Source organism: Ekhidna sp. (assembly GCF_965221965.1).
Classification (GTDB): domain Bacteria; phylum Bacteroidota; class Bacteroidia; order Cytophagales; family Cyclobacteriaceae; genus Ekhidna.
Genome location: NZ_OZ244926.1, coordinates 1,210,946 through 2,133,691, shown reverse-complemented (window position 1 = coordinate 2,133,691; position 922,746 = coordinate 1,210,946). Strand labels below are relative to the sequence as shown.

Genomic DNA, 922,746 nt, shown 5'->3' with positions numbered 1-922,746 from the left:
TCTATAAATCACCCTGCTATGAACTCACGAACGCAATTTCACCTTGTCGTAGTGGATCAAATTCTCTTTTCTTTTCCCAGGAGAAGTCTCTGCATCCTCTTTTTATTCATAATATCCTTTGGGCTACACGCCCAAGTATTAATTAATGAAGTAGTTACTGATCCGCAAGTGGATTGGAGCACCAATGCATTTGATGGATCAGATGGATTGGGACTCATTGATACAAATGACGAGTGGATTGAATTGTATGTCACCGCCAATGGGGCAAACCTCACAGGGTGGACGATCGAACTGAACGATGGAACAGATGAATCAGGACTTATTGATGCCGGGGGTGCTTTTGTCACCATGAATTACATTTCTGCAACGGGTGGAACGTTCGTTGATACAGATGCAGGAGATTATATAGTATTGGGCCAGCCTACCTCGGGCTCGATGGATGCCACAATCACTGTCATTCTTAGAGACAATACCATGGCAGTTGTTGATCAGGTAGAAATAGCTGCGGGTTCCGGGACATTTTTTACCGGGGCATCCACCGGAATAGCTGATGAAGCTGTTTGCCGGATTCCAAACGGTCAGGATACTGATGTGGAGCTAGATGATTTTGTGTTGACCCAGTCGACGTTAGGTACCGATAATTCCCCTACGGGAATAGTACTAATAAACGAAGCAATCGTGGATCCTCAGCAAGATTGGAGTACCAATGGATTTGATGGAAGCGATGGAGGAGGTACAATTGATTCGGATGATGACTGGGTGGAGCTTTATATAGAAGATGCTGGACTCAACCTAACCAAATGGACGATAGAATTAAATGACGGGACGGATGAATCTGGTTCACTTGAAGTTGGGGGAGCGTTTCAGATTGTAAACTATATTTCACAAACTGGTGGAACTTTTTCTGATACAGACGCAGGTGATTATCTGGTTTTGGGAACAATGACCACCGGAGCTATTAACCAGTCGGTGACCATCGTTTTAAGGGATGCCTATAACAATCTTGTCGATCAGGTTGAGATTGCATTAGGTAGCGGGACCATGTTTACAGGCAATGCAAATGATGCAGATGACGAATCAGTCTGCCGCATACCCAATGGGCAGGATACAGATGTGGAGGCTGATGATTTTGTACAGACTCGAGCCACACCTGGAGCGAATAACTCCCCTCAGGGTATTGTATTAATTAATGAAATTGTGGTGTCGCCTCAGCAAGATTGGAGCGCTAGTGGCTTTACCGATCCAGCTCCCGGAGGAAGTATCGGTTCTACGGATGAGTGGATAGAACTTTATATTGGAACCTCAGGTCTTAATTTGACAAAATGGATTATTGAGGTAACTGATGGTGGCTTTTTTAGCGGTGATCTAACGAGTTCGGGCGCATTTGAAGTTGTAAACTATATCGGTTCGGGCGCATTTAATAATACGGTCGCGGGTGATTATCTAATCTTAGGGAACCCAACTGGATCCGAGACAATAACGAATGATGCATATTTCGAACTCTTCCATCCAGACGGTACAACCATAGATGATGTGGAAATAGGAGATGATATTGAAGGTGATGGGGCTGGGGATGGTGCTCCTGATGGCACTGTTACTGGTGGAGCCTCAACAAGCATCGCTGATGAGGCTATCTTCAGGGTTCCTTTGGGTGAGGATACGGATGATGATGTGGCTGATTTTCGAAGAGGACTTGCGTCTCTGGGTGCCGAGAATGGAATTATCTATGTAGATGCTTCTGCCCCTGATGATACGGGCTTTGGTCGGCAGTCGGATCCAAAACAGCTTATTCAATCTGGCCTGGACATAGCAGTTGAAAATGGTCAGGTCATTGTTGCCGCAGGCAGCTATTCTGAAAATTTAACTATCTCATCACCTGTTACCCTTGAAGGAGCAAATGTAGGAATTGCGGGAAATGGTGTAAGAGGAGCCGAAACTATTAATGATGTTTCAGGAGTAGGAATAACTATCACCACCGATACAGTGACCGTAGATGGCATTCAACTCGGAACCGATGCATCCACCTCGAGTGTAACCAACGGGGTAGTGGCTACCGGCAATACCGGAATATCTATTCAGAATAATGTGGTTTATACCAATAGCGTCGGTTTGGTGGTAGGTAATGCGAGCACCGGGACCATAAGTGTTACTGATAATGTGATTTCAATGCTTGCCATAGAAGATGCCACCAGTCCAACGGGCGGAAGCATTGGCATAGCTGCATTTTTAACCTCAGGTGATCTGGATTTGGACCTTAACAACAATGACATCTCAAATGCATCATTGGGGATATCCACCTATGGCCTTCAGTCGAGTGTGGAAGCCGTTATTGACGGTGGAGCATTTACTGGTTGTATGACAGGGATCATTCCTTCAAATACAGATGGAGTGGGTGGTTTCTACCCATCATCATTAACGATTCAAAATGTGACCATGTCTGGATTTGCCACTGATTCAGATGTAACCAATATTGACACAGAGACAGCCGTTTATGTATTTACAGCTGGTGGTACAGCCACCGATGATCTAACCATTACCATGAATAATCTTGATGTTTCTGGTGTAAACAACGATCTCTCAAACTACTCAGGGATCGTCGTGGGTGATTTTCCATCTTCGTCTGATGGGGCTGGAATTGATGCAACGATCATTAATTGCAATATTCACGATAATGAAAACAGAGGCATTTATGTCAGAGGAGGAGATGCAGTAGCTTCAATCTCCCAATCATCTATAACAGGAAATGGATTTGATCCGACTGCAGCAGGAGGTAATGCCGGATTCAGTGTAATTGTAAGAGAGGGCGCTAGTGCGACGGTTTCTAACTCATTTATAACCAATCCAGCTACCTTGTCAGGAGTTGAGGATATTCCAAGCTTCTATTACACGGCAGGTCTCGGTGTTTTTTCTGGAGGCAGTCTGACTATTTCGGATAGCAATTTGGATCAAAACGGAAATGGATTTATTGCTGAGACATCCGGCATAAATCTTTCCGGAAATTATTTTAATACGATAGATGAGGCCACCATTCAATCTTTGGTAGGTTCAAATAATGACTTTACTCCCTGGTTATCGTCAGGTACCGATACCGATCTGGTAACCCCTGGATTTCAAGGTGATTTTGATGGATTAATTGTCGGACCTCTCAGTTCACAAACCATCGGCGATCGGGTACAGGAAGGACATGATTTAGTGAATACTGACGGGACAGTGACGATTATTCAGGATGACTATACAGAACTCTTAACGGTAAGTAAAAATATTGCTATCGATCCGGAGACGAGCACTACTATTGATGATGTGACATTGAATGGAGGCCGATTAACAGTTTTGGCTGATCTTGAAATCAATAATACATTGACATTGACAAATGGCGTCCTTGATATTGATTTGGATGATGGAAATAAGGACGATGATCCATTATTAACCTTGAACAATCCAATTAGCGGAACATTTGGGATAAGCAACCATATAGAGGGTAAAATGGTGGTTTTGGTTGGAGCGGCAACACTGTTTACTTTTCCCGCAGGTGACGGAGGAGCCTATCGCCCGGTGGAATTAACCCCTACCAACGCAACCACCTTCTCGGTATCTCATATTGGAGAGTCTGCTCCGATTGGAGGAGGTACTTTTGGTGACATGCGAGACTTGCATGGAACAGCTAGCAGTCAGTTAGCAGGAAATATAGAAAGCACACTGACCACCCGATATTGGGGTATTGATGTAATCAGCGGAACACCGGGAACAACAGATGTGGAACTACAGATTGAAGGTAGCGATGAGGCTTCTGATCCTTCTACTTTAGGAGTGCTTCGTTTTGATGGAACAGATTGGTTGGAATTAACACGTGTGGGGGCCTCAGGATCAGACCCTTTTACTGTAACAGGTCAGACTTCCAGTTTTAGTGATTTTTCTATTTACTCTACAGATGCGGAAGCCAACCCACTTCCTGTGGAGTTAATTGATTTTAAAGGAAGAGCGGAGAATAGGGATATTCGGCTTTCCTGGTCTACGCTCACTGAATTTAACTCAGATTATTTCCTGATTGAAAGAAGTGAAGAAGGAGAAAAATTTGATGCTATTGGTAGTGTGGCCTCTAATGGAAATACAAATCGCAAACATGACTATGCATTTGTAGATATGAATGTGGATGCTGGCATTCATTATTACCGACTCAGAATGGTAGATGTGGATGGTTCATTTGAACATTCACCTGTAATCAGGGTAAATTCTGAATTGGATATTAGGCAGGTACTGGCTTATCCTAATCCTTCACAGGATATAATTCATTTGAGGGGAGTTAATCCTGAAGTGATACGGAGTGTTAAGTTTTATAATCTGGAGGGTAGGCTGGTAAAATCCTTTAATGAAGGGTTAGAAACATTAAATATTTCTGGTTTTAAAAATGGTCAATACCTCATACGTGTGGTACTTGTTGGAGGAGAACTTTACGAAGGAAAGATTCTGAAGGAGTAAGGCTTGATTATAAACAATATTTTTTCGCTAGTACACTGGCTTTTTATTAAACCAATGTTTATAGTCTGTAAGAGTAATTAATCATTCCGCATCTTATCTTCGCACCCATGCAACCCATCCTATTTATCGACCGTGACGGAACCATCATTCAGGAGACAGATGATGAGAAAATTGAGACCATCGAAAAGCTGGACTTCCTGCCGGAAGCTTTGTACTACCTCAAGAAGATCAAAGAAGAAACTAACTTCAAGTTTGTGATGGTCACCAACCAGGACGGGCTGGGAACGGATGCATTCCCGGATCATGAGTTCTGGCCAGTGCATAACTTCATCATGCGTTTGCTGGAAACGGAAGGGATCCACTTTGATGCGGTACACATCGATGAGCACTACGAGAAAGACAATCACCCGAATCGCAAGCCGGGTATCGGTATGCTGAAAGAGTACATATCAGGAGATTATGATTTAGGGAGTTCTTATGTCATCGGCGATCGCGCTACTGATGTGCAACTGGCCCGAAACCTGGGATGTAAAGCGATCTACCTTACCTCGGCCTACTCAGATAATAAAACAGATGCGGAGTTGAAGCCGAGGGGGTGGGAAGAAATCTATCGATTTCTAGTTGAGAAGTAATTTTTTTGAGAATACTCCCCCATAATAAAGGGGGTTGGGGGGTTGTTTAAAAATATTTACATCCCCCTGCAACGCTTAACCCAACACACCCCCGAAACGTCGGACCGCCTTCAAAGGGGGATTTTCAAACTACAATATTCCTCTTCCCGGCATAGTGGCTAGACCTACAAAGACTAACAGGATAGATATCCCAAAGAAGATTGTCTGGAATCGAAACTTCACTTGTGCGTCGCTAGATTTCTTACTAATGGAACGTCCGATCTGCGCAGCAGCCACCGCAAAGACCATCAAAGCAATATGCTCTACTGACCAGTAGCGTTCTACCGGATTGCCCATATTGTAAGTCACAAATGGGCTGTAGATGAAGTAAAGCACCAGTCCGATCAAAAGCTGCAAGTGCATCAATCCTACATAAGAAGGGGCGAGTATTTTATCAAATTTGGTGTAAGCACCTCCACCAAACCAACCAATGAGTGATTTGATCACCACCACAACGGCAGCAAGCAGTACGAGGTATCTTAATCCGGAATGAGCTTGAAGTAGGAAATTGTACATGCGATTGATTTTTTGCCAAATATAGTCGCTGTAGCTAATCTCACTCAGAAAGTCATGCTGAATTTATTTTGGGATTTTAATTATGCGGAATTATTAGAGAGTAATAAATCCTTCGCTGTGCTTATTCCACACCCTTCGACAGGCTCAGGGTGACACGCTATTTTAGCAGTTTTCCCAACTGTCAGTCTGAGGCTCTCGAAGACGACATTTGAAAATCACTCTTCCATTGTCATCAAGGCACTCATTAACTTAATACCATACCAGAGGTTTCCAATACGGATATTCTCATCAGGCGCATGCTGGTTGTTATCATGGTTGGCGATGGGTAATATAATGGCCGGCTTATTTAATTCATCCGTAAACAGGTAGAGCGGGAGAGACCCTCCAAGAGTTGGCAGTAGAATCAAATCATCACCTGCCACATCTCTAGAACGTTCAATCACATCCTGAATAATCGGCAGATCCATGGAAGTACGAGCAGCAGGGTAGCCACCCGAGCGAGTCACCTTGGCAATTTTGGGATATTTCATTCTTGTTTCCTGATCCGGGTCCTCTCTGACTATATGGAAGCCTTGCTTAAGAATGTGTGCTTCCACCATGTCTTTTTGTTTCTCTGGATCACAGCCCTTCACCAGTCGCATTCCAATAGCTGCAGTGGCTGTTGCAGGAACTACATTTCTTGCTAGCTTTCCAGTGTTTCCACTACTCAGTCCTTTAATGGTAAGCGATGGACGCAGGAGTCGCTCATTGTAGGACTCAGTTCCTTCAGGGTTATTGATTCCCAACTCCTGCTTCAGGTCTTCATCAATAAGTGGGATGTTTGCCATGGCTTGCTTTTCGAGCTCACTAAGTGGCTCTACATCATCATAAAATCCATCAATGATTACGTTTCCTTCTTCGTCTTTCATGGACGCGATGAGTTCTGAAAGGAGCTGCCCCGGAACAGGAGCCCAGTTGCCATAGTGGCCACTATGTAAGGGACGATTAGGCCCGTAGGTGGTTATTTCCATTCCTGTTACACCGCGAACACCAAAAACCAGTTGCGGCTTTCTTGATTGATGAATAGGACCATCACAGAATAGCCATAAGTCGATTTCATCTACCAGCTCACGGTTATCGCTTAAGTACTGATGAAGCTGATCAGATCCAGCTTCCTCCTGACCCTCAAAAAAGAAAACCAGGTTGGAAGTTACATCTAATTCATTGGTTTGGATCATATCCAAAGCGGTAAGAATGGTTATGACCGGAGCTTTATCATCTCCGGCAGATCGGGCGTAGATGCGGTGGTCTTCGTTGATCTCCTGATACGACTCTGGAAACTTGATGGGCGTTCCGCCATCATTCATGGGACCTGAATAGTAGGTGGGTTCCCAGGGGTCGTGTGTCCAGTTGGTTTTATCGGCAGGCTGTCCGTCATAGTGAACGTAGAAAGCGAGTGTGCGTGTGGCTCCTTCTACAGGATAGTAGCCATAAACAATCGGAGGAGTTCCTACCATTCTCAGGAGTTTGGTCTCAACGTTTCTCTTTTTCAATTCTTTAATGATGTGTGCAGCATTCTTATTGATATTTGGCAAATCATAAGCCACGTTGGGAATCGATAACAGTGTTTTGAAATCCTGAATAATCTGAACGCCATTATCCTGAATGTGTTTGTCTGCCAGCTTATTGATGTCTTGTGCGGTGGTGGAGAATACGATGAGGATAAATAATGCTGGAATAATGCGCATGGTTTGTAAATTTGGTTAGTGGCTAAAATTATTAAAATACCGTCTGTATTCGTGTATGAAACAAAGGTGGTAGGTGTTTCCCTAAACAACACCGATGGAACGTCACGTCAGGATATAATCAAACGAGAGGTGGAAGAGGATGATAAACTGACAATAAAACCAGAACCGGGCAATCCGTATGATCCCAATGCTGTGCAGGTCCTATCTAAATTAGGTAATCAGATAGGTTACCTCAACAAGGAATTAGCTGAAACCATCAAGCCTGCGCTCGACAATCAAACAGAGATCCACGTCACGGCCAGGTGGGTCAATGGTGAGAAAATGCTTGGAGTAGGGTTGAGGATTGAGTTGGTAAGCTGAGATTAAAGGTTTAACCACTCCTGGCCGACATAGTCGAAGGTTCTGGCTGCTGCCTCCCTATTATACATGCAATAGTGGTTTTTGTCAGCTTTGACGCTGCGGTAGCCAAATAAGTGAAAGACGTCTTTTGTGAAGAATCGTGCAATTCGTTTATTGACCAGCAGCGCAGATTTGGATGTGTCCATCCATTTTACACCCGGAAGAAATGCAAGGACCCGATCCAGTCGACGTTTACGGACAAATGCTGAGAGCTTCAGAAAGATGGGATTGATTTTTCGAATAAGAAAGAAGCCATCCGAACCTTTTGCCTGATAGAGCGGCATAAATATTCTTCCATTCCGTTTAGAGAAGACCATACCTTCATTGCTATTTGCCAGGTGTTGATTCTGCCGGATGCGCTGGAAATTGTAATAGCCCGGAAGCATCTTAAATATTTCATGCGGTTTGATATGATAGTGAAAGTAAATCTCATAAGTGTGTTGAATGTCACCGGTTGTTTTAGCCAGGAGTTGGTGATACTTATGGTGATCTACTTCTTTCTTTTTAAGTACTCCGGTATAAATCATGGAGAGATAAATAAATGCCACGCAATTTTCAATGGAAGACATATCATCATGTTGTCCGGCCTCAAATCCAAAAGCTACATAGCCCAATTCATTGATGTAACTTAGGATTGGTCCTTCCAGGTATTCTTCTATTCCAAGAATGATGGGCAATGGGTACTGCGAAGTGAAAGCGCGATTTAGTAAGCTATCATTTACGGTCAAGAAAGGGAGCGTTTCGCTGGAAGTAGTATGCATATCGAAAAAGAAAAGAGGTCCATCTTCCTTTTTTCTGATGTTCATTAGTAGCTGGTTTATTTGCATCTGCTCTGCTTCATCCTGATGCTTTGCACTAGACAGATCACCATTTAAATCCCTGAGACGATCTTTCGTCCACATACGATTCAAATCTTCTGTTTGAAAACGCTCTGAATGCTCAAGCGCCCACAGATTACCGGCGATTCCGTACACACTTCCATGTATTATTTCAGGGTTTAGTTTTTCCAGTACATGATTAAGTGCAAAAACACCTGCTGGTTCATTTCCATGTATTCCTCCCACAAAGACCAGTGTTGGTCCTTTATGCTTTCCCCGAACTTCACTTATGATCCGCCCAACTTCAATGGTTTTATCCAGCGCTTCACTATGCACTTTGGTCTTCATCATATTGTTTGATGTCTTTGATGGTGACAATGCTCACAAGGTGGTCATGATGTATGATAGGCAGACAGCCGATTTCGTGCTTTTTCATAAGGCTGATAGCTTCTTTGATCAGCATCTCCGGATCAGCGCTGATCACTTTACTTTCCATGATGTCCCTTACTGTCTTGTTTTTATTTCCTTCAGCCTCTTTGTCGAATCGCTGCATATGTGTCCAGGTGAGGATTCCGCATAGTTCCCCTTTTTGGTTTTCCACGGGAACATGGTGAATATTTTTCCACTGAATGATCTGGGTGGCCAACTCTGCCAGATCATCCTCCTGCACCGTGAAAACCCTGGTGGACATGATGTGACCTACCCGAGAAGCATGCTCGTGAGTAGGGGGGTGGTCCGGGATTTCCGGCCATTCATGGATGGGTTTGTCCTCGGTTTGATTTTTATACATGTATTTGGTCAGGGCCAGGAGGGCATCATCTTTTCGGGTAGTTCTCTTGAGCTTACGATAGTTTCTGATTGACCACTGTGCACCTGTTTGTCCCACCGCACGTGCATCGATAATGCTTAAGAGTCGTTCAGCGGTAGATTTATTGATGCCGGCATTTTCCAGACCATCATAGGCCATGGGTAGCAGTTCTCTTGTAACAAGATCCCGGACAGAAACCTGGCGTCCCCTCCAGTTCATTACCGAGCCCTTCCCGTATCGCGCTGCTTTAATGAAGTTTGATTTCACATCTTCAAAATCCATTTGATTTTGTACTTCAGAGTGAGCGATGGTGCGTCCTTTCATCAGACCGACCCAAAAGGCGAAATTGGCCATTTGGTCAATAATGGTAGGACCGGCAGGAATGTACCTGTTTTCGATTCTTACATGTGCACTGTTTTTAGTTGCGCCATAGCAAGGTCTGTTCCATCTGTAAATGGTGCCATTATGAACGCTGAGTGCTTCCAGCCTGGGATATTTGCCCTCTGCCAGTTCTTTCAGCGAATCAGACTCGATTTCTCGACACAGAAGGACTTTATGTTGGGCGATTTCATTTTTATAAATGTCTGCGATGGTCCCTTCTTCCCAGGTCTCTCCAAAGCTGACTCGGGATATTTGATCTTTTACGGCATAGCTCGATCTTCTGGTATCAATGCTTTGTTGGAATAAAGCAATGCGTGTTTCATTCCAGAGTTCTCTTCCAAGGAGAAGTGGTGAGTTGGTGCATACACCTAAGACGGGACCGGATATAGCCTGTGCCCAATTGTATTCTGAAACAAAATTCTCAGGATCTACCTGAAGGTGTAGTTGAAAACTTGTATTACATGCCTCTGTCAGTACCGAGTCGTGTTTCATGAAAAGCTCATCCACTCCTTTAATATGAAGACTGAAATCTGAGCCCCGTGCTCCTTTCATCATTTCATTGAGTGCCCGGTAGCGAGGCTTGGGTGTCATGTACTCAAGTGAAAGCTCTGTTTTGCTCACGGTAGGAAGTATGCCGGTGAGAAGGACATATGCATCATGTCTTGCAGCAGCAGCCGAAGCTTTATTCAGCAACCTCCGTAAGTTCGTTTCCATTTCATTCAAACTGCTGCCTTTAAGTTCGATTGGGTCGAGATTTATTTCGAGATTGTAAAGTGCGAGCTCATTGGTAAAGTGGGGGTCATTGAGGTCTTTTAGAATTTCATCTGCATTATTTTGAGGACGGTAGTTTTCTGTAATCAATGAGATTTCCTGCTCAGCACCAATTCGGTGAATCCCTGACTCAATCAGTTTTCGCTCCAGCATAAGCTCAAGACACTTCACATCATTCAGGAGGTGTCGAATGAATTCAGTACGTATGGATTGGTTTAAGGCAGAGCTTACAACTTGATTTCCCATATCCGTAAGATTTGATCCTTAAAATTTGGTCAAAATTCATGGATGGGATATGATGTTTGGCAGAGAGGAGACTGAGATGAATCAGTCAGAGAAGCCTAGTCTTCAATGTAGAATTCGAGTGTAGATACGATCCGAACTTTCTTCATTACACCTGAATTCTGGTCTAAATCGGTGATGGAAAAATACCCCTGATTGGCCGACTTGATTTTTCCAACATTAGACCCGGAATCACGAGCAAATTTTTCTGCAGCCTCACGAGCATTTTTGGTTGCCTCTTCAATCATCTCTGGCTTAATGTCATTGAGTTTTGTATAGATATACTGAACCGGCTGCCAGGTGTTTTTGGATCCGATTACCAGTCCCTGACCGACGATGCTGGGAACCTTGTACATCGCTTCGCTCATTTTATCTAGCTTAGTTGTTCGTAAGTTAAAATCTACTTTGGCAATGTAACGGTCTTGGTTGTAAGCGTTCTGACCTCCGTAAAGCAACGCCCGGTTGTCCTGGATGGTTGGTGCTCCCACTGTGAGTTCTTCCTCGGTAAATTCCAATCCGGCAAAAAAGTCCTGAAGAATTTTGGTTTGGTGTTCCAATGTTTTTTGAAGTTGGCCAAGCTCATTTCCGGAGACAGTCAGTTCCAAAGGCCAGGTTGCAATGTCCGCCTGAACTTCTCTTTCAGCAAGTCCTTTCACCACTACTGTGCGGTCCAGCTTCTTACCGGCTATGTATGTTTGGCCGACAAAGTATCCAGCAAGTGTAATTGAAATTGCAAGAATGATAGATGAAGCTAATCCGGACTTTTGCATAATTGTAAATGTTAGTTTGTGAATTTACACATTGTACAAATGATGGACCAAAATGATCGCCAACATATTGTATAATCCATGCGTGACAATGGGTGCGGTCAGCCTTCCGGTTTTGATGAATATGAGCGTGTAAGCCAATGTTGGAATCGTGATATCCATGAGCTCGATTTGATTAGAGGGAAGGTGCCCCACGATAAAGAAAATCATGGATAAAATTGCAGCCATGTAAAGACCGATTTTAGGATTTGAAAATGTTTCCTTTAGGGCATTTATAAAATAACCTCGATTGAAAACTTCTTCCGTGATTCCACCTCCAATCACGCCTAACGAAATAAATGACAAGAGTGAAAGGATTCCACCATCCAGCATCTTAACCATATTAGCAACATCTGCCCGTTCAGCACCACCGGTTGCGGGTATGATCCAAAGGAACTGAAGGGCAGTCCAGGCAAGTCCTATAGCCGCTCCAATCAAAACATCTTTCGAACGAAAAATCAGCCCAATAAAATGCAGATCATGGCCTGCTTTTTTAAGCGAATACTTAACCAGTGCGGTGACGGTTACGAACTGAAATATGGCAGTGTAGAACAAGTTGATCCCACTGAGTCCACCGTTCCATTTAGAGATACCAAAGAATAGATTGGGTAGAATGAATAGGAGGTAACCGACCAAAATTGTAAAGATGAACAGTCTGATTTTTTTTGCTCGTGTTGGTGTTGTCATGCTTAGGTTTTTGTAGATGATGAATCAAAACCTGATATGTTACACTTGTCAGAGCTAATCAATAATTAAAGCGTAAATTCAGCAATTTTTAATTGAAGTAATACCCGTAACAAATAATCGTAAGTATCTGAATAATAAAGTATTAAGGAAAATTTTTAATTTATACTAAAATATTTAGTATTTAAGCCAAATTTAGCTTAATGCACTCTTGTAGGCTTCCAAACATCTTTCTCTGGCTGCTTTATGATCAACTATTGGTTTTGGGTAATATTGGGTTCCATTCTCCGGCACCCACTTGTTGATGTACTTTCTGTCTTTATCAAATTTATCTGTCTGAGAGTAGGGGTTAAAAATCCTGAAATAAGGCTGAGCATCCACGCCGGTTCCGGCTGCCCATTGCCATCCCCCGTTGTTACTGGCCAGCTCATAGTCCAGTAATTTTTCTGCGAAATACGCTTCACCCCATCGCCAATCAATGAGTAAATGTTTGGTGAGAAAGCTTGCCACAATCATACGCACCCGGTTGTGCATAAAGCCGGTCTCATTCAGTTCTCTCATGCCCGCATCCACGATCGGATATCCGGTTTTTCCCTTCTTCCATTTCTCAAATTCTTCTTCATTGTTTCGCCACTTTATCCTATCATATTTTCGATTGAAATTGGTGTCAACCACCTGTGGAAAATGCCACAAAATCGCCTGGTAAAAGTCACGCCAGATGAGCTCATTTAGGTACTTCTCATTGAGTGACTTTGCCTGCCTTGTCAGCTCTCTGATACTTACTGTCCCAAAGCGTAAATGAAGGCTCATTCTGCTGGTCCCCCGGATGGCTGGAATGTCTCTTGTTTCATCATATTTTGAAACGATGCTTTCGTTCAGTTTTCGGTCTGGAAATTCGATTCCTACTGGCTCAAATCCGATCGTCTCAAGGGATGGAATTTCTTTGGGTTTTGTCTGAAACCAGTTGGATGCTTCCTCCGATTTCGAAGCACTCAGGTGTCCACCTTCCAGTGACTTTTTCCAGAGTTTGCTGTAAGGGGTATAGACCACATATGGGGCGCCATTGTCTTTGACTATCTCGTCTTTTTCAAAAATGACATGATCTTTCTTGGCCTTAAATTCAATGCCATTTTCTTTGAGCAAATCATAAATTTTCTTATCGCGATCCCGTGCATAGGGTTCATAATCTTTGTTGGCCCAGACCGCTTTAATATCGTAATCATTCAGTAGGTTTTTCCACACCTCTGTTGGTTTCCCAATGCGGACATCCATGGCGCCACCCTTCTTGCTGATCTCTCCTTGAAGCCGTATGATTTCCTGATGGATGAACTCAACACGTGCATCTTTTTTAGGTAGTTCATCCAGGATGTTTGTATCAAAAATAAATACTGGTTGAACCGGGAATGATTCCTTATGTGCATGGTAGAGTCCTCTGTTATCCTCGAGACGTAAATCTCTGCGAAACCAGAATATGGTGACCTGGGGTTTAGTCATTTTGTTTCATTTTAAGGTTACTCCCTCGGGAAGGGGAATTGGTTTCCCGGAAGGAAATAAGGTTTCTCGCCATATTTCTAAAAATAGGACCGTGAAAAGGCAGGACCAAATACCAATAGATACGTCCCCATACCCCTAGAGGTCTGAAGGTTGCTGATTGTATTAAGGAATACTCGCTATCATTTTTTTTGATTCGAAATTCCAGCCAGGCGTCTCCGGGTAAGCGCATTTCAGCAAAAAGGAGCAAGCGCATTTCTTTTTTATTGGCATAAAGAACCCGCCAAAAATCTAGCGCGTCACCCCCTTTGAGATCGGTGGGACTTCTCCTTCCACGTCTCAGCCCGACACCACCAACAAGTTTATCTATGAAACCTCTGATTTTCCAGAGGAAATTCCCATAGTACCAACCTCGTTCTCCTCCAATTGCCCAGATATTATCAATAACCTCATGAGGATCCCTTTTAAATGAATAGGTTCTAATGTCCTTGAAACATCCGTGTTTAGGTGCTTCCACTTGACGGAGAAATGAATTATTGAAATTCGGATTAATAAAAGAGTCCTTCCAACTACTCACAACTTGTTTCTCACTGATTTTGGTAAAAGTCCTTTTCAGGGACTCTTTGTAGGAGAGCTTATCAATTTTTACAATACGGTCAATTTCATTATTTCTGACTACCACCTCGTTTTTCATGCTGTCTACCAGATTTCTAGCCAGGCGATAAGAGGTAGAGGTCACCAAATAAAGCCACAGTGAGGATAATTTGATTGTCAGGACAGGAACGGTAATAATGTAACGTTTCAGTCCTCTGACTTCAGCAAATTGAAGGAGCATTTGTTTGTAAGTGAGAACGTCTTTGCCGCCAATATCAAAAGTCTGATCAAATGCTTTTTTGTTTCCAAGCACCCCGACCAGATACTCTAATACATTGGCAATACCAATGGGCTGACATCTACTGTTTAGCCATTTAGGAGCGATCATCACCGGAAGTTTTTCAACCAGGTCTCGGATAATCTCAAAAGATGCTCCTCCGGAACCGATAATTATTGCCGATCGCAGGACCGTGATTGGAACATTTGACTCCTTCAGAATATTTTCTACATTCCTTCTGGAGGATAAGTGTACGGAGAGTTCAGCATCGTTAGCAATCCCTCCAAGGTAGATCACCTGGCTAGCCTTAGTTGCATTGATATATGCATTAAAATTCTCGGCGGTTGTAGCTTCCAGCTGACTGAATTCCGTGCTGTTGGACGTTAGTGAGTGGATTAGATAATAGGCAACATCAATATTGGGTGGGAGCTTTTTAAGACTCTCTTTATCAAGGAAGTCGCATTCGATCACCTCAACGTGCTTGAGAAAGTCATCATTGAAATCTTCAAAATCAAAGCGTCTGGCATCCCGCACCGGACAAACCACAGTGTGACCGGCTTCTACCAATTCGGGAAGCAAACGGCGGCCGATGTAGCCGGTAGAGCCTGTGAGTAGAATCTTCATTAGAGAGGTCTGATTGATGACATTCCGCCATCCAGGCCAATTACTTGTCCTGTCATCCAACTTGAGTCTTCCGATAATAGAAAGTTAGCCATTTTAGCTACCTCTTGAGCCGAACCCACTCGATTCATTGCATGTCTTTTTCCTGAAGCCTTCTTTTTGTCCTCTGAAGACAGAATTCGACTAGCCAATGGGGTATCGGTCACCGAGGGGGCAATGCAGTTGACGCGTATTTTTGGGGCTAGCTCTGCAGCTAATGAACGAGTGATGCCTTCCAGGGCACCTTTGCTAGCTGCAACAGAAGCGTGGAATGGCATCCCTTGCTGCACTGCGACTGTGCTGAATAATACCACAGAAGCACCATCACTTTTCTTCAGACCTTTCAACACTGATTGAAGGGTTTTAACTGCTCCCTTCACATTCACATCAAAGTCGTACTGAAAGTCCTTTGGTTTTAGCCCATGAAAAGGTTTTAGGTTAATGGTACCAGGACAGTAAGCAAATCCATCTACAGTATCCAGATCGATTTTGGGTTCTTCCTCTGAAGTTACATCGTATTCAATGTGAATGACATTGGAAAGTGAATCCAACTCACCTTTGCTTCTTGAGAGAACTGTTACCTTATTTCCAGCTTCTGATAATTGTTTTGATAATTCGAATCCAATGCCGGAGCTACCGCCAACGACTACATATTGTTTACTCATGCACTGATAACTAATGGCATGGGCTAAAGTTTGAATCAATACATTGTATTTGAGTTTGCAGATTTATTCGGTATCTGTTGGATAGCATCCCAATGCTCAACGATCTTTCCGTTTTTATCAAATCGAAAGAAATCCATTGTTACATACTGGTCATTTCCCGGCCAGGTTTGATGGGTGTGAAGAGCGACTAAATCTCCCTCCGCAATGCAGCGCACAAACTCTATGGATTTATCAGGATACTCTCTTTGCATGCGCTCGAAATAGTCGATGAAGCCTTGTGTGCCGTTCGCTACGTCCGGGTTATGTTGAATGTAATCGTCTCCGACATAAAGCTCCACTGCTTTGGCTGGATCACCTAAAAATGCGGTTCGATAGAAGTTGATGGCGTTTTGTTTGTTTTGATCAAGATTCATAGAAGTCAAACAGGCTATACAAAGGAATAAGTTTCTTACCGCTCATTCCAGCCTTTGCCTTCATAAATTCTGGGCTTGGCTTTTTCTATTCTCGAGGTACGTGTTGAGGACTGCTTTGCATCTGAGAAGTGAAGAAGGTAACCCCTTTGTCTGCCGGGTGTCAACGCCTCAAAAGCAGCTTTGAATTCAGGATCCTTTTCGAAGATCGCATTGAGTTCGTCCGGCATAGGAAAATCTTTTGTCTTTTTCTTCGCTACTTTCAAGCCTGCCTTTTCTACTTCGATGGCTTCATAGATGTAAGCCTTTATTGTGGATTGGAAACGACCAATTTCTTTAATATTCGTAAATCGGATCTGTCTGGCAGATTGTACATTCTCCGTTTGCTGCACTAAGATTTTCTCAATGTCTTTAAGTAGCGCTCCTTTGTGAAAGAGAAGGGCGCAATAATCTTTAAATCCATGGATCAGAACGATGTTGTCTCCTTTGAAGGTGTAGCAGGGGTGACCCCATTTTAATTCTTCGGTCAGGTCACATCCCAATACTATTTGTCTCAAATGAGCATATTCTTCCTTCCATTTGGTATCTTTTTCAAAAAACCAGTCGACTTTAGAATTCATACTTAACCAATATCTTTTGCTTTCGAAATTTTCTCTTCTAATAACAACCTCAAATACTCTGTTGGCACTTCCTGATCATATTTGATCTGAACTGTCTCCTTTCCTGTGTGATAACCATTCTTTTCGAGCTGCTCCTTATGTTCGTCAGATAATACATCTGCTCCGATTCCGAAGGTAACGTGGTTCTTGAACGCTGCAAAGCCAACATGTACTCCATCAAACTTATAGAAAGGCACGTTGTAGCTTATACTTTCATCAGCATCCGGAATTGTTTTAAGGATGATCTGGCGAAGCTTTCTAAGTAATGGATGGGCAGCCGGGACAGAGCTTAGTATGTACGAATCAACATCCTTGTATTTCATTGCATAGTCGATATTTTGATTTTTCTGCTATCCGGACGGAAATACCAGGATAACACAGTCACTATCAACAATATTAACGAAGGTACAGCTTCGCTGAATGGTTGACCTGCGGTAATGTGTGAAGTCGCAGCTCCGGACATGGCAAAGAAAAAGCCTGCATATGCCCACTCCTTTATCAGTGGGAATTTGGGAACCAGAATGGCAACAACTCCCAAAATTTTCCATGTTCCCAGGATAGATAACATGTAGGTAGGGTAGCCCAGTTGATTGACAATATCCACATAGCCACCAATTTGCAAAAGCTGTTGCACACCGCCGGCTATCATTCCCAATGAGAGAAAGCCTGTGGTAATCCAATAAATGATGTTATTTCTCTTTTTCATAATCTGACTCTAGTTTGATCGTTGCATAATTTCTTCCAGCTTATTGTGAGCCATATTCACGCCTTGTTTAAAAGGCAGTTTCAGCATATTGTCACGATCCTCTACTGATTTATAAATGATATGTATCTCCAGCTTACTGGTTTTGCTGGTGAGCGGTTTGAATGAAATAAACTCCAGTTGAACAGGGAAGGGGGTCTTCTCCATTTCGAAGGTGCGTGTGATTGCTTCATTTGGAATAAACGTGTGGATGGTTCCATGAAATACATGAACATCCCCTTTCGGGTCGGTTGTTTCAAAATGATAACTCCCATGATCTTTATTGTCCAGCTTCAGCACTTTGGTTCCCATCCATTGTTCTACCAGTTCAGGTTCGATGTATGCTTTAAATAGCAATTCAAGTGGTAACTCAAACTCTCTAGTGATTTTCAAATCCTGCTTGTTGTCTTCAGCATGAATCTTTGTCTTTAATTCCATTAGTTCTTCAGTTTGTGATTTTTCATTACATCTTCCAGCTTATTGAATCGATCATCCCACATCTTACGGAAAGGCTCAATAAACTCAGCGACAGTCTTTAATCCCTGTGGGTTTAAATAGAAGCGAATCTCCCGTCCTTGCTGCTCTTTCTTCAGAAGTTCACATTCGGTAAGTATTTGTAAGTGTTTCGATACCGTAGGGCGAGCTGTGTCAAAGTTTGCAGCAATAGCACCAGCTGTCATCGATTGAGAAGCTACAAGTAAAAGGATCGCCCTTCTGGTGGGATCGGCTATAGCCTGAAATACATCTCTACGTAGATTCATTATGTAGTCATTTGACTACAAATATATGCGTAGTTATTTAACTACGCAATGTGGATTTACTTTAAGCAATTGGAAGCTGATTTTGGTTATTGTGTTCTGAGTGCTTTAACCACTTCACCTTCTTTCATTACAAACACTACTTCTTCTAAGATTGCTATGTTATCCAGTGGATTTCCTTTCACCGCAATGAGATCAGCTATTTTTCCTTCTTCAATACTACCAAGATTCTCTTTCATCCCCAGCAAATCAGCGGCAATGATGGTAGCAGATTTAATTGCCCCAAGATGACTCATTCCGGCATTTATCATCAGTTTGAATTGTTTTGTATTCTGTCCATGCGGATAAACTCCGGCATCTGTGCTAAACACCATTTTGACTCCATTATCAACTGCCAGTTTGAAGCGCCGCTCTATTTCAGCATATTGCTCTTCGGTTGTACCTTCCATCTCTTTGTCATCGTAACTATTGTTCATAACAAACCACTCATAGTATCCGGCATAAAGATCCATAGATAAAAAGGCATCTTTTTCTTTGATAAGGTCAATACACTCCTGATTTAGAAATGTGGCGTGCTCGATTGATTTAACCCCTGCATTTAATGCATTGATAATACCTTCCTTTCCGTGAGCATGTGCAGCCACAGGTATACCAAGTTTATCAGCTTCCATAACAGCTGCTCGCATCTCCTCTTCGGAATAAGAGGTTGCCCCTGGAATGGTTCCATATGATCCAAAGCCACCTGTGGCAAAGATTTTAATCCAGTCTACTTTTTGAATGAGATGTTTGCGGGTTTCTTTCATAACTTCAACCTCACCATCTGCAACGCTTCCTGGGTTCTCTTTAAGCTCTAATTGAGGACTGAGCCAATTACCCCATGCGCCATGTCCACCCGTAATGGAAAGGCCTGAGCCGGTAACAAACATGCGGGGGCCGGGAATGATCCCTTTGTTTATCGCATCGCGCAGTGCGACATCTGAGTAAAAATGAGCATGTACATCTCTGACCGTAGTAAAACCTGCCTCCAGGGTCTTTTTCGCATTGACCACTCCTAGGATTCCATAGAAGGCGGCAGGAAGTGAATACTCATCAAAATCAGGATATCCTTCATACCAATTTCCGGTTAAATGTGTATGACAATCAATTAAGCAGGGAAGGAGGGTGTAGCCATCTAAATTGATATAGTTTGTACCTGCAGGAGGTTTACCGGTTGTGATTTCTTCAATTTTCCCGTTGTTCACTACGACGGTAACGGACTCCACATACTTCCCTTTGTTTACATCTATCATCCCACTGGCGTAGATAGTGGTTTGGCTATTGACTAGCACTGGTATAATGAAAACGAGTAATAGAATCCGTTTCATAAGATCGAAGGTAGGTTTCATTGGAAGTTAGCTTTTTTCGATTTTTATTCTCATAAAAAAATCTGGAAACTGTTAAATTCTATTCAAATATTTTACCAGATCTTCCTCCTTATCTAGATTCAACTTTTGCTTAAGTCTATACTTTGACTTCAATACACTATCGGGCATCACACTGAAGATAGAAGCAATTTCCTTTGTCGATAAGCTCATCCTCAGGAAAGAGGCTAGCCTGATTTCCTTTTCTGTAATGTCCGGATCGATTTCTTTTAATTTCTGATCAAAGTCGTTATGCACTTCAGAGAAGTATGACTTAAAAACCTCCCAGTCTTCGTCCTCTGCGTTTTCTTTTCTTAGCAGCAGAATTAACCTTCTAAATTCAACCTTGAAAAGTTCTGGTGATTGTTTTAGGCGTTCGAGGTTGTCCTTAAGCTCTTGAATAAAGGTATTTTTCTTCACGAGGTGGAGTGTTTGAGAGGCAAGTTCTTTTTTCTTGAATTCCAGTTCCTGATTTAGCAGTGCTTCTTTCTTCTCGTGCTTAATGCGGTTTTTCTTGATTCGTTGATTAAATCCAAAGAACAATAGACCTGAAATAGTGATGAACGAAAACATGCCTGTTGCATAAATGGATTTGGTCAGTCGGTCATTTGCTGCATGAGTTTTCATGACTTGCAGTTCTTGTTCCTGCAATTCGATTTCGATCTCCTTTTGTGAGAGCTCAAACTTAACTCTCAGTTCTTCGATGGTCTTTATTTTGTTGGTATTCAGGATCGAGTCATTCAGTATTTTACTTTCTGTCAGATAATCTAAAGCCAATGAAAGATCACCAGCTTGTTTATATGCTTTTGCAAGGTGTTCCACTGCTACTTTTTTAATGGAGACATTTTCATTTTCATCAGCATATTGGCTTGCGTTGATTGCTTTCTCTATGGCTTTTAGTGGTTGCTTCAACATGAGATATGCTTCCGCCTGACTGTTTTCTGCAATTGCAATCCGTCGGGAAGCACCAATCCTGGTAGATATTTCAATGGATTGTTCCAGGAAGTACAGTGCTTTGTGTGGCTGATCCAGTTGAATCCAAATACCACCAATATTTGTAAGTGATGCAGCTTGAAGAGCAGGGACATTAGCTTGCTTACTTTTTTCAATGCTCCTTTCAAAATAGTTCAGAGCAGTTTCTTCCTCATTCAGCAACTTATACATCACCCCAATGTCGTTGAGCGCCTGTGCCTGATAGTACACATCTTCGTTTGCCTCATAGACTTTAAGTGCGATTAAGTTGTAATCAATACCTTTCTGAAAGTTTTTAAGGTTCATCTCCAGAGTGGCTAGGTGATTGTAACAATCGGCAATTCGTACCGAGTCACCAAGCTGCTCGTAGATTTTCAGACCTTTGTGTACGTATTTCAGAGCAATCGAGTAGTAGCCTTTGTTTTGGTTGATTGTGCCCTTGAAATCATAAGCCATTGCCATACCAACTGAGTCTCCAGCCTGAATTGTGTTTTTCAGATCCAGGTCATTGATGCTGTCAGAGGTCATCAAGTCTCCTTTGTAATAGGCCATTATAGCTAACCCATTCAAAGCCTTCGAAATGGCTACAGGATCTTTCAATTCGTTGGCCAGTGTTAAGCTTAGGGAGTAATAATGGGACGCTGAATCAGCTTGACCATAATTGTAGTGCCAGACGCCCATCTGATAGGTGGCCCGAGCAATTTGAGATTGGTCTTTCAACTGTTTAGCTAGAGTCAGTTGCACTCTGACTGTAGCACCAGCTTTGTCCATGTCACGATACATGTAGTGATTCAAGATCTCATTGAGTGTGTTCAGTTTGGTTGTATCATTCGGTAGCTTCTCAGCAGCTTGAAGCAGACTGTCAATCCGTGTCTGATTTTGTGCTATAGCTAACGAGGAAAATATGAAAAAAAGTAGAAGTGCGAGGTAGCTTTTCATGATACCTGATTTTGATTGGCTCGGTCAATATACACACTGATGGTGCCTTTGTCCATATCAAAAGCAAGACTGTCTTTGACAAATGAGCTGAATAGCTGGTTGGTTGATCAAGGCCAAATGATTAGAAAAGTGGTTTGATAAGGGTTTAAAGGTGATTTTTAATTTCTAACGTACTTAATGGGGTTGTCTGAAAATAAACCTGATGAAAAATGCACGTCCATACTTTGTCCATAGTTGAAATTGTTGTAGGGTTTGTCCTGCGCGTAAGTTTGATTCATAATTAAATGAATGAATGATGATGAAAACGATCGGTAAAAACATAATGCGACTAATGTTGATCTTAAGTATGATTTTCACACTGTTGCTGACCTCCTGTCTGAATGAAGACCCGGTGGATAACGATGATGACGAGATAGCAGATTTACAACTCGACTTGTCCATGAATGAGTATCCTCGCTCGGGAGATATTGTTGGGAATTTAAGTTCCAACTTGACCGGCACTGTCGAGTTTGAATTGGTGTCACAGTCTGTAGCGGATGCGATGATAATCATAGGCAATGACCTAACCGTAGGAGATTGGCTGGCTTATGACTATGAGACCAACGAAACCATAACCGCAACTATTGAGGCTTCCAATGAAACAGAGACACAGGTAATCAATGTAGAAGTGACCATTAATAATATAGATGACATTTGGGCTTTTCTTTCTGCATCTCGAGAGGAATACGAAGTTGCCGAGGATGGGGACTGGGTTCCAATCATCGAAAGCGAATACAATGATTTAGCTAATTACTTAGCTGAGGTTACGAAGAGTGGTGCCACAGATGCCCATTTTTCCAGCACAGCATCACTGGTCAGCTTTCAGGCTGCTACAGTAGCAAATGACAATGGAAATACCATTCCATCAGGTAGCTATCTTTTTGCTTTCAAAAACTACTCATGGGCGAATAATGCAGGCAATAGCAAAGTGAAAATATCTGAAGGAGATGCCGGAGGTCCATATATGAACGTAGGGAGTACACTTCCACTTCACAATGATGAGTACAATTTTTTTGTTCTAAAGGGTGCCGAAAGCTCTACCAGTGCTGAAGCGTACCTGGGAATGTATGCTTCTGTAAACCCTGCTTACAGAAATATCAGTGGCACCAGCTACAGATGGAATAACAGCGATACGGATAACCTCGATAATAGCAGTATCGATCAGGTGTTTTTGTATCAAGGATTGAGTACGACTTTGAAACAGTGGGATTAAGCATGATGCCGGATTTATTCCGGCATCTTCTTTTGAGTTGATCCCAATAAGTTGGGCTATTCTGTTACCCTCTCAATAAACCGATTCGCAGCTTTAAAAATCTTCTCTTTCTTTTCCTCATTCATCTTTTTCAACGTAGCTACCATCATGGACATTCGCTGATTGTTGGCAAAGGTTTCCATGTTCTCTTCAATGAATCGCCAGTAAAGCCCATTGACTATATCTTCCCAGTCTCCTTTGCCATAGTCACTCATCTTTTTGATGTAGTTCGCTCCACCGATGTAGGGTTTAGTGGCGAAGATGCCCCCATCCGCAAACTGACTCATGCCATAGACATTAGGCGCCATCACCCAATCCGCTGAATCGACATACATCTCCATAAACCATTTATAGACTTCCTTCGGGTCTAATTCGCAAAGCAGCATGATGTTTCCCAGCACCATTAGTCGCTCAATGTGGTGTGTATAGCCATACTTATTGGCTTTCCCGATTGCATCATCCAAAGGGGGAATGCCGGTGGTGCCATCGTACCAGCAGGGTTTCATTTTTCGCTTGTGATTGAAATAGTTGGTGTTGAGCTTTTCGTCGTACTCGTGGTAAATCCCTCGCATAAATTCCCTCCAGCCGATTATCTGTCGAACAAACCCTTCGACGCTGGGATAATGGGTGTCGTTTTCGGCATAATATTCCAGCGCTTTGTCCACCACTTCATCCGGTGTGACCAGCCCCATGTTGATGTAAGGAGATAGGACTGAGTGAAAAACGAATGTTTCCCGACTGCTAATGGCGTCTTCATAGGGGCCAAAGTTTTCGAATCGTTTTTTCAAAAAGTCATCCAGCAAATACAAAACCTGTCTCCGTGTGGTGGCCCATCGAAAGTTTTCCGTAGATCCTGGATGGTCCTGGAATAGCTCATCTACCAGTTGTTTTACTTTCTCAGTGTGATCGGTAGGATGGGGGGTGGGTTGGTCTGGGATATTAATTCCCTTTGGCAACTTCTTCCGATTCTCTTCATCAAACGACCACTGGCCGTGGGACGGCTGCCCTTTATTGTCGACAAAAATGTTCAAGCTTCTTCGCTGCTGCTGATAGAAGGTGTACATGAAGGGTTTCTTCACACTCTGATTGTATGCTTTAAACTTTTCTTTGGTGGTTATAAATCCGGGGGAGTCTACAATGGTAAGTTTAAGCTTTTCTGTTTTGCAGAAATCCCTGATTCGTTTTTCAAAGAAGTGGTCTTCAATGTCATAGGTGATAAGCTCAGAAATTGAGTCATGAGACTTCAGGACGAGTCTCAATTTGTCTTCATAAGTCAAGTGTTGATTACTTGCAGAAAGTTGCTGATAGGTAAGTCTGTATGTTTCCTTTACCTCATCTGCATGCGAGCGCATGGCGGATAGAAATAGGATTAGCTTGTGTTTGTGGTATTTGAAATGTGTACAAAGTCCGGTATCCTCAGCCATGAAAAAGAGAGTGGATGCATCCGGATTTAATCGACTGTGATCAGGGAATAGACAGTTGCCAAGGACAAGTGCTAGTTTGTTATAGGCCATAAGTTAATAACTGATAGTAAATCAAATTGTGAGGGAATTTTCGCATTTTTGATAGGTGGAGGATTTGCAGCAAATACCATGGAGCCTTGTTCTGATTGCTTCAGAAATTCTGTTAGGAGGAGTTTTTGGTATTGTCCTGCTGTTGATGAAATTTCCTGCTGCAAGACATTTGGGGAAGCTAATTTTAGCCTACTCCTTCATTCTACTATCGCTTTTACAACCTTCCTTCCCGGTAAGCAAATGGCAGGTGATTGGTTTAATCGCGCTTTTCCTCTTTTTATATGTTCGAGCCTTTTTCTCTCAAAAAAATCGAATGAGTTTCGTTCATTTGGTTCCGGTCGTGTTATCTGTGTGCTTATTCATGACACCACCATTAATTGATCGTATCACTGCATTGGTTATTGTTATTACCTATGGAGTGATGTCACTCAGGGAGATTGAGTCAGAAACTAAGCAGCGCGGCATTCAATGGTTTGTAAACCCGGGAAGTAGGCTGGCCTGGTTTCGAAACTTCATCACGATAAATGGGATTGGATTACTAATTATGCTTTCTGGTATTGCTAACCTCGACTTCATGGCAGGTCTGGTGTTGGTTGTTATCGTTTTCATTGTATATCAGGCTTTTAAAGAGTCGGAGTTTTTGACTCCCATTCCTATTGGTAATAAGTATCAAAAGTCGACACTCACTCCGGAGATTAAAGCAGCTGTGTTGAATAAGATCGAAGGGGTGATGGAGCAGGAATTTTACCTCAGGGATGATGCCTCACTTTCGAATCTGGCAAAGGAGCTTGGAGTTACCACGCATCACCTTAGTCAGGTACTGAATGAATCATTAAAAATCGGGTTTCAGGATTTGATTGCGAGGTACCGCATTCGAAAAGCTTGCCAACTATTGAAAGATGAGCAGCATCGCGATGTGAAGATCGAGAACATTGCTGCAATGGTTGGCTATAATTCTAAATCTTCTTTTAATGCCGCTTTTAAACGGCGCACGGGCCTTACACCATCCGATTATCGAGATAAAAAAGATGTGCGAACTTATTGGGAGACACCCCTTTCCGAACGGGAAAGACCATTGTATGAGGATCATAAATTTCATTTGAGTCATGTATTTAACATCCAAATGAACAAAGACATGATACGATTTTCCCTTCGAAACTTACGAAAGAACAAGCTTCATTCGGCACTTAATATTATGGGTTTGGCTGTCGGACTTTCCGCCTGCATAACCATAGCATGTTATGTGCATTATGAGCTTTCCTACGACAGGCATCATCCTGAGGCTGAAAGCATCTACCGGGTGGCATTGAACCGAGTATATCCGGATTATGCAAAGGAGTGGGCGTTAACGGCTCCCGTGATGGGGCCGGTCATCACGGATGAAATCCCAGAAATCCAGCATTATACACGCTTGCAATACGATGATTTTATGTTTGGGCGGGAGGGAGACCGTCTGGAAAAGCAACGGATCACGGCTGTCGACTCTGGCTTTTTTGATGTATTTGATGCGAAAGTGATCAGCGGAAGCATTAACAAGGAGTTCTTTGAGAAGAAAGATGGTGTAATCCTGACACAGTCAGCAGTAAAAAAATACTTTGGCAATGAGGAAGAGCCGGTAGGCAAACTCATGAGCTTACAGATTCCCGATAAAGAACAATCCACATTGGTCAGTGTCACGGCAGTCATTGCTGACCCGTTACCGAACTCACACTTTGACTATGAAATCCTTTCTGTCATTGATCTGATGCCGTTCCCTGATTGGTTCTTTGCAACCTGGGGGACCTGGGGTGTTTACACCTACATCAAAGTTCACCCGGAGACTGACCCTGTATTGTTGCGAGAAAAAATCAATGCAATCGCAGAGGCAAATCAGGCAGCAGGTAGTGATGATTATGATGCGTGGAGAGGTGCTGGAAATCAATATGATTACTTCTTACAGCCAATGACGGACATTCACTTGCATTCCAATCTGGCTTCCGAATTTGAAGCGAACTCCAGCGAAATGTTTGTTTACTTCTTTGCCCTGGTTGGTGGATTTATTCTATTGATGGCGATAGTGAATTTTGTGAACCTGGCCACTGCACGAGCCTCCTATCGAACACTTGAAGTAGGGATTCGAAAATCAGTAGGAGCTAGCAGAAGGGATTTGATGGTTCAGTTTCTGCTGGAATCTACTTTGATAAGCTTTATAGCGATGGTGATTGCTTTACCCCTGACTCAACTGTTCTTACCCTATTTCAATCAGGTCATTGGAAAGTCGATCAGCTTGCAGGTTTTTGGTACGCCCCTGGGGATCATTATTCTAATTGCTACGCCTGTATTACTTGGCATTTTATCCGGTTTCTATCCGGCACTTTATTTATCTAATTTCAGTCCTGCGGCAGTTTTCCAGAAGCTAATTGTCAAAAGAGGGAGGGAGAGCCTGCGTCACCTATTAGTGATTGGACAATTTATTATAGCCATTCTTTTGATCGCAGGGACGATCACGGTTTTTCGTCAGATGCATTACCTGACAAACAAGCCACTTGGGTTTGACAAGGATCAGCTGATCATGATTGAGAAGCTTCCGTTTATTGGGGAGAAAATAGATGTGTTTAAGCAAGAGGCTTTGCAATCAGCAGGTGTCAACGGAGTTTCTATTACAAACTTTCCACTGGATGATATTCGATCCGGTTCCACTATCAGCATCACAGATGACGATAAAGGTTGGGTAAACACTACCTTTCTCACCATCGATGAGGACTTTCTTTCTACCATGGGCGTAAAGTTGATAGCGGGACGAAATTTCAGATCTGACGAGATGGGTGAGCGAACGGATGATGGAAAGGAGAAGATCCTGCTGAATGAGACAGCTGTTCGTGCGCTTGGCATTGAACCCGAAGATGCAGTGGGCAAGCTGGTTTATGAGGCTGCAGGTTTTGATGCGATTATTGTAGGAGTTGTTGAGGATTTCAACTTCATGTCTCTGCATAAGCCGGTGGAACCTATGCAGCTCTCTAATGCGGTAATTAATTCTCCCTTCCGTGCCGCAACGATCAGGTTAAACCCTCGAAACATGGATGAATCATTGGCATCAGTGGAGGAGATTTGGGGAAAACTGGCACCTGATAAGGTCTTTGAATTCGAGTACATGGATGAGTCAATGGCGCAGTATTACGAAGCAGAACGATTAACAAGTAAGCTCTTTATCATGTTTTCCGGCCTTGGGATTTTCGTTTGTTGTCTGGGATTGTTTGGTTTAATGGGCTATGTAGTAGAACAACGCTCCAAGGAAGTTGGGATAAGAAAAGTCATGGGAGCCCGTAATGGAAACATCATCTTTTTGCTGTCCAAAGATTATGTGAGGTTAGTCCTCATTTCTTCATTGGTTGCTATCCCCATTGCCTGGTGGGGACTTAGCAAGTGGTTAGATGGTTTTGCTTATCGAATCGATAGTTCGATTTGGATGTTTCTGCTTGCCGGAGTGTTAGTCACCGCAGTTAGCTGGATTACAGTAGCACTTTACGCCCTTCAGGCTGCCAAAGCCAACCCGGTTCATTCATTAAGGAACGAATAATATTTTACAGTCAGCTATAGAGGGGAGTTCAGGAACTGCATCATTTCCAAATGGTGCCTGAATTCCCCATTTTTACCGGATGGATCAGTGGATGAATTTTCCATGGATAGCGGACTTGTCTGTCATGATGTTGAGCACATTGATAGTTGGTTTAGTATCAGGTGCAGCTTTGCTGTTGAGCAAGTCTCCCGCCGGTAGGTGGATGGGGCTTCTGCTTTTCGCCGACTTGTCTTTGTTGCTGATTAACGGCAGTATTAGCGATTTTCAAGCACTAGCATTAGTCCTGGCAATAGTTGTTTTCTTTCTGTATCTCCGGGCCTTTTTCTATCAAAAAAATCGAATACCCGTATTTCATTATTTGATCCTGATCGGTTCCGGGTTATTGATAGTCATTCTCAATGAGCAAAAACTGGTTACATGGATTTTCGGGGGCACTGTTTTGGTCTTCTATGTGGTTTTGATTTTCAAATTGCTACTCCATGAAAGCCAATCAAGGGGATTCACTTATTTTCAGAATGCAGGTCCACGTATTTCCTGGCTCAGAAATTTTGTATTTCTCCAAATGCTGTTTCTGGCCTCTTTCTACTGTCAATTTGGAGTTAGCATCTACTGTGTTTTGTTTCTGATTCTGTTGTTTCAGATTCTCTACCAGTTGATCCGGGAATCATCGTTTTTATCTCCAATCCCAATGGGAAATAAGTATAAAAAGTCAACCTTAACCCCGGAGATCAAATCGTCCATCATTGGCAAGCTGGAGGAGGTCATGCGGGATCAGCATTTCTATCGACGAGATGACGCTTCGCTAACTACACTAGCCGAACTGCTGGGCGTAACCAATCATCACCTTTCTCAGGTGCTGAATGATTCTTTGAAAATCAGTTTTCAGGATCTGCTTGCTCGCTTTCGTGTACGAGAAGCTTGTATGCTTTTACGAGATGAGGCAAACGATCAGGTGAAAATTGAAAACATTGCTACACAGGTCGGATACAACTCCAAATCAGCCTTCAATACTGCGTTTAAACGACGTACGGGGCTAACACCCTCTGAATATCGAGAGGCAAAGGGCGTTCTGATTTATGGGGAAGAACGTCTTTCCGAAGGAAAAGAACCTTCGAACGGAGACCGGACGCTTAGTTTGAATCATGTTTTTAAACTCAAAATGAACAGCGACATGATTCAGCACTTTTTCAAAATATTTAGCAGGAATGTAAAACGGAATGGACTGTTTTCATTTCTCAATGTACTTGGCCTAACCGTTGGCTTTACCTGTAGCATCCTGATCTATTTATATGTTCAGGATGAGTTGTCCTATGATCAGGAACTTCCAGATTCCGATCGCATTTATCGGATCGCCTGGATGTCTGATAACCCCCAAACACGGACGCCACATCCAATGGCCCAGGCGATGGTTAGTGATTTCCCTGAAGTAGAGGAGGCGGTCAGTCTTTCCCCCTGGTATGGGCCGGGATTGAGTCGGGACAAGATCAGGGTCAAGAATGTAAAAACAAATGTGATTTTTGAGGAGCCGGATTTTTACTTTGCTGACTCCACTTTATTTGATGTCTTTAAGTTGAAAGTGCTGGAAGGAGATGAGGATGCATTAAAAACGCCTTTCTCCCTTGTAATCACAGAGCCGATGGCCAAAAAGTATTTTGGAGATAGTTCAGCTATTGGTCAGGAGCTAAGTATGAATGATATGGCATTAGCTGTGTCTGCGGTGGTGGAGCCTATGCCGGAGCATTCTCACTTTCATTTCAATGGCATTATACCCTATGTGACCCTCAAGCAGATAAATCCAACCAGTAATTGGATGACCTGGGCGGATTTTGGTCACTTCAATTACATCAGATTAAAAGAAGGTGCCTCGCATGAAGCATTGGAATCTAAAATTCCTGAATGGGCCCTGGGATACATTAATGTGGATGAAGCGAGGAAAGAGATTATTCTAGCCGGTGAAGAGCGGTTTGAACTTCAGCCGATCACATCCATTCATTTGAATTCTCACCTTAGGTGGGAGTTGGAAAATAATGGCAATATCCTTTATGTCTATATTCTGTTGGTGGTTCTTGGCTTTTTGATCCTGATCGCAGCGATCAATTATACCAATCTGACCACTGCAAAATCTATTGAGCGGGCCAAAGAAATAGGGGTGCGAAAGACACTTGGGGCGATCTCGAAAAATCTATCCGGCCAGTTTTATCTGGAATCAATCCTGTTTTCGGTATTTGCACTTTGTCTATCGGTTTTTATTGTTGTTCTACTGCTTGATGGATTTAATTTTATCAGTGGAAAGCAATTTCAAGTTGCTGATTTATTCAATGTTTCTTTCCTAATTAAAGCATTGATCCTGGGAGTTGGAGTAGGCTTGCTGGCGGGTTTTTATCCGGCAGTAGCTCTATCCTCTTTCAAACCAACCGAAGTGTTGAAAGGGAAACTCACAACCAGCGTCAAAGGCGTTCGCTTGCGAAGTGCATTGGTTATCCTGCAATTCACTATCTCTGCCATCCTCATTAGTGGTAGCCTGATCATTTTCAACCAGCTACGATACATGAAAGATAAGGATCTGGGGTTTGATCAGGATGCGATTATATCATTGAATGTACCTATTAGTGTGGCAAAAGGGAATGTTGATCTTGAGGCATTAAGAACGACGCAAAATCAACTAGAAGATATTAATGGGGTTCGTACAACTGCGCTCACCTCCAGTATCCCGGGAGGACAGTTTAATCAGCACCCATATTTTTTACGAGATAATCCCGAACAGCGTGTTGATGCATCTGAACTGATGGTGGACTATGGTATCGAAAAAGTGTTGGGCTTTGAGGTAGTTCAGGGACGGATTTTTGATCGGTCCTTTGCAACAGATTCAGTAGGAGGGGTCATTATCAATGAAACGTTTGCAGGACAATTGAATGTAGAAAATCCGGTTGGAAAGACGCTGGTACAGGATGCAAGTGGGCGTGAATACGAGATGCGAATCATCGGAGTGATTAAGGATTTCCATTTTCAATCGTTGCATCAGGAAATACAACCTTTGATGATGGCCGTACAGCCCTTGGGTGCAGGACATTTACTGGTAAAGCTGAGTGGTCAGCAGTTTGGTGAGACTATTGCGAAAATTGAGGAAATATATAATGCGAACATTGAAAGCGAGCTCCCCTTCGAATATCACTTTCTTGATCAGGAGTTAGCATCCCTTTATGAGCAGGAGGAACGGACACTCTCCATATTCTCTATTTTTTCGATGATCGCATTGATCCTGGCTAGTTTGGGACTGCTCGGCATGGCGATTGCCATTCTGAATCAACGTATTAAGGAAGTGGGGATGCGGAAAATATTAGGAGCAACTTCCGGACAAATTATGCGCATGATTTTGGGCCAGTTTGTACGATTGGTGATTGTAGCAATCGCTATAGGTCTTCCGCTTTCTTATTTACTCATGGAAGGGTGGATTGCCGAATTCTCCTATCGTGCTCCTGTCGGCATTATGCCTTTCATTGGTGCGATTTTGATTCTTTTATTGGTGGCTGTCATCAGTGTGATTTCAGCGGTCACTAAGATCACGTATTCCAATCCGGTGGAAGCACTTAGGTATGAATAGATGGTAGTGGGTGTCTCAAAAGAATACCTCACTTTTGAGACACTCTTTTAAATTGAAAGTCTGATTTTCGCCATTTTTATCGTGGTATTCTTTTCATTGAGTTCAGTCCAAGCAAAATATACATCCCCATCAAATATTTCCATCTGTGGAAAGCCACTGCCCCGGCTTTCAGATATTTTCGCCACGGTTTTTACGGATGACATGGAGCCATTTTGATTGACGATTCGATACTTTATGGCAGGAGTTTCTCCACCATCCATCCAGCTCACAATAGCTGTTTGATCATTCAGCATGGCTATATCTACCCGACCAACAGGAGAGGAACTATCTACGGTGATTGGCTCACTGAAATCCTCACCTTCCTTAAATGCTACTTTCACTTTCGGTCTACTCAACGCAGATGTATACCAAGCGGTAGCGACTGTGCTTCCATAACCTGCGATTCGTGGGCCATTCACCGGGCACCCGGCAATGTTCCAGTTGTCTTGTGCAACGAGTTTAGGTTGACTCCATCCGGAATCAGTTTTAGTTACGAATGCCATATCCCTCACCTCATCGACGGATCGGTCTCGATAAACAATCATAGCGCCCTCAGGTATCATAACCCCTCCGGTTTGGCAGCAGTCACATACTCTTCCGTCCAGTTCAGTCTCTTCTGATAGGTTTCCTTGCAAGTCTATTACAGCAGACCGAATGGTCATGGCTCCACCACTTCCGTGATCTCCATGACCTCCGCCTCCGGTATTTCTTCCGTCCAACCATGAGAGGAGGAAGGAACCATCATTATTTGGAAGCATGGTTACAAATCCGTGTTCTGTTGGGGTGCTGTCCTTGTGAGGGATGACAGGCGAAGACCATTTGGTCGAATCCTTAGGTTTCAAAATCAAATTCACATCGTAGGAATATGTTCCTGCCGCACTTTTTGCCAGGTAGTGGGCTATTTTGTTTCCTTTAGAATCGACCGCTAACATAGGATAATCAGCCCAATTGACGAACCAGTCATTGCCTGAGGCAATGAGTTCTGGCTTACTCCATTGATCATCCATGACTGTAGAAAATTTCAGATCTACCCAATTGGAGTCTCTTTTTTCTACCCAGCTTAGGTATAGCCTGTTGTCAGCTCCTTTAATCAAATGGGGGAGACTCGAGTTTTCAGATACCGGAATAGTTACTGGCTCTAGCAGATGTTCTGACTCAGTATCTTCTGATTCAGGTGATGTGCAAAATGTTAGTAGTGATGATAATAGTAAGTATCTCCATTTCATGGAATCGAAATTACTTGATTTTTCATTCCTATCCCTTCGCTATTCCCTTGCGAGCGAGGTACGAGCGAGACTTGGGAATCTCATCCTGTTTCAAAGAATAAACCAAGATTCCCATGACTCGGACATCCTTCGTCTGTCCTCCCAAGGGAATGGCGGTGAGCTTCTATTGCATTTCAGAGACTTGATCAAATAAGTCTTTAAGTTCAGGGTTGAAGTCTTTGATGAGTTTGTCTTTCCAAGCTCGATTCCATTTTTTGACCTTCCGTTCTCTTTCAATAGCTGTCTCAATCCTTTCATAGAAATGGTAATAAACTAAGTCTGTACATTTATATTTTTTAGTGAATTCTGATCCGAAACCATTTTTATGTTGGTAGGCTCTATTGTACAGGTTATTAGTTGATCCGACATATACAACCTTACGGGTTTTATTGGACATGATATAGACATAACCGCCTTTAGCCATTTGCTGAATATAGTGTTTCTCGCCATTCCCTTGCGAACGACGGAGGAGTGAGACTTGGGAATCTAATAATCATATGTTGAATGAATAGATTCCAATGACTCGGGAATCTTGTACTAATCAATAATTGATTACCACATCTTCCAATTCGATGAGCGATAATTCTTCCAGTTTTCCATCCAAGTAAGCCTGATTGATTTGTTCCAATGGCACACTGTCTTTCACTTTTGGCTTTAGATTTCGATAGTCCTGAATGGTAACACCATTGACTTTTCTGCTGTTATAAGCAATTCTGAAACGCATACCTGTGCCTTCATCTTCTTCATTGTAACTGTAGGCCAGGTAATCCATGCTGTAATCTTCCGTATCAAACCAATAGTAGAAGACGTCCTCAAAATCTTCACCGCCACCCTCTGCATCAAAAGTAACTTTGATTTTGTTGTAACTCTTACCATTGATTTCAACTTCTCCGACATAGCTTTTATTCACTGCAGCATCATTGAGACGGAAGGGGAGGAATGCGAAATAAATCACGGAATTGACCGAACTGGTGTAAGCTGCTTGCCTTTCTTGATCCAGATTTACTAATGTATCATTGATATAACGGAATAAACCCTCATTATCAAGCACATCTTTTACCTGATTACCTAGGGAGTCCTTTTGAGTGCGTGTATAGATGAAGTCACCTCCATGCATCATGTATGTATAATCAATGTCACGAAAAGTAAAAGAGGCCTCTCCATTTTTCAACTTGTCAACTCCTGCCTGAGAAATGGCCTTATCCACGACTTCTTGCGCTGTAGGTGCTGGTGCGCTACATGCCACTGCAATAGAGATTAGTAAAATCAGTTTTTTCATTAGTGTCTCAGAACGTAATAGACAAAGAAAAAGATTGCCATGGAAACGACAATCTTATTTATTCAGACGAATTCTTTTTTGACTTGTTTTACAACTGCTTCAAAATATCTCTTCCACCTTCTATTCCTTCATCTATCGCATCTTTCACGGCTTTGTGTGATTCGATGCTGATTTCACCTGCGGCCTCTACTGCTGCGATAATGGAATTCTTCGTTGCAGCAAGGGTATCTCCTCCAACTTGCTTTACTCCACTTACTGAGCCTTTCACAGCTTCTACTGCGACAGAGCCCACATCCAATCCAAGGTTTTTAGCGGAATGAATAGCCTGTTTCACTGAGCCTTGAACTGCATCTTTTTGATCTACTCCGCTTTCCATCGCTCCCTGCACAGCACCATTGACAATACCCTTTACCAGGCCGATCACTCCTTTTCCAATATTGGTGAGACCTTCGAATGTTCCCTGAACGATAGACGCTGGAACCTGAACTCCTTTCACTACAATGTCTTTTGTTCCTTCTATCGTTTTTAGGGTGACTTCTTTGACTGAGGTGACGATGGTACTACCTAAATCGGCCGTTCCTTCAATCGCTCCATTTATGCCTCCTTTTATTCCGTTTACAAGTGAGTTTATGATTTTTGCCATTGTGTTGAATTGTTTGATTCATCAATAGAAGCCAAAAACCCACCCAATCGTTTCGAAAAATTTGGATTTTATGAGAAACATGTTGGATTGATCCATCTACGTGTTTCACTCAATTTGACCAATTCCGTAATTCGCGCTCACAGGTGGGGATATCATTTTTCAATTTTGAATCATTATTAAGAAATGAAAAAAACACCACTATGAAAGTTAAAAAACCGTTTTTCGTCCAATTATTCATTGGCTTGTTGAATTGCTTTACCACAAGAACCAACAAACGGAATAAATACGTTCGCTTAGGCTAGAAAGGTAAGGTGGCTGTTAGAAAGTATCAGAATCCTATTATTCACCACAAGTAACCTTATAAGGCATGTCTTTACCCACAAACTCAGCCCACTCTTCCTGCGTAAGATTTCGGTTGACTATTGCACAAATGCGGAAGGCAAAATAAGCGGGATCTATGGGCCATGTACGAATAAATTCATCACCTCCACCAGTTATTACCTGAGTTCCGGTTGGATTAAAGCTTCCGGTAAATACCCAATCATCATGATCGTCCAGAATAATTGGAAGTTTACGCGAATCAGTCAGGTCCCAGATACGTGCTGTGCCATCTCTGCTGGTAGTGAGCAATAAATCACCTTTAGGATTAAACTGAATGTCTGTTACCGTGCTCTGATGTCCGGAGATGATGCGAATGAGTTTTTTGTTTGGGATGTCCCAAAGAATCACATCCCCACGGTCTCTACCGATAGCAAGGGTGTTCCCATTCGGACTAATATCAAGACAATTGATAGCGAAAGATCCTAATTCATATCCGAAGTAGGATTGTTTGCGCCAGTTTTTCATGATGTCTTCTATGGGGCTTTCTTTCACCTCATATGGTTTTTCCCAAGCCTCCAGCACCCCTTCATCCGTTCCCGCATAGATGGTACCGTCCTGTTCATCTACTTTCAATTGATTGACTTTTAAGGCTGTTTTTCCCACCTGCTCTGACTGTGCATCAAAGCCTTTTAAGATGAGTTCTCCTGTTTTAGCAACAGTTAAGTACTTGCGTTCACCCGGGAGAAAAGTGGCTGTTTGTACGGGCTGTGGATCTTCCAACACCTGAATATCGCTCTTATTATCCTTGTTCGTTGGAATCAGTGCCAGGCCTTTTTGATAGAAAATAGCCATTAGTACTTCACCATCGTTGGACATTTCAATCGACTGAATAATTTTATTCGACTCATAAACGGTTTCGGGTATGCTTCCCGGGTTCGATAAATCCCACTTTAGGATTTTACCATCGGTTGATGAGGAGTAGTAGTGATTGGGATTATCACCAAATACGACAGATGTTACGGTGTTTGAGTGAGCTCCAACCTGATTGTAAGCCATGTTTCTTACTGAATCATAGCCCAGGTATTTATTTGCCTCATAGAGTGATTGATATACATTCAGATGTGAGACATAAGGTTCTACGTTTCCCTCTTTCCAGAACTCATACGCTTGTCGAGCTACCAAAGCCTTGAGCTCCGTTAAATATCCGGGCATCACCAGTGAGCGTTGAGACATAGACATCACTAATTCAGTGGTTGTTTGATTGGATTGTGCCTTGATGAAAATAGCAATAAGTAGGAGAGTAGTGGTGAAGAGAGATCGCATAGTTAAAAATACGAAATGGAGGTTAAAATTGCCTCCATTTAATTCCTGAATCTAAGTTTTTGTCACTCAGGTATCATAGCATACGTTGAGTAAAAGACTATTCTAATTTTGAACCTTGATGTCAATCACTAAGTAATCTTCAGCGTCCAGATAGTCACCGTCTGTGTTTCCATCTACTGCGGAACGGATGATCAGAGCCCCTTTTTTGCTTCCACCTGACTTATCAGCATCCGTCTCAAATGCAAGTACATCACCTTCTTGAAGTTCAGTAATTGTTGAATATTGGTCACCTCCTTCATCAAAAATAATCAGAAGGTGTATTTCAGACGCTATTGCATCAAAATCCGTGCTTGTTGCATCATCTACCAGTCTTAGGATCGTATGATTTTTTATAGACCAATTAAGATCAGAAGCAGAAAAGTCATACCAACTATCAATATCGTCTGATGGAGACACAAAACCAATACCACTAATAGGGCCAAAGTAATGTAAACCAAAATCAACCACAGCTTCCAAACTCGAATCATCACTTACATCAGATGCTGAATACGTCATACCTGTAGAAGTTGCCACAAATGACTTGGATGAATTGTCGAAAAGTGGCCCTTCAACAGTTATATCTGTGAATTCAACTACTGGAATGAACTCATCTACATTGAAATTGAAGTGTCGCTCCTCTTTTTGATCTTTTGAATCGATCACCTCAAAGTAAATGGTTACCTCAGCGCCGCTCAATGATTGTTCGATTACATAATTAAAGTTTACAACTCCACTGGTCGGATTCGGATCCAATCCTAAGTCTTCAGGAGTTTGAGTTGTTTTATCCCCCAAAACTCCATCTACTTCAAATGTGTAGTTGAGTTGTTTCAAACCCTCTTCACTGACAAATGTGACTGTCGCACTCAATGTTTCGCCTACATTATAAACACCATCAGGATCTGAATTCATTATCTCCAGTGTTAGAGTACCTAAATCACTCGGGCTGGAATCGGATGAACAAAATGTCAATGTCATAAGACCTAACAAGGTCGAAATAAGAAAAATAGCATTACGTTTCATATAGGTGATATTTGGTAAGGTAACAAATTGACAATCAATTATTTAGAAAGTCAATACCAACTTTCTGGTATTTTTACCGGGACCTTGATTGCTATTTCAGTAGCTTTATTATGCTCTAATGACCCTCACCATGGAATCAAAGGACAAAGAACTAGTCAATCTTCATCGTACTTTTTTCTGGCAGTCAGAAAAGTTTATCAAGTCTGAAAGGTGGGATGATCTGGATGCCTTATATGAAACATTGCCTGCCGATCACATGCATGTACATGATGCGGTGAACATGGGTATTCTCTATTTTGACCCTGACATTCGACGAGGTTTTAAGATGGATAAAGAGAATATAGGTGAGGTGTTTAATGCTGAACTTATGAATCGGGTAGATCCTGAGAACTACCAGCGAAATGTACAGTTCGCGGTGGATTTTATGACGCGGGATAATAAGCAGGAGATCGGAGTGATGTTTCAGCACATGAACATGAGTCCTGATCCAGATGCTGATCTGGAGTGGTACGTTTCCTTTATGAAATACAGCGAAAACGCGAAAGGACTTTTTACGCTCGACTTTAAGATACGTTTCCTGGATAAGTACCAGAATAAATTCATGAAACTGATTGCGCTAGATGAATTTGTTCATAACAACATGAACAAATTTCAGGAGTTGACCGCCCGGGAGGTGGAGGTTATGACTTTGTTGGCAAAGGGACTCTCAAATCAGGAAATAGCTGATCAGCTTTCGATAGCCAGATTCACAGTGGATACCCACCGAAAGAATATTATGAATAAGCTTGAGATCAAAAGATTTGTTGACCTCATTCGATTTGCCGAGGCATTTGATTTGGTCTAAATCACTCCCATCTTTCTCATGATGAAACTGGCGCTTTTGTTTTCGCAGATTCCGTCTCGCAGTTTGTAATCAAACACCAGTTCATCATTGACAATCTCTACTTCGAAGCGCTTATTGATAAGAGACTCAGAGTATTCATCAGACACATTGCATACCTCCAGATCGTGAGTGGCAATGCCTCCAAATGCTTTTTTTTCAGCCATTTTACGAATGACTTCCATCGTTCCATTTCGCTTATCATCGGAGTTCGTTCCTCGTAGTATTTCATCCAGAAGTACAAATGCCTCACCTTTATTCAGCTGCTCCATGATATAATTCAGTCGCTTGACTTCTGCATAGAAATAGGACTCGCTATCTGTGAGTGAATCTGATAATCGCATGGAAACAAAAACCGGCATGGGATACACGTGCGCTTTCGATGCGTATACCGGAGCACCAATTCCGGCCAGAACCATATTTAAACCTACGGTACGTAGAAAAGTACTTTTACCTGACATGTTTGAACCTGTCAGTATGAAAAATTTCTTTGAGTTGAAATCGATTGAGTTCGTAACGCTTTTGTCCTTAGAGATCAAGGGGTGTCCAAGATCTTTAAACTGGATCTGCTTTTCATGATTGATTGTTGGAAACACAAAATCCGGATTGTTGTAAGCAAAGTTTGAAAGGCTGTTGATTGCCTCAATTTCTCCAATGGTCTGCATCCATTCTTCCAGATGTTCTGCATGCTTTTCTCTCCAATGTTGGAGTGCATGCAATACGTGAATGTGATACTGCAATGATCCATTTAAGAGTGGGCTGGCAAAAATATTGGTTACATGTTCCAGTCTGCCAAACAGTAATGAGAGGTGGTGGATTGCTTCGCTGGCCTTTGTTTCTCTACTTGTAAGTGATGACTGCAGTTGCTTCAGTTTTTCTGATTGGAAATCTGTCTGCTCTATTTCTTTCAGAAGATACGAATAGTGTTTGAGGATGTCTTCAATCTTGGTCGTTGAGATCAGCTCTGCTTTGATCGAGAGCATGTGTGCCCCTAGGATCCCCAGGTTGATCAGAAATAGTAAACCACTCAACCTACCAAGTAATTCGGATGAATGGATCAGATAAAATCCAAAAAATATGATAGTAATAGCAGGGAGTAAGAAGGAGAGTAAGCGAACAACCTTGCTAATTCTTCTCGGTTTTCTTCCTGCCCATTCCAGCAGTTCTTTGTTGCTTTCAGGACTATCAGGTTTTATTCTACTCAAAGCCAACAACTGATGTCGCCAGGTCAAATGGGGTGTGAGCTCTTTTACCGCCTCCTGCGTTTCCAGGATTTTCTTTTCAGGTAGGATGTGAAGAAGATTATTTGCTAACCCCCTTTTTCCGTAGGTCGTACCCGTTCGGTTGAGGGTTTGAAATAGAGAATGCTCACCAAAAAAGTCCAGGTCATAAGAGTAAGGGTGATCATGTTGTATGAATGCTGAACCATCATCAAAACGGGGCTTTCCATTCTCCAGAAAAGAGAGCTCATCTTTATTGATCTCAATTTTGGCTTTAGCCAATGCGTTCTCCCATCGAATAAATTTGTGTTTTTTTATCAATAGCAAGAAAGCAATTGTAGTGATAACTCCGGCAAGTAATAAAAACACATTGTCCGTTTGGTTGTATTGATAATAAAGGAATGCGGCAGCAGTGATGGATAGTAAACGTGAAACACTGATGCGTCGGTCGCTGGCTGTTAATCTGGATGACTCCTTTTGTAATTGATCAATGTTGTCCTGATATGCTTTCAAGTTTCTTTTTTTTGAAGGCAAGATTAACGATTCTCGAGATGGCAAGTTGTGATATCTTTTTTCATTTAAGAAAATGTTACGGTTAAATCAAGATATTGAACAGCGGAATATTCATTTTTCAAACATGCAGTGATTGTGCAGAATTTATGTTTCTTTTATACCCAGATAACCAGCTAAGATGATTCATACTAAGAGTCCCTCTCACCAATCTGAATTAAGAAAGTCCATAAAAAAACTCGTTACCGATCTTTACCAGTCTACCAGTAATCGAAATGATCAATTGGCAGATAATGAAGAATCGATAGCGAGCTATGTATGCAAACTCAATGATCAGGAATTAAACCGATCATTTTTGGATTATTGCATTGCTGTGAAGCATTACGAGAGGTCGAAATAACCTTTCGAATCTACTGGATCATATATATGATTAATCCTCCGGCAAGCCAGCCGTAGCAGATAATTGCCAGCCATTTTAATGTCTGTTCCAAAGCAGGACTTTTTGGAGCCATTTCTTTGTGGTGATGTACATCTTTTCCTTTGAAAAAGCCGAAATAGATCAATACCCCGGAAATAATTAAAAAGGCAATGTTCAGCCAGAATGTATAGTCAATTTTGAAATGATCTTTCTCGATAATATTTATACCTGAACCATCAGGTAAAAAACCGAGGAAATCCAACCCGTAATGAAGTCCGAGTGCAGTGAAAATCAAGGAGCTAAAAAGTAGGCACAATATAAAAAAGGACATTTTCCATCCGTAGTATTTGGCGTTGATTCTTAAGACTGGAAATACTACCAGATCGCTGAAAATAAACGCCATCACGCCTGCAAAACTTACGCCTTTTGTGAAAAGCAATGCAGCTAAAGGAATATTACCCATCGAGCCAATAAAGGTGAGAAAGGCGGCCACCGGACCGACGATCACATGCTGCAGGAGGTTGAGAAAACTATAACTCTCCACGTTTGTTCCTGAATTGATGAACAACGTCTGAAAGAATGAATTGGGTACAAAAGCCGAAATAATCCCGGCTATGGTGAATCCCACTGTCACGTCTTTCCACACCATTTTCCATTCCATTGCATATTGCTTACCAACCTTTGCCCAGCTTTCAGATGACTTGATTTTTTTGGCGAAATCTTTCTTGGAAGTGTATTCGTCTTCGGGTTTACCTAGTTTTTTCCTTGCTTGATTAATTAGTTTTTTCGGGTGAATGATACGAATTAGTAACCAGCTGAAGAGTATCAAAAGAAGTCCTCCGACATACTCTCCAACGACAAATTGCCATCCCAGAAAAATAGAAATAACAATCCCTAACTCAATCACCAGATTTGTTGAGGCCAATAGAAAGGCCATGGATGAAATGAAGCTGGCCCCTTTTTGAAAGAGTGATTTGGTAGTTGCAAGGGCTGAAAAGCTACACGAACTGGATACAAAGCCAAAGAAGGTTCCAATTGAGATGCTTTGAAGCCCACTTCCACCCATGGTTTGCTGCATGCGACTCTGTGTAACAAAAATCTGAATCACACCACTGACGGCATAACCGAGTATAAACGCCCAGAGCGCCATCCAGAAGAATCCGGTAGAGGTGTAGGCGGCTTCTGCCCAACGCGATAAAAACGTATCCATTCTGTGGGTTTTAGTTGGAAAAAAAGAAGGCCCTAAAAAGGACCTCCATTATTTAGCAACAATGTATTGTTTAAAGTTCCTCTGTCACCTTTCCGCACTTCAGCATTTTATCACCGAAATATGGATTTCTGATTTCTTCACTCACACTTAACCAGCTGGCACCTGTATTGTCAAAAGCCATTGGGCAGTACTGCACATAAACACCATCCGTTGATTCATTTGATTTCAGTGAAGCAATGAGTCCATCCGTTACAACTTTAAACTGTACACGTTGCTCTTTTACATCCTCTGAAGAAGTAATGTTATTTGCTGCTTCAATCAAAGTGGCATCCATTTCTTCAGTTGACATAGCAGCGCTAAGTTTTTCTGCAGCGGATTGTGCGACAGTGGCATCCGTTTGAACAAGTGCATCTTTTAGCTCCATGTATGCATCGATAGTGCTGGATGCTTCCTGTGCTACTTTTTCCTCAACTGCGGATGTTTCCTGAGCGGTTGATTTTTCAGACTTTCCTGTAGAGCATGCCATCAAACCTAGTGATAGCAATGCAGTATAAATCATAGACTTCATTTTCATATTTGTTGTATTATTCTGTTTTATAATTCTTCTTCTACATTTCCGCAGGTGAGCATGGCATCTCCAAAATAGGGGTTCAGAATTTCTTCTGAGTTACTCAACCAATAGGCGCCCTCGTTATCAAAAGCCATCGGGCAGTACTGACGATACCCATCCACTTCTACCTGAAATTTCTTTAATGTGTGAAACAGCTGATCACTTAATGGAGAGAGCATGTCACGTGCTTTCTCCACATTGACGGCCTGAGAAATGTGTTCAGTTGCTGATTGCAAAACGTTCAGATCCGCCATCCAAACCTTGTGAGCTTCTCCTTTGACCAGTGTCATATCCACATTTTCAATGGCTTTTAAAAGTGTGATTGCCTCCTTGCTGGCCGTTTGAGCATCGCTCTCAATCAAAGCGTCCTTTACGGGGAGGTAGGAGCGGTTTCGATGGTTTGTTGCACATCCTCGATGCTTAAACCGTAACGCGCAATCTGCTCACGGTCAATATTGAGGTGCAGATATGGTTTTCCAACAATCCGATCGGCGAAGACCGCCTCTTCCTTCACGGAAGGAACTGCTTTCAAAATATCTTCCAACTGTAAGCCAAAAGCCTGAATGGTTGAAAGATCTGGTCCATACACTTTGATGCCCATAGGTGCACGCATACCTGTCTGCAGCATCACCAGTCGTGTTTCGATGGGCTGAAGCTTAGGTGCCGAGGTGACCCCCGGGATTTTCGTCACCTTGATGATCTCATTCCAGATGTCATCCGGAGACTGGATGCTTGCTCTCCAGTTTCGAAAGAATTGACCGTTAGCATCTTGTACCAGTTGCTCTTTGCCAATGCCCTGTAAAAGAGCTTCTTCATTATCCAGGGATCGCCCGTCTTTCAATGCATATCTGCCTTCCTCATCCACTTTGAAACGTACCCTATGACCTCTTTGATCGACGATGTATTCAGGTTTGTAATTGATGACATTCTCATACATTGAGATAGGGGCAGGGTCAAGAGCAGACTCTACTCTGCCCAGCTTCCCAACGGCCAGGTCAACCTCGGGAATGTTTGTTAGCAACATATCCAGTTGTCCCACTACTTTTCGATTATATGCAATACCTGAGTGCGGCATGGAGGTAGGCATCAAGAGGAAGCTACCCTCATCCAGCGAAGGCATAAACTCTTCGCCGATTCCGGGAAACCTGTGAGCGAGCACCGACCAGACTTTCGTGGTTTGGATATCAACGCCTACTGCCTCGAATCCTTTTCTTGCAAATCCAAAAACCGTATTAAAGCCCAACCAGATATTGACACCAATCAAGATGAGAAATGAAGGAATAAGTAAGAACTTGATTTTGTTTTCAAGGCACCATTTCAGGATGGATTTGTAGTAATGCTCCAATAAACTGAAAGCTCCGAGAATGATTCCCACGAGAAGACCAACAAACAATACATTCAATAATAAGCTTTCCCCAGCACCAAGCGGCAACCAATATTTACCTAGTAGCCAAACCACTCCAAGCACGGTTACGATCAACTCAGCTTTGTCGATGAATATGTGATACCATTGATGGGGACGGTTTATTTTTCGGAACCAGTTTTTGAATAGAACCAGTGAACCAAATAGCACCAGCATAATTCCTCCCCATATTTGACCAAATAGCAAACCAATAACCCCAAGGAGTATTAGAGCGGGATTCACGATTTGTTTGAGTCGCTCATTTTTGATTCTTAACCCAAAAAACCAATAGGCCAATGTTGGCAGAATCAAGAGCGAAACTATCAGAGCGGCAATGAGCGCAAATGTTTTCGTGAACGCCAAAGGGCCAAAGAGTTTGCCTTCGGCGGCCTCCATGGTAAACACGGGAATAAAGCTGACGATGGTGGTGGAAACAGCTGTCAGGATAGCGGTACCCACCTCAGCAGAGCCATTATATATAGTGGTAATCAGCTTTTGATCTTCAGGTGCTTCATCCAGGTGTTTGATGATGTTTTCGGAAAGGATAATACCCAAATCCACCATTGTACCGATGGCGATAGCGATCCCTGAGAGGGCTACAATATTGGCGTCCACGCCAAAGTATCGCATCGAAATGAACACCATAAGGACGGCTATTGGGAGCAAACTGGAGATCAAAAAGGATGCTCTCAAGTTGTAGACCATCACGATGACCACCAATATGGAAATCAGGATTTCCAGCGATAGAGCCTCCTCCAGGGTACCCAGGGTTTCATATATCAACTGCGATCGATCGTAAAACGGGACAATCGTCAACTGACTTTCTGTTCCGTCAGCCAATGTTTTTGAAGGTAACCCCGGAGCGATATCTTTGATCTTTTCTTTGACATTGTTGATTACCTCCAATGGGTTTGCGCCGTATCTTGCCACCACAACACCACCGACCACTTCTGCACCGTCTTTATCCAGCAAACCACGCCTGGTAGCAGGACCTAATGAAACAACGCCAATGTCCTGAATACGAATGGGTACATTATCCTGTACCGCAACAACCGCTTTTTCCAGGTCTTCAACAGACTTGATATAGCCCAACCCTCGTACCAGGTATTCAGCCTGATTCAGCTCGATGGTTTTGGCTCCTACGTCCTTATTTGATTGTCTTACCGCCAATATCACCTTATGCAAGGGGATGTTATAAGCATTGAGTGCTTCTGGGTTGACATCTATTTGATATTCTTGTACAAACCCTCCGATGGAAGCGACTTCTGAGACGCCTTCAGTGGCATTCAGTCCGTATTTGACATAGAAATCCTGAACGGTACGAATTTCATGTAGGTCCCATCCTCCGGTTGGATTTCCTTCTTTATCACGGCCTTCAATCGTGTACCAGTAGACCTGCCCGAGTGCCGTTGCATCGGGCCCAAGTGTAGGCTGAACACCTTCCGGTAAAAGCCCGGACGGAATGGAGCTGAGTTTTTCCAGGATTCGGGATCGGCTCCAATAGAACTCTATGTCTTCATTGAAGATGATGTAGATACTGGAAAAGCCGAAAATGGAAGAACTGCGGATGGACTTAACTCCCGGTATGCCGAGGAGGTAGGTCGTCAGAGGGTAGGATATCTGATCTTCAATATCCTGAGGGGATCGGCCTTGCCATTGCGTAAAGACAATCTGTTGATTTTCTCCAATATCAGGGATGGCATCAACAGGAACAGGGTCGGAGGGTAGCGCTCCAAGTTTCCACCCGAAAGGAGCTGTTATTACACCCCAAAGGATAAAACCGAGCAGAAGCAGGACGGTGACCAGCCTATTCTCTAAAAAGTATTTTATAATTTTATTGAGCATTGTATGATTTATTGATTTGAAAGAATGTACCGATACAGGGACACCTTGTATGGGAGCCTGCATTACACAATCAAATCATAAAATCATATCAGAAATACCTGAAACAGTGACTGAAAGTCCTGATCGGGTAAGGGGGGAGAGGTATCAACCAGAATCGGTTGTTTTGCATTGAAATTAAGGTCAATGATGTAGAGGACGCTAGCGAGTGTGGCAGCAACTAAAACATTGGATAAATCCTGAGAAACATCCTTTTTGAACAATTCACCTGTTTCAACCGAGACGTACTTATTTTCACAACAATCCGGAGCTGCATAGTTCATCAAATCATCTTTATGCTCAGGATGATCCATAGAGCCCATTCCACAATCCATATGTTCCTGACCCAGCATTACTTCGCTCTTCATCGCCATACCCATGCAGAAATGAGTGCCATAGGTAAAACCGACGTTACCTAGTAACAGAATAATGGCCAGGGATATGGATATTACCTTTTTCAACTCAACAAATATACGGAATTGCTAAATTTTGGATTTATATCCAGCAGGCTAAGTGTTATAAGATTCTGGATTCCAAATCATCTCAGTTGTCCCCTTTTAGCGGAACCTGCGGTACAGGAGTTCCATGTGCTCCATCCTTGCAACAATTGGGCAAATTTTCATAAGCCTCAGCATTTCTCGCAAGTGTATCCGCATGATAACCTACCATCGTGATGCGTTCCCGAATCGTTTGAGCATCAGTTTTCTTCGGATTGTAAACAACCGACATCACCTTATCATCGAGGTTTAGCGTTGCTTCTTTGACTCCTTTTTCAAAAGCCAAATCCTTTTCCAATGCATACTGGCACATCTCACAAATAGCAGAAGTTTTAATTTCTACTTTGTATCCATCTTTTACTTCTACCGGCTCTTTTTGAGCAAAGGATTGAACTGTTACAAAAAGTAAGAGGATTAGGGTTAAAACATCCCGCTTAGTCCCCCGAAGCGTCCAACTGCTTCGAAGGGGAAATCTTTCTGAGTTTTGATTCATTTTCAATTTTAAATTATTCATTATCAATTCTTTATTTTATATCTAAATCCTGCATAAACCATTCTACCAGCAATTGGAGCCCAAACCAATGAAGCGTCAAAGTTATCACTGAATGGATTTTCTGAATCAATGATTGGGTTATCCTGTGTAAATCCGAGGAGGTTTTCTGAACCAATGTAAATATTACCCCATCTAAATCCACGACTTACTTGTGCGTTGAGCAAAAAGAAATCAGGTGAAGACGAGCCTCGTTGAAATTCAGCTGGCTTATCGGAGGTGTCTGGTAATCTTTTGGATCCATACCACTGGAGGGTAGCATCTGCTTCCCACTTATCAAAACGGGTGGCGTATGAAGTGTTTAGGAAGAATCTGTTTCGTGCATTGAAAGGTACTTCTCTTAATTCATCATTGATCGTTGCTCTTACATCGTAAAACTTATAAGCTGCTTTGGCACTCAGCCGATCAGAGAACTGGTAGTTTCCTTCCAGTTGAAAGCTGTGGGCATAAGATTTACCCCTTAGGTTATAGACCCTCAGTTGACTGGAATTTGCATCCATGTCATAGATCAGTTGATTTTCGAAGTTGGTATAGAAATAATCTGCAATTAGATTCAGTTTTTTGTCTCCGATATTAACGGCCGTTACCAGACTTCCACCCATGTTCCAGGAGACTTCCGGCTCAGGATTTTCTTCAATGATCAATTGTCGTGAAGAAACCAGAATGTTACTATTCTCAATAATGGTATTTGGAGTTCGATATCCCCTTCCAATAGCTGCTCTCAAGGTAGTGTTTTCTGAAAACTGAAATCGGGAATGTAGCCTCGGTGTGAAATACGTTCCATACAAATTATGAAAATCAGTTCGTGCACCTGCAAGTAGTGTGAATTTATCTCCGGGAGAGAATGTGTATTCATAGTATAAACCCGGCACCACTTCTTGTCTGCTAAAAGCTGAATCAGCATATATCTCATCAAATTCATCATAAAGCATGCTTACCCCAGTTTTGTAAGAGTGGAAAGAATTGCCAATGATGTTTTGGAAGATGATATTACCGTAAAGGGTCTTTTCGGTTCCTTCATAATTTTCGCGACCGAATCCTCCATCAATATCCAGGTACGAAGCGGAGTATATGAATCCCCAACCTTTGTAAGGTTTATGTGGAAAGAGTAGGCCGGTCTTACCAAAGAGCTCTACTCTTGTGGTATTGTTCTTAAATCCGTATTGAGGAGATGATCTGAAATCATCACCATGATCAAAACCTAATTGGCCACCCGCTTTTTCATCTCGCATGACAGTCACCCCAATCTGAGACACCATTTTTTCACCTTGGTACTTATACCGGTTCATCACATTGATTTGCCGACCCTTAGGGATGTCCATGAACCCATCTTCATTCTGATCTATCTCATTGTTGAAATAGTTGGTATGGAATAAAATTCCAGCACTCCATTTGTCATTGATCTCCCTGGCATGGTTAGCATTTACTTCAAACCGGCCAAACGAATTGGCATACCCGTTGAGGTAAAGCTTTTCACTATTCTCAGGTTTTTTCAATTCGACATTGATTTGACCTGTCATGGATTCATATCCATTCACGACTGTGCCGGCACCTTTTCCAACATCGATAGACTGAATCCATGTACCCGGAATATAAGAAAGTCCATATCTTCCTGCGAGTCCTCGCACATTGGGAACATTCTCGCGATTGATTTGAACATATCGACCATCCAGACCCAGCATTCGAATGGTTTTTGCCCCACTTACTGCGTCAGTGAATGAAACGTCCACTGAGGCATTGGTTTCAAAGCTTTCCGAAAGGTTACAGCAAGCCGCCTTTGTAAGCTCAGCCTCAGTGATTACTTCTATATGTTTCGATTCACGATCGTCCAAAAACGTGCTACTGGCCTGCACGACTACCTCATCCAACTCTTCAGTGTTTTCCTGAAGCATTATGTGCATCATTTGGGAAAGGTCAGCATCAAGTGTGTCGGCGAGGAATCCGGAATAGGAGAGCACGAGCATGGCGTCCCTATTGGATAGGGCAAGTTCAAACATGCCGTTGACATCTGTGACGGTTCCGTTTTGAGTTCCGAGTTCGATCACAGTGGCACCAATGAGTGCTTCGTGCTCTCTGGTTTCTATTTTACCTCTAACCGTCTGTCCGAATGATAGAAATGATAAAAAAATATAGCCTGCAAATAAGACTAGCTTTGAATACATATTTTATTAATGATCTGATTGTGAAAAATGAATGAATCGAACCTGTGAGAAGGTTCTTCTGGGTCACAAACAGATATTATATAAGGAAGGACTGGACAAGAACCGGAATATCACGATTGGGGAGAGGAGGATTGTAATTCTGGAAAGTTGGTTTTTCTTGTTCTATGGTGAATTCAATATCTCTTAGTAAAAAATGATTGACGATTGCCAGCTCATACAAATCCGGATTGGCGTCAAAATCAAAGTTTATAGTGGTTATCTCTTCGATTTTTAGCTGCTCAGAGACATCACTACAACACGGCACTTGTTCCTTTTCACCTTCGAAACAATGTTTTGGGTGCTCATTTACCGCAATAGACTTAAGGTCACCCATGCAATAATGCTTGTTTAAGGTGACTCCTGTGGTAGCAATCAGCAAGGTGATTGCTAAGAAAGTATTCGCTATGTTTCTGGCTATTCGCACTGTTGCAAAGATACGTAAAGATACCTCCAAGGTTTTAAAACCTTGGAGGTATTGATCTTACCTCAACCTCAAACTATTTCCAATCACAGATACAGAGCTTAAGCTCATGGCCAGTGCTGCCAGCATAGGGCTGAGTAGTATTCCAAACCAGGGAAATAGAATTCCTGCTGCTATCGGCACGCCCAGCATGTTATAACCAAATGCAAAAAACAGGTTCTGTTTGATGTTTTTCATTACATCCTCACTGAGTTTTCTGGCTCTCACAATACCATCCAGTTCACCTTTTACCAGAGTAATGCCTGCACTTTCAATGGCGACATCAGTTCCGGTACCCATAGCAATTCCCACATTTGCCTGAGCCAGGGCAGGTGCATCATTGATGCCGTCACCAGCCATGGCAACTACTTTTCCTTCCCGCTGTAGCTTTTCTACATAGCTATGTTTGTCCTCGGGTAGCAGCTCTGCTTCGAATCCATCCAGTGATAGTTTCTCTGCAACACCCTGTGCTGTTTTGCGATTATCTCCGGTGAGCATAATCACTTCGATACCTAAATCCTGAAGGGACTTGATGGCCTCTGCAGATGTTGTTTTGATGGCATCAGCAACACTTATGAAACCTTCAATCTTCTCATCTCTGATCAGGATCATGACCGTTTCACCCTGGCTTTGCCTTTTCTCTATGACTTCTTTTTGATCAGGATTGAGTTGAAGGTTAAATACCTCTAAAAGCTTTTCGTTTCCGATCGCAATCTCACTTCCTTCGATTTTACCTTTCACTCCTTTGCCGGTAATGGAGTCAAAATCTTTCACCTCTATCAGTTTTAAATCTTCTTGTTCAGCAGCCTGCACAATAGCCTGAGCGAGCGGGTGTTCACTACTGTTTTCCAGTGATGCTGCCCATTGAAGGATTTCATCTTTTTTACTTGAACCGAAGGGCTCAATATGCTGTAAGGAAGGTTTACCCTCAGTGATGGTGCCAGTCTTATCGACCACCAACGTGGTGACTTTGTGCATCTCCTCCAGTGCCTGGGCATCTTTGATCAGTACGCCCTGTTTGGCGCCTTTTCCGGTTCCAACCATAATAGACATGGGGGTGGCCAATCCCAACGCGCAAGGACAAGCGATGATCAGCACGGTGACCGCACTGGTAAAAGCATAAACCATAGCAGGATCAGGTCCCCATAAAGCCCATACGATGAATGAAATAATAGCGATCGATACGACCGTAGGGACAAAGTAACTGGAGATTTTATCTGCCAGATTTTGAATGGGCGCTTTGGTTCTGCTCGCTTTATTTACCATTTCGATTATCTGAGAGAGGAGGGTATCACTTCCCACTTTAGTCGCTTTCATCAGGAAGCTGTTGGTACCATTGATGGTACCACCGATTACTTCATCACCCGTGTTTTTCTCTACTGGGTTAGGTTCTCCGGTAATCATGGATTCATCAATGGAGCTTTTGCCCTCTGTGATTTCTCCATCAACAGGGATTTTTTCGCCTGGTTTGATTTTTATAATGTCATCGATTTCTACTTCCTCCAGTGGAATTTTTTTCTCATTTCCATCGCGAATGACAATGACTTCCTGTGGGACAAGATTTAGAAGCTCCCGAACGGCGGAGTTAGTTTGACTTCTGGCTTTCAGTTCCAGTACCTGACCCAATAAAATGAGTGTAAGAATCACAGCGGCTGATTCGAAGTAAAGGTGTACGTTTCCATTTTCGGTCTTGAACTGCTCAGGAAACATATCAGGGAACAGAAGTCCAATGATGCTAAATAAATACGCTGCTCCGGCACCCAATGAAATCAATGTCCACATGTTTGGAGACTTATTGATGATGGACTTATAACCTCTCACGAAGAATTCACCGGAGGTATAGAAAATTACTGGTGTGGAAAGGATGAACTGTACCCATGCCCATGATCTTTCACTGAGAATATTTGTAAGAGAGACACCCACCATATCACTCATTGCGATAAAGAAAACCGGCAGGGTAAATACCACTGACCAGATGAACTTCTTACGCATGTTGAGATAGGCTTTCTTTTCGCTGGAGCCTTGCTCATTGGAAACAGACTTAGGTTCCAAATCCATCCCGCATTTCGGACAGCTGCCCGGCTCATCCTGCTCCACTTCAGGGTGCATGGGGCAGGTATAGATGGTCTTATTTTTGGATGTGGCGGATTGCTCCTGCTCCAAATCCATGCCGCACTTGGGGCAATCACCCGGTTCATCGTACTTCTTATCACCTTCACAGAGCATGGGGCAATAGTACTTACCGCCAGTATCATGTTTTTCTTTCTTTTTGGAGTGAGTGTGATGTGCATGATGATCTTCTGGATGGATATCATATCGATCACCGTGTGCATGAAGAGCTTCCTTTAGTTCATCGATGGATACTTCTTCCTGCATGGTGAGTGAAGCCTTGCCGGCAGCTAAATCCACTGCTGCAGCTTCTACCTTGTCATGTGATAGCAAAGCATCTGTCACATGACTTTTACATCCCTCACATGACATCCCGGAAATAGTATAGGTCTTTTTCATAATTCAATAATATGAATACAAAAATGCAACCTATACTATATGGAAGTGTTACAGAATTTTTGGAAACTGTTATATGATTTTGCTATTCGTACCTCAGCGCATTGACCGGATTTAACTTGGCAGTTTTGTAGGTCTGGAAGCTCACGGATATAAATGCAATCAATGCAGTTATAATCATTGTAATAACGAATATAATCGGGTTGATAGATGTATGATAGGCAAAATCATTGAGCCAATCATTACCAAAATACCATATTAAAGGAATCGCAAGAATATTTCCTAAAAGTACCAGGTAAACGAACTCCTTGGAGAGAATGAAAACGATTTGTGCAATGCTGGCACCCATTGTTTTCCGAATGCCTACTTCTTTTGTTCGACTAAGCGCAACAAATGAGATTAGTCCAAACAAGCCAATGGCCGACACAATGATTACGATGACAGCAAAAATGGAAAGCACTTTTGCCAATTGGTTTTCTTCCCGATACTGTCTGTCAAAATCCTCATCAAGGAAAAAGTATTCCAACGGGTAGCTTCCAAATGTCTGAGACCATTTGTCTTCTATGCCTTTGATTAAATCATAGGTTTGATCAGCCTGATACCGTATCGCATAGTATCTTCCATACCTATCACCGGAATAGTCCATTGCTTTTGGCCAGATATTTTTCTGAAGTCCTAAGCCATGATAATCTTTTACCACGCCGATGACCTTACCTTCAGGAGTGCCTGATGGTGAAACAATCATTTTACCAATCGCATCCTCCGGACTTTGCCAGCCCATGGCTTCTACGCATGTCTCATTAATGATCAGGCCATCGTTTAGCTCCGACTGCTTAGCAGGATTGAAGTTGTTTCCAGCAATAAGCTTCAGACCAAGAGCATCGATGTAATTTTCATCAATAGCCATGTATTCTGTATCCACCTGCTCTCCTTCAATTTTCTCTGGATAGGCCCATTGTCCTTGCCAGCCAGGTCGTCCGGGTAGGGCATTAGTGTGACTAACGGATTCAACCCCTGATAGTGTCTTGAGTTCGTTTTTGAGCGCTACTCTCGTAGAGTTTTGTGGAAGGTTTGTGCCGTCAATAATGAGTAATTGTTCTTTTTCAAATCCTAACTCCTGGTTTCGCATGAAATTGATTTGGCTGATGACCAGAATGGTAGCTAAGACCAAAGCGGAAGAGATAAAAAACTGGAAAGTGATTAACATTTTTCGAAGGCTTAGCCCCTGGTATGTTTTATCCAGCTTTCCATTGAGGGCATTTAGTGGTTTTAATCCAGAGATGACCAAAGCAGGGTAGTAGCCAGACATGAAGGAAACTATCAGAATCAAGCTCCCCATACCGATTAAAATTTTCGCATTTAAGAATGAAGCGAGATCATAGTTCTTATTCATTAATTCATTGAAAAAAGGGAGAATACCTAGTATGATGACAATGGCTAAGCCAAATGAAATGATGGTGAGCAAAAATGATTCAGTCATGAATTGTGTGACGATTCCTCTTTTTGATGAACCGACAATTTTTTTCATGGCTACTTCTTTCGATCGGTATGCAGATCGAGCAGTGCTGAGATTTATGTAATTGATGGAGGCCAACAAAAGAAGAAATATAGCGATGATTGTTACGGTTTTTACTCTTTTCATCGAGCCCTTTGGACCAAACCCATTCCAATATGTTTCGCCTAGATAAATGTCTTTGAGTGGGACTAAAGCGGTTGTTAATTCCATACCCATTTCGTCAAGCCAGTCCCCTATATTTTCATCATAGATATTGGCAACTTTGCTTTGGAATTTCACAGGATCTTCACTCTCTTTTAGCAAGACATAGTTTCTTACATCAAAATTTCCCCACCCATCGGTATAACTGAAGTATCTGAAGTCAGGGAACGTTGAAAAAGACATCAGCATGTCAAACTGAATGTGTGAGTTTTTGGGAATGTCTTTCATCACACCGGTTACTTTGAAATCCACTGAATCTCTTAAAGTAATCGTTTGACCTAGTGCCGGTTCGTCGAAGTAAATGTCTTCCATTGATTCTGTGATAACAATGGAGTAGGGATCCTTGAGTGCTGTTTCAGCATCACCTGATTTCAATGGGAATGAGAACATATGAAAGAACTCCTCACTTGCGTAAAACACTTTGTGTTCGTATCGCTTACCCTCGTGATTTAGCTTGAAAGCAGGAGATGCCCATCGGGTGTATAAAACCGATTCAACTTCCGGATATTGGGTTCGAAGCTGATACCCGATCGGATGGGCATTGGTTTCCATGCCTCCCCCTTGTGAAGCAGTAACAACTTTATATATGCGATCTCCTTTTGCATGAAAATTGTCAAAATATAACTCGTCCATCACGTACAATAGAATGAGACTACCAACAGCCAATCCTAGTGAAAGCCCGACAAGATTGATACCTGAATGAGTTTTGAATTTAAGTAAGTTGCGAAATGCGAGTTTTAGCGTTCTCATGATAGTAATGATTAGTCCTATTTTATAAATCCATTTGAAGTTTTTGAGTAGGCTGAATCTGAAGAGCTTGAATACCCCGAGGGTGTACCTTTTTTGTGCTTCTTTGACTGAATGAGTTTCTAAATCATCGTAGAACACCTCTTCTAGATCGCCTTCGATCTCCTCAAGGTATGCTCCGTGGATAAACAGTCGAAGCAGCCTCCGGGACCATTTCGGTGGTAGAATCTCACTCATCTATTTAGATGGTTTTCAATCCTTCAGCTGTGATCTGAGTCCAGAAGCTTTCGCGTATCTGTTTGATTTCGCCCAATACTTTGTGAGCATATGGTGTGGCATTATAAATGCGCTTGCGCTTTCCACCACGCTTTTGAGTAGCCTCTCCAAACTCAGAAGTCAGGAATCCTTTTTCCTCCATACGCTTGAGTGCCGATTGGATGGAACCAACACTTAACTGCTCATCCATCCTTTTTTCCAGCTCTTTTTTGATCTCCACGCCATAGGCTTCCTCCTTCAGCAGAATCACTGCCAGCAACACCATCTCTTCAAACTCACCAAGTTTAGTCTTCTTCATTTGCTTATTTTTTCTGGAGTATTTCGCTATTTGCCTCATCCCATGATTGAAAATGTTCTATTTCTCAATGAATGGGTTAAGCGGCACGCTTATATTATTCGTAATTGCAGTAAAAATGGTTGCAAAATATTATTCGTAATTGCAGTTTTTATAATAAAAGTGCTAAATAGTGTCCAAAGGCTTTCTTAAAGGCTTTTTTTGTTTTTTAAATTGAGAGGGGGATAGGCCGGTTTCTTTTTTGAATTGTGCAGATAGGTGAGCTACCGAACTATAGTTCATCGCGTGTGCAATTTGTGAGAGTGTCAGTTGATTATAGAATAGTAATTCTTTTACTCTTTCTATTTTTTGTGAGGTAATGAATTTCTCAATAGTGATGCTTTCAACTGAAGAGAATAGCTTGCTGAGGCTGGAGTAATCTTTGTGCAATTTTTCTGACAGGAAGGTTGAGAAATTGACTTTTAGCGGTTGCTCGGTGTAATGAATCTGCTCAACAATTAAGCCTTTGATATTACTGATGATCGCAGAGGTTTTATCCTCCAGTAATTCAAAGCCTTTTGATTTTAGTAAAGAAGATAGATTTGCTTTTTGCTCTTTATCCAACGGTCTTTTTAGCTGCACTTCTCCAAGAACTACTCCTTCAAATCCAACATTCGCTTCATTCAGGGATTTCTTCACTGCCTCGATACATCGCGGGCAGACCATGTTTTTGATGTGAATAACAGCATTCATAATGTTAAGCAATCTACAAAATATGCGCTGAGAACGTTCAATGAAGTAATATTTGATTAATTGATGTTTTGTACAACTAATTATAAACTTGTACGTTTGTACAACAAATAAAATTCGATACTAATGAAAGGAGCACATTTAGGCGAGTTGGAAGAGCTGGTTTTGTTAACTGTTGGATCTCTAATTGACCAGGCTTACGCTGTGGTGATTATGGAGGAGATCAGTTCAAATACTAATCGTAAAATGGATGTTACCGCGATTCATTCTGTACTGAGACGATTAGAAAAGAAAGGTTACGTAAAGTCCGAAATGGGAGGAGCTTCTAATGAAAGAGGTGGAAGAAGAAAGCGCTTTTTCAGCCTTACCAAAGCAGGTAGGAGTGTTCTGGATCAATCAATGGAGTTACGCTATTCACTATATCAGAAGTTGCCAAAGCTGTCATTTGTATCGCCAATTCATTCAATAATACAACTATGAGGCTTCTAGCTCTAAGTGCGCTGGTTTTGTTAACCACCATGTTTAACTCATTCGCTCAGGATAGATATAATTATCATGATGGTAGGTGGTCATCCACTGGAAATGAAATATTGTACTATGCAGATGTTGATGGGGATTTTGATGTTTATCTCGCTGATATAGATGGAAATATTATTGACAAAATAACCTCAGACTCTACTTATGAAGGGATGCCCGCATGGGGGTTGAATGATGAAGTGATTTCCTATTCATCAAATAGGTCGGGAAATTTTGATATCTATTCTTTCAATCTAGTTACCAGAGAAACAAAAAATCTTACGAACACTGAGGTTTTTGAAGGGACTCATCGATGGTCTCCTGACAAATCCAAAATTGCCTATGAAAGAAAGGAGAATGGGAATACCGATATTCATATTATGGATTCAGATGGCTCAAATAAGCGCGTTTTAGTAGCTACCGGTTCCAATGATTTTGCGCCATACTGGTCAGAAAATGGTGAGTATATCTTTTATCAATCTTCCGAAAGCGGTAGCTATCAACTCTATAAGATAAAGAATGATGGGACTGACAAAGAACAACTCACTTTTGGTGAATCGCATAACCTCATGGGATCAATATCTAAAAATGGAAAGTATGTTTTTTTTATTTCATTCAATTCTGATTACCCTCAAATAAGCAGGATGCGGAGTGATGGTTCAGAAGTTATTCAACTCACCTCTTCCAGTAACAGAAAGGCAAGAGCGGAGGTGTCACCAGATGGCAATTTGATCCTGTATAATCAGATTGAAACAGTAGAGAACAAGTCTGTTTTCAAATTTCGATTATTGTCCGAAGATGGTTCTTCAGACACAGAATTTGTACTTAAAAACATGAGGTAGCATGTTAGAACCTCCAAAATTAGCCGACAGGTTCCTTGAGTGGTTTTGCGATCCTTATCTATTGGAGGATTTACAAGGTGACCTCCATGAAATTTATGAGGCAAAGGTGAGCAAAGGTTGGAAGCGGGCGAATCTGTATTACTGGTGGATGGTCTTACGCTCTTTCCGATGGTCGGCATTAAAAAAGAATCAAAAACTCAAAACTTCAGGACTTATGATTACCAAAAACAACTTCAAAATTGCATGGCGTGTATTGCGACGTGACAAGTTTAACACAGCCATAAATTTGTTAGGCCTTACAATTGGCATTACATGCTTTTTATTGCTTGGGTTATTCGTAAAACAAGAGCTTAGCTATGATCAATTTCATGCCAAAAAGGATCGTATTTATCGTTTGCTCTTAAACGAGGATTATGGTGATGGCCGCACATTTTACAATGCCACAACACCGCTTCGATTTGAATCGATGCTTGAGGAGAACTTCCCGGAAGTAGAGCGAGGTGTTCAATATATTCGAAGAACTCATTTGGTTGGGAGAGGAGAGAAAAGAATCAACGAGCCTGTGGCTATAATTAGTCAGGGCTTCTTTCAGGTATTTGATTTTGATTTGTTATTTGGAAATGCGGAACAGCCTTTTTCATCAAAAAGTGGAGTGCTTCTTTCCAGGGAATATGCTCAAAAATATTTCGGAGAATTGGACCCTCTTGGAAAGGCTTTTGCCATTCAGGTGAATGATGAAATTCGGAATTTTGTGGTTGAAGGAATTTTTGATGATATCCCGAAAGAGTCCAGTATTCAATTTGATATAGCCCTATCCAGTGAGATGCAGCGAGACTTGTACAGTGATAGAGCTTTCACTGCATGGTTTAATATCGTTCCGGAAACCTATATTTTATTGGAAGAAGGAGTGAAGCCTGCCGATTTGGATGAGAAGGTTCAGGATGTGATCATGAGCTTCATGGCTGATCTGGACATGGCCGGTGAGCCAATCCAAAGAGGTCAATACAATATTGAATTTCAGCCTTTGACAGACATTCACCTGAATCCTAATGTTCCACTTGGGTTTGCTCCAGTAGGAAACCCTCAGTATGTAGCGATTTTGGGTGCTATTGGTCTTCTGGTGATTATTATCGCATGTATCAATTATGCCACGCTTTCCATCGGTCAGTCTTTGAAGCGTGCAAAGGAAGTTGGAGTTAGAAAAGTACTGGGAGCGTTTGGTAGTGCGTTGACTGCTCAATACCTGGTAGAAGGTATTCTTTTGTCCGTAATTGCAATGACTATTGGGGTTGTTTCTGCTTTTCTCCTAGTGCCGACCTTCAATTCACTGACCGGGACCGACCTGACTCTGACTTTTGAATGGTGGCACTTAGCCCTTTACATCCTGCTTGCGGTAGTAATTGGTTTCGTTTCCAGCATTTATCCGGCATGGATTCATTCGAAATTTAAAGCAGTTTCAGTACTGCATGGAAGTAATCAATCAGCTGACAAGGTGAAGGCAAGAAAGGGGATGGTGGTGTTTCAGTTTATTATAACTGTATTTCTAATAAGCACCTCGTTGTTAATTCGGCAGCAGGTAAATTATCTGCAAAACAAAGATCTGGGCATCAAGTATGATGCAGTGATTTCTGCCAATTTAAATCCGAGTCCGGAAGCACAGCGAATTGTTGAGTTGACGGAAAGCGCAATGGATAATGGAGAGATATTAAAAGCCCGGTTATCTAAGTATCCGGAGATCACCCAAATTGGGATGGGTAGTCATGTATTCGGTACAAATGGCTGGGCACATTATGGATTTAATGACAAAGAAGGAGATTTTAAGCGCTTTCGTTTGTTGGTTGCCGACCCGGAATACCTGTCGCTTTTTGATGTTAAGGTCAAAGAAGGAAGGTTGTTTGAACCTGGAAATACCCTGGATGAACGTCAGGGGGTGTTATTGAATCCTGCAGCTGTAGAGCTACTAGAGTTGGAAAATCCGGTGGGCGGACAATTACCGAACGATGAGTTCGGTGATCATCAAATATTGGGTGTGACAGAAGCGTTTCATTTTTCTTCACTTCATAACTCGATTGAGCCACTTGTGATCGTCCAAAATCCACTACCTATTCTGATGGGAATATCCGATCTGGATATCAATGATTCTTTCGTTCCAAAATTAGTATTCAGGTACAATGGCTCTAACCTGATGGATGCAACAGATATCCTTAGAAAAGAATGGGAGGCCTCCTTCCCAAATGAGAGTTGGAATTATGAGTTTGTGGATGAGCGGATCAAGTCTCAATATGAGAGTGAGGCACGAATGAATAAATTGATTACAGTTGCTACTGTTTTATCGATTGTCATTGCTGCGCTGGGCTTGCTGGGTCTTTCCCTACTGGTGGTGAATAGTAAGGTGAAGGAAATAGGCATTAGAAAGGTAATGGGGGCATCAACTTGGTCAATTTTTGGCTTATTGGCCAGAGGGTTTTCTATTCAAATCGCGATTGCGATTGTTTTATCCATTCCAATTACCGTGCTGTTGATGAATCAATGGTTGGAAAATTTTGCCTATCGGACAAGTATAGGAGTAGGCCTATTTGTGGTCAGCGCATTAGCTTCTATCCTGGTTGCGGGTGCGGTCATTAGCTATCAAACCATGCGTGCCTCCAAAGTAAATCCGGTTGAGTCGTTGAGGAGTGAATAACTACTTTTTCACCTTCACAATCTGCTGAAAAAACACATTGTTGGGGACGGTGATGATGCCGTCCTTATCTTCTAGTTTTGTGTAGATTAGTCCAATGTCTTTCACTTTTCCTGTTACTTCTTTTTCTAAAAGTGTGACTGTATCAGTGATTTTAAATGGATTGATTGTGTAGATGATGATTCCAGCAACTATGTTGCTAAGGATACTCCATATCGCGAAAAAACCAATTGCGATAACACCTAAAATACTACCAAGAGAAATCCAGAGGTTGTTTAAATCCCCTCCCCATATGATAATGAGCAGTATGATGGTGAAGGTATAAAGTGAAACCATCAGCAATCGCTTGGTAGCAGCTGTACGATTGAGGTCATAAGAGAATTTATTTCCAAGTCGCTTGATACTTTTTTTGATAAGCCAGCGTGATGAGATGAATAAAATCAGAATGATTAGTGTAAGTGCAGCTTGCGCGAAATAGTTTGTTTCCACTCTGCCAATAAAATCGGTTAATTGCTCCATGGAGTAAAATTAATCGAGAGCTTTCTCATTATTAAAAAACAAAAAAAAGGCTACCTGAACAGGTAACCCTTTTGAAAGCAGAAATTAATGTTTGACAGTAGTAAATCCTTTGGTGATTAGCCGATAAAAATAGTGACAATAGCTAGTGACAAGGCTAAGCCAGCTGTACATATCACAAAACTTTTGTTAATAAGACCTTTTTGTTCCTTGGTTAATTGAAGTAAAGCCATGGTGGTAATTGTTGGTTATGACTATGAAGTAAAACAATCCAAAAACCAACTGCAATTTTGTTCGTTGAAGTCCATTCCTTCTTAGATAATTGTCTGAAAATCAAAGATTAGACTATAGCCAGTCTTTGCGTTTGAAATAGATTACCATTCCAATGAAGATACTTATCATCACTCCCCATACGATGAAATAGCCGTTTCTGAACTGAAGCTCTGGCATGTATTCAAAGTTCATCCCATAAATGCCGGCAATGAATGTAAGAGGGATGAAAATGGTAGCCACAGTGGTCAAAACCTTCATTGTCTCATTCATCTTTTGACTGAGAGATGCATAATAAATGTTTGTTAAGCTTTCAAGTGATCGTGTGGTTGAGTCCACTTCTTCCAAAGCATTAGAACAGCTCATTTTAAGGTCATTGATGTATTTGATGTTTTCTTTTTGAAAGAAAGTGGTGCGGTTGTTTAAAATATAATTGATTGACTCAGTCATTGGGGTCAGAGATTTTTTTATCAGATCCGCTCTTTTTTTACTCTTTTCAAGAGCGAACAAGGTTTCTTTATGAGGGTTATTATAGACCTCCTGTTCAAGCTCCGCAATGTCCTCATTAATGTCTTCAATTGTCTCAAAGTAATTATCAAGTATGGCATCCAATAATTGGATTAACAGATAGTCAGAAGTTCGTTTCCTTATAAACCCAATTCCTTCTCTGATTTTATACCTGATGTCGTCAAAGTGATCACTTTCTTTTTCCTGAAAAGAAACCACGTAATTTTTTCCCAGCACAAATGATAATTGCTCTACATCAATTTGATCATGCTCATCCAGCAAAATTGATTTTAGATTGAAAAAAAGATAATCATCAAATTCATCAACCTTTGGTCTCTGAGTGGTATCCAATAGATGTCTGACCGAAAGCCTGTCCATCTTTATGGTTTCAGCTAGTTCTTGTATGAGTTCTACTTCATGCAGTCCGTGAATGTTTAGCCAATAGATGTGTGAATCTTTCGGATTGATCATTGGTGTGAAATCTTTTTGATTGGATTCCAGCGCTTCATTTTCGTTAAACGTGAATAACTGGACTTTAACTTCCTCCAGTTTTTTCTCCCCAATGAAAGTGATCTCTGCCTTTCTCTTGGCTTTGGTTTTGAGATCTGCATACATATTTATTGGAGTAAGTGTAATATCTGTCAGGGTTTTTAATCCTGATAAAAGAAGTTTGTCCGGTCTCACCAGGTCTATTGGGTTAATCTTTTTTTTCTTTTTGCTCATAGCTTCAAGTTAGTCAAGTTAAGAACAGATAGGAAAAGTTAAATCAGTGATGGTAGGTTTGAAACATTGTAAGTGAAATTCAAGTTAAAATTGTTGTCTTATTATATGAGTGAGAAAGAGATTGTACAGGAGCGACTTCAGGAGAAGCAACGCATGGTCAATGCCAGTAAGCACATGACTAAACTTTTTATTGTTACCAGCTCACTCATATTTGTCACACTTCTTATTGTTTGGGTCTTGCAAAAGCTGCCTGACCTAATCATCCCTACTATTTATGAGGTCGCCACATGGTTTATCCTGGTTAGTAGTGCTTTGATTGTAATGGGGCAGTTCAAGATCAGAGAAGATGAAATCGAAAAGGCATTTCGGTTTACTGGTTTGGGATTATTTTTCGGTCTCCTTTTTTCTGTGCTACAGGTGATTGGCTGGCAGGAGTTGCTAAGTTCTAACCTGTCTTTTCGGAATATACTTTTTCCATTTGCCCTGATTCACTTCATTCATGTGTCTATTGGGTTGTTGCTTTTGGCTTCCGTATTCAGAAAAATAAGGGAGTATCGGGTGCACTCAAAATCTCGTCAGTATGCGTATAATGTCTTCTTATTCTGGCATTTCCTGGGAGGGGTGTGGCTGGTCTTTATTTTTTTGGGTTAGTAAGTCGGAAATGCTGGATTTGTCGGTGCTGGCGTTTCGGTCGGTGACCTCACAATCAAGAAGATAGATTGATGCCAAATTTGAAGTGGGACATACTGGATTCGAACCAGTGACCTCTTGCCTGTCAAGCAAGCGCTCTAAACCAACTGAGCTAATGCCCCAATGAATCATTTAAACAGATAAGATAACATCCATTAAAGGAGTGCTAAAGTAGTCTATTTATAAAGATTTAATAATAAAAAAAGGGAGCAAATTGCTCCCTTAAGTTGTCGGGGTGGCAGGATTATTCGTATGATCCTTTACCCTGAAAATTCCGAAAGCAAAGTTTGTCACTTCGTTCCTTCACTTTTTCCTTTTCATATGCTCATTGGAGTTAAACTCCATTCACCAAAAAAAGAAAAAGCCCGCAAGTAGGTTGCGAGCTTTGCTTTCTTGTCGGGGTGGCAGGATTCGAACCTGCGACCCCCTGGTCCCAAACCAGGTACACTAACCGGACTGTGCTACACCCCGTTCCCGACATTTTTCGGTTCCGTTTTCCAAAACGGAACGCAAATGTAGAAATTCAATATTTAAATAGAAGCATCGTGTTGATTTTTTTTGGATAAAATAGAAGTTCTTATTTTTTGATTTATTTCTCTTTGATTTAAGAATACAAAATCAAGTATTTATTTACTTTTAAAATCAGTTCAATCAACTAAATCAATATTTATGAAAAAGATTAAATACTTAGCCTTCATCAGTCTCATCGGTTTGTCATCATTATCAGCTACTGCTAATGAAACTGATCCGAAAGAAACAGATCCTCAGGAAAGAGTAGAGCAACTTGAAAACAGAGTACATCAGATATGGGAAATGGATTTTTCCGACATGGACAAGGAAGAAAAAGCTGCTTTGAAATTGGAGGTGAAAGAAATCAAGAAGGAGTTAAAGCAAGCAGGTCTTGACAGCAAAGTTTCCATTTCTATTGGTGCAATTATTATAATCCTTCTTTTGTTGATCCTATTGACTTGATGGCCAACACAAAACCTTCAAGGTATCCCAGCAGGGGCACTGATGATAAAGAGACCTTATATCAGATTGTTGATGAAGGTCTTTTTTGTACCATAGCATTTAATCGCGATGGTGTTCCCCATCAGATTCCCACTGGCTTTGCCAGGGTGGAGGGTGAAATTTATATCCATGCCTCGGCCAAAAGTCATTTCATGGAAAGCATCATTGGACAAGAGGTGAGTTTTTCTATTACTCACATGGATGCCCTCGTCCTTGCGCCCACGGCATTTGACCATTCGTTTAACTATCGGTCGGTAATTGGATTTTCGAAAGTAGAAGAGATTACGAACCCCAACGAAAAAGTAAAGTTCTTTAACTTATTCACAGACCGGTACATTCCCGGTCGAATAGCAGATGTAGGGGAACCAAACCCCGAACAGGTGGCCATTACGAAGATAGCTCGGCTTTCGCTGGCAAATGCTGCTGCAAAAGTCAGAATGGGTGACGTAAACATGAAGATGGAGGGCGTTGATACCTGGTGTGGGGTTATTCCAATTGAGTGGAGATATGGTGAGCCCATTGTAGATTCTCAAATAGATGTAGATAGAAACCTCCCGGAATATTTAAAAAAGCTCATTGATGGATCTGGCAAGCCTTAAGACTCAAAATATAACAGAAGAGCAGCGCTTTATGCTACAGCTTGATGATGCCACTGCCTTCATTGACTACAAGGTTGGTAAAAGTGGGGCTATTTATCTGATTCATACGGAAGTGCCGGAAGAAATGGAGGGGCAGGGTGTCGGCCATAAACTGGTGAGGGAATCGCTGGCAATGATTGAAAAAGATGAGTTGAAAATTATTCCACTATGTCCATTTGTAAGGTCTTTTATTAAAAACAATCTGAGTGACTACACGCATTTATTAGCAGAAGGAGCTAAATTGTAATATGGCAGAAAAAATAAAAGAATACGAAAGCGAAGAGTTAACCGTAATCTGGAAGCCGGAGAAGTGCATCCATTCAGAGGTTTGTTATAAAGGTCTTCCGGATGTTTTTGATCCTAAAGCCCGGCCGTGGGTAAATGTGGCTGGCGAAAGCGATCAAAGAATTAAGGAACAAATTGACAGGTGTCCTTCAGGAGCCCTTTCTTACAAACTAAAAAATGAATCTGTAGCAGGAGATACCATTGAAGACGAACAGATTGTAGAGGTTACGAAAGGAGGACCGCTCATGGTTTACGGAAATATTAAAGTGAAGCATCACGACGGTTCTGAAACGTCAAAACATCGGATGACTGCCTTTTGCAGGTGTGGAGCTTCTTCAAACAAACCATATTGCGATGGTACGCATAAGAAAATCAACTTTGAGGGATAACTTTTACTTTTAAGGTTTACACCTATACCAGTCAAATATGAGAATAAAAAAACCTAACCTAAACTGGGGAGATATCTTCGCTAACCTTCTTGCTTTATGTGCATTTGCAGCAATAGGACTGGGGCTATGGCTTTGTTATATTTTTATCGTAAAAATGAATGGCTTCAGTGAGGAGATTTGGCAAGATAGAACCCTCCTTGGAATGGCCGGTGAATTCCTTGGTGGAACAGTAGGTCCTATTTGGGCATTGGCAGGAGTGATACTTTTCTTTTTGGCTCTAATCTATCAAAAGCGTGAACTTGTGCTTCAACGCATGGAGCTTCAGGAGAGCAGGAAGATTATGGAAGATCAATCGCAGACTATTGCGATTCAACAATTTGAAAATACTTTCTTTCAGCTTTTGAACTTCCATATCAATGCTGCAAATCATATTCGAAACACCAAGATCAATGCAAAGGCAAAATCTCAGAATGCATTCGATGAACTTTATCTGGAGTTTAAAAGAGAAACGGATAAGCTAAAGAAGAGAAGAAAGACAGATGCAGGCGGATTAAGTCCGTCAGATGAATCATTTGAAAATACCTTCATTGCTGTTTTTGAAGGTTATAAAAACACCTTCCAACATTACCTGGAGAACTATAAAGCACTTCTTCTCTTTATAAAGAGCAAGAGTCATGATCCGGCTTTTTACTACAACATAGTCAAGTCACACTTCACTGAGCAGGAAGTACAGGTTCATTTTTATTATATCATTCTGGTTTCCAAGAATAAGGAATTGATTGAAGTCATTGAAAAATATCATCTATTCCAGAAACTGAATGAACGCACTGTTGCTGATGTCGACCCATATCACCTGAAAAAAGTGAATGAGGAAGCGTTCAAGAGGGAAGATTAATTAAAGTAGCGAGGAGCGGGGTTGACCGGGGAGGCGCACCTCCCGCCGACCTCAATGCCCACAAAATTGTTTGGGTATAAAAAAAGCAGCCCGAAAGCTGCTTTGTATAGTAGCGAGGAGCGGAGTTGAACCGCCGACCTCAGGGTTATGAATCCTGCGCTCTAACCAACTGAGCTACCTCGCCAAGAAAATTTGAGACACGAAATTCATCAGAGAACTGATGTGTCCCTCAAAAAGGAACGCAAATCTATAAAAGATTTCTTTTTAGCCATGAGCTTGTTGGAATAGATTTTTTTTTTACCTTATCAAAAATTTCACCGGTATGGCAAAGTACAAATATGTAGGGGAGTTTGAATTCAACGCGTCCAAGAAGATGCTTTACCCATATTTCAGCACTGCATCAGGCTTAGCACAATGGTTTGCCGACGATGTGAACATCAATAATGAAGATAAAGTATATACATTCATTTGGGATGGAGATGAATCCAGAGCCAGGCTCACATCCAATAGAACCAATCATCATGTACGCTTCGATGTAATAGATGAGGATGACGAGGATGATAATAATTTCTTCGAATTCAAAATAGACATGAATGAGCTTACGCAGACTGTCTATGTTCGCATCACCGACTACTCGGATATGGACGAGGAAGAGGCCAGTGAATTATGGGAAACACTTATTCATGATCTCAAAGAGATTGTTGGAGGCTAATAGCCTCAGGTAGTCTGGTATCTTTCTTGCTATCATCCTATTTTCTAATTTTGCACGCTTATGAGAATGAGAAAGTTGGATGTCCTGATGCTTAAGTCCTTCATTGGACCTTTTTTGCTAACCACAGCTGTAGCCAACTTTATTCTATTACTTCAATACATGCTCAAATATTTCGATGATTTTGTCGGAAAGAATTTGGGCTTTTCTGTTTTTGCAGAACTGATTTTTTATTTCTCCCTCAATATGCTTCAGGTGGCCCTGCCGTTGGGAGTGCTGCTTGCTTCACTTATGACTTTTGGGAATCTTGGAGAGCAATTTGAACTAACCGCTATCAAGAGTTCCGGAATATCACTTCTTCGAACACTTAGACCAATTTTTCTATTTGTTCTGGTGTTATCGGTTGGCGCCTACTTTTTCAATAACTATACCATTCCGGCAGCCAACCTAAAAGCTTATAGTTTGCTATATGATATAAAACACACTAAGCCTGCTTTGGATATAAAGTCAGGAACGTTCTACAATGGAATACCCAATTATAGCATCAAGGCGAAGGACAAACTTCCTGATGGAAAAACGCTTTTAGATGTCATTATATATGATCACTCTTCTGGAAGAGGAAATAAAACGGTAATACTTGCAGACTCCAGCTTAATGTACACATTCATGGACGACCGCTATCTTAAGCTTGAAATGTATAATGGTCATTATTATTCGGAAGAGCCTAAGAGGGATAGTGAGATTGATCAGTTTTACCGAACCGAGTATGATAGAATGGATATGGTTTTTAGTCTGGCCTCCTTCGATTTGAAAAGAAGAAAAGAAGAGCTGTTTCAGAATAACAGACAAATGAAAAATATCTCAGAACTATCCCATGATATTGATTCATTTGAAAATCAGGTTGTTAGACAAAAAGCGAGTTTTATTCATACCACTAGAAGATACTTCGATTATCATATGACGAGTAAAGAATCAATTATTAATAAAAGTAAAATACAGTTGGATAGTGCTGATTTGGATACCGAGGATAGTGTAATGTCTGCTCCGATCAAAGCAGCAATTTTTCCAATTTCTTTGCTCTCCCAGGAACCAAAGAAGGCCTTAAAGAAAAAAAAGACCCTTCCCAGTCCTGAACTATTGAACGATCAGGATACAATTAATGATCAATCAAGTACGGCAATCGAAATCTCTTCAGATGTGAAGAAAGAAAGAAATTTCATTCAGGAGAAAAGAGAATTAACCAGGAAAGAACCATTTAGGCTTTCAACTTCTAAAATAGACACTTTGCAATGGGAGCACATAGATTCATATCTGGATGATAAGTTCAAAAACAAAAAACCAATGTTATCTGAAGCTTTGAATAAAGCACGTAACATAAAGGTTAATCTTAGTTCATCAAAAACCAGGTTGTATCAATATCAAAAGGATGTCAATCTCTATACGATTGAAATGCAAAAGAAATATGCGCAGGCGCTAGCTTGTGTTTTGATGTTCTTGATTGGGGCACCACTTGGCGCAATCATTAAAAAAGGTGGGTTGGGAGTTCCTACAATTCTGGCTATTTTCTTTTTCATTATTTATTATGCATTTACCAGTATAGGAGAGAAGCAGGCTAAATCCGGGGTGATGGATCCTTACCTTGCTTCATGGATGTCTGATATGATTCTTTTACCATTTGGACTTTACTTTTTAAAGCAAGCGAGAGTGGACGCTCGATTATTTGAACTAGATGCCTATCGGGTTGGAATAGAAAAGCTTAGGCGTAGATTTGCTCGGAATAAGAACAAAGCGTAAATTTGCGCTTCAATAAAAAGAGGTAGACGATTTTAGAATGTATCTAGCAAAAGAAAAAAAGGAAGAAATTTTTAAAGAGCACGGTAAGTCAGCTACAGACACAGGGTCTGCTGAAGGTCAAATCGCATTGTTCACTCATCGAATCAACCACCTGACTGACCACTTAAAAACTCAGAAAAAAGACCATGCATCAAGATTAGGTCTTTTGAAGCTAGTAGGTAAGAGAAGAAGACTTCTTGATTACTTGCACAAAAATGATATCGAGCGATATCGTAGCATCATTGCTAAGCTTAACATCAGAAAATAAAAAATAAAGGGGGATCAAATTTCTGATTCCCTTTTTTGATTATAAACACCCAGGGGTAAAACGTGTCCCTTTTATCTATTGAATATGAATGTAATTACTAAAACCTTCCAACTTTCTGACGGCAGGGAAGTATCCATCGAAACTGGAAAACTTGCAAAGCAAGCGGATGGGTCTGTCGTGGTAAGTATGGGGAATGCCAAGCTCTTGGCAACAGTGGTTTCTTCCAAAGAAGCCAAAGAGGGAGTGGACTTTTTACCACTTTCTGTTGATTATCAGGAAAAATTTGCAGCTGCCGGAAAGATTCCGGGTGGCTTTTTGAAAAGAGAAGGGAAACTATCTGACTATGAAGTGCTGATTTGCCGATTGGTGGATCGAGCGCTTAGACCACTATTTCCATCTGACTACCATGCTGACACGCAAGTATTTATTCAGCTAATTTCTGCTGATAAAGACGTAATGCCGGATGCACTCGCTGCACTTGCAGCATCTGCTGCGATCTCTGTTTCTGACATTCCGTTTGGAGGTCCGATCTCTGAGGTGAGAGTAGTAAAAGTAGACGGAGAATATAAAGTGAATCCAACGCCAGAAGAGATGGCGAAATCCACTCTTGATTTAATTGTTGCTGGTACTGCCGATAACATCATGATGGTGGAGGGTGAGTCTAAAGAAGTTGATGAGTCTGAAATGCTGGAAGGCATCAAAAAGGCTCACGAAGAAATTAAGGTTCAATGCGCTGCTCAGGAAGAACTTGCTAAAGAAGCTGGTACTACTGAAAAACGTGAGTACGATCACGAACCGAAGGATGAGGAGTTAAAAGCTTCCATGCACAAAGCAGTTTATCAAAAACTATATGATATAGCTGCTAAGAAGAATCCAAACAAGTCTGAAAGAAAAGAAGCTTTCAAAGCAGTTTACGAGGAGTATATCGGACAGTTCACTGAAGAGCAACTTGAGGAAATGGATGACTTCCTTCTAGGAAAGTACTTCCATGATATTGAAAAAGAAGCGGTAAGAAACTTTGTCCTTGACTCCAAAGAAAGAATTGACGGGCGTAAGCCGGATGAAATTCGACCAATCTGGTCAGAGGTAGATTATCTTCCCTCTGCTCATGGTTCAGCCTTATTCACACGAGGTGAGACACAATCTCTGACTTCTGTTACGCTAGGTACTAAGCTGGATGAGCAAATGATCGACGGAGCGATGATCTCCGGTTACAATAAGTTCATCCTTCACTATAATTTCCCTGGTTTTTCAACTGGTGAAGTGAGACCTAACAGAGGACCGGGACGAAGAGAGGTTGGACATGGTAATCTTGCCATGCGCGCATTGAAACCAATGATTCCGACCGAGGATGAAGGTAATCCATATACGTTGCGTGTTGTTTCTGATATCCTTGAATCAAATGGATCGTCATCAATGGCGACTGTATGTGCAGGAACGATGGCATTGATGGATGCAGGTATCAAGCTTAAAAGACCGGTTTCTGGAATTGCAATGGGAATGATCTCAGATGCAGAAACAGGAAAATATGCCATTCTTTCTGATATCCTTGGAGATGAAGATCACCTTGGTGATATGGACTTTAAAGTAACAGGTACGACAGAAGGCATTACAGCATGTCAGATGGATATCAAAGTGGATGGACTTTCTTATGATGTGCTTGCCGAGGCATTGGAACAAGCGAAAAAAGGTCGACTCCATATTCTTGGAGAGATGGCTAAATCTATCACAGAGCCAAGAGCAGAGCTTAAGTCTCATGCTCCTCGAATGGAACAGTTGCGAATTGATCGTGAGTTGATAGGTGCGGTGATTGGACCTGGTGGTAAGATCATCCAGGAAATTCAAAAAGAATCCGGAGCTACCGTAAACATCGAAGAAGATGAAAAAGGTGGTAAAGTGAGCATATTTGCTGTGGATGGTGAATCTTTAAATAACGCGATGGCTCGAATCAAAGCCATTGTACAGCAGCCTGAAGTTGGGGAAGTGTACGATGGTAAGGTAAAGTCAATCATGCCTTTTGGTGCATTCGTTGAATTCCTTCCTGGAAAAGACGGATTGCTACACATCTCTGAGATCAAGTGGGAGCGAGTAGAGAATGTTTCTGATGTGATGGAAGAAGGAGAGGAGATCAAAGTGAAGCTTATTGATATTGACAAGAAGACGGGTAAATTCAAGCTTTCAAGAAAAGTTTTGTTACCTCGTCCTCCAAAACCTGAACCAGCTGAAAAGACCGAAGAGTAATCTTCAGGACACTTTAGAATTTTTATAAGCCCGCAGGGCACAAAAGCTAATAAGATGGTGTTCTGTTTCGGAACACCATTTTTTTGTCAAATACTAGATAACCAAAAATGTCAACGGAACGAGTAAAAGTATTAATCATTGGATCTGGACCTGCAGGATTTACAGCTGCAATTTATGCTGCAAGAGCAGGCATGAAACCTGTTCTTTATCAGGGAGGACAGCCAGGAGGTCAGCTAACCATTACAAATGATGTAGAAAATTATCCGGGGTATCCTGACGGGGTAATGGGACCACAGATGATGGTCGATTTTCAAAAACAAGCTGAACGATTCGGTACGGATGTTCGGAGTGGAATGATCACATCCGTTGATTTCAGTGGGTGGCCGCACAAAGTGATTGTGGACGAAAAAAATGAAATAGAAGCTGAGGCTGTAATTATCTCAACTGGTGCTTCTGCAAAGTGGCTCGGACTGGAAAGTGAGCAGCGATTGAATGGGAAAGGCGTTTCTGCATGTGCTGTGTGTGATGGATTCTTTTTTAGAGGACAGGATGTAGTAATTGTGGGAGCCGGAGATACAGCAGCTGAGGAAGCGAGCTATCTTTCGAAGATTGTGAATAAGGTCTACATGTTGGTAAGAAGAGATGAAATGCGTGCATCTAAAATCATGCAGCAACGTGTAAAAAATGCGCCTAATATTGAGATTCTTTGGAATACAGAAACCAAGGAGGTCTTGGGAGATGAAGAAGTGAGTGGAGTAAAGGTTGTGAACAATCAAACTGGAGAGGAGCGTGTGCTTGAGGCTCAGGGCTTCTTTGTAGCAATTGGTCATAAACCAAACACGGATATCTTCAAAGGTTGGATCGATATGGATGAGCAGGGTTATATCAAAGCTGTTCCCGGCACCTCTAAAACAAATGTTCCCGGCGTATTCGCCACAGGTGATGCAATGGATAAAGTTTACCGTCAGGCCGTGACTGCTGCCGGAACCGGATGCATGGGGGCATTGGATGCAGAGAAGTGGATTGCAGAGAAAGAGGTGGAGATGATGGAAGCCTGAAGTCTATAGATGAATAGAGATTTTAAAGCCGGACATTCGTTCGGCTTTTTTGTTAGTTGTAGTATCCATTAATATCTAATGATATGATTGAATACTATTTTATGTGTCCCTATTGCGGAGCAGAGATCAGTATGCTTCTTGATCCTTCAGTTCAAAAGCAAGATTACGTGGAGGATTGCGAAGTTTGTTGTAATCCGATTCGGGTTCGATGTGAAATAGCAGAAGGCGATGTTGAGGTGTTTGATGCAATCTCTATAGAACAATAGGTCTAACCTTTAGGGTTTCCTTCGCTATCAAAGTTTTCCTTCAAATGCTTCTCGACAATCACGATTATACCGACCAGTAAGATGCACATGACAGAACATGAAATAAGAAGAGCTATAGCAGGTTCAAATAACAGATAGGTCACCACTTGGCAGATGATCGTTATGACAGCAATCCAGATCATTAAGTCTACTGAATACTTATTTGAGGCATCCCACGTTTCTTGGGACTTCATAGATTTTGTGGTCCGATAACCATAAAGCCAGTTTCTGTTTTTTGGTGGATATGCTTTGAAGATCAAACTTAGGATCAATAGCAATGGGCCAAGAGCTAGATTGGAAATAATAATAGGAGTGCTCATATTATAAATCTATATCCATTTTCATTACGTGATCATATCCAATATCAAAGATTTGCTGAGCATGTTTGGTGTCCATGATATCATAATTGACCAGCTCAGGAGGTTCTATGTATACATCACACATGCCCTTTAATTCTCCATTGCTTGGATTTACAGCAAGTTGAAACATACGGGTAGCGACTTGTATTAAGTTCGTCAACTCCTTTATTTCCTGAATTGGACTAATACTTACACCGATTACTTTTTCGCAATGTTTCTTTAATGGTTTTATTGGGACATTATCAAAAATACCTCCATCTGAATATAATTTACCATGTAATTCTACGGGACTAAAAAGAACAGGAATCGACGCAGATGCCTGAATGATATCTGCAAGTGGACCTTCTGTTAGATATTCAGGTTTACCATCCAACATGTTACTCACACAGATAATCAATGGGATTTCAAGGTCTTCCAATTTGTTTACAGGTATTTTTTTGAGCATTCTCGATTTCATTTTTGCAGAACTCAGCAGACCTGTTTTAGGAATATTTAATTCGGAAATGGCTGTAAACCGATATTCCTTTATGATATCAAATGCTTCTCTTGGTGAGTGGCCAGATGCAATAAATGCACCTGCTATGGCTCCCGCACTCACACCTGAAATAACATCTGGCTTAATGCCTTTTTCGTTCAAAGCCTGCAGGACTCCTAAATGTGCAAACCCTCTCGCACCTCCACCACCTAACGCAATTCCTAGATTATATTTCTTTTCTGATTTAGCCATGTTTCTAAATTAATGACGTTCTAACAAAAAAGGCATCCCTTTGGAGATGCCTTTAGTCATTCAGTCAAATATAACTTTTATTTCTCCACTCCCGGAGCTCTGTTGAGGTACTCCTCATAAAGCTGAGTGTGCCTGCTTACCATCGGGATATTCCATCCGTCAATAAAAACATACTTCACCTGTGTTTTGGTTTCGAATGGATCACCAGTCGTAACAAATAAGTTGGCCATTTTTCCTTTTTCAAGAGAGCCATATTTATCAGCAACACCAAAGATTTCAGCCGGCACAAGCGTAACAGCCTTTAATGCTTCTTCTTTGCCCATACCATAGGTAGCAGCAAATCCCGCATGATATGGAAGATTTCTGGTGTTTTCTACCTCATTTGTTCTGATAGCTACCTTTACTCCGGCTTTTTGCATAATTCCGGCATTCGCATAGGGACGATCATATCGATCATAGTCACGAGTTGGGTTGCTGAGAACCGGACCTGTAATCACAGGGACTCCTGCCTCTGCAATTTCTTTCGCCACTCTCCATCCTTCCGCTGCTCCACAAAGAATAGCATCTGCTCCTTTCTTATCAATCCATTCAAGTGCTGATTTGATATCATTTGCAGAATTAACATTAACCAGCAATTTCATTTCACCTCTTACAACAGGAAGCATTGCTTCCATCTCCGGGTAGTAAGGTTGATCCTTCCCTCCGGATGCTGAATCTATCTTATGGTATTGAACCGCTTTAGCCCAAACATCATTGAGTTGCTTAAGTTCTTTTTCAGCTGCCTTCTTGATGTCTTCATCTGATCTGCGATCCCATCTTCCTCTCCTTCCTGTTGCAGGGAAGTTGAGCACCACCCCTTTAAAGCCTGCATACATCTGATCTGGCGTATAGCCATGCAAATTGATAAGTGCAGCAGTTCCCGGGAATAGCCCTCCTGAAGGCATAGTCAACGCAGTTGTCACCCCATTTACTCGTGTTACCGGATGGATTACTGAACTCGGATTGACAGCAGTCAACGCTTGAATATGTGGGATCACATCACCAATCTCGTTATTATCTCTGGTTCGTGGATCCGAGCTCACTTCTACCAAACCGATCTGTGTACCACCATCTATCATACCCGGGTAGATTGTCATCCCCGTACAATCTATGGTTTTTACACCTTGAGGGATAGAAACACTGGTTCCTACGTCCGTTATCTTTCCATCGGCAATTACCAATGTCCCATTTTCAATGGTTCCATTGGTTATGGTTTCAATTTTTGCATTTGTTAGTGCAAAGGTCCCTGTCTCGGCACTTGGAATCTGGGCAAATGCCAGACATGCCATCATGAGCAGAAACAATGTGAATGTATATTTAAATGTCTTCATGATTTTTTATTTCAGATTGAATAAAAATTCCGTGTTCTGCATGCATCGATCATGATCTTCAGCTTCCCAAAGAGTTACATCTATCTTCTCCTCAGGGTCAGGATAGATGCGCATGTCAGCTGGGTCATTCTCTCGATCGAATCGAACAATACCATCAACAATGGTAACCATTGGGATTGCATAAATAGAAAGCGGGTGATTCTTGAATATCGCCACATCTCCTTCTTTACCTTCCTCAAGTGAGCCTACACGGCCATCAATTCCTAGTTGCTTTGCCGGATTAATCGTAATCAATGATAGGGCTTCATCGTCAGTAAGGCCACCATACTTTTGCGACTTGGCTGCCTCATGATATAAGTGACGAATAAGCTCTCCAGAGTCTGAGTTGATCGAAGTGGTAACACCATTTTTTGTAAGAATGGCTGCATTGTAAGCTGTGCTGTAATACACTTCAAATTTATATGCCCACCAGTCAGCAAATACTGAAGCTCCCGCTCCAAACTTAGCAAGTTCAGGTGCTACTTTAAACCCTTCATTTACATGCTGAAATACCAGCTTGTCCACTCCGAAATCTTTACATACCTGCATCAGCATGTAGATCTCATCAGCACGATACGAGTGACAGTGAATGATGATGTTCCCTTTCAGAATATCAGCCAGCGTTTCCAATCTCAGGTCATACTGTGGAGCTTTTCCTTTGAACCGCTTATTGTTCTTATTTCTGTTGTATTCATTCCATGCCTCCATGTATTCCTTTGCTTCCTGAAAGGAACTTCGGATCACATGTTCTACACCCATTCGTGTACGAGGGAGAATTCCATTTCCACCACCATGTACACGTGTGGGGTTTTCGCCGAGTGCAAACTTGATTGTTCTTGGGGCACCTGCCATTCGCATTTTATCCGGGTCGATTTCACCATATCTGAATTTCACCGTTTCACACTCTCCACCAATGGCATTTGCTGATCCGTGCATGGAGTGAGCTGCAGTAACCCCTCCGGCTAGTGCCTGGTAGATACCGACATCCAGCGGGTCCAACGCATCTCCAACCCATACTTCTGCAGTAACAGGATTTGTTGCTTCATTAACTGCATCCAATGCAAGGTGTGAATGTGCATCTATGATTCCAGGCATGACGAACATGCCGTCTGCATCAATGACTTTGGTCCCACCCGGGGCACTCAGTCCTTGTCCTATACTTGAGATTTTTCCATCCCTGATCAGGACGTCTGTATTTTCAAGTGTGCCATTGGTGACGGTTAGAACCGTCCCGTTTTTGATTAGCACACTTCCCTTCTGCTGTGCCATAGATATGGTGACAGCAAGGAGTAATGTTATTATGATTTGTAATTTCTTCATGTCTAATCTTATTTTTCAGGTTCTTTAGATCCTTCCATAGGAAAGCTACCAAAAGCAGCTACAGATAAGGTTCCTTCGAACGTATCACCATCGATATTCATGCTGATATCTACCGTGACTTCTTCACCCATATTTATCTTGAAAGAGAACGTGACATTATTACCATCAACCACGAGGTTTTCAATATCGTTGGTGCTTCCGTTAAAGCTGACAGTGATTGTTCCACTGTAGTCGCCCGGATTTCCTTCAATCTTAATCACACCACTGCCGTTACCCTGAGGTGTCTCCGTGGTATAATTCCATGAACCGGAAGGATTTACTGCTTCACCACCACTCTTTTTCTTTTTCTTCTTTGCTTCATATTCATACTTGATACCATCTACAAATACGTATCTGACATTGGCATCTTTGGTAAAATAAGCAGTGTCAGATACAACTAGGTTTGCCATTTTTCCTGTTTCGATGGTTCCCATGAGATTCGAAACACCAAGTATACTGGCCGGTTCAGTTGTGAGCGCAGCAAGAGCCTGATCCTGCGATAATCCATTTTCTATGATTTTCAACAAGTTGGTTTTTAAGTCCTTGGATTTTACCTCCATGGTAGAAAAACCGAACTTAACCCCATTGCTTTGGAATTTGCCAGTTTGGGTATAATAGTTCTTAATCATAGCGTTTTGCCTTTCCTTTAAGGCCTTTTCTTCCAGTTCTTCGGGAGTAGGTGTTTTCTCTTCTTTCTCTTTCTCCTCATCCTTCTCTTCTTCCTTTTTCTCTTCTTCTTTCCACTCAGGGAGATCTAAAGAGAGAAAGACAGGTGCCCCGGTTGATTTAATGGCCGGGATAGCATCCCATCCTTGCTTTATTTCACCAAACATCATTTTGAAACCTAGATCTCGCTGCAGGGCAATCACACGCATAATGTCTTTGACGCTTTCTGCCTTAAAGGCTACTGTCATTTGCTTGGATACCACTGGATAAAGCGCCTGCAGTGTCGCATCTGTTGCCGGCCTTTCCATGCCATTTGGATCGCTATTGTATTTACTTTCATAATCCCGGGCCTGACTGGCTTTTCGGTATAAGTCACGATACTTGGCCATCACGCCAATGACCGTATTAGGGTATACTCCATCAGCACCTGAGAGCTGGGAAAACATAGAGGTTTGATCTTTTACGACCATACTTTCACTATCTTTCCCTCCCAGAAGAATGATTGATCCTGTTCCGGGAAGCATGCCATCATGAGGTACACTATGAGAAGCAGTGAATCCAAGTTTTCTAAAATCCTCCATTGATTTCTCATCAGACTTAAGCATCTCTCTTGCCGAATTGCCAGGAGTAATTCCCGCTCTTTCATAAGAAGGATTACCAGTAAGCCTTCGATCATCATTTTGTTCTTCCTCTTTCGGTTTATCAACACCGATATTGGATAACCCACTAATGAATCCGGCATACACAAACATCGAGTCAGCATCTACAATCCAGGCATCTGCCGGGATAGAAACACTTGACCCTACTGCTTTGATGATTCCGTTTTCAATCAGTATGGTACCATTCTGAATGGTTTTTCCAGGTGCCTGAACAATCGTAGCGTTCTTAATCGCGTACTTATTGGTCACAGGCTTCAGGTCACTGTCTTGTGCCAAGCCAATCAGAGGTATTACTCCAATTAGCAAAAGCAAACAGACAGACCTGAACAAGCTGTCACGTTTTTGCATAGGTTATTTACTTTAGGTTTAAATAAAATGGACAATGAAGATATGAAATTCTTATGGGTAGAAAACCATTATTATACGAATGGTGTTTCTTTGCCGCATACGGATAAACCGATTGAAAAATGAAACTTGACATACTTGCCATAGTGGCTCACCCTGACGATGTAGAACTTTCCTTTGGTGGAACATTGTTGGCCCATCAAAAGCAAGGATATAAAACGGGTATTTTAGACCTGACCAGGGGGGAACTAGGAACTAGGGGAACACCTGAAGTAAGAGCTAAAGAGGCAGAAAATGCAGCTGAAATCCTTAAGCTTTCTATTAGGGAAAACCTGGGGTTAGCGGATGGTTTCTTTGAAAATAATAAAGAAAACCAGATGAGAGTAGCTGAACAAATAAGACGCTTTCAGCCTCTAATTGTTATCACAAATTCAATCTATGATCGTCATCCGGATCACACACGTGGGTCACAGTTGGTAGAAACAGCTTGTTTTATCGCAGGTCTTAAAGCTGTCGAAACAGAATGGGAAGGGGAGAAGCAAGAGGCTTACAGGCCGGAAAAACTGTACTTCTCTATTCAAAGTACTTCGCACGAACCAGATATTCTTGTGGATGTTTCTGAGGTTATGGAGGAACGAAGGGCCGCCATTCAGGCATTTGGATCTCAATTTTATGACCCAAACAGCAAAGAGCCAGAGACGTTCATTAGCTCAAAGGGTTTTATGTCAATGCTGGAATCACGTTCAAGAGAGTGGGGTCAACGGATAGGAGTGGAGTATGCGGAAGGCTTTAAGGTTAAGCATTTTCTAGGGGTCAAGAGTTTATTTGACCTAGTATGATTTAGAATTTTGTTTCCCTATCCAAATACCTCAGTTGAATTAATAAGGACTCTTTCGTGCCTTTCAGGAAATAATGCTTTTGTCTGAGCCATCCCAGTGCTTCTTCCAGCTCTACATTCTGGTAAAACTCATCACGACAAAAGTGGACATACTTCAAAATCTTAAACGCATCAAACCAATGAAAGAATCGTTTGACAAACTGTTTCTGTGAGTTGACCTGCTTTTTCAAATCTCTTATTTGCGTGTCCCAATCCTCTCCCAAAAATGTCTTGATAGTCATGGGGAGCTTCCAGTTTTCCTCATTCCAAAAGTCATCAACCTTATCAAAGAAAAGCTTCAGGTCTTCGAAGGTGTTGGGGTGGTAGACTTGATATTTATCTTGATCGTTAATGATTTCATAAACTGCTTTTCCGGTTCCAAAAGGGACTCGATCTGAGATCCGATCAGAAGGGCGAATAGTGGTGCTGTTTATCTCTGCAAAGCCTCCATGTGGAATGGTTTTGTTTAGAAAATAAAAATCTTCCCCAGCTTTACGGGTGTTCATACCACCAACCTTTTCATACATGGAAGATCGAACAGTAATACAGGAGCCTAACGTTTGGTGCGCATAAGGAAAACCAGTGTAGCGTAGCGCATCGATGTAGTATCGAAGGTAAAGTTCATAGTCGACGATTGCCTGATGATTTTCCCTGTGTAGGTTGTGCTCATAAAAGACAATGCCGGATTGCATGTCGGCGTTTTTATACGCTTTTTCTATTTCCTCGAGATAGTTGGTGTCGCAGCGGCAATCTGCATCGTAGCAGATAATGGGACCGTCTTTTTGTGCTTTTTTATATAGTCGGACTGCCTCATCCATTCCAATCTTTCTGGCCAGGCCGACCCCCGCCTTTTTATCCGGCAGTTTCTTTTGTGTTACCAATAGTGGGAAATCACATTGGAATGCCTGAAGTTGTCGCATGGTCTGTTCATTTGCCATACGAACTTCTTTATTGGCCTTTTCAGACTCGTTGAGAACGACAATGACCAGCAATTTTCCGGGAGGATATTTACAATCACCAAGTGAGTCCAGTGCTCCAATTAAATCAGGTTCTTTGAAACACGGTATAACCACAATCAAAGACAGATCTTTTGGTGGTTGGTAATCAGGGAAGCATTCGTGCGGCCATGCATACCGCTCAAGGTAGGTTGACATCAGGGTGAAAGACGACTAATTTTCCAAGTTCCTTCCATTTCGTCCTGGTAGAAAATCCGGTCGTGCAGTCGACTGGATCTGCCTTGCCAAAACTCAAACGTTTTTGGGATAACTAAATACCCACCCCAATTTTCAGGAAGCGGCACTTCTTTATTCAGGAAACGTTCCTCAAGCATTTTGAGCTTTTCCTCCAAAACAGACCGATCTGTGATTTCATTACTTTGTTGAGAGGCCCACGCACCGAGTTGACTTTCTCTTGGTCGGGAATGAAAATATTTCGCTGATATCTCTCGTGACACTTTTTGTGCCTGACCGGTAATGATCACCTGCCGTTCCAGTTCATACCATGGGAATAGCATACTGATATTGGGATTGTCTGCCAGTTCACGACCCTTCCTGCTATCATAGTTCGTATAAAAAGTATAGCCTTCTTTGTTGGCGTCCTTGAGAAGAACTGTGCGTTGGGAGGGCATGCCGTCTTTGCTCACCGTGCTTACGATCATTGCATTGGGTTCCAGAATCTCAGATGCTACTGCCTCCGTGAACCACTTGTCAAATTGGTTGAAGGGGTTAATATCTATGGATGATTCATCCAGTTTTTCACGTGTATATTCATTTCGTAATGATGCGATATCCTCTCTCATATTCCCTATTCCTTTTACTTTTGGCATTCAAGTATAGCGAAGGTAAAAAGGTTAAAATCAAAAAGCGATGAAGTTTAGAATTGACTTGACAGTGGACTCAAAAAAAGAGTGGGTGGATGCAGTGATGAATGATTTTGACGCCTTCCTGCAGGATCATGCCGATTGTGAACGTAAAGCTTCGGGAATGGCCCTTAGCCTGGTGGCAAAGTATCCCAATAGAACCGAAATCATTCCGGAACTGATTGAAACATCAGTAGAAGAGCTGGAGCATTTTAGAGATGTGTACGAAATCATGGAAAAGAGGGGAATCCAATTAAACCATGAGATACCTAAAGATATATACATCCAAAAGCTCTTAAAGATTTGCAGAGATGGGAGAGAGGAGCGCTTTATGGACCGACTGCTATTGGCTTCTCTGGTTGAAACGCGTGGAGCAGAGCGTTTTCGTTGGGTGTATGAAGCATTGGGGGAAGGAGAGTTAAAACAGTTTTATCATCGTTTGTGGGCGTCTGAGGCTCGCCATGGGGAAGTGTTTGTAAGAATGGCACTTAATTATTTTGAGGAGGGTTATGTTTACGATAGATTGGAGGAAATGAAACAAAAGGAGGGAGTGATACTGGATGAGCTTCCCATAAGACCCGCTTTACACTAATGGATTACTTTTCATCAGATAAAATCATCGAACCCCAGAGGGGTGACCTGCTCATTTCAGAGCCATACCTCCCGGATCCAAATTTTGATCGCACGGTTATATTTTTATGTGAACATGATGAGAATGGAACGTTTGGTTTTGTATTAAATAAATCGGCAAATATTGCTTTGAGCGAGCTGATGGACGAAGTGGCCAGTTATCCTGGAAAGGTATTTCTTGGCGGACCGGTGGAGAAGGATACTCTTCATTTTATTCATCGTGAGCCTGAATTAGTCGAATCCTCTCGTGAGGTCATTAAAGGGATATATTGGGGTGGAGACTTCAATAAGCTCACTGAAATGATGAATACCCGAGCCATTTCTACTGACGATATTCGTTTTTTCATAGGTTACTCAGGGTGGGCAGCAGGACAGCTTATGGACGAGCTAAAAGCCAAGTCCTGGATAGTACTGAAAAACACCACCCCGGAAATGATTTTTGACTGGGACAACCAAGACCTATGGAAAGCGTGTCTACAAACCATGGGCGGAAAATTCCGTCTTATGTCCAACTATCCAAAAGATCCCCGGTTGAATTAGGGTATTTGGTTAGCTTTGTGTCTTAAGAGAAATAGTAACTGGTTCCAATAATGGATAACGAGAAATTGCAGGACGTTTCAGAAGAAACTAAAAACGAAACGCCTGAGGAAGTTCAGAATCAAGCTGAATTACGAAACGAAAATCAACCTGAAGTAGAGGAGGAAAAAACGGACGGTGATGTAGCGGCTGAGCAACCTCAGGAAGAAGTAAAAGAAGAGCAGCCACAGGAAGAGGTAAAAGCTGAGGAGAAGAGAGAAGAAGAGAAGCCTAAAGAGGAGGAAAAGGAAGAGGCTTCAGCAACTGAATCTGATGAGGATCATGATTCCGATGATGAAGATGATAACGAAGACGAGGAGGAAGAATTGGATTTTGAGCATGCGGACAAGGAGGAGCTGGTTGCTAAAATCCGTGAAATCAAAAACGAAGATAATATCCGATCACTTGATCGGGTACTCAAAGCCATCAAGCCACGATTTGATGAGCTATATGAAGTTTCTAAGAATGAGGCACTACAAAAGTTTGTCACTGATGGAAATGAGGCAGATGCCTTTGAATACCATGGAGATGAACTGGACAAAGAATTCACTACACTCTATGGTCAGTTAAAAGCCAAGCGAAATAAACATTATAAGGATCTTGAAAATCAGAAGGAGGATAATCTTAAAAAGAAAGAGCGTATCCTTGAGCAGCTTCGTGACATTGTAGATGGTGAAGAATCTGCTGAAAGCATTAACGCTGTTCGTGAGTTACAGTCTGAGTGGAAAAAGGTAGGCCCGGTTCCGGGAGCAATGAACAAAACCCTCTGGGCAAATTACAATGCACTTCTTGACAGATACTATGACAATCGAAGTATCTATTTCGAACTTAAAGACCTGGATCGGAAAAAGAATATGAAGCTTAAAGAAGAGCTTTGTGAGAAGGCGGAGGCATTAGCTGAAATGGATGATTTAAAAACTGCAATCATTCAACTGAACGACCTTCACGACGAATACAAACACATCGGTCCCGTTCCGAAAGAAAACCAGGAGCCACTTTGGCAAAGGTTTAAAGCAGCTTCGGATGCCATTTATGCAAAGAGAAAAGAACACTTTGAGTATCTGAAGGAGGAATTTGAAAAGAATCTGGTGAAAAAGCAGGAACTGATCAAAGAAGTAGGGGAATTCACTAAATTCAATTCAGATCGAATCACCGAGTGGAATAGTAAGACTAAGGATATTCTGGAAATTCAGAAAAAGTGGGAAGCAATAGGTGGTGTTCCGAGAGAAAAGGCCAAAGAGACGAATAAAGCTTTTTGGGGCTCCTTCAAAGGATTCTTTGCGAATAAGAATCAGTTTTTCAAAGAGCTGGAGTCCAAACGGGAGGAAAACCTTCAGAAGAAGCAGGAACTGATTGAGAAGGCAGAGGCACTCAAGGACAGTGACGATTGGAATTCGACTTCCGATAAGTTGAAACACTTGCAAACTGTCTGGAAGGATGTTGGTCCTGTTCCTGAAAAGGTTAGGAATGAGACGTATAAGAAATTTAAAGCTGCGTGTGATCACTTCTTTAATCGTAGGAGAGAGCAAAATCAGGAGCAATTCAAAGCATACGAGGAGAATCTACAATTGAAGCTGAAAGTATGTAATCAACTTGAGTCTGAAGGCACAAAGGAAGATCCGGATTTAGACAGTCTGTACGATTTAGTTGATAATTATACTTCGATTGGTTTCGTCCCTAAAAATACCATTAAGAAGATCCGAAATCGCTTTGACGAAGTGAAGGAAAAGATTCTATCAAATGAGTCAATTCATGAAGATGACCGGCAGGATTTGAGGAATCACATCCATATGGGGCGTTTAAAGAATACACCGGGTGGAGATCGTAAGCTTCACAGGAAAGAGCACTCCATTAAACGGAAGATTTCCAGTATCGAGAATGACATTGCAACTTGGAACACCAACATGGAATTCTTTGCTGACTCTGCCACTGCAGATAAGCTAAAAGCTGATATGCAGGAGAAGATAGATAAGGCAAAAGATGAGCTTGAAGATTTAAAATCTCAACTCGCAGCAATTTCTGCACAAAATTGAAAAATAGGTTTGCGAAATAGCAACACTCGGCTATTTTTGCAAACCGTTTTGAACGCCTCAAAAGAGAGGGTTGTCAAAAACTAATATTGCCTCCATAGCTCAGCTGGCCAGAGCAACTGACTTGTAATCAGTAGGTCGTTGGTTCGAATCCGACTGGGGGCTCTTTGAAAATCAGGCACTTACGAATTGTGAGTGCCTTTTTTTATATGCGTGGTATAGTTGCGTGGTATAGTTTGGTGTCCATGCGTGGCGCTATGACGTGGGTAGGGCGTGGCTTACCTCATTAGAAGTATCCTTCCATTAAACCATCAAAAAGCATTTTCCCTTCTTGCAATTCCAGCTTCTTTTTCTTACTTAAATAGTGCTTAACCGCCGTGTCTTTTTTGTGGTGCACCGATAGGGCCGACTCTCCAATCACATTGTAGAGGGTATTGATGTATGTGTGTCGGAGGTTATAAAATGTGACCTTCTTCCTGATTTTGGTCAATTGAAAGAAGTGGGTAAATGCTTTTGAGACAAAGGTGATCAATGAATTACGGTTAGTCCACTCCGGTTGAAGCACGTATTCATTGTCTGATGAGGAATTAACACGCATAGGAGCAAGGGCGGTGGCTAGTTCGGGGTGTATGTAAACGTAGCTTTTTGAACCACCCCCTTTTTTGGTGGTGAGGGTAATGTAATCTTCACCCACGTCATTCCATGTTAGGCGTGCAACCTCGGAGGGACGACCACCAATAAATGCACTTAGTATGAAATACTGTTTGAGCCAGTCACGGTAATAATTGACTGTTTCCTTTTTCTTTTTTCCCTTTTCACTCACTCCATTCTCCGGGGTAATCTTGTCCAATAAATCATGCAGTTCATGTATTTCCAGGAATTGAGGGTCCTCTTGTTTTTTCTTGCGTTTAAATCCATCAAAAGGGTTCTCCAAATCATATCCAAATTCTCTGATCAAAGTTTTTATCCAATAGTGAACTGCTTTAACATGATGATTGTAACTAGCAGGTCCTATTTCGCCATCAGCAAACCGCTGTTCCAGGAGTTCATAGAAGAGTGCGGCCGTTTCATGGTTCACCTTGTTAACGTGAGTATGGGAGAGACGATATTCGTTTTCTTTAAGACATTCAAGAAAGGTTCTAACGTAATTGATTGTATCATGAGTGTAGCGCCTGGATAAATCCTTTGCTTTGTGCGCGTAAACTACCGATGGATCATCGTGGAGATATTTTTCAAACAGAGCAGCACACTCAAGGATTAATTCTGGGTATTTCGGTTTATCCTTTGGAGCGCTATCAATCTCAAAGTTATTTGCCTCATACTCTTTTCTGAATTCAGCATGAAGCTTAAGTACGTCATTTAAATTGGTTTCTTGCCATATCTTCTTTTTACCTATTCGCTGTAGATATGGATTCCACAGGCGGCTTTCATACTTTTTTTCACCAGAGCGAAGGGTGCGTATGTAAAGACCGATTCCTTTGGGTGGTTTTTTCATGGCTACTTCAATTTAAACCTAATCAGATAAATCCTCAAATGAAGAACCTTTCAAATATGATACCGATTTCTGCTTTTTATCATTTGATAATCTTAGAAAGGCTTCTTTTACTTCATCCTTCAGCACAAATTCACCTTGAATCTTTACCCCAAGATCCAATAGCTTCCTCTTAGCGGATCGAACGGTTTTAACACCAAGATCCGCCTGGAGTATTTTGCTTTTGATCGATATGATGGGCAAGCCATTCAAGACAGATGATTAAATCAGTTCTGATTTCTTCTTTGGATTAGCTTTACGTTCATTGCCTTGATTACTTCCTCTTCATCAAGACGAAATTTTTCACAACAGGCCTGTAGGAATGTGGTTCTCTTAAAAGGTTCATCAATCCGAAGTGCCTGGTCTACTACTTTTTCAATTTGTGGGTCCATAATCATTTAGTTTGATCGTGTATCGGTTTATTAACTTCTTTAGTAATTTATATCATTGATAATCAATCGTTTACACCTTGATTTACTAATACATAGGTGATACATTATTATATGTAAGTGTCTGTAAATCAGATAGATGAATTTTGGTTGATGTAACAAATTCATGTAACACCGTCGATACATACTGATGTTACGATATTGATTATCTAATGCATTGATTATCAGGAGTATAGTAAAGCAAGTGTTACACTTTTGTATCACTTTTATTGCTTGCAATTGTCTAATAATCAATACTTTAATTGCTTCTTCTAATCGTTTTAGTGTTACACACATGGTTTTTTATTTGGCAATTGAATTAAAGACTCGTGGGTAATTCGCTATCCACTTTTTTAGCTGCCTGTTCATTCTTGCTTTTGCAGCTCCTGAGTCATCCTTCCATAAAAACTGAGCGATTTCTCGAGCCGGTTTCCCCATTTTCATAAGAGTAGCTGCATAAATCACTTCTTGGGGTGCAACTAAAGTGGTGTTCACACGCTCATAGGTCTCCAAGGCTGATTTATAGAAATAGTCGGCTAGTTTGAGCGCCCGCTCCATGGTTGAACTATCTACATTCATTTCACCCCTCCAACTATGATAGCCATCATAGTTGTGATCGAGTGACTTTTCAGCGAGCTGAAGAATGGCCGCAAAACGAAGCGCGTATTCTTTAATTTTTCCAAATACCCCAGCATTTAACTCCCTCTCATCTAAATCTTCCATTTTGTTGATGCTATTAATCATATGATTGGTCCAGACCCTATAAACCTTGACTGCATCACCAGAAAGAATACATTTCTTGGTTTCAGAATGATCTTCAACTGCTAAGTCCTTATATAGCCTATTAAGGCTCTCTTTGTGTAATTCTTCCCATTGCTCTGGGATTTCAAATTCGGGATCCGCATCGGCGATTTTTTCCTCTTCAGCGGTGGCAAATAATAAACGAAAGATGAACCCGGTACTATCACGATCTTTGGCAAAGAGTTTAGGTAGAATCTTATGTTGCACCCCTCCAATAACATTTACAAAAGGCCTGGGTAGAACGAATTTGGCTTTTCCGGCACGAATACCTGAATAAGGGGTACAGTTCCAACTACTAATCCAAAACTGTTCATCAGTGCCTTCTTTCTTTGTTAGTTGATTCATTCCGTTTATCCACTCAAGTAGTTCATCAGACCATTTGACAACACCTTTAGGGTTGTCGGGGATGACATATCTGACAAGTGTTGGAATGTGAGCGTCGCGGTAAACGACTGTTTTGAGCTGCTGGTCCTTTATCTGACTGTCACTCATCCCGGCAGTTTGATTTGACCAATCATTATCCATCTCAGATTGAATATTGAGGAGCGGTTTAAATGTCTTAGAAAAGACCAATGTTTTTCCGCTGGAGGACATACCTGCAAGGCACGCCCAGACTGGCAAATAAAATCCGTCCTTACCATTGGTAGTAACTATATAGCTGGTACCGATAGCTGTAGAATAGGCTGAAAGCATACATAACCCCACAAAAGATCGTGGCAAGTCATACCCTTGACTTAATGATTCTAAGAATGGTTTGATGGGTTCAGGGAATACTTCCAGTGGAAATATATTGGGTATTTTTTTTCTTTTGGATATTTCGTCCAAAAGATCCTGGGTGGATTTGGTTGCAACACCATTGCCGTTTTTTCGAAGCTTTTCTCGAAATTTTTCAAATTCGTTCATTTTGATAATGCTTTAGATGTGGATACTAGATTCTCTACCACTTGAGGTGAGGTAGTGGGGCTGTTAATGATTGTAATAAGAAGATCAGATGCTTGTTGGATTGCAATTTGTCGCATCCTGTCGCCAGATAGGCCCAATCCCTCAAGAGCCGTCAGCAGTCGTCTGGCTGGATAATTCGCCTTTATTTCATTGGCTTTGGCAGCTACAGCTTGGTTATATCCAACAATTTGTTTGGTGATAGGATGATCCGGTTCAATTTTTGACAAATAACTGGCAGCATCCTCAAGGGTGCCTAGTATATCGCAAGTACTCTCCATCCCAAACCAGATTTCAGCCGCAGCATCCTTTATCCTGCTATCTGCTGGGTGCCACTTAGTTCGCTCTATTGCACGTAGCACTTTAGTTTGGATGTCAAGCTCGACCAAACAAAGCGCATGATACTCCAGGTTTGCGGAGCTATTTACATGAGTAGTGCAAGTAGCCAGCTGATAAGCGAGATGCTGTCCGTACATAGCAACCAGATGGTGATGTACACTTCGAAGATCGACTGGTTTGTTTGGCCATAAATCAGTAAAAGCCTGCCAAATGGCCTGATGTTCTTTGGTTGAGAAGTTCTTGACTGTTAGGTATTTGCCTATACGTCCATATGTATTCTCCAGTAGGATCGCACCAATAATGCTGCATTCCAATTCAAGCCTCGCTTGTTTGTTGGAGTTTGTTTGTGCGTTCACGCAGACATCCTCCTTTCTTCAAGTGCCTGGCACTTGCATTTAGCATGATGCAGATATATGAATAGCTGACGTAATCGTGCCCGTGCCCACGCTGGCCGTGCCGTAGGCGGATACATCTTACGTATCGTCAGAATATACAATTGAATAATTTCAATTTGGTCGTGCCAGAATGCGGGCACTTGTGCGTGGTTTTCGTGCAATTTGTGAGCACGATGTAACCTTAGTTGTGTGTTTTGACGTATATTTGCCATACTACTTTAAAAATTTATGTAGCGGTGATACGCTGCAGGTTTAAAAAATAAAGAGGCTACCCGTTGACGCGAGTAGCCTCTTTGTTTTTATCATTTCTATTTGATAAAAGTGATGAGTTATTCTTTATGGCTTTATCTATCAATCGATAAATGAAACCTTCAAAATCTTCCTCTTCGAATGAAATTAAATAGGTTTTTTTTGCTGCCATCCTGTTAAGTATTACTGTACAAGAATGACAACTTTTAAGACCCTTTCAAATGGACTTATGTAGACTTATTTACCATGGTCAAAAAGTCCATTTTCTTGAATGATAGATATACATTTAAGTTTAAAAATGGCGGGCTTTTGTTGATAAGAGTAGACTTGATTGGTTTCTGGGTTTAAGTACCTATGCACCCTTAATCTCTTACAAGAGATATTGTAGCCAAATTCCTTTTTAAAGAAAGGAGAATAGTCATGCTCCCTCTTTGCTTTTTTAAGGGCCTTTACAGAGATAAGGGCCGCTACCGCCCCGGTAATCTTTCCACTATCGACTGTTTTGTCTGCATAAACAACATCTTCAAGCACATTTTCAATAAAATCTCTAATTTCCTCTTTGCTAATTCCCTCTGGAATTAAACTGTGAGATCCATTGCTTTTAGATAAAGGAACTGTTTCATTGATTGCTCCCTTATCTTGGTTATCAGATAATATTTCAAACCCTGTATCTCGCCAAACAATTTTCCAGAGAATTTCAACATTAGCCATGAGCCTGAAAATCTGCAGGTGGTTAGCATTAAGAAACTCGGGATCATTGTAATATTGCTCCCTATGGTCTCCCTTTAATTTATTATAGTGCTCTTTATTTCTGTCCCGGATATCTTCAACCTGAGAGATAAATCCAGCTATTTCAAAACCAGGTTTAAATTGCCCATGGTTTCTTCTTTTGAATTCGTCGTATAGATCAACCTTAAATTTGCAGATGTATTTGTTTCCACCCTCTTTCGTCTTTTCACCCAACAGGGAGCCCTCAATCTCTTTCTGTATTTCAGTGGATAATTTTAAAAATGAGCTATCCTCGCTGGAGTTTGGATTACTTTCTCTGATGCTATTAAATCTCTCCTTATAATTGGAGATCAAACTTTCTTTTAATTTTCCGTACTCAACATTCCAATCCATATCTAATCTAATTCTTCACCGTTGGCTTTTTTCTGCTGATAAAATTTGTAAAACCAGGTCAAGTACTTTTCCATATCCATGCGCTCCCTAGGAGTGAGATCTTCAAGCTTTTTCTGCTTTGCATTTTTTATTCTTTCTCTTTCATTACTTCCATTGGTTGGTTTCATTGTTTGCGTGGCTTGGAAGTTGGTTCTTTTAAAAAGCATACTAAATCTAGCAATTAATCCACTTTAATTCAATGCGTGGCTTTGTGTGTGGCTACATAGGCTTGACACGCAGAAGCACACACCCCGTATTTTCACGAATATTCCATGAGAGGTTGCCTTGATAGCTAATGGTTTCTTAAATTTAAGAGTCGCTACCTACTAACCTGCATGCCACACAACGAGGACACGCGTGTTAAAATCCCTACCATTCTGCATCTGACCAGGCTGGGATACGAGTATCTATCACTGAAAGAGGCAAAATGGGATATCGAGACCAACATCTTCACGGATATTTTTAAGGAATCCATTGCAAGGATTAATCCAGAGTTGGATGAAGGGGATATAACTCGCTATTATGATGAGCTGTCTCTGGATCTCGAAAATGAAGACTTAGGTCGTGTCTTCTATCATAAACTCATTGACCGCAATTCACCTCGCCTTATTGACTTTGAGGACTTTTCTAACAATAGCTTTCATGTGGTGACTGAATTACCCTGCATCAAAGACGATGAAGAGTTTAGGCCGGATATTACCTTACTCATCAACGGTATGCCACTGGTGTTTATCGAAGTGAAAAAGCCGAATAATCTGGAAGGGATTCAGGCTGAGCATAAGCGAATGGACAAACGTTTTCAGAACAAGAAATTCCGAAAATTCATCAACCTCACGCAGCTTATGATCTTCTCCAATAACATGGAGTACGATGATGAGGCACTGCAACCGTTTCAGGGCGCTTTCTATTCAAGCACCGCCTATGGTAAGCCCGTTTTTAACTATTTCAGGGAAGAGGAGACATTTAATCTGGACGAATTGCTCAGTCCGCTAAAAGAAGAGACAGAGGATTATGTGCTGAAGGACACCAATTATGTAGGCATCAAAAGCACGGATGAGTTTAAGGTGAACAAACATCCTGACACGCCTACCAATCGCATTTGTAACTCACTACTGCAAAAGGATCGATTAGCATTCATCCTTCAATATGCCATTACATATGTGGAAGAAGACCTGGGTAAGCTGGAAAAGCACATCATGCGCTATCCGCAGTTGTTTGCTACGAAGGCCATAGAAAAGAGTCTTGATGATGGAATTAATAAAGGAATCATCTGGCATACGCAGGGATCAGGTAAGACTGCTCTTTCATATTACAACGTCCGATATCTCACGGACTACTTCCAAAAGCGAAAGGTCATACCTAAGTTCTACTTTATTGTCGATCGGATCGATCTGGCTGAGCAGGCATCCCGGGAGTTTCGACACAGGGATTTGATCGTGCATGTGATTAACTCACGGGATCAATTTGTCAAAGACATCAAAAGCACGACGGTACTGCATAATGCATCCGGTAAGCCTGAAATCACGGTTGTCAATATTCAGAAATTTGAAAATGATCCGAATGTGGTTCAAAATGCCGATTACAATGTCAATATCCAGCGGGTGTATTTCCTGGACGAGGTGCATCGTAGTTACAATCCGAAGGGTAGTTTTCTGGCCAACCTGAAAGAATCGGATACCAATGCCATCAAGATTGGGTTGACAGGTACGCCATTACTCGGAGATGACTTTAATTCCAGGAGCCTGTTTGGCGACTACATTCACAAATACTATTACAACAAATCCATTGCAGACGGTTACACGCTGCGATTGATTCGTGAAGAGATCGAAACGAGCTACAAGCTGGCACTACAACAGGCATTGGATGAAATAGAGGTACTCAAAGGAGATGCGGACCGCAAGTTCATTTATGCGCATCACAAGTTTGTAGAGCCGATGCTTGACTACATCATCATGGATTTTGAAAAGGCACGTATGACTCATGATGATCCTTCTATCGGGGGGATGGTGATTTGCGACTCATCAGATCAGGCCAAGCAGATGTATGAGATCTTTCAAAGCAAATTTGCCAAACGGGAGCGAGATATATCATTGGCTGCAGATGAACAGGTCGCTTATGGTAACCAAAAGCGTGAAAGCTATCAGGTTAAAAATGCAGCACTCATTTTGCACGACATTGGCACCAAGGAGGAGCGCAAAGATTTAGTCAAGGATTACAAGGCAGGTAAGATTGACTTTTTGTTTGTGTACAACATGCTACTGACGGGTTTTGATGCGAAGCGCCTAAAGAAGCTGTACCTGGGACGGGTAATCAAGGCACATAACCTGCTACAGGCATTGACTCGTGTGAATCGAACATATAAGGAGTATCGCTACGGGTACGTGGTAGACTTTGCCGACATCAAAAAGGAATTTGATAAGACCAACCAGGCGTATTTTAATGAGCTGCAATCGGAGCTTGGCGATGAGATGGAGAGCTATTCAAAGCTCTTCAAAACGCAGGATGAAATCAATAAGGAGATTCAGGAAATCAAAGAGGTGCTTTTTCACTTTGACACGATCAACGCTGAAAACTTCTCTAGGCAAATCTCACAGATCAATGACCGCACGGAGATGCTGAAGATTACCCGTGCGCTGAACAATGCCAAGAGTTTGTACAACCTGATTCGACTATCGGGTAAATATGACTCGCTGGAAAAGCTCGATTTCCAAAAACTCTCTGTTCTGTCACGGGAAGCCAACAATCGTTTGGCGAATATCAACCTGAAAGAGACGCTGGAAAAAGGAGATGAAACACGCAACCTCCTAAATGTAGCCCTGGAAGACATTCTTTTCTCCTTTACGAAAATCAGTGAAGAGGAAATGGTGCTGGCCGATGAATACAAAGAGCTTTTGCGTAAGACGCGAGAAGCATTAAATGGTAATTTTGATGGTGCGGATCCGGAGTTTATTTCGCTGAAGGAGGAATTGGAGCGGTTGTTCAAGAAAAAGAACCTCAATGAAATTACAAAGGAGGACATGGAGGAAAACATGAAGGAGCTGCATTCGATCCATGCGGCAGCCAAAGAGTTGGAGCGGAAGAACCAACTGCTGCGGGCGAAGTATGCCAACGATGAAAAATACGCGCGTCTTCATAAACGATTGATGGAAAAGGACCCTTTGACCGATAGTCAAGTTAAACTGATTGAGGCTTTGCAGTCACTCAAAGAAAAAGCCGATGAGCAGGTTTTGAATAACTCCAGTATGCTAAGCAATGAAAGCTACGTGGAGAAGATGATGATGCGGTTGGTGGTACAGGAATTGAAAAACCACCACAAGCTCGATCTGGACATGGAGAAAACGAAACGAATTAACGCCTTATTGGTGAAGGAATATTTAAATGAATATCAAGGAAGTGCAGCATGAGTACGATTGAATTTGAAAAGAAGACCAAAGAGCTGATTGACGGACTGAAAAGTGTCTGTGCCAATCACGGCCTGGGCAATGATGGGAACGAGTTTAAGATCATCACGCAGGTGTTTTTGTACAAGTTTCTCAACGACAAGTTTGTCTATGAGATCAAAAAGCTGGATGAAGACATAGCCAAGGCAGATAATTGGGAGGAAGCACTGAAAGCGAAAAGTCAAGAAGAATATGAATTCCTAATGGTGCAACTGGATGAAAGCACGGCACGCATCAGCCCCAACCATTTCATTTCCTCCCTTTTTGAGCGGCAGAACGAACCCAACTTTGCACAGATATTTGACGACACGCTGTTGGACATTGCCAAGGAAAACAGCGACCTCTTTTCGGTGCTGACCAATGGAGGAGAGAAAGTGGTGCTTTTTGAAAACATCAGCAAGTATGTCACGGACAACCGGGACGAATTTTGTCGGGCGCTGGTAAACAAACTGACCGGCTTCAGCTTTGAGCACATCTTTCATGAGAAGTTCGACTTCTACGCTACCATTTTCGAATACCTGATCAAAGATTACAACACCAACAGCGGGGGCAAGTATGCCGAGTACTTCACACCTCACGCGGTAGCCAAGATCATGGCCAGGTGCCTGGTGCACGGAGAAGTGAGCAATGTGAAATGCTACGATCCTTCGGCAGGGTCTGGCGCACTGCTGATGAATCTTGCACACCAGATAGGCCCGGACCGATGCACCATTTACTCACAGGATATTTCGCAGAAGTCGTCCAACCTCTTGCGTCTCAACCTGATCCTCAATGATCTGGTGCACTCCATTCCCAACATTGTGCAGGGAAATACCATTTCCAACCCTTATCATTTGAGCAGGGGGACGACCACCTTTGATTACATTGTCTCCAATCCGCCCTTTAAGCTCGACTTTTCGGATTATCGGGACGACCTGGATGTGGACGCCAACAACGAACGCTTCTTTGCCGGGATACCCAATGTACCCAAGAAGAAGAAAGAGTCCATGGCGATTTACCTGCTCTTTATCCAGCACATCATGCATTCGCTGAGCGCTACAGGTAAGGCCGCCATTGTGGTGCCTACGGGCTTTATTACCGCCCAGAGCGGGATAGACAAGAAGATACGGGAAAAGCTGGTGAAAGAAAAGATGCTGGCCGGGGTGGTGAGCATGCCGAGCAACATCTTTGCGACTACAGGTACCAATGTGTCCATTCTATTCATTGACAAGGAAAACAAAGAAGATGTGGTGCTGGTGGATGCTTCCGGATTGGGCACCAAGGTGAAAGTGGATGACAAAAACCAGAAAACGGTACTCTCTCCCGAAGAAGAAGACCGAATCATTGAGACTTTCAATAAGAAAGAGGCTGTGGATGATTTCTCCGTGGTTGTCAGCTATGAAGAGATCGAAGCTAAGAACTATTCGTTAAGTGCAGGACAGTATTTTGAAATAAAAATTGAATACGTGGACATCACAAAAGGCGAATTTAATTCAGCAATTTCTTTATATCAGAAAAGATTGAATTCAATGTTTGATGAGTCTAGAGCCCTTGAGAAATCAATCTCAGGAAATTTGAAATCCTTGAACTATGAGTAGGGGAATGATTCAAATGGTTGAGCTTATTGACGAGATATCAATGGGGCCATTTGGGTCTGATATCACAGTGGATAATTATGTGAGTTCAGGTGTGCCAGTTCTAAATGGATCAAATATTTCAGGCGTAAAACTGACAGAAAATTTTGAGAATTATTTGACACCCGAAAAAGCTAAGTCGCTTAAGAAGGCGAATGCAAAACGAGGTGATATCGTAATCACTCATCGGGGAACATTAGGTCAAATCAGCTATATACCTTATGATTCAAAAAGAGAAAACTATGTTATTTCTCAAAGTCAATTCAGAGTTAGTCTAAAAACAGATTTAGTTGATCCAATCTATTTTACCTATTACTTTCATTCAACTGAAGGTCAAAAGAGATTATTGTCATTCAAGAATCATGTCGGGGTGCCAGCATTAGCTCAAGCTACTACCAATTTTAGACTGCTAGAATTTCCGTACCGTCCTCTTAAAGAACAAAAGGCGATTGCGAAAATCCTGTCAGATCTCGACTCCAAAATCTCCCTCAACAACCGCATCAATCAGGAGCTGGAGGCCATGGCCAAGCTCATTTATGATTACTGGTTTGTGCAGTTTGATTTCCCGGATGATAATGGCAAACCCTACAAATCCTCCGGTGGCAAAATGGTCTACAATGAGCAGCTGAAACGAGCCATTCCTGAGGGGTGGGGGGATGGAACTTTCGAGGATATTGGTGAGATAGTTGGAGGTTCAACACCATCCAGAAGTATTGATGAAAATTTCACAGTCGGAGATGGTACACCTTGGATTACACCGAATGACTTATCAAATAATACTGGCAATAAATACATAACCAGAGGTGAATTTGATGCGACTGATTTAGGAGTCAAAGACGCCTCCTTGAGAAAAATGCCTCCTGGGACAATCCTATTAACATCAAGAGCGCCAATAGGATATACAGCCATTGCAAGAGAAGAAACAACCACAAATCAAGGGTTCAAGTCAATAGTGCCAAGCAAAGGATATTCTACTGAATACACATATTACACAGTAAGGCTCTACATCAAGGCAATGATTCAGTACGCTTCTGGATCCACTTTCAAGGAGATTTCTGGCGGCACCTTAAGGACCATTAAGATTTCGGTCCCACCAAAGGAGCTTGTCATATCATTTACGGACAAGGTTGAATCAATTTTTAAGAAGCAAGACATTCTAGAAAAAGAAAACCAAAAGCTCTCAGAGCTTCGGGATTGGCTGCTGCCCATGCTCATGAATGGTCAGGTCACAGTAGGTGAAGCGAAGGACTATGTGCAGGAGAGTGAGGTGAGGATGGCTGCTGAGCCTACCTCGGCAGGTAAAGAAGGAGGTGGGTATGGGTGATTTCGTTCAATACATCCTTCCGGTATTAATTGCCATTATTGGACAAATAGGCATATTGGCTCTTTTTAAATCGCGGTTTGATAGGCGTTTAGAGAGATACAAGATTGCAGAAAGTGGTATCCATAAAGAAAGAATAGATATTTATAAAGACCTCAATAAAAAAGTTTATGAATTATTTAGGTCAATTAGAGTTTACTATCATACTGCTTCCTTACCCCAAGGAGTTAATAGTATCGCAGAAGCTACTTTAAATCTACGGGATTATAGTACTCCATTATATCCATTTCTATCTACTGGAATAATTGAAAAAATCGAAAAAATTTTCACTGATTTTGAGGAGATAGGGTTCGATATCAAAAGGCATCATGATAATCAAGCAAATCCTTTACCTGCTGCTCCACGATATCAAGAAATTGTTGACAAATATTTTGCTCGAGACGAAGATTTGTTCAGGACTGATTCAAGTTTAGCACTTCTCATGAAACAAGTGGAACTTGAAATGAGACGTGATCTCGGAACTTATGAACAACACACTATTAATTCTTTGCCTGAGCAAGGAGCGAACATCAACCTTTCATATTTTCTTATCAGAGAGATAATCGGCTGGGCAGGACTTTTTCTACCTATATTTTTGATTGCAATTGCATGGTTTCATAATTCTTCTACCCAGTACTTTTATCAACCGTCAATATCTCATTATTACTATACTGTATCTGGGTTTTTGTTTATTGGTTTGATTACCCTCATAGGAGTATTTCTCATTTCGTATCGTGGATATGAGCCTGAAGAAGATGAAAAGGTGAGTGATAATGTTATTACTTGGATTGGAGGAATATTGATACTTATTGTCGCAATTGTACCTACACCTTTTGAATGGATTGAATGTTATCGTCCTACACCAATTGCTCATAATCACGCTGGATGGGGGTGGGTTCATTTTGTTAGTGCAGTAGGTTTCTTTATTGCTATGAGCTATCTCTCTATCAAAAAATTCACGAAAGGAAATAAACCATTCACTCCTGATAAGACAATAAGAAATAGAGTTTATAAGGTATGTGGTTGGGGGATGTTAATCGTTCTTGGAGTATCTGGGGTGCTGATCTTTGGATTTAGTCTCGAAGAGGCATGGAGCCATATGATTTTCTGGGTGGAAGTAATACTACTTCTGCTATTCGGTATTTGCTGGCTAGTTAAAGGTAAAGGATTAGTGAGATTGGGAATTCAAAAGGAAGAATAAATATGGAATTGGTTTTTGCATGGATCAACAATCATAAGAACCTGTCCAATTTTCAGATGAATCTTTCATTGGATTTAAATATAGTTTATGATGCAGAATCAAACAGACTCACCGTCCAAAAGAGAGAAGATCTCCCAAACAATTTCTATCCCAAGAATATCCAATCTTTAAAAGCAATTATTGGCGAAAACGGAACCGGGAAGAGTACTGTAATTGAGTTACTGCGATTGATTCTTCAATCCGAAGATATGGGTATTAATGACATGGATCGAAGAGCAGTATTTGTTATTCGAGATGATGATAATCTGACGGTCTATTCTCATAAATTGAATATTGATTTAATTCAGAGAGATATTGATATTCGAGTAGATGAAAAGAGAAAAATTTCTGATGAGAGATTCGATTTTATTTACACATTAGATCTTCCCTTTAAAGGAATTAACGGCATTTTCTACAGTCCATTTTTAGAAAATAGAGTCAACATAGAACCAAACGAGCGCTATTTTGAAGTCGACTATTCAACTAATACTCTGCTACAGCAAAACAGTGAGGGTGGCTATAATTTGGAGCAATTTCAATTGGATAATATTGGGAGGCAGCTTGACTTCCTTATGAATGCTGATAAGTCCGATTTACCGTTTTCTCCCCCTACCAGAGTTAAGGTGATTTTAAAAGAAAGAGAGAGGAAAGGTGATTTGGAATTATTTTTTGATCAAGTCTCTCCTAATCCAGTCAAAATTTTTTCAATGCTGTTCAGTGAAATATCAGCACAATTAGAAAACGAAAGGGAAAAAGAAAATAATCATCCAGAAGCCAATTTTGAATTATACATATATTATGATACTGAGTTAAGTAAGATGCGTTTTCTTGACAGCATTTTACAAGTTTATTTTAAGTATTGTCAAGTCCATCAAGTGGATATTAAAACTCCTTTGCGTTTAGCCGATGTGCAAATGAATTCAGAAGGATACACTAGTGCAATTCTTGATTTTTTTACTCTTCAGCAACACCAATTCACAAAATTATCATATAATCTTATTGAGGTAGTTCATAGGTTATTTGATCCCGAAGCTCTGCAATATTGGTCAGCAGGCGAAGATTTCTTTTTAATTCCATATGAACAGTTTTATGAGTTCCAAAAAATATACCTGCAGTTCACCCAGCATTTTCCAGATTTTGCATATTGTTTTGATTTTAATTGGTCAAATGAAGAGCAGGATGAATTTTGGCCAAATGGTAGTGTGAGAGTACTGAGTTCAGGAGAAAAAAGTTATTTAGATCTCCTGAGTAGATTGTTTGTTGCCTCAAAAAATCTTAATACTGGTGAAGATTATTCAAATGTACTCTATTTATTTATTGATGAAGGGGAAATTGGCTTTCACCCTGAATGGCAGAGGAATTATATATCCGTTTTATTGCAATTCATTGAGAACAATCTATCCTCATATAAAGTGAATTGCATTATATCCTCACATTCTCCAATTATCGTTTCAGATCTTCCAAGCCAAGATATTTTATTTCTTAGAAATGGAGTTGCTAGGGATGAAAAAATAGAAACGTTTGGAGCTAATATCCATGAACTATTTAAAGAAGCTTTTTTTCTAGATGGTGGTGTAATAGGAGAATTTGCACTGAATAAAATAAACGATGCTATTGAACTTATAACCAGCGAGGAAATCTCTGAAGAAAATAAGGAATATCTTAAAAAATTTATTCCAATAATTGGTGAGCCACTTATTAGAGATAGGATGGAGTCAATGTTCAATGAAAAATTTGGTGAACAAGTAGTAACTGAAATGGATGAATTATTGGCTCGGATCAGAGAATTGGAGGAAGAAAATAATAGGTTGAGAAATGAGGAGGATTAAAATAACAGATGATTTGCTTGATTTTGCCAAGAAGTTTAAACAAGATCTATTTAAGGATTCACCTAGGTTGATATTGCCAATTGATAGATTAGAAAAGCTAAAAAGTGACTATGGTGCCGGTTCACATGAGCTAAAGTTTATTAATACTCTGATTAAGGATTATCAAAAAATCCAACTCATGAAACCATCTGAAATGCAGGCATTGATTAAACAAAACAAGTCTCTATATGATAAATTATTCTATCAACCAGCCACCCCAAAAAAGGGAAAGGTAAGAGCCATGCCTGCAAGGGCAACTCCATTTAGTAAGGCAATATTAAAAGCACTTTGTTATTCTCAATTAAGGGAAAAGGAGGCTTATAAGATTGTACAGCATTTAAACATTAATGCTTGCGTTTATTGTAATTCACAGCTGGCAATAGTTGTTAAACACAAGTCCAAATTTAAGGCTAGGTTAGAAATGGATCATTTCTTTTCAAAAACAAGATATCCTCATTTTAGCACCTCATTCTTCAACCTGATCCCATCTTGTTCTAATTGCAATAAGTCTAAAAGTGATACCGAAACTAACTTAAAAACTCATTTTCACTTGTATTCAGAGAATGGGCTATTAAATCAATTTAAGTTCAGACTATCTGATGCATCAATATTGAAGTTCAGTAAAACTAGAAATAGAAATGATATAAAAATTGAGTTTTTGGACCATAACACAGCAGTAAATCATATTTCAAACGATCACGACAGTTTATTTGCGATAAAAGCAATCTATGAAACTCAAAGGGATGTAGCTGAAGAATTAATTGATAAAAAAATTGCCTACAGTAACTCTAAAAAGAAAGAGTTACTAACAAAGTTCAAAGCCTTATTTCCGAATGAAGACATTCTGAATAGACTTATTATTGGTAACTACACTAGAGAAGATGAGATTCACAAAAGACCTTTAGCAAAGTTTACTCAGGATATAGCGCAGGATTTGAAACTTGATAAACTGATTAAATGACTTTCTCCGATTTCATATCAAGCTTAGACCCAGCTTATGTGCAAGAACAATGGGATCAACTGCAGGATAATGAGCTGGACAATGCCAAGGGCACAAAATACTATATTCGGAAAGGTAAGAAGGAGCAACCATTCAAGGCATTCGTTTATCACCTTGCGGGTTTGAAAAATGCAAAAGTTGATTTTTCGTCTGACGACTCTACGCGATACAGATTTTGCGAAGCTTATGGATTTGAAATTGAGGAGCGAATTGAAATTTATGATCAAACAGAACGTGCTCAATTAGATGCCTTCATTAAAAAGCTAAGCGATAAAGAGCTGTTTAGATCTTACATGCTTTTTTGCAACAAAGTGCTCAGCAAAACGAAGATTGATCCTTATCATGTTCGTTTTACCATAGCTGTTGGAACAAAGGCACGCATGATCATTGGCCAAAGAATCGTTCTGAGCTTTCATGATAGTAAGGAAGGGGTCAAGGTGTCTTTTATGCTGGACAATCAATCGAGTGAAAAAATAGATTCAGCCGATTATCAGCAAACCTTTGAGTTTAAAAGTGGGGGAGTGCTTGATGCCATTTTTGCTACCATCACACTATCCAATTGGGATGATCTACCAGATCAGATGGAGGCCGAGTCAATGGCGAGCATACGGCGATATTATGATTCAGTCAGCGGTGGGAGAATTACCTGGGGGACAGAAGCCAAAACCACCAATAGCGCATTGAAGTTAATGGCTTTTGATCACAATGTGCTGTATACATTCATCGATCAAGTGAACTACTATCCATTGGTGATTGAGTACATGGATTATCTGAAAGAAGATGAATATGCGACATCCACTGTTCATGTTTATGGTGAAAACGTTCAGCCAGCTATTCAAAAGGCTGTTGGTAGAGATGATCAATGGCTCAAGGAGGAGCAATACAGTAAGGAGATCATACTACAGCTCTTGGCAGATTTACCTGCTGGTTTTAAAGGCGCTGGTACCTTTCGAGATTTTTTGGAGGATAAACTATTGAGCATGCAAGATCTAAACAGTGTAACCATTTGGAAACTTGGATGCAATTGGGATTCCGGGCTAGAAAGTTTCTATCCATATTTAAAAGAGCACAACATATTGCTTGGTGTAGAGGAATATCGCTTTAAGATGGGAGATTTGGTATTAATAACCGAAGGCTATCAAGCAAGAGCCATCGCACAAGTATCTGAGGATATGGTTTCCGTATTAACTACTCCGGAACACCACGATCCATTTAGATCTTATTCCATTCCAATCGAAGACGGGCTGCTGGTAGCAAAGGCAAAATGGAGAGTGCTGAATGAAGACGAACAGTTTGAATACAAGCTACAGAAAGGGATCCGAGCCATTCAGCAAGAAAAAACGAAAAAGAGAGTAATCGAATTATGGCAAGGCACTCATGGTGAAAAGAATAATGCATCGGTAATGAATAACATCACAAAACCTCTGAATCAAATACTTTATGGCCCACCTGGGACTGGTAAGACCTACAATACCATCAATAAGGCAATTGCTATATGTGATGCTGATTTTGATTTGAATCAAGACCGTTCAATTGTGAAGGATCGATTTGATGAATTACAGAAAGCCGGTCAAATCTTGTTTACCACCTTCCATCAGAGCATGAGCTATGAGGATTTTATTGAAGGTCTAAAACCTTTGAAACCAGAAGAGGGAGATGAATTCGTAAAATACGAAGTAGTGCCTGGTGTATTTAAAAAAGTCTGCATAGAGGCGGCCTTTTCAATAGCAAGGGAGAAACTCTCTTTAGAAACAGAAGATATACTTGATTTCTCTTTGGCCTATGATTCATTCATGGAGCAAGTGGAAGAACAGCTTTCCGCTGGCGAGATGAGGTTAAAAACAAAAACGGGAGGTGAGGTTTTAGTAGATAGCGTATCCGATCGTGGTAATGTAATAATCAAACATATCGATGGCTCCAGGTCATACACGGTCTCTAAACAGCGATTAACGAAGCTCAATGCTGAGATAAAAAATTTGGATGACGTATCGAATATCAATGATCAGTTTAGAGAAATCATTGGAGGGAGCAATTCCACGGCTTATTGGACGGTCTTAAATGCGATTCGAAATCAATCAGATATACCTAAGGCTACCGAGCGTAAGCGGACCTATACTTTTGAGGAAAAGGTTGAGGTCGTTAAAAAAATGGACTGGGATGAATATCGCGAGTCTCAAGGCAAGCCTTATGTTTTGATTATAGATGAAATCAATCGAGGCAATGTATCACAAATTTTTGGTGAGCTTATCACCTTGATCGAGGAGAGCAAGCGAGCGGGTAAAAAAGAAGCCTTGCAGGTGCAGTTACCGTACAGCAGGGATTCGTTCTCTGTTCCTCCTAACTTATTCATAATAGGAACTATGAATACGGCAGACCGAAGCGTGGAAGCATTGGATGTAGCCCTGCGTAGACGTTTCAAATTTGATTTCTTAGGTCCTAATTATGAACTGGAAGGGTTGCAACATAAAATTGAAGGCACGGAAAGTACGCTCGCGGATTTACTCAAAGTGATCAATGAGCGAATTGCATTTTTGAAGGATGAAGATCATCAAATCGGGCACAGTTACTTTTTAGAAAAGCAACTTCCGGTTGATCTTTCGGATACATTCAATACCAACGTTATTCCTTTATTAAAGGAATACTTCTACAATGATTATGATAAAATCAGTTTGATTTTAGGAAATGGCTTTATTGAGATAGCAGAGGATTGGAAGCCTCGCTTTGCAACTGATGATGAGGTAATGGAACGATCCGTTTATCGTGTGAAGAAGGTGGGTAAGTCAGAGATCATATCGGCAGTAATGCAATGTATTGGTGAGTAACAATCAAACCATACAAGTCTTTGAATGGGGAAGGTTGAAAGTGGGGCAGACCTATGAAGGGGTTATGTTTAAACAGCGTCATTTAGAGGCGCTTGCTCGATATGCAGAGACCACTGATTCTTCATTTTACACTACCTTTTTCAAGGAAGTTAGATTCAATCAGCATGTAGGCGTTATCAAAGTTGGTGATCTGACTATTGAGGTATTACCTAAAGTTGATAAAGGGACTGATAATAAACGCACCTGGCAATATGTGCTGCTTCATATGCTTTTGATTTCTTTCCAGGTAGAAGTTAAAACCACCAGTCAAGCTAGCATTAACCTTAGAAATCACAGTGTTTTAGATGCTTACCTGCAATTATTCTTAATAGAATCAGACAGGTTAATTCATCAGGGATTAGTTAAAAAATATCGAAGCACGCAGGGGAATCGGACGTCTTTAAAGGGCAAGCTTCTTGTACACGAACAAGTCACGAAGAATGCTACACATGCTGAGCGTTTCTATGTTGAGCACCAAGTTTATGATCAGGATAACGTTTTCAACTTCATACTGAGGGCAACCCTTGAGGTTGTTGATGCCATTGGAAGCACAGACTTAAAGCTGCGGGCTCAAAGTCTACTTTTATATTTCCCGGAATGTGACCAAAAGCCCATCAACGAGCGATTATTTGATCTCGATTATGATCGTAAAACGGATGGATACAAGAGGGCCATTACACTGGCTCGTATAATTCTACTGAACTTTCATCCGGATTTATCAACCGGGAAAGATGATTTACTTGCAATCATGTTTGATATGAATGACTTGTGGGAAGTCTATATCTACTGGTGTCTAAAAAGAGCGTGCAGAACCAATAGATCTATGCGTGTACTGTTTCAACAAAGTAAGAATTTTTGGAAACCTTCCCTGGGTAGCAAGATAACCCTTCGTCCCGACCTTGTGGTTGAGGACCTCTCCCGTGACAAACGATGGGTGCTAGACACCAAATGGAAGTATGAGTCTAAAACATCTGTGGAGGATGTAAGGCAATTGTTTACTTATGCACAATACTTTGATTCGAAAGAAAACTACCTGGTCTATCCGGCCACTTTGGACGGTGAATCTATCAGAAAAGAAGAAGGTGATTATTTTTCCACTCAGCAAAATCAATCTGCTTCAGATCTCAGATGTGGTAGGCTGTTTGTGGATCTTTTATGTGAGGGAGGGTTAGATAAAGAAACTGGGATCCATATTATTAATCAGATAGAAGCATAACAATAAATTATCCCATGAATAAGTCATTGCTTACGTATTCCTCTTCTACTTCCATTTTTGGTCCATTAAGTAGGAGTTTAAAGACCATTGTGAATGACATGGATAAAGAGGAGTTTCATGATCACGGACCCACCTCTATTGTACTTCTTTTTGCACTTATTCAAGGCTATCTCTCTCAGGTTTTTATAGAAACGTTACGTAACTCGGAAGATTATCGAAAGTGCCAACAAGAAAAACTAATGATACCGTACCGGGCTTTGACGGATCTGATTATAAATCCTGCTTATAATCTGAGGGATATAAAAGCAAATTACAAATTACTTGATATCAACTTAGCTAAAGTTGATAATACCAATTGGAATGCAATTAATCACTTAAATAACATTCGTAATCTAGTGGCACATGGATTTCCAATTGTATATCACGAAATGCGCCTGAGAGATTTAGATACTAAGGAACTCGATATACTTGGCACTAAGTTCTCATTGGAAGAGTCATTTAAGTATTTGAAAAATAATAATCTCATTGACTACACCTTCGAGAAAGAGAACTGGAAGCCAGGTCCGGATAATCGTTTTGAAATCTTTCATTTTAAGGTTGTAAAATTCTTTGTTCAGTCTTGTCAGGATTTTATTAAAAAACTCAGAGCAACTACCAAGATATCTCATGGTATGGGATCGGACCGCTTCATTAATGAATTTGTAGAGTGGGACATTAAGTCTTAACTAATGAGCAGTAATCTCATCGAATTCGAATCTTATCGATTGTACCTGAAATTCAAATTGATGTGTGGTATGGTTTCGGGGTATAGATTTTTCCATATAGAACATTCATAAATCCCTAATATATCATGTAAAGCTTTTTTTTAGCGCAATTTTAGCTGTCTTCTAAGAAGCAACTTCGGTGTTTGAGTCCCTGCGTAATCACTTTGAAAACAAGCACCTGCAGAAATGTGAGTTTTTTATGCGCGTGGTATAGTTGCCAATTAGGTCTATAAGTGAAGTATTCAAGCAGCCATATTACCAAATAGGGTCTGTCACTTACCAAAATCCTTAATGCATATAATCAATTTTTCATCATTTCTAGTAACTAACTGAATAATTTATTTTATTTGGTGCTTTGCTTATACCTCAGTGCTTGTTTCACTTCATTACAACCTAACCAAATGAATCTAATTTTATTTAAGTCACTGCTTGCAGTGATGTTTTTCACCCTGTGTATAGCACTTAATGCACAACAAGGCTCATTTGTCGACACTTATGCCAACTATCATGAGCGAATAATTCCTGAAACTCCTAATGCGGCATCTATTGGACAATATGGAGAAGTTCCTGTTGACCTGTCAACAGGTGTTCCTCAGATAAAGATTCCAATTTATACCGTCAGTGTAGATGGGGCAGAAATACCCATTTATTTAAGCTATCATGCTTCAGGGATTAGAGTAGATCAGTTATCCAGCTCAGTTGGCTTGGGTTGGTCTTTGAATGCAGGCGGAGGAATTTACAGAACCATTGTCGAATACCCAGACGAAACTGGATGGGCGAAACCTGATACAATTCAGTCAATAGACCAATTCATGAGTCAAAATGGAAACGGGGGTTATTGGGTTCATAAATATATAACTGATGTTTACTCACAAATTGATAATCAACCTGATGATTTCAGGTATCAATTTGGGGGGCAATCAGGAACTTTTTACTTTGATGAAGGCGCCAATCCAGCGAACATTGTTAGCAAACTTGTCAAAGATTACAACGATCAAGCTTATCTAGAGCCCGCAATCAGTAATTACAAATTCTCCTTCAATGCATATGATGGGAATGGCAATAGATATGTATTTGATGGGGCGATAGAGCAAAATAATGGTTACACAATCTCTGCTAGCACGGGAGATAACGGGACAAGTGGTAGTGAGATAGGTAGAGAGTATGGTGATACTGGGTGGTTACTTGGAAAGGTGACAACTAAAAACGGGTATGAGATTGATTTTGATTACACGCCATATGAATTTGACTATTTGTTAACCACTAGTGAATCAATAACTCAAGCAAGGTGGTGTGATATTGGCACAAATGGAACAACAGGGTATATGCCAGGCACTGAAAATGTTTGTGGATGTGAAGGACAGAAGACAGAAGGAAGTGCCGGTCAAAGATATCATTATCGAACACGTGTTACCACAGAGAGAAGCCCTAAAAATCAACTTATAAAAAATATTACTACCTACAAGGAAAAGGTCTCCTTTTATTATTCAAATGATGCCCTCGCTTCTAATTGGAAGAAAAAATTGGATAGCGTTGTGGTTAAGGATCTGCTGACTCAAAAAACCAAGAAGTTTGTATTTGGTTATAGTCGTTTTTCTGGTGATCCACGATTAAAGTTGGAGTATGTGCGAGAGTATGGGTTTGATGGAAGTAAAAAGCCTGCGCATGTATTTACTTATTACTCGGGTAACCTTCCCCCGATTGATTCATATTCTAAAGATTATCATAACTATTATAACGGAAAAATAAATAACGGACTAGTCCCTTTCACACGCGGGCTTTATACGCATGTTTTTGATGGAAATTACCATGATTTTGTTGCCGACCGTCAACCCGATTTTTATTACCTCAAAATGGCCTCATTGCATTCGATTACCTATCCAACTGGTGGTCGAACAAAATTTACATATGAGCCAAATCTAGATACAGTAAGTGTAGGAGGAAATCCTGTTTTTGATCATAAAAAGATTAAGCTTTCTAATACCATTTATGATTCTGTAAGGATCGAGGGACCCAACACTATTTTTAGTGTCGAAATTGAAATAGATAACCCGCTTGGTAAGAATGATTTGCAAGGATTATTTCATGACCATGTGATTGAGCACATTGGATTTTCCTCCGAATGTGAATATGATCCTAGCTACCCAAATATAGACTGTGCTAAATGGAATTTATATCCTGATGGTTCCACCTCTTCAGTATTTCCAACTGACATAATAGTTTTTGCAGATGGAATTAGATATCTACCGTCAGGAGGATTTTACAGGTTGGAATTGAAGGTTGAAACTTCTGTGCTTAACGCTAATCCAAATGCCGATATTTATGTTGAACTAAGTTGGGTGGATGAGAGGCAAGAGAGGGTAAATTATTGTGGGGGGTTGCGCCTTCTAAAAAAGGAGAATTACGGTAATATGGATAAGCTTGTTGGTGCTACCATGTATCGTTATAAAAATTTACTTGGAGATAACTTTTTAATTGATAATACATGGAGGGAATATGGAGATGGAGCGAATAAATATGTATTTAGCTCAAATAATAGAGCACTTGATCCTTTTACTATTAAAGCTGGTTACTTTAATACTGAGGTATCAGAACTTCGAATAGGGAATAATGATACTATTGAGAGTATTCATTACTATTCTCAGCTTCCAAAAAGAAAAAACTTACTTTCTCAGAATGATAAAATTGCCATGGTAGATGAAAGTGGGGTAAGAGAAGAAAGATTATTTGAGGATAATTACACCAATACATCGTCACTTAGTTTTTACACAATTGGTGACAAGGATATGTGTGTCAGTTTTGCTGGTCAACCAATCCCATCTCCAAACCCAATTGAAATAGAGCAAAATCAACTTGCTTATGACTACCCAAACCACAGACTATTTACCTCAAGATCCATTCAAAATAGAGTTGAAAGACAGATATACTATGTCAGAGATGGAATAAATGTAAAAGAAAAGGAGGAGGTAACTAATATCAGTTTTAATTCACATGCTCTCCCTGAAGAAAAGCTAGTGACGCTATCTGATGGGCGCACCTTGAAAACTGAATATACGTATTCATTTGATCATCCGGAATTATCTCCAATAAGTGGGAGCAATTGCATCACAATTCCGATTACACAAAAAACATATATCAATGATATTTTGGTTGACGGACAGGCCGTTGAATTAGATTCTTTTGGTAATGTAATAAAAGTATACAGATACAACAGAGGTCAAGGGAGCAACTCTTCAGGTTTAGATTACATTCCTAATGACTTTGAATGGGTGCAGGAATTTGAGTTGGAAGATGGAAAACCCATCAGTTCAGTAAATAATGCTGGGATCAAAACAACCTATATATGGGGACACGGAGGTAAGTACCCAATCGCTAAAATTGTTAATAGTGACCCTGCTATAGTCGCAAGCCAGCTCAATGTCAATACCGAAGACCTGGCTAACCTTGGATCTAGCTATTTAACTGCAGTCAATTCTTTAAGAAGTTCGCTCAGCAATTCATCAATTACAACATTTGATTATACCGAAACAGGCCTGACTGAAATCAAGGATTCAAACAATCGATCCACTCATTACAAGCGTGATGGCCTTGGTAGACTTGTCAAGGTTTTGGATGATCAACTGCATTTACTAACCTCATATAGGTATTTCTACTACTCTTTATCACCACTTCACCACTAGTCATAATGAAAAATCTTTTATTCTTTTTTTTAATTCTTTCTTGTCTATTATCGATGGCTCAGTCGATTAATGGTCCGTCAACAGCTTCACCAGGATCTACAAAAACTTACAGTTTCAGCGGAGGGTTACCGCAGATGAATGAAGAATATATTTGGACGGTCTCTGCTGGCGGAACTTTGCCAACCGGTTGTTTTCCAGCACGTCCATCTCTACCCTGCGATTTTTGGACTGGGAGTAGCGTTGATATTGACTGGAGTTCAAATGGGACAGTGTATCTGGAGATTAAGAATACCTCTACCAATACCACAGTCGGCACCTATTCTAAAAGCGTAAATGTTTGTGTAAGTCCATCCACTCCAACTGTCCCAACTACATATGGTTGTGATAATACTGTAACACTTTCTCCAAGCTCTCCTTCCGGAACTTACCAGTGGTTTTACACAAACGACCCAACGAGCCTTCCTATATCTGATGGAACCTACATGGGTTTAACCTATAATGTGGGCACCAATGGACATACATTGACTATTTCAAACCTCTCTGGTTCAAAGACAGTCTATGTTAGACAAACTTCAACGGGTTGTGGAAACTCTGCTCTTGCGAGTGCTACCGGTCAAATAGCGCTGGAGCCAACATTAGCAAGTGGGTCGGATGTTTCGCGTTGTGATGACGGTACTGTCACTTTATCGGCTACTCCAGGAGTTGGAGGAGATAACATAAAATGGTATTCAAGTCCCACGGGAGGAAATGTAATACACTACGGCAGCAATTTCACCACTCCTTACTTAACAAATACTACAACCTACTATGCGGCTACTTCTAGTTCAGTTTCTCAATGTGAAGACGCTGACCGAAAGGCTATTAAGGCAATCATTGTTGAGCCGAGTGAGGCTGGGACATTAACAGGGAATACCGAAGTGTTTGGAATGGCATCTGACACAATTTTTTTGGACGGAAATATTGTTGGGAATGTGATAAAATGGCAATATAGGACTACCGGAGGATGGAATGACATTCCAAAGCAGGACAGCTTCTATAAATACAGCAATTTGCAAGAGCCAACCTACTTTCAAGCGGTGGTCCAAAATGGAATTTGCGATCCAGTGTATAGCAATCAGGTTTTGATAAACGTATTGGAGGAGCCGGAAGTGGATTGGGGACTGACTCCAAATATTCGTCCCAATGTAGAAAAAACGATAACTATCGAGTCAGGGCATGCCAGCTATAAGTGGTTTCTTGAGGATTCATTGATACTTGAAGGCTCAACTGAATTAATCGTTCCAAAGGTTGGCAGATATAAGGTTGTGGTCACAAGTACCGGAGGTGCAGTGGATACAACAGGCTGGGCGGAGATCGGTAGCCAGCTGGATATGAATGAAAATGCGGTTGTAACCTATACCTACAAACACCCGATCGTTGACTCATCTAATTCAAGTGAGGATCTGGTTGATCATTTTGAGTTGGAATTGGAACAACAAAACATAGCTGTTAATGTGTTTGATGGTTTAGGGCGTCAGTCTCAGAGTATTGCCCTAAATGCCACTCCAAGTGGTACTTCAGATATGTTAACCCCAACCGAATATGATGAGCTGGGAAGACAATCAAAGTCTTATTTACCTTATGCTGAAGCTGATTTGTCAGGGGTATACAAACCAACTGCGGTCTTTGATCCGCAAACTCAGGGGTATCAGTCATCCAGACACTATAATTATTATACCAGTGTTAAAAATGAAGACAAAGCCTACGCAGAAACCCGATTTGAGGCCTCACCACTTAACAGGCCATTGGAGCAAGGCAGTCCTGGGGACCCATGGCAAATAGGAGGAGCAACGGTAACCTATCATTATGATATTGCAGATTCAGCCGAAGTAATATTATGGGAGTTTGATTCTTTGTTGGCTGGTAGTAAAAGAGTCTATGGAGGAAGTAGCCTTTATAAAAACACTACCACAGATGAAGATGGCAATCGAACTATTGAATACACAAATAGTACAGGGCAAACGATTCTGAAGAAGTCTGAGGTAAATGCCGTGGACTGGGCAGAAACCTATTACATCTATGATGTCTATGGAAACTTAGCAGTAGTTTTTCCACCCGAAGCAACTAACCGCTTAGATTCAGAATTCTTCGCACAAAATCAAGAAGCAAGAGAAGATTTTCTAAATACGTGGGGATTCTTATATGAATATGACTACCGCAACCGAATGACAATGAAAAAAGTCCCTGGTGCTGATAGTGTATTTATGGTTTATGACCCACGGGATAGATTGGTTTTAACTCAAGACGGGAATCAAAGAAGCGATGATCGATGGCTATTTACAAAATATGATGAACTAAACAGACCCATCCTAACCGGTATTTTGGAAAGTAAGAGATCGGCTTCCTATTGGCAGGAGTACTTGAAAAATCCACAGTTTCGATTTGAAGCATTAGACTCCACAGGAATTCATCTCTATTCAAACCGCAGCTTTCCAAGAGATTCAATACAACAATACTTGACGGTTACGTATTATGATAATTATGATTTTATGTCATTACCCAATAGTTCCTGGAGTTCATTAGGACTGGATTTTAACGATACGGAAAATCGGTTAACCCAGAACATCTCGGTTAAGGATCAGGTAACAGGCACAGTTACAAAAGCCGGGAATGACAATTGGATATACAGTGTCAGTTATTATGATAACAAGTATCGATTAATTCAGGCCCAAAGCACAAATCATCTTGGAGGCAATGATGTGGTCACCACCTATATGGATTTTATTGGTCAGGTCAATCGATCGGTAAGCTCACATAGTAATGGAGACACTACAATTACTACCACCCGCAGTTTTGTTTACGACCATATGGGAAGATTAAAGGAGACCTGGCACAAAATAGGTGATCAAGCGGATTCTGTTCTGATTGCCAGTAACCGATATGATGATTTGGGTCAATTAGAAGAGAAGGACCTACATGGCGGAAGGCAATCACTTGATTACTCTTATAATATTCGTGGTTGGCTTACCGAAATAAACAATAGCGACCTGACTCAGTCCAATGACGATGACCTATTTGGAATGAAGCTCTTGTATGATGAAGAAGATCCTTCCGTCACTAATGCCGGGTTACATAATGGCAATATTTCAGGTATGAAGTGGAGCACACCAGACGATCACAAAAATGCCAATATCACAGAGCGTGCTTACAGGTTTGAGTATGATGGATTGAATAGGTTGAAAGGAGCCTTTTCAAGAAGAAATAGAAATGGGTGGTCCAATACCAATCAATTTCGTGTACAATTAGCATATGATCTGAATGGCAATATCGAATGGTTATTGAGAAAAGACAAAGACGCTCAAGATTTGGATGACCTTACTTATGATTACAATGGTCATGGTAATCAGTTAGTGAGTGTTAGCGATGCAGGTATTGATACCGTAGGTTTTGTGGATGGGAATACATCTGGAGACGATTACACCTATGATACCAACGGCAACATGACCAAAGACCGTAACAAAGGCATAGACTCGATCTATTATAACCACTTGAATCTTCCGATAAAAGTAGAATTTGAGACCTCAGGCGATAGTATCACATACTTGTACGATGCGGCAGGAATCAAATTGAACCAGGTCGTTTATAAACAAGGTGATACACTCAAGGTGACAGATTATGTTGGAGAGTTCATCTATGAGACTGATACAAGTGGAGTGAGAAAACTTCAACTCATTCAGCATGAAGAAGGGAGAATTATTCCGAAGGACACACTTTGGGATTATCAATATCACTTGAAAGACCACTTAGGAAATGTGAGAGTGACGTTTAGTACTGAGCCGGAGAATTACACGATGGTTGAAACCTTCGAAACAGGAGAAGAAAACGGCTGGCAGGACTTACACAGACATACTAATAGTGATGCAAATACTACTGTATATCAAGATATGAGTGTTGGAGATGAAGTAGAACTTCTTCAAAGTGGACAAACAGGAGCTATGATATTCCTGAGTGTGAATAAGCGTGATACAATCAACTTATCTGTACAAGCGAACTATGAGAGTGCTCCGAGTGGTAATAATTTCTTAGGAACAGCATATAACACACTGTTCACATCCTTTGATAATGTATATGGAAGCGGAGTGCCTGAAGGAGGTGGAGTAAGTAGTTCTTCTACGGTATTTGACGATGCATTGAATGGAGGAGCAATGGCTGGAAAGGATGATTCGAACACCGCTCCGAGAGCGTTTTTGAATTACATTCTCTTTGACAAAGACATGAACTATCTCTCAGCAGGCTTCACCCAAATAACAACAGCCGCACAGGGTGTGGGCGTTCATGAGGAAGTAACGCTGGATATTGCCCCGTTTGAGCAGGATGGGTATGTGTTGGCATACCTGAGTAATGAGAATCAGGAGCCAATTACTGTCAACTTCGACGATTTCACTGTCTACCACGGTAAGACGAATGTTGTTTCTACGCAGGATTACTATCCTTTTGGGCTGACGTTTAATGAAAGTGTGAGGACGGCTAGTGTGGGGCAGAAGTATCTGTATAATGGGAAGGAATTACAAGAAGAGACTGGTTGGCATGATTATGGTGCAAGGATGTATATGGCAGATATAGGTAGGTGGGGAGCTGTTGACCCACTAAGTGAATATTATCAGTCTGCTAGTCCATATAATTATGTTCTAAACAATCCGATATCATTCATCGATCCTGATGGAACTATGGTGGAAGATCCAATTACTAATGTAATTGTATTGGTTGCGGATGATAAACACAATATCTTGGATTTGGCTAAAAGCTTAGCAGCACAAGGAAATGAAAATTGGCAATTGATAGGTTCAGATAATTTTGAAGATGCAGCAAACGATTTGAATGAGTATACCAATAATGGTGAACTTGAATTGGATAATTTGATAATCGGTTCTCATGGTGCTCCTGGAGGTATTATTGCTGATCGAAAGCCAATAACTAAAAATGATGTGAATGCAGTCAATAGTGGGTTGGAAAATATGGAAATAAAAGAAGCCTCAAATGGAAAAGATTACTATTTCAATGAAGTGGAAGTGGGTCGTTACAAACCAGTTATATCCGTGGAAGAAGCTAATAAGGTTAAATCAATGCAAAGCATGGCAAGTAATGTAAAAAATGGAGGTAATGTGATTTTTACTGCATGCTCTACTTGTTCCAATGAAAATGGAACAGCTCTTGGACAGGCTTTGTTTAAGGCTTTTGGAGGAAGAGTTAATGTATATCTCAACGGTGATCAGTCATCAATTGCAACATCAAATCCTGAAACGAAGGTTCAAACATTTTCGGGAGGGTCTTTGACTGCAGGTTCTCCAGTTAATGGATGGACTAAATTTGGGACAGATAATTCGGTTCGAAATATTGGAAGTCTGATAATTAATCTAAAAGGAAGAAGTCCAATTCAAGAAGAAAATTAATGAAAAACCATTTTTCGATATTAATTCTTTTTATATCTCTCAGTTTGAACGCTCAAGATACTAGACTTATAAGCGAGCATGTAAAAAATGCTTTGAAAATGATAAGCCAAGAATCATATGATTATGACAGCGCAATTTATGCTGGTGATTATGATTTTGTTAAATGTGAAACTTCATCTAAGGGGAGTGATTTTAAGTTGTATTTAAAGGGTGGAGAGGTAGCAAAGGTTTCTTGGGTAGAATTTGATTCAGATTTTGAAGTTTACCTATATGCATTAGGTAATATTAAATACGGCTTTATCTCCATCAATGGTAATCGTGTAAGCAAAGGGTTAATTGTTAGATCGGAAGTTGATGAGTTGTTTTACTTAAAGTTGACTAATGGATTTTTGGACTGGCTTGATCGTGATTCAATTAGTCATGAAGAGATCATAAATGATATTCAATCTATTTACTTTCTTAATGAAAATCTACATCCTAGAAACACAGCTAGTTTTAATAAAGGAGTTATTTCTAAACTTAAATTAGATGAAGTGTACTATGAGTTTGATAAGGAATGTGGTGAAGACAGCCTTAATATAAACGATATAGGATTTGACTTATTGGGTCTTTTGTTGACTGATATTGAATGTGGTTGGATCGTTGAATCTGGAACTGAAGAGAGATTCAAAGATTGGTTAGCTTATTACCAATTCGATAAACATAAATTGGATTAAGAGGCAACATCGGTCACGTTCCAAACCGTCACTTTCTTAGTTTAGCTCATGAAGTGAAGGTTTGATCTCCAAACTACTTATCTAATTAGGATTGTATCCATAGGAGATCATTTCTTAGAATCGCTGAATTTCGGAGCAAAACATCAATATTCACTAGTACAAATCAGTCTCAATTAAGAGACAAGCGGCTAATTGGAGCATGAAATGCACCATTGCTCTTGATTTTGTTTGATCCTCTGCTTGATGGCTTTGCTAGCCTCTGCTTTATTGGTTATTTCCTCATAAGATGCACACCCGCGGTATGCTTCATCCGGGGTTATTCCATCCAATACTTTTAGTGGCTTATTTTGATTGGCATCTGTGAAGAAGAAATCAACCTTTTCTTTCAGTTGGGATAAATTATGAATGCTTTGCTTTAATAGGAATTGGTGTTTTAACTGTCGGAATACGGCTTCAACCATTGAGTTAGACTGTTTGATATCTACAGAAGCCTGCAATCGCTTCATTTTCTTCGCTTGCAATATGTCGCTTACCTCATGATTAAAATTTTCAGATCCTCCGTCAACCACTAGCTTGGGTGGCTTATTATGACGCAGCTTTTTTGAGGCCATATTTATCACTTCTTTCATCATTTTTCCGGAAAGGTGATTGGCAATTTTCCACGCTAATATTTTGCGCGTGGCATTGTCAATGATTGTATAGATGTAACCTTTGGTGCCATTCAGACATTGATGGATGGAGACATCAGCGTGCCAATATTCGTTTGGTTGGGAAGCACGCAGAGGAAGGTAGCTTGCTTTTCGGTACCTCTGTTTCATTTTTCTCCACCTAAATAGTTGATTGTATTTGTACCAGGTATTGAGCGAAGCGTGCAGTACATTGTTTCTTTTAGCCCATAGCTGAATAGAGCTGATTCCCCAATGCCTGAATTTTGGTGCAGTTAATAACTTCTCTAACCCTCCAACTTCATCACTGGTGAGCTGATGACTAAATCGTTTTCGGCATAGTTTGATGGGAGACAATCCACATTGTGTTTTCCAGTTATAAAAGGTATTTCTGGAAATGCCAAAGAACTTTAGAGCGCTCCTGAGTGGGAGAATTTTTGAAGCTGACATAATAGCCTTAACTACTTTGTCTTTTCCTAGAGTGAGTTGTTTTTTGAAATCTTGTGATTGTTGGCATATGCTTGTTAAGGTATTGAGAAGCCTGCCGCAAGTGAAGAAAAAACCGGGATGTTTTTGAATACTTATTAGTAGAGATTCAAACGACTGAATGTCCCTGAAATCTTTGCCATAGTATTTACTCTCGAGCTCATTTTTCCACCGATAAATATTAGCGCGTGGTATCAATGCCAAAATACAGGGAGGACATAGTCCTAGTCTAACCAGATCTTTGAGGGAAGTGTGATAGGTTCTTCGGTTGTTCATGATAAAGGGACGCAAAGAAAGGCGCGGTTTATACAGGATTTCAATACCCACTTTTAGGTAATTGACATCTACGTGTATGACGATTCAAAGAAATTGATTGGAGAGAAAGAAGAAACAAAAAAGACTGCCCATACAAGGCAGTCTCTATCATTAAGAATCAGCTTCGACAATTTTTGCCGGTTGATAATTATTGTGAAATTAATAATGAAGGGGCAATTTCGGCATAATGCTTTTTCTGAAGATTAAATGATTTTATTTCTGGGGTTCCTTCCATTTACTGATCTTTGCGCGTGCGGTTCATTTCACTTCTTTTATTGGTTTTTATTGGCTTTGGAACATTGGCCCAGGTTAAAGTAGACGGCAAAGCCACGGGCCGTCATGCGGATGCTATTAACCGCGCAAAGGGAGCAAAACAGACTGCAGAGGAGCGTGGTGAACAGGCACGCAAACTTCAGCAGCAAGCAGAAGCAAGGAAGCTCTACAGTCAGAAATATGACAGTGTCGAAAGCGTCCGATTAGATTCCATGCAGGTGGGTCAGATATCAAAAGAAGATTCACTGGAAATCTCAAAAGAGATATTATCAGATTTTCCACCTGAGTACCAAGAGTTTATCCTGAACCCGGTCGAGCTGGATCCGGGGCTCAACACGGAGCAAGCTGATAGCATAGCCCTGGCAGAAGCCACAGCGGTACTGGAAGCTGAAGCACGAAAGTTTATGCCGGATGAAATGGGGAATGCGGAAGATCCGCTAACCCAGTTAAGCAATCCTGCAGAGGGATTGAATCCGTTGCAAAAGCCCACTAAACCCAACCCTAACCTGGTGAAGCCGGATGCAGCACGAGAGCTTTTCAAGAAAGTGGATCCTGAGCAGTTTCAGGAAGCACAAGCTGACATTCAGAAGCTAAAGAAAAAGTATAGTGAGTTGCCAGACACGCGCTATCCTGAGGAAGGAACCAAACGAAACTCATTGGAAAATGTCCCATTTAAAAAGCGTCTTTATTTTGGTGGGAATATCAGCCTGCAAAGCACGGATCCGCTGATACTTAGCACCAACCTCCAGTTGGGTTACTGGATCAATAAGAAATGGTTAGCTGGCACGGGTATTACTTTACGTGAGCAATTCACCGCGGAAGATACCACGTCGTTAACCACGGGGGACGGGCACGGCTACAGTGTGTTTACCCGCTATGATATTCCCAAAGGGTTCTTTGCCTGGGCAGAATTGGGGTGGCAAATAGATAAATCGCTTTTCGGTAGTGAGCAGGGGGAATCAAAAGGCTGGCAAAAAGCCTATTTATTGGGTGTGGGAAGAGAGTTTAAGATCGGTATCGTGCAGATGATGTCCATGATCATGTACGATTTCAATTATCAAAACAATGACTTGAACCCCAGTCCATGGGTATTTAGAATCGGCGTGCGGCTTAGTAAGAAGCCGGGGTGACGTGGTATAGTCTTGTGGTATAGTTTTTTCCGCTTTTGTCCAATGTGGTATAGTGAAAACATCATTTAAGACCATCTATTGGGTATTGCTTGCTGACTTGTAATCAGTAGGTCGTTGGTTCGAATCCGACTGGGGGCTCCACAAACCCACTCAAACGAGTGGGTTTTTTTATGTATTTATATGGATGAGAACCAACGACATAGCACAATCATGATGTTCGAAACCGCGTGCGGTTCACGAGAGGTAGTGCGGCATGGTAGTGGGTATGAGTAATCCGACTGGTGGCTCACTTTAAACCCTGACAGATTTTTCTAGTCAGGGTTTTTTATGCAATTCTATTTGTTCCCCTTACAAACCACTACCTTTACCTTGCTCTGGTACAGCAATATACAAACCTGAGAATTTTACCTTAAATGGGTTTGTTCGGCGCGCTAGATCACGCCCACTATGGGGATCATCGAATGTGCTGACTGACTCATAATCTTTCTTTATAAGAGGTTTGATATGTGCGTGCCAGAGTTTTTTTGTTTCGGATACTTGATCGCTCGCATTGAATTGTTGTAGTTTTAATTCCGATTAAAGCATTGATTGATGAGATTGAAGTCCTTAGCAATAATTAGCCTTATCCTCGTCGCATTTTCCGGCCAGGCACAAATCTGTAAGTATGTGGTCAACGAAAAAGATCCGCTCACAGATGATATCATCCGAACTGTTAAAACCCGCCTTACTGGTCCAACACCTTTTTACTACTTCTATTATATCCGCAATGGGAGTGACTATAAGTTTCAGGTAGAGGTGGGAGATTATGGAGAGCTTAGCACTTCCATTCCCAAGGGGAGCGAGCTGGTAATGCGTGCAGGTAATGGCAAAGTAATTCGAATGACTTCCATTGATAAAGCAGATCCTGAGGTTATAAATGACTTTGGGAGTAAAATCACACAATACAAGGTAACTTATCAAATGACTGAACAGGATATGACGGATATTGCTGAATCAGGGATTGTTTTTATTCGAATCAAAGACATGAAAAATACATTCAGCGATCAGGAAATACCGGAAGCTGTGGTTCAGATATCAAAGGAAAACGCTGAGTGTATTTTCAAATAGCTATTCTGCTCGAAGGGTTTCGGTCGGGTTCTTGTTCGCATTGATCCATACCTGCGAAAGGATAGTTGTAAGAGCTATCGTCCCAACAATTATTAATGTCGGTATGAATATCGTGTAATCTACTGGTGCATGAGAGGCCATCTCATTAACCCATAGCCCATTCACCCACATTGCAAAAGGAATTGCAATGACAGAGGTTATGGTAATCATTACGAGAAACCCTTTGCCCATGGAAAGGGTCAGGGACCGAAACGAAGCACCCAGAACCTTTCGAATACCTATCTCTTTTACTTTGGTTTTCAATTCGAAACTAACCATTCCCAAAAAGCCAAGTCCGGTAATGGATAACGCTATCATAGCCACGTAGGCCAGGATATTCCCCAGGTCGTAGAAAAACTGATAGAATTCGTCCAGTTGCTCATTTAGAAAACCTCCTTCATATTCTCTGGTTGCGTCAAAGGACGTCCATGCTTCTTCAAACTTCTTATTCTGAGCAATCATATCTTCACTTCTAACTTTAAGGTATGCATATTCATATCTGTCAGGCATGATTCTTAAGGCAAGTGGACGTATTGATTTCATCAATGGCTCCCAATGATAGTCTTTAACGACACCAATTATCTGCAGACCAAGTGTATCCAATGTCATTGTTTCACCTATCGCCTGACTGGCAGATTCGAATCCATACGTCTCTACAGCCGTTTGATTGATTATGAGAAACTTTTCATTTTGAGCGGAAATGTCTTTGGGGAAGTTTCTACCGGCAATCAACTCCAGTTCCATTACATCAACATAATTTGGATCAACAGAAAAATAATACAGTGTAATTGGTTCCTGATCTTTTTTCCATTGAGCTCCGCCTCCATGGGACCGTCCTACTGCAGGATGATGGGAGGTGAAAGTCACATTCTCTACTCCTGAAATTGACTCAAAATGCTGTTTGATGGTAGATGGGTTCTGTTTGTGGGTATTTATATAGAAAACCTCTGATTCATTGAACCCATAATTTGAGTTGACCAAAAACTCTCCCTGCTTGTTGAGGATGAGTATGGTTACTAGCATGATAATGGATAGACTAAACTGAACACTAATCAACGTCCGCTTTCCGGTCAGGTGTTTGAATATTGACCGTTTCCTTGACCTGACGATAGAGATGCTCCCTTTTAGCGAATTGACTGCCTTGATTTTTGACAGGAAAATAGCTGGACCGATCCCGGTAAATAGTCCTAATATTAGTGTGAATAGAATGAAATATCCGTACGTGCCAATTGAATCCTCCAGGGATATGCCAATCATACTAAAAATCCATATTTCATTGAATGAGATGATCAGGAAGCGATATATCAGTACCGCAAGTAGTAGGGATATGAATGCTGTAATTACCGACTCAGTTAAAAACTGTGATATGATTTGTTTTTTGCTGGCGCCATTTACTTTTCTTATCGCTATTTCCTTCGCTCGACTGAGCGCTTTGGCAATGGATAGGTTGGTGTAATTGATTGAGGCGGTAACCAGTACAATGAATCCCAAAAGCCCGAAAAACACCAGTACAAACCACGGTAAGGTGAATGCAATTTCATTGGAAGTCAATCCACCCGGAACTATATCATTCATCGACTGAAGACGAAAAACCATTTCTTGTTCGTCCTCCTCATATTCTATTTTCTCTGCTGCAAGCTTATTAATAGCATCCTCAGCCTCATTTTTAAATGATGGATCACTCAAAACCAAATAGTTATATCCGCTCCAGTGTTCTTTCCAACTATTGTAACTATCGGAAACCAGATCTTTTTCTGCGAGAACTGGAAGGGTATTCAATGACCCCAATGCTTCGAATTGCAAATGTGTTTTTCCCGGAGGACGCTTGACCACACCGGTCACCTTATAACTCCCATGGTCCTCAAATTCAATGGTCTGACCCAGCGCAGACTGATCCGGAAACAATTTTTCAGATAGCTCCTCACTCAAAACAATGCTAAATGGTTCGAGCAATGCGTTTTTGTTTCCCTCTTTTAGCTCAAAAGCAAAAACATCAAAGAATGCCTCATCAGCATAAAGTGATTGAATGTTTAAGATCTTATGAGGAGACCTTATTTCGCCTCGGAAATAGGAGTTGAGGTTGCTGCCACCCTGGATATACGAATATCGCTCGACGAGCTCGTTTTTGAAAGGAAGGGGAGAGGAGGCATACTTTTCATCGAACGGACCCTCGTGCCCTTTGGCATCAGTGGTGATACGGTATATTCTATCGGCATGTGGATGGAATTTATCATATTGGAAGTGATCATACACCAATAAAATCAAGACAAGGCACACAGACATGCTCAGTGATAAACCGAAAATATTTAATCCGGTGAATAGCTTGTGCTTCCAGAGGTTCCTGAAAGCAATGGTAATGTAGTTTTTTAGCATCCTTTTGGTTTTTGAGTCAGTTCATAAGACAGTCACTGAATCAAGGATGTTGCAGGCTGGAAAAGGTTGTAGGGAAAACTATTTTTTATAATTCTTTCTCAAGCAATTCTTTCCAATCGATTTCAAACTCTTTTTCCTCAAACCCCTCCGGTAATTGATAGGAGAGTGCCCCCTCTATCCGATTTTTGGAATTTGGATGTGTGGCTATGATTTCCAAATCATCAGGATAGGTTTTTTCTTCTGCCTTGAGTTTGGTAAAAAAGTGCGCAAGACGTGCCGGATTGATCTGCACTCTGGTCATTAGGTCATAGGCAAATTCATCAGCCTCACGTTCTTGCTTTCTATCAAATCCGGTAGAGATTAGAATCTTGGAGATTTCGGAAATCATCACTGCGTCTCCACCACTAAGAACCGCCACAAGCACACTGAGTCCCAACTCTTTCATTAGCCTGTCCACAAGGTCTCCATTTTCGTGATGACCAATCTCATGCGCCAGGATTCCGGCGACTTGCTCGGGGTTGTCGGCAAACTTCAGAAGGCCTGAAAAAACATAAATATGTCCATCTATTGTGGCAAAAGCGTTTACCTCCCTGCTATTATCAATGAGGTGAAATTTGTATTCGTATTTTTTCTCCCGGAGAGAATCAAGCAATCTCGAGGTAATTGGCGATAGCACCTTTTCTACGGTGCTGTCAGGATAAAATACAAATTCATCCTCCAGGTCGTCCATGATCAATTCGGCCAGATCTTTTTCCCGCTCTCTGCTCAGGCGAAACTCAGAGTCAGGCAGACTCAGTGGCCGCCAGGTGAAGGCGAGCCAGATGAGCCCAAAAATCAACACAAGGATCAGCAGCTCACGCCAGACTTTCATCGAGGAGGTAAATTTTGAATTTCACTTTCATCTACATCTTTCTTTTTGAAGACCATTTCATAAGAAAGTCTTCCAAAAAACAGGAAGTAGTACATTCTTCCTTTCCTGGCTTTTACCGCGCCTACGATGCTAAAAACAAAATAGGCGAGGTTAAATATGATCGCCATAATTAAATAGCCCTTGAACGTGTCGGTTAGTTCCCAATCGAAAAAATAAATGCGAATGCCCCAGTAAACCCCAATGGCATTGATGATCGTCGTTGGGAGCTGACTGATAAGAGACTGTAAAGAATGAAAGTGTACAAACAGGCCTTTCGACCTGTTTGTGAAATAATATACGACCGCTGCGATGAGGTTGATGATGGGTAATGGCAGCCCTATGGCCACTGACGCAAACATCATGAGGTATGAGCCCATGGCATCATCCTTTTCTCGCTCGCTTAGTTCGTTTGGTTGTGGTATTTCGTGGTATTCGTTACTCATGGTTTTCCTGAAAATGGCGGATACTCATCTGTCATAAATGACATATAAACATTTACTCGGGTGCCCCAGCGAAGCGTTCCCACATTGAACTCATGCCAGCTCTGAGGGTATTCTCCAGTAAAAAGGACCACCCACCATGCTAAAAATTGCAGCACCATTGTGGCGATGGTTCGAAAGAACAGCAAAAACATGTGTGGTAGAATTACATAGATGCCACCCAGCAATGTACGGAGGATTAGTATTCCTCTGCTAAGTCTCTCCGGGTACGGAATCTCTAATGTGACATAGTCATCTTTTGCATTGATTCCGAAGGGCGGGTAGCCATCACATAGATTATAGATGCGTGCATTCACTCGCAGGTTCCATCGATAAAGGCCTTCCTGAAATTCAAAAAAGCTTTGTGGGTACTTCCCGGTAAAGAGCACGATCCACCAGGAAATAAAGGATAGAATGGCACCCCACAATGACACAAAAATCAAAAGGAAAATGTGAGGCAATACAATATAGATGGCCCCAAAAAGAGTCCTCAGAAGCAACTCTCCTCGAGAGTATCGCTCCTGATACTTGATGTCTAATTTCATTTAAGTTAAGGTTAGGTTTTGATGTAATTTAATGAGTGAATGACAATTTGAAAAAGCTGAAGTCCTGAGCGGTATCAAGTGAACACTGAATGTCCAATAGGTTTACTTAATTGGCATATATGGTATAAATGCGCTAATTTGATTGACATTAAACTAATTAAACCTAACTAATTATGTCAGAAAGTAAATACGCTGGATTTTGGCTCAGATTTGTAGCCTACATTATTGATTACATTATTCTATACGTTATCAATGGTTTTGTTATCATTCCAATCCTCGCAGCTGTTGGTCTTAGTATTGGCGCTGCGAGCGAAGGCTTTGATTTTAATACCATGACAGAAGGAGACATCATTGCAATGGGCTCGGCGATTATGGGAGCCATTTTCGCTGGAGGTATTCTTACCCTTATCATCTCTATTTTGTACTACGCTATTATGGAAGCAAGCAAATATCAAGCAACTGTTGGGAAGATAGCGCTAGGCCTAAAAGTGACTGATATGAACGGTAAAAAGCTGGATATTGGGAAAGCAGCATTACGACAAATTGGAAAAATACTTTCAGGAATCATATTGCTGATAGGTTACATCATGGCCGGATTCACTGAAAAGAAACAGGCGTTGCATGATATGATTGCAGGAACGCTTGTCGTGAAAAAATAATTGAAAGAATTTTTGATGTTGACAAACCCCGAATCAATTCGGGGTTTCTTTTTTTAAGCTCTGTTGGCGAATGGAAGTTACATGGTAAAATATGGCCATGGGCAATAGAAATGCTGCTAGGAATATGTATGGCATTCGAACGAATCCATAATTTCCACTCATCATATCTGAGAAATAATAGGATGATATGAAGCTATAGACAGTTAATCCGAGGATAGCGAGGGACAGAATGTTCCATATCAGAATAGCTTTGGATTTAAAGATGCCTTTCTGAACAAGCACCCCGACAATAAGTGCGGTGATACCTACCAGGATATCATAATTTAACCCCTCGAATGTTGCTTTCTTGGGAAATATACCTATTAGAAAAGCACCATAAATCAATAGCTCAACCAGTATTCGAAATGACTGTATGTAGATGGTTTGATGATCTGGGGTTTTAGCAATCGCTTCCTTTACCCACTTTTGGGAAGTATATACGATAATACCCAGAATCGCAGGAACAACAATGAGCAGTGGGACACGAGGGGGAAAGTTAAAATCTTCCAGCCACCCACTGTTTGATAAAGTGAAAACATAAATAAACCATCCTATGATGATAAAGGAATACGTCCTTTTTCTTTTTGCAGGGCGATCACTCTTGTTTAGAATCATTAGCGGTGCAAAAACTATTGCCACCGTGAGAAGATAAAATCCTATTTCTATCATTTTTCAATCTTTGTGTCAAAAATAGGAGGAGATCAGAATCAAGGACTATTCAAAATTGCTAATTCCGAAACCTGAATCCTAAAGGAGTAATACCTCTGCTTCTCTTAAAAAACTGATAGAATGAGTTTGTTTCTTCAAAACCAATTCTATGAGCAATTTCATAAATCTCAAGATTGGTCTTTAGCAGTTGCTCAGCCTTTTGGAGACGTATTTTTGCTAAATACTGATGCGGGGTACAGGCATACACTTCTTTGAAAATCCTTAGGAAGTGGTATTTTGATAGCGTGGCTATCTGTGCCAATTCGTCTATAGTAATGGGATTGTTAAATTTCTCATGTATGTAATCCCGAGCCCGACTTACTCTTACAATCAACTCCTTTCTTGTGGACAATTTTTGTGCGTTGATTTTTTGAAGTCCTTTGGCACTTTCACCATTTTTAATCAGCAGGTGGATTAGCATATCTGACAGCAACTTATTCTCAGCATCTTCATTCACTTTATCATTAAGAGTATAAAAATCCTGGATCTTCTGAATATGTAGCTTCAGTTCTGAATCCTTCCAATGCGAACAAGTGACATGATGATTCTGAATGTTATTATTTGGTTGATCTAGGAGGCTTTCATGAGACGAGATTGCTGAATACAGCGTTTGATGATATAGCTGATCACTGAAATGGATATTAAAGGTTAAGGTTTCATCTTCTGATATATTTAAATCGTACGTGTCCCCATGATTTACCAGACAATAAGTATCAGAGGAAACACTGACTTCTTTGCCATCTGCTTTTACATGACTTTTTCCTTTGTGGTTGGTGAATAAGCTAAAAGGTGCCTTAATATTATTTCTCTCGGTTTTGCTGCTTAGTGTATTTAATACCACATTTGGCCATCCCTTCTTCTTGAGTTTTACATTCTCCGCTCCATTTTGATTTTCAAAATTGGTTCTGGATTGCTCTTGGATCCATTTAAGGTCTGGAAACTGATTGAGTAACATGCTACTTTGGGGTGATAATTAGGTTTTCATCAGGATAAGAGATGCCGTATCTCTTCCTATCATTTTCTATTACGCATGAAAAAGGGAAAGAATGAGCTTTATCGTCATTGGGAATCCAGTCCTTTTGATTGTAGTCGATAGTAATGAAAAGACCGGTTTCCGATCCAACAGCGCAAAATCGTTCATAATCTCCACTAAACTTTAAAAGTCCACATTCCTCTTCGAATTGATTAAAAGTTGAATTTACATCCGCGACTGGCAAACCGATTTCACTTATATGCTGAAAAGATGAAGCATCGAAGTTGTCAACAGACGAAATCTTCAAATTCTTTCTGGCGATTAACTCGACGATGTTACCGGCAGGATCGTAAAAATAAAGTGCCTCAGCGTTCCAGCTTTTGAAATCCACAATCTCATCTCCGTGAAAAGGGAGAACCTTTGTTTTGCTTTTGATCCAATTCAGTGCATCACCTATTTGATAGGAGGGGATGTTGATGGCAAAATGGTAATACATGCTTTGCTCTGACTGCTCAAAAATCAAGTTGGTTTCACCTACTTTGAGCTTTATTGAATCTTGGCTGCTATCAAGCAACTCTATGCCAAGTAGGTCAGTGTAGAATGGTTCTACTTCTTTTAGCTTGGAGGTGTAAAGAGTGAGCTCCTTGATTTTCATTTACAATTAAGATACAAAAAAAGCCCCAAATTGCTTCGGGGCTAAATCTATCAGCTCTTAAAATAGTTTAACCTAATCGTATTATGAGAGTGGTGATAGATTGTTCGTTTACACGTATAGAATGCTTAAAGGGTTATCATTTGATAAGAAAAATTGAAACATTTTTTATTTATTCTTCGATTCCCTCAAGATCCAGTAAAAATGCGTACTGAAGGGCAGTAGTCTTGTATCGCTTAAATCGACCTGAAGCACCGCCATGTCCGGCTTCCATATCTGTGTCCAGGATGAGCGTGTTGTCATCCGTTTTCATATCTCTCAGTTTGGCTACCCATTTGGCAGGTTCCCAATATTGTACCTGAGAATCGAATAATCCGGTAGTTACCAGCATATTTGGATAATCCTGGGCAGCTACATTATCATATGGCGAGTAGGACATCATATATTCATATGACTCAAGCTCCTTGGGATTGCCCCATTCATCAAACTCATTGGTTGTCAACGGGATGCTTTCGTCCCACATGGTAGAAACAACGTCTACGAAAGGCACTGCAGCGAGGATGCCCTTGTAAAGTTCAGGCGCCATGTTTACAACTGCTCCCATTAGCAAACCACCGGCACTTCCTCCTTGTGCATATAGGTGTTCTTTTGACGTATATTTTTCTTCAATCAGGAACTTGGAACAGTCAATGAAATCATTGAAAGTATTGATCTTTTTAAACATTTTACCATCTTCATACCATTGCCGTCCCATCATCTGCCCCCCTCGGATATGTGCAATTGCGAAAGCAAATCCTCTGTCAAGAAGACTCAATCGAACGGAGCTAAAGCTGGCATCAATGGTTGCACCGTAGGATCCGTATCCATATTGAAGTAAGGGACCATTCCCATCTTTCTCAAATCCCTTTTTATAGACAATTGAGATTGGCACTTTTTCTCCATCACGAACAGTTGCCCATACTCGTTCAGTTACATAATCGTCCGGATTATGTCCACCTACCACTTCCTGACGCTTCATTAATGTTTTCTCCTTTGTTTCCATATTGTAATCATACGTGGAGTTTGGAGTAGTCAAGGATGTATAACCAAAGCGAAGTGTTTTGGTGTCAAATTCAGCATTGGTTGAGATGTAGGCATTATAAGCTGGCTCACCGAAATCAAGGTAATGTTCGTCTCCTGACTCCTGATTGATGATTCTTAGGTTGGTCAACCCATTCTCACGCTCATCGACTACCATATACTCATTGAACAGCTCAATCCCTTCTAACAAGACATTGTCCCGATGAGGTATTACCTCTTTCCAGTTCGATTCATCTGTATTGTTTACAGAGGTTTCCATGAGTTTGAAGTTGGTAGCGTCGCGATTGGTGACGATATACCACTTGTCTTTAAAATGAGAAATACCATATTCATGTGCATTTTCATCTCGTGGGATAAACTGTTGGAAGTCACCTCTTGGATTAGTTGCGTCCAGTACATGGTAATCGCTTACCAGCGTGCTGCTATTCCATATGATCACATAATCATCAGACTTGGATTTGTACACACCGATGTAGAAAGAAGGATCTTTTTCATGGTAAACCATCACATCCATTTCCGGTTGCGTACCCAATTCATGTCGGTAGATTTTTTCTGAAAGGAGTGACACTTTGTTTTTAGCAGTGTAAAAGAAGGTCTTGTTATCATTGGCCCATGCACCGCTTCCGGTAGTGTTTTCAATCTGGTCATCCAGGTATTCCCCTGTTTCCAGGTTCTTAAAACGAATGGTGTAGATTCTTCTGCTGAGTGTATCTTCAGCAAAAGCAAGAATTTTATTATCAGGACTTACATTTAATCCACCGGCGGAATAGTAGCCATATCCTTCAGCCATTTCATTTACGTTGAGAAGGACTTCCTCTTCAGCATCCAGGCTTCCTTTTTTCCTGCAGTAGATCGGATACTCGCCTCCTTCTTCATATCGGGTATAGTACCAGTATCCGTTTGACTGATAAGGAACAGATTCATCCGTCTGCTTTATCCTCCCAACAATTTCATCATAAAGTTTTTGCTGAAGGTCTTCGGTATGAGACATGACCTGCTGAGTGTAGTCATTTTCAGCATTCAGGTATGCGAGAACCTCCTTTGTATGGTTGTCTGGCTCTTGCGCACGTTTTTGCTCATCAGTCAACCGCATCCAGAAATAAGGATCAATCCTGGTCTGACCATGTTCCTTTAATACAGTATCAGCCTTTGCTGCAACGGGTGCATCCGGTCTCATCTTTTTATCTTCAGTTTTTTGATTGCTACATGCCAGAAGGAGCGTAAGTCCTGCAAGCATAGTCAGTGATTGGAGTTGTTTCATTTGAGTGCATTTTTAGGTTGGTAAGTTCCCAAATCACTCAAAAAAAACCTAATTGATTTTTATGACTGGTAAATAAAAAAGACAGGCACATCACCTGTCTTATTCAATGAAGTCTTAAATAATTATTTGAACATTTCGCTTACGACCAAATCTTTCGATCCTGGTGTGTACTTATAAAAGCCTTCTCCGGTTTTAGCCCCAAGGTATCCGGCTGTCACCATATTCACCAATAGGGGGCAAGGTGCATATTTTGGATTACCAAAACCTTCATAAAGTACATTCATAATGGACAGGCAAACATCCAGTCCAATAAAGTCAGCAAGTTGAAGTGGACCCATCGGGTGAGCCATGCCTAGCTTCATTACCGTATCAATTTCTTCTACTCCAGCAACTCCCTCGTGAAGCGTAATAATTGCTTCATTGATCATTGGCATCAAAATTCTGTTTGCTACGAATCCCGGGTAGTCATTTACTTCAACAGGAACCTTTTTCAGGTCCTTGCTCATCTCCATAATGGTGCTGGTTGTTTCATCAGAGGTAGCATAACCACGGATGACCTCAATAAGCTTCATCACCGGTACCGGGTTCATGAAGTGCATCCCTATGACTTTGTCTGGTCGTTTCGTTGCAGCTGCGATTTTGGTAATGGAAATGGATGAGGTGTTGGTTGCCAGTATCGTTTTATCGGGGGTATTGGCATCCATCGTTTCGAAAATCTTCTTCTTAATGTCGAAGTTTTCAGTTGCGGCCTCCACAACCAGATCAGCATTTTTAACTCCTTCTTCCGTGGAGGTAAAAGTGGTGATATTTTTCAGTGCAGCATCTTTATCAGCTGCTGAAATTTTTTCTTTCTGAACCATTCGATCCAGATTTTTAGTAATGGTAGCTATCGCTTTTTCGAGTGCTGCTTCGTTGATGTCAATCAAAGCAACATTAAATCCATTTTGAGCAAAAACGTGCGCGATCCCATTCCCCATGGTACCGCTTCCTATTACTGATATATTTTTCATTTTGATTTTTTAGATTCTATTTAAAAAACAGGGCTATCCTGAACTTGTTTCAGAATAAAAAAGCCCTGTGCATCGTTCAGGGCGCTTTCATCGTTTAGCTGTTTTTTCCTACACAGTTCAAATCTTCAAAAGCTACTTTTAATCGCTCCACAAAAGACTTTTCTGCTTCTCTGATCCAGACTCTTGGGTCGTACTTTTTCTTATTGGGTTTATCATCACCTTCAGGATTTCCAATTTGTCCTTGCAGGTAGCCTTCATTTGCCTGGTAGTATCCCCGTACACCATCCCAATAAGCCCACTGAAGATCTGTGTCAATGTTCATTTTAATGGCGCCATATGTGATTGCCTCACGAATCTCTTCTCGGGAAGAACCTGATCCACCATGAAATACAAAATTTACAGGATTGTGACCTGCGCTATGCTTTTCTTCGATGTGATCCTGAGAGTTCTTCAGGATAATGGGAGTCAGCTTCACATTACCGGGTTTGTAAACACCGTGCACATTACCGAAAGCTGCTGCTATGGTGAAATTATCACTTACTTCTTTCAATTTTTCGTAGGCATATGCCACTTCTTCCGGCTGTGTGTACAGCATAGAGTTATCAATGCCTGTGTTATCTACTCCATCTTCCTCTCCACCGGTAACACCTAGTTCGATTTCCAAAGTCATACCCATTTTAGTCATGCGCTTAAAGTATTCAACACATGTTTCAATATTCTCCTCAATAGGCTCCTCTGATAAATCAAGCATGTGTGAAGAGTAAAGTGGTTTGCCGGTCTGCTCAAAATGTTTTTCTCCAGCATCAAGCAATCCATCAATCCATGGAAGGAGTTTTCGGGCTGCATGGTCTGTGTGGAGGATTACGGTAACTCCATATGCCTCTGCCAATTGATGAACGTGGTGAGCGCCCGCGATACCTCCAGCTATTGCTGCAGCCTGATCATCATTAGAAAGCCCCTTGCCAGCCATAAATGCAGCTCCACCATTGGAGAATTGGATCATGACAGGAGAGTTGATCTCTCTTGCTGTTTCCAAAACAGCATTCACCGTGCTTGAGCTAGTTACATTTACTGCGGGCAGAGCAAAGTTGTTTTTGTTAGCGTAATTAAGAAGGTCTGTCACCTCCTGTCCGGTTAGAACACCAGGTCTGAATTTCATTGTGTAAGGATTTGAGAGTTATAAACAGAATTTTGTTCCGCAAATATAACTTCTCCCTTATGGAATGAAAACGATGAGTCAAGCTTCGTGATAAGCCTGCTGGACAGATTCTGTATCTATCTTGGGGTCAGAATCGATAAGCTGTGATTCTCTATCCCACTTATAGCTTGCTAAAGCGAATAGGATGACCAGGTAAAGAAGTTTGATTAGGATTTTCCACTTCATAGACCTTTTGGACACACCTTGTAACCTAAAGGTTTAAAAGGGTTGTAAAAAATGACGGTTTGTAGACGAAAGGTTTGAATTCTTAGACGAATAGAAATGGCGCAACACTTTGAGATTGAGTTTGTTGACCTTTGAGTTGCGCCATAGTCCTTTTATCATTTGTCGTCCATTTCCTTTTTCATCATTGCATAGTAAATCAGGAAGCCTACTGCGATGCTAACTGCTTCTATCCCGTAAGGCATTGCATCATCTCCATCAAGGCCCATAGCGTCAATTATGATGAGTCCAAGTCCACCAAACAATACGATAAGCCCCCATTTCAAGGCATTGTGTTTGTTATCCTTTTTAGTGAATAGATTGGCTGTTTCAGCGTTTACCATGTCTTTGTCAATTAGTTTCCTTTTCAATGAATAGTTGGTCAGTGTGGATACAAAAAGTATCACCGATCCGAAAACGGATATGATTGCTATGATTGGTACTAAATCGTTCATGATTGTTTAATTTTTATGTTGAACATCTTTTCCGGTTGGACAGCACAGGGTTATGGAAATGTTGCAGCGTATAAAAATATTTTTTTTCAGTGCAACATTGGAAGCTTTAAAACTGACATATAGGTATCCATGCTAGAAAAAGAACTCGTACGTCAGGTATTGAGCGGGAGCGATTCTGCTATACGGTTACTCATAAGCAAATATGAGCGACTGGTAGTACATATGGTAGCCAGAGCTGTATCAAATGATATGGACAGGGAAGAATTGTGCCAGGATGTATTTGTAAAAGTGATTGATAAGCTCAATACTTTCCATTTTGACTCGAAGCTCTCTACCTGGATTGCAACCATTGCGTATCGCATGGCCGTGAATTTTGCGAAGAAGAAAAAAATGGATCAGGTTGGTTTGGATGAAGTGGAATTTAGAATAGGAGATGAATCAAAAACGACAGAAGAGATTGATATGAAGCGGTTTATATTGAAATTAGTGGATCAATTGCCCGTCAATTATAAAACTGTCTTAACGTTGTTTTATCTGGATGGATTTAGTTACCCTGAGATCGTGGAGGTGACTGGAATGCCGGAGGGAACAGTAAAAAATTACATTCATAGAGCAAGACAGAAGTTAAAAAAAATTGTAGAAGAGCAAGCAAGAAAGGAGGTAGCATTGCTATGACAAAACGAATAGAAGATTTGATTGATGAGGCACTGAAGACAGAGCCCTCATTTCAACTAAGAAAAGATTTTAAAGACCGGGTGGTACACGCCATTCGGAAAAAAGAAAAAGCGAGCCAACGTAGACTTTACCTATGGATGGCACTGGGAACCATTGTAATATTTGGTTTTGGATATGGAACCATAGCCTATTTTATGCCCGCCGTGCTGGAAAATTTTGGTGGAACGATGAATTCATTGGAGAATTTGGTACCACTTGGAGTGCTAGCCGGGGTGATTGTTTTTATCATTCAATACCTGGATAAGAAACTGGTCAAGGATCGCATGCTTCATATTTGATACTAAAGAAATGGCTGATCGATAGGTTCCCAAAGTTCGATCTTTCGACCTTCCGGGTCCATGATCCAGCCAAATTTTCCGTACTCAAACTCTTCTATTTCACCGATTACCTCTACACCTTCTTTCTTTAGGGTTTCAAGTAACTCCACCAGGTTTTCAACCCGATAATTGAACATGTATTCCTTCTCGCTCGGGCCAAAATATTTCGTATCGGAACTGAACGGACTCCAGGCTGTTGTGCATTCCTTTTCCTTATCGTCGTAATCCCGCCACTTGAATAAACCCCCATATTGATCGGATTCGATCCCCAGATGGTCATTGTACCATTTTTTCATTTTTTCAGGATCTTCGGTTTTAAAGAAAATTCCTCCGATTCCGGTCACTCGCTTTTTCATTTTTATTAATGTTTTGAGTCAAATAAAGCGAGAAAATAGACTTGTGAAAAACGAAAAGAAAAAATCACCTGAAAGGGTGAGAGTTATTTACCCTCTTGACATTCAAGGTATTGTTCCATTGCTCTTTCAGCCTCGGCTTGAGCCATAGTTGCCTCAGCAGCTCTCATTGCAGCCAATTCTGCCTGCATATCTGCTCTTTCTTTTTCAGCCTCTGCTTCTTGCTGAGCTGCTTCAGCTGCCATCATGGCTTTCTCTGCTTCATCTGCTTTGATAAACGCATATGCAAAAAAGAAAAGGGTTGTCAATGTTAGAATGATGATTAGGATGTTCTTTTTCATGATAGGTTATTTTGACTGACATTCTGCTAACATTCTTTCAGCCTCAGCTTGAGCCATTCTGGCTTCAGCTGCTGCATTCAGCGCTTGTTGTTTAAGTTCCTCAGCTAGCTCTTCGAGTCTAATTACCTGGCTTCTCTGATTTTGTGCCTCAATAGCAGCTTTCTCTGCTTCATCAGCTTTGATAAACGCATATGCAAAAAAGAAAAGGGTCGTCAGTGCTAAAATGATGATTAGGATGTTTTTTTTCATTTGGCAATGATTAGGTTAAATTTTATTAAAAATACTGGTTTTGGCGCACTCTTTGAACCACTCACAAAAAAACTGCTATTTTTAAAATCAATCTTTTCAATATTGCGTTGAAAGAATACGTCTAAAAATTTAAGTACATGAATAAGTTGTTGTTGATAGCCGGGTTTGCACTTCTTACCTCGTTTGGTGTTTCTACAGAATATAGTGAAGACATTCAGTTCTTCGTTGCGGGTGATACCCTGAAAACATTGGAACCTAAGGAAGAGCACCCAAGTGAAGCTTATGTAATTACCAACCTTTTGAAGCGCATCCACTACAGAAAGCTGGCTTTAAATGATTCCATTTCATCTGTAATTTTTGATAATTACCTGGAATCGCTTGATCCGAACAAGGCTACTTTCTATGCCTCAGATATTGAGGGATTTGAATCTTACCGATACAAACTGGATGATCAGATTCCTGAAGGCGATCTTCAGTTTGCATACGATGTATTTGATATTTACCGAAAGCGCTCACTCAGCCAGATCGATTATGTTTTTGAGCTTCTGAAGACAGAGTTTGATTTCTCTAAGGAGGAGCATTATGTCTTTGACCGTGAAGATGCCAACTGGCCTGAAAATCAGGAGGAGCGTAATGAGATTTGGCGAAAGATTATTAAAAATCAGGCACTTAGCTACAAGTTAACAGGACGTGAATGGAGTGATATTTCTGAAAGCCTGACTAAAAGATATCAGCGAATTCAAAAAGCCATCTATCAATACAACAGTGAGGATGTATTTCAGAGTTACATGAATGCATACACCAATGCTTATGACCCACATACGGATTACTTCTCACCGCCTGACGCTGAAAACTTTCAGATAGACATGAGTCTTTCCCTGGAGGGTATAGGTGCTCGATTAATGCAAAACCTGGATTATACGCAGGTCGCGGAGATCATCCCCGGTGGACCAGCTTATAAGAGCAAGCAACTGCATAAAGATGATAAAATAATCGGGGTTGCTCAGGGGGATGATGGTGAGTTTGTGGATGTTATTGGCTGGAGACTGGATGATGTAGTAGCTCGAATTCGAGGAGAAAAGGGATCTGTTGTGCGATTACAGATATTGAAGGCCAGTGAAGGAATCAACGCATTGCCTGACACATTGCGCCTGGTTCGAGAAAAAATCAATCTGGAGCAGCAGGCGGCTAAGGCGGAAATGATTCCGATCACTGAAGGTAACACCACATATAATCTTGGTGTGATTACTGTTCCCAGCTTTTATCTCAACTTCGAGGAGTTGCGTGCCGGAAAAGAAGATTATAGAAGCACCACCAGAGATGTAAAGAAACTGATTACAGATTTGGAAAGTCAGGGCATGGATGGATTACTCATTGACCTTCGGTTTAATGGCGGTGGTTCCCTACAGGAGGCAATTGAGATGAGTGGTCTATTTATCCCGGATGGTCCGGTTGTGCAGGTGAGAAATTATGATCAATCCGTGGATAAAATGGATGATGAAGATGGGGGTGAAGTGTTCTATGATGGTCCACTGGCCGTGTTGGTAAATAGAGGAAGTGCTTCAGCTTCTGAAATATTTTCCGGTGCGATTCAGGATTACCGCAGAGGGGTGATCATAGGTGAGAGCACCTTCGGAAAAGGCACGGTTCAGAATGTGATCGACCTAAGCAGATACATCAGAAATCCTGAGTTGAATTTAGGGCAGGTAAAAATGACACTTGCTAAGTTTTACCGCGTGACAGGCAGCAGTAACCAACGTGTTGGTATTGCTCCTGATGTGCATTTTCCTTCTATCTATTCCCAGGAAGATTTTGGAGAGGCAAGTCGTGAAAATGCATTGCCGTGGGACGAAATAGCAAGTGCGAAATTCAATCCAACGAATTCGATTTCTGAAGAATTGCTCGATCACCTAAATGCACTTTACAGAGAAGACTTAAATACAGATCCGGATCTTCAAAAACTCGTCAGGGACATTGAAAAAGCAAAGGAAAATCGCAATCGAAAATCTGTATCGTTGAATCTGGAAACCAGGAAAGCAAATTCAAACAATGATGAAGATGACCTGGCTACTGCTGTTGACAATTCAGATATTGTTGAGAAAGATGAGATAGATGAAAAGCTTAAGAAGGATCCTTATTTGAAGGAGGGGCTAAAGTTATTGGCAGCCATGAAAAAATATAAAATAGGCTAGGCAACCATTTTTGAATTTCTTCATCTTTACAATGAAACCAATCTTTAAGTCATGAAGAAATTATTAATAATAGGTCTTGTCGCGCTTTCTTTTTCGTCGTATTCCCAAAATGTTTTAGCTAAAGCTGAATTGGAGGCGGAAAATGTAGATGAAGTTCGGTTAGAAGGCTCTTTTGTAGATGTCTATGTCAACACCGGGGAGCGCGTTTATTTCAAAGGTAAAATCACGGGTAGTGGGGATGAAGGAGATTATCGGTTCGAGACCGATATTGTTGGTAAGACACTTGTTATTCGTGTCGATCGGAAATCAAACAGAAATTGGCGCAATTATCGAATTTCAGAATCACGAATTGATCTGACCATTACTGATGGAGTTAAATTAGATATTGACAATTCATCAGGCGATGTAAATGTTGCCAACCTTCGTGCCTCTTCTTCTAATATTGAAGCCACCAGTGGCGACATCACCCTTCGCAGCATAGTGGCCAACCTCAATGTAGAGACCTCAAGCGGAGATATTGACATTGACGGACTTACTGGTGATTCGGAGATTGAATCTACTAGTGGTGATCAGGAGATTTACAACTCAAGAGGGAATATTGAAACAAGAGCCAGCTCGGGGGACATTACGATTTCTGGTTTCAATGGGAAAATTGAAATTCAGGCCACTTCAGGAGACGTAGATGTTAGAAAAGGAGTAGGTGCCCTGAAGATTCGCACGTCTTCAGGAGAAATTGATGGATACGGTATCGAAGTAAATGATAACTGCTATTTTGATGCAACCTCCGGAAATATTGAAATGGATTTTGTGAATGATCTGGACGATCTAAGCTTCGATCTGACCGCCACCTCTGGAGATTTAGAGGTTGGCAATCGTTCCGGTGAGAAGAGATTGGTGATTGATAGAGGAGGAATTAAAATAACAGGGACCACCTCAAGTGGTGATCAGGAATACGAGTAAAAAAAACAACTGTTTTCGGTAAGGGTGGCCTATGGTCACCCTTTTTTGTTTAATAGCAATCTATTGGACATTTTTGCTGGTGATCAAATTTTAACCTAACCTAAAACCCCGTATGGAAAAACCATATATTGATTCAAATACGAGCTTACCTGAAATCACCGTAAAGGCGGTGGTTCTTGGAGCCATTCTATCCATCGTTTTATCGGCGGCTAATGCCTATTTCGGATTGTTTGCAGGTCTCACTGTTTCTGCATCTATCCCTGCTGCAGTGATATCAATGGCGTTATTAAAAGTCTTCAAAAATTCAAATATCCTAGAAAATAACCTTGTCCAAACGGCGGCTTCAGCCGGAGAGTCATTAGCAGCTGGTGTAATCTTCACTATACCTGCACTTGTCATTATGGGCTACTGGGAGGAATTCAACTATTTCGAAACAATGGCCATCGCACTATGTGGTGGTGTACTTGGGGTCTTGTTTACGATTCCTTTAAGGAAAGCTTTGATTGTAGAAGAGAATCTTAAATTTCCGGAGGGTGTAGCTACGGCGGAAGTACTAAAGACCGGTGAAGAAGGTGGAAAAGCTGTTAAATACCTTATCTGGGGATCAGTCATTGGAGGTCTATTTAAACTAGCAGATTCATTGCTGAACTTGTGGAGTGGATTATTTGAAAGGGCAGCCTTATTTGGACAAAAATTTTACGGATACTTCAGTTTGAATCTTTCGCCGGCACTGGTGGCTGTTGGATATATCGTTGGACTTAACATTGCCTTCCTTGTCTTCTTTGGTGGGGTGATTACGTGGTGGATTGGAATGCCGATATATATTGGTTCGGAAGGGTTTGACGCTGTTGCTGCAGAGTTAGTCGCCCTAGGAAAGTTCGGCAGTGTTAGCGATGTAAATGCTGATAATATAGGTAACGCACTTTGGAGTGCTAAAATGCGATACTTAGGGGTTGGAGCAATGGTGGTTGGAGGCCTTTGGGCTCTGTTGAGCTTGGCAGGATCGTTAGGAACTGCCTTTAAAGCTGGAATTTCTGCTTTCAAAAAAGGCGGTACTTCCATGAAGGATCAAATCAGAACTGAAATGGACACTCCAATGTCCTGGGTGATTATTGCTATTGGTGTCTTAGTTGTACCAATATTCCTGATTTATCAATCAGCAATTGGAGCTATCACTGTATCTACGACGATGACACTAATCATGATAGTGGCAGGGTTCCTCTTTGCCGCAGTAGCCGGTTATATGGCTGGATTAGTAGGTAGTTCAAACAATCCAATTTCAGGGGTGACAATCGCAACTATTTTGTTTGCATCAATTTTACTTCTCACATTGATGGGGACAGGAAATGAAATGGCTGGAGCAGCAGGAGCAATCCTCATTGGGGCTGTTGTTTGTTGTGCTGCGGCAATTGCAGGAGACAACATGCAAGATTTAAAAGCCGGACATATCCTGGGAGCGACACCTTACAAACAACAAATTATGCAAATTGTAGGTGTGGTCGCTGGAGCACTAGCAATTCCAATTGTTCTAAACATTCTTTTGATTGGTAATGGTATCGGGGCACCAACGCCGGAACAACCTGAATCTCTGGCTGCACCACAAGCAACCTTGATGATGAGTGTGGCACAAGGAATCTTCGGTGGAGGGTTGCCATGGAATATCATTTATATAGGTGCTGCGATAGCAGTAGCTATCATCGCGTTTGATCAATACCTTAAAAGAAAGGGATCTGATTTTAGAATGCCTGTTCTGGCTGTAGCTGTTGGATTGTATCTTCCTTTTGAGCTTGACTCATCCATTTTTGTTGGGGGAGTACTTGCTTACCTTTTGACGAAAGCAACCAAATCCAATAAGAACATTGAAAGAGGAAACAATGCGGGATTGTTGCTTGCATCAGGACTTATCACAGGTGAGGCCTTGATGGGAATTTTAATAGCTGGATTGACTGTTGGTGTAATGAAGTCAGGAGGAGATCCAAATGCAATGCGAATTTTTGAGAACGCCTCCAGCTGGCCTGGTCTGATCATTTTTGGATTGATTATATATTTTATCTATAAGGTGGTCATTAAAGTATCTAAAGAGGAAGAATAGACTGTTCGAAAGCGAACGAGAATAGTGTACACCTGGCTTCACTTACTAAAATGGAGTCAGGTGTATTTTTTTGTAAATCAGCCACTTAAACAAACTGGCATGGTTTTGTTTTAGACTAATATGAAACCCAAAACCTCATGCTAAAGAATTATCTTAAAACGGCCCTTCGGAACCTGTCAAGAAACAAAGTTTACAGCCTCCTCAACGTATTAGGACTGGCACTCGGAATAGGTTGTGCGCTTGTGATTTATAAGGTTATAGTTTTTGAAAATAGTTTTGATAAACATCAGGAGAGCTATTCGAACATATATCGGGTCGTCGGTCAGGGGATTAGGGCAGGAGAAGTAAGCAAAGGGATGGGAACACCTCATCCGGTAGGACCCGCCTTAAGGGAAGATTATCCGGACATTGAAAAAGTAGCCAGGGTTCATTATGTGTGGAGCAACCAGATCAATGTGAATGATGGGACTGAGACCAAAAAGTTTTTATTGGAAGAGGGAGTCGTATTTCTGGATCCTGAGTTTTTTGAGGTTTTTACTGTCGAATTTATTGCTGGTGATAAAGAGTCCGCTCTGACAGAACCAAATACTGCGGTAATATCTGCAAGAGAGAGTCGTAAGTTCTTCGGCTTTGAAGAAGGCAAAGAAGGTCTTGCTGTTGGTAAAAAAATCAATGTTGGAAACAGGCAAGATTGTAAAATAGTTGGAGTGATAGCTGACCCTCCAGAATCCACTAATTTTCCATTTACTGTATTACTAGACTACAACTCGCAGGGTGTTCAAAATCCTTATTTTGGTGATGGTAAACAATGGAACTCCACTAGTTCAAGTACAAATACTTACATATTGGTGGGTGAGGGGTTCGATCAACAGGCGTTTGATACCAAGTTGATTGATTTTGTAGATAAGCACTACGAGGAAGGTGCTTCCGAAAGAAGACGCTTTGTTACTCAGCCACTCTCTGATATACACTTTGATGACGAATACGGAAATTATGTTTACTCAACCTCTCCCGAACTTATCAAAGCCTTAGGAGTTATTGCTATTTTCCTAGTCCTGACTGCCTGCATCAATTTCATCAACCTGGCCACAGCACAGGCTGCCAATCGATCCAAAGAAATAGGAATCAGAAAGGCGATTGGGGGATACACTACCCAGTTAGTTGTTCAGTTTTTTACGGAAATCACACTTATCACCCTGGTAGCATTATTCTGTTCGTTGGCGATTGCAGAGTTTTTATTCGTTCAGTTAGAGGAAGTTATTGGCACACGCCTAAGTTTAGATCTTTTTAGTGGATTTGAGACAATTGGATTTCTGATTATTCTATTGGTATTGGTCAGCTTCCTGTCGGGCTTTTACCCTTCTATCCTTCTCAGTGGGATGAACACTGTAAAAGCACTCAAAAGCAAGATCACGGCAAAGGACCATTCCGGTGGTCTCAATATTAGAAAAGCACTGGTAGTAGCTCAATTTACCATCTCTCAGTTTCTTATCATCGGCACGGTGATCATTTCTGCGCAAATGAAGTATTTCATTGAAAAGGATTTGGGTTTTGATAAAGAGGCCATCATTAAGAGTTATTTACCCGAACAGGATGAGGTGAAAAACCAGAGATTCAAAACGATGATGCTGGAGGAGCCAGGCATTGAGTACGTTACCTTTTCTTTAAGTTCACCAACGGGCAATTCAAACTCTCATTCGAATTTCAACTATCCACCATTAGATATTGAAGAGGACTTCAATGCCAGTTTTAAACCGGCAGATGAAAGCTACATGACTTTATATGGACTTGAATTACTTGCAGGAAGAGATCTGAGAAAGGATGATAGTAGCAATTACGTGATCGTCAATCAGCGAATAGCTGACCTTATGGGCTTTAAAGATAATTATGAAGGAGCTATAGGTGAACGTCTAACCTCCGGCTGGAATGGTGATAAAAAAGTCATAGGTGTTATGAAGGATTTTCATTCGCAGGACCTTAGTGAGGGTTTTCAATACGTGATGTTGCTCCGAGAGCCGAATGTCTATTACGAGATGGCATTCAAGACGAGGGATGGTGCAAACATCAAACAAGCCATTACCCACTTTGAAGACACATGGGAGCGTGTGTATCCTGAATATGTTCAGGATTGGCAGTTTTACGATGAAGAGCTAGCAGAAAACTACGAGCAGGAACAGAGCGTCGCAACGCTTATGACGACCTTCTCAGCGGTATCAATCATAATTGGATGCCTGGGGCTATATGGGTTGATCGCATTTATTTCAGCTAACAGAACCAAAGAGGTAGGAATTCGAAAAGTACTGGGGGCATCTATCGCCAGCATCATCGGAAAGTTTACCAAAGAAGTATTTGTTCTGGTGATCATTGCTTTTCTGATTGCTGCACCGGTGGCGTATTATATCTTGAATCAATGGCTCAACGATTATGAGTTCAGAATTGATATAGGAATTGGATTTTTTGCTCTAGCCTTTTTGGCAACACTCATAATAGCCGCAATTACAGTTAGTCATCGCACAATTAGCACAGCATTAATCAACCCGGCTACCACTTTGAAAGACGAATAAATCAGGTTTTAGGGATGGTCTGTTAATCAGGCTGTCCCTTTATAAAATTTGGCACTCAAGGCCTGCTAAACTTTCCATATATTTGACGGATTCGCAAATTTGCAATACGTGATTTATGAGTAAAGAACAGTTTAGTAACCGCTGGGGTATCGTGCTCGCGGCATTAGGGATGGCGATTGGAGCGGGGAATCTTTGGCGTTTTCCAAGGTTAGCCGGACAATATGGTGGTTCCTTCATCCTTCTTTGGATTTTGTTTCTTTTTATCTGGTCTATTCCACTCTTACTTTCCGAGTTTGCGATTGGTAAAAAATTCAAAAGTGGAGTGATTGGAAGCTTTGCCCGGTTTGCAGGAAAGAAGTACACCTGGATGGGGTTTTTTATCACGATTTGCACATTGGGCATAGCCTTTTATTATTCAATCGTCACTGCTTGGTCTTTCAGATATCTTACTTTCTCTTTAGGAAACCTTTTTAGGGAAGCCACGCTTCAGGAGTCACTTCAGGCCAATCCTGACTATTTGACTAATTTCTGGAATGGCATTTCAAATGGGGACTGGGTTACGGTAATTGTATATATCTGCGTCATTTTCCTTGCCGCATTTATCCTGATTCGGGGAGTTAAGAATGGATTAGAAAAGGCAAACAAGCTTTTGATTCCCAGCCTGTTTATTCTGCTCATCATTATTGTGATTGTATCGCTGAATATGGAAGGCGGGGTACGAGGTTTGGAATATATGTTTGCTATTGATTGGACGCTTTTCAGCGATCCAACAATCTGGATAGAAGCACTTTCACAATCGGCCTGGAGTACCGGCGCAGGTTGGGGGTTAATGATGACGCTTTCAGCATTTTCCAGGGATAATGAAGATGTTACGTTAAACACGTTTATAGGGGCATTTGGAAACAACACCGCATCGCTTCTATCGGGAATGGCCATATTGCCAGCTGTTTTTGCATTGGCAGCCTCCGATGCTGAAGCGATTTCCTTCCTGCAATCCGGCAATCAGGCATTGACCTTCACCATTATTCCTATGCTTTTTGCAAATGTGCCTGGTGGGGATTATCTCTCGGCACTTTTCTTCCTGGCATTGTTCGTTGCTGCATTTAGTTCATTGTTGCCAATGATCGAACTGTTTTTGCAAAACGTGTCAGATTTAAATATCTCCAAGCGAAAGATGCTGGTTGTCGTAATCGTCTGTTTTATCGCATTCGGTTTTCCTTCCGCATGGTCGCTTGATTATTTCTCAAATCAGGACTGGGTATGGGGAGTGGGTTTGATTGTCACCGGACTTTTCATTTTGATAGGTGTAGCTATGAACAACCCAACAAGATTCAAAGAAACAACCATTGATGTAGGATCGGACATGACATTACCTTCCGGCTTTTTTAAGTTTGCTATTTTCGCCAACATCGCCATCGGGTTTTTCCTTATTTACTGGTGGCTATCACAGGATTATAGTGCCACCTGGTTTAATGAGCAGGGGCAGTGGGATTTATTTGGCGTTTACAGTAATGCTTCAACCATCACCCAGTGGGGAGTGGTTATCATAGTGGGACTGGTACTAAATGGATATTTGTATAAGAAATTTGTAAAACAATGAGCACAGGAGCAATCATAAGCATGATCGTCATCCTTACGGTGGTAATAGGTGGCTTCATTTATTTTTTAACAAGAGCAATAAAAAAAGAAAGAAATATCAATGGATAAAATTGACCCGTTAAACCAAGTAGCTGACTTTCATAAGACGTTTCGTCACCCCATTTTAAATACTCCTACCATTCCATCCGAGGATAGGTGTAAGTTGCGGGTTTCACTCATTGCTGAGGAACTTAAGGAACTGCAGGAAGCCATAGATGATAAGGACCTTGTAGAGATAGCGGATGCACTTTGTGACATTCAGTATGTACTTTCCGGAGCAGTCCTGGAATTTGGGCTGGGAGAAAAATTTCGGGCCTTGTTTGAGGAGGTGCAACGTTCCAATATGAGTAAAGCCTGTGATACGGAGGAAGAGGCTGAAAAGACAGTGCAGTATTATAAAGAGAAAAGAGACACAGAAGGATACTACGAAAAAAGAGACGGAAAGTATCTGGTCTTTAGAAAAGGTGATAACAAAACCTTGAAGTCAATTAACTACTCTCCGGCAGATTTGAAATCCATCCTCGAAAAATAGGGATTTTTGTGTAACCGGTTGTTTATAAAATGTTATGAAACGACCTCACTTATTCATTGCTTTTCTTTGTGTCCTGGTCTTTGCTTGCAATAGCCAAAAAGTCAGGATTCTTTTCGTTGGAAATAGTTTGACATACACGAACAATTTGCCCCAAATGGTAGAAGAAGAAGCAAAGAGTAGGGGAATCAAAGTGAAGTCCACCACTTTGGCATTTCCCAACTATGCAATTGTCGATCATTGGATTGATGGAGAGCTACAAAAGCGGATCATGAGTAAGGATTATGATTATGTGGTTGTTCAGCAGGGACCTTCTTCCCAGCCGGAAGGAAGAAAAATGCTCATAGAGGATGGCGCTCTTCTTAAAAAGCTTTGTGATAAATATGATACGAAGCTCGCCTATTTTATGGTTTGGCCATCACAGACCTATTACCATACGTTTGACGGGGTGATAAAGAATCATCGTGATGCAGCTCAGCAAAACGAGGCGATCCTTTGTCCGGTGGGTGAAGCATGGAAGGCATATTTCGATGAGAATGATGATTTTTCATTGTATGGAACGGACGGATTTCATCCATCTCCCAAAGGAAGCAGGTTAGCTGCACAGGTTATAGTAGATACGCTTTTAGGTGATGGATAAACTAAAGCAATATGCTGACTTGCCTATTCGCCTTTCTGTAGGATTTCATTTGATCTATGGAACGCAGGACAATGTGTTTTCATGGGAAAGAATGCTTGAGTTCAGGAACTTTCTGGAAGCTTTCGGCATGCCGTTTCCCTTATTTTCTGCGATTATTTCGGTTTATGCTCAGTTCATTGCGGGCATCTTGTTTATTATCGGATATAAGGTAAAGGAAGCAGGGCTAGTAATGATATTCAATTTCATTGTGGCCATTTTACTTGTTCACTTGAACGATCCCTACCCCAATATCTACCCGGCAATTTCGATGCTTGCCGGAGCTACTTTTCTTGTTTTTTATGGAACAGGAAAGGTAAGCGTTGATCAATGGAGGAAAAATAAAAAAGACGACTAGTCTAGTCGTCTTCATAGTAGAGTAGGTGATTGTGTGAATTCTTAGTTGACCTTGGTCATATAGACATTCCGATCCCGCTCATGTTCATCACTCACCAGAATGCCATCAATTAGTTTCCATTCGTCATCATCAGAGCTGATATTAAAATCATCGTCATCGTCCTCAATATCTTCGATAACCAGATAACCCCTTTTGTTGATGTACCATGAGCCTCTCTCAGTCTCCGTTTCATCATAGGCATTTACTGTGATCTTTAAATCATTGTCAGGTTGGAATTCAAAATAGATCTCTATGTCTTCCATGATCCCACCTACAAAGCCAGAAATGGCTTTAATAAAAACCTCTTCCAGCATTGAGTCGGCTTCATCTGCTTCTTCCTCCATTTCTTCATTGATGTCAATAACCAGCTTCCATGTGCCAATGATGTCTTTCTCTTTCACTTTTTGAGCATCAGAAAAAAATGAGACACATAAAGCGAAAACAAATAGTGCAATAGTCCTTTTCATTTTTTGGTTGTATTTTGTTATGCAAGGTACTAGTTATACTCAATTGATTTCAAAAGGTTTCATATCTATTAAACTATCCATGACTGATCACTATTTTATACCTTTGCACTTCGATTTTTAAGAAGAATTATGTTTGATAGTTTAAGTGTAAAGCTGGATCGGGCGTTCAAAACGCTAAAAGGTCAGGGACAGATCACAGAGATCAATATCGCCTCTACCATTAAGGAGATTAGAAGAGCGTTGGTAGATGCTGATGTGAACTACAAGGTGGCCAAAGATGTGACTGATAAGATCAAGGAGGAAGCATTGGGCCGAGATGTCCTAATTGCTGTTTCTCCGGGGCAGTTGCTAACCAAGATCGTTTCTGAGGAATTAACGAAGCTGATGGGTGAGACGAACGTTCCCATTAGCATTGAAGGAAACCCAAACATTATTCTTATCTCTGGTTTACAAGGTTCAGGTAAAACCACCTTCAGTGGAAAGCTTGCTAACCATCTCAAAAAGCAGGGACGAACTGTCTTACTGGCGGCTTGTGACATCTATCGACCGGCGGCAATTGATCAGCTGAAGGTGTTGGGTGAGCAGATAGGAGTGGAGGTATATGCCGAGCCCGAAAATAAGGATGCTGTACAGATAGCTAAGAATGCAATTAAGTACGCGAAGGAAAATGGCAAGAAATCCTTGATCATAGATACGGCTGGTCGTCTGGCAGTAGATGAGCAGATGATGAATGAGATTTCTAATCTGAAAGAAGCAGTGAAGCCTGCTGAAACACTTTTTGTGGTTGACTCCATGACGGGTCAGGATGCGGTGAATACGGCTGCTACATTTAATGAACGATTGGATTTTGATGGTGTCGTACTCACAAAGCTTGACGGTGATACAAGAGGTGGTGCCGCCCTATCTATTCGTAAAGAGGTAGAAAAGCCTATTAAATTCATCTCCACAGGAGAAAAATTGGATGCGATTGATCTATTTCATCCGGATCGTATGGCCAGCAGAATTCTCGGAATGGGAGATGTGGTCAGTTTGGTGGAGCGTGCTCAGCAAAACTATGATGAGGATGAGGCCAGAAGAATTAATAAAAAGATTCGTAAGAACCAATTTGGCTTTGATGACTTTCTTTCCCAAATGGAGCAGATGAAGAAGATGGGAAGCATGAAGGATTTACTGGGGATGATACCAGGAATGGGTAAGGCCATTAAAGATATTGATATCGACGATGACTCACTTAAGCCAATTGAAGCGATCATTAAGTCAATGACCCCTAAAGAACGAACGCAACCGGAGATACTAAACGGAACCCGTAAGCAACGTATTGCGAAGGGAAGCGGAACTTCTATCCAGGAAGTAAATCAATTATTGAAGCAATTTGAGCAGATGCGCAAGATGATGAAGATGATGAATAAGTCGGGAGGCAAACGAGCACTGGCCAATATGCTTGGAGGAATGAAGTAACTGTCGATGATCAAAAGCACCTGATTGTCTGACATTTATCCTGTTTAGCTTTGTCATTACTTAGTAGCTTGGCTTTCATAACCAACTTACTAAGCCATGAAAAAGATTATTGTACCCACTGACTTTTCAAAACTATCTGGATATGCGCTCGACTTTGCTGTAAAATTAGCTAATCCGCTAGATGCAGAAATTGTTGTGCTGCATCTTGAGGAGGTTCCTTTGGGTGATCTATCGTTAAACTTATCGGGTGAGGCCGGAGGAAGTCAAATATCGACGGATTCACTTTATATTGCTCAACTTTTCAGAGCTAATAAACAAAAACTAGAAGCTTTAAGAGTAGAATATTCAAATGAAAATGTGAGTGTTCATCAAGCTGGTGGTGGTTTTTTAAAAGGAATAGAACACTACGTAGAAAACCACGGGGCTGACTTAGTTGTAATAGGAACCACCGGCCAGGAAAGCATTCATGAGTTTTTTAGTGGAAATCATACGGAACAATTGATTGAGCATCTTAGTGTACCTGTGATTTCCTTGCAGGATAAGCAATTTCATAAAATCGAGGATATTGTGCTGGGATTGGATATTGAAGATGAAGTATATACAAAGAAAATATTTGAGCATGTAAAAATGATCACAGAGGCATTGGATGCACGCCTCCATATTGTTGATATCACTAAGTCTTCAAAAGATGAAGAACTGTTAAGTCGCTTAAACAAAATTGCGAAAATAGCAGGTCTAAGCAACTACATGGTCGATGTTATTGAGGACAAGCATGCTTCAGCAGCGTTACTGAACTATGCACAAGGAGCTGACGCTAGCCTAATTATCACGCTTTCGGAGGCTCGATCCGGATTTCAACGTTTCCTACAGCATTCTTTTTCCACACGGCTAACTAAGAAATCTTCGATTCCTGTAATGACTATTAATAAAGGTCACTTTTTTTAAGACTCTATCTGCAAGCCAAATGAATATGTGAAAATCAACGCTGGTAGGTCACTGCTTTAACAGCCTCAATGACTCTACTTTCATTGGGCAAAACTTCGTCTATTAGAGTAGGAGCATAAGGCAGAGATACATCCTTATTGGTAATCCTATGTATCGGGGCGTCCAACCAATCAAATGCATTTCGCTGGACATGGTGACTGATCTCAGAGGAGATAGACGATAGTGGCCATGCTTCCTCTACGATCACCAGTCGATTGGTTTTCTTAACGGACTCTACTATTGTCTGATAGTCGATGGGTCTAACAGATCTTAAATCGATTACTTCAGCCTCCGTGCCATCTTTTGCCAGTTCCTCTGCTGCTTTGTTAGCAACTTTCATCATTTTACCAAAAGATACAATAGTGACATCAGACCCTTCTCTTACAGTATTTGCCTGACCGATCTCCAGAAGATACTCTTCCTCAGGAACTTCTCCTTTGTCTCCGTACATCAACTCTGACTCCATGAAGATGACAGGGTTATCATCGCGAATAGCCGACTTCAACAGGCCTTTCGCATCATAGGGGTTTGAAGGAACCACCACTTTTAAACCAGCAGTATTTGCATACCAGTTTTCAAAATTCTGCGAATGCTGTTGACTTAGCTGTCCGGCATTTCCGGTAGGTCCGCGAAACACGATTGGCACGTTATATTGTCCTCCTGACATGGAGAGCATTTTTGCAGCACTATTAATAACCTGATCGATCGCGACAAGAGAGAAGTTGAAAGTCATGAATTCGATAATAGGACGGAGGCCGTTCATAGCAGCTCCCACACCTACACCCGCAAATCCAAGCTCGGTAATAGGAGTATCGATCACACGTTTTGGTCCGAACTCATCCAACATGCCCTGGCTTACTTTATAAGCACCATTATACTCAGCCACTTCCTCACCCATAAGAAAGACATTTTCATCTCTTCTCATTTCTTCACTCATCGCTTCACCAAGGGCTTCTCTAAACTGGATTTCTCTCATTGTACTGTTGTATTTTTCGGTGTGCTAAATTAATGATGAATGTGTGATTATTGGCCTATTTTCTAAGGGTTTTAACCACCTGATCTTTTTTGAAGGGCATAAAAAAACCCTGCCAGTCGGCAGGGTTTTGATATTTATTGAGAAGTTAAGGATTACTTAACTGCTTCGTTTACTGCATCTGCATAGTTAGTGAACTCAAGATCGTTCAATGCCATGTCCTTGTATGAAGGCTCAGCATCTACTGCTTTCTTAAGGTTAGAACCTACTTCAGAAGCATTGTTTTGTCTTGCAGCTGAAACAGCTAGTAGGTAGTAAGCATCAGCTCTTTCTACTTGCTTGAATTCAGCATCAGCCATTTTATAGTCGTTGCTCAATAAGTGAGCAAGTCCTCTGTCAACAATTACATTGTCGCTGCTTGAAGCAGATGCGAATGAAGCTTTTGCTTTGTCATACTCTGCCATTCTTAATTCAACGGCACCTTTCATCGCATTTACTTTTCCATTAACGTCGTTAGAAGACGAGCTAACACCATTTAGGGTTTCGTATGCAGCCTCGTAATCTCCCTGAAGGATTTGAACTGCAGCCATATTTGCCTGTACTTCAGCAGCTGAGCTCATTTTGTTCATTGCAATTTCTAGTTGAGTAGCAGCTCCATCTAGCTTAGAAGCATCGCCTCTTTTAGCCATCTGAATGTGAGCAGCAGCCAGGTTGTTATGTGCTTGCCACATGCCAGACTTATCAGCAGCAGCTTTATAGATAGCAGCTTTTTCTTCTAGAGAAGGGGTAAGCGTAGCGCTAAACATTAGCTCTTCAATAGAAAGAGTGTCAGCGTCAGCTTCACCGTTCACGATTGCTTTCGCAAGAACAGCAATTTCTGCATTAGACTTCTTAGGCTTCACAGTCAAAACTTCCGTTTTAGCTGATCTCAATCCAGGGTAGATGTCTTTGAAAACTTTCTTATAGGTAGAAAGTTTTTGCATTTCTTTTTCTTTCTCTACGAAAGACCCTGAGCCATTGATGATGTTAGTGTACTGAGACTTCTCTTCAGCGCTAATTCCCTCATAAGATGCAAGAGCAGCTTTGAAAGCGCTCCAGTCCTGAATCACTGGCTTAAGGATGAAGTCGATAGAGTCAGCAGCTCCTTTGTAATCGTATCGATCCATTCTGTTTCTGTAGAACTTCTCAATTTCTTTAGCACGATTTTCAGAAAGGTTGCTGTTGATTGTTTCAGAACCTTCAGGTGAGTGAGTACCTGTGATAGAAACAGTTCTGGTCACATTCTTTTCAGCGATGAAAGCGCTTAACTCATCTCTTTTCTTCTGGTTTGATTTTCCTTCGTAAGAAAGTGAAGCTCTAAGGTTAGATACTCCCTGATCAAAGTAGAAGTTTACGTTCGTCGGAACAAGCTCTTCCTTGTCGTTGTAACCATGATCTGCATATGAGGCCATCGCTACATCTTTAATCCATCGAGAGGTCATTACCAACCCTTGCGCAACCGCTAATCGATCTGTTTCTTTTGTCTTACCATTTCGAAGGTCAGTAGCTACACCCTGAACGTAAAGAGTTCCTGGGTTCATTCCTTCCTGATATGGGAATGAGAAGTTCTCCACCTTTCTAGAGGTAGTGTTTGAACTGTTAGGGAAATCTGACGCCTTGAATTCAACTGCCCCAACACTTACTTCTTGGTCACCATATACGTAAATGGTATTTAAAGTGAAGCTTGTGTTTTCCGGAAGAATTTTAGGAGGAAGAACGGCGCTCATTTCGAACGGAACATTCCCTCCGTGCACTTCAAGTGGATTGGGGTCTACTTGAAGATCATTCTCCTGAGCCAATTTTATCATCTTGTCAAGCTTACAACCGGAAAGCAAAATTGCTCCGGCAGCAAATGCCATGGCTAGGTTAAATTTTTTCATTTGATTCAGTTTTTTTAATTGTACAAACAATAAATAGTATAATTCTTAGTTATAGTGCTGACAAAATTAATCGAAAATATCATTTTCGAGCACTATTAAAGCAACTATCTAAAAGATGTATTGTTTATCTTTGCCTCAGTATAACAAATAATATGCAGGACTTTTTGGAAAAATATGCTTTTGGTGTTTGCACCCGGTTGGGTGAGAAGTTTCGAATACCAACATCAAGTATCCGACTGTTCTTTATTTATGCTTCCTTTCTCACATTCGGATCTCCGGTTATTATCTACCTGGGTTTGGCCTTTGTGATGAATTTTCGAAAAATTCTTCGAAGGAGAAATAACACCCTTTGGTACTACTAGAGGTCGCTAAATCGTTTTTTTCCCTTAATGTAATATTCAAAAATCAGCAGTCTTGATTTTGGAGCTGTTGATATTAGCTTTCGCTTTCTAAGGTTTTTGGTGAACCATAAAATGTTTTTCATATGAGCTCTTGCGACTGCAACAGCGTGTTTGGGTTTACCTTCCAGTAAAAACTTAACAGCAGCAATCCAATCCAGGACTATTCTTACAGGTAATTTTAAAATAAGCTTGCCTATGGGTAGATTTTTGATAAGAAGGCTAAGACCGTTCCGAAAGTTGAGATAGGTTTTGAATGGGCTTGTTTTATTTAGAGTGCCTCCGCCTACATGAAATACGGTTGATTCCGGTATTGATTTGATTTTTAGCCCCATGCTATGAATGCGCCAACAAAGGTCTATTTCCTCCATATGAGCAAAGAAATCCCTATCAAAACCACCCGATTTGTGAAAAGTCTCGCTTCTGATGAGCATACATGCGCCCGAGGACCAAAAAATATCTATCGCTTCATTATACTGCCCTGAATCCGATTCAATATGATCAAAAATTCGTCCTCTGCAGTACGGATAGCCTAAAAAGTCAATAAACCCACCACACGCACCTGCATATTCGAATAAGCCTTGATGGTTATAATCTTTGATTTTTGGTTGGCATGCAGCATACTCCTCGTTTGAGTCAAGAAATAGCTCTAGGGGCTGGATCCAACCAGACGTTACTTCAACGTCCGAGTTTAGTAATAGGTAGTATTCAGCTTTAATTGATTTCAGGGCTTCATTGTACCCACCCGCAAAACCATGGTTTTTATCTAATACAATGAGTTTAACTTCAGGAAAGTTGGTGTTGAGGAGCTCTAGTGAGTTATCTGTTGACGCATTATCAGCTACGTAGATATCAGCTTCTGTTGAATGCTTGATAACTCCGGGAAGAAACTTTTCCAGGTAAGCACTTCCATTATAATTGAGTATAACTACAGCTGTTTTTGCCATTTATACCATACCAGAGAGATCCATGCCGGGAATATTCGGTATCATTCCCTCAGTTGATTTTTTGATATGCTCTTTAGCCTTTATGTCCGCCTCGCTCACCGCTTTGTTTACTGCTGCGATGATTAAATCACGCATCATATCTTTATCTGAGCTATTCACCAAAGAATCATCAATGTCCAGGGCTATTAGCTCTTTATTGCCATTCGCAGTAGCCTTCACCATTCCACCTCCGGATTCACCCTCTACTTTGATATCTTTTAATTGTTCCTGGGCTTCCTTCATTTTGGATTGCATCTCCTTCACCTTGCCCATCATTTTCATCATATCAAACATATCCTTCTCATTTTTTTATCAGTGCAAAAGTACCTTTTTGTGTTCGCTTCTCTCCACTTGCTGTTTCAAAGATTATTTCATACAGATAAGTTCCCTCTGGTGCGATTGATCCGTTTAATGTTCCGTCCCAGCCAGGGCTTGGCTCATCCGACGTATAAATCAATTGTCCCCAGCGAGTATAAATGTTGGTGGTTGCAATCTCAGTAGGAAGTCCAAATAGTTCAAGATTGTCATTTAACCCGTCTCCATTGGGGGTAAAAGCATTTGGAACATAAATGACCAACTCATGTCTCACGGTTTCCGCATTCGATCTCAGAATTAATCCATCAGGATAAATGGATGTTGCCGTTATGAACTGCCTTGGGCTTCCATCTTTGGCATCTAGTTGAATTGAAAAATCAGATTGATTTATTTCACCTGTTGTTTGTGAAAAGCTGTTTCCGGATTGGTACTCATGAGTGGGAGATGTCATCAATGAATTTACCGGGGGGGTGAAAGAAACTGAATATTGATTCAGTCCTGCTTTCTCCGTGGTGACTAAAGGAGGGTTGGTTTCTGCTGTATAAAGTACTTGTCCGCAGCTATCGACATAATCGATTTTATACGAATACCTGCGTCCATTGGAGCCGATTGGATCGGTAAAAGAGGCAGTTTGCTCCGACCTAAATTCGAAATCGTCTTCCTCTAATTTTCTGTAGATCTCAAATGTTCCAAGTTCGACGGGATCGAGGTTGATATAAATGCCTGATGCCTCATATGTCGAATAAAGTGATGCGAAAGGAGAAAGAGATAATTGGGTGGTTTCTGCACAATAATCTGAACTAAATGACGAGGTATTGTTGCAGGCATCATATGCTTCAATATTCACACAATAGTCATTATTCCTATTAAATGGGATGTCTGAAATATTGAATGATAACTGATCTAAAAAACCGTCGAATACTTTCGTGCTAGATCCCTGAATCACATTGATCCGGTAATTGGTGAGGGTGTCAAAACCATCAAGTTGCAGGTAAAGACTGAAAATGTCTTTACAGGATTCTTTCACAGAGGCTTCTATTATTTCAGGGGCATTGAGGGTAGGGATGGGTACAATTTCTTCAAAAAATGAATCACACACCTCATCTGCATTGTCGAAAAAACCTTTGAGCCCAATGATTTGATTGTTCCCAGAGGAAAAGGTGAAGCTTGCCGTTTCGTCTGCTTCCAGCGTTACTGAGTCATCCACGGTGAAGTACACGCGAATGCTATCATAATAGGTGTCTAAAGATGTGACCGAGAGCTCTAATCCATTACACCTTTGGAATTCCACCTTTGGCTTAATGGACTCGAATGCTTCGACGAAAAGCGTATCTGATTTTTCTACCCCATCCTGACCAATTACCTGAACAATCTGATAAACACCGGCATCCTGATAGGTGAATGTCTGACTATTGGTTATTCCCGCACCTTCGAAATAATAGTATTGCCTCGTGATGTTACCAAAAGGATCATGTTCAGTAATGTTTACGGTCATAGGGCTACAGCCACGATCAAACTCAACTGAAAATCGTCCTTTACTACTAAATACCTGTGCTCCGACCATAGCGGGAACAAATAGAATAGCAACAATATGTAACCAACGGTGTACCAATGAATATTACGAACAAGTATCGTAAAGTTAACCTTTAAAAAGCTGGATTATTTCATCCACTTTCATAGGTTTTTGTTCTCCGGACTGCATGTTTTTAAGCATGTATTCACCAGATTTCATTTCATTGTCTCCAATCACCAGAGTATGAGGTGTCTGAATTTTATCTGCGTAATTGAATTGTTTTTTGATTTTGTCAGAGGCGGGGTATAGGTCTGCTTTGATCCCTGCCTCACGTAGCTGCATTACAACTTTTTGTCCGTGCTTCAAATTGACTTCACTGAAGTGGACAATCAGAATGTCTAATGGTTGTGTGATGTCCTCAGGGAAGAGATTGAGCTCCTCCATTACATCATAGATGCGATCCAGTCCAAATGAAATGCCGATCCCTGAAATTCCATCAAGACCGAAAACACCTGTTAAATTATCGTATCGTCCACCACCACAGATGCTACCCATTTGTACCGAGGTTGGCTTTACTTCATAGATCATGCCGGTGTAGTAGGAGAGACCTCTTGCTAATGAAAGATCAAGCTCCACTTTTAAATCTTTATCATTGAATTGATCGAGACTTTCAAAGAACTCAATAACTTCCTGAACACCTTCATTTTCAGGATTGATGGCCTTGACTTTTGATATTAGCACCTCTTTGTCTGTTTCTTCGAGTAGGCTCATTACTGCTGAAACCTTTTCTTTATCACCTCCCAGAGCCAGTACATTTTCGATGACTTTATCACTTCCTATTTTGTCAAGTTTATCTATTTCAGCACAGAAGGGAACCTCCTTTCCTTCCAAACCAACATAATTGGCGAGCATAAAGAGCATCTCCCGATGGTTAACCTTGATTACATAATCGTCCAATCTCAGATCAGAGAAAACGTCATTGAATAATAAGGTTAGCTCCACCTCATTCCAGATTGCTTTGCTTCCCACAATATCTGCATCGCATTGGTAAAACTCTCTGTATCGGCCCTTTTGGGGACGATCTGCTCTCCAAACCGGCTGAATCTGAAAGCGTTTGAAAGGAAAAGAAATATCATGTTGGTTCATGACCACAAACCGAGCAAATGGAACGGTTAAGTCATATCGCAAGCCTTTGTCTGCTATTTTGGAAGTCAGGTGTTTGCTTCCTTTCCCGTAATCCTCTTCAGAGGTTTTGCTTAGGTAATCTCCGGAGTTCAAAATTTTAAATAGCAGTTGATCTCCTTCATCTCCATATTTACCGGTAAGAGTGGATAGGTTTTCCATTGCCGGGGTTTCCAACTGACTAAATCCGTACCTGACGAAATTCTGTTTGATTTTTTCTATTATGTAACTGCGTTTTGCAGAAACTTCGGGACCAAAATCACGCGTGCCACGTGGAAGTGTTGGCTTGCTTTTAGACATTGAGAATTCGTTTTGGACAAAACTACATAATCCCCTAAATTTGCGGCTCATTTCAGATAAGAAGACCAAGAAAATGGCCGTAACAAGATTAGAAAGAAAAGGAAGAAAAAATAAAAATGTCGCAAAGAACCGAGTTGCTGCAATGAAGCGACTAAATACGGTTCCTACCATCAAGAATGTAGACATTGAAGAGATAAAAGCTGAATTTGCTAAGAAGGCCAAGTCTAAAAAAGACGAACCTAAGGCTGAGAAAGCAGCTCCAAAAAAAGAGGAAGCACCGAAAGCAAAAGCAGAAAAAGCAGAGCCTAAGGCAGAAAAGGCGGAAGCAAAGGCAGAGCCTAAGAAGGAAGAAAAGAAAGCTGCACCTAAGAAAAAGGCAGCTCCTAAGGCTAAGAAAGCTGACGACAAAAAGGAAAGTAAGCCTAAAGCTGAGAAGAAAGAAACAAAGAAGGCAGCACCTAAAAAGACTGCAGCGAAGAAAAAAGAGGATAAGTAATTATCCTTTATTATCAAGCCAAACAAGTCCCTGGCGGTTTCGTCAGGGATTTTTTATGCCATAAAAAAAGCGCTGAAAGAATCAGCGCTCCTTTTGATTAGGTAGATTAAGTGTATTACTCTTCTGTAATACGTTCCCTGATCCGTTTTACTTCCAATGTGATATCTCTCATCACATCTTTAGTTAGGACGAAATCCGGATCATTCTTCAATTTCTCTTCTATTTCCTGAAGATCTCCTTTGTAGAGTCGATCGAGAATAGAGAGTTCGGTGATCATATCTGCGATCGTATCATCGAAAGGAAGATCGTTCAGCACTTCTATAATATCAAGTAGTGGCTGTTCTTCACCCAAAACAATTTTCACCAGGGGCTCCAAAAGCTTCTCGTTTTCAGGTGTATTTGGGTATGTTTCAATGGTAATAACGGCCTGATAAAGTCCCTCAACAAAGCTACCCGTAAGTGCAAGTCCGGCCATAGTCAGGTGATGGTCTTCTTCCATTTTCACACTCGTTTCAAGGAATAGTTTACTTAGAATCCGAGCAATCTCTTCTTCATTCTGATTAGCGATGTGCCCTCTGAATTCATTTAGGTCATCTTCATTGTAAATCGCAGAGTCACCAAGAAATTCAGCCATATTATGTGCGGCACGTAAATAATCGATGCAATCTTCCTCATGACCGTATGCGGCGAGATAACTAATGTCAGAGGCATAAACGCCCATATTTAAGGCCATCTTATCTCGATTATTTTTATAGCTTTCAATTTTATCAAGAGAGTTGATGTGTGCCTTATCAAATTGTGCATCAATGGATTTTAGCGTGAATGGAACCAAAGATGGATCTGGAAGGTCCGCCATCAGTTTCTCCAAGTCATGGATGGTCTTTTCTTCTGCTAATTCCTCTTTGCTTTTCTCATTTTCTGCTGAAGATGAACCACTCGTGCAGCCGGTAATAAAAGCCAAAAGAGTTAGAATGGTTAGGGTTTTGCCTGGTGATTTCATAGGTTATTTGAATCTATTCTGAATTCAAGTTTAATAGTTTTTGGTATAAAAATCTCAGTTTATCAATTATATATGAGTCAATAAATGATTTAGGTATTAAACGCCGATATCATATAAAACCCCCGGAAGGTCCCGATATTCCCCATCGAGGTAGACTTCAACCCTGGCATCAATTTTTTCACTATCCACATTGAAAAGGAAACTTTCCATTCCTTCATTGAAAAAGACTTGAACCTGTCCTGGTGTGAGAACTACATCAACCATGAAATCTCCTTGATTCATATTACTTAGTGGCAGTGGGTTGTCGCTATCGCTATCAGCCTCGGTATCCCACGCCATTTTATACGATAGTTTCTTACCTACTAAGTTGATATTAAGCTCACGGAATGGCTCTTCAATACGAAAACTAAACCAGGAAGGACCATCAGAATAAAGATTACTGAGTTTACTCCTTCTCTTTCCAGCCAAATTGCTCATTACCTCCTCAGGAATGTAGCTTCCTTCCGTTTTCTCTTGTAAAACCGGAGAGCTATTCATCTCAGACGAACCAGTACTTTCATTGCCAGAGGATCCACATCCCATTAAGAACCCTGTAAGCACACAAATACATAATTTTTTCACCATGAAGGAAAGTTAGGTAGAATCTACTTTCTCTTCAATATCAACGCGGAAATTAGTGTCACTATCAATCCTAAAGGAAAAATCTCCATAAGAGTCATTGGGATTCGGTAGAGTGGATTCTCATATTTTTCCATCCAATCGTCCATGTTCGCTTTTTCAGCGGCGATTTCTGCCTTGGAAAGTCCCTGATCTTCGAGGTTAGAGATAAGATAAGCACTATACTTCTCACCAAAATCAGCCTGGAAATTGGGATAATAAATTTCCCATCCCACCACATAGATCAATGAAGCAATGGAGACAATAATTAGTCCTTTTAGAAATGCACTTTTAAAAGAGATTTTGCCCTCAAGTTCTTTATCCCGAAAAGATTTCACTCCGAAAAACACTGTAGATAAAGCAATTAGCATGGCGGTATAGCCCAGTGTTTCTCCCAGTGAAAAATCAAAGCTGTCTCCTTGAAAAATGGCATCTAATACTAACCAGCCGATGATGTTAATAATGCCAGCTAATAGACCGAAGTAGATAAGTCGTTTCATATTTTTATTTTTTTTTCAAATCAAGAGTAGACAGCACATATTTATTTCATCCTTTTGGGTGATTTTATTCAAATCATCCTTTTTGGGGATGAATCAATGCTAAGTCACGTGCTTTTTGAATGGCTTGTGTTCGTCTCTTTACATTGAGTTTGGTGTAAATATTTGAAATATGTGTTTTAGCTGTATTGAGAGACACAAAGAGTTTATCTGCAACCTCCTGATTTGAGAAACCTTCTGCTAATAGCTCCAATACTTCTACTTCACGTTGGCTTAAGCCTAGTTTTTTTGCGTCAAATGTATCCTTGCTTCTTTTTTGGAAAAGACTGGTTCCCAGCCAAATTCCAAGAAAAAGAAATAAAAGCCCGATCACGGCTCCATAGATTTCAATTTCCAGATCTCTGATCATGGTTCGGTAGTGAATCACCTCCAAAAAAACCATCAGCAGGCCCATAATGCCGCCATAAATCCAATAGATATTATTGAGCTTCTGAAGCTTTCTCAAAATCTTTCTAATTTTCGTATTCTAAAATCACACCTATGTTACGAAAAATTGCCTACATCATCGCACGTTTAGCTGCAGCTTTTATCATGGCTCAAACGCTTTATTTCAAATTCTCAGGATCACCAGAGTCCATGTACATTTTCAAAACAGTGGGAATGGAGCCCTGGGGAAGGTGGTTGATTGGTGTGCTGGAACTTATTGGGGCGATATTATTAATCATTCCAAAAACGGCATGGGTTGGAGGTGTACTGGCTGTTGGGCTGATGATTGGAGCCATTGGAATGCATCTTACTATCTTAGGTATAGAGGTAATGGGCGATAAAGGACAGTTGTTTTATTACGCACTGATCGTTTTTCTTTGTGGTTTATATGTTGTTTTCAACAATATGGATAAAATCAGAAACGAAGTTTTACCTAAAATTTTGAAGAAGTAATGAAGAAACAGATTTGGATTTTGGCATTTGTAATATGCGCATGCGGAGGTTCAAATTCAAATGGATCATCCGAGATCGAAGGAAGTCAGGTTCCGGGTGGAGCTACTTTGCAAGATTATGAAGCAATTCCGGGGCTTCAGAAGGCGGTCGTTAGTTCTGGTGGAGTGACAGTGGGAGAAGGAGACTTTCTAAATGGCTTGCATCATGGCACATGGACAAGCTATGATGGTCAAGGAAAAATACAATCAATTACCACCTATCTGAATGGAAAGAAACAGGGAGTTCAGCTGTTGTTTGACAATGTGGGCTATGTGGAGACGAGGGCATCCTACCACAATGATCAGTTGGATGGAGAGTACCTTGTTTATAAAAGAAGGTCGATTGTAGAGCGAAAAAACTATTCAGGTGGTGTGCTGAATGGCCTGCAACAAAAGTTTTATGTAGATGGCACAGTGATGGAGGAATCTAATTATGTAGACGGTAAAATTGATGGGGTTGCTAGATGGTATGATCAGGAAGGAAATCTTACGATCGAATATGAATACGATATGGGAGAATTAGTGGATCCGTAACATTAGGTGATCATCTTCTCCAGAAAGTGACCTACATAATAAGAAAGCGTCGCGGCTGCTCCCCCCAGGAGCAGCGTCTCAATAACACTTTTGATTTTTCCGGTACTAGTTACCACACTTTTCAAAAATCCTATCCCTACAAAGCAGCAGCCAGTAAGAATGGATGAGGTGAGAAACAAGTTTGACTCCAGAGGGTTGATATAATCAATTACGTATATAAGTAGTGGGATAAACCCCAGCAGAATAAAGCTGAGAAATGTGATGGCACCCATTTTAAATGGAGATTTGGTTTCTTCAGCCATCTCCAGTTCTTCCTTCATCATGATGTCCACCCAGCGATCTTTATCTTCTGTGATTACATCTACCACTTTTTCCAACAGCTCACCCTTAAAGCCTTTAGATGCATAAATCTCTCGTATTTCCTCTCGCTCTTTTTCGGGTAGGTTATCCACCTCCCAATATTCTATGGCTTTGTGTTTGAGGTAGTTTTCTTTTTCGGATTTAGTGGAGAGATAACTACCTATAGACATAGCAAATCCATCAGCAATTAGATTAGCAAATCCTAAAATGATGATAATCGAGCTTTCCAGGTTTGCACCTGCTGAGCCGGAAACGACAGCAAATGTGGTTACACTGCCGTCTATTCCCCCATAAACGAATTCTCCAAGGTAATTCTGAAAACGGCTTAAGTATCGATGTTTGCCGTGTATTTTATCTTCATGCTTTTGATGCCTCATCCATCATTACTGGTTGTGTCAGCTGGTTCTTCTTTGAAGAATAGAAAGGTAGAAACACAACCGGCAGATGTAGAGTCTGTAACCAATGTCAAGGCACCCTGAGCGACTTGTGCATCATACTCCTCACAGATAGTTTCTCCTTCTTCATCCTGGCATAGCTTTAATCGACCATCCAGTTCCCAAAAACCGGATTGTTCAGAAAACCCTTGTTGATATGTGAAATCACCATTTCCTTCCAATGTTAATCGATAACATGAATCATCGCATCGTAAGCCGGCAGTTGGAATACTTTTGGATGGATCCTTGCAACTCACTGTTTTGGTTTGTCCTATCCAGGTCCCCACAAAAGAACCAGAATCGTCATCGTCTTTACACCCGGTAGCCCAGCAAATGGCCACAATCGAAAGGATAAGAATAAATTTTTTCATATTGTAAAAATAAATCAAAAATGCATCAATAATATTGCCTTAGTTATGAGTGGACTGGCATTTTCAAGTATGCGTGTTGGGAAGAAATACCGTCTGATCAATTACGGTGAGAAAAGTGAATTTATTTTAGTAGAGGTTGTAGGTAGAAACGACTATCGATTGAAAGATATTTTTTCTATGGAAAAATATTTAATGAGTGAGTTGATCCAGTATGGAAAAGGGGAGGACTTTGAGTTGAGAGAGATTTATGATTGAAAAAGTGTATGTTCGTTTTAGATACTAACCTATGATAAACCTATTAATCCTATGTGGCGGTCAGTCTCCGGAACATGAGATATCCATCCGATCAACGAAAAACATCCTTGCCGCAATCGACCGCTCAAAATATGCAGTGACGCTTTTTGGGATTAGTAAAAGTGGATCCTGGCGATTAATAGAGGAGACTGATCTGGGGGATGAAATTACTAGCCAGGGAAGTGCGGTTAGTATTGAGCCTCATCAAAGCAATTGCTTTTCATGTCAGGGGAAGGATATCCCTCAGTTTCAAGTAGTCTTTCCCATCCTTCATGGACCGAACGGTGAGGATGGAACGATTCAAGGGCTCCTCAAGCTGATGAAACTTCCATTTGTAGGACCGGGAGTTTTGAGTTCTTCGGTTTGCATGGATAAGGATGTGACCAAAAGATTGCTGAGAGACTCAGGGCTGATGGTGGCCAACTGGCTGAAAATCCAAAAGGGGGATGAGATTCCATCCTATACTAAAATAGCTAGCCAACTTGGGTCAGTGGTGTTTGTGAAGCCAGCAAACATGGGCTCATCGGTTGGTGTACATCGTGTGACCAATGAATCAGAGTGGAAATCTGCGATATCGGATGCCTTGAAATATGACCGAAAGGTGTTGGTTGAAAAAGCAGTTAAAGGCAAGGAATTAGAGTGTGCGGTGCTTGGAAATGATGATCCTAAGGCAACCGGAGTGGGGGAGGTTCAATCAGGAGATTTTTATTCTTATGAGGAGAAGTATGCCGCTCAGTCTCACGCAGAGATTATCATACCTGCAAAGATTGATGACAAATACCTCCCTGCATTAAAGCAAACGGCCATTAAGGCGTATCGCGCTTTGAATTGTGAGGGCATGGCCAGGGTGGATATGTTCCTTACCGAAGAGGGAGCAATCCTGGTGAACGAAGTGAATACCATTCCCGGATTTACCAATATCAGCATGTATCCGAAGTTATGGGAGGAATCAGGCCTTAGCTATTCTGATTTGATTGATCAATTGATTGAATTAGGGATCGAAAGAGGTAATTGAGAAAATACCACTATTTGGGTATTTGATTTAGGTTAAAAATTGATTCTATTTAAAGAACCAACCTAATCACTTAAACCACATGAGGCACGCACTCATACTTATACTTGTTGCGTTAGTCACTATTTCCGTTATACTGGTTATCTATCGTCCGGATTTGCTGGAGGATGTATGGTTATGGTTGGTTGGCTTGATCGGCCCTATTGTCGGGTTTTTAAAAGCTATTATCAAATCCATTTCCAACTTCTTCAAATCCATGGGCAATGCTTGAATTATTCCGTTCACGTGATAAACTACTGTTCAACCGAATCCTGCTACAAGGGCTGGTTGCATCTTTTGCTTTTCTCTTTTTCCTGCTTCTTATCAAAGAGTATTTTGGTACTCCCTGGATCGGAGGTTTAGGCAGCCACATTGCCGTAATCGTTTCTTTTGCATTCTTCATTGGTGCATTCGCCTTTTACAAATCCACTACAGCAACAGAAAAGAAGAAGCCTGACTCCATGTCGAAGTTTTTCTTCTGGGGTATTCGGGTGATCATCTTTATTCTGTTGGCTTTGGGAGCATTTGGGGTGATGATGGTTTTCGAGACAAACACCGGAGAGGAGGCTGTTTTTAAAGCCATCGCGCTGGGAATCGTTACACTCTGGGCGTGCATCTTTCTTTCTTATTTCATCTGGGCGGTGTATTACTATAATGTCAATCTTGGACTTACGGATGAAGAATGGAACAAAATCTATCAAGCTAAAGAAGACAAGCGGCAAGGGAACTTTTATGATCCGGATGACATAGAAGCCGAGCCAAAATACAATCCCTATAAAGACGAAACGTTTGGAATGCCGAATGGGACCGTGAGAGGAATGATTGCTTTTTCTCTGCTGTTTGGGGCAATTGCGCTCCTGGTTGTGAGCTTTGGCATGACCAATGAGATAGATTCCAGCTCGCTTTTCTGGGATCAATATGAGTTTTTTAAGACAGCTTTCCTGATGATGATTGCCTTTTATTTTGGTAGTCGTTCCTTGCAGTACCTCAGGCCAAACGGAGCACCGGTTCCAACAGGAAAGGATGGAGCACCAACTAATCAACCGACTCAACCGTCCATGGCAGAGCAGGTGAAAAAGGAAATAGATGAACCAACACCTGCCGGAGCGACGGATCCCATGCAATCTTCTAAACCTGAAGAAGTATCAACGAAGGAGAAACCAAAAGCATCAGGCAAAGAAGATTTTTCTACCGTAGATCCAATGAAAGGGTAAAATGAAGCGGCTTATTTATATCGTTTCATTAATGGCCTTGCTGACAGCCTGCAAGGATGATCGTGGCTTGGTGGTGGGTAAGATTAAAAAAGCATCTAAGCTGGCAACTACCGAGTTCACCATTGATAAGATTGTTTATGGAGTAAAGCGAAAGCGATTGCTTTGGGTGGTAAAGCTTAATGAGGCAAAGTTTCTTGCTCACTCCAAAGCGATTGTAAAAGCAGGAGTTGATCTGGAGAAATTACAAAAAGAAGATGTAGACATTCAGGGAAAAAGCATTTCACTCAAGTTGCCTGCAGTGGAGGTTATTAACTTTTCCTATCCTGCAGAGCTTTTTGAAATGGATACGCTCGTTTCCACTGATGCATTTTTAAACAAAATTTCGCTTGAAGATCAGGAAAGCTTCTTTCAGGATGCGGAGATCGATATCAGAAACTCTCTGAAGCACATGAACATCATCGAAGCAACTGAAAAGAAAACCCGGTTGATGTTGGAGAACTTGCTTCGTACCCTGGGATATCAGGAGATATACATTGACTTTCATAAGGGAGAGCTTATTCCGGAAATATCAGAAGAGGAGGTGGGTGTATGATTTATTTCCTGATTAAAAACTGGAAGCTTTTTCTCGATATTGTGATCGTAGTGGGAGTGATCATCGCCTTTACTTTCTGGGACCCCATTGGAATGTTCACAAATGCACGAACCAAACAAACAGCCAACTTGGTAACAGGAGTGAGAGATATCGGACAATTAGTCACCGCAGAATATTACGGTGAGGTGATTTCTTCCTGGAAAGAGTTTAAGCTAACCGAGTTTCCGTCAGATACCCTGACCACTTTTGCTGAAGATGCCTGGCAGGAAGTAGCTTTTACTATATGGGAAAACAGGGGCAGGAAAAATGAACTTAAATCAAAGGTGAGAAATAGTGAATTTCATCTTGATCTGCCTGCAAATAATACCTTTAATGAATTTGTTGCCTGTCTGGGAAATCAGTACCTGACCCGCAAAATGAGTCGAATTTATAAAGAGGGGAGACTCGTGGGGAATGTAGAGCAAACGATCTACAAACGAATGCTCAAGGACTTTAAGAAAGAATACAAGCGACTAAATAAAACGAGCCGACTTAAGGGCGAAAGACTCGACTCTGCGATGAATGCTTACCTGCTTGATGTGCCGTCTTTTGTGTACGATTTCTTTCCTTTTTATCAATATCTGGTAGGTGAGGATTTGGATCGGGAAAAGAAGAAAAATATTGTGTTTATCGGGCGTGGTTCGGTACGAGCTGGGTTTGATTTTGGTCAGTTAGATGAGAGTAATTTCCTGTATGAGGAGGACCGAAAAATGGTTCATTTTTATGGAATCAAACCGACTGTTCTGGATGTAGACATCAATCCTTGGTTTATTCCGGAACGAAAAGTCAAGGGGTTTGAGCTGGTTTCGTTCTCCGGTGATGTGGACTTTGAAGAAGCCAAAGAAGTAAAGAGGCAATGTAAGCAGAAGCTATTGGCGCAGGCGCGGGGAGCGGAGATTGTAAAACGAGCCGAGGAAAATGGAGTGGAAGCATTGCGGAATTTTTTCTCTTTGTTGTTGGATGAACCGGACCTACAGGTTTCTTTTCATACGCATCCATATGATTTACATCTGGCGACCATCAAAGCCGACACCCTTGTAGATCGATATGAGGCTGTTTTTATTGATAGCTTGTATCAGCAATACCTTGGCACGATTGATACAGTTAGCATCGATAAAGCGGAAAAGCTCACGCAACATTTCAGGCGATTTGTTGCTGGTTTAAAAAAACTCTCATTTCTGGAAAAGGAGTATCCATTTAGTTATTATTCGCTAGGAATAGCCAGCATCCTGCAGGATACTTTTCATATTGACTCAACCGATATAATACAACTGGTAGCAACAAGAGACACCCTTCGCACCAATGAATTCAACCTGACAACCTCCGTTACAAAGAAGCATTCGGATTGGTTTGTTTCCAGTGATTTCCGACATGAATGGAATGGATCATTGGTTGCGCTGGATAGCGCTTCACTCTCCAGGTATGATAGCACGCTTAATCTGAGCAAGTTCAGGTACCAGCTGATTCCTCTAAAAGACTCGGTAGATCGTGTGAAATGGATTGAATTGGCTACACAGACACCAAATCCATGGGACTCCATTCTGCTTGCTGAAATAGATACCATAGGTAAAGTAATTGAACGAAAACAAACCCATGAAGATAAACTTCGCCCACTGACACGATTGCAGGCAAGCCTATCTGAGTTTATTGACCGACTAAAAAAATAGCACCATGATAAAGAAACACTATATCAAAGAACTGAACATTTCGAAGTTACTGAAGGTAGGAGCGAAAGGATATGATGTGCAAAAAGTGCAGGAGTGGCTAAACCTTTGGCGTTTTGTCGATCCCGGATGGTTTCATCGGGTATCGGTAGATGGCGATTATGGTCCGCAAACGGAGGCGGTGGTGCGGGACTTTCAGACACATAAAAATCTGGAAGTAGATGGAGTGGTAGGGCCGAACACCTTTCGGGTGTTATCGAGTCCCATGTTCAATGCATTTAGCCGGATCGATGGAAGTGACCTAAGACAGCTGATTGTGGCCTATGCCCGTCAGCATTTACAAAACATTCCACGGGAGCTTTACAATTCAAATATCGGTCCGTGGGTGCGTGCCTATATGGATGGAAATGAAGGGAAAGAGTGGGCGTGGTGCATGGGCTTTGTACAAACCATTTTGGATCAGGCCACTACAACGATTGGTCTACGGTTTACAGAAATTATGCCGCATTCTTACAGTTGTGATGTGGTAGGTAATCATGGGTTGAAGGAGAAGCGCCTGCATCGAAATGTAAATCTGAGAAATAACCCAAAGCTCATTGAGCCCGGAGATGTCTTCCTGAATATGAAAACACAGTACGATTGGGTGCACACAGGGATTGTGATAGGTGTGGAAGGAGACTGGATGCACACGATAGAAGGAAACACCAATGATGAAGGCTCAAGAGAAGGGTTTGAGGTCTGTTTAAGACGCAGAAACTTTCAGGCCAACACCATTGATGTTTACAAAGTGATGTGATCAGCTCTCTTGGTTATTGCTGAAATTATTTTAACAATTGCTCTATGGCCCGAATGTGTTTTTTGAAAGCTGCTTTGCCCAACTCAGTGGCAAAGTATTTGGTATTGGGCTTCCGGTCCAGAAATTCCTTTTTGAAGTTGATGTAGTCACTTTTCTCCAGTGATTTTAAATGACTTGCCAGGTTCCCGTCCGTCACACCGAGGAGGTCTTTCAATGCATTAAAATCCTGGTGTTCATTGACGACTAATGCGGACATAATACCTAGTCGTATCCTGTTTTCAAATGCTTTATCTAACTCTCCCAGAAGCTCTTTCACGACTTGTATTTCGCTTTGATAATGAATCCGTAAATGATGTGAAGAAGGCCAAACCCTGCCGACCAGATAACCAGACCAAAACTGATAAACTGGAGTGCAATCAGTCCCAGGAGTATTTCCAAAAGCCCCAGACTTCTAATTTCATTCAGGGTGTATTTACTCACATTGACCAATGCTAAACCATAAAATATTAAGGTAAAAGGAGGTATCACACCAAGATATCCCTGGCTTAGGAAAAGCAGGCAGATAATACCCCCAGTAAAAAGCGGAATGGACAGGTTTATTAAAATACGCTGCGTCTGTTGATCCCATATCTTCTGGTTTTTCTTTCGGGTTTCTTTTGTGGTTAAATAAATGACTGAGCCAAAACTGACTATCAATGTAGTGGTTGCAATTAGTATCAAGTCCATAAGCCGGTCGGTTGACAAGACAACCCTATCAAAGATCAGATAGTCATTGCGTTCAAAAACGAATTTGTATGCCAGGTAGGCACCAACTAATGCGATGACTCCAGCAGATATTCCAGAAAGCCCACTCAGGGAAATGAAGCGGGAAGACCGGTTCATGATGTCTTTGATCTCTTTCAGATCTTCGATGTATTTTTCTTTCATTTATTCGTGATTTTGAACTTTAAATCCATATTCTAATGCCTATAACGCCATGCCAAAGTAAATAAATGGCTACCGTTGACTGAAGTGCGACAAACAAAGTTGATGGAAAATATACGCTTCTCTTCAAATCCAATTTGCTCGCCTTAATAATAAGTGCCAAGCTATACATTGTGAATAGGAAGAATAGAATTGTGACTATGGTGATGGATAGTGAAACAAAACTCGGTTCGGCGAGCAGGTTCGGATTAATCTTATTTCCGACTGCAGCAAATAAGAAAGCAATAATCAAAAAGAAGATAGCAACAAGAGGCCACAGTCTGATTTGGATATTTGCACCACCGGGTATTTTTGATTTCCAATATTTGAAAAGCCAGAAAGGCGCCAGAATGAATGCTCGGATGCTCATCAAAATCCAGAGAATAAGAACAACTAACCTTCCATAAAATACAATTGGAGATACTGATCCAAGCGTCTGAGTTCCTCCTGGTACGGCTATTTCAATAGCCTCTCCTGCAAGTGGATCATTTACAATAACAAGGTTCGGTTGACGTGATTTAGCAGATTGATAAGCGTTATCCTTAACTGGAATATATTTTTCAATGTCACCAATGTGAGCAGGTGTTTGCATTACGAGTGTATCACCATTCAACCAAACCTTTCTCGCCATTAAAGGAGGAAGGGTAGAGGGTAACATTTTTCGTGGATTTATGGATTGATAATAGCCACTAATGTTTTGTGTAGAGGTGGGCTTGGCAGGCTTTATCTCGGTAAGGGCAGTGGTTAAATCCTTTGTTTGAAAATTTCGAATTAATTGAGCTATTTTTTGTATAGCTGTTCCGCTTCCTGAGTTGATCTGAACGGAATATCCTAAACCATGAGAAGGCAAATAGGAGAAATCGGATACGCCTCCATTCACACCACCTCCGTGTTTAAAATAGGTAAACCCATAATGATCTGATGTGTAGAGACATAGGCCATATCCAAAGGGGAGTCCGGCTTTTGCTCCCAGGGTGGTTGATGGCGTTTCCATACGGTTGATTGACGCTTCATTCACCAATTGCATGGAGTCCACTTTTCCTCGTTCAATGAAAAATTGAACCACTTTTGCCATATCTCTTGGTGAGGCATTGATAGCTCCGGAAGGTCTGGTGATAAGGTGCCAGTAATCCTGCGCTACGGGACCTTCATACAAAGTAGCTCCATTTTCAATATAATCTTCTGATGGGAAATAGGTCATCGTCTCCATCTGCATGGGGTTGAAAAATTGTTGCTGGACGTATGCTTCAAAGGTCTGGCCTGTGATTTTTTCCACAATATATGCGGCTACATTAGGTCCTGAATTACAATAAGCCATCCTTGTTCCGGGTACCCATTTGGAAATACGTGAATGAGGGTGAAAGTCAAGACCTTCTTTCAGTGCTAGGGGGTCAGATTCATTGTGAGCAAACTCAGAGGGATGAAGGTCATCCCATCCTGTGGTATGTTCCAGTAAATGTGCAATGACAATCGGATTAGTATCTTCCCATGGATTTGTAAATTCAATTTCAGGTGCCAATTCCCTCACTTTGTCATTGAGGTGTAATCTTCCCTCTTCTTGCAGTTTCAATACAGCCAGGGCAATAAAAATTTTGGAAGTAGAACCGATTCTGAACATGGTTTCATCGGTTGCCACTGTTTGCTTTTCTCGGTTAGCAAGTCCAAGACCTTCAATCCATATGGGTCCAGAGCTATCTACTAAAGCTATCCCTGCTCCCGGGGTATTTGCCTCTTCCAAAACCTGTAGGATGGCTTGCCTTAGCTCCTTGATGTCTTGGGGTCTGGTGGTTGAATTGTTCTCTTGAGATACTGCTGCTAGGGCTAGACTCATTAATATTAAAAGAAGATTAATTTCTTTGTTTATTTAAAAGTACTTTGAAATACAAAGTAAATACACGTAAATGTATTATACAAGGTTATGAAATATGAAAATCGGTCTATTAATTATTCTTTAGCTGCAGGTGACCTTTCTCACTCGTCAGCATCCAGGCGATCTGTAATCGAGTGGATGACTTCATCCAACTCATCGACTGCTTCTTGCAAGATTTCAATATACTTTTTATTGATTTGAGTTTCACGCTCCAGCTTTTGTAAATGAAGCACACTCATGATCTTCGTAAGCGGACCTCTTAAGTAATGGGCATTTATATAGGCATACTCCTGTAATCTTTTATTCTTTTCCTCCAGCTCACGGGTACGCTGAATCACCTTTTCCTCCAGGTTCTCATTAAGCTCAGATATTTCTTTTGTTCTGGCCTGCACCTCTCTCTTGAGCTTTTCTTTTTGCCTGATCAGGTACAGATACCTGAAATAGAAGATGGTTCTTCCTACAATGAAAACAGCGATTAATCCCAGTATGATAAACCACCATTTTAAGTAAAACGGCTTCAGGACAGTGAAATCAAACCTGGTGACCGGCCCCCAAGCTTCTAATCCATATCGGGCTTGAATTTCAAACGTGCCGTCACCATAGCCCAGATTTCTGAAGATGATGTCATTTTGAGCGCTTGATAACTTAACCCAATTTTTATCGGATTGGCCAATGCGATAGCGGAAATTGATTTTGTCTTCATTGACATAAGAGGCGCATTGGAATATGACCCGCATTTCATTGTCATCGTAGGGGAGGGCGATCTCTTTGGATTTAGTCACCACCTTTTCTTCCCCACTGATGACTTCTGTAATTTCCACATTCAGGTTTAATTCTTGTGAAGTGCGTCCCCCCTTAAATACTGATGCTCCGCTTTCCGTACCTATCCAGATATTTTCATTACTATCTTCTAAAAAAGCGTTTCTGTTGACTTCTCTTCCTGCCAGCCCTTCATCTACTCCAAAAAAGGTACTCTTATCATTATCAAACATAAAAATTCCGCGATCCGTACCGCCCCATAATCTGCCCTTTCTATCCACAAGGAGGCTGTAGGTAGGGTATTTCTGGGTGTATTTAAGTGCATGACTTATGACGCCATTTCTTGCAATTCCGATCCCATCCCGCGTGGCAAGCAGTGTGTCTCCATTATAAATAGCAATATCATAAACGCTGTTTAAATCAAAATTTTTTGAGCTATAGTGTGTGAATGAACTTCCGTCATATAGGTACACTCCTCTGGAATTGGAAAGCAATGCCAGCTTGTCTCCTAAACTAATGATGTTTCGGATGCTTGTCAGAGAATCCACTATCTGAAGTTTCTGATTGATGAATTCATAGAGCCCGTAATACCCCGTGACATATAACTTGCCTCTGTGTAGCTCTACAGAAGTAGGTCTGAATCGATCGAAATTAATGATCTGAATGGGTTTTGAGAACTGATCATTTTTGTAGATCAAAAGTCCGCCGATACTGGTAGCCATGTAAACCTCCTTTAATTGGGGGTCTTCTTCAATATCCAGTACCCGATAGCCGAGATCACCTTCTGAACCTAGACGAATGTTCTCGATGGAATTTCCGTCCATTACGTTTAGCTGCCTTGGGTTGGCCACCAGCATAAGTCCGTTAGATAACTCTTTGATAGCGGAAACTTCATTTTCTACCAATCCTGAATTCTTGTTGTAGTTGACGAATCGTAAAATGTTGAATTTGAATAAGCCTCTGGAATCACTGACCCAGATATTGCTTTCCTGATCTTTAAATATCCGGGTACTTCCAATATTGACTATTTCGCCACCGATTGGCAGGTCATTCCAGGTTTTATTCTTTTGATCGATGATTCGTGCCGGTGTGTGAGCTCCAAACAAGACGACATCATCATTCACGACCAGGGAACTTTGGTAACCTTTAGGAGCTTCGCTCAGCCCAACTCCCTCTATAAGCAATTCAACATTGTTGTCAATTACTTCTGCGTACCAATCCGACCCCAGCAGATGTATTTTTTCGTTCGATTTGGCAAGGGTCAAAATAGTTTTATCCGGTAATTGGTCATAAGGAAGCTTGAATTCGTCAATTGTTTCATTCCTAAATAGGAATACACCATCCGATGTTGTGATCAGACATTGATTGCCGGTGGTCCGAATATCATTGATTTTTTTACCGTCAAATGAGAGATTCTTCCATGTCTTATTTTCAGCATAATAGATCCATAGCTGATCTCTGTTTCCGAGCAGTGCTCGTTTTGCTCCATCATCTTCGAAGACATTAAAGGAAATGTCATAATATAAATCCTGTGATTCCAATGGAGGTGGGATTTTGTGCCATTTATCTTCAAAATACTGGATAGATAAGGTCGTATCACTGAGACCGGCCACCCATATGCTACTTCCGGAAGACACGATTTTGGAATTGTTTGAAGAGGGCAGACCCAAAGAATCAGGAAACGTCACCCAATCTTTGGCATTGTAGTACATAGGTCCTGATTTAGTCATGAACCACATTACACCATTGGCCGACTGGGTGATGTCAAAAACACCCGGAGATGGCATTCCATCCGTCGTGGTGTATTGTCTGGATGGAAAATACTGACTGTTCGCATCTAAAGTAAAAATGATGCCGAGCAGTAAAATGAGGTGATATCGTAGGTGTGCTTTAAACAAGGTAGGATGATCTTGTTAAATTCAAGACGCTATTTCTTTAACGAGTTCGATGGTTAATGGCTTACTATGAAATGCATCGATCAAGGTATCAAGTTGAGCTCTTTTTTTGTCAGAAGGATTAATGGAAGAAGTAAGTAGAATAATTCTTGGTGGCTGAAAATCGGAAGGAAACTCATGAAGGGAGGACATAAAGTCCCAACCATTCACCTCAGGCATATTTACATCTAGTAAGATAATGCTTGGCTTTAGTTCCCCGGATTTAAGCTGTTCGAGGACTTTTTGAGGATCAGTATGCTCGATAACCCGGGCTCCTATTTCAGCCCTTTCAATTACTATTTTGTTTAGATAGTTGATGGATGGGTCATCGTCGATCAGTAATATGCTCAGCTCACTCATGTGAAAATATTATAAACTTAAATTATCACAATTAACTACCATTGACAACATTGTTTGTTTGATAATAGATAAAACGGTGTATTTTGAATTTGAAAATCCTGTTACGGGGGGAGTCGAGCCCCTCGTCTCTCAAACTAGCTGAGGGTTGACCTTCAATTACTTTTATCTGCCAGAATCATACGAACCAATCCGAGGTAATTCCCAAAAAATCGTTGAAGATGTGGAGTTTCCGTTGAGTTGATCTGCATAGTGAAAACCTGTTTTGTATCCGGATGATAGAATCCTGCAGTATTGTATCCCGGAAAGAAGCCAGAATGCCCAGTGAAGGTACCCAAGCCCGGGAATTCATACTTGATTACACCGAGACCATACATGCCGCCTATTTCAGCAGCATTGGCATAATTGAAAAATTCCTCTTCAAGGGCTTCCATGTCAAAGGCTTCACCTTCATAAATGCTTTTGAGTAAGCGTGCATAGTCTGCATTCTCGTAAGCATAACCACCTCCGGTCCATTCAAACTGCATATTATTCTGTGCCTTGCCATCCACCAAAAAGGGTGCTTTAAAACCGAGTGCATATTCAGATCCTTCGGTATAATATCCTTGCGCCATATTCGATATGACTTTGGTATTGGTCGGTGAGAAACTGGTGATTTCTAGTGGTTTTAACACCCGTTCTTCAGCTTCCGCATAGAACGTATTTTCTGTGAGCTGCTCGATGATCATACCCAAAAGAATGTAATTGGTATCCGCATAGGTAAAACCTTTGCCGGCCTCAAATGGAGGCTCATCATCCAGCACATACGCAAGGAGTTCTTCAGGCTTCCAGGTACGAGATGGGTTGGCTGCCAGATCTTCGAGAAATTCTTCCTTGAATTCATATCGCACAATTCCCGAAGTGTGTTGAAGGAGGTGACGAATGGTAATATCCGTTGCGTTAGCCAAACGCGAATACCAATCGTAGTTGCCCAGGTATTTCGAAACGGTATCATCCAGAGCCAGTTTGCCTTCACTGATGAGCTGCATAACGACGGCTGAGACCACCGTTTTTCCGGTACTGCCTCCGTGAAGTTTGTGTTCGGTGGTCATCGGTACTTGTTGTTCTTTATCAGCCATTCCGCTGGCAAATGCATGAACACCACCTTCCGAATCGATATACGTGAATACCACGCCAGGAAAATCGGATGCTTCGCGGATGCTATCCAATGCTACCTGTATAGCCTGATCCGTTTGTGCCTGTGCAAATGTGAAAAGAGTGAATGCAAATAAGAGTGAGAGTAAGTAGTGCTTTTTCATTTTGTTTTGAGTTTGTGATTGTAGTCAAAAGTTGCACTACTTGATTTGCATCGGCAAGCAAGAAATAGATGAGTGGTTATTCGAATGGATAAGGTTATTTTTTTCACGGAGGGTTAGCTCTGGCTTTATTAACCTGTTGGCTATGCTGAAGCTCTATTGACCCCCACTGTCTCACGGTACATTTGTGGTGAAATATCCGCATGATTTTTGAAAAAACGACTGAAGTAGTACTCATCATTATATCCAAGCTCACTCGCAATCATCTTGACCTGCTTATCGGTGAGATACAATTCTCGTTTCGCCTCAATGATGATTCTGGCAGAGATAAGATCAGAAACCGTTTTATTGAAGTGTTTTTTTGTCGCTTTAGCCAGTGCTTTTGGTGATATATTCAGCATATCAGCATAATCACTTGCTGAATGCTTGGTGCGAAAATGCGTTTCGATGTGTTGTTTCAGGTTTTGAAGAATGTAAGGCTCAGAATCGATTGATGAAGATATTTCAATACTTTCTGGCTGTTGCTGAACCTTTTTTCGTGAAGCCGCAATCAAAAAGATTTTAAGGTATGAAACCAACACCTCCTGTTGGGCAAGATCACCATGCATCATCTCATCTTTCATTTGCTTAATGAGTGACTGAAATTGCTTTGATACGGCATCATCAAGCTTCAGTACGGGTGAATCGTATATATTATTGAAAAGCACCCCATTGCAGGCAACAGATTCATGATGTTTATGAATGCAAAAGAAATCAGGGTGAAAGTTTAGAGAGACACCCTGAACAGGCTTTTTGGATGAGAGCATGAACGGCTGATAGGGAGTAAACGCCAACAATGAATCCGCATCCCACTCGTACTCCGAAAAGTCCGCTTTTACCTGACCTGTGCCTTCTCTGATCCAGATAAGCGAATAATAATTAACTCGCTGGATATGATCAAATCGGCTTAGGTCATTGAAAGAGAAGAGCTTCAATGCAAGGTTTCCGTTTTGCTTATCTACAAGCGTCAGGTTTTCGTCATTGTTCAGGATATCCATTGTGTTAAATTAATCTTCTTTCTGATTCATTTATTGGTAGGTCATTGATGCTGGCAAATCGTTTTTGCATCAGGCCGTTTTCGTCAAATTCCCATAATTCATTGCCATAGGCACGAAACCATTGATTATCTGAGTCCCGGTATTCATACTCAAACCGAACCGCCATTCGGTTTTCTCTAAAACCCCAAAGTTCTTTTTTTAATTTATAATCCAGCTCTTTTTCCCATTTACGCTTAAGGAAAGCCTTTACTTCCTCTCGTCCATTTAGAAACTCACTTCGGTTGCGCCATTCTGTATCAATGGTATATGCAAGACATATTTTTTCAGGATCCCGGGTGTTCCAGGCATCTTCAGCCATTTGCACTTTTTGTTTGGCGGTCTCCAGGTCAAAAGGAGGAAGAGGAGGTTTGATTTCCAGTTGATTCATAGTTGTAGGGTTTTCTTTATGCGGGTCAGTGAATGCAGAACCTGATGGTTCCGCAGCTCACTTACCAGCAGTGTAATTATTTGTTTTTAACAGAGGGCCATTTCTCATGAGCCGCTGCTTTTAGTTTAGAAGTCTCAGCATTCCATAGTGGAGCAGTGTTGAATTGCTCACCGCCAAAATCTCCATTGAAGAGCAAATACAGCTTTCCGTCAATGACATCAAATGTTTCCGGATTGATAGGAAATTTGGAATCCTTTGCAGCTACTCCCCATGCACAATATCCATCAAATTGAGGCAGGTACCTAGTCGGCTCCTTCTTGAATGCATCCCTATTCTGGGCGTTAATAAACTGATAAGTGGCCCCATTGTAGGTTGCAGTGTATCGAATGCTTCCTTTCTCTGCAGTGTTTGAAAAGTATGCCACCACATCATATCCTCCGATCGCAAGACCGTTCTCATCAACAGGCTGAACCTGTGCATGCGCAATAGTTATGCTGCTGATTACAACAGCAATGGTTAAAATGAAATTTTTCATGATTTTAGATTTTGTTAACTAAGAATTACCATCAGACCACAGCAGTTTCGTGCGCTTTCACTTCAGGAAAGTCGATCTCCGTGTTGGCCGTGTTGTTTATGTAATTAGTGAAAATGTTGAGTGCCACATGTGCAACAATCTCGGCCACTTCACCCTCTGTGTAACCGGCATTTCTAATTCCAATCACATCTTCATTACTTACTTGTCCTTTTTTTTCCACCAAAGTTTTGGCAAAGAGTAGTGCTGCTTTGATTTTCTCATCGGCATGGTTTGCTTCTCTCGCTTCAGTCAAACTTTCGGGACTCATTCCCACGAGCTTTTCACCAATAAACGAATGTGCCGAAAGACAGTAATTGCACGCATTTGTTTCTGCTACTGTCATTGCGATTAGCTCACCCAACTTTGCACCGAGAGTTCCTTTTCCAAGAGATGCGCTTAGACCCAAATATCCATCCAATACGGCGGATGAGTTTCCCATTGTTCGCATCATATTAGGGACCATTCCCAGCTTGGCATGAATGCCTTCAAATAGTTCTTTTGTTTTGCCAGAAGCTGCTTCCGGCGCAAGTGCATTTAATCGTGTCATAATTATTGAATTTTAATTTGACACAAATTTCAATGCCCCGCAGGAGTCTTAAAATGGATATTTAACGCAACCAGATGGACTATTTTCCCTGCCCTGACTTAACCCCTTTGATCACGGAAGTAACTTCCGCGCTTGAGGGGAGTGGTAAGAATGTGGATTATGAGGGATTATTACCCATCTGTCGGAAGGTTAGATTTACACGGGGGTGGATGACTTTTTTTGTGGGTGGCAGACGATGAAGCCAGTGTGTTTGAGTGACCCCTTTCATTACCATCAAGCTTCCATGCTCCAATCGCAAGTCGATGCGTTCTTTGGTTTGCTTGTGTTTAAAAGAAAACTTACGCTCAGCACCAAAGCTCAGTGAGGCAATGGCTCCATCTCTTTTCAATTCCGTTTCTCCATCGCTATGCCAGGCCATGCCTTCTTCGCCGGAATGATACAAATTGAGCAGACAGGAGTTGTAGAAATGACCAGAGTGCTTTTCCGCCAGTTCCTTGATTAATCGAAGTTCTTCCGTCCAGGGGAGGGCTACTTTGGTGGTTCCGGAGTAGCGATAAGGGAAAGGCTTCTCCGCATACCAGGCCACTTTCCGCTTTGTGACAATGGTCTTCCCAAAGATGACTGCCTGATCGGGCTGCCAGTCAATCGTGCTCAGCAGAATATGGAGCAAGCGATCAGCTTCCGATGGATCGAAGATTTTACCGTAATAGTTGACAGTACCATCATATGGTAACCAGTTTTTTCCGGGATCGGTGGCTCGCTCAAACAACTCCATGTTCAAATCTTATTCTTCCATAATTTATACTTCTCTCGCATACAATGACCGCACGGTCTATAGCCAGCTGTAATAGCCTCATCCTCATTCACAAAGAACACTCGGTTTTGCTTATGTATTCGCTTACCTGACCTGCAATTTAGCGTCCCGTATATTTTCAAACGTTTGTTTCCTCCCCACAGAATTTTACCGGACTTTATCGCCTGGTAAAGCATTCGATCAGAGATGGATAGATGAGCGATCATGTCAGCTTGTGGCATCATGAAAGATGATCCCCATGGTGTACCGAATTCCTGAGGTCACCTCGCTCACTCCATGTCGTAGATTGGCACGGTAATATCCCCGCGACCCTTTGACGGGCCGGAAGGAAGTGGCAAGTAAAAGCGCGTCACCTTTTTGAGGTTTGATTACAAGGGCTTTTGATTGTGAGCGTGGCACCTGCTCAGTGATTACAAATTCACCACCTTTATAGTCCGAGCCATAGTCTGAGAGAAACAGCACCAGCTGTATAGGGAAGTACACCGAACCATAGAGATCCTGATGCAGGGTGTTGTAGCCTCCTTTACCATATTTCAGGATCAGGGGTGTAGGCTTTTGCTGACCCTGACTGTGACAGGTGGTAAGAAATGTTTCATGATCTTCCGGGTATTGGGTGTCGATACCAAGGGTACGCATCCATTGATTTGCAATAGGAGCCAGGTGGGAATACATGTTTGCTCTCAACTCCTCAATGAATGCAGGCAGAGGGTAGTTGAAATACTTGTATTCACCCAACCCGAACCGATGACGCTCCATTACAACTGTCTTCCGGAAGATGCCTTCCTCGGGATAAAGTGAGATCAGCTCCTCGCAGGTTTTAGGATCAATTAAAGCAGGCAGTGAGGCAAAGCCATGTTCGTTCAGGGACTTGCCTATTTTCTCCAAGGGTAATGTATGCATTACAAATTGCAGTTTTAGTATAAAAAATGACCCTTATTGTGCTTGCGAAGCTTCCCAGCCAATCATGGCTGTTTTCCGGTTGCTACCCCAGTGGTACTCCCCAATTTGCCCGGTAGACTGGATCACCCGATGGCAGGGGATGAGGTAAGCGACCGGGTTATCCCCAACAGCAGATCCCACCGCTCGTGATGCCTTGGGCTTGCTTATTTGCTGTGCGATCTTTCCATAGGTGGAAAGGCCACCCGATGGTATTTTGATTAGTGTTTCCCAGACTTTCAGTTGGAAGTCCGTGCCTTTCAGGTGTAGCTTGATTTCGTGGAGTTTACTCCAGTCATGTGTGAAAATGAACAGCGCATTCTGCTGAATCATATCCAGGTGCTGATTGAAACTTGCGTTTGGAAAACGATTTATGAGGTCATGCATCGCATCTGTTTTGTTACTGATGAAGGCCAAATGACAAATGCCTTTCGTCGTAGAAGCTACGATGATCTCTCCGAATGGACTATCCGCGAAACTGTAGTTGATAGACAAATTCTTACCTCCATTCTTGTACTCAGCTGGGGTCATTCCTTCGATGTTGACGAAGAGATCGTGTAACCGGCTGGTTCCTGAAAGCCCCGTTTCGTAGGAGGCCTCAAACAAAGTAGCCTGCTCTTCTTTTAAAAGTCTCTTTGCATGGGCTGTACTGATATACTGAAGAAATTTTTTCGGACTTACACCCGCCCAGTCTGTGAACATTCGCTGGAAATGATATGGACTCAGGTGCACGTGTTCAGCTACCTCATCAAGGTTGGGCTGTTGCTTGAAGTTTTCCCGGATGTATCCGATAGCGGTTTCGATTCGCTGGAAGTTGATGTTGTTTTGTGTTTCCATCGTTGTGCTTGTTTATGAAGGTAAAACTAGCGCTGGGTATAAATGGAAAACACCCGAATCTTGCGGAGCTGCGTCTTTATATGCATTTCTAATCTTGCATGTCACTTGACCTCACTCCCTTAATGATCAGATAAAACGTCAGGGAAACTTCACCAATCGCAGCAGAGAAGCCAACGATGTTTGCCAGCAAGCCTTCATTCCCCGGTACCATGATATTACCAAAGGTCTCAATCAGGTACCCCAAAGCCGCCAGCACCATCAGGATGCCAAAAATATTTGGGATCAGGTTTGACCTATAGAGTAATACTCCCAGCAACAAACAATGGATTCCGAAGAAGGCTCCAGCTAATAAGTAACCGTAATTGTGGGCTTGCAAAAAGAGCATGGTCCATGTTTCCTGCTGTTCCATTCCCAATGCGGAAAGATACCCGCCGGAAGTTGCTGTTTCGATCGCCATATAGTGATTGAGCAAATTCAAACTGGCAATGGCCGGGTGGGCCAGAAGCCGAAAAGCAGCTGCCACGATGGCCAATGTTTTATTCACTTCTTTCACCAGCTGGTAGAGGAGTATGGAAATAACAGCATCCAGCAAAAAGGCAATGAGGTCAGTTGCCAAGCCAATTCTGAATAAACCTTCTGATGCCACTATGTTAGCCAAAGTGGTTTCCGGTTCACCGGGTACAAACAAGGTGCCTCTGACATAGCCCTGGCTGAATCCGGCACAGATAATGACCAACAGGTACAGGATGCCTGTCAGTCTTGCTGTTTGTTTAGGGTTCGTTTCCATTAGACTAAATTAAGCTAATTCGAAAAGCCGGTCATTGTCGGTGGACAATGGGTCAAAAGAATCATCCTAAGAATTGCAAATTCAAATATGAACGATTTGATATGAGTTTAGAAATGCATCTTCATGCCCTCATGACTTGCGGTGAAACCAAGGTTTTCGTAAAAGCGTAAAGCATCGGGTCGTTTTTTGTCTGTGGTCAGCTGAAGAACATGGGCCCCTTTTTCTTTTGCTCTGGAGGTGGCCCATTCAAACATCTGGGTACCCAGTCCTGATCCTCGTTCATCCTTTCGAATGCGTACAGCTTCTATTTGCGCACGAATGCCGCCCTGATAGGTGAGGTACTGGATGAAAGAAAGCTGCATGGTGCCGATGACTTCTCCCAGCTTGTTCTCAACCACCATAAGCTCTTGATTAGGGTCTTTGTCAATGTTTTGAAAGGCATTATTATATGAAGAGGGTAGTGGTAAGCGGTAATCTTCTCGCTTGCTACCCAATTCATCATCAGCCAGCATAGCCACGATATGCTGTACATCATCTTTCGTTGCTTTTCTGATCTTCATAATCTCCCTATACCATGGTTCGGTTGACATAGGAGGCTTTTTCAAAATCCCTCACATTAATGGAGATGATGGGTGCCTCCGGAAAGGTTTGTTTCAGGCGTGAGACGATGCGCTTTGAGAGACCCTTCTTTTGAGCATCGGTACGTCCCTCCATGATATTAGCAAAGACATGAATGAAATCGTCTTTCGTGTTTCCGATGTTGTAATGCTCAAATGCGGCGATGCGCACTTTGATGTCTTTTGGATCAAAAAGTCCGGTGGCTTCTGCTTCGTCATACACTTGCTGCATGAATTCGTCCGGGTTAATTTGTTGCGCCACTGAATTGGAGCAATGAATGATAAAATGAGGCATAATTGAGTGAAATTTAATTAAGAGTTTCTTCTAGTAATTGTGTTTTGATCGGTCTGAAATCGATCCAGTAAATGTCACCGCTATCCTCATTACCGCGATGAAAGAAAAGGTACTTTCCGTCGGGGGATACACTGGCACACATTTCCGTTTTTCCGGTGTTTACTTTCGGTCCCAGGTTTATCGGTTCTGACCAATTACCTTCATTGTTGAAACTGATGTATAAATCAGCTTTACCGAATCCTGAGTCGCCCTTAAAATCGTAGATCATATAGCTCTCATCCGGTGCAATAAAGGAATGAGCGATCCACTCACCTTTGGAATTGATTTAATCTCCCAGGCGTATGATGCCATTATATCCATTTTCCGTCTGGATGGCCTGATAAATACCCCAGTCTTCCGGACGCTCCCCTTTCTCACCCGTTGTGAAATAAAGGTTGCCATTCGCGGCAGACGTCAGAAACATGGTTACCGATCTTTCCATGAAGGAGTTTTCTAATGGTTCGGGGGTGCTCCATCCGCTTTCCGCTTTTTCGCTATACCATTGATGTAAGCCGTTTGATTCGGTCGAATCGGGAAGGGGTCTTATGCTTCCAAAATACAGCCTGTTCCCATCAGGGGAGATGTGTGGCTCAAAGTCCCATCCGGTCTCTGATGTAAAGAATGCTAACTGCGGTTCAGACCATTGTCCGTCCCTGAATTGCGCTGTGTAAATCTCATTGTTGGCTTCCGGTTTTCTCCGTGTAAAAAACAATTCATCCATCTCGGGGCTAAATGTGATGCTAAACTCAAAATTGACCGTTGAAATGAGTCCTTCTCCAAACACAAGTGCTGAATCTGTGGGGGTTTGGTTGTCAAGTAAAGCAAGGTTTGATTGTGGACTTTCTTTGCAGGAGGTAATCATGGCAACTAATAAAACCAATTGAGGTAAGATTCTATTATAGTTCATGTGTATGTTGAGTTTATCAGGTTTAGGTATGTGAGTGATAGTACAAAAAAAGAAAACTGCCTTTTCAGGTAGGCAGCTTCTTTTGATTTTAAGTTTAAACGGTCTCTTTTACTTTTGGATTCCAAACTCCGGTCTTTTGTGTTTCCAGCACATACTCTGTAAAGTCCTTGGGCTTACGTCCGAGTACTTTTTCCACATCCGGAGAGACTACATTGTTTCCTTCAGCATCCAGCACATTGGAAAACAGGTAATCAATTAACCAGATATAATCTGACGGCACATCCGCTTGCTTGAGAAAACCAATGTATTCTTCTAACGAGATGGGGGTGAAGGCAATATGTCTTCCGGTAGCCAGGCTGATCTCTTTCATTACTTCTGCGAAGGTTATTAATCGTGGACCAGTGAGCTCATATACTTTGCCATTGTGTGTATCATCCAACAATGCTTCCACCACGACTTCTGCAATATCATCCGTATCCACATATGGGACTTTAGCTTCCGGTTTAGGCAGTGCTACCTGTCCGGCAAGAATAGGATCCAGAAAGAAGCTCTCACTAAAATTTTGCATAAACCAGCTGGCACGTACGATGGTGTAGTCCAGTCCGGAGTGCATGACCACCTGCTCACTAAGCTCAGCCTCCCGCTCGCCTTTACCGGAAAGGAGTACGAGCTTTTTCACGCCGGCCTGTGCCGCCTTTTTTGTGAGACCTTCGATGGCATCCAGAGCTCCGGGTACTGCCAGATCCGGTTGGAAGGTGATGTACACTTTGTCCATTCCTTCGAGTGCGGGGCTCCATGTTTTCGGATCTTCCCAGTCAAATGCAGGGGTTGCGCTTCGAGACCCCACACGTACCTGGTGTCCTCGTTTTTCTAGTTGAGTAACTACTTTACGGCCGGTCTTACCGGTACCGCCAATTACAAGAATTTGATTGTTCATGATTGTTCAGTTTTTAATTGTTTTAGATCGATTAAATGTTTTTTACAGAGGAGAAGGTGGCCAACAAGGAGAGCACAAAGGCTATCACTGAGAAAATGGTTCTCATACGATGAAGCACATTCCATTTGCTCTCATAGTATTGCCTGAATTCCGTTAGTTCGAGGGCACTCATCTTTGTGAGTTTCAATGCGTCCAGTTCATTGTTCAGTGGTACATTTCCCATTCCTGTTACTGCGAATGTCCCGAGCGTATAGGAAACCGTGGCACCAAGCAAGAGCCAGAATGTCACACCACTTCCGTATTGCTGGAAGGTGCTGATGGCCAGGACAATCATGCTTCCAAAGAAGATCAGGAAGAAGGAGGGATTTAGAATCTCCCGATTGATTTGCTGCATCGTTTCCATGTATGTGGGGTCCATTACTTTCTTCGTACCAGGGATCACTGATACCTGCCAGGTGTAGAAAAAACCTGCCGACAATCCAGTGAGAATAATTGCTGCGAATATCGTGGCGCTTTTTAGTGTGATTTCCATGATTCAATTAGTTAGTTGTGTGTCCAGCCAGTTTTCGAGGAGGCTGTATTCCTCTTGGGTTAGTTTGATGTCATTGCCTTTTGGCATTCGCTTTTTCTCAAAAACCTGTGTGTAGATCTTCCTCGCTCGCTTCTCCATATTTTTCAATGAGAAGACCATGAAAGGATTCTGTTTTCTGTGACAGACATTGCATTTACTGTCCAGTACTTTAAAGGCTTTGCTTTTTAGAGTCCCAGAATGTTGGGATACAACAAGCTGATTATTCGTGACTGGTTCCTCAAACAAGAGGAAACCCAATAGTGTGATCAATGCTAGTGTGACTTTCATGACAGTTGTGGTTTGATGTTTAATCTCCAGTAGAGGTAAATAGCCGCGAGACATTCACCTGCAATCAGCCAGAATGACCCTGCACTAAAAAACTCCTGATAGCTTCCACCATATGGAATGATGAGGTAAGGAACTGTGATAAGCGCATCCAGTAGGATAAGTGTCAATAGAACGATCGCGCCTACTTTTAAACCATGCATATTGCTACCCCAATGGTAGTAGAGGTACATGGCCAGCCAGACATTCGGGATCATGGTGATAGCCAGTGTCAGGTTGGCCTGGAATTCAACATTCTCAAGAATGGGCAGATAGAAAGAGAGCGTGAAAAAACTGACGCCTACAATCCAAATAAAAACAGCGATAATGATTGCTTTGATAGATTTCATTGCTTTGTCTTTTAAAGTGATGAGACAAAGCTGCTGCTGATCTTATCGAATGATTTGTTTGAAAAGGAGAACGATTTGTTCGAAAAGGATTATCCCTTTATTTCACTGGGACGAAAGCCAAATTTCTTTGAAAAGGCATTGGAAAAGGAGCTGAGGCTATCATAGCCCACATGCCAGGCAGCCTCCTGAATGGTCATTTTTTTTGTACGGATGAGCTCGTTGGCAGTATTTAGTCGCTCATTCTGAAGGTATTTAAACACGGGTACCCCAAAGAGTTCTTTGAAGTTCTTCTTCAGCTTAAACGTATTGAGGCCGATCTCTCGAGATAGCTCCGATAGGCTGGGAGGATGATCCAGGTTGGTTATCAGGATATCCTTGGCTTGTTGCAGTTTTTCTCTTTCCTCAGTTGGAATGGATTCTTCTGATAGCAGGGAAAGCTGACCAAAGAAATGTGCCAACAATGTGTTTATCTGACTTCTGAAAAACATCATTTTGGCTTTTCCTTCGTAGCGCGTATGGAATACCTGGTCTACAATGGATTGCATCTCTGGTGTCATGAAGAAGCTGGGACCCTCTACATAATGATCCCTGGGGTGTACCAATTGATGGAGCATTTCACCAAAAAGTTCACCTTCCTGATTGGGGAGGTTTTCAATGCTGGATGTGGAGGTCGCAATAACAATGCATTCCAATGGTTTATTAGCTGAAACAGTATGAACAAATTCCACTTGTTCATCCGCATAAAAGGAGAGGGCCAGACCTTTGGTATAGCTAAAGTCTTTGGCTGTGTTTCCGTAATTTACGGTTAGGTCCACATTCCCCGATCCGTAGAAAGCTACTGCAATTACCGGTTCATCAAACAGACAGGAATCGGTTGTTGGTACATCTGAGTTACCTGTCTCTACCAGGATGGTAAAATCATTAATATCGATGATGTCACGCGTCATGGGTGATGGATTGGGAAGGATAAAAATAGCACAAATGAAGAAAGAGCTCTTTTGAGTACCTGTAGGTGAATGCTTTCTAGACCGAAAAAATTACTCTATCTCACTTTCCAACAACCCCAAAATACGATCCAGCTCCACCATCAGTGGCTCATAATGTGACTTCTCCGTGGCAATGCTGGTGAGGATAAAGATGAGCAGATCGTTTTCAAAGGTTTGTGATTCCAGCAAATCCAGATTGCTGGGAGCATCCGGACGGACTTCAATGCCGATTTCGTTTTCGGAAATACCGGCTTGATCAAAAACGGTTCTTAAGCTGTTATTTAATCGGAATTGATCCAGAATCTTCTCGCGTTGATTCTCCTGGTCTGCTTCCTGCTTCGCAATGTCTTCAATGGTAGAAAGCCAGTTGGTAAGCCGTACCCGCAGCTCATCGTTGGTGAGGTCTTTCAGGCTACCCGAGCTCATCATTTCCAGCAGGAGGGAGTTGTTGGGGTTAAAGGAAATGTCAAAAGCGAAGGAATTGAACAGGAGCTGAGAAAATTCCTTTTCTGAAACAGTGGCCTCTTTCATATCCATATAGTTTACCAGCTGTTTGGCTCCTTCATAGTTGTTTCGATTGACCTGGATAAGCTCTGTCAGTTTTGATTTGCTGGTGGTGAATTCCTTATGAAGGCCGGCCAGGTAAATCTGCTCTTTCTCAGCTTTTACACTTCGGAGGTTGGCATTGTTAATGGCCAGTGCTATCAGAATACCAATGACCACCAGGATGATCTCCCCGATGGCATAGGGGATGTAGCTGCGGATTTTCTTGTCGGCGATCAGTTTTCGGCGGAGGCTTCTAAATACTTTCATGTGTGAAGATCAAAGATGACTTTAAATTAATTAAATCATGAAAACTCTCTGATTGCGTATTTTCTGACCATGATCAAAGCTATCCATTTGGTCTTTAGTGAGACGCTAAGACCAGAGGAAGGGGTGAACTTTTTTTGGATTAGCAGGGAAGTAACTTCTATGCCAAGAAGGGGTTTTTATGAGCTTTATTGCCTTTTCAGAATTTTAACAATTCGATTGTTTATGATTTCCGACAAGTTCCAGTTGTACAGTTTAGGATCCGTTGTACTGTAGAACTCAACAATAACAGCATCAAGGTCCTTGTGGTATTTTGCAAAACTTTGGTATCCGGGGACCCAACCGGCATGCTCATACTCATAAATAGAGGCATATATTTCCTGTTCTCCTTGCTCAAATAATGAGCCGTCGTTCAAAGCTCTCAGGAAAATCCCCACGTCTTCTGCAGTGGCTACCATGCCATGATCGTCTTCTTTTAAATCAAAGGGATGTCCCACATGATATCCGCTCATTACATCCATTAGATTTACTTCGCTAAGGGAACCGTAAGTATGGTTAAGGTTTAGTGGTTTCAAAATTTCTTCCCGAATGAATTGAAAGTTGGCGAAACCCAGTTCGTCATCCATTATCTTATTTATTAGAAGATAATTTGTATTGCAATATTCATAGTCTTCACCGGGCTCAAAGTTGGCTGGCTGATCCAGTATCAATGCAAGACTTTCTTCGTAGGTCTGTGTTGGACTTGCCCAAAAATCAGGAGTGTCCGTAAAATTGGGGATGCCACTTCTGTGCTGTATCAGCAACCTCAAAGTAATTTTCTCTGCATTCTCGATTCTTCCCACCAGCTCCGGTAAATAATCAGCGATTGGTTTATCCAGAGAAAGCCGTCCATCACTCACCAATTTAGTAACAGCCACGGCATCATATAGCTTGCTAATGCTGGCAATCTTAAATAATGCGTGTGGATTGGCCGGTATCTCGAATTCTCTATTGTGCCAGCCGGCTGCATAATACTGCGGTGGCTGACCACCTTGATCCACATAAACAATCATTCCATCAAATCCATGACCAATAGCCTCATCTAGTTGCTCTTGAACTGTATCCGGTATGGGAAGAATCCATACTTTTACCAATAGCCACGGTACGAAAAACAGGGAGATAGCCGTTCCAACGAACAGGAGGATTCTTGTTATTAATATCTTTCTTTTCTTAGTCATACTATTTTGGAAAGATAGCTTCTTTAACTAAACTACTCTGGTCTCTGGCCGTGGTTTGTGTCTTCATAAACCATTTCCCAGTGAGGGTACGAACCAGAACTTTAAAGCTTGGCGTCAGACGACCGAATCACCTTCAAACAAAAAATCCCGGCATGAACCGGGACTGTATTGTTTAAGCTGCTAAGTCTTCCTCTTCATCCGCTGCGATGCTGCGGCTAGGTGGACGGTATCGGTCGCGCTTGGCAGGAGAGTCAAAGAAGACATACTCCGCCGCAGTGTTATAGGCTTTGGTGAGTTCGTAGAGTTCGTTCAGCTTGGTCACGCGCTCTTCGGTATCCACGCCTCGGTTTCCTTTCTTCTTTTCCTGCGCGTTATTGGCATCTGCGAGTGCAGTAGCCTGGGTAGCCACACTGTCCAGCAGGGCGGCAGGTGCATTGGCGGCCTCCAGTTGAGCACGGTAGTCTGCTACAGACTGTACCAAACCGGAGAAGAAGGTCACCATCGTCTCCTGAGAGTCTGCCACTTTGGAGAAGCGACCAATCCCAAACTGACGCTGCACGGCCTTACGTGTAGGGAACGCTTTGATCACCCAGTATCGAAGTTGATTATACAGCTTACGCGCATTATCCATCTCTTGATGCAAGGCATCCGTCAGATCGCCCAGCTTGGATACGTTGATCTCATCGCCACCTTCCATCAACGCCCACTCTACGAGTGTCTGCATCTGGTCTCGTTTAGTGGCACCCAGGTCAGGGTCGAAAGCCGTGAAATCATCCAGGTCTTCCGCCAGAAAGCTGAGCTGATCGCTGGCATACTGAATGAGTAAATCATCTGAATACTTGTAGTTTCTAATTACCATAGTTTTTGATTATGTGATTAAAAATGGCAGCCAAAATAGTTGTTTGTAAGTAAAAATGAAAGCGTTATTTATTATTAAGATTTATATAGGTGATAATGACCGGATGGAGAAAGGCAAAGAAGGGTTGAGGGTGGAGGCTTCCGTCACGAGGGGATCTTCTTCCGCCTTGAGGGGATCTTCTTCCGCTTTGAGGGCGAACGCTTCCGTCTTGAGGGTGAAGGCTTCCGCCTCGAGGACTGTATCTTCCGCCTTGTGGGTGAATACTTCCGTCACTAGGGGAGTGTCTTCCGCTTAGTGGGCGATCATTTCCGTGTTGTGGGTGGAAGCTTCCGTTTGGTGGTGGGCCATGACCGGGGCGAGGGTGGAGGATTCCGGGTAGCAGGTGGAGGATTTTCATAGACTAGCGTAAGGGTGTGGTTGTGTTAGAAAGGACTAGACCAGATTGGATGAACCTGCTGGCTTAGCTAATCTTAGAAATTCTCAATTTAGATTTTCTTTTATTTTATCAAAATATTCTACTACTAGATTGTCTATGTCTGAGTCATCAATCTTATCCATTCTTTTGATTTTTTGTTGAACTTGAGACCAAGTTCTACTACCAACCTTGTTTGAAATTTTCCTTAATGTGCTATCGATTTCATCTAGCAAGTTTTCTGTGAGCTTTGGTTTAATCCATGCTTCAATATCAAAAGGAAGTTGGTTTGTGAGTTCCTCGAAATTTCCTAGGTAATCTTCTGCTTGTTGAAGTCTTTCACGAATATTATACTGTCCATTTAATTCATATGCGAATACAGGAAATACTTCTGACAAAGAGATAATAACCTCATCTATGTTTTGTTCTAGAAAATCAATTTTATTGTTGCCTTCAAAGTGTTTTTTAAGGATTTGCGTTACCATAGGTTTGTAGAGTTCGGCACCTAATTCAACCTCATCACCGAACTCTAATTTTGCTTTTTGAATCAGTTTGGAGAAGTATTTGTCTATTTCCGTTTGTGCTCTTAATTCTCGACTAAAGTGAAATCGCAATTCCAAAACGAAAAATAATAATCGCCTTAGTTTACGCTTATCCTGTCTTTTATCGGCCCAAATTTTTGCTCGTTCCGAAAGACCCCAACCAAGGAGAACTCCAACTAAAGGAGTAATTATTTTAATCCATTCCATAACTAAGTTGGCTTATGGATAATAGTGTATGTTTGACTCATTTATCGCCGTTTTCTTCTGTATCATCAACTTCACCCCTGTTGTCTTGGTCATTAGTGTCAGGTTTCCTTCTAGCTTGCAGATTTAGAAGAAGTTTTTCGCCCTTGGTAGTCAGATTCCAATACGTTTTATTGTCCGATACAGACCTTCTTTTTGTGCCAGGTTCAATTAGTCCAAGTGCTTGTAATTGAACCTTAATGCGATCAAAAAGAACTAATGGTAATCCAATCCTAGTAAACCGAATTCTTTCATATAGTTCGTGATTCAATTGGTCAATTTTATGATAAATAAGTAATCTGATTTTGTATTTGAAATCCTCTTCGTTTCCTTCACCCTGCAAGGCTGGTCCAACATATTTGACTACTTCGTTCCAGGTGAATTCAACCATTATTTCCTCATTTATATCAGGTTCATCCCATGAGCTAAGATTAAAAGTTTGCTTGGATTTGATAATATCATCCCCTTGAACTAAATCAGATGTATCTATATCATCAGTTTCCGTTTTTTTCACAAGTTCTAGTTCAAGCTCAGCAATCTTTGCTCTCATTTGATCAAACTCTGCTTTGATCTCAGGTGTCATTGCGTATCTCCCTTTTACCCAACCTTCAGCAGGATGCTTCTTTTTAAGGTGAATTAGACTTCTAGAAACTTTTCCTCCAAGATCCTCTGGGGTGTTATAAAATTTGCAGTGTTTCTCTTTAACTTTTTCTTTGAATGATTCAAGTTTTATGTTGATTTCTTCTTTTTTTTCGGTTTTGGAAGCAGGGATATCGCCAGGGTTTGCATGTAAAAAACATATAATTGGTTTGCCGACTTTCAAAGCATAGTCAAATTCCATTTCTGTATAACTAACACCTTTAGGTCCTAGAGACCCATATTTACCTGCTAAAATCAAAATATAATAATCACAGTCATCTATCACCTCTTGAATGAGTGACCATGCATCTTCATCTGTTGCTGGAAATAGTTCCATACCAGCTGGAATACAGTCCAGTTCTAGCAAAGCTTGTATGACATGTTGCCTTTCTTCAACTAAGTCTTTATATGTAGAAGATACAAATACTTGATGCTTTAAATCCATGGGCATATCATTAAGTCTAAATATAATGTAACTACACCCACCACTAGTTGGGCTGACTGTACGAATTATTTATCTTTCATTTCAAATATACAAAAAACGGTTTTGGGTATTACTGGATATTTCGTTCCCGGGCCAGTGGTGTAAGCCTTGGCTTATTTCCACACCCTTCGAGAGCCTCAGGGTGACACACCTTTGGAACACTGGACCCCATTGTCAGTCTGAGGCCCTCGAAGACGATATTACCCTCACCTTATGATAATATGCAAGGTGATTTGATATTTAATATGTAACACAAGTCACAAACTATTTCCCAAAAATTCCGCTTTATTGCATATGGAATATTGGCAGCTCATCAAGGAGGCGTACACCGGGTACGCCAACTACCTGTGGCAGGAGATCTCCCGGCCGGGGTGGCACAGCTACTTTTACTGGCTCATCGGCGTATCAGCGTTCTTTCTCATCCTGGAATGGGTGAGGCCGTGGCGAAAAAACCAGGCACGGTTTCGCAAGGACTTCTGGCTGGATTTCTTCTACATGTTTTTCAACTTCTTCCTGTTCTCCCTGATTGTATTTAATGCGGCCTCTAATGTGGTGGTTCATTTCTTTAATGACCTGCTGGCCTCTATCGGCATTACTAACCTGGTCGCATTTGAGGTGATGAGCTGGCCTACCTGGTCGCACCTGCTCATCGGGTTTGTAGTGAGAGATTTTGTGCAATGGTGGACGCATCGCCTGCTACACCGCGTACCGTTCCTATGGGAGTTTCACAAGGTGCATCACAGTGTAAAAGAGATGGGCTTTGCCGCCCACCTGCGCTTTCACTGGATGGAGACGGTGGTGTACCGGACCATCGAATATCTGCCGTTGGCACTGATCGGTATCGGGCTCAGGGACTTCTTTATCATCCACATTTTCACGCTGGCTGTTGGGCACTTCAACCATTCCAACTTCAGGCTGAACCTGGGACCATTGAAGTACATCTTCAACAATCCGCAGATGCACATCTGGCACCATGCCAAGGCATTACCTCGTGAACGCCACTATGGCGTCAACTTTGGGTTGACCTTAAGTATTTGGGATTACCTGTTTAAAACAAATTATATCCCGGAGAGTGGGAGAGACATTGAGTTGGGCTTTCCGGGGGATGAAGACTTCCCGCAGGATTTCACCCATCAGCTAACGTACGGATTTAAAGGCCGTACTTCTCCAGGCTCATCCAGCCGCCACCATTCATCACCTTGAAGCCATTGGCTTTGAGCATGCGATTGACCTGCCCACTGCGCATACCTGAAGCACAGCATGTGATGATGGGTTTTGTTTTGTCCAGTTGGCCCATATGACTGGGTATCCGGTCCATTGGGATGTTCTTGCTGGTGCGGAGGTGGCCTCCCTCAAACTCCGTTTCGGTACGCACATCTATCACAACAGCACCTTCCTGAATAAACTGTCTTACTTTCTTTCCTTTATTGAATAATCCTAGCATGGTTGTTTTGTTAATGTCACTAAAATAGTGATCAGTAATGTAAAACCGAACCACCCAGTTATTTGTTCCACGAGCGGAAATAATTCAATTGATAGTTGCGTGATGGTATTTGTGGTCAGGTCGATAGCTCAATATCCAGCTGACGTCCTTCTTTCGCCGCACGCTGGTCCATGGAGGTGCCATATGCTATGCCTATGGAAAGTCCGATGGGCAATCCAAGTCCGATGAAAGCAAAGTTCCCAATGACTGTGCTGAGAGCTACTCCGAAAGGGATACCAAATGCAGCCATGCCAACTGCCAACCACAGGTTTCGGTAATGGTTTTTAGGCACGTACTTCAGTTCTTTGATTGCACGGTTTGATATGTTGGTCTGTGTTTTTATTAGTTGCTTTTTAAATGACCGGTCTGTGTCAGAAAGCTTGTTTAGTAATTCGATTTGTTCATTGGATGAGGTTGCAAATGATTCAGGTAGTTCTTTTTGATTCAAAGCATGGATATACCGAACATATAGATCATATTTTTTGGCGGTCTTGGAATCAAGCGATGGACGATCAAGGGGTTGAGTTAATTTCATAATCAGTAAGTATGCTTTAATACCAATTTATTACAAACTCGGATCATTATATTCTAAGTAATAGCCTTTCAGTAGCTCCCAGCAGCTTTCCGGTGTGTATTTACGATTCGCATTTCGGATGATCAATTCAGAGGTAATCGCTTTCATTTCTTCGAAACGGAACCGTGCCATCACCCGAAAGACGGGTTGATCTTTTTGGTTTCTGACGATCACTTTCTGATTTGGAAAAAGTCCTTTGCCTTTCGACGCTTTGGTGAATTCCTTCATTTCCCGTTCAGGGTAGAGGAGATAGAAGCTGCCGTCTTTATCCAGCAAGCGAAGGACTTGATTTAGTAGATCTTCTACGTGCAAATCATTGGAATGTACAGCCTGATTTTTGTCGGTGTTTACCCCTTGCTGGCTGTCTTTGAAGAACGGCGGATTGCAGATGATCAGATCGTACTTTTCACCTTTCAATTCCTGTATGGGTGTATGAAGGCATTGCATTCGATCTGACCATGGAGATTGCTCAAAGTTGTGCCTGGCCTCATTAAACGCCGATTCATTGATCTCAACAGCGGTGATCTCGGCATCCTCAGTCACCTGAGCAAGCATCAGCGACAGGAGCCCGGTTCCTGCACCAATGTCCAGTATCCGCTTTGGTTCTCCATACTTCCGTATTTCGCTGGCTACCCATCCGCCAAACAGGCAACCATCGGAGGTCACTTTCATGCCGGATTGCGCCTGCTCGATGCGAAATTGTCTGAATTGGAAATGGGTGTTGGGCATGAGGGCGAAGGTAATTCAAGATACATCCCCCTCCATAGCTATATCTCTCGCACCCCCCTTCAAAGGGGGATTCCTTCTCATTTTAGCAGAGTGAGTGTCCCCTTGAGGGGACTTTAGGGGTGTTGGGTATTGCTCTGTGTTCGTTTACTCATACCTCAGCTTAGTAGCCGGGTTCGCTTTGGTCACTCTGGAAGCCTGCCAATAGATGGATGAAATCCCTACAAGGAATAGAAATGAAATCCCTGCAAAGATTTCCAGTACGCCCAGTCCGGTTCCATATCTAATGAGGAAATACAAAAACAGCTTATCATAAAAGACGTACGAGACTGGAATTGCAATGAGCGCAGCGATGAGGATGAGCTTAATGAAGTCCTTTGTCAAAAGGTAATAAAGGCTGCCATTGGTTGCTCCCATGATCTTTCTGATGGCAATTTCTTTCGTTCGGTTTTCAGTAGTATAAGAAGCCATTCCGAGCAATCCGAGACAAGAAATCGTGATAGCCAGAATACTTAGTACACTAAAGAACTTGATTTGAACCCGAAGAAAATAGTAGGCTTCCTCAATTTCATCATCAAGAAAAGATGCTTCGAAGTTGATGTTCTGATCGATCCCATGCCAGATGGCATCCAGCTCGTTGATGGTTCGCTTGATATTCGAACTGTTTACCGTCAGGAGTGCATAGTGACTGTTTTCCGGTGAATACCGAAAGAGAATCGGGCTGATCAGTTCGCTGAGCGGCTCAAAGTTGAAGTCTTCCAATATGCCTGCCACCCGGCACCTGGTACCATCTTCAAGCGTAAAGCGCAGTGAGTCTTTTTGAAGATTAAATACTTTCGTTGACTTGATGAACTGCTCGTTCACAAGCACCAACTCCTCATTCTTGTTTGATAAGGATAGGTCTTCACTGTTTCCCCATACCAGATTCATTTTCATGTTTTTCACAAAACCATCTCCGATAAAAACCTGATAGCTACTGAGGGTATCCTGATCGTTGGAGGTGGCCTTTATTTCATTCGATAGAAACAGACCGGGAAGATCTGATGAGGTCGTGATCGCTTTTACATCCGGATGCTGACTCAACTCATGAATTGCTACATCCTTGTCGATGTTCTCAAATGGAACAGTCAGCACATTGTCTGACTCGAAACCATGCTGCTTATTAAGCACATAGCTGTATTGCCTTACGATAGCGAGTACACCGATCACAAAAACCAGAGACAGAAAGAACTGGAAAACAAACAGCCCTTTTTTAACGCCCGATACATTACTCTTTCCGTTCTTGATTTCCCCTTTCATTGTCTGAATGGGATTGAGTCTGGAGAAGTATTGTGCAGGAAATACCCCCGCAAATAACCCAACGAGAATAGCAAAAATGAGAAAAGTGAAAATCTGTATGAAGCTTGGGCTGGTATCAAGCACCTCTGCGGCTATGATCATACTTAGGAATTCTTCTTTCATCGGATACAGAATCAATAGCGAACCACCAAGTGCCAAAACGGAAAGCAAGATAGTTTCAATGATGAACTGCATTTTAATTTGCATCCGCTCGGCACCTACAACTTTTCGTACACCGATCTCCTTCGCTCTTTTCAGAGCCTGGGCAATGGATAGGTTTGTATAATTAAATACTGCCGGAAGCAAAACCAGAAGGCCCACAAACATGAAGAAGAGTAAGGCTGGCTCATCCCAGCCAATGCCGATGGCGTTGCTGATGTTCCACCTCGGAACCACTCCGGTGAGGCTTACCGATTCAATTTCTATGGTTTTTGAAGGATTGAAACTATTCGCTTTTTCAGAGGTCTGTTTCAGCGCCATTGCTAGTTGGTCACTGCTGACACCAGGTTGCAGCATCAGGTACACGTAGTTGTTTCGGTAATTGACCCAATCATTGTTCGGGTTCTCGGAGCGAAGCAGCTCATAAGTAGCGTAGGAGGTGAGCACCTGAAAGTAGAAATGGGTCTGCTTAAGGTTTTTCAATACGCCCGTCACATTGAAGCTGCCTAATTCTGTTTCCAATACTTTCCCGATTGGATTCTGATCTTTGAACAACACTTCAGCAACGGATTCTGTAATGACAATATCAAATGGTTTGGACAGCACTGTGCCGGGATTACCTGAAACCAGTGGAAATGAAAAGGTTTGGAAAAAGTTTTGATCCACGAAATAGCCATTAAAAGGCATATCGTTTCCATGGTGGTTAACAGTTATATCCAGTCCGCTATTGATCCGAACTACCTGCTCGATGAAAGGGTATTCTTCCTTCATGAAATTACCCATAGCAGGGAATGTAGAACCGTAGGTTTTTGTCTCTTCCTCGGTTTCTATAAAGGTGTTTAATTGATAAATCCGGTCTTTATTTTCATGAAATTCATCAGACTGGTAGATCGAAACTGAAATGGAAAGTGCAAGGAGGCAAATGCACATCCCCAGGGCAAGTCCAAAAATGTTTAACGAAGTGAATAACCGGTGTTTTGCGAAATTTCGGATCGCGATTTTGAAGTAGTTTTTTAGCATGGCAATTGAGTTTTTGTGATAAAAAGGAGAGTAGGCGGCTTTTGACTTCCGCTTTTTTAGTCCGTAAGAAAATAGTAGAGAAAGTACCTGCACCCAGTATTTGAAGTCTGCTTTTAGCTTGCCTGATTGTTCAAGGGTTAGTCCATAGACCTCATCCAGGTCTCCTTGAATGTCTTCCAGGTCAGCCTTTCCGGCATACCATTTTAATAGCCTGTGAGCAAATAAAGGAGGCTGTTTCATTTGGTGGCCAGGTTGATTTTGGAGCCAGCCCATAATTGATCTCTCAGGGCTTTCATGTTGGCTAGTTCGACTTTGGCACTGTCTGTTAGCTCAAAATAGCGTTTACGTCTGCCGCCTCGCTCGTTGGTAGGCTCTCCCAGGTATGAGGAGATGTATCCCTTTTCTTCCAGGCGGGTGAGAGTAGAGTGTAAAGCTCCAATACTGAGCTTTCGATTGGCTCGCTCTATGATATCATTGAGTATCGCTACGCCATAGGCATCTTTGGCCAGGTTGGCGATGGTCAGTAGGACCAGTTCTTCAAATTCTCCGAGGTATCCTTTCATTGATATTATCTTTTTGTGTCATTTCGAGCAACTGCGAGAAATCTTTTCTATCTGGTTCAGAGGTTTCATTTTATAAAGATTTCTCCTTGCAGTCGAAATGACATTCTAAAATATGATTTTGTATTACTTTCTACTTTTAAGAATTAATCATACGACAATAGTAACAGATATGTTTCTATTTTTAAGAATTAATATGAAAATAAAAGCTCATGATGGTTTACTATTCAGTTATTATTAAAGATTTTTGCTAGATGAATAGACTATTGATTATTAGGCTTCTTCTGGTTGTGTTAATAATAGAATCTTGTTCAGGTGACGAGGGGTTGGAATCCATAGATGCTGATTTAATTGGTACATGGAGAAGTTATCAAATTCGTTTAATTGATTTTCGGGGAGAGGTAAATGACAGGTTTAATCCAGATGACTTTCCGATAAATAATGATGCGGATTCTGTAATCTATAGATTCAATACAGATGGAGTTGTTGAGTTCTCTTGTTGTCCAGCCACCAAATATTCTGTATCAGGGGATAGTTTGTTTTTTCATATGACCGATAGTTTTACTCAATCGTTTGGTTATTCAGTGGAATTAAATCGTCCTAGTACAGATAGTTTATTTGTGAAGGAGAAACGAGATTTTTCTGGCGCATTAGTTACAAGAGAATTTGTGTTCTATAAAGTTAATTAGGTCAATGCAATCATTCGAACTGGAAGGGTACGACTATATTGAGTTGAATAAGCTATTAAAAATCATGAACCTGGTGGGCTCAGGAGGAGAAGCCAAGCAATTCATCGATGAGGGACTGGTACAGGTGAACGGACAGGTGGAAACGCAACGCAGGAAGAAACTACGAAAAGGAGATGTGGTCTTTTTTGAAGGGGGAGAAGTGAAGATTCAGTAGGTTTTAATTGAACTCACCGATGTGCCATAGCACACCCGATGGATCATAGACAAACCCCTCAAAGCCCCATTCAAAGGAGGCAGGTTCTACCAGTTTAACGCCTTCAAACTTTTTTTCCAGATTCTTGGCTTTGAGGATTTCCCAATATTCCTTGAGATTCTTCACCTCTAAGAAAATCATGGTGTTTTCTGCCCAGGCTTTGATGTAGTGATCCTGGAGATAGAACCCAAATGTATCAAATGCGAAATAGGACATTTTTGGAGATGTAATTGTCTCCTTAAACCCCCAGGTATTGTAAAAATCTCGTGAAAGCTGGAAATCCTTGGCTCCAATGAAGGTTCTAATGGATTTGACGGCAGGTTCCATAGTTTTAGGCGAGTAAATACTTTATGTAATTTCGCATAATTTTCTCAATTGTGAATTTTCATCCCGAGGAAAAGTGGATCGACTGGGTTGATCAGCTTTCAATGAATGATTTTGTCGTTATAGACGATTTTTTACCCGCTCAGCTCTATACGCAGGTGCGTAATTTCCTGCTTCATAAGCTGGAGGAGGATGAGTTTGATCGTGCAGGCATTGGTTCTTCTGCTAATAAACTGAAGGATACTTCGATAAGAGGAGACTTTACCTACTGGATTGATAAGGACAGGGATCAGTCATTATCGGAAGCTTTTGGGGTCATTGAGGAGGCGAAGGATGTACTCAATCGTTTTTGCTTCCTGAGTTTATCTGGTTTTGAGTTTCATCTGGCATACTATCCTGAAGGCACCTTTTACAAAAGACATGTGGATCAATTCAAAGAGCGCAGCAATCGCATGATCTCCATGATCATTTACCTCAACGAAGGCTGGAAAAAAGGAGATGGGGGTGAGTTGAAGATATTTAAAGAAGATGAAGAACTGATCATCGATCCAATTGCCCGACGATGTGTGATGTTTAAGAGTGCTGAAGTACCACACGAAGTAATGCAAACGAACGTGGGCCGCTATAGCCTGACAGGTTGGATGCTGTATCAGCCGAGTGGGGTAGGGTTTGTTTTGGGGTGATCAAAGTATAGAATTCCCTTGATTAGGAATTTGTAGCATTAGCATTTAGTGAATTGAGTCTTGTATCAAACCAGAAACGTATTTATTTCTCAACTCTCTTTCCCTTTTGTTATTAACGCCCTCGGTAGAGGCTAATTTATAATCAGCAGGAATATCTAATTCAAAGTCGTCAAGATTCTGCTTTAATTTTTCCATATCGATTCTTTCTCGGTCACTATTATTGGCAAGGCCCACTATTAATGAAAAGATGTTTGATTTTGAGAACCATATCGATTTAGGATTTAAATCAAGGTCATTGATAATCTTAGCGGTGTGTTCAAAATCTTTTAATAAATCATCTTTCTCTTCAAATTCAACAGCATAATCGTTTAGGAAATCAATAGTTTTCTCGTTTCTGTTAAAAAAATCTGTCAGGTAAGTAGACATCATATTTAGAACATGCATTAGGTGTGCCTTCTTTGCTAGATCCCTTGCTGTATATATATTTCTATTTGTTATTAGTGAAACAAAATTTGCAACATTTTTGGACTTGGCCCATTCAAAATATTCATCAGGAATATTGGGGTCTTCTCTAAAATCTTCATTGTTATCATTCTTATCTAAATCTATTTGATTGCCTAATAACTTAGCAACGAGCATATATTCGGATGTAGAGTATTCAGAAGCTAACTTTTCAATTGCTGTAAGAGAGTTAGATGTTCTATTAATCCTTTGAAATATTTCTTGGACCTTAGGATCATCATTTTCCAAGTCAAGCTCAATTACTGCAATTTCATATTTAAGAAACTCCGACTTTTTTGATTCAGATAAACTCTCATAGTATTGTCCCTCAACATCAAATTCATTATTAATAAACCCTTGGATTGCGTTAGTTCTTTGTTGGCCATCGACGATACAAGATATAGTGGACATTGTTTCAACATCGACTTTTCCTTTCGATATGAAAATCTGAGGAAATGGGTAACCAAGTAAAATAGTTTTTATGAAATCCTTCTTGTGTATTTCTCTCCAAACGAGATTGCGTTGAAAATATGCATCTGGGATTAACGCCCCTTTCCTTATATCATTAATTAGATTAAGGAGAGAAATTGAACGTACTCTATATTCGATCATATTGGTCTATTATTTAAATAATTCTCAATAACCTTTGTTTGCTTGTATTCAAAAAACATCTCCGAAAAGTAAATGCCTGCATTTATCGACTTAAACATGTCTTTGTTCTTGGATGATAATTTTCCAAAAAATTTATTCCAATTCGCACGCTTCTTTCCTGTAGGCATTAAATCAGGTCTAAAGATTCCTCGAGCGAGATACTGTCGGTACTCTTCATATGTGGATCTGCCATCTCTAATTGGAAAATCACTTCTATCCCTAAATCCTTTTGTCTGGTTGAAAACGTATTCTGAATACTTTAAAAAAAGACTTGAATCAATAATAGCAACATCTAAATCAGAATTCTGCGAATTAAAAGTGGAGTTTTTATGGAAACTTCTCCCAGTTTTTGCAGAGCCTACTATTTGAACAGAATTCAAAGGGATCTGAAAATAAAATGCGATATTATCAATTATAGTGAATTGTCTTTCTTCATTTCCGATAAAGACCTTGGTAGGAAATGATAAAAATATTTTTCTTACAATCTCGCGATGAGATCTTCTTTCTTTAAGCCCTTTTTCTATCGACTGGATGTAGTTCATATCACTAACTTATACGAAGGTGTAAAGCTTTTTTGCACATACCTATCCCTTTCAAATATAGTCCTAAATCTCAAACGTCTCACTCACGACCCATCCGGCACTCCAGCAGGCCTGGAAATTAAACCCTCCGGTGAGGGCATCAATGTCCAACACTTCACCGACCAGGTAGAGGTTGGGGAAACGTTTACACTCGAAGGTACTTAGGTCTACCTCGGACAATTTGATGCCTCCTGCGGTGACGAATTCTTCTTTGAAAGTACTCTTGCCATCCACAGCATATCGTCCTTGTCCCAGTTCCTCCACCAGCTTGTTCATATGCTTTTTTGACAGCTCCATAAAGGGTGTTTTGGCTCCAATCCCACAATGGTCCACCATACGTTCCCAGAATCGTTTGGGCAGCTCAAACAGCGGATAGTTGATCACCTTTCGTTTGGGATTGGCTTCTGCATATTCCTGGATGTGTTTTCTGATCTCGTCCGGTTTCAGTGCTCCGGTGAAGTTGATAATCACATCAAAGCGGTAGTTTTTATCTGCCAGTTCATAAGCTCCACGAGATGACAGCTTCAGCACCGCCGGTCCACTCAGTCCCCAGTGGGTGATCAGCAGTGGTCCGCTTTCTTCCAGTTTGGTGCCGGTCACTTTTACTAGCGCCTGATTAAACGAAATACCTTGCAGGTCTTGTAATCGCGGATCTTTAATGTTGAAGGTGAAGAGTGAGGGAACCAATGGGGTCAACTCCAGCCCAAGTTCCTGAAGCACCTTCCAGGTGGCAGTGGAGGAGCCAGTCGCCACGATCACCTTTCCCGCTTCATAAGTCGTGGCTTTGGTGTGAACCAACCATCGATCATTTTGCTGTTCCAATTTGGTCAGTGCCTCATTTTGAATGATCGTTACACCATGCTTCTTCGCTTCCTTTAGAAAGCAATCGATGATGGTCTGAGAATCATCGGTGATCGGAAACATGCGCTGATCGTCCTCTGCTTTGGTTTCCACCCCGCGCTGATTTAGCCAGTCAACCATGTCGGAAGTAGTGAAGGTTTTGAAAAGTGGGTGAAGCTTTTTATTGCCACGTGGGTAGAAAGGCACCAGTTCGGAAGGCTTGGTTCGGGCGTTAGTTACGTTGCATCGTCCACCACCGGAGACCTTCACTTTACTTAGCAGCTTGTTGGATTTTTCCAGTATGGTAACCTGGTAGTCCGGGTGCTTCTCAGCAATATTGATAGCTGCAAAAAATCCTGCAGCGCCACCTCCGATGACAATTACTTTCACAAAAGACGAAGTAAGCTAAAAATCTTGATTTAGGCTATGAATGTCATCTCGACTGGAAGGAGAGATATTTACTGGCTGCCATGAGTAAAGATTTCTCGCTGCGCTCGAAATGACATTTTTGAATTTATCTTCACATAAATTTCAGCACTATGGCTTATTGTTATTTCAACGGAGGAGTAGTGGATGAGCAGGAGGTAGGTTTATCCATTCACAATCTGGGAGTACATCGTGGGTTTGGAGTCTTTGATTTTTTTCGTATGCGTGATGGGAAGTATTCCTTTATCCAGGATCACCTGGATCGCTTTGAAAACTCGCAAAAATTCATTGAGCTATCTCACATCATCAAACAAGATGAAATCAGAGAGGCTGTAGATACCCTTCGCGACTGGAATGGCTATAAAGATGCCGGTTTCAAGCTGATGCTGCTCGCAGACGGAAAGGAATCGGATTCTGAATTGTCCCCACTCTTTTTCATACTTCACTCAGACCTGACCAATCACCAACCGGCTCCTTATGCCAGTGTTATTCTGCATGAGTACGTCAGAGAGTATCCAAAAATCAAGACTATCAGCTACTTCACCAGCAACCTGCTGCACCGCAGGAAAACGAAAACCGGAGCGATTGATGTGATCTATCACAAAGACAATCAAATCAGTGAAGCATCACGAAGTAACGTATTCATCATTCGGGATGGGGTATTCAAAACGCCAGCTGAGCATATTCTTGAGGGCATAACACGAAAGCAGGTATTGAAGGTTGCTTCTGAGGTTGGAAAGGTAGAAATCACCAATGTCTCCGTGGATGATTTCATCACAGCAGATGAGGTTTTCATTTGCAGTACGCTGAAGGAAATCTGTCCGATTGTGGAGATAGAAGGCAGTCCCGTAGGGAGTGGAAAAGTTGGCCCGCTTTCAAGGAAGGTTAGCCAACTTTTCCAGCAAAAGCTGATGGATTAATTATTCATCTTTTAGACACTTCGAAGGGTTCACGTTTGCTGCTCGTAAGGCTTGTGAGCTTACCGTCACCCATGCAATGACAAGGGAGACCACTGCAGCTCCTATAAAAATCCATACGCTAAGATCAATTTTATAGGCAAAGCTTTGTAGCCACTCATTCATGAAATAGTATGATATAGGTAAAGCAATGAGGATAGAAATACCAACCAACTGTGTAAAGTCTTTTGACAGCATCATTACAATATTAGAGGTAGTTGCTCCCAGCACCTTTCTTATACCTATTTCCTTCAGCCTTCTTTCAGCAGTAAAGGATGCCAGCCCAAACAACCCAAGGCAGGAAATGAGAATGGCGAAACCAGCAAAGTAGGAGGAGAGCGTTCCAATTCTTTTCTCGGAGTTATAGAGTTGCTGGTATCGCTTATCCAGAAACTCATACTCAAATATGAAACCCGGACTAAATTGATGGTACAGGTCTTCAATTGCCATCATGGTCTCTACTTCTTTTCCAGCCTCTAACCTCACAGCCACATTCCATGTACTTCTTAACCAAAAGAACGCAGGATCTACTTCCGTGTGGATGGACATATAATGGAAGTCTTTGATCACTCCAATGATTTCCAGGTCGTACTCATCCCACAGCCTGATTTTCTGCCCGACTGCCTCTTCCGGAGAAAATCCCATTACGCGAGCCGCTGCTTCATTGATAAGCATCTTAGTTGTATCGGCACCAAACTCCCGGCTAAACCATCGACCTGTAGCCAACTCAAATCCCATCGTTTCATAGAATTCATAATCCACGCGAATGTTCTCAAATAGAATACGAGCGTCTTCCGGTTTACCAGTCCAGTCTAAACCACTGGTATTGCTTTGCTGATACACCATGCCATGACTTGTTCCACCTGCATTTACCACACCGGGTATTCTTCGTAGCTCTGTAAAAAAGGCCTCTCTTTTATCCGGAATGCCACCATCCTGACCGAAGAAAACTACGTTATCCTGATTGTAGCCCAGATTTTTCGTGAAGGCATAATGCGTTTGTTTTTGGATCACGATTACCCCGACAATCAGCACGATGGTAATGGTGAACTGGAAGATTACCAGTCCCTTTCGCGCCCATACTTCACCTGCCGAACTTTTGATATCGCCTTTTAGCACTTGCACCGGATTGAAATGAGTGAGGTAAAGTGCCGGGTAGCTCCCTGCTAGAATTCCGGTAAGCAGAACAGTAAATATGGAAATGCCAATGAGCTCTGGAGTGAGGTTTAACGAGATGACCTTATCCGTGATTTCATTAAAAGAAGGCATGAGCATTAGCACGATCACATATGAAAGTAGCATGGCAAAGAGTGAAATCAGTATCGCCTCGCCAATATATTGCCGAACAAGAGTGCTTCGATCTGCTCCGATTGCCTTTCGTACACCGACCTCATGTGCTCGTTTGGATGCCCTGGCAGTGGAGAGATTCATGAAGTTGATGCAGGCAATGATCAGAATAAAAACAGCAATCACTGAGAATAGTCTGACATAATCGATCCGTCCTCCATCAGGTACTCCATTGGTATACTTTCCATAGAGGTACTGCTCGGAGTATTTCTTTAAAAAGAGCTCTACATTGCTGTCATCGTCTTTTGTTTTAATATAGCCGGCGATAGTCTCGGTCACATCTTCATAATTAGCTCCGTCTTGTAAAATCACATAGGTATGTGGTCCATTATTTCCCCAGTCACTCGCCCACTCGTTTCGATCCAGCCAATCCTGAAGAGGAATGACCCAGTCAAAAACATGTGTCGATTTTGGTGTAATGTTCTCAAAAACACCACTCACGATAAAGTCCCTGGCATCTTCGTACCGCAGGGTTTTTCCTACCGCATTTTCAACATCACCGAAGAACTTAACTGCCATGTCCCTGGATATGCAGATGGAAGTTTTGTCTTTAAGGACAGTGTTTGGATCACCAGCCAAGAGGGGATAAGTGAATATATTGAAAAAGTCTTCACCTACATGATATCCGCTCTCTTTGAAGTAGGTATTGTCGAAAGAAAACAAGGCAGGGTTGATCCATGTGGTTGTAGCAGCATACTTAATATCCGGAAAATCCAGCTTTAAGTTTTGCCCAAGAATTCCCGGAGTGGAGTTGGTTGCGAACGTTTCATTGGAGTAGGTCTGAAACTCCATGACACGAAAAAGACGATCATCTTTTTCATGAAATTTGTTGATTGAGAATTCATCCTGAACCCAGAGATAGATGAAAAAAGCACAGGTTAACCCCGTGGTTAATCCAATCAGATTGATGAGTGAGGAAACTTTGTGGCGCAAAAAATTGCGCAGCGTGATTCGTAAGTAATATTTCATTTTGAGTAGTTGAGTTGCTTTAAAGACGCTTTAAACAAGCAATAGTTGCACTTTTAGAAATACTTTCACTTTACTGAAAGGTTACTGGCAAGAAAATTTTTTCAAAAAAGTTTTTGGAAGTTCAAAATCTTTGATTCAGCTTTGGCGCATCTTTTCAGAGATGAAGAGGTAAAATTTATAAAGAAGCACGGAGAGACAGGCTCGTTGATGTGCTAGCAACCTGGTAACCAAACCAAGGTGCTAATTCCTGAACTTTTAAAGTGAATATAAATTATGAAGAAAGCACACAAACGCATTCAGGACATCCAATTTCTCAACACGCACGCTCGATCTATGTGCTGTTGCTGCTGTTAATTTTTTGACCGCTCCTAAAGCAGGTCTGTCCCTACTTTTCCTTTTTCCAATTTTTTAAATCCGTTCAAATGAATTTTGAAACGCAAGCCATTCGCATACAACTGTCGAATGCTTCTCAGAAGGAGCATTCTGCCCCGGTCTATCTCACAAGCTCATTCACCTTCGATAATGCGGAGGAGGCAAGAGCTAAATTCAATGATGAGATTCCGGGTAATATTTACTCACGATATTCCAATCCCAACACCGATGAGTTTATCCATAAGCTCTGTTACCTGGAAGGAGCGGAAGATGGATTAGCCACTGCCACAGGCATGTCTGCCATGTTCACCAGTATGGCTGGGCTGTTACAACATGGCGATCATGTATTGGCATCCCGTGCACTGTTCGGATCTACGCATCAGCTGTTTACCAGAGTGTTCCCAAAGTGGGGAATCGATCATTCCTATTTTAATCTGCATCGCCCGGAGAAATGGGAGAGCCTGATCACACCAAAAACCAAAATGATCTTTGTAGAGACACCTTCCAATCCGGGACTGGATATCGTGGATCTCGAGTACCTGGGACAGCTGGCGGAAAAGCACAACCTCATTTTTAATGTGGACAATTGTTTCGCCACACCATACCTACAAAATCCGATTGAGTGGGGCGCGCATATCGTCACTCATTCTGCCACCAAATTTATTGATGGACAAGGCAGAACACTAGGGGGTGCCATTGTCGGGAAAAAGGAATTGATCGAGGAGCTTCGGTTTTTCGCGCGTCATACGGGTCCAAGCCTGTCACCTTTCAATGCCTGGGTGCTAAGCAAAAGTCTGGAGACTCTAGCCGTGCGAATGGAGAAGCATTGCGAGAACGCTTATAAAATCGCTTCTTATCTCGAAGGGCATGAAGAGTTGGAGTTGGTGAAATATCCATTTCTGGAAAGTCATCCTCAGCGTGAACTGGCCAAAAAGCAAATGAAGCACGGAGGAGCGATCGTGACTTTCATTGTTAAAGGTGGGTTGGAAAGAGGCGTTCGTTTTTTGGATAATCTGAACATGCTCAGTCTGACACCCAATCTGGGCGATACGCGAACGACTGTTACACACCCGGCAAGTACCACACATAGCAAATTGACGGAAGAGGAACGAGCGAGCGTTGGTATTGCTCCCGGTTTGGTACGTATCTCGGTAGGATTGGAGAATGTGAATGACATTCTCAATGACATTGAACAAGCGCTACAGGCCAGCAAGGAGAAAGAGGTAAATCCAAGGATCGAAAAAGTCTTATCGTCATGAAAATAAAACACCTGACATGGATAGGCATCTGTTGCATGTGTATGTACATGTGCTGGAGAATAGTGCTAAGGTCACCTAAAAAGAGGTATTTGTAAAATAAAATAAAATAAAAACGAATACAAACCCTGGTGGCCACTGAGTCATCAGGGTTTTTTTATTCTTAAAATGAAAAATATGTCATCTACTACAACGATATCAAACGAAGCAAAAAGAGATATAGAAGAGCTTCAGGAAAAAATAGGCGCTTTTCATCTGGGGACAATTCCGGAGGAACGGTTCAAGGCGTTCAGGTTAACCCGAGGAGTATATGGTCAGCGACAGCAAGGAGTTCAGATGCTACGCATTAAACTTCCTTATGGAAAAGTCACACCGGATCAAATTCGCGTCATTGCCAACATAGCGGATGAGTATACCAATGGCAATCTCCATTTGACTACTCGTCAGAACATCCAGCTTCATCACATCCCATTGGATGATACACCGGAGATTTGGTCCAGACTGGAGCGGGCGAATGTCACGTTAAGGGAAGCATGTGGTAATACGGTCAGAAATGTAACGGCCTCTCCATTGGCCGGAGTTGATCCGGAAGAGCCTTTTGATGTCACACCCTATGCGCATGAGGTATTCGAATACTTTCTAAGAAATCCAATATGCCAGGACATGGGGCGAAAGATTAAAATCGCTTTCTCCTCAAGTGAACGGGATGAAGCGTTTACCTACATCCATGATTTTGGTTTTGTTCCGAAAGTGAAAAGTGGAATCCGAGGATTTAAAGTACTGGTTGGAGGAGGACTAGGTGCTCAGACCTTCTTTGGTCAGGTGGCTCATGACTTTTTGCCGGAGGAAAAGCTCATTCCATTTATTGAGGCTGGTTTAAGGGTATTTGATCGTCACGGAGAGCGGGAGAGGCGACATAAAGCCCGTTTGAAATTTTTAGTGGACCCGAAGAAAGGCTTGGGACTGGATGGTTTTCTCAGATTGGTAGATGAAGAGTATAAAGCTTTACCTGACCAGGTCCACCCAATCTCACATGAGGAAATAAGTTATCCGGCTCTTAAACGCCCGTATTCCAATTATAAAATCCAGGATAAGGATGCTTTCGAAAGATGGAGAAGAATCAATGTGGTGGAGCAAAAGCAAAAGGGTTTTTATGCAGTCAAAATCAAAGTACCACTGGGCAACATTTCCTCTAAAGTGGCACGTAGAATTGCCTTGATTGCAGAGTCCTATGCTTCAAAGGACATTAGGATCACCATTAATCAGGGATTACTATTCAGGTTTGTAAGCGGAGAAAGTCTTCCGGCACTTTTCGCTTCACTTAATGAGCTGGGTTTGGCTAATCCGGGATTTGATACACTGGCAGATGTCACTTCATGCCCGGGAACAGATACCTGCGCTTTAGGTGTGACCAATAGTACGCGTCTGGCAACTGAACTTGAACGAGTTATCCATGAGGAATATCCCCACTTGATTGATGAAGCACAGATCAAGATCAAGATCAGCGGATGCATGAATTCCTGTGGCCAGCACATGATCGCCAATATTGGTTTTCATGGAAGTAGTATCAAGAATGGAGACAAAGTGGTGCCGGCAATGCAGGTGGTCATCGGTGGTGGTATTGAACCAGATCATCATGGATATATCGCTGAAAAGGTCATCAAGATTCCAACAAAACGAATCCCTGATGTAGTTCGAGCACTTCTGGATGACTATGAAGCCAATGCAGAAGAGACCGAATATTTCAATCAGTATTTCCGAAGGGAGGGGAAGAAGTATTTCTATGAGCTACTCAAGCCACTAGCTGATCTGTCTCACATCCGTGATGACGAATTTCAGGATTGGGGACATGCGGAAGAATTCGTTCCGGAAGTCGGAGTGGGAGAGTGCGCCGGAGTAGTGCTTGATTTGGTAGATACTATTTTGGCTGATGCAAAGGAGCGCATCGAATGGGCCAATGAAGACTTTGAAAAACAAAAATGGGCCAATGCAATCTATCACAGCTACAGTGCACTAGTGATTGGTGCCAAGGCATTGCTTCTCAATAAGGATATTCAGTGCAATACCCACAAGGGCATCATCGATGATTTTCAGTCACACTTTTCTGATGAGGTCGCTTTTCCAATAGCAGAATCTTTTGCTCAGGAAGTACTTAAAATCAATCGGTATGCACCAAATCAGGCTTTCGCGAAAAACTACCTCGACAATGCTTCAACATTCATTGAACAGGTATTTGCTTTTCGATCTCAGGAGGGTGAATCAAAAGAAAAGTTGGTCATCAGTAACCATTACAAAGCATAGCTATGAGTGATCAAAAACTAACGTTGGTAGGAGCTGGTCCTGGAGATCCGGACCTGATTACCGTGAAAGGCGTGAAGGCACTCGAGCAGGCAGATGTTGTGCTTTACGATTCATTGGTTTCTAAGGAACTACTTAGATACGCACCTTGTGCGGAGCACATTCCGGTAGGCAAAAGAGCCGGAAAATCAAGCGTGCCCCAGCAAAGTATTAATCAGTTGATTGTCGAAAAGGCACATAGCAAGGGACATGTGGTACGATTGAAAGGAGGTGACCCTTTTGTCTTTGGACGAGGCTTTGAAGAAATACAGTTTGCCCAGGCACATGGTATTCCCACTGAAGTGGTCATTGGGATTAGCAGCATCATGTTACCGGGGCTATATAATATCCCACTTACGTGCCGGGGAGTGAATCAGGGTTTTTCAATTCTGACCGCTACTTCGGCTGATGGAGAGGTGAGTGGAGAGGTGAGTAAGGCTGCCAAACACGCATCCACAGCTTTGATATTTATGGGTTTGTCAAAGCTCGATGTGGTGGTTGCTCACTATTTAAAAGAGGGTCGGGGAGATTTACCTGTTGCTATCATCAGCAATGGCTCGCTCGCTGAGGCACAGGTAATTGCTGGTACGGTGGATTCAATTCTTGATGAAGCCAGCGATCAAAAGCCAGCATCCCCGGCACTCTTAATTTTTGGAGAAGGAGCTGCATTTGCAACTCAATCCAATCAATTATCAATCAAAAAACACAAAGTAGCATGACCATAGGAAATTCATTATTCCCGATATTCCTGAAACTGGATCAGGTTCAGACGCTGATCGTGGGAGGAGGAAATGTAGGGTTGGAAAAGCTGGATGCTTTATTAAGAAACGATCATGAGGCTAACGTTACGATTGTAGCCAAAAGGATCAAGGGAGAAATTCGCCAACGACAAGGATTATCAAGGCAGATCAAATTGATAGAGCGATCGTTCAGGAAGAGTGACCTGAAAGGAAAAGACCTGGTTATCCTTGCAACCGATGATCACGCGCTTCATGCAAAGATAAGGTCCATGGCTCGTAGAAGGCACCTGCTTGTAAACACAGCTGACACTCCGGGTTTATGTGATTTCTATCTGGGATCGACAGTGAAAAAAGGTGATCTGAAAATCGGTATCAGTACAAACGGAAAATCCCCAACATTTTCTAAACGATTGAAAGAGGTGCTGAATGAGACACTTCCGGATGAAACAGACCTGCTGCTTCAAAACCTGAAGGTGATCCGGGATCGGCTGAAAGGAGATTTCTCATTCAAAGTGAAAGCGTTGAATGGCATTACCAAATCATTGATCGACAGAAATGAGGTCTAATAAACAAGAAAATTTGGTTCGGTTAAATGAGCGCTACCATCCCTTGAGTCCGCTCGAGCGGATGGAGCGGCTCTTTACTGAATTTGATCATGATCGAATATTGATGACCTCTTCGTTTGGTACCACTTCGGCGATTCTACTACATATGATTAGCAAGGTAGCACCTCGGCATCCCGTCTACCTGGTCAACACCGGTTATTTGTTTGAGGAAACCTTTCAGTACAAAGAGGATATAAAGCAGAAGCTTGGTTTGAATATCGTGGAGGTGGGAGCGCAGGAAAACAAGCATCGCTTCACTCAGGACAATCAAACCTGGAAATATCAAAACGATCTGTGCTGCTTCATCAATAAGGTAGATCCAACAAATCAATTGAAGAAAGGAAAGGATGTTTGGATTTCAGGTCTACTGCGTTTTCAAAATGCGAACCGGCAGCACCTTCGGATTTTTGAACCGAGAGATGAGCTGCTCAAATTTCACCCGATAATCGACATGACGGCAGAAGAGGTGAGTTTATATCATACCATTTACGAGCTGCCACAAAACAAACTCTACTATCAGGGATACGGTTCAGTAGGATGTACCCACTGTACCGAGAAAGGGGACCATAGAGAGGGGAGATGGTTGAACAAACAAAAGACCGAATGTGGGTTGCATCTTTAATAATAGCCCTGTTAGGGTTCCAAACCCTAACAGGGGCTAAACCGATTCGAAACTCTAAGCGACCATGATGTAAACAGCAATCCAGAAGATAAATCCACCATAGAGGACAGGGTGGAGCTTTTTTCTGGAAATGATGTCGTATGTGAATATAGAAATCCATAAAATCAACCAGATAAGTCCGGCATAAGCGCCCGGGTCTATTCCTAAGTTGCCACAAAACCGACTCAAGATGGGCTCCATAGCTAGCATCATACCCGCAAAAATGAGGTACTGGTGTAGCACCTTTTTCTCTCGCTTGAGGTAAGCAAATGCCAGCATGATCGCAAATGCAGGAATGAAAATGCGATTGGCTTTTCCAAAGAAGGGAAGATCTGCGAAATCAGGACCTATGTAGGAGAGAAAGAAGATGCTTGCCAGCATCATGCATGCGATCACAAAACCAATAACTCCAAAACGCATGTGCTGCTTTACATTGAGTTTTCTGATATGATTGGTTTGTATAATAAGTACGATGGTCCATGCAAACATGATCAATCCATGAATGATCATTCGAGGGTCACTATTGCTTGGTTGATCCACATCTGTAACCATATTGTCAGAGAAGGCAATAAGGCTCATGATCAGGATGGTTACACTGAGAGCAAAAAAGTAGTTTTTGGTATAAAAATTCTTTTTCATACTAATTGAAATGGGTTTTTAATTATCCTTTTAAGAGCGCGGTTAACAGGTCCTGAACCCACTTGGTTTCTCCGATTTGGAATATGAAAAGACAGTAAACGTTGATGCCCAAAGCCCAATAGGTGGCTGGATGTTTCAGCTTATCATATTTCCATGCAGTGATCAATAGCAGAAGAATGATAATGAATTGACTCAATAGAGTAGGAAACACAATATCAATGTTAGGCCATTTATCTGCCTGGGGAATGATGAAGAAAAGTTGAACTCCACGGCCCAAAGCTGGCATCATGATGATAAATACAGTTGAAACCAGCCACCAGGCATGGTCTTCCAGTTGCTTCCGTTTGATGATGCTCATGATAACCGCATATCCGAAAATCAGTATCATAGGAATTTCGCAGGCAGCCACTCCATAGAAAAAGTCCGGCGTAAAAGGCCCAAACCGTTCCGGGTTGGCGGCAGACATATTTACGTTTTCAATATCCCGATACATCATACTGAAAGCAGTGAGACAAACACCTCCGGCCAGAAACATCCCAATGATTCCATTCGTACGGTGCTTTTCCAGCTTTCCATGTGTGGCATAGTAGGGCTGGATAATGAGGTAGAGATACCAGATGGAGCCTGTCCAGTAATGGATGTGTACGGACCAGGCATTGTCGGTAAAGTCACCCCAATAGTCCATGGCTATTCCTAGCTGCATGAAGACCATTGGGATGAGCATCCAGAGATGAAGGGATTTGTATTTGTGCATCGTGATTCGGGTTTATTGCTGGTTGAATCAGATCAAGTGGTTTTAAGCTGTTTGATTTTACGTTTCAGGCGGAAAGCAATGAAAGTGGGAATCAGAGCGATCAGAAGGCCAATCAACAAGCCCTTGATAGTAAACATCATGGTTTGATTGGTGTCAATATCATGACGGTGATTCCATATCTCTACGATCTTTCCATCCTTGATTCGAAAGACGTTTATGATAGGAATGCTTCCTGATCCGAACATAATTTTAGCCATCAGCGACTCGGCTTTATAATTAGCGATCCACCGGGTGGCTACCAAATCTCCGTCGGCTATTTGATAATCTATTTTATTATCCCATGATCCACCTCCCCAAAATCGATCTGCCACAATTTTTTGTTCAATCGCTGGCTCAACCACATTCTTACGATCTCCTATATCATGAACGACATATTCCTCAGCGACGTACTGATCATACTTATCTGTATTGTTGGTAAACCACAGATTCATATAAAAATCCCGTGCAATTTGTTTGTTAATTTCCTCCTGAGATAATGTCGGTTTAGACATCAATGTGTCTTGTTGTGCTATGGTTACTGAGCAAAAAACAAGTACTATTAGTGTAATTGTATTTCTCATAATTATTTGATTTTATTTAACCTGCCCTGAAGCCACCTCTCTGTACATTTTCCATTCACCATCCTCATCTTTTTTGAGGACGACAATGAATGTATCCTTTAACTCCACTTGCACACCTTCTGCATTGGTATAATAGACCTTGCTGGTTCCATAATCATAAGCCATGGTGTCATTCAAGATCAAGGTTTCCTTCGGAAATATCATCAGGCTGTCGTAAGGAAAGGCTCCTTTTTCTTTTCCAAGCTTTCTCATTTCCCACCATCCTTCTGTGTCGGGTCCGGTGGCTTCCATTTCCGGCATAGCGAAGCTGGCAAGATCCTGATAGCGCTGTTCTTTAATGGCCAACATAAAACCATTTCGGGTCTCTTCGATTTTTGCTAGTTCAGCCTTGATATCCAGCTTGGGTTTTTCAGGAGATCTCTGTCCGTAGCATGCTACCAGCAGCAGGGACAAGAGGAGTAATTTCGAGTGTTTCATAGTCTACGTTTTAATTAGGTGAGACTAATGTAGAAGATGAAAGCAGGGTTGATATTCGGAAATCTCCCAAAAACCGACGGGTATGTAACATCTAATTTTTGGACACTCTTTAGGTCTTAGAATAGAAAAGCCGATCACTGAAGTGATCGGCAATTGCTTCAATGACGCAAGCCAACTGATTATCCACCTCTTGGTGACGGTGCTGTTTCGGTGTGAAGCGTTCCCACCTCCCGTGCTGTCAATGCCTTACAATAGATGCGCACTTCGTCGATTTTTCCTTTAAATGTGTTGCTTATTTGTTGCAGTCTCGAACCAATGAGTAGTGGCTGAGCATCATAATTAAATGTACCAGTTGGAATAACTTCTTGTGATACGAGGGTTTTATTTATGTAAATGTTGGCCGTTCCATTTTTATAAACAACTGTAAGCATATACCATATTCCTGTCCGATACCGGCGATATTGGATACTGTTATAAACCCCATCGGGACTCAAGTGAAATACAATATCACGTGTGCCAGACATTCCTAATGCATAAGGAGTGGCAAATGCACCATTTACTACAGGCCCTTTTCTCACAATAAATTGCGACTTTACAGTTTCTGGAAGAATCCAGCTGGAAATGGTGAACTCGTCTTGCAAGTGAAGTTGGGATTGATCTGGAGCGACAATGATATCATCTAATCCATCGAAATAATAGGCCTTATTTGCATAACCATTTCGATCGGAGGTGAGAACAGGTCCATCTACAATCCCATGATTGGCATACGAACTCATATCATTGGCATTCCCATTGAACGGATAAAAGGCCACCAAGCAGTCATTGCCAGGTTTAACAATTGGTAATCTTGAATCTATCCTGGTCGATTCAGGAGTAGGTTGGAGTTCATCAGCCTCTTCTTGCATGCAAGAACAAAAGATGAAGATGAGGGGAATCATTAATTTTTTCATAAGAATGTAATTAAGGTTTTGTTTCAAAATAGAATGATGCTTCGATAGCCAATTGATATCATTCTGTTTTAGCAAATTGCGATCACATTGTCCTTCAAAGTGATTCGCAATCTGATTCGAAGGTATGGAGATGACTGGGTGAGGATAATCGGATACCTCCCAAAAACCCACACTTATGTATCATGGTGTGGTGAGGCTCTTATGAAGCCTTTTTCGCGTATTTGGAAGGCGTGGAGTCGAACTTTTCTTTAAAGCACTCAGTGAAATAGGAGAGACTGTTGAACCCACAGCTGTAGGCTGTTTCTGCTACATTCATATGGCCACCAGATAGGAGGGTGGCTGCTCGCTGTAGACGAAGGTCCCGGATGAATTCACTGGCTGAAAAATGAGTGAGTGCTTTTAGCTTTCTGTGAAGCTGCATACGACTCATTCCCATCTCCTTTTGAAATGCCTCAACGGTAAAAGTCTCATCAGATAAATGCTGATCAACTATTTCCATGGCTCTTCTAATGAACGCCTCATCGGGTGAATTCACCTCGATTTGCGAAGGTTCTAACTTTAATGTCTGACTGAATTTTTGTTTGAGTGTGCTTCTTGATTTGATCAGGTTTTCAACCCTGATAAGTAATTCGTCATTGTCAAAGGGTTTGGTTAGGTATTCATCAGCACCCGTAGTAAGTCCTTCCAGCTTCGTTTTTTTGTCTGCCTTGGCTGTGAGCAAAACAATCGGGATGTGACTGGTTTTCTCATTCACTTTCAGTTCGTTGCAAAGTGTAATTCCATCAGCCTCCGGCATCATCAGGTCTGAAATGATGATATCGGGTACCAGCTTTAATGCGTCGTTGATTCCTTCTCTTCCATTTACTGATTCATGAACGATGTAATTTTCCTGCAATAAGGAGCTAATGTGTAATCGTAAATCAGCATTATCTTCTACTACCAATACCGCTGGGGTATCCGTTTCCAGCATTTCCTTTTCGGAGGATGATCCTGTTATTCCCAATTGATACGTAGGTAAAACTACAGTTTTTGCTGCCCCACTTTCTGCGATTTCGAAGCTCGCATAAGCTGCCTTATTTGTGGGGAATGAGAATGTAAAAGTGCTACCCTTGCCCAGGGTACTTTCAACTTCGATTTTTCCATGATGCAAGGTTGCTAATTCCTTAGTCAGAGTGAGCCCAATTCCAGTCCCGGCCGCATTGGGATTAGTTGCAGTGCTTTGATGAAACCGATGAAAAATATTTTTCAATTCGGAAGGCTCAATGCCTTGTCCGGTATCTGATATAGCAATCAGCAACTGTCCGTTTTCAAATGTGGTGTTTAGACTGACGTTCCCTTTAGATGGTGTGAATTTAAATGCATTGGAGAGCAAGTTCGTTATAATCTTTTGGACCTTATCTTCATCAAAGTATACCACTTCCGGTACCTGATTCAGGTCCGAATGAAAACGAATCTTTTGAGCACCAGCAAGAGATTCGAAGGAGGCTATGCTGATTTCCAAAAATTCTTTGATGTTGCCTTTTTGTACTTTGAGTTCAAGTTTCCCGTCTTCCAGTTTGGAAAGGTCAAGTAGCTGATTAATTAATTCAAGCATTCGTGTTGCATTCCGATGAATCAGGCTTAATTCTTTTTGTGTCTCGCCTGAATGATCGGCTTGTAATAACTTTTGCAAAGGGCTCAGGATAAGGGATAATGGCGTTCGAAATTCATGTGAAATGTTCGTAAAAAAGGAGGTCTTAAGCTGATCGAGTTCTTTCAACCGGTTGTTGGCTTTTGCCTTGATATTATACTGATTGTAGACCACCCCGATCAGAACAACCAGGATAACTGCGATGATTAGCAGGTAGTTTCTAAGGTTTTGTTGCTTTTGTATTTGAAGGTTTGCAATTTGATTTTCTGCACTTAGTAAATCAATTTCTTGCTCTTTCTGGGCTGTTTGAAATTGGGTTTCCAGTTTGTTAATCTGCTTAGAGTTTTCTTGATTAAGTAAACTGTCGCTAAGAATTTTGTATTGTATATGGTAATCAAGGGCTTTTTGATAACTCCCCATTTCCTGATACAGTGTGCTAAGAGAAAGTACGACGTTATCCTTAGCTGTTAGTAGCTGGTGTTTATCGGCAATTTGGTTTGCATCTAATAATGCAGTTTCGCTTTCCTGAAAGTCTCCGGTTGCCATCAGTGCTTTACCAATTCCCAATAAGTTATTGCACTGGCCAACGAAATGGTCGATTTTTTCCTGGATAGCAAAACTAGTTCTATACATTTCCAATGCTTTGCTATAATCTCCTGACTCGAAGTAAATATTTGCGAGATTGGTCTGAAGGTCAGAGACGTTGTATCGTTCATCAATCGATTCAAACAGTGTGATGGCTTCATTGTAATAATCGATAGCCTTGGTAGAATTTCCATCCATTTGCTCTACTGATCCAAGGTGTTCATAAATGAATGCCAGGTTGTATTTTGTGCCTGCCTTTTCCGACATTTTGATTGCCTGCTGAAAGTATTCCCTGGCTTTGAAGAAATTCTTTAATTCGATGTGAACCAATGCAATGTTGATGAGAGCAACTTCGCGAATAGTAGGAGGCCCTTTTTCCGCTGCTTTTTGATAATACTTAAGTGCATCCGAAAGCGCTCCCTGAGCCAAGCTAATGTTGCCCATATTATTATTTGCACTCGCAACAATTCGATCATTTTTTGTTCTTTCGGCAACTTCTTCAGCATTTTTGAATTGTGCCAACGCTTCTTTCCAGTTGCCAATCTGATTGTTGGTATTTCCTGAACCTATATAGGCGTCCAGTAAGCCCTGGGTGTAATCAGACTCCTGTGAGATGATTAATGCTTCGTTGAAGTAGCGGAATGCTGAATCGTTTTCGCTTCTGATGCGATACATGTAGCCCAGCGAATTATAAGCCTCAGCAATTCCTTTCGTATAGCCGAGCTTTTGTGATAAGTCAGCAGATTCTTTTAAGAGATCAATTACCTCATGCGGGTTAGTGTAAAAAAGGTCAGAATAGAAGAACTGTAAATAGGTTTGAACCTTCAAGGTGTCTTCTTTCTGTTTCTGCAAAGCCTTACGCAGAGAATCAACCTGACCTTGTCCGTAGGAGGTATGCGCTAGTAAGGCAATGAATAATGAAATGGTGAGTTTTCGGATCATTGTCAGGTTTCGATCCTTTAATATAAGGAATTGGAACCTAACAATGCTAGTTAAAGTGATTCATCGTACGCTCCATTCCAATGGTACAGAACGACTTAATTGCATCAATGGCTCGATCCATGTTCAATACCAGCTCGTCCATTTCTTGCTTGTTGAATGGACTAAGTACATAATCGACTTGCTGACCTTTATGGAAGTCATCACCAACTCCAAAGCGCAAACGCGGATAGTTGGCACCACCGCATAATTGTTCAATGTTTTTTAATCCATTGTGACCACCCGCTGAACCTTTGGGTTTCAAACGTATTTTTCCATAGGGGAGGGCGATATCGTCAGTGATGACTAGTAGTTTTTCTTTTGAAATCTTATGCTCTTGCAGGTAATGATTGACGGCCTTTCCACTCAGGTTCATGTAGGTGGTGGGCTTGATAAGGATCAAGGTTCGGCCTTTATGCTTTACTTCCGTTGTGTAGGCCAGTTTATTCATTTCGAATTTCACGCCTTCCTGATCTGCCATTCGATCCAGCGTTAGGAATCCGATATTATGTCGCGTGAGTTCATACTCCGATCCAATGTTTCCCAGTCCTACGATTAAGTACTTCATAATTATTGAACAAAAAAAATCCCGACGCGAAGGTCGGGATTAAAATTAAAAGTTTTGAGAATTTTAAGATTCAGAAGACTCTTCTGCTGCTGGTGCATCACCACCTTCAGCTGCTGCCTCTTCTCCTTCTTCACCTTCCATTTCTTCGTCTTCTACTTCATCTTCTTTTCCTTTCAGTGCACGTGGTACTTCTATACCAGCGATCGTTACGAGCGGGCTGTTTAGAATTTCAAATTCACCCACTTTCAATTCACCTACTTTGATAGATTTTCCAAGTCCAAGCCCTGATACATCTACCTCAATATATTCAGGCATATTTTTCGGCAATGCTTTAATCTGTAGGTATTTCACCTTTCTGATCAACTTACCACCTTGTTGGATACCTGGTGCAGTTCCTGTCGTGTGTACAGGGATGTTCATTTTAATAGGTGTTCCACGGAATAGCTGCAAGAAATCAACGTGCATGATGATTTCACTCACCGGGTGAAACTGGATATCCTGAACGATCGCTTCGAATGGCTCAGGTTCTCCTTCAATTGTTAGTAAAGCAAAATGCGCTTCGTCAGTATAAATAAGGTCTCTAAACAAGATCATTGGAGCGTAGAAGTGAATTTGGTGATCACCGCCGTATACTACACACGGTACCATTCCTTCTTCTCTTAAGCGCTTCGCTTCAGTCTTGCCGAGATTTGCTCTTTTATACCCTATAACCTCAACAGTTTTCATAATTGAATTTGATTTAAAATATGATTTATTTAATAAACAATGAACTAATGGATTCGTGATCGTGGATCTTACGAATGGCTTTCGCAAATAATTCTGCCACGGTCAGTACTTTGATTTTAGAGCTTTCCTGCTTCTGAGGAATGGTATCGGTAATGATCAATTCTTCAAGCGCAGACTCTTCAATGTTTTTGTAGGCATTTCCTGAGAGTACGCCATGTGTGGCGATGGCCCTAACAGAATTAGCTCCTTTTTCTTTAAGTAGGGTTCCTGCTTTACTTATTGTCCCGGCAGTATCTACCATATCATCTACCAAAACGACATCTTTTCCTTCCACATCACCAATTACCTGCATGGAGGCCACTTCGTTGGCACGCTTTCTATGCTTGTCACAGATTACCATATCAACCTCGAACAGTTTGGCATACGCTCTGGCTCTTGCTGTTCCCCCCACATCAGGAGATGCGATGATCATATTGTCAAGATCCAGTTTTTTAAGGTATGGATAGAAGATGGCAGATGCGTCAAGGTGATCCACCGGAATATCAAAGAATCCTTGTATCTGACCAGCATGTAAGTCACATGTCATGATACGATCCGCACCGGCTGAAGTCAATACATTAGCCGCTAGTTTAGCCGCAATCGAAACCCTTGGTTTGTCTTTTCTGTCTTGTCTGGCATATCCAAAATAAGGGACAACCACTGTAACGTATTTTGCACTTGCTCTTCGAGCTGCGTCGATCATTAAGAGAAGTTCCCAAATATTATCAGCAGGAGGGACAGTGGATTGGATGATGAAAACGTCAGAGCCACGAACGGACTCTGTAAAGTAAACGCCCATCTCGCCATCACTAAAGGTTTGTTTTTCACTCTTTCCCAAAGGCTTCCCGTAGTTATTGGCAATTAAGCTTGCTAATTCTGTGGTAGCTGATCCGGAAAATATCTTTACTGATGACATCTTAAGCGAAAATAAATCCCGCCTTCGTTAGCGGGATTTTAGTTGTTAGCTCCCTTCGGAACTTGTTGGCCTACTAGGGCTCGAACCTAGACTCTTCTGGACCAAAACCAGACGTGTTGCCAGTTACACCATAGGCCAATACCGGATGATTTTATAAGTGTTTGTCCTTCACTTCCGTATAAACGGACGGCAAAATTAGCTGATATTTTTTTAAATCAAAAGACTTAGTTTTTACTATCTGAACAAAATTTGATTCTCATAAATAATTTATGAGATAAGATTGATGATCCGTTAATTAATACCCTTGATAATTCTATTTTTACGATCCTATGAAATTGCCTATGCCTTTATCAAAAAACTACTTACAAATTCTATTGCTTTTCCCAATAATATGTTATTCTCAATTTGAATTTGAAGAAAGCGGAAGCATCTCTCTTGAAAGACCAAATGACATGTACTTTGATGACGTTGATAGTGACGGACACTTGGACATTGTTACAGTCGGTTCTGACGTAACAACCGTTTTTTACGGTAACGGTAATTCAGTATACAATGAAGTAGTCATAGATTCTGAAATGCACGATTTTGGAAGTTCGGTATATGCGTTTGATTCGGATAACGATGGTGATCTCGAAATAATTGTTGGTGGGTCTTTATTTATTAGCATATCAACAAATCTGGGTGATAGAAAATTTGAAACTGTAGACCTAATAACTGAACTTCCATTTTATCCACAAGAAGTTGCGATTAAATCTGTAATTACACTAGGTTCTTTGGATTTCAACAACGATGGCTTGCTTGACTTGGTAGGGGGGAATCAAGCAGATTATGACATTTTTATAATGGAAAACTTAGGTAATGGCCAATTTACAAATGGTGAAATCATTTATACAAATGGCGATAGTGATCAAAATAATAATATGCTAAACCAAATAAAAATAATTGACTTCAATGAGGATGGTTATGATGATATTGTCACCCTATTTGACGAGCACGTCACTTTAAGTTTGAACGATCAGGCGGGCGGATTCAGTTCGGAAGAGTTGATATCAGAACCAGAGGCTAATCTTTATTCATTCACGATTCAGGATTTTAATAATGATGATATTATTGATTTGGCTATGGTTGATTTTCCTGATCAATTGCTGATATATTATTTTAATCCTAATGGAACATACAACAAAGAAGTGACGAAGGTGAGTACCAATAGTCTTATATCAATAAGTTCTGCTGACGTTGACTTAGATGGCGATTATGATCTTGCGTTTTCAACATTTATTGATGGAAAGGTGTTCTTTAGCTTAAACGAAAATGGTCGATTTCAGAGTCACACTCTTTTAAAAGAGAATTTCGGTGCTTCTTATGTTGACTTTGCAGATTTGAATGGGGACGGAAAAGCTGATTTGGTTTCAAGAGGTTTAGCGAATGATAAGATCATTTGGTTTGAGAATCAGACAGTACTTAACATTGAAGACCCTAATAAAGTAGTTGTTTATCCAACTATATTCTCAAAAGGTCTCACAATTGAAAATTCTACGAGGAATAAAATCAAATATTCTATTGCCGATTTCAACGGAAAAATTGTTTTGAAGGGGAGTTCAACTTCAGATCAAATCCAGATCCCAACTGATAATCTTTCAAGCCAGTCCTATATTCTCAAAATCCTTACCGATTCAAAGGTTTTTGTTAGGAAAATACTAAAAAGTAACGAATGAGAAGATATGTCTCTTTTTTCAAAGTCTTACTTTCACCCACTCAAATGCATTTGCAAATGGCTCCATCCATGGAGACACTTCTGCATGCTCTAATCCTTGCTTATATGACCAGTTCCATTGAAATAGCGAACGCTCAAGGTGTGGCATGATTGCTAGATGTCTTCCGTCTTCTGAGCAAAGTGCCGCAGTATCGAATGAGCTTCCATTGGTGTTGCCAGGGAATTCCCTGTACGAGTATCTCACTGGAATCTTGAAGTCTGCTTCATTTTCCAGTATAAATCGACCTTCACCATGAGCAAGCCAGATACCTAGTTTGGAACCAATCATGGATTCAAGCATAATTGAGTTTGTATCTTCAATGTCCACACTCACAAATCCACACTCAAATTTGCCGGAAGTATTATGATGCATTTTTGGGTGTTTATCGCCCATCTCCGGATAGATCAGTCCCAGTTCCATCATCAGCTGACAACCGTTGCAGACGCCTAAACTCAAGGTATCTTCTCTGGCATAGAATGCATCCAATGCTGCCTTTGCTTTTTCATTAAACAAGAAAGACCCAGCCCAACCTTTCGCTGATCCAAGTACATCTGAATTGGAGAAGCCACCAACGAAAACAATGAGATTCACTTCGCTCAGATCTTCTCGTCCGGTGATCAGGTCTGTCATGTGAACATCCTTCACATCGAACCCTGCCAGCCACAACGCATAAGCCATTTCCCGGTCGCTATTCACACCCTGCTCACGGATGATCGCTGCTTTTACTCCGGACTTACCTTTTCGGTTGAAGTCCAGGTTGTAGCTAGCTGCCTTACCATCAAACCTTTTTGGAAAAGTGTAGGAGAGTGGCTGCTTGAATCTATTTTCGGTGCGTTGTTTAGAAACCTCCGGTTTGGTTTGCTTGAGGTCTAATAGCGCAGAGGTCTTAAACCAGGTATCTCTTGCTTTCTCAATGTCAAATGTGTGGTCGAAAGCACCATTTTTAATTGAAACCTTTCTTTCATCTTTGATGGTTCCAATTTCAGTCCACTTAGCTCCGGACTTTTCAAGTTCCTTAGCCGCATGTTTATCTACCTGAAGAATCAGTGCGGGCTTTTCTGAGAAAAGAACTTTCACAGTGTCTGCCTCACCCAATGATGAAACATCAATATCCAATCCACCTTTGGTGTTGGCGAAGTTCATTTCAAGAAGAGCAGTGATCAAACCGCCTGCAGATACATCATGTCCTGCGATAACCTGCCCATTGGCTACTAGCTGCTGAACGATGTTAAAGGCATTTGAAACGACTTCCACTTTTGTGTCAGGCGTTCTGGCTCCAAGTTTGGTTTGGGTTTGTGCGAATGAAGATCCGCCCAACTCAAAGCCACTTCCTGAAAAGTCCAGGTAAACAATTTTTGAATCTTTCTTATTATAGTCGATAACCGGACTGACGGTTTTATTGATGTCTGAAACTTCAGCAACTGAACTGATAATTACTGTACCAGGTGCGAATACTTTTTCCCCATCCGGGTACTTCTGTGTCATAGACATGGAGTCTTTGCCTGTAGGTACGTTGATACCAAGCTCACACGCAAAATCACTAATGGCTTTAACCCCTTCATAAAGTCTGGCATTCTCACCGTCATTCTTTGCAGGCCACATCCAGTTGGCACTTAGGGATACGCCTTTCAGACCATGAGTTAATGGAGCCCACACCAGGTTAGCCAAAGCTTCAGTAATGGAAAGTCTCGATCCCGCTCCGGCATTGATCAGTCCGGGAACAGGGGAGTGACCGATAGAAGTGGCTATTCCCTTGTTCGACTTAAAGTCCAGTGCCATCACAGCCACATTGTTTAGTGGTAGCTGAAGTTCACCACATGTCTGCTGAGTAGCTACCCGTCCGGTCACACATCGATCAACTTTATTTGTTAGCCAGTCTTTGCAAGCCACCGCTTCAAGCTGAAGAACTGCATTCAGATATTCATCAATCTTGTTTTCCGAGTAGGAAATTTCTTCAAAGTCGGATTGCTGTGTTTGATCTTCAAGAACGGTCTTCGGTGAGGATCCAAACAAGTGATGGAGTTTTAAATCAAAGGGGGAGGCTTCTCCATTATTTTCAAATTTCAATTCATTATTGTCTCCTGCTTCACCCACCTCATAGTAGGGTGCACGTTCTCTTTCAGATACGCGTTTGAGGTATCCCGCATCTTGTTCTTTGATCACCAATCCCATGCGCTCCTGTGATTCGTTTCCAAGAACTTCTTTGGCAGACAGGGTTTCATCACCAACAGGAAGCTTCTTTAAGTCAATAATACCCCCGGTTTCCTCTACTAGTTCAGAAAGACAATTTAAATGGCCTCCTGCACCATGATCATGGATTGAGGTAATGGTATTGTCTTCAAGTTCTACCATGGCCCGAACGGCGTTGGCAACTCGCTTTTGCATTTCCGGGTTGGAACGCTGAACGGCGTTCAATTCAAGTGCTTGATTAAAAGCCCCGGTATCAACGGAAGAGACAGCTCCTCCGCCCATGCCAATGCGATAGTTGTCACCACCCATCACAACAATTTTCTCACCGGCTTTGACGTGCTTTTTCTGAGCGTCCTTCTTTTTTCCATAGCCAATTCCACCTGCCTGCATGATCACTTTGTCATAACCATACTTTTTGCCACCTTCTTCATGTTCGAAGGTGAGAACACTTCCACAGATAAGTGGCTGACCAAACTTGTTCCCATAATCACTGGCACCATTTGATGCTTTCGTCAGAATCTCCTGAGGAGTTTGGTATAACCATTTTCTGGCAGGTTTTTCCCAGCTTTTATTTCCTCCCAAACGGGAGTAGGAAGTCATGTAAACCGCTGTTCCAGCTAAAGGAATACTCCCCTGACCACCAGCCATTCGGTCTCTGATTTCTCCGCCTGACCCTGTGGCAGCTCCATTGAAAGGCTCCACGGTAGTAGGAAAATTGTGTGTCTCCGCTTTTAGCGAGATCACCGATTCAAATTCTTTGGTATCAAACCAATCCGGTTTGTCTTGAGTGGCCGGAGCAAACTGTTCGATTTTAGGTCCCTGAATGAAAGCTACATTGTCTTTATAAGCAGAAACGAGGTAGTTGGGATTTTCCTTTGAAGTTCTCTTGATCCATTGGAATAGCGATAGCTCTTGTTCTTCACCGTCGATAATGAATGTTCCGTTGAAGATTTTGTGCCGACAGTGTTCGGAGTTGATTTGAGAAAATCCGAAGACTTCAGAGTCGGTGAGTGGCCTTCCGATTTCATTCGAAACACCTTCCAGATATTCAATTTCTTCCTGACTTAATGCCAGTCCTTCCTGCTTATTGTAGGCTGCAATATTTTGAATATGCTCGATGGGTTCCGGCTTTCGATCCAATGTAAAAATGGATTGATCCAAACCCTCGTAAATCTGCTGAAGCATCGGGTCGAAGGCTCCTGCAGATGATTCAGAAATGTATGTTTCGATTCGGAAAATTGAATCAATGCCAGCATTGTGAGCGATATCTGTCGCATTGGTACTCCAAGGGGAGATCATTTCCTTTCTGGGGCCAATGAACTTCCCGGAGATAGCTTCTTTGTTGACCGGGTTAGCATCGGAAAAAAGCCAGGTTAGTTTATCGATTTGATCGGAAGAAAGGGTTTTGGATACACCTACTGCAATAACAGCGTCATCAGAATTTTGGAAGAATTGGATCATGAAAGGAACCTCGTTTTGAAGTCCGCAAAATTAATCCTTTTGTAGGCTTTGACTCACTCTGATTTCAACAATTTGCGTATGCTTTTTCTTAAAGCTTTTACAGTCATGGAAGAATATCCGATAACTACTTTATCAATCACACCTTCCTGATTCACCACAAAATGAGTAGGGAAGGATCTCACATTCATTTCCAAACAGAAATCTTTCGCGTCTGGAATCGATTGATAATCAAAATCACGTTTCTGTAGAAATTTGCTCACTTGTTCATGAGAGTCAAAGGTCGGAGCAATAAATATGATTTCCTCATCCTGAAACTCCTCAACCATTTCATTCATCTCTGGCATTTCAACAATGCAAGGTCTACATCGGGTAAACCAGAAATTGACCAGCATAATCTTCCCTTTTGTATCCTTTGAACTTACCTGCGCACCTTCCAACGTTGTTAGATCAAATTCCGGGAAGGGTTCACCTTTTAACTTTTTGACTTCCTTTTTTGCATCGGCTACTTCTTTGATTTGCTCTTTAGTGGGTGTTTGACAAATCACTATCAGGGGTATGCTTAGCAAAAGAAAGGTGTATATGAATTTCATTTTTCAGTGCTTTTATCAAGTATCAATTTAGCTACTTCCGGTTTAATGAGCTGGTGGTGTTTTAAAGGAAGGATATCAACCTTAAAGTCACCCATCTTCTGAATGATGGGCAAAATCTTTGCCGGTTTGATAATGTGATCTTTGCTTCCAAGAATAATATGTCGTTCAAAACGATGACTTTGGAAGTGCTTCGTTAGTTGTTTTTTAGTGTAGCCCAGCGATTTGAAATGATTCCAGGAGGTGTAGACACGTTTTCGGTTGGCTTCATCTCCAAGCTCTTTTCTTACAAAATCGCCAAGGTATGGACTGACCAGCTTGTATTTATCATTGAATGCGACGAGCTTTTCCAGTTTGTTAGGTCTTAACATGATGTATTTGAAAAGCCACCTAATTGTCCAGTTGGTGGCTAATTTGAACCAAATGGTTAAGAAAATACCATCTGGAGCTATCAGTATCAACTCTCTTACCTTTTCAGGAAATGCGAGCGAAGAGGAAATAGCAAACCGACCACCCAAACTGTATCCCAGTATGGAAAACTGCACAATGTTTTCCTGATCAAGGAAATGAGACAAGATGGATTTCCACTCCGTCTTGGTAAGATCACCTAGCTCTTTGGTACTGTCACCGTGATAAAAAATGTCTATTGCATAAATCGTATACTTCTCTGATAGTTTATGCTCCCACGATTCAAATATTTTTTTGTCTTGCCCGAACCCATGAAAGGTAATTAATATTTCAGCTCCGTTTCCATACTTAGAATATACAAGCTGTCCATTGGTAAGGGATACTTTCGTCATTTCGTTGCGAAAAATAGGTTCATTTATTGTTCACCAAAAATTTTTAGCAAAAAACCGAACTAATTCTATTACTATTCGTTGTTTTGCACGGCGGAAACTTTTAATGCGCTGAAAGTTTCCGTAGTGTTAACGGTTTTTTATCCGAAAAATTGAGAAGTGGAAGCGAAAGAAAAAATACTGAGTAGTGCGGAGGAATTGTTTATCCAATATGGTATACGTAGTGTGACCATGGATGATGTGGCGCGTGAAGCCTCCATGTCTAAGAAAACCTTGTATCAATACTTTGATAACAAAGACGGGTTGGTATCCGAAGTTGCCCTGAATCATTTTCAAAGAGAGACATCTGAGTTTGAGGAAATAGAAAGTCAGGCAAAGGATGCCATACATGAAATCCTGTTAGTCTCTCAGTGTCTGAGGCAACATGTTTTTCGCATGAACCCATCCTTGCTTTATGATATGCAGAAGTATCATGGAAAAGCATGGGATCAGTATCAGGAATTCAAGCAGGGAACCATACGAGCTCACATTGAAAGAAATATTGAACGAGGCAAGAATGAAGGTTTTTTCAGGTCAGGAATAAACGCCAAAGTTCTGTCAACCCTCAGAGTAGAAGGGGTGCAGCTGGTTTTTAATACCAAGATTTTCCCTCGGGAGGAGTTTGATTTCCGGGAGGTCCAGTTGCAAATCCTTGATCACTTTATACACGGACTATTGACCGATATGGGTCGCAAGAAATACGAAGAATACATGCATTTAGAATCTACAAATCACACACGCTAAACTATGAGAGGACTACTTATACTATCACTATTGTTTATGAGCACTTCATTTGAAGTGCTTTCACAGGAAAAGCTAGGTCTTTCCTTGAATGACTGTATTAGCTATGCGCTCGAAAACAATGAGCAATTGGAAATTGCTCGGTTAGATAATGAGATCGCAAGAACACAAATTAATGAAACACTAGCCAGAGGACTGCCTCAAGTAAATGGCTCTGTTGGTTTAGTGAAGAATTTTGAAATTCAGACAAGTTTTATTCAAGACTTCATATCTCCGGCAGTTTATGGTGTACTAATTGATGAAAGTCTCTTACCCGATGGAACTCAAATTCCAGAACCACAAACATTTCCAGCCGCATTTGAAACGGAATATTCTGGTCAAGCTGGTTTGACTGCAAGACAGTTGATTTTTGATGGTTCCTATTTTGTCGGATTAAAAGCGGCTCAAACTGTTAAACTTTTAAGTCAGCGGGAGCAGAAGCAGACGGAAGTTCAAATTGTTGAAGGGGTATCCAAAGCTTATTACCTTGTTTTGATCACCAAAGAAAATCTAGATTTTCTAGGACGTAATTTCGGGACAATTGACACATTGCTTCAGGAAACTGAAGCAATGTATGAGGTGGGTTTTGCAGAAAAGATTGATGTCTCAAGATTGAAAATTCAGCATAATAACATTAAGACTGAACTGAAGAATAATACCGAGCTATTAATTACATCTCTGAACTTGCTCAAGTTTCAAATGGGTATGCCTTTGAATCAACGAATTGCATTGACAGATGATTTATCTAATATTAGTCTAACACCAGTTACAGAACCTGGAGGAGAGTATCATGTCAATAGGCCTGAGTATGATGTGTTGCAGACTAATAAGGATTTAATTGACCTAAATATTAAAAACTTTCAGTCACAATACATCCCAAATATTTATGCCAATTTCAATTTTGGATGGACCGCTGGTACAAATAGTTTCAGTAGGCTTACCGAGTTTAATGATCAAACTTGGTTCAGGTACAGCAATTTGGGTGTTACATTATCAATCCCAATTTTCGATGGGCTCTCTAAGAGAGCTAACATTCAGCGAAATAGAATACAGAAGCAACAGGTAGAGGAGTCAATATCTCAATTTGAAAACAATGTTGACCGTGAGGTCGCTGAAGCTAAGGTCAAAGTTGATAATGCAATTAGATCGGTGGAAACTCAAAGTGAAAACGTTGAGCTGGCTGAAGAAGTTTATGAAATGACCAAGGCTAAATATCAGGAAGGAATAGGTTCCAACTTGGAGGTCATTGAAGCAAATACTTCTTTGAAGGAATCGAAGACCAACTATTTAAATGCACTTTATGAAGCTGCAACATCACAAATCGAACTTAAAAAAGCACTTGGAACTCTTTATAACAACTAAGATCATGAGGAAGATCAAATACATAATCACACTTACTATTATAGCTGCCCTTGCTGTGGCGTGTGGCAGTGCATCTGGCGATCAGGGCCTTGCTGCAAAAAAGAAACAATTGGAAGACCTACAAAATCAGGCGCAGGAATTGGACGCTCAAATAGCTCAGCTTGAGCAGGAAATAAAAGCTGTCGATCCTGACTTCAAACGGAATAATAAGTCAGCCATTTTGGTAGCGATAGAAGAATTGGCTAAGAAAACTTTTACACATGAAGTTGAAATCAGAGGTTCTGTAGCATCAAAAAAGAATGTGTTACTTTCTGCAGAGGCGATGGGTAAAATTGAGTCGATCAATGTAAGAGAGGGCCAAAAAGTATCCAAAGGACAGGTTTTGGTTTCTTTGGATACTGATGTAGTGAGCAACAACATGAAGCAGGTCAAAGCTCAGCTGGATTTGGCTAACGAAGTATTTAATCGTCAGAAAAAACTATGGGAACAGAAAATTGGTACGGAGGTTCAATTTCTTGAAGCGAAAGCAAACAAGGAGTCACTTGAGAGTCAACTGGCCGTTTTAAACTCCCAGCTCAATATGATGATCGTGAGGGCTCCATTCAATGGGGTGGTTGACAATATTCCAGCCAGAATTGGTGAGGTAGCACAACCTGGAGCTCCTCTCGTGAGACTGGTAAGTCCCGATGATACTTACATCTCAGCAGACGTTTCAGAATCGTTCCTTGGTAAATTTTCCAGAGATCAGAAAGTAGAGGTTTATTTCCCATCTCAAAACAAAAGGGTTTTGTCCAAAATCAAGTCAGTGGGTCAGACGATTAAGTCTGAAAACAGAACGTTTGAATTAGAAGTAACTCTCCCAAAGCTTGATTTTCCGGCACAGCCTAATCAAGTCGTGGTACTGAAGCTCGTTGACTACAGAAATGACCAATCGTTGGTTGTGCCTACAAAGGTGATTCAGAGCGATAACAAAGGGAACTACGTTTATGTCGTGTCCAATAAAGGTGGTAAACAAATAGCTACGAAAGAACACGTAGAGCTCGGTGTTTCTCACAAGCTAAGCACAGAGGTAAAATCAGGTTTGAACGAAGGACAAATGCTGGTAACACAGGGGTACAGGGATTTATCCGAGGGAGTCGAAATTTCGGTTGCCAAGTAATCTATTAATTCAAATAATATGTCAGAGGAATTAAAAGATATCAAAACGGAAAAGGAGTTTGGTCTAACCACACTCTCACTCCGCAATAGAACTACGGTTTACGTTTTAACGGCAATTGTGATTTTTGCCGGCCTTTTTTCATATATCAGTCTGCCAAAGGAAAGCTTTCCTGAAATCAGGCAGCCGGTCGTTTATGTGGGAACGCCATACCCCGGGAACTCCCCGGTAGACATGGAAAACCTAATTACACGTCCGATAGAAAATGAGCTCAACTCCATTTCTGAGGCAGATGTAATTAAATCTACTTCCGTTCAGGACTATTCTACCATTATCGTGGAGTTTACACCTGAAACAGATGTGGAGGACGCATTGACTAAGGTGAAAGATGCTGTGGACAGAGCAAAACCTGAGCTACCATCTGATTTGGAGCAGGATCCGAATGTGTTCGATATGAATTTTTCGGAATTTCCAATTCTGAATATCAACCTGTCCGGTGATTACAGCATGACCAAGCTGAATGAATATGCAGAGTATCTGGAGGATGAGATTGAGAAGGTTAAGGAGATTTCTAAGGTAGAAATCAGAGGGATTGATGAGAGGGAAGTAAGGTTAAGCGTTGATCCATACCAAATGGAAGCTCGTGAAGTCAACTTCAGTGACATAGAGCAGGCGATTAGAAGTGAAAACATCACGCTATCTGGGGGTACCTATAAAGAGGGAGAGATCAGGAGAACGATACGAGTTGAGGGGGAGTTTGAGGAGCCCAAGGAAATCCTTGACGTGGTGGTTAAAGCTGAGAAAGGAAACATCGTATATCTCCGTGATATCGCTGATGTATCCTTTGATTATGTAGAGAAGAAAAGTTACGCACGACTATATACTCAGCCGGTAGTAATGGTGGATGTTATTAAGCGAAGCGGTGAAAACCTCCTGATTGCTACAGAGAAAATAAACGCGATCCTTGAAAAAGCTCAAGAAGAAGTTTTTCCAGCTGATCTGGTGGTTACCAAGACCAACGACCAGTCTCAGCAAACGAGGGACATGGTGGATAGTCTGGAGAATAATATTATCTCCGGAGTGATTTTAGTGGTAATGGTACTACTATTCTTCCTGGGGCCAAGAAATGCACTTTTCGTGGGTGTAGCTATTCCGCTTTCCATGTTTATTTCATTTATGATCTTAGGGATGCTAGGTATTACTATTAATATGATGGTGCTCTTCTCTTTAATCATGGCACTTGGTATGCTCGTTGATAATGGTATTGTGGTGGTTGAGAATGTTTACCGATTAAGAGAAGAGGGCATCTCAGCTTTTGAGGCAACTAAGAATGGAGTAGGGGAAGTGGCACTACCAATCATCGCTTCTACGGCAACTACATTGGCAGCTTTCCTACCGTTGGCATTCTGGCCAGGCATCATGGGTGAATTCATGAAGTACTTACCGATTACACTGATGATTACCTTGGGTTCGTCATTGTTTGTGGCATTGGTCATCAACCCGGTATTGATCAAATCATTCATGAAATTGGATTCAGGCGAAGTAAGGAAAAAGCGGGTATTGATTTTTGCATTGATTGCTATCGGAGTGGGTATTTTATTAGGCGTAGCTAAGGTTACTGTACTTAGTAATCTGGCCATCATTGCCGGTGTGATTACCCTGTTGAATATTTATGCACTCACACCATTATCCAAACGTTTCAGAAATTTCCTACCTCGAATTGAGGGTATCTATAAGAGTACCTTGAGGTACGCTCTTAGTGGATGGAAACCATATATCTTTTTCTGGGGAACGGCGATTTTGATGGTGGTTTCGATCGTGATTTTTAGTGTTGCATTGATGTCTCCTTCAAAGCCTAATTTGGAATATTTTCCAAAGACTGATCCTCTTTACGTCAATGTATTTATCGAGTATCCGGTGGGAACTGATATCGAAACAACCAATGATTTTACTCAGCGAATTGAGAAGAAAGTCATTGATTTGGTAAAACCTTATGATGAAATTGTAGAGTCAGTCATCGCGAATGTGGGACAGGGGACCTCTGATCCGAATGACCCCTCTGCTTTCGGTGAGCAGGATACACCAAATAAAGCACGTATCACTGTTAATTTTAAAGAATACAAACACAGAAACGGAATTGATACCAAAAAAATACTCACTGAAATCAGGGAAGCTTTGGGTGGATATCCGGGTGTTGCAGTTACGGTAGATCAAAATGCAGATGGACCACCAACCGGGAAACCTATCAGTATTGAAGTGACTGGAAAGGAGTTTACAACACTTATTCAGATTACGGAGGATATGAAAAAGCTGATCAATGAATCAGGAATTCAAGGGATCGAAAAGCTAAAAACTGACCTTCAAACAGGGAAGCCGGAATTGGTTGTAAATATTGATCGGGATAAAGCAAGAAGGTTTGGCTTATCTACATCGTCCATTGCCAATGAAGTCCGTACTGCACTTTTTGGAAAGGAAATATCCAAATACAAAGAAGGAGAGGATGACTATGAGATTCAATTAAGATTGAAAGATGAGTATCGATATGATATTGATGCGCTGATGAACAAGAGTATCGTTTTTCGGGACCAAACTTCGGGTCAGATGCAAAGCGTACCTATTTCTTCCGTTGCTGATGCTGAACTTTCATCTACATATGGTTCCATCAAACGAAATGATTTGAAGCGCCAGGTGATCATTAGTTCCAATGTTGAGTCCGGATACAACCCAACACAAATCAATAATGACATCAAGGAATTACTGGCTGAATATGATATGCCAGCAGGTTATGAGTTCAAATTTGGTGGTGAACAGGAAAAGCAAGCTGAAGAATTTGAGTTTTTGAGTACTGCTTTGATGATTGCTGTGTTTACGATCTTTTTGATCATCGTATCACAGTTTAATAAGGTAACAACTCCTTTCATCATCATGATGTCTGTGGTGTTTAGTACCATCGGTGTGTTCTTAGGGCTTGTTGTTTTTCAGATGAACTTTGTAGTGATCATGACGATGATTGGTATCATCTCACTTGCAGGAATCGTTGTGAATAATGCCATAGTACTTATTGACTTTATTGAGCTGAGTAGAAATAGGTTGAGAGCGGAAACGGGAGAAGATAAGCTTCCAATGGATAAGATCATTGAAGCGATTGTAAGTGCAGGTGTGACCAGATTGCGACCGGTAATACTTACTGCTGTGACAACTATTTTGGGATTAATTCCACTAGCTGTCGGAATAAACATTGATTTCATCAAGTTTATGAGTACTTACGATGCGGACTTTTTCCTTGGTGGTGATAATGTGGCCTTCTGGGGACCTATGTCGTGGACGATCATTTTTGGTCTAACCTTTGCGACCTTCCTTACGTTAGTTATCGTACCAGTAATGTATTTATTCTTCGCAAGAATTAATCGTCGGTTAGGTTTAAGTTAATAGTATATCCCCCGGGTCTTCCTGGGGGATTTTTTATGATATGAGTAGAGTCTATTTCATCGTTTTCTTAGTATCAGTTTATCTGGTGCTGGATATCTATGTTTTCATGGCTGTGAGATCATTGACTGAGAACCTTGCACCTACATGGAAAAGGACGATTTGGATCGGTTACTGGGTACTGAGTATCGGTTCACTCGTGGGAGTGATGCTTTATAGACAGATTGACCCAAAACAGTTTCAGGATTTAAGACTCTATATCACCACCTTCTTTTTTGTCCTTTTTATTGGAAAACTTTTCAGCGCAGTTTTTTTGCTGCTGGAAGATATACGTAGAGGGATCACCTGGTTAGTAAATATCTTTCCTTTCACTGAGGAGGATCATTCCACCTCACGTTCTGACTTTATGCAAAAGTCCGCTCTGATAGCCGGAGCTCTTCCCATTGCTACCATGACCTTTGGAGTAATATCAGGGGCACATGATTATCGGGTTAGGAAGAAAGTGGTGTATTCGCCCAACCTTCCGAAAGCATTTGACGGTATTCGTATAGCTCAAATCTCTGACATTCATACAGGTAGTTTTTTTAATAAGACTGCAGTGGAAGGAGGTGTAGACTTGCTCAATGCTCAGAAACCGGATGTCGCCTTTTTTACAGGTGATCTGGTAAATAACCGAAGTGAAGAAGCTATAGATTACCTCGACATTTTCAAGCGTGTGAGTGCGCCTTTAGGTGTTTATTCTGTAATGGGTAATCACGATTATGGTGATTACACCAGCTGGCCTTCCGAAGAAGCAAAACAAAACGATATTCAGAAGCTACATGATATGCATGCCTACATGGGATATGATTTGCTACTGAATGAAAATAGAACGATAAAAGTAGATGGTGAGGAAATCGCCATTTTAGGATGTGAAAACTGGGGAGCCGGAAGATTCTCTAAATATGGTGATATGTCAAAGACAGTCATAGGAACTGAGGAAAAACCATATAAACTTTTACTGTCACACGATCCGAGCCATTGGGATGCGCAGATTAGACCTAATTATAAGGATATTGACCTGATGCTGGCAGGACATACACATGGAATGCAGTTCGGTGTTGAGATAGGAGATTTTAGGTGGAGTCCGGCACAATACAGATACAAGCAATGGGCAGACCTATATCAAGAGGAGAATCAATCGCTCTATGTGAACAGGGGATATGGTTTTATTGGCTATCCCGGGCGGATTGGCATACTCCCTGAAATTACAATTCTGGAACTTAAACGAAGTTGAAGTAGGGGACATGAAGTGATGATTGTTATATCGTATATATCTTCATGTCATAGGATGATAGGTGATTTTTACAGGTGATTAGGTGAAAAAGGGGCTCTCAGCCCCTTTTTCTTTGAAAGCCTAAACAAGTGTAAGTGCAGGTTTTCTTTTTATCTTTTCGCTGAAATTCGCATTGCATGAGATGAGCATTGACCGCAAGCATACCTACCAAGGATGAAAGTTGTCTAATGTGAATTCCTGCTTCGACGGACCGATGTGCACGATTGAAAATCAACCGCAAACACATGAAAGAAAAGCTGAACCAAATCCAAAAATTCATTGAGGTGGACCTGTGGCGTCTCAGACTTAAATCACTACCGAAACGAAAGAGGTTTTTGTTTGGGTTTATCCGTATTTGGGTAATTGCTATCAAAGAGTTTGTGAATGATAAGTGTGCGGAAAAAGCGTCTGCGTTGACCTACTTATCCATGCTTTCATTGGTTCCGGTATTGGCCATGATCTTCGGGATTGCAAAAGTGTTTGGCATTCGGTCATTGATGGAGCAGGAACTGGAGCGTTACTTCTCCGGACAAACAGAAATTCTCAATCAAGTTCAGCCATTTGTGGACAAAATGCTGGATACACAGAGTGGTGGGATTGTAGCCGGGGTGTCTGCTGTCTTTCTGATCTATACAGTTATCCGCTTGCTCATGAATATTGAGGCAGCCTTTAACGACATGTGGGATATCAAGAAAAGCAGGAGATGGGAGCGTAAGATATCAGATTATGTGGCGGTAATTTTGCTTGGGCCTGTTCTACTCATTGTGGCAAGCAGTGCTACCATCTTTGTAAAAGACACCATTCAAGACTTTATTACAAATTTGGAATTCTTGGGTCAGCTGAAGTCCGGTATTGTATTCCTGCTGAAACTTTTACCGTATACCATTCTTTGGTTTTTGCTCTTTGGACTTTACCTGATCTTTCCGAATACGAGGGTCAAATTCTGGCCCGCACTTTTTGCAGGTATTGTGGCTGGAACGTTGTATCAGCTAAACCAGCAGGCATTTATTTCCTTACAGTTTGCATTCGCTCGATACAATGCCATTTATGGTAGTATTGCTTTCCTTCCTTTGTTTTTGATCTGGCTTCAGATTAGCTGGCTTATTGTGTTATTCGGCGCTGAGATTTGTTACGGTGCTCAGTATATCGACCAGTGGGAGATGAATACTGAGAAACTGAAAATCAGCTTAAACCACCGAAAGAAACTTGTGCTCCTTTTGCTTTATCGGGTGGTGAAGAAATTTGAAAAAGGAGAAGGTGCAATGTTGCTGAATGATCTGGCGGGACAAGTGAATATTCCACGGAAATATGTAGTGGATATCTGCTATGAGTTAGAGCGGTCAGGACTTATAACGCGAATAGAGGCTGATGATGTTGCGTATCAGCCCAGCTTTGACATTCATAAGATGGATTTACACACTATACTCAGTAAGTATGAAAAGGAAGGGATGGGTGATTTTGACCCTAGAAAATCAAAAGCTTTTACGGCGATTGAAGGGGCATTGAAGCAAATTGAAGGTAAATGGAAGAAAAGTGATGTTAATGTCTTGTTGAAAGACCTATGATTTGCGTTGTTTGAACGACCAGGTGAATTCAAATTCGGAGACCACTGTTCCGTCCTTCATTTTCCCGATTGTTTTAAATGTGGCTTCTGCCGATTCACCGGTTTCAATGCATTTTTCTACAGCAGCAAATGCTTTTGCACCATCTTCACAAGTAAAGTAAACTCTTCCGGTGGCTTTTTTTGTGAAGGTTGCTTTAAGGTCGACAATGATGAATGCTACTGATGGCTTCTTTCCTGTGATGGCAAGAAGACATGGAGTAGCGGTGGATAATTCTGCAGCCATACTTTGAACAGCAAAGTATGTAGACTTGAAAGGGTTTTTGGTGAGGTATTTAAATGGGACAGAGGTTGTGCATTTATTTTCATTCAACTCCCGAACCCGCAGGCCAGCTATCCAACCCATTGGAAGGCTTTTTAACATGTAAAGAGGAAACTTAAATCCGTTGGTAACCTGATTTGCCAGGTGCTGTTGTTTGGGGTTAAGGGCCATCTATTGGTTGTTTTGTTCCTTGGCCAGAATTTTCTTTTTTTCCTGGTTCATGAAGTAACTTTCCAGGGCTCCTTCGGAAAACTTGATAATCAAGAACAACACACCCAGGATTCCTAAGCTGACAAACTGGGTATCAAAATACGTGTCAATAATAGGTTCAAGAAGAAGCTGCTCCAGAATGAATAATATGACAGCTACGGTGAGCAATATCGTCGAGGCTTTACGTCCTACTTTAGCTTTTGCCAGTTGCGTAACTGTGTCGGCCAGCTGAACATTCTTGTCTTTGATTTCTTCGTTCTGCTCACGAATCTGCATATTGGCATTATCCAGCTTTTTCTGCAGTCGGTCTGAAACTCGGGTGATTACTTTAGCTTGAGCCACCAACTCCTCGTATTCATCTGAGAAGGCATCCAGGTCTTCTTTATAGATCGCATGCGTTTCAATTTTCGCTCTGAATCTCCTGAGACTATCTATCTCATCATAATAAAGCTCCTGGTTTTTGTCCATCTATACTCGGCGAATCATAAGTCGTCTTCTTCTATTTCAAAGAAGTTGAAATTTAAGTCCAGCAAATCACTGTAGTCTTCTCCAGCCTCCATCATATCATCATCACCTTCTTCAAAGTACCAGTTGATCGTGATCTTTTTTCCACTATCTTCAATTTTACTCAATCGCTTGAAAACATCAAAGAGACATTTTGAAGAGCTTGTATTAAAATACTCGAAAGCAATGTTTGTTGTGAATTCAGGACCTCCTGAGATTGCGTATTCATCAAGGTTGTCCAGAATCTTCTGATAGAACTGTATGGAATTCTCCGGACTGGATCTCCCTTTCATTTCTAACAAACCTTCATCTGGATCAAAGTTGATCAGGGGAGTTGTTCTTGTTGGTTCGATGAATACTTTTTCCATAAATTCCTCTACGGTTTGTAAGTTAATCTTTTCGTACTATCCTTCTATTCTTGGTAACCTAATTTGAAAAGTAAAATAGCTCACCTTGTCAGTCACTGGTTGAAACTTATATCTGAGTTTCTGACCCCCCGTTTTTCGGGCGATATCTATAAACCCAAGGCCACCAGTTCCCTTGTCTGAAAATTCCTGCTCTGCAAGTACTCTTTTATAAAGGGCTCTTAACTCATCAGCATCTACCGCATTGATATCATCTAGTCGCTTTTGAATTTCTTTCGTTTTTTCTGCCGGAATGTAATTACCTGTTTGCAAACTGTAAAATCTCTTTCGTGCGGCGATCATAATAAGTGCGGAGTTAGAATCATAACTACTCACTTTCATATCATCGGCGTTCACTTCGTCCAGATGATAGTACAGATTTTGTATACATTCTGTGGCTACATTGTAAAACTTCTTTTTGACCTTTCTGTTTTCCTCCAGCTCCTCAAGTCTTTCTTCCAGTGTCCCTATCATGGCAGTCACCAGGTCAAAGGTTAGTTCACCCTTGAACATCAGGATAATGTTTTGATCATAAATATTTTTGTAGCTCCTCAGATAATCCATAAATAGGGGTCAATTTTCTTTGGGCTGGAAAAGTAAGAACTTATGACTAATTAAACCAAATGTTTAATCACCTAAAACTTTGCAGTGATTATCAATCGATTAAGGTCGCCAGCATTCCAACCCTAAATTCTTCTTGCGAGCAAAATTATGTTCTTTGTTAGACTTAGCAGATTAAAACTCAATGAAAAGGCAAATTATGCTTTTCTTTATTACATTAGTATAGGTGACGGATGCCGAAAAGAGTGTAGGTATTTTTGTTAGCCGTTCCTAGAGGGAAATCGGTATAAAAATGTGATATTTCCAATAATACTATTTTTAGTATAGATTTGAGGGACTTGCTAATAGGATTTTTTTAATTCTTTCGGCTAATAGAGATTAACTAGTTAAGAGTTTAACCAACTACGTTTAAGGTATGTTAAAGAAGGATTTATATGCCAATGTCTATATTCTGACGGCATTGGTTTTGATAGGGGCGGTAGCATATTACGTCTTTGTCCTCCAGAAAGAGATTAAAAACTCTTTCAATCAAGATCCACAGATAGTTCAAATATCCGCGGAACAGGCTGCAAAAGGCCAACAAATCGTGAAGGCTGCAGTAGGAATGGGGTACGCGCGAAATGAAGGCCAGTTTGATTATTTCAAAGCAGAGTTACAAAGGGTATATCCCGAGTGGGTCAAAGGTCATCAGGCCCTGATAAATGGGGATGAAGAACTGGGAATATCTCAGCCCTCCCAGACAGATGAATACCTTGCTATGCAGGATGAGTTGAAGTTTCTATTCTTTGACATGAATAGCAATGCCTCTAATGTTTTGGATGTATCTTTTTCTTTAGATGATGCAAATATTAATAGAAGGTCTTTAAGACAATCAATAGAAGGATTGGTAAATGCTGTTCGTAAATATGAGGACGGGGTGGACAGCATTACAAGCTATTTTGTGAACAATGCCCAAAATAGGGGAGCAAGTATTGGCCTTGCCGAATACGTTGGCTTCTCAATCTTTATAGGCATCTTCCTGGTACAGGGTTTCTTTATCTTTAGACCGCTTGTGAAACTGGCAAGTGAGAACTATCTATCTGCAAACAAGGCTTTTGTGAAAGTGAAGAAATCAGAGCAGCAGCTTAAGATCAACTTCCAGAAACAAAAACTCATTAACAAGAAACTATATCTCTCACGAAAAGAGCTCGAAGAGAAAAATACGAAACTTGAGGAATCCGAGGCTAAGTTGCTTAGGTCATCTGAAGAGCAAATTAAAATCAATGAGCGTTTGATTGCAGCACAGGATGAATTGAACCTTGCATATAAGAAGCTTCAGGACTCTGAAGTGGAGATTCGGGAATTGGCAGATAAACAATTGCAGGATAATGAGAAATTATTCCTTGCAGAGAAGAAACTACAATCTACGCTTGAGAAGGAGCAGAAATCGAAAGAAGAACTGGCGAAGGCCCTTGATTCATTGAAGGGTGCACAGTCACAGTTGGTACACTCAGAAAAGATGGCCTCTCTTGGTCAGCTTACAGCAGGTATTGCGCATGAGATTAACAACCCGATTAACTTCATATCGAGTGGTATGGTATCATTGAAGATGTCCATAGAAGCGATGCGGGATATTGCCGAAGAATACACCCGACTGGACGATGGTGATGATCCGAAGGATGTGCTGGAGTCAGTGAAGGAGCTGAAAGAAGAACATGAGTATGAAGAGATAGTGGATGAGCTTGATGACCTAATCAACGACATCAACTATGGTGTGCAGCGTACCATTGAAATCGTAAAAGGTCTTAGGGTATTCTCCAGACTCGATGAGGAGGAAGCGAAGAATGCGAATGTCAACGAGAACATCGATGCAACTTTAACCCTCCTTAGAAACAAAACAAAAGGTAAGATCGAAATCACGAAACACTACGATGAAAGCATGCATGAGATTGAGTGTTTCCCTGGTCAGCTTAATCAGGTATTCATGAACATTCTTAACAATGCAGTACAAGCAATGCCGGAGGATAGAAAGGATGCCGAGATTACGATTTATACTGAAGAAGCTGATAACGAAGTTTATGTAAGGATCAAGGATAATGGGGTAGGTATTCCTGATGAAATCAAGGATCGAATTTGGGAACCATTCTTTACTACGAAAGAGGTGGGAGTAGGTACAGGTTTGGGAATGTCCATTACATATGGTATTGTTGAGAAGCACGGAGGTAAGATTGACCTGACGAGTGAAGTTGGCAAGGGTACCGAGTTTGTAATTACTTTGCCTAAGAAAATCACTCCAATCAAAAAGAAGGCAGACAAAGAGGTAGCAGAGAGCAATTAATCATTAACAACATTTAGACCAAGGGCAGGATGGAAGAGATTCAAGACCAGCAACAGATTGACCGATCAAAAGAAAAAAAGAAGTTTTCACTTCTATATGTAGATGATGAGGCTACAAACCTTCGTGTTTTCAAAGCCAACTTCAGAAAGTTTTTCAATGTTCATACTTCTACTAATCCAATAGAAGCAATTGACATTCTGAATCAGGAAGATATTCAGGTGATCGTTACTGACCAGCGGATGCCTGAAATGACTGGGACTCAGTTCCTGGAAAAGATACTTCCAGACCATCCGGATGTTATCAAGATAATCCTGACTGGATTTACGGATATTGAAGCCATTAAGGATGGTATTAACCGATGTGGTATTTTTAAGTATATCACCAAGCCATGGAATTTTGATGAGATGAAGGGTGTCCTTGAAAGAGCTGTGGATACCTATCAGCAGGCTGCTGAGAGTGAGGAGCATATGAAGGAGCTTGAGGATAGCAATGTGGAACTTGAAAATAGAGTAGAGGAAAGAACTCAGGAGTTGAATAAAATCAACAAGCGACTAATTGACAGTATTAGGTATGCAGGCTTACTACAGCAATCAATGCTTCCAAATGATCGCTATCTGAGTCGCCAGTTTAAAGATCATTTTGTCATATTCGAAACGAAGTATCTTTTCAGTGAGGAATTCGTTTGGACAACACGTCTTAATTTCCGATCCGAGGATTACACAGTGGTCTCACTAATTGAATTTGACGGAAAAGGAATTGTGGGCTCTCTAAAGACCTTAATTGCTGATTCTGTTTTGAATTACCTGACGCATGACCGAAAGATTTTTCATTCGGGCGAAATCATTAATGAACTGAAATATGAATTAGATGCTGCCGGGTCTGATGAACTACAGTGCGATATAAAAGTTTCTGTTGCAGTATTTGATCATAACGCAAATACATTACAATTTAGCGGTATCAATCAAGACATGATCGTTTTCAATGGTCAGAAGTCTACCCTACTAAAGGGAGATGAAGGGGATCACTTTGAAGATGCGATCGCTGACAAAATACCAATTGAGCCGGACGCTTCCTATTACATGTATTCCAATGGATATTACAATCAGGTAAACGAAGATGGGGTGAAATTCACATATGCAAAGTTTGAAGAGATGCTTAAATCCATTCAGGACAAGCCTATGAGTGAGCAGCGAGAGTTCTTGATGAGTAATTTGCAAACATGGAAAGCAGGATCAAGCCTCAATGATGACATTTCTATCATTGGCTTTAAACTCTAATTTTTTGGGATGGCAAAGGCGAGCAGTTTTAAAAATTGGTGCACCGAGAATATAAGTCCGCAATCATGGACCAGAATCTGCCTTAAATGTGTGGATGAAATCAGAAGTAAGGGTCATACGCTAAAGGAAATGGAAGACCTTAATCCAGATGTTGAGATTGATGATGAACTACTGGATGCATTAAATGCTGCTCTCTCAGAACTCTATGAGATGACAGTAAATGAGGAGCTGCTCGCTACCCATTAGTGGGCTAGGTTGTCAATTATTTTATTTCGAACCCAAGTACACAGACATCATCCGTCTGACTGGTGTTTTTAGACCATTCCGCAAAGGTCCTTTCAATGATTTTTTGCTGCTCCAGTATGGGTTTACTGGATGATTTTTCTATCAGCTTATTGAAGTTTTTAGACATAAACTTCTTATCATGCTCTCCTCCAAATTGATCCTGAAATCCATCTGATGAAAGGAAAATTCTGTCTTTTACCTCCAGTTGAATAACCTCTTTGGTAAGCTGAGCATGTACCTCTTGCTCGTCACCTTCAATACCACCAACCATTTGTCTAGGAGTCTTATATATAGTCAGTTCATTGCTATTATGTTTCACCAGTCGGAGTGGAATGCCAGCACCGGCAAACTCCATCTTCAAAGTATCCAGATCAATCACGCAGATACCTATTTCCATACCGTCTCTATTGACCTCTTCTGTCTCCCTCTGAAGCTCAAACTTGATTACTTTGTCTAATCTGGAAATGATCTTCTTAGGATCCAGATAGTTTTGATAATAGACGATATTAGTCAACTGATTGCTACCCATGATGGACATAATAGCTCCGGGAACTCCGTGACCCGTGCAGTCACCACAGGCAATGATCATGAATTCATTGTTGCCTCTTCTTACCCGCTCAAACCAATAGAAGTCTCCTCCGATGATATCTTTTGGCCTATACATGACAAAGGATTCTGGAAATACACTTTGCAAGGTATTTAATGGTGGGAGTGTGGAGCGCTGGATACGTTCTGCATAGCTAATACTATCGCGAATCTGAGAAGAAACTGAAACGAGCTGATTCTTCTGCATTTCAATCTGCGTCTTCTGATCGATTAGCTGTTTATTGGTTTGACGCTGCTCATCTATCTGACCTATTAGGTTTTGTGACATGAGCGCCATCTGCTTAGCCAGCTTTCCAATTTCATCCTTGGATCCCATTGGAAGCTCTACGTCTAGATTACCTTTGCCTAGTTCCTCTGCTGCGTTGCTAAGTTTTACGATTGGTTTCACAAATAAATTCGCTGCTACCAGCGCCAAAACGATTGTTAATGCCAATACGGGTAATACTGCCCACAAAATTTGATTTCTAATCTGAGTCAGAGGGGCATATGCTCGGTCTTTAGGAATACTCAAGATGAGTGTCCAGTTATTCCCTTGAAAAGACAGGTAATTAGTATCTCTTGTTACAAAATAGAGCTTTTCCTGTGTTTCAAGGAAATTAACGCCTGGCTCGTTCAGAGAGGAAATGAGATCATATTCTTCGTAAGTAGAGGTAAGAATACTTGATGGATCTAGATTGGAATATAAAATCGTACCCTCTGTGTCCAAAAGGTGAATATCCAGATTTCTGGAGGTGTCTGAACTTAAAGAGTACTCGCCTACAATTTTGAAAAGCTCATCTACTAAAATACGACCAACTAATACACCTATCTCTGTATTGTCTATTAGGCTGGTAACCTTAGTTGCCAGATGTATGACTACACGACCAACAGATTCAGATGTAGATACATCTACTGTTGCTTCTTGTCCATTCATCAACCTTGTCCAGTAAGGTGTTTCAGGGTGTTGCTTTCCAATAGATAGTCGCTTACTATCAGCAATTCTGACCCTATTCAGATCAAAGTAAGAAAATGAATAGTAGAGGTCATTCAGGTTTTCAAGTTCTTGTAGACGCTGTGTTAATTGCTCAGGGTTTGGATTATTATTTCTAAAGTATGGACTTTTTGCAGCTAATCGAATATCATTTAACCTGGAAAACATGAATCGTCCGATATCCGCACTGATGCCCCGTGACTGCTGAGTCATGCTTGAAACGATCTCTTCTTTGAACGTTTGTTCTACTTTTTGATCGGCAAAAAATGAAAGGACGCCTGCTGTAAATAATACCAAGAAAAGACAGAGTATGGTAAGTTTGGCGTATATATTCATAGAATGAGTTTCTCTGTTTGATCAGTAAAAATAAATCTTTTCGCTTTGCTAATCTATGAGATATGGGTGATAAGTCAATAAACGATTTCATACCTTCTTATCCCCAAGCGTATTATCTTCGCCACTATTAAAACTAAATCCGCCAATGAAGTTTCTAATAACCGCCTCAATAACGCTATTATCCTTTTTAACACAAGCTCAGAACTTGACTACTTATCGTAGCTCCAGGTCCGTAGACGAAACAGTTGATCGAATTGTGGAGATCATCAAGCAAAAGAAACTGGCTTACTTCGAAACGGTCAAACACGACGAGGTAGCAAAGGAGTACGGCGTAGACATTCCCCCCACACGAATGATCCTCTTTGAAGATCCTAACTTGATGATTGAGCTGATCTCCTGCAGGCAAACTACTGCCCTGGACTTACCGATGAGAATTTTGGTGTGGGAAGAGCACGGTGATGTTTATGTAGGGTTTTTTGATCCTAAGGTGATGAAAAAAAGATTCATGCTACATGAATGTGATGATATCATTACCAGCATGTCCCGCTTGAAAGTTCGTGTTGTTAACGAGGCACTTAGGGAAGGGGATTAAGAGGGATAGCCCACCTGACTTTATCCCACCTGAATTTCAGTGAATCTTCTGCAAAGTAAAACAGCATTCGCTCTTGCGATTGATCAACATATCGGGGTGTTACTTTCAATCGAAAAGCATCAAGTGAATCCTTATAATTGTAAGAACCCCACTGATCCCATTCTTTATTAAAAATCACAGTCCATTGAGGAGTATCGGGAACTGTGAAAATGGAATAACTGCCACTATCGAGCTTAAAAGTATCAACCATTATTTCTCCGGCAAATGATACATAAGTAGCATCATTTGCCCCTGTTCTCCACATTTCTCCAAATGGAACCAAATAATCGGAACCTTGGCCGAATATTTTCCGCTCCTTCACGCCAGGACTGCTAAATTCGATATACACATCAATACCATGAACCTTTGCACTATCTGATCGTAGCGGTGATGGTCGCTTCTGAGGGTCAGAAGTACAACCACTTTGAGCAAGGATCAAACATGTTGCTGAAAATAATAGTACTGAATTTGAACGGAAAAATGTCCGAAAATGAAATACTGATCTCATGAGGATAGTCGATAACGTACTGAATAATAGTATGTTACAAAATTGGGTATATTATTTGCCAGTTGAAGATAAAAACTATTCATGATATGGGAATAATAGGCATTGAAATACCCCAGCTCAACGAGGAGCAAGATATTGAAGTTGAAGTTCGCGTAAATGGAATTAAAAAACAATATCAGTATCGGGTTGAAATTTTTAGATGGGATGACTGTCCATACCCTACAGAAGATCGTGTTGAATGCATTCGTCAGTTAGTTAATGGATATGATCAGAACTGGAATCTGGCACATATTGGGTTGCCAACGGACGAATACATTCCGATAACCTTCAAAAAGAAACGCTAGAAGGGTAAGTCATCATCTTGTGAAAAGTCCTCCTTTGCCCATTCTTGAGTAGGTGGAGGTGGCGTTTCCTGTGTTCCTCCGGATTTTTTATCTATCCGCCAGGCTTGTAGGCTGTTAAAATATTTTACCTCACCTTGTGGGTCTGTCCACTTCCTTCCTTTAAGATTAAAATTTACGGTGACCTCATCACCTATATTGATACTATCCAGTTGTTCACAGTTGCTTTGGATGAGTTCAAATTTGACAAACTCGGGATATTGGGGGTTTTCAGCATATTCCAGCACGAACTCCCTCTTTTTAAATGTCTCTTTAATGTTTTGTGTATCGTACTTCTCTACGATCTTGCCTTCTACAATCATGTTTTTTTTATAACTATTGTTCAATTTTGATGGTTCAACATGCAAGTATGACAAAGTCTAAGAAATATTTTCTGGTTGGAGCCATCATTTTTGTAATCATTCTGATAATTATCGCTATTGACTTCAGTAACCGCACGGTGGCCCCTTGGGAAAAAGACAAAACTGAGATAAGTAATGGGAAAGAATAAAGTAGATATTTCTCAAATCGACCTGAAGAAGGAAAAGGATAAGATTACAGACCTGCCTGGCTTGATAGAATATGCCCACCATGCCGGGAGTGCGATTATCAAACCTGAAGATAAAGGCAGGATAAAAGGAAATGCTGTTGCAGCCATGCATGACCAGACAGATCGACAATTCCGACAACTTTACGAGCAGATGCAAACACTAATTGAACAGGCTAAATACCTTAAGGGTAGAGTAGAAGTTTCTGAGCGTATTTATCAAGCGACTGTACCGTTTCAACCTGTTATGGGTAAAGTTTATTTCTTATATAAGAAAGGGGATGGGACCGATCTTCTTTCGATGGTCAGTCCGGATGAATGGGGAAAAAGCTTTCCTTATGAAGCGTTTGAGGCAGAAGTTCGGCTCCTTTCAGATCATACATGGGAAATTGTGAAAACCAATAATCAGGAGTACCAATATTAATAGCTTGGTTACCTGGTGTCTACCTTAAGTGACCGAATGTTAACCACAAAACAACCAACAATTTCGTTTTACGCTTGTTCTTTGCAAAACCAATTCACTCGTTTTGTGCGTTGTTTAGTTAAGTAAAAGTGAGAGTTTATAAATTGATGAAGTTAGTAAAGTCGGTTCTCTGGGTGCTCAGCTTTTTCCTTGTATTGGGATGCAACAATAATTCCGAAGATACGGGAATAGATTGTACAGCATCTGACTTGAGTATCTCGGTGGTGTCATCAACAAAATCTGATTGTGATGTTCCGGGATCGATTGTGGTAAAAGCGGATGGAGGAGAAGAGCCATATTCGTTCAGCCTCAATGAACTTGATTTTCAAGGATCTGAATCGTTTGATAACCTTTTTGCTGGTAATTTTAACATAACCGTCAAGGACAATCTTGGCTGTACGGCTGAAGTTAAATTCACGCTGGAATCTGAACCTACGGGAATAACTTTAGATCTTACCAGCACAAATACACCATGTGGATCTTCAGAAGGTAGTATTGAAGCAGAAGCCAATGGCGGAACAGGAGTTTTGTTATTTGCGCTTGGTGGTGGTCAATTTTCTGAAATAAACATTTTTTCTGGTCTTAGTCAAGGTGAGTACCAGGTGACTGTAAAAGATGAGGAAAGCTGTGAGGTAACAAAGACCATTCAGGTTCTGACCAATACAAGTCTTGCGGCAGATATTATGCCTATCATCCAAAAGGACTGTGCCATTTCCGGGTGTCATAACGGTTCACAGTCTCCTCGGCTCACAACCAATCAGGAGGTCATTGAAAATGCTGCACGGATTAAGTCCGAAACACAAGCTGGAAGTATGCCTAGAAATCGCACCCTGTCAGATCAGGAAATTGCACTTATCGCCTGCTGGGTAGATGATGGAGCTCTGAATAATTAAGGTATATACTTTTAATGTTGTTACATTAATTAGTATCTTTAATATCACACTAACACTCAAGCACTATGAAAAATCTTGTCCTATTTCCTCTTTTATTGTCCTTTCTGATCTATATGGGGTGTTCTAACAATAGTGAAGAAGATACAGAGATTGATTGTGAGTCATCAGATTTGGAGCTACAGGCTACTAATATTGTCAATCCTGATTGTGATACGGAGGGATCATTTACCCTTGAGGCCACAGGTGGTACTTCTCCTTATTCTTACAGTCTTGATGATGGTGATTTCCAGTCTTCCGGTGAGTTTTCGAATTTGGTTGCCAAAACTTATACTGTGGCGGTTACAGATGCCGATGGTTGTACGTTTCAAGGCACTTTTGCTTTAGAAGCAGGACCAAATGGAATCAGCTTGTCGATAGATAAAACTAATTCTTCCTGCACCAGTAATACAGGAACAATCACGGTGAACGCTTCCGGTGGAGACGGATCATTTACTTATTCACTTGATGGTGGGACTGACCAAGTTGAAAATTCATTTGAAAACATTGGAGCAGGTGATTATGAAGTCACAGTGACAGATGGCACTGGCTGTTCGGCCACTACATCTGTCAAAATTCTCACAACTATCAGTTTGGAAGGAGATATCATGCCCCTTTTGCAAGCAAACTGTGTGGTGAGCGGGTGTCACAATGGAGATAATTCCTGTGGTTCTTCATGCAATTGGAGTGTTAAGACAAATGTGTTGGAAAAAGCTTCTGAAATTAAGTCACGTACGGGTAGTGGGGTTATGCCTCCTGCCGGGTCAGGTCAGAGTCTTACACAAGCTGAAATAGATATGATAGCCTGTTGGGTTGATGATGGTGCCCTCGACAATTAATTTTTATGATACAGAAATTGCTTCTTTTAATGCTAATGTTGGGATGTCTCTCAGGGTATACTCAACGATATAAATCCGATAATACGCACATTCGCTTCTTTTCCGATGCGCCTATGGAAGACATAGAGGCTATCAATGAGTCTGCTTCCAGCATCATAGATGTGGAGAAAATGGCCATTGTGATTGTGGTTCCGATCAAGTCTTTTTCTTTTCAGAAGAAACTAATGCAGGAACACTTCAATGAAAATTACCTGGAGTCGGATCAATACCCTAATGCCACTTTTAAAGGTAAGCTGCTTGATTGGGATGGAAGTACAGGAGAGGCGGATGCCAGAGCAATGGGGACCATGGAGATTCATGGGGTAGAACAGGAAATCACAATAAAAGGTACTCTTAATTATTCAGATGAAGAGCTTAGTGTGGAAGCAGTATTTCCTATAAAATTGGCTGATTATGATATTAAGATTCCAAAAGCAGTTTTTTACAAGATCGCTGAAGAAGTAGAAGTCACCGCTAAATTTCAATACAAACCTTATGAGAAGAATTAGTTATTTATTCTTGATGACACTTTCATTTGTCGCTTTTACCCAGGAGAATGAGCTCATGGAGCTACTTGAATCTGAGCAGGCAGAATCGGAAGGATACGTGTCTGCTACCTTCAAAAGCACAAGAGTGATTAATGGACACTCGATCGAAACCCGATCCAATGGTGTTTTGGAGTTTATTATCAGCCACCGATTCGGAACACTAAATTCAGGGTATGATGAGTTTTTCGGACTTGACTTTTCAACTATTCGATTGGGGCTGGAGTATGGATTGACTGATAATCTGAATATAGGTATTGGCCGGTCCTCGTTTGAAAAAGTAGTTGATGCCTTTTTGAAATATAGGCTTATTCGCCAGTCTGATAACTTTCCTTTTACTGCGACAGCATTTACCAGTTTTGCCAGGGAAACTGCAGATGGACCGGAGGGCACGGATAGAAATGCATATACCGGTCAAATTCTCATTGCAAGGAAGTTTAATTCCAACTTCAGTTTTCAGGTGGCCCCCACTGTGATTCAGCGTAATCTCGTGGCTACCACAGAGGATGCTAACTTACTAATCGCAATTGGGCTGGGAGCGAGATACAAGGTTTCGAACCGAATTGCTATTGTAACCGAATACTACCCTCAGATTACCGATAAATCTTCTCAATTCCAAAATGCATTTGCTGTAGGAGTGGATATAGAAACCGGAGGACATGTTTTCCAGTTGCATTTTACGAATGCTACTCAAATGAATGAGCGTGGTTTTATTGGGGAAACAACAGAGAGCTTCTGGGATGGAGATATTCATTATGGGTTCAACATCACCCGTGTGTTTGATCTAAGACCCAATAAGTAAAGTTTTTCATATCGATCATATTCCTGAAACCAGATTAATTTGATCTAAAATAGGTTTATTTGGTCTGACAATTGTTTTAGGTGTGGTTTGAATATGAAACAATTCTTTTATTCATTAATTCTCCTGCTCGTATGTCATTTAGCTCAGTCACAAGATGTGATCGTCACGAATGAGGGAGATACGATCGATTGTAAGATTACCAGGATCACCAATGAGTTTATCCACTTTTCCGTTTTTGATGAAAGTGGCTTTCTTTTAATCCGATCCAGATTACCGAAAACTCAAATTCAGCATTACCACCAGGGAGAAGAGCAGGGTACTATGGATGTAGTATCTTCATCACCGGAGATAAAAGAAGAAGATAGATTCGTTATCACTGAGTTCAATCCTGCATCTTTTAGATTAGCAGTAAACACTGGTTATACGTATCAGTTCGGAGGATATGAAGGATGGCCGGACTCCTATCAACAGCAATTAAAATCCTTATGGAATTTAGGAGCTGATTTTCATTATTTCTTATCGGATAACCTTGGCGTAGGTTTGAAATACAATTACATTTTTACGAATGCAGAGGAAGATTTTGATCCTACTATTTATCCCATTTCGACGATCCGCGATGAGCGCATTCGATTTTCCTATGCCGCCATTTCGTTGATGTATAGAAACTTCCTGTATGATGATCAGGTTATCCAGTACTTTATAGCTGGCGGGATTGTTAATTATAAAACAGATGGACTGGTCGATGGTAGTAAGTTTTATGAGGAAGGAGACACATTCGGACTTGCCATAGGAGTTACTTATGATTTCCTTTTTACGGAGAACTTCGGAATGGGTGCTGGAGTAGAAGTTAACGTTGCTAAACTAACCGAGATTAATACCAGCAGAGGACCAGCACTTGTCGACTTTTCCCTTACAAGGGTAGATTTAACCTTGGGTATCCGGCTATATAAATAGAAGAGAAGTTTAGATACTTGCTCTTACCGCTACAATAAAGTTCCTGCCAGGGGCACTAATACCCGAAGAATACGGACGATAGTGTGTATCCAGAATGTTTTCAACTCCCGCGTTTACATTTAGATTTTCATTGATTTGGTAGCTGGATTTCAGATTTAATGTATACCATCCTGGAGATCCGGAATCAGTATAGAGGTATGCTTTCCTGTCAATCTCTGATATAGGGATTTCATCAGCGTCCCGATCGCCATTATACTCAATGTAAAACTCTGATCTGAGTTTATTTTCCTGGTAAGTCACTGAAGCTTTGCCAAAAATCGGAGTGGTGTGTCTCAGCGGCCCATCATTGGTAATGTCTCGTCCACCCGTGTAGCTGATGGTTTTTGATAGGGCCCAATTTTCAGCTACTTCCGCTGTGAAAATCAAACTGCCCCCATAAATCTCCGCATCCCCGGTATTCACTTTGGCAAACACGTCCAGTGTTTCCCCATCGATAGTGGCGGTAGAACTACCATCCAATGTAAAAGGTCCATCAATGATGGCATCAAATAATCGGCTATGGAAAGCAACTACTTTAAATAGCGATCGCTCCGTTTTTCGTTGGTAAGCCAGCTCGTAGCTCAAAGAATACTCAGGTGTTAAGTTTGGGTTAGGTACCACGAGGCTATTCCCCACGTCAAATACTTTTCCTACATCATCGATGTTTGGTGAGCGAAAGCCGGTGGAGATATTATAACTAATCTTGTTTGCTTCATTTAAATTGATAGCCAACCCGAGTGAGCCGTTCAATGCTGAGTTTTGCAAGTCTATTTCATCAGAATTGTTGGCCAACGCCCGATCATCTGTGGTCTTTGCTTTCAGGCTGATTGTATTGAACCGTATTCCACTATTGAGGGTCACCTGCTCGGTAAGTTCATTTACGTAGCTTCCATACACGGCGAATGAAGTGAAGTCACTTCCTCCGTCAGGATATCGACTGCCAGTCTCAGAGATTTCACCGGTTTCAATGTTTCTCCTAAAAGCATCGGACTGGATATTATTGTAGTAAAAGTCAACACCGTAATAAAGATTTGATCTTGAAAACTCTTTGTCAAAATCTAGAGCAGCAGAATACATGTCCACCAGCTCTGTTCTCGTTCGAAGGCGATCATCTCCAAATCCACGATCATTTCTGCTCTCCTCAAATTTTTGATAGGCTAACGTGACCTTGGCCTGATCAAATAAAGCATTGCTTTCATAGAAGTTGACTTTCAGATTATGCATCTGCCATTTCTGTGGACCATAATACCACTCGGCAGCTGCCAGTGAATCCGTATCAGGACCCAGTGTCTCTGTTAGGTTATCGTACCTCGGAATGTCAGTGGTAGTGCTGTAATAAAAACCGTAACTAATATCCGTATTGGGGCTTATTCTAAACCTGGCTTTTGAGATGGTGTTAAACAGGTCATATCCCGAAAATTTCTGGACGTTAATATCGTCATTACGAACAAGCTGATCTTGTCCATTGATGCGCTCAACGTAGAACTCCCTTTCGAATTCTCCTTCATATCCTCCGGAGCGGTTTCCTCCGGCTCGCAGGTCATCAAATGCGGTAAATGAGGAAGAATGAAAGAATGTAAACTTTTGCTTAGCTACAGATACATCCACGTGTCCTGTTCGTTCGTTTGCAGCAGTGCTGTAGCGAGCCATCGCATTGGCTGACACATCTGCAATTGCATCTGAGGACCACTTGGGATTTATGGTGTGAAAGTCCATCACCCCACCTAATGCGTCACTTCCGTAAATGACAGAACCCGGCCCGAAGATCACTTCTGAACTTTCGAGTGCATTCGGGTCAATGTTGATCACATTCTGCAGGTTACCACTTCTGAAGATTGCATTATTCATTCTCACACCATCCACTACCAGCAATACGGAATTGGCCGCAAATCCACGAATCTTCGGTGATCCTCCTCCAAGCTGGCTTTTCTGAACAAATACCTGGCCTGAATTTGCCAGGAGATCTGCTGATGTTTGTGGGTTCTCAAACTGAATGGTTTTCTTACCGACCGTCATGATTTGCTGGGATACATTTTCTTCCTCCTGTTCCCATTTGTTAGCAGAGATCACCACTTCGTTAAAAGACATGATTTTCTCTTTTAATGAAACCCTGAGATCATTGCCAAAATACGCGATTGATTGCTGGTGGAAAGAAGGGTGTTGAAAAAAGACCAGTCCCTTTGGGAAAGATGAGATATCTGCAATGCCTTTTTCATCTGTGTAAGAAACATCCTCTTTGTTCTCATGATAAATAAATACATCTACGATAGGCTTTCCACTGGCATTGTCAACGACCAATGCTTTTTGTGAGTAGATAGTAAAGGAGGCGAGAAGTAAAAGAAAGGTAATCGTAAGATTAAGTCTCATTCAGTTGTTAATTTCGGTTTTTGATTCAGGTCAAAACTAGAAGCAAAAATTGAGCCGTTCATGCCTATTATAAAATCAAAATATCATAAGAGGCCGTGGTATTTTTTCAACGGTCACTTCGAGACCATTATCCCTTCACTTTTCTATAAGGTTGAAGGGATCGCATATGATCGTGAACGACTTGAATTGGAAGATGGTGACTTTTTAGATGTGGACTGGGTGAGAAACGGAAACAATAAGCTCATTGTGTTGAGTCACGGTCTGGAGGGGAGCGCCGATAGGCACTATATCAAGCGTCCTGCTCAATATTTTTCGCAAAAAGGGTGGGATGTACTAGCGTGGAATAATCGTAGCTGTAGTGGCGAGATGAACCGATTGCCCAGATTTTACCATCACGGTGCTACGGAAGACATTGCAGCGGTAATTGACCGGGGTTTTGAAGAAGGCTATGAGGAGGTTGTGCTGATTGGTTACTCGATGGGGGGAGGCATGCAACAGAAGTACCTGGGCGAGCGGGACCCAGACCCAAGAATCAAAGGTGCCATTTCGTTTTCTGTGCCGTGTAATGTGCAAAACAGTGCGGATATGCTTCGAAAGGGAGCAGGAAGAATCTATGAGAAACGTTTTGTCTCTAAGCTCAAGGAGAAAATACTAGCCAAAGCAGAGGTAGTTGAAATGGATGTGGATGGAATTCGGGATGTCAAAAACTTCCGTCAGTTGGATGAGAGATTCACCTTAAAGGTGCACCCGGAATATGACAGTGCGGATGATTTTTATGCACGGATCACCAGCGATCAGTTTTTACCAAATATTAAAATCCCACTTTTGATTGTGAATGCGATCAATGACCCCATGTTAGGAGAACCGTGCTACCCAATCGACTTAGCAGAAAGCAGTGATAATATCTACTTAGAAATGCCTGAGAAAGGCGGGCATGTCGGCTTCACCATTCCTAAGAGCGAATGGAGCTATATGGAGTATGCGGCAGATTGGTTTATTGAGGAGGTAATTGGTAGGGAATAATTAGCCGACATTATCTAATTTTAACTTCTCACCAATTAACTAACATTATGAAAGCATTTAAATCTGTTCTCCTTGCTTTGGGATTTCTATTTTTTTCTTGTGGAGATGATGATGGAGGAAGTACTACCGGAGGCACGTTCACTTTCGACGGTCAAACCTATACTGCTGTAGATGGGTTCATTGAAGACTATGGAGCGGTGGATCCTTTCGAAGGAGGCGGAACAGCCACCCACCTTAATTATGTAATGGGAATATCAGATGCTGACTTTAAAGAATATATGGATGAGGGAGATCTTTATTTCGGAGGTGATGATGGGGTGTCCATTGTTATTTATCTAAACCTATATTCTGATGGAGTGACTTCTTTTCAGGAAGGTACGTTTAGCTTCATTGATTTGGACGGGGCATCTGCAGTGGACATATCGGGAGAGTCATTTTTCACCAGAGGCGAACTTGAGTTGGATGATGATGGGTTAGCTCCGAATGGAGATTTAGATGGAGCAGAATATGAAATTACCGGTGGAACTATCACACTCACAGGTTCAGAAACAAACTATACGATTGATTTTAACTTAGTCATTACTGAATGGGAAACGGGCACTCCGGTAGGCAATGCCGTAGGTTCATACAGTGGTGAATTTCAATATCAGGATAATTCTGGAAATTGAGAGAATTTCTCTCAATTTCCCTCCTTCTCAAACTTCAACGCTGCGCCATTGATGCAATATCGTAAACCCGTTGGTTTGGGACCATCCGGAAAGACATGACCTAAGTGTCCGTCACAGCGAGCGCATAGCACTTCTGTTCGTACCATGCCATAGGAGCGATCATCTTCTTCTGCGACATTCACTTCGTTGATCGGTTCGTAGAATGAAGGCCAACCGGTTCCGGATTTGAATTTGGTTTCGGATGCAAAGAGTGGAAGGGAACAGGCGGCACATACGAAAGTACCTTCTTCTTTAACGTTATTTAAGTCGCTTGTAAAAGCACGTTCTGTGCCTTTTTCGCGCAGCACGTAGTATTCCAGTTCGCTCAGTTGACTTTTCCATTCCGAATCAGATTTTTCAATTTTCTTGAAAGGAAGATCAGCTTTCGATGGCTTTTCTTTCTTCTGTTGTGCACAGGATAAGAATGAAAAGGTAATCGCTAAAAGTACAATTAGATTTTTCATACCCTACAAACGGTTTTTATGGTAAGATCAGTTTCATTAGGTGGTAATAAAAGCCTCAATTTGCAAGAGACACGACCATCTTATTTAAGGAATTCGATGATCAGTCGTTTAAATTGATCAGACTGTTCAATAAAAGGAAAGTGTCCTGACTTTTCCAGTTTTTCAAAGCGAGAGGTTGGGATGAGTCCATTGAGCTGCTTTCCTGCGAATGCTGTTAATGGATCATGTGTTCCATAAACCAACAATGTAGGAACCTTAACCGCTTTTAATGCTTCTTCCAGGTTATAAGTTGAAAGGTCATTACCTAAATAGCGTAGAAGCTTACTTGTCTGCATGTAGTCTTCATTGAGGGACAGTGAAAGGCTATCCACATAGGAGGGGTTGTAGAATTGGTGCTTAAAACCAATCTTCATTAGTGATTCAATGGATTTGATCTCTCGGTTTTTGAATGCCTCACTTTGATAAATCTGATTTTGTTTCTCAATATCCTCACCTGTAAATCGTTGTGAAAGAATTTCATTGGCTTTCGCATCAATCTCATTGTTCGCACCAACGGAGTTGATCAGCATCAAAGATTTCAGATGATCAGGATATCTAATGGCATAGTGCATGGCCAATAGACCACCCCATGAATGAGCCATAAGATTGATCTTTTCGATTTTAAAAGCCTTGCGCAAAGCTTCTATGTCCTCAACAAAGTTTTTCATGGTGATAGCCGTTGTATCTACCTCCTTAGTGGATTGTCCGCAAACTCGCTGATCATAGAAGATGAGTTGATAGTCATTGGCTAATGTAGATAGGCCTTCCTGTAAGTAGGTATGATTTAAACCCGGACCACCATGGACGATGATGATGGGTTCTCCATTCCCAATTACCTCGTAGTAGAGGCTGGTTCCATTGACATTTTTAAATCCTGTTTCAATTTCAATCGGAGACGAAAAATCACATGAGATGAGAAGAAGTGTAAGGGTTGCGATAATTGGTTTCATATGCGATGATTTGGGTTATTTCAAAATACCAAGATACTGTTCCCAAACCCCAACTTCCTCTTTGCATTGCTTAGCCATCACCCGGGAAATCTGAGCGATATGTCCCAGGTCATGCACGACCCAGCTGGAGAGCAAATGACTAAGTGTCACTTCACCTAGCTCAGGATGTTTTCCTTTTTTATTCAGGTTGCTTTCAATATCAAGCGATTTGAGTACTTCCAGGTTGGCTTTTCTCAGGGTTTCAAACTCTTCCAGCAGCTGCTGAAGGTTTTTGCCTTTGCTTTCCTTAAACTGAGCAAACCGATCGTAAGGTTCAAACGATTTTTCAATACCGTATTCCAAAATAATTTTCGTCCGTGGGATCCAATCTGTTTTCTCGCCATGAATGAGGTGACCAACGATATCATACGGGCTCCAGGTGTCCGGACCTTCATTGGGAGTAGTCCAGTCTTCAGATAGGCCCTGGAGCAGTTGCTTCAAAACCACAGGGGTTCGTTCCAGTATTTGGATAGATTTTTCTAAGTTGAATTGCATGGATTAAAGATACGATGAGTTGGGGTTTATTAAACACTACCTATTTCTTGCGAGGCACTCTGACCATGATACAATGCGCTCCGGGCTGCTTGCAATACTCTATCTCTAGCGCGGATCTTCCATTTTAGCATTTGTGGAATGGAGCGATCCGTGCTTTATCAGTTTCGTAGCACGGAAGTAACTTCCGCGCTAGCTGGGTGAAGTGTCAGAAGGTGCACTGGTGCGGTCAAGTCCTGATGAAGCTTGCAAAGAGGCAGTTTGGCACATAACCGATAGTGCCTGTTAGATTTAGTTTTTATCCGTTAATCCAAGTCTTGGCAGTTCCGGTGAATTCCAGTTCAGCCTGTTCAATGGCCTGTTCCTTCGTTTCATGGTATGTATCATTCAACACGTTCCAGTTAGAATCACAGTAGAAAAGATAATATCCAGGATCTTCTTCGTATTTACAGATTGCCAGTTGGTTCAGGCGTTCGAAACCTTCTGCATAGTGAGTTGTGAAGCCAGTTCGCACATGTTCATCAGTTAAGATGTTCGTTATTAAGACGTTCGCCTCGTCTATGGTAGTTGGTGTTTCCAAGTTCGTGAGTTGTTCAGAAGTGTCCGTTCAGGTTCTGCGCCAATGCAGTCAAATTAAATCTAACGCCAAGCTAGCAGGAGTGGGCCCCGAGCTTGGCAGAAAGCACTAAGATAGCTCTGCTAACCAACACCTACAACGGTAACTACAAAGAGCGGCGTTCAGAAGATCAAATCCAGAAGTACGAACATGACTAGGAGAGAGGCGCTTTCAGAATGGGTAGTGGAGCGGTGAAGATCAGATGAATCTGGCAGAAGGATGCTTAGGCGCATTCGCGCTAGCAACTGTTAGCATCAGTTCTTTAAGAAGTTATTTAGATAATTATGTAACTCCTTCCTCACTTTCCTTCGTTTTTGAAAAATGTAGTACGGCTTAAATTTCTCAATAGAACCCATGAAATAGGGCATTAAAACATATTCAGGTGTTATTATATCGTAGTTCAGTAGTTCTACTCCAGTTCTCGAATCAACAAGGTAGAAATACAGTCCAAGTCCTGGGGGATCATAGTTGTTTTGAAAATATCTATATGTTATTATATAATCCCTGTCAGAATCTGAATTTGTATCAACTCCAATTGCGCTGAGTTCTTCTTTAATTAAATTATTAAGCCAATTGACTTGTTCTGCAGGAATTGCAATAGCCAATGAGTCTCCAATCTTCAAGCGATCAGCGTATTGAAGAGTGTTAATTAGAGATTGTTTGCGAAGTTCAATTTTCTCTATACTGTTAACTCTCTTGTATTCCTCAGTCATCAAGTTCAAAGCTTCGTTTGAATTAGGTAATCTCACTCCAATATTATCGATGGTAGCTTCTTTAGGCCGTTCTTGATATTTGAATTGAGCAAAAACGATACTTGGAATTATCAGAAGTAAAGTAGCGACATTTCTCATATTGATGCTAACTATAATATAACAAACACAAACCCGTGCAAATCAGGGTTTAAATTCGTTTAACGTATTGCTTTCAAATATAGGGATTGTAGCAATATCACTTCAACCGCTCAATCGCCATCTGGGCCACACGTTCACCAATAGCAAGCGATGAGGTGGCAGCAGGAGAGGGGGCATTGCCCACATTGATAAACTTGTCATGCTCAACTACCAGGAAGTCATCAATGAGTCCACCTTTTCGGTCACAGGCTTGTGCACGCACGCCGGAACCACCTTTTTTCAGGTCTTTCTTTTGGATCTCCGGGATCAATTCCTGCAAAGCTCGGGTGAAGGCTCCTTTCGAGTAAGAACGGTACATTTCTCCAAAACCGGTCTTCCAGTATTTGGCAGCCACACGCATGAAACCTGGGTAGAATAATGTCCCAAGTAGTTCCTTCATGTTGATCTGGCTCTTTTTATATCCTTCTCGTGCAAAAGCCAAAACCGCATTCGGACCTGCTTCAATGCCTCCATCGATGTGGCGAGTAAAGTGTACACCCAGGAATGGGAAGCTCGGATCAGGAACGGGGTAGATCAGGTTTTTTACCAGGTGCTCTTTCTCCGGCTTGATCTTGTAGTACTCTCCCCGAAAAGGAACGATCTTGAAGTCAATCTTTGCGCCGGAAAGCTTCGCGATCTTGTCGGTATAGAGTCCTGAGCAATTGACGACCACCCGGGTGGTCAATCGTTCATTCTCCGTATGAACGTGTATGAATCCACGCTCTTCTTTGAAGGACACCAGCTTGTTGGAAGAGAAGATCTCTCCACCAAAATGCTTGAATTTTTCTGCGTATTTGTCCGCAACCACTTTATAATCGATGATACCTGTTTGTGGGACATAAAGTCCGCTTACACCTGCCACATGTGGTTCATATTCTTTTAGCTCTTCAGCTCTCAGCTTTTTGATGCCCTGTAGACCGTTTGCTTCCCCTCTCTCATGTAAAGTATTGAGTGCGTCGAGCTGCGTTTCTTTGGTAGCTACTACAATCTTTCCACATAGCTCGTAAGGGATTTCTTCCTCGTTGCAGAAGTCGAGGAGCATGTTATAGCCATCCACACAGTTTTTGGCTTTGTAGCTACCTGGTTTGTAGTAGAGCCCGGAATGGATTACCCCGCTGTTGTGGCCTGTTTGATGCTGAGCGATGGTGCGCTCTTTCTCAACAATAGCAACTTTGTAGTTGGGGTTCTTTTCTTTGATTTTCAGTGCGGAAGCAAGCCCAACGATACCCCCACCAATCACAACAACATTATACATATACCTGAGTGAATAACGGTTACAAAGATGCTCTCCTTTGGTGGGATAGGCAAGTCATTCAGGCCACTTGATTGTGTTTTCATCTGCAAAGAGTGGCCCCCATTGGATTTCCTCCAGGATATCTTTATGCAGCCAGAAATTCATCCCCAATGCCTCCGACGAGATGAGTGTTTGATCCGGATGATCTTCGGATGACATGTCCTCAATCTCCAGATCTTTTACCCGGAGAACATCCAGTTCCTCCATGAGTTCTTCCTGGTTTAGCCCAATGAGCGAGCTTCCTTTAAACATGTAATCTTCTGAGGAAACAGAAAGAATGGTTAACCTCCAATCTTCCGCTTCTTCGAAACTAAGATCCAAGCGGAGTGGGTGATACTCCCAGGCATCACTTTGATCTGAATCATCATCACCATAGCTGGTAATTTCCTGGTGGTCCGGTTCTCCAAGAATAGCCTTCACCTCGTCGCGGCTCATTCCAAACTTAAGCTTACCTAACCCAACACCGGGTACTATTTCTACTTGAATCTTTTCCATAGCGGGTATTTTGGCAAATGTAATTATTGAGGGGAAGTTGATTGTAAGCGGCAGATTAAATAACTCCCCCTTTGAAGGGGGGTGTGATAGAAGGTGGGTAGGAGGGGGATGTTTTTTAGGAACGTAATAGGTTTTATCGCATCTGGGATTAAATTTGATTAGATACAACTACCAATAAAATGAAGTACCTATCGCTACTCACATTGATTTTGGTGATATCCTGTAGCCAAAAAACTGAAAAATCGATTGAATGGAAATCCATAGAAGAAGACCTCCAGACACTCCTGATCCAGGCACAAGATGGAGATACCATCAATATCCCGGAAGGCAATTTCATGTTTAAAAACCCTTTGATTTTGGATGGTGTAGCCAATGTCATTTTTCAGGGAGCTGGAATGGATAAAACCATTTTGTCTTTTGCTATGCAGGAAAGTGGAGCAGAGGGGATCAGAGCGGCCAACTGCATCAATTTAGTTTTTCGTGATTTCACCGTTCAGGATGCTCCGGGCGACAATATCAAAATCACCGATACCAAGGGCATTCGGTTTACCAATGTAAGGTCGCAATGGACAGGTGAGCCCAGCGTGGAGAATGGAGCCTATGCGTTTTATCCGGTGTTGTGTAAGAACGTAATTGTAGAAAATAGCATCGCCATAGGTTCGTCAGATGCAGGCATTTATGTCGGACAATCAGACAGTGTGATCATTCGAAATAATGAGGTCTATCACAATGTAGCCGGAATTGAAAGTGAAAACAGCCGCTGGGTAGAGATCTATGGGAACAATGCCCATGACAATACAGGAGGTATTCTGATTTTTGATATGCCAGGGCTGACGCAAAGTGGCCACACGACACGGGTGTATAATAATGATGTGATCAGCAATAACCATGAAAACTTTGCTCCTAAGGGAAATGTAGTTGCCACGGTTCCACCAGGGACCGGCATTATGATGATGGCGACTCGCCACATTGATATATACAATAATCGAATTCATCATAACCGAACGGTAGGCACAGCTTTGGCCAGCTATGTATTGGTGGAAGCATTGGGCGCAGAGGAAGGGTCGCAGCTAGACTCAGCCAATAATAAGATCAATGCGGAATATGATCCATATCCCAATTACATCTACTTCCATGATAATGAGTTTAAAAACAAGCATTGGTTTCCAACCTTGGAGAATGATTTCGGACTGCTCTTTCTGAGGTATTTCACCTTCAACCTTCCGGATTTTGCGATGGATGGAATCATGCCGGAGAATGAGGAATTTGTCATGTGTTTGAGTAACAATGGTGAATTTAGTTTCGCCAATATTGACGCGGCAAATGAGTTTGAGGGGCGGACGACCGACTGGGGTATGTACGCATGTGAAACAGGTTCAATCGCACCTATTTTTCAATGAGACACTCATCCTTCATATTGGTCCTACTTTTATTTTCCTGCTCTTCTCCTCAGCAAAAGCCGATTATTATAGAAAAAGTGGGTCTTGGAGTAAAGCCGGTCAATAACCGTCCTAAATACCTTAGTGAGTGGGGATTCTTTAAGGAGCCAATGAAAGGATTAATACCCGCTGAAGAACGACTGATTCCCTATGAAATCAATTCAGCTTTATTCTCAGATTATGCGCATAAGGCGCGATTTATCAGACTGCCTGAGGGGAAGGCGATGAGCTATCATGAGACCGAGGTGCTTGATTTTCCAAAAGAAACTATACTTATCAAGAACTTTTACTATCCGTTTGATTTTCGATCTCCTGAAGCAGGTCGGATGATTATAGAAACTCGGCTGCTGATCAATTCCGAAGAAGGTTGGGAGCCGATTGTATACCAATGGAATGAGGAGCAAACCGAAGCTGAGCGTGTGATCCTGGGGAAAAGGGTGCCAGTTGAGTGGACGGATGAAGCAGGTAAGCTTCAGCGGATCAACTATAGCATCCCGTCCCAGCCACAGTGCAAAAGCTGTCATGATATGGGAGGAAAGTTTACACCATTAGGACCTTCTGCCCGTCAGCTCAATAGGGATCGTCAGCTCTCTGAATGGAAGGAGAATGGATGGCTGAATGTTTCGGAAACAAGTTTCCCCCAATTAACTAATTATGAAGATGGACAAGCCACGCTGGATGCTCGGGCTCGGGCGTGGCTGGAGGTCAACTGCGCGCATTGCCATCGAAGGGAAGGACCCGCTAAAAATTCAGGCCTTTATTTGCTGACATCACAGACTGATCCGTACAGGTTGGGGGTAAACAAACCGCCGATAGCAGCAGGGAAAGGTTCGGGTGGACTCAAATACAGCATTGTGCCAGGCAAACCTGATCAGTCTATTCTGGTGCACCGCATCGAGTCAATGGAACCGGGCGAAATGATGCCGGAACTCGGGAGAAAGATGACTCATAAAGAAGGGGTGGAGTTGATCAGGGAGTGGATCGCTCGGATGGAATGAAAAAAGGGATGCGGAAACATCCCTTTTTTAGTCATCCTGAACTTGTTTCAGGATCTTTCTTTAAGATTAAATAGATTCTGAAATAAATTCAGAATGACACTCAAACGTGGAATTAATGAGAAACTACTCATCCAGCTTCACTGCATCAATTTGAGCTTCTTTCACGGCTTGATTGAATTCATCAATTCGTGTATCAAAAATGTCATTCAGCATAGTTAATTGCTCGTCGATTTTGGCTGTGACTTCATCATAGAATGCCAGCGCTGAATCGGTTGGTCGATAATTGCCTACGCCCATAAGCGATCCCAGGTGACCGAGTTTGTTATTCAGTCTAATCGGGAAATTCAACGGATCCTGACCGCTTTCATTCTTAGTCTGGTAAAGTGCCTTTTCTATCTCAGACATCTCTTTTACGATCTCTTTTCCAAGCTTTGTGATACTATCATTCTCGGCTTTCTTCATCACATCATTGATTTGTGCTTTCGCTTTTCTGATATTGATGATTGCTTCATGCGTTTCAGTCAACTTGTCTCTAACCTTGATGAGGAAGTCAAACTGTGCCTGATAATCTGCTTGTGTTGATTCACTTCTTGGATCAGCCTTTAATTTGAAATCTTTAACTGACTCATTTCCATTAACAGTCATTTTCACTTTGTATTCTCCGGGAGCAGCAGTTGGACCATCGGTACCCGCCCACCAAAGGACCATTCCATCAAAGGTTTTTGCGCCCGGGTATTCCATATCCCAGTTTATCGAGTTAAAGCCTGGCTTTACATCCAGTTTTCCTTCCTTAGCTTCTCTGTCAGGATGCGTCGAAAACGCTTTAATCAAATCACCATCTGCCTCATGGAAGCTAATAGCTATCGTGTCAGTACTGGCTGTATCCTTGACAAAATAATTGACAATCGCACCACCTGGGTGGTTTGTACCTGCGGTTTTGGATGTGCGTCCGTTTCCACCACCCATTCTCCAGGCATCCATTGGTTGATATAAGAAACTTGATTTACCATTGGCCTCATTCAATTGATGAAAGGGAGTAAGGTCATCAATGATCCAAAAACTTCTCCCCTGAGTAGCTGCTATCAGGTTGTTGTCTTTGATCGCCAGATCCGTAATCGGCACAATCGGTAAGTTCATTTGAAATGGCTGCCAGCTAGCTCCATCGTTAAAAGAAACATACATGCCTGCTTCTGTCCCTGCGTATAATAGCCCCTTTTGATTGGGGTCTGCTCTAACTACACGAGTAAAATGCTCGCCATCAATTCCGTTGGTGATCTTCTTCCATGTTTGTCCATAATCCTCTGTTTTGTACAAATAGGGAGCATAATCTCCTAGTTTGTATCTGGTACCTGCGATATAAAGACCTCCTTTATTGAACGGGTCAATTTCTAAGCTATTGATCATGGTCCATTCCGGCATTCCGGAAGGAGTCACATTTTTCCAGTTTTCTCCACCATCCTTTGTCACATGTACTAACCCATCGTCAGAACCTGTCCAGATCACACCTTCTTCATGGTAAGACTCGGTTGCCGCGAAGATGGTGCAATAATACTCTACGCTTGTATTGTCTTTGGTAATTGGCCCACCTGAAGGTCCGAGTTTACTTGGATCATTTCGTGTTAAATCCGGACTTATAACCTCCCAGGTCTGACCTTCATTGGTGGTCACATGAAGCTGGTTGGATGCAGTGTATAGCTTGTCAGGATTGTGTGGAGAGAAGAAAATGGGGAAGTTCCATTGGAATCGATACTTGAATCCTTCTGCTCCGTGTCCCATTGGATTATCTGGCCAAACATTAACTGCTCTGATTTGCTCATTTTCATGATCGACTCTGGTCAGAAATCCACCGTAGCTTCCTCCATAAACAATTTCATTATTGTCCGGATCGGGTGCAATGTGTGCGCTTTCACCACCAGCTGTTGACTCCCAGTCGTCTTCTCCAATAAACCTTCCATCGGATCGATGATCAATTCGCACGGTTGAGTTATCCTGCTGAGCTCCATAGATTCTGTATGGAAACGAATCATCAGTTACTACCCTGTAAAATTGAGAAGTGGGTTGGTTGTAATAGGTTGACCAGTTTTCACCAGCATCAAATGAAATCTGAGCACCACCATCATCACCAATAATCATTCGCTGATTGTCTTCCGGGGCAATCCACAAGTCATGGTGATCGCCATGCGGGGCATTGTATGTTTCATATGTTTTTCCACCATCTGTTGACTTATGATATCTCACGTTTAACACATACACTCCATCTTCATCCTGAGTATCTGCATAGATTCGGGTATAGTACCATGCTCTCTGGCGTAGGTTCCGATCTTTATTTATCAGCCTCCAGGTCTTGCCAGCATCATCTGATCGGTATACTCCTCCGTCATTATTTTCAATGATAGCCCAAACCCTGTTTGAATTGACCGGGGAGACAGTTACACCTGAAATCCCCCAGATTCCACCTGGTAATCCTTCATTTTTCGAGATGTTCGTCCATGTGTCTCCTCCATCCGTGCTTTTCCATAGCCCTGATCCTTCTCCGCCACTTTCCAGGCTGTAAGGTGTTCGTCTGATGCGCCATGTGGAGGCATACAAAATGCGTGGGTTATTAGGGTCAAATGTAAGATCCACAGCTCCGGCATCTGCATTGGCGAATAGCACCCTTTGCCAGGTCTGTCCACCATCCTTGCTTCGGTAAACACCACGTTCACTGGTCGATTTATAGAGGTCACCCATGACCGCAGCATAAACCAGATCAGGGTTTTTAGGGTGAATTCTCACACGCGCAATGTGTCTGGCATTCTTCATGCCGATTTCTTGCCAGGTCGTGCCCGCGTCCACGGATTTCCACATGCCCCAGCCTGAGGACACATTTCCTCGAACGGTCTTTTCACCACCACCGACATAGATTACATTGTTATCCCATTCACTTACAGCTACTGCTCCGATTGAGCCACCAAAGTATCCATCAGAGATATTCTCCCATGTTTGACCTCCATCTTTGGTTCGCCAAACGCCACCGCCTGTACTGCCCATGTAAAACAAATTGGCTTTTCCGGGTACTCCGGTAACGGCTGCAGAGCGACCACCTCTGAATGGGCCAATGTTTCTCCATTGCATTCCTTCATAGAGGCTCTTGTCATATGCAGGACTGGCAGAGGTATTTCTTTTCCTTCGCTGTGACTCTCCATCAAAGCAGAAGAATGCCAGCATTATCGTGAACAGTAAAATCTTCTTCATACGTCTAGGTTTTGTTTGTTTCAAGTTAATAATTTACCATTAGCTGATAGAACAAGAAGCTACACTAGAGGTTATTTATTCGTTTGGGTGGAGGTGCGGAACTTTTCATACCGGTTTAATTTTATCTTTCGATAATTTTGTATTTAACATGGTGATTCAGTTGTGAGCAGAGGTAACTTATCAGATATACATTTAGAGATTATAGAGGAGATGATTTCCGAATCGCTGGCTAAGGCGGCAAAATCCATGGAGCAGATGCTTCGGATTCGAGTCAATCCTAAATTGATCCAGTTTGGAGAGGGGGTATTGAAACCGCTACATGAGTTTGACGATTTGGGACGTTTCAAGGTTAACCTGATGAAAGTAGCTTTTAAAGGGGAGATTAATGGGGCTTTTTACTTTGTGATAAACAGCCATGAAATGGACCTGATCAACCAGGTTAACCTTCCGGATAATATTACTTATTCCCGATCTTCTGAAAATAAAATGATGAGGAATGACTTCATGGCTGAAATTGAAAACCTCATCGCTAATATGTCTATTGCAGCCTTGTCAGAATTTCTCGGAGTGGAAGTGAGGGGTGAGGTGCCAATCGTCAGAAATATGAAAGGTGAGCTGGTAAACGCCTACCTTGAAAATGAAAATGAACAAAATAATACCGGATTTTTTGTCAAATCAACATTGAATGGAGTGGTTGTCAACATTGCACCTCACTTTCTATGGATGATCGATGAAAACTTTGTGAGGATTACCAAGCTCAATACGGTTGCTTAGTTTTTCTTCTTAAAATTCAAAGCCGCTGAATTCATGCAATACCGCTGACCAGAGGGTTGAGGTCCGTCTGGAAATATATGCCCGAGGTGACTTCCACACTTTCCACATTTCACTTCAGTTCGTACCATCCCAAATGATCTGTCTTTTTCAAATTCAACCGCATTAGCCGAAATAGGATCATAAAAGCTGGGCCACCCGGATCCGGAATCATACTTTGTTTCGGAAGAGTATAATGCATTGCCGCAAGCAGCACATTCATATACACCAGTTTCTTTATTTTCTAAAAGTGCTCCTGTCCATGGTCTCTCGGTTCCTTTTTCCCTAAGGACATAGAATTGTTCACCTGTCAATTCTTTCTTCCACTCTTCATCTGATTTATTGATTTTATCCATGGTTTTGAAATTGGTTATTATGACTTCCGAACTTACTTATTGAATACTAAAATAAGTGTAACTAAATAAACTGGTTTTGAATTGTAAGGTTCAAAATAAATATACAATTCAAACGCCACTTTGATGCGATCAGCTGAGGATTTTGTACGAGAGTGTAATCCGTAAAAACCCTCATTTTGAATCAGAAATGACGAAACTTCTAGCATTTTGACTATGTTAGGAGTGTATGTCATTCAAAAGAGCACCATATTATCTATCTGTTTTGATCGGGGCAATTGTCTTGTTCAATATTGTGGGATTCATCAAAGCTGAGCGAGCTCCCGTAGCAATCAGTTCACATGCATCAATTCCCAACTATGCACTGCAAAATGCCAGAATTTATTTGTCAGACAAGGAGTATTCCAGAAGTTCACTTTACATGGATGAGGCTGTACGTTCCTTTCAATATTTGCGTGATAAGTCTACCGATGAGTCAAGGCAAAAACTGGATGCTGGTCTGAAGGCTTTAAGAACTGTGAAATCTCAAATGGATTTGGGCTACTTTAACGAAACTAGCCTTAATAAAAACAGTGTAATTGCGCTTAATGCGCTGATTTATTATGAGATAGCAAGTGCCAAAGATTTTATTCTTGAAGACAAAAGACCGGAAGCAATGAAAGCCGTTTCCTTCGCCATTGATAACCTACGGTATGCATTGGATTTTGCAGAAGGGAATAAGAAGGAATATGAAGTACAGGTCTTTTCGGATATGGATATGATCATGTCTGATTATTATATGGACAAATCGGATTTCATTGAGACACTGGATAGTATTCTGGTCGAATTGGATGACCTGGAGGTAGCGTACTAATCAGTAGGCATTTCTGATCTCGATAAGAAATTGCTCCATTGCTTTTTTTACCTCAATCGTTGGACGTGTATAATGATTATTCATAAATGAAAAGATCATTCGCTTTCCGGAGCGCGTGATTAAATAACCACTCAGGTTATGATTGTTGCTTAAGGTTCCTGTTTTTGCAAAAATGAATGAAGCCTCCTCTTCAGTTGGAAGGTATAAATCCTCCAAGGTGCCTTCTCCTCCAGTGGGGAGTAATCCAGTTATTCGTTCCCATCCAAACTCATCCAGGCATCTTTTTAAAAGCCGAACCTGATCAACCGGTGCAATTAAATTGTATCGTGAAAGACCTGAGCCATCCACCCAAACCATGTCGGTTAATTCCGGAAGCCATGTAGTTTTTACTTCTTCAATGAAACTCTTCACCTCACTATGTCCATTCCATCGTGCAGTCATTAGAAGGAGTTGTTCCGCAAGAAAATTGTCACTTGGCTTCAGCATAGTTACCAAAACCGAATCGGTGAGCTGGGAGTAAAGTGTGTCAGTAAGTGGAAACGGACTGTTGGCATATTTGGGATCAGTAATCAATGTGTCGTTGAGTAATTGTAATAGAAGCTCCTGTGAATACTCAAAAGGAATAATGCGTTCAAAGTCAGATGTATCACTTTCCAAGTATGCCGTAAACACATTGAATTTTCGCTCACGATTCACCAATTCTCCTGGCCGTGTTTGATCTAATACTTCAACATAATCTTCAAAGAAGGATGGCGTAATGGTGAGTGAGTCATTCACTTTCCGAATGCTTACTGTATTTCCATAAATGGGCCACCATGTTCGTTGTGGTTGGAAGTTGTAGATATAGTCATCCCATGCCCACCCCGAGCCGAATGGCTCAGGATTCGCTCCAGGCCAGTCAATAAATATATTGCTGGATTGATCCAGAAGTTCGAACGTTCTTTGATTCTCGAAAGGTTCGTATAAAAAAGTCGGATCTCCTACAGGTGAAACCCATACGCTGGAATCCTTTTTGGAATACAGTAAAGAGGGGATGGAGTCACCAAAACTTTTCATGGTAACATACATCGTGAGCAACTTTGTATTAGATGCCGGAGTAAATTTTAAAGTGGAGTTGTGGCTGGCGATGAAAGTTCCGGATTCGATATCGTAAAGGCTGAATCCGGTGAACTGATCGGAGAAAACCTCCGAATGATTGAGCAAACGATTGACATCTTTTTCCATGGCCAGTTGCTTTACACTGGCACAACTGATCACAAAAAGCGGAAAGATTAATAAAACAAGTTTTTGATAAGGATTTCTCTTGATCAGGAGTAAGGAAAAATACTGAATCATATATTTTATGAGTGAAATGAGTGTATTTAGAGCTATTTTTCCGCTCGTGGAGCACTATTTTTTTCGTACTCTTAATTTATTTATTTTGCTCACACTAATCTAAACCAAAAGAAACTTCTACCTAGTTTACCCATGAGTATATTAGAACTAATTACACTCCTGATTTTCATGGCCGCCGCATTTACTTTGATCAATATCACGGTTGTGAAGCTGCCATCGACTATTGGGCTGATGCTTATTGCCCTTATAATGTCAGTGACCATTCTAGTATTGGGGCAATTTGTACCATCTATCACTGAAGGAGCCGAGCATATAATTGCTGAATTTGACTTTGAAGAAGTGCTCATGAATGTGATGCTCAACTTCTTGCTATTTGCTGGGGCACTTTCAACTAACCTAGGCAAACTAATCGAGGAACGCGTGCCAGTATTGGTGCTAGCTACATTAGGTACATTGATGTCTACATTTATCGTAGGCTTTCTGGTTTTCTGGATTTTCCCGATGGTGGGCTATGAAATCGATCTGATTTACTGTTTACTGTTTGGCGCCCTTATTTCACCTACAGATCCGATTGCAGTACTTGCACTGACAAAACAATTCGGACTATCTAAAAAACTGGAAATCAAAATTGCAGGGGAGTCCCTTTTTAATGATGGAGTAGGGGTTGTTATATTCCTAACGATTCTGGGCATAGCCAAAGCACAAGCGGGCATTCATGATGCTGGTGGACACGGAGACGCTGAAATTACCGCTGCAAGTGTGGCCATGTTGTTTAGTGTAGAGGTGTTTGGTGGATTATTGCTTGGAGCACTTTTTGGTTTTGTTGGATTCAAACTACTCAATTACATAGACAATGATCATGTGGAACTTGAAGTGTTGGTAACGCTTACACTTGTAATGGTGGGAGGCCGAATAGCTGAATTGATCCATGTGTCTGCTCCGCTTGGAATGGTGGTGATGGGACTATTCATAGGAAATCAGGGACGAGATGAAAAGCTGGCTAACGCGACCGGTGAATACGTCTTCAAATTCTGGCACCTGCTTGATGAAGCACTTAATGCCATACTTTTCATTCTCATTGGCTTGGAGATGCTCGTCATCGCCGAGTCCTTCACAGTGAGTAACCTGGCCATTGGTGGAATTGGAATCCTCATTGTATTAACAGCCAGGTTTATAGGTGTGAGTATACCGATCACAGCCATGAGGCCTTTTAGAACATTTGAGCCTAAAACGATTCAGATACTTACGTGGGGTGGGTTGCGCGGGGGTATCTCGGTAGCACTCGCATTGTCGCTGACTGATCTGGCTTTTCCTGATTATGTGAAGGATACCATTTTGTTCACGACCTACTGCGTCGTTGTATTCTCCATTTTAGTACAAGGGCTCACCATTGGGGCATTATTGAAAAAATAATCTTTGGGCTATCCGTGTTTAAGTAAAATTTATGAAATTCGCTCTTTGAGAAACATTACCTTTACTAAAAATAACCAACTATGAAATTAAGTATTGCCGAGGGCTTTTATCTTATAGCATTAGACGATGAAGAAGGAAGAATTCTTGCAGCAGCGGAGAAGACAGTGGTTCCGGGTGTGTTAGCAGCATGTATTCTTGAATTGTATTTGCTGAAAAAGATTAAACTGGAGGGCGGTAATATTTCTGTGGTTGACACGATCGGAACCGGAAATGGAATTCTGGATAATGTGCTTAAGAAACTTCAAACCGGACCATCAATAGCAGATCAGATAAAAACACTTTCAGGAAAATTCAAAGACATTCAGGAAGACTTAAATGCATTGCTTGTACAAAGGGGAATTTTGAAAAAGGAAGAAACTAAACTTCTATGGATTCCGCTTTCTGATCGAATGGATAACGCGAACTATGCTTTTGAACAAGAGATCAGAAATAACCTAAAAGCCATCGTATTCAAAAGTGCAAAGCCTTCTCCGGCATTCACTATCTTGTTCTCATTGATAGATTATTGCAATATCCTAAGCGAAGTATTCAGAGACAAGGATGAGCTAATTGATGCAGAAAAAGTAGGAAAAGAGATTGTTGATAGAGCTGACATTGATGAGGATTTAGCTAGTGCGCTTCGGCAGATGAAGAGCTTATTCTAATACAAGAGGATTTTTTTTGAAAAAGGGAAAGAGGGGTTTTACTCCTCTTTTTCATTTTCGGATGTTTCTGTTTTCGTATTCACTAAATCCTCACGCTCAAGTTCTTCCAACTCCCGTGTTTCCTGAAGTAAATACTCAATGAATTTAGCTTCGAATTCATTTTGCGCAGAGTCCTCAGATATCCTATACATCCGTGAATATAGTTTGTTTTGGAAATGCTGCATCGTTCTGAGGTAGGAGATGATAGTGTCTTGCTTTTCCATTAGCTTATTGGCACGGAAAGCCATAAACCCAAACCCCTCGTGAGGGTTATTGTTATCACGTTCTGTCATGATATATTCTACCCCATCCACTGTAATCTTAGTGAAATGAGTATCATCAAAGTTGTCCTTTACCGCCCTTGGTCTAAATTCTTCCCCCTCATTGATATCCCTGTTTTCACAGGAGATTAATAGTGCTATAGAGCACAGGATGCACAGTGTGAATAAACCTCTCATTATCTTCTATCCTTTACAGTTCCTTCTTCTACACCAAATACTCTTTTGAGGAGCTTAAATGCTTTTCCATTCAACAATATTATCAGGTAGTCACCTGTAGCTATTTTCAGGTCTCCTAATGGATTTTTAATCAGCTTCTTTTGCCCAAACTTATCTCTCTTGGTGATACCTATGAGTACGGAATTATACCGCTTCTTTAAATCAAAGAATACATCCTGATAAGATTTTCCATTATACGGGTTATTTGGAGTGATTAGGAGTTGCTTAATATCATAATCACTGTCGGACTTAGCATATGATAAAACAGACTCACTGTAAGTCGCTACATCCGGTTCAAACATGTATGAGGCGAGAAGTTTAGAGGAGATCTCCTGTGTTGAGATTGTATTGCTAACACCAGCAGCCAGGAAGGTGTGTTTAAGGTCACCATTCTCCAGGGTAACAACAAACTCGGTTTCCGGAAACACTTTTTTCAGGTTAAGAACATATACAAGTTTATCCGTATCATCCATCATGTTGACAAAGACAATAGTAGCCTCCTCAATGTTGGATTTTTTTATGAGTTCGTGATTATTGTAATCACTAAAAAGTACGAAAACACTCTTAGGATTGTACTTCTCCCGTATAAGCTCTACATCATCCTTTTTGTTGGTCACTATAGCTACTCTTCTGCCTACTCCAACCAGCTGATCTACTACATGCCAGCCAAACTCATTCCAGCCGATGATTACTGCATGATTTGTGAAACTGGTTCCAGAGTAGCCCAGCTTTTTGTTTTCCTTAATAGTTGTCATAAGCGTAGTAAGTTGTCCAATTAAAATACCGAATATACCAATACTTGTAAGTATAAAGATCAGAGAAATATACCTTCCCCATATCGTGGCTGGGAAAATATCACCATAGCCAACCGTGGTTAGCGTCACCAAAGAATACCAAAAGGCATTTTGATAGTTGTTTAAAGCTGACTGACCACTGTCTTTTTCTACATAAACCAACAACCACACAAGTGTGAAGTAGATCACCAATACGAGTGTGACTAAGAGAAAAAGGCGTAGACTAGCGTTCTTTTTAAAGGTAGTAGACATAGGCTAGGTAAAAGTCAAATATAACATATTCAAGATGTATTTTGACTCAGTAATTCTTGGTATGAATCAATTCAATCGTCTCTAAGATAATCAGATAATTGACTGATTGTGGAAATATTGAGTGAATCTGCGTGGGTCTTTCGCATCATCAGGGCAAATGTGTTGTTAAAACCCAGTGGAGGGAGGACTTCTATGCCATGATTGACTTTCAATTCTTTGCTTACAACATCAAGTACACGCTGCGGATTATTGAAGTTTTCAATATCGGAGGGTTTTTTATTCAGCAAAACCAGGTAGGCTGTTCCGGTATAATCCGGATAAATGTCAACCTCGCCGTATCTCAAAGCATCAAAAACAAGTTTTGTACCTCCAAAACCAAGCTGAAGCTTCGTCGTGAGCTTCGTTTTGTTTTCGATGAGTTGGGCGAAGATGTGTGCCAGTAAAAAGCTCTCGGTAAAAGCTTTTGAACCAATGATCAGATCCGGGTTGTCTGTACTGCCTGCATCAGTACTTGCATAGATTCCAATGGATCGTAAAAATTCATTAGCCACCTCTGCCAATGGCCTTTTCTTGCCATCCACTTCATAGTTAAGTGCCGTCATTAATGAGTCACTAAGTTGGTTTTCGAGCAAAAGAAACACTTCAGCAAGCCGGGGGTGTTTGGCAAGTGTACTTCCATTAACCAATGGAACTGCGTAGTAAGGTGGGAAATATCCCTTATCGTCCTCGAGTGATTTTAGGTTGAACTCCTTTATGCGTCCATCGGTACTGAAACCGTCAATTACATCTACATCTCCCTCATATAAAGCCCGATACATGAGCGCAATCTCCATCTCTCTGATTTCCAACGGAAGGTTGTAGACAGAATCCAGTCCTACATAGCCATCCTCTCTTTCGATAAATTCAGAGTTAAAGCCAGCCACGAGCCGGGCCGGAGGTTCTGATTTTGAAAAGACATTGATCAGAATAGTGGCGCTGATAAAGAGGAGCAAAGCTGCCCATAGCTTTTTATTCCGATAGTATTTTTGGATCAACCCTAGTGTTCCATCGAGTATGATGGCCAGGAGGGAAGCTGGAATGGCACCAGCCAGAATCATTTGGGTATTGTTGAGTGAAATGCCTCTAAAAATAAACTCCCCAAGTCCCCCTGCAGCGATCAGAGCACAGAGTGTTGCAACGCCTACGTTAATAACCGTTGAGGTTCGGATACCGGCCAGGATGACTGGAAAAGCAAGGGGAAACTCCACATAGTGGAGCATTTGGAAATTGGTCATACCCATTCCGATGGTCGCCTCTTTTATAGCAGGCTCGATCTCTTTGATTCCGGTGTAGGTATTTCGAACAATCGGGAGGAGCGCATATAAAAACAAGGCTATGATGGCAGGAGTGGTGCCTATGCCCACCAAGGGAAGTAAGAACCCAAGTAACGCCAGACTTGGAATCGTTTGGATGACTCCCACAAAACCCAATGTCACCGACGCAAGCTTCTCAATTTTGGTAATGGCAACCCCAAGTGTCACACCAATGATGGTGGCGATGAGCATAGAAGCAATGGTTAGCTTCAGGTGCTGAAACGTTTGATCAACAATCTCATCCCAATGCGATATGATGAACTCCCACAAACTCATGGTTCAAAAGAGTTTAATGCCTCATTTAGTTGCTTCCGTTTCTCACCCGGATCAATAGAAGGGTCATTAAGTAGGGTATCGATTTGTTGATTTTGAAGGAACAGAATAAGCTTATCCTTTGCCAGGAAGGATGCGACAAATTCATTGACAGGATTGGTAAGCAGTTCAACCGGTGTTCCAATCTGCTGGATGACTCCTTCGTTTAAGAGGACAATTCGATCACCTAGTTTGAAGGCTTCCTGCACATCATGCGTCACCAAAATAATGGTCTTCTGATTCAGCGTTTTGAGGTTGAGAAAGTCATCCTGAAGCTGGTTTCTGGTAATATTGTCAAGAGCGCTGAATGGCTCATCCATCAATATGAGGGCAGGGTCATTGGCAAGGGCTCTCGCAATTCCAACGCGTTGTTGTTGGCCGCCACTAAGTTGTGATGGATACTTCATGAGTAAATCCTTGCTTAGTCCGGTCAGCTCAATGAGCTCATTTAGTTTTTCAGAGGGAAATGATTTTTTATCAATCCGGTTTACTAATGAAATGTTCTCCTTTACGGTCATGTGGGGAAGCAAACCAACGTCTTGAATGACATAGCCGATCTTCCTTCTTAAGGTGTGTTTTTCTATAGACCGATTCGATAGACCATCAATTTCGATTTGACCTGAGTCCGGCTCAATTAATCGGTTAATGAGTTTTAGAAGCGTTGTTTTTCCACATCCACTAGGACCTAAAAGCACCACGGTTTCAGAGGGCTGAACCTCGAGGGAAATTCCCCTGAGTACCTTTTTGGTACCAAAAGATTGATGTATGTCTTTAAGTTGGAGGGATTCGATAGCTATTGCTTTCCTCTAAATTTATCAATTAATGCTATCAGTTGAAATTTGGGAATCCTGAATGATCTGATTAAGCCTTTGAATTTCTTCCTCTGCCTGTTGCAGTTGAACCTCTTTAGTCAGTAAATCTTTTTCTAGCTCATCAATTTTAATAAATGATTGTATTTGAAAGTAAAGTGTTATTAAAACTGCAAGTGCTAATATTAGTGAAGATATTTTCCTTCGTCTTGACATTACATGTTTATCTTCTTTTATTTTTTTCATTTCAAATCTATATAAATCGTACTCCTCTTCGGTTGGAATTTTTGGACTTCTTAAGATCAAGAAAATTGCAAATAATCCATGTAGCGAAAAGCTACCGAATAGACGTAACCGAATATGCTTAAAAAACAATAATTCTGGTATTGTTAATAGCCATATTTCAGTTATTGTCGGTAGAAAAAGAATTAAAATCGTGAATGCGACTATTATATTATTCGGCTTAGATGACCATTCTGGATTTGGGACATAATCTGATAAACCCCATCCTATTGTTCTACACATTGCGGAGATAAGCAGATAAAATAAGAAGGTAGGAATCAGACTTTCTGTTAGAAATTCATTTGAGGAGAGATGAAAAGGGTTGAAATAGACAAAGTATGAAAATGAAAAGAAAGCGGAAATTAGAATTAACCCGCAAATAAATGATCTTGTCCAATTTGCCAAGAACCATTTTAGGTTTAACAATAATCTGAATAAAACAAACTTCATCTTACTGATTAAATCCCCTCAACTTGATCTGTGTCAGCTTCCGTTTAGTGTCTAATGGGAAATCGCCTTTCATGATCCAGTCATAGAAGCTCGGCTCCTTTTCAAGAATTTCAGTAACAGGCTTCCCCCGGTGCTTTCCAAAGTTAAAGATCTCAATACCATCTTTATAAATCATTCGCCCGGCCAGATCCACACGACTGGAGGTAGTCAGGTCATGTAGTTTGCCCATATCGTTTTCAATGGTATCCAGCTTTTTACCGAGTCCATCGAAAGCTTCCTGACCTTCATATTTTTCTATCTGAGAGACCAAAACCTCGTAAGTAGCCTTTGTATCCGCAAGCGCACTGTGTGCATCCACCAGGTCTTTATCACAGTAAAATTTATAGGCGGCTGTAAGGTTCCTTTTTTCCATTAAGTGGAATAGCTTCTGCGCATCTACAATCTTCCGGTTGTCTATTTCAAAGTCTACATTGGCACGGAGGAATTCTTCCACCAGCATAGGTACGTCAAAGCCCAACACATTAAACCCGGCCAGGTCACACCCTTCCAGATACTGAGCAAGTGATTTGGCTATTTGGGCAAAGGTTGGTTCATCCTTTACGTCTTCATCATAGATTCCATGAATCAGACTGGTTTCATTAGGAATGGGAATGGTAGGATTGATCTTTCTGCACTTCTCCTCAATGGTACCGTCCGGCATGGCTTTCACCATAGCGATCTCCACGATTCGATCTTGTGAAATATTGGTTCCGGTCGTTTCCAGGTCGAAGACAACCAACGGATTTTTTAGATTGAGTTTGAACAAAATGTTGCTTTTAAAGGTGAGCGACCAAAGATAGTAGAAAGCACCAAAGGGTACGAATATTCGTTGTGGATAAGTGGGGGGTAAATGGTGGACGAAATCACTACTTTATCTTTTGCTAAAATTTAAGTTTGTATTGAAATTAAAACTTAACACACTACCTAAATGGAAGGCGCGAAACAATCATCTACTTCATCAACTAAAAGCCGCAGAATTGGCTTATCTACCCTTTCAGAACATTTAGGTAAACTACCGCCACAGGCGGTAGAAATAGAGGAAGCTGTGCTCGGTGCGCTTATGCTGGAACGAGATGCACTTTCCAACGTCATCGACATCCTTCATCCGGAAAGTTTTTATCGGGATGCGCACCAGGAAATCTATGCGGCAATTGTTTCGCTGTTCAACGACAGTCAGCCGATTGATATCAAGACAGTCACCCATCAGCTACGGAAGGAAGCGAAACTTGAAGTAGTTGGAGGAGCGCACTTTGTGGCAGAGCTGACCACCAAAGTAAACTCTGCCGCCAACATTGAGTATCATGCACGGATCATTGCCGAACAATCGATCAAGCGTGAGCTGATCCGAATTTCATCAGAGATCCAGAAGGACGCATATGAGGATACCATAGACGTATTTAAGTTATTAGATCGTGCGGAGCAGTCGCTTTTTGATGTGTCCGAGTCTCACATTCGAAAGAACTACGATAAGATGAGCTCTCTGATGCACCAGGCGATCGATCAGATACAAACAAGGAAGGATCGGAAAGATGGATTGACCGGGGTACCAAGTGGATTCTCGGCGCTTGATCGAGTCACGTCTGGCTGGCAGTCTTCCGATTTGGTGATTATCGCTGCGCGTCCGGGTATGGGTAAGACGGCCTTTGTTGTTTCTGCCTTGAGAAATGCTGCTATTGACTTCAACACTCCAGTAGCTATTTTCTCTCTTGAGATGTCTTCGGTGCAGTTGGTCAACAGGCTGATTTCTGCAGAAGCAGAATTGCCAAGTGAAAAAATCAAGAAAGGAGATCTGGCGGACTATGAGTGGGAGCAGATGATCCATAAAACAAGAAAATTGTCAGAGGCTCCAATTTTTATTGATGATACACCGGCATTGAGTATTCTCGAATTGCGAGCGAAGTGTCGAAGACTTGCTGCCCAGCACGGAGTGAAGCTGATCATCATTGATTACTTGCAGCTAATGAGCGGCGACTCCAGCAAAGGGGGAGGAAACCGGGAGCAGGAAATCGCTTCGATCTCGCGAGCGTTGAAAGGAATAGCTAAAGAACTTGACGTGCCGGTAATCGCACTTTCTCAGTTAAGCAGGGCCGTAGAGACCAGAGGTGGTGACAAGCGTCCACAGCTTTCAGATTTGAGGGAATCAGGATCTATTGAGCAGGATGCAGATATGGTAATGTTCCTGTATCGTCCGGAATACTATGGATTGGATACTGACGAATCAGGAATGCCTCTTCAGGGATTGGGAGAGGTGATCATCGCGAAGCACAGAAACGGATCATTGGATACGGTCAATCTGAAATTCATCGGTAAGTTCACCAAGTTTACAGACTGGGATGGAGATCAGGGAGATGGGTTTGGTGGCTTCCCAACATCCGGACCATCCAATTCAGACTTCACCATTACATTGCCAAGTAAGGCGAATGGAGGAGATGGAGGATCGGATGATGATACTCCGTTTTAAATGTCATCTATATACTTGCAGCTTGCAGCTTATAACTTCCTACTAAGACTATGAAAGCAATCACAATTACTCAGGAATCAGAACCGATTCAGTTGGTAGATATTGATAAGCCGGAAGTGTCTGGTGATGAGTGTTTAGTAAAAATCTCAGCAGCTGCGCTCAACCGACGTGATCAATGGATTAGAGAAGGAATGTACCCGGCCATTCAATTCGGGACGGTACTTGGCTCTGATGGTTGTGGGGTGGTTGAAGAAGGACCGGCTAACTGGAAGGGAAAAGAAGTGATTATCAATCCAAATGTGAACTGGGGGGATAACCCGGAAGCTCAATCCTCGAAGTATTCAGTGTTAGGTATGCCCACCAATGGAACCTTAGCTGAGTACATCAAAGTGCCTGCACATCGATTGCAGAAAAAACCAGCACACTTGAGTAATGAAGAAGCTGCATCATTGCCTCTCGCAGGACTTACTGCTTTCCGTGCAACCATCAAAAAAGGAGGCTCAAAGACTGAAAAAAAGGTACTTGTTACGGGTGCAGGCGGTGGTGTGAGTCAGCTGGCTATCGCTTTTGCTGTAACTTCCGGAGCTGAGGTGTATGTGACGAGTGGGAGTCAGGAGAAGATTGACAAGGTGAAAGAAGTTGGAGTGAAGGGTGGTTTTAATTACAAAGATGACAAGTGGTTCAAGGAAGCCGCTCAGCTCAGAGGCTTTGATTCAATTGTTGATAGTGCTGGAGGAAACCAGTTGAATAATTATCTGAAAATCATAAAACCTGCAGGAAGAATAGTTATGTACGGAAGCACAACAGGCTACCCGGAGAAAGTGGATGTGTTCAGGCTTTTTTGGTCGCAAGTCCAAATCATGGGATCAACCATGGGCAATGATGATGAGTTTGTTGAAATGCTGGATTGGGTAAATAAATACCAGATTAAACCGACAGTTGACAAAGTTTTTGAATCGAGTGATTATCTAAAAGCCTTTGATCGGTTTAATGATGCCGACCACTTCGGAAAAATTGTCATTAATTTCTAGCAATTAAATTGTATTACACCTCTAGCGAATAACAGAAGAAAGTTGTAAATTTTCTTATGTGTCGCTTCACATTTTATCAGGGTAAGTCTATCAGAATAGGTTCCCTGATCACTGAGCCTAAGCATTCGCTTATTCGTCAGTCTATGATGTCAAAGGAGAGGGAGGAGCCACTCAATGGTGACGGGTTTGGGCTTGCCTGGTACAGCAAAAATCAACAAGGGGAACCTGCATTATTTAAATCCATTTCCCCTGCATGGAGCAATCAAAACTTACATGAGCTGAGTCGGGTGATCGAAACGACCTGCGTGATGGGCCATGTAAGAGCTGCCACTCAGGGGTTTAATGTTAGCGAATCCAATTGTCATCCCTTCAAGTGGCAGCACTTCGCATTTATGCATAATGGTGATATTGGTGGATTTAGTACAATTAAACGAGCACTGATACATATGCTCTCCGATGAAGCTTTTCAGCATATAAAAGGAAGCACGGATTCAGAACATTTTTTTGGTCTGGTGATTGATGAGCTTATACGCCTGGAGCACCTTGAGCCATGGGACCGTCTCCCTACCGCGATGATGGCAGCAATCAGGAAAGTAATCGGTTTGATAAAGGATCATCAGGTGGAAGACCCTTCTTATATGAATATGGTCCTGACCGACGGACATCTGGCTGCTGCAGTACGTTTTACTACCGATGTTTCGAAAAACGCCGATTCATTGTATCTCAATTTGGGTAAAAAGTATGTATGCGAGGATGGTGTTTGCTATATGAAAGATTCAGGGGTGAATGAGAAATCAGTAGTGATCTCCTCTGAACCGTTGAGTTCGGATCCGGGGTGGGAGACCGTGCCGGTAAATTCAATGGTTTTAGTAGAGGAAGGAAGAATCAGGGATAAAATGGAAATTCGTCTCTAGGACTATTTATACTTGTCATTCAAACCAACCTTTTCCCGAATCATTGGAATGATTTTTTCCAATCGTTTTTGTTTGGTTTCAGGTCTTTTCGCTTCGGCAATGTACTCCGTATATTCTCTTTTACAGGAAAGAGACATGGAGTCAAAAACCTCTGATAGAAACCCATCAGAAGCCAGCGCCTCTTTCAATTCGTCCGGTACCAATAAGGGCTTTTTTTCTGGTTTTATCTCTTTGCCTTTCTTTTGATTTTGAATGGCTTCTTCAATGTAGGATCGAACCAGTTTTTCATCAATTTCATCCACAGACTCAAATCGCCACTGACGCATGCCTTTGGTTTTTCCTTCCTGTGCATTGATCAGCTTCTTTGATTCATCTTTTAAGAAAGAGCCATTGAAAAACCAGAGTCCTGCATAGCTCTTAAACGCTCCAATGCCGGCAACATTTTTATTTTTTAAGCAATAGGTAGGAATGCCCCACTTCATTTTTTCTTCCAGCTCGGTTGATAGTAGGATGGACTGTAGCTTTTCAAGCAGGGGGCGGTATTCCTTATTCAATGAGATATACTCTTCTGGGGTTTTGGCCATTATCATAAATCAAATTTACAATTTGAAGTTCCTTAAATCATATTATTAAGTGCAAAGCAAAATTTTGGTAACATTCTTGTAATCTGTAAGTGTTTAATTTATAGATGTTTATGATTGCAATTGTTTGACATTTCATGTAAATTAATCTTTCACCAAACCTCACCACTATGAAATTTCATCCTGCTTTTCGATTTTCCTTCTTGCTTCTTTTTGGATATTTCTTACTATTTCTAATTGCCTGTAAAGATGATGAGGCGGGAGACGCTGACACAATTACAGCATATGAAGACAATGATAATGACGGTTTCGGAGACCCTGAAACTAAAGCGGAGCTTTCTGAGTTGACCGATGGGTATGTTCTTGATAACACCGATTGTGATGATACGAATGCAGCGATCAACCCTGATGCAACCGAAATTCCGGATAATGATGTTGATGAAGACTGTGATGGTTTGAAGGACCTTACCTGGTTTGAAGATGCAGATGAGGATGGATTTGGTAATCCGGAGGTTATGCAAGTGGGAGATGTCGCTCCGAATGGGTTTGTAGGTAATAATGATGACTGTGACGATACAAATGTTGACATTAATCCGGATGAAGAAGAAGTTCCCGATAATGATGTCGATGAAAATTGTGATGGAATCAAAACCTACACTTGGTATGAAGATTTAGATGAGGATGGATTTGGTAATTCTGAGTCTTTTGAGGTTGCAGCGGAACAACCCTCGGGTTATGTAGACAATGATGAGGATTGCGACGATGATGATGCGTCAATAAATCCAGAAGCTACTGAGATAAAGGGCAATGATGTAGACGAAAATTGTGATGGAAATGTGGAATCAGCAGTTTGTGGTGACGGAGTACATGATGTTGGGGAAATCTGTGATGATGGAAACGGGGAAAGCGGCGATGGGTGTAATGCAACATGTGACTCAGATGAAACATGTGGAAATGGGTATGTTGATGAAGGTGAGATATGCGACGATGGTAATACAGTGAGTGGCGATGGATGTAACGATACTTGTACGTCTGATGAGACGTGTGGAAACGGAATAGTTGATCCTTGTGAAGAATGTGACGATGGAAATACCACCTCCAGAGATGGTTGCTCTGGTATGTGTGAGATTGAAGATGGTCCTGGAGGTGAGACCATTTGCGATGATGGTATAGATAATGATTGCGATGGTTATATAGACTGTAATGATTTTGATTGTCAAGGCGTAGCAGCTTGTCCGGAAACAGAATGTAGTGATGGGTTTGACAATGATGGCGATGGCGATGTGGATTGTTCGGATTCAGACTGTACTAACGATGTGAATTGTGCGGGATGATAGATATGGTGTTTTAAAGTCTTTGGATCTGGGTCTTTTGTCAATAGCTACTCCCGATCAAATTCAAAGTTCAAATAAGCCGCTTTCAATTCTTGTAATGCTTTATGATCTCTTTGCTCTTCAGCTAACCTAATTCCTTTTTGAAATACTTCATTTGCTTTTTCCCATTTTTCATGTTCCCAAAGCAGGTGAGCAGCCTTGAAATAGGAGGGCAGGTAGTCCGGATGGTCGTTTAGCAAACCATCCAGCAAAGAGAGTGAATCATAAGGTTGAGACTCATAGTACTCCATGGCCAGGGCATATTTATTAAAAGGATTGGAGGGTTCATCCTTGATAAACTGTTCTAGCAAAGAGATTCGATCCGAATTCATACGACTAAATTACTTTTGAGTTCCTTCAATTAAAACCTATTCAGATGCAAAATTCGAAATCAACCGTTCTGTTTTTCACATACATTATCTGTGTGACTTCATTAAGTGCTCAACCAGGCGACACAACTGATTACTATTATCAGATCCCTGATTATCCTGAAGAGTACACCGCAGGTGCAGTTGCGGCTCGAGTCGTGGATGGACTTGGTTTTCGATATTACTGGGGTACAGAAGGATTGAATGACAGTGATCTTAAATACAGGCCCAGTGAGGGAGCAAGAAATATTGAAGAGACCGTTGATCATATTTTAGTGCTAACAGAAATACTCGCAAAGGCTGTAGATGAGGAACTATTTGAGGGAATAGAAGTAGAAGGGCTTTCTTTTGAAGAAAAACGTAATAGAACCCTTGAAAACATCAAACAAGCTAGCATCCGACTTAAATCGTCTAATGCCGAGGATTTGAAACGGTATGACATCAAATTTTCCAATGGTACACAGTATCCATTTTGGAACCTGCTCAATGGTCCTATTGCAGACGCGATCAATCATGTTGGGCAGATCATTTCATTTAGGCGAACCAATGGAAATCCTTATAACCAAAACCTGAGTGTGCTTCAAGGAAAGGTGAGAGATTAATGGTTATCGAGGGTTCTCAAAAGTGTCATTCTGAGGAACGAAGAATCTCAAAATATGATATTCAGGTATTTAAAAGTTTAAAGATTCTTCACATTCGTTCAGAATGACAGTCAAATATTAAAGGAAGTCATACTGAACTTGTTTCATATCTATCAATCCTTAACCTTTAGAAATGTGATCAATGATCACCTCCGCATGCTCCCTGGAGTTTTCAATGAACCATGCATTGGTTTTTAGTCCACCACATATAACTCCAGCCAGGTAAACGCCTGACACATTGGTTTCCATCGTTTTTTCGTTGTATATCGGTGTTTTGAATTCATCATCCCCGATTTTCACACCTACATGCTTTAGGAAAGAAAAGTCTGGTTGGTAGCCGGTCATTGCCAAAACAAAATCATTTGAGATTGTCAGTTGTTCTGCCGGCGTTTGAATGTCAATCGAGTGCTCTTCGATACGTGTAATGTTACTCTCAAAGTAGGCTTTGATTGACCCTTCGGCTATTCGATTATCGATATCCGGTTTTACCCAATATTTCACTCTAGGGTTAATTTCTTTTTCACGGATGACCATAGTTACGCTTTTGGCGCCTTTTCTGTAGACCTCAAGAGCCACATCTACCGCAGAGTTTGCTGCTCCAACGACAGCTACATCCATGTCATAATAGGGGTGGGGCTCATCATAGTAATGTTTGACCTTAGGCAGGTCCTCGCCAGGTGCATTTAGCAGGTATGGTAAGTCATAAAAACCTGTAGCGATAATCAGATTTTTTGCTTGATAGGTTCTTCTTTTTGAATGAACCTGAAAACCATCTTCCGTTTTCTTCACCTCTTCTATACGTTCGTATAGTCTGGTGTTCAACTTCCATGAAGATGCTACGCGTCGGTAATATTCCAATGCTTCCGATCGGGTTGGTTTGGGGTTATGAGAGATGAATGGCACACCTCCAATCTCCAATCGATCAGAAGTGGAGAAGAATGTCATGTTTCTAGGGTAGTTGTAGAGCGAATTAACTAGACACCCCTTATCCACTATCACGTAGGATAGATTTACTTTTTCGCACTCAATACCACAGGCAAGCCCGATTGGCCCGGCTCCAACGATTAAAACATCAACAACTTCGCTCATACTGCGAAGGTAAATTCGGATTAATTATCAGGACAGAATTCAACAGTAAAGTTTCCGTTTACGGTGTTTTCTCCATCCAGCGTGGCATCCATTCTTCCGGTTACTTCAGTTTCTGTAATTGTCAGGATTTCTACCGCACCAATTGAAGCGATGTTATTTACTGCTCCATCTGGATTGAAGAGCGTTACTGTTCTTCCGCTAAAGTCACTAAAATTAAGTGAAAGTTCATACAGTCCCACCTCTGCAGGCATGAAGAAAAAGACGCTCACCTCATCTCCAAAACCGAAAAAATCACATACATCAGTTATGTCTTCATTTGAGTGATACAGGTCAAAGGAAATCTGCTCCTCTCCTTCAAAAGTTGTTGTTTCAACGGTACCTTCTCCGTAAGTGAAAACATGTCCATCTATAGTTCCCTGTAAATTTTGGTTGATAAAATCGTATGAAGGACCTGAGTCATCGTCTTTTCCACAAGAAGAAATGAATAGTGTTGCACTTATGCTAATTGAAAGAAGAAGGGGTTTGAGTAGCAATTTCATAACGTTTAATGTTTTCCGCAAATTTACACTTACCCTTGCTCTATTCTCTTGACTGCCTAATAAACAATTCGACCATTGGTCTGATATAATCAAACAACTCAAACCTCCCTTTCTGACCTGACTTATTGGTTGTTATGGCAAAAACCAAGTCATATTCTGGGTAGACTGCCAAAAGCGCCATTCCTCCTACAGCCATGCCGCCGTGGTGAATGACTTCCACCTTTCTGTTTCCATTAAAGTACTTCTCTGAAAAATCATGACGCCACCCAAGGGCATAGTTTTGTTCATTGATCGTGCCGTCATTAAGTTTCTGAGGTGAGGTTAGCATTTCAATGGTCGTTTGACTTAAAAAAGATGAGTCGAGTAACGCATTACCGGCTCGCACCAGATCCGAAGGTGTAGAAATGAATCCACCACCGGCCCATTTATTACTCAGATCTACATCAAAAGCATTTTTATAAAAACTGACATCAGTATCATAAGGAATCGCCCTGTCTGCTGAGATATCCCTAATATCATCGGATTGGGTCATGCTCATTTTCAAAGGTTTGAAAACATGATCTCTCATATACAGAAGAAAATCCCGGCCGGATACTTTTTCCATTGCTAGACTCAATGCCGTGAAGTTATACGAACTATAGGCAAACGATTCACCAGGAGTAAATAGCAGATTATCTTTCTCAAATTGACTCAGGCTAGTTTCTACACTTTCATACTCGTTGTTATGATAGTACTCCCAAATAGGAAAACAAAAGCATGTTTCATAGTTGCGGATGCCAGACTGATGAGAAGCCAGCTGACGGATAGTCATCCTTGGTTGATTTTGAAATTGTCCAGTGTAATACTGGATGGAAGAATCCGGATCAATCAGCCTATTTTCAATCAAGTTACCCAGCCCCAGGGAGGTAAGTGCTTTTGAAACACTTCCTATACGATATTGTGAGCTGGTGTCTGATGATACCTGGTTTTTTATATCCTGATAACCGATAGCAAAGGTCCAGATCATCTTTCCGTTGATCATCGCCGCAACCGAAATCGATGGTGCTTCACTCATTTCAATTAAGGAATCGAGATGATGTTTAGATGATTCAATGGCATTTAAGTATTTCTTATCCTCAATACCTTGAAATGTCAACTCATTGCGGTTTTTTGGCATTTTCTCCCAACCAAAGTTCCAGTCGATGATTGGCTGAAAAAGGCCATAGAGTATCCACCCCAGTCCAATGAGACCGAGTAAACAGCTGATTTTTTTCATGGCTTAGTTTTTTATTCTTTCGGATTTGATGAATTCCAATCCTTTGAAGAGGAGGATGATTTCAATAATGGTTGCAGGAATAAGCATTAGATAGCCAAGGAAGAAAAGGATAACCACAACAAAGAAAAAACCGACAATAACCTCAATAATACCCGCAATTTTAGCGAGCTGACCCATTCCGTCCTGAAGTCTCATGAGCCCAATCCCGAAGACAATGCCTACAGCTCCAACACAAATAGATTCACCTGCACCCAATGACAATAAGTTTGTATCACTGATTGGATAAAAGATGCTGAAGACGTCAAAGAAGGTGATCACGGCAAATAGGCTAATCATGAGAAAGCCTGCTATCTTCAGCAAGTAATTGGAGAAGTAATCGCCAAGCTTAATAAGCCCCATGACAAAAAGCGTGTAGGAAAGGAAGTAACCTATTTTAGCAGCTACAAAGAATCCAATTGAGTCGACTTCATAGAAGTTTTCAAATCTTTCATATTCAAGTAGTGCATCCAGAAACCCTAGCACAAAATAGACAATACCTGAAATCCAGGCTACCTGTAGCCATGATTCTGTTGATCTTAGATAATCCTGGGTTTTGGTGACATTAATTGTATTCTTAAAACTCTCAAAGTCTGCATCAAGAGCTGATAAAAGTATCTTGATAGTAGATACTCTGGGAGTTACTTCTCCGGATTCAATTCGCTGAATCGTACGTACGCTTACATTACATGCTTCGACCAGGTCTTCTTGCGTCAGACTTTTTTGTTGACGGAGTTCGGCAAGTCTTTGCCCAAGTTCGGGTTGTTTCATTTTTGTGATCTTTTCGGCAATAGTATTCCGAAGCTAACCCTATTTGCAAAAAATCAGCTTGCAATATACCCGTCATTTACCTGTCATTTCTTTAAAACCTCACTAATAGGAAAACCATCCCCGAAATAACCGGGGATGGTCTCAACTATGACACGTATTAATATGAAGAGGATTCAATTAATACGTACGCTCCACCTTACCTAGTCCATGTTCCTTTTTAGTGACTTGCTTGGTATTTCCTTTGAATAGGATAGTACCACCACCATAGACATTAGCTTTCAAATTGTCTTTCACATTCATTTCAATATCTCCTGATCCCGTGAGTGTGGCTTTGGCGGATTTCAGGTCAAGTTTGAATGCCTCGATTTTTCCATAACCGGAAAGGGTAACATTGGCACTATCTGCATACCCGGTCACTTTGGTTAATCCACTTCCTGAATTGATTATGGCTAGATTTTTTCCTTTAATATCTAAGTCTAAAGTTCCTGACCCTGAATTAGTTAATATCAGTTCTTTAGAGGAGATGGAGTTTTCGGCTATGATTTTCCCATTTCCATTTACATTAAGCGACTGAATATCTTTCATGGAGACGTATACGTCAAGCTTGGGAGAGATTTTAATGTCATCGATTTGCTCCCAAATGCTGCGGTTCTTTTCTTCTCTTTTAATGTTTATATCTAATGATCCATCCCTGATTTTAAATTCAGAAATGTCCATTACCTCCTTGAGTGCTCGAACTTCTACTCGCGTTTCATTCGATTGTTTCAGGTATACGGTGTAGCGTGAGTTGACATTGATTGTTTGAAAATCCTCAATAATTTCAATGTCTTCTTTCACTACTTGGGATTGAGCTAGTAGCTGAAATGGAATCAGTGATACCGATAAGATTATAAATAGCTTTCTCATAGTTTCTTTTTTTAAGAAACGGTTCTAATGACATGCCAATCATGTTGGCTAGCTTAAAAGGATGTTTTCGGGTCATAACCTTTCTCAAATTGAGAATTGTAATGATATTTTGAGAATAAAAAAGGCGCAGCAAATGCTGCACCTTTCATTTTCCCATGCTGGCTATCCTTTAATATACGTAACCGAGAGCAGTTTTGTCATCGGCAGTAAAAGGACGATCTCCTTCAGGACTGCCACAGGCCAGCATCCAACTGTTTGCACTTGGTCCGGTAGGAGTGCCTGGAATATGATTAGCACCTACACCACCGTCACCTTCATCATCTGGGGATCCACCACAACTGTAGCTTCTGTCCATGTAATCTGTGTGACGGAATCCAATGCAGTGACCCATCTCATGAGCAATGGTAGTAGCTAATCCGTTAATGTTAGAAACATTGTCATAGTACCCCCTGGTCATTAAGATCGTACCATATGGATCACCATTCTCAGGGAAACCAGCAGATCCTAAAATGCCAAACCAGTAATAATACCAAGGTGAAGCACGAATCGTAATATCAGCCTGACCTGAACTCGAGACCCTGTTAAAGGTAAGGTTCAGACTTTCATCATTGTACCGGTCTATAGCAATGTCCGTAGCATCTACATACTTCTGAGGCATGTTTTGAACATACACATTAATCGTTCTCGGGGTACCGGTTACTAAATTATCTGTGTGATAATGTTCTTCAACCGGGAGACCATCACTGGGAGACATTTTTTCCAGTTGATCTAATGTAATCCTGATGTCTCCTTCAATGAAAAGTACACCATCATACATTTTCACTTCATCGGCATTGAAACCGAGATTTGCTACTTGTGCCAAGACTTCATCTGGCACTTCTTCTAATTGAGGTTGTTGTCCTTCATTGCTGTCCTGGCAAGACCATAACAATCCCAGAACTAGGGCGAAGGCGCCCAGCTTCATTAATCTTCTCATAATACGTTTAAAATTTGGTTCTTAACCATGAAGTTAAAAAAATGTATTGAAGTATAAAACCATTACGAAAGAAAATATGATTTTTTAAATAAAAGATGAAGGGAAGTGAAGGTGCGGTTGAAATGAAATTTTTGGTTTTTGAAAAAGGGAATGAATTGGCTTCCCAAATTGACCATTATTACTAACTTCGAGGTTCAAAAAAATGGGGAGCTGAACCGTTTTGCTTCTCGCTTGTTTCTTATACAAAACACTCAATAAATAAATGAAAATATTAGTTTGTATTACGCATGTGCCGGATACTACATCTCGCATTGCGTTCACCGACGGAGATACCAAATTCGATAAAAATGGTGTTCAATTCATCATAGGGCCTTACGATGATTATGCGCTGGCAAGGGCTGTAGAATTGAAAGAGCAAACCGGAGGGAGCATTACCGTATTGAATGTAGGAGAAGCTGAAACCGAGCCAACGATTAGAAAAGCATTGGCCATTGGTGCGGATGATGCAATAAGAGTGAATGCATTTCCTCAAGATGCACTTTTCGTGGCTAAACAGATAGCTGCTGTTGCGAAAGCTGGAGGGTACGATATGATTTTGATGGGTCGAGAATCCATTGATTTTAATGGTGGTCAGGTGCATGGAATGGTAGGCGAATTATTGGGAATACCATCTGTTTCCCCTGTTATGACATTAGACTTAGATGGTGACACAGCGAAGGTCTCCAGGGAAATAGAGGGGGGTAAGGAATATTTAGAACTTCCTTTGCCATTTGTGGCTGGGTGTCAGGAACCAATCGCTGAATGGAAGATACCAAACATGAGAGGGATCATGAGTGCAAGAACGAAACCTTTAGAAGTGAAGGACCCGACAGGGGATGCTCCTAAAACAAAGGTGAGCAAGTTTGAAATGCCACCTGCAAAAGGCGATGTGAAGTTGGTAGATCCTGATAACATGGATGAACTAGTAGATTTATTGAAAAACGAAGCAAAAGTGATTTAAGATGGCAGCATTAGCATTTGTAGAAATAGACGAAGGAAAAGTTAAGAAATCATCTCTTGAGGCGGTAAGCTATGCTCATGCTGTAGCTGGAGGTGTTACAGCAATTATTTTTGGTAAAACCGATGACATGGATGAAATCGGTAAGGCTGGAGCGAGCAAAGTTTTAAATGTAACTGATGAGAAGTTGGCCACACCAAATATCATGGCATATGCATCTGCAATTGCGGAGGCAATGAATCAGGAGGGTTCTGATCTGCTGGTTTTAGCCAAGAGTTCTTTAGGTGATCCGGTCTCTGCCAGAGTATCTATCAAGGTGGACGCTGCACTAGCCTCTAATGTGGTTGATTTACCTGATACATCAAGTGGCTATTCAGTAAAGAAAAGTATTTATACAGGTAAGGCATTTGCCAATACTAACCTTGAGGGGGATAAAAAGATCATCATCATTAAGAAGAATGCTATCGCAGTGAAGGAAGATGGTGGTTCACCGGAGGTGGTTGAGTTTGCTCCGACCATTAATGATGGAGATTTCACCGTGAAAACAACCAAAACGGAAAAAGCAGAAGGAGATATTCTACTCCCGGAAGCGGATTTGGTTGTTTCCGGAGGAAGAGGACTAAAAGGCCCTGAGAATTGGGGAATGATCGAGGAATTGGCCAAAACGCTTGGAGCAGCTACAGGGTGTAGTAAACCTGTTTCTGATATGGACTGGAGACCTCATCATGAGCACGTTGGACAAACAGGAATTAAAGTTAGTCCTTCATTGTATATTGCTATTGGAATTTCGGGGGCTATCCAGCATTTGGCGGGAGTGAATTCATCAAAATACATTCTTGTCATCAACAAGGATCCTGAAGCTCCGTTTTTCAAAGCCGCAGATTATGGTGTCGTTGGAGACGCCTTTGATGTGGTACCGAAACTTACTGAAGCAATCAAGAAGGCACAAGGTTAATGGCCGACGAGAAAATAAAGTTAGAGATTTTGGGACTGTCATCAAGCCAGTCCCAATCTGGCTCTTTTGCACTAGTATTGGGAGAGTCAGGAGGGAATAGAAGGCTTCCTATCATTATAGGCATGTTTGAAGCTCAAGCCATTGCTATCGAGATAGAGAAGATAGTCCCCAATCGTCCCATGACTCACGATCTTTTCAAAGCATTTTCTCATAATTTTGATATTTCTATTAAGGAGGTCTACATCTCTGACCTGAAAGAAGGCGTTTTTTTTGCACGGATTATTTGCGAGCACAATGGAAAAATCTTTGAGATTGATTCCCGACCTTCGGATGCCATTGCGATAGGTCTTCGTTTCAATGTGGATTTCTTTACCAATGAAAATATTCTAACTGAAGCAGGTATTGTTTTGACAGACGAATATGAAGAAGAAATAGCGCAGAAAGAGCCGTCCAAGCCAGAGAAAACAAGCCTCGAAGATCTTTCGTCCAGTGAACTCGAAAAGCTACTTAATGAAGCACTGGATAAAGAGGACTATGAGAAAGCTGCCCGAATCAGGGATGTGCTGAACAAGCGAAACTAATAATGGATTACGTAAGAGGAATAGCCGGATTAATAGGCCTTGTTGCAATTGCCTGGGCACTTTCCGGTAGCAGGAAGCAAATTGACTTTCGTCTCGTCGGAATTGGTATAGCTATTCAGGTGATCATTGGTTTGCTTATAGCGAACGTGGGTTTTATTAATGACCTATTTTCCTGGATGAGTGCGGGCTTTGTTAAGTTTCTCAACTTTGGTTTAAAGGGAGCTGAGTTTCTATATGGTGATTTAGCCAAAAACAGTGAGGCTGTAGATGCCAAGCACAATCTTGGCTTTCTCTTTGTCTTCCAAGCCCTACCTACTGTCATCTTCTTTTCATCGGTGACTGCAGGACTTTATTACCTGGGCTTATTGCAAAAGATTGTCTACGGATTTGCCTGGATCATGGCGAAAACAATGCGATTATCGGGAGCTGAAAGTTTATCTGCTGCAGGAAATATCTTTCTGGGTCAAACAGAGGCACCACTTCTTGTCAGGCCATTCATTAGTAAAATGACCAAATCAGAACTCAACTGCCTGATGACAGGAGGGATGGCGACTATTGCGGGTAGTGTACTTGGTGCTTACGTATCGTTTCTTGGTGGAGGTGACCCTGCGCAGCAACAAATTTTCGCAACCTATCTGCTTAGTGCTTCAATTATGAATGCACCTGCTGCTATCGTAATGGCAAAGATGTTTTTACCAGAAGATGAACCGGAAAAGATCGATAGCAGTCTAAGTGTTAATAAGGAAAATATAGGTGTAAATCTGGTGGACGCATTGGCAAGAGGCGCCTCTGATGGAGTTAAGTTGGCTTTGAATATTGCCGGGATGCTGCTGGCTTTTATAGCTGTGATTTTTGCTTTAAACTGGATATTGGTAGATGGGATTGGAGAGCTTACCGGATTGAATGAGTTTGTAGTTCGAACTACTGATGGAGCATTTGAAGGCTTTTCACTTCAATATATTCTTGGACAAGTTTTTAGGATATTCGCTTTTATTATGGGCGTTGATTGGGCAGAAACGATCAAAGTAGGAAGCCTATTAGGACAAAAGACTGTTATCAATGAGTTTGTAGCCTATCTGAGCTTAGCCGATATGAAATCAGCTGGCTTGCTTTCAGAAAAATCCATTATTATTTCTACATATGCATTATGCGGATTTGCTAATTTTAGTTCTATTGCAATTCAGATTGGTGGAATAGGTGGAATGGCACCAAGCAGACAAGGTGATTTATCTAAACTAGGACTTAGGGCACTTGTAGCTGCAACTTTGGCCACTATGATGACTGCAACAATTGCTGGGGCTTTATTTGGGTAATAATGTGAAGGTTGGCAATGAAAAGAAGGAGGTAAAAAGATTACCCTCCTTCAAGTTTTTTAATGGGACATCAGGAAATCAAGCTATCCACCCAATACGATCCTTGTATTTTTGATCAAATTGATGGAGGTTCAGGAGGATAGACTTAATTCAACTTTACATCCACTTCATATCCATTTACAGTAATATTTACTGATTTATCTCTTTTGTTCTTGGAGTGAGCTTCGACTTCTAACTGATCTCCATCTTTGATGTATCTCTTTACATCAACGGATGATTCATCGTATTCGACCTTACCGTATTTGACATTTGACTTTAGGATAAAGGATGCATTACTAATACCAATAGAGGCATCAATGTACTTGCCATCGATATAGACATCAGATGCTTCTGGGCTCAGGCTTTTGATTTCAACTTCATCTTCATAGGCATTGAGCTGGAAGCTTGATTCAAGCGTCTCAATTCTATGATTTCCGTACTTAGAGTTCATGCTTTTGAACTGTCCTAATGTACCAATGTTTGTTTCATCTTCGTAGGATTGTTCAAAAGTGATGGACTTTGCTTTTTCTATTTCAAATTTGCTGTACTTGCTACTGGTTAATACTAATAATTCAACATCTTCTATTTCCATATCCATTTCATAGAACTCAAGTTTCCCCTCGCCAAGTCGTTCTGTGATTTCGATCTCACCATATTTGAAATTCCCGGATATCTCATCTATTGAACCAATTTGATAGTCTGACTCATAGGAGGTGGCTTCTATTGTTTCAACTTCAGCCAATTCCATATTTGAATATTTTGCGTTGAGTTCTAAAGTTCCGATGATTCTGGCATCAAGTTCTTGCTCGTAAATTTCCATCTTCGCATTTCCAATCTGCTGAATTGAAGCTGAGCCATATTTCATATTAAAAATGCCTTCTTCAATCATTTCTGCCTCGAGTTCACCAGAATATTGTTTGAAATCCACTTTCTTGAATGATCCTATCATTCGAACATCTTCATAGGAATTTGAAATCTCATAGTCATTCACTCCGGGAGCTTTTACCTTATATGTCACTTTGAGTTCATCATCTCCATAGGAGATTTGTATGCCTACATGCTTTCCACCAATTTGAATTTTGTTTGGTATGTCCAGGTCAGTATCAATGAGTAATTCTGTCGCACCTTTTTGTATGTGATCTTTTACGTTCTGTTCAAAATCATCCAGAAACTCCTGAATCTTATCTGTCATTTTTCCATCGTATCTGACAATTGCTTCTATCTCCACCTGGGGTTTGTCCCATGCCTCCACGATAAGTTCAGTGTATTTAGCCTGGATATTTATTCTGTCAGACTTTGAAATATTGACCGTTACTTTAGCTGATCGTGTTTCACCTTCATTTATTTCAGTTGCACTTAAAGTCCATGAAAGACTACATGCTAATGCTATTATTATCAGTTTCTTCATTGTTTTTGAATTTATTCGCCCTTTTTATTTCCAGTTCTAACTTTCTGAGAAGCTTAATTTTCTTCTCATAGTAATCAATCAATACACCCACAAGCTGTTGTTCATTGATTTTGCCAATATCTTGCCGGTATAATTCATTCACATCTTCAAGTGTATTTAGCTCCTCAATTATCCAGTTAAAATCCTGGCTTGACTCCAAGTCTTTCATTGGAATTTCTGATTCAAGCTGATTGATTTGCGTGATGTAATCATTTTCCATTTCTCTATACTCGGAAGAAATGTCACCAAGTGAAGCAAGTTCGTTTACGGTGCTTTGCAGCGTGATATTCTGTATAAGAAGCCCAACTGAGGTCGCAATGAAAACCACCGCTGCTACTTTCCACCATGAGAATGGATTCGGCTTCTCGTTTTTCCATTCCTTTTTCAGGTTGTCCCAAAGATCAGCTGGTGGAGTGTCCAGGTTCAGTTCATCTTTTCGATTTTTTATTAGATCTTCAATATTCATAGTGATGTTGAAGTTTAGTTTTTAATAGCTTTTTAGCATGTCTGAATTGCGTTCTGGAGGTAGACTCTGAAATGCCTAATTGCTCAGCGATTTCCTTGTGCTTTAGTCCTTCCAGAAGATGCAAACTCAAGACTGTTCTACACCCGTCAGGTAGTTCCTTTATTGCACGATGCAGCGTGTTGTTGTCTACTAGTTTCTCATCAATCTCTTCTGACTCCAGCTGACTATGTTCTTCAATGTCTTCAAAATAGAACTTATTTTTTCTGGCATACTCCAACCCCAGGTTCACAACAATTCGTTTAAGCCAACCCGCAAACGCCATAGGATCTTCCAAGTCGGCTATTTTCCGAAATGCTTTCACAAATGCTTCCTGAAGCAAATCCTTTGCTATTTCCTGATCATTTGTTATTCGTGTTAGCGTATTATACATGGCTTTTGAATAGCTATTATATAAGTTGAAAGCCGCCAGTTCATTGCCTTTCTTTAGCTGGTTAATCCATACTATTTGAGTTTCAGTCACAGGTTATTTGGCGTTTTCTATGGGTAGGATGGAAGTAGATTAAAAAGGTTGTATGAAGGTAGGTTTTTTATGCAAAAAAAAACCTGAGCTTTTGCTCAGGTTTGTTCTTATATCCCATTCTTTATATTTACTGATCTAGTCTTGCAATTAGCTCCTCAGACTTAATCTTCTCAGTGAATTTTTGCATTAATTCTGTTTGACCTTCGCATTTGTAACAATAGGCCAAAATAAAGTTCTTCATATCAGTCTCGTCCATTTTGTCAACTTTTTTGATAGCCTTCTTTGTTTTTCCCTTATATGCATAGTTAAGGATAAGGTTGAAATCGGCCTCCTTTGAAAGATTTTTGTCCGAAGACTTTGATGCTGTTTTAAAGTATTCATCACTTAGGCTGAAGAAATCATTGGCCAATGATGGGTCATCAATTTTTGTTCCTTCTTTTTGATACCATGATCCAATATTAAACGAGGCGGACTCAACAGCTTCTTCTTTTATGACCATTGAGAAATCAGTTGAGGGTAATGGAGAATCAGGAAGGCTTTCAAGAATTTCAAAGTATGGATCAGCTTGCCGATACCCTACCTGATTCCATAAAACTTCACCTGCAGGATCAATAATTACAACTTTAGGGATAGATGAAGCCTGATAACTCATTGCCAAACCCTGATTGATGTCTACATCAATTTTTAGAAAAATGAATTTATCAGTAAATGCTTTCATACTTTCTGTATTCCACATATCACTGTCCATTTTTTTACATGGCCCGCACCAAGCTGCCCAAAAATCCATTACAATAAATTTGTCATTGCTTAAGGCCATTGCCTGGGCTAGTTTCATGTCTTTTACCCAGCTAACTTGAGAGTGTGATTTCAGGCCAAAACTTATTAGAGTTAAAAATAATAATAGGTGTTTCATAATGGTTTGATTAGGTTTTAAGGCGAATATAAAAAAAATCCCTGAACGATTAAATTCAGGGATTTCTGTAGTCCAGATGCATTTGCATTAGAGCACTACTTATAGCTATTGTTTTGCTTAGGAGCTCCTGCCATTATATCGTCATTAGCGAACTCCTCAAATTTTTTGAAGTTCTCAGTGAATCTGGAAGCCAGATCATTAGCTTTTTGATAAAAGCCTTTGTCATTCTTCCACGTTTCTCTTGGACTTAGGATCTCGTTTGGCACGCCCGGACAGGTTGTTGGGATTTCTGCTCCGAAGATGGAGTGTGTTCTGTATCCAACATTATCTAACTGGCCATTCAATGCAGCAGTAATCATTGCTCTGGTGTATTTCAGGCTGATTCTATTTCCTACACCGTAAGGACCGCCTGTCCACCCGGTATTTACCAGCCATACATTTACATCATGCTTATCCATTTTTGCACCAAGCATTTCTGCATATTTAGTGGGATGTAGAGGTAAGAATGGCGCTCCGAAGCATGCGGAGAATACCGGCTCTGGTTCTGTAACTCCAGCTTCAGTTCCAGCTACTTTGGATGTATAACCCGAAATAAAGTGATACATCGCCTGTCCCTTACTCAATCGTTGGATTGGGGGAATCACACCAAAAGCGTCACAGGTAAGGAAGAAAATGTTTTTAGGGATGCCACCTATTGAAGGTTCCATCGCATTTCTAATATGATGGATCGGGTAGGAGGCTCTTGTGTTCTCGGTTACAGATTTGTTCTCATAATCTACCTCTCTTGTTCCTTCTTTGAAACGGGTGTTTTCAAGGATAGCTCCGAATTGAATCGCATTAAAGATATCTGGTTCTTTCTCTTCGGTTAGATCTATCACCTTAGCATAGCAACCACCTTCAAAATTGAACACATTCTTTTCTGTCCAGCCATGCTCGTCATCCCCAATCAATAATCTGTTTGGATCTGCTGAAAGTGTGGTTTTTCCGGTTCCGGAAAGGCCAAAGAAGATGGCTGTATCCTTTTGCTCAATGCCCATGTTTGCCGAGCAGTGCATACTTAATACCCCTTGCTCGTGTGGTAACATATAATTCAAGACAGAGAAGATTCCTTTCTTCATTTCACCTGAATATGCCGTCCCACCAATCAGTATCATTCGCTTGGTGAAGTTGATGATCGCGAAATTCGATTGACGCGTGCCATCAGTCTCCGGATCAGCTTGAAATTCCGGTACACAAAGAATCGTGAAATTGGGGTCAAATTCTTTGACTTTATATGCATCCGGACGAAGGAACATGTTGTAAGCAAAGAGGTTATGCCATGCCATCGTATTAATCACACGTACTCTTAGTCGGTGCGTTTTATCTGCTCCGGCATATGCTTCTCGTACATATACCTTCTTGTCTTCAATAAACTTCACCATTTTGTTGTAAAGCTTATCGAAGTTTTCTTCTGAAAATGGGATGTTTATATTGCCCCACCAGACGGAATCTTTGGTTTTAGCATCCTCAACAACAAATCGGTCTTTTGGAGATCTACCGGTGAATTTGCCGGTATCGCACATCAAAGCACCTGTTGAAGTCAAAACACCTTCACCGCTTTTCAGCGTTTCTTCAATGAGTTCTGACTGGCTCAGATTCCAGTGTGCTTCTTTTACTTTAATACCTAAATCAGAAAGATCGCTTTTGGAGGATTTTACGCCGTATTCTTGCATTTTTTTTATGGGTATTGATAAATGATAAGATCCCGCCGGAGCGGGACTCAAACGTTTGCGCGAAGTTACTGGAACTCAGTCTTTCTCGAAAAAAGGATCGACTATTTCTTTTGGTGTTGGCTTAGTTAATAAGCTGACAACAACCAAAGCAAGGATCGACGCGATAAGGGCCGGTATAGCTACCATCTTTGAATCATATGGAAATGAAATAAACCCAAGATCCATAGTGACTCCACTTCTATTTAGCACTTCGATGATTACCACGGAAAGCATTCCGGCAAGTATGGAGGCAACACCCCCTTGTTTGGTTACTCGCTTCCAGAAGAATGTAGCCAATAATGGAGGAGCCAATGCTGCACCGATCATGGTATAGGATATGAATGCCATAGACAGTATTTCCTCGAATTGAGTCATGATTAAATAGGCGATAAATCCAAGAATGACAATGGCACTTCGTTGGATGATCAGTTTCGTTTTATCCGAAGCTCCCTTTATAAAGTACTTTTCGAGAATATCTCTTGAAATGTTTGTTGACGTTACCATCAAAAAAGTATTTCCGGTCGAAAGGATAATGGCAGCTCCTCCCGCAAACAGAAGAGATCCGACAAAAGCAGGAAGCTGCTCAAACCCAATTAGTAGGATAATTTCTTCTGATTTCTCTGGAATCACAGAGCCATCAGGCATAAAGAACCTGGGATCATGCGCATATATTGCAAATCCAACTACGGCTAGGAGGCACATCAAAAACTCGATTCCGACAACACCAATAAACATGCCCATCACAGCTTTTTTTGCTGCCTTGGCATCCTTTGCGGATGAAAACTTTTGGTAAACACTACTCTCACTAAGCATCAGTATAAGGGTTGGAAGCATGATGCCTATATACCACGTAGGTTCATGCCCTTCAAAAACAGATAGGTGATTCGGGCTAACTTCATTAATAGTACTAATAACATTGTCCCACCCTCCAAATCCGGAGATCGCAAAAGGGACTGCCAGAATAATGGCAGTAATCATAATGATCCCATTGAAAATATCGATGGATACAATCGATACCATTCCAGCAAGAGCGGTGAAGGCAATAATGATTAGAAAAGTGATTAGTGTTCCTTGATCTTCGGTAAAGTAGCCCTCAGTTAATATGAATAGAAATTTTCCACCGCCTTTAAATTGATACCCGGCAATGATGAGGTATGCGACGATGATAGTTATTGTACCGAGAAGGCGGGCAATAGGAGAGTAGCGCTTCTCCAGTATATCGGTAAGTGTATATTGTGAAATTCTTCTAACGCGTGCGGCGATGAAATACACCGCGAGGATACCGATCCATGCACCCAGTGAAAACCATAGTTCAGAGAATCCCACCTGAAAGGTAAGACCTGCAGTTCCAAACAAACTTCCTGATCCAATCCAGGTAGTTACTAAGGTCCCTACTAAAAGGTAGACGGGTACATTCCTTCCGGCCACCACAAAATCTTCCTCATTTTTTACACCTCTGCTTTTATAGATAATTATTCCCGCAAGAATCAGAATGTATCCAATGGTTACTACTAAATAGGTCATGTTATTCTTTTGAAATAAGCCGCCAATTTAATCATTCTGTTGTTCCAAACCTGAATCATATTTTTCTAAAAACCGGGAGTAGGTGTTTTTCAGATCTTCGGCTGCATTGTTCAGGTTTGATAAGTAGTAATGTGTGAGTTTAATAACCTTTTCCATATCAGGATCACCCATTAGCATGTCTCCGATTTTCTCAAACATCTGATTCGCAATAGACATGTAATACGTCTGCTTTTCATAAAGCACCGCTGCATCACCCAGGAAATCTTCATCAATATAGGAAAAGGACCGGGAGGCTTTGGTGAAGTCCCAGGCACTTCTGGTGAGTAGCTCGTTTTCAATGCTGATATTGAATTGATTTGTTTGGATGCTTTCTGCCCGGAATAAAGAATCCAGCTGAACAAAAAATGCTTTATTCACTGCTAAGACAGAATCAAGTTCTATGTTGTTTCGTTGGCATTCCTTGAGGATTTTTTCTCTCAGCAATAGCCCTTCATCTTCAAGATCTCTGTTTTGTTTATAAGAGTTTAACCCCAAAGCAAGGAGTACGGCAAAAACGATGGATAGAAACTCGAAACCTATTTGGGCCAATGCTTTTTTCTTCATAAGGACTAAAATAAAAAAACCCTCCAAAAATGGAGGGTTTCGTCCCATAGCTAACTGCTTTGTTTATGAAGGGCAGTCAGTATCGTTTAATGTTTCATCCCAACAATGGTAGGCTGAGTCTTGAAAATAAGCCTCACTTTTTACTCTTCCTTCGCCGGAGGGAGAGTTCCAGTCTACTTCTATCGTATTAGATGCATTGGTATCAATGATCATAACACCTCTATTGTAAGTTGCATTGGCATTGGCCTCATAAGCGATGCTACTTCCAAAGTAATCACCTTCTTTTTGAATTGTAAATTCAGAATTTGCTACTCCGGTACTTTCATCATCCGACCAGCTAACAGATAACCATGGGGAGGGGGTTTCCGGGCTTTCGTAAAGCACCCAGGACCCGGCATCTGCATCCAGGTTGGATTCACCTTCAAACCATACAAAGTCAACGAATGATCCATCAAGTGAAACGTATCCGGTCCAGTCTACATCTGAGCCATCTACATCAGCTGTTAACCGAACATTATACGTTCCTTTATTTGCTACTAAGACATCATATTCCCAAACCCAAAGCTCAGTGTCACTTTCATAAGTGGCTTCCTGATTTAAGCCTACTTTGAATGCGGTAACCGGGACGACCAGGTTTGAATATAAGATGGTGGAATAAACTCCCACGCTTGTCGCTGCATACGTCCAGTTGGTGATTTCCGCTATACGACCACCATCATCTTCAAAATTGTCAAAGTTTGGTGCCATACTGGACTGTGGTGGCATTTCAGGTTTAGGATCCTGAGTAGTACCATCATCGTCTGAGCAGGATGAAAATATAAAAAGAGGTATAATAAGTATGAGTGTGAGTATCTTTTTCATTTTGATTGTTTTTTGATTCAACAATTGAGGTTCAAGTCCCGTGCCAGATAGGAGAAATAGTTAAATGGTCATTTATTCCAGGGTTTGCATTCTTGTTTTTCTCAAAATGAAAAAGTGGTTGCCAAATTGGTGACAACTTTTGGAAAGTTTGGAACTTTCCAAAAGTTATTTGAAGGAATCTAACTAGCCTTGATATATTCCTTCGGGATTGCAAATCCCGAAGAGCAAGGGGCACTCGTTACAAACGAGCGCTAGCGGGAGTTGCACGGAAGTAACTTCTGCGCTAGTGGGAGGGACGAGATATGGGAGCAAACGAGGACTAGGGAGGGGTGTTCCTTAGTTTTCAGTTGTTTCTATATTCATTCCGTTAAGAAACTCTAAGTCAGATTCTGATAGTTCAGTTTGCTCAGTTCTGAAAATATCCATCTGTTCGAGAATTGGATATGACCAAAGTTCTAGAATCGTTGAGTTACCCCATGTTGGGTTTCTTATCATTAATAGGCCGTGTTCAGCTGTAAAAAAGTGAAATTGTTCACCATCGTAAATTTCTGGGTTTGAATTGAATCTATAAATTTTGATTTTTCTTGTGTTGAGGAAAGTTGAAACGGTATCATCTAAGCCGAAAGTTTGTTCCTCAGAATTGATAAAATAAGATGAATTGCTGAGGTTGCTAAAATCAATGATATAATCGAATTGATGATCACCTATTTGATAATTAAACTTATTTCCTTCAATATTCTCAATTAAGGATAGAGTATCGACTTTCACAATTCCAAAATCAACTGATGTTCGAAGTGCGAAGTTCTTCTGTTGTTCACATGCGAGAAGAAGGCAGAAAAGAGGGAGAATCTTTGCTAATTGCATAATGAAAGGTTACTATAATGTAAACGCCATACGGCGTTTATTTACCTTTCAAATATACCTGTTTCATACTCTTAACAACAAAAAAGCCCACTCTAAGAGGAGCAGGCTTTCTATATATCCATTAAGCGTTGATGCTTCTTACATCATGCCGCCCATGCCACCGCCCATTCCGGCCGGCATTGCAGGAGCGCCACCTTCTTTCTCCGGCTCTTCAGCAACTACACACTCGGTAGTGAGTAGGAGAGAAGCGATCGAAGAAGCGTTTTCAAGCGCTAGTCTTGTCACTTTTGTCGGATCGATGATACCTGCTTTGAACATGTTTACATACTGACCTGTAGCAGCATTGAATCCGTAATCTTCTTTGCCCGCAAGCACGTCATTCACAACAACGGAAGCTTCACCACCAGCGTTTTCAACAATCGTTCTCAATGGAGACTGGATCGCCATTTTCACGATTTGAACACCTGTGTTTTGATCTTCATTGTCAAGTTTAAGCTTGTCTAGAGCAGTCATTGCTCTGATCAGGGCAACACCACCACCAGCTACGATACCTTCCTGTACAGCAGCTCTTGTAGCGTGCAATGCATCATCCACTCGATCTTTCTTCTCTTTCATCTCTACCTCAGTAGCCGCACCGATGTAAAGGATGGCTACTCCGCCTGAAAGCTTCGCAAGTCTTTCTTGCAGCTTCTCTTTGTCATAGTCAGAAGTAGTGTTCTCGATTTGCTGCTTGATTTGGTTTACCCGAGCCTCAATATCGGCTTTCTTGCCAGCACCATTTACGATCGTGGTGTTGTCCTTGTCGATATTGATTTTCTCAGCAGTACCTAAGTAATCAAGAGTCGCGTTTTCTAGTTTGTATCCTCTTTCCTCAGAGATTACAGTACCACCTGTCAGGATAGCGATATCCTCAAGCATTGCTTTTCTTCTGTCACCGAATCCCGGAGCTTTCACTGCAGCGATTTTCAGTGATCCTCTGATTTTGTTTACCACAAGTGTAGCAAGTGCTTCACCTTCTACATCCTCAGCAATGATCAACAATGGCTTTCCAGTCTGAGCAGCTGCTTCAAGAATAGGAAGCAATTCCTTCATGTTGGAAACCTTCTTATCATAGATCAGGATGTAAGGGTTTTCCAACTCAGTTTCCATCTTGTCTGTGTTGGTCACGAAGTAAGGAGAAAGGTATCCTCTGTCGAACTGCATACCTTCTACAGTCTTCACTTCGGTCTCAGTACCTTTTGCTTCTTCTACAGTGATTACACCATCTTTTCCAACTTTGTCCATTGCGTCAGCAATCATCTTACCGATCTCCGGATCATTGTTAGCAGAAACAGAAGCTACCTGAGCGATTTCCTCAGAAGTCTTGATGTCTTTAGACTGCTTTCTTAGGTTTTCAACTACAGCAGTAACTGCCTTGTCGATACCTCTTTTCAGATCCATTGGGTTTGCACCGGCAGCCACGTTTTTGATTCCGTGACCGAAGATAGCCTGAGTCAATACTGTAGCAGTGGTAGTACCGTCTCCAGCGTCATCAGCTGTTTTTGAAGCTACTTCTTTTACAAGCTGAGCGCCCATGTTTTCGATCGGCTCTTTCAGCTCGATTTCTTTCGCTACAGAAACACCATCTTTAGTTACTGTTGGTGCTCCAAATTTTTTGTCAAGGATTACGTTTCGTCCTTTTGGACCTAGTGTTACTTTAACTGCGTCTGCAAGGATGTCAACACCAGTTTTGATGCTGTCTCTTGCTTCGGTATTAAAGAATATATCTTTTGCCATGATTTTTATTGATTTTCAGTTTTTAGATTCGTTATACTATGCCGTAAATATCTGATTCTTTCATAATCAGGAATTCTTTCCCGTCAATGGTGATCTCAGTTCCTGAGTACTTACCATAAAGCACCTGGTCGCCGACCTTTACGTTGATAGGTTCGTCTTTCTTACCAGTACCGATAGCGACAATTTGACCTCTTTGAGGTTTTTCTTTAGCAGTGTCAGGAATGATGATCCCGGACGCTGTTTTTTCTTCAGCCGCAGCAGGTTCTACCAGAACTCTGTCAGCAAGTGGTTTGAAATTTACTTTAGACATGTTTGTAAACGTTTATGTTTATTGTTGAATTCAGTTTGATTGCTCTATCCTCATTTAATGTGCCAAGACGCATATGGCAGATTTGTTTATGTCCTAATATGACATTTTTACAGGATGACATGACATATTCCTCTAATAGTGCGGTATGTCTCTTGACAAACTGACATTTCAGGACTAATTTTTGTCTTAAAAAGTTAGCATATGGATAGTTTAAGACATGACTGGCTCACTGAAGGCCTGATCGATTATGAGTATAAGAAGTATGTTTTACTTGCTTACCTGAAAGATGTGGGAAGAAGGTTTAATCAATCCGAGTTGTATCCTTTTATGTCTGACCTGATCTTTCACTATCGCAACCTGATCAAAGTGAGAGAAAGTAAAAAATTGATGTATGACAACTTTCCGGAGACGCTGAGTAAAGCAGACTTCAATAAACTCCGATTGACTTACGACAAGATTGTGAATGATGACGAAGTAATGCAGCAGATTGAAGAGATTATTTCATTCGCCATTCCGAAAATGAAAGGTATGCTGGAAGAAGGGAAGGAGCTTTACGAATTTGTTGAGCAGCAAATAAACTTAGAGCCTATTGGTGTCTCTCCAATTTATTCTGACGAGGGTTATCTGTTTATCAATCAGGAGAAATCCAGTGATGTCTCCATTTATCGCTATCAGATGACGTTTTTTGAGCATGCCGAAGAAAAGTATCGCAGCATGACTACTGAATTTTTGATGAATGAGGTTAGAAATATCAGCAAGACCTACGAAAACATCAAAGTGAGTCTTACCAAAAAGTTCACGGAGCTACCAAATCCGGCTACCTACCTGGCAGTGAGCAAACTGAAATTCCCTCTGAATGAAACCGTGTTGCCTGTAGCGAAAAGGATGCTGGTAAGGGTGATTTCTTAATTACCTGTGGAATCAGTTGAAGATTCTTGAGTTAAATCTTCAAGTCCTGAAGCATCAGAATCTGCAGGTTGTATTCCTTGCGGAATAGCTGGCTGAGTAGTCTGTGCATTGTCAATGTTTGGACTTGTCAGCGTATCCTGCTCAACATCAGGCTGAATGAAATTGGTTGATACAGACAACAGCAACAAAGCGATTGCGAATCCCCAGGTCAATTTTTCAAGTAAATCACCTGTTTTCTTTACACCCATTAATTGGGTAGTTCCGGACCCACCGAATTGGCTGGAAAGTCCTCCGCCTTTAGGATTTTGTGCAAGCACAACCAGGATCAACAACACAGCTACAACGACAATCAGGGTTACTATTATTCCGTACATCTATTCAATCTTTGAAATTAAGTCCGCAAAGTAAGATTTTTTTTCGGGATATTTCAAGCTTAATGCCTCATAGATTTCGATTGCACGTTTTTTATTTCCCTGATGCAAATAAATTTCAGCTAAGTATTCGGATGCCAGGTTGGGATCCCATGAGCTGCTTTGCTCTGCCAGGTCCTCTGCTTTCGTATCTTCTTTTCTCTGATACTTGATGGTAGGGGACTCCTTGATGAACTTATCGATGATGTCATGCTGAGCCTTGCGGTCAGACTTATCATCATCCTTTTTATCTTCTTTTTTAGTCGATTTCGACTTAGAGGTCGTTTTCTCTTTACTTGTCTTTTTAGCTGAGTCTTTCTTAGTAGAAGCTTTCTTAGCAGTCTTTTTTTCTTTCGACTTTGATGCTTTAGGCTTGGATTCTTTTTTTGCATCCTTTGTGCTTTCTGCTTTTTTCGAATCCTCTTTCTTAGACTTTTCCTTCGATTCCTCCTTCTTCACTTCCTCACTTATCTCATCTCGGATCGATTTGGTTCTTCTTGGATTTTTTCTCTGAACTGGCTTAGCCTTTGATAAATCAGGGAGTCTGATTCTGCTTTCAGAACTACCGTCTTCATCCTTTTCTCTGGTTGTTTCCGTTTTCTTCGGTTTTTCTTCTATAGGTGCTTCCTTTATTGAATCATCCTCAGATTTTACCTCAGACGGAGTTTCTGTCTTCTTCTCTTCTGAAACTTCCTCTTTTGGTTTTTCTACTTTCTTGGTTTCCTCTTTTTTGCTTTCTTCCTTTTTGGGTGAATCCTGTTCGGGTTTAGCCTTACTCGACGGCTCTCTTCTTTTGTCCTCATCTAAAAAGCTCGTATCGAAATCCTCCGGTGGGTTAAGTGTGCTTCTGGATTGGAAACGAGAGAAACGTGGTTCTTTAATGGTTCGCTCAGCCCGTCCCTCATCTTTGGACTCTTCTTTGTCCTTTGTAGTATCTTCTTTCTTCGATTCTTCTTTTTTCTTATCTGCTGGGTCTGCTTTTACTTCTTCTTTTTTCGTTTTTTCTTCCTTCTCTTCTTTTGCTTGTTCTAGTTCGACTTCAGGTTTTTCATCCTTTGGTTCTGTTTTAGGAGCATCTTCTTTTTTCGATTCGACCTTCGGTTTTTCTTCTTTAATATCACTTTCACTTGAGCGCTTGGATTCTTCCTCTCTCGTTACTTCTTCTTTGGCTTTTTGAGCAGCTTCTAAAACCTGTTTTGTGATGTCTGCTGCAGTCTTCTGTGTTTCTTCTGCAAGCTTGTTAGCCTCAGCAATGAGCTTCTCAGTATCTATATCTGTACTACTTTCAGTCTTTTGCTCTTTTTCTTCGCTTTCATCTTTTTCGACCTCTGCTTTGGATTCAGGCTTGGCAACTTCTTCGCTTTTATCGTCCTCCTCTTTGTCTGTAACACTTACAGCTTTTTCTGTCGGTTTTCCTAATGCTTTTTGAAGTGCGCCAGAAACGGCATCATCCTCTTCTATTTTTTGCTGTACTTCCGCAAACTTGGCTCTGGACGATTTCAGGTTCTCCATATCCCGCTTCAATTCTTCCAGAATAGAATCCAAATGTCCCGAAGGCAAGTCCGGAACCTCCGGTTGAGGTTTTTTTGACTCTTTCTCTTTTAATGCACTTGGTCGCTTATCTGTTCGCTCCTTTGGTTTCTCCGCTATTTCCTGTTTTGGTGGAGCAATATCCGGTGCTTTCGCTTTGCTTACCGGTTGCTCTTTTTTTATTTCAGTTTTTTGAACTGGTTTTTCAGCTCTTTCTTCTTTGGGCTTAGCAGTTATTGACCCTGATGGCTTTTCAGCAGTTTTAGGTGCTTCCCGTTTTGTCTTCTCAGCAGGCCTTTGTTCTTCTTCTGTTTTTGTTTTTTCATCTGTGGTTGGTGGTTGGCTAAGGAAAAACAGGTTACCGCTTAAGTATTTCTTTAATAAAATTCGATCTGTTGAATAGATAGCTGCCGAGGCAACTCTTTTTTTTGTCTGAGGATGGTTTTTTTCCTTACTGGCTTTAGCTAACAGCAATCGGGCACTTAGAAAATAAGGATGCTCGTTTACAATAGACTCCAGCTCATCTAGCTGCTCCGGAGAAAGCTTACTCGGTTTTCTTAGGTAGGTGATTAACTCTGTTTTGTTCACAGGATTAGCTAACGGTGTTCAAGCTAAAATTAAGCAAAATCACCAATTTGCCACGGACGCATTGAAGATATCTAAAACTATTTGGTCAAATATTTCTTCAACAAAGGCTTCTTCATTTGCTGCCAGATCGGTTGTGTTATTATCAAAATCCTTGAAAAACGAGAAAGTTTTGTCAAAATCGAATGTGGGATCGTTGACATTAGTGTATGTGGCAGAGACAGTTATGGTGATTCTTGTGAGGGCTGAAAAATCAGCCTGACCCTGGTTTCCTGAAGTCGCAGCAACTGGCGTAATGGTGTAATTGGAAATATATCCATCTATTTGTAGATCTCCGTTGTTGTCTACTAATTCCAGACTGGTGTTCTGCTGAAAGTAGTCTTTGATGTTTTCAGTAAATAGGACACTCATGTTTGAAGGCCCCAGAGGTGCGTTGTTGTAAAATGTGGAGATGGTAATGGTTTTGGTTTCAGGTCCTATTGTTGCTCCTGTAAACGAATAAACACCACATCCACTGCTTAAACCAATTGATAGGAGTAAAAGAATTAGGCTAAAGGTTCTCAAGTTCATATTGCTTTATCTTCCTATACAAAGTTCGTTCCGAAATACCGAGATCTTCAGCTGCATATTTACGCTTATTGTTATTCTTTCTTAAAGCTTTGATTATCAGTTCTTTTTCCTTTTTTTCTAAAGATAGTGAGTCTTCCAGTTCCATCTCATGTGTTATGTCTTCAACCTCAGAGTCATAATCATCCTGATTTGATGAAATAACCAGTGTTGGTTCCTCTTTAGATTCATCCCTTTCCTCGCGGTACTCCTCCAATCGGGCGTGAGATGAATCTATATTTTTGAAAAGCGATTTATGATCCTCAAGAATTTCTTTATCACTATCATCTCCATCGAGCATCTTAAATACCAGCTTTTTAAGCTCGGCCATATCGGACTTCATATCAAACAGCACCTTGTACAGAATATCTCGTTCTGTGAAATTGTCTTTAGACTCTTGCTTATTGATAAGCGCAGGAAGGCTACTGCCTGTTCGAGGTAAATAAGTTTGCAGCTGATCGAGTGAAATCTCCCGTTCCACGCTGAGTACACTAATTTGCTCCACCAGGTTTTTTAATTGACGGATATTTCCCGGGAATCTGTGAGATTTTAAATATTCCTGAGCTTCTTCTGTCAGCTTGATCGGCTCTGTCTTATAATTTTCAGAAAAATCATATGCGAATTTTCTGAACAATAACAACACATCATCTCCACGCTCCCTTAAGGCTGGCACATAAATAGGAACAGTGCTAAGCCGGTAATACAGGTCTTCGCGAAACTTCCCTTTATTTACGGCATCCAGTAGATCAACGTTTGTTGCAGCAATGACTCGAACATCAGTTTTTTGCACTTTAGATGAACCGACTTTGATGAATTCGCCATTCTCCAGCACACGAAGCAAGCGAGCCTGTGTACTTTGGGGCATTTCGCCAATCTCATCCAGAAAAATCGTTCCACTATCGGTAACTTCAAAGTAACCTTTTCTATCTCCGGTAGCTCCGGTAAAAGCCCCTTTCTCATGTCCGAATAGCTCGGAATCGATTGTGCCTTCCGGAATTGCACCACAGTTTATGGCGATGAACTGTCCATGTTTTCGGTGGGAGAGACTATGAATGATTTTTGAAAAGGATTCTTTTCCAGCTCCGCTTTCACCAGTGATCAGCACACTCATATCAGTTGGGGCCACCTGCATGGCTACACGAATTGCATTATTGAGTTTGTTGGAATTCCCAACAATTTCAAAGCGCTGTTTTATCGCCTGAACTTCCGAATCAATTTTTAAACTCATATTACTTTACCAAACAGGGTGGCTGGTGTACAATCGGTGACTTGCACATTCACATAGGTTCCCTTTGGTACGTTTGCTTCAAAGATGATTACTTTATTTGCGGAATTTCTTCCTTGCATTTTTTCTTTTGAACGTTTGCTTGTTCCCTCTACTAACACCTCGAATGTCTTCCCAATATCAAGTTTATTTCTTTCCAGCGACAACTCCCTTTGCTTATCGATGATCTCCTGAAGCCTGCGTTTTTTCACTTCTAAAGGGATGTTATCTTCATATTTCTTTGCCGCCAGGGTGCCCGGTCGTTCTGAATAGAAAAACATGTAAGAGAAATCATACTTCACATAATCCATGAGCGTAAGGGTTTCCTTGTGCTCTTCCTCTGTTTCTGTACAGAATCCGGCAATCATATCCGAACTAATACCGCACTCTTCGCCAAGTATTTCTCTTATAGCATCTACGCGATTGATGTACCACTCTCGATCATACGTTCTATTCATCAATTCCAGCACACGTGAATTTCCACTTTGTGCCGGCAGGTGAATGTAGTTGCAGATGTTTTTATACTTCTTCATCGTGTGAAGTACCTCATCTGTGATGTCTTTTGGGTGGGAAGTAGAGAACCTAACCCGTAGGTCAGGGTTTACTTTTGCAACCATTTCAATGAGGTTGGCGAAGTTTATGATCTCTTTAACCTCATCCTTCTTGTTTAGGCGGGCCTTATTGTTTTCAACAGGCGACCACTTATATGAGTCTACATTCTGTCCGAGTAGTGTTACCTCCCGATATCCCTTATCGAAAAGTTCCTGAGCTTCTTTTACAATGGAGTGGGGGTCCCGGCTTCTTTCTCGCCCCCTAGTGAAGGGAACCACACAGAATGAGCACATATTGTCACATCCACGCATGATCGAAATAAAAGCGCTGACACCATTTGAATTAAGACGGACAGGTGAGATATCTGCGTATGTCTCTTCTCGGGATAAAAATGTATTGATGCCTTTTTCCCCCTCTTCTGCCTGCTTTACAAGTTTTGGGAGATCACGATATGCATCGGGACCTAATACCAGGTCTACGATTTTTTCTTCTTCCAGAAGTTTCGATTTCAGGCGTTCGGCCATACAGCCTAATACACCCACAGTCACTTCCCGGTTTTTCTTTTTTACACCGTTGAAGAAATTGAGGCGATTGCGGACGGTTTGCTCTGCCTTTTCACGGATAGAGCAGGTGTTGATCAGAATTACATCTGCATGCTCCGGCGAGGAGGTCGTTCCAAATCCCTCTTTTTTCAAAATAGAAGTCACGATCTCGCTATCAGAAAAATTCATCTGACAGCCATAACTTTCTATATACAGCTTTCTTTTTGCTGCAACACCATCGTCCTCTGTCGTTTTAAAATCGCACGATTCGGGTTGATTTTTCTCTTCTTCCAGTAAATCTATATCTGCTATCAATCCTTGCATGATGCAAAGATAGGAAGTGTAATGACATTTTGTCAGCACTTATGGGATTGATTTTATTTAGTTTTAAAAGAAAAAAATGGCTCATATTCAAGAGGTGCGGGGATACGCTCCAAAATTTGGAAGTGACTGTTGGTTTGCTCCGAATAGTACGATCGTAGGAGAGGTGGAGATGGGAGATAATTGCACTGTGTGGTTTAATGCGGTTGTGAGAGGGGATGTAAATTATATCCGGATTGGTAACAACTCCAATATACAGGATAATGTAACCATTCATGGAACGTATAAGAAGGCGGGAACGACCATAGGTAACAACGTATCAATCGGGCATAATGCGGTGGTCCATGGTTGCACTATTGAGGATAATGTATTGATCGGGATAGGGGCAATTGTCTTAGATAATGCGGTGATTGGTTCTGGTTCTATTATTGGTGCAGGAACGGTGGTACTTGAAGGAACGGTGGTGGAGCCAAATTCTGTTTATGGTGGGGTGCCGGGTAAAAAACTTAAAAGTATGGATGAGGCAAATAAAGAAATGCTTGGTAGAATTGCAGGAAATTATACCATGTATGCTGGTTGGTTTAAAGAAAACGAAAAATGAATATTCTAGTTAAAATTTTACTTTCATCGATTGCAGTGATTATTGCTTCGTATCTCCTCCCGGGAGTTTATGTGGATGATTTTATTACCGCTGTAATAGTGGCTGTTTTGTTAGCCCTTCTGAATGCTTCTGTTAAACCGCTCTTGGTCTTACTAACTATTCCATTGACGGTTTTCACATTGGGGCTTTTCCTGTTAGTGATAAATGCATTAATAATCTTGATTGCGGATGCAATCGTGCCGGGATTTGAGGTTCATGGCTTTTGGTGGGCATTAATTTTTAGTTTACTGCTATCGCTAATCAATGCATTGCTGAGTGACATTAGTAAAGAAGGTCAGAAGTAAATAGGACATTGCGGTCTATCACAACTTGTGTGTCACCTGAACTCCCGCCTGAACGGACGGGCCAGTGTTTCAGGATATTTTTAGTTCAATATGAACTGTAGCAGAAAGATGCTGAAATAAGTGCGGACGGCTAGTCTCAGCATGACGTTCTTGCTTTTACAAAGTACCTATTTCACCAAATAGCTTAGAAATAAACCGGACACTGAGGGTCTTTCTTATAATTTCTGAGCTTTACACGATAGTTGAGCATGATTTCGTGTGTACCTCGAGATTCGTTTGCCAACGCATTCACTGTTGCATCGTAAGCGTAACCTATTCTGAAATTTTCATTCAGGATCAGCTGTGTTAAGAATACCAATGCATCTCCGCTTCTGTAGGATACGCCGGCATAAGCAATTCCATCAAAAATGACTGTAGCATTCAAGTCCCAACCAACTCTGCTTTGCTCTTGGTATCTAAATAGGGCAGAGGGGCTAAATTTCACATTTGGGTTGATGTCAAAGATTACACCGCCAGTCGCGTAATAGTATCTGCTTTCTCTACCTTCGGTAGTGGTGCCATCCTCGGCCTGCACCTCATAGAGTGTGTTTTCCAGGATAAATGGAACAGATACTCCTGCATACATTCTTGGGTTCGCGAAGTAGATCCCGGTACCAAAATTAGGTGTGAATCGGGTAGGAGTACCGGATAAGAGCTCGTCATCCTCTCTTAGGAGGTTCAGTTCCTCAAAATTTGATCTTCTGTTATCAAAACCTCCTGAGAGCCCCATGGCCAGAATTCCAGCACTTGTTTTGATTTTGTATGCTCCACTGATATACATAGAGGATTCCTTATGAACGCCAATCACATCCTCAGCTGCCTGTAGTCCCAGACCGATCTGATTACCATAAAATGAACTATGAACAGATAGCACATTTGATCTGGGTGCTCCATCGACATTGATCCATTGCTTCCTGTGGATAAAGCTCGCACTTAAAATGTTTAAGCTTCCAGCATAGGCCGGGTTCAGCGCCAACCCATTAAACATATAGGTAGACATGACCGGTCGCTGCTGTGCAAATGCACAGCTGACCATAATCATTAGAAAAAATACGACTGCTAGCTTTTTCATTGGTGCTAAAATTACCGAACTAATTCTAAAAATCCTTGTACCGGATCCTCTCCATTGCCTAAATCGATAACGTAGAAATACGTTCCGGTAGGCAACTGAAGACCTCCGCCTCCCACATTACTGAACCCTTCAAATCGAACATCGGTGTTATTGTACCCATCCACTTCGTAAAGTCGCTGACCAGCACGGTTATAGATCTTAACGTTGTTATTCGGGAAATAATCTATACAGTCGATCAAGAAGAAGTCATTTTTACCATCTGCGTTCGCCGATACTCCATTATAGATTGTCAGCGATGTTTCTATCGTGAATGAAGCTTCGTAAGAACATCCATTTTCTGCGGTAAAGGTCACCGTATAATCTCCAGGGTATGCATCTATCAATCGTGAATCTGTTCCTACCAGCGTACCGTTTGAATCTCTCCATTCATAATTTGTTGCCAGATTAAACTCATCGAACTGTATGATAGCAGTACCAGTAAATTGGTTAGTCGACCCATCTTCCGTTCTCAAACAAACAGAGTTGTTAAATGACACCACAAATTCAGGATCTACAACTTCGTATCCAACCTCAACAGAGGTCATTGGCGATTCACATCCAGTTGCAAGGTTTGTTGCCCTAACCAAGTATGTTATTGAATCTAAGTTGAATACCTCTGCACCTGTTGCATATGGTGTATTCATATTGCTTGGGTCAAACCATTCGAACAAGAAATTACTTGTCAATCCATCGACATTGGCAATAGCGCTACCATTTGAAAAGGAGCAATTATTTCGTCCATTGTTTACAATGACTGTCGGTGCATTTGGTAAAACGGATTCATCAAATATGTCAAAGAACACTTCCTCGAAACATCCATTCTCACTGTTAGTTAATAAGAGTCTATACTGACCAGCCTCTAACCCACTTATCGCATTTGAATTGGTTAATGAGTCACCATCAGGATCGTACCATACATGTGAAATGCTTCCAGCGTCATCAGGTAGTGTGACTCTTGCAAAACCATTTTTGTCGTCAAAACACACTGTAACAGGACTTGTTTCGAGCTCATATTCAATTTCCGGTAGTCGCTCATTTATTGTGGCGAACTCAACAACCGAACAATAACGGTCGCCTTTTTCAACAACCAAGACCGTGTAATTTCCCCCATTTCCATTCCCTAAACCAATAGAATCAAGTCTGTTGCCATTTGATAATGGGTAGTCATAAGCTGTTGAGTCAGGGCTTGAAACAAATCCATTATACCAATAGAAATCATAGTCACTAAATCCACCGCCTACGCGTGCAGTAATTGATCCGTTATCAAAAGAACAAATAGTAACAGGATCTATATCGAGAGTGACATCAAAATTCCGCTCTTGGAAAGGCAAGAACTCTGTATCGATCAAAGCACATCCTGTTGCATTATCAATAACCATGAAGGTGTAGAATTCATCGCCAGTAAGTCCTGAGACAATGGAGGTACTGACCCCAGCTGGTATTGAACCGTTACCCGGATCAACTCCATTCTGAAGTTGGTTAGCTGCAGTCGTATCTGTCCCTATATACCAAGTCACTGTGTAGTCAGGCATAGCAGGCGCCAGTTCATCTGTAGCAGGCGTCAATGGATCATCGATAAATATCGACATACTTCCGTCAGGGTTACCAGGGTCACAGTTGGTTTGTGGCATGGATACCACATTTGTTAGCTCTGGCAATGTAATATCTTCATCTACCTCTACCTGGAAGATAGGAGTGGTGCAGTTCACTACAGTATTGGTTCCTATGATATAATAGGTTCCGGCACTCGCAGCATTAAATACTGCCCCATCTGTAGGAACATTGAATACAGGTGTTGCTCCCACATTGTTCGGATTTTCATCATAGAAATCGAAACTGTAATCGGCTAGATTATCTGGTTGGTTGCTTCGCTCAACACCAGTAACATCAATGATACCATCAAACGGACTACAACTTGTCACATCTGTCACATCTACCGAGATGATTTCAACCTCAACAGGGACATTAGGCACGTTGATTTGAGCTACACTTGTACATCCAGTGGATGTTTGCATTACCTCAACACTGTATACTCCAGTCGCCAATCCGGAAACTGTAGATTCATCAAATCCTACCGGCACAGATCCATTCGCCAGAGGACTTCCATCAAGCTGTGTTCCAGGGCCAATTGTTGATGTTGGTCCTTCATACCACTGGAATGAGTAGTCCCCATTGGTATGGTCCTCACCGTCTGCCAGCGCTGTTAGTGTTCCGCCAGGAACGATAACTCCCGGGTCTGCAGCACAGGTAGAATCCGCTGCATCAATTGTCAAAGTTATTTCAGGGAAGAATGGATTATCCTCAATTTCAAAATCCACCTCTGCTGAAGTACACTGGCTTCCAACGTGTCTGATAACCGCATAATAATCATCTGGAACCAGTCCAGTTACCTCATAAGGTACATTGGTAATGGTGCCCCCTTGTTGTACATCACCAGCCCTGGTGAATACCTCTAATTCAAACACTCCGTCAATTGGGTTGCTAGCCCCATCATTGTCATACAATTGACCATCATAGCTAGCTTCAACCAATACGAATGATCCATTTGCTACAGCAGGAGGGGCGCATACGGTATTGTTGTTCACCTCAGAGCTGGTAATGATAGGAGACACAGGAATGTCCGGCACAGTATAAACTCTAGTTGATGAGCAGGAGGTGTTGTTGTTTGTAACAATCACTCTATAATCACCAGCAGGAACGCCACTAAGAACAGCCTCATCCTCAGTAACTCCAAATTCTGCATTCACATCGTTCCCTGAGGCAACATCTTCCCAAAGGAATGTTAAGAATCCTTGATTGTTATGGTCATAAACCCCATCTACCAACACTGTTAAACCACCAACAGCCAATGTACCCCCTACACAATTTCTGTTTGGTGTGATGCTTTCAAGTGTTACAAGTGGTTGTCGCTCCTGATTTTGGATTACCACCGTACCTGTAGCTACTGAACAACCTGTAGTATTATTCAATGCATCAATGCTATATGTATCAGCAGGAAGGTTCGTCACCTCAATGGTTGTTAATGCTGTAGCATTGAAAGGAGATCCGGCTACATCGGCACCACCACCATCGGTAATGCTGATGTTGTAATCAGTCAGATCACCTGTACCGCTATCGTTGATATCGCCATCGTTGATCGTGATGCGTCCACTATGAACATCGGGATGTGTATCGCACAAGGTATCTGGTAATACTGCAGCCCTGATCGTGGCAATATCTAATGTTGGAATATCTAGTGATTCATCCACGAAGGCAGTCTCTGTAACAGTACACCCGGTGTTGACATCAGTTGCAACCACCGTGAAGAATCCTCCATCAAGATTCGAAGCTGTTGATACAGGATTTACACCACCAATAATTGCCGTCGTAGTTCCTCCTGAAGGGTTTTGTCCATCATGCCATGCAAACGTATAGGTTCCGCTACCACCTGCAGCAGTAGCTTCAATGGCACCTGTAAGGGTTGGTGCCCCATCACAATGGGTATTAGTTGAAGTAACATTTAAGGCTAGGGTAGGATATGTAAAATCATCCTCTACCTCGATTTGAATGATTTCAGAGAAACAATCTCTCGCATCATTTTCAATAGTTACTTCATAAATTCCTGCAGGAACCTGACCTAAAACAGGCGTGTTTCCCCCTGTAGCTCCGGCAGGAAGCGCCGCTCCACCTTCACTAGTCCATGTGAAACTATACCCTGCAGTTCCACCAACTTTTGCACCTCCCTCGGTTACATCAGTAATCGTGATACCTCCATTGAAGTTACCCACAACTGCGTCATCACATACCGTATTTGGTGTTCTTGTGTAATCCACATCGTGCTCAAGCGTTATCTCTTCTTCATCAGATGTAAGCGTGATTTCAGCTGAGGCCACACACTCCAAACTAGGAGCTGTCGCACCTGCACCAGTATTATCTTTGGTCACTCTGATCGTGTATGTTCCATCAGGAATATCGGTTAAGGTGAGATCATTATTACTTAGGCTGAACCCAGACACTGTAGCACCTATGGCGCTTCCAAAACCTGATCCTTCAAACCACTCCACTGTATAATGTGCGCCATTTTCTGCAACTCCATTGATATCCAGGGATGCAGTGATCTGTCCGTTACCGGCAGTTACCGGTGCACAGAAATTATCCGGTGCATCTTCAGTAAGTGTGATTGTAATAGGGGAGATGTCATCATCAACGATCACTTCTTTTCTATTGGTCATTCCACATCCATTGTCTGACCAGTTGCTGATCGTCACATAATAGGTTCCATCTCCTAATCCAACATTTGATAAAAGTTCATCATTGTCAATAGGGGCTCCTCCGGTAGGATTATCATACCATTCCCATGTCAGGTTCGCCCACTCCGGATCAGTTGGTCTGATGAAGTAGGTGCCACCATTCACTGAAGTTACCCTTACTCGAGTTACTTCTGCAGAGCCATTCGGAGATGGTGAGCAGTTTTCATTATCCATTATAGTGATGTCGGCTGTAGCAATGCTTATTACAGGAGTAAACTGGTTAACAGTGACCTGACTTGTTGCAGAGCATGCATCTCCATCACTTCCTCCAGCGTTATTCGATACAACTACTTCGTACACTCCAGCTGGTAGATTATCTACTTGTTCGCCATTTGCACCTCCAATGATGAAACCAGTGGCAGTCACGGATCCACCGCCTCCGTTTAAGGAGAAGTTGGCATCACCTGCATTTCCTGCACCTTCAAACCATTCGAATGTATATTCTCCGGCTGCATCTGTAGCTCCACCTGGAAGAATTACGGAAGCAAGAACACTTCCGCTTCCAGCAGTGGTTGTACAAACAGAATCTCTCGCTAATTGCTCCGTTTGTAGGTTAGGGATGACTCTATCATCGTCAATAGTGAACGAAACGAGTTCTGACACACAATCGTCATCTTCATTCAACACCTCTGTGTAGTATGTTCCAGCAGGAAGATCCTGAGCAATTTGATCATTAGCTCCAGCAATGGTCCCCACTGAAATTGGTGTTCCCAAATCATCATCATACCAGGTAAACTGGAAGTTGCCAGTCGCTGCATCCAGAGGAGCTCCATCCACATATACATTTGTTATGGTGATAATTCCGTTTTCGTCCGGATTACAGAACGTCTGGTGTCCAATGGTGTAATCGACACCCTCCAGTTGTTGAATTTCTATTTCTGATAAATCATCCTCAACAACGAAGAATGTACTCTCCGTTTCACAACTTTCACTATTTGGAACTATATCAGTTATAACTACAATGTAATTCCCATCATCAACTCCAACCAGAGATGCAGTAGTAGCAGTAGTAGGGGTCGTAGCAGTCACCTCTAAATCCTGAGGAACTCTTGTTGTACCTGATACACTTCCCTTGTACCACTGGATGCTGTAATTGACAGGATTCTGAACAACACCGGATTGGTTTTCAATCTGAACTGTAATGGATCCATTTGGATTGGTTGGTCCACCGTCACATATCGTGTTGTCATTGATGCTTCCTACCAAAGTAATTACCGGATCTTCACTTACATCTTCTATAGTGAAATCATATTCCGTTGTACAACCGCTTGTCAGGCTTTCAATGGTGATCCTATAGTCACCAGGAGCAAGGTCGTCTGCGTCATTTTGATCATTGTTTGGTGTGAAAGGAGTTACTTCAAATGTACCGTCCTGATCAGAATCATACTCCCACGTGATATCAAAGTTACCATCGGCACTTGCGGCACCTAATGCTATACCGTCTTCGACCACAGTAGGAAAATTGAAAACTCCAAACTCATTGGTGCCACCAGAACAATCCAATTGATCTGTTTGTGTTGCCACACCATCATCAAAGTCGAGAGGAAGGGGATCATCAAAAATCTCTACATCTAATGTGTCTTCACAAGCCGAGGCATTGTTTTCAATAATCACACGATATTTACCAGCACCTAATCCGGTTACTGTATTCGTTGTAACACCGTTTTCTGTTTCGTTGGCCACATTGAAGCCTGCTCCGGATCCATTTCCGGCAAGCAATGCCACATACGTACCATTATCGTCTAAGTCTTCATACCATGTGAAATCAGCTGCATCAGCCAGGCTTGGGTGAGAGGCATCTACAGTAATTGATCCATTATAGAATAATCCGCCGGATACATCACATACTGTATTGTCAGATTTTGTGTTCAGGACAACTGACGGTTCTTCAGGATCATTGATGGTTTCTGAAAGAATGTTTGTAATACATCCATCTGCATCATCAATTCTAATACCTATGGTATAATTACCAGAATTCAAGTTTGGAATTGTTACACTTGATGCATTCGCGGCTCCTGCAGCTGTTCCATTATCAGGGAATAAACCACTTGCAACCGGAGCTCCGTATGCCGGATCATCCAAAGGAGGCGTAAAAGGTCCATCAGGATCTGTGTTGGGTGCTATTGCTACATCACCTTCGTACACGAAATACTCATATTGGACAGCCGATATTCCGTCATCAGGATCAATGTCAATAGTGATTTCACCATCATATGGAGCGTCACATCTAGTGTTATTTGTTGAAACAGATGTTAGAACGTCTGGCTGCTCAAGAATTGATAAACTGGTATTTATCAGGAATTTGCATCCGTTAGTAAATTCTATCACTCCAGTGTAACTCACTGCTGGTAGATTATCAACCAGTCCGTTTATAACATTAATTGTAGACCCTCCATTATTTAACATGGTGGTATTGGCAAAAGTAGCACCTGGTACTTGTGCAGAGATTAAGTTGGACACATCGCTGGTATCAGTTCCTATAAACCACGTGATAGTTATGTCATCTGTATATGTACCAGGAACGTTGGAGATAGCATCATCGATATCTAAGGTTCCATCATTATCGAAGCAGGTTAGTGTTAATGGATCATTGTCCATATCCTCAGGTGTGATAGTAGGGTTAGGCCCGACATAGTTTATAGTTTCTGTTCCTGACACGACTAAACAAGAAGTACTGTTATCTGTCACACGGATCGTATAATCACCTTCTGAGAGCCCGGTAAACGCAAACGTATCTTCATCGTTTGGCAGTCCGGAATTTGGTCGTGTTACGGATTGAAGTGGACTACCAATTAAGCTTGTGCCTTCAAATAATTCGAATGTGTAACCAGTCGCCCCATTGTTTGGGTCGGGACTTCCTGCATCATCTACTGTAACTGTGAGACTACCATTGCCTGGGCTACATTGATCACTGTCATTAACACCTATGCCTCCGACAAAGGCCGGGTCTACCTGCATGTTTTGCAGTGTTGCCTGCTCAGTGTAGAAACAGCCTGAAGTGAGATCCGTTACTCGAACCGTGTATGTGCCTGCAGGTAAACCTCTTACCTGGCTATTGTTTGTTCCGAAAACTACAGCGGTAGCAAATTGTGCAGTTACTTCTTGCGCTGGGTTTGTAGATGTCCCTCTAAACCACTGAAAATTGTATCCGGCTACCGTGCCACCACCATCTGCATCAGCTGACATCTCTCCATTTGGATCATTTAGATCACATGAGGTCTGTTGATTTACTTCTGTAATAGAAGGGGAAAAGGTGACTAAAACTTCATTTACTGTTCTGGTTACCTCGTTAGAAATACAACCAGACTCTACTCTTTCTACCGTCACTGTATATGTTCCCTGGGCAAGTCCGGAGAAGGTGTGGCTTGTGGTTCCAGGTCCAGGTTGTTGAGTGTCCAGTAAAGTGCCACTGGAAGAATTACCCTGATATAGTCTGAAAATTGGATTGTTTCCGATGTTGTTAGGAGTATTCGAGTCATCTACTGTTATGGCAATTGAGCCATTATCCGCATTACAGAAAGTGTCATCAGATTTCACCACGTCCAATGGATCCATGGTTGGAGTGTCCTCTACTTCATTCACAAATACAGATTCAATAGCAGAACAACCCGTGGTGTTATTAATAAACCTCACATGGTATGTGCCGGTTGTTAGGTTAGCTGTGGAGCTCTGAGGGAATGTCGTAATGGCAGCTCCAATTAATTCCTGACTAATTGTTGCCCCAGCATTCGTGAAAATCTCAATCTCAAAACCATCTGCTGGCACGCCTCCTGAAAAATCAATATCAATTGAGCCATTGTCAGAACTACAAAGGACATCCGGATTACCTGTAAGGTCAAAATCAGGTAATGTTAAGTTGTTACCGACTGTCACCGCTGCGGCAGTGCTCTGACAACCTACTCCACCATTTGCAGGGTTCGTAATCTCAGCAGTAATAGTATAATCACCGGGAGCGACATTCACGAAGGTAGTTGTAGGCGAATTAATTGCATCGATTTCAGTATCTGTATCATCAAACAGTCTAAAAGTGTAAGATGTACCACCACCAATGGTTGGCGTAACCGAACCAGCAACATCAATAATTCCATTGTAATCATTTCCTAATCCATCCGCCTCTGCAGGGTCGCAAACAGTGTTGTCTGTCACGCCAGCGGCTATAATCACCTCATCCAGCGATGGGATAATCTGGTTTTCCTCTACATCGTACTCAAATACCTCGGTACACTGTGTATCGTCATTTGTTATTCTGACTGTGTAGGTTCCATCTTCCAAACCTGAGGCAGTAGACTGATCTGTTCCTGTCGGAGTGATGGCGAAATTAGAACCATCTGTCAAATCAGATGCATCAAGTGGTTCGCTGGTACCGCTACCGAAGAACCAATCGAATGTAAATCCGGAAGGCGCTGGCCCTGAAGCCATAGAAGCTGTCACCTGAATAGAACCATTTGGACTCACACAATTAGTATAGTGCTGAATCGTTTCTGCTGCATTAATGTCAATCAATGACTCCTCAATTTCTACTGTTCGGGTAGGGGATAGACACCCTGTTAAATCATTGACTGCTCGAACTGTATACTCACCTGTACCACGGTTGTTCAATACATTCGATGTTTCACCACCAATAGGAGAACCTGTTCCTGCACCGGTAAACCATTGGAATGAATAGTCAGCAAATTCCGGATCAGCAGAGGTAAAGCCATCTACAGTAGTTACAGTGACTGATCCATTAGGGAAGTTCACTGCACCGGTACAAACGGATACATCGGACACGTTTATATCTCCCAGTACCAATGTAGGGTTGGTTCTTGCATCACTGATTTGTATATCATCTGAAATGATACATCCTGTAATGTTGTCTGTTATCTCAACAGAATACATTCCATGCTGCACATTTGATAGTGTAGCAAGGGTTGCACCTCCAATTTCCTGACCCGGAGTAGTTCCAGCTCCTGTAAACCATTGGAAATCAAAATCTCCTGATCCACCAATCACGCCTGGATCTGTATCTACTTCTACAGACCCATTATAATTTCCAGTGCCTAATACAGGATCACATACTGAGTTTGGTGTGTTATTTATAAAAGAAACCGTAGGTTCATCATGAGCCTCAACTACCTCCTCAATGATGGAGGTAGAGGAACATCCTGTTTCGGTATTTCTGACAACTACCGTGTAGAAACCTTCCTGTACATTGGAAAGGGTAGGGCCGTCTTGTCCAGCTATTTCGTTCAAAGGGTTGACACCAGAACCTGTATACCAATCATAATCAGCAAGTGGATCATTAGTAAAGTTTGCTCCATCGAATGTGGAAGTCACTGTTATAGATCCGGTATATGGCGTGCTGGCATCATTACATATCGTGTTAGGTGACTTACTGTCAAAAGCAATTATCGGATTGATTTGGGCAGCAGCAAGTGTGATTGACTCGGTTGCTGAGCATTGAGTCTCTGTATGAGTGATAATCACGGTGTATTCATCTGCTACAAGACCTTCAATAGTAGAAAATTCACCAGCAATAGGGAATGTCGGAACAGATCCATTAGCTGCAGGATTCCCATCATTAAGTAAATCGGCATCCAGATACCACTCAAAGGTAAACCCATCACTTTCAGTACAGTTTATACATGATAGTGTTGGGTCAGCAGACCCGTCAATATAAGCAGTCAGCTCACCATTTCCAGTCCCGCAATCTGTTTGAGGTGCTACTTGTTGGGCAACCGGTGTAGGATTGTACGGTAGGTCATTAACCGTCAAAGTTAATTCTACGGTTTCACAGCCAGTATCTACATGTTCGGCCACTACTGTATAATCTCCAGCAGCTAGTCCATTTGGTGGAGTCCCACCTATTGAGTTTAGTCCTACTTGAGGACCGGCCTCAATTGGGTCAATACTTGGATCATCACCTGCATACCAGGTGAATATATAGTTATTGACATCCGGGTCTCCGTCTATACTTACAGAGATGAAGCCATTCGGATCGACACAGCCGGTATTATCATTAACCGTTCTCGATGCAGCAAACACAGGGGTTTCTGAGTCATCACCAACAACCACATCGACAAAGCTGTTACAAGTCAAATCTTCGTTCGTTACTCGGATTCTGTAGTTACCATCCTCAAGTCCTGAGAATGTTGTTCCGGTTCCCGGCTGTACATCATCTGTGATAAAGTTCAATGGGTCTGTATTAAATCCATCAAACAGTTCGTATCGATATCCGTTGACAGGTTCTTCGCTATTGGAAGAGCTTGTGACTGCTATAGATCCATTGCCAGTAGAGCCACAATTTGGATCATCTGTCACTGTAGTGAAAATGTTTGGATGATCAGGGATGTCAGGAATAGAAACAGTAACCGGAGGTGTAATACAATCGGTATCATTATCCTCTGCTGTTAGGGTGTAGAATCCACCAGCAAGGCCTTCGAAAAGTCCTGTATTGTTATTCGCTAGCTCTGTATCAGTCGAAAACCCATCAAATAGTCTATACGTGTAGTTGGCACCACCTGGGGTGATGTAACTGCTTAAATCCACGCTTCCATTGGGTGCTCCGCACGAAGTGTTAGCTACTGCATCTGCCACAGGACATTCAATATCCGCAGTAAGTGTTGAGACTGATCCGGTAGAAGTTCTCGCTGTTCCATCATGACCATTTCCTGTTTCATCTGGTACATTGGCTCCATCAGCTACTGCGGGACCCGCTACATTGTTGAAATTATAATAGGCAACAAGTCCAGGTTCGTTTCCAACCAATTCAGTACATAAGTATTGATTAATGGTAGACTCATCTAAAGCAACGTTGAATATTCTGAGTTCTTCTACAGTTCCTTGAAACTTACCATAACCTGGATTGTTGTCACGACCAAGGAACATGTTTGGACCTGCATTCTTCAATACACCACTTCCAACATGATTTGTCTCTCCAATGAGAACACCATTTGCATACATCTTCATTTCGCCGGTTGTACCATTCCATGTACCTGTTACTTGTGTCCAGCCGGTAGCTGAATAGGCGCTGTTTATTCGTCCCCTACCACCTGATGAGGTTCTAACGACAAAGGCTAACCCATCATGGTTATCCGACCATAGTAATACCTGATTCTCGCCAGTAGATCCTGATGAGAATGTTCGGTGGTCGTTTGAATAATTAGCAGAAGTGAAATCAGCCCAATATGAGATAGTAAGTTCGTTTGTGACCGGGTTTCCAGGTCCAAACAATTGTGGTAATTCCACATACCCCTGACCCTGCAAATTAATTGCATCATCGGTATCAATCTGATTGTTAAGGACAAATTCAGGTTCAACGAAATTATCAGCGATGTATACTGACGTAGTATCAGAACATCCTGTTGATGTTTCTTCTACGATGATGGTATATGTTCCTTCTCTTAAACCAGTCATTTCCCATTCTCCGGCACCAAAAGAGGCACTAGGGAAGGAACCTGATGGAATTTCATTTTCAGGGATTGTATTTACGCCTACAAACCAGGTGTAGTCAAATCCCGGATTTCCTTCTGCGCCATTAACTGCAGCGACTGCAATTCCAGTTGGATTCAAACCGCAAGTCGAGTTAGGTTGATCTTCTCGTGCAGTCAGGATAGGGGCGTTGGAGTCGTCACCCATTACCACAGTTTTAAAGTTATCGGATATACAGCCAGAGGCATTGTCTTCTGCGACTACCGTATAATTTCCCGGTTCATTGACAGAATAAGTGGCACCTGTGTGATCAGGAGTTGGGCGTACACCGATTCCATCATACCAGTAAAAGGTATAGCCTGCGGTTGTACCACCAATACTGGCTGACATGATTCCTGGCTGACTGCCATCACATGCTTGAATGTTGGTCACATTAACATCTATATTGTCAGCATCAGGTTTTATAAGACTACTATTTACTGTTCCAATCGCAGTGGTTTGACATCCCGTAAGATTTTGAGTGACATTCACAGTAAATCCCCCAGTTACTGCCTGTAAGTTGGTCAATGTATCGCCGGTACCTATTATAGTATTTGTTGCGTCTGTTGTTCTAAACCATTCAAAAGTATATCCATCTTCCTGATAGAGTGAATCTAACGGGAAGTTACCGGATCCTGGATTTGCCGGGAAAGTTCCATTTGTGGTTTGCGTGTACACAAATCCTGCGACAGCACCATCAGGTGATTCACAGTTAGTTTCCGAACTTACTTCATAGGCCCATGCGTAAATGGTTGGAGTCACTAAATCAATGGTGATTTCTACTGTGTCGGAATAACACTCAGTTGCTCCGTAATACCCTATTACATCGTAGGTTCCTTCTGCCATTTGCGGATATTGACTACCTACATATACCGGTGAACTGTAGTCATCGTCATTGTACCAATTGAAAACGAATCCATCAGGTTCAGTGTATTCAGCAGTGACGGATGGCCCGGTTCCATCTACGATAATGTTGTCAATGTAATGATGCTCAGAGGAGCTTGTGTTATGAATTTCTGCAATAATGACAAGAGAAGCTGCTGATCCATCCGGGCTTAAATTACCAACAATTGCCTGAGCATAGGTGAAATCTCCATCCTGATATCCATTTCCTAATTCGTTGGATTCAATAACGTTACTGCTACCATCTCTGAGCTCATAACTAACCCTCACCCAGTCTTTCCACTGACCGGAACTTTCCTGATCACCATTTTCAAAAATATCCACTGTGACCCCCACATCAGTATAATTTGAAATATCAATTTCCTGTGAAGTCCAGGTAACTACTCCAACATCATTGGATGTACCAGTTCCTGAAGCCCTAAACATGTTGGATCCATTGTAAGAGGCAACCCCATAGAAACTTGGGCTTTGAGTGCCACCGTCAGATGTCCAGGCAGTTTCATCGGTATCAGATTTAGCCCCATTTGATCGATCCTGAAAGTTCTCAACCCAAATGTTTTCATTAGCACCAGGTGCTGGACCAAAATAGTAAGCTCTAGCACTGGCATTATCAGGTTTTGCCGGATCACACTTTCTATTATCATTAATTTTCTCTACTGTCAGATCAAAAGTCTGAAACCCGACGAGTGTGCTTTGAATGTTATTACCTGTTTCACATTCTGGAATAGAAGCGGTTGGTAAAGGAACATCAAGTGGGGGTGTCCCACCCGCATCGTTAATAACCACAAATAATTCAAAATCTCCTCCAATACCAGCGATAGTTTGGGTAATCGTAACTGTTTCCCCCACTTCAAAGTTGGTTAAGAATGTTACTTCCGTATCTAGCAAGATTGAATTGGAAGGTTCCGCAGTAGGATCTCCGGCGTAATATGATACCGGGAGATTGCCTGAAATACCTATATCTCCGGTGTTAGTAATTTCAAACTCGACAGTTATTTCTGCTTCAGGACATGCGGCATCTGTGGCGGACACAATTCCAATGAAATCTATATCCGGTGATGCAAATTCAACGCATCCATCCTCGTTAAGTATAGGTGCTTGATTGATGAAAGTGTTAAGTGGCCTGTTAGCATAAGGAATAGTGCCACCACCTGCGTATTCACAAGTTCCGGCAGGGGAAAATACAATTGAATGATCCTGAACTTCTTCAGGTATTGTTAAGTCATCATTGATGTTTACATTATAGTATCCATGCTGATTCCAAACGCCTCGTGCCGGCATCCAGGCTTCCCCATCAGATTCGAATACACGTACATGAGAAAATTCAGAATTACCATATGGGTTAAAGGGTGTGTTGTTATTAAAGTAGCATGTGATACATATCTCACTTGCTCCATCTCCATCGACATCTGCAATAACCGGATACTCTTCCTGTGTTCTGGAAATACAGGGTATCTCACGTCGTTCACTAGTAGTATTATCTCCATTACCAACACCGTCCACTATAAGCAACGATTCCTCACTCCGGTAAACCACTTCGACAGCTCCATCTCCATCGAAATCGAAAAGCGAACATCCTGTAAAACCTGATGATCCCTCCTTGATTGGGTGTATCCAATGAACATTGAAGTTCTCATCAAGGGAATAAAGCTTTTGATTCATTACGAAATTGGCATTGAGTTGGCCATCACCATCCACATCACCGATATTCACACGTCCCGGGCCTCTAACGAAATCATTCGTTGGGTCGTGGTAAGTAATCACATTGCCATTTGTTACATCCCAGAAGAAAATAGTTGTTTCACCATTATATGTTTCATTGCTTTTTCCCAAAGCACCTGTAATGATCAGGTCAATATTTCCATCGAGGTTGTAATCTGCAGCCGAAACAGAGGACCACTGGTCATCCCAGCTTGAATAATATTTTGGATAATAATTTAAATTGCTCGCTATATCATCGTGGATATCATCATCCATGTCAGCTACAAGCGTTCTTGTTCCAGCAGCTTCGTTGATAGACCAAATTTCATTTCCTGAAACCAATTCCAATCCGGCACAATCCGCACATGCGGAGGCAGGGAAAATATCAACAGCTAAAGAACCATGAGTGAAATTTCTTTCCCAATCTGAGTTTGTTCCAGCAACAATGATATTACCTGTGGCTGCATCTACTACCTCGTTTCGGTAGTAAATTTCGACAGTACCATTTTCATCAAAATCTGCAAATCCGGGAAGGCCTATTGCGTCATTGCGGGATGCTTTGCCAGACCACTTAATAGAAAGATCATGATTGAACATAATCATATCATCCCCCTGATCCTGTGAAACTAGTATTTCTCCAAACTCATCATTATCAATATCTCCAAGCACTGGAGCATTTTCAGGGTCAAAGCCAAAGGTGGTGCTGGCAATAGTCGCTCCTGTCGCGCCATTTAATATAAAGACTGATCTAGCTTGTTTGTTGGTAGCAACCACTTCTGGGATTCCATTTCCATCCAAATCCCCAACCATCGGGGTGGCATGACTATTTGCACTACCATCTTCTGATCCCCATTGCTGACGTATAGCAAAAGTAGTTACGTCAATTTCATCTGCACATAGAACCGTGTTTCCAAAAAAGAAACCTTCACATGAAGTCCTGTTAACACCTGTTGCATCAGGATCTGTAGGAGAGCAATCTCCATCATAACAGTCAATGAGGCCATCCCCGTCATCGTCAACACCATTGTTACAAATTTCCTGCGCAGTGGCCAGAATGGATGAAATAAAGAAAAATGAAAAAAGTACAGTCTTCCAATAGCTTTTCATGTGGTTGTTTTTAATTCCTATTCGGTTAATGGAATGTCCGGGTAGTTCATTGATATTTTTAATATCATCTCTTCTATCACTGTTCATACTTAGCTGATTATGTTTACTACATGGACGCTTCATGGTATTAGTTGAAATGGATTCGGACATAGATACACTTTAAACCCATAATGTAACCCTTTAGCAATCTAGATAAACCCCCTGAAAATCAAAAGGTATACCGAGTCATGGTAAAGTTAGGAGTATAATATAATTATGAATTATATCAACAATAAATATAATTATTTAAAGAGCGTTTTTAGATGAACAGCTCTTTTTAGAGGTTAAAATTAGAGGATATTAGGATTATCTGGCAAGCAATATGCTACCTGACTTAGAGGTATTAGAACCCTCACATTTCATGACGAAGTAATATACGCCCTCCGGCACTGGTGAATTATTGAAATTTCCATCCCAGACACAATTATCATTAGGGTCATCAAAACTCGAACTTTCAATTGTGCGAATAGTTCTGCCTCTGGAATCAAATATAAATACCTTACAATCCTGATCATTGCCAAATGATCCTATATTCAGAATTTCCCAGCAATCGTTCATGCCGTCTCCATTAGGAGAGAAGGTTTTTCTAGGTCTGAAATTATCAAGGAAGACAGCTACTGTATATGTTTCATCACAATTGTTTCCATCGGTACCTGAAAGGGTCACCAATGTGAGTGGTTGGGAAGGGAAGAAGGTTGTAGTTCCACCACCTGGATTATCAAAGTTGTCCGATGCTCCAGAATCTGTTATCCAACCATAGTTTGTTCCACCTGAAGCGTTTAATTCTGTAAAGTTTGCATCTGTTAATTCGATAAGCGGGTAAGTTGTCCCATCTACAAGTGTATCCCTGTTAGCATTAAGGGCATCCAGACCTTCTTCAATAGCTAAGTTTGAATCTGAAAAATTTTGAATAGTTACCGTATCCTGAACCTGACAACCTATAGTTGTAGTTATTCTTGAGATTACCCAAACACCATTAATACCCTGAGGAGTACTTGCGTCAACAGTTGCAGTGCTAGCGGTTGATACAGTATCTGTGGTAGCCATATCCACCACTGCCCATTCGTAGGTGTCAATAGTTCCGGATGAGGGACTTGTCAGAGCTACCTGGATGATATCACTAGGGCATTTCTCAAGGCCATCTGTCACATCGAAAGTGATCACGGGTTCTTCCGATACGGTTACATTTACAACATCAGAGCTTTCACACAAACTTCCACCGCCACCTGCATAGACTTCTGTATCTGGGTATGAAGTGTTTAGAGTGACTGTATATGATCCGGTGGAAGGAAAGGTAAAATCGAGATTCTGAGAGGTTGCTGTATGAATATCTGACGATCCATTGTTTACTACCCATTCATATTGAAGTGTAAAACCTCCTTCACCAGTAGATGCCGAAGTGAAAGCGGTTTCAATACCCACACATGTTTCAGTTGGCCCATTCGCTACTGATGTCGGTAAGGCTATGGCATCAATGGAGTATGTAGCTGTTTCTGTAATACATAATGTATTGTCATCGGTTACTTCCACCGTGTAGTTCCCTTCTTGATTGGTTTGAATCTGAGAGACATCACCGGCAAAATTGGAACCATTCAGAAGCCATTCATACGTAAATCCATCTGACCGATAGTCAGGCACACTTAACGTTACTCCAGGCGAAATTCCTGCACAAAATGAATCTAAGTCATCGTTGATAATCTCCAGAGTAGGCGATTGATTTACCTCCAAATTAAAATTTGATGAGATTTCCGAATAACATCCTCCGCTAAGTCTGCCTCTCACAGTATATATACCGGCATCCGCCAAAGTTGCACTGGCAATATCCAAAGAAGAAGTGGTAGTAGGAGATCCCGGTGTTATGATCTGTGTGCTACCGTCAGGCTTTGTCCACTCAAATTCATCGTAGCTCTCGTCAAGTCCCGGATCAGAAATAGCAATACTATAAGGGTCTCCAACACAAACCCCATCAGACGCACCTGCATCAAAGGCAGGAGGATCAGGTGGTGAACCACCGGTAATGGTAAAGTTGGCGCTACCAGATAAAGCACATTCATAAGTTTCACCATTATCGTGGGTGATGGTGACTTCAACTGTAGCTGGTCCGGAGGTGATCGTAATATCAGCGTTATCTCCATTATCATTATCTACAGTTCCAGTTCCTGAGGTAATCTGCCAATCATAATCAAAGGATCCCTGTGTTTTTGTAGCAAACAATCTGAATTGATCTCCATTACAAAATTCAAGATTACTTGGCGTAATCACTGGTTGCACACAGTTTCTATTCAGGAAAATGCCCAGGTTGCCTGGGTTGCCTAATTGGATATTGTGGGTAAATGCTATGTCCGGACGGGCATCACCATTCAAGTCACCAACCACGACATTTTGATTCGTATTTGTAGTCGGTATTGCCGTTGGTGGGGCAAAACTGATAGTACCTGAAGTAGAGGTATTTTCTATCACAAATAAATCATCAATGGTTGAAGTTGATCCTACGATTAAATCGGGGCTACCATCACCATTCATATCACCGATATCAATTCCCCATGCTCCTCCGCCAGAAATATCCACATTGATTCCTGTAGCGAATGTGATATCACTACCTGATGTTGTATTTCTATATACAGTAACTCTTTGAAGCTGTTGGTTTGTTGTGGCAATATCGATCAGACCATCACCATCGAAATCAGCGGTTTCAACATTGATTCTTTGTGCGGAAGCTGTAATTCCTGTCTGTTGTGAAAAAGAAATATTACCTGGTTGACTTGTGTTTTTCAAAATGGAAATAACCTCATTAGACTCTCTGAATGGAAGTGAGACTATGTCTTGCTTGCCGTCATTATTAAAATCGGAAATATTTAATGAGCTGGTATTAATTGTGCCGGTAACGGATATTTCATCAACTGCGTTGAAAGTCAGGTCACCATTTCCTCTATAAATGTGAATTGTGCCGTCGGAACTGTTGCCAATAATTACATCCGGATTTCCATCATCGTCTATATCGGCAATTCGAACCTTACGTGCTCCTCTATTTCCACTACTACCTGCTGGTAGTTTAAAATCATCGGCAAAAGACATAGTCCCGCCTCCGTCATTCTGATAAATAAATACATCTCCCGGGCTGGTTGTTCCATTTGAACTGAAAATCAATTCAGGTGCACCATCGTGATTCAGATCTCCACATGTGATGGCTAGAGTGCCGGTATTGTTATTGGCTGCATTGATGTTTTGTGATTTAGCAAAATCACCCGGACCAAAAGCAGATGTACCTGTTGTATTATTTAAATACACCGTAACCTCATTTCCGGAATTGGCATTATGAGCGATTGCAAGGTCATTTTTTCCATCACCACTAAGGTCACACATACAGATATCATAAGCATCTGTCAAGCCAGTAGAAACTAAAAACTCATCGTCATAAGATGTAATATCCGAGCCACTAAAGCTAAGTAAGAACTGCTCACTGGATGCCACCGTGTAATTATCTGAAGTTTGAATGATGATTGAACCATGGGTAGCACCGCCAGGAACAACGACTGTTACCCTATTTGCGGAAGTGAAGCTTGGTGCAACCGAAACTCCACCAAAAAAAACCTCATTTACATTATTTAGGTTTGAACCTGAGATCGTCACGGTTTGTCCTACCTCTGCATGCGTAGGGGAGATGCTATTGATGAATGGCTTTTGTGCCATTGCCAATACCGGGCAAAAAAGTAAAAGTGTGATTAATTTCCTCATCATTCGGTCACTTGTAGCACCCAGGCTTTTGAAAGCTCAGGGATGTTTCTGAATTCGTCTCGCTTCTTTCTGGTCTGGCTAAGACTACCAGACTCATAAACTACTACGTAGTAATAGCCTCTGCCGCTATTGTATCCAACTTTCGTGTCGTGAAAGCCCATCTGGAATAGTTCATCACTGTAGTCTTCTGCATTTTGAAAAACGCTAAAAGCACCACCAATGACATAATTTCCCGGAGGAAGTTCTAATAAATGATTTCCTCTTCTAGTCACCACCGGCTCATCAGACTCACCAAGTTCATCATGCGTTCTGAAATCGTCTGTCAGTTCTGGGTCGCCTTTCGCTACCTCATCATGCTGCTCCTCAGTCAGGTCCGGATTGCCGGATATGGTGGCAGCTTGTGATTCACTGATTGCTTTATCCCATTTTACCACATGCTCTACACTTCCATCAGGATTTGTTTTTTCGTATTTCACGCCAACTTCTTTTGAGCCATCCGGGAGCGTTCGTTCCAGGTGGCCATCAGGTGCAACAGCCATGTGAGCAGCTTCAGCTTTCGGCACCCAGCTGATCACGACATTTTTATCGCCATCTGCCGAAGGTTTTTCCAATCGGATTCCACGTTCTTCTTCCCCAAACTGGTTGGTTCTTGTAAGCTCTTCATGCTCTTCCTTGTGATCCCAATCATCAGCCTGTTCGGTTGGTACATCCGCTTCTGGTTCCGGATCATCCAGAACAGTTGGTTTTGCAATGGATAGTGCATCTTCATCCTCTTCTTCAGTTTCTCTGCTTTTCTGAAGAGCTGCAAGTCTTTTTTGTCTTTCAAGTTCCGCTTTTCTGGCTCGTTCTTCTGCTGTCAGCCTATGACTCTTAATAAATGAAGAAACGTGTTCGGCATGCTCTTTTTTGGTACCCAGGTGATATCCCAGATTCACTTCAAGGGTAGGGCCTAATTCAGAGGAAATATTTGAGTTACCAACTTCGTAGGCAAATCCTACAGCAAATTTCTCAGCTATTTTAGCACCTGCCAAACCAATTATTCCTGCATCCTGCCGATAGGAAGCGCCTACCCAAACGATATGGTAGAGGTGAGCGATAAGTGTCCCTTCATATTGATGTGGAATTACGTTGCTATACCTATATATAAGGTGTGGTTCAAATGCGAAATCATCGTTAATGTGTCCTCGATAATTCATTTTGAATAAGACATTATCTTGAGGAGAAAATTCTACATCTGCAATTTCTTTCTGAGTAATCGGATTATAGCTGAATAGGTTAGGCAGTGCGACACCTACATTGAAGTGGCCAAAGTGATAAGCGACTCCAAAATCACCTATAAAAAATGTAGACTGATCCAAAAAATTATTAAAAGCCGGGTCTCCCGGAGAGTCAAATTCAGTGATGTTAACAGAGTTTATACCTGCACCAAGCGACATTCCAAACCGAAGAAAGTGTGTTCTATCAATATTAATAAGATAAGAGGCTGATGCCTTTGCCGCGGATGTAGTTAATAACCCTTGTGTGATATTAAATGCTGCACCTCCTAATGCAATTCCACCCTGAAGCGGAACATGAAAACTAACGTGCGAAATTTGAGGTGCGCCTTCTACATTTGTCCATTGATCCCTGTACATAGCAAAAATAGCTGCGTGTCCTTCTACACCCGCATATGCGGGATTGTACATATAAGGATTCATGAAGAACTGATTATAAACCTGTGGCTGTTGAGCGTGGGAATGGAGAAGCAGAGTGATGAAAAGGCCGATGAGGAAGATTTTCCGTACCTCTATTGCACAAACCATCTTAGAGCGCATTAATCGTTTCAAGTATTGATGATTTCTTTGATCTAAACCCTAAATTAGAGAAATTATTGCATTTTGCAGTACCCGTAACAAATATCCTTCTTTTTACCGTGGTTTTACGGAGTATTTAACTATAAAAAACACCTATACACCTAAAGAAATCAGATTTGTGCATAATCTACTCAATTTGATTTCGTATTATTACAAATGAAAGCTGTAGTGTGATGATAAAATCAGTTCTTACGATTTGTTTATTGGTCTGCCTTACAACTCTTTCTTATGGGCAATATTGGTTTGGTCCCAAGGTAGGGGTAAGTTACATTGATCATGTATATCAGGATAAAGATTATGAAGATGACTTCAATGTAGCGCCAAACGTTAATTGGCAGGCAGGTTTTGCTTTGGCTTATACGGCAAGTGATTTGTATGCAGTTTATGGTGAGCTATTATATGAGCGTGTGCATAAAACGGTAAAGGATCAACCTACGGATGGATCAGTAGTTAAAACGGACATGACCAACCATTTTATCTCTGCTCCGGTCATGCTGAGGGTTACTTTAGGCAAAGTTCCGTTTCATTATTATGTAAATGGTGGGCCAAGACTCGCTTATTGGGTAGGAGGCAAAGGTACGGTTTATCCTACAGGTAACGATGAGTTTTGGCCTCTTGATCCTAGAGATGATGGAAGTCTACCGCCTATTGAGTATAAGTTAAAATTTAATTCAGACAATGCGTCTCCAGATAATACGTCTACAGCTTATGTTAGCAAGCCAAATCGGGTTCAGTTTGGTCTTACAGTCGGTGCTGGAATGTTCTTTGATATTCAAGGAGGATCTAGATTGCAATTGGACTTTAGGTATACCTGGCAGCACAGCAATATGGCAACCAATTCAGATGAGGATACAAATCTTATCAGAGATGGTTTAGGAGGTGGTGGCAATTATCGAGAAAATCTGGAGTACTATCACAATTTTGCCACGATCGGAATTGCCTACTTATTTAACTATGACGCTAACCTGAAAAGGAAAGGAAGAAGTACAAGCAAGGAAAGTAATAAAAAGAAGAAATAATATAATTATTTCAAGTTAAATAGCCGAAAAATACCGCCTTTTATTGATTTATTCCTATAATTACAGGTAAATACCTAACTTAACTTTTAAAGCCTGTAAATTCAATCACTGTGGTTAAAGCATTCTTAAAGTTCTTAGGAGGAGAAGAGGGTGAAGATAAGCAAATGCTACTCTTGCTCGGCAAGGGCTTTTTCATGGGTATTCTTCTAGCCACTTATCAAATTGGAGCTGAAACTTTATTTCTAAGCGTTCTTGGTGATGAATGGTTAGATCAAGCATTTTTCACCGCTGGTGCAGCAGGGATTGTATCAACCGCTTTGTTTGTCTTTTTACAGAGAAAGATCAATTTTTCAACTTTAGTCATCTCCACAACTTTTGTCATTCTATTATTTATAGGAGGAATAAGGGCAGCCTTTGAGTTTATAGGCTATGATACTGAAGTCACAGGTCAGTTTCAATTGTTACCATTCATTCTATTTGTAATGATTGGACCGGTTACCTCCATTACGCTGTTAGGATTTTGGGGTGTTTTCGGCCGGGTGTTCGACTTGCGGGCAAGTAAAAGAATCATAGGCGGTATTGATACAGGCCAGTTGATGGCGACAATGATTGCTTTCTTTAGTATACCTCTCTTGATAGCTGCTACTGATATGAATGCAACCTACGATTTGCTATTTGTGTCTGGTATCGCTGCATTAGGGGTTTTTATTTTCACCCTTCTCCTGGCCATTAATTACAACCTGAACAAGGCTACTAAAGTCATGCAGGGAGAGGAAGTTGAGAAGGTGAGCTTTCTCAGCTTGGTGAAAGATAAGTACCTGAGACTGCTTTCTATTTTCCTGATATTTTCGATGGGAGCAGCAGTCTTCATGGATTATACGTTCCTGAGCGCTACCGAGACTATGTATCCGGAGGAGCAAGACCTTGCAAACTTTCTTTCATTCTTCTCAGGGACCGTTATCGTAGTGTCATTCCTGATTCAGAGTTTTATTAATGATATTATCATTGGAAAGTTTGGTTTAAAGGTGGCTTTAATGACCATGCCACTCATTTTGATCCTTTTCACTGTAGGTGCAATCATCGTCGGTCACATTTTTGGTTATGAAACCAAAAGTGCAGAGTACATCATGTTCTTCGTACTAATCTCTGTTGGTAAACTATTTACTGCTGCACTTAAGGATGCTCTGGAAAACCCAGCGTTCAAATTATTCTTTCTTCCGATTGATATCAAGATCCGTTTTGATATTCAAACCCGAATTGAAGGGGTGGTCAATGAGGTGGCCACTTTCTTAGCAGGTGCAGCCCAAATGGCTCTTGGCTTATTGGTGTTCTTTAAACTGATTCACTACTCATATTTCATTCTTTTGTTGGCAGCCGGTATTATCTATATGGCCGGTAAGCTTTTTGAAGAATACAAAAAGACACTTAAAACTACACTTGAGAAGCAAAAAGCCAACCTTGAAGGAGAAGGGAAGCGAAATGAGAATAATACCATTAATATCCTGAAACAGGAGGTGGCATCTAAAGATGTTGATCGTGTCATTAATGCGCTCAGGTTGTTTGAAACATTGGAGCCAATAGAGTTTGAGTTTGTTTTGTTGGATTTGCTGAATCACAGGTCTCCAATTTTGAGAAGCTATGCATATCAAAAATTAGGTGATCGACTTTGTTGGGAGGCGGTTGAAATAATTGAGAAGGATCTTAAAACTGAGGGCAATGAAGATGTACTGAAAGAAGCAAAAGCTACTTATAAGAAACTCAAGGAGGCAGCTGAATTCAATTTAACAGATGTCTCAATTAAGGAGTTGGTAAGGTCTACTGAGGCGGAGGACAGAGAAAGGGGAGCAAGACTTTTGGTGAAAGCCACTGAAGATCGACATGTTGCCTTTATTGTTGAACTACTAAGAGATATTAATCCTAATGTTCGATCAGCTGCGATGATTACCGCAGGCAAAGTGAAAAGGCCTGAGCTTTGGCCTATCCTCATCGAAAACCTTCATTTGTCCACATACAGTAACGTGGCTATGTCGGCACTCAAAGCTTCAGGGGAAGCGGCTTTCCATACCATAGATACTGCGTTTTACAAGACTGGCCAGTATCACGCCACGATGATCAGAATCATTCAGGTTCTGGGAAGGATTGGTGGAAGAGGGGCAACTGAGCTACTGTGGAAGAAGATCGATTATCCTGATAGAAAGATTGTTTCGCAGCTCCTTTTATCGCTGAGTTACATTGGATTTGTGGCAAGAGATTTCCAAGCCGCTAGGATCAAAATTGCAGTAGAAGGTGAGATTGGAGATATCGCATGGAATATTAAATCAGCCTTAGATATTACGGAGGACAAGCCAATTGACCATCTTATCAAAGAAGCAATGGTGGAAGAGGATGTCAAAAACTACGACAATATATTCATGCTTCTGGCGATGATTTACGACCCTCAAAGCGTACTTCTTGCGAAGGAGAATATTCAGAATGGGACAACTGAGAGTATCACATTCGCTGTGGAGATGATGGACATCTTTGTGGAAGAGGAGCTCAAGCCTAAGCTCATCCCAGTCATGGATGAATTGAAGATTGACGAACGTTTAGTTCGTCTCCAAAATCATTATCCTCCGGAGGATTTTGATTCCTATGATGATTTATTGTTGCAGATAATTAATCGTGATTATAACAGAATCAATCGCTACACCAAGGCACTTGCAATGTTCCGTTTCAGTCAGTTGAGTAATCACGTGACTGCCGACCTGATTGCTAACCTATTCAATCCGGATCCCTTGCTTTTGCAAACAGCAGCCTATGTGATTTACCTTCTTGATAAAGAAGCTTATCATGCGCATACAAAACGTTTGAAGCCAATTACCAAGAAAGAGTTGGATAAAGCCATTTTACCTCCGGTATTCAGGCATGAAGATGAGGAGTATCACCAAAAACTGCTACTGATTGAGCGAGTAATTGAGTTGAAAAAAATTGAAGTGTTCAAGCGAATACCTGGAGAGCTTATAACATATATGGCTGAGGCACTTGAAGAAGTACGGGTAAAACTTGGATCTACCATCATCAGGGAAGGGGATAGTGGTTTGGAGCCAATGTACATAGTATTGGATGGGTCAATAGATATCTATGAAGGCGATCAGAAAGTAGCAGAACGTGAAAAGGGAGGGGTTTTTGGTGAGAAGAGTATCACAGATTCCGACACCTTCACTTATACAGCATTGGCACGTACTGAATGCACGCTATTGTTAATGAGAAAAGAAGAATTAATCAATTTAATGTCTAAGCATATTGAGATTTTGGATTGCTGGGTAGACATTATGAACGGGGTGATCGATCAGGACGAACCTGTAATTGTAGACGCTTTATTTGGATAACATTTCGACGAACGCATTTGAGATAGTATAAAAAAATAAGTTAATTCACGATATAAAAACCGCCTAGTCGCGCAAATGAGCAGTAACCGAACCATAGCACTTATTTATTCTGAACAAGATGATGCGCAGATAGAGGGAGGCATCAAAGGGTGGGTAACCAACTTTCATAAATTCCTCTCGACTTTGATGTATCAAATCACGCGGGAGAATCCGGAGATTAAGCTCATCAGCGAATCTGATTTTTCCGCTGCTGAGCTGGATAACTACAGCGTGATCCTTGCGGTTTTAACACCCAATCTTGCTAAAGAAAAAGTCATTATTAATGCCCTGAATTCGCATGGTAAGAAATTGAAAAGTCAGGGTAGAATTCTTGCAGATGGGGTGGCGCGATTTTTCAAAGTTCTTAAGCGTCCATTCGATCCGGATGAGCATTTACCGGAATTAGAAGATTTACTTACTTACGATTTTTACCTTGTCGATCCCTTAACAGGTGATCCCCAGGAGTTTACCCGATTTTTTGGAAGTGATGCGGAGCGAAGCTATTGGATGAAGCTGGTTGATATGGCTTACGATATCAACCATGTTCTTCATGCAAAAGAAGCGGATGAGGGTTCTGGATCATATGACACAATACCAAGAGAAAAAACAGTATATCTGGCAAGTACCGGTGTAGACATGGTAATCCAGCGTGATATTATTAAGCGTGAGCTCATCCGACACGGATACAAGGTACTACCAGACCACAGCCTTCCGAAGGAAGCTAAAGCACTGGATCGAATGGTGCGAGATGATCTGGAAAGATGTCGACTTTCTATTCACCTGGTAGGTGAAGATTACGGATATAAGCCAAGGGGCTCAGAGCTTTCCGTGGTAGATATGCAGAACAGGGTAGCCTCTGATCATACATATCAAATGGTAGAGAAAAACAAGAAAGCCAAAGACGGTGAAAAAGAGCTTTTCAGTCGGTTGATATGGGTTTCCCCTGATTTGAAGAACGTAACCGAACGTCAAAAAATATTTATTGAAGATTTGAAAAGTGACGCAGCTTCGCTGGAAGAAGCTGAGGTATTGCAAATCCCACTGCAGGAACTGAAAACAATCATTCGTGAGGAATTAGTAACCGGTGGTCGATTCAATATCAGGAAAGATATCAAAGGGCTTAGCGATCAGAAGAAGGATGAGAAGACCAAAATGATTTATCTGATTGCTGATAAGCGTGATGTAAATGACATTGACGACCTTCAATCTTATTTGAAAGATAAGGGATTCAACGTGGTATCACCGAGTTACGAAGGAGATCTGGTCGATTTAAGATATATCCATCAGGAAAATTTAAGACGGTGCGATGCATCGATTATATACTTTGGTCAGGCCACTGAGGACTGGATCAAGACGAAACTGCAGGACCTGCTGAAGGCTCCTGGATTTGGCCGTGAAAAGCCGTTAGAGGCTAAGGCGGTTTACTTTAAAGGGCAGAAGGATGTGGATATGGAGCACTATAAGAAAAACAACGCTATGGTTTTGGGGAATAACGGAGGAACATTTAGTCCGGAACACCTCAAGCCTTTTCTAACTAAAATAGAAAGCTGATGAGCGACAAAGAAATTGATGTTCAGGGTCAAGAGACCCAGGATATTGTTGACATTACCCAATTAATCAACCCGTTTCCCGGTCTTCGGCCATTCGGGATTGAGGAAAGTCACCTCTTCTTCGGGCGAGAGGGACAAAGTGATGAGGTACTAGTCAAGCTCTCCGAAAATAAGTTCGTTGCTATTCTGGGTGCATCCGGTAGTGGTAAATCCTCCCTCATGTATTGCGGATTGATCCCGACATTATATGGAGGATTCATGACAGAGGCCGGCTCCAACTGGCGTATTGTGGTTTCCCGACCAGGTGGTGGTCCGATCGACAACATGGCTGAAGCCCTTTTAATCAAAGATAAAGAGTACTCCAATCTTGGAGAGGAAGATAAGCTCATCCGAAAAACGATCATCAGTACAGTTCTAAGAAGTAGCTCACTTGGACTTGTGGAGGTGGTGCGTCAGTTGAAAGGTGATGATCATGAAAACGTATTGATTCTTGTTGACCAATTTGAAGAACTTTTCCGTTATCGTAAGCTGGAATCAGCAACCTCTGACCTGGATGAATCCTCAGCTTTTGTAAACCTTCTTTTGGAAGCCGTTCATCAATATGATGAACCCATTTATATCGCATTGACGATGCGTTCGGATTTTATTGGGGAATGTGCGCAATTTCCGGATCTGACCCAAATGATCAACGACTCTCACTACTTGATTCCGCAAATGACGAGGGATCAAAAGCGTACCGCGATCGAAGGTCCGGTAGCAGTAGGAGGTGGTAAAATCGCTCCTCGTTTGACACAGCAGCTTTTGAATGATGTAGGTGACAACCCTGATCAATTGCCTATTCTTCAGCACGCCCTGATGCGTACCTGGTCTTACTGGACCGAGAATAGAAAGGTTGGAGAGCCAATGGACTTGAGACATTACAACTCCATTGGTACGCTCAGAGAGGCGCTTTCCATGCACGCCAATGAAGCATTTGATTCATTGAGTAAGCGAGAAAAAGAAATTTGTGAGGTGATGTTCAAAGCCCTGACAGAGAAGGGCAATGAAAACCAGGGAATCAGACGACCAACGAAACTGGCTACCATCGCTGCGATTGCCGGAGTGAATGAGGATGAGGTAGCAAGAGTAGTAGAACGGTTCCGCGAGCCGGGCCGGTCATTATTGATGCCGCCTTTTGGGGTGACGCTGGAATCTGAAACAGTAATTGATATCTCTCACGAGAGCTTGATGCGTATCTGGGTGCGTTTGAAACGCTGGTTGGATGAAGAATCCAAGGCGGCAGAGATGTACCTTAAACTATCCGAAGCAGCAGAACGCTATCAGGAAGGAAAAGCCGGTCTCTGGCAGATGCCTGACTTGCAGTTGGCATTGAACTGGAGAGAAGAAAACAGACCGACGCTCGTTTGGGGTCAGCGATACAATCCGGCCTTCGAGCGAACCATGGTGTTCCTGGAGACTTCTGAAAAAGCGTATCTGACCGAGCAGCGCAACAAAGAAATCCTTCAGAAGCGCCAGGTAAAACGAATGCGAACCACTGCGGTAGTATTAGCCATTGCGGTATTGGTATCCCTGAGTTTCTTGATTTACTCGTTTATTAAAGCAGATGAGGCGGAGAAGGCCAGAGTCGAAGCTGAAGAACAAAGAAACCAGGCGATTGAACTACAAAAGGAGGCAGATAAGCAAAGACAATTGGCTGTTGAAGCCGCGGCTCGCGCAACTACCCAGCAGGCTTTAGCAGAACAGAGAGCAGAAGAAGCTCGATTAGCTCGTCTAGATGCTGAAAGACAAGCTGATATTGCAGAACAACAAAGACAAGCCGCTCTAGAATCCCAGAGGCAAGCTGAATCTGCAAATGCTGAAGCTCAACGACAAGCAAAAATAGCTCAAGACAATGCCGATGAAGCTGATCGTCAAGCTAAGGCAGCTGATTTAGCTAGACAAAATGCAGACCGTCTCCGCTATCAAGCAGTGGCACAATCCATGGCGATCAAGGCCAAGAATATCCTCTCAGAAGATCAGGATCAGGCGGAGCTGAAAGCCATCGTGGCACGTCAGGCGTATCTTTTCTATGAAGAATTCAAGGATGAAGGTAAAGACTATAATGGTGATATCTATGCCGGTATTTATAATGCACTTCAGGGATTGTACGAGCGAGAAGCTGTGAATAACGGAATGGAACCGGCCAAAGGAGATTCCATTTTCAATCACTATCACAAGCCGGTGGATCCAAACTCGGAGAATACCGTGATTGGTGTACGTTCCGTGGTGTATTCGGCTGATGGTAATTACATGTATTCTGCCAATGCGGATGGCGAAGTGATCAAATGGAATGTGGAGAGCCGTGCATGGGAACAAATTTTCCAGAATGATGATGTGGCGCGTGTGGTAAATATTAGTCCGAATGAACGGTACCTGGCATTAGGTACGGATCAGAATAACATTTTGCTTTTCGATGTACGAGATATAGATCAGCAACCAACAAAAATTGATGGTCACGTAGGAGGAACGGTATTTGACCTTTTATTCCTGCCGGATAATTCCGGATTTATCTCGGTTGGAGCGGATAATCGCATTTTAAGAAGTGATTTCAGAACGTCCACAGAATTAGCCAGGTCAGAGACCAGGATCAGAAAAATCGCTCTTTCTAAAGACGCGAAGACCCTTGTAGGCGGTGGAGAAGATGGAAATGTGTATTTGTGGGATTTAACGGATATAAGTGCAGGTCCTACACAGCTTATCAATAAGCCGCAGGAAGGAGAGACCGGATTCAATAAAAATGCCTCCCGTGCCATTCAGGCGGTCACATTCAGTAATGGAGGAAGATATCTGGCATACGGTAGTGAGGATGGGCGTCTCGTGATCTGGGATATGGAAAATAACGAACAGGTACAACCTACGCTTACCGGATTCAGGGCACCTATCACGGACATTGAATTCAGCCCGAATGATCGATTAATTTTAGGAACTTCCCGAAATAGCCAGGTAAGGGTATGGGATATGAAAAACTTATTCGACTTACCAATCGTGCTGGAAGATTACCAGGGACTTGGACAACAAGGCTGGGTCAATGATGCCGACTTCAGTCCGGATGGAAAGTTCTTTGTGACAGCAGCGGGTGATGGAAACATCAGAAAGTATCCTACGACGGCTCACGCCATGGCAGAGGAAATTTGCTCGCATATCACCATCGGAAACATGTCTGATAATGAGTGGAGGCAATACGTGGGCGATCCGGAAGATATCGAGTATGTAGAAACCTGCGAAGGATTACCAAAACGAGGATCGGAATTGTAAGAGACATTTATGAAGAAACACCTAATCGCTATTTCTTTATCGCTTTGTGCTTATTGGGGGCTGGCCCAATCTTCCACACAATGTTCGAGGGCATTATCACAAGCAGAGCTTGCCTTTGAGCAGGGAAGGCTCTCGGATATTATTAATACATACAATGCCGAAAACAGTGGTTTTACCCGCTGTTTGGAGAACGGTGTATTTACCATAGAAGAGCGGATCAGGGCTTACAAGCTTTTGACAAAAGCCTATTTGTTTCAGGATGATGAAGCAAAAGCGGAGGAGATGTTTGTTGAGCTTTTGAAAGTGGATAAAGAGCACCAGTTATCTCCGGAAGATCCCGCAGAGCTTTATCTTTTAAAGGATAAGTTCAAAACCGAACCGATTTTAAGGGTCGCGGTGAGAGGAGGAGTGAATAAGTCACTGCCCTCCGTCATGCAAAGTTTCAATACTTTCCAATCAGGAGGTAAGCGATACAATCAGGATGGAAACAATACAGGTCCGGGCATTGGATTTTGGGTTGAAGCACTTGCAGAAAGGCATTTATCGAAAGGGATAGAGGTGGCTGCTGGTTTGCAATACCGAATCGCTTCATATGAAATCGAAGGAGACCTGATTGAAACGGATCTAAACTATGTGGCAAAAAATACCAGTAACATGCTTCGGGTTCCGCTATTAGTTCGGTATAGCTTAAACTATTCGAAGAAGGACGATAACGGCAACCGGATCAAGATGCTTCCCTATGTTTTCATAGGAGGCTCCTTTGACATGATGCTGCAAGCCAAATACATTGATGCCAGTAGAACAGGAGGAACGGCCTATACTTTACCGGATGAAAGTGCAGACCTGAAGTCAAATGATCAGGTTGCTAATACCAATGTGTCCATTTTGGCCGGATTGGGTGTCAGGTTAAGAGTAGGTAGATCTGAGGTGGATTTCCTTTCTTTTGAGCTAAGATATGATAACTCTCTTTTCAATTATATCAACCCGGATAACCGCTGGGCGAACAATGATGTGAATTTTGGTATCGGACATGTGGAAGATGACCTGACACTGAATGTTGTGTCTTTTTCAGTCGGATATACCCGTTCACTTTACATTCCAAGAAAACGAAAGCAGTACCGCTAGTTTATGAGATATTTTAAACACATAATCATTGTGTCTTTATTGGCAGTATCATGTCAGATTGAAGATGAAAATGCTCCGAAACCGGATGAAGCATTCATTAAATATTTTGGTGAGCTCACGAGCTATGAAGCCAGTGATATTGAAATCGTATACGATGCAACTGGAGAGACAGCTGAAGGGCTGGTGATTTTCGGAACTAAGATTACCGAAGAGGGTGACAGAGATTACTTTGTTCTGAGAGTAGACCTTGAAGGAAACTTTGTTGATTCCACCTCTTATGGTTTTGTCAACCAAACAGGTCGGGATTTTACAGGAGATGGCCTCCCGGATGATTTCCGTGGAAATGAATTTTCCGGGCAAATAGAGCCAATCCCGGGAGGAGGGTTTATCACTGTAGGTACTTCTTCTATTTCTGAAAATGCACTTGATATTTCTGACTTCCGAATTCTGACACTGGGTATCCTGGATGCTGAGTTGAATTTAGCCAATGACACACTTTTAGCACTTGTATCACAGCCAGATAATACAGATCTAGACCTGGAAGGAAATGATGTGATATTATTATCAGACGGCTCAATCTTGATTGTTGGTGCAAAAGAGTTTGATCGAGGAGGTGGAATATCAGATTTTGATAACTTCTTTTTCAAATTCAACTTCACAGATGGTGTGATCTTCGATCAGACCCAGGGAGTAGCCGGAGATGATGAGAATGATGTAATCGTACGGGCATTCGAAAAACCATCAGGAAATATTGTGATGTTGGGTTATAGCAATACACCTAGTCAATTGGGAGAAAATGGAGGATCCAATGGTACAAATGCGTATTATCTGGAAACCGACCCGAATGGAACTCCGGTCAATTTCGCCGCGTATGGATTAGATGATCCATCCAGCAATGTGATCTACAATGAGGTTGTTACTGATGCTATAAAAACCACATTTGGTTTTTCATTATCAGGAACGTCATCTACTTCGAATGATCAGGATTTTGCTTTCGTAATGAATCTTAGCAATAGCGGCGTGTTTCTTAGTGCCAATAGTCACGATAGCTCGGTTTACAATACGGATAATAACAGTTTGCAAACTGTCGGAAACGGGATTGTTCAAGCCTCTGATAACTCGTTGGTATTATTGGGGCAATACCCCAATTTCTCATCAAATAATCTTTCCAGAAGTGGGGAAGGAATGTTTGCCAAGTTTGATCAGTCCGCCACTCCGATTGCAGGAGCCGAAACCTATTTTGGCCTGGCAGATGGGAATGACGAAATAGTAGATGCGGTGACTTTACCGGATGGAAAGATCGTCGCTGTGTCAAATGTTGATTTTGGAGGAGGAGTTCGATTGATATCCATTATAAAACTCAATAAGGATGGGTCATTGGATCAATAGGCACGGAAAAGTACAATTTAAGCTTGGCAAAAGCTTATCTCCATTTTTTGAGACTATATCGAAAAATGGATTTATTGTTTTTAAAAGAAGATTACAATTAGAAAATTACATTGGATTTAATAGCTCCAAACACCTTTCACCAATTAGCCATGAGGAAGTTCACGCTTAAAGACTCGACTATGAAGAAGATTAACTGGCTTACCACCCTTTTCACTGTTTTAGGAATTTTTATTTCTTCGGCAGCTTTTGCAACTGTTCCTGTTTTTCAATCAGCAACTACAACGTCAACCACGACAATTGATATTGTTTATGATATTCCAATCGATTTTGCGACAACCTCTGCAGATTTCATAACTGCTTTTAGTGCCACTGGAGTAGACAAAACAGGAGCAACAGCCTCTATTGCGGGCAGCACCGTGACTGTTACCTTGACAGTTCCAGTAAGTGCTGATTTCACATCTTCCGGTTTGGTAGTTGGAGCAGGCACCATTAAAGATTTTTCTACCGCAGATTTAAATGCAGGGGTTTCCGGGCAAACAATAAGTGATGGTATAGCACCTTCAATCACAGGAGTCACTCCCAATATTGCTTTAATCACAGACTCAGAGACTGGAGGTACAGGATTTAATATCACAGTAACGTTTGATGAGCCGATGATCGATGACGGATCACAGGATCCGGTGATCAGTTTTGATAATGGAGGTGAAGATCCGAGTTCGACATTAACCTCAGAGAGTGGTACAAATTGGCCAGACAACCAGACATTTGTAGTGACTTACAATGTGGCAGATGCAAATGAAGTACTTGCAGATGTTGATGTTTTGGTAAGTGGAGGGCAGGATTTAGCTGGAAATGCAATCACAGCCACGAATACAGATCAAAATGATTTGTTTAGCATAGATACACAAAACCCTTCAATCACAGGAGTCACTCCCAATATTGCTTTAATCACAGACTCAGAGACTGGAGGTACAGGATTCAATATCACAGTAACGTTTGATGAGCCGATGTGATCAGTTTTGATAATGGAGGTGAAGATCCGAGTTCGACATTGACCTCAGAGAGTGGCACAAATTGGCCGGACAACCAGACATTTGTAGTGACTTACAATGTGGCAGATGCAAATGAAGTACTTGCAGATGTTGATGTTTTGGTAAGTGGAGGGCAGGATTTAGCTGGAAATGCAATCACAGCCACGAATACGGATCAAAATGATTTGTTTAGTATTAATACTCAAAGTCCTTCAATCACGGGAGTCACTCCCAATATTGCTTTAATTACAGACTCAGAGACTGGAGGTACAGGATTCAATATCACAGTAACGTTTGATGAGCCGATGATCGATGACGGATCACAGGATCCGGTGATCAGTTTTGATAATGGAGGTGAAGATCCGAGTTCGACATTGACCTCAGAGAGTGGCACAAATTGGCCGAACAACCAGACATTTGTAGTGACCTACAATGTGGCAGATGCAAATGAAGCTATTGCAGATGTTGATGTATTAGTTAGTGGAGGGCAAAATTTGGTAGGAAATGGAATTACAGCTACCAATACGGATCAGAATGATTTGTTTAGCATAGACACGCAAAACCCTTCAATCACAGGGGTCACTCCAAATATTTCATTGATTGGAGATCCAAATACTGGAGGTACAGGATTCAATATCACAGTAACGTTTGATGAGCCGATGATCGATGACGGATCACAGGATCCGGTGATCAGTTTTGATAATGGAGGTGAAGATCCGAGTTCGACATTGACCTCAGAGAGTGGCACAAATTGGCCGGACAACCAGACATTTGTAGTGACTTACAATGTGGCAGATGCAAATGAAGTACTTGCAGATGTTGATGTTTTGGTAAGTGGAGGGCAGGATTTAGCTGGAAATGCAATCACAGCCACGAATACAGATCAAAATGATTTGTTTAGCATAGATACACAAAACCCCACCTTCACTGAAGCCCGATCTTTTGACACAAACCAAGATGGTTCAATTGATGAAATTGTATTAGTGTTTTCCGAAGATATTGATGAAGCAACGGTTAACCAGGCTCATTTTACTATTGATGGTTCTGGGGCTTCTTTTACTGTTGACACTTCACTGCCGGCAAACAATGGGCAAGATTTGAATCTTACCGATAATCTCATTACGCTAATACTTACAACTCCGATATTAGGGACAACAGCTAAGACAGTTTCATATGCAGCAGGAACCTTAGCAGATGAAGCTGGAAACCTTGCTGGGAGTAATGCCTTTACACCTGTTGATCTTGCTCCGCCTGCAATTATTTCAGCAATAACGGCAGATGATGGAAATGGTGAGATTGATGGAATGACGGTGACTTTTTCTGAAGATATCGATGGTGCTACCCTTGATACTGACGGTGGATCAGATGACTTTATCGTAACAGATGGTGCCTACACATATGTAGTTTCATCTGTAGCATTCAATTCACCAAATGGTGCAACTATTACATTGACAGAACGAGGGAGTCCGGATACAGGAGTAACGCCTGATATTAATCTTGGGGTTGCAGATATTGAAGATTTAGCAGTATCAAATAATTCGTTGACTGTTGCTCAGGACTTTACTGGCACTACCGATGGCGCTGCACCGGTTCTTTATGACTTTTCACTCCAACCTACGAACGCCTTTATTCAGGTTGTTTATTCAGAGACCATTCAGCAAGTAGGGGGTGGAACACCAACACTCGGAGATTTTAATGAGAACCAGGCGAATGCCACTGCGCCTACTTCAGTGTCAATAAATGGAATAAATAATGCATTAGGTGAAGCGCTTGCCAGTTCGGAAGATACAATTCAGTTCACGATGACGGTACTACCTGTTCCATCTACATATGATGCTGGTGATAATGTGGTGATTGATACTGACGGTACAACGCTAGAAGATTTGATGGGTAACCCTCTAGGCGATGGAGAGAGTACTGGTAACGTACAAGTAAACGACGTTAATAACGTAGTTACCATCGTGGATGCGATATGGGTCACCACTTCTGCCCCTGCTAATTTTGAAGGATATATAGAGTTGGAATTCTCTGATGGTGTTTATGGAAGTGCCACGGACAAGTCAATTCGGTTGGCCAATTCAGACAATGGTATTTACGAACAAGCCAATTGGACAGATGGAACAGCGCTATGCGACAATAATGATGATTTATGTGCTACTTATAATGCAAACGGCTCCACTGTATTTGTGAACTCTGATTCTAATGATGATATAGAGTTAAGAGCTGGCGATAATGGTTCAGGGGGGGCTACCGATGAGGATAAGGAAATCCGGTTCAGCACCAACAACGCGAATAACATTACAAATTACGATGGTTCTAAATATCGCTTTTATCTTAACGACATAGATAACGGACCATGGACGGGTGAAGAAACGTATACCTTCGGCCCTGCAAATGCTGCATCAGGTAAAATCAATGGTCGAAATAGTGCAGCTACGATGGTGGGTAGTTATACTTTTGTATTCACTCTTCCAGATCAGGTAGCACAGGATTTTGGTAATGCTACTGCTACAGCATATGATGTGGATGGGGATGGAAATATCGATGAAGTTGAAGTGGTTATGCCGGATGGTATTGAAGATGCCACAGTGACACTTTCTGATTTTCAATTTAATTCCATCGTTCCAAGTGGATTCGATACTGGTAGCACCTCAAATGATGATACGTTCCGACTACTTTTTGACAGTTACACAGGTACTGCTGTCGTTGGTAATTTGGTTTATACAGCTGGAACCTTAGAGGATGATGCAGAAGTGCTGGCACCATATTTGTCAAGTGGCAATTTATTCGTTGGGGGGTCAATCACTCCAACTGATGCAGCAGGACCAGTTATACTCTCAGCGGAAACTCAAGATACTGACCTGAATGGTAAGATTGACGAGCTTTTAATTACCTATTCAGAGCCATTCAACGATATTGCAATTGCGGCTGGAAGTTTCACACTCGGTGCACCATACACTACGGACGGTAGTATTTCATTTGATGGCAATGCACAGACTATCAATTTAGGAATTACTGAAATTGCGGGCGCTGGTGTTTATGATACAGATGTTACCTTCAACGTAAGTGTGATTGCAGATATTTTGGAAGATCAAACAGCTGGAGCTGCGAATAATATAGCACAGTTGTTTACTAACACATTAGATAGAGCAGCTCCTTATTCAACAGTTACAGATCCAATTAATACTACTTCCAATAATCCTCAAATTACCGGGTTTATTGATGATATCAATGCGACAATACTGGTATCAGTAGGAAGTAATACAGTTCCGGTATCTAGTATAGATGGTGGTGGAAACTGGACATTGAATGCAGGATCCTTGACAAACCCACTGGCTGTTGGTTCTTATGATGTGATATTGACCACCATTGATGAAAGTGCTAATATTGGTACAGATGCTACAAGCAATGAATTGAATGTGAATGGAGGGGTTGCAATTGTTGCTCCGACTGAACTAACTGGATGTGTTGGGGCAGGATACCAGACACTCGGTACCATTCAAATTAATGAAACAGTGGATAATGGCATTGCGGCCTCAGGTAATATTATATTATCCCTACCTGAAGGCTTTGAGTTTGACGTGACGGCTTTTCCTACTATCAACATTACTAATTCCGGTATTACAGTAGATCAGGAGACCGTTATAGATACCAGACAATCAAGATTCTTAAGTACTACTTCATTTTCTCTTGATCTTGATGTGAATGCGGGAGTAGCAAATAGTGAGGACAATGACATTACGATAGATGATTTTTCTATCCGGGCGGTTAGCCCGGCCTCAGCAACTGCCGCCATGGAAAAAACAGGTGGAGACTTAGCTATTACGTCTGGAACTGACACCTACGCAACTATGTCAAGTACTGATGGTCCTTCACCAATCACTTCGCTTGAATCTTCCACTGATCCGGGAACACCTATTACCACTTTCAGTGCTAGTTATACACCCAGGGTAACGATTAATTACTCTCTTGGTCCAGTTTTTACAGATGGTGAGGATTTTGTATTCTCTGGAGGAGCCACTGGAACTATGGTCTCTGGAACCAATACAGGAACCTCATTTGATATGTACCTGACCTCAGGAACAGTTGTAGCTAGCGAAACATTTGATGGACAAACAAGTGCTGCTTCAGGGACCACTACAACGAATGCAGTAGGTGTTTCCAGTACACTGTTACCATTCAATCTAATTGCTGATGCAACTGGAAATACAAGTAATTGGTATTTTGGTGATGTTGATCCTACACCTGATAGAACAGTAGAAGTAAACAGCAACACCGACTTGGGTGCTACTTCCCCAGGACTATATACCTATAATATCACCATAGATAATAGTTCGTGTGAAAGTGCTGCTTTGTTATTCAATGTATTAGTGTACGACGATGTGCATCCTGACAATGATGAAAGAACATTTGTTGATAGGAATTTTACAGTAACGGATGATCAGGATACAATATTTATTAGCAAACCTGCTGGTCACACGGTTAGTTTGAGTGGAAATGGATTATCAGTTCAAGGTGGTGGCTCTGATCCTATGTTAGGAATTTTCAATCCTGGAATTGCTGGCGATAATGGTCTTGGAGGACCGGAAGTCCACCCAATCACCTACACGGTAACTAACAATACTACTGGTGAGAGTGAGACTATTACGGTATTATTTACAGTTAACCCCGAAACAGAATTCTTCATTCAGGCACCAGAGAATTTAGCGGTCTCAGATTTGCCATATCAACTTAACTTGGATCCTACTATCTATGGACCTGATCCAATGACAGATGCACAATATGATTGGGGCGTATACTGGCAATGGGTTGTAAATGACGTTTCTCCATTTGGTTGGTTCAGACCAGAGGAGTTGGGTGGTGCGTATCCATGGTCCGATGATTTTGCTATTAGCATTGATAGTTTGGATAATGGAGGAACCACACCAGTACCAATTAATACATTAGGCCCAGGTGGAGGAACGGTATTCAGAATGTATAGGAGATCAAGATATCCGGATGGATCTCAAAATGTAGAATATGATTATGTCTTTGTTTATGATGTTCCGAGAATTGAGATCACAAATCTATCGGCTCAATATTGTGTATATGATGATGCTATTACATTGAATAGAGATGGGTCATATACTTCCGGCTTCTCAAAAAACAATCTACTAGATAACAATGAAAAATGGAGACCTGATACAACACTTTTATCGGGTGCAATTACTAATGGTTATTTACTTGAGTATTCTGCAGATGGATCATTTAGTAATCCTGACTCATTGAACTTTACAGCTTCAATGATAGGTAGTATAGCTCCACTTGGTGTCTCGAATACATTCGATCCTAAAAACCCGGATCAGGATGGAGACGACTACCTCGTTGAAGATGAATCCGGAACCTACAGAATCACATACTTTACCGAGCAAGTGGGGCCGCTTAATCTGGTGAACTCTGCATCCTATATATTTCAATTATACCCTCAACCAAATCCACCGACATTGGATTTGACTGGAAATCCGGGTGGTGCAACAGGGCAGGTTGCTACGGATGAGTATCTTTTAGAGTATTGTATTGGAAATCCGATTCCTGATTTTGTAACTCCCACTGTTGGAACTATCACATGGTACGCGGACCCAGCAAAAAGCATAATCCTGAAAACCGGTAACTCAATTAATGCGCTGGAAGCTGGCTTGAATGTTACCGCAGCTTCATTTAGGGCCCTTGCCCAACAATCGGTTACAATTTACTTTACAACTACAGTGGATGGTTGTGAGTCAGAACTGACTCAGGTTACTACCACTGTCTATGCAACTCCTGCAACTCCAACTATTACAGATGCAGACGCGACTCTTTTCAATGGGATAAATTGGTTGGAATACTGTGCCAGCAATGGAGGTACAATCTCACCTGGTAGTTTCGAAATGGAAGCTTTAGGTACAGATGAAGAGTACGAGGTAGTTAGACAGTCGTATACCAATGCAATTGTGTCTAGTAGCGGTGGTATCACTGGAACGGTTGGAGCGACTGTTGGTCCTACTAGAATACCAGACGATGGAGCCAATCCGATAGACATTCCCATACCTACACTAAGTAACGGTGACGTTTATGTTTATACCATTACTAAATATGAAGAGGTAAATAATGGTGCATCCAATTTCACGGGATGTGGAGGTCAGGCAATTAAAATATATGTTCTTGGATTTGAAGAGCCAACGGTAGTATCTGCAGCAGATTTTCAGGCAAATAGAACTGATTTTCATGTTTCCGAGGGCGGTGTGCTTTCAAATATCGTTCATGCAAATGGATTAGCAAATCAGTATACATGGTATCAAAATGAAGGTCCTCCTCCAAGTACAGTCATTTCAACTCTCGGGAATGCTGGATCTATGACTCAGGCGATTCTTAATACAGCAACTCCTTCTTTTGTTACAACGGTGGGTACACCTTATCAAAATGATATTTATAATTATTACGTTACAAGAACAGTCAATCGTGATTTAGATAGAGGTTTTGACGGGTGTGAAAGTGCGGATGGTACCGAAGTTTCGGTCACAGTTCATGCAAGGCAAAGGGCACCACAAATTGTTTCTGACAATTCAGGGATTTTTCAATCCGACTATCCGACAGATCCTATGGGTTCTGGTGATGCGAATTTCCTTGTCTGTATTGACCTTATTAATCCTAATGCTGCATTAAAGACTGTCGAGGATGAATATATTAATGCAGGAGGTTTGGAATCAGATCGTCAGTTTAATTGGTACCAATATAATTTTGGAACAAGCACACGTGGCTCACTTAAGGTGACCGGGGATAGTGTAACCTTTGATCAGTTGGACCTTGAAAGTATTGGGTCAGCAACAATTATAAGCTTTGAAGTTGTTCAGGTCACAGACATTATTCCAGGAGTTTATTCAGGTGTCGAGGGAGAATCCACAATTCTAAGAGTAAGATTTGAAGAACAAGATGATTTAGATATTTCCAATCTGGATAATGGAGATGCTTTTTGTACAGAAGACACAGATTTTGAGTTGAATCTACAAGCAGATGATGGGGGAGGATTTGTTGATGTTTCCGATCCGGATATCATAGGTTACGAGATTCGAAATGGTGCTACTTTGGCTGTGATAGATTCTGATTATTCCGGAGCTGCAGGTGAACCATTTACAGACTTTCAGGGGTGGCATGAAACTGTTACCGGTAATGCTCCGGATGCAAATGGAGATATCGTTGGAGGGGTGAGCTCAAGCATTCAAATAGTCTTATTTTATGAAGACCCGGATACAGATTGTATAAAGGAGATAATAAATAATATAACCATATACCCTGATCCTAATGTGTCACTTTTGATAAGCGGGAATAACACTGATGATCAAGAGTTTTGTTATGATGATCTGACATTTGACATTTTGGGTTATGATGTAGCCAACGGAGTAGCTATTAATACACTTACTGGAACAGGAAGCTTTTCTAGTAATGTTGGAGGAGGATTGCAAAATGTAGGCAACAATCAAGCAGAATTCACCCCTAAATCAGCACATGATGCTTTTCATGGTGGAGCTTCACCTACAACACCTTTTGCTGAACCTTCTACCCATCGAATTACTTATTTATTTAATGATGCTCAAGGTTGTCAAAGAGACACCTCATTGTTAGTAAGGGTAAACCCATTGCCACAGATAGTTGATAATGAAATAAAATCAGCTAGTACTTGTGCGGAAACAGATATTAAACTCTTCGTGGAAATGGCTCCAAATAATTTAGGTCAAGGAAAAGATGCCTATAATTTTATCTGGAGAGTAGGAACAACTGAGGTACAAAATCTTGATGGGACAGCAGGTGGAGATACTCTTGTTTACAACCTTGGGACTTTAACTTCGGCACAGTTTAGTGTTGTTGTAACATATATAGGAGATGGTAATCCAAGCGATTACGCAACGATGTGTCAGAGTTCTGTCATAGGTCAAACTATTACTGTGGGTGAGGCTCCAGCACCATCTGTATCATGGGTAGGAACAACTGCAGGAATTAGTTCAGGTACTGATTTTAGAATTACAGAAGATAACCCAGGGTTGCCTGATGGAGATGTTAATTATGTGGAGTTTTTCGTAAACGGTGTTTCTCAGTTTGTAAATACAACTCCTACGTTCCCCATTGATTATAACTACAACCCAGGTTCTCCGGGATATAGTTTTGGAACGCCAGGTAGCTACCCAGTTCGTGTGCTGATGAGAACCACGGCAGGATGTGAGGTGGATTCGGAAATTGAGTATGGGGTGAGGAATATTGAAATTATTGAACACAATGCCAGTATTACTTCTTACACTGAAGATTTTGAAGGACCACACGGCTGGACCATTGAAACACTATCATTGGATGGGAAAGAAAACACACTAACTACTTCATGGGAAATTGGAACAAATGTTCCTGACTCGACAGCCGGAACAACCTATGATGGTGCCAATGCTGTTTATACTAATGGATATCAGGCTTCAGAAGTTTCCTTTGTCTATTCACCTTCATTTGACTTGAGAAATATTAATTCTCCAACAGTTAGTTTCTTACGGTACGAGAACTTTGATTCTGATCGTGATGGTGTTGTATTTCAGATGTCTGTGGATGATGGCAGAACCTGGGTGAATGTGGGTGGTTTTGATGATGCTCAGCCTCCGGGACTAAAATCAACTCCGGGTTGGTATAATAACAATTCGATTTTGGGATCACCTGGAACACAATCTCCTGGTCCACTGTCTACTGCGTCTAATCCTGATATCAATGGATGGGCATCAGATAGTGACTGGAAGGAGGCCATAGCTCCATTGGCGATTCCAGTTGGACAGGAAGAATATGTAAGGTTTAGGTTTGCGCTGGGGGCTCAGCCGGGAATCAAATTGAGCAATGGATTTGCTTTTGATCTACTTCAGATTTACGAAAGAGAGCAGGTAGTGCTAGTTGAGCAGTTTTCTTCAACGCTCAGTCAATCGAGTTACAACATAAACGGGTTGATCGATAATGCGCCGATTTTCAATGGGAATGATGTTTTGAGAATCAACTATTTTACCGACTTTGCGAATAATGGCTCAAATAAAGATGTATTGAATCAGCGAAATGTATCTGCACCTGGAGCGCGAAGCTCTTATTACGGTATCGAAAATATTCCTAGTGTGGCTATAGCCGGAGATGCTCAATTAATAAATAATGCTGCACAATTGAATGGAAGTGTTTCTGCGCAGCTAACTAATGCCAAGCTTGTGAATCCAGGGTTTGATATTGCGATCAATGCTTCTATAGATGCCGAAAATGTCTTAACTGTAGGAGCAGATTTTACAGCCGTTTCAGAGTTCCCAAATCGGGACACAAAACTTGGGTTATTCCTCGCTATTCTGGAACCAGAAATTGTTGTGGGAACAGACATAGAACGAATTGGTGTGTACCAGAATGGTGATGTGATTACCAACGTGCTTCGAAAAATGCTACCTAGTCCAGCGGGACAGTTTGAACAAGGAACTGTTGCTATTGGCGATGGGTTTAGTATTGAGGATATGACCTGGCCAATATCCAATATGTATGTAATGGATACACTAACCGTCGTTGCGTATGTTCAAAACCTGAATACTAAGCAAATACTTCAGTCTGCTGTATTGGGTATTAGCAACCCAAATACAGAATTAGCTTTAGGTGCAGAGGAACTTACTGATTTCTCGCTTTATCCAAACCCGGCAGATAAAGAAGTGACGGTTGAATTTGCAGAGGTGCTGAGGGAACAAACCGACTGGGTGATTTTTGATCAGGCAGGTAGGGAAGTGTTAAAAGGTCAGCTGGATAAAGGCACGAAGACGATGACGGTACAGACCAGCGAGATGCCTTCCGGATTGTACTTCATCCACCTGTATGCAGAGGATAGTAAGCGACAATCCAAGCGTATCATGGTGATACACTAGATAATAGTAGGGAATTAAAAAAGCCCCTGATGATCATTCATCAGGGGCTTTTCCTTTATACCTATGCCGAATTTATTCCGGCATCTTCCGGTTTTCGTCTATTTGATAAATAGATTCTTCGCTTCGCTCAGAATGACAGTACAATAGTTGTTCTTCCAATGGTACCCCTTTAGGGGTCAGGGGTTATCAAACCACAATATTCACAATCTTCTTAGGCACCACAATTACCTTTCGTGGATCCTTGCCCTCCATCCATTTCTGAATGGTTTCGTTCCCTAGTGCACCAGCCTCAATTTCTTCCTTGCTTGCCTCGGCAGGGAAACTGATCTTCGCTCGCATTTTGCCATTTACAGAAACCGGATACTCAATGGAGTCTTCTACCAAATATTTCTCTTCAAATGCAGGGTAGGAAGCATCAACTACAGAACCTTCATTTCCTAACAAATGCCATAGCTCCTCAGCAATGTGTGGTGCGAAAGGGGAGAGGATGATCGTCATCGGTTCCAGGATCGCCCGCTTGTTACATTTCAATGATGATAACTCATTGGTCGCTATCATAAACGTACTAACCGAGGTGTTCAAGGAAAGACGTTCGGCATCTTCTGCTATTTTCCTGATCGTACCATGAAGCACTTTGAGTTCGTCTTTGGTTGGTTCATCATCTGTCACTTTGAATGAGTCTCCATCGTGGAAGAGTGACCAGAATTTTCTCAGGAACTTGTAGACACCCTCAATACCATTTGTATTCCATGGTTTGCTCTGCTCGATCGGACCCAGGAACATCTCATACATACGTAGGGTATCTGCTCCATAGCGTTCCACTAGCTCGTCTGGATTTACCACGTTGAACTTGGACTTGGACATCTTTTCGACTTCCCAGCCGCAGTGATATTTGCCGTCTTCCAGGATGAACCTTGAGTCTTTATAATCGGGTGTCGACTTTATGAATTGATCAGTATTTAGAATATCATTCTCCACTAGTGAAATGTCAACATGAAGTTTTGAAATAAATAATTTATCTGCTTTGTAATTGATATTAATACCATCGTTCTTAAGCTGATTCTTAATGTCCTTTTTTACCTCATCAAGTTTGGCTTGTAAGGAATCATCCATAGCTGTGACTAATCCCTCAGAGACAAAAACTGGGGGTATTTTTTTTGATATTTCTGATGTTTCTTCTTCCCCATGATATGAGACTATAGGGTTAATTCGATAAACAAAATTCGACCGCCCCTGAATCATCCCCTGATTCACCAGCTTCTTAGCATACTCATCTACTTCGATGATGCCCATGTCGTACAAGAACTTGGTCCAGAAGCGGGAGTAGAGTAGATGACCAGTCGCATGCTCACTTCCACCCAGGTAGAAGTCGACATCCTGCCAGTATTTCATTGCTTCCTTGCTGCAGAATTCTTCCTTGTTATCAGGATCCATGTATCGGAAGAAATACCAGCTACTACCTGCCCAGCCGGGCATAGTGGATAGCTCATATGGATGTCCGTTATAGTTCCAGTCTTTAGCTCGTCCTAACGGTGGGTCCCCATCTTCTGTAGGTAAATACTCATCCACTTTTGGGAGATCCAATGGCAAATCCTCATCAGGCACCAATTTAGGAATACCATCTTCGTAGTAAACGGGTATTGGCTCGCCCCAATAACGCTGACGGCCGAAAATAGCGTCTCTTAGTTTGTAGTTTACTTTTCTAACGCCAATTCCTCTCTTCTCGACTTCCTGAATGCCTCGTTCCATGGCTTCCTCGGGCGAAAGTCCATTCAGAAAATAGGAATTGATGATCTTTCCTTCTTTAGTTGGGTCAGCCTCCGTTTCAGTAAGCTTTTGAGCATCGTTGATGATTGGAATTGGAAGATCGTATTTCTTCGCAAAATCAAAATCTCGTTGGTCACCACTTGGAACGGCCATCACTGCTCCGGTACCGTAACCGGCTAATACATAATCAGCTATATAGACTGGTATCTTTTCACCTGAGAATGGGTGAATCGCATAGCTACCGGTGAACACGCCGGACACATGCTTCGTATCGCTCAATCGCTCACGCTCCGATCGGTTTTTAGCTGCTTCTACGTATTCTTCTACTTCCTTCTTTTGATCATGGGTAGTCAGCTCGAGAGCCAGCTCACTTTCAGGTGCCAGCACCATAAACGTTACACCAAAAATGGTGTCTATTCGGGTGGTAAAGACGCGGATTTTAGCCCCATCCCCTGACCCCTTCCCCGAGGGAGAAGGGGGAGATTTCGTTATTTCTTCAAGTTTGTGTTTAATTGAATTGACAACATTCGTGATATCTAGGTCAACTTCCTCGTTCTTATAAACAAGAATTTGATACCCAAGACTTGTCAAAAAATCTCTTTTGGCCTGGTCGAATTCACGCTGTTCGGACTCATTATGATATCCTCCATCGACTTCAATGATCAGTTTCTCTCTAAGAAATAAGAAGTCTACAATAAAGTCCTCTATAGCATGTTGGCGCCTTACTTTGAATCCTGTCTTTTTATTTCTTAATACTTGCCAAAGTGCATCTTCTTGACTTGTTGGATTCTTTCTGTTTTCTCTCGCAAATTCCTTAAGAATTTTTGCCTTCTTGGGATTAGCTGTTTTCCAGGCTTCTAACTTTCCCCTCTCCATTGGAGAGGGGTTAGGGGTGAGGACCTCAAAGTCAATTTCAGCACCGTAAGATTTACCGATCCAGTTTCGTTGCATCTCTTTAATGGGTTCCGGCCAGTCAATTTTGTCCAATCCGGAAAGTAGACGATCAGCATATGCCGTAATCCGCATACTCCATTGCGGCATTTTCTTCTTCACAACAGGGTGTCCACCTCGCTCGGAGAAACCATCTTTTACCTCATCATTGGAAAGTACCGTTCCCAGCGCAGGACACCAATTTACGGTCGTTTCTGCCTGATATGTAAGTCGATACTTCAAGAGAAAAAGCTGCTGTTCTTTTTCTGAGTAGCCATTCCATTCATCAGCTGAAATAGTTGGGGTGTCAGCATCACAAGCAGCATTAATGTTTTTATTTCCTTCTTTCTCTAGCACGGAGATCAGGTCATCGACATGTCTGGCTTTATCCTCAGCTTTGTCATACCAGCTGTTGTAGATTAATTTAAAAATCCACTGTGTCCATTTGTAGAAGGTTGGGTCGCTCGTGCGCACCTCGCGTGACCAATCATAAGAGAAGCCCAAAGCCTTCAACTGTTCCTTATATCGATTGATATTTTGCTCGGTTGTGACAGCAGGGTGCTGACCAGTTTGAATGGCGTATTGCTCAGCAGGCAACCCGAAGCTATCAAATCCCATCGGGTGGAGCACGTTATAACCTTTCAATCGCTTGTAGCGACCTACGATATCCGAAGCGATGTAACCGAGCGGATGGCCAACATGAAGACCTGCCCCGGACGGGTAGGGGAACATGTCCAGTATGTAATACTTGGGCTTGTCAGATTCATTCTGTACTCCGTAAATTTTCTGATCACTCCAGTATTGTTGCCACTTCTTTTCGATCTCCTGAAAGTTGTACTCCGCCATTCGTAAGGATTTTTTTAAAGCTGGCAAAGGTAAAAGATGCAAATAAGAAATGGGCATAAATATTCCAGGACGAATATATACTGTGTAGTGTGGGACAATATTTATGCGAATTCCCGCTTCGGCGGACCGATGTGTTCCTTTGAAAATTAATTACATATGCATGAAATAGATTTGCAAAATGAGGAAACCATTGATTCTTTTCTCTGTCTTTACCCCAAACACACTCAATTAAGAAGGAATGAAGCAAATTTTGATTTTAGTGCTTGTTTTTGTGACTACTACCATCACATTAGCACAGGATAGCGATACCACCAGAACAGAACCGAAACCACAGCCTACTGACACAATTCCAAAACCAATCAAAAAACCAACGGTCGAGGAAGATGATACTCCCAAGATTATTTATTATCAAAGCTCAGATAAGGATAGAAAGAAGGAGCGAAGACAGGATATTAAAACCCTTAGTGGCTCAATGAGCCATAGTGGTGGGTTTGGAGCACTGTCTTTCAGAAGTACAAAATTCAGAGATGAGTCGATGGTACTTGCGGGCTTGAGAGGGGGGTGGATCATAAACCGAACGCTTGGTATTGGAATAGAGGGGCATGGTATCATTCCGACTGCCAAATTCGAGGACATAGAAGCCGGACAGGAAGTCAATATTCTTGGTGGATATGGAGGCATGTTTTTAGAGCTGATCTTCTTTTCAAATGAAGTGGTTCATGTCACCTTTCCTGTTTCGGGAGGTGCCGGGTGGCTTGGTTACCATTTGACGAATGAGGATAATACGACACCAGGGCCTTTGGAGTCGGAGGTAGATTCGGATGTGTTTTGGTATGTGGAGCCTGGTGCGAACCTTGAGTTTAATATCGCCAGAAACTTCCGCCTTGATTTAGGGGTGAGTAAGCGTTTCACTCAGGATCTTGAATTGATAAATACCGAAACGGATGCGTTTGATAAGCTCAATTATTACATCACTCTGAAAATCGGAGGATTTTAGAACGCAGATTAGCTATGAAATGAAAAAGCCCCTTCCATTCGGTTGGGGCTTTTGTTTGCGATAAAAGTTAGGTTACTAATCGCGATTTTTTAGAGGAGCAAGCTTTTCTTCATAGCTCATTGCATTCCAGCGGGCTTTGTATTCCTGATCTGATAAAGTAGAATTTCTACCACTGGTACTGCCAATTTTAGCTTTGATGTATAGAGTTGGCACATAATAGGGGTCCACTCTGCTTTCCGATCCGTAAATAGACAAAATGTAAGCACTTCCTTCATCGGCTAGTTGAAGCGCGAGCCCCTTGTTTTGTTCAGGAGTTAGCCAGTCAGTTACTTGAGATCTGTCCAGCAAGAGTGGTATTGTACCATCAAAATCAAAACCACCGGGCACCCTGTGCATATCTGAGAAATCGTAGCAATCTGCTTCACTAAACCCATTATCAGCATTTGTCCATAGGTTGCCTCCATCTGGACTATTCCATGTTGCTTTTGTTTCATCAAATCTGGGAACCTCAGGTAAAATGGCTTTTACCCCAAGCCAGTTATCATTGGTATTTCCAGCTTTATCTGTAAATGCCCTGACGTAAAGAATAGCTTCAGTAATGTAGAATTCGTCTGGGATCGCATCCTTCATTTTTTCTATACCGGGGAAATATAATAATGAACTAATGTGTTGAGCTTCCATATTGACACCTGCCCTCAGTATTTCATCATTGAATGTTTGATCCGGTTGTGTTTCTACAATTACACCATCAGTCATTTCAGTATAGCCATCAAAACCATTAGCGTAATAAAACTCAAAAACTCCATCTGAGTTTCCATCCGAACCATCGATTCCGTCATCACCGTTGCAAACCGTATAACTGTTTAGGTTGGTATCAGGTGTGCCATTATTGTCACTATCTATACCAACAGTAAAGACCCATCCACCAGCAGTTCCGCAAGTAGTGGCGGCTGTTACAGATATGGCAATGCTGTTTCCATCTGAACCATCTGAACCAGGTATACCATCTGCACCATCGCATACATCAAAACTGACATCAACCTCACCATCATCGAACAACCCATTTCTATTTTCATCTCTATCTATCTCTACCAATGTCCCTCCGTTTGGACAATCGGCGACATCCGACACAGACTTCCTTATTAATAGGCCAATACCGTCAGCACCTGTTGCTCCATCCGCTCCATTACAGATAATGTAACTTCCAATTACCTCATCACCTATTCCGTCACCATTCGTATCATACTCCAATACAATCTCAATACCTCCATTTGAACAGTCTCTAGGATCTTCATTAATGGTAACAACAACACTTCGTCCATCCGCTCCGGTTGCCCCAGTAGCTCCATCATTACCATTCGTTCCATTACAGATGAATTCAACATTCATTTCTTCACCACCTTGAAGCGTACCATCACCATTAATATCCAAACCGGCTGCAATCCGAATTCCCCCATTTGAGCAACCATTTTGATCGCCATCAAAAGTGGAAATTCCAATTAAAGCGTTCATTCCATTATCTCCAGGTGTACCATCAGCACCATCACATATTTCGTAAGTCGACTCAATCTCGTCAAGATCAGGATCGGCATTACTTTCTAGCACACCGTTTCCATTTTTATCCAAGCCAACTTCTATTCGGACACCAGTTGTACTATTGGGTCCACAATCTTCCAGAGGAGTTGCTCTAATCAAGCTGGTCAAGCCATTCTCTCCGCCTGACCCGCCATCTGCTCCATCTTGTCCATTACATACAAAAAATGAAGTTTGAACCTCTCCATTATCGAGTGAGCCATTTCCATTGGCGTCAGCACCAATTTCTACAAGGGTTCCTCCATTCTCACAGTTTTCTCCAGGTTCTTCGGGGGATGTTCTTGCAACTAAGGTTGATCCATTAGCTCCGTCATTTCCATCAGCCCCGTTACAGACAAAGCTGACAGAAGCAATTTCATCTGAATCAAGTGTTCCGTTTTCGTTGGCATCCTGACCAACAGAGATCTTTACTCCTCCGGCGGCACAATTATCTCCCGGGGCTTCATCATTCACGACGACTAAGGCATTGAATCCGTTTTGCCCGTCAACTCCAGCTGGTCCGTCAGGACCTGGCTCGCCTTCTGAGCAGCTTAAGGAGATTAAAAAAAGAAACGGTAGTAGGTTGGTTTTTAACGATTTAAGGGTGTGTTTTAACATTGTGGTAGTGGTTGAAATTTTAAATCACCCGCAAGATAGTCAATGTGATATTATTACTAAAAAATGTAATTATTTTAATATAGCATATTATAAAGTAGTGAACACTTTTTGTCCACGTTTGAACAGGTTAATACTGATTGATCGAGTTAAGTGATTGATGTTTAGTGTGTTGTGCTTTTTGGCATTCTTTATGACAAGTAGATTGATGAAAACCTAAATTTGTATCCATGTTTACTTCTTTTAAGCTTTTCTTCCGATCCTTGAAAAGAAACAAATTGTTCAGCTCCATAAATATCCTGGGGTTAACGGTTGGCTTTTTCTCTTCCATACTTATTTATCTGTATGTTCAAAATGAATTGAACTATGATGATTTTCATGAGAAGGGAGATCAGATTTATCGGGTTAATCAAACCTTTATCTGGGGTGAGGACAACCCAAATTTATTTTCCAGCACAGGACCCGGTGTTGGGTATGCCATTTCTGAGGAAGTCCCTGAGGTAAAACACGTGGTTCGTATTCACACTCCGAATATGACGCCTATCACCTTTGACTGGGAAGGTGAGGAGCGGTTCTTTGATGATGAATACATTTTCGCTGTGGACTCTAATTTCTTTGAGGTATTCACATTCCCTCTTTTACATGGAGATCACAATACTGCTCTTGAAAAGCCAAGATCGGTGGTTTTGACTTTTGAAACAGCGAAGAAATTCTTTGGCAATGTAAATCCGGTAGGAGAAGTCATTGAAATGGATAATGGAGAGTCTTTTCAGGTAACCGGCGTTTTGGAAAGGTTTAAAGGCAACTCTTATCTGGACGATTTCGATTTGCTTGTTACAATGAATAGTATCGGACGAGTGAAGGAGAGCAACTGGAACTGGATGTGGACTATGTTTGAGACCTTCTTACTCCTTGATGAATCGGCTGATCCTGTGGTGGTTCAAAATAAACTCAATGACATCCCACCAAAGCATGCCAGTGAAACGCTTGAAGTGATGGGGTATACATATGATGAATACATAGAGGCTGGCAAAGAATGGAACCTATACCTTCAGCCATTTCAGGATATTTATCTGCACTCAGATGGGATTTATAATCGGTTAAGTGGAGTTGGAGATTTTAAAATTGTAGCAGCACTGATCGGTTCGGCGATTTTTCTGATCATTCTTTCCTGTATCAATTTTATAAATCTGTCCACGGCTCAGTTTACCACAAAAGCCCAGGACGTTGCTGTTAGAAAAGTCTTAGGAGGAAGTCGGGCTACTTTTATCAAACGTTATTTTGGCGAATCGATGGCCTACTGCGTTGTAGCTGCAGGGCTGGCTATTGCACTTCTGTTCTACACACTTCCTTTAATCAATCAATCTGTTGGAACAGATCTTTCCTGGAATGTGGTAGATGGATACACTTCCATTGTATTTATCATTGGTCTTATTCTTATTGTCAGTCTTGTTTCCGGGTTTTACCCGTTTGTGTTTTTCAATGGATTTAAGCCGATATCAGCAATGAAAGGAGAGATGCGAACAGGTAAAAAAGGACTGAGGTTGAGAAACGGCATGTTGGTTACGCAATATGTACTTTCATTCTTGTTGATTATTTGTACGATCACCATCTACAAGCAGCTTGATTATTTTCTCAATGTGGACCTGGGATTTGAAAGAGAGAACCTAGTGGTGATCAATAATGCACACTGGACAGGTTCACAAGAAGAATTCGCAAACGAATTGGAAAAGCTGGATGGGGTTGTTGGTGCTTCTGTTTGTGATGCGGTTCCTTTGATAGTATCAAATGGGGATCAGTTTACGCCAGATGAGCCAAATGCGGGCTCTGTGCCGCTTAACTATGCATTGGGCGATGAAAAATATGTTGACTTGCTGGATATTGAGCTATTGGTCGGAAGGTCTTTTGATAAGTCCTATGCCAGTGATACTGCTGCGATTATTTTGAATGAGACAGCAGCCCGAACTATTGGATGGACGGTAGATGAAAGCATTCTCAACAAAAAAATTGAAAACTGGAGTGGAACGTATCATGTAATAGGGGTTACTCGTGATTTCAACTTCTGGTCACTTCATGCACAAATTGAGCCATTTGCTATTTTTCATTCTGAATCTAATGCACAGGGAAATCGACCGCTTACCAAGGTAATGGTAAAAACCAAATCCACCCCTTCGGAATTCAACGAACTGAATGAAAGACTACAGGCAAAGTGGGAAGAATTCGTTCCTTCCCGTCCTTATGATCAAATGATTGTAAGTGAGCACTTTGAGAGCTCTTACCAGACTGAAGAACGCTTTGGTAGCGTTTTGTCTTTCTTCGCGATACTGACAATCATCATCGCATCTCTCGGATTATTTGGGATTGTTGTATTCTCAGTGGAGCAAAAACTAAAAGAGATAGGTGTACGCAAGGTACTTGGTGCCTCAATATCAAGCATTGTTTTACTCTTTTCTAAGAACTACGTGAAATTACTTCTGGTAGGGTTCGCCATAGCTGTGCCGCTGGGGTACTATTTCATGGATATCTGGCTTTCAGATTATGAGTACCACATTACTATGGGAGTGGATATATTTCTGATTTCATTAAGTATTCTGCTGGTTATATCGCTTGCGATATCTATCATTCAGACAACCAAAGCCTCTTTGATGAATCCGTCAGAAGTACTAAAAGACGAGTAGTTAGTCAAGGCTTTTTAGCACCTTCAGGGCTTCTTTAATGTGTTTATCCGCATTAAAGTCTGCTCTGAATGTATGTGCTACCTTCCCAACTTTGTCTATGACAAAAGTGACTCTGCCCGGAAGCAAGCCAAACAGAGCAGATGGAACTTTGAATGCTTTCAATGCCTCCTTTTTGGGGTCACTAAGCAGAAGAAAAGGAAGCTTTCGGTGGTTAGTCACTTTCTTATGGGACTCTACACTATCCCCACTGATTCCAATAACCTCAGCGCCGGCTTCTTGAAATTGTTCATAATGATCCCTGAAACCACATGCCTGTGCAGTACAAACTTTGGTGTTGTCCTTAGGATAGAAATAGATCACCAGCGGTTTACCGACCAGATCTGAAAATGATACCATTTTACCATCCTGATCTTCCAAACGTAAATAGGGTATAGGTTCTCCTTTATGAAGCATTTTTTTTAAATGTGATTAGAAGTACTGGTAATAAACTTAAATCAATCACGAGCGCAATAATTAGTGAGAGACTTACGAAAAGTCCCAGATAAAAGGTTGCCCCGAAATTGGAAAAAAGATAAAGAGAGAATCCGACACTCATGATGATTGAGGTAATAAGCATCGCACTCCCTGCATGAGTGAATGTCTTATTCATGCGTTTTACTGGATCTGGATCTTTGTTTTGTAAGTAATAGCTCATCATATGAATTGTGTCATCGACTGCTATTCCAAATGCAATAGTGAATATGATGGAAGTTGTCATTTTCAATGAAATACCCAACCATCCTAAAATGCCAGCCACCATGATCAGGGGGATAAGATTTGGAAGCAAACTAATGAGCAATAGCTTCCAGGAACGGAAATAAAAACCGAGAATGATCCCTATAACCACTACAGCTGTGATAAGCCCTTTCATAAGGTTGATAGACAATAGCTCATGGCTTTTATCAATGAGGTAAGTGGTTCCGGTGATGCGATAATTGATGATGCTCGTATTAATGTTTTGTTCCAGATACTTTAGCATCTTTTGATTTCGAATGTCTGTCTCATAGGAGCCTAACTCCGGGAAAAACCCTATCAGCCTACCCACCTGACCATCCTCGGTGACCAACTTATCCAATCTTTTAGGATCAATTCGGTTTTTCAAACGAATCGTTCTTCGATACGAATTTTCTGACTCTGGATATTGGTAATTCTCATTCAAACCACCATTATTTACCATATGGAGATACTTGATAATGGTGGCTGGCGATTGGACTTTTGCGATCGGGTATTCGTTGAGCAGATACTCCTCGATTTTTACGATTTCGTCCATCACCTGTTTATCCCAAATGGAGCGTGAAGTGTCTGATACCTCTACTCTTATCTCGTAAGGTTTGGATCCCCCCAGTTCCTCATCAGCAAATTCAAAATCCTCACGTACCTGGGAATCTGGTGGTAGATCATCCAGTAAATAGGAATTGATTTTGAGCTGAGTGATGCCCGGGATTAAGGCAATCACCAGTAGGAAGCAGACAGCCAGAATCAAACGTTTCCTTTTGATGAGAATGCGTAACCAGCTATCCGGAACCTCTAAAATTCGCCGTTCTGCTGAAAAATGGGTAATTGATGCCACCAGCAGACCAAAAGTAAAAGTGATTACAAAAGCGATGAGAATTCCGATAGCAGCAAATATGCCAAGTAGTTGTACGGGTTCGGTATTGATCCAAATAAGACTCAGAAAGCCTATAGCAGTAGTTACTGAGGTTAACAGCGTTGGGGTCCATACGATCTGCAATGCTTGCTTTATTTTTTCATCCCCTTCTAATGCTTGAGACTTTTTGAGCGCGTTCATGAGATGAACAGCATCTGACATGGATACGAAGAAGAGAATCGGGGGTAATAAAGAACTTAAAAGGTTGATCTTGAGTCCAACCATGCCCATTAATCCAAACAGCCAGACAATGGAGAGCAGACTGATGAGAAAGGGTAAAAGTGCTGACTTAAAATTTCTGAATATCAACAGAAGAAGGAGAAAGCTGAGAATTAAGGATCCAATTAAGAACTTTCCAAAGTCATTTTGTATATAAGAAATAAAAACCCCGGAGGCGCTTAACTTACCTACCAGTCGAATATTTGAGATGCCAAATTCTTTTGCTTTTAATTTAATGGCATTCAGCAGCTTTTCTCCTCGAAGCTGATCGCTAAAATGAGCATGATGTAAATAAATACTTAAGGCGTCACCGCTGTTGCTAAACGCCGATCGATAGAATGGATTGCCAAAAACTCGTGAACTGTCTTGTTCGATCTGATAGTCTGTTGGACTATCTGTATGTATTAGTGGAAAAATAACCAGTCCGGTAGGGCTTTTAATAACATGTTGAAGTGATAAGGGGGAGTACACATTTTCAACGTCCGGAATGCTCGTTAGTGATCGCTCAAATGCTGCTGCAAGTGTTAAAAATTCAGGTTCGAAAATTCCGTCTTCACGTTCCAGGATAATGTGCAGGTAGTCATTGTCATAACCAAACTGTTCTACGTGTTTGTTATATGCCCTGCTGTCAGGGTGGTCATTTGGAAAAAATTTCTCAAATTCGAAATCAAAAGCAAGATTTTGAAGATTCCAGCCTAATAACAGGGAAATAGCTACCAGTAAGCTGCACATAATCACCTTTCCCTTTGGGGTAATCAACCGCTCGACATATTTATCTAAACGTGGGTTCAGAGTTTCTTCGTTTAAAAGTTAATTTTGTTACCAAACTACGAACAGAATGCAACAATACCTTAACCTAATGCAACATATCCTTGATAATGGTACCGAGAAAGGGGATCGGACCGGAACAGGGACCAAAAGTGTATTTGGTTATCAGATGCGTTTCGATCTCAGCAAAGGGTTTCCTTGCGTAACAACCAAGAAGCTTCACCTAAGGTCGATCATTCATGAACTGCTCTGGTTTTTACAGGGTGATCAAAACATCAGGTACCTGAAGGAAAATGGTGTATCCATTTGGGATGAGTGGGCGGATGAAGAAGGAAATTTAGGTCCTGTTTATGGGGTGCAATGGAGAAGCTGGGAAACGCCGGATGGAAGGAAAGTAGATCAGATCAAGAAACTGATAGATGGAATAAAAAATAATCCTGACAGCAGGAGACATATTGTTAGTGCATGGAATGTTGCAGATGTAGATGATATGGCACTTCCTCCATGTCACACGTTGTTCCAGTTTTATGTGGCAGATGGAAAGTTAAGCTGTCAATTGTATCAGAGAAGTGCTGATGTGTTTCTTGGTGTGCCTTTTAATATTGCGTCTTATGCGTTATTCACCATGATGGTGGCTCAGGTATGCGACCTGGAACCGGGTGATTTTGTTCATACGTTTGGAGATGCGCATTTATATAGCAATCACATTGAGCAAGCTCACTTGCAACTGAGCAGAGAACCACGTCACCTTCCAACCATGAAAATAAACCCTGAAGTAAAGGATATATTCGGATTTAAGTTCGAAGATTTTGAGTTGGTGAATTATGATCCGCATCCACACATAAAAGGAGCGGTGGCTGTGTAACATTTTTGATGGATAGATAGTCAATTAAGCAACAGTATTCATGGCAGAAAGCAGTGGTATATTCGATATGATTGGTCCGGTAATGATCGGTCCATCCAGCTCACATACGGCTGGGGTCGTTCGGATCGGTAGGGTGACTTATAAAATACTGGGCGGTGTACCGGAGCATGCAGACATCATATTCTACAACTCCTTTGCCCGCACGTATGAAGGGCATGGAAGCAATAGAGCGATTTTAGCCGGACTTATGGACTTTCATACAGATGACAAGCGCATTAAAACTGCGTTGGATTTGACAAAGGAGGCTGGATTAGAATACAAGTTCAGATCTATTGGAAGCGCATCTACATTTCATCCTAATTCGGTGAGGGTAAATGCCAGAAGAGGAGACAAGAGTGTGGAGATTCTGGGGGAAAGCAGAGGTGGAGGCGTTATTCGGATTAAGGAAGTAAATGGGTTTGACTCAAACTTCACAGCCAGCATGCATACCCTAATCATCGAGGCAGATGATGTAAAGGGAAGCATCGCTTTTTTTACTGAGGTGTTGTCACAGGATGACTGCAACATTGCGACTATGACAGTATCCAGAAAAGGACGAAATGATTTAGCCTGTTTAATCCTGGAAATGGATTCAGGCATTGATGATATAACACTACAATATTTAAAGAAGAGGAGGTGGGTGCATAAGGTCATCTACATACCAGATATCGACAAATAATTATGAGACGAATAGGACTAATCACTACACTGATTTTGCTGGGCTTTACAGTAATCAGTCAGGACAAACGTGTGGTTTCTTTGCAGGAATGCATTGAAATAGCCGTGGAAAACAACCTGACGGTGCAAAGAAGTGAATTGAATTTACAAGGCGCAGAGGTTAATTTACTTCAGGCTCAGGCTCAACGCTACCCAACTATCAACTTAAATGGAAATTACGGGTATAACTGGGGTAGAGGTATTGACCCAACGACTAACCAATTTATTGACCAACGAATCAACTTCAATGGAGTAAGCGGTAACTCCAGTATGCCGGTTTTAAACGGGTTGCAGGTTACCAATTCCATCAAACAAAGCAAAATTGACCGTGAAGCGTCGAAGTATGACTTGAAAAGATCAATCAATGATATTTCACTCAATATTTCATTGTTTTATCTGAACGTGATTTTGAATAAGGAATTGGTAGACAATGCGCGATTTCAATTAGAATCAAGTCAGCAGCAACTAGAGCGAACTAAGTTACTCGTTGAGTCTGGAGCTTTGCCGTTGGCTAATGAGTTGCAATTACAAAGCCAGGTGGCTTCAAATGAAGTGGCCTTAATCAATGCTCAGAATAACCTTGATCTATCAGTGCTTGACTTGAAACAGGCGATGCTGCTTCCTCCGGGAGAGGAAATTGAAATTGTCATCCCTGAAATTGAAGTAGATCAGGCTGGGATAGAAACCAGCTCTGTAATGGAAGTTTATGAGGTGGCTTTGGAGAATCAACCTGAGATGAAAAGTGCTGATCTGAGAGTGGAGAGTGCAGAGGTTGGATTGGATGTCTCTAAAGGAGCCATGTATCCATCTTTATCTTTAAATGGTGGATTCAGCACCAACTATTCAGACGCGTTTGTGGATTTCGTTCCAACGAACGTTACTCCAACGCAGGCGCCTACCAATTTAGAAACAGCCTCTGGAGAAGCCATTGTTGAAAATACATTTGATGTAGAAGGCGATTTTGAAACTGTAGATTTATCTACTCAATATGACAATAACCTCAGTAGACGTCTTTCCCTTAATCTTTCCGTTCCAATATTCAATGGGTTCCGAACTCGATCTGACATTCAACGATCTAAGATCGCCTTGCAACAAGCCGAGATTAATAAAACTGAGCAACAAAATATTCTATATCAGACAATAGAGTCATCCTATCGAAATGCACTCGCCGCTTCTAAGACCTATACGGCTTCACAAAAGCAAGTGGCTGCATTGGAAGAAACTTATCGCGCAGTGGAAAATCAATATAACAATGGTGCAGCAAACTTTACAGATTATCAGGTTGCACTGAATAACCTTTACCAGGCACGAACTGATCTTTCAAGAGCGAAATTTGACTTCATTTTCAGAAAGAAGGTTTTGGAATTTTACCAGGGCATCCCATTAACATTTTAAACTAATCGCCAACGTAACTAGATAAATAATCATGGCTAAGAAGAAAAAATCAAGCAATAAAATTTTATACATCCTCGGAGGAGTAGTTATTTTCCTCATTCTATTTGCAATCATAGGCAAGTCTCAGGGATGGGTAGGACAGAAGAAAATGATTCAGGTAGAGGTCTCAAAGGCTGAAAAGAATACCATTATTGAGAAGGTTAGTGCTTCCGGTCAGGTGCAACCTGTTGTTGAGGTTCAGCTAAGTCCAGAGGTGTCCGGAGAAATAATCGAATTGAAAATAGAAGAAGGTGACTCTGTAAGTAAAGGTGACTTTCTTTTAAGAATACGACCAGACAACTTCCAATCGGCATATGATCAGGCTGTTGCTGGACTCAATCAGCAAAAGGCATCTTTGGCGCAAGCGAAAGCAGCCCGAGCAAGAGCAGCCGCAAACTTTAAGCGTGCAGAGCAGGATTTTAATCGTCAGAAAAAACTCTTCGAGGAGAAGGTAATTTCAGAAGCTGATTTCCAGTTGGCTGATGCCAACTACCAAATTGCTGAGCAGGATTATGAATCTGCGAAGGAAAGCGTAAACGCTGCAGAATACATTTTGAGTAGTGCTCAGGCACGAGTTGCTGATGCTAAAGAAAACCTCCGTCTGACAAGCCTTACAGCACCAATGAGTGGAATTGTGTCCAAGCTTCCTGTGGAGCTGGGAGAGACTGTATTGGGTACTTCACAGTTTCAGGGTACTGAAGTGATGCGGATCGCTGACCTCTCTAAAATGGAGGTTCAGGTAGATGTAAATGAGAATGACATTATTCGAATCACAGTTGGCGACACAGCCATTATTGATGTCGATTCTTATTCCTACATGGATAAAACATTCAAAGGAATCGTAACACATATTGCCAATACAGCTAATGACAAAGTTTCAGCGGATGCTGTTACTGAATTCGAAGTTCGAATTCTGATTCTCAATAGTTCCTACCAGGATCTTATTGTAGAAGAAGGTTTGAAATACCCGTTCAGGCCAGGAATGACAGCAAGTGTGGATATAATTACAGAAGTGAAAAAAGGAATCCTAACTGTACCATTGGCTTCAGTGACGACCCGATCAGAGAATAATAAGGATGGCGAGGAAGATAGTGATGCACCTGCTACAGAAAAGCTTGCGGATGAAGAGGTCAAAGAGGTTGTTTTTGTTGTGTCTGAAGGAAAAGCCGTTAAAACGGAGGTAGAGACAGGCATTAGTGACTTTGATCGAATAGAGATAATTTCTGGTCTGGAGGAAGGAACAGAAGTCATTTCAGGACCATTCCTTGCCGTTTCTAAGCGATTGAAAGATGGTGATGATGTGGAGTCTAAGTCCAATGAAAAAGAGAAGAAAGAAAAGTCTACCGAAGAGTAATTCTTAGTTATGTTGATAGAATAAAGAACCCGCTATGGCGGGTTTTTTTATGTGAAAACCTTTGACCGATCATCACATCTTGTTTTTCATTTTCATCACAATCCTTCATATTGTAAGCTCAAAATCAAATACACATGAAACTCACACACATCTTATCATTAATCATCATTGCATCTTTCTTGGGATGCGATACAAAAGAGCGCATGGAGAGTAAGGAATTTAAGATCGAGTATGAAAAGTTCACACTCGATAACGGACTTGAAGTTGTTTTACATGAAGACCATTCTGACCCAATTGTGGCGGTGGCTACTTTGATGCATGTCGGCTCCAATAGAGAGAAGCCCGGACGCACAGGGTTTGCTCATTTCTTTGAGCATATGTCTTTTAATGATTCTGAAAATGTACCGCGTGGTGCAAACAGGAAGCTAATCCCGGAATGGGGCGGTAGCCGTAACGGAGGGACCTGGTCTGACGGCACCATTTATTACGAAGTAGTACCTAAAGATGCATTCGATAAAATCCTGTGGATTGATTCCGATCGCTTTGGTTATATGATTAACACGGTTACAGAGGACGCACTAGAGGCTGAAAAGCAGGTGGTGAAGAATGAGAAGCGTCAGCGTGTGGATAATGCCCCATATGGATACACAGATGAGGTGATCAGAAAAAATCTATATCCGGAAGGACATCCTTACAGCTGGACTGTAATCGGTTCTCTGCCTGACCTGCAGGCGGCTACACTGGAGGATGTAAAGGAATTCTATGAGCAATATTATGGAGCCGGAAATGCCACCTTGGTAATTGCCGGTGATATTGACCCTACTGAGACCAAAGAAAAAGTACAGCGTTGGTTTGGTGAGATCAGAAAAGGACCTGAGGTAGAAAAGCCACAGCCTCAACCAGTCAATCTTGAGGAAACCAAGTCGCTCTATTTTGAGGACAACTTCGCTAAGCTTCCCGAGTTACGAATGGTTTATCCAACAGTAGAAGATTACAACAAAGACATGTATGCGCTTAATGTGCTTGGTCAATTGTTAAGTGGAAGCAAAAAGGCACCACTCTATCAGGTGGTGGTCGAAGAAGAAAAACTGGCCCCTAATGTTTCTACCTATCAGAGCTCGAGTGAAGTCGCGGGCGAGTTTGTTTTCAGGGTTCGTGCGAATGCTGACACAGACCTGGATAGTGTGAAAGCTGCTGTGGAAAAAGGGCTTGCTCGGTTTGAGGAAAATGGGATTGATGAAAAGGACCTGAAGCGAATCAAGGCAGAGTTAGAAACGAATCTGTACCAGGGTGTCAGCACCGTATTAAACAAAGCATTTCAGTTAGTTACAGATAATGAATTCGGTGGTGATCCAAGCTATATTACAAAAACGGCAGAAAGGACCCAGGCGGTTACTGCAGAAGATGTTATGCGTGTTTATAACACATACATTAAAGGTCAGAATTATGTTATGACCAGCTTTGTGCCTGCAGGACAATTAGATTTGATTGTTGATGGAGCGGTGGAAGCAGAAGTATGGGAGGAGGAAATAGTGGCTGATGTGGCAGCCGAGAATGTAACACGGGGAGAGGTGGCAGAATACGAAAAGACTCCATCCAAGTATGATCGATCTGAACCGGAATTTGGAGAACTTCCACTATTGAAATCACCTGAAGTATGGAGTGATAACCTGGATAATGGCATGATGGTTTTTGGAATAGAAAACACAGAGCTGCCATTGGTTTATTTTGATGTCACACTGAAAGGAGGACACTATCACGACCCGATGGACAAGGCCGGTGCTGCTTCACTTCTGGCAGATTTGATGACTGAAGGAACAGCTACTAAGACACCAGCAGAATTAGAGGAGGCCATTGGCTTGTTAGGTGCCTCCATCAATGTGAGGGCCGGGTATGAGGAAATCACGATTTCGGCCTCATGTCTGACCAGAAACTTTGATGAGACGTTTGCACTTGTCAAGGAAATAATTCTGGAGCCACGATGGGATGAAAAAGAGTATGATCGCTTAAAACAGTCATTAATCACACAATTAAAAGGACGAGAGGCAAGCCCGACTGCTATTGCTTCAACGGTGTTTAACAAGCTGCTATATGGTGATGATCATATTTTGGGCTATTCTTCGCTGGGAACACTGGAGACTGCTGAGAATATTTCCCTTGATGATCTAAAGACTTACTACAACACCAATTTTTCACCTGCTGTTGCGAGTTTCCATGTTGCTGGAAACATCGGCAAAGACCGTGTAATGGATCAGTTGACAGGTATGAACTGGGAGTCGAAGAATGTAGAAATGGTTTCTTATCCCACACCTGGTGCAGACAATGCAGGAAAACTCTTCTTTATTGACTTCCCAGGAGCAAAGCAGTCCGTCATTTATATAGGAAAGCAAGCGATTTCCGGGTTGAATCCGGAGTACAACGAGCTTACCTATGCAAATGAAAAACTGGGTGGAGGTTCCAGCGGTCAGCTTTTCCAAACCTTACGTATTGAAAAAGGATACACATATGGAGCATATTCGTATGTTCCCCAACGATCAGTGATAGCTCCTTTCACGGCCACCAGCAGTGTTCGGGCGAATGCAACACTTCCGTCTCTGGAGATCATGAAGGACATGATCGCTAACTACGGTGAAAACTTTACCGAAGAAGACGTGGAAGTAACTAAAACAAAAGTACTAAAAGCGAATACCCGGGCTTTTGAAAGCCTTGGTGCGAAACTCAATATGCTTCATGAAATCAGTCAGTTTGGGAAGACTCCTGACTTTATGGAGAAAGAGCAGGCCGAGCTTACTGTAATGACGCTGGAAGATTATAAAGGTCTGATTGAGAAATACATGAATGAAGATAAAATGATCTACCTGATAGTAGGGGACGGAGCTACCCAATTGGAAGAAGTGAAGAAGCTCGGAATGGGAGATCCTATCCTGCTGGATATAAATGGAGATCCGTTGAATCAGTAGAAACAAATGAATCAGTAAACAAAGAATCCGGCTTTTTTCTGAGCCGGATTCTTTTATCAAAACTTACTTAAGATTCGTTTTAAATTGTCATCATCCTTAAAGTTCTCCTTCTTGTGTTCCTTAAGGAAAGAGGCAAGGTTTGGAAAAACATCATCATCTTTCAACTTTGCACCTCTTTTTTTAACCTTTAGTTCACAGATTTTAGTCTCATCGGTTTTACTCCTTACATAGTATTCTTCGTAGCGGATATACTTGTCTTGAGTTGCTTCTACTATGCCCTGACTTGGCTTACCTCTTTTAATGATACAGGCATACTTTTTTAGTACCTGAATTTTGTCTGAATCTACTAGTTGTTCAGCGAAAGTGACCTCATCTGAGCCTTCAAAACTCAGGTTAACAAAACGAACACTATCAACCTCGAAGTATTCAATCTGTCTACTATCATGGAGGCGGTGAAATTTGCCATCTAACCTGACTATGAGTTCGTTTAGATATGTGTGATAATTTCCATATGGTGCCTCGAATTCCGCCCCATTATTCCTTTTAATTATGAAGTACTTCCAATCCTCATATAAGTAGGGTGAGCCTTCCACCTTTTCTTCCTCAGCTTCTATATCGTACGCCATCATAATTGGCACCCCATCAACGCTTTGTCCCATTGTTACAAAATTTCTTTGAGAAAATGTGGGCTTTAACAAAATGAAAGCAATTAGAAATAGATAGATTTTTCTTTGCTGAAATATCATATTCTTTAGGTTTTAATTCATTTCCATGGCACTTTCTACGGCATCCGTGATTTCCTGCATTTTTTGTTTGGTGTACCTTCCTGAAGTAGCATAGACAATTTTTCCTTCCGGATCAACCACATAAAAGTAAGGCAAATCTTTTCCGTCAAAGTTGAGTGCGTCTTTATATTCCTTCAATGTCCCCTTATAAAACAAAATGTTTGGGTGGAGTCGTTTGTCCACTGTTTTATTAAGCTTATTCATCACCTTCTTGTAAGCCGGACGTTTGGCGCCCGTGAACATCGGGACAAAATAGGTATAAACATCAAATGAAAAATCGAAGGGGCCTGGGTTAGGGTTTTTATAGATAAACTGATTGTAAACCGGCTCAAACCAGCCCTTCAGATAGTCCTCTGCTTTTTTGGAGTAGGCTAAGCCCAGCAGGCTGTATTTTCCATTCAGATCGGATGGCAGATCTACGAACTCATTAGTTAGTGTTTCCGCTTCCATTGCTGGAAACGGATCACCGACCTGGGCAAGAGTCTGGGATGACACGAGCAATACGGTCAGTAGGGTAGTAGCAAATATTTGTTTCATAAGGTTACCTTTTCTAGTGTTCAAAATACTTATCGTTAACGAAAGAATCTTATTTCTATCATTATTTTTCTAAATTTCGTCCAATTATCAATTAAAACAACCATGCAAAACCGAAGAATCAGCTATTCGCTTATCCTATTGTTTGTTGGCTATTTTGCTTTCTCACAGGCCCATCGAGAGGCTTACAATCAGGGAATGCAAGCCATCAAGTTTCAAAAGTATGAAACAGCCATTGAAAAATTCCAGGAGGCCATTAAGATCAACCCTCAGTATGCAGATGCGTGGTTTTACCTGGGTAAAACCTATGATTTTCTGAATAGAACGGAGGAAACGATCAATGCTTATCGTAATCTGGAGAAGGTAGATCCGGAATACAACATCAGCATTTATTATGATATAGCTCGTTTATACATTGAAACGGACAACCTCAGGAGTGCGCGTATTTACATCAAAAGATACTTAGAGAATGCACCTCAGGGGCCCAAGGCGGCAAGGCTAATTCACCTGGCAATGAACAGGCTCAATTACATTGATATCAGTCAGGAGCTAAGAGAGATGCCGCCCAATACCTCAGAACCGGAACCCATCGCATCTATAAATAGTGTTTCCGGAGACTATATGCCTTCGGTGAATCCTACAGGAACAAGACTGTATTTTACAAGTGTGCGAAAAGGAGGATTTGATTTTAAAGACGAGAACAGTGCCGAGCTTGATTTTGGTGAGGATATCTATTTTTCCAAGCTTGAGGGTGATCAGTGGAGTGCACCGGAATTGCTTCCAAAGCCAATCAACTCTATGTCCAATGATTTTGGGTCGGCTTTTACCGGTGACGGACAGAACATGGTTTTTGTGCGCTGTGATGAAAATGGTGCCATCGGAAGCTGTGATCTGTACATTACTCAGCTGAAGGGTAATACCTGGAGCGTTCCTGAAAACATGGGGAACGTAGTGAATGATGAGGACTGGGACAGTCAGCCGACCATCAATGCCGATGGAAACCGCATCATTTTCACCTCACGACGAGCTGGCGGTTACGGAAACTCTGACCTGTACATGGTCGAGAAAAACCACCTCGGGCTTTGGGGTATTCCTCAAAATCTCGGAAGTATTGTGAACACACCATTGACTGAAAACAGTCCATTTCTTGCTGCTGATGGTAAAACGCTGTATTTCTCCTCAACCGGGCACCCGGGAATGGGAGGAGCTGATGTGTTTTATACCGTGTTTGAGAATGGGAAATGGTCTACACCAAAGAATCTGGGTCATCCGATTAACTCAAAAGGTAATGACACCAATTTCAGTATTTCAGCAGCTGGCTATGCTTATTTAGCATCCTCGAGAATGGATGAAAACAACTTTGACATCTTTAAAGCGGAACTACCTGATGAGTTGAAGCCAAAACCAACCATCGTGGTACAGGGTATCGTTTCCAACTCTGAGGATAATAAACCACTTAGTGCGCTGGTACTTATTGAAGACCTGAATTCCGGGGAGTTGATTGCAACAAACAAGAGTAACGAAGCAACAGGTGAATATCTGGTCGTACTTCCTGCAGGACGAGACTATAGTGTGTCCGCTAATGCGGAAGGTTTCTTTTTCTACTCACAAAGCTTTGAACTTCCGAAAGACACGACCTATGCTGAGATCACAAATGACATTGCGCTGGAACCGATCAAGAAGGGTACCAAGGTGGTGCTAAACAATATCTTCTTTGAGGTAGGAAAGGCTGAATTGAAGCCGATAAGTTATGTAGAGCTGAACAAAGCAGTTACGCTGATGAAGAATAATAAGACCATGAAGATCGAGGTAGGAGGGCACACAGATAATGTCGGTGCTGAAACTACAAACCAGAGTTTGTCTCAAAGACGTGCACAGTCAGTGGTGGAGTACATGGTGCTGGCAGGAGTGGAGCGTGAGCGCCTGATTGCGAAAGGATACGGAGAGAGTGTTCCGATAGCGGATAACAGCACTGCAGAGGGTCGTGCGAAGAACCGGCGAACAGAGTTTGTGATTGTGGAGTTTTAGCGATTTTTAATTCTCTTTCTAGGATTTCTGGTGCCACTCATTCATTTCTGATAGAGTGGCATTTTCTTTTAGGGTAATTCCCTTTTGATTCAAATCTGATAGTTTTTGATTCAAATCTTATAGTCATGGTTTTGTGTCGTGGTTTTCTTTATGGTTCAATCAAATTAGTACCGTCTAATGAAAATCATGAAAACAAAAATTAGAATTCTACTATTAGCAATCTCGGTATCGACGATAGCTTTGTTAATTTCTTGTAAAGAAGAAGATTCTGGAGCATCTCTGGAAGTTACTACCAGCACTCCAACTAGTGTGACCAGCTCTTCTGCTACGCTGGGAGGAAGTATTAGCGGTGAAGGCGTACTGTCTGCGGGTGTAGTAATCAGTGAAACAGATAATCCGGATATTGAAAATAATATATCGCTTCCAAGCAGCGCGATTTCAGGATCTTTTACTGTTTCAGCTTCAGGTCTAACTGAAAGCACAACTTATTTTGTTCGTGCATTTGCACTTACGGAAAGTGGAGTAGAATATGGAGATACCAAGAGCTTTACAACAAGTGCCGAAGGGAGCACAGAGGACACAACCCCTCCAACTTTGGTCTCCATTTCTCCCGATGGTGTGGAGAATGTTGCGGTTAATACTACGATTACACTTACATTCAGTGAACCGATGGATGTAAGCACTTTCGATGGTTATTATTTAAGTGGTAACCTACCATCAGAAACATTACCTACAACCATCGCTGCGGATGGAAATAATATTGTTATAACCCCCGATGAGGATTTGATGGGTGGAGAGATTGATTTTTATTACCATGTCCCGACTGAGGCCCTAACGGATCTGGCGGGAAATAAGCTGGATACTGAACTGGCTACAATAATGGGGAGTTTTAGAACTATTAATACACCGCTTGAAATTGAAAATATTTCCCCATCACCTGGTGGTACCGGGGTGGATCTGAATCCGGAAATAGTGATTACTTTTTCTAATGATTTGATTTCAAATACCGCTTTTGTAAGCGAAGGCGCATTTGAATTGAAAAATGGTTCAGGATCGGTGATCTCGACTTCTTTTGAGATATCAGGAAATACGGTTACGTTAACGCCTGATCAGGAATTAGATGAGTTTGCGACTACCTATCTCGTTTCAGTTACAGGAGGTTTAGTAGGGACTCAAATAAGAGGTGCCAATGGAAACTATCTGGTTGATGATTTTGAGTCTTCCTTCGAAACGGTCGTGGTGAGTGATAACTATTACTACTACATTGATGGGAATGGATCGGTTTATTTAGCACTAGAAGATCAAGCAACTACAAGACCCAATGGATATCGGAATCTAGATCTTATCCAGCAGGCCTCAACAGGAAGTGCTGTATTGTGGAGGCCTATTAAGCAATCATTCAATGGAGAAACAGTCTACGTTTTTGTAAATAAACTGGATGATGATAATAACTTTTATGGTTCCGATTACCCTCAGTTTCTATATGCGGCTAGTGTTGATGATGGAAATGAGGAGGTATACTCAAACAGGCCACCAGGAACTTCCACAGCTTTTTATAGCAACCAATATTGGCAATTGACCAAAGAAGGAGCAACTGTGACTAATGCGGATGCATGGTTGCTACACAATCCTGCTTCAAACTCTTATTTACAGGTTAGTTCTCTGGATGCGAAGACGAACACAAGTTCTGGAACCTTTGAATGGTTTATTAGTAGGGTTATGGCATACGAGTAAAATGCACCTTAGGTTGAAAAAGGAAACTTAATTTCTTCTTCATTCACCTCAATGAAATCATGAGATTTTAACAGGTCTATTAGTAGAGGAGCCACTTCTTTCATACGTGAAAGGAGTGGCTCTTTCTCGTTTAATCCATGGATATATACCAGCTTTTCAGGTACTTTCCTGCTGACATAACTTTTTACAAAATCATCGTCTTTGGTCACGATAACATAGCCTTTTTGGATGGCTAGCCATCGGAGCTGATCATCAATGACCCGTTGCTTTTTCTGAGCTTTCATCTCGTTGACATGATGGGCATTCAACCCTGCACCTCGGAATAACACTGCTAATGCTGGGGTCAGGTTTTCGTCTATGATGAACTTAAAACTCATCTTTTAGCACCTTATACACCTGATCTACGGGCAGGCCTACCACATTGAAGTAGGATCCTCTGATCCACTCCACACCAATCAGGCCGATCCACTCCTGGATGCCGTAGCTGCCTGCTTTGTCCATGGGAGAGTCGGTCTGCACATAATGGTCGATCTCATCGTCTGACAGATCGTGGAATTTAACCTCTGTCAGGCTAGAAAAAGAGACCTGCTTTTCTTCATTACTGATGCAAACGCCGGACATTACCTCATGTATTTTTCCGGATAGTAGCTTCAACGTGTGTTTTGCTTCTTTTTCATCGGCTGGTTTGCCAAGGATTTTACCCGAAAAAATAACCACCGTATCAGCTGTGATGATAGTGCCTGATCCCAATGCTTCGCGATGGGCTTTATTCTTTTCTATCGCCAGGTACTCTGCTACTTTAGTGGCATCCATGTCTTCAGGGAATACCTCGTCAAATTCCACGGTCTTTACCTCAAACTCAAAACCTGCTTCTTCAAGCAACTGCTTTCGTCGGGGAGACTTGGAGGCCAGAATAAGGTTATTGAAATGCTTCATCAAAGAATGAATTGAATTCGTCTTCTTTTATGGTTCCAAACAGGAATCCGCAAATGACCTTGGGATAGAAATAAGTGCTTTTCTGTGGAAGCGTGTATCCGCTGTAGCACACCTCTTTCACCGTTTCGATCGATATGTCTTTCGTTATGATTGCGCACTGAGCCTCATTTTTGATCACTGAATTCAGGCATTTAGCAAAGTTGCGCTCGAAGATGAGGTTCTTGCTGCCGCGCTGGTCTTTGCCCTGTATACCCAGGCATTTCTCAAAGACGAAGTAGTGCATCACAGTTAAGTCCAGCTCCTTAATCGTCCGTGGAAAATCCCAGGAGATGGTATCAATCATCTCAGGCTTGAGACGGATTTTGTAGGCCTCATCACCAATCAACAGACCAAACGCCCACTGCTTTCCGAGGATTACCTCATTCACATCATAAGCCTCTGCGATTGGTTTAATGAAGAAATACTGATCAAGTTTCTTAAGTAAGTCCTCCTTAGAGAAATGCTCCAGCCCATGGATTATGCGGTGGGTAGGAAGGATCCGCAAATCATCAGCCTCTGTGTTGGTAAAGTACATCAAATGGTAGTTGTAGCCTTCCTTTCCGGTATGATTCGGGTTGTTTTTTGCCCGCTCTTTTTGATAGAGCAGGGAGCCCTCATACCGATGGTGTCCATCTGCCAGGATGATCTGCTTGTCTTCGATGATCTCCATGATTCGCTTGATGATCTTAACATCATGGATGACACTGAACACATCCCTAACCCCCTGATAATCCTCCGTTTCGTAGAGTGGATCCATCATGGCCTCATCCAGGTATTTCTCGATCTCATGTGTAGGGTCCGTGTACAGTCCGTGCGTTGGACTTACGTTTAGCTGTGTCTTGTCCAGGATATCCATGCGATCACTCACGGAGAAAGGCATGGTGTTTTCATGCCGTAGCAGCACTTTTTCCGGCCAGTCATAGACCCTCAGGTTGGCGATAAACCCCTTTCTGATTCGCTCCCGGTCAGATCCGGGGAGCGTAAAATACTGGTAGTACACATATATAGATGGAAGCTCATCCTGCTTGATGATGCCTCTTTGTTTCCAGTCGATCAGTCGCCTGGCAGCTCCTCTGATGGAATCTTCTCCACGCGGTACCGAAAGGTGGATGCTGTTGTACTCCTCTTCATAAAGCGCCTCCCGCTGGCTTTCAGACACCACATCAAAAAGCGGAGAAACCAGCTGGTCAACATTTTTGATCAGGTCAGCATTGTATCTCCACGCACGAAGGGGTTTGATCTCTGCCATTAGTTACGCGCTCTTTCTTTCCATTTGCTGCGGGTCTCTCGCTGCTCTGTTTTAGATACCTTTTTCGTCGATTTATTCACCAGCTCATTCGCTATGATAGCGGCTACTTCTGCGTATTCAGCAGGTGTCTCTTGTTTCAGAATATCCGGGGTGAAATGAGATTCCACGAACTTAGTCGTGAAGGATCCATCCACAAACTCTTTGTGACCCAAAACGAAATCACAGAATGAAAGGGTGGTTTTTACACCGGTAATTTGATATTCTGCGATCGCTCTACGCATCCGGTCGATTGCTTCGCTTCGGTCTTTCCCGTAGGTGATCAGCTTGGCGATCATTGGGTCGTAATAGATGGAGACGTCTTGTCCCTGCTCATACCCATCATCCACACGTACACCTGCACCCTGTGGTCGGATGTAGGTGGTCAGCTTCCCGGTATCGGGCAGGAAGTTGTTTTCAGGATCTTCTGCATAGACCCGTACTTCCAGGCTGTGACCGTGGATGTTGAGGTCGTCCTGTTTGAAGCTGAGCTTTTTACCATTGGCGATGGCGATTTGCTCTTTCACCAGGTCAATGCCCGTGATCAGTTCCGTCACCGGGTGCTCTACCTGCAATCGGGTGTTCATCTCCAGGAAGTAGAAATCCAGATTTTCGTCTGCGATAAACTCCACTGTGCCTGCCCCGAAGTAGCTGCATGATTTAGCCACATTCACTGCGGCTTCACCGATCTGCTTGCGTTTTTCAGGGGTTAATACAGCAGAGGGAGCCTCTTCGATGACTTTCTGGTGCCTTCGCTGGATGCTGCACTCACGCTCAAAAAGGTGGACGATATTGCCGTGCTGGTCTCCCAGGATCTGCACTTCGATGTGCTTGGGAGAGGAGATAAACTTCTCGATAAACACCTCATCATTTCCAAAGGAGTTTCTGGCCTCACTCATCGCACGGTCCATCTGCTCTTCAAAATCTTTGGGGTCATGCACGATACGCATGCCTTTTCCACCACCGCCGGCGCTGGCTTTGATCATCACCGGATAGCCAATATCATCGGCTACTTTTTTGGCCTTAGGCACATCATTGATCGGCTCATCCATGCCCGGCACCAGTGGCACATTGAATTTCTGAACGGTTTGCTTGGAGGTGAGCTTGTCGCCCATGATACGGATAGCTTCCGGAGACGGACCGATGAAAATAAGCCCTTCTTTCTCCACCCTCTCTGCGAAAGAGGCATTTTCCGACAGGAATCCGTACCCCGGATGGATGGCATCTGCGCCTGTTTGTTTGCAGGCTGCAATGATTTTATCCTGTACGAGATAAGATTCGGAGGCTGCCGCCGGACCAATATTCACTGCTTCATCCGCGTATGAAGCGTGTGGAAGGAGTTTATCTGCGTCACTATAGACAGCTACCGTTTTGATTCCCAGTTCCTTAGCGGATCGCATGACCCGAATAGCGATTTCACCTCTGTTGGCTACTAATATTTTCTTTATAGACATAATTCAATCGTTAGCGCAAGTTTATTGAAAAGGCGACATTCATTATATGCGCATTCCTGCTAAATTTGCAACTTGTTTGAAAAAGAGAACACAAGTAAATGGATTTATTTGAGAAATTACTCAGTGATAAAGGAGCGTTAGGACAATACTCTTATCTTGATAAAGATGTTAACTACTATTTCTTTCCAAAGTTAGAAGGCGACATTCAGCCTCGAATGAAATTTCAGGGGAAGGAAGTGCTGGCCTGGAGTTTGAATAACTACCTGGGACTGGCCAACCACCCGGAGATCAGAAAAATAGACACGGAAGCGACGGAGAGATGGGGGCTGGGGTATCCAATGGGTGCCCGAATGATGACCGGAAACTCGGATTATCATGATCAGCTGGAGCAGGAGCTTGCGGATTTCGTAGGCAAGCCAACAGGCATGCTATTAAACTATGGCTATCAGGGGATCATGTCTGTGATCGATGCATTGGTTGACAGAAAGGACGTGGTGGTTTATGACGCTGAGTGTCACGCTTGTATCATTGATGCGCTACGAATGCACATCGGTAAGCGTTTTGTGTTCCCTCACAACGACATTGAAAATTGCGAAAAGCAACTAAAACGTGCTACTAAGCTTGCAGATGAGCAGGGAGGCGGTGTGCTGGTAATAACCGAAGGAGTGTTCGGTATGACTGGAAATACCGGTAAACTAGATGATATTGTAAAGCTCAAAGAAAAATTCAACTTTAAGCTTTTAGTGGACGATGCGCATGGTTTTGGTACCATGGGTGATACAGGAGCAGGAACGGCAGAGTACTATGGATGCCAGGACGGAGTAGACATTTACTTCTCCACGTTCGCGAAATCAATGGCCAGCATCGGTGCGTTTATAGCAGGACCTACAGAGGTGGTCAATCACCTTAGATATAAAGTACGATCGCAGATTTTTGCCAAGTCGCTCCCTATGCCATTGGTGATAGGAGGGCTGAAGCGACTGGAGATGCTGCGAACCATGCCTGAGCTGAGAGAAAAGCTTTGGACGATCGTGAATGCAATCCAGAATGGATTCAAAGAGCGAGGCTTCAATATCGGCACCACCAACTCTCCGGTTACGCCGGTAGTCATGAATGGTGATGTGATAGAAGCATGTAATATGGTGGTGGATCTGAGAGAGAATTATAAGATATTCTGCTCCATGGTGGTATATCCGGTGATCCCCAAAGGAATGGTGATTTTACGAATCATCCCGACCGCCATGCACACGCTGGAAGATGTGGAAGAAACACTTAATGCTTTTGATGCTGTTAAAGAAAAACTAAACAGTGGCGTATACAAAGAAGCGGGAGTAGAAGGAGCGATGTTAGCAAAATCTTAATATTTCTATCATTTAAACTGTTTATTACCGATTTTAGGCCTATATTGCCAGAACTTTAAAATTTATCGATAACCTTAATTACCTTATAACAATGAAAAGATTTGAACAACTTAAGTCAATGGTTGAATCACTTGAAGCTGATTTCGAAAAGTTTTACGATAAGAAGAACAATGCCGCCGGCACACGAGTAAGAAAAGGTATGCAGGAGATGAAAAATCTTGCACAAGAGATCAGACTAGAGGTTCAAGACATTAAGAACAAAGGATAATCGATTAACGACCAAACCGATAAAGAAATTAGGGAGCCATTTGGCTCCCTTTTTTTATGTCTGGCTTTATTGAACTCATCCCAGCCCCTACAGCGCGTGTCATCTTGAGCTTGTCGCCTGCCTGCCGGCAAAGGCAGGAAGGATCTAGGATTGTGTGCTGGCTTCTTTGAATCATAATCATCAAGTAAAGTGGAATCTAGTTCCCCCTTGAGCGGTCCGACGAAATGTGAACTGCCTCACCCCCGGCCCCTCTCCAAAATGGAGAGGGGAGTGAAATTCTGCACATAAATGCGCGTGTCATCCTGAACTTGTTTCAGGATCTAGGATTGTGTGCAGGCCTTTTAAGTAGTATCTGCTCCCCCTTGAGGGGGCTAGGGGGTGACGGGTGATGATTGCCGTAAAAAGCAGGAATAAATGCGGTAGCTGACTCTGTTTATACCTGATAAAAAAGCGAACGGGCCCAACGAAAATCAGCTGTTTATGAGGAGAATGCAAACTGTTGCTATGTAGTTTGGTGACACAATCAGATTGTGTAACATAGATTAAAACACCCTCAAAGCTGATGTAACATCAGAACCCGTTCTAAATTAAAAGGTACATAATTCATCGGTAATAACCTGATGAGAACAATTGAATGGCTATTTACTAACCTAAACGGGGTTTTATTCAGTTAAAATACTGCTTCCACTTCTCTACCATCGCATCAGATGCGTCGAAAAGGGGTGGCTTTACCGTGCGGGTGCAGATACCTCTGGCTTCCAGCCCTGCCTTGAGGGAGCTGGGATTACCTTCCTCAGAGAGCATGTCGTAAACAATAGCCAGGTCTTCATTGAGCTGGCTAGCCGCTGCATAGTCGCTCCGGAGCGCGGTGTTTACCATTGTGGTGTATTCGGCAGGCATCAAATTGCCTATCACAGAGATCACACCCTCGCCACCCATCTTAATAATATCGTACGCCAATCCATCGTCACCGGAGATGAGCATAAAGTCGTCCGGTCGGTTGTTGGCTATTTCTTTGCACTGGTCCAGATCGCCGGAGGCCTCTTTGACGCCAAGGATATTTGGGTGTTTTGCCAGCTCCAGTGTGGTGGTGGCCTCCATGTTAGAGGCTGTTCTGGACGGTACATTATAAAGGATGATCGGGTGGGGGAAGGCGTCACCCAGCATCTGGTAGTGCCTCACTATTCCTTCCTGAGAAGGTTTGTTATAGTAAGGGCTGGCAGAAAGGATAGAAGCCAGATCGTAATCTTTCAGGTCTTTTGATTTCTCAATCAGGTCAAACGTGTTGTTGCCCCCCAGTCCAAACACCACGGGCTTGCTGCCTTTCAGGTGGTCCAGTACAAACTGTAGAATCTCCAACTTTTCCCCCCAGGAGAACACAGGGGACTCACCGGTGGTACCCTGAACTACAATGTAGTCGGCATTTCCGGCAATGATGTGGTTGAGTAGCTTCTCCAGTGATGGGTAGTCAACGCTATAGTCTGTATTCATTGGGGTGGCCAGCGCCACGCCTGTTCCTTTCAGTTCTGCTTTCATTGTATAGCAAAGGTAAGGATGGGGGGAGATAGTTCAATGTGTTGTTTCCACTCAGGCCGTGGTGGCCCTACTTTTTCTTGATAAAAAGTAGCAAAAATCAAGGCTGATTCATTAATGGCTAAAAATGCTTCATAAAGCCTAAAATCCTCGAAACTCGCTGCGCTCAAACAGTCGAGTCTTTCTCTAAGGCTTCATTCCTCATTTTCTTAACGCCATTCCTGAATAGGCCTTTCGTTTCGCCGTTCCGGCGATTGGGAGGTGGGCATTTTATAGCTCCTTGCGGGTGTCACCCTGAGGTTCTCGAAGGGTGTGGGATTGTGTGCTGGCTTCTTTGAAGCAGAATCAAGTTCCCCCTTGAGCGGTCCGACGATTCGGGGGCTAGGGGGTGACGAAATGTGAACTGCCTCACCCCCGGCCCCTCTCCAAAATGGAGAGGGGAGTGAAATTCTGCACATAAATGCGGGTGTCATCCTGAACTTGTTTCAGGATCTGGGATTGTGGGTTGGCCTTTTAAGTAGTATCTGTTCCCCCTTGAGCGGTCCGACGATTCGGGGGCAGGGGGTGACGAAATGTGAACTGCCTCACCCCCGGCCCCTCTCCATGTTGGAGAGGGGAGCGGTTCACGGTTCCTACGATTGTGTAAGCGTGTTTTAGAAGTATTTCCTCTTTGGAAGGCGGTTCGACGATTCGAGGGGGCGTGGGATTGAGTGCTGTTGGCCACTCTGGCCTGAAGAGTTAAAAGAGAATAAAAAAAGGCCGTAAGGCCTTTAAAAAAGAAATTTACTACCCAAAGTATTCCCGGCCTTGTGCCGGGATCCTCCACTATGGAATGATCTGGATGGAAGGTCCCGGAATAAATCCGGGAACTGGTTAGGTAACATTTATTAGTTGTCTATTTTTTCCAATCGATGAAAAAATAGACGAAAAAAATCTTGTCAAAATCAAATCCCGGCTTTCCCTCAATCCGTCCCCGTGATTTTGACAGGAGCTCGCTTGTTGCGAGCTTGGAGAGTGAATTCCATAGCCGAAGGCTATTGGATGATCTAAAGGGCATTGAAGCTATGAGCGTAGAAAAATGAAGTCAAAGCCCAATTATGATACAAAACCACTGTTTGACCCGAAGCGAAGCATAGGGGAGTTTGGTTTTACTCATACCCACACCCATGCGCTTTAGCCTTCGTGAATCTTCGATTTGTGTACGCGATCAACTTCATTTTTCAGCGAATATATTCTAGCCTTGATCTTTTGCTTCGTTTTGTACGGTCCGTCGTTACGGTCAAGGCAAAATGAAGGGCCACCCCGGCCTGAGGGGTATATGCATAAAAAAAAAGGCCGTAAGGCCTTTGAAAAAGAAAAGTATATATGCTGTCACGCAGAGACTAATCATCCACAATCGTCCGTGCCGCCACATACCCACTATAAAACGTCGTATTCGAACGCTTGAATCGCTTCATCACGCGATCCAGCTTTTCCAGAACCACGGTCGCCTCCTTCATCAGGTCATCGATGGAGGTAGTAGCGATGCGGGAAGCAATCTGGTAGGAGCGGGGCTTACCTCTGCGATCCTGGTATGTGCCAAAGCTTAGCTTCGCATCATCGATCTGCTCCTGGGTAAAACCATAATCGGCCATATCCGCCACGTTTGCCTCCAGCAGGTCGATCACGTTCTTCACTTTCGTCTCAAAATCCTCGTTAGGTAGCTGCCAGTAGTCAGACTTGGAATTGTTTGCTTTTGCCTCCAGTTCTGAATTGCCCGTGTCCGCAGCATACGCCTCGAGGATGTCATCCAGGATATCCATCTTCTCAGCGATAGTGAGCTTCAACTCTCGTGTAGACTTGCTGATAAACACCTGTGCTGCTTCCTGATCCTGTGCCGATTGTCTGATGTCATCGATGATTTGCGATAACTCACTCTTGTACGTGGTGAGGATAGGAATGGCACTCCAGATGGCGGTATTTGCATCCAGGTACGTATTGGTGTCCTGCATCATTTCGAGTCGATTAATTTGAGATTGTCTCATGAGTTGTGTGTGTTATTAGGTTAAACAAAAAATGAAGCCGTGAAACTAACCCGCTCATTTTAATGATACAACAAAACGGAATGTATTATTTTAAAATTACCTAAAACAGGGTAGTGGAATGTATCCAATCCTCTCCTGACTTATTCCACAATACCCCGTGGTTATTCCAATCCTCTCCGAGCTTTATCCAATGCACTCCGGACTTATTCCATTGCATTCCGGGCTTTATCCAATACACTCCGAGGTTGTTCCATTGCATTCCGGGCTTTATCCAATACTCTCCGAGGTTGTTCCAATGCATTCCGGGCTTATTCCATTGTACTCCGAGGTATATCCAACCTTCTCCGACCTTATTGCGGAGCTCTTCGGGGCTATTATTAGGCCCAGTTGTATGTCCCGTCCTAAAATAAGTTGACAGGTTTTACATTAATTCTAAATGTGGTTTACAATGATAAACCATAATCCTAATTGTACTTTACCAGCATTACTGTAATCCTGGGATAAGTAGACAGGCTAAGATCTGGTCCTGTTTTAGGTTGTCATCTTATTCGTTAATCCTTCATTCTATTGTCATGGGTTTATGTAATCCTTTAATTGATTGACAGTCATTTTATTAATCCTGATCAGTCTTTACACTTACTTTTTTAGTACTGGATTTGATTGACAACTCCTCTGCTTCGTCCTGACTCCAGTTGTCAGCTCCATGTGCCTGCTCAGGTGTTTGGCCCTGCAGACTGAGGTGAGGACGCCTGGTGTTGTAGGAGGCTACTGCTACTTCAACCAGCTGCCTGGCTTTTTCTTCACTATCGATGGCCTTACACAAGTCATACTCCTGTTTGAGGATCCCGTTGATCCGCTCGGCCAGTGCATTTTCATGCGGGCTACCCTTAGAAGCCATACTGATGGCTATACCCTGGGTTTTGAGCTGGTTCACATACATATGCGAGCAGTATTGCACGCCCTGATCACTATGATGGATGAGCTTGCGATGGGGATACTCCCGGTTGCCAATGGCCATCAGTAAAGCTTTGAGCGAACCTTCTACCGAAAGGTCTTCGTGAAGCCTGTAGCCCATGATCTTGCGGGAGTGTGCATCGGTAATGAGATTGAGATACATGAAGCGATCTTTGACCTTCACATAGGTAATGTCGCTGACCCAAACGTGTTCTGAGTGCTTAATATCCACGCTTTTGACCAGATTTGGGTAGCGACGGAAGCCGTGGGTGCTGTCGGTGGTACGGGGTTTTCTTCTGTACCTGCGACGAACTTTTAATCCATAGCTGTCCATAATATCGAACAATTGGTCTCTGCCTACACTCATCCCTTGTTTACTCAATTGTTCATTGAGCAGGGGAAGTAGCTTTCTTGATCCCAGGCGTTGATTACCAACGCGTGCTCTGATTTCTGTTACTAATTCCGCCACAATGGTGTAGAAGGCAGCTCTATCTGTGCTGCGTTGGTGGCCTTTGTAATAGGCCTGTCGGCTAAATCCAAGCAATTGACACAGGTACGCCATGCCTCTGTCAGGATGTAAGGCCCGCATTATTTCGACTGCTTGGATTCTGGCTTTTTTCGGATATCGATGTTGAACTGATCCTCTGCCACATCAATGAGCGTCTCCAATGCAGCGACCTTCATGGTAGCCAAGTCTAAGGCCTTTTTAAGTGCCTCAACCTCTTCTTCGGAGGTAAGTTTTCCTTGTTGCTGCTTCTTTGTCACTTGATCTAAGATAGGATAATATCCCAATCGATTCAATAAATCTCGCTTTATACTCCACAAGCTGCCCGATGGAATACCGTGCTTTCTAGAAATAAATGTATCACTCTCCTGATTGGCTATAAGATCATCTATCACTTTTAACTTGAAGGCTATTCGGTACTTACAACTCTTGTACTTTCCTATGTCGTTCTGTGCTAACTCTGTTTTCATTTTTGACACTGTTTTGTGTCAACCTATTTCAGGACGTGACCGTAAGAAATCCCCGTCATTTGGTAGTTTGGCTGAAAAATTTATCCGGTGGACGAAGGATTACGAAATACATTGGTAGGCTACTTCGAGAATTGAAAAAACCATGGAGCATCATATAGGCCATTTGTTCGGGCGCCAGGATCCGGAACTGTAAACTCAACAGTTAGTGAGGTTTCTGAAGCAGAAAGATCAATCGTAATTTGATCATCTCTCAGGATGGCATTTTTGCTCTCATCGGTATATTCCCAGGTACCACTTGCCGGCCAAACATCCTCATATCCGGAAGGAACATTTGAGCTTGAATAACTACCACCATTTACGTCACCACCAAACACCAGCACAAACCCTGTCCAATCACCCTCAGGACCTCCATCATACGTGACACTAGAAGCATCCACATTCCATGTTCCAATTATTGGGCTGGCGGTTTCATCTACATCCAGAACATTGATTGTGAAATCTTCTTCACTAAAATCATTGCCATCATCGCCACGTACAGTCAATGCATAGCTGGTTGTAGTTTCATAATCAAGTTCAGCGGTTAATGAAATCTCTCCGCTCAGCTCATTTATTTCAAACTTACCCTCACCATTCCCAGCAGTTATAGAAAAGGAGACAATATCACCATCCTGATCAATGGACTTTACAATGCCTACCGATGATCCGATCGTAGCATTCTCATTTATTTCAAAGGTTTCCACCTCAAGAATGGGAGGTCGGTTACTGCCTGAGCCACTTTCGTCATCCTTACACCCAATGGATAAAGAAAGACCAAGAATGGAGAAGAACAAGAGAAATGCTTTAAGGGGATGTTTCATGTTTTTAGTTTCTGAATACTAAAGTAAATCATCTCAACCTTTGCTGAAAGTGGGAACAATAACAATTCACCACTCCACTAATCCACCAATTCCCCACTCACCAATGAACTAAACCACCAATCATTTGCGGTAGGTAGGAAGAAATTGAGAGGTTTACTATTGACAATTACACTTATTGTCCATTATGTATTTATGAAACCGCTCACCATATGAATCGGAATCCCCATAACTTCCATACCTGAAATTCGTCCAATTGCCGTTTGGTATGTTGCAGAATATATATTTATTGGTTTTATAGCTATACTCATTCGTTTTGATTTCAGCTACCACATAAATATCATAATCATAAGTATATGCTGTTACCTTGTATAGCCATTCTGAATCTAGCGTATATGATAATATTGTTGCTTTCAAATAACCTTCATTTTTGATGAAATCTAAAAGGTCATTGCATGTTACTAAAGTGGATGAATAGTTTTTGACATTCACATTGCAATTTTCCAGGCTTTCTAGTGAATACCTTAAATCTGTAACACCGTTATTCAGATAAGAAACAGCATCTTCTATATCTGACAAAGCATTATCCAGGTAATCTGAAACCCATTCACCATCCGATTCAAATGCAGCAGATGAAAGATCACTTTCCGCATCATCAAGAGCATCTGAAGCATAACTGAAATCTCTGGTGGCATCATATGCGTATTCTTCAGCATTATCGCACTCAATATCGCTTGATTCATCTTCCGCATATGAAGCATATCTCTCTGCATTATCAGCATAATCTATGGCATCTGATATTTCAGATTCTGCATAGCTGGCATAGCTATTAGCATCATCTACCGTTTGAGCGTACTTGGCTGATTCGATATAATCAAGAGCGGATGATATACTTTCAAGTGCATTCTTGTAAGAATTATAGGAGTCTTCAATCTCCTCAGCTACCGCTCTGACTTGACTTGAGACAGTTTGTACTAGCAGTGAAGTTATTATGTAGATAACTAAAAGTTTCATATTCCAAGTGGTCTTGAGGTATTTCTCAAGGCCTATATTTTAATCTTACTTGTTCAGCTGTTTGAATTGCTTTCGTATTTCTGCCTTTATTAAATCAAGTGATTTAAGAATACTTGTTTGATATTTGACTAGTAACCCATTAATCTCTATTAGCAAGCTTAAGGCTTCCTCTCTGAGCGATTCAATCATTCGATCAATTTCAATTTGCTGTTCTTCATTTAACTCCTCATAATCCTCCTCAAGAATGGCAACATCTGCTTTTATGATACTGAATTTAGATACCAGATCGATTAGATTTCTTTGATTGTCGGTTGTCCATTGTTCATCAAGCCTGAAATACAGGTAAGCAGAAGAGTTCATTAGTTTTTCCTCATTAGATTCTAGTTGATGAATATTTTTGTCAATAAGGTCTCCGAGATAATCAACATCATAATTTTCATCACCATAATGTTCTACTAAGCTGTTAATAGCATTAATAATGATAGTTACGTAATGAATGTTAGCATGCACCAACCCAGTTATTGAATCAGCAGATTTTATTTGGAATGATAAAAAGTCTTTTTTGATCTCCCGGTTGAATTGAATCCTTTTATTGAAGGAATCAATAATCCATCGAATGATAATTGTAAGAAGAGAACCTGCTAAGCCAAAAACCGCAGGTTGTAGCCATTTTTCCATATTCTAAGGTCAGAAAATTCGCAACTAATATCAATACCCTCTTTTGGGTAATGTCTGATAATAAACCATCTGTAGTGACAATTTGGTACAATCAGGTAAAGTCATTTTATTAGTTTTAGCCTCGAACTAGCCAACCCATGTCTGAAGAACAAAAAAGAAAACTGCAATCACAGCTCTGGAAGATAGCGGATGAACTGAGGGGCAAGATGGATGCGGATGAATTCCGGGACTATATGCTCGGATTTATCTTTTACCGATACCTTTCCGAAAAGCTTGAAACCTATGTGAATGAAAAGCTACTCTCCGAAGAGCCTTTTGATTATAAAGAGCTGAACGAAAAGACTGAAGGCTATGAGAAATATTTAAAAGAAATACAGGAATGGACGGTGGAAACACTTGGCTATTTCTTAAAACCCAATGAGCTTTTTGCTCGAATAGTTGAAAAGGGAAATTCCAAAGAAGAGGGAGAGTCCAATTTCATTCTGGATGAGTTGGAAAATGTGCTCAATCATATTGAACAGAGCACCATGGGCACGGCCAGTGAGGAAGAATTTGTAGGACTTTTTGAAGACCTTGATTTAAAGTCTTCCAAACTGGGCAGAGAAGAGTCAGCGAAGAATACCCTCATTGTAAAGGTGATGTCTCACCTGAATGCTATTGACTTTCAGATATCTAACACAGATGCGGATGTGCTTGGTGATGCATATGAATACCTGATTGGTCAGTTTGCTTCCGGTGCTGGTAAAAAAGCAGGTGAGTTTTATACTCCGCAGCAGGTCTCCACGATACTTTCCAAGATTGTAACCACGGACAAGCGAAAGCTGAAATCCGCATACGATCCGACGTGTGGATCCGGATCCTTGCTACTCCGCGTGGCTAAAGAGGTGCCGGTAGGTAAGTTTTATGGGCAGGAGATGAACCGAACGACCTACAACCTTGCCCGGATGAACATGATCCTGCATGATGTTCGCTATGATGCATTTGATATAAAGCAGGAAGATACACTGGAGCACCCTCAGCATGAGGGGATGCAATTTGAGGCGGTCGTGGCGAATCCGCCGTTTTCGGCAAAGTGGAGTGCGGCATCTATTTTCATGAACGATGATCGTTTCAGCCAATATGGGAAGCTGGCACCTGGCTCCAAAGCAGATTTTGCTTTCGTGCTGCACATGGTGCATCACCTGGCGGACCATGGACGCATGGCCGTGGTGTTGCCACACGGCGTGCTATTCCGAGGGGCGGCTGAAGGTCACATTCGGCAGCATTTGATTGAAAAGAAGAATTATTTAGATGCGGTGATCGGATTACCAGCGAACATCTTCTATGGTACGTCCATCCCTACATGCATTTTGGTACTGCAAAAGCAGCGAGCAAATGCTGAAGATATTTTGTTCATTGATGCGAGCCAGCACTTTGAGAAAGCTACCAATCAGAACTACCTGCGAACGGCTGACATAGAAAAAATTATCCAGACCTACCGGGACCGAAAGGTCGAAGACAAGTATAGCTATGTAGCCACGCTGGATGAGGTGAAGGAAAATGACTACAATCTCAATATTCCTCGCTATGTGGACACCTTCGAAGAAGAGGAGCCGGTGGATTTGCAAGCAGTCAGCCAGGAACTCAAACAACTGGAAGAAGGCATGAAAGCCACCGATCAGGAGATTGCCGGGTTTTGTAAGGAATTGGGAATAGAAAGTCCGTTTTGATGGAGCCAAGTTTAAGGTTTAGCGAATTTAAAGGCAATTGGGATGAGGTTAAACTAGGTGATATAGCCACATTCAAAAAAGGAAAAGGCATTTCAAAATCAGATATTGTTTCTGATGGAAATGTTGAGTGTATTCGATATGGTGAACTCTATACGCATTATAGTGAAGTAATCAATGAAATTGAATCAAGAACGAATATTAAAAAAGGACTCGTTTTAAGTAAAAAAGGAGATGTTATAATTCCTGCATCAGGAGAAACTCAAATTGATATTGCTACTGCATCTTGTATCTTAAAAGAAGGTGTCGTTTTGGGTGGAGATTTGAATATTATTGAATCTACACTGAATGGAATTTTCCTATCATATTATTTGAATAATAAAAGGAGATATGATATAGCACGATTAGCACAAGGAAATTCAGTGGTTCACTTGTATCCAAGTCAGCTTAGAACCTTGAAACTGGTTGTTCCCACAATCCCCGAACAACAAAAAATCGCTTCCTTCCTCTCGGTCGTAGACACCAAGATCTGGCAGCTACAGAAAAAGAAAGACCTGCTGGAGCAATACAAAAAAGGGGTGATGCAAAAGTTGTTTTCTCTAGAGATACGCTTCAAACAAGAAGATGGGAATGACTTTCCTGAGTGGGAGGAGAGGAAGTTGGATGAGTTCCTAACTATAAATCAAAGACCAAAGGAGAAACCTTCTAAAAATTATCTTGCGCTTGGTATTAGAAGTCATGGTCTAGGCACTTTTCAAAAGCCAGATTTTGATCCTGAAAATAACTCAATGGATACTCTTTATGAAGTCAGAGAGGGTGATTTGATTGTTAACATAACCTTTGCTTGGGAAGGGGCGATAGCGATTGCAAAGCCGGAAGATACAGGAGGTCTTGTATCGCACAGATTTCCAACCTACAAAATCGATGAGTTAATCACTTCAAGTGAATATTTTAAACATATTATAACCGGAAAGCGATTTAGACACTTTTTGGGTTTAATAAGTCCCGGAGGTGCTGGGAGAAACAGAGTATTGAGCAAAAAGGACTTTCTGAAATTGAAATGGATGCTACCGTCTATAGATGAGCAAAAAAAGATTATTGCTTTTTTAGGATCGATTGATACTAGAATAGATGCAGTAGAAGGTCAACTTGAAAAAGCCAAAACCTTTAAAAAGGGCTTACTACAGCAGTTATTTGTGTGATAATCGTACCAAAACCATATCCGTCTCATGATAAAAGTGTGTTAAACATGCATCAAAATGCATGGATCCAACGTATATTTGTATCAACTAAACCCGGGATGCATACCATAAGAACTGCGCTCGGGTCTTTCTTTTTATATTCCTTCCACCTTTATCGGATTCATGCCTAAGCCGGTCCTTCACATAGAAGAACAAATTGCACTGTTGCAGTCCAGAGGTATGCAGTTCAGGGATGAGGAAGCGGCCAAACATTACTTGCTCAACATCAGCTACTACCGGCTCAAGGGCTATTGGTGGGATCGTCAGTCGGACAAGGTGGCCCATCAGTTTCACGCGGATATCTATTTTGAAGATATCATCGATTGCTACAATTTCGATCGCCACCTGAGATTGTTGCTTTTTGATGGGATTGAGCGCATTGAAATTGCCATGCGCACGAAGATGATCTATTTCCTGTCGCTGAGCTACGGCCCGTTTTGGTACCGAAATGCAGAGTTATTCAGGAGTGCGTCAGCGCATGAGGAGAACATTCAGGCACTGGAACGAGAATTTGCCTACAGCAAAGAAATTTTCATCAAAGACCACAAAGAGCGCTTTCCCGGTCAGGATCCGGAAGCATGGAAGATCATAGAGGTGGTGTCCATGGGCACACTTTCCAAGTTCTTTAACAACCTTCATCATCAGTTACCGGAGAAAGCAAAAATCACCCAGTCGATGGGGCTAAATATTCATAAAGAGCTGGCAAGCTGGCTGGAGGCAGTTACCTATTTTCGGAATATGGTGGCGCACCACTCGCGACTTTATAGCCGATTGATGGTATTGAAGCCAAAACCGGAACTGAACAACCCTCCATTGCCGTGGCTTTTAAATGGCCTTAAGCCCATAGAAATCAATCGACCATTCTTAATTATCTCCGTTATCTTATATTTATGCAATGCCGTTACACCCGGGCACCACATAAAAGAGAAAATAATGAAGCTGTTTGACGAAAATCCCAACGTACCAAAGCATAAGCTGGGGTTTTTGGATGACTGGAAGCGACATCCCATCTGGCAATGACTCGAGAACCGGAACAAATACTGGAGGATAATCTTGTTCAGCAGCTCATGACGCTGGGGCATTCGTTTGTTCCCATTAAGGATGAAGCGGCACTGGTTTCGAATCTTAAGACTCAGCTGGAAAAGCACAATAACGTCAAGCTCTCAGACAAAGACTTTCAGCGTGTCCTTAACCATCTGAACAAAGGCAATGTCTTCGAACGAGCAAAGATTTTAAGAGACCGCTTTCAGCTCACCAAGGAGGACGGAGAATCGGTTTACCTCAGTTTCCTAAACTCGGATAATTGGCTGAAGAATGAGTTTCAGGTTACCCAGCAAGTGACAATTGAAGGCAAGTACAAGAATCGCTATGATGTCACCTTATTGGTTAATGGCTTGCCGTTGGTGCAGATTGAGCTCAAGCGGAGAGGACTGGAATTGAAAGAAGCATTCAATCAAACCAATAGGTATCACAAACATTCATATGCTGCTTCGCACGGGTTGTTTCAATACATCCAGATTTTCGTCATCAGCAATGGGGTAAACACGAAGTACTACGCTAATAACCGAAAGCAATCGTTCAAACAGACCTTCTACTGGTCTGACTTTGACAACAAAAACATTTCTGGTCTCGAAGATTTTGCCAATGCCTTTTTGAATGCCGCGCACATCGGAAAGATGCTGGCAAAATACATCGTCTTAAATGAGACGGATAAGGTATTGATGGTTCTTCGTCCATATCAGTACTACGCTACAGAAGCCATCATTGATCGGGTGAAGAACTCTACCAGAAATGGCTACATCTGGCACACGACAGGCTCAGGAAAGACCCTTACATCTTTTAAGACCAGCCAGATCCTAACAAAGCTGCCAGAAATTGAAAAAGTATGTTTTGTGGTGGATCGCAAGGATCTGGACTATCAAACTATTAAGGAATTTAACAGCTTCTCAAAAGGTAGTGTGGACAGCACCGATGATACAAATACGTTAGTGAGTCAGCTTTCTGATGATACTAAGTTGATTGTGACAACACTTCAGAAGCTGAATACGGCCATTAGCAAGACTCGCTACAAAAAGAAGATCGAACACTTGGTTGATAAGAAGATGGTCTTCATTTTTGATGAGTGTCACAGAAGCCAGTTTGGGGAGACACATAAAAAAATTACCGAATTCTTTAAGAACCATCAGCTATTTGGGTTTACCGGAACGCCAATATTCCCCCAAAATGCAATCGCTAAAAACTCGATCAAGCATATCACAAAGGAGTTATTCCATGATCGACTTCACAGTTATGTCATCACAGATGCCATCAAAGATGAAAATGTACTGCGCTTTGCCATAGAATATTTTCGATTTGTAAAAGAGAAGAAGACGCTCTCTATTGATGAAGAAAAGGTTGAGGATATTGATACCAAAGAAGTACTGGAATCTCCTGTGCGTCTGGATTTAATAGCAGACTATATCATCGCCAATCACAAGCGAAAAACGCATGATAGGAAATTCACTTCCATTTTCTGCGTCAGCAGCATTGATATACTGATCAAGTATTATGAAATCTTTCAACGTAAAAAAGCAGACGGTGAGCACAACCTGAAGGTTGCCACCATTTTCACCTATAGTGCCAATGAAGAGGACGAAGAGGCTGATGGTTTTGTAATACCGGCCGAGACGGAATATCAGCTTGCAGCAGAGGAAGCTGGAACTTACGGGTCGTCTCACACACGAGATAAACTGGAGAAGTTTATAGGTGATTACAATGACATGTTCGGCACCAAATACTCCACAAAGGATTCTGAATCCTTCTATAACTACTACAAGGATATTGGCAAACGGATCAAGGACATGGAGAAAGTGGGGAATGATCCTGAATCCAATATTGATATTTTACTGGTCGTGAGTATGTTCCTTACTGGTTTTGATGGGAAGCTGATCAATACCCTTTACGTAGATAAGAACCTCAAGCATCACGGACTGATTCAGGCGTACTCAAGGACAAACAGGATCATCAATGAGACAAAATCTCATGGAAATATAGTTGTCTTTCGAAATCTGAAGAAAGCCACTGATGATGCCATTACTTTATTTTCCACTAAGGAGGCAAAGGAAGAAATTATCATTCCACCTTATGAAGAGTTTGTAAAGAAGTTCAATGAAAGATTTATTGAGCTCCTTAAACTCACTCCGACTGTGCAAAGTGTAGATGACCTGCCGAGTGAAGATGAAGAACTTCAGTTTGTGCAGTTGTTTAGGGAGCTCATCCGTATGCTAAATGTGCTGAAAACATTCACCCAATTTAGCTGGGATGATTTAGCAATGAACGAGCAACAGTTTGAGGATTATAAAAGCAAGTACATTGATCTGTTCGAAAAAGTCAAATTCAATAAAACCGAAAAGTACAAGGAGTCAATTCTTGATGATGTTGATTTTGAGATTGAACTGATTCATAGGGATGAAGTCAATGTGGCGTATATTCTAAAGCTTTTAAGAAAGTTAAAAGCTACAAGTGAAAGTCAGAGAGCTAAGCAAGAGAAGCAGATTCTGGATATGCTTAGCAATGAGGTGACACTCAGAAGTAAACGGGAGCTTATCAAGAAATTCATACAAGAAAATCTACCTCAACTTGAAGAAGAAGATGATGTAGAAGAGGCGTTCAATACTTTTTGGAAGATTGAAAGGAATGAGTCTTTTGAAAAATTATGTGAGGAAGAGAAGATTGTTCCAATGAAGCTAGAAGAACTTATTGGCAACTATCTGTTTACCGGTCGTCAGCCGATAAAAGATGAGATCATTGACACTTTAGAAACAAAACCAAGAGTACTTGAGATGCGCAAAGTAGCTGATAGGGTATCTACGAAGATTTTTGGTTTTATTGAGACCTTTATAAGTGGTATGGCTGGGTAGAGTATAGTTCAACAACTCATATATGTTATTTGAAGATTTGCTAATCGCTTACCATCGCCTTATATCTCAATTGCCTAGTGAGGAAGTTGAGAGCGATCCAACCTTTCTTTCTATTGCAGGTCTTGATTACAATGAAAATGCTATTTCTAATATATATGCCTATTTTCTGAATCCAGATGAAAAGCATGGATTGGAACAAGCGTTTCTAAAAGCCCTTGATCAACTAACAGATGAAGATATTTTGATGGGCTCATGGGTAGTTCACAGGGAATACCCCACCGAAAAAGGTGGAAGGATAGATATTGTACTGGAAGAAGATACCAACGAACCTGACAAAAGAGTAATAATTATTGAAAACAAGCTACTTCATACAGTTGACAATGATCTGGAAGATTATTATCACACTTTTAAAGGCCAAAATAAGATTGCATTTTTATTGTCACTTGAGCCAGTGGCTTGCCCAAATTATTTTAAATGTATTACGCACAAGGAATTGATTTTAAATGTAACAGAGGTTATTGGGCCATCTATTTGTGAGGTGCCTTCAAAGTATTACTCTAAGGCAATTGATTTTATTCAACATATTAAATCGCTATATGAGAAAATGGAAGATAAAGAATACGAATTCATTTATAATGAGGGAAAGAATATCGAACGATTGACCCAACTGAGAGATGACGTGTTTTACGATCTTCAGTCTCAATTTCAAAAGGGTCTGATTGATACCTGCTGTGAATACAATCGCCTCTCGGGTTGGTCTTTGAGTTGTAAGACAGAAGGTGAGACCTTTATTATGTACTTTATTCTAACCGATATATTTAATGAACACCGTTTTCAGGTTGATTTGTGGATAAAAGGTTCGGATAATGTAAAGAAATGGGGCAAATGGGATTTTAACCAGTCTGTCAAGGATTACGCCAGAAGTCATTCCATTGATTTGATCGATACTAAAGCCGAGAAAAAGGAATGGGCTAAGACGGCAACCAAAAAGTATGAGGTAAAATCATTTGAGGAGCTTAAGTCATTTACCTCATTAGTAAATCAGATAATCAAAAATGATTGGGAAAAGCTAATCACAGAGTTTGAAGACAACTTTTCTCTTAAGAAATAATAGATTTTCGCATGAATACAGAGCTACTCATTCTTATCCTATTTGGAGCTGCCATTCTCGGAACATTCATCTATCTCGTCCCCATCAATCTTTGGCTAACGGCATTGTTTGCTGGTGTGCAGATAAGCATAATGGAGTTGGTTTTTATGCGTATTAGAAAGTCTCCGGTGAAGGACATTATTTTTTCGCTAATCACCAGCACTAAATTAGGTCTGGGTCTTACGTCCACAGATTTGGAAACTCATGCACTTGCAGGAGGGGACGTGAAATCCGTCGTAAAAACGATGGGTCTGGCTAAGAATCAAAACATTACCCTAAGTTTCAAAGAAGTGGCAAGTGCTGATCTCGCTAGTGAAGATTTAGATAAGTTTTTAAATCTAAAAAAACAGCAAGCCACACCAGGCTCTCAGGAAAAGCGAGAAGCTTTAGCGCGCAAGATCTATAATCAACTGACCGATGATCAGATTGATGATTTGGAGCGATACCTGGGAGGGCAGGGTTAAATGGGGATTACATGTTAATTGTGATCGAAACTTGTATAGCAGACATTATTATAGGTCTGTCTTTAAATTTGAAGTGTGAGCAATTTCTATGAAACTATAACTCATTGGTTAAAATCCAACAAGTTTACTGCTATCCTACTTGTTTTAGCTGGATCGTATTTATCAGTATCAGAAATTATATCTGTGACAAATGCCAATATTCAATTGTTCGAGCATGAAACAGAAGATGAAACTGATCCAAAAATTAGTCGAATAGCATCCGATTTAACCATTGATGGGTGGTCAAGTGAGTCACCCTTGATATCACAACTAACTAAATACTTTAAATGTATTGAGGATTCAACCAAATATTGGGTGGTATCAGCCAATGCAATTGACTCCACACAGGAAAAATCACGCATGCTATCAATTAATAATGCACTAATTAAGCTTGGTGAAAACCTGGTGATGAAAGAACAGAAAGCCACACCGCTCGATTCAATTTTAGGATATGGCATTAGAAAAAATGAGAGTGGTGATGACTTTTTTGAAAGGAATGGTCAAATGAAATATTCAAGACTTGAATCATCCGGGGTTACCAATGATTCCACCAACTTTTCAATATTTTATGAAAGAAGGATTTTAAATCTTGAATTGCCAAATTTCACATTAAGTTATTTGAGTAATTTGAGTGGTACACTTCATAATAATGATAGTGAAGATAACTTAATGGAACAAGTCAGAGTTGCCCTGGAAAACCACCAAAACACTGGTTCTATATCATCTAATAAAAGTGTAATACGAGTTCATTTTGGTGAAAGCAAAGACGGGATGGAATTTACCGGGGTTTCACAAATAATTTGGTCAGGTTTGAGTATGAATGAGACCTTGCGTGAATCTGGCATATTCATTTGTCCTGTAATGTATTTGTCTCAAAATGACCTTCAACTTTGTAGAGTTGGTCTGATTGTGGATAAGGAGATTTTTGAAATGAAAACTAAATATCTATTTGATAAAAATGGTAGTAAAACGGACTTGTCTCTAGATCAGGAAAATATTGAAGAACTTGAACTTTTGCTTGGTATATAAACCAAAGATTGACTCCCCATTAAACCAGTGTTTATTACTTTTCCGGCTTCATTTTTAACACTCACCTAATGTCGGTAATCAAAGAGATCTATGATGTGGCCAACGATGCGGCGGCCCTGAAGCAAAAACGTGCCGCTCTCAAGCGGGCGCTCCGCACAGAACTCAAGCTCAATGATAAGTTTCTACAGGATGTGAAGTTCAAGGATATTGATGATGCGCGCAGAATTGAGATGCTCCAGATGCTTGAGATCGAGGAACTGTCGGCAGCCGTGAAGCTTGAGATTCCATATTCGCTGCTGTCGCGTAAAAAGGTGCAGGAGGAGCTGGCGGCCAGGTATAAGGTGAGGCCTATCCAGGGGTTTAGCATCGGGGAGCTTATCGAGCACCTCTACCTCATGATCTCATACCTCAAAAAGGATTACAAGAACCCGCGTATTCACCTAAACCTTCGGTTGATTAATATTTATAAGTATAATAGGGTGTTGGTGGAGCTTTTAAAATAGTTCTTCCTTTTTTCCCCTCAAGCCGGGGAGGCTCTTCATTTTTCCTAGATGAAAAACGAAGCAAAAAATCACGCTAAAACCAAATCCCGGCCATCGCGCTTGGCTAACCCCGTGGTTTTAGCGGGTTTCGCCGTGCCGGCGATTGGGCTGGTGAGTATTTCATAGCTACTTGCGCGTGTCATCCTGAGGGACTCGAAGGGTGTGGGGTGTGGGTGGCTTCTTTGAAGCAGAATCTAGTTCCCCCTTGAGCGGTTCGACGATTCGGGCGGTCCGACGTTTCGGCTGGGGAGTGATTTTTACTATCCACTCAGGCCGTGGTGGCCCTACTTTTTCTTGATAAAAAGTAGCAAAAATCAAGGCTGTAAATCTTTCGCTAAAAAATTGAATTGTTTACGTAAGCAAAACCAAACCTTGCCTCCTTCGTCGGCTTCAAGCAGTGGTTTTGCATTGAGATTATCATGATTCAATTTTTCTTCACGCTCATGATTTAAGGCCAATGTTTCGCCGTTCCGGCGATTGAAAATTCAAAATCAGAAGGTCATTCCCGAAGGGAATCTTTGGATATGGATGTAAGGGGTATTCTTTATGGAACATAGACTCCCTGCGGGAGTGACATTGGAAAAAAAGAATATCAATCTATCCGTAATCGCTCCCCTCTCCACACTGAAGAGGGGCTGGGGGTGAGGTCCTTACCGGGCTGGAGGCAAGTTCGTATATCTGGTGGGATTAGGTCAATAAAAGTTATTTAGTCACCCCCTAACCCCCTCAAGGGGGAACCAGTGCTCAACCTACCTGGCTGTTCCATGAATAAATAAGTTCAGGATGACACACACTATAGTTACCGCAAACGCTCCCCTCTCCACACTGGAGAGGGGCTGGGGGTGAGGTCCTCAAATCATCTTCAAATACCTTACAATATTCGCCACTGCCTTGGGTTTGCTCTCATCCATCTTAAGGGAGAGCTGCAGGAGGTCGTAGTACTGCTCGGTTTCGAATCCTACCTTGCAGGTGGCTTTGCTGAGTGCTAAGACGTACTTGTAATTGCGGTTTTCGGAGGTGTCTAACGAGATGAGAAAATCGAAGGGCTGCTTAATGAAGAAATCGAGTTGATCCTTTTTCACTGTGCCGGTGCTGGAGATATCCTTTTTGCTGAACATCAGCTTATTCTCGGAGGGCTTGTCTGCAAAACCCATTTTGGCGATTTCCTTTCCGTCGTTTTTGAGCAGCTCTTCCAGCTTGCTGACAGATTCTGAGGTGAACTCCAGGGAATTGTAAAGGATCCCAATGTTGGAGGACTCTGCGTATGTGCAGTGTTCCTTGTCGGCAATGGTTGGCTTGCCTTTGTGCTTGAGGAAGAGGGTTTTAATCATGGTGTAAAAGTTCTCTAAATGATGACTCATCCAGGATGGTTATCCCCAGTGAGTCGGCTTTTTCCTTTTTGGCCGGCCCCATATTGGCACCTGCCACCAGGTAGTTGGTTTTGGAAGAAATGCTGCTGGCCACCTTTCCTCCATGCTGCTTGATCAGGTTTTTCAATTCATCTCTCCCGAATGTTTCAAAAACACCTGACACAACAAATGTAAGGTCTTTGAGCTGATCCCCTGCGCCTTCCTGCCGTTCTATTTTGAAGGACAGCCCGGCATCTTTCAGTCGCCCAATCATCGCCCGGCTCTCTTCATCCCGGAAATATTCCACCACACTCTCAGCAATGCGATCACCGATCTCATGTACGCTCACGATCTCCTCAAAGTCCGCTTCCATTAGACGATCAATCGTCTCAAAATGTTGAGCTAATTTTTCAGCTACGGTCTTGCCCACATAACGAATGCCTAATCCAAATAGCACACGCTCAAAGGGAATCTCTTTTGATTTTTGAATGGAGTCGATGATGTTCCGTGCAGACTTCTCTTTGATCGACCGTTTGGTGGTTTCACCTGTGAGCTCATCCACCTCTTCAAATTGCAGGTTGTTGATATCTTCAAAAGTGAGCGTATACAGGTCACTAAGGTCTTTAATCAGGTTTCGTTTTAAAAATCCTGCAATGGTTCTGGGTCCAAGTGACTCGATATCCATCGCATTCCGGCTGATGAAATGCTCGATGCGTCCCTGCACTTGCGTTGGACAGCTTTCCTTGTTCGGGCAGTAATGCTGTGCCTCACCTTCCTTTCTGATGAGCGTTGTACCACACTCCGGGCATTCGGTGATGTATTGGATTTTCGCCACGTCAGCAGGGCGGCTTTCCAGGTTCACGCTTGTGATCTTCGGGATGATCTCACCCCCTTTTTCCACGTTCACGCTATCACCGATGCGTACATCCAGCCGCTCGATTTCGTTGGCATTGTGCAGGGAGGCACGCTTCACGGTGGTACCTGCAAGCTGTACAGGTTCCAGCTCTGCCACCGGCGTGATGGCGCCCGTCCGACCTACTTGGTAAACTATATCATTCAGGGTCGTTATCGCCGACTCTGCTTTGAACTTGTAGGAGATCGCCCAGCGAGGATTTTTTGCGGTAAATCCAAGCTCTGACTGTTGCGCGATACTGTTGACCTTGATCACAATCCCGTCGGTCTCAACCTCCAGTTTGTGACGTTCCTGATCCCAATGGTTGATGTAGTCAAAGACATCATTGATCGTGGTGCATTTCCAATAGGTCTGCGAAACATGGAATCCAGCTTTTTCCAAAAACTTCAGGGATTCCTCGTGGGTGTCGTACGTGTTAGCATCGTCCAGATAGGAGTAGAGGTAGCAATCGAGTTTACGGTCGGCGACAATTTTGGAGTCCTGCATTTTCAGGGTTCCCGAGGTGGTATTTCGGGCGTTTGCATAAAGTGTCAGGGGGCTTTTGCCTTCAGCTTCCCGCTGCTCGTTTTCTCTTTTCACGCTTTCGTTCAGCGCTTTGAACTGTTGCTTGGGCATGAATACCTCTCCACGCACTTCAAAGGATTCGGGATAGTCATTGGTTCGTAGCTTCAGTGGAATGGACCGGATCGTCTTCACATTGGTGGTGATGTCATCGCCTTTGGTGCCATCTCCACGGGTGATTCCGCGGGCCAGGATGCCGTTTTCGTATCGGAGGCTGATTGCCACACCATCAAATTTGAGCTCACAGATGTACTCATAGTCATCGGTACCCAAGCCCCGTTTGACGCGTCCATCGAAATCGATCAATTCCTCCTTTGAGTAGGTGTTGCCCAATGATAGCATCGGGTACTTGTGCTCCACTGTTTCAAACTCTTTGGTAATATCTCCACCCACGCGGCTCGTGGGTGAATGAGGAAGTTTTAAGTTCGGGTATTCACCCTCCAGCTTCTCCAGCTCCTTCAGCTTTTGATCAAACTCATAATCAGATATTTCAGGCTTAGCTTCCTGGTAATAGAGGTAATTGTGGTGATTTAACTCCTCTGTGAGCGACTCGATTTTCTTTTTTGCTTCCTCTGCGTTCATTGAAAACAAATCTATTTCATTCGGTTAGATTATCTATGATTTTTCATTGCTCAAGAGTTGTCAGCCCTCTATTTTTGAAAATCAAAGCAAGGACATTGGAAAGGCGGGAACATATTTTAGCAGCGGCATACGCACACTTCTCCACGAAGGGATATAATAAGACTACATTGAGTGACATTGCTAACTCATTAAAAATGAGCAAGAAAACCATCTATTTCCAATTCAGGAATAAGGAGGACCTTCTGCTGGAGGTGGGTAAGTGGAAGCTGGATATGATCGTCAATCGTTCATTGGAGATTATCTATTCCGATCGTCCGTTTGCACTAAAGCTGATCAACTACCTGGAGCTGGTTTATGAAAATGTTCGCCACATCAACCCGATGGTACTGCGAGAAGCCGTGGATAATACCGGAAAAATGTCTCAGCTGATGGGAGAGTACATCAACGAGACGGTATTCGAGCGCTTTGCAGTGTTGATGGAGCAGGGCAGGGAGGAGCAGATGATCGATGATCGTGTAGATCCCGAGGTGGCCCTGGTGGTGTACAGACAAACCCTCAAGTCCTTTCTTTTTGAGAAGCCCAACAACTACCCTCAGGTTCAGCTGGAAAAAGAGTTTCATGTGTTTTTATGCAAGCAATTGAGGAGTTTTTTCAGAGGTTTGCTTTCAAAGGAAGGCACTATTCAGTTCGATGAACTTTTTGATCAACGTGCTCATTTGGTAAAGGCTTATGCCTAATTGAAAAACTATCTTTGCATCATGCCCACTTACAAGGATCACTTAAGCTCCCTGTCCATCTTTTCTACGGTCTCTCAAGCTGCCAAAGCATTGGGGATAGATGTATATGTGGTGGGTGGATATGTTCGAGATCTTATTTTGAAGCGACCTTCCAAAGACATTGACTTTGTGTGTATAGGCAGTGGCATTGAGCTGGCCAAGGAGGTCGCTCAGTCCCTTGGAGAGAACGCACATCTCTCCACGTTCAAAAATTTCGGTACAGCCGCCATTCATTATGAGGGGTTTGAGTATGAATTCGTAGGCGCAAGAAAGGAATCTTATCGCAAGGATTCACGCAACCCCATAGTGGAAGACGGCACGCTGGAAGACGACCAAAACAGACGAGACTTCACGATCAATGCCATGGCGATTAGCCTGAATGAAGCTAACTACGGTGAGTTACTTGATCCATTTAATGGGATGGAGGACATTCGAAGCATGCTCATGCGCACGCCTCTGGAGCCGGGCATTACCTTTTCTGATGACCCGCTGAGGATGCTTCGTGCGATCCGGTTTGCTTCACAGCTTCATTTTGATATTGAGCCGGACACGTTTGATGGTATCATCCGGCATGCGGATCGCATTTCAATCATATCCCAGGAGCGCATCACGGATGAACTGAACAAAATCATCCTGACTGATAAGCCTTCGTATGGTTTTCAATTGCTTTTTCATAGTGGCTTGTTGAAACTGATTTTTCCGGAGATGGTCGATCTGCAGGGTGTGGAAAAGATCAATGGTAAAGGGCATAAGGATAATTTTTACCATACGCTGCAAGTGCTTGACAATATCTGCGAGATGACAGATGACCTGTGGCTCAGGTGGGCGGCTATCCTGCATGATATCGCTAAGCCCGCAACCCAGCGTTTCAATGAAAAAGTGGGTTGGACGTTTCATGGTCATGAAGATCTGGGCGCGAAGTGGGTACCCGGTATTTTTAAGAAGCTCAAGCTGCCCCTTGATGAGCGCATGAAGTATGTTCAAAAACTCGTTAAGCTTCATTTGAGACCAATTGCCCTGGTAAATGATAAGGTGACGGACTCTGCCGTGCGTAGAATGGTCTTTGAGGCCGGTAAGGATGTGGATGACTTGATGACCCTTTGCAAAGCTGACGTGACCTCTAAAAACCCGGAGCGGGTCAAACGTTACCGTGGCAATTTCAAAAAGGTGGAGCAGAAGATTAAGGAAGTAGAGGAACGGGATCGTATCATGAACTTTCATCCACCTGTGTCAGGGGATCAGATCATTGAAGTGTTTGACATAAAGCCTTCCAGGATCATTGGTGATATCAAGACGGAGATCAAGGAAGCAATTCTGGATGGCAGAATCAAAAATGATGAAAAGGAAGCCTTCGATTTAATGTTAAAAATTGGTAAAAAACATGGGCTTATTGCGAGGGATAAATACATTTCAGCCTCCAAAGACAAATAACTATGTTTGCACGCTGTTAGATTAACGATGAATATGAAAAAACTACTCTTTTTACTTGCTGTTGTAACTGTTGGATTTGCGAATGGACAAAGTCAGGAAATAGTACCGGGCGATTCCATTCCATGGGAGCTAAGAAAGCAGTCATTTATTTACAATACGGCTAAAATGTTTAATGACCCGGTGGTTGCACGTACTGCGCTTTATAGCCTGATGGCAGAGAATCCGGGCAATTCCGCACTTTATGATTCACTTGCGCTATTGTATCTGCAATACAACCAGAATGCTTCAGCCGCATTGGTCGCTCAGCAGTCACTTAGAATCAATGCTCAGAATCAGTTTGCTATGGAAATAGCTGCAACGGGTTTTGATAATCTGGGTGCTAAAGACCGTGCGCTAAATAATTACGAGAAGCTGTACCTGGCAAACGGAAACATCAACACCCTTTATAAGATTGCTTTTCTTCAATTTGAACTGGACAGATATGCGGAATCAAACACTTCCCTTGATATCATTATTGGTGACCCACAATCAGATGAGCAAACCATTCGCTTTCCCACAACCGATCAGAAAGGGCAGGAAGTGAAACTTAAGGTAGCTGCTCACCGCGTAAAGGCAATGATTCTGGAAGACAAAGGGGACATTGAAGGAGCTAAAGCGAAATACCTTGAAGTATTGGAAATGCAACCGGGATTTCAGATTGTTCAGCAGCAGCTGAGAGAACTAACAAAACCAAAAACGGACGGGGAGTAAGATCTTACTTCTCTGCTTTGTTTTTCAGAGCCTCCAGCCAGTTTAGCAATTCGTTGTAAACTTTCTGGTGGTTCTGAGCTAAAACGACCATTACCCCCTGAAATGAAGCACTCACGGTAGCGATGGTTTGTCCTTCATCTGATTCAAGAGACCAGACATAAATACGCTTCACCATACTTGCCTTGCTTGTCCATGCAAAAGTGTTGGGCTTCTTAAATGCCTGAATTTCTGAAATTCCGTGCGCTCTTCCCTGTACCCACTTAAAGACTGTACCCTCTCCAATCTCACTTCCTTCTACTGTCACTTTTTTTACATCCTGCATCCAATTCGGCCAGTCTTTCAAGTTTACGAGGATATCCCATACTTTATTAATATCGGCATTGATGATAGTCGAGTGCGAGTCTCTGATGCTTGCATTCTCATTGATCTGTCCTTTCTGGGCGAGTGCGTTAAGCTTTTTCATGCTTGATTTGTGTCTAGGCGTTTAAAGTTATTCAACTTCAGAAATTTCCTCCTCCTTTTTCTTATCCTTCTTCATCAGGCCAGAAGTCATGACCAGGCTGGTCACAATGATAACGAAAAGCAGAATACCGGTTTTGAAACCTTCATACTCAAATTCTTCGGGAATGGAATAAAACAGGAGTAGGGTAATCAAACCTCTGGGTCCAATCGCTATGGCTCTTTTCAGGTTTTCGTGCTTGTAGGGTAAAAAGGATATTAAGCGACTTATATAGATGATTGCAATGATCGCTGCACTTATGATAGCCACTTTTATATCATATAGCGTTGATAATGCGATGGAAAAGCCAAAGATGACAAAGAAAAACGTTCGAACGACAAACGCAGACTCAATCGTAATCATCAAAAACGTCTCCCTGATGTTCTCTATCGCCATCGGTCGTAAATACTTTCGGAGTTTACCTACAAAGAAGATTTTGTAATTGTTTAGAATGAGACCGAAAACCAGGATAATAAGCAGTGAGGAGAGGTGCATGAGCTTACCGATGCTGAACAGCAGGAAGAGCACTCCGATCATTAGAAACAGCTTCACCTTGGCTTCCATGTTCTGAAACACATAGATGAGCACATAAGAGAGAATGACAGACATGATGATGGTTACGACCAGGCTGAATGTAAAATCTCCCAGGACAATCACATTGTTGTTTGTGGGCTCTGCCAATTCCACCAGGAAGTAAAAAACCATAATTCCCAGGATATCTGAGAAAGTACTTTCATAGATGTGAAATTCTTCATTTTCCTCGCTAAGGTTTGCCACGGAAGGGATCACAATGGCACTGCTGATGATGGAGAGGGGAGTCGCATAGACCAGGGCGGTAGACCATCCCATATCCTTAAACGAAAAGGTAAGGATGGCCGCAATACCAAACATGCAAACCATCAGTCCAACAAGGGCGATCACGAAAGATTTTGTAATCAATTTAAACTTATCCCTGGCAATTTTCAACTCAAGAGCAGCTTCCAGAACGATGAGTATAAGTCCCAGTGTTCCAAGTACTTCTAGTATTCTGATTCGAGTGAATATATCGAGTATGGTTTCCTTTTCTACCCCAACCAAACCAATCATCTCTCTGCCAACCACCCCAAGAAAAATGAGAAGTAAAACAGAGGGTATATTCGACTTCTCCGATATCCGATTGAATAGATAGGAAAGAATGATGATGATGGAAGAAGCAATGATGATGTAGTACTCCATATTGATAGATTAGGGGACTAAATTAATAATTCAATACTAGTGAATGGACATAGGAACTAAATGATTCACTAAGAAGTTAGATTTGCCAATTGAATATTTAAAGTATGGAAAAAGCTACGTTTGGATCCGGTTGTTTTTGGTGCACTGAGGCAATGTTTCAGCGATTAAAAGGTGTATCAAACGTCAAATCCGGATATGCCGGTGGTTCCACTAAAAATCCGTCTTACAAAGAAGTGTGCTCTGGAAAAACGGGACATGCAGAGGTAATCCAATTTGACTATGATCCTGAAGTCATTTCTTATGATGAGCTGTTGGAGGTTTTCTGGAAGACTCATGATCCTACGACCTTAAACAGGCAAGGGAACGATGTGGGCACACAGTATAGATCTGTTGTATTTTACCACAATGAGAAGCAGAAAGAGTTGGCTGAAGCCTACAAGCTAAAGCTCAATGAGTCCAAAATATGGCCAGATCCGATTGTAACGGAAATTTCTCCACTGAATGACAATTTTTATCCGGCAGAGACGGATCATGACAACTATTTCAATGAAAATGGGAGCCAGCCTTACTGCGCTTTTGTAGTGGCACCCAAGGTTGAGAAGTTTAAAAAAGTATTTTCTGAGAAGCTATCTTAGTTATAATGCTTGCTCAGGTGATGCACGTGTAGCCTGATTTTATCCACCCTGGCTGTTACGTGCTTCACATACTTGAAAAGCTCGGTTTCCAGCAGATAGACTTGTCCATCATACGAGTTATAGCCTACTTCATTGGCAGTTTCATCTGCGTGGGTTTCAATATCCCGCATGGCCTTACACTCATCACTCATAAAGGCTATGAAGCTCTGGGAGTCGTAATCTTCCTCAAATTTTTTGATGTCTTTGATTGTTTTCTTGATCTCTTTGTCGTCACTGGTTTTGGATAGTTTCAACAGGACATCATACAGAACAGAATCATAGTGATGAATTTCATCCAATAGTGTGAGGATTTTAGTTCTGTACGCTTCATCTGTACACAATTGTTGCAATCCCTCATATGATGAGAGTTTATCAGCTTCTAAATCCCAGTCGTAGGTGATTTGATCTATTTTCTCGTCCAATCGTTCATTCTCCTGTGACAGTGCACAGGTAGAGATCAGAATAAGGGCGCTTAAAAAAATGGTTTTCATAATTTTATGCTATAGAATACTGGTTAATCAAAATTCGATCCAAATGTTTATTGAGGGCTAAGATATGTATTAGTTACTAGCAGTTTTCTACGTATAAAGCCTGATTTTTGGATTGTATTTTCATGAACTTATTAAATAATACGATGAACAGAACAATATATTTTTTATTTGTAATACTATCCTGCTCCATGTCCGGACAACAATCTTCGGAGGTAATAAGTGCTGAAAAGCTTGTTGAGTTAAGAGATCAAGGAGTTAAGGTGGTCGATATTCGAACAAAAAGTGAGTTTGACCAGGGACATATACCTGATGTGATTCATATAGATTTCTTGGAGGATGGGTTTGTGGAGAAGATGAAAAAAGAAGGGGTAGATGACCCCATTATCATTCATTGCGCCAGCGGGAGGAGGAGTGCAAAGGCCGCAAAAATGTTGATGGATGCGGGTTTTAAGCAAATTTATGATTACTCAGGCGGTATCAGGGATTGGTCTTCCAAAGGATTAGAAATTGAGAAGGAGTGAAGTGTTCGTCAGGCAAGCGTTCGTTTGATAGTCATACTTTGGCTGAAGAAGCTTTGATACAGCATCATATCAGAAATGATTATCAGAAAGGGCAGGGGCCTCTCAATGTATACGAGTGTCAGGAATGCGGAAATTGGCATTTTACTTCACAAGGTCCTGAGCACGAGTTGTTTGGAGATCCTGAAATGGTGAAAAGAATCGAGTCGGAGAGAAGAGCGTTTCTTTGGGAGCGGCGGTTGAGATAAAAAAAGAACCGCTCCGTTGGGCCGAAGCGGTCCGGATCCAACATTTTTATTATGAGAAGATTAATAATTAGTGATGAATCCTGACGCAAATAGAACCAATTTTATTGAAATAGTTATATTATTTTACATTAATGGTTAATTAATCTTTTTTTATGATAACTCCGAGTTGAAGTCTAACTTGGGGTATTATTCATTTACATATTACACTTAAAAACAACTACAATTCAAGAATATGAAAGCATCGTACGAACGACTGATTAAGGGAAATGAAAGATGGATTCAGGAAAAGCTGAATTTGGACAAAGATTTTTTTAAAAAGCTAGCAAAAGGTCAAACTCCGGAATTCTTATGGATTGGTTGTTCTGATAGTCGTGTGCCTGCGAATGAAATAACCGGTACTGAATCAGGAGAAATCTTTGTTCACAGAAATATTGCAAATCAAGTTGTGCACTCGGATACCAACATGTTAAGCGTATTGCAATATGCTGTCGAATACCTGCATGTGAAACATATCATTGTTTGCGGACACTATGGCTGTGGGGGTGTAAAAGCCGCTATGGATACTAAATATGTTGGGTTAATTGGAAGATGGCTTGCTTACATTAAGGACATTTATCAGAATAATATCAAAACCCTGGATGCCATTAAAGATCCTGAAGCAAAGGAAAAGAAGATGGTGGAGCTTAATGTAATTGAGCAGGTTCACAATTTGGCAAAGACTTCAATCGTGCAAAAAGCATGGAAGAATAGAGAGTTGGAAATACATGGTTGGGTGTATTCACTGGAAGATGGTAAGATCATCGACTTAGATGTCGCTTACTCGAATATTGATCAGCTTGAGCCAGTATTTCGCTTTACAGAAATATAGTGTGGAAAAATTGATGAAAGCCATTCTGTGAAACAGAGTGGCTTTTTTGTATCTATACTTTTTTAATGGGAATCCCTTCTATCATTCAGGTCAATGATGAGAAAATTAATCCGTTGCATATCGTTGATGAGCTCATTCATATGCGAATTTTCCATGTCTACCTTTTCCTTCTCCTGAAAGCTTTTGACTATTTCCTGCTCCACCTTTATAAAACTGTCAATGGCTATTGAGAGCTTTTTTACCAGGTTTTTTGTGTGATATAGCCTTTGGTAAAACTCAGTAAGCATCCTGTTGTGTTTTGTGTAATATTCCAGAGGAGGAGTCTTATTGTTGATACTCGCCAGCAGGGTTTCAAAATCCGCTATCGATTTCTCGTCTATCTGGTTTAACCGTGGCAGGTAAGAGGTATTGATGTAATTCTGCAATATTCTTAATGAACTTATCAGTTGTTCTTCAGAATTGAGCACATGTGCCTGTATTTTTCGCTTCTTGGTTGGGTTCAGTCCGTTTACATTATTAGGTAAGACGCCACTCACGAGCCCCCCCAGACCAAAGATTCCTCCAATTGTTTCGGTTGTTCCTTTTAATGCCCGGTAAACACTGAATCCATTTGGTATTAAGAGATAATAATTCTGGATATACCGGTCTACGTTTTTGGAATGCACCAATATACTGTCCGGGATTTTCATTGCACTTTCATATTCATGGATCGACGAAATAATGGTTGCGATCCGTGAAGAATCAGAATCATGAAGCGAGCTTTCCAGGTTTTTGGCTTCCAGATCCAAATCAGCCACACGCACATTTAACTCCCGATAATAGCGCGGGTAATTGGCTATTGCCTCAAAGTAATTGTGAGACATTTTGATTTGACTTTTACTTAGTGGTGCGCATGATGAAATGCATACGCAGGCGACAAACAGCATGAACACATATTTCATATCCTAAATCTCATCATATTATGGAAAAGAATGTGATAATGGCTGTAAAACTTTCATGGAGGGGATCCTTGTTTTACTTTTGCCATTCAATTAAACCAAAGCGACAAGAAGTTATCTTCTTTACTAAAAACCAAAAAATCCCAGCTAATCGTTACACTCACTCCCAAGAAGAAAGGAGTTTTAGGTGATACTGGACATAGCAATCTTTGCTATTTACGTCGTTTTGGTTTTCCTAGTAGGGCTTTACTTCTACCGAAAGAATAAAACCAGTGATGATTATTACGTTGCTGGAAGAAATGTTTCCAGCTGGCACATCGGCTTATCTGTTGTTGCCACCGATGTTGGAGGTGGTTTTTCTATCGGCTTAGGAGGTTTGGGCTTCACAATGGGACTTTCCGGATCTTGGTTGCTCTTCACAGGACTGATTGGAGCCTGGATGGCTGCCGTGCTATTGATACCTAAAGTCTACCAGCTTCCGGGCATCCAAAAAATGACTACCCTGCCGCAAATTTTTGAACACTTTTATGGCAAGCATGTGGCTATCCTCGCAGGGGTCATTACTACCATTGGATATTTAGGTTTCACCAGTTCTCAAATCATTGCGGGTGCTAAACTTGCAACTGGGACGTTCGAAGGCTTTTCATTCACTCATGCTGTGTTATTAATGGGAGTGGTAGCTGTGGGCTATACCATTTTGGGCGGTCTCAAAGCAGTGATATATACAGATACGGTTCAGTGGATCATTCTCATGGCCGGGCTACTTTTTGCCGGGATTCCATTTGCCTTTGATGCGATTGGAGGATGGACTGCTGTTAATGCCATTGTAAATAAAGACTACCTGACCCTTACAAACCTTACGTGGAGGGATTTGGTTAACTGGGCGATCACCATCATACCAATCTGGTTTGTTGGTATGACACTGTATCAGCGAATTTTTGCCAGCCGTGGAGAGAAGCAAGCTAAAAAGGCATGGTTTATTGCAGGGCTTTTCGAATGGCCGCTAATGGCCTTCTTAGGTGTGATTCTGGGATTGTTTGGCAGAGTGGCGTACGAACAGGGGATTTTTGAAGTGGTGGGTTATGCAGCAAGTACGGATATGGATCCTGAATTGGGATTGCCAGTGCTGCTGCGTACAGTTCTTCCGCACGGCTTGATGGGGTTGGTGTTAGCCGCGTATTTTTCAGCCGTGATGTCTACAGCCGATAGCTGCCTGATGGCATCATCCGGATCATTTTTGACTGATATTCTACGGTTTAAAGACAAGGGACTGGAAGAAATGGACAAGAAATCATTGAGATCTTCTCAGGGGGCAACCCTGCTGCTTGGGGTGGTTGCTTTGGTAGTAGCGCTATCTTTGGAAAATGTGCTGGAGGCAATGTTATTCTCCTACGCATTCATGGTTTCCGGACTCTTTGTGCCAATCATCGGGGCATTCTACTGGAAAAAAGCTACGAAATTAGGTGCCTTTATTGCAATGCTGCTGGGAGGGGTGGTGACCACTGCTTTGACATTACTGAAAATTCAGTGGTTTGGACTTGATCCAAATCTATATGGAATAATTAGTGCCGCGATTGTGTTTATTAGCATAGGATTAATAAAAAACAAGATAAAAAAATGAATATAACCTTCAAGAAATACTTCCCGGCCCAGACAGTGGGCCTGTACGAAAAAGAGGAGGTGGTTAGCTTCCTTCACCGTTATTTAGATGAATTCGGTGATCCAAAAGAGCACATAAGAAACTGTATTGAGTATGCACTTAATGCCGGCAAGCATCCAGGAGGATTGATTCTCACAGCCTGGGATGGAGATACGATTGTAGGTGCTACGATCATCAACAAAACAGGGATGTCTGGTTATATTCCGGAAAACATCCTTGTCTACATCGCTACTCACTCTGAATACCGTGGAAAGGGAATAGGAGGTCAACTTATTGAACGTGCTTTCAAAGAAACAGAGGGTGATATCGCGCTACACGTAGAGCCTGAAAATCCAGCAAAACATCTTTACGAGAAACTAGGATTTACAAATAAATACCTGGAAATGCGATGGAAGAGACCGCAGTAAACGATCTCATAGCTTTTAGGAAAGAGCTTCATAGATACCCTGAAGTCTCGCAACAGGAGAAAGAAACTCAAAAGCGAATCATTAACTTTTTGAAGGGGCTGGAGATTGAAGGAGTAGAAATTGGCGGAACCGGAGTTCTTGTATCATTTGACAGTGGTAAACCCGGTAAAACAATCATGCTTCGTTCTGATCATGATGCGTTACCGATCCATGAAATCAATGAATTTGATCACAAGTCCACTAACGAAGGTGTCTCACATAAGTGCGGTCATGACGGCCACACGGCAATTATGTGTGGTGTTGCTCTGTATTTTCAGAAAAATCCAATCAAAAATGGAAAAGTAATTCTGGTCTTTCAGCCCGCAGAGGAAAGTGGAGAAGGGGCCAAAGCTATCCTGGCGGACAGTCAGTTTGAATATGAGCCCGACATGGTCTTTGCATTACACAACCTTCCGGGGTATCCACTTCATCAGATTGTGATTAAAGAAGGCAATTTTACGGCTGCAGCAAAAAGTATCATTATAAAGCTCTACGGTAAAACTTCTCACGCCGCAGAGCCGGAGCAAGGTATTAATCCTGCAGCAGCGATAGCTGACTTGATTCAAATGTTTCGTGAAGCAAACCAGCCGGATCTTGATCGTGACGATTTTGCTCTAGCCACTCCGATTCACATCAATATGGGGGAGTTATCCTATGGAGTATCAGCAGGTCATGGAGAAGTTCATTACACGTTGCGGACATGGAATCGTGAGACCATGAATCCTCTGACAGAGCAAATTTTGAAAGGAGTTGATCAAATAACTGAAAAGCATCAATTGCAGAGTGAGATCAGCTGGGCGGAGGAATTTTCATCTAACAGAAACAACCCCAAAGCTGTCCAACTCATTGAAAATGTAATTGATGAGCTTGGCTATGAAAAGGAAGTAAGAAAACGTCCTTTTAAATGGGGTGAAGATTTCGGCTTATTCACCCAAAAATTTCCGGGTGCCATGTTTGGTATAGGTTCGGGAGAGGATTGTCCCGCACTGCACAGTCCGGATTATGACTTTCCGGACGAGATCATAACTACAGGGATAAAAATGTTTACCACCATTGTTGAAAAAGCAATTGATGAGTAGTTCATCATACATTGAGCTTAGCAGGGAGGCTTATGAACATAACCTTCGCTTCTTAAGGGGTCTCATTAAAAAAGGAACCCGTTTTTCTTCAGTAGTCAAGGGAAACGCATATGGTCATGGAATTGATGCTTTTGTTCCAATGGCCGAGTCATTGGGTGTTGACCATTTCTCTGTTTACAGTGCCGATGAGGCTAGGGAGGTATTTCAGGCCATAAAAAGCGAAAGGACTGAACTCATGATTATGGGTTACATCTCCAATGAAAGCCTTGAGTGGGCGATTACAAATGATATTTCCTTTTTCGTTTTTGAATTCGATCGCATTAAGGCAGCAGCTGAAACGGCTGAGAGGCTAAAGAAGAAAGCCAAAATTCACATTGAGTTAGAAACCGGCATGAACAGAACGGGGTTTGACCATGAGGAAGTATCCCGACTTATTCCTTTCATTAAAAAGTATCAGGACCATTTAATTATTGAGGGACTCTGTACACATTACGCAGGCGCTGAGAGTATAGCTAATTATTTGCGAGTCGAGGAGCAGAAAAAGAATTTCAATCAAATGGCTCAGTTGTTAGTTGATAATGGTATTGAGCCAAAAATGAGACATACGTGCTGCTCAGCGGCTTCTATTCGCCTTCCTGATATGCATGAGGATATGGTTAGGATCGGCATTCTACAGTATGGCTTCTGGCCAAGTCGGGAAATTTTTATAGAGTATCTAAAGGGCAAAGAGGACAAAACAGAACCCCTTCGGAGACTAATTGCATGGAAAAGTACCATCATGAGTGTAAAGCATGTTGAAATGGGGGAATTCGTAGGGTATGGCACCACATACCTTGCTCAGCGTGACATGAAGATTGCTATTGTACCGATTGGCTATTCTCATGGCTTCAGCAGGTCACTTAGTAACACGGGTCGTGTTTTGATAGGAGGTTTCAGGGTATCTGTGATCGGGATGGTGAATATGAACAACCTCGCCATAGATGTCTCAGAGCTTGAAAATGTAAAAAAAGGAGATGAAGTAACTTTAATAGGAAAAAGCGGGGATGTAGAAATCAGTGTTGCTTCATTTGGAGAACTTAGTGATCAGCTCAATTACGAGCTGCTCACTCGACTACCAACTAAAATCCCTCGCATAATAAAATAAGAATGGCATTCATAGAATTATATAAAGACAAACTGAAAAAGAATTATCAATTTCTGGATAAGCTGTTCAAAGAGAATGAAATTGAATGGGCTGTGGTATCTAAGTTGCTTTGCGGCAATGAGAAGTATCTGAAGGAGGTGATAGATCTTGGTACCAAAGAAATCTGTGACTCCAGGATCAGTAATTTGGAAGTCATAAAAAAGCTTGATCCAAGTGTTCAAACCGTATATATAAAGCCACCTGCAAAAAGAAGTATTCCCCGACTGGTGAAATATGCAGATGCCAGTTTCAATACCGAATACAAAACTATCAAGTGGATTTCCGATGAAGCGGTAAAGCAAAACAAGAAGCACAAGGTCATCATTATGATTGAGCTTGGTGATTTGAGAGAAGGTGTGATGGGTGATCACCTGATGGACTTCTATGAGTCGGTTTTTAATTTACCTAACATTGAAGTGACAGGCATTGGCTCAAACCTAAACTGTCTTTACGGGGTTATGCCGTCAGAAGATAAGTTGGTACAACTATCTCTTTATGAGCAACTTATAGAAGCTAAATTCAATCGTAAGATACCATGGGTTACGGGAGGTACATCTGTTGTCATTCCATTGTTGTTTAGAAAGCAAGTGCCGGATGGAATCAATCATTTCAGGATTGGTGAGACGCTGTTCTTTGGTTTGGATTTATTTACTCAAGAGGTCGTACCGGGAATGGAGGGAGACGTATTTAAGCTCCATTCTGAAATTATTGAGATCACGGAAAAGCCAAAAATTCCGAGTGGTTATATGGAGGCTAACCCTTCCGGTGAGACATTCGAGATCAATGAAGAGGATTATGGCAAAACATCCTATCGCGCCATTTTGGATATAGGTCTTTTAGATGTTTCCGAGGATTTTCTTATTCCCGACGATGACTCCATTGAAATTACTGGTGCCAGCTCCGATATGTTAATTGTGGATCTTGGAGAATCAAGCAGCCATTATAAAGTTGGAGATCTGGTTTCATTTAAGCTTAAATACATGGGGGCACTCGGGATTTTCAATTCTGACTACATCGAAAAGAGGGTAGTCTGAAAATAGCTTAAGACTTTCTACTTTTGCGCGAAACCTAATCAAAAATGTCAGCAGATTTTCAGCGTAAGAAGCTTGGATACTTTTTTCGGATTCTAGACCTCAATAGCAACGGATGCCTCCAGATGGATGACTTTACCGAGATGGTGGAAAAGGTAAGAGTTACATTGGGGTACGAACCGGGAAGCAAGGAGCATAAACGTATCACCGATAAGGCTGTTAAACTTTTTAATTCATTAGTTAAGGACATAAAGCCTTTCACGTTTAATCAGGTCACTGAGCAGGAGTGGGTTGATTTCTTCTTGAAGGAAGTTATTCTCTCAGGGGATGAAGACACACTGGATGATTATAAAGAGCTGATATTCAACTTCATGTTTGATTTCTTCGACCAGAACAGGGACGGTTTCATTTCAAAAAATGAATACGAGGACTTCTATGACATATTTGGAATTGACCGGGCTTATTGCGACAAGGCATTTAGCCTGATGGACAAATCGCAGAACTACAAACTATCCCGGTATGATTTAATGAACGCGGTAGAAGAATTCTTTGCCTCCAACGACCCAACACTGCCCGGTAATTGGATATTTGGCAATTGGGAATCAGAGCCTCATGCTGTTTTATAGCTATTGCATCGTAGTAAGTTTCTGGGTGGAGCTCAGGATATTTTCGTGTTACTATAAAATTACATTGAACAAGTATCCTGAAATAATGATGCAAAGCGCTACCACTCCAAAAAAGGTAGCTATCAGTTTTACCGTCATTACTTTTTTTAATAGCATCGCCTCCGGTAATGATAACCCTACGACCGCCATCATAAAAGCAATAGCTGTTCCCAGTGGAATACCTTTTGCCACTAATACCTGAACCACCGGAAGTATACCTGCTGCGTTTGAATACATGGGGATGGCCAGTAGGGTAGCAATCGGTACGGCCAGAAGGTTATCTTTTGCCATGTGTTTTTCAAAGAATCCTTCCGGAATATAGCCATGCATTAGCCCACCAATGGCAATTCCCACAATTACATAGGGCACTACACCTCGTAGTATTGTTTTCACTTCCTTCCAAATGACTGGAAGGCGCTGGGATAAAGTCTGCCGCTCTTCATTAAATATGTCCTGCTCTCTTTGTGCAGTAGCTATCACCTCTTTTACCCAGGGAGTTAAAAGTAGTTCTAATTTTAACTTTTGAAGGATTACGCCTGAAATGGTGCCAAGCAATACCCCACTGACCACATAGATAATGGTCGTTTTAACGCCAAATAGCCCAACAAACAGGCCGATGGCTACCTCATTCACCAGTGGTGAGGTAATTAAGAATGCGAAGGTGACGCCTAGAGGAATGCCTCCTCTTACAAAACCAATAAACAGTGGAACGGAGGAACAGGAGCAGAACGGCGTAACCACCCCAAAGAGACTAGCCATCAGGTACTCCAATCCGTAGAGTTTATTTCTTGACAAGTAGCTTTTAACCCGGTCAATAGGGAAGTAGCTGTTGATGATACCCATGAAAAAGATGACGATAAAAAGAAGAATTAAGATTTTGGCCGAGTCATAAAGGAAGAAATTAAGCGCTTCGGACAAATTATTCCCCGGATCTAAATGGAGGACATCATAGACCAGCCAATCTGCCAACTGTTGTATCCAGTCAAACATGCGTCCTTATGTAAGTAGTGCCAGCACTTCATCTTTGGAGGGCACTCTTCCCCTTATGGTCACCTTACCATCCACAACCAATGCCGGAGTGGCCATCACATTGAATTTCATAATCTCTTCGATCTCTTCCACTTTCAGAATGGTAGCGTCAATGTTGTTTGCTGTGACGACTTCTCTTACCACGCCCGTCATAGACTGGCATTTTGGGCATCCTGTTCCCAATATCTTAATTGATTTAGCCATGATCTCCTCCTTTTGTACAGCACAAATTACGGAGGCATTTCGCGCATGGAATATGATTTATGTCACGTGCAAGGCGTCCTTTTGACAGGAAAATGAGGGATTCGAATACATGCAGTCCTTCTCAATGGAAGATAAACCCTAATCGAGACCTCTTAATATCTCATCATCTACCAGATTGGGTAGTGTTACCTTCAATTCCGGTGTTCGTTCCATCTCTCTTTTGATTGCAAACAAAGCCTCATCATTACGTGCCCAGCTTCGTCTGGCAATTCCATTATTTACGTCATAAAAAAGCATCGATTTAAGTCTTCGGTCAGCATCGTTGCTTCCATCCAGTAGCATTCCAAACCCACCATTAATCACTTCGCCCCAGCCAACACCACCTCCGTTGTGAATGGAAACCCACGTGGCTCCCCTAAAGCTGTCGCCAATCACATTTTGGATAGCCATGTCAGCGGTGTATTTGCTTCCATCATAGATATTGCTGGTTTCCCGATACGGTGAGTCTGTTCCACTCACATCATGATGATCTCTTCCCAAAACAATAGGAGCCGAGATTTCACCCTTTTTGATAGCCTGGTTAAATGCCGCAGCAATCTTTGATCGCCCTTCTGCATCTGCATAAAGAATTCGGGCCTGGGAGCCCACGACCAATTTGTTGCTTTCAGCTTCCTCAATCCATCGGATGTTGTCTTGCATTTGCTGCTGGATTTCCTGAGGTGAAGAGGCTTTGATTTCCCTCATCACTTCCAATGCGATCTGATCAGACTTTCTCAGGTCCTCTGCTTTTCCGGAAGTACACACCCATCGGAAAGGGCCAAACCCATAGTCAAAACACATCGGCCCCAGAATGTCCTGTACATAGGATGGATACTTAAAGTCGATTCCATTTTCAGCCATCACCTCAGCACCAGCTCTTGATGCTTCCAGCAAAAACGCATTTCCATAGTCAAAGAAGTAGGTACCTCGCGCTGCATGTTTATTCACTGCATTAGCATGTCTCCTGAGTGATTCTTGTACTTTTTCCTTGAATTTTTCGGGGTTGTTACGGATCAGGTCATTCGATTCTTCAAAACTTAAACCCGCAGGGTAATAGCCACCAGACCAGGGATTGTGGAGTGATGTTTGGTCAGAGCCAAGATCAATCGTGATGTTTTCATCAAAGAATCGCTCCCAGACGTCCACCACATTTCCAACAAAAGCAATAGAAACGATCTCTTGATTTTCCTTGGCTTCTTTTACTCTCGATATGAGTGTGTCAAGGTCCTCAATGATCTCATCCACCCATCCCTGATCATGTCGTTTATGGGCAGCATTGGGATTTACTTCCGCACATACGGTGATACATCCGGCAATATTTCCTGCCTTAGGCTGTGCGCCACTCATCCCTCCGAGACCAGCAGTCAAAAAGATCTTACCCGCAGAAGAAACCCCTGATCCTAACTTTTTTCGGAAGGCATTCATTACTGTGATTGTAGTTCCATGAACGATTCCCTGAGGACCGATATACATGTATGAACCTGCAGTCATTTGACCGTATTGTGTTACACCCAAAGCGTTGAACCGTTCCCAATCATCTGGTTGAGAATAGTTCGGAATCATCATGCCATTGGTGACGACTACACGCGGAGCATCTTTATGAGAAGGAAAAAGTCCCATCGGGTGTCCGGAATACATGTGCAAAGTCTGTTCATCACTCATAGTCGCCAGGTACTGCATGGTCAGCAGGTATTGTGCCCAGTTTTGGAATACAGCACCATTACCGCCATAGGTAATCAGCTCTTCGGGATGCTGTGCAACCGCGGGATCCAGGTTGTTTTGGATCATAAGCATGATAGCTGCTGCCTGATTGGATTTTGCGGGATATTCTTCAATCGCTCGGGCATACATATCATATTCCGGCATAAATCGGTACATGTAGATTCGTCCAAAGTCATTGAGCTCCCGGGCAAATTCAGGTGCTAATTCTTTGTGCCACTCATTAGGGAAGTATCTAAGCGCATTGCGAACGGCTAGTTTTTTTTCATCAACAGATAGAATGTCCTTTCGTTTAGGAGCCCTGTTTACTCCTTCTTTCAAAGGCTTTTTGGCTGGTAGACGATCTGGTATTCCTTGAAGTATTTGTTCTTTAAATGTCATTTTTTAAAAGTATTTCTTTTAACCACAAAGGACACAGAGAATTTTAACGAAGGTCACAAAGGGTCATTTTATAATCACAGAGATCACAAAGCTTTTTATAGAAGTTACAAAGAGCCATTTATGACTCTTCTTAATCCGTTCTTTAAAAGTGATACATTAAAATTAATGAGTAAGCCAAGTTTATAATCACCTAGCTTCATATAGGTTAGTGTTTGTGCCATGTGAACATCATTCAAGGCATCAACACTTTTAAGTTCAATTACTAGCTTTCTTTCCACCAACAAATCTATGCGATAACCACAGTCGAGCTTCACCTCTTCATAAACCAGAGGCATAGGTTTTTCCTTTTCTACAAAAAAGCCTTCTTCTAACAGCTTATAGCATAGACATTCTTTATAAGCACTCTCCAAAAGCCCCGGGCCTAATGCCTTGTGAACATCAAATGCAACTCCAATGACTTTATTTGCAATTTGATTTTCTGTCATCTCAGCGTACTTTGTGTATTCTCAGAGTACTTTGTGGTTAAACTCAGAATTTGTCAAATTCATTACTAAACTCAGTATCTAAGGAAATGCCCTCCTTATCTGCTGTTTGTCTGGCAACCTGGATCAATTCCTTGTTTCGAACCATATCGATCGCCGTTTCCATTATTTCGTTCATAACACCATCCTTGGTGATATGGTCAATTTTGGTTCTTACATGATCATGGATGGCACTCATGATTTTGCTTGACTTCAATGGCCGATGAAAATCAAGTGCCTGAGCTGCACAGAAAATCTCTACTCCAATAATCTTTTCGACATTCTCCACCACTCTGAGTGCTTTTCGTCCACCGATTGACCCCATACTGACGTGATCTTCCTGTCCAAGTGATGTTGGGATACTATCGGCACTGGCAGGGAAGCAAAGCCCTTTGTTTTCACTTACCAATGCGGCAGTCGTGTATTGAGGGATCATAAAACCGGAGTTGGTTCCTGTTTCTTTCAATAAGAGTTTAGGTACACCCGGCGTATCACCTTCCAGTGAGAGATAAATTCTTCTATCTGATATATTACCCACCTCAGCAGTTGCCAGGCATGCATAATCTATCGGTAGGGCCATGGGCTGGCCATGAAAGTTACCACCACTGATCGTGTGGTCTTTGCTAAATACGATCGGGTTATCCGTGACAGAGTTAATTTCTACCTCCAGCATCTCCTTTACATGGAGCCAGGCGTTGCGAGATGCACCGTGCACCTGAGGCATGCAACGAAGCGAATAAGGATCCTGAACCCTTGCACAATTGGCATGTGAATGCACTACCTCAGAACCGTCAAGTATTTTGCTGATAAATGCCGCCACATGTTTACTGCCCTTATATGGTCTTACATCATGGAGCTCAGATGAAAAAGGCTTGACGGAGGCCAGAAGCCCCTCGACCATCATCGCGCCAGAAATGTCTGCATGGGTAAGCACATTTTGTAATCTTTCTACCACAGAAACAGCGTGAGCAGCAATGAACTGAGTTCCATTAATGAGACCCAAGCCTTCTTTGGCACCAAGTTGAATAGGGGACAGACCTTCCTTTTGTAGCCATTCTTCTGTGGGAATAAACTCACCATTCACCTTTACTTTACCCAATCCAATAAGTGGTAGAAATAAGTGAGCCAGAGGTGCCAAGTCTCCTGAAGCCCCAACTGATCCCTGCTCCGGGACTAGCGGAATGATGTCATTATCTATGTGGTGGATGATTCGATCAATTGTTTCCTCCTTTACACCCGAAAATCCTTTTGCCAGAGCGTGAACCTTGATAATCATCATCACTTTGGCAATTTCGTCATGGATTGGATTACCTAATCCCACCGCATGGCTCATTAACAAGTTCTTCTGAAGCGTACTGGTTTCTTTCTTTGATATTTGGGTAGTACAAAGAGGCCCAAATCCAGTATTTATTCCATAAACAGCCTTGTCACCCTCGGCGATGGTTTTTACCTCATTCGCACTTCTGTTGATTTCTTTTCTGGTCTTTTCAGTCAGGATACCTTTCGTCTTACCTCTTGCTATTGAAAGTGCGATACCTGCGGTCAGGTGATCTTCTCCGTAGTGAAAAACTGAAGTTTGGCTAGCCATAGATAAAAGTTGTTGTGGCAACAAAATTACATACAGTCACCTGCTTAACAGAAACTTTATCATTTAATAAATGGAAACGGTTATTTGATATTGTAACGCCTGGTATTATGAATTTTAATATAATTAATTGTACTATTCTTGGAGATGTAAAATAGTTGGAACGATATTCTCACATCCTTCTTATTCTAATGTACCTTATAAGGTAACCCAGTATTTCAGATCAGGATTCACTTTTTGAACCTTTTCGATTTTTTATTTCTAACCTTTAAAACTCATTTATTATGGCCAAATGTTTTGCCTTAATGGGCTGGAGTCTTCCCGTGATTGAAAGTATGCAAAAGACAGGTGAGCCTTATGTCGTGGTTTCCTTTCCTGATTTTGAACCCTATGCTAAAGAGAATGACATACCATTTGTTTCTTACCAGTTGGACGAGTGGAGTGATACCTCAAATTCACTCGATTTGGCTGAAAAATTGAAGCCTTATGATGTGGATGTCGCTGTTCCATTATTCGAAGAGACGGTAGAGTGGGCTGGTGCTTTGAATTCCATTTACAGAGATGATCCTCGGGTGCTTAACCGGGCGTTTCTCTTTCGAAATAAAGCAATGATGAAACGTAAAGCCTTAATCGGAGGCTTGCGTGTAGGCTTATTTGAAGAAGTTTATAATAAGGAAGGTGTAAAGGCTTTTATGAGGCGATTAAATGAAGCAAATCTTCAGCTTGATGGTGAAGAAGATAGCTGGGTTCATATTAAGCCTTTTGCTTCAGCTGGCACGGTTGGTCATCGACTGTTAAGGTCTATGGATCAGATAGATCAGGAATGTGAAGATGGAGATTTTCCTTGCCTGGCAGAAAGCCACCTTCCCGGACGAGAGTTTTCCTGTGAGGCGTTTATTCATGGGGGAAAGATCAAATTTTTAAATATCACTGAGTATGTGAAACTCGGCTATTCAAACTTTATCCCGGAAGGTCACTACCTCGAATCCAAAAGAGATTTAATTCATAAGCATGTTCAGAAACTGGTTGATATATTCGGAATTGAATATGGAATGGTTCATCCGGAATGGTTCCTTACAGAAAATGACGAATTGAACTTTGGCGAAACAGCTTGTAGGATTCCTGGAGGACATATTCTGGAGCTATGTGGTAAATCTTATGAGTTTGATGCGTTGGCTGCTTTTGTTCAGATTCATGATCCGAGCCTGACCGACGAAGAGCTAGCCAAGATTTTACCAGATCCGAGTAGTAAGCCGAAAAATTATCATGGTAATGTGATGATCTATCCTCATAAAAAACAGTTCTCTAAACTGGAAATTCCGGAAGAATTGAATAACGAACCTTACTTCGTGGATCATACACTGGTACCGCCTCTGAGTACTCAGAAAATCAGCGATGACCGTGAAGGGTTTGGTAACCATTTCGGTACTATCAACTTTAAAGGGGACGATCCGGACCGGATGACAGAACTATTGAAGCATTATCAAAAAGTAGATTTCTACGTTTAAAACAGCTATAGGCTACATTTAATGGAAATTGCCGAACACAAACTTTTTCAGAACTTTGAAACAAGTTTTGAGGATTTCAAAACGGCTTCAGACCTTACCAGGAAGGATAAAGCAGCCAAACTGGCCAGTCAGATAGATATTCTGGCTCTTACCAGGGATGGGCTCACATATCTGTATCGAAAGAGTCCCGAACTGGACCAAATGGGATTCTTTAAAGGGACATCCTGGGAGAATCCAAATAAGCTGGTACCCACCTTGGTTAAGGGTACCCTTCAGGCAGGTCATCCTACTTCGAGTTTTGAAATTTTATCCGAATTAAGACTTCTATCGTATGTTAATGGGCATCCTTCTGATCAAATATCAAAGGAAGAGTCGAACACCTTACTAGAGGAAATTTTGGTTCATAATCTGGAATTTGCACTAAATGACCTTTCTGAAGAAACCCGAATGGTCATGAGTGATAGGGAAGTAAAAAAGGCCACTAATCTTTTCGGATATCTGCTTTCCGAAATTGACTTGAGTGGCGTATACCAAAAGCTTTCTGAAGAAATAGATTTAATCTGTAGTCAGCGACCCATAGAAACACGGAAGGCACGTGAATTGATTCGACTCATTGATCAACGCTTTGATACCTCCGGATCTTCTGAAATTGATAAGAATACCCGAAGATTTATTAATGCTATAAAGGCACCAACAAAGGTTTCACAGGAGCGTCGTTCTCTGGATGATTATAAGCCATTCATTGAAAAAGCAGATTATGATGCATTAAAAGAAGAAACCATCGAGATGGGGAAATCGATGAGTAAAACAGGGCTTGTAAGTCAATATCATGCGGTTCTTCTCTTACACCTGGCGAATCAATTTCCTGAGCTTGTACCTCATTGTCTTGCATTGAATGACCGGGGAAAAGCTGAATGGGAAAAGTTTCGGGAATTTGTCACTTCGCTCATACTGGAGGTTATCACCCCTGAGAATTATCAATGCATTTATGGACTTAGTAGAGTCTTAGGTCGGAATCTACTGTCAAGACGCCCGGTTAGAGCAGGTTTTGAAAATCTCAGAAGAGCAAAGATTAATTCACAGGTTGAAGCCAGGATTTTGAAATCTATAGGGAAGTCGGATTCTAAAGCTTCCGCCCTTCAATATCTGCTTGGCGGTACTATCAAAGTTCTCGGCCAGCCTTTAGGAATAGGACAGGGAAATAATCCCACTTGTCAGTCGGCACGTGGAATAAGCATGTGGAGCCAGCATGCCCCTGCAAAGCTTATTGATATGATAATCACGGTTACTACTCAGAACAATCTGATGATGCGCTTTGAAAATCATGACCTGGAATCAATCAAACTAAGCAAAGGGCTGGTAGAAAAGCTGGATTATAATCTTGATGTCGTTTCAGCGATTCTTGTTCCACATCTCGATCGGATATATAATGAAATGATGCGACGGTCCATGGGCAGAACAGACGATCCACACAAATGGGTAAATCCGGCAATGTATGGTCATTGGATTCCCGTGGGATTTGCGTCCTGCTATGATTATCTCAGTAATTCCATCATGGATTTTGAAGGATTTATTCGAATTTTCTACGCGGCATTTCACCCTGAATTCAACGATGGAAGGGAAGTTGTTTATCCGATTCCGATAGGCATTTTTATCACAAGTAACCATGGCGACATGCTGGGCTTCCATGCAGTTTCACTTCTTCGTGTAGATAAAGACAAGTCCGATGAATACCGAGCCTACTTTTTAAACCCAAATAATGAAGGAAGGCAGGATTGGGGCCAAGACATTAAGCCCTCTGTACATGGAAATAGGGAAAAACCCGGGGAGTCATCTCTACCATTTTACCAGTTTGCGGCACGGATTTATGCTTTTCATTATAATGCATTGGAAGCAAATGCACATTTGCACCTGGTAGATGAAAAAGTGATTAAGAAAGTGAAGGAGTTAGCACAGGAGAGTTGGGGTAAATCATATATCTGGAACGAACAAACCAAACTATGGTAAGGCACTCATCCCGTATTGAGCTCAGTCAGTCTTCCCTGACCGGGAACATCAATTTCATTCGGAAAAAAATCGGATCGGAAATTCGTATTTCATCTGTTGTGAAGGCCAATGCTTATGGTCATGGAATTAAGGAATTTGTAAAGATGGCTGAAAAAGCCGGAGTGGATCATTTTGCTGCTGCTTCAGCTTTTGAAGCGGAGGAAGTATTGGAAGCCAAGTCTCCATCCAGTGATGTAATGATCATGGGTATTTTATATGATGAGGACATCCACTGGGCAATCGATCACGAGATCGAGTTTTATGTTTTTAATTATGAACGACTTCCTCTGGTGTTGGAAGAGGCCAAGAAGCTGGACAAAAAGGCTAAAGTTCACCTGGAAGTAGAAACAGGAGCTAACCGTACAGGCTTACCTGAGACTGAGTTCACAGATTGTCTCAACTTTGTCAAGAAGCACAAGAAATACATTGAGTTTACCGGACTGTGCACCCATTTTGGTGGGGCTGAAAGTCTGTCTAATCAATTCAAGATTGATCGTCAGCATAAGAAATACAAAGAGTTTTTAAGGACCTGCAAAAAGAAAAGCTACATGCCGGAAATAAGGCATATAGCATGTTCTGCTGCGGCGTTGGCGTATCCTGATACAGTTTACGATATGGTTCGGATAGGGGTGGCACAATATGGTTTTTGGCCAAGCCCAGATATTTATTTCATGCATCTGCAGGAAACCGGAAAATCTTCCAATGGTTCTCTGAAGCGATTGTTTACGTGGAAGACAGATGTAATGGATATCCGTGACGTTGATGCGGGTGAGTTTATAGGATATGGCACTGCCTATCAGGCTACACAGGATATGAAAGTTGCTGTGATGCCTTTAGGCTATTCCAATGGATATCCGCGGGCACAATCAAATCGCGGACATGTTCTAATAAAAGGAAAGAAGGCACCCATTGTTGGCCTGATCAACATGAACCTATTCATGGTGGATGTTAGTCATATTGAAGATGTCAGTGTAGGAGAGGAAGTCGTACTTGTTGGCCGCCAGAAGAACAATACAATCAATATCAGCTCATTTACTCAGGTGACCCAGTTATTGAACAATGAAATGTTGAGCAGATTACCAGCAGCAATTCCAAGAAGGATCGTGAAATGAAAAGGCCGCTGAGTAAAGAAGAAAAGAAGCTAGTGAAGAGCCTGATACAATCAGGCAGGGAGTCATTTGGACTGATAGATTTTGTTGCTTTCAACTTTCCAAAAGGAAAATTTGAGATTAGCACATTTCAGCAAGCTATCAGTCTTAAAGTTAGTGATGAGGAACTTGAACAGGTGATGAATCACCTGGTTGGCAGACTTAACCTAATCAAAGAATTGGAGCATGCTGGCTATTTGAGTGTATGGTCCAAACTTCCTATTGAAGACAATACACAGACGTGCGGAAATCCATCTGTGGATGCAAATACTATTTTTCTACCGGATATCAGCGTCGCATCTGAGCTCTTAAAGTATGGTAATTACCAAATGTGCTTTAGTGACTCACTGATTGAATGGTCAAAGCGTAACTTCCGGATGAATACTATCTCGTCAGGGTTTAAGTATGCTATGTATGCCTTGCTGATTGTCGTTGGAGTGGACTTATTGTACCATGTTCAAATCATCGGTAAAAACATTCGATCTGATCATCAAACGATTGTAGATAACAATCAGGAAGTGATTGAAAATCAAAAGCTTAATCGACAAATCATCGATTCGCTTCAGTCACAAAGTAAGTACCTGATTTTAATCACCAATAGAATATCTAACAATACTGAAAACATGAAGAGTGTTGAATTGTTAATAAATCAACAAAGGACTTCAATTCAAAATCTGGAATACCAAATAGAGTCCTTAGAAAAGGAACTAAAGATCAATAAAAACCTAATCAAAAAAACTGATAGTCTCTTAAACCTATCCAGCACGAATGAGTAGTAGTCAAGAAACCATTGTCATAAAATATGGGGGCAATGCGATGATTGATGAGCCCCTCAAAAGATCCATCTTGAAGAATGTGGTTGACATTCATAAAGCGGGTAAACGCATTGTTATAGTTCATGGCGGAGGTCCGTTTATCAATGCTATTTTGGATAAAGTACAGATACAATCTGAATTTATTGGAGGGCACAGGAAAACCACACCTGAAGCTATGAAATACATTGAGATGGCCCTGAAAGGTGAAGTTAATACCAGTCTTGTCGGCCTGGTTAATTCATTGGGAGCGAAGGCCGTGGGGCTTTCAGGAAAGGATGGGGGAATGATTACCACCAAAAAGCGGTTTCATTATGAAGGAGATAAGCAAATTGATCTGGGTCAGGTAGCAGATGTGGCAACAGTTCAGCCTGAAATTTTGAATGATCTGCTGGATAAAGGATACATACCCATTGTGGCATGTGTATCTGCTGATAAAGATGGAGTTTCTTACAACATCAATGCAGATATGATGGCTGGCGCCATTGCAGGCGCCTTAAAAGCCGAGTATTTGGTTTTGACTGATGTGGATGGAATCAGGAGAGATAAAGATGATCCGGGATCGTTAATCACTGAAGTGGCGTTGGCGCAAATCCCTGAAATGATGCACAGTGTTATTGTCGGAGGGATGATACCTAAAATAGAGTCTTGTCAGCAGGCCATTGAAGCAGGATCAGGGAGAGCACGGATTATAAATGGAACCAAGCCCGAACAATTAATCGAAGCAATCAATACAACGAATCAAGTAGGTACTACGATCACAAAATGAACTATGAGTTACAGTACAGAGGAGTTACATCAATTAGACAAAGAATATTATTTACCGACATTCAAAAGATATCCGCTGGCCTTTAAAAAGGGGAAAGGAGCCAGATTATGGGACATGGAGGGGAATGAATACATTGACGCGCTAGCCGGTATTGCTGTCAATAATGTTGGTCATTCGCATCCCAAAGTGGTAAAGGCTATACAAGAGCAGGCAAAAAACCTGATTCATATTTCCAATTTCTATTTGTCAGAGCCCCAAATGGTACTTGCTAAAAAACTAGCAGAGCTATCGGGATTGAAACGTGTTTTTTTTGGAAATAGCGGGGCTGAAGCTGCAGAGGGGGCCATAAAGATCGCACGGAAATATGCCAGTAAAAACGGAAGAGGCGGCACGATCATAAGCATGAAAAATGCCTTTCATGGTAGAACGATGGCTACTATCGCTGCAACCGGAAAGAAAGCGATGATGAATGGGTTTGATCCTATTCCTGAAGGTTTTTGTCACATTCCCTTTAATGACATGAACCTGGTGAAAGAGAAGGTAAATAAGGACATTGGAGCCATTATGCTTGAACCTATCCAGGGAGAAGGAGGCATCATTCCTGCTGAAAAGCAGTTTTTAAAAGATTTACGGGCATTCTGTGATGAAGAAGATATTGTACTGGTATTTGATGAAGTTCAATGCGGTATCGGACGAACAGGAAAGATGTTTGCGTTTGAACATTACGGTGTTAGACCGGATGTGATGACTTTGGCCAAAGGCTTAGGTGGAGGAATGCCCATTGGAGCAGTGCTTGCCAGTGAAAAAGTAGGAGGAGCTATTGATTGGGGCGATCATGGTACAACCTTTGGAGGAAATCCACTTGCTTGTGCAGCAGCATTGGCCACACTGGAGGTGATTGAAGAAGAAAATCTGATGAAATCAGCAACCGAAAAAGGCCAATGGTTTCGAGAAAAGATTATGAGGGCAACCGCTGATTATCCGGAGATTGAAGGCATCCGTGGGGAGGGGTTGATGCTCGGTGTTGTCCTGGCTGTCGAGTCTAAACCGATCGTCGCTACAATGATGGAGCACAAAGTACTGGCCAATGCGACTGCTGAAAATGTGGTTCGGATTGTGCCTCCTTTAAATATTTCGAAAGAAGAGCTTCAAGTTGTTTTTGATGTGCTCCTTCAATCAATTAAGGAAAATAGAAAATGGGTAAATACAAAATAGGAATCGTAGGAGCTACCGGCTATACCGGATCAGAGTTGGTTCGTATTCTCATCAATCATCCTTCGGTTGAGATTTCAGTGATAACAGCAGACTCCAGGAAAGGAGAGCGTTTTATTGATGTTCACCCACAATTTCAAGGAATTTTTGATGCACCTCTTGTAGGGATCGAGGAGATCGATAAACACAAGCTGGATATTGTGTTTTTAGCACTCCCACATGGAGTGTCAATGGATTTCGTGAAAGATCATTTGGATCGAGATTTTAAGATTGTTGACCTCTCTGGTGACTTTCGATTATCCTCACCAGATGTATATGAATCTTGGTACAAAAATGATCATAATTTCGCAGAGGGTTTTGAAGCAGCTGTTTTCGGGTTACCTGAGCTATTTAGATCGAAAATCAAAAAGGCCAAACTTGTCGCCAATCCGGGTTGTTTCCCCACTTCTGCGATATTGGCTCTTGCTCCGCTTTTAAAAGAAGGAATCATAGACAAAGACCATTTGATTGTCGATTCCAAAACTGGAGTTACAGGAGCGGGAAATAAGGCAAAACCAAATACCCACTTTCCTGTTGTCAATGACAATTTCACAGCTTACGGCGTAAAGACTCATCGGCATACCATAGAAATTCAGGAAGTGATCAATGCTTATTCCGGAGCAGAATCTTCTGTTCTGTTTACACCACATTTGTTACCGGTAGATAGAGGCATTCTTTCAACCACATATACAAAGCCTACTCAGGAGGTTTCTGAAGATCTGTTAAATAAGATATTCAAAGATTACTACAACAATGAACCATTTGTAAGGCTTGTAGACCAGGTGCCCTCATTGAAGCAAGTAAGGGGTACAAATTTTGCAGATTTGTATGCAACATATGATGATCGCACCAAAACCATTATTACGGTTTCGGTCATTGATAATTTAGTTAAAGGAGCAGCTGGTCAGGCTGTTCAGAATATGAATTTAATGCTGGATCTCGATGAGGATGAAGGTCTGGCTATCGTTCCATTACAACCTTAAATACCTTTCAATTATTGACATGATTAGAAATATTACCAATGTTCGTGGGATCAAGTGCTGGGGGGCACACACAGGTGTTAAATCCATGAGACGTGACCTGGCAATTATGTATTCGGAAGTGCCAGCTAAGGTATCTGCTACGTTTACACAAAATTTAGTCTGTGCAGCTCCGGTAAGACTCTCACAAAAGCATTTGAAAGAAACGGAAAATATAGCTCGGGCTATTGTAGTCAATTCAGGGAATGCGAATGCCGTGACGGGTAAGCAAGGAGAAGAGGGAGCTCTAGCCATGGCTCAGGCAACTGCTGAAGAATTGAATATCGATATAAATCAGGTATTGGTTTCCTCAACCGGGATCATCGGAAAGGAATTTCCAACCGATGAAGTTGTGCAGGGAATTAGAGAAAACGTAAAAAATCTCTCTGAAAATTCACGGGCGGGATCCTTTGCTGCTAATGCCATTTTGACAACCGACACCTTTGCCAAAGAGGGACACGTGGAGTTTGATATTGACGGGAATACCATAAATATTGCGGGGATAGCCAAGGGCTCAGGAATGATCCATCCAAATATGGCGACTATGCTGGCTTTTACGTTCACGGATATTAATATCGAACAGAAGCTTCTGGATAAAGCATTCAAGGAAGCTGTAAATGACTCCTTCAATATGATTACAGTAGATGGTGATACGTCTACCAATGATATGGCTTCTATCATGACTACTGGGCTAGCAGATAATGAGCTTATTTCCTCTGTCAGCGATCCCAATTACAAGCTCTTTAAAGAAAAGCTGAATGAGCTAATGATATATCTGGCTAAGTTGATTATTTCCGATGGAGAAGGAGCTTCCAAGTTCATAGAGTATCGGCTGAATGGTGCCAGAAGTAAAAAAGATGCGAGACAGATCGTTCGAGTTGTATCAGATTCATCATTGGTAAAGACCGCCATGTTTGGTAGGGACCCCAATTGGGGAAGAGTCCTTGCAGCAATGGGTCGATCTGGTGTGAAATTTAACACAGATAAGGTAGACCTTTTTTTAGGTAACGAGCAAGAATCAGTTCAAATGCTGGATCAGGGGAGGCCACTAGAATTTGATATGAATTTGGTCAAACGCATTCTCAAGAAATCTGAAATTATCATTGAAATGAAAATGCGTGAAGGCAAAGCTTCAGCAGTTGGGTGGGGGACAGATCTTTCTACCGATTATGTTATGTTCAATTCAATGTATACTACCTAAAATAAAGAAACCGGATGATCCTTTGATCACCCGGCGTTTTAGTAACCTAATCTTTTAACAAAACAAAGTCTTGAGAAGAGATTATTAATACAAGAACAATTTGAGTAATGAGATAATAAGCTCAATTATGCAAAAGGTTTTCAAGGGGTATAAAATGGCTTATAGTGTGTTGTACGGTAGAAGCTATATAAACTCTTTAAACACTAATTATTTAAAGCCTGAGATTAGCACGATTCAAGACATTTAAATTTGTCCGAATGTCTCAAGATAAAAAAACCGGTTGATCCTTTGACCAACCGGCGTTTTTAGTAACCTAATCTTTTAACAAAACAAGTTTTGAAAAGAGATTATTAGGCTATATAACTTAAGATTCAATAAATAGTTTTGCGTTTTTTTATGAAAATATATTTTTCTTCGACTAAAGTCAGAAGAATGTCGTCTGCGCTACTCTATAGGTATTTGCATGTGCTTCTATAATGTGTTTTATATCCTCGGAATAGCCGCCTCCCATAGACGCAACAACTGGTAAATCATTTATTTTCGCCGCTTCGATAACAAGTTGGTCTCTACGTTTACATCCCTGGATAGTCAGCCCCAACCTTCCTAATTTGTCGGTTTTCAAAACGTCAACTCCAGATTGAAAGAAGATGAAATCTGGCTCTTCAGTGTCCAGAAGCTTATTCAGGGCTTGATTGAGAATCGATAAGTATGTTTTATCGTCTGTTCCGTCCTTAAGAGGAATGTCTAAGTCTGATTGCTCTTTTTGGAGCGGGTAATTATGTTCACCGTGCATACTAAAAGTGAATACACGTTTTTCATCCCTAAAAATTTCAGCGGTTCCGTTTCCCTGGTGTACATCCAGATCAACAACAAGTATTTTTTTGGCTTTCTCCTTATCAAGTAAATACCTTGCTGCGATGGCTATGTCGTTCAAAAGGCAAAATCCTTCGGCACGGTTAGTGAATGCATGATGCGTTCCTCCGGCTATATTCATAGCCATTCCGTATTGAAGTGCATATTCTGCGCATTGAATCGTTCCGGCATTGATGGTGATCTCTCGCTTTATCAGCCCTTCTGTAATTGGAAATCCACTTCTCCGTTCTTCTTGTCTGGTGAAATCAACATTTTGAAGTTTTCGCCAATATTCAGAATCATGAACTGCTAATACTTCACTTTCAGTCAGCTCCCTTGGCTCGAAGATATTTTTTTCTTCGATAGTGCCCTCGTGTAATAGCTGTTTGGGCAGCAAGTCATACTTCTCCATTGGGAAACGATGACCTTGAGGTAATGGATGGTTATATATGGGAGACCAGGCTATCTTAAGCATTCGAAAATCCAAACAACAGATTGGTTATTGATGATTAATATTTAATTCAGTCCTACAACTTCCGGCTTTCCAACATTCGGACTTTTAAAGAATTGTGGAGCCGAAAGGGATACTTTGAAATAGAAGTATTTACCTTCAGTTGGGGCATTAGGCAGCACAGATACCCTGAATTCAAACGTATCAAAAACCAAACTTTCATTTCTGATTCTTATCCCACCACCAAGCGTATAGTAGGTTTGATTGTAAGGATCCATCACTCTAGATTCACTGACATTGCCAATTCCTGCATGTGCATATGTTGCAAACCTGAATCCATAAAAATACCATGGTTGGAAAACCACATATTCTGTGGTAAGTGAAAATATTTGGTTTCCTGCTATTTGATTGCCTTCAATGTTTCGTATTCGATTTTCGCCCTCTAATGTCTGAGAAATGGGGATTGAAAGCTCGTTTCCATTGAAATAATGAAATCGAGTGAAGAATCTGGAATAAGCAGCACCAAGATCAATCAGTGGAGTAAAGTGACGGCCATCTAGTTGGAATACTCGATTGTTTTTTTGATTATCCATTAGGAAATATCCGGATTCCATATTGATTAGAAAATACCCCGCATTTTTACTGTAAGTGGAATAAATGGTACGAATGCCCCGATAGTCTCTTTCTCCAAACTCTGTCCAGTCTCGTCCAATAATGACCGAATAAATGAAGCCTACTGGTATGTCCTCTGTAATGTTAAAGGAGAGAACATTTCTTGTTTTCAGGTAATTGATTTTGCTATATGAAAGTGCTCCAACCAAAAAGTGATGATCGTGATAAATCGTATTACTGTCTACCTGAACCTGAGGTCGTTCGCTGAAGTTATCGTGCTGTAATCTTAGCGCCGTACTAATATTCTTTCTATCACCAAGAAAGAACGATCGGGCTCCCCATAAGTCATAGCTTTTCCTGTCAATTTGAAAATCCTTCTCATAAAGCGAGTCGGCAAAAATGAGATCTGAAATGGGCTCTACATGTTCAATGGTTGCCTCACCATAATACTTGATTTCAGGTGAAATAAAATTCCTTCTAAATGAGAGGCCTTTACTTTTACCTAAGTAATTATCAGAGAAATAAACAGTGCCGTCTACAAAGGTATTTTCGATGTTTCTTATAGTATAATGAGCATCATAGCCATGCATGGGCAATTCTTCGCCATGTCTTAGATAACCGATTCCAAATTCATTTCCACTTCCGAGAATATTTTGGTTGATAAATCCTAACCTTAATGCATCGTTGTTGTCAAGTGAAGCATCCGCCGACCATGGAAATCGATCCTTGACAACTACGGTTGCTTCAACTGTATTTAGATCACCGGGATTTACCTTCAGGATGATTTTGGCATCCTCTATGTATTTTAGAGAACGAATGATCCTCTCAGTATCCGCCACCTCAAAGGCATCTACTTTGTCTCCAAGTCTAAATAGAAGATGTTTGAAAATAACCTCTCTTTTTGTGTCATAGTGGAGCTTGTTACTTAGTTTGCCAAGACTGGATTGCGCCTTAAGTGTTGTGTCATTTACCGATCCGCCGAATAAATCTACTGATACGTAATCGATAGAGGTAATTGTTTTTCCTTCAAAAGCTTTAAAAAATGCCTCACTTCTAACCGGGTCTTTACTTTTAATTCCATTCTCCGGGGGCTTATTAGTGATCAATAGATTGTAAAGCTCTTTCGTAATTTTATTTTTTTGAGCGACTGAATATACAGAATCATAAAACCCATCTGACAAAACATACTTGTTGTCATAAACATGATATTCAGTTCCAGATGGGAGTAGGATGGAAGTATCATTTTTGGCAATAACCAATGAATCGGATACCACTAAAATCTGATCTTTTTCCAGATCTACTTTGATCGAATTCTGCGCCTGACAATTCAGAACATAACCACACAATAATCCAAACAAAATTCCTCTAGTAGCTCTAAACACCCGTTCTCGATTAATTCGGGACAAGTATATAAAGGCTAACTCTTTTTTACTTTATATCAGGACATAAGAAAGCAATTCTGATTTCATTCACTTTTTATACAACTAATTCATTACTTTCACGTATTGTACAACAAATAAAACTAACAAACCATGAAGGGAAATCATCTTGGTGAGCTTGAAGAGCTTGTTTTACTTACCGTAGGATCACTCTACAATGAGGCATACGGAGTTGCAGTAATGGATGAGATAAGAAAAAACGCAGGAAGGGACATGAACATTAGTGCCGTACACGCTGTGCTCAGGAGACTAGAAGAGAAAGGGCTACTAAAATCTCAAATGGGAGGATCTACAAATGAAAGAGGCGGACGAAGAAAGCGACTTTTCACACTTACCAGGGAAGGTAAGCTGGCACTCGACGAGAGTATTTCTCTTCGGAAGTCACTCTATGAACGTATTCCCAATATCACTTATAATTTTTCAGTATGAACTACCAACCACCAAAATGGGCCGAGCGGTTTCTCAGGTGGTATTGTAATCCACGATTTCTGGAGGAAATAGAAGGGGATATCTATGAGCTCTTTGACCGACGGATGGAGCAGCAAAATCCGAAAGTAGCCAGAGCAAAATTTATCTGGGATGTTTTTCGGTTCTTCAGATTATCCAACATAAAAAGGACAAACTCAAAATACACGACTATGAATCAATTTTTGCTTTTCAGAAACTACCTGAAACTGGGTATTCGAAATATCCGAAAAAATCTGGTTTCATCATCCATCAACATCTTCGGGATGGCTATAGCCATTTGCTTCGCGCTCTCCATGTTCATTTTTATTGATATGGAGTTAAGCATGGATGCTTATCATACCAAGGGTGATCGCATATACCAAATAACCAATTATGTGGATCAGGAGGGTAATGAAAACCTTTGGAGTGACTCTCCCATCATGTTGGGTCCAGCCCTAAAAAATGATCACACCGCAGTAGAAGCCTACTCAAGAGTTGATTATAGAAGTGCAAGTGTCAAGCACAAGTCGGATGTCTTTGACGAATTGACGGTTTTTGTTGATCCGGATTTTTTCCAAATGTTTGATTTCCCCATGATCAATGGAAGTCGAGATATACTGGAGGACAAAACCAAGGTTGTGATTAGCAAAGATATGGCCATTAAATACTTTGACGATAAAGATCCGATTGGAGAAACCTTGTCTTTCAAGTTTTTGAATGGTCAGGTTAAAAACTTCTTTGTTGGAGCTGTACTGGATGATTATCCTTACAATTCCAGCTTTGGATTTGATTTTTATATACCAATGGCCAATCTCTTTGATCTGGATTTTGAGGATACAAAAAGTTGGTCGTTTATGACCGATGCGACCTTTATCATGCTGAAACAAGGTGAGCATATCACCTCCATAGCTGAGTCGTTTGATCAATACAAAAACACTCAGCACGATAGTAATCCGGAGTGGAAAGTTGAATCTTTTGAACCAATCGTTTTACGTGAGCTTTCAAAAGAGTCTTATAGAATTGTTGGGTCTGTGTCAGGTGGTGGTCATCCTGCAGGTCGAATGGCATTAGCAATCATTTCCGTCTTTTTGTTAGCTATGGCATGTTTTAATTTCATGAATATCGCGGTAGTCAGCGCCTCAAAGCGATTAAAAGAAATAGCCCTTCGGAAAGTGATGGGAAGCTTCAGGAAGCAAATTGTCATTCAATTCATGACCGAAAATTTGCTTAAATGTCTATTTGCTTTAATACTAGGAATACTTCTTTCTTACTTCTTACTAATTCCATGGTTTGATGTACTTATTCCAGAGCTTGATGTACAATTTCGCACTCATAATCCTATGACATTGATTTCTTTCATGATCATTCTTTTGATTGTGGTTGGAATATTCTCAGGAGCCTATCCGGCATTTTATATTTCCAGGTTTGATACCATTACCATTTTTAAGGGCAATGAAAAGTTTGGCTCAAAAAATCTATTTTCTAAAATCTTACTAGGATTTCAGTTTTTCCTTGCCATCATGACCATTGTTGGTTGTTTTGTTTTCACAGACCAGAGTATTTATCTCAATAATAAGGAGTGGGGGTATGATCCAGAGGGAACCATGTCGGTCTATGTTTCCGGACCGGAACAATATGAGAGACTCAAGAATGATCTTGTGAATCATCCTTCGGTTGTCAGTCACACCGCATCTGATCTTTTAATTGGAAGAGGCATTACGAAAGTATCGTTGGAACAAGGCGATCGACAAATAGGAGTGAGACGTATTAGTGCTTCATCGGACTATTTTGACACGTTTGGATTGAGAATGAAGGAGGGAAGACCTTTGACGGACCGTGCGGAAGACTCGAAAGGCAATGTGGTGGTGAATGAACAATTTGTGACGGCAATGGGATGGGAGAGTGGGATTGGTAAAACATTCACCTATGATAGCGTTCAGCATCAAGTTGTTGGGGTAGTAGAGGATTTTCATTACTATGATTTCTTTTCTCCAATTGATCCGGTGATGATAAGAGGTCTTAACAAGTCAGACGTTAGGTATTTGACGGTTAGAGCTGCTCCTGATAAGCTAGCTGATTTGGAGCAGTACGCAAGAGACTCCTGGCTTGCCATTGCGCCAAATGATCCCTTTGATCGTGTGTTTCAAGAGGATGTCTTTGATAATTTTTACATGGAGAATAAGAGCAATATTAGTATTCTGCTATTGATCACCAGCATTGCTATTATACTGGCATGTCTTGGACTGTATGGACTACTGTCCTTCAATGTGCAAGGAAAGCTCAAAGAGTTCAGTGTTAGAAAAGTACTCGGGGCGAACCCCAAAGAGCTGGTTAGGATTGTAAGTAAACAATACTTCTGGGTATTATTGATATCGTTTGTGATAGGAGCCCCTTTAGGTGCCATGGGCATGCTAAATCTGGTAATCTCTGTTTTCCCTGATCCAAAAGATATAACGGCATTGCCATTCATCCTGGCCATGGTTATCATTCTTTTAACGTTAGTAGTAACGGTCGCTGGGCAAGTTAGGAGAGCGATAAATGTAAACCCGGCTGAGCTGTTAAGGAATGAATAGAAGACAGGAAGTTTAGTTCACAATGATTTCTTCGCACACTTTGCTAACGATAGAACATCCGTGAACCTCCGCTTCCATGCATATGATATAATCGCCTGGGCTAAACTGGTATTCCAATTGGTCATCTCCATCAGCTAGCTCTTCTTCAAAGAAGATTAAATCTTGATTTTGATAAATGGCCCAGGTGTATTCAATCTCATCTTGTCGATCAAAGGTGGCTGTGAATTCATAGGTATCTGCCGTGATTTCATTTACACTGAATGAAAGGGTAGGACATGGGTCTACTACCTCCAAGATTTCGCAATACTCTGTGCCAGTGAAGCAATCCAACTCAGGAGCTTGAGCTTTGATGCATATCTCATAGGTACCCGGCTCAAAAGTTTCTACAAGCATGAAATCTCCACCTACACCAATGCCATCTGTTTCTACTTTGTCACCATCAATGTACCAATCGAAGGTTTGCAGTTGGTCAATTTCAGGAAAGTCTGCCGTAAACACATACCTTGTATCTCCTGCCCAATCGGTTGAGAAAGAAAGTTGTGGGCAACTCTTACACACATCAAAGACCTCAAAAAGCTCGAAATCATTTTCGACTGGTAAAGTCTGATCTTTTGAAAAACTATAAACCTCGAGCGGGTAGACAAAAACAGGCTGTTTATCAAAGCCTTGCTGAAGTTCAAAATCAAAATAGTCCTGGAGAGTATCCAATCTAATCGTGCTACTGTCCAGAGCTATCATTTCGATCGGGTACACAAAATCAAAGCACTGAGTAAAGTATTTGTCAAATTCATCCCTCAGTGTTGGCAAACCACATGCCTCCAGTAGTTCAATTAACTCTGCTTCATTGTTGATTTTCTTAACGACATCTCCTTTCGAAACCAATAATGGAAACATTACTCCATTGACATGGATACTGACATTTGCATCTATGGCTATTTCACTGAGTCCCTGATAGCTTTCTACAGTGACAGTGAGGTCATTACTGAATCTTAAATCAATTGGAAAGAACAGTGTGAAGCAGTCCTGATCTGAGGTAAGAGAGTTATTTTCAACTGCTCTTAACAGGGAAATGATTCCTGTACTATTCACAAATTTCGTGGAGTCGGGTTCTACAGGAAAATCAATCTCATCATCGCTGATACACCCACCCAATAACAGCAGCAAGCTCAAAAGGCCTATCTGAAACATGCCTTTTAGAACAATCAATGCCACTACATTTTTATTCATGGGTTTACTCACTGGTAGAACTTTTAAAATTAATGGGTTAAAAAGTAAAAAAAGAAACCATCCCGGGAACCCCGGGAGGTTTCTACCAACCAACCTAAATTACCTATGGAAGTGAGTAGATATTACAAACCTGACTTTCTTCACAACCTCCGTCCTGTTTTAAACAGATTTCATATTCCACACCTTCATCAAATGTCCAACTGAAATTGTGATCGTCTTCGCTTCCTGCTTCACGCACCTCTGATCCCTGGAAGTCATCGTTGATAAACACTTTCCAGATGTAAGTGACATCATCACGCCCTTCAAAATCTGCTGTAAATGTGTATGTATTGTTTTCAGTGTTTAAATCAGCGGTGTAGGAGAGTTCCTTACAATCCGTTTCTTCAATCATAAGTTCTTTACAGTATTCGATATCTTCACAACCTTCCTGACTCACTACCAAACAGATATTATGCGTGCCGGGGTTGAATTGCCAGATTAGCTTATGGTCAGTATCATGACCGTCTTTGTTTTCATGCTCCACTAAATCATCATTTACATACCAGTCATAGGCAACATGCTCTTTGCCATCAAAATTGGCATAGAAGTAGTATGTGAATGGATTGTCCTCTTCCACTTCAAAAGAGACTTCTTCCGGACAAAACTGCTCTACGACAATCTCTTTGCAGTATTCAACTTCACCGCATTCATCGTTTTCAGCTTTTATGCAAACCGTGTGTGTGCCTGCTGCAAAATCCCATTCAAGAAAATTGGTGCGATTGTCAGATAATGGTTCTTCTTTTACCATGTCTCCATTCACATACCACGCATACACGATTTGATCTCTGCCTTCAAAATCAGCGAAGAATTTGTATTCATGGTCATTCAATTGGTCAGCAGTAAAAGCAAGTCCAATGCATTCCTCTCTGTTCGGATCTTCGATTGTAAATTCGATACAGCCTTCAATCTGCTGATCGCATGATTCCGATTCTGCTTTGATACATACCTTATACTCTCCCGGCTCAAACTCCAGGGTGAATTCAGTCGTATCCAGTTCTCCAGCATCAAATGACTCTATCAACTGATTGTTAATAAAGAGGTCAAAAGCGACATCTTCCAATCCTGTGGCAATGACATGTGCCTTCATGTTTGCACTGTCAATTTCAACATCCAAATTTACTCCCGGACAGGGATTTTCATCTGAATTACAGGCGCTCATTAGCAAAGCAGTAAGAATTACTGTGGCAATGCCATACGATTTTAATAATCTCATGGGTGTTCGTTTTAGTTTCAACTTTTTGTATTGAGGGAGTTTCCCTCGTTTGAAGATGAAACGCAGTATGTCCGAATAGACCCTACCCCCTTAATTGAAAAAAGATCTATATGCAGTCAGGTTTGAGATCATGGAAAAAACGGATAGTTTTAAAAATCGAGAATGACGGAGCAAAAGGACCCTTTATGTGAAGAGGCGAAGTTTGATGCCTTTTACCACGACCATGTGCGGTCGTTGCGTAATTTCATCTATTACAAGTTTGGCAATGCTGAGCAATCGGATGACGTAGTGCAGGAATCGTTTATTCGTCTCTGGAAAAACTGTGCAAAGGTTACCCTGGATACGGCAAAAGGCTTTCTTTATAAGGTTGCTATAAATCTCAGCACGAGTCTGAAACGCTCAGAGAAGGTCCAACTCAACTACACAGAGCAAACGGTAAAAGTAGAATTTGATCAGGAGTCTCCGGAGTATGTGATGTTGGAAAAAGAGTTTATGGACCGGCTCACCGACGCAATAAGTTCATTGCCCGATAAGCAGCGTGAGGTGTTTTTGATGAATAGAGTGGAAAAGAAGACCTATAAAGAGATTGCCGAGCTTTCCGGCGTTTCTGTCAAAGCAATTGAGAAATCCATGCATAAGGCCTTGCTAAAACTCCGTGATAAAATTGGTGATGTATAAAGGGGTAGGGTAAGAGCAGGTGATGTGCGTTTGTGTACTAAGGAACAAAAAATATGAGCAGCAAGTTTAACGACGATCGATTTTTAGCCAGGTGGCTCAATAATGAGCTCACTCCGGAAGAACTATCTGAATTTCAGAAGAGCTCAGAATATGCTGCTTATAAAAAAATGATAGCGGGAGCAGAAGCCCTGGAGTCACCTGCATTTGATGAAGAAGCCTTGCTTGCAAGAATCAAGTCGCAGCAAAAAGGACAGCTGATCGTCACCAAACGAAAGGTGAACTATTTGAGAGTAGCGATTGCGGCTTTACTCGTTCTGGCCTTCAGCTTTGTCTTTTACACCATGCTGATTCCGGACTTGACGACTATTAGAACACAAGTAGGTGAACAACAAACCATCCAATTACCGGATGGATCTGTAGTGGTTCTCAACGCCAATTCATCCATTGCTTATGATGAAGATGATTGGGTCGAGGAAAGAAAGGTAAAGCTGGAAGGTGAAGCATATTTCAAGGTGGAAAAAGGAAATATCTTTTCCGTGGAAACCCATGCAGGTGTTGTATCTGTGCTCGGTACTCAATTCACAGTTCGTGATGTGTCCGATTTTTTCGAGGTAAAATGCTTCGAGGGAAGTGTAAAGGTTGAAAGTGGAGATGATCAGGAAATACTAAAACCAAAGAAATCAGCGCGAAAAATACGTGGCAATCGTATGATCGTTCGTGCGATCAAAGGCCTGTCACCGGAATGGCTGGAGGGAAAGACTACTTTTGAAAGTGTGCCGGTCAGTCAGGTTTTCGCTGCACTAAAGAACCAATATGAAATTCAATTTGAGGGTGCGAGTTTTAATCCGAATATGACCTATTCGGGAACATTTCCTCATGACGATCTTAACCTAGCTTTAAAGGTTGTTTTTGCTTCATTAGAACTTGATTATGAACTCAAAAACAATGGAATAGTGGTTATTTCCGGCCAGTAAGCTTTATGAAACACCACCGTCTGCTAATCATCCTATGGTTGCTTTCCAGTGCTGTATGGGCGCAGGAGGGGGCAGGTGTGTCCAAAAGTCTAAGGGAATATTTGTCCGATTTGTCAGATCATCACAATATTGAATTTTCGTACCTGGACCAGGTAATTGAAGACAAGTTTATTGAGGGTGATGCTGCTCAATCTTTATCCCTCCCTGAAATGTTGGTTTGGCTTGAAAATACCACTCGTCTACGCTTTGAGCAAATAAGGGATGATTATGTTGTGATTAGGCCTTTCCATTCTTCTGACCTGGTCTCACTCTGTGGTTATGTTACAGACTATTCCAATGAGCCATTGATTGGTGCTACAGTTAGTTACACACTTAATGATGGTGGATTTACTGATGGAAATGGCTATTTTGAGTTCGATTCTATTCCTTATGGAGCAAGATTAACCATTCGGTCCATTGGCTACCTAGCGAAGCATCTTAGCGTCAAAAACCTCTCATTTACAAGTTGCAACAAGTTCAGATTAGGCGAGTCTGTGAATGTTTTGGAAGAGGTGGTTATTAGTGACTATCTCGCGGCAGGCATTCATAAAAACCATAACCGGGTAACCATCGATCCAGACGAATTGAAAACACTTTCCGGTCTGGTAGAGCCGGATATTCTTCAGAGCATCCAGCAGGTTCCAGGAGTGAATAGTCCCTATGAAACAGCTGCAGGACTACATGTTAGAGGTGGCCTGCCTGACCAAAACCTGGTGCTTTGGAACGGGATCAAAACATATAACCAAGGCCATTTCTTTGGCATGATCTCAGCATTTAATCCATACATTACAGATAAGGTTACATTTATTAAAAGCGGAACGAGTGCCCGGTATGGAGATCGGGTTTCTTCAGTTATTGATATATCTACTAATCAAAAACCTGCTGATAGAATTTCTGGGGGAGTAGGTACTAACATGCTTTATGCGGATGGATTTTTGAACTTGCCGGTGATACCCTCCAAATTGTCACTTCAGCTATCTGCCCGTCGGTCATTTACTGATTTAGTTGAAACATTTACCTATAACCAGATGGCGGACAGGGTGTTCCAGAATACGAAGATCAGCGAGAGTATTTCAGCAGATCGCCAATCGAATAATCGCTTCTTTTTCAACGACTTTACCTCCAATTTGATCTGGAAAGTAAATGCTGATAATAAACTAACAATCAATACTTTATACAACAAGAACGATTTGGATTTTCAATTGGAAAATACCAGTACTAGTCAATCCTATAATGATAAGCTTTTGAACGCTAACGAAGGATATGCCATCAATTGGAAGAATCAATCTTCAGGTCCTGTTAGTTTTGATATAGATGCCAATTATGCCAAATATATATTGGAATATGAATTCATTATTACTGAGGCAGACACCACCACAAATTCTTCAAAAAAGAACCTGGTAAGAGAAGCGGGAGCTCGTCTAAACGGGTCATATCAGTTAAACGATGAAAGCTCACTTACTTTTGGATATCATTACTCCAACAATCGCACGCAGTATGCTTATGAAACGGCAGGCAGCTCTTACAATTTGGTTTTAGATGCAGATAACACAACGATTAATACCCACGCCGGATTTTTGGAATATGAGTTTGAAAACGACTATTTATTTGTCAATCCGGGGATCAGAGTTAACCACTACAAGGAATTAGGAAAAACCTTTTTTGAACCTCGTCTATATGTAGCAAAACCTTTGTCGAAGCAAATATCCCTTTCAGCATCAGGTGAGTATCGAACACAGGTTGCCAGTCAGATCAAAGAGTCTGTGATCAGTGATTTGTCATTGGAAAACAAGGTTTGGGCGTTAGCGTCTAGTGATCGGTTTCCGGTCATCAAGAGTTATCAAGCGACTTTGGGTTCTGATTATAACAACAAAGGTTGGCACATAAATCTTGAAGGTTATCGCAAGCAGGTGATGGATGTAACCACATTGACCTTTGGATATCTAAATCCGCAAGACAATGCATTCAGGGTAGGAGATAGCCGTATTTTCGGAGCTGACCTGTTTGTGAAAAAGAGCTGGGTAAACTACGAAACATGGGCGAGTTATTCCTATATCAGAACTGAGAATTCTTTTACCGGGTTGAATAATGATGAGCCTTTTCCCGGAAGCTGGAATATAGAACACACAGTACGATGGACAAATAATTACAATATTGACAGGTGGAGCTTTTCACTCGGATGGTTGTGGCACACTGGTAAATCCTACACAGAAGTAACCGAGGAGAACTCAGAAGGACCCGTTTCCATTGTCTATGGAGCACTTAATGGAAATAATTTACCTGTTTATCATCGCCTTGATTGCTCTATCCTTTACGAGTTTACCGCTAACAAGTTTGATCATATTCGCTATCGGATTGGTTTATCTGTAATGAATCTCTATAACCGCCGGAACCTACTGAATCGTGAATTTAGGACTACACCATCTTTGGACAATGAGCTGATTGATACGAAAGTATATTCACTGGGGATAACCCCAAATCTGGTTTTTAGGGTTTTCTTCTAGCTTAGAAAGGCCAGTTTCGAATGATCATCACAATTCCACTAAGCACCATTGCCAGTATGACAAAAAGGCGAAACTGTTCACTCTTCATTTTTTTCAGGTAGCCTTTACCGATGATGGATCCCAAAGTAGCTCCCAGTCCAAGGGTAATACCATATATCCAGTTTTCCGCTGTTAGCAACCCAAAGAAGGTATAGCTGCTGATCTGGGCAATGCCCAGGAAAAAGGAATTAGCGGTCTTTGTTGCAATAAGCGCCTCTTTATCCAGTCCGGCGTTGAGATAGAACGGGTTAAGAACCGGCCCAAGTGCACCAATCATTGTTCCCAGAATGGAGACAGCCAATCCTATAAGGAGCAAAGTACCACTCTTTAAATACAAAGAATCGCTTCATTTTGCCTAATCGAAATTGGAAAACGGTGCTGACTAAGAAGATTCCAACAAAGATTTGCAGAAAGGAAAGGTCGGCCTGTTTGAAAAACCATGAACCAATCCACGCACCAATGATTGCAGCCGGTGCATAATAGAGACATAACCTCCAATGGATGTGCTGCCAGAAAATGATCAGTCTGGCAGGTCTCCCAAGGAAGGTGCCAAGATTTAGAACTGGAGCTGTATCCCCAACACCAATGAACCAATTAAGAAAGGGTACCAGTACTAATGCACCACCACCTCCGGAAATAGTGGACAGAATGAATGCGATAACTCCTGCAACAAATAGGATGATAAGAAAAACGAAATCAACTTGAGGAAGCCATTCGAGTAATGCGCCCATAGCGGTACTGATAATTCGCCCTTTAATTTACTATTTCTCATTAGTTTTATTGGCTATGAGCGACATCAATCAAACGATTACACCTAAGTGGCTTTCTGAGTTGCAACAAAGAAGCTGGGAGCCTGAAATACTTCTGTCAGGTATTGTGCTATATGGGATGTTTAAAGTTCCCGGTTTACTGGATGAGTTTTTAATATTCTTCAAACTCAACATCTTCGGAAACTCCCAGGATATAGATAATTTGGTCGCTCTTTTCAAGATGGGGATATACTGGCTGATTGCCGGGTTAATCCTTCATCTGATATGTCGAGGAATATGGATTGGGATGGTTGGTTTGAGTTACACATTTCCCAATGGCATTCAAAAACAAAAGTTAAACTATCAGGGAAAATTTAATGATAAGGTCAATCAAACCCCTTCATATGAATTGATTGTCATCAGGCTGGAAAAAATAAGTAGTTCGCTTTTTAGTATCTCATTCATGCTATTTATGAGTTTGATAGGAGGGTACTTGTTTTTTCTTGCTTTAGTTGTTCTGCCTTTCACGATCATTTATATCTACTTTGATATAGGATTTTCGGGGACCTTTTTTGAAGCATTTCAGATTTATGTTTTGGTGATCGTTGGGCTGGCGGTTATCGCACTAATCGATTTTATCAGCTTAGGTTATTTCAGACGATTTCGATGGTTTGCCAAAATTTACTGGCCCCTTCATCGATTTGTTAGTGTCCTTACGCTTTCTCGCTTCTATCGTCCCATATATTACGGAGTAGTGACCAACTTCAATAAATGGGTCTTCTTTGGATTTCTATTGATATTTACACTGATCAGCATTTTCGGAGCAGGATCTATAACCGACACCACGTACCCGGGAGATACGTACAGTCGCCTGGAACTTTGGGGTAACACCAGGGGGTATATGGCTTATTCCGGATATTATGATGATCAAAATCAAGAGCTACCATCTACACGGGCATCCATTCCTTCAGATATCATAAACGGTGATGTATTACGACTCTTTGTGGTTGCTAATATCACAAGTGAGGATGTTATGATGGAGCATATGTCGTTAGATTCATTGAAAGAAGTATATCCTGATACAGCCTCATTAGCACTCAAGTTGAAAATCGCTAAGTCATTCTTCAAAGTTTATTTAGATGACGAACTGGTAGAAACGGGCATGTGGTTTTCACACTATAAATATCATACCAAACAGCGGGGCTATTTGACATATATAGATATAGGTCAGTTTCCGGAAGGAACACACATGCTGAAGCTTACAGGGTCAAACAATGAGTATTCATATGCAGAAATACCTTTCTATCGGGACATTACCATCTTTCCACCTGGTATCCCTATTCAACAAGAGCAGGATAATAAAGAATCAGATTTTCAGCCTAAACCTTTTGGAATAAGGGATTGAGCTTCCACGAACGTTATTACCCTATCTCATATACCAATACAATTGTGGGCCACTGGCCCTATATATCAAAATGAATTTAGTCTGGAGTATGAAATATTAACTTCTTATGCTTCTGAGGCCTTAGAAAGTGGAATTGTCACATCATTCTTAAGATATTGCATAGAAATGAGTGAAAATATAAATCCTGACCCAATGGCTTCAATAAATATGAACATTGCCGATGTAAGTGGATTTAAAAATTCTTTCCTGGGATTATCAGCTACAATGGCTGCTAAAAAATCGGGATTCAAATGAACATAGCCTCCCACGAAGAGCGCGAAAGAAACAGCAGTTACCATAGCAGTAAAAAATCCTGCAGCTATTCCTGAAAAGTAGTTGAATTCAAACGTGAATTTCTTTTTTTTGAACTTCCGAATTGCAAGATAAACACCAGCAAACATGATGATGGCGTTAAGCATTCTTAATTCGGTCACTTGGGCAAGTCCCAATACTTTCATCAGGAAAAAGAAAGCGATAAGACCTAAAGATGTAATCAACCCATACTTTATTATATGCTTTTCAATACTTTCCATATAATGATAACAGGCTGAAATCCTGATAGTTTCCGAAAATCAGGATTTCTTAAGATTTTGAGTTTCGGGGATTCAGGGTTTGCCATCAAATCAATTTACATCGCTCAACTTGTTATTAATATCACGAAGTGCCTGATCTAATTCTGTTGCTGACTTATGAAGGTTTTCATTAATGAAATCAAGATTTTTGGAATCTCCTGGCTCATACAAGTCCACTAACCCCAAAATACGAGCGAGGGGTGCTCGGACGATATGTGAATTTGATGACAGGTATTCCTTCAATTGTTTATTTTTTTGCTTGAGTTCCTCGGTACGTTTCTGAACCACAGTTTCCAAATTATTATTCATGGTGATGATTTCTTCGTTAGCTCTTCGAAGTTCCTCCGCCTGCAATTCAATTTGTTCATTGAGTCTTCTTAGGGCTTGATTGGCTTTTCTTTTCCTGGTAAAGTTTAAGTAAACTAAATAGGTGAAGAGTAGGACAATGACCAGGCCTGCTATTAGAGTATTTCGAGTCCAGATTGCATTAGCGAGTTGCTTTTCATTCTCAAGCTCTATTTTTCTTCGTTCTATTTCCTCTTGTAAGCGTTGCTGCTCAAAAGTATCCTCAGCTTCTTTGAATGCAATACGTCTGGTCACATCCATATTGATCAAAGAGTCATTTAATGCTTTGTATGTTTGGAAATAGGTGAGTGCTTTTTCGAAATTTCTGAACTCTTCGTATAGCTCCGCCAGGTTTTTAGCCGCATCTCTTTTTTCAGCACGCATTCCGGCCTCATTAGCTACTTCATATGCTTTCATGAAGTAAGACTCAGCGGTAGATGGTTGATTCATCTTTCGATACATCTTACCTAAATCTATGTATGTAAGGCTTAGTATATATTGATCTCGGTATTGTTGAGAAAACTTTTCAGCATAGTATAAATACTTAAATGCCGAGTCAGGCTGATTCTCGAGCATATATACACTGCCGATATTGTATGCAGCATAGAATGAGTTGTCAAGCAAGTTTAGTGAGTTTGCTCGGTTAAATGACTTTCTTAAGTATTCAAGAGCCAACTCATACTTACCTTTTTGTTTTTGGATATATCCGATGTTATTGAGTAAGACACCCTCACGTGCTTCGTTGTTTAGTTCAGCATAAAACATAGCGGATTGCTCATAGTAGGTAAGCGCTTGCTCAGTATCTCCAATGAAATTGTAGACCCTTCCGATATTGTTATAAATTTTCGCCTGGCTATTTTTCTCATTTAGTCGCTCATATATTTTGAGTGAGACTAAAAATTCCTGAAGTGCAGTATAATAATCTCCAAGGGATGTATGTCCAATGCCTCGATTCATGATTGCATCTGCTTCACCCAGTGGGTAACTCATTGATCTTGAAAGCTGTTCTGCCTGGTCGGCCAGAAGTATAGTGCTGTCGGGATCGCTATTTCTAAGCATATAGCTAAGCTCATTCATCGCCTCAATTTTTCGTATCATATCCGGAGAGTTCTCGATGATATCAATGAGGTCTCTAATATTTTCCTGAGCGACGATAGAAGTCGCATAGATGCATAAAGTGGCTGCTATGAATAATCTAATTTTCAGCAAGTTAAGATCGACGATGAACCAATAAATTAATAAAAAAAGAATAGGCGAACAATACCGAGGAATAATTTAGCCTGAATAAATTTTATGGTAAATAACTAATCTTTAAGTGTTCATCCATCGCCACCATTTGCCTAGTAGGGTCTTAGGCTCTTTCAGTTTTTTCTGTATGTGCTGTGATTCCTCATGCTGCGGCTCGACTTTAGCTTTCGGTTTGTTTTTTTGTGTTTCCTGCTTCTTCAGCTTTTGCTTATAGTGTTTGGCTTTTAGCTCTTTAAGGCGCTGAGCTTCCTGCTCTTTTCGTCTTTTTTCCTGCCGTGCCTCATAGGCCTCTTTTTTACGCTTGGCCTTTAGTCTCCGTTTTTCTTTTTCTTCTTCGCTTAGCTGTGGTAGTTGCTTCTTAAGTGGCTGATGGCTTTTCTTATCTTTTTCTTCAGATTCAGATTTTTTCTTCGGTTCCGGCAGATCCACTTTACCTAATACCTTCAGTCCTGGCAGCTCCTTTTTGGGTGCTTTAATGAGCTTAAACTTCTCCAGATCAGTTGGCGATTCCTCAGATTCCAGCATCTCGATCAAACGGTCTGTTTGTATAACTTCATCCTCTCTCAGCTTAGGTGACTTGTCTTCAGGTTCTTTGTCACGCACTTCGGAAGGTGCTATTTCTTCCGGTTCTGCCAGCTCACCTTCAACAGAGGCAATATCATCCGCTGGTGTTTCTTCTCTTGGTTCAGGTGGTAGCGGCTGAGCAGGCTCATTAATAGTTTCCGTTTGTTCTTCTTCCAATACCGGATCATCCGGGTACAGGTCGAAATGCTTGAAGAGCTGCGTCTCTATTGCATCGTAGAGCTTTGCATTCGCATGGAATTTTTCCCCCGTTTCTTCCTTTAGGTAGTTAATGATTTCCTGTACCGGGATGTCATATTTTCTGGCAAGCTGTCCGAGTCGCATTAAATGTATATTGTTCAACGCAAAATTATCCTTACTTTCATTTTTGATGAAGTAATCGATCTTTTTTATGACACTTAAAGCATGGTTGTTGAATCATGTTGTTAACTTCATAAGACATTTAGGAAGTATAACCTGCATCAAATGGCAGTCAGCATAAAAAAAATAGTCAAAAGGATTCTCATTACATTGGTGTTTATCCTATTGATTTTATCAATGGCAATAGGCGTTCTTATCAACTTTATTTTCACTCCTGCCAAGCTTACTCCGAAAGTACTCGAAGTGGCTAATGAATATATTGATGGTCAATTGGATTTAAGTAGCGTTGAGTTGACTCTCTTCTCCAGTTTTCCTGAGCTGAAATTAGAGATGAATGACGGGTATTTAATTTCGCATCAAGGGGACTCTTTGCTGTCATTTAAATCCGTTAGTGCTTTATTGTATCCTTTATCTATTATCTCGGGTGAGGAAATTAGAATTGATGAATTGCAGCTTATTGATCCGAAGTTGGACATTGGTATTAATGAAAATGGTGACCTGAATTGGGCGATTTTTAACCAATCACAGGATAGTGAATCCCAAGACTCGACAGAAGAAGTCTCACAGTTTAGGGAAATCATGGTCGAGAATATTCAAATCGTAAATGCATCAGCAGCATTCAAAGACCAAACGACTTATTTCAAAGCCAATGTTGAAAGCTTCGACATAGTGGGTGACATACGCTATGGGGGTGATGACCTTGATTGTAATTTGGGTTTGGACCTTAAACATGTGTCCCTTACACTGGAAGACCAACCGCTCGTGAACCCCATTTCCCTAGCATTGACAGCAAGGAATAAGATCAACCTTGATCAGAATAGAATAATGATTGATACTGTTCACCTGCAAGTGATTGATCATGAGCTGCAAGTTGAGTCAAAAGGGGTGGTTGAAGTTGATTCTACCGGAGCTGTAGTTGTTAGCTTGAAAAATAGATTGTTTACGTCAAATATTATTGAAGCGCTGGATTTGATTCCCTTGAGGTACATGAACCTTGAGGGTTTTAAAGGTAAAGGCGAAGTAGATTTAACTGCAGACATAAATGGAAAATATGGAGATGACAGCTTTCCACTGGTGTTGCTTAACCTTGCAATTACTGGTGGTGAGGCCTCTTACAAAGATTTGCCAAAAAAAATAGAGCTTTTTGAAACCAAAATCAGCTCTCGGGTAGATTATATTAATAAAACAACATCATCAATTAAACTTGATAGATTGAAAGTGGTTAGTGATGGGTTTTCTATTGATCTGAGTGGGTATTTTACTCAAATATTAACGAATCCACACGTGGTTCTAAAAGGGAATGGCAGGTTGAATTTTGAAGACTTACTTACAACCATTCCTTTTGAAGACCTCAAAGCCAAAGGCAGAGCAGAGTTTAATTTAAACACCGACCTTTTTTTGGAAGATATAGTTAACTATGATTATGGGAAAATTGGAGTTAATGGAAATTTCACATTGTCGAATGTCGACCTTAACTATTTGAATGATAGCATAAAATTCATTTCATCAGATGCTAAACTTACGTTCGGACAAGAGCAAAATGCAAATAAATTCGGACAAGAGAATGCTCGCTTACTGAGTTGTAAAATGATTTTTTCAGACTTGAATCTGAATATTGATAAAGTAGTCAACGCCTGGACTAAGAAAGTCAGACTAAATATAAAGACAATTCCATTGGATGATTCTACTAAGATATCACCTGTTAAAGCTAATTTTTTGTTGTCGAGTGGAACAGTAATTTTAGGTGATTCAATGTCTTTTGAGGCTAACAATATACAAGGGTTAGTGAACCTAAAATCCTCTAATCAAGATCCAAGGTCTCCTTCAATTAAATCTTCAATTACTGGTGATAGAATTCGTTTTGATAAGGAATTGAACTATGCGGAATTAAGGGATATCAATTATAATTTCAGGTTTGTGAAAAGAGAAGATCGTTGGCCAATAAAAGGTGATCTGACATTGAAAAATTTGGAACTTTTTAGTGTTTCATTCCCTAAAAAAGTATTCGTTGAAAATGCCAATGTTGAAGTGTCTCCAAATACACTTTCTTTAAAGGAGGCATCAATTAAGGTTGGAAGGTCTGATTTAAATCTTTCCGGGAAAATCTATCAGTTACAAAGAACCATATTTCATCGGGAATCCTTAAAAGCAAAACTGGATGTATCATCTGATTTTGTAAATGTGAATCAACTAACCAGAATAATGGACAGGGCCAACCGGATTGAAAGTGAAGATAATTTGGCCGTAACAGATACCCTGGAAGATGCATCAGATACACTTATGATGAAAACTTTTGTTGTACCTGATAACCTTGATTTCAATTTGAACTTAAATCTCCGAAAAGTTAAATATGGAAACCTTGCATTAAAAGCTGTGCGTGGCAGTGTCGTCATTAAAGATCAGACAGTCAAGCTTAAAAACTTAAGAATGAAAACAAAGGCCGCTGATTTATGGACCAACGCAAAATACGTAGCTCGAAGTGAAAAGAAGGCTCGGGCAAGTTTTGATGTGAAGCTAACCGATATTAATGTAGCTAATATGATGGAGGTAATGCCATTCATGGATACACTCTTACCAATGGCTAAAGATTTTGAGGGAATAGTGAATATTGGGCTAATAGGTTCAGCTAAGATAGGAGAGCATATGAGTGTCGATGAGTCCAGCCTAAAAGCTGTAGCCAGACTGGAGGGTCAGAACCTGGTATTGTTGGACGGAGAGACATTTCAATACCTGGCAAAGACACTGAAATTTAAAAACAGAGAAAAAAATGTGCTTGACACATTAGCGGTTGAAATGGCTATTGAAAATGGTACGTTGGAAATTTTTCCGTCCCTTGTGACAATGGATCGGTATCAAGTAGCTGTGGGTGGTATCCAAAACCTGGATTTAACTTACGATTATCATATATCAGTCCTTAAATCTCCATTACCATTTAAAACCGGAATCGACATAACCGGCAAAGCTGAGGAGTATGACTATAAGATTACCAAGGCAAAGTACAAGTATATCTTTTCAGATAAAGAGAAAGATAAGGAAAAGGTGGATGCGGAAATGCTGAAAAGGAAAAACGATATCTTGAAGAGTATCCAATTTGATGATTAAACTAAATCTATGCTGGGAGAAAATAGCATATTTAATCTTGTTTATTCAATTCGAATTGATTCCATTTTTGACTGATTAATACCACTTGTCAAAAACTTGCTAGCCATCCTTTCTGCAATAGCTATCTTTATTATCCTATATATTCTAAACCTAACCTCATGAAAAGATTATTACTTATTCCCACACTATTGATAGCGTTTGTTGCTGTCAGTCAGGAAAGCATTGATACCGATGCGATCGAAAAAATCAAAAAGGAAGGCCTTGAAAACTCACAAGTAGAACAGATTGCCTTTGAGTTGATAGATAAAGCGGGTCCCCGTTTATCCAATTCCGCAGGATACGAACGTGCAGCAACCTATGCGATCAACCAGCTAACTGAGTGGGGGCTTGAGAATGCCGAAAAAGAAGCCTGGGGTGAGTTCGGTCGGGGATGGGAAGTAAACAAGAGCTATGTCGCCATGACTAAGCCCTACTATATGCCATTCATTGCCATACCGGAAGCGTGGACCCAAAGCACGGATGGTCCGGTTTCAGGAAAGGTACAGTTTGTTGAAATCAACAACGAAGAAGATTTTGAGAAATACAGGGGTAAGCTGAAAGGCGCTATTGTAGCTTTTAAGCCCCGAGGAGATCAATCTCCAACTTTTAAGGCAGACGCGCTGCGATATACGGAAGAAGATCTGAACGAGATGACTGAGCCACGAACAGAGAGGAGACAGTGGACTGCTGATGAAATAGCAGCTTTCCGCAAACGCAGGGAATTCAGTCAGACCTTGAATACGTTCCTTACAGAAGAGGGAGTAGCATTAATCATCAAAGGAGTGAGAGGCAGCCACGGTACACTTTTTACCAGTAGTCCACGAGGTTATCTCAAAGATACGCCTAAGGGAGCTTGTGAACTGGAGATGGCGCCTGAGCATGTGAACCTAATGGCGCGACTGGTGGCCAATGGAGTGGATGTAGAAATTGAAGCGGAAGTAAAAACCACCTTTGATAGCAGCGATTTGCAAGGGTATAATGTGATAGCAGAGATTCCGGGCTCAGATCCGGAATTGAAATCTGAAGTAGTGATGCTGGGCGGACACCTGGATTCCTGGCACGGTGGTACCGGAGCAACGGATAATGGAGCCGGCTGCATTGTGATGATGGAGGCAGTAAGAATTTTACAAGCTACAGGACTACAACCTAAGCGAACAGTACGCATTGCATTGTGGGGAGGAGAAGAGCAGGGGATCTATGGTTCTCGCAACTATGTCAAAAACCACTTTGGGGACGATGAAACGATGACTTTGAAACCGGAACAAAGCAAAGTATCTGCTTACTACAACATTGACAATGGAACCGGAAGGATACGGGGTATTTATCTTCAGGGAAATGAGGAAGTAGGTCCAATCTTTAAGGATTGGTTCAAGTCATTTGATGACATCATGGAAAATACCACCATTACGGTGCGAAATACCGGAGGAACAGACCACCTGGGGTTTGACGCGATTGGTATACCAGGTTTTCAGTTCATTCAGGACCCAATTGAGTACTGGTCCAGAACCCACCATACCAACATGGATACCTACGAGCGTCTGGTAATGGATGATTTAAAGCAGATAGCTACGATAGTTGCCGGGTTTGTTTACAACACCGCACAGCGTGACGAGATGCTTCCGAGGGAAAAAATGGAGGAAGTGAGTTCAGAGTAAGTGATGTTCATATTTCGTAGCTTTAGATCATGAACAGGAACTTATACTTAGCAGGGATCATATGTTTCATATTGTCAATAATCTTCGTCTGTTTATGGATAATAAATAGCTTCGTTTATGGTATTGAGTTTACTGAATTCGTAGTATTTCCAAACATGGTGGTCGTTGATTGGGTTATCATCGTATTTTGTGAGATCATTCTCCTAAAATATTTTCATTTAAAAAAATATCAAGCTGCATTTGTGACCGGCTTGATTTCCGCGATCACTTTCATGGTGCTTTATACTTCTGTGTTCACCTTTTTCAAAGGTGTGGGATCAGGAGAGTATATAAACCTGATTCTTGCAGTTCACTTGATAGCGGCGATTACTTTTTCATTCAGTCTTGTTTTCTCCAAAGCCTCTGAAAGGCCTACATTGAAATATGCAGGTGTTCTGGGTATTGTGGTTGGATCAATTGTTCTATCCACACACATGTTTGGCCTTAATCTGGTAGAAGGAGCGACTTTGAATATAGTACTAGAAATCCAGTTTTGGTCTAGCAGGATAGGTGATGCCCTGATCCTGATGTTCTACATTCTGAATTTTTATCAGGAGTGGAAGTCAGACAGTAGTCCGGTGCTGGCATAACCAGCGAACTATTGCTTCACTTGATAATCGACAATAATATCCGTAGGGTCATCCACATTATATTGGATGTCAAATTTCACTCCTTGCATGGGAGTCATGAGGGTGTCCTGAATGGTGGCCATTACACCTAATTTGAAGGAGTCCATGTATACTTTATTATCAACGCTATATTCAAACGCAGCTACAAAGTATTTGTCGTCATCAATTTTCTCTGTTTGTGTGTCAGTGATTTTAGCCTGCGTAGTTTCATAGCTTTTGCCACAGGCAATAACCAAAAGTGCAACAAGTAGTAGAATGAATGAGTGAGATGATTTCATAATAAGCATTTAGCTCTGTAAAGCTATGGCTAATTGACAAACACTACATCTAGATCATAAAAAAATCCATGAGACATGCCATGGATTTTTTTTTAAGGTTGAAAATACTTTACTCTTCGCTTTCAGTTTCCTCTTCATCGGATGTTTTACCGTCAAGGTATCGAATCAATCCGGTGAAGTTTATGAGGTACTAATTATTTCCCACTGTTCCGCAATGAGTTTCACGATGATGATTTATTCATAATGGCCTTTCACTACTCGATACAGGATGTTAATCAATTTTGCCTGAGATAACTTCTACAATTCCGGATTGACTTGATAAATCACTGAGGCAGGAGGTCAAATTACTTCTTGACCAACTTTTTCACAATGGTTTGATCCTTTCTCTGAATTTGGATAACGTAGTTTCCTGAAGTAAAATTTGTAAACGCACGCTGTAGAGCAGCGATATTTTGCTTGAAGACGCTGTACCTTTGAAAAATTATTTTACCTGCATTATCCATTACAGTAAGTCCTACCAATTCTGTACTTGGGATACCCGCGATGTTGATTTCATTGGTGCTGGGGTTGGGGAATACCCAAAGCAGCCCTTTTCTGACATAATTTAGAAATACCATGTCGTAATGGGTAAAAGCTCCATCAAGGTCTACCTGCTTGAGTCTAAAATATGAATCCTCTCGAATAGCTACTTCTAACGAGTATTTCAGAACGCTATTGCTGTTGATTGCACCGTCTACTATCGCTACCGTGCTAAAATCAATACCGTTTTTACTTCGTTGTACCTCAAAATGTTTATTGTTTGATTCAGAGGCAGTACTCCATTTGAGTTTTGCCTTAGTGTCACTGATTTGAGTAGCGGTAAAATCTAACAAAGTGACAGGAAGGGGTTGTGAGATGCCGGCAATGGTCCATATTGAGAATCCGGATAGTGAGGTCTGGGATACGGTATTTAAGGTATTGTCATGACTTCCTCCTTCATCCGTCCATCCAAGACCATCATTTTTATAAAGAGAAAATGTACCATTAGCTTCATCAGAGATTAAAGAAGGATCTGTGAGATCATAGTTCTCATTGTAGGAGATTTCCATACTGATATCTCCTGTGGGGCTTCCGGTAATTTCATAGTATTTATTAATAGATATGCCACCGATTTGTTCATGTACTCTTCTGATATTTACTTGCATTGCTCCGTCACTATGTGCAAGACTGATTCCCAGACCTGCTATTTCTTCCAGTGAGGCATCTACTTGTAGATTCTCTGCAATGACAGCCCCTCCGTTTTCGGAAGAGTAGACAATATAATCATTGCCTAGGTCTTCGTTCAGGCTTCCAAAAGTGGGTCCTAATGTGATATTATTGCCATTAAGATCCAGTCTTCCTGAACCACTTGAAGTTGTTAAATTCAAAGGTCCATTAACAGTAATAGAACTCTCAAGTTGAATATTAGCTTCGATATTTAATCCATATACAGATATAGGGGCAGTACCTGTGATCACTGCATTTCCGGTCATTGTCACTGTGGCAAATCCGCCCATCTCCCCATGGTTAACAAAGTTCCCTCCAATATTTAAGTCTCTACCCAGATTCAGGAAAACATTTTCCTGAACGGTTAGATTGCCGGCAAGACCGGCATCTAATGTAATCTCCAGCACAAATAAATTAGCTCCGGCACCTGTATTTCGTATAATCACATCCTGAGGAACTCCACTTCCTGCGGTTGTACCCGTTCCGGACCACTCAAAACCGGTATATGTTGAGTTCAGGTCCGAATGTTCATAAATAAGTGTGGAAGTGGAAGAGTAAACTGGTGGAGTTCCTGAGTAATCTACTGAGTAAGTACCTAAAGGTGCCCTTTTATATAAAATACCATCTACATTAATACTTCCATTGTTAAATAGTGGGCTTCTAGAAGACAAATATCCACTAATATCATTATCACTGTCATATAAAACATTGATGATTCCTGCATTTTGAAACAGATCAGACCCTACAGATTCAATTCCACTGCCCGCTCCAATATTAATTGTACCAAGATTTGTAATGGGGTAGTCAGACAGACCAGCAGTAAATCCGTTGATATCAGAAGAAGGGGCAATATTGATGATACCCTGATTATATAAGGCTTCAATATCAGCATAGCCTGTAAGCTCGCTAGTGCCAAAGTTGGTAATACCGTTATCAAGGTGTAGATACCAAATACTATTGTCAGTACAGAGAATGTCCAGATTGTTCCAGTTGCTATAAAGATTAATCTGATTGAATGTATTACTACCTCCGGTCCATTCAGAGTCACTATCATCAAAAAAATCTAAACTGCTCTGGAATTGATTATCTGCTCCTCCCTCGATAATAAGATCTGAAACACCATGAAGAGAGACCCCTGACATGATATTCTGATCGCCTCCGCTTATTCTGAAGCTACCTCCATCATTTATTGTGATGCTATTTGAAAAAGTATTTTGTATGCCTCCTGAAATTAGGAGAGAGCCTCCTGTAGAAGCATGAGTAGTTATGGTACCATTAAAGGCATTGGTTCCTGCTGTGAATTCCAGAACTCCTGCATCAGCTATTGTAACATTGCCATTGTGTGTAATGCCGGAAATAGTTACTGTATTGGAAATGGTGATATCATCTCCGGGATCTGGCACCAGATTTCCATCCCAGGTGCCGGGAGAATTCCAGCTACCGTCTGCTACCGTAAAACTTTGCGAATGCCCAAAATGCCAGGATAAGAAGAGGAGAAAAAGAAAGGAGAATAGTTTATTCATTTTGTAGCTGGTTAGAGACTTGAAAGACAAGGAATGACCGATATCCTATTCGCTCTGATAAGAAAAGTGAAGCTGCTTGGTAAGGAACAGCCAGAGTGGTTGACATGCTTTCTAGTCAATGTTATACCTCGCGAATAACTTCTTAAAGTTATAAAAAAAATATAAATTTTACAATTTAAGGTAAAACCTCCGCCAGCGGAATTGATAGCTATATCAGTGGGTTCGACTGATTTTTTCGAGGGATTAAAGACGGAGGTTTGGCTGTAACTTCAGATGTGAATGTAAACTACTTCCCGATACAAAACTTCGAGAAAATGTTTTCTAAAAGATCATCAGTGGTCACTTCTCCGGTAATTTCTCCTAAGTGAAACAGGGCCTGACGGATATCCTGAGCAACCAGGTCATTGCTCATCTGCATATTGATACCTTCGATGACTCGATTGAGAGCATCATCCGTTTGCTGGAGGCTTTGCAAGTGTCGGGCATTGGTTACAATTACATCACTGGAGCTTTTGGTCTCTTGTACGAATGCTTTTAGGCGGTTCTTCAATTCATCCAGATGGGTTTTGCTTTTCGCTGAGATCAACACTGGGGACTCATCGGCAATAGCTGCTTTCAGTTCTGTTTTCGCTTCATCTACTTTGTTGCCCACCACCAGATACGGTACATCAGATTCCTTCAGCCCCTTAATCTGTTCATTAATGTCCTTTACAGAATCGTTAGCCAAATCGATCATGTAGATCACCATGCTGGCTTGTTTCATTTTTTCCAGTGTCCGCTTTACGCCAATGCTTTCCACCTGATCTTCCGTTTCCCGTATACCTGCGGTATCAATGAAACGAAACGCAATCCCATCAATGTAAATCTGATCCTCAATAAAGTCTCTGGTCGTGCCTGCCACATCAGAAACGATGGCTTTCTCCTCGTTTAAAAGTGCATTAAGTAGGGTAGACTTGCCGGCGTTGGGCTTACCTGCTATCACTGTAGGGATGCCGTTTTTGATGGCGTTACCATATTCAAAGCTGGCAATCAGTGATTGAATCAATGTTTGGATTTTGTTGATCAAATCAATCAATCCCTGCCGGTCAGCAAACTCCACATCTTCCTCTGCAAAGTCCAGTTCCAGCTCAATCATGGAGGCAAAATGTACCAGTTGCTCTCGTAAGTTTTTGATTTCGTCCGAGAAACCACCTCGCATCTGCTTCATGGCTGTCTGTTGCATGCTGGCATTTTCTGAGGCTATCAGGTCTGCCACCGCTTCGGCTTGCGCCAGATCAAAGCGGCCGTTCAGAAAGGCTTTTTGTGTAAACTCTCCAGGCTTAGCCAGTCGGGCACCTTTACTCACCAGCAGGTTTAAAATCTTCTGAAGAATGTATTGTGACCCATGGCTCGAAATCTCAATCACATCTTCTTTGGTGTAGGAGTGAGGCCCTTTGAAAATGGAAACCAATACCTCATCAATAATAGTATTCTGATCATCCCGGATGGTGCCCAGGTGGATGGTATGCGTGTCGACTTTCGTCAGGTCTTTACCACGAAATAGCTCATTCACAATTGGAATAGTATGAGATCCTGAAACACGGATAATTCCAATGGCTCCCTGGCCGGGAGGGGTTGCTAGTGCAGTAATTGTGTCATTGATGTGAGACATCCTGCAAAAGTATAGGAGAAAGAGAGATGAAGTGGTCTTTATCAGTGCGTTACTCTACAATAGGATATAAAAACTTTTACTGGGTAAATGTCCCCTTGAGGGGACTACAAGGTTGTTTTAAAGAGCATATTCTTTGATCGATTCTTTATAGCGGGTGTCATCCTGAAATTATCGAAGAATCTGGGGGGGTGTCTGCTTTGAAACAGAATCCAGTTCCCCTTTGAGGGGGAGACAGGGGTGACTTTACCGTCCACTCTACGAGATTCCTAAGTCTCACTCGTACCTCGTTCGCAAGGGAATTGGGATCACTTTCTCTTTATTGGGCTAGTGGTGACTCTATAAATATTCTATTAAAACGTAACCATTTGGTTTCTTTTTAGTATACTTGTAACCAAAAGGTTTCATATTATGCGACGAGATGTATTTCAAGCGGTAGCAGACCCTACGCGGAGAGGGATATTAGATATTCTATCCGAACATCCACGAAATGTGAATGAACTGGCCGATAACTTTAAGATGAGCAGGCCAGCTGTATCAAAGCATGTGCGGATTCTGAAGGAATGTGGACTGGTGACTACTGTAAAACAAGGCCGGGAACGATTCTGTCATGCCAATCTTGACAAATTGGGAGAAATCGCCTTGTGGGTACATCAATACCGCAGATTCTGGAATACGAGCCTGGATAAACTGGAAGAACTATTGAAAGAAGATAACACTAAATAATACAACAATGGATAAGTATGGAAAGCTGATTACAGACGATACGTTAATGTTTGAGCGTATGCTACCAGGTCCAATCGAGCGCGTGTGGGAATATCTGACCAATCCGGATAAACGAAGTTTGTGGTTTGCCGGAGGTCCAATGGATTTGCAACCTCAGGGAGACGTCACATTTGTTTTTGACCATGACAGGTTATCACCAAATCCTGATTCACCTCCTGAGAAGTACAAGGAACATGCGAATGGATCTACATCCAAAGCAATGGTACTGGAGTGCACTCCGCCATCAAAACTTGTCATTGAGTGGGAAGGAAAGGTCACTTTCCAGTTGAGTCCTGAAGGTCAGCATGTGAAGTTTACCCTGACTCATGAGCGACTTTCGGATGAAAAAGAAACTAGAATTGGGGTTATGGCCGGTTGGCATACACACTTGGACATTCTGGTTGACAGGATGAATGAAAAAGATCCTCCTGGCTTTTGGGGCGTGCATATGAGGTTGGAAGAAGAGTATGGAGACCGATTTTATTGAGTTTTCTTTGAGGCAGAATAAAACCAGATTCCAAATACTAACAAGAATCCTCCAGCGATAGCGATAGCTATTGTTGTTTCAAGAAGGAATACAATCAAAGCAGCTGACGAAACAAGCCTTATAAATTCAACCGGAATCCAGCTTCGCCGGTTTTCCATCAGTATACCCAGCTGAGCGATGGACCAGATGATGAAGCCTGCCATTGCGAGCTTGGTAGAAAGAACATAATTACCTGATGTGAAAAGGAAGTAGGCAGTAAATGTGAGTACCAGAACAAACTGCACAAATACATACCTGATCATAGGGATGTGTGGGTGTACATCAAACTTGCGATAGGTCTTTTTATTTACTTCAGGAGCCATCTGATAACCTCCTAATTCAACAGGTTGCCAGCCGGGCTTGTAGAAAAGGACTTTGAGCTTATTCCAAAAGCCGGGTGTCGCCTTCACCTGATTGGTCATATCAACAATCGGGAGGACATTCGCCCAAACCGGATTCCAGGTGTTGGTAGGTTTGGTCACCCCGTAGGTGGGTTTTTCTTCTTCCTGCTGGAAAGTACCAAACATCCGATCCCAGATCATCAACGTGCCTGCATGATTCTTGTCAATGTATTTGGGGTTTCTGCCATGATGGACTCTGTGATGTGATGGGGTATTAAATACATATTCAAACCACTTTGGCATCTTTTTGATTGCCTCAGTATGAATCCAGAACTGATAGATCAGATTTATTCCTTTTACTGTCAAAAACGCATAAGCATTGAAACCAATGAGAGCCAGGGGCAAGTAAAAGACCATAGCGAATGCGCCCCCGAAGGAAGCCTGTCTCAATGCAACGGAGAGATTGTAGTCTTCACTTTGGTGGTGTACCACATGTGCAGTATTCCATAAAAAATTGATTTCATGACTTGCACGATGAAACCAATAGTACATTAAATCAACAAGCACGAAGAGTAGGAGGTAGCTCCACCAAACATTGGGCATGGTTGCAATCCTGCCAAACTCGTAGACAAATTGGTACATTCCTATAGATAAAACACCCCATAGTGCATTGGTCACCTGAGAGGAAATCCCACAGCTGATGTTAGAGATTGCATCGTTCGTTCGGTATACTTTGACTTTCTTAAAAAGCTGATAAAGCAACTCCAACCCGATGAGGGTAAAGTAAAGCGGGATGGAAAGAATGACCGGATCAAAGTTCATATTCAAAATTACTAATTGGATAGAACATATCTTCAAGTGCTGTTTAGATTTGCGATATGACAAAAGCGATCAAAGTTCTTAACCGATTTTCCATTCTCCTTTTTTCAGCCATCTTCCTGCTGGTATATGCCTATCTCCCCATATCAGTAGACATGGAGATCGAGGGAGTTAAGCAGCTTCATAAGCAACACTTTTTCTACTATTTCTTCGGAGCATTTATGGTCTTGAATATCGCATTGAAGGTGGCTACTAGCTACGGGACCAAAAACATGAATGAAGAACTTTCGGCCTGGTCCAGATCTATTGTGTTTATTCTGAATTTTTATTTCACAACGATTGTCGGCTTCATTGGTGTACTCAATAACTCCACACACATCAACCCGGGAGACTATGCCTATCTTACTTATTTGGGTCCTGCACTTTTACTTATTTGGGTAATTGGATTGATTTTTTTATTCATAAGAAAGAGCAAGCAATAAGCTCAATATCAGGTTTTTAAATTGACTTATTTCAAGTAAAACTACTCGAAAGGGTTAGGTTGTTACGTGTAAGTATTGGATTTTTATGATTACTTTGGATTAGCGAATATTATATCATTCTTAACGACTTTATTGAATGGCTGAAGCGATTTATACCGAGGATAGTATTAAGTCACTAGACTGGAAGGAGCATATCAGGCTGAGACCGGGTATGTACATTGGGAAGTTGGGCGATGGTAGCTCACCGGACGATGGTATTTATGTGCTGGTAAAGGAGATCATCGACAACAGCATTGATGAACACATGATGGGACATGGTCGAACCATCGAAGTGAAAGTAACGGATCACAGGGTCACCGTACGAGATTATGGACGAGGTATTCCGCTTGGCAAGGTGGTGGATTGTGTAAGCAAGATCAACACCGGAGGCAAGTATGATTCGGGTGCTTTCCAAAAATCAGTAGGCCTGAATGGTGTGGGTACCAAAGCGGTGAATGCGCTATCAAATTATTTCAAGGTACAGAGTTACCGGGATGGTGAAACAAAGATTGCGGAGTTTGAGCGAGGAGAGATCACCAACGATGCGAAAGTTACAAAAGAAGAAGGTCGCAATGGTACTCAGATTATCTTCGAGCCAGACGATTCGGTTTTCAAGAATTACCACTTCATTCCGGAGTACCTGGATAACCTGATGTGGAATTATGCCTACCTGAACTCCGGACTTACCATTGTTCTGAATAATAAGAAGTATCATTCGGAAAATGGACTAAAAGACCTTCTTGATCGAAAGACGGATGCAGAAAATATCAGGTATCCGATCATCCATTTAAAGGGAGAAGATATTGAGGTGGCGCTTACTCACGCTAATCAATATGGCGAAGAATACTACTCATTTGTCAATGGTCAATATACGACACAGGGAGGGACTCATCTTGCTGCATTGAGAGAGGCGTTGGTCAAAACTATTAGAGAGTTTTATGGAAAGAGCTTTGATGCAGCAGATGTTCGATCAGCGATTGTAGGAGCCATTGCCGTAAGAGTACAGGAACCGGTCTTTGAAAGTCAGACAAAAACGAAGCTTGGCTCTCAAAGCGTAGGGCCTGATGGTCCAACCATGCGGACTTTTGTCAATGATTTTATTAAAACTGAGTTGGACAACTTCCTTCACAGGAACTCAGAGACAGCAGATGCGCTGCTAAAGCGAATCCAGCAATCGGAGCGTGAGCGTAAAGAAATTGCAGGTATTAAGAAGTTAGCGAATGAGCGAGCCAAAAAAGCCAACCTTCATAACAAGAAGCTGAGAGATTGCAGAATTCACTTCAACGATAAGAAAGGTGATGATACCATAAAGGATGAGACGATGATCTTTATCACTGAAGGGGACTCAGCCAGTGGATCCATCACCAAATCCCGAGATGTTCAGACGCAGGCAGTGTTTTCTCTTCGTGGTAAACCGTTCAATTGCTTTGGGCACACCAAGAAAGTGGTTTACGAAAATGAAGAGTTCAACTTGCTTCAGCATGCATTGAACATTGAAGATGGCTTGGAGGGCCTTCGCTATCGTAAGATCGTGATTGCTACGGATGCAGATGTAGATGGTATGCACATTAGATTACTACTGCTGACGTACTTCTTGCAGTTCTTCCCTGAACTGGTGAGAAATAACCACATCTTCATTTTGGATACGCCTCTATTCAGGGTGAGAAATAAAAAAGAAACCATCTATTGCTATTCAGAGGATGAACGCAGGAAGGCCATTGCGAAGTTGGGAGGTAAGCCGGAAATCACCCGATTCAAAGGATTGGGAGAGATCAGTCCGGATGAGTTTGCAGGCTTCATAGGAGATGATATTCGTTTGGATCCGGTAATCCTGCAGAAGGATACCAGCATCAACGACTTGCTCACATTCTACATGGGTAAAAACACCCCTGACCGTCAGCAGTTCATTATAGATAAGCTGCGGGTAGAGAAAGATCTGGTGAAAGAGGTAGAAAAAGAAGTTGAGGCGGCCTGATGGAACGATCAAAGTCTTTGACAACTCGGGCTTTCGCTATTTACAAAATAACACTTGTGGTGATATTGTTCCTGTTTGTTGGATTTTATGCTATTACTCATATTCAAAAAGGAGGATGGTTTGGTTACCTGATTGGATTTGGATATCCATTTTTAGTTATGGCTTATTGGTATCCATCCTTTCTTAGGCGTATAAAATCAATGAAAGAACTGTCTTATGATTCTGAAAACTTGTACGTAAAGGAGAAAAATTATGAAATTCAAATTCCATATCATCTGGTGAAAGATGTGGAAATCGTAAGTCTAGACGGCCTTTATAAGTTTAAACTTTTTCAGCATGATCAGTTTGGTGATGAAATTGTCTGTAAACCATCTATTTGGTATCCTTTGAATTACAAGCGGATAGACGCTGAATTAAACCGAATACGTTCATATGTTCGAAAAGCGCATCGAGTGTATAAGGAACAAATAGGTTCTGATCGCTCTTTACCGAGCAATTAATTGTAAGAATTGTGCAAAAAATGATTTTTTGTAAAAAAAATACAATAAATTAGATCTTGTATAATGACAGCAAAGAAGCGATTCATATTGATGGCAGATGTGGTTGGAAGTCACGAAAAAGATGGCCAGGAGCTCATGGCCGACTTTCAAGTGCTAGTAAGCTATACCAATAAGATTTACAGTGAGTCCATCGAATTACCGCTAACGATAACACTTGGAGATGAATTTCAGGGGATTGTTTCATCCGCTTTGGCAGGAATAGACATCATACTTGCTATGGAGGAATATATTCTGGAAGAAGAGTTCGACTTCAAGCTCAGGTATGTATTGTATGAAGGAGTGATAGAAACGGAAATAAACCCTGATCAAGCGCATGAAATGCTCGGTTCGGGTCTTACAAATGCCCGGAAGAGGCTTAATGAAATGAAGAAGGACACTGGTCGCTTTTATATCTCTACTAAATCATCAACAGCCATCAATAAAATGATGAAGGTGACACAGCATTTCATCGATAGCTGGCATCCGAAAGATCGAAGTACGGTCTCCGGATTTTTACAGGGACATGATTATAAAGCTTTGGCTAAGATTCAGCAAAAGGATGAATCAACCCTTTGGAGAAGGAGAAAGAGTCTGGCCATAGAGGAGTATTTGCTTTGTAAGGATCTTATTCATCATTTGGTTAATGGATAAGCATCTTATAGAGATAAAGGGAAATAGGAGATTAAATGACTGTTTCCTGGTTTGAAATTTAGTTGTCAGTATAATAGTAATTGGTTATTACCGAATAAGTCAATATTGTTTTTAAATGGGAGAAGAACACGAAAACGAAGAGGAAATTCATGATGTAATCCCGATATCGGGGATGTATGAAAACTGGTTTCTGGATTATGCATCTTACGTAATTCTGGAAAGGGCTGTCCCGGCAATCAATGATGGGTTAAAGCCTGTGCAAAGAAGGATTTTGCATGCCATGAAGGAAATGGATGATGGACGTTACAACAAGGTGGCAAACATCATCGGTAGTGCCATGCAGTACCACCCGCATGGGGATGCATCCATTGGTGATGCTATTGTGAATCTGGGTCAAAAGGATTTACTCATTGACACCCAGGGAAACTGGGGGGATGTGCGTACAGGAGATTCTGCAGCAGCTCCTCGTTACATTGAAGCAAGGCTTTCCAAGTTTGCGCTGGAGGTGCTTTTCAATCCGCAAACGACTGAGTGGCAGCTTTCCTACGATGGACGTAAGAAAGAGCCTGTAACCTTCCCTGTGAAGTTCCCATTACTGCTTGCGCAAGGCGTGGAAGGTATCGCAGTAGGTCTTTCCACCAAGATGCTACCACACAACTTCTGTGAGATACTGGAAGGCTGTATTGCCACACTAAAGGGCAGGAAGGTGAAACTCTACCCTGATTTTCTGACAGGCGGAAAAATAGATGTGAGCGATTACAACGACGGAAAGAGAGGTGGAAGAATACGGGTAAGAGCTGTCATCGAAGAGCTGGATAAATCCACACTGGTTATTAAAGACATTCCATATGGAACCACGACCACTTCGCTCATCGAATCGATTGTAAAAGCGAATGATAAAGGTAAGATCAAGGTCAAACAAGTGATCGACAACACGGCCAAAGACATTGAAATACTGGTAAACCTGGCTCCTGGTACATCACCCGATATCACCATTGATGCATTGTATGCATTTACTGACTGTGAGGTGTCCATTTCACCAAATGCTTGTGTGATCGTAGATGATAAGCCTCAATTCCTTGGAATCAGTGACATTCTAAAACAATCGGTTGAGCAAACAGTAGACCTGCTTCGACAGGAGCTCGAGATTGAGAAAGCAGAATTGAAGGAGAAAATCTTCTTCAGCAACTTGCTCAAGATCTTCATTAATGAAGGGATGTATAAGCACCCTGATTATGAGAATTCCGGGGACATCCAGAAGTGCTATGAAGTATTGAATACGTTATTTACTCCATTCTTTGATCAGTTTTATCGAGAGATTACCAATGAAGACTATAAACGACTGATAGACAAACCTCTGAGTAGCATTACCCGCTTTGATACAAGCAAGGTAGATACCCAGATGAAAGAACTCCAGGAGCAAATTGAGCGGGTAAATTATAGCCTGGATAACCTTACAGAATTTGCTATAGAGTACTATCAGAAGCTGCTTGAGAAATATGGTGCCGGTAGAGAGCGAAAAACAGAAATTACGAATTTCGATACTATCAATGTGTCTGTTGTGGCTGCTAACAATGCCAAGTTATATGTGAACAGACAGGATGGATTTGTGGGGTATGGTCTGAAGAAGGACGAATACATTGGTGAGTGTTCGGACATTGATGACATCATTGCCTTTACCAGAGACGGAAAATGTGTTGTCAAAAAAATCCAGGATAAAGTGTTCGTTGGAAAAGACATCTTGTATGCAGGCGTTTTCAATAAGAATGATGAGCGCATGGTCTATAATATGGCCTATGTTGATGGAAAGTCAGGTAAGACATACGTTAAGAGGTTTCAGGTACTTTCAGTCACCCGAGATCGTGAATACGAACTGACAAAAAGTAAAGACGCCAAGGGCTCCAAGGTACATTACTTCACTGCGAATCCGAATGGTGAGGCGGAGATTGTTTCCGTATCATTGACTCAGGCTAGCAAAGCACGTAAGAAAGTATTCGACTTTGATTTTTCAGAGCTCGAAATAAAAGGCCGGGGAGCTGGAGGTAATATTCTGACCAAATACCCTGTACGCAAGATCGTATTGAAGGAAGAGGGTAAATCGACACTTGGTGGAGTGGATATCTGGTATGATCCGACAGTTGGTCGTTTGAACCGGGAGGAACGAGGAGAACATTTGGGCAACTTTATGTCCGAAGATCAGATCGTAGCATTTTATAAAGACGGATCTTATGAGACCACCTCTTTTGAACTGACCAACCATTACGATTTTAATAGCTTGATGGGCATTTATAAGCTTGAGGAAGACACTTCTTTTAATGCGATCCATTATGATGGTGAGTCCAAAAATTACTTTGTTAAGCGTTTTATCATCGAGACAAATACGCCGAATAAGCGTTTCTCCTTTGTCACTGAAGCGAGAAGCTCTAAGCTGGTGTTTATTTCGAAAGGAATAGATACGGATGTTGAGGTGAAGTACAAAGACGGGCGCAAGCACGAGACAAAGAAACTCGACCTGATGAATCTGATCGATATCAAAGGATGGAAAGCGATAGGGAATAAACTTCCTGTACAGCAAGTGATCTCAGTCGATTTGATCAAGGATGATAAACCTAAACAGGCTGAGGTAGATTTAGATGCGATAAAGAATACCATCAAGAGTGAAGTAGAGGAAGAGGAGAACCAGTTGGGGTTGTTTGGTGGAAAGAAAGAATAAATGGATCACCGGCAGGTCATCGAAACACTTGAAGTGTTTGTTTCTGAAAACAAGCAAACGCATATTGATCGGGTGCTAGCACAACGCACGAGGCATATCACACTGGTCTTTGAGGATATTGATAAACCTCATAATGTGAGTGCCGTGCTGAGAACTGCTGAATGCATGGGCATTCAGGATTTACATTTTATCAAGAATAAAAACAGCTATTCGGTTAACCCCGGAATCACTCAGGGTGCTGCCAAATGGGTAACTCTTCATCATTACAAAAATTCAAAAGACAATGTAACAGCATGCTATAGGGCATTGAGAAACGAAGGGTATCGGATATATGCGACTTCTTTGCATGAAACCTCGCAATCCATTGATGATTTAGATCCGTCACTAAAAACAGCAATTGTTTTTGGAACGGAAGCCGATGGAATAAGCAATGAAGCAGGGGAAAAGGCTGACGGGTTTGTTCACATACCGATGCAGGGATTTACTGAAAGCTTTAATCTATCTGTAAGTGCTGCAATATGTCTTACCGTTTTGAAATCTAAATTAACAAGCTGGCCACCACTTAGCGATCAGGAAAAGCTGGTTCTTCGATCAGGTTGGTACCGAAAAATCGTTAGAGAAGCAGACCTGATACTCAAAACAAAAGGAGTGAAAGTATGAAGATAACACCTCGAAAATTTCTCCGCCTGGGAATATGGATTGCGATAACACTCTTTCTTTTCATTTTAGGTACGAATATTTGGGTAGTACAGTCCACCAAAGATCAGATTTATAACTCAATTGATGCACCTGTTAATGATGTGGCATTGGTGCTGGGAACAAGTAAGCGGACGTCTGAAGGAAAGCCAAATCGTTTTTTTGCTGAGCGGATGGAGACAGCTGCAGCGCTTCATTCGTATCAGAAGATCAAACATATCCTTGTTAGCGGCGACAATCGTTCGAGGTATTACAATGAGCCCAGAGACATGCTGCAGGCATTAGGTGATTTGAATATTCCTGAAGAAGATGTGTCATTGGATTTTGCCGGACTTAGGACATTGGACTCGGTCATCAGGTGTAAGGAAGTATTCGGACAGGATGAGGTCACCATTGTTACTCAGGAGTTTCATTGCTATAGATCGCTATTTATTGCCAATTACTTTGATATGGATGCAGTAGCTGTCTCTGCGGACGATGGTGGGCCTATTGGCAATATGCTTGCATTGAGAGAAGTATTGGCACGAACCATAGCTGTCATGGATATTTATGTGTTTCAGCGTGAACCGAAATTTCTTGGGGAAAAAGTAGAACTTCCTATTTCTGATTGATCGTCAAATTCCTGCCCAATCTTTTAGCTGCTTTAGCGCATCTTCACATTGGGTATGTATATCTTTCAAGACTTCCTCTGTTGCTTTCTCAGGGTGATATTGAATGTCTTCAAGTGTTTGAGCACAAGGCAATGAAATCATCTTAGCTGAAGGTTTGAGCTGATGCGCGGATTTCGAAAGCTGATCCATATTCCCGTTTTCTAACTCTTCTCTCATCCTTCTCACAAGTGAGACATAGGTACTTTCAAAAGTTTCTATGAATTCATCTTTGAAGTCATCATCGTCTTCGCTGAGAACTTCCAAATAGGTAAAATCGATCTTTTCCATAATTTGCTTAATCCTGAAGATAAATCTAATACGTAAAAGAAACATCTAGGTAAAAAACATAGCCAAATTTAGTAGCCGCGTCATCGACAGGGGAGAAATAATTTTGTATTTTCGAGCCGAAAATTTGAAATCCCAAAAAGGAATGATCCCAGAATTTGAACCACTTAGAGAAGACGAAGTAGAGGTGATGCTAAAAGCACCTGTTTACGTTGCTATTTTAATTGCCGGTGCAGACGGTAAAATTGACAAATCAGAGCGGAGAGAGGCGATTGAAGTTGCCAGAAATAAGCAAAGCAGATCCAGAGAACAACTACATGAGTTTTATAAACTCGTAGGGGAACAGTTTGAAGAAAACTTCAATAAGCTCGTAGATGATCTTCCTTCTGGAACGGATGCGAGAATTTCAGCTATCACAACTGAACTGAGAAAACTTAACTTCATTCTACCTAAAATAGACAAAAACTTTGCTGTCAAATTCCACGCGAGTTTGAAAGACCTTGCCAAAAAGATTGCTGAAGCTTCAGGTGGGGTTCTTGGCTATCTGTCGGTGAGCTACGAAGAGTCACGTTTGATGGATTTAAAAATGATTAAGGAGATCCAATAAAAGATATTTCTATCAAAATCAAAAGCCCTGATTTCGCTAAGAGGTCAGGGTTTTCTTTTTATTTTAGCTCAATGCGCAAGTCAGGAATTGTACCCCCGCTCAGACTTTGCTTCTTTATGTGGCTTGTGTTCACCATTGAATTTTATTTAAGAATCGATCTGGGATATTTAGGTATTTATCCGAGAGAGGTTTCGGGGTTGATCGGAATTGTAATGGCCCCACTTTTACACGGTAATTTCAACCACCTAGCTTCGAATACTATACCCTTACTGGTGCTTGGGGGCAGCCTGTATTTCTTCTATCCGAAAATTGCTCCTCGGGTATTTCTTCATGCCTACTTCTTCACGAATATTTTGGTCTGGATCTTTGGCAGGCCATTTTACCATATAGGCGCAAGTGGTCTCATTTATGCACTGGCCTCTTTCATGGTCTTTCATGGGTTATTTAAGAGAAATTTCAAATCGGTAATAATAAGTGCGATTGTGATTTTTCTATATGGTGGAATGGCTTATGGACTTTTTAGTTTCGACGAGCGAATATCCTGGGAATCCCACCTAATGGGAGCTGTTGTAGGACTGGCAAGTGCGTTCACTTTTTCAAAATCCAGATCCTAAATATCAATTTCCTCAAATCTTCTGCTCAGGTCCTCCAAATCACTCACATTCATTTGGGAGGCTTCTGCTGTTTCCAGAACCATCTTCACATGCTTTTGAAGTGCTTTCCTTTGATCATCGGTCTGTACGAATGAATGTATATAAGTAAATGATTCCATCATTCGAATGAGGACAGAGGGGACTTTAGCGCCAAATTGCCTAATCTGATTGTAAGCTGCATCCATTACTCCACCAAAGGTGACAGGCTTGACCACCACTCTTAGATGTCCATCCCGATCAAATCTGTATGCAGATGGAAATTCTACCGTTGCTAGCTTACACATGATACCCGTTAGTTTATCAATGCATGTTATGGCTGTGTATGGATCATTGATTCCTGGGGATAAAGCACGGGAAGCAATCTCAACCATTTGGTGTACTGCAAACTCTGCATCCTGAATAGGGGTTCGAGCTTCCCCAAATAAAAAAACGGACTGAAGTTTTTCGGTTAGGTCGTATTCACACTCCTTTTCGGCATACACCTTAAGCAGTACTTGTTTTTCAATGATAAAATCTCCCGGATTGTTATCCAGGAAAATGAGTAAATTATGAGTTCGGGCTAATGCCATCAGCCCGTCCTCATCCACGGCCTGAAGATATCCGGTGCTTCTGCATGTGACGGTGGACTGAGTAGGTAGTACTTTTTTTATTTTATCTATGAGCGGCTTTTTGTCATCATCATTTTCTTTTCCTAATTCTTCCGGAAACAATGAGTGAATATCTCGGTGCAATCGTTTGCTGATATCTGACACCACTTTATCAGCCTGAATACTCATTGCTATATGATGAATAAAGATGATGAGTAGAAAAATATTCGCCAGGGCAAGAAACATGGCAAATAGGACTGAAATATTTGGCACGAATTCTACTTCAGCGGTTGACTTAACCGTACGTAGTACCAGAAGACAATAGATGAAAGTGGCAATATAAGTGCCCAACACAAATTGATTGAGTCTGTCATGCATGAAATTTCTCAGCAACCTTGATCCAAACTGAGAAGTAGCAAGCGTCAGTGCAACTAGCGTGATTGAAAACACCGTACTTGCTACGCCCAACATCGCTCCTGCAATGGTGGATAATATACTTCTTGCCGAATCTACTCCACCGGCGAAGAAATATTTAAGCCCATTATCCGGGCTGTATTGAATGATGCTATCCAGATATACAAATCCGATGGCTAAACCAATAGCAACGATTACAAGCAAGAGCGGCAGGAACCAGAAGCTTGCCTGAAGGACCTCCTTAAAATACAGAAGCTTGGTTTTCATTTTTTTAATTCATGAATTCATAAATGTAATACTTAATAGTATTTATATGATTACTAAAAATATTAGTAATTTTAATTCATGAATTATTTGAAAGGGAAGGGGGCACAGATTAATGTACCTAACAAATTTGCTGAGCATAGGATCAGTACGGAAGATGATGATGGAATAGATGAGGAAATGATAACGGAAAGGCCGAAAACAGAGATTTTTAAGGAGACTCCTAAGAAGATCATTTCTTCGAATAACAGCCCGGATATCGGGCTTTCTGCTTCAATAAATCCCTATCAGGGATGTGAACATGGTTGTGTATATTGTTATGCGAGAAATTCCCATGAATACTGGGGTTTTAGTGCAGGCTTAGACTTTGAAACCAAAATCATCATTAAGCCGGAAGCACCAGCTTTACTAGAGAAGGAATTTTTAAAGACGTCTTATAAACCGAAGGTCATCATGTTGAGTGGCAATACAGACTGCTATCAACCGCTTGAACGAAAATTTGAGTTGACCAGAAAGTTACTTACCGTTTTCAATAAGTATCAGAATCCTGTAGGTATTATCACGAAGAATGCGCTTGTTACTCGAGATATTGATATTCTCAGCGAACTCGCCAGCAATAATCTGGTTCATGTTGTTTTTTCAATAACATCTCTGGATGAAAAGCTGAGACAAAAGCTTGAACCACGAACTGCCAGTGCAGTCAAGAAGTTAAAGGCAATGGAAGAACTAGTAAAAGCGGGTATTCCTGTAGGTGTCATGAATGCACCATTAATTCCTGGTCTTAATCACCATGAGATACCCGAGATTTTAAAAGCATCAGCCAATGCAGGTTCTACTTTTGCCAGCTATACTGTAGTCAGATTGAACGGACAAATAGGAAGAGTATTCAAAGATTGGCTTACGAAAAATTTCAAGGATCGTGCTGATAAGGTTTGGCATCAGATACAAGACCTCCATGGTGGTAATGTAAATGATACTGAGTTTGGTAGAAGGATAAAAGGTGATGGAAAAATTTCTGAAATAATCAGAAATCTATTTGAGGTGAGTAAACGAAAATACTTTGGAGACAAAAGTTTTACTCCACTTGAAACTTCTCACTTTCGGAAGGGGGGAGCTTATCGTTTATTCTAATAAAAAAACCCTGACAATGATCATTGTCAGGGCTCTCTCTTCATACTTATCCAGGTTTTCTGGATTTAAGTTTCTTTTTAATCACTCAGGTGTGCACTCATAAACCATGCGCTACCTGCCAATGCCAAATCTTTCAAAAAACTGGAAGTAGCAGCCTGACTACCTTCCAAAAAGCCTGGCAAATGGATTAATACGGCAAAGAGTGCAAGCATTAACCCTAAAAGTTGTGTAGCTAATTTAGCTTTTTTACCAATAATAATTGCTACTGCTGCCAATAAAAGAGCAATGCCTGTTAAGTACACAAAAAAAACGGGTGCTGGTAAAAAGTCGGGAACCATTCCTTGCATATCATCTGCTCCCATAAGGTGAAAAATACCGAACATCGCCATAGGTCCGGCGTACATGAGTTTTCCTAAAAATCCTAAGCTTTTCATTTGGTTGAGTTAAGGTTGAAAATCAATGTTAATCACCTTGAAGATACGTTTTTTGAGAATCAATCGCAAAACTGATCATCATAAAACATCCAAAAGAGAGGAGAGATTATGTACAGTTGATTTTGGAAGAAGATACCAGTATTCATCGCCAATATAGACACTGTTGTTCTGTTGCTGTTTTGAATATTCTAGAGACTCAAAATCCATGTTGTAAATCAGCTTTATAAGCTCTCTGCCGATTTCCCAATTGAAGCTGACCTTTCCATCAAATTCTATCATTCGCTTCGAAAAGCTAAATAGAATCATATGTTTCTTATCCTCTAAAACAGACTGAAACTCTAATGGTGATTCAATCTCTGACTGCTCTAAAATCGCCTGGAAAACCTCCTGAAAGATTAGTTCAGCTGTACCAATGTTTTTTGGGAACCCTACTTGTCGTCCATCTAAGGCTATGTGCAAGTAAATGTTTGCGTCAGGATTTTCAGTGACGGATAGCTTGGCAAGCTGTTCAATATCTTCCTTCCATTTAGGACTGATTTTGCCGTTCCATTCAAAATCATCATCTCGTGTAAACCCTTCAGCTCTAAGTTCATCATCAGAGACCGCATCTCTATCCAGGTATTCTAATTGCAGAGATGCATCAATGGCTGTTGCTGAGATATCAATATCCAGAACACATGCATATGCGAAAGGCGGTGGAAGATGTTGAGGCTGGTAAGATATTGTGATTTTCATAGCAAAGACTCAAAATATTGTTGGGTTTTCAGACGATCGATTTTGTTGGTTTTTGTTTTGAAAATTTGCTGGTTAAAGAAGACTTCCCTGGGTTGATGATATTTACCTAGTGAAGTGAAGTCTAGTTTTTGATCGCCCCCTTCAATTAACAAGACAAGTTTTCTTCCCAATTTATCATCAGGCAAAGAGGCCGCCATGAAATCACATTTAATTTGACTCATCAACTGAGCTTCAATCATTTCCGGGTTTATTTTAATGCCACCAGAGTTAATAATAAAATCAGCACGACCAATCCACTTAAATTGCTTATTCGAGTGGATTTTAACTATATCATTGGTAATCAGCCATTTATTGCCCGTTATGCTGCCTTTAATCTTTAGTGTTTGATCGGATGTAGCAGCAACTTCGGTATCTCCGGTCGTAATGAATAATTCTTCATTTATGTGCCTCAAAGCAATATGCGAAACAGTCTCTGTCATCCCGAAAGTAGCATATATGTTTGAATCATAATTTGTCATATCGGCTGGCATATGAGCGCCCCCAATCAGAATAGTACCAAATCGTGAAATATCCTTTTTGCTAAGATTCTTAAATTGTAAAGGCACCATTGATGCCAGATCAAAATACTGACCCTTTTTAAAAGCTTGTTGAAGGTTAGATGTTGGCTCAATTATTTTAAGATCATGGTCAAAAATAATGGCTCGATAAACAACCATTGCTCCGCCGATATTTGCTGGGCTCAGACATAGCAGGGAACTCTTAATAGCATTCTTTGGATCGATGAATGCGAGTGTGGATTTAACACTCAGCTCGATCTTCTCCCTACTAATTATGATTTTCTTGGGTCTTCCTGTAGAGCCAGAGGTATAATGCGTGAAATATTTTTGTCCGGAATGCCATTTACGGATTAATTCCAACACAATATTTTCACTCTCGTTATATCTTTCCGTTGGAAGATTATCTTTTAGAATTTCTTCTAACTTTAGAACAAAATTTTTAGAGGTAACAATCACTGCACTTGGAAAACGAAGGGGTAATAGTAAACCGATTGATCAACAAAGATAAGCGGGCTTTCGAACTCGTATTTAACCAATACTATTCTATTATGGTTTTATACGCCGCTCGTTTCATGGATACAAGAGAGGAAGCTGAGGAAATTGTTCAGGATGTGTTTGTAAAATTCTGGGAAAAGTGTGACTCTCTGTCGGAAGACTCATCTATCAAAAGTTATTTGTATAGATCTGTTCATAATTCATGTTTAAACACTATCAAACATGAAAAAGTAAAGGATGGCTATAGGCAATATGTGGCACAAATGATGGAGTCATCCTACCAAAATGATTTTGACATTAATGACCCGGATACAATAAGAAACCGAATCAATGAAGAGATAGATAAACTGCCGCCAAGGTGTTCTGAAATATTCAAGTTGAGTCGGTTTGAAGGGCTTAAATATCAGGAGATTGCAGACCACCTGAAGATTTCGGTGAAGACCGTGGAGGTACAAATGGGAAAGGCACTTAAAGTTCTAAGAGAAAGTCTTCAAGACCTTAAAAACCTAAGAGATGCGAGCTAGTCTCTATCTATCTTTTTGTTTATGTCTCACTTTTGGATACGGTCAGAAACATAAAAATGATCTGGTGAATGGTACATTCGAGAATGTCTCCCTTGACGTAATATTTGATAGTTTAAGTACGCAAACCAACTATTTCTTCAGTTACAATTCAGATTTATTACCCAAAGGAAGCCTCTATACGATATCCGCAGAAAATACACCCATTGATCAGTTTTTATCACAGCTTTTAATTGGAACAGGCCTTAAATATTCTTTTTACAAAGATCAAATTATTCTCAACTACGAACCTCCTGAAAAGGTGGTCACACGAAGGAAAAATTTCTTTACTATCTCAGGAACTGTGTATGATGAGACTGGTCAGCCATTAAACAATGCAAATGTATTTTTGGATGGTACCACGATTGGTATTTCCAGTGATATCGATGGAAATTATAAGTTAGAGTCTATTCCTCCGGGCTATTATGATATTGTTTTTTCTCATGTTGGATATGAAAATGCGGTTTACCAGGTCACTGAATATAATGGTGGAGCACGTATAAGAAATCATCAAATGGAAATAGATATGGGTCAGCTTGAGGAAGTTGAAGTTGTATCCAATCGTATTCAACGAAGTGATAATAGTTGGCAATCTCATTACAGAACCTTCAAAGAAGAGCTTTTGGGGCAGTCTGAAAATGCATTACAATGTGTAATTGAAAACCCTGAGGTTTTAAACTTTGTCTACGATGATGGTTCAAATACCTTGAGAGCCTATACCCAACATCCACTTCAAATAAGAAATGATGCACTGGGTTATAGGATTAGCTATTTTCTGGAATCATTTAAGAAACAGGAGGGTGACCTTAGATTTCGTGGGAAAATCAGGTTTAGAAACCTTGAACCTTTGAATGGAAGAGAGAGGAGAGAATGGAGGCGAAATAGAAAGGGGGGGTATGAAGGGTCATTCAATCACTTTAAGAATGCACTCTTGAATAATGAATTACGGAAAGAGGGATTCAGAATTTACCGTTTAAAAAACCTTAAGAAATTTGAGTTAAATAAGGGCTCTGAAATCTCAGAGTCTGACATTATTGTTTTCAAGGGTGATCATTATGAACTTGATTTCAAGAATTATCTCATTGTCGAATACAAAAAGGAAAAGGAAAGTATGGCCTTTTTGAATCAGAGTGAATCAGTAGGCATTATTTATGGTCACCTGATAAACGATGAAGGTATGTTAGTTAAAAATCAGGGAGATCAAATTTCAATTCTTAGGCTATTGAAAAACTCCGTTAGACTAGATTTGAATGGTGAAATAATTGATCGATTTGGGCTGACTACCTATGGTTATTGGTCATGGGAGCGTACGGCAGATTTGGTTCCGATAAATTATGATCCAAAATTCGATAATTTGTAAAAAAGACTTAGGGGGTAAAGGGCTGTAAGTTGTTAATAACCAGACGATAAGAAAAGAATGGAAGAAGTACTAGCAAAATATTTTTCTGGAGAAGCAACCAAGGACGAAATAACATTGGTTGAAAACTGGAGATCGGAATCAGATACAAATGCAAAAGCATTTTTTGATGCAAAGAATGTTTGGCTCAATACTCATGCGAGCATTGAACCACCACAAGATTTATTGAATGAAATTTTAGTAGAGCATGAGGGTAAAGAAGTGCCGTTTATTATGAGGAGTTGGGTCAGATATGCCAGCGCAGCAATACTTGTATTGGCTATTTCATTGTTATTTATGCTCAATCAAAATTCAGTGGAGACGAATTATGTCAGTCATAACCTGAAAGATGGAAGTGAAATTGCATTGCACGAAAACTCCACTCTGGAGGTTTTAAAAATGGATGAGACGGTAAGAGAAGTTAAGGTTACCGGGAAAGCCTATTTTGATATTGAGCGTGATGAAACACGCCCCTTTATCATCCATACTGATAACGCCAAAGTAGAGGTGTTGGGGACATCATTTGTGGTGAAAAGCAGTGAAAGTACTACTGAAGTATGCGTTGAGTCCGGGCTTGTTGAGATTTCCAAAAGAACAAATAATTCAGATGCTGTCTCTGTGAAGCTCAAAAAAGGAGAAATGGGACTTGTTTCTAATAACAATAAAGGAATCATTAAACGAAATAACAATGACCTGAATTACCTGGCATGGAAAACGAAAATCATCACATTTGATGAGAGCACAATGGCAGAAGTAGAGCAGGTCCTGGAAGATGTTTACGGTATAGATGTAAGCTTTCAGAATCCAACGTTTAAAAATTGCAAACTCACTGCCAAATTCAACAAGAAGAAGGCGAAAGATGCCATCGAAATAATCGCTCGAACATTTGGTGTCGAGTACGAATACTCCAACGGAAAAGCAATTCTAAAAGGAAAGGGGTGTTAAAACCCCTTTTTTATTAAATCATGGAATCCACTTGATGTCATCAAAGTTTGGTTTCCTTTTTTCAAGGAATGCATTCCTCCCTTCTTTAGCTTCATCCGTCATGTAGGCCAGTCTTGTTGCTTCTCCGGCGAATACCTGCTGACCCACCATTCCATCATCAGTAAGATTAAAAGCGAATTTCAACATCTTGATTGAGGTAGGAGACTTTGCCAAAATCTCCTGAGCCCATTGAAAAGCCTCAACTTCTAATTGATCATGAGGAATCACGGCATTGACCATCCCCATTTCAAAAGCATCCTGAGCGGAATAGTTACGACCTAAAAAGAAAATTTCTCGGGCTCTTTTCTGACCAACCATTTTTGCTAGATAAGCTGAACCGTATCCACCATCAAAACTGGTTACATCAGCATCCGTCTGCTTAAAGATGGCATGTTCCTTACTTGCTAGCGTAAGGTCACAAACTGTGTGTAAGCTATGCCCGCCTCCAACAGCCCAACCTGGAACAACAGCTATGACTACCTTGGGCATAAAACGAATCAGTCGCTGTACCTCCAAAATATTCAATCGTGGCATTCCATCATCATCCACGTATCCCTGATGACCCCTGGCATTTTGGTCACCACCACTGCAAAATGCCCATCCTCCATCTTTCGAAGAAGGACCCTCACCACTCAATAGCACAACCCCGATGTTCACATCTTCCCGAGCATCCAGAAATGCCTTGTAAAGTTCGGCTACAGTTTTTGGGCGAAACGCATTCCTGACTTCAGGCCGGTTGAAAGCAATACGTGCCACTTTGCCACATTTTTTGTAGGTTATATCTTCAAAATTTTCTGCTGTCTTCCAGTCAATTGTTGATTCGCTCATGTATCTGCTTTTTTAATTCTTTGTAAACCTTTTGATTGATTTCAGGATCAGTAAAAACCTCTAAAACTTTTGCTTTATCAGAAGCCTTAAACAATCCTTCAAGATGGTTTGAAAGAGATTGTTCATCGTCTGCGGTCATGTAATCAATTCCATTCTCCGCACAAATATATTCTGCTGTTCGATTATGCCTTGTTTCAAAGTAATCTTCTAATTCAGGAAGGTTTGATGGCCCCTCAATTAACCGAAAAATTCCTCCTCCCTGATTGTTGAGAACAATTATGCGGAGATTGTGCAATGAATAATTGTGAAAGAATGCATTGCGGTCATACAGAAAAGCCAAATCCCCTGTAAGGAGTACATTCAATCTGTCTGAAACAAAACTTACTCCTACAGCAGTAGAGGTACAACCATCAATACCGCTAGTCCCTCGATTACTCAAACACGCTAACCCCTCTTTTACACCAAACAAATCTGCATAGCGAACAGGCATAGAGTTACTTAGGTGAAGCATAGCACCATCAGGAATTGATTTCAATACCATATTTGCAGCCTTGCTCTCTGAAAACTTAGCTTCTCTTGTGAATTCTTTTAGTGCGTCCTTCGTCCGATTCTCATATCCCCTCCAGCTGTCCAAATACGATCCGTCAACCTGGCTCGCATTGAGGGATCTTAAGAATTCTTTGATTGATCCTTTTATTAATTCCGGATCAGACTGATACGTATCTACTTCAACGCCAGCAAGATCAAAATGAAAATGCTTCTTTGGAGTATGCTTCCTTAGGAATTTCTTTAACTTCTTTGATAATACAGATAAACCGGAAGTGACTAGTAAGTCTGGTATTAGGTCTTCTTGATCCTCAATAAAAGCGTCCACATATTCAATACCATTTGAAAGGTTATTGAGAGGGGACTTGATAACCGGAATCAGTTTCGAAATAGATGTAAGCAAATGATCGAGCTCTTCATCTTTATCATTTTGACCGATTAAAATCAGTATTCTCTTGTGAACAGAAGCTTCAATTTGGACGATATCATTCTTTGATTTCTCTGGTGAAGGTGCTATTTCTACGTTCTTAAAAGTAAGTTGCTGATCCTTTTCGGGGTAAAAGGGTTCGCTGAAAGGAATGTTTAGATGTACAGGACCTTTGGGTAATTGACCAGATAGTTTCATCGCCTCGATTAGCCTGGCCTGATAATCTTCAATGTCACATTCATTTGAAATAACAGGCAAGTTGAAAGAGCCCTTCACATGATTTTTCAGCGACTCAAATTGCCGAATAGTTTGACCATCTCGCTGATCAATGAGTTCCGGGGGTCTATCCGCTGAAAGGATGATTAAGGGGATCTCCCGATAATATGCCTCCGCGATAGCAGGAGCATAATTAAGTAATGCCGAACCACTGGTGCAACAAAGAACTACTGGTGTCTTGGTCTCCTGTGCAATCCCTAAGGCCACAAACCCTGCAGAACGCTCATCCGGAATGATCCATTTTTTTATTCCGTCATGTCGCGCGAAAGATATGGTCAAAGGAGCGTTTCTTGAGCCAGGAGACATCACTGCATGTTTTACTCCAAGCTGATAGCAAATTTGAGATGTATTAAAAACGGTTGGGTTGAGCATGTGCTATATTAAGCCCTTCAAAATATTCATTTTCATTTCAGTCTCCTCATATTCTTTATGAGGGCTTGAATCCTCTGTAATGCCAGCCCCTGCATAGAATCTTACAATTCCATTACTCACTTTCATGCACCTCAGGTTTACAAACAGATCGATTTTATTTTCTAGATTGACTGGTCCAAGAAATCCAGAATAAAACTCCCGATCATAATTTTCCACTTGCGAAATCCATGGTTTAGTTTGCTCAATTGGCATACCGCAAACAGCCGAAGTAGGGTGGAGTAGCTCCAGCATTTGATCTGCCAGTCCATCAAAAGAAACTTCTGCATAGTCAACGATGAACTCTGTTTTTAGGTGTGCCAAATTCCCAGCCTGAATCGTCTTCGGACCATGTTCGTGAAACTCTCGTAACCGGATTTTTTTGAAGCAATTGATAACATACCTACTCACGAAAGCCTGCTCTTCAATTTCTTTCTGGGTCCAGGCTATTTCACTTAGGGTTTGATCTTCGGTAAGATGCTTTGTCCCTGCTAAAGAAACAGTTCGAAAGTGCTGTGAATCATCTGAGATTAACAGCTCCGGAGTTGCTCCAATCCATAATCCCTGATCAGGGATATAAGTGATGCTACAGAATGAATTATTGTATTTTTCGCATATACCTTCGAAGAATTTCCATGGAGAAAAATCATCAGGAAGTTCTTCATCTTTATATCTGGAAAGCACTACTTTTTCAAAGGATCCATTCCTGATTTCTTCAACAGCTCGACTGACATTATGCTCAAAGTCAGAAGGTGTCTGTTCCTGGATTTTGCTTCTAACTTGTTCTTTCTCCACATTTTCCTGGTTGTCCAGCTCTGATTTAAACTCATCTATTTCACCGGAAGTGATTTTTGGGTTGAGCAAAATGTCATCGGATTTAATGACCAAGTCAGCACTTATATAATGAGGCTTTATCGGATGGTTATCTGAATATCGATTAATCAGAAATCCCTGGCCTAAATCGGTGAGGAGAAAATCGTTTAGTTGATAAGCTCCTTTTAGAGAGATGATGAAGGTGATTTCGTTTTGCAGTGGCATTTTCCATGCTGCAAAAGCATATCCCGCCTGAATTAACTGTTTGGTTAAAACATGACGGTCTTGAAGGTTCAATTTATTAATTAGCTCTTTCACTACTTACGATCTAAAATAGCCATTGTTATTCTACTCACAGCCACCAATTGTTTGTCTTCATTGTGTATTTCAATGCCCCAAACATGGGTTCCTTTGCCCAGGTGAATGGGTTGCGCCGTTCCGGTAACCAACCCACTTCTCGCAGATTTAATGTGGTTTGCATTGATTTCCACACCCACGGCGTGCTGCTTATTCATGTCGATACACACAGAAGCTCCAACACTACCCATGGTCTCTGCTAAGGCTACTGAAGCACCTCCATGTAACAGCCCCATGGGTTGCTTTGTTCGGTGATCTACCGGCATAGTCGCCTTGATATAGTCCGCACCTATTTCAATAAACTTGATGCCTAAATGCTCAACCATACAGCCTTCTGACATGTGATTTAATGCATCTAACTCCAGGTACTCAGGAAAAATTTGTTCTTTTGCCATCCTATTAGCAAACCAAGATAAACGGAATTTGAAAAACAAGACCATTTATATACTTCGTCACGGAGAAACCGATTTTAATAGAAATGGAATGGTTCAGGGAAGAGGTGTAAATGCCTCTCTTAATGAGTTTGGAAAAAAACAGGCTCAACGTGCAGGTGAATTCTTTTCAGAGATCAAATTCGATCATGTATTCACCTCTGCACTCGTCCGGACGCATGAAACAGTGGGTCAATTTATCCAAAATGGGACACCCTTAACTTCACTGGATGGATTTGATGAAATCAGCTGGGGTAATCAGGAAGGGGTAAAGGCTAGCTATGAAGCCAAGAACCTATATGCTGATACGGTAAAGGGGTGGAGAAAGGGTGATCTTCATTTGAATGTAGGTGGTGGAGAAAATCCGATTGAAGTTATGAAACGCCAGCAAGCGGCAATGGATCAGGTGCTTGAAACGGCAGGTGAAAACGTATTGATCTGTATGCACGGTAGGGCCATGCGCGTTTTGCTTTGCTGGACACTGAATTACCCACTAAACTATATGGACGGTTTTCCGCACATGAACTGTTCATATTATGTGCTGGGTTATCGAAGAAACTCGTTTTACCTGAAAGATTTTAATCGGGTTGAGCATTTGCATTAGCATGCGCAATACCCATCTTAATCTCTCCCCATGTATAGCTATCAGGCAATGCCCCTTTAATTTCCCCAGATTTAGTTAATCCTTCATCAAAACATTTCAGGATATTCTTCAATCGATTGGGCTTGACAAAATCAGTTACGTCAACCTGACCCATCTCCACGAATTTGGCTAAATGCCCTTCGATAGTCCCTTCAGCTAATCCACGCTCTTCAGCTATGGCCTTAATAGATTTTCCTTCTTTGTACATTTCGTAGCTGATCTCAGCAGTTGGTGTTTTGTCTTTACTGCTGCTTTTCTGAACTGCATTTAGCTGCTTACTTGCTCTCAACTTTTCTTTTGTCAAAGGCACTCCTTCATTCATATGCTGAACAAGTAGGTTCAGCTTGACAATTTGTTTGAGTTGTGATGAGAAGAGTTCCTTAATCTCCAGTAGCTCAGCCCGATATGTTTTGGCTTGAGCCTGTGTTTTAAGTGTCCGGTATTGCTTGGTAATTCTATCAATTAAATCCGACAGCTTTTCATCAAAATAGTCTGTCGCCTTAGCCATACGTTCGGCCAATAGATGCAAGTCTTTTTCTAACAGAATCTTTCGCACTTGTCGGGTGAAGTTTTCACCTACATCCTTTAGCGGAAACGTGTCATTGATCAGGTCATCCGTCCAGGGGAGGTGCTTTTGCTTGAGCGATCTATTTTCGTCCTTATTGAATGTCTTTTTGTGATTCACCAGTTCGCGAAGCATCGGGTCAAATAGGAATGCTCGATCTGTAAACTCATTAATAAAGGCGTGCCGATCTCGCTCGAACGTTTCTTCAAGCTGTTTCGTACCTTCAAAACTGCTGATGTAGTATTTGAGTTGCTCATCCACAGCTGGTGATCGTTGGGGTAACGGGCTGGACAGAATGAGTCCCTCAAGGGAGGTGAGCCTTGATAGGGCCACATAGAGTTGACCGGCAGCAAACGTTCCTTCAAGATCCAGAATGGCTTTTTCGAAAGTTAGGCCTTGTGATTTATGAATAGTAACTGCCCACGCGAGCTTCAGCGGAAACTGTTTAAAGGTCCCCAAAACCTTTTTGTCCACTTCATTAGTGCTTTTATCAAGCACATACCGCACATTTTCCCACTCATATTGCTCTACTGATACTTCTTCACCATCTTCAAATTTAACTTTGATGCCATCATCGAGGTTAGAGACTTTACCAATTTTTCCGTTAAAAAACTGACCCTTTCCGCTTGGATCATTCTTGATGAACATGACCTGCGCATCTTCTTTCAAAGTCAAAACAGGCTCACATGGATAAGCATTTTCAGGAAAGTCACCACTTAAATCAGCTTCAAATGATTCCGATGAAGATTGTAGTTCAGCAAGACGAGTTGCGTTGATTTTATCTGCTTTATGATTATGTGTGGTCAAGTGGATGTACCCATCACGATCAACCAATTCAGGGTGATATTTTGAGTTGAGGAGTTCAACATCATCATATTCCAACTCATTGTGCCTAAGGCGATTCAGCAGATCAATAAAGTCCTGATCACTCTGGCGATACACCTTATCGAGCTCTACACGAATGGGTGGGTTTTCCTTCAGGGCTCTTGCTTCAAAAAAATAGGGTGATGAATAGTACTGTTGCAATAAAGCGGCTTCTTCTCTTTTCACCACCGGAGGTAGCTGCATCAAATCTCCAATGAAAAGAATCTGCAAACCTCCAAACGGATCGAATCGACGTTTTCTGAGCTTTCGCAAGGTAGCATCAATACAATCCAGCAGATCAGCCCGAAGCATACTTACTTCATCAATGATGAGCAGTTCCAACTCATTAATAAGCTTACGTTTTTGGGCGCCAAACTTTGCTTCACGAAAAAGGGTAGAGGGGGTATTTACCTGAATGTTCCTCTCTGAAAAAGGAATGTCTTCAGGTATGAAGGTCCCAAAAGGCAACTGCAACAGCGAATGAAGCGTAACTCCCTCAGCATTAATGGCTGCAATTCCCGTTGGAGCAGCAACCACAGCATTTTTGTAGGTGTTACGAATGATGTTTCGGAGAAAAGTGGTCTTACCTGTACCCGCTTTTCCGGTCAGAAAGATGTGACGATTCGTTGTGTTTACATAGTTAGCTGCTAGCTCAGCAGCATCACTAAAATTTTTCATACAACGAAGATATAACGTCTATGGCTTTGGGTAAATATCTCACGTATATTTATCTGTCAATCATGGCCAAACAAAAACAACATGCGGAAGTAGCACTTTGAAAAGAAGATGGCAAAACAAAAGATACATGCGGAGGTGGGGAAGCGTGTGATAGAGCTTTCTAATCTGGATAAGGTTCTCTATCCGAATGATGATATCGTTAAAGCAGAAATCATTGAGTACTACCTCGAGCTTGCACCAACCATTCTAAATCACATCAGAAGTCGTGCGCTTTCGCTGGTCCGATATCCGGATGGGATTTATGGGGAGCAGTTCTTCCAAAAGCATCGTCCGGACTGGACTCCAGACTGGATTGACTACAAAAGGCTGGGGCAGGAACGAAAAAAAGAATACGTAGTGGCTAAGGAAGAGGCTACTTTGGTTTGGCTTGCGAATTTAGCTTGTCTGGAAATCCATCAGATTCATAGTTTTTCCGAACATAGTGATAAGCCTGATTATATCGTTTATGATCTCGATCCACCTGAAGACGGGTCATTTCCATTGGCTGACCTAAAAGAAATTGCTTTTGCGCTTAAAGAGCAGCTTGAACGGCATAATTACCATGTGTTTGTAAAGACAACAGGTGGTAAAGGATTGCACTTAGTCACTCCAATCGAAGCGAAATACTCATTTGAAGAATGCTTTCAGGCCGCTAAGAAGGTGGCATCTGATTTTATCCAAAAACACGATCAAACGACTCTTCATATAAAAAAGGAATCACGAAAGGGTAGAGTGTTGGTAGACATTTATCGCAACAGGCCTTCACAGACGATTGTATGTCCTTACAGTCTCAGAGGAAAAGAGGGAGCTACAGCATCTACCCCGATTAGCTGGGAGGATTTGGAAGAGTTGCAAGATCTGAATCAATGGAATATTAAAACCACCCTTAGCAAAGTGCTGGAGGAAGGGGATGCCTGGGAGCAAATCCGGGGATGGGCGGTTCCATTGCATACCGATAAGCGAACGGTTGTAGCGAAAGAGCTACCACCCAATAAGCGTCATAAAACGCCTGAGCAGCTTTCCGATTATGAGAAGAAGCGAGATTTTAATAAGACACCAGAGCCATTTCAGTCTGAGCATGAAGCACCGGGCAGCCGATTCTGTATCCAAAGACATCATGCCTCTCACCTTCATTATGATCTGCGGTTGGAACAGGACGGAATTTTGAAATCCTGGGCCATTCCTCGAGGCATGCCACCGGTTCCGGGAGTAAAGCGATTAGCTGTGCAAACAGAGGATCACCCGTTGAAGTACCTCACTTTTGAAGGAGAAATACCCAAAGGAGAATATGGGGGCGGAATGATGTGGCTATATGCGGACGGGCGATATGAGATTACCAAAGAAAAGAAACAGGGCTTTTACTTTCGGCTTTCAGGTAAACAGCTCAGTGCGGAATACCGAATGCACTTGATGAAGGACAAGGAGTGGCTGCTTGAGCGGGTGGATATGCCGCAGCAAAATTTACTTGAACAAGTGATGAAGCCCATGCTTGCTGATGTCTCCAAGCGAGTACCCATTGGTGATTACTACTATGAGTTGAAATGGGATGGTATTAGAGCCCTTATTTATCTCAATGAAGGACAGCTCAAAATTTACAGTAGGAATGGGAACGATATCACCGAACAGTTTCCTGAGTTAAACGTACCTGAGCAAGCTTTTCGTATCAATAATGCCATCTTTGATGGAGAGATCGTATGCCTGGATCAGGAGGGGAAAGCCAATTTTAAGAAAGTAATTAAGCGATTGATGAGCAAGAAGAATTTTGATTATGAATCGAAACGCACACCGGCATATTGTTACCTCTTTGACTGTTTATATCTTGATGGCCGATCACTAATGAATGATCCTCAGGACAGAAGACGATGGTGGATGATCGATTCGTTGAGGGTAGGTGAAACCAACTATCGAGTGAGCCAATCAGAAGAAGATGGTAAAGCACTATTTGCTGCTGCAAAAGCTCATGGGCTAGAGGGCATTGTTGCTAAAAAAATTGATGCAAAATACACCCCTGCCAAACGAAGTGACGCGTGGATCAAAGTGAAGGTGAAGGACACAAAAGATTGCCTGATCATTGGGTTTACTCAAGGAGAGGGAGAGCGTGAAAAATATTTTGGATCGCTACAACTTGCAGAAAGAAATGGTGATCAACTGATTTATCGTGGCAGGGTAGGGACTGGTTTTGATGATGCATTACTGAAATCTTTGACTAAACAGTTTGTTGGTTTGGTTTTGGCTGAAAAGCCAGTTGAAGGAGAGGTACATGAGGAGAAGAAAACCGTTTGGTTGCGACCTGAATTGGTATGTGAGGTTGAATACTCGATGATTACCGATAATGGTACGTTCAGGGATCCGGTTTTTAAGAAACTAATCGACAAGATCTAGAACGAATCGTATCTGTTGAAGTAGCGAAACACATCAATCATTCCTCTTACATCCGATAAATCAATATTTCTTAGAAAGACATAATCTTTTACATCTCTCTTACCAAAAACATCATACAAATCTTTGTCTCCTTTCACCTGAATCACATTTCCTTCGATCATTGTAAAGAACGATTCATCTTCCTCAAGCAGAGGATGATCACCGGACACAAGAACCTTATAAAAGGTCGTGTGATGTTCTTCGTAGATCGGTATAAATGTCTCACGGTTCTCGTTTAGTAAAGTAATCTGCTGGATATCATTAAGAAACATCCTATTAAGAGAGTCTTGTTGAACTAGAATAGATCCTGAATCAAAATTTATTTTCACTTTGCCATAAATGGTGTCAGATCGAATGATTACATATCCATCTTCTGGATCTTTTGCCTGTGCATCAAGTAGTCCTGAAATAAGGATTAAGGTAATTATGAATAAGTTTCTCATGGTTAGCTGTGTTGTATCGCAAACAAGCAGCAATAAGATGTTTTTATAAAGTCGTCAGCCCAGAATTGACAGAAGAATGACGGGTGGTTAAAATAGGATTAATATGTCGCGAGAGTTATTATGAATTTATTAATCGAATGAATATTCCGGTTGAAGATTCGAGTGTAAGTAAATTGACTATGATTTTTTTGAGAGAATACACTAATAATTACCAAGTGAACAGGTAGTTATATTTGATTAAATCTAAAAATGAATAATATTGTATGGATATTTTCTAATACCGGCAAATGGAGAATACAATGAAGAGAATTGTGCTGATTGATGATGATTCTACTACAAATTATCTCAATAAACTTATAATAGAAAGAGCAGCACTCGTGGATGAAGTGCTTACTTTTGAATCAGGCCAGGAGGCTTTAGATTATTTCAGGAGAAATAAAAGTGACGAAGATGTTTCGCTGGTTTTATTGGATATCAATATGCCTGTTATGAATGGATGGCAGTTTTTAGATCAATATCAAGCCTCGAATGGGAGTGAATCAAACAAAATTGTACTTCTTTCTTCATCGATTAACCCTGCGGATAAACAAATGGCAGATAAGAAAAAAAGTGTACTTGACTTCAAATCTAAGCCTTTATCTGTGGAGATGCTGAATGACCTTGTTACTTCTTATCTGCAAGCGAGCTAACTTCTTTTGGAAACTCCATTGTAAAGGAAGAACCTATACCTTCTTCACTTTCCACCTTAACAAGACCATTAAGAGAGGTCACTCTATTTTTCACAATAAATAGACCTATGCCACGTCCCTCTACATCCATGTGATAGCGCTGATACATTTTAAATATTTTATCAGAAAATTTATTTAAGTCAAATCCTCTTCCATTATCCGAAATTTTGATGAAATTATGGAGTTCATCTTCGAAGGTTTCTATCCTGATGTGTAACCTTTTACTCGGCTCAGCGAACTTAAGACTATTTGAAAGTAAATGATAAATAGCATCTGAAAGAAATGGTTTGTAAGTCCTGATTCTTTCCACCTTAAGGTCTTGCTCAATCGTAATGTTTAGCGATTTTAGCTCATTCTTTAATAAATCCAGAACATCCTTAAAAAGACGCTCAAGTGATAAGTTTCTGAATTCACCAGAGCTAGGATCATCTTCATTTAAAACAGTGCTAAGTTCTTTAATGACTTTATCTATACGATTAGACGCTTTACTTATTTTGGAAATAATCTCATTGAAGTTGCCCTCTTCTTCCGGAATCTCTTTGAGATATTCTGAAAACCCAATGATTTGAGTTAAAGGCTCCCTTAGGTTATGGCTTATTACACTATTAAACTCTTTAAGGCTTTTGTTTCGAGTTCTAAGCTTCTTAATCAATTCTTCTTTTTCAATTTCTAACCTGTTGCCTCTTTCTTTAGCTATAGCTACTACAAGAAGATCTGCTAGTGAGCCCACATATCTCTGTTCTTGAATTTCCCATTCACGCATGATTCTGTGAGTCATTGTATAAGAGATAAACCCAACAAACTTACCGTCAATTAGTATTGGGGCATTCAAAATAGATTCGATTCCAAATGGTTTGAAATATTGTTCATATATATCGGATAGTCGCTGATCCTTGCTAATGTTACTGACCGCTACAGTTCTTTGACCAAGAAAATCATTAAAAAATCCGGGGAATTGATCTCTTGTGAATCTCACCTCAGGAATATTTGCGGAACCCTTTCTTTCGCTTTTGGCAGCCAAATAAATGGATTCTGTTTGTTCATCCAGACACCAGTAGGTTGCACGGTCACATTTGAGAACCTTGCGAGATTCAACAATAATGTTTTCTATGAAGGAATTTACATCCAGTCCCTGCTCATTTAGTTTTCTTGAAAATCCAAGAAGAGATCTGGTAAAATCAGCATCCTTTTCTAACTCCATTCTGGATTTCACTCGTTTACGATACTGATATGTAGCAAACCCAAGACCTAAAACAATAGTAAATGCGAGTACAATTACGATTAGTCTTGCATCTTCTTCTGCTTTTTGCTGAATTTGCTCTTGCTTCAGAAGTCTGTTTTCAGCCAAGATTAATTCTGACTGAAGGGCTGTCTTCATTTTTTCTACGTTAGATATGAACTCTGTGTTTCTAATGCTATCGCCAAGATTTTTATGTTTCTCCAGATAATAAGCAGCTTTATCAATATCTTTTCTATTGAGATAGAAATTATAAAGTTGATTGTATGTTTCATCAAGTAAATCATTGGCCTTGGTTTCCTTAGCTATTTCCTCGGTTTTTTGCCAATAGAATAAGGCACTATCATACTCATTTATCTGATGACCAATGTAATAGCTACCCAACTTAAGGTATGATTGAATTAATCCTCTCTGATGATTTGCTTTTTTACGAACTTCGATCGACTTTTTCATTAATTGGATGGCATTCCTTGCTGAGCCTCTCAAGAATTGACACTCAGCCAGTCCATAGTATCCATATCCCTGACCTCTGACATGATCAGAACTTACTGCATTGGATAAACACTTTCTAAAGTTCAACTCAGCCTCATTAATTTTCCCTTGCATCAAGTTCACTTCTCCCAAATTGGAATAAATAATAACAGGCCGCTCTTCATCTACTTTTTCAAGGGCAATCGAAAGAGCCTTATTGAAATACTTAAGACTAGAGTCGTAAATTTCTTTTCTGCGATATACTTCTCCTATGTTATTGTGTAGTCTCACATACTCCAAAGGATACTTGAAAGCATCGTATGATAGAGCTTCCAGATAATAGGAGAGCGCTTGATCTGGTAGCCCTATGATCAAAAAGCTATTTCCTTTGATGGTTGTTGCGCGTAACAGTCCGCGTTGGTAGTCAAGAGCCTTTGCAGCAGATATCGCAAGATTGGTGTAATAATTAGAGTTTTGTTGGTCAGTAACGCTTAGCTTAAAGGCGATTTTATTTGCTACATCAACATAAGTAGTATCATCGGTGGATAATTCATTTAAAACAACTTGCAGGCTATCTAACTCAAAATCTTGAGCTACTAGGATTTGGCCACAGAGGAAGGCATTTAGAAGAAATAAAAATTTCTGCATTCTAATTATCTAAGGTAGCCTTTACCTTTGGAAAATATGGCATCTGACTATACCCAAATTATTAAAGATATTAATAGCGGAACGTTTGCTCCGGTTTATTTTCTACAAGGCGAGGAGTCGTTTTATATCGACAATATTATAGAAAATATTGAAAATAACGCACTGGATGAAAGTCAACGTAGCTTCAATCAAATTGTACTTTATGGAAAAGACACTACTTTGACGGATGTGATAGGTGCAGCCAGGAGGTATCCTATGATGGGTGAACGTCAGGTGGTGATTGTCAAAGAGGCACAGGAAATAAAGGATTGGAAAAAAGAGGATAAACAAACGCTGGTGGTCAATTACCTTGAAAATCCACTTGCCAGCACTATCCTTGTTTTTGGATATAAGTATAAGTCCGTAGACAAGCGAACCAAGTTTGGGAAAGCAATCGAGAAGAACTCTGTTTTCTTAAATGCCAAAAAGTTGTATGATAATCAGGTGCCCGACTGGATAAGAAACTATTGCAAAAGCAAGGGAGTGAAAATAGATGATGGGGCTATAATGATGCTTGCTGAAAATATTGGCAACAACCTTCAACGTCTGGCAAACGAAATAGAGAAACTTCTATTAAATGTTAAAAACGGGGAAGTGGTTAATTCGGCCATGATTCAGAAGTATGTAGGAATAAGCAAAGACTACAACATTTTTGAGTTGCAAAAGGCTTTGAGTGCAATGAACAAACTGAAAGCATTAAAAATAGCGCACTACTTTGCCTCCAATCCGGGCAATAATCCCCTGGTTCTTACGATTTATAGCCTGTTTTCTTATTACAGCAAGCTTCTACTGATTCATCATTCGAGTGATAAAAATGAGAAAACGCTGGCTTCCTTAATTGGCGTAAATCCTTTTTTTGTTAAAGAATATATTCAAGCGGCGAGGAACTACCCTGTTGGTAAGGTGGCCCAAAACATCAAATTCTTACATGAGGCGGATATGCAATCAAAAGGGATCGGCTTTGCTACGAAAAAAGAAGGTCCTGTTCTAACAGAGTTGGTATACAAATTGATGAATTAGTACAATTTGAAGCCAAAATTTCGTTCCAATTGATGGTCAAAAACTGTTTAGCATTGAGAAAATTATTTTTTATTTCGTTCGTCGTAATAGCTTCGGCGCTCCACGCTCAGAACTCTACGAAAAGTGAAGATTTTTCAGAAATGGAAGCATTTGAAAGCTTTCAGGCAAGAAAATACGAAAGTGTAATTGGCGATCTTAAAAAGACTGCATCGCGTTCTCAAGATGAGGAAATTTTACTCTTGTTGAGCGAAATAAAGACTGGTAAAAGGGACGCATACAAAGTGGAAAAGTGGTTGGAGAGAAATGACAAGCATCCAATACAGCCACTTGCCTCTTATCATCTTGGCGAGTTCTATTTCTACGCGAAAGATACGACTAAAAGCAAAGCGTACCTGGCTTCCGTATCGCCCAATAACTTAAGCACTTATGACCAAGCCTCCTATGGTTTCATTTACGGCGTGTTACAATTGGATGATGAGTACTATGAAAATGCAAAAAAACTATTTCAATTCTCACGAAGGAACGGATTCTCAGCAACGAATAAGTTGGATTATTATGAGGCCTTCGCAAATTATCATCTTGGCGATCAGGAAGCAGCACTATCAGGGTTTGAAAAAGCAAAGAGTAGTGAAGAGTTTGGGACTTCCTCAAGGTTCTTCATTGCTAAAATTCAACTTGAGAACAACCAGATTGACGTGGTTATTGCCTTAGCTCAGGGTGAACTTTCCGACGAAAAAACAATCACGAACTCAGGGTTCTATCAGCTGATAGGAGAGGCATTTGCTCTAAAAAATAATGTAGCTAAAGCTGATGCCTATTTTGAGCGAGCGATTGAATTACATCCAGGAAGGCCCACAGCCGCTCTTTATTATCAGGCAGGCGTTTCTAAATTTAAAATTGGAAATGAGGATCAGGCGATTGAATTCTTGACCGAGGCGGGTATTCAAGGCGGAGAGTATGCATACCTTAGTGCATTTCAGCTTGGAAGGCTCTATTTGAAAAAGCAAGCGTTCGAGAAGGCCCTTTTCGCGTATATAGAAGCATCAGCATCCGATGACCGGATAATCAAGGAAGAAGCATACTATCATGCCGCCCAAATAAATGCAAAGCTTGGCAACTATGCAGAGGCAATTAATTATTCATCTGACTACCTCGAGAAGTTTGAAAATGGAAGTAGGGTAGAGCAAATCCAGAATTTGATAGCGGAATCTTATCTAAGAACCTCCAACTATGATTTGGCAATCAATCACTTACAGTCTACCGGTGTATCAAATAACACACAAAAAGGTGTTTACCAGAAAGTGACTTTTCAGAAGGCAGTATTAATGTTTAATGACGGTGAGTTTGTAGAAGCAAAAAAATGGTTTCGCGAAAGTCTTAAGCATACACCCAGTTCAACAATAAAAGATCAGGCCTACTTTCATTTAGGTGAGATTGCCATGAGGTCCGGTGATTACCGTTTGGCACTGGAAAATTATCAGAATCAAACACAAATAGATCCGGTTTCAGATTACGGAATTGGGTATGCTCTTTACAACCAACAGAAATACGAACGGGCAATACCTTATTTCAGACAAGCATATAACACTGTGGATACTAAAATGAAATTAGATGCGCAAGTGAGGCTTGCCGACTGTTTATACGCTACAAAATCCTATAATGAAGCTCGAATTTTGTACAATCAAATGAGCTCAAAAAGTAGTTCACCTTATATTGAATTTCAATTGGGAAAAACCCAAAAGAATCTAGGGAAAACAGATGAAGCCATTCAGTCGTTCCAAAAGGTATTTGATTCACCCACGTATGGATCAGTAGCTCGATTTGAAGTGGGTATGATCCATTTTGAAGCAGCTCGTTTTAAGGAAGCAGAGACCTATTTCACACAAGTCATAGAAAAGTATTCCGACTCTGAATTTGTTCCGGAAGCCTTGCTTAACAGAGGGATTACCAGGAAAAATCTGGGAAAGATGGCGGCATCTGGTGCAGATTATTCAGCTATTCTTGAGAAGTATATTACCTCGGAATTTGCACTTAATGCAATTCTGGGACTTCAGGAATTGCAACAAGCCGGATCTCGAGTCAATGACTTAGAAAAGTACATAGCCGATTACAAAAAAGCTAATCCGGAAAGTGGTAGCCTTGAACTCATTGAATTTGAGGCTGCTAAGCGACAATATTTCGATTTTGCCTATGCGGAAGCTGCTGTTTCTTTTAAAAAGTACTTGAAAGACTATCCTGCCAGCAACAATCAAACAGAGGGTAAGTATTACTTAGCTGATTCCTATTACAGAATTGACCAGCTAAAGGATTCAAAAGAAGTCTTTGATGATTTAAAAGATCTTAGAAACAACCTCACCGGACGTATTTTATACAGGTTGGGCGATATCAATCTACGGCTTGGAAATACTCAGGAAGCGAAAGAAGCCTATCTTCTTCTCAGAGATTTGAATCTAACACCAAAAGATACTTACAATGCTCGCCAGGGGTTGATGATGCTTTACTTTGAATCTGGTAGCTTCAATGAAGCCATTGCAGTTGCAAATGAAATTGTAGATGCTGAATGGAAACCTCTGAACGGGGATAAGGAAGCCATAATGATCAAGGCCAAGAGCTATCTTAATCTGGGCAATAAGAATGAAGCAACGGATGAATTCAAAAAGCTAACTGCCAGTAAGGACATATTCGGAGCAGAAGCCAACTACCTCCTTGGCCTAATGGCTTTTCAAAACAGTGAGTACGAACACTCACTTAACACACTCTTCAATTTGAATGCTAATTATGGAAGCTATCAGGACTGGGTCGATAGATCTTACCTGCTGATAGCAAAGAATTACATTGAAATGGATGAATTATTTCAAGCTAAAGCAACTTTAAGATCCATCATTCAACATGCTAAGCTTGAGAAAGTTAAATCAGATGCCAAAACATTGCTTAATCAAATTGAGCAAACTTCAAATGCTGGTGATACCACTCAAAGTAAAGGATAAGATGAGAATAATAATTGTATTCATATTGGCCGTGATGTTTGGGCAAGTACATGCTCAGGTTGATAGCACAAGCAACAAGCAAGGAGAGATTTTAACCGGTGAGGTTGTGGTTGAAAAAGACAAGAAAATCACGCTTCCTCAGGTAGATAAGATTTTCATCAGAAGTACTCCACCATCATTTTCCAGTGAGGCAATCAATGTAAAATTCGAAATAAGTGAACCCGACTTTAAATGGCCTGATTACAAGTCAGATGTTCCTTTTCAGTTTGTAGATGAACCGTATCCTTCGGCAGAGTATCAGAACTATGTTAAACTGGGATATGGCAACTTCAATTCACCGTTGTTTGAGGCTGGTCTTTTTCAAACATTAGGTGCCTGGGATAGCAGAGCAAAGCTCTTTTATGAACAGTTTAAAGCCGGACCTGTAAATGAAGAAAATAGTGGTAATTCACTGGCAGGCATTGATGTTTCCGCATCGCATAAAAAGAATGGGTTTTCCATAACACCTGCTGTTTCATTCAATCAGCATAAGTATCATTTTTATGGAAATACCAATCGGGTCAACACTGGCTTCTCTGATGCAGAAGCTGATGAAAGTACATTTCAGAATCTCTACGCCAATGTGAATGTAACTTGGGAGAAAGGTGATGTTGAATTGGACTTTACTCCTTTTATGACTTCCAGTATTCAGTCAATTAATCCTTCTAACGATGAAAACGGTGAAGTGAACATTGGAGCGAATGGACAGCTTAGCTACAAAATAGGTGATGCTTTTACAACGGGATTTGAGATTGATGGTCAGTTTGCGAATTACGATGGCGGTCTGGCATATGATCGATCATTGATCAACTTAAATCCATGGGTTACACATCGAAAGGATAATTTATCCATTACAGCCGGTTTTGTCGTCTCATCAGGAAAAGTTGACTCTGAGTCAGAAACAGGTTTTTATCCAAAAGCAAGGGTGGAATATAGCCTCACAGAAAAATGGACTGCTTTTGGCTTGGTTTCAGGGGGACTGCAGTGGAACGGTTTAAAAGGATTGATAAGTCAAAATGAGTTTTTGGATGACTCGCTGGCGATAACTCACACAGAAAATACATTTAGCTTGGGAGGGGGGATAAAAGGTTCACCGCTTAAAAATATGCTTTTGGAAGCCTCCCTGACACACTCGGGTTATAAAGGTCTTCCATTCTTTATTCCATCATCAACAGACTCAGCTCGCTTTACACTGGCCTATGATACCGAGACCGTAAATATGATTAGCCTGAATACGAATCTGTCTTTTATGCCCACTGCAACCAGCACGTATGGTGCAAGCTTGGAATTAAACGGGTATTCAGTGGAGTCTTTGGACAAACCGTGGCATAAGCCGACTTATATATTTAAAGCATATGCCAGTCATAATATCAAGGAGAAACTAATTGTTTCAGCATATCTGATGAGTGTGGGTGGAATTCGAGCACCTGCCGATGTGGACTTTGGATATGTGAAATTGTCAGGCTTTACCGATGTGAGTATCGGAGCTAAGTACCTGATAACATCAAGGGCTTCTGCATTCATTGACGTAAATAATTTGCTTAATAATGAATACGAACGATATTTGGGGTACCCGATCCGAGGACTCGCTTTCAAAATTGGTGGTCAGTACCGTTTCTGACCCTAATATTTCCTAATAATGAATTTTATTTTATCTTGGTTCGGTCAATAAAACATACCTATGGCTAACGACGACAAGAACAAAGACAAAGAACAGGACGATTTTTTCGGCGATGACGATGATTTCGGTCTTCCGGAGCTTGATTATGAAGCTTTAGACGATGACGATGATTCTGCAGATGAGGAAGAGCCTGCTGCCGAAGAATCTCAGGAAGATGAGCCGGTAACTGATGAACCAACTGCAGATGCTTCTGATGATGATTCAGAAGATTTGGATGACTCTGTCTTTGATAGTGATGATTTTGATAGCGATGATATGTCTGATGATATGGAAGACATATCTGATGAAGATATACCAGATCAGGTTTCTGACGAAGAATTGGAGGCTTCCCTGAGCGAAGCGGATGATTTTGAGGATTCTTCAGACGACTTTGAAGATTCTGGAGATGACTTTGATGACTCATCAGCGAGTGTTGAAGACAGCAAAGAGGGTGAAGCCATGGATGAGTTTTATGAAGAGGAATCATTTGATGACTTTGAAGCATCTGATGAAGATTTTGGGGGTGACGATGATGACGATTTAGGAGATTCTGTTTTCGATAGTGATGAATTGGATAGTGACGTATTAGACGAAGATGAGTTCGCTCAGTTTGAGAAAGAACTCATGGACTCAGAGGAAGAGAGCATGGCGGATATGCAAACCTTTGACTCTGGAACACCTGACGAAACCAAAAGCAAAGGAAAATTTGCTAAGGTGGTAATTATAGGTATCATCATATTTGCTGGTTTAGGTGCTGCCTTCTGGTTCTTATCTCCAATGGGAAGCGGTGATGAAGGTGAAAAAGCTGTAGCTGAGAAGACCACACGTCCAGCCACTAAGAAGCCAGTAGCAGCAGAGAAGCCATCAGAAGAAGAAACAAAACCTGTCGAGACAGAGAGAACAGAAAAAACCACCTCTGATAATGATAATTCTGCAAATAAACCGCCAAATAATCAACCAAAATCCACACCTGCTAAGAAACAACCGGCGAAAACTCAGCCTAAAAAGGTTACAGCTACTCCGGGTACTGTGAATTCACTGAGTGCCCGTACAGGTAATTTTTACATCATAGTAGGTAGTTTTCTGGATGAGGATATGGCAATGGATTTCGCAACCAAACTATCAAATGCGGGTAAAAGTCCATCCATAATTCCACCATTTGGAAATGCCATTACGCACCGGGTTGCTATTTCTGGTTATGGCACGCTTTCTGAGGCACAGAATTCGATTGATGGGTTGAAGCCGGAGTATGGCCAGGATATTTGGATCTTGAGATACTAAAGCACTAATCCTTCAGTTAATACGTTCAGTCTGTTTGGATAGCATGCTGTCCATTAAAACCAAGATAAAGAGAACATATGCTTATTAGTGTTATGCAAGACCCTGTAGTCGAGGGTCTGGAGTCAGAAGAAACAATTTCCTTATTGGAATTATTAACAAATGGTGGATACATGATGATCCCCATTTTATTGCTTTGGATGGTGGCGATTTACATTTTTGTAGAGCGTACCAGAACCTTAAATGCCGCTTCTAAAACCCCGGAATCCTTCAAAGATCAAATCAGGTCAATGGTCATAGCGGGAGATATTAATGGAGCATTAATGCTTTGTGGGAAAACGGATACACCGGTAGCACGCATGATTGAAAAGGGAATTACGCGTATTGGCAATCCGCTTAAAAACATTGAAGTCAGCATTGAGAATGTAGGTAAGCTGGAAATCTACCGATTGGAGAAAAATTTGAATTTACTGGCAACAATTTCCGGTGCAGCCCCAATGATTGGCTTTCTTGGCACGGTTACAGGCATGATACAGGCCTTCATTGCTATCGCTCAGGAAGAAGGGGCTGTGAGCCCTAAATTGCTATCATCAGGGATCTATGAAGCGATGATTACCACTGCGGCCGGATTGTTTGTGGGAATTCTGGCATACCTGGGATACAATTACCTTGTCTCTAAGGTTGGAAAAGTGATCCATACGATGGAGTCTAACGTTATAGACTTTATTGACCTGCTACAAGAACCAAAAAAGTAGGCCATAATGGCCATTATTTATTGAGAAAAGAATTTTTCCAACTATGAATTTTCTCATCAGTCACATCGGGAATGTAAACTTAAGTTCAGTATGGATTTGAAATCAAAACATAAGGTGAATGCGAGCTTTAGCATGTCATCAATGACGGATATCATATTCCTGTTGTTGATCTTCTTCATGCTTACAGCATCATTCATTACACCCTCTGGTTTGCCGGTCAACTTACCTTCTTCAAAGTCCTCAGAGATCGTGATGCAAAAAGTGAGCGTAACGATCACGAAGGACCTGAGCTATTTTGTAAATAATAAGCGAGTGAATCGTTCTACTTTAGAATCTGTTCTAAGAACAAATCTGAGTGGAAAAGAGGGCATTGTGGTGCTCCACTGTGATGCTTCAGTGCCTGTAGAGCGTTTGGTAGAAGTCGCTGGAATTGCTACTTCATTGAAAGCAAAAGTTTCGATAGCAACGAAACCTGAGTGATGGACGAAAGAGAAAAACAAGAAGAAAAAAATAAGCGAATAGGGTGGCTGACATCTTTGGGTGTACAGCTTGTGCTACTTGTTTTATTCTACTTTATAGTGGCGTGGAAAGAGCCTTTCCCGCCTATTCCGGAATATGGAATTGAATTAGGCTTTACAACCTCCGCAGGAGCTCCAAGCACATCTACTCCGTCACAGACGGCTCCAGAAACAGAGGATCCTACTGATGACGTAGAAGAATCCAATCAGGCTGAAGAACCGGCAGTCGAATCGAGCGAGGAAAATGTCGTGAACGAGCAGCCCGTAACACCTTCGAAAGTCGAATCCCCTGTGAAGGTGGAGGAATCAAAGACGGAGACCAAAGAGCCAGTAGAAGAAGTGAAGGAAGAAGTTGACTCACGAGCTGTGATGAATCCATCAGATACAGATTCAGATAAATCCACTAACAATCCTTCCGAAGGTGAAGAGGAAAAGGAAATAGACCAACGCGCCATTTACGGAAGCCAGGGAACAAATACCGGAAATAACGAAGGTGCAAACCTTGCTCTTTCCGGTTGGATATGGGACTTCAAGCCAAAACCCGATGACACATCTGATGAATCCGGAAAAATCGTTTATAAAATCACCGTTGATCAGGATGGCTATTTGGTGAAAATAGAAACAGTAACTTCAACAGTTTCTCCGACAGTTGAACGTAAGTATCGATCTGCGGTAGAAAAGCTCACATTTAGCAAAACAGCCGACTATAAAACTGCTCCTGTTTCTACTGGCACTATCACTTTTATCATCAAATCCAGATGACATACGGGCAGACGCTCGAATATCTTTATACTCAACTTCCCATGTATCAACGGGTCGGAAAGCAGGCGTACAAAAAGGACCTGACAAACACCATCCGGCTCATGGAGTACCTTGACAATCCTCACAGGAAATTTAAGAGTGTACATATCGCAGGAACGAATGGAAAAGGTACAAGTGCACATGGAATAGCTGCCGCTTTGCAGGTAGCCGGTTTCAAAGTAGGCCTTTACACTTCACCACATCTCAAGAATTTCACTGAGCGAATCAGAATTAATGGAAAAGAGGTCTCTGAGGCCTTTGTTGTAGATTTTGTTGACAGAATTAAACCGGCGATAGAGGAAATTCACCCTTCTTTTTTCGAAATTACTGTCGCCATGGCTTTTGATTATTTTGTTCACGAACAGGTTGACATTGCTGTGGTTGAAACCGGATTAGGTGGCAGACTGGATAGTACGAACGTCATTACGCCGGTGCTTTCACTGATAACAAATATCGGTTATGACCACATGGATATGTTGGGGGATACCCTTGAAAAAATAGCTGCAGAAAAAGCCGGAATAATAAAGGAAGGAGTTCCTGTGGTGATCGGGGAGGTTCTCCCTGAAACACAATCTGTCTTTGAACAAAAAGCTCACGAAGCTAACACTACAATTACCTATGCAAAACCCATAGATTGGGATTTTGATGAGTTGGTCCCGACCTATCTTAAAATGAACATTCCGGGAATTGTATCAGCTTGTGAAGTACTATCGACAGGAGGGTTTCATATATCTGATCAGCACATAAAACAAGGAGTCAATGAAATGAATAGGCTTACTGGCTTAAAAGGGAGATTTCAGGTTTTGTGCGAAGAGCCTCTGACTATCGCAGATGTAAGCCATAATATGGATGGATTGCGGATTTTACTGAAACAGGCCAAGGAGATATGCCAAGGATGCATTCACCTGATTTTTGGAACGGTTAAGGATAAGGCATTGAATCCCATTTTCTCTCTATTCCCAAAGGAATGTAAGAAGTACTGGACTCAATCTTCTGTCCCCAGAGCTTTATCGGTTGAGGAGTTGGCCATACAAGGCGTTATGAATGAATTAGAGGGGGAATGCTTTAAAAACGTGAATGAGGCTATACATGCAGCAAAAGAAAAGGCGCAACCTAATGATTTGATTCTCATCACAGGCAGCACCTTTGTTGTTGCTGAGATTGAGGACCTCTAGTCTAGTTTTCTCCTAAATGCAAATGGTGGACATGCTCATCGATCAGGTCTATTTGCTTGGTAATTTCTATTACATACTTCTTCAACTCATCTTCGAGTGCTTTTACCTCTTTCTTATACTCTGATCCTTTTTCTCTACCCAGATTATTCTCTATTTCATTGTAAGTATTACACTCCTGATGAATAAAGCGTCTGAAGGATTTAGTTGTATAATCACTTTCTAATGTTTCAATATCATCCAAGGTGGCCTTAGCTTCCGGATCTTGATTCTTCTCAAATTTTCTGGTAACAATTCCATAAAGCAGGGTGTCGTAATGGTGAATCTCATCCAGCATCCCAATTATTTTCTTTCTGTAAATAGAATTGCCACAAAAACTGCCTAAGCCTTCATATGTTTGCAGTTTCTCGGCTTCATTGTCCCAATTGATGGTTAAGTCATCAACAGCTTTTACTACTTCAGCTTCACTTTCCTGCGAGTATGTTGAAAGTACAAAAAGCATGAATAGGGAGAATAGAATATTCGATTTCATTGGTTTGATTATTTGATTGAATTGGAAATACCTTGAGTAAGATAAATAAGTTAGAAAAGTTTGCCCAAAATAAAGCAAGTAGAAATGTAATTGAGCCGGGAAAGGAAATTTTCAATGAGATTAAAGGCCACTGGAGTGACTTCTTTCAAAATGAAAATGATATTGTTATCGAATTGGCTTGCGGATGGGGTGAGTATACAATTTCACTCGCTGAAAAATTTCCAAATAAGAACTTCATCGGGGTTGACATCAAAGGAGATCGTGTATGGAGGGGAAGCCAATATGCTCAAAAGAACGGATTGGATAATGTTGCCTTTCTCCGGACACACATCATAGAAATCCTGAATCTATTCGGAAAGGATGAGGTGGATGAGATTTGGCTTACATTCCCGGATCCCAGACCTAAGGATCGGGATGAGAAACACCGCCTTTCAAATAAATCATTTCTAGAGAAGTATCGACAGATATTAAAGCCCGATGGTTGGTTTAGATTCAAAACAGATAACACCAACTTATTTGAATATACTCTGCAGGTTTTGACTGATTTTCCAATCAGGGATCATGAGTTTACATTAGACCTTTATGAGTCTCCTTTGCTAAAGGATCATCACGAAATAAAAACAAAATATGAGCGTATATGGACAGAAAAAGGAGAGAAGGTCAAATATATGAAGCTGCGTTTTAAAGATTAGCGATACTCCGGATTCTCAAAATTCCAACGGGCACCATCATCCCAATCACTTCTCGAATTTCCATATGTCGGATAGCCATCATTTTCTTTAAGCATCCTGGCAAGATGCAATAGGTTATAAGTCATGAAGGTGGTGTTACGATTTGTAAAAGCATTCTCAAAAGCCTGCGACTCCTTATCCATATAGCTGGGACCCGGGCCTGCTTCACCAATCCACCCACAGTCAGCCTGTGGAGGAATGGAATATCCAAGGTGCTGAAGGGCGTACAGCATGCCCATAGCACAGTGCTTAATACCATCTTCATTCCCTGTAATCACACATCCACCAACCTTGCCATAGTAGATATACTGCCCCTTGTCGTTTTGCTTGCCGCTCATACCATATAATCGTTCAATTAGCTTGGTTGCGACAGATGATTTTTCACCTAACCAGATTGGAGTACCTATGATGAGGATATCTGCTTTCATTACCTTTTCGAAAAGATCAGGAAATTCATCCGTATCATATCCATGCTCTTTCATGTCCGGATATACACCGTAGGGAACCTCATGATCAACAAACCGAAGGTATTCCACTGAGACACCCTCTTTCTCCATGATATCCATGGAAACCTGCATAAGCCCTTGTGTATGACTCTGCCGAGGTGATTTCTTCAACGTACAGTTGATGTAAAGTGCTGAAAGGCCTGAAAAATCCGGATTGTTCATAATGTTCAATTTAATGAAAGCAAATCGACATTATCGTTGATTGCTATTGTTTTTATTAATGATATTTGTTCATTGATAAAAATTACTAATGAACCTTCAGCAGCTTGAATATGCATTAACGCTGGAACGCCTGGGCTCTTTTACACAGGCAGCCAAAGCACTTGGCATGACCCAGCCCGCCTTAAGTTTACAGATAAAGAATCTTGAGAATGAAATTGGTATTTCGCTTTTTGATCGATCAAGATCGAAAATTGAACCGACAGAGTCGGGCTTGAAATTTCTTTTACGGGCGGGTGAGATAGTCTCCGCCAGTAAGCAGCTAAAAGATTATGCCATTGCTCTTAGTACCGAATTTAAAGGGATCTTACGCCTTGGTGTGATTCCTACATTATCCCCATTTCTTGTCCCGATGTTTATCGATGATTTTACCAATTCATTTCCGGAAATTACGATTGAAATCCACGAGCAGTTAACAGAACAAATACTACAGCAGGTAAGGCTTGGGGAATTGGATGGAGGAATCATCTCGACACCCATTACCCGTCAGGGAATAGAGGTAAAACCTCTTTTCTACGAGTCATTCTTCCTTTATAAGAATGACCAATTGTTTGATTCTCTCGAAAGCTTTAGTATTTCTAACATAGAAATTGAAAACCTTTGGCTGCTGGAAGAAGGCAATTGTTTCAGGGATCAGGTGAATGATATTTGCTCATTTCGAAACATTAAATCCAATACCCGAATGAAATATCTATGTAGCAGCATCGACTCACTCATACGAATGGTAGATCACTACGGTGGAGCAACCATTTTACCTGAATTAACCACGCTAAGTCTGGTATCAGAACAAGAAAAACACCTTGCTATATTGGACGATAAGATTCGGGAAATTGGTTTTGTGAGCAGAAAACTGAGTGGCAAGGAGCATTTATTTGAAGCGCTCACCAACACCATTTGCCAAAATATACCGCCTAGGATGAGGCAAAAAGATGGGAGGGAAGTCGTAGACCCGGGAATTACTGTTAACTGGTAATTAAAATAGCGTTCCGGTTTTTGGTAACGCCTGCCGTTTAAGGTGCATGAGATAAAGTTGTCCACATGCAAATGCATCGCTATATGCATTGTGATGCGTCAAAGGAATTTTGTACTTCTTGCTTAGATATGCAAGCCCTCTTCGATAGATAACTCGTGTGCACCTGACCTCAAAGTCAGGTTGGGCTATGTCATAAAAAGCCAGACTACTCCTGAGACAATTCACATCAAAATTGGCATTATGCGCAACCACCACCTGATCTTCGATTAAGTGCTTGAAGTCAAACCAAACCTCTTCAAATAATGGTGCATCTAAAGTGTTTTCCGGCTTAATTCCATGGATTTCAATGTTCTTGTAGAAATATTCATTCTTAGGGGGCTGAATTAGCCGATTGATTTTTTCTACCACCTTTCCATCCTCAAATCGAACAATTCCGACCTGGCAAACGCTGGCAGGGTTCCAGGTGGCTGTTTCAAAATCAAGAGCCGAGAATGGTTCAAGAGACATACTGCTAAAATAAGCTTTAGATGTTTATCTACTCAAAACATCGGCTTGTCTAAAGTTCATGGTTTGAAATAATAAAACATGATATATAAACTTAAGTCAGAGCATCTGCTCACCTATTTTTGAGCGTATATGCTTCTTGATATGCTATCACGAACAGCGTTATTCATAGTAGGTTTCATTGTTTTGCTTTCAGGATATTCCAATGGAGATAATTGGAAGACTATTCTCAAGGACAAGAAGGGGACAGTTACGTTTTATTGGTACCCCAACAATGTCATTATTGAGAATTCCTTGGATATCATTGATGGAATCGAACATGATCTGGCTGTCTCCTTTGTAGATTATCTGGAAGCCATGTATGATGTGGAAATTGAGTTGCAATGGATTGAAACTCAAAGTTTTGATGAAGTGATGGAAAAAGTTCGTCTTGGGAATGGAGGAACTTTTGGAGCTTCTTCTTTATCAATAACCCCACAACGAAAACGTATTTTTAATTTTACCGAACCCTACATGGCTGATATCGCAGTGTTGGTATCTAATGCTAACATTCCGGTCGCTCTCTCTGAGTATCAATTAGGGCAAATTCTTCAGGGAAAAACAGCAATATCCATCAGAAGCACCACCCTCGTAGACGCCCTGGATAAGTTAAAGAACAATCTAAATGTTGATTTTGAGGTCGAATACACAAACAATAGCGGTGATATTTTAGATCAAATCAATAATCGTGACGGAAGTTTTGGATATGTTGATATTGCCAATTTTTTAGTTGCTGTTGACAATAATACCAACGTCAAGCGACAATTATTCTTTCCAGTAAAACTTGAAGGTTTAGCTATGATTTATCCTAAAAATAGTGACTGGAAAGACCCGGTTAATGATTACTTTAATAGTGCGCGCTTTCAGGAAGATCGCCGAAAAATCATAACGAAGTATCTGGGCTCTAACGCAAGTGAAATCATCAATCGAATTTCTAAATCTGCAGAAATTGGGCCTTTGGAAGAAATAGTGCTCTCCAACAGAGAAAAAGAAGCACAATATGAGCGATTGCTTGAAGCTGCCGAACGAGATAAAGAAGCTCAGCGACTAAATATCCTACTAATTTCGATCATCATTGTAGTGATTGTAATTCTTCTTTTGGTCTATTTCTTGTATCGTATCAAGTCACAAAACACTGAGCGTTTACTTCAACAGCAAAAGATGATTGAGGATACCAATAATCAGTTGAGAGGTTTAAACGAAGAAAAAAACAATCTGATCCAGGTGCTTGCACATGATTTAAGGTCACCATTGGCCAATATTTTCAATGGTGCTCAAATCATTGAATCTCAGGAAAAGCTAAGTGAAGGAGGTAATAAGATTCTTGGATTTATTCTTCAATCTTCTGAAAAAATGCAATCATTGATAGACAAGATTCTGGATGTGGATGCAATAGAAACCGGAAGGCATAATGTAAAGAAGGAAACCTTTGACATATCTCACATCATCAAACAGGTAGTGCAGGAAAATGAATCAAAAGCATCGGAAAAGGCTATTTCCATCAATACCAACTTATCGGAAAACCTGATGGTAGAAGCTGATAAAGTGTATACTACACAAGTCCTGGAAAATCTACTGACAAATGCGATAAAATACAGTCCTTCCCAATCAGAGGTTACTGTTTCAGTGAAAGAAGACGGGAAAATGATCAAGATTTCAGTTGAAGATCAGGGACCAGGACTCACTGAAGATGATAAGAAAAAACTATTTCGTAAATATCAACAACTAAGTGCACGACCAACCAAAGGAGAAGCGTCTATTGGTTTAGGCCTTTCCATTGTTAAACTATTCACTGAAAGAATGGGAGGCGAGGTGAGTTATGATACAGAGGTAGGACAAGGAACAACTTTTATTGTTAGACTTCCCGGAAAAGGATAGCAATAGGAATTTTAATCTTCATCCGCATCTTTCCAAAATGTAGGTTTTACGGGGTTAGAGTTTAATAGAAATTGACAAAAATCATAGATGATATATTCAGGTTGTCGCTCTTCGATTAATTCCCTGTTTATGTAAAAGGATCTTTTTTGTGCTCCAAAAGCACCGAAGTACCCGAGAACCGCTACATTTTGGTCATTGGATACTTGTAGATTTCCTTTTATCTCTGCTACCGGGGGGTCAAAAATGGATCCCTCTATGTCCAATTGAGATTTCAGTGTTTTGTAGAATTCATAGGCCTCTGGTGTTATGGTTAGCTGTTGCAATTCTACCCAGTATCTTTCTCTGAATCTTCTGCCGTCATCCTCGATGAACAGGGCAGTCTCTTTAATCAATTCACCATCTTGTCTCAGATCTTCATGAACATTTATTTGGTCAGATACATCTGTGATCCAGCAAATAGCACAGCAGTTTGGTGGAGGGCTAGGAGGAGAGGTAATGATTTTGTATATGCCCTGATGTCGTGTCCACAAATGAAAATTCCTTTCGCCTGCAGGATCTTTCCATTGTGCAATCACCTCAATACCGGAACGAAAATCATATTCGTCGGAGGATGGAAGCTTTCTAAATCGGGTAAATACAGTATCAAGCTCAGGTCCTTTAACCAATTCATGGAATGCTGATTCAATTTGAATACCATCAGCGGTCACAACCTTAAGCTGATATTTATCTCCAGCTATACCCTGAAAGACTGGTGGGGTCTCATACCGTCCATCTCTTATCTCGATTAGTTGAATCCGAGAACCGCTTTCACTAATCACTTCAACATCGGCACCTTTTACAGGATAAACCGTTCCACCATCACTTACTCTCTTGAATGGTGCCATGTAAGTAATCTGAATTAAGTGGGGACCTGGTAAGTCAGAGATAAAGCCATCAACAACGATCGTTTTTTCAGGTTCAGCAACCTCAAAATCAAGAGGTGTAACACACGCTGATAGAAATGAAATCAGTAAAAGCTGTTTGATACGTCTCATTTTCAGAACTTAAGATTATAACTGAGTGATGGAAAAGCTGATCCAATTATTGAAAGCTTCAGTGCCTGTGGTGGTCCATTTTCTGAATCTTCAAAAAAGACTGAATAGGCATTATCTCTTCCATATAGATTGTAAATAGATAGCGTCCAATCCCCATCCAACAGCAGATGCTTTGAAGGCCAATGAAACTTAAATGATAAGTCTAGCCGATGATAGTTAGGAATTCGACTGTTATTTCGCTCATTGAAATATCCAAGGATCGTATTTGCCAGCCATATCTTACCCTTTGGAAGTGTTACCGGCCTACCTGACTGATAAGAAAAGATGGTGGATATACTTGTGACTTTGCTTAACCGATAGTTTATAACCGTGCTAAGGTTATGAGGTTGATCAAATGATGTCGGGTATTCTCGGCCTTTGTTGATGGTCTCTGATTCAAAATTACTTCTCGACCATCTGATACTCCTCGAAAAAGTATAGCTAAACCATCCGTTTAGTCGGCCTACCTTTTTCTCTAAGAACAATTCAAGACCATAGGCTCTTCCTGGCCCCTGAAATAATTCTGTTTCAATATTCTTGTTGACAAAGAGGTTAGCCCCGTCTTTATATTCAATCAGGTTTTCAAATCTTTTATGGAAGATCTCAACCGAGACATTAAACAATTTTATTTTAGAAAAATAACCTAGCGTATACTGTTCGGTGCTTTGAGGTGCGATGTATGTGTCACTCAGCTTCCACTGATCATTCGGTGCAATAGCTGTTGTGTTTGAGATCAAATGAACATACTGATACATTTTATTATAGGATGCCTTAATGCTCATATTTTGATCTATTTGATAATTGATCCCTATACGTGGTTCAAAACCAGCGTAGTTGACGACTTCATTTTTTTCAATTTGAGTGTCAACGATATATTGCGTTCTTCTTGAGAATTGCGGGTCGTAAATGGCTATTGTGTCTGGTCCAATCAGTCGGTAATCCGAATAGCGAAGACCACCACTTATGGAAAAGTTTGAAAGAGAAATTTCATTATCTACAAAAACTGAAATAATTCGAGCATGCTCTTTGTCTACTCTATCGGGTTGAATAGAAGAACCTTCAGAAGGAATTATGATTCCAGGATTGCTTTCATAGTATTCTATTTCACCGCCTGTTTTTGTCAGAAATGGACCTATAGGTAGTTGAAGGTTCGACCCACCTTTACTTTTGGCTATTCCTGTATTGAGCGAAAATCCGGTAAACTCGTTATCATCCTTGATGGTAGAAGCGTAATGACTATAGGTTCCAAACGCATTGAAAACAATATCACTGGTAAACTGAGAGGTATACTTTACTGAGTGTGCTTCATTCGTCCATGAATTTGAAGTATTCGTTGCAAATTGGAATAAATCAGTACTCCGGTATCCTGTATACTGGAAATCATTGTCCTCGCTTATAGCATAGCTGAGGTTAACATTGTAATCGTTAAAATCAGCTCTGCTGTTGTTAATGTTTCCATCCTTGGCATATTTAAATAACCAGTTGGTATATGATTTTCTTGCTCCAAAAAGTACTGAAACCTTGTTATCGATAACTGGACCTCCAACACCAATGCTCGAGCTTAGCATTCCAAGGGTCAATTCGCCATTCCATGATCCAAAATTTCCTTTCTCACTATGGATATCTAGAACTGATGATGCCCTGCCTCCATACATCGAAGGGATGTATCCTTTATATAGGTCAGCAGACCTGACGATGCTCGGGTTAATTGCGGAAACAAACCCGAATAGGTGAGAGGGATTAAACAGAGTGGCTCCCTCGTACAAAATCAGGTTTTGATCATAGTTCCCACCCCTGACATTAAATCCTCCGGTAGCTTCGCCCGGAGTACTTATTCCTGGTAAAAGAGTTAAAGATCTTATGATGTCTACTTCGCCACCTATGTTAGGCAACTCTCTAATTCGCTCAATCGTGAGCGTTTGTGTCCCGGACTTTTTGTTTACGAATGTTTGTTGATTGGACCCACTAACAACGACCTCTTGAAGCGATGTAATGCTTGGCCTTAGTCCGAGGTTGATTTTTCCATCACCAATTAGATTTATTTTCTTTTGCTTTCGCTCATACCCGGTATAAGAAACATCAAGTGTGTAAGTTCCTTTATACAGTTGAAAAGAGTAAGCCCCCGACTCTGAGGTAATGGTTCCCTTTTCTTGTCTCTCTAACAAAATTGTAGCTCCCAGGAGGGGCTCTCCCGTACTAACGTCAAAAACATATCCGGTTAAATTAAATGGTGGAGAATCCTTGTTATTGGGTATGCCCACCGTTTCGATCAACTGGGAAATAGCGCTCGAAACGATAAAAAAAAGACAGGTTATGATCAAAGAAAGTCTCATCCAAAATAAACCGGATGATGAAAGTAGCTATAAAAGACACCTGATCTCTTGAAGAGGTCAACGCTTTTTTACAATTAAAAAAGACATGAATTTCTGTTCAAGGCCAGGACTGGAAAAAAAGATCAATCCTCTTCAATCAGCTCCAAAATATCCATAATTTGCCCATAATCCTTGAACCCGGGCCGATCTTCTTCAGTGGCTTGCAGTGCTAAACCAGGAAAGTTACCAAGGCTCTCATCTTCAGCAATGCCATATCCTTTAAGCAATTTTAGATTCCCATTGTAATAACCGATTTGAGCATCTATCTGATCAAACAGTTGGTCGTTTTCAGATTGAACAATCACCATTTTAACAAGCTCGTCTAAATAGCTCAAAGTTGATTTCATATTGGTCAAATCCTCAGCATTTTCAATGGAGAGTCTGAATATGATAGGCTTGCCCAATAATCCCACTTTTTCAACTTTATCCAGATCGTCAATTTCAACATAATCAACCGGATAATTCTTCACTGATTCTTTGATCTGCTCAGTTGTAGCTCCATGAAATTCACCGGCAAACTTTACACCAGCTACCCATTCGGTAATTTCATTAAAATCATCTTCACTCACATGTGAGTCAGATTCAGGGTCAATATTAAAACCCAGTACATCAACCATCATTCCTGCACAGTAACGGGCATCCGATAGGTTGTTAATGTTGCTGATTTTAACGAATGTTTTAAGAGCCATAGATTCAAATATTTTCTCTCGCAAAGAAAGCCAACCATTCGAAACATTTTGAATTAATTTGCTGTTTTGACACGAAAACATTAAAAAATGGCTGTAGAATTAAAGACAGACGAAGACTTCAAAAACACAATTGATAACAACGAAAAAGTGGTGGTAAAATATTTCGCAGATTGGTGCGGAAGCTGTCGTTTGTTCGCCCCAAAGTTCAGAAGACTTTCTGAGGATGACCGTTTCAATGAGGTTACCTTTCTGGACGTCAATGCAGAGAAGAGTCCCGAAGCGAGAAAGCTGGCCGGAGTGACAAATTTGCCGTTCTTTGCCACTTTCAAAAATGGAGAGTTCGTTTCTGGTCAGGCCACCAGTAAGGAGGAAGCAGTAGTAGAACTTATAAACAATCTGTAGCATGAAAATACCTGTCATCAAGCAACTTGTAGAGAACCATTCAAGAGAGGAACTAGAAAAAGCAGAGGCAGCCATTGCCGAAGAGCAACAACCTGAGATTGAGATTCCGGGTGAAGATGAGGGAGAGCAATTAACTCATGCTTATGCAGCACTTCAAGTCATTCAGAGTATGGAAGAAAACGGTGTGGATTTTAAGACTGCACTCAGGGAATATACCGGTCGGGTTAGAAACTCCATTTCATAAAAGATACCCACACGACAAACTTTCTATAAATCCATAGGTTAGGATTTTCTCGTAAGCTATATGGTTTACATTTATCCGATCTATGGATTTTTTGCATTGTTAGCTATTACAACTTGGATCAAATTCATAGCGATTTTAAACTATTCAGTATCAAACAATAGATGGAACAATATTTAGAGACAACCAAGGAAGTATACAAACGAGCTGCTGAAACGCCAGACGTTGGACTTTGCTGCACAACTACGCCCATTTGGGCTTTCCCGGGACTGGATATCCCAAAACGGATGCAGCAAATGAATTATGGTTGTGGTAGCACCGTACATCCCAGGGATTTGGTCAATAATCCCAAAATACTATATGTAGGGGTTGGAGGGGGCATGGAGCTCTTACAGTTTGCCTATTTCAGCCGTCAAAAGGATGGGGTGATAGGTGTGGATGTTGTGGATGAAATGCTTGCAGCTTCCGCGTTGAATTTCAAAGAAGCTGAAAACCTGAATGACTGGTTTAAGTCTGAATTTGTGAGCCTTCGATCAGGAGATGCGTTAAATCTTCCCGTTGAAGATGGAAGTATCGATGTGGCTGCTCAAAACTGCCTCTTCAATATCTTTCACGAAGAAGATCTTAAGAAAGCGTTGAAAGAGATGTATCGGGTACTTAAACCGCACGGAAGGCTGGTTCTATCAGATCCTGTTTGTGAGAATGAAATGCCTGATAATTTGAAGGAAGATCCGAAGCTCAGAGCGCTGTGTCTAAGCGGCGCACTTCCATTGAAACATTATATCGACATGATCACAGAAGTAGGCTTTGGAACGGTTGAAATCCGCGCCAAGCGTCCCTATCGTATTTTGGATACTGATCATTATGATACCGAAAAACCCATTCACATTGATAGCGTGGAAGTATGTGCCATTAAAGATCCTATGCCGGAAGACGGACCATGTGTTTTTACAGGAAGGACTGCCATATATACCGGGAAAGAAGAATACTTTGATGACCATGCGGGACATGTGCTGATGTACAATCAACCACTTTCAGTATGTGATAAAACCGCTGGAAACCTGGAGAAACTGAATCGTGAATACATCTACGTTTCAGATAGCACATTCTTTTATGATGGAGGTGGATGCTGCTGAGATTAAATAATAACATCTTAAATCAACGAAATGAAAAACGACGCATACTACAAATCGGAAGACCTTAAGAAATTCGGTAACATCACAGAATGGCATAAAAAGCTGGGTGATAAATTCTTCGATTACTATGGAGAGGTCTTTGCAGAAGGAGCCTTAACAGCACGCGAAAAATCACTCATCGCTTTGGCTGTTGCTCACGCCATTCAGTGTCCTTATTGTATAGATGCTTACACAGCAGATACATTACAAAAAGGAGTGGACGAAGAGCAAATGATGGAGGCTGTACACGTAGCAGCTGCCATCAGAGGTGGCGCATCATTGGTACATGGCGTACAAATGATGAATCAGGTAAATGAAAAATTGATGTAATGTTAAAATCACTTCAGAGACAAAAACATAAATTAGGCAGTTCGGAAGGACAATTGGAGGTGTTGGATGATTCGGAATCCATTGGAATTCCAGCATTCGATGAGAAGATGAAGGAAATTGGACATTCGCCTCTGAAACCGACTCATATTGATATTTTTCAAATAAACGTGGGGAAGATGTGCAACCAGGTATGTGCACATTGCCACGTAGATGCAGGTCCCGATCGTAAGGAGATTATGACCAAAGGAACCATGCAGCAATGTCTCGATGCATTGGAGGGGACGGACATCTCCACTGTGGATTTGACAGGTGGAGCTCCCGAAATGAACCCTCACTTCCGATGGTTTGTGGAAGAGTTGTGTAAGCTTGGAAAGCAGGTAATCGTTCGTTGTAATCTTACGATTATTCTTGCCAACCCGAAGTACAATGATCTTCCAGAATTTTTCAGAAAGCACAAGATCAATGTGGTATCCAGCCTTCCATACTTCACTGCAAAACGAACAGATGCACAAAGAGGAGTTGGAGTCTTCGACAAGTCGATTAAAGCCTTGCAAATGCTCAATGCCGTAGGCTATGGAAAAGAGGAATCAGATCTGAAGCTCGACCTGGTGTATAATCCTGCAGGGGCTTTTCTTCCGGGTGATCAGAAAGCACTGGAAAGCCAGTTCAAAAGAAAGCTATTGGAGTATGATATCGTCTTCAACGACCTTTTCTGCATCACCAATTTACCAATAAGCAGGTTCCTTGAATATCTGGTAAAAACGGAGAAGTACGAGGATTATATGGACGAATTGGTTAATGCTTTTAATCCGGCAGCAGCAGAAGGAGTCATGTGTAGAAACACCATCAGCATCGGATGGGATGGGTATGTCTATGATTGTGATTTCAACCAAATGCTGGAGCTGAAAGTGAATGGCCCTCAGCACATCAAAGATTTTGATCAGGATACGCTTGAGAAAAGAGAGATCATCATCAATCAGCATTGCTATGGTTGCACAGCAGGAGCCGGAAGTAGCTGTGGGGGGACAACTACCTGACATTCTTGATTTTATTGTTCTTTCAGACCTATAACTGACTTACCTTTGCGTTTTTATGTATAAACCGTGGCTGTGAACCCGGCAGAAGTACAACACAATGAGTAAAAAAGGAAGAATTTTAGTCGCCATGAGTGGCGGCATTGACAGCTCACTGGCCGCAGTGATGCTGCACGAAGAAGGATACGAGGTGATAGGAATGACCATGAAAACGTGGGACTATCAGACCTCTGGAGGAAGTAGCAAGGAAACAGGCTGTTGCAGTCTGGATTCGATCAACGACGCGCGAAACATCGCCGTAAATCTTGGTTTCCCGCATTTTATTGTAGACATCAGAGAAGAATTTGGTGATGCTGTCATCGACTACTTCACAGATGAATACATGGCTGGGCGAACACCCAATCCGTGTGTGATGTGTAATACACACATCAAATGGGATGCATTGCTGAGAAGGGCAGATAAGCTGGATTGCGAATACATCGCAACAGGTCACTATGCTAACATTCGAGAGGAGAACGACCGATTTGTTGTATCAAGAGGGGTCGATGGATATAAAGACCAATCGTATGCCCTTTGGGGAATTTCACAGGAAAGCTTAAGTCGAACGAAATATCCATTAGGACATCTGAAGAAATCTGAGATTTATGACATGGCTCGTGAACGAGAGTTCTATGAGCTCGTGTCCAAATCAGAGTCGTATGAAATCTGCTTTGTTCCTGACAATGATTATCGAGGCTTTTTGAAAAGAAGAGTTCCTGACATGGAAAAAGAGGTAGCAGGAGGAGAGTTTGTACTCGAAGGAACTTGTGAGGTAGTAGGTAAGCATGAAGGTTATCCTTTCTACACCGTAGGTCAGCGAAAGGGCTTAGGTATTGCTTTAGGCTACCCTGTATATGTCACTGAAATACAGAAAGATACAAATCGAGTTGTTTTGGGTACTTTTGATGAGTTGAGCAGGGATGGTATGTATGTTAAGCAGCTCAATATGCAGAAATATGCCAGCATTGAAGGCGAGCGAAAGGATACCGTCACCAAGGTGCGATACAATGACAAAGGCAACCCGGCCGTTATTGAGCAGGTGGGTGATACCATGAAAGTGTATTTCGGAAATGGTGTGAGTGCTATCGCTCCCGGTCAGGCTGCTGTATTTTATGAAGGAGACGATGTGATTGGTGGCGGTTGGATTACCTCAAGCTTTCATCAGAATAGAGAAAATTGAACAAGTCTAAGTTATTTCTAGGATTAATTCCCCCCTTTAGGGGGGTGAAGGGGGGTGTTTTTATACTTCTCTTTGCATTATTTTTCTCTTCCTGCAACTCCTCAAAAGAAGTAGGTCCGGAAACTGTAGGATATGACTTTTATCCGCTCGCCGTTGGTGATTATCGTATCTATGATGTTGAAGAAATCAAGTATCTGATCACAGGGTTTGATACATCTGTCTATCAGCTCCGGGAGATCATCATCGATTCCATCCCTTCAAATGACCAAACCATCTACTTGCTCAGGAGGGACATTCGAACGAATGAAATGGATGCATGGGAAAGCGATTCTTTATGGACAGTCACACGGACTTCCAACTATCTTTCTATCACAGAAAATAACATTCCGTTTATCAAATTGACCTTTCCTGTAAAGGAAGGGAAGGAATGGGACGGAAACAGTTTAAATAGTAGGTCAGAACTGTCTTATTACTACCAGCCCGTAGAAACCAATAACATTGATTCGCTGAGTCTTGATGATCATATTAGGGTAATAATTGAAGATATAGAAGAAAACGTGACCGGTGTTGATTTGAGGAGTGAAGTCTATGCTAAAGGCATTGGATTAGTTGAGAAAGATTATCTAACACAAAAAAAGTGTACGTCCAGTGATTGTGGGCCGGATTTGGGAGAAGTAATTGCAGGTCGTTCCTTGAAGCAGGTTTTAATTGAAATAGGAAATGAAGAATAAGTTTTTGTGGCTACTGACGCTGATTCTATGCACACAGACTGTCCTCGCCCAGAGTCAGGTCAACAGATATTTTGTCTACTTCACAGATAAAGCAGGTGAAGGATATCCTTATTCTATCTCAAACCCTGAAGCGTTTCTTACACAGCGTGCCATTGATCGTAGGGAAAAGCAGGGAATAAGCATCAAAGAAGATGATTTACCTGTGTCGCCTACATATGTTCAAGGATTAAGAGATGTGGGTATTGATGTGTTCTTTACGTCCAAATGGATGAACGGAGCATTGGTAAATGCAGATACTACTCTATTAGATGATGTTTCAGCACTTTCATTTGTAGACAGCATTGCATGGATTGCAGATACGACACGCTTGAGCTATGAGAAAGATATACCTGCTGATCCTGAGACCTTTGATCCGCCCATTTCACAAAATGGAGATTCTAATATACAGCTTGGTATGCTTGGTGCCTTTTTCATGCATCAGGAGGATGTAAAAGGACAGGGAATGTTGATTGCTGTTTTAGACAATGGCTTTACCGGTGTTAATCAATTTACCCCATTTCAGCATATCTGGGACGATAATAGACTTTTAGCCACAAAAGATTTCGTTGAGAACTCAGGAAATGTATTCCAGTTTGGGGATCATGGAACATCTGTTTTTTCCATCATCGCATCAAATTATACCTCAGAAGAAGGTGATCTGATAGGGATTGCGCCTGGGGCTGAGTACATCTTGTGTGTCACAGAAGAAGGAGGCAGTGAAGATCGGGTAGAGGAGTACAATTGGCTGCTAGGAGCAGAATATGCAGATAGTTTGGGTGCCGATGTAATCAATGCGTCATTGGGTTACAATACATTCGATATTCCGGAACACGATTATTCCAAAGATGATCTGGATGGTCAAACCTCCATTGTCTCTATTGCAGCGGAAATGGCCGCTAAGAAAGGAATAGTGGTCGTTACCAGTGCTGGCAACAGCGGTACGAGAAATTCCCCAGGCAACTTAATCAGCCACCCTGCAGACGCAAAAGGTATTATTGCGGTGGCTAGCGTTGATCCAAACTTTGAGCGATCTGATTTTAGTTCTGTTGGACCAACATCTGATGGTAGAATCAAGCCAGATGTAGCCGCATTTGGAGATGGTACTACAGTTATGAGAGGAAATGGGTCTATCGAACGAGGTGGGGGAACCAGTTTTGCTTCTCCGTTAATCGCCGGCTTTGCAGCATGCATCTGGCAGGTCAACCCGGAAAGAGCCTACAATGAAATTATCACAGCCATCAAAGCATCAGGACACCTCGATGCAAATCCAGACAATCTCTTGGGTTGGGGCGTGCCGAATTATGCTTATGCAAAAGATGTAAAGGCACTGAATATCAATGACATATTAGACGATAAAGTAACCTTTTATCCCAATCCATTTAAGGGAGATACACTCTATTTGCTGACCAATGGTGACTTTAAAGAAGGCATGCAAATACGCATCCTGGATCCAAAAGGAGGTCTGGTCTATAACCAGTCATTTGAAAAGAAAGACGTAAAAGAAAACATGGAATTGACGATTGACGGTAGCCAACAAGGAGTTTATTTCTTATTCTTGCAAATAGGAAACAATCAAAAGATCGTCAAACTCATCAATTTCTAATGTCCCGAAAGCTAATCGCCCCCTCATTTCTTGCTGCTGATTTCGCAAACGTGCAGCAGGAAGTAGAAATGCTCAACAACAGTGAAGCAGATTACATCCATATTGATATCATGGATGGGGTGTTTGTTCCGAATATTTCGTTTGGATTTCCTGTTTGTCAGGCCATTCACAAACACGCCAAAAAGCCAATGGATTTCCACTTGATGATCGAACATGCAGATCCATACCTGGAAGATTGTATGAAAGCCGGGGCAGAAATTATCACTGTGCATGAAGAGGCCTGCAGACATTTGCATCGTACGGTCACTGAAATAAGAAATTTAGGGGCTAAAGCAGGTGTGGTAATCAACCCACATCGCCCGGTAAGTGCGCTGGAGGAGATATTACCCTATGTGGATCTTGTTTTGCTAATGTCTGTCAACCCCGGATTTGGTGGACAGAAGTTCATTGAAACCACTTTTGAAAAGACACGAAAGCTCAAGAAGATGGTCGATGAAATCAATCCGGAAATCATCATCGAGATTGATGGGGGTGTAAATGATCAGAACGCTGGTGAACTTTTTAATGCTGGTGCGGATATGCTAGTGGCCGGAAGCTTCGTTTTTAAGTCTGATGACCCAGCCCAGACCATCGCTAATCTCAAAAAAGCGTAATTCATTGAGAACGCTTGCTCTCTTGCTTTTTCTCGGCTTTACCATTCCACTTATTGCTCAGAATGGTGTGATAGAAGGCAGGATTGTCGATGAACTTGGAGAGCCGATACCAGCAGTAAATGTCATTCTCAAAAGCGACCGAACGAAAGGAACCATCTCCAATGTTGACGGATACTTTTTGCTGGAATTAGCACCGGGAACCTATGATCTCATCTTTTCGCACGTACAATATGGTGCTTATGAGCTTTCTGATATTCTAACCGGAGTAAGCGATTTTATAGTCACTATGAAGCCGGGAGCTACTCAGTTGGACGATGTAGAGGTGGAGGGAGATCGTGAACGAGATGCCATCGATCCTGCTACCAGGATTGACCCTAAATCTGCAAAGAACCTGCCATCCGCATTTGGCGATTTCAGTAAAGTATTGTTGACTTTACCCGGAGTGGCTGGAAACAATGAGCTTTCATCTGCCTATAATGTTCGTGGGGGAAACTTTGATGAAAACCTGGTCTATGTGAATGACATTCCCGTATACAGACCATTTCTGGCCAATGCCGGACGACAGGAAGGATTAAGTTTTGTTAATCCTGATTTGGTAGGAGATATCGACTTCTATGCCGGAGGCTGGGAATCCAAATATGGGGATAAGCTATCATCCTCATTAAATATCGATTACAAAGAACCTGAGTCATTGGAAGGTCAGATCAACTTCGGACTACTCGGTGGGTCTGCTTACATCGGAAATCGAATCAATGATGATGTGCAATACGTGTTTGGTGCTCGGCACAGAGACTCCAGGTATCTCTTAAATACCCTGGAAACTCAAGGCCAGTACTTGCCTACCTACAGTGATATTCAGGGATTTTTTACGTTCGATTTGACAGGGAAAGGAAGTGATCAAATCAACCGAACGAAGCTCAACTGGCTGCTGTCTTATGGAAGAAATAGGTACCTCACCTTACCAGAATCTCAAACCACCGATTTCGGATCTGTTTCACAGAACCTGAGAATTCAAACCGCATTTGATGGGAGAGAGGAGCTGGATTATGATACTTACCAGAGTGGATTCAATCTTTCTCACAGATGGTCTAACCGATTTCTGAGCCGATGGATTGTTTCAGGTGTTTATACCTCTGAACGAGAGAATTACAACGTAGAAGGAGCTTATCGGATTTGTGATATTGACAATAACCCGGGCTCGAATAGCTTCAACGATTGTGTTGTCATCCGTGGAATTGGTACCAACTTCAACTATGGTAGAAATAGGCTGGAAGCACAGATTTACAATGCAGAATGGAGAAATGAATACCTGCTTTCAGATTGGGCCATTCTGGAAGGGGGTGTAGGCTTCAATAAAAACATCATTGACGATGAACTCAATGAGTATGCCTTTTTAGACTCTGCCGGTTTCGTCATCCTGAATGAGAGTACGTTCAATGAGTTGGATTTAGAAACAAACATTATTACCGGCTACTTGCAATCCACAATTTTCTCCAAGGATTCTATGTACGCTGTGAACGTAGGGACAAGAATCAATCACATGGATTATAATGGAGAAACACTGTTTAGCCCTCGACTCATTTATCGCTTCAAGCCTAACTGGGAAAAAGAAACCTCTTTTCGATTATCGATAGGAAAGTATAGCCAACCACCTTTCTACCGGGAGCTGAGAGATCGAAATGGAGATATTCAGGAAGACGTTAAAGCCCAGCAATCCATCCACATCATAGGGGCGATGGAACGATTAATCACCTGGTGGGATCGTCCTTTTTTGTTTTCAGTGGAGAGCTATTATAAGCACATGGATAATGTAATTGCTTTTGATATTGATAACGTCCGACTCAGGTATTTTGCCAATAATGATGCTGAGGCCTATGCCTACGGTTTTGATTTTCGCATAAATGGAGAGTTCATTCCTGGTACGCAATCATGGTTTAGTCTGGGTATTTTGAATACCAAAGAGGATATAGCTGAAGACGATAAAGGATTTATTAGAAGACCAACCGATCAGCGTATTAACCTCGCCTTCTACTTTGAAGATCACCTGCCAAACGATCCAACCATGCGGGTTTATGTAAACTCTGTGTTTGGTTCCGGTTACCCTTTAGGTCCACCGAATGAAATAAATGCTAGAAATATTTTTTCCGGAGATGAATATTATCGTGTAGACATTGGGCTATCCAAATCATTTGAACTCAGAAACAATAAGTACCTGAAAACCTTATGGTTAAGAGCTGAGGTGTTAAATGTATTAGGCGCAGATAACACGCTATCTTATTCCTGGATACAGGATGTGACAGGTGCACAATTAGCCATCCCAAATTCATTATCGGCAAGGTTTTTGAATTTCAAAATTTCAGCAGATTTTTAGGTGGCAGATCACCTATCTTTGTTTCACCATAATATAAAAAGAGAATGAAAAGAATCACTCAATTATCCATGATACTCATAGCTGTTGTCATGCTCGCATCATGCAACAGACAAGTAACCCGAATCAATCCGGATCAACAAGTCGACCTCAGTGGCCGTTGGAACGACACGGATTCCAAATTGGTGGCAGAAGAAATGATCCAGGATGTAACTGGAAGACCCTGGCACAATGATTTCCGCATCAATAATGATCGTAAACCGGTTGTCATTGTCGGGTATGTACAAAACAAAAGCACAGAGCATATTGAGTCAGAAACCTTCATCAAGGACATTGAAAGAGAGTTTGTAAACTCTGGTTTTGTTCGTGTGGTTTCTAACGCAGAGTTTAGAGAAAAACTTCGTGAAGAGCGTGCTGAGCAGGGGGAGTTTGCTTCGCCTGAAACTCAGGCTCAATGGGGGAAAGAACTCGGTGCTGACTTTATGATGTTTGGTGTAATCACAGCTGTAACTGATTCTTACAAAAGGGAAAAGGTGGTAAACTACAAAGTAAACCTGGAGCTCACTAATATTGAGACGAACGAGAAGGTTTGGATCGGAGATAAAGAGATCAAAAAATACATCAAGAATTAATTAATGGGTCGTGAGAATCATTACTCACGACTCGTTACTTACACCTTTTTAAAAATCACCACACTTTCATGGTTTTCAGAAAGACCATATCCAGTATAGCTGTATTTATTCTGCTGACAAGCTGTGCCTCGTTCTATCAGCTCAACTATGAGTTTAACAAAAACTTTGAGCAGGGGAATATCGAGCAGGCGGCCAGCATTTTAGATCAGAATAAAAAGGCAGCTAAAAGTAAAACACGGTTCCTGTACTACGCCAATCAAGGAGTGGTAGAGCATCTTTTGGGCAACTATGAGGAAAGCAATAAATGGCTGGAGCAGGCTTACATATTCGGTGAAGACTATCAGAAAAACTATGTCAATTTTGCTGCATCTTATTTTCTAAATCCAAACTTGATCGTTTATCCCGGAGAGGATCATGAGCACTTAATGCTATTATATTATAAAGCACTGAACTTTCTCAAAATGGAGGATTATGATGCTGCTTTGGTGGAATGTCGACGATTGAATCAGCGGCTCTATGAACTCGGTGATAAGTACGTTTCTGAAAACAAGTATCAGAAAGATGCATTCATTCACAACCTGATGGGTATCATCTATGATGCGGCAGGTGATTATAATAATGCATTTATAGCATACAGAAATTCGCTTGAAATATATCAGAATGAATTTTCAGAGATGTTCGGTTTGTCAGCTCCTCAGCAACTAAAAAAAGACTTGCTTCGAACTGCTTCACTCGCTGGTTTTCCGGAAGAGCTTGATAAATTCAGTGAGGAGTTAGGAGTGGAGTATGTACCAATGCCACCTTCATCAGGAGGAGAGTTAGTCTTCTTTTGGCACAATGGACTTTCACCTGTCAAAGATGAGTGGTCAATAAGCTTTGTGGCTGTAGCAGGAGAAGGCGGACAAGTGTTTTTTCAGAACGAAGAATACGGGTTGAATTTTCCATTTTACTATGATGCTGGAGATGATGGAAATGCAAGTATTACTGACCTGACAGGTACACGTGTAGCGTTCCCAAAATATGTAGAAAGAGAACCTTTCTTCCATCAGGCTAGTCTTGAAATAGATAACTATTACTACCCGCTAGAGAAAGTAGAGGATATCAATGCAATTGCCTTTAAAACTCTAAGAGAACGCATGCTGGAAGAGTTCGGAAAGGGGTTGTTACGGGTAGCTATTAAAAAAACGGTTGAAAAACAGGTTCGAAAAGAAGACGAAACACTCGGTTTTTTGGTGAGCATTGTCAACTTCGCTTCGGAGCAGGCGGATACGAGAAACTGGCAGACCATGCCTCATAGCATTCACTACACGAGGGTTCCTTTGGAAGAAGGAGAGAATGAGGTCGTCCTACACACTGAAGGAGCTAAAACAGAAAGTATTCAGACATTCAAATTTATAGGGGAGAAGGGAAAGACTCTTTTCCAGACATATCAATCACTTGAAAGTAACATAGCGTTTTAAATGAAGACCGACTCATTGGGAATTGCGATTGTTGGTCTGGGGTATTACAGTACATATCATATCGCTCCTGCAATTACAAAATCCAATAAGTGTCACTTAGCTGCTGTGGTTACTGGAAGTAATATAAAAGGGACAATGTGGCGTCATAAATACAATCTTAAGAAAGAGAGTATTTACAGCTATGAATCATTTACTGATATCGGCTCTAATGATGAGATTGATATTGTCTACATCGCATTGCCGATATCACTACATGCTAAATATACTGTACTGGCCGCTTCAGTTGGCAAACATGTGATTTGTGAGAAGCCAATGGCTGCCAATGTAGGAGAAGCAAAAGCAATGATCCGTGCATGTAAATCCAACAATGTCAAATTGGCAATTGGTTATCGTCTTCATTATGAACCACATCATCAGTTTTTGATGCAATTGAAGAGTAGGAATCAGATTCTGGAGATTAAATCTGAGTTTGGACATCCAATTGCTGACAAAAATGAGTGGCGCTTATCAAAAAATCTTGCCGGTGGTGGGGCTCTGCTGGATTCTGGAATCTATTGCATACAGGCAGCAAGGTACATTACTAGTGAATTGCCAAAATCTGTAAGAGCAGTGGCAGAATACTCATTGAGCGATGATGGAGTGGAGGATTGGATAGATTTTGAGTTTCTTTATGAGAATAGACCTAATGTAAAATTCAATGCTAATTACAGAGAAAAAGTAAACAAGCTTGTCGTTAAAACCTCAAATCATAAATATGTGCTTAACAAAGCATTTGGATTCAAGGGGCAGAAATTCAGAAATCCTTTGACTGAATTACGAATACCAAAAACAAGGAAAGCACCAATAGTGAGTTTTCTTGAGGATTTCATTGATTATATTGAAAATGATACGAACTTAAAAGCGAGTGGGTATGAGGGCCTTATCGATGTGCAGATAATAGAAGCATTATATAAATCTGCTAGAACGAAAAGAGAAGAGCCCGTAATCTATCTGGATGATTAATTTCAACTTCTCTTGAATTGCAGACGAATCAATTCAAAAATCAATTGAATGATATATTTTTTATTTCTTGAATACAGGTAGTGAGAAAACCAGTCTTTTAACGTCTTAAGATAATTCCCATTGTTTTTATAAAGCGTTCGATAAAATACTCTTCGAGCCATGATCATGTCATTATCCTCTCTGGGTACTAGTGAAAATCTGTATTGATTTTGCAATAGCTTACTTTCAGAGATATCAGGCATATTCAATATTTCTGAAGGAATTCGTGCAAATTCATTTTCATTCAGATATCTAAGCATATCGATCGGAGTTTGATAATTCTCCGAGCGAATCAATTCTTTTAACATCACCCATTGATCATCCGTCAATCCTTCAATAATCTTCACGCTATCTGCTACCCAGCGAATAGGCGGAACAAGGTTCCACTGCATACCATGTAGCAAAACACAATAGAGTTCATCCGGCGGTGATAAATACTTAATAGTATTATCACTGGCAATCGCCCTTTCCCACATTAAATATTCTGTCGCCTGCTTCAGGGCATAAAGTGAAAATCGAATATGTACATCTAACTCAAGTCCTTTTCTTTTAAATGAGTGTGCGTGAAACATGGAGCTTTCTATTCGGTTGATATCACCGGATACTGATCTCCAACCAGACCTATTTAGTAATGAAACAAGGCTTTTAACATCTTTTCTTTGAACAGCCACATCGATATCAACAGTTGGTCTGGAGCCAAAATCACCATAAAACTGATTAATATGTGCGATTCCCTTTAAGGCAATTAAATTGATATTAGATGAAGAAATCTCTTTACCTAATGCAGTCAGTGTTGAATTCAGTAGTTGATTCTTATACCACACATACTTATAATATCCAGATAATTGTTCCAGAATGGGGTAGGATGTGCGGTATGATTTCAAGTTAGAATACAGTAGCGATAACAATCTCTGAGATCCCAAATCCAATTGATCAAATACCTGAGGCAAGCCCGGCTTTGTAGATGCGCTTTTACTTATGTGAATTCCTTTCAGTTGGTTCAGCCATAGCTCAAAATATGCAAATGCCTCTGCTGGAGGATAAAGAGCAGATTTAAGTAGCAGTAATTGATGGGCGTTTGGATAAACCCCCGCCTCTTTAATCAAATCATTCAGCTCACTTCTTTTCATTTCTCCTTCTATCAAGAATGGCCTTTATGATTTTTGGGAACTCCTGGCGGAGGGACTTGTCAGTCAGTGATTGATTTGCTCCATGAATACGTCGCTTCACCAATACTTCATTGACAAATTTTTGATCGATATTCTTATCAATAGCTTTTGCATACCATTCAAGCAATTCGATTTTAGATTTTTCAAATAACCCAACACTATCAAAAATATGTTTCCTCACCATTAAGGTTGATTTATGTATACCCATCAGAGGAGTATTCAATTGTTTAAGTTCTACTCCATCGAGATGGTTAGGCATATAATTTTCAAGCAATGTGAAAACCATTTGACATTCCGGGTGCATGTTCATCAATTCAACCTGCTTGCGAAGCTTCCCTGACAACCAAATATCATCGTGATCCAGAAGAGCAATTAGATCATGCCTTGCTGATTTGATGCCATAGTTAAGAGCTTCATATGCTCCTTTATTCTCCTGCTGCAAAAGCTTTACTTTGGGGTGCTTTTGTCTTACGATGTTTGCAGTATTATCAGAAGATCCATCATCAACCACAATTATTTCTTTAGGCGGCAGTTCTTGACCATATACACTACTCAATGTTTCCTCAATATAATTTGAGGCATTATAAGTGGGAATAATAACTGTTACGTCACTCATATACCTTAATGCTAAAAGTTCGAGCCGAATGGATCAAGGTCTTGCGCATCATTGGACTTTCTCCTCCTGTCAATCGATTTTTTTAAAGCTGAGATTAAGCCTGTCTCCTTGAATGAGAGATCTTTTGTCATATTATCATCATGCAATCTCTTATTTAAGGCCAATTTCTCAACATATTTTACTCCCACTTTTCTCTCTCGTACTCTTAAAAACCAATCCTGATCTTCACTAAACCTCAGGGATTCATCAAAAAATCCAACTTTGTCTAATAGAGATTTTCTAAACATCATGGAGCCTAAGTATGCATTGAAGTGAGCTGATGACCTTTTATCCCCTCGCTTCGGATCTGGAAAACAGATAGTCTGACCAACCACAATATCTATTTCAGGTCTTTGATCCAGAAATTCTTTCTGCCATTTCAATTTAGCAGGGGGGAGCAAATCGTCCGCATCCAAGAAGGTAATATAACTGCCGGAAGTGTTTGTTAAACCAACATTCCTGCAATAGGATGGTCCTTGATTTTTTTGGTTTTTAATTATGTGAGGAGTTAGTCGGGAGGAAGCCAATATCTCAACTGTGGAATCGGTTGAAGCATCATCTACACAAATAATTTGATCTGGCAACAAGGTACTTTCAACAACACTTTCTAAAGTCTCGGTTAAATGTTTCTCAGCATTATAACAGGGTATGATAAGTGTGATTCCTGTCATTTTCAGTCAGCTTTATGAGGCCAACCCTTTTTCTCATCTGCATCATGAATAGGATCAATCATAATGAGATCACTCATGTCCTCAAACTTGGCATATGTAAGATCTTTAAACTTGAATTCAGAAGTAGTTTTGCTGCCTCTGCCTTCCACTTCCTCAATCAGGGATTCCTCTATTAGGTGATTCAGAAATTGGTTGATTTGTCCCTTCTGATTTTCATTTAAATCAGCAAATGATCCAACAATCATGTCTCTTGAGAAACCATCAATTGCCATCTGCCAAACATTTAATGCAGAATTTTTAAAACTGTAGTAAAATCCATTTTCAAGATTCACCACCACGATTTCATTATCAAATTGATCACTTACGACTTTTGGATTGACTTTCATATATAATTAAATGAAATACTAAATTAGAAATTATCTAGAAATGAAGATAGGAGAGTAGGTAGATTTGATGTATCCGGACCAAGATTAAGTGTATAGGTAGGTGTTGTTCTTATAAATTTTGAAATCTTAGCAAATGACTCCTCTCTTAATCCTGGCAGTTGGAATAGCGTAGTAGGTGCTATAGCTCTCATGGCTTCTCCTTTTGAGCAAGGAACAATACTCGTTTTACTCCCTCCTTCCACTTTTGGAACAAGCGTAGCAAAAACAGGAAAAGATCTTATCAAACTTTCCTTATAATTAGGATAGAGATGGATCCTGTATTTATCGTCTATTGGTTTTGCAAGTGTGGATCTATCAATATGAATATTTTCAAGGAGTCCAATTGATTTATCAGTTACCTTGCTAAGAGAAAACAAACTGAATACCTGCCGATTTTGAGTATCCAATAATACATAATCATCACCAGCAAACCTTAACTGTGAGTTAATGCATGCCAGGCATGAAGTTGATTTACCCGAACCTCCGGCTCCAACTAGAAGTAAACCTTTATTTTCAATCCCTACCGCTCCCGCATGTGTGGGTTGAAGACCCGTGTTTTTAAACCACCAGTGGAAAACCATCCGTAATGGGAAATCAGATTCCCACACTGGTATTTGGTCAATATCTTCAATCCAATAGTAAGTTTTTCCAGCATTCCGGTTTTGACAATAAATGGCCAGTGACCCGGGCTGCTCTAAAAGAAATGCATGATCCTCTGTGAATGATTCTATCAAACCAAGATGATGAGGTTTTTCACCAACCCAGGGTCTCTCAAGAGAAGAGACTTCAGATGACTCTCCTTCAACAAAATAAATGTGGTGATCGACTTGATCGCCTGGCGATAACTCAAGATGACTAAATGCTCTGGTGAAGAGAGGCATGAATCTTTCTGAAGAAAAATGAAAACAAAAAGTATGGGGACCAATCGAATAGTACTTACATGAATATCCAGTGTCTCTGAAAACAGGGGCTAACCTGGTTTCCATATATCTATAATAGTCGCTTGCTTTCACTTATTTCTTTTTCTTTGTATTGATCTAAAAAGTGCTCGTGATAGATCTTTCAGCGACTCTTTAACTTTGTGAGTTTCGTTATTCTTATGAATTCGTTTTTCAAGAACAACATCCTCAATTTGATGAATGATTTCATCGCTATCCAACAATCTAAAAAACCAATCAAAATCACCAGCGAATCTAAAAGTCGGATCGAAATCTCCGTATTTTTTAAAAAGCTTTTTTTTAATCAACGTGCACCCAAGCAAATACCCGTCAAGTTCTTTGCCCATTTGATGGGTTCGAACCCAATCAGGAGCTTCGCTCAATCCATCTAAAAACCATTTTTGTTTACCAATAACCAGGTTAGCATGAGGAGTGGATGCTAAGTACTGAATGCGTTTCATCAGGCTATTTGTTGGCCACAGATCATCCTGATCAATAAAGGCTACAAGTGGATGGTTTGAATGTCTAATGGCCAGGTTTCGTGCCGCTCCTACACCCTGATTTTTTGTCTTGAAATATCTCACACCCTGAAATGATTGAACAATTTCACCGCTTCGATCAGTGGATCCATCATCGACAACTATTACTTCAAATGAGGTATGTGATTGATTAAATATAGAATTCAAGCAACTTTCCAGATAAAATTCCCCATTGTATACAGGAATCAATATGCTAACAGAGTCCATTTCTTACCAATCCATATTTTGTTCATATCCCAGTTTGATCAAAAGCCCCCCCCAGTATTCCTTAAAAAAAGTCTTTGTCTGTTCATCAAAGTGATTCTTCCAATCACCAACTTCTCCTTTTCGATAATGCTGATATACATTTTCTTCACCCGGGTTTCTTTTCGTTACTCTTTTAAAAGATCGACTCCTTATGGCTTTTTCAGACTCAAATTGATTCAATGACTTCTTAATAAAAAAATGCTGAAATTCGGAGCTCGTTCTCTTTGCAACTGCCCAAATAAACCTGTTATACCAAACAATCAATTTGTCTATCATTTTTCTCTCTTCCTCTTTCACCGTAGACAAATCAAAACAGTGGTCAATAATCCTATCCCAGGTATTTGCTGGGCTATTAATTAAATCTTCAAACCGTAATTCTAAAATTACAGGATTCGTATAGTCCCAGGTATATAAGCTTTGAAAATGATCGGCACGACAGGAACTTATTTCTAATTTAAGTCCATCTTTTTTTGATAAGCCCTGAAGTATTTTTCTATGTTCAATAAGGTCAGTCCATTCACTTGTCGGATGACTGTGAAGATGTGAAAAATAAGACGACACAACCACATCCCTTGGATCTCTGATAACATGAAAACCAGTTTGAACATCCAGCAAATCCAAATGCTCCATTTTTGCATTTGAGCTTATGACAAAATCAAAACCCGGATCAATATGTTTATTATCGAGTGTATGATATGTTATAATAGATTTTCCTGTGTAAACGCAAATGGCTTCTAAAACAGATCTGATATAACTTGAACCTGACCGATGATGACCAAAGTAGCAAATCATCGATCCAGTCTTTTTTCTTCCATTGTCACGTCCCGGTCTGTACGGATGTGCATCTTGATATTGACTAAAAACTCTGTACATCCTGCATCAATAAGAGCTTGCTGTGCATCTCTTGCAACCTGCTGCAATTTGTCATATGACCCTTGCATTACCGTTTCCATTGGTGTGATCATATACTCCACCCCGGACTGCTGAATCACATCGATAGCGGCATCAATTTTTTCATAGACATTTCCTTCCCGGTCTAGTGGAACAACCTGGATACCGAGTTGAATATTTTTATCTGTCATACATTACTGTTTTCAGCGAAAATAAATCTTTGAATATTTAGACAATGACTTTTCCCTATTTAGTTAAAAGGCTTTATTTTGAGGTCTAATAATAACCAACCCTGAGATGTTCACCGAGTACGAAATTGAGTCCATGATCGCTTACCCAGAAGTATTGGAGGCGACTAAGGTTTTAAAAAAAGATTTTCTAAAAGCAGAGGCACCATATTTGGAAATAAGTGATGATGATTTCTTCTCTCTTGTCATAATGACTCCTACAATTGGTATCGCAATGGCCGATGGAAAGATTACATTATTTGAAGAAATGGCATTGAATAAGAAAGCGAGAAAGCTGTCAAAAGGAGGCTATTTCATGAAAAAAGATCCTGTTGTTTATGCGATGAAATATCTTATAAAGAATTATGATAATTGGCAGGACAAATTTTTCAATCTTCTAAAGATGACTATCAAGGTGACTTGTGGGCTTGATGGGATGAACCTGAAGCCTTTTGATGAGAATCAGGATGTGGATTATCATGAATACCGCGAGGCAATCCTGCATTCTCCTTACCTGCTTATTCGTTTCATTGCCAGTTTTTTTCTGGAAAATGATGAAGATATCATAAACCAAAACCATCGAATAGGGAAATCAGAGTATGAAAAGTTGGTTTTGATTGGTGAAAAGCTAGATCTTCATCACCTTTCTGTCTTTAAAATGTTTTGTAAGACCTTCCAATAATCTACACCTAATTGATTCGTTGTTGGTGGTAGTGATTAGAAACATACTTATAGGATTGCTGGGATTACTTCTACTGGCCTGTGGAAGTGATGATGCCGTTTCTACATCGGCTGATGATAATATTGAAGCCTGGCTGGATACAATGAATATCTCTGCATCCAGAGACAATGATACGGGGATTTACTATTACTCAGACATTCTAAACCCATCAGGAGCATCCGTTTCATCCGGTAGTGTTGCAGCTTTTTATTATACGCTTAGTGACCTGAACGGAAATGTGATTGCCAGTCATCAACGAGCAAACGGCGATTCGCTTATTTTCAAAGTGGGTGCATCTGCCATCTATCCTGTTGGAATAGATGCTATAATATCTGTGATGCGTGTAGGAGAGACCTACAATTTCATCTTACCTCCGGAACAGGCCTATCAGGATCTTACATCGGGAGCGATAAATCCCAATTTGATCGCACACCTTCAAATAGAGCTGGTTGGGGTTCATAATGAAACTGATTTATTTGCTCAGGAAAGCGTAGACATTCAGCAATATATTGATGACAATTACCTTGATAGTCTTGAGCTCAATCCTATTGACTCTACGGAGCTATTTTCTTCTTCGGGAATTATCTACAAGCGACTCAGGGCAGGAACTGGCGCATTGCCTACAAACGGGGATACGATCATTGTTGATTATACCGGTAGATTTTTGGATGACTCTTCATTTGGAAGTGATTCTGGTTTTGAATGGGTCTTTGGATCTAACGAGCCAAGAGAATTGCTCTCAGCATTTGAATTTGGAGTTTCGCTCATGCAAACAGGGGAACAGGCACTCTTTTTGATTCCCTCGTCGCAAGGTTACCGGGAAAGTGCGTTGGTGATTCCTGGATTTATAACCAATGATTTAATCGAGGATGGCATCATTCCTGACTATGTTAGTACCATACCTCCGTATCAATCATTAATATTTGAGATAACCCGTGTTGATTAATCCATTAATTTTGAAATGATTTGCTCGCCGCTATCAAACGATATGGAATACTCAGCCTTCTAGCTCTTTCATCCTTGCAAGGCTTCTCTCAAGATATTTATGAGAAGTATGATATCTATCGCAATCCGGTCAAAGTATTCCTAAACAAGTTTAGCATCACTGCTACCACAGGAATAGGAATCACAAGTTACTCACATGAATTAAGTGGAGTTTATTTTTATCAGGATGCCGAAAATCAATTCATTTTTTCAAATGATATAGAAAACCTTGGCAGTACTTTTTCCGGCTATACAGATTGGCTGAATGACCCACAGCCTGGTTTTCAGACTTCTTTGGAAAATCCGTTTGATCCCCCCTTTGGTTTTTTGTCGAATCCTGTGAATAATCCCGCTCTTGGTGATCAGACTTTTTTGGTAAACACCGATACGACAGATTTCGGTTTTAAAGGCGGTTCGCGTGGAATTCCCATCACTTTAATGATTCATTACAATTTTGATAAGTTCAGGGTTGGGGCCGGATATAGCTATGAGTTTCACTTTCTAAGAAGGTTAAAACCTACTGCATACGCCGATGAGGTGCGCGATTACGAACCAAATACGTCCAGAACAAGGTATTCTAGGCTATTCGGAATGGTAGGGTATAAGTTCTATTCATTTTGGAGCTATGATTTTGTGGCTGAACTTCAGGTCGGTCGCATCACCGCCGGCAAACAATTCAATAGTGGAGCTATCTCAAGAGGTATCTACACAAATTTTGGTGTAAGCATTGAAAATAACTGGTCCGAATACTTCCGGATAATTATCCGTCCGGGTGTGGATTTCAAATCCTATACCGTCAATCTTCCTGACGGAGCTACTGTCAAACATAATTATCCCACTTTTTTCATTCAGGCTGGCATTAGCATCAATATTCCTGATATCCCACGCTCACCTATGAAGAGTGATCATGTACAGCTAAAACATGTATATCGGAACCCGGTAACGGGCCAAAAAATGGAGGTTAGAGGACAGCCGATCTGGAAGCGACAAAATCCAAAAGTGGGGGAAAATAACCGTAGAATGTGGCCAAAAAGAAGGAAGGCCATTAAAAAGCTAAAGACAAAAAATAACTAAGCGTTTTATCAGCCATAACAAGCAAATTCTGTTTGCCAGAATCCGATGATTTCAGCTAGAAATTCGCTAAATTGCGGGTTGATTTTTGGCTAACCCAAATAAGCATAAATGGCAGACGGAGATATCGGTAATTCATCCTCATTCGAAGAGAATATCATCCCAATAAATATTGAAGAAGAAATGCGTGGCGCCTACATCGATTATTCGATGAGCGTAATCATTTCAAGAGCACTTCCGGACGTACGAGATGGTTTAAAACCCGTACACAGAAGGATCCTGTATGGGATGGACGAGTTGGGGGTAAACTACAACAAGTCTTATAAAAAGTGTGCAAGAATCGTCGGGGATGTACTGGGTAAGTATCACCCGCATGGAGACACTGCAGTATATGACACCATGGTGCGAATGGCTCAGGATTGGTCTATGAGATATCCACTCGTGGACGGTCAGGGAAACTTCGGTTCTGTAGATGGTGATTCACCAGCAGCCATGAGGTATACTGAGGCTCGTTTGAGAAGAATTTCAGAGGAACTATTAGCTGATATTCGCAAGAATACGGTTGATTATGTTCCAAACTACGACGACAGCACAGAAGAGCCAAGCGTACTTCCAGCTAAGATTCCAAATCTATTGGTAAATGGTGCAAGCGGTATTGCAGTAGGTATGGCCACCAATATGGCCCCACACAACCTCACAGAGGTCGTAAATGGCACGATTGCATACATAGACAATAGAGATATCACCATTGAAGAACTTATGCAGCACATCACTGCACCGGATTTCCCAACGGGAGCCACAATTTATGGTTATCAGGGTGTCAGAGCAGCGTTTGAAACCGGAAGAGGAAGAGTGGTTCTGAGAGCGAAAGCCGAATTCGAAACCACCAGCACTGGGAGAGAGCAAATCATCGTCACTGAGATCCCATATCAGGTGAATAAGGCAAGCATGATTGAAAAAACAGCTGCCTTGATCAATGAAAAGAAAATTGAAGGTATCGCTGATATCAGAGATGAATCGGATAAGCAGGGAATGAGGGTGGTTTATGATCTCAAGAAAGACTCCATTCCAAACATTGTTCTTAACAATCTCTACAAGCAAACAGCTCTACAGTCTTCATTCAGTGTTAATAACGTAGCGCTTGTAAAAGGAAGACCTAAGACACTAAATCTCAAAGACTTAATTGTTCATTTCGTTGACCACCGACATGAAGTAGTCGTTCGAAGAACAGAGTATGAACTGGATGAGGCGGAGAAAAGGGCTCACATCCTTGAAGGCTATCTTATTGCGTTGGATAATCTGGATGAGGTGATCAATTTGATTCGAGCATCTAAAGATCCGGATGAAGCGAGAGATGGTTTGATTGAAAAATTCAGCCTTTCTGAGATTCAGGCCAAAGCCATTCTGGACATGAGACTTCAACGTCTCACAGGTCTGGAAAGAGATAAAATCCAGAAAGAGTACGAAGAGATTCAGGCACTTATCAAAGAGCTTAAAGAGATACTTGCTGATGAGGGAAAACGGATGCAAATCATCAAAGATGAGTTGCTGGAGATGAAAGAACGCTATGGTGATGAGAGAAGATCAGATATCGAACATAGCGCGGATGAGTTCACAGCAGAAGATATGATTCCGGATGAGGATATGGTTATAACCATTTCACATCAAGGCTATATCAAACGCACACCTCTTGTAGAGTACAGAACACAAGGTAGAGGGGGTGTAGGCAGCCGTGCAGCTAAGTCCAAAGATGATGATTTCACTGAGCATTTATTTATAGCTTCCGCTCATAATTATCTACTGATATTCACTGAGTTCGGTAAAGTATTTTGGATCAAGGTTTGGGAGCTACCGGAAGGTAGTAAAACCTCTAAAGGAAGGCCAATTCAGAACCTGATTAATATTGAATCAGAGGATAGAGTAAGATCTGTCATTAATGTGAAGACTCTGGAAGATCCTGATTATATCAATAACAACTTCCTGGTGATGTGTACGCAGCGAGGAGTCATTAAGAAAACGTCATTGGAAGCTTATAGTAGACCAAGGAGAAACGGAATCAACGCAATCACCATAAGAGAAGATGACAAGCTTTTAAATGTGCGTCTGACTGATGGGGATAATCATATCGTTATTGCTTGTAATACCGGTCGCGCCATCAACTTCCACGAATCTGATGTTAGATCCATGGGAAGAATGGCTTCCGGAGTGCGAGGGATGAATATTACAGATAAGGAGTTTGTAGTTGGTATGGTTTGTGTAGACTATAAAAACCCTCCGAACCTACTTGTAGTATCTGAAAAGGGATATGGTAAGCGATCAGACCTGGAAGATTACAGAATCACTAAACGTGGTGGTAAGGGAGTAAAAACGCTGAATGTTACTGATAAGACTGGCGCACTTGTAGCGATAAAGGACGTAATTGATGGGGATGAATTAATGATTATCAATCGATCTGGAATAGCCATTCGGATGTCAGTAGACAACCTGAGAGTAATGGGAAGAGCCACTCAGGGTGTTCGACTAATAAAACTGAATGATGAAGATAAGATTTCTGCAGTGGAGAAAATTTCCAATATTGGGAATGACGAAGCGGAAGAGGACGAAGCTTCAAACCAGGAGAATGAAAATAAAAACGATAACGAATAAACTAAAAATCGAATAATGAGAACTTTTTTAACATTATTGTTAGCGGCTTTTTGTATTGCCGGATATTCGCAAAAAAAGCCAAAAATCAACAAGGCTCTATCAGCTATGCAAGATGGTGACCTTGCAGAAGCTAAAGCTATCATTGATGCAGCTATTGAGCATGAAAAGACCAAAGATGATCCCGAAACATGGTATTACAGAGGTCAAATCTATGCAACCCTCGATACCGCTAGTAACGAACCCGGTGCGTTGGAAGAAGCAATGAAAGCTTTCGATAAGGCGCTTGAACTAGATCCCGAGCAAAAGAAAGTATCTGCATTTACCGGTGCTGGCGTTGAAAACATAGATACCAAAAAACAAGGTTGGTATGCGTATTACTACAACGAAGCAATTGCAAGTTACAACGCTGAAAATTTTAGCTCTGCAGCCGATAACTTTGAAACTGCTTTCTACATCAATCCGAGTGATACTAACGCCGTTTTAAATGCTGCATATGCTTCAGCTGCAGCAGGTGACGATGAGCGTGCAAAAACCAACTTCATGAATGCTTATGAAGCTGGAGTAAAAGATAAGACCGTATTCTTGCAGCTTTATAATTATGCAGCAAAAGAAGAACGTTTTGAGGACGGGCTGGACATTATTAGAAAAGGAAAAGAAGTCTACCCTAACGATATAGATTTTGCTAAATTTGAAATCAACCTTTTAATCCAACTGGAAAAAACAGAAGAAGCAAAAGCTGGTTTGGAAAAAGCAATTGAAGCCGATCCACAAAATGCTGACTTGCATTTCAGCCTTGGTGTACTTAAGGAAGAACTAGGTGATAAGGAGGGAGCAATGGCAAGCTACGATAAAGCACTGGAGATTGATCCGGATCACTATAATTCCAGTTTTAACAAGGGGGTTGCTGTATTCAACGAGGCAAATGAGTTGATAAAAGAACGAAATGCACTCTCATACAAAGAAAAAGCGAAGAGCAAAGAATTGACTGGGAAAATTAATCTTAAGTTGGAAAAAGCGCTCCCAATTTGGGAAAAGCTCTATTCCCTGAATAGCTCAGATCAAACTGTACTTGAAACACTAGCCTATATCTACAATAGCTTGGGCAAGAAGGAAAAGTACAATAAACTTCAGGACGAAATTGATGCCCTGCAAGGAAATTGATTTCAGAATAAGTATTTGTATGGAGCCGATCATTCGATCGGCTTTTTTGTTTAAATAGTTATGATAGAAATGCTAGAGTCTTTAGGATTTGAGCCTGCACTGTTGGAAGAAATAAAAGCAGTCGGCTATAAAAAAAGGGTACGGGTTGGTGAATCAGTTATTGACGCTTCTCAAACCGAAAAAAATATACCATTTGTTCTGGAAGGCATTCTTAAGGTCTATAGAAAAGAACCAAGCGGAAAAGAAGTGCTGCTGTACTACCTTGAGAAAGGAGAGACCTGTGCCATGTCGATCACTTGTTGCCTTGAAAACAAGCAGTCACCAATAAAGGTCATTGCGGAAGAAGACTCAGTCATCTGGATGGTTCCTAACACTTTTCTAAACCAATGGATCACAAAGTATCCATCCTTTCGATCATTTGTCTTTTCATCCTACCAAACACGCTTTGACGAACTCATGGAAACCATTGATAGTTTGGTTTTCACAAACCTTGAGGATCGGGTAATTAAGTACTTGCTCGACACGAAGCAAGCCACTCAGTCCTATGAAATCCACAAAACTCATAAGGAAATCGCGGATGAGCTAGGTACATCAAGGGTGGTTATATCCAGAGTTTTAAAGAAACTGGAGCAAGACGGGAAAATAGAACAACACAGAAATAAGATTGAAATTTTATAGGCCTTCTAGGTAACAAAGGCTACAACCAGCTATCTTGAGGCCTGCTATTTTTGTGATCCGATATGAATCAAATCCGAAAGGTATTTCCAATTCTGCAATGGTTACCTAATTATAAAAGAAGTGACCTGAATGGCGACCTATTTGCAGGGCTTACCGTCGGAGTGATGCTTATTCCCCAAGGAATGGCATATGCTTTAATCGCAGGATTACCCCCGGTTTATGGTTTGTACGCTTCGATTGTTCCGCAAATCATTTATGCGCTGTTAGGTACGTCCAGACAGCTATCTGTTGGTCCTGTGGCCATGGATTCATTATTGGTTGCTGCTGGTGTCTCTGTATTAGCAGCGGAAGGAACTGATTCGTATATAGCCTATGCCATTCTTGTGGCATTCTTCATGGGAGCATTCCAACTGCTATTGGGCACCTTTCGCCTCGGCTTCATTACAAACCTCCTTTCCAAGCCGGTCATCAGCGGCTTCACCTCAGCTGCAGCATTAATCATCGGCTTCAATCAACTTAAATATCTCTTAGGTACAGACATATCAAAGAGCAATCGATTTTATGAAGTTGTTATCAATAGTATCCAAAAATTGGACGAAACACACCTGCCAACACTCATCATAGGAATACTAGCCATTCTGTTAATTAAAGGGATTAAATCCATTAACAAAAATATTCCAGGAGCATTGATAACAGTTGCTATCGGAACTATAATTGTATATTTTTTACAATTAAATATTGATGGTGTTAGCATTGTGCAAGACATTCCTCAAGGACTGCCAGCACCACAGCTACCTGTATTTTCACTGGACCAGTTGGGGCAAGTGCTGCCTCTCGCATTTACTATATCTGTAATTGCCTTCATGGAAGCTTTTTCCATTGCCAAAGCGGTGGAAGCTAAGCGGAAAGACCATAAAGTCATTCCAAATCAGGAATTGATAGGATTGGGAGCGGCAAACCTGATCGGATCACTTTTTCAGGCATATCCTGTAACGGGCGGGTTCTCACGTACCGCAGTTAATCACCAGGCAGGAGCCAATACACCTCTTGCTTCTATCGTGAGCGCAATAATTGTAGCACTAACGCTCATATTCCTTACCTCACTCTTTTATTACTTACCACATGCAATTCTGGCTGCCATTATCATGGTAGCTGTCAGCAATTTATTTGACTGGACCTACGCCAAAAAGTTGTGGAATGAAAGTAGAAAAGAGTTTCTCGTGCTTCTATTTACCTTTTTAGTTACGCTCAATATTGGGATGGTTATTGGTATTGTTACGGGAATTATTCTTTCCATCTTGCTCTTCCTTTATCGGGCTGCATATCCACACATAGCCAGACTTGGCCGGATTAAAGGGCATCATGAATTTAGAAATATCACCCGTTTCTCCAATCTTGAAACGTGGGAGGGATTGGTCATTATTCGTATAGATGCCCCGCTTAGTTTTATCAATATTCAGGAGATCAAAGACTATATTTTGAATACGCTCATAGAGGAACCAGGAACCCAAGAGATCATCATCGATGCTGGTCCTGTCAGCCATTTGGACGCCACCGCTGCTGATGGACTGCAAACCCTGTTGGACGAATTGAACCTGAAAGGAGTGAGGTTGGTTCTTTGTGATGTTATCGGACCCGTGAGGGACACCATGAAGCAAACAGGTCTAACCAAACGGATAGGAAAACAGAACTTATTTCTAAGCCTTAGTGAGGCCTTGGAGAATGCATTAACAAACGCCAAAGACCCATATAAGAAAGTGACATTGCAATCAAATATAAAAACGTAACCAATGTTACTAACCTGATCGTTTGAAGGATCGTACTTTTGCACAAGAATTGAATGACAATATGAATATTGAACAGATATATACCGGATGCCTGGCACAAGGCGCATACTACATTGAAAGTGAGGGAGAGGCGGCAATCATTGACCCATTACGAGAGTCAGCGCCATACCTGAAAAAAGCAAACAAAGAAGGAGCAAAGATTAAATACATCTTTGAAACGCACTTCCATGCTGATTTCGTTTCAGGACACGTGGATCTGGCGAAAAAGTCCGGAGGGAAGATCATCTATGGTCCGGGAGCGAAAGCGGACTTTGACTTCCATGAAGCAAAAGATGGAGAAGTATTTGAACTTGGAAAAATCAAAATCAAGGTACTTCATACACCGGGGCACACACTCGAGAGTGCCACTTACTTATTAATTGATGAGAATGGCAAGGAGCACGCCATATTTAGTGGAGACACCCTGTTTATCGGCGATGTAGGACGACCGGATCTGGCACAGAAGGGAAGCATGACTCAGGATGATCTGGCTGGTATGCTATATGAAAGCTTACGATCTAAGATTATGACATTGCCGGATGATGTGATTGTGTATCCGGCGCACGGCGCAGGTTCTGCTTGCGGTAAGAATATGAGTAAAGAGACATTTGACCTGCTGGGCAATCAGAAAAAAACCAATTATGCCTTAAGAGGAGACATGTCCAAGGAAGAATTCATCAGAGAAGTAACCGACGGATTGCTGCCACCACCGCAATATTTTGCGCAGAATGTGGCCATGAATAAATCAGAGGCTGTAGGTTTAGACTCAGTACTAAAGAAAGGGAACGTGCCACTAGACGTGGAAACCTTTGAGGCAATGGCTAATCATGAAGGTGCACTGGTACTAGATACCCGAAATCAAAAGGATTTTGTGAAGGGACATGTCCCAAATGCCATCTTTATTGGTATCGACGGTAGCTTTGCTCCATGGGTAGGCGCACTTATTCCGGACCTACAACAACCGATCATCTTTTTGGCTGATAAGGGCAGGGAAGAGGAAGTAGTAACACGACTTTCCCGTGTGGGATATGACAACACCCTGGGGTATCTGGAAGGAGGATTTGAAGCTTGGAAGGATGCAGAAAAAGAAGTGGCCACACTGGAGTCCATTACTGCTGAAGCATTTGCAAAAGCACATAAGAATGGAAACCTCCATGTAATGGATGTGCGCAAGCCGGGAGAGTTTGAGGCAGAACATGTAGAGGGTGCAGAAAGCAATCCATTGGACTACATCAGTGAGAATATGGATAAAGTAGATGCCGATAAGCAATACCATGTGTACTGCGCAGGTGGGTATCGTTCAGTGATCGCTTCTTCCATTCTAAAATCACGAGGTTTTCACAACCTGGTAGACATAGCCGGAGGCTTCAAAGAGATTAGTGAAACAGATATTCCTACAACAAATTACGTGTGTCCAACCACCCAAAAGTAAGTTGACAGGAAAACAAAGGTGAACCTTTTCTTATGTTAAATTGATGGGTATTCAGATACTCATTGCGGTGGGGTATCTTGCAGTTATGACATTAACAATTCTGCTTTTGCTGGGCCTTGTAGGCATCATCGTGTTTGTTTGGTATATCTTCAAAGACGAGGGACCGCATCATCAATGAATCCAATTCAACACCCTTTTAGGAGTTTATGAGATGAATTATTGCATTTTTTATGCAAAAATATATTGGTTGGGTAAGTCTGATACGTGATTTACGTATTGATGAATTTCCGAAAAACACGCGTGTATAAAAGCTGAATCATGATCACTTTTGAGATATAAAATCAAAACATCATGAGACGAATAGTAGCTTTTATCTTCACGCTGTTTCTCTTGTTGGTAATGTATAGCAGTGCGAATGCCGGAGGAGATCCAATTCAAAAGAAGTACACCAAAGAAGAAGTTACGACCATAGCAACTTCACTTTTGAATGCCATTCATGACTATAAATATGAACAAAGAAATCAATGCATCGCAGCTCTAAAAGACAAATTGGGTTTTGAGCTGGTAAAGGATGTAACTCACAATGTGCCTAAAAACTGCACAGTAGACAGCCTGGTGGTCGGAAATGATCAATTATTTAGGTGGGCTTATTTCAAGTCAGTTGATTTGGAATACCTCAAAGACGTAGAAGCATTAATCACGTTGAAAATAGAACAATCTGATGAAGTAGCCGAGGCGCTGGCAGATATGCTTAAGCAAGACGGGTTAGATATAATAAGTAAATCGAACGAGTCGTATGTCTTTAAAGATACATTGGGAGGATATGTTATTGACAATCGATTTAAAATAGAAACCAAATCACGAATAGACAGCAGGTATAGCTACACCATTCAGGTGATGGAAGATTATCTGATCTTGGATGTGAAGGAGGTTGTATCTGATTATTGGGTACCATCATATTATTTGATTGAGAAGGACTCCAGGAGATTAGCGGAAAAATTCTAGTACATATATATAAATTGAAATAGCCTTACTGTGAACACAGTAGGGCTTATTCTTCATATTTTAATTTAACATAATATAAATTATATAACAATACTAGTGATTTGCAGTTTGTGAGCTTTAGCGAACAATTAACATAAAATCAGATATGTAATGTGCGGCTGGTCAGTTACATATCGATAATGATTTTATGTTGAAAGCAAATCACGGTAATCAGAATCCTGCTCTTGAATGTAAAAGCAAATCACAGCCAGTACACGAACCCATTGTTATATAATGATATTATGTCTGCGCTCATTCTTCGCTTGCCCTCGCCACGGCGCTCGGGTAAATTATCTCCGCGAGCCAACGCTCCTGGACGTACACTGGTTCAGTGTTCCTTATGATGTTGTTATATAATTAGCTGTTATATTAAATAGCCGCTCGGCCAGCGCACGATCCAATCGCACGCCTTGCCCTGACCAAGCGCCTATTAATTGCTTTCAGCCCACGCGCCTCCAGCTAAGGCTGGATATTGGCCATTCAACAGCAAGAGAATTCCAGGCAATTGTGATGTACTATTTTACAATATTCGATCAATCGTACAGGATCAATTCATCTACACGATTCTCAGGCGTTAGAAAATTGCCTGTGATACACTTGCTTTTCCCAACGCTCTCTGTCCTCAGCGTTCATCACCAGAATGTCATTCATGAGGTTATCAAAGAATTCATTTGACTCTTATGGCAAAATCAGAATGGCTCACGGATTAATCTTTCTCTTATCTGTGTTCGCATTGCCCTCGTGCCGGGCTGGCACTTCCTTTTTTCATTGATAAAAAAGGAAGCAAAAAATCTAGACAGAATAAAGCTTCCACCCACTGCCCAACGCATGGCCCGCTATTCTGTCAGGCCAACGCTCCTGCATGTTTAATCAAAACAATCATGGTTAGCAGAACTCATCTTTTTTATAATCTGGTAGAAAACCACCAGAAACCTTCATAAAAACATATCTTTCAAAAGCTTCTGAGCAATTAAAAACATTCTTTTCTACTAGCCTTTTGAGTAAAAAAATTGAACCAATCACCCTATTTCTTCCTATCTCTTTTATACCGCTTGATCGAGCCTTTTTATCATCAGATGCCATTCGATAGCCAAATTTTCTAGAGATACATAAGCATTCTGTTTCCCCATCGCCTAATCCGTACTTGTCGAGCATTGATCGATATTCTTCTATGGTAACAACATCTTCACCAACTCTACTCAATAAACCTTTTGAAATCATTTCATCCAGAATACTTCCATCCTTATACTGGGTGAATTCATCATAAACAATTGGTCCTATGTGGAAATTAATCCCTTCAAGATTTAATACTTCTTCAAGAATATCACCATTGATAATGTTGATTAAACTACAATTATCAAGAATAACATCCATTTATCAAGCGTTGTATGGGGCGTTGTGAAACATCAAATCCCGAACTGGAATTGAAAGAATTTCAGAAGCCTTGCCAATAGATAGTTGACCCTTTGAAATCTTATTAATAGCTGAATCTACAAGGTGCCTTGATACTTTAGGAAAATTAACTGCAGGTCTTTTGGGTAAACCAAGCTCGTCTGCTCGTTTTTCAGGACTTCCATAGTCTTTTTTGATTTCAGAATAGAGTGAATGAGTACTGCCTTTAGGAAATAATCCTAAATCTTCGCATCTCCTTCCTGCTACCTCGAAACTTACCCCATAAATTCTGCTTAACAATAGGATTTCTGCATCACCAATATTGTCGTCTAAGATGTTTCTTCGTTCTCTGATTTTTTTTAAGGTAATCCCTACGCCAGCTTTCGGTAATAGCAACGCTGATGCAAAAGCATTTGAAAAAAACTCCTCCTTCTTTCTGCTTTTATCAGTCAAATTCAATTTTATCTCCTTGTCAAATTTTGCATAGTTTCCACTCTCTAAATGATGCGACAAAATATGACCCAATTCGTGTGCTAGGGTAAATAGCATTCTAGTTGAATGCCTTGGTGAAACAAATATGAAGGGTATGCCTTGTACTATAGCCGAGGCTCCATCAACACTGTTACCAAGTTCCTTTATATGGACAATTATTCTTAATTCCTGCGAAAGTATTTCAGGTAAATTGAGAATCGGACTCACCTGATCATTATTGAAAAACTTTAATCTAAATAAGCTTGAAAGATATTCTGCTCCTTCTAAATTGTTCTCAACCCGTGGAAAGGTTTTCTGAAATAATTCTAATAAGTTTTCACCTTCCAAAAGGTCGATGCTATTTCCGATAAAATAAGAAAATTGGCCAGAGAAAAAGTCAGCATTACGCTCACCTATGGCATCACGGAAAAGAACATTGATTTCATCAAATTTATCATTCTCAGAAAGCAAAAAAGAAACTGATTTATCAAAAACAGCTGAAAGCCTTCTGACTTCAGAGAGACTTGCTACCGATTTGTTCTCAATTATACTCTGAAGTCTTTCAACTGGTATTTTTGACTTCTTTGAGACTTTATCAATTGAATTCTTAGAATGTTGTAAATGAAAGATTAAGTTTTGCATTTACTTTAATTTGATTTTATCCATCCAGTTAATTAGCTGATCAATTTGTTTTTCGTTCATTTTTCTAAATCTTCCAATAACTCCGAAAACAGAATCACCATCTTTCTGAAAAATGTCCTTCAGAATATCTAAGGTTTCTTCTCTTGCCCTCTTAATTTCATCCTCTTCATTTATAAAAATTGGGTCTTTACCTAAAATATAGTTATCCAGTCTTTTCTCATAATTGCTATGATAATCATAATCTAAATGGTTTCCTTCTGAGTCGATTATAATATTACCCCTGAAAGTCCCATCATCTTTTTTCTTAAGCTGATTTTGTGGATAATCATTCAGAGCAGTTAAAGCATCAATTTTTTTGTCAACTTGAAAACCTCCGACTACATATTGTTTTAAGCTAGTCACTCTTCCACTTATATTAAATATGTAATCATTTTTATCCACAAACCTCCTTATATTCGGCATGCATGCACCCATGGTAACAACTTCTTTGTCATATATGGGATCGGTCAAAGTGAAACCATTACCAGGATCCGCACCTTGATACATAGTATATATATAACCTTTCATATCTAATTATTTTCCATTCCAATATTCTAAATCTCCAGTTATTGCCTGAAGCATTCCATCATAGTGCAAACTAGTTGCGACAAATGCATCTCTAACGCTACTTATAACAACATCTAATCCATGTAACTTGATTACTTCATCAGTAACCTGTAAAGCTCTTGACGCATGTTCTTGGTCCATCGGTCCGTGAAGTTCATATGTTTCTACTGAATGTCGATCAAATCCATAAATATTTACATATGCATCAAATATTTTGGGAGATACTTGTGAATAGAAGTATTCCACTGCACCTGCACCAAGAATGTGGCAACCAGCACCTCTATCAGATATGTTTGTATATAAAGATATTGCAGCAATATTGGCTGGAGTATTTTTTAGAGTCTTTAAGTCTTCATTTTTATACCCATTATCAAGTAACATCCTTTTGATCAAATCTAAGTGAGTTGGAGTGCCATCCTTCTCGGTACATTCTTCGAGATAAGTATCTATAATAGATTCCCAGAGGGTCTCACTTATTGCAAGACACTTCTCCATAGCATCTTTCCTAAGCTTTTGACCCTCCTTTGTTCTTAAATAATGTTGTGATTCTGCAAGCAGAATCTCCTTCTTAGTGAATTTACCTTCCAAAACCCCCTTCCATAAAGGATGTTTGTGAAATGGAAGTTTATCATATTCATCCAGTAGAAGTACTTGAGTCTCACTCAATTCGTTTCTATAAGAATAATCAATCATTCTGTCAATATTTTTCACAGAGATCATTGCTAATATTTTTAGCTAATTTACATAAATAACTAAAATTATTATAAATATCTGTATTTCTTGTTTTTATGCGAGTAACTCATTAAGGTTTTTACAAGTTACTGAAAAAGTTAAAATCCCTCTTGGGAGGTAAATGCACAAAATCATTTTGTGCTATGAAATGTCATAATTAACCCATTTAAGCTATTGACTTTATCTAAAAGATAATGGTTCTTTACAGCCGGAACCATGCTCACCCGTTACATCTATATTTTAATACTTACCCTTCCCTCCTTTTGCTTTTCGCAAAATCCGGTAGCTTCATTTGATCTTCCTTATATCGATTTTACTTCGGAGGTTCAAAAGAAATATGCTCCACAGGTTCCTGTAGTAGACCCACTTCAAATGAACCAGTTTACAACCATGAATCAACGGCAAAGAAATGCTCAGATCATGGCAGAAGTTGATGCGCATGTCGCTACCGAACAAGCCAGGAAAGATCGGGTCAACAAACTCATTGATGATGCGGTTAACGCCATGCCTAAAATTCAATACGAAAGACGTGGACCAAACATTGAAGGCAGAGAACGCTTCTATGAAGCATTCAGCCAAATTGCTGAGATGCTTACTGACTCATCAAAGTTGGATTTAACAAAAGCGGTTTATCTCACAGAAGCCGCCTATAATCCTGACCTGTCATGGAAAAGTTATCAGGATGGCATTCAGAAAATGCTAACACACATTAGTTATAAACTGGAAAGCGATAACATCAAAGCAGATGATCAGGTAGCTCGCAACATGGCTCTTTTCAGTTTCTTCACAGATACGCTCACATATGATTATCCCAATGAAGGTCCTGTTACGTCTTACCCTCTGCTCTATGACTTTGATGACTTTTGGGGTCGTGAAGATGCAGCCAACCTATTTGTTTCCAAGCTAATGAACAAAGGTACTGGTCAGTGCCATTCCCTTCCCCTACTCTATTTGATTTTAGCAGAACAAACCGGAACGGATGCACACATGGCTTTGGCACCAAATCATTCATACATCAAGTTTCAGGATGAGTTTGGCAACTGGCACAATATGGAATTGACCAACCACTCTTTAACATCCGATCAATTCGTTCAAGCGTCCGGGTACATCACAGCAGAATCCATTCAGAACAAAATGTACATGCATCCGCTTACCAAAAAGGAAGTCATTGCTCAATGCCTGAGTGACCTGGCTATCTACTATTCCAAAAAGTTTGGGCAGGAACGTTTTGTATATGATGCAGCAAGATTCTCTTACGAGCACAATCAGAAAAGCATCACCCCTCATCAGCTCATCAACAATTACTATTACTACAACCTCAATTATGTGATTCATCAATACAAGCAGTACGGATTGACGAAAGAGCAATTCGAGCGTGATGAGAAGGCGCAACACATAAAGAATCAGCTAATTGGATCACAAAAGTTCATAGAGCGTGTGGGCTATCAGGATATGCCACCGGAACAGTATGAACGATGGCTTAACTCCGTGAAAGAGGAGCAGAACAAACAAAATCACAAAATCAAAATGCGAACCCTTATGGGTCAAATAGATAATTAACTACTTTTAAAGTCATGAACCGTTCACTTACATTAATCACCTTGCTCTTACCAATAGTGTTGCTAGCACAGCCACAAGTAGAAGCTCCCTATGAAAAAGCTTACAATGAAATCTCAGCTATGTTGGATGATGAGATTGATTACAGCTTCAAACGTGCAGTATTCAATTCAGAGAATGCCTTTTTCAACAACACGCTAGACTATGATGCCTTTCAGCAACAAATTGAAATCCTATCAGGAATTGCCAATTATGTAGCTCAGAATGGCACGCTGGAATATGATTATCCCGATCGGGATAAGATTGCCAAATACTGGGGCACGTTCATGACCTTGAAGCATCCACTTTCTATTCCACTTGACAGTAGCATGGTATATGAAAGTACTCCATTTGAGTACGATTTTGAGGACTTTAATGGAGATCAGGACTGGACGAAGATGTTCGTGACCAAGGCTTTGTTTACAAACTCCGGAAACTGCCATTCGCTTCCCTTTTTGTACAAGATCATTGTAGAGGAACTAGGAGAAGAAGCCTGGCTGGCAATGGCTCCTAACCATACCTATATCAAGCACCGATCCATGCAAAATGGAATGTATAACACGGAGCTTACCACAGGACATTTTCCAACTGATTCATGGATCATGGCATCTGGTTACATCAAGCTCGATGCAGTTGTCAACGCAGTGTACATGGATACACTTAGCAAGAAGGAATCAGTTGCAGTTACTTTGGTTGACCTGGCGCAAGGCTATAAAAAGAAATACGGAGAAAATCACAATCAGGAGTTTGTATTAAAGTGCTTGGATAAAGCACTAGAATACTATCCACAATATGTAAACGCCCTCATCCTAAAAGCAGAAATCCACAAAGGTCAATATGAGAACACCATGAATCAATACGGTGCAGATTCTCCTTCTGATTTATGGAACGATCCAACCTTAAAAGCTCAATTCGATCAAATACAAGCACAATACGCACACATCCATAAGCTAGGTTATCGCAAGATGCCAGATGATATGTACATGAACTGGCTACTGGATGTCGAAGAAAGAGATCAGGATGATAAATCAGAACGCACCACATTTGAAGCACCTCAACCTTTTGAAGACTATGGCTATAAGGTAAGAACCTTAACCCTCTCTAAAGGAAAGTATCAGGAGTTCTTTGATCAGGAAGAAACCACTGAGATTGGTTCAGTGGTATTCAACCGAATGACCAACTCCATTACACATTTTATTACCTATGATACCGTTCGTTCAGAGGCTACTTTGGAGCCGGAGATAATAAGCAGATGGATTTCTCCAGACCCGTTAGCTGAAGAGTTTTACTCTTGGAGTCCCTATAACTATGCTTACAATAACCCAATCAGGTATACTGATCCAGATGGACTAAGTCCTGAGGATCAAACTGGGTTAACAGATAGAGCCATGGAACAAATGGGTATCAAGACAGGTTACAATATATCTGTCAATAAGGAAACTGGAACTGCGACAATTATAAGAACAACAGTTTCAGGAGGTGGTCAACAAGACAATTCAGCTAACTTTGCAGTAACAACCTCAACCTTCAAAATAAACGCAGATGGTCAAGTTGATGACGTATCTCAATCAATAACTGGATATACAGCATCGGAGGATTCAGATGGAAATCTTGCCATCAGCGATGGTGTTGATTTGACTAATAGCGATAGTCATAAAGGTAAGTACCTAAACAATACAGCTAACAACGTTGAAGAAGCAAGGAGCTTAGTTAGTGACGACCCTGTTGTTTCTGCTTTTGAAAACGTAATGATGAATCAAAAGCAAAGAGCTATAGATGGAGATTTGCCTTACAAAAGGAATTCAGCTGGAGATATTGCAGAGAATGTAATAAACTTTGTTCTTGATGGCGCAGAAGGACTTTCGAATTGGACTGGGCCTGGCCAAGGTCCAATAACTCCACGATTAAAGGATGTTGATCATATAAGAAGCTATTACGTACCACTCAAGGATGTAAATAGTGCTGCTTCAAAATTTAACAGAGCTGCAAAAAAACCAGCAACCACAACTTATCACTAAATGAACTTCAGCCAATTGATACAAATAATTCGTGATCTTATTTCCGCAGGAAAGAAATTGAAGAAAAGCTCAAATATTGCCAATCAATTTCCTGACTATCAAAATCAATTAAGATCTACTGTATTGGCATTAGAATCTAAAGCTGACGATGATTTGATTGTGAATAGACTAAAAGCAATTGCATCAATGGAACCCAAAAAACTCACAATCCTAAATAGGTTAATTCTCTTCAAGTTCAGAGCTGACTACTTAAGTAATTGGAATGAGGTAGGGAAATATCTTTACTTCATTGATGAGGTAAACTTGCTTTTATCTGGAATATTGAAATCTTTGGTAGTAGATGAAATGGAGCCTTAGATTATTTATAATCCTCATAATATTCCTATCAATTGGATTCCTACTCAAGGAATGGTTTTCATACGAAAAGATTGAACTGGGAGGAAATATAGCAGGAGTTCGCTATAACGATGATGTTGGATTCTATCCAAAAGTCCTCTTAGAGGGTACGCATAGAATTCTAAAAGATGATACAGTGATAATATATCATCTAAATCCGATTGTCATAGATGATTACATTGAAGCTAAATTTTATGATGGGTCTGTAGGCAAAGTTTATTTCAAGATGAAAATGAAGATTAGAGCTGACAGCCTTCCAAAGCTACATTACAACTATGGGGAGTTATTTACAAAAAGATTTCTAGAACCAACTACCTATTACACAATTAGAAAATTCACGGATCAAATACCAAAGGAAGATTCGCTATTAGGACAAAGTTTGCCTGAGAAAATAAGACAGTCTGAGATAGCTTCATATTTTTGGATTGATACCCTAGCATTCTCTCTCTATGAGATTGACAAGCCAAAATCAATAACTGGTTATTGGACTATTGATAAAATGCCGTTCAGCTTTGTCCAAATTCCTTCTTATTGTGATAAAATCAAATTGGGAGACATACTTTATTTTGACCCTAATCAAATGAAGGTATTCAGTAAGGATTCTATAGCACCATGTGGTGAGTATGGGATAAGTATTAGAAACGACAACATTTCGATCTATGAACACGATATGGTTATGTCTGCCTCATTTGAATTGGATTCAAACAGACTAAGCATATCATCAAAAAATCTTTTTAATTGGCAAAAATCAATCTCTGACTTAAGCATCTATGACTCTCTATTAGTAAACGGTATCACTCTCCATCTTAAGCGCCAAGATAACAGTGTTAGATAGATTTAAGTATGAGATTCACGTTAACATCATTAGTCGTTCTAGTAACTCTCTTACAAGTCAAGTGTCAAAGTCTCGATTCCTTAGAAAACGATTCGTTATATAGCAAAAAGCACTATAATGTTTTTAAGAAGAGTCTAAAGAAGTTGGTCAAGACAGAATTTGAAGAAATTGCTATTGGCGATTCCATATGGATTCCTCTATCCATTACAAAATCAGGAAATGATATCAGTTATGGAGTTATATCCAATTGGTCAGATTACCCAGAACTACCAACATTTAGCATAGTAGATTCAGCACATTATAATATTGATTGTCTGGTTTTCGGTACGATAAAAAAGAAAGAAAAAGATCGTGGACTATTTTCAGTTCATGTATTGGTAGATGGGAATGTTTGTGGCTATGAAGAACTCGGAGGAAAATACTATTCTCCAATTAAAAATGGGAATTTGTTTGAGCATCACTTGATGTCATTTTGGTTCTTTGTACATAAATAATACTGAGCGTTCCCTGCGGGACGGGCTATCCGCGCTACACGGTAGCTTGCTCCTATCCCTAACGCAAAATGTCCACTTTAAAAGGGAAAGAACACGCTCAAATTGTACAATAACATACTTAGCAAGTGAAACTTGATGCTCAGGTAGTGAAAATGCATACTCATTCGGGGAAGCCCATACTTAGCAAGGGAAACTGCATACTTTATAGGGGAAAATCAATACTTCAGTGGGGAAAGAGCGTACTTAACGGGCGAATATCTATACTCAAGAGGTACAAATTGGTACTTTATTTGTACTTACGCATACCTCAATTCGTTATTACTTTTATATTTAAACCATTATTCACCAAACATAATTATTATGGCAAGAAAAACACTCACCGAAAAACTTGAATTAGCAAGACTGCTCATCTTCAACAGCAAAGATCCTGAAGTAGCTCCCCTACTGGATGCTATGGGTATAGATACAGCCTATATAGATCAGGGAGAAGCTCTTTACGATGAGACGACCCAGTTAGTGGATGATCAAAAGAAGGAATATCAGGAACAGAGTCTTGCTTATGACAAGTTTTACCTTGAGAAAGATGATGCAGAATCAGATTATAATCGAACATTGAAACTAGTAAAAGTCCTATCCAGAAATGATAAAGACTTACAGAATAGATTAGGTCTACAGGCTGGCAGAGTCTATGCAATTGAAGAATGGATTGAAAGCGCAGTAGACTTTTATAACAGGCTTTTAAATGAAGCTGATTTCCTCACAAAACTTGGAAACTTCAAAGTAACAACTGAGCAACTAAATGCTGAGAAAACAGCAATCGAAAACCTCAAGCAACTTCGTAATGAAGCAACTGCTGAGAAAGGACAAGCTCAGGAAGCTACTCGTCTCAGAAATGAAAAGCTAGATGAGTTGGATGACTATACAACAGAGTTAAAAGCTATCGCAGAATTAGCCCTTGAAGGTCAACCACAGTTGTTAGAAAAACTCGGTATAATTGTTAGATCATAAAAATGTACTATTATGGATATGGAGTACGAAAATTTGGTGAGGAGAGCTTTTGGAAATGTTGGAAGGTGGGGTGATCCTCTTGGTTTAGCGAATGCAGATGTGTATAGGCATGGTGGAGAAGATAGTCATAGACTAATTTTTGGCATCTCCTATGCTCTTAAAAAAGTTATCAAAGATAGTGATCCCAATAATTTGGATTTAGCACATTCTCTTGATGCTTTGGACAATAGTTTATGGGAGAACCAATCAGTAGATAATATTAATCGGGTAATTACTGAAGCCACTGAATTGCTTGATCAGCATAATATAAGATAAATGAATTTGTGTGGGAGATAGTCAGCGCTAGTCTTCCACACACATTTGTCATCCCCGCAATTCCCTACTTAATCCAAGATGCCAAAAGAGTGTTCCAGTCCCTTCCCTCCTTTTCCGTATAATTTCCATCCCTTCCTGAAAGCATTAATCCCCTCCCTCGAACCAACGCTGATTTAACATAACACAGGACATTATATAACAATACTAGTGATTTGCTGTTTGTGAGCTTTAGCGAACAATTAACATAAAATCAGATATGTAATGTGTGAATGCCTGTGCGTCTGGTTAGTTACATATCGGTTACGATTTTATGTTGAAAGCAAATCACGACAATCAGAATCCTGCTCTTAAATCTAAAAGCAAATCACAGCCAGTACTCGAACCCATTGTTATATAATGATATTATGTCTGCGCTCATTCTTCGCTTGCCCTCGCCACGGCGCTCGGGTAAATTATCTCCACGTGCCATCGCTCCTGGACGTAGACTGGTTCACTGCAACCAATCATGTTGTTATATAATATTAACATAACGCAGGCCATTATGTAACGAGCTGGCGCTCGTTAAACATAATAATGTTATGCCTAAATAGCATGAACGATGAGCATCGTCTCATATTGCTATTTAGTCTTTTTTAATGCTTCAAGTAACTTTTTCGGATCTTGACGATTATCCCAGAAAGCAGTAATGATTATTTCTTTGGAATTGAACTTATAGAAAATACTGAAATGCCCCATTGATGCAACACGAGTATCTGGAAAATCAGCTTCTCTGAAAATCTTAGGGTTTCTGGCGATTAATTCAGTTTTCAAATTACTGGCTTTGAGAAGTTTTAAAGAATAAGAATTTGATTTATTGTGATCGACCCAGTACTCTAAAATATTTCTTCTCTGCCTGGCTGCAGTTTGTGTCCAGACTATTTTTCTTTTAGCCATTGAAGCTCCTGCTTATTGAGTAAGTCCTGATCAATCATTTTTCCATTTTGAATATCATCTTCACTCATAGTCAACAAGATCTTTTGTTCTTCAGTAATAGGGATTTTATCATGCTCAACATTGGATGATTTGATCATTTTTTCGAGAGCCTGCAGATATTGAGAGTTGTCAATTGACATCAAACTATCAATCACACGATTTCTTATTTCGTTTAATGTGGCCATATGTAAAGATATTTAAATTCTTTGGTTTTAGTTCCGCACACATTCACCTTTTACTTACCCTCTTACCCACCCTGAAAAAGCTGAAAGAGTGCTCGGTCCTACCAAGAAATGAAGTGATCGTTTTTGAAAGATGTTAGAGGCCTTCCCTAAACTATTAATCCCACCCTGAACCCAAGCTATATTAACATAACGCAGGCCATTTTCGGTCCGACGTTTCGGTAACATTGCTAGTGATTTGCGTATGCGCAGCATTTAGCATAAAATCAGCTATCGGATGTCAGTCCGATCAACGGCAATGATTTTATGTTAAAGCAAATCACGGCAAGCCACACGTACCCATTGTTATATAATGATTCGCATCTACGCTCAATTCACAAAGCTTTGACCAACCCGTGAATCTTTGTTTTCTTTACTGCCATGAGCATCTTCAACATCATCACGATCTTAATCATCCTGTCAGCAGTATTTGCATTTATTAATGCGCGGCTGCTCAGGCTTCCGTTCACCATCGGATTAATGGTCATCGCCATCGTTTTTACAGTGATTATAACTGTGCTCGGACACTTTCAGCCCTATGTGCTGGACGAGGCAAAAGTATTGATTCAGTCGATTGATTTTGAAACGGTATTGTTGGACATGATGCTCAGCTTCTTACTGTTTGCAGGCGCATTGCATACCAAAGTAGATGCGCTCAGTCGGCAAAGAGGTCCCATCGCTCTATTCGCTACGATCGGCATTGTGATTTCCACTTTTTTGATCGGCACCCTGATGTACTACCTGTTTATGGCTTTTAGCTATCCCATCGATTACATCTACTGTCTGCTGTTTGGGGCGCTCATCTCTCCTACCGATCCCATTGCTGTATTAGGAATACTGAAGGACGCAAACGCACCTAAAAAACTGGAAACGAAAATCGTTGGCGAATCGCTTTTCAACGACGGTGTGGGTGTGGTTGTCTTTATCGTCCTATTCAAAATAGCCCAGGCAGGCATAGATTCCATGACTGTTGGAGACATCACCCTGCTCTTCGTCACAGAAGTGGTCGGAGGCGTTGCTTTAGGATTGATTTCCGGATGGGTGGCCTTTCTCTGCATGCGCATGATCAATCATTATGAAACAGAAGTATTGATCACCCTGGCGCTGGTGATGGGCATTACCGGCATTGCGCTTTACCTGCACGTATCCGCACCACTGGCAGTAGTGGTGGCCGGCCTTTTCCTGGGATACAAAGGGCCTGTTATTGCATGGTCAGAAAACACCCACCTGTATGTTGAGAAGTTCTGGGAGCTCATTGACGTGTTGCTCAATGCCGTTTTATTTGTCTTCATCGGATTAGAATTACTGATTGTCTCGATGAATGAGCGATACCTGATGTACGGGCTGCTGGCTATCCCCATAACGTTGGTTGTTCGGTACCTGGCACTCTCAGGACCTATCGCTTTATTTAAAAACAAATTGGATTTCATACCAAAAACCGCTCTAATGATGACCTGGGGTGGCATCCGTGGTGGCATTTCCATCGCGCTGGCTCTATCGCTGGAGTCGGGCATGCAGCGAGAGTTGTTCCTGACGATCACTTATGTCATTGTGGTCTTTTCAATCATCGGCCAGGGACTAACCATCGGACCGCTGGTGAAAAGAGTATTGAAGAAGTATACTTAATGACTTATCTATTAAAGGATTTTAAGCTTTTATGCGCCTGGCCAGCATCATATCATTGTAATGCCGGCCAGGCACGAAAGCTGATGTTTCCATCACAGCACTTACGGGGCTTAACCTTCAATAAGCTCAACTGAGATGGTTGAAGAGATTTTCAGATCAAGATTATTCGCTTTTGCATGCGCAATGATTCCTTTGATATCAGTCATGGCCTGTTTCAGCTCCTTTATCCGTATCGAGGAAGCTTCGTTATCTACGCCAAACCTTATATATGAACTGAAGTTTCTTCGTTCATGAAAATTGATCTTGGTCGAAAGCATGTGGCTCACAATATCTGCTGCGTCCTCCGCTTTAAATTCACCTCGAATGAGATCATGAGTGACTTCCTTTTCCAAAGTAGTACTTTCCATTTCGTTCATTAGCGTCATATCTGTATTTTTTGTTTCGGCAAATGTGCACCATCAAATGCATTAAATTTTATTTAATTTTATTATCGTTTATATAAATATCTATTAATGTATTACATCTGCAATCAATCCGGATCAATCATTAAAGACACTGAATATCAATGCATTACATAAGCCTGTTATAGATTCCTATTTAACTCCCTTCAGCGGCCACTAATCACTTGAAAAAATTTCAGAAGGCGTCCTATTATCCAATATCTGAATTTGAAATGGAGGTTTTTGTTGATATCCGAACCGACTCTCCTCTTATGCCTGAAAGTCTCGTTGCTCTTTTATAGATTAGGCCTTCAAAGTCTAATGAATCATCGTGCTGATTACTGATACCATACGTAAGTGGATGCTGTTCTTCTACCTGATGGATGCCAATAAAGATGGCGTCCTAGAACCTCGCGATTTTGATGAGCTCCTGCAGCGTCTGTATCAAACCCGAAAAGGACTCTTTAATCCCGCTGAAAAGCAGTATTTGAGGTATATGACCATCAAAAACTTTGATCGGCTGCTGATGGAGTCGGACGGCAAAGGACGAAAAATCACCATTCACGAATGGATACGTATTCTAAAACGATCCAATGAAGGTGAGGAGAAATCCCATTTCATTCGATGGTTTTCTGCTTCCGTAGTTCGTTTCCTTTTTGACCTGTGCGATCACAACAAGGACGGATACATTGATTTTGATGAGTTTGAAACATTGTATCAAATTCTGGGACTCAACAGAGGATCCATCATCAATGCATTTAAAGAACTGGATATAAATCGGGACGGGAAATTGAGTAAATCAGAGATGTATGAAGCCATCAACGATTATTTCTCCTCCAGCAATGCCACCATCAACAATCACATCTTCGGACAGGTACAAAACATCAACCCTGAATACCTGAGTAAGTTGGTGGTTGGGTAAATGGTAGGGTTCCTACTGTTGCTTTCGCTCAAGCCGCTCATCCCCTCGTGCCGGGGAGGCACCTACTTTTTCATTGCCAAAAAGTAGGCAAAAGTCTAGAAACCTTGAAAGCTATCCACCCACAAGCCTGACGCTGGCCCGCCAAGGTTTCGTTCCCCCGCGCCTTCATGATTTATAATATCGCACTGTCTTCGACAATGAAATTCACAACCCACACAATCCCCGGTACGGCGAAACACTCCCCTCTCCAATGTGGAGAGGGGTCGGGGGTGAGGTCATTCACGCTCCGTGGCCTTTGTGGTGGATTCGGTGCTAATGTTCATCGTATTGATAGTCAAGCACTTAATAGGTTTGTTAAATATTAAAATCAATCAATTTTTCAATTTCCATGCTGTCTTGAACACTTTTCCAAGGCTCAAAATCGTATTCCCCTTGAATATTTATGTGTCGCCAAGTCATTATTGAACCATTCTTAATCAATTCAATTGCTTCGGCATATTTCTCTTCATCTTCCTTTCGATCGATTAATTGCTTTGTCAATTCCAGGTAATTGAATAAGACTATTGAATTTTGAATTAAGTGTCTACAACTAATTGCCATTTCCTGTTCCTCCTTTAAAGCATATTTCAGTTCTTTATTATGACCATAAAATACAGCATTGGAAAAAAAATGTGATTGCTCGATTCTATTCAGGTCTTTTTCAGTATCCTGTCTCATTTCAACATCATTGATGTAGGTCAAAACAAATATCGACTTGTAAATTCTACCCAGTTCTTTAAGCGCTTGATGTAATCTGTTTTGATTAGAATATGACCCAAGTCTTTTAACAATTTGTGAGGGAGTTGACACCTTTCTTCGAAGAGAAACAAACAGTCTAATAATATCATCCCACTTATCGGACATCAAGGTCTCATTGATATATGTTCTTGCGCTTGGTAAAACTTGATAGCCTTTTTCAGAGTAAAATTTTTTGGATTTGGATTTGAATGTGTAAATCAATTGATCTTTCAAATTTTTGATCCTGGGTGTAAAGAATACTCCCAAACCGTTTATTAGTCCGAATACTATTTCAGTATAACCATGAGTATCAGTCGAGTGTTTAGCGCTTTGTACTTCGCCTCCAAGAAGCCCATCTAAAACATAAGTTGCCTCTCTGTCTTTGGAATCCAATACTAAGTTGTGGTAAAGCCTACTGAGATCGTCAATAAAACTATATGCAGATACCCCTTTTCCTGTACCATGATATTTTGGCGAGTAACTGGAGATTAATGAGGGCACAATAACATTGAATTTCTGACCATCACTTGACGTATGAAATTCATTCGATATTCTTCTATACATCTCCGGAACAGCTAGTTTTTCAATAAGCGAATTGACAATTGAAGATGCCTTATCGATATTTTCCTTATTGAAGTACCAATTAACAATACCAGATAACTTGTCGAAGGTAATTCCTTGAGAAACTTTCGCCATTCTTCTTATTCCCAGATTGCACCCTAGCGCCATAATTGCGGCAAAGAATAACTCATTTTCATACCTTTCTTTTCGAGTGTCTTTTATTTTGAAGTGTTCAAACGCTTCAAGAAAATTTGATGATTCGTTGGCTATTTCCAGTACCCTCCTTAGTGGAATAAGTTCTTCGCTTTCGAGGAGTGAAAGTATCCCCTCTTGAGCATCAATCTCCTTCTTAGGGGTTATAACTTTGAATTTACCATTTCCTCCAATACTTAAATAAGCATTTGTCTCAAGATTCTCATTTGCAATCTCGTACTTTTCATTAAGCTCTATTTTTAATCTAGACGAGAAGTCATCGAAATTTGACTCGATGCTTAGTTCAGAATCTTGGATATATTCATCCTTAGATTTCTTCCATTCTTCAGCAGGTATTAAATACTCTTCTATTGATCTGTATCTTTCTGAATTCACGAGGTTCAATGATCCAGAACTAATTTGCTCAGCAACTTCAATGCTGAATAAGACATCATAAAGTCGAGAATACGAATCTTGATCAACCTTCCTTAGAAGTTTTAACTTGCCTTTACTAAAAAGGTCTGTGGGCCGTTGCTCATTTTTATACTTCGGCGTTCTGTTTCGAAAATAATCAATCCCATTGATGATGAGGGCTTCACTAGTTTCAGGATTAAAATCAAGAATATTTATAATATCGAATACCCTATTCATAAGGGGCCGATGACCAGAAACATTTCTGTTGATGATCAACTTGTCTTTGAAATCTTTAGCAAGGCTTTGTTCAAGTTCCGCTGCCTGCTCTTCAAGTCGTTTGAGCTGCAAAGATTCGTTGTTCGAATCTGAGTCTAGTTCATTGAACATTTGTTTAATACGAATAATCTTATCATCTGAGTTTTTATCTTGCGAATAGACAATGTGGCGGACAGACTTGACCTGATCTGAGTATGATTTTACCAGATTTACAATATTTCTCGCATGTTCTAACTTAACTGGTGTGTTCGTTAAGAAATCTTTAGAAATTTTATTCTTGACTTCACTTTGAAATTCATTGGTACATTTAATCAATGTATCTACAAAGTAGTCCTGACGAATCCTATACTGATATGAAATGAATGAGAGTAAATAGAGATATTTCCGATTCGGATTATTCAGAGCCAGAAACTGAACATGTTTCGATTTTATAAGCCATTTAGCATAGTAATTAATAAGACGATCCGAGAGTTCTAATCTACTAAGTTGCGAAGAAAAATTCTGATAGAGATCTTGGATTATCATGAATTCGTTAACACTTGCTTTTATTTTTCTTGGAGCTATGGATTGTTCAGGTTCTTTGATTGTGGTTAATAGATATGGATTGGATGGAGATATTTCTTTATTTGGATCCTTAGCTGCAATCAACATATGATCAAGTTTTTCTTTCTGTTTTGTTGAGAGCATTCGGTCCAACCTCATAGTTAGCTGATCTTCGAATTGATTTATTGCAGAACTTATTGAGCGAGAGAGGACATAATATGAAGGGACAACCATTTTGGCACTCCTCAAAATTCCAACGAGCTCATATAAAATATCTTTGGGTTTTAGTGAAGTTAGTAATAGCCTTTTGAGTTCACCAGTGAACAAGCTATCCTTCGAATCGAACTCTGTTATCCCGTACTTGCTATAGATTTCTGAGCGATACTTACTTAAGGTTGAACGAGGGATATTCTTGAGCTTTAGTTCCCTTTTAACCGCAAGTTTTTTGCAAACGTAATCAACATCCTCAATACCAAATTTTGATGGATTATAGAATCTACCTGTTAGCAGAAAGTAACCTTCCAACAAAGAGTAGATTGCCAACAGATCTTTCCTTGGAATTTCATACCCTATAGATATTCTTTCGAAGAATATTTCATCGCGTATTTCTACACTTAGTTTGGGTGGTCTATCAAATGACTCAACCTCTTCCGCAGTAAGTATTGATATAATGGACATTCTGCTAGTCTCGATTGACGATTGAGTTAGTAAAGTAAATCAATAAAACTTGACTTATAAGACAAGTTTTAATTCGCAAACGGTTTCTGGAATTTACAATTCATAAAAAATAGAAAATGAAGTATAGAAAATTTATACTCCCGATTGCCAATATTGTTGCATTTGGTTAGTATACATTATTACAATCCTTAACCTTCTTAATTGTATTTGGTGAACATTTACATAATTTTTGAATCTCTCGAGAAGAGTATCCTTTCGAAAGATATTTTTGAATGTCTTCATGCTTTGCTAGAAAGCTTCCCCTATCCTCTGTTGAACCAATCTTTCTTCCAGTTGTCAATCCTTTTGCTTTACGAGACCTTATGCCAGATTTAATTCGATAACTCATTTGTTCACTTTCTAATCTGGCCAAGTCTGCCATAATAGTAACAATCAATTTAGTGAAAATTTCACTTGATGAATCAGCCTTATTAATAGTTGTTCCAAGGTTATGTATATATATAGCAACATTTTGATTTTTTAGATCTTCAATTAGCCCCAATACCTCATGTGTATTTCGGCCAAGCCTGGAAACTTCTGAAACCATAATGCATTCCACTTCTTGAGATTTTACATATTCTAAAGCTTTTTGAAGGACTGGTCTATTTTCAACTGAAACAGAAAAGCCTGAGATTTTTTCAGAGAAGATTTTTATAACATCAAATCCCTTCAAGGATTTCATATCATTTACTTGTCTTAAAGTAGATTGATCTTTTGTTGAAACTCTTGTGTATAGTATCGCTCTCATGTTACAATTTAATCACAAGCTAGATAAATAACGATTTAATATAATATTATAAAGCATTAGCAGTGATTCAAGCTATGTTTGATAACATAGTTAAAATAATAACGTTAGATTTTAGTTCGGATCTTTTAAAGGCTTGACAAAGAAGCATACATTCGATAAATGTAATTACCCCGAAACATACACATTCTCAGCAACCTTTTGAGAAACCATTCGAGTTTCTCCTTCGATTTCAACATCCAAAGATCCATCAAACTCGTGATGTGATTTGATAAGGATTTTACTATTGATCACAAGGCCCAATTGGGTGATGTGCTGAAGGAATGCCGGAGAATCATTCTTAACCCCAACAACTTTTAGCGGCTTGCCGACTGATTCATTTTCTAAAGTGGTTTTATGCATTCCTCTAATCTTGCCATTGGCATCCGGTATTGGATCACCATGTGGATCATACTCAGGAAAACCCAGAAGCTTATCTAACTGATCTACTAGTTTTTTGGACTTAATGTGTTCCAGTTGCTCGGCTACCTCATGAATTTCATCCCAGGTAAATTCCATTTTCTCCACCAGAAACGTTTCCCACAATCGGTGTTTTCTTATCACAGCAAATGCAATTGTTTCACCCTCTTTCAGCAGTGATATAGCACCGTATTTTTTGTAATCAATGAATCCCTTTTCTTTTAGCTTCTTTAGCATACTACTCACCGTAGCAGGAGATATTCCAAGATGACTCGCAAGTTCATTGGTACCAAGTTCCTTCCCGTTTCGATTCAGGTTTAGGCTGTAGATGGCTTTCAGATAATTCTCCTCTGTGATAGTGATCATGTTTCAAAAGTAAGTATCGCATGTCTTATTTAAAAGTTTGATATGTCTAACTTTAATTAATAGATTTGTATAAAATTATTTTGAGATGAATAAAATAATAATATACCTGAGCATTGTCACTTTTGTGTTGGCTATTTCATGTGAGGAAATAATACCAGCTGCTCCTGCTGAAAATGAGCTGCTGGATGGCCCTACGGAAGGCTTATCCCATGCTGAGCAAAGACAATTTTTGGATGGAGATATTGCTTTTAATGACGAGGTGTTTTCATTGGAAAATGGACTTGGACCAGGCTTTGTTGCCACGTCCTGTGGAAGCTGTCATGCAGGAGATGGCAAAGGTCATCCTTTTACCACGCTCACTAGATTTGGTCAATCACTGCCAAACACATTGCCGGATCTATCTATTGGAGGCCCTCAACTCCAAAACCGAGCAATACCAGGGTTTGAACCTGAAAAACTACCAGATGGTATTCCATTCATGAAGTTTACTCCACCGGCTGTCACTGGGTTAGGATTCCTTGCAGCACTTTCAGATCAACAGATTCTGCAGAATGTGGATTCTCTTGATGAAGATGGTGATGGTATCTCCGGAAAACCAAATTACATAACACCACCAGACTATTTTGAACAGAAAACAATTCATCAGCCTGTCAATGATAAAATCATTGGACGTTTTGGGAAGAAAGCTGCGGCTATTGATTTGCTTCAACAAACCGTAGGTGCCTACAATCAGGATATGGGAATTACTTCAACTTTTGAGCCAATTGATCCTTACAGCCAGCTTTCCACCGATCCGGAAGTTTCGGATCAAACGATCCGTGATGTGGTCTTTTATCTCAGAACATTAAAGGCCCCTATTTCTAGATCGGAAGAAAACACAGTGGTACTACAAGGGAAGTCAATATTTACCCAAATTCAGTGCGCCTCATGTCATATTCCCGAATGGACAACCCCAGAGTCTGATATCGAAGCATTATCGAATAGGACATTCTACCCGTACACGGATTTGTTGCTACATGATATGGGCCCAGGTCTGGATGATGGTGCCACCGAAGGATCTGCTGAAACATACGAATGGCGGACTCCACCATTATGGGGCTTGGGGCTTTCCCCCAATTCGCAAGGTGGGTCATTCTTCTTAATGCATGATGGACGAGCCGGAAGTATTGAAGAAGCTATCCTGCTTCATGGCGGAGAAGCTGACAACAGTAAAAATCAATTTGTCTCTCTTTCTGAAGATGATAAAGAGGCACTCATTAAGTTTCTCAAATCTCTTTAGATATGGAACGAAGAGAATTTGTCAGGAAATGCGGAATGGGCTGCCTCGGTATAGTGGCAACAGGTTTACTCCTTGAAGGATGTGCTGGAACCCGATACATTTCTGGGAATATAGAAGGCTCCTATCTGAGTCTGCCTGAAGCAGCTTTTTTAAAAGAGGAAAATAACTATTTAAAGCATGTAGTGGTGCAGAATGAAGCATTACAATATCCAGTAGTTGTTTTCCGCTTCCATGACAATGAGTACAAAGCCTTGCTCATGAAATGCACACACCAAGGCACGGAACTTCAGGTATTTGGAGACCGCCTACAGTGTCCTGCTCATGGAAGTGAGTTTACACAAGACGGGAGTGTTCAAAATGGCCCGGCGGATACATCGCTTAGAAGTTTCCCAATTATAAAAGAAAGTAAAACACTTAAAATCGATTTATCATGAGGAAGTTTGGTTGGATACTTATAACAATAACATCTCTGCTTTCGATAGATGCAAAGGCTCAAATAGACAGTACGTTACTCAAGCGTACACCAGTTGATACGGCAAAAAACCTACTTAATATGGATGCTGTTTACAACAGACCTTTCCTGCAGGTTGGTAAGTTGCCTGTATCGGTAGGTGGATATATTGAGGCAGATTATGGATACATTGGTGAAGATGGTGTGACTGATGGTCATAGCTTCCGAGTCCCGCGAATGACGCTTTTTGTTGCTTCCTCAATACATAGAAAAATCAAGTTTCTTTCTGAGATAGAATTTGAGGAAGGTGGAGAAGAGGTAGCCATAGAGTTTGCGGCACTTGACATCAGTATGCATCCTCTTTTGAATCTACGTGGCGGAATCGTGATGAATCCAATCGGAGCATTCAATCAAAATCACGATGGACCTAAATGGGAGTTTGTGGATCGCCCAATAGCTGCAACGGATATGCTGCCAGCAACCTGGAGTAATGTTGGCTTTGGACTTTATGGTAAATATTACATGAAAGAATGGGCATTTGGATATGAAGCCTACCTGACCAATGGATTCAATGATGCCATTATCAATAACGGAGAGAATCGCACGTTTTTACCCGCATCTAAAGAAAACAAGGAGCGGTTTGAAGAATCATCTAACGGAGAGCCATTGCTGACAGGAAAAATAGCTGTAAGACATAACAAGGTTGGTGAAATTGGCCTTTCATATATGGGAGGAATTTACAACACCTATGAAAAAGACGGCTTGATATTAGATGATAAAAGGAGACTGAACGTGTATGCGATTGATTTTAATACGACAATTCCTGTAACCAAGACCTTTATTGTCGGTGAGTGGGCGTGGATAAACATCGATGTGCCTAGTACTTTTTCTCAGCAATTTGGAGATCAACAAAAAGGAGGTTTTGTAGACTTTGTTCAGCCGATTCTTACCGGGGATTTGTTTGGCTTCAATAACGCTTCTTTCAATGTTGCTATGCGTTTGGAATATGTTGATTGGAATGACGGGACATTCCGTGAAACAGGAGGAAATATCGGAGATGAAATTTGGGCAGTAGTTCCGGCGATAAGTTTTCGCCCCACCGCTCAGACAGTGATTCGATTAAACTATCGATTCATGGAACAAACCGATATTCTGGGCAATCCACCTGCTAAGATCTCAGGTATCCAGTTTGGCGTTTCTTCGTATTTTTAGTCAATGCTCGAACAAAAACTTAAAAATAGAGACATCAAACCAACAGCCATGCGGCTGTTAGTACTCAGAAAGCTCGTAGAATCAGGAGCAGCAATAAGTCTCAGTGATCTTGAAACAAAATTTGAACGGGCAGATAAAGCTACGCTTTACAGAACCCTCAAAACCTTTGAAGACAAGAAGCTCATTCACAGTATTGATGATGGAACCGGTGCGGTGAAATATGCCCTCTGCGAAGAAGGCTGTGAATGCGAACCCCAGGATCAACACATCCACTTTCATTGTGTGGGATGTGGCGAAACTTATTGCCTAACTCAGTCTAAAATCCCTCAAACAAACATTCCAACAGGTTTCAAGGCAGCCAGTGCCAGCATGGTCTACAAAGGCACATGCGCGAACTGCTCCTAAACTTTGCAAACAAGTTGCACTCCTTTTTCGTTATACTTGCATAGTGAAATTTTCCGCATTCATATTATCGCTGTTTCTGTTAGGGCTATCGGTAGCACCGTGTGCGGATGAAACCACAGCAGATAGCATCGAGGTTTCATACGAACAACCTGGTTCGGATCAGGACCACAATGAATCCGAAGATTTATGTTCTCCTTTATGTGTTTGTCATTGCTGCCATTCACATCTTGTCGTTCAGCAAACTTTTATAAGTGAATTAGGTATCCTTACATTTCCTCTCCAGGGAAGCACCTATACAGATCCAATAACATCAGGATTTGTCGGCTCACTGCTACAGCCACCTCAGGTTTAAAATCAGTTTCATAAGGACAACTCCGTCCAACTCGATCCTACTCTAAAGGATCGAAACAGAATCATTTTAACTGATACTAAATCATTTCATACATGATCAATAAAATCATATCGTTCTCGATAAAGAACAAATTCATTGTGGGGTTACTCACACTTGCACTCATAGGTGTGGGGATCTATTCCATGTCCACGGTCAATCTGGGTTCCGTCCCTGATATCACCAATAACCAGGTACAGGTGATGACGGTTTCACCCAATCTGGCTACTGAGGATATCGAGCAGTTCGTTACCTATCCTGTCGAGTTGGCCATGGGCAACCTTCCTGGAGTGGATGAGATTCGCTCTGTTTCACGATTTGGCCTGTCGGTGGTGACCATCGTCTTTGAAGATGACATGGGCACCTATTTGCCACGCCAACTGGTGCAGGAAAAACTGAACGAACTCCAGGAGACCATTCCCCAAAAGTTCGGAAGTCCCACTATGGGGCCAATTTCTACAGGTTTGGGGCAGATTTACGAATACACCATCCAACCTCAGGAGGGTTTTGAAACAAAATACTCACCAACAGACCTGCGAACCATTCAGGACTGGATTGTAAAACGACAGCTTACGCTACTGGATGGAGTAGTTGAAATCAACTCATTTGGGGGTTACATCAAGCAATACGAGGTAGCCATCAATCCTGAAAAGCTCAACGCACAAAACGTTAGCATATCACAGGTATATGAAGCACTGGCGAGGAACAATGTCAACACCGGAGGGGCTTATATTGAGAAGAATCGAATGTCCAACTTCATAAGAGGAGAAGGATTGATTCGCTCATTAGACGACATTCGAAAAATTGTTATCAAAACCGAAAATGGCATTCCCGTTACCATTGGGGATGTAGCTTCTAAAGTCCATTTTGGACACCAGGTACGCTATGGAGCATTCACACAGGATGGCCGTGAATCGGTGGGCGGCATCATCATGATGCTAAAAGGTTCCAACCCGAATGCGGTCATACAAAATGTGAAAGAGCGAATGGAAGAGGTCGAGAAATCGCTTCCTGAAGGATTGGAAATCAATACCATCATAGACAGAAGTGATCTTATTTCCAGAACTACCAGTACCGTGCAAACCAACCTGATCGAAGGAGCACTCATCGTGATATTTGCGCTCGTCATTCTATTGGGAAGTTTGCGTGGTGGCATCATCACGGCCACTACTATTCCACTTTCATTGCTTTTTGCCTTCATACTCATGAAGCAATTCAATGTCTGGGCCAACCTGATGAGTTTGGGTGCCATTGACTTTGGAATCATTATCGATGGAGCCGTAATCATCATTGAAGGAACGGTCTATGAAATCCAGAAACGCATACGCTCTGGTAAAATTAAGTTCAACCAAGGTGTCATGGACGAGGTAGCTTTTGAGTCCGGAAGCACCATGATGGGTTCTGCCTTTTTCGGTCAGATTATCATTCTCATTGTGTTCGCTCCGATCCTGTTTCTGACAGGTGTTGAGGGTAAGATGTTCCAGCCGATGGCCTACACCTTTGGTTTTGCCATGATTGGTGCCATTTTCCTTTGTCTGACGTACGTGCCAATGATGTCAGCCTTATTTATGAAGCCCATCCAAAACAAAAAGAACTGGTTTGGGAAGTTTGAACGCTGGTTGGAAAAGGTGAGTGACAAAATAATCGGCGGTATTCATAAGGCCTACCTGCCATTGCTAAAAAGTGCCCTCCGTTTTAAGGCTATCGTAATCATTGTGGCTATTGTGCTGCTGGGAGTTGCCGGATTTACATTTTCGCGTATGGGTGGGGAATTTGTCCCTCAGCTGGATGAAGGAGACCTGGCCATGCAGGCATTGATACGACCGGGAAGTTCGCTCACAGAGTCTAATGAAGTCTCCATGAAAATTGAAAAGCTCTTGCTTGAAAACTTTCCTGAGATCAAAACGGTCACCTCACGCATTGGTGTTGCAGATATACCCACAGACCCAATGCCCATGGACATAGCGGATATGTACATCATTCTGGAAAAGGACAAAGACAAGTGGGTTTCCGCAGCAACCAAAGACGAGCTAATTGATCAAATCAAAGACAAACTCGATGAACAGCTCGTTGGGGTTAACCTCGTCTTTACCCAGCCTGTGGAATTACGGTTCAACGAATTGCTTGAAGGAGTACGGGAAGATATTGCGGTCAAGCTATACGGTGAAGATTTAGAGGTTTTAGCCACCAAGGTTCAGGAGATGGCGGAGATCATTTCCACAGTACCGGGTGCCGGAGATGTCAATGCTGAGCGGACCTCAGGACTTCCCCAAATGACAGTGAATTACAATCGTAATAAGATAGCTCAATACGGGTTAGATATTCAAAAACTCAATGAGTATGTCAGCTCAGCTTTTGCAGGTGGGGTGGCCGGAGTGGTTTTTGAAGGCGAGAAGCGATTCGATCTGGTCATACGCTTTGACGATGCACATCGCAAAAGCATAGATGACTTACGGACACTCTATATCGATCTACCGGATGGGACTCAAGTTCCCATAAAAGAGGTAGCAGATATTAGCTATGTACCTGGACCGATGCAGATCTCCAGGGACAACACCTACCGTAGAACGTATGTTGGAGTGAATGTGAGAGGACGCGATGTGGAGTCGGTGGTGAATGACATACAGGCCAAATTGGATGCGCAGTTGGATCTGCCGGCCGGGTACTACATCACCTACGGTGGAGAGTTTGAAAACCTGCAAAGAGCGAAAAGCAGATTAATGATCGTAGTGCCAATAGCCCTCTTTCTGATTTTTGTTTTGCTCTACTTTGCCTTAGAGTCATTTTCTCAATCCATTATGATCTACATGGCTATTCCCCTGGCGGCTATTGGGGGCGTATTTGCTATGTGGTTGAGGGATATGCCATTTAGTATTTCTGCTGGTGTCGGGTTCATTGTGCTGTTTGGCGTGGCGGTCCTCAATGGTCTTGTATTGATCAACCGCTTCAATTCATTGAAGGAAGAAGGGGTGACGAGTATTAGAGAGAGAATTTTAACAGGAACAAAAGAACGAATCAGACCTATTATGTTGACAGCAACTACAGACATTTTCGGATTTTTACCCATGGCATTTTCAGCCTCTGCAGGAGCGGAAGTACAACGACCATTGGCTACCGTAGTGATTGGTGGTATGCTCACTGCCACCCTACTTACTCTAGTGGTTCTTCCGGTGCTCTACACGTTTGTAGAAGGCAGAAGTGACAAAAGAAAAAGCCTGAAAGCACCGAATGCCAATGTGATTATTGCCCTGATCGTTTGTGGTGGATTGTTTGGATTACCGGCTGTGGGAAATGCGCAGGAAACCAAGTCTGTGAATACGTTGGATGAAGCCATTGAAATAGGATTGGCCAATAATGGGAATGTTAAAGTGGCCAAAACCAACATTGACGTTCAACGACAAGGAAAGAAGGCCGCATTCAACCCGGGCAAGACAGGTATTGGCATGCAATACGGACAATACAACAGCTTTGAAAATGATTTTTCTTTCAATGTTGGCCAGTCCTTTGAATTTCCTACGGTTTACGGCAAACAGCGCAATCTGGCAAATGAACGGGTTGAGGGGAGTCAAAAACAGCTAGCTGTTACAGAGAACGAACTCAAAGCGAGTATCCGACAAGCCTGGTACGAGCTGGCCTATTTGCACGAGACCAGAAACCTGTTGCTTTACCAGGACTCCATCTATGGAAGGTTCCTCAATGCCGCAACTATCCGGTTTGAGACGGAAGCTACCAGTTATTTGGAAAAAGCGGCCGCAGAAACGCAGGTGATGGAAGTCCAGAATCAGTTGAAGCTATTGGAAGCCGATATGATCATCCAGGAAAAACAGCTTCAGATCCTGCTTAATGACACCACGGATTTGGCTTTTGCGCCCTCCGGTCTGGAGGAACGACAGGTTTTGGCACTCCAGGATCGTGCACTGATTGCAAACAATCCATTTCTGCAGTTTACACAGCAGCAGGTGGAGATTGCGGATGCGCAGAAATCCGTTGTTTCTTCCAAATTAATGCCTGAGTTTTTTGTGGGGTATTTCAACCAGTCACTGATTGGTGGTGAAACAGCAGATGGTGGTGTTGCAACATCTTCTGACCGGTTTGGAGGCATACAGGCAGGCATAGCCATTCCATTGTTTTTTGGCTCCTATAAGGCAGACATTAAGGCCGCCAGCCTGCGTGAACAAATGGCTAAAACCAATCTGGAATACTTCCGAACCACCGTCCAGGGACAATTTAGTCAGCAGGTAGAAGAAGTAAATAAGTTCCGCAATAGTCTGGAATACTACAATGAAAAAGCGATTCCCCAGGCCAATCTAATCTTAGATAATGCCCAGAAGAGCTTTGAGAGCGGGAACATTGATTATGTAGAATACTTTCAAAATCTCAACCAGGCCCTGAACCTCAAATTCAATTACCTCAATACGCTTAATGGATACAACCAGGCGGTCATCAACCTGGAGTTCCTGATCGGTCAATAAAATTTAAAGAAACATAAAATAGCAAATAATGAAAAAGCAAATCATATATATACTGGCATTGGTACTGATGGTATCGGTATTTACCGGTTGCGGAAGCAAGTCTGCTGATAACACGGAAGAAGCTTCTCATGAACATAAAGAAGGTGAAGAAGGACATGAGGACGAAGGACACGAAGAAGAAGGAATGGCCGAGCTTCACCTTTCGGACCTCAAATTTAAAAGTCTGGGGATAAAGATTGATGCGCTACCCACTCGCGCACTATCGGACGTAGTAGAGGCCAACGGTCAGCTAGAAGTACCTCCACAGCATGAGGCTACCGTTACCGCTATTCTGGGGGCCAATGTGACTTCCATCAAAGTGATAGAGGGAGACAAGGTAAGAAAAGGTCAGATATTGGCTTACCTGGCTCACCCCAATCTGAGCAGTATTCAATCCAACTATGTAAGGGCATATAGCCAGTTGCAATACCTGGAGAAAGAACACGCACGTCAAAAAAAGCTCTATGAAGAAAATGTGGGCTCGGGAAAGACCTATCAGCAAACCTTAGCTGACTATCAAACCACAAAAGGTGAAGCAAAAGGCTATGAAGCCCAGCTCAAACAACTCAGTTTGAATGTAGAGAAGATACGGCAGGGAGAAATATATGAGCAAGTGCCTGTGGTTAGCCCTATAAGTGGCTACATAGAAAAAGTAGAAGTTCAGTTAGGACAGTTCGTAGATCCTCAGACCGTAATGTTTAGGGTTGTTAATACCGACCACATCCATGCCGACCTGATGGTGTTTGAAAAGGATGTTTATAAAGTAAAGAAAGGACAAAAAATAACCTTCACCGTGGAGTCGGTTCCCGGAGCTACTTTGACGGCCGATATTTATTCTGTTGGCAAACAATTCGAGCAAAACCCGAAAGCAGTGCATGTACACGCTGAAATTGATCAAAAAGAAGATTTTCTGATTCCCGGGATGTACATCAATGGAAGAATCCATACCAACAGCCGGGAAGTTATGGCCTTACCGGAAGATGCCATCATAGAAGAAGAAGGCAAGCCTTATATTTTTATTGCGGAATCTCATCAGGAAGACGGAGAAACCGAATGGGCATTTAAACCAGTGGAAATTCGAACAGGCATTATCGATGAAGGATGGGTAGAGATCAAGCTGCTGGAGGCGTTACCCGAGGGTACTAAAGTAGCCTGGAACAACGCCTATTATCTTATAGGAGAGATGAAAAAAGGTGATACAGAGCACGGCCATTAAGTGCCAAGTGGGTGAGGAATAGTTGGTGATTAAAGGTTGGCAAAGGGCAGTTGGCAAGTAGGCAAACACTGAAAGTGAGCTTGCAACACAATTACCAACTGCCTTTTTGCCCCTTACCAACTTTATTAATTGATTAAAAATTATAACGACTAAAAAGATGAAAGAAATAAAAGCATTTATAAAGCCAAAAAGAGTACAGGTAGTGGTAAAGTCTCTGCGGGATGCAGGGTTTGAAAGTGTCACACTATCCAAAGGAGAAGGTACGGGAGCTTATAAGGATCCTGATGCATCTCCTTCCCTGAATTTTCATTTTACCGATAGCCCGATAGTAAAACTGGAGCTTGTTTGCCAAAATGAAGAAATGGATAAAGCAGTGCAATTGATATGCGGAAAGGCTCAAACGCCTGATCCGGGCGATGGAATCATTTACGTTTCTGAAATAGATGATGCCTACAGAATAAAGACCGGAAAGTCTATCAAAAGATTTGATATGAAGTGAAAAATGTCATGGAGTTTCCAATTGAAAAAATGAGGCAATTAGCCAGGACAAGGGGTGGGCTTTGTTTATCAGACTTATATATCAACAGCAAGTCCAAATTGTGGTGGCAATGTGCAAAAGGCCACCGGTGGCAGGCCACCCCTTTTAGTGTGAAGATACGGAAAAGCTGGTGCCCTGAATGTGCTAACAACGTTCCGCATGGAATAGAGAAGATGCAATTCCTGGCTCATGCAAAGGAAGGTAAGTGTCTTTCTAACGAATACATAAACTCCAAAATACCCTTGAGGTGGCAATGTAAAAACGGTCATCGTTTCCGGGCTACCGCTGATAGTGTGATTCAGGGGAGTTGGTGCAGGAAATGTAGGGATAATTTGAAAAATTAAAATTGATATTATTATGAAAGCTATAAAAGTTTTAATTCCCATGATTACGGCATTTATGCTGTTGCAGGGATGTGCCATTGTAAGGCCCGGAGAGGTGGGTGTAGATGTGCATTTTGGAAAGGTGAAACCAGCGGTAATGAAGCCGGGCCCTCATCATTTTATGGGGTTTATTGGGAGGAAAATAGAACGTTTTGACACGCGGATTGTCAATTACTCCCGGGAACTCAATTTCCATACAAAAGAAGGGATTGAGGTAAGCTCTGAAATAACCATATTATACCATATTGTTCCTGATTCGGTCATTCGCATTTATCAGGATTTTGGTGGCGGTTATCAGGAAACGGTCATTGAGGATAATTTAATCACAATCCTTCGGCAAACGGGACTTGATTATAAAGCCACTCAGTTGATTACCGAACGAAATAACATCGAAAATACTATTAAAGAAAAAATGAATGGGGTGATCGGTGAATATGGTTTTGCCATGGACCTGGTAATGCTTAAAGAAGTCGATTTACCACAGGCAGTGGTGGAGACCATCGAAGCTCAGCTCAATGCAGACGAGATAGCCAAGAAGACAAAAATCGAGAATGAGATAAAAAGGAACCAGTTGGATTTTGAGCTGGAGAAACAAAAGAAAGAAAAGGAGATGGCCATCATTACAGAGCGTTTGCAAATCAATTTCAACATTGAGAAGCAGAAGAAAGAGGCGGAAAGGCTATTGATTGAGGCAGAGGCTATCAAAAAGCAGCAGGCCATCATCAACGCCACCCTGAATGACCGGCTCATCAAATACAAGAGCCTGGAAATCACCAGGGAGCTGGTCGGCTCTAAGAACACTAAAGTAATTGTAACCGATGGTAAATCACCGGTAATTGTAAACGACAATTAAATATATGTTTAACCTTAAAATCTACAGCTATGATGCACGATTGGTATTTCGGAGGAATGCATTGGATCTGGTGGATCTTGTGGCTTATCCTCCTATGCTGGATATTCTTAATCCCTTACCCTACGCCCGGACAAAACAGACGGAAGGATAAGGCCATGGAAGCCCTGAGAGAGCGATATGCCCGGGGCGAGATATCCGATGAGGAATTTGAACAAAAGAAGAAAGTCCTTCAGGATAAGAAGAAGTAGTTACACAGCCACAGGTGTATCCCAAGCGAGGTGACACCTGTGGTTTATAAAAGGATATTGTAAAATGAAAAACCAGAGATTTCTTGCTTATATACTTATTGGATTAACCTTTGGACTATTTGTGATACAGCCCCTGGCTATTTCACTTCACATGTATGACATGCAGGGAGATAACGGCAGTTGGTGGGAATATCTTCCTCCCGCATATCAGCAGGTTGCTGGTTCATGGGATTTAGATCAGGCCGTCATCAAATTGCTATTCGGGTTGCTGGGCATTGCCTTGTCGCTTATGTTTATGGTCAGGCAAAAAATATTTCAGCTTACCATAAGAAGGGATAGGTTGGAGGAGATCAGGGAGTTGATTGCGGCAGGAGAAAACCAGCAAGTTGAGTTCAAATCTACCTTAAGGTGGGATTTGAGACAGTTTAAGCCGAATAAGGCTCTGGAAGACGTAGTAGCCAAAACAATTGCCGGATTTATGAATACCCGGGGAGGGCACCTATTTATTGGTATTGACGATGATGGACAGGCACAAGGTTTACATGAAGATTATGCAAGCCTGAAAAAACCGGGACGAGATGGTTTTGAGCAGTATATAATGCAACTGATCTCCACCAAATTAGGGACAAATTATTGCGCTCTGATAGATGTTTCTTTTTTCCAAATAGAAGGGCTTGATGTCTGTCATCTTGAGATTAAACATGCGCACTCTCCGGTCTATCTGCATCAGGACGACCATTCACACTTTTATATCCGTACAGGAAATGGTACGCGTGAGCTTGACATACCCGAAGCGTTAAATTATATTGAAGAAAACTTAAATGGTCGCTCATTGTGACAAGGAATTTATCACAGCTCTATTATTGGAGTAACCATAAAACCAAAATCAGATCAACAAAACTGAATTAAAATGCTCTTAAATAAAAGAATATCCATACTTGACTTTATTAAAACCATTAAGGTTGATATAGTACTTATCTCCTCGTATGCGGTTGTGGTAGGCATTTTCGATCAATACGGATTTCTTGACAAAATTTCGGTTCCTATTGGCGTCACTGCCGTTTTTGGTACCGCGGTAGCCTTGCTGTTGGGTTTTCGAACCAATCAAGCCTATGAACGGTGGTGGGAAGCCCGTATTATTTGGGGTGCTATTGTCAACGATTCCAGAACACTGGTTAGGCAGTGTGTTTCATTTTTTGAAAGAAGCAACGAAAGCTATGAAGCCCTGGTCGCGGAAATGGCCAATCGTCAGATCATTTGGTGCTATGCGCTTGGTGAATCGTTAAGAAAACTACCTTTTTCCCACAGGGTCATTAAATACACAGAATCCAATAAGACCGAAGCTTTTAATATTCCAAATGCTTTATTGTCACAGCATTCTGAAACCCTGTTGAGGGCAAAAGAAAAAGGTATGGTCAATGATTTTCAGCAGGTGCAAATCGATAGCACCATCGCCAGGTTATGTGATTCTATGGGCAAGTGCGAACGCATAAAAAACACGGTCTTTCCCAAAGCACACAGCCTGTTGATCCATTTGATCATTTATGTGTTTGCCACCATGCTACCGTTTGGCTTATCAGATGAGTACCTGGCAGTAGAAATAGGCCTGACTATTGGTATCCCGATCATTTTTATTGCCATCGAAAAAACCTCCATTCTCATGCAGGATCCTTTTGAGAACCGCCCCCTGGATACGCCCATGACAGACCTGGCGGAAACGATAGAAATAAACATCAGGCAAATGATTGGAGAAACGGATGTTCCTGAAAAGAAAAAACCGACAGACTATTATGTTTTATAGCACAAAATATTAACCATGGATTTTCAAACTGAAATAACGCTCATCCCCAGATTACTTGTTTCCCTGGTACTCGGTGTTTTGATAGGACTCGACAGGGAAATTGATGGGCATGCCGCAGGAATCAGAACGTATGCTGCCGTTTGCCTGGGTGCGGCTTTAGTCACAATTATCAACTCCCACATTGAAGTAGCAGACCAGACCCGAATTGTTGCCAATATTGTTTCAGGCATTGGCTTTCTGGGTGCCGGTATCATTTTCAAAGATGGATCCAAAAATTTTATTTCAGGCCTGACAACCGCAGCTACTATTTGGGCCACTGCTGCTGTAGGAATTGCTATTGGATATGGCATGTACCTTATCGCAAGTGTCACATCCGCCTTGCTTATTCTATTATTGATTTCACATCATTTCCCTTTTTTAAAAAAGAAAAATATCAGAAAATGAAAAAACTACAAATAAAAATACCGCTTCTCCTGCCCGAAGTACCGGATGAGAAGGATCAATGTGTGGAAAAACTCATTAAGCAGCTTCAAGACCAGGAAGGTCTTGAAAAAGTGCATGTAGCAGATGAGACGGACAATGGCGTACCTCAGCTATGCTTTCACTACGACCCGGAGTTAATCTCCATAGACCGTATCCAGTCGTTAGCGGAGCAGACCGGAGCGGAAATCACGCAAAAATTTGGACACAAACTTATAGAAGTAGAAGGCGTTCGCCATACCCGCCATGCCCGTCATATAGAGCGTGACCTTCGGGATATAGCCGGCATTATGGAAGCCTCCGTATCGGCATCCGGTATGGTGCGGGTAGAGTATGATACAGCCCAAGTGGTTGAAGCTGAAATCCTGAAAGTGCTGAGAAAAGAGGGGCTTGATATACCAGATACTCGGGTAAGTACCGAACGATTTCTTGAGAAAGTAAAAGAAACTGAAAAAGGCGAAGATCAAAAAGAAAGTAAAAAGGAACATGACCATGAGGAAGGTGACGATCATGAACATTCGCATGGCGGCATTTTCGGTAAAAATACGGAGCTGATTTTTTCCATCATTTGCGGGGCGCTGTTAGGTATTGGTTTTGGACTTTCTTACATAGAAGCTGTTCCCTCCTGGGTAAGCCTTTCCCTTTACATTGCAGCGTATTTCTTTGGCGGCTATTTTACAGCTAAAGAAGCCATTCAAACAGTGGCCAAAGGAGGTTTTGAAATTGACTTCCTTATGCTCGTGGCAGCCATTGGAGCGGCTATTCTGGGCGAATGGGCAGAAGGTGCCTTGTTATTATTCCTGTTCAGCATGGGGCATGCACTGGAACACTACGCCATGAACAAAGCCCGTAAATCCATTGCTGCTTTAGCGGAACTCGCTCCTAAAACAGCACTGCTTAAGAGAAATGGTAAGACAGAGGAAGTCGGTATTGAGGAATTGAGCATCGGTGACATCATCGTAGTGAAGCCCAATAGCAAAATTTCAGCCGATGGGGTAGTCGTCAGCGGTACAAGTAGCGTGAACCAAGCCCCAATAACCGGAGAAAGCGTACCGGTAGATAAAGAACCGGTGGATAATCCCGATAAAGACTGGTCGGAAGAAAAAGACATCAAAGATGAGAACCGTGCTTTTTCGGGTACCATCAATGGCAATAATACACTGGAAATCAAAGTGATTAAAGTAGCGAAGGACTCTACACTCTCCCGCCTGGTGAAACTTGTGAATGAAGCCCAGACCCAAAAATCACCTACGCAGCGGCTCACCGACAAATTTGAGAAGTATTTTGTGCCTTCAGTATTGGTACTGGTCGTGCTGCTCAATTTCGCTTTTCTGGTCATTGATGAAAGCTTTAGTGAAAGCTTCTACCGTGCAATGGCCGTATTGGTGGCAGCCAGCCCTTGCGCTTTGGCCATAGCCACTCCGAGTGCAGTGTTAAGCGGAGTGGCAAGGGCCGCCAAAAGTGGAGTGCTTATCAAAGGTGGTCGTCCGTTGGAAGACCTGGGTGTACTCACCGCCCTGGCTTTTGATAAAACAGGAACACTAACGGAAGGCAAGCCCAAGCTCACCGAAGTAATTGCTTTGGGTGATGTAAACGAGGAAGAACTGTTGAAAATAGCAGTAGCTGTAGAAGCCTTAAGCGACCATCCACTGGCAAAAGCCGTGGTTCGGGATGGGAAAGAGCGATTGGATGGTGTTGACATACCTGAGGCGAAAGATCTGGAAGCTGTGCTTGGGAAAGGGATCAAAGCCACCTTGGGTGATGACAAAGTATACATCGGCAATCTGGATCTGTTTGAATCCCTGGATGATAATAAGCCAGGGCAGGAAACAGAAGAAAAAGTAAAGTCACTGGAATCAGATGGCAATACTACCATGCTGATCCGTCAAAATGACAAATACATTGGCATCATTGCCCTGATGGACACACCCAGAAAAGAAGCTAAAAACACATTGGAACGATTGAAAGAAATCGGTATCAAGCGTATGATTATGCTTACGGGTGATAATCAGAAAGTAGCCGATGCAGTAGCCAAAGAGATTGGACTCACAGATGCCTGGGGCAGTTTATTGCCGGAAGAAAAAGTAGAAGCCATTAAAGAACTCAGGGAAAAAGAATCCAAAGTAGCGATGGTGGGCGATGGCGTAAATGATGCCCCGGCCATGGCCAACAGTACGGTGGGAATTGCCATGGGAGCAGCGGGTAGCGATGTAGCCTTGGAAACAGCCGACATTGCCCTGATGGCCGACAAACTGGAAACCTTGCCTTTTGCCATTGGTTTAAGTAGAAAGGCCAAAGGCATTATCAAGCAAAACCTCTGGGTTAGTTTGGGAATAGTAGCCTTGTTGATACCCGCCACGGTTTTCGGCTTTGCCAATATCGGTATTGCGGTACTGATCCATGAAGGATCCACGTTAGTGGTGGTGTTTAATGCGCTGCGATTGTTGGCTTATAAAAAAAGCCGGTAAGAATATATTCTAATCGTTAATTTAAATATGAGTATAGCAGAAGAAATATTTCAGGATCATTCAATTATTCCAACTCACACCCGTTTCAAGGTGATTGAATATCTTATTAATAAACCAACTGCCTGTAGTTTGAAAGAACTCAACAAGCTTTGGCAACAACAACCTTACAAGAAAAGCCGGTAAACAAAACAACCTTCTATCGGACAATAGATCTTCTTGAAAAGAAAGGAATCGTACATCGGATTGATGATGGAACAGGAACAGCGAAATATGCCATATCGAGTCACGACTTACCGGATGGTAAATGGCATCTTCACTTTCATTGTGAAAAATGCAATAAAGCGTTCTGTTTGCCTGACCCGATACCAGAAAGGATACTTACAATTGGTGATAACCATCGTGTTATGAAGGTTAACCTGGTTCTGCAAGGTATCTGTGAAAAGTGTAATGAAAACCAACTAAATGAATAAAACCACATTCCATATCAGCAAAATGGACTGCCCCTCTGAAGAGCAAATGATCCGTATGAAGCTGGAGCCTTATAAAGAGGTAAAGCAGCTTTCTTTTGATATCCCCAATCGTAAACTGGAGGTATATCACACGGGAGAAGTTGAAAAAATCCATCAAGCCCTCAGTGAACTCAAACTCAATGATCGATTGGAAAATACGGAAGATGAAGCTGAGCTGCCATTGGCTGCTGACGAATCTAAACAGCGAAAAATACTTTGGTGGGTGCTGGGTATCAATTTCGGTTTCTTCATAGTGGAGATGACTACCGGATGGATATCACGCTCCATGGGCTTAGTAGCTGATTCGTTGGATATGCTGGCAGATTCCATCGTCTACGGTCTGAGCTTATTTGCTGTTGGTGCAGCAATGTCTCGCAAGAAAAAAGTAGCCAAAATAAGTGGTTATTTTCAAATGGGACTGGCATTACTAGGCTTTTCAGAAGTATTGCGGAGGTTTTTCAGCGAAAGCGAAACACCCCTGTTTCAATGGATGATCATCATTTCAGTACTGGCCCTTATCGGTAATCTGATTTCGCTCTGGCTCATCAATAAAGCTAAGAGCGATGAAGCGCACATGCAAGCCAGTGCCATCTTCACTTCCAATGACATTATCGTAAATGTTGGAGTGATCCTGGCGGGGGTATTGGTTTATTTCCTGGATAGTAAATGGCCCGATTTGGCTATTGGAGGGATAGTTTTCGCCTTTGTGATGCGCGGAGCTGGGAGAATATTGAAACTGGCTAAATGAAAAGTAAAAGAAACCCCAACGCCATATCTGAAAAAGGGTTAAAAACCACCCTGATTGGTATTGTTGTAAGTGCATTATTGGCTATCGTAAAAGCTCTGGGAGGAATTTTTGGCCACTCTTATGCACTTATAGCTGACGCAATAGAATCAGGGACAGACGTAGTAACGTCCGGGATGCTTTGGGTGGGTTTGAGATGGTCTACCAAGCCTGCAGATAAAAATCATCCGTACGGGCACGGTAAGGTGGAAGCTTTGGTGGCACTTGGTATTTCACTGGCTCTAGTCGGTGCAGATTTTATCATTATTAAAGACAGCATCTCTCATATTCAAAACCCACATAAAACTCCTGCTCCATATACCCTGATAATTTTAGTGGTGGTGGTTATTACAAAGGAACTACTATATCGTTTTGTATTGAAAACTGGCAAAGAAATAAAAAGTGGAGCTGTAAAAGCAGATGCCTATCATCATCGCAGTGATGCTATTACCTCTGTAGCGGCATTCATAGGAATATCCATTGCTCTTTGGGGTGGTGAAGGATACGAGGTAGCTGATGATTACGCAGCACTTATCGCAGCAGCATTTATCATTTACAATGCCTACGGGATTGGCCGTCCTGCTATTGGTGAATTATTAGATGAAGCATTGGATCCTGAATTTCATAGGGAGGTTATCTACCTTGCCGAGCAAATACCAGAAGTTGAAAAAGTGGAACAATGCCATTCTAGAAAAATGGGGCCAGCGTTCCACGTTGATCTTCATATTTGGGTAGATGGTGAGTTATCAGTAGAGAAAGGTCACCTGATAGCTCATAAAGTAAAAGATAGGTTGGTTGAAAACATCCCTCAAATAATTGATGTTCATATTCATATAGAACCTTTTAAAAATTAACTATGCTACAGATTCTTGAATTCACCAAAAACAACATAATAGCCACCAAGGCTGAAGATAACCTGACTGAAAAGGATATCCAGAAAATACATCCGCTGATTAATAACATCGTGAACAGAGATCAAAAAGTACGATGGTATTTTGAAATGAAGGATTTTACAGGATGGGATATAAAGGGGTTATGGGAAGATATTAAGATGGATTTATCCCATGTTGAAGACTATGAAATGATAGCCATGGTAGGTGAAAAGAAATGGCAGGATTGGATCACTCAATTTATGAAACCTTTCACCAGCGCAACCATCCGTTACTTTGATTTGGAGGAAAAAGAAGAAGCAAAAGAATGGATCAGTCAGTAAAAAATAATCAATCAGCAATAGCGTATATACGTCAGACGGCCAGAAAGTTTCTGAACAGGGAAACTTCAGCTGGTTTACTTTTAATTGCAGCAACGATTATTGCCCTGGTGCTGGGCAATTCTCAATGGGCAGATGCTTACCATCACTATCTTAAAGATGAATTTCTCTTTGAACTATCTGAGCATTTTACTTTTGGTTTGACCATTGAAGAATGGATCAATGACGGCCTGATGGCCATATTCTTTCTGGTGGCCGGCATGGAACTGAAGCGGGAAATTTTAGTGGGCGAATTATCTTCCTTTAAGAAGGCTTCTATGCCACTATTGGCCGCATTGGGTGGAATGGCAATGCCTGCTATAATATTTTCAGTGTTAAATTCAGGCACAGAAGGTATCAACGGCTGGGGAATTCCGATGGCCACCGACATTGCCTATTCTTTAGGGATCATTGGATTGTTGGGAAAACGGGTGCCTGCACAGCTTAAAATCTTTTTGGTGGCTCTGGCTATTGCTGATGATTTAGGGGCCATTCTTGTGATTGCGTTGTTTTATAGCAACGAGCTCAGTTGGTTGTACTTAGGTTTTGGAGCAGGCTTTTTTATTCTTTTGATGTTATGCAACCGTTTTGGAGTAAAAAGCCTCTTCTGGTACATATTGGGAGGAGTGGCTTTATGGTATTGCTTTCTGAATTCAGGAGTTCATCCTACCATTGCAGGGGTTCTTTTTGCGATCTCCATTCCGGTAAAACCTAAACTCGACAGTAAATTATTGAAAGAGCGCACTGCCAGGAATGTGGCTGAATTGGAAAAAACGGATATTGAAACCCGGGATCCCATGCAGGATATTCGTCAAAGCGAAATCCTTAAAGCGATAAAAAAGGACACACAAAATTCAAGGCCCCCTTTGCTTAAATTAGAGAACGCCCTGATTGACTTTAATGCTTTTTTCATTATCCCTATTTTCGCCATTGCTAATGCAGGCGTGAAATTGGATGTAAGTTTGTTGGAGGTAGTATCAGGTTCTCTTGGCCTAGGTATATTACTAGGTCTCGTAGTAGGGAAAGTATTGGGGATCAGTCTCTTTGCCTTTATTGGAGAAAAGCTGGGTATAGCAGAATTGCATATCTCTTTAAGATGGCGGCACATCATTGGCATGGGCATGATAGCCGGAATAGGTTTTACCATGTCGCTGTTCATTACTAACCTTGCCTTTGCCAATGCTGAGTTGGTGAAGGACGCTAAGATCAGTATATTAATAGCCTCCTTAATAGCGGCTTTGGGAGGCGTTTTGATTTTATGGTTTACAAAACCAAAAACTGAAAGCTAATGATTCATTTAAGAATATTTCTACCGATATTTTTTTTACTCTATTTCCTACTCATCTTTTTGATGTACCCAAATCCAAAAAAGGAAAAGTCCCGGAAGCTAAAACGAATAACAGTGTTAAACGATTTGATATGGATGCTTGTAATTGCCTTGGTTACATTTTTTTCATTATTCCCAGATGTTTATCATGAATATATTTTTCCAATTGAGGTGCTGAAAAGCCATGTACTTAGTTGGACGGCAATTGGAATTATGTCAATCGCCTTCTTTCTGGTTTTCTTGGCTAAGAATGAGCATAGATTATATAAGAATCAAACAAGGAATGGTTGGCTATTACTCGATTCAGGTGTTTATGCCAAATCAAGAAACCCTTTATATATAGGTCAGATTATTACTCTGGTTGGGTTGTTCTTATGCATTCCCAGCATCTATTCTGCTTTACTTCTGTTAATTGGTAGTATGATTGTATTTATTCGAGTTGGGCTGGAAGAAAAAGTTCTGGAAAGTGTTTTTGGTGATGATTATCTAGAATATGAGAATAGAGTAGATAGGTGGCTTTAATAGTCAAGCTATATGCCTCGTAACCACGATCATCCAAATAATCCATTCAGAAGGCAATGTGAAAGTTGCCTTCTTCCTCAACCTGAGTTTTACCATTATTGAAGTCATTGGTGGCCTCTACACCAATAGTTTGGCTATCCTTTCAGACGCGCTACATGATCTGGGAGATAGCCTCATTGGACTCTCGTGGTACTTTCAAAAGCTCTCCAAGAAAGGAAGAACAAAGAAGTTTTCTTATGGATATAAGCGGTTTTCACTGTTAGGTGCTATCATCAATTCTATCGTTTTAGTTGTCGGATCCATATTTATACTCACGAAAGCAATTCCTGAACTTTTCAATCCAGGAGAAACCAACGTTCAAGGGATGCTCTATCTCGCTATTTTGGGAATAGTGGTCAATGGAGCTGCTGTTTTGAAACTCCGAAAAGGAGAATCTCTAAATGAAAAGGTTGTTTCACTACATCTATTGGAGGACGTTTTAGGCTGGGTAGCCGTGCTAATTGGTAGTATCATCATGATGTATACCGATGCTCCATTTATAGACCCGCTACTATCTGTTCTTATTTCCCTTTTTGTACTGTACAATGTCTATAAGAACCTTCGCAAAAGCATGTTGGTAATCCTGCAGGGCATACCGGAGGATGTCTCATTGGAGGATATCAAAGAGAAGCTGAAAGACATTTCGGAAATCACAGATGTGCATGACAATCACACTTGGTCTATGGATGGAGATTACAATATTCTTACGATTCACCTACAGTTAGACCAAGACTATAAGCTTTCAGAGCAAGCCAAACTCAAAGAGAAAGTGAGATCACAACTCAAAGATGAATCCATCAATCACATTACCATAGAGTTTGAAGGTCAGGATGAGAATTGTGAGTTGGAGGATTGCTGAGTCAGAGAGTAAATACTAGGATGATTTTGATTTGATTTTGAGAATCAATTTCTCAGGATCAACATTCAATTTTTCAGCAATCTTGAAAAGTGTCGTTAGTGTTGGTTGTTTATGTCCATTCTCAAGCCTCGAAATATGAGTTGCATGAGATTTGATGGTATGTGCTAGTGCTTCTTGAGATAACCCATTGGCTTCTCTAAGCTCTTTCAATACTTTACCAAATGCCTTTATGATTTGCTCATCTGTCACGAAAAGCAAATTCATTCTTATGGAGACCTTACACCATAGCCTAAAGGGCAAGATGTAATTTAGTTTTTATATATTGGATGCTTTTTATATACCTATTTGTCAAATGAGATTTAAGGAATTTTTAAGCGAGAGATCAAGTCCTAAAAGTGGAAAATATAGAACCATCAATGTAGATAGTGAAATCCATTACTTCTTTAAACAAACAGCCAATCATTACAATGTAGCATTAGCAGATTTGATCTACAATGTGTTAGATAATTGGAAAAGTGAATTCCAGAATCAGATAAAAGAAGACATGATAAAGAACCTTGATAAGTAGAAAAATGTCTAATAGGGATGTATTGAGATCGGTTGAGGTACATTATAATGGTAAAAAGACGAATGGATATTTCCATCGATTTGTTTATTCTAGTTCAAACTATTGCAGCTTTACCCAAGCTCTTATTGAGTTGGAGGACGGGAGACTTAGATATTTTGATCCATTCTTCATTAGGTTCACGGATAGGGGACAAAATAATAAACCTAAAACGAAAGGATAAAAGACCACTTAATTTATGTAAATATGTCAATTATTACTTTTTACATACAACCGATTTAACTACATTGTTTCTTATTTATTGTTCACCAAAATTATAAGATCATGTCAGTTAAACATACTCCAACAAATGAAGTTCACAAGGGATACAAAGGCGGAACCACAGGTTGTGGATTTGATACCAAAGAACATCCTAGTCATTGGGTTAGTACAACAGAAAGAATAACGTGTGCTAAAAATGGTTGTGCAAATTGATTCACTAGACAGACTAATTTAACTAAGAGGCTGGTTCCATCGGAATTCAGCCTTTTTTTCTGGTTGAATCAAAACTTTATAGATAGCCATGAGTCTAATGTACAATACACCCGTATAGACCTTAGAGGCCTTAAAAGAAAATAAGATGTAGTCAATTTGTTATAGTTAACTAATTCCAAAGGTTGGAACATAATTCGACATACTTAAGTGCTTAGTAATCAGATAATTGCGAAATACGACCTACATTTGTTGGGAGCCATTAGCGCCGAATCCACCATACAGGCTTTATGTCATTTAAATGACTGTTATTGTTGAAAATTGATTGATTTTAATATTCAGTAAACATGTTAAGTACTTGACTATCAACACGATGAACATTAGCACTGAATCCACCACAAAGGCCTCCGTCGCACCCTAATCTCCAAAACGTCGGACCGCTCAAGGGGGAATTTGTCTTCTTTAACGCAAATAGTTCCCGGATTCCAGGAACCTTCATAGAGGCAGGAATTACATCCTAATAAGAACGTCATTCCTGACGCAACATAGTGGAGTTCAGGAATCTCATGTGATATTCAAGACCAGGCTATCCACCAGGTGAGGTCATTCATCCACCTTCTGTCAAAGGCCTTACGGTTTTTATCTTACCAACTCTTCCGGCCAGAGAGGCCAATACTTTTTGCTTGATAAAAAAGTATTCAAAAAATCAAGGCTGCAAATCCTTCGCTAAAAAAATGAACTGTTCAAGTAAGCAAAACCAAACCTCGCCTCCTGCGTCGGCTCAAGCAGTGGTTTTGCAAGTAAACAGTCTTTTGATTCATTTTTTTTTGACGCTCATGATTTAATGCCTTTTTAGATCATCAATTGTCTTCGACAATGAAATGCACAACCCACACAATCGCCGGAACGCCGAAACCGCTAAAACCTCGGGGTTGGCACAGCGAGGTGGCCGGGATTTGGTTTTAGCTTGACCTTTTTGCTTCGTTTTTGGACGGTCCGCCGCTGCGGTCAAGCCAAAAATGAAGAGCCCTCCCGGCTTGAGGGAAGAATAACCCCTCCGACCAGAGGAGTATAAAAAATCCTTGCTCTCATCCCAGATACTTCCCTTCGCTTTCACTCAGGACAAGCTTAGGCTCAGGATGAACACGCTGAAGTACATGAAGTAAATCATCATTAACCGAAACGTCACCCCCTAACCGCTCGAAACGTCGGACTGATCAAGGTGGGGGTTTCTGTGTAGCAATGAGTTCTCACATCCTCCCTCCAACTCCCTCCAGAGGGAGAGATTGTAATTACGATACCATAGACTCCCTTCGGGAGTGACATTATAGGGAAAAAGACATATTCCAACCGCAGACACTCCCCTCTCCAATGTGGAGAGGGGTCGGGGGTGAGGTCATTCACGATCCGTCACCCCTCCAAAACGTCGGACCGCTCAAGGGGGAAACTTCATTTTTCTTAACGTACACAGCTCCCGGATTTATTCCGGGACCTTCCAGTCCAGAATCTCTACATCGAGCGATACTTCACCACCCACCCACTGGATGAATTGACAAGGGTCACAGACCCATACTGTGGCAATGTGCTCAATGTTGAACCATGAAAAATCGTGATATCCTCCGCTGCTTTATTCAAAATGATCAACTCCTGACCGAGCGTACTGGTAGTGGGCTGAATGAATCCCCCCGGATTGCTGGTAAATACAACCAGTCTCTTGCCATCTGCCCATCCAAATGCAGCTACCGAAGGATCTACATGCACATCACTGGCCACAGAAGTACCACTAACCGTCAAAGCCTCCGTAGCACCGGCACTAGTGCCAATACCCACATTTCCCTGATCTGAGAGCGTCATCCGAGTTGTGCTGGCCGTTTCAAACACAATCGATCCGTCATTGTCTCCGTCGTTATCCGCTTCGATGGTGGTAGAACCTGTATTCTCCACGCTGCTGGTACCCGCTCCGGATAAGCCAGTCAAACCACTCGCATCTCCTACAAACGCAGTAGCCCTTACCTCCTGCCCTGTTGCGTCCAGCTGCGCGGTAGCGCTCGTCGCTCCAAGTGCGATAGCTCCCGAGGAAGTCATATAAAAACTATTATCAGGTACGCCCGGCTCCACACGAAACGCCTTCAGGTTATTGGTTACATCCAAAAAGGTGAAGTAATTGTCACCTCCTGCTGATAAGTCATTCGCACGTATCTCCCAGTCATTATTAGGGAATGAGCCCGAGTTACTCGTATCATCAAAGCGGATAATGGGCGTAGCTGAGGCTACTACAAGGGTAGCATCTCCGGCAGCTTGTGGTGCTATGGAACCAACAACCAGACTCCCACCTACATTCACATCCCGAGTCTGCTCAAATCCATTACCAAATTCTGATGCTGTGGTGTTGTACAGGTCTTTTACTTCTCCACTCTCATTGTAATATTTAAACTCACCTGTCGTCTCATCCAGGTACAACATCCCCGGTGTAGCCGCTGAAGGCGTCACACGATCAACTTTGATGGTAGTACCTACACTCAACAATGGTAATTCTTCACTGGAAGACGTAACACCGATACCGGCGCTTCCTTCCGGATAATACAGGTCATTGCCGATCTTCGACCATTTTTGGATGAAAGCGGTACCTGCTGTTGTTCCAAAGCCCGGAAACTCCACCTTGGCATTGTTGGCTGCTACATCCGTCTTCATCTGATCCAGGTCTACCGTTGTAGTAGCCGTTAAGAGGTCCAATTTTCCAGATTCTTCGGTTGTAATGGTGATTGGAGGATTGGTCAGACTTCCATAGTCCCCATCAAAATCGTCTGACGGATCGGTATCTGCCTGTGAAAGATCCGGTGCGTTGGCCAGGTCATTATAGTCCAATGAGTTGATGCTGCCGGCAGAAGTAGCATAGCTGGCATATGGTACTTTCACGATCTCCGAAACACCAAGTACTTCTCCGTCCACCGTGATTTCCAGATAATGACTTCCGTTGCTCCAGTCAATTCCGGTCAGGTCGGATTTCGATCCGATATCGAATGTCAGCAAGCCTGTAGCTCCCACATTCACATTGTGACGTTCAGTAAACAGGTCTGTCTGACTGTTCGGTGCATCTTTAATCGCCACGTCTACTGTCACCGAGCTGTTTAATGCATCACTGGGTGCAGATAGCTGTGCCTGAAAATGGATGGTGCCGGGGGCCTGACTCATCGCGAGCACAGGAATCAAGACCAGCAGGTAGTTAAACAATTGTTTCATAACCTTCATGTTCTCTGATTTTAGTTAGCGATGGATAATGCGAACCAATTGGTGCCGTCAAATAGCAGCGTGATGCTGTTGGATGCAGCCAGGCTGGCGTCTGTAGCTCCTGTAAGTAAGAACGGATAAGTACCTGTACCACTGTGCGTTATCGTGAGTGTTCCCTGTCCGATATTCATCAGCGTCACGATCTGCCCGGTGACTCCCCCGGTCAAGCCACTGACGCTTACGGTTTGGCCTATGGCTACATTCACTGTCAGGATGTTGGCCGTAGAAACATCATATTCTTTCGTTACTGTGCTGGCTTCTGTCTCTGTCTGTGTGGCATAGCTGATCTGGCCGCTCACGTCAATATTGCCACTGACCTGAAGGCCTCCGTTGATTTTTACATCCCCGTCTACTTCCAGTGCAGCGCCTGGTGAAGTGGTGCCAATGCCCACATTCCCATTGTTAGCCACGACCATTTTGGTCACCCCATTTATTTGCAGGTCGATCTGGCCGGTACCGGCACTGATGGTGGTAGATCCTGCATTGCTAACACCTCCCGTACCACCGGTGATGCCCGTCAGCCCCGAGCCATCACCTACGAACGTGCCTGCCTTAACCGTACCATTCACATCCAGACGAGCCCCGGGTGCATTCGTACCGATCCCGATATTGCCTGATGGATCCAGGTAGAGTGAATTGTCAGGCGCTCCTGCGGATACAGCAAATGGAAGCGTACCGGCTGTAATGTCTTCAATACCAAAGTAATTTCCACCCCCATTCTGGGTAGAGTTGGCGACCAGCTGCCAGTCGTTGTATGGCTCACTCCCGCCCTCAGCATCCGTATCATCAAACAGGATACGCGTGTTGTTTTCCTTCAGCTTGATGGTAGCAAAATCAAACGCTTCACCGTTAACAATATCGGTACCGATACCCAGGCTTTGACCGATAAGTACATTATTATCCGCAAAAACATCCCCATTGCTTTCTGACCATACCGTAGAGGTTCCCAGAAATTTTAACCCTGCGCCATCGTAATAGCCAAATCCACCATTTCCAAGATCACCTATGTAAAAGAACAACCCTTCTTCCTGTGCCGGTAGCGTAGCAAACGTATACTCACCGTACTTGATTCCTCCGCCAACATACAGACTGGAGCTCCCAAAATCAGCAGTGGTGGGTACATTGATTCCTACATTTCCTGTATTGTAAAAGACGTTGTTTCCATCCTGTGTCCAGATGTCTGTACCGGCCTCCAGTGCCGTGCCCGGTACCGTTCCAAAGCCCGGAAAGCTTTCCTTCGCGGTATTAGTGGCTACATCAGCGGACAGTGCATCCAGATCAGTGGCTGAGGTCACCGTGATGTTTCCAAGCGTGGCTTGCTGCTGGGCAGTAATCGTGGTGGGCTTGTTGGTTAGCGATTCGTAATCTCCATCAAAATCATCGCTGACATCCAGGTCCCAGCCGGATACATCCGGTTTGTTGGTCAGGTTTTCATAATCAAAGGCGGTGGCGGTCTCCGCTTTATCCGCATAGATGGCATAAGGCACACTCACCAGCTGGGTGGTGCCGATCGTCTCCCCGTCTACCGATACCCGCAAAAAGTACGGACCGTTTTCCCAGTCGATGGCATCCAGGCTGGAGCTGGACCCGATAAACACCGAAACCAGTCCCTGACCATCCGAAGTGACCGAGTGCGACTCCTGGAAGACCACCGAGCCATTGGCGCTGGATTGGAGGATTGCCGTCCCCAGTGAAACAGACTCATTGGCCAGCGGCTCCCCGGCATTGTCCCGGAGTACGGTCTGGTACCTAAACTGTGAAGATTGTGCGGTGAGCCAAACGGGTAGCAGACACACCAATAAAGTGATAACGTTTTTCATGAACTAAGGCTATTTAGCGGTTTACGATGATTCGAAAAGAGGTCGAAGTATTGGACTGATCTATTTGCAACAGGTAGATGCCTGCATTCAATGCTGACAGGTCTACTTGTTTGGCCCGCTCCGACACACGGTCTTCGTGTAAAATCTTTTTTCCCTCCTGGCTGACGAGGCGATACGACCAGCCGGTGGTTTCTTGTAAGGTGATATTGAGCCAGTTGCTCACGGGATTGGGATAGACGCTTACCGCAATCACTTCGGATGCTGTGCCCAGCGGCTTGACGGTGATGCCCTGATGCAGCCCTTGTGTCAGGGTGTAGTTTGAATTACTGACGGTACCGGGTGCCAGCTCTCCCAGCGACCAGGCTAGCCGATAGGTGTTACTCGATTGGGAGTCTCCTGCCGCCCCTACGAGCGACTGTGCGGACAACAATAAAACGGTACAGGAAAACAGGGTGGTTAGCCCCAGGCGGATGTACATTGGCTAATGGTTTTTAAAGTTCAGCGGCAAGATAACCGCCACACCCGCCCGATAAAATACCGACTTTGGGGTATTTTTTGATAGGGAATAATACTATACTGTTTTATGTGGTTACCGAAGAGCTAGCGCGTTAGCTGTGGGTTTCCCAAGAACGTCATTCCGGAAGCAGCGCAGCGGATATCCGGAATCTATATTGCTAGTGATCTATAATTACGATAAGCACATACAGACGCCTGTGTGAAATAGGATAGTAAATCACGCCATAATATATTGTATAAAGCATTTATAAGAGTTATGTTCGCTTCATGGATAACGTAGCTACCTTGAAAATCAGGAAAAATGAGCCTTTTCTACGATGGGCAGGAGGTAAGCGTTGGTTTGTTGATAAATACAGTGATTTCTTAGAGCCATTTGATGGTAAATATGTTGAACCCTTCCTAGGAAGTGGTGCCGTCTTTTTCCACTTACGGCCGAAAAAAGCGACGATTGCTGATGCAAATGTCGATTTAATTACTACTTATTTAGAAATTCAGAAAAATCCAGAACTGGTTGAGGTTGCAATTAATGTTCTAAAGAGATCAGAAATGGATTATTATCAAATAAGAGCATGGACACCAGTCGAAACCTATAATATCGCAGCTAGGTTTATCTATCTAAATCGAACCTGCTGGAATGGATTATGGAGGGTTAATAAAAAAGGGAAATTCAACGTACCTCAAGGAAGTAAAAATATTCATCAGTATCCTGATGACGATTTCTCAGAAATTTCAGAAATTTTGAAGAAGGCAAGGATTAGGAATTGGGATTTCAAGAAGACAATTGGAACGGCACGAGAAGGTGATTTTTTGTTTGCGGATCCACCGTATACTGTGAGGCATAACTTCAATGGTTTTGTCAAGTATAATGAGGAAATATTTTCTTGGAAGAATCAACAGGAGCTCTCAAGATCCTTAATTAAAGCGGTTGAAAGAGGAGTTAAAGTAATGTGCACTAATGCCAATCACGAGAGTGTAAGAAAACTCTACCCCAACTCACACTTTGAGAAAACACCAGTCAAAAGATATTCAAGTATCTCATCAAAAACATCCACCAGGAGCTCATATCAGGAGCTTATAATAAAATCTAAATAGTTATGAGTAGTTCATTTTTCGACAATACCAGATTCGCCCAAAATCCATTAAGTAAGATTGCTGATTTGATTGAGATTGACAAGAAGAATGAAACTGCAGAAAAATATGAGGATATGAGATTCGTGGGGTATGTTCTTGAGATTGGATTTGACGAAGTAAAAATTATAACTGCTGATCCTTTTAAGCAAGCCGTGGGAGGAATACCGAGAGGTACTTTTCTGATTCTAATTCCTGATGATTTAAGTAATCTTCCTCCACACTTTTCCTTGTTGAGAGTAAAGTCTACAGCACCTACTCCTTTGTCAAACGAAGTTCAACAAACATACTTCGAGCTACATAAACGGTCTATGCCTGAGCTAGACAGGTTCACTGCGAGTGAATTACAATGGGGAGCATTGGCTACCCAAGTGCTTGGTATGTTCTATCCTGATCCAAATGATCATGATAAAATGACATACTCAGGTGACGTTAATAATGTTGTGAGTGGCCATAGATACAAGGTGTATTCACCCACTCAAGAGATACTTGATTTGATCGTAAATGGAATACTGAATCCAGCTAACCAGTGGGAGCTTGGAAAATTAAGATTTACAGAGTGCTTGATGCCTTTTCAAAACATTCCACAATTATATGTTCCAGTGAAAGTAAGTACAGAAGATTTCAAGGGGTTTCGCACAGCAATGTTTGGAAAAACCAGGCTTGGTAAATCCAATGTAGTCAAACTTATCGCAGAGAGTATTATTCGAACAACAGAGAATGATAAATCGGTAGGGCAATTGATTTTTGATATCAATGGGGAATACGCCAACGATAATCCACAAGATGGGAATGCCTCAATAAGAAGCGCCTACCCAGACCGGTGTGTTGTTTATGCACTCAACCCGAGAGAAGGAACACCTTCGAAACCACTAAAGCTGAACTTCTTTGCACAACCCGATCGAAGTATAAGAATAGTCGGGTCATTATTAAAACAATTGGGAAGAACATCTATCTATATTACAAATTTTGGGAGTTTGGATCTCATTTCAATTGAAGACTTGCAATCGCTTCCCCAGAATGAAAAGTTAAGAGCCCAAAGAAGAATATTAGCCTATTGGTGTTGCTTACATAATGCGGGTTTTGAATCAAATATAGAGGGGAATCCATTAAGGCTAACAGGAACTGCATTCAATCCTGGTTTCAAGAATGACTTACGAAATAAGATTCACGGAGAGGACAAACCACTACCCAATAGCCTTGATGATCTATTGAATGAGTTTCGAGCACTTAGTCTTTTTGCTCAGAGGAACCCTGACGATAAAGACTTGAAGTCAGGATCTGGAAATAAAACAATAGATCCTGAATTAGAAGCCATACTTGCATTCTTGTTTCCTAGTGCATCAGGAGCGGGAGCTTCAAAGCTTTTACCACCAATGAAGAAGTATCATGATAAAAATGCTGGCTCTTTTGTCGAAGAAATACTTGATCTTTTAGATCAAGGACAAACTGTGATTTTGGATTTAGGAAATGCCGACGAAACGGTACGAGCCTATTTTTCTGATTATCTATCAAACGCAGTATTTAGGCATCAAGAAAGTAAATTCACATCAAATAACTTAAATAAGCACTTTGTTCAGATCTACTTTGAAGAGGCTCATAACCTATTTCCAAAAAATGACAATGATGTCACTGATATCTACTCAAGATTTGCAAAAGAAGGTGCAAAGTTTCATATCGGAATGGTTTACTCTACACAGAGTCCATCAACTGTTAATAAAGATCTTTTGGCTCAAACTGAGAACTTCTTTGTAGCTCACCTATCTAGTCAAGATGAAGCCAATGCCCTCTCCAAGTTGCAAGTGGCTTATGATGGTCTAGAACGAGATATTTTGAATTCCAAGACCAAAGGTTATTTGAGAATGTTGACTTTTTCTCATCGGTTTGTTGTGCCAATTCAAGCTAAACTTTTTGAAGTAAATCACAGCTAATGCCATACGAGGGAGGAAATAGATTAGGAGCTGAAAAAGCTAGTAAACTAGGTCACATCGACGTTGTGAAATCTCCTTTGGTTCAGAAACTGATTGAGGAATTTGAACACCCTGACGAAGATAATACACCAGGGGAAGTCAAAGATAATCCGATTCCTGAAGATCAAAGGTCATTCCCCTTTGTATTTGCTGTTGATGGGTCTATTCAGCCAATTGATTCTAAATATGGCACTACATTGAGACAAGTGGCATTTGTTAAAACAGCGCTCTTTCGATTAGATCAAGGTAAGCTTTTGCAACTCGACAGAACTTCCCCTCACCCCTTTGCACTTAGAGATATTATGAGAGATTCAGCACTCTTTCATGCAGTGGTATTTCCACTAAGAAATGTTCGGTTAGGGGATAAAAGTGTTTATGATTCGGTGCGTCAAATTATTTATGAAGCATTACAAGATGAAAAACTGAAAGAAATCTCAGTTTTTGAAACATTGAAGTGGTTAGCATATCAAAAGTGGGATGGGAAACCAAAGCCTTCACCTGATTTTCAGTGTCCTCATTGTGATGAGGAGGTAGAAGGTTTGAGGTATGATTCAGACAAAGGTCCTTGTGAAAAATGTGGGAAAGAAGTGTACATATCTGATATGCTTGGGTTCCATCTCGAAATGGGTGAAGAGAGCGCTCCAGGAAGTGTTGCAAGTGCTTATATGATGGTACATGAAACTCTCCTATTATTTTCAGGTATTCGTCACCTATGGGAATCCGGACAAGAAGACCTGTTTGATAAATGTCTCTTTTTGAAAGATGGGCCTCTGAACTTAAGGAGTCAATATGTAAAACTTATTGATCCAATCAGAAACTTTTTGGATTTCGCAAAGAAGGAAGGTATTACAATATACTTGTGTGGACAGGAAAAGACAGGGTTATTTGTAGAACATCTAGAGCTAATCGGAAAAAGGATACCAGCGAATCATTATTTCCTTCCTGATAATGAATACATTCGAACTCATGTACAACAGCGGAAGGCGAATGAGCAATATGGGTACCGCACGAATTATGGGAATAAGGTATTTCTCAAGGTTGGTGAAAATCACCAATTAGTAGTTAGCATTCCTCCAGGAAAATATATCGATTCGGATACAGCTAGTGACCTAATAGGCTTTGATCGAATAACTGGAACCTTAAAAGACCTTCTAAGCTTTAGGCATGAAAACGCTCTTGTTCCAATAGAACTTGCACATGGAGTAGCCTCTCTAAGCACTTATCCATCTGCGCACATTTTCAGGCTATTTTCTGGAATTTAAAATCCGAATTTTAAAATTATCAGGTTAGACTTTTGATTTTATAGGATGAGTTCCTAGATGATTAAAGCTCACTCAAAAAAGATGGATTATATTAGGATTAATAATAGCAACTTGTTTAAACTAAGCACTCTTAAAAATTTGATAACGCTGATCTAGGTAATCACGATTTGGCCTGTCACCTTCCCTTCGAGGCAAGATCAACTTTGATTTATTCATTTCTTGCAATCCATGCTTGAGCATGGGTCCATCCACTTCCTTCAAGATGTCTTCTCTCACCTCTATTATGTAATCTGGATTAATTCCTAAGATATTTTGATCGTATGCTGCATGATGAATCTTGCAAAGCGAAAGGCCATTATTGACTTGAGGAATGCCTCCCTTACTATCAGGAACAATATGTGCAGCATCAAGCAAAGAGCGATGTTTCAGATTACATATCGCACAATGATCCCGATAGGCTTTCAAAACAAGCTCTCTAAATGAGCTTTGATGAAGCCTCATTTTTACCTGCCTCGTCTGATACTTGGATTGATACTCCCCTATTGGCTCACTAGCTAAGCTATCGCCTATCACTGCTCTAGACTCTGCAGAAACTGTAAACTTCAACTCAGATGGACTATCTGCAACAATAAAGACCGGCCAGGCAACCACATACCTACCCTTCAATACTTGATGAAAATAGATCAATGGTATTTGTGATTTCATGGCTTCTCGAAGACCAACATTATCAAAATGATTGGGATCAGTACCTCTGTAACTGTACTTAATGAGATCATCGCTAATGATCTCATCTTCATAGCGATCTTGAACTGAAGTGATTGAAATGGGGAATTCCTTAATCTGTTTGGGCTTCCAAATGCCCTTGGCTCCAATCAGCTTGATTGTTTCACCTTTAAACTTGAAGTCATTCACAAGGCTACTCCAATCAATAACATAGTCCGTATTATCAAGCTTTGAATTAAGCCATTCAAATGCTGCTAACCGAATAGCCTGACTATTTGGATCCTCAACCATATTCTAAAATAGCAAAACCATTCTATATCATTCATACCAGTCGTGTAATAGGTCAGACAGACAACTTACTAATCCCACCTACAACATAGTTGATGCTACCTACAACATAGTTAGTGCTACCTATAAGATAGTTGGTGATACCTACAACATAGCTAATGATACCTATAAGATAGTTGGTGATACCTACAACATAGTTAATGATACCTACAACATAGTTAATGATACCTACAACATAGTTAATGATACCTACAACATAGTTAATGATACCTACAACATAGTTAATGATACCTACAACATAGTTAATGATACCTACAGGATAGTTGGTGATACCTACAAGGATTTGCTGGTAACTAAGCGGTGTGTAAAATAATCTGGTCAGCAAATAACGTATTTATGAGAAAATACTATTTTAGCGATTCATACTAAGCGTTATTAGTAAATCATTTTTTTCACACTTTAATTTATACTCACTAAAACTATGAGAGATTACAATTACTCTGATGATGTGCTCGCCCAATATGGCAGCAATGTATTAAGCTACCTGGAAGAGGATCTTCCGGATTTTACCACGTTTGACGCAGACCTGGGAGAAACCAAAAAGGATCAGCTATCTGAGCTTGTAACCTGGGCCCTCACCGAAGGAGGTGATGACCTGAACGTGGCTAAGCTCGGTGACCTCACGGAGAAGCTACTGCAGGAAATGGATAATGCCCGCAAGCTGTATAAGCAGCTGCGATACTGGGTGATCAAATCGTTTCCGGAGCGTAAAGCGGTGCAGCGTCAGTTTGGTATCGGCCGTTTCAAAAAGATGGTTGATTCGCAGGAGGCCATGATCAGCTTCTTCGCCAGCCTAAAGGAGTCGGTAGCCGACTACCGCGCGGAGCTGGAGGCGGTCAACACCCCTACTGACCTGTTGGATAGCATTGGCACACAGGCAGAAGCACTGGCCAAAGCACAGCAGGATCAGGAGAAGAAGAAAGGCAACCGTACGGTGGATACGGAATCACGTGTCAACAAGCTGAATGAACTGTACGGGATTACACGCGACTATAATGCTGCGGCGGAGTTTGTCTACTTTGACTCTCCTGCCATGCGCGACCGCTACCGTCCGCCCGGCACCTCAGAGCCAGCAGATGCTGATGAAGGTATTGAGTAACATATTGAAGCCCCGGATTGGGGCTTTTTTGTTTGCTCTTTTTTATTTCCTCTCTGGAGGCATTTACTTTCGCTCAAGCCTCTCTTCCCCTCTTGCCAGGGAGGCACTTGTTTTTCTTAGAATTCGCTCAAGCCCTGCCTGCCTGTAGGCAGGCGCAGGCTCCTCATTGTTTTTTTAAAGAATTGCCTTCAGGCCAGGCAGGCCCTTCATTTTTGGCTTGACCGCAGCGGCGGACCGTCCAAAAACGAAGCAAAAAAGTCAAGGCTAGAAGCTCTTCGCTGAAAAATGAAGTTGATAGTGCATACAAAACCAAACTCCCCTTCGCTGCGCTGCGGGTCAGACAGTGGTTTTGTACAGTAATTAATTAGACTTCATTTTTCCTAGCTCATAGCTTCAATGCCTTTTTTGATCATCCACTGTCTTCGACAATGAAATGCAGAACCCACACAATCGCCGTAACGGCGAAACTCGGCAAAATCACGGGGTAGGCTCGAGTGATGGCCGGGATTTGATTTTGCCTAGATTTTTTGTCCACTTTTTCATCAATGGAAACCGAAGGTTCATGAGGGGCAAAGCGCATGGTTGTGGGTATGAATAAAAAGTGGAAGCCCTGCCGGCTTGAGGCAAAAGAATAAAAGAAAGAAAAAATGAAGAGCCTCCACGCCTGCCTGCCGGTAGGCTTGGCCGGAGTGGAAATAAGTAAAATCACCCCTTATCCCCCGAAACGTCGGACCGCCTTCAAAGGGGGACTGCAACCAACCACACAAACCCAGATCCTTCGACAAGCTCAGGATGACACGCGCAGTGTGAGTGGTATAAAAGTTTCAATGAAATGCAAACCTCTCAATCGCCGGAACGGCGAATCACTCCCCTCTCCATGTTGGAGAGGGGCCGGGGGTGAGGTAATTAAAACCACAATTGAGTTCATTCACCCCAAGAGAAAGAACTCACTCTGGTAATCAAAAAAGCCCTAGGGATGGGGCTTTTTTTATCAACCAAAAAAATGGGTATGGCCACTATATTTGAAGAAACATAAAAGCACTACACCATGCAGTCATCCTCATTCACATCTAAAGCATACATGTCTCAACTGACCATTATTCACTTTGCATTACTCATGGGGGTAATTCTATTTGGCGCAGTAACCATCTTATTGAATAGCCAGGACCAGCTGCAAAACCCCGGATCAGATTTAACCGAAACCTTACAATTGGTCGCCTCTGTTGTTGCATTGATTGGAATCATAGCAAGCAGATTTATGTCCAATCAACAACTGAAAAAACTTCAGCAGAAAGGAAATCTCTTTGAAAAACTGATTGGATATCAGGGAGTCTTAATCACCAAATATGCTCTATTGGAGGCGCCCTCATTATTCGGGGTTGTTTGCTTCTTCCTTACAGGAAATTACTTCTTCCTGGGCACAACGGTCTTGATTCTCGCCATCTTCATTGGTCAACGTCCGACCCGCTTCAAACTTGTAAACGATCTTCATTTAAACCAGGAAGAAAAGGCACAGATTGAAAACCCTGAAGCTATGATTAAGAAGTATTAGCAAAAAGATGTAATAGTGTTTCTTCCTTTCTTATTCTGCTTTTTCTTAGTTCACCCCTGGCCCAGAATCATAAGGCCTCCTGATGGAGCCTGATCACTGTAGTAAAACAAAAAAGCCCCGTGATGGGGCTTTTCCTATTGGGTGATTGTAATGAACCTTAATTACCCCAAATATGATTTTAGCCGATTGGTGCCCACCAGTTTCTGCTGAAGTTTTCGTAAGGCCTGCTCCTTGATTTGTCGCACACGCTCACGTGTTATTTCCAACTTGATCCCTATATCACTTAATGTCAGGCTTGGCCCGTCGTTGAGCCCATAGAAAAGAATCAATATCTGTGACTCCCGGTCAGTAAGCACACGCAGCGTATTGCTGATGTCTGTTTTCAACGAATGGTTTAGTGATCCAGCCTCCGGGTTCAGCGCCTTATGATCTTGCAGCAGGTCAATCAAACTCACAGCTTCTTCTGCCTGCAGAGGGGCATCCAGTGAAGCCGGCTTACTCCCTACCCGTTTGATCTGTGTGACATGCTCTTCGGTGACATTGAGCGCATTGGCTAGCTCATCGTCGGTGGGTTCTCGTTCATATTGCTGCTCCAGCAGGGAGGCAGACCGCATGATCTGGTTGTAGCTACTCACCCGGTTCATCGGCTGACGTACCATCCTGGAATCTTGCGAAATGGCAGAAATGATCGCCTGCCGGATCCACCATACGGCGTAAGAGATGAACTTAAACCCTCGGGTCTCATCAAATTTACCGGCCGCCTTGATCAACCCGATATTGCCTTCGCTGATCAGGTCCCCAAGGCTGAGGTTATGTACGCCCCGGTCGTATTGTTTTGCAACAGAGACCACAAATCGCAAATTCGCTTTTGTGAGCTTTTCAAGAGCCACCTGGTCACCATTCCGTATCCGCTGTGTCAACTTCACTTCCTCTTCGGCTGTGATTAGCTCCACCTTCCCTATTTCCTGGAAATACTTTTCGAGTGAAGGCGTTCTTTTCGTTACCTGTACGAGAATTTTTAGTTGCTTCATTTTACTGTTCTTTAGGACAAGAAGACCGCTTTATTCGCTGAGAGTCCGACTTTTAAAGGAGGTAAAGTCTTAGCTAAACATGAAGCCTATCAAGTAGTGCCTGTAAGGTAGTTCTATTTAAGGTCTGCAACCTGATTACGCTGATAATAAATGATTTACGAATACATTCACTGCTCAAGTGACCTTCGCCTAAATCCACGTCCAATAAGCATCGGAATAGATACCGGATTAAAAGAAAATTTATGGGCATAACCATTCTTGGACTTGTGATCATCACATTAGCCATTCTGCCATTCGTTGGCATGCATATCAGCAGAAAAAAAGTAGAAAAGGAATTAATTTCTGGCCTCAGGACCATGGCAGAATCATGTAACAGTCAGCTGGCATCCCGGGATTTTGGGGTTGAGTTTGCGATAGGCATTTCCTCTTCAAAGCGTTATCTCTTTTTCTATAAGCAGAGAAACGGGTTATTAACGAAGCACTGTGTTGCCCTTTATGATATTCAAAAATGTACGGTAAACTGCGTAAAAAGGAACATTCAATCCAGTGAGACGATCATTGATAAGCTGGAACTGGTGCTGATTCCTTATGCCCCTCAAAAGTCGCCTATCGTCTTTGACTTTTTCAGTTCAGCGGAGCACTTTCGCCCGAATGGAGAACTCCCGTTGGTTAAAAAATGGGAAGCCATCGTCAAAGATGCACTTCATCATAAGACGGTTTTTCCCATTGCATCATAATCATACATCATGGAAGATTCCAGCCAGCCTCCCGGAGGATAGGAACAAGGCTCTTCATTACCATTTTAAGAATTGCCTTTAGGCCAGGCGGGCCCTTCATTTTTGGATTGACCCAAAAACGAAGCAAAAAGGTCAAGGCCAGAAGCTCTTTGCTGAAAAATGAAGTTGATAGTGCACACAAAACCAAACTCCCCTTCGCTGCGCTACTGGTCAGACAGTGGTTTTGTACAGTAATTAATTAGACTTCATTTTTCTTAGCTCATAGCTTCAATGCCCTTTTTGTTAGCGGTATATCTTCGATAATGAAATGCACACTTCTCAATCGCCGGAACGGCGAAACACTCCCCTCTCCAATGTGGAGAGGGGTCGGGGGTGAGGTCATTCACGCTCCGTCACCCCCTAGCCGAATCGTCGGACCGCTCGAATCGTCGGACCGTTCATGAGGGAAATTGATTTCTGTGACGCAAGTAGCTCCCGGATTTATTTCTCCCTGTTCGGCAGACAGTCCAGGACTCTCCATGACGGAAGATCCCGGCACAAGGCCAGGCATATCCTATAAGAACTCATTCCTGACGCAACATAGTGGAGTTCAGGAATCTCATAATATTTAAGACCAGGCTATCCACCAGATGAGGTCATTCATCAACCTTCTTTCAAAGGCCTTACGGTTTTTATCTTACCAACTCTTCAGGCCAGAGAGGCCAATACTTTTTGCTTGATCAAAAAGTATTCAAAAAATCAAGGCTGTAAATCATTCACTAAAAAAATGAATTGTCCACGTATGCAAAACCAAACCCTGCCTACCGGCAGGCAGGCTCGCCTCCTGCGTCGGCTCAAGCAGTGGTTTTGCAGATAGATAGCCTTGATTCATTTTTTTTACGCTCATGATTTAATGCCTTTTTAGATCATCCACTGTCTTCGACGATGAAATGCTTCCTTCCCCAATCGCCGGAACGGCGAAACACTCCCCTCTCTTCTCAAGAGCGGTCCGACGGTTCGGTTGGGGTGTGGTCATTCACCAACATTAATAATAGATGTCACTCCCGAAGGGAGTCTATGAATCATAATAATATCTTTCCTTCCAAAACCAAAGATTCCCTTCGGGAATGACTTACTGGTTGGAGAAACAGCTCCCCTTGGGGATCGGAGTGAGGTCATTCTCGCTCTGTCACCCCCTAGCCCCTGAAACGTCGGACCGCTCAAAGAGTAAAGCAGTCAGTACGTATTTAGTGTTGAATTGATTTCATCCCGCTTTTGGGGTTTGACTTTTTGATCATCCGCAAACTCCGGCCACCGTTTGACCACTCCATTGATGTGATCAATGATTGATGAAGCCTTTTTGATGTTCATAGATTTAGCCACTAGTTCCAGATCTGATCTTTTGATGTTTTTACGTTTACCATTTATGCTCAGGGCATGTTGGCTTACCCAAATACTATCCGGACGATATGCATGACAGACATCATATGCCGGACTCAATTCCCACTTCTCTCCCTTTTTCAATCTAAAAGCAAAGTTTTTGGAGTGATCATCACAGTTTTTAGCGATGACATTGAAAACCATTCTACGAAACAATTCTTCTGCTGCCGGGTAAGGAAGTCTTAGCTCCCTCATGGTTTGAAACAACTGCTCGTAGCTAAAGCTGGTAACTTCATTGAAATCGAAGTGGTTCATGGCACACCAGGTTTGAATATGATGGCGGATATTTCCATTTTCCCGATCAAAACGTTTTGTCATAAAATGTGCCCTGCCATTTTCTATAAGTAATTCACATGGCATCATATCTATTCCCGCCTCAATCGCCATTTTATGATAGGCATACTCGATTCTTCCGTATCCTGAACTTTCTCCGAACTGTTCATCACTTACTCCATCCAGCTTGATCAACCAATGCTCATAGTCCTTAGGTACTTTTGTTTGACCGGAACGAACATCGCCCGTTTTTTGATTGTAGGCAATCAAGGCTTTTGGGCGAGCTCCACCAGCTGAGGTTCCAATTTTCAGAATCTCTCTCATGGCCTTTTCCTCATCTTTTGATAAGTCGGTACTGAACTCCTCTCTATCAGAGAGCATTTTTCTGGCAATACCGACCAGACTCTCTATCTCCACATTGAACGAGTTCTTATCTGAGGTAAATGTGGATGGCTCAAATGTCAGCGCACCCATCCCTCTGGTCCCGATGAAACACAGCTGCTCCACCGAATTCATGCTGTCTTTGGCTCTTCCATGTTGGGCAAGCCAGGAATTGATTAGGCGATTTCCGTATTTATCCGGCAACACATCTGCCAAAAGACCCGGCAATCCCTTGAAGGTGTCGTATTCACTATCTTTTGGTCTTCGAAGCTCCGGAAAAGTATAGATCCGACGAGTTTCCGAAATGGGCATTTTGAGGGGAGCGATATCCCACCCTTTTCTGGCAAAGGAGGGGTCATATTCAAAGCTGCCCAGCTGACGGCTTTCATCCCATGCCACTGCACCTACGAGCTCATCCCAAATCTTTATTTCGGCCGTCCTTACCATTGGCTTTCAGGATTTTCGTTCGATTCTTTCTTACTTCTTGCCCTGAGTCTCTTTTCTTTTTCGAGCTTAGCCAGTTGTAATGGGCTGATCTGTTCATGGATCTTAAAACTGTCCATAATATGGAGGAGCTCCAACACCCGCAACACTTGAATCAATGTAGGAACAGTTACGGTCTCGCCTTTTTCCAATAGACTCAAAGTAGAGCGACTAATTCCCGCATTCTCAGCAACCTCATTCTGAGTTCTGTTTTGCTCTAAGCGATGCTGTTTGATGAAAGCGCCTATCGTTTCTGATAGCGCTTTATCACTCATCGAATACCAATTCGTGTATGACATATCATTCAATAAATCTACTATAAAGGTATAACGAATGATTTATCATACAAAGTTTCGAAAGGAATAAATTATTTTATGCACGATATACCATACATAAAATATCATTAATGCACTTAATGAATGATTTACTATACAACTATAATGCTGTTTTTAACAATGTCAGGTGAAAAAACCTGACAGCACAATAAAAGCAATGAGTTCTCACATCCTCCCTCCAACTCCCTCCAGAGGGAGAGATTGTAATTAAGATACCATAGACTCCCTTCGGGAGTGACTTGGGAGTAATGGAATATCATACTCCCCGATGCACTTCATTATAAGACGGTTTTTCCCATTGCTTCTTGATGAAGCATTTCTTTTTAGCGAAACCAAATTATTTTTTTCACATTCCAATGCTAAAGCGTAGAAATAGCGTAGCTTCCGCCTTCAATTCTTAACTGTCCCGATTTTATGGAGGTACAATTACTAATTATTTCGGGTGCAGTACTCGCCGGCCTCTGGCTGGTGTTATACATCTTCCCGATTAACTTATGGATTACAGCGGTTTTCTCAGGCGTACAAGTCAACCTGTTGGACCTGGTGTTTATGCGTTTCAGGAAGGTGCCGCCCCCACTCATTGTCAATTCATTGATACTGGCAACCAAAGCAGGCATTCAAAACATCAACTCGCAATTGCTGGAAACGCATTACCTGGCCGGTGGTAATCTGACCAAGGTGATCAAAGCGCTGATCGTGGCTGATAAAGCCAACCTACAAATGACATTTAAGCAAGCTACAGCCATTGACCTGGCTGGCAGGGATGTACTGGAAGCAGTGCAAATATCTGTTACCCCATACATGATCATCGTCCCCTCCATTACAGGAGTAACTGTAGATGGCATTCAGCTCATTGCGGAGGCACGGGTGACGGTGCGAACCAATATCCAGCAGCTGGTGGGTGGTGCTGGTGAAGAAACGATCAAGGCACGAGTGGGTCAGGGTATTATTTCATGCATGGGGGAATCCCCTACCTACAAGCTGGTGCTGGAGCAGCCGGAAGCCATTTCCAAGCGGGTACTGGCGGGTGGCCTGGATGCGGGTACGGCTTATGAAATTCTCTCCATCGATATCGCCGACATCAATATCGGTAAAAACATCGGGGCAAAGCTTCAGATCGATCAGGCAGCTGCAGATTTGGAGATCGCCAATGCAAAAGCTGAAGAACGCAGAGCAATGGCGGTAGCTGAGGCGCAGGAGATGATGGCCGAAATACAGAAAGCGAGAGCGGCGGTGATTGAAGCGGAGGCGGAAATCCCGGCAGCCCTTTCATTCGCCTACCGAACGGGGCAGTTGCTCACCAAACCAAAAGGCCGGATTGCACAATAAAAAGGTGAAGAAAGTCCTTCATAAAAAAAGGTGACCCTGCTATGCAAAGTCACCCTTTAAAGTATTCGCTCTATGAGCGATGATGTGTCTTAGTCGATCACCTCTACGTTTACCGCATTAAGGCCTTTCTTGCCTTGCTCAGTTTCGAACTGAACGCGATCGTTTTCCTTGATTTCGTCAATCAATCCGTTTACGTGTACGAATACATCTTCACCTGAATCAGGCGTAATGAATCCATATCCTTTACCATGATTGAAAAACTTAACTTTTCCTTCTTGCATTGTATTGCTATTTATCTTGTTCTTATTAATTAATTTCTTAGTCGATTCGCTCAACATTGATGGCGTTGAGACCTTTTTTACCTTCTTCTACTTCAAAGGCTACCTTGTCATTTTCCATGATCTCATGGATAAGTCCACTCATGTGAACAAAAACATCTTTTTTAGAATTGGTTGGCGTAATAAACCCAAACCCTTTTTCGCTGTTGAAAAACTTTACCGTTCCTTCTTGCATTTTAATTTTATTGTATTGTTAACTATTATTTTTTTGACAGTCACCTCCTTTACGACGAAGTAAAACAGATGAACCATCGATTACTTCAATAATGAAGAAAAAACGTTTGATTATGATTTGCATCTAATCAACTCAGCGGAAACGACAGGAAGAAATTCTTTAAGGGAAATTACTACTTGAAGGCACTACCTACTGCGTGGAGCAGCGTATTAACTAAATTATTGTACCCATCTATATTGGGTGTTGCAAATGTAGCGCATTTAACTCATTGTAGAACTATGTTCGATAAGATTGCCAGAAAAATAAAAATAGAAACCCGCCACTGGGCTTTTCTAGTATGGTATATCACAAAAGCGCCATAGTAGGAGTTGTTCAAAGTTGACCGATTTTGGATGGTCTCTACCTACAAAGTCAATTCCTTTCGGATCTCCGGAAACTTTTTAAAAAACTCCCTTGCCTCATTGTCTGTGCGGAAAGTGGTACTATAAGCACCCAATTCATGTTTTACATGCAGCTCCATAAATGCATACATATGTCTCTTCGTCAGATCTTTTAGCAACGCCTCTTCGATGCTGTAGTCCTGGTCAAACAGCCGCTTTAGCTGTTTATATTCCAGTGGAAACAATGTCTGTCGTTGAACGTAATGCTCCTCTACTCTTTTGATCCACTCTTCCTCGTTTATTCCTTCACTTTTTCTTGAAACATTCATTTTACTAATATTTTTAGTAAATGTAAACTCTTATCATTTGATAAAAAAGAGGCAGAAACAAAAAGTTATTAATCTGATTTGAATATCATCAGACCATAAGGTACGGTTTATAAAATCATATTATCCTTGCTCAAAGTATGAGCGGTTATAAATTTCAATAATTAACAATGGATTCAAATAATCCAATTATCATCAATTTTGCACCAACAGGGATGGTTCCTCAAAAAGATGTGACTCCCCATGTTCCCATCCAGCCTGCAGAGATCATTGAGCAGACCCATGAGGCATACGAAATGGGAATCACGATTGCACACTTACATGCAAGAGAAATTGATGGAACCCCTACTCACAAAGTATCCGTATACCGTGACATATTCGAAGGTGTGAGAAAGCATTGCCCCAATCTGGTCATCAGTGCTTCATTAAGCGGTCGTAAAGTTCAGGAAGTAGAAATGAGAGCGGAGGTGTTGCAACTGAAGCCGGACATGGGCTCTCTTACTTTAAGCTCACTTAATTTCTCCAGGCAAGCCAGCCAGAATTCGCCGGAAGTAATCATCGGCTTAATTGAACAGATGGACAAACACGGAGTTCATCCTGAGCTAGAATGTTTTGATGCCGGGATGATTAATTATTCAAAATATCTCATTAAGAAAAAGCTATTAAAGGCACCCTATTACTATAATATATTGTGTGGGAATGTCGCCACTGCTCAAGCGGATCTCTCTTACTTAGGTTTAATGATCAGAGACTTACCTGAGGAGAGTCTCTGGGCACTGGCAGGAATCGGGCTAGATCAACTTAAAATCAACACAATTGCCATTGCCGCCGGTGGAGGTGTAAGAGTTGGTCTTGAAGATAACATATGGTTTGATAGCAATAAGTCTACGCTAGCCACAAATATTGACCTTATCAAGCGCATTCATGAAATTGCAAACATTTCAGGTCGACCTATTATGTCTCCAGAGACATTCGGAGGAATGGGATTTTATAACAAGTGGAGGAATCAATAATTATGTTTTGTTCTCCCAGGGTATTTTTTCAATTTTCTTTTTAAGTCCAAGGAATCTTGATATTCGATTGGCAGCATCCTCATCTTTGAGGTTAACAACTAGCAGCTTTCCGGGTTTGTCACTGAAGAAGTCAATTATTTCATTATTATGATCAGAATAATGATTTTTTAAGACCTTTTCATTGTAAAGATCATGATCAGGTGTTTTATAGATATGACTAAACATTTTCCACATCCATCCTTTATACACATAATTTGCGTTTTGCAAAGCCTGTTTATCAGGTAGTTTTCCGTTATTAAAAACCTTGGAATGATAAGATGTTAATGAGGTATACCATTCTTCAGGTGAATCTCTAACTGTTAAAATGAATTTGCTGGAAGGATAGGCTTCATAAAGTACCTGGTATGTATTGGGAAGGCTAAATGGAACATCCTGAAAGACCACTCCTCCATATTTCACCATTTTAGTCAAACGAGAAAAATCATGGTTCTTCCAATCATCAAATAATAATTCAGCAGGCCTTTGAGAAGCAACAGGTATGTTCAGGTTTTTGAATAATTTAGCGAGACTTGTTGTACCTGTCTTATTCCTGCCGACACAGAAGATTTTCATGTCATTCTTATGAAAAAGAAATAGGCGTAGACGTTGCAATTCATAGGTACTTTTAAGGAATAAATTTTTCGAATTCGAAATCAACATATTTGCAATATTTGCAATTGAATGGAAATAATAAAGTGTCAAGTTTAGAAACTACCTGTTTTAAAAACATCTACCCTACTGAGTAATTAGAAGATAATGATTGAACCAAATAGAATCGATTTACTCGGAGCAAGTGCAGATGCTTTAAGTATGATTTTCGAGCTCATCTGGAACCACGAAGAATTGAAAAAGACTAACCTGAGAATCATCAAAAACACCAACCATGCGCTGGATCGTTCATTTGAGATAAAAAATATGACTTATGAAATTGCAGGAGCTGAAGAAGTGAAAGGACTTGCAGAGCATTTGTTTTTAGGTGTATATAAAAGTGAAACTAAAAAAGCGGTGTATAAATTCTTTACAGGAAAACACGATATAGCAGAAGAACAGTTTATTAATCTAATACATCCAAATTCAGTAGTAGCCAACACTGTGCGTATGGGCAATGGGATTCAGATAAACCCGTTGACAACAGTTGGTCCTCATGCTATGATTGGCAACTTCACAACTATTAATCGCAATGCTAGCATCGGGCATCACACTAAAATTGGATCCTTTTGTACAGTTAATCCGGGGGTCCATGTAGCTGGACATTGCGATATTGAAGATAATGTAACCCTGGGAATGGGCGCATTGATTTTGGATGGTAAGAAAATCGGGAAAAATAGTGTGGTAGCAGCTGGAGCATTAGTCACCAAAGACATCCCCGAAAATGTTTTGGCAATGGGCGCTCCAGCCAAAGTGGTTAAAGAATTATGATATCCGTATTTGGAAGCAACTTTAATGATGCAGAAGTAGAGGCAGTCATTAAACCTATTAAGGATCAATGGGTAGGAATTGGAAAGTATGTTAAGGAATTTGAAAAGAAATTTGCTGACCATTTGGATCAAAATGATTTTGTGCTGGTAGATTCAGGTTCCAATGCGCTCTTCATGGCCGTAAAGCTATTGGATCTGCCGCCTCAATCTGAAATCATAATCCCTTCATTTACATGGGTTTCATGTGCACAAGCTATTCTGATGGCTGGTCATCACCCCGTATTTTGTGACGTGGAGATAGATACACAAAATGTAAGTATTGAAACTATTGTACCTCATATAACCAAAAAAACCAAAGCCATCATGGTAGTTCACTATGCTGGTAAGCCAGTGAACATTGATCCTATTTTGGAGCTTGGAATTCCGGTCATTGAGGACACAGCTCATGCCGTGGATTCAATGTATCATGGAAAGGCATGCGGTACTTTGGGGGATATAGGAGTATTTAGCTTTGATTCAATCAAAAATCTGGCTATGGGTGAAGGCGGAGGTATCATTGCCAATGATCCGGAAAAACTGGAAATAGCAAGGAAAATGCGCTATTGTGGAATTGGTAAGTCAGGTTTTCAGCAAGCAAGTCAGGAGAGTCACGGAAGGTGGTGGGAGTATGATATAGGCGATCCTTTCATAAAAATGCTACCGACTGACGTAGAGGCAAGTTTAGGTCTGGTGCAGCTTTCCAGGTTAAATGAAAATCAAAAGAGGAGAAAAGCGATTTGGGATATTTATCAGGAAGCTTTCCATGATGTAGATTGGATTACTCGTCCCGGGAATGCCGAAGCACATGAAAAACATAGTTATTTCACATACTTTACACAAACACCAAAGCGTGATCAACTAGCGAATTACCTACTTGAAAATAAAATCTACACAACCCTTCGATATCATCCACTACACTTAAATAGGGTCTTCAAGAGTTCTGGCAAATTGCCTAATTCAGAAAAACTCAATGAAGTAGGATTGAATATCCCATTACATCCCCGATTAACTGACGAAGAAGTAACATATGTCATTGATAAGATAAAATCTTTTCCGGATTAGGCATGCACAAGCTAAGCACAACACCGCTTTGCAACCAATCTGACATTCAGGTTTACCGACCTCCACTCGATTTTTTTATTCAAAAAATAAAAGAGAATAAGTATTTCTCATTCACCAGGCAAATGCATGGGCTATGGGATAGTGTTATAGCTGCGTGGATTTTGGAGCCAGAGTTGAGAATAATTAGAATAAATGACACAGGATACGTGCGAAAATTATCCCGTGCTATGTCAGAAGCTAAAAGAATAACTGAAGGGTTGCATTATGATCCACTCTTATATGAAGAGTTGATAGCCATTTTGAAAAACCTGGATGGAACAGATTCTGATTTTATGTTTGGTGTCAGTGATACATACTTTTTCCCGGAATCACCTCCGCCCTACTCAATCAAAAGTTTCGCTCTACCAAATAAGTGTTTCTTCAAACTGCTACCCGCAAAGGATAACCTTAATTATTACAAATTACGTTTCGCAGACAGACAGAACGTTATCAAACTTCTTTTGCCTGATGGTTATCCGTTTTTCGATGCAATGATATGGAAACTGTACGCCTATAATAATAGCATTTGGAACTTATTTAAAGCCATAAAAGATCACCCTATTGTACTTGTAGGACCCGCACATTATAAAAATTTTGATCAGCTCGCCAACCTTTCAGATTATCATCACATTGAGATTCACGGAAGTAAAGCATCCTTAGACAGAGAACTTATCATGCAGACTGTTATCCAAAAGCACCGAGCTCTTTCCGGTAAACAAAAGCCACCCGTTTATCTCTTCGTAGCTGGATCCATATCGGTATATTGGGTTTATCATTTACACCAAAAACTTACTCGCAAATACCTTATCGATGTTGGACAAGCCTTGAATTTTCTGTTTGAGAAAAAAGGAAATCTCATGCACAGGGAATTCGGATATAGTGAAGTAACTGAGAAAGGAAGGAAACCTTACAATGCGAAACAGCTATATGGAGATCGTGCATTCAGGTCATCAATGAAAATTGAAAATGGCCAAGTTCATTTTGATTTACAATTAAAATGGAGTGATGTTTGGCAGGAAAAGCTTTTAACCAATATGAGTAAAAATATTGTCAACCTTTACACCATAAAAAGATCATTACTTCAAGCAAGGCATAACTTATATCGGTTATTTCGAAACTGAAGTAACCAAGACACTTAAAGTCATCAATTTCAAGATTGTTTAAGTGATCATTCTGAAAGTTACATTCCGCCCTGAAGTACTCTAACCACAAACATGGAACTCACCTTAGTTTTCAAGCTGGAACTTCCGTACTTTTGCGCCTCGAAAACACAGAGGGTATGATTACAGCAAGCAATATTTCGCTACGGTACGGGAAGCGGGTTCTTTTTGATGACGTCAACATCAAGTTCACGCAGGGTAACTGTTATGGGGTAATAGGCGCCAATGGAGCCGGTAAATCCACATTTCTAAAGATCCTTTCGGGAGAAATTGATCCGAATACGGGCTCGGTCGCTCTGGATCCCGGTAAGCGAATGGCTGTATTGAAGCAGAATCATCATGAGTATGACGAAGTATCGGTCATCAATACCGTGATGATGGGTCACTCAGACTTATGGCGTGTAATACAGGAGAAGGATGCCATTTACATGAAAGAGGATTTCTCTGAAGCTGATGGGGTACGAGCTTCTGAGCTGGAAGCGGAATTTGCTGAAATGGATGGCTGGAACGCTGAATCTGATGCTGCTTCCCTCCTGAGTGGTTTGGGAATCAAAGAAAGTGATCACTACAAGCTGGTGAAAGAGCTGGACGGATCGGAGAAAGTCCGTGTGCTTCTGGCCCAGGCCCTTTTCGGAAATCCGGATCTCCTAATTCTGGATGAGCCTACCAACGACCTGGATATTCAGACCATTTCATGGCTGGAAGACTTTCTACTCGAATTTAAGAATACGGTCATCGTGGTATCGCACGACAGGCACTTCCTGGATACGGTATGTACTCATATCGCGGATATTGATTTCAGTCAGATCAAGCTCTTTACCGGAAACTACACATTTTGGTATCAGTCCAGCCAGCTGGCATTGCAGCAGCGTGCATCTGCCAATAAAAAGGCGGAAGAGAAGAAAAAAGAACTGCAGGAATTCATTGCTCGATTCAGTGCCAATGCTTCCAAGTCAAAGCAGGCAACCAGTCGCAGGAAGTTGCTGGACAAAATCAATGTGGAAGACATCCAGCCATCAAGCCGGAAATACCCTGCCATCATATTTACTCAAAACAGAACAGCCGGTGATCAGATTCTGGAAATCAAAGGACTGGCTAAGTCTCAGGGAGAAGAAACACTCTTTTCAGATATTAACCTGTTTGTAAACAAGGGAGATAAAATCGCTGTGCTGGCTGAGGATGCAAATGCCATCACGGCTTTCTTTAAGATCTTAAATGGAGAATTATCTGCTGATGCAGGGTCATTCAAGTTTGGTCAGACTATTACGTCTGCCTATTTACCAAATGAAAACTCGGCCTATTTCGATTCTCAGTTAAACCTGATCGATTGGCTGAGACAATATGCCGAAGGTGAGGCTGATGACGTATACATTCGTGGTTTCCTCGGTAAGATGCTTTTCTCCGGTGAAGAGACCTTTAAGAAAGCGAATGTGTTATCCGGAGGCGAAAAAGTACGATGCATGATTTCCAGGATGATGCTCAAGGGAGCCAACCTGTTGATGCTGGATGAACCAACCAACCATCTGGACCTGGAATCAATTACTGCTTTTAATAACGCGTTGAGAGATTTTCCCGGCACGGTACTCTTTACCAGTCATGACCATGAGTTCACCCAGACGGTGGCCAACCGAATCATTGAGCTTACACCAAATGGCATCATCGATAAGCTGATGACTTTTGATGAGTATCTGGAGAAGAAGATGGCTGTGGAGGCTTAAAGTCTAGTTTAAAACAAACTAATACTTCAGAACCCACGCCTTTTTTCCGTAAGTGTTTCCTAATGACTCGGAGTTGTTGACTGCCTGATCCCAGGTGTCATAATCTCCAACGGACACTCCATGGAAAGGCAAGTCATTGAAGTTATGCTGCACAATCTTTACGCTTGTCCCTTCTTTAGCTAGCTTTTTAGCATAGTCCATTGCCAGATCCTCGTCGACACTACTTGATATAATCACATAGAAACGTCCGGTCGGTGATGAAACGGTTTCCACCACTCCTGCTGCTCTTCTGGCCTCCCTCTCAGCTATTTCATCGAGCTTGGCATTCACGATTGACAATTGATCCTGAGGGTATGGCTGACCCGGATAGAGTGAAGATGCATCGGAGTACAGCGACCGTGCGGACTCCCAGTTCTCCTGTTCAAAAGCTGCATCTGCATCTACGATCAGTTGGTCATACCTGCCTTTTTTCTGTGCCTCTTGTTGTTGCCTTTTTTTCTCAGCTTCTGCTTCTGCAATTTGCTCCAGGCGAGCCTGCTCTTTGGCTTCCTGTTCGGGCTTATACATACCAAAATACCATGCAGCTGCCAGGCCACCCAGTACAATGACTATGATTACAATGACTACTCCGGCTTTACCGCTGCTATTAGAATCACTCATTCGTTTAGTTATCTTTTGGATTAAAGGTAACTAAAGGTAATAGAATGCCATATCATCCCTCGTGTATATCAATAAAAAACTGATTTTCGGTCTATCCCCTATATCTCACGACTAATCGTCCAATTCATGTTTCTAATTAGACCATTAACGACATAACTTTAAAAAAACTTTAACCATAACCATGAAGCGATTATTTTTTATCTTCTTTTTTACTACAGCCTTTTTCACACAAGCTCAGGACGAAGACATTGTAAAAATCATTGATGACCTCACAGTGAAGTGGGACAAACGTGCGGGTGAGTTGGGTAAATACACCGGCTTGAAATATTACTGCACATCAGATTTCTATAGAAATGAAACCATCGAATTGCTGGATAAAATTCATCACTATGACACAGTGCTTTATCAAGTGGTGAGCGAGAAATATGCAGGCACCAATGATAAGGAAGCAAAAGCAACACTTGATGAAATTCTGACAGTTGAAACTGAATATACAACCCCCAATTTCAAAACCTTTCTAAGTGAGGAATGTGCACTATACAATGAAGCAAGTGAGGAGTATGGAACGCAGAGTGGCTCTAAATTTTATAAGAAAGTAGAAAAGATAGAGCAAGAGTTGGCTAAGTATGTAGAGAACATTACTAACAGAATTGATTTGATTGATGAACACATCCATCATTTGAAATTGAATTAGATTATTTACCAGCTGTTTTTCTTTATTTAATCTCCGGGCAAAACGGATACTCAACAAAACGCGTATCTATATTAAATTGCTCTGGTATGGATGAACACCTGGATATCAATGAACTCAACCATGCGTATCAATCCGGTGAAAAGGATTTTCATCAGTTAATTGATGGGATGAGTATAGGTGTGGGCGTCTACAATGCTAACGCCCAGCCTATCGATTGTAATAAGGCTGCATATCATTTACTTGGCCTCTCTAAAGAACAATTTCTGGGCAACAGTGCGATGGATCCTTATTGGAAAATCTCACATGAGGATGGAAGCAAGTTTGAAACGTATAACTTTCCCATCATCGAAGCAATCACCAACTACAAGCCGAAATTAAATGTGATCATGGGCGTGTCACGTCCGCTGAAGGATAAAGTTTGGCTTGAGGTGAATACTCATCCGATCTTAAACAATGAAGGTACAATCAGACATGTATTCTGTACCTATAAGGATGTCACCGAGCGATTTCAGAATTAAACGAACAAATTGAACCGCTCACCTAATTCCCTTTTTGTTTCTGGATGAAATTTTGTTTTTTTATCTACCAACAAAAACCAAATGGAGCCAATTAAAATCCAACCAACACGAACAACACCAGCAATATTGCTAGATCCGGCCCGAGGAGTCTTTAAAATGTACGGAAGATCCAGTCCTGAGAATTCCATGCAATTCTATGAGCCAATCATAGAGACCATTTCCAAGCAAATGCAAGGCGATAAAGTGGACGTAAGGATCAAAATGGAATATTTTAATACCAGCTCTTCCAAATGCATTTATGATATTCTGAAAGAAATCAAGAAGCTCGATAGTAAAGGAAAGAAAGTGATGGTTCGGTGGTACTATGATGAAGACGATGAGGATATGTATGAAGCTGGTGAGGACTATAGTGACCTATTGGATCTCCCATTCAAATTCATTGAATATCACGCCAACGATCAATACCAAAAGAGCAACGCCTAGATCATTCATCTATCCAGGCAATTTTTACAATTTCTTGTGCTTCAATACGAAAGCTACCAAACCTGGAACCTCCCTGAACGGTGATAGCTGGTGGCAATGCAGGCACAACAAGTTCTCCATAGTCTTTTTCTTCTGTTCCGCTCACATCATGACTACTTAAGCGGACTTCTATAATGTCTCCATTACTTTTTATCAGCTGTAGCTTAGCTCCAACAGGAATATCTTTGATAGCATGCTTAATTTCCTCTTCACTCATGTGATTTGCTTTACTTTAAAAAACTCATTAATCCATATTCTTGTTCTGAATATGTTTCAGTAGCCCTCGTAATCCAGTGGATATATACATTTGAGCCTATGAGCAGAGCATTTGTCAATGAAGATAACCAGGAAGAAGCTCCTATCATTCCTCCAAGAGCACCCCTACCCCCAGGCACAAGTAATTATGTCACTACAAAAGGGTTGATCCTACTTCAGAAAGAAAGAGAAAATCTACTATCAGAGATAGAGGACATTCATAGCATCGAGGACGGGAAGGATAAGCGATATAAAATGCAATTGGCTAAAGGAAAGCTGGCCTTGCTGGAAGAACGAATAAGTTCGTCGCGACTATTGGAAATATCTGACAATGAAAAGGGTGAAGTCCGATTTGGCGCCAAAGTCACACTGCTCTTTAAGAAAGAAAACAGGGAGCAGACATTTCAGATAGTAGGTGTAGATGAGGCTAATGTGAAAGAGCAAAAAATTGCTTTTACTGCTCCGATTGCCAAGGCTATCACGGGCAAAAAAATAAACGAAGAAGCAATACTTCAGCTCGGAAAGGAGCCTCGCGAAATGATTATTAAAGCGATCAGCTACGAGATAAGTGAGAGCTAATTTGGCCGCTCGATAATATCTCCCCTTGTATTCATGATCAGCTGCACATTTCTTACTTTGTTATACGCCAGTAGTTCATGAAAAGGACCACACACTACCCGGTATCCACCGAATTGGATGTCCTTATACGTTTTGATTCCCAAATCCTTTTCCAGGCGATGGGCAAACGATGATGGCATAAAGATTTTTGTTTCCTCCCGATTCTTCAAAGCTTCCTGGAGAATCATTTGAACTAGGAGTTTAGTGATAACCTGTTGTGAGTTCATAGAATGTGAGTTAGTGATATACATGGTTCTTAATGGTTAATTAAGTTACGCCATTGTTCCGCTAACTGAAATACCCTAATTTGGGTATTTTGATAAACACCAAATAATTGTCGGTGAAAATTCTTCAATAGCAATAAAACGCACTCTTTTTTACAAGTTGAGGTCATTTTATTGGGAATATTCAGCTACCGATAGACGCTTTCCGTTCTCTTAACAATCAAAACTCGAATAAAAAAGGACTACTAATGACTAACTCCCGGATTCATAGAGTATGGCTTCCGGTGATGATTTGGTGTTTATCTTTAACCTGTTTGGGGCAATACAAGGCCCCCATAGATTCATTATGGACAGGTTTTAGTGATGCAGAAACATCATCAAATAAAAACAAGTACGCCTTCGATGCGTCAAGTCCGCTAGGGCGTACGGCTCAGATACTGCGTGCCAAATCATATGTAGGCAAATCAATTTCAATCACGGAAAAGGGGCTCTGGATTAAGCTAAACAATCAATTATTCAAGTATCGCGATCAACATATTTACAGAATGGATGAGTCGAAATGTGCGCTTATTGAAGTATCGCGAGCGAAAGCTGACAAACGCTTAAGAAGGACAGTGAAAGTGCTGAACAAGCTATATAAGAAATCAGCATACGCACGAAAGATTATGCAAACACTGCAGGAATCAGAGAACAAATTCACTATCTCCATTGTCAACTGTATTGGCAGCTACATGGTAGTGCCTATTCCAAACAACAGACTCGGTATATTGAACAACAATGCGTATGCTTTTCAGGTGATGGAACGCAACCAGAATATCGTTGACTATGCACCATTTGATCAAATAGGTAGCGGGGCAGAAATAAGATGGGGACCGAAACACAAACTGATAAAATTGGCTCATGAACTATCTCATGCCTATGATGCCAATTATGGTCTTTTGGATGATAGACTGGTGAAAGTATATGGCATAGTGATACCGGCACGAGAGGTAAGAGCGCTATATCATGAAAACATCATTAGAACTGAATTAGGAAAAAAACTCAGGGAAGAACTAAAAAATGGTATGCGAGCATTGGTTGTAGATGGTATCCCTCACACCATCCCCTTACCTGTTTCAGCCAGATATTAGTTGATGCTCTCTACTTCAATATCTGTGAGAATTTTGGTTGCGGCGGTTGTATCAACACAGTTAATAAATCCAGCAACAAAGTTTCCACGAACCCACTCCATCCAATAAGTTCCGTCATTCTCCTGCCCTGAATTTCTGACAGTATCCGATATGGATCGATTGTTTGAGTAGGTATCCATATTCATATCTAACCTATTCTTTAGGTTTAGTGTGGAGCCTGAGTAGACATTTGATGAAAAGTAAATAATTAACCCGTTCGGGTGAAAAAATCGGTATTCACAATAACCATGAATATCAATGATTTCATCTTTTCTATAACTTCTGTCCAATGAAAGTTTAATTGACGCTAAGCCTAATTCAGGAGTGCAATTCTTAAAATTAAGTTTGAATGACCGCTCAGTATTCTCACCTTGATTAACAGCTGTACAACCAAACATCATTGCTGCCAAAAAAATGGGCACACACCTCTTCATAACCTAAAGTTACGCAGGAATAACCAAGGTCTCTATGCTGTTTGAAGCTCTTTCTCTTCCACTTCAGGCAAAGGGTTCTTGTCAATGGCTTTCAAAACATCATCCATGATCATATAGAGACAGGGCACGATAACCAGAATAATAGCTGTTGCAAACACAATTCCAAAACCAAGTGAAATAGCCATGGGAATTAATTGACGAGCTTGACGGGACGTTTCCAATATGATCGGTGTAAGCCCTCCAAACGTTGTTAAAGTAGTCAAAACGATCGGACGGAATCTTCGAACCCCGGCGTGTAGGATCGAATCAAATGCTGGTACATCCCCCCTGTTCTTGTTTGCGAAATCTATCATTATCAATGAGTCGTTGACTACAACTCCGGATAATGCAATCACTCCCATCAGACTAACTAAAGAAAGATCATATCCTAGCAAAATATGTCCGATTACTGCACCCACGATTCCGAAAGGAATGGCAAACATGACAATGATCGGCTGGGCATAATTGTTTAGAGCAATCGCTAAAAGCGCATATATGATTAGCATCGCCAGTGCAAATCCACTCCAAAGTGCCTGAGTTGATTCTCGCATTTCGGCCTGGCTTCCCTCGAATGTCCAGGTTAGACCGGGAAAGTCTGCACGTAGCTGAGGAAGCACATCTTCTTTAATGGATGCCAGTACTCGCGTCTGTGCATTGTCAGGCTCCACGTCCATTCCCACATTGATCACTCTTTTTCCATCCCGGCGGTTGATGCTCGTAAACGTTTCACCCTGATAGACTTTAACTACATCGCTTAGCGGAACAATTGCACCGTTGGGGGTCTGAATGACAAAATCTTCCAGGTTGTTCAAATCCTTTCTTTCATACTCAGGCAGCTTCACTCGTATTTCGGTCTCATTAATCCCTCTCAATTGACGTATGGCCAAAGCACCAAAAAATGCATCCCGGATCTGCTGACCGACGTAACCGGGGGTTAACCCAAGGCTTCTCGCTTCAGGCAATAGTTCAAAACCAAATTGAAGCTTCCCCTTATTGTAGTTGTCATTGAGGTCTTTGGTCTCCTTGTATGGCTCCATTCGATCCAGAAAGGCTTGACTGGCTCTTTCAAGCACATTGATGTCCGGGTGACTCAAATCCACGCTAATGTCCTGCTGCCAGCCACCGGGCCCTCTCTCGGCTTCAAACGTGATCTGATCAACTCCTTCGATCTCTCCGATATTGTCACGCCACAATTGAATAAACTGCCTGGCTGTCATATCACGCTGGTCAGGTGGTTTCATGACCACTTCCACATCGATAAAGCTCTTTCCTCTCACATTGGTTTTTACACCTTCGGCGACCTTATAGAGATCATGCTTTTCAAACATCGCAATGGTAGAGGTGGTAATTTGTTCTGCAATGGCTGATGCCTGATCTGTGGTTGTACCAACCGGTAGCCTAACGCCAGCCTCAATTTCATCTGCGGCATCTTCCGGCATCAGCACCATTCCCATATGACCGCTATAGCCATATCCACCGATCACAAATAGTAGCGCCAAAGCTGCAGTTAACGTGATATATCTATTTGATAAACAAGTAGATAAGAATGGTCGATAAAGCCTATCTATAAAAGCATTAAAAACCTTCGCAACCTTTCCCTGTACCCATTCCAGCTTCCTAACAATGTTCAATGGGTTCTTTTTGGGCTTGTGAGCCACATGCGAGGGAAGAATGAATAAGGCTTCAAAAAGCGAAACAGCCAGTACCACTATCACCACTGCCGGAAGTGGCCACCAGTACTTTCCTGTAGTGCCGGGCATGAATAGCAATGGCATGAAAGCAACAATGGTTGTAAGAATACTAAATATTACCGGACGAGAGACGTCCTTAGTCCCGGCTATCGCAGCATCTATGAACTTATATCCCTTCTGACGATATTCATAAATATTCTCTCCCACAACTATCGCATCATCCACGACAATACCCAGTACTACTAGGAATCCAAACATGGAAATCATGTTTACACTAATATCGATCACAGGCAGGAATATGATCCCTCCGATAAATGAAATAGTCATTCCCATCATTACCCAGAATGCCAAACGATACTCGAGGAATAAGGTAAGGATGAAAAGCACAATGACAATTGCCATGAGTCCGTTCTCTGTAAGGAGTGAAAGACGCTCACGATAATCATCTGCCCGATTACCACTGATCCGCACCTTGACACCAGGTGGTAAAAGTGGCTCATAATCAGCCAGTATCTCCTTGACAATTGATTCAATTTCCAATGGGGACTGATCCCCAATCCGGAAAATTTCAAGTTCTACAGAGTTTTGCTGATTAAATTGTCCGTGAAAACCCTCCTCTTCGAATCCATCAGTGATGGTAGCAATATCACCGAGTTTAACAGTCGCTCCGGACTGTGATGATATGATATCAATATTTGCGAATTGTTTGGCCCATATTTTACGCTCCTGCATCCTCAGGTTGATCTCTCCTGCCTCTGTTTCGATCGCTCCGGCTGGTACATCCAAGCTGGATTGACGGATGATATCGGCCACTTGCCCCAAGGTGATGTTATACTCGAGAAGCTTATCTCCGGGTATTTCAACATGGGTGACAAAGTCAGGAACATTTCCAATCTCTACCTGTGTGATTCCGTCATTGCTTAGTAAGATATTTCTAAGTTGTTCCGCTATGGTCCTAAGCGTCCATATATCCACATCCCCGAAAAGACCTATTTCCATGACATCCCGCTGAATAGCCTGGAGACTGACTCTTGGCTGTTCGATATCGTCAGGAAACGTTTGAATACGATTGACCGCCTGATCAATGTCCTGGAATGCCTTCATTCGATTCGTACCGACCACCAACTCTACAGAAATCTGGCCTGATCCTTCTCGTGCGGTTGATGTTACTTCTTTGATTCCCTGTACTCCTCTAATGGCCTCTTCCACAGGGAGTAAAATGCCTTCTTCTACTTCGTTGGGTGAGGCTCCCGGATACGTAACACTCACTTCAACAATGTCCAACTGAAACTGGGGCAATACCTCCTTCTGAATCGTAAACATGGTCCAGATGCCTCCTGCCAAAAGCAATATCATCATGAGGTTTGCGATCACAGAGTTTCTCGCAAAAAAACCAATCACTCCTTCCCTGTTATCCAATTGCTGATCTGCCATTTCTTATTTAGTTGTCATCTCCTCTGTTCGTACAGCTGCCCCTTCTACTACCGTAGAGAGGTTTGTTGTAATGACCTGACTGTTATCATCCAGACCATCATTGACATAGGCGTACACATCGTCTTGAAAAAGGACAGATACTTCTTTGATACTTAATTTCTCATCTTCCATCACCCAAACCGTGTTGCCCTTTCTTAAATGATCCCTGTCCAACCTTACGACTCCAACTAACTCTTTAGCAGGGATCTGAACCTCGACAAAAGTGCCTATCATCAATGATGGATTCGTTTCAGTGGATTGCATGGGGTTTTTGACGGCAATTAATACCTGGGCAAATCTTGATTGAGGGGTAAGCGCTCCAATCAATTTAAAAAGCCTTCCTCTTCGCTCCTGATTTTCAGCCCATGAGTTATTCTTGATGATAACATCTTCTTCCTTTGACTCACTGTCCAGGTTGATCCAGCTCACCTTGGAAGGGGGCACATTGACATTAACCCAATATTCGCTTACTCCAACCATTCGGGCCAACTGATTACCGGGAGTAACCTGAGATCCTTCATTTACCGAACGGGTTACAATATGCGCATCGAATGGGGCCTTTAGAACTGTACGCTGCAGATCCAGTTTTGCCTGCTTAAGCCGGGCCTCAGCGGTTTTTAGATTTGCTTTAGCAATATTTAGCTGTGGTTTTCTCAGTAGAAGATCTTTATTCTGTACATCCTCAACATCCATCTGAGCCATCTGATAGTCATTTTCAGCTGCTTCCTGTTGTCCGAGTTCCAGCTCATAATTGGATTGGGCGATCAAGAGGTTGCTTTCTGCCAGGGCCACATTGTTGATATAATCTGCCTGATCAATTTTGATGAGTGTTTGTCCTTCCAGCACTGTGGCACCAGGCACAAACTTCGGATGAATGTACTCCACCTCACCCGTCACTCTGGGACTTAATATGATATCTTTTGATGCCTGAACCGTACCGGTAGCCCGGATCATCGGACGGAAATCACCCTTATTTACCGAAGTGACTTCCACCAGCATGGCGGTCTCACGGGTAGCCCCTTCACGTTCAGCTTCCGGCTCAGTAGAAAACGTCCAATAGATCAAGCCAACACTCGCCAGAATGATAATGAGAATTGTTAAAATCGTTTTATTTCTATTCATTTTCCTGAAAGGTAGAAAATCAATCTAATGACTTTTTGAAGTTACTTGTTGTTTTACCAACTATGAAACGATTGGGATGTTTTGCAAATCTCGAACTGAGTAACGGAGATTGTTGTCGAACAAATGAGAGCGGTAAGACAACAAAAAAGCCCCTCCGGAGAACCGAAGGGGCTTAAATGGGATTTAAAACCGAATCACAAATCAAGTATCTTATAAACCAGAATCGGAATTTTTGATTCATTCACTACGTCTTCTGCAATAGAGCCTCCAATGATATGCGCAATACCCTTTTTGCCATGTGTGCCCAGCACAATCATGCCCGCTTTCACTTCCTCAGCGAATTTCACAGCTCCCTCATCTGCAAAGTCAGCATCTATGGAGTTTAGTGTGAAATCTTCAAAATGATTTCGTTCAGAAAAATGCTCTAACTGCTTTTGCGCCTGCCCTTCGTCTAACCAGTTATATGGTGTTTTTACTTTAACAATGTGCATGTTGATGCCCAGCAACTTTTGCATGTCTTTAGCATGATCAGCAATGAGATCTTGCTCTTGACTTAGGTCAGTGGCATATGCCATGCTCTTAATGTCTTTGAGATGAGTCTCCCCTTTAATGATGAAAACAGGACACTCAGCATGCCGGATCATACGCTCTGCATTGGAACCAATGAATACCTCTCTTAGTCCAGATGATCCTTTCGATCCCATGATGATCCAATGGGCTTTCTCCTCGGCAATCAACTTACTGATATTCGTAAAGGCATTTCCATATTTCATATGAACAGAAACTTCCTGGCCAGCATCAGAAACCCGTTTGGACCATTCATCCAATTTATTGTGTGTCGCCTTGATAAACTCTCCGGTGTAAAATGCTTCCATCCCGGAGGTATTAACCTCGCCGGTGAAGCTCAGGTGTCCTACAGGCATTTCTATTACGTGAACAAGTACAATTTCCCCTTTCACTTTTTCATTGAACTCAATCGCGAAATTGAGGGCATGAGATGCCATTTCAGAGAAATCAACCGGTACGATTATTTTTTTCATAGGGTGTATTATTAGATTTTAGGAAGTTAACACTTCAATTTTTTTGTACTCCGGTTTTCCGTGAGCATTCTTAACGCTGCTTAAACTAATGGATTTTTCCTTCTTATCCATTTTAAATGACCACACCGGCATTTTGATGTGATTGACGGTATCCTCAGTCAAGCTACCAGATAACCAGTGCGAAATACCCCGGCGAGCATGTGTAGGCATAGCAATCATGTCTGCGTTGGTATCATCTGCATGCCACAGGATTCCATCTGATGGAAACACGTTTCTAACAACAGAAAACTCAAAATTGGAGATACCATGTTCCTTAATAAGGTCACTTAATTCTGCACTTACTTTTTCTTCATTTTCAATGTTGTGAGGAGTTTTAACCCATAAAAACTCAAGGTGTGCATCAAATTGCTTTTGCAATACTGCAATTTCATCAAGGAATGAACCTTTTATTTCTCTGATATCAAGAGGAATAAGTATCCTTTTAATCGTGTCAATATTACTTGCCGCAGGAACCGAAATAACAGGACATGGTGCATGCCTTACAATTCTCTCGGTGTTAGACCCAATCAAAACCTCTTCAAATCCGGACGCTCCATGTGTGCCAATAACAACCAGATCATATCCCTCCTCTTTTGTCAAATCCTTCACTGAGTTTAATAGAGAAGATTCATTTACGAGCGTATTGATCTTTAGTCGTGTATCAAATTGCTTCACAAACTTGTTCATCTTCTCATTCATCGCCTCTTTGACTTCATCCATCATGGATTTAGCAGTGGTAAAGGAGGTGAACTGATAATCAGTGAAATAATCAAAATGAACACTGTTTAGCAGAGTGACTTTTGCATCATTCTTTTCAGCAATTTGCAGAGCAAAGCGAACTGCGTTTGCGCTTACATCTGAGTAGTCTACGGGAACAAGTATCTTTTGCATGGCCTTAAGTTTTAATTATTTTAAAGTTAAGCTGGATGGAAACGGGCTAATATGACATTATAAAGTTATTCAGATGATTTTAATCAACCTTCCAGCTTCAATCGTTTTTCAGATTTATCTATTTTAAATGACCAGACAGGTATATCCAGGTGGTTTATGGTGTCTTCTGTCATACTTCCTGCCCACCAGTGCGCAATTCCCCTCCTTGCATGTGTGGCCATGGCTACCATATTTGCCTTCGAATCATGCGCTTCAATAAATATTCCATCACTCGGATGGATGTTTTCTACAACAAAGAACTTATAATTTTCTACTCCAATCGCATTCAGAATTTTAGATAACTCCTGACCTATTTTATTTTCGTCCATGTTTGCATGAGATCCTTTCACCCAAATAAACTCCAATTCGCATTTAAAAAGCTTTTGCAAACGAGCTACCTGAGATAAAAAGCTCTCCCTTACTTCACGCACGTCAATTGCCACCAGTACTTTGTTGATATCATCAAATTTCACCTCTTCCGGAATAGAGATCACCGGACATGAAGCATGACGGGCAATCTTTTCTGTGTTTGAGCCAATAAACACTTCCTCAAGACCGGATGAACCTCGTGTGCCCATCACCAGGAGATCAATTTGTTGCTCTTTGCTTAGCTCTTTGATAGCATTAAGCATTGAATTTGATTCTACACGAGTTTCCAAATTAATATTTGACCCCAATGTCTTCACGAATTCCTCCATTTGGATCTTAGCATTTGCCATAACTTCATCCATGTTCGATTGAATGGTATCTGTATTTGCGTATTGGAAATCGTAGGTATAATCAAAATGGACACAATGCAATAGCGTAACCTCACCTTCTGAGTGTTTTGCCAAGTCAGCGGCGAAGGATGCTGCATACCTGCTTACGTCAGAGAAATCTACTGGTACAAGGATGTTTTTCATTGTTGAGTTATTTAACATGCTAAATCAAAGGTGATATTTTCAAATGGGCAGCCGAATGATATAGACCACATCAGCACTTGATTTTCCTCATGCTCCTGATGAATATCATGATCAAGGCTATAAATTGTCAATTCTTTATGCCATTTCCATTATTACCTTGGTTCATCCAAAATAATACAATTATGGAGGCAATAAAAACAGTAAAAGAATTAGTGGAGAAGCTGTCTCAATGCGAGGAATGTAGCAATCACGTTTTAGATGTGATCAATAAGATCAAAATACCGAGGGAAGAATTTGAAAGATTCTATTCATGGAGTGATGACAGGTATGCAAGAAACGTAATAGCCAGGAATGACGATTTTGAAGTGCTTTTGATTTGCTGGGAAAAAGGTCAGTCCTCTCCTATTCATGACTTCAATGCGCAGGAAGCATGGATTCACCCCATAGAAGAAGTGCTAAGAGAGGAGCGATTTAAAATCAATGAAGAAGACGATCGGTTGGAAAAAGTGAGTAATGTTTTGCTTGGAGATGATGAGTTTTCTTACATGAACCAGATCGGCATACATCGTTACTCCAACGCAAACCAAGGTCGTTCAGTAAGCCTAAACATTTACCGTGAGCCAGTAACAGAATGGCACGTTTATGATGAGGATAGCTCAGACAGTACCATGATGGAAACGTGGGAGAATAAGAACTATAACTTATTAGGTTAAGATTGGTATCTCTATGATTGATTAATCCGCTATAACAACTGCTTTCTATACGGCTTTTGGACATTCAAGGGTCCGTTCTTTCAGCCATCATGCGATTCCTAATCGCTTGAAATAGCAAAGAAGTAACATACAGGATAATGGCTAGCAGGTTCAGGATACCGCCAATATTACGCGCCAATTGTATCTGAAATAGATCTCCGATGATTAACCGGGCAAATAATCCTATTGATAAAAAAACCACCAAGAAATTCGGATGCGTTTTCATTTCTTCCAATCCAAGCTTTTTCAATAAGGCGTCTGGAGCATTGATGAAAATCATGGAGAAAAAGAAACCTAAAAAGAACGCATGAAGAACCAGATCATAGCTATATAGGATGTAATCAGAGAATAAGGAACTAATGCCTGCGATCAACAGCCATGAGTAGGCCATCAATACCGCCGCTAGATGTTTGCCTTTATATTTTGATTCCAAATAACCTAACCTAACACTCAGTGCTATAAGACCTATCCCATAAATGGCTTGTCCATACCCATGGAAGCCCAACCAGAAGGAGAAGAAAATAGCAAAAGAAAGTACCAGACTAATTACATCCTCTTTTCCCATTTTGCTCAATCGGGTTCCGACAATAAGCATCAGGATAAACACGATCCAAAATGGAACTGCGGCAGGATAAAAGCCATTTTGATAGAACTTAAGATTGCCAATAAACCAGGATAAAAGGCCAACTAACTGGTAGACACCATTTTGTGATCGTTTCTCGACCAGTTGAAGTGTCTCCTTCAAAAACAGAATTCCAACATTGACAGCCACCAACAACAGTCCGAATTCAAAACCCATTAAATAGAGTGTAAGACCACTAATTAATAATATTAGACCGATAAGTATCCATCGATCGTTTGGTTTACTTAATAAGCGCTCAACGGTAATGACACCTCCGCCAAACCCATTAAGCATTAAAACTCCATGATGAAATGAAAGTGGAAAGTAGATGAGTCCAAACCGGCTGAGACCGGTAAACAGTCCGAGGATGAGAAAAACAGGTATGCCGATTGCTACAAGAAGCTTCAGCTTACTCATTTAGGATCTTTGATCATGATCAGCATCATCTTGAAAGGCTTGATAGCCTCTACTGCATGAGGGATCGTGGCTGGCATAAGGATCATTTGCCCTTCCCTTAATTCATATTCTTCACCTCCAATGGTGATCCGACATTTGCCATCAACGATGTAAGCCAGGGCATCAAAGGGAGCTGCATGCTCACTCAAACCCTGACCCTTATCAAAAGCAAAAAGGGTGGTATTTCCGTTTTTGTTTTTTGTCAGTGTTTTACTTACCACCGCATCATCGGCGTAATTGACTTCATCTTTCAGTGTGAGAACAGTAGCCGGTTTGATTGAATCTTTCATATGCATTAATCATTTATAATTGAAACAGGACCCTGATTCATAATTTGATGCCTATCAGTTCTGGCAAAACAATTCCTGGTTTCCTGAATACACAAAGCTCCGGAGAGTGAGGAGATGATCTTCTGATAAAATGCACAGTATGAAATGATATAAATCAATTTTACGCGTGACTCCCAAAATCCATTTAAAAGAAAAAAATCATTTATAGCTCAATAAATTCTCTATGGATGAATTTGAGCGAAGGTCTCTATAAAAGCAAGCACTTTTCTTATGCTGCCTGTGGTCAAAATCACCCCATAAGTTCCTCACATCTGAGTTGGACTCCAATTCTTTTGTACTTTCCACATACAGCACCCCACGCCGGATTACTGCCGGTATGATCTGCTCAAATATTAGTGCATGGACTCCCCTATGTTGAAAAGAAGGTTTGACTGCAATAAGCAGAAGGTCTACGGTATCGGATTTTTTCAAGGCCCTGTGCAGTTGCCAATAACCAAATGGAAAGAACCTACCATTCATTTTCTTCAGTGCTTTCGAAAGATCAGGCATCACCAATCCAAATCCCACCAACTCACCGGTATTGTCCTCAATCAGTGAGAAATAATCCCTGGGAATAAGTTGGACGAATTTTTGATATAACTGTGCAAATTGTTCCTGCGAAATTTCAGAAAACCCACTGATCCCTTGGTATGCTTCATTGATTAACATGCGAATAGCTTCCGAATACCCTCGGAGCGCATTTTTATTTTTGATAGCCACCTGTTTCAAGCCATACCGTTTGCGGATGGTTTGGGCTCCTTTTATAAATTTTTTCGGAATTTCCTTTGGCACCTGAATCCGGTACTCCACCCAATGAAATTTGGACTTGTACCCCACTGCCTCCAGCAATTCTGCATAATATGGATAGTTGTAGTTTCCAAACATTGTAGGTAGTTCATTATATCCACCCACCAGTATGCCGGAACGATCAAAAGAATTGAACCCAAGCGGTCCCTTCAAACTATAAATCTTTTCGTGTAAACACCACTGCTCCACGGCGGATAGCAAATGGTACAACACCTCTTGGTTATTGATAAAATCCAACCATCCAAAACGAGCTTCCATCAGTGATGGATCTGTGTCACATGGCTTTATAATACCTGCAATTCTACCTACAATCCGTCCTTCATCTTCAACAACCCAATATCTGGATCGTGCATCTTTGAATGCCTTGTTGTGTTTCGGGGACAAGACATTCAATTCATCCTGAATTAAAGGAGGAATATAATTTGCATCATTACGATAAAGCTCCATTGGAAACTCCACAAATTTCCGCAACTTGTTGTAGCTATTAATTTCTCTTAGTTTCATTTTCTATCATTTCCCTTTCAAAATTAAATGATATTTATAATAAAAGATATAATCATCTTTATATCATTAATAAAAGAATCAATATATTTGACCCGTAATAACTATCACTCACTCAAAAACATGATTCCTATGAAACTTAAGTTCAAACTGACTGATGACTTTGTTGAAAAATATCAAAATACAGATCCCAAATTTGGCTTTAATGGTCTAGGGCTACTCACCTACTACCGTACCTATTCTCGCCTGAAAGAAGATGGTACAAACGAGCAATGGTATGAGACAGTCAGACGTGTGGTTGAGGGGTGCTATTCGCTTCAAAAGGAATACATCCTGAACAATGACCTGGGTTGGAATGACAATAAGGCACAGGAGTCTGCTCAGGAAATGTATGATAGAATGTTCAAGATGAAATTCCTGCCTCCAGGCCGCATGCTATGGGCTATGGGCACTCCCATCATTCACGAAAAGAAAGTAGGTCAGGCATTATTTAATTGTGCGTTTGTCTCTACCGACCAGATGGGTCGATCGCTCGAAGATGCCACCTTGCCTTTCACTTTCATGATGGACATGAGCATGGTGGGTGTAGGTGTGGGTTTTGATGTGGCCGGAGCTCAACGTTTGAAAATCTACAAGCCACAATCTGAAGAAGAAGTGTTCATCATACCGGATACCAGAGAGGGATGGGTAGAAAGCCTGCGAAGACTATTGGCCTCCTATTTCCAACAACATTTTATCGGCACTCCTGGATTCACCCTTCGTTTTGATTACAGTAAAATCCGTTCAGCTGGAGTCACAATTAAAGGTTTTGGAGGAATCTCCAGCGGCCCGGCACCTCTGGAAAATCTTCATGAACAGGTACGAAGTGTACTGGAGAAAGAGCATGATAAATACATCAGCCTAACAGTCATCACTGATATCATGAATATGATTGGCCAATGTGTGGTGGCTGGAAATGTCCGGCGAACCGCACAGATAGCTTTAGGAAATGTAGACAATGAGGAGTATCGAAAACTAAAAGACTACAGCTGGGATGCTGAAGAAAAAATCTATACAGGATCACGAGCAGAGCGAGCTGCCTACGGTTGGGCATCTAACAATAGTGTCTTTGTAGATAATCAAACCGAATTCGAAGAAGTGGCTAATCAAACGGTAATCAATGGTGAGCCTGGCTACATTTTCATGGATAACATCCGAGCGTTTTCCCGCATGTGCGATCCTGCCGATTACAAAGATTCAAAGGCAAAAGGCACAAATCCCTGTGGTGAACAGTCACTCGAAAGTTTTGAGCTATGTTGTCTGGTAGAAACTTTCCCGTCCCGTGCAGAATCAAAAGCTGACTATTTGCGGACATTGAAGTTTGCATATATGGTAGGCAAAACCGCCACTCTTGTTTCCACCACCTGGCATCAGACCAACAGGGTACAAAAACGCAATCGCAGAATCGGAACCTCAGTGACAGGGGTAACAAACTTCATCGATCGGAATTCGCTCGAAACTTTGAGAGATTGGCTACAGGATGGCTACCATGAAATTCAGAAATGGGATGAAATTTATTCTTCCTGGTTGTGCGTGCCTCGAAGTATCAAAACTACGAGCGTAAAGCCTTCCGGTACAGTTAGTCTACTGGCTGGCGTAAACCCTGGGTGTCACTTTCCTGAGTTCGATTATTACATTCGTCGGGTACGTATCGCTAAAACCTCTGCCCTGGTGCCCGCACTGGAGGAAGCCGGACTCGATATTGAAGATGACGTGATGGATAATTCCTCCGTTGTTGTATCCTTCCCAGTCCACAATCAAGGCAGGAGCCAAAAGGATGTGAGCATTTGGGAACAGGTAAGTCTAGCAACATTTTTGCAGACCTATTGGTCTGACAATCAGGTATCCTGTACGGTCACTTTCAAACCGGAGGAAGCCAATCAGATTGCCCCCATCCTCGATTACTTCAAGTATTCACTCAAGTCGATCAGTTTCCTTCCAAAACTCGAAGTAGGTGCGTATGCACAAATGCCTTATGAAGCCATCACACGAGAAAAATATGTGGAAATGGCCTCTAAGCTTCAACCGATCCGATACGTAAATCACGAAGAAGATGCCGAGGCTGAAAAATTTTGCAACAATGATGTTTGCACCATCTAACTCAACACTTAATACATATCCAGTAAATCACATATAATGTCTTTACATACATTCCATATCCCCGTAATGGGTTTAGCTTTTACCATAGACACTCCTATTAAAGTCGCTCATTACGGCATTAATTCTGTGATCTCTATCATTGAGGATGGTCTTATAGAAAAAGTACGAAAAGTTTACAGCAAAAAATATAACGTTCCCTTTATTCCGATTAAGGATCAGGATGAAGATTCGCGAGCTACACGTATTACTACATATTTAAACCTGGTTAAAAAGATTGTTGATGAGAAGATTAATAAATTCAGGCAATCCTGTTCATTAACGGAAGCGCTTCACTACCTCGATTTATTACCGGATCAATCCGATATTAAGCAAGGCTTTTTAAAATTAAAAACGAAGGGTTCTGCTGATGATATCATCCACTATGCCAGATCCCATGCACAACCAGGGACAATAGATGTAAATATCATGACAAAGCTGGACAAGGTAAACTACGAGAAAGGGAAGCCCCTACCTTCAATCTACAATGATGCGCATGCTTCTGTTAGGGGCTTTGCAAATAGTGATTTAAACTCATCCCTCGTATTATCAGCAGGACTGAACCCGGCATTATATAGTTATTTGTCAAATTTTGATGATTTTTATCCAGACCAAAATGGAGCTTTCAAAAAGAAGATCATTCTAAAAGTAAGTGACTATCGGTCTGCGATGATCCAGGGAAAGTTTTTGGCAAAAAAAGGACTATGGGTTTCCGAATTCAGGATAGAGTCAGGTTTAAACTGCGGTGGGCATGCGTTTGGAACAGAAGGACATTTAATGGGGCCAATTCTGGAAGAATTTAAAAACAAACGAGCGTCCCTTCCTCAATCGATATATGATGTATATCAGGAGGCACTCATAGAAAAAGGTCATGCACAATTATCTGAAATTCCAGCCTTGAAAGTCACTGCACAAGGGGGAGTGGGTACTGCCAACGAGCATACGTTTCTCCTGAATTACTATGAACTGGATGCCATCGGCTGGGGGTCGCCATTCCTGTTGGTGCCAGAGGCCACCTGTGTAGACAGTCATACCCGTGATCTCATTAAAAACGCCAAGGAAGATGATCTATATCTTAGTGGGATCTCCCCTCTTGGGGTTCCCTTTAATAATTTAAGATCAAACACAAAGGATCAGGAAAAACAGCAAATAACTGCACAAGGAAAGCCGGGAAGCCCCTGTGTGAAAAAGCACCTTTCTTTCAATACAGAATTTACAGAAAAGCCCATCTGTACGGCATCCAGAAAGTACCAACATTTAAAAATCAAAGAATTGGACGATCGTGGACTGATGGGCCAGGCCTATGACAAAGCGTACAAAAACATTACTGATAAAGCCTGTATTTGTACAGGTTTGGGAACCTCTTTTTTAATTGAAAACAAGATAGACACGAAGCAAGAGGGAAATGGGGTGTCGGTATGCCCCGGCCCCAACATGGCTTATTTTGATAAGAATGTCTCACTCAAAAAGATGGTGGATCATATTTACGGTCGAGCCAATATCATATCACGAAAAGACCGACCACATATGTTCATGAAAGAATTAGGGCTTTACCTGGATCAATTAAAAAAAATGGTCGATGAATTTCTGAATGAAGGCACGACCAAGACCGAAAAGAAAATTCAGGCATTTATTTTCAATATGAAAGATGGAATAAATTATTATCAACATTTGCTTGGTAGAAAATTGAATCTCCCGGAACCTGAAGCGCATGCATTCTTTGATTTTCTTGAAGTTGCACAAACGCAGGTTGCTGCTCAAACTACAAGATTCGATTTGAAAGCCCTCTCACTGAGGATGAATTAATTACTTGCATAATGGCACTGAACATTAAAGAAAAAATCAAAGCACTTGCCCGCGCAAAAAATGCTATCATTCTTGCTCACTATTACCAAATACCTGAGATACAGGATGTGGCTGATTATATAGGTGATAGTCTGGATTTGTCCAAAAAAGCTATGGAGACCGAAGCGGAGATCATCGTTTTTGCCGGGGTTAGATTCATGGCGGAAACTGCAAAAATTCTAAATCCCGAAAAGAAGGTACTTCTTCCAGACCTTTCAGCAGGATGCTCACTGGCCGATCATTGCACACCTGAAGCTTTCCGGATATTTTTGAATAACCATCCCAATCATGTGGTGGTAACTTACATCAATTGCTCGGCAGAGATCAAAGCAATGAGCGATTATGTGTGTACCTCAGCCAACGCCGAGGCAGTAATTGCGTCTATCCCTCCTGATCAGCCTATCATTTTTGCTCCGGATCGAAACCTGGGTAATTACCTGATTCGGCAAACGGGAAGGGAGATGGTGCTGTGGGATGGAAGTTGCGTAGTTCATGAAGCTTTTAGTATAGACAAACTACTGGCTCTGTATCGGGAGCATCCGGAGGCAAAAATCATTGCCCACCCCGAAAGCGAGAAGCACCTGCTTCAGGCGGCCTCCTTCATTGGATCCACACGAAAAATGATTGACTTTGTAAAAACAGACACTGCCAGTACCTATATAGTAGCGACTGAAGCAGGTATTTTGTATGAGATGCAGAAGCAAGCTCCGCATAAGCATCTAGTCCCAGCCCCGGCAAAAGAGGACAATAGCTGTGCCTGTAGCGAATGCGCGTACATGAAAGTAAACACCCTGGAGAAATTGTACACCTGCTTAATACGTGAGGAACCAAAGATAGAACTCAGTGATAGCTTAATAAAGCAAGCGCATCAACCACTTAAGAGAATGTGTGAAATGTGAGAAATGATAAAAAATATGATTTACTTGTTGTAGGCTCAGGCATTGCCGGTTTGATGAGTGCAATCAATGTAGGATCTGCAAATAAACAGGCCAGAGTTGCAGTAATCACTAAATCCGATCTGGGAACTACCAATACCCGAATGGCTCAGGGAGGTGTGGCAGTTACACTCAGTGGCAATGACAAAGCACTTGAACAACATGTACAGGACACACTCCGCGCTGGTGCAGGGTTGTGCAATGAGTCCGTGGTGAGAATGGTAGTCGGTGAGGGAGCTAGCCGGATTGAGGAGTTGATGGCTTGGGGGGTACGCTTTGATCAATCTACGCTGCATTTGTATGACATGGTGCGTGAAGGTGGTCATTCAACCTCACGCATCCTTCATCACAAGGACAAAACCGGTGAAGAAATCCAACGTGTACTGCTACGAAAGGTGCATAATATGCACAACGTGCAATTACTTAGCCATCATCATGCACTCGAATTGATCGTTGAAAACGAGATTTGCTATGGCGCCCAGGTGCTCAATGATCTTACAGGTGAAATACAACCGTTCTATACATCTTCAACTCTACTGGCGACCGGCGGCATTGGGCAGGTATATTGCTATACTACTAACCCAACCATTGCTACCGGAGATGGCATTGCTATGGCTCATCGTGGCGGTGCACAGATTGGTAATATGGAGTTTATCCAGTTTCACCCTACTGCTCTTTATTCGTGCAAAAGAGAAAGCCCTGTATTTCTTATTTCTGAGGCAGTCAGAGGATTTGGCGCCTATCTGAGAAACAACCGACATGAGCGTTTTATGCATAAATATGACGACCTTGAGGAACTGGCGTGCAGAGACAAGGTGGCACAAGCCATCGATAAGGAGATGAAGCATGAATTAAATGACTTTGTGTACCTGGATTGTCGTCACCTGGATAAAGAGTCTTTTGAAAATGGCTTCCCAAACATTAGCCGGAAGTTAGCAGATAAAAATCTTGACATCAGCAGCGACCTGATACCTGTCATGCCTGCAATGCACTACTTGTGTGGAGGTATCAATGTGGATAAACACGGACAAACATCCATAGGCAACCTGCTAGCTTGCGGAGAATGTGCAAATACCGGTATGCATGGAGCCAATCGGTTGGCGTCCAATTCTTTATTGGAAGCGATGGTCTTTTCACACAGGTGCGCTAATCGTGCGTTGGTGCATATAACTGCAAATTCATGTTCAAAGCCAGATAAGCTATCGGCGAGCTATTTAAGAAAGGAGATGAATGCACCTTTTCTCGATAGCCGGAAGCACTCTATACAATCAGTTATGGAAAGATATGTGGGTATAAGCCGTATGGACAATCAGTTGGTCCATGCCTTCAATACATTAGTGGAACTGTCTCAAGAAATCGAGGATTATTATCATACACATAAAATTTCGCTGAAATCCTCAGAACTCCGGAACTTAGCCACCGTAGCACAGCTAATTGTCCGGCAGTCTATAAATAGGAAAGAAAGCGTGGGGTCGTTTTCGAAAGAGTACAATGAGGTTTTGAAATGTGACTTTAATTAGAAATTAGGATCGGTTTTGATTTACCGGGAGTTCCAACCGCCAAACGTTTTTTCTCCCACATTAAATATTAGAATTATTTGTAATAAAAATTAAGATACTTAAACGCTAAAATTTGATATTATGCAGATCGCCAATAAAAAAGTAGCAGATTCCGTTACCGATGTGACCTATATCGTCATGCCTAATCACACCAACCCACTTGGGTATTTGCGTGGAGGAATGCTGATGGAGTGGATGGATATAGCCGCAGAAATAACAGCTCAAAAACATGGTCATTGTGTGGCGCTGACCGCATCTATTGACTCTGTGTCTTTCGATGGCCCCATCAAATCCGGTGATACGGTGTACATCAGAGCCAGCATCACCCGAGCATTTACTACTTCAATGGAAATTTTTGTGGAAGCCTGGGCATCAAGCCTTCCGGACATGAAGATGCATAAAACGAACGATGCGATATTCACCTTTGTCGCAATTGATGAATCAGGAAAGCCGGTAAAAGTCCCAAGCCTTGAAGTAGAGACTGATGAAGAGAAAAAACGATATAATGCGGCGCTGAAAAGAAAAGAAAACAGATCAAAATAATCGAACACTATGTCAATGAATTCGATAACCTCTGCACCATTTACTTCGTTAATTAAAATAAAAGATAAACTTATCTTTTATTATGTTTATTATTTCTATTTTTGTAAAAACAATGATTAATTATGTTCTCGAGAACCTGCGAATATGGCATCAAAGTAATGGTTTATCTCTGGCAAAGGGATTATAGCACTACTCCATGGGCAGGTGTACAGGAAATTGCAGACGAGATTGAATCACCCGTATCCTTTACAGCCAAGGTGTTGCAACAACTAACTAAACAGGGCCTGCTTAATTCCGTTAGAGGTCCCCACGGAGGATTTGCTCGTATTAGTAACAAGACCATCACATTAGCTGATATTGTCAAGGCTATCGACGGTGAAAAAATCATGAAGGATTGTGTCTTGGGATTCCGGGAATGCTCTTCAGAGCAACCCTGTCCGGTACATCATAAATTTGTCGGTGTGAAGGACTACCTCAAAGAAGTATTAACAACAACTGAAATGGATGAACTTACGGAGCTCTTAAGAGAGGGTAAAGTGGTACTAAAGCAATAAAAATTTTATTAATTAAAGGATATAAACATCTTTAAATCTTATTTATATGGAAAATTTAGCACAAACTAAAGTGAGCAAGATTGTAGCTCAGAATTATAAAACAGCACGCGTATTCACCAGGTATGGAATTGATTTCTGTTGTAATGGTGGTATACCTTTGGAGGAAGCCTGCGAAAATAAGCAAGTAGACTTACGTGAAATAGAGAATGATATTTCTGAGGTGCTTTCCACTCCTATTGAAAATGATTATCAAAAAATGGATCCTACTGAGCTGGTAGATCACATTGTGAATATCCATCATGACTATGTGAGCTCTACCATTCCGGTTTTGCAGGCCTACCTGAACAAACTATGTCAGGTACATGGAGAGCGTCACCCGGAGCTTTTCAAAGTGAATGAATTATTCGATGAAGCAGCCATTGCCCTGCTCTCTCACATGGAAAAAGAAGAGTTTGTTCTATTTCCATTCATTAAATCTCTCGTAGAAGCATCAGAAAACCAATACCCACTTTCAGAGCCCTACTTTGGTCACATTGAAAATCCGATAGCGATGATGGAGCATGAACATGCCGAAGAAGGCGAGCGGTTTAGAAAAATAGCCAGAATAACCAATCAATACCAGCCTCCTTCAGACGCTTGTCAGACATACAGAGTGGCGTTCGCTTTATTAAGCGAATTTGAAGAGGATCTTCATTTACACATTCACCTGGAAAACAACATTTTATTTCCAAAGTCCATTGAATTGTTCAAAGAGTATTTTGAGCAGTCAGGTGCTGTGGTTTGATGGTTTAGTTTATCATGAACCCGATTCCTGAATAATTCATGGAATCGGGTTTTGATATTGAAAACAGTTTCAGAAGAAGTTTACGGCAAGCTGTGCTGTTCAGAGAATATTTGAATTGAAAGCACTTAGAAGTCCTTTCTGAGTGACTTTCTCAGCATGATTGAGACAGGGATAAACACCCATAGCAAGAGCACCCCAATCGAGATAAATAATCCTGAGCTGGTGCCAAAGAATTTCTGAAACAATGCGCCTGTATATCCGAGAAGTGCGGATATCTCCAGCTTCAGTAAAATCATGATCCGACTCAAATCAATCGGATTGAAGAGTGATGCACCCAGAGCAAACTTGTCCAGAGGATAGTCTCCAAATACGATCAATGAGATCATAAATAGGCCATCATAAATCACCGCAAAAAAGAGCCACATCAAAATGGCATAGCCGAATCCTTTGATTTTGTTAGAGTTACCAAGACCAATATTAAGGGACAAAGCCACGAAGATGAACGTGAGAAAAGTACCGGAGGCTAATAATGTGATAAAGTTGCCTATCGCATCCGACTGGGTGATTCCATACAAAAGAAATGGTATGCCTAGCCCGATGATTAAACTCATGGAAAGTGAAAGCGATAGACCTAGATATTGCCCAAGGAAGATGGTTGATCGCTTCACTGGCTGTGAAAGCAGTAGCTCGGTAAACTCTCGAGAGTTGTAGAAATACATAATTCCAAAGATGGTTCCGATCATGGGCGTAAGTACCACAATGATGTTCATTAAGGTAATGGTAGCTTTTGATAGATCTGAATTGAGAAACAATAAAACGAACCCCAGCAGCATGTAAAAAGCCAGGTAAACGTAGCTCCATCTGCTGCGCATCAAATCGTAAAAGCTGTATTTAAGTATCTTAATCATGACTTTAGCATCCTTGCGATTGCGTGTTCCAAATCTTTTTCATTCGTCTGCTTCTGCATCTCTTTCAGCGTTCCCTGAAAATGAATCTTACCATCTAATAGAAAGATGATCTCTTCGGCCACCTCTTCTACCAGGCTCATGATGTGTGTGGTTATGAGAATGGTTTTCCCTTTTTTGCGCTCCTCATCGATCAGCTTTTTCAGCTCAATCATTGCCACCGGATCCAATCCGGCTGTAGGTTCATCCATGATGCAGATATTGGCATTAAACATGAATGCTAAGACGATGTTCACTTTCTGCCTGGTACCCCCCGAAAGGTCTGATAGCTTCTTGTCGAGAAATTTTTCCAATCCAAAACGTTGAATCAGCTCCCCCTCTCTACCCTTCCGATTTCGAATATCCAGAATCATCTTGATAAGTTCGTTGACGGTCAAGTTCTCCGGAAAACGAGCAATTTGTGGCAGGTAGGCAATGTCTTTGCGATATTCCCAGCTTTTGTGAATCGTTTGATCATTTACTTTCAGCTCTCCACTGTTTGGTATCACCATTCCTAATATGGTTTTAAGCATAGTGGTCTTGCCCGAGCCATTGTGGCCGAGAATCGCAAAAACACCTGGTCTATCGATGGAGAAGCTGACACCTTTCAGGACGTCCAGCTTACCAAAGGTTTTATGTAAATCTGTTACATGAATCATTTGAATGCTTTCATTGCCGGTGTTTGATCCACCAGGTTGTCAGGAGTAAAAACAGGAGAAACCTTTTCGGAAAAATTCATAATATCCACAAAAAGGCTTCTTAGTAAAATGATGGTTTCAGGGGTTTTATTCACAATGTATGAAAACAACTTCACCGGACGATACGGCACATCTCCCACACCATCTTTGTCCAGATCGTAACCAGTATAGTCCCCCCAGTAATTCCCATCAAAGGTGTTGTCATTCATTTTTGAATTGTAAGACACATCGAAGGAATTGCCTTTGAAGTCATTTCCGGTGATCCGGTTGGCATAGCAACCTCCGGATACCTTAATCGCCCACCCATTTTTATTAAATACATTACCCACATAATTAATGCGGCTTGTACCGTCTATAAAAACGGCTGTCGTATTTTCAGTGAACTCATTATCCAGTACTTCAGCATCGTAGATTTCTTTTAATAGAAGCCCATAACTTGCTGGTCCCCAGTTGTTTATAAAGACATTGCTTTTCATGATAATAAACTTGGAAAACATGACTGCTACCCCTGCTCCATTGTGTTCAAATCGATTCCTGATATAATCATCATTGTTGGAAAACATGAAATGTAATCCATATCGAACATTGTCATGTGCGTAGTTTTCCTCAATAATGCTTTCATCCACAAACTCCAGGTAAATGCCATCCCTCATTCTGTAAACTTCATTGTCACGTATCTGAAGGTTGGAGCAATGCCATGCATGAATGCCATTCCCAGCTTCGTCTTCTTTGACATTCTCCCCATACACCAGGTTATTTCTGATGATACCGTGACTGGATTTCTCAATGAGCAATCCGAAAAAGGGGTCGATTACTGTGCAATTCTCAATGAGAAAGGAATTGGCTCGGAAAGCATAGATCGCAGCATAGTCTTTCGTGTAGCTTTTACCTGCATTGATAATTTTCAGCCCGGAAATAGTTATGCTGTCAGCAAGTAACTTTAAAACGTAGCTTTTATTCTGACCATTCAATATGGCGCCTTTTTCTCCAATCAGAGTTATTGGTTTGGTTATTTCAATATCCACTACTGGATAAACACCGCTTTTAATAATAAGGGTATCATGAGGCTCAGCAAGGTTTACTGCTTTTTGCAAATCCTTGATATCACATCTTGGGCAAACAATGGTTTGCCCGCTGATATGATAAAAAATCAAAGCAAAAAATAAAGTAAGTAGTGATCTCATATTGGATAGCGTATCTCAGACCAATTGTAAATGAGTTTTTTTCATTCGTGTAGGCTTTTAGTTTACTTCAAATTCTGCTTTCAAAGCAGACCAATCCAGAGAAGTTCCGGAAACATCTTGCTTTACCTCGTTTCGTTTATCGGCACTTCCGAAAGCAGTTAAAAACTCACCCATTGGACTTGGAATCTCCTCTGATATAAGAAAAGCAGCGCCTGAAGCATCTGTCAATACTCCGGGATTGGCATAATCAGCTACAAGGTAGTGTCGAACCTCCGGATGATCCCATTCCTTCAGGTCGTTAAGCATACACTCAATGGCATCATACTTAAAGGCCTTACCAGTTTTTGTGACCAGTTGGGCTGCATGTTGCTTATCTACGATGGTCATTCTGCAAAAGTCACATGCGTCTGCACCATAATTGATTGGCTTTGGGCCGCTATTGCATGAAGAAATAAATATCATCATGCCAACCGCTAAAAGTATAATCACAGAATATTTCATCATTGCTTAATTTATTTAGTTGCTATCTGTGATTTTCTACCCACAAAGAACGCCACTAATGTAAGTAACATACCAAGTCCTAGTAATATCCCCCCTGCCCGTGGATACGAAAAGGCATCAAAGTTTAAAAGCTTTTTATGTCCAATGAGAGGTGGATTATATTTCATCGGCGTGCCATCTGGGTTAACGAGCTTTAATATCGCATTGGGATCCAAATCTGTTCCATAAGATACCAACCATAAATTGAAATCGTATATGCCAAGTGCTCCAAGTATACTCATTAACACAAACCATATGAGGAAAAAGACGGGCGATATTTTCTTTGTCAACCCAAGGATTCCAATAATTATACCCAGCCCAGCCATTAACCATACTACTTTTGGAAATACAGAGAACTCCCACATATCGTTGGGTTTTGGCAGTGTTTTCATACCAATGTAGTGATTGAGTCCATCGATATTCTGAATGTCAAATTCGCTCTCGCCTTTCAGTCCATTTACATGGATATCAATTCCTAAAGGCTCAGGATACTGTGGTGCGCCCAATCGAATGTTCCACATTGGAAATACGAATAACCCTAAGAGCATAGCGCTTCCAATTATCATTAAGATACCAGCCCATTTCATTAGCTTATCATGTTTTAATTAGAAATTGAAAGAAACTGTAAGACTGAATCAATTATCAGTCTTACAGCTTTTCATTTTAGATGTCGTCACCGTCCAGGGTATAACTCAACTCGATGTTTGAGTTTGCAGGTGATACTCTAATGTATCCTTGCATTTCCTGGTGAAGTGCAGAGCAGAAGTCCGTACAATAGAACGGCCATATACCTACTTGCTTAGGCTCCCAAAGTGACGTCTTGGTCTGACCAGGCATGACCAGAATTTCAGAAGTTCCCTGACCTATCATGGCAAATCCGTGAGGCACATCAAAGTCTTGTTCATGATTTGTCACATGGAAGTACACCTTATCGCCCACTTTTATGCCCTCAATATTATCAGGAGTAAAATGACTTCTGATCGTAGACATATAGATATGTACCTCGTTACCATCTCTTTCGACTCTAGCTTCCGCCGGACTCTTAATCGCATATGGGTGATTGTTCTCGTCTATTCGATAGATTTTTTTCGAATTGTTCACCAAAAGGTCAGCATCACATCCAGCAGCATAATGTGGTTCTCCATGAGTAGGAAAATCGTACAGGAGTTCCATTTTTTCACCTGAGATATCATAAATCTGTGCAGAGTGCTCCATCTCTGGTCCGGTAGGTAAGTAGCGATCTTTGGTAATCTTGTTCATAGCAACAAGGTACTTGCCATGAGGTTTCCTTGAGTTACCGCCGGGGATCATGAGGTGACCTACAGAGTAATAAGTAGGTTTTCTATCTACTACTTCCCAGGTTCCAAGTTTCCATTTCACCACCTCAGAGGAGATAAAAAATGTAGTATAAGCATTTCCTCTACCGTCAAACTCGGTATGCAAGGGGCCTAAGCCACCACTCTGTACGCTACCGGCCAATACATCTTCATAGTTGAGAATAGGGATACCATAGGCATCACCGTCAAACTTCTTGGCATCAATGGCTGCCAACATTTTATCAAACGAATGAACAGTTATATTTGCGGAAAGTTTCCCTGCCCCAACAATGTACTGTCCACTTGGATCTACGTCACACCCATGAGGTGATTTAGGAGTAGGCAGGAAGTAGATAGCGCCTGGCACCTCAGCAGGATTGACCGTAAGCACTTCATCCTTCATAGTAGATGTAGCTGTGTGTGTAGACTCATCATATACATTATGTGCATACCTGGCGGCCATTTTTGTACCACCCCCATTGTTCACGTATTCTTCGATTTTCTTCCAATTTATCGCAGCGATGAAGTCCTTATCGTTTTGTGACGCATTTACCTCAAGAAGCGTATTAGCTTCTTCCGTATTATACGTAGAGAAGAAAAACCACCCATGAGATTTACCTCTTCCCGGGTGTGAAATGTCATAATCAAATCCTGGCATCAATATCTGAAATTTAATATCCATCTTGCCATCTTCAGGGCCCACACTAATAAATGTTAGTGCGCCTTTAAAGTTATTTTTATACTCATTAATGGGCATATCCCTTTGCGGTACAGGCACAGCAAAACGTGTTCCTGCCACCACATATTCTGTATTTTCAGTAATGAAAGAGGAACTATGGTTACCCGCACTGTTTGGTACTTCCAGGATCTCCTCCGTTTCGAATGTCGTTAGGCTTATTCTGGCAATACGAGGTGTATTATTTCCATTCGCAAAAATCCATCTCCCATCTAACTCTCCGTTGGTTTGTGAGATATCCGGGTGGTGAAGGTCATCCCACGGAATGAAACCAAACGAAGTATTTAACATAGGTTTAGTTTCTTCAGAATACCCATAACCTGAAGTTGGGAACTGAGAAAAAACTGCTATTTCTTTAAACATTCTTCCTGAAGGAAGACCGTATACATTTAGGTTACCACTATAGCCTCCAGAAAGGAAAGCGTATTGTTCATCCCTTTCGCCTGGCGCTACGTACACTTTTTCAGCAATGTTGCTGCTAAGCGCACCATTACCTCCTCTATCCCCTGCCTGACCACAGGAAAACAAGAAGGCAAGAGCGCTTATAAATAGTGCATTTTTAATAATTGTATTTTTCATTTTATTGGTTTTTTAAGGTAAAATCACTTTTTCTACTACATGGATGATTCCATTTGATGCGGGTACTGTTCCAACTATTTTGGCACCTCCAACACTCACATCATCTCCATCTACAGTTACTTCCAGATAGTCACCGGTAGCCATGTAAATTTTTCTTCCCTTCTTAGCCTCTCTTTTAAGAGCGTCTAAATCGAAAGAACCAGGAGCAGCGTGACGAGTGAGTATCGTAGCAAGGTCTCCCTTATTCTCGGGCTTTAACAAGTTTTCAACTGTTCCCTCAGGTAGTGCGTCAAAAGCAGCATTTACCGGTGCAAAAACAGTAAGAGGTCCTGCGTTTACAAGCACATGCTCAATTTGAGCGGCTTGAACTGCGGTAACTAAAGTGCTGTGTGGCTCTGAAGATATCGCTACCTGTAGAATATTCGGGTCTGATACTTCGTCCACAACAGATGCTTGTCCCATCGGGTGGCTTTCGGCAATCGAAGAGGCCTCCGCAGAAGAATCAGCTTCATTCTGAGGAGTACACGACCATATCAATGCAGATAGCACCAATAGGATCAAAGAGCTTAGAATTTTATTTTTCATAGTTTTAAAAGGTTTGGTTATAAGGTTCTGAAGTACTCCAAAATATCACGTGCCTGCTCTTCAGTCATGTTTTGATTAGCCATTGCAGCTCCGTTAAATTCGACTAAAAGATCTTTGGCACATCGATCCTGTTCTACCATTAATTGAGGATCAAGGATCATATTCATAATCCATTCAGGACTTCTTCGTTTCATGATTCCTTTTGGTGAAGGACCGATAAAGCGCTTATCTACCTTATGGCAGGCGCTGCAGTTAGTATTGAAAAGTGCTTGCCCTCTCTCTACCATTTCCTGATCAATGGTCTCAGGAAGTGGTAAATTCTTAATTTTACCTACACCCTTGTTATCCAGTGTGATACGTTCACTGGCTGGGACATTGCTTTCTGCTTCAGCAGATTCTATTTTAGATTGCTCCTTGATCTGATCAATTTTGCTTTTTCCGTCTCCACCACCACATGCTGTGATGATAAAAAGAGCGGCTATTGAAGTGATTGAGAATACTCTGTTCATGACATTTACTATTTAATGGTTCAAAGTTTTAAAGATTCGGATGTCTGAAACATGATCTTCTTCAGCCCCGATTATGATTTATGTTGTTATTTTAAGATTAGAAGATCATTTTATCTTTTATTAAGCAATATTTAAGGTGGTTTTATTCCTTTTGTAATCAATTCCGGATCCCTTATTTCAGTGGCAAGTAGTGTTTCATTCAACTGCTCACGTATCACAATGAATTTAAAATGTACCGGACAAGGATTTTCTCCGGAGCAGGTTTCCAGGCCAAGCACGCAATTCTCCATCAGTTTGTTTCCGTCAATTGCCCTAACTATATCAACCAGTTTGATTTCTCTACTACCCGCTAATTCAAATCCCCCGGTCGGTCCCTTGAATGAAACCAGCAACTCATTTTTCACGAGTTGCTGTAATATTTTGGCTGTAAACGCCACGGGTGAATTAATTGCCTCAGATATCTCTTTCACACCTGTTCTTCTTCCCTCCTGCTCATTGCCAGCAATGTAAATCATGATTTTGATGGCGTATTCACATGCTCTTGAAAACATCTCTTTCCTTTTGATTGCTAAGCTAACTACGGAATCTATTTAGGACAAATTTATCCTTTATTATTTTTAATGATTTTAACAACGATTAGAGTCCATCAGGAAAACAGATAATAATAGAGGTGTGAACTATTCATACAATTTTGTATATTTAGACATATGGGTAACCCCTCACCAGCTACTAGGTTATCGCTATCCCCTTTGGGAAAAAGATGGATGGATATTGCGTTGTTCTTTTTTCTATTGGTAGGTGTTCTGGGCACCCTAATGCGCTATTATTACGTCAATCCCATTTATTACCTTGATTACAAACACATCCTGCATGCACACTCTCATGTTGCTATGCTTGGATGGGCTTTTATGTTGGCCTCCGGAGCAATAATTTTCAATTTTCTGAAGGGCAAAATTGATGTAAAGAAGTATAAACTGATTTTCGTTTTGACTGTGATCAGTACCGTTGGAATGTTGATTTTTTTCACCATAAATGGCTATGGAGTTCTTAGTATAGCTTTTAGCACACTTCATATTTTCACTTCTTATATTTTCTGCTATTATGTATTCCGCGATCTTAAGTATTTGCCAGATTCTATAAGTAAAAAAATTATCCAGTGGGCCCTCTTTTGGATGATCCTTTCTACTATGGGAATTTGGATGATTGGCCCAGTCAGTGCAATAGCTGGCAAATCCAGCTCTTACTTTTACATGGCGGTACAGTTCTTCCTTCATTTTCAATTCAATGGATGGTTTACCTATGCAGCTATTGGCATTTGGATCTATCAGGTAGAGAAAAAACATCCAGCATTCAAGCTCTCCAACTCCACAATATTCCTGCTACATCTTTCTCTACTCTTGACTTATGCACTCAGCATTACCTGGAGTAATCCACTCTCAATTATATTCTACCTGAACACCGCTGGAGTTCTTTTGCAGGTAGTTGCTTTCTTCCTCATTTTTAAAAGAATATTTAAATACGAAAACCCATTCAAAACACTGGCTCAATGGCAGAGCTGGCTTTTCGCTCTTGGAATTTTATGCCTGATGGTTAAAGTGCTTGTTCAAGCCGCTGTAGCATTCCCATTTATCGCTGAGATATCATACACCATCAGAAACTACGTAATTGGCTTTATTCATCTCATCATGCTAGGTTCAGTCACTTTCACATTAGTTGCCATCATGCTAAATGAAAATTTTCTGGCTAATAACAAACTCACCCGATTTGGATGGGGACTTTTCTCCATCGCATTCATTCTCAAAGAACTCGCTCTTTTTTTACAAGGAACTCTTCTTTGGCTTAAAAAGGGATTTATCCCTCATTATCACGAGATTATTCTTGTCGTTACTGCTCTGCTCCCAATCGCCTTGCTCTCCGTCATTATTGGGCAGATAAGGAACACGAGACTTCAAACAATTACACTAAACTCTAAAATCAAATAATCATGAAAGTCTTTAATTATGTCGTTTTATGTGGTAGTTTTTTAATCATGGCAGCTTCCTGTGGAGGTGGCGAAGGTGATAAACGTCCAACAGCTGATGATTTCAAAATGGAAAAGAAAGCAGATCCCAAAGGAATTGGTGAAGTGAAAAGTGTAGAGCTCACCGATCCACTGGAGGAAAGCATGATAAAAAGCGGGAAAGCAATTTATGAGATGAAATGCTCCGCCTGCCATAAGCTCACTGACCAGCGGGTCGTTGGTCCTGGATGGGCTGGAATCACCAACAATAGACGTCCGGAGTGGATCATGAATATGATCACCAATGTGGATGTCATGCTAGACGAAGATCCGGAGGCTCAGAAGCTTTTGGAAGAATGTCTGACCAGGATGCCTAACCAGGGTGTATCTATTGGTGATGCACGAGACATCCTTGAGTACATGAGAAAAAATGACATGGAAAAAGTTGGTTCTAAAGATGAAGCAGTTTCTGGTGGATAATAACCTAAACCTTATTGAAAATTAAAAAACATAATCACTATGAATAACAAACTATTATCAATCCTAACATTCATCTCGATTATGGCCATATCATTTGGTTGTAGTCAAAGAGATGCTAAATCTGTTGTAGAAGGAGACGCAGCAGGGCAGGCATACGTGCCACCTGGTGAGTATGACGAGTATTACGCATTCCTTTCCGGAGGTTTCAGTGGACAAATCACGGCCTACGGACTACCTTCGGGTCGATTGCTTAGAGAAATCCCTGTATTTTCAATGTATCCTGAAAATGGATATGGCTACAGCGAGGAATCTAAGGCAATGTTCCAGACCTCTTATGGCGAAGTGCCATGGGATGACACACACCATATCGAGCTTTCTCAAACAAACGGGGAGTTTGATGGAAGATGGTTGTTCGTGAATGGAAATAACACGCCACGGATAGCACGTGTGGATCTTACCACTTTTGAGACGGTGGAGATTCTTGAAATCCCTGATGTGGCTGGATTACACTGTGCACCATTTATCACCGAAAACTCCGAATACCTGGTTTCAGGTACACGTTTTAGTGTCCCGATTCCACAGGAAGATGTGCCAATTGATACGTATAAGGAAAACTTCAAGGGCTTGATCAATTATGTTTCTGTTGATCAGGAAAGCGGTGAGATGGATCTGAAGTTTCAAATAGAAATGCCCGGCTACAACTATGACCTGGCTAGAAATGGTAAAGCTAAGTCCCACGGATGGAGCTTTCTGACCACTTATAATTCGGAAGGTGCTCATACCCTATTGGAAGTAAATGCTTCGCAAAAGGATAAGGACCTGCTTGCTATTATCAATTGGAAAAAAGCGGAGGAATATCTCGCTCAGGGTAAAGGAAAAGAGCGAACAACCTCTTACATGCATAACTTAGTAGATGAGGGATCAGGTATCGCATCGTCTGAAGAGATGACTTCCACGACTATCTTGAATCCTAAAGACTGCTCGGGAATGGTGTACTTCATCCCGGTACCTAAATCACCTCACGGCTGTGACATCAGCCCGGATGGTGAATACATTGTTGGAAATGGTAAGCTATCTGCTGATATGTCCATTTATTCTTTTGACAAGCTAATGGCAGCTATTGAGGCAGAGAATTTCGATGGTGAAATCGAAGGTATTCCGGTAATCAACTACGAAGCTGGACTTCATGGCATTTTACAGAAGCCGGGACTTGGACCACTGCATACAGAGTTTGATGACAAAGGCAATGCCTACACTACTTTCTTTATTTCTTCTGAGGTAGTGAAATGGGACGTTGAAAGTCTGGAAGTGCTTGACCGAATTGATACCTACTATTCTCCTGGTCACTTAGTGATTCCCGGAGGAGAAACACGCAAGCCTAGTGGAAAATATCTGGTGGCGATGAACAAGATCACCAAAGATCGGTATTTACCTACTGGTCCGGAGTTAGCACATAGTGCTCAGCTTTTTGATATCTCTGGTGAAAAGATGAAGCTAATCCTGGATTTCCCAACGAAAGGAGAGCCTCACTATGCGCAGGCTATTGCAGCTGATAAAGTGATGCCAAACTCTAAGAAGTACTACCCAATTGAGGAGAATGAGCACCCATATGCCGCAAAAGGTGAAGGACAGGCCAAAGTGGTTCGTGATGGGAATGAAGTACACGTGTACATGACTGCCATCAGAAGTCACCTTGCTCCTGATAACATCGAAGGAATCAAGATGGGTGATGAAGTATACTTCCACGTGACTAACCTGGAGCAAGACTGGGATGTACCTCATGGATTTGCGGTACAAGGTGCAAACAATGCAGAATTGCTTGTGATGCCTGGCCAAACCAAAACCCTGAAATGGGAGCCGTTTAAACCAGGGGTGTTTGCTTTCTACTGCACGGATTTTTGTAGTGCACTACACCAGGAGATGTCAGGTTACGTTCGTGTCTCACCTGAAGGGTCTGATACCGAACTTATGTGGGACCTTAATGATGAAAAAAAGAATGAGCCTTCTATGAGAGATATGGCTGAAGAAGAACAAGCAAGCGGTGATTAAATACTAGTCATCGATTGTAAGTCAGGTTTGGGCCTGTCAATTCTGAATTTTCCAGGTTTGGCAGGCTCTTTTTTAAAATCTTTTGAATGAGACCGTCCATGCAAAAATTACTTAAACCAAGAACGCTAATGATATTGTCAGTCATTCTACTGGCTGGCGTATTCCTTTTCCCATTGTGGCAAATCACATTGGAAGCTGCTCAGTTTCCCGGAGGATTGCGGCTAAATATCTGGATCAATAAATTCTCAGGTGACGATGGCACGGATAACATTATCCAAAACATCAATATTCTCAATCACTACATTGGCATGCAGTACATTGAGCCTGATTCAATTCCTGAGTTGAAGTATTTCCCTTATATTATTTATGGGATGATGGGACTTGGAGTCATTGCTTTTGCTATCAATAAAACCTGGAGTTACATAGGGTGGTTTGCGATTATGGCAATTCTTGGCGGACTTGGGGTTTATGATTTCTATTTATGGATGTATGACTATGGGCACAACCTGGACCCCAATGCACCGATAAAAGTCCCTGGCATGGTGTATATGCCTCCCCTCTTTGGAGAGAAAGACCTATTGAATTTTTATGTCAAGTCATATCCTCATCTAGGGACTCTTTTCCTTTCAGTGTCCATTTTATTTTCACTATTGGCAGCAAGAATAAAGAAGAAATCATGAGGACACAATTAAAGCTTTTATGGATAGCGTTGATGTTTTGCACATGCTCATGGAGTGAGGAGAAAATTAAGTTTGGAGAAGACCATTGTGTCTATTGTCGCATGTCTATCTCTGATCCAAGATATGGCGCATTGCTTGTTACTGATAAAGGTCGTATCAGGAAATACGATGCTGCCGAGTGCATGATCAATGATGTGAACGAAAATGCCATTGCAAGTCGAAAAATGATGGTCATCGCTTATGACCAACCGAAAAAATTGATCCATGTCGATTCAGCCTATTTCGTCATTTCAAGTGTATACAACAGTCCTATGGGTGCTAACATGGCTGCTTTTTCTTCGAAAGAAGCGATTACTGATAGCCTCGCTTTATTAACATGGCAACAAGCAAACCAGTCTATACTCAAATGAAGATGGTAATAAGAATACTTCATATTGCTTTAAGTTTTGTAATACTCTCTGCCAAAGCCACTGTTATAGAGGTGTCTGAGGGAGGATCGGTTACCATTGAAACGGCTATTAAAAAATGTGAGGATGGGGATACAGTCCTGATACGGAGTGGAACCTATACTGAAAATTCCATCCTGGTCAACAAAAGAATCACAATTTTAGGAGATGACAGGCCTGTCATAGATGCAGAAAATGAAGCTGCAGATATTTTTATCATTACCGTTGACAGTGTGAAAATTATGGGTTTAATCCTGAAGAATGTTGCTACAAGCTACCTAAAGGAATATGCCGCAATCAAAATCAACCGAGCTGCTCATGGTACCATCAGTAACAATCGGATTCTCGATTGCTTTTTTGGTGTGTACCTGGCTTATGCGAAAAACTATAAAGTCATTGACAATGAAATCATTGGCAATGCGAAAGATGAAGCTTCTGCAGGGAATGCCATCCATGCCTGGAAGGCGTCTAATCTGGAAATAGCTTACAATGAAGTGACTACACACCGTGATGGGATTTATTTTGAGTTTGTGGATGATAGCGAAATCCATCACAACAACAGTTATAGAAACTTACGATATGGCCTTCATTTCATGTTTTCCAATCGGGATGTTTACCATCACAATGAGTTTACTGATAGTGGTGCCGGGGTTGCCGTAATGTTCTCTAAAAATATTCATATGGATGATAATATCTTCAAAAGAAACTGGGGTGGAGCATCTTATGGCCTGCTGCTTAAAGAAATAAGTGACGGATCCATTTCCAACAATAAATTCATTCAAAATACCATTGGTATTTTGGCTGAGGGTGCGAGCAGATTGAAAATGAATAAAAATCAATTTACAAAGAACGGAACTGCCTTAGATATGAAAGGAAATTGTCTGGAAAATGAAGTCTCAGAAAACAACTTCCTCGCAAATACTTTTGATGTGGTGACCAATTCCAAATACAACACAAACTCATACAGCGCTAACTATTGGAGTAACTACTCGGGCTATGATCTGGATCGGGATGGAATCGGGGATATTCCTTACCGACCGGTTAATCTGTATGCTAAAATCACCCATGAGATACCTTCAGCCACGATCATGCTGCAAAGCTTTTTTGTACAGCTTCTTGACCTGGGAGAGCGCTTATTCCCCCAAATGATCCCTGAAGAATTGATAGATGAAAAACCAATGATGCGACCTTATAACTACAACCTATGATAAAGATTTCGCAGCTATCGAAAAAATACGGAAAGCAAACAGTGATTGATGATTTAACACTCGAATTTGATTCGGGAAAATGCATTGCATTGGTTGGCCCCAATGGATCAGGTAAAACCACACTTCTAAAGTGCATTTTGGGAATTGTTTATCCGGATCACGGAACAATCACCGTCAACGATCAGGCTATTCGCACCTCTCCTGCTTATCGGAAGCTCATTGGCTATATGCCACAGATCAATCGATTTCCTGACTCAATGCGTGTGAAGTCATTGTTTGACCTGATGAAATCCATTCGTTCAGATTGTAAGACATACGATTTCGATTTATATGATCAATTTGGTGTCGACGCTATGCTCAATAAAAAACTGAGTCATCTATCCGGTGGAATGGCTCAGAAGGTAAGCGCATCATTGGCCTTTCTTTTTGATCCTCAAATCATCATACTGGATGAGCCAACTGCGGGTTTAGACCCTCAGTCTAATGAGATTTTAAAGGATAAAATCAACCAGTCGACCAAAAGCAATAAATTAATTTTAATCACCTCACATATTCTGAATGACCTGGACGAAATCACGACGGATGTCGTGTACTTATTAGATGGGCAAGTGAACTTTCAAGACTCTTTGTCCAACCTAAGGTCACGTACGTCACACGAAAGACTAAACAAAATCATCGCCGAACTAACCAAATAACCCTTCATGCTTAAGATCAGTAAATTTATTATCTCGGATTTAGTCAGAAATAAGGTACTAATCGCCTACCTGTTGTTTCTTTCTGTCGTTGGCTGGGGGATTTTCTATTTAGAAGGTCAGCCTGAAAAGGCACACATGGTACTACTTCAGGTCACTTTAATCGTTGTTCCGATTTTTTCAATCGTCTTCACAGGCATCTATTTCTACAACTCTCGTGAATTTATCCTTCTGCTTCTCTCCCAGCCCATTCACCGTAAAGTCATTCTAAACAGCCAGCTGCTTGGTCTTATTTTTTCTCACCTGACCGCCTATGTGCTTGGAATTGGCCTACCCTTGCTCATTTTCTACAATAACCCATCAAGCTATTTGCTGATTATTACCGGGATTTTACTCACGATGGTATTTTCCTCCATAGCTGTTTTCGTAGGAGTTTACATTCATGATAAGGCCAAGGGCCTGGGGGCAATGCTTTTTCTATGGGCCTTTTTTGCGTTCATTTTTGATGGCCTGCTGTTGTTGTTTATGTTTCAGTATGGGGACTATCCTATTGAGCGGCCAGTAATGATCATTACATTGTTTAATCCAATTGATACCGCTCGAATCACGGTTATTATGCAAACCGAAGCTTCGGCTCTCATGGGCTTGTCCGGTGCAGTTTTTCAGAAGGTATTTGGAAGTAGTGTTGGAGTAGTTATTGCCTTGATTGACTTGGTGCTGTGGTGCTTTGTTCCTTATCTGTTTGCCAGATATAAGTTTATCAAAAAGGACTTTTAAAGTTGCTTTAAATCTGTTTACTCAGGGTTTACCACATAAAAAAATCACGATTTATTACCTCTTACTTATAAAGATATGTGACGTTAATTTATACTATGCGGTTAACGATCCTATCTATTCTTATCCTATTGGCTTCAATAAAACTTTATGGAAATAGAGGCTTTGAGCCATATACGGTCGAGAAAAAGATTCTGATCCTATCCATTCATCTGGATGCTGAGATGATGAGTCTCTCCAGGTATAAAAACCTTAAAGCCTTTTGCAGTGATATCAGCTACCGACAAGCCATTTTCGGGCTATTGGATCAAATCCATGAATATCATGATATGCTGGAAAAGGAACTGCAGATTACAACCTACAATCATTCTAAAAGAACAATCAGTCGGATCTTACGGCATATGGATCACCTGGACAGGAAATTCAATCCGGATGATTTCACAAACTTCTTTAAAGAACAGTGCTCCATACAATCAACTATAGAGAAGTACTCAGATCACTATAAAGCAGGGTTTGCCAGCCACTCTTACGGAAGCAAAGTATATGCACAAGAGGTGGTCATGTACCGATACCTTAAACGATTAACAAAAAGAGTAAAACGGATTAAAAGACATGTGGAGCACTTCTACATCAGAAGGAAAGTGTGGGAACACTAAGGACTTTGAACTAAACAGAAAGAGAAATGAAAAGCACAGCTAAAATCAAAAACACCATGACCATGCTGGAATACTGTAAACTGCTACTTAATAAGATCAGTTTCAGCGACGAGCTACTTAAAAAGGAATATCAAAAAGGACTCAAATATCTGAATCCCAAAGACCAGGAAGAGCTAAAGCAGTGGCTTCTAATGAAGGGGAAAGTAATTGAATAAATACCGAAGATATGAGATGGAAATACATTCTAAACAAGAAAAGGAACGAGACGATGATCCTGTTCTCTGTTCTGCTAATGATTGTCATGATCGGTTACATGCATAAAAAGAACCTATCGGACATGGAAGAAACTGTAACATCAATTTATGAAGATCGACTTGTAGCTAATGATTACATTTTCGAATTATCACAAAAAATAGCCGGTAAAAAATGGCACATGAGTAATGATCAGAATAATGAAGAGCTTACGAAACTAAATCATGAAATAAACATATTGATTGATGCATATGAGCAAACAAAACTTACCGTGGAGGAGAACTCATTATGGGAAAAACTGAAAAAGGATTTAGCACTTGCCAAAGAATTTGAAAATCAAATTCTTTATAATCCAAACTCAAATCAATGGTCTCAAATCCAACGTCACCTCGATAATCAGTACCAATTGATTCACACTGATTTAGAAGGGCTTTCTGTCATTCAAATTCAGGAGGGAAAAAGTCTCTTGGATGAATCACGGAAAATTATGGCTTCAAATAGCATCAGTAGGCGTCTGGAAGTCGCCCTCATTATAATTGTATTGCTTATCTTTCTGATGTTCAACTCAACCTATAGATTGGTTAGAATTAAGAACAAATGGCATAGTTCGTATAATTAATTAATACATGCGTTGGAAACTCAGTTTTGCACAAAGAATAAGAGCAGGTGCTGCCCTTGCAGTGGTTTTTCTATTAATTATTGCAACCAATCTGATCGATAAGAATCACTTTCGAATTGTTAAGGAAAACCTTACCACAGTTTATGAAGACAGGCTTTTAGCTAAAAACTACCTGTATCGAATATCAAGGCATGTCCAGCAAAAGAAAGAAGTCCTTCAAAGTGCAGACAATGATGAATCAGGAGAGCTTCACCTGGCAATAAATGATTCCATTGGAATGTTTATGGACAAGTTCGCCTCTACCAAGCTAACTGAGAGAGAGTCTCTTCGCTTCGAATCACTTCAAAAAAATATACAAGCACTGAAAAAGTTTGAGAACACTAGTGTTACCAGTGAATCTATAACCCCAGAGGCTCCCATATCAACAAACAGCGAGCAATACTTCGAGGCTGTTTTTCAGGATTTAGATGCATTATTCAAAATTCAATTAGAAGAAGGCAGTCGAGTGATCAGTAGCTCTAATCAAACGATACAATCAAGCGATCTCATCACCAAATTAGAAATCGGTGCTTTGATCATCATTGGCTTTCTTATACAACTTTTAATCTTTCTGAAACCGCTAAAGTCGTAAGGCAATCAGACTGCCTTGCTAAACTGAGGTTCCCGATCAGCCTTGCTCATCCTTGCATCCAGCGCAGTGCAAATCACCCGAATGACTTCTCTTCCCGCAGGTAAAACCTTCATTCCAATTTCATTATACGATATGAGACCTTCCTCCTGCAATTGATCCAGCAATTTGTAATTAAGCGCCACGCAATGCTCCATGAATTCAGACTCATGCCACGTCGTTTCAAAGTCACACATCAGATTCAGGATGTGCTTTCTGAAAAACAAGTCTTGTTTGGTGTGAATGTGGCCTTTTATGATTGGTAGCTCTCCCCTTTCTATTTGCTCATAGTACTTTGGAATGTTCTTCTCATTTTGAGCAAATCCGGACCAGCTATCGCTGATCGAACTCACACCCAAACCAATCAATAGTTTGCTTGTGAATGGCGTGTAGCCCATGAAGTTTCTGTGCAGCTCACCGTTTTTGCGTGCTTCAAGCAATTCATCGCCCGGCAGCACATAATGATCCATGCCCACCTCTTGATAGCCTGCCTGAGTAAAAGCCTCTTTTCCCAGCTGCATAAATCTCCACTTGTTATCCTCATCAGGCAAATGCTGTTCATACGATTTCTGTGCCGGACGCATGGATGGAACATGCGCATAACTGTAGTAGGCGATTCGCTCAGGTCTAAGTTGAATAATCTGATTCAATGTATTTTGAACAGACTCAATGGTTTGCCCTGGTAATCCATAAACCACATCATAATTGACAGAGGTATAGCCGATCTCTCGTGCCTTCTCAGTGATCGCTTTTACCTGCTCGAAAGACTGCATGCGATTGATCAGTTTCTGTACGTCCAGATCAAAATCCTGAATACCAAAGCTGACTCGATCGAAACCAAGTTCATGCAAAGTTTCCAAATGTTTTGAAGTCGTATTGGCCGGGTGCCCTTCAAAACTCATTTGGAATTCTTTGGAAAGGCTTGCTTTCTCAATGATTCCCGATAGCAAGCGATTGAGATTTTCTGGAGCAAAAAATGTGGGCGTTCCCCCTCCCAAATGGATTTCTCGAATCAACGGTTTCTCCGGAAGTTTTTCCAAATACAACTCCCATTCTTTCAATAAGTGATCAATGTAAGGCCCTTCAACCTGATGGTTTTTGGTGATTCGCGTGTTGCATGCGCAATAGGTGCATAGACTCTCACAAAATGGTAAGTGAATGTAAATGCTTACCTCCTTGCTGCTCTCCCAATAGGCGGATTGTAAGGTTTTTTCATAGGCTTTGATGGTAAAGCTTTCAGGCTCCCAGAAAGGAACGGTTGGGTAGCTGGTATATCGTGGAACAGGTTGATTGTACTTTTTCAGGTCTTGCATTCGAATCAAAATTTGACTCAAAGCTATGATCGTCGAAAAGGGCACGGTTTGAGGAATGCAAGGATGAAATATGATTTATGTCAGCCGGCGAGTCGCCGGAGACATTTTATTAGTGTTAAGCCGCTTAAATGTCATCATAATTTCAAACGAAGGACCTCATTCCCTACCCTCAGATACTTCGACAGGCTCAGCATGACACCAACCGCACAACTATAGCCCACAAACGGTAATCAAACCGGCGGCATTGGCCTGAACGAGTTGATTGAATTGTGGAAATGTGGTTAAGAGTCCACGTATTATCAGAAGTAAGCCTGACGTGATCGCAATAATGGGAATGGATCGGGGTATCAATGTTTTTACCCGTTGTGAGAAGATATTGCCGGCGAATGACAAGGTGATTAATGCGGGTAGTGTGCCTAAACCAAACAGGATCATAAATGCGGCTCCTTCAAGCGGATTTCCTAAAGCCACTGCTCCTGCTGCTGCTACATACGTAAGACCACACGGAAAAAACCCATTCGCCACGCCACTTAAAAACCATCGTCTCCTTGTAGAAAGGTTTCTCGAAAGAAAAGACTTCAGGAATTGATAAAATTGAGATTCAAAATAGAATCGTTCCAGTCTGTGCCGCACCGAAGGAACACCGTAAAGCAGGATCAACCCAAAGCCCAGAAAGAAGGCAAGAAATTTTTGTAATTGCATGAGTGCAACCGTAGCACCCAAAAGACCCAGCAACCCTCCAATTATAACGTAAGCAAGTATCCGTCCTACGTGATAGCTGGTAAAACCACTCTTAGATTGTTTTGGTCCCATAAAGGCCATCATCACCGGACCGCACATACCCACGCAGTGCAGACTTCCAAACAAGCCGATGATGAATGCCCCAATCATTTAACGTATATACTTGATTGTTGTAAATAGTCTGTTTCGTTCGTTTTCCAACTGATATTCACTCGGTAATTTCCCGCAATCAATTCAGCTTTGTCAATCGATTGTTTCAGACCTTTTTCAAGTGAAATTTCATACCTGCGATCAAACATTTTTCTAGATGGATGATAAAAGTGAATCTCACCTTCTGCCTCATCTGGAAATGTTAGCAAAATAGCGTCTGACGTTTGCTCCATCAACACCTGCTTCTCATCCTCTGCTGTATTCGACAGCTTATTCAGCTTTTGTTGGTAGGCAATCTCTTTCGCATAGTAATCCTCAGCCACCAGGTCAAAGTCTTCCTGAAAAGCTTTCACAACCATGTAGCCAATGAAGGCTGCAAAAAGCACAAAAGCCACTACTATTTTATTTCCCCAGTTCATGATTTTAAGTAGTTAGAAGTCAGGAGTAAGTAGTCAGAAGTTTTAAGTGGCATTTCAAACCCAACTACATAACTCGATTTATTTCGATGTTTAATATATCTCAATTGTCCATTATTCATTTTTAATTCTCAATTGCTAGTTCGTTGGGCCAAGAAACTTCGTTTTAACAGTCTCTACCAATTCATCTCCGGAATATACACCCACAGTTGCCATTGTACTCATGCTTTTAATATCCTCCGGATTCATGATGATAAAGAACGCTCCTTCCCCTATTCCCTGCTCTGCTAAATCTATTTTGCCACCAACCATTTGAATTTGTCCTTTTGGTTCAATGAGTTCAAAACGAACGTCCATTGCATTATTTGTTTTATTCACCATTTTCACCTGGTATAGGTTCGTGATCATCCCATCTTCCCGCTCTTGATAGAGGATTCCGGGTGTTCTCAATATGGTTGTTTCAAAATCCGAACGAATGAGCAATAGGGTAACTAAAACTCCCACCAGTGCAATCAGCACTCCGGAATACGCCTTCATTCTTGCAGTGAATTTGAAAGGCTTCTTTTCGGCAATATTCTCCTCCGAAGCATATCTGACCAACCCCCTGGGCTTACCAATCCTATCCATGATGGAGTCACATGCGTCGATACAAGCGGTGCAATTCACACATTCAAGTTGCGTCCCGTTTCGAATATCGATCCCAGTTGGACATACATACACGCATTGCTTACAATCAATACAATCACCTTTGCCCACAGCATCACGATCCTCGTCCTTTCTGAATTTTCCACGTTCCTCTCCTCGCTGATGATCATACGCAACCACCACACTTTGCTTATCTAAAAGCACACCCTGTAATCGTCCATACGGACAAATGGTGGTACAAACCTGCTCTCGCATTTGACTGAATACCCCATAAAATAGTCCGGTAAACACCACCATGGCAATGAACCCTGCAGTGTTTTCAGCAGGCCCTTGTTCTATGATATTCCACACCTCATCCACTCCCACCAGGTAGGCCATGAATGTATGCATGATCAGAGCACTAACCAGAATGAAAAGCGTATGCTTTATGGTTTTCTTTGTAATCTTTTCTTTGTTCCAGGGCAGCTTATCCAACTTTTTCTGAGCCATGTAATCACCCTCGATCCAATATTCAATCTTTCTGAATACGCCCTCCATAAAGATGGTCTGCGGACAGATCCATCCACAAAATATCCGACCAAACACAACCGTAAATAGGATAATAAAAACTAAAGACGCTAGCATCCCGATCACGAAGAGAAAGAAATCCTGTGGCCAGAAGACCTGACCGAAAATGACAAACTTTCGTTCTAAAATGTCGAATAACAAAAATGGCTGACCATCCACTTTTACAAATGGAGCACCAAACAAAAAGATGAGCAGGATGGTGCTTACGAGTGTACGGTAATTCGTGAATCTTCCTTTTGGTTTTTTCGGATAGACCCACACACGCTTTCCTTCTTTATCTACCGTCGAAAGGTGATCTCTGAAGGTCTCTTCAGCACTCTCCTGCTCCTGATATATGTCTTTTACGTCAGCCATTTATTTATCCCAAAACAGGTTAACAACATTCACCTTCTTCCAAAGCCGCCTCATCGTCTACATAGTCTGGATTTGTTTGGGGATCGGCCTCTTCAAGTTCTACTTCAGCATCTGGGCTTACGTCAGCTTCGTGTGCTCGTTCAAAAAGGTCACCTTGAGGCTCTTTAGGATTTGCTGGTGTTTGACCTTCCATCATATAGATATAGCTCGCCACTTGTTGCATCTTTTTCGGAGACAGCTGAGACTCCCATGAAATCATTCCTTTAGAAGGAACTCCGTATTTTATAGTAGAAAAGATAGCTGTCATATCACCGCCATGTAGCCAGTATTTATCCGTAAAGTTTGGTCCTACACCACCACCACCATCTGCTGCATGACATACCGAGCAGTTTTGCTCATAGATTGCCTTACCTGCATTTATGTCCGCTGTTTCAGTCATTAGAGTGACATTATTTTCATCAATCAGGTTATCTAATGACGCTAAATACACTTGCACCTCTTGCTTAGCTTTTAGCATCTCAGCCTGAAATTCATCCTCCTGTCTTGGCATATCAAGGAAGTAGAATCTGAACATGTATACGACAGCAAAAGCGATTGTGAAATAAAAACCATATAACCACCACGGTGGAAGTCGGTTATCTAATTCACGAATCCCATCATACTCGTGATCGGTTGCTACTTCGGCTTCTCTGGCCACAGGTACTGAATCGTTGAATCTATTCCAGAATCTTCTCCAGAACCCTACTCCTTCTTCACCTTCCTTAACCGGGATCAGTTCTTTCTCTTCTTCCACAATTCCCATCTCTGCTTTCTTCAGCTTCAATACCACACGCAGAGCCACTAGCAAGGTATACATGGCGATAATGGCTACAATAGCTACCAGCACCGCCAAACCCAGAACAATCTCGATCTGGTACTGCTCAAAAAAGGACTGTTGTGAAGCCGCTTCCTGACCGAAAGTCAGTCCGGGTAACACAAAAATGAGTGTCATTAATATGTATTTAAGATTGCTCATGGTCAGTTTCGTTTTCGTTCAACGGAATATTTGAAATGTCATTGAATAGCTTCTTATCTACTTTTAATACATACACAGTTAGTGCAATAAAGAAGACAAAGAAGATGACAAAGGAGATCACGGGATAGATTTCTATCCCCGCGATGGTCTCCATATGATGTTTTATAAATTTTAGCATTGCTTCTAATCTTTAAGGTTATTCATCAGCCTCAGCCACACCTTCCACATTCTTGATATCGGTTCCCAGTCGCTGCAGGTAAGCGATCAACGCAATAATCTCTGCGTCACTGCTCATCTTTATTCCCTCCATTTCAAGTCCTTTGGAAATCAATGCCGCTTGAGCTTCTGCATCTGCCACTGCTTCCTGATCAAATCCTTCCGGGTAAGGAACACCCAAGGTCTGCATCGCTCTGATCTTGGCCGGAGTTCGCTTCTTATCCCACTCCTGCTCAAAGAGCCAAGGATATGGCGGCATAATTGAACCTGGAGACATACTGGTCGGATCAAGCATGTGGTAGAAGTGCCAGCTATCCGGGTACTTACCTCCTACTCTGTGCAAATCCGGACCTGTTCGCTTGGATCCCCACTGGAATGGATGATCATACACAAACTCACCGGCCTTGGAGTACTCCAAATCTGCAGGATCGTATCTCATCACTTCTGATCGGAATGGACGAATCATCTGTGAATGACAGGTGTAACATCCTTCCCTCACATAGATATCTCGTCCGTTCAACTCTAATGGCGTATATGGTTTAACCGTAGAAATCGTAGGTACATTGCTTTGGATCAGGAATGTCGGGATGATCTCAATAGCTCCACCAATGGCAACCAAGATCAAACTCCATACGAGCATTCGTACCGGCTTCCATTCAAAAATTCGTCTATGCCAGTGCTCACTCTTCTCTGGCTTGTAGTCTTTCATCAATGGTGCAGCTTGTGCTTCCGTGCTTGGCTGGAATTTGCCAGAACGTGCAGTTTTAACAAGGTTAAATACCATCACAAATACACCGCTCAGATAGAGTAATCCACCGAATGCTCTCAGCGCATACATCGGAATGATCTGAGTTACCGTCTCAAGGAAGTTGCTGTAAACAAGCGTTCCATCCGGGTTAAACTGTTTCCACATCAAGCTTTGGGTAAAACCTGCCCAGTACATCGGAATCGCATAGAACAGAATTCCCAGCGTACCAATCCAGAAGTGTACATTCGCAAGTTTCTGAGAGTGAAGCTTCGTTCCGTATAGTTTTGGAATGAGGTAGTAAAGCATAGCGAACGTTAAGAATCCGTTCCAGCCCAGTCCTCCTACGTGTACGTGAGCCACAATCCAATCGGTAAAGTGGCCAATTGCATTGACATTCTTCAATGAAAGCATTGGTCCTTCGAAGGTGGCCATACCATAACACGTTACAGCCACAACCATAAATTTCAGAATAGCATCTTCTCGAACTTTATCCCATGCACCTCTCAATGTCAAAAGCCCATTTAGCATACCACCCCAGGATGGTGCAATCAACATTACCGAGAAAACTACCCCAAGTGACTGTGCCCAATCCGGCAAAGCATTATACAACAAATGGTGTGGGCCAGCCCAGATGTAGATGAATATCAGTGCCCAGAAGTGAATAATGGAAAGTCTATACGAGTAGATCGGACGGCCTGAAGCTTTAGGGATGAAGTAGTACATCAACCCTAGGTAAGGAGTGGTCAGGAAGAATGCTACCGCATTGTGACCATACCACCACTGCACCAATGCATCCTGTACACCGGCATACCATGAGTAGCTTTTCATGAAGTCAATCGGCAACTCAAATGAGTTTACGATGTGAAGCATAGCTACCGTCACGAAGGTGGCAATGTAGAACCAGATGGCGACATAGAGATGACGCTCCCTTCGTTTGATGATGGTCATAAACATGTTGAGGCCAAATACCACCCAAATCAATGCGATGGCGATATCGATTGGCCATTCCAATTCAGCATACTCTTTACCGGAAGTCATTCCAAGAGGTAGCGTGATTGCTGCTGCCAGGATGATGATCTGCCAGCCCCAGAAGTGAATCTTACTGAGCAGGTCGCTATACATCCTTGCTTTACACAATCGCTGAAGGGAATAGTACACCCCGGCGAAAATTCCGTTCCCCACAAAAGCAAAAATCACCGCATTGGTATGCAGTGGTCTTACTCGTCCGAAGGTGGTGTACTGTAATCCGAAGTTGGCTTCCGGCCACACGAACTGGCATGCAACAAGAAGGCCCACCGACATGCCGATAATCCCGAATACCGTGGTAGCTATCAGGAAGTTTCGAACCGTGGTGTTGTCATAATGAAAGGTCTCCAGACCTACTTTTTCGTTGTTTTCTGACATTGGTCACTAGGTTTATTACTACTCTTACTATTTGATTGGGCCGAAGACCCTTCCTCCTCAAAGAGGATCCGAACTGATGGTGTATAATCATCCTCAAACTGCCCCGAACGAGACGCCCATAAGAACGCTGCGAGGAAGCTACCAGCCAGTAAAAGGCTACATGCGATGAGAATAAATATGACACTCATAATCCGATGACAAGATTAGCGGAGTGCTAAAGGTTGGTTGATGAGAGGTGTTAGGGACAGAGATGATTTTTGTCAGGTTGCCATCCACACAAGCCCACTCTAACAACATCTATCAGCTTTCCGCTATAAAAGTATAAATTAATGAAAATAAAGGCAGATAACAACTTATTGAATATGAGCATTAAGTCATGACTATAATCATCCCTCATTGAAATGATTGTCATTCCCCTAGTCTTCCGTTATTATGAGCATTGCAGTTGAGTTAACATTTAATTTCAAACATTATGACAATATCATCTCAACAGGTAATTGGTGAGCTGGTAGCCAAAGACTACCGAACAGCCACTGTATTTAAGGAAAGAAACATTGACTTCTGTTGCAATGGTGATCGCACCATCCAGGAAGCCTGTGATTTAAAAAAGATTGATTCAGAGGATGTAATAAAAGCCATAAATAAAATGCTAAACGAATCAGATATGTCTACCGACTATATCGCAAAACTGTCCCCGGAGGACCTGGCAGATTATATAATCGAAAAGCACCATGCGTATGTAGAAAAGCGATTACCGGAAATAAAGACTTACTTAAAGAAATCCGCTACTGTTCATGGCGAACACAACCCTGAACTCATCCAGATTCGGGACTTATTTGAGGCCTCTGCCGGGGAACTGGCTAAGCACATGAAAAAAGAAGAAATGATCCTTTTCCCATTCATCAAAAAGATGGCAAAAGCTAAAGCATCAGGAGAGCCTTTAGATGTGCCTCACTTTGGAACTGCTGAAAACCCTATCCGAATGATGAAGGATGAACATGCCAATGAGGGCGAGCGTTTTAGGGAAATAGCTGAGCTAAGTAATAACTACACACCTCCATTGCATGCGTGCAACACCTATCGGGTGAGTTATGCCATGCTGAGAGAGTTTGAGGAAGACCTGCACAGGCATATACATTTGGAGAACAATATTTTATTCCCAAAAGCATTGGAAATGGAAAAAGAACTGCTCGGGCACAGTCAGAAAGATCACATTGATGCCTGACAAGGATCATTTCTAAAACGGACGATTTTGATCATTTTAGTTTTATAAATCGAGGATCATGGAACCATCCATATTTATCGCCCGGACACTTGGTGTCATCTATCTCACTGTAGGAATTGGGCTTTTTCTTTTCAGAGAGACCTATATTCTGGCATATCGCAAAATCCTGGAAAACCCGGGTTATGCGCTACTTGGGGGATTCATAGCAATTGTGGGTGGAATGGCCATGGTAAGCTATCACAACTTATGGGTCAGTGACTGGCGGGTGCTCGTTACTATCGTTGGTTGGATTGCCTTAATCAAAGGAATATTGTTACTCTTGATTCCTCCCTATACAAATCTGTTTAAAGGTCTTCTGCAAATGCAAAAAGGAAAAGGAATAACCATTACCGCCATACTAATGGGTGTAATTTTTACCTATTTGGGGTTTTTCCGTTAGTATCTAAACCAACAGATTCAGGGTAGACTCACAGGCGATCGAAAATTATGAATTAGTCTATCATAAATGGCTAAATTGAGCGCGTGGATATACATGCAAAATTCCTTGGTGGTGCTGGCTCTGTAACCGGATCCAAGTTTCTTCTGACGGTAGATGATTTCAGTCTGCTAATAGATTGCGGACTTTTTCAGGGACTAAAAGAATTAAGGCTAAGAAACTGGGATGAACTCCCGGTAGATCCAGCGTCCATTGATTCAGTGGTACTTACTCATGCACACATTGATCACTCCGGTTATCTCCCCCTCCTTTTCAGAAACGGCTATGGCGGAGAGGTTCACTGCACAGAGCCCACGAAAGATCTGGTAGAAATCCTATTGACGGATAGTGCAAAACTCCAGGAAGAGGAGGCAGAGTTTGCCAACAAAAAAGGTTATAGTAAACACAATCCAGCCAAACCCCTGTATACTGTAAAAGATGCTGAAGCTATTTTTCCTGCTATTAAAACCCATGCATTTCATCGGTCATTTAGGATCAATAGCAACATAGAAGTCAAATTCTTCCACGCCGGTCATATCCTGGGAGCAGCAAGCGTGGAAGTTAAAGTTTACACCAGTCAGGGGGTGAAGACCATGATATTTTCCGGTGACCTTGGCCCCTTTCATAACCCGCTTCACCTCTCACCGGAGTATCCAAAGAACGCGGATATCCTATTCATGGAATCAACCTATGGTGCCAGAAACCATGAGCCTTTAGATATGGAGCTGGAGATTAAGAAGATCATCGAAGAAAGTGATCGACGAGGTGGGTGTATTGTCATACCTGCCTTCTCGCTGGGCCGTACTCAACTGATCCTTTATTACTTGTGGAAGGTCTTTCAGAATATTCGATCACGCCCCATTTATTTAGACAGTCCAATGGCCATTAGTGTTACCCGACTTTACAAACTGTATTCACGCTACCATAGACTCAAACCGGATAGTGATTTTGGCCATCACATTTTTGATGCCCCCTTCGTGCACTATGTGACTGAGCAAAGCCAGTCTCGTGTACTAAACACCATTAAGGATAGAGCCATCATCATTTCAGCAAGTGGAATGGCAACAGGCGGGCGGATATTGCATCACCTGTATCATCGGCTTCCTAATGAGCAGGACATCATCATGTTTACGGGCTTCCAGGCAGTCGGGAGCCGAGGCAGAGATCTGGTCGATGGAAGTTCATCCGTAAAGATTTTTGGTGAGGAAGTTCCTGTAAAGGCCAAAGTCCTGAATATGCATGGACTTTCCGCTCATGCCGATCAGCAGGAGCTGCTGGACTGGTCTGGTCATTTACCTGATGGGCCTAAGATGACCTTTCTTATACATGGTGAAAGGGAAGAATCCGATGCACTACACAAAAAAATAGCTGAGCGAGGATGGAACGTAACCACTCCAGATTACATGGAATTGCACACGCTCTTTGATCATGTTTAGTTGTCGATGATTAAGGTCATTTCCGACTCTGAACTATCTCATTGTAAAGATCAAAAACCAACCTGAGATTAGCACTATTAAATAAATGTAGAACGCTAAATTGTAAAGTCATGTCACTGATCAAGCGAGATTTTCCGATGCTTACCAATCTCACCGATTTTTTTGATGACGATTGGCTTCAAGCGCGATTTGCAAAGGACTGGACTCCGGCTATCAACGTCGTAGAAAATGATGAAAACTACGAAATTGAAGTAGCTGCTCCGGGTATGAGGAAACAAGATTTCCAGGTGAGCATTGAAAATGGTGTACTTACCGTTACCGGAAAGACAGAAAAAGAAGAGGAAGAAAAAACGAAGAACTACACTCGACGAGAGTTTAGCACTCGTTCTTTCACCAAAGCCTTTACTTTACCGGATAATGTGGATGAGGAAGCCATGAAAGCTAAGTATGACGATGGTATTCTGCGATTAACCATCGCCAAAACCGAAAAAGTGTTGCCTCCTAAAAAAGAGGTGCATATTGATTGATCTTTTTCACTTATGAGGTTGTTATATCTGTGTAAAATCAGATATGCAACCTCTTTCTATTATAAGACATGTCAAAATTCAATGAACTGATAAATGGAGATCAACCGGTGCTTGTTGATTTTCATGCAACCTGGTGCGGTCCATGTAAAACCATGGCTCCTGTGTTGGAAGAATTGAAGAATGAGATTGGCGGCAAAGCCAGAATCATCAAAATAGATATTGATAAAAATCAGGCTGCTGCCCATAAATTCAATGTGAGGGGTGTGCCAACCTTTATTCTCTTCAAAAACGGAAAACAGCTTTGGCGTCAATCCGGTGCGATACCTAAACACATGCTCGAGCAAGCGATTAATCAGGCATTATAAATCTTCTTCATAGCGCCTGAGTTTATTTCTCATAGACGTCACTTCCGATTCTAATCGGTCAATTTTGTCCAGCAAATTGAATATGGTATCTATGCCTTCATGATTGATATCCAGCTCCATGTGTAGACGGATCATCCGCTCGATATCTCCGACTTTGTCCCGATGTACATAATCAACCTGCTTCTCAGTATATATCTCTATCAGATCCAACTCATGCAAACGGGAGAAGAATGACATATCCACTTCATAATGGGTGCAGAGAATCTTGAGCGCTACTAATTCGTCCTGGTTCATGATGTTCTAAGTTTTGACAGTTCCTGAAACAATTCCTTTTCCCTGGTGCTAAGATTGGAAGGAAGAACCACATTGAAAGTGATGTACAGGTCTCCAAAAGAACCTTCCTTTTTATAGACAGGAAAACCTTTGCCTTTGAGTTTCACCTTTGACCCGTTTGGGGTCTCCGGCTTCACTTTGAGCTTCACCTTTGCATCAAAAGTGTCAACAGTTATCTCGTCCCCTAATAAGGCCTGGTATAAGCTTATATCAACGGTCTTATGCAGGTTATCCCCATCCAACTTAAATGGAGTAGTATTTGAAATAGCAAAGCGGATGTAAAGGTCACCTCTGGGTCCGCCATTCACTCCCGGAGCTCCTTGCTCCTTGATTTTGATTACCTGACCATCTTTGACACCAGCAGGTATGGTCAGACGAATATTCTTACCATCTACCGTCAGTGTGCGTTTATGTGTCTTGTAAATATCTCGAAGGTCCAGGCTTAACTCTGCATTATAATCAGCCCCTTTGAATTTGACTTGCCTACCCTGACCTCTTCCTCCAAAACCACTGCCAAACATGGATTCAAAAAAATCCGAATAGTCTCCTTCTCCGAAAGGTGATGAAGAGTACCGCTGGCTACTTTGACGTTGCTGTGACTGTTTAGCTTTTTCGAACTCTTCTGCATGTTTCCAGTCCTTGCCATACTTATCGTACTTTTTACGGTTGGCCGGATCACTTAAAACTGCATTGGCTTCATTTATTTGTTTGAATTTTTTCTCGGCCTCTTTATCATTCGGATTCAAGTCCGGATGATACTTCCGGGCCAGTTTTCGATAGGCCTTCTTTACCTCATCGGCTGTGGCCTTCTTATCTATTCCAAGAACCGCATAATAGTCTATGAACTCCATAATAGTTTCTAATAAAACATCTAATAAATGAAGTCAGACGAAAAGTTAATTAAGCTGTCACTGGGTTCAAAACCTCAATCTTAGGCTTCATAATCACTTTGGACTTGATCGAATTGGATATCAGGCAGGCTCTCTCTGATTTTTCCAACACACGTTCTGCTCTGCTTCTCTCCTTTTCATCATAGATGGTCACCTTGGGTTCCAGTATGATCTCAGTCATTAAAAACTTACCATCGACTTGTTCAAGCTTTCCCTTGGAGTTGCAACTAAAGTTTTCAAATTCCAGTTTAGAGTTTTCCGCAATAGCCAAAAATGTGGTCATGAAGCAACTACTCACTGATGCTGTAAACAAATGCTCAGGCGACCAGATGCCTGGGATTCCTTTTGGAAATTCCGGTGGTGTAGCGACCTCAATACAGCTATTCGCTTCTTTATTCAGCTCCGGTGAGCACATAACTCCTTTGCGCTCCTGATTCCAGTTGATATCTACGTTATAATAATGCGGTTCCATTTGTTTTTTATTTAATTAAGCGTAAAAATGGACTTGAGTCGGATTAATTCTAATGACTTAGGTCATTGTGGAGCTGGATTTTGATCAGTATGTGAAGTCAATATATCCCCCTAAAATCCTTACCAACCCATGCCACCATCAAGGTCACAAAACCTACGACAGTCACCGAACTGATCGGCATTAGAATTGCTGAAATGAGAGGAGTAAGATGTCCACTCATGGCAAATGAAAGCCCAACGATGTTATAGAGGAAAGAAATCCCAAAAGCCGTGAAAACAATGGTAATCACTCGTTTCGAAAACCTGAGAATCCCGGAAATGCCTGTCACCTTCTCTGAAGTGAGGATGGCATCACATGCCGGTGAGAACTGGTGAATATCCTCGGCAATCGCGATCCCGGCAGAAGCTTCCTTCAAAGCACCTGCATCATTGAGTCCATCTCCCACCATCAGAAGATTACCTTTTGATGCTTTGATGTAGTTCAACTTATCCAAGGGCTTCTGATTAAATAATGTCTCATCAAAATAGGGCGCTAAATGCTCTTTTTCTCCTTCATTATCCCCTGAGAGTAATCGAAGAGAAAAGTTCGATTTTAATTTTTCCAGCATAGGAAACACACCATTTCGATAGCTTGATTTGATTATGAAACATCCCTTTTTATCACCAATGCTTACAAAAACCTGGGATTCATTGATCTTTTGATTGGAAACGGTACTAAGGAAAGAGGCCGAGCCTACTTTAATTTCGACCCCATTCACTTCAGCAGTGAAGCCTTTACCTGTTTCTTCATTAAATGAGGTGATAGGATACTTCCCTTCAGCAGGTAGTTCATGGTGGATGATTCGACTCAGTGGATGGGCAGAATTACCAAGTGCTGACCTTAATAGCGCCACATCATTTTTATCCAGATCATCGCCCTGATAGTCCATTCCAGAATCAGTGGTTGTCAGCGTACCGGTCTTGTCAAAGATGATGGTGTCTACTTTGGCAAGGGATTCAATCACCTCAGCATTTTTGAGATAGAGACCGTTCTTTCCGAACTTTCTCATGGCATGACCATAAGCAAAAGGAAGCACAAGCGCGAGCGCACACGGACATGCCACAATGAGTACTGCGGTTACTGAATTCCAAACGAGGGATGGATCATTATACCACCAGTAAACACCAGTCACAATTGCCAATAAAATAATCGTCAATGTGAAATATTTACTTATTTTATCTACCCAGGTATGAAGGTCTGCCCTTTCCTGTTTTCTGAAAGAGTCAGTGTTCCATAGGCTGGTCAATTCACTATTATCTACCGTCTGAGTCAAAGAAACCGCTAACTCTGTTCCCTTCTGCCTGCCTCCGGCGTACACCTGCTGCCCTTCTGTCCTGCGTTCGGGTTTTGATTCACCTGTAACAAAGCTATAGTCGATATTTCCCTTCCCTGATACCACAATGCCATCAGCCGGTATCAGCTCATCGTTGTGAATGACTACTATGTCTCCTTTTTTGAGCTCTTTTAATGGTCTTTGGATTTCTTTTCCATCTACACGACAGGTGACTGATACTGGGAAGTAGGAAGTGAAATCCCGATCAAATGAAAGTGCCTGATAGGTTTTTCCCTGATACCACTTCCCAATGAGCAGAAAGAAAACCAGACCTGCCAGGGAATCAACATACCCCATACCTGTTCCGGAAATGATCTCATATGAGCTCCTTCCAAAAAGTGTCAGAATACCCAAAGCAATTGGGACATCAATATTTAGATTGCCATAACGGATGCCCTTCCATGCCTTTTTGAAATAATCGGCGGCAGAGTATAAAACGATAGGGAAAGCCAGCGCAAAATTGATCCAGTTGAAGACTGTTTTGAAATCTTCTGTCAAAAGGAAGTTACTATCTAAATACTCCGGCATACTCATCAACATGGCATTACCAAAACAGAAACCTGCCACAGCTACCTTTGCTCCAATATTCGTTTTAGTCACCTGATTTTTAGTCTTATCCAGACTACTCAGCGATATACCGGGAGCATAGCCCAACTGTGAAAGTAAAACCGCTAATTCCTTTAAAGACTTCTGATGATGGTTGAATGTGATTGTTACCTCTCGTTTAACAAAATTGACTTCCGAACGGATCACAGCTTTCTCCAGCTTAGGTAAATGCTCCAACAGGTAGATGCAGGAGCTGCAATGAATACCAGGCAAAAACCACCTGACTACTGAAAGATCTTCGCTTTTGAAGCGAAGCAGCTGTTTTTGAATGTCGTCATTATCAAGAAAAGCATACTTTCGTTCAGCCTTGAGTTCAGATAGCGACTTGTTTTCTTTAGAGGTTTCAGAATAGTATTGATTCAGATTGCTCTGATCCAATAGCTCATAGACTGCCCTGCAACCATAGCAGCAAAAATGATGACTATCCGCTTCTATGGATTCATCACAAGGGTCACCGCAGTGGTGACACTTAAGCTCCTCAGCTTGCAATAGCTCCATGCATAGACCGATTTGGAACGATCATCACCGGCACACCACTCTCTTTGATCACCCTGATGGTATGGCTACCAATATCGTTATTTTGACCGTTACTATTAATCCCCACAATCACTAAATCAAATTTATGGTCTTTAATGAACTGAAGCATAGTTTCTTCAACATTTCCTGAAAGGACCACATTTTTAATTCGATCGTCAGAGAGGTCAGATATATCATGCGACAGTTGATTCATCCGCTGCTTTACTTCTTCCAAATGACTATCATTGACTTTAGACCCGTTTTTATGGGCGTATTTTGAGGAAAGCGGATAGATATGCAAAAAAGAGATGGTGGCATCTCCGTTTAGCTTTGACAGCTCCAATCCTACCTGGGCCGCATTCCAGGACGCAGGGGAAAAGTCAGTAGGGATTAATATACTCGAGATCACGCACAGTTCATTTAAGATTCAAAACTAGGTGCCTCGATTCCTACAAAAGTTGACATTCATCAAGCCAGTAATTGAATTTTATCATTTAGGCGTATTAGGTTTACTGTGAAGTTTTAATGAGATGAAATCAGGAGATAAGGAATCCGTATCAAAAGAAGATTTAGGGATACTCGAAAAGTTGTTTAGAAGCTCTGGGGAAGGAATTATGCTTTTTAATAGCCAAGGCGAAGTGATTATGATCAATCCCCGATCAGGTGAGATGTTTGGTTATGAAGAAGCAGAACTGATAGGTGAAAAGGTTGAAAAGCTTATTCCTCAAAAATCAAAAAAACGACACGAGACATATCGCAAAGAATATATTGACAAACCAACTCCACGCCGTATGGGAGTAGGTCGAGATTTGAATGGACTCAGGAAGGATGGAAGTACTTTTCCACTTGAAATCAGTCTTAGCAATATGAAGCATAAGGGAGAAACGCTAGTGATTGCTTTTATAACAGATATCTCGGTAAGAAAGGAACAGGAGAAGGAACTTGAAGAACAAAGGCAAAAACTTGAAGAATATACCTCTGAACTAGAGAAGAAGGTAAAAGACCGGACCAGTGAACTGGAGCATATGAATCTCGGGCTTCAGAGCCAAATCCAGGAGCGAAAGCTAGCTGAAGAGGCACTGAAAGATAGTGTGGAAGATTTAAAAAAGGCAGAGCAGGAAATCTTGAAGTCACTAGAGAAAGAAAAGGAATTGGGCGAACTAAAGTCGCGCTTTGTGTCTATGGCCAGCCATGAATTCAGAACTCCGCTTACCACCGTATTATCTTCAGCTAATCTGATCGCCAAGTATACTGAGTCTGAGCAACAGGAAGCACGTGAAAAGCATGTCAATCGCATTCAAAAAAGCGTTCAGAATTTAACCAATATTCTCAATGACTTTCTTTCCCTTGAAAAGCTTGAAAGCGGGGTTCAAAAGGTCCAGTTCAGTGAAACCGATGTTAATGCGCTGATACAAGAAGTTGGCGAAGAAATGGGGCAAAGCATAAAGGTTGGTCAGGAAATAGTCATATCGGGGAAAGCACCTGTTCTATATACAGATGAGCATATATTGAAAAATATACTCTTCAACTTAATTTCTAATGCCAGTAAATATTCTTCCGAAGGTGACCGGATAGAAATAGTCATAGAAAACGATAACGCACTCAAAATCCATGTTGTGGATCATGGAATTGGTATACCGACGGCAGAGCAGAAAAAAATGTTTGATCGATTCTTTCGTGCAGGAAATGCAACCAATATTCAGGGAACCGGACTTGGACTTAATATTGTAAAAAAGTATGCAGACCTGTTGAGAGGGGACATTTCATTTAAAAGTGAAGAAGGCAAGGGAAGTACATTCACACTCTCACTTCCTGCTAACTAACCTTCCCTGCAATTGATTTTTTCTTAAAAAGATAGATCATCGGACCTATAATGGGCAGGAGAACGATCACAGCAAACCATACCATCTTTTTATTGTAAGAAATTTGCGTCATCAAAATATCCACCATTGCGTACACAGCTACTGCCGCTGCGAACAACGCTATGTATAACCAGAAACTCATATTCGTATTTTTTATCAAATTAAGTGTGTTTTTCCGTTTTACCTGATGAGTTTCCTTAGCCACGCGAATGATAATCGTCAGTCTTTTTAGTAATTTGGCAAAATCTGTTTATTCCCTAGACCCATGAACAAACAACGTATTCTAGTTATCGAAGATCAGGACGATGTAAGAGAGAACATCGTAGAGCTACTGGAACTGTCCAATTATCAGGTGGAATCTGCTCCAAATGGAAAGGAGGGTGTAAAAAAAGCACTATCAACTCCTCCTAGCCTCATTTTATGTGACATCATGATGCCCGAGATGGATGGCTATGAGGTACTCTACCTTTTATCCAAGAATCCGGAAACCGCCTCTCTCCCATTCATCTTCCTGACTGCCAAAGCAGAGAAGACTGATTTCCGAAAGGGAATGAATATGGGAGCAGACGACTACATCACTAAACCTTTTGAAGAAATGGAGTTGCTGGGTGCTATTGAACGAAGATTAAAGAAGTATGAAGACCTTTCCAGTGTCTCTGAGATAGATCAATTGGTTCAAAAAGCCGCGAAGTATCAAAACATTCAGGATCTCGAAAAAGAACGAAAAACACAGAATTATAGGAAAAAGGAAATCATCTATCGAGAGGGTGATTATGGGAATTTTGTCTACAAAATTCTAAAGGGTAAAATCAAAACTTATCACATCAATGAAGATGGAAAAGAGTTTATTCATGATATCCGAAAGGAAGGAGATTTTTTAGGAGAACAATCCGTCATCCAGGATGCATCAAGGACCGAATTTGCAGAATGCATGGAAGATGCTGAGCTTTTGCTAATACCTAAGGATGACTTTCAGGAGTTGATATTTAAAAACAGAGAGATATCCGGCAAGTTTATTAAGATGCTTTCCAATAATCTATCTCAGCGTGAAAAAGAACTCATGGAGATGGCTTACAATACCGTAAGAAAGCGAACAGCTGATTCGCTAATGAAATTATATGAAACCTATGCCGGAGATCAAAAGAAAGTCACTTTGGAAGTCTCCAGAGCAGATCTGGCAGGAATGGTGGGTACAGCCACTGAATCTGTGATTAGAATCCTATCTGAATTCAAAAAAGATCAGTGGATCGAAATTAATGGTAGTTCAATAACTATTCTTGAACCGGAAAAAATCCAGGCAGTGAAGTTTTAGTTGTCTCACACGAGATGAGTTTGTAGTTTTTCGAGCTCCCCTTCTACCTCATCTAAAAATGATGGTAGATCATTCCAAAAGCCTTCGGATTTATAGTCAGGCATTCTTGAGGCCAAATCCTTCAAATCAAGATTGGCAAGGTTAGATTTCATTTTGTGCAGATAATTATAAGTATGCTCTCTGTCCTGTAAATCAAGCGACTCCCGACTCCCCTTCAGGTCATCACCAATCGACTTGACAGCCATGCCGGCAATCATCATTACTTTGTCCTTATCCCCGCCCAGTACTTCTGTGAGAAATTTAAAATAAGAACCTTTATCAGCATCCTCAGCGGATTCTCTTACACCTGATTGTGCTTTATTTCCTAGCCTGCTGACTTTCTCAAATAGATCATGTGGATCAAATGGCTTGGAAACTATTTCATCCATTCCACTATCCTCCATTTTGGCACGAGATTCCGCCAGCGTGCTGGCCGTTAATGCAATGATTGGGAGTCTTTTGAAATAGTCATCTTTCATCGCTCTGATCTTTTTGGTTGCTTCATATCCATTCATCACCGGCATGCGCACATCAATGAGCATCAGATCAAATGCTTTGCTCTTTATTTTTTTGATTGCCTCCTTTCCGTGATTGGCAATATCCACTTCCACTCCCCATCTATTCAAGAATCCTTTTGCTATTTCCTGGTTTGCAGGATTGTCCTCAACCAATAGTACGTGCAAATCAAGCTTAGCCTCATCTATCTTCTTTAGTTTCTTCTCCTCATGCACCGCAGTGGATTCTTCCAGAGGCAGGCTAAAAGTGAAAGTTGTTCCTTCATCAACTTTTGAAGCCACGGTTAGTTTACCACCCATTAGATCCACCAGGTGTTTTGAAATGGAAAGCCCAAGACCAGTACCCCCTGCTTTAAGTGATTGAGGGTTATTTATCTGCTTGAATGATTCGAAGATAGTCTCCAATTGATTATCAGGGATACCTATGCCTGTATCGATAACTGAAAACTGAATCATATTATCCTTGCCTGGCTTTACTTTAAGTTCCACAGTACCCTCATCCGTGAATTTCAATGCATTGCTAACCAGATTGTTGAGCACCTGGGTTAGTCGTACCTCATCACATTTATAAAAGTCTTTGAGCTTTTTAGCATATTCATATTTCAACTCAACTTTTCCGGAGCGTGGAACTGCTTTCCAGGTCTCCAGGATGTTTTCCACCAAATCTTTGAGGTTAATATCATCCAGCACGATTTCGAGATTACCGGATTCGATTTTCTGGAAATCAAGTATATCGTTGATGAGGGTGAGCAGGTTATTACTGCCAAATTTGAGCATTTTAAGTCTATTGTTACCACTCAACTCAGGGTGCTCCATTTCCAAAAGATGAGTGGTGCCGATAATCGCGTTGAGGGGAGTTCTGATTTCATGACTCATGGTGGAAAGGAACTGCTCTTTCACCTTCCCGGCCGCCTCAGCTTGCTCCTTCGCTTTGCGCAGTTCTACCTCCTGCCGCTTCATCTCGGTTAAATCATTGATAAAAATAATGATCCCGCCAATCTTATCTTTACTGGTATACCAGGGATGTATCTCACCTTGAAGCCACTGTACGGACCCATCAGCCCTTTCAAATTTTTCAATGCCCGGTTTGATTACTTCACCCGCAAGTGCACGTTGATGCATCTGCTTCCATTCGGTCGGAATCTCTGGGAACACTTTATAGTGAGATTTCCCAATAATGTTCCCTTTAATGTTTTGATCTTTTACCCATCGCCTACTCGCAGAAATATAATTCATATGTTTATCGAACATGGCGATGGCGGCCGGTGCAGTAGATATGAAGGTTTTCAAAAGCTCACGCTCCGCTACGAGACGCTCCCTGTTTTCCTGGAGCTCCATCAAAGAACCAACCCACTTGGAAATCAATGTAACAAAGTCTACCTCGTAATCTGAAAAGGGCTGTTTTCTTGTTTTGGTGCTGGTGAAATTAACTGTACCAGCTACTTTTCCTTCTACCCTGTATGCAGCACCTATATAAGATTCCAGTTTGAACTTTTCAAAACAAGGGTGTCTCTTGTGGATCGATTCATTCATGTCATCAATACTCAGAACTTTTCCCTTTTCACTGAGTGTAATATCACAATAGGTATTACCAAGTTTAAATTTCTGATTTAGCTGAAGACCTGAACTTTCAGGGTAGAATGCTGCTATCCTATACTCATCCATCCAAATCTTGCTGACAATGCCAATTTCAAGGTCTAAGTAGTCAAGGCAAAGTTTAAGGCCATCTTCCAGTCGTTTTTGAATGCTTATCTCCGATTTAGCATTTAGCTCGTTCAAAAGCTTAAGACCCTCTTTATATCTTTCCTCCTTTTGTATGGCAAGTTTTTGGTCTGTGATGTCTTTACTGATGTTATAGACTAAAAGCACATTACCTTTTCCATCGTATGAAAAATCTGAGGTTTGACCTACCCATGCGATTTTCCTTTCTTTAGTTACAATAGGAAACTCAAAATAGCAGGAAGACTGCCTCAACTCAGCCACCTTCGAATAAAAATCAACTACTTCCTTTCGATGTTCCTTAGGTATGAATTCATACCATTTTTTCATTTTAATTTCACCAAAATCATACCCTGTCAGTTTTTTGAAAGCGGGATTAACAAACGTGTATTCACCTTTCCTGTTGAGTTCATAAACCACATCGTGTGTGCTGCTGATTAGGTTTTCATATCGCTTTCTTGAGTCAAACAACTCATTGAAGTATCCTTTATGAGCGTTTATCCTGATTGTAATTAATTGAATGGTAAACACAAGAACAGAAATCGCGGCTAATATGACAGTGAATCCAATCAGCCAATATTGGTGAGAAACTACTTCATGTAGGTTTTCATTGATAATGACACCTTGCCTTTTGTACTCACCTAATAGCTGATTTGTAAGGGGAAGGTACGTTTGCTCCTGCTGGAGAACATTTTGCGTAAACATATCGGTATTTCCTCCCTCCTGAATACCGAAACTACTTTTCACTAGCTCAGACAATGGAGCACCAGTTGCTTCATAAATGGAATCAACAACATCTAGATCCAGTATTTCATAAGATGCCAATCTGGCATTAGCCAGTCGAAGCATCTGATGATTCTTTTGAAACTCCCGCAAAGCAGAGTCTAATTCACTTTTGGCATGTAGTGAATCATCACTATTCCCGAATAATAGTACACTCTTTGAAAGGTATTGGCTTAAGGTTTGTTGTCTGGAACCGAGACTAAGTACCTGATCCAACTGACTATTGATCTCGGTGAACTTCTGAACCTGACGATTAGAAATATACACAATAGCCAATACTGCACTGACGCCAGCAATAAATGCCACCACAATTCGCTTGGCCAGTGTCTTAACACTTAACTCTTTAAAAACAGACGGGTCTTTTTGCATCCACCAAGGGTAAAAGCGAGTATCATTTCCCACTCACAATGGTTGCAAAATAACGCATATAAGGCCGCTAATAATGACAAAAATGCGCCCTTTCGACAGGTTTATTGAATAATACGATGTAGGTACATTCTATAGAGATCGACCTATATACGCATATAATTTACTCAAAAATTTTGATGGATGGAATAGGTATGAAAGACCTAGGCTTTGAAGCCAATCATCATGATATCATCGTTTTGACGATTTACGCCTGTCCAGGCGGTGAGATATTGCTCAGCGAGGTGTTTCTGCTCAGCCATTGGTGTTTTTCTTTTTTCTCTTAAGAAGTCACCTAACTTTTCCTTTGAGAGCTTTTTAAATTCAGGTCCTCCAATAAGATTGAAAACTCCTGTACTGCATAAAAAGAAATTGGAATCTTCCGTGTCTTCCAATGAATTTGAGCTGTATCCCGAACGTTGCTCTCTTGTTTCTCCAACCTGCGTATCATCACCCTTAATTACATTAATACCTTTGCCATGAACCTGAAGTAGATCCATGTTGGCACCTGCAAACTCCATTTGTTTGGTTTGTGTGTTGAGTTTAACAATACCCACATTAGCATTGGTGTTGAGCAAAATGTTGTTTTTATCCTTGAATCGAGCCTGTACTTCCCGATGGAGGAACTGAAGAATTGAGCCTGGAAAATCAATGGAATACCCATCAACCATTTTCTTCAAGGCATTCATGTAGATCCGTATCATCATACTTGCGAGGTGACCTTCGCCTATACATGTAAAGAGTGCCAGGTAAACATCATCATCATGCTTATGAAGCCAAAAACCATCTCCTCCTACACGTCCCTTTGGCTTGTTGATCACAAATGCATCGGAAAAAAACTCCATTAACCGTTCTTCCTGAGGAAGCACCGAGAAATAATTTCTTCGAGTGCTATCTTCAATCTGGTCAAAGTTTACGATCCAGTTAGATTCCTTGCTCACTTTCTTTTCCATTTGCGATCCTTAATTCGCTTTCAATCCAAACCTAACACAACAAATGCTTCATGATTGTTCCATTTAATAGGAATAACATACATTGAAACGTTTTCTGGAATATGAAGTTCCTCAGGCATGCCCTCGAACACCGTTGGTACTGAAATCATAAAATTGGCACCCAGATTTGCCCGAACATTTCCGGCAACTACATTGGAGATTTCTCCGGCCATATCTAAAATATCCTCTTCTGAAGGATCTTCGATACCAATGAACATATTTATGAGATCTGCAAACATTTCCCTGTTAGCAGAAATATATACGAAACCCTGGCGGCTTCCGGATATGCCGATCATACCTGTAAAATCTTTAAGTACCAAACCCTCCGACTCTTTGAGATAAGGTACCTTCATATCAGAGTCAATTTCTGTCAGGTGCTTAAAGTAGTTGCTCACCGAATTGATGAACAAATTGCAGGTTGCTTCAAATTCTTCTTTCCTACTCTCCATCCCTTTTCAGTAATTTATCAAATGCTCTTGCCAGGTCATCAGAATTTACTGGTTTATACATAAACCCTCTGGCTCCTTTGTCTAAAGCAATTAATCCGGTCAGTTTGTCTGCTAAAGCTGTGATGATCATCACCTTAGTAGCGGGATTAATTTTCATAATCTCCTCCAAACATGCAATTCCGTCCATCTCAGGCATGGTGATATCCAATGTGACAACATCAGGTTTATGATCCATGACCATTTGTACTGCTTCCACACCATTTGAGGCTTGACCTATGATTTCAAGGTCATAATCTGCTAGATTTTTCTCAATGGTTCTCCGCATTACTGAAGAGTCATCTACAATCAATAATCGCTCTTTCATGCTTCCTCTGATTCTTTTTGAGATTCAAGAATAGGCAGCTTAATAATCATTTGAAATTCTTTACCTTCTTCATAGGTGATCTCATAGGCACCTTTGTGTTTATCCAATATTGATTTTACCAAATGCATGCCCTGTCCTCTGCCGGCATTGGTATCAGATTTATCAGCGGTAGAAAAACCTTCGTTGAAGATCATATCAACAATTTCAAAGTCTTCCATCTTCTTAAGATCAGTCTCTGTTACAATGCCTCGCTCAACAGCTTTTTGCTTAATTCGATTGATATCTAAGCCTCTACCATCATCCTTGTATCTAATGAATAACTCATGATCACTCTTAGAGAGTTCAATGAGAATTTCTCCCATGATGACTTTCCCCTCATTCATGCGTACGCTTGGTGCCTCGATTCCATGTACAATGGAGTTACGAATAAGCTGAATCATCATGTCCTTAAAAGGTTCTATATAAGCCTCAGGAAGGATCACATTCTCCAGATTATCAAAAGTTACATTTACAGATTTTCCTTCTTCTTTGGCAATGAGCTCTGCACCTCTCTCCAAAGAATCAATAACCATGATATTTGAAACAGAGTCACCTTCTGCAGGGAATTTTTTGTAGATATTGATAATCTTATAAAGCATCTCTGCGATCTCTGCGATCATTCGATCTGCTTCATCCACCTCATACAGTATGGCAAGGAAATCTTTTCCTCTAACCTCTTTGGACTGCAAAGCAGTAATAGCCTCTTCAATCTCATGGAATTTATTTGCCATCAGCTCCATACCAATCACAACCGCATTTCCTTTAAGGTTGTGAATAATGTCGAATGTGAAGCTGAGCAGCTCAGAATACTCATCCCCATCGTTTTTCTCATATTTCTCGGAGATACTCTTAAGCATTTTACGAGAGTTGTGAAGGAAACCTCTAAGGATCGAAGGATCAATTTTAAGAATGCTAAGCACTCTTTCTGTTTCCTGCTGCTTTTTCTTCTCAGCTTCACTTAAGTGCTGCTGCAATAAGATTGACTCAGTCTCATCCGAGACGGTCACCATGATATTCTGAATCTTGTCTTTTCTAAAAATCCTGGTGAATTCTACACGGATATATTTTGTAGCTACAATTCCATTCTGCTCTGTATGGATTTTTACCTGGTCAATAGGATTGAGCTGATTGACCACTTCCTCATCCATGTCCTCATTAAAGAGGTGCCGCATAAACATCTCCAGGGCCTCAAGCTCGCGAGGCAAGATCAGCGGTCGCATAAAGTTGGCAAAATTTTCACCGGCGATTCGGTCATTGTTAAAGATTTCCTTCATCGCCTTAGAGTGAAACTTTGAAATCTTGAATTCCTTATCAAGAAGAAAAATTCCTTGCTCTATATTTTCAAAAACAACCAGGGAAACGCCATAGATATTCTTGTATAAGAACTTAGCCTTATCTCTTTGCTTACGCAGTTCAAATTGAGATTTGCGTATTTCCAATACCATTTTGTTAAATGTATTTGCGTATTGTCCTAACTCATCCTTCGTAGGTATAACTACCTTTTTTGTAAGGTCTCCGGCTGAAATTCTTCGTGTATACGCTTCCAGTATACTTACATTCTTCAATAAATTGGTTACCAGGGTAGTCATGAGCCAAAAAGCTATGACTCCAATCGTTATATCAAGTATTAAAAATGTCCAGAAATTTCGTACTGATCTACTGGCAATAATCTCAGTCCGGGTTTGAATATTATCTGACATGTAGTCCTCAACCCGCTTCAATAAATTGATCTTGGTTGTACTGGCTTCATACCAATGATCGGGGTTTTCTGATAATGTATCATTCTCGAAAACAACCTCACGCATTCGCCCCACTTCTTCTACCTCTTCTCCTTTTACAATCTGACTGTAATAGGTTGTAGATTCTTCATTTGCTATGATACTGAAAGCATCCAGATAAGAATTTTGTTTCGCTACTAAGGTGGTAAAACGATTGTAAAGATCAAATCCTATGTGGTTGTGAGAAAATGCCTGCGTACCAATGGCTCGTTCGATACTTGCAAACTCTTTTGACTTCAAAAAGTAAATAATGGCATGTATCTGTTGTGCGATTTCCTTGTCCCGGGTCTCATCAATCAGCTTGATCACTGTATTGAGTGCCATGTTATTAATTTCAGAAAATCGATCAATTGATTCTTCTGATGAAATACGATGCTGATCAATACTTTTTCTGAGGGTGGTCAACTTATCAAAATATGCATTTAGCTCATCAAGATCCGTCCTATGTATCTTCATTAGGTCATCCAACTCCCCACTGGAAAGCTCATCGTAATATTTCTGCAGCGTACTATCTGTCTTCAACCGCTGCTGATTCATTTTTACTCCAAAGCTTTCACCTTCATTTGCCAGAAACCCAGACGAAACACTTCGCTCCTTTTGGATTTCATGTACGACATGATTGATCTCAATACCTACAGTGATGGCTTTATTAAGTCTGACACTATCCGAATAATCAAGATAGTGGTAGCGTACCTGTAGGTAATCAAAGGCCAAAATGATAACTATAAGCGGAATAATAATAACCGCAAACTTTTGGCGTATGGGTAGATTGGTTAGTCTTTTTATCATGGAATTTGCACGCTATGCTATGCAAGAACTTTTTCTACAACCTTGAGTAAATCCTCTTCGGTAAATGGTTTAACAATGTATTCAGAAGCACCTAATGAAAGCCCCTTGTTTACCACAGTCTGCTGACCTACAGCACTTACCATGATAACCTTGGAGGGTACTCCTTCATCTTTTAGTACTTTTAGTATTTCAAACCCCATCATATCCGGAAGGATGTTGTCTAATGTGATCAGGTCTGGTTGCAACTGAACCGCCAAATCAATGGCACTCTCGCCATTTTGGGCTTCCCCAACAACTTCAAAACCTGCACCTTCCATTGCAGTCTTAATTAATGATCTCATATAAATAGAGTCATCAACGATCAATACTGTCTTGCTCATTTTACTTTTTATTACTGTTTATCACTTTATTTTAATTACACTAGGGTGATAATGAGTAATTAAACCAGGTCCTTAATTCGATCCACAAATTTATTGTGAAATACCCAGATAAAATCCGGGCAAATATCTAGTTCTTTTCCATGAAAAACCGCCTTGAAATGAATGATTGATTCGAATTCGCTGGATTCTCTTACTATAAAATCATTCAACTCAGTTGCTTTTAACACTTTCAATGACGGAACGTTTCCATAAATCTCTACATCAAGAAAATTTGAAAACTCTGTTATAACTGCTGCAGACACCATATTGTCTATTTCCGTAAGAAAGCCCAACTTCATGATGGTGCTTTCCTTTGAATTGTCTTTTGCTACCTTCTCTGGCAAACAGGCCTCATACAGCTTCGCAACTTCATTTTCCGAGAAAATCAGGTGACTCGTTCCTTTCAACTCACCCATGAGTTCCGTTTTAATTAAGTGAACATCCTGATTCGGGCCTCCAAATCGATCTAAATCCAAATCTGCGCTGACATAATCAATTTTTTCAATCGAAATCGGACTTTGGAGAATTTGCTCCATAGAAGACTTAGCCATCGAAAGTCCATCAAATATCAGTTTGGTGGCTATTTTCAGCTCATTTTCATTCAAATCTTCAATCATGCGTTTCTAGAAATATGGTTGTTGGTTTTTTTGTCAAAATAGTCCTTTATTTTCAATCTTAAAGATGTTTTAGGCGAACAATTAAGATTCTTCATCGAGTTCCTTCAAAATAGCGATTAACTCTGAGTTGTCAAATGGCTTTACTAAGTAATGTTTGGCTCCATTGGACATAGCATCGACAATAGCAGACTGCTGGCCTACCGCACTTATCATGATCACTTTGGATGTAAAGTCATCAGTATTGATGGTTTTTAATACATCCAGGCCTGTCATATCCGGCAAAATATTGTCCAGTGTGATTACATCAGGTTTTAATTCTAAAGCGAGATCAATGGCAGATTCGCCATTTTTAGCCTCACCAACTACATCATAGCCATTCTCCTCCAAAAGTGTACGAAGACTGGAGCGGATATAGGTGGAATCATCTACGATAAGTACTCGCATAATCTTTTATTTAATCTGAAATTTTCTTGTAAATACGCGTTTTCACATCATGAATGCTGAATTTGGATTTACCATACTCTGGCATAATGTCGTAATACCCTATAATTAAATAACCATCATCTTTCAAACAAGAATGCAATAAATCCAGTACTTTGTTCTTCAGCATTTCATCAAAGTAGATCATCACATTTCGGCAAAAAATAATGTCAAATTGATCCTTCATGGGGTCCATCACCAAATTGTGTTTCTTGAAGGTCACATTGGTTTGATACTTCGATTTAATATTTGCATGCTTATCATGAAAATCGAAATAATCTTCGAGCTGTCTGTTTGGGAGGAACTTCAAAAATGGAACCAAATACTGATTGATGGTAGTAAGTGCATAGTCCCCTTTCTTTGCCTTATTGAGAGCAGTTGTACTGAGGTCTGTAGCGATTAACCTGCTCCTGTGTAGCATATTTAGTGTTTCCAGTACAATATTCATTGTGTACACTTCCTCTCCGGTGGAACAGCCTGCATGCCATATCTTCACAGATTTGCTATCAAATGAAGGCATAATCTCATCTCTCAGTTTGATCCAAACATCTGGATTTCTAAACAGCTCTGTAAGGTTTACCAGCAGGTCATCAATAGCTGAAAGGAAGAATTCATTATCCTTGAGTACAAGCGACCACAACTCCAGAATGGTTTCCATGTTGTGCTTCATCATCAACCGCACAATTCCTCTTTTCAGAGAGGTTCGCTCATAATTGGTGAAGTCGAGCCCATAGCGATTATTAATCGCCTGCATGAGTGCCGTGAGCTCTTCATCACTAATCATATCTGTTGTTATCGTTGCTATGACTCTGCTTTTTTAGTTGTTGATTGAAACAAAATATCCATTATGGATGCTACATCTAAAACCGGGCATACATTGCCAGACCCCAAAATGGTAGTTCCACTTAATAACCTGCTGTTATCTAGTGGTCTAGGTAGCTTTTTCTCTATAATTTCTTTCTGCCGCTGAAGCTTATCCACCACAAGCCCGAGTAATCGGCCCGAATGTGTTGTAACAATTACATTTAGCTCCTTGGCTTCATCGATCTCTTTCAAATAATTAAGTCCAATTTCCTCTTGATCAATTGATTCCAGATTGTGTGTTTTGATGAGTCCGTCGAGAAAAACAACTGGCAAGGATTTTTCCTGATAGTCAAACATCAAACCATCTCCCACCTGATGAATCTCATCTTTCGTGACATAGGCCACTGAATCAATATAAGTCAATGGAATTGCATAGTCCTGGCTGCCTACTTCAAATAAAAGTGCACCTTTGAGGGCTAATGAGGATGGTAAAACCAAATGTATAGATGTGCCGATTCCTACCTCGGTTTCAACAAGCACCTGGCCACCAATGGATTCTACAGACTTCTTCACAACATCCATACCTACTCCACGACCAGAAATATCCGTTACTTTATCAGCACTTGAAAAGCCGGGTTCGAAAATGTATCGTATGATTTCATTCTCACTGAGACGGTCAGCTACCTCCTGAGTCACCATCTTTTGTCGGACGATCTTTTCCTTGATTTTTACAGTGTTGATCCCTTTTCCGTCATCAGAAATAATAATAACCACACTATCTTTTTCAAGCTTCGCATCTAAGGTCACCTTAGCGGTTAGGTCTTTACCTGAATTTCTTCGTTCTTCTGAGGACTCAATCCCATGGCCAACAGCATTTCTAACCAAATGAACCATCGAATCGCTTATGATTTTCAGTATGTTTCGATCAATTTCGACTTCTGTACCTTTCAGCACTAATTCAACTGACTTGTTTTCAGATGAGGCTGCATCTCTAAGAACCCTGTGAAATTTATTGAAGAGGAACCCCATCTGCACCATTCGTACATTCATGATGCCATAATGCAGATTTGATGAGATTCGCTTAATCCTTTCAAACTCAAGTGTGCTTTTCCCTTCAGCTCCAAAAAGTGAAATCAATCGATCCCGTTCGATAACCAGCTCACCAACCATATTAAGCAAATCATCCATTCGTTTGACGGGAATCTGAACGACATCTGCAAATTTGATTGTACCGGTCTCCTCCTCTACCGTTTCCTGAGAGGTATCTACTGAATCAGCACCGACAGAATCATCCCGGTCCTCCTGATCTCCATCTTCACTATCCTCACGTGCATTCTTCAGATAAACGGCCAGTTTTGTTTTGATGCCCAGATAACTGACTCTGTCACCAGAAGTAACAGCATTAATAAGGCCTCCAAGCTTATCATTTGCACGAAACAAACTGTCCACAAGCTCTTTATCCAGAGGAATCTCACCATTTTTAATCGCCCCGAAAACATCCTCCATCGTATGGGCCAGATCAGCTATCTTATCATAGCCCATCCCCATGGCATTTCCTTTCAGGGTATGAACAATACGGAAAATGTTGGCAATGGCTTTTTTGCTTGAATGATCCTTTTCCAGTTCCACAAAGAGCCGGTTTAACTCCTCGAAGTTTTCAAGGGCTTCCGTTAGAAACAACTGGCGATATTCTTCTTCTTTGGATGACATTACAGATTGTTGACTAAGTAATTACCAATGTCTTTAATATCAAGTATAGCTTCTATCGCTCCTGCTTCAGAAGCTGCCTTGGGCATTCCATAAATCACGCTGCTTTCTTTGTTCTGGGCAATTGTTTTACCTCCTGCCTCATTGATGGCTTTCATACCATTCACCCCATCTTTTCCCATCCCGGTAAGTATCACTCCTACCATTCGATTACCATATACCTTGGCCGCACTGAGCATCATTGCGTTTATGGATGGATTATTGTATTCGGGATAGGTTTCCTCAGTAAAATCAACTTCAACTTCCCCATTCTCCTTTTTGAGTATCAAATTCGCATGACCTGGACAAAACATAACCACCCCTGGTACTGGTGTCATTCCTTTGGTGGCAGAAACTACTTCCAAAGAAGTAAGCGAACCCAGCCGTTGCACAAACTGTGGAATAAATACCTTCGGCATGTGCTGACAAATAAGGATCGGAATATCAAAATCTTCAGGTAATGAGCATATTACTCGTTCAATGGCAGTAGGTCCTCCAGTGGATGCGCCTATTGCAATAAGGTCATAATTCGTTTTCCTTGGCCGCTTCCTTGCCACAACCTTAACCTTCGATTTAGCGGAACCAATCTTCTTGGGTTTAGCTCGTGAGGTGCTCTTTATCTTTTGAATGAGCTCTGTTTGAAGCTCACGCATTTTGGATTTGTTTCTATCAGGCTTATTTATATAATCAACCGCACCATTCTTAAGTGCCTCGAAAACTGGCTGCAAATCTGTATTACCTACAGAACTCAGGATCAGAATCGGTGTTGGACGTTCCTGCATAATACCTTTTATGGCATAAAGTCCATCATAATCAGCCATATTCAGATCAAGAAGTACGATATCAGGTTTGAGTTCTTTTACCTGATTGATAGCTTCGAGCCCATTGGTTGCCGTGCCGGCTACTTCCAGGTGAGAATCCTCCGAGAGCAAATCAGTGATAAGCAACCGCATAAAAGCAGAATCATCAACAACCAATATTTTCAGCTTTTCTGCCATTTTTATTTTACGAATTCATCAGGTACTACTATCGCTTTGTCACTGGCTATTAGCTCATCGATATCCAGGTAAAAGATGATTCTATCTTCAAGCTGGATTATACCCTGAATGTATGTAACATCTTTTGTTGTATTGTCCAATGTGGATAAATCTGAGCTAATATTCTTGCTATCCACTTTCAAGGTCATTGGCAGTTCCTCCAGCATAAATGCAATTGATTTGGCTTTATCATTGATGGCCAGTAGAAACTGTCGTTCCTTTTTGGTGTTCTTATTGAACTTAAGATTTAAATCCAAAGCCAGAAAGGTTTTTCCTCTGATTGAAGCGATTCCCTTAACGTGCTTAGGTGTGTTAGGTGCTTCGGACAACCCGGGCATGATCACCACTTCCTTTACCCTGGAGATGTCCATGGCAAATTCCTCAGATCCGACTTTAAAAACCACAAATTGAACAATACCTTCAAAATGCGAGATCGATTCCTTTTGCCTGATTCGAACTTGATTCCTTCGCTCTTGCTCTTTTTCACTTATATAATTGGCCAGTTTTTTACCGGATTCCTTCTTAGTGCTTTTTCCAGTTTTAATCAACTTCTTTTTCTGCACCTTCTTTTTGGTTGCAGGCTGCTTTTTTTTCTCCTCCGAGATCAACTGCTGCTTCTTCAAATTCTTGCCTAGTGCCATCTTCTCCTACACATTTAATTCTAAAACTTCGTCTGCAAATCGCATGTAGTCTACCGCACTATTTGAAGTAGGCTTGTACGAAATCACACTTTTACCAAAAGATGGAGCCTCCGAAGCTTTTACATTATTTCGAATCATGGACTCAAAAATCCGCAGGTCGTAGTTTTCCCTGATATAATCCTTTACTTCCTGGCTTAGCTTTCTGCGCTGATCTACCATGACCGGTAGTACGCCTTCTATTATTAATTTCTTTGAGTAAGACTTACCTACTTTTTGAATCGTCTGAACAATCTGATCAAGGCCTTGCAAGCTCAATACTTCCATTTGCATCGGTATAATTACCCGATCTGAGGCCATGAGTGCATTGAGGGTCAATGTAGATAATGACGGAGGACAATCAATAAGGATAAAATCAAACCCACTTACTTCCTTTAATAAATCTGAAAGAGCAGTTTCTTGTCCTTCGCTTCTCGCAAGTGAAAGCTCAGTATCTGCCAGCTGATTATCTGAAGGGGCTATTTTCAGTCCCTCCCTTTCATGGAAAATCGTTTCGATTTTTGCATCTCCAAGCAAAACATCAGCCATTGATTTCTCAAAATCATTGACTCCAAGTGAATAACTCAAATTGCCTTGAGAATCAAGGTCTATCAATAGCACATCTTTTGCTCGCCTGTTTAAAGCAGCTCCAAGGTTGATGGCTGTGGTGGTTTTACCTGTACCACCCTTCTGATTTATAATGGAATAAACTACCATTATTCATCACCTTTCTTTGTCAGCTTAAACATCCCCACCTTCTCTTTAAGCATTCTTGCTATCTCAGTTACTTCCTCGGATCGCTGCGTATAGCTTTCCATACCGGCAGATAGCTCAGTAGCAGAGCTTGCTACCTGTTCTGTACCGGCAGCCGTTTCTTCTGCAATCACTACAATCCCCTCTGTGATGGTCACTACGTTTCGTATGCTATCCATCTGATCTTTGGTAGCTTCCAGAATCTGTTTGGATATCTCAAGGTTTTGATTGGATGATGAAGCGATTTCTCTAAATGCCTCAGAGGCATCATTTGAGGCACTCTCTCCTCCAAGAATACTCTCGTTCATCACCTCAATGACTTTAGCTGCAGCAGCAGTATCGTTTTGGACATCCGTAATCAACTTCTCAATTTCCCGTGCAGAGTTTCTTGAATCTTCTGCCAGCTTTCTTATTTCCTCTGCTACAACTGCAAACCCCCTGCCTGCATCGCCAGCCTGTGCAGCCTCAATAGCCGCATTTAGCGCAAGCAAGTTTGTCTGCGAAGCAATATCTGTGATAATTCCCAAAACCCTTGTGATCTCATTCGAGCGTTCAGTCAGAATCTGGATTGACTTGTTTGTATCATTTGCGAAGGCTTTGATATCCTTCATACTGAAGCCAACCTTATTTACCATCTTAAGTCCATTTTCAGAACTTTCAGAGACTTTGTGGGCAGCTACATTGATCTCTTCTGCCTGATTACTCATACTGGACGCTGCACGCTGGATATTTTCAACGAGATTTGAAGATTCATCAACCTTACTTACTTGCGTCTGTGCGCCACTACTCATCTCTGCTATCGCCGAAGCAATCTCACCAGTATTGGTATTCATCTCTTCACTTGCTGAAAGCATCTCCATTGAGCTATCACCTATGATAATTGCATTCTTTACGATACCGTCAAGCAGCTCATCCAAATTGTGAAGAGCTTTGTTAAGGTTGTCAGCAAGGTTCAGGATATCGCCTTTCGCTTCTTCGGTATACCTTACAGTAAGGTCACCTTCCGCCATTCTATTAGCCATTTCGTTAAGAACAGCAAATGGTTTAGAAACGGATTCTAGCAGACTGTTGATCGACTTGCTCAAATCCTTCCAGGCACCCATTTTATTATCAGGGTTTATTCGGGAGGTAAGATCACCTTCGCCTTCTGCATGCTGAACCACTTCATTCGTTTCATCTATTACCGAGCGCAAGTTGTTTCTCATCATGATTAGGGAAGCTCCTAATACATCATTTTCACCTGAAATTTCAAAATCTGCATTGAGGTTTCCTTCACCAATTTCTCTTGAGAATTCAGCTTTCTTCCTCAACTCATCCAAAAGTTTGTTAACGGATTGCGCAATTTCACCCAACTCATCCTTTGATATATTCTTGATTATCAAAGAATTATCCAAAACTCCCTTGGCAAGATTTTTTAATAGGTTATTCGATTGGTCAAGCGAATCTGTGATTCGATTAGCAAGGTTCCATATTGTATATGAAAGAAGAACTAACCCAATGAGCCCAATGATGATGGTCCACCTGAATGTTGCATTAAAAGGAGCAGTGATTTCAGAGACTGGTACAACAAACACCGCCCACCAGGAATCGCCAGACCGTCCAATTGGAATACTCGCAAAAGAAACATATACATTGTCACCTAAAGATTCATCAAAAGCTCGATAAGAGAATGGCTGACCTGCTTTCATATGTTCGACTACATTGAGAGGGCTATCTCTTATAATATTTAGCGTATCCATGTGCTTATTAAAAAGCCCTGCATTCTTGTGGGCTGTAATAACCCCTCCTCCTGATACCAATAGAGCAAAAGCATTCTCATAGAAGTCAACCTCAGATATACCTTGGAAATCATCAACGGACATGTCTGTTCCTATAATTCCAACAAGCTCACCATCGATTTCCATTCGGACAGTGGGAGAAATTCCAAGAAGAGAGTCTTTGTCGACTGATTCATAATCATATTCCATATACCAATACGGCTCACTCAACAACTCATTTAAGTCATCCTCATCTCTAAACCGTTCATAAATAGAGCTCCCCTCACTACCATCCAATTGTGCAAGCTCCATTGAAGACTTGATTTTGTCACCTTCCATATAAGAATTGAAGCGCTCCCTTCCATATGTTTTATCCCAATTAGGGTCAATAAATCGAAGTTCCCAACTCATCCATGTGGCATCATACTTTGGATATAGTTTTAATACTTTCTCAAGAAATGTTTTTCTGAGTTCGTTTCGTTGAGCATCAGGCAGGTAAGTATATTCTTCTACAGCTTTAGCCATAATACGTGCCACAGCAAGGTCTTCATCTATAATTGACTTGATCTCACCAGCCTTTTGCTTGGCATATGAATCAGCGAGTTTTTCAGCCTCAGCAATTGCATTTTTTCTTAGGTTGTAGCTTATATATCCAATGGTAATAACATAAATTATGACTGTCAGCCCAAGTATGAACAGCATCATTTTTCGGCGTATGGTAAAGTTTTTAAGCATCTTGGTATCGGTTAACTATTCTGAAAACAAAGCATTTAGCTTCTTACAGTGAATTTATCACTCGAAATCATTCCTAATATATCGAATAGGATAATCATTCGGCGGTCTTTTTTAATAATTCCTTTTAAGTATTTCTGACCAATGGTCGATTTCAATCGAGATGTGGATAGTGACTCTATCATGTCATCCGAAATCATTAATGTATTTGGAACATCAGGAATGGCAATGCCCATCTGATAATCTTCAATATCCAAAACCATTAAATATTTTGGAGAGGCTTCATTGTCTACTTTAAAAAATTCAGCTAAATCCAGAATGCCATAAATATTTCCTCTAACATTCGCCATCCCCTTCAAGTAATCGGGCATCTGAGGAACATAGGCACTAGCAGGGTACGGAACGACTTCTCTCACCAAGTCAATGGAAATAGCATATTCTTCCCTTCCTGACTTGAAAACACAAAACTGCTGATAAGATTTTATAACGTCTTCTTCAGTTGCTTCTCCTGATCCAGCTTCAACCTCATCTAAAGGTTTTTCAGGATCACTTTTAGCATCATCCTTCTCTTTGGAAGCAGATTTATCTTTTGGTTGCTCTGGGTTTTGGCGCTTAGTAAGATTTTGTCCTAAAGCCATTGGTTAATTTCTCTTTGTAAAAATGCGTGATCTAATAAACTAAATTCAAATGACTTTTACCTAAAAGTGACTCAGTAAAATAATGAGTCATTACTTAGTGAAAGTACAAAATTCACCAAGAACTGATTTTTTTTAATCTATAACAGTTTTCCGGTAATTCATAGTGCCAGATGCATGTTGAGACCTATTTTTGCCCGCTATTATTATACAAATGCCAGGAAGCCGAAAAAGACATATCGCCAAAACGATCACATGGAGAATCGTTGCAACCGGGACAACATTTATTCTGACAATCTTTTTCTTTAGGGAAGATCCAAATGCAACAGAAAAAGCTGGGTGGGTTGCATTGATAGAAACCGTACTGAAAATGGCCTTGTATTACTACCATGAAAGAATTTGGTATAATGTAAAATTAAGAGTCAGAAGTGCGATAAGACATTTATTTAAAACCTTAACCTGGCGAGTTACAGCCTCTTTAACAACTTTTGCCATTGCCTTTTTTATTTTTAGAGAAGACCCCAGCGCCATGGAAAAGGCAACTGGGATTGCATTGATTGAAAGTGTGCTGAAAATGCTTTTTTATTATTTACATGAAAGAGCATGGCATGCATCAAAATTTGGACTTAAATAATGATTTTAGGATAAATTGGCTCGATAAGTGTTTGATGAAAGTAATTAATAGATTAATCTTGAATTTGAATTGATGATAAACAAACCAATCTCATGAAAAAGAATTTTATACACTTTTCACTATTTGTTTCTGCACTCTTTTTAATCTCATGTGGTGGAGGAAAGAAAGCTTCTGAGGAATCAACCGCCGAAAAGAAAGAAGAAATTGAAAGTTTTGTAGAGAAAGAATTTACTTATCCGCTACCTACTGCATTTGAAGTTTCTCAAATGCTAAGCAATGCTAATACATCCTACTCACAGGATATAGTTAATGATCCTGCGAAAGTCGATCAATATGTTGCTACCTGGCAAAAGGCAGCAAACCTTGGAGTTTATGGTGCTGATCTTAGCTATGCGGCTACTTTTGACAAGACTCAGGAGACCATTGACTTTTTGGATGTTTCGAAAAGACTAATTGATGATCTGAATATCACTTCAGCATTCAACGAATCAATGGCGCAACGAATTGAAAACAATATGGATAATATTGATTCATTGATTTTCATCGTTACTGAATCATTTTATGATACCTACAATTACCTCAATCAAAATGGTGAAGAGAAAACCTCCATTCTGGTAATTGCCGGTAGCGTGGTTGAGGGACTTCATATTACATGTGAATTGGTAAAAATGAGTGAGAACAAAGGAGAGCTAATGGCCGTTTTAGCTAATCAGAAAGCACAAGTAGTGAAGTTAGTGGAGTTGATGGAAAACCATCAGGATGATGAAAATGTAAGCAAAGTGCTTCCAAACCTGAGGTTTATAAGTCTAACTTATGATCAACTGGGTGAAGGAACAGAAATGACAGAGGGTCAGTTTACGGATATAGCGAACAATGTGAAAGAGATGAGAGATCACATCGTTGGATAATCTGATTTGAACATATATTTTTAGAGCCTCAACCTTTCGTTGGGGCTTTTTTTTACCAAAATAAACTATGACCGAATCCATACTTAATGCATTGGTACATCTTTTTGCAATTATTGAAAGCGCGAAGGAAGATACTGATGTAGTGGATTCAGGTGAGTTGGTCATCAAACCCTACCTCCAAAAAAATCTCAACAATGACACACTCACTGCTGAGTATATCAAGCTATTCTATGATTACCTGAACTTCTACAAAGATCAGCCAGCTCCCAAAGAATCAGATGGAATTGCGATTGACAGCACTAGCATCCTGCAAATAGCCAAAATTTGTAATCAACTTAATAAAGAATTACTCAGATCAGAACGCTTGATTGTATTCATGCAGCTCATGGAGCTTATCCGGGCTGATGAGAAGGTAACCGCCAAAGAAGAGGAGTTTGCAGCACTGGTTGCATTGAATTTCAACCTTGATCAGGAAGATGTTCTTAATCTCAAAAACTTCATTTTAAAGCCCAATGAAAAGGAGATTAATAAGGATAAAATCCTGATCATAGATAACAAGCAAACCGAGTGGCCTGAGGAAATGGCCTGGATTATTCGAAAGAAGAAAAAGGAAAATCAGGTCAGACATCTTTTCGTACAAAACCTATTCGGGAAAATCACGGTACTTTATCTCAAAAGTGTTGATACGTTTGTTTTCAGGTACGATGGCCCATTGAATTTATTTCTTGAAGGAATTAAAATCATTCCTGCCAAATCATACATTCTTAAGCCCGGCTCCATCATTAAGGGCCCGAATATTTCATCTATTTATGAGTCGGAGGTTACCAGGAAGTTTATTCAAGATGAAACTGCCACACGCGTTGTTTTAGCTGGTGAAAAAATTGAATTCAAATTCAAAAACAGCAGTAATGGCTTAAAACCATTCTCATTTTCCGAAGACTCAGGGCGTCTCGTAGGTATTATGGGTGGCAGTGGTACGGGTAAGAGCACTTTGATGAATATCCTGAACGGAAAAATACCGGTGGATGGAGGCAGGCTTCATATCAATGGATTTTCATTGGAGCAAGCAACCACCGAGGGAGTAATCGGATATGTACCTCAGGATGATTTATTGTTTGAAGAACTTACTGTCTATCAAAACCTTTTCTTCAATGCAAAGACTTGTTTTAGCGACTTTTCAGATGAGCTAATAGACAAAACAGTTCACAAAGTTCTGGATGATCTGGACCTGGAAGACATCAAAGATTTGAAGGTGGGAAATCCTTTAAACAAGACAATCTCAGGGGGACAAAGAAAACGGCTCAATATTGCTCTGGAGTTAATGAGAGAGCCTTCTGTCTTGTTTGTCGATGAACCTACATCAGGCTTGTCTTCAATGGATTCAGAGAAAATGATGGATTTACTTAAAGATTTGACCAGAAAGGGCAAACTGGTAGTAGCCATCATTCATCAACCATCATCTGAAATTTTTAAGTTATTCGATCGGTTATGGATTTTAGATAAAGGCGGATATCCCATTTACAATGGAAATCCAATTGATGCGGTGGTTTACTTCAAAACAATGAATACTCAGGTAAATGCCGCAGAAAGTGAGTGTCCCAGATGCGGGAATGTTATTCCGGAACAGATACTTCAGATCATTGAGGCCAGAGAGATTGATGAACGCGGAAGGAGTACAAAAAAACGTCGTGTAAACCCTTCCGTCTGGTATTCCAAGTACAAAGAGAATATTTTGCCCAAGTTAGTTCGACTGAAATATGACTCTGTGTTACCTCCTACCAATTTCCGCATTCCTGAAGGATGGGATCAATTTAAAATTTTCAGTAAGAGAAATCTGCTATCTAAAATATCGAATCGACAATATGTGCTGATCAATCTTTTGGAAGCTCCTCTCCTGGCGTTTATCCTTGGCTATTTTTCTAAATACTCACCGGAAAGCACCTATGAGTTTTCAGAAAACATCAATCTACCTGTTTATCTCTTCATGTCGATTGTGGTGTCGCTTTTTATGGGACTAACAGTCAGTGCCCAGGAGATTTATAAAGACAGGCAAATACTGGAGCGGGAGTCTTTCCTGAATTTATCTCGATTTAGCTACATCAATTCTAAAGTCACTTACCTCTTTGTTCTGTCTGCAATACAAACCCTCTCATTTGTACTTATTGGGAACTTTATATTGGAGATTCATGGAATGACCCTATACTATTGGGCAGTACTTTTTACCATATCATGCTTTGCTAATATGATCGGTTTGAATATTTCATCTGCACTGAATTCGGTCATTAACATTTATATTCTCATTCCTTTCATTCTGGTTCCTCAATTACTCCTTGGAGGCGCAATGATCAAGTTTGACGAATTACATCATTCACTAAACAATCAAAAAAACGTTCCAATAGTCGGAGATATGATGGCTTCAAGATGGGCCTATGAAGCGCTCGCTGTGGCACAATTCAGGTACAACGATTATGAAAAGCACTTTTTCGAGGTGAACAAGGAAATAAGTAAAAACTCGGTTTACCGCTCATTCATGGTACCCGAAATGATTAGCATTAACAATGAGATCCTCCGTGACAGTGCGGATTGGAGTGATAAAGAACGATCATTCAGGATTCTGAAAAATGAAGTGTCCAGATTAAATGAAGTCTATGGGTTAAGGGCTTTTCCATATTCAGATCAAATTAACTCACAATACTTCAGTACCTCGATAGCAAAGAGACTCAATGACTACTTTCTCTATGCCAAAGATCATTTCGCAACACAGTATATTCAATCTCAGAACAGAAGAGATAAACTATACGAACAACTTGTTGAAGATTTAGGACGTGAGGGTTTTGTAGAACTCGAAAAAAAATACCACAATGAGTTCTTGGCTGACTTGCTAACGAACAGGGCACACCTTGATATGGTATATCGAGGAGATGATCAGTTGATTCAAAAAAAGGATCCGATATACATGCTTCCTTACTCCAATATAGGAAGGGCACACTTCTATTCTCCAGTGAAGATTTTGGCAGGATATGAAATACCAACCTTCTATTTTAATATTTTCTTCATCTGGTTTATGACCATCTTATTATATCTGGCTTTGCTCGATAATACACTGAAAAAGATTATCAAGTTCTTTGAATCAAAAGAAAGAGATGAAAGCAAACCCAATTATTGGGTTCGTTTATGGGACACTATTTTAATTGTTATTAGTTCACCGAAAGTGTATAGGAGAGCTCGAAAAATAAAAAAAACAGCGGAAAGAGAATGATTTATTCAAATCTTGCATCCCTCATCATCAGACTCAGCTTCAGTGGCATGATGCTCACACATGGATGGGGCAAATTCAGTCGATTGCTATCAGGTGATTTATCTTTTGCGGATCCCATTGGAATTGGTGAAGCCCCGACTTTTATATTAGCTGTTATTGGAGAGTTTGTCTCACCTATCCTATTGATTGTTGGTTTTAAGACACGACTTGCATCCATTTTTCCTGCTGCCACCATGCTGGTTGCAGCCCTGATTGTTCATGCTGATGACCCTTGGGGTAGGCAAGAATTTCCATTGCTTTATTTCTTTGGTTTCGTGACCATTTTTCTATTGGGAGGTGGACGATACTCACTTGATTGGAGATTAAAGAAGGTTTAATTTCTTATAAATCACCTTTTCACTAATCTGTGTGATTTCACCAGATTCTAGTGGTTCTAATCTCAAATTTTCAATTCCCACCCTTATAAGTCGAAGTGTAGGATGACCAACTTTAGCCGTCATCCTTCTAACCTGTCGGTTCTTGCCTTCAGTTAGTTGTATTTCAAGCCAGGTTCTCTCCGGGTGCTTTTGGTAATTTACAGGTGGGTTTCGTTCAGGTATCTCAGGCTTGATGATTTTTACTGCAGCAGGTTTTGTTTTATGCTTCTTCCCATTCACATTGATTTCCACTCCTTTTTGTAGACTGCTGATTGCCGTTTCGCCCGGTAAACCTTCTACTTCTACCCAATAGGATCTGCTATGGTTATGCTTAGGATTTAACAGCTTGTTATTTAAGGATTTATCATTCGTTAGGATCAGAAGCCCCTCACTATCCAGATCCAGCCTCCCTACCGGATAAACATCCTTTGGAAGGTCTAGAAAAACCTCTCCAAGTCCAATATTGTCTCCTTCATTTGAGAACTGACTCAGTACCTTGAAGGGCTTGTGGATGATGAAGTAAAGCCTCTTTTTAGCCACGATCGAACAGTTTGAAAATCATAAACCCAATAAAAACCCCAGCAACATTAGCTCCGGCATCCAACCATTCAAAGAATCGATAGGAAAAAAACAGATATTGTACCAACTCCAAAAGCATACCGTAGAAGCATGCTATAAGCAACAACCAATAAGATTTCTTCCGAGTTAACATGCCAGCCTTTTTGTATGCCAGCAAAAAACTGACGATAAGAACAAAATAGGCCAAGCTGTGCTCTATTTTATCCAAATGACCTACTCCTTCAACCTGGATAGGAAATGCCAGAAAAGTAGATAATAGGAATATGCCTAATGCAACCAAAACTGCCGGAAGGAACCAAAGTATAGACTTATTCAAAATCAAAAAGTGATTTTCAGGCCATCCGTAAGACGATTCAATGAAATATCAGGAGATTCGATGACTTCATTAGCCATATGTGTCAACCATATTTGTTTAGCATTGAAGAGCTCTCTTTTCTCCAAAAGCTCGGAGTAGCCCAAATGCCCAAAACTAACCTGATCAAGAAAATTACACTCACAGATAAAAAGGTCAGAGACATCAGAAAGAGGAATCAAATGTTCTGTCCATGAAGTATCACCCGAAAAAGCAACCACTTTTCCCTCCCACTCCAGACGAATCATATGAGGAAATGACGGAAGACTATGTTCCGCTTTCCATGCTTTGATGACTTTTCCGTCTAGCTCTAATGGCACACCTTCTGTGTACTCATGATATGTCAAATCCATTTCCAGGGTTTTGGCCGCTGTGCCAGCATACATCGCTTCCTGAAGATCATAAACACGCTTAGCCACTCCCTCCGGACCAATAATGGTTAGCGGATTTTTTCTAGGATTTTCAAACATACTGCTAATCAAAAAGAATGGAATCCCTCCATAATGATCTCCGTGAAAATGTGTAATGATGATTGTCGATATGGATTCAAGATCAATCCCTTCATGTTTCAGTCGAATTAATGTTGAAGTCCCACAGTCCAACAACACTCGTTCACTACCATTAGAAACCAAAAAGGAGGTGTTATTTCTACCCCCATTTCCAAATGCATCACCACAGCCCAAAACAGTCAATTCCATAAAAATTCGATTCTTGTTTTTGCTCCTTGTAAATTTACCCTATGGAGTTATTCTTAAATGACAAACTTGGAAAAATCACTGCAGAAGTGGATGAAGCTTCTCGTCCTCAGGCTATATTAGTTCTTGCGCATGGCGCAGGGGCCGGTATGCATCATCCATTCATGAGCGATCTTGCGAGAGGAATTGCCGATAAAGACATACACGTTATTCGATTTAATTTTCCATATATGGAGCAAGGGAGAAAGTCGCCAGGCTCCCCAAAAGCGAACATAGAAACATGGAGACTTGTCGTGGATCATATTGCTTCAATGTACCAAGGACTTTCCATTTTCATTTCCGGTAAATCTTATGGGGGTCGTATGGCTTCTCATTTGATGGCCGAATCATCAAGTGATGCAGTTAAAGGGATTATTTACTATGGGTTTCCATTACACGCACCCGGCCGTGATTCAAAGGATAGAGCCTCCCACCTACCCGAGATCAAAGTGCCTCAGCTTTTTCTTCAGGGATCCAAGGATAAATTAGCCAATATTGACTTGATAAATGAAGTTGTTGAAGGGTTATCTAACGTAGAATTGGAGGTTATTGGGGATGGAGATCATTCATTCAAGGTGCCCAAGAAAAGCGGAAAAAAGAATGAAGAAGTGATGAACCATTTAATCCAGAAATCAGCAGATTGGATAAAATCACATCTTGATTAATTTAACGTGAGTTCGATGTAAGAAAATTGATAAATGCAAATTTGAGGTACTCAAAAGCGATTTTCCGAGAATTCATCCCTTCAGGGAGGTCAGGAGGGTGTTTTTTACACTTGACCTCTTAGGTTAAATCTATGAAACACCCCTATAATCCCCTCAAGGGGATATTTTCAGGGTAGTTTATATCGAACTCAGGTTAATTTAGGGTTATATCGAAAAGGAATACGAACGAACTTACTTTTGAACTCCTACCTTCTATTTGATCTTCCGGTATGTCGCTCATAAGGTGATAGTGTTACCTAAAAATAAGCTATTCTCAGCTATACTTCCCTTTAAGGGCCTGGTAATAGAATTCCCAGATGAGTTGCGGACTCTCCCCTCGCCGATACATCTTCATGGCCTTTAGGTTGGTCAATTGCACTTTCATGTAGGAATTTCTATCGTACTTTCTGGCTGATACTTTTACACTTTTAGGCAAAACGCCGAAACTGATGTTGTTTTTCTCTATCCGATCAATGATATCATAGTCTTCCATGATCACAAATCGCTCATTAAATCCACCGATTTCTTCAAATGCTTCTCTGGTAATAAATAGCGTTTGGTCTCCACCTCTACACCATTTGAATGGAAATCGGGTGAAATAGCCGTTGATATGTAACAGGGGGTTTTTAGGGTTTAAAAACCTGAAACGATAGCAACCGCTGTGAACCCCGGAACTGATTGCCTCATGAATATCCTCAACAAATGAAGTAACAAGTTGTGTGTCAGCATGTACAAAATAGAAAACCTCGCCTGTTGCTCTTTTTGCTCCCTCGTTCATCTGGTGAGCTCGCGAAGCGATCTTGGTTTGAACAGGATCAAGACCAAATGATTGAACCAATTTCAGGGTTTGATCTGTGCTACCACCATCAACGACAATAATTTCAAATCGATTTCTGCCCGGATGTTCTGCTAGAAACTGCAATAAATCCTGAATGCACTCTTCTTCATTCAGGGTTGGTATAATGATGCTGATAAACACTTTTTCAGTTTTATCAGCTATTTACGAAAGAAAGAGTGGAGCTGGATGAAATGTATCACATCGCTCTGCGATCCTGACTTCTCTTTCTGACAGGTCCTTTCGCCTTTTCCATAGGCTTCTTGGCCTTCATGATCATGAACTTAGCAGCCAGGTTCATCAATTCAGGCTGGCCCGAATAGCTGTATCCAAGATCTTTCAACTCTTCAATAATCTTGCTGTATTCTTCAGCTTTAGACAAGGAAAAATTGTCAGAATTCTGCAAATAAACCGCCTCAATCACACCCAATGAGTGTTTTAACATACGAAACAACCTCTGGTTTTTCGTTTCTCGTTCCTCCCGAAAATGTTTGGCATATACATCTGGCATGAGCTCTTTAAGTCGCTCGAAATGCTCATTAAGTACTGGGTGCTTATCCTGGGTCATTTGGCTATGGCGTTTAAGGTTTTGATGAGTTCATTTGCTACACTATGCTCCGAGCTTGGAGCTAATTCTACGAATTTATTGATGCTTTGGATGGCCCTCGTGTACTCTTTCAATGAGATGAGGACCAATCCAAGGTTATAATAACTGTTTGGATACTCCGGCTCAATCTGGCTTGATAGCTCATAGTGAACCTTTGCCAGCTCCAGATTTCCAAGATCTGAATACACATTGCCTAGATTGTAATGCGCTTCAAAATGCCTTGGATTCTTTTTTAAGCAAAGGGTCAGGTAATCAATGGCTTTACTTAAATCCCCCTGACCTGATTTTAAAATACCAAGATTGCAATACGCATCTTCAACTGATTGATCATTCTCAATAGCCAGCAGGTAATACTTCTCCGCCTCATCCTTTCCCGCTTCATCAAGCGTCAAAGCTTCTTCAAAAAATGATCCTGCTTTTGGCAGGGAGACAATGGGTGTGTCCGGCAATTGATCAAAAATATTCAGCTGTCCATAATCCTCCAGATTAGGCCGTCTTCTTCTGCGAGCCTTTTTAGGCCCTAGCTTCTGAGGCGGGTTTACTGGAAATTGAACAACTTTTGTCATTTCTTAGCTCGCTTTTCGCTTGACTTCTTTTTCTTCTTCCTTGGATTTCTTTGCCGCCTTTTTCATTGGCTTCTTCGTTTCTTTAGCCTGCTCGATGCTTGCTTTGAGGGCTGTCATGATATCAACTACTTCCGGCTCTTCCTCTACATAAGACACCACCTCATTTCCTTTGATCTTGTTGTCGATCATTTCACGAAGTGCATCATTGTATTTATCCTCTAATTCAATCTTCTTAAACTTCTTGGTCATGGATTTGATCAGCATGTTGGCCAGCTTTAGCTGTTCTTCATCCGCTTCTTCTTCAATCCGGACATTGGGAACGTCCTTAATACTTCTCACCTCATCCGGAAATCGTAATTTGTGAATCATGATGCCACGATCATGAGGAGTTAAAAGAACGGCACTCTCTCGGTCTCTCAAGACCACTTTTCCCACGCCAACTTTCCCTGACTCCCTCAAGGCCTGACTTAATAGCGCATATGTCTTACTCGCCACATCTCCATCTGGTCCGGCAAAATAAGGTGAATCATAAAGTGTCTCATGCACTTCACTGGCATCTACAAACCCTTCGATTTCGATGACTTTCGTGCTCTTCAATTTGACCTTTTCAAAATCATCCGGCTCTATGATTACAAACTGACCGGGTTCATACTGATACCCTTTCACGATATCTTCCTGGCGAAGCACATCACCCGTTACCTTATCACGCTTCTCATATTTCACCGGGTTGTTGGTTTCCTTGGAAAGCAGATTGAACTGCACTTTCTGAGCAGTATCAATGGCGTTATAAATCCTGATTGGGATGGTCACCATTGAAAATCGAATATGTCCTTTCCAGATTGCCCGCATGAGTGATGAATTTACTGATTTAGGCAGAAAATTAAAAATCTTTAATTATTAATACAAGTAAAAGTACTTAACTAATTGATTATTAATTTTTTATGAATTAGAAAGAAGCAAGACAGAATAATATTTCGTTAGTGAGTAAACCGATACAATTAGCTCATTATCAGATAATTATCTAATCATCGTAATCAGCATTGCGTTCGATATACTTTATAATTTCTCCGGCAATATCCTTCTCGGTAGCTGCTTCTATTCCTTCCAATCCGGGTGAGGAATTCACTTCCAAAATCAATGGACCCCTACTCGCCTGAAGCATATCAACACCGGCAACTCCTAAACCCATGGCTTTGGCTGCTTTGAGTGCTGCGCGCTCCTCTGCATCGGATAATTCAATGATTTCTGCTGAGCCGCCCCTGTGAAGGTTTGATCTAAATTCCCCCTCTTTTCCCTGACGCTTCATGGCTCCAACCACCCGGTCACCTATCACAAACACTCGAACATCAGCACCACCGGCCTCCTTAATAAATTCCTGAACAATCACGCGTGCTTTCAATCCATTGAACGCTTCAAGTACGGACTCTGCTGCCTTTTTAGTCTCCGCTAATACTACGCCAAGCCCTTGAGTTCCTTCGAGCAATTTGATCACACAAGGCGCGCCTCCCACTGCATTAATGGGTGTCTCTACATCTTTTGAATAGTTAGTGAAAACCGTTTTAGGCAGTCCCAACCCGGCCCTGGAGAGAATCTGAAGACTTCTTAATTTATCCCTTGAACGCACCAATGCGACAGATTCAGTCGTGGAGAAAACGCCCATCATCTCAAACTGACGCACTACGGCTGTACCAAAGAAGGTAACTGAAGCACCAATCCGTGGAATAATGGCGTGAACATCTTTAACCTTTTCCCCTTTGAAGTAAATCTTTGGTTTCTTCTTCTCTATTTCAATATTACACCGAGTGTGATCAATAAGGATCATATCGTGCCCCCTTTTCTCTCCTGCTTCGATCAGCCGCTTTGTTGAATATAGGTGGCCATTGCGTGAAAGTACTGCTATACGCATGCTTAAATAATTATAAAAAATTCCATTTGATGCCGACAAATATATGAGGTCATAGAGATCAATTCCTATTGATTGGAATCAACTTGAAAATTATTGAGCCCATTATGATATAAAAGTTCTTTTTGTTGACCCGAACGGACAACCCTCCTATTTTTGCGACCTTATTCAAATGAACATGATGAAGGATTTTGTAGAAGAGCTAAAATGGAGAGGCATGGTACACGATATCATGCCCGGAACGCAGGAAGAACTGAATAAGGGCATGACTGCCGCCTACATTGGTTTCGACCCAACTGCAGACTCCCTTCATATTGGCAATATGGTGCAAATCATGACGCTGGTTCATTTTCAACAATGCGGGCATAAACCCATCGCCCTGGTAGGTGGTGCTACCGGCATGGTGGGTGATCCTTCCGGTAAATCTGCAGAACGAAATTTGTTGGATGAAAAGACGCTGAATCACAACCTGTCTTGTGTAAAAAAGCAGCTGGAGAACTTCCTGTCATTTGATGGAGAAAACGCGGCTGAAGTCGTAAACAACTACGATTGGTTCAAAGACTTCAGTTTCTTAGAGTTTATCCGTGATGTTGGAAAGCACATCACCGTTAATTACATGATGGCCAAAGACTCTGTGAAGTCCAGATTGGAAACCGGACTTTCATTCACTGAGTTCTCATACCAACTTGTACAGGGTTACGACTTCTATTACCTATGGAAGCATAAAGGAGCAAAACTTCAGCTTGGGGGGTCAGATCAGTGGGGCAACATTGTTACGGGTACCGAGCTCATCAGAAGGAAAGATCAAGGTGAGGCTTTTGCCATGACAACCCCACTAATCACCAAAGCAGATGGTTCCAAGTTCGGGAAATCCGAAGGAGGCAATATCTGGCTGGATGCTGAGAAAACATCACCATACAAATTCTACCAGTACTGGATCAACTCGTCTGATGAAGATGTCGAGAAATACATCAAAATTTTCAGCCTAAAGAGCCGTAAAGAAATAGAAGGCTTAATTGCCGAACATAAAGAAGCACCACATCAGCGATTACTGCAGCGATCACTAGCCGAGGAGTTAACCGAACGTGTGCATTCAAAAGAAGATTTAGATACGGCAATAAAAGCCAGCTCTATACTCTTTGGTAAATCAACCACTGAAGACCTGGCAAGCCTGGATGAAAAAACATTACTTCAAGTCTTTGAAGGCGTGCCTCAAACTGAAGTGAAAAAGAGCGAGCTGGAAGGAAACGATGTAACGACTTTCCTGAGCGAAACCACAAAAAACATCATCTTCAAATCCAAAGGTGAGGCAAGGAAGATGATCCAGGGCGGTGGTGTGAGTTTGAATAAAGCAAAGGTAACTGCGCCCGACCAATCAATGGATTTTGAGCTCCTACAGGATAAGTACCTTCTTGCACAACGAGGTAAGAAGAACTACTACTTGATTAAGGTGGTGTAAAAGCTTAAAGTACCTCACCTTAACGGATCTTTCATCCAACCATCCCCTTCCACACCTAAAAAACAAATCGCAAAAACGAATAGGAGATTCCTGTTATCACTCCTATTTGGATATAATCGTGCACTTTACGTTATTTGAAAGGTAGATAACAGGAATATTCCTGTTATTATGATGTTAGAAGTAATAGACTACAATGAGAAAGATATTACTAACCTTTTGCTTTTTAGCCACTTTAACTTCATTAGCTCAAGAACTAAGAATTAATGCTTCTGGGCTAATTAGTGATAAATATTATTTTGAATCCAGAGAAGAATTTGCATTTGATAGAGATTATAAACCTAAACCTTCTTATTCGATTGGATTATCGTATGCGCCAAGGGTTGAAAAACTTTCATTAATATTTGGATTACACTATGCTCGTATTAGAGCAAAACATAACCTAATGGATGACGGATTATTCAATGGATCACAATTTGGTCCAGACCCAACGATCTCTCCAGTTGATAATGAATGGCAAACCGAAGATTTAGTTCTTAACCTCGATTACTTGTACCTATCAACTCAATATGTCTTTGCATTAAGTGATAATTGGTTCTTTTCTGCCGGGCCACAGATTGGTTATCTAATTAATTCTTTAAGAGAAAGTCACTCAGAAACACCAGAGGGATACAATGATGTGGAAATATCTAACAAATTTGACCTTGGAGTACTAATAGGTTTAGAGGTGAGACTGTCTAACAAGTTTGGTCTATTGACTAATTTTTACAATGGATTTGGCAAAGTTGAACCAAATGGCTTTGCCGATGACCTACATTATTCCAGAAATAGATACTTATCATTAGGATTGTCTTACCTATTAACTCAATGAAAAACATCTAACAAGCGCTATTAGGCATATGTCAACGTAGTTTTAAGCCAATTTTTTCTGAGCTCCCCGTTCTCTGCCCCTTCTGCATTATTCACCACCCCTTCCAAAGTCCATTGCTTCTGGCGTTATATCTTAGGTAACGCAGTATTTCATTGAGCAATTGGTGCGTATGGGTCAGGTTCACTACTTTCGTGCTAATCAATGCTATGGGACATACGCCCCATAGCTAGACGTTATAGGCATTTGTGGTGCTAGATAATTTTCTTCTCTTTCAATATCTTGACATAACCTTCCTGAGATAGAGTACACTTTGCAAACTCAACGAACTGCTTTTTGGATAATGAAATCTGTTTAGACATTTGAGAAATTAACCAGTCGCCAATTTCTTCATTGTTATGACTAAACTTTGTCCTACAACGAGTCAACTTCCCATCATACCAGAACTCTATTCTTTTGTGGTCAACGCTTTTATTGGTTGCCTCTTGGAACCCCTTCTTGACCATCGCCTTATATGTCTTTTTACTATCCAGAGGTGACATATTAGACAACTATAAAATTTAGAAATGATTTTATTGAAAGAACATCTTCGGTCAATTGCTCATCTGGCAATTCATTGTAACGATGATATATGTAATCAAACTCCTCGAAAAATAATTGTTGGATTTCTTCAATAGTCTCTCCTGAAACGTAGATACCTAATTCACTATTCTCAAAAGAATATCCTTCTTCATCGTGAATCATTTCACAATAGATAGGAAACTTCAACTCATAAGAATTCTCTTCGAATGTGATTTTACTGAAAGAGTATATCGGGTTCTTAACTTCTTCAAATAACTCCAGAACTTTTGGTCTTGCCTTGTTCCCTTTAATTTCTACCATCGCCAATGATGTTTTAATATCCTCTGGAGAGGGTTCAACTTGAATTGGTTTAGGTACCAACAACTCGTAATTCTGCTGTTTTGGCTTACTCAAAGTTCTAAGTTCTGAATTAGCATCTTTCCCAAATGAAGTTGTGGCTCTTTCGTTGTTAACTATTCCATCTATGATAGGCTTAAAAATCCTCTGTCTCTGAACGGGGGTATATTTTCTTGAAACCTCAGCTAAGTATTCCTCATCATTGTAGTCAGACTCTAATACTATAGACTTATAACTCTCAAATGCGCTTTTCTTCCATTCTCCTGGCTTTTTGATTAATGGAATATTCTGGCTTTGTGTAACAAAGTTTGGCGAAATGGACATTCCATAACTTTCAAATTTGAGATCAACGATCACAAGAGAGTTCTCACTAAAAAGACCATCCTTGATTCGTTTTAACTTCTTTCTATCTTGCTCAACATTAATTTTATCATATTCTGCTTCAATAAACGAAAGGTATGAATCAGTTAAGCTTTTTAGAACCTTGACGACATCATCCACGCTAACAGCTCCGCCAAATTTTGGCTTGGAGTTTAACTTAAAAAATACCGATTTCTCTCTTAACTGTTCTATAAACTCATCCATTGGACTACATATGAGTTAGGAACTTGCAAAATACGATGAATAGTGAATTATTCAAACATATAACGGAAGTACAGTCCTATAACAATCACTAAATTTAAACATACCAAAGTGCCTCTTCAGCTTCAGAGTAGCCCTACCGCCAATCTGCGCCTCCTGCAAGCGACTGTTTCCTTCTATAAATTTTGTGGTTTTGATTACCACTTTCACAACACAGTAATTCTGAAACAATTGTGCTTGCGGCTCAGATCATCTAGATTAGTGTCAATTAGCTAAGTGTTCACACACAATCTGAATGTTAGCTGTAACTTTTCGCTATGATTGCAAGATTACTACTAATACTGACTATATCATTTTTTCTGACACACAATTCATCATCCCAAGAAGTAAGATTTGATGGGGTTTATGAGACTAACTGCGACTGGGAGACCGATGACGAAGAAGGTGAACAGGGATATCTAAGGTTCTACAAGAATGGTAAAGTAATTAGTACTGGTACAGATTGTATGGGAGAAGCAAGTGAACTTAAAGAGTGGTTCACCCTCGAAAATAATTACGCTGGAACTGGTGATTATACTATCAAAGACAGCACGATAACCTTTACCACAACCAGTAAAGTTGGCTCAGTAGAGTATTCAGGTACTATTATGAAAAATGGAAAGCTAAAACTTAATTCAAAGAGCTTTATAAATGGTTATGAAGGATCGGAGGAATATCATTTTGTTCAAATAGACGGCTTAAAATAAGCGAAGGCATTAAACTTTCCCGTTCAGCTTCTCCTCTAGCGCGGAAGTTTCTTCCGTGCATTCATAAATGCAAAACATTACACTGAACCCCAGCTATTTCTTCACCAACTGCTTCTTATCCATCAGCCGAACCACCACTCCAGCATCGGACATATTCTCCAGAATGACCTTAAATAGGAAAGTAAGAGGTACAGCCAGCAGCATCCCTGCCGTGCCCCATAGAAACGCCCAGAATACAAATCCGAAAAGAACGGATACCGTGTTCATGGAGAAGCTATCCCCCATCAGCTTCGGTTCAACCACATTTCCCATAATTAATTGCACGCCTTCCAGGCAAACGAAGATGACAAGCACCTGGGAGACGGAGCTGGAATCGATAATTCCCAGAACAAGCGGTGGAATGATCGCGATGAGTGATCCGATATAAGGAATGTAATTCAGGACGAAAGCCAGGAAGCCCCAAAGCAATGCATAGTCGATTCCAAAGAACCAACAGATCAGGCCAATGGCTATTCCGGTTAAAATACTGACGAACGTTTTTACCCTAATGTAAGAACCAACAGAATCCTTGATCCGATTGAAAACCTCCAGTGATTTTTCCTTATTTCTATTATCGGCTCCCACGATATAAGAAACGGTTTGATCATATTGGGTGATCGCTCCTAGTAGACCGGCGAAATAAAGGATGGTCATTAAAAGCTCGGCCGCCATCCCACTGATGCTGTTGATAAACGAGCCGGAAGCAGACCAAAACTGACCGGTTTGAACCATCTCCACCACCAAATCTCTTAGTTCTCCCTCCTTGAAAGTAACCCCGAAATACATGGTGTAATCATTGATAAAGGGTCTCACATCATTGGAAATACTGTTGAGTATTGCATCGCTATTTTCGATGAGCGCCTGTATCACATTGTAAATCCCAAACCCTATGAAAAAGAATATAGTCATGGTAAATAAGGTGGTGAGTCCTATGCTGACGGAGATTGGGAAAAAGCGCTCCAGAAGGTGCACAAGTGGCTGAAACAGGATAGCAAAAAATAAAGCGAAGAATAAAGGCACCAGTAGATTTGACAACTCACGCATCAAATACAGCGTGGCTATGCCTAAAAAAATCATCAAGATGATCTTGATGTGCCTCAGGGATCGTTCCATTTCGGTTTGTGAACTCATACCCGCAAAATAATTGAATTCATGCAGGAAACTTTTAACTTTAATGAGATTCAACCCTTTGAACCATGAAAAACATCATATCCCTCTTTACGCTATTTCTTTTTTTCATCAGCTGCACCGGGCAGGAAATCCCTAACAAAGACTATCAAATAAAAACAGCCGTCTTAGCCGCTCCCGAAAACCAGCGTGCTGAAGCAACCATATTGGGTTTCAATGGTGATGGTCAGGTTGTTACCTTACGAGAAGGTACAAATGATTTTGTCTGCCTGGCTGATGATCCTGACAAAGAAGGATTCAGTGTGGCAGCCTATCACAAAAGTCTGGAACCATACATGGCCCGTGGAAGAGAGTTGAAAGCTCAGGGATTAAGCTTCAAAGAAGTATTTGATAAAAGAGAAGAAGAGGTAAAAGCAGGAACATTGGTAATGCCGGATAAAGCCACATTGTACGTGACAACAGGAGATCCCAATGAGGAAACTGGTGAAATCGATAATCTGTACACCCGATATGTGATATATATTCCTTATGCTACAGAAGAGAGCACCGGTATGTCATTAAGCCCACCAGCTCCGGGTGCACCCTGGATCATGGATCCGGGCACTCACCGAGCCCATATTATGATTAATCCACCGAAAAAGTAATTCATCGTTTGAGGAAAGATATCATAGTCTTAAAGCACCAAAGACAAACAATAAAAGTTAGAACTCCTGTAACTTCAAAAAGCAAATCATTGGGCAGCTCGTACTTCGGAGGTGGGTACATGGACTGAAGAATAGTTTCACCAACACCAGCAAAGTAGAGCAGGTTTTTGAGGAGATGATTGTAAAGTCCTTCATAAACTCCAATAGCAAGCACAAAGAAAAATCCTGCAACGATTACGAAGGTCCATTTCAGCCAAACTTTGCCCCATTTCCAATATATGATTAGTATGATATAGGATAATATCAGCCATGTGAAACCCTGATACGCAATATGATTGCGCCACGGAGTTTCATATAGCCAGGCACCATAGACATGATGTAGTGATGTTATTAGGTAAACCATCAGAATAGATAGCGCCACCCTTGAAGTTGGTGTGTGAAGTAATTTCATTTTGCAACATTTCTTAGTGTTTATCAATCAAACCTAGCATGCTAAGACATGAAAATGTGTATTTAGAACATTGAGAAATTGTTGAGAATGAAACCCACATACATAACCAGGAATCTAAAATTATTATCAGATGAAAATCGAATAGTAAACATGACTACAAGGGAAGTAACTACTATCGAGCCACGATTGACCCAAATATTAGAAATACTTATTTCCAATCGAGGACGAGTGGTGAGTAGGGATTCCATAATTGAAGTAATCTGGGGCAATTATGCCAGTGGTCCTGAACTACTCACACATTCAATTTCAATGATAAGAAAAACAATAGGTCATGATTCAATTATAACGATTCCTAAAAAAGGCTACATGATAAACCCGGTTCCGCTTGAGCAACCCAATCGTTTTGATTTATTTGGGAAGCACCTCTGGATAATGATAATTGTAGGTTTGGCTATTGTAAGAATTTTATTTTCATGGCATCATTAATTACATAACAACCGGCCAGAAAATAATATCTACCCTCCTGTTCTTGCGGCGGCCTTCCCAGGTGTCGTTATCATACACAGGATTGAATTGACCGAAATCACGCTTTTCGATCTGATTAGACTGAAAATCCAGATTAAGCAATTCTTGTATCACCGCATTGCCTCTCATCTCTGAGAGCCATTCATTGTAAGCCGCTCCACCTATGTTATCAGTATGGCTATGAATGGTGATGGTATAATCACGAATATCCTTTACCGAATCCACAAGATGTTTTAGCTCATCAAACTGATACTCGTCCACATAATAACTACCTCCTCCGAAGTAAATGCTTTTTAGAATGTATGCGTCCTGCTGATCTTGAGCTTTTAGAAAAAGCGCTGGAAAAACAAACAATATGGTGATCAGGATTCGCACGATATAAAATAAACGATCATCATCCATCCTTGTTTCGAAGCTTTATCTTGCTAATCTGCCATTCATCATTTTAGGTCTTTGCTTGTCCGCTATCCTTTTTAAATTACTCTCAAACTCTTTCAACTAGAAACCTTTAAGATATGAAGTACAAATTACTCACATTGCTTCTTGCTTTCAGTTCTGCAGCAGTTGCCCAAAAACTGGATATGGAAGCTTTCAAAAACATGGCTCCTCGTAACATCGGGCCAGCAGGTATGTCCGGTCGGGTTACGGCCATTGATGTGGTCACGGATGAACCAGACGTCATGTATGTTGGGTCTGCATCAGGTGGTGTGTGGAAATCCACCAGCGGAGGCATTGACTGGGAGCCGATCTTTAATGATCAAACCACTGCCTCTATTGGAGCGGTTGCAATCCAGCAATCAAATCCATCTGTGGTATGGGTAGGAACCGGTGAAGGAAACCCAAGAAACTCATTAAACGGTGGTGATGGCATCTATCGCACATTAGATGGTGGTAAAAACTGGCAGAAGATGGGACTGGAAAAAACCCGTCATATCCACCGAATCATCATTCATCCGGACGATCCCAATACCGTGTATGTTGGGGCAATAGGATCACCCTGGGGCGAGCACGAAGAGCGTGGAGTTTACAAAACAACAGACGGTGGTAAAACATGGAAAAAAATCCTTTTCACAAACATTCGATCCGGAGTTGCTGAACTTGTCATGGATCCTACCAATCCAAACAAGCTGATTGCAGCGATGTGGGAACACAAAAGGGATCCATGGTTTTTTAAATCAGGTGGTCCCGGATCCGGTCTATATGTAACTCATGACGGAGGAGAAACCTGGAAGCAGCGAACCGAGGAAGATGGTCTTCCATCCGGTGAATTGGGACGAATAGGTTTAGCCATTGCCCCTTCCCGACCGAACGTGGTTTACGCGTTGGTAGAATCGAAGAAAAATGCCCTTTATCGTTCGGATGATGGTGGCTTTAAGTGGAGAAAAATCAATGACGGTAGTGACATAGGCAATCGTCCATTTTACTACTTTGAAATCTATGTAGACCCTGTCAATGAAAACCGGGTTTACAGCATTTTCACTTATGTAAATGTTTCAGTAGACGGAGGTAAATCATTCTCACAATTGATGGGAGCATATGGTGTGGATAACGGAGTTCACCCGGATCACCATGCCTGGTATATCCACCCGAAAGATCCAAACTTCATGATGGATGGAAACGATGGTGGTTTGAATATCACGAGAGATCGAGGCGAAACCTGGCGATTTGTTGAAAACCTTCCGGTAGGACAATTCTATCATATCAACGTAGACAATGAAACACCATACAATGTATATGGCGGTATGCAGGACAATGGATCATGGGCTGGTCCGGCATATGTCTGGAAGGCACAGGGAATAAGAAACCACTACTGGCAGGAAATTTCCTTTGGTGATGGTTTTGACGTACTTCCAGATCCACGAGACAGTCGATATGGAATATCAACCTCTCAGCAGGGTTATGCTTCAATTTACGATAGAAAGACCGGCTACAATGAAAATGTCAGACCGACTTATCCTGAGGGCGATGTTGAATTAAGATTCAACTGGAATGCCGGAATGGCACGTGACCCGCAAAATCCGGCTACCGTTTACTTCGGAAGTCAATTTGTTCATAAAAGCATAGATGGTGGTCAGAACTGGGAGATCATCTCCCCTGACCTGACAACTAACGATCCGGAGAAACAAAAGCAAGGTGAAAGTGGTGGACTTACCATGGACGCTACCGGAGCTGAAAATTACTGTACGGTTATCGTCATTGAGCCTTCACCACTTAACTCAGACCTCCTTTGGGTTGGAACGGACGATGGAAATGTACAGCTATCAAGAAACGGTGGAGATACCTGGACGAATGTTGGAGATCGCTTGCCTGGATTGCCTAAAGGAACATGGATCACACAGATAAAAGCATCCAACAAAAACGAAGGGGAAGCACTACTTGTAGCTAATGATTACAGGAGATTCAACTACACACCTTATGCGTATCGCACGAGAGATTACGGTCAGACGTGGGAACGAATTGTAGACAGCAATGATGTAGTAAGCTATACCCTATCCATTATAGAAGATCCGGAAGAATCAAGACTATTATTCCTGGGAACTGACGATGGATTATACGTATCAATTGATGCGGGTGCAAACTGGACGAAGTGGACAGAAGGGTTCCCAACAACCAATGCGTACGATCTGGTTATCCACCCGGAAGAACACGATTTAGTTATTGGAACATTCGGACGTTCGATCTGGGTAATGGATGACATTCGTCCACTCAGAGAGATTGCTAAAAATGGAAAATCCACATTGGATAAAAAGCTGAATGTCTATGACCCGCCGGTTGCTTATGTAGCTTCTAATCAGCAGCCAAAAGGCTCACGTTTTGGTGGAGATGCGCTGTATAATGGCGAGAATAGACCTTATGGTGCAATGCTGACCTATTCAATTAATCGCCCGGAGGAGAAGAAGAAAGAAGAGGCAGAAGGCAATAAAAAAGGGAAGAAGAAAAAGGATGAGCCGATGGATGAAGAGAAGAAAGATGAAAAGGTTTCCTATGATTCGCTTACTGTTGAAATATTGAATGGAAATGAAGTAATCCGTACATTGAAATCAAAGGCACCTGAAAAAAACGGCATCCACCGTACTTTCTGGTATATGGATGAAAAGGGAACTGACCGAATGAGCCGAAGAGATCGAAGAAGCAATCGAGAATCAGGTGGTGTTACCGTTTTACCGGGATCATACAAAGTTCGGTTCACATTTGGTGATCAGAAAGACTCTACCAACATAGAGGTGCGATATGACCCAAGAATAGAACTTTCTAATGCAGCCATTCGAGCAAAATACAATACCCTAAAAGAACTTGAATCTAAGTATTCAATGGGCGTAAAAGCTGTAGATCGGCTTAAAGAAAGCATCGATATAGCTCAGGGAATACAGGGAGACCTGAAGAAGAAAGACAAGGAAGGGTACAAAGAGCAAATCGAGCTTTGCAAAACGACGATTGACACCCTGAACAGCATGCTGGACGTATTCCTGGGAAAAGAGGATGATCGACAGGGAATTACACGTGGTACGCCAAATAGTGTAAGCAACTCTTACGGTTCAGCTTATTACTACACTTCAGGTGCATTGCATGCACCAGGTGAAACCGAGCAAAAGTTGATCAACAAGTTTGAAGAAGATTTGACTGAAGCAATGGAGATGGTAAATGGTTACTACAACGAAAAGTGGCCAGAATTCAGGTCCGCTGTAGAGGGACTTGACACCTCCCCTTTTAAAGACTATGAAGAAATAAAAGAAGAGTAATATGAAAAGCCGTCTCAAATTGAGGCGGCTTTTTTATTTTACTTCAAATTGATTCACATGAAAATTTTAAAAATTCTTGGTTTACTCCTGCTATTCATTATTCTTGGTGTAGCTGGCTATGCTTTTTACCTTAAATTATCACTCACACCCTCCTACTCAGGTGAAAGAGTGCTTACTGGTTTATCCGGAGATGTGGATATCTATTTTACCGAACATGGAGTCCCTCATATCTATGGAGAATCCGAAGAAGATACTTATCGTGCATTGGGGTATATCCATGCTATGGAACGGCTCTGGCAAATGGATTTATTGAGACATGTAGGAAGCGGTAGACTATCGGAATTATTCGGTCCCGATATGATTGAAAACGACAAATTTTTGAGAACAATGGGTATCAGTAAATATGCCAGAGAATCAGCTTTGGAATATGAAAAACGAAACCATAAAAGCTTACCGCTGGTAAAAGCCTACATAGCAGGCATTAACGATTACATCGCCAATAACCCTAAACCCCTAGAGCATACGATTCTTGGACTGGACGTAGCTCCATTTGAAATTCAGAATGCCTTCGAAATTCTAACCTATATGGCATTCAGTTTTTCAAATGCACATATCACTGACCCGGTGCTGACAGAACTCTCCAATAAACTGGACTCTTCTTATTTGAAAGACCTGAATATCTATCATTATAAAGGCGAGTCAACACTTCGTTCATTTGATAACAGATATAGCATCCAGGCAGAAAAGACGGTTTCTGTTTTGAAATCCCTTGGTGTGCCTGAATTCATTGGAAGTAATAGCTGGGTTGTTTCACCCGAGAAAACATCAACCGGCGAAGTACTCTTTTCGAACGACCCACACATTGCATTCTCTCAACCTTCTGTTTGGTATGAATCTCATTTGATCTATCCGGAAAGCGAATATTACGGATATCATGTGCCGGGAGCACCCTTCCCACTACTCATGCATTCAGAGCAAAAAGCCATTGGGCTGACCATGTTTGAAAATGACGACATGGATTTTTACATAGAAGAAATCCACCCGGAGGATTCAAATAAGTATATGCACAAAGATGAATGGAAAGACATAGTAATGGAACAGGAAGAAATCAAAGTGAACGGACAGAAGCCCATTCAATTTACCATCAGGAAAACAACACATGGCCCCATTGTCTCAGACATCCTGACAGAAGAGCCTCTTGAAGATATTGTGAGCATGTATTGGGTAAACACCAACTTCCCAAGCTATATGATGGAAGCGGTTCACGGACTTGTTTCTGCAAATGACTTGCAGGAAGTAGAAATGGCTGCATCCATGATTCATGGGCCCGGACTAAACATCATGTACGGTGATAAAGATGGAAATGTGGCCTGGTGGGCAGTGGGTAAACTACCAATACGCAGAGATGAGAGAAGCAGTAAGACATTTTATGATGGATCTACCGGATTGGATGACACTGACAGCACATACGCTTTCTCTCAAAATCCACACGCGATTAATCCTCCATGGGGATATGTACACAGTGCCAATAACCAACCGGATACAGTGAATGGTGTTGTCTACTCGGGCTATTACCTGCCCGACGATCGAGGGGAACGAATCACACAGTTTTTAGCGGACTCCTCCCTCTCTGTTGATCACATGAAAACGATGCTTTTGGATGACCACTCTGTGATGATGAATGAGATAAAAGGGATCATGCTTCATGCGATTAAAGATACAGAGAGAGGTGATTTGCTCAGAGAGTTGATCAAATGGAAAGGTGATTTTAATCGGGATGATTTCAGACCACTGATCTTTCAGAAATGGGTCAATGAAACATTAAAAGCAGCTCAGAAAGACGAGATAGGCAAAAAATTGTGGCCCTTGTATAAACTTACACATACTTACAAGGTAGCAACCGAACACCTGATCAAAAACAAGAATTCCAAGTGGTGGGATAATGATACGACGGAAGTGATTGAGACCAGAGGAGACATTATTCGACAGGCTTTCGAAACAACTATCAATGATCTCACTATTCATTGGGGTGATGACTATACCCTTTGGAATTGGGGAAGTGCGCATGCACTAAAGCATAAGCATGCAATGGGCGATATCATTACATTTCTAAATGTGGGGGACTTCCCTGTCTCCGGTGCAAATGAGGTCCTCAACAATATGGGATATACGTACAGCGAAGAAAAAAATCAAACCATCCGATTTGGGCCTTCTACACGCAGAATTGTAGATTTTTCCGATGTGAGAAATAATAGTTGGAGTATCCTTCCGACCGGACAATCCGGTAATTATTTCAGCCCCTACTATGCTGATCAGGCCGAAATGTTTGCAGAAGGAGTGTTTAGAAAAATGATGATGAATCACGAAGTAATCAAACAATCAAAAAATAAGATCACTTTGACTTCCAAAGACTGAACCGGAGGTATCAATGACATGTTACCTTTGTGTTGAATTTGAATCAACCTTAATCTAAAAATATGGATAATAGAAAGTATTTACCGTTTGTCATAATCGCCATTATTGCGATAATCATTCTTTTCTCTGCTGCCAATCGAATCTTCTTTAGAATTGAAGCATCAGAACGAGCTGTACTCTTTAAAACGCTAAGCGGAGAATTGCAAAAAGATAACATCATTGGGCCGGGATGGAACATGAAAGCTCCCTGGAACGAGGTATACATTTACGAAGTGTCTGAAAATAAAATCGAAGAAACGATGGACGTTCTCGATAAGAACGGACTGAATATTAGCGTAGATGTGACCGTTCGATTCCACCCAAAATATGATGCTATTGGGATCATTCAGGAAAATTTCCGTGGAGACTATATCCAGCGTCTGGTTATTCCTGAAGCGAGATCCATCGTAAGACAAGTGATGGGACGATATACCGCAGAAGAAATTTTCTCAACCAAAAGGCCTGAAGTAGAAGCGGCAATAAAGGAAGAAACTCGTCAGGTACTTGGCGCACCAGGTAACGAAGTTGAGATGAAGAGCCTATTAATCCGATCAATCAAGCTTCCTGAACAAATAAAAGCGGCAATTGAAAATAAATTGAAGCAAGAACAGGAGGCACTGGCTTATGAATTCAGGCTAGACAGAGAAAAAAGTGAGGCTGAAAGAAAAAGAATCGCCGCGGAAGGAGAAGCCGCAGCAAATAAAATTATAAACAGTAGTTTAACTCCTGAGTTATTGAGAATGAGAGGAATTGAAGCAACCATGGATATTGCCAATTCCCCCAATTCAAAAGTGATTGTAATCGGAGGTGGAGGTGATGGTTTGCCACTCATACTGAATGGGAACTAAACCTTCAAAATCTGGATTAAAATCATTATTTTCGTGGAAATTTTTAGATCAGCAAATTAGAGTAAACAACATGTCAAAAACCGCCCAAATATCTATTGATGGTAAGACTTACGAACTACCGGTAATTGAAGGTACCGAGCAGGAAAAAGCCATTGATATTAGCTCATTCAGAGGTCAGTCTGGTGTAATTACACTGGATCGTGGATTTAAGAATACCGGCTCCTGTGAAAGTGCAGTTACATTCCTTGACGGTGAAAAGGGAATTTTGCGCTACCGAGGCTACCCGATCGAGCAGCTGGCGGACAACTCTACGTTCCTTGAAGTTGCTTACCTACTTATCAATGGTGAACTGCCAAATGCACAAACCTTTGAGAAATTTGCTGGAGACATCACCCATCACACATTGGTAAATGAGGATATCAAAAAGATACTGGATGGATTCCCATCTGCTGCTCACCCGATGGGCGTATTGTCATCGCTCATTACTGCGCAAACTGCCTTCTACCCTAGCAGCCTGGATCCAAACAGATCGAAAGAAGAAACCGAACTAAGTATCATTCGATTGCTTGCTAAGATGCCAACATTCGCTGCATGGGCGTATAAAAAGAAGGTTGGACATCCGGTTATTTACCCAAGCAACAAAATGGACTACTGCGGCAACTTCCTGAACATGATGTTTGCCCTTCCTGCTGAGGAGTATGAAGTAGATCCGGTTGTAGCAAAAGCATTGGACAAGCTATTGATCCTTCACGCTGATCACGAGCAAAACTGCTCGGCTTCTACCGTTCGAATTGTTGGTTCATCACAAGCTAGTCTTTGGGCTTCTATTTCTGCCGGCATCAACGCACTTTGGGGTCCGTTACATGGTGGTGCAAATCAGGCGGTGATTGAAATGCTTGAGAACATCAAAGCCGATGGTGGTGATACCAAAAAATGGATGGCTAAGGCCAAGGATAAAGATGATCCTTTCCGTTTGATGGGCTTTGGACACAGGGTATATAAGAATTTTGACCCAAGAGCCAGAATCATCAAGAAAGCTGCTGATGATGTGCTTGACAAGCTAGGTGTACATGATCCTGTACTGGATATTGCAAAAGGACTCGAAGAAGAAGCACTAAGAGATGAATACTTTGTAGAAAGAAAACTATATCCAAACGTAGACTTCTATTCAGGTATTATATATCGTGCATTAGGAATTCCTACAGACATGTTTACTGTAATGTTTGCTCTCGGAAGGCTTCCGGGATGGATCGCACAGTGGAAAGAGATGAAGGAGATGGGCGAGCCAATCGGACGACCAAGACAGGTATACACTGGAAAGAACGAGAGAGACTATGTAGATATGGCGAAACGATAAGCTTTCAAAAAAGAACATAAAAAAACCCTGACCATCACTGGTCAGGGTTTTTTGTTTCTAAATTCAAATAAGTAATAACAGACCTAATGATGAGCGGTGATTTGTAGGTATTAACGGCTTGCGTTATTTTAGCCGCTTTATTTTCACCTAATCATCTACTCACCTCATGAAATCGCATCAAACTCTTTCTCGAGCACTCTATATAATTCTTTTTCTATCATTCATTTCTTCTGGCTTTTCACAAAGAATTCCTATTGGTTTTGGTCAAATATTACAAACTCCAGGATCTCCACAAGAGGCTCAAATAGGCATAACCTATACATACACATACGATTACCCAATGCAGTTAGGAAGCTATTGGACAATAAATGGGCTTAATGTAGGAGAAGGTAGTCAAATAAGTCACCAATACTATTCAACTGGAAATTACACTGTATCTCTTCGTGCACCCAGTGGAGAAATTACAGCAACATTAATTGTAACAGTTGTTGGCAACCCTGTCCCCACACCTTCAAAACCTCAGATATACGAAGTTAATTGCGGGAATACTGTCTTAAAACGAGGAAATCCTCCCATTGGAGTAACCTGGTTCTGGCAGACTAGTCAATGGAATACTTCCACCAGCAACTCTTCAAAGTATTACACAAAAACCAATAATGGTCGGATCTATTTAAGAGCCCGGGATCGTTTTGGGTCCTGGAGTGATCCAGTGGCTTCTAACTATATAAGCATTAAAGAAAAACCCATAAAGTATAATGTAATGGGTGGTTTTAAATTATGTGAACCATCTGATGATCCCAGGCTTATTGGGATCAGGCTTAGTGATTCAGAATACTTCACTGAATATCAACTTCAAAAAAATGGACAGGACTTTGGTACTCCGGTACAGGGAAATGGAAATGGAATTTACTTCCTGCCATATGACAGGCAATGGGAAACGGGTATATATACGGTAATCGCAACTAACTTAAGCAATGGATGCACTGAGGTTATGAATGGCTCTGCAGTTGTAGATATGGACGGACCTGAAGTTTTTCAGGTAACAGGGGGTGGTAATCTGTGCGACAACTCCAGTCATAATATAGGTTTATCTGATACTGAGAAAGGTGTAACCTATAAACTCATGAAAAGCGGGGTTGTACTTTCAACAAAATCTGGAAGCGGTAGTGCCATAAATTTTGGTTCCTATTCTACGGAAGGCATCTATACCGTGGAAGCATCACAAGGGACTTCAGAGTTTTGTATTTCGCAAATGGATGGTGAAGCCATCATTGAATCACAAAATCCTGGAATGCCATTAGCTCCAACCATTTCATCCAATACCTGTGGCTCCAAAACAATTACATTTACGCTATTCCCAGGCCAGAGTCTCCCCTATTGGCAGGGAACCAATCCGAATGGGACATCAACCTCCAATACATCTTTAATTCAGGAAGTTAGTTCCTCGGGTACTTACTATGTAAGAGCAAGAAGTAGCGAGGGGTGTTGGAGTCCAAGTCGGGCAATTGAAGTTGTTGTTAATCTTCCTCCTAATATTTATGAAATAACAGGAAGTGATAGCTATTGTAGCGGAGAAACAGGTGTCGAGGTTGGCTTGTTTGATAGTGAAAATGATGTAAGTTATCAGCTTCGATTAAATGGTTCATCTATTGGAGCACCAGTGAACGGTACCGGAAACGCTATTAGTTTCGGTCATCAAACTGTTGCGGGAACATATTCCGTCGAAGCTACTAACACTACTTCAGGATGTGTAAAGAGCATGGGGAGTAAGGAAATTTCAGTCTATCAATTACCACTTGCCTTTGAGGTTACCGGAGGTGGGAGCTATTGTGAAAATGGAGAAGGGATTCAAATTGAGCTAAGCGGGAGTGAAAACCATATCGAATATCAATTAATGCTTGACGATTCGCCAATTGGGGAGGGCATTTTAGGAAATGGAAGCACAATCAACTTTGGCAATCAAAATGAAGCAGGGGAATATACCGTCACTGCAACACACATCAATACAGGTTGCTCAACTGAAATGAATGGAAGTCAAACCATCAATATTAACTCTGCTCCTACTCCATTCAGTGTTACAGGCGGAGGAAGTTATTGTAATGGAGGTGCCGGTGTTCCAATCGGACTTGATGGTAGCGATACAGGAATTGAATATCAATTAAAGGTTAATGGCTCTCCAATTGGCTCTCCTATTAGCGGAAATGGAAGTGCTTTGGATTTTGGATTGCAAACTCAGGAAGGGTCTTATACCGTTACAGCATTAAATAATATAACTAGTTGTTCCAATGAAATGTATGGTAGCAAAGACATTGGAATAAATCCACTCCCTCTTGAATACAGCATCACTGGCGGTGGAAATAATTGCAGTGATGGAGATGGTGTCTTTATTGGTTTGAGCAATTCTGAAAGTGGTGTTGATTACCAGTTAAGATTAAATGATTCCAATGTGGGATCTCCGATCAGTGGAACCGGAAGCCCAATAGATTTTGGGTATCAAACTGTCTCCGGTACCTATACAATTCATGCTGTAAGGATATTGACAGGATGTGGATTGGAAATGAACGGAAGTCAAGTAGTTTCGATTGATCCTATCCCCTCATTATTTAATATAACCGGAGGTGGGATTTACTGCAGTGGAAGTAATGGAATCTCAGTCGGCTTAGACGGTAGTGAAACTGGAGTTGAGTATCAATTAGTGGTAGATGGTGCATCTATTGGATCTCCTATTTTAGGTACTGGAATCGAGTTAGATTTTGGGTTACAAACGGATGTGGGAACATATACTATTAATGCAAAAAATTCTACAACAAATTGTAGTTCTGAAATGCAAGGCGAAGCAATTGTCGAGATAGGTACTGCCACTCCATCAATATTTAATATAGGAGATGGCGGTAGCATTTGTGAAGGAGATGATGGTATATTGATTACACTAAGCGATAGTGAAAACAATGTTGAATATCAGCTAATGAATAATGGACAGCCAGTTGGCTCTCCAATTAATGGGTATGGTGGATATCTCGGTTTTGGAAAACATGATGAAACTGGCGAATACACAATAATAGCTACTCATGTATTATCAGGATGCAGTCAATTAATGAGTGGTACAGCTATAGTGGAAGTCCATCAACCAAGTACGCCTCAATTCTCAATTTTGTATGACTTTGATAAAGTAACCTTAACACGTGAGGAGCCTATCGATGGATCTTCGTGGTTTTGGGTACCATCTCCCTATCATGAACTTCAATCGGATAATTCACTATCCAAAACAATTAACGCTCCGAATACATCCTTGTATTTGCGATCGTTAAAAAATGGATGTTGGGGTGAAGCTGTTGAATACACATTCAATGCACATGAACCAGCTCAAGTTACTGCTAAGTTTGTTTATAATAACACAATCGAAATAAGTTGGTCAGGATTCTATGGAAATGAAAGTGGGTTCATTGTTAAAAGAGCTACTTCTGAAACGGGTTATACAACTATTTATTCAGGCGCTGAGGAGTCATTTACTGACACTAACATTGACTTAGGAGAAACCTATCATTATAGAGTACAATCTATGGTAGAAGGTCAAATTTCTTTAAGTTCTTCGGCTAAGGTCGTCACAGCACCTAGTCTAATTGCTAGCCCCAAGCCATATTCTTTTGCTTCAAGAAATACAAAAATTGAAATACAAAGTCCAGGGAATATCCCAGAAATATCCGATGTAGATAACGCAATTAATATAATTGGTTCTAGTAGTGGTATCATTTCCGGACAATGGAATCTGAATGGTGATATTCTTGAATTCACTCCGGCAGGCTCTCTAACCATTGGGGAGCAAATAACAGTTTATGTTAGACCTGAAATAGCTATTGAAGGGACATCAAATCAATATATTTCAGAACCTTACGAATGGACTTTCAACGTATCTGCTGACAATAGTGCTGACGATCCTATTAATTTTTCATTGAGACAAATGATTAGGCCGAATAATTGGCCAGTTGAGCCTTCATCATTGGCTATTGACCTGAACAACAACGGCACTCCGGGAGTTTTTGTTTTTAGTTATCCCTCCTATTATATTGAGTATAATGGTATTGATTTTGAAGAAGTTCCTATTGTCTTCCCCGAGATTCAAGACCCAAATTTATTTCCCACTCCTAAAATTGTCGGTCATTTGGACGCTGATCATGATGGCGATATGGATTTGATTTTTAAGAGAGGTACAAATACATTCCCACCAACTGGGGATCAATTAATTATACTGGAAAATGATAATCTTAGCTTTAATACAATTCTCCACGAAGTTAGTCTAGGGTCTAATTTATATGCATCATCAGTTCTTCACGATGTTGATAAAGATGGAGTTCAAGATATTATTATTGGATGCTATGCTCCCGGTGCTTCAAACGAAAAGTTCGTAGACGTTTATTTGAGCAGTGATAATTACACAAGTCCAATGAGCAACAATATTACTTCCACTTGCTCAGGGTGTCAGATAGAACTAATGAACCTAATGGATAAAGAGATCGATGGAGGCTTTGAGATAGTAGTAGGAAATAAAATATATTCCATAAATCAAGACGGAACTCTGTCATTCCAAAATGACCATCCGATTGGATTTATCGGAAGCTTTATTACAGATATAAATGGTGATCACCTTCCAGATTTTGTTGGACATAGAAACTCTAATCTCGTTACCTACCTAAATTCATCATATGAATTTGATTCCTCTGAAAGCATTTATTCTTCTTCAAATGGAACTCCCTTTTTTGTTGGGGATTTCTCAGGACTATCCAATCCGGAAATTTTGATTCTAGATAGTGAGGAGACAGTCTATTTTCAAAATCCAATTGGGGAAGGTCCGAATATTGAGGGGAATAACCAATGGTGGACTTTATCAAATTGGGGTTCAAATCATTTGATGGATTTTGATTTAGATGGAGATATGGATATCATAAGTTTTGATGGAGGAGGTCTCTACTGGTATGAAAACAGCTCTAGTGAAACTCAAATTAATCAGCTTAATTTTGAAATCCCACAATCATCTATCACCATTGATCCTGCATCACAATCCATATTGATTGAATTGAATGATATATCAGTGGATTTGTCCTCCGTGACAACAATATTTGATATTTCGCCGGGAGCTTTATTTGTACTTAACAGTGAAACAATCGTCAGCGGTGAAAGTGTTAAGCTCTACGACATCAATCAATTAAAAATCATTGCCGAAGATCAGAAAACTACTTCTACCTGGAACATAAAAATTACAAGACCCTCGTTTAACCTGGTTGTAAACAATCAATATGAGCTTATTAGTGGTAATCAGTCCATTGCTGTCGAGTTCACAGAAAAACCTGATTTATCATCACTAAATCTAAACGTGCGAGTTAAAGGAAAATTAGCAGGAAATGTTAGTGGAGAATGGATTGCAGGAGGGTTTGATGAGGAAGCAATTTTCACTCCTCAGGTACCCTTTGAGATTGCCGACGAAATTACCATAAGTCTACCTGCCTCGATAACCAATGATAGTCAGACTAAAGTCCTTGAACCTGGAATAATTAAGAAACTCATTGCATCTGGATCATCCTATAAAGACCCTGCAGAATTTTCAAGTGTTAGAAATCTTAATAGTAATTCAACATTTGGTGTACAGGTACCTTTTGATATCGACTATGATGGCGATTTAGATATCATTACTCATAAATGGAGTGGCCATGAGGTGTATGTAAATACATACGAGGGTGGAACGTTTTCAAGTGCTCAGCTTTATCTGGAAACTGCTTTTTCAGGTATCCAGGAGGTTTATGTTCCCTCAGACTTTGACGGTGATGGGAGTGTGGATTTTCTATTGCGGAATTCCGCCAAAGAGTTATTTGTATCAGGCTTTGGAAATTTACCGAAGAAAACCACCAGAGGATCAGTGCAAATTGAAGATATCAATGGAGATGGGGTAGAGGACATCATCTATATAAACGGTGGCTCGATTGAAGTTGTTAGTCTTAATCAGGACACCGACTCCCATCGATTCACCTCATTGTTGGGCTCCAGAAGTATAGCAAATTTTGATATCTATGATATTGACTCAGATGGTGATTTAGATATCATTTTTGCCTACTCTGGATTTAGAACCTTAGATGCTTTTATCAATCATGGTCAAGATGGATTCGAGATCACTAGCTTAAATATTAGTTGTGATGATGTTTATTCAATAAGTTATTTAAAACTTGGAGATTTCAACTTTGATAATGAAACTGACTACTTGATTTCTAACGGAAATGCTTATCTGTTGATGAAAAATGGTGATAACTATGAATCTACAAGTGTTGGGAATAGTATGTTTTTAGTAACCGGAGATGTATCAGGAAATGGCGTAACAGAGTTGATGAATACCCCAACTGATAGGTATCAATTGGGAAATACGGTTACGCATATTAATCAAATGCAACCCATTTCCGCCGGATCTTTCTTTAGCACTTATCTTGCTGACTTGGATCGGGATGGAGATTTGGACATTATTACTCCATCCGGATGGCATGAGAATTTTTCACATCAAGCTCGGTTTACAAGTTTTGAGCTTGAAAATCAAATTGGTGAATCCACAATTTCTGCTTCTGGTCACATCACAGTATTGGTCGATTTGAATGCAGATATTCAAAGCCTAGTTTCCACTTTCACAACCTCAACTGGGGTCTCCTCAGTAAAAATTGGGAATATCGATCAAGTGAGTGGTGTCAATGTAAATGACTTTTCCAATGAAGTCATTTACAATATTATAGCGGAAGATGGTTACACAAACCAGCAATGGTTTGTAACGGTAAATGTTCCATCATTCAGAGTCGTATCAGTCAGTCCTTCCTCTAATCAGATAGGTGTAGATGGTAATACCCCAATTACAATTGTTTTCGATGATGCACCAGATCCTAGCCTGTTAAATTCTATCAGGGTTGAAGGTGATAAGTCTGGCTTATTTGATGGAACTTGGAGCATATCTCAGGAATTTGCAACATTCTCGGCGGATAGATCATTTTTATCTGGTGAAAAAATCACAGTAAGAGTGCCTTCAAACACCATTTTAAATCAAACTAGTGATAAAATTCTGAAGTACGGATATGAATTCAGCTTTATTTCTGCAGTTGGAGCAAGTGAAAATACTGTTTCATATTTCGAAGAAAAACCCATTTCAAACTCAATAAGCGGTCCGGTAAACCAAATTCTATCTCACGATCTTAACGGTGACACCTATTTAGATCTAGTTATAGCGAGTGAAAATACTGTTCATGTGTTGATAAATAACTTTGATGGCACTTTTGATGAATATCAAGAAATATTACCAATACAAATAAAAAATGCAGTAATTACTGATTGGGATAATAATTATTCACCTAATATCCTATTGCTTTCTGATGGTTCGTTCTTATACGACTTAGAGTTTAATGGTGTAGCAATTACCCAAAATCCAACTCACAATATTTATAACTATGCAGAAAGCAGCCAGTTAGACTTAATTGATTGGGGTCAGAATGGCACCATTGATTTGATATACAATAGTAGGTATGTTCTATTAAACGATCTATCAAGCACTCAATCAATAGTATTACCTAATTCTTTTAATCATAAAGATGCAGAAGTATATTCTCTAAATGGTCAGGCGACTATTCTTGGATCTGATTCTGAACCATTCTTATCTCCATATGATGAGTCAGTTTTACACAACTACAGCCCTGGATTAAATGAAGAGTTAAATTCTTTTACTATTTATGGCAGACGAGTCGATCCATTTTCTTTACCTGTTTTCACAAACACGTATCATGCAACAGAGCTTGCAAGGGTGGCATATTTTACCTCTGACAGTGATCCTGACTACTTCTTTAGAGATTTATCAGAAGAGAATCAGATTATCAATCCTGACTCAACTTTTACATGGATTAACAACCCGTTTTCGAATCTCGAGCAGGATATAAGCTCAAATGTATTAAGTGATATCACAAATTTTAAGGAATTCGAAATCAGGGATATTAACGGAGATCAGTTGCAGGATATAGTCTTTGTATACAACGAAACTTTAAGCTGGTTTGAGAGTACTGATGGCGCTTTTAATGAGCATATTATTTCCACATCATTAGAATCTCCCAGAAACATTGAGCTTTCTGATTTGGATGGAGATGGTGATACTGATTTAATATTATCAGCTATCATTAATGGAGAAAGAAAATTGCTTCTTTACGAAAATACCATTCCTCCAACTCAACAATCAATAATGATAGAAACATTACAATCAGACAAAGGTGAGGTTCTTTCTAAAGAAGATTTAATTACCGAAATTACCCTCTACCCCAACCCGGCGAATGCAGAATTCCATCTAATTGGCAACATCGGGGGAGCTGTTATTCACATTTATGACTTAAATGGAAAGGAAGTGTTGCATGAAACCAATGACCAGGATACAAGCCTGAATCTTAACTCTTCTACTTTGGATGATGGAATTTACCTCATGAGAATAGAGTTAGCTTCCGGTGAGGTAGAGGAAAGAAAGCTGGTGATCAAACATTAGATATATATTAATCAAAAAACCCTGACCATCACTGGTCAGGGTTTTTTGTTTCTTTTAAACTCTCCTGGCCCTTACTCCTCAGCATCTGCTTCTTCTTCACCTGCCATTGGGAAAGTCTCTTCTTTCACTCCGCTTACATGGCTGTTGATCGCCTTCCACTCTCCTCCTACTTTGATCAGCACGTTACTGGATTGATATTTGGTAATATATGCCTCTGCCCCATTCACGCCTTTCATCGTTCCCGTTCCTGAAATAACTGCCGTACCATTGTCGAAAATATCCAGGCGTGTAATCTTAAAATCAAACTCATCGTAGCTTGGCCCATATTCAGCGATATAGGCCAATTCATCCGATTTGGAATACTTATCTCCATTATCATCTATGAGCTGAAAATCTTCATGAAGTAATTGATCCAAAAGGACCGTATCCTGCTCTCCGTAAGCCTTAGGCCACAATACGGTTTTAAACTCCCTCAGCGTTTCTTCATCTTCATCCGTGATGACTACCGGGTTGGTAGCGGGTGTGGTACACCCAACTAAAATTGAAACAATCGTTAAAGTCAGTAAATATTTCATATTCATCTATTTTATGCTTTAGTGTGTAAACTACTAAAATTAGTGAGCGAACTGAAAATAGAATTTATTAATTAAGATTTCATTAACATTGAATAATGTCAGAAACGGAACTCAAAGAAAAGGCAATAGAAGCCGCATCAAAGGCATATGCTCCCTATAGTAACTTCAAAGTTGGCGCTGCGCTGTTAACAAAGTCGGGAAATGTCTACACAGGCTGCAACATCGAAAATGCTTCCTATGGACTGACAGTTTGTGCCGAGCGGAATGCCATTGCCAACGCTATAAATGCAGAAGGAGTTATTGTCATAAAAAAACTGGTTGTTTATACACCAACGCCTAAACCTACTCCACCATGTGGTGCTTGTCGTCAGGTAATCCATGAATTTGGAAATCCGGAAGTCAAAAGCTTTTGTGATGGCGAGGAGTCTAACATCCATCATTCGGATGACCTGCTACCTCATGCATTCGAACTAAAAAAAGACTAGTACTTTCTGTTTAAGATTTCGCTGTATATCACAGCTTTTTTCGCTTCATCAGAATTCAGGCCGTCACGTATCTCATCGGCAATGGTCCATTCCTCCTCTTCATCTTCATCCTTTTTGAATAGCCTTGGCTGTTTATAATTTTCTGAGGCTCCAAATTCAATATCAGAACCTTCAGCCATTTTGATGGATTCCTCATACACACGCTTACTTTCATCGTCAGCGAAAGCTCTGCGCTCCCCCTCGTGACGAGTAGCGTCCTCCATTTTGTTCTTCTCCTTAACAACGACCGGTTCCTGTTCATAAGCAGGCTCCTCTTCTTCCTGTCTGCCTTCTGTTATTTCTCTTAAAAGATCTTCGAAAGATTTTGGCTGGCTGGGTCTTGGTGGATTGTTTTCAGAGCCCGGACGAGACTTTGGCTGCTCCTTTTTCTTTTTCCCTCTTGTGAGAAAATAGATAACGGCTGCTATGATGTACCACCAAAAACTAAAATCGTCCATACAGCTAAGTTAGAGAAAGTGAGGGTAAATGCAGTAGGATATTAACTGCTTAATCGTTGATTGTCGACTTAAGTGTGGTGATGATGTTCTCCTTATCAAAAGGCTTACTAAAGTATCCCACAATCAAGTTCTGATCGATCGCGTCCACCACCTCCTGGGCGCCTCCATAACCAGTAAGCAAGAAGCATGGTAAACTTCCCCTTGTCTCTTTCACCTTGGTAATAAACTCAATACCATCCATTTCAGGCATTCGCACATCACTCACGATGGCTTTGATCTCATCATGCTCTTTAATTAATTGAAGAGCTTCAGAACCAGAAGTAGCGTTGAGTATTTCAAACTCATTTTTAAAATTGAATTCGAAGAGGGTGATGTTGAACTGATCATCGTCTACATACAGAATGGTCGGTTTCTCCATATTTTGCTTTACTTGCTATCTGGTCAATTAAAAATAAACGACTTTTATCAAAAAGTTAAGTTAAAAGGTGAATTGCTTTTCAGATGTTACAATAATGCAACGAAGATTTTAATTTCCCCCCTATCATTCGATTAATCTTTCAAATAATTACATGAAAAAGCAACTATACGATGATAATACGAAACTGGGGAAAAATGGTGGATAAATCATGCAAACTATTTAACAATCCTATCCCTTTCTTGCCTCTGAATCTTATATTTTTGTCCGCTTCACCTTATTAGCCGATTGATTTTTACATGCAGTTAACCAAGTTAGAGATAAAAGGGTTTAAGAGTTTTGCTGACCGGGTGGTCATCAATTTCGATGAAGGGATTACAGGCATTGTGGGTCCCAATGGATGTGGTAAATCCAACGTGGTTGACTCGATCAGATGGGTACTTGGAGAGCAAAAGTCTCGTGTGCTTCGGTCTGATAAGATGGAGAATGTGATTTTCAATGGCACCAAAGCCCGAAAGCCGACCCAATTGGCAGAAGTTTCTCTCACCTTCAACAATACAAAGAATCTCATTCCGACCGAGTATTCCCAGGTCACCATTACCCGCCGGTATTATCGGTCAGGTGAAAGTGAGTATTTGCTTAATGGGGTAACCTGCCGGCTAAAGGATATCACTAACCTTTTCCTCGATACAGGAATTGCATCTAACAGCTATGCCATCATAGAGCTTAAAATGGTGGATGACATCCTTAACGACAAGGACAACTCGAGACGAGCACTTTTTGAGGAAGCAGCAGGCATCTCCAAGTTCAAGATCCGGAAGAAAGAAACACTCAAAAAACTGAGCGATACAGATGCCGACCTGGAGCGTGTTGAAGACCTTCTTTTTGAAATCGAGAAAAACCTCAAGTCACTCGAGCGTCAGGCTACCCAGGCTAAAAAATACTACGAGCTAAAGGATGATTATAAGACCTCCAGCATTGCACTTGCCAAAAAGGCAATGACGAATCAAAAGGAACATTTTGATGCCATCCAGCAATCTATTCAAGAAGAAAATGATAAGAAACTGGCGCTCAACTCACTTGTCAATGAGAAAGAGGCAGCTATAGAGAAAGCCAAGGCTGACCTGATCAACAAGGAAAAACTACTTTCATCCAGACAAAAGACGCTGAATGAGCATGTGAGTAAAATACGCCAGTACGAAAGTGATAAAAAGATCAAAAATGAGCGTCAAAAGTTCTTACATGACAAGATTGAAACACTCAAAGAACAGATCAGTCATGATAAACAAAGTAGTGAGCGTGCGGCTGTTTCATTAGAGGGATTAAGGAATGAAGCCAGGGAAGTTGAAAAAGATGTAACCGCCATCCTCTCGAAGGTAGAGTCACTAAAGAGTGAATATGAATCTCAAAAAAATCTCACCACAGAGGCTCAGGAAAAACTTAACTCACTCAATACCTACTACACCGAGAAGAAAGACCATCAATTTCAGCTAAACAAAGAAATTGAAATCAAGGATATCCAGCTGAAATCCATGATGAGTGAGCTCAGCAAAACAAGTGAAGACACGAGCGAGAAGAGTGCTAACATTGAAGAGTTCAAAAACAGGCTTACTGAGATTGGAAAAGAGAAAAATGAGAAGCAGAAAGTCTTTGATGAGCTAAAACTCAGTGAAGAAAGTCTGAAAGAACAGATTTCAGAGACAGAAGAAAAAATCTCTGCGTCTAAGGAAGAGCTTACGAAAATCAACCGAACACTGGATGCCCGTCAAAATGAGTTTAGTCTTACCAAATCTTTGGTAGACAATCTTGAAGGATTTCCGGAAGCCATAAAATTCTTGAAAAAGAATCCACAGTGGAAAGATGCTCCACTCCTATCTGATGTTCTTAGCTGTCCGGAAGAATATCGCGTCACGATAGAAAACTTCCTTGAGCCTTTTATGAATTATTACATCGTGGAAACCAAGGAAGACGCATTAAAGGCTGTGAACCTGCTAAGTGAATCAACCCGTGGAAAAGCCAACTTCTTCATGCTCGAAAACCTATCGACATACACACCTGATAAGATAGCAGCACCTGCCGGAAGCAAGTCAGCTCTGGAATTGATTGATTATGATGCTAAATATGAAAATCTGATTAAGCACCTGCTTTGGAATGTCTATATCACCTCCAACCCTACTCAATCAAGCGAGGATAATGTTGTATTGCTTGATAAAGATGGCAAAGTTACTTTCAGAAGGTACAGCATCTCCGGAGGATCAATCGGATTGTTTGAGGGGAAAAGAATCGGCCGGGCCAAAAACCTTGAGAAACTTGAGGTCGAAATCAAAGACCTGAGAAAGAAACAAGCAGAAGTTGAAAGTGTCGTGGCTAAAGAGCAGGCATTACTAGAGGAATTGCGGCAGTCATCTAAAGCACCTCAGCTAGAGGAAGTGAAAGAAGAGCTGGCCAGAATAAAAGAGACAGAGGTTTCTGTTCAAACCAAGCAGGAGCAGTTCTTGGAGCTTCTGACCTCAAACAAGAATCGGCGGGAAGACATCCAGCAGCAGATCGTTGATTTGGAGAAGGCCCTGGAGACACTTAAACCTCAGGCCGAAAAAGAATTTACTGAACTTCAGGAGCTTGAAAAGAGTGTAGAAGCAAAGAAGGAAGAAGCGTTAACTCTGCAAGAGGCCTTGGATTTAAAATCCTCTGCTTACAATGAAGAAAACGTAGTTTTTCACCAAAGACAAAACAAACTCAACAGCATCCTACAGGAAATTTCTTTCAAAGAAGAATCCTATGAAGGTTCACTTGAACGAATAGAAAAAAACAGAGAGGAGCTTGAAGGAGCCACTGCCAACTTAAACGAACTCGTAAAGAAAAGTACTGCCAGCGACGATGAACTTGTTTCGATGTACGAAGAAAAAGAGACCTTGGAAACAGGTGTAAATGAAGCCGAGAAGGAATACTACGAAGCGAGAAGCATCATTGATGACGAGGAGAAAAACCTAAGGGAGACCCAGCGTAAGCGTGAAGGAATAGATCATGCCCTTATGGAATGGCAAAACAAGCTGAATGATGCGAAAATGGGGCTCAACTCGGTCAAAGATCGGCTTTCGGTGGAGTTCAACATTGACCTTGAAAAAATCAATGAAGAAGATATTGCTGATTACAAGAAATTCACCGAAGATGAATTGAGAAACAAGGTTGACAAACTTCGCAATCGATTGGATAACATAGGGCCTATTAACCCAATGGCAATGGAAGCCTTTGAAGAAATTCAGGAACGGCATACATTTATTACAGAGCAAAAAGAAGACTTGATCAATGCGAAGGAAACCCTGCTGACAACAATAAGTGAGATTGATGAGGTGGCTAAAGAAACGTTCATGGAAGCGTTCCACCAAATCAAAGACAACTTCATAAAGGTATTCCGAACCCTGTTCACTGAAGAGGACGATTGTGACCTTACACTTACTGATCCTGAAGCTCCGCTGGATAGTTCGATTGACATCATAGCTAAGCCGAAAGGTAAAAGACCTTTAACTATCAATCAGCTTTCCGGAGGAGAAAAGACATTGACGGCTACATCACTCCTATTCTCTATATATCTTTTAAAACCTGCACCGTTTTGTATTTTTGATGAGGTAGATGCACCGTTGGATGATGCCAATATTGATAAGTTCAATGAAATCATTCGTAAGTTCTCAAAAGAATCGCAGTTCATCATCGTAACTCACAACAAAAGAACCATGGCCAGCACGGATGTTATTTATGGAGTTACTATGCAAGAGCAAGGAGTTTCTAAAGTAGTTCCTGTAGATTTGCGGGAGTTAGCTTAACTTTTTATTAAATGAAACTTCTCACCAAGACCTGTTTCATCTTCCTGATCATCCTTGCTGGTTGTGGAGTGAAGGATTCCTCCAATGAGGAATCGAAATCCAAGCCGAAAAAGAAGCAAACAGCTCCCATAAAACATTCCTTTGACTATAAACCATGTACACCTACTCAAGGGGAGTTAATGGCAGTAATTGAGCTTGGTTCTCTGGGTTTAAACTATTTCATTGTTGAAATAGATAATGACAGATGCTGGGCGTTAAAAAAATCGGCTTTTGGAAGGAGTAATTTCATTTACGGTGTAAATACGAATTCTGAGATTGTCAGCAATATCAGGGAGTTCAGGAATGAAATTATTGATTTTGGAATTACAAAAAACAATATTCATGTGATTGCCAGTTCAAGCGTTGTAAAGGTTGAGGATATTCCTGCATTGAATAATCAACTCACTAAATTGGGGTTAACAATCAAAAGCATCAGTGCCAAAGACGAAGCTCGCTACGCACTTCTGTCTACCGTTCCAAAAGAATTTATTGAAGAGTCTTTCATTGTAGATATTGGTTCCGGTAATACTAAATTGGCATGGGTGGAAAGCGGAGATACGCTGAGTCTTGAAATTCACGGATCTAAATACTTCTTAAGCGATGTACAGGATACCACGGTTTTTAGAGAAGTGAGAGACGCTCTTTTACAGGTTCCCGAGAAAAACCGAAACCTCTGCTTTGTTCTTGGAGGTATGATTTATGAGTTTGTGAAAGACAAAGTAAATGAAAGCGATGGAAGGTATTTTGTACTAGACGAACCAGGCGAATACCCAACGGACAATGAAAAGCTTAGGGCTGCTAATGTTATCTACAATGCACTCTATCTCGAGCCCACCTACTCGTATATATTTGATAGTGAATCTAATTTCTCAATCGGCTATCTGATAAGTCTGAAAGCCAATTAAGAGGCTAATTTTTTCTTTAGTTTCTCTACCCCTTCCCTGGAAATAAACTGACTGGTTTCCGGGGACTCTAAATGAACTTCAGCCAACTCCAGTAACGTTTGTGTGATCTTTTTAGATGAAGTGGTTTTCTTGCTTTCCCCTCTTCCGTATGTTGATATTATGGATACATTCATGTGTTCTGTGATTAGATATGCTAATTTCAATTCATATCCATCAAATATCAATACCCACTTTATGGTAATTTTCACTAAAGAAATTTACTAACCTGAACCTTTAACTCTGGTAACAATTCCTCTTCAAACCATGGATTTTTCTTCATCCAAATACGGTTGCGAGGAGAAGGATGTGGCAATGGAAGGTATTTTGGGAGGTAGTCCTGATAGGTTTTTACTGTTTCGGTAAGGGTGCTTTTCGCGCCTTTTCCCAGATAGTATTTCTGAGCATACTGACCAATCAAAAGAGTCAACCTAACAGATTTGCATGCCTCGAGCAACTTTTCATGCCACAATGGGGCACATTCAGGTCTGGGAGGAAGGTCCCCTGATTTTCCCGAGCCCGGATAGCAAAAACCCATTGGAACTAAAGCCACCAGCTCATCATTATAAAAATCTTCATCAGAAATACCCAACCATCCCCGTAGGTTTCTGCCACTTGCATCATCCCAGGGCACACCGGATTCATGTACTTTTCTTCCAGGTGCCTGACCAATGATTAGAAGTTTGGCCGAGGCTGAAACATTTATTACTGGCCGGGGCTCATGAACAAAAAAGGAGCTACATACAGTGCAGCTCCTTATTTCTTCTAAAAGATCTTTCATTGCTATCTACCCAACGAGTACAACATTTTTCCATGGGAAACTAATGCTGACATAAAAGTAGGGTAAGATCGGTAAGGAATGTTGTATTCCTCTGCTGTTTTTCTTACGATCTTGGCGATTTTCCTGTAATGAACATGACAGATATTAGGAAACAGGTGGTGTTCAATTTGGTAATTAAGTCCACCAACAAACCATGAGAGAGCTTTATTTTTCTGCGCGAAGTTGCACGTTGTTTTCAACTGATGCACAGCCCAATTCTCTTCTACTGTATCTGTATTCTCAACGTTTTCAAACGTATGATCCTCCATCACGTGTGCAGGCTGGAATATAATTGCTAGACTGAATCCTGCAACATAATGCATCAGGAAGAAACCTAAAACAATATGATACCATGCCATTGAAGAAAATAGAATAGGCAAAGCAAGAATATATGAGTAATAAAATATTTTCGTTAGAATCAACCAAACCCATGCACCGGAGATGCTTTTAGTTTGTCTTTTTAACATTCCATCTTTTGTATATTCAGCCAACTGAACAATATCTTTCACGATGATCCAACTCATTGTCATTAGGCCATAAAGGAACCATGCGTAGATGTGCTGCCACTTGTGATGTTTTTTTACCGGTGTGTTTGGATCAAAACGAAGAATACCTCCTTTTGGAGCAATATCTTCATCCATTCCTGTCACATTCGTATAGGTATGATGCTTCACATTGTGCTGAATCTTCCAGTTAGTGGCATTACCTCCTACTATATTTAGAGAATATCCCACTACTTTATTCACCCACTTCTTTTTTGAATAAGCTCCGTGATTTGCATCATGCATCACTGACAGACCGATTCCGGCCTTTCCAAGACCCATTAGGAAAGCCATCAGGTAAAACATCCAGACACTCTCCACAATCCCTAATAAAAACATGAAGTAGGGCACAAAGTATAACAAGAACATAAAAATGGTCTTAGTTACCATTTCTGCGTTCGCATACCGACCGTATCTGGAATTTTTAAAATATTGATTTACCCTTTGGTTTAACGTCTTGTTAAACTCCTCGTGTAAATTGTTTTTGAACCTAACTACTCTTTGGCTCATTGTAGTTACTGACATTAATTATTAATCTAATTGATTTTATTCAAAGATAACCAAGAAACGTCGGATAAGAGGAAATAATTTGACCAATGGCCGTATTTATCTGTCAAGCCAGGATTTAAAGTCACCAACGCGCTCCCTCGCAACGATTATCTGATCTTCATCAAAATGGTCAATAACAATTTCCAGGCGAGAATTAGTAAAGGCAATAATGTCCTTGATGCAGTTGATATGAACAATGAATTTTCTCGAAATCCTAAAGAATTGTTGAGAACTAACCATCTCTTCCACTTTATCAAGTGTGTAATCCACTAAAAACCGCTTGCCTGCCTTGGTGAAAAGATAGGTCCCCTTATCCTGACTATAAATAAGTTGAATATCCTGAGTATCCACTGTTTTCAGGTGCTCTCCCACTTTTACTACAAATCGTTCTTTGCCGCTCGGCTGTAGCGCTTTCATCAAGTTTTCAAGGTCACTACTTACAGGGGCAGGCTTAGGTTTATTGAAGTTTTTCTCAAATTTCTTGATCGCATTTGCTAATTCATCCTCTGCGATTGGCTTCAATAAATAGTCTACACTATTTGTTTTGAACGCTTTTAAGGCAAACTCATCATAAGCAGTCGTGAAGATGATGGGCTTTTGAATATCAATCTGATCAAAAATGTCAAAGGATAAACCATCCGCTAGCTGAATATCCATAAACAATAAGTCGTAACTCAAAGCAGGCAGAGAAATAGATGCAGACTCTACAGAATCAAACTTGGCTACAAATTCATAATTGGGCGTTACATCCTCAATAAGTGATCTTAGCCTTTTTGCTGCCAGTTGTTCGTCCTCTATGATTATGTATCTCATTTCTTAAGTTTTAACAATGGTAATTTCACAAGAAAATAATCCACTCCTTTCTCCACCGAAACCTTCCTGTCGGTTAGATATTCATACCTGGCGATTAAGTTTTCTAAACCAATACCAGTTGAATCTTTTACTTTCTTTTCTTTTAAATTATTCCTCACAGTACACAAGTCTTCCTCAAAATCAATGGCTACATGTAAAGGGTCCTTTTCACTCACCACATTATGTTTGATCGCATTTTCTACTAAAACCTGTATGGCCAAGGGTGGAACATAGGTATTGCTACTTGCCTCCTCTATTTTGATTTGCAGGTTTTCACCAAACCGTATCTTTTGGAGAAATGCGAAGTTCTTCACAAACTCCATCTCATCATGAATCGATACCACCTCCTCGTCTTTGCTATCCAACACATATCTGTAAACATTGGAAAGCTTACGAATGAACTCAACCGCTTTGTCTTGATTTTCATAGACGAGAGAGCTTAGCACATTCAGTGAATTGAATAAGAAGTGTGGGTTTACCTGATTTTTGAGGCTGTTATATTGAGAAGCTACCTGCTCCGTTTTAAGTCGTTCATTATCAATGGCGGCCTGACGCCATTCGAGTAAGAAGCCACGGCCATGCATAAAAGTATTGATAGCAAGATTGACCAGAATGGTAGTAATTAGCGGAGCTCCGTTTAACTTTTGTATGGCTTCTAATGCGCTTTTTCCAAAAACAATTACATCATAACCAAAATCTAAGAAGTAAACTACGAAGGCTGTATATAGAACTATTGTAAAGAAGCTAGCAATGAACCTCTTCACTGGATTATCCTGCCAACTGTACAGAGCATTCATTATAACCACAGAAGCCTCGCTCCCTTTCCATAGCATAACCCACATAAAGCCACTATATGTAAAATTGATGATTAGGGAAGATACACCCAAATCCAAGTTGCCCCATAGCAAGAATTGCAGGATACCACCAAAAAGGTAAATCAATAAACCTTCTTTTAGTTCTTTTCGCCAGTTGATTTTGAATGAACTATTTGCAAAGCTATCTGAACCTGACATATCAAAGGCTTATTACAATCTCCTGAACAGCACTTTTAACCTCAAATCGACAATCTTCAAAACTTGGCGGACCAAACATCCCTTTTGCATTGTTTGAGAAAGCATAAGGCTCTGATGGAATCCCCATGAAGTTAGCATCCAGCTTGCCATTATCATTTTCATCGTGATATATGGATACTGCATAAACCCCTGAACCCAAGCCCTTAAATGAAAACGCCATTGAGCTAGCGTTGATAGGCTTCCCCTCACTTACAACCTCCTGTGAAAGAAACCTGTCCTCATGATCATAAACTGCAATCATAAGTGAGCCCTTTATTGTTTTGATATTTTCAACCTTGACAACAAGCTCGCAGTGCTTTTGAGAAAAAGCCGGGAGAAACATTGTACAAATGGATAAGAGTAGTAATAGTCTTTTCATTGTTTTGTTTTTCTTCAAAGCTGAATCCTGTGGTACTCAGAATCAATTTGGTGTTACCCAATTGTCGAATTTTAGGGTTGAATTGTAGATCGGTATTGGAAAGGCAATATTAGTAAAAGCAGGAGTTAAAATATTTTAAAATATGTTATGCATGCAGAGTATTTTCTTTATATTTGTTATGCATGCAGAGTATTTAAAGGCAACAAAAAAAATAGATATTAAATAAAATGGAAGCAGCAGTTGAAAAAACCGCACTAAAAGGTGGTGAATTCTTAATAAAAGAAACCGATGCTCAGGATATCTTCATTCCCGAAGAATTCTCAGAAGAGCAAAAGATGATGGCAGCCGCCACAATGGATTTCATAGAGAAAGAGATTAACCCAAATACTGAGAGAATTGAAAACATGGAGGAAGGCCTAATGCCTTCTTTGATGGATAAAGCTGGTGAATTAGGGCTACTTGGTGTAACCATTCCTGAAGAATATGGCGGGTTAGGTATGAGTTTCAATACCGGAATGCTTATAGCCGATATGATGGCTTCTGCCGGATCATTTTCTACTGCTTATGGTGCTCACACAGGAATTGGCACCCTCCCCATCCTTTATTATGGAACTGAAGACCAAAAGAAAAAATACCTTCCAAAACTTGCTACGGGTGAATGGAAAGCATGCTATTGTCTGACTGAGCCGGATTCAGGTTCGGATGCAAATTCAGGAAAAACCAAAGCTGTTCTTTCTGATGATGGTAAGCACTACATCATCAATGGTCAGAAAATGTGGATTTCAAACGCAGGTTTTGCAGATGTCATGATTGTCTTCGCGAAGATTGATGATGACAAAAAACTATCCGCATTTATTGCCGAGCGAAGCTGGGATGGCATCACCATGAATGATGAAGAGAAAAAGATGGGTATTAAAGGTTCATCCACCCGTCAGGTATTCTTCAATGACCTGAAAGTGCCTGTTGAAAACTTACTTTCCGAGCGAGAAAATGGATTCAAAATAGCTGTGAATATCCTAAATATCGGACGGATAAAACTTGGAGCAGGTTGTATCAATGGATGTAAAGATGTTGCTTCAAAATCCACTCAGTATGCAAATGAAAGAAAGCAGTTTGGGGTTTCTATCTCCAGCTTTGGAGCTATCAAGCAAAAGCTTGCTAAAATGGCAACTAAAACTTACGCTACGGAATCTGCCTCTTACCGAGCTGGTCAAAATATCGAAGATCTAATAGATAAATTGATCGCAGATGGCATGGACGTTACTCAAGCAAAACTTAAGGGTGTAGAGCAGTATGCCATAGAATGTGCAATGATTAAAATCCACGGATCAGAGGTACTTGACTATTGCGTAGATGAGGGAGTCCAGGTATATGGTGGCATGGGCTTCTCAGAAGAGGCACCAATGGCCCGTGCATACAGAGATGCGCGAATTACCCGAATCTACGAAGGAACGAATGAAATCAACCGCATGCTGATTGTGGGTATGATGTTCAAGAAAGCCATGAAAGGTGAGATTGATCTGTTGGGTCCTGCAATGGAAGTTGGTAAGGAATTAACAGGAGTGCCTTCTTTTGAAACACCTGATCTTTCAGTGCCATTGGCTAAAGAAAAAGAGGTTGTAAAGAATTTGAAAAAGGCAGTATTGATGGCGGCCGGAAAAGCCGCTGAAAAATTTGGGCCGAAGCTGGATCAAGAGCAAGAAGTGTTAATGAGTCTTGCCGATATGCTGATTGAGGTATACGTAGTAGAGTCTACCCTACTCAGGACAGAAAAGCTGATGGAACAATATGGTGAAGAGGGAAGCTCACTATACCAAAATATGGCTAAGCTTTATCTGCATGAGGCTGTGGCAAGAATCAAAAATGCTGGCGATGAGGCTGTTGCCTGCTTTGCGGAAGGCGATGAACTCAGGGTTATGTTAATGGGTATGAAGCGATTTACCAAGGTGGATCCTATAAACACCAAAGTCTTGAGACACGCCGTTGCTGATGTTATGATCAAGGAGAATAAATTTCCTTACTCATTGTATAACTAAGAAGGCTCTTTCTACGTAACTAACAAAACCGGCCGTTGGTCGGTTTTTTTATATACAGGTTTGTTTTGGGCACTTTTCAAAATAGCTTTGTATTGGAGGCAACAGCATCCAGACAATGGAAGAATTCGATAAGAAATTAACCACAAAAGAGAAAGCTTTACAGCTGAATCTTGATACACGCATTTACGGCACAGTGGCCGAAATCGGTGGAGGGCAGGAAGTAGCCGCATACTTTTTTAAAGCAGGAGCAGCATCCGGAACGATCGCGAAAACCATGTCCGCCTATGACATGACTTTTAGTGATGCCATATATGGCAAATGTGATCGGTATGTTTCGAAAGAAAAGCTTCTTCGAATGCTGGACCGTGAGTACACCCTGCTGGATCAGCGCCTGACTCAAAGAGCCAAAAAAAGTACATTCTTTGCTTTTGCCAATACTGTTGAGACCATCAATTACAACAGGAGCAATGTTGGACATGGCTGGATGGGTATTCGTTTTCAGAAACATTCCCAGACAAAGCCTAACGAGTGTATCATCCACGTTACGCTAAAAGACCGTGATGCGGAGTGGCAGCAGCAGGTATTGGGGATTGTAGGAGTCAACCTTATTCACTCATGCTACACATTCAATACACCAGAAGAAATCATCGATTCACTGGTTGACAATGTGAGAAAAGATCGCCTGGAAATTGACATGTTTAGTATTTCCGGTCCGGATTTCCATCACGTGGATAACCGACTAATGACGCTGAAGCTTGTTAAAAATGGGCTCACTAAGGTCGCAATGTTTGGCCCTGATAAGAATGTAGTTCTCCCTTCAGAGATTATTTATCGTAAAAATGCTATCGTCCTGCGTGGTAGGTTTAGGCCTGTCACTCATGTAAATGTGGACATGATGATCACCGGTATGCGGGCATTCAAAAAAGAGCTTGGACATACAAAGGACATCATCTCTGTGGTTGAAATCACATTAAAAGACCTCACACTGGCAGGTGAACTGGATGAGCAGGACTACCTGGATCGAGTTGACCTATTGTGTTCGCTTGGACAAAATGTGATGATATCTAACTATCAGGAGCACTATAAACTGGCTGGTTATCTTTCTCAATTTATTAAAGACAAGACACTAGGCATCATAATTGGAATGAATAATCTCACCCAGATTTTCGATGAGAAATACTACCAAAACCTGGATGGGGGCATTCTGGAGTCATTTGCTCGTTTGTTTGGTAGCAATGTGAAGCTCTTCGTCTACCCGATCATAGATTCTAAATCTGGTGATATAAAAACAGGGAATGACTTTGAACCGGAGCGGCACCTTCAGAGTCTGTTTTACTACTTCATAGAAAATCACAAGATTCTCAGCATTCCTGATGCGAAGACAGAGAACCTCCATATCATCTCTGATCAGGTATTGGAAATGATTCAGAATGATGAGGAGGGCTGGCAACAAATGGTACCAAATCGTGTGGCTGAAGCAATCAAAGCAAATCATCTTTTTAACTACCCATATGAAATAGAGGTAGACGAGGAAGACCTGATTTAAACCGACCGTAAAAATGCCCTTTGCGGGTATCTTCCTTTTGCTATATTTGGCGCTTTAATCAAAAACTAAACGTCAATATATGAGCACGCGCGGAAACTTTTCCAGCAAACTTGGTTTCATTCTGGCAGCAGCCGGATCAGCAGTTGGACTTGGTAACATATGGAAATTTCCATTCGAAGTAGCTGATGGTGGAGGAGCCGCATTCGTTCTTATATATCTGGCTTTTGCTTTCATCCTATGCTTTCCTGTGATGGTCACGGAGATAGCTATAGGTAGAAAAACACAGAAAAACCCAGTAGGTGCCTATGCTGCTTTAGGTTTTAAAAACTGGAAGTTCCTGGGTTTGATGGGTATCCTCAGTGGGGTGCTAATCCTTTCTTTTTATAATGTCGTAGCAGGCTGGGCATTTGGTTACTTCCTTGAAATGGTAAGAGGTAATTTTGGTATTGGTGAAAACTTCTCTCAGTTCACCAATGATGTAATAAATGTGGGTCTTTACGGTCTTGTGTTTATGGGCGTCACTGCTTTCATTGTATCAAAAGGAATTTCAGGAGGCATTGAAAAGGCAGCTAAGTTTCTGATGCCGTCTTTGGTGATTATGATCTTGCTCCTCACCTTTTACGCTTCATCATTGCCTAATGCGATGAAGGGTATCTCCTATTACCTGATTCCAGAATTCAGTGAGGTTACTCCTGAGGTCATCTACAATGCACTTGGTCAAGCATTTTTCTCGCTTTCACTGGGAATGGGCGCCTTGATAACATACGGAAGCTATATCTCTAAAGAAGATAATATCGTTTCATCTGCAGCGTACATCACGTTGACTGATGTCGGCATTGCATTCCTTGCCGGACTAATGATGTTCCCTTTTGTAGCCTATCTAACCAATGGAACAATGGAAGGGTTTACCGGAGGGCCCGGACTAATTTTCGTTACACTCCCGGGAGTATTTGAATCACTCGGATCAACACTGGGAATGATCGTAGGAGCACTATTCTTCCTCTTACTATCTTTTGCCGCACTTACTTCCACCGTTTCACTGCTAGAGGTGCCGGTCACGTATGTCGTTGATGAGTTTAAAGCAAATAGAAAAACGTCCGTTTGGATTATAGCTACTCTTATTTTCCTTCTCGGAGTTCCTTCACTTATCTCGAACGGTTACTCAGAATTGTTTACCAACTTCATTACCTATGTAGGTGCCTCTGCACCTTCCAGTTTTATGACGTTTGTTGAGCATGTTGGATCAGATACATTATTGCCACTAGGTGGAGTACTCATCACCATATTTGCTGCATATGTGTGGAAGAAAAATAACTTGGTTGAGGAATTACGTGTTGGAAATCCGAATTTGGAAGGGACATGGAAAGAAAAATACATTGATTTTGCGGTCAGCTACCTGTGTCCAATCCTTTTGACACTCGTTTTCATATTCACGTTCCTTGGAAGGTTTTTTGGAGTAAACTTCTTCTAGAAAGCTACTCTTTTATGAAAGTCCCTGGATCTCTTCCATTGAAGTAGATAACGTACTGTCCTTGCCTAAGGACAGTTACATCTATTTCTTTTCCCAGTCCCTCCAGGACGAGTTCCCGGCCTGCGTTATATATTTCATAGTGTGTGTATCTGGAGAGGTAAACCCTGGTCTTGGCGGACTTAGGGTTAAACTCAACGGGCTCAGGATAGAAATCAAAATCAACTTCCCTGGAGTATAAATAATTTACTCTTCGTCCAGGAGGAAAATTGTATCGGATGCGGTACTTGTTAGCCCCTTCTTCCAGGTTGGGAAAGAACTTGTATTCTGCTCCCTCGTATCTTCCCAGGGCTTCTCTCACTTCTTGATCAACCCAAACGCCATTTCTTAATTTTTCAATCTCAAATTCCCCTTTGCCGGACTCCCCTTTGGTACTCCAGATCAGGACACTATCAGTCAATGAAACGTCCACAAAACGAAAAATCGTGTGGAAAAGAATAGCCTCTGGGTTAATGATTGTTGGAGCACATATCGAATCTTTGTGGACTAAACGAATCTTCACAGGCGTGTAAAGATCATAACCGTCAAAATCAATTTTCAGAGCGCTGAGTTTGTAATTAATGTCAACTTCATTCTCATTTATATAAATTTTTTCGATGCAAAACCTTCTATCACTCTTATCAAATGGATTTTGAATAAAGAGTGTCTTGCCCTGATATACGCCAGCAAGGTTTGTCTCAATTTTTGGGGTTATCTGAGAAAAAATTGCACTTGGGCACATGACTATAAGTGCCAAAAAAAACACAACTCTACTCATTTTTTATTTTTCTCTTTATCACTCCAAACATGATGCTATCAATATGAAAAGTATGAATTATTTCGATGAGTACACGTAATAACCCATCTAAAATATTCGTTAGTTGAACTAACTCAAGATTATTTATTCATATTTTTATTTTTCAACCAGCCGTATTAGAAAAGAGAATATCATGACAGATACACTTCTTATATGGTTTAATCCAGATTCTCAAATGTATGAGATTGGACCTTACCTTGAATATCATTCGGCTGCTACCATCAGCCAAAATCAGGATAGATTCGAGGTGCTGCATGAATTCAACACCGAGACCGTCTTTATCGCTACTAAGATTTTGAATTCATTGAACGTGGCTCGCACTAATTCTCTTACTCTCAATCTTTAATTCGAGTTAATTCATAAATTAGCCATCAATGAAAAAATGGTTAATAATCCTCCTAGTCTTATCATCCGGGTGCAATCCCAAGGTGGTTTCATATGTCAACGAAAAAGCTAAGTTTAAGCAGTTCGAAACATATCGCCTGGTAACGACCAAGTCAGAGTCTAAAAATGTCACTCCTGAAAACACGCAGATCTTTGACTTGATAAAAGAGAACATTCATGAACAAATGAAAAGAAGGGGTTATGAAGTATCCAATATCTCGCCCGACCTTACCCTTCGCTATGAAGTGACCTCCAATACGAGAGTAGACATCAATAGCAATAATCAGATTAATCCTTATTATTATCAATCTTTTTCAATAACTACCAGAACCATATATGAATCTATTCTTCTGCTGGAATTATTTGACACCAACAACAAACTAGTATGGCAGGGGAGCTATGATCTACGCCAGGAAAAGAAAGAAAAACGAATTGTAAAGGCCATTGAACGAGGTGTAGGTTATATCTTCACGACCTATCCTTACAGGGCGCTATCTGCCGAACAGGATGAATCTTTAAAAATGATTGAAAAGTAAAGAGAAAGAAACCACGGAATGACAGATTACGGATTTTGGTCCTTAGTGCCCCCCCTGCTCGCAATTGGACTCGCGATCAAAACAAAACAGGTTGTATTCTCACTCTCACTAGGAATTTTCGTTGGCTACCTCATCATACAGGGAGGCAATGTCTTTGAAGGCTTACTCTCAACCATTACTGCATTTGTCGATGTATTTCAAAGTAAAGGAAATACCCGCACGATAATTCTTACCTTAATCATTGGTGCACTGATTCAATTGATTAAATATTCCGGGGGTATAAACGGCTTTATTCAATGGGTTCAAAAACGTCTTTCGGGCAAGAAAAATCTAAAAGGAAAAATCCAGGCCACCTCCGCTCTCACCGGTTTCCTCATATTCGTGGAGTCAAATATCTCCATTTTGACAGTTGGCACGATATTCAGGCCTTTGTTTGACAAACATAAAATCCCAAGAGAGAAATTGGCTTATCTGGCAGATTCCAGTTCTGCGCCATCATGTGTTTTATTCCCATTAAACGCATGGGGTGCTTATGTTATGGGTTTATTAGTAGCCTTTCCTGGTGTAGACCCATTTACAACTTTGGTTTACTCCATTCCTTTCAATTTCTACGCGATTCTTACGCTCATATTTGTTTTTTGGCTTTCGCTTTCAGGAAAAGACTTTGGTGAAATGAAGCGTGTCGTCAAACAATTACCTGATGATGAAGGAAATGACATTGATCCAACGAAGGGGAAAATTTCCTCACCTCTAAACATGATCATTCCGATTGCCGTAATGGTATTATCAATGCCCTTCTTTTTAATATACGGAGGATGGGATCCGAGTACATCAGGTGGTTTTCTGGATAAAGTTTGGTTTAGTATCAGTAACGGATCAGGCTCAGAAGCAGTACTAAACGCCTGCTTTACGGGCTTTTTAACCGCAGCGGCCATGTATGCTTTCCAAAAGATGCTGACAATCAAAACGTTTATTGATCAATCATTTAAAGGTATGAATGACATGTTGATCATGGCTATTCTGATGGTTTTAGCCTTTGCGATTGGGAATTTGTGTAATGAATTAGGTACCGGCATCTATGTTTCCAGAGTGACCTCATCATGGCTCATTCCGGAGGTAGCACCGGCTTTGATCTTTATCATTAGCAGTTTCATTGCATTTGCAACAGGAACATCATGGGGAACATTTGCAATTATGATATCAATTGGCGTTCCACTCAGTTTTGCTGTAGATGCAAATTTATACTTGGTGATTGCTGCTGTTCTTGGAGGGGGCGTATTCGGTGATCACTGCTCCCCTATCTCCGACACGACACTCATTGCCTCAGTGGCATCTGGCTGTGATCATATCGATCATGTAAGGACCCAACTACCCTACGCTTTATTCACCGGGGGGCTGGCCGTAATTTGTTACCTTATAACTGGATTTGTTATCTGATTATTTACAATAATCCTGAATGGCCTTATCAGCGTCTGCAACATCTAGCGACCTGGCAAATCTAAAATCCTCACAAGCTGAGCGGAATTGTTCTTTTCCTACTTTAACCGCACCTCGATACAGGTATGCCTCACCGAAATCGCGATTGATAGCAATTGCGTTATTGTATGATTCAAGGGCCTGATCAAAATATCCTAACTGATGCTCAGCTCTGCCTGCCAAAAAATGGGCTTGTGCCATGTTCTCATTCAAATCGATAGCTGATCCGGTATAGACAAGTACTTTGCTAAACTCTCTGCTATTATATGAAATCTTTGCAAGACTCAAATACGCATTGATATTCTTTGGATCCAGCTCAATAATCGCTTCAAAATCCTGAACGGCCTCCACTGATTTTCCAATTTCCTCATAAGACCGACCCCTGTTGTAGAGGCTTTTCACATGGTCTGGATGCGTTTCCAGGTAAGAAGTGTATGCGTCTATCGCTTGTTCATATTCACCGTCATCAAAGTAATCATCCCCGCTAAGAGAGTCTTGGGTGTTACAAGCTACTACGAACAAAATAATCAGCGTATAAATTGTGTATTTCATAAAATCGTATAAAGTCGGCAAAAGTAGACCGATTATTCAAAATCAATGCCGCTTTTTACGTTTTTATACGCAGTAAGTTCGCAATGAGCTGTTCCAAACTTCATATCAGCAGAAACCTTCAGTGGTAATCGATTGGCATCTGCTGATACCCAGAAGGTGACAGCATCCCTTCCAACAAACACGCTGTTCTTTTCCATTATAGGCACAACTTTGTGACAATAGATATCACCTACTTTGGTATCTACCATTTCAATTCCATGGTAGATCATTTCAAAATCATAAAATTTCTTGTCAAAGAAAGCGTCCATACGAACCGTATCTCCCTTTTTCAGTTTTCTGTAATCTATGCTTCGAGCATACATTAACCCACCCATCATATCAAAAACCCTTCCTTCCTCCATATCAAAGTATCTGGTTGGTCTGGGTTCTTTGTCACTTTTGGAAGACTGTTCAAACCTGATCTTCATGGAATCATAGTTAAAGAATACTTCTTCCTCAAGGTCATAATCACCTTCTGAAAGATCACGGTAAGAGTAATATGGCAGAAAAGAGTTTTTATCAATGACCGCTCCCCATTTATCATCTACCTTGGAAAAAACGCCAGCTAAACCGGCTGTCCATCCCTCTACATCAATTTTAAGGTACTCTCTTCCATCTTTGACCACATATTCATCAGAAACCTTAAAGGTTCCTCTACCTACAGTGAACCATCCATAAGAGAGTCTAAATTTCAGAACCTCACCCTTGCTTACGGGCTTGTCCTTCATGATTGGTTGTGCCTGGCTGAAAGCGCCAAGCAGTAATAGGAATGCAAGTTTCATGACTTTTAACGTTGGTACACTTTCCATCGCTACAACATGAATGCCATTTATTATACTGAAACGTTATTTTCTCTTAAAGCTTCGTTCAATGAAGTCTTTTTATCGGTACTCTCCTTTCTTTGTCCGATAATCAATGCACATGGTACCTGAAATTCTCCAGCAGGAAACTTCTTAGGAATGGTGCCAGGGATTACCACTGATCTGGGAGGAACAAACCCTTTATATTCTTTTGGCTGAGAACCTGTCACATCTATAATCTTCGAACTAGCGGTCAGCACCACATTGGCTCCTAAAACAGCCTCTTTTCCTATTCTTACGCCTTCTACCACGATACACCGCGAACCAATAAAGGCATTGTCCTCGATGATCACCGGAGCAGCCTGTACTGGCTCCAAGACACCCCCAATCCCAACACCACCGCTTAAATGTACGTTTTTGCCGATTTGAGCACAGCTCCCAACTGTCGCCCAGGTATCAACCATTGTTCCTGCATCCACATAAGCGCCAATATTCACATAGCTGGGCATTAGCACCGTATTCTTTTGAATGAATGCTCCGTATCTAGCTATTGCATGCGGCACTACTCGTACACCTAGCTGATCATAGCCCGATTTAAGTTTGATTTTATCATGAAATTGAAAAGGGCCAACCTCTATCAACTGCATTTTCATGAGCGGAAAGTACAGAATCACCGCTTTTTTCAACCATTCATTCACCACCCATTCATCACCTGAAGGTTCAGCTATGCGCCTTTTTCCATTGTCCAGTTCTTCTATGACTGTCTTTATTGCCACAGATACATCTTTCTTGTTGACAAGAGAACGATCCTCCCATGCCTCCTCGATGAGGTTTTTTAATTCCATCTAATAATCAATATTTACAGTAATATGAAGAAAAAGATTGTGATTGCTTCGGTCCTCAAACCCATCGACGATGTACGTGCTTTCTGGAAGCTTTCTCAATCAATAGCGAAAACAAATAAATATGAAGTTAATATCATAGGAAATGACACGAAAAAAGAACCATATTTTGAGAATGTAAATTTTCATGCTCACAGAATTCTTAGAACTCAATGGATAAAAAGATGGATAGTGCGCCTAAAAATACTTTTCAAGATCATTTCACTCAAACCTTCCATTTTAATCATCACCACGCATGAGCTCATAATTATTGCCTTCTTATCAAAAATGATTACCGGATGTAAAGTGGTTTATGATGTACAGGAAAATCACTTCTTAAATCTGACAAACATCAACCCCACTCCAATCAAACGGATTTATGCATGGATGATCCGAGCAAAGGAAGTAGCCAGTCAACTATTCATTTCTACTTACTGGCTGGCCGAAAAATGTTATAGAGATCAACTCCATTTTGTCAAAGGAAAAAATACAGTAATTGAAAACAAGGCTTTCAAGTCAAAACCAAGTACTGGAATGAATAAAGAAATTGTTGTTCTTTTTTCGGGGACAATCTCGGAATATGGAGGTGTCTCAAAAGCGATAAGCTTCTATAAAAAACTACTGAAACTTAAGCCTGATTCCACCCTAAAAATCATTGGACAAATTCATGATTCTAGGATAGAAAAAATGCTGGTCAAGGAGGCTGAAATTTTCCCAGGCATAGAGCTCTACATTTCCTATGAACCAATTCCACATCCTGAAATTTTGAAAGCAATATCACAGGCTACCATTGGGGTAATTGGATACCAACCCAGCAAAGTCAATAAGGAGAAAATACCGACCAAACTCTATGAGTATTCAAGATACAGATTGCCATATCTTGTAGAGAAAGATACTTTATGGAGCAAGGCCGGAGCTGATCTTGGGGGAGCAATCCCGGTAGACTTTGATTCGATCAATCTTGAAAATGTGTATGAAAAGATCAAAAACCCAAAAAAATTATTCACCAATGAATACCCATTGGAGGCTATCTGGGAGGAAGAATCAGTCAAAATATTCACTTCTTTAGATAAGTTAATTAGCGGCCATTAACATCTCTGATTAACAATTACTTATATATCAATAAAAATATTATTCTAAATTTATTTTTAGATTCATCTAAATACAATTTAACTTTGAATCATGAATTCAGAGTTAAGTTTTACTGAGGAAAACTACCTCAAAGCGATTTATCACCTTTCTTCTGAAGGGAGTGAGAGTGTCAACACCAATTCGCTGGCTGAAAGCATGAGCACAACACCAGCTTCCGCCAACGACATGGTAAAGAGACTGGCTCAAAAGAAACTGATCGGATATCAGAAATATAAAGGAGCCAACCTCCTACCCAAGGGGAAAAAAGTGGCACTTTCCATTATTAGAAAACATCGGTTATGGGAAGTATTTCTCGTAGAAAAGCTGGAGTTTAAATGGGATGAAGTTCATGAGATTGCTGAGCAGCTGGAGCATATAAAATCACCCAATCTAATTAAGCGATTGGATAAGTTTTTAGGGTACCCGACAATGGACCCTCACGGTGACCCTATTCCCAATGAAGATGGTGTCATGAAAGAAACCGTTCGAGCTTCTATTTCAGATGTTAAAATTGGATCAAGTGGAATCGTAGTAGCCGTGAATAATGATGACACGCTTCTGCTCCAACATCTTGATTCAATCGGAATCAAGCTTGGCTCCCGCATTCATATTCTGGATCGAATGGATTTTGATGGATCCGTTTCTTTAACCATCGATGAGGGCGCAAAGCAGTTTATATCCAAAACTGTAGCTGAAAACTTAATGATTACCCTAACAGAAAAGAAATGAGATCATACTTCCTTGTCATTGTTCTATTAGTCCTAGCCGCATGCTCCCCTGAGCAAAAAGAATCAGAAGCGGGCAACAAGCCACACGTAGTAGCTACAACAGGTATGCTCTATGACGCAGTAATCAACATTGCTGGAAACAAAATGACAGCTGAAGCCATCATGGGTCCTGGCGTTGACCCACACCTATACAAAGCCACACAAGGAGACTTAGCTAAATTCAATAAAGCAGACCTGATTATCTACAATGGCATTTTACTTGAAGGTAAAATGAGTGAAATTCTCAAAAAACTTGGAAGACAAAAACCGACTTTGGCAGCAGCAGAATCTGTCCCAAAAGAAATACTCAAATCTGCCATTGGTTACGAAGATGCCTACGATCCTCATGTTTGGTTCGATGTGACTCGCTGGAAGTATGCAGTCAAGGCAATTAGTCATGCTATAATCGAATTAGATACTGTAAATCAGGAGTACTATACTGCAAACACCAAAAAGTATTTTACCCAACTAGACAGCCTGCACAACTACTTTAAACAGCGGATTAAAGAGATACCTGAAAAACAGCGAATCCTCGTCACGGCTCACGATGCTTTCGTGTATTTCGGAGATGCATATGGCATTCGCGTGGAGGCACTTCAGGGAATTTCCACCGTTGCAGATTTTGGCCTAAAGGATATCGCCGAAATCATTGATTTAATCATTGAAAATGATATCAAAGCCATTTTCGTAGAAACAAGTGTTTCGGAAAAATCTATCAATGCGGTAGTTCAGGGGTGTAAAGAAAAAGGGCATAATGTGAAGGTTGGAGGGTACCTATACTCCGATGCAATGGGTGAACTTGGCACAGAGGAAGGTACATATATTGGCATGTTTAGTAGTAATGTAGAAACCATAGTGAACGCATTAAAGTAGCCTTTAGCTATTTAGATTTTAGATATGAGAGATTTTAAAAATTTGGAAGTATGGAAGGAAGCTCATCAAATAGCAAAAGAATGTTATAAGGTGTCCTCATACTTTCCGCAAGAAGAGAAATTTGGATTAACTAGCCAGCTAAGGCGAAGTTCATTATCAATACCAACCAATTTAGCTGAGGGATGTGGAAGAGGTAGCCAAAAAGACTTGAAAAGGTTTTGCGACATTGCTATGGGTTCAGCTTCAGAAGTGGAATACCTGCTCTTCTTTATAAATGAAATAGGCATCCTACAATACCAAGATTACAAATCATTAAGTGAATCATTAATTACAATGAAGAAGAGACTTAATGCATTAATCCAAAAACTAAAGTCCAATGTCCAATAGCTACATAAAACAGGTAGAAAATCCAGCTCTAGAAATCCATGACTTAACGGTCAGCTATGACAAAAAACCTGTGTTGTGGGGCATTGACCTGTCCGTCCCTCAAGGTTCATTGTGCGGAGTTATTGGCCCGAATGGCGCAGGTAAGTCAACCCTTATCAAAGCAATCATGAATCTTGTGGAGATGAACTCAGGGTACGTTAAGCTATTTGACCAATCGCTTGATGAGGTTCGTAAACGAGTAAGTTATGTTCCGCAGCGTGAATCGGTAGACTGGGACTTTCCTGCTTCGGTTCTTGATGTGGTACTCATGGGCAGATACGCAAGCCTGGGATTATTCAAAAACCCAAGAAAAGCGGATAAGGAAGCAGCAATGAAGGCGCTAGAAATGGTGGGCATGGATAAGTTCTACAAACGCCAGATTTCACAATTATCCGGTGGACAACAGCAACGGGTATTTTTAGCTAGAGCTCTAACTCAAAATGCGGACATCTACTTTTTGGATGAACCTTTCGCTGGTGTAGATGCGGCTACTGAAAAAGCAATTTTCAGAATTCTACAGGATCTGTCAAAAGAAGGAAAAACCATCATAGTGGTACATCATGATTTGCAATCGGTGGAAACTTACTTTGAATGGGTGATACTGCTCAACCTACGCCTGGTCGCTTCCGGCCCAACTTCTAAGGTCTTCACTCCTCACCTATTGGAAGAGACATATGGAGGTAAACTCACATTGCTTACTGAAGTTGGTGAGCTGGTGCAAAAAGGTGAATTCAAAGCGAGAGAGAAACAATAATGGAGACGTTGATCGAATTCTTTTCCTTCAAATATCCAAACATCAAATATGTGGTGTTCGGCACCATTCTGTTGTCTATCAGCTCGGCAGTGGTCGGATGCTTTACTTTCATTAAGAAGAAATCATTGGTTGGGGATGTCATCTCTCATGCGGTCTTACCGGGAATTTGTATCTCCTTTATGGCTTCCGGCAGCAAAGATCCCTTTCTTCTCATCATCGGTGCATTTATTTCTGGATGGATTTCAATTCTGGTAATGGATGCAATTACACAAAATACCAAAATCAAAGAAGATGCTGCAACCGGACTTTCGCTATCTGTTTTCTTTGGAATAGGGATTCTCTTGATGACCTACATTCAGCATTCCGGAAATGCCTCTCAAAGCGGACTGGATACGTTCCTTTTTGGCAAAGCAGCAGCGCTTGTCGGTAAGGACTTGATGGCTTTTAGCATCATTGCTGTTATTGTTTTGCTGACCGTTTTTCTATTCTACAAGGAGTTTAAATTAATCAGTTTCGATCCGCAGTTTGCCAGGGTAATTGGCCTTCCGATTAAAAGATTGGAGATGGTTCTCACCTCCATCACGGTGCTGGCTGTAGTCACAGGCATCCAGGCAGTTGGTGTAGTACTGATGGCTGCTATGCTTATCACACCGGCTGCTGCCGCTCGCTTTTGGACTGATCGCCTTTCCAGAATGATACTATTGGCCTCCATATTTGGTACCATTTCCGGAATTGGTGGGGCCTACATCTCATACAGTGCTCCGTCCATGCCTACAGGCCCCTGGATGGTAATGATTCTTTCCATTATTGCACTGCTTTCCTTCTTCTTTGCTCCGGGGAAAGGAATTGTAGTACGGCAATGGAGACGTATTTCCATTCAACGTCAATTGCTGGAAGAGAATTTACTTAAAACCTTCTACCGGATCGGCGAAAACAGTGGTGATCATTTCAGCAAAGTTGCTGCTGACGACCTCCAGCTAATAAGAAGCTTCTCTCCCGCCCAACTGGTCAAAGGATTACGTAAGCTTCGTGTGAATGGCTATGTACAGCGTGACAATGGAACCTGGTACCTTACCCATGAAGGATTTGAAAAAGGTAAGCGAATCACACGTTTGCACAGACTTTGGGAACTCTATCTGACTAAATACCTGCGTATCGCTCCTGATCATGTGCATGAAGATGCAGATACGATTGAGCATGTTATAACTCCGGAATTGGAAGCAAGACTAGAAAAGTTACTGGAATACCCAACCGAAGATCCGCATGAATCTATCATTCCAAAATAAGATGAAGCAGAAAGAATTGATCATTATTAATCATCAATTATCAATTACCAATTGATCATGGATGCATTTTGGATCATATTGACGGGATCGTTAGTGGCTGTGAGTTGTGCCATTTTAGGCTCCTTCCTGGTATTAAGAAAGATGTCAATGGTCGGTGATGCCATTTCACATTCAGTGCTGCCCGGAATTGTAATTGCTTTTTTTATTGCAGGAAGTATGCAATCTATCTGGATGTTGGTTGGAGCAGGAATTCTGGGAATGCTCACTACATTTCTTATTGAATTTTTTCATCAAAAAGGCAAGCTTCAAACGGACGCCTCTATCGGTGTAACCTTCACATGGCTCTTTGCTTTGGGGGTAATCCTGGTCACTTACTATGCAGGCAATGCCCACATTGATCAGGATTGCATTCTTTATGGCGAGATTGCTTACGTCCCTATTGACCTGGTGTATGATTCTGCCGGAGAGCCTATCGGGCCTAAGGCTGTAATTATCTTATCGATCGTGCTGTTGCTTATTTTGCTATTTGTCTTTGTTTTCTACAAGGAACTGTTCATCACTACATTTGACGCTTCTTTTGCACAAGCCATCGGAATATCCACTACTAAATGGCATTATGCTTTAATGGGGTTGGTTTCATTGACTACCGTAGCATCCTTTGAGTCAGTGGGAGCAATACTCGTTGTAGCACTATTGATAGCACCTGCAGCTTCAGCATACCTGATAACAAACCAGCTTAAAGTAATGTTGATAGTCAGTTCCGCATTTGGCATATTAAGTGCTTTTTTCGGATACTGGCTGAGCTATTTACTTGATGGTTCTATTGCAGGTGCGATGGTAACCATATCAGGGGTTATCTTCGCCATTTGCTACACGATTGTGAGATTGAAAAAATGAATAGACTCTTAGCAATTCTTCTTCTTATTTCATTGTCCTCTTGTTACAAGACTTTGACCATGGATGGTTTCGATAAAGAACAATGGACGAACGCTGATCAAGATTGCAGCACTTATCGCTTAGATATTATCGATCTCATTATCGAAAAGCAAGATGTGATTTTGGAAGCAACACAAAATGAAGTGGAAAGCTTGCTTGGAAAGGCGAAGGAGCATGAGCTTTATCAACGCAATCAAAAATTCTTCCATTATCGCTTAACACCTCCCGATAGTTGTGGGGAATATGAAACCATTGAATACCTCTCTATCCGTTTCAATGCAATCGGTCGGGCTAATCTTGTACAGGTGATGCTAAGAGAGCCTCAATAAGTGACAAGAGAATGAATCTTATCACACCATTTGTGGAGCGCATCCCTTCCATGCAAAAAGCTCAGCTCAACTAAAAAAGAAAAACCGACAACCTTTCCTCCTGCCATTTTTACCAACTCGGCAGCAGCAAGTGCTGTACCTCCTGTAGCCAGCAAGTCGTCATGAATGAGCACCCTAGCTCCTTTTATCATGGCATCTTTATGCATTTCAACCTCAGCTGATCCATATTCCAGATCATAGGCAAAGGAATGAGTTTCCGCCGGCAGCTTTCCCTTTTTTCTCACCGGCACAAAAGGAATATGCAGTTTCTGTGCCAAAGCATTCCCCCAAATAAATCCTCTAGACTCAATTCCAACAACAGCATCAAGCTCATATCCTTTCCAATATTCAGCAATAGCCTCGGTAATATCAGCACTCAACTGTACGTCTTGTAAAAGCGGGGTGATGTCTTTAAAAAGGATGCCCGGCTTAGGAAAATCCGGCACATCCCGAATACTATTGATAATTCTTTTGGTGAGATTCATGCAATAAAAATTGAAATAGGTTTAAAATTGAGGCACAGTATTTGAAAAGTCTTTGCTAAAAAACTCAAAGCCAATGAAAAATTTATACTTAATCCTGTTTGTTTTTGGTTTAGTCACTACTTCACAGGCGCAGAAGCTGTCTAAAATGGAGGAGTTACTCCAATCGAAGCAAAAGTGGTCTGTAATCGATGTGAAATGCAAACGTCCTTATTTTGAAATCGGTGAAACATTCACAATTCGAATAGATCGTAAATTCTACCACGATCGAAACAATTACGCAAAGTTGGGTGGTGAATGGACGCTGGATGGTAAAAAGTTGATTCTTACCTACGATTCATTTACAGAGGAAAGAAGAAGAATTCCTTATGTCTATAGAATCAAAAAGTGGGGAAAAGATGGATTCCGACTTACCTACCGAAATAAATTCAACAAGAAAGAAAAGGTTTACTTTAAATAGCAAAAGCCCCAGAAAGGGGCTTTTTTCATTTTATAGCTTCATATGCCCCTTTTACAACAATCTCCTTTTCTATCAACTTCGAAACATCTATAACCTCTACTAAATCTCCATTCCGCTGGCCTGTTTGAACTTCTATTTTCTGAAAAAGATCCTTACCTCCTCTTGAATTCTTGACTGCCACGTACTGCATCCCATCCATATCAATAATGGCTCCAGCAGGAACAGCATACCCTTTATATATTCCTGTTTCAATCCAGGCCTCTATGTATGCTCCCACTACTAGCTGAGAGTAGCTATCAGGTATATGCCCGTGCACCATCACAGAACGATCTTTACTGTCAATTACTTTTTCAATTAAATGAACTTCTCCATAAAGTAGAGAATCACTCTCATTCACTTTAAACTCAATTCTCTGACCTTCCTTTAACTTAGTCACATCCCGTTCATATACTTTCAGCTCCAGATGCATATGTTCCGTATTGACAATTTGCATTGCAACATCCTGTGGAGACAGGTAAGCTCCTTTGTTGATTGACAGATCACTTACAAAACCCGAAATGGGCGCATAAACTCGCACAGAGTTAACAATTTCCCCCTCTTCCAATTGAGCAATATCAATATTGATCAATTCAAGCTGCTCCTTCAGGCTTTCCTGCTTCGCCTTAGCAACGAGGTAATCACTCTCCGCCTGCCTGAATTTTTTCTCAGATGATATCGCATCAGCCACCAATGCTTTTTGTCGATTATAATCCGCCTCCAAAAACGCAATTTGCTCCTTTACTTCCAGGTACGCCTGCTGCATACTGATGTATTCCGGATTTTGAAGGGTAAAAAGCAAATCACCCCTTCTCACCCGCTTGCCGGGTAGTAAATCAAAATACCTCACATAGCCACCATGAAACACACTAATTGATGCGCGGTGAGTTGGTGGAACATCCACAATACCGCGAACAGAAATGCGCTGCGGGATATCCATTTGCTTCAATTGCGCCGTTTGTATACCGGCTTGATTTTGCTGATCTGCTGTTAAGAAAACACCCTCTTCTACCTGATCATTCGATCCTTCTAATTCCTGATTACATGCAATCAGGAAAAGTGTTGAAATGATTAAAATATATTTCATGATAATTTTTATTTAAATGTTAAGTGGTTGATTTCGAGCGCAATTTGATTGTATTGCCATAATGATTGGAGATAATCAATCTTTATGCTTGTCGCTCTTTCCAATAACTGTGCGTACTGCAAAAAATCAATTTCTCCATTTTGGAATGATCGATTTGCCGCATGCATTAGCTCCTGACTCAACTTCCTGCCTGAAACTTCATAAGAGACTAAAGCCGCTTCCTGCTTTTCGAGATCTGCCAATAAGCTGTTTAGCTTTGCCTGAAGCTGATATTCATATTCATCAGATGCTGTCATGGATTGTTCCCATGCTACCTGAGCTGCACTTATTCTTGACTTTTCACCTGCAAACAAAATAGGAATACTCAGTCCTACCTGAAAGCCGCGAAAAGTTTGAGCTCCAACTGAGCCATCATTTCCCTGAAAATATTCCAATTGAATACCTGGCAACAGCTGGTTTTTTTGAAGAGCTAAATCAGATTTCATCATAGAAATTGACTCATCCGATTGAAGTAAACCCGGATGTGTCTTTAAATCAGGGACTTGAATTGTGACTTTAGTGAGGGAATCTTGCTCTACTGTTATCGTGTCTCCGGTTTGGATCCAACGATACATATTCACATATGCTAGCTCAAGCTCCTTATGAGACTGATCAAGATTTTTTTTGACAGCTACAGATAAACTTTGTGCGGTAAGCTGTTCCAGGTAACCAGACTCTCCTTCTTCAAATCTGCGTTTTGCTGCCACACCAAATTTGGCATAAACGCTATCCAGATAGCTATACCACTTAACCAAGTTCGCAGAATAGACTACCTGATAATAAGCTTCGGATACTTTTTGTGTTAGTAGTTGTTCTTCCTGCCGATACTGGAAGTCTGCTATGCGTACCCTGCTCTCAAGTATACGTTTCTGTTTGCTGTAAATCGTAGGGAAATCAAATGATTGCTGTACTCCCCATACATTCAACGGTAAATTATTTTGAGTCAGGTTGTTCTGATCTTCACTGTAATAGAGAGTAGCTCTATCAAAAGAATAGGCTGTGCCAACGAGTTTTTTAGTACGTTCTACTTCCAGTGCCGATGAGTGCAAACCGGCATTATTTTCTTTTGCTATAGAGATAGCTTCTTCCAGGGATATCGCTTGCTGAGAATGACCCAGTCCAGGAAGGAAAAAGCAGCCAAGTATAAGCAATATCTTAGGTCCCTTGCCTTTAATCGAGACCCCTTTATCAAAAATAGAATAGAGTATGGGTAGAACAATCAGTGTGAGCAACGTAGCAGTAATAAGTCCACCAACAACCACAGTTGCCAATGGACGTTGTACTTCCGCTCCTGCGGATGTCGATACGGCCATGGGTAAAAACCCCAAAGCAGCCGCAGAAGCAGTAAGTAGCACAGGTCTTAATCGTTGAGTTGCACCCTTAATCACACGCTCTTTTACATCAGTTATTCCTTTGGCTTTCAGCTCTTTGAAATGCTCTATGAGTACAATCCCATTTAATACTGCAATTCCGAATAAGGCGATAAACCCAACTCCGGCTGAAATACTAAAAGGCATATCTCTTATCCATAGCAACAGCAAACCACCGACAGCAGCCAGAGGTATCGCGCTGTAGATCATCAAGGCGTCCCTTACCGACTTAAATGCAAAGTGTAGAAGTATAAAAATCAGAACCAAAGAAATTGGAACAGCTACAGCCAGACGCTGACGTGCACTTCGAAGGTTCTCAAATTGTCCCCCGTATGTCACATAATATCCCGGAGGTAAATCAATATTATTATCAATAAGACCACTCACATCATTCACTACAGACTCAAGGTCCCTATTTCGAACATTGATGCTAACAACAATTCGGCGATGGGTATTGTCTCTTGAAATTTTTGCCGGGCCATAAGTGTAGGTAATCTCTGCTAACGAACTCAGAGGAACTTTTCCCCCATCCGGAATATTTACATATATCTGCTCCAGATTCTCAATCCCCTTTCGCTGATCACCTGCAAATCGCACAGAAAGATCAAATCTGCGCTCTCCCTCATAAATACTACCAGCAACCTCTCCCGCAAAACCCAAAGAAACCAGTCGATTTACATCCGAAATGTTCAATCCATAACGAGCAATTTTGCTTCTATCATACTTGACTTGCAATTGTGGCAACCCTACGACTTTTTCAACAGTGATATCTGCTGCCCCCTCGACATTTGCGATGAGTTTTTCTACCTCTTGTGCCTTTTGATACAATAAATCCAGATCTTCCCCAAAAATCTTAATCGCCAGATCTGAACGGACTCCAGTAATCAACTCATTAAATCGCATCTCAATAGGCTGAGTAAATTCAAAGTCGATTGTAGGTAAGGACTCTACTAAAGCCTCCTTTACCTTATTTGCTAATTCATCCTTACTTCCTGCTGTTGTCCATTCATCCCTGTCCTTTAAAGTGATGATTACATCGGTCTCCTCCATTGACATGGGGTCTGTAGGCACCTCTGCAGCTCCGATACGCGTAACTACCTGATTTACTTCCGGAAAGCGCTTTACGATTTCTTCAATCCTGGTAGTAATTTCAATGGTTTTTGTAAGTGAGGTTCCCGTTTTTAACACCGGCTGAATAACAAAATCTCCTTCATCGAGTGTAGGGACAAACTCGCCACCCATTCGAGTAAAAAGAACAATAGTGGCTGACAATAGTAGTGTAGCAAGAACCAAAACCAACCGTTTCCTACCCAAAACCCAGGTCAGCATTGGGACATAAATGCTTTCAAGCATTGAAATAAGTTTTCTTGAAATGCGACTTTCTTTCTGTTCCGGTTTGATAAATAAGCTGGAAATGACCGGGACATAGGTAAAACCGAGAATCATCGCTCCAATCAAGGCAAAGCAAAAAGTCAGTGCCATCGGGATAAACATCTTGCCCTCCACATTGGTCAGCGATAAAATAGGGATGAATACGATGATGATAATCAGCTGACCGAATACCGCTGAGCGCGTCATCTTCGAGGTACTCTCAAATGTGATTTCATCAATACGCTGTTTCCTTTCGGATTTACTTAACCCCAACATTTGCGATTGACTCGAGGCAATTTTGAAAGCAATGAACTCAACAATGATGACAGCCCCATCGATAATAATTCCGAAATCGATGGCGCCCAGGCTCATGAGATTAGCATCAATGCCAAAGATGTACATCATGGATATGGCAAATAATAATGCAAGTGGAATTACGGAAGCCACGACCAATCCTGAACGGAAGTTTCCTAAGAGTAAAACCACTACAAATACCACGATTAAACACCCAAGAATAAGGTTTTCAGTAATGGTAAAAGTGGTTTTACCAATCAGTTCGCTACGCTCGAGAAATGGGTTTATGGTAATTCCTGGAGGCAAAGTAGTTTGTACTTCAGCGACACGTTGCTTCACTGCTTCGATAACTGCCTTTGAGTTGGCGTCCTTCAGCATCATCACTTGTCCTAAAACCTTCTCCCCTTCTCCGTTCCCGGTAACAGCTCCGAACCGAGTGGCATGTCCATATCCAACTTCAGCAATGTCCTTGATATATATGGGACTTCCTTCCCGAATTGTAACTACGATATTTTCAATGTCTTTCAAAGACTTAACCAGTCCCTCACCTCGTATGAAATAACTTTGGTTAGCTTTTTCTATGTAACCTCCACCAGTAACATCATTGTTCTTTTCGATGGCATTCAACACCTGAATAGGTGAAATGTTCATTGCATTCAGATGTTCCGGATTAATCGTTACTTCATACCTCTTTAAAAAGCCGCCCCAGGTGTTGATCTCAACAACCCCTTTGATCCCACTAAGTTGCCTTTTCACTATCCAGTCCTGAATGGTGCGTAGCTCCATGGAGGAATACCTGCCTTTATACTCCTCATCAACCTCCAGCACGTATTGATAAATCTCCCCTAAGCCAGTCGATATAGGTCCCATCTCAGGAGACCCAAAGCCTTCGGGAATTTTTTCAGACGCACTTTTGATTTTCTCCGCTATTAACTGCCGAGGTAAGTAGGTTCCCATCCGATCCTCAAACACAATGGTAACGACTGAGAGACCAAACTTTGATATTGACCTAATTTCCTGCACACCCGGAAGGTTGGCCATCTCTAACTCAATGGGATATGTAATAAATTGCTCTATATCTTGCGTTGAAAGATTTCGAGACGTAGTTATGACCTGAACCTGATTATTGGTAACATCAGGAACTGCACCAATCGGTATCTGGGTTAGAGAATAAACACCGAAGGCGAATAAACTAACGGTAAAGAATATAACGATCAGCTTGTTGTTCAAGCTAAACCGAACAATATGTTCTAACATGAGAATTTGAGTTTTAGAATAATAATTGGAAAAGGATCGTACGACCCGCAGGATCAACCCAATTGTGGTGGTCCTCTAAAACTAATAGAAAGGAAAACAAGGTGATCTTTGGCTAATACGCTTGATTCTACCGGAAAGGAATCATCCTTGTCACATTCAACACAAAGCGGAATTTCGAATGTAGGAATCTCTGCAACCGGAAAGTAAACGGTCAGATTGGAAGTTTTCTCGAACTCCTCCAGGTGATTTTCTCCCGGATTTAAGTGTAGAGCTAATTTGATATAATCAAGCAGGGAGTCGGCATAGGTATACTCAACCGCATGCTCATCCTCAGTCTCTTGATTAACATGATGATGTGGCATTAGTGTATGCAACATAAGCATGCATACAGCTATAGTCATTGCTATTTTACCGATCACCTTCATCACATATGCAATTTACGTATAATGAAATGATACTGTTGGCTTTTAACCTAATTCAGATTGAATCTAATCTAGTGTATAAGACATTAATTTGAATATAGTTGCATTAACAACTAAATTTGCGGAATATTAAAATTGATTCATATGTTTTGGGAATCTTACAGCCACAATAAATTAAAAAAGATCGTTTTTGATGCGTTGGAGCAAAACCTGGATTACAGGCATAAGCCGGTATTGGGTCTTCCTGCATCCTATCTTGATACAGAGGTGTTTTATCAGGATGCGCCTTTTTTAAAAGATGCTCCCTTCCTTTCGGCTATGATTGCCAATCCCAATCACATAGGCTGCCATACTTTAAATGAATCCGAAGCTGCATTTGAAGGCACGCAAAAGATCGAGGCGGAATTAATTGATATATGTGCCAAAGAAATATTTCAGGGAAAAGAAGCTCATTATGATGGGTATGTTGCTTCGGGTGGCACAGAAGCAAACATTCAAGCTATTTGGATTCTTAAACGCTATTATGAACAGGAATTTGAAGCAAAATCTGAAGAGATTGCTTTGGTGTGCACAGCTGACGCTCATTACTCCATGCCAAAGGCTGGGTCGCTGTTGAGCCTAGATCGTTATACGTTACCTGTAGATTCAGAAACCAGGAAAATCACAAGTGAAGCAACATCTGTTCTTAGACGAGCCCAATCAGAAGGAAAGAAATACTTTATCGTTGTTTTGAACATGGGCACAACCATGTTTGGCTCTGTTGATGATATCGATGAGGTTACCGGTTGGATGGATGAGCTGGAATTAACCTACAAAGTTCACATCGATGCTGCGTTTGGAGGTTTTATATATCCGTTTGCAGATGACCACAATAAACTTACTTTTCAAAACTCCAGGATCAACTCTTTTACATTAGATGGCCATAAAATGCTACAGTCTCCTTATGGCACAGGGCTCTACATCACCAGACAGGGATTCATGGAATATGCTCTGACAGAAGAGGCCAATTACGTAAAAGGCAAGGATTACACCTTAATTGGAAGCCGCTCAGGTGCGAACGCTATTGCCGTTTGGATGATCATGCGAACCTATGGCTCTGAAGGATGGAAAATGAAAATTCGTAAACTCATTGAAAAAACGGATCGATTGTGTGATAATTTGAATGATCGAGGAGTTGATTTTTATAGGAACCCTTTCATGAATATCGTGACAATCAAAGCAGAATATGTGGATCCGAGAATAGCTAAAGAATTTCTTCTAGTACCAGACTCACACGATGACAGATCCAATTGGTACAAAATCGTGGTAATGGATCACGTGACACAAGGACTGCTGGATCGGTTCTTAATGTCTCTCCCTGTAGAATCTAAGAATTCATAACAAACAACTACTAGTCTCCAAGACACATTTACATCTGGTTAAATAACGTTAAAGTCAACGTGATTTATGGCATGGCCAGTTTGTCTGTTAGCTTTGTGAATCTTAAAATGGCTTGAAGCTACTCAGCAAATTGTTTTTGAACGGGGAGATCGTGCAGGTTTACGTAATTGAGTAGTATAGCAGGACCTACCTGGATATCTCCACAATTTTACGAATCATGAATATTTTAAAAAGGAATCAGTTTAGTCTTTTGATGAGTTTTATTTTGATGGGCCTTTCTGGTCAACTGTTGGCACAGAGTCCACAACAGACAAGAACAGATTTCAGTGATGGAGAATTAGAAAACTTTGTAGAGGTAGTGAAAGTACAACAAAAAGGGCAACTGGAAATGGCAGAGGCCATTCAAAGTGAAGGACTCGATGTAAACGCCTTCAACCAAATTTTACAAGCTAAACAAGACCCTGAAGCTGAAGTCTCTAAAGAAGATGAAGTGAAATTTCGGGCGGCTTCTCAAAAAGTGAAAGCCATCCAGCAAGGACTTCAGAGCAAAGTGATGAAAAAGATTAACGATACCGGGCTAGGTATGAACACATATACTCAGATTGCTCAGGCCTATCAGCAGGACGCAGAAGTTCAGAAAAAGGTAAATACGATTCTGGCAGATAACTAGTTTCCAGATTTCAATGTAGTTAAGACTGATGGCTCTCATAGCCACAGTCTTACTTTTCTTAAACAACAGAAACCTAATTATTCAAATCTTAGAGAATCAATTGGGTCCAATTTTGATGCCTTGTATGCCGGAATATACCCTGAGATTAGACCTACTACAATTCCAATAACTACAGCGACAATCATCCATAACCAAGGCACAACAAAGCCAGAGTTGAAAATCAATGTGGAAGTTAGGTTTCCGATGGTCATCCCCAAAAGGATTCCCCCTATTCCTCCCATCTGGCAAATCACAATTGCTTCAATTAAGAATTGCTGACGGATTTTTAATGGAGTGGCTCCAAGTGCTTTTCTTACACCAATTTCTCTTGTACGCTCTGTTACTGACACCAGCATGATATTCATCAGACCAATGGATGCCCCAATAAGTGTCACAAATCCAATAGTAAATCCTCCGGCTCTTAGGTAACCAGTGATCTCTCCCATTCGTTCTGCGAGTGATTTACTGGCTGAAAGATCAAATGAATCTTCTTCTCCGGGTCTGTCCTGACGAATAGCCCTCATCAACCCCCTTGCAACACCCATGGCATTCTCCATTTGTGTTGGGTCCGGAACAGCCACCGCAATTTCATATCCAAAATTCCGCTCCGGAGCAATGATTCTGGCCGTTTGCATAGGGATAATAATCGTGCGATCGATACTCGAAGTTCCGCTAGCACCACCTTGTTCTGCGATGGTGCCGACAATCCTAAACTTTGAACCCATCAGGCTAATCTTCTTTCCAATAGGACTTTCATTATCTTCAAAAAGCTCATCGATCACATCGCTACCTACGAGCGCTACATAGCTTCCGTTTAAACTCTCATTAGCAGAAAAAGGACGACCCTGTGCCACATCATACCCGTCTACTGTCAGGTAGTTTTCATCTCCACCCCGCACAACCTGATTTGGGTTGGTCACTTTGGATCCATATTTTACTTCGGCCTGCCCTGTGATTACTGTATAAATAGAAACCACCCCCGGCCCCTCATATTTTTCTTTGAATTGAAGCAACTCATGATAGGTAACCTTCGGGTATGTTTTAGCTTTTTTACCATCGGAAGATCCACGATCCACTCTTTTATCTTCAATATCAAACGTATTGGCTCCCAGGCTGGAGAAACTGCTGTTGATCGAGTTTTGAATTCCGTCAATTGCCGTAAGGATTCCTACCAAAGAAGTGATCCCTATTGAAATAATAGCTGCTGTAAGAAATGTTCGAAGCTTATTTGCTTTAATGGACTTTATGCCCTCTTTGATGTTTTCTCGAATGTTCATGGATTGGCCTTAGTAAAACACACGGTTTTGATTAACGTTGTATATACAAAAGTGATGCATATGAGGGGAATATTGTTACTAATTTTCTTAAATGTAAGCATAGCCAGCCAGGCGGCATATATCCTCATCCCAATGGATGAGACCCAGACCAATCACCTGAAAGCTTATGGTATCGCTTACTGGATTCTAACAAAAGAAGTAGAGGTCGATTGGATGCTAAACTACAAGGGTGGAAGTTTCATGATCAAGCATTTACAGGCTTTTGAAAATGAATGCATTATACGTGGGGTTTCATATCAGGTTATTTCAGATGCAGAGGCCAATGATATCTTAAACATGATTGCCAGTCCCTCCTCCAATATGGATGTGATGAAGCTGGAAAAATTTCCGGAAATCGCTGTTTATTCACCCAAAAGCAAGCAGCCCTGGGATGATGCGGTGACCCTAGTACTTACCTATGCTGAAATCCCGTATGATGTCATTTTCGACGATGAGATTATGGGTGATGAACTTACCCGATACGATTGGCTACACCTGCATCATGAGGATTTTACCGGTCAGTACGGAAAGTTCTATCGTGCATATCATCACTTTCCCTGGTATCAGCAGCAACAACGCGAGTATGAAGAGTCTGCCAGAAAACATGGCTTCAATAAAGTCTCTCAGCTGAAGCTCGCCACTGTACAAAAGATTAAAGCCTACGTGGCTAGCGGAGGTTTCTTATTTGCTATGTGTTCGGCGACCGATACTTATGATATTGCTTTGGCTGCTGAAGGTCTGGATATCGTTGAAAGCATATATGATGGAGATCCTGCCGATCCTCGAGCACAATCTAAGTTGGACTTCTCTAAAACCATGGCTTTCGAGAACTTCACAATCGAGCGGGATCCGATGCGTTACGAGTACTCAAATATTGACAATCAAGCCAACGAAAGAGGGCTGGTGGAGAAAAACGATTACTTCACCTTATTTGAGTTTTCTGCAAAGTGGGATCCGATCCCTACAATGCTTACCCAAAATCACCAGCAAATCATTCATGGATTTATGGGTCAAACCACAGGCTTCAAAAAACAGCTGGTAAAAGGGGATGTTATTGTGATGGGACAAACACCCAGCATCAGTGAAGCTAAGTACATCCACGGAGTTCTGGGAAGAGGCTTTTGGACATTTTATGGCGGTCATGACCCGGAAGATTATCAGCATTTTGTGAATGAACCTCCAACAGACTTAAATCTGCATCCAAATTCTCCAGGGTATCGACTGATTTTGAACAACATCTTGTTTCCGGCAGCTAAGAAGAAAAAGCAGAAGACTTAATATAAAACGATTCGCCCTGGAACTCAATGCATCCGATCCGCACGAGGCTTCAAATCTTTCATAATCTTTGCTTCTTCGGCAAGGAAGTACCTCCATCGTGCTTCAACCTTATCTTCAGGTAGATATTCCTTGGCCAGATCAATGAAATTGTGGTAATGTCCCGCCTCTGAAACCATGAGGTCATAATAAAATCGCTGCAACTCTTCGTCTTCAATATTTTTCCAAAGCAACTTAAATCGCTCACAGCTTCTAGCTTCTATCAGTGCATTCATTAATAAACGTTCAACCAGTTGCTCCTCTCTGGTACCTCCTTTTTTCATTATTCCATTCAGGCGGGAAACGTACTCGTCTTTTCTGGCCTTGCCTAGCTTAAAGCCTCGCTTCTTTAAATGTTCGATTACCATTTCAAAATGGGCCCACTCCTCAGCAACCACCGGTGTTAAGACATCCACCAGCTTTTCACGCTCAGGAAACATGATAATCAACGAGATACAGGAAGATGCGGCCTTCTGCTCACAATACGCATGATCCACTAAAATATCCTCAATGTTCTTTTCAGCAATATTAACCCACCGCGGATCGGTTGGCAACTCAAGTCCTAATGTCGTTTTGTTTGGTTCCATCAATCAAAAAACATCCACCTTACAATTAAATCAATCGCCTTACGCTGACCCGGATAATTTGGGGTGACAAAGTAACCATCATCCTGAGGTTGGTTGAAATGCGTCCACTTTACGGCAAAGAAAAACTTATCTACCTTCATATTGACAAATAGGTCAGCAGCCAAATACCCAAAAATCTCCTGATCATCCTGAAGGTAAAACTGTTGAATCTCCGGAGCATATGCATTGGCGAAATAAGCAGACCGGGCATGCGCGTCTATACCAAATTCAACAGGCACAAGATCCTTAAACCATTTACCTCTCCAGAAGTATCGTCCATTGTAGTATATATCCGGAACTCGAACCAGTCCAGAAGCTCCACCTGATACATTCGTTGCTAACACTTCATTCTCAAAATGCCATCCCTCCTCTTTTTCATTAAAGAATCTCAGATTAAAATCACCACCAAAAGAAGATATCAGTATCCCGCCTGTCGCTTGATTAGGCTCTATGTTTTCATCAAAATAGATGAAGTTGTTATATGAGGTAAGGCTAACTTTTGGTCTTATTTCGAAAGACCTGAAGTCAAGATTTATTTGGCCATCCAGCTTGTTAGTAAATACTTGCTCAAAATTGTTGTGCCATTCATGGTGATTACCGAAATAGTCAGAGTAGATGAACGGAACAGCAAACCTCATTGAAGTATAATTGACGTTGATCAAGTCACTGGAAAGGTTTCCACCAAACTGGTATTCACCACCGACAAGGTATTCTGCATTGGCTGTAACGGCAAACTTTTCTTTCCAGTCAAATCTAGCATATCCACCCAGGTATTTCTCCAAAGTTTCTCCTGGATCATACAATAAATACTCAAAATCTACTCTCCTGAGTCGTGCATAAAAACGATAGAAAACCGAGGATATGTCACCTTTCCACCCTACCTCATTAGATAATGATGTTAAGACTGATCGCTCATTGGTTGATTCAAAATCAATCAAAAACTCATCGTAAAAATCAGTGTAAAAATTGTAGCCCCCTGGTCCTAATCCTGTAGCATCGTCCTGGTAGATATTTGTTTCTTTCTTAAAATCGAAAATGTGGTACAACTGGAATTGATCGGCTATTTTAATATCCTGATACACATGCCACCTAGAGTTCTTAATAATTCCCTGAGCTCCATCAAGTCTCACCAGTGCATTATCAAAAAGGAAAAAGTCTGTTCTTAAAGAATCCGTTGTTGGACGCGCTCCCCCCTGCTCCACTACCTTATGACTCATGCTGGAAAAATTGGCCATAACCTGGTAGGGCAATGTCGAGTGTTTATAGTGCGTATATCCGGTAAATGAAGTCCCAACAACCAACCTGTCTGTTTGACTCTCCGGAGCTAATTGCTTGTTGGTTGTGATTTTCTTCATATCAAAACCGAGATTCCAGTTTTCATTCACATTTCGGGAGAAGCCAATGTCTACAATATTTCTATTGCCTCCACCCAGGTACACCTGCAGTTCTATAAATGGAGACTTAGTATCGTAATATTTAACCTCTGAAGGTGGAATGGCATAGCGGCTATATGCATTAAAACCAGAAGTGCGGCCAATCACTTTTTGCGGTGTATGAAAAATTGGAAATAATGCAGTGCCAAAATTTCCCAGGTCCTGAAACCTCCTACCTGAACGATCATAAAACGACTGCCTTTCAAACTTATAAATGGACGTATCTACCGTTTGGTACTTAATCATGTTGTTGAGCACCTGAGTTTCGGTCGTATAAGAAGTTGTTTCAGGCCCATACACCAGCTTAGTGGAATCATCCACAATCTGGGCTGCAAGAGTAGAATAATTTAAAACCGCTATAAGGAATAGAGATATTCGCACGCGCAAATTTAATGATTGCTTTTGTTGAATGATTGCATTTTGCATCCATTTACAAAAAGCATTCCGAATAAACATGAAATACAGGGATAAGTCATTAATTTCTGGTTCTATATAATTTAATATTGCATAGATACTGAGTTCAATTTCTATGCACATCAAAGACATAACAAACTTCCTTGAGTCATGGGCGCCACGCTCACTTCAGGAGCCGTATGATAATTCCGGATTGTTAATAGGAGAAAAAGATGCCAAAATCAGTCAAGTACTTATTTCATTGGATGTCACTGAAGAAGTGATCGATGAAGCAATCACAACGAAAAGTGACATGATCGTCGCGCATCATCCTTTCATATTTAAAGGAATCAAGCACATCGGAAATACCCATTGGATTGATCGATGCATTCGAAAGGCGATCAAACATGATATTTCCATCTATGCAATTCACACCAACCTGGATAATGTACATACAGGAGTAAATAAAAAAATAGCTGAGAAAATTGGCCTTGAAAACCTTTCAATATTGCAGCCTAAGGTGGAAACGCTCTCAAAGCTGACCGTCTTTGTACCAAATGTTAGCAAACAAGAGGTGCTAGATGCCCTGTACGAAACTGGTGCCGGAAACATTGGCAATTACGATCATTGTAGCTTTCAGGTAGAAGGAATGGGTACTTTCAGAGGCAATGAAAGCAGCAACCCTACTATTGGAAAACAAGGTGAAGATGAAAGTGTACAAGAGACGCGTATTGAAGTTCTCATACCAAACCATCTAATGGGTGCTGCCCTCTCAGCCATGCACCAATCCCACCCTTATGAAGAAATTGCCCATTATATCAATCCACTAACGAACATAAACCAGGAAGTTGGTGCCGGAATGATCGGTGAGCTTCCCGAAAAGATGGAGTCGGCAAAATTTCTTGAATACCTCAAAGAAAATATGGACCTGAATGTGATAAGGTATACAGGTCTTGTACGCGATTCAATAAAAAAAGTAGCGATTTGTGGCGGTTCAGGCAGCTTTTTACTCGAGGCTGCTAAAAGAAATCATGCAGACATATTCATTACCGGAGACTTCAAATATCATGACTTTTTTGAGGCCAATAAAGAGATCATTATTGCTGATATTGGGCACTATGAAAGTGAAGTATTCACTAAAGAATTAATACAGGATGCTTTAACTAAAAATTTCACTAAGTTTGCGTTCCGTTTGTCGAAGGTAGACACGAATCCAATCAAATATCTATAGAAAACTGAATGGAAAATACAGTAGCTAAAAAGCTTGAAGCTTTAGAAAAACTACAGGCACTTGACTCAAAAATTGATGAGATTAAAAAGATTAGGGGAGCACTCCCTGAAGAGGTTCAGGATCTGGAAGATGAGATAGCAGGATACCAAACTCGCATCGAAAAACAAGGTGAAGAACAGAAAGAACTAGAGGAAACCATCTCTGGTAATAAATCAGCTATTAAAGATGCTGAGAAGCTGATCAAGAAATACGAAGAGCAGCAAATGAACGTACGAAACAACCGTGAGTACGATGCTATTACGAAAGAGATGGAACTTCAGCAACTTGAGATCCAAATTCTTGAAAAGCGAATAAAAGAAGCTGGAGAGAAGATAGAGGCGAAAAAGGGAGAGATGGATGAAACCAAGGCTATTTTATCAGAGAGAGAAAAGGACCTGAAAAGTAAGCAGGAAGAGCTTGAAACAATCGTAAAGGAATCTGAAGCTGATGAGCAGAAGATCGAGAAAGATCGAGAAAAAGCAGCTAAGAATGTAGAGGATCGACTGCTGAAGTCTTATGATAAGGTAAGAAAGAACATGAGAAATGGTCTCGCAGTTGTGCCTGTGAAAAGAGGTGCATGTGGTGGCTGCTTCAATGTGGTTCCACCTCAAAAACAGGCGGAAATCAGAGAAAAGAAGAAAATTATCGTGTGTGAACATTGTGGAAGAATTCTTTCGGACGTAGAGGATGTGATTGAGGAAGAAGTGAAACCTAAAAGAAGAACTACAAGAAAGAAAGCTACGAAGAAGTAGACAATCATTTAAAACATTGAAAGGCTTCCTTATTGGAAGCTTTTTTTATTTTACTCCGTCTTCCGAGTTTTTTCCAGTGAATTGCTTGAAGTGACTTTTTATCTCCTCCATTTCTCTATCCATCTCTCCCCTTGTGTAGTAAGGCTCGTCTACATACACCGTTTTGGTTTTATAATCAAACCCAATTTTTACGATTGGCACTCCTGCCTCATGAGCGATCCGGTAAAACCCCGTTTTCCATTTAGGGGCATAACTGCGAGTTCCCTCGGGTGTAATGGTCATGATAAATTCCTCACGCTCCTTATACAAATCAACAACCTGCTGAACGAGCTGAGTGCTCTTCTTTTTACTCTTTCGGTCCACCGGAACTCCCCCAATCGATTTAAGAAAAAAACCGACAAGCGGAATTTTAAATAACTCCTTCTTTGCTAAAAAATTAGGTTGAAAACCAATGACATTTCGTGCTCCCCAACCCACAAAAAAATCCCAATTGCTTGTATGTGGTGCCACAATGATCACATACTTCTTAAGATTCGGCTTAGTCCCCTGAACCTTCCAACCGGAAAGTTTATAAAGCTTTGCTAGTGAGCGACTTACAAGTGATTTACTGGCCATTAATGATTACCTCTTTAAGTTTGAACTGGAGTGATTGTGACTCTTTTGCCAGCACCTCATAATGCCTTAATTTGTTATCAACAAAGCCTTTGTACAAAATAAGTAAATTGATAAACTCCCGGTTATTTACCAATGCTTTAGAATTGTTATCTATCAGACTGGTATTTGAAACAATCCAAGGTATCAATTTATCCATAAAAAAATCTGCCTGAGCTTCATTTCTGTGAGCACACTCAACTGCTAACGCGTCATAATAGTTGGAAATCTGCTTTCGCATTTTAAAGTCTCGTATCAAATCCAGCTTACCTGAAGTGGTTATTGATTTAAATGTCAAATCATTTGGCTGATAGTTATTAACATTAATTGCTAATTCGACTTTTTCATTGAGGCTGTCAAGCCTACCGGTTATCAGCTGATTAATCACATCGGTAATAATGTCTGATTGGTTCTTTTGAAAAGGTATCTGATACTCAATATAGTTCTCCCTATCATCCGAAAGCTCTTCCATTAGAGAAATTACTATTTGTTTTACCTCTCTCTCTTCCTTTTTCTGTTCCGAGCTTTTGTTGATGTAAAAGGCCAGTGATACACCAAGTATCACTGCGATAAAGTTGAGTATATGATCTGACCAATTAATTGACTTCATGGTCTATTTATAAGCACCCATAGAGGAGAACTTCTCAATTCGCTCATTGATTCGTTCCTCCGGCTTCTTAGCTGATAAGGCTTTGAGTTCTTTCGCAATTACCTTCTTCAATTCGCCAGAAGCCTTGTTCAGGTCAGTATGAGCTCCGCCCAATGGTTCTTTGATGATTCCATCAATGAGTTTATTCTTTAGCATATCCTCAGCAGTGAGCTTGAGTGCCTCTGCTGCTTGTTCTTTGTAATCCCAGCTTCTCCAGAGTATAGAAGAACAAGACTCTGGTGAAATAACAGAATACCAGGTGTTTTCCATCATAAAAACCTTGTCACCGATAGCGATTCCTAAAGCTCCACCAGATGCGCCCTCTCCGATGATTATACATATAACCGGCACTTTAAGCATCATCATTTCTTTAAGATTTCGAGCTATAGCTTCACCCTGACCTCTTTCCTCTGCCTCAAGTCCGGGAAAGGCTCCCGGAGTATCTATCAGAGTTACAATAGGCTTATTAAATTTCTCAGCAAGCTTCATGAGGCGCAATGCCTTTCGATAACCTTCAGGATTAGCCATCCCGAAATTTCGAAGTTGTCGCTGCTTAGTGGACCTACCCTTTTGTTGACCGATGAACATCACCGTCTCAGAGCCAATTGTTCCAAAACCACCTACCATCGCTTTGTCATCTTTCACTGTGCGATCACCGTGAAGCTCTATAAAGTCATTGGTGATTTCGTAGATGTAATCAAGCGTATAAGGACGATCCGGATGACGGGATAGCTGTACCCTTTGCCAGCGGGTGAGATTGCTAAATGTCTCCTTCTTCAATTTCAATATCTTTTTCTCCAGTTGATTTACCGCATCTGAAACGTCCACATCACTGGTCTTTGCCAGCTCCTTCATATCGGTAAGTTTGGATTCCAGCTCAGAAATTGGTTTTTCAAAGTCTAATAACATAGGATTGAATTTGCAGCAACAAACTTACGGCGAAAGGTTTAAACGCCTTTAAAATATTATTAAGAAAATTAGCAAGTAGATATTGTTTGAAAAGAAATAAGCCCTTACTTTTGCAACGCTTTTGTAGCACGGTCCGGTAGTTCAGTTGGTTAGAATGCCTGCCTGTCACGCAGGAGGTCGCGAGTTCGAGTCTCGTCCGGACCGCAAAAAGCATAAGCACTCTTAGAAATAGGAGTGCTTTTTTTATTTTAAAGAGCCTTTTATCCCGAACTCGCTACCGGTTCGACCTACTCACGACAGTCTCCCCGCACCGCCCAAACCTCTCAGCCAGAGAGAGTCTTTTACTTCCCTCTTGACATTTTTATTTACTGGTTCTATGTTGTTATAACAACAAACCCCAGAATCTGTATCATTATTTACTCTTTGATGGTGAAAAATTGAATATTTCATCGAAAAAATTATCATTTGCTAATATGTTATCCATATATTCGCCCTCAACCTAAATTCTTCCAGCTATCAAACAATTTTAGTACTTGTGTACAAGTAGTACACTGAAAGATTAACCTAACGCCTTAGGACTAATGTTTGATAATGTAAAAGCCTGTTTCATAGCAACTCTGCTATGTCTATTCATTTCTACTGTTGCATATTCTCAGGACAATTGCGCCGCAAGAGCAGATTTTACCTGGAGTGAATACGCTGCAGACGACCCAATACTTGGAGACACACATCTTGATGAGTCTGTATCGTTTAGCTTTTCCACTACAGGGGATGGTGGAATTACAGGAGATGAAATCAACAACAACTTCCCTTCCGGATTTTTTGTCTACGACGAGACTTGGGAAATAACCCAAGACCTCTTAAATTTTACAAGAAGCAATACCATCATAATAGACTTCAATGGAGATTATCTATATGACTTTTGCTTTCAGCTTTACGACATAGACTCAGATGGAGCGGATTTTGATGATATCGTTACTGTAAATGGTATTGATGTATCTGGTAACCCGATAACCCTTGCCGCATCGGATTACACAATAAGCAGCAACAACACACAATATAATGGCAACAATGAGTTTGAGGGAATTGATGAAGAGTTTTGCTGTGGTTTTGAACCATCCAATGTAACCATTTGCTTCCCTGAGCCTATTCAAAGAATTGAAATTGTATTTGAGAACGGTGATAATACAGCAGGTGTTCAGGATTTTGGTATAGGAGATTTTGATTACTGCTCTCAGGATTTTGATAATAATGGTATTAAAGATGATACGGAAACCGACGCTGATGGAGATGGAATCTTAAATACTGTTGAGGGTTATACTCCCGGAGATGCTGATGGAGATGGCATTCCCAATGTTTATGACAGTGATTTTCCAGGAAGAATAGACGCAAATGGAGACAATACTGATGATAATTTCGACAGTGACTTAGATGGTGCGCCTGATGCTTTAGATCTTGACTCGGATAATGATGGAATTCTGGATGCCATCGAAAACCTGCCTGCCACCGGTGGTTTTCCCGAAGACTCAGACGGAGATGGTACTGATGATTATTTAGATAGTGATTCTGATGACGATGGAGTAAGTGATTTTATTGAAGGAAATGACATTGACTTCAATGGAGTAGCAGATATATCAACCCTTGCCGGAACAGATACAGATGGAGATGGAATCGATGATAATCTGGATGTGGTGGATGGAATCGATACTCCCGGAAACCTCACAGGTTCTGCAGCTGTTGCTGCTGCCAATCTGGTCGATAATGATGTAATCGCAGACTTTCGAGATACAGATGATGATGGAGATGGAGTTTTGACCAGTGCAGAAATTCCAGATAATAACGGAGATGGCATTCCAGATTATATTTCGGCCTGCGAAGATGGTTCCGTTCTGAATTTCGATGGGTTTGGACTTGGAACTACACCTGGTCCGGTGTTTAATATTGACGCAGTAAACATAGAGTTTGACTTCACAGATCCTACGAACTCAAATCAGGCTTACGAGATAGACGATGGACTACAGTCTGAAAATTATGTACTCATTGAGCAGACCACAAGTGCGGCAACCGCAATTTCACTTCTTAGAGTCAAATTTGACAGGCCTCTAGAGGGCTTTTGCTTTGACCTTTTGGAAATTGACAAAATCTCTGGTAATCATGTGGACTCAATGAATGTGAGTGTCTTCAGAGATGGAGATGTTATCGTGCTAGACGGTACCAATATAATCACAGGTGCATCAACACAATTGAATGCAAATAATTTTGTGGTCGGAACAGCAAATAGTAACGCGGATGAATACCTGGGAAACGTGCGTTTCTGTCTACTTCAATCTGTGGATTCCATGGTAATCCGATACAGCAACGCGATTGCACCTGCCGGTAATCAGATCATTGGACTGGATGATTTCTCCTGGTGTGGAATCGATTCCGACTATGATGAAATTTTAGATTTTGATGACCCTGATGATAATAATAATGGAATTGCAGATATCATCGAAGGTGGTGGCACAGACCACTCACTAGACACTGACGGAGACAAAATTCCAGATTACCTCGACACTGACCTCCCGGGATTTACAGACTCCAATGGAGATGGGGTGAATGATTTAGCAGACCTTGATCTTGATGGTGTCCCGGATCAAATAGACAAAGACACAGATAATGATGGAATTCCGGATGCAGTAGAAGCCAATGGGGGTTTCTTACCCTCCAATATGGATGAAGATGGGGCCTATCCCCCAGCCTACTCTTTAGCCAATGATTCAGACGGAGACGGCATTGTAAATGATGTAGACACATCCACTGGAGGAGTAGCCTTAACAAATCCAGACACAGATGGTGATGGCTATGAAGATTTCAGAGATCTGGATTCAGATAATGATGGCATAGCAGACCTGGTAGAGGCAGGGGGAATGGATGCTAATGGTGATGGGATGATTGATGGCTTCTCTGATGCCACAAATGATGGGTTCCATGACGATTACGATCCGGATGTATTTGGCACCACTCTTCTGAATGGAAGTATCACAAAGCGAGCAAGGAATACAGATGGCGGATCATTCCCGGATTACATTGATATTGATTCCGACAATGATGGAATCACCGATGATGTAGAAGCACAAACCATAGCCGGATATGTAGGACCGAGTACCAATGATACAGATGGTGACGGCTGGGATGATAGTTATGATTCTGATAATGGGGGAACAGCATTAGTACTAATTGATACCGATTCGGATTCCAGAGCTGACTATCGAGATACTGATTCGGATGGAGATGGAGTCAGGGATGCCGTAGAAAGCAGGGATGCTGATTCAGATGGCGTTGCAGACCAATTGTCAAGTGGAACCGATTCGGACAATGATGGCCTTGATGATAGCTATGACCCTGATAATGGAGGCAGTACTTCATCAAATCAAGATACAGATGCTGATGCTATAGTAGATTTCAGGGACATTGATGATGATGCTGACGGCATTCCTACCGAATCAGAAGATTTCAATTCAAACGGAAACTTTGCTGATGATTTCACTCAGGGTGGCTCACCTACCCCCGACTATCTATATTTTACTGATGATCCTGACGGTGATGGTATAGCAAATGCAAGTGACCTGGACGATAATAATGATGGCATCCCTGATGCGGATCAGTCGGATGTTTCAGATACCGATGGTGACGGAATCACAGACCGATATGACCTGGACTCTGATGGCGATGGCATACCAAACGCCTTTGAGGCCAATGACGGAGTACTGCCTTCTAACATGGATGAAAACGGTCAATATCCCTCGGCATACGCTTCAGCCAATGACTCAGATGGTGATGGGCTTGTAGATGATATAGATGATACAGGTGGGGCATTCACCGCAGGCACTGCACTTGCGAATGCAGACTTTGATAGTGACGGACTTGTGGACTCTCAGGATGCAGACTCTGATGGTGATGGAATTCCTGATTCGATCGAAACCGTTGGGGCAGACACCAACGCAAATGGAATTCCTGATTCATTCACAGATACGGACGGTGATGGAAATCTTGACTACCGGGACTTAGACGCAGATGGTGATGGCATTCTTGACTTGAGAGAAGGACAAACAACTGCAGGATATATTGGCTCACCATCGGGTACAGATACAGACAGTGATGGACTGGATGACAGCTTTGATGCGGACAATGGTGGAATAGCCCTTACAGGAAATGACCATGACGGAGATGATACACCAGACTTTCAGGATTCCGACAGTGATGCAGATGGTATCTCTGACTTAATAGAAGGAAATGATAATAATGCAGACGGAATAGAGGATGATACTCCTTCCGGTACAGATGCAGATGATAACGGCGTTGATGACGACTTTGATGCCTCTCCTGTTGCACTTCAAAATACAGATGGAGATAGTGAAGCTGATTGGAGAGATAGTGACGATGATGGAGATGGGCGTCCTACGATAGATGAAAGTGTAGACGCCAATCCTGCAAATGGAACTCCGGATTATCTGGAGTCCAATGGAAATACCTGCGGTCCGGGCAAAGTCAATAATGGTACCGGTTATGCAGTATCTGTTTTTGAAGATGTAGGAGCAACACGTCAGGATGCTGCTTTAGGAGCGCCTGATTATGCTGGAAGTGGCGATAATAACACGCTGCTTGCATATGTAGATGCAACTGGAGAATACCTCTCACTAGACTTAGGGGAAGTGGTGGCCGAGGGCGAAGACATCTCCATCGTCACAACCTCATGGAACGGTCAGGCAGCAGCCAGCATGGATGTAAGTTCATCTTTAGATGGCATATCCTTTGGAAATACCGTTTCATTCACTGGTATTGTTTTACGACCTAGTTCTGAAACAAGAACCTATACGGTTCCCGCCGAGGGCATTAGATACATCAGGTTTACTTGGGTAGCCAACACCCCATATATTGATGGAGTATCATTCAACAGTTGCGCAGATGATTCAGATAATGATGGGGTTCAGAATGATTCTGATAATGACAGTGATAATGATGGTATCCCGGATATAGATGAAGGAAACGGCATAGACCCAACAGCTGATGCAGATGGTGATGGCTTACTTAATTTCGAGGATTCGGATATTGCAGGATATGAAGACGTTAATACCGATGGCATCAACGATAATTTCGATCAGGATTTGGACAGTGTTCCAAACCATCAGGATTTAGATTCAGACAATGATGGCATTCCTGATGCCGTAGAAGCTAATGGAGGATCTTTGCCTGCAAATATGACATCTGAAGGTGCATATTTATGGTCTTACATTACGGCAAACGACACTGATGGTGATGGACTTGCAAATGATGTAGATACCGATAATGGAGGTGTAGCACTGGCAAATCCCGACTCGGACAATGGTACCGGCTATGATGACAATCTGCCCGATTTTCTTGACCGTGATTCGGATAATGACGGAATCACTGATGCCGCTGAAAACAATGGCACTGACACGAATAGAGACGGAGCACTTGATGGTTTTGTTGATACGGACGGTGACGGGTTGAATGATAGTGTTGACCCGGACAATGGCGGCTCTGCCCTATCTATTATTAACACCGATGGAGATGGAAGTCCAGATTATCTTGACACTGACTCGGATGGTGATAGTGCCGGAAGCCCGGGGCTGGGTGATTTATTTGAAGGGCATGATTCCAATTTTGATGGAACCCCATCATGGGATGATGATGGTGACCTCACATTAGATACCAATGAAGGTAATATTGATTTGGATGGGGATGGAATATTGGATGCATTCGACCCGAATCAGGGTGGAATAGGTGCAGCTCTTCCAAATGCAGACGGTGACAGTCTTCCTAACTTCAGGGACGATGATGACGATGACGATGGGACGCTTACGGTAGCAGAGGACACTAACGGAGATGGAAACTATTTTAATGACTTTACAGAAGGTCAAAGTGGTGAGTTCGCAAATGTTCCCGACTATTTGTATAATAGTCTATCACCACTTCCGGTAGAGTTGATCAGTTTCAAAGTTCTACTAGAGGGCAGTTCAGCACACTTGACCTGGGTAACTGCTCAGGAGATCAACAATGATCGTTTTGAAATCGAGCACTCAAATGATGGGCTCTCATTTAAGAACGTTGGCGAAGTGAAAGGAAATGGCACAGTAAATCAGGTTTCAGAATACTCATTCATTCACCGAAATCTTCAGTCAGGATTTAACTACTATCGATTAAAGCAAGTGGATTATGATGGTCAATTTGAATATTCAGAAGTAAAACGAGTAAGTCTCGGGGCTTTTGAAGATGTGACAGTATCGATCTACCCTAATCCGTCCAGTGATGTAGCTCATATTGTTATTAATGAAGGTATAGCTACTTCAATTGAACTCATTACATTGAGTGGCGCAGTACTCAAGTCAATCAAATATGCAGAAGGAATGACTAAGCAAACCTTTAATGTCACTGACTTGAGATCAGGAATGTATCTCATAAGAGTACAGGGGCCGGATGTAAATACTATCAAAAGGTTGATAGTTAAATAGAAAAATACAACCCTAAGTATGAAGAGAGAATCCTGGTCGTTTTATTCGGCTGGGATTTTTTTATCGAGTGACTGATGTGTAGCAAACAAAAAACCCTCACATCACTGCGAGGGTTTATGATATTCTTATAAAGTAAATACTTATTTCTTCACTGTGTCTACCACTGCTTTGAATGCTTTTGGTTCATTCATTGCCAGGTCAGCTAATGCTTTTCTGTTGATCTCGATTCCAGCTTCTTTCAGCTTACCCATGAATACGGAGTAAGACATCCCGTGCTCACGAGCACCTGCATTTATACGCTGAATCCAAAGTGATCTAAATTCTCTTTTCTTCGCTTTTCTATCTCTGTATGCATAAGACCATCCTTTTTCGATGGCATTCTTAGAAATAGTCCAGACGTTTTTTCTTCTGCCAAAGTATCCTTTGGCGTGCTTCATCATCTTTTTACGACGAGCTCTTGAAGCTACATGATTTACTGATCTCATTTTGTTTTGTTTTTGACGATTGGCGCCCCGCCTTTTACGGAAACTTCAGCCAATAATCGGGTTTTACATTAAACCGGGTTTTTAGCCCATTAATTAAAAAATTACAGATTCAAAAGACGTTTGATATTCGGTTCATCCGCCTTGTCCACTATTGCCATGTATCGAAGATTTCGCTTCTGCTTAGTCTCCTTCTTGGTCAGAATGTGGTTTTTGAATGCATGCTTTCTTTTAATCTTTCCAGTTCCAGTTAGCTTAAATCGCTTCTTAGCACTGGAGTTTGTTTTAAGTTTCGGCATTTCTACTTTATTCTAAACAATTATTAATTACTTCTTCTGTTGTTTGGGTGCTACGAATAAAATCATTCGTTTCCCTTCCATTTTTGGAAGCTGCTCCACTTTTCCCAGTTCTTCCAACGCCTGCGCGAATTTCAGAAGTAGGATCTCCCCTCTGTCCTTGAAAACAATCGTCCTTCCATAGAAGTGAACATATGCTTTCACCTTCGCTCCGTCTTTCAAAAACTTCTTCGCATGATTCAACTTAAAATTGAAATCATGGTCATCCGTGTTGGGACCAAACCGTATCTCTTTGATCACTGTCTTCTGAGCTTTGGCCTTGATCTCCTTTTGCTTCTTCTTCTGTTCGTACTTGAACTTAGAGTAATCGATCACTTTACATACAGGCGGATCGGCGTTTGGTGAAATTTCCACCAAGTCCAGATTTTGCTCTTGAGCAATTTTGATTGCCTGCTCTATTGGGTAAACATCAACCTTCACATTGTCTCCAACCACTCTTACCTTTCGTGCAGTGATTTTCTCATTTACCTTGTAAGGTTCTTCTTTTCTGATTCTTGAAGGACCTCTTCTTCTTAGTTTAGCGATTGTACTCCTTTATTTTAGTTCAACATTGAAAACAAAACGCAAATATCGCGATTATTTGCTCTTAACAAAAACTCAATTGATAAGTTCAGCTACTTTATTGTGGAAAAAACTCACAAATTCATCTTTTTTCATCGAACCTATGTCTCCTTCTCCATGCTGACGAACAGAAACGGCTCCATCCGATTCTTCTTTTTCTCCCACAATTAACATGTAAGGTATCTTTTTCACCTCCGCATCACGGATTTTCTTCCCTATTTTTTCATCGCGCTCATCAATAAATCCACGGATATCATTTTCCTGCATTTGCAGGTAAACTTCCTTAGCGTAATCATGATATTTTTCTGAAATTGGAAGAATCGCAATCTGTTCCGGGGCTAACCATAGAGGAAATTCACCCGCACAGTTTTCAATCAGAATAGCAATAAATCGTTCCATCGACCCAAAAGGTGCCCGGTGGATCATCACCGGTCGGTGCTTCTGATTATCACTTCCCACATATTCCAATTCAAAACGATTTGGTAAGCTATAATCTACCTGAATGGTTCCTAGCTGCCATTTTCTTCCAAGCGCATCCTTCACCATGAAATCAAGTTTTGGACCATAGAAAGCCGCTTCACCATACTCCACTACCGTCTGCAATCCTTTCTCATCAGCCACTTCCTGAATTTCACGCTCGGCACGATCCCAGTCCTCATCTTTTCCAATGTATTTTTCAGGGGTTTCGGGATCTCTCAGAGAAACCTGCGCCGTAAAGTCTCCAAATCCGAGGGCTCCAAAAACATGCAAAACCAAATCGATCACCTTGGCAAACTCCTCTTTCACCTGATCTTGCCTGCAGAAAATATGTGCATCATCCTGTGTAAAGCCACGAACCCGGGTCAAGCCATGAAGCTCACCGCTTTGTTCATATCGGTAGACCGTTCCAAATTCCGCATAGCGAATTGGCAGGTCTTTATACGATCGTGGACGTGACTTATAAATCTCACAGTGATGCGGACAATTCATTGGTTTCAATAAGAATTCCTCATCTTCAGCAGGAGTCTTTATTGGCTGAAAGGAGTCTTCACCATACTTGGCATAATGACCGGAAGTCACGTATAGCTCCTTGCCTCCAATATGTGGCGTGACCACTTGATCATAGCCTGCTTTCAGCTGAGCTTTTCGCATAAAATTCTCCAGACGCTCACGCAACACCGCTCCCTTCGGCAACCAAAGCGGAAGGCCCTTTCCTACCTTTTCGGAGAAGGTGAAAAGCTCCAGTTCTTTTCCGATCTTTCGATGGTCACGAAGCTTAGCTTGTTCGAGCAGTTCCAAATATTCCTTCAGCTCCTTTTGCTTAGGAAATGAAATGGCATACAACCGAGTCAGCTGCTTTCTCTTTTCATCACCTCTCCAATAAGCCCCTGCCACATTGAGGATTTTTACAGCCTTGATATATCCAGTGTGTGGAATATGTGGCCCACGGCACAAGTCAGTAAAGTTGCCCTGATTGTAGAAGGTGATGCTACCATCTTCCAGTCCGTCAATGAGTTCAAGCTTATACTCATCGCCCTTTTCTTTGTAATACTTGATGGCGTCCGCTTTAGAGATATCCTTCCTTGTAAATTCATTCTTCTCTCGTGCCAGTTCGAGCATCTTTTGTTCAATTGCTTCCAGGTTCTCCGCATCGAACTCCTGATCTCCAAAATCGATATCATAGTAAAAGCCATTCTCAATGGGAGGCCCTATACCCAATTTGATTCCCGGATAAAGGGCTTCCAATGCCTCTGCCATCAAATGAGCTGAGGAGTGCCACATGGTTGACTTACCCTCATCATCATTCCATGTTAGAAGCTGAAGCTCCGAGTCTTCTTCGATTGGACGAAATGAGTCTCTGACTTCTCCGTCAACTTTGGCAGCCAATACATTCCTGGCCAGCCCTTCACTAATGCTCATTGCTACATCCAACGCAGTACTTCCTTTGTCGTACTGACGCTTAGATCCATCCGGCAATGTAATGGTGATTTGATCACTCATTAATTCTCAATTTTTTTTGGTTGTAATTCTATCGTGGGAAGCTTTTCTTCCTCAAATTTTAAGCGCTGCAAATATGCAATTTTTCGCTGTATAAGGTCCATCCTTTGCTGTGCTAATGTGTCATTTGGATTCAGATCAACCAGATATTCAAAATATTGTAGCGAAGTGGTAAACCACCCCCGATCCTCATAAAGTCTGCCGGCTTTCCAGAAAGGCTTTCTGTTTGTGGAATCCCTTGTCATCACCTCCGCTAAAACATAGCTCGCTGAATCCCACATTTGATCCTTTTTATACCAATCAGCCAGCAGATAAGCCACTGTATCACGCTGTGTGAATGGCTTAATGGTATTTCTTGCGCGTTGATTTCTATTTGCATTCTCGAGCATGCGTGAATACGCTAATTGAATTTGAAAATCATCTGAATTTCTTTCGGCATAGTCTCCAATCACCTGAAAACCAAGATCATGATAACCCAGTCGACTTAAAATCTGACCGTACTCCCACATGAGCTCATTTTGCGGATCCAACTTATAGAGCTTGCCCAGATTGTAAACAGCTAAAACATGTTCATTCATCTGAAGATATTGCTTGCTAGCAAATGATATTGCCTCTCTTGATTGGTCCTTTACCAGGTACCACCTCAATTCTTCAGAAGCTCTTTTGTTCCTGCCTGATTGAACAAGTGACGCTATGTAGAGATTGGTAAATTCCTTTTTTAACCCATACTCCTGATCCCATTTATCAAAAACCTCAATCAGTAGCTGATATCTTTGATGACGCTGATAATAAGAAATATATTGTCGTACTAACTGATTGGTCATGCCATGTACTTGACGGTACGCTTCCAGCGCTGAAATACATGTGGTGGGCCACTCTAATTGCTCACAATAAAAAAGCTTCTGATCAACCAGACGGTTGTTATCCGGGTCAGACTTCAATTTATCATTGATGCGATCCAATGCGTCATTATAGAATCCAGCATGTAGCTCCGGAACGACGATTTTATCTTCCCTCGGGGAATTACACCCAAATAAGATTACCAATAAAAATAAGGATCTCCACATATGAAGATCAAAGTTAATTTGAAAGCTGTGGATTTAAGGCTTAGTCAGAGCTCTTCTTCAATCTTTCTACATCATTTCGAAGGTTTCCGATCATTTCCATCATTTGATCCATGGACAATTCATTGGTTGTGTTGGGATCCGGGAACTCAACTGAAATATATGCTTTTGCTTCCCATATCTCTACTACCTCGGCTGGATCCAGTTCATAGGCACTGAAAGATTTATTATCAGATACCAGAAAAAGTTTTCCTTTCTCCTCGATGTAATTGAAAACCCTTTTGTACACTACTCCTTCGGACTGGGTGACAAGTACATAAGTATTTCCATTTCGAATATGATCCAGCTGCTCAACATATTTTCCAATAATAATACTGCCTGAAGCAATGGGCAACATGGAGTCTCCTGCAATTTCAAAAGCCCGGTAGGTACCTCCCTTTGGTAAAACAGGTAAATGAAACCGAGGTAGATCAGTCAGATACTCTGGGTCTGCATAGCCATTCGTATAGCCGGCTGCTGCTTTGGTTGGAACAAGCTGAATGTACTCTTCATCCGCATTTTCATCAACGGTGACAGCAAGAACCTTAACATTTTGCTTTGGCATCCTATTTTCTCTGGTAAGGTCTTCATTGATCAGCTCATCCACCGATACTTCAAAAAGCTCTGCCATTTTGGATAAGGTGGTTAATCTCGGATCAGCCCTTCCCTCTTCATATGCGCCGACAGATGGACGGTTAATTCCTAATGCCTGAGCAAAGGTTTCCTGCGTAAAGCCTTTCTTCTTACGCAGGTATTTGATGTTATTTGGTATTCGTGCCATTATTCAAAAATCATAAGGTTGGTTGGTTGAGACTCCTGCCCCACACTAAACAAATGAAGATGACGGGATTCAATACTTCTATCAAGTTCATTCAAACGCTTTCGTATTCGATGGATAACTGATCGCAACGTTTCATCAGCTTCTACGAGCACATAGCCATACAGCTGCTTACTCTGTCGGATTGTCGCAAAAAATTTGACTTGATAGCGACCTGAACTGAGTTTCTTTGAAGTAATCCTCAGTTTATAATAGTCATCTAATATCAAATCTTTCGCTATCTGCATGATCGAGTATTTGATGATAAAATTAGTAAAAAATATTGGATACTAAAATTTTTAGACTTTTTAAGAGGCTAAAACAAAGTGTATCCCCTCCTCATACCCCTTATCCATTAGAAATGACCTGATTTCATCACGAACACCACGGTTAGAAACATATGAAATAATGAAGGATTCATGCTTATCAGGTAGGTTCTTGTAATGTCGGATGTCCTTGCCTTCCTTCACATCAATGTACCCTGTGATCTTAACACCGAGCTCCTTGAGGTGGTCACTTCTTCTTCTGGAAACCCTCCCGGCTCCCCAAATCCATACACGGGGGTGAAAAGGATTGTGTTTTTTTAACCATTTAGCCAGATAAACTGCTTTGATTTTAAAAAACGCATCATGGGAATAACGCTGATCGGTACGGGTAAGCCTGGTTTCTGAATCCCTCCATTTCAAAACGGGCTGGTTTACTTTTTTCATTCTCACGCCCTGTGCCTGAAGTCGAAGAAAGAATTCATAATCTTCCGGAAAGTCTCCATCGCTAAACATCCCATGCTGATCAAAAAGTGATTTTCGAATCATCATCGTAGGATTGGCAATCGGAAATTCCACAAACTGATTTATGTAGATTCCTTCTGGTTCTGTGATTGCATTAAGCCAATTCACATAATGAATAAAACCTTCGTTTTCTGTTGGTCCCAGATACTCAACTAAACCAGAAACCACACCTACCCTTTCATCTGAAAGAAGCATTTCTACCTGATGTTTTAATCTGTGAGGGTATGCGATATCATCTGCATCCATGCGAGCAATGAATGTTCCTCTTGCCTGTCTGATTCCGGCATTGGCTGCATGGACCACTCCCCTTTTTTCCTCGTTGATGAGTCTGACTTGATCATTCTCGTATGATTTTGCCAGCTCTACTGATTCATCCGTCGATCCATTATTCACTAATATCAACTCAAAATGCTGATATGATTGTTGTAGGATACTATCAATGGCCTCCTTTAGATATAGTGCATTATAAAAGGGTAGTACAATTGATACGAGAGGTGTATCAATCATTGCCGCCTTCTTCCTCTTCGGTTGTTCCTTCAGGTGATTCCTCAGTGGCTTCTTCGGGGGTTACTGGATCGTTCTCTGTATCTGGCTTATCCTTTTTCTTCTTTTTGAATAATCCCTTAAAAAATGGCTCTTTGGTTTGAAGCGAATCTGGTGTGCTGCCCACCAGACTATCGGCTAGTGCCGGTTCAGGCTCAGGTCGATTATCTATGAATTTGTATCCGAAATACTTGTTGTAGTATTGCTGCTCAACATTGAAGTCATCTTCAGGATCATACCCATATAAAAACTTCTGCTTTTTTTCCTTCTTCGCTGTTGCCACCGGCTGACTGGCTGCAGAATCCAACGACAAAGAGTCCATTGCGACAGACAGAGAATCCACGGCCAGGGAATCACTGAAATCAGAAGCAACAAACTCATTGGAAACAGGCTCAGGTGCAAGCACATTTTCCATAGGTGCTGTACGCATCTGATATTTTTTGATTGGCGTCCAGGCCGGCTTTATGATACCGTATTTTGTTCGCTTTTGCGTCCTCCATGGAACCACTTTTTCACCGGCATAGGCGTAATAGTCAGTTTTGGGTTGAGTCACCACTCCGAGCGAATCTTCCGGATCACCACCCCGCTGCTGAGCCAGGAATTGGGAGCGGGTATTTTCATCGAGCTGCCAAACATACGAGAAGTAAGCATTTCTGGTGGAATCATCCAAAATGTAAGTGCTCTGATACGCAGAGCATATTACTTTATCCTGACAAGAAATCAGGGATGCATAACACAAAAGGACGATCAGCCTCTTCATAGAGATTGGTTGTGACAAGCAGTGATTTGGATCAAAAATAGGTCTAATTTCTTATATACCTATGAATCAACGACGAAATTGAACTTTTAGTAGATTTATCTGGATGATAAGTTGTTAAAGACATGATCATACATTTTATCTACCCACATTTCGTACATTTTTCCCGAAGGATGAAGGCCATCAGAAGCGATCAAAGAAGAATCTCCTCTGGCTTTTCTTGAAATCGGAGTGATGTCAAAAAACTTAACCCCTCTTAACTTCACTACTTTCTCAGCAATCGCATTGTAGTTATCCAGTTCTGTCGCAATTTTTTCTTCGTCAAGCATTTTCTTTTTAGCAAATGGGGTCATACCATAATCAGGAATGGAAACCACCATCACATTGTTTGGATTACCACCTGCTAATTCTATCGCTTGATTCAGTAATTCCTTGAATTCCTTCTCATACTGCTCCACCGGGTAGCCACGATATTGATTGTTTACTCCAATCAATAACGAAACGAAATCATAGGGCCCTTCAAGATTTGCACTTGCAATCCCTGAGATCAGCTCATCGGTGGTCCAGCCTGTAGTTGCAACGATAACGGGATCCACCTGGATAGAATCTTCTCTTAACCTATGGGCTAATTGGACAGGCCAGCGCTCATCCACATTTACTGATTCACCAATTGTGTAAGAATCGCCAAGGGCAAGAAAAACATACCCATCCTTGCTCTTAGAGTCGGATTTTTGCATAGCGCAGGAGGAAATAATTAAAACACTTAAAAGAAATAGAAAACGCATGATCAGGGATTTCCTGCAAATTAAGGATTTAAGTGATCAAATCCTCGTCTAATCATATTTCGGCATTTACCGTTTTTCCAAAACGAACCGAACAGGGATGATTTTTTTCACCCTAACCGGCATCCCCCTTTGCTTGCCCGGATTCCAGGCCGGAGCATTCTGTATTACCCGTATAGCTTCCTCATCACACCCCGCACCTATTCCTTTTGCCAGTTTAACGTTGGTGATGCTTCCATCCTTTTCAATCACAAACTGCACATACACAGATCCTGAAATACCTAACCTCAGCGCAGCAGAAGGATATTTCAATTCTTCCGCCAGATAAGCATAAAATGCTTCGATCCCCCCTTTTGGTAGAGGCTCTTGCTCTACAATTACAAAAACCTCATCAACCACCTCTTCTTCTTCTGCCGGTGGAATAAAATCCACCACCTCAACTACCTCATTTTCAGTCACCTCCACATCTAGTTCGATGTTAATATCTTCAATCATTTCCGTATCCTTCACTTCAGCAATTTTAAAAACCTCTTGTTTCGGTGGTGGCGGTGGGGGTTGATTACTAATCGGAATTTCAATGATCTCATTTAGGTCCGCCTCAACTTCTCCAAGGTCAACAAGATCACCTGAATCGTACGTTTTCCAATTGATCGCTACGATGGCGAACAAGATGCTAATCACCATCCCCAAATTCAAAAGCATAGGTCTCAGTGCTTTTTCTTTAATGGCACGCTCCTTTTTTATGTCAATCAGGTCTTCCATCGTAGACAAAAGCCTGTGCTTTTGAACGATCTTATGATTGGCCTCAGCAACTTCATTAATTGCGTGAGGAGTGAGGGCAGTGATCTTTCGGGGTTCAATGAGCTTTTTCATAACCTCAAGATTTAAATGGATGATAAGTAAACCTATTGATTATGAAAGCTTTATCTTATGAGCTATACCACCCGGAAAGGTGATTTAAATCAACTCTATCTCACTATAAAACGTCTTTTAACACCTCATTTTTATCAAAAACTGATCGGGCAAACGGACAAAGTGGGACAATACTGATTCCTTTTTTTCGGGCATCCTCTACAGCACGAACCACCATTTTCTTACCTAAGCCAGCTCCTCGCATGGAATCATCCACTTCTGTATGATCAATAATAATACGATCAGTGCCCGCTATGGAATAGGTCATCTCTCCTACTTTCTTCCCTTCCACCTCTACAAAGTATGATCCTTTGGTTTCTGATTCCTGATTTTGTATTTCAATGTCCATCACTTAATTGTTTTAATTCTTCTTTCAGCTTCTTCGGCAGCTTACTCACCACCAACTCATAGCTATGATTGATCAGGTGTCTGATTGTATCATCCGGTACACCTCCATCGGTATAAACAGAATTCCATTGCTTCTTATTCATGTGGTAGCCCGGACGGATGGAACCATCATATTTTTCTCGGAGCTCCACCGCATATTCTTCATCACATTTAAGATTGATGAATTCAAAGGAATCGATACCGGTCAAAGCATACATCTTGTTCATCACCTTGAATACCAAGGTATCAGGTCCAAACGGAGTATGTTCGGTAGTGCCGGGCTTGGCCAAACAATAATCACGGAATTCTTCGATGTTCATAAACACAAATTATATAGTTAGGTAATGTTTTGCAATTTTTAGACTAATCTAACTTTTTGTTTTGTTTATACTAATACATAGTTTTGCTTCATCGTAATTAAAAGAAACGAATTCATGCGAGTAAGCATCTTGATTGGACTCTTAGCACCATTCATTGCGTTTGGGCAGACGGATATAAAAGGAAAAGTGCAAGTTGACAATGATGGTTTTCCGGGAGCTACTGTACGTTTGCTAGATACGGAGTACGGAACAATCACTGGTGCTGATGGTACATTTACGCTCACAGATATTCCAGAGGGATCCTATCAATTAGAAGTGCGATCTGTCGGTTTCAAAATCATCAAACAGGAAATCTCAGTTCCTTCCATAAATTCATTGAATTTTGATCTCGAAGAAAGTACACTTACCATGGATGAAGTGGTGGTGACAGGCACCATGCAGCCAACGTTTGTTTCTCGATCTCCTGTGAAAGTGGAAGTAATCACGGCTAAACATCTTAACACCTACACTCCTGCTGCTGCTACCAGTGTGGTCGAAGGGATTTCTCTGGTCAATGGGATTCAGGAAGTAGTAGCCTGCGGTGTGTGCTTCACGAACAGCATCTCTATCAACGGACTGCCTGGCCCCTACACTGCCATTCTAATGGACGGCTCTCCTATTTACGGAAATCTGGCCTCCGTTTATGGGCTAAATGGCATTCCCAGCATGATCATCGATCGGTTTGAAGTAATCAAAGGACCAAGTTCTACCCTCTACGGTTCGGAGGCAGTAGCCGGGGTGATCAACATTATAACGAAAGATCCTTCAAATCAACCCCTGTTCTCTGCGGATGTGATGGGCACCTCTCACTATGAATCTTTTGGCAATTTTTCATTGGCACCTAAGATCGGAAAAACCTCTGGTTTCATTGGCCTGAACTATGCCTACATCAATGACTTTGATGACCGAAACGGAGATGGGTTTGGAGATAATATCAACCTGGATCGTATTTCCCTCTTTTCAAAATGGGACATCTCTAGACCATCAGAAAAGCGATTTACGATATCCGGAAAATATTACTACGAAGACCGAAGAAACGGCGTAAAGGAGTTTCTGGAGAATCGGAACTACCAGGAACTGAGGGGAAGTAATGAAATTTACGGGGAAAGTATCTATACGTATAGATATGAGCTTTTCGGAACATATGAATTAGCTACCAGTGAAAAGATCCGATTGGATTATTCTTTGAGTACCCATGAGCAGGATAGCTACTATGGCGCAGACTATTATCAGGCATCACAAGACATTCTATTCACAAACTTAATCTGGGATAAACCACTAAAGAATCATCAACTAACCACGGGTCTAACCTCACGCTACCAAACGTACAACGATAATACAATCGCTACGGAATCGAATGGTGAGAATCAGCCGGACAATCAATACATACCCGGGCTTTTTCTACAAGATGAGTGGAGTATATCAGATCATTTCACGGCGCTCTCCGGTTTGAGACTGGATCATTATGAAGGTCACGGACTGATCCCCGCTCCACGACTAAGTTTGAAATACAAGCCGGGAGAATGGACGACCCTTCGTTCCAATTTTGGAACCGGTTTTCGTATCGTGAATCTCTTTACTGAAGATCATGCCTTTGTTACTGGCCAGCGGGAGGTTGTCATTGAAGAGGAGCTACAACCGGAAGAGTCCTATAATTTCTCACTCAATCTGAATCATGTTTATACGCTTGGAGCCAGCCAGGGTATGATTGATATTGATGCGTTCTACACTTACTTCACCAACAAAATAACACCAGATTACTCCGATGAAGATCAGATTCGATATGCAAACACAGATGGATTTGCTGTGAGTAAGGGAATCGGAATCAGCATCCAGCAGGAGCTGGCTTTTCCGCTCGCTTTCAATGCTGGCATTAACATTCAGAATGTAACCGAAAAAGAAAATGGAGAAAAAAGAGAGATTGAATTTGCTCCGTCATGGACAGGTATTTTTACAGCCAACTACCAATATAAACCCTGGAATCTTACCTTGGCATACACTGCCAGACTGACCGGTCCGATGGCACTTCCTGAAGTTTATGATTTGGATGAAAACGGAAACCCACTTCCAAACCCACGGCCTACCTCCTCTTCTACTTTTGCTATTCACAATTTGCAGGTTGCGAAAGACTTTAAAAATGGATGGTCAGTATACGGAGGCTTGCAAAATATCTTTGATTATGTGCAGCCCTGGTCGCCTTTAACCGGCACCAATGACCCTAATGCCAATCTCGGATTTAGCGACAGCTTTGATACCGCCTACGCCTACTCTCCCATTCACGGAAGAGAGGTGTACATAGGAGTTAGTTGGAGTTTGGCGAAGTAACCCCCAGCCTCCTCTGAAGGGGTGCCTCCAGAGTTTTGAATACGGTGAGTTTTTTGTTTGAGTATTGACCTTAAGCCGGTTGGGCTCTTCATTTTTGGCTTAGCCCAAAAACGAAGCAAAAAATCCAAGGCTGTAAATAAATTCCTAAAATTCAGACTGTTAGGCAGAATGAAATCCAAACTCGCTACACTCAAACAGTGGATTTCAACTCGATCATCATTGTCTGAATTTCTTAACGGAATTTCTTTAAAGGCCACTTCAAAATCCAAAAATCAAAGAATTTCTCCCTATTTTGTGGTTTGATCTCTATTATTTGATGGAATAAGTACTCTTCAAAGTGAATTAAGACGCTTTTTTCTCAAAAGCCGATTATCAAGAATGCTCTGTTTGGAAATTAATGGTGTTTCATTGGATCCCTTTAGGGGTGCAAGGGTCTGTAGCTTTTAAAAACCAATCGCTGCACCAAATCCAATAAAAGAATCTGGTGAAATATCAGACAGACCAATACCCCCACTGATATCCACCTGAAAGTTGTTGCTTACCAGATAGATAATCCCTGCATTGAACCGGTGATCTGAATCATCTTCATAAAAAAAACCATAAGGCTCAGCGAAAGCAGTCCATCCGGGAAGGATCGAATAACCGAGCACAGCAGAATAGAGTGTAGTCGTATTATCAGTCGGAAACTGCATACCAATATTGTAGCCCAGCGACCAAAACTCACCCAGTGTGTTTGAGAAATTTAGTCGAACCTCCGGAATTGGATCTCCCGGCCTGAATTCGTTTTTTCCATTGTTGAGAGTAACCTGTCCAATGATACTGGTCTGCGGCATTGCTCCTCGCTCAGTTACCAAATGCACCTTGGTTCCCAATGTGATAGGAGTTAAGCCACTAACCTTTGAATCTGTAAGGTCATTTTTCACCTGCTGAATATTTTGCGTGATCCTAAGTTCGGCAAACTTTAGCAATCCTACCCGTGCATGAAAATTCGCAAACGTTGTGGTAGAAAAATCACCTGCAGACTCATGAATAAATCCATATTCAACGATGGCTGTTCCCAGGGGAACGACAGTTGAGGCTGCCGACTGTGTGGGACGGTCAGTAATGATTGGATCTGAGTCCTGAGCAAAAACAAATGCTGTGCTCAAGAAAAGGGTGATTATTAAAAATCTTTTCATGTAGCGAAAATAGTAAACCGACTACTTAGAGATTCGATTTCACTGAATTTTTACGCCCGTGAGATGGCTCTCACAATCATCACTATCACAGCACCTAGAAACATCAGGATGGAAATCTTATTGATTGTATGCATGGCTTTTAGATTAAAGCTCTTGGGACGGTTTGGATCTTTCTTTCTAAAAAAATAAGTCAGTACTTCGGTAAAGTCAAAATAGTTGACTTTTTCCTCCTTTTTGTTCTGTTCTTGATGTTCCATACGCAAATGAAACCACAAACTTAAGCAAAGTGTTTCCTATTTAATTAATGCAATTAGGTTGCATAAACTATATTTGTAGCATGCAGGAAAACCTGAAACAAATACTGAGAAATCATAGCTTGAGAATTACGGATTGTCGACTGGACGTAATGCAATTTTTTCTTGATGAGAAGAATGCGCTTTCACAAGGTGATTTGGAGAATAGATTTTCAGAATACGACCGTGTAACACTCTATAGAACCCTTAATAGCTTTCTGGATTCGGGCATCCTGCATAAAATCCCGAACGAAACAGGCAGTGCTACCTATGGACTGTGCCACGACACCTGTTCCCCGGAACATCATGACCACAACCACATTCACTTCAAGTGTAATTCCTGCGGGCAGATTGAGTGTCTGGATGAAAAACAACCCATGCCAAACATTTCACTCCCCAAAGGATATGAAGCTGAGGGAGTCAATCTCATTGTAGACGGCACATGTGCCAACTGTTCGTAAAATGAGATACTTAACGATTATTTTTCTTATTGTTAGCTTTCATGGGTTTGCTCAAACCACCAATTGCAACCGCTCTGTTTCCGGAAAGATCCTGGATATAGACACCAATGAGCCCTTACCATTTGCTACCGTAAAGGTGAAAGACACTAACCTGGGTGCTGTAGCAGATGAATTAGGTCAATTTAAGATTACCGGTATTTGTCAGGACGAGATTGATTTGGAAGTTCGGTTTCTTGGCTATAAAACAGTGGTCCATCATCACGATTTCCATCACCCATCTCCTGTGATTTTTATGGCTCCTGAAGAAACCTTGCTTGAAAGTGTGGTAGTAGAGGAAAAGCTGAATGCCCATGAGCTAAAAACACTTGAACCCAAAAATTTTTCCATAAGTGCTTCAGATAGAAGTGGAACTACAGCAGCGGATCTTCTCACTAAATCTTCAGGTGTTAATACCCTCAAAACAGGACAAAATGTAGTAAAACCAATTGTTCATGGCTTGCATTCCAATAGGGTTCTTATAATCAATAATGGTGTAAGGCATTCTTACCAGGCATGGGGAAATGAGCATGCACCAGAAATCGATCCTTCTCAAATAGATAGAATCCAGCTTATCAAAGGTTCCTCAACTGTGAGATACGGGCCAAATGCCTTAGGGGGTGTAATCTTATTTGATGCACCTCAACCATCTTATAATCAACCAATTGAGGGCAATATTGGTATTGGCTATCAGACCAATGGCAGATCAATTAGCTCCGAATTAAGCATCAAACAAGGATTGAAGCGACATGCCTGGCAGGTGAGCATAAACGGCACCAAACAAGGTGATCTAAAAGCTCCGGATTACTATCTCACAAATACCGGAAAGAAAGAATTTGGCTATTCACTTTCATCGAAACACCATTTTTCCTGGATTGATATCGATTTGTACGCCAGCCACTTTGAGCAGGAACTTGGGCTGTTACGAGGTTCTGTTAATGGAAATCTCATTGATTTAATTAATGCTATAGGGGCATCTTCTCCTAATGATACGAGGAGTTATTTCTCCTATGATATTAGAACCCCACGACAAGAAACTGTACATGATCTTTTCAAATTCAAGTCAGCAATATTCATCGGAGAACAACAATTCGATATACAATACGCTTATCAGAGAAACGAAAGGCGCGAATTTGATATCCGCCGAGGTACCAATAACGATAGGCCAGCAATTGACCTACTGCTAAAAACACATACCCTTGATCTAGACTGGGATCACCCAAGTCAAGGCAGTCTTGCTGGAACCCTGGGAGTTCAGGCCTTTTATCAAGACAATGATAATATTCCGGGAACCAACACCATCCCTTTTGTCCCTAACTACAATAATTCCAGTATTGGAATATTTAGTATTGAATCATTGACTAAAGGAAAAACAACCTACGAGGCGGGCATTCGCTATGATTTTTTAAATATGAATGTCAGAGGCAGAGATTCAAGTAATGACATTTATAGGGACAATCGCAATTATCAAAACTTCACATTTACAGTAGGCTTGATCCATCAATTAAACGAAGAGCTATCGATCCGAACCAACATTGGAACAGCATGGCGTTCACCCAATATTGGAGAGCTATTCAGCTTTGGAAGACACCAAATTAGGTATGAGTATGGTATCTGGAGATACAATTTGCCTCCAAGTGGAATTAACAGCAACTCCATTTTCACCAAAGCCACCGAAAACGAACGTGGGATCAAATGGATATCATCCTTTGACCTTCGGAAACCAACCATTGAATTGGAGTTTACTCCTTACATAAACTGGATTGATAATTATTTCTTTATCCGACCTTACGGTATCACCAATACCGTACGAGGAGCATTCCCCTATTTCATCTATGATCAAACAACTGCCCTATATTATGGAACAGACCTTGACATTAGGAAAAAGTTTAATAAAAAAACGGAGGCTGAATTGAAAGCTTCCTTTGTGTATGCGGAGGATATAAAAAGCAACCAACCGTTTATTGGAATTCCTCCTTTCAACATTCAGTTAGAAGTTTCCAGAAAGCTTGGAAATTTTATCTTTCAATTGAACCCAACATGGACGGCCAAACAGACACATGCTCCTCCAGTAATCGATGCAGAAAACTTTATAGCTAATGAAAATATCACTTTTGATCAGTCTGTGATCTTTGATTTTTTAGCTCCACCAGACTCCTTTTTCCTTTTAAATGCGTCTGTTCAATATGAGAAAAATAATTTCTCAACAAAACTGACTGGTGCTAATCTTCTTGATACATCATACCGTAGTTATATGGATCAATATCGCTATTTCGCAGATGACATAGGAGTTAATCTCAAACTCTTTATGAGCTACTCATTTTAATTTATACAACATTGTTGCATTTGTAAGGATGGGGTTTTATACTTGCAATAATATTGCATTAATATAATTCAACTATAAAACATGAAACACATCAGAAATTATTTATTAGTCGGACTAATCGTAACCGGAGGACTTCTTACCAGCTGCGGAGATGATGATGCACCTGCTGCCGAAAACGAAGAAGAGGTAATCGACCTGGTGACACTTACCTTCACACCTCAAGGTGGCGGGACAGCAATTGTAGCAAAAGCAGAAGATCCGGATGGCGAAGGAGTTACTGATTTTGAAACGGAAGCAATCAATCTCAATATCAACACGACATATAATCTTTCAATAACCATTGAAAATACCGAGGAAGGTGAAAATATCACCGAAGAGATTGCGGAAGAAGATGAAGAACACATGTTTTTCTTTTCATTCACTACAGACATCTTCAGCGATCCGGCAGGGAATGGAAATGTGGACAGCAGATCGGATGACGTAAACTATAGCGATCAAGATGCAGATGGAAATCCGATAGGCTTATCTACCAGTTGGACAACTGCTGATATAACATCCAGTAATGGAGAATTCCGAGTGATTTTAAAGCACCAGCCTGATATCAAATCTTCAACCTCGACATCTACAGATGGTGAGTCTGATATTGACATCACCTGGACCATAAATATCAATGACTAATCTCTCATCATAATATTAGGTTAAAAATTAGGTTAGCTAGATGAATCCACTCCTCGGAGTGGATTTTTTTGTTTGATATTCGTGTTATCTGATTATGCCTGACATTACCACCAGAAAAGATATCGAGTTACTTGTAGACAAATTCTACGAGCAGGTTATTGAAGATGACACAATTGGGATTTTCTTTACTGAGGTGGTGAAGTTGGATTGGAACGTACATATCCCGATCATGTATGATTTCTGGGAAACGATCCTTCTTGATAACATGGTGTACAAAGGCAACCCCATGCTCAAGCACATTCAGCTAAATCAAAAGAAGAAACTGCAACCTCAACATTTTGAAAGATGGCTTGAGCTTTGGGAAACGACCGTCAATAATCACTTCGAAGGACCGAAAGCGGAAGAAGCGATAAGTCGGGCAAAGCAGATTGCTAGTCTCATGAAATACAAAGTGGAAAACATATCATAACTTCCATTTAGCTACTTTTACCACATGACTGAGATACCACCCTGCCCCAACTGTAAATCACCATACGCCTACCCAGCCGACAGCCTGCTCATGTGTCCGGAATGTGGGCACGAATGGAATCCGGATGAGCCATCTGAACAAGGCGATGATGTGATTAAAGATGCTAACGGAAACATACTACAAGATGGCGACTCAGTGGTGGTTATTAAAGATCTACCCGTGAAAGGTGCTCCTAAACCGGTTAAGGCTGGCACCAAGGTGAAAAACATCCGTCTCACTGATGGTGATCACAACATCGATTGCAAAATTGACGGGTTCGGCTCAATGGCACTTAAATCTGAGTTTGTGAAGAAGGCTAATTAAAACATCTCCACATCCATCTTAACTGTCACATCCGAATCATGGCAAATAGTCTTCTGTAACCCTTTGCAGCGGGACATCTCATATTTATAGAAAAAGTCAAGCGTGTGCAGCTTACTTTTCTTGAAGCTTTCGTCCTGATCCAAGGCCACTATTCCCATTTTAAGCCACTGCCATCCAATTACTACCGTTCCGAATAGATCCATGAAGATCGTTGCATCAGCGAGGTAACGCTCATGGTTGCCTTTCATCGCATGTGGCATCAGGTGCCCAAGACATATTTCAATGAGCTTTGCCCCCTCACCAAGGGTCATAGCGTAAGGTTTAAGCTCATCATGATTCATAGCCGACTTAATAGTTGTCTCGATTTCGTTTGCCAATAGCTTTAAAGCTGCTCCCTCCATCATGGTCACCTTGCGTCCCATCAGGTCCAAAGATTGAATACCCGTAGTTCCTTCATAGATGGAAATGATTCGGATATCTCGCAAGTACTGTTGCAGGATGAAATCCATCATGTATCCATAGCCTCCTAAAATCTGTAGTCCGGTATCTACGGCATCTTTGCCTGCCTCTGAAGGGTACGTTTTCGCTACGGGTGTAAGAATCTCTGCGAGCAGGTGGTATTTATTTTTTTCCTCACCGTCGGAAACCATTTGCATATCTACATACCTGGCGCACTCAAGAATAAGACTCAAACTCCCCTCCACAATCGCCTTTTGATGCAGCAACATGCGCTTCACATCCGGGTGATTGATAATCAATGTTTGCTCCTGGCTTGGGTCTTTCTTACCTGTGCTTTGCAGTTTTCTTCCCTGAGGCCGTTCTTTCGCGTACTGCAATGAAGCATAATAAGCAGCTGAAGCGATCCCTGTTCCCATTCGTCCGGTGGCGATCCTGGCCTCATTCATCATCTGAAACATGTAGGTCAGCCCTTTGTTTTCTTCACCTATCAGGTAGCCAATACTCTCTCCACTGTCTCCAAAAGCCAGGTGATTCGTGCAATAGCTTCTTTGTCCAAGTTTTTCAAATTCCCCAACCACATCAACGTGATTATAGTCTCCTAAACTGCCATCGTTATTCACAAGATATTGAGGAACGACAAACAACGAAACACCTTTGGTTCCAGCCGGAGCACCTTCTACTCGTGCCAGTACCAAGTGAATGAAATTATCCGAGAACTGGTGATCGCTAGCCGAGATAAATATCTTTTGTCCTTTGATGGAATAGGTTCCATCAACAACAGGTTTAGCCGATGAGATAATATCTGAAAGCGAACTTCCTGCCTGTGGCTCAGTAAGACACATGGTACCTCCCCACTTCATTTCCAGCATGTTGGGTACATACTTTTGTTTCAATTCCTCCGTACCAAATGTCACAATCAGATTAGCAGCTCCGGCTGTAAGCCCCATATAGCCTGTGACATGATTATTGGCAGCCTCCATGATAAAATACAACGCATTGAATACCATCAATGGCAACTGCATTCCTCCATCCTTCTCATCCATAAACCCGCCAATCAAACTCATCTCTCCTGCCTTTTTCAGCACCGGGCCAAATTGCTCGTGCACCGTCACCCGTCCATCTTTAAAAACGGAAGGCTTTTCATCCATTTCCTTGATGTAAGGAAATAAGGAGCCATCGCTAAAGTCCTTTACTGCGTCCAGCAGCAGCTCGATGGATTGCTTATCAAAAGCAGCGTAGCGGTCGTGCTTCAGTAAGCTTTCTAATTGATGAACATCATTTAGTAAGAATGAGAGGGTTTTAGGATCGTAGTATTGCATGGGTTATGTATTGGCTTAGCTCCTCAAATTAGTGAAAGTGAGGGGAATGAGCAATCAAAAAAAACAGCCTCTAAAGGCACTCCTCCCTATTGATGTTTTACTCTCACATAGCTGTATAAGCAACATAAAAGGTATATTTGAAAGGTAGAAAGCAACACAATGTAGTTCACATTAGATTTTAGAGGTAAGTTGAAAAACTATGGATAATAATAAATCAACAAGATTGGCTAATAAACTTTTCCCTGTAAAAGAGGAATATGAGATTGACATTCTTGACATACCAGCAGATAAAAGGAAGCTTAATACCGAAACTTATGACTTCACAGTATCAACCATAGTTGAATATATAAGTGAAAAACATATTGACATTCCAATGTTCCAAAGAGGATATGTTTGGAACAGAGCACAAGCATCACGACTCATTGAATCACTCATTATACAATGCCCTATTCCAGTAGTGTATTTAAGTCAAAATACTGATGAAACCCTTTCTGTTATTGATGGTAATCAAAGGCTAACGAGTATTAGTTTATATCTAAATGACGAGTTCCCTCTTACTGGTTTAGCAACTTATCCCGAATTAGATGGATTCAGGTTCTCAGAGTTAGACCCCCGTTTTCAAAGACATATCCGAAACCGTACAATTAGATGCATTGTTATTTTAAAAGACACTCATCCACAAATAAAATTTGATGTTTTTGAAAGACTAAATACAGGTTCGGTAAAACTAAACCCACAAGAATTAAGACATGGAATTTACAACGGACCTCTAATTGAGACAATAGAAGAACTGAGTAATAATTCTCAATTTAAAAAGGCGACATCAACCACTAATGATAAGAGGATGAAAGGAGAGGAAATGATTCTAAGATTCTTTGCATTACATGATGATTGGCAAAATTATCAGAAACCAATGACCACTTATCTCAACAATTATGCTGAAAACAATAGGTTTTTTGATCATGAAAATTTAAACCGCCTTTCACGAACTTTTAAATCAAATTTCAATAAGTGCATTGAACTTTATGGTGAGTATACCTTCAAAACATTTGATGAAAAGAGAAAGAGGTTGAAGTCAAATACTGCTCTTTTTGATGCTCAGATGATTTCAATGTCAATAATCAATCCTCCAATAGGGCGGTTGGAAGAAATCGATAAGAATAGGGTCATTGCAAGACTGTCTGAATTAATGAATGATGAAGATTTCTATGGTAGTCTTACAAAAGGAACCACAGACCGTAATACGGTTCATAAGAGGATTAATGAATACACAGATTTTTTAAGAAACATATTGAGCTAAGACATGCCATACCAAAAGAGTCAGGCGAGATTTGACTTTGAAGCAGGCACTAAATCGCTTAAGCAGGTTGCTAAACAAGTTTCTTATAAATCTTCGCCTTTAAAATATGATCAAAAGCTTTTGATTTTTCAGTCAACCATTTTTTTGATGTCTGCAAAGATTGAAGAGTACACAAAAGTGCTTATTGAAAAAATCATTTTTAATTATAAATCAAAAAATGCTTTAATGAAGGAAATTCCAGAAAACATAAGAACCAAAGCATTGATTGATAACCAATTATATCATTACAAAAACTATAACCACAACACAGATGAAAGAAAGCTTATTGAAAAAATAAGTTGCAATAAGGATTATTATGAAATTTTGAATCCTGATAATAGGTACAGAAATAGTATAAATTCAAAAAGTGTTATTGCAACAAACAAATATCCTTCAGTTAAAAATATAAAAATATTATACTTCAGGATTGGCATAAAAGATATTTTCAATGAGATAGCGAAACGAGGCAAAAAAGATTATAAGGGCCAATTAGAGTCTTTTTTAAGTGTTAGAGAAGCTATCGCCCATCAAGAAGCTCCAGTTCTAACATATCAGGATGTAGAAAGGCATTTAGGTAACTTGAACGATTTAATCAATAAAATAGACAGGGTAGTTTACAGTCACATAGTTAAAACTTCTGGTGATGATTATTGGAACTAAAACTATTGCCAAAATAATGCAACAATAGTAACAATATAGTCTACTTTATTTTCTATAGTCATTCTGAATTTATTTCAGAATCTATTTCCCTCAAGCCCCCACACCTTCCGGCTCTACCCACTTACCATGCTCCTTGATCAGCTCAATGAGTTCATCCAGCGCCCGTTCAGATGGAACGCTTCGCTTCACAACTTCCTGCCCTTTATAGAGGGTGATTTTTCCTTTACCAGAACCCACATACCCAAAGTCCGCATCGGCCATTTCTCCTGGCCCATTTACGATGCATCCCATGATCCCGATCTTCACTCCTTTCAAATGGTCGGTTCGCTTGCGAATCATTGCAGTCGTTTCCTGCAGGTCAAAGAGCGTTCGTCCGCAAGATGGGCAGGAGATGTATTCTGTTTTGGTAATGCGTGTTCGTGCAGCTTGCAGAATTCCGAATGCTGTATTGTTGTACAACTTGAGTAAATCAATAGATGGAGTAAAGGTTGGAGACAGCATGATACCATCGCCCATTCCATCTATCATCAAAGTACCTGCATCGGTGGAAGCATGAACAATCAGTTCGTCATGTGTGCGCTCATCGTATGACTGATTTAGGACCACCGGAACATGTATTCCACGGTTCATCAGTTCTACAACGAACCTTCTGATACTGGCAGTAGCATGTGATTGATCAGAATGCAGAATAAGGACTGTATTGACCGTTTTTTCCAGCAAACCAAAGATTGTTTGGTTGTAATTATCCGTGTCAACTCCTATAAAGTTTAACTTCCCATCAAATGATTCAACTTTTTCTAAATCAGATATATATGGAAATTTATTTACTTTATCACTGCAGTTTACCCAAACCTCGTAATCCATCACCTCTTTGAGGCCATTGGGTAGCATGAATTCAATCGGATTTGAACCGGTATAAATGTAGTCTGCTCCCAGGTCATTCATCCCCCACTTATCTAATGCAGGCAGATAAGAATGCCCAATCGACTTCAGGTCTTTCATCTCCACCTTCTCAACTTTAGAGAAATCAGCAATCACCCGAGGCACATTTTCTTTGCCAAAATTCAGTACTTCCTCCGTTTCTCTTCGCTTATATTCAAACGGATCTATTGGCCAGCCATTGGCTGGTTCTATTGGTTTTTGTTGTGCCTTGAATTGAAGGCGATCCACCATGATCTGAGCGACCGGTGCTTCTACTTCCGGCTCCTCAGTCAATGAAACTCTCACTGTATCTCCCAGTCCATCCTCCAGCAGAGTGCCAATCCCTACAGCCGATTTGATTCGCCCGTCTTCAGCCTCTCCTGCTTCAGTCACTCCAAGGTGTAGTGGATAAGGTTCCAATCCCTCTTCATCCAGCTTATTCACCAGCAAACGATACGCCTGAACCATTACTTGTGGGTTACTGCTCTTCATGGAGATCACCAGATCTTTGTAATCCATCGATTCGCAGATACGAATGAACTCCAAAGCGGACTCTACCATACCTAGCGGAGTATCTCCGTATCTGCTCATGATGCGATCCGAAAGGGAACCATGATTGGTTCCAATCCTCATGGCCGTATTGTTGGCTTTGCAAATTTCTACCAGCGGAGAGAACTTATCCTCTATTCGTTTGATCTCATCTGCATAGGTTTGATCGGTGTATTCGATCTGCTCAAATTTCTTTTTGTCGGCATAGTTGCCGGGGTTCACCCGCACCTTTTCAACGATGGTGGCGGCAAGTTCTGCTGCATTTGGGGTAAAGTGGATATCGGCTACAAGGGGCACATTACACCCACGTTTTCTCAACTCGTTTTTAATATTCTCCAGATTTTGGGCCTCCTTGATGCTTGGCGCTGTGATACGAACATACTCGCAACCTGCCTCCACCATTCGAAGGACCTGCTCAACAGAGCCCATGATATCCATGGTATCCACAGTGGTCATGGATTGTACACGTATCGGGTTATCACCTCCCATTGGGATATCACCAATGTATACTTCCCGTGTTTTTCGTCGGGAATACTGTGTCAAGCTATTGCAATACTTCTGAATCATAAATCTCCTAATTGAGGCCTTAAAACCACCTCTTCTATAACACTACGCTCACTCAACCGATAACTGGTATAGATGGTTTCGGCAATATCTTCCGGTTTCATAAAACGCTCTTCAGGAATATCCACTCCATCCCAACTCGGGGTTTTTACTGCACCAGCCAAAACTGACGTAACACGAACGCCAAATTCCTTCAATTCCTCACGAATAGCCTGCGAAAAACCATACAAAGCAAATTTAGAAATTGAATATGAACCACCGTTTGGATATGCTTTCAAACTAGCTACTGAGCAAAGGTTGAAAATATGACCACTCTTATTCTGTTTCATCGAAGGTGCTAAAGCCCGTGTAAGATGATAAGCACTGTAAAGATTAGTGTCAATCATTTGCTCAAGCGCACCTTCTTCCTCCTCAAGTACAGAACCCGGATTAAAAACTCCTGTATTGTTAACAAGAATTTCAACCGGTTTGGCTGTCATCCTTACAAACTCAACAAACGACTTGACGCCTTCTTTTTTTGAAAGATCTGCAGCAAACGTATGAATGAGTACTTTGTGTTTGTCATTGATTTCTTTCCTTAAGATTTCCAAATCATCTTCATTCCTGGCACACGTCGCTATAGGCCAGCCTTCTGAGGCAAATCGCTCCACTAAAGCCCTACCGATTCCTTTGGTTCCCCCGGTAATCACCACCAATCTCTCTGAATTATTCATATGTATGCTTTTCGGTTATTTCTTATCGTGTTATGTTTGACAAAGCTAACAATCTTAGCGCACGCAACTTCATGAAGAGTTTAGGGAAATTCATCATCTTTTTAGGCCAGCTGTTCGTCAGAAGAGAGGCATTCAAAACGTATATCACCCGCGTGGTGGATGAAAGCATCAAGGTTGGGTACAACTCTGTTTTCATTGTGGTAATCGTGTCTGCCTTCATGGGAGCAGTAACCACTGTTCAGACAGCCTACAATTTGATTTCACCACTAATCGCTGACCCGGTGATTGCGCTGGTGGTTCGGGACATGACACTTATAGAGCTGGCACCCACAATTACCGCTATCGTATACGCAGGAAAAGTAGGGTCAAACATTGCGGGCGAGCTGGGCACTATGAAAATCACAGAACAGGTGGATGCACTGGAAGTGATGGGTATTAATGCCACCTCCTACCTTGTGCTACCAAAAATCATAGCTTCCATCATCATGTTTCCGGTCCTTGTGATCATGGCAGGGTTTGTTTCCATCTACGGTGGATACCTCACTGCACAATTGACTGGCGTGATCTCAGGAACCGATTATATTTTAGGTATTCAAATGGACTTCATTCCATTTCAAGTCACTTTCGCATTGATTAAAGCGATTGTTTTTGGATTTCTTGTTGCGGCGATCAGTTCGTATAAAGGGTATTTTACTACCGGAGGTGCGCTCGAAGTTGGCCAGTCCAGTACCAATGCCGTGACCAGTAGTTGTATTGCTATTCTGGCCGGAGATTATCTATTAGCCTATTTATTAGCCCCACTGCTTACACCATGATAGAGGTAACAAACGTATCTAAATCATTTGCTGACAAGCAAGTCTTACACAATATAAATGTGTCCTTTGAGTCCGGTAAGGTGAACATGATTATCGGGGCAAGTGGTACAGGAAAGAGTGTCTTGCTAAAATGCATCGTGGGGCTGCTTCAACCGGATGAAGGAAAAGTGGAATTCAATGGCCGAAGCTTTGCAAATGCATCCAAAGAGGTGCAGACAGAAGTGAGACGAGAGATGGGAATGCTATTCCAAGGGGGGGCTTTATTCGATAGCTTAAATGTTGAAGATAATGTCATGTTTCCACTAAATGTCCTTACCAAGCAATCGCCTGAAGAAAAGCTCGACCGGGTAAATTTCTGCCTTGAACGTGTGGGTCTTGAAAATGTCAATAAAAAAATGCCTTCTGAGATATCAGGTGGTATGAAAAAACGGGTAGGTATTGCACGTGCTATTGTAACCAAACCCAACTACCTGTTTTGTGACGAACCAAATTCAGGTCTGGATCCACAGACATCCATTAAAATTGACAACCTGATCAAAGACATTACCTATGAATATGGAATCACTACTGTGGTGGTTTCTCATGACATGAATTCCGTATTGGAAATTGGTGATAATGTCAATTTCATGCATGAAGGCAGAATTCTCTGGACAGGACCCAACGATGAAATCGGGGACTCAGACGTACAAGAACTCAATGATTTTGTATTTGCCGGTCGTTTGATGAAGATGGTGAAAGGCAAGTAAATCACCTTTTCTGCAACTTTCCGGTTTTCTCACCCATCATAATTGTAACTATTCACACATTCGGCAGTAATGCCGAAAAGGACAACTACTCAATTATGATCAAGAACTACCTCCTGACCTCTTTTCGTCATTTACTCAAACAGCGATTTTTCACCTTCCTCAATGTACTTGGACTGGCTATTGGCCTCTCTGCATTTTGGTTGATTAATCATTATGTGACGTATGAACGCAGTTATGAAAACTTCATAGAAAATGGAGACGATATCTATCGTGTTCAGCTGGATGTGTATCGAAATGGCGAGTTAGTTTACAAAAGTTCTGAAAACTATGCCGGTGTTGGGGCAGCACTAAAACAAGAGTATCCGGAAGTGGTGGAATATGCACGCCTCTATAACATGGGATCCAAGAATAATGTCATCATTACCTGGGAGCAGGGACCTAACGGACCAGTGGTTTTCAAGCAGCAGAAATTCTTATACGCGGATGCGCCAATTCTCAAGATGTTCTCTTACGAAATGGTCCAGGGTGATCGGGAGAAAGCTTTGGAAGAGCCATTCACAATTGCCATCTCTGAAACCATGGCAAAAAACTACTTCGGGGATGAAGACCCAATGGGCAAAACACTAAGGCTTGAAGATGACGACTTCAACGATGAGCCCTGCATTGTGACAGGTGTCTTTAAAGATCACCCAACCAATACGCACCTGAAGTTTGACGTGCTCATTTCTTTCCCCACCATCTATGGTAGATATGATGGTGCAATCGAACGATATAAAACAGGGTGGCGAAGAAAAGATTATTATACCTACGTGCAATTAGAACCCGGCACAGATTCCAAGCAACTAGAGGAGAAGCTGCCGGAACTTGTCACCAAGTTTAAACCAGAACTGGCGGAACAAAACGGAGAAGATGTTCTGCTCCTGCAGCCCGTTAAGGATATTCATCTTTACTCCAAATTGACAGATGAGGCTGAAATCAATGGAGATGGAGAGGCTGTTGGTTACCTGGCGATTATCGCGTGGTTCATCATTATTATCGCATGTATCAATTACATCAACCTAAGCACAGCAAAATCAGTGGAACGAGCCAAGGAGGTTGGGCTGAGAAAAGTTGTAGGCTCACAAAAGGCACAGCTCATTATTCATTTTTTGATCGAATCAAGCATTGTCTTTCTGTTCTCCATTATCATTGGTTTTCTACTGGTACTAGTCATTACGCCATTATTCAACAGTATTGGAGGAACCCCTTCCTCCTACCTGATATGGACACAGCCATGGTTTTGGATCAGTGCATTGGTTTTTTGGATCGGAGGATCATTGATCACCGGCTTCTACCCTGCCCTCGTGTTGTCTTCCTTCCGACCAGTGGAAGTATTGAAAGGTCAGTTTAAAGGAAAAAGTGAAGGTGTTTTCTTAAGAAGAGCATTAGTGGTTTTGCAATTCGCAACCTCAGTAGCCCTGATCATAGGAACACTCATCGTCTATGAGCAGATGTCTTTCATGCAAAATCAGGACCTTGGATATAGCACACAACAAATCATGATAGTGGAGCGTCCTGCTACAAGAGACACTTCGGACGTCCAGGCTCAAAATGACTATATGTCCTTCAAAAACGGGCTGGCTGATCAACCCATGATCACCGGTGTGGCAGGCTCGGGTATGCTGCCGGGAAAAAAGCTGAGATTCAAAACACAGATGAGAATGCTGGATCAGGATCCGGCACAAGCCACTTCTTTTGCGATTAGTTCTATGGATTATGAACTGTTCGAGATATTGGAAATGGAGATGCTGGCAGGAAGAAACTTTTCTCAGGAATTCACCAATGATTCTGATACCTCGATTATCATCAATGAGTATGGCGCCAGGGCATTAGGCTATAGTCCTGAAGAAATCATCGGAAAAAATGTCTCTTTTGATGCTTTTAACTGGCGACCAAAAGTGATTGGGGTATTGAAAAACATCCACAATGAGTCCTTGCAGGAAGCCATGCAGCCATTGTGCTTTGTCCTTCAACAATACAATCATGAATACATGATGGTGAAGATGGGAACCAATAACATTGAAGAGACGATTGACCTTGTTAACGATCAATGGAATAAAAGCTTTGCCGGAAATCCATTTGAGTTTTTCTTCCTTGACAGCTACTTTGACAGTTACTATCAGGCGGAAAAGAGTTTCAGGGATCTATTTCTAACCTTTACGGTACTAGCTATCCTGATTGGGTGTCTCGGGCTTTTTGGGCTTTCCTCTTACACGGCAGTTCAAAAAACGAAGGAAATTGGTATACGAAAAGTGTTGGGTTCCTCAACACCCGGGATTGTTCGTCTCATGTTTAAAGACTTTCTGATATTAATTGGGATAGCAAACTTGATTGCATGGCCTGTTGCCTGGTATTTCCTCAAAGGATGGCTGGAAAACTATCCGTATCACATTAATATCAATTTCTTATTCTTCGGACTGGCAGCTTTGCTTGTGCTGTTGATTGCCTTCTTGACTGTCAGTTATCATACTTTCAAAACGGCGCAATTGAACCCAGCTAAGACCTTGAAATATGAGTAATTAGAAGAAAGCGGTGACCTGTACATTTCCGGTGTGGATAGCTGCTGCATCCTCCGATTTACGACCATTATAGAGAAGCGACAACTGCATTCCTTTTGAGATTTTCTGCTGCCAGTTGATTTGCCACGTTTGGTTAGTTCCGGGTTGCAAGGCGTCCAATAGCAAGTATCCCAAATATGATGAAGGGTCACCGGTAAAATCGATTTGAACAATGGAGAAGGTTCCTCGCAATGAGCCTTTTCCGGCTTGATTCCATGTAAGCTCAGTTTGGTAGACTTTAGAAATAGCAGACTCTGAGGAAGATTCAACAAATTGGTTCCGACGGGTTTTTCGCTCAAAGCTTCCTATCAAACGAAAGACATTGGACGGCTGCCAAATCAATTGAGGTTGATAGGTATACGTGATGATTTCAAAGTTTCTTGAATCCAGGTAGTCAGACTGATTGAGCAGATTGCCTAATGTAGTAGTGACGCGAAAAGTATATTCCCTACCTAAATCAACTTTCGCATTCGATATCCATTCACTTTTCTCTCGCGTCTCAAAACCCTGAACCAGCAATTGCTTATTATCTGACGTTTGATAGGTGAAATCACCTGCAAAGCCTCTTCCATTTCGGTTATAGAAAAGTGTGTAACGTTTCCCATTTTGCGTAGAAACCAGATTTTCATCATCTAAATCCACCACGAAAGGATTCAACCGATCACTATAAGAATCAGAGGTGGTTTTGAAGTTGACATTGAAATTGATATTCGTAGAGAATAAGGATGCAAACTGTTTCAAACCTCCCTGACTCCTCCACTTGGAAGGAAAGCGTGCATCTATTGTGTGTATGTAAAAGGTTTGAAAAGAGGTGATGTAATCATCTGTTGGTGTGAAGATCTTCACATAGTTGCGTTCATCGGGATTAATCGCTTCAAAAAACTCATTCAGGTCCTGTACCCCATCTCCATTTGTATCCCGCCAGGTATGCGTGCCCTCGCCTGTCGCTACGGGTAGATAAATAAACTCCCTTCGCAACTCACGACTATTCCCTGTTGAATAGGAAAAATTTGACCTAACATTTTGATTGAAAAAATTCTGTACCCAATTCATTCGTCCGTTAATTAGCTCATCCTGCCCTAAATTTAATTCGAGCTTATCTTCCACCTGTCGGTAGTTGAAGTCCGCTGTTACACTACCCTTATCTCCGTTTCGACTGTAAGAAGCTCTTAGATTTTTCGAAAAAAGATAATCTTCTATTCTGCCATTCACCGGACGCTTATCACTCCTCAGTTGATACCCAATCCGGTAGTTGGATTTAGAGGAATCCGTGCTTGCCAGGTACACCTCATGCGCTTTGTAATGCATCAAAGAACTAACCACACTATCCCCAACCTGAATTTCATTCTCATCCATATCAAACACATATCCTGGAGCCACTTTCCACTTTCTGTAACTCATATCTGATTTTGATCGAATCCAGTCAGTTGTTCTGTTTACCTGGTCGTTTGTCAAAAGAAAATGAGTGGAAACCAGCTTTATATTGGCAACCTCCTGGTTAAAGTCAAGCGTGTATTGCCAACCATCAATAAAGTCAGCTCGCTCTCTCCTGTTTGCAGACATGATGAACCGGTTTTCACTATCCTTTTCTATACCTGCCCTCATGAATAGAATCAAATCCTGAGAAAGCTCGCTCCGATCAGGTGTGTAGTTCCAATCTCTATCAAATAGAATGGGACGATATCGGTCGATGTATGTAAAATCAGACTCATCCAATTCCATAGCAAGCGACCCCACCCACTGATATTCCGGAAATGGTGCAGGCCTTCCTGATGTTTGAAGCGAGGTGAAATAACCCCGACTCGTATTATCATCGTCATCAATTTCCGAATACAAGTTTTGATCGGTATTCGAAAAAGCCACCTCACTCCTGATTGACTCATAGTCAGATAGCTTCACCTCACCTCCTACGGTGATCATTTGTCTGCTATTTGGTAAAGGAATAAAAGCTCCAGGCTCATAATTTCCTTGCGATTCTCCCCCCTGAGGTGAAACCCATTCATATACACGACCATTGGCGGTTGTTTGAAGCAGCACATAGTCACCATTTCCAAAACCCACGTCGGAAAAAGTGGGACTGAAAAGCTCCGCATTCGGATCAGTGGAATATTCGAAGATTTCCTGTGTAACTCCATCCTGATCCACTGTATCCTTTTTAAGGTATAGTACACGGTTTTCGGAGAACTGAACGGAATCAAAGCCGGTCACAAAAGCCTGGTCGATGTTATCCCCAATACCTCTCAATTGGCTCAGGTCATCCTCATTCAGACTAAAGCCAAAGCTTGTATTAGGGTTGTCACGCTCTCTGTAATAGTTGGCAAATAATCGCACCTTATCATTCGAAATGGATTGGTAAGCAGAAAGGTTAGATCGACTGTAAAACTGCTCCGCGTACTCAAAATCAACTCGAATGATGGTGAATTGTGTAATCACGATGTGATTATTAAAAGTGATCTCACCCAGATTATAGTCAATCACATAGTCCCGATCAAAGCCTCGCTCCAATCGTTTCCCATCAATGAATACCTTCTCTGAATTTGCCAACACAATAATGAATCGTTCTCCGTTTGGCCCCCGTAGTTTGTACGGACCATTTAGCCCATCAATCGGATCAAGTACTGCAGAATTAAACTTACCTTTTGAAAGTGCACCGGACACTCTCGATTCGGTTTTCCACTTTTCAGATGCTCCACGATAGCTTGCCTGAAGACCCTGAACGTTCTTATAATATCGTAGAAAGTACCCTGCATCATCTGGTTGCTGCAAAACGATATCGCCTGCTGTCACATCAAATTTGTCATTATACAGTTTGATAAAGACATTATCAAAATCCCTGATTTGCTGTGTGTTTCCTTCTGGTTGATAAGGGACATTTTGGTCCGTGATCACTGCTGACAGGAAAAGATTCTCATCCAACTTTCCATCCATTTGTAGGTTTAAGCTTGAATTGACAAACAAACTCTGGCGGTTCCCAAAAGATACACCACGGGTGATTGCCCCATACTTTTGTACTCCTCCAAAATCAAACAATTCCTCTTTCTCTACTCCCGGATTCTTCGTCGATATGATTTCAAGCTCTCGCGAATCATCATAATCAGATAGGTCTCGGTTTTGATAGTTCTTGGTTAACAGAGTAGAAAGAACACGATAGCACACCTCAACCTCAGGCTGTTGTGATTTTACCAAAATGACTTGAGTTGAATCATTCCAGATATATGCTTCTGAAAGCTGTATAGAACCCGGTTCAATTATCGTGGAATCAAGTTTGACTTCCACGTTCGCAGGAATAGTTTTACACTTTAAGTTTTGGGCTTGGAGGAATAAGCACGTTAGCAAAAAGCAACTAGTGATCAGCCAGCGGCATGGAAATGAAAAAGGTGGTGCCTTTCCCCTGCTTCGATTCAAACCAAATATTTCCTCCCGCATTTTCAATTCCTTTTTTTGCTAAGGCCAGGCCTATTCCACTGCCTGTTGATTTTGTACTAAAATAGTTCAGGAATATCTTATCCTTCAATTCATTTGGAACGCCTTTGCCATTATCTCTAACAGAAAGAACCCCTTTTCCTGAACGTTCTTCCAGCGAAATATGGATCTCTGCTTGCTTATCTACAACAGATTGGATCGCATTTAAGACAATGTTGTTGAGTATTCTCCTGAAAATGTCCTTATCTGCCTCTATGGTGATATTGGCCTCTGTTTCCAGATCAATTTTCACATCTTCAGCACTATAAAGCTCAACGACCTCCCGAATTAGTGCCCCCCAGTCAAAGACCTGATTGTCAGGTGCCGGCATCTCAGCAAAGGCAGAAAAAGATTCCGCTATCTGACTCAACGTATCCACCTGCGTGAGTAGTGAAGAAAGCGTTTCATGTTCCTTTGACCCGCTTTCATGTCTTCTCAGCATCTGCTGGATTTTGAGCTGCATGGGCGTCAGCGGATTCTTAATCTCATGAGCCACCTGCTTAGCTATCTCTTTCCAGGCTGTTTCCTTCTGACTCTTGGCCAGTGCAAGCTTACTGTCTTCTAACTTCACAAGCATCTGATTGTAGTCTTTTACCAGTGAGCCAATCTCATCCGATGATTCATACTCAATCGGTTTATTTACTTCTTGCAGTGTAACACGACGAATTTTAGCGGCGACCATGCGCAGTGGATGAAGTAGGTTGTTTAACACTGCATTTCCAAATACAATGGCAAGAATAAAAATGAACCCAAAAATGGTGATCAGATTCCCAAACACCTCTATTTGCTGCCTTCTGAGGTGATTCCTCGAATCAAAGAAGGGCATAGCAATAAACCCTGCTACTTGATTATCAATGGTGTTTACCACGGCATAGCATACTTTGTAATCGAGGCTGCCTACACTTTCATCGGCGATGATGCTTTGGTTCTCTTTGACCACAAGCTCATCGAATACAATCGGGTTAATCAGATTACCCTGAAGATTCAAATTGAAAATCTCCGGCTGGCTAGTTGCGATTAAATAACCGGACTCATTGTAAAAGCTCAGGTCAGACTGGATGTAATTACTAATTTCAGCTAACCTGTAGGCTCCAAACTCATTCCTCACTTCTTCGATTTCGTTCGAAAGAATCTCTGAAATATAAAGTGACTGTTTTATGTAGCTCCGATTGATCTCTTCTCTATAGGAGGTATTAAGAGTATTGAGCAAAGCAAATCCTGTAATAAGCAATGGGATAATAAAAGCCATTCCCAAATACAATTGAATCTTACTTGTGAAATTTAGCTTAAGCCCATGTTCAATGGCCGAGCTAATAACACTGAAGAGAGCAAAAGAGAATAAAAGCAGCAAGAAGAAAAAGAAAAAATTCGTCAGCCTGTCACGTGCCTCATATTTCTTAGAAATAATCAGAATTGTTCGTCCATCATTGGTTTGAACACCATAATAGTGGCGCTCATTCTTCTCAATCCCTCTTTCGTAAAGTTCTTCTCTTTCAAAATCCTCTTCTGTAGGCCATTCACCCTGGCCAAACTTGCTGCGATGAAAAAGAATGTCATCACCTGCAAAAACCGCATAATCAAAGTCATTGGTCACCGAAAAATATTTATTATCGGTCAGGAGTGCCGGATACACGCTTGTTGGGACTCGCTTTTTAATCTGAAGTATAATGAGGCCGACCAGGTCACCCACATTTATCTTACAGATATACTTGAAATTAGTCCCCTCATCCACAAAATAGATGTTCTCATAATCGGATTGATTGGCAGGAGTCAGCAAGCTATACTCTCTTGTAAACCGGGTATTCAAAGAAAGTTGCTGATAGTCCTGAAAAACGATTTCCAAATCGTACTTATTAAAGTAAGGAGTTAAAAACTCACTCCTTATTCGCTCTTCCAGCACCCTTCTACTCCGCTCACTAGCAATTAGCGCCAGGGTTTCATCAGAGGATAGCTTACGAATGGTCTGATCCAGATAATACTCCCCAAGCACATCCCTTTTCAGCAATAAATAGTTGGCAAATTTCTTCTTCGCTTCGAGCTCAGCCCCTTCTTCATACTTATAGATACAAAACGCAAGCACCGCAGATACACCGACACTGGTAATCAATATGAATAGCAGGTTAGCATACGTGAACTCCTTGAATGATTTACCCCATTGATATCGAATGGAAATGAGAAGTACCGAAACATGAACCACGCTAAACGAAATAGACAACAAATCAGCAAATGCCATTAGCACCGCTGCAGTCAATGCCCCTATAATCGCATATGAAATAAAATGGCTCTTTCGGATTAAATTGAGTGTGAGGTAAGTAAAGTAGAAGTACCCCACACAAACAAGTAGAATACATAAGTAGGCAACTACTCTCAGCCATGAAAACTGAATAGATTGACCCACATCTAGAGACAGCTGAGAGTTACTGATTATACTCCAGGCTACATGAAGTACCACACCAGAAAGTATGGTATTCAACCCACTGATAAAAGTAACTCCCCATCTTGAGCGTCTGAGATTATTCAAATAACTCGCTGAGGCGAGTAATATCAGATTCAATATCAAACAATTGATTAACAAGTCTCCCAAAGTCGGATTTACGACTGAAGACGTATAGTTGACCGGATTAAATAGCTCGTATCTGAATAGAAATTGAAATGCATCAAAAGTGAGAGTAATGCCTCGAAGAAAAAGTAATCCAAGGGTAGAAACCCAAAACCATCTAAATCCATGATGACTAAAACTCCAATACTCAAGAAAAAGAACCAGAAGTATAACGATCGATATGATAACATCAATGATCCGACTGGACATCCCCTCAACATCAAAGTGGACTAAATCATTGAAATGATATTTTCCTGATTGAGCAGATACGCTGGTGACGTAATCATACAACAGTGGACTATAAGACTTACTTAGGTATTGATTGGTGATGGAATAAACCCTGAGCAATTGATGGGAGGATACATAAATGCATGATTCAGATGCTATTTTTTGAACCAAAAACACACCCAGATCATTTTCAACAACCTGAATGGAATCTTCTATGATATTAGAAACGAAAGGCCGGTTATCACTCCATTCTTCAAGTCTTCCTCTGCAAATGGTACGCTTACTGAATAGGTTGGAGTTCGCTTCCCCATCTCGCCATGATTGAAGATCCTGATACTGCAGTGAAGCAATTTCTTCAAAGCTGTTGATTGCCTTTTCTCTTTTTCTATCTTCCCAATCAATGAAAAAATGATTGATGAAAAGACCTGCCATACATGCCAGCAGTAGACCAAATGAAATCTTATGATTCACAGGGTTGAATATACAATAATCAGGCCTTTAATCCCGCTTTAGCTCTTCCAAATGAGGTAAAGAAAGATCACACGTGAGTACCTGAAGTTTAAAGGGAAAAGAAGCAATGCAGCAGCAAGAATTGTAATCAGATATACGTTTAATGGAGGGTCATTGAAGAAGTAGTACAGGATAAATGCAGTCACCAAAAAAATACCGGTTGAAATCCCGTAACTGACATACATCGCGCCGTAAAAATTTCCCGGCTCCTTCTCATACCGCAAATTGCAATTTGGGCAATTGGTATGCATGGAAGACATCTTTTTAAGGTTGAACGGAGAATGAGTAAATATCTCACCCTCCCTGCACCGGGGGCATTTAGTCTTTAATACGCTCGCTAAGACTGACACGCTTGTTTGTTTTACTGTATTTATACCAAAGGAATATGATGGCGAAAACCACTACGTATGGAGTGAAGAACAAAAACATGATTCCGTTGTTCAGTCCTTCCGCCATAGAAGTCTCACCCGCGCTTACATTATTTTTGATTTGTGTCCGGCACATGGCGCACTGTGCCCAGTTGATTAGTGGGATTAAAAAAGAAATAGAAAGAATGACAATTCTTTTCATACGCTAGAAGTAATAGGGCTTGATCATGAAGTATACAACCACACCTGTGATAGATACATATAACCAAACCGGATAAGTGAACTTCACCATCTTCTTATGTCGATCGATTTGGTCTGTCAATGCATAATAGAATGCAAACAACACAAACGGTACGACCAGTATCGATAGTAAAATATGACTTGCGAGGATAACTAAATAAACCATGCGACTGGTTCCCGCTTTTGCAAGTTCCTGTTCACTTAATTCTCCGTCATAATTCAGGTCACCAAATTTTACAGACTCTACACTGGAGTGATAGAGCACATAGGAAATTAAAAAGAGCACTCCAAGAAACAGCGCGGTAAACATAAAAGAACGGTGAAGCTTTATATTTCCCTTTTTGATGGAAATCAAGGCAGCAATCAATGCTAAAACCGTGAGGGAGTTAATTGCGGCATGCACACCGGGAAGCACTTTCACCCAATCTCCTTCCGCTCCGAATTTGGTTGGAAAGAAAATAAGGAATGCCACCACAAGCGGGATCAAAATGGTGATCAAATAAATGATCCTCAGATATACTTTATTATCGGCTTGTTCCTTTACCATACGATTGTTGAAGCGTTAAAATATCCAACTCTGTAAGTAGCTGATCCACACCTTCACGACTAAGCTCATAGGCTCCCCACAATCCCTCTTCATTGACTAAAACTAAATCCAACTCAGATTGATTGATACAATCAAAAAAAGAATCTGATTCGTAGACTAAAGAAGCCTTTCGCTTATCCACTGCATAGATCACACGATTCATATAATTGGTTTCCACCAATGACAATGAATCACTTTGTGACACAACTGTGATTTCCATGAATTGACGACACTCATCAGGTACATCGCTCATCAATGAAAGCGAAAACCGATTGTCTCCAAATAACTGAAGGATGAGATACCAGGCTACTGGTATCAGGAATACGATAAATATTAATATTCGCTTAAGCCCCCTGCCCTTCAAGAATCCTGGATCAATAAAGTGCCTCTAAAATCGCTCCCCCCTGATAAATCATGATGAAGATGAAGAACACTACAAAAAGCATTGGTAAAACGATCGACATCTTAAGTGATTTCTTCTCGTGTCCAAGGTGCATGAACTCCGCCACGATATAGTATGCTTTTAAAATCGTCAATGCAATGAATACAATGATTCTAATCCATTTATGCTCATGCGGTACGGTGAAAGCAATACCAAATTCAATTGCAGTGATCACCGCCAGGTAAATCATCACTTTGATGAAATTCTTCACTTTAGCCTTGTTTACCGGCTGTACTTCGATTTGTGGAGTTTGCTGTTCCATTTAATTGACAATAATAAGATTAAACAAGGTAAAAGAATGTAAACACGAAGACCCATACGAGATCTACAAAGTGCCAGTAAAGACCTACTTTCTCTACCATTTCGTAGTGTCCCCGCTTCTCAAACACACCTACTGTCGCCTGATAGAAAATGATGAAGTTGATGACCACCCCACTGAATACGTGGAATCCGTGGAATCCGGTTATAAAGAAGAATAATGCAGCAAAGTTTGGAGGCCCATACTGATTGGATGAAAGACCAGCACCTTGCAAAAAGTTTCCTACTGCATTCATAGACATATCCGAACCATGAATAAAGTGTCCCCACTCCCAAGCCTGACATCCAAGGAAAGTTAATCCTCCAAGAATCGTCCAAAGCATCCATTTCTCTACCGCTTTACGATCCATACGCTCGCCAGCCTCTACAGCCAATACCATCGTAACACTACTGATAATCAAGATGAATGTCATTAACCCTACGAAAACCAATGGAGCACTCTCTATACCCAAGGCGTGCATCCCCGGGAATGCCTCAAAAACCTTTTCAGGAATCGGCCAGTATTCTTGAGAAAACTTAAAGTCTGCAACAGCACCCTCGTAAGCCGGATGGCTGAATCGGATCAAACCATAAGTGATTAATAATGCAGAGAAGGTGAAAGCATCTGATAACAGGAAGAACCACATCATCAGTTTACCATAACTTGCCTTCATAGGTGCGACACCACCTCTCCAAAGGTTCTTGCCTTTTTCTTCTACGATTACAGCCGAGTTAGCCATCTATTATAGGTTTTGTAGGTTTAATTATTGAAAATCAAAAATAAGTATAAATACAACCAAAGTCCACCAAGAAAATGCCAGAATGTGGTACACATTTCAATACGCACCATGCTCTTAGAATGAACCTTGTATTTGAATGCCTTTGCTAATACAATCAATAAAAATATGACTGCCCCAATCAGGTGGACAATATGCAGCCCCGTAAATATGTAAATAAACGAGCTGGCCGGGTTACCCACAAAATGGTATCCACCATCAACCAGTTGTCCCCAGGCCTTAACTTGTCCTATTATAAAGGCCACCGCTAATACACCTGTGACTGCCAGTCCTATTCGAATATTTTTGATGTTATTTCGCTTCGCTGATATATAAGCGAAGTGCATGGTCACACTACTTAAAATGATGATTGCAGTGGTTACCTGAAACAATGGTGGAAAGTCAATGTATATCCAGTCTCCTACTGATTTTTTCACCACGTAAGCACTGGATAAGGATATAAAAATCATCACCACAGAAACCAAAAACAGCCACATTGCAAACTTTTGTGGATGCATGGACCGTACCTTACCTGCTTCTATCTCTCCTGTCATATCTTGTCAATTAAAAATGTTATTTGCACAATCGGTAAGTAGATGAATGAGCCAAACATAATGCGCCTGGCCTTTTGGTTAGATGTATCTTTCATCAGGCTGAATGTGGTAGCCAAAAACAACACACCACAAATGGTTGCTACTACTCCACTAGTTAGACCTGTCAACCCAAAAATGGTTGGTAATAATCCTAGTGGTAACAAAAACAGCGTATAAACCATAATGTTTATTGCTGTATTCAAATCCTTTGCTCCTCCCCCCGGTAATAGCTTGAAGCCTGCCTTTTTATAGTCCTCATCAGACACCCAGGCAATGGCCCAAAAATGCGGAAACTGCCAGATAAACTGGATACCAAAAATGATCATTGCCTCGTAAGACAGCATGCCGCTTGCTGCAGCCCAACCAATCAATGGAGGCAAAGCACCCGGTATCGCGCCAACAAAAACCGCAATAGACCCTACTCGCTTTAATGGAGTGTATACAAAAGCATAGAGCAGCAAAGACAAAAATGAAAGTGCAGTAGCTAAAATATTTGTTGCTAACAGCATCAAAACAAGACCGGCAACTCCTGTCAAAATACTAAACCATACCGCCTCAGACTCTGAAATCCGATTGGACGGCAAAGGTCTGTTCTTGGTACGCTTCATGATTGCATCGTACTTCTGCTCAATAATCTGGTTGATGGTTACGGACGAACCCGATACCAAAAAACCGGCCATTAAAAATACAACAAAACTACCCCAATTCAATACAGACTGATTAGCCAGCGCATAACCAAACCCGGACGAAAAAACGACAAGGAAGGACAATCTAGGCTTCAGTAACTCATAGTACGCACGAGCCTTTACTGAAGCATTCATTTCGATATGTGAAACTGTGGAATTCATTTCACGAATTTGAGTCGCAAAGTTAAATAAAACAGCAGGCTAAAGATACCCACAGCAATAATTAAATGAAGGGGTTGTAGCCAAAAAGGAAAGTCGAAACGAACCATGACAATACCTGCAAGCATAGCAAAGAAAACGAGCACGACTAATTGCATTACTCTTCGAATTAACCACTTCTCCTGAGTCTTTTTTGCATAATAAAACATGCTTACTGCTCCGATTAAAATCAGCCACGAGTATGAACGATGGATAAAAAAGGTATTAGACAGGTAATCAGCCCACTCGGTTCTGCCAACGGTGGAAATCAGCAAATCATCAATAACTCCCCGAACTTCTGTGCCTAAAATGATTTGTGGAATAAAAAGCAATGTGGTGATGATTCCAATGATGAAAAGTGGCTTGTGATTCACAAAACTTAAATCCTTCACCTTCACATTCATCCAAATTAATAGAGCCACAATCAATAATGCTAAAAGCATATGAAACGTGATAAATCCATGCAATAGATTGGTAGAAACGACCAATGAGCCGACCCACCCCTGAAATCCGGTTAAAACGAATATTGCCACGCCCATAATTGGAATCCACACAGATTTCTTTCGAAATGAAAATGCAAACACCATGTTCAAAAACACCAATAAGCCTATAAAAACACCAACGAGTCTGTTGATGTATTCAATCCATGCCTTGGTGGCATTAAATTCATGCTCTGCCTGTACATTCGGATCTTTGGTGATTTTCTCACTCAACTCCTCGTATCCCAGCTTATCGAATAAACCTGATAATCGTTCATTCTTCTCCATGCGCTGCTCCTTGAATATTTCCTGATAATTCTCAGGTAAGCCCTCAGCGCTGGTTGGGGGGATATAGGATCCGAAGCACTTCGGCCAGTCCGGACATCCCATTCCTGCTCCCATCACCCGCACAATGCTTCCCACCAGGATCAGTACGAATACTGATCCAAGTGTGATTGCATTGATTCTTAGAAAATTCCTTTGATTAATTAGCTTTCTCAACTCCTGTTAAATCTTCATCCTTCGTTAGCTCATTTTCATGCTCAAGGTTAGATTCAGGAGTGTGTGAGTATGGCACAGTCTGAGGGATGAAATCATCCTTCGCGCCCGGTTTACTGTAATCGTAAGGCCATCTGAATACTTTAGGAATCGCTCCCACCCAGTTACCATGACCAGGGAATCGTGGAGTAGTCCACTCCAATGTGTTCGACTTCCACGGGTTCGCTGGCGCCAATCTTCCTCTCCAGATTGAATAGAAGAAGTTGAATAGGAAGATAAACTGAGCAGCGAAAGTCAGAATAGCTGCGATACTTACCAATGCATTCAAATCGCCATAAATACTAAACGTTTCGAATGAGGTAAATGAATAATACCGTCTAGGGAATCCTGCGATACCGATGTAGTGCAGTGGGAAGAACACCAGGTAGATACCTACAAAAGATAACCAGAAGTGTAGCTTACCTAAACGATCATCCATCATTCTACCAAAGAATTTAGGGAACCAGTGGTAGACACCAGCTAATAGACCGAAGAATGAAGCACTACCCATTACCAGATGGAAGTGCGCAACCACGAAATACGTATCGTGCAAGTTGATATCGAGTACGGAGTTTCCTAAGAATATTCCTGTCAGACCACCAGAAATAAAGAATGAAACCAGACCGATAGAAAAGAGCATCGCCGGTGTAAAGACAATGTTTCCTTTCCACAAGGTAGTGATATAGTTAAATGCTTTAATCGCTGAAGGAACCGCAATAATCAATGTCAGTATGGTAAATACCGATCCTAGGAAGGGGTTCATACCAGTTACGAACATGTGGTGTGCCCATACGATAAATGACAGGAATCCAATTCCCAGCATTGATCCAATCATCGCTTTGTAACCAAAGATTGGCTTACGTGCATTCGTTGCAATAATCTCTGACGTGATTCCTAAAGCAGGAAGAATTACGATATATACTTCCGGGTGACCAAGGAACCAGAAAAGGTGCTGATATAGAATTGGACTACCTCCTACGTTAGGAAGTGCTTCTCCAGCAATAAATATTTCTGATAAATAAAAGCTCGTGCCGAAAGACCTGTCGAAGATCAATAGCAGCGCAGCTGAAAGCAATACAGGGAAAGATAGTAATCCAAGGATCGCTGTGATAAAGAATGCCCAGATTGTCAGCGGAAGTCTTGAGAAAGACATGCCTTCTGTCCTCAGGTTAATGATCGTTGTGATGTAGTTGATACCTCCAAGTAAAGTAGAAGCAATGAATAATGCCATTGCAACCAACCATAAGGTCATTCCAAGACCGGAACCCTGAATTGCCTGTGGCAATGCACTCAATGGTGGATATACTGTCCAACCACCTCCGGCCGGGCCTGTTTCAATAAATAAGGAAATGAACATCACCACACTGGAAGCAAAAAAGAACCAGTATGAAAGCATATTCATAAATCCTGATGCCATGTCACGGGCACCTATTTGCAACGGAATCAGGAAATTGGAGAATGTTCCACTCAATCCGGCGGTAAGCACGAAGAATACCATAATGGTTCCGTGCATGGTTACCAATGCAAGATAAAACTCAGCATCAAGCTTTCCTGCGTCGGTGATCCACTCGCCCATGATTGGTCTTAGCCATTCCAACTGCATTTCCGGGAATCCAAGCTGCAACCTGAATATGATCGAAAGTCCCCCTCCGATCAATGCCCAGAAAATTCCTGTAATCAAGAATTGCTTCGCGATGGTCTTATGATCAGTCGAGAAAATATACTTGCTTACAAACCCCTGCTCATGATGCTCTTCGTGGTGGTCATCATGCGACAAATCTTCCTGTAGTTGTATATCTGTTACTGACATATGTTTTTATTTAGAACTGCTTGCAGCAGTTGTAACCTTTTGTTCTTTCTCAATGTTTTCAATTCCCGCAGCAATTTTCGCTGCTTCTTTCAGGTCTTCTGGTACCTGGCTTATATAATCAGGGTTCATTTTAAGGAATGAGTTTTCCTGATTCTCCTTGTACCAGGCATCATATTCATCCTGCTCCAATACGGTGATGATTCCTTTCATTCCGTAGTGACTCTTTCCACAGATCTTGTTACACACAAGCTCGTAGTTGAAATCCGGATTCTCAGTGATTTCTCTCATCTCAGCAGTGCTTACAGTAGGCGTAAACCAAAATTGCGTAGGCATCCCCGGCACAGCATTCATTTGCATTCTGAAATGAGGGTTGTACACACTGTGAATCACATCCCGACCTCTGATTTTCAGAAGCACAGGCTTACCTTTCGGCAGCACCAATTGGGTAGGCATGAAATCGTCATGACCGTTCTGATCTGCAAGATCTATTCCCATTGAGTTGATAGCATCGATCTTTCTGAAGTCGTAATCTCCAAGCTCACCATCCTTACCCGGATACCTGAACGCCCATGCGTATTGATACCCCATCACTTCAATGACTTCCGCATTTTCAGGAGCAGGTCCGGTAATCACGTTCCACTGTTTCAAACCTGAAATAATCAACCAGGCCAAAACAACAGCAGGAACCAATGTCCAGATCATTTCCAATTTGTTGTTATGCGGATAATAATGCGCAGTGTTGCTTTCCTTATATCGGTATTTCCATCCAAATCCAAAAAGGAATATCTGGGTAACGATAAAAACAAAAACTGTTACAGCCATCGTAATCCAAAAGAGATTTTCGGTGATAACTGCATGCTCGGATGCTATTGGGAGATTGTAATTATCGTATTCTACCATTGAGAAATAGAAGAATCCGAAAATTCCCACAACCAGGAACACAATCATCAAAGCTCCCTGAAGGCTATTGTTTTTGGACACATAGCCGTCCTCCTTTTTTTTCTTTTTTACAACATCAACTAAAGTCGTGACGCGGTAAGCTGTAAAGATGACAGCTAGAATTAAAATGACCGCTAATACTATTATTAAATTAAGCATAACCTATCCCTCACTAATTAAATATGATGATGCAAACTTTCTTTCAACATTGGATGGTTCTTTGCGTACAGAGGTGCTTTTGCAAGCGCATTGTAAGTCACAAATAAGAACGCACTCAAATACACGAGAATCAACCCGATCTCAAGGAATCCGAAACCTCCATTATCTCCCACAGTTCCCGGAGAAACCATCAGATAAAAATCTAACCAGTGTCCAAACACAACCGCAGGACATACAACTTTCAAAATCCTTGTATGTCTCTTCGCATCTCTTGTCATTAGAACTAAGAATGGGAAGAAGAAGTTTAGAATTAAATTGATATAAAATACCGGAGCATAATGGTCATCTTTCCAACGCTCCAGGAAGTATACAGTTTCTTCAGGAATATGCGCGTAGTAAATCAACAAGAACTGTGAGAACCATACATACGTCCAGAAAATACTGAATGCAAATACGAACTTTCCAAGGTCATGAATGTGGTTTTCATTTACTACAGCCAGATATCCTTTGTCTTTCAGCATCACGACGATGAATAGCGTTAATGCTAATCCTGCAACCCACCAGCTGGCAAACGAATACCATCCAAACATGGTACTGAACCAGTGAACGTCGATTGACATGATCCAGTCCCAGGCAGCCATAGATGAAGACACGGCAAAAAACACAAGGAAGAAGGCTGAAACTGATCGCATCTTATACCACTTCGTCGTGCCACCTTCAATATCTTCAGCATATGCAAGTGATCTGAGTTTTCTGAAAAACAGGTACCATACAGCAAAGAAGATTACCATTCGGCCAATCCAGAACAATGGGAACTCACCACCTTCAAGCGGCCAGAAAAAATAAGGTGCTTTACCTTTTACAATCTCATCTCCTCCATTCTCTGCATATAGGTCAGCATGTGTCCAGTGGAAAAGGTCATGTCCCCCGATCATAAAAACGACCAACATCAACACAAATGCAATCGGCAACCAGTTTCCAAAGGCCATTGGAATACGTTTAATTCCTGTCGCCCAACCTGCCTGAGAGGCATATTGAATCGCGAAGAAGAAAACGCCAATAATGGCTAATCCTGCGAAGAACACATTATTGATCCATAGGTTGGATAAAAGCCTTTTAACAGATGGGCTGCTTCCGTGGTGGGCTTCTTCCTCACCGTGGGCATCACCACCATGATCTTCAGCACCATATGGTTCTTCACCATGGCCATCAGCTACTACCTCTGAGTGGTCTCCTCCATGGTCTGCACCATGATCACCTGATCCTAATGTAAAATAGCCTAGCACAGAAAGCACCAAGCCAACCAATAGGGTGATGACGAGTCGCTTCTTTGCAGTAGCAGTAAATTCAAATCTTTCTTCTGATACCATGAGTAGACTTAATTCTTCTTTTGCAATTCTTTTACATACCGGGCAATTCTCCAGCGATCTTCAGGACTAACCTGAGACCCGTGTGCCCCCATTAAACCTTTACCGAAAGTGATTACATGAAAAATGTGACCTTCAGTAATTTCCAGATAAGCAGCGCCATTTAGGTTTGCCACTCCGGCATACTTTTCAGCTACCAAGCCATCCGCGTTTCCTTTTTCACCATGGCAGTGCTTGCAATAGCTATCATAAAGAGCTTTTCCTTCCTTCACTACACTTGCATCATCAGCTTCGAACGGACTTTCCAATGTAGCTGCCGCCACTTCTAAATCATCCACTGTCAATCTTACAGGTAGTGGCTGTCCCCTTCTTACTGTATTCGCAACCGGCTCACGCATGTTCATTTTGAACTGATTGTAAGGGTTGGAATTGTAAAATTCCCCATGACCATCTTCGTCATTGGAATCAAGCCAGTTACCGGCATTCTCATCCTGAATCTGAGTCAAAGGTTCATAGGGCGTAGTGTGATACATCTGAGGAGCGTACTCCAGCCCCGTATCATCTACTCCAGCGGCACATGAAGCTAAAAATGCTCCAGCTGCGATAATACCTAAATATCTAAATGTCTTTAGCTTCATTCTCAATCAAACTTTTTATTGTTAACCTCTGTCGCTCCGCTACCCTGCAATACTTTCTTGATGTCTGCTTCAGATTTATCGTTGCTGTCCAAATCGATTGCCATGATATGCTTATCGTCCGTGATTCGGATATCATAAATTCTAGGCTTGCCCCAAGGCTTTAGATTAGAAATCACAAAGAAGGTTCCAACCATACCGAAAGAGGCCAACAGTACCGTCATTTCAAAAGTCACCGGAATAAATGAAGGAATAGGAATGTAATCTTTTCCACCTATAATCATTGGCCAGTCAATTCCCATCATACCGATCATCATTGTCAAAGCCAGGCATGTTCCTGTGATACCAAACATGAAAGCTGCTACTGATAACCAGCTTCTTTTGTAACCCAGAACCTCTTCAATTCCATGAACAGGGAATGGAGAGTAAACCTCTTCGATTTTTACGCCAGACTCCCGAACAGTTTTGATTGCATCCATCAAAACATCTTCATCGTCATAGACACCCAATACGTAATTCGTTCCTTGAGACATATTTTATCTATTTACGCCGACTTGGACGGCTTTTCACCCGTTGCTTTAATAATACTCTTCACTTCAGCCATGTTGATCACAGGGAAGAACTTCGCAAACAAGAAGAATGCTGTGAAGAACAATCCGAATGTGAATACATAAACTCCAATGTCATACATCGTTGGGTAGAACATCGCCCAACTTGATGGCAAGAAGTCTCTGTGAAGTGAAGTAACAATAATTACAAATCGCTCGAACCACATTCCAATGTTCACAATGATTGAAATAATGAACGTAGCAGCGAGGTTTGTTCTAATTTTCTTGAACCAGAATAATTGTGGTGAAATCACATTACAAGTCATCATCGACCAGTATGCCCACCAGTAAGGTCCGGTTGCTCTGTTTATGAAGGCGTATTGCTCTGCTTCTACTCCTGAGTACCATGCGATGAAGAACTCAGTAATGTAAGCGATACCCACAATAGAACCTGTCACAATGATGATGATATTCATTAGCTCAATGTGCTGAATGGTAATGTAATCCTCCAGTTTGTACACCTTACGAGTCACTAATAATAAAGACAATACCATGGCAAATCCAGAGAAAATTGCCCCCGCCACGAAGTATGGTGGGAAAATTGTCGTGTGCCATCCCGGAATGACCGAGGTAGCAAAGTCAAAGGATACAATGGTGTGTACTGAAAGTACAAGAGGTGTTGCCAATCCTGCAAGGACCAGTGATACCGTTTCGTAATGCGACCAGGTTTTCGCACCCCCGGTCCAACCAAAACTAAGTGCTCCGTAAATCGCTTTCGAAATCTTATTCTTTGCTCTGTCTCGAATAGTGGCAAAGTCAGGAATTAACCCAATGTACCAAAAGACCAATGAAACAGAGAAGTATGTAGAAATCGCAAATACGTCCCACAATAGTGGAGAGTTGAAGTTCACCCAAAGCGATCCAAATGTGTTTGGAAGTGGTAATGCCCAGTAGAATCCTAACCATGGACGTCCCATGTGAAGGACAGGGAACATCGCAGCACAGATTACTGCGAAAATCGTCATCGCCTCGGAGGCTCTGTTGATAGACATTCTCCAACGCTGACGGAAAAGTAAAAGTACTGCAGAGATCAATGTGCCTGCGTGACCGATACCTACCCACCACACGAAGTTGGTGATATCCCAGGCCCATCCAACAGTTTTATTGAGACCCCACATCCCGATTCCATCCCAAAGGGTGATTGCCACTGCATACCCTCCGGCCAGGAGAAGTGCTAAAGAGACTGCCATCGCGAGCATCCATGTAATGGAAGGTCGCTCCTCTACTCTTCCAGCAATATCCTCAGAAACATCGTGGACGGTCTTTCCACCTGTAACTAAGGGTATCCGTACTTCTGATTCTGCGTGCATTATGCTTCTGTTTTTTCGTTATTGTCTTTGTTTCTTACTTTGGTCAAGTACCACACGTTCGGCATCACTCGAAGCTCCTCAAGCACGTGGTATGCACGATCTTCCTGAGCCTCTACACTCTTCTTGTTGTACTTCAGTTTCAATGTCTTGGAAATTCGGCTTTCCGGATCCTTCATATCTCCGAATACCAACGCATCGGTTGGACAAGATTTCGCACAAGCCGTCTGAATTTCTCCGTCAACAGGTCTTCTGCCCTCTTTCTTCGCATCAAGCTTACCAGACTGGATTCGTTGTACACAGAAGGTACATTTCTCCATCACCCCTCTCGCTCTCACAGTCACATCCGGATTCAATACCATTTTACCCAGATCATTATTCATCGGTAAGTTCTTATCGAACTTGGAATTATCATGGTATTTAAACCAGTTGAATCGACGTACTTTATAAGGACAGTTGTTGGCACAGTATCTCGTGCCAATACATCTGTTATATGTCATTTGATTCAGACCCTCACTAGAGTGAGTGGTTGCAGCAACCGGGCAAACAGTCTCGCACGGAGCACTGTTACATTGCTGACACATCATCGGCTGAAAGGTCACCTCAGGATTTTCAACCGCAGCAAGCTCCTTCTGCTTCACCTCCATCAGGTTCTTATCTTCAGCAGTCAACTCATTTTCAGGTCTCTCACTATAATATCGATCGATTCGGATCCAGTGCATCTCTCTTCGGTTCAGCACTTCTTCCTTACCAACTACAGGTATATTGTTTTCTGTCTGGCAGGCCACCGTACATGTTCCACAACCTGTACATGAGTTCAAATCCACAATCATACCCCAGTGGTGATTTGGATACTCGTGTCCTTGCCATAGAGATACAGCATGCGGTCTAACTTTCGAACCGTCAGCCTTTGAGATCATCGGGAAGTTTCTTCCTGCCTGTGGGTCCTTCTGGTATGCACCAAGTGTGGTTTCCTGAATGACTGTTTCTCTTCCAGCGTAAGTCTGGCTGGTTTGTGTCTGAGCCACTTTTCTTACCTCACCGGTAAGCTCCAGAGTAGCTTTCGCACTGTATTTTAAACCGTCAGCAGAGCTACTTACCAATTGGTATGCGTTCACTCCAACGCCATTACCCACTTTACCTGCTTTGGTACGTCCGTAACCCACGGCCAAGCCAACTGTTCCATATGCCTGTCCCGGTTGAGGAATTACAGGAGCTGTAACTGACTTACCATTTACAGTAAGCGTGGCTACCTTATAATCCATGTCTCCACCTTTTACTTCCCAGTCATTTTCTCTGGCAAGCTTTGGAGAAACAGTAAAGTAGTTATCCCAACATGCTTTGGTGATCGGATCAGGCATCTCCTGCAACCATGGGTTGTTAGCCTGCACTCCGTCCCCGACAGAGTAGTTCGTATAAAGTACCAGTTCTAGCCCATCAGACTTGGCTGAATATCCTTTGAGATTACCGGCAACAACTACTGCATCGACAGAAACTGCACCTGCGCCTGTAGTAGCGTCTACATTATACACTCCGTCATGAAGACACTTATCAAAGAACCTTGTAACATCTCCGTCGGCGAGTGACTGCCATCCTCCTTTTACAAATTCGTAATAGGAAGCATCATTGTCAGCCCATCGCAAGAAAGATTCCTGTGCCTGACGGGTGTTAAAAATATTTTTAATGGTAGGCTGAGCAAGTGTCATATGGCCAGTTACCGGCTCAAAGTCATTCCATGACTCCAGATAATGATGGTCTGGTGTCACATACTTCACTGAACTTGTAGTCTCATCCATTCGATCTGAAGTGGAGATGGTTGTCTTCGCTTTACCGAGCGAGCTCACAAGCTGCTCTCCCATTGGGTGATCATAAGCAGGATTACAGTTATAGAAAATAACCGTTCCGACATTCCCGTCTTTCACGTCACTAACAAGCTGACTGAAAGCCTGATCACTACCTTTTCTTGTATTAATGCTTTTTGACAAATCAATGGTTGATCCGTAGCTCTGAAGCAAATCATTGATGGCGATAACCAGCAGCTGTACATTTTTGTCGTTCGATCCCGAAACAACCAATGACTTACCTCTTGATCTCCATAGATCATTAGCAGCTTTCTCAAGCATTACCGTATCTTCCAAACGAGCAACACCAACGGTCGCCGCACCAGCCTTCTGAGCGATGAGGTTATAAAGGTTCGCTACATAAAGTCCTTCTTGAGAAGGTTTTATTGGTTGTCTGTAATCCGCATTCGAACCTGTTAATGAAAGGTTAGACTCAAATGCATACAGTCTGGACATGTCTTTCTTATCCGGTCCCAACTTTCGGGTTTCAGCAAACTGTCTGTTGTTCATTGACTGGTTTGGCCAACTACCCAGAAAATCTGCAGTAATAGAAACAATAGTGCTTGCTTTTGAAAAGTCATGCAACGGAAGCATTCTCGATCCGGTTGCTTCACCATAGGCATCAAGTAAACCACTCATTGATACGGCATCATACTGTACGTGATCTACTTCGCCGTATTTATCTCTCAAAGCCTGAATGGCTCTTGAAGTACTTGGGCTACAGTTTGAGTATGAAACAATGGCGATCTTTCCACCGTTGGCACCAAGTTCTGTTTTTATTCGATTATCAATGGTTTCCCAGTCCGTGTCTTCACCACCTATCTTAGGGTTTTGAAGCCTTTCCTGATCGTACAATGACAATACAGAAGATTCTACCTGGGTCGTTGTTTTTCCGGCACTGGTTGAGGATAGTTCATTTCCTTCGATCTTGATCGGTCTACCCTCTCGGGTCTTCACTACGACAGAAACCACATCACTTCCCATGCTGTAGGTGGAAGCATAGTAGTTGGGTACTCCAGGATCAACATCAACCGGCTTATTAACGTAAGGAATGGCTTTTCTAACCGGTGCTTCACACGCTGCTAACGAAACAGCAGCTACCCCAAAGCCCATCATCTTTAGAAAGTCCCGACGAGATGGCTCTCCATTGTCACCACCATTGATCGGTAAATATTCCGGGAATTCTTTTGACGCTCTATCCTGGAAATCCGCTGTGTTTTCCAGTTGTTCTATCCCTTTCCAGTATTTCTTAGTTTCTTTCATTTAGATCAGCTGTTTTCGAATATTTAATAGTGACATTTTGAGCATTCCAAACCTCCGATATCTTCTACCTTCATCGGCTCTTTGCTTTGCTCCGAATGGAGCTTCACAAGCTTGTCGTAATATTCGTTTCCTTTCGTATTTACATCTGTTTCTCTATGACAGTTGATACACCACCCCATCGTAAGATTTGAGTATTGGTATACCACTTCCATTTCCTTGATCGGTCCATGACAGGTTTCACACTCTAGCTCAGCCACATTCACGTGTTGAGAGTGATTGAAGTAGGCCAAATCAGGTAGGTTGTGAACCCTTACCCATTCGATAGGCTGAGTATCAGTACCATATGTCTGCGTATCCGGATCGTAATCGATCGCAGCGTAGATTTTAGCGATTTCTTCTGAAATTCCATCTGCTCCTCCTACATTCTTGATCTGCGAGTGGCAGTTCATACAAATATTAGGGGATGGAATGTTTGCGGATTTTGATTTCCTCACGCCTGTGTGGCAGTATTGACAATCAATTTCATATTGTCCGGCATGTAGTTCGTGAGAGAAAGCAATCGGCTGAGTTGGCTGATAGCCCTGCTGCACACCGATGGTAAATGCTCCATCTATTAATGTCTTCAATACGATGATGGTGAAAATAAATACTACCATCCCTACAAATGAGTTACTCTTAAGAAAAGCTCCCAGATCAAATTCATTAGCTACAATATCCTGCTCCGCCTCATCCAGGTCTTTCACCTGCTTCAGATGCTTGGTTAAAGTCTTAACTGCAATCAGTAACGCCACCACCGCTAGTGCAAGTACGACAATCAAGATGATGATCACTGCCATCAAATAGGTAGACGATACAGAATCTTGCTCACCCTCGCCTGTTGTAGCGACAGCCACCTCCTCAACTGGAGGACCTTTGGCTGTCTCGGCTTTTACATAAGCCAAAATGGCCAACACATCATCATCCGAGAATGATGGGTAGGCAGTCATTACCGTTTGGTTGTATTCCTCCCAAAGTGCAACAGCCTGCTCGTCACCAGAGGCAATCATTGCCTGTGAGTTTTTAATCCAAGGGATCAACCATTCTACCGATCTTCTTTCAGTCACACCATTCAGGGCAGGACCTATTCGAACATCCCATATTTCATGGCATGTAGAACAATTGGTTTTGAAATTGGATTCTCCGGCTGCAATTACGCTTTCGTCGGTAGGTATTTCCTGAGCTTTCAGACTCAGAGTAAAGAATATTCCAAGTGCTATGCTAAAGAATATTCGGGTTAGATTCGGTGTTGTTTTAAACATGTATTCCGATGGCTTGAGATCAAACGCGTACAAAAGTAACATTGGGTGGTTGTTTTTCAAAGGTGGGTTATTACCCCACTTTGGCCTCTCCCATTACACATTCGTAACCTAATGAAATTCAGCATATTAAGAATCAATAAAATTATAAAATCACGCTTATTTAGAATTAATTTAAATAACTAAATAGCATTGTTTATTTCGTATTTCCTACAGGGTCCGTATTTTCCCTGAGGCTGGAATCAAGGTAATCATAAAGGAGTTGGTGAATGGTGGGTCGAACGTTCAACTCATACAACCCACGATAGGTCCGTGACGGATAGACTCGGTTGGTAAGAAAGATGAAAGTCAAACCGTTTTCAGGATCAATCCAGGCAAGCGTTCCGGTATATCCTGTATGACCATAGCTTTTAAAGCTAGCACTTTTGGCTACGCTGCTACGAATGGAATCATATTCCAATAATGGTTTGTCAAAACCAAGTCCCCTCCTGTTCCCGTTATTGGGGTATTGAGCGGTTGTAAATAGTTGAATCGTCTGTGGGAATAAAAGTTGTAATGTGTCTGACTTTCCATCATTCAAAAGCATGTGAAACACTTTTGCCAAATCCGTGGCATTGCTAAAAAGCCCGGCATTTCCTGAAACTCCTTTCATCATGATAGCCCCTTCATCATGCACTTTGCCATGAATCGGTTCCATGCGGAAGAAGGTATCAATCTCTGTCGGCACTATCTGATTGAGTCGAAATTTGTCTAATGGATTGAAGGTGAGTGTCTCAGCATTTAGAGGTTTATAAAAATGAGTTTCAAGGTATACCTGGTACGATGTATCGGTCAGGTTTTTGACAAGCTCAGGAATCAAATAAAAAAATAAACCTGAATACCTATACTTTTTCTCATCTGAGACATCACTCTTCCTGATCATTTTTTTAATCCTGGAATAAAAGTCGCTATGGAGATACAGACTGTCGGTGAGTGGATAGGAATAATCCTCGTCCATTTCGTTTGTCACCGTCTTGTTCCTGAACTTTCCATTTCTCCTTCTCGACTCCTGATGATAAGGAATCCATGGGTATAGTCCACCCTGATGTGCGAGCGCTTCCCTAAAAGTGACGCGACCTACCCTCCTTCCTATCCGATCTATGTGCTCCCTGATTTCATCATCCAAATCCAGGTGACCATCCTCGTATAGCTTCATCATAGCCAGCGTACCTCCAACTACTTTGGTAATAGATGCAAGATCATAGATGTCATTTACAGCAACTCTCCTCGTGGAATCATAGGTGTGATAACCATATGATTTTAATACGAATACGCTATCACCCTGACTTGCATAAACGATACACCCCGGAAAAGCTTCAGCATTGATCGCCTCATAAACGATGCTATCAAGATCATTAATCAACGAATCATACGTTTGACCGTCAGCGAAAACGATTGCAAAAAAGAAAAGAGTAAATAACGTATGTCGGAGGTTTAGCATGTTCTATTTTTGATGCGATCAAGTTCTAAAGATGAAGCAAACTAAGTATTTCATTATCGATTTCGATAGCACATTTACACAGGTGGAAGCTCTGGACGTACTGGCAGAAATCGCGCTCAAGGATAACGAAAATCAGGCGAAAGCTATTCAGGAAATCAAGGATATAACCGACCGGGGCATGGAAGGTGGCATCTCCTTTCGTGAATCACTAATGAGACGAATTGAAATATTGCAAGCAAACAAGAAACATCTGCCGGAGCTAGTGGAACGATTGAGTTCGTTGGTATCCCCATCTTTCAAACGAAATACAGAATTCATAGAGAAGTACAAAGATCAGATATTCATCATCTCAAATGGATTCAAAGATTTCATCGTACCTATCGTTAAAAAATTTGGCATCAAGGAAGAACATGTGTTCGCCAATGAATTTGAGTATGGAAGTAGCGATGAGATTGTCGGTTTTGATGAAACGAACCTCTTATCCCAAAATAATGGTAAACCAAAGCAAATTGAAAGCTTGAAGCTGGACGGAGAAGTATTTGTGCTTGGGGATGGCTACACGGACTTTGAAATCAAAAAAGCAGGATTGGCCCATAAATTCTATGCATTTACTGAAAATGTACGACGCGAAAAGATTCTAAGTGAGGCCGATCATGAGGCACCCTCTCTGGATGAGTTCCTTTTTACTCAAAAGCTGGAACGAGCTCACTCCTACCCTAAGAATAGAATCAAAGCGCTTCTGCTTGAAAATATTCACGAAGGCGCTATCAGGAAATTGAAAGAGGAAGGATATCAGGTGGAAGTATATCCGAGTGGAATGACAGAAGATGAACTGGTAGAGAAAATCAAAGACGTAAGCTTATTAGGTATACGATCCAAAACCCAGGTAACTGAAAAGGTGCTGAAAAATGGAAAACGGCTGCTTGCTGTTGGAGCATTTTGTATTGGTACAAATCAAATTGACCTAAATGCGGCACTGCGAAAAGGTGTGGCGGTTTTTAATGCACCCTTCTCTAATACACGCTCAGTGGTCGAGTTGGCACTTGCTGAGATCATCATGCTGATGAGAAATCTGCCGGATAAAATGATGCAAATGCATCGCGGCAAATGGAATAAGTCCGCCAGCGGGAGCTTCGAAATCAGGGGTAAAACACTTGGAATCATCGGATATGGTAAAATAGGTTCTCAGCTTTCAGTCCTTGCTGAATCGGTAGGTATGAACGTACAATACTTCGATCTGGAGGAAAAGCTAGCGCTGGGCAATGCAACACCCTGCCCAACCCTTGAGCATTTACTGGAGAGTTCTGATGTCATTAGCATCCATGTTGATGGTCGTAAGGAAAATAAATGGATGATTGGGCCGAAGGAGTTTGAACTCATGAAGAAGGGGGTGGTTTTTGTTAACCTGAGCAGAGGCCACATAGTAGATATTGATGCCCTGAAGAGCAATATAGAAAATGGAAAAATCCATGGAGCGAGTGTGGATGTATTTCCGGAAGAGCCACTTAGCAATGATCACCCCTTTGAATCACCTCTCATGGGTCTCAGAAACACGATTTTAACGCCGCATGTGGGTGGTAGCACGCTTGAAGCTCAGGAAAATATTGCTGATTTCGTCCCTTCTAAAATCATTGAATACATTAACACAGGGTCTACCTCCAATAGTGTAAATTTCCCTAACATCGCCCTTCCGACGCTAAGCCAGGCACATCGATTTATTCATATTCATAAAAATGAACCGGGAATACTTGCTGAAATAAACAATATACTGGCAAAACATGGCATTAATATTGGTGGACAATACCTAAAAACTAATGATGTTATTGGGTATGTTATTACGGATATAGACAAGAACTATCAGGAAGATGTAATAAAAGACCTGAAAATGGTCAGAGGTACCATAAGATTCAGAGTTTTATATTAAGTTTAAAGCAAATTTTAGGTAAAACCACCCAACCAAAAGAGCTTATTTTAACGTTTATAAGCTAAATTGTAAAGAATGAGTTATCCGCTTAATTGGAAATCGCTTAGTACACGAGCAGAATTCAACCGTCTGGTAGAGGATTCAAGAGAAAAACCTGCGCTTATTTTTAAGCACAGACCTTCTTCTCCTGAAAGTACTCAGGCATTGCAAAAGTTGGAGAGCGAATGGAGCATTTCACCTGAAAATCTGGATCTATATCTGCTGGATGTAATGAAAGATAAAGATGTGAATGAGGCCGTAACAGAAATGGCTGGTGTAATTAATGAATATCCACAGGTATTACTGTTCGCTGATGGTGTGACCATGTATGATGAATCTCGAGAGATGATCAACGTGAAAAAGATTCGCCTGGCATTGAAAATCATCAACCGAACATTTAAATGGATGGAAACAAGGGTATAACTGGAACCCTTTTCCTTTTTTAAAAATTATATTGCTCTTTAATACAAAGAGCTTTTTTTATGTCCAATAAAATCTACTTCACTCCCGGCCCGGCACAGCTATTTTACACGTTTGAAGAGCATTTGAAAAGAGCCCTTTTTCAGGATATCCCTTCAATTTCTCACAGAAGCAGCACGTTCATAAAAGTCATCCAGGAAACCAATGAAGCTCTCCGTGAACTACTGGCGCTACCTGAAAATTATGATATCTACTTTCTTAACTCCGCCAATGAAGCCTGGGACCGGATTGTTCAAAACCTGGTAGAAAACAGCTCGCATCACTTCGCTAATGGAGCTTTCAGTAAGAAGTTTTACGATTTTGCCCGGGAGCACGGAAAACAAAGTACCTGCACTGAAGTTGGGGACGGGCACGCATTCGATAGCTGGGACATACCAGAAGCTGCCGAGCTGATTGGTATTACGAAAAATGAGACAAGTGTAGGTTTTAGTTTTACAGAAGAAGAGATAGCAAAGCTTAGAGCAAGTAATCCGGATAAGTTAATCGCATTGGATGTGGTTAGCGCCACACCTTCCTTGCCGGTTGATTTCAAAAATGTAGATACAGCCTATTTCTCAGTTCAGAAAGCATTTGGATTACCCCCGGGACTTGGTGTCTGGCTAGTGAATGAGAGGTGTCATGAAGTAGCATCCGGAAGGGCAAAGTCTACTTCTTTGGGCTCTTACCGTGCATTACCCAACCTGAAAAAGTTTGGAGACAAAAATCAAACCCCTGAGACTCCAAATATGCTCTATATCTATCTGCTGGGTAAAATCGCTCAGGACATGATTAATGCAGGAATCAGACGGATACAAAACGATACGATATATAAAGCAACTATTCTAAATCAAGTGATAGAGGACCATCCGCAACTATCACATTTCGTTGATTCTAAACCACACCGATCCAAAACCACAATCGTAGCGAATGCAGAGGATACGGATAAATTCATCACATTCTTTGAAAAAAAGGGAATTGTGCTGGGGGCTGGCTATGGAGATCACAAGAAAAACCATATCAGAATTGCCAACTTCCCAACACATTCGAAGGAATCAATAGAAATGCTGTGTGATTTAATGCTAAAAATGGAATAATATTCTGTTTGGATGAAACTTTTTATCCTCTACCGAGTATTATTCCTGAACATAATTTTTTTCATAATAAATATTTCGATTTAAAGATTTTTATCATGCTCGAAATAATTATGAATCATACCTTTGCATTATTAATTAAACACCCGAAACGTTGATTGCACCGCTTAAAAAGATAATTGTTTGCCTGGATCACTCAGAAATGGATCAGGGTCTCATTAAAAACGCCTGTAGCTTAAGTAAAATTGCAGGTACTACACAGATCACCTTTCTCAATGTGATCAGGGAATTCAATATGCCTGAGGCTGTTTTGAAAGAATTTCCTCACCTAATGGACAAAGCACTTGACGAAAGAAAAGAAGAGATTAAAAAGCGCATAAAAGAGCATTTTAATTGTGAAGTGCCTACCAGAATCATGGTGCGTCAGGGGGGTGAAACCAAAGAAATATTAAGAGCCGCAGACGAAATCAAGTCTGACTTGATCATTCTGGGCAAAAAGAAGGTAACTGATTCCGTATTAAGCACTCGTATTGCCAGGAGATCTCCATGCAACCTACTGATCATTCCACATGGCACTGAATTAAAGTTTAATAAAATCTTTATCCCGGTAGATTTCTCTGACTACTCCTCTCTTTCTTTGAAGAGAACGCTGATGCTAACTGAAAACCTTAAATCGAAGATTTATTTACAAAACGTTTACCAGGTGCCATCCAGCTACCGGTACTCCGGTAAGAGCTACGAGGAGTTTGCGAAGATCATGAAAGGACACGCCACGAAAGACCTGGAAGTACTGATAAAAAAAGCAGACAAAAAGAATCAGGAGCTCATTCCGGTATGTTCTCTGGACAAAGATGGAAAAATCGTTGACCTGGTAATCAAAGAAGCAAAAAAGAAAAATGTGGACCTGATTGTGATGGGTGCCAAAGGAAGAACTACTACCTCTGCCCTATTTATAGGTAGTAAATCCGAGCGGATGATTCGAATGAACGATAGCACACCTTTGATGATCATTCGCAAAAAAGGCGCTATCGCGGGGATACTTGAATCACTAAAAGATTTGGGTTAACCCCTGATTTTATCCAGGAGTACGTTTAGTGTGGCAGCTTCTTTTTCAGAGAGGCTATTGTGTGATTTTTCCCATTCATCCATTTTCACATCCATCTCATCCAGGAGCTTTAATCCGGCATCAGAAATGTAAACATCAACTGCTCGACGATCTTTGGAGCACTGACTTCTTTTAACAAGCCCCTTTTGCTCAAGTTTATCTACGATTCGTGAGGCGTTGGAGCTTTTATCCAGCATTCTGTCAATCAACAAGTTGACAGTAGCAGGTTTAGGATGCTGTCCTCTTAATATTCTTAATATGTTAAATTGTGGTGTTGTTAATCCATGGGATTTGAACAACTGAAGATGTTCCTGATGTAACCAGGCACTGGTGAAAATGGTGTTAATAATCGCTTTTGAGTACTCGCTCTTAAATGAGTCCTGTTTGATATCCTCTGCTATTCCCATGTCTTTAAATTAAATACAATTACATTAAATGTAACAACATTTGAAAGGAAAGGTTGCAAACTCCATCTTTTTTCATTTGAATTTAAACCTTCTCTTAACTTTATGATCTAAGTGGTATACCCACCTGATACAAATTTTGGAAGAACAGATCATAAAAAAAATTCGGGAAGAGGAAACTCGCAATTACGGATTCAATCTATTAGTTAGAGAATACCAGGAAAGAGTTTATTGGCATGTGAGAAAAATGGTGATTGATCATGATGATGCAGACGATCTGGTTCAGGAAATTTTTGTGAAGGTCTGGAAGAACCTGAGCAAATTCAGGGAGGACTCAAAGCTGTACACTTGGGTTTACCGCATAGCAACTAATGAATGTCTGAATTTTCTCAGAAAAAAGAAAAGACGATTTTTTGTACCCATTCATGATCTGGAAGGTGAGCTAACTGAAAAGTTAACTCAAAATATTGCGCCAACAGGAGATGAAGTCCAGATGAAGTTGCAGAAGGCATTGCTAAAACTACCGGACAAGCAGCGTCTGGTTTTCAATATGAAGTATTTTGATGATATGAAGTTTGCTGATATCGCAGAAATCACCGGAACAAGTGTTGGTGCACTAAAAGCAAGCTATCATCACGCAGTAAAAAAAATTGAAGATTTAATTAATACGGATTAAACCATTTAATTATAAATGCATCTAAGAAGCACGCGATGAAATACAAACTAGACGATATTGATAGAAAGAAGGCATTCAAGACTCCTGATGGTTATTTTGACGACCTATCACTTAAAATTCAAAAAAGGGTTGAGGAGGAAAGGAACACTTCGGTTCGATATGCTGTCCCAAAGTGGAGCTTAGCACTTGCTGCATCTCTTGCTTTGATTGTCACTTTTTTCTTTATCAGTCAGAATAACGGTCCATCTCCGGAAGAAATGCTTGCAGAAGTTTCTCAGGATGAACTTGTGGCCTATTTAGATCATCTGGATCTTGATGAATATGAAATTGCAAGTGCGTTTAACGAGAATGTCGAGATTTTTGATGAGGAGACCAACGTATTAGATGGTATTGACCTGGAAGATCAGTCCATCGATGATGTATTGCAGGAATATGATTTAGAAGACGAAATTTTATAAGATATGAAAAAGTTATTGTTCATTATAACCATGGCGGCATGCTTTGGATCTATTGCCCAGAGTCCTGAAGCCTTAAAAAAGATCGAAGCTGCTAAGATTGCTTTGATCACCGAACGGCTTGAGCTAACGCCGGATCAGGCGGAGAAATTCTGGCCTATATATAGGGAATTTGGAAATAAGAGGCAGGATATCCGAAGAGATTTTGATCAGGCAAGAAGAAACTTTGACCCGAACAAAGCCTCTGAAGAAGAAAACAAGAAAATGTTGGAAATGGCGAATAAAGTAAAAGAGCGTCAGTTAAAACTGGAGCAAGAATATGCAGATCGCATCCTGAAGGTGATTACCACTCGTCAGCTAAATAACTTAAGAAAGGCCGAAAATGACTTCAAGGAGATGCTGCTAAGAAGAATACGTGCCGAGCAAATGAAACGGCAAAAGCAGCGGAGAAATGACGGAAGGCTAAACGACCGACGCAACTAAACCCAACCTACCTACCTGATGCGTCGAACAGTCACCATAGCGGTGCTGCTCGCAAGTTCTTTGTCTGGCTTCTCACAAGACACATTAAGCTATGCCGAGCAGCTAAAAGCCATCGAGGAAGAAATGGACTCACTATCCATATTCAACCTCATCGATAGTCTTTTTACCATGGATGTAGAACCGTCCAGTGAATTGAATATCCGGTTTGGCTACACAACCAATGTCACCAGTGCTGGTCGTGATTACAACATCAACCAGTCCGCGATTTCATCAGGAATTTCCTATTACCATAAATCAGGATTTTATGGAGACATCACCGGCTACTGGAATAGCGGGGTAGATCCAAACTACAACCCCACCATTTTGTCAGCCGGATATCTCGGAACTTTTAAAAATCCCAAATGGAGCTACTCATTTGACGCTGAAAAATGGTTTTATAACCCTAAGGATTCATCAGACAATCCTCTGACTTACTCCACGGGCACATCTTTGAGTTATGATTTTAAATGGGGGTTCGCCTCCGTTGACTATTCCTTCCTTTTTGGGAACGAAACAGCACATCGAATCATCACCAACCTAAGCGGAACCATAAAAATCGGAACCTGGTGGGTATTTAAAAACATCAGCCTATATCCTTCAGCAAGTATCATGGCCGGTAATAGTGATATCACCCAGTTAAGATATACACAGCGGCAGATCAGCGATCAAAATAAAGAACGCATAAGCCGTCTTGATACATTCGCTAACCTGAATGAGAAGCAAAAGAATTTCTTGGCCATACTTTTTTATAAGGCTTATAGCACTGGTACAATCACAGAAACCCAATGGAATCGGTTACGGTTTGAGCTACGAACAGCTTCCCGTATTTCAGCAGAAAGTCTGGCATCCCTGAATCAAATTGCCAACGAAGGTTTTTTGGAAGAGGAGTTTGTAGATAGCAATGAGTTTGGGGTTTTAAACTATGCCTTTACTCTTCCTCTTTCACTTTCAACAGAACGCTGGCACTTTTTGCTCAGCTATACCTACAGTATTCCTGTTCAGTTGCCTAATGAATTTATTGAGGTAGACCCGATTGGCTATTTCGGTGCTTCAATTTCTTATCGCATTCCATTCAAATAATCAGTGCCGTAAAGAATAAAAACCTATCTTTGCATCCCGTAACAAGAAATAGGTAAACACTCTTCATGTCTAAAACGAAATACATCTTTGTTACGGGCGGTGTAACATCATCCCTCGGCAAGGGAATTATCGCAGCTTCTCTTGGTAAACTACTACAAGCCAGAGGCTTATCCGTAACCATTCAAAAATTTGATCCCTATATCAATATAGATCCGGGCACCCTAAATCCATATGAACATGGTGAGTGCTACGTAACCAATGATGGGGCTGAAACCGACCTGGATCTGGGTCATTATGAGCGATTTCTAAGCATCGAAACATCTCAGGCAAATAATGTTACGACGGGAAGAATCTACTACAACGTTATTCAAAAGGAAAGACAAGGAGAATACCTAGGAAAGACCGTTCAGGTGATTCCTCACATCACTGATGAGATCAAAAACAACATTTATAAGCTTGGTGAAACAGGAAAGTATGATGTCGTTATCACAGAGATTGGTGGCTGTGTAGGTGATATTGAGTCCCTCCCATTCATTGAAGCCGTTCGTCAGGCTCGTTTTGAACTCGGTCCTACTAATAGTATTGCGATCCACCTGACGCTTATCCCTTACCTCAAGGCTTCCGGCGAACTTAAAACTAAGCCAACACAACACTCGGTCAAAGAGCTATTGGAAGCTGGTATTCAGCCAGATATCTTGGTTTGTCGATCTGAGTATCACATCACACAAGAAATCAGAAAGAAACTGGCCCTGTTTTGCAACGTGCCGATCAACTCAGTGATCGAAGCATTGGATGCGCCAACCATTTATGACGTTCCGATCCTTATGCGTAAGGAAAAACTGGATGAGCGAGTGCTCACCAAGTTTAAAATGCCATACAAGAAGGAACCGAAGATTGACAAGTGGAAAGAGTTTTTAGGTAGGCTGAAAAACCCTACGGACTCTGTAACTATCGGTTTAGTCGGGAAGTATGTAGAGCTACAGGATGCCTACAAGTCCATTGCAGAATCTTTCATTCATGCAGGAGCAGCCAATGAATGTAAGGTGAATTTGAAGTGGATCCATGCTGAGGAACTCGATGGTGATAATGTACATAAAGAACTTTCTGGTCTGGATGGCATTTTAGTTGCCCCTGGATTTGGTGAGCGCGGTATCGAAGGTAAAATTTATGCGGTACAGTACGCTCGTGAAAACAAAGTGCCATTTTTCGGTATTTGCCTGGGCATGCAATGTGCAGTTATTGAATTTGCAAGGAACGTTCTTGGAATGAAAAAAGCCAACAGCACAGAAATGTCCAAAACCTCTTACCCGGTTATTGATCTGATGGAAAGTCAGAAAAACATCAAAGATATGGGTGGAACCATGCGTCTTGGGGCTTATGTTTGCGAGCTCAAAAAAGGAAGCAAGGCATATGCTGCCTATGGATCCAAGAAAATTATGGAGCGCCACCGACATAGATACGAATTCAATAATAAGTATTTGGAGGATTACGAAAACGGCGGAATGACTGCAACGGGGATTAACCCCGACACAAATCTTGTGGAGATTATGGAAATAAAAGATCATCCGTGGTTTGTAGGAACTCAGTATCACCCGGAGTTGAAATCCACAGTTATGGACCCACATCCTCTTTTTGTGAAATTTATTAAAGCATCTCTTGATCTTAAGAAAAGTCAGGAGGCATAATTCTAACTAAATGGATAGAAATCAATTTACAGGACTAATCCTCATGTTCGCCTTATTGGCGGTATATTTTACCTGGTTTGCACCCGAGCCAGCAGTAGAAGAATTAACAACTCAGGAAGAACCCGTGGAAGAGGTGGTTGAAGAAGCATCACCTATTGATACGGTCACCATCCTTCCTCAAATTTCAGATTCTGTTAAAGCGTCTTTACAAACCCAAAAATTTGGTGCCTTCGCATTTGCAGCTGAAAAGTCGGAGGCATTCAAAACCATCGAAAACAATGAAGTCATTATAACCCTTTCTAATAAAGGGGGTAGAATTCATCAGGTAGTTCTTAAAAATCACAAAGACTACCTGGGAAATCCATTGGTTTTAATGGATGGTTCCAAGTCTAAAACTGATTTGATTGTTGACCATAATGGTAAGATGATCAACCTTTCTGAATTGGCTTTTACTCCTTCGGTAAAAACGTTCGGCGATACCACTCAGATTTCCTACGTACTGACAAATGGAACCTTTTCCATTGTCCAGAAATATTTACTACCTCCTTCCGGGTTTCAGGTGGCTTACAGCATTGAAAACAAAAACCTGAACACAGTACTGAATCCAACGGATGTCAAGTACAACTGGAACCATGCGATCAATCGAGCTGAAGCACATTTAGAAGATGGAAGATATAATAGCAACGTTCGCTACCTGCTTGCGGATGGAGATTACGATGAACTAGCCGAACGATCCACCGAGTTTGAAGATGAAACACTGGGTAGTCAGGTAAAATGGGTGTCCTTCAAACAAAAATTCTTCACTGCGGCTATTATAACAAATAATGCATTCCGATCAGGTTATATAAGTCAGACAGTAGATTTCGGAGATACTACCTCGGTAAAAAACCTGTCAATGCAAATGCTGATCCCTTATTCGGACTTTGCAAATGAATTCAAAGCCAGGTATTTCTTTGGACCTAATAATTACAAAGTATTAAAGAAGGTAGCTCCGGATTTTGAAGAAAACCTGGACATGGGTTGGGGACCGCTTCCTATCGTGAACAAATACCTCATTATTCCGATCTTCCATTTCCTTGAACGTTTCTTCTCAAACTATGGAATCATCATTCTATTGGTAGTAATCGTCATTCGATTGATCCTCGCGCCTCTTACCTGGAAGTCGCACATGTCCATGGCAAAGATGCGGGCAATGAAGCCGGAGTTGGATGAAATCAAAGCCAAGCATGATGGCGACATGCAAAAAGCTCAGCAGGAGCAAATGAAGCTTTACCAGCAGGTGGGCATCAATCCGGTAAGCGGGTGTATTCCGATGTTGCTACAGATGCCGATTTTATTCTCGTTGTTCTTCTTCTTCCCGAATGCAGTGGAGTTGAGACAGCAGGCTTTCTTATGGGCGCATGATCTATCGACCTATGATAGTGTGCTAAGCCTTCCGTTTGAAATTCCCTTCTATGGAGACCATGTGAGTTTATTCACATTGTTGATGACTCTTTCGACGATCCTTTACACCTGGAGTAACAGCCAGATCACAACCGTACAAGGACCTATGAAAACACTTCAATACATGATGCCAATCATGTTCTTGTTTGTGCTAAATAGCTATGCTTCCGGTTTAACATTCTATTACTTCGTTTCTAACATGGTGACCTTTGGTCAGACCGTCTTATTCCGTAAGGTTATTGATGAGGATAAGATACACCGTGTGCTACAAGAGAATAAGAAAAAGAATTCCAATAAGAAGAAGTCGAAATTCCAGCAGAGACTGGAAGATGCGATGAAAGCAAGCCAGGAGGCACAAAAGAATAAGAAAAAGAAAAAATAAGATTGTTGATAACCATACTAAAAACCTTGATTCTACGTAATTGAATCAAGGTTTTTCTTTTTTACACAAGTTATTCACAACATGATTATCTTGAGAGTAGGTTGGATATATTTGTGTCCTTTACACTACCTAAAATCACATCCAAAACGAAATTTATATGGGTAAGATCATTTCTATCGCAAATCAAAAAGGAGGAGTTGGCAAGACAACATCAGCTATAAACTTGGCGGCCAGCCTGGCAGCTCTGGAATTCAAAACGCTCATTGTGGATGCAGATCCACAGGCGAATGCCACCTCTGGTGTTGGTATTGATCCTAAAAGCGTGGAAGTGAGTATCTATGAATGTATGGTAGACGGTGCTAGCGCGAAAGAGAGCATCGTAGATACACAAATTAAATTCCTTGACCTTCTCCCTTCTCACATCGATTTGGTAGGTGCTGAAGTAGAAATGGTCAACATCCAGGAACGTGAGGAAAAAATGAAGCAGGCGCTTGCGGAAGTTCGTGACGATTACGACTTCATCATCATTGACTGCTCCCCTTCTCTTGGTCTAATAACAATTAATGCATTGACTGCATCAGATTCTGTGATCGTTCCTGTACAGTGTGAGTATTTTGCTTTGGAAGGACTTGGCAAATTGCTGAATACCATTAAAATCATCCAAACAAGATTGAATCAGGATTTGGAAATTGAGGGCATCCTTCTTACTATGTATGATGTAAGACTGAATTTGGCTAATCAGGTAGTAGAAGAAGTAAAAATGCATTTTGAATCACTCGTATTTAGTACGATGATTCCAAGAAATATTAAGCTAAGTGAGTCTCCCGGATTTGGCATGCCGGCCATTACGCATGATGCGGACAGCAAGGGTTCAATTAGCTACCTAAACCTGGCAAAGGAAATCTTACAAAGAAACGAAGTAAAAGCAGCCTGAAGAGAACATGGCAGAGAGTAAATTCAAGAAAAGATCCGGACTGGGAAGAGGCCTTGGAGCACTTCTGGAAGATTCAGGGGAAAAAGAAAAAATCAGTGGTTCCGGTGCAACACCCCGAGGTGCCATCAATGAGATTGACATCTCTAAAATAGAAACCAACCCGTGGCAGCCTCGTTCCGATTTCGATGAGGACGCATTAAATGACCTGGCTGAGTCGATCAAGGTTCAGGGTATCATCCAACCTATCACCGTTCGGGCACTAAGTGAAAAAGAGTTTCAGCTCATCTCTGGTGAACGTAGACTTCAGGCGAGTAAAAAAGCCGGGTTAAAGACCATTCCTGCATATATCCGTCTGGCGGATGATCAGCAAATGCTGGAGATGGCATTGATTGAAAACATTCAGCGTGAAAACTTAAATGCAATTGAAATTGCATTGAGTTATCAAAGACTCTTGGCAGAGTGTGACTTAAAGCAGGAAGAGCTGGGTGATCGTGTGGGTAAAAACCGTAGCACGGTCACCAACTACCTACGACTTTTGAAACTACCACCGGACATTCAGGTGGCCCTGAGAGATGGGAAATTAAGTATGGGACATGCCCGTGCGTTGATTTCCATTGATGAAGTTTCCTTCCAGCTCGACATTTTTAATCAAATCATTAAAAATGACCTTTCTGTTCGCAAGGTAGAGGAGCTGGTAAGATCAAAAGGGAAGAAAGAAGATAAGCCTGCGAAAGAGACTACCCAGGTAGATCCAGAAATCAAGAAGCTACAGACAAAGCTATCCTCCCACTTTGGGTCTAAGATCGCTATCAAATCAAATGGTAAGGATAAAGGTGAAATAAAGATCCCTTACGCTTCCACAGAAGATTTGAATCGCATTCTTGATATTTTGGACATTTAAGAGAATTTCATCTTCATAATTCAGGATTAGGCGCGAACTTTGCGTTGCAATCGCAAGCAATGAAAAAACTACTATTTGTTTTTGGGTTCACGTGTTTCGTCTTTACAGCTGTTTCGCAGGATAGGCCAATCCTGATCGATGACTCAACTTTTGTAAAGGCGGAAGAAGATGCTGAGCTTTTTGAAGAAGTCTCTAGCCTTGACCCACAGCGAGCGGCCCTGTTATCAGCCATCTTTCCGGGTGCAGGCCAGATCTATAATAAGCAGTATTGGAAGGTCCCAATCGTATGGGCAGGAGTTCTCACATTTGCTCATTTCATCAATTACAACAACAAGGTTTACCACGGACTCAGAAATGCAGCCCTGCTTACGGCTAGCGGTCAAACAAACCCATACCAATCCATCATTCAAAGCGAGACCGCTTTGGTAAGGAATCGGGATGTATTCAGAAGGAACCGTGACATGTTGATCATCACTGGTACTGTCTTCTATATTCTCCAAATTGTTGATGCTCACGTATCCGCACACCTGGAAGAGTTTAAATTAAACGATCAACTTGCCTTGGGTATAGAGCCCTCTATTCAATCAACTCCATTATTTTCGCAGGCTGTAGGAGTTTCATTCGTTTTGAAATTTTAGCCAATGAACATCGCATTGATCGGGTATGGGAAAATGGGGAAAGCTATCGAGCAGATTGCTTTGAAGGCAGGACATACCATATCCTGTATCGTGCATTCTTCCGATGATCTTTCATCTCTTACTCAAGAAATTATAGATGTTGCTATCGAATTCACACAGCCGGAATCTGCCTTTGATAACCTGTCTTTCTGTATCAATAATGGGATTCCTGTGATCTCAGGAACAACAGGATGGATTGGCCAACTACCCGAAATTGAAAAGCAATGCCGTGAAAAAGATGGCACATTTCTTTATGCTTCAAATTTTAGCATTGGCGTAAACCTGTTCTTTGAACTGAATGAATGGCTGGCGAAAAAAATGGCTCAATTGGACTTCACTCCATCAATGAAAGAAATTCACCATACAGAAAAGAAGGATAGTCCCAGCGGCACAGCCATTACTTTGGCTGAAGGAATCATCGCCTCTCACCCAGCTATATCTGAGTGGATAAATGAAGAATCTACCGACCGTAAAAAATTAGGAATAGTTTCTGAGCGAACCCCGAACGTACCGGGTACACATACCGTAAGCTATTCATCTCCTTTGGAATCAATTGATATTACCCATACCGCACATGATCGAAGTGTATTTGCTCAAGGTGTGGTGAAGGTGGGTGAATGGATTCACAAAAAGAAAGGAGTATTCACCATGTCTGATTTTATAAACGATAACTGACCATATGTACTACAATGATTTTAATCCGGTTTTTGTCATTACGTTCCTGATTTTATGGTACGTTTTGCAGGGAACAGCCTATTATAAATTCTTTGAAAAAGCAGGAAAAGAAGGCTGGAAGGGGTTTGTTCCCGTTTGGAATTATTACATCCATTTAGAGTTGGTTGGCCGACCAAAATGGTGGATCCTATTATTGTTCGTACCCGTGATCAACTTTTTTGTTGGACTTACCATGCACCTGGATTTAATGAAATCGTTTGGGAAATATACGTATCTGGATCAGGTCCTAGGGGTAGTCTTTGCCCCTATTTACATGAATTACATCGCCTGGACCGACACCACATACCTTGGTAAAGCAACAGAAATGCCTAAACCCAAGAAGTCTTTTGGGAAAGAATGGTTTGAAGCGATCGTCTTTGCCGTGTTCTGCGCCACGTTCGTGCGATGGATTTTTATGGAGGCCTATGTCATCCCAACAGGGTCGATGGAGCGCTCCTTACTGGTTGGCGACTTTCTATTTGTGAGTAAGGCAGAATATGGTCCAAGAACTCCCCAGACACCACTTCAGGTTCCATTAACACATCAGACGATTTGGGGGACAGAAATTCCTTCATACGTTCCTGGGGTCTCTCTTCCTAGCTTGAGGCTTCCCTCTTTAGGCAAAGTAGAACGAAATGATGTGGTAGTTTTTAACTATCCTGTTAATGATCATTACAATCAGCGCAGGAGCGGTGAGTATCATCCTATGGATCTAAAAACACATTACATCAAACGATGTGTGGCCATCGCAGGTGAGACCATTGAAATAAAAGCTACTCAGGTATATATAAATGGTGAAAAGCAGGAAAATCCTCCTTTGATGCAGCATGAGTATTTCGTTCGAACGAATGAATCCATACGCGAAAGAGTATTTGAGAATTATAATATCAACCCATATAACAGTGTAACCAGGTATCCAGAAGGCTATTCTGTTTTGATGCCATCGTCTGTTGCTGAGAAATTTGAAAAGCTTTCATTCGTAGAAAGTGCGACTCTCCAATTGATCCCTGAAGATCGATCTGAGCAAAACATCTTCCCGGATGCCCGGTATTTCCCATGGAATCGTGACTTCTTCGGTCCATTGACTGTACCGGCAAGGGGGATGACCATAGAAGTGAATGAAGAGAATCTTGCGATGTATGGATCGACGATTTCGAATTACGAAGGACTCGAATCAGTAGAAATTGATATTGATGTTTTAAAAATCAATGGTAAAGAGGTTAGCGAATACACTTTTCTTAAAGACTACTACTTTATGATGGGTGATAACCGTCACGCATCTGATGATTCCCGTTATTGGGGATTTGTTCCTGAAGATAATATCGTGGGTGAAGCATCCTTTATTTGGATGTCATGGGACACCAATGGAAGCTTCTTCAATAAGGTAAGATGGAGTCGATTATTTGACGGAATCGAATGATCAGGATATCCAATAGACCAGCCAAAATAGTCCGATAAAAAATCCGAATCCTAACGCAAGGAATATAAACAAAGCAAGGCACCCCGGAAGGAGTGCCTTTTTTTCGTTATCTGATTTATAGAAATGCTCTAAGTGATGGCTCATTGCATATCTTTAAGATAGTTTCTATGTATTGGAGGCAGTTCTTTATAGTCAATTAGAATTGTATTTTGAATTTCATCTTTGTCCTGGGAATCAAATACTGTTCTGAGTCCACTATCTGGAATACGCTCTACTCTTGCCGGACCTGCGGTTATTATATCTAAAGCAGTTGCCAGCAACACTTCGGAAGGATCACCAAGAGGTTTCAATCCTTCTTCAAGGTAATCCAATTCGTTGACGGAAATATTTGGAACAAACCCATCAATATAATCTGTAAATCCTTCAGAGTTTGCCAGTTGACTAATAATTGGTTGAATAGCATATTTATGGTTGGGATTTAAAGTATTAGACTTTTGGTAATCTTCAGAATCATATAACGTAGCTGAAGCAACATTTTTTCCAACAGTTTGCATTCCTATCAAGGTTATATCCATGTAAGGATCTAGTCCGGCGATAACAAATTCTGATGCGGAGGCAGTGCTACCACTTATTAAAATAAAGACGCGATCTAAATTCAATTGATTAATTGTTGAATTAGTATCAGGTATTTTATCTAAGAATGTAATATCCAGATCAATATTATTGGCAGTTAAAGCATTAGTTAGCCTTTCGTTGTAAACAATAGATCCCAAAAGGTCATTTGAAGTCGAGTTTCCATAAATCATGGATGACAAGATTCGTGATGTCAGCAAAGAACCCCCACCATTATATCGTAAGTCTAAAACAATATCGGTTATTCCTTCGCTCACAAAAGTTCCAAAAACATTATTTAATTCCTCATGATAAGCATTATTACTAATAAACTGATTGTACATCAAATACCCAACTTTTGGACCTCCCAGATCCTTGAATACTTCTGATACAAGAATTGGATTTTCACTCAATTCAACTGCATTCATACTAACCTCCTGGTCAGTATCAGAAATGGTATTGTCCTGTATGGTAGCAAGAGTCAATGAGTATGACTCACTTCCAAAAAGTAAAGCCTGATAATTATCCCGTGTCAACTGAACTCCGTCAACCTTGGTAAAAAGATCCCCCCTGATTATTCCTGCATTATCAGCCGGAGAAGCGGGAACGACATATTTAACATAGCCGAAAATATCATTTCCACCAGAGATAGCTATTAGTCCAAATTCAAACCCAAAAGACTTACTTATACCTTGAAATGAAGCCTCTAGCTCCTCATAATCATCCACGATCCATGAGAAGCGATCCACCTCACCGGGACTATACAGAAGATCATCAAACAGATTTATAGGATTATTATAGCCATTTAAAAATGTATGTAACGCATCATATGTAGGATACTTTTCAATAGAGAGATCATCAACATCATCCACCCAATAGTAGTATTCATACATTGCAAACCAAATGAAGTCATTCACTTCATTCTGAAGCTCAACATTAATTCCATCATCGTTCTTACAACCTACAGCAAGTGCCAATATCATGAACACTACTGTGATGCTTAATACTCTAAATTTCTTATTCATTCTCACTCAATTAAAAACAGCCAGTATAAGACTCTCCCTTAAATAAACGTAAAATTACCAACTTATTGGTGTAAGACCCTTAGATGACAGGTATTGGTTGGTTTTGGAAAAGTGCTTACATCCAAAAAATCCTGAATGAGCCGAAAAAGGTGATGGATGAGGTGCTTTTAAGACCAAATGTTTATTCACGTTTACAATAGAACCTTTTCTTTGTGCGTATGCTCCCCACAACAAAAAAACCACATTCTCTTTTTCTTCTGACACAACTCTAAGTACTTCATCAGTAAACTGCTCCCATCCTTTATTTTGGTGTGATCCTGCTTTTCTGGCTTCTACAGTTAATGTTGCATTAAGCAAAAGCACACCCTGATCTGCCCATCGTTCCAGATTTCCTGATTGGGGAATCGGCTGACCCAGGTCATCCTTTATTTCTTTGAAAATATTTTGGAGCGAGGGCGGATGTCTGATTCCATCAGCTACCGAAAAGCAAAGTCCGTTTGCCTGACCGGGTCCGTGGTATGGATCCTGCCCGACAATGACAACTTTTACGTCATTAAATGAACAATGATCAAACGCATTGAAAATCCGGGATCCGGGAGGATATATGTATTTAGATGCATATTCACTCTTTACAAAAGAGATTAAATCCTGAAAGTAATCCTTCTTGAATTCTGATTCAAGTCGCTTTTTCCAACTCTCCTCTATTCTAACACTCATAAAATTTTCTTCGTCGAGTTCTTGGTAAATTAAATTCAAATTCTATTAAATTGTCCGCCAAGTTATGATTACTGGAGTAACTAAAGGCATTAAAGTTTCAGTAGAAACGAATTACCAACCGGAACATTCGCAACCGGCTAATGAGCATTTTGTGTTTACTTACAGAATCACGATTGAAAACAATTCATCAAATACTGTTCAATTAAAAGCCAGGCATTGGGACATCTTAGATGCAGCTCATCCCAAACATGAAGTAGATGGCGAAGGTGTTGTTGGCAAGCAACCTGTATTGGAGCCAGGAGAGATACACCAATACGTTTCCGGATGTAACCTCAGATCAGGCATTGGAAAAATGAAAGGATACTACATCATGGAAAGAATTGTGGATGGACGTCTTTTCAATGTTGAAATACCTGAGTTTTTGATGGTAGTGCCATTCAAATTGAATTAAGATTTTGAATTCCATTTTCTGGTTCAGGCTTCAAAACTATTTGAAGTATCAGCTGAAAGCTGTCGGTCCCCATTCCTTACATTCCCCTTTCTTATTCGAACTCTACAATAAAGTCATAAAGCCATGTCGCAGTTTTAAACTGAAAAATGTAGAAAAACTAAGGCAAGCATTGAAGTCTGATCATGAAGTGATTGACCTCTTTGACCTGAAAACGAAAAAGAGCTATCGTAAAACCGTCAGCTCGATAGCTAAAACTTCGCTAAGTACCCCGAAATTTTCCTCGTTTCTTTATAAACTGATTGAATGGCTGGATGTGGAGCGGGTGATGGAAACAGGCACATCTCTGGGTATCAATACCCTATATATGGCTGGTCCCGAAAAAGTGAAAAGAGTTTTATCCATTGAAGCATCCCCTATTATATCATCCATTGCACAAAAGCAGTTTTCAAAACTTCTACAACACAAAATCGAAATCAAGCAAGGAACCATTCACGAGGTATTCGCTCCGATACTTATCAAAGAGCAACCTGAACTTTGCTTTATAGATGCAGACCACCGATCGCATGCAGTGAATTCCTGCATTGAATCGATTATGACCCACAATAAAGCAATTAAGTGCATTATCATCCATGATATTTACTGGTCTCCCGACATGCTTAAGGCCTGGAAGCAAATCATATCAGATACACGCTTCAAGCTTACCGTTGACATTTTTCAGGCAGGCCTAATCTTTCCAAAAATGGAAATGCCAAAGCAGCATTTTACGTTACGTTTTTAAAGAGGGTGCATTTTCCTACTTTTGCCCCCGTAATTCAACTAAAGGATGGAAAACAATAAGTCAGCAGATCAGCCTAGCTACATGAAGCCAAAGAAGAATCGAACACCCATTTTCATTGTGGTGACCTTCTTACTTTTAGCAGCTGTAGTCTTCTTTTACTATCAAAACCAGCAGCTGGAAGATGAGCGTGCCCGGCAGCAGAAAGAAATATCTGATACATATCTAAAACTGGATTCGGTAGCGAATGAGCTAGATATACGCATTCAAACGATCAGAGAGCTTGGCGGTGAAATTGACACACTGGAGGCACTGAAAGCGCAGCTTGAAGCTGATAAAAAGCAACTACTAGTAGATGCTGAATATCAAAGAGGAAGAATCACCAGACTCAACAATCGTGTGGATGGATACAAAGAGCTTCTTTTGATCAAAGACGAAGAGATCAAGCAGCTGAAAGTATTGAATGAGCAACTATCCGAAGAGAACACTACGCTCAAAGTAGAGAAAAACCAGCTAAACGATTCAATCAGAAGACTGGAACAAAACAAGCAGGAGCTGGCAAGTAAAGTGGCGTATGCCTCACGACTTCAAATCGAAGGAATGACAATCAATGCCATCAACGACCGAGGCAAGGAGCGCGATGGAGGTGAATATCGAAACAGACACATTGAACAGCTGAAGATACAGTTCACCGTGGTTGAAAACGAAATCGCTCCGATTGAAGGGAAAGAACTACTTCTACGTGTCATTGCGCCTGATGGTAATGTACTCTTCGACGTAACCCGTGGATCAGGATCATTTACTTTCCAAAACCGAGAGATGTTTTACACTGCCAAGCAGGAAATTCTGTATGACAGAAATAGCCAGTTAGTTACTTTCCTGTATACAAAAGGTAGTGAGTATGCGGTGGGCCAACACAAAGTAGAAGTCTACACAGACGACTATCTCATGGGCAAAGGAAGCTTTATGGTGAAGTAATGATCAATGTTTATAGAGCTTTGTGTCAGGGGTAGCCGCCCGGATACCAAAAGATTGATGATCAACTTGTCAATTATGCATTATTGCTTAATTTTGCAGCTCATTTTTAAAACATTAGTTCTTAAATTATTTAAAACATGAAGAATTACGAGACGGTATTCATTTTGACTCCCGTTTTGTCTGAAGCTCAGATGAAGGATACTGTCGGAAAATTCAAGCAAGTTCTTAAAGATGGCGGTGCAGAGATCGTCAATGAAGAGAACTGGGGATTGCGCAAACTTGCCTACCCTATTCAGCACAAAACCACCGGGTTTTATCAGCTGTTTGAATTCCGAGCAGAGCCTTCTTTAATTGGTAAGCTAGAGACAGAATACAGGAGAGACGAAGCAGTGATGAGGTTTCTCACTACTACCCTGGACAAGCACGCAGTTGTTTACAACGAGCGAAGAAAGAAAGGCGAATTCAATAAAAAGAAAGAAAAGGAGGCAGCCAAATGACATTACAAAACGAACCAATAAACAGAGAGCAGAAGAAGGAAAAGTACTGCCGATTCAAAAAGAATGGCATCAAGTACATCGATTACAAAGATCCTGACTTCTTGCTGAAGTTTGTAAACGAGCAAGGCAAGATTCTTCCTCGACGAATTACTGGTACAAGTTTAAAGTACCAAAGAAAAGTGGCGCAGGCGATCAAAAGATCAAGACACCTGGCTCTGATGCCATATGTTGGAGATTCCCTTAAATAAGTACTGAGATGGAAGTAATACTAAGAGAAGACATTCAAGGACTAGGCTACAAAAACGATACGGTTGATGTGAAGCCCGGATATGGCAGAAACTACCTGATCCCTCGTGGCATGGCGATTATTGCGAGCACTTCAAACAAGAAGATGATCGAAGAAAATATTCGTCAGGCAGCTCACAAGGCAGAAAAGGCTAAAAAAGATGCCGAGGAAATTGCGAAGAAGATTGGTGATGTTTCACTTGAAATTAAAACCAAAGCTGGTGAGAAAGGTAAAATCTTTGGAGCTATCACTCCTATCCAGGTAGCTGAAGCACTTGCTGCTAAAGGACATGAAGTAGATAGAAAGCGAATCTCTTTTGATCAGAAAATAAAGGAGCTTGGTGAATACACCGCAATCCTTGACCTGCACAAAGAGGTACATCACCCTGTAACTATCAAGGTGGTTGCAGACTAAGCATTAAATAAATTCTTAGATATAGAAACCCTGGATCGGAAGATTCAGGGTTTTTTATTTGGTCTAAATTTGAGATACCATGTTCAAACTAAACTTTGATATCCCGGAATCGAAAGAGAAAATCCACATAAAAGATCAAATCTTATTGATTGGCTCGTGCTTTTCGGATGAGATGGGAAGAAAACTCATCCAGTCAAAACTCAAAGCTTTAGACAATCCCTTTGGAACGATTTACAACCCCTACTCTATCTTCAAGCTTTTGCAGCATAAATCGCATGTAGATGACGTAATTGAAAGCCAAGGAATCTACTATCACTGGGATGCACATGGCTCTATTTCTGGCTTGTCAGATATGGAAGTAACTCTCCACTTCGAGCAAAGTGTAATAGAAACTCAGACATTTCTAAAAAAATCAAACTGGCTCATTATCACATTAGGCACGTCTATTATCTATGAATGGAACAACAAGATCGTAGCAAACTGTCATAAAATTCCTCAATCGAAGTTTACTAAGCGCTTCCTTAATCAACAGGAAATCATTGAACAATTTGCTCAACTACATTCCAGTCTGAGCCAAAATATAAACATCATTTTCACCATCAGCCCTGTCAGACACATTCGCGATGGCCTCATAGAAAACAATCGTAGCAAAGCCATTCTGATCGATGCAATCCATCAAATAGTCAGGAGCTATGAAAACGTTCAGTACTTCCCATCTTATGAAATCCTTATAGATGAGCTAAGAGATTATCGCTTCTATGATCGGGATATGATACATCCAAATTCTCAGGCCATTGATTACATATGGAATATATTCTCAGAAACTTATTTTGATAAGGAGACAAATGATTTCCTCAAAGAATGGTCAAAAGTGAAAGCCGCTATTGATCATAGGCCGTTTCAACCGGATTCTGAGTCGCACCAAAAGTTTCTCCGATCCACACTCGAAAAACTTAAATCATTGAATGAAAAGGTAGATCTAAGTGTTGAAATGAAGCAAATAAAGAACCAACTGAAATGAGGTTTTGCTTCCTCTTATTTCTCATTGTAATCAGCTGTCATTCAAAAAAAGATCAACAAATGCACGAATACACCAACGATCTTATAAACTCAACAAGTCCTTACCTTCTCCAACATGCACATAATCCAGTAGACTGGAAGGAATGGAGTGAGGAGACGCTGGATCAGGCCAAAAAAGAAGATAAGCCAATCTTAGTAAGTATTGGCTATTCGAGCTGTCACTGGTGTCATGTAATGGAGAAAGAATCTTTTGAAGACCCAGCTGTAGCTAAAATCATGAATGAGCATTTCATCAACATCAAAGTAGATCGCGAAGAGCGACCGGATGTGGATCAGGTGTACATGGATGCCGTTCACGCCATGGGGTTGCAGGGTGGATGGCCCTTGAATGTTTTCCTTACCCCGGACCAAAAACCCTTCTACGGAGGCACTTACTTTCCGAAACAAGGCTGGGTAAATCTTTTAACGAGCATCAATGAGGCTTTTGAAAAAAACCGCGATAAGATCAATGAATCAGCAGAAGCCTTCACGCAAAACCTCCAGGCAAAAGAATCTGAAAAATACAAACTGGAAGGTACCTCTCATCAACTCAATGAAGACGAAATAGGTCAGGCTTACAAAAACCTGGCTGTGAAGTTTGATAAAGTAGACGGAGGGATTAAAAAATCCCCAAAGTTTCCCATGCCATCGGTGTGGCAGTTTCTGGCTACTTACTATGATCGGACAAAAAATGAGAGCGCACTACAGCACCTGGGGTTCACCCTTGAGAAAATCGCTGATGGTGGAATTTATGATCACATTGGCGGTGGCTTTGCCCGCTACAGTACGGATGAAGAATGGCATGTCCCCCACTTCGAAAAAATGCTCTATGACAATGGCCAACTGTTGAGTCTCTATGCCAACGGATATAAACTAACGAAGAACCCAAAATTTAAGCGAACCATCATAGAGACTACTCAGTGGCTTGAACGTGAAATGCTTCATGAATCAGGTGGATTTTACTCCACACTGGATGCCGATAGCGAAGGTGAAGAAGGAAAGTTCTATGTATGGAGTTATGATGAAATCATGGAGCTTGCAGGATCTGATTTATCAATGATTGCCGCATATTATGATGTTCAAAAAAGTGGGAACTGGGAGGGCAAGAATGCATTGAGAGTTGTGAGAACTGAGGAGGAAATGTTAGAAGAATTCAATCTCTCACCAGAGGTGTTTGAAAATAAAATCAATTCATTTAAAGTCGCAGCACTAAACAAAAGACAAGAACGAGTGAGGCCAGGGCTGGATTACAAGATCATTGCCGGATGGAATGGCCTTACATTGACTGGGCTCTGTCAGGCTTATCAGGCTTTACAAGATTCATCCATACTTGATTTGGCAAAACGAAATGCTGAATTCATCAAAGGTCAACTCATAAAAAAAGAAAGGCTTCATCGTTTTCCAGATAAACAAATGGAAGGTTTTCTGGAAGATTATGCCGCTATCATTCAAAGTTTTATAATCTACTATGAGACCACTTTGAACAGAGAATACCTTGAGCTTGCAAATATGTTGTTAATACGAGTGGATGAAGCTTTCTATGATGAAACGGAAAACCTGTACTATTTCTCAGCTGATGAAAGTGCCAATCTCATAGCTCGAAAGAAAGAACTATTTGATAACGTCATTCCTTCCTCCAACTCCATTATGGCATGGAACCTCATCCATATAGGTACACACTTATACAACGAGAAGTTGATCCAAAAAGGGAAATCTATCCTGGCTCAGGTTACTGAATTAATCGTTGCTGAACCTGAATACATGAGCAATTGGGGAGTACTCGCACTTGAGGTTTCAGGCATGTTTGCAGAGGTGATTATCGTTGGCCCCAAATTCAAAGATTTCGTGAACCAGATCAACCAACAATTCATTCCGAATAAGATCATTTCTGGAACAACAGAGGAAATGGAGCTGTCTCCTTTCGAAATGAAAACAGCGGTTAACGGAGAAACCACGATTTATGTCTGCTACGACAAAACATGCAAAAGACCCGTAACAAGTGTAGCTGAGGCTTTGGAGCAAATTCAAGCTAATTAAATCCTGATTGATTAGCTTCGAATCACTTTGAATGAGCAAAATCCATATTGTGAAGTCATCCTCCCTTTGCCTCTTCATGGCACCTTTACCTACCTGATTGCCCCGGAAGATCGGGCCAGTGTTTCTTCCGGATCAAGAGTTGTTGTCTCTTTCGGAAAAAAGAAAATCTACACGGGAATTGTTCTTGAGACTCACGATCGAGCACCGGAGGAATATCGACCTAAAGAACTACTGGACATATTAGATCAGCTACCAATAGTCAATGAAAAACAGCTTAAGTTTTTCCAATGGATGGCCAACTATTACATGTGTTCACTTGGTGAAGTGATCAATGCGGCATTGCCAGCAGCACTCAAGCTATCCAGCGAATCCTTTGTCGGAATTAATCCTGAAATAGACCCTGATCATGAAGAGCTGGATAACCGGGAGTGGGAATTGCTTAGGGCTTTGAAGACCAACGACCTGACCATGAAAGATGTGAGTGAGGTTTTAGGGCTGAAGCAACCCCAGAAAATATTGAAAAAACTCTCTGAAAAAGGGCTTATAGATCTTTTTGAAAAAGTAAAAGACAAGTACCAGCCCAAGAAAGTAAAACGTGTTAGAATCGCAGATGCATTCATGGAAGAAGGGATGTTGGAGGAGTTAATGAATGAGCTGGAATCCAAAGCGAAGCAACAAGATGTTCTGCTGGCCTACTTACGTGACATACCAGCTTTAGACGATCCAAACTCCAATGAAAGAGGGATGCTGAAATCACAACTTCTTGCAGAAGACATCAGTCCTTCATCGCTAAAAACCCTGATCAAAAATGAAGTACTTATAGAATGGGAAGAGACTGTTTCCAGACTAGGAAATATCCATAAATCTATCCCAGGATCGGTCGTACTAAGCCAGGAACAGCAACTTGCAAAGAAAGAGATTCTGGCCTCTTTTGAATCTCACAATGCCACACTGCTTCACGGTATAACCGGAAGTGGTAAAACAGAAATTTTCATTGAGCTTATAAAAGAGCAAATTGATGGGGGAAAACAGGTATTATATCTCCTTCCGGAAATAGCACTCACCACCCAGATCATTGCACGTCTCCACAAAATTTTCGGCGACTCCTTCGGTGTATATCATTCACGCTACTCGGACAATGAGCGAGTAGAGGTTTGGCAAAAAGTATTGAATAAAGAATATCAGTTTGTTGTTGGTGTTCGAAGTGCTGTTTTTCTCCCTTTTTCTGATTTGGGTCTCATCATAGTGGATGAAGAACATGAACCTTCATACAAACAGTTTGAGCCTGCACCTAGATATCACGCACGTGACTCAGCCATTTACCTATCTACCATCCACAAGGCTCATGTCCTGTTGGGTACAGCCACTCCTGCTCTGGAAACCTATCAGAATGCACTTGATGATAAATATGGGTTGGTAGAATTGACATCACGGTATGGCGAAGCTTACCATCCAAAAATGGAATTTGCTAATGTCAATCGTGAACGAAAGCAACGCAAGCTCAAAGGAAACTTCACCTCTGTTCTCGTAAATGCCATTCATGAATCACTGGATAAAAATGAACAGGTGATCCTCTTTCAAAATCGTCGTGGATATGCCTCTCACATCACATGCGACAACTGCGGTACTGTACCCAAATGTCCAAATTGTGCGGTTAGCCTTACCTACCACCAGTATAACAATAAGCTGGTTTGTCACTATTGCGGATACAATCAAGCCATGTATAGTGACTGCCTAAGTTGTGGCAGTAAAGAGCTCAGGAATGTAGGCTATGGCACAGAGGAGCTGGAGGAAGAAATCAAACTCCTGTTCCCACAAGCCATTGTTCAACGCATGGACCTGGACACCACGCGTAGTAAGTATGGCTATCAGCGGATTATCGAAGAATTTGAAGAAGGGAATATTGATATTCTGGTAGGGACACAAATGGTAAGTAAAGGACTGGATTTTGATCGGGTCAATCTGGTGGGAATTTTCGATACAGACCGCATGATCCACTTCCCGGATTTTCGGTCGCACGAACGTGCCTATCACCTGATTACTCAGGTCAGTGGCCGTGCAGGCAGAAAATCCAAGAACGGAAAGGTGATCGTCCAAACCAACGATCCGGATCAGGAGCTTTTACAGCGAGCACGAAACGACAATTACAAAGCCTTTTTTCAGTGGGAGATACTGGAGCGGGAACGATTTCACTACCCTCCATTTACACGCATCATCAATATTACTTTTAAGCACAGAGAAAAACACATCTCCTTTCAAGCCGCTACATATTTTGCCAAAGAGATAAGAAATCAACTGGGCAATCAACGTATGATTGGTCCTGTCGAGCCACTGATTGGCAAGATCCGAAATATGTACTTGCACGAAATCACATTGAAAATTGAGAAGCAAGGCATTAACTTGCCGGCTGTAAAAGAATACCTCCGATCTGTGGACCTGATGATGAAGCAGCTGCCGGCATTCAAAAGTGTTGGCGTGGTATTTGACGTAGATCCGATATAGTGGCGAACCAAGTGAAACAATTACTTAGCATTTTTATTCTCTTCCTTTTTATCGTCTCCTGCGATCCATGTGATGACTGTGATACTGTGAGCTATGAACCGACGGTTTCGTTGGTATTTATCAATCAGGATAGTATCGCTGAACTCGACACGCTAATATCAATAAACGCATTAAAAACAGATACACTTGATTCCATTATTGGAACAATTGATTCGGAAGAAACTTTCAAAATAGACAGTCTCAACAAAGTCAAATCTGATTTAGATAGTGCAAATGGAGTTTACAATAGTATTAAATCAACGATCAACTCCGGATTGCTCCAACTCGATCGAATTGAAATTTTGGGAACCGGAACTGAATTTACCTATGAGGATAGTGCCACCGTTTGGAGCATCCCCCTCTCTTACGACGCGGAGTTCAACCAGTATGAGGTTACGATCGAAGGCATTTCGGACATCATAGAATTGAGTTATGAAAATTATCAAGAGCTGGACGAGGAACGAAACGTTATAATTCGTGCAAGAAATATTCAAGTGTTGAGTTTTACTCGAAATCAGCTTAATGAAATAGAGTCTAACTGTGAAGAAACCTGCCTAGATGGTGAAGCGACATTTACTATTTATTTTTAGCCTGACCCTTTCAGTGGCCTGCTTTGCGCAGACAGAGGAAACAGATTCGGTGGAATACCGCCGGGTACTCACTCCTTCCATATATCTGGATTATGGGAAGCTTTTCACCATCCCTACTAATTTTGAAACGAAGTATGAAGGAGGTCTTGAATTGCTTTTTCTTGAGAAGTTCCCGTTAATAATTGAAGCTGGGCAATCAACACTCTCTCCGGAAGGCGCCTATTCCAACGGAACCTATGAAAGTGAAGGGTTTTACTATCGCATTGGTACGGGGTATTTGAGCCAATGGAAAGCAAAAAACAAGATCGGTCTTACTGTCCGTTATGCTTCTTCTACTTTTAGTGAAACCGGAAGAATCTTCATTGAAAGCCCGTCAGGAGCTCAAGATGATTTTATTCAGAGCATCCAGCGCGATGACCTGAAAGCTACCTGGTACGAGGTAGTCGTATATTCAGATCGGAAACTTTCAGATCTGTTTAGCATCGGGTTAAACCTACGCCTAAGAGTTTTGGCTAGCTACGATGAACAAGAAATACCAGACGTTTATTCCATACCGGGCTATGGGAGATCGTTTGAAAGGACCGTTCCTGCCGCCAATTTGTTTTTGAAGGTGAGTTTTTAAAGCTCTTCAAGGAGTTACACTGTAATTGTGCATATTTATCATCCCGTACATCCTGAATAAATCAGAAATGTCATGAGAAGCCTATTCATCTGCATTTTACCCCTGATACTTATCTGCTCATGTTCTTCAAACAATGAGGAAAAAGACAAAATCAATCAGCTAACGCAAAAAGTTGAAAAATTAGAGACCTTACTTAATGATTGTCAAAATAAAGATCACCGCACTATTGATCGGGTGATTGCCGCATACCATGATGGGAACTTTGACAGTGTGAAAATATTGTACGCAGAGCTTCAGCGTATTTATCCGGAATTGCACGACCTGAAATCTGCCATGGATAAACATTATGAGGTGATTAAAAAGGAAACAGCAAGTATTCGTAAAATTACAGAGAGAGAAGAGGCAAGTAGACGTGCCATTCAAAAACTGAAGACAGAAAAAGTTGGGAGCACTACACTATATACCAGTCCGGCTTTTACTCATTTCGAAGATAGAAATCTGATATCGATCTATATAATTCAAAAAGACAAGCAACCCCCAGTTCTTTTTATGAAGCTTTCATACAGTGGAAATGATTGGATTCATTTCAAGAAAGCATCACTTCATTATGGAGACCGTTCAATTGAGATTCCTTTTGATGCTTTTGAACACAAGGAAACCAAAAAAGATGCGGGAGTTAGCGAATGGATTGAAGTTCCAATAAGTAGGAGCATTGTCTTCTTTCTAAAATCATTCGCCAAAACCATTGATGCGAAAACCAAGCTCACCGGAAAACACACGGAAACACGAACGATATCATCAAAAGAACGGCAGGCTATTATTGATGTACTAAATGGGTTTGACGCCCTGAACAGCTTGAACTAGGCTATACTCGCACCATTCTCAGCATTATCACCCGGACTCACTGCCACCAGCTTACCGTCTGGGTTTTCCGCGAATAAGAGCATACCCTGAGACTCGACACCCATGATCTTACGAGGGGCCAGGTTCGCCATTACCGTCACCTTCTTGCCTATCATCTCCTCGGGAGAAAAATGTTTTGCCACACCACTTAGGATCGTACGAGTCTCCAGACCCATATCCACAGTAAACTTCAATAGCTTATTGGATTTTTCAACCTTTTCAGCTGTTTTGATCTCTCCTACCCTAAGGTCCATTTTCATGAAATCGTCAAATACAATCTCATCTTTCAAAGTAGGCAGATCCGGGGCATTATTTGCTTGTTCGTTCATTTTCTTCGTTTCCAATAATTTATTCACTTGTGCTTCTACGTCCTTATCCTCAATCTTTTCAAATAGCAGGCTGGCCTTGTTTAGCTGATGATCATTCGGCAAAAAGTCTATTTGTCCAGCTTCCTCCCAGGTACGTTTTCCCACATTCAAAATTGTAAGCAGCCGATCCGCAGTAAATGGAAGGAATGGCTCACACACAATCGAAAGATTCGCACTGATCTGAAGTGCAATATTCAGAATGGTCTCCACTCTATTTTGATCTTCTTTGATCAACTTCCATGGCTCAGTATCTGCCAGGTATTTATTACCAATTCTCGCGAGTTCCATCATCTGGCTCAGTGCCTCACGAAACTTAAACTGATCCAGGGCTGCCTCGATTTTTGCTGGTGCAGCTTTTACGGCTTTTATCACCTCCTCATCAATCGATTCCAGTTCATTTCTGGCTGGGACTTTACCATCAAAATACTTGTGAGTCAGCACTACCGCCCGATTAACAAAATTTCCAAATATGGCAACCAGTTCACTATTATTTCTTACCTGGAAATCCTTCCAGGTAAAATCATTATCCTTCGTCTCCGGCGCATTGGCCGTTAGAGCATAACGCAATACGTCCTGCTTATCAGGAAAGTCCTCCAGGTACTCATGCAACCATACTGCCCAGTTACGGGAAGTTGAGATCTTATTGCTCTCAAGATTCAAAAACTCATTCGCAGGTACATTATCCGGAAGCACATAGCTTCCTTCTGCTTTTAGCAACGTTGGGAAAATGATACAGTGAAACACAATATTATCCTTGCCTATAAAGTGAAGTAGTCTGGCATCATCAGATTTCCAGTAATCCTCCCAGTTTTTACCATTTTCCTTCGCCCACTGCTTGGTTGCTGAGATGTAACCGATTGGGGCATCAAACCAGACATATAGCACTTTACCTTCTCCTCCTTCAACCGGTACCGGGATCCCCCATTTCAAATCGCGGGTCATCGGTCGTGGACGCAGACCATTATCAATCCAGCTTTTGCATTGGCCATAGACATTAGACTTCCACTCTTTGTGCCCCTCAAGTAACCATTCCTTCAGCCACGGCTCGTACTGATCAAGGGGCAAGTACCAATGTTTGGTTTCCTTCATAACCGGTACTTCCCCACTGAGCATGGATTTTGGATTCTTTAATTCAGTCGGACTCAAGGTAGAACCACACTTCTCACATTGGTCGCCATAAGCTTCCTCAAATCCGCAGTTCGGGCACGTTCCTTTGATGTAGCGATCGGCCAGAAACTGCTGTTCTTTCTCATCGAAAAATTGTTCGGAAACCTCTTCGGTGAACTTACCCTCAGCATGCATCTTCTTGAAAAACTCAGAGGCGGTTTCATGGTGTAGTTTTGAAGACGTGCGATGGTAAATATCAAAGCTAATTCCGAACTTCTCAAATGAATTTTTTATTTGGTTGTGGTAGAAATCCACCACCTCCTGAGGAGATTTACCTTCTTTTCTAGCACGCAATTCTATTGCCACACCATGCTCGTCTGATCCACACACAAAGGCCACATCCTCCCCTTTGCTTCTAAGGTATCTAACATAAATATCAGCCGGTACATATACTCCTGCCAGGTGACCGATATGAACGGGTCCATTCGTATAAGGAAGTGCTGCTGTGATCGTATGTCTTTTGAATTGTTTTTTCGTCATCTCACTCTCTACTCACAAAAATCATATTCTTTTATAATCGCTTCCAAATCATGGTAATAATAAGTTTCCTCACTAATCTTACCAACTAAAGTAGGGCACTCATTAAAAATTGTCTTACATGTTGATTTGAAGTCTTTCTTCTGAATTTCTACAAATTTCTCATTAGACCTGATTCTTAAATAAAGAATTGGACTAACTGGTATAAGATCTACTAGCATATCCCCTAATGGCATTGAATTGGTTCTATTTCCCAGATATGAAAACCCGGCTTCAATTAAGAAAGTTGAGGCTCTGGTTACAGTTACATTTTTTAGTAAATCCATCTTTTCACCTTGATAGATTTTTAAAAAAATAGACCCTTGATTAGAATAGTACTCTAAATCTCCCATTTTCAATGCAACAACATCAGTAGGTTCTGTATAAATCTTCTTTCCATCCTGATTAAAAAACCAGAAAGATGACAATTCACCAGACGGATTAGACCTAAATTTTAGCAACCCACCTAAGGTATCTTTTTCCTGCGTTACAATGTAGCCTTTCTGATAACCTTTACGAGATAATAATTTTTTATATTTTTTCGATTCTTCGAACTCTTGAGCATTCAAAGAGAAACCAATTAGGCATAACAGGCATATGATTCCTTTCTTACAATTAATTATCACGACCATAAATTCGATAAGAGACCGCAAATATAGGTGTAACTAAATGGCAAGCCGAACGTCATCCGTGTACAAAAATCAAAACTCAAAATGAAACAAACAATTGTAACCCTGTTGATAATCATTTCCAGCCTTTCCATAGCTCAGGAACCTGCAAAAAAGGTTTTGATGGTGGTCAGTAGCTATGGTAAAGATGATGGACAGACACGGCCCGGATATGAATTTGATGAATTGTCCCAAGCATATCTGGTATTCAAAGCGAATGGGCTCATGGTCGAAATAGCAAGTCCTAAAGGAGGAGATGTTGAGGCAGATCAATACAACAAGGAAAAGCAATACAATGCGATTTTCTTGCAAGATGATGCAGCAATGACTGCTCTTTCCAATACGCTATCTACGGCTAGCCTAAGATCCGAGGACTATGATGCCCTTTATGTGGTTGGAGGTAAAGGCGCGATGTTTGACCTACCATTTGATCCATCCTTGCAGGATATTATCCTTGAATTATATAAACGAGATGACGCCATTTTATCCGCCGTTTGTCACGGCCCTGCTGCCTTTGTGAATGTTAAAGACGGTGACAGATATATTGTTGAAAATGAAAAGCTAACCAGCTTTTCAAATGAAGAAGAGTCATTATTTGGGAAAAAATGGGTTCCTGAATTTCCATTCATGCTGGAAACAAAACTCAAGGAGCGTGGAGCTATCCATGAACCTGCCCCATTTATGCTTTCTCAGGTTCATACATCAGGAAAGTTTGTAACCGGTCAAAACCCATTTTCTACGGCACAATCCGCAGAAGCGGTAGTAGAGGCGTTGGGCCTTACCCCGATAGCAAGAGAATTGTATCCCGATGAAAAAAGCATATACTCGATCCAAAACTTGTTTAATGGAACCTATTCGCAAAAGGAGTTTCAAAAAGCATTAAAGGCAAATGTTGATGAATATGATGTTCCATTAATCGCCATATATGGGTATTATACAATCAATGATGAGGCAAGTGATGAAAAAGAACTTTTGGACGGGTTAAGTCTGATAGAGCTAACAAGCCCATATTTCTTTAATGAAAACCTGCAGTTGGTAGCCGCTAAAACATACCATAAGCTAGATCAAGATAAGAAGGCTAAAGAAATATTGAATGAGCTGATCAAAAAAGAACTTGCTGTAGAGAAAGCACAAGCACTTCTTTTAGAATTAAACTGATCCTTAGTCATGGTACAGTATTTCATTTTATCGAAATGTTGGCTGTACTCCAACATTTCGATTAGTACTGCATTTTATAAGTTTTGTGTTTACCTGATATAGTGTATTCCACAATCATTTAGTCTAATTTTGCGCCCGAATTAAGTATTGCATGCAAGAAATAAGAAATATTGCCATCATCGCACACGTTGACCATGGCAAAACCACGCTCGTTGACAAGATCATCTACGCAACTCAGGAGTTCAGAGAAAATCAGGAAAAGGGCGAACTCATTCTGGATAACAATGACCTGGAGAGAGAAAGAGGAATTACCATTCTTTCAAAAAACGTATCTGCCGAATATAAAGGGATAAAGATCAACATCATTGACACACCCGGTCACGCCGACTTTGGTGGTGAAGTGGAGCGAGTGCTAAAAATGGCTGATGGAGTGATCCTACTCGTTGACGCATTTGAAGGACCCATGCCACAAACTCGATTTGTGCTTGGCAAAGCACTTGGGCTTGGCTTGAAACCAATTGTTGTAGTAAACAAAGTAGATAAGGAAAACTGTCGCCCTGACGAGGTACATGAGCAGGTATTTGATTTGATGTTCTCTTTGGATGCCACTGAAGAACAGCTTGATTTTCACACCCTTTATGGGTCAAGTAAGCATGGATGGTTTGGGGAAGACTGGCAAAAGCCAACTGACAATATTCTTCCGCTTTTGGACAAGATCATCGAAGTAATCCCTCCTGCCCCATTCAATGAAGGTGTCCCTGCAATGCAGATCACCTCGTTAGACTTCTCATCATTTACCGGTCGAATCGCTATCGGTCGGGTATGGCAGGGAACATTGAAAGAAGGCGCGCAGCTTGGAATAAGTAAACGAGATGGTTCTATGAAAAAAGTGAAGATCAAAGAACTTCACGTTTTTGAGGGACTTGGAAAACGAAAAGTAACTGAAGTTAGAGCTGGGGACATCTGTGCCATCACGGGAATTGAAGATTTTGAGATCGGTGATACCATCACAGATTATGAAAATCCTCATGTAATGCCACGAATTGCCATTGATGAGCCCACCATGAGTATGATGTTTGCCATCAATGACTCCCCGTTCTTTGGAAAAGAAGGAAAATTTGTTACCTCCAGGCACCTTAGAGACCGACTCATGAAAGAATTGGAGAAAAACCTTGCGTTAAGAGTTGAAGAGACTGGTTCTGAAGATAAATTCCTGGTATACGGAAGGGGTGTTCTTCACTTGTCTGTATTGATAGAAACCATGAGACGTGAGGGATATGAACTACAGGTTGGTCAGCCTCAGGTGCTTTTCAAGCATGATGAAAACGGTCAGAAGCTGGAGCCCATTGAAAGCCTGGTAATTGATGTTCCTGAGGAATTCTCCGGAAAAGTCATTGAAATGGTGACTCAACGTAAAGGTGAATTAAAGGTGATGGAGCCGAAAGGCAATGTACAGCACCTTGAATTTGAGATTCCTTCCAGGGGATTGATCGGTTTAAGAAATAACATGCTCACCGCAACAGCGGGTGAAGCAGTGATGACTCACAGACTTCACGAGTACCAACCTTTCAAAGGATCAATTCCTGAACGAATCAATGGATCGTTGATATCGATGGAAAACGGTCCTGGCACTCCTTACTCAATAGATAAATTGCAAGATAGAGGTGTGTTCTTTATCGATCCGGGCGTAGATGTATATACCGGTCAGGTAATCGGGGAACATAGCAGGGACAATGACCTGGTGGTGAATATCCAGAAAGGAAAGAAGCTCACAAACATGCGGGCTTCAGGTTCGGACAACAACGTAAAAATTGCTCCAGCTAAAAAATTTAGCCTTGAGGAAGCGTTGGAGTACATCCAAAAAGATGAATACGTGGAGGTGACCCCCAAGTCGATCCGTATGCGAAAAATCTATCTTGACGAAAATCAACGCAAGCGAGTGGCGAATGCAGAAGCTAAGGTTTAATTCACAATGAATTCATAAAAATCAAAGGGCCAACATCAGTTGGCCTTTTTTGCTTAAGTAAAACCATAAAAAAGCCAACGTTACCACTCATATAATTTAACCGCAGTTAACGAACCAAAAGGTGGTTTTAATAGTAGAATTGCACACCATTTGATATAAACTCAATATGAAAAAATTACTCTCTCTCGTACTTATCGCTTCAAGCATTTTAGCTTCCTCACAAGAAGCCTATAAAGTCAGCATTGACCTGACCAAAGCAAAAAATGACCGGCTCCCCGTGGAAATAAAGTTACCATCCATTGAAGAAGAAATGGTGGAATATCATTTACCTAAAATCGTTCCGGGTACTTACAGTATCTCAGATTTTGGACGATTTGTGGCTGAGTTTAAAGCTTTTGATAAAAATGGAAACCTTTTGGAGTCGGAGAACATCTCCACTAATAAGTGGATAATTAAAGACGCAACTAAATTGGATAAGATCACCTACTGGATGGAAGACTCTTTTGACGAATTTGATGGTTACGGGAGTAACAAACTCTTCGAACCCGGAGGTATGAGTATTGAGGCAGAAAATAATGTATATGTCATGAATACATTCGGGTTTGTGGGCTATGTAGACGGCTACAAATTCAATCCATACACCCTCACAATTATTCATGATCAAGAAATTCAAGGAGCTACATCACTAAAGAAAGAAGCCTACTCGGATACTTCGGATACGTATACGGCAGCTAACTATAATTTTCTGGCTGATGCCCCAATCATGTACAGCAAACCAGATATAGTATCCAAAAAGATTGCCGGTGCGGATATTCTGGTTTCCGTTTACTCTCCGAATAAAGTATTGTCTGCGGCAGATGTCATGGACAATGTTGATGAATTGATGGAGGCTCAAGCCAAGTACCTCGGCGGTGAGCTACCTGTTGACAGGTATGCGTACCTCATTTATTTATTTGATAGTCCAACGATTTCAGGTTCTTATGGAGCACTTGAACACTCATACTCTTCGTTATATACACTTCCTGAAATGGATCCGGAACGAATAAGTCAAACAGTAAAAGATGTCGCAGCACATGAATTTTTTCACATTGTAACCCCACTGAATATTCATTCAGAGGAAATCCATAATTTCAACTACATAGAGCCGGAAATGAGTCAGCACTTGTGGCTGTACGAAGGGGTTACCGAATATGCTTCTCAGCACGTTCAAATCAAATACGACCTGTATGATATGGAAGATTTCCTTTCGGAAATGCGAAATAAATTGAATCAGCAAGAGCAATACAATGTTGACATACCATATACAGAGTTTAGTGCGAACATACTCGAACCAAAAAATGAGCGCCGATATGGAGATGTGTATGCAGGTGGTGCGTTGATTGCCTGGTGCCTGGATTTGACAACAATCAAGTCAACCAATGGTCAGAAAGATCTTCAATCTGTATTGAGAGAGCTTTCCAAGCAATACGGACCGATGAAGGCCTTCAAAGATGAAGATTTATTTGGTGAGATTGAGAGAATTACCACCCCTGAAGTTGGAGATTTTTTAAGGACGTATGTCGGAGGAGATGAGAAATTACCGTACACCGAAATACTTGGTTGGGCCGGAATTCGATATCTGTCAGAGAGTGATGAAAAAGTAATCACCGCTGGGAAGTTTGCTCCAGCGGTCAACGAAAATCAGGAGATTTATATTGCCGATACAGGCGAGATGAATGATTTTGGAAAAGATTTAGGCTTAAAAGAAGGAGACATTCTACTCGAATGGAATGATAATGAAGTGACGATTCAATCGTTTCAAAACATCATCCAGTCATTCTACAGTGAAACAGAAGCCGGGGACAAAATCACTGTTTTGGTAAGAAGAGAAGTGAAGGGAAAACCGAAAGAGGTAAAGCTGAAAGCGAAAGCAAGAAAAGTGAAGTCCTCGCAAAAACATCTGCTGGAGGTTATCGAAAATCCATCTCCTGAGCAACAGAAAATCAAAGCTATTTGGTTGGGTGAATCGTAACCATTATTAATTATACAGGTTTAATTAACAGACCTAAACTAAGTATGAAAAGAAATAATAAACTAATCATTTTTGGTGCGGCCATTTTAGCGGTCATACTCGTCTTCGCATTTAGTGGAGGTTCTTCAGACTCTACGCCTGAAATAATTGTTGAGGTGGAGCAAGGAGAGTTTGTAGTAGACATCACCACATCCGGATCCTTGGATGCAAAAAATTCGGTACCTATCAAGGGCCCTACCGGTCTTAGAAATTATCGAATCTGGAACGTGACCATCCAGGATATAATAGATGAGGGAACTGAGGTTGAAAAAGGTCAATATGTTGCCAGATTGGATCCATCGGAATTGACTGGCAGGATAAAAGACGCTCAACTCGAAGTGGATGAGACCCAATCACAGTTTACACAGACCAGGTTAGACACGGCATTAACGATGCGCCAGGCTCGGGATGAGTTGATTAACCTTGAATACACCGTCCGGGAAAAGCAACTAACGCTTGATCAATCACAATTTGAGCCGCCTGCAACCATTCAAAAAGCAGAAATTGATCTCGAAAAAGCAAAAAGAGCACTTCAGCAGGCTAAGGAAAACTATGAAATTAAGCGTCAGCAAAATGTAGCTAAAATGCAGGAAGCATCCGCAGAACTAAGAGGTGACAAAAATGAACTTGAAGGATTAATGGCACTTTCTAAAGACTTTACTATCCTGGCCCCACAAGACGGCATGCTGATCTATGAAAGAAGCTGGGACGGCAAACCGGTAAAAGCAGGCTCGCAAGTAAGTGCCTGGGACCCGGTAGTAGCTACCCTACCAGACCTAAGCGAAATGATTTCAAAGACGTATGTCAATGAGGTTGACATTAGAAAAGTGAAGCCCGGCCAAAGCGCAGAAATTGGTTTCGATGCATTTCCTGATAAAAAATTAAAGGGAAAAGTCACCAAGGTTGCCAATGTTGGTGAGCAAAGACCAAATTCTGACGCCAAGGTATTCGAAGTGGAAATCGAAGTGTTTGGTACAGATCCTCTTTTAAAACCCGGAATGACCACCAGTAATAAAATCATAACCAAAACAGTGGATGATGCGCTTTATATTCCACTGGAATGTTTGCACTCACAATATGACTCGATCACTTATGTATTTAAGAAGTCAGGAGCCTCGACCATAAAACAGGAAGTGATGATTGGTGATGCAAACGCAGAGAGCGTGCATATAAAAGCTGGATTAGATGCCAGTGATCGTGTGCATTTATCGTCTGTACAAGGAATGGAAAATCAGGACATTGAATTGATTCCTGAAATGGATGGTAAAAGAAACACCAAAGAAGAAGAGGTGGCTGAAGAGCCGGAGCAAACCAAACCTCAATTCCCACAAGGACGAAGAAGAAAAAACTAAGATGAACAAAGAGCGAGTCTTAGCCAATCTTGGGATTGCTATCGAAGCAGTTCTTGCCAACCGTATGCGATCGGTGCTTACAGCTCTAGGAATCATCTTTGGTGTAGCTGCCGTAATCGCCATGCTCGCGATTGGTAACGGAGCTCAACAAGAAATTCTTGAGCAAATCAAACTAGTCGGTGTAAACAACATCATCATTGAGCCGGTAGTAGAGCAAACCGAAGAAACCCTTGCAGAGGAGGGTGAAGGCAAGGAAAAGAAAAAATTCTCCCCCGGATTAACATTGGAAGACAAAGAGTCAATCATGAAGACCATTCCGGGAGTGGAAACCATCAGCCCGGAAATTCTTCTTGAGACATACATCATCAAAAATGGGATTCGAAGGTCCGCAAAACTGGTTGGTGTGGAGCCCTCCTACTTTGACATTTTCAACTTCTCACTGGCAGAAGGAAAAATGTTCAATGAAACACAGCTGGAAAAAGGGGAAGCAGTTTGCATTATCGGGAAGTCAATACGAGCAAAATTCTTTCCTTCTGAAAACCCGGTGGGTAAAATGCTGAAGTGCGGACCTAACTGGCTAAAAGTAGTTGGCGTTTTGGATGAACGATACATCAGCGAAAGCAGTATCAGTAAATTGGGTATCAGGGACTATAATATGGATGTATACACCCCATTACAAACGGTCCTTGTTCGCTATAAGAATAGGTCGATGCTGACTCAGGAAATGATCCAGGGAGCCAATCGGGGATCATCAGGTAACGTGATCATTATCGGTGGTGGTGGAAGTAATGGTTCTAATAATGAATCTCAACAGTCGGTCAACTACCACCAACTTGACCGTTTGGTTGTACAGGTTGCAGAGACTGAAAAGCTGAATCCTACGGCGGATGTCATCGTACGAATGCTCGAACGAAAGCACAATCAGGTAGTCGATTATGAAATAGAAATTCCTGAGCTTTTACTCAAACAACAGCAGCGAACAAATGATATCTTCAGCTACGTGCTTGGAGCCATCGCCGGTATTTCGCTGATAGTGGGTGGTATTGGTATCATGAACATCATGCTGGCATCCGTTTTAGAACGTATTAAAGAAATCGGTCTAAGACTTTCCATTGGAGCCAAGAAAGCCGACATCATCAATCAGTTCATGTTCGAATCCATGATGATCAGTATCAGCGGTGGATTTATTGGTATTTTGTTGGGTGTCATTATGGCATCTGCGGTTAGCCGGTTTGCAGATATTCCTACCGTTATTTCATTTGGTTCCATACTTATTTCATTCGGTGTTGCTACCGCGATCGGGCTCATCTTCGGAATTGCCCCGGCACGAAAAGCAGCCATGCAAGATCCTATTACCTCACTTAGATATGAATAGAATAATTGCCATCATTTGCTTGTTGATCGTAAGTGCATCAGCAAATGCTCAAATTGAATATACGCTCAACAATATCATTGATTTGGCTCAAGGTCAGTCGCCCCAAGCCAAACAGGCTGAGACCAGAAAAGAAAACAGGTATTGGCAGTATCGTTTTTTCAGGTCAAACTATAACCCTCAGCTTGCTTTGAGTGGAAACTTGCCAGCTTACAGCAACCAGTTTATTCCGGTTGTTCAGGAAGATGGTTCCACGCAGTTTAGACCGGTGGAGCAAACAAACTCATCACTTGCACTCGGCCTTTTCCAGCCGATCTCCCCTACTGGAGGAAGTGTTTCAGTAAACACCAGGGCTAGCCAGTTTCAGGATTTAGTTATTGATGATACTCGTTGGAGAAGTACCATCGTAGACCTGACCATCAATCAGCCCATTTTTGCTTTCAATGAATTGAAGTGGGATAAAAAAACAGAACCAATTCGATACGAGGAGTCCAAAAGAAGCTATGTGGAAGAAATGGAGTTTGTATCCAGAACAGCAGTGCAGCGGTTTTTCGACTATCTGGATGCTCAGGTGAATTATCAGATTGCCGAATTCAACCTTTCAAACAATGACACAATTTACAACATTGAAAAAGGCCGATACAATATTGGCACCACCTCGGAAGACAAACTATTGCAAGTAGAGCTTCAGCTGCTTCGATCCAAACAAGATCTTGCAAATGCTGAGTTAGATCTTCAAACCTCCCGACTTGCACTCCGCACGTTCATTGGATTAAATGAAGGTCAAAATTTTAGCCTGGCTTTGCCAGAAGAAATTCCAATATTCCCGGTAGATGAGGATATTGCGCTGCAATATGCTAAGGACAATCGATCAGACTTCATTGCTTTTGAAAGAAGGCGTATAGAAGCAGATGCTCAGGTCGCCGAGGCGAAAGGTCAGCGCTTTCAAATGAATCTAAATGCCTCGTTCGGTCTTAACAGCGCCGGACAATCGTTTGACCAGTCGTATCAGGACGGACAAACGCAGCAGTTCGCTAACCTCACATTGAATATCCCAATTGTAAACTGGGGTAGAAATGAAGCCAGAATGAAAACAGCTTTGGCTAACAAGCAGCTGACTGATTACGTCATTGCACAGGAAGAGCAAAACTTCGAGCAGGAGATCATTACCCAGGTACGACAATTAGATGTACTGCAGCAGCAAATTGAGATCTCAAAGAAATCGGATGAGGTAGCTCAGAAACGATACGAAGTAGCACAGAATCGCTACCTGATTGGTAAGATCGATATTACCAACCTTAACATCGCATTAACAGAGAAGGATAACGCCCGTCGAAGTTATATCAACGCACTTCGTGCGTATTGGATCGCTTATTATGATCTCAGAAGGTTGACACTGTATGATTTTGCGAATAATGAACTGTTGTATACGGTGAATGATTGATTAGAAAAGTTTAGTCGTCCTACCACTTCGAGTGGTAGGACGACTTTTAAAACTATATCTTCAACTTCCGCATCCCTTTAAAATACAGCCACATCATTTTAAGCTTGGAGCCGCCTTTCTTCCGGCCCATCTCCATGGCATCCCAGAGCTCTTCCGGAATGGCTTCCAGTCCATTGAACTCACCAGCGCCCATCAACCATTCTCCTCCATCGATGGTGATGACCTCTCCGTTGATATAGGCTGAATAATCAGAAACCAGATAGGCCGCCAGGTTGGCAAGCTCCTGATGATCCCCTACCCGCTGTAAAGGCACCTTCTTTGCCGGGTCGTATTTCTTTTGCAAGTTTCCGGGTAATAGTCGGTCCCATGCTCCTTCGGTTGGGAATGGTCCCGGTGCAATGGCATTGCTTCGAATGCCATACTTTGCCCACTCAACTGCTAAGGAACGCGTCATGGCAAGCACTCCGCTTTTGGCACACGCAGAAGGAACTACGTAACCAGAACCTGTCCACGCATAGGTGGTGACAATGTTCAGGATATTCCCTTTTTGCTTATTTTCAATCCAGTCTTTACCCATCGCCAAAGTGAAGTTGTAGCTACCTCGCAATACAATATCTACCACTGTATCAAATGCGCGGTGGGAAAGTCGTTCGGTGGGGCTAATGAAGTTTCCGGCTGCATTGTTTAGCAACACATCCACCTTTCCAAACTTCTCTTTTGCTTCTTTAATCACACGCTCCACCTGCTCATATTCACGCACATCACAAGCCACACAATGAACAGGATAACCGGTCTTTTCTGTAATTTCTTTGGCGGTCTCTTCGAGCACCTCCATCTTCCGGCTGGTGATAACCAGGTTTGCTCCTAATTCTGAAAAATAGGCTCCCATGGACTTACCTAGTCCGGTTCCTCCTCCTGTTACAATAATCGTTTTGCCCTTCAGTGATTCGGGGCTAAGCATGCCTTGCGTGTGACTCATAAAATGAAATTTTGTTTGTACTGGCAAGATAGCCAATGGATATAAAAAAGTCGTCCCACCACTCTGAGTGGTGGGACGACCGGCACTAAATAATTAAAACAGGCATAAAAAAAGAAGAGGCCCATAAAGGAGCCTCTACATTTGGCAGTGAATAGAGCGGTGAGTATCTGAGATCAAAGTACTCAACTTATCATTTGATAAACAATACCCACTTTAGGGTATTTTTCATTTTTCTTCATTATCAGTTTTTCCACCATTTGATGATCAAATACACTGATAATACAAAAACCAAAAACATCACAAATGCTAAAAAGAGATTTCCATAAAGTAGATTTCCAATTGCAAACAAAGCCGAGTAGATGCCTATAGTCCCAACAAAAACAGATAGCAGATGATAACCCAGGTTAGACGTTCCTCTGTTTTCAAAACGGTTCCAACCAATCCCAGGCTTTACCCTTGAAACAAAGGAGGCTAGTTTTTCTTCGTCCTCCGGCTTGGTTAAAAGTGTCGTTAGAATCCAAACGGTCGTGGTGATTCCTGTGGCAATTAACAGTCGCATAGTAAATGCATCCAAATATTGGTTTGCTAACATTTCATCAGAAACTCCTAGAACCAATACGAATGCATTGATGGTCGCCACGATCATCCCCACTATCTCGGTGATGGCATTAATCCGCCACCAAAACCATCTGAACAAAAAGATAGCACCTGTGCCGGCTCCTGAGAGCAGAAGGATATTAAACGCCTGGGTCGCATTCTCTAAAATAGTGAGGGAGAGCACACCTGCTATCACCATCAACCCCACGGTCGAGAGACGACCAATCATTACCAATTCTTTCTCAGTAGCATCCGGCTTGACGAAGCGTTGATAAAAATCATTTACTACATAAGATGATCCCCAGTTCAGGTGAGTACTGATAGTAGACATATACGCTGCGATCAACGAAGCTACTACCAATCCCAGCCAGCCGGGAGAAAGTAAAGTGAGCATCACCGGATAGGCAATATCATCTCCGAGGTACTGCTCACTGATATTCGGAAATGCTCTTTGGATAGAATCAAGATCCGGAAAGAGTACTATAGATGCCAATGCCACCAAAATCCATGGCCATGGACGAAGTGCGTAATGGGCAAAATTGAAGAACAACGTAGCACCAACAGCGTGTTGTTCATTCTTAGAGGCGAGCATCCGCTGAGCAATGTAGCCTCCACCTCCCGGCTCTGCGCCCGGATACCACACCGACCACCACTGCACGGCGAGGGGTATGATAAACATCGAAACAACCAGTGAAGTATTACTAAAATCCGGAATGATATCCAGTTTTCCTTGAATGGACTCATGAGACAGTAGACCTGAGAGTCCACCAACCTCTGGTTGTGTCACAGCCACATATGCAGCATAAACAGCACCGAGAAGTGCTATACCAAATTGAAAGAAATCCGTCCAAATCACTCCTTTAATTCCACCCAATGCGGAGTAAGCGGCAACAACTACTGACGCAATTACGACCGTATAAACCGGCTCTATCCCAAAAAGTATTGAGGAAATTTTAATGGCGGCCAGTGTCACTGAACCCATGATCAGGCAATTGAAAAAGATGCCGAGGTATAATGCCCGGAATCCCCGAAGGAATGAAGCGGCTTTTCCTCCGTACCTCAATTCATAAAACTCCAGGTCTGTCAGGATACCCGAACGTCTCCAGAGTCGAGCATAAATAAACACAGTCACCATCCCTGTGATCAGAAAAGACCACCATGCCCAGTTTTTGGCAACTCCTCCTTCACGAACAAACCCTGTTACCAAATTAGGCGTATCTGCAGAGAAAGTGGTGGCCACCATGGAAACACCCAACAACCACCACGGCATAGACTTTCCGGCAAGGAAATATTCCAAGGAACTCTTGCCTGCAGTTTTGCTGGCTGCCAGTCCAATTCCTAACACAATGAGAAAGAATGCTCCGATTACGAGCCAGTCGAGAAGTGATAATGCCATTTAGTATACGATTTCAGGCCATGAAAATAACACGATGGATGTAACGATCACCCACAAGCTGAGTATTTCTTTCAATTGTGCAACTATTTCGGACACTTACAAATCTTTAAATCAACTCAACTCAAAGGACTATGCTTAAAAATTTCTTCCTGGTTTCCATCCGAAACCTTCGAAAAAACGGACTCTATTCGGTTATAAACATCAGCGGACTGTCCATTGGGATTGTATGCAGTGTACTTATTCTACTTTGGGTAGCTGATGAAGTGTCCTATGATAAATTCCTACCCAAGTATGACCGACTGTATCAGGTTTGGGTAAGTTCGGATTATGACAACCGTATCAATAACTGGCGATCGGTCCCGCTTCCCACCTATGAAGCACTGAAGACAGAAGACAGTAACATCTCCAATACAGTCGTCACCGGCTGGGGCAGTGAGCGGCTGTTGACTGTTGGCGATACCCGAATACTGAAAGATGGGTACTATGTGAGTGAGGAGTTTCTGGAAATGTTTGAGTTTCCACTCGTTTCAGGCACTCACAAGGATGCCCTGAAGGATCCTATGTCGATAGTCCTGTCCGAATCATTAGCAAAAATTCTATTTGGAGATGAAGATCCGATTGGTAAACAAGTAAAACTCGAAGATGAAGGAACCTTACAGGTTACGGCCATCGTCAAAGACCTACCGGAGAATTCCAGCTTCCAATTTGATTACCTGGCCACATGGAAATATCGTGAATCGGTAAACGAATGGGTCAGGGATAATAAAACCAACTGGGGCAATTATTCTTTCCAGGTTTTCATCGAATTGAATGATGCAAAAAGGGAACAGGATGTGCAGGAAAATATTGCCGGCCTGATCATGGAGAAAGACGAAGATGGCATAGATAAGCACTTCTTCCTCCATCCAATGTCACAGTGGCGCTTATACTCCAACTGGGACGATGAAGGGAAACAGGCCGGTGGACGAAGTGACTATGTTCAGCTTTTCACTGCCATTGCGATTGTCATCCTGATCATTGCGTGTATCAACTTTATGAACCTGGCCACCGCCCGATCTGAAAAACGAGCAAAAGAAGTGGGCATACGCAAAAGCCTGGGTACAAGTCGATCCAAGCTGATCTTTCAATTCATAGGTGAATCTGTGTTCATCACTTTTCTCGCTTTTGTTGTGGCCGTTCTTTTAACCGAATTAGCCTTGCCGGCCTACAATAGTCTGGTAGAAAAGGAGCTTTTCATCGACTACACCTCTCCTGTTTTCTGGATGGCATCAGTTGGGATCATTTTTGTGCTGGGAATCATTGCCGGGAGCTATCCCGCTTTTTACCTCTCCTCTTTCCGACCGGTACAAACACTGAAAGGAACGATTAAAGTAGGCAAAGGAGCAACTACTCCAAGGAAGGTACTCGTGATCATGCAGTTTGCCTTTTCGATCATTCTTATGATTAGTACCATTGTCATTTTTCAGCAAATCAACCTGGTAAAAAATCGGGACCTGGGCTATGAACAGGAGCGCCTAATTGCCGTGGAAATGACCGAAGACCTTCGGAAGAACTACGAAGTATTGAAACAGGAGCTGGAATCTTCCGGATTGGTTGAGTCGGTGACTCGTTCCAATTCACAGATTACCCAGATCAACTCCAACAACTTTCTGGGTTGGCCGGGTAAGCCTGAGGACCGTCGTGTCATCTTCACCACGATCACGACCACCTATGATTATGCAAAAACCATGGGTATTGATATGTTGATGGGTAGAGATTTCTCGAAAGAATATGGCAATGACTCCAGTGCGATTGTGATCAATAAAGCTGCCCTGGATATTATGGGGTTAGAGAATCCTATCGGCACCAATTTGGATTTGTGGGGAAACAAGCGAAAACTGATCGGAGTGATTGACAATGTGCTGATGGGGTCTCCGTATGATCCCGTCAAGCCGATGTTTATGATTTTGGATGACTGGGGCGGTTATGCATCCGTCCGATTAAAGAAAACCAATGATCTACAGGAAACATTGGCAGGCGTTGAGGAAATTTTCACCAAGCACAACCCGGCTTACCCATTTGATTACAACTTCGCTGATGTGGAGTTCCAGCGAAAGTTCACCACCATCAACCTCACCAGAAAACTGGCCATGCTCTTTGCGACCTTAGCAATGATTATTACGGGACTTGGACTATTTGGGCTCGCCTCTTACATGGCAGAACAAAGGATCAAAGAGATCGGGATAAGAAAAGTACTGGGAGCTACGATCTCGAGCCTAATGGCACTGATGTCGAAAGACTTTGCTAAACTGGTCGTATTCTCCTTTTTGCTGGCTGCTCCTTTGGCTTACTACTGGCTGGACAAATACCTGGATAGATACACCATTCGTGTGGATGTCACCTGGTGGATTTTCCCGATCGTTGGGGTTATCGTGTTGGGATTTGCAATATTGATTGTGTCTGATCAGGCAAGACGTGCAGCCAGGGCTAATCCGGTGCAATCATTGAGGAATGAGTGACATCCCCCTAGCCCCCTTCAAAGGGGGAATACCCCTTAATACAGATTATTTAACATAAACCGTCTTCACGTTCACAAACTCTTTGATACCATGGTGCGATAGTTCACGACCAAATCCGCTCTCATTGATGCCTCCGAAAGGTAGACGAGGGTCGGATTGAACCATCGCATTTACAAAGCAAGAGCCGGCTTCAAGTTTAGTGGCGGCTAATTTTTCAGCTCGTTCCACATCTTTGGAGAAGATCGCTCCGCCCAAACCATAATAAGTGTCATTGGCTACTTTCAACGCTTCCTCTTCATCTTTCACCGTAATGACGGTAGCCACGGGACCAAATAACTCTTCCTCATATGCGGGCATTCCCTTTTTCACATTGGTCAGAATCGTCGGTGGATAGTAATAGCCTTTCATATCCGGCACCTCCCCTCCTAAAATACACCTGGCTCCTGCTTCTATAGACCGGGTAACCTTACCATGTAACTGATCCCTGTATTTCTTTCCAACCATCGGACCAAGATCCGTCTGCTCATCCGTCGGATCTCCAAACCGATAGGATTTCATTTCCTCAACCAGTTTTTCCTCAAACGTTTCCTTAATGGATTCGGGCACAATGAAGCGTTTGGCGCTGATGCAGCTTTGGCCGTTGTTTTTCAGCCGACTGGCAACAGTTGTTTCTATAGCCAGGTCAAGATCCGCATCTTCCAGGATAATATATGGGTCGCTTCCACCGAGCTCAAGTACACATTTCTTTAAGACCGCTCCTGCCTGTTTAGCAACTTCCTTTCCAGCTCTGGTACTTCCGGTTAGCGTAACAGCCTTCACGTGTTTGTGAGCAATTACATCCGATGCTTGTTCATTACTGATAAACAGATTATTAAAAACGCCTTTTGGAAATCCGGCTTTTTCAAAAACAGAAAAAATCGCTGCAGCACAACCAGGTACATTGGGAGCATGCTTCAGAATGGCCACATTTCCTGCCATGAGGCTGGGTGCCGCAAAACGAAAAACTTGCCAGAACGGATAGTTCCATGGCATAATCGCAAACACAATTCCGAGCGGACAATGACGCACATAACTCTTGGAAGCATCCGTCTCGATTAGTTCATCCTTAAGGAACTCCTCAGCTTTCTCCGCATAAAACTCACATACCCAGGCACATTTTTCTACTTCAGCCTCACTTTCCTTTAAGGTTTTACCCATCTCTTCCGTCATCACTTTGGCAAAAGCCTTCTGTTCTGACCTCAACACATCGGCTGCCTTTTTCATGAGATTTGACCGATGGGAAAAGGAGGTGTTCTCCCAATCATTAAAAGCACTTTGAGCCTCTTCAATGGTACCTCTCACTTCCTCGTCGGAATGATTTGGATGAACTTTTAAGGGTTGTTCGGTAGCAGGGTTTATGGCTTGCATGAAACTATTGAATTTTGAATCAGTTAGAAATGTTATAACAAGAGTACGATATAAGAGAATTCAATTTTTATTAAATGACACTATTAGTCTCCTGTATCGAACTCGATTACTATATAATAGAATAACAGAGAGGAATTGTTCCTTTCGCTCACTTTGAATTGGAAATAAGACACTTTAATTTTGTTGTTAAAGCAACTAATATAAAACCACATAGATCATGGAACGCACTGCACTAGCACCCGATGCACAGGAAACCGACTTCATGCCGATCAATGGCACAGATTATTTAGAACTGTATGTGAGTAACGCTAAGCAAGCCGCTCACTTTTACAAGTCTGCTTTTGGATTCCAGTCACTGGCCTATGCCGGATTAGAAACCGGAATCAAAGATCGTGAATCTTATGTGGTCGTCCAGGACAAAATCCGTTTAGTCCTGACCTCCCCTCTTCGCAGCGGTACAATCATTGGCGAGCACATCGATAAGCACGGGGATGGTGTGAAAGTGACAGCTCTCTGGGTAGACGATGCTACAGTCGCCTACAATGAAGCGATGAAACGAGGAGCCAAATCGTTCATGGAGCCAAACACCATTGAAGACAAGTACGGTAAAGTGGTGCAGTCCGGAATACATACGTATGGTGAAGTGGTGCACATCTTCATCGAACGAAAAGACTATAATGGCATTTTCCTTCCGGGCTATCGCGAATGGAAAACTGAATACAACCCCGGGCCGGTTGGATTGAAATATGTAGACCACATGGTAGGTAACGTGGAGCTTGGCGACATGGATAAATATGTGAAGTTCTACGAAGAAGTGATGGGATTCAAGCAAATCATGTCATTCGATGACAAAGACATTTCCACCAAATATACGGCTCTTATGAGCAAAGTGATGAGTAATGGCAATGGAAGAATCAAATTCCCAATCAATGAGCCGGCTGCCGGACTGAAGAAATCACAAGTGGATGAATACCTGGAGTTTTATGAGGGAGCGGGTGTACAGCACATTGCTGTGGCCACTGACAACATCATCCAAACCGTAACCGATCTGAAGAACCGAGGGGTAGAATTTCTGAAGGTGCCTGATACGTACTATGATGTGCTAACAGAACGTGTGGGCGAAATCGATGAAGACATTGATTCCTTAAGACCGCTAGGGATTCTGGTAGACCGTGATGATGAAGGCTATTTGCTCCAAATCTTTACCAAAACGGTACAGGCACGACCAACGATGTTCTTTGAGATCATTCAGCGAAAAGGTGCTACCTCTTTCGGTAAAGGAAACTTCAAAGCCTTGTTTGAAGCGCTGGAGCGCGAGCAAGAGCTGAGAGGAACACTATAAATATTCACCACTAATCACACTGAAGAAAGGAACTCGAGAGGGTTCCTTTTTTTATGAGTGATATATTAAACAGGTATATTTGAAAGGTGGATAACAGGAATTCCTGTTATAATGATGTTGTAGCACATAACTTTCATGACGAAAAAAGAACTACCTAAACTAATCCCCTTCGGAATAGCATCAATTCTTGTACTAACTCATGCATTCCAAACCCTGCTAACACCTGGTTATGTGAACGAAGAGGGGAACGAAGTAACGTATGTAATGGCAGATTCAGTTCTATATGCTGGATTTGGTCTTGCTATCGTTCTAACACTAATATTGGTAAACAAACCAGCTTGGAAGTACGCATTTGCTATCCTAACTGTCTCAACGTTTACTCCTTGGATTAGCTTTTACAATCGGACATTTTCATTTGGTATTGGTTTCATCTCATTTGAGTTAACCGCATTAACTCTTTTAATTCTACATCTAATTCTTAACCCAGAAGTTTTTGCAACTTTCAGAACATCTTTCGGAATTGAACCAGAAACCGAGGAATCTAAAGAACGAAAGTATGAACTATCTGTGAAGGGTTTCGAACGCAGATTTGACAATAAATCAACAGAAGAACTTACGAACATTGTTGAACAAAACTCATTGGTTCCTGAAGCTGTAGAAGCCGCCAAACGCATATTGGAACGGAGATAAACGTGCTACAACAAGCACTAGCAGGCATATGCCGAAGTGCTTTCTACCCAGTTCACTGCAATTTGACCGCTACACTGTCCATTCTGCTAGGTTTATTTCCCCGCCCTTCTTTCCTTTTTTCTGGCTTAAGACTTTCTGTACTCAGTGCTTCGTAGTTGACGTTTGTAGGGGTTGGCCAGTTTCGCTAGCTTAGTGCTCTTTACAACTTGTGGGCATACGCCTGCTAGTTAGACGTTAGCGAGCACTTCTGCAACATGAAGAGACAAATTCTCACGATATTCATCTTGGTACTTTCGGTTCAACTTTCGTTGGCAACTGGTCAACAGGCTGAGTTGATAATTTATGATGGTGATACACTCCAACTCCTTTCTTTGCCATTGGAGGATTATCTTGGTGAGTATGAGCAACGCGAGAAGAAATATCCATTTCTAAATATAACTTGCTCAACTGCTCTCTGGAGAAGCTATCAAGGCGTTTGGAAGTTGGAAGGCGATGAACTCTATCTTGTGGACGTATTCCTATGTGCCAGCAAGGAAATTAGCATTTTCAACAAACTATTTGAATCAGAATCTCCAATAAAAGCTAACTGGTTTAGTGGGAACCTTTTCATACAACATGGCAAGATGCTAAAGTATAATCACTCAGGGTTTGCTCGCTATTTTGAAGAAGAAACAGTCATTAACATTGAACAAGGAAACCTCATAAGTCAACAGCATTATGTCAACGGTTTCAAACCAGACGATAAGAATCTGTCAAGTAATCCTGATACTGTTATGGCTGAGTTCTATAACCGAATTAACTGGAAGGTTTTACCAAAACTATCTAAAGATTATAAAGTCTATGTCGAATTGAAGTTGGGCAAAGTTGACAGCTTAACTATAATTAGAAGCAGTGCTCCCGAACTTTATGAGAAAGAAGTTCAAAGAGTAATTGATGAATTCCCGAAACTAAGAAAGTTCTACTCACGAGGTGAGCCATTAGAGGAAGGCTATATTTTACCAGTTATTTTCACCAATTATCAAAGAAGAAAGTACGCTCGCTAACAAACGATATGGTCGCATGGCCTTGCTTAGTCATTTGCAAAGTGTCTGCAAAACATCCCGCTTATCTGCCGCCAGGAACTTGAAGTGCTTTCTATCACCTTCTGCTCGTGGGAGATTTTACCTGTATGGCGCAGTGCGGGTCACCTTCCTGGCGCGGAAGTTACTTCCGTGCCATTCCTAAACAGTTTACTTATCTCACGAGGTTTTACATTTGATCTATGAGTGAAAAATATAAGATCAAGAATCAGGATAGGATTTACTTTATTACGTTTAGTGTAGTGCAATGGATAAACGTTTTTACCAGGACCGAATACAAGGACCTTATATTAGAAAACTTAAAATATTGTCAGCAGAAGAAAGGGTTAGTAATATACGCTTGGTGTATTATGACCAATCATATTCATTTGATCATAGGACGAAATTCAGATCATAAAATCCAAGACATCATTCGTGATTTTAAGAAGTACACATCTGTAGTGATAACAAAAGCGATTGCTGAAAACCAACAGGAAAGTAGAAAAGAATGGCTTTTGTGGATGTTTGGAAAGTTAGCTGAAAAAAGCAGTAAACATCAGAAATATTGTTTTTGGCAAAATGAATACCACCCTATAGAATTATCAGACAACCAAATGATGAGTCAGAAATTAGACTATATTCATAATAACCCAATTCTTGAAGGGATTGTCCGAGAGCCACAGGATTATTTATATTCCAGTGCTATTGATTATGCCGGAGGATTATGCCGGAGGAAAAGGGTTGCTTGAAGTAGTTTTCATTGAATGAAAAAGCACGGAAGTAACTTCCGCGCTAGATTTGTCAATAGCAAGGCGAATAAAACTGACATCATAATCCCATGGCAAAGTTTATCCTTCCAATAATCTTCTTCTCTCTCATCAACTGCACCCCAAAGAAGAAACCCCTCCCCGATCCGCTGGAAGCAGGATGGAACGATCAGCCGGTGTGTGAAGTGCTGGAAGAGAATGAAAACATGCGTGCACTGAGGTGTACCTTCCCTCCGGGCGTGGGTCATGAGCGGCACTATCACGCTGAACATTTCGGGTATACCATCAAGGGAAGCACGTTCAGAATCACAGATGCCTCAGGTACTAAGGAAGTGAAAGTGCCAACCGGTAGCAGCTTCTACAACGAAAAGATCGAATGGCATGAAGTGCTGAACATTGGTGATAGCACGGCGGTTTTCCTGATTCTGGAACCGAAGTAGGAGAATAAGCTACTCCTTCCCGTTGTAGTTAACAAAGACTTTATCCAAAATACTGATCAAAGTCTCATATTCCTGCTCTGAGAGGTCAGTCCATCCCAGCTTCCTGGATTCTTCCACCGCAGGCGTAGCTTTTCGAATCACATTGTTTCCCTTCGGTGTGATACGTACATGATACTTTCTTCCATCGGTTTTGTCTCGCACCCGCTCCACCAGCTTTTTCTTTACCAGCAGATCTACGATTCGGGAGACCGTCGGTTTATCCCGAAAGCTCATATTCGCCAGGTCCGTCTGGTACATGTCCTGCTCCCCTATCTTAGACAAAATCACCCATTGCTCCGGAGTGATATTTACTTTCTTTTCTTTAAAACGACTGATTAGATCGTGTCGAACAACTTTATAGGTGCGGTCTATGAATGACCCTATTTCTTTGTAGTCTGGCATGGGGCTTTAAAGATATTTAATTTACTGTATGTCCGAAATGACCGTTTATTGAAAAAAATCAAACAAAGGTTGTTATGGGTACTAAAAGCTCAATAACTAAGTTATTTTTGAGTTAATCAACTGCATGGCTTGAAAAAAGTTTTAATCATTATATCCATTTTACTGCTGGCTGGAGCAGGATACTTCACCTACGAGAAATGGGTAAAGCATGCAAACCTCACAATCTGGAGCTTTGTACCCGCAGATGCCGCCATGGTGCTGGAGGGTGAGGTCATGAAAGACCTTCAGACGCTTCAGGGGTATACGGCATGGTCGATCATTGATCAATCCACTGGTTTTGAAAACTTCAGAAGTGGTCTCACTTTCCTGGACTCCATCAATGGTGAAGGAGGATTCAGAGCAGTTTTTGAAAAAGCGCCAGTTCTGGCGTCTGCTCATAAGGTCTCCAGCGAGAATCTTGATTTTCTGTTCATCGTCGAACTTCAAAACATCTCACAAAACACATTTGCAAACGCGACCATCGGCCGACTTCAAAAGCAGGGTTATCGCTTCAAAACCCGAAACTACAATGATTTCAAAATCAGTGAGATCAGCGGTGAGGGGAAGACACTAACCTTCATTTTCTACAAGAATTTTTTCCTGGCAAGCTTTACTCCTTACCTCATTGAGGACGCTATACGGGTGATCAGCGACTCGGAGTTGCCTGCATTCAAAGAGAAGTTTAATGAATTAAAGGATACTGGTGCACAGGGAGTTGTCACTATTCATTTGAATTACGAAAAGGCAGGTGAACTACTCGGAGCATTTACTCCACAAGATCATAATTTTTCCATGACGGCCGGTAATTATGACCTTATGCTGGATTCCTCATTCCTGCAGTTCTCAGGCTTTTCATACGCAGCAAAAAACGGTTGGATAGACACCCATAACGAGCAGCCAGCCACGTTTGATATGGCAGAGGTGATACCTGAAAACACTGCTCATTTATTACATATCACTTCCTCGAATATGACCGGATGGAAGGACAAGCAAGTAGCCTATGTGAGATCCAGGTACCCTGATGTGAAAAACTTACAGGACTCACTGAGGTCTCAATATGATTTTAATGTGGATCAGGTTTTTGACCTGGTAGATGAGGAGATCGGAGTGGCGACACTGGAATCGCCGAGGGCTAGAGACAAACAAAAGCTGATGATTTTGGAAGTTAAAAACATACAGGAGTCATTGAATTTCTTTGGTCAGCTTACCCAGCGAATTGCCCTGGCTAGGGGAGATTCCGTTTATTCCGAGTCTTACAGCGACAATGAGATTCGCTTCCTGGCGATTCGAAATTTTCCTTCTACGCTACTCGGAGACATGGCAGATGGATTTGATCAATGTTTCTATATCAGCTACAGAAACTACCTGATCTTTTCCAATGATCTGCAGGAGTTGAAAAACCTCATTGCGTCGGTTCAGGAAGAAGATACCTGGGGTAAATCCATTCAAATGAATGACTTTTTTAGCCGAACTAACAATGCAGCAAATGTCAGCCTGTTTGTGAATATACCTCGTGCGTGGGATAACATTTCCTCATCCCTGAAGCCCGAATGGCAAGAACATTTCAAGGAAAACACAACCACCTACAGATCCATTGAACTGGCTGCTTTTCAATACAGCTATGTGGATGGTCAGTATTTTACCAACTATACATTTACCCAACCGGTGAAGAGAAGGTCAAGTATACCTAAAACCAATGCCGAAAATGGCGTTCGGTTTGTGAGTGCCCTGACCACCAAACCGTTCCTCGTTCGAACGCATGCGCATAAAGATTTTGACATCATTCTTCAGGACAGCACCAATACGGTCTATTATATGGATCCGAATCAAAATGCGCTTTGGTCGGAAAACATAGAAGAACAAATCGTCAGTGACATCCATGCCATAGACTATTATAAAAATGGTAAGATCCAGTATCTCTTCGCGACTGCTTCGAAGGTATTTATGATTGATCGTACCGGAGCAGCCATCCCGGGCTATCCAAAAGCGCTTCCATCCTCACCTACTATTGAACACTTAAACCTGATCGATTATGATCGAAGCAGAAATTACCGGCTGGCCATCACCGATGCAAACGGTAATATTTATCTCACCGATAAGGACCTGAAACTACTGGATGGCTGGAATCCAAGAAAAATGAATAGAGGCGCACTTGTCCCGATGGATCACGCTCGCTTGGGACGCACGGATGTGATGATATCGCTGCAGCAAAATGGCGTCATCAATCTGATGAACAGACGAGGCGAAAACATGGGCGGATTTCCATTTGAAACGAAGCAGACAATCAGTAAAAACTATTTCCTGCGCCAATCCAATTCACTAAGCAATTCGTCCATCACAGTAATATCTGAGGGAGGAGAGCTAACCGAAATTACACTGGAAGGCGGGGTAATTAAACGCGATCAATTAATTAAAACCAGTGCAGATACGAAGTTTCAACTGATACCTGATACCGGCAAGGAGTCTTTCATCATCATCCGAAATGAAGGAAACACGTATGAGGTGCTGGACGATACCGGCAATCTCCTTTTCAAGAAAGATTACTTATCCCAGGGGCCTATTCTTGTCCAATACTATCAATTTGGTGCAGGCAAAGACCTGGTGATCTTCACAGATGTACAGAATAAGGCGCTTTACATCTACGACAAATCTGGCAATCTGATCACTGGTAATCCGCTCAACTCTGAACATGAAGTAAGTTTGATCTACTCCAGTGCAAAAAGAGAGTTCCAGGTCTTCACCATCTGGGGTGAAAGCCTGGAATTTTATACATTCAGCTATTGATCACCTTACTGGTGACCAGTTGAAATCCGTCGGGATACGATTTATTTGATATTACCTTCAGCTTGGTTGACCCTTCATAATCTCCGAAAAGCCGAACACCATCTCCCAGAATGATCGGATTCACTTTTAGTTTAAGTTCATCGATCATTCCATTTTCCATCAGCCAACCAGCAAACATGCCTCCTCCGCATAGGTAAATATCACTTCCTATCTCGCTTTTAAGCTCACGGATAGTATCCAAATTCATTGGCACCACTTGCACCTGCTCATGAGCACCCTCCAGTTCAAGTGCATTTGAAAAAATGAAATGCTCCATGTGAGGATATGCAGGCTGGCCGGGTTTTAAACCATACTGATAGCCAAACTCATACGTGTTTCTTCCCATGATGACTGAATCAAACGACTCCAGGTCATACTGGTATTGCTCCACCATCTCTCCTCCGATAGCAAACTTGCTGATATCACCTTCTTTTCCGGATATATAACCGTCTAAAGAGGTAGCTACATAGTAAACAATCTTTCTCATAAGCAGTCGGGTTATACTTCAACCGTTTTCCATTTGCCTCTTTTGAAGAGTACGATCGCAATCACCGCATACAGACTGTGACAAAATGCGATGCAGAAAAAGACCCCATCAGCGCCCCAATCATTCAAGACAGACAGATAATACGATAGCGGAATTTGGATAGCCCAAAACACTACTATATTGATCCATAATGGTGTAAGCGTATCTCCGGCACCATTAAATGCCTGGCCAATGACCATACCATAAGCGAAGAATATGTAACCGAAGCAGATAATCCTGAGCGCACTTTTAGCAGTTTCGAGTACAATACCGGATTGGTCAAAGATGCCGAGCACCTGGTCTGCAAAAATGGAAAACACAATTGCCACGGAAACTAGAAATATCGTATTCCACTTAGCCGTACGCCATACCGAGGTTTCTGCACGATCAGGTTTTTTGGCACCTAGATTTTGTCCCACCAGTGTTGCCGCGGCATTTGCCATTCCAAATGACGGCAGAAGTGTAAACACGATCACCCGAAACGAGAGTTGATAACCAGCTACCGCCTCAGTGCCAAACTCTGCTACAATTCGTACCAGGAAAAGCCAACTTAACGTCTCGACCAGGAATTGACCTATTCCGGCAGATCCAATCTTAATGATTTCAACGACGGTTTTGATTCGAACCACAAAATTTTTGACTGTAAGCCTGATCAGTGAACTGCCGTTGAAAATATGAACAAGCTGATAAACCACACCTATGGACCGACCTGTGGTCGTGGCTATAGCCGCTCCTTCCACACCCATGGCAGGAATTGGCCCCAGACCAAAGATGAAAATAGGATCGAGTACAATATTCAAAAGATTGGCCAAAAGCAGGGATTTCATCGCGATGGATGCATTGCCAGCACCCCGAAAAACGCCATTGATAAGAAATATCAAGATAATGCTCAGATTACCTGCGTACATAATTTTCGTATAGCCAACTCCTTCTGCAATAAGATCGAGCTCCCCTCCCATCAGGGTTAGGATTTCCTCTGCGTAAGCAAAACCGACTATACCGAATAAAACACCGATTGTAATGGATATAAGGATAGCTTGAAAAGCAGCATCTGCTGCCCTAACTAACCTTTTTTCACCTACTCGTCGGGCAACAATAGCCGTGGCAGCCATGCTTAGACCTACAGCTAATGAATATATAATCATCAAAGGCGTCTCAGTCAAAGCCACTGTGGCAATTGCATTAACGCTTATACGGGAAACAAATATCATGTCCACAATAGCGAAAAGTGATTCACCAATCATTTCTGCGATCATGGGAATTGACAATAGGATAATTGCACGATTGATACTACCAGTCGTGAATTCAGTTTCATTGCCCTTTAGGGCGGATATAAAGAGTTTGATAACTCTGGATAGAGAGAATGATTCTTTCGTCATTTCTAAATGAATTAGATGTGTTGAACCGTGCAAATAGAGCGACGGCCTAATAAATTGTTAAGAAATAGAAACGGATAGTTTGAGATACCCAGCCTTGGGGTTACCCTCGGATGTGTGAGGGTGTGGTATTTACAATCTCAGCGAATAGAATCATAAGGATGCAATAGTAGTGATTTTTTCATTTTAATGGCACAAATCGGATAAGAAAATTTCTAAATTGAGTATGATTTCTTTGTTTCCTTCAAAACTGTCTATCTGCATACACACCCTATGCAAATTGGATTTTAAATAGGGCTACTTAAAAAAATAGAGCTTCATCCCCCGTTTTTTTAGTGATTAACCACGCAAAGAGGTTGATCCAACTTAAGGCCACCTCCAACGATAATCTTCTTAAAATACAATTCATATCTGTATAATTGATTATTTTGGCACCTTAATGGAACACGACTACAGCCTGCTAGTAGAAAACCTAAAAGGAAGAAGGTACGATGAAGCCTTGCGCGAGCCTGTACTTTCAGATGCATTTCATCAATCCGGCTATTCGGATTGTCTGTTATATGCATTGGAGTCGATGGTGGAAATAGATGCTTCCTATGCATATAAGGTTTATGCCAATTCCCGCAGAATCCATGAAATAATCGCCAAATCACTCAAAAAACGTGGCTATGATGTGGATTATCGCTACCAGGGAGCATTGAAAACATACTCCAATATTTTGCTATACGGAGATGTGGAGATTATTGTGATTAAGAAAAACCTATCTGAAAAGCCACATCAGGACATGCAAACTCTCGCCATGGACTTGTTAGAGGTCCTCAGAAAAGATCCAACGTTTAAGTCTGTGGATTACAGCGACAAGACCCGCATCAGGATCACGGCCCAAAAACCAACCTGCGAGATTGATGTACTCCCTTCCATGTGGATCAACAGTGCTGAATACCTGAAGACCAAAAATGAGATTTATCGGGGAATTGCAGAATTTGATTTTAAAAACAAAAAGGTCAAGAAGTACCTACCTTTCCTAAACATTGCGCGAATCAATTCGCGGGACCAACGCACCAATGGAAACCTTAAAGCCATGTCCCGGCTATTGATGACTTTGCGGGCTGACTCAGAAGAAAAAATAAACCTTCGCGATTCCGAGATAAACGCTATCCTTTATAATATGCCGGTAGAAGAGCTTGCAGCTCCGATGAATAAGATATTGACACTTTTGCCAAAGGTTTCAGCGAGGCTGGAAAAGCTTTCGACTGATACTGCATATTTCAGTCAGATGCTCTCCCCTGCAGAAAAGGATCGTGTATTTGCCGGCAGACCTGAAAAGCAACAGGAAATACGTAAGTTAAACTCCTCACTTTCCCTGCTAATATCTGACCTTAAAAATGACCTCAGTGCCCAGAACAAAACACTAAGTTCTGAAATTGAGTACCTGGAAGCTTAAATCAATCCGGCACGTTTGAGCAATGCCTCCGGTGTAGGCTCCTGCCCCCTAAATCTTTTGTAAAGCTCCATCGGGTGTTCTGTACCTCCTTTGCTCAGGATATTTTCTTTGAAGGAAGTAGCGGTTTCCTTATCAAAAACTCCGTTCTGCTGAAACAAGGAGAACGCATCGGCATCCAATACCTCTGCCCACTTGTAGCTGTAGTATCCGGCCGCATATCCACCAGCAAAGATGTGCCCAAATTGAGCACTCATATTCGTTCCTTCCACTTTAGAAAATAGCTCCGTTGGTGCGAAAGCCTTGTCCTCGAAAGCCCCCACATCTGTAATTTCGTTAGCCTCTTCAGTAGAAAGGCTATGCCACGCCATATCAAGCAGTCCAAAACTAAGCTGACGGACAGTTGCATAGGCCTCATGGTAAGTGGCTGATTTTTTGATCCGGTTGACCAAATCCTCCGGTATCAACTCTCCTGTTTTATAATGTTTGGCAAACAAATCAAGGCATTCCTTTTCATAGCACCAGTTTTCCATGATCTGGGATGGTAGCTCCACAAAATCCCAATAGACACTTGTTCCTGATAAACTCTGGTAAGTTGTATCTGCCAACATACCGTGTAGCGCATGGCCAAATTCATGAAATAATGTGCTCACCTCGTCAAATTTCAGGAGCGATGGATGATTGGCTGATGAAGGAGTGAAATTGCATACAATACTAACCTGTGGAATCACCCGCTTTCCATTCTGAACGTATTGATTTCGATAAGACGTCATCCACGCACCGCCACGCTTACCGTCTCTTGGAAAAAAGTCCGCAAGAAATACGGCAATCACTTCTCCTGTATCACCCTGAACCTCGTAGGCTTTCACATCTTCGTGATAAACCTCAAGCTCTTCACTCAGCTTAAATGTGATACCAAATAGTTTTTCAGCGGTTGTAAACACCCCATCAATCACATTTTCCAACTTAAAGAAGGGCTTTACAAGCTCATCATCCAATTCGTACTTTTCCTTCCGCAGTTTCTCAGAATAGTATGCCCAGTCCCATCGTTGCAACTCAATATCATCACCTTGTGATTTTATGAAATTTCTAATTTCCTCTACCTCTTCTTTAGCTTTCGGTAAACTTTTTTCCAGCAGATCATTGAGAAACTCAATTACCTTTTCGGGTGATTCTGCCATTCGTTGCTCCAAAATGTAATGCGCAAAGGTCTGGTAGCCCAGCAAGGATGCCAGCTCTGCCTTCAGTCTGATGGTTTTAAGAATCAGCTCCTGATTGTCTCGGTCATCTCCCTTGAAGCATTTTGTCATATACGCTTTATACAGCCGCTCGCGCAACGATCGATTGTCAGCATACTCCATGAATGGGATATAGCTTGGCGCTTGCAGTGAGAATACCCATGCATTCGGTTTGCCCTTTTTATTCGCCAGATCCTTTGCACGGTCCTTTACGTCATTTGGAAGTCCGGATAGATCATTTTCATCTTCAATAACCAATTCATATCCGTTTGTTTCGGCAAGGAGGTTCTCAGAAAAGGTCAAGGATATCTTTGACAGCTCTATACTTATCTCCTTAAAACGAGCCTTTTTTTCACCCTCAAGCTCTACCCCTCTACGCACAAAATCCAGATAGGTCTCATCCAGCAATTTCTCCTGCTCCTTCGTCAAGTCGAGGGATTCGCGTTGCTGGTAGACTGCTTTTACCCGATCGAACAATTGCTCATTCTGTTTTACCTCGCTATTGAACGCCGAAAGTTTCGGAGAAATATCCTGTGCTATTTTTTGAAGTTCATCAGTGGTTTCGGCAGAATTCAGATTGAAAAGAATAGATGAATTGCGTTGAAGCTTTTCACCGCTGTAATCAAGTGCTTCTATCGTATTATGAAAGGAAGGTGCTTCCTCATTGTTTATAATCTGATTGATTTCCTCTTTCGCCTCACCCAGTGCTTTCTCTATGGCTTCCGTGTAATCTGCCACAGAAATCCTTGAAAAAGGCGGTAATTCATATTTAGTTTGGAATGATGATAAAAGCGGGTTTGACATCTGTTTTAATCGTTATATTTCAAAATGAACGGCAAAGGTAATTGCCGCTGAGGATTACTTTTGCAAAGAAACAACCTGACATATGAGATTCGTTCTATCGGTAGCTATTTTCTTTTCTCTTTTATGCGTTCATGCTCAGGATGAGGCTTTCGTTGATCTGACAAGTCCACATGGGGCTGTGAAAACTTTCATGGACAACTCCCAGCCGGAAAACCGGAACGACTCATTGGCTTCACTCCCATTTAAGACAGCAGATCGGACTTTTCCGCAAGCAAAGAAATCCGCTATTAAATTCAAGCGAATCCTGGATGGAAGGGGTATATTGATTTACCTGGATGAAATCCCAAAAGCAAATTCATATACTGATTCTCTCAGCAATAAAAACAAATATGTGCTGCTGGAAGACTACCCCAATATTTTTCTGCTTAAAGCCTCAAACAATAAATGGTACTTTTCTGATGCCAGTATTGATCGGATAGATGAACTATACGAGGAGACCTTTAGGTTCGGTACTGGTGAGCTGATCAACCTGCTACCGAAACTTTTAGGAACAAAAAAGATTCTTGGGCTTTATGCTTATCAATATGCTGCAATATTCATTCTAGCTCTGATAAGTACTCTTGTCTATAAAATCTTTGCGTTTTTTACCGAACGCATTTTCAGACGGGTTGTTAAGCGATTTGGGTATGAGGGAGAAACCTCTGAAAAGTATCTATGGCAGATTGCACGTCCTACCAGTGTATTCATTATTGTCTTACTGCTGCTCCTGGTTACTCCGGCTTTGCAACTTCCAATTGAATATTCGAGATATGTAAATATCATTTTAAGAGTGATGGTACCCTTATTTGGGACCGTAATTGCCTACCGATTAGTCACAATCGCCAGCATTTACCTTGCCCGAATGGCTCAGAGCACAGAAAGCACCCTTGATGATCAATTAGTTCCTCTCCTTCGAAAAACACTTAAGACATTCGTGATCATTACAGGTACGCTGCTTATTCTTGACAACCTGGATGTTCCGATCCTTCCATTATTAACTGGTCTTTCTATAGGTGGTTTAGCTTTTGCTTTGGCCGCACAGGACACCATCAAAAACTTCTTTGGGTCGGTGATGATTTTTATTGACAAACCGTTTCAGGTCGGTGACTGGATAACGTCTAATGATGTAGATGGTACTGTGGAAGAAGTGGGCTTTCGTTCCTCCAGAATCAGAACATTTAGAAACTCGGTCATCTATGTCCCCAATAGCAAATTGGCAGATAATACCATAGACAACCATGGCTTAAGGAAATACCGTCGCTTTTTTACTAATATATCTATCACCTATGATACTCCGCCTGAAATGATTGAGATTTTTGTAAAGGGGCTAAGACAAATTGTAGAAGACCACCCTAAAACCTGGAAGGACAATTACCATGTCTATTTTAATGAAATGGCCAATAGCTCACTGAATATCATGTTCTATATTTTCTTCAATGTCCCAACATGGGCGGAAGAACTGCACTGCAGACATGAAATCCTAATGAGTATCATGAAGCTTGGAAAAGAATTAGGAGTCAATTTCGCATTCCCTACTCAGACATTGCATATCGAAAATTTACCGGGACAGCCTTCACTTTCTCCTTCTTATTTATCCGGTCAGGAAGCAGAGACGAAGTTGCAGACGTTTTTTAAGAAGAACTGATCTGCCTAGTTACTCCCTGAGGCTGTTAAGTGATGACCTTTTACCCAGTCAAATCGATTAAATTCCAATAGTCTGGTCTCGGTTTCATCGTTGAAAATTTCTTCGATAACAATAAAATGCCGATGGTCGTCTGCTGCAATATATCCCAGCATGATATACTCCCATTCGTTTCCATCCCACATGAATTTCAGGATATGAATGGATACAACCTCCTCACCATGACCATACTGTTCAATTAGCTCCTCTCGTTTATTTTCATCTGAAACATAATGAGCGGTTTGTTCCCAAAGTTCATTATGCCCAATGTAGGCATGAATGGTTAAGTCTCCGTCCAGTTTCGTATGATCATGTTTATGCTTGATCTTAAAATGATCAAAAGCATGGACTTGTGGATCGCTCACATAATAGCCAGAATAATATTGAGCGAAAGCATAAGATGTGAGTAAAGACAGTAGAAGTACGGTGAAAGTTTTCATTGCTATTCGATATTAGGTGGTAAAATGAATAGCTGATTGATAGCGCAAGGATATAACTATTTATAGTTTTCAGCCCTTACTAATAGGTGATTGATACTTATACTTCGACAAAACCAAGAGTAGCTTCAATAAAAGGATTATTGAATCCATTCGTGGCGAGGAACTTTAATTAATAAATTCGCTCTTTCTCTGAATAATAATAAATCTACATATGAAGTTCGGAACAAAAGCACTTCACGCAGGTATTGAACCGGATCCATCCACCGGAGCAATCATGACTCCCATTTTTCAAACATCCACTTATGTTCAGGAAGAGCCAGGTGTTCATAAAGGATACGAGTACGCAAGAACAAAAAACCCTACACGCGATGCGCTAGAAAAAAATCTGGCGGCTCTGGAAAACGCACAGTTTGGAAGGTGTTTTGGGTCTGGCATGAGTGCCACAGAAACAGTAATCAAAACTCTGAATCCCGGCGATGAGGTAATCAGTACCTCCGATCTTTATGGTGGCACTTACAGGTTGTTTACCAAGGTATTTGCTAAATACGGTATCAAATTCACATTTGTGGATATGCGAGATGTAAGCAATATCGAAAGGGTAATCACCAATAAAACGAAACTGATTTGGGTAGAGACCCCAACCAATCCCATGATGAACATTCTGGACATCAGGGCAATTGCAGATTTGGGACGAAAGAAAAATGTAATGGTGGCGGTGGATAACACTTTTGCCTCACCTTATCTTCAAAACCCATTGGACCTTGGTGCTGATATTGTGATGCACTCAGTTACAAAATACATTGCTGGTCACTCGGATGTGGTGATGGGATTCCTTGGAACAAATGATCCCGTAGTGGATGAGAGGTTTGCTTTCATTCAAAACTCCAGCGGAGCAATACCTGGTCCGCAGGATTGCTTCCTGGTTCTGCGAGGAATCAAAACACTTCACATACGTATGCAGCGTCACTGCGAAAATGGAGAACGGATAGCCAATTATCTTAAAAACCATCATAAGGTAGAAAAGGTATTCTGGCCTGGTTTTGAAGATCACCCCAATCATGAAGTAGCAAAAAGCCAAATGAGAGGATTTGGTGGAATGATTTCGTTTATTCAGAAAGAGGATACGATTGAACAAGCCAATAAAACACTTAGAACTTTTAAGATTTTCAGTCTTGCCGAATCATTGGGGGGTGTGGAGTCGCTTGTAGGCCATCCTGCCAGCATGACTCATGCCAGTGTGCCGCGGGAACAGCGCCTGTCTGTTGGATTGACCGATTCGTTAATTAGGCTGAGCGTTGGAATTGAAGACGTAGATGATCTGATCGCAGACCTTGAACAAGCCATCGGATAAAAGTTGATTCTAACAAAACAATAAACCCCGCTCTTGCGGGGTTCTTTATGCTTAGTCGAAAAGACTTGTTTTTTCGGGATTAGTTGTGAATTGTGGTATGAAGATAGTGACTATATTCGGTGAAATAGATTCAATTTCGATCAATAGGTATTAGAATCTACTCATTAGGTTAATTACTCGATAAACGTAAAAATGAACAAACTTATAAAAGCCATAAATCAGATAATCCATTCATTGATGATGCAGCTAGCATTTCATCATTTCAAGAAAAATCTGGCATTACTGGCAGTTTGGTTCATTATTGTTGCTGCATTTACAGGGGGACTTGGCAAAGTTTACGGGATACATTATTTGTTCCTGGATCCGGAGTATTTAGGCAGGGTGGGCTTCTGGAGTTTTTACATTGTTGGTATTGCCTTTGGAAACCTGATTATGGCGTGGCATATCACTACCTATATTTTAGATGGTCACAGGTTCCGGTTTGTGGGAACCTTGCAGCGGCCATTCACTAAATTTTCTATTAATAATAGCCTTATTCCACTAATCACTCTCATCGTATATATCATATTTCTCATACGATTTCAGGTTGAAAACGGACTTGCGGAAACTACAGATATTCTTCTTTTTGTGATTGGTTTGATCTTGGGGATTGTCACCATGCACCTTTTAATGATCGTATATTTCCGATTCACAAATAAAGACATATTCATATACCTGGCCGGCTCGCTCGATAAGCGTCTGCGTAAGAGCGGACTTAGTCGTGATCGGGTCATGAAAAAAATTCAGGAGAACAAAGCTGACAGATACAATGTCACAAATTATCTGGATCTTAATTTGAAAGTAAGATCAACTGAACATATTGTCGATTTTGGTAACAAAGAAGCAATCATTCGTGTGTTTGATCAAAACCACTTCAACTCTGTAGTGGTGGAATTATGCATCATTGGAGTCATTTTGCTGCTCGGCTTTTTCATGAATATCGAGTTTCTTCAAATACCGGCAGCAGCAAGTTCACTCCTAATCTTTGCTATCGCTGTAATGCTTGTTGGTGCCATCAGCTATTGGTTCAAAGGATGGGGATTGACTTTTGCCTTTGGGATATTTATGCTCGTTAATACCGGAGTGAAAACTGGTCTGGGTAAAGGTGTGAATCAGGCCACTGGTTTGAATTATGATACTGTAAAAACGGAATACACCATTGAAAATCTTGTCCGCATTCATTCGAAAGAACAGTACGTTCATGATCGGCTGCACATGTTGGAAACACTTGAAAAATGGAAGGCTAAATGGAAAAATCCAAAAGAACAGAAAATGGTATTCCTATGTGTGAGTGGTGGTGGCCAACGTGCAGCTCTATGGACCGTTAATTCACTATTAAAAGCTGATAGTGCCCTCAATGGTCAACTCATGGATCAAACCTTTCTGATCACGGGAGCTTCGGGTGGAGTAATTGGAGCAGCGTATTATCGAGAGGTTCAAAGACAAATTTCAAACATCGCCTTAAAGGCAGAGAGAAAAGAGCTAATCTCCAGGATTGGCAAAGACAACCTTAACCCTGTTATTTTCGGATTGCTAGTCAATGATCTTTTTTTCAAAATCAGGCAACACGAGTATGCCGGCAGAACATACAGTGTAGATCGGGGGTTTGTGTTTGAACAAAATTTGAACAAAAACCTTGGACAGACTCTTGACAAACAAATAAGTGACTATCAACTGGCTGAGGCAAATGCAGAAACCCCGACATTGATTATGTCTCCTACTATTGCCAATGATGGTAGAAAACTTTACATCTCATCACAACCCATCTCTTATATGGGTGTATCTTCTTCGGTATTGGATGGAAATGAAGCAAACATTCGTGGAGTTGATTTTCAAGCACTATTTAGACATAACGAGCCCGAAAACCTAAGTTTTCTTACTGCACTCAGGATGTCCGCCAGCTTTCCTTACATCACCCCAAACATCAGTCTTCCTGCCGACCCACGTGTAGAAATTATGGATGCAGGGATTTCCGATAATTTTGGTGTTTCAGATGCTATCAGGTTTGTGAATGTATTCAAAGACTGGATAACAGAGAATACCGGAGGTGTGGTATTCCTTGTTGTGAGAGATACGAAATCAAATGCACCAATAGAAAAAAGACCAAACCCCTCAGTAATAGATCGTTTGACATATCCAATAGCTAGTGTATATAATAACCTCACTAACATGCAGGATATCAACAACGATTTTCGCCTGGAACAAATGAAGCTATGGTTTGAGGGAGAAATGGATGTTGTAGAAATAGCTTATGATTCGTTCGAAAAAGACAAACAGGTTTCGGATGTGGAACGAGCCTCTCTTAGTTGGCATCTAACCGCCAAAGAAAAGCAACATATTATCAACAACATCAATATTGAAAGCAATAAAAAAGCGATCAGGAAATTACAGGATCTGCTTAAAAGCTCATCAAATCCTTAAATCTTGAAGTTTGGCGTCTACTCACCTCCACTTCAGTTCCATCTTTTAGATATAGTCTGATGGTTCCACTAAACCATGGCTCGATCTTGTCAATCCATTTCATATTTACAATCTGCTGACGGTTGGCTCTGAAAAAAACCTTTGGATCAAGCCTGCTCTCCATGTATTGGAGTGTTTTAGGAATCATCGGCTTGTGTTCATCGAAATAAATGCGCGTATAATTGTCCCAAATTTCAAACAATCGAACATCTCTCAAAGTCACGAACCAACACTTCTCACCGTCCTTTACAAACACCTGACTATTCACGTTCAGCACATCCTTCGGTTCGTCGAGCTTTTCCAGGTTTTCCCTCACTCGTTGAAGTGCAAGAGCTAAACGATCATCTGTAACAGGTTTTTTTAGATAATCCAGCGCATTATAGTCAAACGCCTTAATAGCATATTCACTGTACGCTGTTGTGAAAACAATTTGCGGTACCTCATCCAACATCTCCAGCAATTCAAACCCATTTTTGTCCGGCATCTGAATATCCAGAAATACAAGATCAGGCTTTAACTCCTCTATTTTCTTTTTAGCCTCATCTGCATTCTCAGCCTCCTCAATTATTTCTACATCTTTATAATTTTTCAACAAAAACTGGAGTTCCTGCCGAGCCAACCTGGTATCATCTACAATTATCGCTTTCATTTTTCTATTGGTAGTTTAAGTCTGGACCGAACCATGTTTCCCTGTTCAAATAACTCAAGATCCGGCTCATTATCAAATAGTATCCGAACTCTTTCAGTGGCATTTCTTAAGCCAATTCCATTGCCTAAGTTCTTCTTGAGTTTTCCTGTGTTACTTACTTCAAGAACCAGATCATCACCCTCCTGATCAATTGAAATCAGAATATCCCCGCCATTTTTTACCTGTGAAATGCCATGTTTGATCGCATTTTCAGCCATTAACTGAATCAGCATTGGAGGGATTTTGCAACGACTCAAATCCTTGTTGGGAAGGATTTCATAGTGGAGCCGGTTTTCATAGTGGATGCTCTCCAACTCAAGGTATTTATTTACAATTTCAAGCTCCTCCTCTACGGTTACTTTCTCATTATCATTGAATTGGATACTGTACCTTAGGAGCTCGGATAGATGCGATACCATATCACGGGCTTTCATATGATCCTCCAGAATGAGTGCACGAATATTATTTAGTGCATTGAATAAGAAGTGGGGGTTGATCTGAGCTTTTAAAGCAATCAGCTCAGCGTCTTTTACGGCCGTCTGAAGTTGCCACTTTTCCACTTCTTCTTTCTTGTAATTTCTAAAAAAATAGATGATCAGATAGACGGCTGTCCACAAGCAGAAATAAACAAACGTCTGAAATGAGAAAAGTAAAAAAACCGTCGGACTTATTTTGTCTAATGGAATAATGTCAGTCGTCAAAATGGTGTAACCAACCGTGATGCCATTTGCTAATAAAGCCAGAATGACCAACGCTGGTAATAGCCTGACTATCAATTTCTTAATTTTCAACTTCAGCCAGCCTTCCAGCTTCATTTTATATCGAAGTAAATGAGTGGAAAGAAGCATTACCACGGCACTGAAAAACTGGGCTAAAATCACCCAGACATCTACATTTTCATAGAAAAGAAGAGCGATGATCACTCCAATCATTCCGTACATAAACCAACCGATTGATTGGAAAAGCCAATATGATGTATTTCTGGTCATCTATCAGATTTGGTAATGCAAATAAAGCAGCCTTTCTATTCCTTCACGAAAGCTTTGAAGCGAATGGTCATAAGCCACAGATGAATGGAAATAAAAAGGCCCATCCATCATATGATGAATGGGCCGGTTTTGAGAACTTAATTTTCTTAAAGAAATTTCTCTACCGGAGTGTAAGGCATGTCAAAAGCATCTGCCACACCTTTATATACAACCTCTCCGTTAATCACATTCAATCCAAGCTTTAATTCCTCATTATCGTTACACGCTTGTTTCCAGCCCTTGTTCGCCAATTGAATAGCATAAGGCAAAGTAGCATTGGTTAGAGCCAACGTTGATGTGTAAGGAACAGCACCAGGCATATTAGCCACACAGTAGTGCACAACATCGTCGATAATGAAAGTCGGGTCCTGGTGTGTAGTTGGTTTACACGTCTCAATACAACCACCCTGGTCTACAGCTACGTCCACCAGGACAGTCCCCGGCTGCATTTCTTTCAGCATGTCTTTAGTAATCAAATGAGGTGCTTTAGCTCCCGGAATCAGAACCGCTCCAATGATAAGGTCGTGAGTTGAAATCAACTCTCTGATGTTGTATTCGCTACTCATGAATGTATTCACATTGGCTGGCATCACATCATCTAAATATCTTAGACGCTGCAAGTTCAAATCCAGGATGGTTACATCTGCTCCCATTCCTGCAGCCATTTTGGCGGCATTGGTACCAACGACACCCCCACCTAAAATCATCACTTTAGCAGGACGAACACCAGGAACACCGCCAAGAAGAATTCCTCTTCCCTTAAGCGGTTTTTCCAAATATTTTGCTCCTTCCTGCACTGCCATTCTTCCGGCTACCTCAGACATTGGGATCAATAGAGGAAGTGATCGATCTGCCTTTTCTACGGTTTCATATGCCAGACATACAGCCCCACTCTCAATCATTGCTTTAGTCAGGGGTTCATAAGAAGCAAAGTGGAAGTAGGTAAAAATGAGCTGATCCTTCTTACAAAGCTTATATTCAGGTTCAATCGGTTCTTTCACCTTCATGATCATCTCAGCTATTTCATAAATTTCCTCGATGGTTGGAAGAATTTTAGCTCCTGCCTCTATGTATTGCTCATCTGTGAATCCACTTCCATTGCCTGCAGTCGACTGGATGTAAACCTCGTGACCTCTTTTGGTAAACTCGACCACACCTGAAGGGTCTACAGCCACCCTGTTTTCATTGTTTTTAATCTCTTTTGGGACGCCTATTATCATGGTATTAATTGTTATGGAATAGCAAATATAGGAACTGCAACCAAGAGAGAAACCACCATTATGAAATACGAAAGAAGCAGAGATAAAAATATGATTTTATCGATATTAAATTATTAAAAATTAAATTAAACAGAATTTTATTCTTAATAAAGACAAACAAAATACCACTACTATAGTTTTATATGGTATTTTAATCTTTTATAAGTGCGTAATTTTTCGTACTTTTGAAAGTGGCAAATTGTATAAGTTCTTAAACATTCATCATTATGAGCGAGGCGAAAAACAAAACCAAAGTACCGGTATCAAAGAAGGAAATTCTAAATGATTATAAACTAGCCGTAGAAAGCAGGGAAGCAAGCCTGATTGGGCGAAAGGAAGTTTTCATGGGAAAGGCCAAGTTTGGAATCTTCGGAGATGGTAAAGAGGTGCCTCAAATCGCGATGGCCAAGTACTTTCAAAATGGGGACTGGAGATCTGGTTATTATCGCGATCAAACGTTTATGATGGCCATTGGCCAGCTCAATACACAGCAGTTTTTCGCACAATTATATGCTCACACGGATGTAGAAGCTGATCCTGCGTCAGCCGGAAGAATGATGAATGGACACTTCGCCACCCGTTATCTAAATGATAAAGGTGAATGGCTAACTCAAACCGATAAAAAGAACAGCAGTGCAGATATCTCCCCTACTGCCGGTCAAATGCCGAGATTGCTTGGTCTCGCATATGCATCCAAGCTTTATAGAGGAAACAAAGACTTGAGTGAGTTTGAGGATTTTTCCATAAAAGGAAATGAGGTGGCATTTGGAACCATCGGAAACGCATCCACCTCAGAAGGTCACTTTTGGGAAACGATGAATGCTGCAGGCGTATTACAGGTGCCAATGGTATTGTCTGTTTGGGATGATGAGTACGGCATTTCTGTTCCTCAGAAATATCACACAATCAAAGAAAATATCTCTGACGCCTTGATTGGTTTTCAAAGCACGAAAGACAAGCCCGGGTTTGAAATATTTAAGGTAAAAGCCTGGGACTACCCTGCCCTATTAGATACCTATAGAAAAGCGGTGGAGGTCTCCAGAAAAAAACACGTCCCTTGTTTGATTCATGTAATAGAGGTAACACAACCGCAAGGTCACTCTACATCAGGATCTCATGAGAGATATAAATCCAAAGACAGACTGAACTGGGAAAAGGAACATGACTGCATTTTGAAGATGCGGGAATGGATAGAGAGTGAAAATCTAGCAAGTTCAGAAGAGCTTGATGCTCTTGAAAAAGAAGCAAAACAAGCTGCAAAACAAGCCAAAGATCTGGCATGGAAAGCTTACAGCCAGGACATCAAAATAGACGTAGAGGAAGCCTTAAATCTTATAGATAAGGCTGGCATCTCATCTTCTAAAAAAGAGGAGATTTCCAAAACAGCTAATGAATTAAGAAAAGAGCTTAATCCTGAGAAGTCCAATATTGTCCGAGCGACTAAGCAAACACTTCGACTCCTCAAGAATGAAAGTTCAAATGAAAAACAAACACTAGTCAATTGGCTTAACGAGAAGTCTGAATTATACTCCAAACAGTTTAACTCCAAGCTTTACAGTCAATCGGCAGATTCAGCTTTGAATATAGAGACCATTCCTGCAGAGTACTCAGAGTCAAGTGAGCTGGTCGATGGGCGAGAGGTACTGAACGCCTGCTTTGATAATCTTCTTAAAAACGACCCTAGAATATTCGCTTTCGGTGAGGACGTGGGTAAAATCGGTGATGTAAATCAAGGTTTTGCAGGACTTCAGGAGAAATATGGAGAGCTGAAAGTCACTGACACTGGAATTCGCGAAACAACAATCATAGGTCAGGGAATTGGTGCTGCGATCAGAGGATTAAGACCAATAGCAGAAATTCAGTACCTGGATTATTTACTTTATGCAATTCAAACTTTATCTGATGATTTAGCTACACTTCAGTACCGAACCTATGGTGGCCAAAAAGCACCACTTATCATCAGAACGAGGGGTCACCGATTAGAAGGTGTATGGCATTCAGGCTCTCCGATGGGTATGATCTTAAATTCACTCAGAGGTATGTATGTCTTGACGCCAAGAAACATGACACAAGCTGCAGGATTCTACAATACATTGTTACAGTCTGATGACCCTGCACTTATCATCGAATCGCTTAATGGTTACAGGCTGAAGGAACGAGTACCAAGTAATTTAGCCGACTTCAAACTCGCACTTGGCGAACCAGAAGTTCTTAGAGAAGGAACTGATGTAACGATCGTTACTTATGGTTCTACTTGCCGAATTGTCTTGGAAGCAGCTAACCAACTTGCGGAGGAAGGCATTGATGTTGAGGTGATAGATGCACAATCCCTGATTCCATTTGATCGACCTCAGATGATTGTTAAGTCATTAGAAAAAACGAATCGACTGGTAGTTGTAGATGAAGATGTTGAAGGTGGCGCGTCTGCATTCATTCTTCAACAAATCCTGGAGAGGGACAATGGCTATTTCCATTTAGATTCAAAACCAACAACTATCAGTGGGAAGAATCACAGGCCAGCTTATGGTAGCGACGGGGATTACTTTTCTAAACCAAACATAGAAGAGGTATTTGATAGAATATACGCATTGATGTCAGAGGCTAATCCTAAAAAGCATCCGGGACTTTATTGAGTGATAGTGACGTCTTCCAAGAAAAAATATCCTGTACTAACCGTATTACTTTGATTAAGATCCTGATCAATTATATAAAATTCCAACTTAATAGGGTTTAGTCCAAGAACAATTCTAAACGCATTGGATTTCATTCCATAGCTAATTACCCCCTCATTACCATCCGGGTCAAAAACAGGAATTCGTGCATTAAAAGGATCTGTGCACGCATTGAGCTTTTGCTCAAAGTCAATTAATTGCTCATCTCCATTTGGCAATTGTTCATAAAACTTAATTATAAAATTATAATAAGTATCATTTGGTAAAATGAATCCACGAAAAGTTTCACTACTCAATTCATCCAAATCGGGACCTATTTCTTTTGGAGAAAAGAAAGTAAAATCTAAATAATTATCACATTCTGAAGCGCCATCTCTAGGGTCATTTTCTCCGATACGTTTAAAATTTCCTACAATCTGAAATTCATTTACTATAACACTTCTCGTTTGATTAGGTCCATCCCTTAACGTTACCAACCTTGGCAGGAAACTAATTGGAGCAGTTATATACGGAGGATTATATGCACTAGTATCTAACAACAATGAAGTATCTCCATCTAAAACGGCATCAGCAAAATGAAATGGGGGTCCAATATCAGTATCTGGATCAAGCCCAATATTCCCATTCCCATCCTTAAAAGTAAAGGTCACTACAAGTGAATCTTGATCCAGTTCTTTATCATAAAATACAACATCTTCAAAAGTGATGCTTGGAGTATCCGGAAAAACATCCTTTTCGAAGCACCCTGTAAGTGCCAATACCGAAATAAACCAAATACTTTTGAGGAGTCTTTTCATACGGATAATAACAAAATTAATCTACAATGCCCCTAATTGAACAAACCTATGAGTTTTGTTGATGAATTCAGACATAAGATTTACGAAATAAACGAAGAAACATTTCTTGATAGTTCACTAGCTGCCTTTGAATATCAATATTCTCAATGCACTATTTATCAAAGCTTCTGCAACTATCTAAACAAAACACCAAAAAATGTTAAACGTTTAACTGATATCCCTTTTCTACCTATCGAGTTCTTCAAAAATCATGCTATAAAGAGTGGAAATTGGGATGCATCAAAAATTTTCAAAAGTAGCGGTACAACTTCCTCAGGCAGAAGTCAACATTTCATTAGAGATGTAAATCATTATCATCAATCTGCTAAATATCATTTTGAGCAATCCTTTGGACCATTGGAGGATTTTCAAATCATTGCAATACTTCCATCATACCAAGAGCAAGGCGACTCGTCATTGATTAGCATGGTGGATTATTTCATTCAGTTCGCAAAGCCAGGATCTGACTATTTCTTAGAAGAAGAGATTGATGACATCCTAAACACCGATTACCATAAGCTAATTATTGGGGTGTCCTATGCACTTCTTGATATGGCAGAATTAAAACCACCAATTAAGAATTCGATAATTATGGAAACGGGTGGTATGAAGGGACGAAAGAAAGAAATGACCCGTGAAGAGCTGCACTCACGCTTGAAAAGAGGATTCTCTGTGGATCATATATGGTCTGAGTATGGAATGACTGAACTGCAGAGTCAAGGATATGGAAAAGGTGGTAGTTTTCATTTTCCCTCATGGGCAAAATGCATAATTAGGGACATCAATGACCCATTTAATTACCTACCCGAAGGTAAGACAGGAGGAATAAATATTATAGATCTGGCTAATATTGATACCTGTTGTTTTATTGAAACAAAAGACCTGGGACGTGTTGATGGTGAATTATTTGAAGTCCTTGGTCGTTTTGATAATAGTGATATTCGTGGATGTAACTTATTGATTTAGCGAAAAGAATGAAATATTTTAACCGAATCGCTGTTGTATACTTGATTATTTCTTCTATTTTTGAAGGGTTAGTAATTTAAAAATAGCTTGCTCATCGAATTAAACCGCTTATGAAATTGAAACTTACCATACTAGCAGTAATTATCCTGGCAATGAGTGCATGTACTCAGAGAACATGTCCTACTTACGCTCAGGAAGACACCAAGGAAGTTAAAACAGAGCAAGCTAACGCTTAAGCCTCAACATACTTCTTAACATCCCCCTTAGTAATCGTGTCTTGTGACATGATTACAAGTCTTTCGACGACATTTCTCAACTCCCTAATATTCCCAGTCCAATCATATTGTTCTAATTGATTGATGGCTTCTTTGTCTATTGCTTTCTTGGCTGTGCCGTAATCTTCCGCTACTTGATCAAGAAAATAGTCTGTAAGTTGACCAATATCTTCTTTACGCTCCCGCAATGGTGGGACAGTGATTACCATGACACTTAGCCTGTGATAGAGATCTTCACGAAAATTCCCTTCCTCAATTTCCTTTTTTAGATTTTTATTGGTTGCTGCCAACACCCTTACATCCACATTTATTGTTTTATCTCCTCCCACACGCGAAATCTTTTTATCCTGTAGTGCCCTCAACACTTTCGCTTGTGCAGAAAGACTCATGTCTCCTATTTCGTCAAGAAAAAGAGTGCCACCGTGGGCTTGCTCAAATTTTCCAATGCGCTGTTTATGCGCAGATGTGAACGATCCTTTTTCATGACCAAACAACTCACTTTCAATTAGTTCTGAAGGAATAGCAGCACAGTTTACTTCTATTAACGGAGCTTTTGAGCGTCCGCTTTTCTCATGAAGCCATCTGGCCACTAGTTCTTTACCTGTTCCGTTTTCTCCGGTAATCAGCACTCTGGCCTCAGTAGGTGCGACTTTTTCAATCGTCTCCTTTACCTCAGCTATTCCTTTAGATTCACCGATGATTTCCAGCCCCTTGCTTACCTTCTTGCGTAGCACTTTTGTTTCTGTCGTGAGCTTTGAGCTTTCAAGCGCATTTCGCACAGTAAGTAATATTCGATTCAGATCAGGTGGTTTCTGAATGAAATCGTAAGCTCCTTTCTTTGTAGCTTCAACAGCTGTATCTATAGTTCCATGTGCTGATATCATCACAAATGGAACATCAACTCCCTCACTTGAAGCCTTACTCAGAAGCTCCATCCCATCCATTTTAGGCATTTTGATGTCGCATAAAACAAGATCAATTTTTTCGTCTTCCAACTTTGCCCAGCCGCTTTCTCCATCTTCAGCTGTGATCACTTCATATTTTTCTTCGGAAAGTATATCAGAAAGAGCGTCTCTAATACTCTTTTCATCATCTACAACAAGGATTTTAGCCATTTTTTAGTATTTGAAGCTACAATAAACAAAAAGCAAGCCAGTAAGCCGGGTTCTGTTCTATCCCATCATTTATCTAGCCTTATTGTCACCAACAAGATCTATCAACCTACCCAATTCTACTTGAGCGAGCAACTCTCAGGCGTAGAACCTATTTGGTCTTTCAGCGCGTGAGGTTTACCATGCGGTCAATGTCACCATTAACCCGGTGAGCTCTTACCTCACCTTTTCACCTTTTCCCATCAAAGATGGGTAGTTTGTTTTCTGTGGCACTTTCTCTATCCCGCCATCGGCGAGACGCTTCCGCTTAAGAAGCACGCTGCTCTATGCTGCCCGGACTTTCCTTTTCCCACCATGTGGTGGGAAACGATGGATCGGCTTGCGTTGCAAAAATATCAATGAATATCCTTACCAGTAATTTTTAATTCCCAATCGTCTGCATGCTGCGCAATTTCCTGGATCATCTCTTTAACCATATCCTCCTTTAAGTTCACTAGAAAATTGATCGACTCGACCTTAAGGAAGCCATCTTCAATAATGAACTTGGTGTAAGGATAATCTCTGGAGGCAGTGAGTAAATCATTGTATGGAATATTATATGACGCTAACTCACAAACTTTTGACCGTAAATGAACCACATCTCTTTTGTAGTCAGGGTGTTCCATTATATGACCGGTGACCGTCTGGAAGCGGCCTCTTTTTAAGGGGACAATAATAACGGATTGAGTATCATCATATTCGCGGAATTCACCACCGATTTCTTTGGCGTAGTTCTGACTAAATTTTCTGTAATTCATGGTGCTTAGGATTTATCTTTTTAAAAGTTAACCATTCCTGACGAATATCTCCATAGCACGAACTGTAAAACTACCTGGTAGAGTCTTGCTCATCTTGTGATGATTCCTCCTTATTCTCTTCAGTTTCCTCCTCTCGTCTTATTAGTGCTTCGTTGCGTTTTAATGTTAAGAGTTCTGTGAGATCGTTGAATGAATGAACAAACCGTAAACTAATGCCTGTCTCTTGGTTTTGCTGGTTATCATTAATTTGAATTCGTTGATCCGTATTTCTGAAAACCTTAGCTCTGAGTCTACCATCCTTGGTCAGACTATATTCTACTGACCAATCTCCCACAATATCATTGATTACATTATCATTTTGATCGTTCTGATTTCCAAAATCCCCGCCCCGGGTTACTTTCATTCGTCCATTTAGGAAAGTATAGGCAAAGCGTAACTGAAAAGTGTTAAACGCATCGCTATTGAGATCTGCAAGGTTTACTTCAACTTCGAGATTTTCGTCTATCTGACTGACTAAATAACTGACCTGGCTCGAAAGAAACTCACTCACACTATTTCCTACACTACCACCACCACTTAGAGTAAAGCTTTGACGCGGAGAAAACCGCTTAAGGAAAAGTAAACTGATTACTTGTCGCTTCAACTCCTGTTCGTCACTGGTTATTTGTGAAAGCAACGGTATATTTTCCTGAGTTGCGTCAGATTCATTCTGCAGTTCCAGATCAAATTCAATGTTTGGCGAAAGCATTCCCCCGTCTAACCTAAGAACAACCAATACCGGAACTTTCTGAGAAAGCAAATTCGGATCCTGGTCTACCGGATTCTTTAAACTCTCGAACGATGCTCTTTGCAAGTAGGTCGCATCTAAATCCAATGTGGCGTTATAAGGGTCTCCATACCAGGTTATCCTGCTCCCAGGAACCACATCAAATTCTTTGCTTATAAAATTAGGTACAGTGAAATTGTAGGCACCCTCTGTGATTTCCAGAGGGCCAAACATACTAAACTCTCCGTCGGTATCTAACCTGAGCTTTAAGTTACCTCTACCCCTACCTCTTATGATATCTCCCGTTTTGATATCAAAAATCAATTCGCAATAAGCATCGGGCGTTACATCAATATCGAAATCCAGGGTGAGACCTGAGATATTAAAATCTTCCTCAGCCACCACCTTCGTCGTATCTTTAAAATCCACAAAGGATATATATTCTTCCTGACTTACATTGGTTCCTTCTGAAACAGGAACAAAAAACCTGGTATCAGGCTCTGTCTCGATTTTAGCAGCTATATTCAAATCGTTAAGTGGCCCTCTAACCTCAATCCTACCCGTTCCATAAGCAGAGCCATAATACAAATTATTATCAATGGAAGTAGTGTTTAAAAACTCAAAGTTGGCGGCATTAATATCGATGTGTGTAACTAGTCTTCTAAATGAACTGTGAGAGATATAACCTTCAACCAATGCATCAGAACCCCTTCTATCCACCAAGTGGAAATTTATCAATTTGATTCGACTAGGATCAAAATCAATTCGACCATCAAACGTGTAATGTGTATTGAGGTATTTGATGGTTACTCCTCCATTCTGAATATTGCAACTACCAACTACTTTGGGATTAGAGATACTTCCAGTCACTTTCAGTGAACCACTTGCATTTCCAGCTATTTCATCAAAATTCTCTTGAAGAAAAGGCTCTCCCATCTTCAGCTCCGCCGCATCAAACTTGACATCAAAATCAAGTTGGTTAGATTCTTTAGTAGGGTAATAATAGCCCTCTACCTGTATGGCATTTACATTTTGTCTCTCTACATCTACTTTTGTAAAAACACTGCTTGTTGAGGGATTCCATTGAGAAGATCCACTTACATCACCTACTTCAAGTGTTCCGTATTGAAGATTCTTTAACAGAAATCCCCCATCAAATTTGAATGGTTCATTGCTATTTTGACGAAAGATTCGAAAGTTTCCATTCAGATATCCACCCACCTCTTCCTCAGAAAAGAGGCTTGCCTTATTCATATTCAAATCTTCAGTGAGAATCTCAATTGAGGTAGGAATAGAATCCGCTATAATACCCTGAACAGCAATAGACTCACTTGAATCATAGATTTCTAAATTCGAAATAGTGGTTTCATTTTTTTTGATTACCACTTGATTGGTTGGGTTGAAGGTCCAGTTGTCATCCAAAAGTTTAATTTTCGAGGGGAGCATTTTCAGAATTAGGGAATCCTTATAAAGCTTGATACTACTCTCCAGACGAATAGCACTCTCCGTTACTGGTTGGCTAATCAATGTCGTAAGGTCAATGTTATTATCGTACCAAACTCCTTCAAGAAGTAGATCATTCGTATTTGGCATTCCAGCTATCAACTGCTCTTTTGACTTGAAGAGAAAACTGGTCAGAATACCCGATGCGTCCAGTTCTTTTGACCCATTGAGTTCGAGGATTGGATGATGAAACACATTCTCACCAACATAGAATGTATCAGACTCAACATATAGCGAAATATTTACATTCTTGCTTTGCCTGAAGGATGACTCTATTATCGTTTTACCTCGTAACGATACTGGCAAACGAAGTGAATCCAGGTAACTGGAAATATCATTAATCGAGGCATTTAGGATTAGCTTATAGTCATTACCACTTACCGTTTGGTTAGAAATGGTATCTTTTGTGAGTTGTAATTTCTCAGCGTATTTGGAAGCCATAATTGGAACATCATTAATAACATCTGAGAACTTAAATTTTCCTTTTAATGTGGACTGAAAACCAGGGAAAGCAACCTTAACCAACCGAGTGCTATCTTCCTCGTAATCCGCATTAATCCGTATTGAATCAAGCAATACTTGTCTGTCATTGAAGGAGAACAAACCTGAATCCACCTTTAGCTTTCCAACAAAATTGTCTACGTCCAGATCTATTAGGTCCAATTGAATATGCCCGTAGGAGGAGATATTTTTAGATGTAAGATTTAGTTCTTTAGCATTGAAAGTTTTTACATGCATATCAAGATCTAAAACTTCTGGATCTTCCCTGAAATCTATCTGAGCCTCTCCTGTTAGCTTACAATTGGGATCGTTGATACCAAAAATTCCCTCAAAATAATTTTTAGCAAACTTCCCATCTGCTTTTATTGTATCATAAACATATCCTTTCAAGCCGCTTTGATACACAAGGGCCTTTAGTTGGAAGTCTGCATTATCAGGTTTTATTCCCCTACCATTAATGGATGCTTTTAGGTTTACCTTTTGAAATAGATCATTCTTAAAAAAGACACCAACATTCACATCCCTAAACTCTAAATTCCCATCATAGGACATCTGACTGGCATCTTTTGGAATCTTCAGATTTATATCGGTATGCACAGAACCCTGATTGGTTACAAAATCACCACGAGCAACAAAATCCTTTAGAAAACCAGCAAAGCTTCCGGTGAAATCAATTTTACCCATCTGCTCAAGGTTATCAGCATATTTCCCAATGTATGGTCGCAAATCATTGGGTAAAACATGCGAATCAGTTAGGTCAGCCAAAATAAATGTTTGAGACAAATCAGGAAGTCCAAAACAACTAACCCCTCCTACGAAATAGGAATTCCCATAACCAAAGCGAGTTTCCTCAATATTAAAATCCCCAACAGTACCCCAAATAATACCGTCTATAGTTATATCTGATTTTATCTGATCCTGTCCGGTAACAGTCTTGAAATCACTCTTCGATATCTTTGAATCTTTGAAGTGAAGGATAAAGGACACACTATCCACGAAACTCCCAAAATCATCCAATCCATTGTAAAAAAATTCCAGACTGTCAGAGATATGACTGGTAGGTGTTCTGAATTCCAGGTCATCTACACTAAGTGCATGATTACTGAACTTAAACTGAGTGGACAAATTTGAAATCGTGAAGTTAGAGTGCTTCTCCATTCCATTCATCTGAAAAATATTACCAGAAATAGTATCTGACTCGATGGCCAACTCACCGACTCCAAAATCGGGAATATCAAAATTAAGATTGGCAAAATCTAGTTTTTCCGGACTTGGAGCTTTAGTCTTATCCGTCAAACTCAACTTTAAATTAGAAAGTAAAACCTGATCAATATATATCGGCTTAGATTCCTTTTTTACAGTGTCCTTTTTGAGCGCTTCTATAAACTGTGAAAGATTAAGTTTACTGCTACTATCATACTTCATCAGTTTAAGTCGGATTTCTTGTGACTCGACCTCCTCAACATTCAGATAATCTCCATTAACCAAATCCCATAGACGATAATTTACTGTGAGCTCTCCTGAGTAAAGTAATGTGTCATTTTTCAAATCCCGTATCAGAATATCCTGCAGACTGGCACGATCCAGCCATGAGACTTTAACCCGATTTAATGAAATCTCATGGTTGGTTTTTTTTGAAACTCCCTCGAGTACTTTTTGAGCGAGAAATGTTTGCACCGGACGAAGCTGAAGTAAGAGCATCACCAGAAGTAAAAACATCAACGAATAGAAGAAAACCCCGGAAAAAATCTTCCAGAGCACCTTGCGAACTTGCGTTATCGTTATCTTGGCCTTCAAAAAAAGCGGTGGCGGTTATTCTTGGTATAGAGTCTTCTTGTGACGAAACTTCAGCATCTGTCTGTATCAACGGCAAAGTAATCAATAATGAAATTGCAAGCCAAGCGATTCATGAGCAGTACGGAGGTGTAGTGCCCGAACTTGCCTCGCGAGAACATCAAAGAAATATCGTGCCAGTTGTTGATCATGTACTCACTCACGCTGGTATAAACGTAAAAGATCTCGATGGGATTGCTTACACACAGGGTCCCGGACTTCTTGGTGCATTATTAATAGGATCGAGCTTTGCTAAATCAATGGCTGCATCACTCAATATTCCATTGATTCCTGTTCATCACATGAAAGCACATGTTCTGGCGCATTTCATTGACGAACCCAGGCCAGAGTACCCATTCATATGCCTGACTGTTAGCGGCGGACATACGCAAATACTTCGCGTCAATAGTGCGACTGACATGGTGATTCTTGGACAGACTCAGGATGATGCAGTTGGTGAGGCATTTGACAAAGCAGCTAAACTACTTGGCCTGCCCTATCCCGGTGGCCCAATGATCGACAAACTAGCTAAAGATGGAAACCCAGATTCATTTCAATTTGCCAAATCAGAAATGCCTGATCTGGATTATTCGTTTAGTGGGATCAAAACCTCCATTCTTTACTTTCTGAGGAAAGAGGTTCAGCGTGACGAAGATTTTGTTGAGAAAAACCTAAACGACCTGGCTGCAAGCATTCAGCATACACTCATTTCGATGCTTATGAATAAGCTCGTGAAAGCAGCAAAACAGACCGGTATTAACCAGATTGCAATCGCCGGAGGAGTATCAGCCAATAGTGGATTGAGACAGGCTTTGGAACAAGAAGCAAAGAAAAGAGGTTGGATGATATTCATCCCGGACTTCCAGTATTGCACTGATAATGCAGGTATGATTGCTATTAGTGGTCACCTCTTATTCGAGCATGGTTCTTTTGGGAAGCTTACTGACAGTCCATTACCACGTATGCCATTTTGATTAGTGTATTATATATTTAACCTATGAGTAAGGATAAAAACAGATTTTCCAATGACATTCAAATAAAAAATCGCAAGGCGAGCTATGAGTTTGAATTCGTTGAAAAAGTAGAGGCGGGGATTATGCTAAAGGGGACTGAAATCAAATCCTTGCGAGAAGGTAAGGCCAGCATTCAGGAGGCCTATTGCTATTTTAAGAAAGGTGAACTATTCATTAAAGGAATGAACATTTCACCTTACAGCCAGGCAAGTTTTGAGAGCCATGATATGACGAGAGATCGCAAACTTTTGTTGAAAAAAAGAGAGCTTGAAAAGTTTAAATCAAAAACCGAAGAAAAAGGTTTAACCATTATCCCCGTCAAAATCTATATCAACAGCCGAGGGTTGGCCAAGCTCCAAATCGCCCTGGCAAAAGGAAAGAAAATACATGATAAGCGAGAGAGCATTAAGAAGAAGGATCAAAAACGTGAACTCGAACGAATGAAAATTTGAAGCTATGAATACTGTACTGGTACTCAATCAAGATTATACTCCACTAACTGTGTGTTCAGTACAGCGTGCTTTCCTGCTCATGTTTTTAAAAAAAGCAGATATCATTTCTGAAGTAAAGGGCAAACAACTAAGATCAATCAGCCAATCTTTTGCTTTCCCTTCGGTGATAAAAATCAAATATTACATCAGCATTCCCTATAAAGGTGTGGTGATGAGCCGTCACAATATATTCAAACGAGATGGGGGAAAATGTCAGTACTGCGGTACAACACGAGAGCTTACAATCGATCATGTTATTCCTAGATCGAAAGGAGGAAAATCAACCTGGACCAATTTGGTTACCGCATGCAAAAGATGCAATTCCAAAAAAAGTGATTTTACACTGGAAAAAGTAGGAATGAAATTGATTAAGGTACCTGTGAAACCCTCCTACCTAACCTTCCTTAAAATGAACACAGGCGTTTACAGGGATGATTGGGCTCCTTTCCTTAACCCCAAAAGAGCAAGTGCGTAACTTTGCTTTAAAATAATTACTATGAAATACCTCTCATACTTTCTAATCGGCGTGTTGGCAATATCATGCAACCCTCAGGAAAATGAAAAAGAATCAGAGCGAGAAGAAACGCTAGAGCGTTTTGATGAACGAAAGAAAGAATTAGAAGAAGAAATTCAGCAACTAAAAGAAGATTCCAAAGAAGCAGCTGAAGATGCTAAAAGAGATGTAGAGAAGGCCCTAAGAAAACTTCAAAAGGAACGTGAAAGAGTAATAGATGAAGCCGATAAGCTTCGGAAAGCAACAAAAAAGGAACTGGAAGATGCCTTAGATGAAGCAAAGAAAGAATATGAACAATGGCTAAAGGAAAAGAAGAAGCAAATGAATGAGTGAAGCTGGTAGTTACAGTTATGCTTCGATTAAGCAGCCTCAAAACAAAAAACCCTGATCAAATGATCAGGGTTTTGTATATAAACTGAAAAAGTTATTTTATTTATCAACTCCTCTCAAAGACTTGTAAAGAATTTTACGAGCATTTGATTTTCTTAGGGTCTGCTCCACATCCGAAACAATTCCCATTTTCACTTCAGAATCAATGTTCAGTGCCATCGTAATACGATCCCTTTCTGCTTCGGAAAGCTTATCCTTTTCCTGGTTCACAAAAAGCGTCAATTCTTCAGGCTCCATGAATACATCATTGGTTTGAATCCTTGGCTCTTCACCATAAGTACCAACGTTAGTTGGCTCTCCAATGTAAATATGACTCACCAACGATTTCTTCTGAATTTTAGAAAGTTGCTCAGCTTGGGGAAGTGATACCTTCACCAATAGCTCCTGCTCTCTCATCACAGTAGTTACCATGAAGAAGAATAGCAACATAAAGATAATATCCGGCAATGCTGCCGTAGGTATATCCTGAGATGCTTTAGAACTTTTCTTAAACTTCGACATAGTAATTCTTATTTATCTGGTTCTGCAATTGAGATTGCCTTAGGAATACCCGCTCTGGCCTGCTGATACATTCTTTTCTGCACGTCTTTGCTCTGATCCAGTTCAAGAAACTCCTGTGCAGTAATACCAACTCGCTCCGCATAGATCTCATTATATGCAGCTTGAACCGCATCCAACACATCTATATAAAGCTCGTAGCTTGTACCCCTGTTTGCTTTAAACGATACCACAGCCTTGCCTGGGTGATCTGAAGATTCAGGTCTTTGTCTTGCTTTGGCTTTCATGGATGCTGGGAGGCTATTATATGTATTCACTCCCTCTTCATCCGGATTACCAAAGTTTAAAACAAAATCCTTTACTTCTTGCTTCAACTCCGACATAGGCTTGTTATATGGCTCATTCTCTACCAAAAGCTGATCGTTAGAGTTAGCCAATATCTTGAAGATATTTCGCTCCTGAAATTCAATTTCAGGCTGATCTGGTTCTGGTGGAGGAGGCAGCTGCATTAAAATCCCTTTGTCATTTGCAATCGTGGTTGTCACCAGGAAGAAAATGAGCAAAAGGAAGGCAATGTCTGCCATAGAGCCTGAACTCACTTCCGGAGTGCCTCTATCTTTATTCCTCGCCATTATTCAGCTGCTTTTTTAATTTCTGTATAAACAATTCCGGCAATCGCACCGATCGCTAGAATATAAAAGGTTGTCAATCCGGCACCTACAAGCTTCGCTGTAGTCTCAGATACATCGCCTGAGTTTTCTCCACTCGAAATAAAGAATGATACAAGGAAAACCACGACGATTCCACCTACTCCGATCCCCATTTTTTTCAATGATTCGGGATCTCCTATTGCCTTGGACAAGGGCATTCCTACAGCGGTAAGAACACACACGCCAATCAATATATATGCTATAAATAATCCAACATCTACCATAGTCTAAATCTATTTAGATGATTACTTAGAAAGATTGTGCTTCACAAGAAGGTCTACCAAAGAGATAGATGCATCTTCCATGCTGTTCACGATTGAATCTACTTTAGAAACAAGGTAGTTGTAGAAAAGCTGAAGAATTACAGCCACAATCAGACCACCTACTGTAGTCAAAAGTGCTACTTTGATACCACTTGCCACAAGTGCAGGAGATACGTCACCCGCTTCAGCGATAGCATCAAAGGCTTCAATCATACCTATTACTGTACCCATGAAACCAAGCATCGGCGCAAGTGAAATGAAAAGTGAGATCCAGATCATTCCTCTTTCCAGTTTACCCATTTCTACAGATCCATATGCAATGATTGACTTCTCAACCATCTCAACACCTTCAGACATTCTCATTAATCCTTGAGTGAAGATTGATGCTACAGGTCCTCTTGTGTTTCGGCATACCTCCTTGGCTGCATCCGGACCACCTGCATTTAGCGCGTCTTCAACGTCAGCCAAAAGCTTCTTGGTGTTCGTTGATGCCATGTTCAGGTGAATGATTCTTTCGATAGCGATAGCCAAACCAAGAATCAAACATGCAAGAACGATACCCATGAAAGTAGGTCCACCATCAATGAATTGTTCTTTTACTACTTGGTGAAATCCTTTAGATGGTTCAG

825 protein-coding genes, 6 tRNA genes, 1 other RNA gene, 2 pseudogenes and 1 riboswitch (1 of these 835 running past the window's edge) are annotated in these 922,746 nt (G+C 41.3%); of the genes and pseudogenes, 404 read left to right on the top strand and 430 right to left on the bottom strand.

The genetic code is table 11. The features are described 5' to 3' along the window. Window positions 1-2,166 precede the first annotated feature (2,166 nt). Window positions 2,167-4,476, top strand: a complete 2,310-nt coding sequence (locus ACOQON_RS10170; protein ID WP_420578686.1) for a T9SS type A sorting domain-containing protein — start codon at window positions 2,167-2,169, stop codon at window positions 4,474-4,476. A 107-nt stretch (window positions 4,477-4,583) separates the two neighbouring features. After that, window positions 4,584-5,108, top strand: coding sequence for a histidinol-phosphatase (hisB, locus tag ACOQON_RS10165; RefSeq protein WP_420575331.1), 525 nt, complete (start codon window positions 4,584-4,586; stop codon window positions 5,106-5,108). A 129-nt stretch (window positions 5,109-5,237) separates the two neighbouring features. On the opposite strand, the gene ACOQON_RS10160 is transcribed toward hisB, so the two are convergent. Together ACOQON_RS10160 and ACOQON_RS10155 are read right to left on the bottom strand one after the other, a co-directional pair. After that, entirely contained in the window at window positions 5,238-5,663 is a 426-nt protein-coding gene (locus tag ACOQON_RS10160) for a hypothetical protein (RefSeq protein WP_420575330.1), read from the bottom strand. Window positions 5,664-5,878: 215 nt separating this feature from the next. Next, a complete protein-coding gene (locus tag ACOQON_RS10155; protein ID WP_420575329.1) occupies window positions 5,879-7,390 on the bottom strand; it encodes a M20/M25/M40 family metallo-hydrolase in 1,512 nt (503 codons plus the stop codon). Window positions 7,391-7,408: 18 nt separating this feature from the next. Here ACOQON_RS10155 and ACOQON_RS10150 point away from each other — a divergent pair, with 18 nt between their 5' ends. Then, window positions 7,409-7,750 carry an HIRAN domain-containing protein gene (locus ACOQON_RS10150; protein WP_420575328.1) on the top strand — a complete coding sequence of 114 codons (342 nt, stop codon included), beginning with the start codon at window positions 7,409-7,411 and terminating at the stop codon, window positions 7,748-7,750. Between the two features lie 2 nt (window positions 7,751-7,752). Here the strand turns inward: ACOQON_RS10150 and ACOQON_RS10145 are convergent, their stop codons facing one another. The 15 genes from ACOQON_RS10145 to ACOQON_RS10075 all read right to left on the bottom strand — a co-directional run bounded on the left by ACOQON_RS10145 (window position 7,753) and on the right by ACOQON_RS10075 (window position 21,906). Continuing rightward, on the bottom strand, window positions 7,753-8,958 hold the full coding sequence (locus tag ACOQON_RS10145; RefSeq protein WP_420575327.1) for a succinylglutamate desuccinylase/aspartoacylase family protein: 1,206 nt from the start codon (window positions 8,956-8,958) through the stop codon (window positions 7,753-7,755). After that, entirely contained in the window at window positions 8,936-10,813 is a 1,878-nt protein-coding gene (locus tag ACOQON_RS10140) for a CBS domain-containing protein (protein WP_420575326.1), read from the bottom strand. Before ACOQON_RS10140 ends, ACOQON_RS10145 begins: the two co-directional genes overlap by 23 nt. Before the next feature lie 95 nt (window positions 10,814-10,908). Then, complete coding sequence (locus tag ACOQON_RS10135; protein WP_420575325.1) at window positions 10,909-11,619, bottom strand: SIMPL domain-containing protein; 711 nt, start codon at window positions 11,617-11,619, stop codon at window positions 10,909-10,911. Window positions 11,620-11,643: 24 nt separating this feature from the next. Then, the gene (locus ACOQON_RS10130) at window positions 11,644-12,342 is read right to left on the bottom strand and encodes a CPBP family intramembrane glutamic endopeptidase (RefSeq protein WP_420575324.1); all 699 of its coding nucleotides are present in this window, start codon (window positions 12,340-12,342) and stop codon (window positions 11,644-11,646) included. Window positions 12,343-12,534: 192 nt separating this feature from the next. Next, window positions 12,535-13,833 carry a cryptochrome/photolyase family protein gene (locus ACOQON_RS10125; protein WP_420575323.1) on the bottom strand — a complete coding sequence of 433 codons (1,299 nt, stop codon included), beginning with the start codon at window positions 13,831-13,833 and terminating at the stop codon, window positions 12,535-12,537. Beyond that, the gene (locus tag ACOQON_RS10120) at window positions 13,826-15,325 is read right to left on the bottom strand and encodes an SDR family oxidoreductase (RefSeq protein ID WP_420575322.1); all 1,500 of its coding nucleotides are present in this window, start codon (window positions 15,323-15,325) and stop codon (window positions 13,826-13,828) included. Before ACOQON_RS10120 ends, ACOQON_RS10125 begins: the two co-directional genes overlap by 8 nt. Next, window positions 15,325-16,026: an SDR family NAD(P)-dependent oxidoreductase gene (locus ACOQON_RS10115; RefSeq protein ID WP_420575321.1), complete on the bottom strand. Its 702-nt coding sequence runs from the start codon at window positions 16,024-16,026 to the stop codon at window positions 15,325-15,327. The genes ACOQON_RS10120 and ACOQON_RS10115 overlap by 1 nt, the downstream gene beginning before the upstream one ends. Before the next feature lie 35 nt (window positions 16,027-16,061). Then, window positions 16,062-16,439: an ester cyclase gene (locus ACOQON_RS10110; protein ID WP_420575320.1), complete on the bottom strand. Its 378-nt coding sequence runs from the start codon at window positions 16,437-16,439 to the stop codon at window positions 16,062-16,064. 35 nt (window positions 16,440-16,474) lie between these two features. Continuing rightward, window positions 16,475-17,056 carry a YdeI/OmpD-associated family protein gene (locus ACOQON_RS10105; protein ID WP_420575319.1) on the bottom strand — a complete coding sequence of 194 codons (582 nt, stop codon included), beginning with the start codon at window positions 17,054-17,056 and terminating at the stop codon, window positions 16,475-16,477. 2 nt (window positions 17,057-17,058) lie between these two features. Continuing rightward, complete coding sequence (locus ACOQON_RS10100; protein WP_420575318.1) at window positions 17,059-17,418, bottom strand: iron chaperone; 360 nt, start codon at window positions 17,416-17,418, stop codon at window positions 17,059-17,061. Then, a complete protein-coding gene (locus ACOQON_RS10095; protein WP_420575317.1) occupies window positions 17,415-17,801 on the bottom strand; it encodes a DoxX family protein in 387 nt (128 codons plus the stop codon). Before ACOQON_RS10095 ends, ACOQON_RS10100 begins: the two co-directional genes overlap by 4 nt. 9 nt (window positions 17,802-17,810) lie before the next feature. Next, a complete protein-coding gene (locus tag ACOQON_RS10090) occupies window positions 17,811-18,275 on the bottom strand; it encodes an SRPBCC family protein (protein ID WP_420575316.1) in 465 nt (154 codons plus the stop codon). After that, on the bottom strand, window positions 18,275-18,598 hold the full coding sequence (locus ACOQON_RS10085; RefSeq protein ID WP_420575315.1) for an ArsR/SmtB family transcription factor: 324 nt from the start codon (window positions 18,596-18,598) through the stop codon (window positions 18,275-18,277). The genes ACOQON_RS10090 and ACOQON_RS10085 overlap by 1 nt, the downstream gene beginning before the upstream one ends. 86 nt (window positions 18,599-18,684) lie before the next feature. Further along, a complete protein-coding gene (locus ACOQON_RS10080) occupies window positions 18,685-19,959 on the bottom strand; it encodes an amidohydrolase family protein (RefSeq protein ID WP_420575314.1) in 1,275 nt (424 codons plus the stop codon). 72 nt (window positions 19,960-20,031) lie between these two features. Next, entirely contained in the window at window positions 20,032-21,906 is a 1,875-nt protein-coding gene (locus ACOQON_RS10075) for a tetratricopeptide repeat protein (protein WP_420575313.1), read from the bottom strand. A 346-nt stretch (window positions 21,907-22,252) separates the two neighbouring features. Here ACOQON_RS10075 and ACOQON_RS10070 point away from each other — a divergent pair, with 346 nt between their 5' ends. Continuing rightward, the gene (locus tag ACOQON_RS10070; protein ID WP_420575312.1) at window positions 22,253-23,158 is read left to right on the top strand and encodes a hypothetical protein; all 906 of its coding nucleotides are present in this window, start codon (window positions 22,253-22,255) and stop codon (window positions 23,156-23,158) included. A gap of 56 nt (window positions 23,159-23,214) precedes the next feature. Here ACOQON_RS10070 and ACOQON_RS10065 read toward each other — a convergent pair whose 3' ends face one another. After that, window positions 23,215-24,711 (bottom strand): cryptochrome/photolyase family protein, encoded by a 1,497-nt coding sequence (locus ACOQON_RS10065; protein ID WP_420575311.1) that lies wholly within the window; start codon window positions 24,709-24,711, stop codon window positions 23,215-23,217. A gap of 55 nt (window positions 24,712-24,766) precedes the next feature. Between ACOQON_RS10065 and ACOQON_RS10060 the strand changes: the two genes are divergently transcribed. Continuing rightward, entirely contained in the window at window positions 24,767-28,267 is a 3,501-nt protein-coding gene (locus ACOQON_RS10060) for an FtsX-like permease family protein (protein WP_420575310.1), read from the top strand. A 79-nt stretch (window positions 28,268-28,346) separates the two neighbouring features. Then, a complete protein-coding gene (locus ACOQON_RS10055) occupies window positions 28,347-31,868 on the top strand; it encodes an ABC transporter permease (protein ID WP_420575309.1) in 3,522 nt (1,173 codons plus the stop codon). Between the two features lie 47 nt (window positions 31,869-31,915). Here ACOQON_RS10055 and ACOQON_RS10050 read toward each other — a convergent pair whose 3' ends face one another. The 6 genes from ACOQON_RS10050 to ACOQON_RS10025 all read right to left on the bottom strand — a co-directional run bounded on the left by ACOQON_RS10050 (window position 31,916) and on the right by ACOQON_RS10025 (window position 37,686). Further along, window positions 31,916-33,133, bottom strand: a complete 1,218-nt coding sequence (locus ACOQON_RS10050; RefSeq protein WP_420575308.1) for an exo-alpha-sialidase — start codon at window positions 33,131-33,133, stop codon at window positions 31,916-31,918. Between the two features lie 163 nt (window positions 33,134-33,296). Beyond that, window positions 33,297-33,596, bottom strand: a complete 300-nt coding sequence (locus tag ACOQON_RS10045; RefSeq protein ID WP_420575307.1) for a GIY-YIG nuclease family protein — start codon at window positions 33,594-33,596, stop codon at window positions 33,297-33,299. 117 nt (window positions 33,597-33,713) lie between these two features. Then, entirely contained in the window at window positions 33,714-34,451 is a 738-nt protein-coding gene (locus ACOQON_RS10040; RefSeq protein ID WP_420575306.1) for a DUF6503 family protein, read from the bottom strand. Window positions 34,452-34,539: 88 nt separating this feature from the next. Further along, the gene (locus ACOQON_RS10035) at window positions 34,540-35,094 is read right to left on the bottom strand and encodes a hypothetical protein (protein WP_420575305.1); all 555 of its coding nucleotides are present in this window, start codon (window positions 35,092-35,094) and stop codon (window positions 34,540-34,542) included. Window positions 35,095-35,433: 339 nt separating this feature from the next. Next, a complete protein-coding gene (locus tag ACOQON_RS10030; protein WP_420575304.1) occupies window positions 35,434-36,738 on the bottom strand; it encodes a WD40 repeat domain-containing protein in 1,305 nt (434 codons plus the stop codon). 102 nt (window positions 36,739-36,840) lie between these two features. After that, complete coding sequence (locus tag ACOQON_RS10025) at window positions 36,841-37,686, bottom strand: hypothetical protein (RefSeq protein ID WP_420575303.1); 846 nt, start codon at window positions 37,684-37,686, stop codon at window positions 36,841-36,843. 241 nt (window positions 37,687-37,927) lie between these two features. Between ACOQON_RS10025 and ACOQON_RS10020 the strand changes: the two genes are divergently transcribed. Next, window positions 37,928-38,641: a response regulator transcription factor gene (locus ACOQON_RS10020; protein WP_420575302.1), complete on the top strand. Its 714-nt coding sequence runs from the start codon at window positions 37,928-37,930 to the stop codon at window positions 38,639-38,641. Here the strand turns inward: ACOQON_RS10020 and ACOQON_RS10015 are convergent. Continuing rightward, on the bottom strand, window positions 38,638-40,410 hold the full coding sequence (locus tag ACOQON_RS10015; RefSeq protein WP_420575301.1) for a MutS-related protein: 1,773 nt from the start codon (window positions 40,408-40,410) through the stop codon (window positions 38,638-38,640). The genes ACOQON_RS10020 and ACOQON_RS10015 overlap by 4 nt on opposite strands. Window positions 40,411-40,588: 178 nt before the next feature. Between ACOQON_RS10015 and ACOQON_RS10010 the strand changes: the two genes are divergently transcribed. Then, a complete protein-coding gene (locus tag ACOQON_RS10010) occupies window positions 40,589-40,807 on the top strand; it encodes a hypothetical protein (RefSeq protein ID WP_420575300.1) in 219 nt (72 codons plus the stop codon). Window positions 40,808-40,817: 10 nt separating this feature from the next. Here ACOQON_RS10010 and ACOQON_RS10005 read toward each other — a convergent pair whose 3' ends face one another. From ACOQON_RS10005 to ACOQON_RS09950, 12 genes and pseudogenes are all read right to left on the bottom strand, one after another. Then, on the bottom strand, window positions 40,818-42,035 hold the full coding sequence (locus ACOQON_RS10005) for a permease (RefSeq protein ID WP_420575299.1): 1,218 nt from the start codon (window positions 42,033-42,035) through the stop codon (window positions 40,818-40,820). Between the two features lie 70 nt (window positions 42,036-42,105). Further along, a complete protein-coding gene (locus tag ACOQON_RS10000) occupies window positions 42,106-42,609 on the bottom strand; it encodes a DUF3347 domain-containing protein (RefSeq protein WP_420575298.1) in 504 nt (167 codons plus the stop codon). A gap of 20 nt (window positions 42,610-42,629) precedes the next feature. Then, window positions 42,630-43,007 carry a DUF3347 domain-containing protein gene (locus ACOQON_RS09995; protein ID WP_420575297.1) on the bottom strand — a complete coding sequence of 126 codons (378 nt, stop codon included), beginning with the start codon at window positions 43,005-43,007 and terminating at the stop codon, window positions 42,630-42,632. 23 nt (window positions 43,008-43,030) lie between these two features. Then, window positions 43,031-45,892: pseudogene (locus tag ACOQON_RS09990) on the bottom strand (efflux RND transporter permease subunit); the annotation flags it as partial. 83 nt (window positions 45,893-45,975) lie between these two features. Further along, complete coding sequence (locus tag ACOQON_RS09985; protein ID WP_420575296.1) at window positions 45,976-46,389, bottom strand: HYC_CC_PP family protein; 414 nt, start codon at window positions 46,387-46,389, stop codon at window positions 45,976-45,978. Window positions 46,390-46,471: 82 nt separating this feature from the next. After that, the gene (locus ACOQON_RS09980) at window positions 46,472-46,939 is read right to left on the bottom strand and encodes a heavy-metal-associated domain-containing protein (protein WP_420575295.1); all 468 of its coding nucleotides are present in this window, start codon (window positions 46,937-46,939) and stop codon (window positions 46,472-46,474) included. Between the two features lie 2 nt (window positions 46,940-46,941). Further along, a complete protein-coding gene (locus tag ACOQON_RS09975; protein ID WP_420575294.1) occupies window positions 46,942-49,137 on the bottom strand; it encodes a TonB-dependent receptor in 2,196 nt (731 codons plus the stop codon). A gap of 76 nt (window positions 49,138-49,213) precedes the next feature. Next, complete coding sequence (locus tag ACOQON_RS09970) at window positions 49,214-49,630, bottom strand: HYC_CC_PP family protein (protein WP_420575293.1); 417 nt, start codon at window positions 49,628-49,630, stop codon at window positions 49,214-49,216. A 27-nt stretch (window positions 49,631-49,657) separates the two neighbouring features. Next, a complete protein-coding gene (locus ACOQON_RS09965; RefSeq protein WP_420575292.1) occupies window positions 49,658-52,144 on the bottom strand; it encodes a heavy metal translocating P-type ATPase in 2,487 nt (828 codons plus the stop codon). 82 nt (window positions 52,145-52,226) lie between these two features. Continuing rightward, window positions 52,227-54,842, bottom strand: coding sequence for an ABC transporter permease (locus ACOQON_RS09960; RefSeq protein WP_420575291.1), 2,616 nt, complete (start codon window positions 54,840-54,842; stop codon window positions 52,227-52,229). A gap of 4 nt (window positions 54,843-54,846) precedes the next feature. Then, window positions 54,847-55,179, bottom strand: coding sequence for a PadR family transcriptional regulator (locus ACOQON_RS09955; RefSeq protein ID WP_420575290.1), 333 nt, complete (start codon window positions 55,177-55,179; stop codon window positions 54,847-54,849). A 162-nt stretch (window positions 55,180-55,341) separates the two neighbouring features. Next, window positions 55,342-55,908, bottom strand: coding sequence for a helix-turn-helix domain-containing protein (locus ACOQON_RS09950; protein WP_420575289.1), 567 nt, complete (start codon window positions 55,906-55,908; stop codon window positions 55,342-55,344). A 123-nt stretch (window positions 55,909-56,031) separates the two neighbouring features. On the opposite strand from ACOQON_RS09950, the gene ACOQON_RS09945 reads away from it, so the two are divergent. The 3 genes from ACOQON_RS09945 to ACOQON_RS09935 are packed head-to-tail and all read left to right on the top strand — an operon-like array spanning window position 56,032 to window position 59,946. Then, entirely contained in the window at window positions 56,032-56,385 is a 354-nt protein-coding gene (locus ACOQON_RS09945; protein ID WP_420575288.1) for a PadR family transcriptional regulator, read from the top strand. After that, entirely contained in the window at window positions 56,382-57,263 is an 882-nt protein-coding gene (locus ACOQON_RS09940) for a TolB family protein (RefSeq protein WP_420575287.1), read from the top strand. Before ACOQON_RS09945 ends, ACOQON_RS09940 begins: the two co-directional genes overlap by 4 nt. A 1-nt stretch (window position 57,264) precedes the next feature. Further along, complete coding sequence (locus ACOQON_RS09935) at window positions 57,265-59,946, top strand: ABC transporter permease (RefSeq protein ID WP_420575286.1); 2,682 nt, start codon at window positions 57,265-57,267, stop codon at window positions 59,944-59,946. Here the strand turns inward: ACOQON_RS09935 and ACOQON_RS09930 are convergent, their stop codons facing one another. Together ACOQON_RS09930 and corA are read right to left on the bottom strand one after the other, a co-directional pair. Further along, window positions 59,947-60,462: a mechanosensitive ion channel domain-containing protein gene (locus ACOQON_RS09930; protein ID WP_420575285.1), complete on the bottom strand. Its 516-nt coding sequence runs from the start codon at window positions 60,460-60,462 to the stop codon at window positions 59,947-59,949. A gap of 342 nt (window positions 60,463-60,804) precedes the next feature. Then, window positions 60,805-61,959, bottom strand: a complete 1,155-nt coding sequence (corA, locus tag ACOQON_RS09925) for a magnesium/cobalt transporter CorA (RefSeq protein ID WP_420575284.1) — start codon at window positions 61,957-61,959, stop codon at window positions 60,805-60,807. A gap of 105 nt (window positions 61,960-62,064) precedes the next feature. Here corA and ACOQON_RS09920 point away from each other — a divergent pair, with 105 nt between their 5' ends. Beyond that, window positions 62,065-62,610 carry a hypothetical protein gene (locus ACOQON_RS09920; protein ID WP_420575283.1) on the top strand — a complete coding sequence of 182 codons (546 nt, stop codon included), beginning with the start codon at window positions 62,065-62,067 and terminating at the stop codon, window positions 62,608-62,610. Window positions 62,611-62,696: 86 nt separating this feature from the next. On the opposite strand, the gene ACOQON_RS09915 is transcribed toward ACOQON_RS09920, so the two are convergent. Continuing rightward, window positions 62,697-62,771 (bottom strand) — tRNA-Val (locus ACOQON_RS09915). Between the two features lie 274 nt (window positions 62,772-63,045). Continuing rightward, a tRNA-Pro gene (locus tag ACOQON_RS09910) sits at window positions 63,046-63,120 on the bottom strand. A 198-nt stretch (window positions 63,121-63,318) separates the two neighbouring features. Between ACOQON_RS09910 and ACOQON_RS09905 the strand changes: the two genes are divergently transcribed. The 5 genes from ACOQON_RS09905 to ACOQON_RS09885 are packed head-to-tail and all read left to right on the top strand — an operon-like array spanning window position 63,319 to window position 65,867. Next, a complete protein-coding gene (locus ACOQON_RS09905; protein WP_420575282.1) occupies window positions 63,319-63,621 on the top strand; it encodes a hypothetical protein in 303 nt (100 codons plus the stop codon). After that, window positions 63,621-64,259: a pyridoxamine 5'-phosphate oxidase family protein gene (locus ACOQON_RS09900; protein WP_420575281.1), complete on the top strand. Its 639-nt coding sequence runs from the start codon at window positions 63,621-63,623 to the stop codon at window positions 64,257-64,259. The genes ACOQON_RS09905 and ACOQON_RS09900 overlap by 1 nt, the downstream gene beginning before the upstream one ends. Then, window positions 64,240-64,545, top strand: a complete 306-nt coding sequence (locus ACOQON_RS09895) for a GNAT family N-acetyltransferase (protein ID WP_420575280.1) — start codon at window positions 64,240-64,242, stop codon at window positions 64,543-64,545. The genes ACOQON_RS09900 and ACOQON_RS09895 overlap by 20 nt, the downstream gene beginning before the upstream one ends. Before the next feature lies 1 nt (window position 64,546). Next, window positions 64,547-64,972: a (4Fe-4S)-binding protein gene (locus ACOQON_RS09890; protein WP_420575279.1), complete on the top strand. Its 426-nt coding sequence runs from the start codon at window positions 64,547-64,549 to the stop codon at window positions 64,970-64,972. Window positions 64,973-65,009: 37 nt separating this feature from the next. Beyond that, window positions 65,010-65,867: a putative phage abortive infection protein gene (locus ACOQON_RS09885; protein ID WP_420575278.1), complete on the top strand. Its 858-nt coding sequence runs from the start codon at window positions 65,010-65,012 to the stop codon at window positions 65,865-65,867. A 110-nt stretch (window positions 65,868-65,977) separates the two neighbouring features. Here ACOQON_RS09885 and ACOQON_RS09880 read toward each other — a convergent pair. Further along, window positions 65,978-66,051, bottom strand: a tRNA-Met gene (locus ACOQON_RS09880). Between the two features lie 138 nt (window positions 66,052-66,189). Here ACOQON_RS09880 and ACOQON_RS09875 point away from each other — a divergent pair. The 6 genes from ACOQON_RS09875 to ACOQON_RS09850 all read left to right on the top strand — a co-directional run bounded on the left by ACOQON_RS09875 (window position 66,190) and on the right by ACOQON_RS09850 (window position 72,242). Continuing rightward, window positions 66,190-66,579 carry an START-like domain-containing protein gene (locus tag ACOQON_RS09875; protein WP_420575277.1) on the top strand — a complete coding sequence of 130 codons (390 nt, stop codon included), beginning with the start codon at window positions 66,190-66,192 and terminating at the stop codon, window positions 66,577-66,579. A gap of 60 nt (window positions 66,580-66,639) precedes the next feature. After that, a complete protein-coding gene (locus tag ACOQON_RS09870; protein ID WP_420575276.1) occupies window positions 66,640-68,370 on the top strand; it encodes an LptF/LptG family permease in 1,731 nt (576 codons plus the stop codon). A gap of 37 nt (window positions 68,371-68,407) precedes the next feature. Then, complete coding sequence (gene rpsO / locus ACOQON_RS09865; RefSeq protein ID WP_350221777.1) at window positions 68,408-68,677, top strand: 30S ribosomal protein S15; 270 nt, start codon at window positions 68,408-68,410, stop codon at window positions 68,675-68,677. A gap of 84 nt (window positions 68,678-68,761) precedes the next feature. Then, the gene (pnp, locus tag ACOQON_RS09860; protein ID WP_420575275.1) at window positions 68,762-70,918 is read left to right on the top strand and encodes a polyribonucleotide nucleotidyltransferase; all 2,157 of its coding nucleotides are present in this window, start codon (window positions 68,762-68,764) and stop codon (window positions 70,916-70,918) included. Window positions 70,919-71,025: 107 nt separating this feature from the next. Then, window positions 71,026-71,976 carry a thioredoxin-disulfide reductase gene (trxB, locus tag ACOQON_RS09855; protein ID WP_420575274.1) on the top strand — a complete coding sequence of 317 codons (951 nt, stop codon included), beginning with the start codon at window positions 71,026-71,028 and terminating at the stop codon, window positions 71,974-71,976. A gap of 83 nt (window positions 71,977-72,059) precedes the next feature. Continuing rightward, window positions 72,060-72,242 carry a CPXCG motif-containing cysteine-rich protein gene (locus tag ACOQON_RS09850; protein WP_420575273.1) on the top strand — a complete coding sequence of 61 codons (183 nt, stop codon included), beginning with the start codon at window positions 72,060-72,062 and terminating at the stop codon, window positions 72,240-72,242. Between the two features lie 2 nt (window positions 72,243-72,244). Here the strand turns inward: ACOQON_RS09850 and ACOQON_RS09845 are convergent, their stop codons facing one another. The 5 genes from ACOQON_RS09845 to ACOQON_RS09825 all read right to left on the bottom strand — a co-directional run bounded on the left by ACOQON_RS09845 (window position 72,245) and on the right by ACOQON_RS09825 (window position 77,808). Next, window positions 72,245-72,601: an SdpI family protein gene (locus tag ACOQON_RS09845; protein ID WP_420575272.1), complete on the bottom strand. Its 357-nt coding sequence runs from the start codon at window positions 72,599-72,601 to the stop codon at window positions 72,245-72,247. Between the two features lies 1 nt (window position 72,602). Beyond that, window positions 72,603-73,367, bottom strand: coding sequence for a patatin-like phospholipase family protein (locus tag ACOQON_RS09840; RefSeq protein WP_420575271.1), 765 nt, complete (start codon window positions 73,365-73,367; stop codon window positions 72,603-72,605). Between the two features lie 77 nt (window positions 73,368-73,444). After that, entirely contained in the window at window positions 73,445-74,737 is a 1,293-nt protein-coding gene (locus tag ACOQON_RS09835; protein WP_420575270.1) for an amidohydrolase family protein, read from the bottom strand. A 6-nt stretch (window positions 74,738-74,743) separates the two neighbouring features. Then, complete coding sequence (locus ACOQON_RS09830) at window positions 74,744-76,096, bottom strand: amidohydrolase family protein (protein WP_420575269.1); 1,353 nt, start codon at window positions 76,094-76,096, stop codon at window positions 74,744-74,746. Between the two features lie 8 nt (window positions 76,097-76,104). Continuing rightward, window positions 76,105-77,808 (bottom strand): amidohydrolase family protein, encoded by a 1,704-nt coding sequence (locus tag ACOQON_RS09825; RefSeq protein ID WP_420575268.1) that lies wholly within the window; start codon window positions 77,806-77,808, stop codon window positions 76,105-76,107. A gap of 119 nt (window positions 77,809-77,927) precedes the next feature. On the opposite strand from ACOQON_RS09825, the gene bshB1 reads away from it, so the two are divergent. Next, window positions 77,928-78,644 carry a bacillithiol biosynthesis deacetylase BshB1 gene (bshB1, locus tag ACOQON_RS09820; protein ID WP_420575267.1) on the top strand — a complete coding sequence of 239 codons (717 nt, stop codon included), beginning with the start codon at window positions 77,928-77,930 and terminating at the stop codon, window positions 78,642-78,644. Between the two features lies 1 nt (window position 78,645). Here the strand turns inward: bshB1 and ACOQON_RS09815 are convergent, their stop codons facing one another. Further along, entirely contained in the window at window positions 78,646-79,836 is a 1,191-nt protein-coding gene (locus tag ACOQON_RS09815; protein ID WP_420575266.1) for a glycosyltransferase, read from the bottom strand. Next, window positions 79,836-80,507, bottom strand: a complete 672-nt coding sequence (pdxH, locus tag ACOQON_RS09810) for a pyridoxamine 5'-phosphate oxidase (protein WP_420575265.1) — start codon at window positions 80,505-80,507, stop codon at window positions 79,836-79,838. The genes ACOQON_RS09815 and pdxH overlap by 1 nt, the downstream gene beginning before the upstream one ends. A gap of 40 nt (window positions 80,508-80,547) precedes the next feature. Between pdxH and ACOQON_RS09805 the strand changes: the two genes are divergently transcribed. The 4 genes from ACOQON_RS09805 to ACOQON_RS09790 all read left to right on the top strand — a co-directional run bounded on the left by ACOQON_RS09805 (window position 80,548) and on the right by ACOQON_RS09790 (window position 83,941). Next, complete coding sequence (locus ACOQON_RS09805) at window positions 80,548-81,132, top strand: tRNA-(ms[2]io[6]A)-hydroxylase (RefSeq protein WP_420575264.1); 585 nt, start codon at window positions 80,548-80,550, stop codon at window positions 81,130-81,132. Continuing rightward, the gene (locus ACOQON_RS09800) at window positions 81,132-81,710 is read left to right on the top strand and encodes a YqgE/AlgH family protein (RefSeq protein WP_420575263.1); all 579 of its coding nucleotides are present in this window, start codon (window positions 81,132-81,134) and stop codon (window positions 81,708-81,710) included. The genes ACOQON_RS09805 and ACOQON_RS09800 overlap by 1 nt, the downstream gene beginning before the upstream one ends. Window positions 81,711-81,760: 50 nt before the next feature. Continuing rightward, window positions 81,761-83,779: a DUF349 domain-containing protein gene (locus tag ACOQON_RS09795; protein ID WP_420575262.1), complete on the top strand. Its 2,019-nt coding sequence runs from the start codon at window positions 81,761-81,763 to the stop codon at window positions 83,777-83,779. An 88-nt stretch (window positions 83,780-83,867) separates the two neighbouring features. Further along, a tRNA-Thr gene (locus ACOQON_RS09790) sits at window positions 83,868-83,941 on the top strand. Between the two features lie 121 nt (window positions 83,942-84,062). On the opposite strand, the gene ACOQON_RS09785 is transcribed toward ACOQON_RS09790, so the two are convergent. From ACOQON_RS09785 to ACOQON_RS09750, 8 genes are all read right to left on the bottom strand, one after another. Beyond that, complete coding sequence (locus tag ACOQON_RS09785) at window positions 84,063-85,271, bottom strand: tyrosine-type recombinase/integrase (RefSeq protein ID WP_420575261.1); 1,209 nt, start codon at window positions 85,269-85,271, stop codon at window positions 84,063-84,065. 18 nt (window positions 85,272-85,289) lie between these two features. Beyond that, entirely contained in the window at window positions 85,290-85,511 is a 222-nt protein-coding gene (locus ACOQON_RS09780; RefSeq protein ID WP_420575260.1) for a hypothetical protein, read from the bottom strand. A gap of 23 nt (window positions 85,512-85,534) precedes the next feature. Next, complete coding sequence (locus ACOQON_RS09775; RefSeq protein WP_420575259.1) at window positions 85,535-85,699, bottom strand: hypothetical protein; 165 nt, start codon at window positions 85,697-85,699, stop codon at window positions 85,535-85,537. A 339-nt stretch (window positions 85,700-86,038) separates the two neighbouring features. Continuing rightward, a complete protein-coding gene (locus ACOQON_RS09770; RefSeq protein WP_420575258.1) occupies window positions 86,039-87,439 on the bottom strand; it encodes a DUF3987 domain-containing protein in 1,401 nt (466 codons plus the stop codon). Next, window positions 87,436-88,170, bottom strand: coding sequence for a DnaB-like helicase N-terminal domain-containing protein (locus ACOQON_RS09765; protein ID WP_420575257.1), 735 nt, complete (start codon window positions 88,168-88,170; stop codon window positions 87,436-87,438). Before ACOQON_RS09765 ends, ACOQON_RS09770 begins: the two co-directional genes overlap by 4 nt. A 307-nt stretch (window positions 88,171-88,477) precedes the next feature. Next, window positions 88,478-88,630, bottom strand: a complete 153-nt coding sequence (locus tag ACOQON_RS09760; RefSeq protein WP_420575256.1) for a hypothetical protein — start codon at window positions 88,628-88,630, stop codon at window positions 88,478-88,480. 65 nt (window positions 88,631-88,695) lie between these two features. Next, window positions 88,696-89,580, bottom strand: a complete 885-nt coding sequence (locus tag ACOQON_RS09755; protein ID WP_420575255.1) for a hypothetical protein — start codon at window positions 89,578-89,580, stop codon at window positions 88,696-88,698. A gap of 2 nt (window positions 89,581-89,582) precedes the next feature. Next, window positions 89,583-89,747: a hypothetical protein gene (locus ACOQON_RS09750; RefSeq protein WP_420575254.1), complete on the bottom strand. Its 165-nt coding sequence runs from the start codon at window positions 89,745-89,747 to the stop codon at window positions 89,583-89,585. A gap of 207 nt (window positions 89,748-89,954) precedes the next feature. Here ACOQON_RS09750 and ACOQON_RS09745 point away from each other — a divergent pair, with 207 nt between their 5' ends. The 12 genes from ACOQON_RS09745 to ACOQON_RS09690 all read left to right on the top strand — a co-directional run bounded on the left by ACOQON_RS09745 (window position 89,955) and on the right by ACOQON_RS09690 (window position 114,806). After that, a complete protein-coding gene (locus tag ACOQON_RS09745; protein WP_420575253.1) occupies window positions 89,955-93,023 on the top strand; it encodes a type I restriction endonuclease subunit R in 3,069 nt (1,022 codons plus the stop codon). Beyond that, a complete protein-coding gene (locus ACOQON_RS09740) occupies window positions 93,020-94,636 on the top strand; it encodes an HsdM family class I SAM-dependent methyltransferase (protein ID WP_420575252.1) in 1,617 nt (538 codons plus the stop codon). The genes ACOQON_RS09745 and ACOQON_RS09740 overlap by 4 nt, the downstream gene beginning before the upstream one ends. Further along, entirely contained in the window at window positions 94,629-95,996 is a 1,368-nt protein-coding gene (locus ACOQON_RS09735; protein ID WP_420575251.1) for a restriction endonuclease subunit S, read from the top strand. The genes ACOQON_RS09740 and ACOQON_RS09735 overlap by 8 nt, the downstream gene beginning before the upstream one ends. Continuing rightward, entirely contained in the window at window positions 95,989-97,233 is a 1,245-nt protein-coding gene (locus ACOQON_RS09730) for a hypothetical protein (protein ID WP_420575250.1), read from the top strand. Before ACOQON_RS09735 ends, ACOQON_RS09730 begins: the two co-directional genes overlap by 8 nt. A gap of 56 nt (window positions 97,234-97,289) precedes the next feature. Next, window positions 97,290-99,101 (top strand): AAA family ATPase, encoded by a 1,812-nt coding sequence (locus ACOQON_RS09725; protein WP_420575249.1) that lies wholly within the window; start codon window positions 97,290-97,292, stop codon window positions 99,099-99,101. Next, window positions 99,088-100,101 (top strand): HNH endonuclease, encoded by a 1,014-nt coding sequence (locus ACOQON_RS09720; protein WP_420575248.1) that lies wholly within the window; start codon window positions 99,088-99,090, stop codon window positions 100,099-100,101. Before ACOQON_RS09725 ends, ACOQON_RS09720 begins: the two co-directional genes overlap by 14 nt. After that, complete coding sequence (locus tag ACOQON_RS09715; RefSeq protein ID WP_420575247.1) at window positions 100,098-102,962, top strand: McrB family protein; 2,865 nt, start codon at window positions 100,098-100,100, stop codon at window positions 102,960-102,962. Before ACOQON_RS09720 ends, ACOQON_RS09715 begins: the two co-directional genes overlap by 4 nt. Continuing rightward, a complete protein-coding gene (locus ACOQON_RS09710; RefSeq protein ID WP_420575246.1) occupies window positions 102,955-104,217 on the top strand; it encodes an McrC family protein in 1,263 nt (420 codons plus the stop codon). Before ACOQON_RS09715 ends, ACOQON_RS09710 begins: the two co-directional genes overlap by 8 nt. 14 nt (window positions 104,218-104,231) lie before the next feature. Further along, complete coding sequence (locus ACOQON_RS09705; protein ID WP_420575245.1) at window positions 104,232-104,942, top strand: hypothetical protein; 711 nt, start codon at window positions 104,232-104,234, stop codon at window positions 104,940-104,942. Between the two features lie 440 nt (window positions 104,943-105,382). Continuing rightward, complete coding sequence (locus tag ACOQON_RS09700; protein ID WP_420575244.1) at window positions 105,383-108,661, top strand: hypothetical protein; 3,279 nt, start codon at window positions 105,383-105,385, stop codon at window positions 108,659-108,661. A gap of 5 nt (window positions 108,662-108,666) precedes the next feature. Then, on the top strand, window positions 108,667-114,090 hold the full coding sequence (locus ACOQON_RS09695; protein ID WP_420575243.1) for a DUF6443 domain-containing protein: 5,424 nt from the start codon (window positions 108,667-108,669) through the stop codon (window positions 114,088-114,090). Then, complete coding sequence (locus ACOQON_RS09690; RefSeq protein ID WP_420575242.1) at window positions 114,090-114,806, top strand: hypothetical protein; 717 nt, start codon at window positions 114,090-114,092, stop codon at window positions 114,804-114,806. The genes ACOQON_RS09695 and ACOQON_RS09690 overlap by 1 nt, the downstream gene beginning before the upstream one ends. Window positions 114,807-114,994: 188 nt before the next feature. Here ACOQON_RS09690 and ACOQON_RS09685 read toward each other — a convergent pair whose 3' ends face one another. Next, window positions 114,995-115,921 (bottom strand): transposase, encoded by a 927-nt coding sequence (locus ACOQON_RS09685; RefSeq protein WP_420575241.1) that lies wholly within the window; start codon window positions 115,919-115,921, stop codon window positions 114,995-114,997. Window positions 115,922-116,523: 602 nt separating this feature from the next. On the opposite strand from ACOQON_RS09685, the gene ACOQON_RS09680 reads away from it, so the two are divergent. Both ACOQON_RS09680 and ACOQON_RS09675 read left to right on the top strand, forming a co-directional pair. Next, a complete protein-coding gene (locus ACOQON_RS09680; protein WP_420575240.1) occupies window positions 116,524-117,675 on the top strand; it encodes a hypothetical protein in 1,152 nt (383 codons plus the stop codon). Between the two features lie 591 nt (window positions 117,676-118,266). Continuing rightward, window positions 118,267-118,782, top strand: coding sequence for a hypothetical protein (locus ACOQON_RS09675; RefSeq protein WP_420575239.1), 516 nt, complete (start codon window positions 118,267-118,269; stop codon window positions 118,780-118,782). On the opposite strand, the gene ACOQON_RS09670 is transcribed toward ACOQON_RS09675, so the two are convergent. From ACOQON_RS09670 to ACOQON_RS09655, 4 genes are all read right to left on the bottom strand, one after another. Next, complete coding sequence (locus ACOQON_RS09670) at window positions 118,783-121,194, bottom strand: ABC transporter permease (protein ID WP_420575238.1); 2,412 nt, start codon at window positions 121,192-121,194, stop codon at window positions 118,783-118,785. 85 nt (window positions 121,195-121,279) lie between these two features. Then, the gene (locus ACOQON_RS09665; RefSeq protein WP_420575237.1) at window positions 121,280-122,065 is read right to left on the bottom strand and encodes a M48 family metallopeptidase; all 786 of its coding nucleotides are present in this window, start codon (window positions 122,063-122,065) and stop codon (window positions 121,280-121,282) included. After that, on the bottom strand, window positions 122,062-122,547 hold the full coding sequence (locus ACOQON_RS09660) for a DUF4870 domain-containing protein (RefSeq protein WP_420575236.1): 486 nt from the start codon (window positions 122,545-122,547) through the stop codon (window positions 122,062-122,064). The genes ACOQON_RS09665 and ACOQON_RS09660 overlap by 4 nt, the downstream gene beginning before the upstream one ends. Beyond that, a complete protein-coding gene (locus ACOQON_RS09655) occupies window positions 122,544-123,128 on the bottom strand; it encodes a DUF4389 domain-containing protein (RefSeq protein ID WP_420575235.1) in 585 nt (194 codons plus the stop codon). Before ACOQON_RS09655 ends, ACOQON_RS09660 begins: the two co-directional genes overlap by 4 nt. A 173-nt stretch (window positions 123,129-123,301) precedes the next feature. On the opposite strand from ACOQON_RS09655, the gene ACOQON_RS09650 reads away from it, so the two are divergent. Beyond that, window positions 123,302-123,787 (top strand): RDD family protein, encoded by a 486-nt coding sequence (locus ACOQON_RS09650; RefSeq protein WP_420575234.1) that lies wholly within the window; start codon window positions 123,302-123,304, stop codon window positions 123,785-123,787. Window positions 123,788-123,820: 33 nt separating this feature from the next. Here ACOQON_RS09650 and ACOQON_RS09645 read toward each other — a convergent pair whose 3' ends face one another. The 8 genes from ACOQON_RS09645 to ACOQON_RS09610 form a co-directional block, all read right to left on the bottom strand. Next, on the bottom strand, window positions 123,821-124,495 hold the full coding sequence (locus ACOQON_RS09645; RefSeq protein WP_420575233.1) for a hypothetical protein: 675 nt from the start codon (window positions 124,493-124,495) through the stop codon (window positions 123,821-123,823). A gap of 58 nt (window positions 124,496-124,553) precedes the next feature. Continuing rightward, the gene (locus ACOQON_RS09640; RefSeq protein ID WP_420575232.1) at window positions 124,554-125,489 is read right to left on the bottom strand and encodes a helix-turn-helix domain-containing protein; all 936 of its coding nucleotides are present in this window, start codon (window positions 125,487-125,489) and stop codon (window positions 124,554-124,556) included. Between the two features lies 1 nt (window position 125,490). Continuing rightward, complete coding sequence (locus ACOQON_RS09635; RefSeq protein ID WP_420575231.1) at window positions 125,491-126,162, bottom strand: VOC family protein; 672 nt, start codon at window positions 126,160-126,162, stop codon at window positions 125,491-125,493. Between the two features lie 169 nt (window positions 126,163-126,331). Then, window positions 126,332-128,500, bottom strand: coding sequence for a S9 family peptidase (locus tag ACOQON_RS09630; protein WP_420575230.1), 2,169 nt, complete (start codon window positions 128,498-128,500; stop codon window positions 126,332-126,334). A gap of 122 nt (window positions 128,501-128,622) precedes the next feature. Continuing rightward, entirely contained in the window at window positions 128,623-129,510 is an 888-nt protein-coding gene (locus tag ACOQON_RS09625) for a 3-hydroxybutyryl-CoA dehydrogenase (protein WP_420575229.1), read from the bottom strand. A gap of 94 nt (window positions 129,511-129,604) precedes the next feature. Beyond that, window positions 129,605-130,669: a class II fructose-bisphosphate aldolase gene (gene fbaA, locus ACOQON_RS09620; RefSeq protein ID WP_420575228.1), complete on the bottom strand. Its 1,065-nt coding sequence runs from the start codon at window positions 130,667-130,669 to the stop codon at window positions 129,605-129,607. Between the two features lie 78 nt (window positions 130,670-130,747). After that, a complete protein-coding gene (locus tag ACOQON_RS09615) occupies window positions 130,748-130,894 on the bottom strand; it encodes a hypothetical protein (RefSeq protein ID WP_420575227.1) in 147 nt (48 codons plus the stop codon). A 155-nt stretch (window positions 130,895-131,049) separates the two neighbouring features. After that, complete coding sequence (locus tag ACOQON_RS09610) at window positions 131,050-131,385, bottom strand: DUF6249 domain-containing protein (protein WP_420575226.1); 336 nt, start codon at window positions 131,383-131,385, stop codon at window positions 131,050-131,052. Between the two features lie 129 nt (window positions 131,386-131,514). Here ACOQON_RS09610 and ACOQON_RS09605 point away from each other — a divergent pair, with 129 nt between their 5' ends. Then, window positions 131,515-132,060: an RNA polymerase sigma factor gene (locus ACOQON_RS09605; protein ID WP_420575225.1), complete on the top strand. Its 546-nt coding sequence runs from the start codon at window positions 131,515-131,517 to the stop codon at window positions 132,058-132,060. Continuing rightward, entirely contained in the window at window positions 132,057-132,398 is a 342-nt protein-coding gene (locus ACOQON_RS09600) for a hypothetical protein (protein WP_420575224.1), read from the top strand. The genes ACOQON_RS09605 and ACOQON_RS09600 overlap by 4 nt, the downstream gene beginning before the upstream one ends. Window positions 132,399-132,400: 2 nt before the next feature. Here the strand turns inward: ACOQON_RS09600 and ACOQON_RS09595 are convergent, their stop codons facing one another. The 3 genes from ACOQON_RS09595 to ACOQON_RS09585 form a co-directional block, all read right to left on the bottom strand. Continuing rightward, window positions 132,401-132,793, bottom strand: a complete 393-nt coding sequence (locus tag ACOQON_RS09595) for a VOC family protein (RefSeq protein ID WP_420575223.1) — start codon at window positions 132,791-132,793, stop codon at window positions 132,401-132,403. 83 nt (window positions 132,794-132,876) lie between these two features. Next, window positions 132,877-133,131, bottom strand: a complete 255-nt coding sequence (locus tag ACOQON_RS09590; RefSeq protein ID WP_420575222.1) for a hypothetical protein — start codon at window positions 133,129-133,131, stop codon at window positions 132,877-132,879. Window positions 133,132-133,137: 6 nt separating this feature from the next. Further along, window positions 133,138-133,380: a hypothetical protein gene (locus tag ACOQON_RS09585; RefSeq protein ID WP_420575221.1), complete on the bottom strand. Its 243-nt coding sequence runs from the start codon at window positions 133,378-133,380 to the stop codon at window positions 133,138-133,140. Window positions 133,381-133,517: 137 nt separating this feature from the next. Here ACOQON_RS09585 and ACOQON_RS09580 point away from each other — a divergent pair, with 137 nt between their 5' ends. The 9 genes from ACOQON_RS09580 to ACOQON_RS09540 all read left to right on the top strand — a co-directional run bounded on the left by ACOQON_RS09580 (window position 133,518) and on the right by ACOQON_RS09540 (window position 144,389). Continuing rightward, window positions 133,518-135,572, top strand: a complete 2,055-nt coding sequence (locus ACOQON_RS09580; protein WP_420575220.1) for a carboxy terminal-processing peptidase — start codon at window positions 133,518-133,520, stop codon at window positions 135,570-135,572. Window positions 135,573-135,623: 51 nt separating this feature from the next. Next, window positions 135,624-136,532 carry a DUF4097 family beta strand repeat-containing protein gene (locus tag ACOQON_RS09575; protein WP_420575219.1) on the top strand — a complete coding sequence of 303 codons (909 nt, stop codon included), beginning with the start codon at window positions 135,624-135,626 and terminating at the stop codon, window positions 136,530-136,532. A 112-nt stretch (window positions 136,533-136,644) separates the two neighbouring features. After that, complete coding sequence (locus ACOQON_RS09570) at window positions 136,645-138,624, top strand: OPT family oligopeptide transporter (RefSeq protein ID WP_420575218.1); 1,980 nt, start codon at window positions 136,645-136,647, stop codon at window positions 138,622-138,624. Window positions 138,625-138,761: 137 nt separating this feature from the next. Further along, a complete protein-coding gene (locus ACOQON_RS09565; protein ID WP_420575217.1) occupies window positions 138,762-141,188 on the top strand; it encodes an ABC transporter permease in 2,427 nt (808 codons plus the stop codon). Window positions 141,189-141,303: 115 nt separating this feature from the next. Next, window positions 141,304-142,788, top strand: a complete 1,485-nt coding sequence (locus tag ACOQON_RS09560; protein ID WP_420575216.1) for a sodium-dependent transporter — start codon at window positions 141,304-141,306, stop codon at window positions 142,786-142,788. Then, entirely contained in the window at window positions 142,785-142,895 is a 111-nt protein-coding gene (locus ACOQON_RS09555; RefSeq protein ID WP_420575215.1) for a MetS family NSS transporter small subunit, read from the top strand. Before ACOQON_RS09560 ends, ACOQON_RS09555 begins: the two co-directional genes overlap by 4 nt. Continuing rightward, window positions 142,888-143,358: a hypothetical protein gene (locus ACOQON_RS09550; protein ID WP_420575214.1), complete on the top strand. Its 471-nt coding sequence runs from the start codon at window positions 142,888-142,890 to the stop codon at window positions 143,356-143,358. Before ACOQON_RS09555 ends, ACOQON_RS09550 begins: the two co-directional genes overlap by 8 nt. A gap of 154 nt (window positions 143,359-143,512) precedes the next feature. Further along, entirely contained in the window at window positions 143,513-143,995 is a 483-nt protein-coding gene (locus tag ACOQON_RS09545; protein ID WP_420575213.1) for a hypothetical protein, read from the top strand. Further along, window positions 143,988-144,389, top strand: a complete 402-nt coding sequence (locus ACOQON_RS09540) for a DoxX family protein (RefSeq protein ID WP_420575212.1) — start codon at window positions 143,988-143,990, stop codon at window positions 144,387-144,389. Before ACOQON_RS09545 ends, ACOQON_RS09540 begins: the two co-directional genes overlap by 8 nt. A gap of 41 nt (window positions 144,390-144,430) precedes the next feature. On the opposite strand, the gene ACOQON_RS09535 is transcribed toward ACOQON_RS09540, so the two are convergent. Next, on the bottom strand, window positions 144,431-144,895 hold the full coding sequence (locus ACOQON_RS09535; protein ID WP_420575211.1) for a hypothetical protein: 465 nt from the start codon (window positions 144,893-144,895) through the stop codon (window positions 144,431-144,433). A 129-nt stretch (window positions 144,896-145,024) separates the two neighbouring features. On the opposite strand from ACOQON_RS09535, the gene ffh reads away from it, so the two are divergent. Continuing rightward, window positions 145,025-146,353 carry a signal recognition particle protein gene (gene ffh, locus ACOQON_RS09530; RefSeq protein ID WP_420575210.1) on the top strand — a complete coding sequence of 443 codons (1,329 nt, stop codon included), beginning with the start codon at window positions 145,025-145,027 and terminating at the stop codon, window positions 146,351-146,353. 96 nt (window positions 146,354-146,449) lie between these two features. Beyond that, window positions 146,450-147,298, top strand: a complete 849-nt coding sequence (locus ACOQON_RS09525; protein ID WP_420575209.1) for a universal stress protein — start codon at window positions 146,450-146,452, stop codon at window positions 147,296-147,298. Window positions 147,299-147,332: 34 nt separating this feature from the next. On the opposite strand, the gene ACOQON_RS09520 is transcribed toward ACOQON_RS09525, so the two are convergent. After that, entirely contained in the window at window positions 147,333-148,313 is a 981-nt protein-coding gene (locus ACOQON_RS09520) for a pyruvate dehydrogenase complex E1 component subunit beta (protein ID WP_420575208.1), read from the bottom strand. Between the two features lie 152 nt (window positions 148,314-148,465). Further along, window positions 148,466-150,229: a hypothetical protein gene (locus tag ACOQON_RS09515; protein WP_420575207.1), complete on the bottom strand. Its 1,764-nt coding sequence runs from the start codon at window positions 150,227-150,229 to the stop codon at window positions 148,466-148,468. A gap of 152 nt (window positions 150,230-150,381) precedes the next feature. Between ACOQON_RS09515 and ACOQON_RS09510 the strand changes: the two genes are divergently transcribed. Further along, window positions 150,382-150,591: a PspC domain-containing protein gene (locus tag ACOQON_RS09510; RefSeq protein WP_420575206.1), complete on the top strand. Its 210-nt coding sequence runs from the start codon at window positions 150,382-150,384 to the stop codon at window positions 150,589-150,591. Here the strand turns inward: ACOQON_RS09510 and ACOQON_RS09505 are convergent. The 4 genes from ACOQON_RS09505 to hisS form a co-directional block, all read right to left on the bottom strand. Beyond that, window positions 150,588-151,574 carry a glycosyltransferase family 2 protein gene (locus tag ACOQON_RS09505; RefSeq protein WP_420575205.1) on the bottom strand — a complete coding sequence of 329 codons (987 nt, stop codon included), beginning with the start codon at window positions 151,572-151,574 and terminating at the stop codon, window positions 150,588-150,590. The genes ACOQON_RS09510 and ACOQON_RS09505 overlap by 4 nt on opposite strands. Beyond that, entirely contained in the window at window positions 151,575-151,907 is a 333-nt protein-coding gene (locus ACOQON_RS09500) for a YbaB/EbfC family nucleoid-associated protein (protein WP_420575204.1), read from the bottom strand. A gap of 7 nt (window positions 151,908-151,914) precedes the next feature. Then, window positions 151,915-153,492, bottom strand: coding sequence for a gliding motility-associated C-terminal domain-containing protein (locus ACOQON_RS09495; protein WP_420575203.1), 1,578 nt, complete (start codon window positions 153,490-153,492; stop codon window positions 151,915-151,917). A gap of 75 nt (window positions 153,493-153,567) precedes the next feature. Further along, window positions 153,568-154,923: a histidine--tRNA ligase gene (gene hisS, locus ACOQON_RS09490; RefSeq protein ID WP_420575202.1), complete on the bottom strand. Its 1,356-nt coding sequence runs from the start codon at window positions 154,921-154,923 to the stop codon at window positions 153,568-153,570. 40 nt (window positions 154,924-154,963) lie between these two features. Here hisS and ACOQON_RS09485 point away from each other — a divergent pair, with 40 nt between their 5' ends. Next, window positions 154,964-155,419 (top strand): hypothetical protein, encoded by a 456-nt coding sequence (locus ACOQON_RS09485; protein WP_420575201.1) that lies wholly within the window; start codon window positions 154,964-154,966, stop codon window positions 155,417-155,419. Window positions 155,420-155,534: 115 nt separating this feature from the next. Here ACOQON_RS09485 and ACOQON_RS09480 read toward each other — a convergent pair whose 3' ends face one another. From ACOQON_RS09480 to ACOQON_RS09465, 4 genes are all read right to left on the bottom strand, one after another. Continuing rightward, the gene (locus ACOQON_RS09480; protein WP_420575200.1) at window positions 155,535-156,419 is read right to left on the bottom strand and encodes a hypothetical protein; all 885 of its coding nucleotides are present in this window, start codon (window positions 156,417-156,419) and stop codon (window positions 155,535-155,537) included. Between the two features lie 96 nt (window positions 156,420-156,515). Then, the gene (locus ACOQON_RS09475; protein ID WP_420575199.1) at window positions 156,516-157,043 is read right to left on the bottom strand and encodes a hypothetical protein; all 528 of its coding nucleotides are present in this window, start codon (window positions 157,041-157,043) and stop codon (window positions 156,516-156,518) included. Window positions 157,044-157,063: 20 nt separating this feature from the next. After that, window positions 157,064-157,576, bottom strand: a complete 513-nt coding sequence (locus ACOQON_RS09470; RefSeq protein ID WP_420575198.1) for a DUF4199 domain-containing protein — start codon at window positions 157,574-157,576, stop codon at window positions 157,064-157,066. A gap of 73 nt (window positions 157,577-157,649) precedes the next feature. Beyond that, window positions 157,650-158,078: a response regulator transcription factor gene (locus ACOQON_RS09465; RefSeq protein ID WP_420575197.1), complete on the bottom strand. Its 429-nt coding sequence runs from the start codon at window positions 158,076-158,078 to the stop codon at window positions 157,650-157,652. 35 nt (window positions 158,079-158,113) lie between these two features. On the opposite strand from ACOQON_RS09465, the gene ACOQON_RS09460 reads away from it, so the two are divergent. Together ACOQON_RS09460 and ACOQON_RS09455 are read left to right on the top strand one after the other, a co-directional pair. Next, window positions 158,114-158,512 (top strand): DoxX family protein, encoded by a 399-nt coding sequence (locus ACOQON_RS09460; protein WP_420575196.1) that lies wholly within the window; start codon window positions 158,114-158,116, stop codon window positions 158,510-158,512. Beyond that, the gene (locus ACOQON_RS09455; protein ID WP_420575195.1) at window positions 158,512-159,084 is read left to right on the top strand and encodes a toxin-antitoxin system YwqK family antitoxin; all 573 of its coding nucleotides are present in this window, start codon (window positions 158,512-158,514) and stop codon (window positions 159,082-159,084) included. The genes ACOQON_RS09460 and ACOQON_RS09455 overlap by 1 nt, the downstream gene beginning before the upstream one ends. A gap of 2 nt (window positions 159,085-159,086) precedes the next feature. Here the strand turns inward: ACOQON_RS09455 and ACOQON_RS09450 are convergent, their stop codons facing one another. Together ACOQON_RS09450 and ACOQON_RS09445 are read right to left on the bottom strand one after the other, a co-directional pair. Beyond that, window positions 159,087-159,821: a VIT1/CCC1 transporter family protein gene (locus ACOQON_RS09450; protein ID WP_420575194.1), complete on the bottom strand. Its 735-nt coding sequence runs from the start codon at window positions 159,819-159,821 to the stop codon at window positions 159,087-159,089. Then, window positions 159,818-160,249, bottom strand: a complete 432-nt coding sequence (locus tag ACOQON_RS09445) for a hypothetical protein (protein WP_420575193.1) — start codon at window positions 160,247-160,249, stop codon at window positions 159,818-159,820. The genes ACOQON_RS09450 and ACOQON_RS09445 overlap by 4 nt, the downstream gene beginning before the upstream one ends. A gap of 45 nt (window positions 160,250-160,294) precedes the next feature. Between ACOQON_RS09445 and ACOQON_RS09440 the strand changes: the two genes are divergently transcribed. The 7 genes from ACOQON_RS09440 to ACOQON_RS09410 all read left to right on the top strand — a co-directional run bounded on the left by ACOQON_RS09440 (window position 160,295) and on the right by ACOQON_RS09410 (window position 165,899). Beyond that, window positions 160,295-160,504 (top strand): hypothetical protein, encoded by a 210-nt coding sequence (locus ACOQON_RS09440; protein ID WP_420575192.1) that lies wholly within the window; start codon window positions 160,295-160,297, stop codon window positions 160,502-160,504. A gap of 31 nt (window positions 160,505-160,535) precedes the next feature. Beyond that, a complete protein-coding gene (locus ACOQON_RS09435; protein ID WP_420575191.1) occupies window positions 160,536-161,558 on the top strand; it encodes a D-alanine--D-alanine ligase family protein in 1,023 nt (340 codons plus the stop codon). Between the two features lie 79 nt (window positions 161,559-161,637). Then, window positions 161,638-161,826: a hypothetical protein gene (locus ACOQON_RS09430; protein ID WP_420575190.1), complete on the top strand. Its 189-nt coding sequence runs from the start codon at window positions 161,638-161,640 to the stop codon at window positions 161,824-161,826. Then, window positions 161,819-162,808 (top strand): hypothetical protein, encoded by a 990-nt coding sequence (locus ACOQON_RS09425; protein ID WP_420575189.1) that lies wholly within the window; start codon window positions 161,819-161,821, stop codon window positions 162,806-162,808. Before ACOQON_RS09430 ends, ACOQON_RS09425 begins: the two co-directional genes overlap by 8 nt. 1 nt (window position 162,809) lies before the next feature. Further along, window positions 162,810-163,400 carry a DUF4230 domain-containing protein gene (locus ACOQON_RS09420; RefSeq protein ID WP_420575188.1) on the top strand — a complete coding sequence of 197 codons (591 nt, stop codon included), beginning with the start codon at window positions 162,810-162,812 and terminating at the stop codon, window positions 163,398-163,400. Beyond that, window positions 163,397-165,106, top strand: coding sequence for a DUF4230 domain-containing protein (locus ACOQON_RS09415; RefSeq protein ID WP_420575187.1), 1,710 nt, complete (start codon window positions 163,397-163,399; stop codon window positions 165,104-165,106). Before ACOQON_RS09420 ends, ACOQON_RS09415 begins: the two co-directional genes overlap by 4 nt. A gap of 4 nt (window positions 165,107-165,110) precedes the next feature. Then, window positions 165,111-165,899: a peptidoglycan-binding domain-containing protein gene (locus ACOQON_RS09410; protein ID WP_420575186.1), complete on the top strand. Its 789-nt coding sequence runs from the start codon at window positions 165,111-165,113 to the stop codon at window positions 165,897-165,899. A 25-nt stretch (window positions 165,900-165,924) separates the two neighbouring features. On the opposite strand, the gene ACOQON_RS09405 is transcribed toward ACOQON_RS09410, so the two are convergent. The 30 genes from ACOQON_RS09405 to ACOQON_RS09260 all read right to left on the bottom strand — a co-directional run bounded on the left by ACOQON_RS09405 (window position 165,925) and on the right by ACOQON_RS09260 (window position 189,229). Then, window positions 165,925-166,215 carry a winged helix-turn-helix domain-containing protein gene (locus tag ACOQON_RS09405; protein WP_420575185.1) on the bottom strand — a complete coding sequence of 97 codons (291 nt, stop codon included), beginning with the start codon at window positions 166,213-166,215 and terminating at the stop codon, window positions 165,925-165,927. After that, window positions 166,212-166,826: a hypothetical protein gene (locus tag ACOQON_RS09400; RefSeq protein WP_420575184.1), complete on the bottom strand. Its 615-nt coding sequence runs from the start codon at window positions 166,824-166,826 to the stop codon at window positions 166,212-166,214. Before ACOQON_RS09400 ends, ACOQON_RS09405 begins: the two co-directional genes overlap by 4 nt. A 19-nt stretch (window positions 166,827-166,845) precedes the next feature. Next, on the bottom strand, window positions 166,846-168,693 hold the full coding sequence (locus ACOQON_RS09395) for a serine hydrolase domain-containing protein (RefSeq protein ID WP_420575183.1): 1,848 nt from the start codon (window positions 168,691-168,693) through the stop codon (window positions 166,846-166,848). Between the two features lie 140 nt (window positions 168,694-168,833). Further along, window positions 168,834-171,389 carry a ligand-binding sensor domain-containing protein gene (locus ACOQON_RS09390; protein ID WP_420575182.1) on the bottom strand — a complete coding sequence of 852 codons (2,556 nt, stop codon included), beginning with the start codon at window positions 171,387-171,389 and terminating at the stop codon, window positions 168,834-168,836. 21 nt (window positions 171,390-171,410) lie between these two features. After that, entirely contained in the window at window positions 171,411-171,785 is a 375-nt protein-coding gene (locus ACOQON_RS09385) for a response regulator (RefSeq protein WP_420575181.1), read from the bottom strand. A 152-nt stretch (window positions 171,786-171,937) separates the two neighbouring features. Beyond that, window positions 171,938-173,080: a serine hydrolase domain-containing protein gene (locus ACOQON_RS09380; protein ID WP_420575180.1), complete on the bottom strand. Its 1,143-nt coding sequence runs from the start codon at window positions 173,078-173,080 to the stop codon at window positions 171,938-171,940. Window positions 173,081-173,220: 140 nt separating this feature from the next. Beyond that, window positions 173,221-174,114: a helix-turn-helix domain-containing protein gene (locus tag ACOQON_RS09375; RefSeq protein ID WP_420575179.1), complete on the bottom strand. Its 894-nt coding sequence runs from the start codon at window positions 174,112-174,114 to the stop codon at window positions 173,221-173,223. A 4-nt stretch (window positions 174,115-174,118) separates the two neighbouring features. After that, window positions 174,119-174,541 (bottom strand): DUF1348 family protein, encoded by a 423-nt coding sequence (locus ACOQON_RS09370; RefSeq protein WP_420578667.1) that lies wholly within the window; start codon window positions 174,539-174,541, stop codon window positions 174,119-174,121. Between the two features lie 76 nt (window positions 174,542-174,617). Continuing rightward, window positions 174,618-175,076 (bottom strand): YHS domain-containing (seleno)protein, encoded by a 459-nt coding sequence (locus tag ACOQON_RS09365; protein ID WP_420578666.1) that lies wholly within the window; start codon window positions 175,074-175,076, stop codon window positions 174,618-174,620. A gap of 31 nt (window positions 175,077-175,107) precedes the next feature. Further along, complete coding sequence (locus ACOQON_RS09360) at window positions 175,108-175,662, bottom strand: carboxymuconolactone decarboxylase family protein (RefSeq protein WP_420578665.1); 555 nt, start codon at window positions 175,660-175,662, stop codon at window positions 175,108-175,110. A 157-nt stretch (window positions 175,663-175,819) separates the two neighbouring features. Further along, a complete protein-coding gene (locus tag ACOQON_RS09355; protein ID WP_420578664.1) occupies window positions 175,820-176,437 on the bottom strand; it encodes an alpha-ketoglutarate-dependent dioxygenase AlkB family protein in 618 nt (205 codons plus the stop codon). 2 nt (window positions 176,438-176,439) lie between these two features. Beyond that, window positions 176,440-176,700: an Ada metal-binding domain-containing protein gene (locus tag ACOQON_RS09350; protein WP_420578663.1), complete on the bottom strand. Its 261-nt coding sequence runs from the start codon at window positions 176,698-176,700 to the stop codon at window positions 176,440-176,442. Further along, the gene (locus tag ACOQON_RS09345) at window positions 176,684-177,376 is read right to left on the bottom strand and encodes a 2OG-Fe(II) oxygenase (protein ID WP_420578662.1); all 693 of its coding nucleotides are present in this window, start codon (window positions 177,374-177,376) and stop codon (window positions 176,684-176,686) included. The genes ACOQON_RS09350 and ACOQON_RS09345 overlap by 17 nt, the downstream gene beginning before the upstream one ends. A 33-nt stretch (window positions 177,377-177,409) precedes the next feature. Then, a complete protein-coding gene (locus ACOQON_RS09340) occupies window positions 177,410-178,249 on the bottom strand; it encodes a methylated-DNA--[protein]-cysteine S-methyltransferase (protein ID WP_420578661.1) in 840 nt (279 codons plus the stop codon). An 88-nt stretch (window positions 178,250-178,337) separates the two neighbouring features. Further along, the gene (locus tag ACOQON_RS09335; protein WP_420578660.1) at window positions 178,338-179,036 is read right to left on the bottom strand and encodes a DUF4386 domain-containing protein; all 699 of its coding nucleotides are present in this window, start codon (window positions 179,034-179,036) and stop codon (window positions 178,338-178,340) included. A gap of 107 nt (window positions 179,037-179,143) precedes the next feature. Further along, window positions 179,144-179,626, bottom strand: a complete 483-nt coding sequence (locus tag ACOQON_RS09330) for a GNAT family N-acetyltransferase (protein WP_420578659.1) — start codon at window positions 179,624-179,626, stop codon at window positions 179,144-179,146. Further along, window positions 179,604-179,948 carry a 5-carboxymethyl-2-hydroxymuconate Delta-isomerase gene (locus ACOQON_RS09325; protein WP_420578658.1) on the bottom strand — a complete coding sequence of 115 codons (345 nt, stop codon included), beginning with the start codon at window positions 179,946-179,948 and terminating at the stop codon, window positions 179,604-179,606. The genes ACOQON_RS09330 and ACOQON_RS09325 overlap by 23 nt, the downstream gene beginning before the upstream one ends. 13 nt (window positions 179,949-179,961) lie before the next feature. Continuing rightward, the gene (locus ACOQON_RS09320) at window positions 179,962-180,216 is read right to left on the bottom strand and encodes a hypothetical protein (RefSeq protein ID WP_420578657.1); all 255 of its coding nucleotides are present in this window, start codon (window positions 180,214-180,216) and stop codon (window positions 179,962-179,964) included. Between the two features lie 57 nt (window positions 180,217-180,273). Next, window positions 180,274-180,894 (bottom strand): hypothetical protein, encoded by a 621-nt coding sequence (locus ACOQON_RS09315; RefSeq protein WP_420578656.1) that lies wholly within the window; start codon window positions 180,892-180,894, stop codon window positions 180,274-180,276. Between the two features lie 94 nt (window positions 180,895-180,988). Beyond that, window positions 180,989-181,831, bottom strand: coding sequence for an NAD(P)H-binding protein (locus tag ACOQON_RS09310; RefSeq protein ID WP_420578655.1), 843 nt, complete (start codon window positions 181,829-181,831; stop codon window positions 180,989-180,991). A gap of 31 nt (window positions 181,832-181,862) precedes the next feature. Further along, window positions 181,863-182,363: a DUF1772 domain-containing protein gene (locus ACOQON_RS09305; protein WP_420578654.1), complete on the bottom strand. Its 501-nt coding sequence runs from the start codon at window positions 182,361-182,363 to the stop codon at window positions 181,863-181,865. A 3-nt stretch (window positions 182,364-182,366) separates the two neighbouring features. Beyond that, a complete protein-coding gene (locus tag ACOQON_RS09300) occupies window positions 182,367-182,690 on the bottom strand; it encodes a hypothetical protein (protein WP_420578653.1) in 324 nt (107 codons plus the stop codon). Further along, window positions 182,687-183,076: a DUF5367 family protein gene (locus ACOQON_RS09295; RefSeq protein ID WP_420578652.1), complete on the bottom strand. Its 390-nt coding sequence runs from the start codon at window positions 183,074-183,076 to the stop codon at window positions 182,687-182,689. The genes ACOQON_RS09300 and ACOQON_RS09295 overlap by 4 nt, the downstream gene beginning before the upstream one ends. A gap of 89 nt (window positions 183,077-183,165) precedes the next feature. Then, a complete protein-coding gene (locus tag ACOQON_RS09290) occupies window positions 183,166-184,023 on the bottom strand; it encodes a helix-turn-helix domain-containing protein (protein ID WP_420578651.1) in 858 nt (285 codons plus the stop codon). Between the two features lie 90 nt (window positions 184,024-184,113). Beyond that, on the bottom strand, window positions 184,114-184,875 hold the full coding sequence (locus ACOQON_RS09285; protein WP_420578650.1) for a DUF6090 family protein: 762 nt from the start codon (window positions 184,873-184,875) through the stop codon (window positions 184,114-184,116). A gap of 185 nt (window positions 184,876-185,060) precedes the next feature. After that, window positions 185,061-186,089, bottom strand: coding sequence for a serine hydrolase domain-containing protein (locus ACOQON_RS09280; protein WP_420578649.1), 1,029 nt, complete (start codon window positions 186,087-186,089; stop codon window positions 185,061-185,063). A 172-nt stretch (window positions 186,090-186,261) separates the two neighbouring features. After that, window positions 186,262-186,948 (bottom strand): hypothetical protein, encoded by a 687-nt coding sequence (locus tag ACOQON_RS09275; RefSeq protein ID WP_420578648.1) that lies wholly within the window; start codon window positions 186,946-186,948, stop codon window positions 186,262-186,264. A gap of 81 nt (window positions 186,949-187,029) precedes the next feature. Next, a complete protein-coding gene (locus ACOQON_RS09270) occupies window positions 187,030-187,221 on the bottom strand; it encodes a hypothetical protein (RefSeq protein ID WP_420578647.1) in 192 nt (63 codons plus the stop codon). A 207-nt stretch (window positions 187,222-187,428) separates the two neighbouring features. After that, window positions 187,429-188,109, bottom strand: a complete 681-nt coding sequence (locus ACOQON_RS09265; protein ID WP_420578646.1) for a hypothetical protein — start codon at window positions 188,107-188,109, stop codon at window positions 187,429-187,431. A gap of 37 nt (window positions 188,110-188,146) precedes the next feature. After that, the gene (locus ACOQON_RS09260) at window positions 188,147-189,229 is read right to left on the bottom strand and encodes a DUF4062 domain-containing protein (protein ID WP_420578645.1); all 1,083 of its coding nucleotides are present in this window, start codon (window positions 189,227-189,229) and stop codon (window positions 188,147-188,149) included. Between the two features lie 333 nt (window positions 189,230-189,562). Between ACOQON_RS09260 and ACOQON_RS09255 the strand changes: the two genes are divergently transcribed. Then, a complete protein-coding gene (locus tag ACOQON_RS09255) occupies window positions 189,563-190,471 on the top strand; it encodes a sterol desaturase family protein (protein ID WP_420578644.1) in 909 nt (302 codons plus the stop codon). Here ACOQON_RS09255 and ACOQON_RS09250 read toward each other — a convergent pair. The 5 genes from ACOQON_RS09250 to ACOQON_RS09230 form a co-directional block, all read right to left on the bottom strand. Next, on the bottom strand, window positions 190,419-190,712 hold the full coding sequence (locus ACOQON_RS09250) for a rhodanese-like domain-containing protein (RefSeq protein ID WP_420578643.1): 294 nt from the start codon (window positions 190,710-190,712) through the stop codon (window positions 190,419-190,421). The two genes, ACOQON_RS09255 and ACOQON_RS09250, sit on opposite strands and share 53 nt — an antisense overlap. A gap of 115 nt (window positions 190,713-190,827) precedes the next feature. Further along, on the bottom strand, window positions 190,828-191,286 hold the full coding sequence (locus ACOQON_RS09245) for a hypothetical protein (RefSeq protein ID WP_420578642.1): 459 nt from the start codon (window positions 191,284-191,286) through the stop codon (window positions 190,828-190,830). Window positions 191,287-191,316: 30 nt separating this feature from the next. Beyond that, on the bottom strand, window positions 191,317-192,054 hold the full coding sequence (locus ACOQON_RS09240; RefSeq protein WP_420578641.1) for a tRNA1(Val) (adenine(37)-N6)-methyltransferase: 738 nt from the start codon (window positions 192,052-192,054) through the stop codon (window positions 191,317-191,319). A gap of 144 nt (window positions 192,055-192,198) precedes the next feature. After that, window positions 192,199-194,808 (bottom strand): ABC transporter permease, encoded by a 2,610-nt coding sequence (locus ACOQON_RS09235; RefSeq protein WP_420578640.1) that lies wholly within the window; start codon window positions 194,806-194,808, stop codon window positions 192,199-192,201. Then, entirely contained in the window at window positions 194,805-195,131 is a 327-nt protein-coding gene (locus tag ACOQON_RS09230) for a PadR family transcriptional regulator (protein WP_420578639.1), read from the bottom strand. Before ACOQON_RS09230 ends, ACOQON_RS09235 begins: the two co-directional genes overlap by 4 nt. A gap of 251 nt (window positions 195,132-195,382) precedes the next feature. Between ACOQON_RS09230 and ACOQON_RS09225 the strand changes: the two genes are divergently transcribed. Continuing rightward, entirely contained in the window at window positions 195,383-195,817 is a 435-nt protein-coding gene (locus tag ACOQON_RS09225; protein ID WP_420578638.1) for a hypothetical protein, read from the top strand. 4 nt (window positions 195,818-195,821) lie between these two features. Beyond that, complete coding sequence (locus ACOQON_RS09220; protein ID WP_420578637.1) at window positions 195,822-196,031, top strand: RNA-binding S4 domain-containing protein; 210 nt, start codon at window positions 195,822-195,824, stop codon at window positions 196,029-196,031. A gap of 3 nt (window positions 196,032-196,034) precedes the next feature. On the opposite strand, the gene ACOQON_RS09215 is transcribed toward ACOQON_RS09220, so the two are convergent. Next, entirely contained in the window at window positions 196,035-196,397 is a 363-nt protein-coding gene (locus tag ACOQON_RS09215) for a glyoxalase (RefSeq protein WP_420578636.1), read from the bottom strand. 50 nt (window positions 196,398-196,447) lie between these two features. Between ACOQON_RS09215 and ACOQON_RS09210 the strand changes: the two genes are divergently transcribed. Next, window positions 196,448-197,077: a 2OG-Fe(II) oxygenase gene (locus tag ACOQON_RS09210; protein ID WP_420578635.1), complete on the top strand. Its 630-nt coding sequence runs from the start codon at window positions 196,448-196,450 to the stop codon at window positions 197,075-197,077. A gap of 45 nt (window positions 197,078-197,122) precedes the next feature. On the opposite strand, the gene ACOQON_RS09205 is transcribed toward ACOQON_RS09210, so the two are convergent. The 3 genes from ACOQON_RS09205 to ACOQON_RS09195 form a co-directional block, all read right to left on the bottom strand. Next, the gene (locus tag ACOQON_RS09205) at window positions 197,123-198,190 is read right to left on the bottom strand and encodes a DUF262 domain-containing protein (protein WP_420578634.1); all 1,068 of its coding nucleotides are present in this window, start codon (window positions 198,188-198,190) and stop codon (window positions 197,123-197,125) included. Next, window positions 198,187-198,771 (bottom strand): hypothetical protein, encoded by a 585-nt coding sequence (locus tag ACOQON_RS09200; RefSeq protein ID WP_420578633.1) that lies wholly within the window; start codon window positions 198,769-198,771, stop codon window positions 198,187-198,189. The genes ACOQON_RS09205 and ACOQON_RS09200 overlap by 4 nt, the downstream gene beginning before the upstream one ends. Window positions 198,772-198,834: 63 nt before the next feature. Further along, window positions 198,835-200,040, bottom strand: coding sequence for an NAD(P)/FAD-dependent oxidoreductase (locus ACOQON_RS09195; RefSeq protein ID WP_420578632.1), 1,206 nt, complete (start codon window positions 200,038-200,040; stop codon window positions 198,835-198,837). A gap of 149 nt (window positions 200,041-200,189) precedes the next feature. Between ACOQON_RS09195 and ACOQON_RS09190 the strand changes: the two genes are divergently transcribed. After that, window positions 200,190-200,996, top strand: a complete 807-nt coding sequence (locus ACOQON_RS09190) for an aminotransferase class IV (RefSeq protein ID WP_420578631.1) — start codon at window positions 200,190-200,192, stop codon at window positions 200,994-200,996. Here the strand turns inward: ACOQON_RS09190 and ACOQON_RS09185 are convergent, their stop codons facing one another. After that, window positions 200,997-203,348 (bottom strand): ABC transporter permease, encoded by a 2,352-nt coding sequence (locus tag ACOQON_RS09185; protein WP_420578630.1) that lies wholly within the window; start codon window positions 203,346-203,348, stop codon window positions 200,997-200,999. A 172-nt stretch (window positions 203,349-203,520) separates the two neighbouring features. Beyond that, a riboswitch (SAM riboswitch) is annotated at window positions 203,521-203,621 on the top strand. 149 nt (window positions 203,622-203,770) lie between these two features. On the opposite strand from ACOQON_RS09185, the gene ACOQON_RS09180 reads away from it, so the two are divergent. The 5 genes from ACOQON_RS09180 (at window position 203,771) to ACOQON_RS09160 (ending at window position 209,280) form a co-directional block, all read left to right on the top strand. Next, window positions 203,771-204,979, top strand: a complete 1,209-nt coding sequence (locus ACOQON_RS09180; protein ID WP_420578629.1) for a trans-sulfuration enzyme family protein — start codon at window positions 203,771-203,773, stop codon at window positions 204,977-204,979. Window positions 204,980-205,153: 174 nt separating this feature from the next. After that, complete coding sequence (locus ACOQON_RS09175; protein WP_420578628.1) at window positions 205,154-207,277, top strand: HEPN domain-containing protein; 2,124 nt, start codon at window positions 205,154-205,156, stop codon at window positions 207,275-207,277. 2 nt (window positions 207,278-207,279) lie between these two features. Beyond that, complete coding sequence (gene cobA / locus ACOQON_RS09170) at window positions 207,280-208,032, top strand: uroporphyrinogen-III C-methyltransferase (protein WP_420578627.1); 753 nt, start codon at window positions 207,280-207,282, stop codon at window positions 208,030-208,032. Next, entirely contained in the window at window positions 208,029-208,619 is a 591-nt protein-coding gene (locus ACOQON_RS09165; RefSeq protein ID WP_420578626.1) for a precorrin-2 dehydrogenase/sirohydrochlorin ferrochelatase family protein, read from the top strand. Before cobA ends, ACOQON_RS09165 begins: the two co-directional genes overlap by 4 nt. Beyond that, the gene (locus ACOQON_RS09160; RefSeq protein ID WP_420578625.1) at window positions 208,609-209,280 is read left to right on the top strand and encodes a phosphoadenylyl-sulfate reductase; all 672 of its coding nucleotides are present in this window, start codon (window positions 208,609-208,611) and stop codon (window positions 209,278-209,280) included. The genes ACOQON_RS09165 and ACOQON_RS09160 overlap by 11 nt, the downstream gene beginning before the upstream one ends. Window positions 209,281-209,334: 54 nt before the next feature. Here ACOQON_RS09160 and ACOQON_RS09155 read toward each other — a convergent pair whose 3' ends face one another. From ACOQON_RS09155 to ACOQON_RS09110, 10 genes are all read right to left on the bottom strand, one after another. Further along, window positions 209,335-209,958, bottom strand: a complete 624-nt coding sequence (locus ACOQON_RS09155) for a hypothetical protein (RefSeq protein WP_420578624.1) — start codon at window positions 209,956-209,958, stop codon at window positions 209,335-209,337. 22 nt (window positions 209,959-209,980) lie between these two features. Next, window positions 209,981-210,712 carry a hypothetical protein gene (locus ACOQON_RS09150; protein WP_420578623.1) on the bottom strand — a complete coding sequence of 244 codons (732 nt, stop codon included), beginning with the start codon at window positions 210,710-210,712 and terminating at the stop codon, window positions 209,981-209,983. A 32-nt stretch (window positions 210,713-210,744) separates the two neighbouring features. Further along, the gene (locus ACOQON_RS09145) at window positions 210,745-211,332 is read right to left on the bottom strand and encodes a nuclear transport factor 2 family protein (RefSeq protein ID WP_420578622.1); all 588 of its coding nucleotides are present in this window, start codon (window positions 211,330-211,332) and stop codon (window positions 210,745-210,747) included. Between the two features lie 12 nt (window positions 211,333-211,344). Then, window positions 211,345-211,809: a hypothetical protein gene (locus tag ACOQON_RS09140; RefSeq protein ID WP_420578621.1), complete on the bottom strand. Its 465-nt coding sequence runs from the start codon at window positions 211,807-211,809 to the stop codon at window positions 211,345-211,347. Between the two features lie 179 nt (window positions 211,810-211,988). Then, window positions 211,989-212,759 (bottom strand): LamG domain-containing protein, encoded by a 771-nt coding sequence (locus tag ACOQON_RS09135; RefSeq protein ID WP_420578620.1) that lies wholly within the window; start codon window positions 212,757-212,759, stop codon window positions 211,989-211,991. A 199-nt stretch (window positions 212,760-212,958) separates the two neighbouring features. Continuing rightward, the gene (locus ACOQON_RS09130) at window positions 212,959-215,916 is read right to left on the bottom strand and encodes a tetratricopeptide repeat protein (protein ID WP_420578619.1); all 2,958 of its coding nucleotides are present in this window, start codon (window positions 215,914-215,916) and stop codon (window positions 212,959-212,961) included. 46 nt (window positions 215,917-215,962) lie between these two features. Next, a complete protein-coding gene (gene pth, locus ACOQON_RS09125; RefSeq protein WP_420578618.1) occupies window positions 215,963-216,520 on the bottom strand; it encodes an aminoacyl-tRNA hydrolase in 558 nt (185 codons plus the stop codon). A 63-nt stretch (window positions 216,521-216,583) separates the two neighbouring features. Next, complete coding sequence (locus tag ACOQON_RS09120) at window positions 216,584-217,246, bottom strand: 50S ribosomal protein L25/general stress protein Ctc (protein ID WP_420578617.1); 663 nt, start codon at window positions 217,244-217,246, stop codon at window positions 216,584-216,586. A gap of 25 nt (window positions 217,247-217,271) precedes the next feature. Then, on the bottom strand, window positions 217,272-218,201 hold the full coding sequence (locus ACOQON_RS09115; protein ID WP_420578616.1) for a ribose-phosphate pyrophosphokinase: 930 nt from the start codon (window positions 218,199-218,201) through the stop codon (window positions 217,272-217,274). 65 nt (window positions 218,202-218,266) lie between these two features. Beyond that, window positions 218,267-218,339: transfer RNA gene (locus ACOQON_RS09110), tRNA-Gln, on the bottom strand. A gap of 191 nt (window positions 218,340-218,530) precedes the next feature. Here ACOQON_RS09110 and ACOQON_RS09105 point away from each other — a divergent pair. Then, complete coding sequence (locus ACOQON_RS09105; protein ID WP_420578615.1) at window positions 218,531-219,916, top strand: FG-GAP-like repeat-containing protein; 1,386 nt, start codon at window positions 218,531-218,533, stop codon at window positions 219,914-219,916. An 18-nt stretch (window positions 219,917-219,934) separates the two neighbouring features. On the opposite strand, the gene purL is transcribed toward ACOQON_RS09105, so the two are convergent. Genes purL through ACOQON_RS09090 form a run of 3 tightly spaced genes read right to left on the bottom strand, consistent with a single transcriptional unit; the run spans window position 219,935 to window position 224,993 of the window. Next, window positions 219,935-223,606, bottom strand: a complete 3,672-nt coding sequence (gene purL / locus ACOQON_RS09100; RefSeq protein ID WP_420578614.1) for a phosphoribosylformylglycinamidine synthase — start codon at window positions 223,604-223,606, stop codon at window positions 219,935-219,937. Window positions 223,607-223,659: 53 nt separating this feature from the next. Beyond that, the gene (locus ACOQON_RS09095; protein WP_420578613.1) at window positions 223,660-224,196 is read right to left on the bottom strand and encodes a TlpA family protein disulfide reductase; all 537 of its coding nucleotides are present in this window, start codon (window positions 224,194-224,196) and stop codon (window positions 223,660-223,662) included. Further along, window positions 224,193-224,993 (bottom strand): alpha/beta hydrolase, encoded by an 801-nt coding sequence (locus tag ACOQON_RS09090; protein WP_420578612.1) that lies wholly within the window; start codon window positions 224,991-224,993, stop codon window positions 224,193-224,195. The genes ACOQON_RS09095 and ACOQON_RS09090 overlap by 4 nt, the downstream gene beginning before the upstream one ends. A gap of 156 nt (window positions 224,994-225,149) precedes the next feature. On the opposite strand from ACOQON_RS09090, the gene ACOQON_RS09085 reads away from it, so the two are divergent. The 6 genes from ACOQON_RS09085 (at window position 225,150) to ACOQON_RS09060 (ending at window position 234,633) form a co-directional block, all read left to right on the top strand. After that, a complete protein-coding gene (locus ACOQON_RS09085; protein WP_420578611.1) occupies window positions 225,150-225,773 on the top strand; it encodes a TetR/AcrR family transcriptional regulator in 624 nt (207 codons plus the stop codon). 36 nt (window positions 225,774-225,809) lie between these two features. Next, window positions 225,810-227,171, top strand: coding sequence for a TolC family protein (locus ACOQON_RS09080; protein WP_420578610.1), 1,362 nt, complete (start codon window positions 225,810-225,812; stop codon window positions 227,169-227,171). A gap of 4 nt (window positions 227,172-227,175) precedes the next feature. Next, the gene (locus ACOQON_RS09075) at window positions 227,176-228,330 is read left to right on the top strand and encodes an efflux RND transporter periplasmic adaptor subunit (protein WP_420578609.1); all 1,155 of its coding nucleotides are present in this window, start codon (window positions 227,176-227,178) and stop codon (window positions 228,328-228,330) included. 18 nt (window positions 228,331-228,348) lie between these two features. Continuing rightward, the gene (locus ACOQON_RS09070; RefSeq protein ID WP_420578608.1) at window positions 228,349-231,756 is read left to right on the top strand and encodes an efflux RND transporter permease subunit; all 3,408 of its coding nucleotides are present in this window, start codon (window positions 228,349-228,351) and stop codon (window positions 231,754-231,756) included. Window positions 231,757-231,796: 40 nt separating this feature from the next. After that, complete coding sequence (locus tag ACOQON_RS09065) at window positions 231,797-233,029, top strand: metallophosphoesterase (RefSeq protein ID WP_420578607.1); 1,233 nt, start codon at window positions 231,797-231,799, stop codon at window positions 233,027-233,029. A gap of 284 nt (window positions 233,030-233,313) precedes the next feature. Beyond that, entirely contained in the window at window positions 233,314-234,633 is a 1,320-nt protein-coding gene (locus tag ACOQON_RS09060; RefSeq protein WP_420578606.1) for a YihY/virulence factor BrkB family protein, read from the top strand. Here the strand turns inward: ACOQON_RS09060 and ACOQON_RS09055 are convergent. From ACOQON_RS09055 to ACOQON_RS09040, 4 genes are read right to left on the bottom strand one after another with little or no spacing between them, the layout of a single operon-like run. Next, complete coding sequence (locus tag ACOQON_RS09055; protein ID WP_420578605.1) at window positions 234,628-235,122, bottom strand: thioesterase; 495 nt, start codon at window positions 235,120-235,122, stop codon at window positions 234,628-234,630. The genes ACOQON_RS09060 and ACOQON_RS09055 overlap by 6 nt on opposite strands. Continuing rightward, window positions 235,123-235,629: a hypothetical protein gene (locus ACOQON_RS09050; protein ID WP_420578604.1), complete on the bottom strand. Its 507-nt coding sequence runs from the start codon at window positions 235,627-235,629 to the stop codon at window positions 235,123-235,125. 14 nt (window positions 235,630-235,643) lie between these two features. Then, window positions 235,644-236,033 (bottom strand): DUF1987 domain-containing protein, encoded by a 390-nt coding sequence (locus ACOQON_RS09045; protein WP_420578603.1) that lies wholly within the window; start codon window positions 236,031-236,033, stop codon window positions 235,644-235,646. Window positions 236,034-236,069: 36 nt separating this feature from the next. Continuing rightward, window positions 236,070-236,633, bottom strand: a complete 564-nt coding sequence (locus ACOQON_RS09040; RefSeq protein WP_349562365.1) for a SiaB family protein kinase — start codon at window positions 236,631-236,633, stop codon at window positions 236,070-236,072. A gap of 412 nt (window positions 236,634-237,045) precedes the next feature. Here ACOQON_RS09040 and ACOQON_RS09035 point away from each other — a divergent pair, with 412 nt between their 5' ends. Genes ACOQON_RS09035 through ACOQON_RS09025 form a run of 3 tightly spaced genes read left to right on the top strand, consistent with a single transcriptional unit; the run spans window position 237,046 to window position 240,470 of the window. Then, window positions 237,046-238,947: an ATP-binding protein gene (locus ACOQON_RS09035; RefSeq protein WP_420578602.1), complete on the top strand. Its 1,902-nt coding sequence runs from the start codon at window positions 237,046-237,048 to the stop codon at window positions 238,945-238,947. Between the two features lie 29 nt (window positions 238,948-238,976). Further along, the gene (locus ACOQON_RS09030) at window positions 238,977-240,224 is read left to right on the top strand and encodes a response regulator (RefSeq protein WP_420578601.1); all 1,248 of its coding nucleotides are present in this window, start codon (window positions 238,977-238,979) and stop codon (window positions 240,222-240,224) included. A gap of 9 nt (window positions 240,225-240,233) precedes the next feature. Then, a complete protein-coding gene (locus ACOQON_RS09025; RefSeq protein WP_420578600.1) occupies window positions 240,234-240,470 on the top strand; it encodes a hypothetical protein in 237 nt (78 codons plus the stop codon). A gap of 16 nt (window positions 240,471-240,486) precedes the next feature. On the opposite strand, the gene ACOQON_RS09020 is transcribed toward ACOQON_RS09025, so the two are convergent. Further along, window positions 240,487-242,421: a SpoIIE family protein phosphatase gene (locus ACOQON_RS09020; protein ID WP_420578599.1), complete on the bottom strand. Its 1,935-nt coding sequence runs from the start codon at window positions 242,419-242,421 to the stop codon at window positions 240,487-240,489. A 145-nt stretch (window positions 242,422-242,566) separates the two neighbouring features. Between ACOQON_RS09020 and ACOQON_RS09015 the strand changes: the two genes are divergently transcribed. After that, on the top strand, window positions 242,567-243,013 hold the full coding sequence (locus ACOQON_RS09015; protein WP_420578598.1) for a DUF302 domain-containing protein: 447 nt from the start codon (window positions 242,567-242,569) through the stop codon (window positions 243,011-243,013). Here the strand turns inward: ACOQON_RS09015 and ACOQON_RS09010 are convergent. After that, a complete protein-coding gene (locus ACOQON_RS09010) occupies window positions 242,997-243,560 on the bottom strand; it encodes a DUF2911 domain-containing protein (protein ID WP_420578597.1) in 564 nt (187 codons plus the stop codon). The two genes, ACOQON_RS09015 and ACOQON_RS09010, sit on opposite strands and share 17 nt — an antisense overlap. Before the next feature lie 86 nt (window positions 243,561-243,646). Here ACOQON_RS09010 and ACOQON_RS09005 point away from each other — a divergent pair, with 86 nt between their 5' ends. Next, window positions 243,647-243,904 (top strand): hypothetical protein, encoded by a 258-nt coding sequence (locus ACOQON_RS09005; RefSeq protein ID WP_420578596.1) that lies wholly within the window; start codon window positions 243,647-243,649, stop codon window positions 243,902-243,904. On the opposite strand, the gene ACOQON_RS09000 is transcribed toward ACOQON_RS09005, so the two are convergent. Next, a complete protein-coding gene (locus tag ACOQON_RS09000; protein ID WP_420578595.1) occupies window positions 243,901-244,263 on the bottom strand; it encodes a DUF3127 domain-containing protein in 363 nt (120 codons plus the stop codon). The two genes, ACOQON_RS09005 and ACOQON_RS09000, sit on opposite strands and share 4 nt — an antisense overlap. 47 nt (window positions 244,264-244,310) lie before the next feature. Here ACOQON_RS09000 and ACOQON_RS08995 point away from each other — a divergent pair, with 47 nt between their 5' ends. From ACOQON_RS08995 to ACOQON_RS08965, 7 genes are all read left to right on the top strand, one after another. Further along, complete coding sequence (locus tag ACOQON_RS08995; protein WP_420578594.1) at window positions 244,311-244,451, top strand: hypothetical protein; 141 nt, start codon at window positions 244,311-244,313, stop codon at window positions 244,449-244,451. Next, window positions 244,438-244,911, top strand: coding sequence for a DUF2452 domain-containing protein (locus ACOQON_RS08990; protein WP_420578593.1), 474 nt, complete (start codon window positions 244,438-244,440; stop codon window positions 244,909-244,911). The genes ACOQON_RS08995 and ACOQON_RS08990 overlap by 14 nt, the downstream gene beginning before the upstream one ends. 146 nt (window positions 244,912-245,057) lie before the next feature. Then, complete coding sequence (locus ACOQON_RS08985; protein ID WP_420578592.1) at window positions 245,058-245,843, top strand: hypothetical protein; 786 nt, start codon at window positions 245,058-245,060, stop codon at window positions 245,841-245,843. 65 nt (window positions 245,844-245,908) lie between these two features. Continuing rightward, a complete protein-coding gene (locus ACOQON_RS08980; RefSeq protein ID WP_420578591.1) occupies window positions 245,909-246,718 on the top strand; it encodes a SprB repeat-containing protein in 810 nt (269 codons plus the stop codon). A 5-nt stretch (window positions 246,719-246,723) separates the two neighbouring features. Beyond that, entirely contained in the window at window positions 246,724-247,266 is a 543-nt protein-coding gene (locus ACOQON_RS08975) for a YceI family protein (RefSeq protein ID WP_420578590.1), read from the top strand. After that, window positions 247,253-248,104, top strand: coding sequence for a DUF5777 family beta-barrel protein (locus ACOQON_RS08970; RefSeq protein ID WP_420578589.1), 852 nt, complete (start codon window positions 247,253-247,255; stop codon window positions 248,102-248,104). Before ACOQON_RS08975 ends, ACOQON_RS08970 begins: the two co-directional genes overlap by 14 nt. Before the next feature lie 93 nt (window positions 248,105-248,197). Further along, entirely contained in the window at window positions 248,198-249,058 is an 861-nt protein-coding gene (locus ACOQON_RS08965) for a hypothetical protein (protein WP_420578588.1), read from the top strand. A 9-nt stretch (window positions 249,059-249,067) separates the two neighbouring features. On the opposite strand, the gene ACOQON_RS08960 is transcribed toward ACOQON_RS08965, so the two are convergent. Next, on the bottom strand, window positions 249,068-251,464 hold the full coding sequence (locus ACOQON_RS08960) for a TonB-dependent receptor (protein ID WP_420578587.1): 2,397 nt from the start codon (window positions 251,462-251,464) through the stop codon (window positions 249,068-249,070). Window positions 251,465-251,524: 60 nt separating this feature from the next. Here ACOQON_RS08960 and ACOQON_RS08955 point away from each other — a divergent pair, with 60 nt between their 5' ends. Continuing rightward, window positions 251,525-252,487, top strand: coding sequence for a YheT family hydrolase (locus ACOQON_RS08955; protein ID WP_420578586.1), 963 nt, complete (start codon window positions 251,525-251,527; stop codon window positions 252,485-252,487). 47 nt (window positions 252,488-252,534) lie between these two features. After that, window positions 252,535-253,155, top strand: coding sequence for a hypothetical protein (locus tag ACOQON_RS08950; RefSeq protein WP_420578585.1), 621 nt, complete (start codon window positions 252,535-252,537; stop codon window positions 253,153-253,155). An 11-nt stretch (window positions 253,156-253,166) separates the two neighbouring features. On the opposite strand, the gene msrB (ACOQON_RS08945) is transcribed toward ACOQON_RS08950, so the two are convergent. The 7 genes from msrB (ACOQON_RS08945) to ACOQON_RS08915 form a co-directional block, all read right to left on the bottom strand. Beyond that, window positions 253,167-253,658 carry a peptide-methionine (R)-S-oxide reductase MsrB gene (gene msrB / locus ACOQON_RS08945; protein WP_420578584.1) on the bottom strand — a complete coding sequence of 164 codons (492 nt, stop codon included), beginning with the start codon at window positions 253,656-253,658 and terminating at the stop codon, window positions 253,167-253,169. Window positions 253,659-253,738: 80 nt separating this feature from the next. Next, complete coding sequence (locus ACOQON_RS08940) at window positions 253,739-254,647, bottom strand: proline iminopeptidase-family hydrolase (protein WP_420578583.1); 909 nt, start codon at window positions 254,645-254,647, stop codon at window positions 253,739-253,741. Window positions 254,648-254,662: 15 nt separating this feature from the next. Beyond that, window positions 254,663-255,181: a DinB family protein gene (locus ACOQON_RS08935; protein WP_420578582.1), complete on the bottom strand. Its 519-nt coding sequence runs from the start codon at window positions 255,179-255,181 to the stop codon at window positions 254,663-254,665. A gap of 295 nt (window positions 255,182-255,476) precedes the next feature. Next, complete coding sequence (locus ACOQON_RS08930; protein WP_420578581.1) at window positions 255,477-255,758, bottom strand: hypothetical protein; 282 nt, start codon at window positions 255,756-255,758, stop codon at window positions 255,477-255,479. Between the two features lie 290 nt (window positions 255,759-256,048). Then, window positions 256,049-256,645 (bottom strand): hypothetical protein, encoded by a 597-nt coding sequence (locus ACOQON_RS08925; protein ID WP_420578580.1) that lies wholly within the window; start codon window positions 256,643-256,645, stop codon window positions 256,049-256,051. Window positions 256,646-256,742: 97 nt separating this feature from the next. Then, window positions 256,743-257,939 carry an L-2-hydroxyglutarate oxidase gene (lhgO, locus tag ACOQON_RS08920; protein ID WP_420578579.1) on the bottom strand — a complete coding sequence of 399 codons (1,197 nt, stop codon included), beginning with the start codon at window positions 257,937-257,939 and terminating at the stop codon, window positions 256,743-256,745. A 54-nt stretch (window positions 257,940-257,993) separates the two neighbouring features. Continuing rightward, window positions 257,994-258,473: a hypothetical protein gene (locus ACOQON_RS08915; protein ID WP_420578578.1), complete on the bottom strand. Its 480-nt coding sequence runs from the start codon at window positions 258,471-258,473 to the stop codon at window positions 257,994-257,996. Window positions 258,474-258,652: 179 nt separating this feature from the next. On the opposite strand from ACOQON_RS08915, the gene ACOQON_RS08910 reads away from it, so the two are divergent. Together ACOQON_RS08910 and ACOQON_RS08905 are read left to right on the top strand one after the other, a co-directional pair. Further along, entirely contained in the window at window positions 258,653-259,873 is a 1,221-nt protein-coding gene (locus ACOQON_RS08910) for a parallel beta-helix domain-containing protein (protein WP_420578577.1), read from the top strand. Further along, complete coding sequence (locus ACOQON_RS08905; RefSeq protein WP_420578576.1) at window positions 259,870-260,910, top strand: SO2930 family diheme c-type cytochrome; 1,041 nt, start codon at window positions 259,870-259,872, stop codon at window positions 260,908-260,910. The genes ACOQON_RS08910 and ACOQON_RS08905 overlap by 4 nt, the downstream gene beginning before the upstream one ends. Window positions 260,911-261,033: 123 nt before the next feature. Here the strand turns inward: ACOQON_RS08905 and ACOQON_RS08900 are convergent, their stop codons facing one another. Further along, window positions 261,034-264,144, bottom strand: coding sequence for a WD40/YVTN/BNR-like repeat-containing protein (locus ACOQON_RS08900; RefSeq protein WP_420578575.1), 3,111 nt, complete (start codon window positions 264,142-264,144; stop codon window positions 261,034-261,036). Between the two features lie 162 nt (window positions 264,145-264,306). On the opposite strand from ACOQON_RS08900, the gene ACOQON_RS08895 reads away from it, so the two are divergent. Next, window positions 264,307-264,918, top strand: coding sequence for a hypothetical protein (locus tag ACOQON_RS08895; RefSeq protein WP_420578574.1), 612 nt, complete (start codon window positions 264,307-264,309; stop codon window positions 264,916-264,918). On the opposite strand, the gene msrB (ACOQON_RS08890) is transcribed toward ACOQON_RS08895, so the two are convergent. Further along, complete coding sequence (gene msrB, locus ACOQON_RS08890) at window positions 264,915-265,310, bottom strand: peptide-methionine (R)-S-oxide reductase MsrB (protein ID WP_420578573.1); 396 nt, start codon at window positions 265,308-265,310, stop codon at window positions 264,915-264,917. The two genes, ACOQON_RS08895 and msrB (ACOQON_RS08890), sit on opposite strands and share 4 nt — an antisense overlap. 226 nt (window positions 265,311-265,536) lie before the next feature. Between msrB (ACOQON_RS08890) and ACOQON_RS08885 the strand changes: the two genes are divergently transcribed. Continuing rightward, the gene (locus ACOQON_RS08885) at window positions 265,537-266,160 is read left to right on the top strand and encodes a hypothetical protein (protein ID WP_420578572.1); all 624 of its coding nucleotides are present in this window, start codon (window positions 265,537-265,539) and stop codon (window positions 266,158-266,160) included. Here ACOQON_RS08885 and ACOQON_RS08880 read toward each other — a convergent pair whose 3' ends face one another. Further along, window positions 266,161-267,495, bottom strand: coding sequence for a D-alanyl-D-alanine carboxypeptidase (locus ACOQON_RS08880; protein WP_420578571.1), 1,335 nt, complete (start codon window positions 267,493-267,495; stop codon window positions 266,161-266,163). It lies immediately after the preceding gene. A 132-nt stretch (window positions 267,496-267,627) separates the two neighbouring features. Here ACOQON_RS08880 and ACOQON_RS08875 point away from each other — a divergent pair, with 132 nt between their 5' ends. Together ACOQON_RS08875 and ACOQON_RS08870 are read left to right on the top strand one after the other, a co-directional pair. Continuing rightward, window positions 267,628-268,908, top strand: coding sequence for a cation:proton antiporter (locus ACOQON_RS08875; protein ID WP_420578570.1), 1,281 nt, complete (start codon window positions 267,628-267,630; stop codon window positions 268,906-268,908). A gap of 80 nt (window positions 268,909-268,988) precedes the next feature. Next, window positions 268,989-269,612, top strand: a complete 624-nt coding sequence (locus ACOQON_RS08870; RefSeq protein WP_420578569.1) for a GOLPH3/VPS74 family protein — start codon at window positions 268,989-268,991, stop codon at window positions 269,610-269,612. A gap of 38 nt (window positions 269,613-269,650) precedes the next feature. Here ACOQON_RS08870 and ACOQON_RS08865 read toward each other — a convergent pair whose 3' ends face one another. The 6 genes from ACOQON_RS08865 to ACOQON_RS08840 all read right to left on the bottom strand — a co-directional run bounded on the left by ACOQON_RS08865 (window position 269,651) and on the right by ACOQON_RS08840 (window position 275,204). Further along, window positions 269,651-270,109 (bottom strand): hypothetical protein, encoded by a 459-nt coding sequence (locus tag ACOQON_RS08865; protein WP_420578568.1) that lies wholly within the window; start codon window positions 270,107-270,109, stop codon window positions 269,651-269,653. Beyond that, window positions 270,109-271,194, bottom strand: coding sequence for a potassium channel family protein (locus ACOQON_RS08860; protein WP_420578567.1), 1,086 nt, complete (start codon window positions 271,192-271,194; stop codon window positions 270,109-270,111). The genes ACOQON_RS08865 and ACOQON_RS08860 overlap by 1 nt, the downstream gene beginning before the upstream one ends. 71 nt (window positions 271,195-271,265) lie before the next feature. After that, the gene (locus tag ACOQON_RS08855) at window positions 271,266-272,822 is read right to left on the bottom strand and encodes an ABC transporter permease/substrate-binding protein (RefSeq protein ID WP_420578566.1); all 1,557 of its coding nucleotides are present in this window, start codon (window positions 272,820-272,822) and stop codon (window positions 271,266-271,268) included. Continuing rightward, a complete protein-coding gene (locus ACOQON_RS08850; protein ID WP_420578565.1) occupies window positions 272,819-273,556 on the bottom strand; it encodes an ATP-binding cassette domain-containing protein in 738 nt (245 codons plus the stop codon). The genes ACOQON_RS08855 and ACOQON_RS08850 overlap by 4 nt, the downstream gene beginning before the upstream one ends. 117 nt (window positions 273,557-273,673) lie before the next feature. Continuing rightward, window positions 273,674-274,399 (bottom strand): hypothetical protein, encoded by a 726-nt coding sequence (locus ACOQON_RS08845; RefSeq protein ID WP_420578564.1) that lies wholly within the window; start codon window positions 274,397-274,399, stop codon window positions 273,674-273,676. Window position 274,400: 1 nt separating this feature from the next. Next, complete coding sequence (locus ACOQON_RS08840; RefSeq protein ID WP_420578563.1) at window positions 274,401-275,204, bottom strand: exonuclease domain-containing protein; 804 nt, start codon at window positions 275,202-275,204, stop codon at window positions 274,401-274,403. A 162-nt stretch (window positions 275,205-275,366) separates the two neighbouring features. Here ACOQON_RS08840 and dnaB point away from each other — a divergent pair, with 162 nt between their 5' ends. Genes dnaB through ACOQON_RS08825 form a run of 3 tightly spaced genes read left to right on the top strand, consistent with a single transcriptional unit; the run spans window position 275,367 to window position 278,844 of the window. Further along, window positions 275,367-276,899 (top strand): replicative DNA helicase, encoded by a 1,533-nt coding sequence (gene dnaB / locus ACOQON_RS08835; RefSeq protein WP_420578562.1) that lies wholly within the window; start codon window positions 275,367-275,369, stop codon window positions 276,897-276,899. 50 nt (window positions 276,900-276,949) lie between these two features. Beyond that, window positions 276,950-277,930 (top strand): zinc-binding dehydrogenase, encoded by a 981-nt coding sequence (locus ACOQON_RS08830; RefSeq protein ID WP_420578561.1) that lies wholly within the window; start codon window positions 276,950-276,952, stop codon window positions 277,928-277,930. Between the two features lie 56 nt (window positions 277,931-277,986). Continuing rightward, window positions 277,987-278,844: a class II glutamine amidotransferase gene (locus ACOQON_RS08825; protein ID WP_420578560.1), complete on the top strand. Its 858-nt coding sequence runs from the start codon at window positions 277,987-277,989 to the stop codon at window positions 278,842-278,844. A 2-nt stretch (window positions 278,845-278,846) separates the two neighbouring features. On the opposite strand, the gene ACOQON_RS08820 is transcribed toward ACOQON_RS08825, so the two are convergent. Continuing rightward, complete coding sequence (locus ACOQON_RS08820) at window positions 278,847-279,428, bottom strand: YdeI/OmpD-associated family protein (protein ID WP_420578559.1); 582 nt, start codon at window positions 279,426-279,428, stop codon at window positions 278,847-278,849. A gap of 167 nt (window positions 279,429-279,595) precedes the next feature. Between ACOQON_RS08820 and ACOQON_RS08815 the strand changes: the two genes are divergently transcribed. After that, entirely contained in the window at window positions 279,596-280,759 is a 1,164-nt protein-coding gene (locus tag ACOQON_RS08815) for a MopE-related protein (RefSeq protein ID WP_420578558.1), read from the top strand. A 47-nt stretch (window positions 280,760-280,806) separates the two neighbouring features. On the opposite strand, the gene ACOQON_RS08810 is transcribed toward ACOQON_RS08815, so the two are convergent. After that, window positions 280,807-281,130 carry a tetratricopeptide repeat protein gene (locus ACOQON_RS08810; RefSeq protein ID WP_420578557.1) on the bottom strand — a complete coding sequence of 108 codons (324 nt, stop codon included), beginning with the start codon at window positions 281,128-281,130 and terminating at the stop codon, window positions 280,807-280,809. A 44-nt stretch (window positions 281,131-281,174) separates the two neighbouring features. On the opposite strand from ACOQON_RS08810, the gene ACOQON_RS08805 reads away from it, so the two are divergent. Then, a complete protein-coding gene (locus ACOQON_RS08805) occupies window positions 281,175-281,768 on the top strand; it encodes a DinB family protein (protein ID WP_420578556.1) in 594 nt (197 codons plus the stop codon). Between the two features lie 159 nt (window positions 281,769-281,927). Here the strand turns inward: ACOQON_RS08805 and ACOQON_RS08800 are convergent, their stop codons facing one another. The 6 genes from ACOQON_RS08800 to ACOQON_RS08775 all read right to left on the bottom strand — a co-directional run bounded on the left by ACOQON_RS08800 (window position 281,928) and on the right by ACOQON_RS08775 (window position 287,379). Further along, window positions 281,928-282,896: a YpdA family putative bacillithiol disulfide reductase gene (locus ACOQON_RS08800; RefSeq protein ID WP_420578555.1), complete on the bottom strand. Its 969-nt coding sequence runs from the start codon at window positions 282,894-282,896 to the stop codon at window positions 281,928-281,930. Window positions 282,897-282,916: 20 nt separating this feature from the next. Continuing rightward, on the bottom strand, window positions 282,917-283,435 hold the full coding sequence (locus ACOQON_RS08795) for a hypothetical protein (protein ID WP_420578554.1): 519 nt from the start codon (window positions 283,433-283,435) through the stop codon (window positions 282,917-282,919). 40 nt (window positions 283,436-283,475) lie between these two features. After that, window positions 283,476-284,690, bottom strand: coding sequence for a serine hydrolase domain-containing protein (locus tag ACOQON_RS08790; RefSeq protein ID WP_420578553.1), 1,215 nt, complete (start codon window positions 284,688-284,690; stop codon window positions 283,476-283,478). 3 nt (window positions 284,691-284,693) lie between these two features. Beyond that, window positions 284,694-285,497: a helix-turn-helix domain-containing protein gene (locus ACOQON_RS08785; protein WP_420578552.1), complete on the bottom strand. Its 804-nt coding sequence runs from the start codon at window positions 285,495-285,497 to the stop codon at window positions 284,694-284,696. Between the two features lie 177 nt (window positions 285,498-285,674). Continuing rightward, a complete protein-coding gene (locus ACOQON_RS08780) occupies window positions 285,675-286,403 on the bottom strand; it encodes a head GIN domain-containing protein (protein WP_420578551.1) in 729 nt (242 codons plus the stop codon). Between the two features lie 169 nt (window positions 286,404-286,572). Next, entirely contained in the window at window positions 286,573-287,379 is an 807-nt protein-coding gene (locus ACOQON_RS08775; RefSeq protein WP_420578550.1) for a M57 family metalloprotease, read from the bottom strand. A gap of 262 nt (window positions 287,380-287,641) precedes the next feature. Between ACOQON_RS08775 and ACOQON_RS08770 the strand changes: the two genes are divergently transcribed. The 4 genes from ACOQON_RS08770 to ACOQON_RS08755 are packed head-to-tail and all read left to right on the top strand — an operon-like array spanning window position 287,642 to window position 291,225. Next, window positions 287,642-288,379: an electron transfer flavoprotein subunit beta/FixA family protein gene (locus tag ACOQON_RS08770; RefSeq protein WP_420578549.1), complete on the top strand. Its 738-nt coding sequence runs from the start codon at window positions 287,642-287,644 to the stop codon at window positions 288,377-288,379. A gap of 1 nt (window position 288,380) precedes the next feature. Then, window positions 288,381-289,331, top strand: coding sequence for an electron transfer flavoprotein subunit alpha/FixB family protein (locus ACOQON_RS08765; RefSeq protein ID WP_420578548.1), 951 nt, complete (start codon window positions 288,381-288,383; stop codon window positions 289,329-289,331). After that, window positions 289,331-289,912: a bifunctional nuclease domain-containing protein gene (locus ACOQON_RS08760; protein WP_420578547.1), complete on the top strand. Its 582-nt coding sequence runs from the start codon at window positions 289,331-289,333 to the stop codon at window positions 289,910-289,912. The genes ACOQON_RS08765 and ACOQON_RS08760 overlap by 1 nt, the downstream gene beginning before the upstream one ends. Before the next feature lie 2 nt (window positions 289,913-289,914). Continuing rightward, window positions 289,915-291,225 (top strand): NupC/NupG family nucleoside CNT transporter, encoded by a 1,311-nt coding sequence (locus tag ACOQON_RS08755; protein ID WP_420578546.1) that lies wholly within the window; start codon window positions 289,915-289,917, stop codon window positions 291,223-291,225. Between the two features lie 145 nt (window positions 291,226-291,370). Here the strand turns inward: ACOQON_RS08755 and ACOQON_RS08750 are convergent, their stop codons facing one another. From ACOQON_RS08750 to ACOQON_RS08700, 11 genes are all read right to left on the bottom strand, one after another. Next, window positions 291,371-292,672, bottom strand: a complete 1,302-nt coding sequence (locus ACOQON_RS08750; RefSeq protein ID WP_420578545.1) for a hypothetical protein — start codon at window positions 292,670-292,672, stop codon at window positions 291,371-291,373. Then, complete coding sequence (locus ACOQON_RS08745; RefSeq protein ID WP_420578544.1) at window positions 292,638-293,177, bottom strand: hypothetical protein; 540 nt, start codon at window positions 293,175-293,177, stop codon at window positions 292,638-292,640. The genes ACOQON_RS08750 and ACOQON_RS08745 overlap by 35 nt, the downstream gene beginning before the upstream one ends. Continuing rightward, window positions 293,167-293,697, bottom strand: coding sequence for an RNA polymerase sigma factor (locus ACOQON_RS08740; protein WP_420578543.1), 531 nt, complete (start codon window positions 293,695-293,697; stop codon window positions 293,167-293,169). The genes ACOQON_RS08745 and ACOQON_RS08740 overlap by 11 nt, the downstream gene beginning before the upstream one ends. Window positions 293,698-293,824: 127 nt before the next feature. Further along, window positions 293,825-294,610, bottom strand: coding sequence for a thioredoxin family protein (locus ACOQON_RS08735; RefSeq protein ID WP_420578542.1), 786 nt, complete (start codon window positions 294,608-294,610; stop codon window positions 293,825-293,827). A 95-nt stretch (window positions 294,611-294,705) separates the two neighbouring features. Next, on the bottom strand, window positions 294,706-296,322 hold the full coding sequence (gene pckA, locus ACOQON_RS08730; RefSeq protein WP_420578541.1) for a phosphoenolpyruvate carboxykinase (ATP): 1,617 nt from the start codon (window positions 296,320-296,322) through the stop codon (window positions 294,706-294,708). A gap of 75 nt (window positions 296,323-296,397) precedes the next feature. Further along, entirely contained in the window at window positions 296,398-297,885 is a 1,488-nt protein-coding gene (locus ACOQON_RS08725) for a sodium:solute symporter family protein (protein WP_420578540.1), read from the bottom strand. Between the two features lie 27 nt (window positions 297,886-297,912). Beyond that, entirely contained in the window at window positions 297,913-298,488 is a 576-nt protein-coding gene (locus tag ACOQON_RS08720) for a hypothetical protein (protein WP_420578539.1), read from the bottom strand. Between the two features lie 63 nt (window positions 298,489-298,551). Beyond that, window positions 298,552-299,349: a hypothetical protein gene (locus ACOQON_RS08715; protein ID WP_420578538.1), complete on the bottom strand. Its 798-nt coding sequence runs from the start codon at window positions 299,347-299,349 to the stop codon at window positions 298,552-298,554. A gap of 336 nt (window positions 299,350-299,685) precedes the next feature. After that, window positions 299,686-300,213 (bottom strand): hypothetical protein, encoded by a 528-nt coding sequence (locus ACOQON_RS08710; protein WP_420578537.1) that lies wholly within the window; start codon window positions 300,211-300,213, stop codon window positions 299,686-299,688. 138 nt (window positions 300,214-300,351) lie between these two features. Continuing rightward, window positions 300,352-301,989, bottom strand: a complete 1,638-nt coding sequence (gene groL / locus ACOQON_RS08705; protein ID WP_420578536.1) for a chaperonin GroEL — start codon at window positions 301,987-301,989, stop codon at window positions 300,352-300,354. A 31-nt stretch (window positions 301,990-302,020) separates the two neighbouring features. Beyond that, window positions 302,021-302,299, bottom strand: a complete 279-nt coding sequence (locus ACOQON_RS08700) for a co-chaperone GroES (RefSeq protein ID WP_420578535.1) — start codon at window positions 302,297-302,299, stop codon at window positions 302,021-302,023. Between the two features lie 201 nt (window positions 302,300-302,500). Here ACOQON_RS08700 and ACOQON_RS08695 point away from each other — a divergent pair, with 201 nt between their 5' ends. Continuing rightward, window positions 302,501-303,208, top strand: coding sequence for a hypothetical protein (locus ACOQON_RS08695; protein WP_420578534.1), 708 nt, complete (start codon window positions 302,501-302,503; stop codon window positions 303,206-303,208). Here ACOQON_RS08695 and secG read toward each other — a convergent pair. Genes secG through miaB form a run of 5 tightly spaced genes read right to left on the bottom strand, consistent with a single transcriptional unit; the run spans window position 303,205 to window position 309,021 of the window. Beyond that, window positions 303,205-303,582 (bottom strand): preprotein translocase subunit SecG, encoded by a 378-nt coding sequence (gene secG / locus ACOQON_RS08690; RefSeq protein WP_420578533.1) that lies wholly within the window; start codon window positions 303,580-303,582, stop codon window positions 303,205-303,207. The two genes, ACOQON_RS08695 and secG, sit on opposite strands and share 4 nt — an antisense overlap. After that, window positions 303,583-305,736, bottom strand: a complete 2,154-nt coding sequence (locus ACOQON_RS08685; protein ID WP_420578532.1) for a hypothetical protein — start codon at window positions 305,734-305,736, stop codon at window positions 303,583-303,585. Window positions 305,737-305,775: 39 nt separating this feature from the next. Further along, complete coding sequence (gene lptE, locus ACOQON_RS08680) at window positions 305,776-306,303, bottom strand: LPS assembly lipoprotein LptE (protein WP_420578531.1); 528 nt, start codon at window positions 306,301-306,303, stop codon at window positions 305,776-305,778. Continuing rightward, the gene (locus ACOQON_RS08675; RefSeq protein WP_420578530.1) at window positions 306,284-307,567 is read right to left on the bottom strand and encodes a sigma-54 interaction domain-containing protein; all 1,284 of its coding nucleotides are present in this window, start codon (window positions 307,565-307,567) and stop codon (window positions 306,284-306,286) included. Before ACOQON_RS08675 ends, lptE begins: the two co-directional genes overlap by 20 nt. Then, the gene (gene miaB, locus ACOQON_RS08670; RefSeq protein WP_420578529.1) at window positions 307,564-309,021 is read right to left on the bottom strand and encodes a tRNA (N6-isopentenyl adenosine(37)-C2)-methylthiotransferase MiaB; all 1,458 of its coding nucleotides are present in this window, start codon (window positions 309,019-309,021) and stop codon (window positions 307,564-307,566) included. The genes ACOQON_RS08675 and miaB overlap by 4 nt, the downstream gene beginning before the upstream one ends. A gap of 76 nt (window positions 309,022-309,097) precedes the next feature. On the opposite strand from miaB, the gene ACOQON_RS08665 reads away from it, so the two are divergent. Both ACOQON_RS08665 and ACOQON_RS08660 read left to right on the top strand, forming a co-directional pair. Continuing rightward, complete coding sequence (locus tag ACOQON_RS08665; protein ID WP_420578528.1) at window positions 309,098-309,619, top strand: gamma carbonic anhydrase family protein; 522 nt, start codon at window positions 309,098-309,100, stop codon at window positions 309,617-309,619. Then, window positions 309,616-309,963 (top strand): phage holin family protein, encoded by a 348-nt coding sequence (locus ACOQON_RS08660; protein ID WP_420578527.1) that lies wholly within the window; start codon window positions 309,616-309,618, stop codon window positions 309,961-309,963. Before ACOQON_RS08665 ends, ACOQON_RS08660 begins: the two co-directional genes overlap by 4 nt. 184 nt (window positions 309,964-310,147) lie before the next feature. Here the strand turns inward: ACOQON_RS08660 and ACOQON_RS08655 are convergent, their stop codons facing one another. The 4 genes from ACOQON_RS08655 to ACOQON_RS08640 form a co-directional block, all read right to left on the bottom strand. Next, the gene (locus tag ACOQON_RS08655; protein ID WP_420578526.1) at window positions 310,148-311,074 is read right to left on the bottom strand and encodes a type IX secretion system membrane protein PorP/SprF; all 927 of its coding nucleotides are present in this window, start codon (window positions 311,072-311,074) and stop codon (window positions 310,148-310,150) included. Window positions 311,075-311,085: 11 nt separating this feature from the next. After that, window positions 311,086-326,712 (bottom strand): gliding motility-associated C-terminal domain-containing protein, encoded by a 15,627-nt coding sequence (locus tag ACOQON_RS08650; protein ID WP_420578525.1) that lies wholly within the window; start codon window positions 326,710-326,712, stop codon window positions 311,086-311,088. 195 nt (window positions 326,713-326,907) lie between these two features. Further along, window positions 326,908-330,339 carry an FG-GAP-like repeat-containing protein gene (locus tag ACOQON_RS08645; RefSeq protein ID WP_420578524.1) on the bottom strand — a complete coding sequence of 1,144 codons (3,432 nt, stop codon included), beginning with the start codon at window positions 330,337-330,339 and terminating at the stop codon, window positions 326,908-326,910. After that, window positions 330,336-332,162 (bottom strand): type IX secretion system membrane protein PorP/SprF, encoded by a 1,827-nt coding sequence (locus ACOQON_RS08640; RefSeq protein ID WP_420578523.1) that lies wholly within the window; start codon window positions 332,160-332,162, stop codon window positions 330,336-330,338. Before ACOQON_RS08640 ends, ACOQON_RS08645 begins: the two co-directional genes overlap by 4 nt. Before the next feature lie 200 nt (window positions 332,163-332,362). On the opposite strand from ACOQON_RS08640, the gene ACOQON_RS08635 reads away from it, so the two are divergent. The 8 genes from ACOQON_RS08635 to ACOQON_RS08600 all read left to right on the top strand — a co-directional run bounded on the left by ACOQON_RS08635 (window position 332,363) and on the right by ACOQON_RS08600 (window position 354,927). Beyond that, window positions 332,363-333,208 carry an outer membrane beta-barrel protein gene (locus ACOQON_RS08635; protein WP_420578522.1) on the top strand — a complete coding sequence of 282 codons (846 nt, stop codon included), beginning with the start codon at window positions 332,363-332,365 and terminating at the stop codon, window positions 333,206-333,208. A 110-nt stretch (window positions 333,209-333,318) separates the two neighbouring features. Further along, a complete protein-coding gene (locus ACOQON_RS08630; protein ID WP_420578521.1) occupies window positions 333,319-336,576 on the top strand; it encodes a cyclic nucleotide-binding domain-containing protein in 3,258 nt (1,085 codons plus the stop codon). Window positions 336,577-336,651: 75 nt separating this feature from the next. Beyond that, window positions 336,652-338,166, top strand: coding sequence for a DUF4062 domain-containing protein (locus tag ACOQON_RS08625; RefSeq protein ID WP_420578520.1), 1,515 nt, complete (start codon window positions 336,652-336,654; stop codon window positions 338,164-338,166). Continuing rightward, a complete protein-coding gene (locus ACOQON_RS08620) occupies window positions 338,166-341,459 on the top strand; it encodes a High-affnity carbon uptake protein Hat/HatR (protein ID WP_420578519.1) in 3,294 nt (1,097 codons plus the stop codon). The genes ACOQON_RS08625 and ACOQON_RS08620 overlap by 1 nt, the downstream gene beginning before the upstream one ends. 9 nt (window positions 341,460-341,468) lie before the next feature. Further along, entirely contained in the window at window positions 341,469-342,584 is a 1,116-nt protein-coding gene (locus ACOQON_RS08615; protein WP_420578518.1) for an outer membrane beta-barrel protein, read from the top strand. 3 nt (window positions 342,585-342,587) lie between these two features. Next, window positions 342,588-343,973 carry a delta-60 repeat domain-containing protein gene (locus ACOQON_RS08610; protein ID WP_420578517.1) on the top strand — a complete coding sequence of 462 codons (1,386 nt, stop codon included), beginning with the start codon at window positions 342,588-342,590 and terminating at the stop codon, window positions 343,971-343,973. Between the two features lie 179 nt (window positions 343,974-344,152). Next, a complete protein-coding gene (locus ACOQON_RS08605; RefSeq protein WP_420578516.1) occupies window positions 344,153-344,986 on the top strand; it encodes a hypothetical protein in 834 nt (277 codons plus the stop codon). Then, the gene (locus ACOQON_RS08600; RefSeq protein WP_420578515.1) at window positions 344,983-354,927 is read left to right on the top strand and encodes a T9SS type A sorting domain-containing protein; all 9,945 of its coding nucleotides are present in this window, start codon (window positions 344,983-344,985) and stop codon (window positions 354,925-354,927) included. Before ACOQON_RS08605 ends, ACOQON_RS08600 begins: the two co-directional genes overlap by 4 nt. 186 nt (window positions 354,928-355,113) lie before the next feature. Here the strand turns inward: ACOQON_RS08600 and ACOQON_RS08595 are convergent, their stop codons facing one another. Then, on the bottom strand, window positions 355,114-358,470 hold the full coding sequence (locus ACOQON_RS08595; protein ID WP_420578514.1) for a leucine--tRNA ligase: 3,357 nt from the start codon (window positions 358,468-358,470) through the stop codon (window positions 355,114-355,116). Window positions 358,471-358,708: 238 nt separating this feature from the next. Between ACOQON_RS08595 and ACOQON_RS08590 the strand changes: the two genes are divergently transcribed. Beyond that, window positions 358,709-359,467, top strand: coding sequence for a hypothetical protein (locus ACOQON_RS08590; protein WP_420578513.1), 759 nt, complete (start codon window positions 358,709-358,711; stop codon window positions 359,465-359,467). Between the two features lie 75 nt (window positions 359,468-359,542). Here ACOQON_RS08590 and ACOQON_RS08585 read toward each other — a convergent pair whose 3' ends face one another. Continuing rightward, entirely contained in the window at window positions 359,543-361,657 is a 2,115-nt protein-coding gene (locus tag ACOQON_RS08585; protein ID WP_420578512.1) for a DUF7151 family protein, read from the bottom strand. A gap of 227 nt (window positions 361,658-361,884) precedes the next feature. Between ACOQON_RS08585 and ACOQON_RS08580 the strand changes: the two genes are divergently transcribed. Then, window positions 361,885-364,332 carry an ABC transporter permease gene (locus tag ACOQON_RS08580; protein ID WP_420578511.1) on the top strand — a complete coding sequence of 816 codons (2,448 nt, stop codon included), beginning with the start codon at window positions 361,885-361,887 and terminating at the stop codon, window positions 364,330-364,332. Here the strand turns inward: ACOQON_RS08580 and ACOQON_RS08575 are convergent, their stop codons facing one another. Together ACOQON_RS08575 and ACOQON_RS08570 are read right to left on the bottom strand one after the other, a co-directional pair. Then, the gene (locus tag ACOQON_RS08575; RefSeq protein WP_420578510.1) at window positions 364,333-364,785 is read right to left on the bottom strand and encodes a peroxiredoxin; all 453 of its coding nucleotides are present in this window, start codon (window positions 364,783-364,785) and stop codon (window positions 364,333-364,335) included. Beyond that, on the bottom strand, window positions 364,775-366,970 hold the full coding sequence (locus ACOQON_RS08570) for an efflux RND transporter permease subunit (protein WP_420578509.1): 2,196 nt from the start codon (window positions 366,968-366,970) through the stop codon (window positions 364,775-364,777). Before ACOQON_RS08570 ends, ACOQON_RS08575 begins: the two co-directional genes overlap by 11 nt. Before the next feature lie 106 nt (window positions 366,971-367,076). On the opposite strand from ACOQON_RS08570, the gene ACOQON_RS08565 reads away from it, so the two are divergent. The 5 genes from ACOQON_RS08565 (at window position 367,077) to ACOQON_RS08545 (ending at window position 374,375) form a co-directional block, all read left to right on the top strand. Further along, a complete protein-coding gene (locus tag ACOQON_RS08565) occupies window positions 367,077-367,871 on the top strand; it encodes a thymidylate synthase (RefSeq protein WP_420578508.1) in 795 nt (264 codons plus the stop codon). A gap of 40 nt (window positions 367,872-367,911) precedes the next feature. Then, window positions 367,912-368,589 carry an L-serine ammonia-lyase, iron-sulfur-dependent subunit beta gene (sdaAB, locus tag ACOQON_RS08560; protein WP_420578507.1) on the top strand — a complete coding sequence of 226 codons (678 nt, stop codon included), beginning with the start codon at window positions 367,912-367,914 and terminating at the stop codon, window positions 368,587-368,589. A 2-nt stretch (window positions 368,590-368,591) separates the two neighbouring features. Next, window positions 368,592-370,022 (top strand): TolC family protein, encoded by a 1,431-nt coding sequence (locus ACOQON_RS08555; RefSeq protein WP_420578506.1) that lies wholly within the window; start codon window positions 368,592-368,594, stop codon window positions 370,020-370,022. A 31-nt stretch (window positions 370,023-370,053) separates the two neighbouring features. Beyond that, window positions 370,054-371,415, top strand: a complete 1,362-nt coding sequence (locus tag ACOQON_RS08550; RefSeq protein WP_420578505.1) for an efflux RND transporter periplasmic adaptor subunit — start codon at window positions 370,054-370,056, stop codon at window positions 371,413-371,415. A 134-nt stretch (window positions 371,416-371,549) separates the two neighbouring features. Next, window positions 371,550-374,375 carry a M16 family metallopeptidase gene (locus tag ACOQON_RS08545; RefSeq protein ID WP_420578504.1) on the top strand — a complete coding sequence of 942 codons (2,826 nt, stop codon included), beginning with the start codon at window positions 371,550-371,552 and terminating at the stop codon, window positions 374,373-374,375. 56 nt (window positions 374,376-374,431) lie between these two features. Here the strand turns inward: ACOQON_RS08545 and ACOQON_RS08540 are convergent, their stop codons facing one another. Together ACOQON_RS08540 and ACOQON_RS08535 are read right to left on the bottom strand one after the other, a co-directional pair. Further along, window positions 374,432-375,034, bottom strand: a complete 603-nt coding sequence (locus ACOQON_RS08540; RefSeq protein ID WP_420578503.1) for a hypothetical protein — start codon at window positions 375,032-375,034, stop codon at window positions 374,432-374,434. Window positions 375,035-375,133: 99 nt separating this feature from the next. Further along, a complete protein-coding gene (locus tag ACOQON_RS08535; RefSeq protein WP_420578502.1) occupies window positions 375,134-375,697 on the bottom strand; it encodes a hypothetical protein in 564 nt (187 codons plus the stop codon). Window positions 375,698-375,799: 102 nt separating this feature from the next. On the opposite strand from ACOQON_RS08535, the gene ACOQON_RS08530 reads away from it, so the two are divergent. Both ACOQON_RS08530 and ACOQON_RS08525 read left to right on the top strand, forming a co-directional pair. Further along, window positions 375,800-377,722, top strand: a complete 1,923-nt coding sequence (locus ACOQON_RS08530; protein WP_420578501.1) for an OmpA family protein — start codon at window positions 375,800-375,802, stop codon at window positions 377,720-377,722. A gap of 186 nt (window positions 377,723-377,908) precedes the next feature. Further along, entirely contained in the window at window positions 377,909-379,456 is a 1,548-nt protein-coding gene (locus ACOQON_RS08525) for an Ig-like domain-containing protein (RefSeq protein WP_420578500.1), read from the top strand. Window positions 379,457-379,464: 8 nt separating this feature from the next. Here the strand turns inward: ACOQON_RS08525 and ACOQON_RS08520 are convergent, their stop codons facing one another. Genes ACOQON_RS08520 through accC form a run of 4 tightly spaced genes read right to left on the bottom strand, consistent with a single transcriptional unit; the run spans window position 379,465 to window position 383,170 of the window. Then, the gene (locus tag ACOQON_RS08520) at window positions 379,465-379,833 is read right to left on the bottom strand and encodes a DUF5615 family PIN-like protein (RefSeq protein ID WP_420578499.1); all 369 of its coding nucleotides are present in this window, start codon (window positions 379,831-379,833) and stop codon (window positions 379,465-379,467) included. Next, entirely contained in the window at window positions 379,823-380,392 is a 570-nt protein-coding gene (locus ACOQON_RS08515; RefSeq protein WP_420578498.1) for a Maf family protein, read from the bottom strand. Before ACOQON_RS08515 ends, ACOQON_RS08520 begins: the two co-directional genes overlap by 11 nt. Beyond that, on the bottom strand, window positions 380,376-381,680 hold the full coding sequence (locus ACOQON_RS08510; protein WP_420578497.1) for a DUF1015 domain-containing protein: 1,305 nt from the start codon (window positions 381,678-381,680) through the stop codon (window positions 380,376-380,378). Before ACOQON_RS08510 ends, ACOQON_RS08515 begins: the two co-directional genes overlap by 17 nt. Beyond that, on the bottom strand, window positions 381,680-383,170 hold the full coding sequence (gene accC / locus ACOQON_RS08505; RefSeq protein WP_420578496.1) for an acetyl-CoA carboxylase biotin carboxylase subunit: 1,491 nt from the start codon (window positions 383,168-383,170) through the stop codon (window positions 381,680-381,682). The genes ACOQON_RS08510 and accC overlap by 1 nt, the downstream gene beginning before the upstream one ends. A gap of 98 nt (window positions 383,171-383,268) precedes the next feature. On the opposite strand from accC, the gene ACOQON_RS08500 reads away from it, so the two are divergent. Together ACOQON_RS08500 and ACOQON_RS08495 are read left to right on the top strand one after the other, a co-directional pair. Continuing rightward, on the top strand, window positions 383,269-384,531 hold the full coding sequence (locus ACOQON_RS08500) for an aminotransferase class I/II-fold pyridoxal phosphate-dependent enzyme (protein ID WP_420578495.1): 1,263 nt from the start codon (window positions 383,269-383,271) through the stop codon (window positions 384,529-384,531). Between the two features lie 91 nt (window positions 384,532-384,622). Next, complete coding sequence (locus ACOQON_RS08495) at window positions 384,623-384,799, top strand: hypothetical protein (RefSeq protein ID WP_047162768.1); 177 nt, start codon at window positions 384,623-384,625, stop codon at window positions 384,797-384,799. A gap of 666 nt (window positions 384,800-385,465) precedes the next feature. On the opposite strand, the gene dapA is transcribed toward ACOQON_RS08495, so the two are convergent. From dapA to ACOQON_RS08455, 8 genes are all read right to left on the bottom strand, one after another. After that, window positions 385,466-386,335 carry a 4-hydroxy-tetrahydrodipicolinate synthase gene (gene dapA / locus ACOQON_RS08490; RefSeq protein WP_420578494.1) on the bottom strand — a complete coding sequence of 290 codons (870 nt, stop codon included), beginning with the start codon at window positions 386,333-386,335 and terminating at the stop codon, window positions 385,466-385,468. 1,379 nt (window positions 386,336-387,714) lie between these two features. Next, window positions 387,715-388,356: a hypothetical protein gene (locus ACOQON_RS08485; protein ID WP_420578493.1), complete on the bottom strand. Its 642-nt coding sequence runs from the start codon at window positions 388,354-388,356 to the stop codon at window positions 387,715-387,717. 100 nt (window positions 388,357-388,456) lie between these two features. Then, window positions 388,457-388,657, bottom strand: a complete 201-nt coding sequence (locus tag ACOQON_RS08480) for a hypothetical protein (RefSeq protein ID WP_420578492.1) — start codon at window positions 388,655-388,657, stop codon at window positions 388,457-388,459. Between the two features lie 312 nt (window positions 388,658-388,969). Continuing rightward, the gene (locus ACOQON_RS08475; RefSeq protein WP_420575372.1) at window positions 388,970-389,872 is read right to left on the bottom strand and encodes an IS3 family transposase; all 903 of its coding nucleotides are present in this window, start codon (window positions 389,870-389,872) and stop codon (window positions 388,970-388,972) included. Between the two features lie 26 nt (window positions 389,873-389,898). After that, window positions 389,899-390,285, bottom strand: coding sequence for a hypothetical protein (locus ACOQON_RS08470; RefSeq protein WP_420575371.1), 387 nt, complete (start codon window positions 390,283-390,285; stop codon window positions 389,899-389,901). Between the two features lie 119 nt (window positions 390,286-390,404). Then, window positions 390,405-391,142 carry a cadherin repeat domain-containing protein gene (locus tag ACOQON_RS08465; protein WP_420578491.1) on the bottom strand — a complete coding sequence of 246 codons (738 nt, stop codon included), beginning with the start codon at window positions 391,140-391,142 and terminating at the stop codon, window positions 390,405-390,407. Between the two features lie 156 nt (window positions 391,143-391,298). After that, window positions 391,299-392,153: a hypothetical protein gene (locus ACOQON_RS08460; RefSeq protein WP_420578490.1), complete on the bottom strand. Its 855-nt coding sequence runs from the start codon at window positions 392,151-392,153 to the stop codon at window positions 391,299-391,301. A 45-nt stretch (window positions 392,154-392,198) separates the two neighbouring features. Beyond that, window positions 392,199-392,831 (bottom strand): hypothetical protein, encoded by a 633-nt coding sequence (locus ACOQON_RS08455; protein WP_420578489.1) that lies wholly within the window; start codon window positions 392,829-392,831, stop codon window positions 392,199-392,201. Between the two features lie 137 nt (window positions 392,832-392,968). Here ACOQON_RS08455 and ACOQON_RS08450 point away from each other — a divergent pair, with 137 nt between their 5' ends. The 8 genes from ACOQON_RS08450 (at window position 392,969) to ACOQON_RS08415 (ending at window position 402,862) form a co-directional block, all read left to right on the top strand. Next, a complete protein-coding gene (locus ACOQON_RS08450; RefSeq protein ID WP_420578488.1) occupies window positions 392,969-394,540 on the top strand; it encodes a type I restriction-modification system subunit M in 1,572 nt (523 codons plus the stop codon). Continuing rightward, a complete protein-coding gene (locus ACOQON_RS08445; RefSeq protein ID WP_420578487.1) occupies window positions 394,540-395,739 on the top strand; it encodes a restriction endonuclease subunit S in 1,200 nt (399 codons plus the stop codon). Before ACOQON_RS08450 ends, ACOQON_RS08445 begins: the two co-directional genes overlap by 1 nt. Before the next feature lie 162 nt (window positions 395,740-395,901). Then, window positions 395,902-396,798 carry an Abi family protein gene (locus ACOQON_RS08440; protein WP_420578486.1) on the top strand — a complete coding sequence of 299 codons (897 nt, stop codon included), beginning with the start codon at window positions 395,902-395,904 and terminating at the stop codon, window positions 396,796-396,798. Further along, window positions 396,795-399,677, top strand: coding sequence for a type I restriction endonuclease subunit R (locus ACOQON_RS08435; protein ID WP_420578485.1), 2,883 nt, complete (start codon window positions 396,795-396,797; stop codon window positions 399,675-399,677). Before ACOQON_RS08440 ends, ACOQON_RS08435 begins: the two co-directional genes overlap by 4 nt. 22 nt (window positions 399,678-399,699) lie before the next feature. Then, complete coding sequence (locus ACOQON_RS08430) at window positions 399,700-400,788, top strand: PD-(D/E)XK nuclease family protein (RefSeq protein WP_420578484.1); 1,089 nt, start codon at window positions 399,700-399,702, stop codon at window positions 400,786-400,788. Window positions 400,789-400,799: 11 nt separating this feature from the next. Then, the gene (locus ACOQON_RS08425; protein ID WP_420578483.1) at window positions 400,800-401,291 is read left to right on the top strand and encodes a flotillin-like FloA family protein; all 492 of its coding nucleotides are present in this window, start codon (window positions 400,800-400,802) and stop codon (window positions 401,289-401,291) included. Window positions 401,292-401,366: 75 nt separating this feature from the next. Beyond that, window positions 401,367-402,359, top strand: a complete 993-nt coding sequence (locus ACOQON_RS08420; protein WP_420578482.1) for a hypothetical protein — start codon at window positions 401,367-401,369, stop codon at window positions 402,357-402,359. 68 nt (window positions 402,360-402,427) lie between these two features. Then, window positions 402,428-402,862: a hypothetical protein gene (locus tag ACOQON_RS08415; protein WP_420578481.1), complete on the top strand. Its 435-nt coding sequence runs from the start codon at window positions 402,428-402,430 to the stop codon at window positions 402,860-402,862. Between the two features lie 890 nt (window positions 402,863-403,752). On the opposite strand, the gene ACOQON_RS08410 is transcribed toward ACOQON_RS08415, so the two are convergent. Next, window positions 403,753-404,262, bottom strand: a complete 510-nt coding sequence (locus tag ACOQON_RS08410; RefSeq protein ID WP_420578480.1) for a DUF6913 domain-containing protein — start codon at window positions 404,260-404,262, stop codon at window positions 403,753-403,755. Beyond that, complete coding sequence (ligA, locus tag ACOQON_RS08405) at window positions 404,225-406,306, bottom strand: NAD-dependent DNA ligase LigA (RefSeq protein WP_420578479.1); 2,082 nt, start codon at window positions 406,304-406,306, stop codon at window positions 404,225-404,227. Before ligA ends, ACOQON_RS08410 begins: the two co-directional genes overlap by 38 nt. Window positions 406,307-406,341: 35 nt before the next feature. On the opposite strand from ligA, the pseudogene ACOQON_RS08400 reads away from it, so the two are divergent. From ACOQON_RS08400 to ACOQON_RS08385, 4 genes and pseudogenes are all read left to right on the top strand, one after another. Next, window positions 406,342-406,500, top strand: a pseudogene (locus tag ACOQON_RS08400) (TetR/AcrR family transcriptional regulator); the annotation flags it as partial. Continuing rightward, on the top strand, window positions 406,501-407,043 hold the full coding sequence (locus ACOQON_RS08395; protein ID WP_420578706.1) for a TetR/AcrR family transcriptional regulator: 543 nt from the start codon (window positions 406,501-406,503) through the stop codon (window positions 407,041-407,043). A gap of 21 nt (window positions 407,044-407,064) precedes the next feature. Next, on the top strand, window positions 407,065-408,513 hold the full coding sequence (locus tag ACOQON_RS08390) for a CCA tRNA nucleotidyltransferase (protein ID WP_420578478.1): 1,449 nt from the start codon (window positions 407,065-407,067) through the stop codon (window positions 408,511-408,513). Between the two features lie 33 nt (window positions 408,514-408,546). Next, window positions 408,547-409,263, top strand: coding sequence for a tetratricopeptide repeat protein (locus ACOQON_RS08385; RefSeq protein ID WP_420578477.1), 717 nt, complete (start codon window positions 408,547-408,549; stop codon window positions 409,261-409,263). 4 nt (window positions 409,264-409,267) lie between these two features. Here ACOQON_RS08385 and ACOQON_RS08380 read toward each other — a convergent pair whose 3' ends face one another. Both ACOQON_RS08380 and ACOQON_RS08375 read right to left on the bottom strand, forming a co-directional pair. After that, complete coding sequence (locus tag ACOQON_RS08380) at window positions 409,268-409,726, bottom strand: SRPBCC family protein (RefSeq protein WP_420578476.1); 459 nt, start codon at window positions 409,724-409,726, stop codon at window positions 409,268-409,270. 27 nt (window positions 409,727-409,753) lie between these two features. Continuing rightward, window positions 409,754-410,977 (bottom strand): cation:proton antiporter, encoded by a 1,224-nt coding sequence (locus ACOQON_RS08375; RefSeq protein WP_420578475.1) that lies wholly within the window; start codon window positions 410,975-410,977, stop codon window positions 409,754-409,756. Window positions 410,978-411,081: 104 nt separating this feature from the next. Here ACOQON_RS08375 and msrA point away from each other — a divergent pair, with 104 nt between their 5' ends. Continuing rightward, window positions 411,082-411,612 carry a peptide-methionine (S)-S-oxide reductase MsrA gene (gene msrA, locus ACOQON_RS08370; protein ID WP_420578474.1) on the top strand — a complete coding sequence of 177 codons (531 nt, stop codon included), beginning with the start codon at window positions 411,082-411,084 and terminating at the stop codon, window positions 411,610-411,612. Here the strand turns inward: msrA and ACOQON_RS08365 are convergent. Beyond that, a complete protein-coding gene (locus tag ACOQON_RS08365) occupies window positions 411,609-412,142 on the bottom strand; it encodes a hypothetical protein (RefSeq protein WP_420578473.1) in 534 nt (177 codons plus the stop codon). The genes msrA and ACOQON_RS08365 overlap by 4 nt on opposite strands. Before the next feature lie 143 nt (window positions 412,143-412,285). On the opposite strand from ACOQON_RS08365, the gene ACOQON_RS08360 reads away from it, so the two are divergent. From ACOQON_RS08360 to ACOQON_RS08350, 3 genes are all read left to right on the top strand, one after another. After that, the gene (locus tag ACOQON_RS08360; RefSeq protein WP_420578472.1) at window positions 412,286-412,663 is read left to right on the top strand and encodes a rhodanese-like domain-containing protein; all 378 of its coding nucleotides are present in this window, start codon (window positions 412,286-412,288) and stop codon (window positions 412,661-412,663) included. After that, window positions 412,660-412,908 (top strand): hypothetical protein, encoded by a 249-nt coding sequence (locus ACOQON_RS08355; RefSeq protein WP_420578471.1) that lies wholly within the window; start codon window positions 412,660-412,662, stop codon window positions 412,906-412,908. Before ACOQON_RS08360 ends, ACOQON_RS08355 begins: the two co-directional genes overlap by 4 nt. Before the next feature lie 232 nt (window positions 412,909-413,140). Beyond that, window positions 413,141-413,776 carry a carbonic anhydrase gene (locus ACOQON_RS08350; RefSeq protein ID WP_420578470.1) on the top strand — a complete coding sequence of 212 codons (636 nt, stop codon included), beginning with the start codon at window positions 413,141-413,143 and terminating at the stop codon, window positions 413,774-413,776. 62 nt (window positions 413,777-413,838) lie between these two features. Here the strand turns inward: ACOQON_RS08350 and ACOQON_RS08345 are convergent, their stop codons facing one another. Further along, the gene (locus ACOQON_RS08345; protein ID WP_420578469.1) at window positions 413,839-414,639 is read right to left on the bottom strand and encodes a hypothetical protein; all 801 of its coding nucleotides are present in this window, start codon (window positions 414,637-414,639) and stop codon (window positions 413,839-413,841) included. Between the two features lie 262 nt (window positions 414,640-414,901). Between ACOQON_RS08345 and ACOQON_RS08340 the strand changes: the two genes are divergently transcribed. The 6 genes from ACOQON_RS08340 to ACOQON_RS08315 are packed head-to-tail and all read left to right on the top strand — an operon-like array spanning window position 414,902 to window position 420,739. Continuing rightward, on the top strand, window positions 414,902-416,335 hold the full coding sequence (locus tag ACOQON_RS08340) for a sodium:solute symporter family protein (protein WP_420578468.1): 1,434 nt from the start codon (window positions 414,902-414,904) through the stop codon (window positions 416,333-416,335). Beyond that, window positions 416,332-416,781 (top strand): GNAT family N-acetyltransferase, encoded by a 450-nt coding sequence (locus ACOQON_RS08335; RefSeq protein ID WP_420578467.1) that lies wholly within the window; start codon window positions 416,332-416,334, stop codon window positions 416,779-416,781. Before ACOQON_RS08340 ends, ACOQON_RS08335 begins: the two co-directional genes overlap by 4 nt. Beyond that, window positions 416,763-417,899: an amidohydrolase gene (locus tag ACOQON_RS08330; RefSeq protein WP_420578466.1), complete on the top strand. Its 1,137-nt coding sequence runs from the start codon at window positions 416,763-416,765 to the stop codon at window positions 417,897-417,899. The genes ACOQON_RS08335 and ACOQON_RS08330 overlap by 19 nt, the downstream gene beginning before the upstream one ends. Further along, window positions 417,892-419,043 (top strand): alanine racemase, encoded by a 1,152-nt coding sequence (alr, locus tag ACOQON_RS08325; protein WP_420578465.1) that lies wholly within the window; start codon window positions 417,892-417,894, stop codon window positions 419,041-419,043. Before ACOQON_RS08330 ends, alr (ACOQON_RS08325) begins: the two co-directional genes overlap by 8 nt. Before the next feature lie 2 nt (window positions 419,044-419,045). Continuing rightward, window positions 419,046-420,116, top strand: coding sequence for an alanine racemase (locus tag ACOQON_RS08320; protein ID WP_420578464.1), 1,071 nt, complete (start codon window positions 419,046-419,048; stop codon window positions 420,114-420,116). Between the two features lie 44 nt (window positions 420,117-420,160). After that, window positions 420,161-420,739 (top strand): EF-hand domain-containing protein, encoded by a 579-nt coding sequence (locus tag ACOQON_RS08315; protein WP_420578463.1) that lies wholly within the window; start codon window positions 420,161-420,163, stop codon window positions 420,737-420,739. A 51-nt stretch (window positions 420,740-420,790) separates the two neighbouring features. Here the strand turns inward: ACOQON_RS08315 and ACOQON_RS08310 are convergent, their stop codons facing one another. From ACOQON_RS08310 to hutH, 5 genes are all read right to left on the bottom strand, one after another. Next, window positions 420,791-421,768 (bottom strand): permease, encoded by a 978-nt coding sequence (locus tag ACOQON_RS08310; protein WP_420578462.1) that lies wholly within the window; start codon window positions 421,766-421,768, stop codon window positions 420,791-420,793. Between the two features lie 6 nt (window positions 421,769-421,774). Continuing rightward, entirely contained in the window at window positions 421,775-422,011 is a 237-nt protein-coding gene (locus tag ACOQON_RS08305; protein ID WP_420578461.1) for a thioredoxin family protein, read from the bottom strand. Between the two features lie 138 nt (window positions 422,012-422,149). After that, the gene (locus ACOQON_RS08300; RefSeq protein WP_420578460.1) at window positions 422,150-424,150 is read right to left on the bottom strand and encodes a urocanate hydratase; all 2,001 of its coding nucleotides are present in this window, start codon (window positions 424,148-424,150) and stop codon (window positions 422,150-422,152) included. Window positions 424,151-424,254: 104 nt separating this feature from the next. Beyond that, window positions 424,255-424,635, bottom strand: a complete 381-nt coding sequence (locus ACOQON_RS08295; protein ID WP_420578459.1) for a GxxExxY protein — start codon at window positions 424,633-424,635, stop codon at window positions 424,255-424,257. A gap of 43 nt (window positions 424,636-424,678) precedes the next feature. Beyond that, on the bottom strand, window positions 424,679-426,259 hold the full coding sequence (hutH, locus tag ACOQON_RS08290; protein ID WP_420578458.1) for a histidine ammonia-lyase: 1,581 nt from the start codon (window positions 426,257-426,259) through the stop codon (window positions 424,679-424,681). Between the two features lie 281 nt (window positions 426,260-426,540). Between hutH and ACOQON_RS08285 the strand changes: the two genes are divergently transcribed. From ACOQON_RS08285 to argJ, 8 genes are read left to right on the top strand one after another with little or no spacing between them, the layout of a single operon-like run. Beyond that, on the top strand, window positions 426,541-427,764 hold the full coding sequence (locus ACOQON_RS08285; RefSeq protein WP_420578457.1) for an ATP-grasp domain-containing protein: 1,224 nt from the start codon (window positions 426,541-426,543) through the stop codon (window positions 427,762-427,764). 21 nt (window positions 427,765-427,785) lie between these two features. Beyond that, entirely contained in the window at window positions 427,786-429,771 is a 1,986-nt protein-coding gene (locus tag ACOQON_RS08280; RefSeq protein WP_420578456.1) for a hypothetical protein, read from the top strand. After that, window positions 429,765-430,922 carry an alanine racemase gene (gene alr / locus ACOQON_RS08275; protein WP_420578455.1) on the top strand — a complete coding sequence of 386 codons (1,158 nt, stop codon included), beginning with the start codon at window positions 429,765-429,767 and terminating at the stop codon, window positions 430,920-430,922. The genes ACOQON_RS08280 and alr (ACOQON_RS08275) overlap by 7 nt, the downstream gene beginning before the upstream one ends. Further along, window positions 430,919-431,734 carry a hypothetical protein gene (locus tag ACOQON_RS08270; RefSeq protein WP_420578454.1) on the top strand — a complete coding sequence of 272 codons (816 nt, stop codon included), beginning with the start codon at window positions 430,919-430,921 and terminating at the stop codon, window positions 431,732-431,734. The genes alr (ACOQON_RS08275) and ACOQON_RS08270 overlap by 4 nt, the downstream gene beginning before the upstream one ends. Continuing rightward, window positions 431,727-432,539 (top strand): acetylglutamate kinase, encoded by an 813-nt coding sequence (argB, locus tag ACOQON_RS08265; protein ID WP_420578453.1) that lies wholly within the window; start codon window positions 431,727-431,729, stop codon window positions 432,537-432,539. The genes ACOQON_RS08270 and argB overlap by 8 nt, the downstream gene beginning before the upstream one ends. A 3-nt stretch (window positions 432,540-432,542) precedes the next feature. Further along, a complete protein-coding gene (locus tag ACOQON_RS08260; RefSeq protein WP_420578452.1) occupies window positions 432,543-433,754 on the top strand; it encodes an aspartate aminotransferase family protein in 1,212 nt (403 codons plus the stop codon). Next, the gene (gene argC, locus ACOQON_RS08255) at window positions 433,736-434,773 is read left to right on the top strand and encodes an N-acetyl-gamma-glutamyl-phosphate reductase (RefSeq protein ID WP_420578451.1); all 1,038 of its coding nucleotides are present in this window, start codon (window positions 433,736-433,738) and stop codon (window positions 434,771-434,773) included. Before ACOQON_RS08260 ends, argC begins: the two co-directional genes overlap by 19 nt. Before the next feature lie 19 nt (window positions 434,774-434,792). Next, complete coding sequence (gene argJ / locus ACOQON_RS08250; RefSeq protein WP_420578450.1) at window positions 434,793-436,010, top strand: bifunctional glutamate N-acetyltransferase/amino-acid acetyltransferase ArgJ; 1,218 nt, start codon at window positions 434,793-434,795, stop codon at window positions 436,008-436,010. Between the two features lie 424 nt (window positions 436,011-436,434). Here the strand turns inward: argJ and ACOQON_RS08245 are convergent, their stop codons facing one another. Together ACOQON_RS08245 and ACOQON_RS08240 are read right to left on the bottom strand one after the other, a co-directional pair. After that, window positions 436,435-437,337: a histone deacetylase gene (locus ACOQON_RS08245; RefSeq protein ID WP_420578449.1), complete on the bottom strand. Its 903-nt coding sequence runs from the start codon at window positions 437,335-437,337 to the stop codon at window positions 436,435-436,437. 41 nt (window positions 437,338-437,378) lie between these two features. Continuing rightward, window positions 437,379-439,307, bottom strand: coding sequence for a hypothetical protein (locus ACOQON_RS08240; RefSeq protein ID WP_420578448.1), 1,929 nt, complete (start codon window positions 439,305-439,307; stop codon window positions 437,379-437,381). Window positions 439,308-439,457: 150 nt separating this feature from the next. Here ACOQON_RS08240 and ACOQON_RS08235 point away from each other — a divergent pair, with 150 nt between their 5' ends. After that, window positions 439,458-439,793 (top strand): PadR family transcriptional regulator, encoded by a 336-nt coding sequence (locus tag ACOQON_RS08235; protein WP_420578447.1) that lies wholly within the window; start codon window positions 439,458-439,460, stop codon window positions 439,791-439,793. Continuing rightward, window positions 439,790-442,384 carry an ABC transporter permease gene (locus ACOQON_RS08230; RefSeq protein ID WP_420578446.1) on the top strand — a complete coding sequence of 865 codons (2,595 nt, stop codon included), beginning with the start codon at window positions 439,790-439,792 and terminating at the stop codon, window positions 442,382-442,384. The genes ACOQON_RS08235 and ACOQON_RS08230 overlap by 4 nt, the downstream gene beginning before the upstream one ends. Before the next feature lie 12 nt (window positions 442,385-442,396). Here ACOQON_RS08230 and ACOQON_RS08225 read toward each other — a convergent pair whose 3' ends face one another. Continuing rightward, window positions 442,397-443,623 carry a hypothetical protein gene (locus ACOQON_RS08225; protein ID WP_420578445.1) on the bottom strand — a complete coding sequence of 409 codons (1,227 nt, stop codon included), beginning with the start codon at window positions 443,621-443,623 and terminating at the stop codon, window positions 442,397-442,399. A gap of 91 nt (window positions 443,624-443,714) precedes the next feature. Continuing rightward, window positions 443,715-444,863, bottom strand: a complete 1,149-nt coding sequence (locus tag ACOQON_RS08220) for a hypothetical protein (protein ID WP_420578444.1) — start codon at window positions 444,861-444,863, stop codon at window positions 443,715-443,717. A gap of 162 nt (window positions 444,864-445,025) precedes the next feature. On the opposite strand from ACOQON_RS08220, the gene ACOQON_RS08215 reads away from it, so the two are divergent. From ACOQON_RS08215 to ACOQON_RS08205, 3 genes are read left to right on the top strand one after another with little or no spacing between them, the layout of a single operon-like run. Beyond that, window positions 445,026-445,541 carry an RNA polymerase sigma factor gene (locus tag ACOQON_RS08215; protein ID WP_420578443.1) on the top strand — a complete coding sequence of 172 codons (516 nt, stop codon included), beginning with the start codon at window positions 445,026-445,028 and terminating at the stop codon, window positions 445,539-445,541. A gap of 53 nt (window positions 445,542-445,594) precedes the next feature. Continuing rightward, window positions 445,595-446,515 carry a FecR family protein gene (locus ACOQON_RS08210; RefSeq protein ID WP_420578442.1) on the top strand — a complete coding sequence of 307 codons (921 nt, stop codon included), beginning with the start codon at window positions 445,595-445,597 and terminating at the stop codon, window positions 446,513-446,515. Between the two features lie 5 nt (window positions 446,516-446,520). Continuing rightward, a complete protein-coding gene (locus tag ACOQON_RS08205) occupies window positions 446,521-449,058 on the top strand; it encodes a TonB-dependent receptor (protein ID WP_420578441.1) in 2,538 nt (845 codons plus the stop codon). A gap of 1 nt (window position 449,059) precedes the next feature. Here ACOQON_RS08205 and ACOQON_RS08200 read toward each other — a convergent pair whose 3' ends face one another. Together ACOQON_RS08200 and ACOQON_RS08195 are read right to left on the bottom strand one after the other, a co-directional pair. Further along, window positions 449,060-449,374, bottom strand: coding sequence for a TSUP family transporter (locus ACOQON_RS08200; RefSeq protein ID WP_420578440.1), 315 nt, complete (start codon window positions 449,372-449,374; stop codon window positions 449,060-449,062). Further along, on the bottom strand, window positions 449,346-449,828 hold the full coding sequence (locus tag ACOQON_RS08195) for a TSUP family transporter (protein ID WP_420578439.1): 483 nt from the start codon (window positions 449,826-449,828) through the stop codon (window positions 449,346-449,348). Before ACOQON_RS08195 ends, ACOQON_RS08200 begins: the two co-directional genes overlap by 29 nt. A gap of 55 nt (window positions 449,829-449,883) precedes the next feature. Between ACOQON_RS08195 and ACOQON_RS08190 the strand changes: the two genes are divergently transcribed. Further along, window positions 449,884-451,251, top strand: a complete 1,368-nt coding sequence (locus ACOQON_RS08190) for a hypothetical protein (RefSeq protein ID WP_420578438.1) — start codon at window positions 449,884-449,886, stop codon at window positions 451,249-451,251. 104 nt (window positions 451,252-451,355) lie between these two features. On the opposite strand, the gene ACOQON_RS08185 is transcribed toward ACOQON_RS08190, so the two are convergent. The 3 genes from ACOQON_RS08185 to ACOQON_RS08175 form a co-directional block, all read right to left on the bottom strand. Beyond that, complete coding sequence (locus ACOQON_RS08185; protein ID WP_420578437.1) at window positions 451,356-451,823, bottom strand: hypothetical protein; 468 nt, start codon at window positions 451,821-451,823, stop codon at window positions 451,356-451,358. A gap of 90 nt (window positions 451,824-451,913) precedes the next feature. Further along, window positions 451,914-453,416 (bottom strand): tetratricopeptide repeat protein, encoded by a 1,503-nt coding sequence (locus tag ACOQON_RS08180; RefSeq protein WP_420578436.1) that lies wholly within the window; start codon window positions 453,414-453,416, stop codon window positions 451,914-451,916. A 102-nt stretch (window positions 453,417-453,518) separates the two neighbouring features. Further along, on the bottom strand, window positions 453,519-454,361 hold the full coding sequence (locus ACOQON_RS08175) for a hypothetical protein (RefSeq protein ID WP_420578435.1): 843 nt from the start codon (window positions 454,359-454,361) through the stop codon (window positions 453,519-453,521). Window positions 454,362-454,502: 141 nt separating this feature from the next. On the opposite strand from ACOQON_RS08175, the gene ACOQON_RS08170 reads away from it, so the two are divergent. From ACOQON_RS08170 to ACOQON_RS08160, 3 genes are all read left to right on the top strand, one after another. Continuing rightward, entirely contained in the window at window positions 454,503-457,499 is a 2,997-nt protein-coding gene (locus tag ACOQON_RS08170; RefSeq protein WP_420578434.1) for a hypothetical protein, read from the top strand. A gap of 158 nt (window positions 457,500-457,657) precedes the next feature. Then, window positions 457,658-459,193 (top strand): M20/M25/M40 family metallo-hydrolase, encoded by a 1,536-nt coding sequence (locus ACOQON_RS08165; RefSeq protein WP_420578433.1) that lies wholly within the window; start codon window positions 457,658-457,660, stop codon window positions 459,191-459,193. A gap of 71 nt (window positions 459,194-459,264) precedes the next feature. After that, a complete protein-coding gene (locus tag ACOQON_RS08160; RefSeq protein ID WP_420578432.1) occupies window positions 459,265-459,822 on the top strand; it encodes a hypothetical protein in 558 nt (185 codons plus the stop codon). 8 nt (window positions 459,823-459,830) lie between these two features. On the opposite strand, the gene ACOQON_RS08155 is transcribed toward ACOQON_RS08160, so the two are convergent. The 3 genes from ACOQON_RS08155 to mnmE all read right to left on the bottom strand — a co-directional run bounded on the left by ACOQON_RS08155 (window position 459,831) and on the right by mnmE (window position 464,558). After that, entirely contained in the window at window positions 459,831-460,139 is a 309-nt protein-coding gene (locus ACOQON_RS08155; protein ID WP_420578431.1) for a hypothetical protein, read from the bottom strand. Between the two features lie 344 nt (window positions 460,140-460,483). Next, window positions 460,484-462,907 (bottom strand): T9SS type A sorting domain-containing protein, encoded by a 2,424-nt coding sequence (locus ACOQON_RS08150; RefSeq protein ID WP_420578430.1) that lies wholly within the window; start codon window positions 462,905-462,907, stop codon window positions 460,484-460,486. Window positions 462,908-463,193: 286 nt separating this feature from the next. Further along, the gene (gene mnmE, locus ACOQON_RS08145; RefSeq protein ID WP_420578429.1) at window positions 463,194-464,558 is read right to left on the bottom strand and encodes a tRNA uridine-5-carboxymethylaminomethyl(34) synthesis GTPase MnmE; all 1,365 of its coding nucleotides are present in this window, start codon (window positions 464,556-464,558) and stop codon (window positions 463,194-463,196) included. A gap of 408 nt (window positions 464,559-464,966) precedes the next feature. On the opposite strand from mnmE, the gene ACOQON_RS08140 reads away from it, so the two are divergent. Both ACOQON_RS08140 and ACOQON_RS08135 read left to right on the top strand, forming a co-directional pair. Then, the gene (locus tag ACOQON_RS08140; RefSeq protein ID WP_420578428.1) at window positions 464,967-465,281 is read left to right on the top strand and encodes an ArsR/SmtB family transcription factor; all 315 of its coding nucleotides are present in this window, start codon (window positions 464,967-464,969) and stop codon (window positions 465,279-465,281) included. 7 nt (window positions 465,282-465,288) lie between these two features. Continuing rightward, on the top strand, window positions 465,289-465,807 hold the full coding sequence (locus ACOQON_RS08135; RefSeq protein ID WP_420578427.1) for an SRPBCC family protein: 519 nt from the start codon (window positions 465,289-465,291) through the stop codon (window positions 465,805-465,807). Here ACOQON_RS08135 and ACOQON_RS08130 read toward each other — a convergent pair. Next, window positions 465,801-467,009, bottom strand: coding sequence for a sterol desaturase family protein (locus tag ACOQON_RS08130; protein ID WP_420578685.1), 1,209 nt, complete (start codon window positions 467,007-467,009; stop codon window positions 465,801-465,803). The two genes, ACOQON_RS08135 and ACOQON_RS08130, sit on opposite strands and share 7 nt — an antisense overlap. A gap of 56 nt (window positions 467,010-467,065) precedes the next feature. On the opposite strand from ACOQON_RS08130, the gene ACOQON_RS08125 reads away from it, so the two are divergent. The 7 genes from ACOQON_RS08125 to ACOQON_RS08095 all read left to right on the top strand — a co-directional run bounded on the left by ACOQON_RS08125 (window position 467,066) and on the right by ACOQON_RS08095 (window position 474,712). Beyond that, the gene (locus tag ACOQON_RS08125; RefSeq protein ID WP_420578426.1) at window positions 467,066-467,488 is read left to right on the top strand and encodes a hypothetical protein; all 423 of its coding nucleotides are present in this window, start codon (window positions 467,066-467,068) and stop codon (window positions 467,486-467,488) included. Between the two features lie 136 nt (window positions 467,489-467,624). Beyond that, window positions 467,625-469,502 carry a DNA topoisomerase IV subunit B gene (locus ACOQON_RS08120; RefSeq protein ID WP_420578425.1) on the top strand — a complete coding sequence of 626 codons (1,878 nt, stop codon included), beginning with the start codon at window positions 467,625-467,627 and terminating at the stop codon, window positions 469,500-469,502. After that, window positions 469,502-470,002, top strand: a complete 501-nt coding sequence (locus ACOQON_RS08115; RefSeq protein ID WP_420578424.1) for a hypothetical protein — start codon at window positions 469,502-469,504, stop codon at window positions 470,000-470,002. The genes ACOQON_RS08120 and ACOQON_RS08115 overlap by 1 nt, the downstream gene beginning before the upstream one ends. 63 nt (window positions 470,003-470,065) lie before the next feature. Next, window positions 470,066-470,692: a SatD family protein gene (locus tag ACOQON_RS08110; RefSeq protein ID WP_420578423.1), complete on the top strand. Its 627-nt coding sequence runs from the start codon at window positions 470,066-470,068 to the stop codon at window positions 470,690-470,692. Between the two features lie 115 nt (window positions 470,693-470,807). Beyond that, window positions 470,808-473,405 (top strand): DNA gyrase/topoisomerase IV subunit A, encoded by a 2,598-nt coding sequence (locus tag ACOQON_RS08105; RefSeq protein WP_420578422.1) that lies wholly within the window; start codon window positions 470,808-470,810, stop codon window positions 473,403-473,405. Further along, window positions 473,406-474,065: a TrmH family RNA methyltransferase gene (locus tag ACOQON_RS08100; RefSeq protein ID WP_420578421.1), complete on the top strand. Its 660-nt coding sequence runs from the start codon at window positions 473,406-473,408 to the stop codon at window positions 474,063-474,065. Then, window positions 474,062-474,712 (top strand): SanA/YdcF family protein, encoded by a 651-nt coding sequence (locus tag ACOQON_RS08095; protein WP_420578420.1) that lies wholly within the window; start codon window positions 474,062-474,064, stop codon window positions 474,710-474,712. Before ACOQON_RS08100 ends, ACOQON_RS08095 begins: the two co-directional genes overlap by 4 nt. A gap of 3 nt (window positions 474,713-474,715) precedes the next feature. Here the strand turns inward: ACOQON_RS08095 and ACOQON_RS08090 are convergent, their stop codons facing one another. Continuing rightward, entirely contained in the window at window positions 474,716-475,039 is a 324-nt protein-coding gene (locus tag ACOQON_RS08090) for an Hpt domain-containing protein (RefSeq protein WP_420578419.1), read from the bottom strand. Window positions 475,040-475,181: 142 nt separating this feature from the next. Between ACOQON_RS08090 and ACOQON_RS08085 the strand changes: the two genes are divergently transcribed. Next, window positions 475,182-475,643, top strand: a complete 462-nt coding sequence (locus tag ACOQON_RS08085) for a hypothetical protein (protein ID WP_420578418.1) — start codon at window positions 475,182-475,184, stop codon at window positions 475,641-475,643. A gap of 71 nt (window positions 475,644-475,714) precedes the next feature. Next, window positions 475,715-476,257 (top strand): rhomboid family intramembrane serine protease, encoded by a 543-nt coding sequence (locus ACOQON_RS08080; protein ID WP_420578417.1) that lies wholly within the window; start codon window positions 475,715-475,717, stop codon window positions 476,255-476,257. Here the strand turns inward: ACOQON_RS08080 and ACOQON_RS08075 are convergent. Continuing rightward, complete coding sequence (locus ACOQON_RS08075; protein ID WP_420578416.1) at window positions 476,254-477,564, bottom strand: DUF2254 domain-containing protein; 1,311 nt, start codon at window positions 477,562-477,564, stop codon at window positions 476,254-476,256. The two genes, ACOQON_RS08080 and ACOQON_RS08075, sit on opposite strands and share 4 nt — an antisense overlap. 78 nt (window positions 477,565-477,642) lie before the next feature. Between ACOQON_RS08075 and ACOQON_RS08070 the strand changes: the two genes are divergently transcribed. Next, window positions 477,643-478,692: a PA0069 family radical SAM protein gene (locus tag ACOQON_RS08070; RefSeq protein ID WP_420578415.1), complete on the top strand. Its 1,050-nt coding sequence runs from the start codon at window positions 477,643-477,645 to the stop codon at window positions 478,690-478,692. 77 nt (window positions 478,693-478,769) lie between these two features. Here the strand turns inward: ACOQON_RS08070 and ACOQON_RS08065 are convergent, their stop codons facing one another. From ACOQON_RS08065 to ACOQON_RS08055, 3 genes are all read right to left on the bottom strand, one after another. Continuing rightward, window positions 478,770-479,126, bottom strand: a complete 357-nt coding sequence (locus ACOQON_RS08065) for a DoxX family protein (protein ID WP_420578414.1) — start codon at window positions 479,124-479,126, stop codon at window positions 478,770-478,772. 78 nt (window positions 479,127-479,204) lie between these two features. Then, a complete protein-coding gene (locus tag ACOQON_RS08060) occupies window positions 479,205-479,861 on the bottom strand; it encodes a hypothetical protein (protein WP_420578413.1) in 657 nt (218 codons plus the stop codon). Then, entirely contained in the window at window positions 479,858-480,778 is a 921-nt protein-coding gene (locus ACOQON_RS08055) for an AMP-binding protein (protein ID WP_420578412.1), read from the bottom strand. The genes ACOQON_RS08060 and ACOQON_RS08055 overlap by 4 nt, the downstream gene beginning before the upstream one ends. Before the next feature lie 188 nt (window positions 480,779-480,966). Between ACOQON_RS08055 and ACOQON_RS08050 the strand changes: the two genes are divergently transcribed. Genes ACOQON_RS08050 through ACOQON_RS08040 form a run of 3 tightly spaced genes read left to right on the top strand, consistent with a single transcriptional unit; the run spans window position 480,967 to window position 483,814 of the window. After that, window positions 480,967-481,437 (top strand): RNA polymerase sigma-70 factor, encoded by a 471-nt coding sequence (locus tag ACOQON_RS08050; protein ID WP_420578411.1) that lies wholly within the window; start codon window positions 480,967-480,969, stop codon window positions 481,435-481,437. Then, complete coding sequence (locus ACOQON_RS08045) at window positions 481,427-482,833, top strand: carboxypeptidase-like regulatory domain-containing protein (protein WP_420578410.1); 1,407 nt, start codon at window positions 481,427-481,429, stop codon at window positions 482,831-482,833. The genes ACOQON_RS08050 and ACOQON_RS08045 overlap by 11 nt, the downstream gene beginning before the upstream one ends. Before the next feature lie 57 nt (window positions 482,834-482,890). Next, window positions 482,891-483,814, top strand: a complete 924-nt coding sequence (locus ACOQON_RS08040) for a FecR family protein (RefSeq protein WP_420578409.1) — start codon at window positions 482,891-482,893, stop codon at window positions 483,812-483,814. Between the two features lie 18 nt (window positions 483,815-483,832). Here the strand turns inward: ACOQON_RS08040 and ACOQON_RS08035 are convergent, their stop codons facing one another. Genes ACOQON_RS08035 through ACOQON_RS08020 form a run of 4 tightly spaced genes read right to left on the bottom strand, consistent with a single transcriptional unit; the run spans window position 483,833 to window position 487,903 of the window. Beyond that, a complete protein-coding gene (locus tag ACOQON_RS08035) occupies window positions 483,833-484,681 on the bottom strand; it encodes a 1,4-dihydroxy-2-naphthoyl-CoA synthase (protein ID WP_420578408.1) in 849 nt (282 codons plus the stop codon). Further along, on the bottom strand, window positions 484,662-486,302 hold the full coding sequence (menD, locus tag ACOQON_RS08030; protein WP_420578407.1) for a 2-succinyl-5-enolpyruvyl-6-hydroxy-3-cyclohexene-1-carboxylic-acid synthase: 1,641 nt from the start codon (window positions 486,300-486,302) through the stop codon (window positions 484,662-484,664). The genes ACOQON_RS08035 and menD overlap by 20 nt, the downstream gene beginning before the upstream one ends. Before the next feature lie 3 nt (window positions 486,303-486,305). Continuing rightward, window positions 486,306-487,469, bottom strand: coding sequence for a chorismate-binding protein (locus ACOQON_RS08025; protein WP_420578406.1), 1,164 nt, complete (start codon window positions 487,467-487,469; stop codon window positions 486,306-486,308). Continuing rightward, on the bottom strand, window positions 487,469-487,903 hold the full coding sequence (locus ACOQON_RS08020) for a hotdog fold thioesterase (RefSeq protein WP_420578405.1): 435 nt from the start codon (window positions 487,901-487,903) through the stop codon (window positions 487,469-487,471). Before ACOQON_RS08020 ends, ACOQON_RS08025 begins: the two co-directional genes overlap by 1 nt. A 28-nt stretch (window positions 487,904-487,931) precedes the next feature. Between ACOQON_RS08020 and ACOQON_RS08015 the strand changes: the two genes are divergently transcribed. Then, window positions 487,932-488,543 (top strand): histidine phosphatase family protein, encoded by a 612-nt coding sequence (locus ACOQON_RS08015; RefSeq protein ID WP_420578404.1) that lies wholly within the window; start codon window positions 487,932-487,934, stop codon window positions 488,541-488,543. Here ACOQON_RS08015 and ACOQON_RS08010 read toward each other — a convergent pair. Beyond that, window positions 488,518-490,689 (bottom strand): helix-turn-helix domain-containing protein, encoded by a 2,172-nt coding sequence (locus ACOQON_RS08010; protein ID WP_420578403.1) that lies wholly within the window; start codon window positions 490,687-490,689, stop codon window positions 488,518-488,520. The genes ACOQON_RS08015 and ACOQON_RS08010 overlap by 26 nt on opposite strands. A 108-nt stretch (window positions 490,690-490,797) precedes the next feature. On the opposite strand from ACOQON_RS08010, the gene ligD reads away from it, so the two are divergent. Continuing rightward, a complete protein-coding gene (ligD, locus tag ACOQON_RS08005) occupies window positions 490,798-493,110 on the top strand; it encodes a non-homologous end-joining DNA ligase (RefSeq protein ID WP_420578402.1) in 2,313 nt (770 codons plus the stop codon). Here the strand turns inward: ligD and ACOQON_RS08000 are convergent. Next, window positions 493,107-493,592 (bottom strand): hypothetical protein, encoded by a 486-nt coding sequence (locus tag ACOQON_RS08000; protein WP_420578401.1) that lies wholly within the window; start codon window positions 493,590-493,592, stop codon window positions 493,107-493,109. The genes ligD and ACOQON_RS08000 overlap by 4 nt on opposite strands. A 299-nt stretch (window positions 493,593-493,891) precedes the next feature. Between ACOQON_RS08000 and ACOQON_RS07995 the strand changes: the two genes are divergently transcribed. Then, complete coding sequence (locus ACOQON_RS07995; protein WP_420578400.1) at window positions 493,892-494,281, top strand: response regulator; 390 nt, start codon at window positions 493,892-493,894, stop codon at window positions 494,279-494,281. Here the strand turns inward: ACOQON_RS07995 and ACOQON_RS07990 are convergent. Next, window positions 494,256-496,676, bottom strand: a complete 2,421-nt coding sequence (locus ACOQON_RS07990) for an ATP-binding protein (protein WP_420578399.1) — start codon at window positions 496,674-496,676, stop codon at window positions 494,256-494,258. The two genes, ACOQON_RS07995 and ACOQON_RS07990, sit on opposite strands and share 26 nt — an antisense overlap. 36 nt (window positions 496,677-496,712) lie before the next feature. Between ACOQON_RS07990 and holA the strand changes: the two genes are divergently transcribed. From holA to ACOQON_RS07950, 8 genes are all read left to right on the top strand, one after another. Next, window positions 496,713-497,735: a DNA polymerase III subunit delta gene (gene holA / locus ACOQON_RS07985; RefSeq protein WP_420578398.1), complete on the top strand. Its 1,023-nt coding sequence runs from the start codon at window positions 496,713-496,715 to the stop codon at window positions 497,733-497,735. A 53-nt stretch (window positions 497,736-497,788) separates the two neighbouring features. Then, window positions 497,789-500,722 carry a tetratricopeptide repeat protein gene (locus ACOQON_RS07980; RefSeq protein WP_420578397.1) on the top strand — a complete coding sequence of 978 codons (2,934 nt, stop codon included), beginning with the start codon at window positions 497,789-497,791 and terminating at the stop codon, window positions 500,720-500,722. A gap of 1 nt (window position 500,723) precedes the next feature. Further along, window positions 500,724-502,382 (top strand): hypothetical protein, encoded by a 1,659-nt coding sequence (locus tag ACOQON_RS07975; protein WP_420578396.1) that lies wholly within the window; start codon window positions 500,724-500,726, stop codon window positions 502,380-502,382. Window positions 502,383-502,442: 60 nt separating this feature from the next. After that, window positions 502,443-503,702: an SPOR domain-containing protein gene (locus ACOQON_RS07970; RefSeq protein ID WP_420578395.1), complete on the top strand. Its 1,260-nt coding sequence runs from the start codon at window positions 502,443-502,445 to the stop codon at window positions 503,700-503,702. A 92-nt stretch (window positions 503,703-503,794) separates the two neighbouring features. Beyond that, window positions 503,795-504,454: a MotA/TolQ/ExbB proton channel family protein gene (locus tag ACOQON_RS07965; RefSeq protein ID WP_420578394.1), complete on the top strand. Its 660-nt coding sequence runs from the start codon at window positions 503,795-503,797 to the stop codon at window positions 504,452-504,454. Between the two features lie 90 nt (window positions 504,455-504,544). Continuing rightward, window positions 504,545-504,934 (top strand): ExbD/TolR family protein, encoded by a 390-nt coding sequence (locus ACOQON_RS07960; protein WP_420578393.1) that lies wholly within the window; start codon window positions 504,545-504,547, stop codon window positions 504,932-504,934. After that, the gene (locus tag ACOQON_RS07955; protein ID WP_420578392.1) at window positions 504,934-505,734 is read left to right on the top strand and encodes a hypothetical protein; all 801 of its coding nucleotides are present in this window, start codon (window positions 504,934-504,936) and stop codon (window positions 505,732-505,734) included. The genes ACOQON_RS07960 and ACOQON_RS07955 overlap by 1 nt, the downstream gene beginning before the upstream one ends. Beyond that, a complete protein-coding gene (locus ACOQON_RS07950) occupies window positions 505,731-506,948 on the top strand; it encodes a bifunctional folylpolyglutamate synthase/dihydrofolate synthase (RefSeq protein WP_420578391.1) in 1,218 nt (405 codons plus the stop codon). Before ACOQON_RS07955 ends, ACOQON_RS07950 begins: the two co-directional genes overlap by 4 nt. Before the next feature lies 1 nt (window position 506,949). Here the strand turns inward: ACOQON_RS07950 and ACOQON_RS07945 are convergent, their stop codons facing one another. Then, window positions 506,950-507,477, bottom strand: coding sequence for a hypothetical protein (locus ACOQON_RS07945; protein WP_420578390.1), 528 nt, complete (start codon window positions 507,475-507,477; stop codon window positions 506,950-506,952). 32 nt (window positions 507,478-507,509) lie between these two features. On the opposite strand from ACOQON_RS07945, the gene trmB reads away from it, so the two are divergent. Next, complete coding sequence (gene trmB, locus ACOQON_RS07940) at window positions 507,510-508,169, top strand: tRNA (guanosine(46)-N7)-methyltransferase TrmB (protein WP_420578389.1); 660 nt, start codon at window positions 507,510-507,512, stop codon at window positions 508,167-508,169. Here trmB and ACOQON_RS07935 read toward each other — a convergent pair. Beyond that, window positions 508,166-508,876, bottom strand: coding sequence for a flavodoxin family protein (locus ACOQON_RS07935; RefSeq protein WP_420578388.1), 711 nt, complete (start codon window positions 508,874-508,876; stop codon window positions 508,166-508,168). The two genes, trmB and ACOQON_RS07935, sit on opposite strands and share 4 nt — an antisense overlap. An 88-nt stretch (window positions 508,877-508,964) precedes the next feature. On the opposite strand from ACOQON_RS07935, the gene ACOQON_RS07930 reads away from it, so the two are divergent. Next, complete coding sequence (locus tag ACOQON_RS07930; RefSeq protein ID WP_420578387.1) at window positions 508,965-509,906, top strand: LysR substrate-binding domain-containing protein; 942 nt, start codon at window positions 508,965-508,967, stop codon at window positions 509,904-509,906. Here ACOQON_RS07930 and ACOQON_RS07925 read toward each other — a convergent pair whose 3' ends face one another. Further along, window positions 509,907-510,413, bottom strand: coding sequence for an exonuclease domain-containing protein (locus tag ACOQON_RS07925; protein ID WP_420578386.1), 507 nt, complete (start codon window positions 510,411-510,413; stop codon window positions 509,907-509,909). A gap of 141 nt (window positions 510,414-510,554) precedes the next feature. Between ACOQON_RS07925 and ACOQON_RS07920 the strand changes: the two genes are divergently transcribed. Continuing rightward, window positions 510,555-512,327, top strand: a complete 1,773-nt coding sequence (locus ACOQON_RS07920) for an ATP-binding protein (protein ID WP_420578385.1) — start codon at window positions 510,555-510,557, stop codon at window positions 512,325-512,327. 11 nt (window positions 512,328-512,338) lie between these two features. On the opposite strand, the gene ACOQON_RS07915 is transcribed toward ACOQON_RS07920, so the two are convergent. The 3 genes from ACOQON_RS07915 to ACOQON_RS07905 form a co-directional block, all read right to left on the bottom strand. Then, on the bottom strand, window positions 512,339-513,361 hold the full coding sequence (locus ACOQON_RS07915) for a DUF4249 domain-containing protein (RefSeq protein WP_420578384.1): 1,023 nt from the start codon (window positions 513,359-513,361) through the stop codon (window positions 512,339-512,341). A 2-nt stretch (window positions 513,362-513,363) separates the two neighbouring features. Beyond that, window positions 513,364-515,661, bottom strand: a complete 2,298-nt coding sequence (locus tag ACOQON_RS07910) for a TonB-dependent receptor (protein ID WP_420578383.1) — start codon at window positions 515,659-515,661, stop codon at window positions 513,364-513,366. A 194-nt stretch (window positions 515,662-515,855) separates the two neighbouring features. Continuing rightward, window positions 515,856-516,461: an N-(5'-phosphoribosyl)anthranilate isomerase gene (locus ACOQON_RS07905; RefSeq protein WP_420578382.1), complete on the bottom strand. Its 606-nt coding sequence runs from the start codon at window positions 516,459-516,461 to the stop codon at window positions 515,856-515,858. An 87-nt stretch (window positions 516,462-516,548) separates the two neighbouring features. Between ACOQON_RS07905 and ACOQON_RS07900 the strand changes: the two genes are divergently transcribed. The 13 genes from ACOQON_RS07900 (at window position 516,549) to ACOQON_RS07840 (ending at window position 529,350) form a co-directional block, all read left to right on the top strand. Beyond that, window positions 516,549-516,863 carry a thioredoxin family protein gene (locus tag ACOQON_RS07900; RefSeq protein ID WP_420578381.1) on the top strand — a complete coding sequence of 105 codons (315 nt, stop codon included), beginning with the start codon at window positions 516,549-516,551 and terminating at the stop codon, window positions 516,861-516,863. A 1-nt stretch (window position 516,864) separates the two neighbouring features. Next, window positions 516,865-517,107 carry a DUF6952 family protein gene (locus tag ACOQON_RS07895; RefSeq protein WP_420578380.1) on the top strand — a complete coding sequence of 81 codons (243 nt, stop codon included), beginning with the start codon at window positions 516,865-516,867 and terminating at the stop codon, window positions 517,105-517,107. 161 nt (window positions 517,108-517,268) lie between these two features. Then, a complete protein-coding gene (gene arsM, locus ACOQON_RS07890) occupies window positions 517,269-518,240 on the top strand; it encodes an arsenosugar biosynthesis arsenite methyltransferase ArsM (protein WP_420578379.1) in 972 nt (323 codons plus the stop codon). Window positions 518,241-518,270: 30 nt separating this feature from the next. After that, window positions 518,271-518,609, top strand: a complete 339-nt coding sequence (locus ACOQON_RS07885) for an arsenosugar biosynthesis-associated peroxidase-like protein (protein WP_420578378.1) — start codon at window positions 518,271-518,273, stop codon at window positions 518,607-518,609. Beyond that, window positions 518,609-519,646 (top strand): arsenosugar biosynthesis radical SAM (seleno)protein ArsS, encoded by a 1,038-nt coding sequence (arsS, locus tag ACOQON_RS07880; RefSeq protein WP_420578377.1) that lies wholly within the window; start codon window positions 518,609-518,611, stop codon window positions 519,644-519,646. The genes ACOQON_RS07885 and arsS overlap by 1 nt, the downstream gene beginning before the upstream one ends. A 97-nt stretch (window positions 519,647-519,743) precedes the next feature. Continuing rightward, window positions 519,744-520,862, top strand: a complete 1,119-nt coding sequence (mnmA, locus tag ACOQON_RS07875) for a tRNA 2-thiouridine(34) synthase MnmA (RefSeq protein WP_420578376.1) — start codon at window positions 519,744-519,746, stop codon at window positions 520,860-520,862. Beyond that, window positions 520,859-521,593: a hypothetical protein gene (locus ACOQON_RS07870; RefSeq protein WP_420578375.1), complete on the top strand. Its 735-nt coding sequence runs from the start codon at window positions 520,859-520,861 to the stop codon at window positions 521,591-521,593. Before mnmA ends, ACOQON_RS07870 begins: the two co-directional genes overlap by 4 nt. Continuing rightward, on the top strand, window positions 521,583-523,235 hold the full coding sequence (locus ACOQON_RS07865) for a S8 family serine peptidase (protein ID WP_420578374.1): 1,653 nt from the start codon (window positions 521,583-521,585) through the stop codon (window positions 523,233-523,235). The genes ACOQON_RS07870 and ACOQON_RS07865 overlap by 11 nt, the downstream gene beginning before the upstream one ends. Continuing rightward, the gene (gene rpe, locus ACOQON_RS07860) at window positions 523,235-523,888 is read left to right on the top strand and encodes a ribulose-phosphate 3-epimerase (protein WP_420578373.1); all 654 of its coding nucleotides are present in this window, start codon (window positions 523,235-523,237) and stop codon (window positions 523,886-523,888) included. The genes ACOQON_RS07865 and rpe overlap by 1 nt, the downstream gene beginning before the upstream one ends. Window positions 523,889-523,892: 4 nt before the next feature. Then, entirely contained in the window at window positions 523,893-526,259 is a 2,367-nt protein-coding gene (locus ACOQON_RS07855) for a TonB-dependent receptor (RefSeq protein WP_420578372.1), read from the top strand. 44 nt (window positions 526,260-526,303) lie between these two features. Next, window positions 526,304-526,888: a penicillin-binding protein activator LpoB gene (locus tag ACOQON_RS07850; protein WP_420578371.1), complete on the top strand. Its 585-nt coding sequence runs from the start codon at window positions 526,304-526,306 to the stop codon at window positions 526,886-526,888. Between the two features lie 68 nt (window positions 526,889-526,956). Next, window positions 526,957-528,348, top strand: coding sequence for a COG3014 family protein (locus ACOQON_RS07845; RefSeq protein WP_420578370.1), 1,392 nt, complete (start codon window positions 526,957-526,959; stop codon window positions 528,346-528,348). Next, window positions 528,349-529,350, top strand: a complete 1,002-nt coding sequence (locus tag ACOQON_RS07840) for a Gfo/Idh/MocA family protein (RefSeq protein WP_420578369.1) — start codon at window positions 528,349-528,351, stop codon at window positions 529,348-529,350. A gap of 2 nt (window positions 529,351-529,352) precedes the next feature. Here the strand turns inward: ACOQON_RS07840 and ACOQON_RS07835 are convergent, their stop codons facing one another. The 8 genes from ACOQON_RS07835 to ACOQON_RS07800 form a co-directional block, all read right to left on the bottom strand. Continuing rightward, on the bottom strand, window positions 529,353-530,519 hold the full coding sequence (locus tag ACOQON_RS07835) for a nucleotidyltransferase family protein (protein ID WP_420578368.1): 1,167 nt from the start codon (window positions 530,517-530,519) through the stop codon (window positions 529,353-529,355). Next, entirely contained in the window at window positions 530,506-531,174 is a 669-nt protein-coding gene (locus ACOQON_RS07830) for a glycosyltransferase family 2 protein (RefSeq protein WP_420578367.1), read from the bottom strand. The genes ACOQON_RS07835 and ACOQON_RS07830 overlap by 14 nt, the downstream gene beginning before the upstream one ends. Before the next feature lie 11 nt (window positions 531,175-531,185). Then, entirely contained in the window at window positions 531,186-531,884 is a 699-nt protein-coding gene (locus tag ACOQON_RS07825; RefSeq protein WP_420578366.1) for a glycosyltransferase family A protein, read from the bottom strand. 2 nt (window positions 531,885-531,886) lie between these two features. Beyond that, complete coding sequence (locus ACOQON_RS07820; RefSeq protein ID WP_420578365.1) at window positions 531,887-532,270, bottom strand: hypothetical protein; 384 nt, start codon at window positions 532,268-532,270, stop codon at window positions 531,887-531,889. Between the two features lie 23 nt (window positions 532,271-532,293). Further along, the gene (locus ACOQON_RS07815; RefSeq protein WP_420578364.1) at window positions 532,294-533,190 is read right to left on the bottom strand and encodes a hypothetical protein; all 897 of its coding nucleotides are present in this window, start codon (window positions 533,188-533,190) and stop codon (window positions 532,294-532,296) included. Between the two features lie 128 nt (window positions 533,191-533,318). After that, a complete protein-coding gene (locus ACOQON_RS07810) occupies window positions 533,319-533,933 on the bottom strand; it encodes a glycosyltransferase family A protein (protein WP_420578363.1) in 615 nt (204 codons plus the stop codon). Window positions 533,934-533,996: 63 nt separating this feature from the next. Then, the gene (locus ACOQON_RS07805) at window positions 533,997-534,824 is read right to left on the bottom strand and encodes a hypothetical protein (RefSeq protein WP_420578362.1); all 828 of its coding nucleotides are present in this window, start codon (window positions 534,822-534,824) and stop codon (window positions 533,997-533,999) included. Then, window positions 534,821-535,114 (bottom strand): thiamine-binding protein, encoded by a 294-nt coding sequence (locus ACOQON_RS07800; protein WP_420578361.1) that lies wholly within the window; start codon window positions 535,112-535,114, stop codon window positions 534,821-534,823. Before ACOQON_RS07800 ends, ACOQON_RS07805 begins: the two co-directional genes overlap by 4 nt. A gap of 106 nt (window positions 535,115-535,220) precedes the next feature. Between ACOQON_RS07800 and ACOQON_RS07795 the strand changes: the two genes are divergently transcribed. The 9 genes from ACOQON_RS07795 (at window position 535,221) to ACOQON_RS07755 (ending at window position 546,674) form a co-directional block, all read left to right on the top strand. Beyond that, on the top strand, window positions 535,221-535,832 hold the full coding sequence (locus tag ACOQON_RS07795; RefSeq protein ID WP_420578360.1) for a hypothetical protein: 612 nt from the start codon (window positions 535,221-535,223) through the stop codon (window positions 535,830-535,832). 31 nt (window positions 535,833-535,863) lie between these two features. Next, window positions 535,864-536,817, top strand: coding sequence for an FKBP-type peptidyl-prolyl cis-trans isomerase (locus ACOQON_RS07790; RefSeq protein WP_420578359.1), 954 nt, complete (start codon window positions 535,864-535,866; stop codon window positions 536,815-536,817). A gap of 20 nt (window positions 536,818-536,837) precedes the next feature. Continuing rightward, a complete protein-coding gene (locus ACOQON_RS07785; RefSeq protein WP_420578358.1) occupies window positions 536,838-537,929 on the top strand; it encodes a hypothetical protein in 1,092 nt (363 codons plus the stop codon). A gap of 108 nt (window positions 537,930-538,037) precedes the next feature. Next, window positions 538,038-540,572 carry a DNA gyrase subunit A gene (gene gyrA / locus ACOQON_RS07780; RefSeq protein ID WP_420578357.1) on the top strand — a complete coding sequence of 845 codons (2,535 nt, stop codon included), beginning with the start codon at window positions 538,038-538,040 and terminating at the stop codon, window positions 540,570-540,572. A gap of 15 nt (window positions 540,573-540,587) precedes the next feature. After that, window positions 540,588-541,733, top strand: coding sequence for a tetratricopeptide repeat protein (locus tag ACOQON_RS07775; protein ID WP_420578356.1), 1,146 nt, complete (start codon window positions 540,588-540,590; stop codon window positions 541,731-541,733). 69 nt (window positions 541,734-541,802) lie between these two features. Next, window positions 541,803-542,411, top strand: coding sequence for a Crp/Fnr family transcriptional regulator (locus ACOQON_RS07770; protein WP_420578355.1), 609 nt, complete (start codon window positions 541,803-541,805; stop codon window positions 542,409-542,411). 62 nt (window positions 542,412-542,473) lie between these two features. Further along, window positions 542,474-544,198 carry a SulP family inorganic anion transporter gene (locus ACOQON_RS07765; RefSeq protein ID WP_420578354.1) on the top strand — a complete coding sequence of 575 codons (1,725 nt, stop codon included), beginning with the start codon at window positions 542,474-542,476 and terminating at the stop codon, window positions 544,196-544,198. Between the two features lie 61 nt (window positions 544,199-544,259). Further along, window positions 544,260-545,669 carry an MBL fold metallo-hydrolase gene (locus ACOQON_RS07760; protein ID WP_420578684.1) on the top strand — a complete coding sequence of 470 codons (1,410 nt, stop codon included), beginning with the start codon at window positions 544,260-544,262 and terminating at the stop codon, window positions 545,667-545,669. A 351-nt stretch (window positions 545,670-546,020) separates the two neighbouring features. Continuing rightward, window positions 546,021-546,674: a hypothetical protein gene (locus tag ACOQON_RS07755; RefSeq protein ID WP_420578353.1), complete on the top strand. Its 654-nt coding sequence runs from the start codon at window positions 546,021-546,023 to the stop codon at window positions 546,672-546,674. Between the two features lie 924 nt (window positions 546,675-547,598). On the opposite strand, the gene ACOQON_RS07750 is transcribed toward ACOQON_RS07755, so the two are convergent. From ACOQON_RS07750 to ACOQON_RS07735, 4 genes are read right to left on the bottom strand one after another with little or no spacing between them, the layout of a single operon-like run. After that, window positions 547,599-548,087 carry a hypothetical protein gene (locus ACOQON_RS07750; protein ID WP_420578352.1) on the bottom strand — a complete coding sequence of 163 codons (489 nt, stop codon included), beginning with the start codon at window positions 548,085-548,087 and terminating at the stop codon, window positions 547,599-547,601. Between the two features lie 3 nt (window positions 548,088-548,090). Continuing rightward, window positions 548,091-549,218: an ImmA/IrrE family metallo-endopeptidase gene (locus ACOQON_RS07745; protein ID WP_420578351.1), complete on the bottom strand. Its 1,128-nt coding sequence runs from the start codon at window positions 549,216-549,218 to the stop codon at window positions 548,091-548,093. Further along, window positions 549,219-549,785 carry a hypothetical protein gene (locus tag ACOQON_RS07740; protein ID WP_420578350.1) on the bottom strand — a complete coding sequence of 189 codons (567 nt, stop codon included), beginning with the start codon at window positions 549,783-549,785 and terminating at the stop codon, window positions 549,219-549,221. Window positions 549,786-549,791: 6 nt separating this feature from the next. Further along, window positions 549,792-550,544: an iron-containing redox enzyme family protein gene (locus ACOQON_RS07735; protein ID WP_420578349.1), complete on the bottom strand. Its 753-nt coding sequence runs from the start codon at window positions 550,542-550,544 to the stop codon at window positions 549,792-549,794. Window positions 550,545-550,772: 228 nt separating this feature from the next. Between ACOQON_RS07735 and ACOQON_RS07730 the strand changes: the two genes are divergently transcribed. The 7 genes from ACOQON_RS07730 to ACOQON_RS07700 all read left to right on the top strand — a co-directional run bounded on the left by ACOQON_RS07730 (window position 550,773) and on the right by ACOQON_RS07700 (window position 557,218). Beyond that, window positions 550,773-552,116 (top strand): hypothetical protein, encoded by a 1,344-nt coding sequence (locus ACOQON_RS07730; protein WP_420578348.1) that lies wholly within the window; start codon window positions 550,773-550,775, stop codon window positions 552,114-552,116. 14 nt (window positions 552,117-552,130) lie between these two features. After that, window positions 552,131-554,170 (top strand): hypothetical protein, encoded by a 2,040-nt coding sequence (locus ACOQON_RS07725; RefSeq protein WP_420578347.1) that lies wholly within the window; start codon window positions 552,131-552,133, stop codon window positions 554,168-554,170. Next, window positions 554,171-554,527, top strand: a complete 357-nt coding sequence (locus ACOQON_RS07720; RefSeq protein ID WP_420578346.1) for a hypothetical protein — start codon at window positions 554,171-554,173, stop codon at window positions 554,525-554,527. Then, the gene (locus tag ACOQON_RS07715) at window positions 554,511-555,401 is read left to right on the top strand and encodes a hypothetical protein (protein ID WP_420578345.1); all 891 of its coding nucleotides are present in this window, start codon (window positions 554,511-554,513) and stop codon (window positions 555,399-555,401) included. Before ACOQON_RS07720 ends, ACOQON_RS07715 begins: the two co-directional genes overlap by 17 nt. Before the next feature lie 143 nt (window positions 555,402-555,544). Continuing rightward, window positions 555,545-555,895: a hypothetical protein gene (locus ACOQON_RS07710; protein ID WP_420578344.1), complete on the top strand. Its 351-nt coding sequence runs from the start codon at window positions 555,545-555,547 to the stop codon at window positions 555,893-555,895. Window positions 555,896-556,255: 360 nt separating this feature from the next. Then, a complete protein-coding gene (locus tag ACOQON_RS07705) occupies window positions 556,256-556,903 on the top strand; it encodes a hypothetical protein (RefSeq protein ID WP_420578343.1) in 648 nt (215 codons plus the stop codon). A gap of 12 nt (window positions 556,904-556,915) precedes the next feature. Next, on the top strand, window positions 556,916-557,218 hold the full coding sequence (locus tag ACOQON_RS07700; protein WP_420578342.1) for a hypothetical protein: 303 nt from the start codon (window positions 556,916-556,918) through the stop codon (window positions 557,216-557,218). Between the two features lie 618 nt (window positions 557,219-557,836). Here ACOQON_RS07700 and ACOQON_RS07695 read toward each other — a convergent pair. Both ACOQON_RS07695 and ACOQON_RS07690 read right to left on the bottom strand, forming a co-directional pair. Next, window positions 557,837-558,151 carry a type II toxin-antitoxin system RelE/ParE family toxin gene (locus ACOQON_RS07695; protein WP_420578341.1) on the bottom strand — a complete coding sequence of 105 codons (315 nt, stop codon included), beginning with the start codon at window positions 558,149-558,151 and terminating at the stop codon, window positions 557,837-557,839. Next, window positions 558,133-558,375 carry a hypothetical protein gene (locus ACOQON_RS07690; RefSeq protein WP_420578340.1) on the bottom strand — a complete coding sequence of 81 codons (243 nt, stop codon included), beginning with the start codon at window positions 558,373-558,375 and terminating at the stop codon, window positions 558,133-558,135. The genes ACOQON_RS07695 and ACOQON_RS07690 overlap by 19 nt, the downstream gene beginning before the upstream one ends. Before the next feature lie 417 nt (window positions 558,376-558,792). Here ACOQON_RS07690 and ACOQON_RS07685 point away from each other — a divergent pair, with 417 nt between their 5' ends. Further along, window positions 558,793-560,037 (top strand): cation:proton antiporter, encoded by a 1,245-nt coding sequence (locus ACOQON_RS07685; protein WP_420578339.1) that lies wholly within the window; start codon window positions 558,793-558,795, stop codon window positions 560,035-560,037. A gap of 110 nt (window positions 560,038-560,147) precedes the next feature. On the opposite strand, the gene ACOQON_RS07680 is transcribed toward ACOQON_RS07685, so the two are convergent. After that, a complete protein-coding gene (locus tag ACOQON_RS07680) occupies window positions 560,148-560,462 on the bottom strand; it encodes a hypothetical protein (RefSeq protein WP_420578338.1) in 315 nt (104 codons plus the stop codon). A 346-nt stretch (window positions 560,463-560,808) separates the two neighbouring features. Here ACOQON_RS07680 and ACOQON_RS07675 point away from each other — a divergent pair, with 346 nt between their 5' ends. Further along, complete coding sequence (locus tag ACOQON_RS07675) at window positions 560,809-561,399, top strand: EF-hand domain-containing protein (RefSeq protein WP_420578337.1); 591 nt, start codon at window positions 560,809-560,811, stop codon at window positions 561,397-561,399. A 354-nt stretch (window positions 561,400-561,753) separates the two neighbouring features. On the opposite strand, the gene ACOQON_RS07670 is transcribed toward ACOQON_RS07675, so the two are convergent. The 3 genes from ACOQON_RS07670 to ACOQON_RS07660 form a co-directional block, all read right to left on the bottom strand. Beyond that, a complete protein-coding gene (locus ACOQON_RS07670; RefSeq protein WP_420578336.1) occupies window positions 561,754-564,840 on the bottom strand; it encodes a Tn3 family transposase in 3,087 nt (1,028 codons plus the stop codon). Window positions 564,841-565,006: 166 nt separating this feature from the next. Next, window positions 565,007-565,627, bottom strand: a complete 621-nt coding sequence (locus ACOQON_RS07665) for a recombinase family protein (RefSeq protein ID WP_420578335.1) — start codon at window positions 565,625-565,627, stop codon at window positions 565,007-565,009. Between the two features lie 165 nt (window positions 565,628-565,792). Beyond that, complete coding sequence (locus ACOQON_RS07660; protein WP_420578334.1) at window positions 565,793-566,449, bottom strand: metal-dependent transcriptional regulator; 657 nt, start codon at window positions 566,447-566,449, stop codon at window positions 565,793-565,795. 85 nt (window positions 566,450-566,534) lie between these two features. Between ACOQON_RS07660 and ACOQON_RS07655 the strand changes: the two genes are divergently transcribed. The 23 genes from ACOQON_RS07655 (at window position 566,535) to ACOQON_RS07545 (ending at window position 587,971) form a co-directional block, all read left to right on the top strand. Next, complete coding sequence (locus tag ACOQON_RS07655; protein ID WP_420578333.1) at window positions 566,535-567,728, top strand: di-heme oxidoredictase family protein; 1,194 nt, start codon at window positions 566,535-566,537, stop codon at window positions 567,726-567,728. 2 nt (window positions 567,729-567,730) lie between these two features. Then, entirely contained in the window at window positions 567,731-568,162 is a 432-nt protein-coding gene (locus ACOQON_RS07650; protein WP_420578332.1) for a Rieske (2Fe-2S) protein, read from the top strand. Then, entirely contained in the window at window positions 568,159-569,391 is a 1,233-nt protein-coding gene (locus ACOQON_RS07645; RefSeq protein WP_420578331.1) for a hypothetical protein, read from the top strand. Before ACOQON_RS07650 ends, ACOQON_RS07645 begins: the two co-directional genes overlap by 4 nt. Window positions 569,392-569,394: 3 nt before the next feature. Further along, entirely contained in the window at window positions 569,395-569,796 is a 402-nt protein-coding gene (locus ACOQON_RS07640; RefSeq protein WP_420578330.1) for a Fur family transcriptional regulator, read from the top strand. Beyond that, window positions 569,753-570,148: a DUF6660 family protein gene (locus ACOQON_RS07635; protein WP_420578329.1), complete on the top strand. Its 396-nt coding sequence runs from the start codon at window positions 569,753-569,755 to the stop codon at window positions 570,146-570,148. Before ACOQON_RS07640 ends, ACOQON_RS07635 begins: the two co-directional genes overlap by 44 nt. A gap of 92 nt (window positions 570,149-570,240) precedes the next feature. Further along, window positions 570,241-574,656, top strand: a complete 4,416-nt coding sequence (locus ACOQON_RS07630) for a CusA/CzcA family heavy metal efflux RND transporter (RefSeq protein ID WP_420578328.1) — start codon at window positions 570,241-570,243, stop codon at window positions 574,654-574,656. Window positions 574,657-574,684: 28 nt separating this feature from the next. Continuing rightward, window positions 574,685-575,911: an efflux RND transporter periplasmic adaptor subunit gene (locus ACOQON_RS07625; RefSeq protein ID WP_350206443.1), complete on the top strand. Its 1,227-nt coding sequence runs from the start codon at window positions 574,685-574,687 to the stop codon at window positions 575,909-575,911. 157 nt (window positions 575,912-576,068) lie between these two features. Then, window positions 576,069-576,410 (top strand): P-II family nitrogen regulator, encoded by a 342-nt coding sequence (locus tag ACOQON_RS07620; protein WP_219956396.1) that lies wholly within the window; start codon window positions 576,069-576,071, stop codon window positions 576,408-576,410. Between the two features lie 8 nt (window positions 576,411-576,418). Then, window positions 576,419-576,793, top strand: coding sequence for a zinc-ribbon domain-containing protein (locus tag ACOQON_RS07615; RefSeq protein ID WP_350206442.1), 375 nt, complete (start codon window positions 576,419-576,421; stop codon window positions 576,791-576,793). A 13-nt stretch (window positions 576,794-576,806) separates the two neighbouring features. Then, window positions 576,807-577,685, top strand: a complete 879-nt coding sequence (locus tag ACOQON_RS07610) for an SPFH domain-containing protein (RefSeq protein WP_350215423.1) — start codon at window positions 576,807-576,809, stop codon at window positions 577,683-577,685. Between the two features lie 29 nt (window positions 577,686-577,714). Beyond that, entirely contained in the window at window positions 577,715-577,933 is a 219-nt protein-coding gene (locus tag ACOQON_RS07605; RefSeq protein ID WP_201921460.1) for an SHOCT domain-containing protein, read from the top strand. Between the two features lie 64 nt (window positions 577,934-577,997). After that, entirely contained in the window at window positions 577,998-578,771 is a 774-nt protein-coding gene (locus ACOQON_RS07600; protein WP_420578327.1) for a helix-turn-helix domain-containing protein, read from the top strand. Between the two features lie 72 nt (window positions 578,772-578,843). Then, window positions 578,844-579,734: a bestrophin family protein gene (locus ACOQON_RS07595; RefSeq protein ID WP_420578326.1), complete on the top strand. Its 891-nt coding sequence runs from the start codon at window positions 578,844-578,846 to the stop codon at window positions 579,732-579,734. Between the two features lie 15 nt (window positions 579,735-579,749). Beyond that, window positions 579,750-580,178: an MgtC/SapB family protein gene (locus tag ACOQON_RS07590; RefSeq protein WP_420578325.1), complete on the top strand. Its 429-nt coding sequence runs from the start codon at window positions 579,750-579,752 to the stop codon at window positions 580,176-580,178. Next, a complete protein-coding gene (locus ACOQON_RS07585) occupies window positions 580,175-582,682 on the top strand; it encodes a heavy metal translocating P-type ATPase (protein ID WP_420578324.1) in 2,508 nt (835 codons plus the stop codon). The genes ACOQON_RS07590 and ACOQON_RS07585 overlap by 4 nt, the downstream gene beginning before the upstream one ends. A 27-nt stretch (window positions 582,683-582,709) precedes the next feature. Then, window positions 582,710-582,865, top strand: a complete 156-nt coding sequence (locus ACOQON_RS07580; protein ID WP_420578705.1) for a hypothetical protein — start codon at window positions 582,710-582,712, stop codon at window positions 582,863-582,865. Further along, window positions 582,832-583,152, top strand: coding sequence for a Fur family transcriptional regulator (locus tag ACOQON_RS07575; protein WP_420578323.1), 321 nt, complete (start codon window positions 582,832-582,834; stop codon window positions 583,150-583,152). Before ACOQON_RS07580 ends, ACOQON_RS07575 begins: the two co-directional genes overlap by 34 nt. Further along, window positions 583,145-583,939 (top strand): cation transporter, encoded by a 795-nt coding sequence (locus ACOQON_RS07570; protein ID WP_420578322.1) that lies wholly within the window; start codon window positions 583,145-583,147, stop codon window positions 583,937-583,939. Before ACOQON_RS07575 ends, ACOQON_RS07570 begins: the two co-directional genes overlap by 8 nt. Further along, window positions 583,936-584,829, top strand: coding sequence for a cation diffusion facilitator family transporter (locus tag ACOQON_RS07565; RefSeq protein ID WP_420578321.1), 894 nt, complete (start codon window positions 583,936-583,938; stop codon window positions 584,827-584,829). Before ACOQON_RS07570 ends, ACOQON_RS07565 begins: the two co-directional genes overlap by 4 nt. A 2-nt stretch (window positions 584,830-584,831) precedes the next feature. Further along, the gene (locus ACOQON_RS07560) at window positions 584,832-585,188 is read left to right on the top strand and encodes an STAS/SEC14 domain-containing protein (RefSeq protein WP_420578320.1); all 357 of its coding nucleotides are present in this window, start codon (window positions 584,832-584,834) and stop codon (window positions 585,186-585,188) included. Beyond that, on the top strand, window positions 585,173-586,513 hold the full coding sequence (gene nhaA, locus ACOQON_RS07555; protein WP_420578319.1) for a Na+/H+ antiporter NhaA: 1,341 nt from the start codon (window positions 585,173-585,175) through the stop codon (window positions 586,511-586,513). Before ACOQON_RS07560 ends, nhaA begins: the two co-directional genes overlap by 16 nt. 134 nt (window positions 586,514-586,647) lie before the next feature. Then, window positions 586,648-587,073, top strand: a complete 426-nt coding sequence (locus tag ACOQON_RS07550; RefSeq protein ID WP_420578318.1) for a methyltransferase family protein — start codon at window positions 586,648-586,650, stop codon at window positions 587,071-587,073. Between the two features lie 58 nt (window positions 587,074-587,131). Further along, window positions 587,132-587,971, top strand: coding sequence for a cation diffusion facilitator family transporter (locus ACOQON_RS07545; RefSeq protein ID WP_420578317.1), 840 nt, complete (start codon window positions 587,132-587,134; stop codon window positions 587,969-587,971). A 15-nt stretch (window positions 587,972-587,986) separates the two neighbouring features. Here the strand turns inward: ACOQON_RS07545 and ACOQON_RS07540 are convergent, their stop codons facing one another. Continuing rightward, the gene (locus tag ACOQON_RS07540; RefSeq protein ID WP_420578316.1) at window positions 587,987-588,235 is read right to left on the bottom strand and encodes a helix-turn-helix domain-containing protein; all 249 of its coding nucleotides are present in this window, start codon (window positions 588,233-588,235) and stop codon (window positions 587,987-587,989) included. An 88-nt stretch (window positions 588,236-588,323) separates the two neighbouring features. Between ACOQON_RS07540 and ACOQON_RS07535 the strand changes: the two genes are divergently transcribed. Beyond that, window positions 588,324-588,539: a plasmid partition protein ParG gene (locus ACOQON_RS07535; RefSeq protein WP_420578315.1), complete on the top strand. Its 216-nt coding sequence runs from the start codon at window positions 588,324-588,326 to the stop codon at window positions 588,537-588,539. Window positions 588,540-590,516: 1,977 nt separating this feature from the next. On the opposite strand, the gene ACOQON_RS07530 is transcribed toward ACOQON_RS07535, so the two are convergent. From ACOQON_RS07530 to ACOQON_RS07520, 3 genes are read right to left on the bottom strand one after another with little or no spacing between them, the layout of a single operon-like run. Beyond that, window positions 590,517-592,256: a hypothetical protein gene (locus ACOQON_RS07530; protein WP_420578314.1), complete on the bottom strand. Its 1,740-nt coding sequence runs from the start codon at window positions 592,254-592,256 to the stop codon at window positions 590,517-590,519. Window positions 592,257-592,267: 11 nt separating this feature from the next. Next, complete coding sequence (locus ACOQON_RS07525) at window positions 592,268-594,115, bottom strand: hypothetical protein (RefSeq protein ID WP_420578313.1); 1,848 nt, start codon at window positions 594,113-594,115, stop codon at window positions 592,268-592,270. A gap of 13 nt (window positions 594,116-594,128) precedes the next feature. Continuing rightward, the gene (locus ACOQON_RS07520) at window positions 594,129-594,593 is read right to left on the bottom strand and encodes a T9SS type A sorting domain-containing protein (RefSeq protein ID WP_420578312.1); all 465 of its coding nucleotides are present in this window, start codon (window positions 594,591-594,593) and stop codon (window positions 594,129-594,131) included. Window positions 594,594-594,898: 305 nt separating this feature from the next. On the opposite strand from ACOQON_RS07520, the gene ACOQON_RS07515 reads away from it, so the two are divergent. Genes ACOQON_RS07515 through ACOQON_RS07505 form a run of 3 tightly spaced genes read left to right on the top strand, consistent with a single transcriptional unit; the run spans window position 594,899 to window position 598,991 of the window. Further along, entirely contained in the window at window positions 594,899-595,723 is an 825-nt protein-coding gene (locus tag ACOQON_RS07515; protein ID WP_420578311.1) for a DNA adenine methylase, read from the top strand. Between the two features lie 2 nt (window positions 595,724-595,725). Then, window positions 595,726-597,690 carry an ATP-binding protein gene (locus tag ACOQON_RS07510; RefSeq protein WP_420578310.1) on the top strand — a complete coding sequence of 655 codons (1,965 nt, stop codon included), beginning with the start codon at window positions 595,726-595,728 and terminating at the stop codon, window positions 597,688-597,690. Next, window positions 597,690-598,991 (top strand): hypothetical protein, encoded by a 1,302-nt coding sequence (locus ACOQON_RS07505; RefSeq protein WP_420578309.1) that lies wholly within the window; start codon window positions 597,690-597,692, stop codon window positions 598,989-598,991. Before ACOQON_RS07510 ends, ACOQON_RS07505 begins: the two co-directional genes overlap by 1 nt. A gap of 120 nt (window positions 598,992-599,111) precedes the next feature. Here ACOQON_RS07505 and ACOQON_RS07500 read toward each other — a convergent pair whose 3' ends face one another. Together ACOQON_RS07500 and ACOQON_RS07495 are read right to left on the bottom strand one after the other, a co-directional pair. Continuing rightward, window positions 599,112-600,005: an HNH endonuclease gene (locus ACOQON_RS07500; RefSeq protein WP_420578308.1), complete on the bottom strand. Its 894-nt coding sequence runs from the start codon at window positions 600,003-600,005 to the stop codon at window positions 599,112-599,114. A gap of 52 nt (window positions 600,006-600,057) precedes the next feature. Next, on the bottom strand, window positions 600,058-600,387 hold the full coding sequence (locus tag ACOQON_RS07495; protein ID WP_420578307.1) for a hypothetical protein: 330 nt from the start codon (window positions 600,385-600,387) through the stop codon (window positions 600,058-600,060). Window positions 600,388-600,483: 96 nt separating this feature from the next. On the opposite strand from ACOQON_RS07495, the gene ACOQON_RS07490 reads away from it, so the two are divergent. Next, window positions 600,484-601,161: a hypothetical protein gene (locus ACOQON_RS07490; RefSeq protein ID WP_420578306.1), complete on the top strand. Its 678-nt coding sequence runs from the start codon at window positions 600,484-600,486 to the stop codon at window positions 601,159-601,161. A 1,048-nt stretch (window positions 601,162-602,209) separates the two neighbouring features. Next, on the top strand, window positions 602,210-602,713 hold the full coding sequence (locus ACOQON_RS07485; RefSeq protein WP_420578305.1) for a hypothetical protein: 504 nt from the start codon (window positions 602,210-602,212) through the stop codon (window positions 602,711-602,713). Window positions 602,714-602,874: 161 nt separating this feature from the next. On the opposite strand, the gene ACOQON_RS07480 is transcribed toward ACOQON_RS07485, so the two are convergent. Beyond that, window positions 602,875-603,744 carry a sigma-70 family RNA polymerase sigma factor gene (locus ACOQON_RS07480; RefSeq protein ID WP_420578304.1) on the bottom strand — a complete coding sequence of 290 codons (870 nt, stop codon included), beginning with the start codon at window positions 603,742-603,744 and terminating at the stop codon, window positions 602,875-602,877. Window positions 603,745-603,986: 242 nt separating this feature from the next. Here ACOQON_RS07480 and ACOQON_RS07475 point away from each other — a divergent pair, with 242 nt between their 5' ends. Further along, complete coding sequence (locus ACOQON_RS07475) at window positions 603,987-604,481, top strand: hypothetical protein (protein ID WP_420578303.1); 495 nt, start codon at window positions 603,987-603,989, stop codon at window positions 604,479-604,481. A 1,215-nt stretch (window positions 604,482-605,696) separates the two neighbouring features. Here ACOQON_RS07475 and ACOQON_RS07470 read toward each other — a convergent pair. Together ACOQON_RS07470 and ACOQON_RS07465 are read right to left on the bottom strand one after the other, a co-directional pair. Continuing rightward, entirely contained in the window at window positions 605,697-607,001 is a 1,305-nt protein-coding gene (locus ACOQON_RS07470) for a type II toxin-antitoxin system HipA family toxin (RefSeq protein ID WP_420578302.1), read from the bottom strand. Then, a complete protein-coding gene (locus ACOQON_RS07465; RefSeq protein WP_420578301.1) occupies window positions 606,995-607,336 on the bottom strand; it encodes a helix-turn-helix domain-containing protein in 342 nt (113 codons plus the stop codon). Before ACOQON_RS07465 ends, ACOQON_RS07470 begins: the two co-directional genes overlap by 7 nt. 450 nt (window positions 607,337-607,786) lie before the next feature. Here ACOQON_RS07465 and floA point away from each other — a divergent pair, with 450 nt between their 5' ends. Then, window positions 607,787-608,701: a flotillin-like protein FloA gene (gene floA / locus ACOQON_RS07460; RefSeq protein ID WP_420578300.1), complete on the top strand. Its 915-nt coding sequence runs from the start codon at window positions 607,787-607,789 to the stop codon at window positions 608,699-608,701. 89 nt (window positions 608,702-608,790) lie between these two features. On the opposite strand, the gene ACOQON_RS07455 is transcribed toward floA, so the two are convergent. The 3 genes from ACOQON_RS07455 to ACOQON_RS07445 all read right to left on the bottom strand — a co-directional run bounded on the left by ACOQON_RS07455 (window position 608,791) and on the right by ACOQON_RS07445 (window position 609,923). Then, window positions 608,791-608,982 (bottom strand): cold-shock protein, encoded by a 192-nt coding sequence (locus ACOQON_RS07455; RefSeq protein ID WP_420578299.1) that lies wholly within the window; start codon window positions 608,980-608,982, stop codon window positions 608,791-608,793. A gap of 37 nt (window positions 608,983-609,019) precedes the next feature. Beyond that, window positions 609,020-609,214: a cold-shock protein gene (locus ACOQON_RS07450; RefSeq protein ID WP_420578298.1), complete on the bottom strand. Its 195-nt coding sequence runs from the start codon at window positions 609,212-609,214 to the stop codon at window positions 609,020-609,022. A gap of 403 nt (window positions 609,215-609,617) precedes the next feature. Beyond that, window positions 609,618-609,923: a hypothetical protein gene (locus ACOQON_RS07445; RefSeq protein WP_420578297.1), complete on the bottom strand. Its 306-nt coding sequence runs from the start codon at window positions 609,921-609,923 to the stop codon at window positions 609,618-609,620. Between the two features lie 167 nt (window positions 609,924-610,090). Here ACOQON_RS07445 and ACOQON_RS07440 point away from each other — a divergent pair, with 167 nt between their 5' ends. Continuing rightward, window positions 610,091-610,933 carry a 3-keto-5-aminohexanoate cleavage protein gene (locus tag ACOQON_RS07440; RefSeq protein ID WP_420578296.1) on the top strand — a complete coding sequence of 281 codons (843 nt, stop codon included), beginning with the start codon at window positions 610,091-610,093 and terminating at the stop codon, window positions 610,931-610,933. Here ACOQON_RS07440 and ACOQON_RS07435 read toward each other — a convergent pair whose 3' ends face one another. Beyond that, window positions 610,934-611,545 (bottom strand): sulfotransferase, encoded by a 612-nt coding sequence (locus ACOQON_RS07435; RefSeq protein ID WP_420578295.1) that lies wholly within the window; start codon window positions 611,543-611,545, stop codon window positions 610,934-610,936. Window positions 611,546-611,728: 183 nt separating this feature from the next. On the opposite strand from ACOQON_RS07435, the gene ACOQON_RS07430 reads away from it, so the two are divergent. The 4 genes from ACOQON_RS07430 to ACOQON_RS07415 all read left to right on the top strand — a co-directional run bounded on the left by ACOQON_RS07430 (window position 611,729) and on the right by ACOQON_RS07415 (window position 616,408). After that, on the top strand, window positions 611,729-612,391 hold the full coding sequence (locus tag ACOQON_RS07430) for an acetyltransferase (RefSeq protein ID WP_420578294.1): 663 nt from the start codon (window positions 611,729-611,731) through the stop codon (window positions 612,389-612,391). Beyond that, window positions 612,388-613,491: a DegT/DnrJ/EryC1/StrS family aminotransferase gene (locus ACOQON_RS07425; protein ID WP_420578293.1), complete on the top strand. Its 1,104-nt coding sequence runs from the start codon at window positions 612,388-612,390 to the stop codon at window positions 613,489-613,491. Before ACOQON_RS07430 ends, ACOQON_RS07425 begins: the two co-directional genes overlap by 4 nt. A gap of 2 nt (window positions 613,492-613,493) precedes the next feature. Further along, complete coding sequence (locus ACOQON_RS07420; protein ID WP_420578292.1) at window positions 613,494-614,651, top strand: hypothetical protein; 1,158 nt, start codon at window positions 613,494-613,496, stop codon at window positions 614,649-614,651. Between the two features lie 158 nt (window positions 614,652-614,809). Next, window positions 614,810-616,408, top strand: coding sequence for an ABC-F family ATP-binding cassette domain-containing protein (locus ACOQON_RS07415; protein WP_420578291.1), 1,599 nt, complete (start codon window positions 614,810-614,812; stop codon window positions 616,406-616,408). 18 nt (window positions 616,409-616,426) lie between these two features. Here ACOQON_RS07415 and ACOQON_RS07410 read toward each other — a convergent pair whose 3' ends face one another. Beyond that, complete coding sequence (locus ACOQON_RS07410) at window positions 616,427-617,068, bottom strand: SPOR domain-containing protein (protein ID WP_420578290.1); 642 nt, start codon at window positions 617,066-617,068, stop codon at window positions 616,427-616,429. Between the two features lie 181 nt (window positions 617,069-617,249). Here ACOQON_RS07410 and ACOQON_RS07405 point away from each other — a divergent pair, with 181 nt between their 5' ends. The 3 genes from ACOQON_RS07405 (at window position 617,250) to ACOQON_RS07395 (ending at window position 618,763) form a co-directional block, all read left to right on the top strand. Beyond that, window positions 617,250-617,762: a hypothetical protein gene (locus ACOQON_RS07405; RefSeq protein WP_420578289.1), complete on the top strand. Its 513-nt coding sequence runs from the start codon at window positions 617,250-617,252 to the stop codon at window positions 617,760-617,762. An 86-nt stretch (window positions 617,763-617,848) separates the two neighbouring features. Then, window positions 617,849-618,280: a PAS domain-containing protein gene (locus tag ACOQON_RS07400; RefSeq protein ID WP_420578288.1), complete on the top strand. Its 432-nt coding sequence runs from the start codon at window positions 617,849-617,851 to the stop codon at window positions 618,278-618,280. Between the two features lie 81 nt (window positions 618,281-618,361). Beyond that, window positions 618,362-618,763, top strand: coding sequence for a DUF1987 domain-containing protein (locus tag ACOQON_RS07395; RefSeq protein WP_420578287.1), 402 nt, complete (start codon window positions 618,362-618,364; stop codon window positions 618,761-618,763). Between the two features lies 1 nt (window position 618,764). On the opposite strand, the gene ACOQON_RS07390 is transcribed toward ACOQON_RS07395, so the two are convergent. Beyond that, window positions 618,765-619,019 carry a hypothetical protein gene (locus ACOQON_RS07390; RefSeq protein ID WP_420578286.1) on the bottom strand — a complete coding sequence of 85 codons (255 nt, stop codon included), beginning with the start codon at window positions 619,017-619,019 and terminating at the stop codon, window positions 618,765-618,767. Between the two features lie 98 nt (window positions 619,020-619,117). On the opposite strand from ACOQON_RS07390, the gene ACOQON_RS07385 reads away from it, so the two are divergent. Next, complete coding sequence (locus ACOQON_RS07385) at window positions 619,118-619,636, top strand: GreA/GreB family elongation factor (RefSeq protein ID WP_420578285.1); 519 nt, start codon at window positions 619,118-619,120, stop codon at window positions 619,634-619,636. Here the strand turns inward: ACOQON_RS07385 and ACOQON_RS07380 are convergent. Beyond that, window positions 619,633-619,902, bottom strand: coding sequence for a hypothetical protein (locus ACOQON_RS07380; RefSeq protein WP_420578284.1), 270 nt, complete (start codon window positions 619,900-619,902; stop codon window positions 619,633-619,635). The two genes, ACOQON_RS07385 and ACOQON_RS07380, sit on opposite strands and share 4 nt — an antisense overlap. Window positions 619,903-620,213: 311 nt before the next feature. Here ACOQON_RS07380 and ACOQON_RS07375 point away from each other — a divergent pair, with 311 nt between their 5' ends. Then, window positions 620,214-621,029: a hypothetical protein gene (locus ACOQON_RS07375; RefSeq protein WP_420578283.1), complete on the top strand. Its 816-nt coding sequence runs from the start codon at window positions 620,214-620,216 to the stop codon at window positions 621,027-621,029. On the opposite strand, the gene ACOQON_RS07370 is transcribed toward ACOQON_RS07375, so the two are convergent. The 6 genes from ACOQON_RS07370 to ACOQON_RS07345 all read right to left on the bottom strand — a co-directional run bounded on the left by ACOQON_RS07370 (window position 621,026) and on the right by ACOQON_RS07345 (window position 628,738). Beyond that, the gene (locus ACOQON_RS07370) at window positions 621,026-621,502 is read right to left on the bottom strand and encodes a hypothetical protein (protein WP_420578282.1); all 477 of its coding nucleotides are present in this window, start codon (window positions 621,500-621,502) and stop codon (window positions 621,026-621,028) included. The genes ACOQON_RS07375 and ACOQON_RS07370 overlap by 4 nt on opposite strands. Window positions 621,503-621,534: 32 nt before the next feature. Further along, entirely contained in the window at window positions 621,535-624,666 is a 3,132-nt protein-coding gene (locus tag ACOQON_RS07365) for an efflux RND transporter permease subunit (protein ID WP_420578281.1), read from the bottom strand. 3 nt (window positions 624,667-624,669) lie between these two features. Then, window positions 624,670-625,827, bottom strand: a complete 1,158-nt coding sequence (locus ACOQON_RS07360; RefSeq protein WP_420578280.1) for an efflux RND transporter periplasmic adaptor subunit — start codon at window positions 625,825-625,827, stop codon at window positions 624,670-624,672. Between the two features lie 194 nt (window positions 625,828-626,021). Continuing rightward, entirely contained in the window at window positions 626,022-626,867 is an 846-nt protein-coding gene (locus tag ACOQON_RS07355; protein ID WP_420578279.1) for a universal stress protein, read from the bottom strand. 18 nt (window positions 626,868-626,885) lie between these two features. After that, a complete protein-coding gene (locus ACOQON_RS07350; RefSeq protein WP_420578278.1) occupies window positions 626,886-627,797 on the bottom strand; it encodes a universal stress protein in 912 nt (303 codons plus the stop codon). A gap of 83 nt (window positions 627,798-627,880) precedes the next feature. Then, window positions 627,881-628,738 carry a universal stress protein gene (locus ACOQON_RS07345; protein WP_420578277.1) on the bottom strand — a complete coding sequence of 286 codons (858 nt, stop codon included), beginning with the start codon at window positions 628,736-628,738 and terminating at the stop codon, window positions 627,881-627,883. Window positions 628,739-628,920: 182 nt separating this feature from the next. On the opposite strand from ACOQON_RS07345, the gene ACOQON_RS07340 reads away from it, so the two are divergent. Further along, window positions 628,921-629,451 carry a cysteine dioxygenase gene (locus ACOQON_RS07340; RefSeq protein WP_420578276.1) on the top strand — a complete coding sequence of 177 codons (531 nt, stop codon included), beginning with the start codon at window positions 628,921-628,923 and terminating at the stop codon, window positions 629,449-629,451. A 64-nt stretch (window positions 629,452-629,515) separates the two neighbouring features. Here the strand turns inward: ACOQON_RS07340 and ACOQON_RS07335 are convergent, their stop codons facing one another. From ACOQON_RS07335 to ACOQON_RS07325, 3 genes are all read right to left on the bottom strand, one after another. Further along, complete coding sequence (locus tag ACOQON_RS07335) at window positions 629,516-630,529, bottom strand: hypothetical protein (protein WP_420578275.1); 1,014 nt, start codon at window positions 630,527-630,529, stop codon at window positions 629,516-629,518. After that, complete coding sequence (locus tag ACOQON_RS07330; RefSeq protein WP_350206946.1) at window positions 630,526-630,858, bottom strand: cupin domain-containing protein; 333 nt, start codon at window positions 630,856-630,858, stop codon at window positions 630,526-630,528. Before ACOQON_RS07330 ends, ACOQON_RS07335 begins: the two co-directional genes overlap by 4 nt. 198 nt (window positions 630,859-631,056) lie before the next feature. Beyond that, the gene (locus ACOQON_RS07325) at window positions 631,057-632,208 is read right to left on the bottom strand and encodes a hypothetical protein (protein ID WP_420578274.1); all 1,152 of its coding nucleotides are present in this window, start codon (window positions 632,206-632,208) and stop codon (window positions 631,057-631,059) included. Window positions 632,209-632,337: 129 nt separating this feature from the next. Between ACOQON_RS07325 and ACOQON_RS07320 the strand changes: the two genes are divergently transcribed. The 7 genes from ACOQON_RS07320 to ric (ACOQON_RS07290) all read left to right on the top strand — a co-directional run bounded on the left by ACOQON_RS07320 (window position 632,338) and on the right by ric (ACOQON_RS07290) (window position 640,600). Next, the gene (locus ACOQON_RS07320) at window positions 632,338-634,344 is read left to right on the top strand and encodes a hypothetical protein (RefSeq protein WP_420578273.1); all 2,007 of its coding nucleotides are present in this window, start codon (window positions 632,338-632,340) and stop codon (window positions 634,342-634,344) included. Window positions 634,345-634,380: 36 nt separating this feature from the next. Beyond that, on the top strand, window positions 634,381-636,186 hold the full coding sequence (locus ACOQON_RS07315; protein WP_420578272.1) for a hypothetical protein: 1,806 nt from the start codon (window positions 634,381-634,383) through the stop codon (window positions 636,184-636,186). An 11-nt stretch (window positions 636,187-636,197) separates the two neighbouring features. Then, window positions 636,198-637,124, top strand: a complete 927-nt coding sequence (gene nadA / locus ACOQON_RS07310) for a quinolinate synthase NadA (RefSeq protein ID WP_420578271.1) — start codon at window positions 636,198-636,200, stop codon at window positions 637,122-637,124. Continuing rightward, a complete protein-coding gene (gene nadB, locus ACOQON_RS07305) occupies window positions 637,121-638,680 on the top strand; it encodes an L-aspartate oxidase (protein WP_420578270.1) in 1,560 nt (519 codons plus the stop codon). Before nadA ends, nadB begins: the two co-directional genes overlap by 4 nt. A gap of 120 nt (window positions 638,681-638,800) precedes the next feature. Continuing rightward, window positions 638,801-639,262, top strand: coding sequence for an acyl-CoA thioesterase (locus tag ACOQON_RS07300; protein WP_420578269.1), 462 nt, complete (start codon window positions 638,801-638,803; stop codon window positions 639,260-639,262). Window positions 639,263-639,384: 122 nt separating this feature from the next. After that, entirely contained in the window at window positions 639,385-639,816 is a 432-nt protein-coding gene (locus ACOQON_RS07295) for an RrF2 family transcriptional regulator (RefSeq protein ID WP_420578268.1), read from the top strand. A 46-nt stretch (window positions 639,817-639,862) separates the two neighbouring features. Next, window positions 639,863-640,600, top strand: a complete 738-nt coding sequence (ric, locus tag ACOQON_RS07290) for an iron-sulfur cluster repair di-iron protein (RefSeq protein WP_420578267.1) — start codon at window positions 639,863-639,865, stop codon at window positions 640,598-640,600. A 125-nt stretch (window positions 640,601-640,725) separates the two neighbouring features. On the opposite strand, the gene ACOQON_RS07285 is transcribed toward ric (ACOQON_RS07290), so the two are convergent. From ACOQON_RS07285 to ACOQON_RS07245, 9 genes are all read right to left on the bottom strand, one after another. Next, complete coding sequence (locus ACOQON_RS07285; RefSeq protein ID WP_420578266.1) at window positions 640,726-641,508, bottom strand: ABC transporter permease; 783 nt, start codon at window positions 641,506-641,508, stop codon at window positions 640,726-640,728. Beyond that, a complete protein-coding gene (locus tag ACOQON_RS07280; RefSeq protein ID WP_420578265.1) occupies window positions 641,505-642,203 on the bottom strand; it encodes an ABC transporter ATP-binding protein in 699 nt (232 codons plus the stop codon). The genes ACOQON_RS07285 and ACOQON_RS07280 overlap by 4 nt, the downstream gene beginning before the upstream one ends. Beyond that, on the bottom strand, window positions 642,200-643,426 hold the full coding sequence (locus tag ACOQON_RS07275; protein WP_420578264.1) for a nitrous oxide reductase family maturation protein NosD: 1,227 nt from the start codon (window positions 643,424-643,426) through the stop codon (window positions 642,200-642,202). The genes ACOQON_RS07280 and ACOQON_RS07275 overlap by 4 nt, the downstream gene beginning before the upstream one ends. Window positions 643,427-643,483: 57 nt before the next feature. Further along, on the bottom strand, window positions 643,484-643,930 hold the full coding sequence (locus ACOQON_RS07270; RefSeq protein WP_350206956.1) for a nitrous oxide reductase accessory protein NosL: 447 nt from the start codon (window positions 643,928-643,930) through the stop codon (window positions 643,484-643,486). 8 nt (window positions 643,931-643,938) lie between these two features. Beyond that, the gene (locus ACOQON_RS07265; protein WP_420578263.1) at window positions 643,939-644,553 is read right to left on the bottom strand and encodes a hypothetical protein; all 615 of its coding nucleotides are present in this window, start codon (window positions 644,551-644,553) and stop codon (window positions 643,939-643,941) included. 76 nt (window positions 644,554-644,629) lie between these two features. Then, on the bottom strand, window positions 644,630-646,597 hold the full coding sequence (nosZ, locus tag ACOQON_RS07260) for a Sec-dependent nitrous-oxide reductase (RefSeq protein ID WP_420578262.1): 1,968 nt from the start codon (window positions 646,595-646,597) through the stop codon (window positions 644,630-644,632). Window positions 646,598-646,609: 12 nt separating this feature from the next. After that, window positions 646,610-647,182, bottom strand: coding sequence for a fasciclin domain-containing protein (locus ACOQON_RS07255; protein WP_420578261.1), 573 nt, complete (start codon window positions 647,180-647,182; stop codon window positions 646,610-646,612). Between the two features lie 17 nt (window positions 647,183-647,199). Continuing rightward, window positions 647,200-647,691, bottom strand: a complete 492-nt coding sequence (locus ACOQON_RS07250) for a c-type cytochrome (RefSeq protein WP_420578260.1) — start codon at window positions 647,689-647,691, stop codon at window positions 647,200-647,202. A gap of 131 nt (window positions 647,692-647,822) precedes the next feature. Continuing rightward, window positions 647,823-648,242, bottom strand: a complete 420-nt coding sequence (locus ACOQON_RS07245) for an RrF2 family transcriptional regulator (RefSeq protein ID WP_420578259.1) — start codon at window positions 648,240-648,242, stop codon at window positions 647,823-647,825. Between the two features lie 156 nt (window positions 648,243-648,398). Between ACOQON_RS07245 and ACOQON_RS07240 the strand changes: the two genes are divergently transcribed. From ACOQON_RS07240 to ACOQON_RS07185, 12 genes are all read left to right on the top strand, one after another. Beyond that, a complete protein-coding gene (locus ACOQON_RS07240) occupies window positions 648,399-649,673 on the top strand; it encodes a hypothetical protein (RefSeq protein ID WP_420578258.1) in 1,275 nt (424 codons plus the stop codon). 2 nt (window positions 649,674-649,675) lie between these two features. Beyond that, window positions 649,676-650,170 carry a c-type cytochrome gene (locus ACOQON_RS07235; RefSeq protein WP_420578257.1) on the top strand — a complete coding sequence of 165 codons (495 nt, stop codon included), beginning with the start codon at window positions 649,676-649,678 and terminating at the stop codon, window positions 650,168-650,170. A gap of 39 nt (window positions 650,171-650,209) precedes the next feature. Further along, a complete protein-coding gene (gene nosZ, locus ACOQON_RS07230) occupies window positions 650,210-652,219 on the top strand; it encodes a Sec-dependent nitrous-oxide reductase (protein WP_420578256.1) in 2,010 nt (669 codons plus the stop codon). A gap of 98 nt (window positions 652,220-652,317) precedes the next feature. Beyond that, on the top strand, window positions 652,318-652,899 hold the full coding sequence (locus ACOQON_RS07225; protein ID WP_420578255.1) for a hypothetical protein: 582 nt from the start codon (window positions 652,318-652,320) through the stop codon (window positions 652,897-652,899). Further along, on the top strand, window positions 652,896-653,309 hold the full coding sequence (locus tag ACOQON_RS07220) for a nitrous oxide reductase accessory protein NosL (protein WP_420578254.1): 414 nt from the start codon (window positions 652,896-652,898) through the stop codon (window positions 653,307-653,309). The genes ACOQON_RS07225 and ACOQON_RS07220 overlap by 4 nt, the downstream gene beginning before the upstream one ends. Further along, window positions 653,306-654,553: a nitrous oxide reductase family maturation protein NosD gene (nosD, locus tag ACOQON_RS07215; RefSeq protein WP_420578253.1), complete on the top strand. Its 1,248-nt coding sequence runs from the start codon at window positions 653,306-653,308 to the stop codon at window positions 654,551-654,553. Before ACOQON_RS07220 ends, nosD begins: the two co-directional genes overlap by 4 nt. Then, window positions 654,550-655,248: an ABC transporter ATP-binding protein gene (locus ACOQON_RS07210; protein WP_420578252.1), complete on the top strand. Its 699-nt coding sequence runs from the start codon at window positions 654,550-654,552 to the stop codon at window positions 655,246-655,248. Before nosD ends, ACOQON_RS07210 begins: the two co-directional genes overlap by 4 nt. A 6-nt stretch (window positions 655,249-655,254) precedes the next feature. Next, on the top strand, window positions 655,255-656,022 hold the full coding sequence (locus tag ACOQON_RS07205; RefSeq protein WP_420578251.1) for an ABC transporter permease: 768 nt from the start codon (window positions 655,255-655,257) through the stop codon (window positions 656,020-656,022). A gap of 95 nt (window positions 656,023-656,117) precedes the next feature. Continuing rightward, window positions 656,118-656,675 carry a hypothetical protein gene (locus ACOQON_RS07200; RefSeq protein WP_420578250.1) on the top strand — a complete coding sequence of 186 codons (558 nt, stop codon included), beginning with the start codon at window positions 656,118-656,120 and terminating at the stop codon, window positions 656,673-656,675. Window positions 656,676-656,701: 26 nt separating this feature from the next. Beyond that, a complete protein-coding gene (locus ACOQON_RS07195) occupies window positions 656,702-656,890 on the top strand; it encodes a hypothetical protein (protein WP_420578249.1) in 189 nt (62 codons plus the stop codon). A gap of 11 nt (window positions 656,891-656,901) precedes the next feature. Beyond that, window positions 656,902-657,546, top strand: a complete 645-nt coding sequence (locus tag ACOQON_RS07190) for an MCP four helix bundle domain-containing protein (protein ID WP_420578248.1) — start codon at window positions 656,902-656,904, stop codon at window positions 657,544-657,546. Between the two features lie 7 nt (window positions 657,547-657,553). Further along, window positions 657,554-658,177 (top strand): MCP four helix bundle domain-containing protein, encoded by a 624-nt coding sequence (locus ACOQON_RS07185; RefSeq protein WP_420578247.1) that lies wholly within the window; start codon window positions 657,554-657,556, stop codon window positions 658,175-658,177. A 5-nt stretch (window positions 658,178-658,182) separates the two neighbouring features. Here the strand turns inward: ACOQON_RS07185 and hemN are convergent, their stop codons facing one another. The 8 genes from hemN to ccoS form a co-directional block, all read right to left on the bottom strand. Next, the gene (gene hemN, locus ACOQON_RS07180) at window positions 658,183-659,526 is read right to left on the bottom strand and encodes an oxygen-independent coproporphyrinogen III oxidase (protein ID WP_420578246.1); all 1,344 of its coding nucleotides are present in this window, start codon (window positions 659,524-659,526) and stop codon (window positions 658,183-658,185) included. 210 nt (window positions 659,527-659,736) lie between these two features. After that, the gene (locus tag ACOQON_RS07175) at window positions 659,737-660,417 is read right to left on the bottom strand and encodes a sulfite exporter TauE/SafE family protein (protein ID WP_420578245.1); all 681 of its coding nucleotides are present in this window, start codon (window positions 660,415-660,417) and stop codon (window positions 659,737-659,739) included. Beyond that, window positions 660,414-660,836: a FixH family protein gene (locus ACOQON_RS07170; RefSeq protein WP_420578244.1), complete on the bottom strand. Its 423-nt coding sequence runs from the start codon at window positions 660,834-660,836 to the stop codon at window positions 660,414-660,416. The genes ACOQON_RS07175 and ACOQON_RS07170 overlap by 4 nt, the downstream gene beginning before the upstream one ends. Before the next feature lie 135 nt (window positions 660,837-660,971). Next, window positions 660,972-662,399 (bottom strand): cytochrome c oxidase accessory protein CcoG, encoded by a 1,428-nt coding sequence (ccoG, locus tag ACOQON_RS07165; protein ID WP_420578243.1) that lies wholly within the window; start codon window positions 662,397-662,399, stop codon window positions 660,972-660,974. Between the two features lie 19 nt (window positions 662,400-662,418). Continuing rightward, the gene (locus ACOQON_RS07160; RefSeq protein WP_420578242.1) at window positions 662,419-663,390 is read right to left on the bottom strand and encodes a cbb3-type cytochrome c oxidase N-terminal domain-containing protein; all 972 of its coding nucleotides are present in this window, start codon (window positions 663,388-663,390) and stop codon (window positions 662,419-662,421) included. A 10-nt stretch (window positions 663,391-663,400) separates the two neighbouring features. Further along, window positions 663,401-663,592, bottom strand: coding sequence for a CcoQ/FixQ family Cbb3-type cytochrome c oxidase assembly chaperone (locus tag ACOQON_RS07155; protein WP_420578241.1), 192 nt, complete (start codon window positions 663,590-663,592; stop codon window positions 663,401-663,403). 18 nt (window positions 663,593-663,610) lie between these two features. Next, the gene (ccoN, locus tag ACOQON_RS07150; protein ID WP_420578240.1) at window positions 663,611-665,782 is read right to left on the bottom strand and encodes a cytochrome-c oxidase, cbb3-type subunit I; all 2,172 of its coding nucleotides are present in this window, start codon (window positions 665,780-665,782) and stop codon (window positions 663,611-663,613) included. Then, entirely contained in the window at window positions 665,758-665,970 is a 213-nt protein-coding gene (gene ccoS / locus ACOQON_RS07145) for a cbb3-type cytochrome oxidase assembly protein CcoS (protein WP_420578239.1), read from the bottom strand. Before ccoS ends, ccoN begins: the two co-directional genes overlap by 25 nt. Window positions 665,971-666,254: 284 nt before the next feature. On the opposite strand from ccoS, the gene ric (ACOQON_RS07140) reads away from it, so the two are divergent. The 5 genes from ric (ACOQON_RS07140) to trxA all read left to right on the top strand — a co-directional run bounded on the left by ric (ACOQON_RS07140) (window position 666,255) and on the right by trxA (window position 669,810). Further along, window positions 666,255-667,007 (top strand): iron-sulfur cluster repair di-iron protein, encoded by a 753-nt coding sequence (gene ric, locus ACOQON_RS07140; RefSeq protein WP_420578238.1) that lies wholly within the window; start codon window positions 666,255-666,257, stop codon window positions 667,005-667,007. A gap of 58 nt (window positions 667,008-667,065) precedes the next feature. Then, window positions 667,066-667,446, top strand: coding sequence for a hypothetical protein (locus tag ACOQON_RS07135; protein WP_420578237.1), 381 nt, complete (start codon window positions 667,066-667,068; stop codon window positions 667,444-667,446). Between the two features lie 83 nt (window positions 667,447-667,529). Continuing rightward, window positions 667,530-668,918, top strand: coding sequence for an MBL fold metallo-hydrolase RNA specificity domain-containing protein (locus ACOQON_RS07130; RefSeq protein WP_420578236.1), 1,389 nt, complete (start codon window positions 667,530-667,532; stop codon window positions 668,916-668,918). Between the two features lie 110 nt (window positions 668,919-669,028). Further along, window positions 669,029-669,445 carry an Hsp20/alpha crystallin family protein gene (locus ACOQON_RS07125; RefSeq protein WP_420578235.1) on the top strand — a complete coding sequence of 139 codons (417 nt, stop codon included), beginning with the start codon at window positions 669,029-669,031 and terminating at the stop codon, window positions 669,443-669,445. Between the two features lie 68 nt (window positions 669,446-669,513). Continuing rightward, window positions 669,514-669,810, top strand: coding sequence for a thioredoxin (trxA, locus tag ACOQON_RS07120; RefSeq protein ID WP_420578234.1), 297 nt, complete (start codon window positions 669,514-669,516; stop codon window positions 669,808-669,810). Here trxA and ACOQON_RS07115 read toward each other — a convergent pair. The 5 genes from ACOQON_RS07115 to ACOQON_RS07095 form a co-directional block, all read right to left on the bottom strand. Next, the gene (locus ACOQON_RS07115; protein ID WP_420578233.1) at window positions 669,805-670,104 is read right to left on the bottom strand and encodes a chaperone modulator CbpM; all 300 of its coding nucleotides are present in this window, start codon (window positions 670,102-670,104) and stop codon (window positions 669,805-669,807) included. The two genes, trxA and ACOQON_RS07115, sit on opposite strands and share 6 nt — an antisense overlap. Further along, window positions 670,101-670,994: a DnaJ C-terminal domain-containing protein gene (locus ACOQON_RS07110; protein ID WP_420578232.1), complete on the bottom strand. Its 894-nt coding sequence runs from the start codon at window positions 670,992-670,994 to the stop codon at window positions 670,101-670,103. The genes ACOQON_RS07115 and ACOQON_RS07110 overlap by 4 nt, the downstream gene beginning before the upstream one ends. Window positions 670,995-671,043: 49 nt before the next feature. Beyond that, the gene (locus ACOQON_RS07105; RefSeq protein ID WP_420578231.1) at window positions 671,044-671,505 is read right to left on the bottom strand and encodes an OsmC family protein; all 462 of its coding nucleotides are present in this window, start codon (window positions 671,503-671,505) and stop codon (window positions 671,044-671,046) included. 97 nt (window positions 671,506-671,602) lie between these two features. After that, on the bottom strand, window positions 671,603-673,981 hold the full coding sequence (locus ACOQON_RS07100) for a heavy metal translocating P-type ATPase (RefSeq protein ID WP_420578230.1): 2,379 nt from the start codon (window positions 673,979-673,981) through the stop codon (window positions 671,603-671,605). Then, a complete protein-coding gene (locus ACOQON_RS07095; RefSeq protein ID WP_420578229.1) occupies window positions 673,962-674,408 on the bottom strand; it encodes a universal stress protein in 447 nt (148 codons plus the stop codon). The genes ACOQON_RS07100 and ACOQON_RS07095 overlap by 20 nt, the downstream gene beginning before the upstream one ends. A gap of 121 nt (window positions 674,409-674,529) precedes the next feature. Here ACOQON_RS07095 and ACOQON_RS07090 point away from each other — a divergent pair, with 121 nt between their 5' ends. After that, entirely contained in the window at window positions 674,530-675,822 is a 1,293-nt protein-coding gene (locus tag ACOQON_RS07090; RefSeq protein ID WP_420578228.1) for an ATP-binding protein, read from the top strand. Here the strand turns inward: ACOQON_RS07090 and ACOQON_RS07085 are convergent. Continuing rightward, a complete protein-coding gene (locus tag ACOQON_RS07085; protein WP_420578227.1) occupies window positions 675,815-676,003 on the bottom strand; it encodes a PLDc N-terminal domain-containing protein in 189 nt (62 codons plus the stop codon). The genes ACOQON_RS07090 and ACOQON_RS07085 overlap by 8 nt on opposite strands. A gap of 123 nt (window positions 676,004-676,126) precedes the next feature. On the opposite strand from ACOQON_RS07085, the gene ACOQON_RS07080 reads away from it, so the two are divergent. After that, entirely contained in the window at window positions 676,127-677,173 is a 1,047-nt protein-coding gene (locus ACOQON_RS07080; protein ID WP_420578226.1) for a response regulator, read from the top strand. A gap of 5 nt (window positions 677,174-677,178) precedes the next feature. Here the strand turns inward: ACOQON_RS07080 and ACOQON_RS07075 are convergent, their stop codons facing one another. The 15 genes from ACOQON_RS07075 to ACOQON_RS07005 form a co-directional block, all read right to left on the bottom strand. Then, window positions 677,179-680,598, bottom strand: coding sequence for an ATP-binding protein (locus ACOQON_RS07075; protein ID WP_420578225.1), 3,420 nt, complete (start codon window positions 680,596-680,598; stop codon window positions 677,179-677,181). Between the two features lie 200 nt (window positions 680,599-680,798). Further along, window positions 680,799-681,587: a hypothetical protein gene (locus ACOQON_RS07070; protein WP_420578224.1), complete on the bottom strand. Its 789-nt coding sequence runs from the start codon at window positions 681,585-681,587 to the stop codon at window positions 680,799-680,801. A gap of 20 nt (window positions 681,588-681,607) precedes the next feature. Beyond that, window positions 681,608-682,075, bottom strand: a complete 468-nt coding sequence (locus tag ACOQON_RS07065; protein ID WP_420318919.1) for a chemotaxis protein CheX — start codon at window positions 682,073-682,075, stop codon at window positions 681,608-681,610. After that, on the bottom strand, window positions 682,065-682,439 hold the full coding sequence (locus ACOQON_RS07060; RefSeq protein ID WP_420578223.1) for a response regulator: 375 nt from the start codon (window positions 682,437-682,439) through the stop codon (window positions 682,065-682,067). The genes ACOQON_RS07065 and ACOQON_RS07060 overlap by 11 nt, the downstream gene beginning before the upstream one ends. Beyond that, a complete protein-coding gene (locus tag ACOQON_RS07055) occupies window positions 682,436-685,045 on the bottom strand; it encodes a nitrate- and nitrite sensing domain-containing protein (RefSeq protein WP_420578222.1) in 2,610 nt (869 codons plus the stop codon). The genes ACOQON_RS07060 and ACOQON_RS07055 overlap by 4 nt, the downstream gene beginning before the upstream one ends. 17 nt (window positions 685,046-685,062) lie before the next feature. Continuing rightward, a complete protein-coding gene (locus ACOQON_RS07050; protein WP_420578221.1) occupies window positions 685,063-685,425 on the bottom strand; it encodes a response regulator in 363 nt (120 codons plus the stop codon). 59 nt (window positions 685,426-685,484) lie between these two features. Then, complete coding sequence (locus tag ACOQON_RS07045) at window positions 685,485-686,081, bottom strand: hypothetical protein (RefSeq protein ID WP_420578220.1); 597 nt, start codon at window positions 686,079-686,081, stop codon at window positions 685,485-685,487. An 81-nt stretch (window positions 686,082-686,162) separates the two neighbouring features. Further along, complete coding sequence (locus tag ACOQON_RS07040; RefSeq protein ID WP_420578219.1) at window positions 686,163-686,525, bottom strand: response regulator; 363 nt, start codon at window positions 686,523-686,525, stop codon at window positions 686,163-686,165. Window positions 686,526-686,535: 10 nt separating this feature from the next. Next, window positions 686,536-687,345 carry a CheR family methyltransferase gene (locus ACOQON_RS07035; RefSeq protein WP_420578218.1) on the bottom strand — a complete coding sequence of 270 codons (810 nt, stop codon included), beginning with the start codon at window positions 687,343-687,345 and terminating at the stop codon, window positions 686,536-686,538. Between the two features lie 17 nt (window positions 687,346-687,362). Next, complete coding sequence (locus ACOQON_RS07030; RefSeq protein WP_420578217.1) at window positions 687,363-689,075, bottom strand: chemotaxis protein CheA; 1,713 nt, start codon at window positions 689,073-689,075, stop codon at window positions 687,363-687,365. After that, window positions 689,075-690,109, bottom strand: coding sequence for a chemotaxis-specific protein-glutamate methyltransferase CheB (gene cheB / locus ACOQON_RS07025; protein WP_420578216.1), 1,035 nt, complete (start codon window positions 690,107-690,109; stop codon window positions 689,075-689,077). Before cheB ends, ACOQON_RS07030 begins: the two co-directional genes overlap by 1 nt. A gap of 2 nt (window positions 690,110-690,111) precedes the next feature. Next, window positions 690,112-690,789: a chemotaxis protein CheW gene (locus ACOQON_RS07020; RefSeq protein WP_420578215.1), complete on the bottom strand. Its 678-nt coding sequence runs from the start codon at window positions 690,787-690,789 to the stop codon at window positions 690,112-690,114. Between the two features lie 6 nt (window positions 690,790-690,795). Further along, on the bottom strand, window positions 690,796-691,542 hold the full coding sequence (locus ACOQON_RS07015; protein WP_420578214.1) for a ParA family protein: 747 nt from the start codon (window positions 691,540-691,542) through the stop codon (window positions 690,796-690,798). Beyond that, a complete protein-coding gene (locus ACOQON_RS07010) occupies window positions 691,542-694,070 on the bottom strand; it encodes a methyl-accepting chemotaxis protein (RefSeq protein WP_420578213.1) in 2,529 nt (842 codons plus the stop codon). The genes ACOQON_RS07015 and ACOQON_RS07010 overlap by 1 nt, the downstream gene beginning before the upstream one ends. A 35-nt stretch (window positions 694,071-694,105) precedes the next feature. Beyond that, the gene (locus ACOQON_RS07005; protein ID WP_420578212.1) at window positions 694,106-694,705 is read right to left on the bottom strand and encodes a chemotaxis protein CheW; all 600 of its coding nucleotides are present in this window, start codon (window positions 694,703-694,705) and stop codon (window positions 694,106-694,108) included. A 190-nt stretch (window positions 694,706-694,895) separates the two neighbouring features. Here ACOQON_RS07005 and ACOQON_RS07000 point away from each other — a divergent pair, with 190 nt between their 5' ends. The 4 genes from ACOQON_RS07000 to ACOQON_RS06985 all read left to right on the top strand — a co-directional run bounded on the left by ACOQON_RS07000 (window position 694,896) and on the right by ACOQON_RS06985 (window position 699,880). After that, on the top strand, window positions 694,896-695,336 hold the full coding sequence (locus ACOQON_RS07000; RefSeq protein WP_420578211.1) for a DUF2061 domain-containing protein: 441 nt from the start codon (window positions 694,896-694,898) through the stop codon (window positions 695,334-695,336). 92 nt (window positions 695,337-695,428) lie between these two features. Continuing rightward, complete coding sequence (locus tag ACOQON_RS06995; protein ID WP_420578210.1) at window positions 695,429-696,244, top strand: hypothetical protein; 816 nt, start codon at window positions 695,429-695,431, stop codon at window positions 696,242-696,244. A gap of 67 nt (window positions 696,245-696,311) precedes the next feature. Then, a complete protein-coding gene (locus ACOQON_RS06990; RefSeq protein WP_420578209.1) occupies window positions 696,312-699,503 on the top strand; it encodes an ATP-binding cassette domain-containing protein in 3,192 nt (1,063 codons plus the stop codon). Next, entirely contained in the window at window positions 699,500-699,880 is a 381-nt protein-coding gene (locus ACOQON_RS06985) for a DoxX family protein (protein WP_420578208.1), read from the top strand. Before ACOQON_RS06990 ends, ACOQON_RS06985 begins: the two co-directional genes overlap by 4 nt. Here the strand turns inward: ACOQON_RS06985 and ACOQON_RS06980 are convergent. Genes ACOQON_RS06980 through ACOQON_RS06970 form a run of 3 tightly spaced genes read right to left on the bottom strand, consistent with a single transcriptional unit; the run spans window position 699,866 to window position 701,548 of the window. Beyond that, window positions 699,866-700,459: a pseudouridine synthase gene (locus ACOQON_RS06980; RefSeq protein WP_420578207.1), complete on the bottom strand. Its 594-nt coding sequence runs from the start codon at window positions 700,457-700,459 to the stop codon at window positions 699,866-699,868. The two genes, ACOQON_RS06985 and ACOQON_RS06980, sit on opposite strands and share 15 nt — an antisense overlap. After that, window positions 700,452-700,814 (bottom strand): VanZ family protein, encoded by a 363-nt coding sequence (locus ACOQON_RS06975; RefSeq protein WP_420578206.1) that lies wholly within the window; start codon window positions 700,812-700,814, stop codon window positions 700,452-700,454. Before ACOQON_RS06975 ends, ACOQON_RS06980 begins: the two co-directional genes overlap by 8 nt. A gap of 2 nt (window positions 700,815-700,816) precedes the next feature. Further along, the gene (locus ACOQON_RS06970; protein WP_420578205.1) at window positions 700,817-701,548 is read right to left on the bottom strand and encodes an MBL fold metallo-hydrolase; all 732 of its coding nucleotides are present in this window, start codon (window positions 701,546-701,548) and stop codon (window positions 700,817-700,819) included. Between the two features lie 41 nt (window positions 701,549-701,589). On the opposite strand from ACOQON_RS06970, the gene ACOQON_RS06965 reads away from it, so the two are divergent. Then, complete coding sequence (locus tag ACOQON_RS06965; protein WP_420578204.1) at window positions 701,590-702,249, top strand: alpha/beta family hydrolase; 660 nt, start codon at window positions 701,590-701,592, stop codon at window positions 702,247-702,249. A gap of 313 nt (window positions 702,250-702,562) precedes the next feature. Here the strand turns inward: ACOQON_RS06965 and ACOQON_RS06960 are convergent, their stop codons facing one another. The 5 genes from ACOQON_RS06960 to rimK form a co-directional block, all read right to left on the bottom strand. Beyond that, entirely contained in the window at window positions 702,563-703,267 is a 705-nt protein-coding gene (locus ACOQON_RS06960) for a TIGR04283 family arsenosugar biosynthesis glycosyltransferase (protein WP_420578203.1), read from the bottom strand. Window positions 703,268-703,322: 55 nt separating this feature from the next. After that, the gene (locus tag ACOQON_RS06955) at window positions 703,323-703,691 is read right to left on the bottom strand and encodes a hypothetical protein (RefSeq protein WP_420578202.1); all 369 of its coding nucleotides are present in this window, start codon (window positions 703,689-703,691) and stop codon (window positions 703,323-703,325) included. Then, window positions 703,688-704,296, bottom strand: a complete 609-nt coding sequence (locus ACOQON_RS06950; protein WP_420578201.1) for a tetratricopeptide repeat protein — start codon at window positions 704,294-704,296, stop codon at window positions 703,688-703,690. The genes ACOQON_RS06955 and ACOQON_RS06950 overlap by 4 nt, the downstream gene beginning before the upstream one ends. A gap of 3 nt (window positions 704,297-704,299) precedes the next feature. Continuing rightward, on the bottom strand, window positions 704,300-705,145 hold the full coding sequence (locus ACOQON_RS06945) for a Ku protein (RefSeq protein WP_420578200.1): 846 nt from the start codon (window positions 705,143-705,145) through the stop codon (window positions 704,300-704,302). 172 nt (window positions 705,146-705,317) lie between these two features. Further along, window positions 705,318-706,202, bottom strand: a complete 885-nt coding sequence (rimK, locus tag ACOQON_RS06940; protein ID WP_420578199.1) for a 30S ribosomal protein S6--L-glutamate ligase — start codon at window positions 706,200-706,202, stop codon at window positions 705,318-705,320. 178 nt (window positions 706,203-706,380) lie between these two features. Between rimK and tyrS the strand changes: the two genes are divergently transcribed. Then, the gene (gene tyrS / locus ACOQON_RS06935; protein ID WP_420578683.1) at window positions 706,381-707,658 is read left to right on the top strand and encodes a tyrosine--tRNA ligase; all 1,278 of its coding nucleotides are present in this window, start codon (window positions 706,381-706,383) and stop codon (window positions 707,656-707,658) included. A gap of 193 nt (window positions 707,659-707,851) precedes the next feature. Beyond that, window positions 707,852-708,526 (top strand): outer membrane beta-barrel protein, encoded by a 675-nt coding sequence (locus tag ACOQON_RS06930; protein WP_420578198.1) that lies wholly within the window; start codon window positions 707,852-707,854, stop codon window positions 708,524-708,526. Window positions 708,527-709,066: 540 nt separating this feature from the next. Here ACOQON_RS06930 and ACOQON_RS06925 read toward each other — a convergent pair. After that, window positions 709,067-710,026, bottom strand: a complete 960-nt coding sequence (locus tag ACOQON_RS06925; protein WP_420578197.1) for a hypothetical protein — start codon at window positions 710,024-710,026, stop codon at window positions 709,067-709,069. A 314-nt stretch (window positions 710,027-710,340) separates the two neighbouring features. On the opposite strand from ACOQON_RS06925, the gene ACOQON_RS06920 reads away from it, so the two are divergent. Further along, a complete protein-coding gene (locus tag ACOQON_RS06920; RefSeq protein WP_420578196.1) occupies window positions 710,341-710,769 on the top strand; it encodes a hypothetical protein in 429 nt (142 codons plus the stop codon). A gap of 93 nt (window positions 710,770-710,862) precedes the next feature. Here ACOQON_RS06920 and ACOQON_RS06915 read toward each other — a convergent pair whose 3' ends face one another. Next, entirely contained in the window at window positions 710,863-711,939 is a 1,077-nt protein-coding gene (locus tag ACOQON_RS06915) for an AI-2E family transporter (RefSeq protein WP_420578195.1), read from the bottom strand. Window positions 711,940-712,004: 65 nt separating this feature from the next. Here ACOQON_RS06915 and ACOQON_RS06910 point away from each other — a divergent pair, with 65 nt between their 5' ends. Further along, window positions 712,005-712,580, top strand: a complete 576-nt coding sequence (locus ACOQON_RS06910; protein ID WP_420578194.1) for a hypothetical protein — start codon at window positions 712,005-712,007, stop codon at window positions 712,578-712,580. A 1-nt stretch (window position 712,581) separates the two neighbouring features. Here ACOQON_RS06910 and ACOQON_RS06905 read toward each other — a convergent pair whose 3' ends face one another. Then, entirely contained in the window at window positions 712,582-713,031 is a 450-nt protein-coding gene (locus ACOQON_RS06905) for a hypothetical protein (protein ID WP_420578193.1), read from the bottom strand. An 87-nt stretch (window positions 713,032-713,118) separates the two neighbouring features. On the opposite strand from ACOQON_RS06905, the gene ACOQON_RS06900 reads away from it, so the two are divergent. Next, window positions 713,119-713,517, top strand: a complete 399-nt coding sequence (locus ACOQON_RS06900; RefSeq protein ID WP_420578192.1) for a winged helix-turn-helix domain-containing protein — start codon at window positions 713,119-713,121, stop codon at window positions 713,515-713,517. On the opposite strand, the gene ACOQON_RS06895 is transcribed toward ACOQON_RS06900, so the two are convergent. After that, the gene (locus ACOQON_RS06895) at window positions 713,518-713,958 is read right to left on the bottom strand and encodes an OmpA family protein (RefSeq protein WP_420578191.1); all 441 of its coding nucleotides are present in this window, start codon (window positions 713,956-713,958) and stop codon (window positions 713,518-713,520) included. It abuts the gene before it with no gap. Window positions 713,959-714,071: 113 nt separating this feature from the next. Between ACOQON_RS06895 and ACOQON_RS06890 the strand changes: the two genes are divergently transcribed. The 5 genes from ACOQON_RS06890 (at window position 714,072) to ACOQON_RS06870 (ending at window position 730,494) form a co-directional block, all read left to right on the top strand. Continuing rightward, window positions 714,072-717,296 (top strand): WD40/YVTN/BNR-like repeat-containing protein, encoded by a 3,225-nt coding sequence (locus ACOQON_RS06890; RefSeq protein ID WP_420578190.1) that lies wholly within the window; start codon window positions 714,072-714,074, stop codon window positions 717,294-717,296. Between the two features lie 57 nt (window positions 717,297-717,353). Next, complete coding sequence (locus ACOQON_RS06885; RefSeq protein WP_420578189.1) at window positions 717,354-719,711, top strand: penicillin acylase family protein; 2,358 nt, start codon at window positions 717,354-717,356, stop codon at window positions 719,709-719,711. A gap of 62 nt (window positions 719,712-719,773) precedes the next feature. Beyond that, a complete protein-coding gene (locus ACOQON_RS06880) occupies window positions 719,774-720,598 on the top strand; it encodes a prohibitin family protein (RefSeq protein WP_420578188.1) in 825 nt (274 codons plus the stop codon). A 70-nt stretch (window positions 720,599-720,668) separates the two neighbouring features. After that, a complete protein-coding gene (locus ACOQON_RS06875; RefSeq protein WP_420578187.1) occupies window positions 720,669-721,955 on the top strand; it encodes a citrate synthase in 1,287 nt (428 codons plus the stop codon). A 166-nt stretch (window positions 721,956-722,121) separates the two neighbouring features. Then, on the top strand, window positions 722,122-730,494 hold the full coding sequence (locus tag ACOQON_RS06870) for an FG-GAP-like repeat-containing protein (protein ID WP_420578186.1): 8,373 nt from the start codon (window positions 722,122-722,124) through the stop codon (window positions 730,492-730,494). A gap of 71 nt (window positions 730,495-730,565) precedes the next feature. Here ACOQON_RS06870 and ACOQON_RS06865 read toward each other — a convergent pair whose 3' ends face one another. Continuing rightward, window positions 730,566-731,069 carry a nuclear transport factor 2 family protein gene (locus tag ACOQON_RS06865; RefSeq protein WP_420578185.1) on the bottom strand — a complete coding sequence of 168 codons (504 nt, stop codon included), beginning with the start codon at window positions 731,067-731,069 and terminating at the stop codon, window positions 730,566-730,568. A gap of 95 nt (window positions 731,070-731,164) precedes the next feature. On the opposite strand from ACOQON_RS06865, the gene ACOQON_RS06860 reads away from it, so the two are divergent. Further along, window positions 731,165-731,554 (top strand): cytidine deaminase, encoded by a 390-nt coding sequence (locus ACOQON_RS06860; RefSeq protein WP_420578184.1) that lies wholly within the window; start codon window positions 731,165-731,167, stop codon window positions 731,552-731,554. On the opposite strand, the gene ACOQON_RS06855 is transcribed toward ACOQON_RS06860, so the two are convergent. Next, a complete protein-coding gene (locus ACOQON_RS06855; RefSeq protein WP_420578183.1) occupies window positions 731,551-732,051 on the bottom strand; it encodes a hypothetical protein in 501 nt (166 codons plus the stop codon). The two genes, ACOQON_RS06860 and ACOQON_RS06855, sit on opposite strands and share 4 nt — an antisense overlap. Before the next feature lie 49 nt (window positions 732,052-732,100). Next, on the bottom strand, window positions 732,101-732,469 hold the full coding sequence (locus ACOQON_RS06850; RefSeq protein WP_420578182.1) for a response regulator: 369 nt from the start codon (window positions 732,467-732,469) through the stop codon (window positions 732,101-732,103). A 296-nt stretch (window positions 732,470-732,765) separates the two neighbouring features. Between ACOQON_RS06850 and smc the strand changes: the two genes are divergently transcribed. Further along, window positions 732,766-736,287, top strand: coding sequence for a chromosome segregation protein SMC (gene smc, locus ACOQON_RS06845; protein WP_420578181.1), 3,522 nt, complete (start codon window positions 732,766-732,768; stop codon window positions 736,285-736,287). A gap of 11 nt (window positions 736,288-736,298) precedes the next feature. After that, entirely contained in the window at window positions 736,299-737,231 is a 933-nt protein-coding gene (locus ACOQON_RS06840) for a hypothetical protein (RefSeq protein ID WP_420578180.1), read from the top strand. Here ACOQON_RS06840 and ACOQON_RS06835 read toward each other — a convergent pair. The 6 genes from ACOQON_RS06835 to ACOQON_RS06810 form a co-directional block, all read right to left on the bottom strand. Then, window positions 737,228-737,479, bottom strand: a complete 252-nt coding sequence (locus tag ACOQON_RS06835) for a hypothetical protein (protein WP_420578179.1) — start codon at window positions 737,477-737,479, stop codon at window positions 737,228-737,230. The two genes, ACOQON_RS06840 and ACOQON_RS06835, sit on opposite strands and share 4 nt — an antisense overlap. After that, the gene (locus tag ACOQON_RS06830; protein WP_420578178.1) at window positions 737,479-738,048 is read right to left on the bottom strand and encodes a uracil-DNA glycosylase family protein; all 570 of its coding nucleotides are present in this window, start codon (window positions 738,046-738,048) and stop codon (window positions 737,479-737,481) included. The genes ACOQON_RS06835 and ACOQON_RS06830 overlap by 1 nt, the downstream gene beginning before the upstream one ends. 2 nt (window positions 738,049-738,050) lie before the next feature. Then, the gene (locus ACOQON_RS06825; protein WP_420578177.1) at window positions 738,051-739,154 is read right to left on the bottom strand and encodes a fatty acid desaturase family protein; all 1,104 of its coding nucleotides are present in this window, start codon (window positions 739,152-739,154) and stop codon (window positions 738,051-738,053) included. Between the two features lie 81 nt (window positions 739,155-739,235). Beyond that, window positions 739,236-739,991 (bottom strand): LytR/AlgR family response regulator transcription factor, encoded by a 756-nt coding sequence (locus tag ACOQON_RS06820; RefSeq protein WP_420578176.1) that lies wholly within the window; start codon window positions 739,989-739,991, stop codon window positions 739,236-739,238. Beyond that, window positions 739,988-741,043 carry a sensor histidine kinase gene (locus tag ACOQON_RS06815; RefSeq protein WP_420578175.1) on the bottom strand — a complete coding sequence of 352 codons (1,056 nt, stop codon included), beginning with the start codon at window positions 741,041-741,043 and terminating at the stop codon, window positions 739,988-739,990. The genes ACOQON_RS06820 and ACOQON_RS06815 overlap by 4 nt, the downstream gene beginning before the upstream one ends. A 1-nt stretch (window position 741,044) precedes the next feature. Next, the gene (locus ACOQON_RS06810; protein WP_420578174.1) at window positions 741,045-741,461 is read right to left on the bottom strand and encodes a DUF2141 domain-containing protein; all 417 of its coding nucleotides are present in this window, start codon (window positions 741,459-741,461) and stop codon (window positions 741,045-741,047) included. Between the two features lie 227 nt (window positions 741,462-741,688). Here ACOQON_RS06810 and ACOQON_RS06805 point away from each other — a divergent pair, with 227 nt between their 5' ends. The 3 genes from ACOQON_RS06805 (at window position 741,689) to ACOQON_RS06795 (ending at window position 746,514) form a co-directional block, all read left to right on the top strand. Further along, window positions 741,689-743,497: an acyl-CoA dehydrogenase family protein gene (locus ACOQON_RS06805; RefSeq protein ID WP_420578173.1), complete on the top strand. Its 1,809-nt coding sequence runs from the start codon at window positions 741,689-741,691 to the stop codon at window positions 743,495-743,497. Between the two features lie 115 nt (window positions 743,498-743,612). Next, a complete protein-coding gene (locus tag ACOQON_RS06800) occupies window positions 743,613-745,043 on the top strand; it encodes a TonB-dependent receptor (protein WP_420578172.1) in 1,431 nt (476 codons plus the stop codon). Between the two features lie 79 nt (window positions 745,044-745,122). Further along, window positions 745,123-746,514: a sodium-dependent transporter gene (locus ACOQON_RS06795; RefSeq protein ID WP_420578171.1), complete on the top strand. Its 1,392-nt coding sequence runs from the start codon at window positions 745,123-745,125 to the stop codon at window positions 746,512-746,514. Between the two features lie 4 nt (window positions 746,515-746,518). Here the strand turns inward: ACOQON_RS06795 and ACOQON_RS06790 are convergent, their stop codons facing one another. After that, window positions 746,519-747,328 (bottom strand): hypothetical protein, encoded by an 810-nt coding sequence (locus ACOQON_RS06790; protein WP_420578170.1) that lies wholly within the window; start codon window positions 747,326-747,328, stop codon window positions 746,519-746,521. 172 nt (window positions 747,329-747,500) lie between these two features. On the opposite strand from ACOQON_RS06790, the gene ACOQON_RS06785 reads away from it, so the two are divergent. Genes ACOQON_RS06785 through ACOQON_RS06775 form a run of 3 tightly spaced genes read left to right on the top strand, consistent with a single transcriptional unit; the run spans window position 747,501 to window position 749,724 of the window. After that, window positions 747,501-747,713: a hypothetical protein gene (locus tag ACOQON_RS06785; protein ID WP_420578169.1), complete on the top strand. Its 213-nt coding sequence runs from the start codon at window positions 747,501-747,503 to the stop codon at window positions 747,711-747,713. Window positions 747,714-747,741: 28 nt separating this feature from the next. Next, on the top strand, window positions 747,742-748,287 hold the full coding sequence (locus ACOQON_RS06780; RefSeq protein WP_420578168.1) for a DUF4136 domain-containing protein: 546 nt from the start codon (window positions 747,742-747,744) through the stop codon (window positions 748,285-748,287). Window positions 748,288-748,305: 18 nt separating this feature from the next. Beyond that, window positions 748,306-749,724: a Na+/H+ antiporter NhaC family protein gene (locus ACOQON_RS06775; protein WP_420578167.1), complete on the top strand. Its 1,419-nt coding sequence runs from the start codon at window positions 748,306-748,308 to the stop codon at window positions 749,722-749,724. On the opposite strand, the gene ACOQON_RS06770 is transcribed toward ACOQON_RS06775, so the two are convergent. Genes ACOQON_RS06770 through ACOQON_RS06760 form a run of 3 tightly spaced genes read right to left on the bottom strand, consistent with a single transcriptional unit; the run spans window position 749,725 to window position 751,999 of the window. Then, window positions 749,725-750,315, bottom strand: a complete 591-nt coding sequence (locus ACOQON_RS06770) for a tetratricopeptide repeat protein (protein WP_420578166.1) — start codon at window positions 750,313-750,315, stop codon at window positions 749,725-749,727. Window positions 750,316-750,347: 32 nt separating this feature from the next. Continuing rightward, window positions 750,348-751,136 (bottom strand): DUF3108 domain-containing protein, encoded by a 789-nt coding sequence (locus ACOQON_RS06765; RefSeq protein ID WP_420578165.1) that lies wholly within the window; start codon window positions 751,134-751,136, stop codon window positions 750,348-750,350. A 50-nt stretch (window positions 751,137-751,186) separates the two neighbouring features. Next, complete coding sequence (locus ACOQON_RS06760; protein WP_420578164.1) at window positions 751,187-751,999, bottom strand: 2,3,4,5-tetrahydropyridine-2,6-dicarboxylate N-succinyltransferase; 813 nt, start codon at window positions 751,997-751,999, stop codon at window positions 751,187-751,189. Window positions 752,000-752,023: 24 nt separating this feature from the next. Here ACOQON_RS06760 and ACOQON_RS06755 point away from each other — a divergent pair, with 24 nt between their 5' ends. The 8 genes from ACOQON_RS06755 (at window position 752,024) to ACOQON_RS06720 (ending at window position 758,537) form a co-directional block, all read left to right on the top strand. Then, on the top strand, window positions 752,024-753,127 hold the full coding sequence (locus ACOQON_RS06755; protein WP_420578163.1) for a hypothetical protein: 1,104 nt from the start codon (window positions 752,024-752,026) through the stop codon (window positions 753,125-753,127). A 90-nt stretch (window positions 753,128-753,217) separates the two neighbouring features. After that, window positions 753,218-753,895 (top strand): metal-dependent transcriptional regulator, encoded by a 678-nt coding sequence (locus tag ACOQON_RS06750; RefSeq protein WP_420578162.1) that lies wholly within the window; start codon window positions 753,218-753,220, stop codon window positions 753,893-753,895. After that, window positions 753,892-754,806, top strand: coding sequence for a metal ABC transporter solute-binding protein, Zn/Mn family (locus tag ACOQON_RS06745; protein WP_420578161.1), 915 nt, complete (start codon window positions 753,892-753,894; stop codon window positions 754,804-754,806). The genes ACOQON_RS06750 and ACOQON_RS06745 overlap by 4 nt, the downstream gene beginning before the upstream one ends. A gap of 24 nt (window positions 754,807-754,830) precedes the next feature. Beyond that, window positions 754,831-755,193: a four helix bundle protein gene (locus ACOQON_RS06740; RefSeq protein ID WP_420578160.1), complete on the top strand. Its 363-nt coding sequence runs from the start codon at window positions 754,831-754,833 to the stop codon at window positions 755,191-755,193. Continuing rightward, window positions 755,183-755,986, top strand: coding sequence for a metal ABC transporter ATP-binding protein (locus ACOQON_RS06735; RefSeq protein ID WP_420578159.1), 804 nt, complete (start codon window positions 755,183-755,185; stop codon window positions 755,984-755,986). Before ACOQON_RS06740 ends, ACOQON_RS06735 begins: the two co-directional genes overlap by 11 nt. Further along, window positions 755,986-757,272, top strand: coding sequence for an iron chelate uptake ABC transporter family permease subunit (locus tag ACOQON_RS06730; RefSeq protein WP_420578158.1), 1,287 nt, complete (start codon window positions 755,986-755,988; stop codon window positions 757,270-757,272). The genes ACOQON_RS06735 and ACOQON_RS06730 overlap by 1 nt, the downstream gene beginning before the upstream one ends. A gap of 57 nt (window positions 757,273-757,329) precedes the next feature. Then, window positions 757,330-758,169, top strand: coding sequence for a metal ABC transporter permease (locus ACOQON_RS06725; RefSeq protein WP_420578157.1), 840 nt, complete (start codon window positions 757,330-757,332; stop codon window positions 758,167-758,169). Beyond that, window positions 758,166-758,537 (top strand): hypothetical protein, encoded by a 372-nt coding sequence (locus ACOQON_RS06720; protein ID WP_420578156.1) that lies wholly within the window; start codon window positions 758,166-758,168, stop codon window positions 758,535-758,537. Before ACOQON_RS06725 ends, ACOQON_RS06720 begins: the two co-directional genes overlap by 4 nt. Here the strand turns inward: ACOQON_RS06720 and ACOQON_RS06715 are convergent. Further along, the gene (locus ACOQON_RS06715; RefSeq protein WP_420578155.1) at window positions 758,531-759,061 is read right to left on the bottom strand and encodes an adenine phosphoribosyltransferase; all 531 of its coding nucleotides are present in this window, start codon (window positions 759,059-759,061) and stop codon (window positions 758,531-758,533) included. The two genes, ACOQON_RS06720 and ACOQON_RS06715, sit on opposite strands and share 7 nt — an antisense overlap. Window positions 759,062-759,134: 73 nt before the next feature. On the opposite strand from ACOQON_RS06715, the gene ACOQON_RS06710 reads away from it, so the two are divergent. Continuing rightward, window positions 759,135-759,518 carry a hypothetical protein gene (locus tag ACOQON_RS06710; protein ID WP_420578154.1) on the top strand — a complete coding sequence of 128 codons (384 nt, stop codon included), beginning with the start codon at window positions 759,135-759,137 and terminating at the stop codon, window positions 759,516-759,518. 25 nt (window positions 759,519-759,543) lie between these two features. Here ACOQON_RS06710 and ACOQON_RS06705 read toward each other — a convergent pair whose 3' ends face one another. The 3 genes from ACOQON_RS06705 to ACOQON_RS06695 are packed head-to-tail and all read right to left on the bottom strand — an operon-like array spanning window position 759,544 to window position 765,397. Then, window positions 759,544-760,641 carry an efflux RND transporter periplasmic adaptor subunit gene (locus tag ACOQON_RS06705; protein WP_420578153.1) on the bottom strand — a complete coding sequence of 366 codons (1,098 nt, stop codon included), beginning with the start codon at window positions 760,639-760,641 and terminating at the stop codon, window positions 759,544-759,546. 8 nt (window positions 760,642-760,649) lie between these two features. Further along, a complete protein-coding gene (locus tag ACOQON_RS06700) occupies window positions 760,650-764,972 on the bottom strand; it encodes a CusA/CzcA family heavy metal efflux RND transporter (RefSeq protein WP_420578152.1) in 4,323 nt (1,440 codons plus the stop codon). 53 nt (window positions 764,973-765,025) lie between these two features. Further along, complete coding sequence (locus tag ACOQON_RS06695; RefSeq protein ID WP_420578151.1) at window positions 765,026-765,397, bottom strand: hypothetical protein; 372 nt, start codon at window positions 765,395-765,397, stop codon at window positions 765,026-765,028. Window positions 765,398-765,538: 141 nt separating this feature from the next. Here ACOQON_RS06695 and ACOQON_RS06690 point away from each other — a divergent pair, with 141 nt between their 5' ends. Both ACOQON_RS06690 and ACOQON_RS06685 read left to right on the top strand, forming a co-directional pair. After that, the gene (locus ACOQON_RS06690; protein ID WP_420578150.1) at window positions 765,539-766,774 is read left to right on the top strand and encodes a pyridoxal phosphate-dependent decarboxylase family protein; all 1,236 of its coding nucleotides are present in this window, start codon (window positions 765,539-765,541) and stop codon (window positions 766,772-766,774) included. Window positions 766,775-766,991: 217 nt separating this feature from the next. Continuing rightward, window positions 766,992-767,444 (top strand): DUF4168 domain-containing protein, encoded by a 453-nt coding sequence (locus ACOQON_RS06685; RefSeq protein WP_420578149.1) that lies wholly within the window; start codon window positions 766,992-766,994, stop codon window positions 767,442-767,444. 77 nt (window positions 767,445-767,521) lie between these two features. Here ACOQON_RS06685 and ACOQON_RS06680 read toward each other — a convergent pair whose 3' ends face one another. Further along, on the bottom strand, window positions 767,522-768,760 hold the full coding sequence (locus tag ACOQON_RS06680) for an ABC transporter permease (RefSeq protein WP_420578148.1): 1,239 nt from the start codon (window positions 768,758-768,760) through the stop codon (window positions 767,522-767,524). Between the two features lie 60 nt (window positions 768,761-768,820). Here ACOQON_RS06680 and ACOQON_RS06675 point away from each other — a divergent pair, with 60 nt between their 5' ends. Continuing rightward, window positions 768,821-770,077: an asparagine synthetase B gene (locus ACOQON_RS06675; protein WP_420578147.1), complete on the top strand. Its 1,257-nt coding sequence runs from the start codon at window positions 768,821-768,823 to the stop codon at window positions 770,075-770,077. Between the two features lie 23 nt (window positions 770,078-770,100). On the opposite strand, the gene ACOQON_RS06670 is transcribed toward ACOQON_RS06675, so the two are convergent. Then, window positions 770,101-770,700: a tRNA-(ms[2]io[6]A)-hydroxylase gene (locus tag ACOQON_RS06670; protein WP_420578146.1), complete on the bottom strand. Its 600-nt coding sequence runs from the start codon at window positions 770,698-770,700 to the stop codon at window positions 770,101-770,103. Then, complete coding sequence (locus ACOQON_RS06665) at window positions 770,700-772,553, bottom strand: putative porin (RefSeq protein WP_420578145.1); 1,854 nt, start codon at window positions 772,551-772,553, stop codon at window positions 770,700-770,702. The genes ACOQON_RS06670 and ACOQON_RS06665 overlap by 1 nt, the downstream gene beginning before the upstream one ends. Before the next feature lie 148 nt (window positions 772,554-772,701). Here ACOQON_RS06665 and ACOQON_RS06660 point away from each other — a divergent pair, with 148 nt between their 5' ends. Next, window positions 772,702-773,796 carry a Nif3-like dinuclear metal center hexameric protein gene (locus tag ACOQON_RS06660; protein WP_420578144.1) on the top strand — a complete coding sequence of 365 codons (1,095 nt, stop codon included), beginning with the start codon at window positions 772,702-772,704 and terminating at the stop codon, window positions 773,794-773,796. An 8-nt stretch (window positions 773,797-773,804) separates the two neighbouring features. Beyond that, window positions 773,805-774,587 (top strand): zinc ribbon domain-containing protein, encoded by a 783-nt coding sequence (locus ACOQON_RS06655; protein WP_420578143.1) that lies wholly within the window; start codon window positions 773,805-773,807, stop codon window positions 774,585-774,587. A gap of 45 nt (window positions 774,588-774,632) precedes the next feature. Here ACOQON_RS06655 and ACOQON_RS06650 read toward each other — a convergent pair whose 3' ends face one another. From ACOQON_RS06650 to ACOQON_RS06640, 3 genes are read right to left on the bottom strand one after another with little or no spacing between them, the layout of a single operon-like run. Continuing rightward, entirely contained in the window at window positions 774,633-775,202 is a 570-nt protein-coding gene (locus ACOQON_RS06650; protein ID WP_420578142.1) for a 1-acyl-sn-glycerol-3-phosphate acyltransferase, read from the bottom strand. Next, on the bottom strand, window positions 775,192-775,848 hold the full coding sequence (locus tag ACOQON_RS06645; protein WP_420578141.1) for a hypothetical protein: 657 nt from the start codon (window positions 775,846-775,848) through the stop codon (window positions 775,192-775,194). Before ACOQON_RS06645 ends, ACOQON_RS06650 begins: the two co-directional genes overlap by 11 nt. A gap of 3 nt (window positions 775,849-775,851) precedes the next feature. Then, entirely contained in the window at window positions 775,852-776,796 is a 945-nt protein-coding gene (locus ACOQON_RS06640; protein WP_420578140.1) for an acetyl-CoA carboxylase carboxyltransferase subunit alpha, read from the bottom strand. 130 nt (window positions 776,797-776,926) lie between these two features. Here ACOQON_RS06640 and ACOQON_RS06635 point away from each other — a divergent pair. Then, window positions 776,927-777,000, top strand: a tRNA-Asp gene (locus ACOQON_RS06635). Between the two features lie 377 nt (window positions 777,001-777,377). Then, on the top strand, window positions 777,378-783,311 hold the full coding sequence (locus ACOQON_RS06630; RefSeq protein ID WP_420578139.1) for a T9SS type A sorting domain-containing protein: 5,934 nt from the start codon (window positions 777,378-777,380) through the stop codon (window positions 783,309-783,311). Window positions 783,312-783,451: 140 nt separating this feature from the next. Here ACOQON_RS06630 and rplT read toward each other — a convergent pair whose 3' ends face one another. The 13 genes from rplT to ACOQON_RS06565 form a co-directional block, all read right to left on the bottom strand. Then, window positions 783,452-783,796, bottom strand: coding sequence for a 50S ribosomal protein L20 (gene rplT / locus ACOQON_RS06625; RefSeq protein ID WP_420578138.1), 345 nt, complete (start codon window positions 783,794-783,796; stop codon window positions 783,452-783,454). Between the two features lie 101 nt (window positions 783,797-783,897). Then, on the bottom strand, window positions 783,898-784,092 hold the full coding sequence (gene rpmI / locus ACOQON_RS06620) for a 50S ribosomal protein L35 (protein WP_420578137.1): 195 nt from the start codon (window positions 784,090-784,092) through the stop codon (window positions 783,898-783,900). Window positions 784,093-784,119: 27 nt separating this feature from the next. Beyond that, complete coding sequence (gene infC, locus ACOQON_RS06615) at window positions 784,120-784,674, bottom strand: translation initiation factor IF-3 (protein WP_349567729.1); 555 nt, start codon at window positions 784,672-784,674, stop codon at window positions 784,120-784,122. A 72-nt stretch (window positions 784,675-784,746) separates the two neighbouring features. Continuing rightward, on the bottom strand, window positions 784,747-786,690 hold the full coding sequence (thrS, locus tag ACOQON_RS06610; protein WP_420578136.1) for a threonine--tRNA ligase: 1,944 nt from the start codon (window positions 786,688-786,690) through the stop codon (window positions 784,747-784,749). Beyond that, a complete protein-coding gene (locus ACOQON_RS06605; RefSeq protein ID WP_420578135.1) occupies window positions 786,690-787,754 on the bottom strand; it encodes a tetratricopeptide repeat protein in 1,065 nt (354 codons plus the stop codon). The genes thrS and ACOQON_RS06605 overlap by 1 nt, the downstream gene beginning before the upstream one ends. A gap of 40 nt (window positions 787,755-787,794) precedes the next feature. Then, entirely contained in the window at window positions 787,795-788,571 is a 777-nt protein-coding gene (locus ACOQON_RS06600) for a helix-turn-helix domain-containing protein (protein WP_420578134.1), read from the bottom strand. Beyond that, a complete protein-coding gene (locus ACOQON_RS06595; RefSeq protein ID WP_420578133.1) occupies window positions 788,571-788,855 on the bottom strand; it encodes a hypothetical protein in 285 nt (94 codons plus the stop codon). The genes ACOQON_RS06600 and ACOQON_RS06595 overlap by 1 nt, the downstream gene beginning before the upstream one ends. Before the next feature lie 60 nt (window positions 788,856-788,915). Continuing rightward, entirely contained in the window at window positions 788,916-789,902 is a 987-nt protein-coding gene (locus ACOQON_RS06590; RefSeq protein WP_420578132.1) for a glycosyltransferase family 2 protein, read from the bottom strand. Next, window positions 789,895-790,698 (bottom strand): hypothetical protein, encoded by an 804-nt coding sequence (locus ACOQON_RS06585; RefSeq protein WP_420578131.1) that lies wholly within the window; start codon window positions 790,696-790,698, stop codon window positions 789,895-789,897. Before ACOQON_RS06585 ends, ACOQON_RS06590 begins: the two co-directional genes overlap by 8 nt. A 95-nt stretch (window positions 790,699-790,793) precedes the next feature. After that, entirely contained in the window at window positions 790,794-791,432 is a 639-nt protein-coding gene (locus ACOQON_RS06580) for an SGNH/GDSL hydrolase family protein (RefSeq protein WP_420578130.1), read from the bottom strand. A gap of 114 nt (window positions 791,433-791,546) precedes the next feature. Then, window positions 791,547-792,350: an energy transducer TonB gene (locus ACOQON_RS06575; protein WP_420578129.1), complete on the bottom strand. Its 804-nt coding sequence runs from the start codon at window positions 792,348-792,350 to the stop codon at window positions 791,547-791,549. 103 nt (window positions 792,351-792,453) lie between these two features. Then, window positions 792,454-792,738, bottom strand: coding sequence for a GNAT family N-acetyltransferase (locus tag ACOQON_RS06570; RefSeq protein WP_420578128.1), 285 nt, complete (start codon window positions 792,736-792,738; stop codon window positions 792,454-792,456). Then, the gene (locus tag ACOQON_RS06565) at window positions 792,728-793,096 is read right to left on the bottom strand and encodes an MmcQ/YjbR family DNA-binding protein (protein ID WP_420578127.1); all 369 of its coding nucleotides are present in this window, start codon (window positions 793,094-793,096) and stop codon (window positions 792,728-792,730) included. Before ACOQON_RS06565 ends, ACOQON_RS06570 begins: the two co-directional genes overlap by 11 nt. Before the next feature lie 114 nt (window positions 793,097-793,210). Between ACOQON_RS06565 and ACOQON_RS06560 the strand changes: the two genes are divergently transcribed. Then, window positions 793,211-795,460, top strand: a complete 2,250-nt coding sequence (locus ACOQON_RS06560; protein WP_420578126.1) for a TonB-dependent receptor — start codon at window positions 793,211-793,213, stop codon at window positions 795,458-795,460. Window positions 795,461-795,903: 443 nt separating this feature from the next. On the opposite strand, the gene ACOQON_RS06555 is transcribed toward ACOQON_RS06560, so the two are convergent. Both ACOQON_RS06555 and ACOQON_RS06550 read right to left on the bottom strand, forming a co-directional pair. Next, window positions 795,904-796,638 (bottom strand): transporter, encoded by a 735-nt coding sequence (locus tag ACOQON_RS06555; RefSeq protein ID WP_420578125.1) that lies wholly within the window; start codon window positions 796,636-796,638, stop codon window positions 795,904-795,906. A gap of 50 nt (window positions 796,639-796,688) precedes the next feature. Beyond that, window positions 796,689-796,895, bottom strand: coding sequence for a DUF6728 family protein (locus ACOQON_RS06550; protein WP_420578124.1), 207 nt, complete (start codon window positions 796,893-796,895; stop codon window positions 796,689-796,691). Between the two features lie 80 nt (window positions 796,896-796,975). On the opposite strand from ACOQON_RS06550, the gene ACOQON_RS06545 reads away from it, so the two are divergent. The 5 genes from ACOQON_RS06545 (at window position 796,976) to ACOQON_RS06525 (ending at window position 801,264) form a co-directional block, all read left to right on the top strand. Next, window positions 796,976-797,392, top strand: a complete 417-nt coding sequence (locus tag ACOQON_RS06545; RefSeq protein ID WP_420578123.1) for a Fur family transcriptional regulator — start codon at window positions 796,976-796,978, stop codon at window positions 797,390-797,392. A 1-nt stretch (window position 797,393) separates the two neighbouring features. Continuing rightward, window positions 797,394-799,754 (top strand): TonB-dependent receptor, encoded by a 2,361-nt coding sequence (locus ACOQON_RS06540; protein ID WP_420578122.1) that lies wholly within the window; start codon window positions 797,394-797,396, stop codon window positions 799,752-799,754. An 81-nt stretch (window positions 799,755-799,835) separates the two neighbouring features. After that, window positions 799,836-800,432, top strand: a complete 597-nt coding sequence (locus tag ACOQON_RS06535) for a hypothetical protein (RefSeq protein ID WP_420578121.1) — start codon at window positions 799,836-799,838, stop codon at window positions 800,430-800,432. 94 nt (window positions 800,433-800,526) lie between these two features. Continuing rightward, complete coding sequence (locus ACOQON_RS06530) at window positions 800,527-800,901, top strand: group III truncated hemoglobin (RefSeq protein ID WP_420578120.1); 375 nt, start codon at window positions 800,527-800,529, stop codon at window positions 800,899-800,901. Window positions 800,902-800,925: 24 nt separating this feature from the next. Beyond that, window positions 800,926-801,264: a zinc ribbon domain-containing protein YjdM gene (locus ACOQON_RS06525; protein ID WP_420578119.1), complete on the top strand. Its 339-nt coding sequence runs from the start codon at window positions 800,926-800,928 to the stop codon at window positions 801,262-801,264. Here the strand turns inward: ACOQON_RS06525 and ACOQON_RS06520 are convergent. Further along, the gene (locus ACOQON_RS06520) at window positions 801,261-803,042 is read right to left on the bottom strand and encodes an acyl-CoA dehydrogenase (protein WP_420578118.1); all 1,782 of its coding nucleotides are present in this window, start codon (window positions 803,040-803,042) and stop codon (window positions 801,261-801,263) included. The genes ACOQON_RS06525 and ACOQON_RS06520 overlap by 4 nt on opposite strands. 199 nt (window positions 803,043-803,241) lie before the next feature. On the opposite strand from ACOQON_RS06520, the gene ACOQON_RS06515 reads away from it, so the two are divergent. Together ACOQON_RS06515 and ACOQON_RS06510 are read left to right on the top strand one after the other, a co-directional pair. Continuing rightward, on the top strand, window positions 803,242-804,342 hold the full coding sequence (locus tag ACOQON_RS06515; protein WP_420578117.1) for a DUF262 domain-containing protein: 1,101 nt from the start codon (window positions 803,242-803,244) through the stop codon (window positions 804,340-804,342). Window positions 804,343-804,345: 3 nt separating this feature from the next. Continuing rightward, window positions 804,346-805,041: a HEPN domain-containing protein gene (locus tag ACOQON_RS06510; protein WP_420578116.1), complete on the top strand. Its 696-nt coding sequence runs from the start codon at window positions 804,346-804,348 to the stop codon at window positions 805,039-805,041. Between the two features lie 90 nt (window positions 805,042-805,131). Here the strand turns inward: ACOQON_RS06510 and ispG are convergent, their stop codons facing one another. Further along, window positions 805,132-807,078, bottom strand: a complete 1,947-nt coding sequence (ispG, locus tag ACOQON_RS06505) for a (E)-4-hydroxy-3-methylbut-2-enyl-diphosphate synthase (RefSeq protein ID WP_420578115.1) — start codon at window positions 807,076-807,078, stop codon at window positions 805,132-805,134. Then, window positions 807,075-807,788: an SDR family oxidoreductase gene (locus ACOQON_RS06500; protein WP_420578114.1), complete on the bottom strand. Its 714-nt coding sequence runs from the start codon at window positions 807,786-807,788 to the stop codon at window positions 807,075-807,077. The genes ispG and ACOQON_RS06500 overlap by 4 nt, the downstream gene beginning before the upstream one ends. A gap of 71 nt (window positions 807,789-807,859) precedes the next feature. Here ACOQON_RS06500 and ACOQON_RS06495 point away from each other — a divergent pair, with 71 nt between their 5' ends. From ACOQON_RS06495 to ACOQON_RS06485, 3 genes are all read left to right on the top strand, one after another. Further along, entirely contained in the window at window positions 807,860-808,603 is a 744-nt protein-coding gene (locus ACOQON_RS06495; protein WP_420578113.1) for an MlaE family ABC transporter permease, read from the top strand. After that, on the top strand, window positions 808,600-809,349 hold the full coding sequence (locus tag ACOQON_RS06490; protein WP_420578112.1) for an ABC transporter ATP-binding protein: 750 nt from the start codon (window positions 808,600-808,602) through the stop codon (window positions 809,347-809,349). Before ACOQON_RS06495 ends, ACOQON_RS06490 begins: the two co-directional genes overlap by 4 nt. A 95-nt stretch (window positions 809,350-809,444) precedes the next feature. Continuing rightward, window positions 809,445-811,907 (top strand): ABC transporter permease, encoded by a 2,463-nt coding sequence (locus tag ACOQON_RS06485; protein ID WP_420578111.1) that lies wholly within the window; start codon window positions 809,445-809,447, stop codon window positions 811,905-811,907. Here the strand turns inward: ACOQON_RS06485 and ACOQON_RS06480 are convergent, their stop codons facing one another. The 20 genes from ACOQON_RS06480 to ACOQON_RS06385 all read right to left on the bottom strand — a co-directional run bounded on the left by ACOQON_RS06480 (window position 811,908) and on the right by ACOQON_RS06385 (window position 836,651). Continuing rightward, complete coding sequence (locus ACOQON_RS06480; protein WP_420578110.1) at window positions 811,908-815,222, bottom strand: hypothetical protein; 3,315 nt, start codon at window positions 815,220-815,222, stop codon at window positions 811,908-811,910. It lies immediately after the preceding gene. 67 nt (window positions 815,223-815,289) lie between these two features. Then, complete coding sequence (locus ACOQON_RS06475) at window positions 815,290-818,706, bottom strand: ATP-binding protein (RefSeq protein ID WP_420578109.1); 3,417 nt, start codon at window positions 818,704-818,706, stop codon at window positions 815,290-815,292. 38 nt (window positions 818,707-818,744) lie between these two features. Then, a complete protein-coding gene (locus tag ACOQON_RS06470; RefSeq protein ID WP_420578108.1) occupies window positions 818,745-818,996 on the bottom strand; it encodes a DUF983 domain-containing protein in 252 nt (83 codons plus the stop codon). A 67-nt stretch (window positions 818,997-819,063) separates the two neighbouring features. Continuing rightward, on the bottom strand, window positions 819,064-819,315 hold the full coding sequence (locus ACOQON_RS06465; protein ID WP_420578107.1) for a hypothetical protein: 252 nt from the start codon (window positions 819,313-819,315) through the stop codon (window positions 819,064-819,066). A 3-nt stretch (window positions 819,316-819,318) separates the two neighbouring features. Continuing rightward, a complete protein-coding gene (locus tag ACOQON_RS06460; protein WP_420578106.1) occupies window positions 819,319-819,900 on the bottom strand; it encodes a DUF420 domain-containing protein in 582 nt (193 codons plus the stop codon). After that, window positions 819,878-820,303: a hypothetical protein gene (locus tag ACOQON_RS06455; RefSeq protein ID WP_420578105.1), complete on the bottom strand. Its 426-nt coding sequence runs from the start codon at window positions 820,301-820,303 to the stop codon at window positions 819,878-819,880. Before ACOQON_RS06455 ends, ACOQON_RS06460 begins: the two co-directional genes overlap by 23 nt. Window positions 820,304-820,313: 10 nt before the next feature. Beyond that, a complete protein-coding gene (locus ACOQON_RS06450) occupies window positions 820,314-820,643 on the bottom strand; it encodes a cytochrome C oxidase subunit IV family protein (protein WP_420578104.1) in 330 nt (109 codons plus the stop codon). Between the two features lie 19 nt (window positions 820,644-820,662). Continuing rightward, a complete protein-coding gene (locus ACOQON_RS06445; RefSeq protein ID WP_420578103.1) occupies window positions 820,663-821,418 on the bottom strand; it encodes a cytochrome c oxidase subunit 3 in 756 nt (251 codons plus the stop codon). A gap of 20 nt (window positions 821,419-821,438) precedes the next feature. Further along, window positions 821,439-822,008 carry a cytochrome c oxidase subunit 3 gene (locus tag ACOQON_RS06440; RefSeq protein WP_420578102.1) on the bottom strand — a complete coding sequence of 190 codons (570 nt, stop codon included), beginning with the start codon at window positions 822,006-822,008 and terminating at the stop codon, window positions 821,439-821,441. Next, entirely contained in the window at window positions 822,005-822,895 is an 891-nt protein-coding gene (gene cyoE / locus ACOQON_RS06435) for a heme o synthase (protein ID WP_420578101.1), read from the bottom strand. Before cyoE ends, ACOQON_RS06440 begins: the two co-directional genes overlap by 4 nt. Beyond that, window positions 822,892-823,911, bottom strand: coding sequence for a COX15/CtaA family protein (locus ACOQON_RS06430; protein WP_420578100.1), 1,020 nt, complete (start codon window positions 823,909-823,911; stop codon window positions 822,892-822,894). The genes cyoE and ACOQON_RS06430 overlap by 4 nt, the downstream gene beginning before the upstream one ends. After that, complete coding sequence (locus tag ACOQON_RS06425; protein WP_420578099.1) at window positions 823,895-825,757, bottom strand: cytochrome c oxidase subunit I; 1,863 nt, start codon at window positions 825,755-825,757, stop codon at window positions 823,895-823,897. The genes ACOQON_RS06430 and ACOQON_RS06425 overlap by 17 nt, the downstream gene beginning before the upstream one ends. A gap of 6 nt (window positions 825,758-825,763) precedes the next feature. Then, a complete protein-coding gene (locus ACOQON_RS06420; protein ID WP_420578098.1) occupies window positions 825,764-826,855 on the bottom strand; it encodes a cytochrome c oxidase subunit II in 1,092 nt (363 codons plus the stop codon). 17 nt (window positions 826,856-826,872) lie between these two features. Then, window positions 826,873-828,225 (bottom strand): quinol:cytochrome C oxidoreductase, encoded by a 1,353-nt coding sequence (locus ACOQON_RS06415; RefSeq protein WP_420578097.1) that lies wholly within the window; start codon window positions 828,223-828,225, stop codon window positions 826,873-826,875. 8 nt (window positions 828,226-828,233) lie between these two features. Beyond that, complete coding sequence (locus tag ACOQON_RS06410) at window positions 828,234-828,860, bottom strand: c-type cytochrome (RefSeq protein ID WP_420578096.1); 627 nt, start codon at window positions 828,858-828,860, stop codon at window positions 828,234-828,236. Window positions 828,861-828,862: 2 nt separating this feature from the next. Continuing rightward, window positions 828,863-829,390, bottom strand: coding sequence for a DUF3341 domain-containing protein (locus ACOQON_RS06405; protein ID WP_420578095.1), 528 nt, complete (start codon window positions 829,388-829,390; stop codon window positions 828,863-828,865). Window positions 829,391-829,401: 11 nt separating this feature from the next. After that, a complete protein-coding gene (gene nrfD / locus ACOQON_RS06400; RefSeq protein ID WP_420578094.1) occupies window positions 829,402-830,775 on the bottom strand; it encodes an NrfD/PsrC family molybdoenzyme membrane anchor subunit in 1,374 nt (457 codons plus the stop codon). Further along, on the bottom strand, window positions 830,775-833,876 hold the full coding sequence (locus tag ACOQON_RS06395) for a TAT-variant-translocated molybdopterin oxidoreductase (protein ID WP_420578093.1): 3,102 nt from the start codon (window positions 833,874-833,876) through the stop codon (window positions 830,775-830,777). Before ACOQON_RS06395 ends, nrfD begins: the two co-directional genes overlap by 1 nt. A 23-nt stretch (window positions 833,877-833,899) precedes the next feature. Then, complete coding sequence (locus tag ACOQON_RS06390; protein WP_420578092.1) at window positions 833,900-835,216, bottom strand: cytochrome c3 family protein; 1,317 nt, start codon at window positions 835,214-835,216, stop codon at window positions 833,900-833,902. A gap of 151 nt (window positions 835,217-835,367) precedes the next feature. Then, window positions 835,368-836,651, bottom strand: coding sequence for a serine hydrolase domain-containing protein (locus tag ACOQON_RS06385; RefSeq protein ID WP_420578091.1), 1,284 nt, complete (start codon window positions 836,649-836,651; stop codon window positions 835,368-835,370). Between the two features lie 31 nt (window positions 836,652-836,682). Here ACOQON_RS06385 and serA point away from each other — a divergent pair, with 31 nt between their 5' ends. From serA to ACOQON_RS06365, 4 genes are all read left to right on the top strand, one after another. Continuing rightward, a complete protein-coding gene (gene serA, locus ACOQON_RS06380) occupies window positions 836,683-838,575 on the top strand; it encodes a phosphoglycerate dehydrogenase (RefSeq protein WP_420578090.1) in 1,893 nt (630 codons plus the stop codon). Window positions 838,576-838,650: 75 nt separating this feature from the next. Further along, a complete protein-coding gene (locus tag ACOQON_RS06375) occupies window positions 838,651-839,037 on the top strand; it encodes a monothiol bacilliredoxin BrxC family protein (RefSeq protein ID WP_420578089.1) in 387 nt (128 codons plus the stop codon). A 59-nt stretch (window positions 839,038-839,096) separates the two neighbouring features. Then, on the top strand, window positions 839,097-840,167 hold the full coding sequence (locus ACOQON_RS06370; protein WP_420578088.1) for an aminotransferase class V-fold PLP-dependent enzyme: 1,071 nt from the start codon (window positions 839,097-839,099) through the stop codon (window positions 840,165-840,167). A gap of 151 nt (window positions 840,168-840,318) precedes the next feature. Next, the gene (locus ACOQON_RS06365; RefSeq protein WP_420578087.1) at window positions 840,319-841,230 is read left to right on the top strand and encodes a universal stress protein; all 912 of its coding nucleotides are present in this window, start codon (window positions 840,319-840,321) and stop codon (window positions 841,228-841,230) included. On the opposite strand, the gene ACOQON_RS06360 is transcribed toward ACOQON_RS06365, so the two are convergent. Next, window positions 841,227-841,676, bottom strand: coding sequence for a MarR family winged helix-turn-helix transcriptional regulator (locus ACOQON_RS06360; RefSeq protein WP_420578086.1), 450 nt, complete (start codon window positions 841,674-841,676; stop codon window positions 841,227-841,229). The genes ACOQON_RS06365 and ACOQON_RS06360 overlap by 4 nt on opposite strands. Before the next feature lie 133 nt (window positions 841,677-841,809). Between ACOQON_RS06360 and ACOQON_RS06355 the strand changes: the two genes are divergently transcribed. The 11 genes from ACOQON_RS06355 (at window position 841,810) to lepB (ending at window position 852,562) form a co-directional block, all read left to right on the top strand. Then, a complete protein-coding gene (locus ACOQON_RS06355) occupies window positions 841,810-842,349 on the top strand; it encodes an RNA polymerase sigma factor (RefSeq protein ID WP_420578682.1) in 540 nt (179 codons plus the stop codon). Window positions 842,350-842,384: 35 nt separating this feature from the next. Further along, window positions 842,385-842,807 carry a hypothetical protein gene (locus ACOQON_RS06350; protein ID WP_420578085.1) on the top strand — a complete coding sequence of 141 codons (423 nt, stop codon included), beginning with the start codon at window positions 842,385-842,387 and terminating at the stop codon, window positions 842,805-842,807. 3 nt (window positions 842,808-842,810) lie between these two features. Beyond that, window positions 842,811-843,287 carry a hypothetical protein gene (locus ACOQON_RS06345; RefSeq protein WP_420578084.1) on the top strand — a complete coding sequence of 159 codons (477 nt, stop codon included), beginning with the start codon at window positions 842,811-842,813 and terminating at the stop codon, window positions 843,285-843,287. A gap of 18 nt (window positions 843,288-843,305) precedes the next feature. Then, complete coding sequence (locus ACOQON_RS06340) at window positions 843,306-844,406, top strand: hypothetical protein (protein ID WP_420578083.1); 1,101 nt, start codon at window positions 843,306-843,308, stop codon at window positions 844,404-844,406. A 65-nt stretch (window positions 844,407-844,471) separates the two neighbouring features. After that, the gene (locus ACOQON_RS06335; protein WP_420578082.1) at window positions 844,472-846,091 is read left to right on the top strand and encodes a CTP synthase; all 1,620 of its coding nucleotides are present in this window, start codon (window positions 844,472-844,474) and stop codon (window positions 846,089-846,091) included. A 10-nt stretch (window positions 846,092-846,101) separates the two neighbouring features. Further along, a complete protein-coding gene (gene yidC, locus ACOQON_RS06330) occupies window positions 846,102-847,916 on the top strand; it encodes a membrane protein insertase YidC (protein WP_420578081.1) in 1,815 nt (604 codons plus the stop codon). A 157-nt stretch (window positions 847,917-848,073) separates the two neighbouring features. Further along, window positions 848,074-848,850, top strand: a complete 777-nt coding sequence (locus ACOQON_RS06325) for a ParA family protein (RefSeq protein ID WP_420578080.1) — start codon at window positions 848,074-848,076, stop codon at window positions 848,848-848,850. A 7-nt stretch (window positions 848,851-848,857) separates the two neighbouring features. Then, on the top strand, window positions 848,858-849,751 hold the full coding sequence (locus ACOQON_RS06320; protein ID WP_420578079.1) for a ParB/RepB/Spo0J family partition protein: 894 nt from the start codon (window positions 848,858-848,860) through the stop codon (window positions 849,749-849,751). Between the two features lie 59 nt (window positions 849,752-849,810). Beyond that, the gene (locus ACOQON_RS06315) at window positions 849,811-850,389 is read left to right on the top strand and encodes a DUF5683 domain-containing protein (RefSeq protein WP_420578078.1); all 579 of its coding nucleotides are present in this window, start codon (window positions 849,811-849,813) and stop codon (window positions 850,387-850,389) included. A 3-nt stretch (window positions 850,390-850,392) separates the two neighbouring features. Then, a complete protein-coding gene (dapB, locus tag ACOQON_RS06310; protein ID WP_420578077.1) occupies window positions 850,393-851,103 on the top strand; it encodes a 4-hydroxy-tetrahydrodipicolinate reductase in 711 nt (236 codons plus the stop codon). A 4-nt stretch (window positions 851,104-851,107) separates the two neighbouring features. Further along, window positions 851,108-852,562: a signal peptidase I gene (lepB, locus tag ACOQON_RS06305; protein WP_420578076.1), complete on the top strand. Its 1,455-nt coding sequence runs from the start codon at window positions 851,108-851,110 to the stop codon at window positions 852,560-852,562. 140 nt (window positions 852,563-852,702) lie between these two features. Here the strand turns inward: lepB and ACOQON_RS06300 are convergent, their stop codons facing one another. Continuing rightward, entirely contained in the window at window positions 852,703-854,199 is a 1,497-nt protein-coding gene (locus tag ACOQON_RS06300; protein WP_420578075.1) for a S41 family peptidase, read from the bottom strand. Between the two features lie 54 nt (window positions 854,200-854,253). Next, complete coding sequence (ung, locus tag ACOQON_RS06295) at window positions 854,254-854,916, bottom strand: uracil-DNA glycosylase (RefSeq protein ID WP_420578074.1); 663 nt, start codon at window positions 854,914-854,916, stop codon at window positions 854,254-854,256. Between the two features lie 64 nt (window positions 854,917-854,980). On the opposite strand from ung, the gene apaG reads away from it, so the two are divergent. From apaG to ACOQON_RS06235, 12 genes are all read left to right on the top strand, one after another. Next, window positions 854,981-855,367: a Co2+/Mg2+ efflux protein ApaG gene (apaG, locus tag ACOQON_RS06290; RefSeq protein WP_349567453.1), complete on the top strand. Its 387-nt coding sequence runs from the start codon at window positions 854,981-854,983 to the stop codon at window positions 855,365-855,367. A gap of 169 nt (window positions 855,368-855,536) precedes the next feature. Next, the gene (locus ACOQON_RS06285) at window positions 855,537-856,145 is read left to right on the top strand and encodes a class I SAM-dependent methyltransferase (RefSeq protein ID WP_420578073.1); all 609 of its coding nucleotides are present in this window, start codon (window positions 855,537-855,539) and stop codon (window positions 856,143-856,145) included. Between the two features lie 45 nt (window positions 856,146-856,190). After that, the gene (locus ACOQON_RS06280) at window positions 856,191-857,120 is read left to right on the top strand and encodes a chromosome segregation protein SMC (protein WP_420578072.1); all 930 of its coding nucleotides are present in this window, start codon (window positions 856,191-856,193) and stop codon (window positions 857,118-857,120) included. A 137-nt stretch (window positions 857,121-857,257) separates the two neighbouring features. Then, a complete protein-coding gene (gene rpsF, locus ACOQON_RS06275; RefSeq protein WP_420578071.1) occupies window positions 857,258-857,617 on the top strand; it encodes a 30S ribosomal protein S6 in 360 nt (119 codons plus the stop codon). Continuing rightward, window positions 857,614-857,865 carry a 30S ribosomal protein S18 gene (gene rpsR / locus ACOQON_RS06270; RefSeq protein ID WP_349567461.1) on the top strand — a complete coding sequence of 84 codons (252 nt, stop codon included), beginning with the start codon at window positions 857,614-857,616 and terminating at the stop codon, window positions 857,863-857,865. The genes rpsF and rpsR overlap by 4 nt, the downstream gene beginning before the upstream one ends. A gap of 8 nt (window positions 857,866-857,873) precedes the next feature. After that, a complete protein-coding gene (gene rplI / locus ACOQON_RS06265) occupies window positions 857,874-858,317 on the top strand; it encodes a 50S ribosomal protein L9 (protein WP_420578070.1) in 444 nt (147 codons plus the stop codon). A 79-nt stretch (window positions 858,318-858,396) separates the two neighbouring features. Beyond that, window positions 858,397-859,338 carry a GSCFA domain-containing protein gene (locus ACOQON_RS06260; protein ID WP_420578069.1) on the top strand — a complete coding sequence of 314 codons (942 nt, stop codon included), beginning with the start codon at window positions 858,397-858,399 and terminating at the stop codon, window positions 859,336-859,338. Window positions 859,339-859,397: 59 nt separating this feature from the next. Then, entirely contained in the window at window positions 859,398-861,413 is a 2,016-nt protein-coding gene (locus ACOQON_RS06255; protein ID WP_420578068.1) for a thioredoxin domain-containing protein, read from the top strand. Between the two features lie 27 nt (window positions 861,414-861,440). Continuing rightward, window positions 861,441-863,915: a replication restart helicase PriA gene (gene priA / locus ACOQON_RS06250; protein ID WP_420578067.1), complete on the top strand. Its 2,475-nt coding sequence runs from the start codon at window positions 861,441-861,443 to the stop codon at window positions 863,913-863,915. A gap of 11 nt (window positions 863,916-863,926) precedes the next feature. Beyond that, the gene (locus ACOQON_RS06245) at window positions 863,927-864,544 is read left to right on the top strand and encodes a hypothetical protein (RefSeq protein ID WP_420578066.1); all 618 of its coding nucleotides are present in this window, start codon (window positions 863,927-863,929) and stop codon (window positions 864,542-864,544) included. Next, a complete protein-coding gene (locus ACOQON_RS06240) occupies window positions 864,513-865,166 on the top strand; it encodes a DUF6048 family protein (protein WP_420578065.1) in 654 nt (217 codons plus the stop codon). The genes ACOQON_RS06245 and ACOQON_RS06240 overlap by 32 nt, the downstream gene beginning before the upstream one ends. Window positions 865,167-865,238: 72 nt before the next feature. Next, entirely contained in the window at window positions 865,239-866,030 is a 792-nt protein-coding gene (locus ACOQON_RS06235; RefSeq protein WP_420578064.1) for a hypothetical protein, read from the top strand. Here ACOQON_RS06235 and metG read toward each other — a convergent pair. Next, a complete protein-coding gene (gene metG, locus ACOQON_RS06230) occupies window positions 866,027-868,084 on the bottom strand; it encodes a methionine--tRNA ligase (protein WP_420578063.1) in 2,058 nt (685 codons plus the stop codon). The genes ACOQON_RS06235 and metG overlap by 4 nt on opposite strands. An 8-nt stretch (window positions 868,085-868,092) precedes the next feature. Beyond that, the gene (locus ACOQON_RS06225; protein ID WP_420578062.1) at window positions 868,093-868,689 is read right to left on the bottom strand and encodes a hypothetical protein; all 597 of its coding nucleotides are present in this window, start codon (window positions 868,687-868,689) and stop codon (window positions 868,093-868,095) included. Between the two features lie 144 nt (window positions 868,690-868,833). Here ACOQON_RS06225 and ACOQON_RS06220 point away from each other — a divergent pair, with 144 nt between their 5' ends. The 6 genes from ACOQON_RS06220 (at window position 868,834) to ACOQON_RS06195 (ending at window position 878,130) form a co-directional block, all read left to right on the top strand. Further along, entirely contained in the window at window positions 868,834-869,946 is a 1,113-nt protein-coding gene (locus ACOQON_RS06220; protein WP_420578061.1) for a type 1 glutamine amidotransferase domain-containing protein, read from the top strand. A gap of 151 nt (window positions 869,947-870,097) precedes the next feature. Further along, window positions 870,098-871,912: a translational GTPase TypA gene (gene typA / locus ACOQON_RS06215; protein WP_420578060.1), complete on the top strand. Its 1,815-nt coding sequence runs from the start codon at window positions 870,098-870,100 to the stop codon at window positions 871,910-871,912. 166 nt (window positions 871,913-872,078) lie between these two features. Beyond that, window positions 872,079-873,923, top strand: coding sequence for a peptidase M61 (locus ACOQON_RS06210; protein ID WP_420578059.1), 1,845 nt, complete (start codon window positions 872,079-872,081; stop codon window positions 873,921-873,923). A 44-nt stretch (window positions 873,924-873,967) separates the two neighbouring features. Then, on the top strand, window positions 873,968-875,314 hold the full coding sequence (locus ACOQON_RS06205) for an efflux RND transporter periplasmic adaptor subunit (RefSeq protein WP_420578058.1): 1,347 nt from the start codon (window positions 873,968-873,970) through the stop codon (window positions 875,312-875,314). Window position 875,315: 1 nt separating this feature from the next. Beyond that, window positions 875,316-876,689, top strand: a complete 1,374-nt coding sequence (locus ACOQON_RS06200) for an ABC transporter permease (RefSeq protein ID WP_420578057.1) — start codon at window positions 875,316-875,318, stop codon at window positions 876,687-876,689. Beyond that, complete coding sequence (locus ACOQON_RS06195; protein WP_420578056.1) at window positions 876,682-878,130, top strand: TolC family protein; 1,449 nt, start codon at window positions 876,682-876,684, stop codon at window positions 878,128-878,130. Before ACOQON_RS06200 ends, ACOQON_RS06195 begins: the two co-directional genes overlap by 8 nt. A 52-nt stretch (window positions 878,131-878,182) precedes the next feature. On the opposite strand, the gene ACOQON_RS06190 is transcribed toward ACOQON_RS06195, so the two are convergent. Next, window positions 878,183-879,109 carry an SDR family oxidoreductase gene (locus tag ACOQON_RS06190; protein ID WP_420578055.1) on the bottom strand — a complete coding sequence of 309 codons (927 nt, stop codon included), beginning with the start codon at window positions 879,107-879,109 and terminating at the stop codon, window positions 878,183-878,185. Window positions 879,110-879,350: 241 nt separating this feature from the next. After that, a complete protein-coding gene (locus ACOQON_RS06185; protein WP_420578054.1) occupies window positions 879,351-881,102 on the bottom strand; it encodes a sodium:solute symporter family protein in 1,752 nt (583 codons plus the stop codon). A 131-nt stretch (window positions 881,103-881,233) separates the two neighbouring features. Here ACOQON_RS06185 and ACOQON_RS06180 point away from each other — a divergent pair, with 131 nt between their 5' ends. Beyond that, window positions 881,234-883,600 (top strand): ABC transporter permease, encoded by a 2,367-nt coding sequence (locus ACOQON_RS06180; protein WP_420578053.1) that lies wholly within the window; start codon window positions 881,234-881,236, stop codon window positions 883,598-883,600. Between the two features lie 45 nt (window positions 883,601-883,645). Here ACOQON_RS06180 and ACOQON_RS06175 read toward each other — a convergent pair whose 3' ends face one another. Further along, complete coding sequence (locus ACOQON_RS06175) at window positions 883,646-885,007, bottom strand: NAD-dependent succinate-semialdehyde dehydrogenase (RefSeq protein WP_420578052.1); 1,362 nt, start codon at window positions 885,005-885,007, stop codon at window positions 883,646-883,648. A gap of 217 nt (window positions 885,008-885,224) precedes the next feature. Between ACOQON_RS06175 and hppD the strand changes: the two genes are divergently transcribed. The 5 genes from hppD to ACOQON_RS06150 all read left to right on the top strand — a co-directional run bounded on the left by hppD (window position 885,225) and on the right by ACOQON_RS06150 (window position 889,304). Next, entirely contained in the window at window positions 885,225-886,349 is a 1,125-nt protein-coding gene (gene hppD, locus ACOQON_RS06170) for a 4-hydroxyphenylpyruvate dioxygenase (RefSeq protein WP_420578051.1), read from the top strand. Window positions 886,350-886,484: 135 nt separating this feature from the next. Next, window positions 886,485-887,039 carry a hypothetical protein gene (locus tag ACOQON_RS06165; RefSeq protein WP_420578050.1) on the top strand — a complete coding sequence of 185 codons (555 nt, stop codon included), beginning with the start codon at window positions 886,485-886,487 and terminating at the stop codon, window positions 887,037-887,039. Between the two features lie 254 nt (window positions 887,040-887,293). After that, the gene (locus tag ACOQON_RS06160) at window positions 887,294-888,082 is read left to right on the top strand and encodes a hypothetical protein (RefSeq protein WP_420578049.1); all 789 of its coding nucleotides are present in this window, start codon (window positions 887,294-887,296) and stop codon (window positions 888,080-888,082) included. A 218-nt stretch (window positions 888,083-888,300) separates the two neighbouring features. Continuing rightward, window positions 888,301-888,846 (top strand): REP-associated tyrosine transposase, encoded by a 546-nt coding sequence (locus tag ACOQON_RS06155; RefSeq protein ID WP_420578048.1) that lies wholly within the window; start codon window positions 888,301-888,303, stop codon window positions 888,844-888,846. An 89-nt stretch (window positions 888,847-888,935) separates the two neighbouring features. After that, entirely contained in the window at window positions 888,936-889,304 is a 369-nt protein-coding gene (locus ACOQON_RS06150; protein ID WP_420578047.1) for a cupin domain-containing protein, read from the top strand. Between the two features lie 9 nt (window positions 889,305-889,313). On the opposite strand, the gene ACOQON_RS06145 is transcribed toward ACOQON_RS06150, so the two are convergent. After that, complete coding sequence (locus ACOQON_RS06145; RefSeq protein ID WP_420578046.1) at window positions 889,314-889,745, bottom strand: MarR family winged helix-turn-helix transcriptional regulator; 432 nt, start codon at window positions 889,743-889,745, stop codon at window positions 889,314-889,316. Window positions 889,746-889,874: 129 nt separating this feature from the next. Between ACOQON_RS06145 and ACOQON_RS06140 the strand changes: the two genes are divergently transcribed. After that, window positions 889,875-892,568, top strand: coding sequence for a hypothetical protein (locus ACOQON_RS06140; RefSeq protein ID WP_420578045.1), 2,694 nt, complete (start codon window positions 889,875-889,877; stop codon window positions 892,566-892,568). Here the strand turns inward: ACOQON_RS06140 and ACOQON_RS06135 are convergent. Together ACOQON_RS06135 and ACOQON_RS06130 are read right to left on the bottom strand one after the other, a co-directional pair. After that, on the bottom strand, window positions 892,558-893,094 hold the full coding sequence (locus ACOQON_RS06135) for a dihydrofolate reductase family protein (RefSeq protein WP_420578044.1): 537 nt from the start codon (window positions 893,092-893,094) through the stop codon (window positions 892,558-892,560). The two genes, ACOQON_RS06140 and ACOQON_RS06135, sit on opposite strands and share 11 nt — an antisense overlap. Before the next feature lie 11 nt (window positions 893,095-893,105). Further along, a complete protein-coding gene (locus ACOQON_RS06130) occupies window positions 893,106-894,512 on the bottom strand; it encodes an MATE family efflux transporter (protein WP_420578043.1) in 1,407 nt (468 codons plus the stop codon). A gap of 436 nt (window positions 894,513-894,948) precedes the next feature. On the opposite strand from ACOQON_RS06130, the gene ACOQON_RS06125 reads away from it, so the two are divergent. Next, window positions 894,949-895,953, top strand: coding sequence for a hypothetical protein (locus ACOQON_RS06125; protein WP_420578042.1), 1,005 nt, complete (start codon window positions 894,949-894,951; stop codon window positions 895,951-895,953). On the opposite strand, the gene ACOQON_RS06120 is transcribed toward ACOQON_RS06125, so the two are convergent. Beyond that, a complete protein-coding gene (locus tag ACOQON_RS06120) occupies window positions 895,950-897,992 on the bottom strand; it encodes a M3 family metallopeptidase (RefSeq protein ID WP_420578041.1) in 2,043 nt (680 codons plus the stop codon). The genes ACOQON_RS06125 and ACOQON_RS06120 overlap by 4 nt on opposite strands. 82 nt (window positions 897,993-898,074) lie before the next feature. Here ACOQON_RS06120 and ACOQON_RS06115 point away from each other — a divergent pair, with 82 nt between their 5' ends. Further along, window positions 898,075-899,676 (top strand): mechanosensitive ion channel family protein, encoded by a 1,602-nt coding sequence (locus ACOQON_RS06115; protein ID WP_420578040.1) that lies wholly within the window; start codon window positions 898,075-898,077, stop codon window positions 899,674-899,676. 5 nt (window positions 899,677-899,681) lie between these two features. On the opposite strand, the gene ACOQON_RS06110 is transcribed toward ACOQON_RS06115, so the two are convergent. Continuing rightward, window positions 899,682-900,152 carry a hypothetical protein gene (locus ACOQON_RS06110; protein ID WP_420578039.1) on the bottom strand — a complete coding sequence of 157 codons (471 nt, stop codon included), beginning with the start codon at window positions 900,150-900,152 and terminating at the stop codon, window positions 899,682-899,684. Between the two features lie 211 nt (window positions 900,153-900,363). Between ACOQON_RS06110 and ACOQON_RS06105 the strand changes: the two genes are divergently transcribed. Next, complete coding sequence (locus tag ACOQON_RS06105) at window positions 900,364-901,503, top strand: cystathionine gamma-synthase (protein WP_420578038.1); 1,140 nt, start codon at window positions 900,364-900,366, stop codon at window positions 901,501-901,503. Window positions 901,504-901,695: 192 nt separating this feature from the next. Then, entirely contained in the window at window positions 901,696-903,963 is a 2,268-nt protein-coding gene (locus ACOQON_RS06100; RefSeq protein WP_420578037.1) for a patatin-like phospholipase family protein, read from the top strand. Here the strand turns inward: ACOQON_RS06100 and ACOQON_RS06095 are convergent. The 3 genes from ACOQON_RS06095 to ald all read right to left on the bottom strand — a co-directional run bounded on the left by ACOQON_RS06095 (window position 903,941) and on the right by ald (window position 906,938). After that, a complete protein-coding gene (locus tag ACOQON_RS06095; protein ID WP_420578036.1) occupies window positions 903,941-904,651 on the bottom strand; it encodes a LytR/AlgR family response regulator transcription factor in 711 nt (236 codons plus the stop codon). The genes ACOQON_RS06100 and ACOQON_RS06095 overlap by 23 nt on opposite strands. Further along, window positions 904,648-905,679, bottom strand: a complete 1,032-nt coding sequence (locus ACOQON_RS06090) for a sensor histidine kinase (protein WP_420578035.1) — start codon at window positions 905,677-905,679, stop codon at window positions 904,648-904,650. Before ACOQON_RS06090 ends, ACOQON_RS06095 begins: the two co-directional genes overlap by 4 nt. Before the next feature lie 146 nt (window positions 905,680-905,825). Next, window positions 905,826-906,938, bottom strand: coding sequence for an alanine dehydrogenase (gene ald / locus ACOQON_RS06085; protein ID WP_420578034.1), 1,113 nt, complete (start codon window positions 906,936-906,938; stop codon window positions 905,826-905,828). A 266-nt stretch (window positions 906,939-907,204) separates the two neighbouring features. On the opposite strand from ald, the gene ACOQON_RS06080 reads away from it, so the two are divergent. Beyond that, the gene (locus tag ACOQON_RS06080; protein ID WP_420578033.1) at window positions 907,205-909,610 is read left to right on the top strand and encodes a thiamine pyrophosphate-dependent enzyme; all 2,406 of its coding nucleotides are present in this window, start codon (window positions 907,205-907,207) and stop codon (window positions 909,608-909,610) included. On the opposite strand, the gene ACOQON_RS06075 is transcribed toward ACOQON_RS06080, so the two are convergent. Then, window positions 909,604-910,446, bottom strand: coding sequence for a hypothetical protein (locus ACOQON_RS06075; RefSeq protein WP_420578032.1), 843 nt, complete (start codon window positions 910,444-910,446; stop codon window positions 909,604-909,606). The two genes, ACOQON_RS06080 and ACOQON_RS06075, sit on opposite strands and share 7 nt — an antisense overlap. A gap of 48 nt (window positions 910,447-910,494) precedes the next feature. Between ACOQON_RS06075 and ACOQON_RS06070 the strand changes: the two genes are divergently transcribed. Together ACOQON_RS06070 and ACOQON_RS06065 are read left to right on the top strand one after the other, a co-directional pair. Continuing rightward, window positions 910,495-911,451: an acyl transferase gene (locus ACOQON_RS06070; protein ID WP_420578031.1), complete on the top strand. Its 957-nt coding sequence runs from the start codon at window positions 910,495-910,497 to the stop codon at window positions 911,449-911,451. Between the two features lie 110 nt (window positions 911,452-911,561). Further along, on the top strand, window positions 911,562-911,687 hold the full coding sequence (locus tag ACOQON_RS06065) for a hypothetical protein (protein ID WP_349567567.1): 126 nt from the start codon (window positions 911,562-911,564) through the stop codon (window positions 911,685-911,687). Here ACOQON_RS06065 and ACOQON_RS06060 read toward each other — a convergent pair. From ACOQON_RS06060 to ACOQON_RS06045, 4 genes are all read right to left on the bottom strand, one after another. Beyond that, entirely contained in the window at window positions 911,684-912,841 is a 1,158-nt protein-coding gene (locus tag ACOQON_RS06060) for a sigma-54-dependent transcriptional regulator (RefSeq protein ID WP_420578030.1), read from the bottom strand. The genes ACOQON_RS06065 and ACOQON_RS06060 overlap by 4 nt on opposite strands. A gap of 25 nt (window positions 912,842-912,866) precedes the next feature. Further along, window positions 912,867-913,224, bottom strand: an RNA gene (gene rnpB, locus ACOQON_RS06055) — RNase P RNA component class A. 9 nt (window positions 913,225-913,233) lie between these two features. Beyond that, window positions 913,234-913,635: a hypothetical protein gene (locus ACOQON_RS06050; RefSeq protein ID WP_420578029.1), complete on the bottom strand. Its 402-nt coding sequence runs from the start codon at window positions 913,633-913,635 to the stop codon at window positions 913,234-913,236. A 70-nt stretch (window positions 913,636-913,705) separates the two neighbouring features. After that, window positions 913,706-918,166 carry a translocation/assembly module TamB domain-containing protein gene (locus ACOQON_RS06045; RefSeq protein ID WP_420578028.1) on the bottom strand — a complete coding sequence of 1,487 codons (4,461 nt, stop codon included), beginning with the start codon at window positions 918,164-918,166 and terminating at the stop codon, window positions 913,706-913,708. Between the two features lie 44 nt (window positions 918,167-918,210). Here ACOQON_RS06045 and tsaD point away from each other — a divergent pair, with 44 nt between their 5' ends. The 4 genes from tsaD to ACOQON_RS06025 are packed head-to-tail and all read left to right on the top strand — an operon-like array spanning window position 918,211 to window position 920,589. Continuing rightward, window positions 918,211-919,212, top strand: a complete 1,002-nt coding sequence (tsaD, locus tag ACOQON_RS06040) for a tRNA (adenosine(37)-N6)-threonylcarbamoyltransferase complex transferase subunit TsaD (protein WP_420578027.1) — start codon at window positions 918,211-918,213, stop codon at window positions 919,210-919,212. A gap of 23 nt (window positions 919,213-919,235) precedes the next feature. Then, complete coding sequence (gene smpB, locus ACOQON_RS06035; RefSeq protein ID WP_420578026.1) at window positions 919,236-919,703, top strand: SsrA-binding protein SmpB; 468 nt, start codon at window positions 919,236-919,238, stop codon at window positions 919,701-919,703. Window positions 919,704-919,707: 4 nt separating this feature from the next. Further along, entirely contained in the window at window positions 919,708-920,217 is a 510-nt protein-coding gene (locus tag ACOQON_RS06030) for an HNH endonuclease (RefSeq protein ID WP_420578025.1), read from the top strand. Between the two features lie 21 nt (window positions 920,218-920,238). Then, window positions 920,239-920,589 carry a hypothetical protein gene (locus ACOQON_RS06025; protein ID WP_420578024.1) on the top strand — a complete coding sequence of 117 codons (351 nt, stop codon included), beginning with the start codon at window positions 920,239-920,241 and terminating at the stop codon, window positions 920,587-920,589. Window positions 920,590-920,685: 96 nt separating this feature from the next. On the opposite strand, the gene ACOQON_RS06020 is transcribed toward ACOQON_RS06025, so the two are convergent. The 4 genes in view from ACOQON_RS06020 to ACOQON_RS06005 are tightly spaced (at most 21 nt apart) and all read right to left on the bottom strand, a layout consistent with a single transcriptional unit that may run on beyond the window. Continuing rightward, window positions 920,686-921,147, bottom strand: coding sequence for an ExbD/TolR family protein (locus tag ACOQON_RS06020; RefSeq protein WP_420578023.1), 462 nt, complete (start codon window positions 921,145-921,147; stop codon window positions 920,686-920,688). Window positions 921,148-921,155: 8 nt separating this feature from the next. Next, on the bottom strand, window positions 921,156-921,776 hold the full coding sequence (locus ACOQON_RS06015; RefSeq protein ID WP_420578022.1) for an ExbD/TolR family protein: 621 nt from the start codon (window positions 921,774-921,776) through the stop codon (window positions 921,156-921,158). Further along, complete coding sequence (locus ACOQON_RS06010) at window positions 921,776-922,078, bottom strand: hypothetical protein (RefSeq protein ID WP_420578021.1); 303 nt, start codon at window positions 922,076-922,078, stop codon at window positions 921,776-921,778. The genes ACOQON_RS06015 and ACOQON_RS06010 overlap by 1 nt, the downstream gene beginning before the upstream one ends. A gap of 21 nt (window positions 922,079-922,099) precedes the next feature. After that, a protein-coding gene (locus ACOQON_RS06005; protein ID WP_420578020.1) for a MotA/TolQ/ExbB proton channel family protein crosses the window boundary here: on the bottom strand, window positions 922,100-922,746 show its 3' portion. 181 nt of this gene lie beyond the right edge of the window; 647 of the gene's 828 nt are visible here — the last part of the coding sequence; its start codon lies beyond the right edge, outside the window — the gene reads right to left on this strand; it ends in the stop codon at window positions 922,100-922,102.

Bases quoted from the DNA above. Each gene is read 5' to 3' on its own strand.
- ACOQON_RS10170 (WP_420578686.1), top strand. From the start codon at position 2,167: ATGCTTGCCATAGAAGATGCCACCAGTCCAACGGGCGGAAGCATTGGC.
- hisB (WP_420575331.1), top strand. From the start codon at position 4,584: ATGCAACCCATCCTATTTATCGACCGTGACGGAACCATCATTCAGGAG.
- ACOQON_RS10160 (WP_420575330.1), bottom strand. From the start codon at position 5,663: ATGTACAATTTCCTACTTCAAGCTCATTCCGGATTAAGATACCTCGTA.
- ACOQON_RS10155 (WP_420575329.1), bottom strand. From the start codon at position 7,390: ATGCGCATTATTCCAGCATTATTTATCCTCATCGTATTCTCCACCACC.
- ACOQON_RS10145 (WP_420575327.1), bottom strand. From the start codon at position 8,958: ATGATGAAGACCAAAGTGCATAGTGAAGCGCTGGATAAAACCATTGAA.
- ACOQON_RS10140 (WP_420575326.1), bottom strand. From the start codon at position 10,813: ATGGGAAATCAAGTTGTAAGCTCTGCCTTAAACCAATCCATACGTACT.
- ACOQON_RS10135 (WP_420575325.1), bottom strand. From the start codon at position 11,619: ATGCAAAAGTCCGGATTAGCTTCATCTATCATTCTTGCAATTTCAATT.
- ACOQON_RS10130 (WP_420575324.1), bottom strand. From the start codon at position 12,342: ATGACAACACCAACACGAGCAAAAAAAATCAGACTGTTCATCTTTACA.
- ACOQON_RS10125 (WP_420575323.1), bottom strand. From the start codon at position 13,833: ATGACTAAACCCCAGGTCACCATATTCTGGTTTCGCAGAGATTTACGT.
- ACOQON_RS10120 (WP_420575322.1), bottom strand. From the start codon at position 15,325: ATGAAGATTCTACTCACAGGCTCTACCGGCTACATCGGCCGCCGTTTG.
- ACOQON_RS10115 (WP_420575321.1), bottom strand. From the start codon at position 16,026: ATGAGTAAACAATATGTAGTCGTTGGCGGTAGCTCCGGCATTGGATTC.
- ACOQON_RS10110 (WP_420575320.1), bottom strand. From the start codon at position 16,439: ATGAATCTTGATCAAAACAAACAAAACGCCATCAACTTCTATCGAACC.
- ACOQON_RS10105 (WP_420575319.1), bottom strand. From the start codon at position 17,056: ATGAATTCTAAAGTCGACTGGTTTTTTGAAAAAGATACCAAATGGAAG.
- ACOQON_RS10100 (WP_420575318.1), bottom strand. From the start codon at position 17,418: ATGAAATACAAGGATGTTGATTCGTACATACTAAGCTCTGTCCCGGCT.
- ACOQON_RS10095 (WP_420575317.1), bottom strand. From the start codon at position 17,801: ATGAAAAAGAGAAATAACATCATTTATTGGATTACCACAGGCTTTCTC.
- ACOQON_RS10090 (WP_420575316.1), bottom strand. From the start codon at position 18,275: ATGGAATTAAAGACAAAGATTCATGCTGAAGACAACAAGCAGGATTTG.
- ACOQON_RS10085 (WP_420575315.1), bottom strand. From the start codon at position 18,598: ATGAATCTACGTAGAGATGTATTTCAGGCTATAGCCGATCCCACCAGA.
- ACOQON_RS10080 (WP_420575314.1), bottom strand. From the start codon at position 19,959: ATGAAACGGATTCTATTACTCGTTTTCATTATACCAGTGCTAGTCAAT.
- ACOQON_RS10075 (WP_420575313.1), bottom strand. From the start codon at position 21,906: ATGAAAAGCTACCTCGCACTTCTACTTTTTTTCATATTTTCCTCGTTA.
- ACOQON_RS10070 (WP_420575312.1), top strand. From the start codon at position 22,253: ATGATTTTCACACTGTTGCTGACCTCCTGTCTGAATGAAGACCCGGTG.
- ACOQON_RS10065 (WP_420575311.1), bottom strand. From the start codon at position 24,711: ATGGCCTATAACAAACTAGCACTTGTCCTTGGCAACTGTCTATTCCCT.
- ACOQON_RS10055 (WP_420575309.1), top strand. From the start codon at position 28,347: ATGGATCAGTGGATGAATTTTCCATGGATAGCGGACTTGTCTGTCATG.
- ACOQON_RS10050 (WP_420575308.1), bottom strand. From the start codon at position 33,133: ATGAAATGGAGATACTTACTATTATCATCACTACTAACATTTTGCACA.
- ACOQON_RS10045 (WP_420575307.1), bottom strand. From the start codon at position 33,596: ATGGCTAAAGGCGGTTATGTCTATATCATGTCCAATAAAACCCGTAAG.
- ACOQON_RS10040 (WP_420575306.1), bottom strand. From the start codon at position 34,451: ATGAAAAAACTGATTTTACTAATCTCTATTGCAGTGGCATGTAGCGCA.
- ACOQON_RS10035 (WP_420575305.1), bottom strand. From the start codon at position 35,094: ATGGCAAAAATCATAAACTCACTTGTAAACGGAATAAAAGGAGGCATA.
- ACOQON_RS10030 (WP_420575304.1), bottom strand. From the start codon at position 36,738: ATGCGATCTCTCTTCACCACTACTCTCCTACTTATTGCTATTTTCATC.
- ACOQON_RS10025 (WP_420575303.1), bottom strand. From the start codon at position 37,686: ATGAATTCAGATCCTGATGGTGTTTATAATGTAGGCGAAACATTGAGT.
- ACOQON_RS10020 (WP_420575302.1), top strand. From the start codon at position 37,928: ATGGAATCAAAGGACAAAGAACTAGTCAATCTTCATCGTACTTTTTTC.
- ACOQON_RS10010 (WP_420575300.1), top strand. From the start codon at position 40,589: ATGATTCATACTAAGAGTCCCTCTCACCAATCTGAATTAAGAAAGTCC.
- ACOQON_RS10005 (WP_420575299.1), bottom strand. From the start codon at position 42,035: ATGGATACGTTTTTATCGCGTTGGGCAGAAGCCGCCTACACCTCTACC.
- ACOQON_RS10000 (WP_420575298.1), bottom strand. From the start codon at position 42,609: ATGAAAATGAAGTCTATGATTTATACTGCATTGCTATCACTAGGTTTG.
- ACOQON_RS09980 (WP_420575295.1), bottom strand. From the start codon at position 46,939: ATGAATAATTTAAAATTGAAAATGAATCAAAACTCAGAAAGATTTCCC.
- ACOQON_RS09975 (WP_420575294.1), bottom strand. From the start codon at position 49,137: ATGTATTCAAAGCTAGTCTTATTTGCAGGCTATATTTTTTTATCATTT.
- ACOQON_RS09965 (WP_420575292.1), bottom strand. From the start codon at position 52,144: ATGAAAAAGACCTATACTATTTCCGGGATGTCATGTGAGGGATGTAAA.
- ACOQON_RS09960 (WP_420575291.1), bottom strand. From the start codon at position 54,842: ATGAGTGAGATTCTACCACCGAAATGGTCCCGGAGGCTGCTTCGACTG.
- ACOQON_RS09955 (WP_420575290.1), bottom strand. From the start codon at position 55,179: ATGAAGAAGACTAAACTTGGTGAGTTTGAAGAGATGGTGTTGCTGGCA.
- ACOQON_RS09950 (WP_420575289.1), bottom strand. From the start codon at position 55,908: ATGAATGCTGTTATTCACATCAAAAACATGGTCTGCCCGCGATGTATC.
- ACOQON_RS09945 (WP_420575288.1), top strand. From the start codon at position 56,032: ATGAAAGGAGCACATTTAGGCGAGTTGGAAGAGCTGGTTTTGTTAACT.
- ACOQON_RS09940 (WP_420575287.1), top strand. From the start codon at position 56,382: ATGAGGCTTCTAGCTCTAAGTGCGCTGGTTTTGTTAACCACCATGTTT.
- ACOQON_RS09935 (WP_420575286.1), top strand. From the start codon at position 57,265: ATGTTAGAACCTCCAAAATTAGCCGACAGGTTCCTTGAGTGGTTTTGC.
- ACOQON_RS09930 (WP_420575285.1), bottom strand. From the start codon at position 60,462: ATGGAGCAATTAACCGATTTTATTGGCAGAGTGGAAACAAACTATTTC.
- corA (WP_420575284.1), bottom strand. From the start codon at position 61,959: ATGAGCAAAAAGAAAAAAAAGATTAACCCAATAGACCTGGTGAGACCG.
- ACOQON_RS09920 (WP_420575283.1), top strand. From the start codon at position 62,065: ATGAGTGAGAAAGAGATTGTACAGGAGCGACTTCAGGAGAAGCAACGC.
- ACOQON_RS09905 (WP_420575282.1), top strand. From the start codon at position 63,319: ATGAAAAAGATTAAATACTTAGCCTTCATCAGTCTCATCGGTTTGTCA.
- ACOQON_RS09900 (WP_420575281.1), top strand. From the start codon at position 63,621: ATGGCCAACACAAAACCTTCAAGGTATCCCAGCAGGGGCACTGATGAT.
- ACOQON_RS09895 (WP_420575280.1), top strand. From the start codon at position 64,240: ATGGATCTGGCAAGCCTTAAGACTCAAAATATAACAGAAGAGCAGCGC.
- ACOQON_RS09890 (WP_420575279.1), top strand. From the start codon at position 64,547: ATGGCAGAAAAAATAAAAGAATACGAAAGCGAAGAGTTAACCGTAATC.
- ACOQON_RS09885 (WP_420575278.1), top strand. From the start codon at position 65,010: ATGAGAATAAAAAAACCTAACCTAAACTGGGGAGATATCTTCGCTAAC.
- ACOQON_RS09875 (WP_420575277.1), top strand. From the start codon at position 66,190: ATGGCAAAGTACAAATATGTAGGGGAGTTTGAATTCAACGCGTCCAAG.
- ACOQON_RS09870 (WP_420575276.1), top strand. From the start codon at position 66,640: ATGAGAATGAGAAAGTTGGATGTCCTGATGCTTAAGTCCTTCATTGGA.
- rpsO (WP_350221777.1), top strand. From the start codon at position 68,408: ATGTATCTAGCAAAAGAAAAAAAGGAAGAAATTTTTAAAGAGCACGGT.
- pnp (WP_420575275.1), top strand. From the start codon at position 68,762: ATGAATGTAATTACTAAAACCTTCCAACTTTCTGACGGCAGGGAAGTA.
- trxB (WP_420575274.1), top strand. From the start codon at position 71,026: ATGTCAACGGAACGAGTAAAAGTATTAATCATTGGATCTGGACCTGCA.
- ACOQON_RS09850 (WP_420575273.1), top strand. From the start codon at position 72,060: ATGATTGAATACTATTTTATGTGTCCCTATTGCGGAGCAGAGATCAGT.
- ACOQON_RS09845 (WP_420575272.1), bottom strand. From the start codon at position 72,601: ATGAGCACTCCTATTATTATTTCCAATCTAGCTCTTGGCCCATTGCTA.
- ACOQON_RS09840 (WP_420575271.1), bottom strand. From the start codon at position 73,367: ATGGCTAAATCAGAAAAGAAATATAATCTAGGAATTGCGTTAGGTGGT.
- ACOQON_RS09835 (WP_420575270.1), bottom strand. From the start codon at position 74,737: ATGAAGACATTTAAATATACATTCACATTGTTTCTGCTCATGATGGCA.
- ACOQON_RS09830 (WP_420575269.1), bottom strand. From the start codon at position 76,096: ATGAAGAAATTACAAATCATAATAACATTACTCCTTGCTGTCACCATA.
- ACOQON_RS09825 (WP_420575268.1), bottom strand. From the start codon at position 77,808: ATGCAAAAACGTGACAGCTTGTTCAGGTCTGTCTGTTTGCTTTTGCTA.
- bshB1 (WP_420575267.1), top strand. From the start codon at position 77,928: ATGAAACTTGACATACTTGCCATAGTGGCTCACCCTGACGATGTAGAA.
- ACOQON_RS09815 (WP_420575266.1), bottom strand. From the start codon at position 79,836: ATGTCAACCTACCTTGAGCGGTATGCATGGCCGCACGAATGCTTCCCT.
- pdxH (WP_420575265.1), bottom strand. From the start codon at position 80,507: ATGCCAAAAGTAAAAGGAATAGGGAATATGAGAGAGGATATCGCATCA.
- ACOQON_RS09805 (WP_420575264.1), top strand. From the start codon at position 80,548: ATGAAGTTTAGAATTGACTTGACAGTGGACTCAAAAAAAGAGTGGGTG.
- ACOQON_RS09800 (WP_420575263.1), top strand. From the start codon at position 81,132: ATGGATTACTTTTCATCAGATAAAATCATCGAACCCCAGAGGGGTGAC.
- ACOQON_RS09795 (WP_420575262.1), top strand. From the start codon at position 81,761: ATGGATAACGAGAAATTGCAGGACGTTTCAGAAGAAACTAAAAACGAA.
- ACOQON_RS09785 (WP_420575261.1), bottom strand. From the start codon at position 85,271: ATGAAAAAACCACCCAAAGGAATCGGTCTTTACATACGCACCCTTCGC.
- ACOQON_RS09775 (WP_420575259.1), bottom strand. From the start codon at position 85,699: ATGGACCCACAAATTGAAAAAGTAGTAGACCAGGCACTTCGGATTGAT.
- ACOQON_RS09770 (WP_420575258.1), bottom strand. From the start codon at position 87,439: ATGAACGAATTTGAAAAATTTCGAGAAAAGCTTCGAAAAAACGGCAAT.
- ACOQON_RS09760 (WP_420575256.1), bottom strand. From the start codon at position 88,630: ATGGCAGCAAAAAAAACCTATTTAATTTCATTCGAAGAGGAAGATTTT.
- ACOQON_RS09755 (WP_420575255.1), bottom strand. From the start codon at position 89,580: ATGGATTGGAATGTTGAGTACGGAAAATTAAAAGAAAGTTTGATCTCC.
- ACOQON_RS09750 (WP_420575254.1), bottom strand. From the start codon at position 89,747: ATGAAACCAACCAATGGAAGTAATGAAAGAGAAAGAATAAAAAATGCA.
- ACOQON_RS09745 (WP_420575253.1), top strand. From the start codon at position 89,955: ATGCCACACAACGAGGACACGCGTGTTAAAATCCCTACCATTCTGCAT.
- ACOQON_RS09740 (WP_420575252.1), top strand. From the start codon at position 93,020: ATGAGTACGATTGAATTTGAAAAGAAGACCAAAGAGCTGATTGACGGA.
- ACOQON_RS09735 (WP_420575251.1), top strand. From the start codon at position 94,629: ATGAGTAGGGGAATGATTCAAATGGTTGAGCTTATTGACGAGATATCA.
- ACOQON_RS09730 (WP_420575250.1), top strand. From the start codon at position 95,989: ATGGGTGATTTCGTTCAATACATCCTTCCGGTATTAATTGCCATTATT.
- ACOQON_RS09725 (WP_420575249.1), top strand. From the start codon at position 97,290: ATGAATCTTTCATTGGATTTAAATATAGTTTATGATGCAGAATCAAAC.
- ACOQON_RS09720 (WP_420575248.1), top strand. From the start codon at position 99,088: ATGAGGAGGATTAAAATAACAGATGATTTGCTTGATTTTGCCAAGAAG.
- ACOQON_RS09715 (WP_420575247.1), top strand. From the start codon at position 100,098: ATGACTTTCTCCGATTTCATATCAAGCTTAGACCCAGCTTATGTGCAA.
- ACOQON_RS09705 (WP_420575245.1), top strand. From the start codon at position 104,232: ATGAATAAGTCATTGCTTACGTATTCCTCTTCTACTTCCATTTTTGGT.
- ACOQON_RS09700 (WP_420575244.1), top strand. From the start codon at position 105,383: ATGAATCTAATTTTATTTAAGTCACTGCTTGCAGTGATGTTTTTCACC.
- ACOQON_RS09695 (WP_420575243.1), top strand. From the start codon at position 108,667: ATGAAAAATCTTTTATTCTTTTTTTTAATTCTTTCTTGTCTATTATCG.
- ACOQON_RS09690 (WP_420575242.1), top strand. From the start codon at position 114,090: ATGAAAAACCATTTTTCGATATTAATTCTTTTTATATCTCTCAGTTTG.
- ACOQON_RS09685 (WP_420575241.1), bottom strand. From the start codon at position 115,921: ATGTCAGCTTCAAAAATTCTCCCACTCAGGAGCGCTCTAAAGTTCTTT.
- ACOQON_RS09675 (WP_420575239.1), top strand. From the start codon at position 118,267: ATGAGATTGAAGTCCTTAGCAATAATTAGCCTTATCCTCGTCGCATTT.
- ACOQON_RS09670 (WP_420575238.1), bottom strand. From the start codon at position 121,194: ATGCTAAAAAACTACATTACCATTGCTTTCAGGAACCTCTGGAAGCAC.
- ACOQON_RS09665 (WP_420575237.1), bottom strand. From the start codon at position 122,065: ATGAAAGTCTGGCGTGAGCTGCTGATCCTTGTGTTGATTTTTGGGCTC.
- ACOQON_RS09660 (WP_420575236.1), bottom strand. From the start codon at position 122,547: ATGAGTAACGAATACCACGAAATACCACAACCAAACGAACTAAGCGAG.
- ACOQON_RS09655 (WP_420575235.1), bottom strand. From the start codon at position 123,128: ATGAAATTAGACATCAAGTATCAGGAGCGATACTCTCGAGGAGAGTTG.
- ACOQON_RS09650 (WP_420575234.1), top strand. From the start codon at position 123,302: ATGTCAGAAAGTAAATACGCTGGATTTTGGCTCAGATTTGTAGCCTAC.
- ACOQON_RS09645 (WP_420575233.1), bottom strand. From the start codon at position 124,495: ATGATAGAAATAGGATTTTATCTTCTCACGGTGGCAATAGTTTTTGCA.
- ACOQON_RS09640 (WP_420575232.1), bottom strand. From the start codon at position 125,489: ATGTTACTCAATCAGTTTCCAGACCTTAAATGGATCCAAGAGCAATCC.
- ACOQON_RS09635 (WP_420575231.1), bottom strand. From the start codon at position 126,162: ATGAAAATCAAGGAGCTCACTCTTTACACCTCCAAGCTAAAAGAAGTA.
- ACOQON_RS09630 (WP_420575230.1), bottom strand. From the start codon at position 128,500: ATGAAACAACTCCAATCACTGACTATGCTTGCAGGACTTACGCTCCTT.
- ACOQON_RS09625 (WP_420575229.1), bottom strand. From the start codon at position 129,510: ATGAAAAATATATCAGTAATAGGAAGCGGTACCATGGGGAATGGGATC.
- fbaA (WP_420575228.1), bottom strand. From the start codon at position 130,669: ATGAAATTCAGACCTGGTGTTCTAACCGGACAGGAGGTGACAGACCTT.
- ACOQON_RS09615 (WP_420575227.1), bottom strand. From the start codon at position 130,894: ATGAAGTGGAAAATCCTAATCAAACTTCTTTACCTGGTCATCCTATTC.
- ACOQON_RS09610 (WP_420575226.1), bottom strand. From the start codon at position 131,385: ATGAACGATTTAGTACCAATCATAGCAATCATATCCGTTTTCGGATCG.
- ACOQON_RS09605 (WP_420575225.1), top strand. From the start codon at position 131,515: ATGCTAGAAAAAGAACTCGTACGTCAGGTATTGAGCGGGAGCGATTCT.
- ACOQON_RS09600 (WP_420575224.1), top strand. From the start codon at position 132,057: ATGACAAAACGAATAGAAGATTTGATTGATGAGGCACTGAAGACAGAG.
- ACOQON_RS09595 (WP_420575223.1), bottom strand. From the start codon at position 132,793: ATGAAAAAGCGAGTGACCGGAATCGGAGGAATTTTCTTTAAAACCGAA.
- ACOQON_RS09590 (WP_420575222.1), bottom strand. From the start codon at position 133,131: ATGAAAAAGAACATCCTAATCATCATTCTAACATTGACAACCCTTTTC.
- ACOQON_RS09585 (WP_420575221.1), bottom strand. From the start codon at position 133,380: ATGAAAAAAAACATCCTAATCATCATTTTAGCACTGACGACCCTTTTC.
- ACOQON_RS09580 (WP_420575220.1), top strand. From the start codon at position 133,518: ATGAATAAGTTGTTGTTGATAGCCGGGTTTGCACTTCTTACCTCGTTT.
- ACOQON_RS09575 (WP_420575219.1), top strand. From the start codon at position 135,624: ATGAAGAAATTATTAATAATAGGTCTTGTCGCGCTTTCTTTTTCGTCG.
- ACOQON_RS09570 (WP_420575218.1), top strand. From the start codon at position 136,645: ATGGAAAAACCATATATTGATTCAAATACGAGCTTACCTGAAATCACC.
- ACOQON_RS09565 (WP_420575217.1), top strand. From the start codon at position 138,762: ATGCTAAAGAATTATCTTAAAACGGCCCTTCGGAACCTGTCAAGAAAC.
- ACOQON_RS09560 (WP_420575216.1), top strand. From the start codon at position 141,304: ATGAGTAAAGAACAGTTTAGTAACCGCTGGGGTATCGTGCTCGCGGCA.
- ACOQON_RS09555 (WP_420575215.1), top strand. From the start codon at position 142,785: ATGAGCACAGGAGCAATCATAAGCATGATCGTCATCCTTACGGTGGTA.
- ACOQON_RS09550 (WP_420575214.1), top strand. From the start codon at position 142,888: ATGGATAAAATTGACCCGTTAAACCAAGTAGCTGACTTTCATAAGACG.
- ACOQON_RS09545 (WP_420575213.1), top strand. From the start codon at position 143,513: ATGGTAGAAGAAGAAGCAAAGAGTAGGGGAATCAAAGTGAAGTCCACC.
- ACOQON_RS09540 (WP_420575212.1), top strand. From the start codon at position 143,988: ATGGATAAACTAAAGCAATATGCTGACTTGCCTATTCGCCTTTCTGTA.
- ACOQON_RS09535 (WP_420575211.1), bottom strand. From the start codon at position 144,895: ATGAAAAGGACTATTGCACTATTTGTTTTCGCTTTATGTGTCTCATTT.
- ffh (WP_420575210.1), top strand. From the start codon at position 145,025: ATGTTTGATAGTTTAAGTGTAAAGCTGGATCGGGCGTTCAAAACGCTA.
- ACOQON_RS09525 (WP_420575209.1), top strand. From the start codon at position 146,450: ATGAAAAAGATTATTGTACCCACTGACTTTTCAAAACTATCTGGATAT.
- ACOQON_RS09520 (WP_420575208.1), bottom strand. From the start codon at position 148,313: ATGAGAGAAATCCAGTTTAGAGAAGCCCTTGGTGAAGCGATGAGTGAA.
- ACOQON_RS09515 (WP_420575207.1), bottom strand. From the start codon at position 150,229: ATGAAAAAATTTAACCTAGCCATGGCATTTGCTGCCGGAGCAATTTTG.
- ACOQON_RS09510 (WP_420575206.1), top strand. From the start codon at position 150,382: ATGCAGGACTTTTTGGAAAAATATGCTTTTGGTGTTTGCACCCGGTTG.
- ACOQON_RS09505 (WP_420575205.1), bottom strand. From the start codon at position 151,574: ATGGCAAAAACAGCTGTAGTTATACTCAATTATAATGGAAGTGCTTAC.
- ACOQON_RS09500 (WP_420575204.1), bottom strand. From the start codon at position 151,907: ATGTTTGATATGATGAAAATGATGGGCAAGGTGAAGGAGATGCAATCC.
- ACOQON_RS09495 (WP_420575203.1), bottom strand. From the start codon at position 153,492: ATGGTCGGAGCACAGGTATTTAGTAGTAAAGGACGATTTTCAGTTGAG.
- hisS (WP_420575202.1), bottom strand. From the start codon at position 154,923: ATGTCTAAAAGCAAGCCAACACTTCCACGTGGCACGCGTGATTTTGGT.
- ACOQON_RS09480 (WP_420575200.1), bottom strand. From the start codon at position 156,419: ATGAAATCACCAGGCAAAACCCTAACCATTCTAACTCTTTTGGCTTTT.
- ACOQON_RS09475 (WP_420575199.1), bottom strand. From the start codon at position 157,043: ATGGTGAAAAAATTATGTATTTGTGTGCTTACAGGGTTCTTAATGGGA.
- ACOQON_RS09470 (WP_420575198.1), bottom strand. From the start codon at position 157,576: ATGAAACGACTTATCTACTTCGGTCTATTAGCTGGCATTATTAACATC.
- ACOQON_RS09460 (WP_420575196.1), top strand. From the start codon at position 158,114: ATGTTACGAAAAATTGCCTACATCATCGCACGTTTAGCTGCAGCTTTT.
- ACOQON_RS09455 (WP_420575195.1), top strand. From the start codon at position 158,512: ATGAAGAAACAGATTTGGATTTTGGCATTTGTAATATGCGCATGCGGA.
- ACOQON_RS09450 (WP_420575194.1), bottom strand. From the start codon at position 159,821: ATGAGGCATCAAAAGCATGAAGATAAAATACACGGCAAACATCGATAC.
- ACOQON_RS09445 (WP_420575193.1), bottom strand. From the start codon at position 160,249: ATGAAAAAATTTATTCTTATCCTTTCGATTGTGGCCATTTGCTGGGCT.
- ACOQON_RS09440 (WP_420575192.1), top strand. From the start codon at position 160,295: ATGAGTGGACTGGCATTTTCAAGTATGCGTGTTGGGAAGAAATACCGT.
- ACOQON_RS09435 (WP_420575191.1), top strand. From the start codon at position 160,536: ATGATAAACCTATTAATCCTATGTGGCGGTCAGTCTCCGGAACATGAG.
- ACOQON_RS09430 (WP_420575190.1), top strand. From the start codon at position 161,638: ATGAGGCACGCACTCATACTTATACTTGTTGCGTTAGTCACTATTTCC.
- ACOQON_RS09425 (WP_420575189.1), top strand. From the start codon at position 161,819: ATGCTTGAATTATTCCGTTCACGTGATAAACTACTGTTCAACCGAATC.
- ACOQON_RS09420 (WP_420575188.1), top strand. From the start codon at position 162,810: ATGAAGCGGCTTATTTATATCGTTTCATTAATGGCCTTGCTGACAGCC.
- ACOQON_RS09415 (WP_420575187.1), top strand. From the start codon at position 163,397: ATGATTTATTTCCTGATTAAAAACTGGAAGCTTTTTCTCGATATTGTG.
- ACOQON_RS09410 (WP_420575186.1), top strand. From the start codon at position 165,111: ATGATAAAGAAACACTATATCAAAGAACTGAACATTTCGAAGTTACTG.
- ACOQON_RS09400 (WP_420575184.1), bottom strand. From the start codon at position 166,826: ATGAAAGAAAAATACATCGAAGATCTGAAAGAGATCAAAGACATCATG.
- ACOQON_RS09395 (WP_420575183.1), bottom strand. From the start codon at position 168,693: ATGAGTCTAGCCCTAGCAGCAGTATCTCAAGAGAACAATTCAACCACC.
- ACOQON_RS09385 (WP_420575181.1), bottom strand. From the start codon at position 171,785: ATGAGTGAGCTGAGCATATTACTGATCGACGATGACCCATCCATCAAC.
- ACOQON_RS09380 (WP_420575180.1), bottom strand. From the start codon at position 173,080: ATGAAAAAGCACTACTTACTCTCACTCTTATTTGCATTCACTCTTTTC.
- ACOQON_RS09375 (WP_420575179.1), bottom strand. From the start codon at position 174,114: ATGGATATCCTGAACAATGACGAAAACCTGACGCTTGTAGATAAGCAA.
- ACOQON_RS09370 (WP_420578667.1), bottom strand. From the start codon at position 174,541: ATGAATCAACTGGAAATCAAACCTCCTCTTCCTCCTTTTGACCTGGAG.
- ACOQON_RS09365 (WP_420578666.1), bottom strand. From the start codon at position 175,076: ATGAAAAATTTCATTTTAACCATTGCTGTTGTAATCAGCAGCATAACT.
- ACOQON_RS09360 (WP_420578665.1), bottom strand. From the start codon at position 175,662: ATGACACGATTAAATGCACTTGCGCCGGAAGCAGCTTCTGGCAAAACA.
- ACOQON_RS09355 (WP_420578664.1), bottom strand. From the start codon at position 176,437: ATGGAGTTGTTTGAGCGAGCCACCGATCCCGGAAAAAACTGGTTACCA.
- ACOQON_RS09350 (WP_420578663.1), bottom strand. From the start codon at position 176,700: ATGATGCCACAAGCTGACATGATCGCTCATCTATCCATCTCTGATCGA.
- ACOQON_RS09345 (WP_420578662.1), bottom strand. From the start codon at position 177,376: ATGCATACATTACCCTTGGAGAAAATAGGCAAGTCCCTGAACGAACAT.
- ACOQON_RS09340 (WP_420578661.1), bottom strand. From the start codon at position 178,249: ATGGAAACACAAAACAACATCAACTTCCAGCGAATCGAAACCGCTATC.
- ACOQON_RS09335 (WP_420578660.1), bottom strand. From the start codon at position 179,036: ATGGAAACGAACCCTAAACAAACAGCAAGACTGACAGGCATCCTGTAC.
- ACOQON_RS09330 (WP_420578659.1), bottom strand. From the start codon at position 179,626: ATGTCAACCGAACCATGGTATAGGGAGATTATGAAGATCAGAAAAGCA.
- ACOQON_RS09325 (WP_420578658.1), bottom strand. From the start codon at position 179,948: ATGCCTCATTTTATCATTCATTGCTCCAATTCAGTGGCGCAACAAATT.
- ACOQON_RS09320 (WP_420578657.1), bottom strand. From the start codon at position 180,216: ATGATCTACGATTTTAAGGGCGACTCAGGATTCGGTAAAGCTGATTTA.
- ACOQON_RS09315 (WP_420578656.1), bottom strand. From the start codon at position 180,894: ATGAACTATAATAGAATCTTACCTCAATTGGTTTTATTAGTTGCCATG.
- ACOQON_RS09310 (WP_420578655.1), bottom strand. From the start codon at position 181,831: ATGAACAATCAAATTCTTGTAATTGGCGGTACCGGTAAGACCGGCCGT.
- ACOQON_RS09305 (WP_420578654.1), bottom strand. From the start codon at position 182,363: ATGGAAATCACACTAAAAAGCGCCACGATATTCGCAGCAATTATTCTC.
- ACOQON_RS09300 (WP_420578653.1), bottom strand. From the start codon at position 182,690: ATGAAAGTCACACTAGCATTGATCACACTATTGGGTTTCCTCTTGTTT.
- ACOQON_RS09295 (WP_420578652.1), bottom strand. From the start codon at position 183,076: ATGAAATCTATCAAAGCAATCATTATCGCTGTTTTTATTTGGATTGTA.
- ACOQON_RS09290 (WP_420578651.1), bottom strand. From the start codon at position 184,023: ATGACGCGTGACATCATCGATATTAATGATTTTACCATCCTGGTAGAG.
- ACOQON_RS09285 (WP_420578650.1), bottom strand. From the start codon at position 184,875: ATGAAAGTATTTAGAAGCCTCCGCCGAAAACTGATCGCCGACAAGAAA.
- ACOQON_RS09280 (WP_420578649.1), bottom strand. From the start codon at position 186,089: ATGACTAAGAAAAGAAAGATATTAATAACAAGAATCCTCCTGTTCGTT.
- ACOQON_RS09275 (WP_420578648.1), bottom strand. From the start codon at position 186,948: ATGGTAATTAGAAACTACAAGTATTCAGATGATTTACTCATTCAGTAT.
- ACOQON_RS09265 (WP_420578646.1), bottom strand. From the start codon at position 188,109: ATGGAATGGATTAAAATAATTACTCCTTTAGTTGGAGTTCTCCTTGGT.
- ACOQON_RS09260 (WP_420578645.1), bottom strand. From the start codon at position 189,229: ATGGATTTAAAGCATCAAGTATTTGTATCTTCTACATATAAAGACTTA.
- ACOQON_RS09255 (WP_420578644.1), top strand. From the start codon at position 189,563: ATGGAATATTGGCAGCTCATCAAGGAGGCGTACACCGGGTACGCCAAC.
- ACOQON_RS09250 (WP_420578643.1), bottom strand. From the start codon at position 190,712: ATGCTAGGATTATTCAATAAAGGAAAGAAAGTAAGACAGTTTATTCAG.
- ACOQON_RS09245 (WP_420578642.1), bottom strand. From the start codon at position 191,286: ATGAAATTAACTCAACCCCTTGATCGTCCATCGCTTGATTCCAAGACC.
- ACOQON_RS09240 (WP_420578641.1), bottom strand. From the start codon at position 192,054: ATGCCCAACACCCATTTCCAATTCAGACAATTTCGCATCGAGCAGGCG.
- ACOQON_RS09235 (WP_420578640.1), bottom strand. From the start codon at position 194,808: ATGAAACAGCCTCCTTTATTTGCTCACAGGCTATTAAAATGGTATGCC.
- ACOQON_RS09230 (WP_420578639.1), bottom strand. From the start codon at position 195,131: ATGAAAGGATACCTCGGAGAATTTGAAGAACTGGTCCTACTGACCATC.
- ACOQON_RS09225 (WP_420578638.1), top strand. From the start codon at position 195,383: ATGAATAGACTATTGATTATTAGGCTTCTTCTGGTTGTGTTAATAATA.
- ACOQON_RS09220 (WP_420578637.1), top strand. From the start codon at position 195,822: ATGCAATCATTCGAACTGGAAGGGTACGACTATATTGAGTTGAATAAG.
- ACOQON_RS09215 (WP_420578636.1), bottom strand. From the start codon at position 196,397: ATGGAACCTGCCGTCAAATCCATTAGAACCTTCATTGGAGCCAAGGAT.
- ACOQON_RS09205 (WP_420578634.1), bottom strand. From the start codon at position 198,190: ATGATCGAATATAGAGTACGTTCAATTTCTCTCCTTAATCTAATTAAT.
- ACOQON_RS09200 (WP_420578633.1), bottom strand. From the start codon at position 198,771: ATGAACTACATCCAGTCGATAGAAAAAGGGCTTAAAGAAAGAAGATCT.
- ACOQON_RS09190 (WP_420578631.1), top strand. From the start codon at position 200,190: ATGGCTTATTGTTATTTCAACGGAGGAGTAGTGGATGAGCAGGAGGTA.
- ACOQON_RS09185 (WP_420578630.1), bottom strand. From the start codon at position 203,348: ATGAAATATTACTTACGAATCACGCTGCGCAATTTTTTGCGCCACAAA.
- ACOQON_RS09180 (WP_420578629.1), top strand. From the start codon at position 203,771: ATGAATTTTGAAACGCAAGCCATTCGCATACAACTGTCGAATGCTTCT.
- ACOQON_RS09175 (WP_420578628.1), top strand. From the start codon at position 205,154: ATGTCATCTACTACAACGATATCAAACGAAGCAAAAAGAGATATAGAA.
- cobA (WP_420578627.1), top strand. From the start codon at position 207,280: ATGAGTGATCAAAAACTAACGTTGGTAGGAGCTGGTCCTGGAGATCCG.
- ACOQON_RS09165 (WP_420578626.1), top strand. From the start codon at position 208,029: ATGACCATAGGAAATTCATTATTCCCGATATTCCTGAAACTGGATCAG.
- ACOQON_RS09160 (WP_420578625.1), top strand. From the start codon at position 208,609: ATGAGGTCTAATAAACAAGAAAATTTGGTTCGGTTAAATGAGCGCTAC.
- ACOQON_RS09155 (WP_420578624.1), bottom strand. From the start codon at position 209,958: ATGAAAAAGAATTTTTATACCAAAAACTACTTTTTTGCTCTCAGTGTA.
- ACOQON_RS09150 (WP_420578623.1), bottom strand. From the start codon at position 210,712: ATGCACAAATACAAATCCCTTCATCTCTGGATGCTCATCCCAATGGTC.
- ACOQON_RS09145 (WP_420578622.1), bottom strand. From the start codon at position 211,332: ATGAGAAATACAATTACACTAATAGTACTTGTTTTTTGCTCAGTAACC.
- ACOQON_RS09140 (WP_420578621.1), bottom strand. From the start codon at position 211,809: ATGAAACACTCGAAATTACTCCTCTTGTCCCTGCTGCTGGTAGCATGC.
- ACOQON_RS09135 (WP_420578620.1), bottom strand. From the start codon at position 212,759: ATGAAAAAATTAATGATTCCCCTCATCTTCATCTTTTGTTCTTGCATG.
- ACOQON_RS09130 (WP_420578619.1), bottom strand. From the start codon at position 215,916: ATGATCCGAAAACTCACCATTTCATTATTCATTGCCTTACTAGCGCAT.
- pth (WP_420578618.1), bottom strand. From the start codon at position 216,520: ATGAAGTACTTAATCGTAGGACTGGGAAACATTGGATCGGAGTATGAA.
- ACOQON_RS09120 (WP_420578617.1), bottom strand. From the start codon at position 217,246: ATGAAAACTGTTGAGGTTATAGGGTATAAAAGAGCAAATCTCGGCAAG.
- ACOQON_RS09115 (WP_420578616.1), bottom strand. From the start codon at position 218,201: ATGTCATCAGTAAAGATATTTTCCGGATCAGCTACCACAGAATTAGCA.
- ACOQON_RS09105 (WP_420578615.1), top strand. From the start codon at position 218,531: ATGAAATTGCCTATGCCTTTATCAAAAAACTACTTACAAATTCTATTG.
- purL (WP_420578614.1), bottom strand. From the start codon at position 223,606: ATGATCCAATTCTTCCAAAATTCTGATGACGCTGTTATTGCAGTAGGT.
- ACOQON_RS09095 (WP_420578613.1), bottom strand. From the start codon at position 224,196: ATGAAATTCATATACACCTTTCTTTTGCTAAGCATACCCCTGATAGTG.
- ACOQON_RS09090 (WP_420578612.1), bottom strand. From the start codon at position 224,993: ATGACGAAAGTATCCCTTACCAATGGACAGCTTGTATATTCTAAGTAT.
- ACOQON_RS09080 (WP_420578610.1), top strand. From the start codon at position 225,810: ATGAGCACTTCATTTGAAGTGCTTTCACAGGAAAAGCTAGGTCTTTCC.
- ACOQON_RS09075 (WP_420578609.1), top strand. From the start codon at position 227,176: ATGAGGAAGATCAAATACATAATCACACTTACTATTATAGCTGCCCTT.
- ACOQON_RS09070 (WP_420578608.1), top strand. From the start codon at position 228,349: ATGTCAGAGGAATTAAAAGATATCAAAACGGAAAAGGAGTTTGGTCTA.
- ACOQON_RS09065 (WP_420578607.1), top strand. From the start codon at position 231,797: ATGAGTAGAGTCTATTTCATCGTTTTCTTAGTATCAGTTTATCTGGTG.
- ACOQON_RS09060 (WP_420578606.1), top strand. From the start codon at position 233,314: ATGAAAGAAAAGCTGAACCAAATCCAAAAATTCATTGAGGTGGACCTG.
- ACOQON_RS09055 (WP_420578605.1), bottom strand. From the start codon at position 235,122: ATGGCCCTTAACCCCAAACAACAGCACCTGGCAAATCAGGTTACCAAC.
- ACOQON_RS09050 (WP_420578604.1), bottom strand. From the start codon at position 235,629: ATGGACAAAAACCAGGAGCTTTATTATGATGAGATAGATAGTCTCAGG.
- ACOQON_RS09045 (WP_420578603.1), bottom strand. From the start codon at position 236,033: ATGGAAAAAGTATTCATCGAACCAACAAGAACAACTCCCCTGATCAAC.
- ACOQON_RS09040 (WP_349562365.1), bottom strand. From the start codon at position 236,633: ATGGATTATCTGAGGAGCTACAAAAATATTTATGATCAAAACATTATC.
- ACOQON_RS09035 (WP_420578602.1), top strand. From the start codon at position 237,046: ATGTTAAAGAAGGATTTATATGCCAATGTCTATATTCTGACGGCATTG.
- ACOQON_RS09030 (WP_420578601.1), top strand. From the start codon at position 238,977: ATGGAAGAGATTCAAGACCAGCAACAGATTGACCGATCAAAAGAAAAA.
- ACOQON_RS09025 (WP_420578600.1), top strand. From the start codon at position 240,234: ATGGCAAAGGCGAGCAGTTTTAAAAATTGGTGCACCGAGAATATAAGT.
- ACOQON_RS09020 (WP_420578599.1), bottom strand. From the start codon at position 242,421: ATGAATATATACGCCAAACTTACCATACTCTGTCTTTTCTTGGTATTA.
- ACOQON_RS09015 (WP_420578598.1), top strand. From the start codon at position 242,567: ATGAAGTTTCTAATAACCGCCTCAATAACGCTATTATCCTTTTTAACA.
- ACOQON_RS09010 (WP_420578597.1), bottom strand. From the start codon at position 243,560: ATGAGATCAGTATTTCATTTTCGGACATTTTTCCGTTCAAATTCAGTA.
- ACOQON_RS09005 (WP_420578596.1), top strand. From the start codon at position 243,647: ATGGGAATAATAGGCATTGAAATACCCCAGCTCAACGAGGAGCAAGAT.
- ACOQON_RS09000 (WP_420578595.1), bottom strand. From the start codon at position 244,263: ATGATTGTAGAAGGCAAGATCGTAGAGAAGTACGATACACAAAACATT.
- ACOQON_RS08995 (WP_420578594.1), top strand. From the start codon at position 244,311: ATGACAAAGTCTAAGAAATATTTTCTGGTTGGAGCCATCATTTTTGTA.
- ACOQON_RS08990 (WP_420578593.1), top strand. From the start codon at position 244,438: ATGGGAAAGAATAAAGTAGATATTTCTCAAATCGACCTGAAGAAGGAA.
- ACOQON_RS08985 (WP_420578592.1), top strand. From the start codon at position 245,058: ATGAAGTTAGTAAAGTCGGTTCTCTGGGTGCTCAGCTTTTTCCTTGTA.
- ACOQON_RS08980 (WP_420578591.1), top strand. From the start codon at position 245,909: ATGAAAAATCTTGTCCTATTTCCTCTTTTATTGTCCTTTCTGATCTAT.
- ACOQON_RS08975 (WP_420578590.1), top strand. From the start codon at position 246,724: ATGATACAGAAATTGCTTCTTTTAATGCTAATGTTGGGATGTCTCTCA.
- ACOQON_RS08970 (WP_420578589.1), top strand. From the start codon at position 247,253: ATGAGAAGAATTAGTTATTTATTCTTGATGACACTTTCATTTGTCGCT.
- ACOQON_RS08965 (WP_420578588.1), top strand. From the start codon at position 248,198: ATGAAACAATTCTTTTATTCATTAATTCTCCTGCTCGTATGTCATTTA.
- ACOQON_RS08960 (WP_420578587.1), bottom strand. From the start codon at position 251,464: ATGAGACTTAATCTTACGATTACCTTTCTTTTACTTCTCGCCTCCTTT.
- ACOQON_RS08955 (WP_420578586.1), top strand. From the start codon at position 251,525: ATGCCTATTATAAAATCAAAATATCATAAGAGGCCGTGGTATTTTTTC.
- ACOQON_RS08950 (WP_420578585.1), top strand. From the start codon at position 252,535: ATGAAAGCATTTAAATCTGTTCTCCTTGCTTTGGGATTTCTATTTTTT.
- msrB (WP_420578584.1), bottom strand. From the start codon at position 253,658: ATGAAAAATCTAATTGTACTTTTAGCGATTACCTTTTCATTCTTATCC.
- ACOQON_RS08940 (WP_420578583.1), bottom strand. From the start codon at position 254,647: ATGAAACCAATTATCGCAACCCTTACACTTCTTCTCATCTCATGTGAT.
- ACOQON_RS08935 (WP_420578582.1), bottom strand. From the start codon at position 255,181: ATGCAATTCAACTTAGAAAAATCTATCCAAATACTGGAACGAACCCCT.
- ACOQON_RS08925 (WP_420578580.1), bottom strand. From the start codon at position 256,645: ATGAGAAATGTCGCTACTTTACTTCTGATAATTCCAAGTATCGTTTTT.
- lhgO (WP_420578579.1), bottom strand. From the start codon at position 257,939: ATGTATAATGTTGTTGTGATTGGTGGGGGTATCGTTGGGCTTGCTTCC.
- ACOQON_RS08915 (WP_420578578.1), bottom strand. From the start codon at position 258,473: ATGGAAAAGATTCAAGTAGAAATAGTACCCGGTGTTGGGTTAGGTAAG.
- ACOQON_RS08910 (WP_420578577.1), top strand. From the start codon at position 258,653: ATGAAGTACCTATCGCTACTCACATTGATTTTGGTGATATCCTGTAGC.
- ACOQON_RS08905 (WP_420578576.1), top strand. From the start codon at position 259,870: ATGAGACACTCATCCTTCATATTGGTCCTACTTTTATTTTCCTGCTCT.
- ACOQON_RS08900 (WP_420578575.1), bottom strand. From the start codon at position 264,144: ATGAAGAAGATTTTACTGTTCACGATAATGCTGGCATTCTTCTGCTTT.
- msrB (WP_420578573.1), bottom strand. From the start codon at position 265,310: ATGGATAAAATCAATAAATCAGATGAAGAGTGGAAGAAAGAATTGACA.
- ACOQON_RS08885 (WP_420578572.1), top strand. From the start codon at position 265,537: ATGTCATTCAAAAGAGCACCATATTATCTATCTGTTTTGATCGGGGCA.
- ACOQON_RS08880 (WP_420578571.1), bottom strand. From the start codon at position 267,495: ATGATTCAGTATTTTTCCTTACTCCTGATCAAGAGAAATCCTTATCAA.
- ACOQON_RS08875 (WP_420578570.1), top strand. From the start codon at position 267,628: ATGAGTATATTAGAACTAATTACACTCCTGATTTTCATGGCCGCCGCA.
- ACOQON_RS08870 (WP_420578569.1), top strand. From the start codon at position 268,989: ATGAAATTAAGTATTGCCGAGGGCTTTTATCTTATAGCATTAGACGAT.
- ACOQON_RS08865 (WP_420578568.1), bottom strand. From the start codon at position 270,109: ATGAGAGGTTTATTCACACTGTGCATCCTGTGCTCTATAGCACTATTA.
- ACOQON_RS08860 (WP_420578567.1), bottom strand. From the start codon at position 271,194: ATGTCTACTACCTTTAAAAAGAACGCTAGTCTACGCCTTTTTCTCTTA.
- ACOQON_RS08855 (WP_420578566.1), bottom strand. From the start codon at position 272,822: ATGAGTTTGTGGGAGTTCATCATATCGCATTGGGATGAGATTGTTGAT.
- ACOQON_RS08845 (WP_420578564.1), bottom strand. From the start codon at position 274,399: ATGAAGTTTGTTTTATTCAGATTATTGTTAAACCTAAAATGGTTCTTG.
- dnaB (WP_420578562.1), top strand. From the start codon at position 275,367: ATGGAAGGCGCGAAACAATCATCTACTTCATCAACTAAAAGCCGCAGA.
- ACOQON_RS08830 (WP_420578561.1), top strand. From the start codon at position 276,950: ATGAAAGCAATCACAATTACTCAGGAATCAGAACCGATTCAGTTGGTA.
- ACOQON_RS08825 (WP_420578560.1), top strand. From the start codon at position 277,987: ATGTGTCGCTTCACATTTTATCAGGGTAAGTCTATCAGAATAGGTTCC.
- ACOQON_RS08820 (WP_420578559.1), bottom strand. From the start codon at position 279,428: ATGGCCAAAACCCCAGAAGAGTATATCTCATTGAATAAGGAATACCGC.
- ACOQON_RS08815 (WP_420578558.1), top strand. From the start codon at position 279,596: ATGAAATTTCATCCTGCTTTTCGATTTTCCTTCTTGCTTCTTTTTGGA.
- ACOQON_RS08810 (WP_420578557.1), bottom strand. From the start codon at position 281,130: ATGAATTCGGATCGAATCTCTTTGCTAGAACAGTTTATCAAGGATGAA.
- ACOQON_RS08805 (WP_420578556.1), top strand. From the start codon at position 281,175: ATGCAAAATTCGAAATCAACCGTTCTGTTTTTCACATACATTATCTGT.
- ACOQON_RS08800 (WP_420578555.1), bottom strand. From the start codon at position 282,896: ATGAGCGAAGTTGTTGATGTTTTAATCGTTGGAGCCGGGCCAATCGGG.
- ACOQON_RS08795 (WP_420578554.1), bottom strand. From the start codon at position 283,435: ATGAAATTGCTACTCAAACCCCTTCTTCTTTCAATTAGCATAAGTGCA.
- ACOQON_RS08790 (WP_420578553.1), bottom strand. From the start codon at position 284,690: ATGAAAAAAATCAGCTGTTTACTCGGTCTCATTGGACTGGGGTGGATA.
- ACOQON_RS08785 (WP_420578552.1), bottom strand. From the start codon at position 285,497: ATGAAACAACCCGAACTTGGGCAAAGACTTGCCGAACTCCGTCAACAA.
- ACOQON_RS08780 (WP_420578551.1), bottom strand. From the start codon at position 286,403: ATGAGAAAGCTATTTATAATCTTATCGGTATCACTGATTCCATTTCAG.
- ACOQON_RS08775 (WP_420578550.1), bottom strand. From the start codon at position 287,379: ATGAGAAGATTAATGAAGCTGGGCGCCTTCGCCCTAGTTCTGGGATTG.
- ACOQON_RS08770 (WP_420578549.1), top strand. From the start codon at position 287,642: ATGAAAATATTAGTTTGTATTACGCATGTGCCGGATACTACATCTCGC.
- ACOQON_RS08765 (WP_420578548.1), top strand. From the start codon at position 288,381: ATGGCAGCATTAGCATTTGTAGAAATAGACGAAGGAAAAGTTAAGAAA.
- ACOQON_RS08760 (WP_420578547.1), top strand. From the start codon at position 289,331: ATGGCCGACGAGAAAATAAAGTTAGAGATTTTGGGACTGTCATCAAGC.
- ACOQON_RS08755 (WP_420578546.1), top strand. From the start codon at position 289,915: ATGGATTACGTAAGAGGAATAGCCGGATTAATAGGCCTTGTTGCAATT.
- ACOQON_RS08750 (WP_420578545.1), bottom strand. From the start codon at position 292,672: ATGAAGAAACTGATAATAATAGCATTAGCATGTAGTCTTTCATGGACT.
- ACOQON_RS08745 (WP_420578544.1), bottom strand. From the start codon at position 293,177: ATGAATATTGAAGATCTAATAAAAAATCGAAAAGATGAACTGAACCTG.
- ACOQON_RS08735 (WP_420578542.1), bottom strand. From the start codon at position 294,610: ATGAAACACCTATTATTATTTTTAACTCTAATAAGTTTTGGCCTGAAA.
- pckA (WP_420578541.1), bottom strand. From the start codon at position 296,322: ATGCAAGAATACGGCGTAAAATCCTCCAAAAGCGATCTTTCTGATTTA.
- ACOQON_RS08725 (WP_420578540.1), bottom strand. From the start codon at position 297,885: ATGACCTATTTAGTAGTAACCATTGGATACATTCTGATTCTTGCGGGA.
- ACOQON_RS08720 (WP_420578539.1), bottom strand. From the start codon at position 298,488: ATGAAGAAAAAAGCATTGGCCCAAATAGGTTTCGAGTTTCTATCCATC.
- ACOQON_RS08715 (WP_420578538.1), bottom strand. From the start codon at position 299,349: ATGAAAAAGATACTCACACTCATACTTATTATACCTCTTTTTATATTT.
- ACOQON_RS08710 (WP_420578537.1), bottom strand. From the start codon at position 300,213: ATGCAATTAGCAAAGATTCTCCCTCTTTTCTGCCTTCTTCTCGCATGT.
- groL (WP_420578536.1), bottom strand. From the start codon at position 301,989: ATGGCAAAAGATATATTCTTTAATACCGAAGCAAGAGACAGCATCAAA.
- ACOQON_RS08700 (WP_420578535.1), bottom strand. From the start codon at position 302,299: ATGTCTAAAGTAAATTTCAAACCACTTGCTGACAGAGTTCTGGTAGAA.
- ACOQON_RS08695 (WP_420578534.1), top strand. From the start codon at position 302,501: ATGGATAGTTTAAGACATGACTGGCTCACTGAAGGCCTGATCGATTAT.
- secG (WP_420578533.1), bottom strand. From the start codon at position 303,582: ATGTACGGAATAATAGTAACCCTGATTGTCGTTGTAGCTGTGTTGTTG.
- lptE (WP_420578531.1), bottom strand. From the start codon at position 306,303: ATGAACTTGAGAACCTTTAGCCTAATTCTTTTACTCCTATCAATTGGT.
- ACOQON_RS08675 (WP_420578530.1), bottom strand. From the start codon at position 307,567: ATGAGTTTAAAAATTGATTCGGAAGTTCAGGCGATAAAACAGCGCTTT.
- miaB (WP_420578529.1), bottom strand. From the start codon at position 309,021: ATGCAAGGATTGATAGCAGATATAGATTTACTGGAAGAAGAGAAAAAT.
- ACOQON_RS08665 (WP_420578528.1), top strand. From the start codon at position 309,098: ATGGCTCATATTCAAGAGGTGCGGGGATACGCTCCAAAATTTGGAAGT.
- ACOQON_RS08660 (WP_420578527.1), top strand. From the start codon at position 309,616: ATGAATATTCTAGTTAAAATTTTACTTTCATCGATTGCAGTGATTATT.
- ACOQON_RS08655 (WP_420578526.1), bottom strand. From the start codon at position 311,074: ATGAAAAAGCTAGCAGTCGTATTTTTTCTAATGATTATGGTCAGCTGT.
- ACOQON_RS08650 (WP_420578525.1), bottom strand. From the start codon at position 326,712: ATGTCCGAATCCATTTCAACTAATACCATGAAGCGTCCATGTAGTAAA.
- ACOQON_RS08645 (WP_420578524.1), bottom strand. From the start codon at position 330,339: ATGATGAGGAAATTAATCACACTTTTACTTTTTTGCCCGGTATTGGCA.
- ACOQON_RS08635 (WP_420578522.1), top strand. From the start codon at position 332,363: ATGATAAAATCAGTTCTTACGATTTGTTTATTGGTCTGCCTTACAACT.
- ACOQON_RS08625 (WP_420578520.1), top strand. From the start codon at position 336,652: ATGAGCAGTAACCGAACCATAGCACTTATTTATTCTGAACAAGATGAT.
- ACOQON_RS08620 (WP_420578519.1), top strand. From the start codon at position 338,166: ATGAGCGACAAAGAAATTGATGTTCAGGGTCAAGAGACCCAGGATATT.
- ACOQON_RS08615 (WP_420578518.1), top strand. From the start codon at position 341,469: ATGAAGAAACACCTAATCGCTATTTCTTTATCGCTTTGTGCTTATTGG.
- ACOQON_RS08610 (WP_420578517.1), top strand. From the start codon at position 342,588: ATGAGATATTTTAAACACATAATCATTGTGTCTTTATTGGCAGTATCA.
- ACOQON_RS08605 (WP_420578516.1), top strand. From the start codon at position 344,153: ATGAAGAAGATTAACTGGCTTACCACCCTTTTCACTGTTTTAGGAATT.
- ACOQON_RS08595 (WP_420578514.1), bottom strand. From the start codon at position 358,470: ATGGCGGAGTACAACTTTCAGGAGATCGAAAAGAAGTGGCAACAATAC.
- ACOQON_RS08590 (WP_420578513.1), top strand. From the start codon at position 358,709: ATGAAGCAAATTTTGATTTTAGTGCTTGTTTTTGTGACTACTACCATC.
- ACOQON_RS08585 (WP_420578512.1), bottom strand. From the start codon at position 361,657: ATGTTAAAACACACCCTTAAATCGTTAAAAACCAACCTACTACCGTTT.
- ACOQON_RS08580 (WP_420578511.1), top strand. From the start codon at position 361,885: ATGTTTACTTCTTTTAAGCTTTTCTTCCGATCCTTGAAAAGAAACAAA.
- ACOQON_RS08575 (WP_420578510.1), bottom strand. From the start codon at position 364,785: ATGCTTCATAAAGGAGAACCTATACCCTATTTACGTTTGGAAGATCAG.
- ACOQON_RS08570 (WP_420578509.1), bottom strand. From the start codon at position 366,970: ATGTGCAGCTTACTGGTAGCTATTTCCCTGTTATTAGGCTGGAATCTT.
- ACOQON_RS08565 (WP_420578508.1), top strand. From the start codon at position 367,077: ATGCAACAATACCTTAACCTAATGCAACATATCCTTGATAATGGTACC.
- sdaAB (WP_420578507.1), top strand. From the start codon at position 367,912: ATGGCAGAAAGCAGTGGTATATTCGATATGATTGGTCCGGTAATGATC.
- ACOQON_RS08555 (WP_420578506.1), top strand. From the start codon at position 368,592: ATGAGACGAATAGGACTAATCACTACACTGATTTTGCTGGGCTTTACA.
- ACOQON_RS08550 (WP_420578505.1), top strand. From the start codon at position 370,054: ATGGCTAAGAAGAAAAAATCAAGCAATAAAATTTTATACATCCTCGGA.
- ACOQON_RS08545 (WP_420578504.1), top strand. From the start codon at position 371,550: ATGAAACTCACACACATCTTATCATTAATCATCATTGCATCTTTCTTG.
- ACOQON_RS08540 (WP_420578503.1), bottom strand. From the start codon at position 375,034: ATGGGACAAAGCGTTGATGGGGTGCCAATTATGATGGCGTACGATATA.
- ACOQON_RS08535 (WP_420578502.1), bottom strand. From the start codon at position 375,697: ATGAAACAAATATTTGCTACTACCCTACTGACCGTATTGCTCGTGTCA.
- ACOQON_RS08530 (WP_420578501.1), top strand. From the start codon at position 375,800: ATGCAAAACCGAAGAATCAGCTATTCGCTTATCCTATTGTTTGTTGGC.
- ACOQON_RS08525 (WP_420578500.1), top strand. From the start codon at position 377,909: ATGAAAACAAAAATTAGAATTCTACTATTAGCAATCTCGGTATCGACG.
- ACOQON_RS08520 (WP_420578499.1), bottom strand. From the start codon at position 379,833: ATGAGTTTTAAGTTCATCATAGACGAAAACCTGACCCCAGCATTAGCA.
- ACOQON_RS08515 (WP_420578498.1), bottom strand. From the start codon at position 380,392: ATGAAGCATTTCAATAACCTTATTCTGGCCTCCAAGTCTCCCCGACGA.
- ACOQON_RS08510 (WP_420578497.1), bottom strand. From the start codon at position 381,680: ATGGCAGAGATCAAACCCCTTCGTGCGTGGAGATACAATGCTGACCTG.
- accC (WP_420578496.1), bottom strand. From the start codon at position 383,170: ATGTCTATAAAGAAAATATTAGTAGCCAACAGAGGTGAAATCGCTATT.
- ACOQON_RS08500 (WP_420578495.1), top strand. From the start codon at position 383,269: ATGGATTTATTTGAGAAATTACTCAGTGATAAAGGAGCGTTAGGACAA.
- ACOQON_RS08495 (WP_047162768.1), top strand. From the start codon at position 384,623: ATGAAAAGATTTGAACAACTTAAGTCAATGGTTGAATCACTTGAAGCT.
- dapA (WP_420578494.1), bottom strand. From the start codon at position 386,335: ATGAAAGCAGAACTGAAAGGAACAGGCGTGGCGCTGGCCACCCCAATG.
- ACOQON_RS08485 (WP_420578493.1), bottom strand. From the start codon at position 388,356: ATGAGACAATCTCAAATTAATCGACTCGAAATGATGCAGGACACCAAT.
- ACOQON_RS08480 (WP_420578492.1), bottom strand. From the start codon at position 388,657: ATGCATTGGAACAACCTCGGAGAGTATTGGATAAAGCCCGGAATGCAA.
- ACOQON_RS08475 (WP_420575372.1), bottom strand. From the start codon at position 389,872: ATGGCGTACCTGTGTCAATTGCTTGGATTTAGCCGACAGGCCTATTAC.
- ACOQON_RS08470 (WP_420575371.1), bottom strand. From the start codon at position 390,285: ATGAAAACAGAGTTAGCACAGAACGACATAGGAAAGTACAAGAGTTGT.
- ACOQON_RS08465 (WP_420578491.1), bottom strand. From the start codon at position 391,142: ATGAAACATCCCCTTAAAGCATTTCTCTTGTTCTTCTCCATTCTTGGT.
- ACOQON_RS08460 (WP_420578490.1), bottom strand. From the start codon at position 392,153: ATGAAACTTTTAGTTATCTACATAATAACTTCACTGCTAGTACAAACT.
- ACOQON_RS08455 (WP_420578489.1), bottom strand. From the start codon at position 392,831: ATGGAAAAATGGCTACAACCTGCGGTTTTTGGCTTAGCAGGTTCTCTT.
- ACOQON_RS08450 (WP_420578488.1), top strand. From the start codon at position 392,969: ATGTCTGAAGAACAAAAAAGAAAACTGCAATCACAGCTCTGGAAGATA.
- ACOQON_RS08445 (WP_420578487.1), top strand. From the start codon at position 394,540: ATGGAGCCAAGTTTAAGGTTTAGCGAATTTAAAGGCAATTGGGATGAG.
- ACOQON_RS08440 (WP_420578486.1), top strand. From the start codon at position 395,902: ATGCCTAAGCCGGTCCTTCACATAGAAGAACAAATTGCACTGTTGCAG.
- ACOQON_RS08435 (WP_420578485.1), top strand. From the start codon at position 396,795: ATGACTCGAGAACCGGAACAAATACTGGAGGATAATCTTGTTCAGCAG.
- ACOQON_RS08430 (WP_420578484.1), top strand. From the start codon at position 399,700: ATGTTATTTGAAGATTTGCTAATCGCTTACCATCGCCTTATATCTCAA.
- ACOQON_RS08425 (WP_420578483.1), top strand. From the start codon at position 400,800: ATGAATACAGAGCTACTCATTCTTATCCTATTTGGAGCTGCCATTCTC.
- ACOQON_RS08415 (WP_420578481.1), top strand. From the start codon at position 402,428: ATGTCGGTAATCAAAGAGATCTATGATGTGGCCAACGATGCGGCGGCC.
- ACOQON_RS08410 (WP_420578480.1), bottom strand. From the start codon at position 404,262: ATGAGTCATCATTTAGAGAACTTTTACACCATGATTAAAACCCTCTTC.
- ligA (WP_420578479.1), bottom strand. From the start codon at position 406,306: ATGAACGCAGAGGAAGCAAAAAAGAAAATCGAGTCGCTCACAGAGGAG.
- ACOQON_RS08395 (WP_420578706.1), top strand. From the start codon at position 406,501: ATGAGCAAGAAAACCATCTATTTCCAATTCAGGAATAAGGAGGACCTT.
- ACOQON_RS08390 (WP_420578478.1), top strand. From the start codon at position 407,065: ATGCCCACTTACAAGGATCACTTAAGCTCCCTGTCCATCTTTTCTACG.
- ACOQON_RS08385 (WP_420578477.1), top strand. From the start codon at position 408,547: ATGAAAAAACTACTCTTTTTACTTGCTGTTGTAACTGTTGGATTTGCG.
- ACOQON_RS08380 (WP_420578476.1), bottom strand. From the start codon at position 409,726: ATGAAAAAGCTTAACGCACTCGCCCAGAAAGGACAGATCAATGAGAAT.
- ACOQON_RS08375 (WP_420578475.1), bottom strand. From the start codon at position 410,977: ATGGAGTACTACATCATCATTGCTTCTTCCATCATCATCATTCTTTCC.
- msrA (WP_420578474.1), top strand. From the start codon at position 411,082: ATGGAAAAAGCTACGTTTGGATCCGGTTGTTTTTGGTGCACTGAGGCA.
- ACOQON_RS08365 (WP_420578473.1), bottom strand. From the start codon at position 412,142: ATGAAAACCATTTTTTTAAGCGCCCTTATTCTGATCTCTACCTGTGCA.
- ACOQON_RS08360 (WP_420578472.1), top strand. From the start codon at position 412,286: ATGAACAGAACAATATATTTTTTATTTGTAATACTATCCTGCTCCATG.
- ACOQON_RS08350 (WP_420578470.1), top strand. From the start codon at position 413,141: ATGAAAGCATCGTACGAACGACTGATTAAGGGAAATGAAAGATGGATT.
- ACOQON_RS08345 (WP_420578469.1), bottom strand. From the start codon at position 414,639: ATGTCTCACAATTACTTTGAGGCAATAGCCAATTACCCGCGCTATTAT.
- ACOQON_RS08335 (WP_420578467.1), top strand. From the start codon at position 416,332: ATGAATATAACCTTCAAGAAATACTTCCCGGCCCAGACAGTGGGCCTG.
- ACOQON_RS08330 (WP_420578466.1), top strand. From the start codon at position 416,763: ATGGAAGAGACCGCAGTAAACGATCTCATAGCTTTTAGGAAAGAGCTT.
- alr (WP_420578465.1), top strand. From the start codon at position 417,892: ATGAGTAGTTCATCATACATTGAGCTTAGCAGGGAGGCTTATGAACAT.
- ACOQON_RS08320 (WP_420578464.1), top strand. From the start codon at position 419,046: ATGGCATTCATAGAATTATATAAAGACAAACTGAAAAAGAATTATCAA.
- ACOQON_RS08315 (WP_420578463.1), top strand. From the start codon at position 420,161: ATGTCAGCAGATTTTCAGCGTAAGAAGCTTGGATACTTTTTTCGGATT.
- ACOQON_RS08310 (WP_420578462.1), bottom strand. From the start codon at position 421,768: ATGTTTGACTGGATACAACAGTTGGCAGATTGGCTGGTCTATGATGTC.
- ACOQON_RS08305 (WP_420578461.1), bottom strand. From the start codon at position 422,011: ATGGCTAAATCAATTAAGATATTGGGAACAGGATGCCCAAAATGCCAG.
- ACOQON_RS08300 (WP_420578460.1), bottom strand. From the start codon at position 424,150: ATGACATTTAAAGAACAAATACTTCAAGGAATACCAGATCGTCTACCA.
- ACOQON_RS08295 (WP_420578459.1), bottom strand. From the start codon at position 424,635: ATGACAGAAAATCAAATTGCAAATAAAGTCATTGGAGTTGCATTTGAT.
- hutH (WP_420578458.1), bottom strand. From the start codon at position 426,259: ATGGCTAGCCAAACTTCAGTTTTTCACTACGGAGAAGATCACCTGACC.
- ACOQON_RS08285 (WP_420578457.1), top strand. From the start codon at position 426,541: ATGGCCAAATGTTTTGCCTTAATGGGCTGGAGTCTTCCCGTGATTGAA.
- ACOQON_RS08280 (WP_420578456.1), top strand. From the start codon at position 427,786: ATGGAAATTGCCGAACACAAACTTTTTCAGAACTTTGAAACAAGTTTT.
- alr (WP_420578455.1), top strand. From the start codon at position 429,765: ATGGTAAGGCACTCATCCCGTATTGAGCTCAGTCAGTCTTCCCTGACC.
- ACOQON_RS08270 (WP_420578454.1), top strand. From the start codon at position 430,919: ATGAAAAGGCCGCTGAGTAAAGAAGAAAAGAAGCTAGTGAAGAGCCTG.
- argB (WP_420578453.1), top strand. From the start codon at position 431,727: ATGAGTAGTAGTCAAGAAACCATTGTCATAAAATATGGGGGCAATGCG.
- ACOQON_RS08260 (WP_420578452.1), top strand. From the start codon at position 432,543: ATGAGTTACAGTACAGAGGAGTTACATCAATTAGACAAAGAATATTAT.
- argC (WP_420578451.1), top strand. From the start codon at position 433,736: ATGGGTAAATACAAAATAGGAATCGTAGGAGCTACCGGCTATACCGGA.
- argJ (WP_420578450.1), top strand. From the start codon at position 434,793: ATGATTAGAAATATTACCAATGTTCGTGGGATCAAGTGCTGGGGGGCA.
- ACOQON_RS08245 (WP_420578449.1), bottom strand. From the start codon at position 437,337: ATGCTTAAGATAGCCTGGTCTCCCATATATAACCATCCATTACCTCAA.
- ACOQON_RS08235 (WP_420578447.1), top strand. From the start codon at position 439,458: ATGAAGGGAAATCATCTTGGTGAGCTTGAAGAGCTTGTTTTACTTACC.
- ACOQON_RS08230 (WP_420578446.1), top strand. From the start codon at position 439,790: ATGAACTACCAACCACCAAAATGGGCCGAGCGGTTTCTCAGGTGGTAT.
- ACOQON_RS08220 (WP_420578444.1), bottom strand. From the start codon at position 444,863: ATGAGATTATTAAAATCGTATGGCATTGCCACAGTAATTCTTACTGCT.
- ACOQON_RS08215 (WP_420578443.1), top strand. From the start codon at position 445,026: ATGACGGAGCAAAAGGACCCTTTATGTGAAGAGGCGAAGTTTGATGCC.
- ACOQON_RS08210 (WP_420578442.1), top strand. From the start codon at position 445,595: ATGAGCAGCAAGTTTAACGACGATCGATTTTTAGCCAGGTGGCTCAAT.
- ACOQON_RS08205 (WP_420578441.1), top strand. From the start codon at position 446,521: ATGAAACACCACCGTCTGCTAATCATCCTATGGTTGCTTTCCAGTGCT.
- ACOQON_RS08200 (WP_420578440.1), bottom strand. From the start codon at position 449,374: ATGATTGGTGCACTTGGGCCGGTTCTTAACCCGTTCTATCTCAACGCC.
- ACOQON_RS08195 (WP_420578439.1), bottom strand. From the start codon at position 449,828: ATGGGCGCATTACTCGAATGGCTTCCTCAAGTTGATTTCGTTTTTCTT.
- ACOQON_RS08190 (WP_420578438.1), top strand. From the start codon at position 449,884: ATGAGCGACATCAATCAAACGATTACACCTAAGTGGCTTTCTGAGTTG.
- ACOQON_RS08185 (WP_420578437.1), bottom strand. From the start codon at position 451,823: ATGGAAAGTATTGAAAAGCATATAATAAAGTATGGGTTGATTACATCT.
- ACOQON_RS08175 (WP_420578435.1), bottom strand. From the start codon at position 454,361: ATGCGACTCGGACAGCTTGCCAGAAAATATGACATCCCGGTACAGGAA.
- ACOQON_RS08170 (WP_420578434.1), top strand. From the start codon at position 454,503: ATGGCAGTCAGCATAAAAAAAATAGTCAAAAGGATTCTCATTACATTG.
- ACOQON_RS08165 (WP_420578433.1), top strand. From the start codon at position 457,658: ATGAAAAGATTATTACTTATTCCCACACTATTGATAGCGTTTGTTGCT.
- ACOQON_RS08155 (WP_420578431.1), bottom strand. From the start codon at position 460,139: ATGAAATCATCTCACTCATTCATTCTACTACTTGTTGCACTTTTGGTT.
- ACOQON_RS08150 (WP_420578430.1), bottom strand. From the start codon at position 462,907: ATGAATAAACTATTCTCCTTTCTTTTTCTCCTCTTCTTATCCTGGCAT.
- mnmE (WP_420578429.1), bottom strand. From the start codon at position 464,558: ATGTCTCACATCAATGACACAATTACTGCACTAGCAACCCCTCCCGGC.
- ACOQON_RS08140 (WP_420578428.1), top strand. From the start codon at position 464,967: ATGCGACGAGATGTATTTCAAGCGGTAGCAGACCCTACGCGGAGAGGG.
- ACOQON_RS08135 (WP_420578427.1), top strand. From the start codon at position 465,289: ATGGATAAGTATGGAAAGCTGATTACAGACGATACGTTAATGTTTGAG.
- ACOQON_RS08130 (WP_420578685.1), bottom strand. From the start codon at position 467,009: ATGAACTTTGATCCGGTCATTCTTTCCATCCCGCTTTACTTTACCCTC.
- ACOQON_RS08125 (WP_420578426.1), top strand. From the start codon at position 467,066: ATGACAAAAGCGATCAAAGTTCTTAACCGATTTTCCATTCTCCTTTTT.
- ACOQON_RS08120 (WP_420578425.1), top strand. From the start codon at position 467,625: ATGGCTGAAGCGATTTATACCGAGGATAGTATTAAGTCACTAGACTGG.
- ACOQON_RS08115 (WP_420578424.1), top strand. From the start codon at position 469,502: ATGGAACGATCAAAGTCTTTGACAACTCGGGCTTTCGCTATTTACAAA.
- ACOQON_RS08110 (WP_420578423.1), top strand. From the start codon at position 470,066: ATGACAGCAAAGAAGCGATTCATATTGATGGCAGATGTGGTTGGAAGT.
- ACOQON_RS08105 (WP_420578422.1), top strand. From the start codon at position 470,808: ATGGGAGAAGAACACGAAAACGAAGAGGAAATTCATGATGTAATCCCG.
- ACOQON_RS08100 (WP_420578421.1), top strand. From the start codon at position 473,406: ATGGATCACCGGCAGGTCATCGAAACACTTGAAGTGTTTGTTTCTGAA.
- ACOQON_RS08095 (WP_420578420.1), top strand. From the start codon at position 474,062: ATGAAGATAACACCTCGAAAATTTCTCCGCCTGGGAATATGGATTGCG.
- ACOQON_RS08090 (WP_420578419.1), bottom strand. From the start codon at position 475,039: ATGGAAAAGATCGATTTTACCTATTTGGAAGTTCTCAGCGAAGACGAT.
- ACOQON_RS08085 (WP_420578418.1), top strand. From the start codon at position 475,182: ATGATCCCAGAATTTGAACCACTTAGAGAAGACGAAGTAGAGGTGATG.
- ACOQON_RS08080 (WP_420578417.1), top strand. From the start codon at position 475,715: ATGCGCAAGTCAGGAATTGTACCCCCGCTCAGACTTTGCTTCTTTATG.
- ACOQON_RS08075 (WP_420578416.1), bottom strand. From the start codon at position 477,564: ATGAAAACCAAGCTTCTGTATTTTAAGGAGGTCCTTCAGGCAAGCTTC.
- ACOQON_RS08070 (WP_420578415.1), top strand. From the start codon at position 477,643: ATGAATTATTTGAAAGGGAAGGGGGCACAGATTAATGTACCTAACAAA.
- ACOQON_RS08065 (WP_420578414.1), bottom strand. From the start codon at position 479,126: ATGAAAAGCTTAGGATTTTTAGGAAAACTCATGTACGCCGGACCTATG.
- ACOQON_RS08060 (WP_420578413.1), bottom strand. From the start codon at position 479,861: ATGAAAATCACAATATCTTACCAGCCTCAACATCTTCCACCGCCTTTC.
- ACOQON_RS08050 (WP_420578411.1), top strand. From the start codon at position 480,967: ATGGTTTTATACGCCGCTCGTTTCATGGATACAAGAGAGGAAGCTGAG.
- ACOQON_RS08045 (WP_420578410.1), top strand. From the start codon at position 481,427: ATGCGAGCTAGTCTCTATCTATCTTTTTGTTTATGTCTCACTTTTGGA.
- ACOQON_RS08040 (WP_420578409.1), top strand. From the start codon at position 482,891: ATGGAAGAAGTACTAGCAAAATATTTTTCTGGAGAAGCAACCAAGGAC.
- ACOQON_RS08035 (WP_420578408.1), bottom strand. From the start codon at position 484,681: ATGAGCGAATCAACAATTGACTGGAAGACAGCAGAAAATTTTGAAGAT.
- menD (WP_420578407.1), bottom strand. From the start codon at position 486,302: ATGCTCAACCCAACCGTTTTTAATACATCTCAAATTTGCTATCAGCTT.
- ACOQON_RS08020 (WP_420578405.1), bottom strand. From the start codon at position 487,903: ATGGCAAAAGAACAAATTTTTCCTGAGTACCTGGAGTTAGATGCATTA.
- ACOQON_RS08010 (WP_420578403.1), bottom strand. From the start codon at position 490,689: ATGAAAAATTTTAGTGATGCTGCTGAGCTAGCAGCTAACTATGTAAAC.
- ligD (WP_420578402.1), top strand. From the start codon at position 490,798: ATGGCAAAACAAAAGATACATGCGGAGGTGGGGAAGCGTGTGATAGAG.
- ACOQON_RS08000 (WP_420578401.1), bottom strand. From the start codon at position 493,592: ATGAGAAACTTATTCATAATTACCTTAATCCTTATTTCAGGACTACTT.
- ACOQON_RS07995 (WP_420578400.1), top strand. From the start codon at position 493,892: ATGAAGAGAATTGTGCTGATTGATGATGATTCTACTACAAATTATCTC.
- ACOQON_RS07990 (WP_420578399.1), bottom strand. From the start codon at position 496,676: ATGCAGAAATTTTTATTTCTTCTAAATGCCTTCCTCTGTGGCCAAATC.
- holA (WP_420578398.1), top strand. From the start codon at position 496,713: ATGGCATCTGACTATACCCAAATTATTAAAGATATTAATAGCGGAACG.
- ACOQON_RS07975 (WP_420578396.1), top strand. From the start codon at position 500,724: ATGAGAATAATAATTGTATTCATATTGGCCGTGATGTTTGGGCAAGTA.
- ACOQON_RS07970 (WP_420578395.1), top strand. From the start codon at position 502,443: ATGGCTAACGACGACAAGAACAAAGACAAAGAACAGGACGATTTTTTC.
- ACOQON_RS07965 (WP_420578394.1), top strand. From the start codon at position 503,795: ATGCAAGACCCTGTAGTCGAGGGTCTGGAGTCAGAAGAAACAATTTCC.
- ACOQON_RS07960 (WP_420578393.1), top strand. From the start codon at position 504,545: ATGGATTTGAAATCAAAACATAAGGTGAATGCGAGCTTTAGCATGTCA.
- ACOQON_RS07955 (WP_420578392.1), top strand. From the start codon at position 504,934: ATGGACGAAAGAGAAAAACAAGAAGAAAAAAATAAGCGAATAGGGTGG.
- ACOQON_RS07950 (WP_420578391.1), top strand. From the start codon at position 505,731: ATGACATACGGGCAGACGCTCGAATATCTTTATACTCAACTTCCCATG.
- ACOQON_RS07945 (WP_420578390.1), bottom strand. From the start codon at position 507,477: ATGAAATCGAATATTCTATTCTCCCTATTCATGCTTTTTGTACTTTCA.
- ACOQON_RS07935 (WP_420578388.1), bottom strand. From the start codon at position 508,876: ATGAACAATCCGGATTTTTCAGGCCTTTCAGCACTTTACATCAACTGT.
- ACOQON_RS07930 (WP_420578387.1), top strand. From the start codon at position 508,965: ATGAACCTTCAGCAGCTTGAATATGCATTAACGCTGGAACGCCTGGGC.
- ACOQON_RS07925 (WP_420578386.1), bottom strand. From the start codon at position 510,413: ATGTCTCTTGAACCATTCTCGGCTCTTGATTTTGAAACAGCCACCTGG.
- ACOQON_RS07920 (WP_420578385.1), top strand. From the start codon at position 510,555: ATGCTATCACGAACAGCGTTATTCATAGTAGGTTTCATTGTTTTGCTT.
- ACOQON_RS07915 (WP_420578384.1), bottom strand. From the start codon at position 513,361: ATGAGACGTATCAAACAGCTTTTACTGATTTCATTTCTATCAGCGTGT.
- ACOQON_RS07905 (WP_420578382.1), bottom strand. From the start codon at position 516,461: ATGGCTCTTAAAACATTCGTTAAAATCAGCAACATTAACAACCTATCG.
- ACOQON_RS07900 (WP_420578381.1), top strand. From the start codon at position 516,549: ATGGCTGTAGAATTAAAGACAGACGAAGACTTCAAAAACACAATTGAT.
- ACOQON_RS07895 (WP_420578380.1), top strand. From the start codon at position 516,865: ATGAAAATACCTGTCATCAAGCAACTTGTAGAGAACCATTCAAGAGAG.
- arsM (WP_420578379.1), top strand. From the start codon at position 517,269: ATGGAACAATATTTAGAGACAACCAAGGAAGTATACAAACGAGCTGCT.
- ACOQON_RS07885 (WP_420578378.1), top strand. From the start codon at position 518,271: ATGAAAAACGACGCATACTACAAATCGGAAGACCTTAAGAAATTCGGT.
- arsS (WP_420578377.1), top strand. From the start codon at position 518,609: ATGTTAAAATCACTTCAGAGACAAAAACATAAATTAGGCAGTTCGGAA.
- mnmA (WP_420578376.1), top strand. From the start codon at position 519,744: ATGAGTAAAAAAGGAAGAATTTTAGTCGCCATGAGTGGCGGCATTGAC.
- ACOQON_RS07865 (WP_420578374.1), top strand. From the start codon at position 521,583: ATGAAGAATAAGTTTTTGTGGCTACTGACGCTGATTCTATGCACACAG.
- rpe (WP_420578373.1), top strand. From the start codon at position 523,235: ATGTCCCGAAAGCTAATCGCCCCCTCATTTCTTGCTGCTGATTTCGCA.
- ACOQON_RS07850 (WP_420578371.1), top strand. From the start codon at position 526,304: ATGAAAAGAATCACTCAATTATCCATGATACTCATAGCTGTTGTCATG.
- ACOQON_RS07845 (WP_420578370.1), top strand. From the start codon at position 526,957: ATGGTTTTCAGAAAGACCATATCCAGTATAGCTGTATTTATTCTGCTG.
- ACOQON_RS07840 (WP_420578369.1), top strand. From the start codon at position 528,349: ATGAAGACCGACTCATTGGGAATTGCGATTGTTGGTCTGGGGTATTAC.
- ACOQON_RS07835 (WP_420578368.1), bottom strand. From the start codon at position 530,519: ATGAAAAGAAGTGAGCTGAATGATTTGATTAAAGAGGCGGGGGTTTAT.
- ACOQON_RS07830 (WP_420578367.1), bottom strand. From the start codon at position 531,174: ATGAGTGACGTAACAGTTATTATTCCCACTTATAATGCCTCAAATTAT.
- ACOQON_RS07825 (WP_420578366.1), bottom strand. From the start codon at position 531,884: ATGACAGGAATCACACTTATCATACCCTGTTATAATGCTGAGAAACAT.
- ACOQON_RS07820 (WP_420578365.1), bottom strand. From the start codon at position 532,270: ATGAAAGTCAATCCAAAAGTCGTAAGTGATCAATTTGATAATGAAATC.
- ACOQON_RS07815 (WP_420578364.1), bottom strand. From the start codon at position 533,190: ATGCCTCTCTTCACCAGAGCATTTAGTCATCTTGAGTTATCGCCAGGC.
- ACOQON_RS07805 (WP_420578362.1), bottom strand. From the start codon at position 534,824: ATGATTTGCTACTTTGGTCATCATCGGTCAGGTTCAAGTTATATCAGA.
- ACOQON_RS07800 (WP_420578361.1), bottom strand. From the start codon at position 535,114: ATGACAGATAAAAATATTCAACTCGGTATCCAGGTTGTTCCACTAGAC.
- ACOQON_RS07795 (WP_420578360.1), top strand. From the start codon at position 535,221: ATGTTCACCGAGTACGAAATTGAGTCCATGATCGCTTACCCAGAAGTA.
- gyrA (WP_420578357.1), top strand. From the start codon at position 538,038: ATGGCAGACGGAGATATCGGTAATTCATCCTCATTCGAAGAGAATATC.
- ACOQON_RS07775 (WP_420578356.1), top strand. From the start codon at position 540,588: ATGAGAACTTTTTTAACATTATTGTTAGCGGCTTTTTGTATTGCCGGA.
- ACOQON_RS07770 (WP_420578355.1), top strand. From the start codon at position 541,803: ATGCTAGAGTCTTTAGGATTTGAGCCTGCACTGTTGGAAGAAATAAAA.
- ACOQON_RS07765 (WP_420578354.1), top strand. From the start codon at position 542,474: ATGAATCAAATCCGAAAGGTATTTCCAATTCTGCAATGGTTACCTAAT.
- ACOQON_RS07760 (WP_420578684.1), top strand. From the start codon at position 544,260: ATGAATATTGAACAGATATATACCGGATGCCTGGCACAAGGCGCATAC.
- ACOQON_RS07755 (WP_420578353.1), top strand. From the start codon at position 546,021: ATGAGACGAATAGTAGCTTTTATCTTCACGCTGTTTCTCTTGTTGGTA.
- ACOQON_RS07750 (WP_420578352.1), bottom strand. From the start codon at position 548,087: ATGGATGTTATTCTTGATAATTGTAGTTTAATCAACATTATCAATGGT.
- ACOQON_RS07745 (WP_420578351.1), bottom strand. From the start codon at position 549,218: ATGCAAAACTTAATCTTTCATTTACAACATTCTAAGAATTCAATTGAT.
- ACOQON_RS07740 (WP_420578350.1), bottom strand. From the start codon at position 549,785: ATGAAAGGTTATATATATACTATGTATCAAGGTGCGGATCCTGGTAAT.
- ACOQON_RS07735 (WP_420578349.1), bottom strand. From the start codon at position 550,544: ATGATCTCTGTGAAAAATATTGACAGAATGATTGATTATTCTTATAGA.
- ACOQON_RS07730 (WP_420578348.1), top strand. From the start codon at position 550,773: ATGCTCACCCGTTACATCTATATTTTAATACTTACCCTTCCCTCCTTT.
- ACOQON_RS07725 (WP_420578347.1), top strand. From the start codon at position 552,131: ATGAACCGTTCACTTACATTAATCACCTTGCTCTTACCAATAGTGTTG.
- ACOQON_RS07720 (WP_420578346.1), top strand. From the start codon at position 554,171: ATGAACTTCAGCCAATTGATACAAATAATTCGTGATCTTATTTCCGCA.
- ACOQON_RS07715 (WP_420578345.1), top strand. From the start codon at position 554,511: ATGAAATGGAGCCTTAGATTATTTATAATCCTCATAATATTCCTATCA.
- ACOQON_RS07705 (WP_420578343.1), top strand. From the start codon at position 556,256: ATGGCAAGAAAAACACTCACCGAAAAACTTGAATTAGCAAGACTGCTC.
- ACOQON_RS07700 (WP_420578342.1), top strand. From the start codon at position 556,916: ATGGATATGGAGTACGAAAATTTGGTGAGGAGAGCTTTTGGAAATGTT.
- ACOQON_RS07695 (WP_420578341.1), bottom strand. From the start codon at position 558,151: ATGGCTAAAAGAAAAATAGTCTGGACACAAACTGCAGCCAGGCAGAGA.
- ACOQON_RS07690 (WP_420578340.1), bottom strand. From the start codon at position 558,375: ATGGCCACATTAAACGAAATAAGAAATCGTGTGATTGATAGTTTGATG.
- ACOQON_RS07685 (WP_420578339.1), top strand. From the start codon at position 558,793: ATGAGCATCTTCAACATCATCACGATCTTAATCATCCTGTCAGCAGTA.
- ACOQON_RS07680 (WP_420578338.1), bottom strand. From the start codon at position 560,462: ATGACGCTAATGAACGAAATGGAAAGTACTACTTTGGAAAAGGAAGTC.
- ACOQON_RS07670 (WP_420578336.1), bottom strand. From the start codon at position 564,840: ATGTCCATTATATCAATACTTACTGCGGAAGAGGTTGAGTCATTTGAT.
- ACOQON_RS07665 (WP_420578335.1), bottom strand. From the start codon at position 565,627: ATGAGAGCGATACTATACACAAGAGTTTCAACAAAAGATCAATCTACT.
- ACOQON_RS07660 (WP_420578334.1), bottom strand. From the start codon at position 566,449: ATGATCACTATCACAGAGGAGAATTATCTGAAAGCCATCTACAGCCTA.
- ACOQON_RS07655 (WP_420578333.1), top strand. From the start codon at position 566,535: ATGAATAAAATAATAATATACCTGAGCATTGTCACTTTTGTGTTGGCT.
- ACOQON_RS07650 (WP_420578332.1), top strand. From the start codon at position 567,731: ATGGAACGAAGAGAATTTGTCAGGAAATGCGGAATGGGCTGCCTCGGT.
- ACOQON_RS07645 (WP_420578331.1), top strand. From the start codon at position 568,159: ATGAGGAAGTTTGGTTGGATACTTATAACAATAACATCTCTGCTTTCG.
- ACOQON_RS07640 (WP_420578330.1), top strand. From the start codon at position 569,395: ATGCTCGAACAAAAACTTAAAAATAGAGACATCAAACCAACAGCCATG.
- ACOQON_RS07630 (WP_420578328.1), top strand. From the start codon at position 570,241: ATGATCAATAAAATCATATCGTTCTCGATAAAGAACAAATTCATTGTG.
- ACOQON_RS07625 (WP_350206443.1), top strand. From the start codon at position 574,685: ATGAAAAAGCAAATCATATATATACTGGCATTGGTACTGATGGTATCG.
- ACOQON_RS07620 (WP_219956396.1), top strand. From the start codon at position 576,069: ATGAAAGAAATAAAAGCATTTATAAAGCCAAAAAGAGTACAGGTAGTG.
- ACOQON_RS07615 (WP_350206442.1), top strand. From the start codon at position 576,419: ATGGAGTTTCCAATTGAAAAAATGAGGCAATTAGCCAGGACAAGGGGT.
- ACOQON_RS07610 (WP_350215423.1), top strand. From the start codon at position 576,807: ATGAAAGCTATAAAAGTTTTAATTCCCATGATTACGGCATTTATGCTG.
- ACOQON_RS07605 (WP_201921460.1), top strand. From the start codon at position 577,715: ATGATGCACGATTGGTATTTCGGAGGAATGCATTGGATCTGGTGGATC.
- ACOQON_RS07600 (WP_420578327.1), top strand. From the start codon at position 577,998: ATGAAAAACCAGAGATTTCTTGCTTATATACTTATTGGATTAACCTTT.
- ACOQON_RS07595 (WP_420578326.1), top strand. From the start codon at position 578,844: ATGCTCTTAAATAAAAGAATATCCATACTTGACTTTATTAAAACCATT.
- ACOQON_RS07590 (WP_420578325.1), top strand. From the start codon at position 579,750: ATGGATTTTCAAACTGAAATAACGCTCATCCCCAGATTACTTGTTTCC.
- ACOQON_RS07585 (WP_420578324.1), top strand. From the start codon at position 580,175: ATGAAAAAACTACAAATAAAAATACCGCTTCTCCTGCCCGAAGTACCG.
- ACOQON_RS07580 (WP_420578705.1), top strand. From the start codon at position 582,710: ATGAGTATAGCAGAAGAAATATTTCAGGATCATTCAATTATTCCAACT.
- ACOQON_RS07570 (WP_420578322.1), top strand. From the start codon at position 583,145: ATGAATAAAACCACATTCCATATCAGCAAAATGGACTGCCCCTCTGAA.
- ACOQON_RS07565 (WP_420578321.1), top strand. From the start codon at position 583,936: ATGAAAAGTAAAAGAAACCCCAACGCCATATCTGAAAAAGGGTTAAAA.
- ACOQON_RS07560 (WP_420578320.1), top strand. From the start codon at position 584,832: ATGCTACAGATTCTTGAATTCACCAAAAACAACATAATAGCCACCAAG.
- nhaA (WP_420578319.1), top strand. From the start codon at position 585,173: ATGGATCAGTCAGTAAAAAATAATCAATCAGCAATAGCGTATATACGT.
- ACOQON_RS07550 (WP_420578318.1), top strand. From the start codon at position 586,648: ATGCTTGTAATTGCCTTGGTTACATTTTTTTCATTATTCCCAGATGTT.
- ACOQON_RS07540 (WP_420578316.1), bottom strand. From the start codon at position 588,235: ATGAATTTGCTTTTCGTGACAGATGAGCAAATCATAAAGGCATTTGGT.
- ACOQON_RS07535 (WP_420578315.1), top strand. From the start codon at position 588,324: ATGAGATTTAAGGAATTTTTAAGCGAGAGATCAAGTCCTAAAAGTGGA.
- ACOQON_RS07530 (WP_420578314.1), bottom strand. From the start codon at position 592,256: ATGAAGGTTATGAAACAATTGTTTAACTACCTGCTGGTCTTGATTCCT.
- ACOQON_RS07525 (WP_420578313.1), bottom strand. From the start codon at position 594,115: ATGAAAAACGTTATCACTTTATTGGTGTGTCTGCTACCCGTTTGGCTC.
- ACOQON_RS07520 (WP_420578312.1), bottom strand. From the start codon at position 594,593: ATGTACATCCGCCTGGGGCTAACCACCCTGTTTTCCTGTACCGTTTTA.
- ACOQON_RS07515 (WP_420578311.1), top strand. From the start codon at position 594,899: ATGGATAACGTAGCTACCTTGAAAATCAGGAAAAATGAGCCTTTTCTA.
- ACOQON_RS07510 (WP_420578310.1), top strand. From the start codon at position 595,726: ATGAGTAGTTCATTTTTCGACAATACCAGATTCGCCCAAAATCCATTA.
- ACOQON_RS07505 (WP_420578309.1), top strand. From the start codon at position 597,690: ATGCCATACGAGGGAGGAAATAGATTAGGAGCTGAAAAAGCTAGTAAA.
- ACOQON_RS07500 (WP_420578308.1), bottom strand. From the start codon at position 600,005: ATGGTTGAGGATCCAAATAGTCAGGCTATTCGGTTAGCAGCATTTGAA.
- ACOQON_RS07490 (WP_420578306.1), top strand. From the start codon at position 600,484: ATGAGAGATTACAATTACTCTGATGATGTGCTCGCCCAATATGGCAGC.
- ACOQON_RS07485 (WP_420578305.1), top strand. From the start codon at position 602,210: ATGCAGTCATCCTCATTCACATCTAAAGCATACATGTCTCAACTGACC.
- ACOQON_RS07480 (WP_420578304.1), bottom strand. From the start codon at position 603,744: ATGAAGCAACTAAAAATTCTCGTACAGGTAACGAAAAGAACGCCTTCA.
- ACOQON_RS07475 (WP_420578303.1), top strand. From the start codon at position 603,987: ATGGGCATAACCATTCTTGGACTTGTGATCATCACATTAGCCATTCTG.
- ACOQON_RS07470 (WP_420578302.1), bottom strand. From the start codon at position 607,001: ATGGTAAGGACGGCCGAAATAAAGATTTGGGATGAGCTCGTAGGTGCA.
- ACOQON_RS07465 (WP_420578301.1), bottom strand. From the start codon at position 607,336: ATGTCATACACGAATTGGTATTCGATGAGTGATAAAGCGCTATCAGAA.
- floA (WP_420578300.1), top strand. From the start codon at position 607,787: ATGGAGGTACAATTACTAATTATTTCGGGTGCAGTACTCGCCGGCCTC.
- ACOQON_RS07455 (WP_420578299.1), bottom strand. From the start codon at position 608,982: ATGCAAGAAGGAAAAGTTAAGTTTTTCAATCATGGTAAAGGATATGGA.
- ACOQON_RS07450 (WP_420578298.1), bottom strand. From the start codon at position 609,214: ATGCAAGAAGGAACGGTAAAGTTTTTCAACAGCGAAAAAGGGTTTGGG.
- ACOQON_RS07445 (WP_420578297.1), bottom strand. From the start codon at position 609,923: ATGAATGTTTCAAGAAAAAGTGAAGGAATAAACGAGGAAGAGTGGATC.
- ACOQON_RS07440 (WP_420578296.1), top strand. From the start codon at position 610,091: ATGGATTCAAATAATCCAATTATCATCAATTTTGCACCAACAGGGATG.
- ACOQON_RS07435 (WP_420578295.1), bottom strand. From the start codon at position 611,545: ATGAAAATCTTCTGTGTCGGCAGGAATAAGACAGGTACAACAAGTCTC.
- ACOQON_RS07430 (WP_420578294.1), top strand. From the start codon at position 611,729: ATGATTGAACCAAATAGAATCGATTTACTCGGAGCAAGTGCAGATGCT.
- ACOQON_RS07425 (WP_420578293.1), top strand. From the start codon at position 612,388: ATGATATCCGTATTTGGAAGCAACTTTAATGATGCAGAAGTAGAGGCA.
- ACOQON_RS07420 (WP_420578292.1), top strand. From the start codon at position 613,494: ATGCACAAGCTAAGCACAACACCGCTTTGCAACCAATCTGACATTCAG.
- ACOQON_RS07415 (WP_420578291.1), top strand. From the start codon at position 614,810: ATGATTACAGCAAGCAATATTTCGCTACGGTACGGGAAGCGGGTTCTT.
- ACOQON_RS07410 (WP_420578290.1), bottom strand. From the start codon at position 617,068: ATGAGTGATTCTAATAGCAGCGGTAAAGCCGGAGTAGTCATTGTAATC.
- ACOQON_RS07405 (WP_420578289.1), top strand. From the start codon at position 617,250: ATGAAGCGATTATTTTTTATCTTCTTTTTTACTACAGCCTTTTTCACA.
- ACOQON_RS07400 (WP_420578288.1), top strand. From the start codon at position 617,849: ATGGATGAACACCTGGATATCAATGAACTCAACCATGCGTATCAATCC.
- ACOQON_RS07395 (WP_420578287.1), top strand. From the start codon at position 618,362: ATGGAGCCAATTAAAATCCAACCAACACGAACAACACCAGCAATATTG.
- ACOQON_RS07390 (WP_420578286.1), bottom strand. From the start codon at position 619,019: ATGAGTGAAGAGGAAATTAAGCATGCTATCAAAGATATTCCTGTTGGA.
- ACOQON_RS07385 (WP_420578285.1), top strand. From the start codon at position 619,118: ATGAGCAGAGCATTTGTCAATGAAGATAACCAGGAAGAAGCTCCTATC.
- ACOQON_RS07380 (WP_420578284.1), bottom strand. From the start codon at position 619,902: ATGAACTCACAACAGGTTATCACTAAACTCCTAGTTCAAATGATTCTC.
- ACOQON_RS07370 (WP_420578282.1), bottom strand. From the start codon at position 621,502: ATGAAGAGGTGTGTGCCCATTTTTTTGGCAGCAATGATGTTTGGTTGT.
- ACOQON_RS07365 (WP_420578281.1), bottom strand. From the start codon at position 624,666: ATGGCAGATCAGCAATTGGATAACAGGGAAGGAGTGATTGGTTTTTTT.
- ACOQON_RS07360 (WP_420578280.1), bottom strand. From the start codon at position 625,827: ATGAATAGAAATAAAACGATTTTAACAATTCTCATTATCATTCTGGCG.
- ACOQON_RS07355 (WP_420578279.1), bottom strand. From the start codon at position 626,867: ATGAAAAAAATAATCGTACCGGTTGATTTCTCTGAAATGGCATCTCAT.
- ACOQON_RS07350 (WP_420578278.1), bottom strand. From the start codon at position 627,797: ATGCAAAAGATACTTGTTCCCGTAGACTACTCAGATGTAAGCGCAAAC.
- ACOQON_RS07345 (WP_420578277.1), bottom strand. From the start codon at position 628,738: ATGAAAAACATCCTTGTACCAGTAGATTTCTCTGACGTAAGCAGGTAT.
- ACOQON_RS07340 (WP_420578276.1), top strand. From the start codon at position 628,921: ATGGAGGCAATAAAAACAGTAAAAGAATTAGTGGAGAAGCTGTCTCAA.
- ACOQON_RS07335 (WP_420578275.1), bottom strand. From the start codon at position 630,529: ATGAGTAAGCTGAAGCTTCTTGTAGCAATCGGCATACCTGTTTTTCTC.
- ACOQON_RS07330 (WP_350206946.1), bottom strand. From the start codon at position 630,858: ATGAAAGATTCAATCAAACCGGCTACTGTTCTCACACTGAAAGATGAA.
- ACOQON_RS07325 (WP_420578274.1), bottom strand. From the start codon at position 632,208: ATGAAACTAAGAGAAATTAATAGCTACAACAAGTTGCGGAAATTTGTG.
- ACOQON_RS07320 (WP_420578273.1), top strand. From the start codon at position 632,338: ATGAAACTTAAGTTCAAACTGACTGATGACTTTGTTGAAAAATATCAA.
- ACOQON_RS07315 (WP_420578272.1), top strand. From the start codon at position 634,381: ATGTCTTTACATACATTCCATATCCCCGTAATGGGTTTAGCTTTTACC.
- nadA (WP_420578271.1), top strand. From the start codon at position 636,198: ATGGCACTGAACATTAAAGAAAAAATCAAAGCACTTGCCCGCGCAAAA.
- ACOQON_RS07300 (WP_420578269.1), top strand. From the start codon at position 638,801: ATGCAGATCGCCAATAAAAAAGTAGCAGATTCCGTTACCGATGTGACC.
- ACOQON_RS07295 (WP_420578268.1), top strand. From the start codon at position 639,385: ATGTTCTCGAGAACCTGCGAATATGGCATCAAAGTAATGGTTTATCTC.
- ric (WP_420578267.1), top strand. From the start codon at position 639,863: ATGGAAAATTTAGCACAAACTAAAGTGAGCAAGATTGTAGCTCAGAAT.
- ACOQON_RS07285 (WP_420578266.1), bottom strand. From the start codon at position 641,508: ATGATTAAGATACTTAAATACAGCTTTTACGATTTGATGCGCAGCAGA.
- ACOQON_RS07280 (WP_420578265.1), bottom strand. From the start codon at position 642,203: ATGATTCATGTAACAGATTTACATAAAACCTTTGGTAAGCTGGACGTC.
- ACOQON_RS07275 (WP_420578264.1), bottom strand. From the start codon at position 643,426: ATGAGATCACTACTTACTTTATTTTTTGCTTTGATTTTTTATCATATC.
- ACOQON_RS07270 (WP_350206956.1), bottom strand. From the start codon at position 643,930: ATGATGAAATATTCTGTGATTATACTTTTAGCGGTTGGCATGATGATA.
- ACOQON_RS07265 (WP_420578263.1), bottom strand. From the start codon at position 644,553: ATGAAATGGGCTGGTATCTTAATGATAATTGGAAGCGCTATGCTCTTA.
- nosZ (WP_420578262.1), bottom strand. From the start codon at position 646,597: ATGAAAAATACAATTATTAAAAATGCACTATTTATAAGCGCTCTTGCC.
- ACOQON_RS07255 (WP_420578261.1), bottom strand. From the start codon at position 647,182: ATGAAAAATAAAATTCTAAGCTCTTTGATCCTATTGGTGCTATCTGCA.
- ACOQON_RS07250 (WP_420578260.1), bottom strand. From the start codon at position 647,691: ATGAACAGAGTATTCTCAATCACTTCAATAGCCGCTCTTTTTATCATC.
- ACOQON_RS07245 (WP_420578259.1), bottom strand. From the start codon at position 648,242: ATGTTTTCAAGAGCATGTGAATACGCCATCAAAATCATGATTTACATT.
- ACOQON_RS07240 (WP_420578258.1), top strand. From the start codon at position 648,399: ATGGGTAACCCCTCACCAGCTACTAGGTTATCGCTATCCCCTTTGGGA.
- ACOQON_RS07235 (WP_420578257.1), top strand. From the start codon at position 649,676: ATGAAAGTCTTTAATTATGTCGTTTTATGTGGTAGTTTTTTAATCATG.
- nosZ (WP_420578256.1), top strand. From the start codon at position 650,210: ATGAATAACAAACTATTATCAATCCTAACATTCATCTCGATTATGGCC.
- ACOQON_RS07225 (WP_420578255.1), top strand. From the start codon at position 652,318: ATGCAAAAATTACTTAAACCAAGAACGCTAATGATATTGTCAGTCATT.
- ACOQON_RS07220 (WP_420578254.1), top strand. From the start codon at position 652,896: ATGAGGACACAATTAAAGCTTTTATGGATAGCGTTGATGTTTTGCACA.
- nosD (WP_420578253.1), top strand. From the start codon at position 653,306: ATGAAGATGGTAATAAGAATACTTCATATTGCTTTAAGTTTTGTAATA.
- ACOQON_RS07210 (WP_420578252.1), top strand. From the start codon at position 654,550: ATGATAAAGATTTCGCAGCTATCGAAAAAATACGGAAAGCAAACAGTG.
- ACOQON_RS07205 (WP_420578251.1), top strand. From the start codon at position 655,255: ATGCTTAAGATCAGTAAATTTATTATCTCGGATTTAGTCAGAAATAAG.
- ACOQON_RS07200 (WP_420578250.1), top strand. From the start codon at position 656,118: ATGCGGTTAACGATCCTATCTATTCTTATCCTATTGGCTTCAATAAAA.
- ACOQON_RS07195 (WP_420578249.1), top strand. From the start codon at position 656,702: ATGAAAAGCACAGCTAAAATCAAAAACACCATGACCATGCTGGAATAC.
- ACOQON_RS07190 (WP_420578248.1), top strand. From the start codon at position 656,902: ATGAGATGGAAATACATTCTAAACAAGAAAAGGAACGAGACGATGATC.
- ACOQON_RS07185 (WP_420578247.1), top strand. From the start codon at position 657,554: ATGCGTTGGAAACTCAGTTTTGCACAAAGAATAAGAGCAGGTGCTGCC.
- hemN (WP_420578246.1), bottom strand. From the start codon at position 659,526: ATGCAAGACCTGAAAAAGTACAATCAACCTGTTCCACGATATACCAGC.
- ACOQON_RS07175 (WP_420578245.1), bottom strand. From the start codon at position 660,417: ATGATTGGGGCATTCATCATCGGCTTGTTTGGAAGTCTGCACTGCGTG.
- ACOQON_RS07170 (WP_420578244.1), bottom strand. From the start codon at position 660,836: ATGAACTGGGGAAATAAAATAGTAGTGGCTTTTGTGCTTTTTGCAGCC.
- ccoG (WP_420578243.1), bottom strand. From the start codon at position 662,399: ATGGCTGACGTAAAAGACATATATCAGGAGCAGGAGAGTGCTGAAGAG.
- ACOQON_RS07160 (WP_420578242.1), bottom strand. From the start codon at position 663,390: ATGACACTCATTTTTGTGTTACCCGGACTGACTTTCGGTCAGGAAGCG.
- ACOQON_RS07155 (WP_420578241.1), bottom strand. From the start codon at position 663,592: ATGCTAAAATTTATAAAACATCATATGGAGACCATCGCGGGGATAGAA.
- ccoN (WP_420578240.1), bottom strand. From the start codon at position 665,782: ATGTCAGAAAACAACGAAAAAGTAGGTCTGGAGACCTTTCATTATGAC.
- ccoS (WP_420578239.1), bottom strand. From the start codon at position 665,970: ATGAGTGTCATATTTATTCTCATCGCATGTAGCCTTTTACTGGCTGGT.
- ric (WP_420578238.1), top strand. From the start codon at position 666,255: ATGACAATATCATCTCAACAGGTAATTGGTGAGCTGGTAGCCAAAGAC.
- ACOQON_RS07135 (WP_420578237.1), top strand. From the start codon at position 667,066: ATGGAACCATCCATATTTATCGCCCGGACACTTGGTGTCATCTATCTC.
- ACOQON_RS07125 (WP_420578235.1), top strand. From the start codon at position 669,029: ATGTCACTGATCAAGCGAGATTTTCCGATGCTTACCAATCTCACCGAT.
- trxA (WP_420578234.1), top strand. From the start codon at position 669,514: ATGTCAAAATTCAATGAACTGATAAATGGAGATCAACCGGTGCTTGTT.
- ACOQON_RS07115 (WP_420578233.1), bottom strand. From the start codon at position 670,104: ATGAACCAGGACGAATTAGTAGCGCTCAAGATTCTCTGCACCCATTAT.
- ACOQON_RS07110 (WP_420578232.1), bottom strand. From the start codon at position 670,994: ATGGAGTTCATAGACTATTATGCGGTTCTTGGAATAGATAAGAAGGCC.
- ACOQON_RS07105 (WP_420578231.1), bottom strand. From the start codon at position 671,505: ATGGAACCGCATTATTATAACGTAGATATCAACTGGAATCAGGAGCGC.
- ACOQON_RS07100 (WP_420578230.1), bottom strand. From the start codon at position 673,981: ATGGAGCTATTGCAAGCTGAGGAGCTTAAGTGTCACCACTGCGGTGAC.
- ACOQON_RS07090 (WP_420578228.1), top strand. From the start codon at position 674,530: ATGAAATCAGGAGATAAGGAATCCGTATCAAAAGAAGATTTAGGGATA.
- ACOQON_RS07085 (WP_420578227.1), bottom strand. From the start codon at position 676,003: ATGAGTTTCTGGTTATACATAGCGTTGTTCGCAGCGGCAGTAGCTGTG.
- ACOQON_RS07080 (WP_420578226.1), top strand. From the start codon at position 676,127: ATGAACAAACAACGTATTCTAGTTATCGAAGATCAGGACGATGTAAGA.
- ACOQON_RS07075 (WP_420578225.1), bottom strand. From the start codon at position 680,598: ATGCAAAAAGACCCGTCTGTTTTTAAAGAGTTAAGTGTTAAGACACTG.
- ACOQON_RS07070 (WP_420578224.1), bottom strand. From the start codon at position 681,587: ATGGAAAAGAAAGTGAGCAAGGAATCTAACTGGATCGTAAACTTTGAC.
- ACOQON_RS07065 (WP_420318919.1), bottom strand. From the start codon at position 682,075: ATGGAGAGTAGGAAAGAAGAATTTGAAGCAACCTGCAATTTGTTCATC.
- ACOQON_RS07060 (WP_420578223.1), bottom strand. From the start codon at position 682,439: ATGAAAGAGCGATTATTGATTGTAGATGACTCTTCAGTAATGCGGAGA.
- ACOQON_RS07055 (WP_420578222.1), bottom strand. From the start codon at position 685,045: ATGATAAAAAGACTAACCAATCTACCCATACGCCAAAAGTTTGCGGTT.
- ACOQON_RS07050 (WP_420578221.1), bottom strand. From the start codon at position 685,425: ATGAGCAAGACAGTATTGATCGTTGATGACTCTATTTATATGAGATCA.
- ACOQON_RS07045 (WP_420578220.1), bottom strand. From the start codon at position 686,081: ATGATTGAAGATTTGAATGAAAATGAGCTGAAAATAGCCACCAAACTG.
- ACOQON_RS07040 (WP_420578219.1), bottom strand. From the start codon at position 686,525: ATGCGAGTACTTATCGTAGATGATTCCACCTATATCCGCTCCAGTCTT.
- ACOQON_RS07035 (WP_420578218.1), bottom strand. From the start codon at position 687,345: ATGATTAGTGATGAAGAGCTCACGGCACTCATGCAGGCGATTAATAAT.
- ACOQON_RS07030 (WP_420578217.1), bottom strand. From the start codon at position 689,075: ATGTCATCCAAAGAAGAAGAATATCGCCAGTTGTTTCTAACGGAAGCC.
- cheB (WP_420578216.1), bottom strand. From the start codon at position 690,109: ATGGCAGAAAAGCTGAAAATATTGGTTGTTGATGATTCTGCTTTTATG.
- ACOQON_RS07020 (WP_420578215.1), bottom strand. From the start codon at position 690,789: ATGGCACTAGGCAAGAATTTGAAGAAGCAGCAGTTGATCTCGGAGGAG.
- ACOQON_RS07015 (WP_420578214.1), bottom strand. From the start codon at position 691,542: ATGGTAGTTTATTCCATTATAAATCAGAAGGGTGGTACAGGTAAAACC.
- ACOQON_RS07010 (WP_420578213.1), bottom strand. From the start codon at position 694,070: ATGCTTAAAAACTTTACCATACGCCGAAAAATGATGCTGTTCATACTT.
- ACOQON_RS07005 (WP_420578212.1), bottom strand. From the start codon at position 694,705: ATGGCTTTAGGACAAAATCTTACTAAGCGCCAAAACCCAGAGCAACCA.
- ACOQON_RS06995 (WP_420578210.1), top strand. From the start codon at position 695,429: ATGAAAAAGAATTTTATACACTTTTCACTATTTGTTTCTGCACTCTTT.
- ACOQON_RS06990 (WP_420578209.1), top strand. From the start codon at position 696,312: ATGACCGAATCCATACTTAATGCATTGGTACATCTTTTTGCAATTATT.
- ACOQON_RS06985 (WP_420578208.1), top strand. From the start codon at position 699,500: ATGATTTATTCAAATCTTGCATCCCTCATCATCAGACTCAGCTTCAGT.
- ACOQON_RS06970 (WP_420578205.1), bottom strand. From the start codon at position 701,548: ATGGAATTGACTGTTTTGGGCTGTGGTGATGCATTTGGAAATGGGGGT.
- ACOQON_RS06965 (WP_420578204.1), top strand. From the start codon at position 701,590: ATGGAGTTATTCTTAAATGACAAACTTGGAAAAATCACTGCAGAAGTG.
- ACOQON_RS06955 (WP_420578202.1), bottom strand. From the start codon at position 703,691: ATGACCCAGGATAAGCACCCAGTACTTAATGAGCATTTCGAGCGACTT.
- ACOQON_RS06950 (WP_420578201.1), bottom strand. From the start codon at position 704,296: ATGACAAAAGTTGTTCAATTTCCAGTAAACCCGCCTCAGAAGCTAGGG.
- ACOQON_RS06945 (WP_420578200.1), bottom strand. From the start codon at position 705,145: ATGCGGGCAATCTGGAAAGGACATATTCGATTTTCAATGGTGACCATC.
- rimK (WP_420578199.1), bottom strand. From the start codon at position 706,202: ATGCGTATAGCAGTACTTTCACGCAATGGCCACCTATATTCAACAAAG.
- tyrS (WP_420578683.1), top strand. From the start codon at position 706,381: ATGAAGGATTTTGTAGAAGAGCTAAAATGGAGAGGCATGGTACACGAT.
- ACOQON_RS06930 (WP_420578198.1), top strand. From the start codon at position 707,852: ATGAGAAAGATATTACTAACCTTTTGCTTTTTAGCCACTTTAACTTCA.
- ACOQON_RS06925 (WP_420578197.1), bottom strand. From the start codon at position 710,026: ATGGATGAGTTTATAGAACAGTTAAGAGAGAAATCGGTATTTTTTAAG.
- ACOQON_RS06920 (WP_420578196.1), top strand. From the start codon at position 710,341: ATGATTGCAAGATTACTACTAATACTGACTATATCATTTTTTCTGACA.
- ACOQON_RS06915 (WP_420578195.1), bottom strand. From the start codon at position 711,939: ATGAGTTCACAAACCGAAATGGAACGATCCCTGAGGCACATCAAGATC.
- ACOQON_RS06910 (WP_420578194.1), top strand. From the start codon at position 712,005: ATGAAAAACATCATATCCCTCTTTACGCTATTTCTTTTTTTCATCAGC.
- ACOQON_RS06905 (WP_420578193.1), bottom strand. From the start codon at position 713,031: ATGAAATTACTTCACACACCAACTTCAAGGGTGGCGCTATCTATTCTG.
- ACOQON_RS06900 (WP_420578192.1), top strand. From the start codon at position 713,119: ATGAAACCCACATACATAACCAGGAATCTAAAATTATTATCAGATGAA.
- ACOQON_RS06895 (WP_420578191.1), bottom strand. From the start codon at position 713,958: ATGGATGATGATCGTTTATTTTATATCGTGCGAATCCTGATCACCATA.
- ACOQON_RS06890 (WP_420578190.1), top strand. From the start codon at position 714,072: ATGAAGTACAAATTACTCACATTGCTTCTTGCTTTCAGTTCTGCAGCA.
- ACOQON_RS06885 (WP_420578189.1), top strand. From the start codon at position 717,354: ATGAAAATTTTAAAAATTCTTGGTTTACTCCTGCTATTCATTATTCTT.
- ACOQON_RS06880 (WP_420578188.1), top strand. From the start codon at position 719,774: ATGGATAATAGAAAGTATTTACCGTTTGTCATAATCGCCATTATTGCG.
- ACOQON_RS06875 (WP_420578187.1), top strand. From the start codon at position 720,669: ATGTCAAAAACCGCCCAAATATCTATTGATGGTAAGACTTACGAACTA.
- ACOQON_RS06870 (WP_420578186.1), top strand. From the start codon at position 722,122: ATGAAATCGCATCAAACTCTTTCTCGAGCACTCTATATAATTCTTTTT.
- ACOQON_RS06865 (WP_420578185.1), bottom strand. From the start codon at position 731,069: ATGAAATATTTACTGACTTTAACGATTGTTTCAATTTTAGTTGGGTGT.
- ACOQON_RS06860 (WP_420578184.1), top strand. From the start codon at position 731,165: ATGTCAGAAACGGAACTCAAAGAAAAGGCAATAGAAGCCGCATCAAAG.
- ACOQON_RS06855 (WP_420578183.1), bottom strand. From the start codon at position 732,051: ATGGACGATTTTAGTTTTTGGTGGTACATCATAGCAGCCGTTATCTAT.
- ACOQON_RS06850 (WP_420578182.1), bottom strand. From the start codon at position 732,469: ATGGAGAAACCGACCATTCTGTATGTAGACGATGATCAGTTCAACATC.
- smc (WP_420578181.1), top strand. From the start codon at position 732,766: ATGCAGTTAACCAAGTTAGAGATAAAAGGGTTTAAGAGTTTTGCTGAC.
- ACOQON_RS06840 (WP_420578180.1), top strand. From the start codon at position 736,299: ATGAAACTTCTCACCAAGACCTGTTTCATCTTCCTGATCATCCTTGCT.
- ACOQON_RS06830 (WP_420578178.1), bottom strand. From the start codon at position 738,048: ATGAAAGATCTTTTAGAAGAAATAAGGAGCTGCACTGTATGTAGCTCC.
- ACOQON_RS06825 (WP_420578177.1), bottom strand. From the start codon at position 739,154: ATGTCAGTAACTACAATGAGCCAAAGAGTAGTTAGGTTCAAAAACAAT.
- ACOQON_RS06820 (WP_420578176.1), bottom strand. From the start codon at position 739,991: ATGAGATACATAATCATAGAGGACGAACAACTGGCAGCAAAAAGGCTA.
- ACOQON_RS06815 (WP_420578175.1), bottom strand. From the start codon at position 741,043: ATGTCAGGTTCAGATAGCTTTGCAAATAGTTCATTCAAAATCAACTGG.
- ACOQON_RS06810 (WP_420578174.1), bottom strand. From the start codon at position 741,461: ATGAAAAGACTATTACTACTCTTATCCATTTGTACAATGTTTCTCCCG.
- ACOQON_RS06805 (WP_420578173.1), top strand. From the start codon at position 741,689: ATGGAAGCAGCAGTTGAAAAAACCGCACTAAAAGGTGGTGAATTCTTA.
- ACOQON_RS06800 (WP_420578172.1), top strand. From the start codon at position 743,613: ATGGAAGAATTCGATAAGAAATTAACCACAAAAGAGAAAGCTTTACAG.
- ACOQON_RS06795 (WP_420578171.1), top strand. From the start codon at position 745,123: ATGAGCACGCGCGGAAACTTTTCCAGCAAACTTGGTTTCATTCTGGCA.
- ACOQON_RS06790 (WP_420578170.1), bottom strand. From the start codon at position 747,328: ATGAGTAGAGTTGTGTTTTTTTTGGCACTTATAGTCATGTGCCCAAGT.
- ACOQON_RS06785 (WP_420578169.1), top strand. From the start codon at position 747,501: ATGACAGATACACTTCTTATATGGTTTAATCCAGATTCTCAAATGTAT.
- ACOQON_RS06780 (WP_420578168.1), top strand. From the start codon at position 747,742: ATGAAAAAATGGTTAATAATCCTCCTAGTCTTATCATCCGGGTGCAAT.
- ACOQON_RS06775 (WP_420578167.1), top strand. From the start codon at position 748,306: ATGACAGATTACGGATTTTGGTCCTTAGTGCCCCCCCTGCTCGCAATT.
- ACOQON_RS06770 (WP_420578166.1), bottom strand. From the start codon at position 750,315: ATGAAATACACAATTTATACGCTGATTATTTTGTTCGTAGTAGCTTGT.
- ACOQON_RS06765 (WP_420578165.1), bottom strand. From the start codon at position 751,136: ATGAAACTTGCATTCCTATTACTGCTTGGCGCTTTCAGCCAGGCACAA.
- ACOQON_RS06760 (WP_420578164.1), bottom strand. From the start codon at position 751,999: ATGGAATTAAAAAACCTCATCGAGGAGGCATGGGAGGATCGTTCTCTT.
- ACOQON_RS06755 (WP_420578163.1), top strand. From the start codon at position 752,024: ATGAAGAAAAAGATTGTGATTGCTTCGGTCCTCAAACCCATCGACGAT.
- ACOQON_RS06750 (WP_420578162.1), top strand. From the start codon at position 753,218: ATGAATTCAGAGTTAAGTTTTACTGAGGAAAACTACCTCAAAGCGATT.
- ACOQON_RS06745 (WP_420578161.1), top strand. From the start codon at position 753,892: ATGAGATCATACTTCCTTGTCATTGTTCTATTAGTCCTAGCCGCATGC.
- ACOQON_RS06740 (WP_420578160.1), top strand. From the start codon at position 754,831: ATGAGAGATTTTAAAAATTTGGAAGTATGGAAGGAAGCTCATCAAATA.
- ACOQON_RS06735 (WP_420578159.1), top strand. From the start codon at position 755,183: ATGTCCAATAGCTACATAAAACAGGTAGAAAATCCAGCTCTAGAAATC.
- ACOQON_RS06730 (WP_420578158.1), top strand. From the start codon at position 755,986: ATGGAGACGTTGATCGAATTCTTTTCCTTCAAATATCCAAACATCAAA.
- ACOQON_RS06725 (WP_420578157.1), top strand. From the start codon at position 757,330: ATGGATGCATTTTGGATCATATTGACGGGATCGTTAGTGGCTGTGAGT.
- ACOQON_RS06720 (WP_420578156.1), top strand. From the start codon at position 758,166: ATGAATAGACTCTTAGCAATTCTTCTTCTTATTTCATTGTCCTCTTGT.
- ACOQON_RS06715 (WP_420578155.1), bottom strand. From the start codon at position 759,061: ATGAATCTCACCAAAAGAATTATCAATAGTATTCGGGATGTGCCGGAT.
- ACOQON_RS06710 (WP_420578154.1), top strand. From the start codon at position 759,135: ATGAAAAATTTATACTTAATCCTGTTTGTTTTTGGTTTAGTCACTACT.
- ACOQON_RS06705 (WP_420578153.1), bottom strand. From the start codon at position 760,641: ATGAAATATATTTTAATCATTTCAACACTTTTCCTGATTGCATGTAAT.
- ACOQON_RS06700 (WP_420578152.1), bottom strand. From the start codon at position 764,972: ATGTTAGAACATATTGTTCGGTTTAGCTTGAACAACAAGCTGATCGTT.
- ACOQON_RS06695 (WP_420578151.1), bottom strand. From the start codon at position 765,397: ATGAAGGTGATCGGTAAAATAGCAATGACTATAGCTGTATGCATGCTT.
- ACOQON_RS06690 (WP_420578150.1), top strand. From the start codon at position 765,539: ATGTTTTGGGAATCTTACAGCCACAATAAATTAAAAAAGATCGTTTTT.
- ACOQON_RS06685 (WP_420578149.1), top strand. From the start codon at position 766,992: ATGAATATTTTAAAAAGGAATCAGTTTAGTCTTTTGATGAGTTTTATT.
- ACOQON_RS06680 (WP_420578148.1), bottom strand. From the start codon at position 768,760: ATGAACATTCGAGAAAACATCAAAGAGGGCATAAAGTCCATTAAAGCA.
- ACOQON_RS06675 (WP_420578147.1), top strand. From the start codon at position 768,821: ATGAGGGGAATATTGTTACTAATTTTCTTAAATGTAAGCATAGCCAGC.
- ACOQON_RS06670 (WP_420578146.1), bottom strand. From the start codon at position 770,700: ATGGAACCAAACAAAACGACATTAGGACTTGAGTTGCCAACCGATCCG.
- ACOQON_RS06660 (WP_420578144.1), top strand. From the start codon at position 772,702: ATGCACATCAAAGACATAACAAACTTCCTTGAGTCATGGGCGCCACGC.
- ACOQON_RS06655 (WP_420578143.1), top strand. From the start codon at position 773,805: ATGGAAAATACAGTAGCTAAAAAGCTTGAAGCTTTAGAAAAACTACAG.
- ACOQON_RS06650 (WP_420578142.1), bottom strand. From the start codon at position 775,202: ATGGCCAGTAAATCACTTGTAAGTCGCTCACTAGCAAAGCTTTATAAA.
- ACOQON_RS06645 (WP_420578141.1), bottom strand. From the start codon at position 775,848: ATGAAGTCAATTAATTGGTCAGATCATATACTCAACTTTATCGCAGTG.
- ACOQON_RS06640 (WP_420578140.1), bottom strand. From the start codon at position 776,796: ATGTTATTAGACTTTGAAAAACCAATTTCTGAGCTGGAATCCAAACTT.
- ACOQON_RS06630 (WP_420578139.1), top strand. From the start codon at position 777,378: ATGTTTGATAATGTAAAAGCCTGTTTCATAGCAACTCTGCTATGTCTA.
- rplT (WP_420578138.1), bottom strand. From the start codon at position 783,796: ATGAGATCAGTAAATCATGTAGCTTCAAGAGCTCGTCGTAAAAAGATG.
- rpmI (WP_420578137.1), bottom strand. From the start codon at position 784,092: ATGCCGAAACTTAAAACAAACTCCAGTGCTAAGAAGCGATTTAAGCTA.
- thrS (WP_420578136.1), bottom strand. From the start codon at position 786,690: ATGAGTGATCAAATCACCATTACATTGCCGGATGGATCTAAGCGTCAG.
- ACOQON_RS06605 (WP_420578135.1), bottom strand. From the start codon at position 787,754: ATGTGGAGATCCTTATTTTTATTGGTAATCTTATTTGGGTGTAATTCC.
- ACOQON_RS06600 (WP_420578134.1), bottom strand. From the start codon at position 788,571: ATGGCACGAATACCAAATAACATCAAATACCTGCGTAAGAAGAAAGGC.
- ACOQON_RS06595 (WP_420578133.1), bottom strand. From the start codon at position 788,855: ATGCAGATAGCGAAAGATTTGATATTAGATGACTATTATAAACTGAGG.
- ACOQON_RS06590 (WP_420578132.1), bottom strand. From the start codon at position 789,902: ATGATTGATACACCTCTCGTATCAATTGTACTACCCTTTTATAATGCA.
- ACOQON_RS06585 (WP_420578131.1), bottom strand. From the start codon at position 790,698: ATGAAGAGGCTGATCGTCCTTTTGTGTTATGCATCCCTGATTTCTTGT.
- ACOQON_RS06580 (WP_420578130.1), bottom strand. From the start codon at position 791,432: ATGCAAAAATCCGACTCTAAGAGCAAGGATGGGTATGTTTTTCTTGCC.
- ACOQON_RS06575 (WP_420578129.1), bottom strand. From the start codon at position 792,350: ATGAAAAAGCTCATTGAACCCCGAAAGATCACTGCCCTCACTCCTCAC.
- ACOQON_RS06570 (WP_420578128.1), bottom strand. From the start codon at position 792,738: ATGGACATTGAAATACAAAATCAGGAATCAGAAACCAAAGGATCATAC.
- ACOQON_RS06565 (WP_420578127.1), bottom strand. From the start codon at position 793,096: ATGAACATCGAAGAATTCCGTGATTATTGTTTGGCCAAGCCCGGCACT.
- ACOQON_RS06560 (WP_420578126.1), top strand. From the start codon at position 793,211: ATGCGAGTAAGCATCTTGATTGGACTCTTAGCACCATTCATTGCGTTT.
- ACOQON_RS06555 (WP_420578125.1), bottom strand. From the start codon at position 796,638: ATGAAAAGATTTTTAATAATCACCCTTTTCTTGAGCACAGCATTTGTT.
- ACOQON_RS06550 (WP_420578124.1), bottom strand. From the start codon at position 796,895: ATGGAACATCAAGAACAGAACAAAAAGGAGGAAAAAGTCAACTATTTT.
- ACOQON_RS06545 (WP_420578123.1), top strand. From the start codon at position 796,976: ATGCAGGAAAACCTGAAACAAATACTGAGAAATCATAGCTTGAGAATT.
- ACOQON_RS06540 (WP_420578122.1), top strand. From the start codon at position 797,394: ATGAGATACTTAACGATTATTTTTCTTATTGTTAGCTTTCATGGGTTT.
- ACOQON_RS06535 (WP_420578121.1), top strand. From the start codon at position 799,836: ATGAAACACATCAGAAATTATTTATTAGTCGGACTAATCGTAACCGGA.
- ACOQON_RS06530 (WP_420578120.1), top strand. From the start codon at position 800,527: ATGCCTGACATTACCACCAGAAAAGATATCGAGTTACTTGTAGACAAA.
- ACOQON_RS06525 (WP_420578119.1), top strand. From the start codon at position 800,926: ATGACTGAGATACCACCCTGCCCCAACTGTAAATCACCATACGCCTAC.
- ACOQON_RS06520 (WP_420578118.1), bottom strand. From the start codon at position 803,042: ATGCAATACTACGATCCTAAAACCCTCTCATTCTTACTAAATGATGTT.
- ACOQON_RS06515 (WP_420578117.1), top strand. From the start codon at position 803,242: ATGGATAATAATAAATCAACAAGATTGGCTAATAAACTTTTCCCTGTA.
- ACOQON_RS06510 (WP_420578116.1), top strand. From the start codon at position 804,346: ATGCCATACCAAAAGAGTCAGGCGAGATTTGACTTTGAAGCAGGCACT.
- ispG (WP_420578115.1), bottom strand. From the start codon at position 807,078: ATGATTCAGAAGTATTGCAATAGCTTGACACAGTATTCCCGACGAAAA.
- ACOQON_RS06500 (WP_420578114.1), bottom strand. From the start codon at position 807,788: ATGAATAATTCAGAGAGATTGGTGGTGATTACCGGGGGAACCAAAGGA.
- ACOQON_RS06495 (WP_420578113.1), top strand. From the start codon at position 807,860: ATGAAGAGTTTAGGGAAATTCATCATCTTTTTAGGCCAGCTGTTCGTC.
- ACOQON_RS06490 (WP_420578112.1), top strand. From the start codon at position 808,600: ATGATAGAGGTAACAAACGTATCTAAATCATTTGCTGACAAGCAAGTC.
- ACOQON_RS06485 (WP_420578111.1), top strand. From the start codon at position 809,445: ATGATCAAGAACTACCTCCTGACCTCTTTTCGTCATTTACTCAAACAG.
- ACOQON_RS06470 (WP_420578108.1), bottom strand. From the start codon at position 818,996: ATGCATACCAATTGCCCAAATTGCAATTTGCGGTATGAGAAGGAGCCG.
- ACOQON_RS06465 (WP_420578107.1), bottom strand. From the start codon at position 819,315: ATGAAAAGAATTGTCATTCTTTCTATTTCTTTTTTAATCCCACTAATC.
- ACOQON_RS06460 (WP_420578106.1), bottom strand. From the start codon at position 819,900: ATGGTAAAGGAACAAGCCGATAATAAAGTATATCTGAGGATCATTTAT.
- ACOQON_RS06450 (WP_420578104.1), bottom strand. From the start codon at position 820,643: ATGGAACAGCAAACTCCACAAATCGAAGTACAGCCGGTAAACAAGGCT.
- ACOQON_RS06445 (WP_420578103.1), bottom strand. From the start codon at position 821,418: ATGGCTAACTCGGCTGTAATCGTAGAAGAAAAAGGCAAGAACCTTTGG.
- ACOQON_RS06440 (WP_420578102.1), bottom strand. From the start codon at position 822,008: ATGACAGGAGAGATAGAAGCAGGTAAGGTACGGTCCATGCATCCACAA.
- cyoE (WP_420578101.1), bottom strand. From the start codon at position 822,895: ATGAATTCCACAGTTTCACATATCGAAATGAATGCTTCAGTAAAGGCT.
- ACOQON_RS06425 (WP_420578099.1), bottom strand. From the start codon at position 825,757: ATGTCAGTAACAGATATACAACTACAGGAAGATTTGTCGCATGATGAC.
- ACOQON_RS06420 (WP_420578098.1), bottom strand. From the start codon at position 826,855: ATGCTTAATTTAATAATAGTATTAGCGGTCATTTTAATTCTAGCTGTC.
- ACOQON_RS06415 (WP_420578097.1), bottom strand. From the start codon at position 828,225: ATGGTATCAGAAGAAAGATTTGAATTTACTGCTACTGCAAAGAAGCGA.
- ACOQON_RS06410 (WP_420578096.1), bottom strand. From the start codon at position 828,860: ATGAAGCTAAAGACATTTAGATATTTAGGTATTATCGCAGCTGGAGCA.
- ACOQON_RS06405 (WP_420578095.1), bottom strand. From the start codon at position 829,390: ATGTCTCAAGGAACGAATTACGTATTGGGTGTCTATGACGATGAAGAT.
- nrfD (WP_420578094.1), bottom strand. From the start codon at position 830,775: ATGCACGCAGAATCAGAAGTACGGATACCCTTAGTTACAGGTGGAAAG.
- ACOQON_RS06395 (WP_420578093.1), bottom strand. From the start codon at position 833,876: ATGAAAGAAACTAAGAAATACTGGAAAGGGATAGAACAACTGGAAAAC.
- ACOQON_RS06390 (WP_420578092.1), bottom strand. From the start codon at position 835,216: ATGTTACTTTTGTACGCGTTTGATCTCAAGCCATCGGAATACATGTTT.
- ACOQON_RS06385 (WP_420578091.1), bottom strand. From the start codon at position 836,651: ATGCTAAACCTCCGACATACGTTATTTACTCTTTTCTTTTTTGCAATC.
- serA (WP_420578090.1), top strand. From the start codon at position 836,683: ATGAAGCAAACTAAGTATTTCATTATCGATTTCGATAGCACATTTACA.
- ACOQON_RS06375 (WP_420578089.1), top strand. From the start codon at position 838,651: ATGAGTTATCCGCTTAATTGGAAATCGCTTAGTACACGAGCAGAATTC.
- ACOQON_RS06370 (WP_420578088.1), top strand. From the start codon at position 839,097: ATGTCCAATAAAATCTACTTCACTCCCGGCCCGGCACAGCTATTTTAC.
- ACOQON_RS06360 (WP_420578086.1), bottom strand. From the start codon at position 841,676: ATGGGAATAGCAGAGGATATCAAACAGGACTCATTTAAGAGCGAGTAC.
- ACOQON_RS06350 (WP_420578085.1), top strand. From the start codon at position 842,385: ATGAAATACAAACTAGACGATATTGATAGAAAGAAGGCATTCAAGACT.
- ACOQON_RS06345 (WP_420578084.1), top strand. From the start codon at position 842,811: ATGAAAAAGTTATTGTTCATTATAACCATGGCGGCATGCTTTGGATCT.
- ACOQON_RS06340 (WP_420578083.1), top strand. From the start codon at position 843,306: ATGCGTCGAACAGTCACCATAGCGGTGCTGCTCGCAAGTTCTTTGTCT.
- ACOQON_RS06335 (WP_420578082.1), top strand. From the start codon at position 844,472: ATGTCTAAAACGAAATACATCTTTGTTACGGGCGGTGTAACATCATCC.
- yidC (WP_420578081.1), top strand. From the start codon at position 846,102: ATGGATAGAAATCAATTTACAGGACTAATCCTCATGTTCGCCTTATTG.
- ACOQON_RS06325 (WP_420578080.1), top strand. From the start codon at position 848,074: ATGGGTAAGATCATTTCTATCGCAAATCAAAAAGGAGGAGTTGGCAAG.
- ACOQON_RS06320 (WP_420578079.1), top strand. From the start codon at position 848,858: ATGGCAGAGAGTAAATTCAAGAAAAGATCCGGACTGGGAAGAGGCCTT.
- ACOQON_RS06315 (WP_420578078.1), top strand. From the start codon at position 849,811: ATGAAAAAACTACTATTTGTTTTTGGGTTCACGTGTTTCGTCTTTACA.
- dapB (WP_420578077.1), top strand. From the start codon at position 850,393: ATGAACATCGCATTGATCGGGTATGGGAAAATGGGGAAAGCTATCGAG.
- lepB (WP_420578076.1), top strand. From the start codon at position 851,108: ATGTACTACAATGATTTTAATCCGGTTTTTGTCATTACGTTCCTGATT.
- ACOQON_RS06300 (WP_420578075.1), bottom strand. From the start codon at position 854,199: ATGAATAAGAAATTTAGAGTATTAAGCATCACAGTAGTGTTCATGATA.
- ung (WP_420578074.1), bottom strand. From the start codon at position 854,916: ATGAGTGTTAGAATAGAGGAGAGTTGGAAAAAGCGACTTGAATCAGAA.
- apaG (WP_349567453.1), top strand. From the start codon at position 854,981: ATGATTACTGGAGTAACTAAAGGCATTAAAGTTTCAGTAGAAACGAAT.
- ACOQON_RS06280 (WP_420578072.1), top strand. From the start codon at position 856,191: ATGGAAAACAATAAGTCAGCAGATCAGCCTAGCTACATGAAGCCAAAG.
- rpsF (WP_420578071.1), top strand. From the start codon at position 857,258: ATGAAGAATTACGAGACGGTATTCATTTTGACTCCCGTTTTGTCTGAA.
- rpsR (WP_349567461.1), top strand. From the start codon at position 857,614: ATGACATTACAAAACGAACCAATAAACAGAGAGCAGAAGAAGGAAAAG.
- rplI (WP_420578070.1), top strand. From the start codon at position 857,874: ATGGAAGTAATACTAAGAGAAGACATTCAAGGACTAGGCTACAAAAAC.
- ACOQON_RS06260 (WP_420578069.1), top strand. From the start codon at position 858,397: ATGTTCAAACTAAACTTTGATATCCCGGAATCGAAAGAGAAAATCCAC.
- ACOQON_RS06255 (WP_420578068.1), top strand. From the start codon at position 859,398: ATGCACGAATACACCAACGATCTTATAAACTCAACAAGTCCTTACCTT.
- ACOQON_RS06240 (WP_420578065.1), top strand. From the start codon at position 864,513: ATGGTGAAGCGACATTTACTATTTATTTTTAGCCTGACCCTTTCAGTG.
- ACOQON_RS06235 (WP_420578064.1), top strand. From the start codon at position 865,239: ATGAGAAGCCTATTCATCTGCATTTTACCCCTGATACTTATCTGCTCA.
- metG (WP_420578063.1), bottom strand. From the start codon at position 868,084: ATGACGAAAAAACAATTCAAAAGACATACGATCACAGCAGCACTTCCT.
- ACOQON_RS06220 (WP_420578061.1), top strand. From the start codon at position 868,834: ATGAAACAAACAATTGTAACCCTGTTGATAATCATTTCCAGCCTTTCC.
- typA (WP_420578060.1), top strand. From the start codon at position 870,098: ATGCAAGAAATAAGAAATATTGCCATCATCGCACACGTTGACCATGGC.
- ACOQON_RS06210 (WP_420578059.1), top strand. From the start codon at position 872,079: ATGAAAAAATTACTCTCTCTCGTACTTATCGCTTCAAGCATTTTAGCT.
- ACOQON_RS06205 (WP_420578058.1), top strand. From the start codon at position 873,968: ATGAAAAGAAATAATAAACTAATCATTTTTGGTGCGGCCATTTTAGCG.
- ACOQON_RS06200 (WP_420578057.1), top strand. From the start codon at position 875,316: ATGAACAAAGAGCGAGTCTTAGCCAATCTTGGGATTGCTATCGAAGCA.
- ACOQON_RS06195 (WP_420578056.1), top strand. From the start codon at position 876,682: ATGAATAGAATAATTGCCATCATTTGCTTGTTGATCGTAAGTGCATCA.
- ACOQON_RS06190 (WP_420578055.1), bottom strand. From the start codon at position 879,109: ATGAGTCACACGCAAGGCATGCTTAGCCCCGAATCACTGAAGGGCAAA.
- ACOQON_RS06185 (WP_420578054.1), bottom strand. From the start codon at position 881,102: ATGGCATTATCACTTCTCGACTGGCTCGTAATCGGAGCATTCTTTCTC.
- ACOQON_RS06180 (WP_420578053.1), top strand. From the start codon at position 881,234: ATGCTTAAAAATTTCTTCCTGGTTTCCATCCGAAACCTTCGAAAAAAC.
- ACOQON_RS06175 (WP_420578052.1), bottom strand. From the start codon at position 885,007: ATGCAAGCCATAAACCCTGCTACCGAACAACCCTTAAAAGTTCATCCA.
- hppD (WP_420578051.1), top strand. From the start codon at position 885,225: ATGGAACGCACTGCACTAGCACCCGATGCACAGGAAACCGACTTCATG.
- ACOQON_RS06165 (WP_420578050.1), top strand. From the start codon at position 886,485: ATGACGAAAAAAGAACTACCTAAACTAATCCCCTTCGGAATAGCATCA.
- ACOQON_RS06160 (WP_420578049.1), top strand. From the start codon at position 887,294: ATGAAGAGACAAATTCTCACGATATTCATCTTGGTACTTTCGGTTCAA.
- ACOQON_RS06155 (WP_420578048.1), top strand. From the start codon at position 888,301: ATGAGTGAAAAATATAAGATCAAGAATCAGGATAGGATTTACTTTATT.
- ACOQON_RS06150 (WP_420578047.1), top strand. From the start codon at position 888,936: ATGGCAAAGTTTATCCTTCCAATAATCTTCTTCTCTCTCATCAACTGC.
- ACOQON_RS06145 (WP_420578046.1), bottom strand. From the start codon at position 889,745: ATGCCAGACTACAAAGAAATAGGGTCATTCATAGACCGCACCTATAAA.
- ACOQON_RS06135 (WP_420578044.1), bottom strand. From the start codon at position 893,094: ATGAGAAAGATTGTTTACTATGTAGCTACCTCTTTAGACGGTTATATA.
- ACOQON_RS06130 (WP_420578043.1), bottom strand. From the start codon at position 894,512: ATGACGAAAGAATCATTCTCTCTATCCAGAGTTATCAAACTCTTTATA.
- ACOQON_RS06125 (WP_420578042.1), top strand. From the start codon at position 894,949: ATGGAACACGACTACAGCCTGCTAGTAGAAAACCTAAAAGGAAGAAGG.
- ACOQON_RS06120 (WP_420578041.1), bottom strand. From the start codon at position 897,992: ATGTCAAACCCGCTTTTATCATCATTCCAAACTAAATATGAATTACCG.
- ACOQON_RS06115 (WP_420578040.1), top strand. From the start codon at position 898,075: ATGAGATTCGTTCTATCGGTAGCTATTTTCTTTTCTCTTTTATGCGTT.
- ACOQON_RS06110 (WP_420578039.1), bottom strand. From the start codon at position 900,152: ATGAAAACTTTCACCGTACTTCTACTGTCTTTACTCACATCTTATGCT.
- ACOQON_RS06105 (WP_420578038.1), top strand. From the start codon at position 900,364: ATGAAGTTCGGAACAAAAGCACTTCACGCAGGTATTGAACCGGATCCA.
- ACOQON_RS06100 (WP_420578037.1), top strand. From the start codon at position 901,696: ATGAACAAACTTATAAAAGCCATAAATCAGATAATCCATTCATTGATG.
- ACOQON_RS06095 (WP_420578036.1), bottom strand. From the start codon at position 904,651: ATGAAAGCGATAATTGTAGATGATACCAGGTTGGCTCGGCAGGAACTC.
- ACOQON_RS06090 (WP_420578035.1), bottom strand. From the start codon at position 905,679: ATGACCAGAAATACATCATATTGGCTTTTCCAATCAATCGGTTGGTTT.
- ald (WP_420578034.1), bottom strand. From the start codon at position 906,938: ATGATAATAGGCGTCCCAAAAGAGATTAAAAACAATGAAAACAGGGTG.
- ACOQON_RS06080 (WP_420578033.1), top strand. From the start codon at position 907,205: ATGAGCGAGGCGAAAAACAAAACCAAAGTACCGGTATCAAAGAAGGAA.
- ACOQON_RS06075 (WP_420578032.1), bottom strand. From the start codon at position 910,446: ATGAAAAGACTCCTCAAAAGTATTTGGTTTATTTCGGTATTGGCACTT.
- ACOQON_RS06070 (WP_420578031.1), top strand. From the start codon at position 910,495: ATGAGTTTTGTTGATGAATTCAGACATAAGATTTACGAAATAAACGAA.
- ACOQON_RS06065 (WP_349567567.1), top strand. From the start codon at position 911,562: ATGAAATTGAAACTTACCATACTAGCAGTAATTATCCTGGCAATGAGT.
- ACOQON_RS06060 (WP_420578030.1), bottom strand. From the start codon at position 912,841: ATGGCTAAAATCCTTGTTGTAGATGATGAAAAGAGTATTAGAGACGCT.
- ACOQON_RS06050 (WP_420578029.1), bottom strand. From the start codon at position 913,635: ATGAATTACAGAAAATTTAGTCAGAACTACGCCAAAGAAATCGGTGGT.
- smpB (WP_420578026.1), top strand. From the start codon at position 919,236: ATGAGTAAGGATAAAAACAGATTTTCCAATGACATTCAAATAAAAAAT.
- ACOQON_RS06030 (WP_420578025.1), top strand. From the start codon at position 919,708: ATGAATACTGTACTGGTACTCAATCAAGATTATACTCCACTAACTGTG.
- ACOQON_RS06025 (WP_420578024.1), top strand. From the start codon at position 920,239: ATGAAATACCTCTCATACTTTCTAATCGGCGTGTTGGCAATATCATGC.
- ACOQON_RS06020 (WP_420578023.1), bottom strand. From the start codon at position 921,147: ATGTCGAAGTTTAAGAAAAGTTCTAAAGCATCTCAGGATATACCTACG.
- ACOQON_RS06015 (WP_420578022.1), bottom strand. From the start codon at position 921,776: ATGGCGAGGAATAAAGATAGAGGCACTCCGGAAGTGAGTTCAGGCTCT.
- ACOQON_RS06010 (WP_420578021.1), bottom strand. From the start codon at position 922,078: ATGGTAGATGTTGGATTATTTATAGCATATATATTGATTGGCGTGTGT.